Source organism: Serratia sp. LS-1 (assembly GCF_003719595.1).
In the GTDB taxonomy this organism is placed as follows: Bacteria; Pseudomonadota; Gammaproteobacteria; order Enterobacterales; family Enterobacteriaceae; genus Serratia; species Serratia ureilytica.
This window is the reverse complement of sequence record NZ_CP033504.1, coordinates 2,775,525-3,691,001: the sequence shown is the minus strand read 5'-3', so window position 1 is coordinate 3,691,001 and position 915,477 is coordinate 2,775,525. Positions and strand designations below refer to the sequence as shown.

The window sequence follows — 915,477 nt, the reverse complement described above, 5'->3', positions numbered from 1 at the left end:
AGCCGATGCAGGGCGGCGATCTCGGCCGCTTCATGGCGCCGGACATTACGCCGCACGGCTTGGCGCAGCGCGGCTGGACGCCGCAGGACGTCAGCCGCTTCCTCGGCACCGGCCTCGCGCCGCAGGGTTCGGCCTTCAGTGAGATGCATATGGTGGTGGATCTCAGCACCCGTCATTTGACGCCGGAAGATCATCAGGCGCTGGCGCTGTATCTGATGGGCGAGCAGCCGCCGGCGGCGGTGCCGGTGAAAATGGGCCAGGGCAGCGATGCCGGGCGCATGACCTATCTGGATCAGTGCGCCGGCTGCCATGCGCGCGAAGGCGAAGGCAAACCGCACGTCGCACCGGCGATGCGCGATAACGCCACGCTGCGCCAGGCGGACGGCAAGAACCTGATCGTGTCGGTGCTGGACGGCCTGCCGGCCCAGCAGTTCCCGAACGGTGAAAGCATGCAGAGCATGCCGGGCTTCGGCGAGCGTCTGAGCGATGCCGACGTGGCGGAACTGGTAAACTACCTGCGGGTGACCTGGGGCGGTTTGCCGGCGGACGTCACCGCCGAGCAGGTGAAAGCGCTGCGCAAGTAAGCGGCGTTCAGACGAAAAAAATGGCCCGCATCTGCGGGCCATTTTATTGCGCGGTCACGCGATTCAACGGCTGGTGACGCCGGCGACACGTTGGCTGCGCTGTTTGATGGCGTAACCGACGGCCAGGATCGCCACCCATACCGGGATCAGCAGCACCGAGATTTGAATGCCCGGCGTCAGGTACATGATCACCAGGATGCCGGCCATGAACAGCAGGCACAGGTAGTTGCTGAACGGGTACCAGAACGCTTTGAACTTCGGCACCACGCCTTCGCGGTTTTTGGCGGCGCGGAATTTCAGGTGCGCCAGGCTGATCATCGCCCAGTTGATCACCAGCGCCGATACCACTAACGCCATCAGCAGTTCGAAGGCGCGGCCCGGGATCAGGTAGTTAATCAGCACGCACAGCGCGGTGGCGAGGGCGGAAATGCCGATGGCCACCACCGGCACGCCGCGGCCGTCGACCTTCAGCAGGCTTTTCGGGCCGTTGCCCTGCTGCGCCAAGCCGTACAGCATGCGGCTGTTGCAGTAGACGCAGCTGTTGTAGACCGACAGCGCGGCGGTGAGCACCACGATGTTCAGCACGGTCGCCACCAGGTTGCTGTTCAGCGCGTGGAAGATCAGCACGAACGGGCTGCCGCCTTCAACCACTTTGCCCCACGGGTACAGCGACAGCAGAATGGCCAGTGAACCGATATAGAAGATCAGGATGCGGTAGATCACCTGATTGGTGGCTTTTGGAATGCTTTTTTGCGGGTTGTCGGCTTCGGCGGCGGTGATGCCGACCAGCTCGAGGCCGCCGAAGGAGAACATGATCACCGCCATCGCCATCACCAGGCCCATGACGCCGTTCGGGAAGAACCCGCCCTGCGCCCACAGGTTGGTGACGGTGGCTTCCGGGCCGCCCATGCCGCTGAACAGCAGGTAGGCGCCGAACACGATCATGCCGATAATCGCCACCACTTTGATGATGGCGAACCAGAACTCCATCTCGCCGTAAACTTTGACGTTGGCCAGGTTGATGGCGTTGATCGCCAGGAAGAATACCGCGGCGGAAACCCAGGTGGGGATCTCCGGCCACCAGTACTGCACGTAGATGCCGACCGCGGTCAGCTCCGCCATCGCCACCAGGACATACAGCACCCAGTAGTTCCAGCCGGAGGCGAAGCCGGCGAAGTTGCCCCAGTATTTGTAGGCGAAGTGGCTGAAGGAGCCGGCGACCGGCTCTTCCACCACCATTTCCCCCAGCTGGCGCATGATCAGAAACGCGATGAAGCCGCCGATGGCGTAGCCGAGGAGCACTGACGGGCCGGCCATTTTTATTGTTTGAGCGATACCGAGAAATAACCCGGTGCCGATTGCGCCACCTAAGGCGATGAGCTGAATATGGCGGTTTTTCAGGCCGCGCTTCAGCTGGTCACCATGCTGTTGACCATCCATCAATCTAACCCTCTGTCGTTGTGAATGCCCACCTGCCTGTAAAGCAGTGGTTACGATGTGTGTTTTGTTTTATTTACGGCGTTATAGCTATTAATTCCACGGCGCCGCTACCGTTTGGCAGAGAATAATGTTATGCGCGTCGGTTTGCACCTGCTTTGTCGTGTGAGTGATTAAGATTGCAGCAGTTTAGGAAACAAAATGCGGGTTGTGTGACGGCAGGGGGGATTCAGTGCATGAAATAAGCAACAAATCACATAATGCGCAAAAATAACGTAGATCTGAACGGTGGGCCGCGTTCAAATAATGAACGAACCGCCGTTGCGCTGTTCGCCAAATAGCCATTCATTAAAGCGTAATAACCATGCAATAAAACTCGGGCAAAAAGTTTGCACTCTGCCTTGCGTAAGGTTTGGTAAAAGTTAAATCCCCAACCCGCCGCGTAAATGGTAATACCATCACGGCGTTACCGGTTTGCAGCGGGGTTTTCAGCGGGGTGTTAAAATGTGCGGGTAACCTGATTTCGATCAAGGCCCGTATGGACAGGAGGTGAATACTTTGTTACTTTACCGTCACGTTTTTGAAATTGGTATTACCAATTGACTCCGCGCCATTCGCAGAGAAGAATTCACTCATGGCCTACAGCAAAATCCGCCAACCCAAGTTGTCAGATGTTATCGAGCAACAGCTCGAATACCTGATCCTCGAGGGGACACTGCGCCCAGGCGAAAAACTGCCTCCGGAGCGTGAGCTGGCGAAACAATTTGATGTCTCCCGTCCTTCTCTGAGAGAGGCCATTCAGCGCCTTGAAGCGAAAGGGCTGCTCCTGCGCCGTCAGGGCGGCGGCACCTTCGTGCAAACTAATCTGTGGCAGAGCTTCAGCGATCCGCTGGCCGAGCTGCTGGCCGACCATCCCGAATCACAGTTCGATCTGCTGGAAACCCGTCACGCGCTGGAAGGCATTGCCGCCTATTACGCGGCGCTGCGCGGCACCGATGAAGATCTGGCGCGCATCCGCGATTGCCACATCGTGATTCAACAGGCTCAAGACAGCGGCGATCTCGACGCCGAAGCCGATGCGGTCATGCAGTATCAAATCGCCGTGACTGAAGCCGCTCACAACGTTGTGTTACTTCACCTGCTACGCTGCATGGGGCCGATGCTGGAACAGAACGTGCGTCAGAACTTTGAATTGCTCTACTCGCGCCGTGAGATGTTGGCAAAAGTGAGCAGCCACCGCGCCGGAATTTTTGAGGCGATTGTGGCACGCGAGCCGGAAAAGGCCCGTGAAGCCTCGCATCGCCACTTGGCGTTTATCGAGGAAATCTTGCTGGATCTCAGCCGGGAGCATACTCGGCGCGAGAGATCGCTGCGGCGTCTCCAGCAACGCAAGGATTAAGAGCTGTCCTCTTCAGGGTACACCAGCCTGCGGGGGTTAAGTTCGAGGTACTTAGTTAAGTACTTAAGCGGCAACTAAACTGATGGGCCTGTCTTCGTGTGTTTTTTCACAGAGCACAGGAAGACAGGCTCCAAACAAACCATTAGACAGATAAGGAATACCACCATGTCAGAACGTTTAAACAATGACGTGGATCCGATCGAAACCCGCGACTGGCTGCAGGCGATCGAATCGGTCATCCGTGAAGAGGGTGTTGAGCGAGCTCAGTTTCTGATTGATCAGGTATTGGGAGAAGCCCGCAAAGGCGGCGTTAACGTTGCGGCCGGTGCTGCAGCGCACAACTACGTCAACACCATCGCGGTAGAAGACGAACCGGCTTACCCAGGCAACCTGGATCTGGAACGCCGCATTCGCTCTGCGATCCGTTGGAACGCGATCATGACCGTTCTGCGCGCATCCAAGAAAGACCTGGAGCTGGGCGGCCACATGGCTTCCTTCCAGTCTTCCGCGACCTTCTATGAAGTCTGCTTTAACCACTTCTTCCGCGCACGCAACGAGAAAGACGGCGGCGACCTGGTCTACTTCCAGGGCCACATCTCTCCGGGCGTTTACGCGCGTGCCTTCCTTGAAGGCCGCCTGACTGAAGAACAGATGAACAACTTCCGTCAGGAAGTGCACGGCAACGGTCTGTCCTCTTACCCGCATCCTAAGCTGATGCCGGAATTCTGGCAGTTCCCGACCGTATCCATGGGCCTGGGCCCAATCAGCGCCATCTATCAGGCGAAGTTCCTGAAATACCTGGAACACCGCGGCCTGAAAGACACCTCTGAGCAGACCGTTTACGCCTTCCTGGGCGACGGCGAGATGGATGAGCCGGAATCCAAAGGCGCCATCACCATCGCCACCCGCGAGAAGCTGGACAACCTGGTGTTCGTCATCAACTGCAACCTGCAGCGCCTGGACGGCCCGGTCACCGGTAACGGCAAGATCATCAACGAACTGGAAGGCATCTTCTCCGGCGCAGGCTGGCAAGTGCTGAAAGTGATCTGGGGCGGCCGTTGGGACGAGCTGCTGCGCAAAGACACCAGCGGTAAACTGGTTCAGCTGATGAACGAGACCCTGGACGGCGACTACCAGACCTTCAAATCCAAAGACGGCGCTTACGTGCGCGAGCACTTCTTCGGCCGTTACCCGGAAACCGCGGCGCTGGTCAAAGACATGACCGACGACGAAATCTGGGCGCTGAACCGTGGTGGTCACGATCCGAAGAAAATCTTCGCTGCACTGAAAAAAGCGCAGGACACCAAAGGCAAACCGACCGTTATCCTGGCCCACACCATCAAAGGTTACGGCATGGGTGAAACCGCGGAAGGTAAAAACATCGCTCACCAGGTGAAGAAAATGAACATGGAAGGGGTTCACCACTTCCGCGATCGTTTCAACGTGCCGGTTGCCGATGCTGACATCGAAAAACTGCCGTACATCACCTTCGAGAAAGATTCCGAAGAGTACAAATACCTGCACGAACGTCGCCAGGCGCTGAAAGGCTACGTGCCTACCCGTCTGCCGGAGTTCACCCAGAAGCTGGAAATGCCGGCGCTGGAAGATTTCAGCTCGCTGCTGGAAGAACAGAACAAAGAGATCTCCACCACTATCGCCTTCGTGCGTGCCCTGAACGTGATGCTGAAGAACAAGTCGATCAAAGATCGCCTGGTGCCAATCATCGCCGACGAAGCGCGTACCTTCGGTATGGAAGGTCTGTTCCGTCAGATCGGTATCTACAGCCCGAACGGCCAGCAGTACACCCCGCAGGACCGTGAGCAGGTTGCTTACTACAAAGAAGACGAGAAAGGCCAAATCCTGCAGGAAGGCATCAACGAACTGGGCGCAGCCTCTTCCTGGCTTGCCGCAGCGACCTCCTACAGCACCAACGATCTGCCGATGATTCCGTTCTACATCTACTACTCGATGTTCGGTTTCCAACGCATCGGCGACCTGTGCTGGGCAGCGGGCGACCAACAGGCGCGCGGCTTCCTGATCGGCGGGACCTCGGGCCGTACTACCCTGAACGGCGAAGGTCTGCAGCACGAAGATGGCCACAGCCACATCCAGTCTCTGACCATCCCTAACTGCATCTCTTACGATCCGGCTTACGCGTACGAAGTGGCGGTCATCATGCACGATGGTCTGGTGCGCATGTATGGCGACAACCCGGAAAACGTGTACTACTACCTGACCACGCTGAACGAAAACTACCACATGCCTGCGATGCCGCAGGGTGCGGAAGAAGGTATCCGCAAGGGTATCTACAAGCTGGAAACGCTGGAAGGCAGCAAAGGCAAGGTGCAGCTGCTGGGCTCCGGCGCCATCCTGCGCCACGTGCGCGAAGCTGCGCAGATCCTGGCGAAGGACTACGGCGTGGGTTCCGACACCTACAGCGTGACCTCGTTCACCGAACTGGCGCGCGACGGCCAGGATTGCGAGCGTTGGAACATGCTGCACCCAACCGAAGCGCCACGCGTGCCTTACATCGCTCAGGTGATGAACGAAGCGCCGGCGGTAGCCTCTACCGACTACATGAAACTGTTCGCCGAACAGGTTCGTACTTATGTGCCGGCCAGCGATTATCGCGTACTGGGCACCGACGGCTTCGGTCGTTCGGACAGCCGCGAAAACCTGCGTCACCACTTCGAAGTCGATGCGTCCTACGTGGTGGTTGCTGCTCTGGGTGAACTGGCTAAACGCGGTGAGATCGAAGCTTCCGTGGTTGCTGATGCAATCAAGAAATTCGACATCAACCCGGAAAAAGTTAACCCGCGTCTGGCCTAAGAGGTACTGAATAATGTCTATCGAAATCAACGTACCGGACATCGGTGCAGATGAAGTCGAAATCACCGAGATTCTGGTGAAGGTCGGCGATAAAGTTGAAGCGGAACAATCGCTGATCACCGTGGAAGGCGACAAGGCTTCCATGGAAGTGCCCTCCCCGCAGGCGGGCGTGGTGAAAGAGATTAAAGTGGCGGTCGGCGATAAAACCGAAACCGGCAAACTGATCATGATCTTCGAAGCGGCAGGCGCAGCGGAAGCTGCACCGGCGGCGAAAGCGGAAGAAAAACCGGCGGCAGCAGCTGCCCCGGCTGCCGCTGCGGCCAAAGACGTTGCCGTGCCGGATATCGGCGCCGACGAAGTCGAAGTGACCGAGATCCTGGTGAAAGTGGGCGACAAGGTGGAAGCCGAGCAGTCCCTGATCACTGTGGAAGGCGACAAGGCTTCCATGGAAGTCCCTGCGCCGTTCGCGGGCACCGTGAAAGAGATCAAGATCGCGACCGGCGACAAAGTGAAAACCGGTTCCCTGATCATGGTGTTCGAAGTGGCCGGCGCCGCTTCCGCTGCGGCCCCGGCTGCGGCGCAAGCACCGGCTGCCGCCGCAGCGCCTGCGGCCTCTGCGGCTAAAGACGTCGCCGTGCCGGATATCGGCGGTGACGAAGTCGAAGTGACCGAGGTGATGGTCAAGGTGGGCGACAAGGTTGCCGCCGAGCAGTCTCTGATCACCGTGGAAGGCGACAAGGCCTCCATGGAAGTGCCAGCGCCGTTCGCGGGCACCGTGAAAGAGATCAAGATCGCGACCGGCGACAAAGTGAAAACCGGCTCCCTGATCATGGTGTTCGAAGTGGAAGGCGCTGCGCCTGCCGCTGCCGCCGCTCCAGCCGCTAAAGCGGACGCTGCGCCGGCGCCGGCCGCCGCTAAAGCCGCCGCTCCGGCTGCGAAAGCTGAAGACAAAGGCGAGTTCGCCGAGAACGCGGCCTACGTGCACGCGACTCCGGTCATTCGTCGTCTGGCGCGTGAATTCGGCGTTAACCTGGCGAAAGTGAAAGGCACCGGTCGTAAAGGCCGCATCCTGCGCGAAGACGTTCAGGCTTACGTGAAAGACGCGGTGAAACGCGCTGAAGCGGCCCCGGCTGCTGCCGGCGGCGGTCTGCCAGGCATGCTGCCATGGCCGAAAGTGGACTTCAGCAAGTTCGGCGAGATCGAAGAAGTCGAAATGGGCCGCATCCAGAAGATCTCTGGCGCGAACCTGAGCCGCAACTGGGTGATGATCCCGCACGTGACTCACTTCGACAAAACCGACATCACCGATCTGGAAGCGTTCCGCAAGCAGCAGAACGAAGAAGCGGCCAAGCGCAAGCTGGACGTGAAGTTCACGCCTGTCGTGTTCATCATGAAAGCTGTCGCTGCCGCTCTGGAGCAGATGCCGCGCTTCAACAGCTCGCTGTCCGAAGACGGTCAGAAGCTGACGCTGAAGAAATACATCAACATCGGCGTGGCGGTAGATACCCCGAACGGCCTGGTGGTTCCGGTGTTCAAGGACGTGAACAAGAAGAGCATCACCGAGCTGTCTCGCGAGCTGATGACCATCTCCAAGAAAGCGCGCGACGGCAAGCTGACCGCGGGCGAGATGCAGGGCGGCTGCTTCACCATCTCCAGCCTGGGCGGCATCGGGACAACTCACTTCGCGCCGATCGTCAACGCGCCGGAAGTGGCTATCCTGGGTGTCTCCAAGTCTGCGATGGAGCCGGTCTGGAACGGTAAAGAGTTCATGCCGCGCCTGATGATGCCGATGTCGCTGTCCTTCGACCACCGCGTTATCGACGGTGCCGATGGTGCGCGCTTCATCACCATCATCAACAACATGTTGTCCGACATTCGCCGTCTGGTGATGTAATGCAAAAGGGGCGCAGCATGCTGCGCCCCTGACGATTCTGTAGCAGTTTTGTCGGATTTTGCATAACTCGACAAAATTGTTGAGACACGGGTCACTCGAACACGCTTTGCAGATTATTAACAATTCTGTAAACTGCTCGCGGTGTAAGCGTCCCGGTGGATGAAGGGCGTTATGAGATCGATTAGCAATAAAAATGACGTCTGACCCGCCGGACAATCAATTAAGAGGTCATGATGAGTACTGAAATTAAAACTCAGGTCGTGGTACTTGGGGCGGGCCCGGCAGGTTACTCTGCAGCCTTTCGTTGCGCTGACTTAGGTCTTGAAACCGTTCTGGTTGAACGTTATTCCACTCTGGGCGGGGTTTGCCTGAACGTGGGATGTATCCCTTCCAAAGCACTGCTGCACGTTGCCAAAGTGATCGAAGAAGCCAAAGCGTTGGCCGAACACGGCATCGTTTTCGGCGAGCCGAAAACCGACATCGACAAAGTGCGCGTCTGGAAAGAAAAAGTCATCACTCAGCTGACCGGCGGTCTGGCTGGCATGGCGAAAGGCCGTAAAGTGAAAGTGGTCAACGGCCTGGGCAAGTTCACCGGCGCTAACACCCTGGTTGTTGAAGGCGAAAACGGCCCAACCACCATCAACTTCGACAACGCCATCATCGCTGCAGGTTCTCGTCCGATCCAACTGCCATTCATTCCTCATGAAGATCCACGCGTGTGGGATTCTACCGATGCGCTGGCGCTGAAAACCGTCCCAGAGCGTCTGCTGGTTATGGGCGGCGGCATCATCGGCCTGGAAATGGGCACCGTATACCATGCGCTGGGTTCACAGATCGACGTCGTTGAAATGTTCGATCAGGTTATCCCGGCGGCAGATAAAGACGTGGTGAAAGTCTTCACCAAACGTATCAGCAAGCAGTTCAACCTGATGCTGGAAACCAAAGTGACCGCGGTAGAAGCCAAAGAAGACGGCATCTACGTCACGATGGAAGGTAAAAAAGCGCCGGCAGAGCCACAGCGTTACGACGCGGTGCTGGTGGCGATCGGCCGCGTGCCGAACGGCAAACTGCTGGATGCCGGCAAAGCCGGTGTTGAAGTTGACGAGCGTGGCTTCATCAACGTCGACAAACAGCTGCGCACCAACGTGCCGCACATCTTCGCCATCGGCGACATCGTCGGTCAGCCGATGCTGGCGCACAAAGGCGTGCACGAAGGCCACGTCGCCGCAGAAGTTATCGCCGGCATGAAGCACTACTTCGATCCGAAAGTGATCCCATCCATCGCTTACACCGAGCCGGAAGTGGCGTGGGTGGGTCTGACCGAGAAAGAAGCGAAAGAGAAAGGCATTAGCTACGAAACCTCCACCTTCCCGTGGGCGGCTTCCGGCCGTGCGATCGCTTCCGACTGTGCAGACGGCATGACCAAACTGATCTTCGACAAAGAAACTCACCGCATCATCGGTGGCGCGATTGTCGGCACCAACGGCGGCGAGCTGCTGGGTGAAATCGGTCTGGCTATCGAGATGGGCTGCGACGCGGAAGACATCGCGCTGACCATCCACGCTCACCCGACCCTGCACGAATCCGTGGGCCTGGCGGCGGAAATCTACGAAGGCAGCATCACCGATCTGCCTAACCCGAAAGCCAAGAAGAAGTAATTCTGCTGGTTTGACCGGTTAACAAGCGGCTCCTGAGAAGGGGCCGTTTTTTTTGCTCAGATGCAGAACGCGGTTTTTTGTGGCCGCTGCGCCAAATTCCGATCCTCATGCTTATATCCGTTTTAATTATGTGGATATAATGCCCTGTTTGTCCGGCAGCCGATTACGCTGCGCTCAACGATTCAGCAAAGATTTAATGTTGCTTTTATGTGAACGAATTAACAACCGTTTCAAATCCTGATATGCTGGCTGAGCGGAACCGGGCACTGTACCTTACAGTCCAGGACATCGACAGCAGTGCCCCGTCAGGATAGATGGCATCAATATCGCCGTGCGCTCTACCCATCAGTCTTTCATGCTGTAACGCTGTTTGACCGTGCTTGTTTGCCCCAATCACCGTTTCGGGGCCTTTACGGGCCGATCGCCTAGCCACAGAGTGAAACCCAAAGGGTATAAACCCGGTTTGCATATACGCCAGGCACAATAAATGACAATGAGAGCGAGGAGAACGTCGTGCTAGAAGAATACCGTAAGCACGTAGCCGAGCGTGCTGCTGAGGGCATCGCCCCTAAGCCGCTAGACGCCACCCAAATGGCCGCGCTGGTCGAACTACTGAAGAATCCGCCAAAAGGCGAAGAAGAATTCCTGTTAGACCTGCTGATTAACCGTGTTCCACCGGGCGTCGACGAAGCCGCCTACGTCAAAGCAGGTTTCCTGGCGGCCATCGCCAAAGGTGAAGCGACATCCCCCCTGGTTACCCCCGAGAAAGCCATTGAACTGTTAGGCACCATGCAGGGCGGCTATAACATTCATCCGCTGATCGAAGCCCTGGACAACGAAAAGCTGGCGCCGATCGCCGCTAAAGCGCTGTCCCACACGCTGCTGATGTTCGACAACTTCTACGATGTGGAAGAGAAGGCGAAAGCCGGCAACGCGCACGCCAAGCAGATCATGCAGTCTTGGGCCGATGCCGAATGGTACCTGTCGCGCCCGGAGCTGGCGGAAAAGATCACCGTCACCGTGTTCAAAGTGACCGGCGAAACCAACACCGATGACCTGTCCCCGGCGCCGGACGCCTGGTCGCGCCCGGATATCCCGCTGCACGCGCTGGCGATGCTGAAAAACGAACGTGAAGGCATCGTGCCGGATCAGCCGGGCAGCGTCGGCCCGATCAAACAGATCGAGCTGCTGAACAAGAAAGGCTTCCCGCTGGCCTACGTCGGCGACGTGGTCGGCACCGGTTCCTCCCGTAAATCCGCCACCAACTCGGTGCTGTGGTTCATGGGCGACGACATCCCGCACGTGCCGAACAAGCGCGGCGGTGGCGTGGTGCTGGGCGGCAAGATTGCGCCTATCTTCTTCAACACCATGGAAGATGCCGGCGCCTTGCCGATCGAAGTGGACGTGTCCGAGCTGAACATGGGCGACGTGATCGACGTTTACCCGTACAAAGGTGAAGTGCGCAACCACGAAACCGGCGCGCTGATCGCCAACTTCGAGCTGAAAACCGACGTGCTGCTGGATGAAGTGCGTGCCGGCGGCCGTATCCCGCTGATCATCGGCCGCGGCCTGACCACCAAGGCGCGCGAAGCGCTGGGTCTGCCGCACAGCGACGTGTTCCGCATCGCCAAACCGGTAGCCGCCAGCAACAAAGGCTTCTCGCTGGCGCAGAAAATGGTCGGCCGCGCCTGCGGCGTCGCCGGCATTCGCCCTGGCGAATACTGCGAGCCGAAGATGACCTCCGTCGGCTCTCAGGACACCACCGGCCCGATGACCCGCGATGAGCTGAAAGACCTGGCCTGCCTCGGCTTCTCCGCCGATCTCGTCATGCAGTCGTTCTGCCACACCGCCGCGTACCCGAAACCGGTCGACGTGACCACGCACCACACGCTGCCTGACTTCATCATGAACCGCGGCGGCGTCTCGCTGCGCCCGGGCGACGGCGTGATCCACTCCTGGCTGAACCGCATGCTGCTGCCTGACACCGTCGGCACCGGCGGCGATTCCCACACCCGCTTCCCGATCGGCATCTCCTTCCCGGCCGGTTCCGGCCTGGTGGCGTTTGCCGCCGCGACCGGCGTGATGCCGCTGGATATGCCTGAGTCGGTGCTGGTGCGCTTCAAAGGCAAAATGCAGCCGGGCATCACCCTGCGCGATCTGGTGCACGCCATCCCTTACTACGCGATCCAGCAGGGTCTGCTGACCGTCGAGAAGAAGGGCAAGAAAAACATCTTCTCCGGCCGCATTCTGGAGATCGAAGGCCTGCCGGATCTGAAGGTCGAGCAGGCGTTTGAGCTGACCGATGCGTCCGCCGAACGTTCCGCCGCCGGTTGTACCATCAAGCTGGACAAGGCGCCGATTGAAGAGTACCTGAACTCCAACATCGTGCTGCTGAAGTGGATGATCTCCGAAGGCTACGGCGATCGCCGTACGCTGGAGCGCCGTATTCAGGGCATGGAAAAATGGCTGGCGGATCCGCAACTGCTGGAAGGCGATGCGGATGCGGAATACGCAGCGGTGATCGACATCGATCTGAACGAGATCAAAGAGCCGATCCTGTGTGCGCCGAACGATCCTGACGATGCGCGCCTGCTGTCTGACGTGGCCAACAGCAAAATCGATGAAGTGTTCATCGGTTCTTGCATGACCAACATCGGCCATTTCCGCGCGGCGGGCAAGCTGCTGGATCAGCACAAGGGCCAGCTGCCGACTCGTCTGTGGGTGGCGCCGCCAACCAAGATGGATGCGGCTCAGCTGACCGAAGAAGGCTACTACAGCGTCTTCGGCAAGAGCGGCGCGCGTATCGAGATCCCGGGCTGCTCGCTGTGCATGGGCAACCAGGCGCGCGTGGCGGACGGCGCGACGGTGGTTTCCACCTCAACCCGTAACTTCCCGAACCGTCTGGGCACCGGCGCCAACGTCTATCTGGCGTCTGCCGAACTGGCCGCGGTAGCGTCCCTGCTGGGCCGCCTGCCGACGCCGGACGAGTACCAGACCTATATGGCGCAGGTCGATAAGACGGCGGCGGATACCTACCGCTACCTGAACTTTGACCAGCTGGGCCAGTACACCGAAAAAGCCGACGGCGTGATCTTCCAAACCGCCGTGTAAGCCGCTATATTGCGCAACTGTTTAACGGGAGGCCTTGGCCTCCCGTTTTATTTTGCTCAGTTGCCAACTTTGCGAGCGCTCACTGAGTTAGTCCGCCATTTATGTTTACACTAAGAAAAAGGGCTCAGGAGGGCATGCTATGGATTACGAATTTCTGCGTGACGTCACCGGTCAGGTGATCGTCAGATTTTCGATGGGGCATGAAGCGATTGGCCACTGGATCAATGAAGAAGTCAAAGGCGATTTCAACCTGCTGGACCGCATTGAAGCCGGCGCGGCCGAGGTCAAAGGCAGCGAGCGCCAATGGCAGCTGGAAGGCCATGAATATACGCTGCTGATGGATGGTGAAGAAGTGATGATCCGCGCCAATCAGCTGGAGTTCGAGGGCGACGAAATGGAAGAGGGGATGAACTACTACGACGAAGAAAGCCTCTCATTCTGCGGCGTTGAGGATTTCCTGCTGGTGTTGAAGGCCTATCGTTCTTTCATGCTGAAGTACTAAGCATCAGGGCGCGGCGCGCCGCGCCCTTTCCATCACAGATGCGGAATATTGCGGCCGTAATAGATTTCCTGCATCTCTTTCCATAACAGATCGGTGATCTGCTTGCGTTCGGCTGCGCTCAACGCCTCCGGCTCCGCGTTAAACAGGTAGTGCTTCAGATCGAAATCCTTCAGCAACATCTTGGTATGGAAGATATTTTCCTGGTAAACGTTCACGTCCATCATGTGGTACAGCGCCTTGATGTCTTCCGACATAAAGTTCTGGATCGAATTGATCTCATGATCGATGTAATGTTTCACGCCGTTCACGTCGCGGGTAAAACCGCGCACGCGATAGTCCATGGTGACGATGTCGGATTCCAGCTGGTGAATTAAGTAGTTCAGCGCCTTGAGGGGCGAAATGACGCCGCAGGTCGAGACCTCGATATCGGCGCGGAAGGTGCACAGCCCGCCTTCCGGATGGCTTTCCGGGTAGGTGTGCACGCAGATATGGCTCTTGTCCAGGTGCGCGACGACCGTATTCGGTAGCGGACCGGGGTGTTCCGACGTATCGACGTCTTTCGGATCGATCGGCTCTTCGCTGACCAGGATGGTGACGCTGGCGCCCTGCGGCTCGTAGTCCTGACGCGCGATGTTCAGAATATTGGCGCCGATGATCGAGCAGGTCTCGCTCAGGATCTCGGTCAGCCGGTTGGCGTTATATTGTTCGTCTATGTAGGCGATATAGCCATCGCGATCGTCCGCGGTTTTGGCGTAACAAATATCGTAAATACAAAAACTCAGGCTCTTGGTCAGGTTGTTGAAGCCGTGCAGTTTTAGCTTATGCAATTTGGGCCACCTCCTTTATCTTCTCGCTTAACGTGTTACGTTCAGGGCATTGAGCAAATATTGCGGCAGGGCAAAGCTGCCGACGTGAATTGCCGGGTTGTAATAACGGCAGTGTAGGCCGCTTTGGTTAAAGCGCTGTTGCAGGGTAGGCAGATCGCGCTGGCGCAGCGCCGGGTTCTGGCTCGCCCAGGCGAAGGTCATGATGCCGCCGTAATAGGTCGGGATCGCCGCCTGATAGAAGCTGACGTCGGTAAAGTAGCGGCTCAGTTTGGCGTGGCTGTTGACCGCCTCGTCCTGCTGCAGGAAACAGACCCCGTTTTGCGCAACGAAAATGCCGCCCTCATTCAGGCAGCGGGCGCAGCCTTCATAAAACGCCGAGGTGAACAGGCTTTCGCCGGGGCCGATCGGATCGGTGCAGTCGGAGATGATCACATCGAACGTTTCGTCGGTTTGATTCACGAAGTTGACGCCGTCGTCGATCACCAGCTTGAAGCGCGGATCGTCATAGGCGCCGGCGCTGTGGTTGGGCAGGTACTGGCGGCAGAACTCGACGACGCCGGCGTCGATTTCGACCATGGTGATCTGCTCAACGCCAGGATGCCGGCTGACTTCGCGCAGCATGCCGCCGTCGCCGCCGCCGATGATCAGCACTTTCTTCGCCTGGCCGTGCGCCAACAGCGGCACGTGGGTCAGCATTTCGTGATAGATGAACTCGTCACGCTCGGTGGTTTGCACCACGCCGTCGAGCGCCATCACGCGCCCCAGCACCGGGTTCTCGAAGATCACCAGATCCTGATGATCGGTCTTCTCGCGGTATAGCACCTTCTCTACCGAAAAGTACTGGCCGAAGCCCGTATGCAGCGTTTCGTACCAAATTTCTTTCTGGGTCATGTGCGGGAAACTCCGTAATAACAGCCATGAAAAATCGGCGCAACATCATAGCTAACTCTGCCTGGCGATGCACGGTTGAATTTCAGACAGAGAGAGCGGAGGGCGGACGGGCGAGGGGGAAGATTAATTGGCGTAGGCCAGCAGGCTCAGGGAGTCGCGCGCCAGCGATTTGCACTTCTTGGGCGTTGGAATGGCGATGCCGCTCAGATCGCGATAGCTGTCTTCGCCCAGCGCCTTCATGTTAAAGCTGTTGTAGTTGCTCAAATCCCAGCGGTTTTGTTGCGCGAAATAGACGATGGCGCGTTTGATTTGCGCATTTGGCAAATCGTTGTAGCCGCAATCATTTTTCAAATAAATAAATACCGCCGTCAGATCGGCCAGATCTTCCGCCTCGGATTCATTCAGCGCCAGACTGGCGTTGGAGAAGCCCAGCATCGCCAGCAACAGCATCGTTAACGTTGTTTTTTTCATCATGAAATAGGCCTGTTTGTCGTCTGCAGACGTTACCACACTTGCCTGTAAAGGCACCAAATTTTATTGCTGACGGGCGCTGCCATAGCGCTCACCCACGGCGCGCTCTTGATTGTGAGGCATAGCTTAAAATACCGCCAGGAAAGGCTTGACCTTCCGCCTGGGGGAAGGTTTAGGCTGGCTGCGTTGAGTTATGTCACTGAGAAAAGGGAGTCAGCGATGTTACGCCGTGATTTTATTAAATTGACCGCTGCATTGGGCGCCGCGAGCGCATTGCCGTTATGGAGCCGGGCCGCCTTAGCGGCCGAGCGGCCGGCCCTGCCGGTGCCCCCGTTGTTAACGCCCGACGCGCAGGGAAAGATTGCGCTGGCGCTGCAGGCGGGGGAAACCCGCTGGTTGCCCGGCGCCGCCACCAAAACCTGGGGATTCAACGGTGCGCTGCTCGGGCCAGCGGTGAAGCTGCAGCGGGGTCAGCCGGTGACGGTCGATATCAAAAACAGCCTGGCGGAAGCCAGTACCGTCCACTGGCACGGCCTGGAAATCCCCGGCGACGTCGATGGCGGCCCGCAGGCGTTGATCCATCCCGGCGCAACGCGCACGGTGAATTTCACCGTCGATCAACCGGCGGCCACCTGCTGGTTCCACCCGCATACCCACGGTAAAACCGGCAGCCAGGTGATGATGGGGCTGGCGGGGCTGGTGCTGCTGGAAGACGATGAAAGCGCCAAACTGCCGCTGCCGAAAACCTGGGGGCAGGATGACGTTCCGGTGATCCTGCAGGATAAGCGCTTGGGCAAAGATGCCCAGATCGAATATCGCCTGGACGTGATGAGCGCTGCGGTGGGTTGGTTTGGCGATCGCATGTTTACCAACGGCGCGCAGTACCCGCAACATCTGGCGCCGCGCGGTTGGCTGCGTTTGCGTTTCCTCAACGGTTGCAACGCCCGCTCGCTGAATCTGGCGGCCAGTGACAACCGTCCGCTGTACGTCATCGCCAGCGACGGCGGTTTCCTGGCGGAACCGGTGAAGCTGACCGAGCTGCCGATGCTGATGGGCGAGCGCTTTGAAGTGCTGGTCGATGCCTCCGACGGGAAAGCGTTCGACATCGTGACGTTGCCGGTGAAACAGATGGGCATGACGCTGGCGCCGTTCGATCGGCCGCTGCCGGTGTTGCGCATTCAGCCGTCGTTGGCGCAGGGCATCAAAACCATGCCGGACAGCCTGGTGAAGCTGCCGACATTGCCTGCCACTGCCGGCATCCAGGAGCGTTGGCTGCAGCTGATGATGGATCCGCAGCTGGATATGCTCGGCATGCAGGCGCTGATGGATCGTTATGGTCATCAGGCGATGGCCGGCATGAGCATGAATCATGGCGCGACGGGCGCTGGAGACATGAAAGGCATGGACCACGGTAACATGAAGGGCATGGAGAAGGGCGGCATGCAGGGCATGGACCACGGCGACATGAGCAGCATGAAAGGCATGGATCATGGCAAGATGGCCGGGATGGATCATGGCGGCGCGCAGGGCAACGCTAAACCGTTCGACTTCAGCCACGGCAACATGATCAACGGCAAGGCCTTCGACATGAACAAACCGATGTTTGCCGCCAAACGGGGCCAGTATGAAAAATGGACCATTTCCGGCGAGGGCGACATGATGCTGCACCCGTTCCACATTCACGGCACCCAGTTCCGTATCCTGTCGGAAAACGGCAAACCGCCGGCGGCGCATCGCAGCGGCTGGAAGGACACGGTGCGCGTCGAAGGTTGGCGCAGCGAAGTGCTGGTGCGTTTCGATCATCCGGCAAGCAGCGAACATGCGTATATGGCCCACTGCCACCTATTGGAACACGAAGATACCGGCATGATGATGGGCTTTACCGTCGCCGATTGATCGCGGCCTATCGCTCAGGTGGCGGTGCGCTCGCGTCGCCACCGGCGAAAGGCTATGCTAAACTCTGCGCCTTTCTTCCGGCAACTGACCTGAATACTATGAAACACACTGTAGACGTAATGATTTCCGAGCAGGAAGTTAAGACCCGTATCGCCGAACTTGGCCGCCAGATCACCGAACATTACCGCGACAGCGGCAGTGACATGGTGCTGGTTGGGCTGCTGCGCGGCTCCTTCATGTTCATGGCCGATCTGTGCCGCGCGATTGACGTGCCGCATGAAGTCGACTTCATGACGGCTTCCAGCTACGGCAGCGGCATGTCCACCACTCGCGACGTGAAGATCCTCAAGGATCTGGACGAAGACATTCGCGGCAAAGACGTGCTGATCGTGGAAGACATCATCGATTCCGGCAACACGCTGAACAAAGTGCGCGAGATTTTGGCGCTGCGTGGGCCGAAATCGCTGGCGATTTGCACCTTGCTGGACAAGCCTGAGCGCCGTGAAGTGCAGGTGCCGGTCGAATATGTCGGCTTCTCGATCCCGGATGAGTTCGTGGTGGGGTATGGCATCGACTACGCCCAGCGCTACCGTCACCTGCCGTACGTCGGCAAAGTGGTGCTGCTGGACGAGTAATTGATGTGGGGCGCGGCCTGCCGCGCCCGCGGCGGGATTATACGCCTTTATCCTGCTTCAGTTTGGCTATCGCTTTGCGGTAGCCCATCTCCAGGCTCTCGCGGCTGGTCGCCAGCACTTCCATATCGCGCAGACGGCCGTCCTGAATGCCGTACACCCAGCCGTGGATCATCACCTTCTGGCCGCGTTTCCAGGCCGATTGCATGATGGTGGAGTGGCCCAGGTTGTATACCTGCTCAATGACGTTGATCTCGCACAGCATGTCGAAACGCTGTTCCGGTGGCAGCTCGCCCAGCAGCGAACTGTGCTTGTACCACAGATCGCGAATGTGCAGCAGCCAGTTGTCGATCAGCCCCAGCTCCGGGTTTTCCACCGCGGCCTGCACGCCGCCGCAGCCCAGGTGGCCGCAGATGATGATGTGTTCGACCTCCAGCACATCTACCGCATACTGCACCACCGACAGGCAGTTAAGATCGGTGTGGATAACGAGGTTCGCCACGTTGCGATGGACGAACAGTTCACCCGGCTCGAGGCCGGTCAGGCGTTCTGCGGGAACGCGGCTGTCAGAGCAACCAATCCATAAGAAGCGGGGCTTTTGCGCCTGGGCTAAACGTTCAAAAAAATCCGGGTCTTCCTGACTGATATTGGCCGACCAGGCCTGGTTGTTGGCGATAAGCTCTTCGATTTCTTTCATGGAGGTGATTGACCCGTAACGAACAGATTGCGTTGGGGTAATATAGGGTAAGCGTCACAATTTGGAAATCGGAACAGTGGTGCAACCTCATTTACCGCACGGATTCGACGCAGTGAAAACGCCGTCGATGCTAGGATTATTGTTATTGTTTCAAGCCTCGCAAACAGGGGGCGCGGCGGCATACTCATCGTTATAAGGTACTATTTTACATATGAATTATGCACTGGAATTAGCGCAGCTGACCAAGACTTACGCCGGTGGCGTCAAGGCGCTGCGCGGCATCGACCTGAGCGTCGAGGCGGGGGATTTTTATGCCCTGCTGGGGCCAAACGGCGCCGGAAAGTCCACCACCATCGGCATCATCAGCTCGCTGGTGAATAAAACCGCCGGCAGCGTGCGGGTGTTCGGTTACGACATCGATAAAGACATCGTCAACGCCAAGCGCCAGCTTGGCCTGGTGCCGCAGGAGTTCAACTTCAACCCGTTTGAGACCGTATTGCAGATCGTGGTGAACCAGGCGGGTTACTATGGCGTCACGCGGCGTGAAGCGATGGCGCGCGCCGAAAAGTACCTCAATCAGCTGGACCTGTGGGGCAAGCGCAACGAGCGTGCTCGCATGCTGTCCGGCGGCATGAAGCGCCGTCTGATGATCGCCCGCGCGTTGATGCACCAGCCGAAGCTGTTGATCCTCGATGAACCGACCGCCGGCGTGGATATCGAGCTGCGCCGCTCGATGTGGGGCTTCCTGAAAGAGCTGAACGCCCAGGGCACCACCATCATTCTCACCACTCACTATTTGGAAGAGGCGGAGATGCTGTGCCGCAACATCGGCATCATCCAGAACGGGGAGCTGGTGGAAAACACCTCGATGAAGGGGCTGCTGGCCAAGCTCAAGTCGGAAACCTTTATCCTCGATCTGGCGGCGAAAAGCCCGCTGCCGAAGCTGGACGGTTACCGCAGCCGCCTGACGGATACCTCGACGCTGGAAGTGGAGGTGATGCGTGAACAGGGGCTGAACGGCCTGTTCGCCCAGCTGAGCGCGCAGGGCGTGCAGGTGCTGAGCATGCGCAACAAGGCGAACCGCCTGGAAGAGCTGTTTGTCACCCTGGTTAACGGCAACGGAGAGAAAGCATGACGCGTTTGTATTGGGTGGCCTTACAGAGCATCTGGGCCAAAGAGGTGAACCGCTTCGCGCGCATCTGGATCCAGACCCTGGTGCCGCCGGTGATCACCATGACGCTGTACTTCATCATCTTCGGCAACCTGATCGGTTCGCGCATCGGCGATATGCACGGCTTCAGCTACATGCAGTTCATCGTGCCCGGCCTTATCATGATGGCGGTGATCACCAACTCCTACGCCAACGTCGCGTCGTCGTTCTTCAGCGCCAAATTCCAGCGCAATATTGAGGAACTGCTGGTGGCGCCGGTGCCGACCCACGTGGTGATCGCCGGCTATGTCGGCGGCGGCGTGGCGCGCGGTATCTGCGTCGGCGTGCTGGTGACCATCATCTCGCTGTTCTTCGTGCCACTGCAGGTGCACGCCTGGTGGGTGATTGCGCTGACGCTGTTGCTGACGGCGATCCTGTTCTCGCTGGCGGGGCTGATCAACGCGGTGTTCGCCACCACTTTCGACGACATCAGCCTGATCCCGACCTTCGTGTTGACGCCGCTCACCTACCTGGGCGGGGTGTTCTACTCGCTGTCGCTGCTGCCGCCGTTCTGGCAGGCGGTGTCGAAGCTGAACCCGATCGTCTATATGATCAGCGGTTTCCGCTACGGTTTCCTCGGCATCAACGACGTGCCGCTGGCGTTCACCATGGCGGTGCTGGTGGCGTTTATCACGGTGTTCTACCTGCTGTCCTGGTACCTGATCGAACGCGGCCGCGGCCTGCGCAGCTGATCCTGATGCGCCCTCGTTTTCCCGGCGGGGGCGCTTTTCCCGATTTGGCGCAGGCAGCGCGTAAATCAATAGAATCGCTCAAATAACCGCTAGTTCCCCACTGTTCAAATCGTGCTATGCTGGCGCTCCACATTTCCTTCATTTTTGTCATTACGCACTCGTAAGCAGAACATCATCATGCGGCCTCAATACAAGTTGGCGACTGGGTTACTCGGCATTCTGATGTCGTTGGTTTCCCCTGTGAGCCTGGCGAATCTGCTGTCGGAAGACGGCGCGGTTAAATCTGAATACATGGAAGCGCAGCGCGACAGCGAAGTCTATTCGCTGGTGGGCGAGCATGTGATCCCGGTAGGGGAAGTGAAGCGCGGGCAACTGATCCAGGTGTTCCCGGCGGATGCGGAATACTACGAATTCAAATTCGGGCACGGCACCGGCTTTATCGATAAAGACGACGTGCGCGAGCTGAAGAAGTCGCGCAAGGTGCAAGACGATCTGGGCGAGCTGAACAAGCCGCTGACCAACCAGAATCTGATCACCCAAAAGGCGATCGACGTATACACCGCGGCGGACAAGGACAGCGAGGTCTTCGGCACGCTGGAAGGCAACCTGCGTTATCCGATCATCGGCAAGCTGAAGGATCGGCTGAACAATACCTGGTACGAGGTCAACATCGGCGATCGGCTGGGGTTCGTCAATGAGCTGGACTGCGAGATCGATAACGGCATACCGGTGCTGACTTACCATCACCTGCTGAAAAACGAAGAGAACAAGCGCTTCCGCCATACTTCGACCACCACCTCAGACGTGGCGTTCAGCAACCAGATGACCTACCTCAAGCAGGCGGGCTACGACACCATTTCGCTGTATCAGCTGGAAGCCTACCTGAAGAATCAGATCAACCTGCCGGGCAAGGCGATCGTGCTGACCTTCGACGACGGGCTGAAATCGGTTTATCGCTACGCTTACCCGGTATTGAAGGATTACGGTTTCCGCGCGACGGCGTTCATCATCTCTTCGCGCATCAAGCGTCATCCGCAGAAATGGAACCCGGACTCGCTGCAGTTTATGAGCGTCTCGGAGCTCAAGCAGATTCAGGACGTGTTCGACGTGCAGTCGCACACCCACTTCCTGCATCGCACCGACGGCAATCGCCAGCCGATTTTGCTGAGCCGTTCGCTGCACAATATCGAGTTCGATTTTGAGCGTTCGCGCCGCGCGCTGTCGCAGTTCAACCCGCACGTGCTGTATCTGTCCTACCCGTTCGGCGGCTATAACCAGCGGGCTATCCAGGCGGCGCAGGACGCCGGTTTCCATCTGGCGGTGACCACGGTGCAGGGCAAGGTGAAGCCGGGGGATAATCCCTATACGCTGAAGCGGCTGTATATTCTGCGCACCGACTCGATCCAGACCATGGCGGATCGGATAGCCAACAAGCCGGGTACGGTGGTGCAGTAAGGAAAAGAACGGGCGCGCGAGGCGCCCGTTTTACCGTCAGGCGACCTGAACCGGCACGGCTTTCGCCTTGCGCTGCAGGTTGTTGTCACCCTCGAAATAGGCGACCTTCGGGTGATGTTGGCGGGCGTCAGCGTCGGTCATTTGCACATAGGAGCAGATGATCAGTTTGTCGCCTACGCAGGCGCAGCGCGCGGCGGCGCCGTTGACCGAAATGATGCGCGAACCGCGCTCGGCGGCGATGGCGTAGGTGGAGAAGCGCTGGCCGTTATCCACGTTGTAGATATCGATCGCTTCATATTCCAGAATGCCGGCCGCTTCCAGGAAATCCTGATCGATGGCGCAGGATCCTTCATAGTGCAAGTCAGCCTGAGTGACTTTGACGCGATGCAGCTTGCCTTGCAGCATAGTACGTATCATAGCTTTACCTAACTGAATATCGGCCTTCACAGGCGTTGGGGTTGAACATCTCTCCTGCATCCCTGCAATCTCTATCGTCACCGATCGTCCTGCTATTGTCTACCTATGGTCAGGGCGGCAGGATGACGACAGTATAAAAAATGACTTACAGCGTCAGGTCAACCTGCTGGTTGTCGATAAGCCGCGCTTTGCCCAGCCAGGCGGCCATCAGCACCACCGCCCGTTGGCTGTCCACCGTCAGCGGCTGCAGGCTGTCGGCATCGCGAATAAACAGCTCATCCGGCGTAAAGCCGGCGGCGCGCAGTTGCTCGGCGGTCTGTTCCAACAGCGTTTCGACATGGCGCTCGCCATTGGCCAGCTGCTGCGCCAGCGCGTTCATGATTTTGCTCAGCTGCGGCGCAACCTTGCGCTCTTCGGCGGTCAGGTAACCGTTGCGTGAACTGAGGGCCAGGCCGTCTTTGGCGCGCACGGTCGGCACGCCGACGATGTCGATGTCGTAACCCATGTCCGCCACCATTTTGCGGATCAGCGCCAATTGCTGGTAGTCCTTCTCGCCGAAACAGGCCAAATCAGGCTGCACCAGGTTGAACAGCTTGCTGACGATGGTGGAAACGCCGCGGAAGTGGCCCGGCCGGCTTGCGCCTTCCAGAATGGTGGAGATGCCCGGTACGTCGACATAGGTTTGCTGCTCCAGCCCGTGCGGATAGACCGCGGCCGGGGCCGGCGCGAACACCAGATCGACGCCGCGGCGGGTCAGTTTCTCGCTGTCTTCCTGCAGCGTGCGCGGGTAGCGCGCCAGATCGTCCGGGCGATCGAACTGCATCGGGTTGACGAAGACGCTCACCACCACCACGTCGGCGCGGGCGCGCGCTTCATCGACCAGCGTCATATGGCCGTCGTGCAGGTTGCCCATGGTCGGCACCAGTGCGATGCGCTTGCCTTCCTGGCGCCAGCGGCGGATCTGCTGACGCAGCAGCGGCAGGGTTTCGATAATAATCATTGGGTGACTCCTGGAACCATCGCTTAGTTAAAAGAGTGTTCAGCCGCCGGATAGAGGCCTTGCTCTACTTCCTGAATGTAGTGTTGCACCGCCGTGCGGATATCGCCGCTTTGCGCCAGGAAGTTCTTGGCGAATTTCGGCGTGTGGCCGCCGGTGATGCCGAAGGCGTCGTGCATCACCAGGATTTGGCCGTCGGTGCCGTTGCCGGCGCCGATGCCGATGACCGGAATGGAGAGCGCTTCGGTGATCTGGCGTGCCAGCTCGGTCGGCACGCACTCCAGCACCAGCAGCTGAATGCCGGCCAGCTCCAGATTCTGCGCATCCTGCAGCAGCTGTTTGGCGGCCAGTTCGTCGCGCCCTTGCACCTTATAACCGCCGAACACGTTGACCGACTGCGGCGTCAGCCCCAGGTGGCCGCATACCGGCACCGCGCGTTCGGCGAGCATTTTCACCGTGTCGCACAGCCAGCTGCCGCCTTCCAGTTTCACCATGTTGGCGCCGGCGCGCATCAGCTCGGCGGCGTTGGCGAAGGTCTGTTCCGGGGTGGCGTAACTCATGAACGGCAAATCGGCCAGCAACAGGCAGGCCGGCGCGCCGCGGCGCACGGCGCGCGTGTGATAGGCGACGTCGGCGACGGTGACCGGCAGCGTGGAGTCGTGGCCCTGCAGCGTCATGCCCAGCGAATCGCCCACCAACAGGACTTTAATGCCTTGCTCTTCAAACAGCTTGGCAAAGCTGGCATCGTAGGCGGTAAGGGTAGCAAACTTGCGTTGCTCCTGTTTCCACTGGCGCAAATGGGTCACGGTGGTGGGTTTCATCACAACGTCTCCTGAAACGGGCCGTGCGGCTTACGCAGGCCCAGGCTGCAAAAAAGTGCAGCCATTCTACTGTAACCCGATCGGGGTGGGTAGCGCGGATCGCCATGCTTAAGCGGTTCTTAAGAACCTTGTGGTGCAATGGCGTCATGACTCAAAAGGGATACTCATGCGAATTCTGCTGATCGAAGATGACAAACTGATCGGGGACGGCATCAAGGCCGGGCTGACCAAACTCGGCTTCAATCTGGACTGGTTCACCGACGGCGCGGTTGGTAAAAACGCCCTGGGCAGTGCGCCGTATGACGCGGTGATCCTCGATCTCAGCCTGCCGGGCCTCGATGGACTGGATCTCCTGCGCCAGTGGCGCCAGGCCGGGCAGGATGTGCCGGTGCTGATCCTTACCGCCCGCGATGCGTTGGAGCAACGGGTCAGCGGGTTGCAAAGCGGCGCCGACGACTATCTGTGCAAGCCGTTCGCGCTGGCCGAAGTGGCGGCGCGCCTGCAGGCGCTGATCCGCCGTCGTCACGGCCAACTGATGCCACAGCTGACGCACGGCAACGTGGTGTTCGACAGCGCCACCCGCAGCGTGAGTTGCAACGGCGAACCGGTGACGCTGACGCCGCGCGAATTGGCGGTGCTGGAGCTGTTTCTGCACAACAAAGGGCGCGTGTTGGCGCGGCCGTTGATCCAGGAGAAGCTGTACAACTGGGACGACGAGGTGAGCAGCAACGCGGTGGAGGTGCATATTCACCACCTGCGGCGCAAGCTGGGCAACGGCTTCATTCGCACCATCCATGGCGTGGGCTATACGCTGGGGGATGCTCCATGAAGCGCCTCAGCCTGCGGCTGCGTCTGATCCTGATTTTCAGCCTGCTGGCGCTGCTGACCTGGTGCACTGCCAGCGTGGTGGCCTGGGTGATGTCGCGCAATACCATCAACGAAGTGTTCGACACCCAGCAGATGCTGTTCGCCAAGCGGCTGGCGACCGCCAACCTCGGCGATCTGCTGGCCGATGAAAGCGCGCGCAGCCTGCCGAAAACCAAGAAGCTGGTGCATCATGGCAAACGGGGCGAGCAAGATGATGACGCGCTGGCGTTCGCCATCTTCGATCGCCAAGGCAAGATGCTGCTCAACGACGGCGAGAACGGTGCCGACTTCCTGTTTGACGGGGAGCGTGAAGGTTTTACCGACGGCGAACGCAAAGGCGATGACGACAGTTGGCGCCTGGTATGGTTGACCAGCCCGGACGGGCGCTACCGCATCGTGGTCGGCCAGGAGTGGGATTACCGGCGCGATATGGCGCTGGGCATGGTGACCGGCCAATTGGTGCCCTGGCTGGCGACGCTGCCGGTGCTGATGTTGCTGATTGCGCTGATGGTCGGGCGCGAGCTGCGGCCGCTGCGTGCGGTGGCCGCCGGTTTGCGTCGGCGCGCACCCGATGACGCCACGCCGCTGGATGCGCGCCAGGTGCCAACCGAGGTGCGCCCGCTGGTGGATGCGCTCAACGCGCTGTTCGCCCGCATCAATGCGTTGCTGGTGCGGGAGCGGCGTTTCACCTCCGATGCCGCGCACGAATTGCGCAGCCCGCTGGCGGCATTGCGGGTGCAGACCGAAGTGGTACAGTTGGCGGGGGAGGATGCGCCGATGCGCGAGCACGCGCTGGACAATCTGACGGTCGGCATCGATCGCGCCACCCGGCTGGTGGATCAGCTGTTGACGTTGTCGCGGCTGGATTCGCTGTCGGATCTGGCCGAGCTGGCGCCCATTGACTGGAACGAACTGGTGATGATGACCCTGGCGGAACAGGATCGGCTGGCTCATGCGGCGGGCGTGACGCTGCGTTATGAACAGCAGGGAACGCCGCCGGTGCGTCAGGGGCAGACTCTGCTGCTGTCACTGTTATTGCGCAACTTGCTGGACAACGCGGTGCGTTACACCCCGCAGGGCGGCGCGGTCACCGTGACGTTGAGCGAGCGCTCGCTGACGGTAGAGGATGAGGGGCCGGGGGTGACGACAGAGCATCTGGCGCGGTTGGGGGAACGCTTCTATCGCCCGCCGGGACAGGAGCAAACCGGCAGCGGGCTGGGGTTATCGATCGTGCAGCGTATCGCCGGCTTGCATGGTTTACAGGTCAGTTTCGCCAATCGCCCGACAGGCGGGTTCGTCGCGCGGCTGGCGCTGTAGGCGGGTCAGGATTTCGGTTTTGGCGAGTGCCACAGCGCCATGCCGTTTTCCGGCACGCGCTTTAGGCAGCTGGCGAGCGGTTCGCCATCGGGGAAAATCAGATCGGGGGCGATTTCCGCCAGCGGGTAGAGCATGAATTCGCGCTCTTTCAGGCCATAATGCGGTACGGTCAGGCGATCGGTATGGATCACTTTGTCGCCGTACAGCATGATGTCTAAATCGAGCGTGCGCGGCCCCCAGCGTTCATCCTTGCGCACGCGCCCCTGATTGCGTTCTATCGCCTGGGTATGGTCGAGCAGCTGTTCGGGCGGCAACAGGGTATCCAGCGCCACCACCGCGTTGAGAAAGTCCGGCTGGTTTTGCGGCCCCAGCGGCTTGGTGCGGTAAAACGAAGAACAGGTGACCAGCCGGGTGCGCGGGAGATGCTCCAGCGCCTCCAGCGCGGCGTTAACCTGTTGCAGCGGCTGCGCCAGGTTGCTGCCCAGCGCGATATAAACGCGGATCATTATGCCCCTTCTTTACGCGGTGCCCGGCGACGAGGACGGCGTTGACGCGCGCGACGCGGCGCCGGATCGTCACCCAGGGTGCTCAGCATGGCTTTCTGCCGCGCCGGCGTGGCGTCCTGGAACTCACCCCACCACTCGGCCAGACGCAGCATCTCCTGATTGTCTTCCACTTCCGCACGCAGCGCCAGCAAATCATAGGCGGCACGGAATTTCGGATGTTCCATCAGTTTGTGCGCGCGTTTGCCCTGACGACGAGACAGGCGCAGCTGAAGCTGCCAGATATCGCGCACCAGCGTGGTAATGCGTTTCGGGATCGCCAGCGAGCGGCACTGCTCGTCGAGCACATCGTTCATCGCCAGCGCGAAGGCGTCGTAGTACGCCAGGCCGCTTTCCTGCGCCAGTTTCTGCGCGTGCTCCAGCAGCGGGTACCACAGCATGGCGGCAAACAGGAAGGCCGGATTGACGCGCATGTCGTTCTGCAGGCGATGATCGGTGTTCTTCAGCACCTGCACCAGAATGCGCTCCATCGGCGTATCGTGGTTCGGCGTGAAGTTGCGGGCGATCAGCGGGAACAGCGGTTGGAACAGCTGATATTCGCATAGCTTCAGGTAGGTCTGGAAACCGTAACCCGCCTGCAGCAGCTTGAGGGATTCTTCGAACAGACGCGCCGGTGGGATCTCATGCAGCAGCGAAGCCAGACGCGGGATCGGCTCGGCGGTCTCTTCACTGATGCGCATATCCAGCTTGGCGGCGAAGCGCACCGCGCGCAGCATGCGCACCGGATCTTCGCGGTAACGGGTTTCCGGATCGCCGATCAGGCGGATCACGCCTTGTTTCAGATCGTTCAGGCCGCCGACGTAATCGCGCAGGGTGAAATCCGCCACGCCGTAGTACAGGCTGTTGATGGTGAAATCACGGCGCTGGGCGTCTTCCTCGATCGAACCGAAGATGTTGTCGCGCAGCAGCATGCCGTTTTGCGCCTGCTGGGAGGAATTCTTGTCGGATTCCTGATTCTGTTCGTGGTGACCGCGGAAGGTGGCCACTTCGATGATCTCCGGCCCGAACATCACGTGCGCCAAGCGGAAACGGCGGCCGACCAGGCGGCAGTTGCGGAAAAGCTTACGCACTTGCTCCGGCGTGGCGTTGGTGGTGATGTCGAAGTCTTTCGGCTTTTTGCCGAGCAACAGATCGCGCACGCCGCCGCCGACCAGATAGGCTTCGTAGCCGGACTTGTTCAGGCGATAAAGCACTTTCAGCGCATTTTCGCTGATGTCTTTACGGGAGATCGAGTGCTGTTCGCGCGGGATCACGGTCATCGAGTCGTTGCTCTCGGCGAGGGGGAAAGGCGGACGCTTGCGCGGCGTTGAGCGGCGGGCAGGGGCGTTGCTGCCGTTATCGGCGGCGCGCGGCTGCGGCGCAGGGCGGCTTGGCGCCGCGGCACGCTCTTCGCGGACTACGTTTTTATCGCCGGCCGCCGCGTCGTCGCGGGGCAGCTTGTCATCGCGGGTCAGTACCTTACGACAGAAGTTGGCTACTCGGGTAAAAATGGTACACCTCGATAGTGACTGATAAAAATGGAGCTAACAAAAAATAGCGGCTAATCATAGCTCACCATGGCTCCTTTGAGAATGCCGGCGTGTTTTCATCCAGAGGGATAGCCTCCTGACGCGGCACGTTTTCCAACCGCCAGTGTTCGATCGCCCAGCTCAATAATAATGGCAGGTCAAGATCTTGCCAGCTTTCCGGCAGCGGTTGGCGCAGAAATTTCAGCGCGGCGATCAGCACCGGCCGCGGATCGCCAGCGGGCAACGCCGGCGCATGGTTTTGCTTCGACAGTTTGATGCCGTTGGCACCCAGCGCCAGCGGCAGATGCACATAGGCGGGCACCGGCGCCTGCAGCTGGCGGTAAAGGGCAATTTGGCGCACCGTCGGTTCGATCAGATCGGCGCCGCGGACAATCTCGGTCACGCCCTGAAAATGGTCGTCGATCACCACCGCCAGGTTGTAAGCGAACAGCCCGTCGCGGCGGCGAATGATAAAGTCTTCTCCCGCCAGCGCCGGATCGGCGTGCAATTCTCCCTGCAGGCGATCGTGGAACCGGTAAACGGGGGCGGTCTGACGCAAGCGGATGGCGGCGCCCTGCGGGCCGAGCTGCAAATCGCGGCAGTGGCCGTCGTACAATCCGCCGATTTGCTGGATGCGGCTGCGGGTGCAGGTGCAGTAATAGCTGAGCCCCTGGCGCTGCAACAGATCCAGCGCGGCGCGATAGGCGTCGTGACGTTGGGATTGATAGATGACCTGGCCGTCCCAGTGGAGACCATAATGTTCCAGCGCGGACAGGATGCGAGCGGCGGCGCCGGGGACTTCGCGCGGCGGGTCGATATCTTCGATGCGAACCAGCCACTGCCCGCGTTGGGCGCGAGCCTGAAGGTAGCTTCCCAGAGCGGCAATCAGCGAGCCGAAATGCAGATCCCCGGAAGGCGATGGGGCAAAGCGCCCCACATAATGACTTTCTTGCATATCAGAGGGGAGGGGTTCCCTTTTCTCTGTGCGGCGCACGCGGATGCGCACGCCGCAGCGGTAACATACTCGTTATGCTTGAAACTGCATCTGTGTTAGCTGCGCCTGCTTACCCGAATCACTTACTTGAGTAAGCTCATCGGCATGCGCATTCTTGCCGCCTTGATGCAGCTCCAATCATGTAGAGTAGCGGTATTAGCCGGCCATCTGCTTTTCGCGGATCTCAGCCAGCGTCTTGCAGTCGATGCACAGATCGGCGGTCGGACGCGCTTCGAGGCGACGAATACCGATCTCCACGCCACAAGATTCGCAGTAGCCGAAATCATCGTCTTCCACTTTCTTCAGCGTTTTCTCGATCTTTTTGATCAGTTTGCGTTCACGGTCACGGTTACGCAGTTCAAGGCTGAACTCTTCTTCCTGAGTAGCGCGGTCGGCCGGATCAGGGAAGTTGGCTGCCTCTTCTTGCATATGCGATACAGTACGGTCCACTTCGTCCCTGAGCTGGTTGCGCCACGCTTCAAGAATGCGCTTGAAATGCGACAACTGGGCGTCGTTCATGTACTCTTCGCCCGGCTTCTCTTGGTACGGCTCCACCCCAGCGATGGCGAGAATGCTCAAGGACGAGGTTTTACGGTTTTGCCCTTCTTGCATGTTGCTTCTCCTACATACACACGCACTATCGAATCCCCAATGCGGGGGAAAAACAGGCCGCTATAAATAACAGAAGGAAGGTAGGTTGGCAATTATTCCTGTCGCCCGCTTGACAATCGTGTGAAGGAAGGCGTATTTGGCGATCGTGCTGGCCGGTTGTCTATTTATAGGGACCCGGCTGCGCTAATCGATAAAAAACGGCAGCTTATCGCAGAGATAAATACCGTCAGGTGATAATTTTGCCCCATAGCAAACCACTTCCACTCCCAACTGCCGGACCTGTGCCAACAGCGCCGCATAGCGCTCATCTATATGATGTGCCGGTGCGACCTGCTCAATACCGCTGTGTAACACGGCAAAGAACAATACCGCCCGTTGCCCGCTTTCAACCACGCTGAGCAACTCACGCAGGTGCTTTTGCCCTCTGAGCGTTACCGCATCAGGAAAGTAACCACGTTGTTGTTGCAGTAATGTGACTGACTTAACTTCAATATAGCAGTTAACCCGATTTTCTGCCTGTAATAACAAATCGATACGGCTGTTTTCACCGCCGTATTTCACTTCGCCGCTAATTTTACTGTAACCGGATAATTCATTGATTAAATTGTGTTCGATCGCCTCGCGCACCAGCGCGTTGGCGCGCAGGGTATTGACGCAGATCCAGTGCCCCTGTTGGGTATGGGTCAGCTCCCAGCTGTGGGCGTATTTGCGTTTGGGGTTGTCCGAGGTGGAGTACCACACGGTGTCGCCGGGCGTGGCGCAGCCGGTCATGGCGCCGGTATTGGCGCAGTGCAGCGTAAAGGTTTCCCCTTCCGGGGTGATCACGTCAGCCAGAAAGCGTTTGTAACGTTTGATCAGCGTGGCGGAGCGCAGCGGTGGAGAAAAAATCATGGGGATGCCTGCTTGGCCAGCGGCCACTGTTCAAGGTGTTGGTAACGGGTGCGGCCGTTTTCGAACACCGATTCATACAAGGAAAAGGCGTCGGCGCTGAACGCCCAGCCCGGCGTCGCCGGCGGGATCGCCACCGGCTGGGTGGCGGCGCGCAGCAGCGTGATGTGCGGATGGAACGGCAGCGCGCTTTGATGGCAGCCGCTGCGCGCGGCCTGCGAACGCAGCAGCTCGGCCAACTGCAGCAACCCGCGCGGCGCGCGGCGGGTGCCGAGCCAGACCACGCCGGGGCGCGGCCAATGGCCGAGATCGTCGAGCCGCATGTTGAAGCCGGGTTGGGCGATGCGGCCGGCCAACTTACGCAGCGCCAGTTCTTTCTGTGCGCTGACTTCACCGAGAAACGCCAGCGTCAGGTGCAAATTGGCCGCCGCCACCGGCCGACCGGCCTCAGGTGCAAACGCCTCGGCGCGCCAGCGGACCACCTGCTGTTGCAGGGCGTCAGGCAAGGACAGGGCGAAAAACAGGCGGCGCGAATTGGACATAAGGGCTCGGCAAATGCATGACAATACGGTCGGGAACAGCGGTAAACGTTACTGGCAGCGGCCCCGCGAGGGGCGCGGTGCACGAATGAGCTCCGTACTATAGCTAACGCCGCAACAGTTTGAAAGGCTACGGGGGCAAAGCTAATGCTACACTGTACGCCGTTTAACGTTAACCACCACGGAGAGTTCAGTGTCTTCATTGCCCGTCAGCGCGGTGCTTGATGAGTTGCTGGCTGCGTTGCAGTCCGCTCCTCAGGTGCTGTTGCACGCCCCGACCGGCGCCGGTAAATCCACCTGGCTGCCGCTGCAGATCATGGCTAAGGCCGGGTTGCCGGGGCGCATTATCATGCTGGAGCCGCGGCGGCTGGCGGCGAAGAACGTCGCCTATCGCCTGGCGCAGCAACTGGGGGAGGAGCCTGGCCAGACCGTGGGTTATCGCATGCGCGCCGAAAGTAAAAGCGGGCCGCAGACCCGGCTGGAAGTGGTGACGGAAGGCATTCTCACCCGCATGCTGCAGCAGGACGCCGAACTGCAGGGCGTGTCGCTGGTGATCCTCGATGAATTCCACGAACGCAGCCTGCAGGCCGATCTGGCGCTGGCGCTGCTGCTCGACGTGCAGCAAGGGCTGCGCGACGATCTGAAACTGCTGATCATGTCGGCCACCCTGGACAATGCTCGCCTGTCGCAGCTGCTGCCGGAAGCGCCGGTGGTGGTGTCCGAGGGGCGCAGTTTCCCGGTTGAACGCCTGTATCAGCCGTTGGCCAGTCATCAGCGGCTGGAGGACGGCGTAGCGGCTGCGGTGAAGCGGTTGCTGGCCGAACAGCCGGGGTCTTTGCTGCTGTTCTTGCCGGGCGTGGCGGAGATCAATCGGGTGCTGGAGCGATTGATCGGCGAGGTGGCGAGCGATACCGATCTTTGCCCGCTGTATGGCGCCCTGCCTCTGGCGCAGCAGCAAAAAGCGATTCAGCCGGCGGCGCCTGGCCGCCGCAAGGTGGTGCTGGCGACCAACATCGCCGAAACCAGCCTGACGATCGAGGGCATTCGGCTGGTGGTGGACAGCGGCCTGGAGCGCGTGGCGCGTTACGACGTGCGCAACGGTTTGACGCGGCTGGTGACGCAGCGCATCAGTCAGGCCTCGATGGTGCAGCGTGCCGGGCGCGCTGGGCGTCTGGAGCCGGGCCTTTGCTGGCATCTGTTCGCCAAAGAGCAGGCGGAGCGCGCGGCGGAACATGCCGAACCGGACATTTTACAGAGCGATCTCACCGGCTTCTGGCTCGAGCTGCTGCAGTGGGGGTGCCATGATCCGGCGCAGCTGACCTGGCTTGACGCGCCTCCGGCAGCGGCATTGGCGGCGGCCAGGGCGTTGCTGCACCGGCTGGGGGCCACGGATGACGGCGACAAACTCACCGCGCCGGGGCGCCAAATGGCCGCTCTGGGATGTGAACCGCGGCTGGCGGCGATGCTGGTCGCCGGCGCGGCGCTGAGCGCCGACGGCCTGGCGACGGCCGCGTTGCTGGCGGCATTGCTGGAAGAACCGCCGCGCGGCGGGCAGATGGATATCGGTTATTGGCTGAGCCGCCCGCAGCCGAACTGGCGGCAGCGCGCCGCGCAGTTGGCCAAACGTCTGCCGCAACGTGTGGGGCAAGTTGACGCCGATTTGGCGCCGCGGCTGTTGGCGCTGGCATTTACCGATCGCATCGCCCAGCGTCGCGGTCAGGATGGCCGCTACCTGCTGGCCAACGGCCTGGGCGCGGCGATGAACCAGGATGAGGCGCTGTTGCGCGCGCCCTGGTTGATTGTCCCCAGCCTGTTGCAGGGCCACAACAGCCCGGATGCGCGTATTTTGTTGGCGTTGCCGGTCGATATCGAGGCGTTGGCGGCGCAGCTGCCGGCGATGGTTATGCAGCGCACGGCGGTGGAATGGGATGAAGAGAAGGGCACGTTGCGCGCCTGGAAGCGCCAGCAGATCGGTCGTCTGACGCTGCGCGCGCAGCCGCTGGCCAAACCGGCGGACGAAGAGCTGCAGCAGGCGCTGCTCGACTGGGTGCGTGCGCAGGGGCTGGCGGTGCTCAACTGGGAGGGCGCCGCCGAACAATTGCGGGTGCGCCTGCAGTGCGCGCAAGCCTGGCTGCCGGAAGCGGAGTGGCCGGCGATGGGCGAAGAGCCGCTGCTGGCGGCGCTGGAGCAGTGGCTGTTGCCGTCGCTGAACGGCGTGCGCGATCTGCGCGGATTGAAGCAGGTCAACCTCGCCGAGGCGTTGTCCCGGCTGTTGGACTGGCAGCAAAAACAGCGGCTGGATAATGCATTACCCACTCATTACACTGTGCCGACCGGCAGCCGCCTGCCGATCCGTTATGAGGCCGGCAAACCGCCGGCGCTGGCGGTGCGTTTGCAGGAAATGTTCGGCGAGCAGCGCAGCCCGATGTTGGCTGAGGGTCGCATCCCGGTAGTGCTTGAGTTACTCTCACCGGCGCACAGGCCGTTGCAAATCACCGGCGATCTGGCGGCCTTCTGGCAAGGCGCCTATCGCGAGGTGCAAAAAGAGATGAAGGGCCGCTATCCGAAACACGTGTGGCCGGACGATCCGGCCACGGCGGCCCCGACGCGCCGAACGAAGAAATATCAGTAGGCCGCGATCGTTTAAGGTTTGGAATTCAGATGTTTCTTCTGTTCAGCGCCACGGCGTCGGCACAGATTAAGCGACTCATTATGGCCGGCAGTGTCGGCAAGCTCGGAGAACAACAGCCATGGCTGGGGATGACCGCGAGCCCATCGGGCGCAAAGGAAAACAACCAAAAAGCACCGCGTCGCGCAAGCCGCCGCGCCGTCGCCGAGACGACGATTATGACGATTACGAAGAAGACGAGTATGACGATGACGAGTATGAAGAGGAGGAGGAACGCATGCCGCGTAAGGTGAAAGCGACTCCGCCGCGTAAAAAACGCCGCTGGCTCGGCCTGTTTATCAAACTGATCCTGGTGCTCGCCGTCCTGTTGGCGATCTATGGCGTCTACCTGGACTCGCAGATCCGCAGCCGCATCGACGGCAAAGTCTGGCAGCTGCCGGCGGCGGTGTACGGCCGCATGGTCAACCTGGAACCGGGCATGCCGTACAGCAAGAAGGAGATGGTTAACCTGCTGGAAGGCATGCAGTACCGCCAGGTCAGCCGCATGACGCGCCCGGGCGAGTTTACCGTGCAGGCCAACAGCATCGAGATGCTGCGCCGCCCGTTCGACTTCCCGGATGGTAAAGAAGGGCAGATCCGCGCCCGCCTCGATTTCCAGAATAACCGCCTGGCGAAGATCGAAAACCTGGACAGCGGCCGCAGCTTCGGCTTCTTCCGCCTCGATCCGCGTCTGATCACCATGCTGCAGTCGCCGAACGGCGAACAGCGGCTGTTCGTGCCGCGCTCCGGTTTCCCGGATCTGTTGGTGGATACGTTGATCGCCACGGAAGACCGCCACTTCTATGAGCATGACGGCATCAGCCCGTACTCCATCGGCCGCGCGGTGCTGGCCAACCTGACCGCCGGCCGCGCGGTGCAGGGCGGCAGCACCCTGACGCAGCAGTTGGTGAAGAACCTGTTCCTGACCAACGAACGTTCGCTGTGGCGTAAGGCCAACGAAGCCTATATGGCGCTGTTGGTGGATTACCGTTACAGCAAAGACCGCATCCTGGAGCTGTATCTGAACGAGGTATACCTCGGCCAGAGCGGCAGCGACCAGATCCGCGGCTTCCCGCTGGCCAGCCTGTATTACTTCGGCCGCCCGGTGGATGAGCTGAGCCTCGATCAGCAGGCGTTGCTGGTCGGCATGGTCAAGGGCGCGTCGCTGTACAACCCGTGGCGTAACCCGAAACTGGCGTTGGAACGCCGCAATCTGGTTCTCAAACTGCTGCAGAACCAGGGCGTGATCGACGGCGAGCTGTATGACATGCTGAGCGCGCGTCCGCTGGGCGTGCAGCCGAAAGGCGGCGTCATTACGCCGCAGCCAGCGTTTATGCAGATGGTGCGTCAGGAACTGCAGACCAAGCTGGGCGATAAGGTGAATGACCTGTCCGGCGTGAAGATCTTCACCACGCTGGATCCGGTGTCGCAAGACGCGGCGGAAAAAGCGGTCGAAGACGGCATCCCGGCGCTGCGCGCTGCGCGTCACCTGCAGGATCTGGAAGCGGCGATGGTGATCGTCGATCGCTTCAGCGGTGAAGTACGCGCCATGGTCGGCGGCGCCAACCCGCAGTTCGCCGGTTTCAACCGCGCCATGCAGGCGCGACGCCTGGTCGGCTCGCTGGCCAAACCGCCAACGTACCTGACCGCGCTGTCCGAGCCGGACAAATACCGCCTCAACACCTGGCTGGCGGATGCGCCGCTGTCGCTGAAACAGCCGAACGGCGCCGTCTGGCAGCCGAACAACTACGATCGCAAATTCCGCGGTCAGGTGATGCTGGTGGATGCGTTGGCCAACTCGCTGAACGTGCCGACGGTGAACCTCGGCCTGTCGGTCGGGCTGGATCAGATCAGCGCCACGCTGCAACGCCTGGGGATCCCGAAAGCGGAGATCAATCCGGTGCCTTCGATGCTGCTGGGGGCGATCGGCCTGACGCCGATGGAAGTGGCGCAGGAATACCAGACCATCGCCAGCGGCGGTAACCGTGCGCCGCTGTCGGCGGTGCGTTCGGTGATCGCCGAAGACGGCACGGTGCTGTACCAGAGCTTCCCGCAGGCGGAGCGCATGGTGCCGGCGCAGGCCGCTTACCTGACGCTGTACGCGATGCAGCAGGGCGTGGCGCGCGGGACCTCCCGCTCGCTGTCGGTGAAGTTCCCGAACTACAACCTGGCGGCGAAAACCGGTACCACCAACGATCTGCGCGACAGCTGGTTCGCCGGCATCGACGGCAAGGAAGTGGCGATCGCCTGGGTCGGGCGCGATAACAACGGCCCGGCCAAGCTGACCGGCGCCAACGGCGCGTTGACCCTGTATCGCCGCTATCTGGAAAATCAGACGCCGCTGCCGCTGATGCTGCAGCCGCCGGAAGGTATTAACCAGATGAGCATCGACTCCGCCGGCAACTTTATCTGCGGCGGCGGCAGCTGGCGCACCATCCCGGTCTGGACCGACAATCCGCAGGGACTGTGTCAGGCCAGCCAGGCGGCGGTGCAGCAACAGCAGCAACCGGCGGCGGGTGAGCAAAAAGATGGCGATGGCGTCGCCGGCTGGATCAAGGATATGTTCGGTCAGTAATCGCTGCCGGGGCGTCGGCCCCGGCGAAAATTTTTGCTTTGTTATTAAGCCCGTAACCTTGGTTGCGGGCTTTTTTATTTTTCCGCTCGTTTTATTTCCCTGTTAACCGCAAGGCTAAGCGCCTAATCCTTAACCTATTTGCCCTATGAATTCGGCTTGCAGTTTAATTTGGCTTCTGCATAAAATGCGACGCTTATAATAATTATTATCGTTTACATTCGTCATTTAATAATTCATCAGAGAAATAAATCATGCTGACCAAGCGTCTTTCATCATCCGCGGCCAAGCAGGGCCGTCTCCCCGTCAGCGCGTTAGCGATCACCGTCGCTGCGGCGTTGGGTACGCTGGCGATGCCGGCTTTTTCCGCCGACGCCAAGCCGGCCGCCAAGGAAGACACGATTACCGTTGTGGGCAGCAGCAACACCGCCCAGCAGGAAAGCGCCTGGGGGCCGGTCGGCACCTATGTCGCCAAGCGCAGCGCCACCGGCACCAAAACCGATACGCCGATCGAGAAGAACCCGCAGTCCGTTTCCGTGGTAACGCGTGAAGAGATGGACATGCGCCAGCCGGATACGGTGAAAGGCGCGCTGGCCTATGCGCCGGGCGTATTCGCCAGCCGCGGCAGCTCCACGACCTATGACGCGGTGGCGATCCGCGGCTTCCCGGCCACCAACACCACCCAGTATCTGGATGGCCTGCGGCTGCTGGGCGACAACTACAGCGAAGCGTCCATCGATCCTTATTTCCTCGAGCGCGCCGAGCTGCTGCGCGGCCCGGTCTCGGTGCTGTACGGCAAAAGCAACCCCGGCGGCCTGGTCGCCCTGGTCAGCAAGCGGCCAACCACCGAGCCGCTGCGCGAAATCCAGTTCAAGATGGGCACCGATAACCTGTTCCAAACCGGTTTCGATTTCAGCGACGCGCTGGACGATCAGGGCATCTATTCCTATCGCCTGACCGGCCTGGCGAAAGACAGCGATACGCAGCAGAACATGAGCAAAGAGAAGCGCTATGCGATCGCGCCGTCCTTTAGCTGGCGCCCGGATGACAAAACCAACTTCACGCTGCTGGCCAACATTCAAAACGATCCCTATACCGGTTACTACGGCTGGTTGCCGAAGCAGGGCACGCTGATCCCGTTGCCGAACGGCGGTAAGCTGCCGACCGATTTCAACGAAGGCGAAGCCAGCAACTATACCTCCCGCAAACAGCGGATGATCGGGTACAGCTTCGAACACGCCTTCAACGATACCTGGGCGGTGCGCCAGAACCTGCGCTATCTGCAGCTGGACACCGACATGAAGAGTATTTATGGCAGTGGCGTTTCTGCTGCGACGCCGACGACGATTAACCGCGCCTATGTTCAGTCGAAAGAGCACCTGAACAATTTCTCGGTGGATACCCAGGCGCAGGCGAAGGTGAAAACCGGCGATATCGACCACACGCTGTTGTTCGGCGTGGACTACATGCGCATGCGTAACGATATCAATGCCGCATTTGGCACAGCGGACGGGCTGAGCATGACCCATCCGCAATACGGGAATGACGCGGTCAACATCAACTTCCCCTACCATTATCTGAACCGTCAGGAGCAAACCGGCCTGTATGTGCAGGAGCAAGGGGAGTGGAATCAGTGGCTGTTGACGCTGGGCGGGCGCTATGACTGGGCGAAGACCTCCGCTTACAACCGTGATGCGAGTTCGACGAGCCAGCAGACCGACCGGCAGTTCACCTGGCGCGGCGGCCTGAACTATCTGTTCGACAACGGCGTGACGCCGTATTTCAGCTACAGCGAGTCGTTTGAGCCGAATTTGGGCACGACGCAAGGGGGCAGTACGTTCAAACCTTCGATCGGCAAGCAGTATGAAGCCGGCGTGAAATACGTGCCGAAGGATCGCCCAATCGTGCTGACCGGCGCCCTGTATCAGCTGACCAAGAACAACAACCTGACGCCGGATCCGGATAACGCGCAGTTCAGCGTGCAGAGCGGCGAGATCCGTTCGCGCGGCGTGGAGCTGGAAGCCAAGGCGGCGTTGAATGCCAACGTCAACCTGATCGCCTCCTATACCTACACCGATGCGAAGTACACCAAGGACAACACCTATCAGGGCAAACCGACCGTCGAAGTGCCGAAACACATGGCGTCGCTGTGGGCGGATTATACCTTCCACGAAACGGCGGTGAGCGGTTTGACGCTGGGTTCCGGCGTGCGTTACGTTGGCTCCAGCTCGAGCTTCAACAGCGATAACACCACCTTCAAGGTGCCGGACTACACGCTAGTGGACGCCACCATTAAATACGATCTGGCGCGCTTTGGCCTGCCGGGCTCGTCCGTGGGCGTCAACATCAACAACCTGTTCGACAAGACTTACGTATCGAGCTGCTACCGCGACTACGCCTGCTACTGGGGCGCAGAACGCCAGGTGGTCGCCACCGCAACCTTCCGTTTCTAACCGGATAGCCGGGGCGGCGGCGCGTCGCCCCGGAAAAAGCAGGATCTATGCAGGACAAACTTCTTAATCCCGGCGCGACGTTCGCACTGGATAACGCCAGCTTCGCCGTTCCCGGCCGGGTGCTGTTGCAACCGCTGTCGCTCCGTTTTCCTCAGGGCAAAGTCTGCGGCCTGATCGGCCATAACGGTTCCGGTAAATCCACCCTGTTGAAACTGCTCGGGCGGCACCATGCGCCCAGCGGCGGTCAGGTCTTGCTCAATCGGCAGCCGTTGGCGCAGTGGGACAGCAAATCCTTCGCCCGCCAGGTGGCCTACCTGCCGCAGCAGTTGCCGGCGGCGGAAGGCATGACGGTGCGCGAGCTGGTGGCCGTCGGCCGCTATCCGTGGCATGGCGCGCTGGGGCGTTTTGGCGCCAACGATCGCCAACAGGTGGAAGAGGCCATCGCGCTGGTGGGGCTGAAGCCGTTCGCCCACCGCCTGGTGGACAGCCTTTCCGGCGGCGAGCGCCAACGCGCCTGGCTGGCGATGATGGTGGCGCAGGATAGCCGCTGCCTGTTGCTCGACGAGCCGACGTCGGCGCTGGACATCGCGCACCAGGTCGAGGTGCTGGCGCTGATCCAGCGCCTGAGCCGCGAACGCGATCTCACGGTGATCGCCGTACTGCACGACATCAATATGGCGGCGCGCTACTGCGACCATTTGGTTGCGCTGCGCGGCGGTGACATGATCGCTCAGGGCGGCCCGCTGGAACTGATGCAGGGGCCGGTGCTGGAGCAAATTTACGGTATTCCTATGGGCACGTTGCCGCACCCGAGCGGCGGCGCGCCGGTGAGTTTTGTCTACTGATGTCCTCTGCATTCACTTCTTCTCACGATCCGCTGCGCCGCCGCCTGTTGATGGCGCTGGCGCTGTCGCCCCTGTTGGGATCGTTGCCCGGGCGAGCGGCGGATGCGCCGCCGGATATCGCGCGCGTTGCGGCGCTGGAATGGCTGCCGATCGAGCTGCTGTTGGCATTGGGCGTGACGCCGCTGGCGGTGGCCGATGTCCATAACTACAACCTGTGGGTGGCGGAACCGAAGCTGCCGGCGACGGTCGTCGACGTCGGGCAGCGCACTGAACCGAATCTCGAACTGCTGCAGCAGCTCCAGCCTTCGCTGGTGTTGCTGTCGCAAGGCTATGGCCCGACGCCGCGAAAAATCAAACCCATCGCGCCAACCATGAGCTTCGGCTTCAACGACGGCAGCGGCAAACCGCTGACCGTCGCCCGCCAGTCGCTGCTGGCGCTGGGGCAACGATTAGGCATAGAAAGCCGGGCGATAAACCACCTGGCGCAGTTCGACAACTTTATGCAGGATGCGCGCCAGCGCCTGCAAAGCTACACCCGGCAACCGTTGCTGCTGTTTTCCCTGATCGACACCCGCCATGCGTTGATCATCGGCCAGAAAAGCCTGTTCCAGGAAGCGATGGACCAACTGGGCATCCGCAATGCCTGGCAGGAGCCAACCGACTTTTGGGGCACGGCGGTGGTGGGGATTGAACGGTTGGCCACGGTGCGTAACGCCCGAGTCATTTATCTCGATCACGGTAATCAGGCGATGATGGACAAGGTCAGTGCGACGCCGCTGTGGCAGTCATTGCCTTTTGTGCGGCAAAACCAGCTGCGGCAGGTGCCGGCGGTGTGGTTCTATGGCGCTACGCTGTCGACGATGCGTTTCTGCCGTTTATTGGCGCAAGCTCAGGAGAGTGCGTCATGAATGCGGGCATTCGGAAATTGCCGCTGACGCTGATCCTGCTGTTGCTGGCGGCGGCAGGCGGTTTGACGATATACAACCTGACGCAGCAGCTGCCGCCGGCGCAATGGGCGCGGGCGCTGAGCGCGCCGGACATCGACGACGTGCGGCAAATGCTGTTCCATTACAGCCTGCTGCCGCGGTTGACGGTGTCGCTGTTGGCCGGGGCCGGTCTGGGATTGGTCGGCGTATTGTTCCAGCAGGTGTTGCGCAATCCGTTGGCGGAACCGTCGACGCTCGGCGTGGCCGCCGGCGCGCAGCTCGGCCTGACCATCGCCACGCTGTGGGTGCTGCCGGGGGGCGAGTTCACTCGTCAGCTGGCCGCTATGGTGGGGGCGATCGCGGTGGGCGGGCTGGTGTTCGGCGTCGCCTGGGGCAAGCGGATGTCGCCGGTGACGCTGATTCTGGCCGGGCTGGTGCTGGGGCTTTACTGCGGCGCAGTCAACAGCCTGTTGGCGCTGTTTAATTACGATCAGCTGCAGGGCATGTTCCTGTGGGGCACTGGCGCGTTGAACCAACAGGACTGGAGCGCGGTGCAGTTTATCCTGCCGCGTTTGCTGGTGGCCGGTGCGCTGGCGGCGCTATTGCTGCGCCCGCTGACGCTGCTGGGGCTGGACGACGGCGTGGCGCGCAACCTGGGGTTGGGGCTGTCGATGGCGCGCTTCTGCGCCCTGGGGCTGGCCATCATTTTCAGCGCCATGTTGGTGAGCGCGGTGGGCGTTATCGGCTTTATCGGCCTGTTTGCGCCGCTGATGGCGAAGATGCTGGGCGCTCGCCGCCTGGCGCATCGCATGATGTTGGCGCCGTTGCTGGGGGCGTTGCTGCTGTGGCTGACCGATCAGGTGATGATTGGGGTGGCGCAGGTGTGGCGTGAGATCCCGACCGGGGCGGCCACCGCGCTGTTCGGCGCGCCGCTGCTGCTGTGGTTGCTGCCGCGTTTGCGCAGCGCCGCCACGCCGCCACCGATGAACCTTGGCGACAAGGTGCCTGCCGAGCGCGGGAATCTGCCTGGCTGGGCAGCGCTGGCCGGCGTCGTGCTGTTGATCGGCCTGACGTTGGCGCTGATGCTGGGCAAAAACGCCGGCGGCTGGCACTGGAGCCTGGGCGAGGAGCTGGACGCCTTGCTGCCGTGGCGCTGGCCGCGGGTGCTGTCGGCGTTGGCGGCGGGCATGATGCTGGCGGTCGCCGGCACGCTGATCCAGAAGCTGACCGGCAACCCGATGGCCAGCCCGGAAGTGTTGGGCATCAGCTCCGGCGCCGCTTTTGGCGTCGTGATGATGCTGTTTATGGTGCCGGGCGACGCCTTCGTTTGGCTGCTGCCCGCCGGCAGTCTGGGGGCGGCCGTTACGCTGCTGATCATCATGATTGCCGCCGGCCGCGGCGGTTTCTCTACCGAACGCATGTTGCTCGCCGGCATCGCGCTCAGCACCGCCTTTACCACCGTCATCTTCCTGCTGCTGGCCAGCGGCGATCCGCGTATGGGGGGCTTGCTGACCTGGCTCTCCGGTTCAACCTATTCGGTGGAGCCGGCGCAGGCGCTGCGCACCGCGCTGATCGCCGCCGGATTGATGATATTGGCGCCGCTGTGCCGCCGCTGGCTGACCATTCTGCCGCTCGGCGGGGCCACCGCCCGTTCGGTGGGGATTGCGTTGACGCCTGCGCGATTGACCATCCTGTTGTTGGCCGCCACGCTGACCGCCATGGCGACCCTGACCGTGGGGCCGCTGAGCTTTGTCGGGCTGATGGCGCCGCACATGGCGCGCATGTTGGGCTTCCGCCGCGCGCTGCCGCAAATGGTGATCGCCGCGCTGTTGGGCGGTTTGCTGATGGTATTTGCCGACTGGTGCGGGCGGATGCTGCTGTTTCCGTATCAGATCCCCGCGGGGTTACTGGCGACCTTTATCGGCGCGCCGTACTTCGTTTATCTGTTGCGTAAGCAGACGTCGTAAGCTTCACCCCTACTTTGCCTTCTTCGCCATCAAGGGCCCAGCGTTGCTGGGCCTTTTTTCAACGCCTTGCAAGGCGTTGCGTGTCGCTGCGCAAGAAAGACATTTAACGTGAAAAGGAACGCGGGAAGAGAGGGGGAGGTGAATATACTGCGGGCGGGTGCTCTGGATCTTTGTCTCTGGAGCCTGCGTGAAAGATACAAAGAGAAAAGCCCCGAGTCGATATCCATCAACCCGAGGCCTACTCTAACGCATCACAACGTTAAGTTAGCCTCTTACCCGCCGCGAGGCAAGGAGAAGAAGGCATGATGCCGAACAAACGGAGCCTGTTAAAATTGGTGGTTATTTGTGCCACGGTAATATCACTGGCGTGGATAACCCGCAGCACGCTGTGTGAGCTGCGTATCCGATCGGGCACTACGGAGGTTGCGGCCATTTTGGCTTACGAATCCGAACGGTAAGGCAACCCGGCGGCGGGGGCTTTGCCTCCGCCGGCCGGCAGTCGATGCGTTGATCCATGAGCACCCATCCGTTCAAAAAAAACGGCGAGCCTTGGCTCGCCGTTTTTCATGTTGATGTCGGGGCTTATTTCAGGCCGGCGGCATCGCGCAGCTGCGCAGCTTTGTCGGTCGCTTCCCATGGGAAGTGTTCGCGGCCGAAGTGGCCGTAGGCGGCGGTTTCGCGGTAGATCGGCTGCAGCAGATCCATCATCTGGATCAGGCCGTATGGGCGCAGATCGAAGAATTCGCGCACCAGCAGCGTCAGTTGTTCGGTTGGCACTTTCTCGGTACCGAAGGTTTCCACCATGATGGAGGTCGGTTCCGCTACGCCGATAGCGTAAGACACCTGGATCTCGCAGCGATCGGCCAGGCCGGCGGCGACGATGTTTTTCGCCACGTAGCGCGCCGCGTATGCCGCGGAACGGTCAACCTTGGACGGGTCCTTACCGGAGAAGGCACCGCCGCCGTGGCGAGCCATGCCGCCGTAGGTGTCGACGATGATCTTACGGCCGGTCAGGCCGCAGTCGCCCATCGGGCCGCCGATAACGAAACGGCCGGTCGGGTTGATGTGGTATTTGGTGCCCGCCGTCAGCCATTCCGCCGGCAGTACCGGCTTGATGATCTCTTCCATCACCGCTTCTTGCAGATCTTTCAGCGAAATGTCTTCTGAGTGCTGGGTGGACAGAACGACGGCGTCGATGCCGACGATTTTGCCGTCGTCGTATTGGAAGGTCACCTGGCTCTTCGCGTCCGGGCGCAGCCACGGCAGGGTGCCGTTCTTACGCACTTCGGATTGGCGCTGCACCAGACGGTGCGCGTAGGTGACAGGCGCAGGCATCAGCACGTCGGTTTCATTGGTGGCGTAGCCAAACATCAAGCCCTGATCGCCGGCGCCCTGCTCGAGAGGATCGGTACGGTCAACGCCCTGATTGATATCCGGGGATTGCTTGCCGATGGCGCTCAACACTGCGCAGGAGTTGGCGTCAAAGCCCATGTCCGAATGAACGTAGCCGATCTCGCGCACGGTCTTGCGGGTGATCTCTTCGATATCGACCCAGGCGCTGGTGGTGATTTCACCGCCGACCAGCACCATACCGGTTTTCACGTAAGTTTCGCAGGCGACGCGCGCTTTCGGATCTTGTTCCAGGATGGCGTCGAGGACGGCGTCGGAGATCTGGTCGGCGATTTTATCTGGATGTCCTTCGGAGACGGATTCGGACGTGAAGAGGTGTTTAGCCATTGTGTTCTTTACCTTGCATAAGACGGGTTAGAAATTACTGCACAGCGCTGGAGATCCGGCATCGAAGCGAAGGGTCTTCCGCTGATGGCGCGAGATGCATCCTGCAACGCCCCTCAGGCAAAGCCGTTAAGCAGTTTATCAGTTAACCAGTATAGATGGATTAACATCTGGACGTCTATTTTAGGTCAGGGTTTAGCCAGATTGCCAGTAATTTTTTGCGCTTTCGCTCTTTTGCGCAAACGGGTTGGCGCCATTTTCATCGCTTGAAACAGTTTTCGGCGAATTTTCATTTTGCTTTTTCACCTGCTTACCGGTATAAACTGCGCGCGCGGTTCATTTGCTGCACAGTACGGCGGTCTGGCGTGGGGGAAGGTACGATAAACTTCCGCTTTGCATTCGCCGGCATTGCGCTATTATCCGTCGCGGGCGTTCGCCGTGGCGCCGCCGCTTCATCGAACGGTCACGTTCTTACACTATTTTAGAGGCTGGGTCGTTCACTCCGAACGGCGCGCGTGGAGGTGGTTGGATTAATGATCCGTTGTCTACCGGTTGTTGGTTCTCAACAGCAGTGCCGTTCTGGCGCACATTCTTCTGCTATTTCCCGTCTTGTCTCTCTGTCACTTACCAGGTGCGATAAACACTTGGCCGCTACTCAGGATTCTCGGGCCGGCTAACGGTCGTCTGAAGAACTGAACAAGGGTAGCCTGCAGCCTTCCTGTGGGATGTTTCTTGGCCCGATTCACGAGGTTTGAACAGGGTGTCTTACAATTATATGAGTGATAAACCGATCGCTGACCGCGAACGGCAGTTCTCTTCGCTGCCGCCGGCGCGGCTTGTTGGGTTGTTCTCGCGGGTTGTAGCTGCGATAGTGGCTGACGGTTTCGTCAGTACGGAATGTGAGGCGAACCATGTCTGATGATCTGTTGATTCACCGTCCGCCGGTTGCGGGCGAGTCTTTATCTTTGCGCTCCATGCAGGAGGTTGCCATGAATGATCGTAATGCCAGCAAGATGCTGCGTACTTATAACGTCGCCTACTGGGGCAACAATTACTATGACGTCAACGAGCTGGGCCATATCAGCGTGTGCCCGGATCCGGATGTCCCGCAGGCGCGCGTCGATCTGGCAGAATTGGTGAAAATGCGCCAGAAAGACGGCCAACGTCTGCCGGCGCTGTTCTGCTTCCCGCAGATCCTTCAGCATCGCCTGCGCTCTATCAACGCCGCGTTCAAACGCGCGCGTGAGTCCTTCGGTTACCAGGGCGGCTATTTCCTGGTGTATCCGATCAAGGTGAACCAACATCGCCGCGTGATTGAATCGCTGGTGAACTCCGGCGAACCGCTGGGGCTGGAAGCCGGCTCCAAGGCCGAACTGATGGCGGTGCTGGCGCATGCCGGCATGACCCGCTCGGTGATCGTCTGTAATGGTTATAAAGATCGTGAATATATTCGTCTGGCGCTGATCGGGGAAAAGCTGGGGCACAAGGTGTACCTGGTGATCGAGAAGATGTCCGAGATCAATCTGGTGCTGGAAGAAGCCGAGCGGCTGAACGTCATACCGCGCCTGGGCGTGCGTGCGCGTCTGGCATCGCAAGGCTCCGGCAAATGGCAGTCGAGCGGCGGCGAAAAATCCAAGTTCGGTCTGGCGGCGGTGCAGGTGCTGAAGCTGGTGGAAACCCTGCGTGAAGCGGGCCGCCTCGACAGCCTGCAGCTGCTGCACTTCCATTTGGGTTCGCAGCTGGCCAATATTCGCGACATCGCCACCGGCGTGCGCGAATCGGCGCGCTTCTACGTTGAGCTGCACAAGCTGGGCGTCAACATTCAGTGCTTCGACGTGGGCGGCGGCTTGGGCGTCGACTACGAAGGCACCCGTTCGCAGTCCGATTGCTCGGTCAACTACGGCCTGAACGAATATGCCAACAACGTGATTTGGGGCATCGGCGACGCCTGTAACGAACACGGCCTGCCGCACCCGACGGTGATCACCGAGTCCGGTCGCGCCGTGACCGCGCACCACACGGTGCTGGTCTCCAACGTGATCGGCGTAGAGCGCAACGAGTTCAGCGAACCGCAGCCGCCGGAAGCCGACGCGCCGCGCGCGCTGGAAAGCATGTGGGAAACCTGGCTGGAAATGAACGAGCCGGAAAACCGCCGCTCGCTGCGCGAATGGCTGCACGACAGCCAGATGGATCTGCACGACGTGCATACCCAATACGCGCACGGCATGCTGGACCTGACCAAGCGCGCCTGGGCCGAGCAGCTGTATCTGAACATCTGCAACAAGATCCAGCAGCAGCTCGATCCGAGCAACCGCGCGCACCGTCCTATCATCGACGAACTGCAAGAGCGCATGGCGGACAAGTTCTACGTCAACTTCTCGCTGTTCCAGTCGATGCCGGATGCCTGGGGCATCGATCAGCTGTTCCCGGTGCTGCCGCTGGAAGGGTTGGATAAGCCGCCGGAAGGCCGTGCGGTGCTGCTCGACATCACCTGCGATTCCGACGGCACCATCGACCATTACGTCGACGGCGACGGCGTGGCGACCACCATGCCGATGCCGCCATACGATCCGGAGAACCCGCCGGCGTTGGGCTTCTTCATGGTCGGTGCGTACCAGGAGATCCTCGGCAACATGCACAACCTGTTCGGCGACACCGCCTCGGTTGACGTGTACGTGTTCCCGGACGGCAGCGTCGAGACCGAGCTGTCCGACGAGGGCGATACCGTGGCGGATATGCTGGAGTACGTGCAGCTCGATCCGAGCGCGCTGCTGTCCAAGTTCCGCGATCAAGTCAAAGAAACCGATCTGGACAGCGAGCTGCAGGCGCAGTTCCTGGAAGAGTTTGAAGCTGGCTTGTACGGCTACACGTATCTGGAAGACGAGTAACCGCCTTCTTCAGGGGGGCGATATCGGCCCCCTTGAAGCATGAACAAAATGCGGCCATAATCTGCCGTATCGGTAGCACCGAAACACACATCGAATAAATCCCTTTCTCGTCGGGCTAACGACGCGGGAGGGATTTTTTTTTGTCACGGCCCGGCGTCTGCGCCCGGCAACTTGTTGAACTACGAGGGTTTACTATGAGCACCTTAGGCCATCAGTCCGATAATTCATTAGTGTCCAACGCCTTTGGTTTCCTGCGCTTTCCGCTGAACTTCATGCCTTACGACAGCGATGCAGAGTGGGTCATCACCGGCATTCCGTTTGACATGGCGACCTCCGGTCGCGCCGGCGGCCGTCATGGCCCGGCGGCCATCCGCCAGGTGTCCACCAACCTGGCTTGGGAAGGCAACCGTTGGCCGTGGAGCTTCGATCTGCGCGATCGCCTGAACGTGGTTGACTGCGGCGACATCGTGTTCAACTTCGGCGATGCGCAGGACATGAGCGACAAGCTGCAGGCGCACGCGGAGAAACTGCTGAAGGCCGGTAAGCGCATGCTCTCGTTCGGCGGCGACCACTTCGTCACCCTGCCGCTGCTGCGTGCGCACGCCAAGCATTTCGGCAAGCTGGCGCTGGTGCACTTTGACGCCCATACCGATACCTACGCCAACGGCAGCAAGTTCGACCACGGCACCATGTTCTATCATGCGCCGAACGAAGGCCTGATCGACCCGCATCACTCGGTGCAGATCGGCATTCGCACCGAGTTCGATCACGACAATGGCTTTACCGTACTGGACGCCGCGCAGGTGAACGATCGCAGCGTGGACGACCTGCTGACCCAGATCAAAGGCATCGTCGGCGATATGCCGGTGTACCTGACCTTCGACATCGACTGCCTGGATCCGGCGTTCGCACCGGGCACCGGCACGCCGGTGATCGGCGGCCTGACTTCCGATCGCGCGCTGAAACTGGTGCGCGGCATGCAGTCGCTGAACATCGTCGGCATGGACGTAGTGGAAGTGGCGCCGGCCTATGACCAGTCCGAGATCACCGCGCTGGCCGCGGCGACGTTGGGTCTGGAGATGCTGTACCTGCAGGCGGCCAAGAAACACGCCTGACGCCAGGCCACGCCTCGCTGAAAAAGCGGCTCCCATCGTATGGGGGCCGCTTTTTTTATTTCATTTGTCGCCATCCGTGCGGCGATTTTCAGTCTGTTGCAACGCCTTTGCGCAATTTTGCGCAGAAATGAAACGGAGTCAGTAAAAAGGAACCGGGATAACGGGGAGGATGAATATACTGCGGGCGGGTGCTCTGGATCTTTGTATCTAGAGCCTGCGTGAAAGGTACAAAGAGAAAAGCCCCGAGTCGATATTCATCAACCCGAGGCCTACTCTAACGCCAGCAACGTTAAGTTAGCCTCTTACCCGCCGCGAGGCAAGGAGAAGAAGGCATGATGCCGAACAAACGGAGCCTGTTAAAACTGGTGGTTATTTGTGCCACGGTAATATCACTGGCATGGATAACCCGTAGCACGCTGTGCGAGCTGCGGATCCGATCGGGCACTACGGAGGTTGCGGCCATTTTGGCTTACGAATCCGAACGGTAAGGCAACCCGGCGACGGGGGATGTCCCCCGTCTGCTGGTTGTTGGCGTCCAGATCCATGAGCACCCTCTCAAGGCCATTGGCTTTCTCTGCCTCTGCCACAACGGTGCGGGAACAGGCTATGCCCGCTTCACCTGGCGCGCCAGCAACATGCGGCCAAACAGTGCGCCGCCCGCCAGCAGCGTCAGCAGCTGCGAGGCGATCAGTACCGCAAAGCCCGAGGATACCTTGCCCTGGCTGGCCATCACCATGCCCATCGCCATCGGCACGAACGCCGAGAACAGATTGCCGATGCCGTTGATCAGCCCATAGGCGCTGCCGACCGCCTCCGGCCGCGCATAATGCTGCAGCAGCGTGGGGATCGCCGCGCCTTGCGCGCCCCAACAGGCGTTGGCCGCCAGCAGGAAGAACGCGATCCAGCCAAGCTGATGGCTGTTCATTACGCCATAGATGCACAGCGCGGTCGCCGCGCCGCCAAAGACGAAGATCAGCGGCGCCTGATAGGGGCGGATACGATCGAGCAGCACGCCGCCGAGGTATTTTGAGGCGATGCTGACGATGAAAGGCAGTGCGGCCATCCACCCCATCTGCTTGATGGAGAATCCTTTTTCATCGGTCAGGTAGGCCGGCAACCAGGCGCTGGACCCCCACAGATAGCTGAGCGTGGCGATCTCGATCAGCAGGATCCAACCGAGCATCGGCGTGCGCCAGGCCAGCGCGAAGGTATGCCAGACGCGGCTCAACACCGGCTGAGGATCGGCGGGGCGTGAAGATGAGGGTAAGGCTAGCGGATGAACGAACAGCCGCACCAGCGCCAGGCCCAACAGCAGGTTGAGCAGCGCCAGCAGGTGAAACGACATCGCCCACCCGAAGTGCGCCATCAGAAAACTCACCAGCGGAAAGCCGATCACCAGCCCCAACGAGACGCCCAGCGCGCTGACCGCGTTGGGTTTGCCGCGTTCGTCGGCGGCGAAATGATCGCTGATGTACATGGTCTTGAGCGAGAACAGCGGTCCTTCGCTGACGCCAAGCAGCGCGCGCACCGCGCACAGCAACAGCAGCGATCCCGCCAGCGGCGACGCGGCGGTGAACAGCGCCCACAGCACGACGCTCAGCGTCAGCGCGCGGCGGTAACCCATCAGCGTTTCCAGAAACGGTGTCAGCAACATGGCGGACAGGCCGTAACCGAGTAAAAACACCGTCATCAGCGTGCCCTGATGGGCGCGGTCACCGCCGAGTTGAAAGTGTTGCAGGAAGTCGGGATTGACCAACATCACGGCGATATTAACCCGATCCGCATAGGCGATAACGATCAGAAACAACAGGGCAATCACCCCAAACCAGCGTTGACGTTGTTGCACGGCGCGTTCCTCAGTGCGAGCGGTTGACGAATTCAGGCAGCAGTAAACTCACCTGCGGATGCCATTACGCGCAAACGCGGGGATGAGGCCGATTTATGTAAATTTATTGTTATAAAATTGGGTATAAAAGACAGCGAGAGCACTCTTTTACGCGCAATGCGCCGCCAGGATCAACGCAATTTTTGCCATAAATTAGCTGAAGAGCGCACAACTGACATAGGTTTTTCATATCGGTGCATTATTTCGTGATCCTTCCCGCATTTGTCATTTTTAAACAACCTTTCATTAACATTTGCCGCGCCGCTCGCTTGACGAAAGTTTCGCCAGACTTATAGTGACTGTATTAAATAAGAAACTGAGTTTCATATATGAAACAATCAGATAGAGGATAAAAGCAATGAGCTGGAAGAATGTGTGCGAAGTGTCTCAGGTGAAAGAAGATTTTCCTTTCTCCGGCAAAGTGGAAGGCAAAGAGATCGGGGTTTACCTGCTCGACGGTAACTACTATGCGCTGGAAGACGTCTGTCCGCATGCTTACGCCTTGCTCAGCCAGGGGTTTGTAGACGACGGCAAGGTTGAGTGCCCGCTGCACGAAGCGCTGTTTGACGTACGCACCGGCCAGTGTCTGCGCGAGCCGGGCGGCCGCGATCTGCAAACCTATCCCACCCGGGTGGTCGACAACCAAATCCAGATCACCTTTATCGCGGAGGAGTAATCATGCAGCACATCACCGATTTCAATCCCTGGCTGCCGGACACCCAACAGGTGACGCCGGCCCGCGAAGGCGGCAACGGTCAAATCCATCAGCCGGGCCAGTTCCGCAACGTTGTGTGGCAAAACCGTGCCCGGGTGCCGGACGGTTTCGAAACCGCGCTGGTGGCGGCGCTGGAAACGATTTTCGATCAGGGCGCGGAAGAGCTGGAACAGATCGTCAGCGCGTTGAATCAGCGCCGCCTGTTCGATCGCAGCGGCCAGCCGTGGAATGAGGCGACGTTCCGCGAATTCCTTCACGTTAACGGTTTCTGATCGACACCCGGGAGAAGACAATGACAGCAAACACAACATCCTCCGAACAGAGCTTGCAGGACTATCTTGACCAGGGGCTGCGCGGCATGTGGTATCCGGTGCTGGCCAGTTGGGAAGTAGGCAACAACCCGGTCGGCATCACCCGCCTTGAGCAACAAATCGTGGTGTGGCGCGACGGTGAAGGCCAGATACACGCGTTGGAAGATCGCTGCCCGCACCGCGGCGCGCGGCTTTCCATGGGGTGGAACCTCGGCGATCGCATCGCCTGTTGGTATCACGGGGTGGAAGTCGGCGGCGACGGGACGGTGAAAGACGTGCCGGCGGTGGATCGCTGCCCGCTGGTGGGGCAAAAATGCCTGCGCGCTTACCCGGCCAAAGAAGCCTACGGCGCGGTGTTCCTCTATTTTGGCGTGACGGCGGATGAAGCGCCGGCGGAGCTGACTTTCCCGCAAGAGCTGGCGGACGAAGCGTCGTACAGCCACTTCTTGTGTACCGCCAGTTGGAACTGCAACTACCAATACGCCCTGGAAAACGTGATGGATCCGATGCACGGCACCTACCTGCACTCTTCCTCGCACTCGATGGCGGAAGGGGATCGCAAGGCGGACATGGGGCTGGAGCCGACCGACAGCGGGTTTATCTTCAAGAAAAACGGCCAGATCGGCGTCAACTTCGACTGGGTGGAGTTCGGCAACAGCGGCGCGTATTGGATGCGTCTGTCGATCCCGTACAAAAAACGTTTCGGGCCGGGCGGCCACTTCTGGATCATCGGCATGGTGGTGCCGGAAGACAAGGATCACTGCCGGGTATTCTTCTGGCGCATCCGTAAGGTCAAAGACTGGCAGCGCGACATGTGGCGCTTCATGTATCGCAATCGCCTGGAATCATTGCATTGGGACGTCCTCGAGCAGGATCGCATCGTGCTTGAAAACATGGCGCCTAACGCCCGTGGCCGCGAATACCTGTACCAGCACGACGTCGGTCTGTCGCGCCTGCGCCGCCTGATGCAGAAAGAGGCGCAGAAACAGCTGGCGACGCTGCGCGAGCGGGAGGCGGCGCAGTGAACGGCCTGCTGAACGGCAAGCGCATCGTGGTCACCGGCGCGGCGCGCGGTCTGGGCTACAGCTTCGCCGCCGCCATTGCCGCTGCCGGCGCGCAGGTGGTGATGTGCGACATTTTGGCGGATGAGCTGGCGGCGAGCGGCGCCGCGCTGCGCGAGCAGGGCGCTCAGGTGGAAACGCAAATCATCGATCTGGCCTCACCGGATTCGATCCGTTCGGCGTTCGAGAAGATCGCCACAGGCGGCGGGATCGACGGGCTGGTGAACAACGCGGCGCTGGCGACCGGCGTCGGCGGTAAAACCATGATGGAATACGACATCGATCTGTGGGATCGGGTAATGCAGGTCAACGTGCGCGGCACCTGGTTGGTGAGCCAGGCGGCAGTGCCGCTGCTGGCGCGCAACCCGCACGCCAAGATCGTCAACGTGGCGTCGGACACCGCGCTGTGGGGCGCGCCGCGCCTGATGGCCTATGTCGCCAGCAAAGGCGCGGTGATTGCAATGACCCGTTCGATGGCGCGCGAGCTGGGCCCGCAGGGCATCTGCGTCAACGCTATTGCGCCGGGCCTGACGCGGGTGGAAGCCACCGAGTATGTGCCCGCCGAGCGCCATCAGCTGTATGAACAGGGGCGCGCGCTGGCCGGGGCGCAGCATCCGGACGATGTGAACGGCACGGTGCTTTATCTGCTGTCGCCGTTGGCGGATTTCGTCACCGGCCAACTGCTGCCGGTCAACGGCGGCTTCGTATTCAACTGACGGCCCGCAGGGCAGGCGCACAGCGCAGGAGCGAGAGATGGCGGACGAGCAAGCATGTAAGTATCTGATCCCGGGACTGGATCGCGGATTGCAGTTGCTGCTGGCGTTTGGCGAGCAGCATAAGGAAATGACCTTTGCCGAGTTGCATCGCCTGGTTGATATGCCGAAGGCCACCGCCTACCGCGTGGTGCAGACGCTCGAGCACCTGGGCTTTCTGGAGCGCAATCCGCGCACCAATACCTTCGCGCTGGGCATCAAGGTGCTGCGTCTCGGCTTTGAATACATCGCGTCGCTGGACGTCGCGCAGGCCGGCCAGCCGGTGATCGAACAGCTGCGCGATCGCAGCCAGTGCAGCAGCCATCTGGCGATCCGCGACGGGCGCGACGTGATCTATATCGCCCGCGTCAGCGCCGCCGGTTCTCAGATCAATCAGGTCAGCGTCGGCACCCGTTTGCCGGTGCACCAAACCTCGCTCGGCCGCATGTTGTTGACCAGCGCCACCCGCAGCGAGTTCGAACAACTCTATCCGGACGAGCAGCTGCCGGGCAACGCGCCGGGCACCCCGGCGGATCGCGAAACGCTGTGGCAGATGGTGCAGCAAGACAAGGCGCGCGGCTATGTGATCGGCGAATCATTCTTCCGCCACGGCATCTCCTCGATCGTCTACCCGATCTTCAACCGTGAGCAGCGGGTCGAGGCGGTGGTCAGCATCATGGTGCCGTCCGATGAGATCCCGAAAGCGGATCGCGAGCGGCTGCGCATGGAAGTGCGCGATGCGGCGGAGAAAATTTCCGGCTTCCTCGGCGCGCCGCCGCAGGCCAACGTCGGCTAACCGACAGGACCGACTCTTTCACTCAGGCAGGGATAAGGCCCACAGCAAACAGGGGCCGGGGTTCAGTCATGCCTGAAAACCGTATACAGCGAGAACGTGAGGCTGAGCAATGAGCGTAATCGGAATCGAAAAACTGGAGTTTGGCGTCGAAGATCTGCCAACCTGCGAAAAATTCATGCATGACTTTGGCCTGCAGCCCGCCACGCAACATTGGGGCGAACCGCAGCGCGAATTCACTACCCTGAGCGGGGCGCGGGTCGTTCTGCACCCGTTGCAAAGCGCGGCGCTGCCTGCGGCGTTTGAAGGCGGTTCCACCCTGCGCCGCATGACCTGGGGCGTGGCATCGCCCGCGGATCTGGCGCGTCTGCAGCCGCGTTTGGCGTTGATGCCCGGCTTTCGTCAGGTGGGGGAAGAGCTGGAATGCCGCGATCCCAACGGCATGACGCTGCGCTTCGTCGTCAGCCGCCAGCAGGCGGTCGAAGTGCCGGTCACGCCGATCAACCAGTGGGGCGACGTGCGCCGCATCGATCAACCCAGCCCGGTCTACTCGCAGGCGCAGCCGATCAATATCGGCCACGTGGTGTTCTTCGTTGACGATCTGGCGGCGACCGAGCGTTTCTACCGCGAGCTGTTGGATTTCCAGGTTTCCGATCGCTATATCGATCGCGCCGTCTTCCTGCGCACCCAGGCGCGCGGCGGCCACCATAATCTGTTCCTGCTGAAGCTGCCTAACCGCCCACGCGGCCTGAACCATGTGGCGTTCACCGTGCGCGATATCCATGAAGTGATCGGCGGCGGCATCGCCATGAACAAAGAGCAGTGGAGCACCTTCATCGGCCCTGGCCGCCACCCGATTTCCTCGGCGTATTTCTGGTACGTCAACAGCCCGACCGGCGGCGCGTTCGAGTACTACACCAACGACGATTATCTGACGGAAAACTGGCAGCCGCGCGAGCTGGAACATTCGCTGGTCTCCTTCACCGAATGGGCGGTAGAAGGCGGCATCGATCACGATACGCGCCGCCAGCATAAAAAGGCGGAGGCGTTATGAACCGGCCGGAACAGGCGGGCATTGTCATCGTCGGCGGCGGCCAGGCCGGCGGTTGGGCGGCCAAGACGCTGCGTGACCGGGGTTACAGCGGCCGGCTGACGGTGATAAGCGACGAACCCTACGATTTTTACGAGCGGCCGCCGCTGTCGAAAGCGGCGCTGCTGGATGCCGCGGCTCCCCTGAGCCGGCTGTTCAGCGAACAGGCGGTGGCGGAGCTGAACATCGACTGGCGTCGCCCGCTGCGCGCCGAGTCTATCGACGCCGAACAGCAAATCGTCACGCTCAGCGACGGGCGACGGCTGCAGTTCGAGCAGTTGCTGATCGCCACCGGCGGGCGGCCGCGTTTGCCGGGCGCCGCCTGGGCGCAGCACCCGCGCGTGATGACGCTGCGTTCCTGGGATGATGCGGCCCGGTTGCGGCAGGGCCTGCAGAGTTGCCGTCGCCTGGCGATCGTCGGCGGCGGTTGGATCGGGCTGGAGATCGCCGCTTCTGCGCGCCGTCTCGGCGTTGAGGTGACGGTGTTTGAGCGCCAGCCTGCGCTGTGCATGCGCAGCGTCGGCGCCGATGTCTCACAGGCGTTGCTCGAACTGCATCGCCGGCAGGGCGTGACGGTGTTGTGCGGCTGCGGCGAGATCTCGCTGGAAGATCGCGACGGCGCCGCCTGGATCGGCAGCGAAGTCAGCGATCCGCAGGCCTTCGATCTGGTGGTGGTGGGGATCGGCGTCGAGCTGAATCTCGAACTGGCGCGCAGCGCCGGGCTGGCTATCGAGTCCGGCATCGTGGTCGACGGCCAGGGGCGCACCAGCCATCCGGCAATCTTCGCCGCCGGCGATGTGGCGCGCCACCCGACGCTCGGCCTGTGCCTGCAGTCCTGGGCCTACGCGCAAAATCAGGCCATCAGCACCGCCTGCGCAATGCTCGACGCCTTCGCCGCTCCGTATGACGACGTGGCCTGGCTTTGGTCGGATCAATACGACGTCAATATCCAGATCCTCGGCGTGCCGAGCGGCGGCGTGCACCATGTGGTGCGCTGCACGCCGCAGTCGCAGGTGTTCTTCACGCTGAACGCCGATCGGCAACTGGTGCAGATGGTGGCGTTCAACGACGCGCGCACCATCAAACTCGGCAAGCGTTGGCTGGCGAGCGGCCGGGTGCTGGATCCGCAGCAGCTGGCGGATGCGGAGTTTTCTTTGATGGCGTTGAAATAACGCCCGAACCTCGGGAGCGTTTTATGACTACGCAAGACATTGACGCCCGCGCTGGACGGGCGGGGGAAACCGTTGCCGAAAATCCGCAGCAGCGGGTGCGCTGGTCGGTACCGATCGCGCTGTTCGCCTGCGTGCTGCTGGCGTTTTTCGACAAAATCAGCATCGCGGCGCTGTTTTCCGACGCCGAGTTTCAGCAGGCGCTGGGCATCGGTTTTGACCCGGCGCGGCTGGGGTTGCTGATGAGCGCGTTTCTGTTCTCCTACGGCATCTCCTCGATGCTGCTCAGCGGCATCGGCGATCGGCTTAATCCGGTCAAAGTATTGATTGGCATGATGGTGGTGTGGGGCGTGCTGATGGTGTTGATGGGGCTGGTGCGCTCCTATCACGCCATGATGACGCTGCGCATTCTGCTCGGCATCGCCGAAGGGCCGCTGCTGCCGATGGCCTACGCCATTATTCGTCAGGCCTTCCCGCCGCAGCTGCAGGCGCGCGCCACCATGCTGTGGCTGCTCGGCACGCCGCTCGGGGCCGCGCTCGGCTTCCCGGTCACCCTGTACATCCTCAATACCTTCGACTGGCAGGCCACCTTCTTCTTTATGGCGTTTCTGACACTGCCGGTGATGTTGCTGGTGCTGTTCGGCATGCGCCACCTGAACGTGTCGCGTCCGGCGGCGGCGGCCAAGCCGGCGGTGTCCGAACGCCAACAGCATCGCCGCGAGCTGTTGCGCAGCCCGCATTTCTGGATGATTTGCCTGTTCAATATCGCCTTCCTGACCTACCTGTGGGGCATGAACGGCTGGTTGCCGAGCTATCTGATCAAGGGCAAAGGCATTCATCTGGAACATGCCGGTTACCTCTCTTCGCTGCCGTTCATCGCCATGCTGCTCGGTGAAGTGCTGGGCGCCTGGCTGTCGGACAAGCTGGATCGGCGTGCGCTGGCCTGCTTCCTGTCGCTGTGCGGCGCCGGCCTTGGCCTGGCGGTGGTGCTGCACCTGCAGGGCACTTACAGCGTGATCGCCGCCATGGCTTTCAGCACCTTTATGTGGGGCGCCGGCGCGCCGAATATTTTCGCGTTGTTGGCGAAGGCGACCAGCAGCAAGGTCAGCGCCACCGCCGGCGGCATTTTCAATGGACTGGGCAATTTTGCCGGCGCGCTGGCGCCGGTGCTGATGGGGGCGTTGATCGCCGCCACCGGCAATATGGATAACGGCCTGCTGTTCCTGGTGGTGATGGCGTTCGTCGGCTGCCTCATTCTGCTGCCGTTGCTGAGAAAGTACTGAATTAACAATTGCTAAGCCCAATGGATTTCATGCTGTGGCTAGGCGGCAAGTTCGTGAGTCTCCAGGAGCTTACTGCGGTAAGTGACTGGTGCGAACGAATGCAGCCAACAACGCCACAGCGTGAAAGACGAAGGGGATAACCATTTGATTCAACAGAGGAGTGACAACATGTCTCAGGTTGAGAACAAAGCCGGCGTCAAGCCGCAGGATCTGTCGATGGAAAACTGGGTGGAGTCGCGCATCGCCCGTTTTGAAGGCCGCAAATACGACTGGAACGCGCTGAAATTCCAGGCCGATTTCGACCCGAAATACCGCCGCGCGCAGATGCGCTACATCGGCACCGGCGCCACCGGCGTGGCCAGCGACGCCAACACCATTCCGGCGGGCAATTTCACCTTCTCCACCATGGTGTTGCCGTCGAAGTGCGAGGGCCCGTTGCACCTGCACGACGACGTGGAAGAAGTGTTCTTCATGCTGAAAGGCAGCATCACGCTGATGATCCAGGATGGCGAAGAGTATTACGAAACCAGGCTGAAAGAGCGCGATCTGATCTCGGTGCCGGCGGGGGTGTATCGCGGCCTGTTCAACCACGGCGAGGAAGAGGCGCTGATGTGCGTGATGCTCGGCACCGCCAAGCCGGAGATCCCGACCTATCCGGCGGATCACCCGCTGTCCAAAGTGAAGCGCAACTGATGAACGGCCTGGCGCAACGCCAACGGGCGCGCTGCGGGGCGTATACCCTGAGCTGGCGCGAGGCCGGGCAGGGGCGGCCGGTGGTATTGCTGCACGGCATCAGCTCCGGATCGGCCTCGTGGATCAAGCAGCTCAACGATAGCGGCCTGACGGACGGCCGCCGTCTGTTGGCGTGGGATGCGCCGGGCTACGGCGGCAGCCTGCCGTTGGCGGATCCTCAGGCCGATGCCGCCGGTTATGCGGCGGCGTTGGCGGCGCTGATTGATGAGCTGCAGCTGGCGCAGCCGCTGATCGTCGGCCATTCGCTGGGGGCGCTGATCGGCAGCGCCTATGCCGCCGGCTATCCGGACGGGTTATGTGGATTGGTGTTGGCGGATCCGGCGCAGGGCTATGCCACGGCGCCGGAGGAAAAACGTCGGCAGGTGTACGGCCAGCGCCAACAGATGATAGAGACGCTGGGGCCGGTGGGCTATGGCGAGCAGCGGGCGGCGGCCTTGCTGCGTGAAGGGGCGGATCCGCAGGATATCGCCTGGGTGCGCAACGGCATGCAGCAGCTCGATCCCGACGGTTTTCTGAGCGCCGCCTGGATGCTGGCCAACGACGATATCGGCCGCTATCTGGCGCGCTATCGCGGCCCTCTGGAAGTCTGGTGCGGTGAACAGGATCGCATTACGCCGCCGGAGAAGGCGGCCGAGCTGGCGCGTGAGCAAGACGCGACGCTGCGCCTGATTGCCGCCGCCGGTCACGCCAGCTACCTCGATGCGCCGGCGTGTTTCAACCGCTATCTGCGGGATTTTACGGGAGCAATCCAACGATGAATTTTCAGCTTGAGGATCGGGTGGCGGTGGTGACCGGCGGCTCATCGGGCATCGGTTTCGAAACCCTGAAACTGCTGCTGGCCGAAGGGGCGAAGGTGGCGTTCTGCGGCCGCGATCCGGACAAACTGGCCGGCGCGGAGGCCAGCCTGCGCGCGGACTTCCCGCAGGCGGAGATCCTGGCGCTGCGCTGCGACGTGCTGGATGCGCAGCAGGTGGCGCAGTTCGCCGCTCAGGTGACGGCGCGTTTCGGCGGCGTGGATCTGCTGATCAACAACGCCGGTCAGGGCTTCGTCGCCCACTTTGACCAGACGCCGCGCGAAGCCTGGCTGCATGAGGCAGAGCTGAAGCTGTTCGGCGTGATCAACCCGGTGCAGGCGTTTTTACCGGCGCTGGAACGATCGGATATCGCGTCTATCACCTGCGTGAACTCGCTGCTGGCGCTGCAGCCGGAAGAACACATGATCGCCACCTCGGCGGCGCGCGCCGCGCTGCTCAATATGACGTTGACGCTGTCGAAAGAGCTGGTGGGCAAAGGCATTCGGGTTAACTCGATCTTGCTGGGGATGGTGGAGTCGGGCCAATGGCGCCGCCGTTTCGACGATCGCAGCGATAAAGATCAAAGCTGGGAGCAGTGGACGGCGGCGATCGCCGAACGCCGCGGCATCCCGATGAAGCGCCTCGGCAAGCCGCAGGAACCGGCGCAGGCGCTGCTGTTCCTCGCTTCGCCGCTGGCTTCCTTTACCACCGGCGCGGCGCTGGACGTTTCCGGCGGCTTTAACCGCCATGTGTAACAGGGGCCGAAAAAGATGAAGAAGATCATGATGATTGGCTATGGCGCGATGGCGAAGGAAGTGATCGCCCGTTTGCCTGAAGGCGTGGAGGTCGGCTGGATCCTGGCGCGCGCAGCTCATCATGCGGCGATCGATGAGGCTTTTGCTGGGCGCGTGCAGGCACTGACCCATCCGGAGCAGTGTTCGCAGCGGCCGGATCTGGTGCTGGAGTGCGCCAGCCAGCAGGCGGTGGCGGAGTTTGGCGAAGCGGTGCTGCAGCGCGGCTGGCCGCTGGCGCTGATCTCGACCGGCGCGCTGGCGGACGCCGCATTGCAACAGCGGTTGCAGCAGGCCTGCCGCAGCCATCACGGGCAACTGATCGTGCTGTCCGGCGCGGTGGCGGGCATGGACGGGCTGGCGTCGGCGCGCGAAGGCGGGCTGGAGAGCGTGACCTATCAGGCCAGCAAAAGTCCGGCCAGCTGGCGCGGCAGCCCGGCGGAACAGTTGATAGATCTCGATGCGGTGAGCGAAGCGCAGGTATTTTTTGAAGGGTCGGCGCGTGAAGCGGCGCGTTTATTCCCGGCCAACGCCAACGTGGCGGCCACCATTGCTCTCAACGGCCTGGGGATGGACGCCACTCGGGTACGCCTGCAGGTCGATCCCGCCACCCGACGCAATACCCATCGCCTGCAGGTGTGCGGCGACTTTGGCGAGTTTCACATCGAGCTGAGCGGCACCCCGCTGGTGAGCAATCCCAAAACATCAACCCTGGCGGCGCTGAGCGCGGTACAAGCCTGCCGCCGTCTGGTGGACGGCGGTTTTATTGCCTGAACGGCAGGAGCGGAGCATGGAACGATTGAATATTTTTGTCGCCGGGCGCTGGCGTGAAGGGCGCGGCGAAGAGATGGCTTCGGTATTCCCGGCCGACGGCAGCGTCAACGCGCGGCTGCGCGCCGCTAACGTCGAGGATGTCAACGAGGCGGTTGAGGCGGCGGAAAAGGCCTGGCGCGCGCCGGAATGGCGTGGGCTGGTGCCGCACCAACGCGCCTCAATTCTCTACCGCGTGAGCAACCTGATCCTGGCGCAGCAGGAACAGCTGGCTGAGCTGCAGACGCGCGACAACGGCAAGCCGCTGGCGGAGACCCGCGGGCTGGTGGCCAGCGCGGCGGCGACCGCGCGTTACTTCGCCGCCACTTGCGAAGTGCTGGAGGGCGAGCTGCCGACCCCGCGCAGCGCCGAAGTGATGACGCTCAGCCAATATCAACCGATGGGGGTGATCGCCGCCATTACGCCGTGGAACTCACCGATCGCCAGCGAAATGCAGAAGGTGGCGCCGGCGCTGGCGGCGGGCAACGCGGTGGTGCTCAAACCGGCCGAAGCCACGCCGCTGATGGCGCTGAAGCTGGCCGAGCTGTTCGAACAGGCGGGGCTTCCTGCCGGGCTGCTCAGCGTGCTGCCGGGCAAAGGTTCGGTGATCGGCGAGGCGTTGGCACGCCATCCGTTGGTGAAAAAGATCGCCTTTACCGGCGGAACCAGCACCGGGCGCCATTTGGCGCACATCGCCGCCGACAAGCTGATCCCCACCTCGCTGGAGCTGGGCGGTAAATCGCCGACCATCGTGCTGGAGGACGCCGATCTGGAGCAGGCGGCGCGCGGCATCTGCTACGGCATTTTCAGCTCCGCCGGCCAGGCGTGCATCGCCGGTTCGCGGCTGTTCGTGCATCGTTCGCTGTATCAGCCGCTGCTGGCACGCTTGACCGAACTGACGGCGGGGCTGCGCATCGGCAACCCGCTGGTGCCGGGCGTGCATCTCGGCCCGCTGATCAGCGCCAAACATCGGCAAAGCGTGGCGGACTACGTGGCGCTGGCGCGGCAGGAGGGCGGCCGGGTGGTCATCGGCGGTGAAGCGCCGGCCGATCCGCAACTGGCGAGCGGCAGCTATTACCTGCCGACCATTATTGAAGGTTTGAACAACGACGCCCGCGTCTGCCAAGAGGAGATCTTCGGGCCGGTGCTGGTGGCGCTGCCGTTCGACGACGAGCGACAGCTGATCGAACAGGCCAACGACTCGGTGTACGGCCTGGCGGCCGGCATCTGGAGCCGCGATTTCCCGCGGGCGATGGCGCTGGCGGAGCGGCTGGAAACCGGCACCGTCTGGGTCAACACCTACAAAACGTTCTCGATTTCCACGCCGTTCGGCGGTTTCAAAGAAAGCGGGCTGGGCCGCGAAAAGGGCCTGAACGGCATCAAGGCCTACATGCAGCAGAAAAGCGTGTATCTGGCGCTGAGCCATCAGGTGAACCGCTGGAGCGACTAGGCCGACACCTCTACGCATAACCCTAATAACGACTACCCTAAGAAGGCAGATGATGAGCGATAAAATCACGGTTGGCGAGGCGATAGCCCGGACTCTGGAACAGTACGCGGTGTCGGCGATGTACGGCATCATTTCGATTCATAATCTGCCGATCGCCGATGCGGTGGGGCAGCGCGATAAAATTCGCTTCGTGCCGGCGCGCGGCGAAGCGGGCGCGGTCACCATGGCCGATGCGCATGGGCGCTTCTCCGGCCTGGGCGTGGCGTTGACCAGCACCGGCGCCGGCGCGGGCAACGCGGTGGGGGCGATGATTGAAGCGCTTAACGCCAACACGCCGCTGTTGCATATCACCGGCCAGGTGGAAAAAGCCTATCTGGACGCCGACGCCGGGTTTATTCATGAAACCCGGGATCAGCTCGGTTTTCTGCGTGCCTGCTCCAAGCGCGCCTACCGGGTCAATTCGCCGGAACAGGCGGTGGCGGTGATCCAGCGAGCGATCCTGGATGCGCAAACCGCGCCCTGCGGCCCGGTGGCGGTCGAGATCCCGATCGATATCCAAAGCAGCCTGGTTTCCCGCTCGGTGCTGACCGAAGCGTTGGCGCCGGCGCCGCTGCCGAAGGCGGACGATGCGGCGGTGGAGCGGTTGCATCAGCGGCTGAAACAGGCCAAGCGCCCGTTGCTGTGGCTGGGCGGCGGCGCGTTGGCCTGCGGTGATGCAGTGCGCAAGCTGGCGGACGCCGGCGTGGCGGTGATCTCCAGCACCCACGGGCGCGGCATTCTGCCGGACAGCCATCCGCGCAGCCTGCGGGCGTTCCACAACTCGCCGAGCATCGAGGCTATCCTGACGCAGTGCGACCTGACGCTGGTGGCCGGTTCACGGTTGCGCAGTAATGAAACCCGCACCTGGACGCTGCCGCTGCCGCGCCCGCTGGTGCAGATTGACATCGATCCGGCGGCGGCCAACCGCAACTACCTGGCCGATGAGCAGATCAATGGCGACTGTGCGGCGCTGCTGGCCGCGCTGGCGGCGCGGCTGAGCCCCGGCGAGAAGGTCAACGCCGAGTGGGATGCCGAGATCGCGGGGGCGGTGCAGCAGGCGGAGAGCGCGTTGCGTCAGCAGTCCGGTGAATACGCCAAACTCAACGACGCCATCGACGCCGCGCTGCCGCAGGACGGATTGCTGGTGCGCGATATCACCGTTTCCGGCAGCGTCTGGGGCAGCCGTTTGTTCCGCGCGATCTCGCCGCTGTGCAACATTCACTCGCTGGCCGGTGCTATCGGCATGGGGCTGCCGATGGCGATCGGCACCGCGATCGCCAACCCGCAGCGCAAGGTGGTGGGGCTGGTGGGCGATGGCGGTTTGGCGCTGGGCCTGGGGGAACTGGCGACCATGGCGCAGGAACAGGTGAACATCACCCTGTTGATCATGAACGACGGCGGTTATGGCGTGATGCGCGGCATTCAGGACAAGTATTTCGCCGGGCGCCAGTATTACAACGAGCTGCATACGCCGGCCTTTACTCAAATAGCCGAAGCGATGGGGCTGAAAGCCTGGAAGGTCGAGGCGGCGGCGCAGTTCAACGGCGTGCTGGCCGAAGCGATCAACTACCCGGGGCCGTCGGTGGTCGAGGTGGACATGAAGCAGGTCGGGCCGCTGACCTTCGCCGGGCCGCCGCAGAAGACGCTGTATTGAGACGATAAAAAACGCCCGGCGGTTGCCGGGCGTTCTCGTTGTTACTTCTCTGCCGCGATGCGATCGCGAATGTGCTGCGCGCGCGCTTGGGAAGACGGGTGATCGTCGAACATGCTGCTCTGACGGCCGGCTTCCATTTGGGCCAGTTTTTCGAAGCTGGTGGCCAGGCCGTTCGGATCGATGCCGCGCTTTTTCAGCAGATCGAACGAATAATCATCCGCTTCGCTTTCCTGTTTCTGCGAGAACTGGGCGCTGACCAGCTTCTCGCCGATGTCCGCCAGCTGCGACTGCGACAGCGAGCCGATAACGCCGCCGGCGGAGGACGCCGCGGTGCGCAGCGCCACGGTGCCGTAAGCCACCTGCATCGCTTTGCGGGTGTGGCCCAGCGCCACGTGGCCCATTTCGTGGCCCAGCACGCCTTCCACTTCGTTGTCGTTCATGATGTCCATCAGGCCGCTGTAAACGCGGATACAGCCGTTGGCCATCGCCCAGGCGTTGACGTCTTTGGTCACGTAGACCTTGTAGTTGGCCGGGGTGCCGTTGATGTTGTCGCCCAGCGCCGCAGCGATTTTGTTGAGACGCTTGGCATAGGTGCTGTCGGCCGGCGCGATTTGTGCCTTGCTGTCCATCTCGGCGCAGGATTTATCACTCAGGGCCTTAACGTCGTTGTTGCTCAGGGTCGCCGCCTGGAACGCCTGCGCGCCGGACTGCATCAGGGTTTCGGTATTCAGGTTTTGACAGCCGGTTGCCAAGGTGGCAATGCCCAACGCAATCAAAGAGGTACGGATCTTCATAACGCCATCTTCCTGTGAAGGTAACAAGGTAAAAGAGTCATTTTGCTTTGAGGCTATCTTGCCGCAAGAGCCTAGTGTACGCCAGACGGGGCGAGAATAGTGTTATTCCGAAAAAGCGTCCAATCGTGCTAATAAGTGGTGAACTCGCTCTCATTTGGCATTAGGGATTGCCGTTGTGATGTGGAGTCTGAGAAAATAGGGAACTTGACTGCTTTTTTTATCCGACCTGGAGTAAAACATGTCCTCTCGTAAAGAGCTTGCCAACGCCATCCGCGCACTCAGCATGGACGCCGTACAAAAAGCAAATTCCGGCCACCCGGGGGCCCCTATGGGCATGGCGGACATCGCCGAAGTCCTGTGGCGTGACTACCTCAACCACAACCCGACTAACCCGCACTGGGCTGACCGCGACCGTTTCGTGCTCTCCAACGGCCACGGCTCCATGTTGATTTACAGCCTCCTGCACCTCACCGGCTACGACCTGCCGATGCGCGAGCTGGAAAACTTCCGTCAGCTGCACTCCAAAACCCCAGGCCACCCGGAGTACGGCTACACCCCGGGCGTTGAAACCACCACCGGTCCGCTGGGCCAGGGCATCGCCAACGCCGTCGGCTTCGCCATCGCCGAACGCACCCTGGCGGCGCAGTTCAACCGCCCAGGTCACGACATCGTCGACCACCACACCTACGCCTTCATGGGCGACGGCTGCATGATGGAAGGCATCTCGCACGAAGTCTGCTCCCTGGCCGGCACCCTCAAGCTCGGCAAGCTGACCGCCTTCTACGATGACAACGGCATCTCCATCGACGGCCACGTCGACGGCTGGTTCACCGACGACACCGCCCTGCGTTTCGAAGCCTACGGTTGGCACGTGGTGCGCAACGTCGACGGCCACAACCCGGACGCCATCAAGGCCGCGATTGAAGAAGCCCGCAAGGTGACCGACAAGCCATCGCTGCTGATGTGCAAGACCGTTATCGGCTTCGGCTCGCCGAACAAGGCCGGCACCCATGACGTGCACGGCGCCGCGCTGGGCGCCGCCGAAGTGGCCGCCACCCGCGAAGCGCTGGGCTGGAAATACGCCGCCTTTGAAATCCCGCAGGACATCTACGCCCAGTGGGACGCCAAGGAAGCCGGTCAGGCCAAAGAAGCGGCCTGGAACGACAAGTTCGCCGCCTACGCCAGGGCCTTCCCGGAACTGGCCGCCGAGTTCAAGCGCCGCATGAACGGCGAGCTGCCGGCGGACTGGAAAGCGGACGCCAAGGCGTTCGTGGAAAAACTGCAGGCCAACCCGGCCAACATCGCCAGCCGCAAGGCGTCGCAGAACGCGCTGGAAGCGTTCGGCAAGGTGCTGCCGGAGTTCCTGGGCGGCTCCGCCGACCTGGCGCCGAGCAACCTGACCATGTGGTCCGGTTCGAAAGCGCTGAACGTTGACCCGGCGGGCAACTACATTCATTACGGCGTGCGCGAGTTCGGCATGACCGCCATCACCAACGGCATCGCGCTGCACGGCGGCTTCCTGCCGTACTCGGCGACCTTCCTGATGTTCGTGGAATACGCCCGCAACGCGGTGCGCATGGCGGCGCTGATGAAGCTGCGCAACGTGTTCGTCTACACCCACGACTCCATCGGTCTGGGCGAAGACGGCCCGACCCACCAGCCGGTGGAGCAGCTGGCGAGCCTGCGCGTGACCCCGAACATGAGCACCTGGCGTCCGTGTGACCAGGTGGAATCGGCGGTGGCGTGGCAGTACGGCATCGAGCGCAACGACGGCCCGACCACGCTGGTGTTCTCGCGCCAGAACCTGACCCAGCAGCCGCGCACCGCAGAGCAGCTGGCGAACGTGTACCGCGGCGGCTACGTGCTGAAAGACTGCGCGGGCACGCCGGACGTTATCCTGATTGCCACCGGCTCCGAAGTGGGTATCACGGTGGAGGCGGCGGACAAACTGACCGCGGCGGGCCGCAAGGTGCGCGTGGTGTCGATGCCGTCGACCGACGCGTTCGACAAGCAGGATGCGGCGTACCGCGAGTCGGTGCTGCCGGCGGCGGTAACGGCGCGCGTGGCGGTGGAAGCGGGTATCGCGGACTACTGGTACAAGTACGTGGGCCTGAACGGCGCTATCGTGGGCATGACCACCTTCGGTGAGTCGGCGCCGGCGGAGCAGCTGTTCGCCGAGTTCGGCTTCACCGTGGACAACGTGGTGGCCAAGGCGCAGGCGCTGCTGAAGTAAGCCGCCGGGCGCAAGCCGATAAAAAAGCCGGTCATCATGACCGGCTTTTTTTATGGGCGGAAATCGCGATTACGACGCGGCCTTGACGCTTTCGGCGCTGCGCAACCGGTCGTAAGCCGCCGCCAGCAACAGCACCAACAGCGTAGGCTGCAGCCAGACCAGACCCTGCTCGGCCAGCGGCAGCTTATCGAACCAGGCGGGCAGCAGGCCGCTGAAGCTTGAAGCCTTCAGGCCATCGGCCAGGCCGAACACCAGGCTGGTAGCGATCACCGGCGCGAAGACGCGTCTGGCGCTGCGCCAGCGGTTCTGGCTGAAGCTGAGCAACACCAGCGCGATGCAAGGCGGGTAGATCGCCGTCAGTACAGGCAGTGAGACGCGGATCAGATTGGCCAGCCCCATGTTGGAAACCAGCATGGCGAAGAGGGCGAGGATGACCACCAGCGCGCGATAAGAGAGCGGCAGGTAGCGGGAGAAGAAGTCCGCGCAGGCGCAGGTCATGCCGACCGCCGTCACCAGGCAAGCGATGAACATCAGCACCGCCATAAAGACGCTGCCCAGATCGCCGAAGGTGTGCTGCACATAGGCGTGCAGGATTGCCGCGCCATCCTGAGCACCGCTGCCGACCAGGCTGCCGCTGCCGGCGCCCAGCTTGAACATGCAGATATAGACCAGCGTCAGGCCGACGCCGGCGATCAGGCTGGCCCACAGGGTGTAGCGCAGCAGCAGGCCGCTGTCGCTGACGCCGCGCGAGCGGGCGGCGGTGACGATAATCGAGCCGAACATCAGCGCCGACAGCGTGTCCATGGTTTGATAACCCTGCACGAAGCCGGTGGAAAACGCCGCTGCCTGATAGCTGCCGACGGCGGAGACCGGCGCACCGGCGGGCCACACCAGGGCGGCGATGCCGAGCGCGGCCAGCGCCAGAATTTTCAGCGGCGCCAGAATATGGCCGACGTTATCGAGCAAGCGGCCGGGATACAGCGACACAACCATCGCCAGGGTAAAGAACAGCAGGCTGTAGATGAACTGCGGCAGGGCGCCGTCGCCGGTGAAGGGCGCGATGCCGAGGGCGAAAGAAACATTGGCGGTTCGCGGGGTGGCGAACAGCGGGCCGAGCGCCAGATAGCAGACGGTCGCCAACAGCAGGCCGGCGGTGCGGCCGATGGGGCCGGTCAGCAGGCTGATGCTGCCGCCGACGCGCGCCAGCGCGATCACGGCGATCACCGGCAGAGCGACGGCGGTCACCATAAACCCGAGTGCGGCCGGCCACAGATGTTCACCGGACTGCAGCCCCACCAGCGGGGGGAAAATGATGTTGCCGGCGCCGACAAACAGGGCGAAGGTCATAAAGCCCAGGGCGATAATGTCTTTCGGGGATAAACTCTTGGTCATAACGGTATGGCACTGCCTGTATTCATGAAATAAACGGCCTGGCTGCGAAATGAAGCGCTGCAGAAGGAGGCGCGTGGGGCTGCGTACGCCCGCAAAAATTTTCGTCCGGCAGGATATAATAATTCGGCGACAAAAACCTGATTAATCCAGCGCTGTTTATCCTGGCGTGAACCGGCCACACAGAGGGATCATGGCGGCCGGCCCGGCAGCGCGTTAGCGCGCCACCCTGTCTATCGACAGCGGAATTTCGATATGCGGCTTGAAAGAGACGTGCCGTCTTCGACCGGTTTACGGGGGAAAAAGATCGGCATATCGCGGGTTGAATGCCGGCTTTGTTCTGACGTTGCCGGGGCGCCATCGTACAGCGAATTCGCCTGCTGCGGCGCTCACGCCTGGCAGAATAGTCTGCGACACGGATGACCGCAAAGCCCGCGCCGCCGGGCGTGGATATTGACTGAAAAACGTCCAACCTCACAAAACCGAAAGATAACAAGCAACGCCGTTGCCTCGTCGCAATTATTAACTGTATGTTAATTTTTGGTTTATTAAATGTGATCTGGGGATGGATGATGATGAAAAAAATCAGCGCTACCGTGGCTGCAATCACCTTACTGGGCTCCGTTTCCGCCTATGCGGCCTTCCCGGCGGGCTACCCCGCCGACTATCAGAAACTGGTCGACGGCGCGAAGAAAGAAGGCAAGGTGGTGATTTACTCGACCACCGACACCAAGGCGGCGGCGCCGCTGATCCAGGGATTTGAGGCGTTGTATCCGGGCATCAAGGTCGAATACAACGACATGAACAGCACCGAACTGTATAACCGCTTCATCAGCGAGCAGGCGGCCGGCGGCACCAGCGGCGACCTGGTGTGGAGTTCGTCGATGGACACCATTTTGAAACTGGCGGGCGATTACGCGCAGGAGTATGCCTCTCCGGAGCGGGCTCAGCTGCCAAAATGGGCGGTATGGCAAGATAAAGTGTATGGCACCACCTATGAGCCGGTGGTGTTCATCTATAACAAACGCTTGATCCCGCAGGGCGATGTGCCGGATTCGCACGCGGCGTTGGCCAAGCTGATCGCCAGCCAGACGGACAAATTCAAGAAGAAAGTCACCACTTACGACATCGAAAAATCCGGCGTCGGCTTCATGCTGTCGGTGCAGGACTTCAAGGCCGATCCCAACTACTTCAAAACGCTGGCCGACGTGGCCAAGGGCGGGCTGGCGGTGCAATCCTCAACCGGCACCATGATGGAACGCGTTTCCTCCGGTGAAAACCTGATCGGTTTCAATATTCTCGGCTCATACGCCGAGGCCCGCGCCAAGAGCGATCCGTCGCTTGGCATCGTCTATCCGAAAGACTATACCCTGGTGCTGTCGCGCGTGAGCTTCATCAGCAAAGAAGCCGGTCACCCTAACGCCGCCAAGCTGTGGTTCGACTACGTGCTGTCGGAGAAAGGGCAAAATATTCTCGCTAATCAGGCTGATATCCCTTCGATCCGCAACGATGTCGAAGGCAAGAACGACATCGACGGCATGACCAAGCTGCTGGGCAACGCGCTCAAGCCGATCCCGGTCGACGACAGCCTGCTGGAGTATCTGCAGCCGGCCAAGCGTCTCGACTACATCAAACAATGGCGCGCCGCCGCGGCGAAATAACAGGGACTGCATTCGGACGCGCGCCTGACGTACAGGCGCGCGCCCTTTGGTCGTCGTTTACAACCATAGGGAGCATTTATGCAAGCATGGCGCAGAAAGTGGCAGAGCCTGCCGCGCGGCCTGGTGGTGTTGATAACCGCGCTGGTTATCTATGTCCCCCTGTCGTTTATCATCATTCAAAGCTTCCTCTCGGCTCCGTTTTTCTCTCCCTCCAAGGTCTTCAGCCTGGAGGCCTTCGAGTTCATCTTTACCGATCCGGATTTCTACAAGGCGCTGAGAAGCGGCTTTATTCTGGCATTCGGCCTGGTAATCATCGCTATCCCGCTCGGCGGCATTTTGGCCTTCCTGATGGTGCGCACCGATCTGCCGGGGCGGCGGATCATCGAACCGCTGATTTTGGTGCCGATCTTCGTGTCGCCGATGGTGCTGGGCTTCGGTTACGTGGTGGCGGCGGGGCCGGTGGGCTTCTTCTCGCTGTGGGCGGAGGCGCTGCTGGGCTTCGTGCCGTGGAACATCTATTCGATGGCCAGCATCGTGGTTATCGCCGGGTTGACGCACGTGCCCCACGCCTACCTGTACATCTCCTCGGCGCTGCGCAGCGTGGGCTCAGACGTTGAAGAAGCGGCGCGCACCGCCGGCGCTACGCCGCTGCAGGTGATGACCGCCGTCAGCCTGCCGATGGTGCGGCCGTCTATCTTGTACGCCGGGGTGCTGCTGTTCTTCCTCGGGCTGGAGGTGTTCGGCCTGATGCTGGTGTTGGGCGATCCGGAGGGCAACCTGGTGCTGGCGACCTACCTGTATCAGTTGACCAACAAGCTGGGCACGCCGTCTTACCACCTGATGGCGGCGGTAGCAGTGGTGCTGATTTGCATCACCATTCCGTTGGTGATGCTGCAGCGCAGGCTAATGCGTACCGCCAACCGTTTCGTCACCGTCAAGGGCAAAGCCTCGCAGGCGCGCGCGTTGCCGCTGGGCAAATGGCGCTGGGTGGCCGGCGCGGTGGTGATGTTCTGGCTGACCGTGACCATCGGCGTGCCGCTGATCGGCGTGGTGCTGCGCGCCTTTATCTCCAACTGGGGCGTGGGCGTGTCTGTCTGGGACGAACTGTCGATCAACACCTTCCGCACCATCTGGGCGCAGCCCAACCTGCTGCGCGCCATCGTCAACTCGATGGCGATCGGGGTGATCGGCGGGGCGCTGGCGGTCGCGTGCTATCTGTTTATCGGCATCGCGATGCACCGCAAGCCGGACGGCGCCACGCGCTTCCTCGACTACAGCGTGCTGGTGCCGCGCGCGGTGCCGGGGCTGTTGGCCGGTTTGGCGTTCCTGTGGGTGTTCCTGTTCCTGCCGATGTGGCTGGATAAATCGCTCAAGGAAGGCTGGCTGTCCGTGCTGCCGATGGCCGAATGGCTGCGCGAGAACGTGATCGTCTGGCTGCGTTCGCTGCGCAGCACCATCTTCAGCGTCTGGCTGGCCTACACCGTGGTGTGGATGGCCTATGGCCTGCGGCTGATCTCTTCCACGCTGCTGCAGGTAGGGCCGGAACTGGAGGAAGCCGCGCGCAGCGCCGGCGCCAGCCGCGGCCAGATCACCCGACACGTTACCATTCCGCTGTCGCGCTACGGCCTGATCGGCTCCTGGCTGCTGATGTTCCTGATCTTTGAACGCGAATATTCCACCGGGGTGTATCTGCTGTCTCCGGGCACGGAAACCATCGGCTCGATGCTGGTTTCCCTGTGGGCCGCGGGCGCCATCGATATCGTCGCCGCGCTGTCGTTCATCAATATCCTGCTGGTGGTGCTGGGGCTGGGGATCGCTTTGCGCTTTGGAGTGAAATTACATGATTGAACTTTCGGTAGAGAACCTGCATTTGACCTATGGCGACAACCCGGTGCTGAAAGGGGTGTCGATGGATCTGAAACGGGGCGAAGTGGTCTCGCTGCTGGGCCCGTCGGGCAGCGGCAAAACCACGTTGCTGCGGGCGGTGGCCGGGCTGGAGAAGCCGAGCCAGGGGCGGATCGTCATCGGCGACAGCGCGGTTTACAACGGTAGCGCGCGCAGCGAAATTCCCGCCGAAGAGCGCAACCTGGGGCTGGTGTTTCAGTCCTACGCCCTGTGGCCGCATAAAACGGTGTTTGAGAACGTCGCTTATCCGCTGAAGCTGCGTAAGACCGCCTCGGCGGAAATCGCCCAACGGGTACAGGCGGTGCTGGATCAGCTCGGGCTGGGGCATTTGGCCAAGCGCCATCCGCACCAGCTCTCCGGCGGCCAGCAACAGCGGGTAGCGATCGGCCGTGCGCTGGTCTACAACCCGCCGGTGATCCTGCTGGATGAGCCGCTGTCCAACCTCGACGCCAAGCTGCGCGAAGAAGCGCGGGTATTTCTGCGCGAGCTGATCATCAAGCTCGGTCTGTCGGCGCTGATGGTGACCCACGATCAGAACGAAGCGATGGCCATTTCCGATCGCATCCTGCTGCTCAATAACGGCAAAATCGAACAGCAGGGCACGCCGCAGGAGATGTACGGTTCGCCCGCCACGCTGTTCACCGCCGAATTCATGGGCAGCAACAACCGGTTGCCTGGCAAGATCGTGGCGCTGGAAGATGGCCGGGCGCGCATCGAAGGTAAGGATTGGGCGCTGTGGGGCAAAGCGGGCGAAGGCGTGCAGGTCGGGCAGGAGGGCACGGCGGTGATCCGCGTGGAGCGCGTGCGGTTGGGTGAAGATCCACAGGGTAATCAGCTTGAGCTGCCGTTGCTGACCAGCATGTATCTCGGCGATCGCTGGGAATACCTGTTCCGCACCGTGGCCGAAGATTTCGTGGTACGCGCCTATGGCCACGAGGCGCGCGATCGGGCGCTGTGCCGGCTCTCCCTGCCGGCCGAGCATCTGTGGATATTCCCGAAAGCTTAACCAGGACGCCCGCCGTTGCGGGCGCTCCTTTTACAAATCCAGCACCAGCCGGCTGCCTTTGGCGCGCGAGCAGCAGATCAACAGGGTCTGCTGCGCCGCGCGTTCTTCCTCGCTGAGATACTGATCGCGGTGATCGGCTTCCCCTTCGACGATGCGGGTTTCGCAGGTGCCGCAAATGCCTTCGCGGCACAGGCACTCGACCTTGGCCGCCTTGCTGTTTTCCAGCGCCTGCAGGATGGTCATGTCTTCCGCCACTTCAAGCTCAATACCTGAGCGGGCCAGCACCAGCGTAAAGGCACCGCCCGCCGTGTCTTCGGCGGCAAAGGCTTCGCTGTGCAAGCGACCGGCATCGATACCCCGTTCGGCGGCGATCCGGTAGACCGCTTCGTTCAGCGCCGCCGGGCCGCAGACGTAGATATGGGCGCCGGGTTCCACATCGGCCAGCGTGCGCGCCAGATCCAACCGGCCGCCGAGGCTGGAGACATGGCAACTGACGTTGTCTGCGAACGGCGCTTGCATCAGCTGCTGCTGGAAGGCGTTGTGCTCTTCACTGTGGAAGCAGTAGTGCAGATGGTAGCGTTGGCCGCTGCGTTGCAGCTCATGCAGATGGGCCATAAACGGCGTGATGCCGATGCCGCCGGCGATCAGCACGTGATGTTGCGCTTCCGGCGCCAGCGCGAACAGGTTATTCGGGGTGCTGATGGTCAGCGTATCGCCGACCGCCAGCCGGTCATGCATGAAGTCGGAACCGCCTTTGGAAGGAGACTCGCGCCGAACGGCGATCTGGTAATGCTCGAGTTCGAACGGTGAGCTGAGCAGCGAATAGGCGTTGCTGTAGCGCTGCTCGCCGTCCTGCATTTGCACGATGATGTGGCTGCCGCCGCTGAAGGCGGGCAGCGGCCGGCCTTGCGGATCCGCCAGGGTAAAGCGCTTGACCCGTGCGGTGACGGTTTCGATGTCGACGACGCGGACATCAAGCATCTGATAGCTGGTCATTCATTGGCTCCAAAGCGCGGGCGTCCCCGCGCATGAAAAAGTTATACCGCCTGGCACAGGTATTTGAGCTCCAGATAGTCTTCGATGCCGTATTCGGAGCCTTCACGCCCCAGCCCCGACTGTTTCACCCCGCCGAACGGCGCCACCTCGTTGGAGATAAGCCCGGTATTGATGCCGACCATGCCGTACTCCAGCCGTTCCGAAACGCGCCAGATGCGCGCCGCATCGCGGGTGTAGAAGTAAGCGGCCAAGCCGTAAATGGTGTCGTTGGCCTGGCGGATCGCCTCGGCTTCGTCATCGAATATCACCAGCGGCGCGACCGGGCCGAAGATCTCTTCTTCCAGCAGCAGCGAGCCGGGCTGCACGTCGCCCAGCACCGTCGGGGTGAAGAAATTGCCGCCCAGCGCGTGCGGCGTGGCGCCGGTCAGCACCTGAGCGCCTTTGCTCAGCGCGTCATCGAGCAGCTCCAACACCTTATCGCGCGCCTTGCGATTGATCAGCGGGCCAATCTGTACGCCGGCTTCGAAGCCGTTGCCGACCTGCAGCGCTGCCACGCGGGCGACAAACTTCTCGGCGAACTGCGGGTAAACGCCGCGCTGCACGTAGAACCGGTTGACGCAGACGCAGGTCTGCCCGGCGTTGCGATACTTGGCGATCAGCGCGCCTTCCACCGCGGCATCGATGTCCGCATCGTCAAATACGATGAACGGCGCGTTGCCGCCCAGCTCCAGCGACACTTTCTTGATGGTGTCCGAACTTTGGCGCATCAGCAGGCGGCCCACCGGCGTGGAGCCGGTAAAGCTGAGTTTGCGCACCTGCGGGTGGCGAGTCAGCTCGGCGCCGATCGCCTGCGAATTGCCGGTCACCACATTGAACACCCCGGCGGGAATGCCGGCGCGCTCGGCCAACTCGGCCATCGCCAGTGCCGAATAAGGGGTTTCGTTGGCGGGTTTGACCACCAGCGTACAGCCGACCGCCAGGGCCGGCGCAGCCTTGCGGGTGATCATCGCCGCCGGGAAGTTCCAGGGCGTGATCGCCGCGCACACGCCGATGCCCTGTTTCAGCACCATCAGGCGTTTATCGCTGCTCGGCGAAGGAATGATGTCGCCGTTGGCGCGCTTGGCCTGTTCGGCGAACCATTCGATAAAGGAGGCGGCGTAGCGGATCTCACCCAGCGATTCCGCCAGCGGTTTGCCTTGCTCCAGCGTCATCAGGTTGGCCAGATCCTGCTGGTGTTCCAGCATCAGTTCAAACCAGCGCCGCAGCAGCTGCGCGCGCTGTTGCGCCGGCAGCGCGCGCCAGCCTTCCAGCGCCTGCTGGGCGGCGTCGATCGCCCGTTGGGTTTCGGCCGTCGCCATGTTGGGCACGCTGCCGATGAGTTGGCCGGTGGCGGGATCGCTCACCGGCAGGGTTTCCTGGTTGTCGGCGTCGCGCCATTGGCCGTTGATATATGCCTGTTGGCGGAATAGCGCCCGATCGGAAATTTTCACAAGAACCTCACAAGTCAGGGGAAAGGGGCCCGCGGGCCCCGTCGCATCAAGGTTGATAAACCTGCGCCAGCAGGTTGTGGAAGTGGGCGATGCCGTGTTCGCTGACGCCGCTGCCGGCGCCGTCGGCCATGATGCGCCCCTGGCCGCGATAGCCGCGCGACTTCAGGCCTTTTTGCACGCTTTCCACCAGCCGCAAATCTTCCGGGCGGAACACGTCGCGGTACCAGTCGATCAGTTTGAGCTGCTCGTCGCTCAAATCGGTATTGGTGAAGTAGATGTCGTAGTGCTGCAGGGTGGTTTCCGCATCGACCGGGAACTCATAGATCACCGTCATCATGCCTTCCAGCGGCGGCATGTTGAACATGGTGCACGGCCACAGCCAGATGCCGTGGAAGCTGGATTCTTTGCCCTCTTCAAACTTGAACGACTGCTCGGAGGGACGGGCGTAGCCGAACTGCAGCGTCCAGTTGCCGTGCAGGGTGTGCCAGTAGCGATCGACCTGCACCGAGTCGGCGAAGCCGGGATGCGCCGGGCCGCAGTGGTAGCACTCGAGGTAGTTGTCGACGATGTTCTTCCAGTTGGCCGGGGTGCGGGTGACGAAACGCGCCGCCAGCTTGAGATCGTCGACCTGCGGGCAGGCTTCGCGCACTTTGGCGCCGAGGCCCGGCAGTTGGTCTTCCACCGTGCCGGCCTGCGAGTCCAGATTGACGTAAATAAACCCGGCGTACTCTTCGACCCGCACCGGCACCAGGTGCGAGTTTTCTTTATCGAAGTTCTGCACGTTTTCACAGTTGCGTGCGTGCGCCAGCTCGCCGTCCAGCTTGAATGCCCAGGCGTGATAAGGGCAGGTGATGACGTTTTTCGCCCGGCCGTCGCCCGCCAGCAGTTGGTGGCCGCGGTGCGGGCAGACGTTGTAAAAGGCGCGCAGCACGTTATCGCGGCCGCGCACCACCAGAATGTTTTCACCGATGATCTCGCGGGTGATGTAGTCGTTCGGTTGGGCAAGCTCGCTGCGGTGCGCCACGCAGATCCAACTGGTGGCGAACACCTGCTCTTTTTCGTGCTCGAACGCCGCCTGGTGGGTGTAGAACCGGGCCGGTATGGTGTAGGCCTCGCGTGCGTCGGCGCAGAAATCTTTCGGTAAGGTAAATTCAGGGATCAGAGTGCTCATAAGTTAACCTTCCTCTTTTCTTATTGTCATTTCGCCATAGGGCGCGGTTGATACGACGATGGAGCGGAGAGTTCGCCGGCCGGCGGCGCTTCGGGCAGCGTTGGCGGGCTGCTTTCGATCAGGTGCACCGGGATGGCCGCGTAGTCCTGCTTCAGCCAGCGGGCGAAACCGTAGGTTTTCACCAGCAGCACCAGCAGGAACGGCAGTGCGGTCAGGATCACCGTGGTTTTCATGGTGTCCAGCGAGGCGCCGGTAAACAGGATCGACAGCGGGATCAGGGTGATCACCACGCACCAGAACAGCCGCAGCATCGGGCTGGGATCTTGCCCCTCCTGCAGGTTGCGGGTGCTGGTGGCGGCCATGGTGTAGGCCACGGCGTCCATGTGCGAGGCCAGGAAAATGATCATGATGAACAGATAGGCGGCGAGGAACAGCTTGCCGAGCGGCAGCGCCGTCAGCAGCATCTGCACGGCGGTTTCGCCGCCCTGGGTGCTGAGGATCTCCGGCACGTTGAGCTGCCCGCTGATGAACTGGTGCATGGCGTAGCTTTCCAGCGAGCCGAAGAAGAACCAGCAGCCGAGGGTGCTGCCGAGCAGCAACGCCCAGATCACTTCTTTAATCTTGCGGCCGCGCGAGACGCGGGTGACGAACATCGCCACGCCCGGAGTATAGGAGATCCACCACAGCCAGTAGAACACCGTCCAGCTGCGGCTGAAGCTGCCGTCGCCCATCGGATCGGTGAACAGGCTCATCTGCAGAAAGTTTTGCGCCGTCAGGCCGATGGCGTTGATGGTGTTGTTGATGGTGAATTCGGTCGGGCCGACCAGCAGCACCAGCCCGGCGAAAGCGAATGCGCCCCAGCCGACCATTTTACTCAGGCGCTGCATGCCGCCGTCGATGCCGATGTAAGAGCTGAGACAGAAGATCACCGCTGCCAGCAGGATCACCGTCGCCTGCACCGCGAAGTTGTCCGGGATGCCGGTCAGCGCCGTCAGCCCGCGGGTAAAGGTGGAGGCGGTCAGCACCAGTGAAATGGTGAGGGCGCCGACGGTGGCGACCAGGAAGATCAGATCCACCGCCCGCCCGACCGGGCCGTTGGCGCGCACGCCGGTGATGGCGGAAATGATCCCCGACAGGCTGAGCCCTTTGTTCTTACGCACGTGGAAGTGATAGGCCATGATCAGCGAGGCGAGGGCGTAGGTCGCCCAGGCGCTCAGGCCCCAGTGGAAGAAGGAGTAGCTGATGCTGTATTCCAGCGCCTTCGGGGTGCGCGGCGCGATGTTCAGCCCCGGCGTCTGGTAGTAATACGCCCATTCCATCACCCCCCAGTACAGGGTGGACGAGCCCAGGCCGGCGCAGATGAACATGAACAGCCAGGCCAGCGTGGAGTATTGCGGTTTGCCTTCGCCGAGGCGGATATTGCCGTATTTGCTCAACGCCAGATACAGCACCACCAGCAGGGCGATCAGCACCAGGATTTGAATGGTTGAACCGAACAGCCGGGTGACGCCGTTGAAAATGGTGTTGGCGATAAGCGCGGATTGAGCCGGAAAGAGCATCAGGCAAAGGGCGATCAGCGCAATGCTGCACAGGCTGATGGCGATGAGCGTGACATCCTTTTTGGGATTGCTCTGCATGGGAGTGAACTCCTGTTATCGGTGGTGGGCCGGTGCGCAAAGCGTAGGGTGCGCCCGGGCCTTATTGGCTTAAACCATTTGTTTTGTTACACCGCGAGGAGCAAACCGCCCGGTGGGTCGCTACCGGGAATATTCACTCTTCATTAACATTTTCGAGTGTGCACAAATTACAGGAGGGCCACAATTGGGGCATCTGTAAAAGGATAAAACACAGTATGTAAACAATTTGTTGTGATCTTGACCGGGGTGTTGGCGTGCCTTCTGCGGTGGTTTTCAACGGATTTGCGGCAGCGATCGAAGCGGAAAAACGGACGTGGCAAAGCAGGGCGCGGAAGGGCGCCCTGCACGGGAAAATCTGCGGCGTTCAGCGTTGCAGCAGGGCGGCGATCGCCTGGCCGACTTGCTGGGTGGAGGCGTCGCCGCGCATGTCCGGCGTGCGCGGCCCGTCGGCGATAATGCGCTCAATCGCCTGCAGGATGCCGTCGTGCGCCTGGCGGTAGCGGGCATCGCCGTCGCCGAGGAAGTCCAGCATCATCGCGCCGCTCCAGATCATGGCGATCGGGTTGGCGATGTTTTTGCCGAAAATGTCCGGCGCCGAGCCGTGCACCGGCTCGAACAGCGACGGGAAGTTGCGCTCCGGGTTCAGGTTGGCCGAGGGGGCGATGCCGATGGTGCCGGTGCAGGCCGGGCCGAGATCCGACAAAATATCGCCGAACAGGTTAGAGGCGACCACCACATCGAAGCGTTCGGGGTTCAGCACGAAACGCGCGCACAGAATATCGATGTGCTGTTTGTCCCAGGCGATATCAGGGTATTGGCGCGCCATCTCCGCCACGCGCTCATCCCAGTACGGCATGCTGATGGCCATGCCATTGGACTTGGTGGCGGCGGTCAGGCGTTTGCGCGGGCGCTGTTGCGCCAGCTCAAAGGCGTACTTCAGGATGCGGTCCACGCCCTGACGGGTGAAGACCGATTCCTGGATCACCATCTCGCGTTCGGTGCCTTCGAACATCCGTCCGCCGAGCGAGGAGTATTCCCCTTCGGTATTTTCGCGCACCACGTAGAAATCGATATCGCCCGGCTGCTTGTTCGCCAGCGGGCAGGGCACACCGGGAAACAGCCGCACCGGACGCAGGTTGACGTACTGTTCGAAGTCGCGCCGGAATTTCAGCAGAGAACCCCACAGCGAGATATGATCGGGCACCGTGTCCGGCCAACCGACGGCGCCGAAATAGATGGCGTCGAAGCCTTTCAGTTGCTCGAACCAGTCGTCCGGCATCATCTGGCCGTGGTGCTGGTAGTAGTCGCAGCTGGCCCACTCGAAGGTGGCGAATTCCAGCGACAGATCCCAGCGCGCCGCCGCCGCCTGCAATACTCGTATGCCTTCCGGCAACACTTCCCGCCCGATCCCGTCCCCGGGGATGGCGGCAATCTTGTAAGTTTTGCTCATACAGAGGTCTCATTTGTAGGTAGGGGAGATTGACAACACTGTTATCCTATAATTGACTAACTGTTAATCAATCCTGAAAACGGTGAAACATAAAACACGAATCATGAACAATATGCCGATCCTGAGTGACCTGCGGGTGTTCGTGCTGGTGGCGCGCCGCGCCGGGTTTGCCGCCGCCGCCGAAGAGTTGGGCGTTTCGCCGGCCTTTATCAGCAAGCGCATCGCGCTGTTGGAGAAGACGCTGGACGTGTCGTTGCTGCACCGCACCACGCGGCGGGTGGCGATCACCGAAGACGGCGAGCGCATCTACGAATGGGCGCAGCGCATTCTCAACGATGTCGATCAGATGATGGACGAGCTGTCCGAAGTGCGCCAGGCGCCGCAGGGCATGCTGCGAGTGGTCAGCAGCTTCGGCTTTGGCCGGCGTTTCGTCGCGCCGGCGCTGTCGGCGCTGGCGCGGCAGTATCCGCAGCTGGAACTGCGGCTCGACGTTTCCGATCGGCTGGTGGATCTGGTCAGCGAAGGTTTCGATCTGGATATCCGCATCGGCGACGATATCGCCCCCAATCTTATTGCGCGCAAGCTGGCGGACAACCAGCGCATCCTGTGCGCTTCGCCGGCGTACCTGCAGCGCCACGGGGCGCCGAAAAACCCGGCGGAGCTGGCGGGCCGTTCCTGTCTGGTGATCAAAGAACGCGATCATCCGTTCGGGCTGTGGCGGCTGCAGGGGCCGAGCGGTGAAGAAACGGTAAAGGTGACGGGCGCGCTGGCGTCGAACCACGGCGAAATCGTGCATCAGTGGTGCCTGGACGGGCAGGGCGTCGCGCTGCGTTCCGCCTGGGACGTGAAAGAGAACATCGACAGCGGCCGACTGGTGCACATCCTGCCGGAGTATTATCAGCCGGCCAATATCTGGGCGGTGTACGTTTCCCGGCTGGCAACGTCGGCGAAAGTGCGGGTGACCGTCGAATTTCTGCGCGACTATTTTTGTGAGCACTACGGCGAAACGGTGCCGGCGAGTGAAAATCCGTCGCGGTCTTAAGGCCAAAAATGTGCGCCAGATCATCTTATGCTCGTAAAATTCCCATCCGTTACCTGAGGAACTGTCGCACGTGTTCCTTTTGCCAAAACTTTGGTTTATGCTCAGCTGAAGCGTTTCAGTTGAAGCACTCTTCGACAGAAATGCCGATGTGACGGCGGTGAAAAACCGCTGAAGCGCGGGAATAATGCAAACTCGGCGATTCACAGCGGGCGGTACGATCCACTACTCTATGCGGGTTAGTGAGACAACCAGTCAGCGCCGGGCGGCGCCGGTGAGTCAACCCGGCGTGGACGGCCCTTTTTCAGGAGCAGCATGACCATCCGCATAGCGATAAACGGCTTTGGCCGCATCGGCCGCAGCGTATTGCGCGCACTGTACGAATCGGGCCGACGGGCGGAAATCTCCGTGGTGGCGATCAATGAGCTGGCGAACGCCGAAGGCATGGCCCATCTGCTGAAGTACGACTCCAGCCATGGCCGCTTCGCCTGGGATGTGCGGCAAGAGTGCGACACGCTGAGCGTCGGAGACGACGCGATTCGCCTGTTGCACCAACCGGCGGTGGAGCAGTTGCCCTGGGGCGAACTGGGCGTCGACGTGGTGCTGGACTGCAGCGGCGTGTACGGCAGCCGGGCGGATGGCGAGGCCCATCTGGCGGCGGGGGCGAAGAAAGTGCTGTTCGCCCATCCGGGCGGCAACGATCTGGACGCCACCATCGTGTTCGGCGTCAACCATCAGACGCTGCTGGCGGAACATCGCATCGTGTCCAACGCCTCGTGCACCACCAACTGCATTATTCCGGTGATCAAGCTGCTGGACGACGCCTACAGCATCGAGTCCGGCACCGTGACCACCATTCACTCGGCGATGAACGATCAGCCGGTGATCGACGCGTATCACGCGGATTTGCGGCGCACCCGCGCGGCGAGCCAGTCGATCATTCCGGTCGATACCAAGCTGGCCGCGGGCATCACCCGCATCTTCCCGCAGTTTTGCGATCGCTTCGAGGCTATCTCGGTGCGCGTGCCGACCATCAACGTGACGGCTATCGATCTTAGCGTCAGCGTGAGCGCCGCAGTGAAGGTGGCGGAGGTCAACCAGCTGTTGCAAAAGGCCGCACGGGAATCATTTCGTGGTATAGTTGACTACACGGAATTACCATTGGTCTCGATCGATTTTAACCATGACCCGCACAGCGCTATCGTCGACGGTACGCAGACCCGGGTCAGCGGGCAGCACCTGATAAAGACCTTGGTCTGGTGCGACAATGAATGGGGCTTTGCCAATCGGATGTTGGATACAACACGGGCAATGGCCGCCAGCGGTTTCTAGTACGGCGGCGCCGGCGTGATTGGCGCGCTGCTCAGGCAATTTTATAGAGATTCAATAAAGAGGGTTCACCATGTCTGTAATTAAGATGACCGATCTGGATCTGGCGGGTAAACGCGTACTGATCCGCTCCGATCTGAACGTGCCGGTAAAAGACGGTAAAGTGACTTCCGACGCGCGTATCCGCGCTTCCCTGCCGACTATCGAAGCTGCGCTGAAGCAAGGCGCCCGCGTGATGGTAACCTCCCACCTGGGTCGTCCTACCGAAGGCGAGTACAACGAAGAATTCTCCCTGCTGCCTGTGGTCAACTACCTGAAAGATCACCTGAAATCCCCAGTGCGTCTGGCGAAGGATTATCTGGATGGCGTCGACGTCGCCGAAGGTGAACTGGTGGTGCTGGAAAACGTCCGTTTCAACAAGGGCGAGAAGAAAGACGACGAAACCCTGTCCAAGAAATACGCGGCGCTGTGCGACGTGTACGTGATGGACGCGTTCGGCACCGCGCACCGCGCGCAGGCTTCCACCCACGGCGTGGGCAAGTTCGCGCCTGTCGCCTGTGCCGGCCCGCTGCTGTCCGCCGAGCTGGAAGCGCTGGGCAAAGCCCTGGGTAACCCGGCCCGTCCGATGGTCGCCATCGTGGGCGGTTCTAAAGTCTCCACCAAACTGACCGTGCTGGATTCCCTGTCCAAAATCGCCGATCAGCTGATCGTCGGCGGCGGCATTGCCAACACCTTCGTGGCGGCGCAGGGCAACAACGTGGGCCAGTCCCTGTACGAACCGGATCTGATCCCGAACGCGCAGAAACTGCTGGAAACCTGCGACATTCCGGTGCCGACCGACGTGCGCGTGGCGACCGAGTTCTCTGAGACCGCGACCGCGACCGTGAAGCAGGCCAACGAGATCCAGGACAACGAGCAAATTCTGGATATGGGCGACGTCTCTGCCGAGCGTCTGGCCGTTATCCTGAAGAACGCCAAAACCATTCTGTGGAATGGCCCGGTTGGCGTATTCGAGTTCCCTAACTTCCGTAAGGGCACCGAAATTGTCGCCCGCGCGATCGCCGATAGCGACGCTTTCTCTATCGCTGGCGGCGGCGACACTCTGGCAGCCATCGATCTGTTCGGTATCGCTGACAAAATCTCCTACATCTCCACCGGCGGTGGCGCATTCCTGGAATTCGTTGAAGGGAAACCGCTGCCTGCAGTCGTGATGCTGGAAGAGCGCGCTAAGCAGTAATTCAGACAACGGGAGGCGAAAGCCGCCCGTTTGTTTTATACCGCGCGGCAAATGCTGCGCGGCGTGAAAACATCGATTTACATCCATCTACGGCCGACGAAACAGGACAAAGTAACATGTCTAAAATTTTTGATTTCGTAAAACCGGGTGTCATCACGGGTGATGACGTTCAGAAAGTCTTCGCAGTTGCTAAAGAGAACAACTTTGCGCTGCCAGCGGTAAACTGCGTGGGTACCGACTCCATCAACGCAGTGCTGGAAGCCGCGGCTAAAGTGCGCGCGCCGGTCATCGTTCAGTTCTCCAACGGCGGCGCCGCATTCATCGCCGGCAAAGGCGTGAAGACCGATGTGCCTCAGGGCGCAGCGATTCTGGGCGCTATCTCCGGCGCACACCACGTTCACCAGATGGCTGAACACTACGGCGTGCCGGTGATCCTGCACACCGACCACTGCGCGAAGAAACTGCTGCCATGGCTGGACGGCCTGCTGGACGCCGGCGAGAAACACTTCGCCGCTACCGGCAAACCGCTGTTCTCTTCCCACATGATCGATCTGTCTGAAGAGTCTCTGGAAGAAAACATCGAGATCTGCAGCGCCTACCTGAAGCGCATGGCCAAAATCGGCATGACGCTGGAAATCGAACTGGGCTGCACCGGCGGTGAAGAAGATGGCGTGGACAACAGCCATATGGACGCTTCCGCTCTGTACACCCAGCCGGAAGACGTGGCTTACGCGTACGAAAAACTGAACGCCATCAGCCCGCGCTTCACCATCGCTGCATCGTTCGGTAACGTGCACGGCGTGTACAAGCCAGGCAACGTTAAGCTGACTCCAACCATCCTGCGCGATTCTCAGGATTACGTGTCCAAGAAATTCAACCTGCCGCACAACAGCCTGAACTTCGTGTTCCACGGCGGTTCCGGTTCTACCGACGCAGAGATCAAAGAGTCTGTGGGTTACGGCGTGATCAAGATGAACATCGACACCGACACCCAATGGGCGACCTGGGACGGCATCCTGCAGTACTACAAAGCGAACGAAGCTTACCTGCAGGGCCAGCTGGGCAACCCGAAAGGCGCCGATCAGCCTAACAAGAAATACTACGATCCACGCGTATGGCTGCGCGCAGCGCAAACCAGCATGGTGACGCGTCTGGAGCAGGCCTTCAAAGATCTGAACGCGGTAGACGTTCTGTAATCTTCGGCACCTGTTGCATGAAGTACAAGGCTCCCTCCTGCGGGGAGCCTTTTTCGTTTTCAGCCCAACAGGCCGGCGCCGACGTTGATGGACAGGCCCAGGATCAGCATGTTGAACGCGAAGGAGATCACCGACTGCAGAAGGGTGATCTTGCGCACCTCTGCCGCGCCGACCGCCACATCGGCGGTTTGCGACGCGACCGCGATGGTGAAGGAGAAGTAGGCGAAATCCAGATAGGTGGGATCGGCGAGATTGCCGGGGAACAGCAGCGGCAAAGGATCCTGCTGTGCGCCCTGGCGATAAAACTGATGAGCATAGTGCATGGTGAAGGCGGTCGGCAGAAGCAGCCAGGAGACCGCCAGCGTGGCGCCGGTCAGGAGCAAATGCAGCGTTTTCAGAGAGCCGGCCACCTGTTTGGCGCTGCTCAATTCAAACAGGATCGCCAGTAAGCTGACCAGGCAGCCGAGGCTGACTAACGCCAGCACCATGCTGGCGCTTTCGTCCTGCCGCCGGGCGATTTGGCGAATGTGCTGCGGCGTGCTGACCAGCATCAGCCGCCAGAGAAACAGCAGGTAGAGCCAGGCCAGCGTATTCCAGCCGATCATCAAGCGTTGCAGCAGCGAGAGCTGGGCGGGCAGCAGCAGAAAGCACAGCAGCCCGGCGCCGACGGAAAACAGCAGCCTGGGCCGCACTTGCCAATAGTGTTTGAGCGAAGAGCGAATGTGCATGAAGAACGGATCCCTTGTCGTGAAATGGCCAACGCGCTGTTCTCAGCATAGAAGAAGCGGCGGGCGGTTTCGGCTATTTTTAATGCTGATGGTTGGCATGAGCCTTTAATGTTGGTTACCCTTAGGCGTGGTTTCCTACTGGCCGCCGAGGCCAGTGTATTTTTGCGAGTTTCTCCCGTTAGGGACTGAGTTAGGACGACACGAATGAAAGATTTGAATGTAGTAGACGGCATCAACGGTGCCGGCGACTGGTTGGTGAAGAATCAGGATCTGTTGATCCAGTACGCGGTGAATATCGTCGCCGCCATCGTTATCCTGATCATCGGTTCGATTGTGGCCCGCGTGGTCGGCAATGCGCTGAACCGCGTGATGAAGCTGCGCGGCATCGACGCCACGGTGGCCGACTTCCTGTCGGCGATCGTGCGTTACGGCGTGCTGGCGTTCACCTTCATCGCCGTGCTGGGGCGCGTCGGCGTGCAGACAACCTCGGTGATCGCGGTGCTGGGTGCCGCCGGTTTGGCCGTCGGCCTGGCGCTGCAAGGCTCGCTGTCCAACTTCGCCGCCGGCGTGCTGCTGGTGATCTTCCGTCCGCTGCGCGTGGGTGAATATGTCGATCTGGGCGGCGTGGCCGGTACCGTCGATCAGGTGCAGATTTTCTCCACCACCCTGCGCACCGCCGACAACAAAACCATCGTGGTGCCGAACGGTAAAATCATCGCCGGCAACATCATCAACTACTCCCGCGAACCGAACCGCCGCGTGGATATCGTGGTGGGCGTGGCCTACAACGCCGATATCGACGTGGTGAAGAAGGTGCTGGGCGACGTGATCGCCGCCGACAAACGCATCATGCACGCCAAAGGCGTGACCGTGCGTCTGAACGAGATGGCGCCGTCCTCGCTGAACTTCGTGACCCGTTCCTGGACCACCAATGCGGAATACTGGAACGTGTACTTCGATCTGATGGAAAACTTCAAGCGCGCGCTGGATGCCCACAACATCGGCATTCCGTTCCCGCAGATGGATGTGCACCTGTATCGCACCGAAGACGCTTCCGCCAAGGCGGAATAACAGAGAAGGGGGCCTTGCCCCCTTTTTTTTGCCATTTTCCCCGTATTAGCCAGGCAGCCATTCAATCTGTCTCCGCTGTATCGATATTGGTGCCAAGCCGATATGCGCCTTCGGAAATTGCGGCCTATGACAAGTAGATGCGGGCGTAATAACGAGAAGCTCAATAAGTCGCGGTAAAAACGACTTTTCGTTGTTACTGTTTCCTTCTCTGATACCATAGCTTTCTTGTGGATTGTCGATAGGAAAGGGATGAAATGAAAAGGGCTGTTATTGCCGCATTATTGAGCGTCTTGATCTCTGGATGTGGGCCAAAAGCATTGTCGCCTGAACAAATACAGCAAGTAGACGATTTAAAGTCAGAGCTGGTGAGTACGGATGCCGAGATTGAAAACGCAGCTAAACAGCAGGACACGTTAAACGGCGGCTTGATTAAATCTCTGGTGATGGCGCGACTGGAAATTCTGAAAACGAACAAGGCGCTTATTCAGCAACGAATCAATGCGATCGAGTCTGGATCAAAGGTTGAGATTGTCACGAACCAGACCGCGCCGGATCTGAAGCTGGCGGAAAAGCTCACCGCCGAATTGGCAATGCTGACTCGGGAAATATCGACCGCTAAACAAGAGGCCGCACAATACGATGGTGGTCTGGTGGGGTCGATAAAAAAGGCAACGATAGCCACTCAAGAGCAAAGTCTGGCGATGTTGCAGCAAAAATTGCTGTCGGCGAAATATGGCCTGGCCGTTCCGACGATAGCCCATCATGCAACATCAACCGCTTCAAAATCCAATCAGCGGGAAGAACCGGTGGCGAAAGACGCGTTGCTTCCGCCCGGCATTGGGCCGTTTGGACTGCAAATGGGGTTGACGAAAAAGAACGTCGAGGACATGACAGGCGTTACCTTAACGGCAATACCGAATCGTCTTAATATTTATACTACGGAGGTCGTCCCCAAAACGTATTACGCCTTTGAAACCTACATTTTGCTCATCTCTCCCAAGGTTGGTTTATGCCGAATTCGCGCGCTTAGCGGTGATATCAATACAGACAGTTATGGGGTGGAGTTAAAGTCCAGGGTGAAGGACATTGCTAAATCATTGACCGCTAATTATGGCAAAGGAAATGCTACTGACTTGCTGTTGCCGGGGTCGTTATGGAAAGAACCTGGTGATTGGATGATGGGGCTGCTTAAAAAAGAACGCTATTTCGGTATTGACTGGGAAGAGAAAAAAGATAAACCGTTCAAGAACGATTTGCAGGGGATTATGCTTGAAGCGACCGCCGTCAATAGTGGGGTTGGGAGCGTTTATCTGCAATATGATTTTAAAAATGTCGATGAGTGCATAAAGGAAGCCAATGACAAGGAAAACAGTGCACTATAGCGGCAAGCGCTTTTGAAAAATAACCGATAGGTTAAGGGTTTCTCATGAGAGGCCGAGATGCTACCGATGGCGTCTCGGCCTTTTATTTTCCGCGAGGTCAGATGCCCGCAGCCGGTTCCGTGAGCGGCGTGCGGCGGCGCAGGCTGAGGCGATAGAGCAGGAAGATGGCGGCGGCGCCCAGCAGCGCCGGCAGCGCCAGCCAGAGGAAGAACACTTCCGTCGAGCCGGCGGCGGCCATCATCCAGGCGCCGAGCATCGAGCCGACAATTGAGCCGAAGCGGCCATTGGCCATGGCCCAGCTGACGCCGGTGACGCGGGCTGCGGTCGGATAAAGGGTGGCGGAGACCAGGTTCAGGCCGTTTTGCGCGCCGGCCACGCCGAAGCCGATAAGGAACACGACGGCGGCCAGCGTGTAGACGTCGCCCATCAGATACCCGGTCGCGCCGATCACCAGCGCGGCGCCCAGGTAGGAGACGGCCAGTACGCGGTATGGCCCGATCCGATCCATCAGCAGCGCCATCAGGATGGCGCCCAGGGTGCCGCCGAGCGGCACCATCGCGCCGATGCGCGAGGCGTGGGCGATATCGTAACCGGCGTCTTTGAGCAGGGTCGGCAGCCAGCTGGTGAGCAGGTAGAACACGAACAGCGAACAGAAGAACGCCACCCACAGCAGCAGGGTGCGCACGGCGCGGCCTTCGATAAACAGGTGTGATATCGGCGATGTGGCCTGCGGTGGGCGCTCGTCATCGACAATCGTCACGCCGGCCCAACGCTGGCCGGTGATGCGTTCGACCACCCGGCGCAGCCGATCGGCATGTTTGGCGCTGGCGGCCATAAAGCGTACTGATTCGGGCATCTGCCAGGCCAACAACGGCAGCAGCGCCAACGGCGCGATGCCACCGACCAGCAGCAGGCCGCGCCAGCCGAACGCCGGGATGATCTGCCCGGCCAGCAGGCCGCCCAGGGCTAACCCGGCGGTAAAGCCGCTCCAGCTCAAGGTGACCATCAGCATGCGGCGGCGCGCCGGTGAGTACTCCGAGCTGAGGGTGATGCAGGTCGGTATCGCGCCTCCGAGGCCAATGCCGGTGATGAAGCGCAGCAGGGTCAGGGATTCGATCGAATGCGTATAGGCCGAAGCCAGAGTACAGCCGCCAAACACCAGTACCGCGACGAGCAGCACGCGTTTGCGGCCGAGGGCGTCGGCGATCGGCCCGAACAGCAGGCTGCCGATCAGCAGGCCGAACAGCCCCGCGCCGAAGGCGGGAGAGAGCTGAGCGGGCAGCAGATCCCACTCTTCGCGCAGTGCCGGCGCGATATAGCCGATGATGGCGGTATCAAAGCCATCCAGCAGGGCAATGAGGAAACACAGGGTCAGGATCAGGATTTGGTAGGGGGAGATCCTGGCGCGATCGATGATTTCGCTGATGCGAGCGGTATTTGGGCTCATGGTTATTCCACTGTTATTCGGCTGGTGTGGGCTGGCTGAGGGCTGTTCAGGCCAGGCCTGAACCAAAACCGCTGTGGCTGGCATCGCGTAGAAATCCGAGTATACACCAGAGCGGGGGCGTTGCGGGGAGGGGGAATTGCTGATAATCGCCCGCCGCAGGAGGTGTCTGTGGCGGGCGCAGGCAAGGTTATTTGGCTAACAGCTCTCGGCGCACGATCTCGGCGCCTGCGCTTAACGCATTCAGCTTGCCGCGGGCGACCTGACGAGGCAGGGGAGCCATGCCGCAGTTGGTCGACGGATAGAGTTTGTCGGCATCGACAAACTGCAGCGCTTTGCGCAGCGTGTCGGCCACTTCCTCCGGCGTCTCAACGGCATGATTCGCTACGTCGATGGCGCCGACCATCACCTTTTTGCCGCGGATCAGTTCAAGCAGATCCATGGGCACGTGCGAGTTATGGCACTCCAGCGAGATGATATCGATGTTGGACGTTTGCAGTTTCGGAAACGCCTCTTCATATTGTCGCCATTCCGAGCCCAGCGTCTTTTTCCAGTCGGTATTGGCTTTAATCCCATATCCATAGCAGATATGCACGGCGGTTTCACACTTAAGCCCTTCAATGGCTCTTTCCAGGGCGGCGATACCCCAGTCATTCACCTCGTCAAAGAACACATTAAATGCGGGCTCATCAAACTGAATAATGTCGACGCCTGCGGCCTCGAGCTCTTTGGCTTCCTGATTGAGGATCTTCGCGAACTCCCAAGCCAATTTCTCGCGGCTTTTATAGTGGTTGTCATAGAGCGTGTCGATCATGGTCATCGGCCCCGGCAGGGCCCATTTAATCGGCTGTGTGGTCAGCTGGCGTAAAAATTTGGCGTCTTCAACGAAAACGGGTTTTTGACGCGAGACCGCCCCCACGACCGTCGGCACGCTCGCCTCATAGCGATTGCGGATTTTAACCACTTCGCGTTTTTCGAAATCGACGCCGCTGAGATGCTCGATAAACGTCGTGACGAAGTGCTGACGGGTTTGTTCGCCATCGCTGACGATATCGATGCCGGCCTGTTGTTGCTCTGCCAGTGACAAACGCAGGGCGTCCTGTTTCCCTTCGATGAGTTCTTCATTCTGCAATTTCCAGGGCGACCACAGGGTTTCCGGTTGGGCCAGCCAGACCGGTTTGGGCAAGCTACCGGCGGTCGATGTGGGGAGCAATATTTTCATGATAGGTGACCTGTATTTAAGTGAATCAAAGCGCGTAGTGAGCAGACCATTGCTCAAGAATAGGCTTATAGGGTTTGATAAATTGCTCTTCCGTAAATTTCCCCTGCTCAATCGCTAACTGGCTACGCTCTTCGCGATCGTAAACAATCTTGGTTAATGAATGATCCTGGTTATTCAGGCTTGGCTGATAGCATTGCCCCGCCGCCGAGTTGGCATTGTAAATTTCAGGCCGATAGATTTTCTGGAAGGTCTCCATCGTGCTGATGGTGCCGATCAGTTCCAGGTCGGTGTAATCGCTCAGCAAATCCCCGGGGAAATAAAAGGCCAGGGGCGCAACGCTATTTTTCGGCATGAAATAGCGCACCTGCAGGCCCATTTTTTTAAAATACCGGTCGGTCAATGAAGCGCCGTCTTGCCGATACTCGTCGCCCAAGACCGGGTGTTGATTGCCCGTCCGATGGTAAGTGTCTTTGCTGGACACGCTGAGGCAGATCACCGGCGGTTTGCTGAAATTTTCATGGTATTCGTTTGAATTGACGAAGTGCTTAAAGATATTGCCGTGCAAATCGCCGAAATCATCCGGAATGGTAAATTCCGCCGTGTTTTTATTGTGCGCCGGCAGCAAGACGCTAAAGTCGTAATCGCGCACGTAAGACGAGAAATTGTTCCCGACGATGCCCTCGATACGCTTTTGCGTTTTTTTATCGATGATGTTGGTTTTCAGGATTTCGATAACCGGAAAGCTGGCGCCCTGATCTTCGATGCGCATCTCAACCGAGATGATTTCCAGCTCGACGGAGTAGCGATCGGCCTTGGGGTTATCCCAATAGGCTAATGCATTAAAGCGATTGTCGATCATCACCAACGTGTTGCGCAGGTTCTCCCGGCGGTTTTTCCCTCTGGCCAAATTGGCAAAGTTGGTGGTGATACGCGTATTTTCAGAAGGGTTATAATCTTCGTCGAAAGAACTGCTTTTAATCGTAAAGGTGAAGTCTGTATTCATCGTCTTATAGCATCCTGTTATATGATATGAAGGCTGGATTTATCCATTTCTTTCAATGGCTTGTTTTTCTATTTTTTTATTCAGCCGATTTCATATTGTCTGTCGTTAATGAGGTCTATTTTTGCCAGAGTCCCTGGGGGAGTGAAAGAGACTTAATTTCATTACCACATGAGCGGTATTCATGATCGGGCGTTCGGGCCGTTTTACCGCCGTTGCTCTGCGGCGAAAACCGCCGGTGGGTTGGGCCGGCAACCTGGTGCAGCCTGAAAAATTACGGGTATAATCCCTCCATGATCCCACGGCTTCAGACACGAACATGACAAAACTCACCTTACAAGAGCAGATGCTCAAAGCGGGCTTGGTAACCAGCAAGAAAATGGCCAAAGTCCAAAGAACGGCTAAAAAATCACGCGTTCAGGCCCGCGAGGCCAGAGAGGCGGTGGAAGAGAATAAAAAGGCGCAGCTTGAGCGCGATAAGCAGCTGAACGAGCAGCAAAAGCAAGCCGCGCTGTCCAAAGAATACAAGGCGCAGGTGAAGCAGCTGATCGAGATGAATCGCATCGTGCTGGCGAAAGGCGATATCGGTTTTAACTTTACCGACGGTAACCTGATCAAAAAAATCCTGGTGGATAAGGCGACGCAGACCCAACTGATCAATGGCCGCCTCGCCATTGCGCGTTTGCTGATCGAGAACCGGGAAGAGTGTGAATACGCGATTATCCCCGCGAGCGTCGCCGATAAAATCGCGCAGCGCGATACGGGCAGCATTGTGTTGCACAGCGCGCTGAGTCAGGAAGAGCAGGATGAAGACGATCCGTACGCCGACTTTAAAGTGCCTGACGATTTGATGTGGTAAGCCGCGTTCAGAACGGCGCGGCGTGACGAGCGGTTATCCGCTCTCCGCTGATGGGGTGTACAAAGTCCAGTTCGCTGGCGTGCAGCATCAGCCGCGGCGTCTGCTCGGTACCCGGCAGCAGGCGCCCGCCATACAGATCGCAGCCTAAAATGGGGTGGCCCAATTGCCGGCTGTGAATACGCAGCTGGTGGGTGCGCCCAGTCTCTGGGGTAAGCTGCACCCGCGTCAGCGGCAGCGAGATCCCATCCTCCACGTGACGATAAAAACGCTCGATGACCCGATAGCGGGAGCGAGCGGGCTTGCCGTGAAGGGCGCAAATTGACATCAGCGGGAACAGCGCCGGATCGTTGGCGATCGCCGCGTCTATCACCCCTTCGTTATCCGCCAGATGGCCGCAAAGCAGCGCGCTGTAGACTTTACCGACGGTGCGCTCGCTGAACTGCCGGCAGAGCGCGGCATTGACGGCCTTATTGCGGGCCACCACCATCAACCCGGACGTGCCGAAATCCAGGCGGTGTGCCAGCGTGCAGCCGGGGAAGATCTGCACCAGCCGATAGTGCACCGAGTCGAGATTTTGCGGATTTTTGCCCGAAAGGCTGAGCAACCCGGCGGGTTTATTGATCAGCGCCAGATGATCGTCCTGATAGAGGATCTCTATCTGGTCATGACAGGGCGGGGCGATGAAGGTATCGGTAATCGTAGACATCGGTCGGCCGGCTGGAGGGAGGAGGGGCGGATGATAGCGAATTTTTCGCCGATGGGCGAATCTGGCGGCGCTGGCCTGGCGCCCACAGGGTATTAGCATCTCTGATACTTGATTAGAAACATCAATTTCACCTAATGATCGCTTCCTCGTATGATGCGCGTGTTGACCGATATGCGCCCACGTCCGGCGCCTTTTATCATTCGAGGAATTTCCCATGCTAGCCGTCTTCCTGCAGGGCTTTGCCCTAAGCGCCGCCATGATCCTGCCGCTGGGCCCGCAGAACGTATTCGTGATGAATCAGGGCATTCGCCGTCAGTATCATCTGATGATCGCCTCATTGTGCGCGCTGAGCGATATCGTGCTGATCTGCGCCGGTATTTTCGGCGGCAGCGCGTTGCTGACCCGCTCGCCGCTGCTGCTGGCGTTGGTGACCTGGGGCGGGGTGGCGTTTCTGCTGTGGTACGGCTGGGGCGCGTTCCGTTCCGCCTTCAGCCCGCAACCGGCGCAGGCCGCGGCGCAGGAGCTGGCGCAGAGCCGCTGGCGCATCGTGGTCACCATGCTGGCGGTCACCTGGCTGAATCCGCACGTCTATCTGGATACCTTCGTGGTGCTCGGCAGCCTGGGCGGACAGCTGACGGCGGACGTGCGTTCCTGGTTCGCGCTTGGCGCGGTCAGCGCGTCGGCGGTGTGGTTCTTTGGCCTGGCGCTGCTGGCCTCCTGGCTGGCGCCGTGGCTGAACACCCAGCGGGCGCAGCGCATCATCAACGCGCTGGTCGGTCTGGTGATGTGGGGCATCGCGCTGCAGCTGGCCTGGCAGGGGGCAAATTTATAAGAATTTGTCACTAATCCGAATTCAAAACGCCGTGCGATATGCTACGTTTGATGCCAGGAAACCGGCGGTTCTCGCAGGGAAAAGCCGGCGATCAGAGACAGCCTGTCATTAAGGAGACACTGTGAAGCTAAAAGCATTGGCTATGGCCGCAATGGTCGGATTAGGGACGCTACCGATGGCGCTGCAGGCGGCTGAATTGCCTGAAGGGCCGCACGTCGTCACCTCCGGCACCGCCAGCGTGGACGCCACGCCGGATATCGCCACTCTGGCGATCGAAGTGAGCGTTTCCTCCAAAGACGCCGCCCAGGCGAAGAAGCAGGTGGACGAGCGCGTGGCGCAGTACTTTGATTTCCTGCAGAAAAACAACATCGAGAAGAAAGACATCAGCGCCGCCAACCTGCGCACCCAGCCGGAATACGATTACCTGAAAACCGGCGAGTCGGTGCTGAAGGGCTACCGGGCGGTGCGCCAGGTGCAGGTGACCCTGCGCCAGTTGGACAAGCTGAACGAGCTGCTGGACGGCGCGCTGAAATCCGGCCTGAACGAGATCCGCGCGGTGGAGCTGGGCGTCGCCAAGCCGGACGTGTATCGCGAGCAGGCGCGGCAAAAAGCGATCGAGAACGCGACTCAGCAGGCCGAATCCCTGGCCAAGGGCTTCCACGCCAAGCTGGGGCCGGTGTACAGCATTCGCTACCGGGTCGCCAACTACCAGCCGATGCCGGTGGCGCGGATGTATAAGGCGGCCGGCGCGGCGGCGGAAAACGACGCGGCGCAAACCTATGAACAGCAAAGCATTCACTTCGACGATCAGGTGGATGTGGTGTTCGAGCTGCAGCGCAACGCCGCGCAGTAAGGGTGTTGTCATGAAGAAAAGGTTCGCTGCGGCGAACCTTTTTTCGTTTTAATCCTGGCGCAGCACCTGGTGACCGTGCTCCAGCAACGCGTCGGTCACTTTACGCATCATGCGGCTCTCCGGCGCGAAGCGGTGCCAGTACAGCATGCGGCGCTGGTACAGCCCCGGCGTCAGATCGATCAGTTCGCCGGATGCCAGCTCCTTTTCGATCTGCAGATGTGGGATCATACAGCAGGTGGTGCCCTGACGGGCCAGCTGCACGAAGGCTTCCGATGAGTTCACGATGTGGCAGGGCACGCTGCCCGGCGACAGATCGAAGTTCTGCTGCAGGAATGCCTGGTGCATGTCGTCGAGATGATCGAAGGCCACCGCCGGCGCTTTCAACAGCGCGGAGCGGGTGACGCCGTTCGGGAAATAGCGCTCGGCGAAGCCGCTGGAGGCCACGAACAGGTAGTCCAGCGCCCCCAGCCGATCCACCAGGCAGCTCGGCAGCGGCTGCGGCTGAATACTCACCGCGCCCACCACCTCACCACGGCGCAGCCGCTCCTGGGTGCGGGTTTCATCTTCTACCTGCAGATTCAGACGAATGGGGGAGTCCGCCAGCACCGGCTTCAGCGCCGGCAGCAGCCAGGTCGCCAGACTGTCGGCGTTGACCGCCAGCGACAGCAGCAGCGGCGTATCGACGCCGGTGTCGTTACCCAGCCACTCTTCTTCCAGCAGCTCCACCTGATGCAGCAGCGCCAGCAGCTTTTGCCCCTGTTCGGTCGGGCGCGGCGGCACGGTGCGGACCAGCAGCGGTTGGCCGAACAGGTTTTCCAGCTGTTTGATGCGTTGGGATACCGCCGATTGCGTGATGCAGAGTTTTTGCGCGGCGCGCTCGAAGCCGCGCTCACGGATCACCGCGTCCAGCGCTTGCAGCGTACGATAGTCTGGGCGTTTCATCGGAAAGATATCCCTTAAATTAGAATGATACCGGCACTATGCCACATTTTGCGTGCGGCGCAGGTGGAAAAATCACGCCCCCAGCTCGCCGCCAAGCGGGTAAAAATGCGGGCTGCGGTAAATAAGTGTGATCCTGCCGGCGTGAAAAACAGCGTTTTACCCTATAATACGCACACGTTTTCGTACAGAGGCAAGGGACATATTATGACGCAGGATGAACTGAAAAAAGCGGTGGGCTGGGCGGCGCTGGAATACGTGACGCCGGGCACCATCGTCGGGGTGGGCACCGGCTCTACCGCCGCCCACTTTATTGACGCGCTGGGCTCCATCAAGCACCAGATTGAAGGCGCGGTGTCCAGCTCAGACGCCTCCACCGCCAAGCTGAAAAGCCTCGGCATCCATGTGTTCGACAGCAACGAAGTGGACTCGCTCGATATCTACGTGGACGGCGCGGACGAAATCAACGGCCACATGCAGATGATCAAAGGCGGCGGCGCGGCGCTGACGCGCGAGAAGATCATCGCCGCCATCGCCAAGAAATTCATCTGCATCGTTGACGCCAGCAAGCAGGTGGACGTGCTGGGCCAATTCCCGCTGCCGGTGGAAGTGATCCCGATGGCCCGCTCCTATGTGGCGCGCGAGCTGGTGAAACTGGGCGGCCTGCCGGAGTATCGCCAGAACGTAGTGACCGACAACGGCAACGTGATCCTCGATGTGCATAACCTGAACATCACCGACGCCATCGCGCTGGAGAACAAGATCAACGGCATCGCCGGCGTGGTGACCGTGGGGCTGTTCGCCAACCGCGGCGCGGACGTGGCGTTGGTCGGCACCCCGGAAGGTGTGAAAGTGGTCAAATAAGCCTCTGCGGCCTGTGGCCCGGCAGTGCCGGGCCGCATATTTCTTCGGTTAAAACATCTTTTCTGAAAAGCGGCAAATTTGGTGACTTATGTCACATTGTGAAAACTGACTCCCCAAAGCTTCTGCCGAAAACTTTCCCTATGGCATTTTCTGCCGTAAACCGCCATCAACGCTGCGCCTTGTCCTGCCGGGCAGGCAATCGTTTGTATTGCCGCCCGCGTTATTTTTGTTATGTTGGATGGGAGCTGTGTCGTCACAGCCGCTTCTGAAGTCTGAACATAGGGTCGGGTAAATGGCAAAAGTATCATTGGAGAAAGACAGGATTAAATTCCTGTTGGTGGAAGGGGTTCATCAGAGCACGGTCGATAATTTGCGTGCCGCCGGTTATACCAATATCGAATACCACAAGGGTGCGTTAGACACCGAATCGCTGAAGGCCTCCATCCGCGATGCGCACTTCGTCGGCATCCGATCGCGCACGCATCTGACCGAAGAGGTGTTCGCCGCCGCAGAAAAACTGGTGGCGGTGGGCTGCTTCTGCATCGGCACCAACCAGGTTGACCTGAAAGCGGCGACCAAACGCGGCATTCCGGTCTTCAACGCCCCGTTCTCCAATACCCGATCCGTGGCCGAAATGGTGCTGGGCGAGCTGCTGTTGATGCTGCGCGGCATTCCGGCCGCCAACGCCAAGGCGCACCGCGGCGTGTGGCACAAACTGGCCGTGGGCTCCTATGAAGCGCGCGGCAAAAAACTGGGCATCATCGGCTACGGCCATATCGGCACCCAGCTGGGCATTCTGGCCGAAGGGCTGGGCATGAAGGTGTTCTTCTACGATATCGAGAACAAGCTGCCGTTGGGCAACGCGCAACAGGTGCGTCATCTGTCCGATCTGCTCAATATGAGCGACGTGGTGACGCTGCACGTGCCGGAAACGCTGGCGACCAAGAACATGATGGGGGCGGAAGAGCTGGCGCTGATGAAACCGGGCGCTATTCTGATCAACGCCTCGCGCGGCACCGTGGTGGATATCCCCGCGCTGTGCGACGCGCTGGCCAGCAATCACCTGGCGGGGGCGGCGATCGACGTCTTCCCGGAAGAACCGGCGACCAACAGCGATCCGTTCAACTCGCCGCTGTGTGAGTTCGATAACGTGCTGCTGACGCCGCACATCGGCGGTTCCACTCAGGAAGCGCAGGAGAACATCGGCGACGAAGTGGCCGGCAAACTGGCGAAATATTCCGATAACGGTTCGACCCTGTCGGCGGTCAACTTCCCGGAAGTGTCGTTGCCGGCGCATGGCCCGAACGCCAGCCGTCTGCTGCACATCCACGAAAACCGTCCGGGCGTGCTGACGCAGATTAACCAGATCTTCGCCGAAGAGGGGGTTAACATCGCCGCGCAGTATCTGCAAACCGGGCCGGAAATCGGCTATGTGGTGATCGACATCGAAGCGGAAACCGCGCGCGCCGACGCCGCGCTGCAGCGCATGAAGGCCATCGACGGCACCATTCGTGCCCGTCTGCTGTTCTGATTCGGCGGCTCGCCGCAACGAAAAAGGCCGGAGCGATCCGGCCTTTTGCTATTTAGGTTCGTGCCACGCCCAGCTGCAGAGCGGGGTGAGGATTTCCGGCAGCGGTATATCCCAGTGCTCGGTCGGCAGGTGTTCCACCTGCTGGCAATCATGGGCCAGCCCGATGGGATAAGGGCCGTCGCTCTGCCAGTTTTGCAGGGTGCGATCGTAAAAGCCGCCGCCCATACCCAGACGTTGCCCGGTATGATCGAATGCCACCAGCGGCGTCAGCACGACGTCCAGCTCGCCCAGCGGCAACACCTGGCGCACATCGAGGCGCGGTTCAAGAATATTGAAGCGATTGCGCACCAGTGGCGTTTCCGGCGCATAGCGCAGGAACAGCAGGTGGCCCGGGCTGAACGGATGCAGCACCGGCAGGTAAACCCGTTTTCCGAGCGTCCACAGCTGCTCTATCAGCGGCCCGGTATCGAGTTCACCGTCAAACGACAGGAATACCGCGATGCTGTGCGCCGCCTTAATGTGCGCATGCGCGACGAGGCGCTCGGCTATTTTCTCTGCGGCAAAGCGTTGCTGGCCCGGCGTAAGCTCGCGCCGACGTTGGCGAATCAGTTGACGAATGGCTTGGCGCTGCTGCGCGAATTGGGATTGAAAAGACATCGTATCAGGCTTGCTCAGTGTGGCGTTCAGCACACAAAACCGCTGAGAAGGGGAATCTCCGAGATGCCGTCGCAGGCTGTAACCCTTGAACCCATGGTTCAAGGTGAACGTGCCGTCGCAATCTTAAGGCTTCTCGGCGCACCGAGCGTGCTCACCGATCGCGGAGCAACACATTCTGTTTGTACTAAATATCGGCTCAGGGGACTGGCCCGCTGGCGAACATCTCAGAGAAATTTTGTACTCGTTGCCGAAAACTTGGCTTTCAACAACTTAAGTTATTCGAATTGTGCATCCTGACGTTCAGAGATGCGACCTTGTTCAAGCAGCGCTTGTTCAATGGTCTGCTGCAGCATCCGTATGCGTTGTTCCATATTGGACGCATAGTCACGGGTTTTCAACCGTTCTTGAGCAAGTTCGTGACAGACGTTCAATGCCGCGATGAAAACCAGTTGCTCAGTATTGGAGACTCTAGTGCGAACTTTAAGATCTTGCAACCGTTGGTTAAGATCGTCCGCCGCCATATTCAACGCATCTTGTTGTTCTGGCGGGCAATTGACTCTTAACGAGCGGCCAAAAATTTGAATATCTACCGGTTGTGCAGACATGCCACCTTCCTGCCTAAATTTCGCGCCAGCCTTGTCCGCCCGGGCCGGGCCGTCAAAGCGGGCGCCACTATATATACCTCGGTACCAAGATACAACCCCTTTTTCAGTACCTGGTTGTAATCTACTGTGGCGGACATTGCCAGTCAAAAAAGGGTTTCAAAATGCGTATTTACCGCACTTTCGTCACCCGCCGGCGCAGTGTGAAACCTGCCACATCGCGATTATAACTAGCCACTGAGGTGTCGCGCTTATCTGGTATAGCGACGGACCTTGGTGGTAGCATAACACGAACTTATCCTGCCAACGATGACGAATGCGCATGTCTATACAGAATACATTTCCAAGTTACCAATCTTTGACCGTGGCCCTCAACCAGCAGTCGGTGGCGCTGACCGCGGCAGAAATGCACGGCCTGATCAGCGGCCTGCTGTGCGGCGGCAGCCGTGATGCCGGCTGGCAGGCGCTGGTGCACGATCTGACCAACGAAGGCGTCGCCTTCCCGCAGGCGCTCAGCCAACCGTTGCAGCAGCTGTATGAAGCGACGCGTGACACGCTGGAAGATGACGAATTCCTGTTCCAACTGATGCTGCCTGAAGGGGAGATCGTCAGCGTGTTCGATCGCGCAGACGCGCTGGCCGGTTGGGTCAACCACTTCCTGCTCGGGCTGGGCATGATGCAGCCGAAGCTGGCTCAGGTGAAAGACGAAGTCGGTGAAGCGATTGACGATCTGCGCAATATCGCGCAGCTGGGCTACGACGAAGACGAAGATCAGGAAGAATTGGAACAGTCGTTGGAAGAAGTGGCGGAGTATGTGCGGGTCGCCGCCATCATGTGCCACGGCGAATTCACCCGTCACAAACCGACGGCGCCGGAAAATATCAAACCGACGCTGCACTAAACGTTCTATCGCCTCTCCGCCGGCGGTGCGGATGGCATGATTTCAGGAGAAGGTAATGACTCAGCAGGAATTCAACAACCGCCGCCAGGCGCTGTTGGCGAAAATGGCGCCGGCCAGTGCGGCGGTTATTTTCTCTGCGCCGGAAACGACGCGCAGTGCAGATTCAGACTATCCCTACCGGCAGAACAGCGATTTTTGGTACCTGACCGGCTTCAATGAGCCGGAAGCGGTGCTGGTGCTGATTAAAAGCGATGAAACGCACAACCACAGCGTGTTGTTCAACCGGGTGCGCGATTTGACGGCGGAAATCTGGTTTGGCCGCCGCCTGGGGCAAGACGCCGCACCGGCAAAGCTGGGCGTGGATCGCGCGCTGCCGTTCGATGAAATCAATGACCAACTGCACCTGCTGCTCAACGGTCTGGACGTGGTCTACCACGCGCAGGGCGAATACGCCTATGCCGATCAGATCCTGTTCAGCGCGCTGGACAAGCTGCGCAAGGGGTTCCGCCAGAACCTGCAGGCGCCGGCCACCGTTACCGACTGGCGGCCGTGGCTGCACGACATGCGGCTGTTCAAGTCGCCGGAAGAGCTGGCGGTGATGCGCCGCGCCGGTGAGATCAGCGCGCTGGCGCACACCCGCGCGATGGAAAAATGCCGTCCGGGCATGTTCGAATACCAGCTGGAAGCGGAAATTCATCATGAGTTCACCCGCCTCGGCGCCCGTTACCCGTCTTACAACACCATCGTCGGCAGCGGCGAAAACGGCTGTATCCTGCACTACACCGAGAACGAGAGCCAGATGCGCGACGGCGATCTGGTGTTGATCGACGCGGGCTGCGAGTACCAGGGATACGCCGGCGACATCACCCGCACCTTCCCGGTCAACGGCAAGTTCAGCCGGCCGCAGCGCGCGGTGTACGACATTGTGCTGGCGTCGCTGCAGCGCGCTTTGGAACTGTTCAAACCCGGCACCAGCATTCGCGAAGTCAATGACGAAGTGGTGCGCATCATGGTGGTCGGGCTGGTGGAGCTGGGCGTATTGAAAGGTGAAGTCGACCTGCTGATCGCCGAGCAGGCGCACCGTCAGTTCTTCATGCACGGGCTGAGCCACTGGCTGGGTCTCGACGTGCACGACGTTGGCCACTACGGCACGCCGAGCCGCGATCGGCTGCTGGAGCCGGGCATGGTGCTGACCGTGGAGCCGGGGCTGTACATCGCGCCGGATGCGGACGTGCCGGCGGAGTACCGCGGCATCGGCATCCGCATCGAGGACGATATCGTGATCACCGCCGACGGCAATGAAAACCTGACCGCCACCGTGGTGAAAGACGCCGATGCCATCGAGGCTTTGATGGCGGCGGCAAGGTCGTAGCATGAGCGTTATTATCGTTGGCGGGGGTATGGCGGGCGCGACCTTGGCGCTGGCCATTTCGTCGCTCACTCAGGGAAGAATGGCGGTGGATTTGGTCGAGGCGACCCGGCCGGACGACCGCAGCCATCCGGGCTTTGACGCCCGCGCCATCGCACTGGCGCAGGGCACCTGCCAACAGCTGGCGCGCATCGGCGTTTGGCCGGCGCTGCGCGATTGCGCTACGCCGATCACTCAGGTGCACGTCAGCGATCGCGGGCACGCCGGGTTTGTGAATCTGCAGGCGCAAGATTATCAGGTCGATGCGCTCGGCCAGGTGATCGAACTGCACGACGCCGGGCAGCGGTTGTTCGCGCTGCTGGCCAAGGCCCCCGGCGTTACGCTGCACTGCCCGGCGCGGGTGGTGGACGTGATTCGCACCGCAGAGCGGGCGGAAGTGCTGCTGGACAACGGCCAGCGTCTGCGCGGGCAATTGCTGGTGGCGGCCGACGGCTCGCGCTCTGCGCTGGCGCAAGCCTGCAATATGCAGTGGCGGCAGGAGGACTATCCGCAGTTCGCCACCATCGCCAACGTCACCACGGCGGAAGATCCGCAGGGGCGCGCCTTTGAGCGCTTTACTCGCTATGGGCCGCTGGCGCTGTTGCCGATGTCGCAGGGGCGCAGTTCACTGGTATGGTGCCATGCGCGCGAAGATCGCGCCCAGGTGGATGCCTGGGACGACGAGCGGTTTATCGCCGAGCTGCAACAGGCCTTCGGCTGGCGGCTGGGGCGTATCCTCAAAGCCGGTAAACGGCACAGTTACCCACTCGGTCTGCTGACCGCCGATCGCCATGTCAGCCACCGGCTGGCGCTGGTGGGCAACGCGGCGCAAACGCTGCATCCTATCGCCGGGCAGGGGTTCAACCTTGGCCTGCGCGACGTGATGTCGCTGGCGGAAACGCTGGCGGAAGCGGCAGACAGCGGCGAAGACGCCGGCGGTTACGCACTGCTGAGCCGTTATCAGCAGCGGCGGCAAAACGATCAGCGGGCGACGATCGGCGTGACCGACGGGTTGATTCATCTGTTCGCCAACCGTTATAGCCCGCTGGTGATCGGCCGCAATCTGGGGCTGATGGCGATGGAACGTTTGCCGGCGATACGCGATGCCTTCGCCAAGCGTACGCTGGGCTGGGTGGAACGTTAGAGACATGGTCGGGCGCTTTAACGCGCCCAAAGCGCGGCGCGGCAAGGCGTCGCGCGTTATTTAAGGAAATCGAGCAGCATGCAATCATTTGACGTGATTATCGCCGGTGGCGGTATGGTGGGGCTGGCGTTGGCCTGCGGCCTGCAGGGCAGCGGGCTGCGCGTGGCGGTGCTGGAGCAGCGCCAGCCGGAGATGGCGCCGCCGTCGGAACAGCCGGCCCTGCGCGTCTCCGCCATCAATGCCGCCAGCGAGCGGTTGCTGCAGCACATCGGCGTGTGGGACGACATTCTCCAGCTGCGCGCCAGCGCCTATAACGCGATGGAAGTGTGGGATCGCGACAGCTTCGGCAAAATCGCCTTCCGCGGCGACGAGTGCGGCTTCAGCCATCTCGGCCACATCATCGAAAACACGGTGATCCAGCAGGCGCTGTGGAAGCGCGCCGAAAGCCTGTCGGACATTACGCTGATTACCCCGGCCGCGCTCAAGCAGGTGGCGTGGGGCGAGAACGACGCCTTCGTCACGCTGGAGGACGGCCGCATGCTGACCGCCCGGTTGGTGATTGGCGCCGACGGCGCCCAGTCGTGGCTGCGCCAGCATGCCGATATCCCGCTCACCTTCTGGGATTACCGCCACCACGCGCTGGTGGCCACAGTTCGCACCGAAGAACCGCATCAGGCGACGGCGCGGCAAATTTTCCACGGCGACGGCATTCTGGCGTTCCTGCCGTTCAGCAATCCGTATTTGAGCTCTATCGTCTGGTCGGTGACGCCGGAAGAAGCCGAAAGGCTCAAACGGCTGGAACCGGCGCAGTTCAACCGCGAACTGGCGATGACCTTCGACATGCGCCTGGGGGCTTGCAGCCTGGAAAGCGAACGGCTGGCGTTCCCGTTGACCGGCCGCTATGCGCGCAGCTTCGCAGCGCACCGCCTGGCGCTGGTGGGCGATGCGGCGCATACCGTGCATCCGTTGGCCGGCCAGGGCGTTAACCTGGGCTTCATGGACGCCGCCGAGCTGATTTCCGAACTGCGCCGCCTGCAGCGGCAGGGCAAGGATATCGGCCAGCACCTCTATTTGCGCCGTTATGAGCGCCGCCGCAAACATGGCGCGGCGGTAATGCTGGCCAGCATGCAGGGTTTCCGCGAACTGTTCGACGGCAATCACCCGGCCAAAAAGCTGCTGCGCGACGTGGGCCTGCGGCTGGCAGACAGCCTGCCGGGCGTCAAACCGAAGCTGGTGCGTCAGGCGATGGGCCTGAACGATCTGCCCGAGTGGCTTGCCTGATCCCTTCCTTCTGCGGGCCCGCACAGGGCTCGCGCTTCCCGCCTTATTCCATCGCTTTTCCTTATATAACCCTTCATTTGAAATAATCTAATTTCAGCCGCTTTTTATCATTACTTTTTCTAATTCCATGTTCGGTTATCAAAAGTCCGGATCCCATGTGAGGCCATAGGTTTGTTATATAAGTTCGGTGTTTTGCCGCTTTAATTGTTAATTTTGTGCCTTAAGGCGCATTTTTCCAGTGAAAAACTCTGCACACTAGCCCGGCGTTTTACCGCCCCGGAACGGCGATGAGCCTATTTTAACTTATGGTTAATGTGGTCGTTCGGTGATAAGTTCGAGGGAAAGGTATCGTTTGCGTCACGGCGGTTGCACGCAGTTTCCGCCCGTCCCGGCGCAGCATTTGTGTTGAGCAGTCAGTGCGCCATGGCGATCGGGCCGCGAGCCAGGCTCCGCCGCATTGCGTGGCAGCACCCTAACTTCTAGCGACGAGTGGAAAGAGGGAAAAGATGGCAAAGCAAACCCCACTGTACGACCAGCATGTGGCGTGCGGTGCGCGCATGGTAGACTTTCACGGCTGGATGATGCCGCTGCACTACGGCTCGCAGCTCGATGAGCACCACGCGGTGCGTCAGGATGCCGGCATGTTCGACGTGTCTCACATGACCATTGTGGATCTGCACGGCGCCCGCACCCGCGAGTTCCTGCGCTACCTGCTGGCGAACGATGTCGCCAAACTGACCCAACCCGGCAAAGCGCTGTACACCGGCATGCTGAATGCCTCCGGCGGCGTGATCGACGACCTGATCGTTTATTTCCTCACTGAAGACTATTTCCGCCTGGTGGTGAACTCCGCCACCCGCGACAAAGACCTGGCCTGGATCGAAGAGCACGCCGCGCCGTATGGCGTCGCGCTGACGGTGCGCGACGATCTGGCGCTGATCGCGGTGCAGGGCCCGCAGGCCAAAGAGCGCGCCGGCACCCTGTTCACCCCGGAGCAAAAAAGCGCGGTCGAAGGCATGAAGCCATTCTTCGGCGTGCAGGCCGGCGAGCTGTTCATCGCCACCACCGGTTACACCGGCGAGGCCGGCTATGAGATCGCGCTGCCGAAAGAGCAGGCGGCGGATTTCTGGCAAAAATTGCTGGCTGCGGGCGTCAAGCCGGCCGGTCTGGGCGCGCGCGACACCCTGCGCCTGGAAGCGGGCATGAACCTCTACGGGCAAGAGATGGATGAAGGCGTTTCGCCGCTGGCCGCCAACATGGGCTGGACCATCGCCTGGCAGCCGGAAGATCGCCGTTTCATCGGCCGCGAAGCGCTGGAACAACAGCGCGAGCAGGGCACCGAGCAACTGGTCGGCTTGATCATGACGGAAAAAGGCGTATTACGTAATGAGCTGCCGGTGCGTTTCACTGACGCGGCGGGGCAAACCCACGAAGGCGTGATCACCAGCGGCTCGTTCTCTCCGACGCTGGGCTTCAGCATCGCGCTGGCGCGCGTGCCGGCAGGCATCGGCGAGCAGGCTATCGTGCAGATCCGCAACCGTGAAATGCCGGTCAAAGTGACCAAGCCCGGTTTCGTTCGCGCCGGCAAGCCGCTGACAAATTGATTTTTTATTGATTGATTCTTTTATTTCTTCGAAGGAGTAACCGGCGATGAGCAATGTGCCAACAGAATTGAAATACGCATCCTCCCACGAGTGGGTTCGTGCAGAAGGTAACGGCGTTTACACCGTAGGCATCACCGAACATGCGCAGGAACTGCTGGGTGATATGGTGTTTGTCGATCTGCCGGAAGTGGGCCGCAGCGTCGCCGCCGGTGAAGATTGCGCCGTGGCGGAATCCGTCAAGGCGGCATCGGACATTTACGCGCCAATCAGCGGCGAAATCGTGGCGGTGAACGGCGAGCTGGAAAGCTCTCCGGAACTGGTGAACAGCGAACCTTACGGTGACGGCTTCCTGTTCCAGATTAAAGCCTCCGACGAAGGCGAGCTGGCGAACCTGCTGGACGCCGCAGCTTATCAGGCCTCGATCGACGAGTAATCGTGACCACGCCCCAGGCCTTTCGGCCGGGGCGTTTTAGTTACCGTTCAAGCTATATCCCGTATCACGCAAGCATTCAGGAATTTGTAGCAATGACTCAGACACTCAGCCAACTCGAACACAGCGAAGCGTTCATTGAACGCCACATCGGCTCTTCTGCGGAACAACGCCAGGAGTTGCTGGCAGCGGTGGGCGCTCGCTCGCTCAGCGCGCTGATCCAACAGATTGTGCCGGCGGACATTCAGCTGCCGGGGCCGCCGCCTGTCGGCGACGCGGCGACCGAACATCAGGCGTTGGCTGAGCTGAAGGCGATCGCCTCGCAGAATCAGCGCTACAAATCCTATATCGGCATGGGCTACAGCGCCGTGCTGACGCCGCCGGTGATCCTGCGCAACATGCTGGAAAACCCGGGCTGGTACACCGCTTACACCCCCTATCAGCCGGAAGTGTCGCAGGGCCGTCTGGAAGCGCTGCTGAACTTCCAGACCGTGACCCTCGATCTGACCGGTCTGGATCTGGCCTCCGCTTCGCTGCTGGATGAAGCGACCGCCGCCGCCGAGGCGATGGCGTTGGCCAAACGCGCCAGCAAGCTGAAAGACGCCAACCGTTTCTTCGTGGCTGACGACGTGCATCCGCAAACGCTGGACGTGGTGCGCACCCGCGCCGAAACCTTCGGCTTCGACGTCATCGTCGATAAAGCGGAAAAAGTGCTGGAGCTGGACGGCGTGTTCGGCGTGCTGCTGCAGCAGGTGGGCACCACCGGTGAACTGCACGACTACAGCGCGCTGCTGGCCGAACTGAAATCGCGCAAAATCATCACCAGCGTGGCTGCCGACATCATGGCCCTGGTGCTGCTGACCGCGCCGGGCAAGCAGGGCGCCGACGTGGTGTTCGGCTCCGCGCAGCGCTTTGGCGTGCCGATGGGCTATGGCGGCCCGCACGCCGCCTTCTTCGCCTGCCGCGACGAGTTCAAGCGTTCGATGCCGGGCCGCATTATCGGCGTTTCCCGCGATGCCGCCGGCAACACCGCGCTGCGCATGGCGATGCAGACTCGCGAGCAACATATCCGCCGCGAGAAAGCCAACTCGAATATCTGTACCTCGCAGGTGCTGCTGGCCAACATCGCTAGCCTGTACGCGGTGTATCACGGCCCGCAAGGCCTGCAGCGCATCGCCGGGCGCATCCATCGCCTGACCGACATTCTGGCCGCCGGGCTGCAGAAGGCCGGCCTGACGCTGCGTCACCACACCTGGTTCGACACCCTGACCGTCGAAGTGAAGGACAAGGCCGCCGTGCTGGAGCGCGCGCTGAGCTTCGGCATCAACCTGCGTACCGACATTCACGGCGCCGTCGGCATCACGCTGGATGAAGCCACCTCGCGTGAAGACGTGCAAACGCTGTTCGCACTGTTGGCCGGCGACAATCACGGTCTGGACATCGACGCGTTGGACGCGGCGGTGAGCAAAAACAGCCAATCGATCCCGGCCGCCATGCTGCGCCAGGATCCGATCCTGACCCACCCGGTATTCAACCGCTATCACAGCGAAACCGAGATGATGCGTTACATGCATCGCTTGGAGCGCAAGGATCTGGCGCTGAACCAGGCGATGATCCCGCTGGGTTCCTGCACCATGAAATTGAACGCCGCGGCGGAAATGATCCCGATCACCTGGCCTGAATTCTCAGAGTTGCATCCGTTCTGCCCGCCAGAGCAGGCGGCCGGTTACCAGCAGATGATCGGCCAACTGTCCCAGTGGCTGGTGCAGCTGACCGGCTATGACGCGGTGTGCATGCAGCCGAACTCCGGCGCGCAGGGCGAATACGCCGGCCTGCTGGCGATCCGCCGCTACCACGAAAGCCGCAACGAAGCGGGCCGCCACGTCTGTCTGATCCCGAGCTCGGCACACGGCACCAACCCGGCCTCCGCCCAGATGGCGGGCATGAGCGTGGTGGTGGTGGCCTGCGACAAGAACGGCAACATCGATCTGCACGATCTGCGCGTCAAGGCGGAGCAGGCAGGCGAAGAACTCTCTTGCATCATGGTGACCTACCCGTCGACCCACGGCGTGTATGAAGAAACCATCCGTGAAGTGTGCCAGATCGTGCATCAGTTCGGCGGTCAGGTGTATCTGGACGGCGCCAACATGAACGCCCAGGTGGGCATCACCACGCCGGGCTACATCGGCGCGGATGTTTCGCACCTCAACCTGCATAAGACCTTCTGTATCCCGCACGGCGGCGGCGGCCCGGGCATGGGTCCGATCGGCGTGAAAGCACACCTGGCGCCGTTCGTGCCGGGCCACAGCGTGGTGCAGATCGACGGCGTGACCACCCAGCAGGGCGCGGTCTCCGCGGCGCCGTTCGGCAGCGCCTCCATCTTGCCTATCAGCTGGATGTACATCCGCATGATGGGCGCGGAGGGCCTGAAGCAGGCCAGCCAGATGGCGATCCTGAACGCCAACTACATCGCCACCCGTTTGAAAGACGCGTACCCGATTCTGTATACCGGCCGCGATCACCGCGTGGCGCACGAATGTATCCTCGATATTCGTCCGCTGAAGGAAGAGACCGGCATCAGCGAAATGGACATCGCCAAGCGCCTGATCGACTTCGGTTTCCATGCCCCGACCATGTCGTTCCCGGTGGCGGGCACGCTGATGGTCGAGCCGACCGAATCGGAAAGCAAGGTGGAGCTGGATCGCTTTATCGATGCGATGCTGGCGATCCGCAGCGAAATCGACCGCGTCGCCAAGGGCGAATGGCCGCTGGAAGACAACCCGCTGGTGAATGCGCCGCACGTGCAGGCGGAGCTGGTCAACGACTGGCAGCATCCGTACAGCCGCGAACTGGCGGTGTTCCCGGTGGCCGGCGTACGCGAGAACAAGTACTGGCCGAGCGTTAAGCGTCTGGACGACGTGTACGGCGACCGTAACCTGTTCTGCTCTTGCGTGCCGATGAGCGATTACGAATAACACGTTCGGCAAAGTTTGTGTTCGGGGGACACCGCATCATGCGGTGTCCCTTTTTATTTTATAGCGGCCTATTCTTTCCTGTACGTTCCCACGATTTGAGGAGTCACCATGCAAGCGGCAATCGTAACAGCGCTGGGGCAACCCCCGGTTTTCGGCACCTTTGAGGAGCCTCAGGCGCAGGCGAATGAAGTGCCGATCGACGTTCTGGCGGCCGGCATCAAACAGCTGGATCGCGCCACCGTCGCCGGCACCCACTATTCCAGCCCCAAGCAATTGCCGATCGTGCCCGGCACCGACGGCGTGGGCCGTACGGCGGACGGGCAACGGGTGTACTTCGCCTCTTTCCGTCGCCCTTACGGCGCGATGGCAGAGCGCAGCGTCGCGTCCTGGACGGTGCCGGTGCCGGCGACGGTGGACGACGCCACGGCGGCCGCGCTGATCAATCCGGCCTTCGCCGCCTGGCTGCCGCTGCGCTGGCGGGCGGATCTGCAGCCCGGTGAAACGGTGCTGATCATCGGCGCCACCGGCACCTCGGGCAAGCTGGCGGTCGCGGCGGCGCGTCAGGCGGGGGCCGGACGCATTGTTGCCGCCGGCCGTCGACTGAGTGTGTTGGAGGCATTGGGTGTTGACGCCACGGTGGATCTGAGCCTGCAGGGCGAGGCGCTGACGCAGGCCTTCGCGGCGGCGGCGGGGCCGGGCGGTTATCAGGTAATCGTCGATTACATCTGGGGCCCGGCGACGGAAGCGCTGCTGGCGACGCTCAATAATCACGATCTCTCGTCTTACGCCGGCGGACGCGGCATTCGCTTGGTCAATGTCGGTTCGATGGCCGCGCCGGACATCCGGCTGCCGGCTGCGGTGTTGCGCAGCAACCAGCTGCAGATCCTCGGCAGCGGCACCGGCAACTTCCCGCCGATCCCGGAGATGCAGCGCTACGCGACCGAGATTTTGGCGCTGGCGGCGACCGGAGCGCTCACTATCGAGACGCAGGAGCACGCGTTGGCGGAGATCGCCGAGGTGTGGGATCTGAACAAGAAAAGCGACGTGCGTTCGGTGATGCGCATCGCCCGTTAACCCCGGCCGCTAGCGGCAAGGGCAGACCAGGTGAATGTCTTCCGGCTCACGGGCGAACAATTCGGTATCCGGCTGTTCGATGAGCCGGCAGCCCTGCGCCAGATAGAAGTCTACGGTGCTTTTATTGGGGATGGAGGAGACATACAGCCCGGCGGCGCCGTCTTGCGTCGCCTGACGCAGGCAGAGCTGGAACAGCTGCCTGCCTAACCCCTGGCCGCGTTTGTGCGCGCTGACGTAAAAGAACAGCAGCTGGCGCAGATCCCGCTGTGGGCCGCGCGGCTCGGTGTCCAGCGCCGCCGCCGCCACGATCTCCTCGCCTTCGAACAGCGCGAAGAACGCGCCGCCGCGATCGAAGCACGCTGCGTGGATTGGCGTATAGGTTTCCCGATCGTGCGGATCCCAGCCGCGCACGTCGTAGTACTCCGCATAGGATTGCAACTTGCCGTCCTGCAGGCGATACAGAGTGTCGATAATTTCGCTGCGGTCGATATCCCATAGCCGGTCGAGTTGCTGCCGTTGCAGCAGAACAGGGGCAATCATGGTCGTGGTTCACTCTCAGTCTGTGGCCGATAACTTTCCGGCAAATCGATGATGAAGCCGATGCCGCGATCGTCAAGGCCTTCGGTAACGCGCAGCTGCGCGCCGATTTTGTCGGCCAGGTTTCGGGCGATGGCCAATCCGAGCCCGCTGCCGGTTTGCTGCGTGCCGGGCACGCGGTAAAAGCGTTCAAACAGGCGGGAATGATGTTCTTCGCTCACCCCCGGGCCGTTATCGCGTAACGTAATATAGCAGCCGAGCGGCGCCAGCGAGCGGATATTGGCCTCGATGCGGCTGCCGGGCGGCGCGTACTTGAGCGCGTTATCCAGCAGGTTGGTGAAGATGGCGATCAGCGCATGGCGGTCGGTACTCACCACCACATCCTCGCTGCCGTCGAGCGACAGTTCGACATCTTTCTCCAGCGCATAGGGGACGTGCTGTGCGATGCATTTGCCGATCTCCGCATAGATATCCACCGCCTCAATCTTCAGCGGAAAATCTTCCGCCTCCAGTTTGGCCAGGTTGATCAGCTGGCGTGACAGCGACGCCGCGCGATCCAGCCCTTGCTGCATGTCGCCGATGATTTCCCGGCGCTCCTGTTGCTCGCTGACCTGGGTCAGCAGATGCAGCTGCGCCAGCACGGCGGCGATCGGCGTGCGCAGCTCGTGCGCGGCGTCGGCCATAAAGCGTTTCTCGCGCTGATTGGCCGCGTCGATGCGCGCCATCAGTTTGTTGACCTCCATCACCACCGGCCGGATTTCCTGATACTGCTCACTGACGTTGAGCGGCGACAGGTTGCCAGGCTGGCGATCGGAAATGGTGCGGGCGATCTGGCGCAATGGCCGCAGGCTGAAGTAGGCGGTAAACAGCAAGGTAATGATGATCGCCGCCAGAATGCCCAACAGCGGTACGGCGGTGCTTTCCGCCGGGTTGCCGAACAGCGTGGTGCGATCGTTGAAAGACTCGCCGACGATCACCCGGTACTGGCGCTTTTCGCTCCAGCTACCGGCAAGGTGCCAGTTGGCGCCGGCGTAATTGACGGAGCCGGACAGCACCGAAGGCGGCAGGCGCAGCGGTTCTTCCTGCGTTTGTGAGCAGTAAAGCACCCGGTTATCCCGATCGTAAACCACGAACAGCGGATGATAGTCGAATTGATCCTGCATGCCATTATTGATGGAATCAATGTACATGCTTTCGATGGTTTTGATGATGCCGCGGTAATCGATATTATCGGTGCCGGTTTCATCGAGAATATTGGCGATGCCTGCGGCGACGATGCGTTGCTGGTTATCGAAATATTTCTCCATGTCGGGGTAATACCAGTACTTCACCCAGGCGACGAGGATCCCCCACAATAATAAAATGGCCAGGACCTGGAAAATAATGGTGCGCATAAAGAAGGATTTGAAACCGATCATCCCGCTACTCTTTCTTCAGCAAATAGCCAATGCCGCGTACGGTAATGATTCTTTCTTTACCAATCTTGCGGCGTAAATTATGCATGTGTACTTCCAGCGAGTTGCTTTCCACGCTATCGCCGTGGCCGAACAGCCGCTGTTCCAACACCGCTTTGCGCACCACGGTGCCGGCGCAGCGCATCAGTTCGTGCAGCAGGTGATACTCTTTTTTCGACAGCATCAGCAGTTCGTTATCCAGCATGACCTGATGGTTGACCGGATCGAGATACAGCGCGCCGAGGCTCCAGGTTTGAGACGCGAAGCCCGCCATGCGCCGGTTGACTGCCTTGACGCGCGAGATGAGTTCGGGCAGCGCGAAAGGTTTGGCCAGAAAGTCGTCCGCGCCGGAGTCGAGGCTGTTCACCAGGCTCTCGATGCGATCGCGGGCGGTCAGGATGATGATCGGGATATTCTGTCCGGCGGCGCGCCAGGCGATCAGCTTCTGCAAACCGTCGCCGTCCGGCAGCGTGAGATCCAACAGCATCAAATCGAACCCGCCGGGTGAAAGTTTATTTTCCGCGTCGGTGAGCAGGCGCACCCAGCACAAATTAAAGCCGGCCAGCTCCAATGCTCGGCACAGCGCCTTGCCTAATTGCAGGTCGTCTTCCACCAACAGTATGTTCACGTTATTTCCGCTGAGAGCCTTGAGTCGCGATTATCTAACTATAACGCTGGCGGGAAGACAACGAGGAAAACCGCTCTGCCTACGCGTTCTTAAGCAAACCTTAATCTGGCTTTAATCTCGCGTTAAGGGAACGGGGGGGAATTTCAGTTATTTTGCTGCCATTCGAAATCATGGCTGAGGGAGCGAAACATGCAGACTGAAGGTTTCCCGAACGCGGGCGCCTCGCGGCGGCTGATGTATTCAGGCGTGGCGATACTGCTCGTTCTGTTGATGCTGTCTTTTCGCGGTGATGCGCAGAGCCATAGCCACGGCGGCCATCATGCTTCCGCTTTGCAGCGGGTGCATCAGGCGGCGGCGACGGACGCTTACGGCTGCGCCAAGTCGCGCATTAAAAAGCAGCTGCGCCGCCTGGCTCAGCTTTGAAGCGTTTTTTAGGGCGCCGCTCTATACTCTGACGGGCAAACGGAAGGCCTGTGCGCAGGCCGTTGTCGACATCGCCAACCAGAGAAAAAATACGATGATGAAAGTGGCATTGGTGACCGGCGCAAGCCGGGGAATTGGCCGCGCGACCGCTTTGCTGCTGGCCCGGCAGGGCTATGCGGTGGGCGTGAATTACCTGCGCGACGAAAGTGCGGCGCGGCAGGTGGTGGCGGAGATTGAGGCGCAGGGCGGCAAGGCGCTGGCGCTGCAGGCCGACGTGGCCGATGAAGCGCAGGTGATGGCGATGTTCAGGGCGCTGGATGCCGGGCTGGGCACGCTTAGCGCGCTGGTCAACAACGCCGGCATTCTGTTCCGGCAGGCGAACATTGAACAGTTGACCGCCGAGCGCATCAATAAGGTGCTCGGCACCAACGTCACCGGGTATTTCTTGTGTTGCCGCGAGGCGGTGAAGCGCATGGCGCAGCGCCATGGCGGGCAGGGCGGCGCTATCGTCAATGTGTCCTCCGCCGCTTCCCGTTTAGGCGCGCCGTGGGAATATGTGGATTACGCCGCCTCGAAAGGCGCCGTCGATTCGTTGACCATCGGGCTATCGCTGGAGGTGGCGGCGCAGGGCATCCGCGTCAACGGCGTGCGGCCCGGATTCATCTATACCGAGATGCACGCCAGCGGCGGCGAACCCGGCCGGGTGGATCGCGTGAAGTACAGTTTACCGATGCAGCGCGGCGGCCAGCCGCAGGAAGTGGCGGAGGCGATCGCCTGGCTGCTGTCTGACGCCGCTTCTTATGTGACCGGCACCTTTATCGAGGCCGCAGGCGGGCGTTGAACGCATCCGGAGAATTTTGACATCCCTTCGGAGGTGATGTATTTTGATTAAATAACAACCAAAATGTAGTTACAAAAATGTATGTTTATTTTGAATGGAATCAGGATAAAAATCACAGTAACCAGCGCAAACACCGTGTCAGTTTTGAGATAGCGCAACGGGTTTTTCTGGATCCCAACCATTTGGCTGTGCTGGAAAGGATCGAAGATGGAGAAGAACGTTGGCAAACGATCGGTATGGTCGGATCCTGTTTGCTGTTGCTGGTGGCACATACGACGATCGAAACGGATGTCGAAGGCGATACAGTAGAGATCGTGCGTATCATTTCAGCACGCAAGGCCGATGCCAAAGAGAGGGGAAGATATGAAGCGCAAAAATTCCGCCAAAAATCTGGCCCATAGCGTACTCCCGCCGTTGACGGAGGAGCAGAAAGCGCAAATTGCTTCACTGAGTGCGTTGCCGGACGAGGGAATCGATTATGCTGATGCGCCGGCGCTGGGGGAAGAAACGTGGCAGACTGCGGTTCAGGGGCGTTTTTATAAGCCGATGAAAGTATCAAAAACCATCCGAATCGATGCGGATGTGTTGGCTTGGCTTCAGCGACCAGGCAAAGGCTATCAGAAACGCCTGAACGCCGTGTTGCGTGAGGCGATGTTGAAAGAGCATGAGCACGAGGAATAATTTGTGTCAGGCGGCTAACGATCCGGTGAGATTCTCACCGGATTTTTTTTGCTGTTTTTTCAGGTAATGCGTTATCAACGCCGGCTGTCTCCTTGCGGCGCTCGGTCAAAACCACACAAACGGTCATTAACGGTCATGGCGCGGAACGTGGAATTGTGACCGTTTACCGTTTCTCTCCTGTCTGTCTCAGGCGGTCGCGCATCATAACTGTCTGTTACTCCACACTTTCGTAATTATTCATTTCATTTCCTTCCCGATTTTTTTGACAACTATCACAGCGCGATCGTTGACCGATCGCGGGGCGATGCGCTTTGCGTCTGCGCGCAAAACGCGGCGCGGCAAATCGATATCGTAATCATCGTCGTGGAGGAGTAAAGAAACATGCTGCCTGTAGAACGTCATCGCTTTATTACCGAAGTCTTGAGCCAGCGCGGCCGCGTGATGGTGCAGGAGGTGGCGCAGCTGTGCCACATCTCTATCGAGACGGCGCGGCGTGATCTGGCCCTGCTGGAACGGCGCGGCCTGCTGCTGCGCAGCCACGGCGGCGCGGTCTTCGTCGAGCCGCCGGCGGTGGAAAAAACCTATGTGCCCGCCGAGATAGATCAGGGGGAGTCCTTCCGCCAGCGCAGCAATGAGTCGCCGGAGCAGAAGACGCGCATCGCCAAACGCGCGCTGGAGTTTATCGCGCCGGGGGATTGCTTGCTGCTGGACAGCAGCTCCACCAGCTGGTTTTTGGCGCGCCAGCTGCCGGATATCTCGCTGGTGGTGCTGACCAACTCGCTGCACATCATCCAGACGCTGGCCTGCAAGGCCAACGTGCGCACCATCGGGCTGGGGGGCGAGTATTCCGCCAAGTACGAGGATTTTATCGGCGTGCTGGCGGAGCAGATGCTGAAAGAGTTCGTGATCAACAAGCTGTTTTTCTCCTGCCACGGCATTTGCCAGGACGGCGGCATCCGCGAGAGCAATGAGCACCATGCGCGGCTGAAGCAACAGATGCTGCTGGCCTCGGAGCGCAAGTTCCTGCTGGTGGACAGCAACAAGTTCGGCCGCCGCTCGTTCGCCCGCATTTGCCATTACCGGGAAATAGATACGCTGATCACCGACAGGCTTGGCGATGACGAGTTTCGTCAGGAATTGGCCTGGAACAACGTCGATGTGATTGAAGTTTCACCCGCCGCGAAAAGGGCGGCGCGATAACAACAACGAAAACCTTTTATTACAGCCAACACTTGTGGAGAGAGAACAATGAAAAAATCCGTACTGGTCGGTCTGTTTGCCTCGCTGCTGCTGTCGGTCTCCGCGCAGGCGGCGGACAAGCTGAAAATGGGCGTGGTGGTGAAGATCGGCGGCATTCCCTGGTTCAACGCCATGGAGGCCGGCATCAAAAGCGAGAGCGCCAAACGCGGCATCGACGCCTGGATGGTCGGGCCGACGGCGGCGGATCCTGCGCTGCAGGTGCGCGCCATCGAGGATCTGATCGCGCAGAAGGTGGACATCATCGGCGTGGTGCCGAACGACGCCCGGGTGCTGGAGCCGGTGCTCAAGCGCGCGCAGGAGGCGGGCATCAAGGTGATCGTGCACGAGTCCCCCGGCCAGAAGTACGCCGACTGGGATTTTGAGCTGGTGGACGCCTCGCAGCACGGGGTCAACCACATGAAAGCGCTGGCCGCCTGCATGAAAGAGCAGGGCAAGTACGCGGTATACGTCGGCAGCCTGACGGTGCCGCTGCACATCACCTGGTCGGACTCGGCCATCAATTACCAGAAGCAGCACTACCCGAACATGCAGCTGGTGGGCGACAAGTTCGGCGTGGGGGAATCGCTGGATGACAGCGTGCGCACCACCAACGATCTGATGGCCAAATATCCCGATCTGAAAGGCGTGCTGGCGTTCGGTTCGCAGGGGCCGATCGGCGCCGGGCGCGCGGTGCTCAACCGCGGCAAAAGCAACGATATCTGCGTCATCGGGCCGTTCAGCCCAGGGCAGGGCGCTTCGCTGGTCAATCGCGGCGCCATCAAGGGCGGTTATATCTGGAACCCGATGGTGGCGGGCGAAGTGTTCGTGCGCATCGCCGACATGATGCACAAGGGCGAAAAAATCACCGATGGCATGACCATCGAAGGCATGGGCAAGGTGCAGGTGGATGCGCAGCAGCACACCATTCTCGGCAATGCCACCGAAAGCCTGGATAAGCAAAACCTGCCGAAGCTGGTGAAGATGGGGCTGTAATCATGGCGATTTCCGGCAATACGGCAACGAGGGGCGCGCCGCTTATCGAACTGCAACAGCTGTCGATGACCTTCGGCGGGCAGCGCGCGCTGAACGATATTTCATTGGCGCTGATGCCGGGGGAGGTGCACTGCCTGGCCGGCACCAATGGCTGCGGCAAGAGTACGTTGATCAAGGCGATCGCCGGCGTGTATCAACCGGATGACGGCAGCCGCATTACCTTCGATGGGCAAACCTTCGGCCGGCTATCGCCGGATCAGGCGCGCGCCTTCGGCATTCAGGTGATCTATCAGGATCTGTCGCTGTTTCCCAACCTGACGGTGGCGGAAAACATCGCCTTTGAGCACAACCTGCACGGGCTATTGGGATGGCACCGCCCGGCGAGGCTGCGGCGCACCGCCGAGCGCCTGCTGCAGGAGCTGAATTTCAATCTCGATCTCGACAAACCGGTAGCGGAACTGCCGATCGCCCAGCGCCAGCAGGTGGCGATTTGCCGCGCGCTGGTGGCGCAGGCACGGCTGGTGATCATGGATGAACCGACCGCCTCGCTGACCCGCACCGAGGTCAATCAGCTGCTGCGCACGGTGGATTATTTGAAAGCGCAGGGCATCTGCGTGGTGTTCGTCAGCCACCGGCTGGACGAGGTGCTGGAGATCTCCGATCGCGTCACGGTGATCCGCGACGGCAACAAGATCGGCACCTGGCCGGCGGCGGAGATCACCGGCGATCGCCTGACCGAATTGATGACCGGCCTGACGCTGGACTATCGCCTGAAGTCACCGAGCATGAATAAGGATCGGGTGATGCTGGAGGCGGATCGTCTCAGCCGCGCCGGGCAGTATCACGATGTCAGCTTCCGCCTGCATCAGGGCGAGGTGCTCGGGCTGTGCGGACTGCTCGGCTCCGGGCGCACCGAGCTGGCGCTGAGCCTGTTCGGCATGACCCGGCCGGACAGCGGCAAGCTTTACCTCGACAGCAAACCGGTGCGCTTTCGCGGCCATGAGGACGCGATCAGGGCCGGCATCGGTTATGTCTCGGAGGATCGCCTGACGCTGGGGCTGGTGCAGCAACAGTCGGTGGCGGACAACGCGGTGCTGACCATTCTCGATAAGCTGCGCGGGCGTTTTCGCCTGATCGACGATTACCGCAAGAATCGCATCGTCGCGGAGTGGATCGCCAAACTCGGCGTGCGGGTGGCGGATCCGGATCAGGCGGTTTCGACGCTGTCCGGCGGTAATCAGCAAAAGATCGTGCTGGCCAAGTGGGTGCTGACCCAACCGCGGATCCTGATCCTCGACTCGCCGACCGTCGGTGTCGACGTCGGCGCCAAGGCCAGCATCTACCAACTGATCCATCTGCTGGCGCAGGAGGGGATCGCGATTCTGCTGATCTCCGACGAGGTGCCCGAGGTGTATTACAACTGCGATCGGGTGCTGCACTTCAGCGGCGGCAGCGTGATCGGCGAGTACCTGCCGGAGCAGGTGAGCCAGCAGCAGCTGGCGGAGGCGGTTAATGCGTAGATTCAGTCTGAAACCGCGCGGCAACGAAGGCTACCTGGCCTGGGTGCTGCTGCTGACGGTCATCGTCTTTTCGCTGCTCAGCGATCAGTTTTTGACGGTGCAAAACCTGCTCGATCTCAGCGAAAGCTACGCGGTGAGCGGCATATTCGCTCTCGGCCTGTTCGTGGTGCTGGTGACCGGCGGCATCGACATTTCCTTCGCCGCAGTCGCCTCGGTGGTGCAGTACCTGATCGCCACGCTGGCGACGCATTACGGCCTGGCCAGCCCGACGGGCAGTATTTTGCTGGCGTTGGCGATCGGCGCCGCGCTCGGCATGGTCAACGCGCTGTTGATCTACTGCCTGCGCATCGTCTCGATCATCGTCACCATCAGCATGCAGGCGTTGTTGTTCGGCATGCTGATGTGGCTGACCAACGGCCGCAGCCTGTACGCATTGCCGGACTGGTGGACGCTGCCGCGCAGCGTGCTGCCGTTCCAACTGGGTGAGCAGAGCTATCAGCTCGGTTTGCCGACGCTGGTGATGCTGGCGGTGGCGCTGCTGACCTGGCTGCTGCTGAACAAAACGCACCTCGGGCGCCAGCTGTTTGCCGTGGGCGGGGATGCGGAGTCGGCGCGGCGCATCGGCATCCGCGTCGGCCTGCTGCATCTGTTCGCCTATGGCTATCTGGGCGCGATGGCGGCGATCGGCGGCCTGGTGCAGGTGTATCGCATGGGGGAAGTGGTGCCCAACGCGCTGGTGGGCGGCGAGCTCGACGTGCTGGCGGCGGCGGTGCTGGGTGGCGCCAGCCTGAACGGCGGCAAGGGCAGCGTTGTCGGCACGCTGATGGGGGTGTTCCTGATCGGCGTGCTGAAAAACGGCCTCAACCTGATCGGCGTGTCCAGCTACTTCATGAACGTGGTGATCGGTCTGGTGATCGTCGCGGCGATCACCGTCACTCACTACAAGAAACGCAAAGAAACCGACGTCGGTTTCGCCTGAGGAGCGCTTGATGGGCAACAACCTGAAATTTCGTCCGGACGGGGCCGCCGTCGGTTTGCTGGCCTTGCTGCTGGCGGTGGTGCTCGCCTTCAGCCTGCTGATGCCGGGGCGCTTCTTCAGCGGCGCCACCTTCACCAGCGTGGCCTTCCAGCTGCCGGAGCTGGGTCTGCTGACGCTGGCGATGTTCATCCCGATCCTCAGCGGCGGCCTGAACCTGTGCATTATCGCCAGCGCCAACCTGACCAGCCTGCTGATGGCCTGGCTGTTCATCAGCTACCTGCCGGCGGACGCCGGGCTGGGCTTGCAGGCGCTGTGGCTGGCCTTGGCGCTGGCGGCGGCGATGCTGCTGGCCGGGCTTATCGGCGCGGCGACCGGCGCACTGGTGGCCTACGTCGGCGCGCACCCGATTCTGGTGACGCTGGCCACCATGACCACGGTCAACGGTATCGGCATCTACCTGACGCGCGGCGCAGCCCTGAGCGGCATGCCGGAGATCGTGCGGTTTATCGGCGCCGAGAGCGTGCTGGGCGTGCCGGTGCCACTGTGGATCTTCCTGGCGGTCGCCGCCTTGCTGGCGCTGTTCCTGCAGAAAACCCGGCTCGGCAAATGCATCTACATGAGCGGCAGCAACATCAACGCCACCCATTTCAGCGGCGTGAATACTCATCGGGTGCTGATCGCCATTTACACCCTCTCCAGCCTGCTGTGCGTCATTGCCGGGCTGGTGATGATGGCGCGCTTCAACTCGGCGCGCATGGGCTACGGCGACTCTTACCTGCTGCTCACGGTGCTGGCGATCATTCTGGGCGGCACCGATCCGTTCGGCGGTTTTGGCCGGGTCAGCGGCGTGGTGCTGGCGCTAATCGTGCTACAGGTGATCGCGACCGGTTTGAATCTGATGAACGTCAGCCCGCATTTCAGTCTGGCGATGTGGGGCGCCGTGCTGATCGCGGTGCTGGCGCTGAAGTTTTTCCGGCATCGCTATCGGCAGCGGCGGGCGATGCGCCGCAGCGCGGCCCAGGCCAGAACCGCGGCGGGCCACTGATCCTTTTCCCTTTTGCGCAGGATAACGCTAATGAAATACCAGATTTCGCCTTCACTGATGTGCATGAACCTGATGGATATCCGCCAGCAATTGGCGGTGCTGAACCGCCGCGCCGATATGCTGCATATCGACATCATGGACGGGCATTACGTTAAAAACATCACGCTGTCGCCGTTCTTTATCGAACAGATCCGCCCGCACACTTCGTTGTTGCTGGATGTGCATCTGATGGTGGAGAACCCGACCGACTTTATCGAGCCAATCGCCCGCGCCGGCGCGGACTTTATCTGCCCGCACGCTGAAACCATCAACCGCGACGCGTTTCGGGTGATCAATCAAATCCGCGCGCTGGGCAAAAAAGTGGGGGTGGTGCTGAACCCGGCCACGCCGGTGGAGTTTATTCGCCACTACCTTCACCTGCTGGACAAGGTCACCGTCATGACCGTCGATCCGGGCTATGCCGGGCAGCCGTTCATTCCCGAGATGCTGGAAAAGATCCGCCAATTGCGCGATCTGAAAAGCCAACAAAATCTGCGCTATCTGATCGAGATCGACGGATCCTGCAACCAGCGCACTTACCGCGATCTGATGGGTGCCGGTGCAGAAGTGTTGATCGTCGGCAGCTCCGGGCTGTTCAATCTCGATCCGGATCTGGAGACGGCATGGGAAAAAATGCTGGATCAGATGCGGCAGGCGGCCTGAGGCGGGGGACATGATGCGGTATTTTCTTGGCGTTGACGTCGGCGGCACCAATACCCGCCTGCTGTTGATGGATGATGAAGGTGAATTCAGCGGTTACCGCAAGATAGCGACCGCCGACTGGGCGCGGCAGGCCGATCCGCTGGCGGCGTTGGGCCGGCTGATCGCCGGGCATTGCCAAGATCGTCAGGTGGCGCAGGTGATGCTGGGGCTGCCGGGGATCCTCAGCCGCGATCGCTCACGGGTGCTGTCGCTGCCGTTTATCCCGGCGCTGGACACTCAGCCGGTGGCGGCGCTGTTGGCCGATTTGCTGGCGCTGCCGGTGCGAATGGACAAGGACGTCAATCATCTGCTGTGGTGGGATCTGCAGCAGCTGCCTGCGTTGCCGCAGGTGGCGGTCGGGCTGTATCTGGGCACCGGCATGGGCAACAGCCTGTGGCTGAACGGCGATTTTTACCACGGCGCGCACGGCGCCGCCGGCGAGCTGGGGCACATTCCCTGGCCGGGCCATCAGGGCGAATGCCCGTGCGGTAAACGGGGCTGCGTCGAGAGTCTGACGTCCGGTCACTGGCTAACCGGCTGGGCGCGCGCCAACGCGGCGCAAACGCCGTTCGACCGGTTGTTCGAACGCCACGGCGATCATCCTGATCTGCAGCGCTTCGTCGAGCGATTGGCGCAGACCATCGCCGTCGAAATGAACGTGATCGACCCCCAGCGCCTGATCCTGGGCGGCGGCGTGATCGCCATGCGCGGTTTTCCGCTGGCGCGGCTGGAGCAAGAGATCTGCCGTCATCTGCGCGCGCCGCAGCCGGCGCAGGGGCTGACGATCTCCGTCAGCCGCCTCAGCGATGAAACCGGCAGCAAAGGCGCCTGTCTGGCCGCCCGGCGCCACCTCCAATTGAGCAGGGAGTACCAGCAATGAAAGGCAAAGTCTGCGTGTTCGGTTCGTTCAACCTGGATATCGTCGCCGGCATGGCGCGCTTTCCGCAGCCCGGCGAATCGCTGATCGCCCGCAACAGCATGATGGGGGCGGGCGGCAAGGGTGCCAACCAGGCGACCGCCGCGCTGCGCGCCGGAGCGCGGGTGCATTATATCGGCAAGGTGGGACGCGACGACTTCGGCACGTTCGCCCGGCGCCACCTCGCCGCCGCCGGTTTCGATGCGGTGACGCTGTTCTCTACCGGCGATTGCCCCACCGGCAATGCGCTTATCTACGTTGCCGGCGAGGATGCGGAAAACATGATCGCCGTCGATCCCGGCGCCAACCTGACGGTCAGCGAAGACGAGGTGCGTCAGTGCCGGCCGGCGATCGCCGCGGCGGATATTCTACTGACTCAATTGGAGAACAACCTGCCGGCGATCGAGCAGGTGATCGCCATTGCCCGCGAAGCGCAAACGTTCATCATACTCAACCCGGCGCCGTTTCAGCCGGTGCCGGACAGCCTGTTGGCGCAGGTCGATCTGCTGACGCCCAACGCCACCGAGTGCACGTTGCTGACCGGCGTGCCGGTGCGCGATGTGGCTTCGGCGCGCCAGGCGGCGCAGGTGTTGCACGCCAAGGGCATTCGTTTGCTGATCGTGACGTTGGGCACGCAAGGGGCGTTGTTCTCGGACGGGGAAAACAGCGAACTGATCCCGGCGTTTCCGGCACAGCCGAAAGACACCACCGGCGCGGGCGATGCGTTTAACGGCGCCCTGGCGGCGCAGCTGGCGAATCAGGTGCCGTTAGCCGAGGCGGTGCGCTTTGCCGCCGCCTATGCGGCGGTCTGCGTGGAGCGCGCCGGTGCGGCGGGATCGATGCCGAGCTATGAGGAGGCGTTGGAACGCCAACGGACGTTCGCGTGACGATAACGGGCTGCGGCGCGGAGGCGGCAGCCCGGTTCCCTTATTTCAACCAGCCTTTGCGCTGCGCGTCCCGCAGATGTTGCTCCAGGTGGCGCCACAGCTCGGGATGCACGTCGGCGATCGCCGCATTGCGCGACAGTACCTGCTCCAGGCTGATGCCGTTTTCCACCCAGCTCTGGCCTTCGTTGTGCAGGTTCATCAGCATCGGCATGGTGCGATCCAGCAACAAGGCGAAGCGGGCATCGGCGCTTTCGCCATCTTCATACTCCTGCCATAAAGCGGTGAAATACTCGCGCTGTGTCTGCGGCAGCATGCCGAACAGACGGCGCGCCGCCGCCACTTCCTGATCGTGGATCGCCGCGCGGGCGGCCAGATCGTAGACCAGTACGTCACCGGCGTCGATTTCCACGATGTCATGCAGCAGCGCCATCTGGATCACGCGCTGAATGTCTACGTCATCACCGGCGTACGGGGCCAGGCTCATGGCGGCGATGGCGAAGTGCCAACTGTGTTCGGCGGAGTTTTCCTGGCGCTGGGTGCCCAGCACTTTGGTGCGGCGTTGCACGCCTTTCAACTTATCGATTTCCATCAGGAACTGGATGGCCTGGGTCATTGAACCGAAATCTAACGCGGGTACAGCGGATGACATGGTGTAAACCTCAAGGTGGGTGGGTTGAAGCCTGACGATTGTAGACCACCGGGCAGGGGATTTCGATGGTTACACGCGTTCACATTTTTATTTTAGCGTACACGTGTACACTGGAATTATTCTCAGTTAAGCTGCTTTGCGTTAATTTCGAACAAAGCAGGGCATTTTGAGGGGTTGCGCGTTATGGGGAAAACGGACGTAGTGAAAGCCGGGACCAATAAGATTGTCGCCGCGGCTTATCCGTGGGCGGAAGAGATCGCCAACAGCATCAGCCACGGCATCGGGCTGGTGTTCGGCATCGTCGGCCTGGTGTTGCTGTTGGTGCAGGCGGTGAATACCGGCGCCGATGCGACGGCCATCACCAGTTACAGCCTGTACGGCGGCAGCATGATCCTGCTGTTTCTCGCTTCCACGCTGTACCATGCGATCCCGCATCAGAAGGCCAAGCATTGGCTGAAAAAATTTGACCACTGCGCCATTTATCTCCTGATTGCCGGGACTTACACCCCGTTTTTGCTGGTGGGGCTGGATTCGCCGCTGGCGAAGGGCCTGATGGCGGTAATCTGGGGGTTGGCGCTGATCGGCGTGCTGTTCAAGCTGGCCTTCGCCCACCGTTTTGAAGCCCTGTCGCTGGTGACCTACCTGACGATGGGCTGGCTGTCGCTGATCGTGATTTATCAGTTGGTCACGCGGCTGGAGGCCGGCGGCGTCACGCTGCTGGCGATAGGCGGGGTGGTCTATACCCTCGGCGTGATTTTCTACGCCTCCAAGCGCATCCGCTTTGGCCACGCCATCTGGCACGGCTTCGTGCTCGGCGGCAGCGCCTGCCATTTCATGGCGATCTATCTCTACGTCTAAACGTTATCGCTACGTCTGAATGCGTATTGAACAGGCGCCTCTTTTGTTTTAAAAAAGAGGCGCTTGCTTCTTTCGGGTATCCAGCAAGCCCGTTCTTTCATTTCTGAGCCCGCATACTCTTTCTCTTAACTTTGTTCAGGACTCATCACGATGATCGTTCGCTTATCCAAAGCGCTGCTGGTCTGCGCTATCGCTTTGTTCGCTTCGCTGGTGGCCTTCGGCAATATCACCGATTACGGCTCCAACTTCGCCTTTGTGCGCCATGTCTTTATGATGGACACCATTTTTCCCGACGCCACCATTGGCTACCGTTCGATACAGACGCCGTGGCTGCATCACGCCGGCTATATCTTCATCATCGCGCTGGAGAGCCTGACCGCGCTGCTGTGCTGGATCGGCGGCCTGCGCCTGCTGTGCGGCCTGAAACTGCCCGCTAAAACCTTCAACGGCCGGAAAAAACTGGCGGTAGTGGGGCTGACGCTGGGCTTCCTCACCTGGCAGGTCGGCTTTATGTCGATTGGGGGAGAGTGGTTTGGCATGTGGATGTCGAAACAATGGAACGGCGTGCCCGATGCGTTTCGCTTCTTCGTCACCATCATCCTGGTGCTGATCTATCTGGTGCAGCGCGACGGGGAGTTGGACGAGTAACGAAGATGGCCGCAGGCAGGGCGCCTGCGGCCGACGGATTATTTCTCTTCGGCCAGCGAGTAGGGCAACGGTTTGATCGCCAACTGGCTGGCGGCATCGTCGCGTACCCGCAGCTTGCTGTCGGCGTCCAAATCGTTGTTCATCACCACCTGCACCCACAGCGTGCCGTCGGCCAATTGGCTCGACGCCAGTACGGTGCCGGTGCGGCGCCAGTTTTCACCCAGCTGCAGCTCCAGATCTTCCGCCGCCTGCGGGGCGCGAGCGGCTTTACCTTCCAGCCAGTAGAGCGCGCGTTTGTTGGCGCCGCGGAATTTGGCGCGCGCCACCATCTCCTGGCCGGTATAGCAGCCCTTGCTGAAGCTGATGCCTTCCAGCGCCTGCAGGTTGGTGGCCTGCGGGATCAGCTGCGCGCTGTTGGCGGCGTCGATAACCGGATAACCGGCTTCGATCTCCAGCGCCAGCCACTGGCTGCTGTCATTCAGTTCCGCCTGATCATGCAGTTTGCCGATCAGCTGTTCGGCCACGGCGGGGCGGGTCACCAGCAGAAAACGTTCCGCCGGCGCAGCGAAGTGCAGCAGCGTGGTTTCGCCTTCCTGCACCACCGGGTGCTCGGCACTCGGCAGCGTGGCGAACAGGCCCGCCAGCGCGGCGCGCGCCTGGAAACCGGCGACCCCCAGCAATACCGCGTCATTATCGGCGGCGATGGTGACTTTGGAAAACACCGCATATTTTTTAATTTCAGCCAGTTGGCTGTCCAGCACGCTGCGGCGCTCCAGATAGGCGAAGCCTTCGCCACGGTGGAACAGACGCAGGTTGCTCCACATTTTGCCCTTGGCATCGCAGTGGGCGCACAGCACGTGTTGATCGGCCGCCAGCGCGTCGATGTCCGCCGTCACCTGGCCCTGGAGATATTTCACCGCGTCCGGCCCGTTCAGCGTCACCAGCGCCCAATCTTCCAGCGAGATCAGCGTCAGGGGCAGATGGGTGGAAGCGGAGGGCTGACGGGGTGGGAATGGAATGTTATGCGCCATAGTAAGTTCCTGCTCAACGTTTAGCTTACCTGAAGGGTATTGAACCCATGGTAAAAGAGGCGGCGGGCTTTGCAAACTGTTATTCGCGCCGCGGCGCCGGGGGGCGCTTTTTTTGGCATTTTGCGCTTTATTGCGTTTTCCGCCACAAAGCGCCTTCCCGGCGTGTATGTCAAATTGTTACTCTATAGGCTTGCGGCCAGGGCACCCTTGCAGACAGATCCCCGGTTGATGGAATTATATTGCGACGGCGTTGCCATACAGTGTGTCATTTGAACCCTGCGCTGGCGCTGCCGCGCTGAAAAGAGGTGAGTCATAACAACATGGATATTAACAACAAAGCACGTATTCACTGGGCTTGCCGTCGTGGCATGCGCGAGCTGGACATCTCCATCATGCCGTTCTTCGAATACGAATACGACAGCCTGAATGACGCGGACAAGGCGCTGTTCATCCGTCTGCTCGAGTGCGACGATCCCGATTTGTTCAACTGGCTGATGAATCATGGCGCGCCGCAGGACAGCGAGCTGCAAAGAATGGTGACCCTGATCCAAACGCGAAATAAAGATCGTGGCCCAGTGGCGATGTGATATCCGCATTTCCTGGCGCACCCAGCTGTTCTCTCTGTTGACCCACGGCGTCCTGATCCTGCTGATCCTGATTTCGCCCTGGCCGGAAGGCTTTGGTCCGCTCTGGCTGGTGTTGCTGACGCTGGTGGTGTTTCAGTGCATTCGCAGCCAGAAGCGCATCGCTGCGGTGCAGGGTGAACTGCGGCTGCTGGCGGACAGGCGTTTCAGTTGGCACGGCCGAGAATGGCGGCTGGCGAAAAAGCCCTGGATGCCGGGCTACGGCCTGCTGCTGACGTTACAGCCTATGGAGGGCAAAAAGCGCCGTCGGCTGTGGCTGGCTTCCGACTGCATGAGCAAAGAGGAGTGGCGCCACCTGCGGCAGCTGTTGCTGTATCCGCCGGCGGGTGACGGCGAACAAGACTGATAGGGGGCGCCGGCGCGAATCATGTCGCCGGCGCTCGGCGTTTGGGGAAGATCGCCCGATAGCGGCTACAGCAGCGGCTCCATCTCCAACAGGATCTGTTCGCACCATTGCTGCAGGCGCTCTTCGCTCAGGTCGTATTGGTTGACCTCATCGAGCGCCAGGCCGACGAAGTGTTTGCCGTCGGCGCTCAGCGGTTTGGGGCTGGTGAACTCGAAGCCCTCGGTTGGCCAGAAGCCGATGAACTGCACGCCCAGCGGCGCGATGTGATCGTGCAGCATGCCCAGCGCGTCGAGGAACCACTCGCCGTAACCGAGCTGATCGCCCATGCCGTACATGGCGACGATCTTGCCTTTCAGATCCAGCGCCGGCAGCTGCGGCCAGATCGCTTCCCAGTCTTCCTGCAGTTCGCCGAAATCCCAGGTCGGGATGCCGAGGATGAGAATGGAATAGTCCTCCATCAGCTTGGGCGAGACGTCTTTCAGGTTGTGCAGGTCGACCAGGTCTTCACCCAGAATCTCACGGATTTTTTCTGCCGCCATCTCGGTGTAGCAGGTGCTGGAGCCGTAAAACAGACCAATCTTCATGTGTAAACCGTTACGTTGCTGTTTAGAGAATTGCAGCGAGTATACCTGATTTGCGTCGGCTTAAGGCATAATGGCGCGGGTGGAAATGCAACGAAGAGAGGACCGCGTGCAACAGCAAGACAATGCGCTGATTGAGCAATTCCTGGATGCGCTGTGGCTTGAGCGCAATCTGGCGGAAAATACGCTGGCCTCCTACCGGCTGGATTTGCAGGCCCTGGGCGCCTGGCTTGGCCAGCAAAACACCGACTTGCTGCAGGCGCAGGCCTTGGATCTGCAGGCGTTTCTCGCCGAGCGGGTGGACGGCGGCTACAAGGCCACCAGCTCCGCGCGCTTGCTGAGCGCCATGCGTCGCCTGTTTCAGTATCTGTACCGCGAAAAGCTGCGCGCCGACGATCCCACCGCACAGCTGGCTTCCCCGAAGCTGCCGCAGCGTTTGCCGAAGGATCTGAGCGAGGCGCAGGTCGATGCGCTGCTGCAGGCGCCCTGCGTCGATCAGCCGCTGGAGCTGCGCGACAAGGCGATGCTCGAGGTGTTGTACGCGACCGGGCTGCGGGTCTCTGAGCTGGTGGGGTTGAACATCAGCGATGTCAGCCTGCGTCAGGGCGTGGTGCGGGTGATCGGCAAGGGCAACAAGGAGCGGCTGGTGCCGCTGGGCGAAGAAGCGGTCTACTGGATCGAAAATTATCTGGAGCACGGGCGCCCGTGGCTGGTCAACGGCCAGACGCTGGATGTGCTGTTCCCCAGCAACCGGTGTCAGCAAATGACCCGACAGACGTTCTGGCATCGCATCAAACACTATGCCATCCTTGCGGGCATCGACAGCGAGCGTCTGTCGCCGCACGTGTTGCGGCACGCGTTCGCCACCCATTTGCTGAACCATGGGGCCGATCTCCGTGTCGTACAGATGTTGTTAGGCCACAGCGATCTCTCGACCACGCAAATTTATACTCATGTAGCGACCGAACGACTGAAACAGCTACATCAACAGCATCACCCGCGCGCCTGAGCGGCGGGTTCGAAAGGATTGGAACAATGAAAAAAGGTTTAATGCTGCTCTCTCTGCTGGTGGCTTCGGTGGCTGGCGCCGCCCATGCCGATGACGCGGCGATCAAAAAAGCGCTCGCCAGCCTGGGCATTCAGCAGGCGGACGTGCAGCCTTCGCCGGTCAACGGCCTGAAAACCGTGCTGACCGACAGCGGCGTGCTGTACGCCTCCGAAGACGGCAAGCACATCCTGCAGGGCCCGCTGTTCGACGTCAGCGGCAAAGAGCCGGTCAACGTGACCAACCAACTGCTGAGCACCAAGATGGAAGTGCTGAAAGATCAGATGATCGTTTACAAAGCGCCGAAAGAGAAACACGTGATCACCGTGTTCACCGATATCACCTGCGGTTACTGTCACAAACTGCATCAGCAGATGAAAGAGTACAACGATCTGGGCATTACCGTGCGTTACCTGGCGTTCCCGCGCCAGGGGCTGGCTTCCCAGGCTGAAAAAGACATGCAGTCGATCTGGTGCACCGCCGACAAGGCCAAGGCGTTCGACGCCGCCATGAAGGGCGACGCCGTTTCTCCGGCGACCTGCAAAACCGACATCAGCAAGCATTACGAGCTGGGCGTGCAGTTCGGCATTCAGGGCACGCCGGCCATCATCTTGGAAAACGGCATGATGATCCCGGGCTATCAGGGGCCGAAAGAGATGGCCGCCATGCTGGACGCGCATCAGGCCGCCACCAAAGCCGGTGGTTAATCGCCGGTGAGTATCAAAACGCAACTACGCCGCCGCCCGGCGGCGGACGACACGCATCTGCCCGCCAGTTTGCCGCCGCTTCTGCGTCGGCTTTACGCCCTGCGCGGCGTGCAGGCTGAGCAAGAGCTGGAGCGCGGCGTCAAAGGCATGCTGCCCTGGCAACAGCTGGACGGCATCGACGACGCCGTCAGCCTGTTGCAGCAAGCGCTGGCAGACGGCCGCCGCATTATGGTGGTGGGCGATTTCGACGCCGACGGCGCCACCAGCACCGCGCTGACGGTGCTGGCGCTGCGCAGCATGGGCGGCGCAGCCGTCGATTATCTGGTGCCAAACCGTTTCGAAGACGGTTACGGCCTGAGCCCCGAAGTGGTGGAGCAGGCGGCGGCGCGCGGCGCAGAACTCATTGTTACCGTCGATAACGGCATCTCCTCCCACGCCGGCGTCGACGTGGCGCACGCCAAAGGCATGCAGGTACTGGTGACCGATCACCACCTGCCGGGCGAGACCCTGCCGGCGGCTGAAGCGATCGTTAACCCCAACCTGCGCGGCTGCGCCTTCCCGTCCAAATCGCTGGCGGGGGTAGGCGTGGCGTTCTACCTGATGCTGGCGCTGCGCGCCCGGCTGCGGGACAGCGGCTGGTTCGAGCAGCGCACGCTGGCGATGCCGAATCTGGCGGAACTGCTGGATCTGGTGGCGCTCGGCACCGTGGCCGACGTGGTGCCGCTGGACGCCAACAACCGCATTCTGGTGTATCAGGGATTAAACCGCATCCGTGCCGGCAAATGCCGACCGGGCATCCGCGCGCTGCTCGAAGTGGCCAACCGCGACGCCCGCCAACTGGCGGCCAACGATCTCGGTTTCGCCCTCGGCCCGCGGCTCAACGCCGCCGGCAGGCTGGACGACATGTCGATCGGTGTGGCGCTGCTGCTGAGCGACGACATCGCGCAGGCGCGCATGCTGGCCAACGATCTCGATGCGCTGAACCAGACGCGACGCGAGATAGAGCAGGGCATGCAGGTGGAAGCCCTGCAGCTGTGCGATCAGCTGGAGCGCACCAGCACCGAGCTGCCTTACGGGCTGGCGATGTATCATCCGGAATGGCATCAGGGCGTGGTGGGCATCCTCGCTTCGCGCATCAAAGAGCGTTTCCACCGTCCGGTGATCGCTTTCGCGCCGGCGGGCGACGGCATCCTGAAAGGCTCCGGCCGTTCGGTGCCCGGCTTGCACATGCGCGACGCGCTGGAGCGGCTGGATATGCTGAACCCCGGGCTGATGATGAAGTTCGGCGGCCACGCGATGGCGGCCGGGCTGTCGCTGGAAGAGGCCAAATTCGACGAGTTCCGCCAGCGTTTCGGCGAGCTGGTGGGCGAATGGCTCGATCCGGCGATGTTGGAAGGGGTGATCTGGTCCGATGGCGAACTGGCGATGCAGGAGCTGTCGTTGACGACGGCGGAGCTGCTGCGCGAGGGCGGCCCGTGGGGCCAGGCGTTCCCGGAACCGACCTTCGACGGCAAGTTCCGCATCCTGCAGCAGCGGCTGGTGGGTGAGAAACACCTGAAGCTGATGGTGGAACCGCTTGGCGGCGGCCCGTTGCTCGACGGCATCGCGTTCAACGTGGACACCACGCTGTGGCCGGACAGCAGCGTGCGCGAAGTGGAACTGGCCTACAAACTCGACGTCAACGAGTTTCGCGGCAACCGCAACGTGCAACTGCTGATCCAGCACCTTTGGCCGCGCTGAGGCGAAATTGAACACAACTCGGGGATTGGGCTCTCCAATCCCCGGCATCCTTCCCGATCGCCACAAAAACTGACCAACTCGCTATAAACTGCCGCCCGGATCCGTTAGAATTATCGGTTCCAATGGCATTCCGCCATCGACGACATCAACGTAAAAGAACGCAAAACCATGTTTGAAATTAACCCGGTAAAAAACCGAATTCAGGACCTGTCCGAGCGGACTGCGGTTCTTAGGGGGTATCTTTGACTATGATGCCAAGAAGGAACGCCTAGAAGAAGTCAACGCCGAGCTGGAGCAGCCGGACGTTTGGAACGAACCGGAGCGCGCACAGGCGCTCGGCAAAGAGCGCGCCGCGCTGGAAGCCATCGTTGAAACCATCGATCACCTGCAGCAGGGCAGCGAAGACGTCAGCGGTCTGCTGGAGCTGGCGGTGGAAGCCGACGATGAAGAGACCTTCAACGAAGCGGTCGCCGAACTCGATCAACTGATCGCCAAGCTCGAGCAGTTGGAATTCCGCCGCATGTTCTCCGGCGAATACGACAGCGCCGACTGCTATCTGGACATTCAGGCCGGCTCCGGCGGCACCGAAGCGCAAGACTGGGCCAGCATGCTGCTGCGCATGTACCTGCGCTGGGCCGAAGCCAAGGGCTTCAAGACCGAAGTGATCGAAGAGTCCGACGGCGACGTTGCGGGTCTGAAATCGGCCACCATCAAGATCATCGGCGACTACGCGTTCGGCTGGTTGCGCACTGAAACCGGCGTTCACCGCCTGGTGCGCAAGAGCCCGTTCGACTCCGGCGGCCGTCGCCACACCTCGTTCAGCTCGGTGTTCATCTACCCGGAAGTGGACGACGATATCGACATCGATATCAACCCGGCGGATCTGCGCATCGACGTGTACCGCGCCTCCGGTGCGGGCGGTCAGCACGTCAACAAAACCGAATCCGCCGTACGTATTACTCACCTGCCAACCAACATCGTGGTGCAGTGCCAGAACGATCGTTCTCAGCATAAGAACAAGGATCAAGCGTTTAAACAGCTGCGAGCCAAGCTGTACGAGTTTGAGATGCAAAAGAAAAATGCTGATAAACAGGCGATGGAAGACAACAAGTCCGACATCGGCTGGGGCAGCCAAATCCGTTCTTACGTGCTGGATGACTCCCGCATCAAGGATTTGCGCACCAACGTCGAAACGCGTAACACGCAGGCCGTACTGGATGGCGACCTGGATAAATTCATTGAGGCAAGTTTGAAAGCCGGGTTATGAGGAATAGAAATGTCTGAACAACAAGTACAGGGCGCCGATCAGGCGCTGGATCTCAATAACGAGCTGCAGTCCCGCCGCGAGAAACTGGCCGGCCTGCGTGAGAACGGCATTGCGTTCCCGAACGACTTCCGTCGCGACTCCACCTCCGACAAACTGCACGCCGCGTACGGCGATAAAGACAACGAAGAGCTGGAAGCGCTGGGCGTAGAAGTGACCGTCGCCGGCCGCATGATGACCCGCCGCATTATGGGCAAGGCATCTTTCGTTACGCTGCAGGACGTGGGCGGCCGCATTCAACTGTACGTCGCGCGCGACGATCTGGCTGAAGGCGTGTACAACGAGCAGTTCAAGAAGTGGGACCTGGGCGATATCCTCGGCGCGCGCGGCAAGCTGTTCAAAACCAAGACCGGCGAACTGTCGATCCACTGCACCGAACTGCGTCTGCTGACCAAAGCGCTGCGTCCGCTGCCGGACAAATTCCACGGCCTGGCGGATCAGGAAACCCGTTACCGCCAGCGTTACCTGGATCTGATCGCCAACGAAGAGTCGCGCAACACCTTCAAGGTGCGTTCTCAGGTGATGTCGGCTATCCGTAACTTCATGGTGGAACGCGGCTTCATGGAAGTCGAAACCCCGATGATGCAGGTGATCCCGGGTGGTGCGTCGGCGCGTCCGTTCATCACCCACCACAATGCGCTGGATATCGACATGTACCTGCGCATCGCGCCGGAACTGTATCTGAAGCGTCTGGTGGTCGGCGGCTTTGAGCGCGTGTTCGAAATCAACCGCAACTTCCGTAACGAAGGCGTTTCTCCGCGTCACAACCCAGAGTTCACCATGATGGAACTCTACATGGCTTACGCGGATTACAAAGACCTGATCGAGCTGACCGAGACGCTGTTCCGCACCCTGACCGAGAAAGTGCTGGGCACCTCTCAGGTGCAGTACGGCGACGAAGTGTTCGACTTCGGCAAGCCGTTCGAGAAGCTGACCATGACCGAGGCGATCAAGAAATACCGTCCGGAAACCGATCTGGCTGACCTGGCCGACATGGGCAAAGCGGTGGCCATCGCGGAATCCATCGGCATCAAGGTTGAGAAGAGCTGGGGCCTGGGCCGCGTCGTGACCGAGATCTTCGAAGAAGTGGCGGAAAGCCATCTGATTCAGCCGACCTTCATCACCGAGTACCCGGCTGAAGTGTCGCCGCTGGCGCGCCGCAACGACGTGAACCCGGAAATCACCGACCGCTTCGAGTTCTTCATCGGCGGCCGTGAAATCGGCAACGGCTTCTCCGAGCTGAACGACGCCGAAGACCAGGCGCAGCGCTTCGCCGATCAGGTGAACGCCAAAGACGCCGGCGACGATGAAGCGATGTTCTACGACGAAGACTACGTCACCGCGCTGGAGCACGGCCTGCCGCCGACCGCCGGTCTGGGCATCGGCATCGACCGCATGGTGATGCTGTTCACCAACAGCCACACCATCCGCGACGTGATTCTGTTCCCGGCGATGCGCCCGCAGAAATAATCGCGTTTAGCGTGCAACAACCGGTGCGGGCAACTGCGCCGGTTTTTTTTCGTCTGCAGGACTTAACCGCTTAAAACATCGACAGTTACGCGCCATCTCCGCTTGCCCGCCGCCGATAACCGGTTATAATGCCTGTCGCACACCGATGCGGGTGTAGTTCAATGGTAGAACGGCAGCTTCCCAAGCTGCATACGAGGGTTCGATTCCCTTCACCCGCTCCAGTACCCCCTCATAAAAGCATCCTGATTCTCCAAAACGTTACCCCAACCCAATCCTTTGCACATGTAAGCATTATTTCTGGTCGCCCGCCATCCCACCCGCATCATCAGCGCCGCAGGGAGGAAGGCAGGGCAAAAAAATGCCGCCCCTGGGGACGGCATGTCGGCATTCAGCGCACCAGATGCAAGAAATGCAGATGCTTTTCGTACTGGTCGAGAATATCGTTGATCAACTGCTCCTGATTCCAGCCCATGACATCGTAGTTCTGGCCGCCTTCTTTCAGGTAGATCTCCGCGCGATAATATTTGTGCTGCTCGGCTTGCTGTTCATCATTATCCAGCCCGGCCAGGGCGAAGGTCGGCGAGCTGTAGCCGCGCAGTCTGACTTCATAGATAAAGTTAAGCTCATCGCCTAAATCAACCTCGAAACGAATGCGATCTTCCGCGCCGGTGTTGATACTGCTGAGCGTGCCTTGCTTACTCAGCTCCTCCTGCACCAGCGTCATGGCCGACTGGATGACTTCGTCCATAAAGCGCTTAACCAGCGAGCGCTTTGGCAGATAAGCGATATTACGCAGCCTGCGCTGCCAGGGGATAGGATTGCGGGCGGCGGTAGGGGCGATGGTGGCCATATTCTGGCTGTCACGCTTGGTCAGATCGCGACGCAGCGCTTTAAGCAAACCGTAAATGGATATCAGCAAGATGGCCGAGAAAGGCAGCGCGCTGGCGATGGTGACGGTTTGCAGCGCGCTGAGCCCCCCGGCGATCAGCAAGGCGATGGCGACGATGCCCATCAGCGACGCCCAGAAAATGCGTTGCCATACCGGCGTGTTGCTGGAGCCGCCCGAAGCCAGGGTATCCACGACCATGGCGCCGGAGTCGGCGGACGTGACAAAAAAGACGATAACCATCGCCATGGCGATAAACGAAAGCACGCTGGAGAATGGGAAATGCTCCAGGAAGTTAAACAACGCCAAGGCCACGTCTTGTTGTACCGTAGCGGCGAGATCTGCCGCGCCCTTTTCCATGATGAGGTAAATGGCGCTGTTGCCGAACACGGTCATCCACATGAGGGTGAAGCCGGCCGGGACGAACAGCACGCCCGTGACAAATTCGCGGATGGTTCGGCCGCGGGAAACCCGTGCGATGAACATCCCGACGAAAGGCGACCAGGAGAGCCACCACCCCCAGTAGAGCAGCGTCCATCCGCCTAGCCAGTTGCTGGATTTGGGTTCATAGGCATACAGGTTGAAGGTTTTGCTGACCAGCTCGGACAGATAGCCGCCGGTATTTTCCACAAAGGATTTCAACAGCAAAACGGTTGGCCCCAACAGCAAGACCAAGGCCAGGAGCAACAGCGCCAGGCTGAGGTTCAGCTCCGACAGAAAGCGTATGCCCTTCTCCAGCCCGGAAACCACGGAAATGGTGGCCAGCCCGGTAATCACCACGATTAATATCACCTGAACGGTTTCGTTGATTGGCACGCCAAACAGGTGGTTAAGCCCGGCGTTGACCTGCAATACGCCATAACCCAGCGAGGTCGCGACCCCGAATACGGTGCCGATGACGGCGAAGATATCGACGGCGTGGCCGATAGGGCCATAAATGCGATCGCCGATGATCGGATAAAGCGCGGAGCGCAGGGTCAACGGCAGGCCATGCCGATAGCTGAAGAAGGCCAGAATCAACGCCACGATGGCGTAGATTGCCCAGGCATGCAGCCCCCAGTGGAAAAAGGTCAGGCGCATGGCTTGTTTGGCCGCCTCGATGCTCTCGGGCGTGCCGACCGGCGGCGAGAGATAGTGCATAACCGGTTCTGCCACGCCGAAGAACATCAGACCAATGCCCATCCCCGCCGAAAACAGCATGGCAAACCAGGAGTGATAGCGAAAATCGGGTTGCGCATGATCGGGGCCAAGTTTGATGTCGCCGTAACGAGAAAGCCCCAGAAACGTCACGCTGAGCAATATGAGCGCCACGGCCAAAATATAAAACCAGCTGGCGTTGGTGAAGATTTGTTGCTGCAGAAGCTTGAAGTTTTTGTCAGCGACGTCGGGGAAAAAGGCGGCGAAGGCGACCAGAAGAAAAATGAGGACTGCAGAGGTGAAGAATACCGCTTTGTTGATATGGCTTTGCGGCTTATTTAAGGAGGTGTCTTTCTCACTCATAAATTGATTTATTCCATTTGTTTGATTATCGCCCTGAATGGAGGAAAGGTGGTGACTGTAATATCGTAGCAAAATAGTCGGGCTGGCGCAGGAGGCCGACGCCGCTCTATAGAGCGGAATTACCGCTGTCTCTGTGCGGTAATTCCGAATAATTCACGTTGCCGTTAGTTAAATAAAAAGGCCAATAACCCCGTCACCTTATTCTTATTTTCCCATCCCTCCAATTTCATGCAGGCATTAACGTGTTCTTTTCTGCGCATTTCATTACGGTCCGAAGGAAAAACGACGCCGTGAGTATTGGGGATATCCGCACCGTTGATATTCATGGAGGAGAATACAGGCGAGCGGGTGTCTAAAGACAGGCTCACGGGATAGCGTTGTTCGGCTTCTTGTCGGCAGCTTGCTCTGGCGGCTTCAAGGGGTGTCGGAGCCGCCGTTTGCGCTTCCCACTTTTCCGGCGTAGCGCAGGAAGACATCATCAACGCGGCGGTGATAACGGCATATTTTCTCAACGTAAAAATCCCTTTTCAAAAAAATCCCGCCTATTCTACCCAACCCCTCAAGCAGGGGGAGCGTTATTCACGTTTAACGCCTCCGGCGACACGCACGGCTATTTATGCGGTGTGGCCCGCCGGAAAACCGGTCGGGCCGTTATGGCGCATTAACCGAGGATCTCCTTGGCGAGTATTTCAAACAGCGTATCGATCTCATCAAGGGTGTTGTAGTGCATCATGCCGATGCGCAGCACGCCGCCGTCCTGCAGCCCCAGTTGCTGAATCAGGCCCAGCGCATAGAAATGTCCGCTGCCGGCGCAGATGTTGTGGTGCCCCAGCCGTCGGGCGATCGCGTCGGGCGCCTGGCCGCTGAAGGTCAGGGCGAAGGTCGGCGTGCGGCGTGCGCTGTCCGCCTGCGGATTGCCGTAGAGCCGCACGCCGTCGAGTTGCTGCAGCCGTTGCAAAAAGTGGCGGCACAGCGCCTCTTCATGCCGGTGGTAGGCGGCGAAGCTCTCCTGCAAGCGCTGCCTTAACGGCGCGTCGGGCGTGCCCCACTGCGCCAAATACTCGATAGCGGCCGCGACGCCGGCCAGCGCTTCGAAGCTCTGCGTGCCGGTCTCGAAACGGCCGGGGCCGACGTCAGTGGCCGGCTCGACTTTGTACGGCCGCAGGCGCTGCAGCCACTGCGGTGCGATGTAGGCCATGCCGACGTGCGGGCCAAAGAATTTGTAGGCGGAGCACACCAGGAAGTCACATCCCAACGCCTGCACGTCGATCAGGTTATGCGGCGCGTAATGAACGGCGTCGACATACACCTGTGCGCCCACCCGATGTGCGGCTTCAACGATGGTTTTGATATCGACGATGCTGCCGGTGACGTTGGACGCGTAGCTGACCGCCACCAGACGCGTGTTGGCGTTGATGCGCGCGCACACTTTTGCCGCGTCGAGAGAACAATCGGCGCTCTCCAGCGCTATCTGATGCACCACGGCGCCTTTGTCGGCGGCGGCCTGCTGCCAGCTGGAGACGTTGGCGTAGTGATCCAGCGCGGTGACGATGACCTCATCGCCGTCCCGCCAATCGCGACTGATGATGCGGCTGAGATGAAAGGTCAGCGTGGTCATGTTCATGCCGAAGACGATGTTGTCGGGCGACGGCGCATTTAACAAGGCGCGCACCGATTCGCGCGCCTGACTCATCACCTCGCCGGTAACCCGGCTGGAGAAGTAGTGCCCGCCCAGGTTGGCGTTGTACTTCCCCAGGTAGTCGGTCATTTTTTCCAGCACGCCCCGGGAAACTTGCGCACCGCCGGGGCCGTCGAAAAAGATCGCCGGTTTGCCGTCGATCTGCCGGGACAGGGCGCTGAACTGGCGTCGGGCGAGCTCGGGGGTAAAGGTCATGCTTTCTCTCCCCGAGCGGTGAGGACGAAGAGATCCAGATAGCCTTCTTCATTCGGGCTTACGGTATTGATCGGCGTGGCGTTGTGCCACAGTTTACTGTCCGCCAACAGCACGGCTTCACCGTCGGCCAGCGCTTTTTTGAAGAAAGGATCGTGGCGGCTGTCGTCGTACAGCATGATTTCGCCGCCGACGATATTGTGGCGGTGAATGGCGATCATCGCGATATGGTCGAAACCGTCCTGGTGAATGCCTTCCGGCGCCACCAGCGTATCTTTTTGGATGGCGACCACGCGCATCTGGTGGATCTCTATTTCGGCGCCTTCCGGCAGTTCGTTGTTTTCGGCAAACAGGTTGCACATTTCCGCCATGCCGGCGCTCTGCAGCACGGCGCTGTCGATAGGCTCGAAGCGGCGCACCACGTTGCCCTGGAAATGGTTGATCTGATCCGACTGCATGAAGGTGCGCGGCCCCACTTCGGCGATGTTGGGGTTGAGGTATTTCACGACGGAATAACGGCGCAGGCGATATTTGCCGTCGGCATGTTGCGTGTGGGGCAAGGAAGAAAATGAGGGCATCAGCTCTTGGGTGGCTTGCGGGCTTAGTACAGTCATACTTATTACGTTTTCGTGTTTCTGTAACATAATCACCTCTAATAATAATAATTTCTGATGTTGTAGGGGGTAATTCGATTGAATTGTAGACGACTCTATAACCAACGCAATGTGGGGTTGGCGAGGTGTGATGGCGGTCGTAAAGTGGGGAGAACGCAAAAAGATAACGTGGCGAAAAGTCGGCTGGTGCGGCGGTGAAACGGTGCGGCATCTTGCCCGCACCGGCAGGTATCAAGCGATGGGCGCGTGGCGCTCGTGTTCAGAATGTCTCGAAATAAAGCTCGCGCAACAGCCAGGAGATTTCGTTATTGGTGCGGTTCAGGACGTCTATTCTGTGAACCCCTATCGCTTCTGCGCGCAGGTCGAGCAGCAGGTTGCGAATCTGCCGGAATAACGGGGTTTGCGGGTTGGGTTTGGCCAACTGCTGTCCACACAGTTTGATACCGGCGTCGCAGCCGGTGGCGATGTCCGTCAGGCAGCACGGGCAAGCGGTTTTTTGGCGCGCCATATTGCGGCATTGTTGCCCGATTACCTGGTTGAAGTGGCGTAATTGCAGGCAGACTTCCCGCGAGTTCAACGGTTTGGAATGGGTTGTCATCGGTTTCAGCTCCCTTGTCTTCGCCTATATTGGCACTTACCGATGAAGATAACCACGGACAAGCTGAGGGGGTATCGCCTTGTTTTGTTTGCAAATGGGGAGGGGATGGCGGCCCGCCGTCGGCGGGCCGTTACGATCAGGCGCGTTTAAACAGATTCGCAGCCTGGAACAGGGCAAAGGAACTGACCAGCATCTCGATGCCGACGATCGCCGTCACCAGCGTCACCGACGCCGCCGGGCCTGAGCCGATCAGCATCCAGGCGATGATCAAATCGAGCACGCCGATGACGAACTGCAGCCAGTTGCCCGGCAGGCCTCGGCGCATATAGCCTGCCGCCAGGCGCGCGATGCCGCCGAGCGCAAACAGCACGGCGAGGTAGACCGCCAGCGCCAGAATGCCCGCCAGCGGGCTGGTGATGAACACATAGCCGATAATCAGGTAGGCCACGCCCAGCAGAATGCCGCCGATCATCGGCCAGGTATTCTGCGCCCGGTTGGCTATCATGGCGATAATCAGCCCGGCGCCGCTCAACAGCAGCAGGACGCCCACCACGATGCTCAGCGCTGCGCCGGAGGCGAAAGGATTCACCAGGCACAGTATGCCGCCCGCCAGCAGCAGGAAGGCGATGATCAGCAGGGTGGTGCGTTGCTTTTTGAGCAGCTCTTCGCTCAGGAGGGGCAGATTATTGCGGTCGAGGTTCAACATGACAGTACTCCATTTCGTCGTTGGGTAATTAATCAGTCATCCTTACCTGTTTAGCATAGACCGTCTGGGGGTTTTTGACTGACCCGGCGCAAATGTTACACTGTGCGGCTGACGCGTATCAGAACCGAAAAGACGATTGGGGACAGGATTTGAGCACAGGAAGCAAGCTGGCAAGGTGGCGCCGCATCGCGGTGTGTCTGACATTGGGGCTGCTGTTGGCCGGGTGTTCGGGTAAAAACACCTACAACCGCGACTACGACAAACTGCCGAAGGGCAGCTACACCGGCAAGTCCTACACCGTCAAACGGGGCGATACGCTGTACTACATCGCCTGGATCACCGACAGCGAAGTCAGCGATCTGGCCAGAATCAACAAGATACGCCCGCCCTATAGCCTGGAAGTGGGGCAGAAACTGCGGCTGAGCGGCAGCGCGCCGACCAAAACCGCCGCCACGCGTCGTAAAACCTCTTCGTCTTCCGCTGCGATCGCCAAGCAGACGCCGCCGCCGGGCGCCGCCCGCTGTTGGCGCTGGCCGACCAGCGGCCGGATCGTGCAGGCCTACTCCAATTCAGATGGCGGCAACAAGGGCATCGACATCGCCGGCAAACGCGGCCAGCCGATTTACGCTTCCGCCAAGGGCAAAGTGGTGTACGTCGGCAACCAGCTGCGCGGCTACGGCAACCTGATCATGATTAAGCACGGCGAAGATTTTATTACCGCCTATGCGCACAACGACACTACGCTGGTGCGCAACGGTCAGGATGTGAAAGCGGGGCAGAAGATCGGCACCATGGGCAGCACCGGCACCGATTCGGTGTTCCTGCACTTCCAGATCCGCTATCGCGCTACCGCACTCGATCCGCAGCGTTATCTGCCGCCGCAAGGTTCGTCGCCGTCCTGTTAACGTCAATCTGGCTCCTTGCGGAGCCAGATGTCAGCTATTTCAGCGGCAGGTAAAGATCGGTCACCAGTTCATATTCCGCCACCTCGTGCACGAAGTTGTGGTAGTGGAAATAGAGCGGAAAATCGCGCAGCTCCTCGCCGCTGGCCGGCAACCACTCGCGGTACAGATAGTGGGCACTTTCCGAGAGCCCATCCAGCGAGCCGTGATGGCGCAGCACCGCGCAGCGCCCGGCCGGCAGCGTGCCGTTCACCACGCCAAAGGCGTTGTCCTCCGGGATCGGCGCCGTGATCTCGCCGCAAATGAAGAAGTGGAAGTCCTGCGCTTCGGTGATGGCCGGATCGTGCGGTGCGATGCCGTAAGTGCGGCTACTTCTGACCGGCGACAGGCCGCTGGTTTTACGCCACTCGATAAAGCGTGCGGCGGTTTCGTTGACCAGCGCGGGCGGGCCGCTATGTTCGATCATCGCCACCGGGGTGGCAGGGAAATCGACAATGTCTACCTTCATGGGTTGTTTCCTTTTGTGTTTCGGCTCGGGAAAGCGCTGCTGCCAATCGATCCAGGCCGGCTGTTTGCGAAACTGGCTCGGCGTTTGGCTGAACGCCTGTTTGAAGGCGCGGCTGAAGGACTCCGGGTTTTGAAAACCGGCGTCCAGCGCGATGTCAATCACCGGCTCCAGCGGGTTATACGCCAGGCGGTAAGAGGCGCGTTTAAGCCTCATCCACTGGATATAACGCCACACCGAGATGCCGCAATACGCGCTAAACTGGCGTTGAAAATGAAAGCGCGAAAAATGGGCCACTTCGCTCAGTTTTTCGACGGTGAGCGCCTCGTCCAGGTGGCGGTCGATATAGTCAAAGACCTGCGCAAAGCGCTTTGCATACGTGTGGGTCATGTGATTGTCTCCTCCATGCCTGAACTTTGCCCGAGTCGCCGCCGCTTCTCCTGACGGATGATGCTGAGTTGCCATCGCAGGAAAACGGAATGGCTGCGGCGTTCGCCGCCGGCCAGGCCAAACTCATAACCCCCGCGCGGCCATGCGCCGCGAGCCCGACCGAGAAGATGAATATTACATGATGGATCGTTCCCGCTTGCTGAAATTCCTGCTGCCCTATCTGTGGCCGAAAGACAACCCGCGGCTGCGGGGGTATTTGGTGGTGGCCTTCGTGTTCATGGTGGCGGCCAAGGTCAGCACCACGCTGGTGCCGCTGGCCTACAAAGCGATGGTCGATGCGCTGAGCGGCGAGACGGCGAAAATGCTGGCGGTGCCGCTGGGGCTGATCGTCGCCTACGGCGTGGCGCGGGTGGGCGGCGCGCTGTTTGAGGAACTGCGCAACGTGATGTTTATCCACGTCAGCCAGAACGCCACGCGCCTGTTGGGCGTGCGGGTGTTTCGCCAGCTGCATGCGCTGAGCCTGCGCTTCCATCTGGAGCGCCAGACCGGCGGGCTGTCGCTGTCTATCGAGCGCGGCACCCAGGCGGTGTCCACGGTGCTGTCGCGATTGTTGTTCTCCATCGTGCCGATCCTGTTCGAGCTGACGCTGGTCACGGCGATCATGTGGCATATGCTGAACGGCTGGTTCGCGTTGGCGATCCTGACCACGGTCGGCTGCTACATCCTGTTCACCGTGCTGGCGGTGAGCTGGCGCACCCGCTTTCGCCGCGAGCTCAACAAGGCCAACGCCGACGCCAACAGCAAATCCATCGACAGCCTGCTGAACTATGAGACCGTGAAGTACTTCGGCAATGAAGCGTTCGAGGCTGAGCGCTTCGATCTGTCGCGCCGGCTGTATGAATACGCCGCCATCAAGAACCAATTCAGTTTTACCGCGATCAACCTGGGGCAAACCGCCATTATCTCGATCGGGCTGATCGTCATGATGGCCATGGCGGCGCAGGGTATTACGCAGGGGACGATGACGGTCGGCGACTTCGTGCTGGTCAACGCCTACCTGCTGCAGCTGTACCAGCCGCTGAACTTCTTCGGCTTTATCTACTCGGAGGTGCGCCAGGCGCTGATCGACATGGAGAACATGTTCGATCTGCTGCAGGAAAAGCGTGAGGTCGTCGATAGCCCGGATGCGCAGCCGCTGCGCCTCGAGCGCGGCGAAGTGCGGTTCGACGCGGTCAGCTTCGGTTACGACACGCGCCGGCCGATCCTCAAGCAGGTGAGTTTTACCATTCCGGCGGGCCACACGGTGGCGGTGGTCGGCGCCTCCGGCGCGGGCAAGTCCACGCTGTCGCGCCTGCTGTTTCGCTTTTACGACGTGCAGGGCGGCGCTATTACCCTCGACGGCCAGGACATTCGCCAACTGACCCAGGCCAGTCTGCGGCAGGCGATCGGCATCGTGCCGCAGGATACGGTGCTGTTCAACGATACGCTGCGCTACAACATCGGCTATGGCAAAACCGGCTCCAGCGATGAAGAAATCGAGCGTGCGGCGCGGCTGGCGCATATCCATGATTTTATCGTCGGTCTGCCCGACGGTTACGACACCCGGGTGGGCGAGCGCGGGCTGAAGCTGTCGGGCGGTGAAAAGCAGCGGGTGGCGATCGCGCGCACCATCCTGAAAAATCCGGCCATCCTGGTGTTCGACGAGGCGACCAGCGCGCTGGATACCCAGACCGAGCGCGAAATCCAGGGGCACTTGCGCGAGGTGAGCCGCAACCACACCACGCTGGTGATAGCCCATCGGCTCTCCACCGTGGTGGACGCCGATGAGATCATCGTGCTGGAGGCGGGGGAGATCGTCGAGCGCGGGGGGCATGAGGCGCTGTTGGCGGCGAACGGCCGCTACGCCGCCATGTGGCAAACCCAGTACAGCGAAGAGCAGGAACCGCGCTGACGCTGCCGTTCACACCATCGATGGCGCGGCCTTGAGCCGTTGTATCACGTACTCGCAGGCGATGCGGTAATCCTGCTGCAGATCGGTGTCATCCCCGGCCAGGCTGCCGCGCAGCCAGAGCCCATCGATCATTGCCGCCAGCCCGCGCGCCGCGTCGCGCGCCTGCTGCAGCGGCAGCTCGCGGCGGAACTGGCTGCATATATTGGAATAGAGCCGCCGATCGTTGGCGCGCTGCAGGCGGCGCAGCACCGGCTGGTGCATGCTGGCGGCCCAGAAGTCGAGCCAGGCGCGCATGGAAATGGCGTTGGTTTGACTGGGGTGGAAGTTGCCCTGAATGATGGCGCACAGCTGCGACTGGCTGTCGCTCGCCGCCTGAGCGCGGCACTCGGCCACCGCGTCGCGCAGATCGCGCAGGATCTTGCGCATGGTCGCGCTCAACAATCCCTCCTTATCGCCAAAATAGTGGCTGACGATGCCGGTCGACAGCCCGGCTTCTTTCGCCACCTGCGACAGGGTGACGCCGGCCAACCCCACCACGCTGATGGTTTCGAAGGCGGCGTTAATCAACTGCTCCTTGCGCTGCTCAGGAATGTCTCTGCGGTACATATTTTCCCCAACTGATAGGCAAATCACACTTTGAATTTGATTGATTGAACGGTCAATCAATACTCTATATGCTGCGAAAATGTCAAATAAATGACGATAAAATGTTAATAAAAGGTTGCATTTAAATCGTCTGTCTTTCGCATCATGGAAGCCTGCCAATGACAATAAAAACTCCTCCATCGCTTGACGAAGAACCTGTCAGATTGAATATCCCGGTATTTTTCGGCTCAGCCGCGGTGATCTTGCTGCTGGGGGCGCTGATTGTGCTGTTTCCCGCCGCCAGCAAACAGTGGCTGAATGTCGCGCAAAGTTGGGTGGCCGACGTGTTCGGCTGGTATTACATGCTGTTGATGGTCGCCTGCATGGTGTTCGTGTTCTGGCTGGCGCTGTCGCGCTTTGGCCATATTCGCCTCAGCCAGGATGACGAGCCGCCGCAGTTCAGCTATCCCTCCTGGGTGGCGATGCTGTTCTCGTCGGGCATCGGCATTGCGCTGGTGTATTACGGCGCCTATGAGCCGTTGGATCACTTCCTGTCGCCACCGGAAGGCGACGGCGGCAGCGTACAGGCGGCGCGGCAGGCGATGGCGCTGACCTTTTTACACTGGGGGCTGCACGGTTGGGCGCTGTATGCGTTGATCGCCACCGCGCTTGCCTATTTCGCCTATTGTCGCGGTTTGCCGCTGGCGCTGCGTTCGGCGCTGTACCCGATCTTCGGCGAGCGCATCCACGGCGGCGTCGGCCATCTGGTGGACAGCTTCGGCATTCTGGTGACGGTTATCTCGATGGTGACCAACCTGGGGATCGGCGCGCTGTTGGTGAACTCGGGGCTGTTCTACCTGTTCGATATCCCGCAAAGCACCGGCGTGCTGCTGGCGCTGATCGTGGTGATGATGGTGGTGGCCACGCTGGCGGCGGTCACCGGCGTCGAGAAGGGCATTGCCATGCTGTCGAACATCAACGTCGGCTTCCTGTGCCTGCTGTTGCTGTTCGTGTTTCTGGCCGGCCCGACGCTGAACCTGCTCAACGGCATGTTGCAGAACATTGGGGATTATCTGACCTCGCTCGTCAGTCGCAGCTTCGATATGTATCTGTACGGCAAGGCGCGCCAGTGGCAGGGCGCCTGGACACTGTTCTATTGGGCCTGGTGGGTGGCGTGGGCGCCGTTTGTCGGGCTGTTTATCGCGCGTATTTCCAAAGGCCGTACCATCCGCGAACTGATCTTCGGCGTGTTGCTGATCCCGCTGGGGTTCACGCTGGCTTGGCTGTCGATCTTCGGCAATACCGCCATCAGTCTGGTGCTGGAGGGCGGGCAAGCGATTCTGGGGCAGGTGGCGCAAAGCGATCCGCCGATGGCGGTGTTCAAGCTGTTCGAATACCTGCCCTATACCCAGCTGACCGCCGGTTTTGTGGTGGTGATAAGCTTCGTGCTGTTCCTGACGCCGGTCGATTCCGGCACGCTGATGATAGCGAATCTGTCCTGCCAGGGCGGTTCCGCCCACGATGACGCGCCGGCCTGGCTCCGGGTGTTCTGGGCGGCGGTCACCACGCTGGTGTGCGCCGGGCTGCTGTACGCCGGCAGTTTCAGCGCGATGCAGACTGCCGTGGTGCTGTGCGGCTTGCCTTTCTCGGCGGTGATCGTGCTGTACATGCTCAGCCTGCGCAAGGATCTGCGCGGCTACGCCATGAAGCCGGCGCTCCCCTGAGGCGGCTTATTCGTCCGCGCGCGGCCGATGATGCACGTATTCGATAATCGTGCCATCCGGCAGGCGCGCATTGAAACAGGCGCCGGTGGGCACTTCCACCGGGCCAAAGAAGATATCGGCGCCGGCGGCCTGTAGCCGCTGGTGGTAGGGATAAATGTCATCGACCAGCAACGTGCCGACGGTGCTGCGAAAAGGACGCAGGTTTTCTTCCGAGCCTTCCAGGATCAGAAATGGCCCCACCGCCGCCAGCACCAGCCGATGCTCGGGGAAGTCGAAACGCATATCCGCTTCCACGCCGTGCAGCTGCTCGTAAAACGCGATGGCGCGGTCAATCTCGCCTTCGTTGACGTAGACCCGGATCAGCACGCGCGGCTCGCGCAGCGATGAAGAGTCGGCGGTTTTGCGCCAAAAGCCTGCTTCTGTCAGTTTTGCCGTCATTGCTCATTCCTCATGGTGGCTCGTTTCCTTGTCATCATGCCGCCGTTTGACGGCAGGGATTAGACCGAGTTGTTATGAACCAGCAGCGGCGGAAATAAAAAAGCCCCGGTAACGGGGCAAAGACCAGCTCAGGTCGGAATAGCGGGCTAAAGCGGGCGTCAGGCGCGATGGAATTCCGGTAACACCAGTTGGCCGATCTCCTGCATCGTCTCTTCCAGCGGCCGCTGGTTGCGGCGGAAATGCAGGCCGATGTGATTGACCCCGGCGTCACGCATGGCGCTCAGTTCCTGAATCAATCCATTGCGGCCGCTCTTGATGCCGAAGCGATGGCGCTGAATCGGCGCGTCGGCGTTATCGGTGAGGTCGAGATGAATAAAGCTGACGTAGGGCTTGTCACCGGCTACGTTGCGCCAGAGTTTGACCCGCGAAACATGGTCCGCAGGCGTGCCGGGATACGACAGCCAGCCATCCATATTTTTCCCCACCCACTCGGGCGTTTGTTGCGCCAGCCCGGCGACCAGCAGCGGCGGCGGCGGCGTGGCCGGCAGCAGGCGCAGTCCCGGTTGCAGTGCACTGTCGGCTTCCCCTTTGAGAATGCCGACGCTGGCGCGGAAGCTTTCACCGCGCGCGGCGTAATCGGCGCCGAACAGCGGATACTCCACGGGGCGATCGCCGCTGGCGACGCCGAGCAACAGACGATCGCCGCTCAGCGTTTGCAGCGTGGAAGCCGCTTTGCGCACCAGCCACGGCTGCCGCAGCGGCAGCACCACGGCCGCGGTACCGAGCAGAATATTGCGCGTCAGGCTGGACAGGTAGCCGAGGTAGGTAAAGGTCTCAAACACCTGCGCGGCGTCGCCGAAGTCCGGATCATACAGCGGCACGTCGCGAACCCAGGCGGCGCGAAAGCCGAGCTCATCGGCCAGCTTGATGCGCGCAGCGTGTTCGCTCATGTCCGGCACGCCGAACGGCCGCCCGTCCTGCTGGCGTTTCAGCTGCCCGCTGGTGGACCAATCGTTGTCCAGCGGCAACTCGATGCCGATGGAAAGCGGCTCCCGGGTTAATTTTTCGATGCTCATGTGTCACTCCGTCTCAGGCCTTGCGGCGCGGTGTCGAACGATGGCACGAAGTGTTGCATGGCGCTTAATTGAGATAAACAGCCCTAATCGCAATAGATAATTGCTGTTGCGAGCATAATTGCTTTGCAGGATACGGCATATTTGTCGTGATTTACGTCACGCTCTGCGCTTTTGTTATTGTCCAGACGGGGTTATATAACCCCGCCGTTGGCCTTTCCCTCGTAAGAGTTAGTTTTTTCTGCGGCCTTAAAATAAAACGAGATGATTCAATAGATAAAAATGGCTCTGAAGCGCGAGCGGGGATCATTCAATGCCGATGAAAAATTAATAAGCCTGAAGCGTCATCGATGGGATTATTCGCAAATAACGCGCAAACAGGCTTTTTTTAATCGCAAGAAAGTACCGGACATTATTTTATATGTATCAAGAACAGAAGGATAAATAACCTGAAGGTGATAATGCGATATTGAAATAGTACCCGTTCAGAATTTTATTTGTCTCTCGAAGAGCGCCGGTTGACAGACCGCCGGCTTGCGATAATTTTATGTCATTAACATGTTAATGAGTTGTTGTCGTGACGGAGGGCCAATTTCTCTCTTGGCCGAGCGCTTAACACACTTATGCCATGGCGGGTCGCCATTCATAAGTTAACTTATGGACAAATGACGCTATGAATACATCGCCAGCGGCACGCAGAGCATTAAGTGAAGAGAACCGGTTGCTGATTATTTTGTTTTTCGTGTTCGGCTGCGTGTTCGTCGATCGTCTGACCATCTCGTTTCTGTTTCCGATGATTGCCGCCGACCTCAAGCTCAGCAACGTGCATCTCGGCACGCTGTCGGCGGTGTTGGCGCTAACCTGGGCGCTGTCCGGCGCCGGGTTGGGGGCGATAGCCGATCGCTTTAATATCCGTAAACCGATGCTGATCCTGTCGATCCTGGTGTTTTCGCTGTTCTCCGCGCTGTCGGGGCTGGTCAGCGGGTTTGCCATGTTATTGATCTTCCGGGCGCTGATGGGGATTGCTGAGGGGCCGGTATTGCCGATCGCGCAATCGTTGATGGTGGAAAGATCGCAGCCGCAGCGCCGCGGTTTCAACATGGGATTGATCCAGGGCGCGGCGCCGGGGCTGTTGGGCGGCATCATCGCGCCGCCGCTGATCATCTATCTGGCGCAGAAGTGGGGATGGAGCATGGCGTTTCACCTGACCGCCGTGCCGGGCATCATTCTGGCGTGGCTGATCTATCGCTATGTGAACGGCAAAAAGGATCCCGCTTTCAGCGCCGCGCCGGCGGCGGGTAAGCCGGCGGGCAAGGCCGCTTACGGCGAGCTGTTCAAAATCAAGAACGTGGCGCTGTGCATTCTGATCTCCTGCGTGTTCGTCACCTGGTTCATGATCATCATTACCTTCACCCCTAACTTTTTGGTGACCGACCGTGGCTTCGGTGAAGGCACGATGGGCGGCATCATGAGCGCCATCGGCGCCGCCTGGGTCTTCTGGGGCGTGGCGGTACCGGCGATCTCCGATCGCCTCGGGCGCAAACCGACGCTGATTTTCTTTTCGCTGCTGGCGGTGTGCTGCCCGCTGTTCCTGAGCTACGTCGCCAATCCGTGGCTGCTGGGCGTGCTGGTGTTCCTGTCTTATACCGGCCTTGGCTGTTTCACGCTGTTTATGGCCACCATCCCGTCGGAAACGGTGTCGCCGGCGCGCATCGCCACCGCGTTGGGGCTGGTGATGGGGATCGGCGAGGTGATTGGCGGCTGCCTGGCGCCGTTTATCGCTGGGCTGATCGCCGATCGCTACGGCCTGGTCAGCGTAATGTGGCTGGCGGCCGCCGGTGCCGTGTGCGCCGGGGTACTGAGTTGTTTTCTCGATGAAACCGCCCCTGCCGTGGTGAACCGCCGAGCGGTGAAGCCGGCGGGCGTCGCCGACGTTTGAGACGAGTTTTATCCCATTCAATCAAGGAGAGCGAAGATGTCAGCAGAATCATCCGTACTGAATCAAAATGCCGAGCCGGACTGGAAGAATTACGACGATTTCGCGCGCGGCATCGATACCAACCGGTTGCCGGGTACCCAGGACTGGCGCGGCAAAACGCTGCAGATCGCCTTTGAAGACGGCGGGGACATCACGCTGCGTTTCAGCGCCGACCGGCAACGGGTGCTGTGGGCCTGGGGAGGGGAGAGCGGTGAGGACGCTTACGAAGAGGTGCAAACCTCCGCCGCGCGCTATTTCTTCAATATTCCGCTGCAGTCGCCGGGCAACGAATGCCTGACGCTGGTGCTCAACCGCGACAGCGGCCGGGCGCTGCTGGTGCGCAGCACGCTGTTGCCCGAACAAACGGTGGAAAAGGGATCCCGCCTCAAGCAAAGCTTCCACGTTGGGCTGATTGCCGGCGTCACGCCGGGCGGCATCGCGCCGCATTTGACCCGCGAGCTGATCGGTTATCGCACGCTGAACGTTTACAGCCCCAACCATTACTACGAGCACTTCTACGTCAACACCGAGCGTTATGCCTGGCAAAACCTGCGCGGCGAGCAGTTCGGGCACGGCGACATGGATTACGCCACTTACTACAAGTTTGAGGACGAGATGTTCCTGTTCACCTTCCGGGAAAAGATTATCCCGGTGTGCTCGGTGTTCTTCTTCGACTTTATCTCCGGGCGCTGCACCGGCACCTTCCTCGGGTTGGACGCCGCCGGCCGGGTTCTGGTGTCACCGGCCGGGGCCTTCATCAGCAAGATGAGCTACAACGCTTATCCGGAGGGCGTGCAGCCGCTGTGAGTCAAGCGTTTCTGACCAGCGATCCGGCGTTGATCTCCGCAATGGTTTTCGCGCCGGTGAGCGTCATGGCGACGCGCATTTCCTTGTCGATCAGATCCAGCAAGTTAGCCACCCCGGCTTCGCCGGCCGCCGCCAGCGCATAGACGAAGGCGCGCCCCAGCAGCACGCTGTCGGCGCCCAGCGCGATCATGCGCACCACGTCCAGGCCGCTGCGGATGCCGGAATCGGCCAGTAAGGTAATGTCGCCTTTCACCGCGTCGGCGATCGCCGGCATGGCGCGCGCGGTCGACAGCACGCCGTCCAGCTGGCGGCCGCCGTGGTTGGAGACGATGATGCCGTCGGCGCCGAAGCGCACCGCATCTTTGGCGTCTTCCGGATCCAGAATGCCTTTGATGATCATCGGGCCGTCCCAGAATTCGCGGATCCACTCCAGATCTTTCCAGGAAATCGACGGATCGAAGTTGGCGCCCAGCCAGCCGATGTAGTCTTCCAGGCTGGTCGGTTTGCCGCGGTAGGCCGAGACGTTGCCCAGATCGTGCGGCTTGCCGAACAGGCCGACATCCCAGGCCCACTGCGGATGGGTAAACGCCTGCAGCACGCGGCGCAGGGCGGCGTTGGGGCCGCTCATCCCCGAGTGGGCGTCGCGGTAACGGGCGCCGGGCACCGGCATGTCGACGGTGAATACCAGCGTTTTCACGCCGGCGGCTTTGGCGCGCTCCAGCGCGTTGCGCATAAAGCCGCGGTCTTTCAGCACGTAGAGCTGGAACCACATCGGCCGATCGATCGCCGGGGCCACCTCTTCGATGGGGCAGACCGACACGGTGGACAGCGTGAACGGAATGCCTTTTTTGGCCGCGGCGCGCGCGGCCTGCACTTCGCCGCGGCGGGCGTACATGCCGGTCAGCCCCACCGGCCCCAGCGCCACCGGCATCGCCAGCTGCTCGCCGAACAGCGTGGTCTCCAGGCTGAGTTCGGACATATTACGCAGCACGCGCTGGCGCAAGGCAATATCGGCCAGATCTGCGGTATTGCGCTTCAGCGTATGCTCCGCGTAGGCCCCGCCGTCGATGTAGTGAAACAGAAACGGCGGCAGTTTGGCCTGGGCGGCGGCCCGGTAGTCGGTTGACGCGGAGATGATCATAGTGTTTACCTTCTTGTCTTCTTGCAAATAACGGGTTGTCAGTCAGAGCGAGAGGATCGCCGCCATAGCGGCCGCGATCCCACCGTACGCCAGCATCGGCAGCGCGGTCTTTCTGATGATTTTGCCTTCGGCGTTGCCGATCCCCAGGATCGAACAGACCGCGATAATGTTGTTCAGGCATACCATGTTGCCCATGGCGCCGCCGACGGACTGCAAGGCCAGCGTCAGATTGACGTCGAGGCCGCTGCTCTGGGCGATCGATTGCTGAATGCCGCCGAACGTCAGGTTCGAAACGGTGTTGGAACCGGAGAAGAACGAGCCCAGCGCGCCGAGGAACGAAGAGAACAGCAGCCAGCTGTCGCCGGTCAGCGCCGCCAACGCTTTCCCGATCAGGATCACCGGCGCGTTGTCGCCGCCCAGCATCATCAGATTGACCATGACCAGCGCGCCGAACAGGGCGATAAAGGGGCGCGTGATGCGCCCGCCGGTTTCGCTGAACATTTGCCGCACCTGGCCGCCATTCAGACGGAACAGCGGAATGCACAACACCACCACCAGCAGGAACGGGATCAGCGCCGGGACATACAGCGTTTTGTAGCCGGCCGCGGCGGAGGTGCCCAGCACCTGCCGCAGTTCGACGATCAGCGCCTGGCTGATGCGCAGCTCCCCGAGCCAGCCGAGGTTTTCCTGCCACAGCAGCGTGGTGGTGTTGAGCAGCGCCTTGAGGCCCAACTGGTGAATGCGCGTCACTATCAGGATAGCAATCAGCAGCAGAGTCGGCGTCATCGCTTTGACCACCTGCATGAACGGCACCGCCTGTGCGGCGCTCTGCGGTTTTTCCGCGCGGGCGAGGCCAATGCCGCCGCGCGCCAGCAGCACCGACAGCGCCAGGCCGAGAGCGCCGCCGACCAGCGCCGGGAACTCATAGTTCACCTGGGCCAGCAGCAGATAGGGGACGGTGCAGCTCAGCACGCTGAGCAAGATAAACGGCAGGTTGCGGCGAATATCCTGCCAGGAAACGATAAAGCGCAGCGCCAGCAGAGGAATGACGAAGCCGGCGACAACGTGGATCAGCGCGGTTTGCCGGCCGATCTCCAGCAGGCTGGCGTCCGACAGGCCGAGGTTGGCAAAGCCGAACCAGGTGGGGGTGCCCACGGCGCCGAAGGAGACCGGTACCGAGTTCATCACCAGCGTCAGCAGGGCGACGCGCAGCGGGTTGAAGCCCAGCCTGACCAGAATCGGCGCGGCGATGGCGGCCGGAGTGCCGAAGCCGCTGGCGCCCTCGATCATAAAGGCGAACGCCCAGCCGATAATCATCAGTTGGGCCACCGGGTTGGGGCTAACGGTTTCCAACCAGCGGCGCACCACGTTTTCCGCACCGCTTATCTGCATCAGTTTGTTGAGCAGAATGGCGCCGGCAATGATGGTGATCGGCGTCAGCGTCGAGACCAGCGCGGTGATGATATTGGCATGCAGCAGCCGCAGTGAGGCATCGAACCACCAGAGCTGCAGGGCATATACCACGGCGGCCGTCAGCGGCAGGGCCAGATAAGAGGGCACGCCATTCCTTTTGGTCATCATCCATATCAGCAGGACGATGGGCGCAATACTGAAAAGCAGGGGCATAAGATCCTCAGGGTTATTATTTTTATGGGCAGAGATATGTAACTGAAAGGTTAATTGCCGCAACATTTTCATTCTAATCACAACGTTGGCGATGATGCCACGCGATAATTTTTTAACATCGGCGAATGGCGCCGGCGGCGGGAAAAATGCCGGCTGTTGAGGCTGAATTAAATTGATTTAAAATCAATTGGATGGGTTTTTATGTTGTGTAATGAATGCGCTGGATCACATTAATTAGGCGTTAATGTTCACGAGTTCATGTCCAAAAATGCGGTAATCCACGCGGTACTTTACGACGCGTGGAAATAATCAGGAGTGGAAACTTAAAAGTAGTGGCTGATATTTTGATAGGAACCGATGATATGTTCGATCAGCAGGCGAGTTTTTAACGGCAGATTGCGGGTATAAGGGTAGACGGCGTAAATGCCCAATACCTTGCCGCAGTGGCCGGCCAGGATCTCCGTCAGTTTGCCGTCCTGCAAATCTTCGTACACCATGCAGCGCGGCACCATGGCGATGCCGTGGCCGCCGATCACCGCTTTGCGGATCGCCCGCGCATTGTTGGCCGACAGGTTGCCGTCAACCTGCAGCTCGTAGATTTCGTTGCGCCCTGGCCGCTTCATCAGCCAGTTGGCGGTGCCGCTCTCTTGATAGGTATAGGTCAGGCAGTTGTGGTTAAGCAGATCGTCGGGATTGCGCGGCTCGGGGTGGTTCTCCAGATAGCCCGGTGAGCAGACGATCACCCAGCGGGAATCGAAAATCGGCCGCGCAATCAGGCTGGAGTCCGGCATGGTGCCGGTACGGATCGCCAGATCGATGCCTTCTTCCACCAGATCAACGAAGCGGTTTTCCAGCCGCATCTCGACCTTCAGGCTGGGGTGCTGAGCGCAAAACTCCGCCACGCTTTCACTCAGCAGCAGCTCACCCGAAATGGTCGGCACCGACATGCGAATGGTGCCGGTCAGCTCTTCGCTCTTTTCGCTGACGGCGTACAGCGCTTCCTGCACTTTGGCGCCGATCTCCTTGGCCTGCTGGTAGAGCGCCTGGCCGCTTTCGGTCAGCGTCAGGCTGCGGGTGGTGCGGTACATCAGCCGGGCGCCGAGCGATTTTTCCAACCGCCCGATGCGTTTGCTGACCACCGAACTGGTAATGCCGGCGCTCTCCGCCGCCTTGCTGAACGAGCCGCAGTCGACAATCAGGGCAAACAGAATCAAGTCGTTGGCGTATTCGTGAGTCGCGAGCATGGGCATCCTAAGAGTGAGAGTCCTGTTGCCCAGTGTAAGTCCGGCGCGGCAGGAAGCAATCTTTTCAGCCTGTTTCCAGCACCGGTTAACTGGTCGGATCTGAAATTTTCTTGGTTAATTACCTCTTAAACTGAGAATTATCCTTCAAATAAATCATGGCTATTCCGGGGGTGAAATTAACTTCCATGTTTTTATAAGCAATTAAATTAGAATAATCCTTATATCAAACGTTACTTATTCCACTAAGCCTGCGGTGCAGTGTAAATAATTGTATTGATCTGCTTGTGTGAGAGGGCTATTCTTTTTCCCGCAGCGCTCTCATTGTTATCAATTAAATGTTTTTCAATGTATTGAAGAATTACTCTGTCTTGCAGGCAGAGTGATGGGTAGTGTGTTTATATTTTAATATATATAAGGATATTGTAATGAAGAAAATCAACCTGTCTGAAGCGGAAAACATCGTCGGCGGTACTTTTGTGTGTACCAAGGAATTTGCCTGGGTGGGCGGTGGCAATAACCGCACTTGCCAACTGGTGACCACCTGTGCCGATAAGTTTGGCGGCGTGAAAAAAACCTATCATCCGGCGCCGGTGGCGAGCTGCCCTTCCACGCCGACAATCCCGAGCTGATGCGAGCTGAACGCTTGCAGTTAGGTTAGTGATGGACAGGCGGGGCGCTTGCGCGCACCGCCTGATAACGGAGATGAATTCCTTTTTTATCGCTGAACCGTCAATCTCCCTTTCTGATTTATAACGCTCATGCTCAAGTGAGTATTTATTTATTCGCAGGATGCGTCTGCTATGTATAAACGTCCTTTGCTGTTTTTTAGTTACACGCTCGTCATTATTTTCGCCTCTTCTTTTTTGACTGCGCTTTATTTCCAATATTACGTTATGGCCTCGCCGGCGGCGGAAAGCCTGAGTTTTATCTCTCCGGAAAAAATAGAGCAAAGCCCATTGCAAGATGATAACGCCATTGTCGAAGTCTTCTCTTACGCCTGCCACTATTGTGAAGTTAACGAAAGCGGCGTGGCCGAGCTGGAAAAACGCTTACCGGCGGGAGCCAAATTGGTGCGCCTGCATCTCAGCGACGACGATCACGCCGGCATGGCGGCCTTTGCGCCCCTCTTCGCCACCCTGACGGTCATGGGGATCGAGGCGCAGCATCGTCCCGCCGCTTACCGCGCCATTATCAAAGAAAACCTCAATCTGGCGGATGAAAAGCAGCTCAGCGCCTGGTTGGTGGCCAACGGCATCGACGAGGCCGCCTATCAGCGGACCAGAGATTCAGAGCGGGTCAAGGAACTGTTGGCGTATATGACGGCGGTAAGCCGCTATTACCAGGTCAACGCGACCCCCAGCTTTATCGTCAATCGCAAATGGCTGGCGTTGCAAGACCGTGAGTTTTCCGCTTTCAGCCAGCAACTGCTGTCGCTGTTGCAGCACGATAAGCCGCTGGCCCCCTGATGCGCCTGCTCGCGGTTCGGGGCTTTCTGGCCTGGCGTAACGGCCTGGACGCCGTGGCGCGTCTCTCGGCTGTCCGCACCGGGGTGAGCCGGAGTCTGACGTGCGCTCTGCTGCGGCGCGTGGATTATCGCCTGTGGCTAAAGATGCAGAGGCGGTTGAGGTGGGGTCTGCAGCAACGCCGTTTTCGCCACCGGCAAGCGGTCGCTGAGGCGAATCGCCAAAGCCTGTTGGGCGACGGCAGGCTGGACTTCGCCTGGCTGATGCAGCGGCGACAATGGCTGGATTTGGCGGCGATCCAGGCCCGCAACGCCGCGTTGATGGAGCATTTGGCGCAGTGCACCTCACAGCTCAATCAGGTGGTGGAGCCGCTGCATCGCGCCGGGGTGCCGGTGTTGTTGGCGCCGATGCACACGGTTTCCGATGTGCTGGCGACGCTGGTCGGCGCGGGCGTTTATCCAGGGCGGGCAACGGTGATCGTTTCCGGCGACGCACAGACGTTAGCGCGGCGAGCGCCTGAGGGGGAATGGCGGCAGCGGCTCGACTATTGCTCGATTCACGACGATCCCCGGCATATTGCCGGCACCTTGTCGCAGGCGCTGCTGGAGGCGACGGAGCATCGGCGCAACATCATCCTCTTCCCGGACATCACGCCGGATTACACCTTGAACAGCACCCGGGACGCCTCGGCCAAACTGGCTTGCCGTTTGTTCAACCGGCCAGCGCATTTGCATAGCGGCATCGTTCGGTTATCTCGAGCGATGCGGGCTCGAGTGGTGTGCTATTCGCTTTATTACGAGCGCGGCGTTCGCATTCACATAGAAGAACCGATTGCCACAGAACAGGTCGGCCGCGCCGTGCCGGCGATCGTCGAGCGCACCCTGCGGCGACATGCGGATGATTGGCTGCTGTGGCATTCGCACTCTTTATTTTTTATCAACGAATAAGTCAGGGATATCACTACGCATGGAAAACACCCTCCCTACGCCGGTCTTGCAGAGCGAAATCAATGAATGCGGGCTGGCCTGCATCGCCATGCTGGCGGAAACGCAGGGCGTTCGCGCGCCATTGGCGGAACTGCGTGAGCGTTACCCCGCTTCGCAACACGGCACTTCGCTGGCGACGCTGTGCGCCATTTTAGGGGAGTTGGCGTTGCCGGCTTATCCGGTGGCGTTCGAGCACCGGGATCTGGCGGCGCTGCCTTTACCGGCGATTCTGCATTACGGCGCGGGCCACTATGTACTGCTGGCATATCGTCAAGGCGGTTACGTGTGCGTAATGAATCCGGCGTTGGGGCAACAGCTGCTGCCGTACGCCGCCCTGAAGGCGGAAATCAGCGGCTACGCATTGGTGCTCGATCGCGATGATTTACCGTCCACCGCCCCCGCCGTGCGGAGCCGCCGACGCGGTGCTTTCGCCAGTTTAAGCCTGAAGGATACCGCCGGCATCGCCGGCATTTATCGCCTGGCGGCGATGACGTTTCTTATCTCGCTGACGCTGTTCATCATGCCGATGATGGTCGCCAGCGCGATCAATCAGGTGTTCGCCATGGCCGGTGAGGTCGCGTTCCCTTACGCCTACTATCTGCTGGCGTTTGTGGCATCCACGGCGCTGGCCTTGATGGCGCGCATCATCACCGAGCGTTTTATCAAAAACTTCGTGTTGCTGCACGGCGCCGCCGGGTTTTCCCGCCTGCTGGAAAATTCGCTGAATTTCTTCAGCAAGCGCGCGCCCGGCGAGATTTTCAGTCGTTTCACCAGCTGGCAGATGGCCGCCGGCCAGAAAATCGAGCTGGATAACGGCCTGCGCACCGACTGGATCATCGGTGCTATCGCGCTGGCAGTAATGGGCTATTTGAGCCCGATGTTGGCGCTGGTGCCGATTGCCGGCGTACTGCTGATGGGGGCGATCAGCGTTTGGGCTATTTATCGCGATCGCCACTTCACCCAGCAGCTGCAGGTGAGAGGGGCGGCGCAGAATGATTTTATTCTGGAAACCATTCAGGGGTTTTCGACCATCAAGTCCGCCGGGCTCGCCGGCCAGCGGCAAGAGGGCTTTGCCGAGCATGCACGTTCGCTGTTCAACTGCCTGCAGCGGCAAAAAGTCTATGAGCAGGTCAAGGGCAGCATTTATCAACTGATTGGCAGCCTGGAAATGGTGGTGTTCATGCTGCTGGCGCTGCCGCTGCTAAAGGGGGGCGAACTCAGTCTGGGGGCATTCTTCGCCTACAGCTTTCTGCGCGAAATTTTTACCTCTTACACCAGCAAGATCTTTTTTGCCGTCCTGCAGAAAAACCAACTGCACGTGATCGATGAGCGTGCGCGGGATCTGTTTCCTGCCGTATCTCTGCGTACCGGGTCTGGCGACGAAAGCGTGAACCATTTTGATGTGCAGTTGGCGTATCGGGGAGTGAGCTTTGCGTACGACGCCGGCCAACCGGTTTTGCGCGACCTGTCGCTGACGCTGGAACGGGGCGAGTGTATCGCCATCTGCGGCGGTTCCGGCGCGGGCAAGAGCACCTTGCTGAAGGTGCTCGCCTGTCTGTTGACGCCGCAGCGGGGGGAACTGACGCTGGATGGCCGCGTGCTGGCTAACGCCGCCGCGCAGCGGCTGTTCTTCCTGCAAAGCCAGGAGGACATTCTGTTCAATGCCTCGGTGTTGCAAAACGTCACGCTGTTCGCCCCGTCGGCGCCAGGCCAGCAGAGACAAGTGGAACAGGCGCTATGCAGTTTGGGGCTGGCGGATGCGGTGGCGCAACTGCCCGGAGGCGTAAACGCTCTGGTGAGAGAGAGCCATGCCGGGCTGTCGCTGGGGCAACGGCAGCGTCTGTTGCTGGCGCGTGCCATGTACAGCCGTTGTCCGGTGTTGGTGCTGGATGAACCGACGGCGAATCTGGATGAAAAAACCGCTGCGGCGGTGATGTCGGCTCTGGTAGCGCATTGCCGTGAGAAGGGTAAAACCCTGGTGACCGTGACGCATAACCCGCGGCTGCTGCCGTTGTTTGATCGGGTGCTGCATTTGTCGCAGGGCCGGTTGTTGGCCGCCGTCGACACCAGGATGAATGACTGTGCTGAGGTGGAGTGACGTGCCCGGAAAGAAACGCTGGCGGCGTGTGGCGCTGGTGGCGATCGTGTTGGGGGGGCTGGCCGGCGGGCTGTTAGGGTTGAATCGGGCGCCTGACGTATCACCGCCGCAGACGGCGCGCGTCGATCGCGGCGACATCGAAAAAAGCGTGTTGGCTACCGGCATTTTGAAACCGGCCCGGCAGGTGAACGTTGGCGCGCAGGTCAACGGCCAACTGAAAAAACTGTATGTCAAACCGGGGGACAGAGTAGCTCAGGGCCAGCTGTTGGCCGAGATAGATCCGACGTTGCAACTTAACGAACTGCGCAAGTCGCAGGCCGAATTACGCAGCGCGCAGGCGCAGAAATTGGCGAGTCAGGCGCAGCTCAAGCAGTACCAACTGGAGTTGGCGCGGCAAAGGGCGTTGGCGCGAGATCGTGCCGGCGTGACCAGCGATTTGGAAAAAGCGCAGGCGCAGCACGACGCGCAACTGGCGCAGTTGAAAGTGAACGAGTCGCAGATCGTTCAGGCCGAAGTCGCGCAGGAAACGGCGAGAGCCAACCTGGCTTTTACCCGTATTACCGCGCCTATTGACGGCGAAGTGCTGGGTATCGTCACTCAGGAAGGGCAAACCATCGTCTCATCGCAAAGCGCACCGACCATTTTGGTTATGGCAGACGTGGATACGATGATGGTGCATACCCGCATATCGGAAAATGACATCTTGCAGGTGAGGGCGGGGCAGCCGCTGTGGTTTTATGTCGCCGCCGATCCCCGCCGCCGATATGAAGGGGTCATGGGTGCGATACAGCAAGCGCCGGCAGAAGCGCTGGAAGCCGATCCGCTGGGCAGAAATTCAAGCCAGCAAACGGCGGCGGTGTATTACAACGGCGTATTTGCCGTCGCCAACGGCGAACGTCGATTACGCACCGCGATGACGGCGCAGGTATTCATCATTACCGAACGCGCCACGGGGGTGGTGCGGCTGCCGATGGCGGCATTGGGAGAGGCACTGGATGGCGAGCGCTATCAGATCAGAGTGTTGGAAGGCCAGCGGGTTGTCGCGCGCAGCGTGCGCATCGGGAAGCGCGATCGCCGCTATGCGGAAGTGTTGGAAGGCGTGAGAGTGGGTGAGCAAGTGCTGCTGGAACACCAGCCAGATACGGAGGGTGAGCATGTCAGCTAGCACGGATCCCATTATCGTTTTGGAGAACGTTTCGCGCGAGTTTCAAGCCGGAGAGCAGAAAATCACGGTCCTCAAACGCGTTTCCCTGAGCATTCAGCGGGGAGAAATGGTCGCTATCGTCGGCGCCTCCGGCTCCGGAAAATCGACGTTGATGAATATTATCGGTTGTCTGGACAAGCCTTCTCAGGGGGATGTGTACATCAACGGGGTGGCGATTGGGCAAGCCGACGGCAATCGCCTGGCGCGGCTCCGCAGTCGGCATATCGGCTTTATTTTCCAGCGCTATCATCTGATGCCCTATCTGACGGCCAGTGAGAACGTGGCGATCCCTGCATTGTATACCGCCATGCCGGCCGCCGAGCGCCGCCTGCGGGCCGCGCATTTGTTGGCTCGCCTCGGGTTGGCGCAGCGCGGTGGCCATCGTCCGGCGCAGCTTTCCGGTGGGCAGCAGCAGCGGGTCAGTATTGCCCGAGCTCTTATGAACGGCGCGGAAATCATTTTGGCCGATGAACCTACCGGCGCGTTGGATAGCGCCAGCGGTCAGGCGCTGATGGCCATTTTGCATGAGCTGAACGCTGTCGGACACACCGTGGTCATCGTGACGCACGATCGGCGGATCGCCGAGCAGGCGCAGCGGATCATTGAGATCGGCGACGGCGAGATCGTGGCGGATCGTCGCCACGATGCCGCCCGACAGCGTTTTGCGTTCGAGAGGCCGCTGGCGTTGGCTGCGCCGCTGAAACGCATGAGCCCTTGGGCGGCGCTGCGAGAGGCGCTCGGCATGGCTTGGCGGGCATTATTAGGGCATCGGGTCCGGGCATTATTATCGATGCTCGGCATCATCATCGGCATTGCGGCGGTCGTTTCCGCTATCGCCATCGGTGAAGGCACACGCCAAAGCATCCTCAGGGAAATCAGCCAGCTCGGCTCCAGCACGTTGGACATTCGTCCCGGATTGGGATGGGAAAAAACGCGTCCCGATTTTGCGCGTTCGCTGAGTGCGCGGGATGCAGCGCTGCTGGCGGCCTTGCCTTATGTCGACAGCGTTTCGCCGGTCATCAGCACTCAACTGTCGGCCGTGCGCGAAGGCAAGCAGGTGCCGCTCGCCGTGATGGGCGTCGGCGAAGGGTATTTCCGCACGCAGGGCATTCGGCTGCTTTCCGGTGGCCTGTTTACTGCGCAGGATCTGAGTGACCGCGCACCGGTGGCGGTGATCGATCCCTTGCTGCAACAGGCTCTGTTTTCTTCCCGGCAAGATCCGGTGGGCGCGGTTTTGCTGATCGCGGGTGTGCCTTATCGGGTGATCGGCGTCGCGCAGCGCCGCGGCGCCCAATACGCCGGTTCTCAACCGCTTGCCTGGCTGCCCCATACCTCCCTGACTGGCCGCATCGCCGGCGATATGCCGCTGGAATCGATTGTGATGCGAGTGAATGAAAAATTGACGTTGGAAGCGGCAAGGCGGGATGTGACCCGGCGTTTGACCGTAGAACATGGCCGGCGGGATTTTTTCACGCTGACCGACGATCAGCTGACGCAATCCATTCAGCGTGCCTCCGACTCCATGCGATTGCTGATTACCGCGATTGCCGCCATCTCGCTGCTGGTCGGCGGGGTGGGGGTGATGAACATCATGTTGGTTTCGGTGACGGAACGAACCCATGAGATCGGTATTCGATTGGCGGTGGGCGCCGCTGAGAAAGACATTATGCGGCAATTTTTGATTGAGGCGGTGGTGATCTGCAGCCTGGGGGGCGTGTTGGGGATCGCCTGCGCCGCGCTGGTTAAAGGGATTCTGAGCAGCTTGGCGCCGCAGGTGACGATGATCTTTACCTGGCCGCCATTGCTGCTGGCCTGCGGGTTCTCGGCGTTGATCGGCGTCGGGTTCGGCTTCTTTCCAGCCCGTGCCGCCGCGCGCCTGCAGCCGGTGGAGGCGTTGGCGCGAGAATGAACCGACTTTTGATTTATGGACTGGTCATGCTGTCTTTGAGCGCTTGCGGAGGGCGGCCGATCGACGCCACGGCGCCACCGTCGTTGCCGCAGCAGTGGCGCGTGGTCGATGAACGTTCCGGTTCATTGCGGGCAGGCGTCGCCTGGTGGGAAAACTTCAATGATCCGCAGCTTTCCTCGCTGATCGATGGCGTGCTCATCGCGAATCAGGATCTGGCGCTGGCTGGATTGCAGTGGCGTGAGGCGATGTTGGAGGCCGGGTTGGTAGCCGGCAATGCGACCCCCGACCTGGCCGCCAGCCTGAGTGGCCGCAATACCAAGGCATTGCGCGGCGCGGCGCGGCCGCAAGAAAGTTACCGCGCAGGGCTGTCACTGAGTTATGAACTGGATTTATGGGGCAAGCTGGCGCGCATTCGCGAGCAGGCTCAGTGGCTGGCCGTCGCTTCGGAGTTGGATCGGCGCAATACCGCGTTGACTTTGATCGGCGCTACCGCTCGCGGGTATTGGCAGATCGCCGATTTGAATCAGCAAGTCACCCATCAGCAACAGGCGGTGGCGTTCGCGCGTGAGACTGTACGGCTGGTGGCGGCACGTCACACCGCCGGCGACGTCGGCCGATTCGAGTTGTTGCAGGCGGAGCAAAACCTATTGGCGCGTGAGAATCAACGGGATGAACTGGTACGGCAGCGGGAAGACGCTCGCAACTCGCTGGCGCTGTTGTTCGGCCGTTCACCCTTGCTGCGATACAGCGAAAGGCGAGCGCTACCGATCAACGAGGTGCCCATTGCGCCACGTCTGCCGGCGGCGGTGATGGCGCGACGGCCGGATGTGCAGGCGGCGGAGCGGCGCCTGCGGGCGGCGCTGGCCGGTGCGGAGGCCGCTACATTGCGTTTTTATCCGGCGCTGAGTCTGGATGCCGCACTGGATGCCGGCAGCGGGCTTTTCCGCCAATGGTTCAGTGAACCTTCGCGCTCGCTGGGCGCGACGTTGACGCTGCCGTTCATCGAGTGGCGCAAGATGCGCTTGTCCAGCGACAAAGCGACGTTGCAGGTGCAGCGCGCGGAGATTCAATTTCGCGATGCGGTTTACCGCGCGCTGGCAGAGGTAGACAGCGCCATGCGGGAACGTCTGGAAGCGCAGCGGCAAATCGGCAATCAGCAGCGGCATCTGGCGATGGGGCGACAAGCCGTGGCATTGGCCCGCCATCAATATCAGGCCGGTTCCGTCGCGCTGCAAACGTTGCTGGACGCGCAAGAGGCGGTGTTAGCCAGCGAGAATTCACTGTCGGCACTGCAATATCGCTACCTGAACGCCACGATGCAGCTCTGGCTGGCGCTGGGCGGCAACGAGGCTTTCGCATCCGGGCAAGGGGAGTAAGCATGGACAAAGAACGGAATACAAGACGCGTGGTGGTCACCGGTTACGGCGCCGTCACCGCGCTGGGTGGCAACGCGCAGCAAAACTGGCAGGCGATCATGGCCAACCGTTTGGCCTATCGCTATCACGATAAATCGGCGGCGGGGATCCACGCGCGCTTTTTTGCTTTGCTGGAGGCCGAACCGGCGTTGGAAGACGTTGCCGCGCGGGTAAGCCGCCGGCTGCCCAGATTCGCCAGGCTGGCGCTGGCCGCCGCCTCGGAGGCGATCGACATGGCGTTTTCATCTGGCCACGTGAGGCCCGGGCATTTTTATTCGTCGTTGGACTGCGGGGTGATTATCGGCAGCGGCTGGGGCGGCCAGGATGAGATCATGCAAAACAATGCGGACTATCTGCAATCCGGCATGGGGCAGCTGTTTGGCTGTTTTCACGCAATGCCCAATATTGCGACCGCCATATGCGGCCAACATTGGCAGTTACGGGGCTATCAAAGTTCGCCGGCGGCGGCCTGTGCGACCGGCGGCATCGCGATTGGCGATGCGTTTGAGGTGATCCGCAGCGGCCGCGCTTCAATGATGTTGGCCGGCGCGTCGGAATCACTGAGCGGCAATGGCGCGATATGGAACATCGACGCGTTGCGTTTGCTGAGTCGGGAGCAAAAGGATATCACCAAGGCCAGTTGCCCGTTCAGCCGGGAGCGCAGTGGCTTCGTGTTGGCGGAAGGGGCCGCCGTGTTGTGTCTTGAGGAGCGAGAGGCGGCTTTAGCGCGCGGCGCGACAATACTGGGGGAGGTCAAGGGATACGGCAACTTTTCAGACGCTTTTGACCTCACCGCACCGGCGGAGGATCCGCAGGCCAAGGTGAAAACCATTCGATGGGCTCTGGAACAGGCGGGGCTAGGCAATCATGAAATCGACTATATCAATGCGCATGGCACGTCGACGGCGCAAAGCGATGTGAACGAAACCGCTGCGATCAAGGCGGCTTTGGGGCGCGATGCTTACCGTACACCCATTTCCAGCACGAAATCCTATACCGGGCACTTGCTCGCTGCATCCGGCAGCTTTGAGGCGATCGTCTGCCTACAGGCATTGCAGCAGCAAATGATGCCGGCAACCTGCCATTTGCACGAGAGCGATCCCGAATGCGATCTCGATTATATCCGCGAGGGGCATCGTCGCGGTCGTTTGCGCAATGTCATGAGTCTCAACTTCGGTTTCGGCGGTGCTAATGCAGCGCTGGTATTCGGCAATCACAATGGATAATGGTAGGGCATATGGAAAAGTATCATCGATTGTATGAGGCGATTTGCGGCCTGTTGTATGAAGCCAAAGGATTGGACAGAACGCTGCTATCGGCCGATATGCCGCTGCAACAGTTGGGGTTGGACAGCCTAGATTATATGGAGTTGATGCTGCTGGTTAGGCGTGAGTTCGGCATTACGCTCAATGCGGAAATGTTTATCGAACGGCCTGATCTGACCCTTGGCGAGCTGTGTCACGTTATGACCAGTCAATAATTCTCCCCCCCCAGGCGGCCGTGTGCGGCGGTCAGACCTGGGTTATTCCCCATCGTGACTTTTATTTCCTCCTGCCCTGACCTTTCCTCTTATCGATTCACATAAAGATTAATACTTATCGGTTTGGTTAAGATACGTTCGCGCCGGCGGATTTATTTCGTTTTTTTACGAGCCGTATAACGCTTTGAAACCCATGGCGCCTCGCGATTTTATTAGGATTTTTCTTTGTTTTGTCGGTTTGTTTGCCAATTTTAGCGCATGTGTGAAATGGAAGTATTAACGCAAACTAAAGTGAATCGGGAAGTATGCCGTCCTTATTATTTCTGATGGTGGCAGTTGAGCTGCGGTTTTCATTAATGAGGGGGCCTCAAGGGGGGCGCTGAAGGGGGGATTAATCCCTGTACACTGTTCGCGTTTGGCAAATCCGTTATACTCCGCGCTGGATGCAGGAACCTATCCATAGCCAGGGGAAACCCTGAGTGTCCATTGTGGTGATGTAAAAGGAAAATGACAGCCACATTTTTCCGATCAAAGTAATAGAGGTTGTATGTCTAATCGTAAACATCTGACGCCTTCTGAAGTGGAGAGACTGCTTGAGGTCACGCTGCATGGAAAGAATCCAGAACGCGATTATTGTCTGATTTATATGTGTTTTATTCATGGTTGCCGCGCCAGCGAAATTGGGGGATGGCGTTTGTCGGACATCGATCTGGAAGGCGGCAACATTTATGTTCATCGCTTGAAGAATGGTTTTTCCACGGTGCATCCGCTTTATCTGCGAGAAAGGCAATGTTTGCGGCGTTGGCTGGATAAACGCCGGCAACACCGTTGGGCCGATCAGGAATGGTTATTTCTTTCCAATCGGGGCGGGCGTTTGTCGCGCCAACGTATTTACGGCCTGCTTCGTCATTACAGTAAGGTGGCGAAACTGGAGATTAACGCCCATCCGCATATGCTGCGGCATGGTTGCGGATTTGCGTTGGCGGACCGAGGTATCGATACCCGATTAATTCAGGATTACCTCGGGCACCGAAATATTCAGAATACAGTGATTTATACCGCCAGCAATGCACAGCGCTTTAAAGAAATTTGGTAAGCGCGATTTAATAGAGTAACGGTAAGGAGTCACTTTGAACTAAACTGAAACATACTGTAAGGACGCGTAAAAACAATGTCAATATTCCTACACTCACTTTGTCTGACAAAGGAGAATTTTATTTAAAAACATATAGTTGAGTTAATGTTTCATTTCTTCCGCACTCCAGCCATCTAAGCAAAATCCTAATCAAAGAAAAGTCAGTTTAAATCAATCGGCCAATCCCTTGGTTTTTTGGTCTGATTTGAGGTTATTTTGTTTTCTATTTGGCTTTAAATTCTGTCTTTTATTTGTTTTTTGGTTTTAAAAACCAAAGGAGTCACTTTAGTTCAAAATGAATCGTTTGGGTGAATAAGCCTTAGGCCATCAATAAGTTTGGTCAAGGGTATTTGCTCTTCGTGGAACTAAATAAAAGGGAATGACATTAAGGATATGTCGGAAATAAAACCATGCATATTTTGCATAATTTTAAGGAAAGTAGGATGAAAAAGAATCTGCTGGCTGTAGCTGTTTTGACCGCGTCTGCATTTACCACCTCCGTATTTGCCGCTGATGGCAAGCTGAATATCACCGGTAGCATCACCGATCAGTCGTGCACCGTCGATCCGGACTCCCAAAACAAGCAGGTCGCTCTGGGTAAGATCGCCAAAGATGCGTTTATTCAATCTAATACTGCAGGTGCCAAGGCATTCAACCTGGTGTTAAAAAACTGCCCGGCGACTGTCACCGGCGCCACCGTGCGTTTTGACGGCACTCAAGTTCAGGGCCAGTCCGGGTTGTTGAAGCTGACTGACGCCGCCGATGTTGCTGGTGGCGTTGGCGTACAGTTGCTGGATGATGCCAGCAATGTGCTCAATATCGGCAACGATTCCCGCGTATATACGCTGGCAGAGAACAAAGACAACGTTCTGGGCTTTGTGGCGCGTTATTACGCTTACGATACCGTTTCCGTCGGTAGCGCGAACGCCACCGCCAACTTCACTATCGCCTATCAGTAAATTCACGCCGTTATATCGGCGTGAGCGTTAGAAAAATGGGCCAGAGGCTGTGTCTCTGGCTCTTTATTCATCGGGGAAGATAACAAAATGAAAGCGGGATATTTTGCGCTGACGGCAGCGTTATTGATGGCGATTTGGGCTCCGGCTCAGGCCGGCGTGATCGTGGGCGGGACACGGCTGATATACGACGGAGGTAAAAAAGAGTCCGCTCTGAATATCAATAATCCGGATGCGGTGCCTTATTTGATCCAATCCTGGGTCGATGCTCAAGAGGGGGAAAGCGCTAAAGCGCCGTTTATCATCACCCCACCGTTGTTTCGCTTGGACGGCGGCCAAAATAACCTGCTGCGCGTAGTGCGTGCGGGCGGCAATTTGCCGACGGACAGAGAATCGCTGTATTGGCTGAATGTGAAGTCTATTCCTTCGGTAGAAAAGAAAGAAAACACGCTGCAAATTGCGATCAAGACCCGCATCAAGCTGATTTATCGTCCCCAGGGACTGGCCGGCAATCCGGAAGAAGCGGCCGGCAAAGTAACGTGGCGGCGCAGCGGCGATCGGCTGCAGGTGACCAACCCTTCACCCTATTACCTCACCTTTTTTAATTTGAAGCTGAACGGCAGTGCCATTACCGGCAACACCATGGTTGCGCCGCAAGCTACCGCCAGTTTTCCGTTACCGACGGCGAAGGGTGGGGGAGGCAGCCTGAGCTGGCAAATCATCAACGACTATGGCGGAACCGGCCAGACCTATACCGGCACGTTATAGCCGGGCCGCGATGCGTGTTTTTTGGCCCCGGAGTAACGCTGGGGCCAGCGTTCGGCTTACCTGAATTTTAGGCGGCTGAGCCAATCGGGACAGGGAGTTAAAAGGATGAATAACCCGAATAGCATTGGTTTACCAGGGACACGATCGATTTTGGCCGGTTTGATGTCTTGCCAGGTGGCGCTGCTTTATCCAATCGGTGCAGCGCATGCACGTGATTACTTCAACCCGGCGCTGTTGGAGATTGACAACCCGGCGCTGCGTGGCGCCGATCTCTCCGTATTTGAGGAAAACAACAGCCAGGCGCCCGGCACTTATCGGGTCGATCTTTACCTTAACGGCGAACAGGTTGACAGTCTCGACGTCGAGTTCCGGCTGATGCCGACGGCTGGCGGAAAGCAAGCGCTGCAGCCTTGTTTCAGCGCGGAAAAATTGGCCGAATTGGGGGTGAGAGTCTCCATGTTCCCGGCGATCGCGGCGGAGGAGCGCTGCGTCAATCTGGCGCAGGCCATTCCTCAGGCTTCGACGGTGTTCCAGTTTAATCAGCTGAGATTGAATCTGAGCATTCCGCAAGCGGCATTGAACTTAAATGCGCGCGATTATGTTTCTCCGGATAAATGGGACTCCGGCATACCGGCGTTGTTGGTCAATTACAACTTCAGCGGCGCCAATAGCCAAACACGCGGCAGCGAACGGCAGAACAACAATAACTATTACCTCAATTTACGCTCGGGCATCAACTGGGGCGCTTGGCGTTTGCGTAACTATTCCATCTGGAATCACTACACCGGCGGCGCTTCATCCTGGCGTTCAATCAATACCTATCTGCAGCGCGATATTGTTGCGTTGCAAAGCCGCCTGACTCTGGGCGACAGCACAACGTCCAGCGAGGTGTTCGACAGCGTACAGTTCCGCGGCGGGCAATTGGCTTCTGAAGATGACATTCTGCCGGACAGTATGAAGGGCTACTCGCCGGTGGTGCGCGGGATTGCGCGCACTAACGCGCAAATCGTGATCCGGCAAAACGGCTACGTGATTTATCAAAGTTATGTGCCGCCGGGTGCGTTTGAAATTACCGATCTGTACCCCACGGGCGGCAGCGGCGATCTGAACGTCAGCGTGCGCGAGGCTGACGGGCAGGAGCAACATTTCGTGGTGCCTTATGCCGTGGTGCCGGTGCTTCAGCGCGAAGGGCGTTTCAAATACAGCCTGACCAGCGGGAAATACCGTTCATACAGCGGCGGCGTTGATGAACGTCCGTTCAGCCAGGCCACCGGCATCTACGGTTTGCCGTGGGGGGCCACGTTGTACGGCGGCGTGCAAGCAGCCAGTAAGTACCAGTCTCTGGCGCTGGGGTGGGGGCAGAACATGGGGGCGGTGGGGGCGCTGTCCGCTGATGTCACTCAGGCATGGACCAAGCAGGAAACTCGGCCGAAAGAGCAAGGGCAATCATGGCGCCTGCGTTACGGCAAAAACTTCATTGAAACCGGCACTAACTTCAGCTTGGCCAGCTACCGCTATTCCACGCGTGGTTTTTATAACCTGCAAGAGGCGCTGGAGAGCTACGGCGGCAACAGCGCGATCTATAACGATCACAAAAAGAGCCGTGCCGAGTTGACGATGAGCCAGAGCCTGTGGGATCTGGGGGGAACGCTGTCGCTCAGCCTGTTTAACGAAGACTACTGGAATGACAATCGTCGTTCGCAGTCGGTCAGCCTCAGCTACAACAACAGTTGGGAAGCTGTCAGTTACGGACTGAATTACACCTTCAGCCAGAACGGGTATGACAACAACGGCAACCGCAGCAATATTCGCGACCATATCGTGGCCTTCAACGTCAGCGTGCCGCTCAGCAAATGGCTGCCTGGCAGCTACGCCACCTACAACATGAACGCCAGCCGCAACGGCGCCACCAGCAACAATCTTGGGTTGAGCGGCACCGCTTTGCCGGGCAACAACCTGAACTACAGCATCAGCCAGGGCTACACCGGCAGGGGCGTGGGGGCGAACGGTAATATTCAGGCGGACTACAAAGGCGCCCTCGCCGAGTGGAACCTGGGGTATGGCTACGATCGCCATCGCCAACAGGTGAGCTACGGCGTGCAGGGCGGTGTTCTGGTGCACCAAAACGGCGTCACGCTGTCGCAGCCGCTGGGCGATACGGTGGCATTAGTGCAGGCGCCCGGCGCTTCAGGGGTGGATGTTTTGAACCAGACCGGGGTCAGCACCGACTGGCGCGGCTATGCGGTTGTGCCTTACCTGACGCCTTATCGGCGCAATATCGTCGGCCTGGACGGCGAGTCTTTCGCCGAGGATGTCGATATGACCTTGAGCAGTCAAACGGTGATCCCAACCCGTGGCGCCGTGGTGCGTGCCAGCTTCAATCCGGATGTCGGTGCCCGCGTGTTGCTGACATTACTGACGCGCAGTGGCAATCCGGTGCCGTTCGGCGCCACCGTCAGCAATCTCAATAGCCCCTCTGATAATGCCGGCATTGTCGGTGACGGCGGGCAGGTTTATTTGGCCGGCATGGCGGAGAGTGGCCGGCTGCAGGTTAAGTGGGGCAATGACGCGGCTCAGCAGTGTCAGGCTAACTATCAATTGGCTAATCAGCCAGAGAGCGGCGGAATACGTCTCGTTAACGGACTGTGTTTATAAGGTGCAGACAATGGCGACAGGAATATCGATTCAACGCAGGGCGATCGCCGGTGGGCTGCTGGCGTGCGCAATACTGGCTGTACAGCAGGCGCAGGCGGCGCCAGGGCAGTGTACGCCGATATCAGGAACGCACGGCTTTTCATTTGCCTTTTCCCCAAGCTTAAGCGACCCATCGCAAAACGTGACGGGGCGGATTATCAAGAACGCGGATAAGAACGCATGGAACTTGCCCGGTTCGTATTATGTGAAATGCGAATGTACCGCTCGCACGGCTTCTTACATCACCGCCAAAATGCTGTTGACCAACCCGGTATTTCAGGAGGGCGGATTGACGTATTACGCGTTGAACGAATATCTGGGCGTCGCCAGCGAGGTCTTCGTGGCGGGGCAGCGCAATGAATACCTTGCTGCACCCTTTACCAATGAGACTAACCGTAAGACCAGCATGGATGGCGATGATGAATCCTGTGCCCGTTCGCCCTACAACAGCGGCGCGCGTGGGCGCATTCACCTGTATTTCCGTCGGCCCTTCGTTGGCGTGACGGCGATCCCGAATACCCGACTGGTGGAAACGTATGTATCGGTAGTGAGTGGCGTGAAAAGCGATACGCCGGTTTCCACCATCTCTATGAGCGGTACCGTCACCGTGCCGCAGAGTTGCGAGATCAGTCCCCAGACGGTGGTGATCGACTTTGGCGATATCGTCAGCACCCATTTCCAAACGAAAGGCGCGATGCCACCTCGTTTCACACCGGAAGAGAGAACGCTGACGCTGGCTTGTCGCAATATTTCCGAGGGCGTCAAAGTCAGTCTGTCATTTCGCGGCGAGGCCGACGGCAACATGCCGGAGGCGCTGAAGACCAGCAACCGCGACATCGGCGTGATGATTAAGGATATGCAGGGCAATGTGATTCGGCCGCAGAGCGGGCGCTTGCCCATCGATAACTTCCACTATCCCGACCAAAGCGGCAGTTCGCGGATCAGCGTATATCCGATCAATACCACCGGGCAAGCCCCTTCAGTGGGGCAGTTCAATGCCACGGCGACCATTCAGGCCGAAATCCAATAAACGGATATTTCAACGGCAGCGGGCTGACAGGCCCCTGCGTTTAACGACAAGGAGCAGATTATGGTGAAAATGTGTAATCGTTTTGGCTGCAACCTGGCGCTGACCGGCGCGTTGCTTTTGACCGTACCGGCGGCGCACGCGGTATCGAAAATAGTGATTAGCGGCAACATTAAAGCCGCCCCCTGCGAAATCGACGGTGCGAACGGCACTGTGTCCGTCAATTTGGGAGACGATATTTCCGCTGCTACCCTGGCGACGTCCGGGGCTTTCAGCCCCTGGATAGAGTTTCCTCTGACGTTAAAAAACTGCCCAAGCACCACCACCTCTGTCGTCGCGACCTTCAGCGGGACGCCCGCCGAGGAAAGCGCCAGCTTGTACAAGAGCAACGGCGGCTCTCGTCGGGTGCAAATTGAGTTGCAGAATAGCCAAGGGGCCAACCTGGGCAATGGCAAGAGCATGACGCAACTGGTGGATCGCGCGACGAATAATGCCAGATTCGATTTACGTGCGCGGGCATACAGCACCCATGGCGGATCGACGCCAGGTTCAATAGACGGCGCTCTGCAGGTCACTTTTGTCTATCAGTAGGCAATGGGACAAAAGGACCGGCGTGGGCGGAAGGTTAACGACAGAGTTAAGGTGATGATATGAAAATCAATTATCCCAATGGAATGGCCTTGGCGGTGGGCAATGAAGCGGCGGGTGCCGTGGCTGTCATGGAACCCTGCGCCATGACGGCTCTGGGGATGAGAAACCGGTTGATTGAATCCTGTGGTCTCCAACCTGGCAACATTCGGCAGGTAGCAAATCTGGTGGAACTGAGAGCCTTATTGACTGAGCATCCGCATCGTTTATTGGTGATGGAGCTGTGTGGTCAATCAGAGTCGGTATTGGAGGGATTCAAGCTGATCGCTGAGGTGCGGGAAAACTCGCCGGACACCGCGATTGTCATCTGTACGGCATTGGATGAACCGAGGCTGTTGCGGCAGCTCATCGCTTCCGGTATTCGCGGCCTGATGCTGAAGCAGGAACCGGCTATTGCATTGACCCACTGTGTTCAGCAAGTCCTGACAGGCAGTTGCAGCTTCAGCCACCGGGTACGCCAACGTCAATTGCATGAGGCTGGCGCCGATAAACCGCTGACGGCGAAGGAACTGGATGTGTTGACCCAACTGTTTTCCGGTAAGAGCGTGACCAGCGTGGCGCTGACCATGTGCCGTGATATCCGCACCGTCAGCACCCATAAACGCAATGCGATGTTGAAGCTGGGGTTTCACAGCGATGGGGAACTGTATCTTCAGGGGAAATGGATGGCTGCGCAAGGTTCATCCTTGGTTCGCTAGGCAAGCGCACGAGGTCTCGTGGGCAAGCAAGCATAGGAGCAGATTATGCATTTATGGCGTCAGCAACCGCTGAACATAGCATTAATGGACAGATGTCCATTGACGCTGGAAGGGTTGGCCAGTTTTTTAAAAACGCTGCCAACCCAGGTAAAAGTCGTCGTAAAGGAAACCAGCGTACGTGCGGTGGTGGATAGCGTGGTCTATCAGCAGGCCGACGTGCTGATTACCGAACTGGACGGTGAAGATGAGACGCCCGCTAAGGGCAGGGAAGCGTTGCTGGCCCTGTGCACGCAACTGCCCGAATTACGGGTGATTGCCTATACCCGTTGCCGTAATGCAGAAGAGTTAGGGCGATTGTTGCCTCAGCCCAATGTCAGCATCGTCGCCAGAGATGACGCTTTACCGCTGGTGGCGGAGTTTTTTAATCGGGTCTTGCTTGGGGAGCGAGTGTTGAGCCCACAGATAGGGACTTTTCTGGCCCCCTCGGTTAGCGCAGATGAGGTGGCCACTCGGAAGCTGACTCGCTGCGAGACTGATGTGTTGGCCTTTTTGTTCAACGGCATGAGCCTGCGGCAAATTGCCGAATTGCAACGCCGCAGCATCAAGACGATCAGCGCGCATAAATGCAGCGCCATGCGCAAACTGCAGGTGAAGAATGACAGCGAACTATTTTCATTGCACGGCAATATTACGCGACAATTTGGCGGGAAGTGGTCAAAGGGGACTTAATCGTTAATGGCAGGGTATAAGCCGGTAGCATAGGCGTTGAAAAAACAATCAAACAAGTGTTCCCCTGGGCGGGTGGATGAAAGCAGCTCGGCGTTGGAATAGTGCTGAATTAGACCGTTGTTGGCGTGCCGGGCTGCATTTTCCCATCCGATATTTTTACCTTACTCGATGCGCATGTTAAAAGAAGATGAGCGCCTGCATCGTTATTTCCATCGTAAGATTAAATGCTGATCGTGCGGAATCGCTCTACATTGGTTGCGGTGTAGATCACCGTATTCTGGATATTTTTGTGCCCTAAATAATCCTGAATCAAGCGCGTATCGACCCCGTTATCTGCAAGCGCGTAACCGCAGGAGTGTCGCAGCATGTGAGGATGAACCTGAACGCTAATGCCGGCCATTTCACCGTACATTCTCATTAGGCGATACAGTTGCTGACGTGAAATTTGCCCGCCGTGGCGCGACAGAAATAACCATGGGGAATTGGCGTCAGGATAGTTCGCCCGCTGGGCCAGCCAGTTTAACAGCGCCTGTCGTTCTCGCGGCTGAATGGGGTGTTGAACGGAAAAACCGTTCTTTAGCCGAGATATATGGATCCGATGGGAGGTAAGATCAATATCTTGCAGGCGTAATGATCGCAGTTCGCTCACCCGCAAGCCGTGAATGAAGCACATTAATAGTAAACAACGATCTCGAATGCTATTTTTACCCTCATGCACGGCGGCAATCAGTTGTTCAATTTCAATCTGGCTAAGGAATTTCCTTTTTTTCATTTTCCTTTCCTGCGTATCTGGTACTGGCGATTTCCATCATGAAGTTTTATTAAAGCATTGGAACATAATAGGCGGCAAAGGAAATAAATAATTTTATTTGCTAATGCATGGGTTTATTTTATCTTTTTCTTTTTGTTATTTTTTTAGTGAATGAATTTTGATTTTATAGATCTATTTTTTTAGCGGCTTATTTAATTGGCGAATATTTAGCGCCCAGAGTGAACCATGCTGCGAATTGGCCGCCGGCAGGCGGCAACGCCTCTCCCCCGACCAGTGCTTGATAAGCTGTGATGAGAATTCGTCTTGATCTCATTCTCGCGCCGCTTACAATGCCTGCCAGATCGCGATTTCAGAGGTTTGTTCATGGAACTGCTACGGGTGGTTTATCGGCAGTATCGTTGGCCATTTCTGGCGGTTATGGCATTGACCATGGCCAGCGCCGGTTTAGGCATCGGTATCATTGCTTTTATCAATCAATATCTGATGGACGCCAGCGGCAACCCATTGGCCGTGTTGCCGATGTTTCTCGCCCTGCTGGCATTGTTGATAGCGGTCACGTTGGGTTCGCAACTGGCGCTGACCACATTGGGCCATTACTTCGTCTATCGATTGCGTGGGCAACTGGTGAAGCGCATTCTGGATACCGAGATCGAGCGCCTCGAACAGTTAGGCAGCGCCTCATTGCTGGCCAGTCTGTCCAGTGACATCCGCAATATCACCATCGCCTTCGTGCGCTTGCCCGAATTGGTGCAAGGGGTGATTTTGACCCTGGGGGCAGCGGCCTATCTGGGGTGGTTATCGCCGAAAATGCTGGCGGTCACGGCGGTTTGGGTGGCGGTGACCGTGGTGGGTAGCGGCTGCCTGGTGTCACGGGTTTATCGCCATATGGCCAGTTTGCGCGAGTCAGAAGAGCGTCTCTATCATCGTTATGAATCGGTGATTGACGGCCGTAAGGAACTGACGTTGAACCGCAAACGGGCGCAGGCGTTATACGAGCAGGCCTATCAGCCCGACGCGCAAGCCTATCGCTACCATATCATTCGCGCCGATACCTTCCATTTGAGTGCGCTCAACTGGTCAAACATCATGATGTTAGGGGCGATCGGGCTGGTGTTCTTTATGGCCAACAGTTTGGGATGGGCGGACTCGACGGTGGCCGCGACCTACTCGCTGACGCTGCTGTTCTTGCGCACGCCCTTACTGCAGGCCGTGGGGGCGTTTCCGACGCTGGTCGGCGCCGAAGTGGCCTTCAACAAGCTGAAAGCGCTGCGTCTGGCCGAGTATCAGTCGGGGTTTCCAGCCGCCGTTGGCCGTTCCTGGCAGACGCTGGAGCTGCGCGACGTGGTTTTTCACTATGCAGATGCGGAACAACAGCCCGGTTTTACCGTCGGGCCGCTTAATCTGACGCTGCGGCGCGGTGAGCTGGTGTTTCTTATCGGCGGCAACGGCAGCGGCAAGTCAACGCTGGCGATGCTGTTGACCGGATTGTATCGGCCGGTAAGCGGGCACATCGTTCTGGATGGTGTCGCACAGACCGCGGCGGATATGCCGGACTATCGCCGGCTGTTTTCAGCGATTTTCACCGATTTTCATCAGTTCGATCGTTTACAAGGACCGGAAGGCGGCGAACCTGATACGGCGCTGGTCGCGCATTGGCTTGAACGGTTGAATATGAAAAGCAAATTGCAGTTCGACGGCGCCAGAGTGACCAACCCGCAACTGTCGCAGGGGCAGCGCAAACGTCTGGCCCTGTTGCTGGCGGTGGCGGAACAACGCGATATTTTGCTGTTGGATGAATGGGCCGCTGATCAGGATCCGCAGTTCCGGCGCATTTTCTATCGCGAACTGTTGCCGGCGCTGCGCGCGTTAGGCAAAACGGTGTTCGCCATCAGCCATGACGATCACTATTTCGAACACGCCGATCGGTTGCTGGAGATGCGCTCAGGCCATTTACGCGAGTTGACCGGCAGCGAGCGTGAACACGCCAGCCGGGATTCCGTCAGCAGAATCGGTTAACTTACGCCGGCCCGTGCCAGACCAAAACGGGCCGGCGCTTCTCCCGCGCATTATTTCAGTGCGTCGCTTCATTTTCTCTCGCTCCTCCAATGCTGTCTGCTGCCGATTTGGCTTACGACCAGTCAAATAATTGATGTTTGAATTATTTACCGGTGGTTTAATTTTGACCTTTAAAGGTGTGGCACACTGCGCATTCGTTCGCCTATCAAAACACGTTCTCGCCTGCCGATAACAGTGATATCCACGGTGCCGTTGTGGCTGATTCGGCAATGCAGACCTATGGGTAGCAGCATTTTTTTAAATTTCCATAGGAAAAAACGACTTTATTGATCGTTAAAATAGATCAATAATTTTATTTTGAGTGGTTTAATCTATTGGTTAGGGGCGCTGTGGTGAGCAAGGATGGATCAAATATCAAACGTAAAGCATGGCTGTGTGTGTTTATCGGTAGCGGGCTGTTCTGGCTGCTAACCGCTGCCGTGATTTACTGGTTACTGAGTTAGCAGGTTAAGCAGGAAGACGATTCGTGAACAAGAAGCAGGCTAAAAACCGTGAGGGCGTTCAGCGTCGCGCGCAGTCAAAAATTCCGCCTTCATGGGGGCTGAGCGATGAGCAGCGCGCCTTTATTGAAGATTTATGGCAGGATACCACTCCCGAAGCGGCGCGGCCCATCGTTCAGCGACGTTAGCCGATCACGCGGCTGCGGCCGGCCAGCGCGCCGAACAGCATTTGCAAGACGGTCAGGCATAGCAGAGCGATCAACGGCCAGCGCCAGCCTTCCGTCAGATCGTGCAACAGGCCGAATAAGGTGGGTCCCAGCGCGGCCAACAGATAACCGACGGATTGCGCCATGCCCGACAGCAGCGTCGCCTGATGATGATGCTGACTGCGCAATCCAAAGAACGACAGCGCCAGCACCAGCGAACTCCCCGCTCCCAACCCGGCAAACGTCAGCCACACCAGTGAACTGGCGGGTTGCACCAATAATCCCCCGACGCCGATAAAGATCAGCAGAGAACTGCCCAGCGCTATCGCCCGCTGATCGCGCGCGCGCGGCAAAATCACCACCATGACAAAGTTGGCGACGATCGCCACCACCTGATAAACGAACAGCTCGAAGCCCGCCTGCTGGGCTGAGGCGCCGTGGCTGACGGCAAAGGCGCTGAACCAGCCGATAATGGTGTAGAAGGCGATCGATTGCAGCCCCATGAACATCGCCACTTGCCAGCCCAGCGCGCTGCCCCAGGGAGAGCGATAGCGTTGCGGCTCTGCCGATTGTGGCTCTTTGGCTGCGGGTGTGGCTGTGCGCCGCAGCTGCGGCAACCAGATCAACAGCGCCAACAGCGCAGGTAATCCCCAGCACAGCAAGGAGAAGCGCCAGCCGAGATCGGCCAGGGAAGCCAGCGGTACCGCCAGACCGGAGGCGATGGCGGCGACCAGTGACATCACCGCCGCATAGGCCGCTATCATCGCGGCGGCGCGATGAGGAAAATCTCTTTTCACCAGCGTTGGCAGCACCACATTGGCGAAGGCGATGGCGGCACCGATCAGAACGCTTCCCAGCCACAGCATGGCGTCTTGCGGCAGGGAACGCAGCGCGATGCCGCAAACCAGCAGTGCGAGGGCAAAGCCCAGGGTGCGTTCGATTCCGATGCGTTTCGCCAGCGCCGGGGTGAGTGGCGAGAGGATGGCGAACAGGATCAGCGGCAGCGAGTTGATCAGGCCGGCGGCGGTGGCGGACAACGCCAGCTGTTGCTGAATCTGTTCCAGCAGCGGGCCGACGCTGGTGAGGGCGGCACGCAGGTTAGCCGCGATCAGCATGATGCCAACGATCAGCAGAGCAGGGCGATGCAAACGGCGACGCGGGGTCGCGATGGATGATGATGAAGATGAAGCGGGTTGCGGCATGAGTTCCTCGCACCAGGGCATGCAGACAATCAGCGCTGCATGGCGTGATGCGTTGATTGACGTTAACGCTTACGTACCGACAAGGAGCCGATATCTGATTGCAAGTGTAGGGAAGATGGCTCGTGCTGACAAGGGGATGGCCCGGCGGGATGGAGAGGGCTGACCCCCGCCGGCCGCAGGATAATTACCATTATGTGATCCTGGTCACTTAGCGAACTAAAAGTCATGGTGCAGGGCGGGGTCTGCAGCGCTTTCACTTCTGCCGCCGCCGGTGCGGCTGCTCTCCGGCGCTCATGCTCGTCATGGCATTTCATTTTTCTCCCATTCCATTTTTTTTGCTTTTCGATTCGTTTCGATTCGAAAGGTTTTTTGGCGGTTTTTTTGCTAAAACGGGGCTGTAAGCCCGATCACAATTTCATTGCTTTCGCTTTGCTGTAATGCCAGCGCAGTAGAGCGAAAGCCATCTTCTCCCCGGCGATACCGGAAACCTGAGGACCGCAGCTCATGCCAGTGAATACCGCAAAGCGACGTGAACACATCATCGATCTGTTATGCGAGCACGGCAGCGTGCGTGTGGAACAGCTCAGCAAACAGTTTGCAGTATCCACGGTGACGATCCGCAACGATCTGCGCTTTCTGGAACGAAAAGGGTGTGCGCTGCGCGCTTACGGCGGCGCAATGCTCAATCAGCAATTCGCTTTCGATCGGCCGCTGCGGGACAAAGGGCGGTTGAATCGCGATGTCAAAACGCTGATCGCCAACGCGGCGGCCGGCTATGTGCGCGACGGCGAGGCGCTGATCCTCGATTCCGGTTCAACCACCGCGCAGATTGTGCCGTTCCTGAAGGGGCGGCGCGATCTGGTGGTGATGACCAACGCGCTGAACATTGCCTATGAGCTTTCGGGAAACGACGGGGTGGAAGTCATGGTGCTGGGGGGCAGCGTGCGCCGCAACTCTTACTCGCTCTACGGTCCGGCTGCCGAGCAGCAATTGCGTCAGTACCGCTTCGACAAGCTGTTTTTGGGCGTCGACGGGTTCGATCTGAGCGCCGGCATCACCACGCCTCACCCCGGTGAAGCGCACCTCAATCGCGTGATGTGCGAGGTGGCGCGCGAGATTATCGCGGTGGCGGATGCCAGCAAATTCGGTCGCAAGAGCTTTTGCATGATTCGCGAAGCCGGACAAATCCATCGGCTGATCACTGACAGCCGTCTTCCGGACGATTACGAGCGGGCGTTAACCGAGCTGGGCGTGGAGGTCATCATCGCCGATCGGTAGCACGGCGCCTGCATGGGGGCTTCATGCAGCAGTTGTTACAGCTTGTCGAGCAGCACAAGGCCGGTATGCCGGTCGGGATTTTTTCCGTCTGTTCCGCCCATCCCTGGGTTCTGGAGGCCGCGCTGCGGCAGGCTAAAAGCCGCGGCACGCCGGTGTTGGTGGAAGCGACCTCCAACCAGGTCAATCAGTTCGGCGGCTATACCGGCCAAACGGCGGCCCAGTTCCGCGATGCGCTTTGGCGTCTGGCGGATGAGGTTGGCCTGGCGCGCGAGCGCGTGTGGCTGGGCGGCGATCATCTGGGGCCGAACGCCTGGCAGGATCGCCCGGCTCAGGAAGCGATGGCGCTGGCGGAAACGTTGATCGACGATTACGTTCGCGCCGGATTTCGCAAAATTCATCTCGATTGTTCCATGTCGTGCGCCGGCGATCCCTCGCCCCTGGGGGATGCGGCGGTCGCCGAGCGTGCGGCACGCCTGTGCGCGGTGGCGGAACGCGCCTGGGCGCAGAGCGGCGGCGAAGCGCCGGTCTATGTGATCGGCACCGAGGTGCCGGTGCCGGGCGGCGCGCAGGAGGCATTGGCGGGCCTGCAGGTCACCACGCCGCAGGCGGTGGCGCAAACGCTGGAAATGCACCGTATCGCCTGGCAAAAAGCCGAGCTGAACGATGCCTGGCAGCGAACCATTGCGCTGGTGGTGCAGCCGGGCGTCGAGTTCGATCACCACAGCGTCGAACGTTATCAGCCGCAGCGCGCCGACGCATTGAGCCATTTCATCGAACGGCAGCCGGGCATGATCTATGAAGCGCACTCTACGGATTACCAACCGCCGCAGGCCTATCGCCAGTTGGTGCGCGATCACTTCGCCATCCTGAAGGTGGGGCCGGCGCTGACCTTTGCGCTGCGAGAAGCGCTGTTCGCTCTCGATCGCATCGAGCGTGAATGGCTGGGGGAACGCCAGTCGTCGCAGCTGCGCGCCACGCTGGAACAGGTGATGCGCGAGCAGCCGCAGCAGTGGAGCCGCTATTACCACGGCACGCCGCACCAACAGTATCTCGATCGCCACTACAGCCTGAGCGATCGGGTGCGTTACTACTGGCCGCAGCCGCAGGTGCAGCAGGCGGTCGACGGCTTGCTGGATAACCTGCGCCGCAACCCGGCGCCGTTGGCGCTGCTCAGCCAGTACCTGCCGGATCAGGCGCGGGCGCTGAACGCCGGCGAATTGAGCGCCGATCCGCAGGAGTGGGTGCTGCATAAAGTGACGCAGGTACTCGACGATTACCACGCCGCCTGTTACCCGGAGGGCCGCTAGCATGCCGAACATTTTAATGACCCGCATCGACAATCGCCTGGTGCACGGCCAGGTGGGCGTGACCTGGACCAATACCCTCGGCGCCAACCTGGTGGTGGTGGCCAACGACGAGGCCGCCGCCGATCCGGTGCAGCAGAACCTGATGGACATGGTGGTGGCGGAAGGGGTGCAGACCCGTTATTTCACGCTGCAGAAAACCATTGACGTGATCCACAAGGCGGCGGATCGGCAGAAGATCTTTCTGGTGTGCAAAACGCCGCAGGACGTGTTGACGCTGGTGCGCGGCGGGGTGCCGATCCGTTTCGTCAACGTCGGCAATATGCACTTCGCCGAGGGGAAGCGGCAGGTGCACAAAACGGTGTCGCTGGACGACGGCGACGTGGCCGCGTTCCGCGCGCTGGCGGAACTGGGCGTGGAGTGCGAAGTGCGACGGGTGCCGGATGAAGCGGGTGAGGCGATCGGCAAACTGCTCTTTTGAGCCAGGGGGAAAGCATGTTGACGGATGCGTTATTGATTGCGCTGTTGGCCGGGCTGGCGGGGGTTGACCTGTTCGACGGTCTGACCCACTTCCACCGGCCGGTAGTGATGGGGCCGCTGGTGGGGCTGATTTTGGGCGATTTCTATACCGGGTTGCTGGTGGGCGGCACGCTGGAGCTGGTGTGGATGGGGATGGTGCCGTTGGCGGGAGCCCAACCGCCTAACGTGGTGATCGGCGGGGTGATCGGCACCGCATTCGCCATTCTGACCAAAGCCGATCCTAAAGTGGCGATCGGCGTGGCGGTGCCGTTCTCGATCGCGGTGCAGGGCTGCATCACGCTGCTGTTTACGTTGTTCTCACCGATGATGCACCGCTGCGATCGCATGGTGAAAGCGCTGAACTGGCGCGGCATTGAACGGGTGAACTATCTCGGCATCGGCATTCTGTTCATCTTCTATTTCGTGGTGGCGTTCCTGCCGATTTACTTCGGCGCCGATGCGGCCAGCGCCATGGTGCAGAAAGCGCCGGGCTGGCTGCTGGACGGGCTGGCGGTGGCGGGCGGCATGATGCCGGCGATCGGTTTCTCGCTGCTGATGAAAGTGATGATGAAAAAAACCTACGTGGCCTATTTTATCCTCGGTTTCATCTCGGTCACGTTTCTCAAGCTGCCGATCCTGGCGGTGGCGCTGGGCGCCCTGGCGATCGCTTTGATTGATTTCTTCAACACGCAACGCGGCGCGGCAGAGGCGACGGCCCGGCCCGCTCCGCAGGAGGACGCCGAAGATGGCATTTAACGATTCCGACGATCTGCTGGCGCAAAAGGCCGAGCAGCGTATGGCGCAGGCGCTGGCCACCAGCCAGGTGGAGCAGGACGACTATCTGGACAGCCGGCCCGCCGAAGCGCTGACGCGCGGCGACATCAACCGCATGGCCTGGCGTTCGCTGCTGCTGCAGGCGTCGTTCAACTACGAGCGCATGCAGGCGGGCGGCTGGCTGTATCAGCTGATCCCCGCGCTGCGCAAGATCCACCGCAACCCGCAGGATCTGGCCAACTCGATGAAGATGCACATGGAATTTATCAACGTGCACCCGTTCGACGTCACCTTCCTGTCCGGCCTGGTGCTGGCGATGGAGCAGAACAAGGAAAAGATCTCCACCATTCGCGCGGTGAAAGTGGCGCTGATGGGGCCGCTCGGCGGTATCGGCGACGCGCTGTTTTGGCTGACGCTGTTGCCAATCTGCGCCGGCATAGGCGCTTCGCTGGCATTGGAGGGCAGCCTGTTCGGGCCGATCGTCTTCCTGCTGCTGTTCAACCTGTTCCACTTCGGCCTGCGTTTTGGGCTGGCGCACTACGGCTATCAGGCCGGCACCAGCGCGCTGGCGCTGCTGAAGACCCATACGCGGCGCATTTCTCACGCCGCTTCCATTGTCGGCATGACGGTGATCGGCGCGCTGGTGGCCTCGTACGTGCACCTGTCCACGCCGCTGGTGATGCATGCCGGCAAGGCCAGCGTGGCACTGCAGACCGACGTGCTGGACAAGTTGATGCCCAACTTGCTGCCGCTGTGCTTCACGCTGCTCATTTTCTTCCTGATGAAGCGCGGATTCTCGCCGGTGAAGCTGATTGGCGTCACCGTAGCGATCGGCGTGGCGGGCAAATTTATCGGCATTTTATGAGGAGCGGGATATGCCAGGCATTGTGATTACCGGCCACGGCGGCTTTGCCTCCGGGCTGCTGCAGGCGGTGGAACAGGTGGTGGGGCCGCAGCGACATTGCGCGGCGGTCGATTTCCCCGAACAGATGAGCACCGCGCAGCTCAGGGATGCCTTACGCTCGGCGCTGGTCGCGGTGGCGCAGCCGGACGGCGTGGTGTTCCTGACCGACATGCTCGGCGGTTCGCCTTTTCGCAGCGCCTGTGAACTGGCGGATGCGCGGGGTGATTGCGAAGTGCTGACCGGCGTCAACATGCAGCTGGCGGCGGAAATGATGCTGGAGCGTGACGGACTGAGCCTGGATGAATTTCGCGAGGTGGCGCTGGCGTGCGGTAAACGCGGCCTGACCAGCCTGTGGCATGAACGCCGCCGAGTGAAGTGCGAAGACGCGCAGGCCGACGGCATCTGAACGAAAACCGGGCGCGGGCGCGCCCGGCTCCGTGAGTTAGGCCGGCAACGGGCTCAGCGCCAGACGCGCCGGTTGGTCTTCGCCGCGGCTGAAGCGCCAGCAGGTCTGGTGGTATTTCGCCACGCTGTTGCGGTGCGCCACGCTGACCAGCGTCACGTCCGGCAGTTCATCCACCAGCAGGCAGTACATCAGTTGCTCGGTTTCGTCGTCCAGCGCGCTGGTGGCCTCGTCGAGGAACAGGATGCTCGGGCGAATCAACAGGGCGCGGGCGAAGGCTAGCCGCTGTTGCTCGCCCGGCGACAGGCGATGGCTCCAGTTGGCGGAGGTGTCCAGCCAACGCTGCAGGTGCTTCAGGTGGCAGTTTTCCAGCACCCGCATCAGCTGCGCGTCGCTGTATTCCGACGCCAGGCTCGGGTAGCTCAGCGCTTCGCGCAGCGTGCCGATCGGAATGTAGCTGCGCTGCGGCAGGAACAGCATGTTGGCGTTGCCCGCTACCCCGATGGCGCCCGCGCCGTAAGGCCAGATACCGGCGATGGCGCGCAGCAGCGTTGACTTGCCGCAGCCGGAAGGCCCGACGATCAGCAGGCGATCGCCGCGTTGCAGCGTCATCTCGGCGCCGGTCAGCAGCGGCTGGCCGTCGGGCAAGTGCAGGCTGAGGTTGTCCAGCGTTAACGGATGGGCGGTCTCCTCCCGCAGTTGAATGCCGCGCGGCTGATGGTGAACCTGATCGACGGCGGCGTTGAAGCCGGCCAGACGGTTAACGCAGGCTTTCCAGGTCGCCAAATCGTTAAACGCGTCGATAAACCACGACAGCGCGCCCTGCACCTGGCCGAAGGCCGAGGCGATCTGCATCAGGCCGCCCATCTGGATGGCGCCGGAGAAGTAGCGCGGCGCCGCCACCAGCAGGGGAAACACGATGGCGAACTGGCCGTAGAAGTTGGTGGCGATGTTGAGCCGCCGGGTGATGCGCATGATCGCCCACCAGTTGCTGCGAATGGTGTCGAAACGGTCACCCAACTGCTGCGCCTCGCGCGGTTCGCCGTGGTACAGCGCAATGGCGTCGTTGTTTTCGCGGATGCGGATCAGGCCGAAACGGAAGTTCGCCTCATACCGTTCCTGGTTGAAGCCCAGCATGACCAGCGGTTTGCCGACCCACCAGATCAGCAGCGATCCCAACACCGCATACAGCAGCGCGAACCACACCATATAGCCGGGCAAGGTGATGGCGTGTTGCCCGAGCGCGAAGGTCATCGGCCCGCTGACGTGCCATAAAATGTCGATAAAGGAAAACAGCGTCACCAGGCTGGAGAGCAGCCCGAGCGACAGCGACAGGGTATATTGGGTCAGCACGTTGAGATCTTCAGCGATACGCTGATCGGGGTTATCGACGATCTGCTGCTGCTCGGTGTGGTAATACGCCTGGTGCGCCAGCCATTTTCCCATGAACCTTTCCGTCATCCAGCGCCGCCAGCGCATCTGCAGCCCCTGAGTCAGGTAGATCTTGTAGACCGCCAGCACGATGAAGATCAGCGCCAGATAGGTAAAGCGCCACAGCTGCGCCTTGAATACCGGGTAGTTTTTGTTCTGCAGCGCGTCGTAGAACACCTGGTTCCACTGGTTGATCTGCACGCTGATATAGACCAGGCCGAGCGACAGGACGACGATGGCGATCAGCATCATCCAGGCGCGCCATCGTTCCTCCGACACCCAAAAGGGTTTGATCAACTGCCAAATGGCGTGTTTCTGCAAGGGGGTTGCGTTCATAACGGCTCGATAATTGCGGTATTTTGTTCAGCATGGGCTGCGGGCCGGTAACAAACAAACCGCGACTGTAAGCAGTTTTGACTCCGCTAACCGTTTGAAATAAGGCGGCTGAATCGCCGTCGGCGCGCAGGTGAGCGCAATTGCGGCATACACTCCGGCGCCGGGCGGTTATACTGGCGCCGAATTTTTGCAGAAAGGATAAACGATGAAGGCTTGGTTTCCCCTGTTGCTGACCTGCGGCGTCTTCGCCAGCGCCCGGGCCTGGGCGCACATTGACGAGCCGGACATCGCCGCCGACTGCCAAAAGGTGGCGAGCTACGCCGAACTGGGAAAAAAGGCCTATCAGCGCCAGGATTACGCCAAAGCCGCCGACATCTTTCGCGATCAGGCGGCCTGGAGCGAGTTTTGCGGTCTGAGCGAGCAGGCTGTCGCCACGGCTTACAACAACGTGGCGCTGTCGCTGATGCACGCCGGTGAATTGCTCAAGGCGCAGGCCTATCTGGCGCTGGCGCCGCACGATGACAAATCGCAGCACAACATGAGTCTGTTGCGCCAACGCCTGGCGCAGCGGCCGCAGCCGCAGGGGCCGGGCGGCGTGTACTGGCAATACGCCGGGCGCGGGGTGTGGAGCGAAGTGGTGGTGAAGCCGCAGGGCGAGCGCTGGCTGATCGATTTTTCCGGCTACGCCATGCCGCAGATGGGGCTGTATTACGGCCCGAACATGGGCGACTTCACCGCCGAGCTGCCCATTGAGCACGGCAAGGCCGTCTACCATCAACATGACTCGGAAAGCGCGCAGGTCTGCGACGTGACGATGGCGTTTGGCGAGCAAGCGCTGGAGATGCATACGCGGGGGGATTGCGGGTTCGGCCACAATGTGCGGGCGGAAGGGCGGTTCGTGCGGGTCGAATGACCCGCCCCGGTGGCCGGGGCGAGAAGGGTTACGCCAGCGCGGCGGCGCCCAACAGATTCTTCCAGGCTTCCACATTGCCCAGATAATTGCCGGCCGGCAGCAGGTGCAGCTGGCCCTCGCTATCCTGCAGCGCAAAGGTCGGGAAGCCCTGGCCCTGCACTTTGGCCAGCAGCGCCCGGCTTTCCGCGATGTGTTGCGCGGTCGGCGCACCGCTGTTGAAGCGCATTTCGGCGATAAACGCCGCCGAAGGCAACCCCAGCTCTTTCGCCAACGCTTCCAGCACCGGCGTGTCGGCGATGCGTCGCCCTTCCTGATAGTGCGCCTGCTGAATGCGGTGCAGCATGTCCAGCCCGCGTCCCGCCAGTTTTTCCGCCGCCAGGATAGCCGTGATCGGCGGCTCGGAATCCATCACCGCCGTGGTGTCGCGCAGCAGGCCGTTGAAATAGGCTTCGCCGAAAGGCTGGCCCGTCATCTCGGCGATGCGCTTGTCGTGCGGAATGACGTAGTTGCGCCATTCGTCGGTAATCTGACGGCGGTTGTTGCCGGTCATCATGCCGCCGGCGTGCGGCACGACCTTCAGCCCGGGGAGGCTCTGAGCCGCTTTCACCAGCGGTGCGGCGCCGTAGCACCAACCGCACAGCGGATCGAAAATGTAATGCAGAGTGGTTTCGGTCATTTTTACTCCTCGCTTGGCGCGCGGCAAGCCGCCGCGGCGCCAGGGCTGGTTCAATCACGCACGGGCGCTTATTGCGGCCACTTCATCTCGCCTTTCAGCACTTTCGCGCTCAGTTCCAGGCTCGATTCGTCTTTCAGCGTCGGGTAGTGCTTTTTCATCGCTTCAATCAGCGCGGCGGAATCCTTGGCTTTTGGCAGTTCGGCTTCCAGCGTGGTCAGGTATTTTTGGGTAAAGTGCACCGATGCCAGTGTCTGTGCGGCACCCGGCAGGAAGTGGCCCGGCACGACGACCTGCGGCTTCAGCGCTTCGATGTTTTTCAGCGTCTGCTGCCAGTGCTGGCGCGATTCTACGCTCTGGTTATCGGCGATCCACGGATGGATATTGTCACCGGCGACCGCCACGCCGCCCACGACCGCTTTCAGCGCCGGGATCCACACGAAGGTGCGATCGGGGGTCGGGCCGTTCAGGCCTTTCACTTCCACTTTTTGACCGTCGATGGTGAAGCTGTCGCCCTGCAGCGGCTGCGGCACGATCACGGTTTTCGGCGCGTTGTCTTTCAGGATTGGGCCCCAGTAGGCGATTTTGCCGTCTTTGGTGGCGTTAATGTCCTTGATGGTGCCAGGCGAAGCGATGATTTTCGCCTCCGGGAAAGCGGCCTTAATCACGTCCAGACCGAAATAGAAATCCGGATCTGAGTGGCTGATGTAGACGGTGGTCAGTTTCTTGCCGGTCGCCTTGATCTTTTTCACCAGCTCTTCGGCATCGTTGCGCTGGAACTGTGCGTCGATCAGCGCCACTTCGTGTTTGCCGCTGATGATTTCGGAAGACACCGGGAACACGCTTTTCTCGCCCGGGTTATACACTTCCATGGTCAGGGTATCGGCAGCGGTGGCGTAGGTGCTCAGGGTGGCGACGCCGGTGAAGGCCAGAGTTAACAGTGATTTCTTAAACATGGGCAGAGGTCCTTAGGTATCGGTTAATGTTGTAATGATGTTAGGTTGCATAAAGCGATAGAAAAACCGGATAATAAGCAATTATTCGTTGCATAAATCGGACTAATCATGGATCGCATTACCGCCGCTGAGGTTTTTGTCACCATCGTCGATCGCGGCAGCATGATCGCCGCTGCGGAAACGCTGGAGATGTCGCGTGCGATGGTCACTCGCTACCTGGCCCAGATGGAGCAATGGGCCGGGGCGCGTTTACTGCACCGCACTACCCGTAAGCTTAGTCTGACCGACGCCGGTGAGCGTACTTTGGAGCGCTGCCGACAAATGTTGGCGCTGGCGGGGGAAATCGATCTGGTGGAGGAAGGGCAGAGCGACGAACTGCGCGGCCTGCTGCGCATCACCTGTTCGCAATCGCTCGGACAAACGGCGCTGGTGGGGGCCGTCGCCCAGTATCTGAAGCGTCATCCGCAGGTGGCGGTCGATCTGCAGATGAACAACCGGGCGGTGAACCTGGTGGAAGAGCGCATCGATCTGGCGCTGCGCATCACCAATGAGCTGGATCCCAACCTGATCGCCCGGCCGCTGTCCACCTGCGCGTCGGTGGTGTGCGCCGCGCCCGCTTATCTGGCGGCGCACGGCACGCCGCGCCAGCCGCAGGATCTGGCGTTGCACAACTGCCTGACTTATTCCTATTTCGGCAAAAGCCTGTGGCATTTCGACGCTCAGGGGGTGAAATCGGCGGTGGCGGTCAGCGGCAACCTGAGCGCCAACGAATCGGTGGTGCTGATGGCCGGTACGGTGCAGGGCGCGGGCATTTCCCTGCAGCCCTACTATTCGGCGGCGCCGCTGTTGGCCAGCGGCGAACTGGTGGAGCTGCTGCCGGGTTACCGGCCGCAATCGATGGGTATCTACGGCATCTACACCTCACGCCGACAAATGCCCGCCACCTTGCGCACCATGCTGGACTTTCTGGTGGAATGGTTCGCCAGCGATCCGCAGTGGCAGGCGACGCTGCGCTAAGACCGCGGCAACATTCCCACGCCGTTTTCAGCGCCTGACGGCGGCGGCCAGGCGGGCGGAGAACAGTGCCGCCTGTTGATGCAGATGGTCGATAAAGGCCGTCACCAGCGCCGATGAAGGGCGGTGCAGCGGCCGTATCAGGCTGACGGTGAACGGCACGTCGATGCTGAATGGCCGCACGTGCACGCCGCTGCCGGCATAGTCGAGCGCCGTCAGCGGGTTGACGATCGAGACCCCCACGCCGGCTCTCACCATGGCGCACACTGACGCCGCGCTGTGCGTTTCCATCACCATGCGGCGCTCGACGCCCTGCTCGGCGAACAGCGCATCGAGCAAGTGGCGATAGCTGTCGGTGTTCGACAGGCTGATAAAGTTCTGCCCGGTGAAGTCCTGTGGCGTCAGAAGGTCTTTTGCCAGCAGGGGGTGACCCGTCGGCAGCACGCAGACTTCATTCAACGTCATCAGCGTCACCCGCTCGGTGCCCGCCGGCGTCAGGGTGGTTTCCGTCAGCCCCAGATCGTGGCGCTGGGCCGACAGCCACTCTTCCAGCAGCGGCGATTCTTGCGGGATCACGCTGAAGCTGACTTCCGGGTAACGTTCGATAAAGGGCCGGCACACCGCCGGCAGCAGCGATTGGGAAAATACCGGCAGGCACACGATCGACAGCTGCGCCTGCTGAAACTGGCGAATGCCGGCGGCGGCGTTGACGATGCGATCGAGGCCATAATAGGAGCGTTGCACCTCTTCGAACAGCCGTAGGCCCTGCACCGTGGGGGACAAGCGCCCGCGAACCCTATCGAACAGCTGCAGCCGAATCAGCTTCTCAAAGCGCGCCAGCTCACGGCTGACGGTGGGTTGCGAGGTTTGCAGCAGGGCCGCCGCCTCGGTCAGGTTGCCGGTGGTCATCACCGCCCGAAAAATTTCTATCTGCCGCAAAGAGATGCTGTGCATGACGAGGCTGCTCGACTGTAGAGAAAGCTATATCATAAATGAATAGACTACGGCTAAATAGATATTTTCCACCCGATTCAGCGTGCGGCACTATGGCCTTATCTGCCGTTACTTTCGAATTGGGAATATCGCCATGCCACGCCCGTTGCACGACACCTCCACCGCGTTGAACGCCGCTAACCTGCTGGCCTTGCCGCAGCGCTTCGGTTGCCCGGTCTGGGCTTATGATGCCGACATCATCAGCCAGCGCATCGCTCAGCTGCGCCACTTCGACACTATCCGTTTCGCGCAGAAAGCCTGTTCGAACATTCATATTTTGCGCCTGATGCGCGAGCAGGGCGTGAAGGTGGATTCGGTGTCGCTCGGCGAAATCGAGCGGGCGCTGCAGGCCGGTTTTCAGCCGGGCGGCGAGCCGAGCGATATCGTGTTTACCGCGGACGTATTGGATCACGCGACGCTGGCGCGCGTCAGCGCATTGAAGATCCCGGTCAACGCCGGTTCCATCGATATGCTGGATCAGCTCGGCCAGGCTTCCGCGGGGCATCCGGTGTGGCTGCGCATTAATCCGGGGTTTGGCCATGGCCACAGCCAGAAAACCAACACCGGCGGCGAGAACAGCAAACACGGCATCTGGTATGCCGACCTGCCGCAGGCGGTGGAGAAGATCCGCCGCTACGGCCTGAAGCTGATCGGCGTGCATATGCATATCGGCTCCGGCGTCGATTACCAGCATCTGGAGCGCGTCTGCGATGCGATGGTGCAGCAGGTGATCGATCTCGGTCATGACATCAGCGCCATTTCCGCCGGCGGCGGTCTGTCTATCCCGTATCAGTACGGCGAAGAGGCGATCGATACCGAACACTATTTCGGTTTGTGGAACCGGGCGCGTGAGCGCATCGCCGCGCATCTGGGGCACCCGGTGCAGTTGGAGATTGAACCCGGACGTTTCCTGATGGCGGAGGCGGGCGTATTGGTGGCCGAGGTGCGGGCGGTAAAAGACATGGGCAGCCGCCACTTTGTGCTGGTGGATGCCGGTTTTAACGATCTGATGCGCCCGGCGATGTACGGCAGCTATCACCATATTTCGCTGTTGCCGGCCGATGGGCGCGACACCTCGGAACAACCGCTGCGCGACACGGTGATCGCCGGGCCGCTGTGCGAATCCGGCGACGTCTTCACCCAGCAGGCGGGCGGCGGCGTGGAAACCCGCGAGCTGCCGCCGGTGCAGATCGGCGATTATCTGGTGTTTCACGATACCGGCGCCTACGGCGCATCGATGTCCTCCAACTACAACAGCCGTCCGCTGTTGCCTGAAGTGCTGTTCGAAAACGGCGAGCCGCGTTTGATCCGCCGCCGCCAAACCATCGAAGAACTGATCGCGCTGGAACTTATCTGATAAGCGGGCGGGCGCCTTGCGCCCGCTTCACAGCGTCATGCGGCGGTGCTGGCCATTGGGCAATTGCACATCCAGCGACAGCGTGCCGCCCATCGCCTCGATATAGCGTTTGAGCGACGACAGCTTTATTTCGCTGCCGCGCTTTTCCAAATTGGCGACGGAGGGTTGGCTGATGCCGAGCCGCTTCGCCAATTCAACCTGAGAGACCGCCAGCTCTTCCCTCAGCATCGCCAGCCGCAGTTCGAAAATTTCCTTGTCCGCTTTTTGCCTGGCTGTGGCAACGACGGCGGGATCGAGCTTGTCGATCAGTTGGGATAACGGTTTGGCCATCTGCACTACCTCCGGGTTGCCAGATAATGTGAAAATTCCATGGCAGCGATGGGCAACATGCGCTGGTAAAAGCGTTTGTCGCCGGTTTTATCGCCACCGCACAGCAATACTGCTTGCCGCTGTGGGTCAAAGGCGAAAAACACCCTGAAAGGGCGCCCGCGATGTTGAACGCGCAACTCCCTCAACTGCCGGGCCGCGTCGGAAAAATGCAGCGTATCGGCGTGCGGCCGCGCCAACTGCGGGCCGAACGTCTGTAATTTGAAGATCGCCGCCAGGATGCTTGTTTGCTGGGCGTTGTTCAGCGCCAAAAACCAGTCGTCGAATCGTTCGACGGTCACCACTTGCCACATGATGCGCTCAGAATATAGCGTTTATGCTATATAGTGTAAAGGTTATTGTGCCAACAATCTGCACGAACGCAGGGAGCGGAAAAAATCCAAAAGCGAGAAATGCGGCGGGCTGCGCAATCTGAGCGCATGGGTGACGGCTCACCCATGCGGCGGCATGATTACGGCTGTTCGTGCGCGTTGTTGAGGGTGGCGACCGAGTGGCGGCGCACCAGCGTTGGGCTGAACATGTTGGTGATTTCCGGCAGCGGTTGCCGGTTGGCCAGCGCCAGCGCCAGCTCCGCCGCCTGGGTGGCCATCGCCACGATAGGGTAGCGAATGGTGGTCAGGCGTGGGCGCAGGTAGCGCGAAATCAACACGTCGTCGAAACCGATCAGCGAAATTTCTCCCGGTACGTCGACGCTGTTATCGCTCAGCACCGACAGCGCGCCGGCGGCCATCGGATCGTTGTAGCAGGTAATGGCGGAGAACGAACGGCCGCGGCCGAGCAATTCGGTCATCGCCTGTTCGCCGCCGATCTCGTCCGGTTCGCCGTAGGCGATCAGCTTTTCATCCACCGCAATGCCGTGTTCCTGCAGCGCGTCGAGATAGCCTTGCAGACGATCGGTGGCGTCGGAAATCTGGTGGGTGGAGCAGATGATAGCGATGCGCTGGTGCCCTTGCTGGATCAGATGTCGGGTCGCCAGCCAGGCGCCGTAGCGATCGTCGAGCGCCACGCAGCGCGTTTCAAACCCCGGCAGCGTGCGATTGATGAGCACCATGCCCGGGATCTGTTGCATCCAGCCGCAAAGTTCCTGATCGCTCAGCCTTTTGGCGTGCACCACCAGCGCTTCGCAGCGGTGCCGCACCAGCTGTTCAATCGCCTGACGCTCTTTTTCGGCGTCGTGGTAACCGTTGCCAATCAGCAGAAAATTGTGGGTGGCGTAGGCCACCTGCTCGACCGCCTTGACCATCGCGCCGAAGAAGGGATCGGAAACGTCGGAGACGATCAGCCCCAGCGTCTCGGTGGATTGCTGCGCCAGCGCTCGTGCGTTGGCGTTAGGGTGATACTGCAGCTGTTCCATGGCGGCCTGCACCGCGGTGCGCGACCCTTCGCTGGCCTTGGGGGAATTGTTTATCACGCGGGATACCGTGGCCACGGAAACACCCGCCAGCCTGGCAACATCCTTTATCGTAGCCATATCAGTCAACACATCCTGGGTAATCGCTTACATCCCCCAGTTTTGCGGAAAAAAACCGGGGCTGCAAGCGGTCTCGTGCGCAACTTGTGGTGGCGGTTGCAGAATCTCTTCGCGTCTGTACGCATAACCGACTGCTACCGAACGATAGCGCAATTTGTACGTTGGCACTGGCGGCGGGCTGAGGTAACGTCTGTGCATTCCGATTTGCGCCGAGAACGCCATGTCCATTAAACGCTATCCGCAGCTCGCCCATTGGGGCGCTTATACCGCCGTGGTTGAAGACGGCCGGCTTATCCGTTGTGAACCCTTCGTCGACGATCCTGATCCTTCGCCGCTGCTCGATTCCATCGTCCCGATGGTCTACTCCGACAAACGCATCCGCAAGCCGGCGGTGCGCCGCTCGTGGCTGCAAAAGCGCGAGGGCAGCGACCGTACGCTGCGCGGCAGGGAAGATTTCGTCGAGGTGGACTGGGAATTGGCGCTCGATTTGGTGGCGCAAGAGAATCGCCGGGTGCGCGAGCGTTACGGCGCCTCCGGGTTGTTTACCGGCTCTTATGGCTGGTCGTCGGCCGGGCGGCTGCACCATGCCCGCTCGCTGGTGCGGCGGTTCTACTTCAGCGGCGGCGGCGGCGTCGATCAGCAGGGCAACTACAGCTGGGGCGCGGCGCAGTTCTTTCTGCCGTATGTGATCGGCACTTTTTCGCCCTTGACCGGGCGCGTCACCAGTTGGCCGAGCGTGGTGGAGCATTGCGAGCTGTTTGTGGCGTTTGGCGGGTTGGCGCTGAAAAACGCTCAGGTCTCTTCCGGCGGCGCGGCGGAACATGCGCTCAAGCCCTGGCTGCAAAAGCTGGCGCGCAAGGGCACGCCGGTTATCAACATCAGCCCGATGCGCGATGATTGTCCCGAGTTTGTCAACGCGGAATGGATCCCGATCCGGCCGAATACCGACGTGGCGCTGATGCTGGCGCTGGCTTACGAAATCCAGCGGCTGGGTGCGCAGGATGAAGCCTTCCTGCACAGCCACTGCGTGGGCTATCAACAGCTGGCGGATTACCTGAACGGCGCCGGTGACGGCGTGGCGAAAACCCCCGTTTGGGCTAGCGCTATTACCGGCATTCCGGCGGCGCGCATTGCGCTGCTGGCGCGGCAACTGATCGGCGTGCGCAGTTTTATCACCTGTTCCTACTCCGTGCAACGCGCGCATCGGGGGGAGCAACCGTATTGGATGATGATCGCGCTGTCGGCGATGCTGGGCCAGGTGGGGCTGCCGGGCGGCGGTTTCTCGTTCGGCCACGGCTCGATGAACGGCGTCGGCAATCCACGCGTGGACACGCCTGCGCCGACCATGCCGGTAGGCGAAAATCCGGCCGGGCTGGCGATCCCGGTGGCGCGCATCTGCGACATGCTGTTGCACCCCGGTGAGGCCTATCAATTTTGCGGCGAGACGCGGCATTATCCGGATATCCATTTGGTGCACTGGGCTGGCGGCAACCCGTTCCATCATCATCAGCAGTTGAATCGGCTGGTGGAGGGCTGGCAGAAGCCGGACACGGTGATCGTTCAAGATATCTGGTGGACGGCGGCGGCCAAAATGGCAGACATCGTGCTGCCGGTCACCAGTTCGCTGGAGCGTAACGATATCGGCGGCTCGTCGCGCGATCGCTACGTGTTGGCGATGCATCAGGCCATTGCGCCGCAGCATCAGGCGCGCAACGATTTCGATATCTTCGCCGATCTGGCGGAGCGTCTCGGCTATCGTGAGCGCTTTACCGAGAATCGCGACGAGCGGGCCTGGATCGAAGCTATCTACCGGCAATGCGGCACAGCGCAGCAGCGCGCCGGCGTCGCCTGGCCCGAGTTTGAGGCCTTCTGGCAACGGGGCTATGTCGAGCTGCCCGCGCCGGCTAAAGAGTTCGTATTTTTTGACGCATTCCGCGCCGATCCGCAGGCTAACCCGCTGCAAACGCCCAGCGGCAAGATAGAGCTGTTCAGCGAGCGGATCGCCGGCTATCGCTACGAAGATTTCGCTCCGCATCCGCAGTGGCGGCCGCCGGTGGAGTGGCTGGGCGCGCCGCAGGCCAAAAACTGGCCGCTGCACCTGATCTCCATTCAGCCGAGCGATCGCCTGCATAGCCAGATGGATCCGGCGCCGCTGGCGCAGGGCAACAAGACCGCCGGGCGAGAAACCTTGTACATGCATCCGGACGATGCGGCGCCGCGCGGTGTGGCGGACGGCGCCGAAGTGCTGGTCAGCAACGCGCGCGGCAGCTGTCTGGCGGGGGTATCGCTCACCGATGGCGTGACGCGCGGCGTGGTGCTGATGGCGACCGGTGCCTGGTTCGAGCCGGGTTTCGACGCGCAGCGCCGGCCGGTCGAGCAGGCGGGCAACCCGAACGTGCTGACGCTGGATATCGGCACCTCGCCGCTGACGCAGGGGCCGAACGCCATGAGCTGCCTGGTCGAGGTCAGCGCATTCACCGAACGTCGGGATCAAGATAGTTAGCGCTGACCAGCAATTGGGTCGACAGCGGGATGTTATCGCGTTGCTGTTGACGCAGTTGTGTCGCGGACGCGGCGAAACTGGAGACTGTTAATGACAGTGTGAAGTGTTGCCCAACCTCGTTATCCGGTACAAGGATGTGTAATGCTTCCCGATCGACGGATAGACGATAGTTGGGTAGATGTCTTTGGCGTGGTTGCCCGGGGGCAAGTGAAAAGGAAAGGGGCTCACCATCACCGTTGCGTAATTCATCAACCGTGAGGCTGAGATAGCTAGAAGCATCGGTTGCGCCGCTTCCTTCTGCCAGGTTTCTATTCTCCCGCAGAGTGAACCCCTGCAACTGCACTGGTTCATCGCAAGTCAACCGATACTGCAATGGGGCGCTGTGCAGCAGAGTGGATTGCTGAGACAGTGTCCCAATATTGTGCTCCCCCAGATAAATGCTGTTTTGTGTGGTCGTTAGCGTGCAGTTAGCGTTAGCCCCAAAACTGATGGCTATGGCTGCCAACCCATAATAAATCACTTTCATGTGTTCTCCTGATATCGATGAACGTTTAGCGACACACTGCTTCGGAGTGGCTGATGCCGGCACGATTGCGGGAAGAGGTGTCTGCAGCAATTGCGAAATAACATGCCTGTCCCGAAGAGTTTTTCATGCTGAAGCGTTGTGAAGACGCATCGTTCGTCGCGCGGTGCGCTTTCTGATGTTCAATGAAGGCTGCGCCCTGATCATTGGTAAAAGCGACCACTTGTTGTTGTTCATCCAAAATCATGCTGCCGATAGCGGGTTTGGTGCCGTCTGCATAGCTAATCTGGACAATGGCCCGCAATGTATTAATGGCATCGATATTGATATGTTTAACGCTGCCACGTGCCAGATTGATCTTGCGCACGCCGTTATCGATATCGGCACCGGGAGGTAAGGTGCTTGTGTCTACGTTAATCAGGCTTGGTTGATACTCACGCAGCCTTGGGATGATCGCCTTACCTTGCTTGCCATAGGTTTTCACCTTGCCGCCTGGCGTAGACACGCTGACTCCGGCGAGGCCCGGTATCGACAAGACGCCGAAGGTATCGCCGATTTTCTGTGGTGAGAGCGTTAGCCCGCTGCTGTCTGCCACCAGGGAGCCAGAGGCACTGTAGTAAAATGCCTGCTGATTTTCTGACAGATGGCTATAGCTGCCGGAAAGCGTTGTGAACGGACTCAAATAGTTCACATTGCCTGAGTAGGTGCCGTTGTTGGATTGGGTGCCCTGTGTTGCATTGAATCCATAAGCCAGATCGCCATTCAACGCTTGGCCGGAAAGCGAATTGCTGATGCTACGATTTCTTCCGTTGCTTATCATATTGGCGCTATAACGTCGGTTTTTTCCCAGCGGTAATGAAAGGGTGGCGAACACCCTGGTATCGTTATCGCGAACCTCACGGCTGCGCTCTTTTTCCAGGCTAACGCCAACGGTGGCTGCGCCAAATTGACGGTTCCAGAAGGCGTAGACTCGTTGATTTTGTTGCTTATCTCCGCCTTCAGCGCGTGTAACGCCTAAAGAAAGATTTCCGATGTATTTATGGTGCCAGCCTAGGCCCAGGCTGTAGCTTTGACGTTGGTGTGAAGATGATGCACCGTGCGATACAGGCCAATAAGTTCCTTCGCCGTCATCTTTACGCGGAGAACGGAGCTGTGTAGGCGAGCGGTATCGCTCTGACTGGATGCTGTAACCGGCGTTCAGCTTAAGGTTTTTTATCAGGGGTAATGCGCTATTCAGCTGTAGCTTGGTGCCCTTTCCGCTTGACGACTGCGCCACGTGGCTCAAGGCTGTAAAACGATAATCGCTATTGGCAACGCTATAACCGGCGGCGATGCCGCGATAATCGCGGCTGAGGAAACTTCCCCCTCTCACCTGGTGCTGGTTGAGCCATGGCAAAGAGAATGAGCCAGTGATGAAAGGCATTTCTGTGCTTTTTGCCAGGCTGTGAGTGCGCCCGAGAGCAAGGGAGTAACTGCCCTGGCGGGGAGTAGAGTGTCCTGAGCTCGTCAGATAAGGGACGATGAATTGTTTGCGGCTACCGTTGCTTTCCGTGACGGTGACGGACAAATCGACTGCGTCGAACTGCGCAGGGATATCGGTCAGGCGGAAAGTGCCCGGTTGCACCTGCGTGGCGTAAACTAATCTGCCATTCTGAAAAATCTCAACCTTGGCTTGGCTCTCGGCGATACCTTCGACTACCGGCACATCACTGCGTTGACTCAATGACAGCGACGAGTCAGGCAGCCATTGCAGGCCATCTAAGGTAATGCCGCTGTAAAGCGAATCTGATAACGTCGCTCGTCCCAAACGCATCATGGCGTCGTGATCCGTCAATGTCCGCTGCAGATAACTATTATAAGGCGTGTACCCCTGATGTCGTTCTGACTTGTTATAGGTGCCATTATGGCGAAACAGCCAATTGTTGCTGTTGAAGCCGGTTTCCAACGCCGCGTAATCACTGCTGTGATTTTGGCTGTCGAATCGGCTCGCGGTATAATTCAGCATCAGGGCATGGCCGCCAAATTCATAGTCCGCCGGTTGTCGACGGATATAGCGCTCGGGCAACAGCAAAATCAATTGATTATTACCGGTTTCATTGTCGATGCGGCTGCCTTGATAACATTGGCTCATCAGCATTTCTGCCTGAGTGTTGAGCTTGCAGGGGTGTAATCCCAGGCTTTCTACGAGTTCAGCGTCGTATTGCCATTCGCCTTGTTTGTCTATGTTGACTTCATGCCGTCCATGATTTTGTCCGTTGACGTTGATGAATAGCGCTTGTTTTCCTGCGGGAAATTTCGCGCCAGAGGAAAAGTAATCAGCAATCTCACTGGGTAGTCCAAGTGCCCGCATCATTTCAATATCGTAATCGGCCAGACTGGTCGAGGCATAGCCAATAGGCAGACAAAACGCCAGTAGACGTAGCGGTATATGCAATTTCAAAGGCTGCCTCACTGGATTGGGGCAAGGTTGACCGTGATATCGGGTATGGCGCGCCCCGTGTTACTGATTGGCGTGAAGTGCAAACGGGAGGGGGGGATGGTAAGCCTATCGCTCTTACGTGTACCGATCGTTTGCCCAGGCAGCAAATAAGGTTGTTCTAAAACAAACTGCTGGTTACTGGGTTGTACGGTGATGGTAGGGGCTAACCTGACAACGTAAGGGCTGAGATTTTTGACTTGTATAGAATGCCCATTTTGTTGCCAATGCAAGGTTTGCCAGGGAGATTTGTTTTCCACTAGCGCGGAGGGCGTGGCGATAGCGACGACCCGATGCCGAGTATTCACCTTAAGCTGGTTGCTTTTTTCTCCCATATCGGGAATTTCCTGGAAATAGATATGGCGCATTTGCTGACGGGTTTTATCAAGTCCCGAGGGATCGGCAAGCATGACGCGTACCAGCTGAGATTTACCCGGATCAATACGCGCGGCTGGCGGAGAAAGAATGAATAAGGGATCTTCTCCTTGCTTGCTTAATGCATTTTTAACAACGGATGAGAATAGCAACACAGGATAATTACCGATATTATCGACTCTTACCGTTGTCTCTCCTTTCTCTTGATTGACCAAGAGGCTTATTTTTTCCAGTTTAATGGTTGCTTGGCCATGAAATGGAGTAAGCAATATAAATATTGCGGTAAGATAATGGATGAGACCTTTCATTTTATTTCCTGAATAGCGGAGAATAACGAACTCTAGTCAAAGGACGTTAAGATATTTTGCCAAACAAAGAGGCTGAAATAAGTGGGAACAGCGAAGTGTCCCCACCTGGTGATTACAGGTAGTGAACCGAAAGATTCACAGAAGCTTGCAATGCAATGCTGTCTTGCATTTGGATGCTTTTATCATCAATGTAGCTAAGCGGGGTAAGGAATGAACGGTAGTTGAATGTGCCGCTCAGGTTCTGGCCGATCGCCATATTGTCGTAATTAGCATCTGATGTGACCGCAAAGCGATTACCTGAGGCAACAGAGAACATCGCCTGTTCGTGATCTGCACCGTTAGTTACATTGGTTAAATCGAAAATATCATCGCCTTCAGGAATCAGCGCCGCACGCACGGTTTCACCATCCATAGCGATATCTGACAGTGCAAGGCCCAGCACGGCGATATCTTTATTACTGGCGTCTTTTGCCAGCGATGCGGTGAAGTTTCTGTCCATATATTGATAATCGGCATCGCCGCTGGCGCTGGTAACTTCAATACCCATGTTGGTCGGTGCCGTGCAATTTACGGTGAACGGGATGCTGCCCATGCCGTTGCCTTCCAACTGGACAGGATTTACTTTATCAAAAGCTTCGCTGGAATGGCGGCCAAGATCAATGCTATTGGTGTTGGCAGCAATACTGCAGCTGGTGTTATTATAAATTTCTCCGGAGAAATCTACAGACGTACTGGCTGTTTTTGCGGCCAGTACGCTCGTGCACGACAGAGGTAGTAGGGCTAAAAATAAATATTTCTTCATTATTCAGATTTCCTTCTGAGAATATGCCACTAAATACAAATCGTATTGCTTGAAAATATAAAGCAAGGGTTTCGCAACGTTTTACTAGCGATTCAATGCATGGCTATTTTATTTTTCAATCTCATTTCTTGCAATATTGTGCTAAAAATTTATGTAAAAATAGATTTATATTCTGGTTTTTTGGTTTTTGTTATTATTTTTTAATTGTTAACTCTGTTTGGTTATTAATGCATAGGTTTTATTGCTTGCGGTTTTTTTAATTATTAATAATTAATTATCCTCGGCGTGCACTTTTGCCGTGAGATCACGATAACAGCAAGGTCTGGAGGCGGCTCTGTTGTTAGTTGGCGCTTTTTGACTTTGTCTTTTTATTGTTGCCGTGCTTGAAAAGCAAGAAAACGAATTGCATAAGTTGATGAAAATGACACGTTGGATATCACGTCTAACTTGGCTCTTGCGTTTGAGAATAGTTTTCGTTAATTGATTGCTTTAGCGTTGAGGAGACAAGAGGGATTAAAGGATCTGCTTCAGTCTTGATTAGGCCGAACCCTCATGTGCTGCACTTACCAGCATATGCGCATGGCTTTTTTTCTCCCCCCACTCGCTTCCTGCGGATGACGCATCATTATTGATCTTTCCGCTGCGGCGATTATTTAAGTTTCATTGAGTTATTACAGCAGATCGCGGGAAATTTACAGCTGGTTGCATTTGGAGCAGAACTCTTGCGATTCGGTGGTAGTTTCCTGCACGCCATCTCTCTAGAGTAGGTGATCCCAGAGGTATTGATTGGTGAGAAATCAGCGTGCCTTGCATGCTGAAGCCATTTTCAATTGCACCAACCTACGCGGATGCGTAGGTTTTTTTTTGCCTGCCATATAGTATTCTTTTCCCTACAACGATTTACGCCTCCATGGCCAAGGGAGAAGGGCATGATCTTTTCACTGCTGCGCGCGCTGTTTCGCCTGTTGTTTCGGGTACGGGTCGAAGGGGACGTCCAGCACTTCGAACGGCAAAAATTACTGATTACGCCGAACCACGTCTCTTTCCTCGACGGCGTACTGCTGGCGCTGTTCCTGCCGATAAAACCGGTGTTTGCGGTCTATGCCAGCATCGGCGAGAGCTGGTTTATGCGCTGGCTGCGGCCTTACATCGATTTTGTCTCGCTCGATCCCACCAAGCCGATGGCCATCAAGCAACTGGTGCGCATGGTCGAGCAGGGACGGCCGATCGTGGTGTTCCCTGAAGGGCGCATCACCGTGACCGGCGCGCTGATGAAAATTTACGACGGAGCGGCGTTTATCGCCGCCAAATCGGGCGCGACCGTGGTGCCGGTGCGGATCGATGGCCCGGAATTCAGCCCGTTTGGCCGCATGGCCGGGGTGTTCAAGATCCGCTGGTTCCCGCAAATCAGCATCCGCATCTTGCCGCCGACCACGCTGCCGATGCCGGAAGCGCCGCGCGCGCGTGAACGCCGGGCGCTGGCGGGCGATCGGCTGATGCAGATCATGATGCGGGCGCGGATGGAGACGCGCGAGCCGCAAACGCTGTTCCATGCCTTGCTGGCGGCGCAGCACCGCTATGGGCGCCGCAAGCCTTGCATCGAAGACATCGCTTTCAAAGAGGACAGTTACCAGACGCTAGTCAAGAAATCGCTGGGCGTCAGCCGCATTCTGCAGCGCTTTACCGCCGAGGGGGAGCACGTTGGGCTGCTGTTGCCCAACGCCATCATTACCGCGGCGGCAATCTTCGGCGCTTCGCTGCGCAATCGCATCCCGGCGATGCTCAACTACACCGCAGGCGCCAACGGCCTGAACAGCGCGATGACGGCCGCCGGCATCAAGACCATCGTCACCTCGCGCCAGTTTCTGGAGAAAGGCAAGCTGACCCACCTGCCGGAACAGGTGCCACAGGCTAACTGGGTGTATCTGGAAGATCTGAAAGAGACGGTCACGCTGGCGGATAAGCTGTGGATCCTGCGTCACTTGCTGCAGCCGCAGCGCGCGGCGTTGCCGCAATGTCCGGAGGACCCGGCGCTGATCCTGTTCACGTCCGGATCCGAAGGCCATCCCAAGGGCGTGGTGCATTCGCACGCCAGCCTGCTAGCCAACGTAGAACAAATCCGCACCATCGCCGATTTCACGCCGCGCGACCGCTTCATGTCGTCGCTGCCGCTGTTCCACTCGTTCGGCCTGACGGTGGGGCTGCTTACGCCGCTGATCACCGGCAGCCGCATTTTCCTCTACCCCAGCCCGCTGCACTATCGCGTGGTGCCGGAGCTGGTGTATGACCGTAACTGCACGGTGCTGTTCGGCACGGCGACCTTCCTTAACAACTATGCGCGCTTCGCGCATCCATATGATTTTGCCCGCCTGCGCTATGTCGTGGCCGGCGCGGAGAAACTGGCGGACAGCACCAAACAGATCTATCAGGACAAATACGGCATCCGCATTCTGGAAGGCTATGGCGTGACCGAGTGCGCGCCGGTGGTCTCGATCAACGTGCCGCTGGCGACCAAGGTGGGCACCGTCGGCCGCATCATGCCGCAGATGGAGGCGCGTCTGATCGCGGTGCCGGGTATTGATAACGGCGGCCGTCTGCAGCTGAAGGGGCCGAATATCATGAAAGGCTATCTGCGGGTTGAACGCCCCGGCGAACTGGAGCCGCCGGCGGCGGAAGATGCGAACGGCGTGCTGCAGCCGGGCTGGTATGACACCGGCGATATCGTCAGCCTGGATGAGCAGGGTTACTGCACCATTCGCGGGCGCGTGAAGCGCTTCGCCAAGCTCGCGGGCGAGATGGTGTCGCTGGAGAGCGTCGAACTGCTGGCGCAACGGCTGTCGCCGGATAAACTGCATGCCGCCACGGTCAAAAGCGACAGCAGCAAAGGCGAGGCGTTGGTGCTGTTCACCACCGATCCCGCCATTACCCGCGAGGCATTGCTGCGGGTGGCGCGCGAACTGGGCAGCCCGGAGCTGGCGGTGCCGCGCGATATTCGCCTGTTGAAAACGCTGCCGGTGCTCGGCAGCGGCAAACCTGATTTCGTCACCCTGCGTCATATGGCCGAACAGCCGGAGAGTGCCTGATGAATCCTTCGACCGAATCCCCTTTGTTGTCACGCGGCATGATCGCGGTGATCAGCGCGCAGTTCCTTTCGGCGTTCGGCGACAATGCGTTGCTGTTCGCCACGCTGGCGTTGATCAAGCAGCAGCTGTATCCGGACTGGAGCCAGCCGATCCTGCAGATGGCCTTTGTCGCCACCTATATCATTCTGGCTCCGTTCGTCGGCCAGATCGCCGACAGCTTTGCCAAAGGGCGGGTGATGATGTTCGCCAACGCCCTGAAATTGGCGGGGGCATTGGTGATCTGTTTTGGGGGTAATCCGTTTCTGGGTTACAGCCTGGTCGGCGTGGGAGCCGCCGCGTATTCACCGGCTAAATACGGCATTCTGGGCGAGATCACCAGCGGCGAGAAACTGGTCAAGGCTAACGGCCTGATCGAGGCTTCGACCATTGCGGCCATTCTGACCGGTTCGGTGGCCGGTGGTATTCTGGCGGACTGGCACGTGGCGGCGGCGCTGGCGGCCTGCGCGTTGGTTTACGCGGGAGCGGTGGTCGCCAACCTGTATATTCCGCGTTTGGCGGCGGCGCGTCCTGGCGCTTCGTGGCGTCCGCAGGCCATGACGCACAGCTTCTTTGCTGCCTGCGTTACGCTGTGGCGCGATGGACAGACGCGTTTCTCATTGATTGGCACCAGCCTGTTTTGGGGGGCCGGCGTGACGCTGCGTTTTCTGCTGGTGCTGTGGGTACCGGTGGCGCTCGGCATCGCCGATAACGCCACGCCAACGCTGCTGAACGCCATGGTGGCCGTCGGCATCGTGGTGGGCGCAGGTGCCGCCGCGCGCTTCGTCACGCTTAAAACGGTGAAACGCTGTATGCCGGCCGGGATCCTGATCGGCGTCGCGGTCGCGGTGTTTGCGCTGCAAACGACCATGCTCAATGCCTACGTCTTGCTGGCGCTCATCGGCATGCTGGGGGGCTTCTTCGTCGTGCCGCTCAATGCGTTGCTGCAGGAGCGGGGCAAACATTCGGTCGGCGCCGGCAATGCGATCGCAGTGCAAAACCTGGGTGAAAACGCCGCGATGTTACTGATGCTGGGCCTGTATTCTTTGGTCGTGAAGCTGGGCGTGCCGGTGGTGGGCGTCGGCGTAGGGTTTGGCGTGGTGTTTGCGCTGGCGATTAGCGCGTTGTGGTGGTCGCAGCGGCGGTGAAACGGGGCGCAGCCAGGCTGCGCCCTCCGGCTTCAAGGCGCCGGAATGGTAAACCGGGTGTGGATTTCTTCGAGCGCCTGCAGCACGTCCTCATCCAGAATCACGTCGAGACTGTCGAGGTTGATTTTCAACTGCTCCACCGAGGTGGCGCCCAGCAGGGTGCTGGCGACGAACGGCTGCTGACGCACGAAGGCCAACGCCATCTGCGAAGGATCCAGCCCGTGTTTTTTGGCCAGCGCCACGTATTCGGCGATCGCCCGTTGGGTTTGCTGCCCTGAATAACGGTTGAAGCGGGTGAACAGCGTATTGCGCGCACCGGCCGGTTTAGCGCCGTTGAGGTATTTACCGCTCAGCGTGCCGAACGCCAGGCTGGAATAGGCCAGCAGTTCTACCCCTTCGTGCTGGCTGATTTCGGCCAGGCCAATCTCAAAGCTGCGGTTCAGCAGGCTGTACGGGTTTTGAATCGACACGATGCGCGGCAGCTCGTGTTTCTCCGCCAGTTGCAGATAGCGCATCACGCCCCAGGGCGTTTCGTTGGAGACCCCGATATAGCGAATTTTACCGGCGCGCACCTGCTCGGTCAGCGCCTCCAGGGTTTCCAGCAGCGTGACCGTGGCTTTGTCATCGGTATATTGATAGTTGAGTTTGCCAAAGCAGTTGGTGGCGCGCTGCGGCCAGTGCAATTGGTAAAGATCGAGATAATCGGTGTTCAGCCGCTTGAGGCTGGCGTCCAGAGCGGCGCGGATGTTTTTGCGATCGAGCGCCTGCTGCGGGCGGATGCTGCTGTCAGTGCCGCGCACCGGGCCCGAGACTTTGCTGGCCAGGACGATTTTTTCGCGATTGCCGCGCGCTTTGATCCAACTGCCGATATAGCTTTCGGTCAGGCCCTGGGTTTCCGGGCGGGGCGGCACCGGGTACAGTTCGGCGGTATCTATCAGGTTCACGCCTGCGGCCAATGCATAGTCCAGTTGCGCATGGGCGTCGGCTTCGCTGTTCTGTTCGCCAAAGGTCATGGTGCCCAGTCCCAGCACGCTCACTTCTAAAGAACTGTGGGGAATACGGTGGTATTGCATTAACGGCCTTCCTTTCTTGTTAGCGCTGACGGGCCGTGCGGCCCGGTGAAACAGGAGCCCAATTCAGAAGACGGCGCAAAGTCCGTCGGGCGGCGATGTCGCCTTTCCTGACTATAACCAAGCGGTGAAGATGGGGGAAGCGGATTCCGTGCGGACACGAATGAGGGCTACCGCGCTCGAGCGGGCGATAGCCGGCGTGCGGTGATTAGCGTTCGATAACCTGGGAAACCTGATCGCCGTTGATCTGGCGGTGATTGCCTTTCTCATCTTTATAACTGATGAGCCCGGTGTCTGTGTCGATCTCCGGTTTGCCTTGCGTCAGGATCATGTTGCCGTCTTTGGTCGCCATGACGTAGTCGCTGGAACATCCCGCCAAACCGGCGGCCATAACCAGCGCAGACACTGCCATTACCCACTTTTTCATCCTGCGGATCCTCGATTATGCAGAAAACAATGTTCTTTCAAGATTAGCAAACTCTTGGCAGAGAGCGTCTCAGATAAGTCTTTATCTGATAAGAAAAACTGAAATGAGGGGGCAACGAAACGGCGGAAGCCGCCGATGGCGGCCTCCGCGTAGGGTTATTCCGGCGAACGGTTTTTCTTGCTGCGCATCAGATTGAGCGCTTCTACCGACATGGAGAAGAACATGGCGAAGTAGATGTAGCCTTTCGGCACGTGCACCTGGAAACTTTCCAGCATCAGCGTGAAGCCCACCAGGATCAGGAACGCCAGCGCCAGCATTTTCACCGACGGATGGCGATTGACGAACTCGCCGATCGGCCGTGCGGCGAACATCATCACGCCGACGGCAATCACCACCGCCGCCATCATGATGAACAGGTGATCGGAAAGGCCTACGGCGGTAATCACCGAATCCAGACTGAAGATGATATCCAACAGCATGATCTGTACGATCGCGCCGAAGAAGCTGTGCACCTTGGTGTGGTGCTCTTCTTCCGTGCCTTCGATGGTTTCGTGGATCTCTTTGCTGGCTTTCCAGATCAGGAACAATCCACCGAGCAGCAGGATCAGATCGCGGGCGGAAATGGCGTGATCCAGCACGGTGAACAGCGGGTGCGTCAAGCGGATCACCCAGGCGATGGAGGCCAGCAGCGCCAGACGCATAATCATGGCGGCGGCCAGCCCGAGCCGGCGAGCTTTGTTCTGTTGCGCTTTGGGCAGCTTGGCCACCACCAGCGACAGAAAAATGATGTTATCAATACCCAGTACGATCTCAAGAATGGTTAGCGTACCTAACGCTAACCAGGCATTGGGATCCATAATCCATTCGAACATTGCCCGACACACCTTAATACTTAATAAATGCAAAGCGTGAATTATACGCGTTTATCGTGGCGCTGACAGGGTTAGCTAAACCAGAGTTAAACGAAATCGCTTAGATTGAGAAATGTCTTGCCAGCAGCGCGCCGGTAAAACCCTTTTTCAGATAGAAACCGCGCGGCAGCGTCATGATAGGTTGCCCCTGTTCGCCGATGGCTTCGGTGAGCGCCTTGTTGTTGGCCGCTTTGGGGCGCAGTTGCAGCACTTCGCCGTGGCGTGCGGTGATGCGTTCTACGTGACCGAGCACAATCAGATCCATCAGCTCTTCCCAATCGCGGCGCAGCATCTCTTCTTCTGCAGCGCTCGGGCTCCACAGCAGCGGCGAACCGACGCGGCGCTGCGCCAGCGGGATTTGCCGTTCGCCCTCTACCGGTATCCACAACACGCGCGCCAGCTTGTGGCGAACGTGGCTGCTGGCCCAGGTGACGCCGCTGTTGCCGGTGAGCGGGGCCACGCAGACGAAAGTGGTCTCCAGCGGTTTGCCGGCGGCGTCGACAGGAATGGTTTTCAGCTCAATGCCCAGCTCAGGAAAATCCTGTTCCGGTTTGCTGCCGGCCATGGCACCGAGGTACAGCTCCAGCAGCATGCCCACCCAGCCTTTATCGCGTTTCAGATCCTTGGGGATCGGCAACTGCGCGCGGGCGGCCAGTTCGCCAAAACTGAAGCCGGCCAGCGCCTGAGCGCGCTCGAACAGCTGCCGTTCATTTTCCGGCGGGGGTGGCAGAGGGGATAAAAACGCCATAAATCAAGCCTGTCGAATTTGGTTGAAAAACGTACTGCAAAGATACACGGGAAACGGTAACCCCAGTCGCCTGGGGAAAAGAATAATAGTAGCATGATTTTACATGACTTTTTTTCTTTCCTTGCGCGGGCGACAATGCTCCCGCGAGGCTTGTTCACCTGAAGCCACCGACAATAAACAGGATCTTACACCTATTTATCCACAGATTTATGGGATAACCCAAATTTTTACCGATTACTGGTTCAATTTACAGCCTTGACTCGGGCGGTTTTTTACGAATTTGTCCGTTTTGTGCGTAACTTGCCCGGATAATCTGTGGATAAAAACGGCGTTGGTGGATCTTTCGCCAGGGTAAGATCCTTACCGTGCATAGATCACATTTTTGCCCTGTACATAACTGTGGGATATTGGTTAATTATATGTTTTTAGGAGTAATATTGTTTTTTCGGTGTGAGGAGGGATTTTCGGGGACGAGAGTTTTACCGGCTTATCCCTCGAGTTCTACACACACCTATCCACAGAAAAAGTGAATAAAACCGGTCTGAAATGCCGATGCATGTTTATAACTTTGCCTATATCTGTGAGTTATCCCAATGTTATCCGGCCCGCAGCGCCGTAAAGCAGTGGTTTACCGCCTGTAGCTTGTGTGAAACAATCAGGACATCTATGCGAATTTAAGCTTATCGAGGTAGTCCGGTGATCGATGATGATGGCTACCGCCCGAATGTTGGTATCGTAATCTGTAATCGTCAGGGGCAGGTCTTATGGGCCCGCCGTTACGGTCAGCACTCCTGGCAGTTTCCCCAAGGTGGGATTAACCCTGGCGAAACTGCGGAGCAGGCGATGTACCGTGAGCTGTTCGAAGAAGTGGGGCTGAGTAAAAAGGATGTGCGCATCCTGGCTTCGACCCGCAACTGGTTGCGCTATAAATTGCCGAAACGTTTGGTGCGTTGGGACACAAAGCCGGTTTGTATCGGCCAAAAGCAAAAATGGTTTTTGTTGCAGCTACTGTGCAATGACGCTGATATCAACATGCAGCGCAGCAGCACACCGGAGTTCGACGGTTGGCGCTGGGTGAGCTTCTGGTATCCGGTGCGCCAGGTGGTGTCGTTTAAACGCGACGTCTACCGCCGGGTGATGAAAGAATTCGCCGTGACCGTGATGCCGATGCAAGAGCAGGCGGCGCCGCGGCAGGCCCCCGCTTATCGCCGAAAGAGAGGTTAAGTTAAGCCGACTATGCTCACGCGCTTGCGAGAAATTGTAGAGAAGGTGGCCGCGGCGGCCAGTCTGACGGATGCGCTGGATCTGCTGGTCAATGAAACCTGTCTGGCGATGGACACCGAAGTGTGCTCCATTTACCTGGCGGACAACGATCGCCGCTGTTACTACTTGATGGCCACGCGCGGGCTGAAAAAGCCGCGCGGGCGCACTATCGCATTGGCGTTTGACGAAGGTGTCGTCGGGTTGGTCGGCCGCCGGGCCGAACCCATCAACCTGGCCGATGCCCAAAGCCATCCCAGCTTCAAGTACGTTCCGCAGGTCAAAGAGGATCGTTTCCGATCCTTCCTCGGGGTACCGATCATTCACCGGCGCCAGCTGTTGGGGGTGTTGGTGGTGCAGCAGCGCGAGCTGCGCCAGTTCGACGAAAGCGAAGAGTCGTTCATGGTCACCCTGGCCACGCAGATGGCCGGGATCCTTTCACAGTCGCAGCTTAATGCCATTTTCGGCCAGTATCGCCAAACGCGCGTGCGCGCGCTGGCGGCCTCGCCCGGCGTAGCGGTGGCGGAAGGGTGGCAGGACAGCAGCCAGCCTTCGCTCGATCAGGTTTACCGCGCGTCGACGCTGGACACCGCCAGCGAGCGCGAGCGCCTGACGTTGGCGTTGGAAGAGGCCGGCGCGGAATTTCGCCGCTTCAGCAAGCGTTTTGCCGCCAGCTCGCAAAAAGAGAGCGCGGCGATCTTCGATCTTTATTCTCACCTGCTAAACGACGCCCGCCTCAAGCGCGAATTGTTCGCCGAAATTGACAACGGCTCGGTGGCGGAATGGGCGGTGAAGCAGGTGATAGAAGCCTTTGCCGAACAGTTCGCCAAACTGCAGGACACCTATATGCGCGAGCGCGGCAGCGACCTGCGCGCGCTGGGTCAGCGCCTGCTGTTCCACCTCGACGACACCACTCAGGGCGCCACCCAGTGGCCGGCGCGTTTTGTGCTGGTGGCGGATGAACTGACCGCGACATTGCTGGCCGAAGTGCCGCAGGATCGCCTGGTTGGCGTGGTCGTGCGCGACGGCGCCGCCAATTCGCATGCGGCGATTTTGGTGCGGGCGATGGGGGTGCCGACGGTGATGGGCGCCGACATCCAGCCTTCTCTGCTCAGCCAGCGGCTGCTGATCGTTGATGGGTATCGCGGCGAACTGCTGGTCGATCCTGAGCCGGTGCTGGTGCAGGAATACCAACGGCTGATCAGCGAAGAACAGGAACTGAGCAAGCTGGCGGAAGACGACGTCGAACAGCCGGCGCAGTTGAAAAGCGGCGAACGCGTTCAGGTGATGTTGAACGCCGGCCTCAGCCCGGAACATGAACAGCTGTTGGGCGGCCGGGTGGACGGCGTGGGGTTGTACCGCACTGAAATTCCGTTCATGTTGCAAAGCGGTTTCCCTTCTGAAGAAGAACAGGTCGCGCAGTATCAAGGCATGCTGCAGCTTTACCCCAACAAACCGGTCACGCTGCGCACGCTGGACATCGGCGCCGATAAGCAACTGCCCTACATGCCGATCAGCGAAGAAAATCCCTGCCTGGGCTGGCGCGGCATTCGCATCACTCTGGACCAGCCGGAGATTTTTTTGATACAGGTGCGCGCCATGCTGCGCGCCAATGCCGGCACCGGCAACCTGGGCATTTTGCTGCCGATGGTCACCAGCCTGGAAGAGGTCGATGAGGCCAAGCGCTTGATTGACCGCGCCGGGCGCGAGGTGGAAGAGGTGCTTGGCTACGCGATCCCGAAACCGAAAATCGGCGTGATGCTGGAAGTGCCGTCGATGATTTTCCTGATCCCGCATTTGGCCGGGCGCGTCGACTTCATCTCGGTAGGCACCAACGATTTGACCCAGTACCTGCTGGCGGTGGATCGCAACAACACGCGGGTAGCCTCGCTGTACGACAGCCTGCATCCCGCGATGCTGCAGGTGCTGAAGCTGATCGCCGAACAGGGGAAAGCGGCCGGGCTGCAGCTTAGCCTGTGCGGTGAACTGGCCGGCGATCCGATGGGCGCGCTGTTGCTGGTAGGCATGGGCTATCGCAATCTGAGCATGAACGGACGCAGCGTGGCGCGCATCAAATACCTGCTGCGGCATATCGATCTTGCCGACGCCGAAGTGTTGGCGCACCGAGTGTTGAACACCCAAATGACCACGGAAGTGCGCCATTTGGTGGCGGCGTTTATGGAGCGACGCGGCATGGGCGGGTTGATTCGCGGCGGCAGATAATCGCCGCGCGATGTGATTTTTTTACAGAACTTTTCCCGCGCTGCCGGCCCGGACCGCGCTAAGCCTATGTTATGATGCGCAACCTCAGCGCGACGCATGTTCGTCGTCTTGCAAACCGCAGCGGCCAACGCTGCCGTTTGAAAGGCGTGTGACAACCTGCGCCGACGTTTGGCACCTGCCGCCCCCGCATGGGGAAAAATAACAGACATGTTGTGGTGATAGATGAGCAATAGCTATCTGGCGTTTCCTAAATTTGATCCGGTCATTTTCTCCATTGGCCCGGTTTCTTTGCATTGGTACGGCCTGATGTATCTGGTCGGCTTCGTTTTTGCCATGTGGCTGGCGGTGCGCCGCGCCAACAAGCCGGGCAGCGGCTGGACCAAAGACGAAGTGGAAAACCTGCTCTACGCCGGTTTCCTGGGCGTATTCGTCGGCGGCCGCGTGGGCTATGTGCTGTTCTACAACCTGCCGTTGTTCCTGGATAATCCGCTATATCTGTTTAAAGTCTGGGATGGCGGCATGTCGTTCCACGGCGGATTGATGGGGGTGATTCTGGTGATGTTCTGGTTCGCTCGCCGCACCAAACGCACCTTCTTCCAGGTTTCCGATTTTATCGCGCCATTGATCCCGTTCGGTTTGGGCGCCGGCCGCCTCGGCAACTTCATCAACGGTGAACTGTGGGGCCGCGTGACCACCGACACCCCTTGGGCGATGCTGTTCCCAAGCTCGCGCAGCGAAGACGTGGCGCTCGCCGCCGCCGATCCTTCTCTGCTGCCGCTGCTGAATCAGTATGGCGTGCTGCCGCGTCACCCGTCCCAGCTGTATGAACTGCTGCTTGAAGGCGTGGTGCTGTTTATCATTCTGAACCTGTTCATCCGCAAGCCGCGGCCGATGGGTGCCGTATCGGGCCTGTTCCTGATCGGTTATGGCGCATTCCGCATCATCGTTGAAGCGTTCCGCCAGCCGGATGCCCAGCTTGGCCTGTTCGACGGCGTGATCAGCATGGGGCAGATCCTGTCCATCCCGATGGTGGTGGCCGGTGTTATTATGATGATTTGGGCGTACCGTCGTCGCCCGCAGCAACAACTGTCGTGAGGGACAAATGAAACAGTATCTGGATTTGATGAACAAGGTGCTCGCCGAGGGCACTCCTAAAGCCGACCGTACCGGCACTGGCACGTTGTCGATTTTCGGCCACCAGATGCGTTTCAATTTGCAGGAAGGCTTCCCGTTGGTGACCACCAAGAAATGTCATCTGCGTTCGATCATTCATGAGCTGTTGTGGTTCCTGAACGGCGATACCAACATCGCCTATCTGCGTGACAACAAGGTCACCATTTGGGACGAGTGGGCCGATGAAAACGGCGATCTCGGCCCGGTGTACGGCAAGCAGTGGCGAGCCTGGGGGGCGGCGGACGGTCGTCAGATCGATCAGCTGAGCAACGTGCTCCAGCAACTGAAACAAGATCCGGATTCGCGCCGCATCATCGTTTCCGCCTGGAACGTCGGTGAGCTGGACCAGATGGCGCTGGCGCCGTGCCACGCGTTCTTCCAGTTCTACGTGGCGGACGGCAAACTCTCTTGCCAGCTGTACCAGCGTTCCTGCGACGTGTTCCTCGGCCTGCCGTTCAACATCGCCAGCTACGCGCTGTTGGTGCATATGATGGCGCAGCAATGCGATTTGGACGTCGGCGACTTCGTCTGGACCGGTGGCGATACCCATCTGTACAGTAATCATATGGAACAGACGAAGCTGCAGTTGACGCGTGAACCCCGTCCGTTGCCGAAGCTGGTGATCAAACGCAAGCCGGCTTCGCTGTTCGATTACCGTTTCGAAGACTTCGAGATCGAAGGTTACGATCCGCACCCGGCCATCAAGGCGCCGGTCGCGATCTGACCTTAACCGCATCACACCAGGGGCGCAGCGATTGCGCCCCTTTTTTATCCGCATTGCGCGCCGCGCCGCATTTTATTGTCGCCATTTGTCGCTATAGGGAAAACATTGCGCAGCTTGCCGCAAGGCTTGCGCATGCGGCTTTACCGCCTTGTTACGGCCCTTAAACTGGCCGCATGAAAGAAAATACGCTCTCGAACATCGATGACCGCCAGCGTGGCATGACGCTGATTGAGCTGTTGGCGGCGCTCCTGATCGCCGGCATGCTCACCGGCTGGGGCGTCGGTCAATGGCGCCACCATCAGCAAACGTTGCGCCTGGAACATACTGCCCAGCAGCTGCTGGCATTTTTACTGCGACTGCAGGCGGACGCCAACTGGCGCAACCGCACGACGCTGCTGTGGTTCAAGAACGGCACGCCCTGGTGCCTGGGCGGCGGTGTGCCGCCGCCGGATTGCGCTTCCGCCGAGGGTTCCGTTTTCTCACCGTCTTACCGCGACGTCGTTTTGAGCGGCTACACCGACAAAGAGATCGGGTTTTACGGCTTGCGCAATACCGCGCAGGCGGGGCACATCCTGCTCAGCAACGAGGCAGGCGGCCTGCGGCTGGTGCTGTCCGCCCGAGGGCGGCTGCGTTTGTGCAGCGAAGGGCTCCGGATAAGGGGGATCGCGCCATGCTGACTGTCGAACGCGGTTTTACCTTGCCGGAGGTGATGTTGGCGCTGGTGTTCGGCAGCGTGATCGCGCTCGGCGCCGCGAAAACCTACCCGCTGTTGCGCCAGCAAAACGTGGCCGTCGGCCAGCATTTTCGGCTGGAGTCAACGCTGCGGCAACTGGCGTTCGGCATCGAGAAGGACCTGCGCCGCGCCGGTTTCTGTGCCGGGCAGTGCGCCGGCCGCCCGCTGCTGATCGGCCAGGCGGCGGGAGAAGCGGCGGGCAGCTGCGTTATCGTCGCTTACGACATCACCCGCAGCGGGCAATGGCTCACCTCGGGCGAGGATGCAGGTTATTTCGGTTATCGGCTGCGCAATGGCGGCTTGGAAGGGCAGCGCGGCGTAAGCCAATGCGACGGCGGCGGCTGGGAGCGGCTGCTCGATCGTGACGAAGTGCAGATTGAGCGGTTTCATGTGGCGATAGAGCGCGGGGAGCATGGCGGTGCGCTGGCCCGTTTGACTCTGGCGGGGCGCTCTGTCGGCGATGCGCGTATCAGGCGCAGCCTGAGCGGGAGCATCGAAATGGCGGCGTTGCCATGAACCGGTGGAGCCAGCGAGGCGGCAGTACTTTGGCGGCGGTAATGTTGCTGTTGGCGTTGGGGTTGATGTTGCTCAATGCCCAGCACCGGCAATTGGATAACGCGCTGTTACTGGCCGCCGATCAGCAGCGCTACCTCCAGGCTTACAATCAGGCCGCTTCGGCGCTGAGTTGGGGCATGCTCCAGCGTTGGCCGCGCGCCGAGCTGAGTGCGGCGGCCTGGTTATGCAGGCAGCGCGCGGAACTGACGGCCTGCGCCCGGCTGTCTGCCAGAGCGGGCGTCGTGACGGTACGCGGCCTTGGGGAGATGCGCGGCGGTGAGCCGCTTTGGCTGTATCAATGGGGCGCGTTTGACGGTGCGGAATCGGTCGGCAGGGTGCAAGCGCAGCCGGGCGGCCGGCTGGATTTTTGCCCCGAGAAAAGGCCGGCCGACTGTGAGGGTTAACGCTCGCGCAGGGCGGTTATCCCGCAACGGCTTCAGCCTGCCGGAAGTGTTGGTGGCGGCATTGTTGTTCTCGGTGTCGCTGCTGGGCTTGTTACAGTATCATCAGGTGCTGTTGCAGTCGTTCCAGCGCCAGTGGCACTACCGGCAAGCCTGGGTGATGGCGCATCAGCAGTTGGAGGCATTCGCCGTCACCGGTCGGCTCGATGCCGAACCGCTGCCGGAAGGCTGGCGACGCGAGACGGCGTTCGACGGCGCGGATGCGGATTGCCGCCGATTGACGGTCAGAGTACAAACTCCGCAACGGCAGTGGGCGACGCTGAGCCGCTGGTATTGCACCCGTTTTTGAGCCGGTACGTATCTTGTTTTAAAGGAGCCATCATGTTCACGGTTTATCATTCCAATCAGCTGGATTTATTGAAAACGCTGACCAGCGCGCTGATAGCCAGAGATCCGTTGGCCGATCCTTTTCAACAGGAAGTGGTGCTGGTTCAGAGCCCCGGTATGGCGCAATGGCTGCAAATGCAGCTGGCGGAGCAGTTCGGCATCGCCGCCAATGTCGCGTTTCCGCTGCCGGCGACCTTCATTTGGGACATGTTCACCCGCGTGTTGCCGGATATCCCGAAAGAGAGCGCCTTCAGCAAGGACGCCATGACCTGGAAGCTGATGTGGTTGCTGCCGGAGATGCTGACCCAGCCGGCGTTCGCGCCACTGCAGCACTATCTCACCGATGACGGCGACAAGCGAAAAATCCACCAATTGGCCGGCCGGGTTGCCGACCTTTTCGACCAGTATTTGGTTTATCGCCCGCAGTGGCTGGAGAGCTGGCAGCGCGGCGAACGCATCGACGGTCTGCCCGAGGCTCAGCAGTGGCAGGCGCCGCTCTGGGCGCGGCTGGTGGAGTACACGCGCGAATTGGGGCAGCCGGAATGGCACCGCGCCAATCTGTACAGCCGCTTTATCCACGCGCTGGAGCAGGCAACAACGTGTCCGCCCGGTTTGCCGCCGCGGGTGTTTATCTGCGGCATCTCGGCGTTGCCGCCGGTCTATCTGGAGGCGCTGCAGGCGCTGGGGCGGCATATCGATATCCACCTGATGTTCACCAACCCTTGTCGTTATTACTGGGGCGACATTCAGGATTACGCTTTCCTGGCCCGCTTGCAGAGCCGCAAGCGCCGTCACTATCATCAGGCGCGCGAGCAAGGGCTGTTTCGCGAACCGGCTGACGCGGCGCGTCTGTTTGATGCTGAAGGGCAGCAGCAGCTCAGTAACCCGCTGCTGGCCTCCTGGGGCAAGCTCGGGCGCGATCACCTCTATTTGCTGTCGCAGATGGAAGGGGCGCAAGAGGTCGACGCCTTTGTCGATATCCCGGCGGATACCATGCTGCACGCCGTTCAACGCGATATGCTGGAGCTGGAAGATCACGCGGTGATCGGCATCACGGCAGAAACGCTGGAAAGCAGTTTCAGCAAGCGCAGGCTCGATCCGCAAGATCGTTCCCTCAGCCTGCACGCCTGCCACAGCCCACAGCGGGAAGTGGAGGTGCTGCACGATCAACTGCTGACCATGCTCGCGCAGGATCCCGCGTTGACGTCGCGCGACATCATCGTGATGGTGGCGGATATCGACAGCTATACGCCTTATATTCAGGCCGTGTTCGGCAATGCTCCCGCCGAGCGCTACCTGCCGTTCGCCATTTCTGACCGTAAAGCGCGACAGGCGCATCCGGCTTTGCAGGCGTTCATCTCCCTGCTCGATCTGCCGCAAAGCCGCTTTACGTCGGAACAGGTGCTGGCGCTGTTGGAAGTGCCGGCCCTGGCCGCCCGTTTCGCCATTGGCGAAGAGGGGCTGCGCCTGTTGCGTCACTGGGTCGGTGAATCCGGCGTGCGCTGGGGGCTGGACGACGATAACGTGCGAGAACTGGATCTGCCCGCCACGGGCCAGCACACCTGGCGATTCGGCATTACGCGCATGCTGCTCGGTTACGCGATGGACAGCAACGCCGGCGATTGGCAGGGCATTTTGCCTTACGACGAGTCGAGCGGGTTGGTCGCCGAACTGGCGGGGCAGTTGGCGGATCTGCTGGCCCAATTGAGCCATTGGCGGCAAGTCTTGAGCGAAGCGCGCTCGCTCGAGGCATGGCTACCGCTGTGCCGACAGCTGCTGGATGCCTTCTTCGAAGCGGATAGCGATACCGAAGTGGTGCTGGCATTGATCGAGCAGCAGTGGCAACAGGCCATCAATTTTGGCCTGGCGGCGCGCTATCCGGATGACGTGCCCTTGACGATTCTGCGCGACGATTTGGCGGCGCGCCTCGATCAGGAGCGCATCAGCCAGCGCTTCCTCGCCGGGCAAATCAACTTCTGTACGCTGATGCCGATGCGCTCGATTCCGTTCAAGGTGGTGTGCCTGCTGGGCATGAACGACGGCGTGTATCCGCGCACGTTGCCGCCATTGGGTTTTGATCTGATGGCGCAGCAGGTCAAGCGCGGCGACCGCAGCCGGCGCGATGACGACCGCTATCTGTTCCTGGAGGCGATTCTGTCCGCGCAACAACGGCTGTATATCAGCTTCATTGGCCGTTCCATTCAGGACAACAGCCCGCGCTATCCTTCGGTGCTGGTTACCGAGCTGCTGGAGTATCTGGAGCAAAGCTATTGCCTGCCGGGAGACGAGGCGTGCACCGCAGACGACAGCGCCCGGCGAGTGGGCGAGCATTTGCTGAAGTGGCATGCGCGCATGCCGTTCGCCGCCGAGAATTTCTTGCCGGGCTCGGAAGCGCAAAGCTATGCCGCCGAGTGGCTGCCCGCCGCCGACGGGCGCGGGGCGGCGCACCCGGCCTTCAACCAGCTGCTGCCCGCCGAAACGCTGCAGCAAATAGCGTTGGATGAGCTACTGCGGTTTTACCGCCATCCTATTCGCGCCTTCTTCCAGCTGCGGTTGGGCGTCAGCTTTATCCTGGAAGAGACCGAGCTGCCGGACGAAGAGCCCTTCACGCTGGATAACCTCAGCCGCTACCAGTTCAACAGCCAACTGCTGAATACCCTGATTGACGGCGACGATCCCGAACGGTTGTTCCAACGGGTGCGCGCCGCCGGGGGGTTGCCCTATGGCGCCTTCGGCGAGATCTATTGGCAAAAGCAGCAGGAAGAGATGAGCGAACTGGCCGAGCAGGTGCGTGCGGAACGCGCAGAGAGCCACAGCCTGGAATTGGACATCGATATTGCTGGCGTGCGCCTCAGCGGCTGGCTGCATCAGGTGCAGGATGACGGCCTGTTGCGCTGGCGGCCCGCTACGCTGTCGGCGGTGGACGGCATATTGCTGTGGCTGGAGCACCTCGTGTACTGCTGCGCCGGCGGCACCGGCGAGAGCCGCATGTACGGTCGCAAGAACTCCGCCTGGCGCTTTGCCGCGCTTGCGCCTGAAGAGGCGCAGGCGCAGCTGGCGGAACTGCTGGCGGGCTATCAGCGCGGTCTGTGTCAGCCGCTGTTGTTGCTGAACAAGAGCGGCTGGGCGTGGCTGAGTCAGTGCTATCAGCCGGAAACGCAGCAAATCGACTGGGAGGAAGAAGCGCAAGCAAAGGCTCGCGCCAAATTGCTGCAGGCTTGGCAGGGCGATCAGCGTATTCCCGGAGAAGGGGAAGATCCCTATGTTCAGCGAGTGTTCCGCCAATTGGACAATGACTACCTGGCGCAAATACTGGCCGAAACAGAGCGTTATCTGCTGCCGGTGGCGTGTCATAACCTGGGGTAACAATCCCCCGGTGGTGCTGTGCGGCGGGAGGTGGTAAAAATAACGAAGGTTATATTCAACCATTGGGGTAATTCCCGGTCTTACATAACGTACAGGCATATACCCGCCGCGTTTTGGGGCGCCACATTGGCGAAGAACCCGGCGAGTACAGATTTGGTTATGTGGTTTTGATGTACGTCGCCAGCGTCAGGGAGTGGGCGTGGCGATGTCAGAATAGGGGTTTATTTTGGATATGCGCAGACAGTTGGCCCGCATCACCGGGCTGGTATTATTGGCTATGTGTTGGGCGCCGTTGAGCTGGGCCGCACAAGGATGGCAACCGCTGGCGGAGAAGATCAACAAGAGTGAGCACGATCCGCGTCAGTACGAGGCGATCAAGTTGGCTAACGGCATGACGGTGCTGCTGGTGTCCGATGTCCAGGCGCCGAAATCGCTGGCGGCGCTGGCATTGCCGGTCGGGTCGCTCGAAGATCCGAACAGCCAACTGGGCTTGGCGCACTATCTGGAACATATGGTGCTGATGGGCTCCAAACGTTATCCCGAGCCGGAAAACCTGTCCGAATTCCTGAAAAAGCACGGCGGCAGCCACAACGCCAGCACGGCTTCTTATCGCACCGCCTTCTATCTGGAAGTGGAGAATGACGCGCTGGAGCCGGCGGTCGATCGCATGGCCGACGCCATTGCGGAGCCGCTGCTGGATCCGGGCAATGCCGATCGCGAGCGCAACGCGGTGAATGCAGAATTGACGATGGCGCGTTCGCGCGACGGCATGCGTATGGCGCAGGTCGGTGCGGAAACCCTCAACCCGGCGCACCCGAGCGCGCGCTTCTCCGGCGGTAATCTGGACACGCTGAAAGACAAGCCGGGCAGCAAGTTACACGATGAGCTGATGGGGTTCTATAAGCGCTACTACTCCGCCAATCTGATGATGGGGGTGCTGTACGGCAATCAACCGCTGCCGCAGCTGGCTGACATTGCCGCAAAAACCTTTGGCCGCGTGCCGAATCATGACGCCAGCGTGCCGCCGATCACCGTACCGGCCGTCACGCCGGAGCAGCAGGGCATCATCATTCACTATGTGCCGGCGCAGCCGCGCAAGCAGCTGAAGGTTGAGTTCCGCATCGATAACAACAGCGCCGCGTTTCGCAGCAAAACCGATACCTACATCGGTTACCTGATCGGCAACCGCAGTAAAAATACCCTGTCCGACTGGTTGCAGAAGCAGGGATTGGCGGACGCCATCAATGCCGGCGCCGATCCGATGGTGGATCGCAACGGCGGCGTCTTCGCCATCAGCGTCTCGCTGACTGACAAAGGCTTGGCCCAGCGCGACCAAGTCGTCGCCGCCATTTTCAACTACCTGAAAATGCTGCGCAGCGAAGGTATCAAGCAGAGTTACTTCGACGAAATCTCGCATGTTCTGAACCTGGACTTCCGCTATCCGTCGATCACGCGCGACATGGACTACATCGAATGGCTGGTGGACACTATGCTGCGCGTGCCGGTTGAGCATGCGCTGGACGCGCCTTACCTGGCCGATCGCTATGATCCTAAGGCGATCGCTGAACGTCTGGATGCCATGACGCCGCAAAATGCGCGCATCTGGTTCGTCAGCCCCGATGAGCCGCACAACAAGACGGCCTATTTCGTCAATGCGCCTTACCAGGTCGACAAAATCACGCCACAGCGCTTTACGCAGTGGCAGCAGTTGGGCAGCGGCATTTCCCTGTCATTGCCGGCGCTCAACCCGTACATTCCGGATGATTTCACCCTGACCAAACCGTCGCATGAATTCAAAAAGCCGGAAATGGTAGTGGATAAGCCCGGCCTGCGCGTGCTGTATATGCCGAGCCGTTACTTCGCCGATGAGCCGAAGGCCGATGTCACCGTCGCTTTCCGCAACGCCAAGACCATGGATTCCGCGCGCAACCAGGTGCTGTTCTCGCTGACGGATTATCTGGCCGGCCTGGCGCTGGATCAGCTGAGCTATCAGGCTTCGGTCGGCGGTTTGAGTTTCTCGACGTCGCCGAACAACGGCCTGATGTTTAACGCCAACGGCTTTACCCAGCGCTTGCCGCAGTTGCTGACGGCGCTGATCGAGGGCTATTCCAGCTTCACGCCGACGGAAGATCAGCTGGCGCAGGCCAAGTCCTGGTACCTGGAGCAGTTGGACGCCGCCGAGAAGGGCAAGGCGTTTGAACTGGCCATTCAGCCGGTGCAGATGGTTTCCCGCGTGCCGTATTCCGAACGCAGCGAGCGCCGCGAAGTGCTGAAAACGCTGACGCTGAAAGACGTGCTGGCGTATCGCGACAGCCTGCTGGCCGAGGCCACGCCGGAGCTGCTGGTGGTGGGCAACATGAGCAAGCAACAGGTCGATACGCTGGCGTCGACGCTGAAGCACCGTCTGGGCTGTACCGGTATTGAGTGGTGGCACGGCGAAGACGTGGTGGTGGACAAGAATCAGCTGGCCAACCTGCAACAGGTAGGCAGCAGCACCGACTCGGCGCTGGCGGCGGTCTACGTACCGACCGGTTACGACGAAGTGACCGGCATGGCCTACAGCTCGCTGTTGGGGCAGATTATTCAGCCGTGGTTCTACAGCCAGCTGCGCACTCAGGAACAATTGGGGTATGCGGTCTTTGCCTTCCCGATGTCGGTGGGCCGCCAGTGGGGCGTAGGCTTCCTGTTGCAGAGCAACAGCAAACAGCCGGCCTACCTGTACCAGCGCTATCAGGATTTCTATCCGAAAACCGAGAAACGCCTGCGTGAAATGAGCGAGGCCGATTTTGAGCAGTACAAACAGGCGCTGATCAACGAACTCAAACAGCGGCCGCAAACCCTCAGCGAGGAGGCCAGCCGGTTCGCCAATGATTTCGATCGCGGCAACTTCGCCTTTGATACCCGCCAGAAGCTGATCGCGCAGGTGCAACAGCTGACGCCGACCAAACTGGCGGATTATTTCCACCAGGCAGTGATCCAGCCGCAGGGGCTGGCGGTGTTGTCGCAGGTCAGCGGCAGCGGGCAGGACAAAGCGGATTACGCGGCGCCTAAGGATTGGGTCACCTATCCGAACGCGTCGGCATTGCAGCAGATCCTGCCGCGTAAAGTGGCTACGCCATGACGGAAGTCGCCCCGCAGAGGCTAGAACCGCTGACGCTGCCGCTGTTTGGCGAACGCCTGATCGAGGCGTCGGCGGGCACCGGTAAAACTTTTACCATCGGCGCGCTGTATCTGCGCTTGCTGCTGGGATTGGGGGGGGAAGCGGCGTTTCCCCGCCCGTTGACGGTCGAAGAAATCCTGGTGGTGACCTTTACCGAGGCCGCCACCGAGGAGCTGCGCGGGCGTATCCGTGACAATATCCACGGGCTGCGCATCGCCTGCGTGCGCGGCATCAGCGCTAACCCGCTGTTTTCGGCGCTGATGGAAGAAATTGACGATTTGTCTGACGCCGCTGCGCAGCTGCTGGCGGCGGAGCGGCAGATGGACGAAGCGGCGATTTACACTATCCACGGTTTTTGCCAACGGATGTTGACCCACAACGCCTTCGAGTCCGGCATGCTGTTTGAACAAACGCTGGTGCAGGACGAACTGCCGCTGCGGCGGCAGGCCTGCGCCGATTTCTGGCGCCGTCATTGCTATCCGTTGCCGCTGGGCGTGGCGCGTGCGATCAGCCAGGAGTGGAGCGGCCCGGAAGCGTTGCTGGCCGACCTTTCCGGTTATCTGCACGGTGAAGCGCCGGCGCTGCGGCGACCACCGAAGGACGAAGAAACCGTTCTGATGCGCCACGAGCAGATTGTCGCGCGCATCGACGCCATCAAGGCGCAATGGCGGGCGGCGGCGGGCGATCTTGAGGCGTTAATCGCCCAGTCCGGCGTCGATAAGCGCAGCTACAGCAGCAAACACCTGCCGAACTGGTTGAACAAGGTCGGCGAATGGAGCGGGCAGGAGACCCAGGATTACCAACTGCCGAAGGAGCTGGACAAGTTTCGCCAGTCGGTGCTGCTGGAGAAGACCAAGAAGGGCGAGCCGCCGCGTCATGCGCTGTTCACGGCGATAGACGAACTGTTCGATGAACCCTTGACGTTGCGCGACCTGATCATGGCGCGCGCGCTCAGCGAGATCCGCACCTCCATTCAGCAGGAAAAGCGCCAGCGCGCCGAGCTGGGGTTTGACGACCTGCTCAGCCGTTTGGACAGCGCCCTGCAAAGCGGCGGCGGCGAACAGTTGGCGCAGGCGATCCGCCAGCGCTATCCGGTGGCGATGATCGATGAATTCCAGGATACCGATCCGCAGCAATACCGTATTTTCCAAAAACTTTACGTCGGCCGGCCTGATTGCGGCCTGCTGCTGATCGGCGATCCCAAGCAGGCGATTTACGCCTTTCGCGGCGCCGACATCTTTACCTACATGCGCGCGCGTTCAGAGGTGAGCGCCCACTATACGCTGGAGACCAACTGGCGCTCGTCGCCGTCGATGGTCGCCAGCGTCAATCACCTGTTTTCTCAGGTAGAAAAACCTTTCCTGTTCGGCCAAATCCCCTTTATTGAGGTTAACGCGGCGGAAAAGAACCAAGGGCTGGCGTTTGAATTGCACGGCAAGCCGCAGCCGGCGATGCAATTCTGGCTGCAGCAGGGGGAAGGCGCGGGTGTAAGTGATTACCAACAGCTAATGGCGCGCCTGTGCGCCACGCAAATTCGCGACTGGCTCAGCGCCGGGCAGCAGGGCCTGGCGCGGCTGCAGAGCGGCAAGGCGTCACGGCCGGTGCAAGCCTCTGATATCACGGTGCTGGTGCGCAGCCGCAACGAGGCGGCGTTGGTGCGCGATGCGCTCAGCGCGCTGTCTATTCCGTCGGTCTACCTGTCCAACCGCGACAGCGTGTTTGACACCCCGGAGGCCAAAGACCTGCTGTGGTTGCTGCAGGCGGTGTTGGCGCCGGAGCAGGAGCGCACGCTGCGCAGCGCCATGGCCACCGGGCTGATGGGGCTGGACGCGCCGACGCTGGACGGCCTGAGCCGCGATGAGCGCGCCTGGGACGCGCTGGTTAATGAATTCGACAATTACCGCACGCTCTGGCTGCGCCGCGGCGTGTTGCCGATGCTGAGCGAGGTGATGAAAACGCGCCAATTGGCGGAGAACCTGCTGGCCAGCGCCGGCGGCGAGCGTCGCTTGACCGACGTGCTGCATCTGGGGGAGCTGTTGCAAGAAGCGGCGGCGCAGCTCGACAGCGAGCATGCGCTGGTGCGCTGGCTGGCGCAGCAGATCGCTCAGCCTAATCGCCAGTCCGACAATCAGCAACTGCGGCTGGAGAGCGACCGGCATCTGGTGCAGGTGATCACGATCCACAAGTCCAAGGGGCTGGAGTTCGATCTGGTGTGGCTGCCGTTCGTCGGCAACTTCCGCCAGCAGCAGCAGGCGCTGTATCACGATCGCCACAGTTTCCAGGCGTTGCTGGACCTCGACGCCAATGAAGAGAGCCAGGCCTGGGCGGAGGAGGAGCGGTTGGCGGAGGATCTGCGTCTGCTGTATGTGGCGCTGACCCGCTCGGTGTACCACTGCAGTATCGGCATTGCGCCGCTGTTCCAGGGCACGCGCAAGAAACAGGGCGATACCGACCTGCACCGCAGCGCATTGGGCTATCTGGTGCAGGGCGGGCAGCCCGGCGACGCCGTGTATCTGCAGGAGCGGCTGCAGCAATTGGTGGGTGGCGGTATCGCGCTGTCGCTGGTTGAACCGCCGGATGCAGAACCCTGGCAACCCCAGGCGTCGCTGGCCGAAGCGTTGGCGGCGAAAAGCTTTACCCGGCGGATCCAGGATTTTTGGCGGGTGACCAGCTATACCGGTTTGCAACAGCACGGCGCGAGCCTGATGCAGGATCTGCTGCCGCGTCTGGATGTCGACGCGGCCGGTGAGCGCGGGGAAGAAAGTGAGCCAGCGCTTACACCGCATACCTTCCCGCGCGGCGCAACGCCCGGCACCTTCCTGCACAGCCTGTTTGAAACGCTGGACTTCACCCAGCCGCTCGACGAACAGTGGCTGCTGGAACAGCTGCAGCAGCAAGGGTTTGCCGAACACTGGCAACCGATACTGCTGGCGTGGATGCAGGTGCTGCTCAATACGCCGCTCGATGACAGCGGCGTGACGTTGGCGGCGCTGACGCCGCAGCATAAGCAGGCAGAGCTGCAGTTCTATTTACCGATTAACCGGCTGTTGCAGGCGAAGGAGCTCGATGCTCTGGTGAAGCGTTACGATCCGCTTTCCGCCCGCTGCCCGGCGCTGGATTTCCATCAGGTGCAGGGCATGCTGAAAGGCTTTATCGACCTGGTGTTCTGCTGGCAAGGCAAATACTACCTGCTGGACTACAAGTCCAACTGGCTGGGGGAGGACAGCAGCGCCTATACCCGGCCGGCGATGGAGCAGGCGATGGCGGAGCATCGTTATGATCTGCAATACCAGCTGTATACGCTGGCGTTGCATCGTTATTTGCGCCATCGGTTGCCGGATTATGATTACCGGCGCCATTTCGGCGGGGTGATTTATCTGTTCCTGCGCGGCGTGGATGCGGCGCACCCGGGCAACGGCATTTTCACCTGTCTCCCCGCGTTTGAGCTGGTGGCGGGAATGGATAGCTTGTTCAGCGGCGAAGCTGCGGCGACGGAGGAAAAATCATGATCGCACTGCTGGAGCAGGCGGTGGCGCTTGGCGCGCTGCGCCCGCTGGACGTGCAGTTCGCCCGCGTGGTGGCGAGCGAAGACGAGCCTGATATTTTACTGGCCGCCGCCTGTCTGAGCGCAGAGGCGGGGGCGGGGCATGTTTGCCTGATGCTGGAGCAGCTGCAGGCGGACACGCTGTTTGAAGGGCGCCAACCGGCGCTGGCGCTGGCGCTGTGGGAGGCGGCCGGGCGACCGGATAGCGCACGTTGGCAGCAGCGCCTGGCGAGCAGCGCGGCGGTTGGGGACGGCAGCGGCGCTACGCCGCTGGTGCTGCGTGGGCAGCGCTTATATCTGCAACGCATGTGGCAAAACGAAGGTGAAGTGGCGGCGTTTATCGGCGGTGAAGGTGAATCGCTGACGGTGCCGGAGGAGGCGTTGCGCGCCATTCTCGACCGCTTGTTCGGCGCGGCGAGCGATGAACCCGACTGGCAGAAGATCGCTGCTGCGGTGGCTGCCACGCGGCGCATCGCGGTGATTTCCGGCGGACCGGGCACCGGTAAAACCACCACCGTCGCTAAACTGCTGGCGGCGCTGGTGCAGCTGGATGAAAGCGCGCGCTTGCGGATTCAGCTGGCGGCGCCAACCGGCAAGGCGGCGGCGCGCCTGACGGAGTCGCTTGGCAGCGCCAGCCGTCAGCTGGCGTTGACCCCGGCGCAGCAGGCGTTGTTCCCCACGGAGGCGGCGACGTTGCACCGTTTGTTGGGGGCGCAACCCAACAGTCAGCGCATGCGCTATCACCGCGGTAACCGGCTGCATTTGGATGTGTTGGTGGTGGATGAGGCCTCGATGGTCGATCTGCCGATGATGGCGCGCCTGATTGCGGCGTTGCCCGATCGGGCCCGGGTGATTTTCCTCGGCGACCGCGATCAGCTGGCTTCGGTAGAGGCCGGCGCGGTGCTGGGGGATATTTGCCGTTTTGCCGAGCAGGGATACAGCGAGGCGCGCGCCGCAGAGCTGAGCCGCCTGACCGGTTGTTCGATCGAAGGACAGCGGGCCGACGCGCAAGCGGCGGTGCGCGACAGCCTGTGCCTGTTGCGTAAGAGCTATCGCTTCGACGCCCGTTCCGGCATCGGTCAACTGGCGTTGGCGGTCAACGCCGGTGCGGGGGATCGCGCGCTGGCGGCATTAAACGGCCGTTTCGGCGATGTCGCGGGCTATGCGCTGGCGACGAGCGAAGAGTATCAGGCGCTGCTGGACGCGTGCGTGGCGGGCTATCGCGACTATCTGCGGCTGACTGCCGAAGGCGCGGATGCGGCGGCGGTGCTGGCCGCCTTTAGCCGCTTCCAGGTGCTGTGCGCGCTGCGTGAAGGGCCGTTCGGCGTCGCCGGCCTGAATGAACGTATTGAACTCGGGCTGCAGCGCGCCGGCCTGATCGACCGCAAACCGGGTGTGCTCGGCCGCTGGTATCGGGGGCGGCCGGTGATGATCGGCCGCAACGACAGCGCGCTGGGGTTATTCAATGGGGATATCGGCATTACTCTGCCGGATGAGCGCGGCGAGCTGCGCGTGCATTTCCAACTGCCGGACGGCAGCATCAAGTCGGTGCAGCCGAGCCGTTTGCCGGCGCATGAAACCGCTTACGCCATGACGGTGCACAAGTCCCAGGGATCGGAGTTTGAGCATACGGTTCTGGTGTTGCCGAACCATTTCCTGCCGGTGCTGACGCGTGAGCTGGTCTATACCGCGATCACCCGTGCGCGTCAGCAGCTCTCGCTGTACGCCACGGACGCGGTGCTGCTGCGGGCCATTCGCACGCCGACCCAGCGTCGCAGCGGATTGGCTGAACGGCTGCAGACGACGGAATAAGCGATGAAGGGGCGCGGTAGCGGCCGCGCCCACAGGGATTACAGATCCGCCAGCAGAATTTTGGAGCGGCGTTGGTAGTTGTACAACGCCTGTTTCTGCATCGGCAGCACGTCGACCTCCGCCGGGGTGAAACCACGCTCCTGAAACCAGTGGATGCTGCGGGTGGTCAGCACGAACAGCTTCTTCAATCCCATCTGCCGCGCCTGATTTTCTACCCGCTGCAGCAGCATCTCGCCGCGCGAAGAGCTGCGGTAATCGGGATGCACCGCCACGCAGGCCATCTCGCCGATTTTTTCCTCCGGGAACGGGTACAGCGCCGCGCAGGCGATGGTCAGGTTATCGCGTTCGATAATGGTGAACTTGTCGATCTCCATCTCCAGCTGTTCACGCGAACGGCGCACCAGAATACCCTGCTGTTCGAGCGGCCGGATGAGCTCCAGAATACCGCCGATGTCGTTGATCGTCGCCCGGCGCACCTGTTCGGCGCTTTCCATCACGATTTGGGTGCCGATGCCGTCGCGTGAGAACAGTTCTTGCACCAGCGCGCCGTCCTCCTGATAGCTGATCAGGTGGCTGCGGCGCACGCCGCTGCGGCAGCCTTTCACCGCGCCGCGCAGGAAGCGCACGGTGCCGGAATGGTAATCACCGCCTTCCTCCAGCTCTTCAAGACGCTTTTGCGCGTCGTTGGGGAACAGCTCGGAAAGGATGTTGCCTTCCGCGTCGGTCACGCCCTGCGAGGAGCAGAAACCGATCATTTTTTCCGCTTTCAGTTTGATCGCCAGCTGAGTCGCGACTTCCTCCGAAGTCAGGTTGAAGCTCTCGCCGGTCACCGAGACGGCGACCGGGCCGATCAGCACGATGGCGTTGCTGTCGAGCTGACGATGGATCGCTTCTTCATCGATGCGGCGAATGCGGCCGCTGTGGCAGTAGTCGATGCCGTCATCGACGCCCAGCGGCTGCGCGATGATGAAGTTGCCGCTGACCACGTTAATGTGCGCGCCCTGCAGCGGCGTGTTGTTGAGGCTCATCGACAGCCGGGCGGTGATGTCCAGCTGCAATAAACCGGCCGCCTGCTTGACTAACTCAAGCGTATGGGCGTCGGTCACGCGCGTATGCTTGTGGTAGATCGGTTCATAGTTGTGCTGCGCCAGATTGGCGTCGATCTGCGGCCGTGCGCCGTAAACCACCACCAGGCGAATGCCCAGGCTATGCAGCAGCCCGATATCATTGACGATGTTGGAAAAATTCTCGTGTTCGATGGCTTCCCCACCGAGCATGATGACAAACGTCTTGCCGCGGTGGGCGTTGATATAGGGGACGGAGTGACGGAATCCTTGCACCAGCTCTGTACTACGTTCCTTCACGGGCAAACCTCTTTGCATATTTATACGATATTTTTGTATTTTTATTCTTTTATTGCGCCAATGGCAAGTGGGAAATCGTCATGAAGAGCGAGCTAAGGGCGCTAAATCGTTAATAAATTGAAAAACCATAAAAAGATTTTCTGATGACAGGGCTGGAATGATTGGTTAAAGTTTTCGGCATTCCCAAGTCATTGGTGTTTTTTTCATCTGTTGTAAACAGTTATTACTGCCGGAGCCGCATGCCAAACGCTAATCACAATCTGGGCCGCCGTCGTTTATTACAGGGCGTTGCCGCCAGCTGGTTGCTGAGTGTGAGTCGCACGGGCTTCGCCGCGTCATCGCACGTGATTGCCGTGCGCGTCTGGCCGTCCTCCACTTATACCCGCGTCACGCTGGAATCCAACGTCGAACTGAAATACAAGCAGTTCGCCCTGACCAATCCCGATCGCGTGGTGGTGGATATCGAAGGCGTGCATCTCAACAGCGTGCTGAAGGGCATCGCCGGGCAGGTGCGCGCCGACGATCCTTATCTCAAGCAGGCGCGCGTCGGCCAGTTCGATCAGAATACCGTGCGGCTGGTGCTGGAGCTCAAGCAAAGCGTCAGCCCGCACATGTTCTCGCTGGCGCCGGTGCCGGAGTATCGCAACCGTCTGGTGATGGATCTCTACCCGACTAAAGGCGGCAGCGGCGGCGAGGAGTATGATCCGCTACTGGCGTTACTGGAAGATTACAACAAAGGCGATCTGGAGCGCACGCTGCCGCCCGAAGCGCCGCAGGCCGGCAAGGCGGGGCGTGATCGGCCGATCGTCATCATGCTGGATCCTGGCCACGGCGGCGAAGATCCCGGTGCGATCGGCAAGTATAAGACGCGCGAGAAAGACATCGTGCTGCAGATTGCCCGCAAGCTGAGCGCCATGATCAAGCGCGAGCCGAACATGAAGGTGTTCATGACGCGCAATGAAGACGTGTTTATCCCGCTCAAGGTGCGCGTCGCCAAGGCGCGCAAGCAGCGCGCCGATCTGTTCGTTTCGATTCACGCCGACGCCTTCACCAGCCGCGCCGCGCGCGGGTCATCGGTGTTCGCGTTGTCCACCAAAGGCGCCACCAGCTCGGCGGCCAAGTTCCTGGCGCAGACGCAGAACGCCTCGGACCAAATCGGTGGCGTCAGCAAGAGCGGCGACCGCTATCTCGACCACACCATGTTCGATTTGATCCAGACCGCAACCATCAACGATAGCCTGAAGTTCGGCAAGGAAGTGCTGAACCGGATGGGTAAAATCAACCGGTTGCACAAGAATCGCGTCGATCAGGCCGGTTTTGCGGTGTTGAAGGCGCCGGATATCCCGTCGATCCTGGTGGAAACGGCGTTTATCAGCAATATCGAAGAGGAGCGCAAGCTGCGCACCAGCCATTTCCAGCAGCAGGTGGCGGAGTCGATTCTGGCGGGCATCAAGGCTTATTTCGCCAACGGCGGCGCGTTAGCGAGCCGATAGCGGCAGGGCCGGGCGCAAGTCCGGCTGTTTTTGCGGATTGCAGATACAAAAAAACACCCGTCAGGGTGCTTATCTGTTGTCATCAAGAGTTGGTTGCGGGGGCCGGATTTGAACCGACGACCTTCGGGTTATGAGCCCGACGAGCTACCAGGCTGCTCCACCCCGCGTCCGTCTTGATGCGGTATTACGACGAAACCACCGTTCATGTTATGCCGCTGGTACGGCATTCGGTTGGTTGCGGGGGCCGGATTTGAACCGACGACCTTCGGGTTATGAGCCCGACGAGCTACCAGGCTGCTCCACCCCGCGTCCGTGTAATACTTTGTTATCGAACCCAAACGCAAAATACCGCCACTGCGGCATCGGTTGGTTGCGGGGGCCGGATTTGAACCGACGACCTTCGGGTTATGAGCCCGACGAGCTACCAGGCTGCTCCACCCCGCGTCCGATGGATGCGCACTATACTCTCCATGCGTTTTGTTGCAAACCCTTTTTGCATTTTATTGGCCTAAACCCGTTTTTCTGCTGAATTTGCCCGCAATTTGCCTTCTTTTTCATCACCATCCTCCGTGCGGCTTTTTTTATTTGCAGCGATTCCTTTATCAATGAGCGTTTGTTATCGTTCAGCCGGTAGATCATATCAGTTTGAGAGTGTGCGCGATGAAAGGACGTTGGGGCAAATACCTGCTGGGCGGGTTGATGGTGGCGGTATTGGCGGGCTGTTCGTCCAAGCCGACCGATCGGGGTCAGCAATATAAGGACGGCCGTCTGGATCAATCGCTGGAGCTGGTCAATCAGCCCAACGCCAAAGGTTCGCCGGTCAACGCCAAGGATTATTCGGATCAGCTGATGGAGATCAAGTACGCGTCGCCTTCGCTGTTTAACCGCAACAACAGCACCTATCAGGCGGTGCAAAACTGGATGGCGTCCGGCGCCGACACGCGCATGCTGAGCCAGTACGGCCTCAGCGCTTACCAGATGGAAGGCGTCGACAATTACGGCAACGTGCAGTTTACCGGCTACTACACGCCGGTGGTGCAGGCGCGTTATACCCAACAGGGCGAGTTCCGTTATCCGCTGTACCGCATGCCGCCGAAGGGTAGGGGCCGCTTGCCGGATCGCGCGGGCATTTATTCCGGCGCGCTCGACGATCGCTATATCATCGCTTACACCAACTCGCTGATGGACAACTTCATGATGGAAGTCCAGGGCAGCGGCTACGTCGACTACGGTAACGGTCAGCCGCTGGTGTTCTTCGGCTACGGCGGCAAGAACGGCCACGCCTACCGCAGCATCGGCAAAGTGCTGATCGATCGCGGTGAAGTGGCCAAGGCGGACATGTCGATGCAGGCGATCCGTCAGTGGGCGGATACCCACAGCGCCGCAGAGGTGCGCGAGCTGCTGGAGCAGAACCCGTCGTTCGTGTTCTTCCGCCCGGAAGCTTTTGCGCCGGTGAAAGGCGCCAGCGCGGTGCCGCTGATCGCCAAAGCGTCGGTGGCCTCCGACCGTTCACTGATCCCGGCAGGCACCACGCTGCTGGCCGAAGTGCCGCTGCTGGACAACAAGGGTAAATTCACGGGAAAATACGAGATGCGTCTGATGGTCGCGCTCGACGTGGGCGGCGCCATTAAGGGCCAGCATTTTGACATGTATCAGGGCATCGGGCCGGAAGCCGGCCACTCGGCGGGCTACTACAACCACTATGGCCGCGTCTGGGTGCTGAAGAACAACGGCGGCGGCCAGCTGTTCAGCGCCAATCAGTCAAACGGCGGCGGTTCGTTGCTGGTCACCCGCTAAACGCGCACGACGTGAAAAGATTGACCCGCAAGGGCCGGATTTTCCGGCCCTTATCATTTGCATTAGGAAGGTAATTAAAGCGTTATGAGCACAGCTTATTCGGAAGCCTATCTGCAGCGTTTCGGCGGCACGGCGCGGTTATACGGCCAGCAGGCGCTGGCGGTGTTCGCGCAGGCGCACGTCTGCGTGATCGGCATCGGCGGCGTGGGTTCCTGGGCGGCTGAGGCGCTGGCGCGCACCGGCATCGGCGCCATCACTCTGATCGACATGGATGATGTTTGCGTCACCAATACCAACCGTCAGATCCACGCGCTGCGTCAGCACGTCGGGCAATCGAAAACCGAGGTAATGGCGGAGCGTATCCTGGCGATCAACCCGGAATGCCGGGTGACCTGCATTGACGATTTCATTACCCCGGACAACGTCGCCGAGCTGCTGGACCATAACTTCAGTTACGTCATCGACGCAATCGACAGCGTACGGCCGAAAGCGGCGCTGCTCTCATACTGCCGCCGCTTCAAGATCCCGGTGGTGACCACCGGCGGCGCCGGCGGGCAGATAGATCCGACCAAAATCGAAGTGGCCGATCTGGCGAAAACCATTCAGGATCCGCTGGCCGCCAAGCTGCGCGAGCGGCTGAAGCACGATTTTAACGTGGTGAAAAACGGCAAGGGCAAGCTGGGCATCGACTGCGTCTTTTCCAGCGAGCCGCTGGTTTATCCGCAGCCGGACGGTTCGGTATGCGCTTCGCGCAGCACGGCGGAAGGGCCGAAAAGAATGGATTGCAGCGCAGGTTTCGGCGCGGCGACCATGGTCACCGCCACCTTTGGCTTCGTCGCCGTGTCGCATGCGCTGAAAAAGATGGTGGCGAAGGCGGCGCGTCAGGCGTAACGGGCGGCGATCGCCTGCACGGCGGCGGCCAACGCCGCCAGCCCGCTGGCGCGAGTGGCGCTCAGCTGAGCGCGCAGCGCCAGGCGGTCGAACAGCGCCAGCGGATCCAATTCGGCGATCTGCTGCGGCGTTTTCCCTTCCACTTCGGTCAGCAGCACCGCCAACAGGCCACGCACGATGCGGCCTTCGCTGTCGCCATAAAAGTGCAGCGTGCCGTCTTCCAGCAACTGGTGCCCCAACCAGACGCGGTTTTCACACCCGCTCAACGCCATTTCTTCACTGCGCAAGGCCTCCGGCAGCGACGGCAGCCGTTTTGCGAGCATAATCAGTTGGCGGTAGCGGTCTTCCCACTGTTTCAGCGCGCTGAAGGTGGCGATCAACGCTTCGGCGGTGATCTCTCGGCCAAAAGGATGGGGGGCGAGCATAGCGTCTCCGGGAGTCAAGTCAGTCAGCCAGCAGGTCGAGGGCGTGGGTCAACGCGCTGACCAGCGTATCGACGTCCTGTTGAGTATTGTAGGGGGCGAACGACGCGCGCAACGTGCCGCTGACGCCTAACGCCGCCATCAGCGGCTGCGCGCAGTGCTGGCCGGCGCGCAGCGCAATGCCTTGCTCCGCCAGCAGCGTGACGATGTCGCTGTGGTGTACGCCGGCGATATCGAACGCCAGCAGGCTGGAACCGGAACTGCGGAAGCTGCGAAAGCCCGGCAGCTGCGCCAACCGCTGTTCTGCCCGATCCGCCAGCTCGCGACTGTAGCGCTCCGCCGCCGCCATGTCCTGTTCGCGAAGCCAGGTGAGCGCGGCGGCCAGCCCCAGCACGCCGGCGATGTTCGGCGTGCCGGCCTCGAAGCAGTGCGGCGGTTTTTGCGGGATAAAACCGTCGAACGACGCCTGGGTCAGCATCTTTCCCCCTCCTTGCCACGGCGCCATCTGCGCCAGCAGCTCGGATTTGCCGTACAGCGCGCCGATGCCGGTCGGGCCATACAGTTTGTGGCCGGAGAAGGCGTAGAAATCGATATCGAGCCGCTGTACGTCGGCCGGGTCGTGAACCACGCCCTGTGCGCCGTCGATCATCACGCGCGCGCCGGCGGCATGGGCCAGCGCGATCGCCGGCGCCAGATCCGGGCAGCCGCCGGTGACGTTGGACATTTGCCCCAGCGCCAACAGGCGGGTTCTATCGTTGAGCAGGGCGGGCAGCTGCGCCAGGTCCGGCAGACGGTCGGCGCCGATCGGCAGTTTCACTACCCGCGCGCCGGTTTGATCCGCCACCATCAGCCAGGGGATCAGGTTGGCGTGGTGCTCCGCTTCGCTCACCAGAATTTCATCCCCCGGCTGCAGACGCGGACGCAGATAACTCTGCGCCACCAGGTTGATCGCCTCGGTGGTGCCGCGCGTCCAGACGATGTCGTCGGCCGACGGCGCATGGATAAGTTGCGCGACCTGGCCGCGCGCCTGCTCGAAACGGGCGGTCAGATCCTGCGCCGCCCGATGCTGGCTGCGGTGCACGGTGGCGGCGTCGTCGCGATAAAACTGCTGCGTGGCGTCGATCACCGCCTGCGGCTTCAACGCGGTGGCGGCGCTGTCCAGATAGATGCCGTCCTGCGCGAGCGCGGGAAACTGTTGGCGAAAAAGGCTGGGGTTAAAAGGCGTCATACCCTGATTGTCACTGGCTTGAGTCGATGGGTGATCCTGTCCTATTTTGCCGCCGGAGACAAGCGTTCGCGCCGATTAGGACTTATCGCCTGGCAAAATTGGGAAAGTTTGTTATGCTATTAAACGTGCGCTTATTAATCGCATCTATACGCATAAAAGGTATTTATCAGCATTTAAAACTAAAAAGGAGTCCTCAATGAAGAAAACAGCCGCAGTTCTCTCTGCCCTGATGCTTACGTTCACCCTGGCCGCCTGTTCCAGCAACTACGTGATGCATACCAATGACGGACGCACCATTGTCGCTGACGGCAAGCCTAAAGTGGATAACGATACCGGCATGATCAGCTATAAAGACGCCAACGGCGTCGAACAGCAGATCAACCGCGCCGATGTGAAAGAGATGGTTGAAAGCAACCAGTAACCGTCAGGCAAAAAAAAGCACCGCAAGTTTTGCGGTGCTGCATAAAATCACTATGGACAGACAGGGTAAATGTACAGGAAGTGAAAAAACAGTAGCCTAGCTACCATGTCCGGAATCGCCGGACAATTTGCAAACACAACATCACAACCACAAGCCAAAAGTTCATCGGCGTCCTCGACACCCACTCCCTTTTCGTTCCGGCCCGGGAAGTGCCGCCACTATAGGTATTTGCTGGCGCATCCTCAACGGACAAATTATAATGGCTCGGATTAAAAAAACTAATGGCAATGCGCCGTTAGCGTTTGTCCATGGCTTGCCACACAAAGCCGCCCGATTTTCGGCGCCGAATCATTCGGATTAATGTTACACAAAAGTAGCTAATTTAATGTCTAAACGCTTACCTCCCCTCAATGCGCTGCGCGTGTTCGATGCGGCCGCTCGCCACCTGAGTTTCACCAAGGCGGCGGAAGAGCTGTTCGTGACTCAGGCCGCGGTGAGCCACCAGATCAAGTCGCTGGAGGACTTCCTCGGGCTGAAGCTGTTTCGCCGGCGCAATCGCTCGCTGCTGCTGACCGAAGAGGGGCAAAGTTACTACCTTGATATCAAGGAGATCTTCTCTTCGATCAACGAGGCGACGCGCAAGCTGCAGGCGCGCAGCGCCAAGGGGGCATTGACCGTCAGTTTGCCGCCGAGCTTCGCCATTCAGTGGCTGGTGCCGCGTCTGTCCGGCTTTAACTCAGCTTATCCGGGCATCGACGTGCGCATCCAGGCGGTGGACCGTGAAGAGGACAAGCTGGCGGACGACGTCGACGTGGCGATTTTCTATGGCCGCGGCAATTGGCCGGGGCTGCGCGCCGAGCGCCTGTATGCGGAATATTTGCTGCCGGTTTGTTCGCCGAGCCTGCTGACCGGCGATCATCCGCTGAAAACCGCAGACGATCTGGCTTATCATACGCTGCTGCATGACGTTTCACGTCGCGACTGGCTGGCCTATACGCGCCAGCTGGGGTTGCAGCACATCAACGTGCAGCAGGGGCCAATCTTCAGCCACAGCGCCATGGTGGTGCAGGCGGCGGTGCACGGTCAGGGCGTGGCGCTGGTGAACAACGTGATGGCGCAAACCGAGATTGAAGCCGGTCGTCTGGTGTGCCCGTTCAACGATGTGTTGGTCAGTAAAAATGCTTTTTATCTGGTATGTCATGACAGCCAGGCAGAACTGGGTAAAATAGCCGCCTTCCGGCAGTGGATCCTGGCGCGTGCCGCCAGCGAACAAGAGAAGTTCCGCTTCCGCTACGAACAATAAGGCCGGCCGCCGCCTTGCCGCGGCCGGTGATTTTTAATGGGATAGATCACGATGAGCAGCCGTTCCATGCTGGTTTTCGCCGCTATCAGCGGCTTTGTGTTTGTCGCGCTGGGCGCATTCGGCGCGCATGTGTTAAGCGGCACGCTGGGCGCCAACGAAATGGCCTGGATCCGCACCGGGCTGGAGTATCAGGGGTTCCACACCCTGGCCATCCTGGCGCTGGCGGTCGCGATGCAGCGCCGCGTGAGCCTGTGGTTTTACTGGAGCGGAGCGCTGTTGGCGTTCGGCACCGTGTTGTTCAGCGGCAGCCTCTATTGTCTGGCGCTGTCGCACCTGAAGGTCTGGGTATATATCACGCCGGTTGGCGGCGTGTGCTTCTTGATCGGCTGGATATTGATGTTGATTGGCGCTTTGCGTCTGAGGAAAAAGGCCGAGCGCCATGAATAAGATTGCGTTGTACTGCCGTCCCGGCTTCGAAAAAGAGTGTGCGGCGGAGATCACCGATAAAGCCGCCCAGCTGGAGATTTACGGCTTTGCGCGGGTAAAAGAGCACAGCGGTTACGTGTTGTTCGAATGCTATCAGCCGGACGATGCCGACCGCCTGGCGCGGGAGATTCCGTTCCGCGAACTGATTTTCGCCCGCCAAATGATCGTAGTGGGTGAGCTGCTGCGCGATCTGCCGCCGGAAGATCGGGTATCGCCGATCGTCGGCATGCTGATCGGCGTGGTTGATCGCGGCGGCGAGCTGCGGGTGGAAGTGCCGGACACCAACGAAAGCAAGGAGCTGATGAAATTCTGCCGCAAGCTGACGGTGCCGCTGCGCGCCGCGATGCGTGAGCAGAAGGTGCTGATGGCGCGGGAGAACCCGACTCGCCCGGTGGTGCACGTGTTCTTCATCGCGCCGGGCTGCTGTTACGTCGGTTACTCCTACAGCAACAACAACTCACCGTTCTATATGGGCATTCCGCGTCTGCGTTTCCCGGCCGATGCGCCGAGCCGTTCGACGCTGAAGCTGGAAGAAGCGTTCCATGTGTTCATCCCCGCCGACGAGTGGGACGAGCGCCTGGCCAGCGGCATGCATGCGGTCGATCTGGGGGCCTGCCCGGGCGGCTGGACCTATCAGCTGGTGAAGCGCAGCATGATGGTGCATTCGGTGGATAATGGCCCGATGGCGCCGAGCCTGATGGAAACCGGCCAGGTGACGCATCACCGCGCCGACGGCTTCAAGTTCGAGCCGAACAGCAGCAAGATCTATTGGTTGGTGTGCGACATGGTGGAAAAACCGGCGAAGGTGACCAGCCTGATGATTCAGTGGCTGGTGAAAGGCTGGTGCCGCGAAGCGATCTTTAACCTCAAACTGCCGATGAAAAAACGCTACGAGGAAGTGTCGCAAAACCTGATGAGCATCCGCGAAGCGCTGAGCGCCGCCGGCATCAGCGCCGAAGTGCACGCCAAACAGCTGTATCACGACCGCGAAGAGATCACCGTACACGTGCGCCGCATGTGGTCGGCGGTGCCGGGCCGCCGCGACGAGCGCGATTAATCGCGTTAAACCTGATGAAGGGCGCTGCTTGCAGCGCCCTTATTGTATCGGCAGTCGCAGCTGCTGCAGGTTGCCGTCCAGCGACAGATCGGTGCGCAGCGTGGCGACTTGTTTGCTGACGTAGGCCAGCTCGCGGTGCTGCTCCAGCTTGCCGCGCCATTTCTCCGGCACCTGCTCCAGGTGCTGATAGATCCCGTCCAGACTGCCCGACTGCTGCAACAGCAGCACGGCGGTTTTCGGCCCGATGCCGGCCACGCCGGGGATCTTGCTGCTGCCGATCCCCGCTAACCCCCAGTAGTCCGGCAGTTGCTGCGGCTGCACGCCGAATTCCTGCTGCACGAAAGGCATATCCAACCAGCGTTTCTGGAAGTAATCGCGGATCTGTACGTTCGGCGCCAGCAGCTGGCAATAGCCTTTGTCGGTGGAGACGATGGTCACCTGGTGGCCGCCGCCGGCGACCTTCGCCGCCAGCGTGGCCGCCAGATCGTCTGCCTCGTTGCCGGGTGAATGCCAGCTGGCGACGCCCAGTTCGGCGAAGGCCTCACGCAGCTGCGGCATCTCCTGTTGCAGGTTTTCCGGCATCGGCGAGCGCCCGGCCTTGTAGTCCGGCAGAATTTTGTGACGCCAGCTTTCGCTGCGGTCGTCCTCGTCAAATACCGCCACCGCGTGGGTCGGGCGGCTGTGCTGAAGCAACTGCTGCAGCGCGTGGCGACAGGCGTTGACGCAAGGGGAGCCCTGTACGGCGTGAATGCGGCGGATGAGGTTCAGGGCGTCGACAATCAGTAGGTGTATCATCATGGGCGGCAAGGTCAGAAAAAACAGGGCGGCCGTTACGCCGCCCGGGATTGAGGATCAGGCGACGATTTCGTAGCAGGGCACATAGGCGCTGCCCGGCAGCTTCATGCGGTGCTGGGCGACAAAGCCCTGCAGCAGGCTGTCCATCTGCTTCATCATCTGCGGTTCGCCGTGCAGCTTGTACGGGCCGAACTGCTCAATGGCGTGGATGCCGTTTTCCTTCACGTTGCCGGCCACGATGCCGGAGAAGGCGCGGCGCAGCGCGGCGGCCAATTGCTCCGGCGGCTGGTTCGGATACAGATTGAGGTTTGCCATGTTCTCGTGGGTCGGCTCGAACGGCAGCTGCAGATCCGGTGCGATGCGGATCGACCAGTTGAAGCTGTAGGCGTCGCCGGTGTTGCGGCGGTTCTCCTTCACCAGCGGCATGGCTTTTTTCATTTGCCGTGCCACTTCCGCCGGATCGTCGATGATGATGGTGTAGTGACGGCGCGCGGCGTCGCCCAGCGTGTTCATGATGAACTCGTCCAGCACGCGGAAGTAATCGGCGCTCTCTTTTGGCCCGGTCAGGATCAGCGGCAGCACCTGTTCGCTGTTCTCCGGGTTCATCAGGATACCCAGCAGGTACAGCAGCTCTTCGGCGGTGCCGACGCCGCCCGGGAAGATGATGATGCCGTGCGCGATGCGCACGAACGCTTCCAGACGTTTTTCGATGTCCGGCATGATCACCAGCTCGTTCACCAGCGGGTTAGGCGGCTCGGCGGCGATGATTGACGGCTCGGTCATGCCGATGAAGCGGCTGTTGCGGTAACGCTGCTGCGCGTGGCCGACCGCCGCGCCTTTCATCGGCGCTTCCATGGCACCCGGCCCGCAGCCGGTGCAGATGTTCAACTCGCGCAGGCCCAGCTGGCTGCCGACCTTACGCGCGTACAGGTATTCGTTCTCGTTGATCGAGTGCCCGCCCCAGCACACCACCATGTTGGGATCCTCATCCAGATGCAGCGTGCGCGCATTGCGCAGGATCGAGAACACCAGGTTGGTGATGTGGGCCGAGTTTTCCAGGTTCAGGTGTTGGAAACGGCCGGCGCTGGCGATTTGGCCGTGCACGAACAGAATGTCGCGCAACACGGCGAACAGGTTGGCCTGCAGTGAACGGATGATGCGGCCGTCGACGAACGCCTCTTCCGGCGGATTGACCAGCTCCAGCTTCACGCCACGCTCGCGGCGCAGCACGTTGATATCGAAGGTTTCATAGCGCGACAGCAGCTGTTTGCTGTTGTCGGTTTGGCTGCCGGAGTTCAACACGGCCAGCGAACAGTTGCGAAACAGGCGGTACAGGTCGCTGCTGGCGGTGCGCTTCAGCATGTCTACTTCCAGCTGCGACAATAAATCCATAGAGCCAAGCGGGCTGATGTGTGTAATCAAGGTAACTCCTTTGCACCCGGTGTGGGGCGGTAGTAATCCATACGCAGCAAAACAGCATCTCGTTATGGTTGGCGTGCTGCGGCGAAGCGGGCGCTCTGCCCGGCCGCAGCCTCGTTTTAACCTTACCGCCGTCCCTGCGCTTTTACCAACACAAACCGCTCGTTAGCTCAGTTGTTGAGCAATGTTTCGCACTTATTGGCGCGCCAGGCGGCCGTGCTCGGGAGCGAACGCGACGTTGCTGCGCCACGGGTTGATATCCAGTCCGCCGCGGCGGGTATAGCGGGCGTAAACCGTCAGGCTTTGCGGCCGGCAATAGCGCATCAGATCGTTGAAGATGCGCTCGACGCATTGCTCGTGGAATTCGTTGTGGTGGCGGAAGGAAACCAGATAGCGCAGCAGCGCTTCGCGATCGAGCTTGCCGCCGCGGTAGCTTATCTGCACCGAGCCCCAGTCCGGCTGATGGGTGATCAGGCAGTTGGACTTCAGCAGGTGGCTGACCAATTGCTCTTCCACTACCTCTTCACCGGCGGCGTTCTGCAGGTAGTCGGCGTTGAACTCATAATTGTCGATGCGAATATCCTGCTGGTCGATGCAGTCGCCGGCCAGACGAGCGATCGGGCTGCCTTCCAGTTGGTCGACGCTGAACAGGGTGACGCTCACCTCGCCCTGGGCGCAGGCGGATAGATCGCGTTGCAGCGTGCTGCGCACCGTTTCCCAATCGGCGAACGGCGTTTGGTTGAAGCTGTTGAGATACAGCTTGAAGCTTTTCGATTCGATCAGGTTCAGGCTGTCGGCGTTGAGGCTGATCTCGCCAACCGCCACCTGCGGCAGCCCGTTGGCGTTCAGCCAGGAGAGTTCGTACAGCGTCCAGATGTCCGCGCCGTGGAAGGGCAGGTTGTCGGGATACAGCCCCAGCGGCTCGCGGTTCATGCTGCGCGGCACCGCCTGCAGCAGCGTGGCGTCGTAGCGATCGCGATAGGCGGTGGGTTTGCCCAGCGTCAGCCCTGACAGGGCCTGGTGGTCTTGATATGAGGACATCTGCTGTCACCTCGGTCAGAGATAGGTACAATGGCCGTCAGTTTAACGTATGCGAGAAAGAATATGGACCATGATGTATCGCACGCTCTGCGTGAATTCACTCAACGCTATGTCGAGTTGTGGCAGCAAGAGCGCGGCCACGCGCCGGCCAGCGAGGCGCTGTACGGCGTGCCGTCGCCCTGCATCGTGGAGAATCGCGAGGACGACGTGCTGTGGTTGCCGCAGCCTTTCGAACCGGCGGCGACGCTGGAGAAGGTCGAGGCTGCGCTGGAGCTGCGTTTGCAGCCGGATGCGCACCGTTTCTACACGCAGCAATACGCCGGTGACATGAGCGCGCAATTTGGGGAGCATCGCCTGAGCCTGCTGCAGGTATGGAGCGAAGAGGATTTCATCCGCCTGCAGGAGAATCTGATCGGCCATCTGGTGACGCAAAAGCGCCTCAAATTGTCACCGACCCTCTTCCTGGCGACCACCGAATCCGAGATGACGATGGTGTCGCTGTGCAACGTCAGCGGCAACGTGGTGCTGGAGCAGTTCGGCAGCGATAAGCGCACCTTGTTGGCGGCGACGCTGGGGAATTTCCTCGATGCGCTGCGCCCAGTGCTGGACTAAAGCGCGGCGGATTCGCCGTCGGTCGTGTAAGAGATCTCTCACACGGGCTGTGAGAGATCGCTCTTAATTTTTTTCACCTCTCTTTGGACCATGAGATTATTGTTATCCAGATCAATTGGTTAGAATTTCTTTAGGATAACTCTTAGTCTTAATTTAGTGTGAGACACCTCTCAAACCCTTGTGATTCCGGGAAATTTGAGCGATCTTATCATTACCGGCACGGACCCGGCGGAGCAGGAAAGCATCAGGATGATGCAGCTTCAGGAAGAAGAAAGGGATGCGCTCAGGCAAGAGCGAGGGATGGCGTCAGGAGATGCCCAGGATGTTTCAGGATTGAAACCAAGGACACCTCCAGGACGGAGATTGAGAGCCGGCGCAGGACTGTCGGCGGGTCAGGAAGGCTGAGGAACCGCGTCAGGACGATGCTGCAGGATGATGCAAGGACCACTTGGTCAGGATGGCCGCAGGAAAAGTTTTCAAGGATTGAGCAGGGAGCATGCTGTGTAGCGGGATGGCTATAAAACGAACCGGGGGCACTGTTAACGCAGTGCCCCCAACTTTTTGTTCTATTCCGCCGCGCGTGCGCCCCGTCTCAATCCTTCTTCCGCGTTAACCAATCGCGCCCAGCGTATCGCCTGCGCCCTGTTTTTTCGGCAGCAGGAATAGCGTGGCGTAGATATCCAGCAGGTAAATCGCCGCCAACAGGCTGATGGCGGCGGTAAACGACACCTGCGTCACCAGCGCGCCGATCACCAATGGCCCCAGGCCGCCGACGCCGCGTCCCAGATTGAACAGGATGTTTTGCGCGGTGGCGCGTGCTTGCACCGGGTAGGTATCGGAAATCAACGCGCCGTAACCGCCGATCATGCCGTTAACGAACATGCCCATCACTGCGCCGGCGAACAGCATCAGCATCGGATCGCTCAACTGGGCGTAGCCGATCACCATCACCACCGCGCCGACCTGATACAGCACGAAAATCTTCCAGCGGGCGAAGCGGTCGGCCAGGACGCCGAACAGCCAGATGCCGAACGTCATGCCGACCACCGTCACCGCCGTCCACAGGCCGGACTTGGTGAGCGAGAAGCCGAAGTTTTTCGCCAGATAAGTCGGCATCCAGATCATCAGCCCGTAGTAGCCGAAGTTCTGCACCGAACAGAGAATGAAGATGCCGATGCTGGCCTTGCTGGTGGCGCGATCCTTAAACAGCAGGCGCAAACGCTGAAGGAAGGAGAGCGGCTGCCCGGCGTCTTTCTGCCGCACGAATTCCTCCGGTTCGCCCAGCGTGCGGCGGATCAGGAATGACGCCAGCGCCGGCAGCAGGCCGACCAGGAACATGCCGCGCCAGCCGATATGTTCCAGCAGCAGCGGCGTCAGGAAAGCGGCCGCCAGCACCCCCAACTGCCAGCCCATGCCGACGTAGGCCGAAGCGCGGTTGCGTTTCTCCGCCGGCCAGGCTTCGGCGATCAGCGCCATGCCGATGCCGAACTCGCCGCCCAGCCCGATGCCCGCCAGCGTGCGATAGGCGAGTAGATCCCAATAGCCTTGCGCCACGGCGCACAGGCCGGTGAACAGGGAAAACATCAGGATGGTGATAGTCAGCACCCGGATGCGGCCGAAGCGATCGCTGAGATGGCCGAAGATCACGCCGCCCAGCACTGCGCCGATCAGCGTCCAGGTGACCAGCGAGCCGGCGGCCGATGAGGTTAATCCTAATTCGATGCTGATGGCCGGCAGCATAAAGCCGAGGATCAGCAGGTCAAACCCGTCCATGGCGTAACCGGTGACCGAGGCCAGCATGGCCTTACCGGGCGTCGCGTGATTTTTTTTCTCTGTTATTACGGACATGAATCTTTATCTGTGTGGTGAATTCGGTGGGCCTATTGTGCCGCGCGGCGGCGCACGCCACCAGATAAAAACGGCAGCCGGTCTCGGGCGCGCCAAATTTGGGCTATAAAAATGCTATGCTTTGCCGCCTTTCAGCCAGCGAGCTGAATATCATGATGAAAAGAGATCGGGAATGCAGATGAGTATACATAATCAGGTTCGCCGCAGTTTGCAGGCGATTGAACAATCCATGCGCGATTTGGCCTTGTGGCAGGCCGCGCCGCCCGAGCCTGAGGCTTTCTCCAGCACCGAGCCGTTCTGCATCGACAGCATGTCGGCCGAGGCTTGGCTGCAGTGGGTGTTTCTGCCACGCATGTATGCGCTGTTGGACGCCGAAGCGCCGCTGCCGACGCGTTTTGCCATCACGCCTTACTTCGAGGAGGCGTTGAAGGAGCGTGAGCCGAGCAGTCTGCCGCTGTTGGTGCTGCTGCAGCAGTTGGATTTGATGTTGAATAAAGAGCCGTAATTCGCCGGCGGCGCGCAGATTTTTGCCGCCCGGCAGTGTAGAGTACTCGCGCGGATGCCGGGCAGGAGAGCCGACGGCGTCTTTCGGCTCGGTTAAACCGCGGCGGTTGACCGGGGGCTGCATTAGGATGATGAGGTGCTGCAATAATGGATTTATTAAGGTTTATCCTTCGTTTGCCTTTTACCCTGGTTAAGGGCGTTTGCCGCCTGTTGGGTGGGGTCTTGTCGCTGTTGGGGCGGTTGCTGAGACCGCTGGTCGGCAACCTCAGCTGGCGCGCGCCGGCCTGGTGGGCTGCGCTGCCGCGCGGTTTTCTGCGGCTGGAAAGCGGCGTGGATAAACATCCGAAAGCGATCGGTCTGGGCCTGCTGCTGCTGGCAGGCGCCGCGGGCGGCGCGTTTTACGGTTGGCACTGGTGGCAAAATCGGCCTCAGCCGATCGAACCGGCGCCGATGGTGGTTCAGGAGGTCAGCGCATCGCTGGCTAACCCCGCGCCGATAGATTACACCGCCGCCCGGCAAGCGCCACAAACGGTGAGTCTGGCCTTCAGCGGCTCGGTCGCGCCGATCGCCGCGGTGGGCAAAACCGTGAGCGCCGGCATCACCCTCAAACCGACGGCGGAAGGGCAGTGGGCGTGGAACAATGAATCGACGCTGGTGTTCACGCCGAAAAAGCCGCTGCCGATGGGCGCGAAATATGACGTGACCCTCGAGCCCGCTACCTTGCTGGCGCCGCAGGTCAAACTCGCCAAAACCCGCTATGCCTTCACCGTGCCTGCGTTCGGCTACCGTCTGGGGCAGGCCGAGTACTACCGCGATCCGCAGAATGCGCAGAAACGCAGCGCGATTTTCAATCTGCAGTTCAACGCGCCGGTCGACGTCGCCAGCTTTGAAAAACAGATTTCGCTGGGATTGAAAGAAGGCAGCGCCACCTCCGAGAAGAAGCTGAATTTCTCTCTGGTATATGACGAGAAAAAACTGAACGCTTGGGTGCATTCCGAGCCGCTGCAGGCGCTGGATCAGGGCGGCGCGGTACATCTGACCGTCGGCAAGGGCGTTAAATCGACGGCGGCCGGCAACGCGGTCGAAGAGGCGAAAAGCAACTGGGTCAAGGTTCCTACCCTGTACAGCCTGGCGCTGAGCGACGCCAGCGCCCAGGTGGTGGACACCGACGGCGGCAAAGGGCAGCGTGCGCTGGTGGTTGGTTTCAGCGATGCGGTGAAGGATAAAGAGCTGGCGCGAGCCGCGAAAGCCTGGCTGCTGCCGCAGCACGATCCGAGCGATGCCGAGGCCGCCAATGATGCTGAAGACTTTTACCCATGGACGGTAGACAGCGTCGGCAAGAACGTGCTGGCGCAGGCGACGCCGCTGCCGTTGACGCTTAACGAGGCGGAAGAGGCCTATCAGCCGCAGTTCAGCTTCCGTTTTGACGCCCCGGCGCACCGCTTTATGCTGCTCGAGATCGATAACCAGCTGATCTCCGCCGGCGGTTACAAAATGCCGAAGAAGGTTTATCGGGTGGTCGAAGTGCCGGAGTTCCCGAAATCGCTGCAGTTCATGTCGCAGGGCTCGCTGCTGTCGGTCAACGGCGACAAGCAGATCAGCGTGGCGGCGCGCAACGTGGCGGGCCTGCGGCTGGACATCAAGCGGGTGATCCCGAGTCAGCTGCAGCACATTGTTTCCTTCAAAAGCCGGGAATACTCGTCCACGGAATTCAACCGGCTCAACGATGAGTATTTCACCGAGCATTTCAAATACCAGACGGCGCTCAACAACGAGCGGCCGGGGGAAGTGAACTATCAGGGCATCGATCTTTCCCGCTATCTCTCCACCAACGCCAGTTCCCATCGTGGGGTGTTTCTGTTGACGCTGTCGGAATGGCAGCCGAATCGCAAACCGGCGGCGGAAGAGGCGGGTGCCGAGCCAGAACAGGAACCGGACGAGAGCACCGGAGATGATCAGCCCGACGTTGGCGATTCGCGCTTTGTGGTGGTGACCGATCTGGGCATCGTCGCCAAGAGCTCGCAGGATAAGACGCGCGACGTCTTCGTGCAGTCGATTCAAAGCGGCGCGCCGGTCAGCGGCGCCAACGTGTCGGTAGTGGCCAAAAACGGCGTGACGCTGCTCAGCCAAACCACCGGGGCCGACGGCCACGTGCGTTTCCCGGCGCTCGACGTGTACACCAACGAGCGCCAGCCGGTGATGTTCCTGGTGGAAAAAGAAGGGGATGTTTCCTTCCTGCCGACCGGCAGCTATAACGATCGCGGGCTGGACTTCTCGCGCTTCGACGTCGCCGGGGAGCAAACGCCGACCGATCCGCGTACGCTCGGCAGCTACCTGTTCTCCGATCGCGGCGTTTATCGACCGGGGGATACTTTCAATATTGGCCTGATCACCCGCGCCGCCGACTGGCGCGTTGGCCTAGCCGGCGTGCCGGTGCGCGCAGAAATTCGCGATCCGCGCGACAAGCTGATGACCACCGTGCCGCTGACGCTGAGCGCTAGCGGTTTCAACGAGCTGAGCTATACCACCGATGAAAACTCGCCCACCGGCGAGTGGAACGTCTATCTGTATCTGATCGGCAAAAACAACGATACCTCCACGCTGCTCGGCCATACCGCGGTCAATGTGAAGGAGTTCGAGCCGGATCAGCTGAAAGTGAAGCTGGCGCTGACGCCGAATCGCCAGCAAGGCTGGGTCAAACCGTCCGAGCTGAAGGCCAGCATCGATGTGCAGAACCTGTTCGGTACCCCGGCGCAGGATCGCCGCGTGACCACCAGGCTGACGCTGCGGCCGATGTATCCGAGCTTCGATCGCTTCCCGGATTATGCGTTCTATGAAAACCGGCAAAACAGCGACGGGTTCGAAACCGAGCTGGAAGATCGCACCACCGATGAGCACGGCGCGGCCGAAATCCCGCTCGATCTGAAATCTTACGCCGACGCCACTTATCAGCTGCAGCTGTTGTCGGAGGCGTTCGTTGCCGGCGGCGGTCGCTCGGTGGCGGCTACCGCCCGTACGCTGGTTTCGCCTTACGATTACCTGATTGGGGTGAAGGCCGACGGCGATCTGGGCTACATCAATCGCGATGCGGAGCGGCATCTGAATGTGATCGCCATTGATCCGGCCTTGAAACAGATCGCCATGCCGAACCTGAAGCAGGTGCTGATCGAACAGAAATACATTTCGGTGCTGACCAAACAGGATTCGGGCGTTTACAAATATCAGTCGAAGATGAAGGAAGTGCAGCTCTCGGAACAGCCGCTGGCGCTGGGCGATCAGGGCGCGGATCTGCGGCTGGCGACCGATAAGCCGGGCGACTTCGTGCTGGTGATCGAAGATGCGCAGGGCAAGACGCTCAACCGCGTCGCCTACAGCGTGGCCGGCAACGCCAACCTGAGTCGTTCGCTGGATCGCAACGCCGAACTGAAGCTAAAACTCAACCAGGCGGAATACCAGCCCGGTGAAGAGATCGAGGTGGCGATTAACGCGCCCTATACCGGCAGCGGCTTGATCACCATCGAGAAGGACAAGGTTTACGCCTGGCAGTGGTTCCACACCGACACCACCAGCTCGGTGCAGACGATCCGCGTGCCGGCCGGCATGGAGGGCAACGGCTACATCAACGTGCAGTTCGTGCGCGACATCAACTCCAGCGAGATCTTCATGAGCCCGCTGAGCTATGGCGTGATGCCGTTCAAGATCAGTACCAAGGCGCGCCAAAACAGCCTTGAGGTGACGGCACCGGAGGTCATCAAACCGGGTGAAAACCTGACGATGACGGTCAAGACCGATGCGCCGCAGCAGGTGGCGCTGTTCGCCGTCGATGAGGGTATTCTGCAGGTGGCGCGTTATCGCCTGAAGGATCCGCTGGAGTTCTTCTTCAGCAAGCGCGAACTGAACGTGAGCAGCTCGCAGATCCTCGATCTGATCCTGCCGGAATTCAGCAAGCTGATGGCGCTGACCGCGGCGCCGGGCGGCGATGCGGGCGAAGGGCTGGATCTCAACCTCAACCCGTTCAAGCGCAAGCGCGATAAGCCGGTGGCCTATTGGTCCGGCATTACCGAGGTCAGCGGCGAGAAACAGTTCGTCTATCCGGTGCCGGATTACTTCAACGGCAAGATCCGCGTCATGGCGATTTCGGTGACGCCGGAGAAAATCGGCAAGGCGCAAACCGCCGCTACGGTGCGCGACAGCTTCATCATGACGCCGAACGTACCGGCGATGGTGGCGCCGGGCGACGAGTTCGACGTCAGCGTGGGCGTCAGCAACAACCTCGAAGGGCTGAACGGCCAGTCGGTGGCCATCAACGTTCTGTTGACGCCGCCACCGCAGTTGGAGGTGGTGGGCAACGCGACGCAAAGCCTGACGCTGACGGAAAAACGCGAAGGCGTGATCGCCTTCCGTCTGCGCGCCAAAGCCGTTTTGGGCGATGCGCCGCTGGTGTTCGACGCCCGTTACGGCGACCAGGCCAGCCGTCGCACCGTCAGCACCTCGGTGCGGCCGGCGGCGCCGTACCGTACTCAATCGGTGATGGGGCGCATGAGCGGCGGCAGCCAGAACGTCGATGGCCTGCGCCAGATGTTCGACGCTTTCGCGCAGCGCCGGGCGGCAGTGTCGAATTCGCCGCTGGTGCTGACCAGCGGGTTGGCGCAATACCTGGCGGATTATCCGTATTACTGTTCCGAGCAGATCGTCAGCCGTTCCATTCCGCTGATGTTGCAGAGCCGCCATCCAGAGATGAAAGGCAGCCTGAGCCAGGCGGAAGTCAGCAAGCAGCTGCGCAACCTGCTGGGCGTGCTGCGCGCCCGTCAGAACGACAGCGGGGCGATCGGCGCCTGGCGTTCGTCGCCGGATGCCGATCCTTTCGTCACGCCTTATGTGGTGCAATATCTGCTCGAAGCCAAAGCGGCGGGTTACGCCCTGCCGGAAGGCATGCTGGACGAAGCTAACGGCGCGCTGCGCGAGCTGGCGGCCAGCGGTTTCGATGATCTGTATCTGCTGCGCCTGCGTAGTTGGGCGGTCTACCTGCTGACGCTGCAGGGCGAAGTGACCACCAACTCGCTGGCGGCCGTGCAGGATACGCTGCAAAAACGCTATGGCGAAGGGTGGAAAACCGATCTGAGCGCGCTGTATCTGGCCTCTTCCTATCGCTTGTTGAAGATGGACGACGAAGCCGCCGCGCTGTTGCAACCCAGCTGGCAGCAACTGAGCAAAGCCTATGACAGCGCCTGGTGGACGCAGAACTATTTCGATCCGCTGGTGCAAGATGCAACGCGTTTGTATTTGATTACCCGTCACTTCCCTGAGAAGGTGGCGTCGATTCCGCCGCAGGTGCTGGAGAATATGGTCAAGGCACTGAAGGAGGAGCGTTACACCACCTACTCCTCTGCAATGAGCATCCTGGCGCTGGAAAGCTATTCGGCCCAGGTGGCGGCGCAATCCGCCAATGCGGACGCGTTAGGCATCGTGCAGGTGGGCAAAAGCGGCGGCGACCCGCAGCGCATCAGTGAACTGCAGGGGCTGTTCGTTCAGGGGCAGTTCAACGCCGATGCCACCGCCGTGCGCTTCACCAACGGCGGCAGCGCGCCGGCCTGGTATGTGGTGACGCAGGCCGGTTACGATCTGAACGCGCCGCAAAAAGCGCTGTCGCGCGGGATTGAGATCGTCCGCGAGTACACCGACGAACAGGGCAAACCGGTGACGCAGGTGACGCTGGGGCAGAAGATCAACGTCCATCTGAAGGTGCGCGCCAACTCGAAAGAGGGGCAGAGCAACCTGGCGATTGTCGATCTGCTGCCGGGCGGGTTCGAAGTGGTGCAGCAGACGCCGCCGGAACCGGCCGATGCCGGTGAGGAGAGCGACGATCGCGGCGGCTGGCAGTCGCCGCTGGCCGCCACAGGCTCCACCTGGGCGCCGGATTACAGCGACATCCGTGAAGATCGGGTGATTATCTACGGCAGCGCCGGCACCGAGGTGCAGGAGTTCGTCTATCAGATCAAGGCCACCAATACCGGCAGCTTTATTATTCCACCGGCCTACGGCGAAGCCATGTATGACCGAGAAGTGCAGGCCATGTCGGCCGGCGGCGGCAAGCTGGTGGTGGTGCCGGCGGGCAACGACTAGGCCGTATCCGGCGCCAGGCCAGCGTCTGGCGCCGGAATGCTGAGAACGTATGAAGATCCTGACCGGGCGCGTGCTGCAAAACGGCTTGATGGCGGTGTTTTTACTGGCGCTGCTGTTGACCGCAATTCGGCTGTGGCCGCATCCGCCCCTGTGGCAGGGGCTGCCGCAGTCTTCCGTTTATTACGACAGGCACGGCGCGCTGCTGCGCATTACGCTGGCCAACGACGATCGCTACCGGCTGTGGACCCCGCTGGAGCAAGTGTCGCCGCTGGCGGTGCGCGGGTTGCTGCTGCACGAAGATCGTTGGTTCTACTATAACCCCGGCTTTAACCCTGTCAGCCTGATGCGCGGTTTCTGGCGCAGCTATGTCGCCGGCGGCAAAATGCAGGGCGGTTCGACCATCAGCATGCAGCTGGCGCGGATGCGCTGGCATCTCAATACCCGTACGCCGGGCGGCAAGCTGCTGCAGGTGCTGCTTGCGGTGCAGCTGGAACTGAGCTACTCCAAGCGCGATATCCTGGAAGCCTATTTGAATTACGCGCCCTACGGCCGCAACATTGAAAGCATCGGCGCCGCCAGCCTGATCTATTTCGCCAAGCCGCCGCGGGAGTTGACTCTGCCGGAGGCGCTGACGCTGGCGGTCTTGCCGCAGTCACCCAGCTACCGTCTGGAGCCGAAAACCGGCGTGCTCGGCGCGGCGTTGACGCAGGCGCGCAATCGTCTGTTCCAGCGTTGGCAGCGGGTTTACCCCACCGACGCCAGCCAGCAAACGCTGTTCCGCCTGCCGTTGGCGCTGCGGCAGCCTGAACAAGTGCCTTATATCGCACCGCACTTTATCGAACAGCTGCGCCTGCAGACGCAGCAACTGGTGCAGCGCGATACCCGCGTAGACACGACGCTGGACGCCGGGCTGCAGCGGCTGGTCGAACGGCAGGTCAACGCTTTTATCGCCCGCAACCGCAGCCGCGGCATCCAAAACGCCGCGGTGCTGCTGGTGGACAGCCGCGATATGGGGGTGCGCGCGCTGGTGGGCTCGGCGGACTATTACAATCGTCCGATCCAGGGGCAGGTGAACGGCACCAACGCCAAGCGTTCGCCGGGATCGACGCTGAAGCCGTTCATCTACGCGCTGGGCATGGAGCAGGGCGTGCTGCATCCGATGACCATTCTGAAAGACGTGCCTTCGTCGTTCGGCGCCTATGCGCCGGAAAATTTCGACCGGCGTTTTCTCGGCCCGGTGACCGCCACCGACGCGCTGAATTTCAGCCGTAACATCCCGGCGGTCTATGTCGCCTCACAGCTGCGTCAGCCGACCTTTTATCAGTTTTTGCGCCTGACCGGCGTCGCCAATATGGCCAATGAGAGCCACTACGGACTGTCGCTGGTGCTGGGCGGCGGCGAGGTGACGGCGCAGGAGCTGGCGAAGCTGTACGCGTTGCTGGCGAACCGCGGCGAGCTGCGGCCGCTGCGATTGCGGCTGAACGAGGGTGAACCGAGGCCGGTGCGGCTGTTGAGCGAGGAGGCCAGTTTCATCACGCTGGATATGCTGCGCCAGCACCGGCGGCCGGGCGATACGCTGGCGCAGCGTTCTTCGTCGCTGCCGGTGTACTGGAAGACCGGCACCTCATGGGGCTTTCGCGACGCCTGGAGCGTCGGGATTTTCGGCCCTTACGTGCTGGTGGTGTGGGAAGGCAACTTCGATGGGCGCGGCAACAATGCGTTGGTCGGCGCCGAGGCGGCCGCGCCGCTGTTTTTCAATATCATCGACAGCGTCAACGCCAGCTATCCCGCCCTGCGGGAACCGAAACATCCGTTCCCCAAGCGGCTGCGGCGGGTAGACATCTGTCTCGCCAGCGGCGATCTGCCGACGCCGTGGTGCCAGCAAAAGGGCAAGACCTGGTTCATTCCCGGCAAGTCGCCGATCAAGGTAGACAGCGTCTACCGGCCGGTGGTGCTGGATATTCACAGCGGCGAGGTTGTTTGCCCGCCGTATGACGCGGCGCAGACCCGCACCGAAATTTTTGAATTCTGGCCTTCCGATTTGGCCAACGTGTTCGCCCAGGCCGGGCTGCCGAAGCGGGCGCCGCCGGTCAATCGCTGCAAGGACAACGGCATCGCCGTCGGCGGCAACGCGCCGCGCATCACCTCGCCGTTGAAAAACACCACTTATACCCTGCGCCAGTCGCAACAGGGACGGGACAAAATCGCCTTCAATGCGGTGACGGACGCCGACAGCAAGACGGTGTACTGGTTCGTCGACGATATCTATCTCGGCAGCAGCGCCAGCAAAAAACCGATCGACTGGCGGCCGATCAACAACGGGCGCTACCGCATTCGGGCGGTGGACGATCGCGGCCGCGCCGATACGCGCCTGGTGACCATCGAATGGGTGAACTAGCGTTGCGTCTCATGCCTGTTATACTCGCGCCCGAAACGGCTATTGACCTGGGAATGCGATGTGATTGAGATTTTGTATCAGGATGAACACCTGGTGGCGGTGAACAAACCGTCGGGCTGGTTGGTGCACCGCAGTTGGCTGGACCGTCATGAAACTCGCTTTATGATGCAGACGGTGCGCGATCAGCTCGGGAAGCACGTCTTTACCGTGCACCGTCTCGATCGTCCGACGTCCGGCGTGCTGCTGATGGCGCTCTCCAGCGAGGTGGCGCGCCTGCTGTCGCAGCAGTTCGAGCAGCATCAGGTGCAGAAAACCTACCATGCGGTGGTGCGCGGTTACGTGCAGGAGGAGGCGACCCTCGACTACCCGCTGACGGCGGAGCTGGACAAAATCGCCGATAAACATGCCGATGCCGACAAGGGGCCGCAGCCGGCCGTGACGCACTACCGGCCGTTGGCGCAGGTAGAGATGCCGGTGGCCGTCGGCCGCTACGACAGCGCGCGTTACAGTCTGGTGGAACTGCAGCCGGAAACCGGCCGCAAACATCAGCTGCGGCGCCATATGGCGCACCTGCGCCACCCGATCATCGGCGACAGCAAGCACGGCGATCTGCGGCAGAATCGCGGGATGGCGCAGCATTTCGGTTGCCCGCGCCTGATGCTGCACGCCAGCCATCTGCAGCTGACGCACCCGGTGACCGGCGAGCCGCTGCAGGTAACGGCGCGCTGGGACGAGGCCTGGCAAGGGGTGATGGCGCAGTTCGGCTGGGCGGGGGTATTCCCTGAACTTGCCGGGGTTGAGTTTAGCGCGGCTAACGGTCAGGATAGCTGACAATTTTTAAAGGTAATGAAGGGAGTAGGAGCCATGGCTCAGGTTGGTATCTTCGTGGGAACGGTCTACGGCAATTCGCTGCTGGTGGCGGAAGAGGCGCAAAACATCCTCAGCGAGCAGGGCCATGAGGTCAAACTGTTCGAAGAGGGCACGCTGGAGGCCTGGCAGTTTTATCGTCAGCACTACGCGCTGGTGATCACCTCCACCACCGGGCAGGGCGATCTGCCGGACAGCATCGCGCCGCTGTTCCACGCTATCCGCGATCAGGTTGGCTATCAGCCGGAGCTGCGCTATGGGCTGATCGCCCTCGGTGACAGCAGCTATGACCACTTCTGCGGCGCCGGGCGCACGTTCGATGCGCTGCTGCAGGAACAGGGCGCCACCCGCGTTGGCGAAGTGCTGGAAATCGATGCGATGGAACAGCCGGAGCCGGAAGTGGCCGCCTGCCCGTGGGTCGAGCAGTGGGGCACGCTGCTGCAGTCATAACGTAAAAAGGCGCCGCAAAAGGGCGCCTTAACGATGATGCGGGTCAGCCGATCCGCATTATTTGCCGCGGGTGAGTTTTTCCAGATCGGCTTCGATCTCGGCAATCTTGTGCGACACCACGCCTTCGAGATGGCGCAGGTCGTCGAGGATTTTACGCTTCAGATCCACTTCCACCTGATCGCGCTGACACAGCTGATCCAGCTCGTCGATCACGTAACGCAGGTTCGGGTTGATCTCGTGAATTTCCTTGTAGCCCTGGCCGGCGTTGTCCGCCACCACGGTTTTACGCTGGCGCGGATACTTGAACTTCACGCTCTTGGCGAAGAACTCGCCCTTGTCCTTGCGGAAATAGATCTTGAGGATGTCGTTGTTGGCCTCTTGACGCAGGCTATAGCGATCGACGTCTTCCGGTTGATTGATGCCCAAACTCTTCAAGTTATCGTACATACTGCGCCCTCTTTAGATGTGATCGTTATATTCCACGACTGCGATTATGGCGGAAAGCGAGATCTGCGACTGTGACTGCCAGCGAAACGCAGACAAAAAAATAGCGGGTGAATCACCCGCTATTTCAATTTAGTCGATAGTACGCAATAACTCATTAATGCCGACTTTACCGCGCGTTTTGGCGTCGACTTTCTTGACGATCACCGCGCAGTACAGGCTGTAAGAACCGTCTTTCGACGGCAGGTTGCCGGAAACCACCACCGAGCCCGCCGGCACGCGGCCGTAATGGATTTCGCCGGTCTCGCGGTCATAGATGCGGGTGCTCTGGCCGAGGTAGACGCCCATCGAAATCACCGAGCCTTCTTCCACGATCACGCCTTCCACCACTTCGGAACGCGCGCCGATGAAGCAGTTGTCTTCGATGATGGTCGGGTTGGCCTGCAGCGGCTCCAGCACGCCGCCGATGCCGACGCCGCCGGACAGGTGAACGTTTTTGCCGATCTGCGCGCAAGAACCGACGGTGGCCCAGGTGTCGACCATGGTGCCTTCGTCGACGTAGGCGCCGATGTTAACGTAAGACGGCATCAGCACGGTGTTGCGAGCGATGAACGCGCCCTGGCGCACGGTGGCCGGCGGCACGACGCGGAAGCCTTCCTTCTGGAAGCGTGCTTCGTCGTAGTCGGCGAATTTCATCGGCACTTTGTCGTAGTAGCGGGTTTCCGCGCCGTCCATCACCTTGTTGTCGTTGATGCGGAAAGAGAGCAGCACGGCTTTCTTCAGCCACTGGTGGGTGACCCATTGACCGTCGATCTTCTCGGCGACGCGCAGGGCGCCGCTGTCCAGCAGGCCGATCACCTGGTTTACCGCTTCGCGCGTTACGGTGTCTACGTTCGCCGGGGTGATGTCCGCACGGCGTTCGAAGGCGCTTTCAATAACGTTCTGTAATTGCTGCATGCTGTTCTCTTTCCTGATGTTGTCGGTAAAAAGTTACTTGTATCACATTTTATCGTTTGGGGTGAGGGCCTCTGTCAACCGTTGCTCCAACTTTCTGCGCGTTTCTTGGTCGAGCGCGCGCCGCTCGCCGTCGGCCAGGATAAACAAATCCTCGACCCGCTCGCCGATGGTGGAAATGCGCGCGCCGTGCAGCGACAGCCCCAGATCGGCGAACACTTCGCCCACCCGCGCCAGCAGGCCGGGTTGGTCGAGCGCGGTCAGCTCCAGGTAGCTGCGGCGATCGGTGTGGGTCGGCAGGAAAGTGACCTCGGTCGGCACGCTGAAGTGGCGCAGCTTGGAAGAGGGGCGGCGCACGCGCGGCGGCTGGTACTCCCGCTGGGTGATGGCCTGCAGCAGCGCCTGGCGGATCGCCGCGTGGCGATCCTGCGCCAGCGGGCTGCCGTCCGGCTCCAGCACGATAAAGGTGTCCATCGCCATACCGTCGCGGTTGGTGAAGATCTGGGCGTCGTGCACGCTCAGGTTGCGGCGATCCATCTCCCCGGCGACGGCGGCGAACAGATAAGGACGATCCGGGCTCCAGATGAAGATCTCGGTGCCGCCGCGCGTCGCCTGGCGGCTGACCAGCACCAGCGGCTGGGTGGAATCGTGGGCCAGCAGATGGCGGGCGTGCCAGGCCAGCTGATTCGGCGAGTGGCGCAGGAAATAGTCGGCGCGGCAGCGGCTCCAGATGCGGTGCAGCGCCTCTTCGTCGATGTTGTCCATGCGCAGCAGCGCCAACGCCTGCAGCCGGTGGTGGCGCACGCGTTCGCGCAGATCCGGGCTGTTTTGCATGCCGCGGCGCAGCTGTTTCTCGGTGGCGAAATACAGCTCGCGCAACAGGCTCTGCTTCCAGCTGTTCCACAGGGTTTCGTTGGTGGCGCAGATATCCGCCACCGTCAGGCATACCAGGTAGCGCAGGCGAGTTTCGCTCTGCACTTCGCTGCTGAACTGCTGGATCACCGTCGGATCCTGGATATCGCGGCGCTGCGCGGTGACCGACATCAGCAGGTGGCAGCGCACCAGCCAGGCCACCAGTTGGGTTTCTCGCGAGTTGAGGCCGTGCAGCTCGGCGAACTCCACCACGTCCTCCGCGCCGAGGATCGAGTGATCGCCGCCGCGCCCTTTGGCGATATCGTGGAACAAGGCCGCCAGCAGCAGCAGTTCCGGGTGCGGCAGGCGCGGATACAGCTCCACGCACAGCGGATGGCGCGGCCGGGTTTGCGGATCGGCGAAGCTCTCCAGCTTCTGCAGCACCCGGATAGTGTGTTCGTCGACGGTATAGGCGTGGAACAGATCGAACTGCATCTGCCCGACGATCTTGCCCCACTGCGGCATATAGGCCCACAGCACGCTGTGACGGTGCATCGGCACCAGCGCGCGCGACACCGCGCCGGGATGGCGCAGGATGGCCATGAACAGATCGCGCGCTTCCGGGATGGTGCACAGCGGCTGTTTCAGGTGGCGGCGCGCGTGGCGCAGCTGGCGCACGGTGGTGGAGTAAATGCCTTTGATCTCGCGGTTGCGCACCATCAGGTAGAACATGCGCATGATGGCTTGCGGCTCGCGGATGAACAGCGTTTCGTCACGCAGATCGATCAGATCGCCGCGCAGTTGGAAATCGTCGTTCAGCGGACGCGGTTTTTCGGTGGCGTCCAGCGCCAGGATGGCTTCGTCGAACAGCTGCAGCAGCATGTGGTTCAGCTCGCTGACGCGCCGCGTCATGCGGTAGAAGTCTTTCATCATGCGCTCGACCGGCTCGTTGCCTTCGCCTTCATAGCGCAGAAGCTGCGCGACGCTGAGCTGGCGATCGAACAGCAGACGGTTGTCGTAACGCGGCAGCACCAGGTGCAGCGCAAAGCGGATGCGCCACAGGAAGCTCTGGCATTCGTTCAGCTCGTTGCGTTCGGCCTGGGTGAGAAAGCCGAAGCCGACCATTTCGTCCAGCGAGGTGGCGCCGAAGTGGCGGCGCGCCACCCACAGCAGCGTGTGGATGTCGCGCAGGCCGCCGGGGCTGCTTTTGATATCCGGCTCCAGGTTATAGCTGGTGCCGTGGTAGCGCTGATGACGTTCTTGCTGCTCGTTGATCTTGGCGTGGAAAAACTGCGGCGAAGGCCAAAAGCCGTCGCTGAAGATATGTTTTTGCATCTGCAGGAACAGCGCGACGTCGCCGCAGATCATGCGCGATTCGATCAGGTTGGTGGCCACGGTCAGATCCGCCAGCCCTTCCAGCAGACACTCTTCCAGGGTGCGCACGCTGTGGCCCACTTCCAGCTTGAGATCCCACAGCAGGGTGATGAATTCGCCGACCCGCTGCGACTGTTGCTCTGTCAGCCGGCGCTGGCTGAGCACCAGCACGTCGATATCCGACAGCGGGTGCAGCTCGCCGCGGCCGTAGCCGCCGACCGCCACCAGCGCGGTTTCCGGGATATCTTCAAAGCCGTAGAACGTCCACAGCCGGCGCAGCAGGCGATCGATGAAGTCGCTGCGCGCCGCCACCAGGCTTTCTGCACTGGAGCCGGCGTCGAACGCCGCCGCCAGCCACAGCTGAAACTGTTCCAGCCGCTGTTTCAGCACCGGGCAGGTGAGCTCGTCGTCGCCGTAGGCGCTGGGGGAGGCGGGCGGCATCGGCACGGCCGGGGCCGCCTGTTGAAGAAGATTGTCAGACATAGTGCGCAGCCCATAAAAAAGGCCGGCATAAGCCGGCCTGGTGATATTCTGCACGCGGCGTTCGCCGCGGTGCTTACATCTCGTGCGTAATGATGTTGGGGATGGTGTCATCCTTGCGCAACGTCATTATCTCGCAGCCGTTATCAGTCACCACAATAGTATGCTCATACTGCGCCGACAAGCTGCGATCTTTGGTTTTTACCGTCCAGCCGTCTTTCATGGTGCGGATGCGGTAGTCGCCGGCGTTGACCATCGGTTCGATGGTGAAGGCCATGCCCGGCTGCAGCACCACGCCGCCGTCGTCCGCGTCATAGTGCAGCACCTGCGGCTCTTCGTGGAACACTTCGCCGATGCCGTGGCCGCAGTACTCGCGCACCACGGAGAACTTCTCGGCTTCGACGAATTGCTGGATAGCCTTGCCCAGGGTGCGCAGACGGATGCCCGGTTTGACCATCTTCAGCGCCAGATACAGGCTTTCCTGAGTAACGCGGCACAGGCGCTCGCCCAGAATGGTCGGTTTGCCGACGATGAACATCTTCGAGGTGTCGCCGTGAAAACCGTCTTTAATCACGGTCACGTCGATGTTGACGATGTCGCCGTCTTTCAGCGTTTTGTCGTCGCTCGGGATGCCGTGGCACACCACTTCGTTCACCGAAATGCACACGGATTTCGGGAAGCCGTGATAGCCGAGGCAGGCGGAAATGGCCTGCTGCTCGTTGGTGATGTACTCGTGACAGATACGGTCCAGCTCGCCGGTGGTCACGCCAGGTTTGACGTGCGGCTCGATGATCTCCAGCACTTCGGCGGCCAGGCGGCCGGCCACGCGCATTTTTTGGATGTCATCAGGTGTTTTAATTGAGATTGCCATGAAATTCGTCCGCAGGTGTCGTTATCGTCGACAATAAGAAGCAGTGACTTATGGTATCAGCCCGGCCGGGGGCTGCCAAATTTCATTTCCTGACGCCCGGCGAAACGCAACAAAAGTTGGTGTCGGCGGCGGGTTTATGGTATAAAGCGCGCCGGCGATCCGTGTCTTGGTTCTTGTGACCTGGCGGGAATGAGCCGAAAATACTTTAACTGCACTCATTTTGTGTAAATAACACACACGTATCGGCACATCCGCCGGGGTGCCCTGAGGTGACTTGTCGCCGCCAGGGTCGGCGTTATGGGATACGTGGAGGCATAACCCCAATTAATCTATAGAGGTTTAATCATGGCAACTGTTTCCATGCGCGACATGCTCAAGGCTGGTGTTCACTTTGGTCACCAGACCCGTTACTGGAACCCGAAAATGAAGCCTTTCATCTTCGGCGCTCGTAACAAGGTTCACATCATCAACCTGGAGCAGACTGTACCAATGTTCAACGCCGCTCTGGCTGAACTGAGCAAGATCTCTTCCCGTAAAGGCAAGATCCTGTTCGTTGGTACCAAACGCGCAGCAAGCGAAGCGGTAAAAGACGCTGCGAACAGCTGTGACCAGTTCTTCGTGAACCACCGCTGGTTGGGTGGCATGCTGACTAACTGGAAAACCGTTCGTCAGTCCATCAAGCGTTTGAAAGATCTGGAAATCCAGTCTCAAGACGGCACCCTGGACAAGCTGACCAAGAAAGAAGCGCTGATGCGCACTCGTGAACTGGCCAAGCTGGAAAACTCCCTGGGCGGTATCAAAGATATGGGCGGTCTGCCAGACGCACTGTTCGTTATCGATGCCGATCACGAGCACATCGCGATCAAAGAAGCCAACAACCTGGGTATCCCGGTATTCTCTATCGTTGATACCAACTCCAACCCAGACGGCGTTGACTTCATCATCCCTGGTAACGACGACGCAATCCGTGCAGTAAACCTGTACCTGACTGCTGTTGCTGCCGCTGTGCGTGAAGGTCGTTCTCAAGATCTGGCCGTTCAGGCGGAAGAAGGCTTCGTAGAAGCTGAATAATAAGGCAAGCTCGTCACTGAGCCCTTATTAACCAGGTATTGACATATGTTGGTTAGGGGGGCCTGTAAAGGCCCCCTTTGCTTATCTGAATGAGAACTGTCTCCACGCGAGATAACCGAGGAAAAATAAATGGCTGATATTACCGCTGCCCTGGTAAAAGAACTGCGCGAGCGTACCGGCGCTGGCATGATGGATTGCAAGAAGGCGCTGGTTGAATCCAACGGCGACATCGAACTGGCAATCGAAAACATGCGTAAGTCCGGTGCGATCAAAGCCGCTAAAAAAGCAGGCAACGTAGCTGCTGACGGCGTGATCAAAACCAAGATCGAAGGCAACTACGGCATCATTCTGGAAGTTAACTGCCAGACTGACTTCGTTGCGAAAGACGCCGGTTTCCAGGCGTTCGCCGACAAAGTGCTGGATGCCGCTATGGCCGGCAAAATCACTGACGTTGACGTGCTGAAAGCACAGTTCGAAGAAGAGCGCGTAGCGCTGGTGGCAAAAATCGGCGAAAACATCAACATTCGTCGCGTTGCTTCCCTGGAAGGCGACGTGCTGGGCAGCTACCTGCACGGCGCGCGCATCGGCGTTCTGGTTGCGGCTAAAGGCGCTGACGAAGAGCTGGTTAAGCAAATCGCAATGCACATTGCGGCGAGCAAGCCAGAGTTCGTGAAGCCAGAAGACGTGTCTGCTGAAGTGGTAGAAAAAGAGTACCAGGTTCAGCTGGACATCGCCATGCAGTCCGGCAAGCCGAAAGAAATCGCAGAGAAAATGGTTGAAGGCCGCATGAAGAAATTCACCGGCGAAGTTTCTCTGACCGGTCAGCCTTTCGTTATGGATCCGAGCAAATCCGTTGCTCAGGTGCTGAAAGAGCACAACGCTGACGTGACCAACTTCATTCGCTTCGAAGTGGGCGAAGGCATCGAGAAAGTCGAAACCGACTTCGCTGCTGAAGTTGCCGCGATGAGCAAACAGTCTTAATGACTGTCGATGGAACCGCCGTCTGGCGGTTCCATACTATCCAGCCAGAATTACACCGGTGGCAGGCCCTGCAGCGTGATGCTCACCTCAGGCGCGTTTCATCGGCTGAAATCCCCAATACTAATACTGCTTCTTAGGACAGAACACCATGGCAACCAATGCAAAACCCGTATATCAGCGTATTCTGCTTAAACTGAGTGGCGAAGCCCTGCAAGGTGCAGAAGGTTTTGGTATCGACGCCAGCGTTTTGGATCGCATGGCTCAGGAAGTGAAAGAGCTGGTCGAACTGGGAATTCAGGTCGGTGTAGTTATTGGCGGCGGGAACTTGTTCCGCGGCGCGGGGCTGGCGCAAGCCGGCATGAACCGCGTAGTGGGCGACCACATGGGAATGCTGGCTACCGTGATGAACGGCCTGGCTATGCGTGATGCACTGCACCGTGCCTATGTGAACGCCCGCCTGATGTCAGCGATCCCGCTGAACGGCGTATGTGATAATTACAGTTGGGCAGAGGCTATCAGCCTGCTGCGCAACAACCGCGTGGTGATCTTCTCCGCCGGTACCGGCAACCCGTTCTTTACCACCGATTCCGCTGCCTGCCTGCGCGGCATCGAGATCGAAGCGGACGTGGTGCTGAAAGCCACCAAAGTGGATGGCGTATACTCCGCCGATCCGGTGAAAAACCCGGATGCGACGCTGTATGAACAATTAACCTATCAGGACGTGCTGGAGCGCGAGCTGAAAGTGATGGATCTGGCGGCATTTACGCTGGCCCGCGATCACGGTCTGCCGATCCGCGTGTTCAACATGAACAAGCCTGGTGCGCTGCGCCGCGTGGTGATGGGTGAGAACGAAGGTACGTTGATCAGCAAATAAGGCTGTTCACACCTCTTTTTCGGAGCACGTGACGCCAGGCGCCGCGCGCTCTTCGAGTACGATTACGGGCTATACTTGAGTATCGCCTGCCAAGTAACCAGCTTCCAAGGGTTTGCAACGTGACTAATGAAATCAGAAAAGATGCTGATTCACGCATGGAAAAAAGCGTAGAAGCATTCAAAAACCAAATCAGCAAGATCCGTACCGGCCGCGCTTCTCCAAGCATTCTGGATGGCATCATGGTGGAATACTACGGCGCCGCTACGCCGCTGCGTCAGCTGGCCAACGTGACCGTGGAAGACTCCCGCACGCTGAAAATCAACGTATTTGACCGCAGCCTGAGCCAGGCCGTTGAGAAAGCGATCATGAGCTCCGATCTGGGCCTCAACCCGTCTTCCGCCGGTTCTGACATTCGCGTTCCGCTGCCTCCGCTGACCGAAGAACGTCGTAAGGATCTGATCAAGATCGTGCGCGGCGAAGCCGAGCAGGGCCGCGTAGCGGTGCGTAACGTGCGTCGCGACGCCAACGACAAGGTCAAGGCGCTGCTGAAAGATAAAGAGATCAGCGAAGACGAAGAGCGTCGTTCACAAGACGAGATTCAGAAAATGACCGACGCTTACATCAAGCTGGTCGACGCCGCGCTGGCGGAGAAAGAAAAAGAGCTGATGGAATTCTAATCAGCATCGCGCAGAAAAAAAGCGTCGCCTGGGCGGCGCTTTGTTTTTTGTGGCGCAGATCCCGTTTCATCGTACTGAAAGATCATGGACAAGCGGTGTCCAAGGTTCCACACTGGAGCACCTCCGATCTCATCAGACAGTTATTCAGAGTGAACTCATGAAGCAACTGACCATTCTTGGCTCGACCGGCTCGGTAGGGACCAGCACCCTGGCCGTGGTCAGGGCGAATCTCGACCGTTTTGCGATCAAAGCGCTGGTAGCCGGCCGCAATGTTGCGGTCATGGCGCAGCAATGCATGGAATTTCGGCCCGCGTTTGCCGCGATGGCGGATGAAAGCGCCGCGCGCGAGCTGCGCGCCATCCTGGCGGAGAACGGCGTCGCTACCGAAGTGTTGGCCGGGGAACAAGCGGCCTGTGAATTGGCCGCTTTGGATGACGTCGATCAAGTGACGGCGGCCATCGTCGGCGCCGCGGGGCTGTTGCCGACGCTGGCGGCGATCCGCGCGGGCAAGCAGGTGCTGCTGGCCAACAAAGAGTCGCTGGTCACCTGCGGCCGTCTGTTTATGGACGCGGTGCGGCAAAGCCAGGCGCAACTGCTGCCGCTCGACAGCGAGCACAACGCGATTTTTCAGAGTTTGCCTGAGAACATTCAGCGTCAGTTGGGATACTCTTCACTGGACAGTCATGGTGTTTCGCGCATCGTGCTTACCGGTTCCGGCGGCCCGTTCCGCACCACGCCGTTGGAACAGTTCGCCGCGATGACGCCGGATCAAGCCTGCGCCCACCCGAACTGGTCGATGGGCCGCAAGATCTCGGTGGATTCCGCCACCATGATGAACAAAGGTCTGGAATACATTGAGGCCCGCTGGCTGTTTAACGCCTCGGCCGAGCAAATGGAAGTGATCCTGCACCCGCAGTCGGTGATTCACTCGATGGTGCGCTATGCAGACGGCAGCGTGCTGGCGCAGTTGGGGACGCCGGATATGCGCACGCCAATCGCTCACGCGATGGCGTATCCGCAGCGTGTGAATTCCGGTGTGGAGGCGCTGGACTTCTGCCGTATCGGTTCGCTGACCTTCGCCGAACCGGAGCGTGAGCGTTATCCTTGCCTGTATTTGGCGATCGAAGCGTTTGATGCCGGCCAGGCGGCCACCACCGCGCTGAACGCGGCCAACGAAATCGCCGTGGCGGCATTTTTGCAGCAGCAGATTCGCTTTACCGATATCGCGGCGGTCAATCGCCAGGTGGTGGAACGTCTCGCGCTGCAGGAACCGACGAGCATCGAAGCGGTCTTAGACATTGACCGTCAGGCGCGCGCCGCCGCTGAGGAGCGGGTTCGCGCGTTGTGCGGCCGATCACGGTGATTATCCGATTTTGCTCGTAATTCGCGTGCGCCGCAGCGGGGCCGTTTGTTCATGCCCCGCTGAGGTGGTATAGTCTGCGCCACCTGTCAGCGGTTATACCGTTGAATTATGGCCCGATTGGCGCCTTGTGCGTCAATGGCGGCCCGGCTGCGCCGGGTGTCGCAAGGGCAGGCTGAAAGCCGTGTCGGGCACACGGCTTTTTTTGCGCGTAAGGGCCTGATGTTCCGGAAAGGCAGTTATATTTCTATTGAGGAAATAAGTACGAGTTATGTCGTCCGCAAACCAACAAGAGGCTAATCCATCTTCCCCGGGGCCGCGCCATGTCGCCATTATCATGGACGGTAACGGACGCTGGGCCAAACGTCAGGGCAAGTTACGTGTCTTCGGTCATAAAGCAGGGGTGAAATCGGTTCGCCGCGCGGTCAGTTTTGCCGCCAGCCACCATTTAGATGCGCTCACGCTTTATGCCTTCAGCAGCGAAAACTGGAACCGTCCGGTGCAGGAAGTCTCTGCCCTGATGGAGCTTTTTGTCCGCGCTTTGGATAGTGAAGTAAAAAGCCTGCATAAACATAACGTCAGGCTGCGAGTGATCGGCGATATCAGCCGATTCAGCGCGCGTTTGCAGGAGCGGATCCGCCGCTCTGAAGCTCTGACGGAAAATAACGATGGCCTGACGCTCAATATCGCTGCCAACTACGGCGGCCGTTGGGATATCATTCAGGGAGTAAGGGAACTGGCCGAACAGGTACGGGTAGGCGAGTTGCACCCGGATCAGATCAGCGAGGAATTATTGAACGAGCGGGTTTGCATGAGCGACCTGGCGCCGGTGGATCTGGTTATCCGCACCGGTGGCGAGCATCGCATCAGTAATTTCCTGCTGTGGCAAATCGCCTATGCTGAACTTTACTTTACTGATGTGCTCTGGCCTGATTTCGATGAACTTGTCTTTGAAGGTGCGCTGAATGCATTTGCACAACGTGAGCGCCGCTTCGGGGGAACAACACCTAACGGCGCCGATGCGTCCTAGGGAGAACTTTTGCTGAAGTATCGCCTCATAACTGCTCTGATTTTAATCCCGATCGTTATCGCGGCGCTGTTCCTGTTGCCGCCGTTGGCCTTTGCTCTGGTAACGCTCGTCGTGTGCATGTTAGCTGCCTGGGAGTGGGGCCAATTGGCCGGTTTTACCTCCCGTTCGCAGCGCATCTGGTTGGCGATACTGTGCGGTTTTCTGCTTGCGCTGATGATGCTCAGCGTCCCCGCTTACCATCAATCCGTGCCGCAGATAAGCGGCTCGCTGTGGCTGTCGTTGGCCTGGTGGCTGGCGGCGTTGCTGTTGGTGCTGTTCTATCCCGGCTCGGCCGCTATCTGGCGCAATTCGCGCCCGCTGCGCCTGCTGTTTGGCCTGCTGACCATCGTGCCGTTTTTCTGGGGCATGCTGGCGCTGCGCCAGTTCGGCTACGAGCAAAACCCGTTTACCGGCGCCTGGTGGCTGCTGTACGTGATGTTGCTGGTGTGGGGCGCAGATTCCGGTGCCTACATGTTCGGCAAGCTGTTCGGCAAGCATAAGCTGGCGCCGAAGGTCTCACCGGGCAAAACGTGGGAAGGTTTGATCGGCGGGTTGCTGACGTCGGCGGTGATCTCGTGGCTGTTCGGCCGCTACGCGCCGCTGAACGTGGTGCCGACCACGCTGCTGGCCTGTTCGGTGATCGCCGCGCTGGCTTCGGTGCTGGGCGATTTGACCGAAAGCATGTTCAAACGCGAAGCGGGCATCAAGGACAGCGGGCATTTGATTCCCGGTCATGGCGGCATACTGGATCGTATCGACAGCCTGACCGCGGCGGTGCCGGTGTTTGCCTGCCTGATGCTGTTGGTGTTTTAATCCGTCGATGACGGAAAGTGAGGGATGATGGTCAGCGTGCTTTGGAACCTGGTGGCGTTTCTGATTGCGCTCGGTATCTTGATTACCGTGCATGAGTTCGGACACTTTTGGGTTGCCCGTCGTTGCGGCGTGCGCGTTGAACGCTTCTCCATCGGCTTCGGCCGGGCGCTGTGGCGCCGAACCGATCGCCAGGGCACCGAGTACGTTATCGCTCTGATCCCGCTCGGCGGCTACGTGAAGATGCTGGACGAGCGCGTGGAGTCGGTGGCGCCGGAGATGCGCCACCAGGCCTTCAACAATAAAACCGTCTGGCAGCGCGCGGCCATCATCAGCGCCGGCCCCATCGCCAACTTCCTGTTTGCTATCCTTGCCTACTGGCTGGTGTTCATCATCGGCGTGCCGAGTTTCCGTCCGGTGATCGGCGAAATCGCGCCGCAATCGATCGCCGCCAAGGCTGAAATTTCGTCTGGCATGGAACTAAAGTCGGTTGACGGCATCGAAACGCCTGATTGGGAGTCAGTTCGTCTGGCGCTGGTGGCGAAGATTGGCGATGCGCAAACCGAAGTCGGCGTAGCGCCGTTCGGCTCTTCGCAGGTGGTGACCAAAACCCTGGACTTGCGCCAGTGGAACTTTGAACCGGACAAGCAGGATCCCGTTGTCGCGCTGGGGATTATGCCGCGCGGCCCGCAGATCGAATCCGTGTTGGCGGAAGTGCAGCCGAACTCGGCGGCGCAAAAGGCGGGTTTACAAGCGGGGGACAGGATCGTTAAAGTCGATGGTCAGCCGTTGGGTCGTTGGCAGACGCTGGTGAAGCGTATCCACGATGGCCCGGGGCAACCGCTGGCTTTGGAGATTGAAAGAAACGGCGCCCCCTTGTCTTTGACGCTGATACCGGATACAAAGCCGGTGGGAAAAGACAAATCGGTGGGGTTTGCAGGCATCATTCCAAAGGTGCTGCCGCTGCCGGAAGAGTATAAGACGATTCGCCAGTATGGACCGTTCCCGGCGCTGTATCAGGCCGGCGACAAGACCTGGCAGCTGATGCGGCTGACGGTCAACATGCTGGGCAAATTAATAACCGGTGATGTAAAGCTGAACAACCTGAGTGGCCCGATCTCGATTGCACAGGGAGCTGGGGCGTCAGCCGGAGTCGGATTCGTGTATTATCTGATGTTCCTGGCGTTGATTAGCGTCAACCTGGGGATCATCAACCTGTTCCCATTACCGGTGTTAGATGGTGGGCATCTCCTCTTCCTGGCGATAGAAAAGCTGAAGGGTGGGCCGGTTTCCGAGCGAGTACAGGACTACAGCTACCGCATAGGTTCGATCGTGTTGGTGTTGTTGATGGGTCTTGCACTTTTCAATGATTTTTCCCGCCTTTAGGGGCGGGGATAGGTTAGGAAGAACGCATAACAACGATGGCGATGAAAAAGTTGCTCATAGCGTCGCTGCTGTTTGGCAGCGCCACCGTATACGGTGCAGACGGGTTCGTAGTGAAAGACATTCATTTCGAAGGCCTGCAGCGAGTTGCCGTCGGTGCGGCGTTACTCAACATGCCGGTTCGCGTCGGCGATACCGTCACTGACGATGACATCAGTAATACCATTCGTGCCTTGTTTGCCACCGGCAACTTCGAGGACGTGCGCGTACTGCGCGATGGTAATACCTTGATCGTGCAGGTGAAGGAACGTCCTACCATCGCCAGCATCACTTTCTCCGGCAACAAGTCGGTGAAGGATGACATGCTCAAGCAAAACCTGGAAGCCTCCGGCGTCCGGGTGGGCGAGGCGCTCGACCGCACCACGATTTCCAGCATTGAAAAAGGGCTGGAAGACTTCTACTACAGCGTCGGTAAATACAGCGCCTCGGTGAAAGCCGTGGTCACGCCGTTGCCGCGCAACCGTGTCGACCTGAAGCTGGTGTTCACGGAAGGGGTCTCCGCCAAGATTCAACAAATCAACATCGTCGGCAACCACGCCTTCACCAACGACGAACTGATCTCGCGCTTCCAACTGCGTGATGAAGTGCCGTGGTGGAACCTGGTCGGCGATCGCAAATACCAGAAGCAAAAACTGGCGGGCGATCTCGAAACCCTGCGCAGCTTCTATCTGGATCGCGGCTATGCCCGCTTTAACATCGATTCTACCCAGGTGAGCCTGACGCCGGATAAAAAAGGCATCTACATCACCATCAACATCACCGAAGGCGATCAGTACAAGCTTTCGGATGTTGTCGTGAACGGCAACCTGGCCGGCCACTCGGCGGAAGTCGCTCAGATCACCAAAATCGAGCCGGGCGAGCTGTATAACGGCAGCAAAGTGACCAAAATGGAAGACAACATCAAAACGATGTTGGGCCGTTATGGTTACGCCTACCCGCGCGTCGGCACCCAGCCGGAGATCAATGACGCGGATAAAACCGTCAAGCTGCACGTCAACGTTGACGCGGGCAACCGTTTCTACGTGCGCCGCATCAAGTTCGAAGGCAACGACACCAGCAAGGATTCCGTACTGCGTCGCGAAATGCGCCAGATGGAAGGCGCCTGGCTCGGCAATGAGCAGGTCGAGCAGGGCAAGGAGCGTCTGAACCGCCTGGGCTACTTCGAAACGGTCGACGTGGAAACCCAGCGCGTGCCGGGCACTGCCGATCAGGTCGACGTGACCTACAAGGTGAAAGAACGCAACACCGGTACCTTTAACTTCGGCGTCGGTTACGGCACCGAGAGCGGCGTCAGCTTCCAGGCCGGCGTGCAGCAGGATAACTGGTTGGGTACCGGCTACTCGGTCGGCATCAGTGGCACCAAGAACGATTACCAGACGTACACCGAATTCTCGGTCACCAACCCGTACTTCACCGTTGACGGTGTGAGCCTGGGCGGCCGCGTCTTCTACAACGACTTTAAAGCGGATAACGCGGACCTGTCCGACTACACCAACAAGAGTTACGGTGTTGACGGCACGCTGGGCTTCCCGATCAACGAAAACAACTCGTTGCGCACCGGCTTGGGCTATGTCCACAACGGCCTGTCGAACATGCAGCCGCAGATCGCCATGTGGCGTTACCTCGACTCGATGGGTGTGGATGCGAACAAGACCGACCGCGCCAGCTACTCGACGGACGACTTTACCCTGAACCTGGGCTGGACCTACAACAACCTGGACCGCGGCTACTTCCCGACTTCGGGTAACCGCACCACGTTGAACGGCAAGGTCACCATTCCGGGCTCGGACAACGAATACTACAAGGTGACGCTGGACAGCGTACAGTACGTGCCGATCAACGACGACCGCACCTGGGTGCTGTTGGGTCGCGGCCGTCTGGGTTACGCGGATGGGCTGGGCGGCAAGGAAATGCCGTTCTACGAGAACTTCTACGCCGGTGGTTCGAGCACCGTGCGTGGCTTCCAGTCCAACACCATTGGTCCGAAGGCGGTGTACTACAACTCCAATTCGTACCAGTGCCAGTTCAACGCCGGCAGCACCACCGATCGTCAGAGCATCTGTGGTTCGGATGACGCGGTGGGCGGTAACGCCATGGCGGTCGCCAGCCTGGAGCTGATCACCCCAACGCCGTTCATCAGCGAGAAATACGCCAACTCTGTGCGCACGTCGCTGTTCATCGATGCGGGTACCGTGTGGGATACCAAGTGGAAGAATACCAACGAGACGCTGATGTACGGCGTGCCGGACTACAGCAAGGCCAGCAATATTCGTTCTTCCGCCGGTATCGCGCTGCAGTGGATGTCGCCATTGGGGCCATTGGTGTTCTCTTACGCCAACCCGATCAAGAAATACGAAGGCGACAAGTCCGAACAGTTCCAGTTTAACATCGGTAAGACCTGGTAACGGGTCTCGCCTCTGGGCATAACAGTTATTAAGAATCGCAATGGCCAGGCGCCCGCCGGCAGAGGGAGATGATTCTCATTGTTTGGTGGGACAAGTCTGGCAAATTGTGTACTTCAGTGTCATATGACACAAATGGGTGATGGTAAGGAGTTTATAGTGAAAAAGTGGTTGTGTGCCGCAGGCCTCGGTTTAGCAATGGCTGCTTCAGCTGGCGTTCAGGCAGCAGATAAGATCGCTGTCGTTAACGTCTCCAGCATTTTCCAACAGCTGCCGGCCCGCGAAGCGGTCGCTAAACAGCTGGAAAACGAGTTTAAAGGCCGTGCAAGCGAACTCCAGAACATGGAACGTAGCCTGCAGACCAAAATGCAACGTCTGCAGCGTGACGGCGCTACCATGAAAGCCAGCGACCGCAGCAAGTTGGAAAAAGACGTGATGGCGCAGCGCGAGCAGTTCTCTCAGAAAGCCCAGGCTTTCGAGCAGGACAACCGTCGTCGCCAGATGGAAGAGCGTAACAAGATCCTGAGCCGCATTCAGGACGCGGTGAAATCTGTCGCGAGCAAAGGCGGTTATGACGTGGTGATCGACGCCAACGCCGTTGCCTATGCAGACTCTTCCAAAGATATCACTGCTGACGTGCTGAAACAGGTTAAATAACACATGCTTTCAATTCGACTGGCTGATTTAGCGCAGCAGTTGGATGCACAATTGCACGGTGATGGCGATCTCGTCATCACCGGCATTGCTTCTATGCATTCGGCACAGCCTGGCCAAATCACGTTTTTGTCAAACAGCCGCTATCAAGAGCAGCTGTCTTCCTGCCAGGCAAGCGCCGTGGTGCTTACCGAAGCGGATTTACCACACTGCCGTGCTGCGGCGCTGGTGGTTAAGAACCCTTACCTGACCTATGCGCGCATGGCGCAGCTGATGGACACCACGCCGTCGCCGGCTCAGGATATCGCGCCAAGCGCGGTTGTCTCGCCTGAAGCGCAGCTGGGGCAGAATGTCGCCATTGGGGCGAACGCGGTGATCGAGTCGGGTGCGGTGCTTGGCGATAACGTGGTTATCGGCCCGGGCTGCTTCATCGGCAAACACGCACGCATCGGCGCGGGAACGCGTCTGTGGGCGAACGTAACGATTTATCATGCGGTCGAAATCGGCCAGCGCTGCCTGATTCAGTCGGGCACCGTGATCGGCGCAGACGGTTTCGGCTATGCGAATGAGCGCGGCGAGTGGATCAAGATCCCTCAGTTGGGCACGGTGATTATCGGCGATCGCGTCGAAATCGGCGCTTGCACCACCATTGACCGCGGCGCTTTGGATAACACCCAAATCGGGAATGGTGTTATCATCGACAACCAATGCCAGATTGCACATAACGTCGTGATTGGCGACAATACCGCCGTCGCCGGCGGTGTGATCATGGCCGGCAGCCTGAAAATCGGCCGCTACTGCCAGATTGGCGGCGCCAGCGTGATCAACGGTCACATGGAAATTGCCGACAAGGTTGTTGTTACCGGAATGGGAATGGTTATGCGACCAATCACCGAACCTGGGGTATACTCTTCGGGCATTCCGTTGCAGCCTAACAAGGTTTGGCGTAAAACCGCTGCGTTGGTAATGAATATCGATGAGATCAGCAAGCGCTTGAAAGCTGTCGAACGTAAAGTCGGAAAAGACTAGTCATTGCCGCCCGCTCTCGCGGGTACAAAACGAAACGCGTTGGTCGTGAGACCAAAAGCGCAAAGAGATGTTAATTTGCGGCCTGCATGATGATCTCCTTTTGGGGTCAGCGCAGGCCGTGTTGTTGATGCCATCAGTTTTTAGAGACAGGAAGAGTATTTTGACTACTGACACTCATACTCTGGATATTGCAGAAATTTTGGATCTGCTTCCTCACCGTTACCCGTTCTTGCTGGTCGACCGCGTCCTCGAGTTTGAAGAGCATAAATATCTGCGTGCGGTGAAGAACGTATCGGTGAATGAACCGTTTTTCCAGGGCCACTTCCCTGGCAAACCGATTTTCCCAGGCGTATTGATCCTGGAAGCCATGGCGCAGGCCACCGGCATCCTGGCGTTTAAAAGCGTCGGCAAACTGGAACCGGGCGAGCTGTATTACTTCGCTGGTATCGATGAAGCTCGCTTCAAGCGCCCTGTGGTGCCAGGCGATCAGATGGTCATGGAAGTCACCTTCGAGAAAACTCGCCGCGGTCTGACTCGCTTCAAAGGCGTGGCGACCGTTGACGGTAAAATTGTCTGCGAAGCAACCATGATGTGTGCCCGCAGCCGGGAGGCTTAATCCGTGATTGACCAAACCGCCTTTATCCATCCTAGCGCGATAGTCGAAGAAGGCGCCGTGATTGGCGCCGGCGTGCATATCGGCCCTTTCTGCTACGTCGGCTCCCAGGTGGAAATCGGCGCCGGCACGGTGCTGAAATCCCACGTGGTGGTGAACGGCATTACCAAGATTGGCCGCGATAACCAGATTTATCAGTTCGCCTCTATCGGCGAAGTGAATCAGGATCTGAAATACGCGGGCGAGCCGACGCGTGTGGAAGTGGGCGATCGCAATCGCATCCGCGAAAGCGTCACCATCCACCGCGGCACCGCGCAGGGCACCGGCCTGACCAAAGTGGGCAACGATAACCTGCTGATGGTCAACGTGCATGTCGCCCACGACTGCGTAGTTGGCAACGCTTGCGTGCTGGCCAACAACGCCACGCTGGCGGGGCATGTGGAAATCGACGATCACGCCATCATCGGCGGCATGACGGCGATCCATCAGTTCTGCATTATCGGCGCGCATGTGATGGTAGGCGGTTGTTCCGGTGTCGCTCAGGACGTGCCTCCGTTCGTCATCGCTCAGGGCAACCACGCTACGCCGTTCGGCGTCAACGCGGTCGGCCTCAAGCGCCGCGGTTTTGACAAGGATGAAATGCAGGCGATCCGCAACGCCTACAAAATCCTGTATCGCAGCGAAAAAACGCTGGATGAAGCGAAAGCGGAAATCGAAGCCCTGGCCAAAGAGCAGCCGGTGGTGCAGCAGTACCTCGATTTCTTCACCCGTTCTACCCGTGGCATCATTCGCTGAGTTATGTCGAATCGTCCATTGACTATCGGATTGGTCGCCGGAGAAACCTCCGGTGACATTCTCGGCGCCGGTTTGATCCGTGCGCTCAAGGCGCAGATCCCTGACGCGCGTTTCGTTGGCGTCGCCGGCCCGCTGATGCAGGCCGAAGGGTGCGAGGCCTGGTACGAAATGGAAGAGCTGGCGGTAATGGGCGTGGTGGAGGTGCTCGAGCGCTTGCCACGCCTGTTGAAGATCCGCAAGGATCTCACCCGCCGCTTCGGTGAGCTGCGGCCGGACGTGTTTGTCGGCATCGACGCGCCGGACTTCAACATCACGCTGGAAGGCCGCCTCAAGCAGCGCGGCATTCGCACCATCCACTATGTCAGCCCTTCCGTGTGGGCCTGGCGACAAAAGCGCGTTTTCAAAATAGGCAAAGCCACCGATTTGGTGCTGGCCTTTCTCCCTTTCGAAAAAGCGTTTTACGATCGTTTCAACGTCCCCTGCCGGTTTATCGGTCACACCATGGCGGACGCTATGCCGCTGCAGCCCGATCGGTTGGCGGCGCGCGCTCAGCTTGGCATCGCTCCGCAGGCGCGCTGTTTGGCCTTGTTGCCGGGCAGCCGCGGCGCCGAAGTCGAGATGCTGAGCGCCGACTTCCTCAAAACCGCGCAGCTGCTGCGCACGCGTTATCCCGAGCTGGAAGTGGTGGTGCCGCTGGTCAACGCCAAACGGCGTGAGCAGTTTGAGCGCATCAAGGCCGAAGTGGCGCCGGATCTGACCGTACACCTGCTGAATGGGCAGGGGCGTGAAGCGATGATCGCCAGCGACGCGGCGCTGCTGGCATCCGGCACGGCGGCGCTGGAATGCATGCTGGCCAAGTGCCCGATGGTCGTGGGCTATCGCATGAAGCCGTTCACTTTCTGGTTGGCGCAGAAGCTGGTGAAAACGCCTTATGTCTCGCTGCCGAATCTGCTGGCGGGGCGGGAGATCGTCACCGAACTGCTGCAGCATGACTGCGTCCCGGACAAACTGGCCGCCGCCGTGATGCCGCTGCTGGAAGAGAGCCCGGAAACCGACGCGTTGAAACAGACTTTCCTTACCTTGCACCAAAGCATCCGTTGCGGTGCGGACGAACAGGCCGCTCAGGCTGTGTTGGAGCTGGCGAAAGCATGATTGAACCCTTTATCTATCCCGCTGCCACGCTGATTGCCGGTGTGGACGAAGTGGGCCGCGGCCCGTTGGTCGGCGCGGTGGTCACCGCCGCCGTGATCCTCGATCCGGCGCGGCCGATCGTCGGGCTGGCGGACTCCAAAAAGCTCAGTGAAAAACGCCGGCTGGCGCTGTATGACGAAATCGTCGCCAAAGCGCTCTCCTGGAGCCTGGGGCGCGCCGAACCGGCGGAAATCGACCAGCTGAACATTTTGCACGCCACCATGTTGGCGATGCAGCGCGCGGTGGCCGGGTTGCATATCGCGCCGGACATGGTTTTAATCGACGGTAACCGTTGCCCGAGCTTGCCGATGCGTTCGCAGGCGGTGGTGAAGGGCGACAGCCGCGTGGCGGAGATCAGCGCGGCGTCCATTCTGGCGAAGGTCACGCGCGATCGCGAAATGGCCGAGCTGGACAGCGAGTTCCCGGACTACGGTTTCGCGCAGCATAAAGGCTACCCGACCGCCTTCCACCTGGAGCGGCTGGCCGCGCTGGGCGCCACCGAGCATCATCGCCGCAGCTTCGCGCCGGTGAAAAGGGCGCTCGCGCTGTAGCCTGCGAGCCTGACCGGCTCGACGATAGCATTAACCCGGGCTCAGCACGCTGAGCCCCTTCAATCAGGTATCTGGAGATGGCCGAACCTCGTTTTATTCACCTGCGCGTCCACAGTGACTACTCCATGATTGATGGATTGGCCAAGACGGCGCCGCTGGTGAAAAGAGCCGCCGCGTTAGCCATGCCTGCTCTGGCAATCACCGATTTCACCAACCTGTGCGGGCTGGTGAAGTTCTACGGCAGCGCGCACGGCGCCGGGATCAAACCGATCATCGGCGCGGATTTCCATGTGCAAAGCGAAGTCTTGGGCGACGAACTCGCTCAGCTGACGGTGCTGGCCAGCAACAACGAAGGCTACCAGAACCTGACGCTGCTGATTTCCCGCGCCTATCAGCGCGGCTACGGCGCCGCCGGCCCGATCATCGATCGCGACTGGCTGATTGAACATCGCGAAGGGCTGATCCTGCTTTCCGGCGCGCGTCAGGGCGACGTCGGCAAGTTCCTGCTGCGCGGCAACCAGGCGCAGGTGGATCAGTGTCTGGATTTCTACCAGCAATATTTCCCCGACTGCTACTACCTGGAGTTGATCCGCACCGGCCGCCCGGATGAAGAGAACTATCTGCATGCGGCGGTGGCACTGGCCACCGAGCGCGGTTTGCCGGTGGTGGCCACCAACGACGTGCGTTTCCTGGTGGAAGATGACTTCGACGCTCATGAGATCCGCGTCGCCATCCACGACGGCTTTACGCTGGACGATCCCAAGCGGCCGCGCAACTACAGCCCGCAACAATACATGCGCAGCGAAGACGAGATGTGCGAGCTGTTCGCCGACATCCCGGAAGCGCTGCTGAACAGCGTCGAAATCGCCAAACGCTGTAACGTCACCATTCGCCTCGGCGAGTACTTCCTGCCGCAGTTCCCGACCGGCGATATGAGCACCGAGGACTTCCTGGTACTCAAATCGAAAGAGGGGCTGGAAGAGCGCCTCGAGTTCCTGTTCCCCGATCCTGAAGTGCGCGCGCAGCGCCGCCCGGAATACGACGAGCGTCTGGACGTCGAGCTGAAAGTGATCAACCAGATGGGGTTCCCCGGCTACTTCCTGATCGTGATGGAATTTATCCAGTGGTCGAAGGACAACAACGTGCCGGTGGGCCCAGGGCGTGGCTCCGGCGCCGGTTCGCTGGTGGCCTATGCGTTGAAAATCACCGACCTCGATCCGCTGGAATTCGACCTGCTGTTCGAACGCTTCCTGAACCCGGAACGTGTCTCGATGCCCGACTTCGACGTCGACTTCTGCATGGAGAAACGTGACCAGGTAATCGAGCACGTGGCGGAGATGTACGGCCGCGAAGCGGTATCGCAGATCATCACCTTCGGCACCATGGCGGCGAAAGCGGTTATCCGCGACGTAGGCCGCGTGTTGGGGCACCCGTACGGGTTCGTCGATCGCATCTCCAAACTGGTGCCGCCGGATCCGGGCATGACGCTGGAGAAAGCCTTCGCCGCCGAACCGCAGCTGCCGGAGATTTACGAGGCCGACGAAGAGGTCAAAGCGCTGATCGACATGGCGCGCAAGCTGGAAGGGGTGACGCGCAACGCCGGTAAACACGCCGGTGGCGTGGTGATCGCGCCGACCAAGATCACCGACTTCGCGCCGCTGTACTGCGATGCCGAAGGGAACCACCCGGTGACCCAGTTCGACAAGAACGACGTGGAATACGCCGGGCTGGTGAAGTTCGACTTCCTCGGTCTGCGCACCCTGACCATCATCGACTGGGCGCTGGAGATGATCAACGCCCGGCGCGCCAAGACCGGGCTGGAACCGATCGACATCGCCGCCATCCCGCTCGACGACAAGAAAAGCTTCGACATGCTGCAGCGTTCGGAAACCACGGCGGTGTTCCAGCTTGAATCGCGCGGCATGAAAGATTTGATCAAACGTCTGAAGCCCGACTGCTTCGAAGACATGATCGCACTGGTGGCGCTGTTCCGTCCGGGGCCGCTGCAGTCGGGCATGGTGGATAACTTCATCGACCGCAAACACGGCCGCGAAGAGATCTCCTACCCGGACATTCAGTGGCAGCATGAGTCGCTCAAGCCGGTGCTGGAGCCGACCTACGGCATCATCCTGTATCAGGAACAGGTGATGCAGATTGCCCAGGTGCTGGCCGGCTATACGCTGGGCGGCGCGGACATGCTGCGCCGTGCGATGGGTAAAAAGAACCCGGTCGAAATGGCCAAGCAGCGCGGCGGCTTTGAAGACGGCGCCAAAGCGCGCGGCATCGACGGCGAACTGTCGGTGAAAATCTTCGACCTGGTGGAGAAATTCGCCGGTTATGGCTTCAACAAATCGCACTCCGCCGCCTACGCGCTGGTGTCGTACCAGACGCTGTGGCTGAAGGCGCACTATCCGGCCGAGTTTATGGCGGCGGTGATGACCGCCGATATGGACAACACCGACAAAGTGGTGGGTCTGGTGGACGAATGCTGGCGCATGGGGCTGAAGATCCTGCCGCCGGACATCAACAGCGGCCTGTATCACTTCCACGTCAACGACGACGGCGAGATCGTTTACGGCATCGGCGCCATCAAGGGCGTGGGGGAAGGGCCGATCGAAGCCATTATCGAAGCGCGCAACAGCGGCGAGCAAGGTTATTTCAAAGACCTGTTCGATCTCTGCGCGCGCTCCGACATCAAGAAACTGAACCGCCGCATTCTGGAAAAACTGATCATGTCCGGGGCGTTCGATCGCCTTGGGCCACACCGCGCCGCGCTGATGAATTCGCTCGGCGACGCGTTGAAAGCGGCGGATCAGCATGCGAAAGCCGAAGCTATCGGCCAGGTGGACATGTTTGGCGTGCTGGCGGAAGCGCCGGAGCAGGTGGAGCAATCCTACGCCAACATCGCGCCCTGGCCGGAGCAGGTGGTGTTGGACGGTGAACGGGAAACGCTGGGGCTGTACCTGACCGGCCACCCGATCACCCAATACCTCAAGGAGATCGAACGTTACGCCGGTGGCCAGCGTTTGAAAGACATGCACCCGACGGATCGGGGCAAAATGACCACCGCCGTCGGGTTGGTGGTCGCCGCGCGGGTGATGGTGACCAAGCGCGGCAACCGCATCGGCATCTGTACGCTGGATGACCGTTCGGGCCGTCTGGAAGTGATGCTATTCACCGAAGCGTTAGAAAAATACCAGCATTTGTTGGAAAAAGACCGTATCCTTATCGCCAGTGGACAGGTCAGCTTTGATGACTTTAGCGGCGGGCTTAAAATGATGGCCCGCGAGGTAATGGACATCAGTGAAGCCCGGGAAAAATACGCTCGCGGGCTTGCTATCTCGCTGACTGACAGGCAAATTGATGACCAGCTTTTGAACCGTCTCCGTCAGTCGTTGGAACCCCATCGCTCGGGGACGATTCCAGTGCATCTCTACTATCAACGGGAAGATGCGCGAGCCAAGCTGCGTTTTGGCGCAACCTGGCGCGTGACGCCCACCGACCGCTTGTTGATAGACTTGCGGACGTTGGTAGGCAATGAGCAGGTGGACTTGGAATTTGACTAAAATAGGAATGCTATGAGTCTGAATTTTCTTGATTTTGAACAGCCGATTGCAGAGCTGGAAGCGAAAATTGACTCGCTGACTGCAGTCAGCCGTCAAGACGAAAAATTAGATATTAATCTGGACGAAGAGGTTCAGCGCCTGCGTGAAAAGAGCGTTGAGCTGACGCGCAAGATTTTTGCCGATCTTGGGGCCTGGCAGATTGCCCAATTGGCACGCCACCCGCGCCGTCCTTATACCCTGGATTATATCAAACACATCTTTACCGACTTCGAAGAGTTGGCGGGCGATCGCGCTTACGCCGACGACAAAGCGATCGTCGGGGGGATTGCGCGCCTGGATGGCCGCCCGGTGATGATCATCGGGCACCAGAAAGGCCGTGAGACCAAAGAGAAGATCCGCCGTAACTTCGGCATGCCGGCGCCGGAAGGCTACCGCAAGGCGCTGCGCCTGATGGAAATGGCCGCCCGCTTCAAAATGCCGATCATCACCTTTATCGATACCCCGGGCGCTTATCCGGGCGTGGGCGCGGAAGAACGCGGCCAGTCGGAAGCCATCGCGCGCAACCTGCGTGAGATGTCGCGCCTGAACGTACCGGTCATCTGCACCGTCATCGGTGAAGGCGGCTCAGGCGGCGCGCTGGCGATCGGCGTGGGCGACAAGGTGAACATGCTGCAGTACAGCACCTACTCGGTGATTTCGCCGGAAGGCTGCGCCTCCATCCTGTGGAAGAGCGCCGACAAGGCGCCGCTGGCCGCGGAAGCGATGGGCATCACCGCGCCGCGTCTGAAAGAGCTGAAGCTGATCGACTCGGTGATCCCGGAGCCGCTGGGTTCCGCGCACCGCGACGTGCCGGCGATGGCCGCCGCGTTGAAAGCGCAGCTGCTGGCCGATCTGAAAGATCTGGATGGCCTGAACGACGAAGAGTTGCTCAACCGCCGTTACCAGCGTCTGATGAACTACGGCTACTGCTGAGTTGCGATCTTCACGGTAATAAACCGCCTTCGGGCGGTTTTTTTTTGGCTACACACCGCCGGATTTTCGTGGTGTTATAGAGACTTGGCCGTTAACTGACAGGAGCTGCCGATGAATATCATCGCCATCATGGGCCCGACGGGCGTCTACTACAAAGATGAGCCGATCCGCGAGCTCCACGCGGCGCTGGGTGCGATGGGATTCCAGCTGGTATACCCCAAAAACAGCGGTGACCTGCTGAAGCTGATCGAAGCCAATGCCCGCATCTGCGGCGTGATCTTCGACTGGGACGATTACAGCCTGGAGCTGTGCAGCGAGATCAACGAGCTGAACGAATACCTGCCGCTGTACGCCTTTATCAATACCCACTCCACCTTCGACGTCAGCCTGCATGAAATGCGCATGGTGCTCTATTTCTTCGAGTATGGCCTGAATGCGGCGGACGATATCGCGCAGCGCATCCAGCAATACACGGCGGAATACATCGACACCATTACGCCGCCGCTGACCAAGGCGCTGTTCAACTACGTGCGCGAAGGAAAGTACACCTTTTGCACGCCGGGCCACATGGCCGGCACCGCGTTCCAGAAAAGCCCGGTGGGCTGCCTGTTCTATGACTTCTTCGGCGCCAATACCCTGAAGGCCGACATCTCGATTTCGGTCACCGAGCTCGGGTCGCTGCTGGATCACACCGGCCCGCATCTGGAGGCCGAAGAGTACATCGCGCGCACCTTCAATGCCGAGCAGAGCTATCTGGTCACCAACGGCACCTCCACCGCCAACAAGATCGTCGGCATGTATTCAGCGCCGGCGGGCAGCACGGTGCTGATCGACCGCAATTGCCACAAATCGCTGTGCCACCTGCTGATGATGAGCGATATCGTGCCGATCTATCTGCGCCCGCTGCGCAACGCCTACGGCATCCTCGGCGGCATTCCGCAGCGCGAGTTTACCCGCGCCAGCATCGCCGCCCGGGTGCAGGAGACCCCGAACGCCACCTGGCCGGTGCATGCGGTGATCACCAATTCCACCTATGACGGCCTGCTGTACAACACCGACTACATCAAGCAGACGCTGGAGGTGCCGTCGATCCACTTCGACTCCGCCTGGGTGCCTTACACCAACTTCCACCCGATTTACGACGGCAAGAGCGGCATGAGCGGCGATCGGGTGCCCGGTAAGGTTTTCTACGAAACCCAATCCACCCACAAGCTGCTGGCGGCCTTCTCGCAGGCCTCGATGATTCATATCAAGGGCGACTACGACGAGAGCACCTTCAACGAAGCCTACATGATGCACACCACCACTTCGCCGCACTACGGCATCGTGGCGTCGATGGAGACCGCCGCCGCCATGCTGCGCGGCAATCCGGGGCGCCGCTTGATCAACCGTTCGGTGGAGCGCGCGCTGCATTTTCGCCGTGAAGTGCAGCGGCTGCGCGAGGAAAGCGACAGCTGGTTCTTCGATATCTGGCAGCCGGAAGAGATCGATGAAGCGCAGTGCTGGCCGCTGGATCCGGACGATAACTGGCACGGTTTCGGCCAGACCGATCGCGATCATATGTATCTCGATCCGATCAAGGTGACGATCCTGACGCCGGGCATGAATGAACTGGGGGCGCTGGAGGAAGAGGGGATCCCGGCGGCGCTGGTGGCGAAGTACCTCGACGAGCGCGGCATCGTGGTGGAGAAGACCGGGCCGTACAACCTGCTGTTCCTGTTCAGCATCGGCATCGATAAAACCAAGGCGATGAGCCTGCTGCGCGGCCTGACCGACTTCAAGCGCGCCTACGATCTCAACCTGCGGGTGAAGAACATGCTGCCGGATCTGTACGCCGAGGATCCGGATTTCTATCGCCATATGCGCATCCAGGATCTGGCCGCCGGCATTCATCGCCTGATCTGCCAACACGATCTGCCGCGCCTGATGCAGCGGGCGTTTGACGTGCTGCCGGAAATGAAGCTGACGCCGCACCAGATGTTCCAGGAGCAGGTGCGCGGCAATGTGGAAACCTGCGAGCTGGATCAGTTGGTGGGCAAGGTGGCGGCCAATATGATCCTGCCTTATCCGCCGGGCGTGCCGCTGGTGATGCCGGGGGAAATGATCACCGAAGAGAGCCGGGCGGTGCTCGATTTCCTGCTGATGCTGTGCTCGATCGGCGAGCGCTATCCCGGTTTTGAAACCGATATCCACGGCGCCAAGCTGACGGAAGACGGACGCTATCTGGTGAAGGTGCTGAAAGCCCCGCAGCCATAAGGCCATAATGCGCCCGGCGGTTTGGAAAGATGCGCCGGGCTTCCTCATTGACGGCCTCATCGCCGCCGGATACCGTGCACCATCAGAATGAACAGGAGAGGGTTTCTATGCTGGCATTACGTCAGGTGCATCACATCGCGATCATTGGCGCGGACTACACCGCCAGTAAGCATTTCTATTGCGACATTCTCGGCTTTACCCTGCTGAGTGAAGTTTACCGCGAGGAGCGTGACTCCTGGAAAGCGGATCTGGCGCTCAACGGGCAATACACCCTCGAGCTGTTTTCTTTCCCTTCGCCGCCGGCCCGCGTCAGCCGCCCGGAGGCTTGCGGCCTGCGCCATCTGGCGTTCAGCGTTGACGATATAGACCAAGCCATCGCCCATCTGCAGGCGGCCGGCGTCGCCTGCGAACCGGTACGCGTCGATCCTTATACTCAATCTCGTTTTACCTTTTTCAGCGATCCCGATGGTTTACCGTTAGAATTATACGAGAGTTAACGGCTTAATCGCCTCCCGGCGGCCACAGCCGGGGGCGATTATGCTATGATCGCGCCCTTGCCCCACATGCCTACAGAGTTATTTCCGCCATGCAAGAGCCTGCTTTTCGCGTCGGGGAGTGGCTGGTTACCCCTGCCGACAACACCATCACCCGTGACGGCCGCCAGAAAACGCTGGAACCGCGCCTGATCGACATGTTGTGCTATTTCGCCCGGCACCCCGATGTGGTGTTGAGCCGCGACGAGCTGATCGATAGCGTTTGGAAGCGCAATATCGTCACTAATCACGTGGTGACCCAATGCATTTCAGAACTGCGCAAATACCTGAAAGACGGCGACAGCGACAGTCCGGAATACATTATCACCGTGCCTAAGCGCGGGTATAAGTTGGCGGCTTCGGTGATCTGGTGTGAAGACGGGGAGTCGCAGCCCGCCCCTGCGCCGGCGCCGCAGATTGCGGTGATCATGCATGAGCCGGAAGACGGCAGCGATGATGAAGACGATACGCCGTACGTGCCGCCGAGCCGGACCCGAACGCCGGTTGCCGCGCCCGGCGAAAAGCAGCCGCGCTTTTATCGCCGCTCGACGTTCTGGGTGTGGCTGGCGTTTCTGGCGGCGCTCAGCGTCTGCGTGGCGTTTGTCGGCATCGCAACGCTGTCGCAGCGCGTGCCGGTATCGACCATGCCGGTGCTGCTCAATCCGCGCGATATCGATATCCGCATTCAGGGCGGCGAGAGCTGCAGCAACTGGATGCCGCAGCTCTCCTATGTGGTGGGCGTCAGCGAGCTGATCACCGATTCGCTCAACACCTACTCGACCTTCCTGGTGCACGACCAAACCAATTACAACTATTCCGGCCCCAGCAACTCGGGCAAGTCGCTGTATATCGAGTTCGTTAATCAGCGCCACTACCGCGCCCAGCAGTGTTTCCTGTCCGTACGGCTGGTGGATAACGCCGACAGCTCAATCATGTTGGACAAGCGTTACTTCATTACCGCCGATAACCAGCTGAAGATCCAAAGCGACTTCCTCGCCAGCCTGTCCGCCGCGCTGAAACAGCCCTGGCCGCCGCAGCTGGAACAGCGTCTGGCGCAGCTGCTGCCGGACAACGGGCCGCTGCTGCAGCGCTTCTACCAGGCGCATCAATTGTTGATCCATGGCGACGCTGATTCGTTGACTCGCGCCAGCGCGCAGCTGAGCGAGCTGATTAAAAGCGCGCCGAATTTCCACTACCTGCTGGCGGAAAAAGCGCTGGTGGATGTGCTGCGCAACTCTTATCAACCGTTCGACAGCCAGGGGCTGGCGCAATTGCGCGCCGATATCAGCCATCTGGCGACGATCCCCGAATTGAAAAATACGCCGATCGTGCAGCAAGTTCTGGCGGTTGATGCGCTGGCGCAGGGACGCATTGACGATGCGCACCGGGCGATCGAGCTGGGGATTGAGTTGCAAATGTCGTGGCTGAATTATGTGCTGCTGGGCAAAGTGTATGAAATGCAGGGGCAGAATCATTTGGCGGCGGATTCTTATATTACCGCGTTCAACCTGCGCCCCGGTGAAGATACCTTGCATTGGATCACCAATGGCGTATTCCAGACGTCATTGACCAACGTGGTGCCTTATTTAAATAACTATCAGCGCCAATAATTCACCAGAACCACGCCGCCATTATTCTCAGGGAATTCCGGCGGCGTTATTTATTGGTGAAGGCATGTTGCGCCATTGTGTTATTTTGCTGCGCAATATCGTTCCTTTTCTGCCGTTTGTTATTCGTGATTAACCTGGTTATTATCCTGTTTTTTAACGATGTTTATCTTTTCTTTAGCTTACCTTTTTATCTTGATGTGTTAATCAAAAACCTCAGGTTATCATTTGTATGATCATGAGCGTAATCTCACTTTATCTTTAGGACTTTATTTCTGCCGATGGTTAGCATCCTGACTATCAAGCCGGCTCATTAAAATCTTTTATTTATGGGTGTGGCTTATAAGAAACGTAAATCAGGAGAAACTGACCATGGCTTCACCCAAGAAAATAGGGCTTATTGCCTGCACCGGCGTAGTCGCCGGTAATATGATGGGGAGCGGGATTGCCTTATTGCCCGCCAACCTGGCGAGTCTCGGATCCATCGCCATTTGGGGATGGGTGATCTCGATTATCGGGGCGATGTCGCTGGCCTACGTGTACGCCCGCCTCGCGACCAAAAACCCGCAGCAGGGCGGCCCTATCGCCTACGCCGGTGAAATTTCCCCGGCGTTCGGCTTCCAGACCGGCGTGCTTTATTACCATGCCAACTGGATCGGCAACCTGGCCATCGGCATTACCGCCGTTTCTTATCTCTCCACCTTCTTCCCGGCGTTGAACAACCCGGTGCCTGCCGGCATCGCCTGTATCGCCATCGTGTGGATCTTCACCTTCGTCAACATGCTGGGCGGGACCTGGGTCAGCCGCTTGACCACCCTGGGCCTGGTGCTGGTGCTGATCCCGGTGATCGTAACCGCCACCCTCGGCTGGCACTGGTTTGACGCCGCCACCTACCAGGCTAACTGGAATACCTCCGGCACCACCGACAGCCATGCGGTCATCAAAAGTATTCTGCTGTGCCTGTGGGCGTTCATCGGCGTGGAATCCGCGGCGGTCAGCACCGGCATGGTGAAAAACCCGAAACGCACCGTGCCGCTGGCGACCATGCTTGGCACCGGCCTGGCGGGCATCATCTACATCGCCGCCACCCAAGTGATCAGCGGCATGTTCCCGGCGTCTGAAATGGCCGCCAGCGGCGCGCCGTTCGCCATCAGCGCCTCGGCGATTATGGGCAACTGGGCGGCACCGATGGTTTCCGCGTTCACCGCCTTTGCCTGCCTGACCTCGCTCGGGTCATGGATGATGCTGGTCGGCCAGGCCGGGGTGCGCGCCGCCAACGACGGCAACTTCCCGAAAGTGTACGGCGAGCTGGATAAAAACGGCATTCCGAAAAAAGGCCTGCTGCTCGCGAGCTGCAAAATGACCGCGCTGATGGTGCTGATCACCCTGATGAGCTCCGCCGGCGGCAAGGCTTCCGATCTGTTCGGCGAGCTGACCGGCATCGCGGTGCTGCTGACCATGCTGCCTTACTTCTACTCCTGCGTAGACCTGATTCGCTTCGAAGGGGTCAACGTGCGCAACCTGCTGAGCCTGATCGCTTCGGTGTGCGGCTGCGGCTTCTGCTTCATCGCGCTGATGGGCGCCAACTCTTTCGAACTGTCCGGCACCTTTATCATCAGCCTGATTATCCTGATGTTCTACGCCCGGAAAATGAATACCCGCCAGGCTGCCAATGCAGCGGCGGTCGATGAAAACACCACGGCCAAAGCGCACTGATTCGCGTCCGCTGACCGACTGAATTTACCCAGCCCCTTTCTTTCCGACCTGTCAGCCGCGACGGGAAGGGGCTTGCTTTGCCAGGAGAAATGCATATGAACGTTATCGCCATCATGAATCACATGGGTGTCTACTTCAAAGAAGAGCCTATCCGTGAACTGCATCAGGCGCTGGAAAGTCTGGATTTCCGCATCGTTTACCCTAACGATCGCGAAGACCTGCTGAAACTGATCGAGAACAACGCCCGTCTGTGCGGGGTGATCTTCGACTGGGACAAATACAATCTGGAGCTGTGCGAAGAGATCAGCCAACTGAACGAATACATGCCGCTGTACGCATTCGCCAACACCTATTCCACGTTGGACGTCAGCCTGAACGATCTGCGCATGCAGGTGCGCTTCTTCGAGTATGCGCTCGGCGCGGCAACCGACATCGCCGCCAAGATCAAACAGAACACCGACGAGTATATCGACACCATCCTGCCGCCGTTGACCAAGGCGCTGTTCAAATACGTGCGCGAAGGCAAATACACCTTCTGTACACCGGGCCACATGGGCGGCACCGCCTTCCAGAAAAGCCCGGTGGGCAGCCTGTTCTACGATTTCTTCGGCCCGAACACCATGAAGTCGGATATTTCGATTTCGGTGTCCGAGCTTGGGTCGCTGCTGGATCACTCCGGCCCACACAAAGAGGCGGAAGAGTACATTTCCCGCGTGTTCAACGCCGAGCGCAGCTACATGGTGACCAACGGCACCTCCACTGCCAACAAGATCGTCGGCATGTATTCGGCGCCGGCGGGCAGCACGGTGCTGATTGACCGTAACTGCCACAAGTCGCTGACTCACCTGATGATGATGAGCGACATCACGCCGATCTACTTCCGCCCGACCCGCAATGCCTACGGCATCCTCGGCGGCATTCCGCAGAGCGAGTTCCAGCGCGCCACCATCGCCAAACGCGTGAAGGAGACCCCGAACGCCACCTGGCCGGTGCATGCGGTGATCACCAACTCCACCTATGACGGCTTGCTGTACAACACCGACTTTATCAAGAACACTCTGGACGTGAAGTCGATTCATTTCGACTCCGCCTGGGTGCCTTACACCAACTTCCATCCGATCTATAAAGGCAAGTGCGGCATGAGCGGCGGCCGCGTGGAGGGCAAGGTGATCTACGAAACCCAGTCCACCCACAAACTGCTGGCGGCCTTCTCGCAGGCTTCGATGATTCATGTGAAGGGCGATATCAACGAAGAGACCTTCAACGAAGCCTACATGATGCACACCACCACTTCGCCGCACTACGGCATCGTGGCGTCGACCGAAACCGCCGCGGCGATGATGAAAGGCAACGCCGGCAAGCGCCTGATCAACGGCTCTATCGAGCGCGCGATCAAGTTCCGCAAAGAGATCAAACGCCTGAAAGTCGAGTCCGACGGCTGGTTCTTCGACGTCTGGCAGCCGGAGCATATCGATGAGCCGGAATGCTGGCCGCTGCGCTCCGACAGCGCCTGGCACGGTTTCAAGAACATCGACAACGAACACATGTATCTGGACCCGATCAAGGTCACTATCCTGACCCCGGGGATGAGCAAGGAAGGCGAGATGCAGCCGTTCGGCATCCCGGCCAGCATCGTGGCGAAATACCTCGACGAACGCGGCATCATCGTCGAGAAAACCGGGCCTTACAACCTGCTGTTCCTGTTCAGCATCGGCATCGATAAAACCAAGGCGCTCAGCCTGCTGCGCGCGATGACCGACTTCAAACGCTCGTTCGACCTGAACCTGCGGGTGAAAAACATGCTGCCTTCGCTGTATCAGGAAGCGCCTGATTTCTATGAAAACATGCGCATTCAGGATCTGGCGCAGAACATTCACCGCCTGGTGGAGCAACACAACTTGCCGGACCTGATGTACCGCGCGTTCGAAGTGCTGCCAACCATGGTGATGAATCCGTACCAGGCGTTCCAGAAAGAGCTGCACGGCGAAGTGGAAGAGGTCTATCTGGAAGAGATGGTCGGTAAGGTCAATGCCAACATGATCCTCCCATACCCACCGGGCGTGCCGCTGGTGATGCCGGGCGAGATGCTGACCGAAGAGAGCCGGCCGGTGCTGGAGTTCCTGCAGATGCTGTGCGAAATCGGCGCGCATTATCCAGGCTTTGAAACCGACATTCACGGCGCCTATCGCCAGGCGGACGGACGTTATCGGGTGAAAGTGCTGAAGGCGAAATAACCGCAGCCAATAAGAGGGGAGGCGCTCGCGCTTCCCCTTTGTCGTTCACCGACTGATGGGAGACCACCATGAAAACACCCTCACAGCCGCGCGCAATCTACTATGTCGTAGCGATACAAATTTGGGAATATTTCAGCTTTTACGGCATGCGTGCGTTATTGATCCTCTATCTGACCCACCAACTCGGCTATACCGACAGCCACGCCATCGATCTCTACAGCGCTTACGCTTCGTTAGTTTACGTCACTCCTATTCTTGGCGGCTGGCTCGCCGACCGCCTGCTGGGCAACCGCGTCGCGGTGATCGCCGGCGCGGCGCTGATGACCCTGGGACATATCGTGCTTGGCCTGAGCGCGGTCTCCGCCCAGTCGCTTTATCTGGCGCTGGCGATCATCATCTGCGGCTACGGCCTGTTCAAATCCAATATCAGCTGCCTGCTGGGCGAACTGTATCCGGCGCAGGACTCGCGCCGCGAAGGGGGCTTCTCGCTGCTGTACGCCGCCGGCAACGTCGGATCTATTTTGGCGCCGATCGCCTGCGGGTTGGCGGCCGAGCGCTATGGCTGGCACGTCGGCTTTGCGCTGGCCGGGATCGGCATGTTCGCCGGCCTGGTGATTTTTCTGCTGGGCGGACGCCATTTCCGCCACACGCGCGGCGTGAATGCACCGCTGATGCGCGCCAGGAGCCTGGGCCTGCCGCACTGGGGATGGCTGCTGGCGGCGCTGTTGGCGTCGCCGCTGTTCTTCACGCTGCTGTTTGAACGCGGCTGGGCCGGCTATTTGCTCGGGTTGGTGTGCGTGGCGGCGGTGGCGCTGGTGGCGCGCATTATGCTGCGCGCGGACGCCGGCCAGCGGCGGGGGCTGTGGCAGATCATCGTACTGATGCTGCTGGGCACGCTGTTCTGGGCTTTTGCCCAGCAGGGCGGCAGCTCCATCAGCCTGTTTATCGATCATTTCGTTGACCGGCGCTGGTTCGGCTGGACGGTGCCGACCGCGCTGTTCCAGTCGGTTAACGCCTGCGCGGTGATGCTGGGTGGCGTGGCGCTGGCCTGGCTGGCGAGCGGCGATGGCGATCGCACGCTGCGCATCTGGTGCAAGTTCGCCTTCGGTCTGCTGTTGATCGGCGTCGGCTTTACGCTGATGGCGCTCAATACGCGGCTGCACGGGCCGGGATCGATGGGGCTGATGATCGCCGGTTTGGCGGTGATGGGCTTTGCCGAACTGTTTATCGATCCGGTAGCGATGGCGCAGATCACCCGGCTGAATATCCCCGGCGCCACCGGCGTGTTGACCGGCATCTATATGTTGGCGACCGGTTCGATCGCCAACTATCTGGCGGGCATTATCGCCAATCAGACCGCCGAGGATCACATCGAAGGGGCGGCGATGCAGGCGTATGGCCGCATTTTCGCCCAGATCGGCTGGGGAGCGGCCGGATGTGCGCTGGCGGTGATCGCGGTGCTGGGCGGCTGGTGGCTGCTGACGCGACGCCAGGCCCGGACGGTTAATGCTTGATTGATGGCGGTAGGCGGGGTTAACGTGCAGCTATGTAGAAGTGACAAAACCTACCGATGGATACTGATCAATTAACGACGCAGGTGGCGGACCAGCTGGGCGCGCAGCAGCGGCTGCTGGTGGCGTTTAGCGGCGGCCTGGATTCCAGCGTGCTGCTGCATCTGCTGGCGGCGTTGCGCCGCCAACGTCCGGCGCTGCAGCTGCGCGCGCTGCACGTGCACCATGGCCTGAGCGCCTTTGCCGACCGTTGGGTTGAGCATTGCCGCAGCCGGTGCGCTGAGTGGCGGATCCCGCTGACGGTGACGCACGTGCAGGTGGATGCCCGCCAGGGCGGCATCGAAGCGGCGGCGCGTGCGGCGCGCTATGCCGCTTTCAGTGCAGCATTGGCGGAGGGCGAAGCGCTGCTCACCGCCCAACACCTTGACGATCAAAGCGAAACTTTCCTGTTGGCGCTCAAGCGCGGCAGCGGGCCGGCGGGATTGTCGGCGATGGCGGCGCGCGCCACGCTGGGCGAGCACCTGCTGTTGCGGCCGCTGCTGGGCTGCTCGCGTCAAACGCTGGAAAATTACGCGCAACGCCACGCCTTAACCTGGATAGACGACGACAGCAATCAGGACACGCGCTTCGATCGCAATTTCCTGCGGTTGCAGGTGTTGCCGCAGCTCAATCAACGTTGGCCGCACTTCGCTTCGGCGGTGGCGCGCAGCGCCAGCCTGTGCGCCGAACAGGAACAATTGTTGGACGAGCTGCTGGCGGAACCGCTGCAAAGCCTGTTGGCGGCGGATCGCTCATTGGCGATCGACGGTTTGACGGCCTGTTCGCCGGTGCGGCGCTTCGCTCTGTTGCGGCGCTGGATCGCATTGTTCAACGTTACCATGCCGGCGCGTGAGCAGTTGCAGCGTCTGTGGGAGGAGGTGGCGCTCAGCCGGGAAGATGCCGAACCGCAGCTGCAGCTCGGCGCCTATCAGATCCGCCGCTTCCGAGGCCGATTGCACCTGTTGCCGCCGCTGGCGGCGCTGCGCGATGTGCATCTGCCCTGGCAGCCTGACCTGCCGCTGATGTTGCCGGACGGGATGGGGCAGTTGGTTGCCGGTGAGGGCGATCTGGCGCTGCGCGCGCCGCTGCCATCGCAGCAGATTAGCATTCGTTTCGGCGGCGTGCAGGGCGCGGTGCGCATCGTGGGGCGCGCCCATTCGCGGCCGATAAAAAAACTGTGGCAGGAGCTGGGTATTCCTCCCTGGCAGCGTGAACGCATCCCGTTGATTTATTATGATGAGCAGCTGATCGCCGCGCTGGGCGTATTCGTCTGTGAGGCGGGGCAGGTGCCGGAAGGCGAACGCCCGTGGCGGCTGCGCTGGGAAAAAAATCATAATCGTGAGGAGCAATGATGAAGTTTGTGGAAATCGCGCTGTTGGCCGCCGGTCTGTTCAGCCTGCCGGCGTTGGCGGCGGGGGATGCGGCCGCCGGTCAGGCCAAAGCCGCCGCGTGCGCGGCCTGCCACGGCGCGCAGGGCAAGGTGACGGTGCCGATGTACCCGAATCTGGCCGGGCAAAACGCCATGTACCTGCAGCACGCGTTGCAGGCGTACAAGAAAGGGGAACGCAACGGCGGCCAGGCCGAGGTGATGAAAGCCTATGTGTCGGGATTGTCGGATGACGATATCGCCGATCTGGCGGCTTATTACGCCAGCCTGAAGCCCTAAATGACGAGGGCAGCCGTTGGGCTGCCCTGTTGGGATGGGGTTACCGCTGCTCAGTCCGACAGACTGACGACCACGGTACCGATTTCCGGATGACTGAAACTGCTGATATGGTCCAGACGCAGGTCGCGCTGCTGGCCGTTCTGTTCGATGGTCAGATACTCAACGCGTTTCTTTTGCAGCAGGTCGATCGCCTTGGCCTCGATCACTTCTCCGTCGCGTAACTCCAGCTTCAGAATAAGTTTATGCTGACAGGCGAGTTCCAGGTTGTCGTAGTCATCGCAATTGATGGGTTGGTACTCATCATTCATCAACATAGTCGCTCACCAATAAGTTAGCGGCGGCAAAGGCCGCCTGTTCCCTAACGGAGGACGGTAGCGCGTGGTTCGCTGCGACATCGTCCAATGCCTTTAACGCACAAGCCAGCGCATCAGGCACGTAGCCAAGATCTCCACTGCCAATCTCGGCGTAAGTACGGCGTACTAACTCACAGTATTGTTGCACAGTTTCCTCCCTTAAGAACCTCTGCATCATCAAGACTACTATCGCGATGAGGCGCAGGCTCTCGGAGTTTTATCCTATCCTAGACGACTATAGCACAGCTGTTATGGAGTTATCAGCACCCCGGCACGCCTTTCGCACTGCCGCAGCCTGGCCGCGCTGGCGGGGTTTGGCCCTGATCAAGTACACTGTCGCCGGATAATAACGAGGTCACCCATGGCGCTGAAAGCAACCATTTATAAAGCCGCGGTCAATATTGCTGATATGGATCGTCACTTCTACCACGACGCCACGCTGACGCTGGCGCAACACCCGTCCGAAAATGAGCAACGCATGATGCTGCGCCTGTTGGCCTGGATCTGCCACGCCGACGAGCGGCTGGTGTTCACCAAAGGGCTGAGCGCCGACGACGAGCCGGAGATCTGGCAGCGCAACGACCACAACGGGCTGGAAATGTGGATCGAGATGGGATTGCCCGACGAGAAACGCATCCGCAAAGCCTGCAACCAGTCGCCGCGCGTGGTCTTGTACGCTTACGGCGAGCGCGCCGCGCACGTTTGGTGGCAGGCGATGCAGGGAAAAGTGGCCGGCTACAAGAACCTGAGCGTGCGCTTCCTCGATGACGAACAGCTGGCGCGCCTGACGGCGCTGGCCAGCCGCACCATGACGCTGCAGGCAACGCTGCAGGAGGGAACTATTTGGCTGTCTGATGCTCAGAATAGTCTGGAAATCCAGTTTGCCGAGTGGCAGCAGGCACAGGTGTGACCGGTGCTGGAACTGTCAAGAAACGTAGCCATACCGGATAATGAGCTGGAATTGACGGCGATCCGCGCGCAGGGCGCGGGTGGCCAGCACGTGAACAAAACCTCAACGGCGATCCATTTGCGCTTTGACATCCGGGCATCCAGCCTGCCAGAGTATTATAAGGAAAGGCTGCTGGCGCTGAATCATCATCTCATTACCGCTGATGGCGTAGTGATTATCAAGGCGCAAGAGTATCGCAGTCAGGAATTGAATCGCGAAGCGGCGTTGGCCAGATTGGTCGCGCTGATTCAGCAGGCGATGGTGGTGGAAAAAATGCGCAAGGCGACCAAGCCGGCCAAAGGGGCAAAATTGCGCCGTTTGGAAGGCAAGGCGCGTAAGGGCGCCACCAAGGCGCTGCGTGGCAAGGTTCGCACTTAGGAATACATGAACACAGTAGGAGAATAACTGTGAAGAAAATTACGGTAGCCCTGTTCTTGGCGGCAGGCGCACTCTCGTTGTTGGGATGCAACAATCATTATCAACCGAAGGAACAACCGCTGCAGGCGATGCCGCAGAGTTATCAAGGGCTGTTGCCTTGCGCCGATTGCGGCGGGCTGGATACGGCGCTGTTCCTGGATGAGGACGGCACCTTTGTGCTGCAGGAAACTTATCGCGGCACCAAAGACGGCGATCAGACCTTCGCCGACTACGGCAAATGGGCGCGCACCGCGGATAAGCTGGTGCTGACTGACAGCACCGGGGAAAAACGCTACTTCCGCCCGGTGGGCAAGAGTCTTGAGATGCTGGATCGCAGCGGCGCGCCGATCGCCTCCAAGCTGAATTATCGTCTGGAGCCGGTCGAGAAGCCATTGCCTAAAACGCCGATGGTGATGAAAGGCAGCTACACCTATATGGCCGACGCGGCGGTGTTCAAAGATTGCGCCACCGGCATCACGTTCCCGGTGGATAACAACATCGCGCTGGAGCAAGGTTACGCCAAAGCCAATAAGAATGCCGGTGAGCCGGTGTTTCTGACTTTCAACGCGCACTTCAGCGTGCAGCCGTCGATGGAAGAGGGGCAGATAGAGAAGGCGGTGGTGCCGGACGGTAAAATCGCGTTCGACCGCAGTAAAAGCTGCAGCAACAACTAACTTCCCCTGTCCCCATGGACATAAAAAAACCCGCCTAGGCGGGTTTTTTATTCGCTGACGGGCGGTGTTCAGCGTTTGATCTGGCCCAGCAGGAAATCAACGATTTCACCGGTTTTGATCATTTGCTTCTCGCCGACGCGGCGGTTTTTGTACTCGATCTCTTCGTTGTCGAGGTTACGGTCGCCGATAACGATAGAGTGCGGCACGCCGATCAGCTCCATATCCGCGAACATCACGCCCGGGCGCTCTTTGCGGTCATCGAGGATCACGTCGATGCCGTGGGAGCGCAGGGTGTTGTACAGCTCTTCGGCCAGCGCCTGCACGCGGAACGACTTGTGCATGTTCATCGGCAGAATAGCGACCTGGAACGGCGCGATGGCGTCCGGCCAGATAATGCCGCGTTCGTCGTGGTTCTGCTCGATGGCGGCGGCCACGACGCGCGTCACCCCGATGCCGTAGCAACCCATGGTCAGCACCTGGTTGCGGCCGTCTTCACCCTGTACGGTCGCTTTCATCGCTTCCGAATACTTGGTGCCGAGCTGGAAGATATGGCCCACTTCGATGCCGCGTTTGATCAGCAGCGTGCCCTGACCGTCCGGGCTGGCGTCACCTTCCACCACGTTACGGATGTCGGCCACCTGCGGCAGCGGCAGATCCCGCTCCCAGTTGATGCCGAAGTAGTGTTTGCCGTCGACGTTGGCACCGGCGCCAAAGTCGCTCATCGCCGCCACGCTGCGGTCGGCAACCACCGGCATCTGCAGCTTGACCGGGCCGAGGGAACCCGGGCCGGCGCCGACGATGGCGCGGATCTCTTCTTCAGTGGCGAAGGTCAGCGGCGCGGCAACCTGCGCCAGCTTCTCGGCCTTGATTTCGTTCAGCTCGTGATCGCCGCGCACCAGCAGGGCGACCAGTTTATGGCCGCTCTCTTCGGTGGCGCGCACCATCAGCGTCTTCACGGTTTTTTCCACCGGCAGCTGGAATTGCTCGACCAGCTCGGCGATGGTTTTGGCGTTTGGCGTATCCACCAGGCGCAGCTCTTCGCTGGCCGCCGCGCGCGGCGCTGCCGGAGCGACCGCTTCCGCCAGCTCGATGTTGGCGGCGAAGTCGGAACCGGTGGAGAACACGATATCGTCTTCACCGCTGTCCGCCAGCACCTGGAATTCGTGCGACGCACTGCCGCCGATCGAGCCGGTATCGGCCTGCACCGGGCGGAAATCCAGGCCCATGCGGCTGAAGATTTTGCTGTACGCTTCGTACATCGCGTCGTAAGTCTCCTGCAGAGACTCCTGCGAGGTATGGAAGGAGTAGGCATCCTTCATCAGGAACTCACGGGAACGCATCACGCCGAAACGTGGGCGCACTTCATCACGGAACTTGGTCTGGATCTGGAAGAAGTTCAGCGGCAGCTGCTTGTACGAGCTGATCTCGTTGCGGATCAGATCGGTGATCACTTCTTCATGCGTCGGGCCCAGCACGAAAGGACGGTCGCCGCGGTCGACGAAACGCAGCAGCTCGGGGCCGTATTGCTCCCAACGGCCGCTTTCCTGCCACAGGTCGGCAGGCTGAACCACCGGCATGGACACTTCGATCGCGTTAGCATTGTTCATTTCTTCGCGAACGATGTTTTCAACCTTTTTCAGAACGCGCAGGCCGGTCGGCAGCCAGGTGTAAAGACCGGAGGCCAGCTTGCGGATCATCCCGGCGCGCAGCATCAGCTGGTGGCTGATCACTTCGGCGTCGGCAGGTGTCTCCTTCAGAGTGGAGAGCAGATATTGGCTAGTACGCATGGTGTTTTGGTTCCGTTAGAACTGCAAATTGCATCGGGCTGCCAGAGTGGCGGCCAAAAAGTGATTTAGTTTACCAGCGCGAGCGGGTCGCCAAAAGAGAGGCGGCGGAATTTTAACGCGGGTCGAGCGACAGCACTTCGGTGTGGCCGTCCACGACGCGCCAGCGCACGTTGAAATCCAGCAGCCAGACGGCGTAATCCCGTTCGACGTCCTCTCCTTTACGATAGGCGGGACGGGGGTCCTGTGCCAGCACCTGGCTGATAAAACGCCTTAATTGCGGGTAGCGCGCCTGATGTTGCTGCAGCTGCTGTTCCGCCTGCGGCGCGAAACGCACCGGCATATCGCCGGCGGGCGCGGCCTGGGCAAAGCCGGCGCGGGCCTGCGGTTGGCTCTCGGCGAACGGCAGATAAGGCTTGATGTCCACCACCGGGGTGCCGTCGACCAGATCGAGGCTGCCCAGTTCCAGCGCCACTTCCCCGTTTTTCACCCGTACGCCTTTGAGCTCAATGAGCGACATGCCGAGCGGGTTGGGGCGGAAGGTGGAGCGGGTGGCGAACACGCCCATGCGGGCATTGCCGCCTAAACGCGGTGGGCGTACCGTCGGGCGCCAGCCGCCTTCCATGGTTTGATGGAAAATGAACATCACCCACAGATGGCTGAAATCGCTGAGACCGCGAACCGCTTCCGCCTGGTTGTAAGGCGGCAGCAGCAGCAGTTCGCCGCCACCGTCTTCGACCAGCCCCGGTTGGCGGGGCACGGCGAATTTCTCTTTATACGGCGAGCGGATCACGCCGATCTGCTCAAAAACGAATTCGGTCATTTAGACGAGACGTTAAGCGCCGAGCCCTGGCAAACGGCCTGCTGGTAACAACCGGCGACGCCGCTGACAATCTGGCAGTCGTGCAGCAGCACGGCGTTGGCCTTCATGTAAGACGCACGGATTTGCATGCGTTTACGGGCGGTAGCCAGATTCGGTGGGGAGTCTTGTACGGTGGTTTGGCACGATTCGCCGGACACTTCACCCAGATCGCGGAATGGTTTACCCACGAGTTCTTCTGCACTTTTATACAGTTTTACCGGAGCGGGGCGGGCGGCCGGCGTGGTCTTGGCCGGGGCGGTCGTGGTCGGCTTGCTGGTGCTGTTTGTTGAGGATGGCGCGATACGTTGCGATGAACATCCGGCCAGCGCGAGCGCTAACAAACAGAGAGGTAAAACACGCATTGAGATTCCTCTGCCTTAATGAAAGTGGCGCTATTGAAGCAATCTATGGCGGAAATAACAAGACGGGCCTTGGCCCGTCTTGCAATTATAGGAATAAAATTGGTGAATAAGCGCTTACCAGCCTTTCACGGCACCGCCGTTGAAGATTTTGTTGGCGGCGGCGTCAACTTCGTCAGACTGGTAGGCCTGAACGAATTTCTTCACGTTTTCCGCGTCTTTATTATCTTCGCGCGCAACCAGCAGGTTGACGTAAGGCGAGTCTTTATCTTCCACAAACAGACCGTCTTTCGCCGGCGTCAGGCCGATCTGGCTGGCATAGGTGGTGTTGATCACCGCCAGCGCGATCTGCTGATCGTCCAGAGAGCGCGGCAGCTGAGGGGCTTCCAGCTCAACCAGCTTCAGGTTTTTCGGGTTCTCGGTCACGTCCAGTACGGTCGGCAGCAGGCCAACGCCGTCTTTCAGTTTAATCAGACCGACTTTCTGCAGCAGCAGCAGCGAACGGCCCAGGTTGGTCGGATCGTTCGGCAGTGCGATCTGAGAACCCTCTTTCAGTTCGTCCAGCGATTTGATTTTTTTGGAGTAACCGGCGATCGGGTAAACAAAGGTGCTGCCGACCGGCACCAGCTTGTAGCCGCGATCTTTGATCTGCTGATCCAGATAAGGTTTGTGCTGGAAGGCGTTCAGGTCGATATCGCCTTTGCTCAGCGCTTCGTTAGGCAGCACGTAGTCGTTGAAGGTGACCAGCTCAACGTCCAGACCGTATTTCTCTTTCGCCACTTTCTGCGCCACTTCGGCCACTTGCTGTTCAGCGCCGACGATCACGCCGACCTTGATGTGGTTTGGATTCTTTTCATCCTGGCCGCAGCCCGCCAGAGCCAGAGTGCCGATCAGTGCGCCAATTGTCGCGATGGATTTAAATGTTAACGACATATCCCTTCCTCATTAGACTCGCATTAATATGCTGTGAAACTATTTATGGGTAACGGCTTTGACGATGCGATCGCCGCAGAATTGGATCAGATAAACCAAAACTACCAGTAATACTAATACGGTATTCATAACTGTGGCGTTATAACCGATATAACCGTATTGGTAACCGATTTGGCCCAGGCCGCCGGCGCCGACCGCGCCGCCCATGGCGGAGTAGCCCACCAGGGTGATCAGGGTGATGGTCGCGGCGTTGACCAGGCCCGGCAGGGCCTCCGGCAGCAGCACTTTCTTGATGATCTGCATCGGCGTGGCGCCCATGGCGCGCGCCGCTTCCACCAGACCGGACGGGATCTCCAGCAGGGCGTTTTCCACCATGCGCGCGATGAACGGCGCGGCACCGACGGTCAGCGGCACGATCGCCGCTTGCAGACCGATCGAGGTGCCGACGATCATGCGGGTAAACGGAATCATCCAAACCAACAGGATAATGAACGGGATGGAACGGAAGATGTTCACCAGCCCGGACAGGATTTTATACAGCGAATTGTTGGCGATGATCTGCCCCGGGCGGGTGACATACAGCAGCACGCCTACCGGCAGGCCGAGCACGAAACCGAAAAAGCCGGAGACAAAGGTCATCATGACGGTTTCCCACACGCCACGCGCCATCAACCACATCATTGCCTCAGACATAACCCAGAACCTCTACTTTTACCTGATTTTCTTGCAGGAACTTAATCGTTGCCAGCGCGTCTTCGTCGCTGCCGTGCAGCTCCGCCAGCATCACGCCGAATTTCACGCCGCCGGCATAATCCATCTGGGCGCTGATAATGTTGTTGTTCACGTTGAAGCGGCGAGCGGCTTCAGACAGCAGCGGCGCATCGACCGACTGACCGGTGAACTCCAGGCGCAGCAGCGGCTGACGGTCGCCCTGACGCTCCGGCGACAGGCGCGCGGCGTAGTCGTCCGGGATATCCAGATGCAGCGTGGACTGAATGAACTGTTGGGCCAGCGGCGTTTTCGGGTGCGAGAACACTTCGCTGACGCTGTCTTTTTCGATCAGCTGCCCCTGGCTGATGACCGCGACCTGGTCGCAGATGCGTTTCACCACGTCCATTTCATGGGTGATGAGCAGAATGGTCAGGCCCAGACGGCGGTTGATGTCTTTCAGCAGTTCCAGGATGGAACGGGTGGTGGCCGGATCCAGCGCGCTGGTGGCCTCGTCGCACAGCAGCACTTTAGGGTTGCTGGCCAGCGCGCGCGCGATCGCCACACGCTGTTTCTGGCCGCCGGACAGGTTGGCCGGGTAGGCGTCGTGCTTGTCCGCCAGGCCGACCAGTTCCAGCAGTTCGGTCACGCGCTTTTTGATCTCGGCGCGCGGCGTATTGTCCAGCTCCAGCGGCAACGCCACGTTGCCGAACACCGTACGGGAAGAGAGCAGGTTAAAGTGCTGGAAGATCATGCCGATTTGGCGACGGGCGCGCGTCAGTTCGCTTTCTGACAGAGACGTCAGATCCTGGCCATCGACCAGCACCTGGCCGGAGGTGGGGCGCTCAAGCATGTTGGCGCAGCGGATCAGCGTGCTTTTACCGGCGCCGGAGGAACCGATGACGCCATAGATTTGCCCGGCAGGAACGTGAAGGGTCACGTCAGAGAGCGCGGTAATGGTGCGCGAACCCTGCTGGAACACTTTAGTGATGTTAGAAAGTTTAATCATATTCTTCTTATTTTAGCGTGGTTGCCCGTGGCTAGATAAAAGTAAACCTCGGCGTGGAACCAAGGTATGCCTCAGATGTTAAGGCGTCTAGACGTCTAAGTCAACGACCAACGACGTTCTCCGGCGTTCTCAGCGTGGGGTAAAACATGCGATACTGTTAGCGTATACAGGCCCTCAGGAGCAAAGCGGTGACACAAAGCGTTCCAGCAATTTTTCTCGATCGTGACGGCACGATTAATGTTGACCATGGCTATGTCCATGAAATCGACAACTTCCACTTTATCGACGGCGTGATCGACGCCTGTCGCGAGCTCAAAAAGATGGGCTTCGCGCTGGTGATGGTGACCAACCAGTCCGGCATTGCGCGCGGCAAGTTCAGCGAAGACCAGTTTATGTACCTGACCGAGTGGATGGACTGGTCGCTGGCCGATCGCGACGTCGACTTCGACGGCATCTATTTCTGCCCGCATCATCCGGAGGCAGCAGTAGAAGAGTATCGCCAGGTGTGCGACTGCCGTAAGCCGCAGCCGGGCATGTTGCTGCAAGCGCAGCAGGAATTGAACATCGATATGGCCGCTTCTTATATGGTGGGTGATAAACCGGAAGACATGCAGGCGGCGATCGCGGCCGGCGTCGGCACCAAGGTGCTGGTGCGTACCGGCAAGCCGGTGACGGAGCAGGGCGAAAAGCTGGCCGATTGGGTGCTAAATAGCCTGGCGGACCTGCCGGCAGCCATCAAAAAGCGGGTTTAATAGGCGTTACGAATGAATAGTGAGCGGTCAGATAAAAAATGCAGATTATCGCTTGTCATTCTGAACCGGCTCCCTATAATGCGCCTCCATCGACACGGAGCATGTGAACAACTTCACAGAGTCTCCGGGGGTCGCAGAGAAAAAATCCTGAAAATTAGGGTTGACTCTGAAAGAGGAAAGCGTAATATACGCCACCTCGAGTTAGCAAGCGAAAGCGCCTAACTCACTGCTCTTTAACAATTTATCAGACAATCTGTGTGGGCACTCCACAAGACGATATCCAGCATCTTCGGATGCAAAAAAATATCAAGTCTTGAAGAGTGACTAACTGAAGTAAAATTCATGCAGTAAATCTTTGAGCATCGCTTCTCGAGTGGAAGCACATCAAGCTTTTAATTGAAGAGTTTGATCATGGCTCAGATTGAACGCTGGCGGCAGGCTTAACACATGCAAGTCGAGCGGTAGCACAGGGGAGCTTGCTCCCTGGGTGACGAGCGGCGGACGGGTGAGTAATGTCTGGGAAACTGCCTGATGGAGGGGGATAACTACTGGAAACGGTAGCTAATACCGCATAACGTCGCAAGACCAAAGAGGGGGACCTTCGGGCCTCTTGCCATCAGATGTGCCCAGATGGGATTAGCTAGTAGGTGGGGTAATGGCTCACCTAGGCGACGATCCCTAGCTGGTCTGAGAGGATGACCAGCCACACTGGAACTGAGACACGGTCCAGACTCCTACGGGAGGCAGCAGTGGGGAATATTGCACAATGGGCGCAAGCCTGATGCAGCCATGCCGCGTGTGTGAAGAAGGCCTTCGGGTTGTAAAGCACTTTCAGCGAGGAGGAAGGTGGTGAGCTTAATACGCTCATCAATTGACGTTACTCGCAGAAGAAGCACCGGCTAACTCCGTGCCAGCAGCCGCGGTAATACGGAGGGTGCAAGCGTTAATCGGAATTACTGGGCGTAAAGCGCACGCAGGCGGTTTGTTAAGTCAGATGTGAAATCCCCGGGCTCAACCTGGGAACTGCATTTGAAACTGGCAAGCTAGAGTCTCGTAGAGGGGGGTAGAATTCCAGGTGTAGCGGTGAAATGCGTAGAGATCTGGAGGAATACCGGTGGCGAAGGCGGCCCCCTGGACGAAGACTGACGCTCAGGTGCGAAAGCGTGGGGAGCAAACAGGATTAGATACCCTGGTAGTCCACGCTGTAAACGATGTCGATTTGGAGGTTGTGCCCTTGAGGCGTGGCTTCCGGAGCTAACGCGTTAAATCGACCGCCTGGGGAGTACGGCCGCAAGGTTAAAACTCAAATGAATTGACGGGGGCCCGCACAAGCGGTGGAGCATGTGGTTTAATTCGATGCAACGCGAAGAACCTTACCTACTCTTGACATCCAGAGAACTTTCCAGAGATGGATTGGTGCCTTCGGGAACTCTGAGACAGGTGCTGCATGGCTGTCGTCAGCTCGTGTTGTGAAATGTTGGGTTAAGTCCCGCAACGAGCGCAACCCTTATCCTTTGTTGCCAGCGGTTCGGCCGGGAACTCAAAGGAGACTGCCAGTGATAAACTGGAGGAAGGTGGGGATGACGTCAAGTCATCATGGCCCTTACGAGTAGGGCTACACACGTGCTACAATGGCGTATACAAAGAGAAGCGACCTCGCGAGAGCAAGCGGACCTCATAAAGTACGTCGTAGTCCGGATTGGAGTCTGCAACTCGACTCCATGAAGTCGGAATCGCTAGTAATCGTAGATCAGAATGCTACGGTGAATACGTTCCCGGGCCTTGTACACACCGCCCGTCACACCATGGGAGTGGGTTGCAAAAGAAGTAGGTAGCTTAACCTTCGGGAGGGCGCTTACCACTTTGTGATTCATGACTGGGGTGAAGTCGTAACAAGGTAACCGTAGGGGAACCTGCGGTTGGATCACCTCCTTACCTAAAGATATTAGTTCGAGTGGCGTGCTCACACAGATTGTCTGATGAAAAAGTAACGAGCAAAAGCGTCATAAAAGTACGGTGTCGTGTCCCCTTCGTCTAGAGGCCTAGGACACCGCCCTTTCACGGCGGTAACAGGGGTTCGAATCCCCTAGGGGACGCCAAGCTTCCGACCCACCCGGTGAAAGCGGCGGTCTCAAGTATCTGACGATACACCATATCTTAAAGATGACTTCCGAGTCATGTTTAAGATATTGCTCTTTAACAATCTGGAACAAGCTGAAAATTGAAACATGACGGCTGAAATTTATCCCTCCGTAGATGTATTGGGATGAAGAGTAACCTGTCATAGAGTCTCTCAAATGTTTGCAGCGCGAACGATGGAAACATCTTCGGGTTGTGAGGTTAAGTGACTAAGCGTACACGGTGGATGCCTAGGCAGTCAGAGGCGATGAAGGGCGTGCTAATCTGCGAAAAGCGTCGGTAAGGTGATATGAACCGTTATAACCGGCGATACCCGAATGGGGAAACCCAGTGTGTTTCGACACACTATCATGTCATGAATACATAGTGGCATGAGGCGAACCGGGGGAACTGAAACATCTAAGTACCCCGAGGAAAAGAAATCAACCGAGATTCCCCCAGTAGCGGCGAGCGAACGGGGAGGAGCCCAGAACCTGAATCGGCTTGTGTGTTAGTGGAAGCGTCTGGAAAGTCGCGCAGCAAAGGGTGATAGCCCCGTACACTAAAATGCACAGGTCGTGAGTTCGATGAGTAGGGCGGGACACGTGACATCCTGTCTGAATATGGGGGGACCATCCTCCAAGGCTAAATACTCCTGACTGACCGATAGTGAACCAGTACCGTGAGGGAAAGGCGAAAAGAACCCCGGCGAGGGGAGTGAAATAGAACCTGAAACCGTGTACGTACAAGCAGTGGGAGCACCTTCGTGGTGTGACTGCGTACCTTTTGTATAATGGGTCAGCGACTTATATTTTGTAGCAAGGTTAACCGTATAGGGGAGCCGTAGGGAAACCGAGTCTTAACTGGGCGACTAGTTGCAAGGTATAGACCCGAAACCCGGTGATCTAGCCATGGGCAGGTTGAAGGTTGGGTAACACTAACTGGAGGACCGAACCGACTAATGTTGAAAAATTAGCGGATGACTTGTGGCTGGGGGTGAAAGGCCAATCAAACCGGGAGATAGCTGGTTCTCCCCGAAAGCTATTTAGGTAGCGCCTCGTGAACTCATCTTCGGGGGTAGAGCACTGTTTCGGCTAGGGGGCCATCCCGGCTTACCAAACCGATGCAAACTCCGAATACCGAAGAATGTTATCACGGGAGACACACGGCGGGTGCTAACGTCCGTCGTGAAGAGGGAAACAACCCAGACCGCCAGCTAAGGTCCCAAAGTCATGGTTAAGTGGGAAACGATGTGGGAAGGCATAGACAGCCAGGATGTTGGCTTAGAAGCAGCCATCATTTAAAGAAAGCGTAATAGCTCACTGGTCGAGTCGGCCTGCGCGGAAGATGTAACGGGGCTAAACCATGCACCGAAGCTGCGGCAGCGACGCTTAGGCGTTGTTGGGTAGGGGAGCGTTCTGTAAGCCGTTGAAGGTGGCCTGTGAGGGTTGCTGGAGGTATCAGAAGTGCGAATGCTGACATAAGTAACGATAAAGCGGGTGAAAAGCCCGCTCGCCGGAAGACCAAGGGTTCCTGTCCAACGTTAATCGGGGCAGGGTGAGTCGACCCCTAAGGCGAGGCTGAAAAGCGTAGTCGATGGGAAACAGGTTAATATTCCTGTACTTGGTGTTACTGCGAAGGGGGGACGGAGAAGGCTAGGCTGGCCGGGCGACGGTTGTCCCGGTTTAAGCGTGTAGGGGGTGTGACCTGGTAAATCCGGTTGCATACTAACCCTGAGGCGTGATGACGATGCACTACGGTGCAGAAGTAGTTGATGCCCTGCTTCCAGGAAAATCCTCTAAGCTCCAGGTAACATTAAATCGTACCCCAAACCGACACAGGTGGTCAGGTAGAGAATACCAAGGCGCTTGAGAGAACTCGGGTGAAGGAACTAGGCAAAATGGTGCCGTAACTTCGGGAGAAGGCACGCTGGCATGTAGGTGAAGTCCCTTGCGGATGGAGCTGAAGCCAGTCGAAGATACCAGCTGGCTGCAACTGTTTAATAAAAACACAGCACTGTGCAAACACGAAAGTGGACGTATACGGTGTGACGCCTGCCCGGTGCTGGAAGGTTAATTGATGGGGTCAGCCGCAAGGCGAAGCTCTTGATCGAAGCCCCAGTAAACGGCGGCCGTAACTATAACGGTCCTAAGGTAGCGAAATTCCTTGTCGGGTAAGTTCCGACCTGCACGAATGGCGTAATGATGGCCAGGCTGTCTCCACCCGAGACTCAGTGAAATTGAACTCGCTGTGAAGATGCAGTGTACCCGCGGCAAGACGGAAAGACCCCGTGAACCTTTACTATAGCTTGACACTGAACATTGAGCCTTGATGTGTAGGATAGGTGGGAGGCTTTGAAGCGTGGACGCCAGTCTGCGTGGAGCCATCCTTGAAATACCACCCTTTAATGTTTGATGTTCTAACTCGGCCCCATAATCTGGGGTGAGGACAGTGTCTGGTGGGTAGTTTGACTGGGGCGGTCTCCTCCCAAAGAGTAACGGAGGAGCACGAAGGTTAGCTAATCACGGTCGGACATCGTGAGGTTAGTGCAAAGGCATAAGCTAGCTTGACTGCGAGAGTGACGGCTCGAGCAGGTACGAAAGTAGGTCTTAGTGATCCGGTGGTTCTGAATGGAAGGGCCATCGCTCAACGGATAAAAGGTACTCCGGGGATAACAGGCTGATACCGCCCAAGAGTTCATATCGACGGCGGTGTTTGGCACCTCGATGTCGGCTCATCACATCCTGGGGCTGAAGTAGGTCCCAAGGGTATGGCTGTTCGCCATTTAAAGTGGTACGCGAGCTGGGTTTAGAACGTCGTGAGACAGTTCGGTCCCTATCTGCCGTGGGCGTTGGAAGATTGAGAGGGGTTGCTCCTAGTACGAGAGGACCGGAGTGAACGCACCACTGGTGTTCGGGTTGTCATGCCAATGGCATTGCCCGGTAGCTAAGTGCGGAAAAGATAAGCGCTGAAAGCATCTAAGCGCGAAACTTGCCTCAAGATGAGTCTTCCCTGGGCCTTYAAGGCCCCTGAAGGAACGTTTAAGACTAAGACGTTGATAGGCTGGGTGTGTAAGTGCAGCGATGCATTGAGCTAACCAGTACTAATGATCCGTGAGGCTTAACCTTACAACACCGAAGGTGTTTTTAGAGAGATTTTCAGCGACGTTCCAAGATTGGTTCTGATGGCTTCATGGAAGTGAAGCGGTTGGAATGAAACAGAATTTGCCTGGCGGCAATAGCGCGGTGGTCCCACCTGACCCCATGCCGAACTCAGAAGTGAAACGCCGTAGCGCCGATGGTAGTGTGGGGTCTCCCCATGCGAGAGTAGGACACTGCCAGGCATCAAACAAAGCAAAAAGCCTCATGCGAAAGCATGGGGCTTTTTGTTTTGTCTGTTATCTGGCGTTCTGCTCGAGCATGGGCATGCGAAAGGCCCGTCGGGAACGGGCCTTAACGCCGCGTGCGGCGGCCCCGGAGGGGAGAGTCTCAGGATGAGACGAATTGTGTAGGACACTGCCAGGCATCAAATAAAGCCGAAAGCCCTGAACTGACGTTCAGGGATTTTTGCTGTGCGTAAAATGGAAAATCCCCGTTGTAATCCGCTTCAGCTTTCATCGTACTGTTTAATATTCATCACAAAACCAACGCATTGTTTCTCTGAATGTCAGATATTCTTCGTCCGCTATTAAGTTTGGCTGTTAACTTATAAATAACAATAAAGTAACAACCAGGGCGGCAGGAAGCCAAATTTCATCATTGTTATGGCTCGGAGAATACATCATGACAGAAACAACATCGGCTCTTGGGGATGAGCACGGCGTCGAACAGGGGGCGCTGGATAACAAGAAACGCATTTTCGCTATCGTCGGGGCTTCATCAGGCAATCTGGTGGAGTGGTTTGATTTTTACGTTTACTCCTTCTGTTCCATTTATTTTGCCGCCTCGTTCTTTCCAGCGGGCAACAGCACCACGCAGCTGCTGCAAACCGCTGGTGTTTTCGCCGCCGGCTTCTTTATGCGACCTATCGGCGGTTGGCTGTTCGGCTATATTGCCGACAAGCATGGCCGAAAAAACTCCATGCTGCTTTCAGTCTGCATGATGTGCGCCGGATCGCTGGTGATCGCCTGCCTGCCGACGTATGAATCGATCGGCAGCTGGGCGCCGGCGTTGCTGCTGATCGCCCGCCTGTTCCAGGGGCTGTCGGTAGGGGGAGAATACGGCACCAGCGCGACCTATATGAGCGAGGTGGCGATCAAGGGGCGACGCGGCTTTTACGCCTCGTTCCAGTACGTGACGCTGATCGGCGGGCAACTGTTGGCGTTGCTGGTCCTGGTGATCCTGCAGCAGATATTGCCCGCCGAAGAGCTGAAAGCCTGGGGATGGCGCATTCCGTTTGCCCTGGGGGCCGTGTTGGCGGTAGTTGCGCTGTACCTGCGCCGTTCGCTGAATGAAACCTCCGATGCGAAGACGCGTAACCACAAAGATGCCGGTTCGCTGACGGGCCTGTGGAAAAATCGCAAGGCGTTCCTGATGGTGCTGGGCTTTACCGCCGCCGGTTCGCTGACCTTCTACACCTTCACCACCTACATGCAGAAATATCTGGTGAATACCGCCGGTATGGACGCCAAGCTGGCCAGCGCCATCATGACCGTCGCGCTGTTCGTCTTTATGCTGCTGCAGCCTGCGGTAGGCGCGTTTTCGGACAAAATCGGCCGTCGCAGCTCGATGTTGATCTTCTCGGCCTTTGCCACGGTGTTGACGGTGCCGATCCTGTTCGCTCTGAAAGAGGTGAGTAATCCTTATATGGCGTTTGGCCTGATCGTGCTGGCGCTGTTCATCATCAGTTTTTACACCGCGATCAGCGGGCTGCTTAAAGCCGAAATGTTCCCGCCGGAGGTACGTGCTTTAGGGGTGGGCTTGTCTTATGCGGTGGCGAACGCCATGTTCGGCGGCTCGGCGGAATATGTCGCGCTGTCGCTTAAATCGTTTGGCGTGGAGAACGCTTTCTTCTGGTATGTCTCCGGCATGTGCCTGCTGGCGCTGCTGGTCTCGCTCCGGTTGCATCGCAAAGGCAAGGAGATACAGCTGTAATAAAAACCCCGGCCTTGGCCGGGGTCAGCATACCGCTTACAGGATACGGCTGATCAGCCGATCGATACGGATACGGCGCAGACGCCGAATCAGCTTACGCACCTTGATCGGATACTGCTGAATGCTTTGCAGTTCCTGATAATGGCCGACTACAGTGGTATGAGTACGGATGCATTCCAGCTCTTTCTGCCGTTGCTCGCGCAGCTCTTGCTTGGGATCGTGGATCAGAATGGCGTTTTCCAGATCCAGCCGCCAGGCGCGCGGGTTGAGGTTATTGCCGGTAATCAGCTGCCACTCTTCGTCTACCCACATGCCTTTCAGGTGATAGCTGTTATCGCCATCCTTCCACAAACGCACGATCAGTTGGCCGGTGTCGATGTAACGCTGCAACCGGCTCAGGAAGCGGCGCAGGTTGATCTCATACAGGTAGGGCAGCGCGCCGATGATTTTGAACGGCTGGTCTTCCGGAATATAGAAATCGTTGGCGGTTTTATCGCCGACGATGATTTCCACCTGCTTGCCCTGTCGCAGCAGATAAATGATGTTGCGCACCAGCAGCGCCGGCAGGTTGAAATAGGGAGTGCACAGCGTCAGTTTCTGGTCGGTGCATGACATCAGGTGATGAATGGTTTTATTCAGCACGCTTTGTTTGCCTAGCCCAACCATCGGCGTCACCGCCAGCTCATCGTTGCCGGCCTTGCCGCGGAAGTGGTAACCGGCGCGGCGCAGGGCGAAACGGAACAGACGGGTTTCGTTTTTGATCTCCGGGCTTTTCGGCCGATCGCTGCGATCCAGGCGTTGTACGGCGCCGGCGGTGAGCAGATGCTGCTTGATGTAATCGATCAGGGTATCGGCCAGCACGCCGTTGGTGATCAACTGGTAGCGATCGTAACGGTATTTCTCATGCTGATGCAGATAGACGTCGTTGATGCTGGCGCCGCTGTAGATAACGGTATCGTCGACCACAAAACCTTTCAGATGCAATACGCCCAGTGCTTCGCGAGTATTGACCGGTACGCCGTAGATCGGCACCGACTGTTCCGGATGCTGGCTGGCCATGGCGCAGTACCAGTCGGCGTTGGTATTGGCGGCGGCGGCGCCGATGCGCCCGCGCTGTGCGCGGTGCCAGTCGACCAGCACGCAGATTTCCAGCTCGGGCCGCCGCTGTTTGGCTTGATACAGCGCGTTGAGGATCTCACGCCCGGCGTCGTCATGCTCCAGATACAGAGCCACCAGATAGATACGTTGGGTGGCGTTGGCGATGGAATCCAGCAGCGTGGCGCGAAAGTCGGACGGCGCGTACAGAGTACGAACATCAGCAACCGTCTGGGGGAGTTTGGGCAGTTGTGCAAGGTGTTGTTGATGTTTGCTACGTTTAAATTTTGACAACATCACAGTGCGCTTCTTCTCTCATGATTGATGGCCGGAACGCCACAGACTTAAAAACAATAAACCGAATAATCGGGCGATAATACCATTAGTTGCCTCGATTGTGCGTATGTTTTGGCGTTAAGTGGTGGATTCGTAGCGCATTGCGACGCAGGTCACTGCGCGTCGTCGGCCTGCAGCGGCAGCGTCAGATTGACGATGCCGTCCTCAAGCTGCACCTCGATGCCAAAGCCCAACCGCTGCGCCAGCGCGATCATGCCGCGGTTATTCGGCATGGTGATACCGCTCAGGCGGGTCAGGCCATGCGCGCGCGCATAGGCGATCATTTTCTCCAGCAGCTGGCGGCCGAGCCCCACGCCTTTCAGGTCGGAACGTACCAGCACGGCGAATTCGGCGTCGGTGTTGTCCGGATCGGACAGCGCGCGGGTCACGCCGATAATCTCATCTGCCCGCACCGCCACAAAGGCCATTTCCCGATCGTAGTCGATCTGCGTCATGTTGGCCAAATCGTCATGGGTAAACTCGTTGATCTCGCTGAAGTAGCGATAATAGAGGTCTTCCTTGGTCACCCGGTCGATGAAATGCTTCAGCGCCGGCTCGTCTTCCGGCAGGATAGGGCGGAACAGGCATTGGCTGCCGTCTTTCAGCGCGATGGTCTCTTCCAGCTCATGCGGATAAGGCCGAATCGCCAGCCGCGCCTGCGGATCGCCGCTGAACGGTGCGAGCTGCATCGAAACGTCCAGCAGGGTGAACTCGCTGCCGGAAGCCAGCACCGGGTGAATATCCAGCCGGGCGATCTCAGGGCAGTCAAGGATCAGGTTGGAAACCTGCACCAGCAAGCGGCTCAGCCCGGGGATATCTAAAGGCCGCAGTGCGCTGCGCCCGCGGATCTTGCCGCCTTTCACCGCCTGCAGCACCAGATAACGCGCCAGCGCCATATTCAACGGCGGCAGCGCGACCGCGACCTGATTTTCCTGGCGCCACTCTACGCCGCCTTCACCCAGCATGATCAACGGGCCGAAAATGGCATCCTGCTCCACGGCGATGCGCAGCTCCTGGGCGCCGGCGCGGTTGGCCATGCTCTGCACCAGCAAGCCGTGGATGCGCGCCTGAGGATAGGTACGCTTCACGCGGTCGAGGATCGCCTCCGCCGCGCGTTGCACTTCGGTCGCGGTGCGCAGGTAAAGCATCACGCCCTGAACTTCCGATTTGTGCGGGATATCCGGCGAGCGCAGCTTCAGCGCCACCGGGTAGCCGATCTGCTCGGCGATGTGCACCGCTTCGGCGCTGTCTTCGGCGATCCAGGTCGGCAGGGTGCTCAGATCGTAGGCCTGCAGAATGGATTGCACCTCGTGGGTATCCAACTGGGTGGCGCCTTCGGCCAGCGCCTGATGGATCAGGCGGTGGGCATCGGCGGTATTGGCGGTCAGGCCGACCGGCAGCGCGGGCGTCTCCTTCAGCTGCTTCTGGTTGCGGCGGTATTCCACCATATGCATAAAAGCGGTGACCGCGCCTTCCGGCGTGCGGTAAGTCGGAATGGCGGCCTCGGTAAACAGCCGGCGTGCCTCTTGCGAAGAGTATTCGCCGCACCAGTTGGTCAGCAGCGTGATGCGCTTGCCGCGCGCATGACGATGCAGCGCGTCGATCAGCCGCTGCGCCGTGGCGGTGCCGGGCGCAGCCGCGCTCGGCGCGTGGATCAGCAGCAGCGCGTCATAGTCGTGGCTGTCGAGCAGCGCTTCGAGAGCCGCCAGATAACGCTGCGGCGTGGCGTCGTCGCGCAGGTCGAGCGGGTTGCCGGCGCGAATGAAGTCCGGCAGCGCGTCGCTCAGCGTCGCCAGGCTCTCCTCGCTCAGCGTCGCCAGCTTGCCGTTGCGGCCGAGCAGTTCGTCCAAGGCCATCGCCGCCGGCGCCGCCCCGTTGCTGACGATCATCAACCGTTCGCCGCGCAGCGGATGCATATGGCTGAGGGTTTCCACCGCCGAGAACAGCTCATGGGTATCCTGGACGCGCAGCAGGCCGGCGCGCTGGATGGCGGCGTCATAGGCGGCGTCCAGGCCCAGTTGGCTGTTGAGCAGTAATTGCGCCTGTTGGCTGCGGCCGCTTTTGATCACCAGAATGGGCTTGTTGCGCGAGGCGCTACGCGAGGCGGAGAGAAAGCGCCGCGCGTCGCTGATGTTTTCCAGATACAGTAGGATGGCGCTGGTCTTGCTGTCGCGCGCCAAAAAGTCGAGCAGGTCGTCGACGTCGATATCCAGGCTGTCGCCCAGCGCGATGAAATAGGAGAAGCCGACTTCGCGCTGCTGCGCCCAGTCGAGAATGGTGTTGGCGACGGCGGCGGACTGCGAGATAAACGCCAGCTTGCCCTTTTGGATCGGCACCGGCGAGAAGCTGGCGTTGATGCCTTGCCACGGCGCCAGCAGCCCCAGACTGTTGGGGCCCAGCAGCCGCATGGCGTAACGCTGCGCGCAGGCTTTGAGCTCGGCGAACTGTTCCGGCGGCGAAGAGAGCACGATGGCGGTTTTGCAGCCGCGTTGGCCCAGCGCTTCAATCAGTGCCAGATTACGGCTGGCGTGGGTGCAGATGATCGCCAGATCCGGCGTCAGCGGCAGGCTGGCGACGTCGGGATAGGCCATGACGCCGCATACCGCCTTGTAGCGCGGCGTCACCGGCAAGATGGGCCCGCCGAAACCGCCGGCCAGCAGGTTGCTCATCATCAGGTTGCCGGCGCGGCCCGGCTGCTGCGAAGCGCCCAGCACGGCGATCGATTTGGGACGTAGTAGCGCTTCTAACCCTCGCTGGCTCATGCACGGCTCCTTTTGGCAACGTTACGCCTGATTTTAGGCGCTTTATGGCTACATTGCTGTGACCGGTGCCTCCGGTCGGGTCGGTTTTCCCGCCAGATACTGTTGACGGAAATAGCGGAAATGCTGATTCAATCCGTCGGCGGCCGGCATATCGCCCGCCTGTTGCAGCAGGGCGGCGGCCACTTCCGCCGTGCAGTGTTGCTCGGCGCGGCTGGCTTCGCGCAGCTGGTAGGCCGATGCGGCGTCGACGTTGAGTGAAAACACCGGGAATTGATTGAGATACGGGCTTTTACGGAACATTTTGCGCGCTTCCGCCCAGGTGCCGTCCAGCATGATGAACAGCGGCGGTTTGCCGCCGACGGGCAGTTCGCTGAACACCGGCCGCTCGGCGTCGGCGTAGGACGCGGGGAACACCACGTAAGGCTGCCGTGTCGGATCGTTGATGGCCGCCAGCAGGGCGGGATCGACCTCGGTACGCGACCAGAGGAACGCCTGGGTGTCCGGCAGGATATCGGCGATCAGGCGCCCGGTGTTGCTGGGCTTGAGCGGCTCTGCGCCGAACATGATCAGGCAGAAACGGCTGCCGGCCTGCTGCGGGCGAATGGTGTCGCACAGGCAGTTCTTATGCGGCAGCAGGCACCCCTGACAACGCGCCACCCGGCAACCGCGCGCCAGAAAGGGGCGGGTGGCGCGGTCTAAACGGAATTGGCGCAGGCGAAGTACGGCGTTGTCGGTCATAACGATCCTGGGGAAAAACCGTTATTGTAACGCAGAAAAAAGCCCGCCGGGAGGGGCGGGCTCGATCGGGGCGCGTTCGCGCGCGATGGCGGGATACGGCCTATACTTGCCGAATCACACTAACTCGTTGAGCCAGTTGTCAAACGGCGCCTTCGGCATCGCGCCGTTGAGCATGTCGACCATCTTGCCCTGACGGAACACCATGATGGTCGGGATGCTGCGGATGCGGAAACGTGCGCTCAGTTCCGGCTCGGCTTCGGTGTTCACTTTCACGAAGCGCACTTTGCCGGCGCGCTCTTCGGCCACGTCTTCAAAGATCGGCGCAAAGCTGCGGCACGGGCCGCACCACGGCGCCCAAAAATCGACCACGACCGGCAGATCGTCCTGCAGCAACTGGTCCAGCGTGGCGGCGGTGGCGTTGATCACTTCACCGTCGAAGAGCTCATGGCCGCAGCGGCCGCATTTCGCGTTGTCCGCCAGACGTTCTTCCGGCACACGGTTGGTGGCATTGCAAGCTGCACAAACTGTATTCATGTTGACCTCGGGTACTGAGAAAGCATGGTCCCCGCAACGCGGTTGCGGAGATGTTTCTTTAATGCTGACGATTATCGGCAAAACCCGGCGCATGAACAATGAGGTTTGTTCAATGGATGTGATAGTTGGGAGCTTTTAGCGCAAGTTGGTGGCTTCATGCACCAACATCAGGTAATCTTCGCGCCCTGCGCGTTGGTGGAGAAGACAATGAACGATTCATTTAGTGGCAAGAACGGTAAGGTCAAAGTGATGTACGTCCGCAGCGACGACGACAACGGCGACGACCGCAACAAGAATAAACGTCCGGCCGGCAAAGGCCGTCCGGCTGACGGTGCGCGCTCGGGCCGCACCGGTCAAGACAAGGCGCGCGGCGGCAATGACCGTCGCGGAGCCGATTCCCGCCGCAGTGAAAGCGATCGTCCTCGCCGTCCGGCGCGCTCTGAAGATCGCGGCGGCAACGAGTCGCCGTGGAGAACCGTGTCGCGCGCGCCGAGTGAAGAGCCGGCGTTCGATCACGGCGGCATCAGCGGCAAAAGCTTTATCGATCCGGAACAGCTGCGCCGCCAGCGCGCGGAAGAAACCCGCGTTTACGGTGAGAACGCCTGTCAGGCGCTGTTCGCCAGCCGCCCGGAAGCGATCGTGCGCGCCTGGTTCGTGCAGTCGGTCACGCCGCGCTTCCGTGAAGCGCTGCGCTGGATGGCGGCTAACCGCAAAGCCTACCACGTGGTGGATGAGGAAGAGCTGGCCAAGGCTTCCGGCACCGAGCACCACGGCGGCGTCTGCTTCCTGATCAAAAAGCGTCAGGGCCTGGATGCGCAGACCTACCTGAAAACTGCGCCGGCGACCGACTGCGTATTGGCGCTGGAAGAAGTCGGCAACCCGCATAACCTGGGCGCCATCGTCCGTTCGTGCGCCCACTTCGGCGTCAACGGCGTGCTGCTGCAGGATCCGGCGTTGCTGGAATCCGGCGCGGCGGTGCGTACCGCAGAAGGCGGTGCGGAGCACATCAAGGCGATCAACGCCGATGATTTCCTGTCGGTGCTGGATACCTTCCGCAAGGCGGGTTACACCATCGTCACCACCTCCAGCCACAAAGGCACCGCGCTGGCGCAGGCCAAGCTGCCGGCCAAGATGGTGCTGGTGCTTGGCCAGGAGCGCGACGGCCTCAGCGATAGCGCCTGGCAGCAGGGCGATATGAACGTGTCTATCGGCGGCACCGGCAAGGTAGAAAGCCTGAACGTTTCCGTGGCGACCGGCATTCTGCTGGCGGACTGGTGGCGTCAGAATCAGGCGTAATCTGTTCTACGTCGGATAAAAAAACGGGCGCCTCAGGGCGCCCGTTTCGTTTATTGAAGCTTAGTGAGCGCCGCCGCCCCCGCCGCCGCCGGAGCTGAATGGCGGTTTCGCTACCCACACCAGCGCCAGCAGCACCAGGAATACCCCGGCCGACAGCCAGAAAATCTCGTTGGCGGAGATGATCAGCCCCTGTGCCGTGATCTCGTTGGCGATGTAGGCCGACGCCTGCTGCTTGCTCATGCCGAGCTGCTCGAGCTGCCGGTACATCTCCTGCGACTGCGGATTGTACGGGTTGACGAACTCCGTCAGCTGCGCGTGATGCTGCGATTCGCGCTGCGTCCACAGGGTGGTGGTGATAGAGGTGCCGATCGACCCCGCCAGGGTTCGCGTAAAGTTCGACAGGCTCGATGCCGCCGCCATGCGTTCCGGCGGCAGGCCGGACAGCGTGATGGTGGTCAACGGCATGAAGAAGCAGGCGATGGCGAAACCTTGAACGAACTGCGGCCAGGCCGAAGCGCCGAAGTCCATGCCCGGTTCAAACGTATAGGCGCGCCAGTAGAAGCACACGGCATACATGATGAAGCTGAAAGTCACCAGCTTGCGCATGTCGAGCCGGTTGCCGAACTTACCGATGATCGGCGACAGCAGCACCGGGATCAGCCCGACCGGCGCCGACGCCAGCCCCGCCCAAGTGGCGGTATAGCCGTACACCTCTTGCAGCAGCTGCGGCAGCAGAACGATGGCGCCAAAATACAGCATGTACGCCAGGCTGATGCACAGACAGCCGATGGTAAAGTTGCGCGACTTGAACAGCGACAAATCCACCACCGGATGATCGTCCGTCAGTTCCCAGACCACCAGGAACAGCAGCGCCACGACCGCCACGACGGTCAGGGTGATGATCTCGGTCGAGTTGAACCAGTCCAGCTCCTTGCCCTGATCGAGCATCACCTGCAGCGAACCGATGCCGACGATCAACAGCACCAGACCGACGGTGTCGATCGGCTTGATCTCGGTTTTGGTTTCTCGCCCCTTCAGCGTCGCCATCGCCGCCAGGATAACGAAGGCGCCGATCGGGATGTTGATGAAGAAGATCCAACCCCAGTGGTAGTTGTCGCTGATGTAACCGCCGAGAATTGGCCCGAAGATCGGCGCGACGATCACGGTCATCGACCAGAGCGCCAGGGCCATCGCTCGCTTGGCGGGCGGGTAGTTGTTCAGCAACAGGCTCTGCGACAGCGGGATCAGCGGCCCGGCCACCACGCCCTGGATCACGCGGAAGAAGATCAGCATGCCGAGGCTGTTGGAGATGCCGCACAGCCAGGAGGCGAGAACGAACAGCGCGGTGGACCAGAGGAACAGCCGCACTTCGCCGATGCGCTTCGCCAGCCAGCCGGTGATCGGGATCGAGATGGCGTTCGCCACGCCGAACGAGGTGATCACCCAGGTGCCCTGCGAGTTGGAAGACCCGAGGTTACCGGCAATGGTGGGGATCGCCACGTTGGCGATGGTGGAGTCCAGCACCTGCATGAAGGTCGCCATGGCGAGCGCGACCGTCATCCAGGCAAGCTGGGCGCCTTCAAGCGGTTTCTGTGGCAAGATGGCCTCCCGCGCGCTTAGCCGGCGTTCGCATGGATCACGTCGGCGATCAGCTGGTTAACCGGCGCCAGATTCAACGCCAGCGCGTCGCTCTGATACAGCGGTTTGTCGCGCACCACGTCAGACAGCACGCGGCCGTCCAGGTTGGCGGTGTCGACGGTCACCAGCGTCGAAAGACCGATGCGCAGCGGATGATCGGCCACCTGCTTGGCGTCGAGCTCAATACGCACCGGCAGACGTTGCACCACCTTGATCCAGTTGCCGGTGGCGTTCTGGGCCGGCAGCAGCGAGAAGGCGCTGCCGGTGCCCATGTCGATACCGACCACTTTGCCTTGATACACCACGTCGTCGCCGTAGACGTCGCTGACCACCGTCGCCGGCTGGCCGATGCGCATATTGGCGATTTGCGTTTCCTTGAAGTTGGCGTCAACCCAGATGTGATCGGCCGGCACTACCGCCATCAGCGGCGAACCGGCGGCGATCTGCGCGCCGACCTGCACGCTGCGGCGCGAGACATAGCCGGTAATCGGGCTGATCACTTTGGTACGCTGCAGCGCCAGCCAGGCGTCGCGCATCTGCGCGGCGGCTTGCTGGATCGCCGGCTGCTGTTCCAGCGGGGTGTTCAGCACCATCGCCTGGTTGGCGTTGTATTGCTGCACCGCCACTTCCAGCGCGGCTTTGGCGCTGTCGACCGCATCGCGAGCGTGTTGCAGCTCTTCGCGGCCGATGGCGTCAACGCTGCCCAGCACCACGCGACGTTTCAGATCGTTCTCGGCCTTGCTCAGATCGGTCTTGCGCAAGGCGATGTTGGCCTGATACTGCTTACTGTTGATGATCAGCTGGTGGGTCTGACGCACGCTGTTGGCCAGGCCGGTTTTGGCGCGTTCAAACGCCTGCTCGGCATCGGTCGGATCGAGCGTCAGTAGCACGTCGCCCTGCTTGACGTAGTCGGTGTTGTCGAAGTTGACGCTGTTCACGCTGCCGGACACCTGGGCCATGATCTGCACCTGGTTGCCGGAGACGTAGGCGTCGTCGGTTTCCTGGTGATGACGCAGCACCAGGAACCAATACACTAAATAAGCCACCCCTATAACAATGAAAATAACCGTCAGCAACAGCAGCCAAAATTTGCGCTGCTTCTTTTTGCCGCTCGGCTGCTGCGGGTTTTGGGTTTCCGCGCTTGCGCTCATGGTGTTCTCCAAACCTTATATTATTATGCTTTCGAATCCGCTGCGGCCGGGGCCTGATAGCCACCGCCCAACGCGCGGATCAGTCCTATCTTCGCCTGCAGTAAATTGCTGCTGGCATTCAACTCCGCCTGTTGCTGCTGCAATAGCTGCGTCTGGCTGGTCAACAGATCGTCGCGCCCGATAATCCCTGCCTGGTAACGGGCGTTGGCGACCTGATACACCTGTTGCATCGACTGGGCCGCGGACGCCGCCTGCAGCTGCTGTTGTGCAGAGCTCTGCTGGATGGTGATGGCGTCGGCGGTTTCCTGTACCGCATTCAGGATGGTTTGGTTGTAGGATTCCACCGCTTCGTCATACAGCGCGGATTCCTCGCCCAGCTTGCTGCGCAGGGCCCCGGCGTGGAAGATCGGCAGCGAGATCGCCGGCATCACGTTCCAGGCCTGGCTGGCCGCTTCAAACAGATTCGGGCTGGTGCCACTGGTATTGGTGGTCATCAGGCCAGCGAAGGCTGAAATGGTCAGGCTGGGGTAAAACTCTTTACGCGCGGCGCTGACGCGCTGGCTGTAAGACTCCACCAGCTGGCGTTGCGCGGCGATGTCCGGGCGTTTGCCCAGCAGATCCGCCGTCAGTTCGCCCTGCGGCGCCATCAGGTTGTCTGCAGGTAGCGGCACCTGACGCAGGTGCTGCATGGCGTTCGGCCCCTGGCCCGCCAGCGCGGCGAGCTGGTGTCTGAGCTGTTCGATTTGCGACTGCAGCTGCAGAATCTGCTGTTTGGCGACGTCGGACTGCGCCTGGGTTTGTTGCGGCACGTCGACGCCGGTCAGGCCGGCCTGATAGCGCTGTTGGCGCAGCGCGGTCAGGCGCTCGTTGTTGTTCACTTCCTGCTGCAGCAGCTTCTCGAGCGCGAGATTGCTCTGCAGCTGATAATAGGCGGACGCCACCGAGCTGGTCAGCGTCAGCGCCGCCTGTTCCTGCTCGGCGCGCGCTGCGTTCACTTGCGCCTTGGCGGCGTTCACCTGGTTGCGGTATTTGCCCCACCAGTCGAACTCGTACGCCAGGTTCAACCCCAGCGAGTTGGAGCTTGAATAGATCGGCTTATGCGGATACCCCAGCCCCATATTGACGTTCTGCGGCACGCGCTGACGTTGGGTGCTGGCGTTCAGATCCAGGTTCGGCCCGTTGGCGGCGTTGGCTTCGCCTACCACGCTCTGCGCTTCGCGCACGCGGGCGGCGGCCTGACGCAGGGTCGGCGAACTTTGCAGCGTCTGCGTCATCAAGGCGTCCAGCTGCGGATCCTTGAGGGCGCGCCACCACTGCGGGCTGACGGCCAGCGAACTGACTTTCGGCTGAGCCAACTGCAGGCTCTGCGGATCCATCAGCGTGGATTGCGGGGCAATATTATCGGTAGAAGCACACCCGGCCAGCAGCAACACGGCGAACAGCGGGGTGAATCTCCAGTGAAATGGGGATCGCATAAGTAGGTACCTGAACAGAAATTGTGAATTAGGGTAACTGTTCTGTGATTTCCATTTGATCCAGACGTGCCAGCAATTTGCGCGTCAGCTGTTCCAGCTGTTTTTGCTCATCGTCGGTCAGCGTGGACCACAGGAAATGCAGACATTGGTGCTGCGGCGGCAGCAGTTGACTTAGAAATTCTTCCCCCTGCGGCGTCAGATGCAGATGCAGGCAGCGGCGATCGTTGTCGCTTTCCCGGCGCTCGATCCAGCCGCGCTTCTCCAGCTCGTCGGCGATGCGGGTCGCATTGGTGCGCGAGGAGCCCAGGGCAGAGCTTAGCTCAGAAGGTTGGATGCTGTGGCTTTCCTGCGCATCCAGGGTAATCAGCGCCATAAACAGTGTTTCGTTAATCCCCTGCGCTTTCAGCATCTTATTGCGATTTTCCAGCAGCTTGCCTTGCATGTGCATGCACAGACGGGTCAGCAGGATTTCCTGATAAGGGAAATCTTTCTGCCGCGTGGCGCGGAAATTCAGCATTTGTTCTATGGGGGCAAACGAGCTTTCCATAATTTAGGGCCTCATTAATTTCGTTCGAGATAGTAACGACGGTGACAAATAATGTAAATGTTCAGCCGTGCGGATAATTTAGCAATTCGTGTCATTTGTCAGTGTTTGTAAAGATGTGACGCCTGAAAACGCCAGTGTGAAGCCAAACGGTCGGAGGCGGCGTCAGCCAGGGCCGAAAAACATTAACAATTTTAATGTGACGCCAAAGGCCGTCGCGCCGAGCAGCGTCGACAGAATGATGCTTTTACTGCGGTAGAAGCACAGCGCCAGCGCGGCGAACCCCGCTAACGTCGGCAGCAGCTTGTCCGGTTCGCGCATCACCACCGGCGTGCTGGAGACCACCAGCAGGGCGCAGATGGAGGCGATGCCGATGCTGTCGAGCAGCAGGGCGGCTTTGCCGCGTTTGATGCCGGGCTGAGCGCGCGCCGGCGCCAGCCGCAGCGGCAGATAACGGAACAGGTAGTTGGCGCAACCCACCACCAGGCCGATCACCAGCACATCAGTGTTCATGGCTGGCCTCCGCGTGCGGGGGTTGGAACAGGGCGGCGGCGCAGCCGGCGCCGATGCCGGCCAAAATGGCGACCGGAATGGAGAACAGCACCACGCCGAGCAGCGCGCCGGCCAGCGCGGCGGCGATGGTCAGGCTCTGCGGGCGCCGGAAGGCGGCCAGCAGGAAACTGAGAAACAGCGCCGGCAGCATGAAGGCGAGCGAGGCCTCGATCACCGGGAACTGCTCCAGCGGGCCGTTGCCGAACAGCGCGCCGAGCGCGGTGCCGGCCACCCAGGAGAGCCAGGAACAGAGCGCGATGCCCAGCATCCAGTTTTCGCTCCAGCTGCGGTTATTGCGCATCAGCCTGGCGGTGGCGGCGGCGAAGACCTCATCGGTCAGGCCAAAGGCCCACAGCGCCGTTTTGCCGGGCGACAGGCGCGAGACGATGCGGTGACGCAGCGCCGGGCCATACAACAGGTGGCGCACGTCCATCGCCATTACCGTCAGCGCGGAGACCCACAGCGACATGCCGGCGCTCAGCAGGGCGGTGATCACGAACTGGCTGGCGCCGGCGTAGATGATGCAGGAGAAGAAAATGCTTTCCAGCGGGGAAAAGCCCAGTTTGACGGCGCTGAGGCCGAAAGCGAACGCCACCGGCACGTACCCGATGACGATCGGCAAACTGTCGACGACGCCGTTGGCGAAGGTGGCGCTGACGGCGGGCGGAGTAAGGCTGTCTGCAGCTTGGCTTTGCATGGTTGTGGGTCGCAGGGTAGATAGGTCGTCAATAGTTTATGCCCAGAACATTACCAGAGAGTAAGTAATGTTTATACCCTGCACCGCTAATAAATTTCTTTAGTGACTATTTGCACGATAATCAGATTGCCGCCGGCCCCTGCGGATCGTGATGCTTGCCGAGCCACCAGGTCAGCAGGTTGAGCAGGCATAACACCCCTCCGACGGCGGCTACGCCGTACCAGCCGGCATGCTGATAGGCGGACGCGGAGAGCAGCGAACCGAGGGCGCCGCCGATAAAGTAGCTGGTCATGTAGCCGGCGGTCAGGCGGTTGCGCGCCTCCGGCATGATGCGATACATCACGCTCTGGTTGGTGACGTGTACCGCCTGCACCGCCAGATCGAGGATCAGGATGCCGGCGATCAGCGCCCACAGCGATTGTTTAGCCAGCGCGATAGGTATCCAGGACAGCAGCAGCAATACCAGGCCGACGGTGGTGGTCAACCCGGCCTTGCCTTTGTCCGCCAGATGCCCGGCGCGCGAAGCGGCCAGCGCTCCGGCGGCGCCCACCAGACCGAACAGTCCGATCACCCCTTCGGAATAGTTGAACGGCGGCGCGGCGAGCAGAAAGGCCATTGAGGTCCAGAGTACGCTGAAGTTGGCGAACGACAGCGCGCCGAGAATGGCGCGGGTGCGCAGCAGCGGCGTGCGGCAGAACAGGCTGAAGATCGAGGCCAGCAGCTGCGGGTAGTTCAGCCCGGAGTGTTGCTTATAGCGCGGCAGCGCGCGCCACAGGATCAGCGCCATCAGGATCATCAGCACGCTGGCGACCCAGTAGATGGTGCGCCAGCCGCCGAACGACGCCAAGGCGCCCGCGACGGTGCGCGCAAGCAGGATGCCGAGCAGCAGGCCGCTCATGATGATGCCGACGGTCTTGCCGCGCTTTTCCGGGTGGGCCAGCGTGGCGGCCAGCGGCACCAGGATCTGCGCCACCACCGAGAACAGCCCGGTGAGCGCGGTGCCGAGGATCATCATCGGCAGCGTGGCGGAAGTAGCGGTGATCAGCATGCCGCCGGCGGCCAGCAGCGTCATGAACACGATCAGCCCGCGGCGCTCGAACATATCGCCGAGCGGCACCAGCAGCAGCAGGCCGGTGGCGTAACCGAGCTGCGCGGCGGTGACGATAAAGCCGGCCTGGTTGACCGACAGGTTGAAACCGGTGGCGATGGTTTCCAGCAGCGGTTGCGCGTAATAGTTGCTGGCGACCGCCAGACCGGTTGCGATGGCAATCAGCACGGTCAGCGCCGGACTGAGGCCCGGATGGGCGTTTTGTTGGTTCATGTTTTTTTCATCACGGGAAGAAGATAGCGCGCAGTATCCGGCAACGCGTCTGCGGAAACCAATGTATAATTTTCATTTGATTTATCTCATTTCAAGATAGATGCCATGAACCTGAAACAGATCCGCTATGCGCTGGCGGTGGCGGAAGAACAGAGTTTCACCCGGGCGGCGCAGCGCTGCCATACGGTGCAGTCCGCGCTCAGCCACCAGATCGCCAAACTGGAAGAAGAGCTGGGCTGTACGCTGTTTGAGCGCACTTCGCGCCGGGTGCGGTTGACCCCTGCCGGCCAGGCTTTCATACCCTCGGCGCAGCGACTGTTGGCGGCGCAGCAGGCGCTGGTGGAGGAGGTGACCGCCGCCGGCGATGCGGTGTCCGGCACCCTGACCATCGGCACGATTTCAACCATAAACGCGATTGATCTGACCGAAAAGCTCGACAAGTTTCATCGCCACTATCCGGCGGTGAACATCCGCCTGTACGTTGGCATGAGCGAAGCCCTGCTGGAGGATGTGCGTCAGCAGAAGTGCGATATGGCGTTCGTCGGCATCTGGCCCGGCGATGTCGATCTGCTGCCGATGTCGCACCGGCAGTTGACCGATGAGCCGCTGGTGGCGCTGGTGGCGCCGCAGCACCCGCTGGCCAACCGCGAGCGGGTTAACCTGCAGGCGCTGGCGGAAGTGCCGCTGGTGGATTTCTACAGCGGCACCGGCGCGCGGCGCCAAACCGATCGCGCCTTCCTGGCGGCGGGCATCCGCCGGCACGTCAGTTTTGAGATCGATCATATCGAATGGCTGGAGAATCTGGTGCGGCGCGGGTTGGCGGCGGGCATCGTACCGATCTCGACCGCGCAACGCTTAAGCGCGCTGGTGTCGATTCCGATTGAAGACGGGCCGCGGCGCCAGGTGTATTGCATCTGGCCGCAGCCCTTGTCGAACGCCGCCGCCCGTTTTTTACAGTTCAGCGGCATCGATCTGGCGGGGTAGGGGCGCGGCAGAGGCGCCCCCGCTCGGTTACGGCTTCGCCGCTGCGGCGGCGGTTTTCACCCAGCCGTCGAAGGTCGCCTGATGCGCCTTGATCCAACCGTTGACGTGGTTTTGGATGTCGGCCTCCGAAGCCTGGCCTTCATGCATGCGCAGGTTTTGCGCGTTGATGTCGGCGATCGGCAGCTTCATGGTGGCGAACAGCTTGGCGGCCGCCGGGTTGGCTTCGGCCCACTGCTTGTTGGCGGCGATGCGCATGGTGTTGACCGGGAAGCCGTAGTTGGCGCCGTTAGGCAGCTTGGTATCGACGTTCTTCTGCTCGCCCGGCAAGGAAGAGAACGGTACCTGCAGCCAGACCACGTCGCGGCCCGGCACCATCACATCGCTGACCCAGTACGGCGTCCAGGTGTAATACAGCACCGGTTTGCCCTCTTTGTAGCGGGTGATGGTGTCGGCGATCATCGCCGCGTAGTTGCCCTGGTTGTGTTCGACGGTATTGCTCAGGCCATAGGCCTTGATGTGGTGGTTGATCACCGCCTCGCAGCCCCAGCCCGGGGTGCAGCCGGTCAGATCGGCCTTGCCGTCGCCGTTGGTGTCGAACAGCTTGGCGATCTTGGGATCCTTGAGCTGTTCGACGTTGGTGATGTGGTACTGCTCGGCGGTTTTCTTGTCGATCAGGTAGCCCTGCGCGGCGCCGTTGACGTAGACGCCTTCGCGGTAGAACTTGGCGTCGCCGCCGGCGGCCTTGTACTGATCGGCGTGCAGCGGATCCCAATTGACCGCGATAAAGGTGGCGTCGCCGGAGGCGATGGAGGTGTAGGCGACGTTGTAATCCACTTCGCGCGGTTCCTTCACGTCGTAACCCAGTTTTTCCAGCGCCTTGCTGACCAGCAGCGTCTGGAACGTCTCTTCGGAAATGGTGCTTTGCACCGGCTGTACCGCTATTCCCTTGCCGGGTAAATCCGCCGCGATGGCGCTCTGTGAGCCAATCAGTGTCGTCAGGGCGAGAGCCCAGATGCCCGTGGTGCGCATAGTGTTTCCCCTCTTTTGATGTGGTGGTGCCCTGGCCCGCCGGGGCCGCAGCCGCCGGCGGGAAAAGCGTCAGGCTTGTTTGATAAATGGACGGGTAAACAGCCCGATGGGGCCGCGACGGTACCAGCGGCCGATGCCCTTGCTGCGGCGATCGCGCCCCAGCGATTGGGTGAGGCGATCGAGAATGATCGCCAGGATCACGATGCCGACCCCGCCGATGGCGGCCAGGCCCATATCCAGCCGGCCGATGCCGCGCAGCACCATCTGGCCCAGACCGCCGACGGCGATCATCGAGGCGATGACGACCATCGACAGCGCCAACATCAGCGTCTGGTTCACGCCGGCCATGATGGTCGGCATCGCCAGCGGCAGCTGCACCTTGAACAGCAGCTGGCGCGGGCTGGCGCCAAAGGATTCGGCGGCCTCGATCAGATCCTCCGGCACCTGCTTGATGCCAAGAATGGTCAGACGCACGATCGGCGGCAGCGCGAAGATAATGGTCACCACCACGCCCGGCACGTTGCCGATGCCGAACAGCATGACGATCGGCACCAGATAGACGAAGGCCGGGGTGGTTTGCATGGCGTCGAGCAGCGGCCTAATCACTTTGGCGGCATGCTTGCTGCGCGCCAGCCAGATGCCGAGCGGCAGGCCGATAAGGATGCAGAAGAACAGCGCGGTCAGCACCAGCGCCAGCGTAACCATCGCCTGCGACCAGGCGCCGATGGCGCCGATGGCGACCAGAGAGAGCAGCGTCGCGGCGCCCATGCCGAGGCCCGCGATCTGCCAGGCGACCAGCGAGAACACCAGAATGGCGATCGGCGCCGGCATGCCCAACAGCAATTGCTGGAAGCCGCTCAGGATCACGTCTACCGGCACGCGGATGCCCTGGAACAGCGGGCGGAAGTGCAGCACCAGCCAGTCGATGCCTTGCGTGACCCAGGAATCAAACGGCACCCAGGCCTTATGGAACGGATCAAGCAGGCTGAAGTGCTCAGGCTGCGCCGGGGCGCTGCTGAGCCAATCGGCGCCTTGCCCGGCGGCGTCATGAGCGGCCGGCGGCGGTGCGCTGGACCAGGCGTCGCCGGCGTTGGCGGCGGCATCGTGAGCGGGGGCAGCGCCGGCATCGGCCGGTGCGGTAGCCCAGGGATCTTGGGTTTGCGTGGTATCACTCATTGGCTGAGCCCTCCTTGTCCAACGCCTGCAACAGCATGGCCTTGGAGATGATGCCGAGATAGTTATGTTCTTCGCCCACTACCGGCACCGCGCACGGCGCCTGGGCGACCAGGGAGATCAGATCGCTGAGCGGCGTGTCGGCCGGCACGGCGGCGGGGGCCTCAAGCAGGGCATCGTCCAGCGTTTGATTGGCGGACAGCGCCTTTTTCAGCGACTCTATCGACACCACGCCGATAAATTTCTTCCCGCGTTCAACAACATAACCATAATCACGGTCCTCATCGCGCAGCAGCTGCAGCGCCGAGCGGGGGCCAAAACCGGGGGTTTTGCGGATCAGCGTCACCGGACGCCGCTGGGCGATATCCTTGGCGCTGAACACATGACTGATGTCCACGCCGCGGAAGAAGGTGCGCACGTAGTCGTTGGCAGGATTATTGAGGATCTCGTCCGGCGTGCCGACCTGGATCACCTCGCCGCCCTGCATGATGGCGATGCGATCGCCAATGCGCATCGCTTCGTCCAGATCGTGGGAAATAAACACGATGGTGCGCTGATGCTGAGCCTGTAATTTCACCAGCTCATCCTGCATTTCGGTGCGAATTAACGGATCGAGCGCCGAGAAGGCTTCGTCCATCAATAATATATCCGGGTTATTGGCCATCGCGCGGGCTAATCCCACGCGCTGACGCATGCCGCCGGATAATTCATCCGGATAAGACAGCGCATAATTTTCCAGCCCGACCTGACGCAGGGCGTCCAGCGCTTTTTCCTGGCGTTCCTGCAGCGGTATTCCGGCTAATTCCATGCCAAAGGCGGTATTATTCAGAACATTCATGTGCGGCATTAGCGCGAATGACTGAAATACCATGCTGATCTTATTTCGCCGCACGGTGCGCAGCGCGGTGTCGGATATTTTGGCGATGTCCTCACCGTCGATCAGCACCTGACCGCGGGTGGGTTCTATCAGACGATTGAGAAGGCGTACCAGGGTGGACTTGCCGGAACCGGAGAGCCCCATGATGACAAATATCTCGCCTTCTTCAATGGCCAGAGTGGCGTCTTTTACGCCGAGCGATAAGCCGGTTTTTTCAAACAGCCGATCTTTTGTCAGACCTTTATCCAGCAGTTTGAATGCGCGTTCCGGGTGCTCGCCAAATATCTTATACAGGTTCTTTACTTCGAGTTTAATTGCCATGCAATTTGCTGTTTCCTCTGGTTTAATTAAAGCGTTATGGGCTGTCCTTAGCAAAATAAAAGAGCTTTTTACCCTAACACAGTGAATATCTGAGACAACCCTCAATGTCATTTAAATAGGATATTAGTGGTTTACATCAAGGTTTTAATTAGTTATGGTAATTTGGCCCGTGACTCAAAATTGACGGCCATTATTCGCCATAATGGTTTGGTTTTTGGGGAAATAATACGGTGTGGCGCAGAGAGATATTTGGGCGCCGCGCCTGCCGTTCGGATAATAAAAAACCCGACCAGAGGCCGGGCAAAAGTCATCAGTATTTCATCAGTTTTAACGACAGGTGCCGATATCGAGGGGGATATCGTCGAGCGTCATGTTATCGCCTTAGTATGACAGCCAGATGGCAGCCTCAGGCCTTGCGATACAGCCTGCGCGGATGGCCGATATTGCCGTACAGCATCTCCACCCGCACGAACTGGGTGGCGACGCAATATTCCAGATAACGGCGAGCGGTGGTTTTGCTGATGCCGACCTGTTCGACCACATCTTCCACCGCATGCGCCACCGCCGGCTGGGCGATAAACAGCGCCTGCACCAGCTCCAGCGTGTTGGTTTCTATGCCTTTGGCGCTCGGTTCGCTGGAGAACTGCTTCGACTGCAGGTTGTACAGCGCATCGACATTGTCCTGATCGATGATTTTGAAGGTGCGCTGGGTCTGCACGAACTGCATGAAGCGCTCGAGCGAGTTGCGCAGCCGTTTGTAAGACACCGGCTTGATGATGTAGTCGAAGGCGCCGTTGCGGATCGCCTGGCTGCAGGTATGCATGTCGCTGGCGGCGGTGATGAAAATCACCGAACAGGCGGGATTCTTTACCGCCGGTTCTTCCATCAGCTCAATGCCCTGGCCGTCCGGCAGAAAGTTGTCCAGCAGGATCAGCCGCGGCTGATGCTCGTTGGCTTTGGCCCGCGCTTCGGCCAGCGTGGCGGCGTAGGCCACCACCCGCAGGTTGAAATTTTTCTCGATGAACTCTGCGTGCAGCGTCGCCAGTTGCGGCTCATCTTCCACGATCAGAACGTCCAGTGTTTGGTGTGACATAATCGGGTGCTCAAAAAAATCGGGTTATGGGTTTTATTTAGGGATAAATATAGAGAATATCGCGCCGTGCGGCTCGTTGTCCGACACTTCTATGCTGCCGTGCGCCTGCGCCACGTGGCTGGCGACCAGATGCAGGCCGATGCCGTGGTCGCTTTTATCCGCTTTGGTGGTGACGCCCTGTTCAAACAGCGTATCACGAATCTCCTCGGCGATGCCGGTGCCGCGATCCGCCACCTCGATCACCAGCTCGTCGCTGCCGTCGCTGATATAGAGTTCGATCGCGTCGTGCGGAGCCGGGCAGTGCAGCGTCGCCTCCACGGCATTATCCAGCAGGTTGCCGACGATCGACATCAGTTCGGTCTCATTCAGCGCCGCCGGGATCTGACGCAGCTGGCAGGCCGGATCGAAACGCAGTTCGATGCCTTTCTCTCTGGCGCTGGAGTATTTGCCCAGCAGCAGCCCGCACAGCGCCGCCGAACTGAAGCGCTGCGAGATGAAATCGAGGATCTCCTGCGCCCCCTCCGACTGGGCTTCCACATAGCGGATGGCCTCGTCGTAGCGCTGCATATGCAGCAGCCCGGCCAGCGTGGCGGTCCAGTTCAGCTGCTCGTGGCGCATGATGCGCAGGTTGTCGGCATAGCGTTTCACCTGGCTGAGCTGGCTGCTCAGGGTATTGATATCGTTCTTGTCGCGGAAGCTGATCACCCAGCCTTGCAGCTCCTGCTCCTGCATGATGCGCACCCGGCTGGCGATCACCCGCACGTGGTTGAAGCGGCACACCTCGTCATGGGTGTCGTGCTCCAAGTGCGCGACGGCGAAAAAGTCCGGCTGGGCCTGGATCACGTCGCCGATCGGCCGGCCCAGCAGGCCGGTGGCGGGCTGATGCAGATCCAACAGCTCACGCGCCGCATGGTTGATGGTGATGATCCGCAGCTGCGGATCGATGGCGATCACGCCCTCATAGATGGCTTCCAGCAGCGCTTTTTGCTGGCGCACCAGCAGCGCGATCTCTTTCGGCTCCAGCCAGAACATTTGGCGTTTGAGATTTTTCGACAGCAGCCAGGAAAAAACGAACAGGGCGATCAGCAGCAGCACGATGGAACCGATAATTTGCGTTAATGTCCTGGCATTTAAATTATCGATATGCGATTTCAAATAGCCGACGGAAACGATGCCGATGACGTGATTATTTTCATCCAGAATCGGCGCCTTGCTGCGTAATGAAACGCCGATGCCGCCCTTGCGAATGGAAATAATGCTTTTTCCTTCCAATACTTCTTTATTATCACCGCCGATCATCGGCGTGCCCAGGCGGCCCTCATATTCTGAATGATAGAGATGACGGGCATGATTATCACCGATGACGATATAGCTGGCGTCGCTGCTGGCGCGGATTTTTTTCATCAACGCAGCGATCCTGGCGGCGTCGTTTTTTTCTACGGCATCCACCAACGAAGGGATAAGGGCGATTTCACGCGCCTGCACCTGGGCGCGGGCGCCGAGATCGCGGTGCAGCTGCGCATCCAGCTGGTAATAGGTGTAGGCGCCGATGCAGCTCAGCAGCAGGCAGGAGAAGGCCACCAGGCACAGAAACAGCTTGATTTGAAATGAGAGTTTAAGGCGCATGGCGGAGCTTCACCGTAAAGAGATCCTGAAGCCTTACCCTATCACGAGATACGGGGTGTGTAATATTGCGCCCGATCAACTTGTGATCCCTCACACGGGATTAGAGTGAACCGGACGAGAATTGTTCGTCTGCGATAAAGTTGATAAGCTTTAAAATAAAAACGGCATTAACACCATTAAAACCACGCTGATTTTTACATAATCTTAATTAACCCCATAGAAACCATAACCACCATTAAAAACCCTTTTTAATTTTGAACATAATCACAGCAGATAATCCGTGCGCTTCTCTATGATGGCTGAACAAACTAATAAGAGGCCAGATTATGAGCACAACAGATGATTCTTACCTCGTAGCCAAAGACAAGGCCGCTGATATTCCTCTGCGTGAGAAATGGTGGCGGATACTGGATAATTATAAAGTAGGGATTATTCCGTTACCGTTCTTTATTCTGGCCGGCGTGTTGATTCTGCTCGACTGCCTGGAAGGCAAATTGCCGAGCGATATCGTGGTGATGGTCGCCACCCTGGCGTTCTTCGGTTTCGCCTGCGGCGAATTCGGCAAGCGCCTGCCGCTGATCGGCAAAATGGGCGCGGCGGCGATCTGCGCCACCTTCATTCCTTCCGCGCTGGTGCACTATGGCCTGCTGCCGGACGTGGTGGTGGAGTCGACCACCAAGTTCTACAAATCGACCAACATTCTTTACCTCTACATCTGCTGCATCATCGTCGGCAGCATCATGAGCATGAACCGCCAGGTGCTGATCCAGGGCTTCCTGCGCATCTTCATCCCCATGCTGTGCGGCGAGATCGTCGGCATGCTGGTGGGGATGGGCGTCGGCATGGCGCTGGGCCTGGAACCGTTCCAGATCTTCTTCTTCCTGATCCTGCCGATCATGGCCGGCGGCGTAGGTGAAGGGGCGATCCCGCTGTCGATGGGCTATGCCGCGATCCTGCACATGGAGCAGGGCGTGGCGCTGGGGCGCATTCTGCCTATCGTGATGCTCGGCAGCCTGACCGCTATCGTCATCGCCGGCCTGCTCAACCAGCTGGGCAAGCGTTATCCGCACCTGACCGGCGAAGGCAGCCTGATGCCGAGCAAGCAGGGTGAAAGCGACATGAGCGCGGTGGAAAAAATCAGCGGCAAGGTGGACGTCAGCACCATCGCCTGCGGCGCGCTGTTGGCCATTCTGCTGTATATGGTGGGCATGCTGCTGCACCGTCTGATCGGCCTGCCGGCGCCGGTGGGCATGCTGTTCGCCGCCGTGGCGGTGAAGTTGGCGCACGGGGTGTCGCCGCGCATTCAGGAAGGCTCGCAGGTGGTGTACAAATTCTTCCGCACCGCCGTGACCTATCCCATCCTGTTCGCCGTCGGGGTAGCCATCACGCCGTGGCAGGAACTGGTGGACGCGTTCACCGTACAGAATCTGATCGTGATCGTCACCACCGTCAGCGCGCTGGTAGCGACCGGTTTCTTCGTCGGCAAGAAAATCGGCATGCATCCTATCGACGTGGCGATCGTCTCCTGCTGCCAGAGCGGGCAGGGCGGGACCGGCGACGTCGCGATCCTCACCGCCGGCAACCGCATGTCGTTGATGCCATTCGCCCAGATCGCAACCCGTATCGGCGGCGCTATCAACGTTTCGCTGTCGCTGCTGGTGTTGGCCAAGTTCTTCGTATAACTCCTATAAATCCTTAGCGTTACTTTGCCTTTCCCCGCCCCCGCGGGGATTTTTTTTGCCCGCGCGCCGGCCCGACGCGCGGGCGGGGAACTGCCGGTTACGCCGCTTGCTTCATGGCGGCGTCGTACCACGCGAAGTAGCGCTCTACGCCGCGACGGCCGGATTCGATCAGCGCGCGTTTCTTCTCCTCGCTGATGCCGAACTCCAGCGTGCCGACGTCGAGCGTGTCGACATACACGGTGCGCTTCCAGTCATCGCTGTCCAGATGCACCTTGGTTTGGATGTCCAGCATCACGTTGGCCACCGCCAGGGTGAAATCAAACAGGTTGTTGACCGGCGTGCGCGGGCCGGCCTGACCGGCGGCCTGAGCGATTTCACTGGCGGAGTCCAGGCGAATGCCCAGCGTACGGGTGTTGATGCGCTGGCTGGTGCTGTCGATGTAAGGCGGCGTGGCGGAGAAGTCATAGTCGAACAGCCGCACCGGGTAGTTGTCGATCATGCCGCCGTCGATGCACAGGTCGCCCAGGGCATTTTTCTTCGCCACGAAGGCGAACGGGAACGACATCGAAATGCGCAGGCCATCCGCCACTTTCATGCGCGGCGTGGTACGGTGAGAATAAACCTCTCGCTGGCCGCTGTTGAGGTTGGCACCGATAAAGTAAATCGACTTGAACCCTTTCGCCGCCTTCATCGCTTCGAACTGTTCGAAGGTAATATCCGGGTTGCCGGTATATTGTTTGATAATATCGCGTGACCATTGATAGAAATAATCGCCGGGCGCGATGCCGTATTGATTGAACAGGCGATAGGCGTCCTGGAGCGTGCCGAAAAAACCGCCGTTATAATCGAGGAATTTTTTAAAATCCATCGCCGACAGAATCTTGGTCACGTCGGCCGAGCTGCAGCCCAGCCCGACCAGCAGCGCGGCGATGGCGCCCGCTGAGGCGCCGGAAGTTTGCTTGATCTGCGGCATGATGCCTTTGGCCTCCAGCAATTCCAGTGCGCCGCCATAGGCGATGCCTTTTACGCCGCCGCCTTCAAAGACCAGGTTTTCGAATTGATAGCTCATCATATTTCCTTACTCGTGGTTTAGGGAGTAAGAAAAATAACGAAGCGGCGCACGAGAAAATATGGATTGGGGTTGTGTGGCTTGGCAAACAAAATTATTCATAATGAATATATTATTTATATATTTATCAAAGGCATTTATTAAACAGGCGCATCGGACTTTTTGCGTCAATACTTAGCGCTGTTCAATTCTCACAAGGAGTCATCATGTTCTGGAAACGTTGTCTGTTGGGCGCGGCGCTGGCCGTTATGTCGTTACAGGCCGGCGCCGCCGCGCCGCAGGCCAAAACCCCGACGCCGGGATTTTACCGCATCATGCTGGGCAGCTTTGAAGTGACCGCGTTGTCCGACGGCATTATTCGCCTGCCGGCGGATAAGCTGTTACTGGGCCGTACGCCGCAGCAGATCGCCGCCGGGGTAGCCGAGCAGCATCAAAGCCTGCCGGTGGTCACGTCGGTCAATGCTTATCTGATCAATACCGGCGACAAGCTGGTGATGATCGACAGCGGCGCCGGCCAACTGCTGGGCGACGGCCTGGGCAAGCTGGTGGATAACCTGCGTGCGGCGGGCTACCAGCCGGAGCAGGTGGATGAGATCTACCTGACCCACATGCACCCGGACCACCTCGGCGGGCTGACGCACGACGGCAAGGCGGTATTCCCCAATGCGGTGGTGCGCGCCGCCAGCCAGGACGCGGACTTCTGGCTAAGCGCGGACAAACTGAAACAGGCTAGCGCGGGCAGTAAAAGCAACTTCGAAAGGGCTCAGGCGGTGATCAAGCCGTATCAGGCGGCCGGCCACTTTAAGCCGTTCAGCGGCGACGGTGAGCTTTCCCCGGGCATTGCCGCCTTTGCCGCCCACGGCCATACGCCGGGGCATAGCGTGTATCAGGTGACCAGCCAGGGCCAGAAGCTGTTGCTGCTGGGGGATCTGATCCACGTGGCGGCGGTGCAGATGCCGCATCCGAAGGTGGCTATCAGCTTTGATAATGACGCCAAGGCGGCGGTCGCTCAGCGGCTGCGGATATTTGGTGACAGCGCGCGGCAGAGCGAGCTGGTGGGGGGCGCACACCTGTCGTTCCCGGGGTTGGGGTATTTGAACCGCCAGGGCGACGGTTACACTTGGGTGCCATTGAACTACGGCGCGCTGTAATGGCGATGGCCGCCCAACGGGCGGCCATCGTAAGCGCCTTGGGGACATTGTTCGATAATTTGGGATGATGATGCCAGAGAATCGGGGCTTATTCGCCGTGATAAAGAGTGCATGATTAACGTTACCCTCGTCGTTTTCTTTAAGGATCTCCCGATGAATCAGAAAACTCCCTCCGTCGCCATCGTCACCGGCGCATCGCGCGGTATCGGCGCGGCCATCGCCGAGCGTCTGGCCGCCGATGGCTTCACCGTCATCATCAACTATTCGGGCAACCCGGCGCCGGCCGATGAGCTGGTGCGCAAGATTGAACAGGGCGGCGGCCGCGCCTTGAGCGTCAAAGCCGACGTCAGCGATGCATCTGCGGTCGCCCGCCTGTTCGACAGCGCCGAACAGGCGTTTGGCGGCGTCGACGTGCTGGTCAATAACGCCGGGGTGATCGCGCTGGCGCCGGTGGCGGACATGCGTGACGAAGACGTGGATCGCCTGCTCGACATCAATCTGAAAGGCAGCTTCAATGCGATGCGCGAGGCGGCGAAGCGCCTGCGCGACAATGGCCGCATCATCAACTTCTCCTCCAGCGTGGTGGGGTTGCTGCAGCCGGGGTACGGCATGTATGCCGCCAGTAAGGCGGCGATCGAAGCGCTGACCAGCGTGCTGGCGAAAGAGCTGCGCGGCCGCAATATCACGGTGAACGCCGTCGCGCCGGGACCGACCGCCACCGGTTTGTTCCTCGACGGCAAAACCCCGGAGCTTATCGAGCGGCTGGCGAAGATGGCGCCGCTGGAGCGCCTGGGCACGCCGGACGATATCGCTGCGGCGGTGGCCTTCCTCGCGGGGGCCGACGGCGGTTGGATCAACGGCCAAACCCTGCGCGCCAACGGCGGCATCATCTGATTGACGACGCGCCGCCGCAGGATCGGGTATCCTGTGGCGGAACTCATCACATCAAGGGCAGCGTATGACGGGCGACAATCAGCAGTTTCATCCCGGCGTCAGGTCGCCCTGCGTCAGCCTGTGCCGGATTGACGACGAAACCCAGCAGTGCCGCGGATGCCGGCGCACGCGGGCGGAGATCGCCGCCTGGCCGACCGCCAGCGATGCGGAGAAACGCGCTATCTGGCGGCGGCTAGAGCCGCGTCAATCGGTGAAATAATCCTCTGCATTATTGCGCTGCCAGACTGCATGTAGCACAATTGAGCTACATGTGATTGACCGACGTTAGGAGCGATTATGTCGACGACGACCATTCGTATTCCAGATGAGCTTAAAGCCCGAGTCGCTGCCGTCGCCGAGCAGGTTGGCGTAACGTCTCACAGCTTTATTTTGCAGGCAATAGCGGAGAAAACGCAGCAGGAAGAGTTGCGCCGCGACTTTGAGAATGAAGCGGAAAAACGCTATGCCAAGATAATTGCGACGGGAGAGACGGTCTCTTGGAAAGAGATGCGCGGTTATTTGGAAAATTACGCAGCGGGTGATACTGCCGCTGTCAAACCTCCGGTTAAAAAATTGGGGCGCTGATGGCAAATGTCGAGTTGGCGCCAGAGGTCAGGGATGATATCGAACGTATTCTCGCTCATTTGGCTCAGTATGGCGCTGCGGATTCAGGGCGGCGCATTCAGGAAATCATCCAGGCAATTGCGGTATTGGAACATAATCCATTGATCGGACGGTCCCTTGGCGCAGGGCTGCGTGAATTGATTATTGGGCAGCAAGCTCGCGGTTATTTGGCGCTCTACAAATACATTCCTGATATCGATACGGCGTTTGTTCTGGCGATCCGCAGTCAGAAAGAACAAGGGTATTGAATGCACGATACCGGCCTGAAAGACCGGCATCGCTGTCATGTCCTCAGAAATCCCAGTCCTCATCCTCGGTGTTGACCGCCTTGCCGATGACGTAGGACGACCCTGAACCGGAGAAGAAGTCGTGGTTTTCGTCGGCGTTCGGCGACAGCGCCGACAGGATCGCCGGGTTGACCTCCGCCATCGCCGGCGGGAACAGCGCTTCATACCCCAGGTTCATCAGCGCTTTGTTGGCGTTGTAGTGCAGGAAGGTCTTCACGTCTTCCGTCCAGCCGACGCCGTCGTACAGTTCCTCGGTGTAGCGCACCTCGTTGTCGTACAGGTCCTGCATCAGATCGAAGGCGAAATTTTTCACCTGTTGGCGCCGTGCGGCGTCCACTTTCTCCAGCCCTTTCTGGAATTTATAGCCGATATAGTAGCCGTGCACCGCCTCGTCGCGAATGATCAGGCGGATCAGATCGGCGGTGTTGGTCAGCTTGGCGCGGCTGGACCAGTACATCGGCAGGTAAAAGCCCGAATAGAACAGGAACGACTCGAGGAACACGCTCGCGACTTTTTTCAGCAGCGGATCGTCGCTGCGGTAGTGCGCCAGAATGATGCCGGCTTTCTTCTGCAGCGCGCGGTTTTCCTCGCTCCAGCGATAGGCGTCATCCACGTCCGGCGTTTGGCACAGGGTAGAGAAGATTGAGCTGTAAGAGCGGGCGTGCACCGCCTCCATAAAGCTGATGTTGGAGTACACCGCCTCTTCGTGCGGCGTCAGCGCATCGGCGATCAGGGCCGGCGCGCCGACGGTGTTCTGGATGGTGTCCAGCAGCGTCAGCCCGGTGAACACCCGAATGGTCAGCTGCTGCTCCTTCGGCGTCAGCGTGGCCCAGGAGGGGATATCGTTGGACAGCGGCACCTTCTCCGGCAGCCAGAAGTTGGAGGTCAGGCGGTTCCACACCTCCAGATCCTTGTCGTCTTCGATGATGTTCCAGTTGATGGCGCGCACCAGCGGCGCCGATGTTACGGTCGTCATAAGTTGCCTCACAGCGCGCAGGACACGCAGCCCTGCACCTCGGTGCCTTCCAGCGCCATCTGGCGCAGGCGGATGTAGTAAATGGTTTTGATGCCTTTGCGCCAGGCGTAGATCTGCGCGCGGTTGATGTCGCGGGTGGTGGCGGTATCGCGGAAGAACAACGTCAGCGACAGCCCCTGATCGACGTGTTGCGTCGCGGCGGCATAGGTATCGATGATTTTTTCCGGGCCAATCTCGTAGGCATCCTGGTAATACGCCAGGTTGTCGTTGGTCATGTACGGTGCCGGGTAGTAAACGCGGCCGATCTTGCCTTCCTTGCGGATCTCGATGCGCGAGACGATCGGATGGATGCTGGAGGTGGCGTTGTTGATGTACGAGATGGAGCCGGTCGGCGGCACCGCCTGCAGATTCTGATTGTACAGCCCGTGCATCATCACCGACTGGCGCAGCGCGCGCCACTCGTCGCGGCCCGGAATAGCGATGCCGGCGGCGGCGAACAGCTCGCGCACCCGCTCGGTTTGCGGCAGCCAGTCGCGTTCGGTGTACTTGTCGAAGTACTCGCCGCTGGCATAGCGCGAGTGCTCAAAGCCGTCGAACGTGCCGCCGCGTTCGATCGCCAGCCGGTTCGAGGCACGGATGGCGTGATAGGCCACGGTATAGAAATAGAGATTGGTGAAGTCGATGCCTTCTTCCGAGCCGTAGAAGATGCGCTCGCGCGCCAGGTAACCGTGCAGGTTCATCTGGCCCAGACCGATGGCGCGGGCGCTGCGGTTGCCTTCGGCGATCGACGGCACCGAGCGGATATCGCTCATGTCGGCCACCGCGGTCAGCGCGCGGATCGCGGTCTCGATCGCCTTGCCGAAGTCCGGCGCGTCCATGGTTTTGGCGATGTTCAGCGAGCCGAGGTTGCAGGAGATATCCTTGCCGATGCGATCGTAGCTCAGATCTTCGTGATAGGTGCTGGCGCGGTTGACCTGCAGGATCTCCGAACACAGATTGCTCATATTGATGCGCCCGGCGATCGGGTTCTCCCGGTTGACCGTGTCTTCGAACATGACGTAGGGGTAACCGGATTCGAACTGGATCTCTGCCAGCACCTGGAAGAACTCACGCGCGTTGATGCGCGACTTGCGGATGCGCTTGTCATCCACCATCTCGCGGTACTTCTCGCTGACGGCAATCTCCGAAAACGGCACGCCATACACCCGTTCGACATCGTAGGGCGAGAACAGGTACATCTCTTCGTTGTTCTTCGCCAGCTCGAAGGTGATGTCCGGGATCACTACCCCCAGCGACAGCGTCTTGATGCGGATCTTCTCGTCGGCGTTTTCCCGCTTGGTGTCGAGAAAACGCAGGATGTCCGGGTGGTGGGCGTTGAGATACACCGCGCCGGCCCCCTGACGCGCGCCGAGCTGGTTGGCGTAGGAGAAGGCGTCTTCGAGCATTTTCATGATCGGAATGACGCCGGAGGACTGGTTCTCGATGCGCTTGATCGGCGCGCCCACCTCACGAATATTGCTCAGCATGAAGGCCACGCCGCCGCCGCGTTTCGACAGCTGCAGCGCGGAGTTCACCGCCCGCCCGATCGATTCCATATTGTCTTCGATGCGCAGCAGGAAGCAGGAGACCAGCTCACCGCGCTGGCGTTTGCCGCAGTTGAGGAAGGTCGGCGTGGCCGGCTGGAAGCGGCCCGAAATCATCTCTTCCACCAGATCCTGCGCCAGTGCGGTGTCGCCCGCCGCCAGCGTCAGCGCCACCATGCACACCCGGTCTTCGTAGCGTTCCAGATAGCGCTTGCCGTCGAAGGTTTTGAGTGTATAGCTGGTGTAGTACTTGAAGGCTCCGAGGAAAGTCTCGAAGCGGAATTTTTTGGCGTAGGCCTGCTGGAACAGCTGCTTGATAAACGGGAATTCGTACTGCGCCAGCACCTGCGGCTCGTAGTAGCCTTCTTCCACCAGATAGCGCAGCTTTTCCTCCAGGTTATGGAAGAACACGGTGTTTTGGTTGACGTGCTGCAGGAAGTAGTGCCGCGCCGCCAGCCGATCTTTATCGAACTGGATCCGGCCTTCCGCATCGTAAAGATTGAGCATCGCGTTGAGCGAATGGTAATCCAGCGCGCCCGTCTCGGGCCTGGTCAGTTCTGTCGTTGCCAAAATGCGGTTACTCCCTGTCTAACGTTTTCAACGTCTTGCGTAGTGCCGAGCAGCTCGAAGCGGTACAAGAAAGGCACCTGGCATTTTTTGGCGATGATGTCGCCGGCGATGCCGTATGCTGCGCCGAAGTTGGTGTTCCCGGCGGCGATGACGCCGCGCAGGTATGAACGGTTTTGCGGAACGTTGAGAAAGCGGATCACCTGGATCGGCACCGCGCCGACGGCGCTGCCGCCGCCATAGCTGGGCACGATCAAGATATAGGGCTGTTCCATCAGCAATTTGCTGCGGGCGCCGGCGATCGGAATGCGGATCGCCGGCAGGCCCAGTTTCTCAACGAATCGGTGGGTGTTCTCCGAGCTGCTGGAGAAATAGACCAGCGGATTCATCGTCGGGCCTCAGCAGGTGAGCGCCAGCGCGCCGATTTTGTCCGGCCGGAAACCGGCCCAGTGATCGTCACCGGCGATAATCACCGGAACTTGCTGATAACCTAAGGATTTAACGTGGTCCAGCGCCTGCGGATCTTGAGTGAGGTCGATCACCTGATAATCAATCCCCTGTTTATCAAATGCGCGATAGGTGGCGTTGCACTGGACACAGTCCGGCTTACTGTAAATAATAATGCTCATGATTCGCATTTACCTTTAAGCTGAGGGAAAGGCGGACAAGTCAGAGAACGGAGCATTGTTCCTGGCGTTTCTGACGGCGTTATCAGCCGAACAACATTCCCTGCGGCTGATAGATAAAATACTATATGTTGATATTTGTTTTATCAACCACGCTATATATGGTGTTTTGTCGGGTTTTGCGCGCAGGCCGCGCCGGGGCTGGAAAAGGCGAGGGGAAAAATTTTTGCGGGTGTGAAATTCCCCCTCAGAGTCAAGAGGGGGAGGCGAGCGCATTACTGACGCATGCTGACGGCCAGCCGGTTGAAGGCGTTCATGATGCTGATGGCGAAGGTCAGATCGGCGATCTCGGTATCGCTGAAGTGCGCCTTCAGCGCCTCGAAAGCGCTGTCCGGCGCGCCGGTGGCGGCGATCAGCGTAACCGACTCGGCCCACTCCAGCGCCGCGCGTTCACGTTCGCTGAATTCATGGCTGACGCGCCAGCCCGCCAACGTATCCAGCTTGGCATGGCTGAAGCCGCTTTCGCGCAGCGCTTTGCCGTGCATGTCCAGGCAGTAGGCGCAGCCGTTGATCTGCGAAACGCGCATAAACATCAACTCGATGGTCGCTTTGTCCAGGGCGCCTTTCTCCAGCGCCATCAGCGCGCTCACCATATTTTTGTACGGGGCGGGCGCCAGCTCGGCATAGTTCAAACGTTGCTTAATCATGGTCAACCTCAATCGATAGTAACGAAATCATGGCGCTACTTTAGCGGCCTTATGGTCTATGCTATAGGGCCATAAAGTGATTATTTAACCGGGCCATGATGCCGCCGTTCCTGACTTCATTGCGGCTGGACAGCCGGCTCGCCGAGCCACTGTACCGGCAGATTTACCAGCGGATTAAAGACGCCATCACCCAGGGCAGCCTGGCGGCGGGCAGCCGGCTGCCTTCGGTGCGCGGGTTGGCGAGCGATTTGGGCGTGGCGCGCGCCACGGTGGAAAGCGCCTACGCGCAACTTATTGCCGAAGGTTTCTTGCAGAGCCGGGGGCAGGCGGGCACCTATGTCTCGCCGCAGTTGCCGCACATGCCGCCGGGCGCAATGCCCGCTATGCCGCCGTTGGCGACGATAGCGCCCGATCCGCTGCAGCCGCAGGGCATGCTGCAGCCTTTCCAACTGGGCGTGCCGGCGCTGGATGCGTTTCCCCGCGCGCTGTGGCAGCGCATTGTCGCCCGCCAGCTGCGCGGTTCCACGGCGGCTTCCCTGGCGCTGCCGCCGGCCGGCGGCCTGCCTGAACTGCGTGAGGCGATCGCCCATTATCTGCATTTGTCGCGCGGCATCAGCTGCCGGCCGGAGCAAATTTTCCTCTGCGCCGGTTATCCGGCGTTGCTGGACTGGGTGACGGAGACGCTGTTGCACGCCGGCGACGCGGTATGGATAGAAGATCCCGGCTATCCGGTCACGCGCCCGCTGCTGCGGGCCGCCGGCGTCAGACCGGTCGCCGTGCCGGTGGATGAACAGGGCATGGACGTGGCCGCCGGTATTCTGACGGAGCCTGAGGCGCGGCTGGCGGTGGTGACGCCGACCCATCAAAGCCCGCTCGGCGTCTCGCTCAGTCTGGCGCGGCGGGTGGCGCTGCTCGACTGGGCGCAGCAGCGCGGGGCCTGGATCCTCGAGGATGACTACGACAGCGAGTTTCGCTATCACGGGCGGCCGCTGCCGCCGCTGAAGAGCCTCGATGTTCAGGGGCGGGTGCTGTACGCCGGCACCTTCAGCAAAACGCTGTTCCCGGCGCTGCGCATGGCTTATTTAGTGGTGCCCGTCGGCCTCACGGAGGCCTTTGCGCGCAGCAGTCGGCTGCGCGGCTGCGGTTGCCCGCCGCTGCTGCAGGCCGGCGTGGCGGATTTTATCCGGCAAGGGCATTTCTATCGCCACCTGAAACGCATGCGGCCGTTGTACCGCCAGCGGCGCGAGTGGCTGACGCTGGCGTTGGAGCGGCAGCTGGGGGCGTGGCTGACGACGGTGCCGCAACAGGGCGGCATTCAGCTGTTGGCCCGGCTGCGCGACGGCTTGGCGGATGCGCCGTTGGCGGCGCAAGCCTGGCGACAGGGGCTGGCGGTGCAGGCGTTGTCGGACTGGCGAATCGACCATCCGGCGGGGCAAGGGTTACTGCTGGGGTTCGCCAATTTCAGCCGGCGAGAGGAGGCGGAGCGGGCGGTACAGGGGCTGGCGCAGCTGTTTCGCTAAAATTAAACGGCCCGCGATTTCCGCGGGCCAGACGCACATCTGTTTTATCTTTATGACTGCAGGGGTGTTAACGCCGGGCTAGCAGCACGCCGAGCACGATGCCGACGGCGGCACCGATCCCTACGCCCTGCCAAGGTTTGTCACGCACATAGCTGTCGGCTTGATCGACCGCGTCGCGCGCATGTTGTGTCAGACTGGTGGAGCCGTTGAATCGCGCTCGCGCGTCGCGCAGCACGCCTTTCGCCTTGCTGTGCAGCTCTTTCAGTTCCTCTTTGGTCTTGTCACCGGACTCGCGCAACACTTCATCCAGCGTATCGGCCAACAGAGTCACATCCTGATCGATATCGCGTTCTGTTCTTTCCGCTTTCTTAAACATTCAGCTCTCCATTTCGACACATGTCTTTTAAGTGTAGACCATGCCGAGATTTGTGTGGCCGATCACGGAAAAAAACCGCCGTCACGCAGGTGTTTGCCGGCACCTGGGCTTTGTACATTTGGTTACTCGGCGAAACCAATCACTCACGGAAACGGCCGTTTGATTCCACTAGTATCTGTTTCAACGGCTCCACCGGAGCTTACCGAAACAACACTCTGAGGATTTAAAGATGAAAAAAGTATTAGCGCTGATCGTTGCTGCCACTATGGGTCTGTCTTCTGTTGCTTTCGCTGCTGATACTGCAGCTACTGCTCCGGCTACCACCACCGCGCCAGCTGCGACCACCACTACCGCTGCGCCAGCGGCTGCTGCTGAAAAAGCGCCAGCTAAAGCAACGCACCACAAGAAAGCCAAGCACCACAAAAAAGCGCCAGCCCAGAAAGCTCAGGCCGCTAAAAAGCACCACAAAAAAGCGCCAGCTCAGAAAGCCCAGGCTGCTAAAAAACACCACAAAAAAGCGCCAGTGCAGAAAGCTCAGGCCGCTAAAAAACACCACAAAAAAGCGCCAGTGCAGAAAGCTCAGGCCGCTAAAAAACACCACAAAAAAGCCGGTAAAAAAGCTTAATTAAGTGATGTTTGCGGAACCGACAAGGTTCCGCACTCTACAGCCCGTATTCCAGACACCCGGTCTTTCCGGGTGTCTTCTTTTGAGGCTACTCACGATGATCCATCGCTATCTGTTTGAAGTCATTTTCAGCGCGGTAACCCTGTGCGGGGTGATCGTCGGTTGGGAACTGTTTCTGGCCGGCAGCTTCCTGTAATTATTGCGCCGCGGCGGTTTCGTGCAAATGCCGCCAGCCGAGCGCGTCGGGCAGGCGTTCAAACACCACCGTGGAGTAGCGCAGCGTGGCGCTTTGCCCCGGCAGGCTCTGTTTTTCCCGGTAGCTGACTACCGCGCCAGTCGGCCATTCGGCCACCAGCTTCATCTCTTCTATCTCGATTTCCAGTCCCGGTTTGGCGGCGCGATGCGCGCGGAAAAAAGCGCACAGCGCGGTGAAATCCAGCGGGGCGCCGTTCAGCGCGATCATGCTGAAATCCGGCGTAAAGCGCGCCAGCAGCGCTTGCTCCTCTCCGGCGCCTTTGCCCAGCCAGCGTTCAATGGCGATGTGGGCGTCGATCACTTCGGTAAAATACGGGTTCATAAAGCATCCTGTTGAGCATTGAGTTGGCGCACGATGGCGCGGTTGGCGAGGCGCAGACACAGCAACAGCGGGATAAGTGCGCTGGCGCCCGCCAGAATGAAGCAGGTTCGGTAAGCCGCCGCGGGCGGCAACACGGTCAGCAGCAGATTCAGCAGCAGGCTGAGCAGCGCCACGCCGAGGCAAAAACTGAGCTGGCGGTTGATATTCCACAGTGCGCTGGCGTCCGCCAATTGGCCGTCGGGGATCTGCAGAAACGCGCTGCTCTGCGCGGTGCTGCTGCACAGACTGCCGCCGAACCCCATCAGGGTGAAGGCGGCGATCTGCAACGCGTGCTGCCCGGCCTGATCGATCTGGGCCAACGTCAGCATGCCGGCGCCTTGCAACAGGCAGCCGGCGATCAGCAGCGGCCGCGGGCCGAGGCGATTAAAGCTTTTGCCGGTCAACGTGATGGCCAGGAACGACGCCAGCGCCCAGGGCAGCATCAGGCCGCCGACCTGCGCGGCGGGCATCCCCAGCTGGTTTTGCAAATACAGCATCGCCACCAGGCTGACGCCGATGAACAGGCCGGGAATGCACAAATAAACCGCCATGGCGTTGCGCAGCAGCGGATCGCCGACCAGCCGCAGGTTCAGCAGCGGCTGCGGGGTGCGCAGGCTATGGCGCAGATAATAGGCCAGCACCAGCAGCCCGGCGGCCAGCAGCGCCGCGCCGGAAACCTGATGACCGGCTTCGCTCAGCCGGGTCAGGCCGAGCAGCAGCAGCGTCAGCGCCGCGCAGGCGCTCAGTAATCCTGTCGCGTCGAGCGGTTTGCACGCCGCCGTCGGCGTTTCCGCACGTAGCCACAGCGCCGCCAGCGCCAGGGCCAGGGCCGCCAGCGGCAGGTTGGCGAAAAACACCCAGCGCCAGTCCAGGCTATCGACGAGCCAGCCGCCCAGCGCCGGTGACAGCGCCGGCGCCAGCAGCCCCACCAACATGATGGCGGCCGACAGCCCGGCGCGTTCATGGCTGCGGTACAGCTGATAGGTCAGCGTCTGGCCGATGGGGATCAGCAAACCGCCGCCCATGCCCTGCAGGGTGCGCCAGCCGATCAGCGCGCCGATGCTGTCGGCGTTGCCCGCGCCGAGGGTGGCCAGCATGAACAGCGCCAGCGAGAGCAGAAACACCCGCCGCCCGCCGATGCGCTGCGCCAGCCAGGCGCTGAGCGGGATCACCAGCGTCAGGCCGAGAATATAGCCGTTGCTGACCCACGCCAGCTGGCTGACCGACGCCGCCATCGCCTGGCCGATGGCGGGGTAGGCGACGTTGGCGATAAACATATTGATCAGATCGACGAAAAAGCCGAGCAGATAGACGATTGCCACTTTGCTGCGATAAGACATGGTGCCTCCGGTTGAAGGCGAGCAGTGTATCGGGGGGAAAAGTGCGGATAAATCGGCGGCGGGCGATTACACTGTCAAAATGATTTTGACAATAAGGGCGGCGAAATGCTGAATTTGCAGCGTCTGGCGATCTTCGCGGCGGTGGTGGAAGCGGGCAGCTTTACCGCGGCGGCGGCGGCGCTGGGGCAAACCAAGGCGGTGGTGAGCTTTAACGTCAAGCAGCTGGAGAATGAGCTGGGGGTGTCACTGCTGGCGCGCAGCACCCGCCGATTGTCGCTGACCGATGCCGGCGAACGCTTCTACCAGCGCAGCCTGCAGCTGTTGCAGGAGGCCGAGAACGTGCTCGACGACGTGCGACGCGATCATCACGGGCTGAGCGGCGTGCTGCGTATCACCAGCACGCCTGAGTATGGCGCGCAGGTCGTGGTGCCGGCGCTGGCGGCGTTTTCGCGGCAGCATCCGCGCCTGCGCATCCAGCATGTGTCTTCCTCTTATCATGCCGATCTGATCTCTGAGCGCTTCGACGTGGCGATCCGCCTGGGCCAGCTGGCGGATTCCAGCCACCGCGCGGCGCTGATCGACAGCTTCGCCATCTTTCCGGTGGCGGCGCCGAATTATCTGGCCGAGCGGCCGATTCATTCGCTGACGGATCTGGCGCAGGCGCAGTGGATCGCCCACAGCCGGCTCAGTTCGCCCCTCAGCTGGCAGGTGGTCACGCCGCAGCGCGACGCGGTGCTGTTCAAGGTCGCGGATGCGGCGACGCTCACCGGCGACAGCGCCGCCGCATTGCTGGCGTTCGCCCTGCATGGCGCCGGGGTAGCGCTGCTGCCGGCGTGGCTGGCGCAGCCCGACATCGACGCCGGCAGGCTGCAACGGTTGCTGCCGGATCACCGTTTCCCCGAGCAGAGCATCTATGCGCTCTACCCGAACACGCGCCACGTGCCGGAGAAGGTGCGGGCGTTTATCGATTTTCTGCGTGCGCGGGTGGCGGCAAACCGTTAGCGAGATAATAATTCGTTATCACTCTCTCATTTATCATCAAATCTCGTCGGGGTATGCTGGCAATCTCTGTCTACCCCGTCCGATGCGAGCCGCCTTCGATGACCGCAGAAAATAACCTCCAACTGAACCGACGCATTCTGTCCGTGGTGATGTTCACCTTCGTCTGCTACCTGACCATCGGCCTGCCGCTGGCGGTGTTGCCGGGATTTGTGCATGACCACCTGGGCTACAACTCGGTGTTGGCGGGCCTTATCATCAGCGCGCAATACTTCGCCACGCTGTTCAGCCGCCCGCACGCCGGGCGTTACGCCGATCAGCTGGGGCCGAAGAAGGTGGTGCTGTTCGGCCTGGCCTGCTGCGGCGCCAGCGGCCTGTTTTACGCGCTCGCGTTCGGCGTTGACGGTTGGCCATGGCTCAGCCTGCTGCTGCTGTGCGTGGGGCGGGTGTTTCTCGGCGTCGGCGAAAGCTTCGCCAGCACCGGTTCCACGCTGTGGGGCATCGGCCGGGTTGGGGCGATGCACACCGCGCGGGTGATCTCCTGGAACGGCGTCGCCACCTACGGCGCGATGGCGGCCGGCGCGCCGCTCGGCGTGTATCTGAATCAGCAGTGGGGCTTGGCCGGGGTGGCGGCGCTGATCGTGCTGGCGGTCGCAGTGGCGCTGCTGTTGGCGAGCGGCAAGCCGGACGTCTCGATCGCCGCCGGGCAACGCATCGCCTTTCGCGCGGTGTTCGGCCGCATTTGGGCCTATGGTCTCGGGCTGGCGATGGGCACCGTCGGCTTCGGCGTGATCGCCACGTTCATCACCCTTTACTACGCCGACAAAGGCTGGAGCGGCGCGGCGTTTTCGCTGACGCTGTTCAGCTGCGCCTTCGTCGGCATTCGCCTGATCTTCAGCAATGTCATCAACCGCCATGGCGGGTTGAAGGTGACGCTGGCGTCGTTTCTGGTTGAGATCGTCGGGCTGCTGTTGATTTGGCAGGCCGGCGAGCCCTGGATGGTGCAAACCGGCGCATTGCTGGCCGGCGCCGGTTTTTCGCTGGTGTTCCCGGCGCTGGGCGTTGAGGCGGTGAAACAGGTGCCGCCGCAGAATCAGGGCACGGCGCTCGGTACCTATTCGGCGTTCCTCGACCTAGCGTTGGGCATCACCGGCCCGCTGGCCGGGCTGCTGATCGGGCAGGCGGGCGTGCCGTCGATTTATCTGGCGGCGGCGCTGCTGGTGGCGCTCGGGGTGTTGCTCACTCTGCGCCTGCTGCAGCGCAGCCGGGTCTGATTCAGGAATAGTCCGAAACCCGGATTCCTCCCCAGAAAATCATTGTTTCGGTGAATGATTACGGTAAGGTCGCTCAGCGGTCCAGAATGAGAGGAGGAATCGATGTATTTACGGCCGGATGAAGTGGCTAAAGTGTTGGAGAATACCGGCTTTGAGCGTGATTATGTCACCGATCAGGCCTATGGTTACCGCAAGGGTGCACACTACGTGTATGTGAATCGCGAAGCGCGGATGGGCAGAACCGCGTTGGTGATCCACCCGGCGTTGAAAGAGAAAAGCGTGCATTTCGCCACGCCGACCTCGCCGGTGCGCACCAGCGAGCAATATCTGGAATTTCCCCTGGATTTAAGCAGCGACGCGCCGAATCAGCGTTACGGCATCGCACACGGCTTCAGCTCGCGCGAAGCGCTGTCGCGTTACCTCTACAGCATGTTCCTGTAAACGGTCCCCCGCCAGGGGGACGCTATCAGCCGTGGGCCAACGCTTCGCGGTTGAAACGCTCGTTGTAGGCGCGGCGGAACTGCGCCAGTTCAAACGCATCGATATCCAACTCGGCGAAGTAAAACAGCGCCGCTTCGGTGTGCTCGGCGTGCAGCTCCGGCGACAGCCCGGCGCGCAGCAGCACGTCGCGCCAATGGCCAATCTGCTCGTCGTCCGCCTGTTTGATGAACGTCAGGTAGATGAACAGCAGGTAAGCGGCCTGGTGCATCTCTTCGGTATAGCCGTTGTTCAGCATGCGGATAAAGGTCTGGCTTTGGCGGCCGCCCATTTCCTGGATCATCGATTCGATCAGCATCGGTTTGACCCTTAGCAGATGGGCCAGCGAATCGATGGCTTTACGGGTGTCGGACGTCAAAATGCGGTAACCGATGATGAATACGACGATCAGGGCGGCGAGGATGATCCAGGTCATTTAGGCTTTATTACACTCTCAGTACGCCAGAAGAGGGGCGGGAGGCGCTGTGCGACAGCGCCCGCTATCAATGCTGTTCGCCGCTGAAATTACCGACCGCGCTCTGTTGGCGCAGGTGGTGATTGAAGGTGGCCGCGTCTTTGGCCAGCGCGTCCAGATGGGCGCCGAGCATTTTGATCTGCTTGACCAGCGCATGCTGCTCCGGCACCGAACTGGCGGTGCTCAGTTTGCGCGCCAGTTGTTCATTCTGCGCCCGCAGCGCGGCTTCGCGCTGTTTGGCTTCTTCCAGCAGTTGCTGCAGCGCCTGGTAGCTCCGCTGCCATTCGCGGTGTTGCCGTTCGAAGCTGCTCTGCAACTCATTCATCGCATTTTGAAACTGGATTTCCAGCTCGCGCATTGTCATGGGCTCGATCCTTTGCGGCACTCAATGATGGCTTAGCAGTATAGCGAAAACTGCTCGCAAGCTCACCCGTTGACGACAATTGAGACAAATGCCGCTGACAATTCCCGGCTTGCAACCGCGCCAAGGCGTCTTACAATCGTCCCCATCCCCGGCCGTAAAGGCTGCCGTTCAAGAGAGGTGGAACATGAGCGAGCAGGAAAAAGACTTTTTTGAACAGGCGATGGCAGACGTGGTGCCGCTGGCGAGCAGGCGGCAGACGCTGTACCTCAAGCCGCAGGAGGCGGTGGACAAAAGCGCGCGGCGCGAAGCGCAGCGGCTGCGGCAGGAAAACTTCCTCAGCACCGATTTCCTCGAGGTGATCCCCTGCGATCGGCCGCTGGAGTTCAAAGGGGAAGGCATTCAGCAGGGCGTGCTGGACAAGCTGCGCAATGGGCGTTACCCGCCGCAGGCGTCGCTGAATTTGCTGCGTCAGCCGGTTGAAGCCAGCCGGCAGGCGCTGTTCCGCTTCATTATGCAGGCGGAGGCGCAAAACCTGCGTTCGCTGCTTATCGTGCACGGCCGCGGGCGGCAGAACGAAAGCCATCCGAATATCGTGCGCAGTTACATCGCCAAATGGCTGGCGCAGTTTGAACAGGTGCAGGCGTTTTGCCGCGCCTTACCGCGCGACGGCGGCGAGGGCGCCTGCTATGTCACGCTGCGTAAATCGGCGCAGGCCAGGGCGGAAAACTTTGAGCGCCACGCCAAGCGCAGCCGGTGAAAGGATAGCCGAAATAAAATGGCCGGCGCATATCGCCGGCCATCGATGAATTATTTATTAAATATTTTATAGTCCAGCGAATAACGGCCGGCGCCGGTTACCGCTAGCAACAACAAACCACCAATGATGCTGATGTTTTTAAAGAAATTAATTTCGTTGCCCATCATTTCCATACCGGTCATTTTCCAGAACGGATGGCCGATAAACGCGGTGCCCAACACATACAGGGCGAAAATGACCGCGATAGGCCGAGTAAACAGGCCGAGAATAAGCGCGATGCCGAAAATAAACTCCACCACCACGGCGACAATCGCCGCCAAATAAGGCATCGGCGTGCCATAGCCTTCCATCGCCGTGACGGTCGCACCGAAGTTGACCAGTTTCATCCAGCCGAAAATGATAAACAGAACCATCAGTAGAATGCGGGACAGCAGAATTACGCCGTCTTTTGAGCTATCACCCATTTCGAACTCCTTAGCCACTGTCGGAATTATGTTGTCTTGCTGATTAAAGATTAGAACAATTTACGTTTTTTTCTAGCTGCGGCGGGCGGTTGCGCCGCTTTTTTCGGCGGACGAGAGGCGTGGTGAAGCCGGCGGCATTGCCTATACTTGAGCCTGGAGCAAAAACAATAAAACGGGCAATGTGAGGCCATGATGGATGAAGAATTGACCGCCGCCGGTTACCGCCGTTATTCCGGCGACAAGATTGACGTTTATTTTAACAGCGCGATATGCCGCCATTCCGCCAACTGCGTGCGTGGCAACGCGGCTATTTTTACCCTGAATCGCCGGCCGTGGATTATGCCGGACAATGCCGACGCGGCCGAAGTGAAACGCGTTATCGATACTTGCCCCAGCGGCGCACTGAAATATAGGGAGAAATAATATGGATCATAAAATACTGGCGGACGAGAAGCGTTTTTATATCAATGACGAGCACGGCAAGTTGATCGCCGAGATCTCTTTCGTGCCGAGCGGCGACAAGCTGACCATTATCGATCACACCTGGGTGGATGAGTCATTGAAGGGGCAGGGCGTCGGCAAAAAGCTGGTGGCGTTGGTGGTGGAGAAAATGCGCGCGGAGCAGCGTAAAATCATTCCGCTGTGCCCGTTCGCCAAGCATGAGTTCGATACCACCCCAGCCTACCAGGACATTCGCGCCTGAGGCGATAACGGGGCGCGGCGCGCCCCGATCATTCAGCAGACGCCGAAATCGCCGTCTTCGTGGTACAGCGCCACCTCGTTGGCCTGCACCTCCGTACGCTGTTCTTTACCCAGTTCATTCCAGCTGCAAACCAGGGTTTCGCCGTCGATCGCCACCACGGTCATCTTCGGGCCGCCGGTGGTGCGTTGTACAAAATCACCGATATTGAATGCCATGCGTTCCTCCACAACAGATTAAACCTCATCTATTGATAACACAGAATGGCGCCGCCGTTGGCAGGTGTTTCGTTATGTATTAAATTATACAGCGATTATCACCAGGGAGAGCAGACTAACATGCCGGGATTATTGATGTTTTATGTGGGCGGTACGGCGCCGGGCGCCAATATTGAGTTGCACGACGTGCAGTTCGCGGCGGCGGATCGGCCGGAAGAAGCGTATCCGCTGCTGCGCGAAAAGTGGTTCGGCGATAAGCGCAAGGTGCATGTCGACGGCTATGCGCGCATCGACTGGGCGGACGGTTACGACGTGAGTCTAGAGCCTGCGCCGTTTACCGGTGAAGAGAAGCTGTTTTTCGTCAACGTGGGCGGCTACCGCAGCGATGAGCTGGCGGAATTGCACCAGTTCGGTCTGTTTGTGGCGCGCTCCGCCGACGAGGCGAAGGAGAAAGCCAAACGGGCGCTGCTGACGGACAGCGCGCAGCAGCACAAAGATGATCTGGCTGAGGTGGACGACTGCCTGCTGCTGCAGGCGCTGCAGGGCTACCACGTTCATCTGCGCGCCAACCCGCACGGCGAACCGGCCCGGCCGCTGTGGCAAGGGTATCTGCCGATCGGCGAACCCGCGTTATAACGCCGCTTCGAACACCCGCGGCAGGTTGAGATCGAGGCGTTTCAAATCCAGATGCATGATATTCATTGCCTGTTGATGAAAATGCCGTTCATGCAGCATGAGAGGCGCTGTATGCTGGCAAGCACGGCCATCAACTCACACGGGACTTGCCATGACCATTGAGATTTACCCGGCGCAAAAAAGCGACGCCAAACTGATTCTGGATATGATTATCGAGCTGGCGGTGTACGAAAAGGCGCGCGAGCAGGTGCGGGCCAGCGTGGAGGACATCGAACGCAGCCTGTTTGGGCCGGGCGCCTGTTCCGAAGCGCTGATTTGTACGGTAAACGGCGAGCCGGCGGGTTATGCGGTGTTCTTTATGAGTTACTCCACCTGGTTGGGTAAAAACGGCATCTATCTGGAAGACCTGTACGTGGCGCCAAAGCATCGCGGCGCGGGCGCCGGTAAAACGCTGCTGCGGCACATCGCCCAACTGGCGTGCGAGCGGCAGTGCGGCCGCCTGGAGTGGAGCGTGCTGGACTGGAATCAGCCGGCTATCGATTTCTACCTCAGCATCGGCGCGCAGCCGCAGGGCGAGTGGGTGCGTTATCGCATGGAGGGCGAGGCGCTAACGCACTTCGCGGCGCACGGGGCGGCGCTGCCGGTACAATAGCCGTTGGGGGGAGGCGGCCTCCCCAACTGTGGTGGTGTGAACGGTTTACTGCGGATAAATCAGGCGGGTTTGCGGGCGGCGAGAATGAAGATCATCGGGCGTTCCTGCTCTTCGTCCAGCGCCGGGGTAGCGGCGATTTGCTGCGCGCTGGGGCCCCATTCGTTCAAATGCTGGATGATAAACCCTTGCTGCGCCAGCGGGTTGATATAGCTGCCGAGTGTGCGGTGCTGCTTGATGACGCCTTCCGCCAGCCAGTTGGAGACGCGCCGGCCTTCCCGTTGGTAGCCGTTGACCGGCCAGGATTTCTGCCCGTTGCCGTCGGTCAGCCAGCCCTGCTGCGCCGGGGCGGTGTAGATCGGGTGCTCGGCGGTGAAGATGAACTGCCCGCCGGGTTTCAGCGCGGCGTACACCGTGGCGAACAAGGCGGCCAGATCCTCGAGGTAGTGCAGCGTCAGCGAGCTGTAGACCAGATCGTAACTTTCCGGCGGCAGCTGCAGCTGCGCCAAATCCTGCCGACGGTACTCGATACCCGCGTCGGCGGTCATCTCCCGCGCCTTGGCCAGCATCTTTTCCGAAACGTCCAGCCCCAGCACGCTGGCTGCGCCCTGTTCGCGCGCGCTGCGGCAGAACCAGCCGTAGCCGCAGCCGAGATCGACCACGCTTTTTCCCTGCAAATCCGGCAGGATGCGGCGGATGGCGGGCCATTCCGGCGCGCCGTCCAGGCCGTGCTGCGAGCGGCTGAGCTGCGCATAGCCGTCGAAGAAGGCCTGATTGTCATAGATATTTTGCGTCATGATGACTCCTTGGGGTGAATGACGGCGGCGGAATGCCGCTGCCATACCGTGCATATTGCTGCATAATTCTACGCTGACAACATGAATAACGGGAATGACGATGGACATGATTTCGGTGCGGCAAGCGCCCGAGCTGGCGCCGCGCGCCATTGCGTATTTTCAGCGGCACTGGGCCACGGCAGAGACGCTGATGATGTATGAAGACGCCATCAACCGCAGCCTCGGCGCCGCCAACCCGCTGCCGCAGTGGTACCTGCTGATGGAAAATGACCAGATCCTCGGCTGTGCGGGGCTGATTACCAACGACTTTATCAGCCGTGGGGAATTGTATCCCTGGCTGTGCGCGCTCTACGTAGAAGAGACGCAGCGTGGCAGGGGCTACGGCGCCAAACTGATTGAGCATGTAGCGGCGGAAACCCGCCGGCTGGGCTTCTCGCAGCTGCACCTGTGCACCGATCTGGAAGGCTACTACGAGCGCAGCGGCTTCGTTTATAACGGGCTCGGCTATCACCCCTGGGGCGAAGCCTCGCGGGTCTACTCGCGGGCGCTGTGATCGCCCTCGCCGGGGGCGGGTAAGACAAACCTGACTTTTCTTTCACCTCATCGCGCATCGCGGGTTACACTGGCCGCTTGTTCGCCACCGACCGGGTTAATTCGCCGCCGCGATGAGAGTGCCACGTCAGCTACAGCAACGCTTTACCGCCTGCATCGCCATTATGGCGGTGCTGTTGCTGTTTGTGGCGCCGGTGGTGTCGAAATCGCTGATGCACCACCCAATGATGGGCGGCATGGCTCAGACGGACGCCGCCATGCCGCACGACATGCACGGGATGGCGATGCCCGCCGCCGAGCATGCCGGCCACCACGGCATGGACCCGGCGGAGATGATTTTCTGCGGCTATTGCGAGCTGCTGATCCACGTGCCGCTGCTGCTGTGGACATTCGTCCCGCTGCTGTGGCTGATGGCGCGTATCGCGCGCCTGCCTTGCGCGCCGCGCATCGTTTCTCCGCCCCTTCGGCGCCTTACTCTGCGGCCGAGCCCGCGCGGGCCGCCCGGCCAGCCGTTTTTCCCTATTGCTTGATCATGGGTAACGCCGTCCGTATCGCTGCGGACGGTTTGCCTGCGCGCACAGTTTGAAAAACGAGAAAGGCCATGTCTTCAATAACCAAAACTCCACCTGCCGCATCGCCGCGTGGCGCGATGCTGAACCTGATCAGACGGCTGCATTTTTATATCGGCCTGCTGGTCGCACCTTTTATTCTGGTCGCTGCACTGTCCGGCACGCTGTATGTGCTGACCCCGCAGCTTGAAGAGGCGCTGTATCGCGATGCGCTTTTCACCGAACCGCACGGGCAGGCGAGATCGCTGGCTGACCAGATCGCCGCCGCCCGCCGTGCGGCGGGTGACGAGGCGCGCATTTACGCCGTGCGTCCGGCTCCCGGCGCAATGGACACCACGCGCGTACAGTTCACGAGTGCCGATCTGGGCGCTTCCGAGTCGCGTGCGCTGTTTGTCGATCCCTATACCCTGGCGATCAAGGGCGATATGACGGTGTACGGCACTTCCGGCGTACTGCCGCTGCGCACCTGGCTGGACAAGCTGCACAGCAGCCTGCTGCTTGGCGATCTGGGGCGCAACTACAGCGAGCTGGCGGCCTCCTGGCTGTGGGTGGCCGCGCTGGGCGGCGTGGCGCTGTGGCTGGCGACGCGGCCGAAGCGCAAGCTGAAAAGGGTGAAAGGGGGCTTCGCCGCTAACCGCCATTGGCATATCACGCTGGGCGTGGCGCTGCTGGCCGGGCTGCTGTTCTTCTCGGCTACCGGGTTGACCTGGTCGCAGTGGGCCGGCGGCAACATCGACGCGCTGCGGGCCAACCTGGGCTGGCTGACGCCGCAGGTCAACACCAGCCTGCAGGCCGATGCGCCGCAGACGCCGACCGATCCGCACGCCGAGCACCGCGGGATGATGCCGGGCATGAAGATGGGCCCTGCCGCGCAAAGCAATGCGCTGAACGGCGATTGGGATCGGGCGTTGCACGCCGCGCGCGCCGCCGGAATAGACGCCGCCAAGGTCGAGCTGCGCCAGCCGAAAGGCGAGGGCAAAGCCTGGACGGTGACCGAAGTGGATCGCAGCTGGCCGACGCAGGTGGACGCGGTTGCCATCGCGCCGCAAAGCTTCGCCGTCGTCGACCAGGTCCGGTTCGACACCTTCCCGCTCATCGCCAAGCTGACCCGCTGGGGCATCGACGCCCACATGGGCATTCTGTTCGGCTTGCCGAATCAGCTGCTGCTGGCGGCGTTCGGCCTCGGGCTGTGCCTGACGATCGTGCTGGGTTACCGCATGTGGTGGAGTCGCCGCCCGGCGGCGGGGACGCAGCATCCGGTGCAGACCCTGGTTGCCGCCTGGCTGGCGCTTTCCCTGCCTGCCCGCGCCGTCACGCTGCTGGTAGCAGCGGCGCTGGGTTATTGCCTGCCGGTAATGGGCGTGAGCCTCGCGGCGTTGCTGCTGGTGGACGTAGGGCGCTGGCGCGGCCAGCGGCAAGGGCTTCGGGACGAAACGCCGGAAGCGGCCGCCCGCCGCGCCGAGGTGCGCAAGTTCCGCGCGGCGGTGGCGACAGTGGCGGTGGCGGTCGGCTGCGTGATGGGCCGGGCGATCCTCGGTGGCACCGTCGAACAGTTTCAGCTGCCGATCGGTGACTGGAGCGCACAGATGGTGATCATGCAGAGCCTGATGGTGCTGCTGTATACGCTGGTGTTCACCCTGCTGCTTTCCATTCCGCTATGGTATTTCTTCCTGGGGGAAAAAGAGGGGCGGTGAGGTAGCGTCCGGCATGCCTGCGGGCATGCCGGATATTTGGGAAAGGGGCTTAAGCGCGTATCATCTCACCGGATAGGCAATTTCCACTGAAAGGAAGCGAACGATGACGTTTGAACAACGCAGGGACAAGGTGATAGCGCTGATGGAGGAAAAGAAGATGTGGAGGAGCAACTACGCGCCGCCAATCTTGCGCCTGCTGTGGCGAATGGACGTGAATATGCCACCGCCACGGTTTGCGCCTTTCTGGCTGAATATGCTGTTCTTCGGCATTTGGTTTGGCCCGCTGTGGGGCGTGCTGATGTGGTTCATGGTATGGAAAAATCAGGGATATACTAATGAAGAGGCCCTGACATTAAGCCTCGCCGCCGGCCTGTTGTTTGGCTTTTTTATGGCGCTTTTCCACTACAGGCGGAAAAAGGCGAACAGGCTGCCGGACTGGAACGATCTTTGACACGTTAGTGAAGAACAAAAACAAAAAAGCCCGCAACCGAAGTTGTGGGCTTTTTCGCTATTATCGCCGGGTCTATCTGGTTCACTGGCGACGTATTTGGTGGAGCTGGGGGGATTTGAACTCCCGTCCGAAATTACTACATACTATTATTAATGGTTGAAATTCAATAATTTATCAGTATTATCATTGGTTTGGCATTGTGACGTATTAGCAAGTGTTATGCCTTTTTACTCTTCTGTCGCCATTTTGCCGCCAATTATACTGATGCAATAGAACATCTACCTACGATAATTTATACTGGAAGTGATGAAAAAAATATAAAATATCAATACTTTTCGATGTGGGGATATATGAAAACGCAGAAATTTGTAAGTGAACTTTTTTTAGAAAATGGGCAGTTTATTCTAGTTGGCCTAACTGGGAGAACTGGTTCTGGTTGTACTACAGCAGCAACTATTTTAGAAAGTAATGAAACAGTATTTCCCGATGTGGATAAATTAACTGATTTTTATAATGGTTTAGATTTGCAGCGTTATAAGATAGTTAAGGATTTCACTGAGAGTCATTGGGAGGCATTTTACTCAATCAAGGTTAGTGACTTGCTATCAGTTTATTTGTTAGCAATGTCACATACTGAACTTTCACACTTCATCACGTCGTCAACTAAAGATAGCATTGATGAAGATAAATTGAACAAGATACTTAATGAAGGAGCATTTTCAAAAACACAACTTAGAAAAATAAGGACGGATATCTTAAAAGCACTTATTGATCATGGTCAAGAATTAGATCTCGATAATCTAGATGTATCTAACATAAGAAAAACATTGCATTTGGTTAGGTTTTTCACTAATAACTTCAAAAAAGAACTTAATGAGATAAATACAGGTCTTTATGTATCAACTTATCAGGCTGCTGGAAAATCTGTTAGACGGCTTGGTGAAATAAAAACAAATTATGAAACAGAAGAATTTGATCCAAAATCGGTATTTCATTTGCCTGAAACTATCAATAGGGTCATTAAGCTAATTAGAAAAAGCCAAGATGGTAAGGCATTAGTAGTTATTGATGCTATACGTAATCCATATGAAGCTAAATTCTTTAAAGATAGATATGCTGCATTCCATCTGGTATCAATTAATGCTCCGGATGAGCATAGGAAAAAATATTTACAGAAGCTACACAAATTTTCATCTGAGCGCATTAAACACATTGATGATATTGAGTCAGGAAAAGGAGATAAAGACAATCAATATAAACATTTAACGAATCCTAATGTAACTAAATGCATAGAAATTTCGGATATACATCTTTATAATCCTAAAAATGAGTTTGATAACAATAATATACTTAAAGCACAACTTGCATGGTATATCGCTCTAATGAAGCATCCTGGATTGATCACTCCTACAGCGATGGAGCGAGTTATGCAGGTCGCATATACTGTTAAATTAAACTCTGGATGTATATCGAGGCAGGTCGGTGCCGTTGTTACAGATAATGATAATTCAATTAAATCAGTTGGTTGGAATGATGTAGCTAAAGGGCAGATACCATGTTCAATGAGATCGCTCGATGGGTTGATCAATGATTTTGATTCGAAAGTATATAGCTCATATGAGCGAAATGATGCTCTTTTTAGAAAGAAAGCTAAAAGTAATTTAATAAAGTTTAGAGCGATTGAATCAAGTTCTGAAATTTTTAAAGGACGTAATTTGTCATATTGCTTCAAGGATATTCATAATAGTCTTGATGATGATAAAAAAGGGAATCAGGTCCATACCAGAGCTTTACATGCTGAAGAAAATGCCTTTTTACAATTATCTAAATATGGTGGCGTTGGTGTGCAAGGTGGTAAGTTGTATACTACAGCAAGTCCTTGTGAGCTTTGTGCAAAAAAAGCATATCAACTAGAGGTCGCTGAAATAATTTTCATTGATCCTTATCCAGGCATTGCACAAGATCATATTATTAATATAGGTAATAATCCACCTAAATTAATTCAATTTAGAGGGGCAATTGGTAAATCATATCATCGATTATATGAACAAATTATTCCTATGAAAGATGAGTTGGATTATTTATCAATGTAAGTCTGTACATTATAAAAAGTTGAGTGGGTTTTTATAAACTGCGTCTTCAAGATGATCTGGTGAAAAGTGTGAATATACCATGGTCATCTTGATATCAGAATGACCCAAAATATCTCTCAAAACAAGTATGTTTCCACCGTTCATTATGAAATGACTGGCGAAAGTATGGCGTAGCATATGAGTGCATTGTCCCGTTGGTAAGTCTATACTGGCCCGTTTCACTGCCCGTTCAAAAGCTTTTCTGCATGGCGTGAACAGCTTCCCCCTGTTTTTGGGTAGTTCGTCGTATAGCTCCTGAGATATCGGTACAGTTCGGTTTTTCTTGCCTTTGGTTTTGGTATAGGTGATCCGGTATTTTGATAAATGATGGCCTTGAAGGTTTTCGGCTTCACTCCATCGCGCGCCGGTAGCTAGGCATACCTTTGCGATCATCAATAGGCTAGGGCTTTGAGAATCAGCGCAGGCATCAAGCAGGCGTTTAATTTCGTCCAAGGCCAAGAATGCCAATTCATCCTCTGCGATTTTGAATGTCGGTAGCCCGGCGAGTGGGTTAGGCGCTGGCCTGTGCCTCAGCTTCTTCAGGGTGCCAAAAACGGATGATAAGTTACGCTGTTCAAGGTTTACCGTGCGTGGTTTTACTGGCGACATTAGCGCGCCTTCTTCGTTACGTACCTCACTGGACTGACCCCATCCCGGTAGACGATCCTGCCCTATAGTTGGACTGACCCCACCCCGGTAGACGATCCTGCCCTATAGTTTGAGCATAGGAGGAGCGTATGGGCACACCACGATTTACACCTGAATTTAAGGAAGAAGCCGTCCGTCAGATAACGGAACGCGGTTATTCCGTTGCCGAAGTATCTGACCGTTTGGGTGTTTCTGCACACAGCCTCTATAAGTGGCTACGAGCTATCAAACCTGATACCAGCGAACAGCATGCCAGGGATTTACTGGAAGCCAAAAGCGAGATCCTGAAACTACGGGCACAGCTAAAACGTACCGAAGAAGAACGGGATATCCTGAAAAAGGCCGCGCGGTACTTTGCAAGGGAGCCCGACTGAAGTACCGCTTTATCAATGAGCACCGCACTGTATGGGGTGTGATGACGATGTGTCGGGTACTGCATGTCGCCCGGGCCGGGTTCTACGCGTGGCTGCACAACCCGGTCTCGGCGCGTGATAAAGATAACCAGCGTCTGCTGACGCTTATCCGTGATTCATATTCACTGAGCGGAGGCGTATACGGTTACCGGCGGGTTCATGGCGATCTGAACGAAATCGGGGAAACCTGCGGCAAAAACCGGGTGGGCCGTCTTATGCAACTGAACCGGATTAAAGCCGTGCGGGGCTATAAAGCACCACGGCGTATCGCCGGCCGACCTTCGGTGGTTGCCCCTAATCGCGTACAGCGGCAGTTTACCGTTGTCCGGGCCAATCAGGTCTGGGTCACCGACATCACTTACATCCGCACCTGGCAGGGCTGGTTGTATATGGCGGTGGTTATCGACCTCTTCGCCCGTAACGTGGTGGGCTGGTCGATGAAGCCGACCCTCTCACGCGAACTGGCACTGGATGCGCTGATGATGGCGGTCTGGCGACGTAGACCGGACAGCGAGGTCATCGTGCACTCAGACCAGGGTTGCCAGTATGGCAGCGACGACTGGCAACGGTTCTGTCGGGCCAATAACCTGGCACCCAGTATGAGCCGGCGTGGTAACTGTTGGGATAATGCAGTGGCCGAATCGTTCTTCAGTTCACTGAAAAAAGAACGCATCAGGAAGAGAATATACAAAACCCGGGATCTGGCCCGGGCGGATATCTTCGATTACATTGAAGTGTTCTACAACCGGGGCCGGCGTCACAGTCACCTCGGCGGCGTCAGTCCGGAGGCCTTTGAACGGGCCTCGTCGTGAGGACAGAATTTGTCTACGAGCGTGGGGTCAGTCCAGGTTTTCATCCAGGCAAAGCGGAAAACTCAAACAGCGCTTACCCGCTCTTATGTGCGAGGTACGGATGAGTAAGTGTCCCTAGTGTACGAACCATGACAGAATTTTTTTACTAAGGTGAATACGTGGCAATCTTTGACATTGAAAAGGATGAATTACTTCGGCTCTCCGATACTCAGCTAGAAGAGCTGATAGCTCGGCTAGCAGAAGCTGAAGTGACAATACATGGTCATAGCCCTGCATGTGTAAATTGGTCTGGCTCAATTACAGCCCCTGACGGAGGAATTGATATCCATGTTCAGGTTCCAGTTGATCAACTGAAACCAGGCTTTCTTATAAGGCCTAATACGGTCTTTCAGGCAAAGAAACATAAAATGCCAAAGGCTACAATTGAGAAGGAAATGGGCACCGGCAACGCGCTTTCACCCATAATCTCTGAACAAGCCAGAAAAAAAGGCAGCTACATCATTGTCAGCCTGGGTGATGATTGCTCGCCGTCAGGAAAGGCGGATCGACTCAAAGCGATGATGGATGCAGTAAAAGATGATCCTAACAAAAGCAATCTTCATCTCGATTTCTACGACCGTTCCAAACTCATTCAATGGCTGCGCCAACATCCATCAGTAATGCTGTGGGTAAAAGGGAAGCTTGGGCAAGGATATTCCGGGTGGCAACCTTACGGAGCCTGGAGCAATCCGCCCCAAGGTGTTACAGACACTTTAATCTCAGCCCCGGGTGTAACCATTACTTTACCGTCGGGAAAGGGGCAAAAACTCAAAATTGATGAAGCAATTAGCCCAATGCGAGAACTTATCCGTTCGACGAATAAGGCGGTTCGTATTACAGGATTATCTGGTGTCGGGAAGACTCGGATCGTTCAGGCGCTCTTTGATGAAACTGTTGGAACAGATGCGCTTGACCGGACAGTAGCTATTTATGTTGATACTGGCTTTGAGCCAGTACCGTCGGCTACAGCAATGCTTGATAAGCTGATCGCTGAGGAGCGACGAGCAATTATGATCCTTGATAATTGTCCATCAGAACTCCATGCTTCGCTTGCCAGCAAGGTATCAGCCGCAGGAAAAGAAGTAAGCCTCATCACAATCGAGTACGACATTAGGGATGACAAACCACAGACAACTGAGGTCATCCATATTGAGACAGATGGTCCAGAGGTGGCAGAGCAACTTCTTATCCGTCGCTTCCCTTCTATTGGTCAGAATAATGCCCGTCGTATTGCTGAGTTTGCAGATGGGAATGCAAGGGTTGCTTTGGCTATAGCTGAGAGAGGGGAGGAAGGCGAGAGTTTGGCTCTACTTTCTGATGCGCAGTTGTTTAATCGCTTGTTTGAACAGCGTAATCATCCTGATGGTAATTTACGGGAGCAAGCTGAAATATTGTCACTGGTGTATTCATTCTCGGTATCTAGTCCAGATGCTGCTACCGATGAACTGGAAATATTAGGGGCGCTCTTTGGGTATTCCAGAACCCAGTTATTTAAAGCCGTTACGAAGCTGATGGAACGTCATATCGTTCAGAAAAGATCTCACTGGAGAGCTATCTTACCTCATGCCATTGCTAACAGATTGGCAGCATCCGCACTCGACATTATTCCCGTCGATCAACTTAGGGCGACTTTTGAAGCTCCGGATTGTGAGCGTTTATTAATGTCTTTTTCGCATCGCTTGGGGTTGTTGCATGACCATCCTGTTGCGAAAGAAATTGTAGAAGCCTGGCTTCAGCCTGAAGGGATGTTAGGAAGAATAGCCGAGTTAAATGATATTTCGTTACGAATACTTGGGTATATCGGACCGGTTGCACCTGAAGCATTGCTCAACAGGATTGAGGCCGTACTCTCATCATCTGATTTCAAAGGTATGGAACCGGGCTACAATCCGCAGCGACGTAGTATTCTGCGTCTTTTACAAATGATGGCATACGAACCGAATGCCTTTGAACGATGCGCCAGGCTTCTTATTCAAATGGCAGAGGACGAAGCCGATAATAATAACTTGGATTCTGCTCGAAACATGGTTCCAAGGTTTTTCCAGGCGTATCTGTCTGGTACTCATGCATCCCTAAGTCAGCGTATTGCTTTAATGAACGAATGCATTGCATCAAGTATTATTACGCGTAAATCTTTGGGCTTAAAGATGCTGTCAACTGCCCTGGATGGCCCACAGTGGTCAGGGTTTGGGGTTGGTGAGTTTGGAGCTCGACCAAGAGACTATGGATACGAACCCAACTATGATGAGCTTGTCGAATGGCGCAGCGCCTTTATTGGCGTCATTATCCAATTAGCGGAATCCGGAGATCCGGAGCTTGAAAGGCCTGCAAGATCAATCCTGGCTGACAAATTCAGGGGAATTTGGTTTCAAGAAGCAATGCGAGACAAACTCGTCGATGCTGCCCGTACATTAAATGCTTTAAGTCCTTGGGGGGAAGGTTGGAAAGCCGTTCGTTCAACGGTCTATTTTGACTATACCAAGCGTAGCGATGGAGATGATGTTGAGCCGTTGCCGGATAATCTTGCTGCCTTAGAGAAGGAGTTGGAGCCCATTGCGTTAATTCCAACAATAAAGACATACGTGTTGAGTACAAATCATGATTATTGGGCACTGGATGCGGATTTTGATCATGAGGACTCCGATAAATATACCGCAGCCGGAAAACGACTTGAAGCTAAAGCACTTCAATTGGGACAAGACTTTGCCTTATCAAATCATGTACTTGAGGAGTTAGGAGCAGATTTGTTCTCCATCGGTGGAATGCCTTATCGTACTGTCTTTGGTCGAGGACTTGCTCGAGGGGCACATGATCTACGTATTGGCTGGCAGCGACTTGTTGAACAAATTGAAAAACAACCAGATGCTAACAAAGACTTTGGAGTTATTGGGGGGTTCATCGAAGAAGTTGACTCTGTCGATCCACCATTAGCACAGAAGTTTCTCGACCAATGTGCACAGCATCCTGAACTTCGACAGCTATTGGTTGGCTTGCATCCTTGGGGGAAATTTACAGTAAATGATTTGGATCGCTGCATGAAGCATTTGGATGATCCAGACATTCGCCCTTTTATGTATGAGCCAATTCTCTGGCGAGACCAATACGCCAATTTACCGAGAGTCCGTTTACTTGATCTTGCTAAGTGCCTTATAAATAAAGTTAGCGGCGACGATGTTATTTTGGATGCACTATCCATGAAGCTTCATGGTAAAGATGAATCTACAGATACGCTCGGTGCAGACTTTCGATTAATCGGTCTTGCAGCAGCTATCCAGAGGATTCAAAACAGCGACAGAGACCAAGGGGGAACAATCGATTATCGCATGGAACAAGTTATCCATGCTGCATTGCGTTTCGATGGTAATGAGGCAAAAAAAATTGAGTGGTTGGACACAATTTTCAATGTCATTGATGAACACTATGGATATTTTTTTGGATTCGAGAAGACTATAGCAACAACTGTTGCGTTAATGCCTGAATCATTTCTCAATTGCATTTTTGAATGCACCGAGGAACAGCAGCAGAGAAGACAGTTCTTTATTCGTCGTGGCGGTTTACGCCGTTCTCCTCTTGCAGATGTAAGTACTAGCGTCTTGATTGAATGGTGCCGCGCCAGAAATGATCCCAGTGTTTGGGCTGCCATTGCGGCTGGTGTGACTCTCTGGTCAAAGAATGATGAACAGAATGTACTAACCCTACACGAAGCTGCTATAGAACTGTTAGAGGCCTCTCCTGAGCCATTAGTTGTGCTGGAGTCTTTTGCTGAGCGAATCACTCCATCCTCCTGGACTGGTAGCCTGGCGAACATAATGCAAGCTAGATCAAGCGCCATCGGTGCGCTGAGTAAACACGAGCGTCCAGATATCGCCGAGGCTGCCAAAACAGTTTGTGAAAAAATGAGTCATTGGCTCGAACGCCAAAAAGAACGTGAACAAAGGGAAGATAGTGAAAGGGAACAGCGGTTTGAATAAGGCTAGAAGCCTATACAAACGTTCTGCGATAAGGAGAAAGTAATGGAATCTGCACGTGATAAACGTACCCGTGAGATTGTGGAGGCAGAGGATCTTTGGTTGCTTGATAGCGTTGATACTGAAGGTTACGTATGCTGGGGATGTGGTATAACCATGCATCCTGCTGCATGGGAAAAAGATAAAAAAGTCAGAGCCTACTTTAAAAAGAAACGCCATATTCAACATCATCATGAATGTGATGCTGATGCTGAAAGTACAGTAATTCGCCAGGGCCAGAAGGAGAGTGTCCGCAACATACTGGACAGTGCTCCAGGTTTAATGCCCTCGGGATTAAAGTTGATTGAACAGCGCCCGGTTGTTGAACCAGGTATCGCTGGTGGTGAAAGTAAGTCCAGTTCGACGCGTTCAGCATCCTCAGCATCTGGTGAAAGTAATTCACCCGAACGACAATCCCGGCGCCAAGTGAATGCTATCCGTAATATTTGCCGTGCCTTCATTCGCTTCCCGCATGACCGGGGAATGTCGCTTAATGTTCCCGGTATTAGTGGTCAAATCTACATGACGGCGTTTAAAAAGCTCCGAAAAGAGGTTCAATCCTACCCGGAGCCGAAGATCTTTTATGCACCACTACTCTGGAAAAAATTTTCTGAAAATGAAGAAAAACTCATCATTCCGCTGTCTGGGGAATGGGGTAAAGATGAGGCAGGTAAGCCTAAGCCGACCAGAAGCTATCAGCTCCACATCGAATGGGCTGGCTGGTCAAAAGCTAAACGTACTGTGGTTCGTAAAGAGCTGGAGGCTGCCCGTACAGAGGCAATAGAGGCCAAAGGCAAAGGGCTGAAAGATAAAGCTTGGGTCTTCTTTATTGGCGAGCAAAATGCAGAAAATCTGGAAATCTTCTACGTCAGCGATTATCGACTCATCTGCGCGATTGTAGGACATATCACTTATCCATGACTCAAATAACGCCTTCCCATTCAGGGAGGGCTGATAGTTAGAGGGACGTACGGCTTAGTGTAAGTGTCCCGGCAAAACGAACCATTCATTAGAGACCTTCCGACATACTGATTATGTCCCCCAGAGGAGAGCGCCATGCGCAAAGCGGTAATATCCGAAGCTTCCTATTACAACTGGAAAGCAAAGTACGGCGGGACGGAAGCTTCAGATATCAAAAAGATGAAGGATCTTGAGGACGAAAACCGGCGATTCAAACAGATGTTTGCCGATCTCAGCCTTGAATGTCGGACCCTGAAAGACTTTAGCGGAAAAAGCTTTAAAGCCAGCGATTAAGTGGGAACTCGTCAATTATCTACGTTATCAAGTATCGGAGGATAGTGGTAATCAACACGCACAGCTATACTGCTGGTATATTGGTTGGTGGCTATGGCCTCCAGATTGTCTTCGCTGTGTAACCCGTGTGATGTGGGAATCGGCATCTTTGGGTTTGGCGGCTATCGGTTAACGGCTTGGTTTTTCTTGTCATGGGGAGTCTCCCTGCGTTTAGGCCCAACGAAAACACTATAGCTTTTCGTTGGGCCTATCAATGGGCCTAAAAAGTTCGGATTTAATTAGTTCTCTTTGGACTTCGCGGGACAAATTCAAGGCACAAAAAAGCCCGCAAGGCTTGCGCCGTGCGGGCTTTCAGGACTTCATCGGATGACTCTGGTAATCACCGATGGAGAATTTTGGTGGAGCTGGGGGGATTTGAACCCCCGTCCGAAATTACTACACCGTCGGCACTACATGCTTAGTCCAATCTTTACATTCGCCGGCCAGCTGCGGATGGACACGCTACTGACAGACTAGCCTGATTGAGTTTAACGCTTCAGCCCCAGGCAGGACATCCACGCGATCTCTTTTGGGTTTGACCTCTCTTGATCCCCGTCCTAAGAGCGGAGGCTAGGGAGAGAGGGCTCTAAGCAGGGTATTAAGCTGCTAAAGCGTAGTTTTCGTCGTTTGCGACTATTTTTTTGCGGCTTTTTACGAGGCCAACCGCCCCTCGGCATGCTCCTAGGGCTTCGCAAATCCCGTCGAATCCAGAATCAGCCCCAAGTAACTTTGTGCAGTATACCAGAAGTTTACCTCGATAAGCCAGCGGCTTAACGATTGGCGTGCTTCATGATACGGGCTTTCGCCGTCTGCCATTCGCGATCTTTGATGTCATCGCGTTTGTCGTGCTCTTTCTTGCCTTTGGCTACGCCGATCTTGATCTTGCTCCAGGCATTTTTCCAATACAGGGACAAGGCCACCACGGTGTAACCGTCGCGGTTGACGCGGCCGAGCAGGGTGTCCAGCTCGCGTCGGTTCAGCAGCAGTTTACGGGTACGCGTCGGATCGCACACCACATGCGACGAAGCCACGTTGAGCGGGGTGATGGTGGCGCCAAACAGATAGGCTTCACCGTCACGGAACGTCACGTAGCTGTCGCTGAGGTTGGCTTTGCCTGCACGCAGCGATTTAACTTCCCACCCTTGCAGCGACAGGCCCGCCTCGAACTCTTCTTCAATGAAGTATTCGAAACGCGCGCGCTTGTTTTGAGCAATGGTGGCGGAACCGGGTTTGTGTGCTTTTTTCTTTGTCATAGTGCGTTCATTATACTGGATGCTTCAGCGAAAGAAATCCTTTCCCGTTCAGCACCTGCGCAATTTTTCGCATTTTTGGTGCCCTCATCCCTTAGCAGATTTTTTGTTTGCCGCCAGATAAATGGTATTATCTGTACGTTTTATGTCTTACAGGAAATGATATGCCCCAGATCAGTCGGTCTGCATTAGTGCCGTTCAGCGCCGAGCAGATGTATCAGTTGGTTAACGATGTTCATTCTTACCCCGATTTTCTGCCAGGCTGCACCGGCAGCCGGGTGCTTAACGCTACCTCCAACGAGATGACCGCCGCGGTGGACGTCGCCAAGGCCGGTATCAGCAAGACCTTCACCACCCGCAATACGCTGCTGGATAACCAGAGCATCAATATGCAACTGGTCGATGGTCCGTTCCGCAAGCTGATGGGCGGCTGGCAGTTCACGCCGCTGAGCGAAGAGGCCTGCAAGGTGGAGCTGCACCTGGACTTCGAGTTCACCAACAAACTGATTGAGCTGGCGTTCGGCAAGGTGTTCAAAGAGCTGGCGGGCAGCATGGTGCAGGCATTCACCCAGCGGGCGAAAGAGGTCTACAGTGTCTGACATCCAGGTCGAGGTGGTGTACGCCTTGCCGGAGCGGCAGTACCTGCGCAAGGTGAAACTGGCCGAGGGCAGCAGCGTTGAGCAGGCGATTCAGGCTTCAGGCCTGCTGGAGCTGCGCCAGGATATCGATCTCAAGAGCAATAAAATCGGCATCTACAGCCGCCCGGCCAAGCTGGGCGATACGCTGAACGACGGCGACCGGGTGGAGATTTACCGGCCGCTGATCGCCGATCCGAAAGAACTGCGCCGGCAACGGGCAGAAAAGGCAAAAAAATAAGGCGCTTATAGCGCCTTATTTTTTTATCTGAAACTGATTTTCTCTTCCGCGTTGCAGCCTGCGACTGTCATGAGGAACACCATGCCCCCTCATGGGCCGGAAGAGCGGGCAGCGCCGATTACTTGGTCAGCGCCGGTTTGTTCTGGATGTCGGTCAACACGCCTGCGCTGTCGAAGGTCAGCGTCAGCGTCTGCTGGGTGATGTCTTCATGGCCAGGCTGCTGGCGGAACACATAGAACCACGTCTGAGTTCCGAACGGGTCTTGCAGCATTGGGGTGCCCAATGTGTAAGCGACCTGTTGTTGGGTCATCCCTTTCTGAATTTTCGCCACGTCGGTCGACGTCAGGTAGTTCCCCTGGTTGATGTCAGGACGATAAACCACCTTTTCAAAAGTAGAACAGCCTGCAGTCAGCATCACAAGAACTACAGCGGCGGCAGTCAGCGTTTTACAGCGCATAGTAATCACATTCCTTTAGGGCATAGGATGCCGATGATAATAGACCTTGCGGCAGTTGGAAACCTTTATACCCTTCATCTTTCACTTTGCGACGCATTGGCTTTCCTTTAGCACCTCAAGCGCTTGGACTTTTTCAGGCTGTGGAGATGGCTTTGGATCACCGCCGCGCCGCACTTTAGATATTTCTCGGGCCAACAGCGTCACTGTCAGACCGCAGGAAAGTGAAAAAGTTGAGCTTTTTTATGCCGCCAGCAGTTCTTTGGCGTTCGCCAACGTATTGCGGGTGACTTCGCTGCCGCCGAGCAGGCGCGCCAGCTCCTGCAGCCGGGCGCGTTTATCCAGCGGCGCCATCTGGGTTTCGGTGACCGTGCCGTCGGTCTGCTTGCTGACGAACAGGTGCTGATGCCCGCATCCGGCCACCTGCGGCAGGTGGGTGACGCACATCACCTGGGTGGATTCGCCGAGCTGGCGCAGCAGGCGGCCGACGATGGCGGCGGTCGGGCCGCTGATGCCCACGTCCACCTCATCGAAGATCAGCGCCGGGGTTTCCATCTTGCGGGCGGTGATCACCTGAATGGCCAGCGCGATGCGCGACAGCTCACCGCCGGAGGCGACCTTCGCCAGCGGCTGCAGCGGCTGGCCCGGGTTGGTGGAGACGCAGAACTCGGTGCGGCTGGCCCCTTCGGCGCTCAGGTGCTGCGGTTCGAAGCGCACGTCGATGTTGAACTTGCCGTGCGGCATGGAGAGCGCCTGCATGCTGTCGGTGATTAGCGTGGTCAGCTCGGCGGCGTAGTGCAGGCGTTTCTGATGCAGCTCTTCCGCCAGCGCCAGCGCCTGCTGATGATGCAGGGTCACCGCCTCGTTCAGGTGCTCATGGTCGCTTTCCTGCTGCGACAGCAGCTGCTGTTCATCCAGCAACTGCTGATGCAGCTGCGGCAGCTCTTCCGGCGCGACCTGGTGTTTGCGCGCCAGGCTGATTTGACGCGACAGGCGCTGTTCCAGCTCGTGCAGGCGATTGGGATCGAGATCCATGCGATCGGCGTAATGGCGCAGTTCGTCGCTGGCTTCGCTGATCTGGATAGAGGCCTCTTCCAGCATGTCCAGCAGACCGCTGAGCTTATCGTCCAGCCCGGCCAGCTCAAGCAGCAGGTGTTTGGCGCTGTAAAGCTGGCTGAGCATGTTGTTCTCGTCGCTGTCGGCCAGCAGCTGCAGCGTTTGCTGGCTGAGGGTCAGCAGTTGGCCGCTGTTGGCCAGGCGCTTGTACTCGGCGTCGGTCTGTTCGAACTCGCCGGCCTGCGGCGCGAATTCGTTCAGCTCTTTCAATTGGTATTGCAGCAGCTGCTTGCGCGCTTCGCGCTCGATGGACTGCTGCTGATGGTGCGCCAGCTCGCGGCAGCTCTGATGCCAGCGTTGATAGGCCTGGCTCATCGCCGCCAGCAGGGCGGGTTCGTCGGCGTAGGCGTCGAGCAGCGCTTTCTGGTGCTCCGGCTTGAGCAGCAGCTGATGGGCGTGTTGACCGTGGATTTGGATCAGGCGTTGCCCCAGCTCACGCAGCTGCGACAGCGGCACGGCGGTGCCGTTGATAAAGCCGCGCGAACGGCCGTCGGCGTTGATCACCCGGCGCAGCAGGCATTCGTTGCTGTCGTCCAGCTGGTTTTGCTCCAGCCACGCGCGCGCGGACGGGGTGTCCGCCAGCGAGAAGCGGGCGCAGATGTCGGCGCGGGCGGCTCCCAGGCGCACCACGTTGCCGTCGGCGCGGTTGCCGAGGCACAGCCCCAGCGCATCGATGGCGATGGATTTGCCGGCGCCGGTTTCACCGGTGATCGCCGTCATGCCCGGTTGAAAATCGATTTCCAACTCACGAACGATAGCAAAGTTGCTGATGGTTAATTGCGCCAGCATGGGAACCTTCCTGTGTATAAACACATAACTGTAGTTTCATACAGTATAAACTGGTTTTATATACAGTAAAGTGGCCGATGCAGATTTTAGAACAATTTTTTCGACCAGCCCAACTTGGTGCTTAACGTGTTGAAATAGCTGTAGTCCTTCGGGTGAATCAGGTTCAGATGGAAGTTGCTGCGGCGGATCAGCACTTCTTCGCCTTCCTGGATCGGCAGTGCGATCTGGCTGTCGCAGCTGATCTCCAGATCGCTGCCGATCTGCGAGAATTTCAGGCGGATGGTGCTGTCGCCGTTGATCACCAACGGCCGGGCGGAAAGGGTGTGGGGGAACATCGGCACCAGCGCGATCGCCTCCAGCGACGGGGTGAGGATCGGCCCGCCGGCGGAGAGCGAGTAGGCGGTGGAGCCGGTCGGCGTGGCGATGATCAGGCCGTCCGAGCGCTGCGAGAAGGCGAAGCGATCGTCGATGTACACCTCGAATTCGATCATGTGCGCCACTTTGCCGGGGTGCAGCACCACTTCGTTGATGGCGGTGCTGATGCGGCACTGCTGGTGCTCTTTATGCACGATGGTTTCCAGCAGGAAACGCTGTTCGTCGATGTACTCGCCTTCCAGCACGTCCGCCAGCTGCTGCAGGGCGTTGTCGGGATCGAGATCGGTGAGGAAACCGAGGTTGCCGCGGTTGACTCCGATTACCTTGATGTCGTAGCGCGCCAGCACGCGCGCGGCGCCGAGCATGTTGCCGTCGCCGCCGACCACCACCGCCAGATCGGCGCGCTGGCCGATATCCGCCAGGCTGCCGGTGACGGCGTCTTTCAGCCCCAAGTCATGGGCGATTTGGCGTTCGACCATCACCGAATAGCCGCGGGCGACCAGCCAGTGGAACAGCATCTCGTGGGTTGCCAGCGCTGAAGGGTGACGCGGGTGGCCAACAATGCCAATACAGGCGAATTTTTTATTCATTTGTTGTGATTTTCCTCACCGGGACCCGTTTATGCCCCACATTGTGACCGGTTGACTTGAAACCCCGGTTTTGATCCCCATAATAAGCCAAGTTGCGAGATTAATGCTAAAACGCGGAGATATTCATGAGTAGTAAAGAACAGAAGACGCCAAACGAGCAAGTCTCGGAAGAAATGGAACAACACGCTCATCACGAGGATACGCTGCCGGAAGCGGCGGAAGGCGTCGATCTGCGCGATGCGCGTATCGCCGAACTGGAAGCCCAACTGGCGGAAGCTCAGCAGCACGAGCGCGACAGCCTGCTGCGCGCCAAAGCGGAAGCGGAAAACATCCGCCGCCGCGCTGAACTGGACGTCGAGAAAGCGCACAAGTTCGCCCTGGAGAAATTCTCCGGCGATCTGCTGCCGGTGATCGACAACCTGGAGCGCGCGCTGGATCTGGCGGATAAAAACAATCCTGAACTGGCCGCGATGATCGAAGGCATTGAGTTGACGCTGAAATCGCTGCTGGACGTGGTGCGCAAGTATGGCATCGAAATCGTCGGCGACGTCAACGTGCCGTTCAACCCGGAAGTGCATCAGGCGATGAGCATGATGGAATCCGCCGATCACCAGCCGAACCACGTGATGATGGTGATGCAGAAAGGCTATACGCTGAACGGCCGCCTGCTGCGTCCGGCGATGGTCGCGGTCTCCAAAGCCAAGGCGTAATCGCCCCGGCAACGGCATAAAGAAAGGCACCCGAGGGTGCCTTTTTTGTCTCTGGACTATGCCTGCGGCAGGCGCGGCATCCAATCGATCGGCGTGAGTCCTTGCTGCTCCAGCAGCTGATTGGCCTGCGAGAAGTGGCGGCAGCCGAGGAAACCGCGGTGCGCGGAGAGCGGCGACGGGTGCGGCGCCTTCAGCACATGGTGGCGGTTGCGGTCGATAAAGTTGCCTTTCTTCTGCGCGTGCGAGCCCCACAGCAGGAACACCACGCCTTCGCGGTTCTCGTTCAGGGCGGCAATCACCTTATCGGTAAAGGTTTCCCAGCCCAGGTTGGCGTGCGAGTGCGCGCGGCCGCCTTCCACCGTCAGCACGGTGTTGAGCAGCAGCACCCCCTGTTCGGCCCAGCTTTGCAGGTAGCCGTGATCCGGGCGCTCGAAACCGGGAATGTCGGTCGCCAGCTCTTTATACATGTTCACCAGCGACGGCGGCGCCGACACGCCGGGGCGCACCGAGAAAGAGAGGCCGTGCGCCTGATTGGGGCCGTGGTAGGGATCCTGGCCGAGGATGACGACTTTGACATCCGCCAGCTCGGTAAAGCGGAACGCGTTGAACACGTCCTTTTGCGGTGGATAAATGGTCTTACCGGCCTGGCGCTCAGCGGCAACAAAGGCGAGCGTTTCAACAAAATAGGGCTGCTCTTTCTCTTTGCCGATCACGTCATGCCAGGTGAGGGAGGTGGCCATAAACGCTCTCCTTTGTTTTCTTTAGCAATTCATGGGCTATAGCTTACCGTGTCGGCCCGCGCAGCGAAACCCGCTTTTCATTTCTCACTGTCACGCGTAATGCAATTATTTTTGAAAATTTACAAAAATAATTGGTTTTTGCCGCAGTGGGAAAATTGATATAAAACATAAATTTGCCCCTTCACGCCTTGTGCCTACCCGGTAAAAATTGACTTTAATCAAAGAACTGGCCCGGTCAGGCTGGTATACAGAACAACAAGACAACAATGGTTTTACCAAATGGCCGAAACCAGAATTGGGTTTTCTCACGATGTGAATTTTTACGCCCTTGTACGGAGGCAACATAATGATTACCGGTATTCAAATTACCAAAGCGAACGACCAGGCGCTGGTGAATTCTTTCTGGCTGCTGGACGATGAAAAAGCGGAAGCTCGCTGCGTGTGCGCCAAGGCCAACTACGCGGAAGATCAGGTTGTCGCGGTCAGCGATCTGGGCCAGATCGAATACCGTGAAGTGCCGCTGGAAATGCAGCCGACCGTGCGCGTGGAAGGCGGCCAGCACCTGAACGTCAACGTGCTGCGTCGCGAAACCCTGGAAGACGCGGTCAAGCATCCGGAAAAATACCCGCAGCTGACCATCCGAGTGTCCGGCTATGCGGTGCGTTTCAATTCCCTGACGCCGGAACAGCAGCGCGACGTTATCGCCCGCACCTTTACCGAAAGCCTGTAATTTGCGGCGCAGTCAATCAGGGAGCTTCGGCTCCCTTTTCTGCGTTTGGCGGCCGAAAACCGAACGCGGATCACATTCTGTACAAAGATAAGCATTTCTAATACAGAACTCATCCGACCTGCCGATAGCTAAATCAGCACCTATTCAGGTGCTCAATAAAAAGTCTATCGACAAGGAGTCGGCATGAGTATGCCTTTAAGTTTTACCTCTGCAGTATCCCCGGTGGCCGCGATCCCTACACCTCGCGCCGCTGCCGAGACGGCGACGGCGGCGCAGCCTGCGGCAGCGCCGGCAAATCCGGCGCCGGTGGCCTCTCCCTCTCAGAACACGCTCAATGCGCAGAATCTGTTGAATACGCTGGTCGGCGATATCTCCGCGGCGGCGCCGACGGCGGTTGCGCCGGGCGTGACCCGGGGACAACAATCTCAGGAAGGCGATTATGCGTTGGCGCTGTTGGCCAAGGACGTTTACTCGCTGAACGGCCAGGGCGCCGCCGGGTTCAACCGTCTGAGCGACAGCGCGTTGCTCGGGTTCGGCATCGATCCCGCCAGCCTGCACGACGCGGGCAGCGGTTTCCAGGCCGGGATTTACAGCAACGACAAGCAGTATGTGTTGGCGTTCGCCGGCACCAACGACTGGCGCGACTGGCTGAGCAACGTGCGGCAGGCGACGGGGTATGACGATGTGCAGTACAATCAGGCGGTTGCCGCCGCCAAAAGCGCCAAGGCGGCCTTCGGCGATGCGCTGGTGATCGCCGGTCATTCGCTCGGCGGCGGTCTGGCGGCCACGGCGGCGCTGGCGACCGGCACCGTCGCGGTCACCTTCAACGCGGCCGGGGTGTCGGATTACACCCTGAATCGCCTGGGGATCTATCCGGCGGCGGCGAAGAAAGACGCCGAAGCCGGGGGCATTCGCCGTTACAGCGAGCAGTATGACATGCTGACCAGCACCCAGGAATCGACTTCGCTGATCCCGGACGCCATCGGCCACAACATTACCCTGGCCAACAACGATACCCTGACCGGCATTGATGACTGGCGGCCGAGCAAGCATCTGGATCGCAGCCTGACGGCGCACGGCATCGACAAGGTGATAAGCTCGATGGCGGAACAAAAGCCGTGGGAGGCGAAGGCCAATGCCTGAAGGGCGTCGCTTGCGGCGGGCGCTGGCGATAGCCTTACTGGCGCTGGTCGCGGTGACCGGTTTACTGATGATGGCTAAGGAGCAACAGATGGGGCAGGAGATTTCACCGTTTGACGGCCGCAGCAACCAGGCGCTGGCTCAGGCGGTGGCGCGCGGCGATGCGCAGGGCATCGGTGCGCAGGCCACACAGGAGCGCTTGCGCGAACGGGGCGATCGGCAGGTCACGCTGTTGCAGTGGGCGGTGCTTTCGCAACAGCCGGCCAGCGTGCAGACGTTGCTGGCGCTCGGTGCCGATCCGGCGACGGCGGGGCTGGACGGCAACAGCGCGCTGCACACCGCGGCGATGTTGCAAGACGCACAGTATCTGCGGTTGTTGCTGACCGAAGGGGCGCAGGTGAACGTGCGCAATGCCGTTACCGGCGCCACGCCGCTCGCGGCGGCGGTGCTGGCCGGGCGTGAGGAGCAGCTGCGGCTGCTGCTGGCGGCCGGGGCGGACACCACGTTGAGCGATCGGCTGGGGGATACTCCGCTGCATCTGGCGGCGAAGATCAACGCGCCGCACCTGGCGCTGTTGCTGTTGCAGGCCGGTGCCGATGCCCGGGCGCGCAATCAGCAGGGTTATGCGTTCCAGTTTTACTTCTCGCAAACGCCGGCGCATTTGCAGAATGACGAGCTGAAGGCGCAGTTCCGCGAGCTGGATAAATGGCTGCAGGGGCGCCGCCTGGCTACGCATTACGCGCAGCCGTAAACGCCCATAAAAAAACCGCCTGTACAGGCGGTTTTTTCTTAGGCAGCGGTGATTATTCCGCGTCGCCGGCCGGTTTGGCCTTCGCCTGACGGCGTTTGCCGACGTTTTTGGCGTCGCGATGGCGCACTTTCACCTTGGCCTTTTCTTTGTTCTTCGCCTTGTCTTCCGCGCGCTTGGCCAGCACTTTCTTCGACGGTTTACCGTTGCTCTTCTCGTTCGGCACCTTGGTTTTCGGCCGCAGTTCGTCGATCACGCGCGCTTTCAGCGGCTCGTTCAGGTAACGGCCCACTTTGCCCAGCAGCAGATGGTCGTGCGCTTCCACCAGCGAAATGGCAGTGCCTTTGCGCCCGGCGCGGCCGGTACGGCCGATGCGGTGCAGGTAGGTATCCGCAGTACGCGGCATGTCGAAGTTGAACACGTGGGTGATATCGAGGATATCCAGGCCGCGCGCGGCAACGTCGGTGGCCACCAGCACGTTAACCCGGCCATCCATCATGCGTTTGACCGCTTCGTTGCGTTTGGCCTGCACCATTTCGCCTTCGAGATAGCAGGTGTTGATGCCCGCTTCGCGCAGCCAGGTGGCCAGCTCATGCACGCGCTCGCGCTTGCGCACGAAGATCACCGATTTCTGCACGTCCGGCTGCTTCAGCAGGTGGATCAGCAGCGCGGTTTTGTGCTGCACGTCATCGGCGCGATAGTACCATTGCAGGATCTTTTTGCGTTCGCGGCGCGACGGATCGGCTTCCACTTCCACCGGCTCTTTCAGGATGCGCTCGGCGAATTCGCGGATCGCTTCGCCTTCCAGCGTGGCGGAGAACAGCAGCGTCTGGTTGCGCCAGCGGGTTTCGGCGGAGATGGTTTCGATGTCCTGCGCGAAGCCCATGTCGAGCATGCGGTCGGCTTCGTCGAGGATCAGGGTTTCCACCGCGCGGCAGTCGAAGTTCTCTTCTTTAATGTATTGCAGCAAGCGGCCGGTGGTGGCGACCACCACGTCCTGGTTTTCGCTGAACACTTCCGCGTGGTTCATGTAAGCGACGCCGCCGGTGATGGTGGCGATATCCAGCGAGGTATGAGCAGCCAATTCACGCGCCTGATCGGCGACCTGCATCGCCAGTTCACGCGTTGGCGTCAGGATCAGCACGCGCGGCGGGCCGGATTTCTTGCGTGGAAAGTCCAGCAGGTGCTGCAACACGGGCAGCAGGAAGGCGGCGGTTTTGCCGGTGCCGGTCGGAGCCGAACCTAAGACGTCGCGCCCGTCCATCGCCGGCGGGATCGCAGCGGCCTGAATGGCGGTGGGGCGATCGTAGCCTTTGTCGCGCAGCGCGTCGATCAGGCGATCATCGAGTTCGAGTTCGGAAAAAGTGGTTGCTGTCATGGTCTACCTCTACTTGGGGCGCCGATTATAGACGGGTTGGCCGCGATCTTCACCTATTTAAGCGGAAAGCCGCTCTTTTCCCGCCGATCAGATTGCCTTATGCTACGCCAGTTTTATAGCCAGGTGGTGAGTGTGAGCAAGCGATCGAAAGCCGATTTTACCCCGCGCCGCGGGGGTTTTACCTTTAAACAATTCTTTGTCGCCCACGATCGTTGCGCCATGAAAGTGGGCACCGACGGGGTGCTGCTCGGCGCCTGGGCGCCGCTGGGGCAGGCGCGCCGGGTGCTGGACATCGGCAGCGGCAGCGGGCTGATCGCGCTGATGCTGGCGCAGCGCAGCGGCGACGAAGTGACCATCGACGCGGTGGAGCTGGATGAAGCCGCCGCCGGCCAGGCGCGCGAAAACGCGGCGGAATCGCCGTGGCCGCAGCGCATCCGCGTGCATGCGCAGGATATTCACCATTATGCGCAGCAGCATGCCGCTGAGTATGATCTGATCGTCAGCAATCCGCCTTATTTTGAGCCGGCGGTGGCCTGCCGCGATCAGGCGCGCCACAACGCGCGCTACACCGAAACCCTGACGCACGAGGCGCTGTTGACCTGCGCCGCGCAGCTGCTGGCCGCGCAGGGCACGTTCTGCGTGGTGCTGCCGCACGACATCGGCGCCGAATTCGAACGCCTGGCGCAGCAAAGCGGTTGGCACACGGCGGCGAAAGTGAACGTCAGCGATCGGGCCGATACGCCGCTGCACCGGGTGTTGCTGGCGCTGACGCGGCGGGAAACGCCGCTGCGGGAGCAGGCGCTGGCGATCAAACAGGCCGACGGCAGCTATACCGACGATTTCCGCCGGTTGATCACTGACTTCTACCTGTTCTACTGAAAAGAAAAGGGCGCCGATAAGGCGCCCTGTCGCAGAGTTTAAGGCTGCAAAATGGTCGGCAGCGCTTCCGGCAGCAAATCCGGGTAGTCCAGCGTGTAGTGCAGGCCGCGGCTCTCTTTGCGCGCCATGGCGCTGCGCACGATAAGCTCGGCCACCTGCACCAGATTGCGCAGCTCCAGCAGGTTGTTGGAGATGCGGAAGTGAGCGTAGTACTCGTCGATTTCCGCCTGCAGCGTGTTGATGCGGCGCAGGGCGCGCTCAAGGCGCTTGGTGGTGCGCACGATGCCGACGTAATCCCACATGAACAGCCGCAGCTCGTGCCAGTTGTGCTGAATCACCACCCGTTCGTCCGCATCGTCCACCCGGCTTTCATCCCAGTGCGGCACCTGTTTGGCCTGCTGGATGAACGGCAGGCGCTGCAGAATGTCTTCCGCCGCCGACCAACCGTAAACCAGGCACTCCAGCAGCGAATTCGACGCCATGCGATTGGCGCCGTGCAGGCCGGTGTAGCTGACCTCGCCGATGGCGTACAGCCCGTCGAGATCGGTGCGGCCGTGCTGATCGACCATCACGCCGCCGCAGGTGTAGTGCGCCGCCGGGACGATGGGGATCGGTTGCCGAGTCAGATCGAAGCCCAGCGTCAGCAGCTTCTCGTGGATCATCGGGAAGTGCTGGGTGATGAACTCCGCCGGCTTGTGGCTGATGTCCAGGTACATGCAGTCGGCGCCCAGGCGCTTCATTTCATGGTCGATGGCGCGGGCGACGATATCGCGCGGAGCCAGTTCGCCGCGCGGGTCGAAATCGGGCATAAAGCGGCTGCCGTCCGGGCGCTTCAGGTAAGCCCCTTCGCCGCGCAGCGCTTCGGTCAGCAGGAAGTTGCGCGCCTGCGGGTGGAACAGGCAGGTCGGGTGGAACTGGTTGAACTCCAGGTTGGCGACCCGGCAGCCGGCGCGCCAGGCCATGGCGATGCCGTCGCCGGAGGAGATGTCCGGGTTGGTGGTGTATTGGTATACCTTGGCCGCGCCGCCGGTGGCCAGCACCACCGTTTTGGCGCGGTAGGTTTCCACCCGCTCGAGCTCGCGGTTCCAGACGTAAGCGCCCACGACTCGGCGGGTGCCCGGCAGGCCGATTTTGTTCGAGGTAATAAGGTCAACCGCGTTGCGGCGTTCCATCACGCAAATATTGGGGTGAGCGCTTGCTTTCCCCACCAGCGTGGTCTCTACTTCCTTACCGGTAGCGTCCGCAGCGTGCAGGATGCGGCGATGGCTGTGGCCGCCTTCGCGCGTGAGGTGATAATGCGCCTCGCCCTGCGCGTTGACCTCGGTGTCGAACAGCACACCCTGATCGATCAGCCACTGCACGCAGTGGCGCGCGTTGCCGGCGATGAATTCGACGGCCTCTTTGTCGCACAGGCCGGCGCCGGCAATCAAAGTGTCATCAACGTGTGAGGCAATGCTGTCCGTCTCATCGAACACCGCGGCGATCCCGCCTTGGGCGTAAAAGGTGGCCCCCTCGCTGAGCGGCCCCTTGCTGAGAACGGTAACCTTGCAATGCTGCGCCAGGCGCAGCGCCAGTGACAGGCCCGCAGCGCCGCTGCCGACGATCAGTACATCGCTAACATGTTCAGATGATGGTTGCATAACGTATGATGTGTGCAGAAGAAGAGTGAATTTCATGTTAGCCTAACTGTCCGGGCAAAAGCCACGGATAGGGTGACATCAACAGAAAAAACAATGGCGATATGGAACTTCGTGTTCTATATGAACTCCAAGCGAGTGCTTGCTCAGGAAAATAATGTATGGCTGGCAGTACAATTTTACGCGTGGAGACGGATTTGGGGAGAGTTTACCTCGGATGAGCGAGCAGTTAACGGATCAAGTTCTGGTTGAGCGGGTCCAAAAGGGCGACCAGAAATCGTTTAACCTGCTGGTAGTGCGCTATCAGCATAAGGTGGCGAGTCTCGTTTCCCGCTATGTGCCGCAGGGCGATGTGCCCGATGTGGTGCAGGAGTCGTTTATCAAGGCCTATCGCGCACTGGAATCGTTCCGTGGCGACAGCGCTTTTTATACCTGGTTGTATCGAATCGCCGTGAACACGGCAAAGAATTATCTGGTTGCTCAGGGGCGCCGTCCGCCATCCAGTGATGTGGACGCCAACGATGCGGAAAATTACGAAAGTGCGGGCGCACTGAAAGAAATTTCGAACCCTGAGAACTTAATGTTGTCAGAAGAGCTGAGACAGATAGTTTTCCGTACCATTGAGTCTCTCCCTGAGGATCTTCGCATGGCGATTACCCTGCGGGAGTTGGATGGTCTAAGCTACGAAGAGATAGCCGCCATCATGGATTGCCCGGTCGGAACCGTACGTTCGCGTATTTTCCGCGCCCGGGAAGCTATCGATAATAAAGTTCAACCGCTGATCCAGCGTTAGCAATGGCGGGCACAGGAAGGGTACTTAGGCATGCAGAAAGAAAAGCTTTCCGCTCTGATGGATGGTGAATCGTTCGACAGCGAGCTGTTGAGTTCTCTGTCGCAAGATCGAACGCTTCAGCAAAGCTGGCAGAGCTATCACCTGATACGTGACACACTGCGGGGTGATATCGGACAAGTGATGCATTTCGATATCGCCGATCGCGTCGCCGCTGCACTTGAGAAAGAACCTGCCCGGCTGGTGCCTTCCGCCGTTCAGGAATCTCAGCCGCAGCCTCACACCTGGCAGAAAATGCCGTTCTGGGACAAAGTGCGTCCTTGGGCGAGCCAGATTACGCAAATCGGCATGGCGGCCTGCGTGTCGCTGGCGGTCATCGTCGGCGTGCAGCACTACAACCAGCCTTCTGCGTCATCGAACGCGTCCGAATCGCCGGCCTTCACCACGTTGCCGATCATGGGCCAGGCCTCACCGGTCAGCCTGGGCGTTCCTGCCGACAGTTTCTCCACCGGCAGCGGCCAACAGCAGCAGGTGCAGGAACAGCGTAAGCGTATCAACGCCATGCTGCAGGACTATGAACTGCAACGTCGCCTGCATTCGGATCAGCTGCAGCTTGAGCAAAGCAATCCGCAACAGGCTGCCATTCAGGTTCCCGGAACTCAGTCTTTAGGAATGCAACAGCAGTAATGAAGCAAATCTGGTTCTCCGTTTGTTTATTGACGGGCAGCCTGCTCTATTCCAGCATCGCCCCGGCGCAGCCGACTGCGTCCGGGGCGTTATTGCAACAGATGAGCAGCGCCAGCCGTTCTCTCAATTACGAGCTCGCCTACATCAGCATCAGCAAGCAGGGAATCGAGTCGTTGCGCTATCGCCATGCGGTGATCGGCAACGTGCCACTCGGCCAGCTGTTGCACATGGACGGCCCGCGCCGCGAAGTGCTGCAGCGCGGCGGCGGGATCAGCTACTTCGAACCCGGCCTGGAGCCGTTCACGCTCACCGGCGATCACATCGTCGATGCGCTGCCGGCGATCGTTTATGCCGATTTCACCCGCCTGGCCAAGTACTACGACTTCATCTCCGTGGGCAGCACCCGCATCGCCGATCGGCCGTGTGAAGTGCTGCGCGTGGTGGCGCGCGACGGTTCCCGCTACAGCTACATCGTCTGGATGGACGAGGACACCAAGCTGCCGCTGCGGGTGGATTTGCTCGATCGCGACGGCGAAACGCTGGAGCAATATCGGGTGATCTCCTTCGCGGTCGGCGCCGACGTGCAGGGCGCGATGCAGGGGCTGCTCAAAGCCAACCTGCCGCCGCTGCTGTCGCTGCCGGCAGTGGAAAACGTCCAGCTGAGCTGGAGCACCGGCTGGCTGCCGGCGGGGGTAGACGAGGTGGCGCGCAACCGCCGCAAATTGCCTAACGTCGCCGTGCCGGTTGAATCCCGCCTTTACAGCGACGGCTTGTTCAGCTTCTCGGTCAACGTCAGCCCGGCGGGCAGCGGAGCCGGGCAGCAGTACTACCGTCAAGGGCGCCGCACCATCCAGACCGAAGTGCGCGCGGGCAACGAAATCACGATTGTGGGCGAATTGCCGCCGGCGACGGCCAAACGCATCGCCGACAGCATTTCTTTCAAGGTATCGCCGTAATGATGAAAGAGTGGGCCACGGTGGTTTCGTGGCAACAGGGCGTAGCGCTGCTGCGCTGTGAACCCAAGGCCGGCTGCGGCAGCTGCACCGCGCGCTCCGGCTGTGGCGCGCGTGCGTTGAACGAGCTGGTGCCGGAAACCGAGCATCAGCTGCAGGTGCATATCGATCAGCCGCTCGAGCCGGGGCAGCGCGTCGAGGTCGGCATCGCGGAAGGCAGCCTGCTGCGCTCCGCCATGCTGGTTTACCTGACGCCGCTGCTGGGCATGATGCTGGGTGGCGCGTTATTGCAATATTGTTTCGGCAGCGACGCCTCGGCGGCAGTCGGCGCCGTACTGGGCGGCGGGGTGGCCTTTATGCTGGCGCGCCGCTTGGCCCGGCGTCTGGGCGAGCAGGCCGACTATCAGCCGGTGGTGCTGCAGATTGGCTTACCGCCTACCGCACTGCGCATGCAGGCGGAAAACTCCCCGCTGATTTAAACCGACGGCCGCGTCATCGCCGGGTTGTGATAGGCGGGGATGCGGTTGTGGATCATATGTTCCAGCAGCGCGATGAACAGATCGGCGCTGAGCAGCGAATCATCGTTGATAGCGAACAGCACATTGCCCTGGCCGTCGAATAAGCGGATGCCGCGCTGCGGATGATTTTCCAACGCGCGGATCTGCTCGATAGGCACGTTGCCCCGTTCAGTGGTCAGCAGGGTGGCGCTCAGCCGCAGCGTTTCGGTCGGCGTGCCTTGCCGTTTGCCGAGCAGCAACTGCCACAGCCAGCGTGCGTCGCCCTCAACCGTGTGAAACGACACCGTCTCCCCCTGATAGAGCGCGTTCAACGCCAATGGCCCGCGCTGCTGCAGCTGCTGATCGACGATCACGTCCGCCAGTCGCCACGAATGGGCGACATTGCTGAAGACCGTGCACCAGGGCTGATCCGCGCCGGCGCGGAACGCCGTGACGTCAAACAACCCGCCAAAAGCCTTGCCGCCGCGAAAGCGATAGATGTCGCCGATTTTCTCAAACGGAATGAAACGCTCTTTGTGATGGTGGCCGTCAAAGACCCGCACGCCGTGCTCGTAGAGCCGATATGTCAACACCGGGCGCAGGTAATGCCGCAGCGCCAGCAGCGTACAGCCGAGTAAAATTGTGCCCGCGCCGGCCTGCAACAGCGTGATGACGTCATTCTCATCAATGCTGCTCAGCAGCGGCAGCACCAATAGCGCCGCACCCACGCTGAACAGCAGCGCCGCCGCCGCCAGAATGCCCCAGTTGACCTTCGAAAAATCGTGCCGGCTCAGCATTTGCCCTTTATCGATCATAATGCACCTTCCAATCAACGTACGCAGATATGCTGGTGAACCCCGGTGGGCTGCCGATGTAGTGCCCGGAATAATGTTTTGTCGCGGAGTTCATGCCCTTTCTATCCGAGGGACGGTGGTGGCGTATATGGGGTTTTTCCTAAAGGATGTGGGGCAAAATCGAATTCTAAGAGGTTGATCCAAATATTCTTTTTCGATAATTTCAGAAGGGGTTTATTGCGCTGCGGCCGGTTATGTATTAGCGCCGGAGTTTGACGGCCACGGAGCACCTGCAAGCCTTGAGTTCAGGCCGTATAGCCCGTGTTAACATCTGTTTTCATCAGCCGGGGCGCCCTGTAACATTTAGCTGCGCATAATAGAATGCCTTCACTGCACCGATCGCTAGGTTTTCAGTGGTGTGGCATGTAGAATGCAGCGATTCAGGTGCAAGACGGCCTAACCCATTCACTGTCGCTTTAGGTCCATGCGGGTTTCTATAGGCGAGTAATTCAGAAATACCAAGGCAGAAAAACTTTTATAATGAAGCATATACGAAATTTCTCCATTATTGCCCATATTGACCACGGTAAGTCGACGCTGTCTGACCGCATTATCCAAATTTGCGGTGGCCTGTCCGACCGTGAAATGGCTGCGCAGGTGCTCGATTCCATGGATCTGGAGCGCGAGCGCGGCATCACCATCAAGGCGCAAAGCGTCACGCTGGATTACAAGGCGCTGGATGGGCAGACCTATCAGCTTAACTTTATCGACACCCCAGGCCACGTTGACTTCTCCTATGAAGTGTCCCGCTCGCTGGCGGCCTGCGAAGGCGCGCTGCTGGTGGTGGACGCCGGCCAGGGCGTAGAAGCCCAGACGCTGGCCAACTGCTACACCGCGATCGAAATGGATCTGGAAGTGGTGCCGGTGTTGAATAAAATCGACCTGCCGGCCGCCGATCCGGATCGCGCCGCGCAGGAAATTGAAGACATCGTCGGCATCGACGCCACCGATGCCGTGCGCTGCTCGGCCAAAACCGGCGTCGGCGTGCCCGACGTGCTGGAGCGCCTGGTGCGCGACATTCCTGCGCCGCAGGGCGATCCGGATGCGCCGCTGCAGGCGCTGATCATCGACTCCTGGTTCGATAACTACCTGGGTGTCGTGTCGCTGGTGCGCGTCAAGAACGGCACGCTGCGCAAGGGCGACAAGATCAAGGTCATGAGCACCGGCCAGGTGTACAACGCCGATCGTTTGGGCATTTTCACGCCGAAGCAGGTCGATCGCGACGTGCTGAACTGCGGCGAAGTGGGCTGGTTGGTCTGCGCGATCAAAGACATCCTCGGCGCGCCAGTGGGCGATACCCTGACGCAGGCGCGTCAGCCGGCGGATAAAGCGTTGCCGGGCTTCAAAAAAGTGAAGCCGCAGGTGTACGCCGGTCTGTTCCCGATCAGCTCCGACGACTATGAATCTTTCCGCGATGCGCTGGGCAAGCTGAGCCTTAACGACGCCTCCCTGTTCTACGAACCGGAAAGCTCCACCGCGTTGGGCTTCGGCTTCCGCTGCGGCTTCCTTGGTCTGCTGCACATGGAGATCATTCAGGAGCGTCTGGAGCGTGAATACGATCTGGATCTGATCACCACCGCGCCGACGGTAGTCTACGAAGTGGAAACCACCGGCAAAGAAGTGATCTACGTCGACAGCCCATCCAAGCTGCCGCCGTTGAACAACATCCAGGAACTGCGCGAGCCGATCGCCGAATGCCACATGCTGATGCCGCAGGAGTACCTGGGCAACGTCATCACCCTGTGCGTTGAGAAACGCGGCGTGCAGACCAACATGGTCTACCACGGCAACCAGGTGGCGTTGACCTATGAAATCCCGATGGCGGAAGTGGTGCTCGACTTCTTCGACCGCCTGAAGTCCACGTCGCGCGGTTATGCGTCGCTGGATTACAACTTCAAGCGCTTCCAGGCCTCCGACATGGTGCGCGTGGACGTGCTGATCAACAACGAGCGCGTGGATGCGCTGGCGCTGATCACCCACCGCGACAACTCGCAGTATCGCGGCCGTGAATTGGTGGAAAAGATGAAAGATCTGATCCCGCGTCAGCAGTTCGACATCGCGATTCAGGCGGCGATCGGCACGCACATCATCGCGCGTTCCACCGTGAAGCAGCTGCGTAAAAACGTGCTGGCGAAATGCTACGGCGGTGACGTCAGCCGTAAGAAAAAGCTGCTGCAGAAACAGAAAGACGGTAAGAAGCGCATGAAGCAGGTCGGCAACGTCGAGCTGCCGCAGGAAGCGTTCCTGGCCATTCTGCACGTCGGTAAAGACGGCAAGTAACCGCGACGAGTTCGCGAAACGAGGGAGTTTGCATGGCGAATATGTTTGCCCTGATCCTGGCGTTGGCCACCCTGGTCACCGGGATCATCTGGTGCTTCGAGCGCTTTAAATGGGCGCCGGCCCGCCGCGCGAAGATTGCGGCGGTCAACGAGCAGACCGCGGGCGCAGTAGACGATAAAACGCTGGCGAAAGTGGCTAAGCAGCCAGGCTGGGTAGAGACCGGGGCATCGGTCTTCCCGGTGTTGCTGCTGGTCTTTGTGGTGCGCTCGTTTATTTACGAACCGTTCCAAATCCCGTCCGGCTCAATGATGCCGACGCTGTTGATTGGCGATTTCATTCTGGTGGAGAAATATGCTTACGGCATTAAAGATCCGATAACCCAGACCACGCTAATTGAAACCGGTCATCCGAAGCGCGGCGATATTGCGGTATTTAAATATCCGCTGGATCCGAAGCTGGATTATATCAAGCGCGTGATTGGCCTGCCGGGCGACCGTATTACTTACGATCCGGTGAATAAGCGCGTTACGGTGCAGCCGTCGTGCAACAGCGGGCAGTCCTGCGATACCGCGCTGGCGGTCACCTACGCCGACGCGCAGCCGAGCGACTTCGTACAGCTGTTCAGCCGCAGCGGCATGGGCGAGGCCAGCAACGGTTTCTACCAGATCCCGCTGAATGACAACGTGCCGCAGGGCGGCATTCGTCTGCGTGAACGTCAGGAGAGCCTGGGCAACGTGACGCACCGCATCCTGACCGTGCCGGGCACGCAGGATCAGGTGGGCGCTTACTACCAACAGCCGGGCAAACCGCTGGCGGAGTGGGTGGTGCCGGCCGGGCATTACTTCATGATGGGCGACAACCGCGACAACAGCGCGGACAGCCGTTACTGGGGCTTTGTGCCGGAGAAGAATCTGGTGGGTAAAGCCACGGCCATCTGGATGAGCTTTGAAAAGCAGGAAGGCGAGTGGCCTACCGGCGTGCGTTTCAGCCGGATTGGCGGCATTCATTAATCGCTGATTTATTCCCTGTCAATTTCACGCCGCAGCCTGCTGCGGCGTGAAAGATTAAGGGGATATAAACACAGCATTATGTTTCCACTCGTTGTAGAATACTTTCTCGAGCGATAAAAGTTGGCTCCTGCTGGGAGCCACTGCAAACGAAACAGCTTTGGATCGGCTTTCGGCGAAGCAGGCCTGTTCCGTATGCTGCAAGTTTTTGACGCATTCTTGATCTATTGGTAACTCATGAACCCCATCGTAATAAACAGGCTGCAGCGGAAGCTGGGCTACACTTTTCAACAGCAGGAGCTTTTACTGCAGGCTTTGACTCACCGCAGCGCCAGCAGTAAACACAATGAACGTCTTGAGTTTCTGGGTGACTCGATTCTTAGCTTTGTCATCGCCAATGCGCTCTATCACCGCTTTCCTCGCGTAGACGAGGGCGATATGAGCCGCATGCGCGCCACGCTGGTGCGCGGCAACACGCTGGCGGAGATGGCGCGCGAGTTTGACCTGGGCGAATGTCTGCGGCTTGGGCCGGGCGAATTGAAAAGTGGTGGGTTCCGCCGCGAGTCAATCCTGGCGGATACGGTGGAGGCATTGATCGGCGGCGTGTTCCTGGACAGCGACATCCAGACCGTCGAGCGTCTGATTTTGGACTGGTATCGCAGCCGGTTGGACGAAATCAGCCCCGGTGATAAGCAGAAAGACCCGAAAACCCGTTTGCAGGAATTTTTGCAGGGGCGTCATCTGCCGTTGCCTTCTTATTTGGTGGTGCAGGTTCGCGGTGAAGCGCACGACCAAGAGTTTACCATCCACTGCCAGGTGAGTGGTTTGAGCGAGCCCGTGGTGGGCACCGGCTCGAGCCGCCGTAAAGCCGAGCAGGCGGCAGCGGAACAAGCGCTGAAAAAGCTGGAGCTTGAATGAGTGAAGTAAAACAACACTGCGGTTTTATCGCCATCGTCGGCCGCCCGAACGTGGGCAAATCGACGTTGCTGAACCAACTGCTGGGGCAGAAGGTTTCCATTACGTCGCGTAAGCCGCAGACGACCCGTCACCGCATCATGGGCATCGACACCGATGGCGCCTATCAGGCGATCTACGTCGATACCCCAGGGCTGCACATCGAAGAAAAACGCGCCATCAACCGTTTGATGAACCGCGCGGCCAGCAGCTCGATCGGCGACGTCGAACTGGTTATCTTCGTGGTCGAAGGCACCAACTGGACCGCCGACGACGAAATGGTGGTCAACAAGCTGCGCAGCCTGCGCTGCCCGGTATTGCTGGCGATCAACAAGGTAGATAACGTCACCGACAAATCCAAGCTGTTGCCGCACATTGCGTTCCTCAGCCAGCAGATGAATTTCCTCGACGTGGTGCCTATCTCCGCCGAGAAAGGGATGAACGTCGACACCATCGCCGGCATCGTGCGCAAGCTGCTGCCGGAAGCGGAACACCACTTCCCGGAAGACTACATCACCGATCGGTCCCAGCGCTTTATGGCGTCCGAGATCATCCGCGAGAAGCTGATGCGTTTCCTGGGTGAAGAGCTGCCGTATTCGGTGACGGTGGAAATCGAACAGTTCGTGGCTAACGATCGCGGCGGCTACGATGTGCACGGCCTGATCCTGGTCGAGCGCGAAGGCCAGAAGAAAATGGTCATCGGCAACAAGGGCGCCAAGATCAAAACCATCGGCATCGAAGCGCGCCAGGACATGGAACAGATGTTCGATGCCAAAGTGCATCTGGAGCTGTGGGTGAAAGTGAAATCCGGTTGGGCGGACGACGAACGTGCGCTGCGCAGCCTGGGCTATGTTGACGATCTGAAGTAACGATCCGTGGACGGCTGGGAGCGCGCTTTCGTCCTGCATGGGCGGCCGTACAGTGAAACCAGTCTGATGCTGGATCTGTTTACCGAAGGTCATGGGCGGGTGCGCTTGCTGGCAAAAGGCGCGCGCAGCCGCCGCTCCAATCTGAAGGGTTGCCTGCAGCCCTTTACCCCCCTGTTAGTGCGCTGGGGCGGCCGCGGCGAAGTGAAAACGCTGCGCAACGCCGAAGCGGTCTCTCTCGGTTTACCCCTCAGCGGCATGATGCTTTACAGCGGCCTGTACGTGAACGAACTGCTGGCGCGCGTGCTGGAGCAGGAAACCAACTACTCGGTGCTGTTCTTCGACTACCTGCAGTGCCTGCAGGCGCTGGCAGCGGAAGACAGCTCGCCGGAACAGGCGTTGCGCCAGTTCGAACTGGCCTTGTTGCAGCACCTGGGTTACGGCCTTGATTTCCTGCACTGCGCCGGCAGCGGCCTGCCGGTGGATGACGCCATGACCTACCGCTACCGCGAAGAGAAGGGCTTTATCGCCAGCCTGGTGGTGGATCACTACAGCTTCACCGGGCGCGAACTGCGCGCGCTGGCGGAGCGGCAGTTTCCCGATGCCGAGACGCTGCGCGCCGCCAAGCGTTTCACCCGCATGGCGCTGAAACCCTACCTCGGCGGCAAGCCGTTGAAGAGCCGCGAACTGTTCCGTCAATTCGTGCGCAAGCAGCCGAATACGCCGGTCGACGACGCCTGACCTTTTCTCCTTTTGCCGTTCTGCACCCGCGTGTAAACTGCTGGCACTGAAAATCGTATTTAGAGGTTGTCATGGCTGATTTACTGCTGGGCGTCAATATCGATCACATCGCCACGTTACGTAACGCGCGCGGAACCCAATACCCGGATCCGGTTCAGGCGGCATTCATTGCCGAACAGGCGGGGGCCGACGGCATTACCGTGCATCTGCGCGAAGACCGCCGCCACATCACCGACCGCGACGTGCGTTTGCTGCGCCAGACCATCCAGACGCGCATGAATCTGGAGATGGCGGTGACCGACGAGATGCTGGACATCGCCGTGGAGCTGAAGCCGCACTTCTGCTGCCTCGTGCCGGAAAAGCGTGAAGAAGTGACTACCGAAGGCGGCCTGGACGTTGCCGGCCAGCTGGACAAAATGAGCGTGGCGGTCGAGCGCCTGGCGCAGGTGGGCATTCTGGTCTCGCTGTTCATCGATCCCGATCACCGCCAAATCGACGCGGCGGTGGCGGTGGGCGCCCCCTATATCGAAATCCACACCGGCGCCTACGCCGAAGCGCAGGGCGAGCTGGCGGTACAGGCCGAGCTGCGCCGCATCGCGGTCGCCGCCGCCTACGCGGCCGAGAAGGGGCTGAAGGTCAACGCCGGCCACGGCCTGACCTATCACAACGTGCAGCCGATCGCCGCGCTGCCGGAAATGCACGAGCTGAACATCGGCCATGCGATTATCGGCCAGGCGGTGATGAGCGGGCTGCCGGCTGCGGTTGCCGACATGAAAGTGCTGATGCGGGAAGCGCGCCGGTAATGGCGGTGCTCGGGCTGGGTACCGACATCGTCGAGATGGCGCGTATCGAAGCGGTGGTGGAGCGCAGCGGCGATCGTCTGGCGCGCCGCGTGCTGAGCGACGCCGAATGGGCGCTGTACCAGCAGCACCAGCAGCCGATTCGCTTTCTGGCCAAGCGTTTCGCCGTGAAAGAGGCCGCCGCCAAGGCGTTCGGCACCGGCATTCGCAACGGCCTGGCGTTCAACCAGTTCGAGGTGTTCAACGATGCGCTGGGCAAACCGAATATTCGTTTGCACGGCCGCGCCGCCGAGCTGGCGGGGGAGATGGGGGTCACCGCGATCCACGTTTCGCTGGCCGATGAAAGGCGCTATGCCTGCGCGACGGTGATCGTCGAAAGCTGAAAATAGAAAGGGCGCCCTGCGGCGCCCTTGTCAGTCCTGCGGCGGGTTAAATGCGATCGGCGTGGTGCAACACCACGAACTTATCCCACAGCTGCTCATTAGTCTCGCGATGCTGCGGATCGGTAATGATGGTGTTGTCGATCGGGCAGACCTGCTGACAGGTTGGCGTATCGTAATGGCCAACGCACTCGGTGCAGCGGTCGGTATCGATTTGGTAGATCTCATCGCCCATCGAAATCGCCTGGTTCGGGCATTCCGGCTCGCACATGTCGCAGTTGATGCATTTGCGTGTGATTAGCAGGGCCATGACGTATCTCTCATTATTAACAGGGGTATTTTTCGCAGCGGCGATTATACCGGTTAAACCAACTTTTTCATCAATTGTTCGCTGTGCCTGATACGGTCGCGGGCATGATCGAGGTCGTGCTGGATCAGCGCCATAAACAGCAGGTCGGTGAGAGCGTACTGGGCCGTGCTGGAAGAGATGGCCGCGCTGCGGGTGCGGGGCTCTTCGGCGATGGTATAGAGGCAGTGATCGGCGCGTTGCTGCAGGCCGTTGGGCGAGAAGCTGGTCAGCGCCAGCACCCTGGCGCCGGCCTGGCGCGCTTCTTCCGCCGCCAGATTGATTTCACGCCGCTCGCCGCTGAAGGAGATCGCCACCAGCAGATCGCGTTTGTCCAGCGCCTGCACCGCCGCCAGTTGAACGTGCATATCCGCTTCGGCCACCGCCATCACCCCGATTTTCAGCAGCTTGAAGGAAAAATCCTTGGCCACCAGCCCGGAGGCGCCGATGCCGATCAGCATCACCCGGCGCGCCTGGCGCAGCATGTCCAGCGCCTGATGCAGCCGTTCTTCGCTGTTGATGTCCAGCGTCGCGCGCAGCGCCGCCTGCTTTTCCGCCAACAGCTTTTCACCGACGGTTTTCAGCGTGTCGCTGCTGAGAATGTGGTTATGAACGGTCACTACCGGTTCGGCCTGCGGCTGGGCCAGCGTCTCGCTCAGCGCCAGCTTCAGCGCCGGGAAACCTTTATAGCCCAGCTTTTGGGCGAACTTCACCACGCTCGATTGGCTGACGCCGGCCAGCTGGGCCAGCTTTTGCGAGCTGAGATGGCGCGCCTGTTCGGCGTTGTTCAGCAAAAAATCCGCCAGCTTGCGGTCGTTTTGCGCCAGTGTCGGATACATCTGGCGAATGCGCAGAAGGGTACTCATTGATCTTTCCCTGGAAACCAGCGGCCATTTTGCCACGCAGGCAGCGAAAACGCGCGGTGAAAATTTTTGTGAGCTCGTCGTTAAAATAGCAAATAGCGCTCGCTTTGTTGAATAAAATATTCAAATATTGATTTAATTTTGTGAATTAAAAATTCAAAGGTGAACAGATGAACTTAGGCGCACTGGTATCGGAAACCCGCAACCCGGCCACCATGGGGCTGGATGAGATGTCGACGCTGGACATGGTCCGCTGCTTTAACCAGGAAGATCGCAAGGTGCCGGAGGCGATTGAAAAGGTGCTGCCGGCGATCGCGCAGGCGGTCGATTTGGCCGCGGTGGCGCTGAAGGCCGGCGGGCGGCTGATTTATTTGGGCGCCGGCACCAGCGGGCGCCTGGGCGTATTGGATGCCTCCGAGTGCCCGCCGACCTTCGGCGTGCCGCACGGCGTGGTGGTGGGGCTAATCGCCGGCGGGCCGGGCGCGCTGCTCAAAGCGGTGGAAGGGGCGGAAGATGACGCAGCCCTGGGCGAGGCCGACCTCCGGGCGCTGAACCTGACCGCCGTCGATATGGTGGTGGGGTTGGCGGCCTCGGGGCGCACGCCTTATGTGATTGGCGCGCTGCGCTATGCGCGCGGGCTGGGTTGCCCGACGGCGGCCATCTCCTGCAACCCGGATTCGCCGATCGCGCACGAAGCGCAGGTGGCGATCTCGCCGGTGGTGGGGCCGGAGGCGCTGACCGGTTCGACGCGCCTGAAATCCGGCACCGCGCAGAAGCTGGTGCTCAACATGCTGTCGACCGGCGCGATGGTCAAGCTGGGCAAGGTCTACCAGAACCTGATGGTGGACGTGAAGGCCACCAACGTCAAACTGGTGGATCGCGCCTGCCGCATCGTGGTGGAGGCCACCGGCGCCGAACGCGCTCAGGCGGAGGCGGCGCTGGCGCAGACCGGCTTTGAGGTCAAACCGGCGATCCTGATGATTTTAGCCGGCGTCAGCGCCGATGAGGCGCAGCAGCGGCTGCAGCGGCACGACGGCTACCTGCGCGCGGCGTTGGCGCGTTAATTCACGGTGGGGGCGGCGATGGACAAGACAACGGCATTAGCGACACAGATCCTGGCGGGCGTGGGGGGCGAGGGCAATATCCTCAAACTGGAAAACTGCATGACGCGGGTGCGCGTCGAGGTCAGCGACGAACAGCGTCTGGATCTGGCGGCCCTCAAGCAGTTGCCCGGCGTGAAGGGCTATATCAAGCAGGGTGAACAGCATCAGTTTATCGTCGGCCCGGGCGCCGCCGCCAAGGTGGTGGACGCCATGCGCGCTTTGCTGAGCGGCAGCGCGCAGCCCGCCGTTGGTGACGCCGCCCGCACCAAGGCGCAGGCCAAACAGAAATACGCGGCGCCGATGAGCGGCGCGCTGAAAAAGCTGGCCGACGTTTTTATTCCGCTGATCCCGGCGTTTATCGCCTCGGGGCTGATCACTGGCATCATCAACCTGCTGAAACGGCCCGACATCGCCGGACAGTTGGCGTTGGACTACCCGAACGCGCTGGGGCTGCTGGCGATCTTCGGCAGCGCGGTGTTCGCCATCATGAACATTCTGGTTGGGGTGAACGCCGCGCGGGTGTTCGGCGGCTCACAGGCGATGGGCGGCGTGATGGCCGGGATCCTTTCCAGCCCGGCGCTGGCGCAGATCACCCTGTTCGGCGAGGCGCTGCAGCCGGGGCGCGGCGGGGTGATCGCCGTACTGCTGGTGGTGGCGTTGATGTGCTGGGTGGAGAAACGCCTGCGCACGCTGCTGCCGGAGTCGGTCGAACTGATCCTCAATCCGCTGCTGACCACGCTGGTGACCGCCTCGTTGGCGATCCTGATCCTGCAGCCGATCGGCGGCGCCATTTCCGATGCCATCGCCCACGGCGCCAATCTGGCGATCGACAAGGGCGGGCTGCTTGTCGGGGCGCTGCTCTCCGGGCTGTTCCTGCCGCTGGTGCTGTCTGGCTTGCACCAGGGGCTGGTGCCGATCCACGTCGAGCTGGTGCAGGCGCACGGTTCCAACCCGCTGTTGCCGATCCTGGCGATGGCCGGCGTCGGTCAGGTGGGGGCGGCGCTGGCGGTGCTGTTGAAAACCCGTAACGCGCGGCTGAAGAAGGTGATCAAAGGGGCGTTGCCGGTCGGCATTCTCGGCATCGGCGAGCCGCTGATCTTCGGGGTGACGCTGCCGCTGGGCCGGCCGTTTATAGGCGCCTGCCTCGGCGGTGCGGTAGGCGGCGCGCTGATCAGCTACTGGAAAGTGGCGACGGTGATTACCTTTGGCATTTCGGGGCTGCCTTTGGCGTTGACCATCGTCTCAGGTAAGGTGATGTTGTATCTGGCGGGGATGCTGATTACGATTATCGCCGGTTTTCTCTTCACCTGGATGATGGGGTTCAACGATCCCGAGGAGTAGCGTTTGAACGACAAGCAGCAACCGTCGGCCGCAGCAGGGCGCCGCGTGGTCTTTTTCGATCTGGACGGCACTCTGCATCAGGAGGATATGTTCGGCAGTTTCTTGCGTTTCCTGCTGCGCCGTTTACCGCTGAATTTGCTGCTGGTGATACCGCTGTTGCCATTGATTGGCCTGGCGCTGTTGCTGCTGGGGCGCGCCGCGCGCTGGCCGATGAGCCTGCTGCTGTGGGCTATCACCTTCGGGCGTACCGAAGCGACGCTGAAGGCGCTGGAGCGGCAGTTTATCGAGGTTTTCCGCCAGAGGGTAACTGCGTTTCCGGTGGTGCAAATGCGCTTGCGGCAGTATCTGGATGAGCACGATGCCGAGGTGTGGCTGATTACCGGCTCGCCGGAGCAACTGGTGGCGCAGGTGTATCGGGATTCGGCGTTTCTGCCGCGGGTGCGGTTGGTCGGCAGCCGCATCGCGCGCCGCTATGGCGGCTGGGTGCTGACCTTGCGCTGTCTGGGCGTACAAAAAGTGGTGCAGCTGGAGCAACGGCTCGGCGCGCCGCTGAAGCTGTACAGCGGTTACAGCGACAGCAAGCAGGATAACCCGCTGCTGTTTTTTTGCGAGCACCGTTGGCGGGTGAGTAAGCAGGGCGAGCTGCAGCAGCTGGAATAAACAAAGGGCGGAGAATTCCGCCCTTTGCTGTTATCGCTGCCGCGATCAGTCTTCGGTTACGTCGTGCGGTTTGCGTCCGAGCTGCCAAATCTTCTCCGCATAATGCCCCAACGCCCACAGGCTCAGGCCGAGCAGCGCGAAGAAAATCGTCTTCGGCATGCTGTCCCAGAAAAATTCGAACAGGCGGGTATAGAGGTTGATACCGAGGAAGGTCAGCCCGAAACCGCGTAGCATGGCGTCGTCATGCTTCAACCCCAGCCAGATGGCGGCGAAGGCGGCCAGCCCGAACAGCAGGCTCCAGTGGAACAGCTCAATCTGGCGCGTGCGGTACCAGCTGTCGAGATCGCCGTAGTTGCCGAAGATGGACAGCAGCCACAGCGCGATGAACAGGTACAGCAGGCCCATCGCCAGCGATACCCGCTGCAGGCCGCGCTGCGCCAATAGCGGCCGCAGCAGCAATGCGGCGGCGATCAGCACCGCGCCGAAGGCGATAAAGCGAATCGGGTAGCTCATGCCGAGCCAGTAGGCGCCCCAGCCGGACAGGTAGCCGGTCTCGGCGCCGAAGGCATTGCCGAGCGACAACAGGGCGAACCACCATACCAGCCCGGAGCGGCTGAACCAGCCGATGGCGCCGTACAGCAGCGCGGCGACCAGCAGCAGCACGGAAACCCGCCCGCTGCCGTTATCCAGCCAGACGCCCAGTTGCCATAAGGCGCAGGCGGTGAGCAACACGGCGACAAACAGCGCCGCCTCATTGCCGTAGCGTTTTTCCGGGTGGCGTTGACGACGACGCAGCGCCCAGACGTAGGCCAGCGCCGCCAGTAGGCCGGCGATCGCCATGCGCACCGGCGCGTCGAAGCGGAACAGTTCGCTCAGCCATTCAAGCAGTGCGCTGTCGGCGAACAGGCTGGTGACGGCGATCAGCAACGAGGCCAGCGCGGCGAGAAACGCATAGCGCGCCAGCCGTCGCCAGTCGAAAGGCTGCACGTCCACATGCAGCAGCAGTTGCTGTTGTTGCTCGGGGGTCAAGGCACCTTCCCCAACCCAGCCGTCCAGCGCCTTGCGCACCACGACGGCGTTCTTTTTACTGAGTTTCATGTTTCTTGTCCCTGAATCACACGCTGATGTGGCCAGTATAGCCATTGGCGGGCGGCTACGACAAAGGGAGGCTAGTGTGTATAATGCCCGCCGCAAAAGCGCACGAGGAATTATGCGATGACTGAATATAACGATGAGTACTGGATGCGTCAGGCATTGCAGCTGGCCCTGCGCGCGCAGGAAGAGGGCGAGGTGCCGGTGGGTGCGCTGCTGGTGCTGGACAATCAGGTCATCGGCGAGGGCTGGAACCGGCCGATCGGCCGGCACGATCCTACCGCGCACGCCGAGATCATGGCGCTGCGCCAGGGCGGCGCGGTGCTGCAAAACTACCGCTTGTTGAACGCCACGCTGTACGTCACGCTGGAACCCTGCGTGATGTGCGCCGGCGCGATGGTGCACAGCCGCATCCGCCGGTTGGTGTACGGCGCCGCCGACGAGAAAACCGGCGCGGCCGGTTCGCTGGTGGATATTTTGCGCCATCCGGGCATGAATCATCAGGTAGAGATCGTCTCGGGCGTGCTGGCGGACGAATGCGCCGCCACCCTGAGCAATTTCTTCCGCCTGCGCCGCGAACAGAAAAAAGCGCTCAAGCTGGCGCAGCGGGCGGCGGATAAGCCGGAATAATCAGTAGTTGAGCGCCAGTTCCGGCATCACCGTCGGATAGCCTTTTCCCAACGCTTCCTGCTCGGCGGCCGCCTGCGCCGCCTTTCTCTCTTTCTCCTGCAGATAACCCACCAGGCTGACCTGGTAGCGGCGGATGTTTTCTACATAATTGTAGGCTTCGCGCCCGCGCGCATAGCCATAGGTCAGCTGCGGGTAGTAGCGCTTTTGGCTGAGCATCGGCAGACGCTGTTTGACGTCGACCCAGCTGTCCGGGTTGCCTTTTTGCGTTTTGGTCAGCTTGCGCGCGTCCAGCATATGGCCCCAGCCCATGTTGTAGGCCGCCAGCGAGAACCAGATGCGCTCATCTTCCGGCACGCTGTCCGGCACCTTGGCCATCAGCCGCTGCAGGTAAAGGGCGCCGCCCTGAATGCTCTCTTCCGGATCGAGGCGATCGTTGACCCCCAGGCCGTCGGCGGTGGCGCGGGTCAGCATCATCAGGCCGCGCACGCCGGTGGGGGAGGTGGCCTGCGGATTCCAGTGCGATTCCTGATAGGCGATGGCCGCCAGCAGCTTCCAGTCGATCTCGTTGGCGTGTTTCTCGAACAGCGGGCGGAAGTTGGGCAGCACCGAGTCGATGGCCGACAGGAAGGTTTTGGTATCCACGTAGTCGAAGCTGCCGACGTGGCCGAGGTATTTCTCTTCCAGCCGCGCCAGGGTGCCGTCGTCCACCATTTGACTGTAGAAATCCAGCATCGCCGCGTACAGGCTGTCGTCGCCGTCGCGTTTGAGGTACCAGGTGACCGGCTCTTCGTCGGTGACGTCGAACGCCACCGCCAGCTGCGGATGGATGCGCTGCAGCAACGCGATGGTCACCGAATCGCCGAGGGTATAGTCCAGCTTGCCGTCGGCAACCCGCTCCAGCAGCTCTTTGGAGGTGAGATCGCTGGAGGACTCCCAGGCGAGATCCGGGTATTTATCCTGTTTGAGCTGCTTTAGCGTGCTGACGTGCGCGGAACCGGAGGCGACCGCCAACTTGCCTTTGATGTCGGCGAAGCCTTTTGGCCGCGGGGTGCCCAGCCGGTACACCAGCTGTTGGGAAACGGAGTAATAGGCGGGGCCGGTGCGCGCGCGGCTGAGGCGCTCCTGGTTGTAGATAAGGCCCGCCGCCAGCAGGTCGGCGTCGTCGTCGTCCAGATCGTCGAACAGGTCATTGATGTTCTGATGGGGGATCACCACCAGTTTTACCCCGAGGTAGTTGGCGAAGCGCTTGGCCAGTTCGTAGTCGAGCCCACCCGGCCCTTGCTTGGTGTTGAAATAGGTCAGCGGTGAGTTCAGCGTGCTGATACGCAACTCGCCGCGGGAAATGATCTCCTGGAGTTGCCCGCCCTGGCCGCTGCGCCAGGTGATATTGGGCCACAGCGCGAGAGCCAGAAGCAGGGTGACAACGCCGATGAGGATGTAGTTTATTTTAAGACGTTTCAAATAGTTATCCAGTGGTGGCACAGGTACGCCGGCGACGACAACCGCGACTTTTCTCATGGTTAAATCACCAGTGCGGGGGGCATTTTGCGCAACAAAACGCCAGTGTGCAACTTTATTGACACGTTATGACAATTCGACGGTGCGGCGCGCTTTTATCAATAAACCCTACGCAAACGGTTTCGTCGGCGGCGAGGATTCTCTATAATGACGCGCGTTTTCCCCTGTTGCGCCCAATGAAGCGTCTTATCCGTCGCTTCGAAGACGAGAGAACTTTGATTATGGAAATTCTGCGTGGTTCGCCCGCTTTATCGGCTTTTCGCATTACCAAACTGCTGTCCCGCTGCCAGGACGCCCACCTGCCCGTCAGTGATATCTACGCCGAGTATGTCCACTTTGCCGATGTTAGCGCACCGCTAAGTGCCGAAGAACACGCCAAACTTCAGCGCTTGCTCAAGTACGGTCCTTCTCTCGCCGAACACGCCCCCGAAGGCCGGCTGCTGCTGGTCACGCCGCGCCCGGGCACCATTTCCCCCTGGTCTTCCAAAGCCACCGACATCGCCCACAACTGCGGTTTGCAACAGGTGCTGCGGCTGGAGCGCGGTCTGGCGTTCTACGTCAAGGCGCCTGAGCTGACCGAAGCCCAGTGGCACCAGCTCGCCGCGCTGCTGCACGATCGCATGATGGAAACCGTCTTCAGCGAGCTGCAACAGGCTGAACAGCTGTTCGCGCACCATCAGCCGGCGCCGTATCAGTCGGTCGACGTGCTGGGCGCAGGGCGCGCCGCGCTGGAGCAGGCCAACGTCCGGCTCGGCCTGGCGCTGGCGCAGGACGAGATCGATTACCTGCTGAATGCCTTTACCGGTTTGGGGCGCAACCCGACGGATATCGAACTCTATATGTTTGCGCAGGCCAACTCTGAGCACTGCCGCCACAAGATTTTCAATGCCGACTGGATCATCGACGGCGAACAGCAGCCCAAGTCGCTGTTCAAAATGATCAAGAACACCTATGAGCAGACGCCGGACTATGTGCTGTCGGCGTATAAAGACAACGCCGCAGTGATGGAAGGCTCGCAGGTCGGCCGCTTCTTCGCCGCGCCGGAGAACGGCACGTACGACTACCATCAGGAAGACGCGCATATCCTGATGAAGGTGGAAACTCACAACCACCCGACGGCGATCTCGCCGTGGCCGGGCGCCGCGACCGGCTCCGGCGGCGAGATCCGTGACGAAGGCGCCACCGGCCGCGGCGCCAAGCCGAAGGCCGGCCTGGTGGGCTTCTCGGTGTCCAACCTGCGCATTCCCGGCTTTGAACAGCCGTGGGAGCAGGACTTCGGCAAGCCGGAACGCATCGTCACCGCGCTGGATATCATGACCGAAGGCCCGCTGGGCGGCGCGGCGTTCAACAACGAATTCGGTCGTCCGGCGCTGCTGGGCTACTTCCGTACCTATGAAGAGCGCGTCAACAGCCACAACGGCGTTGAGCTGCGCGGCTACCACAAACCGATCATGCTGGCGGGCGGTATCGGCAACATCCGCGCCGATCACGTGCAGAAAGGGGAAATCACCGTCGGCGCCAAGCTGGTGGTGCTGGGCGGCCCGGCGATGAATATCGGTCTGGGCGGCGGCGCGGCGTCATCGATGGCGTCCGGCCAGTCCGATGCCGATTTGGACTTCGCGTCGGTGCAGCGCGACAACCCGGAAATGGAACGCCGCTGTCAGGAAGTGATCGACCGCTGCTGGCAGCTGGGCGACCAGAACCCGATCCTGTTTATCCATGACGTCGGCGCCGGCGGCCTGTCCAACGCCATGCCGGAGCTGGTGAGCGACGGCGGCCGCGGCGGCCGCTTCGAACTGCGCGACATCCTCAACGACGAGCCGGGCATGAGTCCGCTGGAAGTATGGTGCAACGAATCGCAGGAACGTTACGTGATGGCGATCGCCCCGGCGCAGATGGCGCAGTTCGACGAGATCTGCCGCCGCGAGCGCGCGCCTTACGCGGTGATCGGCGAAGCGACCGAAGAGCAACATCTGACGTTGAACGATCGTCACTTCGACAATCAGCCGATCGACATGCCGCTGGACGTGCTGCTCGGCAAGACGCCGAAGATGACCCGCGACGTGACCCGTCTGCAGGCGCAGGGCCAGGCGGTACAGCGTGAGAACATCACGCTGGCCGACGCGGTGAAGCGCGTGCTGCATCTGCCGGCCGTCGCGGAGAAAACCTTCCTGATCACCATCGGCGACCGCACCGTCACCGGCATGGTGGCGCGCGACCAAATGGTCGGCCCGTGGCAGATCCCGGTAGCCGACTGCGCGGTCACCACCGCCAGTCTGGACAGCTATTATGGCGAAGCGATGTCGCTCGGCGAACGCGCGCCTGTGGCGCTGCTGGACTTCGCCGCCTCCGGCCGCCTGGCGGTCGGGGAAGCGCTGACCAACCTGGCCGCCACGGAAATCGGCAGCCTGAAGCGCGTGAAGCTGTCCGCCAACTGGATGGCCGCCGCCGGCCACCCGGGTGAAGACGCCGGCCTGTACGAAGCGGTGAAAGCGGTGGGCGAAGAGCTGTGCCCGGCGCTGGGCATCACCATTCCGGTGGGCAAAGACTCCATGTCGATGAAAACCCGCTGGCAGGAAGGCAATGAACAGCGTGAAATGACCTCGCCGCTGTCGCTGGTCATCACCGCCTTCGCCCGCGTGGAAGACGTGCGCCACACCGTGACGCCGCAATTGCGCACCGATAAGGGCGACAGCGCGCTGCTGTTGATCGACCTGGGCAACGGCCATAACGCGCTGGGTGCTACCGCGCTGGCGCAGGTTTATCGCCAACTGGGCGACAAACCGGCCGATGTGCGCGATGTCGCGCAGCTGGCGGGCTTCTTCAACGCCATGCAGCAGCTGGTGGCCGATCGCGCGCTGCTGGCTTATCACGACCGCGCTGACGGCGGCCTGCTGGTGACGCTGGCGGAGATGGCCTTCGCCGGTCACTGCGGCGTAGAGGTTAACCTCGATGGCCTCGGCGACGATGCGCTGGCGGTGCTGTTCAACGAAGAGCTGGGCGCGGTGATCCAGGTGAGCGCCGAACGTCTCGACGACGTGAAGCGGGCGTTCGCGCAGCACGGTCTGACCGACAACGTGCATCGCATCGGCAGCGTACAGGCCGGCGATCGTTTCGTCATCAATCAGCACGGCAAAGCGTTGTACAGCGAAAGCCGCAATACCCTGCGCACCTGGTGGGCGGAAACGACCTGGCAGATGCAGCGCCTGCGCGACAACCCGGCGTGCGCCGATCAGGAACATCAGGCCAAGCAGGATGAACAAGATCCCGGCCTGAACGTGAAGCTGACCTTCGCACCGGAGGAAGACATCGCCGCGCCGTATATCGCCAAGGGCGCTCGCCCGAAAGTGGCGGTGCTGCGCGAGCAGGGGGTGAACTCCCACGTTGAAATGGCGGCGGCGTTCCACCGCGCCGGCTTTGACGCCGTGGATGTACACATGAGCGATCTGCTGGCGGGGCGCCGCGATCTGCAGGACTTCCACACGCTGGTGGCCTGCGGCGGCTTCTCTTACGGCGACGTCCTGGGCGCCGGCGAAGGTTGGGCGAAGTCTATCTTGTTCAACGAGCGGGTACGCGACGAGTTCGAAGCGTTCTTCCACCGTCCGCAGACGCTGGCGCTGGGCGTGTGCAACGGCTGCCAGATGATGTCCAACCTGCGCGAGCTGATCCCGGGCGCAGAACACTGGCCGCGCTTTGTGCGCAACCTGTCGGATCGTTTCGAGGCGCGCTTCAGCCTGGTGGAAGTGGCGGCCAGCCCGTCGCTGTTCCTGCAGGGCATGACCGGTTCGCGTATGCCGATCGCCGTTTCCCACGGTGAAGGGCATGTCGAAGTGCGCGATGCTGCGCATCTGGCGGCGCTGGAAAGCCACGGTTTGGTGGCGCTGCGTTTCGTCAACAACGCCGGTCAGGTGACGGAAGCTTACCCGGCTAACCCGAACGGTTCGCCGAACGGCATTACCGCCGTGACCAGCGCCAGCGGGCGTGCCACGGTGATGATGCCGCACCCGGAACGCGTGTTCCGCACGGTCAGCAACTCCTGGCATCCGGAAGAGTGGGGCGAGGACAGCCCGTGGATGCGCATGTTCCGCAACGCCCGTAAGCAACTGGGCTAAAAACGGCCACCACCGTACAGAGGGCGCAAGCAATTGCGCCCTTTTTTATGGCCGGCACTCGGCGATTGGCGGCAGTGTCTGCATTTAGCGACAAGCGCTGGTTTGCTTGTCGCTAAATGGAGACATTTAACCCATTGATTTTATTGCCGGTAAACAGGTTTGACTTTAGTTGTCGGCGTTTGGCGACAGGGTGGTGTTTTTTTCATCGTGCATTGGTGCTGATTGGGCGCATGGATTTACCTTTCTTTATTTATTATCAAATAAAATCATTGTGTTATGATTTTTGTTGCAAAGTTGGCACGTAACGTGCATTATTCTCGGCGGCTGCTCATTCACCTTTTTATGACGGTGCCGAAATTAGACGGCAAATTACCTCATAAGCCTCCGAATGATGCCAAAGAAATGGTGCCTATCGTCCAACCAAACCGATAACAGACCGCGCAAGCGGCTTTATCAAGCATCGGGCGACACGTGGAGTGAGGCACCGCCTGTATCCAACTGTGATGAAGGGTTCATCAATCCTGGATACTTACGGATGCTATTCGTCCCGTTCGATGCCAGCCGCTGCGCTACATCACCCTGGGGACGAGGTTCAAGGGCATCCACACTTTCCTTGCGTTGGGGCAAGTTTCTTGCCCCGATGTCATTTCTCAACGCTGCGCTTATCCCTGTTTCGTTACCTATGCTCTCGAACGCAGACGTTATCCCCACGCTATCGCTTTTGCACCGGTTGATGTTACCGAGGCCGCATGCCGTCGGCAGGCCAGGCCTATGGGCGCGTTTCACCGAACCCGCAACTTTTTCCTTGTGCGTTCAGGATTCTCCCTTGCCGGGCTTTTCTCTTTCCGGCGAGTCAGTTAGCATCGTGACAGAGCTGAGAGAATGAGATGATTTCGTTGAAAAAATGGCGTTTATTCCCCCGTTCGCTGCGGCAATTGGTGCTGCTGGCGTTCCTGTTGGTGCTGCTGCCGCTGTTGGTGCTGGCCTATCAGGCCTACCAGAGTCTGGATCACCTGAGCGCGCAGGCGGCGGACATCAACCGCACCACGCTGGTGGACGCGCGGCGCAGCGAGGCGATGACCAGCGTGGCGCTGGAGATGGAGCGCAGCTATCGTCAGTACTGCGTGCTGGTTGAGCCCACGCTGCAGAAGCTGTACCAAAATCAGCGCAAGCAGTATTCGCAGATGCTGGACGCCCACGCGCCGATTCTGCCGGACGAGCGCTACTACCAAACGTTGCGTCAGTTGCTGACCCAGCTGGCGGCGATCAAGTGCCATAACAGCGGGCCGGACCAAGAAGCCTCCGCCTTGCTCGAGTCGTTCTCGCGCTCCAATGCCGAAATGGTGCAGGCCACGCGCGCGGTGGTGTTCTCGCGCGGCCAGCAGCTGCAGCAGGCCATCGCCGAGCGCGGCCAGTTCTTCGGCTGGCAGGCGCTGCTGCTGTTCCTGGTCAGCGTGCTACTGGTGGTGCTGTTCACCCGCATGATCATCGGGCCGGTCAAGGCCGTGGAGCGGATGATCAACCGCTTGGGGGAAGGGCGCGCGTTGGGCAGCACCGCATCGTTCAAAGGGCCGCGCGAGCTGCGTTCGCTGGCGCAGCGCATCATCTGGCTGAGCGAACGGCTGGCGTGGCTGGAGTCGCAGCGCCACGAGTTCCTGCGCCATATCTCGCACGAATTGAAAACGCCGCTGGCCAGCATGCGCGAAGGCACCGAACTGCTGGCCGACGAGGTGGCGGGGCCGCTGACTTCCGACCAGAAAGAGGTGGTGACGATCCTCGACAACAGCAGCCGCCACCTGCAGCAGCTGATTGAACAACTGCTGGATTACAACCGCAAACTGGCCGATGGCCCGGCGGAGCACGAGAACGTCGAGCTGCGCGAGATGGTCGATTTGGTGGTCGCCGCGCACAGTTTGCCGGCGCGGGCGAAGATGATTTCCACCGAAATCGCGCTGGAAGCGGAAATCTGCTGGGCAGAGCCTACGCTATTAATGCGCGTGCTGGATAATCTCTACTCCAATGCGGTGCACTACGGCAAGGAATCCGGTAACATTTGGATCCGCAGCCGTCAGGTTGGACAACGGGTGCAAATCGACGTCGCCAATACCGGCACGCCGATCCCCGAGGCTGAAAGAGCCATGATTTTCGAGCCTTTTTTCCAGGGTAGTCACCAGCGAAAAGGGGCGGTAAAAGGAAGCGGACTGGGGTTGAGCATCGCTCAGGACTGTATCCGTCGCATGCGCGGTGAGCTGCAACTGGCGACGGTCGCCGGTGCAGACGTCTGCTTCCGCATTGAACTGCCGTTAACCGCCGAGAATGAATAAATAATGTACACATGGTCTAAACGCCTTCGTCTTTCACAGACCGAACGTTCACCGCGTGCCACGCACAGAGCGCCGCTCGGCAAACGCCCGATCACCTGGCTGGGCGCCGTTTTCTTTATGCCGCTGTTGCTGGCGGGCTGCGTCGATCGCGCCGTCAGCGGCGGATTGAGCGCTCAGCAGCAAGAGGCGATCCCGGATACCAAGGTGATCGATTACCGCACCGCGGCTTGCGATACCCTGTGGCAATTGGACGACAAGGACGCGCTGGATAACGCGCTCTACTGGCTGCGCGCGATGGACTGCGCCGATCGCATCGGCTCGACCCAGGCGCGTGCGCTGGCGAAAACGGTGCCGGGCGACAGCTGGTCCGGCGTTTTCAAACAGAGCATCCTGCTGGGGAGCGCACAGCCGACCTCCGGTGAACGCCGCCAGATGCTCGACAGGATCAACAGTTACCGGATGGAGTTCCCCGGTTCGCTACGTCCGTTGACGCAGCTGTGGCGCCAGCAGCAGATGCTGCAGATCACGTTGTTCGATGAGAGAGCGCGTTATCAGCATCTGCAGGAGAGCAGCGACAGCCAGATCGATTCGCTGCGCCAGAATCAGGCGCGCCTGCAGTCGCAGCTGCAGGACACCTCGCGCAAGCTGGAAAACCTGACCGATATCGAACGCCAGCTCTCATCGCGCAAGCAGCTGCAAGGGGAAATCCCGGAAAACGGCGCGGGCCAGCAGAAGGGCGACGCCGCCGGTAAAAGCGGCGCGGCCGCCAAAGGCGCTGAAACGCAGGACGAACCGGAAAAAGGCACCGCGCTGCCGGTTGAACCGGAAGACACCTATACGCCGCACCCCGCCAATAAGGAGTCCCACGCGCAATGACCGCACGCAAACCGGCCAACCTGTTATTGGTTGACGACGATCCCAGCCTGCTGAAGCTGCTGGGCATGCGCCTGACCAGCGAAGGTTTTCACGTCACCACCGCCGAAAGCGGCCAGGAAGCGCTGCGCCTGTTGGCGCGCGAACAGATCGATCTGGTGATCAGCGATCTGCGCATGGATGAGATGGACGGCATGGCGCTGTTCGCCGAAATCCAAAAGCATCAGCCGGGCATGCCGGTGATCATTCTTACCGCGCACGGTTCGATTCCCGATGCGGTGGCCGCCACCCAGCAGGGGGTGTTCAGCTTCCTCACCAAACCGGTGGATCGCGATGCGCTCTATAAGGCCATCGACGAGGCGCTGTCGCTGTCGGCCTCCCCCGCGGGTGACGACGCCTGGCGCGAAGACATCGTCACCCGCAGCCCGTTGATGCTGCGCCTGCTGGAGCAGGTGAAAATGGTGGCCCAGTCCGACGTCAGCGTGTTGATCAACGGCCAGAGCGGCACCGGCAAAGAGGTGTTGGCGCAGGCGATCCACGCCGCCAGCCCGCGCGCGGGCAAGGCGTTCATCGCCATCAACTGCGGGGCGCTGCCGGAGCAACTGCTGGAGTCCGAACTGTTCGGCCACGCCAAGGGCGCCTTCACCGGCGCGGTCAGCAGCCGCGAAGGGCTGTTCCAGGCGGCGGCGGGCGGCACGCTGTTCCTCGACGAGATAGGCGACATGCCGCTGTCGCTGCAGGTGAAACTGCTGCGCGTGCTGCAGGAGCGCAAGGTGCGGCCGCTGGGCAGCAACCGCGATCTGGACATCGACGTGCGCATTATCTCCGCCACCCACCGCGATCTGCAAAAGGCGATGGCGAAGAACGAGTTCCGCGAAGATCTCTACTATCGCCTCAACGTGGTGAATCTGAAGATCCCGGCGCTCAACGAGCGCGCCGAAGACATTCCGCTGCTGGCCAATCACCTGTTGCGCGAAGCGGCTCAGCGGCACAAGCCGTTCGTGCGCAGCTTCTCGACCGACGCCATGAAGCGGCTGATGACCGCCAGCTGGCCGGGCAACGTGCGTCAGTTGGTCAACGTCATCGAGCAGTGCGTGGCGCTGACTTCGGCGCCGGTGATCAGCGAGGCGCTAGTGGAACAGGCGCTGGAAGGGGAAAACACCGCGCTGCCGACTTTCGCCGAAGCGCGCAACCAGTTTGAGTTGCACTATCTGCGCAAACTGCTGCAGATCACCAAGGGCAACGTGACCCAGGCCGCGCGCATGGCGGGCCGCAACCGCACCGAGTTTTACAAATTGCTGTCGCGCCACGAGCTGGACGCCAACGATTTCAAAGAATGACAGATTCCCGCCGGCGCCTGCCACGCAGGTTCTCAACAAATCCGGCGGAATGATTTACACTCCGTTCTCTTTGCCGCGGCGCGCCCCGGCGTAGAGCACCATGGAACGTATTAAGCGGGATCGTACACAAATGAGCAGATCACTTTCCATCGCCCTGGCCCAGCTGAACCTGCTGGTCGGCGACATTGAAGGCAACACCGAACGCATGTTGCAAATCGTGCAGGAGCAGCAGAAGGCGGGAGCCGATCTGGTCATGTTCACCGAACTGGCGCTGTCCGGCTACCCGCCGGAAGACCTGTTGTACCGCAATGATTTCTATCAGCGCTGTGATGCGCAGCTGCTGCGCCTGCAGCAGGCTTCCGCCGAGACGGCGATCCTGGTCGGCCACCCGTGGCGCGAAGGCGACAAGCTGTACAACGCGCTGTCGCTGTTTGCCGAAGGCCGCCTGCTGACCCGCTACTTCAAGCAGCAGTTGCCGAACTACGGCGTGTTTGATGAGAAGCGCTATTTCCACGCCGGCAACGACACCTGCGTGGTGGAACTGAAAGGCTACCGTCTGGGGCTGCTGATTTGCGAAGATCTATGGTTCCCGGAGCCGATCGACGCCGCCAAGGCCGCCGGCGCGGAGATTATCCTGTCGATCAACGCCTCGCCGTATAACCGCGAAAAACCGTATATCCGCAAAACGCTGATGGCCGGCCACTGCCAGCGCACCCAGCTGCCGCTGGTGTACCTCAACCAGGTCGGCGGCCAGGATGAGCTGATTTTCGACGGCTGCTCCAAGGTCTTCGACGCCGCCGGCACCATGACCCACCGTCTGGCGGCCTTCGACGAGCAGGTCACTCGCCTGGAATTCAACGAGCTGGACGTGGTGCCGATGGCCGATCCGGCCGCCGAACTGCCGCAGCTGGCGCAGGTGTATCAGGCGCTGGTGTTGGCGGTGCGCGACTACGTGACCAAGAACGGTTTCAAAGGCGCTGTGCTGGGGCTGTCCGGCGGCATCGACTCGGCGCTGACGCTGGCGATCGCCGTGGATGCGTTAGGTAAAGACAAGGTGCAGGCGCTGATGATGCCGTTCCGCTATACCGCGGACATCAGCATCGCCGACGCCAAGGAAGAGGCGGAAATCCTCGGCGTGGAGTTCGATATCGTCTCCATCGAGCCGATGTTCGATGCCTTTATGGGCCAGCTGTCGCCGATGTTCGCCGGCACCGAGCGCGACACCACCGAAGAGAACCTGCAGGCGCGTTGTCGCGGGGTGGTGCTGATGGCGCTGTCCAACAAACGCCGCAGCATCGTGCTGACCACCGGCAACAAGAGCGAAATGGCGGTGGGTTACGCTACGCTGTACGGCGATATGGCCGGCGGTTTCGACGTGCTGAAAGACGTGCCGAAAACGCTGGTGTTCAAGCTGTCCGAATACCGCAACACCGTCTCCTACGTGATCCCGCAGCGGGTAATCGATCGTCCGCCGTCCGCCGAGCTGGCGCCGGATCAGGTCGATCAGGACAGCCTGCCGCCGTACGATATCCTGGATGCGATCCTGGAAGGCTACGTTGAGCGCGACAAGTCGGTCGCCGATCTGGTGGCCGAAGGCTTCGACGAAGCGATCGTGCGCAAGGTGATCCGCCTGGTGGACATCAACGAATACAAGCGGCGTCAGGCCGCCGTCGGGCCGCGCATCACCGCCCGTAACTTCGGCAAAGACCGCCGCTACCCCATCACATCCGGTTTTGGCCGCAAAAATTGGTAATAAGGAAAGAAGATGAAAAAGATCGACGCGATTATCAAGCCGTTCAAACTGGATGACGTCCGCGAAGCGCTGGCCGAAGTGGGCATCACCGGCATGACGGTCACCGAAGTCAAAGGCTTCGGCCGCCAGAAGGGCCACACCGAGCTGTACCGCGGCGCCGAGTACATGGTCGACTTTCTGCCGAAGGTGAAGATAGAGATCGTGGTTGCCGACGACATCGTCGACACCTGCGTAGAAACCATCATGCAGACGGCGCAGACCGGCAAGATCGGTGACGGCAAGATCTTCGTCTTCGACGTGGCGCGCGTGGTGCGCATCCGTACCGGCGAGCAGGACGAAGAAGCGATCTGATCCTCCGCAGGATCATCGGCCATCAGGGCGCAGCTTGCTGCGCCCTTGTCATTTCTGTCCCCCGCACATCGCACTTCTTCGCCTCATTGTTCCCCTCATTTTTGCCTGTCGGCATTCTAAAAAAGCGAACGCTATCTCGTTTTTGATACTTTTCCCGATCGCTTCTCTCGCGAGATCTACAATCAACGTAACTATTTTGATTAAGGTGATCCCCAATGAATTTCAAGTTGCGGCTAGGCGGCAAGGGCGTGCATCCCCAGGAGCTTACTCAAGTAAGTGACTGGGGTAAGCGAACGCAGACAACAACGCAGCGGCTTGAAAGGCGATGGGGATGATGACGTTACGCCAAATCCGCCACTTTATCGCGGTGGCGGAAACCGGGTCGATCTCCGCCGGCGCCCAGGCGGTGTTTGTCTCCCAGTCTTCGCTGACGCTCGCTATCCAGCAGCTGGAAACCGAGATCGGCGTGCGGCTGTTCGATCGCCACGCCAAGGGCATGACGCTGACCCATCAGGGGCACCAGTTTTTGCGCCAGTCGTATCTGATCCTGGCGACGGTGGACAATGCCAAGCGCAGCCTGCAGATCGGCACTGAAAGCCTGACCGGCAAGCTGACCATCGGCGTCACCAGCCTGGTGGCCGGCTACTTCCTGGTGGAACTGCTCACGCGCTTTAAATCGGCCTATCCCAACGTCACCGTGCAGGTGGTTGAAGACGAACGCCCGTACATCGAGCATCTGCTGGTCAGCGGCGAGATCGACATCGGGGTGCTGATCTTGTCGAACATCGAGGACCGCGACGCGCTGCAGACCGAGGTGCTGATGCACTCGCCGTACCGCCTGTGGCTGCCGCCGCTGCACCCGCTGCTGGAGCACGAGAGCATCAGCCTGGCGGACGTGGCCAAACAGCCGCTGATCCAGCTCAACGCCGATGAAATGGACGTGCACGCGCGGCGCATCTGGGCGCGCGCCGGGCTGAAGCCGGAGATCGCGATGAAGACCGCCTCGACCGAGGCGGTGCGCAGCCTGGTGGCGGCGGGGATGGGGGTCTCCATCCAGCCGGACATGGCGTACCGCGCCTGGTCGCTGGAGGGCAATATGATCGAGGCGCGCAAGCTGGACGATCTGCTGGAGCCGCTGGATATCGGGCTGGCATGGCGGCGCGGCAGCGCGCGGCCGGAGCTGGTGACGCCGTTCCTCACCATCGCGCGCGAGAACGGCAGCAAACACGCCGCCGGGCTTAAGCATTCGATTTAATCGAACGCGGCGTTCAGTATTTAGAATTTGTTGCCCGCCAGAGGCTCGCTTAGGCTGATTAAAACTAACTTATTCACATTTGGTTAACGTTTTTGTCACTTAGGGGCGTCAGGCGATGGCGGATGTGCAGGTTCTCTCAGGTTTGTCCTGTCAGCAGTTCATTAACGGTCAGCTTATCGACGGCGAAGGCCAGCAGGAATGCATCGTCAATCCGGCCAACGGCGAGACGCTGATCGCCCTGACCGAAGCCTCTTCGGCGCAGGTCGGCAGCGCGGTGAAAGCCGCGCAGCAGGCGTTCGGCCATTGGTCGCGCACTACGCCGGCCCAGCGCGCCACGCTGTTGCTGCGCATCGCCGACGCCATCGAGCGGCAGGCGCCGCAGCTGGCGCATCTTGAGGCCCTCAACTGCGGCAAACCGCTGCATCAGGCGCTCAATGACGATCTGCCGGCGGCGGTCGACGTGTTCCGCTTCTTCGCCGGCGCGGTGCGCGCTCAACAAGGGCAGCTGGCCGGTGAGTATGTGCCGGGCCACACCTCGATGATCCGCCGCGATCCCATTGGTGTGGTGGCCTCGATCGCCCCCTGGAACTATCCGCTGATGATGGCGGCGTGGAAGATCGCGCCGGCGTTAGCGGCGGGCAATACCGTGGTATTCAAACCGTCCGAGCACACGCCGCTGACTATTCTGGCGCTGGTGCCGGCGCTGCAGGAAATCCTGCCGCCGGGCGTGCTGAACATTGTCTACGGCGGCGGTGAAGGGGTCGGCAGCCAGCTGGTGGGGCACCCGCAGGTGCGACTGGTGTCGGTCACTGGCGATATCGTCACCGGGCAAAAAATTCTTCAGGCGGCGGCCAAAAGCGTCAAGCGCACCCATCTGGAGCTGGGGGGCAAGGCGCCGGTGATCGTCTGCGACGACGCCGATCTTGACGAAGTGGTCAACGGCATTCGCACCTATGGCTATTACAACGCCGGCCAGGACTGCACCGCCGCCTGCCGCATCTACGCGCAGGCCGGCATCTATCCCAAACTGGTGGACGCGCTGGGCGAGGCGGTCGCCAGCCTGCGCTTCGCCCGCAAGCGCGATCAGGACAACGAGATCGGCCCGTTGATAAGCAGCCGCCAGCGCGATCGCGTCGCCAGCTTTGTCGAGCGGGCGCTCAGCCAACCGCATATCGAATTGATCACCGGCGCCGCGGCGCACTCCGGGCCGGGATTCTACTATCAGCCGACCCTGCTGGCGGGCTGCCTGCAAAGCGACGAGATCGTGCAGCGCGAGGTGTTTGGCCCAGTGGTCAGCGTCACGCGCTTCGAGCATCTGGCGCAGGCGGTCGAGTGGGCCAACGACTCGGAATATGGGCTGGCTTCGTCGGTGTGGACGCAAAATATCGATCGGGCGCTGCACATTGCCGCCCATCTGCAGTACGGCAGCACCTGGATCAACACCCATTTCACCTTGGCGAGCGAAATGCCGCACGGCGGCCTGAAACGCTCCGGCTACGGCAAGGATCTGTCCAGCGATTCGCTGCAGGATTACAGCGTTGTCAGGCACGTAATGGCGAAGTTCAAAGCCAGCTTCTAGCGGTTCTATAAAGCAAAATCGGGCGGCAGCCGTTCCCTGCCGCACACAGATACGCAACACAGGGGTAATTACGATGAGAAAAACTACCGCAGTCACCACCACCGTCTCCGCGCTCTGTCTCACCGTGCTGTGCGGCCTGGCTCAGGCGGCCGATCTGCCGCAGTCGCTGGGCAAAGGCGAAGGCCGGCTGGATATCATCGCCTGGCCCGGCTACATCGAACGCGGCCAGTCCGACAAAAACTACGACTGGGTCACCCAGTTTGAGAAGCAAACCGGCTGTGCGGTGAACGTGAAGACCGCCGCCACCTCCGATGAAATGGTCAGCCTGATGGCCAAAGGCGGCTACGATCTGGTGACCGCCTCCGGCGACGCCTCGCTGCGCCTGATCTTCGGCAAGCGGGTGCAGCCGATCAACACCGCGCTGATCCCGAACTGGAAGAACATCGATCCGCGCCTGCTGAACGGCGCCTGGTATACCGTGGACGGCAAAACCTACGGCACGCCGTACCAGTGGGGGCCAAACCTGCTGATGTACAACACCAAAACCTTCCCGACGCCGCCGGACAGCTGGGCGGTGATCTTCCAGCAGCAGAACCTGCCGGACGGCAAGAGCAACCAGGGGCGGGTGCAGGCTTACGACGGCCCGATCTACATCGCCGACGCGGCGCTGTTCCTGAAAGCCACCCAACCGCAGCTCGGCATCAGCGATCCTTACCAGCTCAACGAAGAACAGTATCAGGCGGCGCTGAAGCTGCTGCGCAGCCAGCACGCGCTGATCCACCGCTACTGGCACGATACCTCGGTGCAGATGAGCGACTTTAAAAACGAAGGCGTGGTGGCTTCCAGCGCCTGGCCGTATCAGGCCAACGCCCTGAAGGGCGAGGGGCAGCCGATCGCCACCGTGTTCCCGAAAGAGGGCGTGACCGGCTGGGCGGATACCACCATGTTGCACAGCGACGCCAAACACCCGAGCTGCGCCTACCAGTGGATGAACTGGTCGCTGGAGCCGAAGGTGCAGGGCGACGTGGCGGCCTGGTTCGGCTCGGTGCCGGCTTCGCCGGCGGGCTGCAAGGCCAGCGCGCTGTTGGGTGAGAAGGGCTGCGAAACCAACGGCTTCAACCAGTTCGACAAAATCGCCTTCTGGAAAACGCCTCAGGCGCAGGGCGGCAAGTTCGTGCCGTACAGCCGCTGGACCCAGGACTACATCGCCATCATGGGCGGCCGCTAAGCCGCGGGGCGCAGCCCGCTGCGCCCGAATTACATCCGTATGGAGCACAGAAAATGACCATTGCCGTGCAATTCATCGATGTTTCGCGGACTTTCGGCGATGTTCGCGCCGTGGATCGGGTATCCATCGATATTCAGGACGGGGAATTCTTCTCCATGCTCGGGCCGTCCGGCTCGGGCAAAACCACCTGCCTGCGCCTGATCGCCGGCTTTGAACAGCTGACTTCCGGCTCGATTCGCATTCACGGTCAGGAAGCCGCCAACCTGCCGCCGTATCAGCGCGACGTGAACACCGTGTTTCAGGATTACGCGCTGTTTCCGCACATGTCGGTGCTGGAAAACGTCGCCTACGGCCTGATGGTGAAGGGCGTCGCCAAACGCGAGCGGCTGGCGCGGGCGCAAGAGGCGCTGGAGAGCGTGGCGCTCGGTTTCGTTGCCGAACGCAAACCGGCGCACCTGTCGGGCGGCCAGCGTCAGCGCGTGGCGTTGGCGCGCGCGCTGGTCAATCGGCCGCGGGTGCTGCTGCTGGACGAGCCGCTCGGCGCGCTGGATCTCAAGCTGCGCGAGCAGATGCAGGGCGAGCTGAAGAAGCTGCAGCGTCAGCTGGGCATCACCTTTATCTTCGTCACCCACGATCAAAGCGAAGCGCTGTCGATGTCCGATCGGGTGGCGGTGTTCAATAACGGCCGCATCGAGCAGGTGGATACGCCGCGCGAGCTTTACATGCGGCCGAAGACGCCGTTCGTCGCCGAGTTCGTCGGCACCTCCAACGTGGTGCGCAGCGAGCTGGCGCAGCGCCTGCTCGGCGAAAGCCGAACCTTCTCGATCCGGCCGGAACATATCCGCCTGCTGGAGCACGGCGGCGCGGCGCAGGACGAGATCCAGGTGCAGGGCACGCTGCAGGAAATCCATTACCAGGGCGCGGCCACGCGGTATGAAATCGTGCTGAACGGCGGCGAAAAGCTGCTGGTCAGCCAGGCCAATCCGCAGTGGATCGCCGAAGGGCAACAGCGGCAGATCGGCCAGCCGATCGTCGCCTGCTGGCCGCGCGCGGCGATGGTGCCGCTGCTGGAGGAGAGGTGAGATGGACATGAGCATCGATTCCCCCCCGGCGCGCGGCGGCACCGTGCGCGCGCTGTCGACCTGGCTTTATCGCCGGCCGACGCTGTATCTGCTTTTGCTGCTGGTGCCGCCACTGCTGTGGTTCGGCGCGGTGTACCTCGGTTCGCTGCTGACGCTGCTGTGGCAAGGATTTTACACCTTCGACGATTTCACCATGGCGGTGACGCCGGATCTGACCTTCGCCAACCTCGCGGCGCTGTTCAACCCGGCCAACTACGACATTATCCTGCGCACGCTGACCATGGCGGTGCTGGTGTCGCTGGCCAGCGCGGCGCTGGCGTTCCCCATCGCCTATTACATGGCGCGTTACACCAGCGGCCGCGTCAAGGCGTTCTTTTACATCGCCGTGATGATGCCGATGTGGGCCAGCTATATCGTCAAAGCCTATGCCTGGACTTTGCTGTTGGCGAAAGACGGCGTGGCGCAGTGGTTCCTGCAGCACCTGGGGCTGGAGCCGCTGTTGGCGTCGCTGCTGACGGTGCCCGGCGTCGGTGGCAACACGCTGTCGACCTCGGGGCTGGGGCGTTTTCTGGTGTTCGTCTATATCTGGCTGCCGTTCATGATCCTGCCGATCCAGGCGGCGCTGGAGCGCCTGCCGCCCTCGCTGCTGCACGCTTCGGCGGATCTGGGCGCCCGGCCGGCGCAGACCTTCCGCCACGTCATTTTGCCGCTGGCGGTGCCGGGCATCGCCGCCGGGTCGATCTTCACCTTCTCGCTGACGCTGGGCGACTTTATCGTGCCGCAGCTGGTGGGGCCGCCGGGTTATTTCATCGGCAGCATGGTGTACGCCCAGCAGGGCGCGATCGGCAATATGCCGATGGCCGCGGCCTTTACGCTGGTGCCGATCGTCCTGATCGCCATCTATCTTTCCATCGTCAAACGTCTGGGGGCTTTCGATGCACTCTGAACGCGCGCCCTTAGGGCTGAAGCTGGCCGCCTGGGGCGGACTTGTCTTCCTGCATTTCCCGTTGGCGATCATCGCCATCTACGCCTTCAACACCGAGGACGCGGCCTTCAGCTTCCCGCCGAAGGGCTTCACGCTGCACTGGTTCAACGTCGCCGCCGGGCGGCAGGACATTATCGATGCGGTGTTGCTGTCGGCGCAGATCGCCTGCCTGGCGACCGCCATCGCACTGGTGCTCGGCACCCTGGCGGCGGCGGCGCTGTATCGGCGCGATTTCTTCGGCAAGGACAGCATTTCGCTGCTGTTGCTGCTGCCGATTGCGCTGCCGGGGATCGTCACCGGCCTGGCGCTGCTGGCGGCGTTCAAGGCGCTGAACATCGAGCCCGGCATCCTGACCATCGTCGTCGGCCATGCGACGTTCTGCGTGGTGATCGTGTTCAACAACGTCATCGCCCGGTTCCGCCGCACCTCGTACAGCCTGATCGAAGCGTCGATGGATCTCGGCGCCGACGGCTGGCAAACCTTCCGTTACGTGATCTTGCCGAACCTCGGCTCGGCGCTGCTGGCCGGGGGCATGCTGGCGTTTGCGCTGTCGTTCGATGAAATCATCGTGACCACCTTTACCGCCGGCCACGAGCGCACGCTGCCGCTGTGGCTGCTGAACCAGCTCGGTCGCCCACGCGACGTGCCGATCACCAACGTGGTGGCGCTGTCGGTGATGCTGTTGACCATGCTGCCGATCCTCGGCGCTTACTACCTGACCAAAGGTGGAGAAAGCGTCGCCGGCAGCGGCAAATAATTTCCTTACCCGACCTCTGATAAAAGGATAACCCTATGCAAAGCCAACTGTTGATTGACGGCCAACTGGTGAACGGCCAGGGCGCGACCCAGCCAGTATATAACCCGGCGACCGGCGAAGTGATTGCGCAGGTGGCGGAGGCCAGCCCGGAGCAGGTCGATCGCGCGGTGCTGGCGGCGGATGCCGCGTTCGCCGCCTGGGGGCAGACCACGCCGAAGGAGCGCGCCGAGCATCTGCTCAAGCTGGCGGATCTGATCGATGAGCATGCCGAGACCTTCGCCAGGCTGGAGTCGCTCAACTGCGGCAAGCCTTATCACTGCGTATTGAATGACGAACTGCCGGCGGTGGCCGACGTGTTTCGCTTCTTCGCCGGGGCCAGCCGCTGCCTGACCGGCATGGCGGCCGGCGAGTATCTGGCCGGGCACACTTCGATGATCCGCCGCGATCCGCTCGGCGTGGTGGCTTCGATCGCGCCGTGGAACTACCCGCTGATGATGGCGGCCTGGAAGCTGGCGCCGGCGTTGGCGGCGGGCAACTGCGTGGTGATCAAGCCTTCTGAGCAGACGCCGCTGACCACCTTCAAACTGGCCGAACTGGCCGCCGGGCTGTTCCCGCCGGGCGTGCTCAACGTGCTGTTCGGGCGCGGCGCCGGCGTGGGCGATCGGCTGACCGGGCATGACAAGGTGCGCATGGTGTCGCTGACCGGGTCGATCGCCACCGGCGAGCACATCATCGCCCACACCGCCGCCGGCATTAAGCGCACCCATATGGAGCTGGGCGGCAAGGCGCCGGTGCTGGTGTTCGACGATGCCGATCTGCAGCAGGTGGTCGACGGCATTCGCGGTTTCGGCTTCTACAACGCCGGGCAGGATTGCACCGCCGCGTGCCGCATCTACGCGCAGAAAAGCATTTATCCCGAGCTGGTCAAGCGGCTGGGCGAGGCGGTGGCCAGCCTGAAGATCGGCGCGCCGGACGACGAGACCACCGAGCTGGGGCCGTTGATTACCGCCCAGCATCTGGAGCGGGTGGCCGGTTTTGTCGAGCGAGCCAAAGCGTTGCCGCACGTACAGGTGGTGACCGGCGGCGAGAAGATGAAAGGGCCGGGCTACTACTTCCAGCCGACGCTGTTGGCCGGCGCGCGCCAGGACGATGAGATCGTGCAGCGCGAAGTGTTTGGCCCGGTGGTGACGGTGACGCCGTTCGACGACGAAGAGCAGGTGCTGGCCTGGGCGAACGAATCCAATTACGGGCTGGCGTCGTCCGTGTGGACCCGCGACGTGGGCCGCGCGCATCGCTTAAGCGCCCGCCTGCAATACGGCTGCACCTGGGTGAACACCCACTTCATGTTGGTGAGCGAAATGCCGCACGGCGGCCAGAAATTGTCCGGCTACGGCAAGGATATGTCGATGTACGGGCTGGAGGATTACACGGCCATTCGTCATGTAATGTTCAAACATTGATTTTACAGTAATTATCCGCACAATAGCGCGGCCTTTGAGCCGGCTCCGGCCGGCTGATGATAATAAAAATTGAAAGGAAGCCTATATGGGTATCACCAGACGCGATTTTCTCAACGGAGTGGCGATCACCATCGCCGCCGGGTTGACGCCGCTGCAAATCTTGCGCGCGTCGCCGCAAACCGCCAATCAAACCCTGTACTATCCGCCGGCGCTGACCGGGTTGCGGGGCAACCATCCGGGCTCGTTCGAGCATGCGCACCAGTTGGGGCGCGACGGCAAAACCTTTGATTTCGGCAGCGTACCCGCCGTTGAAGAGTTCGATCTGGTGGTGGTCGGCGCCGGCATCAGCGGGCTGGCGGCCGCCTGTTTCTGGCAGCAACTGAAAGGCGAGCGGCAGCGCATTCTTTTGATCGACAACCACGACGACTTCGGCGGCCACGCCAAGCGCAACGAGTTCAACAGCGACGACGGCATGCTGCTCGGCTACGGCGGCAGCGAATCGTTGCAGTCGCCGCGCTCCAACTTCAGCCCGGTGGCGATGGGGCTGCTGCGCAAGCTCGGCGTCGATATCGACCAACTGGAGCAGGCTTTCGACACCACCTTCTACCCGGATTTGAATTTGAGCCGCGGGGTTTACTTCGATCGCAAGAACTTCGGCGTCGACAAGGTGGTGAGCGGCGATCCGGGGCGCACGGTGGCGGACGACATTCCGCGCGATCGGCTCAACGGCCGTTCTTATGAAGCGTTCATCGGCGATTTCCCGCTGCCGGAAAGCGATCGCCAGGCGCTGATCGCGCTACACACGGTGGAGAAGGATTATCTGCCAGAGATGACGCTGGAGCAGAAGGTCGAGTGGCTCGATACCCACAGCTATACCCAGTTCCTGCGCGAGAAGGTGGGCCTGAGCGAACTGGCGATCCGCTATTTCCAGCAGACCACCAACGACTTCCAGGCGGTGGGTATTGACGGCACCTCGTGCAGCGATGCGCGCATCTGCGATCTGCCGGGCCTTGACGGCATGAATCTGCCGCCGCTGGACGAAGAGTCGCAGGCGGATCTCGACGATCCTTACGTGTTCCACTTCCCGGACGGCAACGCCACGCTGGCGCGCCTGATGGTGCGCCAACTGATCCCGGCGGTGGCGCCGGCCGGCAAGGACATGAACGATGTGGTGCTGGCCAAATTCGACTACAGCCAGCTCGATCGGCCGGAATCGCCGGTGAAGCTGCGTTTGAACAGCACCGGGCTGCACGCGGCCAACGTCGGCGACAAGGTGGAAGTCACCTACATGACCGGCGAGAAGATGACCAAAGTGCGCGCCGGGCAGGTGGTGATGGCCGGCTACAACATGATGATCCCGTATCTGGTGCCGGAGATGTCGCACGAGCAGCAGGAGGCGCTGAAGCAGAACGTCAAGGCGCCGCTGGTGTACAGCAAGGTGGTGATCCGCAACTGGCAGCCGTTCATCAAGCTGGGCGTGCACGAGGTCTATTCGCCGGCCGCGCCGTACAGCCGCGTGAAGCTGGACTATCCGGTGAGCATGGGCGGCTATCAGCACCCGCGCGATCCGGATCGGCCGATCGGCCTGCATATGGTGTATGTGCCGACGCTGCCGGGCAGCGGCCTCAGCACGCGCGAACAGTCGCGTAAAGGGCGCGCGCTGCTGCTGGGCACGCCGTTCGAAGTGCACGAACAGATGATCCGCGAACAGCTGCAGGGCATGCTGGGCGAGGCCGGTTTCGATCATCAGCGCGACATTCAGGCGATCACCGTCAACCGCTGGTCGCACGGTTACTCCTACTTCCTCAACGGGCTGTTTGACGACGAAGACGAAGCCAAGAAAATCATCGAAACGGCGCGGCAGCCGATCGGCAAGATCGCTATCGCCAACTCCGATGCCGACTGGAGCCCGTACGCCAACTCGGCGATCGATCAGGCGTGGCGCGCGGTTAACGAACTGGCCTACGGCAAGGTTGCCGCCAAGGAGGGAGCATGAGTCTGCGTTCGCTGTACCTGTTGAGCCTGCTGGCCGCCGGCGGCTCGGCCCAGGCGATGTCGGCCGGGGAATACGTCGCCAAAGCCGGTGACTGCACCGCCTGCCATACCGCACCGGGCGGCGCCGAATTGGCGGGCGGCATGAAATTCCCGACGCCGCTCGGGGCTATCTACGCCACCAATATCACGCCGGACAAGCTGCACGGCATCGGCGCCTATTCGTTCGAGGAGTTCGATCGCGCCATGCGCCAGGGGGTAGCCAAAGACGGCCACCGGCTCTACCCGGCGATGCCGTACACCTCCTACGCCAAAATGAGCGCGGAAGACATGCGCGCGCTGTATGACTATCTGATGAACGAGGTGCCGGCGCAGAACGTCGCCAACCGCGCCAGCGACATCAGCTGGCCGCTGTCGATGCGCTGGCCGCTGGCGGTGTGGAACCAGCTGTTCCACGACGACCAGCCGTATCAGGCCGATCCGCAGCAAAGTGCCGAGTGGAATCGCGGCGCCTACCTGGTGCAGGGCGCGGGCCACTGCGGCAGCTGCCATACGCCGCGCGGTTGGGCGATGCAGGAGAAGGGGCTGGACGGTAAGGAACCGGTGTTCCTGAGCGGCGCCGAGCTGGACGGCTGGTACGCTTCCAACCTGCGCGGCCTGCCGCCGGAAGAGGTGACGGCGCTGCTGAAAACCGGCCGCAGCCGCCATGCGGCGGTCGCCGGGCCGATGAGCGAGGTGGTGGCCCACAGCACGCAGTACCTCAGCGAGGGCGATCTGAACGCCATCGCGGTGTACCTGCGCAGTCTGGCGCCGGGCCCCGTCGCCGGGGCCGCCTCGAAGGCTGCGCAGGCGGATAACCCGAGCGGCAAGGCGACCTATGCGATGTACTGCTCGACCTGCCACGGCAATAAGGGAGAGGGCACCGACTTCACCATCCCGGCGCTGGCGGGCAACGCCACGGTAACGGCGGACAATCCGCTGACCGCGCTGCGGGTGGTGCTGGAAGGGGCGCATACCCCGATCACGCAGCAGGCGATGGCGCTCGGGATGCCGGCTTACGGCTGGGCGTTGAACGACCGGCAGGCGGCCGACCTGATGAGCTATCTGCGGGGAAGCTGGGGCAACCAGGCGGCGCCGGTAACGGTGCAGCAGGTGCAGGACGCGCGCCAACTGCAGGCGAAATGAAGAGGGAGCGCGGTCTGACGGCCGCGCTCCGCAAGCATTACAGCACCTTATGCGGGCCGAAGCATTCGTAGTGGATGCGTTCGGCCTCTACGCCCATCTCCAGCAGCTGTTTGCCCACGAACTGCATGAAGGCCACCGGGCCGCAGAAGTAATAGTGCATTTGCGGATCGGCCAGGCTGCCGCGCAGCGCGCTCAAATCCATCAATCCGCGGCTGTGGTAGTCGCGGCCTTCCACGTCATCGGCGCCCGGCTCGCGGTACCACACATGGCGGCTAAGATTCGGCATGCGCCCGGCAATATCCGCCACTTCCTCGGCAAAGGCATGCACGCTGCCGTTTTCCGCCGCGTGCAGCCAGTGGACCTGCGCCTGGTGTTGATTGTCGTGCAGGCTGTTGAGCATGCCGAGCATCGGGGTTTGGCCGACGCCGGCGGAGATCAGCGCCACCGGCGTGGTCGGCGCCACATCGAGGAAGAAGTCGCCGTGCGGCGGGGCGATGTCGATCACGTCGCCTTCCTGCGCCTGCTGGTGCAGGTAGTTGGACACTTTCCCCTGATCTTCGCGCTTCACCGCGATGCGGTAGAACTCGCCGTTTGGCGAGGTGGTCAGCGAGTACTGGCGAATTTCCTGATGCTCCAGGCTGTCGTGCTTGATGTAGACCGCCAGGTATTGCCCCGGTTTGAAGTCCGCCACCCGGCCGCCGTCCACCGGTGCCAGCACGAAGCTGCAGATCACGTCGCTCTGCGGCTGTTTCTTCAGGATGCGGAATGCGCGCAGATCGCGCCAGCCGCCGTTGTCGGTTTCGCTCTGCTGATAAATCTGCTCTTCACGCTGGATAAATACGTTGGCCAGCACGCCGTAGGCCTTGCCCCAGGCGTCCAGGACTTCCTGGCCCGGGCTGAACATTTCGTCCAGGGTCGCCAGCAGGTGACCGCCGACGATGTTGTACTGCTCCGGCTGGATATTGAAGCTGGTGTGCTTCTGCGCGATGCGCTCCACCGCCGGCAGCAGCGCCGCCAGGTTCTCGATGTTGGCGGCATAGGCGCAGATGGCGTCGAACAGCGCCTGACGCTGATCGCCGTTGCGCTGGTTGCTCATGTTGAAAATATCTTTCAATTCCGGGTTGTGCGCGAACATGCGATCGTAAAAGTGGGCGGTCAGCTTCGGCCCGGTCGCAGCCAGCAGGGGAATGGTGGATTTCACGGTGGCGATGGTTTGGCTATCCAGCATGGAAGCGCTCCTTGGGTTGGGATCTTGACGATAATTGTAATGATGTATTTTAAATGCATCTTATTGGGTTCCACGCCGCTTGTAAATACCCTTGTTTTCGTTGCGGTGTTCTTCGGGCGTCGATCGCGCTCACAGAACATGAAAAAAGCGCATCGTTCGCATGAGGAAATGTCCGTTGATAAACGGCGGCGTTTAGCGGATCAAAGCCTTGCGCTGCCTTATGCCAATCGTTTGCGTAAAAACCTCTGTCAAGACCTATCTTCGGTGGGGCGAAACGGTTTACACTGTGGCCCAGAACCCAAACGGGTAGTTATTTGGTGATTTTTTAGTTAGCTGATTTAAGTCAGGAGATGCCGGATGTTAAAGCGTGAAATGAACATTGCCGATTACGATGCGGAACTGTGGCGTGCCATGGAGCAGGAAGTGGTGCGTCAGGAAGAGCACATCGAGCTGATCGCGTCTGAGAACTACACCAGCCCGCGCGTGATGCAGGCTCAGGGTTCCCAGCTGACCAACAAATACGCTGAAGGCTATCCGGGCAAGCGTTACTACGGCGGCTGCGAATACGTGGATATCGTTGAGCAGCTGGCTATCGACCGCGCCAAAGAATTGTTCGGCGCCGATTACGCCAACGTGCAGCCGCACTCCGGCTCCCAGGCTAACTTCGCCGTTTACACCGCGCTGCTGCAGCCGGGTGACACCATTCTGGGCATGAACCTGGCGCACGGCGGCCACCTGACCCACGGTTCCCCGGTTAACCTGTCCGGCAAACTGTATAACGTGGTGCCTTACGGCATCGACGACAAAGGTCAAATCGACTATGACGATCTGGCCAAACAGGCGCAAACCCACAAGCCGAAAATGATCATCGGCGGCTTCTCCGCTTACTCTGGCGTGGTTGACTGGGCCAAAATGCGCGAAATCGCCGACAGCATCGGCGCTTATCTGTTCGTCGACATGGCGCACGTGGCCGGCCTGATCGCCGCCGGCGTGTACCCGAACCCGGTACCGCACGCGCACATCGTCACCACCACCACCCACAAAACCCTGGCGGGCCCGCGCGGCGGCCTGATCCTGGCGAAGGGCGGCGACGAAGAGCTGTACAAAAAGCTGAACTCCGCCGTGTTCCCTGGCGGCCAGGGCGGCCCGCTGATGCACGTGATCGCCGGCAAGGCGGTGGCGCTGAAAGAAGCGATGGAGCCTGAGTTCAAGGTTTACCAGCAGCAAGTGGCGGTCAACGCCAAGGCGATGGTGGACGTGTTCCTGCAGCGCGGCTACAAAGTGGTCTCCGGCGGCACCCATAACCACCTGTTCCTGCTGGATCTGGTCGACAAAAACCTGACCGGTAAAGAAGCGGACGCTGCCCTGGGCCGTGCCAACATCACCGTCAACAAAAACAGCGTGCCGAACGATCCGAAGAGCCCGTTCGTCACCTCCGGCGTGCGTATCGGCACCCCGGCCGTGACCCGCCGCGGCTTCAAAGAAGCCGACGTGCGCGAACTGGCCGGTTGGATCTGTGATGTGCTGGACAACATCAACGATGAAGCCACCATCGAACGCACCAAGAAGAAAGTGCTGGATATCTGCGCCCGCCTGCCGGTTTACGCATAATCCCGCTTTTGCCTGAAAAAACCCGCTGCGGCGGGTTTTTTTGTGGCCGCTCGCGGCAAACTGTGAGCTGTCTGGCACTCTAACGCATTGACGTGGAATGAAGATTGCGGGGCGGTGTGAGCTCTGTCAAAGTATTGCCCTCACTCCGGAGGGATCATGGTTCTGCAATCCACGCGTTGGCTCGCGCTCAGTTATTTCACCTACTTTTTTTCCTACGGCATTTTCTTACCGTTCTGGGGCGTGTGGCTGAAAGGCGAGGGCATCGCGCCCGAAACCATCGGCATATTGCTCGGCGCCGGTTTGGTGGCCCGCTTCCTCGGCAGTTTACTGATTGCTCCCCGCGTTAAAGATCCCTCTCATCTGGTTTCCGCGCTGCGCCTGCTGGCGCTGCTGACCCTGGCTTTCGCGGTTGGCTTCTGCTTCGGCAACGGCTGGGGCTGGCTGATGCTGGTGATAGCGGGGTTCAACCTGTTCTTCTCGCCGCTGGTGCCGCTGACCGACGCGCTGGCCGCCACCTGGCAAAAGCAGATCCGCATGGACTATGGCCGGGTGCGGCTGTGGGGCTCGCTGGCGTTCGTCATCGGCTCGGCGCTGACCGGGCAACTGGTGGCGGTGTGGGGCCATAACGCCATTCTCTACAGCCTGATCCTCAGCGTGCTGGCGATGCTGCTGGGCATGCTGCTGAAGCCGAGCGTGATGCCGCAGGGCGAAGCGCGCACGCACGGCGGGGCCGAGGGTTCGCTGTGGGCGCTGTTGAAAGAAGGGCCGGTCTGGCGCTTCCTGCTGTGCGTCACGCTGCTGCAGGGCGCGCACGCCGGCTACTACAGCTTCGGCTCCATTTACTGGCAGGAGGCGGGCTATTCGGCCTCGACCATCGGTTATCTGTGGTCGCTGGGCGTGGTGGCGGAAGTGATTATTTTCGCCAGCAGCAACGTGCTGTTCCGCCGCTGGAATGCGCGCAACCTGCTGCTGCTTTCCGCCTGTTGCGGCGTGTTGCGCTGGAGCCTGATGGCGTACAGCACCGAGCTGGGTTGGCTGCTGCTGATCCAGATCCTGCACTGCGGCACCTTCACCGTGTGCCATCTGGCGGCGATGCGCTTTATCGCCGCGCGCCAGGGGCAAGAGGTGATCCAACTGCAGGCGGTGTATTCGGCGCTGGCGATGGGCGGCGGTATCGCCGTCATGACGGTCATTGCCGGGTTCCTGTTCGAACATTGGCAGGGCGGGGTGTTCTGGGTGATGGCGGCGGTCGCGGTGCCGGCCTTGTTCATCCGGCCGCCGGCGGTCAGCGTCAGCCGGTGATTAAGGGGCTTCCAGCAGCGCGCGGATGGCCTGGCGCTGGCGGTTTTCCAGCGGCAGTTCGGTATAGATCAGCGGCGGGTGCGGAGCGCTGTGCACCGCCGCGTAGGGGGTGATCACCAGCGTGACGCCCTGCGGCGCTCCGCCGCACAGATAGTCGCTCAGCGGCAGATACTTGATGTTCAGCGGCAGCAGCGTGAGCTCGCGGATCTGATATTCCACTTCCTCTTCCAACTGCGGGTTATCCAGCGTCAGCAGCAGCACCTGTTTTTCCTGCAGCGCGTTGTCCTGCATCAGCCAGGCGCCGAAGCTGATGGCCACCAGGCCCGCCTCCTCGTTGGAAAAATGCACGCCGTACTCCTGCTCCAGCGGTTTCAACGCTTCCTGCGTGGTGCGCATCAGCCGCGGGTATTTGCGCACCACTTCTTCCAGCAGCATATTGTCGATGCCGATGGCGAAACGGCAGCGCTCCAGCGCCGGCGCCAGATGGGCGAACAGCTGGCTGACCAGCTCCGCCTTGCTGCTGAAAGCCATGCCGGACAGCTGCTGGAACCGCTCGACCATGCTGTCGATCGCCGTCATCAACCGCTGCTCATGCGCCGAGTCGTTGCTGTGGTAGCTGTGGCTTTTCAACAGGGTGAAGGTCAGCGCCAGGAAATCGCGCTCGTCCGCGTGCGGCGGCTGGTTAAACAGCCGGTTGCAGGTCTGATGCAGCCAGGCGGCGGCTTGCTGCTCCAGTTTTTGCCGCAGCCAGTCGCGCTGAACGGCGTCGAAACGCGGGTGTTGCTGCAGGCGGTTTTGCCAGGCGCAGTAGAGCAGATAATGCTGCAGGAATTGGCGGTCGCGCGCGTCAAAGTGACGATTGAGCAGCGGCTCGCAGGCGTCGAGCGCCTGGGCCAACAGCGATGTCAACTCGGCATCGGCCGCCAGCGCTTGCCGCAGGCGCGGGGCGAAATCGTCTTCGACGAACCGCGGGCTGCAGCGCAGGGTGCGCCTTAGCCAATGGAGCAGGCACAGGCGTTGGTTGAGCGCGCTGCCCCTCAATCGGTAGCCATGGTCGGGATCGACGGCGATCTCCAGATGGTGGAAACGCTGGATTTCACTGGCCACCTCGGCTATATCTTGCCGGGTTATCGGGGGGGCGACGCCATTGATTCGGCTGAGGGTCTCCAGCTGTAACTCGGGCTCCGGCGTGTACAGCATCAGCAGCAGATGGCAGCGCCGTTGTTGTCCGGAGAGCTCAGGCACGGGAGAGGTGTCCAGGCTCATATCACCTTCCGGCATAAAAGGTTGCGATTATGCCTAAGCATAGCAAAAGGCTTTGTGCCGGCAGGGTTAACGCGCGGCTTTTACTTCGGCTTACAACTTTCGTCACAAATATCGCCGGCAGAGGCGGGCCGTTCGACATTTATTTGTGTTACGTTATAACAAATATAGGTAAAGCAGGATAATGATGAAGTTACGTCGACTTTTGGCTGCCTTTGGCGCCTTGTTCAGCGCCGGTGCGATCGCGCATCCGCACAGCTTTATCGATATGAACACCACCTTCGTCGCCAAGGATCAGCGGTTGGTCGGCCTGAAAATGGTGTGGGTGATGGATGAAATCACCTCGGCGGATCTGCTCTACGATGCGAAAAACGCCAAGAGCGATTCGGAAGTGTGGAAAAAGCTGGCGGCGGAAGTGATGGCCAACGTGCTGGGGCAGCACTATTTCACCGACCTTTACCGCGACGGCAAGCCGGTGAAATACCTGAACTTGCCCAGCGAATATCACCTGTCGCGCCAGGGCAACCAGGCGGTACTGGAGTTCGTGCTGCCGTTGGCCGAGCCGCAGCCGCTGGCGGGCAAGCCGTTCGAGCTTTCTACTTACGATCCGACTTATTTCGTGGATATGACCTATAAAGACCAAAATGCGCTGCATTTGCCGCCGGAGATGGCGCAGCAGTGCAGCTACAAGCTGATGACGCCGAAGCCGAATGCGTCGCTGCAGGCCTATGCGCTGTCGCTCGACAAGAACGACTCGCCCGGTGAAGACCTGGCGCTGGGGCAGCAGTTCGCCCAGCGGGTGACGCTGCAATGTCGCTGAATCTCTCGCAACCGACGATAAACCGGCGCCACTGGGCTTTCGGCCTGTGGCCGCTGCTGCCGTTCACGCTGGCGCTGGCGGCCGCCGCGCTGCTGGCGTGGCACTATTGGCCGCAGCTGCTGATGCAGAGCGTGATATGGCAAAAAGCGCTGCACCAGCAGATGGCGGGGTTGTTGCAGCAGGTGAAGGCCGCGCCGCAGCAGGCAGGGTTGGCGCTGACGCTGTTCAGCCTCGGCTATGGCGTTTTGCATGCGCTCGGCCCCGGCCACGGCAAAGTGGTGATCGCCACCTATCTGGCCACTCACCCGGCGCGGCTGAAAAGCAGCCTGAAGCTGACCTTCGCCGCTTCGCTGGTGCAGGGCGGGGTGGCGATCGCGCTGGTTACGCTGATGCTGGTGGTATTGCAGCTCTCTTCGCGCCAGCTTCACCAAAGCAGCTTCTGGCTGGAGAAGGGCAGCTTTATTTTGGTGATGTTGCTTGGCGTGTTGCTGAGTTGGCGCGCGCTGAAACGTCTGTTTGCGGCGATCAAGGCGATGCGCCCGGCGCCGGCGCTGCGCATTAACAGCCTGACGCCGCTGGCGGCGGAGCATGTGCACAGCGCCGATTGCGGCTGCGGCCACCGGCATCTGCCGAGCGACAGCGAGCTGCAGGCGGGAAGCGATTGGCGCACCCAGACCGCCATCGTGCTGGCGATGGGCATGCGTCCCTGTTCGGGGGCGATTTTGGTGCTGCTGTTCTCTAAGGTGATCGGCGTGTTCGGCTGGGGAGTGATCTCCGCGCTGGCGATGGCGTTCGGCACGTCGTTGACCATCTCCATGCTGGCGCTGCTGGTGCATTACAGCCGACGGCTGGCGGTGCGCCTTAGCCGCTCGCGTGCGCCCGCCGCCTGGAGCGCGGTGGCCTGGGGATCGTTGGCGCTGGCCGGGGGCCTGATCCTGTTGGCCGCCGGGCTGTTGCTGTACGTCAGCGCGCAGCCGGAATTCGGCGGCGGCATCCGCCCCTTCTCCCGCTAACGGGCATAAAAAAAGCGCTGCATCGGCAGCGCTTTTTTCGATTCGCTTCTGGCGATTAACGCTTCAGCGCTTCGCTCAGTTCTTCGCGCATGGTGGCCAGCATGGCTTTCACGACGCGCGGGTTGCCTGCTACCACGTTGCCGGAGCTGAAGTGGTTATGGCCGCCGACGAAGTCGGTGACCAGGCCGCCGGATTCACGCACCAGCAGTTCGCCCGCGGCGAAGTCCCACGGCTTCAGGCCGATTTCGAAGAAACCGTCTACGCGGCCGGCGGCCACATAGGCCAGATCCAGCGCAGCGGAACCGGTGCGGCGGAAGTCCGCGCACTGGGTGAACAGCTTGCCGACGATGTTGATGTAAGGCGTGGCGTGCTGTTTGACTTTGAACGGGAAGCCGGTCGCCAGGATGGTGCCATCCAGATCTTTGGCGTTGGTGCCGCGCAGACGGTAACCGTTGAGCTGGGCGCCCTGACCGCGCGTGGCGGTGAACAGTTCGTTGCGCATCGGATCGTAAACCACGGCCACTTCAGTGCGGCCTTTGATGCGTACGGCGATGGAAACGGAGAAATGAGGGAAACGTTTGATGAAGTTTGCAGTGCCATCCAGTGGATCGATCACCCATTGCACATCGCGATCTTCGCCGATCAGCTCACCGCGTTCTTCGCTCACGATACTGTGTTGCGGATAAGACTTGCGGATGACGTCGATGATCAGATGCTCTGCATCGCGATCGACGTTGGTGACGAAGTCATTGGTCCCTTTCTGGCTCGCTTCTACAGCGTCCGGGGTTTCGTAGTTTTTGGCAATCAGGTTACCGGCCTTGCGCGCAGCGCGCACGGCGATAGTCAGCATCGGATGCATGGGTATCTTCCAACTAGGATGTTAAAGAACAGGAAACGGCGCGAAGTATAGCAGCTGTTCGGCAAATTGCCTACGGCTGTGTTAAGATGCTGCGATTTTCCGCCACGCTCAGAGTTTGTATGCTGCACAATATCCGCATTGTTCTGGTAGAGACTTCACATACCGGCAACATGGGCTCGACCGCCAGAGCCATGAAAACCATGGGGTTAACCAACCTTTATCTGGTTAATCCGCTGATCAAACCCGATTCTCAGGCCATCGCCCTGGCCGCCGGCGCCAGCGACGTGATCGGCAACGCCACCATCGTCGATACCCTCGATGACGCCATCGCCGGCTGTAGCCTGGTGGTGGGCACCAGCGCGCGCTCTCGCACCCTGCCGTGGCCGATGCTGGAGCCGCGCGAATGCGGCGTGCGCGCGGTGCACGAGGGCGAGCACGCGCCGGTGGCGCTGGTGTTCGGCCGTGAACGCGTCGGGCTGACCAACGATGAATTGCAGAAGTGCCACTACCACGTCGCCATTCCGGCCAACCCGGACTACAGCTCGCTGAACCTGGCGATGGCGGTGCAGATCCTGGCGTACGAAGTGCGCGTGGCTTACCTCGATCGCCAACAGGCGGGCGCGCCGCAGCTGGAAGAGACGCCGTATCCGCTGGTGGACGACCTTGAGCGTTTCTATCAGCACCTTGAGCAGACGTTGCAGCGTACCGGCTTCATTCGCCCGTCCCATCCGGGCCAGGTGATGAGCCGCCTGCGTCGGCTGTTCACCCGCGCACGCCCGGAAGGGCAGGAGCTGAATATCCTGCGCGGCATGCTGACCTCGATCGAGAAACAGGATAAACATCAAGGTAATTAATTGATGTGGCATAACGGTGGGCGACAATAGTATTAGTTATCCAAAGGTTATAACATGTATTTTATATACCTTTGTTCTTGCTAAGTTCAAAACGTGCTAATACTTGAGTCAATTACTAGGTTAAATAGTTGACTGTTTTACTCAGGAATGTCAGACTTTCGGCCATATTTGACCAACAGGTAACCATTGAGCTATGAGACTGACATCCAAAGGCCGTTATGCCGTAACCGCTATGCTCGACGTAGCGCTGCATTCCCAGGAAGGGCCGGTGCCACTGGCGGACATTTCCGAACGCCAGGGTATTTCGCTCTCTTATCTGGAACAATTATTCTCCCGTCTGCGCAAGAATGGCCTGGTGGCCAGCGTGCGCGGTCCGGGCGGTGGTTATCTGCTGGGTAAAGACGCGGGTGAGATCGCCGTTGGCGCTGTCATCACTGCCGTCGATGAATCGGTAGATGCAACCCGTTGCCAGGGCAAAGAAGGCTGTCAGGGCGGCGATCGCTGCTTGACCCACGCCCTGTGGCGCGATCTGAGCGAGCGCATCAGCGGGTTCCTGAACAACATTACGCTGGCTGAACTGGTCAACAACCAGGAAGTGCTGGTGGTGGCGGATCGTCAAAACAACGATACGCGCCGCACGGCCAACGGTCGTCCGCAAGAAACTATCAACGTTAATCTGCGCGCATAAGCAGCTGGCGAAATTATTTTAGTTTTTGGAAGTGATGTACGGAGCACAAGAGCAATGAAATTACCGATTTATCTGGATTACTCAGCAACGACGCCGGTTGACCCGCGCGTTGCTGAGAAGATGATGCAGTTTTTGACCCTGGACGGCACTTTCGGCAACCCGGCTTCCCGTTCCCACCGTTTCGGTTGGCAGGCGGAAGAGGCGGTAGACATCGCCCGTAACCAAATCGCCGAACTGGTGGGCGCCGATCCGCGCGAAATCGTCTTCACCTCCGGGGCGACCGAATCCGACAACCTGGCGATAAAAGGCGCTGCCAATTTCTACCAGAAAAAAGGCAAGCACATCATCACCAGCAAAACCGAACACAAAGCCGTGCTCGACACTTGCCGTCAGCTGGAGCGCGAAGGGTTTGAAGTCACCTACCTGGCGCCGCAGAGCAACGGCATCATCAGCCTGCAGGATCTCGAAGCGGCGATGCGCGATGACACCATCCTGGTCTCCATCATGCACGTCAACAACGAAATCGGCGTGGTGCAGGATATCGAAGCGATCGGCGAAATGTGCCGTGCGCGCGGTATCATCTACCACGTTGACGCCACCCAGAGCGTGGGCAAACTGCCTATCGATCTGAGCAAGCTGAAAGTCGACCTGATGTCGTTCTCCGGCCACAAAATCTATGGTCCGAAAGGCATCGGCGCGCTGTATGTGCGTCGCAAGCCGCGCATCCGCATCGAAGCGCAGGTGCACGGCGGCGGTCACGAGCGCGGCATGCGTTCCGGCACCCTGCCTGTCCACCAGATCGTCGGCATGGGCGAAGCTTATCGCATCGCCAAAGAAGAGATGACCGAAGAGATGGCGCGTCTGCGCACCCTGCGCGATCGTCTGTGGAACGGCGTGAAAGATATGGAAGAAGTGTATCTGAACGGCGATCTGGAGCACGGCGCACCGAACATCCTGAACGTCAGCTTCAACTATGTTGAAGGCGAGTCGCTGATCATGGCGCTGAAAGACCTGGCCGTTTCTTCCGGTTCAGCCTGTACCTCCGCCAGCCTCGAGCCGTCCTACGTGCTGCGCGCGCTGGGCATGAGCGATGAATTGGCGCACAGCTCGATCCGTTTCTCCCTGGGGCGTTTCACCACGGAAGAAGAGATCGACTACACCATTCAACTGGTGCGTAAATCCATCGGCCGTCTGCGCGATCTGTCCCCGCTGTGGGAGATGTTCAAGCAGGGCGTGGACATCAACAGCATCGAATGGGCGCATCATTAATTCTCAGGTTTCAGGAGCAAGGTTATGGCTTACAGCGAAAAAGTAATCGATCATTATGAAAACCCGCGCAACGTGGGTTCTTTCGACAACGAAGATCCTACCGTCGGCAGCGGCATGGTAGGGGCGCCGGCTTGCGGCGACGTGATGAAGCTGCAAATCAAGGTTAACGATGAAGGCATCATCGAAGACGCGCGCTTTAAAACTTACGGCTGCGGTTCCGCCATCGCCTCCAGCTCGCTGGTGACCGAATGGATGAAAGGCAAGTCGCTCGATCAGGCTGAAGCGATCAAAAACACCCAGATCGCCGAAGAGCTGGAATTGCCGCCGGTCAAAATTCACTGCTCGATCCTGGCTGAAGACGCCATCAAAGCAGCGATTGCCGACTATAAGAGCAAGCATAGCGCCAAGTAATTTGTCTGAGTCGGCCCGGCCGCGCCGGGCTTTGATGTGAAGTGTGAGGTTGTGATGTCTATTACCATGAGCGACAGCGCTGCGCAGCGTGTTCAGGCGTTTTTGACGAACCGCGGCAAGGGTCTCGGCCTGCGTCTGGGAGTGCGAACTTCCGGCTGCTCCGGGATGGCGTACGTGCTGGAATTTGTTGACGAAGCCAACGATGACGACATCGTATTTGAAGACAAAGGCATCAAGGTGATCATCGACGGCAAGAGCCTGGTCTACCTTGACGGCACCGAGCTTGATTTCGTTAAGGAAGGCCTGAACGAAGGCTTCAAGTTCAACAACCCGAACGTCTCAAGCGAGTGCGGCTGCGGCGAGAGTTTCAACGTCTGACAGTCCATCGTGCTCCCCCGTTTCGGCGGGGGAACTTCATCCGCTAACGCCCAGAGCACGCTATGGATTACTTTACTTTATTCGGGCTGCCAGTTCGCTACACCGTGGACGGCAGCCTGCTTGCGTCCCGCTTCCAGGATCTGCAGCGCCAATTCCACCCCGATCGTTTCGCCAACCAGCCGGAGCGCGAACGCCTGATGGCGTTGCAGCAGGCGGCGACCATCAACGAAGCCTACCAGGCGCTGAAGCACCCGTTAAAACGCGCGGAGTATATGCTATCGTTGCACGGCTTCGATCTGGGCAACGAACAGCATACGATGCGCGACACCGCGTTCCTGATGGAACAGCTGGAACTGCGCGAAGAGCTCGACGCCATTGAGCGCAAGCCGGAGGCGGAAAGCCTGCTGGCCGATTTCGGCGCGCGGCTGGCCGCCTCGGTCAAACAGCGCAGCGCGCTGATGCTGCAGCAGTTGGACAGTGAACAGTGGGCGGACGCCGCCGACACCGTGCGCAAGCTGCGCTTCTTGGACAAACTCCAGCAACAGGTTGAACAACTCGAAGAAAAACTGCTGGGTTTTGAGTAACACCTTCTGATTCTGATTGTGGAAGCTTCAACATGGCCTTATTACAAATTAGTGAGCCTGGCCTCAGCGCCGCGCCGCACCAGCGACGTCTGGCCGCCGGCATCGACTTGGGCACCACCAACTCGCTGGTCGCCACGGTGCGCAGCGGGCAAGCGGAAACGCTGGCCGACGAACAGGGTCGCCATTTGCTGCCTTCGGTAGTGCATTATCAGGCGGACGCGCAGCGCGTCGGCTGGGAGGCGCGCCAACAGGCGGCGCAGGATCCGGCCAATACCGTCAGCTCCATCAAACGCATGATGGGCCGCTCGTTGGCGGACGTGCAGCAACGTTACCCGAACCTGCCGTACCAATTCCAAGCCAGCGACAACGGCCTGCCGCTGATCGTCACCGCCGCCGGCGCGGTTAACCCGGTCGGCGTCTCCGCCGACATCCTGCGAGCCCTGTCCGCGCGCGCGCAAGCGGCGCTGGAAGGCGAGCTGGACGGCGTGGTGATCACCGTTCCCGCTTACTTCGACGACGCGCAGCGCCAGGGCACCAAAGACGCGGCGCGTCTGGCCGGCCTGCACGTTCTGCGTCTGTTGAACGAACCCACTGCGGCCGCGATCGCCTATGGGCTGGATTCCGGCCAGGAAGGGGTGATCGCGGTTTACGATCTGGGCGGCGGCACCTTTGATATCTCCATTCTGCGCCTCAGCCGCGGCGTGTTCGAAGTGCTGGCCACCGGCGGCGATTCCGCGCTGGGCGGCGACGACTTCGATCACCTGTTGGCCGACTGGCTGCGCGAGCAGGCCGGCGTGGTCGATCGCAGCGACCACGGCGTGCAGCGCCAACTGCTGGATGCCGCCATCGCCGCCAAAATCGCGTTGAGCGATGCCGACAGCGTGCGCGTTGAGGTCGCCGGTTGGCAGGGCGAGGTGACCCGCGCCCAGTTCGAAGCGCTGATCGCTCCGCTGGTGAAACGCACGCTGATGGCTTGCCGCCGCGCGCTGAAAGACGCCGGCGTCGCCGCCGACGAGGTGCTGGAAGCGGTGATGGTCGGCGGTTCCACCCGCGTGCCGCTGGTGCGTGAGCAGGTGGGGGCCTTCTTCGGCCGCACGCCGCTGACGTCGATCGATCCGGATAAAGTGGTCGCCATCGGCGCCGCGATCCAGGCCGACATCCTGGTGGGCAACAAGCCGGACAGCGACATGCTGCTGCTGGACGTGATCCCTCTGTCGCTGGGCCTGGAAACCATGGGCGGCCTGGTGGAGAAAGTGATCCCGCGCAACACCACCATTCCGGTGGCGCGCGCGCAGGAGTTCACCACCTTTAAAGATGGCCAGAGCGCGATGATGATCCACGTGCTGCAGGGCGAGCGCGAGCTGGTGCAGGATTGCCGTTCGCTGGCGCGCTTCACGCTGCGCGGCCTGCCGCCATTGCCTGCCGGGGGCGCGCACATTCGCGTCACCTTCCAGGTGGATGCCGATGGTCTGCTGAGCGTTACCGCGATGGAGAAATCCACCGGCGTGGAAGCCTCGATCCAGGTCAAGCCGTCGTACGGCCTGTCGGACAGCGAAATCGCCGGCATGATCAAGGATTCGATGGCCAACGCGCAAAGCGACGTGGGCGCGCGCAAGCTGGCGGAGCAACGCGTGGAAGCCGCGCGGGTGCTGGAAAGCCTGCAGGGCGCGCTGGCCACCGACGCCGCGCTGCTGAGCGAGGCGGAAAGCCAGGCGATCGCCGCCGCGACCCAGGCGTTGCAGCAGGCGGCGCAGGGTGAAGATCCCGCCGCTATCGAAGACGCCATCAAAACATTAGATGCACAAACGCAAGATTTTGCCGCGCGCCGCATGGACGCTTCCATTCGCCGCGCGCTGGCTGGCCATTCTGTGGATGAGGTTTAACCATGCCTAAAATTGTTTTCCTGCCCCATCAAGATCTGTGCCCGGAAGGGGCGGTTCTGGAAGCCGAAAAAGGGGAGTCGATCCTCAACGTTGCGCTGCGCAACGGCATTGAAATCGAGCATGCCTGCGAGAAATCCTGCGCCTGCACCACCTGCCACTGCATCGTGCGTGAAGGCTTCGATTCGCTGGAAGAGAGCAGCGAGCTGGAAGATGACATGCTGGACAAAGCGTGGGGGCTGGAGCCGGAAAGCCGTCTGAGCTGCCAGGCGCTGGTCGCCGACGAAGATCTGGTGGTCGAAATGCCGCGCTACACCGTCAACCACGCGCGTGAGCATTAATTGTTAGCCGCAGCGCCAACCCGGAGATCATAATGGGACTGAAGTGGACCGACAGCCGTGAAATCGGCGAAGCCCTGTACGACCAATACCCGGACACCGATCCGAAAACCGTGCGTTTTACCGACATGCATCAGTGGATCTGCGATCTCGAAGAGTTCGACGACGATCCGCAGGCTTCCAACGAAAAAATACTGGAAGCGATCCTGCTGGTCTGGTTAGATGAAGCGGAGTAAATAGCGTAACGGGCTGCCATGGGCGGCCCGTTTATTTTGTATCCGACATACCCGTCGTCTTTCAAACCGCAGCGTTGTTACCTGCACGATCACACCCCAGTCACTTACCTGAGTAAGCTCCTGGGGATGAGATCGCTGGGCGCCTAGCTGCAATTTGAAATCCATAGGGTATGCAATAAAGCCCTAATGAAATAATAAAGGGAACATCCGGAGTAAGAAGGCTATGACAACAGAATTCATGCAGGTCACGCTGTCGCAACAACCTGCCGACGCCCGCTGGGGCGAGAAAGCGCTGCTGAGCACCAACGGCGAAGGGATGACCATCCACCTGACCGGCGCCGACAAGCTGGGCGCGATCCAGCGCGCGGGCCGCAAAATTGACGGCCAGGGCATCAAAAACGTCAAGCTGGCCGGCGACGGTTGGGATTTGGAAAACAGCTGGGCGTTCTGGCAAGGCTATCGCGGGCCGAAAGGGCAGCGCAACGTCGAATGGGCCGAACTGCCGGAAGCCGCGCGTCAGGAGCTGGATAAGCGCCTGAAGATCGTCGACTGGGTGCGTGATACCATCAACATGCCGGCGGAAGAGCTGGGGCCGGAGCAATTGGCGACCCGCGCCGTCGATCTGATGTGCGACGTCGGCTGCGATGCCGTCAGCTACCGCATCACCAAGGGCGAAGATCTGCGCGAGCAGAACTATGCCGGCATCCACACCGTCGGCCGCGGCTCCGAGCGCCCGCCGGTGCTGCTGGCGCTGGACTTCAACCCGACCGGTAACCCGGACGCGCCGGTGTTCGCTTGCCTGGTCGGCAAGGGCATCACCTTCGATACCGGCGGTTATAGCCTGAAACAGAGCGCCTTTATGGATTCGATGAAGGCTGACATGGGCGGTGCGGCCACCATCACCGGCGCCCTGGCGCTGGCGGCGGCGCGCGGCCTGAAGCAGCGCGTGAAGCTGTACCTGTGCTGCGCCGACAACATGGTCAGCGGCAACGCCTTCAAACTGGGTGACATCATTCGCTACCGCAACGGCAAAACCGTTGAGGTGATGAACACCGATGCGGAAGGGCGCCTGGTGCTGGCCGACGGCCTGATCGACGCTTCTGAGCAGAATCCGCAACTGATTATCGACTGCGCCACCCTGACCGGCGCGGCCAAAACCGCGGTGGGCAACGACTACCACGCCCTGTTCAGCTTCGACGATGCGCTGGCGCAGGAGCTGCTGAGCAGCGCCGCCGCCGAGCAAGAGCCGTTCTGGCGTCTGCCGTTGGCCGAGTTCCACCGCAGCCAGCTGCCGTCCAACTTCGCCGAGCTGAACAACGTGGCCGGCCCGGCCTACACCGCCGGCGCCAGCACCGCGGCGGCCTTCCTGTCGCATTTCGTTAAGAACTACCAGCAAGGCTGGTTGCACATCGACTGTTCCGCCACCTACCGCAAAGGCGCGGTGGAGCAGTGGTCGGCCGGCGCGACCGGGCTGGGCGTGCGCACCCTGGCCAATCTCTTGCTGAGCAAAGCCAAATAATTGAACGCCCGCCGCGTCGGGCGCTAGAATGCGCATTATCTTCGGGGCCCAGCATGCTGGGCCTCGCTATTTGATCCCTGGAGTTTGCCATGAGTTCCCATCATCACGATGCCGCCCCGAGCGAGAACGAGCTTGAACGCCTGCTGAAGCTGGCGGTGACGGAGCCGGCCCACCGTCCGGCGTTCTTCCGTGAACTGCTCGACGCCACGGTGCTGATCCTCGGCGACAGCGAGCAGGTGCAGCAGGACGGCGACATCACGCTGAACGCGGATACGCCGGTCAATATCCAGCATTGGGAAAAGCAGGACGGCGGCAGCATCATTCCGTTCTTCACCTCGCTGGACGCGTTGCAGAAGGCCGTTGAGGACGAACAGCCGTTCATCGCCATGCCGGCGCGGGTGTTGTTCGAAATCACCCAGGGCGCGGATCTGTTCCTCAACCCGAAGGCGGAGTACGGCAAAGAGTTCTACCCGGAAGAGGTGGCGATGCTGTTGGCGACCGGCGGCGTCGTCAAACCGGTGGAGCATTACGTCGACAAAGAAACCCAAATCCTGTTGGGGCAGCCCGAAGAGTACCCGTCGGCGATGGTGGATGCGCTGACCACGCTGTTCAGCCAGCGCAAACCGGTGCGCCGCGCGTTTCTGGCGCTGATGCACGATCAGGCGGCGGACGAGAAGCCGAATCTGCTGATCGGGCTGGAAGTGGATGCAGAACCGGCGGAGATCGAGGCGTTGATCAACGAGGCCGGCAGCGTCGCCAGCGAAACGGCGCCGAATGACGAACCGGTCGATTTCTGCCTGGTGTCGGAGAAAGAGCGCGGCATCAGCCACTACCTGATCGCCCATACGCAGCCGTTTTATCAGCGCCGCTGGGGCAGCTGGCTGCGCAATTTGATCCCGTCCACCGACAAAACCCAGTAACGCGGCGCGTGGTCGGAAATGCCGCAGGAAGATCATATTTTTTTAATGAAATGTTGATTTTCCCGTAGGCAAGCGTTAACGGCGCACATATAATCTGCGCCACTTGAGAAGGCCGGCAACATTGCAGACCGGCCTGTTTTGGAAGTCATACAGAGGCCATCATGACCGTAGAACGTACCTTTTCCATCGTTAAACCAAACGCTGTAGCCAACAACGACATCGGCGCTATCTACGCGCGTTTCGAGCGCGCCGGTTTCAAAATCATCGCCGCTAAAATGCTGCGTCTGACTCGCGAGCAAGCTGAAGGCTTCTACGCTGAGCACAAAGGCCGCCCATTCTTCGACGGTCTGGTAGAGTTCATGACCTCCGGCCCAATCATGGTGCAGGTTCTGGAATCTGAAAACGCCGTGCAGCGCAACCGCGACATCATGGGCGCAACCAACCCGGACAACGCACTGGCCGGCACCCTGCGCGCCGACTACGCGGACAGCTTCACCGCTAACGCCGTTCACGGTTCCGACTCCGTTGAATCCGCACAGCGTGAAATCGCTTACTTCTTCAACGAAAGCGAAATCTGCGCACGTTAATCGTGCCGTTTCTGAGCTGATAGCCAGGCATTCACCGGCTGAAACAATAAAAATGCCCTGAATGCCTTTCAGCCATAGAAACCCGCTACTAAAATTTGTACAATGCCGCGCCCCTGATAAGACGACTTGTCAGGGGCGTGTTTTTAGTGCCGCCACCCGAATCTCGCGGGCTGAAATGCACAACTTACTTTCCATTCTTTAGCGCCATAACGTGTAATAACGAGGCCAGAGATCATTATGTTAGAACCCATCACGTCCGAGCACACCGTGTCTGAAAATAATTCGCTGACTACCCCCTCCGTTAACGTGGAGCAACCGGCTGCGGCCAAAATCAACCTGCTGGATCTGAACCGCCAGCAAATGCGCGAGTTCTTCGCCGAAATGGGCGAGAAACCGTTCCGCGCCGATCAGGTGATGAAGTGGATTTATCACTACTGCTGCGACGATTTCGAGCAGATGACCGACATCAACAAAGTCCTGCGCGGCAAGCTGCAGCGCGTGGCGGAAATCCGCGCGCCGGAAGTGGCGGAAGAACAGCGCTCGGCCGACGGCACCATCAAGTGGGCGATCAAGGTGGGCGATCAGCAGGTCGAAACCGTGTACATCCCGGAAGCCGACCGCGCGACGCTGTGCGTCTCCTCGCAGGTGGGTTGCGCGCTGGAGTGCAAATTCTGTTCGACGGCGCAGCAGGGCTTCAACCGCAACCTGCGCGTGTCGGAAATCATCGGCCAGGTGTGGCGCGCGGCGAAGATCATCGGCGCACTGAAGGTGACCGGCCAACGCCCGATCACCAACGTGGTGATGATGGGCATGGGCGAACCGCTGCTCAACCTGAATAACGTGGTGCCGGCGATGGAAATCATGCTGGACGACTTCGGCTTTGGCCTGTCCAAACGCCGTGTGACCCTGTCTACCTCCGGCGTGGTGCCGGCGCTGGACAAGCTGGGCGACATGATCGACGTGGCGCTGGCCATTTCGCTGCACGCGCCTAACGACACCATCCGCGATGAGATCGTGCCGATCAACCGCAAGTACAACATCGAGACCTTCCTGTCCGCGGTGCGTCGCTACCTGGAGAAATCCAACGCCAACCAGGGGCGCGTCACCGTCGAGTACGTGATGCTGGATCATATCAACGACAGCACCGACGATGCGCATCAGCTGGCGGAAGTGCTGAAAGACACGCCGTGCAAGATCAACCTGATCCCATGGAACCCGTTCCCGGGCGCCCCTTACGGCCGCAGCTCCAACAGCCGGGTGGACCGTTTCTCCAAGGTGTTGATGGAATACGGCTTTACGACTATTGTTCGTAAAACCCGCGGTGACGATATCGACGCCGCCTGCGGGCAACTGGCGGGTGAAGTGATCGACCGTACCAAGCGTACCCTGAAAAAGAAAATGGCCGGGGAACCTATCAACGTACGGGCGGTCTGAATCCTATAGCACCTTTTTTGTTATCTAACAGCCTGTTATGCGAGATGTTGACGCTAATGGGCGTTAGCTGACGGCCGATAAGGAAATGAATGCGGGCATGAAGCTGAAACTGTGGGGTGTGTGGCTGGCGGTCGGGTTGTTGGCCGGGTGTTCCGGCTCATCGCCGGAAAAGGAAGCACAGGTCGCTGAGGCGGGCCAGACGCGGTTGCAGCTGGGGCTGGAGTACCTGCAGCAAGGTGACATGGACGCCGCGCGCCAGAACCTGGAAAAGGCGCTGGACGCGGCCCCGCAGGATTACCGCACGCAGTTGGGCATGGCGCTCTACGCGCAGCGGATCGGTGAAAACGCCGCGGCCGAACAGCGTTATCGGCAAGCGCTCAAACTTGCGCCGGGCAATGGCACCGTACTGAATAATTACGGTGCGTTTCTTTGCAGTTTAGGGCAGTATGTACCGGCGCAACAGCAGTTTAGCGCTGCGGCGCTGGCGCCCGATTATGGTCAGGTCGCTGACAGCCTGGAAAACGCAGGTTACTGTTTTCTCAAGGCCGGACAAAACGATGAAGCGCGCACGCTGTTGAGCCGCGCGCTGAAAGTCGATCCGGACAAAGGCGCTCCGCTGTTGGCGGAGGCCGAAAAGCAATTTGGAGAAGGGAAGCGCGCCCAGTCGCAACTTTTATTGGATGTTTATCAGCATGTTCTGCCGGCTAGCGCCAGCAGCTTATGGTTACAGATTCGTTTCGCCGCGTTAGCCGGCCGTCAGGATAGCGTTCAACGCTATGGCAAGCAGTTAGCGCGAAGTTTTCCACAATCCAAACAGTACCAGCAGTTCTTAGCTAATGAATACTGAAGCCTCCCAAGATAAAACCGTATCCATGACGACGGGCCAGCGCCTGCGTCAGGCCCGTGAGCAACTCGGGCTGAGCCAACAGGCCGTTGCAGAACGCCTGTGTCTCAAAATGTCCACCGTGCGCGATATCGAGGAAGACAGCGTGTCCGCTGACCTCGCGTCCACCTTCGTGCGCGGCTACATTCGTTCCTACGCCAAGCTGGTGCATTTGCCGGAAGACGAACTGCTGCCGATGCTGGCCAAGCAGGCGCCGTTGAAGATGGCGAAAGTGGCGCCGATGCAAAGCTTCTCGCTGGGCAAGCGCCGCAAGAAACGCGACGGCTGGCTGATGAGCTTCACCTGGCTTATCGTGTTCGTGGTGATTGGCCTGACCGGCGCCTGGTGGTGGCAAAACCACAAGGCGCAGCAGGAAGAGATCGCCACCATGGCCGATCAATCCTCCGCGCAGCTTTCACAGAATAACGAAGGGCAGTCCGTGCCGCTGACGGACGGCAACGCCGACGCCGGCACCAACGTGCCGTTGACCGACAACAGCGCCGCGCCGGCCGATACCGGCGCAGCGGCTCAGGCGCCGGCGGCGACCGCCCAGACGCCGGGCGCGGCTCAGCAACAGCCTGCCGTGGTGTCGCCAAGCCAGACCACCCTGCCGGAAACCGCGCCGGCGGCGCAATCGCCGCTGCCGACCGCCGATGCGGGCGTGGCTGCGCCGGCGGCCGATCCGAACGCGCTGGTGATGGATTTCTCCGCCGACTGCTGGCTGCAGGTGACCGACGCGAGCGGTAAAACGCTGTTCAGCGGCACCCAGAAGCAGGGCGGCAAGCTGAACCTGACCGGCACTGCGCCGTACAAACTGACCATCGGCGCGCCGGCGGCAGTACAGATCCAGTATCAGGGTAAACCGGTTGATTTGAGCCGGTTCGTTAAGTCAAACCGTGTTGCTCGCCTGACCGTCGCCGCGCAGTAATCGCGCGGCCCCGGTCGTGATGTCAGAGCAGCAATGGAGAGTAAGTAATGCATAACCAAGCGCCCATCAACCGTCGAAAATCTACACGCATTTACGTCGGCAAGGTGCCTATTGGTGATGGCGCGCCGATTGCCGTGCAGTCGATGACCAACACCCGTACCACCGATGTTGAAGCAACGGTTAATCAGATTAAAGCGCTGGAGCGCGTGGGCGTCGACATCGTCCGCGTTTCGGTTCCTACCATGGACGCCGCCGAGGCGTTCAAGCTGATCAAGCAGCAGGTCAACGTGCCGCTGGTCGCCGATATCCACTTCGATTATCGCATCGCGCTGCAGGTTGCCGAATACGGCGTGGACTGCCTGCGCATCAACCCGGGCAACATCGGCAACGAATCGCGCATTCGCTCGGTGGTGGACTGCGCCCGCGACAAGAACATCCCGATTCGCATCGGCGTCAACGGCGGTTCGCTGGAGAAAGATCTGCAGGAAAAGTACGGCGAACCTACGCCGGAAGCGCTGCTGGAATCCGCCATGCGCCACGTGGATATCCTCGATCGCCTCAACTTCGACCAGTTCAAGGTCAGCGTCAAGGCGTCGGACGTGTTCCTGGCGGTGCAATCCTACCGTCTGCTGGCGTCGCGCATCGATCAGCCGCTGCATCTGGGCATCACCGAAGCTGGCGGCGCGCGCAGCGGGTCGGTCAAATCGGCCATCGGCCTGGGCATGCTGCTGTCTGAAGGCATCGGCGATACCCTGCGCATCTCGCTGGCGGCGGATCCGGTCGAAGAGGTGAAGGTCGGTTTCGATATCCTGAAGTCGCTGCGCATCCGCGCGCGCGGCATCAACTTCATCGCCTGCCCGACCTGTTCGCGTCAGGAGTTCGACGTGATCGGCACGGTGAACGCGCTGGAGCAGCGCCTGGAAGACATCATCACGCCGATGGACGTCTCGATCATCGGTTGCGTGGTGAACGGCCCGGGCGAAGCGCTGGTGTCCACCATGGGCGTGACCGGCGGCCATAAGAAGAGCGGCTTCTATGAAGACGGCGTGCGCCAGAAAGAGCGTTTCGACAACGAACAGATGATCGACCAGCTGGAAGCGAAAATTCGCGCCAAGGCCGCGATGATGGACGAAAGCAACCGCATCACGGTCAACCTGCTGGAAAAATAAGCGTTATCGCTACACGGCGGGCCTGTTGGCCCGCTTGTTTATGCACCTGAAGGGCAGAAAACCGCATCCGCGTTGAATACCGGGCGGCAAAGTCCCTATAATCGGGTTCATTTTTACAGACAACGGACAGAGAACTCACGTGGCAAAGAACATTCAAGCCATTCGCGGCATGAACGACTACCTGCCGGAAGAAACGGCATTATGGCAGCGTATTGAAGGCACCCTCAAGCAGGTGCTGGGCAGCTACGGTTACAGCGAAATCCGGTTGCCGATTGTAGAGCAGACCCCGTTATTCAAACGCGCGATCGGCGAAGTGACCGACGTCGTGGAAAAAGAGATGTATACCTTCGAAGACCGCAACGGCGAAAGCCTGACGCTGCGTCCGGAAGGGACGGCTGGCTGCGTGCGCGCCGGCATCGAACATGGTCTGCTGTACAATCAGGAACAGCGTCTGTGGTACATCGGCCCGATGTTCCGCTACGAGCGCCCGCAGAAGGGCCGCTACCGTCAGTTCCATCAGCTGGGCGCGGAAGTGTTCGGCCTGCAAGGCCCGGACATCGACGCCGAGCTGATCCTGCTGACGGCCCGCTGGTGGAAAGCGCTGGGCATCGCCGAGCACGTCAAGCTGGAGCTGAACTCCATCGGTTCTCTGGAGGCGCGCGCCAACTACCGCGACGCGCTGGTGGCGTTCCTGGAGCAGCACGTCGAGGTGCTGGACGAAGACTGCAAACGCCGCATGTACAGCAACCCGCTGCGCGTGCTGGATTCCAAGAATCCTGAGGTGCAGGCGCTGCTGAACGACGCGCCGCGCCTGTCCGAGTACCTGGATGAAGAATCCCGTGCTCACTTCGCCGGTCTGTGTGAACTTTTGGCGCAGGCAGGTATCCCATATACCGTTAACGAGCGCCTGGTGCGCGGTCTGGATTACTACAACCGCACCGTGTTTGAGTGGGTGACCACCAGCCTGGGCGCGCAGGGCACCGTCTGCGCGGGCGGCCGTTACGACGGTCTGGTCGAGCAGTTGGGCGGCCGCGCCACCCCGGCGGTCGGTTTCGCCATGGGCCTGGAGCGTCTGGTGCTGCTGGTGCAGGCGGTCAACCCGGAATTCAAGGCGCCGTCGGCTATCGACGTCTACGTCATCTCTTCCGGCGCGGGCACCCAGAGCGCGGCGATGCGGCTGGCTGAACAGGTGCGCGACGCGGCGCCGCAGCTGAAGCTGATGACCAACTACGGCGGCGGCAACTTCAAGAAGCAGATCACCCGTGCGGACAAATGGGGCGCGCGCATCGCGCTGATCCTGGGCGAGAGCGAAGTGGCGGAGCAGCAGGTGGTGGTGAAAGACCTGCGCAGTGGTGAACAAGAAACGCTGGCGCAAAGCGAAGTCGCTGCGCGTCTGGCTTTGATGTTAGGTTAAGGAGAAGGACACCGTGGAAGTCTATACCACTGAAAACGAACAAGTCGACGCACTGCGTCGGTTCTTTGCCGAGAACGGCAAAGCGCTGGCGGTGGGCGTGGTGCTCGGAATTGGTGCCCTGGTTGGCTGGCGTTACTGGCAGAGCCATGAAAACTCCAACATGATGGCGGCATCGCAATCCTATCAGGAAGCCAGCGATCGTCTGGCGGCCGGCAAGCCGGATGACGTGGCTGCCGCAGAGAAATTTGTCCAGGCCAACGGCAACAGCTACGGCGTACTGGCCGCGCTGCAGTTGGCCAAGCACTTTGTCGAACAGAATGATTTCGCCAAGGCGGAACAACAATTGGCGCTGGCGCAGGGCCAGACCAAAGACGACAACCTGTTGGCGATGATCGACCTGCGTCTGGCGCGCGTCCAGCTGCAGGAGAAAAAGCTGGATGAAGCGCTGAAAACGCTGGATGGCGTGAAAGGCGAAGGCTGGGCGGCGATGATGCAGGATGTGCGCGGCGATGTGCTGCTGGCGAAGGGCGACGCCAAGGGCGCGCGCGAAGCTTACAGCAAAGGCATTGAGTCCAACGCTTCTCAAGCGCTGCAGGTTCTGCTGCGCATGAAATTGAATAACTTGTCCAGCTAAGGGGAATTCCCATGCAATTGCGTAAAACACTCTTGGTCGGACTGGTTTCCGCTGCCTTGCTGAGTGGTTGCTCGCTGTTTAACAGCGAAGAAGACGTGGTTACCATGTCGCCGTTGCCGAAAGTTGAAAATCAGTTTACGCCGAACAAGGCGTGGAGCACCTCGGTGGGCGACGGTATCGGTGAGTATTACTCCCACCTGCGTCCGGCCTATCAGGACAGCACCATTTACGCCGCCGATCGCTTCGGCATCGTGAAAGCGATGGATGCCGACAGCGGCAACGAGAAGTGGAAGGTCAATCTTTCCGAGAAGACCGGCTTCTTCTCCAGCAACCTGTCTGCGCTGCTGTCGGGCGGCCTGACGGTTGCGGGTGACAAGGTTTACGTCGGCAGCGAAAAAGCGGTGGTTTACGCATTGAACACCGCCGACGGCGCCATCGCCTGGCAGACCAAAGTGGCCGGCGAAGCGATCTCCCGTCCGGTTGTCAGCGACGGCATGGTGTTGGTGCATACTTCCAACGGCATGCTGCAGGCGCTGAACGAAGCCGACGGCGCGGTGAAGTGGACGGTTAACCTGGATATGCCTTCGCTGTCGCTGCGCGGTGAATCCGCGCCAGCCGTCGCCTTTGGCGCCGCCATCGTCGGCGGTGACAACGGCCGCGTCAGCGCCGTGCTGATGCAGCAGGGCCAACTGATCTGGCAACAGCGCATTTCTCAGCCGAGCGGCGCGACCGAAATCGATCGCCTGAACGACGTGGACACCACGCCGGTGATCGTTGACGGCGTGGTCTACGCGCTGGGTTACAACGGCAACCTGACGGCGCTGGATCTGCGTTCCGGTCAGATCATCTGGAAACGCGAGCTGGGTTCGGTGAATGATTTCATCGTCGACGCGGGCCGCATCTACCTGATCGACCAGAACGATCGCGTGGTGGCGCTCAGCACCGAAGGCGGCGTGACCGTGTGGACGCAAAGCGATCTGCTGCACCGCAACCTGACGCCGCCGGTGATGTATAATGGTTATCTGGTGACCGGTGACGCCGAAGGCTATCTGCACTGGGTCAACACCACCGATGGCCGTTTTGTCGCCCAGCAGGAAGTGGACAGCTCCGGCTTCCTGTCTGCGCCGATGGTGGCCGGCGACAAGCTGGTCATCCAGGCTCGCGGCGGGAAAGTTTACGCTTTCACCCGCTAACGCCGCTCGTCGTATCCCTTCTTGCACCCGAATGATTTCGGGTTGCAGCCAGGCGGCAAGCGCATGAGTCCTCGGGAGCTTAGTGAGCTAAGTGACCGAGGCGAAGGTGCGCAGACAACGCCGCTGTGGCGCGAAAGATGAAGGGGAAAACGGCTCCTGAATGTTCAGGGGCCGTTTCGTATTTTATAAGCTGCACCGCTGGTGTCTATCCACAGTGCAGTAACGCATTGATTATTAAGTAATGAGGCTTCAACAATGATACCTGTCGTCGCGCTGGTCGGGCGCCCGAATGTGGGTAAATCCACCTTGTTCAACCGTTTAACCCATACGCGCGATGCGCTGGTGGCGGATTTCCCGGGGCTGACGCGTGACCGCAAGTATGGTCGTGCTGAAATCGAAGGCAATGAATTTATCATCGTCGATACCGGCGGCATCGACGGCACCGAAGACGGCGTCGAAACGCGCATGGCCGGTCAGTCGCTGCTGGCGATCGAAGAAGCGGACATCGTGCTGTTCATGGTCGACGCCCGCGCCGGCCTGATGCCGGCGGATCAGGGCATCGCCCAGCACCTGCGCAGCCGCCAGAAGGCGACATTCCTGGTGGCCAACAAGACCGACGGTCTGGATCCGGACACCGCCACCGCCGATTTCTACTCGCTCGGTCTGGGTGAAGTGTTCGCTATCGCCGCTTCTCACGGCCGCGGCGTGACCCAGCTGATTGAACACGTGCTGGTGCCGTTCGTGCCGGAAAAACCGGAAGACGTCGAGCTGACCGAGGAAGAGGCCAACGCCGCTTACTGGGCCGAGCAAAACGGCGAAACGCTGGAAGGCGAAGAAGACGAAGAGCCGGAAGAAGCGTTCAATCCGCAGGATCTGCCGATCAAACTGGCGATCGTCGGCCGCCCGAACGTAGGTAAGTCTACGCTCACTAACCGTATCCTCGGCGAGGAGCGCGTGGTGGTGTACGACATGCCGGGCACTACCCGCGACAGCATCTACATTCCGATGGTGCGTGACGAACGCGAATACGTGCTGATCGACACCGCCGGGGTGCGCAAACGCGGCAAGGTGACCGAAACCGTCGAGAAATTCTCGGTGATCAAGACCCTGCAGGCGATTGAAGACGCCAACGTGGTGCTGCTGGTGATCGACGCGCGTGAAGGCATCTCCGATCAGGACCTCTCGCTGCTCGGCTTTATCCTCAATAGTGGGCGCTCACTGGTGATTGCGGTCAACAAGTGGGACGGCATGAGCGAAGAAGATCGCGAGCACGTGAAAGAGATGCTCGATCTGCGTCTGGGCTTCGTCGACTTCGCGCGCGTGCACTTTATTTCCGCCCTGCACGGCAGCGGCGTCGGCAACCTGTTCGAATCGGTACAGGAAGCCTACGAGTGCGCAACCCGTCGCGTAAACACCTCGATGCTGACCAAAATCATGCAGATGGCGGTTGACGATCACCAGCCGCCGTTGGTGCGCGGCCGCCGCGTGAAGCTGAAATACGCCCACGCCGGCGGTTACAACCCGCCGATCGTGGTGATCCACGGCAACCAGGTCAGCGATCTGGCCGATTCGTACAAGCGCTACCTGATGAACTACTTCCGTCGCTCGCTGAACGTGATGGGGACGCCGATCCGCATCCAGTTCAAAGAGGGCGACAACCCGTTCGCCGGCAAACGCAACCTGCTGACGCCGACCCAGATGCGTAAGCGCAAACGCCTGATGAGCCACCTGAAAAAGAGCAAGTAATCGCTCATGAGGGGCGCGGCAGTGATGCCGCGCCCCTTTTTTATTGGCCCGAAATCGTTTTATTATCTGAAGATTACCTCGCCTGTCTGAAGGAACACCATGTCCTGGGAAACCTGGAGTTTTGCGTTCGACGTCACCGTGCCGAATCTGCTGATGATGCTGCTGGGGATCATGCTGCGCCATTGGCGCCTGATGGATGACCGCTTCGTCGACGGCGCGACCCGCCTGGTGTTCAATCTGGCGCTGCCGTGCCTGCTGTTTTTCAGCATCGCCACCAACCATCCGCAGTTGCTCGGCAATCTGCCGCTGGTGCTGTTCGGCGCGGTCGGCACGCTGGCGACCTTCCTGCTGCTGGAGCTGGCGGCCAGGTGGGTGGTGAAAGAACCGCGTGAGCGCGGGGTGTTCGTGCAGGGCGGGTTTCGCGCCAACACCGCCATCGTCGGTCTGGCCTACGCCATGACCGCCTACGGCAGCGAAGGCATTGCGCTCGCCTCGCTGTACCTGACGGTGACCGTGATCCTGTTCAACATACTGTCGGTCATCACCCTCACGCGCAGCCTGCAGGGCGGGCAGGGCAAGAAAATCAGCCACCTGTCGCTGCTGCGCAGCATTGTCACCAATCCGCTGATCATCGGCCTGGTGTGCGGGCTGCTGTATGCGCAAACCGGGCTGGGTATCCCGACCGTGATCCGCCAAACCGGCAGCTATATCTCCGCGCTGTCGCTGCCGTTGGCGCTGCTGTGCACCGGCGCCAGCCTGGATTTCCGCGCCATGTTCCGCTCGTCCAACGTGGCGGCGCTGTCGTCGGCGGCCAAGCTGTTTCTGGTGCCGTTCCTGATGACGCTGGCCGGCTGGCTGTGCGGGTTTCAGGGGGCGGCGTTGGGCATCATCTTCCTGTTTTCCGCCACGCCGACCGCTTCGGGCAGCTATGTGATGACGCGCGCCATGGGCGGCAACGCCACGCTGGCGGCCAACATTATCGCTATCACCACCGTCGGGTCGTTCTTCACCACCGCGTTGGGGATCTATTTCTTGCGCTCATGGGGCGCGATTTAACCTGGGAGCCGTTATGGATGCGCATTGTCCGCACTGTCGTCAGACCATGAATTGGGTAGCGGGTCACTACCATTGTGCCGCCTGTCAGCGCGATTATCGGCAGCTGGCGAGCTGCCCGGAGTGCGGGCAGCCGCTGCAAGAGTTGAAGGCCTGCGGGGCGGTGGATTACCTGTGCCAGAACGGGCACGGGCTGATCTCCAAAAAACGGGTGAATTTCAGCTATCAGCCGCTGTAAGCCCTCACTCATCCACCTGGCCGGTTTTCCACAGATCCACCAGCGCCTGCGGCGCGCTGCTTTCCGGGATTAACAGCACGATCTCGGTGCTCAGGGTGGGGCTGGTGTAGTTGATCTGTACGCGGTAGTAGCGCTGGTCGCCGCAGCCGGGGGAGTTGGGTTGGCCCTCTTCCTGGGCGTACGGCAGCGTCTGATTCAGCAACTGATTCAGGCGCTGCCGTTGCTCCGGCGTGATATCGGCCAGCGCAATGCGGCGCTGGCCCGCCAGTTTGGGAATGTAGGCGAAGCCTCCCTCGCGCGCCAGCTCAATGACCGTATCCTGATTGAGCGTCGGCAGCGGTTTCATTACTCCACCCCCACCTGATGCCAGGCCTGTTGCACCTTGTCCGCCACGCTTTGATCGAAACGCGCCTGCGCGTGTTTCACCGTGGCGCGGGCGAAGGTGGCGAAGTCGGCGTTTTGCGGCAGCGCTTTGTCGCACACTGTGTCATACCAGACGTAGCCGGCTTTTTCCCAGGCGAAGCCGCCCAGCGCGGTTGCCGCCAGGTAGAACGCGCGGTTGGGAATGCCGGAGTTGAGGTGCACGCCGCCGTTGTCTTCCTTGGTCTGGATGTAATCCTTCATGCTGGCAGGCTGCGGGTCTTTGCCCAGCAGCGGGTCGTCGTAGGCGGTGCCGGGCGCTGACATCGAGCGCAGCCCTTTGCCTTTGATGCCCTTGGCGAGCAGACCGGCGCCGATCAGCCAGTCTGCTTTATCGGCGGTTTGCTGCAGGTGGAATTGCTTGACCAACGAACCGAACACGTCAGACAGCGATTCGTTGAGCGCGCCGGACTGCTGGTAGTAGATCAGCCCAGCCTCGCTCTCGGTCACGCCGTGCGCCAGCTCGTGGCCGACCACGTCGATGGCGATGGTGAAACGGTTGAAGATCTCGCCGTCGCCGTCTCCGAACACCATCTGCTGGCCGTTCCAGAAAGCGTTCTGGTACTCCTTGCCGTAGTGCACGCTGCCGACCAGCGGCAGCCCTTTATTATCCAGCGAATTGCGCCGGTAGGCCTGCCAGAAGAAATCGTAGGTGACGCCGAGATAGTCGTAGGCCTCGTCCACCGCCACGTCGTGGTTGCTGGGCTGCCCCTCCTTGCGCACCTGTTTGCCGGGCAGTTGGGTGCCGTTCTGGGCGTCGTAGATATCGCGGAGCGCTTCGCCGGCTCGGGCGTTTTTCTCGGTCGGTGAACGCAGCGGCTTGTTGCCGAGCAGGCTTTGCACGTGGTTCAGGGTGTGCAGCGCGCAGTCGCGCTGCGGGGCGTTACCGTGTTCAATAATGCGGCGCAGCATGTAGGGAGGAATAACGGAACGCATGCGCTGGGCTGGCATAGTGGCTCTCCTTAGGCAAAAAATTTACCTCATCGAATGAATGCACTGAGCCTAAGTGTAGTCTACTCGTCATAAAGCCTGTGGTTATGCGTGCTCACCGCCGGGGTGGTCTTGTGGGGACTGATGCGCCGCACCGAGGCCCGTACCGCCAACCGGCCATGCAGCAGCAGGTTGCACGGCGGCGCGTCGGTGCGCAGCATGCGCCGCTGCAGCAGCTGGATCGCCTCGTAGCCCAGCTCATCGCGCGGCACCTGTACCGAGGTCAGCGGCACGTCGTGTATTTCCGCCAGGTTGAAGCCATCGGTGCTCATCACCGATACGTCGCCCGGTACGCTCAGCCCCAGCTTGTTGAGCGCCTTGACCGCCCCGACCGCCATGTAGTCGCCGCCGGCCAGGATCGCCGTCGGCAGCGGGGCGCGGTTCAGGTAGGTGCTCAGCGCCTGTTCGGCCTCTTCGCTGCCGAAGCCGGAAGTGGTCACCAGATGGCGGCCGTCGTCGAACGGCAGATGATGCCGCGCGTAGGCCTGCCGGATGCCCGCCAGCCGCAGCTCCATGGTGTGGCGGCGCAGACACTGCAGGTTGAGAATATGGCTGTGCCCCTGCTGGAACAGATAGCTGGCGGAATAGTCGCCGATCAGCTGATGATCCGGCGAGACGCTGTCCAGCCGCATCTGCCGATCGGTGCAGTTGATCAGCACGCAGGGCTTGGGCAGATCGGCCGCCAGGGTATGGATGTGTTCGTCGTCGATGCCGATGATCAGCGCCGCTTCGGTGTGCGGATCGCTCATTTTTTCCAGAAACAGCGCGCCGTCGCTGTGCTGCTCTTCCAGGCCGCAGTAACGGATGCGCACCTCGTGCTGCATCAGTGCGGCGGCGATGCCCTGAATGACCTTGTAGTAGAAGATATCGGTGCGCACGTCGAACGCGCGCTGCGGCGCGAACACCATCACATTGTTCAACATCAGTCGGCCGCTGGAAATGCCCTGTAGAATGCCGTTTTGCTGCGCGCATTCCAGCACCTTGCGGCGCGCTTCGGCGCTGGTGTTGGCCTTGCCCGCCAGCACGCGGGAAACGGTGCTGATCGACAGCCCGGTTTGGCGGGCGATCTCCTGGATTTTCAGCTTTCCGTTCATTTTGTGATCTCCTTCAAATTCGTCCATGAGAATATTTTCACTGCGGCTTTTCAGCACTTTGACTGGATCCTGCGGCCATTATGACTATTTTTTCACCCGCCTGTGAAAATCTTTGCAAAAAACCCCGTTTCGCTGTGCGTGATCGCTGAGTAGTCTGCATTGGTACACCAATTTTAACGACTTGTCAGTCCAATTTTAACGGTGTGCAAAGAAGAAAACAAAAAATAAATCATGGGGTTGTGATGGACTGCCGGTCCGTTATGCGGGCGTTGGCCTGTGTTCACCGTCCCCTTTTGATAGCGCAACGTACCCTACCAATGCGCGCGTCGCTGTCATGGGCGGCCGCGGGGAGAGAACCGATGAGTGTGGAGATCAATCAGACGGTCGCGCAGAGCGGCCGGCGCAAGTTCAAATCGCTACGCTGGTGGATGCTGGCGCTGTTCTTGTTGGGCGTCACGGTCAACTACATTACCCGCAACTCGCTGGGCATTCTGGCGCCGGAACTGAAAACCAGCCTGAACATGAGCACCGAGCAATATGCCTGGGTGGTGGCGTCGTTCCAGTTGGCCTATACGGTATTTCAGCCGATCTGCGGCTGGCTGATCGACGTCATCGGCCTGAAGATGGGTTTTCTGATCTGCGCGGGCATTTGGGCGGTGGTGTGTATGCTGCACGCCGGTGCCGGCAGCTGGTTGCAACTGGCCATTTTGCGCTTCTTCATGGGGGGCGCGGAGGCGGCGGCCACTCCGGCCAACGCCAAGGCGATCTCCGACTGGTTCCCGAAGAAGGAGCGTCCGATCGCCGCCGGTTGGGCGGGCGTCGGTTTCTCCATCGGCGCCATGCTGGCGCCGCCGATCATCGTCATCGCCCACGTCTCCTTCGGCTGGCAGGGCGCGTTCCTGTTCTCGGGCGGGCTGGCGCTGATCTGGGTAGTGCTGTGGTGGCTGTTCTACCACTCGCCCCAGCAGCACCCGAACCTCAGCCAACAAGAGCTGGATCTGATCCGTGAAGACAACGAGCCGGTGCTGCCGAAGCTGCCGTTCTTCACTTCACTGACCAGCCTGTGCAAGAACAAGAAATTCTATGGCATCGCCATCCCGGCCTTTCTCGCCGAGCCGGCCTGGGCGGTCTTCAGTTTCTGGGTGCCGCTGTACTTGGCCACCGAACGCGGCATGGATCTGAAGCAGATCGCGATGTTCGCCTGGCTGCCGTTCCTGGCGGCGGATATCGGCAGCGTCGCCAGCGGCTATCTCACCACCCTATACCGCAAATGGTTCGGCTGCAGCCGCGTCAACTCGGTGGTCGCCAGCTCGGTGACCGGCGCTTTCCTGATGGTGTCGCTGGCGTTCGTGGCGATCACCCAAGATCCCTATGTGGCGATCGCGCTGATCTCGATCGGCGGATTCGGCCATCAGGTGATCTCCTGCATGCTCAGCGCCCTGGTGGTGGAATCGTTCGATAAAAACCAAATGGCGACGGTCAACGGCATGCGCGGCTCCAGCGCCTGGATCGCCAGCTTCCTGTTCACGCTCCTGATCGGCGCGGTATCCGACACCCTCGGTTTCAACCCGCTGTTTATCGCGATGGGCTTCTTCGATTTGATCGGCGCCCTGTTCTTGATCGCCCTGATCGCCGAGCGCGGCGGTAAGAAAACCCCTTCACACAGCTAAGTGGAATATGTATGAAAACGTTGAAAAATTGGACGCTGGCGGCGCAGCATGCCGACCACGTCGAGCTGCTGGTCGATGAACGCCACCGTTTCTGCCTGTACGTGCTGGAAGACGGTCTGTTCCGCGTGTTGATCAAACGTGAGGGCGAGCTGGCGCTGGATCGCACCTGGAGCATTGCGCCGCAGGAGGATGTGCCTTGGGAGGGGCGCGATCGGCTCAGCGTCGCTGGTTTCAGCCTGCCGGGCTATCAGCTGCGCCGGGAGGGCGATCGGCTGGTGGTCAGCACGCCGCTGCTGCGCGTGACGGTGCATCAGCCGCTGTGGCTGGCGTGGGAGTATTGCAATGCCGCCGGCGAGTGGCGGCCGCTGGCGGCGGATCGGCCGACCAGCGCCTACCTGCTCAACGCGCACGGCGACGGCGTGGCGCATTACCAGCGGCGTTTCGCCGATGAGCGCTATTACGGCCTGGGGGAGAAGGCCGGCGATCTGGAACGCACCGGCCGCCGCTTCGAGATGCGCAATCTGGACGCGATGGGCTACAACGCCGCCAGCACCGATCCGCTGTACAAGCACATTCCGTTTACCATCACCCGCGGGCCGGAGGCGAGCTTCGGCCTGTTCTACGACAACCTGAGCAGCTGCTGGCTGGATCTGGGCAACGAGATCGACAACTACCATACGGCCTACCGCCGCTATCAGGCCGAAGCGGGCGATCTGGATTACTACCTGTTCCTCGGGCCGAAGGTTTTGGATGTCACCAAGGCGTTCGTGCGCCTGACCGGCCGCACCCACTTCGGGCCGAAGTGGAGCCTGGGCTACAGCGGTTCGACCATGCACTACACCGACGCGCCGGACGCCCAGCAGCAGTTGCAACAGTTCATTGCGCTGTGCCGTCAACATGCCATCCCCTGCGACTCTTTCCAGCTGTCGTCGGGCTACACCTCGATCAACAACAAACGCTACGTGTTTAACTGGAACTATGACAAGGTGCCGCAGCCTAGGCTGCTCAGCCAGGCGTTTCACGACGCCGGCCTCAAGCTGGCGGCCAACATCAAGCCGTGCCTGCTGCAGGATCATCCGCAGTATCAAGAGGTGGCGGCGCAGGGGCTGTTTATCCGCGATTCGCAAAGCGACGCGCCGGAACGCTCCAGCTTCTGGGACGACGAAGGATCGCACCTCGACTTCACCAATCCGGCGACGGTGCGTTGGTGGCAGCAGGGCGTCACACAGCAGCTGCTGGAGATGGGCATCGATTCGACCTGGAACGACAACAACGAGTACGAAGTGTGGGACGGCGAAGCGCGCTGCCACGGCTTTGGACGGCCGATCGCCATCAAACATCTCCGCCCGGTGATGCCGCTGCTGATGATGCGCGCCTCGATGGAGGCCCAGTTGCGCTTTGCGCCGCAGCGGCGGCCGTACCTGATTTCGCGCTCCGGCTGCGCCGGCATGCAGCGCTACGTGCAGACCTGGAGCGGCGATAATCGCACCAGCTGGCAGACGCTGCGCTACAACATTCGCATGGGGTTGGGCATGAGCCTGTCCGGGTTGTATAACCTCGGCCACGACGTCGGTGGCTTCTCCGGTGACAAACCGGACGCGGAGCTGCTGGTGCGCTGGGTACAAAACGGCGTGATGCACCCGCGTTTCACCATCCACTCCTGGAATGACGACGCCACGGTCAACGAACCCTGGATGTACCCGGCCGCCACCCCGGCGGTGCGCGAGGCGATCAACCTGCGTTACCGGCTGCTGCCGTATTTCTACACGCTGCTGTGGCAGGCCTGCGCCGACGACGAGCCGATGCTGCGCCCGACTTTTCTCGATCACGAACAGGATGCGCGCACCTTTGGCGAAAACGACGATTTTCTGATTGGCCGCGATCTGCTGGTGGCCAGCGTGGTGGAGCCGGGGCAACGTCGCCGTTCGGTGTATCTGCCGGATAACGGCGAAGGCTGGTACTGCTTCTACAGCGGCCAGTGGTTCGGCGGCGGCCAGACGGTGACGCTGGCGGCGCCGTTGGAGCGTCTGCCGCTGCTGGTGCGCGCCGGGGCGGCGCTGCCGCTGTCGCAGCGGTTGGCGCATGTGGACGTGGCCGCCGACGATCGGCGCGAGCTGCGGCTGTTTCCGCTCAAGGGCGGCGGGGCGAGCGGCGGGCTGCTGTTTGAGGACGACGGCGAAAGCGACGGCTGGCGGCAGGGCGAGGCGCTGTGGCTGCGCTGGGAAATGCGCTGTGACCATCAGCGCATCATGCTGGATATCACGACGGAAGGGCGTTTCCGCCCGGCCTGGCGCACGCTGACGCTCAGCCTGCCGGAAGGCGAAACGCGCGCGCTGTGGGTGAACGGTGAACCCGGCGAGCGTTTTACGCTGGAGTAGGGCTTACTCGGCCGCGCGCTTCTTGCGCGGCTTTTTGGCGACGGTGATGGTTTTCACCTCGCTTTCCACCCAGCCATCCTGCAGGCGGGTTTTCAGCAGTTCGCCGACCTGCGCCTGCTTGGTGGTTTTCAGCAGCTCGCCGCGCGGAGTTTGCGTCACGCTGTAGCCGCGCGCCAGCGTCGCCAGCGGGCTGACGGTCTCCAGCTGGCTGCAGGCCACGCCGAAACGCTGGCGGTAGGCGTTGAGCTGGCGCTCCATCGCCTGCTGCAGACGGTATTCCTGCTGCTGCACGCGCTGTTGGTAGCGGTGAATGCGGCCCTGCGGCTGCACCTGCGCCAGCCGCTGCTGGACGCGTTCGCTGCGGCGGGCGGCCAGGCGCAGCTGCTGCTGCATGCCGTCTTCCATTCGGCGCTGCAGCTTGAACAGCAGCGTCTGCTGGCGCGCCAGGCGCAGATGCGGATGCTGCTGCTGTAAACGGTGATGAATGCGGGTGAACTGCTGCTGACGCTGCGCCAGGTAGTAATCCATCGCCATCTCCAGCCGCTGCTGCTGCGACTGCAGCTGGCGCAACAGCTCGAGCTGATTGCGGCTCACCAGTTCGGCGGCGGCGGAAGGGGTCGGCGCCCGCAGGTCGGCGACGAAGTCGGCGATGGTGACGTCGGTTTCATGGCCGACGGCGCTGACGATCGGAATGCGGCTGGCGAAGATCGCCCGCGCCACGCGTTCGTCGTTGAAGCTCCACAGATCCTCCAGCGAACCGCCGCCGCGGCCGACGATCAGCACGTCGCATTCATCGCGGCGGTTGGCGGTCTCGATGGCGCGCACGATCTGCATCGGCGCTTCCGCGCCCTGCACCGAGGTGGGGTAGATGACGATCGGCAGCGACGGATCGCGCCGCTGCAATACCTGCAGGATATCGTGCAGCGCCGCGCCGCTGGCGGAGGTGATCACCCCGACGCGTTTGGCCGGGGCGGGCAGCGGCTGCTTGAACTGCTGATCGAACAGCCCTTCGGCGCTCAGGCGCTGTTTCAACTGCTCGAACTGTTGCTGCAGCAGGCCGTCGCCGGCGGGCTGCATGCTCTCGGCGATCAGCTGGTAGTCGCCGCGCGGTTCATACAGCGTGATGCTGGCGCGCACCAAGACCTGCTGGCCGTTTTGCGGCCGGAAGGTGACGCGGCGGTTGCTGTTGCGGAACATCGCGCAGCGCACCTGGGCGCGGTCGTCTTTCAGCGTGAAATACCAGTGGCCGGAGGCGGGCTGGGAGAGGTTGGAGATCTCGGCGGAGAGCCAAATCTGCCCCATTTCCATTTCCAGCAGTTGGCGAACCGTCTGATTCAGGCGGCTTACGGTAAAAATGGAAGGCGAAACAGGTAGCGACATGTGACCCAGATCAAATTTCAAAACAATCACTTAATTGGTCGATACTACATGGCTGAAAAAGGTAATCAAGACTTTTTGTAAGAAAGTGCTGGAGGCAACCGATTCCGCTCTGTATAATGCCGCGGCAATATTTTATCTTTTTCACAGCCCACCCTGGTGAGATATTGCCCATGCTACGTATCGCTAAAGAAGCTCTGACGTTTGACGACGTCCTCCTGGTTCCAGCCCACTCCACGGTTCTGCCTAACACCGCAGAGCTCGGCACTCAACTGACCAAAACCATCCGCCTGAACATCCCTATGCTGTCCGCAGCCATGGATACCGTTACCGAATCCGGCCTGGCCATCGCGCTGGCGCAGGAAGGCGGCCTGGGCTTCATCCACAAAAACATGTCCATCGAGCGCCAGGCTGAAGAAGTCAGCCGCGTGAAAAAACATGAAAGCGGCGTAGTCACCGACCCGCAGACCGTTACCCCGGCCACCACGCTGCAGGAAGTGAAAGAGCTGACCGCGCGCAACGGCTTCGCCGGTTATCCGGTCGTCACCGAAGACAACGAGCTGGTCGGCATCATTACCGGCCGCGACGTGCGCTTCGTGACCGATCTGACTCAGCCGGTGACTGCGGTGATGACGCCGAAAGATCGCCTGGTCACCGTGAAAGAAGGTGAAGCGCGCGACGTGGTGCTGCAGAAGATGCACGAAAAGCGCGTAGAAAAAGCGCTGGTGGTGGACGACAGCTTCCACCTGCTGGGCATGATCACCGTTAAAGACTTCCAGAAAGCGGAACGTAAGCCGAACGCCTGTAAAGACGAGCACGGCCGTCTGCGCGTGGGCGCGGCGGTCGGCGCCGGCGCCGGCAACGAAGAGCGCGTTGATGCGCTGGTGGCGGCAGGCGTTGACGTTCTGCTGATCGACTCCTCGCACGGCCACTCCGAAGGCGTGTTGCAGCGCATCCGCGAAACCCGCGCCAAATACCCGGATCTGCAGATCGTCGGCGGCAACGTCGCGACCGCGGCGGGCGCCAAAGCGCTGGCTGAAGCCGGCGTGAGCGCGGTGAAAGTGGGTATCGGCCCTGGCTCCATCTGTACCACCCGCATCGTGACCGGCGTAGGCGTACCGCAGATCACCGCCATCGCCGACGCGGTGGAAGCGCTGGAAGGCACCGGTATTCCGGTTATCGCCGACGGCGGCATCCGCTTCTCCGGCGATATCGCCAAAGCGATCGCCGCGGGCGCCTCTTGCGTGATGGTCGGCTCCATGCTGGCGGGCACCGAAGAATCTCCGGGCGAAATCGAGCTGTATCAGGGGCGCTCGTTCAAATCTTACCGCGGCATGGGCTCGCTGGGCGCGATGTCCAAAGGCTCTTCCGACCGTTACTTCCAGACCGATAACGCCGCCGACAAACTGGTGCCGGAAGGTATCGAAGGCCGCGTGGCCTATAAAGGCATGCTGAAAGCCATCGTGCACCAGCAGATGGGCGGCCTGCGCTCCTGCATGGGCCTGACCGGCTGCGCCACCATCGACGATCTGCGCACCAAGGCGGAGTTCGTGCGCATCAGCGGCGCCGGCATTCAGGAAAGCCACGTGCACGACGTGACCATCACCAAAGAGTCGCCGAACTACCGCATGGGCTGATGCCTTAACCTCTCCTGAGTGAGAGGCCGGGGTGGGGCGCTAAGCCCCATCCCGAAAACATACATTTTCGCTCTTTTTCTCTTGTTGCTGGAATTCGCCTCACATGACACAAAATATCCATAAGCATCGCATCCTCATACTGGACTTCGGTTCGCAATACACCCAACTGGTCGCCCGCCGCGTGCGCGAAATCGGCGTTTACTGCGAACTGTGGGCCTGGGACGTTAGCGAAGAGCAGATCCGCGAATTCAACCCAAGCGGCATCATCCTGTCCGGCGGCCCGGAAAGCACCACCGAAGCCGGCAGCCCGCGCGCCCCTGACTACGTGTTCAACGCCGGCGTGCCGGTGCTGGGCGTGTGCTACGGCATGCAGACCATGGCGATGCAGCTGGGTGGCCATGTGCAGGGTTCCAACGAACGCGAGTTCGGCTACGCGCAGGTGGAAATCGTCAACGAGAGCGCGCTGCTGCGCGACATCGAAGACGCCATCAGCCCGGCCGGCAAACCGCTGCTGGACGTGTGGATGAGCCACGGCGACAAAGTGACCGCGATCCCGTCCGACTTCGTGACCGTCGCCAGCACCGATACCTGCCCGTTCGCCATTATGGCCAACGAAGAAAAACGCTTCTACGGCGTGCAGTTCCACCCGGAAGTGACCCACACCCGTCAGGGCCAGCGCATGCTGGAGCGCTTCGTACTGGACATCTGCCAGTGTGAGGCCCTGTGGACGCCGGCGACCATCATCGAAGATGCGGTTGAGCGCATCCGCGAGCAGGTGGGTGAAGACCACGTGATCCTCGGCCTGTCCGGCGGCGTTGACTCCTCCGTGACCGCGATGCTGCTGCACCGCGCCATCGGCAAGCGTCTGACCTGCGTGTTCGTCGACAACGGCCTGCTGCGCTTGAACGAAGCCAAGCAGGTGATGGAAATGTTCGGCGACCACTTCGGCCTGAACATCGTGCACGTCGAGGCGGAAAACCGCTTCCTGACCGCGCTGGCGGGCGTCGACGAGCCGGAAGCCAAGCGTAAAATCATCGGCCGCGTGTTCGTTGAAGTGTTCGACGAAGAAGCCTGCAAGCAAGAGCAGGTGAAATGGCTGGCGCAGGGCACCATCTACCCGGACGTAATTGAATCCGCCGCTTCCGCCACCGGCAAAGCGCACGTGATCAAGTCGCACCACAACGTGGGTGGCCTGCCGAAAGAGATGAAGCTGGGCCTGGTCGAGCCGCTGAAAGAGCTGTTCAAAGACGAAGTGCGCAAAATTGGCCTGGAACTGGGCCTGCCGTACGACATGCTGTACCGTCACCCGTTCCCGGGCCCGGGTCTGGGCGTGCGCGTGCTGGGCGAAGTGAAGAAAGAGTACTGCGATCTGCTGCGCCGCGCCGACGCCATCTTCATCGAAGAGCTGCACAAAGCCGATCTGTACAACAAAGTCAGCCAGGCGTTCACTGTGTTCCTGCCGGTGCGCTCGGTCGGCGTGATGGGCGACGGCCGCAAATACGACTGGGTGGTCTCCCTGCGTGCGGTGGAAACCATCGACTTCATGACCGCGCACTGGGCGCATCTGCCGTATGACTTCCTCGGCCGCGTGTCCAACCGCATCATCAACGAAGTGGACGGCATCTCCCGCGTGGTGTACGACATCAGCGGCAAGCCGCCGGCGACGATCGAGTGGGAATGATTTCGCGTCTGGCAACAGCCTGCACGTAAAAGCAGTAAAGTACCTCTAAGCCCGCGTAACTGCGGGCTTTTTTGTTTTTTTTTATCTGGTACTTTCTGGTAGCTGTTAGCAATGGGGAGTAGGCCACTCTTCACGTAGCATGAGCGTTAGAATATTTGTTCAAAGTTATTTCCCTGAACAAAATTCTTAATAGAGGCTAGAAAAAATGCAATGTATGTTCGAAAAACAAACGAAGCGAGTACGCAAACGTCTTGAAATGCAGTAACATCATTCCGCCACACTGGCAGCTCGCTAACGGTGAAAGGAGTTCATGTGAGCCAAGAAGATGATGATAAGTATCCAGCCAGCGCCGTATCCTCGTGGAGCGGTTTCGTTTATCAAGGGAAAATTGCACTATATCACTCCCTCAAGATTATTCACGATGGCGACCTAGACTTTGAGCTGCAGCTAGACAGTAGTGACGACTTTGCTATTTATAAAAATGGAAAACTACACACCGCCCACCAAGTCAAAGCTAAGATAAGTAAATATCGAAGCGGTTACATCAAGGCGCTGGAACAGTCTACTTTAATCGAACACGACAAAATTAAGGGGATAACGCGTTACTTCCATGTATCTGTCCCGTTAGACAATACAGACGATCATAGAGGCGCTAGCGGAGAAACAGTAAAACTCTACCGCTATGGAGACAACTATTATTGCGGCTTGGGTGAAATTGAAGGGCTTACCAAAGAACTCATAAAAGAAATATGTAATAAACAGCACATCACTGTCAGTGATAACCTTATAAACTTTAACTACTGTTTACTGTCGGAAAAAATCAGCGCCAAGGCAATACATAATCATAAATTAAATCAAGTTGATGGAGTTTCAGAAAACAGAGCGGCATATGAGGGCCGAATCAAGGCCAAGAATATTTTGGATGACTTGCTAACTGAAAACCCCTATCAGAATAGAGACTATTATGCAGTTGAATTAAAGGCCAGGCTTCAAAATCACCTGGAAGAAAGGTTGGATCAGGCGCTTCCAACAATGAGTGACGCTACTTACGAAAGAGCTAGATGTCTGTGCGAGCACATTCGCGAAACCCATATCAATGAATTGAAAGCCCTATGCCAGATGATGAAGCCCTCCGAGCGATTTCAAGGCGTTCAGACGAACGATATCAGGCGATACACCAAGCTCATCCAGGCTATTTCGGTGGAGCCTATATTCAACCATCTCCCGCACTATCTTGACAGCGAAAATCGGTTCTACGTACCTACCGCTCTTGACGTGGATGAAAGCGAAGAGTGTGAGTTTGACATGATCCGTGAAATGAAAAACAACGGGGATCTGCTGAGACTACTTTTTGAGTACAACCATCTAATCGCCAGCAAAGCGGAAGCCTCATTCACCTTTAATACAAAATTCACAAACTCAGATGACTTCGACAACAAGCAGACTACTGAAAAACTCGAAAGCAACATCACCAAGTCGCTATGCATTAGCGTGATAACAAAAGACGACGCGGAGGAACGACTGAATGGTTAAGCAACTCATTGATGAAGCACTTGTTGCTCATGGCTTTGTTAGTAAACGCGACTTGGATAACACAAGCTTTTATATTCGCGAGTCTGGATCAGCTATCAGGTTCGCTGTTCTACATAATCTTGATGACCTTCCTGATCCAGCCGAACTGAATAATAGAATCAATCATCTTGCACCTGAGGAATTTCTCAGAAACCCAAGCTTTAAGAAAAACTGCGACTTGATTTGTATTCATCGGCTTGACGTTCTGGCCAAGTTCAAAGATCACGAAGAAGAAATCTTCGCAATTGAGGAAGACCCGCACTTCTATAAAAAATATGTTCTCTATTACAGTATTGCGGAAGAAAGTGCACTCACTAATTTTACCTACGACAAACTGGAGTCTGTGATTGCTGACAAAAAGGAATTTCTTGGATACAAAGAAAACCCTCTTGTCGCCACACAGTACAGCTTTGCGGCGAAGACCTTTATTAAACTTCCTTTCTTAGAGCTGCCTAGTCATCAAGAAAATCTTGTGTCCTTGAGGTTACAGGCAGCAGAGGCCGTTGCAGAAGCCAGTTTGAACGATACATATTTTACTATCCAGAAAGTCACAGAAAAAAACGTCGATGAAATTATCAAGGAAATGATTAACAATGAACTGGCAAATATCCAAGATTGAAGTCTTTAGCTTCAAAGCATTTAAACATATCTACTTGGATCTTGGCGAGTCGTCTTTGCTAACTCTGGACGGCCCGAACGGTTATGGAAAAACAAGCATATTCGACGCAATCGAATTACTGCTTACCGGCCAGATAAGTCGCATACAAAATCTATTCAATACATTATTAACCAGGAACAAGAGAGACTACGCGGACAATCTTTTCTGGAACAGGCGCTCCGGTGAAAATGACCTCTGCATTAAGATTGAATTTACTAATGAGGGACGAAAACTTGTTTTAGCTAGACATTGCCAGGCTGCAATATTCAAAAAACCAGTAAACAATCGTGCAGACAAATACGAGAATTTCAAGCTTTATGAGCTGCCAGAATTCGAGTCATCTGACTTCACTGAGATCAATCTGCGCGACAACAACTTTCTTGACGAAATTTTCGGGAAAAATTTCAGGGAAAATTTCTCCTTTCTTAACTATTTGGAGCAAGGGCAAAACCGGCTCTTACACACTCGGGTAGACGAACGTAAGGAGAAACTTGGAAACCTATTTAACATTAGCGATATCGAAGCCGAGATCGAAAGTTGCAACACTATATACAGTAAACTCACAAAGTACATCAACAATCCTGAACGAAATGCAAAAGCTGTATCACTTAAAGAAGAAATAGCTACTCTAAGGGCTACATTACAGGCAGAGGCTGGGATCATTGGGTACAAAAAGCTATCGACGACTGATGTCCAACCAGGGTGGGACAAGGAGATACTGTTCTCAACGTATTCGTCGGTAGACCATGCTGCCTACCAAGAATCAGTTCGCAAGATTATTGCCCTTCTGCCACTCAAAGCCACAATAAAAACTAGGGTTCACAACGAGACAATTGATGCCGACATTGATCGTAACGAGGAATCTCTGAGAAGTTTGGCGCAGTTTGGTAAAGACCTGGGCAAGCTTGATGTGCTTGAAGCTATCAAGAAGAGGATTGATGAATTAGAGCGTTCAGCAAGCATCATTAAACGCGGTGCCACGGTGATCAAACTCGAAGAAGCCCGTTCATTACAAGGTTGGGCGGATGAGCGTCTTGAGTGGTTTGAGTCACAAATTAATACCCGAAACAGCCTACAAGTAAAAAGCAGCGCCAATGCGAACGTCGTAGCCGAATTGGAACGTCTAAAAATGCAGTTACTTGGGGAACATAAGAAGTCTTATCCCGACGAGCAGTTGTGCCCTCTCTGTGGCGCTGACTGGGAAGACCACAAATCAATGGCGGATGCCATTGAAGCAAGAACTAAACAGATCTCTGAATCATTAGGCCGGGACGGTAAGAATTTAGTTAATCTCATCGCTGCTATGGATGCTGAGCTGAAACTCATCGACACCTTTATACAAGACAGCCTGAAACTCCTCACGCCTACATTTGAATCAAATCTTCATGCAGGGCTAACCAGAATTAAGCTTCGGCTCCCGGCAATAGCACTGCTACTGGAGAAGCTGCAGAGCGAGAACATTCAATTTACTGATTCTTTTACTGAAATTGATGACTTAATAGATGAGCGACTTGAAAAGCTCAAGGAGATTCTAAGAAATAAAAAACAGGTTGAAGCTGATGCCTTAGCGCTGCCGGAGGACTGGCGAGAGACCACAAACTGCGCTTTCAAAGACCTGCAGGACTTCTACATAGTCACGGCTGAAGATCTGAAGGATAAAGAGCAGTACATATCGATTAAAGCTAGCGAGGCTCAAAGTTTCAGGCTCCAAACCTGTATTAACGGACTTAAGATTATCGAAAAAGAAACCCAGGCAGCCCAAAAAGCACAAGGTAAAATCGAAAAGCTCCGCAGCATATTGAAGAAGACAGAGCAGAATTATACTGACCAGACAATTTCGGCTATTGAGTTCATATTCCACATTTATAGTGGTCGGTTGATCCAAAACTACCAGCGCGGCCTGGGCCTGTTTATCGAGAGTCGTGAAGGTACGCAACTGAGGTTCCTGACTGCCGAGAAGTCTGAACACGACGCAGTCATGTCCATGAGTTCTGGTCAGGTGTCTGCCCTCAGCCTTGCTTTCTTCCTTGCGCTCAACAAGGTCTATGCTCAGGTGCCTCTCATCCTGATTGATGACCCGTCACAATCATTGGATGAAGTAAACGTTGCTTCCTTGACCGATCTACTCCGTTGTGAACTCAAGCATTGTCAGTTGGTCGTCTCCACACACGAGGATGATATCTCGGCCTATATGCGCTACCGGTTCGACAGAGCAGGTTTGACAACAAGTTCGCTCAATATGCAGCTCTTGGCAAAAGAAGCTTAGTAAAATATTCCCATGGCGCATTTATTAGCGCTGAGTGGCAACAGGACTGGAATAGCATCGTGGTTTACCCTGAGACACTGCGCTCAAGCAGCCCAAGGACCGATCCACAGTGCTTCCTTCCGAGCCTAAAAGAAACTTGTCAACGAGTTCAAACAGGTAACCGGCCTGTTGAAACTCTGGCTTGCGAAGAAGCGAGGTCAAGATGCAAAGCCTATCGACGTCGAAAGAGTCATGATTGAATTCAGGGAATAGCAGGCTCAGATTCGAGGGAAGATGAGTTCAATAGTCTTTGCCCGGAAATGACAACGGCCCAAGCGGGCCGTTTCGGTTTATCATTGGTGCTGATGAGTGTTGAAATCATACCGTGTTTCGAACATGCATTTCTACGTGCAGGCCCGCTGTTGCTGCCATATTTACTAGTGCATCTAGTCCAAACAGATCGACCTTGCCTCTCGTCAGATCGGAAATTCGGGGCTGCGTGACGCCGAAAACCTTGGCAGCTTGTGACTGGCTTAGATGGGTGTTAACGATATGCTGCTTAAGGGCGGACATGAGTTCTGAGCGCAGTTTCATGCTTTCTGTTTGATCTGCATTTTCATTAAGTGGTTCTTGTCCTGTTTGTTCGTCTGGCAAGGCAGCAGTTTTATCCTCTACGGACACATCGAGAGAAAACTGTTCGTGCGAAAGGCTGGCAATTTTTGATGTCAGACTAATCTTTTCTTCTGCCTTAGTTCTGGCATGTGGTGACATAAAAGTGAGAAGGTGCTCAAGCCCCGAAATATCTGAAATTGTCACAAAATCTTTATTTTTATTGATGAAGACGACGGATTTTTTTCTCTCTCGAAGTAATTCAATGACGTTGCTCAGGGTTCCGGTGCTTTTGCAGTCCCAAATCATTAATCCATAATCACTGCTGCGAGCCATTTCTAAGTCTTTTGCTGTAAAATAGGCTCGGCTTCCAACTTTTGCTTTTGAGAAAACCCGATGTATTGGCCAATCGGCGATATTATTTCTTGGGATCTCACCCGTACAATACACCGTCACGTTATTGGCTTGATAGTTGCGAAGACACTCTTGAATAGATGAATCAGCACCATCTGCATCACCAACTACAACATTGAAGTTTGATGACACAATTTTGTTGATTCTCTCCTGAACCTTCGCATGCAGGCGACTAATCGATATTGAGCCGGCGATAAATACTGTTGTCATAGCTTATTTCCACGAAATTGCGGCAGCGTAGACGCGATTTATCTTGTTGTACGTCCGCAGTGCCTTGCAAACAGCGTCCATAGTCGCGCCTGTATCAAACAAATCATCCAGCAACAGTGCATCCCAGCGGCCGTCATTGGTGATGCACGGATTGATGCTGAACATACCTTGCAAAGCCGCATCTTTTTCCTCGCGGCTATGCAAGTTTTTGAGTTGTGGAGCACCCTGCGGGGCAGGTGCTTTTACCACAACATTGTTGAGCACCGGAATTCCGGTAATTCTCCCGAGTTCTGCCGCAAGTTCATCTACCGGCTGCCGAGCGCGGGTGGTGGATGCTGGCATAGGAATTATCAAGCCGATCTTTCCAAACAATGGAAGTAATGTTGCTTGGATCTGCGCAGCCAACGGTGCGATTTGATTCCAGTCACCTCGGTACTTGAGTTGGTAGAGAGCTTCTCCTGGCTCAGACCGAGTATTGTCAAATCGGGGATGTCCGTATTCATCGTCCCCGAGGTAGACGCTTGAAAGAGTATGCTTATGCAGGGCATAGCCGAGGTCCCAGCTACCTTCTAGCTTTCTGACTTGAACTTGCATGCTTTAGTGGTCCTCTAGGGTGTTTGCACTCTTGAGAAAGCTGCTAGAAACGCCTTCTAAATATACAAAATTTTGTATGTTTTTTCAAGGTGTGATCTGGTGAATCGGTTTTAGATTTTGCAATCTAAATTTCTCTGCGGCGTCTGTTCATTATGCGTATAGAAATCTGGTCAAGAGCGACGGCTAGGCGCAGCAAGTTGAGTATGGTGCCGAGACTCTTTCTATACCAAGTCATCGGACGAAAGTCTGCTTTTCGCGTCATTTCTCGCCCTTAGTTGCATAGAAACGAAAGCTCTTCGTGTCCTTGGACGAATCAAGGTGGTGGGTGAGCTAAGTCCCAAGGTTGTTTCGTGATGACGTGTCTTGGCAGGACATGGTGACATTGTCAGAGTGGACGTTGAGAAAGTACTTGTGAACGCTTTTGCTAACGCTATTAGCATCATCCTACGATGACCCAATGCCCATTCGAGACGACTTTGTTGAGCATTTTATCAACCTCAGAGGAAAGCTAGGAAACGAGTCTCAGCCACCTATGAAGACTTTGTTCAATGGTTGCTGCGTGTTTTAGTAATGGTTACAGCATTAACGATCGTAGCTTGTCCTGCATCGAGCAATAGTTCTGTAATGGAGTTCATGGTGGTCCCTGAGCGATAAAGATCATCGAAGAGGAGGATTCTGCGACCCCGTGTCTGCGTTGCGTCAACCTGATAAAGGCCTTCGACTTGCTTCTTCCGTTCCTCCGAGTCAGTCACGTTTTTAAGCTGCGTGGTCGGACGGGTTGTAGTGATGCACGACAGGACCGGAATGCAGAGTGCAGCCCCTATCCCCTCGGCAAGGACGATGACTGGTTGCAATGCGCGTTGATGGGATGGTGGGACTGGGACAATGCTGTCGAACTTATCCCTGTGTGCGGTGAGGAAGTTGGCTGCGGTCTCAATGATTGGGCCTGCTGCGCCCTTATCGGCCCGGTTCTTCAGCCGATAAAGGAGTTCGGCAATTTCTGGCCGCACAGTGTCGAACTGCATATATCCAAATTCGTTATATCCAATCGGGGTGCTACTGGTCGTGTGAATATCTAGAGCAACGCCCGAGTTCCAGGCCCCTCAATTTTGATCGGATTGATTTTGACTATAGACATCCGTGCACTCCAATGTTGTCCTACTTATGTCTGTAGATTACAGTAAAATCGCATTGGAGAAGGACATATAACGTCGCTTGCCGGGTGGTTTCTTGATATTTGCATAGTGCTTGAGCCTTTGTAACTAAGCATGTTAGGACTGGGCTGCTGGAGTGAAATCACCGAATGAGGGTGTCATGTGACGCCGCACTAGTGTAGGAGAGAGTTTTGGATAAAGAAATTTCGCTTGATGTGGATAGGGTATCGGTCACTTGCAGCAAGAACTACGTCGACGACGTCGAGTTTAGAGGTGTCTTTTGACGCTTCAAAAGAGCGATTTCCATGAGACCTACGTTCGTGCGGCCGGAGCTGTGGCGTTCGTAGCCATAGTCAATGCTAATGGAGATGAAGGGATCGGTTCCGCATTCCATATTGGTGATGGGATTTTCGTTACGGCCCGGCATGTGGTTGAAGGGGTGACAATAAAGGAGATCGCTACCACCAAATCGGCGCACCTTACCGAAGAGGCCGGAGGCAAGATGGCTCCTCCGCGTCGGCTACGGATTGTCGATGGTCCCTACTTTGGTCCCGACGGACTCGATGTTGCTGTCTTTCGAGTTGAGCTTGGCACGATGCCGTTGCCGGCGATCACCGTCAGCCAGCACACGGACTACTCGTTCGGAGAGAATGACTTGGTCCTATCAGACATCCTCGTGGTCGGCTATCCCCCGATCCCGTTTACTACGGTACCCAACCAAGTTGTCACTTTAGGACAGATCAATGCTGTAGTACGTGTACATCATTCTCCATCCCTGCATTTCATCGCTTCAGCCATGGCCCGGGGCGGGTTTAGCGGGGGAGTGGCGCTTGATCAGTCCGGTGTTGCGCTTGCACTCGTGACAGAAAGTTTGGGCCAGGGCGATATGCCGCTAGAAACCGGCTATATGAGCCTGCTGTCGATCGAACCGGCGGTGGATCTTGCTGCCGAAAAATTCAAGTTCAGCACTCATGGTGGCTATCCTGGCCGCTATAGTGACACATTGTTCGCCGTGAAATTCTCGGACCCGTCTGGTCGGTCGCTGAGTTCTTTTATCTATGACGCCAGTTTGTACATCTATGATGACGACCGCGACGTATTTGTTGAGATCAACTGTGCAGACGAGGCACAGATGACCGAAGCGGTCGCGACATTCGATAACATTACGCCTCTCACTCGCCACGATATTGGTGATGGGGCCGTTTTGTACACGCCTATCGAAAACCCTTCCGCAGAGCTGCTGCTTGAGGCGGGGGAGGCTGTAGCGGCGCTCTTCGAGAGTTTTGGCTACAAGAGGATGGCCTTGGAGCGCAATCAGTGGCAGCTCAAATCCAAGCGTTAGACTGCAACGGTTATTTGCAGCGTTGGGAATGTTGGATTGGTATGATATTTGTCATGGTATTCCTCGCTGAGCTGATGGTAATTAATTGTATTTATTGTTTTTTTATTTTTGTTGATGACTGAGTGGGAGTAATCCCGCGTCCGGCGTAGGCTGGCGTCAGTGAACCGCACATGAGAACCAAACCCGCTTAACGGCGGGTTTTTTTATGCCTGATGTTTGGCGCCCTGTGCCGTAGACGGCCTCCGATCCGAAAGGAGGGCTGGGTTGAGAGAGGGGCGAACGGAGAGGACAGCCCGCGCGGAGCCGCCTGCGCTTTGCTTACGGCTCATTTCCTGAGACGCGGCGTTTTCCATCTCGGCTTTGCGCCTATGCGCAGAACGGTATTCTACAACCACGCGCACTTCGCCGGTGCGATGATGTCGTCGGATAACGGGGCTTTATTCACCGTATCCGCCGGGCCGCGGCATAATGAATTGCCGTATTGAGGCGCGTCGACTCATCGGCATCGGGCGATAGCGTAGCTAATTAATCCTCTGCGAAAATTAAAGGACTCCGTGCGCCATTTTATGGGATTTTTCTGAAAGACTTGGTCTGACGAATAAATATATCAGAAGGATGCAGTGAATTAGTCTATTTCTTATTTTATAAATCTTTCCTTCTGTTTTTATTGGGGAAATCAGCGGTTTCATTGTTTTTAATAACCCTTCTCAAGGACGAGATCTACGTTTTATCGGCATTCATTGCTTGTAGTTGAAATTCTAATTATATGATTTTTCTTATCTTTTAATTATTGTCGTAACATAAAGTGCGAACTGTGTAATTATCTGGCATTTGATATTTTCTAAGCTATCTACATAGGCTACTCTAAATGTAAGGGTATTAAAATGCACCGCCGAGAGGGAGGCAAACGATTTATCAACGGATGCCAGGATATGCTTTCTTTTGACTGTTTAGTTGCACAACGTCAGGATGGATATTGGTCAAGATGAAAGAGACAGGAAAAGCCTTCACCAGGGAAAAGCTTTATAAGAATTATACCAATAACGTCACAAGGAGGATGTCTACCCAAAAAGAAGTATCTCTCTGTCAATCAATTATAAAAGGTTCATCGTTTTTCACATTCTAATCCTAATTGCATGATTGCGGCAGCGCTTTGTTTTTCATTTTAATGGATAAAAGCCCAATGAGCAGGTTGTCTGAGGGTGGGTTTTGTTAGGGCATGGATGTCATTATGAGTTACCAGCATAGTATTGTGGTCGAGCTAGTTAATTTGATCGAGATGAATATACAGCATGATCTCTCGATAGAAAAGTTATCGGATTTGTCTGGTTATTCGAAATGGCACTTGCAAAGAATGTTTCAGCGTTATACGGGAATGAAAATAGCGACGTATATCAGAAATAGGCGTCTGAGCAAGTCTGCCGTCATGCTCAAACAGTCTGATTTAAAAGTATTGGAAGTGGCTACTGCTATCGGCTTTAGCTCCCAGCAGGCTTTTAGCCGCGCCTTTCAACGCTTTTTCGGTGAAAGCCCAAAGGACTTTAGAACGAGCCAGGAATGGGACTTTTCCAAACATCTCCCTCCCTTTTTAATACAAAATCCGTCAGCATATCATTTTATCGAAATGCCCAAGAACATATACCTGCTTAAGGGATATAAGTTTTTTCTCTATCATTCAATGAATGCTTCCAGCTCTGGAGGAGAGGAACGACAGAAATACGGCAGCCGCACAGGAAAAAATACCGATACGTCAATGCGCACGGTAAAGTTGGCTTCATCCGGTTGGGAAGTAACGCTCAGCAAAGGGTACTACGAGACACGCAATCTGACGTTGATAAGAGGGCAGTATTTATTGTTCGAGTTTAACGGCAGGTTGAACGAATACCTGGTTTTTTTTGACAGCATCTATGACGCCTATCTTCCTTTGCTTGGCGTGCGAATAAGAAACGGCTTTTTAATTGAGTTGCATAAAGAAAAGAATTTTCAATACGCGGAAATTAACGTCAAGGTGTTGATTTATATTGGCAAGTCTTGACGCTCTTCGGGCAGTAAAACAGAGGGATTATCCCAAGGAAAAGGAGGTGCTTATCAGGGTGATTAATTAGCGCTCGGGCTGTTGCCGTTTTTATCTCTATCTATTTTAATTTTAAAAGGAAGTCAGTTATGACTGGTTCTAGTTTGAACACGTTCCCTGTGGGCTATGAGTATGTCAATTTTGTTAATTGGTCAAAAGAAATCTCCGGCAATCATATTCTGACCTGCTATCCACAAAATACGGATGAGCTCTTGGCCGTAATTAACTGGGCGCATGAGAATAAATATTGCGTGCGTCCGGTTGGCATCAAGCACAACTGGTCCCCGCTCGTTATTGCAAACGGGGAGGATAATAGCAATGTCGTGCTGATCGACCTCACCAGGAAATTCAAAAACATCTCAATCAATAAAGTGGGAGAGCATGGATACGTCACCGCGCAAACGGGGGTGACAATGCAGGCTTTGCTCACTGAATTAGAAAAAAAGAAACTCGGCTTTTACGCGACGCCGGCGCCTGGCGATCTGACCCTGGGCGGCGTGCTCGCCATCGGCGGCCATGGAACCTGCATCCCGGCAAAAGATGAGCCTCTGGCTGAGTTTGCCAGCTTTGGTTCCGTGAGCAATAGCGTGGTGTCGCTAAAAGCTGTCGTCTGGGATCAGGCGCGGTCGAAGTATGAATTAAAGGAGTTTACGCGTGATAATGCGGAGAGCTCGGCATTCCTGGTGCATGTCGGCCGGGCTTTTATCAGCGAAGTGACGCTGCAGGTGCCGCGCAACCGGCGTTTACGCTGTCAAAGTTATGTTAATGTCACCGCGGCGGATCTTTTTTCCACTGCGAGCACGACAAAAAATACCTTCAGCCATTTCTTGGATCTGTGCGGGCGCGTTGAAGTCATCTGGTTCCCGTTCACGGAAAAACCATGGCTGAAAGTGTGGAAGCAAGAAGACAGCTTCCCAAAAGTGTCAAAACCGGTTAATGGTCCATTTAACTATCCGTTCTCGGATAATTTGCCGGTTAAAATTTCCGATATCATTAAAAAAATCAATAATGGCCACCCGGAGCTGACCCCGACACTCGGCAAGGCGCAGATGGAGTTGGTCAGCATTGGTTTAGGGGCCACCGTGTCGGCGGATCTGTGGGGGTGGAGCAAGGATCTGCTGTTGTATGTGAAGCCGACAACGCTGCGCGTGACGGCCAATGGTTACGCGATAATCACGAAGCGGAGCAATATTCAAAACGTATTGCACGATTTCACAAAAAAATATGAAGACATGGTGGCCGATTACCAGCGCAAGAATTCATTTCCGATGAATGGCCCGATTGAAATTCGCGTCACCGGATTGGACAGTGCAAAAGAGAGCGCGGTGGCCAATGCCATTGCTCCCGATCTTTCGGCTATTCGTCCCGTTGAATCCCATCCGGAATGGGATGTCGCGATCTGGTTGGATATTCTGACCATGCCCGATACGCCGGATGCCAATAAATTCTACAGTGAAATGGAAAAATGGATTTTTAGCCACTATGCGGGCGACTATGCGACGGTTCGCGTAGAGTGGAGTAAAGGCTGGGGTTATACGTCACAGGCAGCGTGGCAGGATAAAACCGTACTCGAAGAAAACATTCCGCGCAGCTTTAATGCCGGGGCAGGGAACAATGACAGTTGGAATCATGCCTGCAACGTGCTGAATAAGTACGATCCGCACAACGTGTTCTCCTCTCCATTGACCAAAGCGGTTTTCAAACAGAAGAGTTAGTGAGTGCGTAATTGAAATAACCACCTGATTGGGCAGGTGGTTAGCATCATTAACCTTTCAGAGGGAGCCGCTTGTTTTCAAGCACCCCATTCTTTCTCGTAATGATATTCGATACGGCTTGCATCCCCGCCCAGCAGGGAGCCTACGGCTGCAACGCTTTTAAATGCCGCATAGCCAAGCGAGTCCGCGACATTATGAACGGCGCCCAAGCCAAAACCGATCGCGTTGAACCCTTGGCCTACGGAAGAGATCAATCGGGTATTAAGCGCATCATTGGCCAATTTTACGGTATCAATGATAACATCGCCGGCAAATCCTGATACAAAGCTTGCCGTATCGGAAATAATCCCCGCACCAGAAACGATTTCGATCTCTGCAGTATTTAGCTCTTTCATAGTAAATCCTTTCAACTTTATCCCTATACCTCAGGAACGAAACGTAAAGCGTTTCGCCGCTTAATTCTCGCAGCCTCTGTGAATGACGGCTTGATGAGAATACGCTTAGATTAAAGAGGTCGGCGTTGAAATATGCAACTCATAACGCCATCGCTAATATTAGGGTCGCACTTTTTGTGATGTTTCAGCAGTTTTGTGTTTTTTTAAGATTATTATTACTTGTGGGTTTTGCCAACAAAGACTAAATCTAAATAAGCGCCGTGTTGGGCCAGGGAAAAGATAAAAATGAACGGTGTCGCTATATATGGAGAGGTCAAAATTTGTTTAGGGAAGAGGCCTTATCGCACAGTCGTTCTAAATGGGCAGGAAAAGCATTGTTAATTGCAGGGTTGCCGGCCTGGGTCATCGCGGGCATTTCACTTTCATTCGTTTCTGTGCTGATCATTTTCGTGACCTATGGCGGTTATACCCGGCGTATCAGCGTGGGCGGAGAGGTCACGACGCTGCCAAGGTCGGTCAACATATTTGCTACTCAGCAGGGATTCATTGCACAACGCTTTGTCAATGTGGGCGATCAGGTAAAAAAAGGGCAGCATCTTTATCAGATAGACGTCAGCAGGGTGACGGATTCCGGCACCGTCAGCGCAAGCACGCGGCAGGCGATAGAAAATCAACTGGCGCAGGTCGATAGCATCATCGCCAAATTGGAGGCGAACAAGAAAACGACCCTGGTCAATCTGCAGGCGCAGATTGACCAATATAAACTGGCGCACAGCCAGTCCAAACAGATGGTCGAAAATTCACGCAACGGCGTTAACTTCATGCGCGAAACCATGAAAAATTACGATGAGTATCGCAGTAAGGGGCTCATTAATCGGGATCAGCTGAATAACCAGGTTTACCTCTACTATCAGCAGCAGAGTACGTTCCACAGTCTCTATAACCAAAGCATTCAAGAGTCTTTGCAGATAACTAACCTGAATAGCGATCTCGCGACAAGAGCGTCCGATTTCGATAATCAAATCTCACAATATCAATTTCAGCGCAATGATCTCCTGCGGCAGCTGGCCGAAGCGGACGCCAGCGGCTCGTTGATTGTCAATGCGCCGGCGGACGGGCGCGTTGAATCGCTCAGCGTGACGCCTGGGCAAATGGTCAATACGGGAGACAGCCTGGCGCAATTAATCCCCAGTAATCATGCCATCTATTATTTGGTTTTATGGTTGCCCAACAGCAGCGTGCCTTACGTGAGCCGAGGCGATCACATCAACGTTCGCTATGACGCCTTCCCGTATGAAAAATTTGGTCAGTTTCCCGGCGTGATCGAAAGCATCGCTTATGTTCCCGCATCGATTCAGGAAATGTCCACTTACAGCAGTTCGCCAACTCGACAATCGGCTGAACTGGTTGAGTCGTACTACAAAGTGCTGGTGGCTATCGATAACACGCAGTTTGGCTATCAGGGAAAGAAGCTGAACCTTTCAAGCGGCATGAAGGCGCAAGCCACGCTTTTCCTGGAGAAAAGACCCATCTACCAATGGATGTTCGCGCCATTTTATGACATGAAAAACAGTGTGTCGGGGCCACTTCGTGAATAAAGTTTATGAGAATATCGTTGGCAAGCTGAACCTGTCGCTCAGAAGAAAAGTGCCACAGGTCTTGCAAACGGAGGCCGCCGAATGCGGGCTGGCCAGTTTAGCGATGGTGTGCGGCTATTACGGCATGCACATCGATATGCTGTCGATGCGCCAGAAGTTTGATATCTCGGCCCGCGGCGCCACCCTGAGCTCGCTGATCGCGATCGCCGAGAATCTCAATTTGAAAACGCGGGCCTTATCCTTGAGCCTGGATGAGATTCACCAGGTGAAAAGGCCCTGCATATTGCACTGGGATATGAATCACTTTGTGGTCCTGGTCAACATTCGCGGTGGGCGGATAACCCTGCACGATCCGGCATTTGGCCGCCGGGTTATCGGCCTGCAGGAGTTTTCCCTGCATTTTACCGGAATCGCTTTAGAGGTATGGCCAAGCAGTGAATTCACGCCTGTGGTGCAGAAAAATCGCCTGCACTTTAGAAAACTGCTCAGCAATGTCACCGGTCTTAAAAGCGCGCTGGTAAAAATTTTCGCGCTGTCGCTGGTCATTGAGGCCGTCAATCTGCTGATGCCCGTCGGGACTCAGTTGGTGATGGACCACGTCATCCAGGCCGGCGACCATAATTTATTGGTCATTATTTGCGTCGGTTTACTGTTTTTTATCTTGTTCCGCACCTGCGTTTCGATGTTTCGCTCGTGGATCTCCATCGTGATGGGCGCGCTGATCGATATACAGTGGAAATCAGGGCTGTTTGATCATCTGATGAAGCTCCCGCTTGCCTATTTTGAAAAGCGCAAGCTGGGTGATATTCAATCGCGCTTTGGCTCGTTGGACGCCATTCGCACCACGTTTACCACCAGTATCGTTTCCAGCATCATTGATGGCATCATGTCGGTCGGCGTATTTATCATGATGTTCATGTACGGTGGCTGGCTGGTGTGGGTAGCCTCCGGCTTTACGGTCTTATATGTTCTGCTGCGCCTTTCGACCTATCGCTATTATCGGCAAGCGTCCGAGGAGCAATTGGTGAAGTCGGCGAAAGCCAGCTCACATTTTATGGAGACGCTGTACAGCATCGCGACGCTGAAGTCGTTGGGGTTGGCGGGAACGCGTTCGCAATTCTGGTTAAATTTAAATATCGATACGGCAAACGCCAATATTCGGGTGACGAAGCTCGATATGTTCTTTGGCGGCGTGAATGCGTTTCTTGCGGCCTGCGATCAAATCGTTATCTTGTGGTTGGGCGCGTCTTTAGTGATCGACAGTCAAATGACATTAGGCATGTTTGTCGCCTTTAATGCCTATCGGGGGCAATTCTCCGATCGCGCGTCAAATCTTATTGATATGGTCATTCGGCTGAGAATGCTGAATTTGCATAATGAAAGGCTGGCGGACATCGTGCTTTCTACGACAGAGGAAGAAAAGCCCTATCGCAAGATATGCAATCCCAACGAGGCGGTGACTTTTGAAGTGCGCGATCTGCTTTATCAATATGACAGCCTTTCGCGCCCAGTGATCCCCGGGCTCAGCCTGCAGATCGCGGCGGGAGAAAGCGTGGCGATCGTCGGGCCTTCAGGCGTCGGCAAAACCACGTTGATGAAGCTGATGTGCGGGCTGTTGGAACCGACGGAAGGGCGTTTGTTTATCAACGGCATTAACATTCATGATATCGGCATTAATAATTATCGGGAGTGCATCGCATGTGTATTGCAAGAAGATAAACTGCTTGCCGGTTCAATTGCCGAGAACATATGCAGTTTTGATGCTCATCCCGATACGGAATTTATCGTTGAATGCGCCAAGCATTGCAATATTCACGACGATATTATGAAAATGCCGATGGGATATGAAACGTTGGTGGGCGAATTGGGGGGGAGCCTTTCCGGCGGGCAAAAACAGCGGGTGCTTATCGCCCGCGCGTTATATCGAAGGCCCAGTATTCTGTTTATGGACGAAGCCACCAGTCATTTGGATCTGGACAATGAAAAAAGGGTGAACGAAGCCATATCCTCGTTGAAAATGACCCGCGTTATCATTGCTCATCGGCCATCGACGATTGCATCGGCAGATCGGGTAATTACTTTGCAGCCTGTAAATGCAATGGCGTAATTGTTTGATGAAATATAAAATTTTATATTTATTTCATCTTTAATTAAGATTTTCGTTATTGAGTTAATTTATCGAGCACCTTATACCTAAAGCGTGAACCGACGGTTCATAAAAAGCAGTCTTTTTTAATTGATTCTTTTTAGTGAATGGAGATGAAAAATGAGAGAATTAAACTCAACAGAAGTTCAGCAGGTGAACGGCGCAACGATTGGCCTGGGTCTGGCTATTATCGGCAAGGTTGTTAACAGCTGGGGAAACGCGTGGAATAATGCCTGGGGCGGTTGCACGCCAAAACCGCCGGTATGTAAACCTGAGCCGCCGGTCTGCAAACCAGAACCGCCTAAATGCGATTAATCGTATTTAGATAACGCCACGTAAAATGCGGCAGGCTTAATGTTTTATTCATTGAGCCTGTCTTATTGCTGGCGGATAACCTGCGCCATCTGTGTAGTTAACTTGCCCCCCACTGCGTCAACAGCGCATGCAGCCTGGCCGGTTCCAGCGGCTTGCGCAGCACCAGATAGCCTTCCTGCTCGGCCTCTTGCAGAACTTGCGAATTGAACTCGCCGCTGACCATGGCGCCGCTCACGTCCGGCAGGCGTTCGAATAAGGTCAGGGTAACTGATGACGAAAAGGGGGCGCTGGTAGATAGGGCGGATTCGTCTCGCTTGCCTGTACCATCTTTTGTTTTCACAGAGGATTTTTCTTTATATGGCTATGCTATTTTCTGCCTCGCTTCAATCATGAGGTTTGAAGCAGATTATTGTTTTTGGTCTAAATATAGACTATATTCAGACCTTAATATGATTGGTAGCGCCTGGGGGCACGATGAAAGTAGAGACCATCAGCTACGTTAAAAAAAACGCGGCCACGCTCGATCTCTCTGAACCTATCCTGGTCACGCAAAATGGGGTTCCCGCCTACGTGATAGAATCCTATGAGCAGCAGCAGGAGCGAGAGAACGCCATTGCTCTGCTGAAATTGCTGACGCTGTCAGAGAAGGATAAAGCGGAAGGGTGCGTGTTCTCAAAGGAACAGCTGTTGGATGGACTTTAAGCATTACAGTGCTCAACATTAAAGGATTGCAATGGAACAGCAGGTGACCTTTGAGTACACGCTTACGGTAAAGCACTGCATCGGCACAATAGCGGGTTTCCTGCGCCGTATTGATGTTGAGCCACGCCCGGTTATCGCAGACATTCTCACTCAGTTTGAGCGCATCGTTGGCCAGTTTCCACAGGGATGCCAGATTTGCCCCGAGCTGCTGAAAATCGGCTGCGCAAAGTACCGGGAGTTTAACCACCCTGAAGGTTACCGGGTTTTGTATTCTGTCGACGGAAGGGGGGTAACAGCACATGCGATTTTGTCACATCGGCAGGACATTCAGCAGCTGCTGTTTAAGCGTCTGATCATGGCCTGAATTGGCAGACCAGTAGTCATTTTTTGGAGAGGCTTTTCCGTTTCGGTGATAGTATGGTGAAAACTATCACTAGCACCATTATTTTTCACGAGAATTTCTGAGATATTGAAAAATGTTAGCCATGACCAGAAGGGTAATTTCTAGCCTATTTCTATGATGATATATATGAAAGAAAGCCTACTATCGGTGGGTTTTCTTTCATATTTCCTATTTGTTATTTTATTATATTTTAAAGTGTGAAAACTCTCCGGTCTATTATTTTTAATCCTCAAATTATAGGCGCTGAATTATTAAAGTATTCCTCCCAGGATTCACTCCACTTTTCATTTAGAGAGAATAATGGTTGCCTACCGTTTTCATAATAATTAAGCCAAGGTAGCTTCAAGATACTATCCTTTCTTAATTCTCTGGACATATTGTTTGCAGATATTTTCGGTCTGTTAACATTAATCGACATGTGTTCATTGATTATTTTCGTCAATTCAGACGCATTGCTCTTTTTGAATCCTTTTGCTTTTCTTAGAACTAAAGAAACCAATATTATTGGTATGTATATGGTTCCATATATCTTTAGCGTGCCAATATTTTCTGGGATTGCATTTATAATGTTTTTATCAATAGATCTTTCAACTGATTTTTTTGTTTTGTTTTGATGGTTTGGTAATTGAAGGTGTTCCGTTGATGTGAATAAATTTAGTCTAAGTTGACCATTGTCTTCCTCCAAGTCTAATATCGAGTTTCTTACTGATCTATAATCGGATTTTGGGACTTCTATATACTGTAACTCATCGTTTTCATCTGATTCAATAATAAGCCCCAGTGGGGCATTCTTAGAGGACATTAGCTCAACATAACAGCCATAGTCGAGGGTATATAAAGTATACTTTTTGCCGACTGCATTTTTTGCAGAGACACCTTGTCTAAGAACATGAATTACTCTCATGTCATATAGGTAATCTATCAGTTTATGATTCTTTTCATTGCTAATTAGGAAACCTCTGGATTTTCTGTGTCCAATAACTTCATTTATTATTCTATCGAGTAGCGATACGGCTTCTGGCCTACTGTTAAGAGCTGCATGTTTATTGACCTGAAACCATTTTTGGGCGGAGTTACGGATATGGAATATTGATATTTTGTTTGCTAAAGCTGTCTGAGCAGCTAATGAAATAATATTTATAGCATCTCTTGGAACACCTTCAACTGCTCTTACATATTCGTCAAAAGCCGAAGTTTGAGTAAATACGTCATTTATAAATAGGTTAGGTTCTTGATCGCAGATTGAGTTTTTGTCGATAGCGCAAACATGGCGGTGGAGTAGGTTTTTAAAGAAGTTTTTGGCGGCATCACTATCATTATCAAACACCATATACTCGTCTAAATTTATCACAGATGAAGCATCTGAACCTAATTCTATACCAATGCTAGCACCAGTATTCATATCGACTTCCATGAAGTTGCATCGGTGAGCAATAGCTGCAATTTTTACAGTAATGTTAGGTATAGGATATAATATTCTTCTTAAAAGCTCGGCGAGGTAAGGTTGAAGGTCTAAAGGAATTTCTGACCATTCATCAATTAATACCCAAAGTTGCTTCTGAGGTAGCATTGAAACAATGCTGTTAAGCTTTTTTGTTATTGAGTTAAAATGAATCCTTAAGGTTCTTTTCCCTGTGGTTTTTATCCTTTCTGAATTCCCGCTAGCAGTTTTTTTTGTGAATTCTATCCCTGATGAAATACTTTTTAATGATGTGCTTGATTTAATTGAGAAGTTATTTGATGTGTTATTTGATGAGCCAAATTCTTCTTCTGATGTACCTTCTATATTCAATTCTGTTGCTTGCTCAAGAAAATTGTTTAATAATTCTGCTATCTCTGTTGTTTTATCTATTTCTTTTTCAAATATATAATCTAGAATAATCTCGTGAATACTGCATAAGGTATCTGAAAGCAGTCTTGTTGCCCTTTCACTTAAGGGAATGTTTTGATCTGAAAATATCCCTCCTGTTGAGCCTATTAAGCGCATGTCGATAGGTACGCTGATAACTCCTCGATTAGAAACTTCATTGTTAAGTACTGCTAAGAAGTGCGTTTTTCCAGTCCCTCTGCGCCCAAACATTATTTGATTGTCTGTGCTGGAAAGTAATGTATATGTAGGGCCAACATCAACGAAGGACTTGATCAGATGCTCTGTTTGTAACTTTTCAGCTCGTTTAGCTAGTCTCATTAATATCGAATTGATATTTCTCATAATTTTCCGCCATTTTTAATTTAGTAGTCATTCCGTGGCTCAGTCAGAGATTGTAAGTAAAATGATTCTTTGACCTAAGCTATCATTTTTCTTACTACTTATACATATTATTGCTAATAGTTATTAAATGTTATTATTTTTTTTAAAACCATATCTGATGTTTTTATTTAATGTAAATGTAATCTATTGATAGCGCGATATTAAATAAGGTCTTTATATGATGAGTCTACATGCAGTGTTTCATGAAGTGCCAAACCACTCTTAACTTGCCCCCCACTGCGTCAACAGCGCATGCAGCCTGGCCGGTTCCAGAGGCTTGCGCAGCACCAGATAGCCTTCCTGCTCGGCCTCTTGCAGAACTTGCGAATTGAACTCGCCGCTGACCATGGCGCCACTCACGTCCGGCAGGCGTTCGAACAACGCTTTGAGGATGTCGAAACCGCTCTCGCCGGAGCGCAGGCGTTGATCGCACAGCACGGCGAACGGCGTAAAGCCGTCGTCGACGATGGCGAAGGCTTCCTCGGCGGAGGCCGCGCAGCGCACGGTGATGCCCCAGGTGCTCATCAGGCTTTCCCAGGCGGAGGTCACCAAAGGATCGTCGTCCACCACCAGGCAGGATCCCCGCAGCGGCGCGTAGCGGGTGGGCGTGGCGGTGTTGTCGTACGTCGCCGCGATCTCCGGCGCTTTGTCTTCGCCGAGGTATTGCGCAAAGCGCATCCAGAAGCGCGAGCCTTTGCCTTCGACGGAGTGCATGCCGTACTCCACCTTCATCAGCTTGGCGCAGCGCGCTACTACTGCCAACCCCAGCCCGTGCCCGGCGCTGTCTATCTTCCACGCCAGCTCGGGGCGGTAGTAAGGGGAGAAGATTTTGCTTTTCTCTTCGTCGGCGATGCCTACGCCGGTATCCCACACTTCCACCAGGCACTCGGCGCCGCGCGGGCGGATGGCGATCAGTACGCCGCCCCGTTGCGTGTAGCGCAGGGCATTTTGGATCAGATTGATCAGCGATTGCCGCACCAGCAGCGGATCGCCCATCACGCAGATGCGCCGCCTGGGCCGCCAGGTGCGCAGCGCCAGCGAGCGGCTGTTGGCCTCTTCGCGGAACAGGGTGATCACTGAGTCGAGCAGTGCGCCGATATCCACATGGGTGGCGGCGGTGCGCACGTTGCCGGATTCGATCTTGCTGAGATCAAGCAGCGAATTGAACATCAGATGCACCGAGCGCACGCTCTGCTGCAGATCCAGCAGCTGCGGCGTCAGGCTGTCGTCCCGGTTTTTGTGGATGATGGCTTCGATCAGAAAACCCATGGCGTGCACCGGTTGGCGCAGATCGTGGCTGGCGGTGGTCAGGAACTGGTTCTTGTCCAACAGCGCCTGTTCCGCCTCTTCTTTGGCCTGGCGGAACTGTTCCGCCAGGCGCGAACTTTGCTCTTCGAGCAGCGCTTGCTGAATAAAGAACGCATGTGAGGTTAACGCGTGGCGATAAATGGCGAAACCGTACAGCAAGTTCAGCATCAGCACGATGAACATCACGTCTTCCAGCCGCCAGATGATGCCGAGGTTCAGCAGCCCCCAGGAGGCGAAGAAAAAACGCGTAAAGGTGCTGATGACGGGCGTCAGATGCGTTGCATTGGCGGCGACGATCGCGGCGATGCTGATATTGAGCAGCAGGAAAAAATCAAAGTTATGGGTCTGCGGGGTAATTAAATAGAGTGAGGAGATCCCCAGCCCGTGAATAAAGGCCACCTTATTAATGCGCGGCAGCCAGCGGCGCAGCACGGTGTCTTCATCATTTTCTTTGGCCTCGCGCAGGTAGCGCCGATGCCATATTCTGATCGCCACGGCGCATAGCAGGTAAACCATGATCCAGGCAATGGTTGGGCCAAGTTCATCCCCCAGCAAATAAATCCAGATGGCGAAAGGGATGCCGACGAAAGGTACGGCGGTAAAGCTGAACACCAATCGCATGAAGGTGTTGTCCAGCAGGCGGATCTGCGCGCGTGGTGAGATGCCATCATTTTGTAAATTCTGGAAAAACCTCATTGCGACGGCTCCCGTTTGCCGTGCAACAGCGTAATGGCTTCCACTCGGCTGTTGACGCCGATCTTTTTCAAAATATTGCTGATGTGTTCTTTGACGGTGGGTTCGGAAATAGACAGCTGCGCGGCGATCCTTTTATTGGGCAGGCCGCGCATCATCATATTTAATACGTCAATTTGTCGCGGGGTTAAATTAAATTTTTTTAAATGCTCGTGGTTGCTTTTAACGGCGAACTCATTCCCGTCAGGAAACCATTCCTGATTATCGTTCAGCGCAAAGACCGCCTTGGCGAATAATTCAGGAGGTTCGTTTTTTAATACAAATCCATGCCCGCCGGCAGTGTGCACTTTCTGCCAGATATCGTTATTCTCGTCGCCGCTAACCACCAAGATCCGCACCTGAGGATAAAGTTGCTTTACTTCTTTGAGTAATTTCAACGCCGTACCGGAAGAGAGCCAAAAATCGATCACCAGTAAACGCGGCGGGCCGTTTTCCCTAATATGACGGTAGCAATTCTCTTCTGTGGTCACCACATGCGCCTGTTTGAATCGGCAATGCGTGCTGAGAAAATTAGCGATGCCGCTTGCTACCAATGGATGGTCATCAACGACCAACGCATAATCCTGCCCCAAAGGATTCTCCTTTCGCCTTCAAATATCAGATAGGTCTGATGAGTTATTATCAACCCTCCCTACTTTAGGAGGGTTTTTTCGTTTAGGAAAGGGAAATATATTATTCGAGGATTTGGATAAGAGAAAACATAAAGCCAATCGGTAATTTTAACTGATTGGTTATAAAGGATAATTTATGAAGAAACCACTTATCGCTTTAACCGTTACGATGATGATAGCCGGTTGTTCCACCCTGAAAACCGATCAGGCCATTCCGCTGTTGCAGGCGGAAACCGCTAAAATGCTGGGCCTGGGTTCATCGGACGAAATTACCGTGACCAATGTCAATGGCGCGCAGCCGGATGCGTTGGGCGGCCAAAAACTTTCTTATCGCGCCACCACAGAAAAAGGCCGAATTTTCGATTGTTCATCGCTGATGATGCCGGGAATTTTAGGCTCCTCGCCGTCGCTGAGCGCGCCGACCTGTACACCGGTAGTCACCCATAAATAATTCGCTTTGGAGGCGGTATTGCCGCTTCCTGGTTTTCCATCGTCGGAGCGCCAGCGCCGGGGGGCAATAAGCTTTTGCTTCGACGATCAATAAACCTGCGTGCGCGGAATAACGCCTCATACCTCCTCTAGCGCATTGAGTTTTCTTATAACAATACATTCCGCGACATCACGCTAACGAGTACGGAGATAGCCCGTGAATGACACGACATCGCATTCTTTAGCGGTTAAAACACCGCTTTCCAAACTTTACCTCGCTCTATTTTCCGCGCCGCTGTTGATGCTGGCGCCCGCCGATATCGCTCGCGCAGACGATGCCATTTTTGACGGCGACTCAAAAATTACCGAATCATTGGCCTACACCGGGGACGTTTATGTCGGCCGTAACCAAAGCGGCAACCTGCTGATCGAGAATGGCAAGATCAGCGCCTATAACATCAATATCGGCCGGATGTTCAACGGCCAAATTCATGACAGCGTAGTCACGGTCCGCGGGCCGAACGCCGAGCTGAATGCGGTGAACGATCAGTTCGTGCTGCGCGGCGGCCTCAATCTGGGGCGGGGCACTTTGCGGGTTGAAGACGGTGCGCTGGCCAGCGCGAAAGAGATCGTGGTCGGCACCACCCGTGGCTATGACAGCCACCTTATCGCCACCGGCGCCGGTTCTCGCGTTACCAGCAATTTTCTCAGCGTCGGCACCGATCTGGGGGCACGTTCCACGCTGGCGATTGAAGACGGCGCGGTGCTGAACACTGCCTTTGACGCACGCATCGGCAATGGCAGCGGGCCGGGTGAGACCGATACGCTGAGCCCGAAAGCCACGGTCAAGGGGGACAATTCCCAGTGGAACGTCGGCCGTGCGCTCACGCTCTACGGCGATCTGGACGTGCTGAACGGCGCTGCGGTCAACGTCGGTAATATTCAGGTGGCGGGCGTCTCGGGCGCGCGTAAAACTGCCGAGCTGACGATCGCCGGCAACGGCTCACGGTTTACCAGCGGCAGCAGCGTCAACGTCGGCGATTACGGCAACGGCGTGTTGGCGGTCATGGACGGCGGGACATTCTCCGCCGGCGGCAACGAAGTGGTGCTGGGCAAGACCGGTTCCGGCTCGAACCGCGGCGCGCTGATTATCGGCAGCCGCGGCAATATGGACACCGGCACCGGGTTAACCGAACCGACGCTCGGCGCGGCGGGCGCTGCAGGCACTATCGATGCCCAGACGGCGATCGCCCTGCGAGGCGGATTGTTCCGCAGCTATGTGTACTTTAACCATACCGACGGCAATTACGTTTTCAGCAACAAGATGAGCGGCGAAGGCGAGGTGATCAACAGCGCCGGGCACACGACGCTGAACGGCGATCTCTCTGAGCTGCAGGCGAACGTCACCGCGCGCGGCGGCAAGCTCATCATCGCCAGCGACATCAATACCCAGAAAGAAGACGACATCTTCGAGATCCAAACCCTCGGCGCCGAGAACGGCGGCACGCTGATCCTTAACGCGACGGCGGGCACCGACGTCAATAACGGGCTGGGCTACAGCAGCGCCGCGTCGATCAAGGCCGGCGGCACGCTGGGCGGCAACGGCACGCTGGGCCAGACCGAGATCCAGTCCGGCGGCCATATCTCGCCCGGCGACGGCAATATCGGCACGCTGACGCTGAAACGCTACCTGAACTTTATCGGCGAATCCTTCTATGACGTCGATATCGCCGGCGACGGCCGCAGCGATCAACTGCTGGTGGCGGGCAAAACCACCATCAGCGATCGGGCCAAGGTGCAGGTTACGGCGCTGGATCCACAAACCAGCTATAAAACCGGCCAAAGCTACCGCATTCTGACCTCGGACGGCGGCATTGACGGCCAGTTCGCGTCGGCGGTCTCCAAGTCCGCCTTCCTCGATGTGGCGTTAAAACACAGCGCCAACGCCGTGGATCTGACTATCGCGCAGAAAGACACGGGCGGTGAAAACCCAGGCGGCGAGAATCCGGGTGGGGAAAATCCAGGTGGTGAGAATCCGGGCGGAGAAAACCCTGGCGGTGAGAATCCAGGGGGCGAGAATCCAGGGGGCGAGAATCCAGGGGGCGAGAATCCGGGCGGAGAAAACCCAGGCGGGGAAAATCCGGGGGGCGAGAATCCAGGCAGCGGCAAGCCGGGCATTTTCCAAACGGTGGCCGAGAGCGGCAACCAGTGGAATACCGCCGGCGCGCTCTCCACGCTGGCGCAGCGCGGTCCTTCACTGGCGCTATACAACTCGCTGCTGCTGCTGAGCGCGCCGGAAGCGCGCGAGGCGTTCAATCAGCTGTCCGGCGAAGTCTATCCGTCGATGCAGTCTAACCTGATCGCCGGCAGCACCCAGCTGTTCAACGTGCTGAACCAGCGCATGCTGCGCCTGTTCGACAATGACAGCCTGCCGATACCGCCGTTGGCGATGTCGCTGGTGCAACCGGCGCAGGCGCAAAACAGCGGCGTCTGGGGCCAGACCTTCAGTTCCTGGGGCAGGAACAGCGGCAACGGCAACGTGGGCAAGCTGGATGGCAACACCACCGGCTTCCTGTTGGGGGCGGATCGCAAGCTGGCGGACCATAACGTGCGCATCGGCGGTTACTTCGGTTACAGCCGCGGCGATTATGACGTCGACAGCCGCCGCTCCAAGGCCGATACCGACAACTACCACCTCGGCCTGTATGCGGCCGGGCAACAGGATGCGTTCTCGCTGCGCGGCGCGCTGGGTTACACCTGGCACAAGATTGAAGGCAAGCGCAACGTCGATTTCAGCGGCTTCTCGGATCGGCTGAAGTCGGATTATGACGCGAACTCGCTGCTGGCGTTCACCGAAGCGGGTTACCGTTTCGGCCAGCCGGAGATGAACGTCGAACCGTTCATCAACCTGAGCTACATCCGCCTGCATACCGACAGCTTCCAGGAGTCGGGTGGCGCGGCGGCGCTGAGCGTGCGCAATGAAACGATGGACACCTTCTACTCCACGCTCGGGGTGCGCGGCGTGACCGAACTGCCGAAGAACGTCAGCCTTTACGGCTCGCTCGGCTGGCAACATGCCTACGGCGATAAGAACACCTCATCGCGCATGGCGTTTGCCGGCAGCGACGCGTTCGTTACTCAGGGCCAGGCCGTGGATGACAACGTGATGGTGGGCGATATCGGCGTGAGCGTGAAGCTGTCGCGCGCTGCGACGTTGGATGTTGGCTATCAGGGGCAATTCGGCGCCGATACCCGCGTCAATTCGGTCAACGCCAACCTGCGCTGGTCGTTCTGATTTTTCCTCTAGACTTCTCTGGTACTTTCAGGCCCGCTTGATGCGGGCCTTTTTTATGGTGGGCATTAAGTTTCCCGTGAGCCTGCGTAAGGGGGCGCTAAGACATTTCCCGATATGAGCAGGGCGGGATTGTCTGTATGATTAATGCTCTTCTTGGTATGGGCAAGGGACTGATTTTCCAATGCGTGAATTGACAAGGCCGTTAACGATTTTCACCAGTAAGAAGCCTTTTAACGACCGTTTTGCGGATGATATGCAATATGGCGATATGGATGAACGTCACTTAAGCAACGGTATCGCTTGGGGCAAGTATCAACGTTTATCGATTGGAGTACTTATAAATCGCCCTATGATCATCCGGCAACGCGAAATATTCCGGCAGCAGGAAAAGAAAAGGCGGTTGCCATGCTTTTTGATGAGCTGAGAGCTGCATCGAGATACTTTTCTTTTACTGGCGTTTATCAAGGCTTGATAGTTAAGCTCTTCAATCACATGCAGGGCAATAACGGAACTGACTTTCAAGATGTTCAAATGGATTTAGCCTATAAAAGGCGGATACTGAGCGATAAATCAGAAAATAGTACGCTAATTCGAATTAAAAGTGTTCTCGACACCTTTGACTTTAACTCATATCGGCTGAATAAAGAGGCATTTGCTCTTCAGTTATCACAGAGCCGTTTGCCAAAGTATGTTCGCTGGGGAGACTGCATAAGATAAATGGAATGGGAGTCAGTGTGCATGAGGTCAACAGTACAGAGATCAGTGTTGATTCTTTGGTTTTTCAAGGTAATAGATATACTGCCGTGATTAGCTATAAAGCTCAGGATCATTTTGGATTGGATAAAGAAGATATTAGCAAGTTAAAGTTTAATTCTATTGGTTTTTTCAGGATTTGGTTTGTACTTCAAAGGTATAAAGAGTTCGCGTTTAGACCCTTTTTCACCAACTTTGGCGCGAAGATAATAGTGACAGGTGAAAACTATGCTTAACAAGAAAAAGGTTGCGTTCTTTTCTTTGGTTGCCGTAGCGGCTTTTTGGTTGGTTTGGGTGCTTGTCAGGCCGGCTAATGTTGTGCGGGTTGATGGTGCTGCTGTTTATGTTCAATACCTTCCGTTGACCACGGAAGGTAAAATATCTTGGTGGAATGATAATAAAGATAAACTTCAGGAAAAATATCATATTATCAAAGACGAGAGTCACTTTACCGTTGCCGTAATGAATTTTGATGGCTATGTTGCCGCTCCGACGGGTAGCAATGATGGAAGTGTTGATGACTATCATTGTTTTGCCGAGGGCGATGCCAAGAACAAATGTATCTATAAGGATATAGCGATGATTATTAATGGTGATGCTAATAAAAGGATTTTTATCAGTCTGGATGGGAAGACTTTTGCTCAAGAGCCTGACGGTAAGACCACGCTGTTAAAAAAATAGTGACTCTTACTCTTACCCCCTGATTTTTCCTCGTTTTCAATCAGACTCGTCTAGGTGGTGGTCAGGGTTTCGCCCTCGCCAAGCCCGCGCAACGGCGGGCTGAGCAGGGAAGGACGTTTAACGCCCTTTTTTCTTGCGTCCTGGCTGGGTAAAGCGCTTGCGGCCGGCCGGCGCAGCGGTTTTATCGGCGCTTTTCGGTCCGCTGGCGCTCGGTTTTTTCGCCGGGGCAGATTTGGCCGGGGCTTTCTTCATCGGTTTAGCCTCGGACGAAGAGCCTTCAATCAGCTTGAACAGCTCAATCAGCTCGTCATCGGTCAGATCGCGCCATTCGCCCAGCGGCAAGCCTTTCAGGCTGACGTTCATGATGCGCGTGCGTTCCAGCTTGGTGACCTCATAGCCGAAGTGTTCGCACATGCGGCGGATTTGGCGGTTCAGCCCCTGCACCAGCGTGATGCGGAACACGAACGGCGCTTCTTTCTTCACCTTGCACTTTTTGGTCACCGTGCCAAGCATCGGCACGCCGGCGCCCATGCCGCGAATAAACTCGTCGGTCACTGGCTTGTTGACCGTCACCAGATACTCTTTCTCGTGATTGTTGCCGGCGCGCAGGATCTTGTTGACCAGGTCACCGTGGTTGGTCAGAAAGATCAGCCCCTGCGAATCCTTGTCCAAGCGGCCGATCGGGAAGATGCGCTTGCTGTGGTTGACGAAGTCGGTGATGTTGTCGCGCTCGCCGTCCTCGGTGGTGGTGACGATGCCGACCGGTTTGTTCAGCGCAATCAGCACCAGATCTTCTTCATTGCGCGGTTCGATCAGCTGACCGTTAACCTTCACCACATCGCCGGCAAATACCTGGGCGCCAACGGTGGCGCGTTTACCGTTGATGAAAACGTTGCCCTGTTCGATGTATCGATCGGCGTCGCGGCGTGAGCAGATACCGCTCTCGCTAATGTATTTGTTCAGACGAATGGATGAGTTAGTCAGCATGGGATCTCCGTAAAACGCGGACTATACATTACCCGGATGGCGCTGCGAAGCGAATCATGCAGGGGGGGCTGGATACGCGTATCCTGACCACGGTTGCTACAAAGGTATTTGCAATATTTTTCTCGTTTAATTAATTATAGAAAATCGATGGGGATTTCCCTGAAAGTCATTCAAGTTATAAATGGATTATGCCAAATGCAATTCTTTAAGAGTTCATGTATAGATTCATTTTAAAAAAGTATTAGGATATCGATAAATTCAAGGAGGGATAAATGAACGCATTGGCCGAAGAAGGGACATTACGACGTATGACCATAGGGGAAATAAAATTGGCTCGCCATATATATGGAAACTCAATTATATATGGTCGTGTATGGATACACTGTGATAGCTATTTCCCGTTTGGCTTACAAAACAAAAGTTATGCCATGGCACCTAATGATGAGTTATGGTTACGGAGGGAGCTCTATAAAGACGATTTTTCTGATAATAGGGTTCTGATAGAAGATAAACATCTTTTCATCCATGAATTGGGGCATGTATGGCAACATCAGCATGGACAATGGGTAAGAATGCGTGGGTTGTTTAGTTGGGCGGCTGAGTACAACTATCGTCTTGATAGAAATAAAATTACTGATTACTCGCTGGAACAACAAGCTTCGATTTTTGCTGATTACTGGCTGCTGTTGGTTTATGGTATTGAAACGTGGCGTTATTATCAACGTCCTGGACGAGTGGGTAGGTACAGGGGAACCGATAGTTTGCGTGACATTCATGCACTTTATCAAAAAATTATTAGGGGATGAGAGGGAGCATGAAAAAATATGTGGTTCTATTCACGGCCTGCTTCTTGGTCGGCTGTCCGGGGCCTGGCGATAAGTTTACTCCGCGTTTCCCCGCCGTCGTCACTGCCAAAGATAACCATGTCTGCATTCTTTCTTCTATGAAGGCGGGGGATAATATCCGCTTCGTTCAGATTTATAGCGAATCAGGCGATAAGCTCATTAAAGATATCGATAATGACGCTTTTTTTGTTGAACCGGGGAGGTGCATGCCGGTATTCGACTATGCTTTTCGGCCAGGGAGGCGCTATTCCGTCGCCTACGATGTACAGACACCCGAAGGTTCGCATTTGATTACCGCCGCATTCATGGTTGTCTCCGACGAACGGGGCAACCTGAGGGTTAACGATTAACGTATGTTCTTAGGTTCAGTTTGTTGGGCTGCGTTAGGTTGTAGAATGAAAGGCTATGAAAAAATTTGCCCTGTTGCTCGCTAACGTATTGGCTGTTGTTGGGCTGGCTGTGCTGACAATAAAGCCTTTTCCTGTACCCAGGCTAAACCAGAATCAAACCGCTTGGCTGATTGACGCCAGTGAGTTTTTTCATTTTAACGATACGGAATGGTTTGGCGCGCTCGTTTTTGGCGCGGTTTATTTGTTGGCTGGATGTCTGGAATGGTTCTTTATCCGCCTAATCTTTCAACGGGTGAGCTGAGGACACCGTCATTAACTCTCATCACCGTTCCCCCACCTTCACCACCCGGGTGTTAAGCGGGGTGAGCGTCTGCCCGGCGTTGCCGATCGGCGTCAGGCGCGGCACGGGGCGGCCGCTGTCGCTTTCCACCAGCGTTGAATGCGCCTCTCCTTCGGCGAACAAATGATCTTCCCCCCACTGGCGCAGGCCAACGATCACCGGAAATAGCGCGCGGCCTTTCTCGGTCAGCACATACTCCTGATAGGCACTGCCGTCTGCGGCGGGCACGATCTCCAGCACGCCGTGCGTCACCAGGGCGCGCAGCCGGGTGGCAAGGATGTTCTTCGCCATCCCCAGCCCTTTTTGAAATTCGCTGAAGCGGGTGACGCCGTCGAAGGCGTCGCGCACGATCAGCAGCGACCACCAGTCGCCAATCACATCCAGCGTGCGCGCCACCGGGCACGGCGCGTCTTCCAGGCTCTTACGTTTCACGACGATTATCTCCTGCTGCACATTCTGGTTGCATTATAAAACCTCTGCGCCTAAAGTTCATTGGGTTTAATAATGAAACCACATTGAGGTGTACGATGAGCGACAAACTGCTGGAACCTCCCTGTGCGGCATTGGGGCGCCTGCCGGCCGCCCTGGTGCTGCTGTTGGCCGCCGCCAGCGCCTTTAGCGTGGCCAACGTTTACTATGCGCAGCCGCTGTTAGACGCCATCGCCCGCGATTTTTCCATCAGCCTGGCGGCGGTCGGCATGGTGATCGCCGTGACTCAGTTGGGCTGCGCGCTGGCGTTGCTGTTGGTGGTGCCGCTGGGGGATCGGTTGAACCGGCATCGATTGCTGGCGGGGCAACAGCTGGGGCTGATCGCTGCGCTGCTGCTGGTGGGCTGGGCGCCCAGTGCGGCCTGGCTGCTGGTGGGGATGATGTTGGTGGGGCTACTGGGCACCGCCATGACGCAGGGCCTGATCGCGTTCGCCGCCGCCCTGGCGCCGCCGCAGGAGCGCGGGCGGGTAGTCGGCGCGGCGCAGGGCGGGGTGGTGCTGGGGTTGCTGCTGGCGCGCACCTTGTCCGGCGCGCTGGCGGACGTCGGCGGCTGGCGCACGGTGTACTTCTTCTCTGCCGGAGTGACGTTGGTATTGCTGCCGATCCTGTCGCGCCTGCTGCCAGCGCCACGCACCGTTCCCAGCACGCTGAGTTATCCCGCGCTGCTGGGTTCAATGTTGAGCCTGTTGCTGCATGACCGCACGCTGCAAATTCGCGGCATGCTGGCGCTGCTGATGTTCGGCGCTTTCAGCCTCTTTTGGAGTTCGCTGGTGTTGCCGCTGAGCCGGCCGCCGTTCAACTTCACCCATGCCGCAGTGGGAGCGTTCGGCCTGGTCGGCGCGGTGGGCGCGCTGGCGGCGGTGCGCGCCGGGCATCTGGCGGATCGGGGGTTGGGGCAGGCGGCCAGCGGCACATGTCTGCTGCTGTTGACGCTGGCCTGGCTGCCGCTCGGTTTGCTCGGCAGCGGCCTGGTTTGGCTGGTGGCGGGCATCGTGCTGCTGGATCTGGCGGGCCAGGCGATCCACGTGCTGAACCAGAGCATGATTTTCAGCGCGCACCCGCAGTCGCACAGCCGGCTGGTGGCCTGCTACATGCTGTTTTACGCCGTCGGCAGCGGGCTGGGCGCCTTTGCCGGCACCCATGTGTACGCCTGGGCGGGCTGGAGCGGCGTCTGCTGGCTGGGGGCGGGCGTCAGCCTGAGCGCATTGCTGTTTTGGCGGCTGACGCTGCGCGGGATGCCGGATGCGGCGGGTAAGGATTAGCGGGCCGGTGAGTGCATCAGGTAATAATCTTCTTCGCCGTCGTTGCCGGTGGAGATGATGCGCCAGCCGTGCTTGCGGTAGAACGCCAGCGCTTTTTCATTTTTCACCAGGCATTTCAGCGAACCGGTGGCGGTGAAGGTGGCTTGCGCCGCATGCAGCAGCGCACTGCCGACGCCGCGCGGCGGCTGATGGGGATCGACATACAGGTTATGAATGAAGTTATCTTCGCGGTAGACGGAGACGAATCCCAGCAGCACGCCGCCGTCTTCCGCCACCCAAATCGCTTCGCCCAGCGTCGCGCCGTCGAAATCTTCCAACTGATAGTTTGAGGTATCGCGCCAGCCGAACGCCGCCTTGCGCGACGCCAGGTACAGCGTGCGCAGGAAGGGGCGATCGGTCTCTTGGTAGGGTCTTATCTGCATGGCATCTCCCGGTGGTTTGTGCTCACTATAGCGCATTGCGCGGCGTATGCCTGCCGAGCCAATTTATTCGCTTGTTTGTCCGCGCCGCCGCTGGCATGATCCCCTGCAGGGATTAACGCAACGTTGATCACAACCTATTGATTTTCATGACTCGGGGTGCCCTTCTACGTGAAGGCTGAGAAATACCCGTATTACCTGATCTGGATAATGCCAGCGTAGGGAAGTCACGGCCGCCCAGCCGGCGCCGCCTTCTTGAACGCCGGTTGGGAGGAATATGATCGCTCGACCTGATGCACTACCCGGCGCGCGCGCCGCGGCCTGTCTGACCCAATTCCAACAGCGGCCTCCGCTGATCCACTGCCTGACCAACGAAGTGGTGCAATCGCTGACCGCCAACGTGCTATTGGCGCTCGGCGCCTCCCCGGCGATGGTGGTGGAGCCGCAAGAGGCGGCGCAGTTCAGCGCGCTGGCCGATGGCCTGCTGATCAACGTCGGTACCCTCAATGCGCTGCGCGCCGAATCGATGCGGGCGGCGGTGGCCGCCGCCAATCGGGCCGGCAAGCCCTGGACGCTGGATCCGGTGGCGGTCGGCGCGCTCTCCTACCGCACCGCCTTTGCTAAACAGCTGCTGGACGAGAAACCGGCGGCGATACGCGGCAACGCCTCGGAAATCATGGCGCTCAGCGGGTTGCTGGCCAGCGGCCGCGGGGTTGACAGCGGCGACGATTCGCTGGCGGCCTTGCCCGCCGCGCGTGAGCTGGCGCAGCGCAGCGGCGCGGTGGTGGCGGTCACCGGCGCGGTGGATTACGTCACCGACGGCCAACGCGATTGGGCGATCGAAGGCGGTTCCCCGCTGATGACGCGGGTGGTGGGCACCGGCTGCGCGCTGTCGGCGGTCGTGGCGGCGTTTTGCGCCCTGCCGGGCGATCGCCTGGACAACGCGGCGACCGCCTGCCGGGTGATGTCCCACTGCGGCGGTCTCGCGGCCAGACAGGCCGGCGGGCCGGGCAGCTTTACGCCGGCGTTCCTCGATGCGCTGTATCAACTGCGCGGGGAGGATCTGTGATGAAACGCATTAACGCGCTGACCATCGCCGGCACCGATCCCAGCGGCGGCGCCGGTATTCAGGCCGATTTGAAGGCCTTCTCGGCGCTCGGCGCCTACGGCACCTCGGTGATCACCGCGCTGGTGGCGCAAAATACCCGCGGCGTGCAGTCGGTGTATTACATCGATCCGGCGTTCGTCGCCGCGCAGCTGGACTCGGTGTTCAGCGACGTGCGCATCGACAGCGTCAAGATCGGCATGCTGGCCAACGCCGACATCGTGCAGGCGGTGGCCGAACGGCTGCGCCATTACCGGCCGGAATTCGTGGTGCTGGATACCGTGATGCTGGCGAAAAGCGGCGATCCGCTGTTGGCGCCGGAGGCGGTGGCGTCTATCCGGCGCGAGCTGTTGCCGCGGGTGTCGATCATTACGCCGAACCTGCCGGAAGCGGCGGCGCTGCTGGCGTGCGCGCCGGCGGAAGATGAAGCGCAGATGCGCGAGCAGGGGCGGGCGCTGCTGGCGATGGGCTGTCGGGCGGTGCTGATGAAGGGCGGCCACCTGAGCGAAAGCGAGAGCCCGGACTGGTTGTTTACCGCCGAAGGCGAGCAGCGCTTTACGGCGCCGCGCGTCGCCACCCGCCACACCCACGGCACCGGTTGCACGCTCTCGGCCGCGCTGGCGGCGCTGCGCCCGCGCCATGCCGACTGGGCGGCCACGGTGGCCGCCGCCAAGGACTACCTGCAACACGCGCTGCAACAGGCGGACACGCTGGAAGTGGGGCACGGCATCGGGCCGGTGCATCATTTTCACGCCTGGTGGTGAGTCAACTTTTTGCCGCAACCGTGGTCTGACTAGTTCAGGCCCGGTTTACGGGCGAAACCTGATTTAACCTAGGGAGAAGGACTATGACGGGACACCAGGCGCTGCGTTGCGCCCTCTTCGGCGCACTGCTCAGCTTCAGCGCGGGCAGCTTCGCTCAGCAGATCGTCACCACATCGGATTTGATTCAGCAGCCGGGGTATCAGGCCAGCTGGCAAAACATGGTCAAAGGCCAGGCGCGGATGCCGGGCTGGGCGCGCAAGGGCGTCGGCACCTCTACGCCGGCGCAGAATCTGAACTGGAAGGGCAAAGAGTATCTGGTCGGCAATCTGTGCAAACCGCACGACTGCGGCAACAACTTTTTGATCGTGGCGTTCAGCGCAGATAAATCCCAGGCCTGGGGCGTGCGGGTGGAAGTGGAAGATCGGCCGGAAGCCGTCGATCATCCGAAGAAGTATGCCAAGTACCAGTGGCTCGGCAAGCCGAATGACGACATGAAGGCGCTGCTGAAGCAGCAGTTCGAGAACAATCCTGACTGGAAATGATCTGACCGGGGGCGCCGGTGATGGCGCCCCCGGCGTTGATCAGCCGATGCCGGCCTGATGCAGATCGTGCAGGTTGAGCGCCCCCACCAGCACGCCGTCCATATCGACCACCGGGGCCGCGCTGATGTGCTGTTCGTGCAGCGCCTCCAGCGCCTCGCCGGCGCGCCATTGCTCCGGCAGCCGATAGCCGGGGCGGGTGATCGCCGGGCTGAGCGGATCCTGCAGGCTGTTGCCTTTCACCAGCCAGCGGCGCAGGTCGCCGTCGGTAAACACGCCCACTACCCGCTGCTGCGCGTCGCACACCGCCACCAACCCGAGCCCGGTGCGGCTCAGTTCCAGCATCGCTTCCATCACGTTGGCGCTTTCGCTCACGCGCGGCAGGCGATCGCCGGTGCGCATCAGGTGATGCACGCGGTTCAACAGGCGCGCCCCCAGGCTGCCGCCCGGGTGCGAGCGGGCGAAGTCTTCCGCATTGAAACCGCGCTGGCGCATCAGCGCCATCGCCAGGGCGTCGCCCATCATCAGGGTGTTGACCGCGCTGGAGGTGGGGGCCAGCCCCATCGGGCAGGCTTCGCGCTCGACGCCGATATCCAGTACGCAGGCCGCGCCCTGCGCCAGCGGCGATTCTTTGCCGCCGGTGATGGCGAGCACCGGAATGCCGTTCTCCGCCAGCAGCGGCAGGATCAGGTCCAGCTCTTTGGCGCGGCCGGAATAGGAGATGAACACCACCACGTCGTCGGCGCCGATCATGCCGAGATCGCCGTGCAGCGCCTCCGCCGGATGAACGAAGAACGACGGCGTGCCGGTGCTGGCCAGCGACGCGGCGATTTTTTTGCCGATATGGCCGGACTTGCCGATGCCGGAAATCACCGCTTTGCCGCGGCAGTTCAGCAGCAGCTCGCAGGCGCAGACGAAATTGTCATCCAGGCGCGCCAGCAGGCGCTGCGCTTCGGTCAACTCGATCTCCAGCGTTTCGCGGGCGAAGGCGAGCAGGGCGTTGGCGTTACTCATCGGGGTCTCCTACCAGAATGATATTGATGCCTTTCGCCTGCAGGGCGGCGAGGTAATCGGGGTTAATGTCTCGGTCGGTGATCAGCGTATCGACGGCGCTGAGTTCGCACACCACGTTCGGGCTCTTGCGGCCGAATTTCGAGGAGTCCACCAACAAAATAATGCGGCCGGCGGCTTCGCACATCGCTTTGCTGACGTTGTGCACTTCGTTGAAGGTGGTGACGCCGGCGTTGAGATCGACGCCGTCCGCGCCGATAAACAGCTTGTCGAAGCTGAATTGCTGAAACGCCGATTCGGCCAGGCTGCCGTGGAACGAGGCCGATTTTTTGCGGTAGGTGCCGCCGGGCATCAGGATGGTCTGATCGTTATCCAGCTCCACCAGCGCGTTGACGATGGTCAGGCTGTTGGTCATCACCGTGATGTTATTGAACTGCGCCAGGTGCGGCACCATCTGCAGCACCGTGCTGCCGGCGTCGAAGATCAGCGAGTCGCCGTCGGCGATCAGCGCCACGGCGGCGCTGGCGATGCGGCGTTTTTTCTCGGTGTTGATATGGGTTTTACGGTCGATCGGCTGATCGCCGTCGTCGCGGCTGAGCACCACGCCGCCGTAGGTGCGGATCACCTCGCCTTCTTCTTCCAGCAGGGTGAGATCTTTGCGGATGGTGGTGCCGGTAGTGGAGAAATGCTCGGCCAGGGCGTCCACTGCCGTTTTGCCATGCTGCTGCAGATATTCAAGGATAGCGGCCTGCCGCTGCTTTGGTTTCATCGCGATTCCCGTTCACAAGAGTGGGGCATTTCCCCTCGCTGAATAATTCACTATGAAAGGTAATGCCTTTTAATGTGAAAATATCACGATTTGGGTTCAATCGCTAACGATAGTGCAGACTGGCATGCGCGATCCTCGGGGAAGATCACATCCGGGCGCAAATCCCGCTGATGCAAACCGTGCAAATGAGGCAGCGGGCGGGGCCGGGCGAAAACGGTCAGGCCGCGCAGCAACAGGCTGCCGCACACCCGCCGATCGGCGTCGAAGGCCAGCGCCAGCACCACCCGCGGGCGAAAACGGCCGCCGGAGCGGCCGACGCCGACGGCACCCAGTCGGCATAAGCCGTCGAAGGCGCGGTTGAAACGTTGCAGTTGCCACCAGCCGAAGGCGATTTGCAGCAGCCAGGCCAGCAGCGCGAAGGCGATCAAAGCTTGTGTCATGGGGTTCTCCTTATGCCCCCTTCCGCGGAAGGGGGCGTCGGTGGCCTCAGAACATCACCTGGCCGCCGGTGATGTTGATCGATTGGCCGGTGCAGTAAGAGGCCTTATCGCTGGCGTAGAACAGCAGGGTGTTCAGCACGTCCTGGTAGTCGCAGCCGCGCTTCAGCGGCACTTTGTCGATGTAGTACTGCTCCACCTGGTCCGGCGCGATGCCCAATTTTTGCGCGTACTGCGGCAGCAGCGATTGAAACATCGGCGATTTCAGCAGGTTGCCGAGCATCAGCGAATGCACGGTAATGCCGTATTCCGCCAGATCGAGCGCCAGCGACTGCGTCAGCCCCACGCCGCCGAACTTGGCGGCGCTGTAGCCGGAGTTGTGCTTGCTGCCGACCTTGCCGGACTTGGAGTTGATCTGAATGATGCGCCCGGCGATACCGTCGCGGATCATCAGGCGCGAGAACTCGCGGGCGCAGAGGAAATAGCCCACCAGGTTCACCTGCAGCGAGCGGTCGAAGTCGCCCAGCGGGAAGTCGGTGATCGGCGCCGCCTTGGCGATGCCGGCGCTGTAGACCAGCAGGTTGGTTTGGCCAAACTCCCGGTCAACCGCAGCCGCCAGCGCGATCACGCTCTGCTCGTCGGTGGCGTCGGCCTGAAAACCGCAGGCGCTGCCTGCGCCGTACTCTTCGTTGATCTGCCGCGCCACCCGATTGGCGTTGTCGGCGTTCAGATCGGCCACTGCCACCCGATAGCCGGCCTGCGCCAGCCCGTGGGACAAAAAGGCGCCTAACGTTTGGCCGCCGCCGATCACTACAGCTACTTCAGACATGGTCTACTCCTTATGCGATAAATGACAGCGTGCTGCCCAACGGGATATCGGTCGGCGTCGGGCCGGAAACGTGGATCGAGCCGGGGAATTCGGCTTCGGCTTCGCCGTCGAAGCGTACGGTGATGTGGCCGAGCTCGCGCAGATTCTGCGTGGCAACGCTGCCAACGGCGGTGATGGCGTAGCGCTGCTGCGCCAGTTCCATCACGCCGCCCACCTGCAGTTCGCCGGCGGTCGCGCCGTGGCGGTGGATGAAGCAGAACTCTTCGATATCCGCCGGCGCGCCTTCACGGAAAGTGATCAGCATGTTGTCCAGCAACGCGTCGCGGGCGCAGCCGCCGATCTGCGTGATGGTGGTATGAAAAATGGTGTGCATAAACGTCTCCCTGGAAATCATGCTATTGATAAATAAAGGCCGAGGCGGCCCAGGCGATCAGGACCGTTGGCGCGCCGGTCAGAAAGCGGCCAACCAGCACTGAAGGCACGCCGACCCGTACGGTGTCCTGTTTGGCTTCCGCCAGCGACAGGCCGACCGGAATGAAATCGCAGGCGGCCTGCGCGTTGATGGCGAACAGCGCGGGCAGCGCCAGCTGCGGCGGAATATGGCCGAGACCGATCTGCACCCCGACCAGCACGCCGATCACTTGGGCGATGACCGCGCCGGGGCCGAGGAACGGCGACAGCAGCGGGAATGAGCAGATCAGCGCCAGCGTCACCAGGCCGATCGGGCTGTTGGCCAGCGGCGTCAGGCCGTGAGCGATAAAGTCCCCGAGGCCGGAGGCCATGATGATGCCGATCAAGGCCGAGACGAATGCCATAAACGGCAGAATGGTCTTCAGCACGGTGTCGATAGTGTCGCGCCCGGCCTGGAAGAACACCGCCACCACCGATCCCATGCCCATGCCGACCTTCGCCAGCAGCCCGTCGCTTTGTTCGGTGATCTTCTTGCTGGTGTCGTAGTCACGCGCCTTGGGCGGCGCTGCAACGGCGGCGGCGGCGAGTGGGTTCTCTGTCGCGTCGATTCGGCTGATGTTGTGGTCGCGCACGCCGGAGACATAGATGTCTTCGAGGATAAACTGCGCCAGCGGGCCGGACTGGCCGGTGGCGTGGATGTTGACCGTCGGAATACGGCGTTTCGGGTACAGGCCGCAGCGCAGGGTGCCGCCGCAGTCGATCACCGCCACGCCGATCTCTTCCGCCGGCGGCTCGCCCTCTTTGAAACCGTCGACGGCGGGCCAGCCGGTCAATTCGCTGAGGCGATCGACGATCGAAGGCCGGGTGCCGGCGGTGATGTACACCACTTTCTTGCCGGGCTCTATCGGCAGCTCCAGGGGGCCACCCCAGCCGCTGGCGCCTTTTTCAATACGGATATAAGCACTCATGCTGCACTCCACGAATTAAAGTTGCACCTGGCGATCCAGACGGATGCCCATCTTGCGTTCGAACAGGCTGGTGGTGAGATCGGTGACCCAGCCGCGGAAGAAGTTGGTGAACAGCCCCACCAGGAAATAGCTCACCGCCAACGGGCCGAGCGGCAGGCCGAGGGTGGTCAGGCCGCTGGCGATGCCGAGGTAAACGAACAGCTCGCCGGGGTTGATGTGCGGAAACAGGCCGTTCATCGAGTGGCAGCTGTAGGAGGCCGCCGCGTAGTAGCTCGGCTTGTATTTCTCCGGCATGAAGCGCCCCAGGCTGAGGGTCATCGGGTTGCAGAAGACAAAGGTGCCGATCAGCGGCAGCAGCAGATAACGCGAGACGGGGTTGCCCGCGCAGCGCTGCGCCAATCGTTCGATACGTTCCTGGCCAACAAATTTGATCAGCGCGTTCATGATAACCAACAGGCTGATCAATAAAGGCAAAATGCCGGTCACCATGCCGACAAACACTTCACCGCCTTTTTGAAACAGGCCGATAAACCACTCGGCGCCGTGGGTGATTAGCTCAATCATTATGTTCTCCTGTAATGGACTGATATGGCCTGGAGCGAACGGCGGCTCTGTCGCCATGGGCCTTACAGTAGTCACTTTGTTGGGCTATTTGTTTTAAATGGATCACAATTTGAAAGATAAATATTTTATTTTGAAAGTTTAAAGTGAAAGAAAGAGAAGGTCTGTGGCACGAGGGGGAGAAAACGGGCACAAAAAAGCCCGGCGAACCGGGCTTTGGGACAGGCGGTCTGTCACATCAGGCGATGGTGACCTTCTTGTCCAGGTAGGCGTCTTGTACGGCGTTGATCAGCGCCACGCCGTCTTTCATCGATTTCTTAAACGCTTTACGCCCCAGGATCAGGCCCATGCCGCCGGCGCGTTTGTTGATCACTGCGGTGCGCACCGATTCCTGCAGATCGTTCTCACCGGCGGCGCCGCCGGAGTTGATCAGCCCGGCGCGGCCCATGTAGCAGTTGGCCAGCTGGTAGCGCACCAGATCGATCGGGTGATCGGTGGTCAGCTTGGTGTAGACGCGATCGTCGGTATAGCCGAATTTCACCGCGCGGTAACCGCCGTTGTTTTCGGCCATTTTCTGTTTGACGATGTCGGCGCCGATGGTGGCGGCGATGTGGTTGGCCTGGCCGGTCAGATCGGCGCTGGAGTGGTAGTCCACGCCGTCCTTGTTGAACGCCGGGTTGCGCAGATAGGCCCACAGCACCGTGACCATGCCCAGCTCATGCGCGCGCTCGAAGGCGATCGAGATCTCTTCGATCTGGCGGCGCGACTGCTCGGAGCCGAAGTAAATGGTGGCGCCAACCGCCACTGCGCCCATGTTGAACGCCTGCTCGACGCTGGCGTACAGGGTCTGGTCGTACTGGGTCGGGTAGCTCAGCGTTTCGTTGTGGTTGAGTTTGACCAGGAACGGAATTTTATGCGCATAGCGGCGCGATACCGACGCCAGCACGCCGTAGGTGGAGGCGACGCAGTTACAGCCGGCTTCAATCGCCAGCTCGACGATGTTCTTCGGATCGAAATACAGCGGATTGGCGGCGAACGAGGCGGCGGCGGAGTGCTCGATGCCCTGATCGACCGGCAGGATCGACAGGTAGCCGGTGCCGGCCAGGCGGCCGTGGTTGAACAGGGTTTGCATCGAACGCAGCACGCTGTTGGGACGGTTGTTATCGATCATTACGCGGTCGACGAAGTCGGCGCCCGGCAGGTAGAGATTCTCGGCGGGGATAGTGGTACAGCGGTGTTGCAGCAGATCTTCCGCTTCCTTTCCTAGCAACTGCACAATATCAGTCATGATTCACTCCCGATTAAGCTTCTTCATACACCGGCAATGCAAGGGTTTTTGACCACCGGCGAAGTAAAAAAGCGGTGATTGAAGCTGTAAAGCGATACTACCGAACTTGATCCGGCAAGGACAAACAATAGATGCGATTGAGAGGAAATGCCATTTGCGAGGCCAAATACGCGGGGACGATCGCCCCCGGCGCGCTAAGTGCTTGATTGTTCGATCTCGCCTGCCTTGGTGTTCCGAGCGGCGAGCGGGCGCAGAGCCGGATTAGCCCAGCAGGGCGCAGTTCGGCGGCAGGCGGCATTCGATGGCCTGCGGCACCACTTCGATGCGGAAATGGCGGCCTTTGAGCGGCTCGCCGTCGAGGTTGAAGGTCATCTCATGCGGCGCGTCGATCTCCAGCCACGGCAGCGCGGCGCTGAGGATGCTGTTGCTCTCTTCGTCGTTGAACAGGGCGGCCACCAGCGCCGGCAGCAGTTCATCGGCGATCAGCAGGCGCAGCTGCAACTGCCCGTCGTTAATCAGCGCGTTGGGGCACAGTTCCTGGCCGCCGCCGGCCTGTTTGCCGTTGCCGATGCCGATCACCAGCGCTTCGCCGGCCCAGCGGAAGTCCGGCCCGCGGATTTCACAGCGGTCGGCCTGCAGCGTATCCATGCGCAATAAGCCGTGAACGAAGTAGGACACGCCGCCCAACGCCGCCTTCAGCTTCTCCGGCGTTTCAGTGGTGATACGGGTGCCGAAGCCGCCGGTGGCCATGTTGATGAAGTAGCGCTCGCCGTTGACCTTGGCCAGATCGATAGGCACCGAGCGTCCCTTGATCGCCAGTTGCAGCGCCTGCTCGGGCGAGAGGGGAATGTTGCAGGCCATGGCGAAGTCGTTGGCGGTGCCGAGCGGCAAAATGCCCAGCGCCGGCCGACCTTGCGCCGGCAGTTGCGCCAGCGCGGCGGCCACTTCGTTAATGGTGCCGTCACCGCCGCCGGCGACGACGGTGCCTACGCCGAGCCGAGCGGCTTCCGCGACGTAGCGCGCGGCGTCGCCGTGCTCCCAGGTGACGCGCACGTGCAGCGTTATCTGCTCTTCGCGCAGCCGGTTGACGGCCTGGCGCAGCTCTTCGTTGCCGGCGCCCTTGCCGTTGATGATAAGCAGTGCTGGTGCATGTGAGTGTTGAGGCATTGCCGAGCTCCTCCGGCGGAAAACCAATAATGCCTCAAGATAAACCAGCCCAGGCCGCCAAGCCATCAGAATATTCAGCTAATTCCGGTTATTTCCCATTGCTCCGTGAATATGAAGACGATGCGAATTTATCTGAATTTAACCTGACAATAAGCGCAATTTTAATGGCGGCAGGATTAATCGCTATAGCGTTATTTATATATCGATGTGGCGTTATTATTTTTATTAAAATGGATAACGGGAAAACGTAATGAGAAATAGGCGCGCCGGCGGCAATGGCGGGCCCATAAAGAAAAAGCCAGCCCAAGGGAGATTGGGCCGGCTAAGGAGGTGGTTCCTAGTATTGCTATGCAAATATTTTCGTTGTTCGTTTTAAGCAGCGTGATAGTAACCAAGCTGCGGGCACATTGATGTGATCCAATTCTAATATTTGCTAAAAATCGCCGCCGAATGACGGCGATTCATTGTTAGGCTCCGGCGCTATTTTCTTCCGCCAAATTGCGGATCAGCAAAGCATAATTGAGATCGATATCCTGCGGGATCGGCAAATAAACGATATGGCCGTTGCCCGGCGCGACCTCAATCGGCTCGCCTTTCTTATTTTGCATGCTTTCGAGGGTGAACAGCACGTTGCCGCCCGGCGTCATCATCTCGACGCTGTCGCCGAGTGAGAATTTATTCTTCACGTCGACTTCCGCCCAGCCTTCGCGGCGCACGCCGGTGAACTCGCCGACGAACTGCTGGCGCTCGGAGAGCGAAGAGCCGTATTCGTAGTTCTGCTGCGCTTCGTGCACGTGGCGGCGCAGGAAGCCTTCGGTATAGCCGCGGTGCGCCAGGCCTTCCAGCGTGGTGAGCAGGGTCGGATCGAACGGTTTGCCGGCAACGGCGTCGTCGATGGCGCGGCGGTAGACCTGGGCGGTACGCGCGCAGTAGTAAAAGGACTTGGTGCGCCCTTCGATCTTCAACGAATGCACGCCGAGCTGCGTCAGACGCTCTACGTGCTGGATGGCGCGCAGATCCTTGGAGTTCATGATGTAGGTGCCGTGTTCGTCCTCGAAGGCGCTCATATATTCGCCTGGTTTTTGCGCCTCAGACAGCATGAATACCTTGTCGGTCGGCGTGCCGATGCCCAGCGTCGGCTCGACGGTCTGCACCGGGATCGGCTCGTGCAGGTGCACGATATTGCCGGTGTCGTCCTCTTTGCCTTCTTCCGCCTTGTACTGCCAACGGCAGGCGTTGGTGCAGGTGCCCTGGTTGGGATCGCGCTTGTTGATATAGCCGGACAGCAGGCAGCGGCCGGAGTAGGCCATGCACAGCGCGCCGTGGACGAAGATCTCCAGCTCCATGTCCGGCACTTCGGCGCGGATCTCGGCGATCTCTTCCAGCGACAGCTCGCGCGACAGGATCACGCGGGTCAGGCCCATTTGTTTCCAGAACTTCACCGTCGCCCAGTTAACGGCGTTGGCCTGCACCGACAGGTGGATGTCCATCTGCGGGAAGGCTTCGCGCACCATCATGATCAGGCCAGGATCGGACATGATCAGCGCATCCGGGCCCATATCGACTACTGGTTTCAGATCGCGCAGGAAGGTTTTCAGCTTGGCGTTGTGCGGGGCGATGTTGACCACCACGTAGAATTTTTTACCCAGCGCGTGCGCTTCGTTGATGCCCTGCGCCAGATTCTCGTGGTTGAACTCGTTGTTGCGCACCCGCAGGCTGTAGCGCGGCTGGCCGGCGTAAACCGCATCGGCGCCGTAGGCGAAGGCGTAACGCATGTTTTTCAGCGTTCCGGCCGGGGAGAGAAGTTCCGGTGTAAACATAGTGTGTCTCGGTCTGATTTCAGGTCAGCACCACGCCACCTGATGGCGCAGTAAAAGCGGGGGATTGTAGCCGCGGCGCGGCAAAAAATCAGCAGTTAACCGGATTTATTCAAGGGAGATTGATCCCGGTCAAACGGAAAACGCGCGATGGCGGCCACCGCGCGGGCGAAACGGGGGATCAGGCGCTCAAATCGCGAATATCGGTGGTCGGGCCGTTTTTAATCACCGACTGGATACCGTTTTTGGCTGCGCTTTCGGAGCTGTACATTTCGCTGACGCCGATCACCTGATGGTTCTTGGCCTTCAGCACAAAGTAGGGCTGGTTGCTGGTGCTGTGCTTCAGCTCAAACTGCGCTTCATGCGGCGAATTGGTCTGCACCGAGGCGATGCCGTTCTCCGCCGACGCTTTGCTGGCGTACATCTCGCTGGCCAGAATGATCTCGCCGTTACTGGCTTTCAGGTTGAAGTGGTACTGTCCGTTCTTTGCTTTTTTCAGCTCGTAATGACCGATTGCCATGGTTCTTCTCCTGTAGGTTCCGATTCGTGATGTAAGTGTAGCCAATCGCTTGAAAATCGGTGGCTAAACCTCACAGCAGCTTAGTCGAAAAAATGCGCAATTTTTTTGCGCCGGCGCGGAGTTTTCGCCCGAGAAGCTCGGCGCCGCACGGGAAGCTAAGGGAGGGGCGGTGATTGCGCAGCGCAGTATTTGGGACGTCTAAGCCGTGGAACACTCGCGATTTCATCTTGGCGGGTTCACCTCGCAGAGATAAAATAGGGCAAATTTTGCACAGGAGCGCCAAGGATGGAAAAAATCGAACGGTCAGTAGGAAATGATAAAAGCGAGGGCAGCGATAAAGGTTGGGAGCCTCTGTTGAGAATGATCGCTAACACAGCCCTACCACACGACTTCCTGCTGTCGGATGAGCGACAACAGGGTGTGGCTGACCGCGCGCCTTGGTGGAACGCGGTCGATTCTCTTCCCTAAACCCCATTCACCAGCCGGCAGGGTTCGGCTTCCCAGCGGTAACCGACGCCGTATACCGAGCGGATAAAGGATTTTTGCCCGTCGATCAGCTCCAGCTTGCGGCGCAGGTTTTTGATGTGGCTGTCGATGGTGCGGTCGGTGACCACCCGATAGTCGTCATACAGGTTGTTCAGCAGCTGCTCGCGCGAAAATACGTTGCCCGGCTGGCTGGCCAACGTTTTCAGCAGGCGGAACTCCGCCGGCGTCAGATCCAGCAACTGCCCCTGATAGCTGGCCTGGAAACGCGGTTCATCGATGTGCAGCAGGTCATCTTCCCGCGCATTCTCCTGCGGCCGATAGCTGCGGCGCAGGATGGTTTTCACCCGCGCTACCACTTCGCGCGGGCTGTAGGGTTTGCAGATGTAATCGTCGGCGCCGATCTCCAGCCCCAGCAGGCGGTCAATCTCTTCGATTTTCGCTGTCACCATCACGATCGGTACGTCGCTGAAGCGGCGCAGCTCGCGGCACACCGTCAGCCCATCGGCGCCCGGCAGCATCAGATCGAGCAAGATCAGCGCCGGCGGATGCTGGTGCACGGTCGGCACCACTTCGTTGCCGTTGGTCAGCCAACGGGTGGCGTAGCCCGCCGCCTGCAGATAATCCACCAGCAGCTGGCCCAGCTTGGGCTCATCTTCAACAATCATGATCTGCACGGGTTGATTCTGAATGTCCATCAGGGCGCCTTATTTTTTATCGGGGTAGCAAATTCTACTGTAATGCGCACGCCGCCTAAAGGCGAATGCTCGGCGCGGATTTTCCCGTCGTGCGCTTCCACGATGTTGTGGCAGATCGCCAGCCCCAATCCGGAACCGCCGCTGGCGCGGTTGCGCGAGCCTTCCGCCCGGTAGAAACGTTCGAAAATGCGCGTCAGTTGCTGATCGCTGATGCCTGGCGCGCTGTCCTGCCAGCAGAGGGATAGCCGCCCCGGCTGCAGCTCGGCGCTGATTTCCAGCCGGCCGCCGGCATCGGTGTAGCGCAGGCTGTTTTCCAACAGGTTATTGAACAGCTGATTCAGGCGATCGGGATCGCCGAACAGCGGCGCCTGGGGCGGCAGATGGGTGACGATCTCCAGCCCTTTGGCGCGAAAGCGCTCGCGGAAGGCGGCGACGGCGATCTGCAGCAGATGCACGCAGTCCACCGACGATTTGCGATAGGCCAGCGCGCCGAGATCGGAGAGCGAAAGCTGGTGCAGGTCGTCGACCAGTTTGGTCAGGGTGGACACCTCGGCCTGCAGCGAGCTGAGCGACGCGGGCGTCGGCTGGCGCACGCCGTCCTGCAGCGCCTCCAGCTCGCCGCGCAGCACCGCCAGCGGCGTGCGCAGTTCGTGCGACACGTCGGCCATAAAGGCGCGGCGCATCTGTTCATTTTTCTCCAGCGAGGTGGCCAACTGGTTGAAGTCGTGCGCCAGCCTGCCCAGCTCATCCTGGCTGCTGACCGCCACGCGGGCGGTGAAGTCGCCCGCCGCCAATCGATGGGTGCCCGCCACCAGGCGTTTAACCGGGGCCAGCATGCCGCGCGACAGTAGCCAGGTCACCGCCGCCGCCAGCAGGGTGGAGAGCGCGACGATGATCCAGCTGGTGCGGCGCTGCTGGCGATCGAAGTTGATGTCGGTATTGCGCGTCAGGCGTTCGACCGGGGTAGTGAGCACCCAACCGACGATCTCGTTGTTGTAGCGGATCGGGTGGCGCGGCCCCTCTTTCGGCAACGGGCCGGAATGCCCGACCAGCCGATTGAACTGGCTGTCCACCACCCAAAACTGGGTGCGCCAGCCCTTGGGCGGCAGGTTGTGGCTGCTGTCGCTGTTCTGCTCGAACGAACGCATGATTTGGTAGACCACCTGATCGTTGTTGCGCAGGAATATCCAGTTGCCATGATGGCTGTACTGCTCCTCCAGCGCTTCGCTCAGCATGTTGATGCGCTGCTCGTTACTGCTCTTGATGTAGTCGATAAAACCGCGCTCAAAGCTGACGCGCACCCCCCAGTGCATGGTGATCAACACCAGCATGCAGGTGGCGAAAATGGCCAGGAACAGCTTCCCGGTAATGCCTATCTTCATTGCAACCTCGTTGAGCCGGTGCCCGGCTCTTTGGCCAGCGTGCGGTTAGGCGCGCTATCCGCCGGCACGCGCGCGAAGGCCAGCGCGGGCAGGGCGATAATCAACGCCATACAGCAGTAGCTGTAAATAAATGCGCTGTGGATGGCCGGGCTGTCGGCCACCGCCTGGTGATGGGCGAAGCTGCCGATCAAGATGCCGGCGACGCTGACGCCGAGGCTCATCGACAGCTGCATGACCATCGACAACAGGCTGTTGCCGCTGCTGGCCAGCCGGTCCGGCAGGTCTTTCAGCGTCAGGGTATTCATCGCCGAGAAGCGCAATGCGTTGACCATCCCCTGGAAGAACAGTATCACCGGCAGCAGCCACAGCCAGCCGAGCATCGCCGCCAGCAGGAAACTCAGGCTGACCAGCGCCAGCAGCAGCGTGGCGGCCACCAGCACGTTGCGGTAGCCGAAGCGGTTGACCACCTGCACCACGATGCGCTTCATGCCCATGCTGCCGATGATCATCGGGATCATCATCAGCCCGGCGTGGAACGGCGTGAAGCCCATGCCCACCTGCAGAAACAGCGGTGTCATGAACGGCAGCATGCCGCTGCCGATGCGCCCCAGCAGACTGGCCAGCAGCCCGATCTTGTAGGTCGGGGTGCGCAGCAGCCGCAGCGAGAACAGGGCGCGGCTATTGCCGTAGGCATGCCAAACATACCCCAACAACGCCGCCGCGCCCAGCGCCACCAGGCCGGCGATGGCGCCGCCGGTCAGGCCCATGCCTTTGTGGCCGTCGAGCGCCAGCGTCAGCGACGCCATGCCGATCGCCAGCAGGAAAAAGCCGCTGAGATCGAAACGGCGGGTCTGCATTTGGTAGTTGGGCATCAGCAGCAGCGTGGCGATGGCGCCCACGATGCCCACCGGAATATTGATCAGGAAAATCCAGTGCCAGCTGGCGTATTGCACCAGAAGTCCGCCCAGCGCCGGCCCCATCAGCGGGCCGATCTGGCCCGGCAGCGTCACGAAGGTCATCGCCGCCATGTACTGCTCGCGCGGCACGATCTTCATCACCGTCAGGCGGCCGACCGGCACCATCATCGCGCCGCCGATGCCCTGAAGCACGCGCGAGGCGATCAGCTCGTTCAGGGTTGCCGAGCGGGCGCAGAGGAGGGAGCCGAGGGTAAACAGCACGATGGCGCTGAAAAACACCCGCTGTACGCCGACCTTGTCAGCCAGCCAGCCGCTGGCCGGCAGCGTCACCGCCACCGTCAGCACATAGGCGACGATCACCGACTGCATGCGCAGCGGGTTCTCCCCCAGGCTGGCGGCCATCGAGGGCAGGGCGGTATTGACGATAGTGGTATCCAGCGTCTGCATAAAGAAGCCGAACGCCACTATCCAGAGTTGCCAACGTACCGTGGCGGTGTGTTTCATCAGCATCGGTCGGCCATTAGTGCGGCAGCGGGGCCAGCTGCTTGTTGCGGCGGAACTTCGCCTGCAGCCGGTCGAAGTAAAGATAGACCACCGGCGTGGTGTACAGCGTCAGCAACTGGCTCATCACCAGACCGCCGGCGATGGTGATGCCGAGCGGCTGGCGCAGCTCCGCGCCGTCGCCGCTGGTCAACACCAGCGGCAGCGCGCCGAACAGCGCCGCCAGCGTGGTCATCAGGATCGGCCGGAAGCGCAGCAGGCTGGCCTGGAAAATCGCCTCGCGGGCGCTGATGCCGCCGTTGCGCTGCGCCTCGAGCGCGAAGTCGACCATCATGATGGCGTTTTTCTTCACGATGCCGATCAACAGCATGATGCCGATCAGCGCGATCAGGCTGAACGGCGCGCCGAACAGCTCGAGCGCCAACAGCGCCCCCACGCCCGCGGAAGGCAGGGTGGAGAGGATGGTCAGCGGATGGATATAGCTCTCGTACAGCACGCCGAGCACGATATACACCGTGGCGATCGCCGCCAGGATCAGGATCAGCTGCGACTTCAGGGTGTCCTGGAACACCTGGGCGGTGCCGGCGAAGGCGCCGCGCACCGTGGACGGCACGCCGAGCTGAGTCATGGTGCGCTCGACAGCGGCGGTGGCGTCCGACAGGCTGCCGCCGTCCGGCAGGTTAAAGGAGATGGTCGAGGCGGCGGACAGCCCCTGATGGTTGACCGACAGCGGCGCGTTGGCCGGTCGCCAACTGGCGAAGTAGGAGAGCGGTATCGCCTTGCCTTCGTTGTTGATGATGAACATCTTGTCCAGCGAGCTGACGTCCTGAGTGTAAGGCGGCGCCACTTCCATCACCACTTTGTATTGGTTGAGCGGTTGATAGATGGTCGAAATCTGTCGCTGGCCGAAGGCGTTGTTCAACAGGTTGTTGGCGTCGGACACCGAAATGCCGAGACGCGCCATGGTCTCGCGATCGTAGACCAGATCCATCTCCGAGCCTTTATCCTGCTGATCCGAGTTGACGTCCGCCAGCTCGGGCAATGCCGCCAGCGCGGCGCGGATCTTCGGTTCCCAGTCGCGCAGCGCGGCGAGGTCATCCGCCAGCAGCGTATATTGGTAGCTGGCGTTGGCCTGGCGGCCGCCGACGCGGATATCCTGCACCGCCATCAAGAACAGGCTGGCGCCCGGTTCTTTGGCCAGGCGAGCGCGCAGGCGGGCGATCACTTTCTGCGCGTCGTCGCTGCGTACCGACAGCGGTTTCAGTGAGATGAACATCGAGCCGCTGTTGGTGCGCGAGCCGCCGGTAAAGCCGGTGACGTTTTCCACGTCCGGATCTTCGCGCACGATTTTCATGAAATCTTCCAGTTTGCCGCGCATCGCCTGGAACGAGATGCTCTGATCGGCCTGGATAAAGCCCATCAGGCGGCCGGTATCCTGTTCGGGGAAGAAGGTTTTCGGGATGCTGATATACAGCCAGACGTTGAGCGCAATGGTGGCGAGGAACACCGCCAGCACCCAGCGCGAGTGGCCAAGCACCCAGTTCAGCGAGCGTCCGTATCCCTGCTGCAGCGCCAGCAGCATTTTGCCGAAGCCGCGCGCGCGCCGCTGCGAACGCGCCGGCTGGTGGCGCAGCAGATAGGCGCACATCATCGGCGTGAGCGTCAGCGAGACGATCAGCGACAGCCCGATCGACACCGACAGGGTGACGGCGAATTCGCGGAACAGCCGGCCGGGCAGGCCCGCCATCAGCAGCAGCGGGATAAACACCGCCACCAGCGAAACGCTCATCGACAGCACGGTGAAACCGACCTCCCGCGCGCCCAGCAGCGCAGCGTTGATCGGTTTCATGCCGGCCTCGACGTGGCGGGAAATGTTTTCCAGCACCACGATGGCGTCGTCCACCACAAAGCCGGTGGCGATGGTCAGCGCCATCAGCGACAGGTTGTTGAGGCTGAAGCCGCACAGATACATGGCGGCGAACGAGCCGATCAGCGACACCGGCACGGCGACCGCCGGGATCAGCGTGGCGCGGCCGGAGCGCAGGAAGATGAACACCACCAGGATCACCAGCCCGATGGCGATCGCCAGCGACTGTTCGACCTCGGCCAGCGACGCGCGAATGGTCGGCGAGCGATCCTGCGCGACGTTGAGCGAGATTGCGGCCGGAATGTTTTCCTGCAGCGCGGGCAGCTCGGCGCGAATGCGATCGACGGTTTCGATGATGTTGGCGTCCGGCGCGCGGCTGATGGCCAGAACGATCGCCGGCTTGGCGTCGGTCATCCCGGCGTTGCGCACGTCCTGCACCGAATCTTTGACCTCGGCCACGTCGCCGAGCCGCACCGCCGAACCGTTGTTGTAATGAACGATCAGCGGGCGGTAGGCGTCGGCGGTTTTCAGCGCGTCGTTGGCCTGGATTTGCCAACGTTGCTGCGGGTTTTCGACGGCGCCCTGCGGGCGGCGCACGTTGGCGTTGCTGATGGCCTGCCGCACGGCATCCAGCGAAACACCCTGATTGAACAGCGCCGAAGGGTTCAACTCCACGCGCACCGCCGGCAGCGAGCTGCCGCCCACGGAAACGTCGCCGACGCCTTCGGTCTGGCTGATCTTCTGCGCCAGCTGGGTGGACGCGAAGTCGTAAAGCTGCCCCTGGCTGTAGGTGTCCGACGTCAGCGTCAGGATCATGATCGGCGCGTCGGAAGGGTTGACCTTGCGATAGCTGGGGCGGCTCGGCATGCCGGTCGGCAACAGGCTTTGCGCGGCGTTAATCGCCGCCTGCACGTCGCGCGCGGCGCCGTTGATGTCGCGGCTGAGATCGAACTGCAAAATCACCCGGGTGCTGCCGAGCGAGCTCATCGAGGTCATTTCATTGACCCCGGCGATGCGGCCCAGCGCGCGCTCCAGCGGCGTCGCCACCGAGGAGGCCATGGTTTCCGGCGAGGCGCCCGGCAGCGACGCGCTGATCGAAATCACCGGAAAATCCACCTGCGGCAGCGGCGACACCGGCAGCAGGCGAAAACCGATCGCGCCGCTGATGGCGATGGCCAGCGTCAGCAGGGTGGTGGCCACCGGCCGGTGAATGAACAGGGCGAAGAATTTCACGGCAGCTCCTGCGTATCCGGCTGGCGATGCGTGTTGCGCGCCAGTTTGTCAAACAGCAGGTAGATCACCGGCGTGGTGAACAGCGTCAGGATCTGGCTCATGATCAGGCCGCCGACCATACAGACGCCCAGCGGATGCCGCAGCTCCGCGCCGACGCCGGTGCTCAGCATCAGCGGCAGCGCGCCGAGCAAGGCCGCCAGCGTGGTCATCAGGATCGGCCGGAAACGCAGCAGGCAGGCCTGATAGATGGCGTCGCGCGGCGATAAACCCTGTTCGCGTTCCGCCGCCAGCGCGAAGTCGATCATCATGATGGCGTTCTTCTTCACGATGCCGATCAGCAGGATGATGCCGATGATGGCGATCACGTCCAGTTCGCTGCCGGCCAGCATCAACGCCAGCAGCGCGCCGACCCCGGCGGTCGGCAGGGTGGAGAGGATGGTCACCGGATGAATGAAGCTTTCATACAGCACGCCCAGCACGATATACATCGCCACCACCGCCGCCAAAATCAGCCACAGCGTGCTGCCGAGCGCCGCCTGGAAGGCCAGCGTCGCGCCCTGGAATTGGGTGGTGATGTCTTTCGGCATGGCGAGATTTTTTTCCGCCTGGGTGACCGCGTCTACCGCTTCGCCGAGCGAGTAGCCGGCGGCGACGTTGAACGAGACGGTGGCCGACGGGAATTGGTCGAGGTGGTTGACCGACAGCGGGCCGAACCGTTCTTCGATTTTGGCGATGGCGCTCAACGGCACCACGGCGCCGTCCTTGCCGCTCAGACGGATCTCATTGAGCGCCGCCAGCCCCGGCGTCGCGCTGACGTCGTGCTCCAACACCACCCGGTATTGATTGGCCTGGGTGTAGATGGTGGAGATCAGGCGTTGGCCGAAGGCGTTGTACAACGCATTGTCCACGTCGCTCATGGTGACGCCGAGGCGCGAGGCCGAATCGCGATCGACGTTGACGTAGGCGACCAGCCCCTGATCCTGCCAATCGCTGGTGACGTCCGCCAGCTGCGGGGTTTGTTTCAGCTCATCCATCAGCTGCGGCACCCACAGGCTGAGATCGTCCAGCGACATCGCCTGCAGGGTGAACTGGTACTGGGTGCGGCTGACCTGGGTATCGATGGTCAGATCCTGCACCGGCTGCAGGTACAGCTTCACGCCGGGGAACTGCGCCGTTTGCTGCTGCAACCGGCTGATGATCGCCGGAATGCGGTCGCTGCGTTCGCTCAGCGGCTTCAGGTTGATCTGCAGCCGGCCGCTGTTGAGCGTGGCGTTGCTGCCGTCGACGCCGACGAACGAGGTCAGGCTTTCCACCGCCGGATCTTTGAGGATCTGCGCCGCGACCTGCTGCTGGCGCTCGGCCATGTTGCTGAACGAAACGCTCTGCGGCGCCTCCAGCGTGCCCTGAATGATGCCGTTGTCCTGCACCGGGAAGAAGCCTTTCGGGATCAGCAGGTACAGCAACACCGTCAGCGCCAGGGTGCCCACGGCCACGCCGAGCGTCAGCCAGGGGTGGTTAAGCACCGTTTTCAGCCACTGGCCGTATCGCGCGATCACGCGCTCGAAAAAGCGCTCGGAGGCGGCGGAGAAGCGGTTCTGCTTGCGCAGCGATTCGTGGCTGAGCATGCGGGCGCACATCATCGGCGTCAGCGTCAGCGATACCACGGCGGAGATCAAAATCGCCACCGCCAGCGTCACGGCGAACTCGCGGAACAGGCGGCCGACGATGTCGCCCATGAACAGCAGCGGGATCAGCACCGCCACCAGCGAGAAGGTCAGCGAGATGATGGTGAAGCCGATCTCGCCGGCCCCTTTCAGCGCGGCGTCGAGCGGCTTTTCCCCTTTCTCGATGTAGCGCGAGATGTTCTCGATCACCACGATGGCGTCATCCACCACGAAACCGGTGGCAATGGTTAATGCCATCAGCGTCAGGTTATTGATGGAGAAGCCGAGGAAATACATGGCGGCGAAGGTGCCGACCAGCGACAGCGGCACCGCCACGCTGGGGATAATGGTCGCCGGCACGTTGCGCAGGAACACGTAGATCACCATCACCACCAGCGCGATCGCCAGCAGCAGCTCGAACTGCACGTCGCTGACCGAGGCGCGGATGGTGGTGGTGCGATCGGTCAACACCTTGACGTCGACCGACTTGGGCAGGCTTTTAATCAGCGTCGGCAGCATTTCGCGGATGCTGTCGGCGGTGGTGATGACGTTGACGCCGGGCTGGCGCTGAATGTTCAGCACGATCGCCTGTTGCTGGTTGGCCCAGGCCGCCAGTCGGGTATTTTCCGCCCCTTGTTCGATGGTGGCGATATCCTGCAGGCGGATCGCCGCGCCGTTCTGATAGGCGACGATCAGCTGGCGATAGTCGTCGGCGGATTTCATTTGGTCGTTGGCGGACAGGGTGACCGAGCGGGTCGGGCCGTCCAGGCTGCCTTTTGCCGAGTTGACGTTGGCGTTGCTGATGGCGGTGCGGATGGTTTCGCTGTTCAGGCCATAGGCGGCGACCGCCGCGGCGTTCAGTTTTACACGCACCGCCGGGCGTTGGCCGCCGGCCAGGGTCACCAGGCCGACGCCGGTCACCTGAGAGATTTTCTGCGCTACGCGCGTCTCCACCATGTCTTCCACCTGCGTCATCGGCATGGCGGTGGAGGTGACGGCCAGCGTCAGGATCGGCGGATCGGCCGGGTTAACCTTGCTGTAAATCGGCGGGTAGGGCAGATCGTTCGGCAATAGGTTGGTGGCGGCGTTGATCGCCGCCTGCACTTCCTGCTCCGCGACGTCGAGCGGCAGCGCCAGCTGGAATTGCAGCGTCACCACCGAGGCGCCGCCGGAGCTTTGCGACGCCATTTGCTTCAGGCCGGACATCTGGCCGAACTGGCGTTCCAGCGGCGCGGTAATGGCGGAGGTGACCACGTCCGGGCTGGCGCCGGGATACAGCGTCACCACCTGGATGGTCGGGTAGTCCACTTCCGGCAACGCGGAAACCGGCAGCGCACGATAGCCGATGATCCCCGCCAGCAGTATCGCCACCATCAGCAGGGTGGTGGCGACCGGGCGCAGGATAAACAGGCGGGAAGGGCCGCCGCCGCGGGTCGGTGGCATCACCTGCATCAGGACTTCCTCTGAACGTCAGGTTCGCGCTTGGCTTTTGACGCCGCAGGCGCGTCGTTCGGCGCCAGCACTTCCACCTGCATGCCTTCGGTCAGGCGATCGATGCCGTCGGTCACCACCCGATCGCCGGCGTTGAGGCCGGCGCTGATCACCACCTGCCGGCTGTCCTGCACGCCGGCGGTGACCCGGTGTTTGCTGACCTTGTTGTCTTCGCTGAGCGTCCAGACGAAGTTGCCTTCGTTGCCCATCTGCAGCGCGGCGGTCGGGATCACCACCGCATCGTGCAGGGTATCCACCTGCAGCCGCGCGTTGACGAACTGGTTGGGGAACAGCGCGTCGTCTTCGTTGGCGAAGCGCGCTTTCAGCTTGATGGTGCCGGTGGCGGTATCAATTTGGTTGTCCAGGCTCAGCAGCGAACCGGTCGTCAGCTTGTTCTGGTTGGTGCGATCCCAGGCTTCGACGCTCACCGGCCCGGCTTTTTGCGCCTTGAGCAGATCGGCGATGTTGCCTTCGGGCAGCGTGAACACCACGTCGATCGGGTGCGTCTGCGTGATCACCACCAAACCGGTGGTGCTGCCGCTGGTGACGTAGTTGCCGACGTCGACCAGTTTCAACCCGACGCGGCCGTCGATTGGCGCAGTGATGCGGCTGTAGGTGATCTGCAGTTTGGCGCTGTCGACCGCGCCCTGATCGGCTTTGATGGCGCCTTCGGTTTGCTGCACCAGCGAGGCCTGCGTATCCAGCTCTTGACGGGAAACCAGATTGGTTTTCACCAATTGCTGATAGCGCGCCAGATCGCGCCGGGCATTGGCCAGCGTGGCCTGATCTTTCGCCAACTGCCCCTGCGCCTGGGTCAGCTGCACCTGGAACGGCCGGGGATCGATCTCCGCCAGCAGATCGCCGGCTTTGACCTGTTGGCCTTCGGTAAAGTGGATCGCCATCAGTTGGCCGTCGACCCGGCTGGTAACGGTGACGGTATTGGCGGCGGTGGCGGTGCCCAAGCCGGAAAGATAGCGCGGCACCGTCTGTTGCGTGGCCGTCGCGGCCTGCACCGGCGACATCGCCGCGCCGCGCCGCCCGCCCGCCGCGCGACCGGTCCCCGCTTTGCCGCCGGCCTGCTGCGCGCCCGGGGCCGTGCCGGCCGGCGGTTGAGCGGCGTTAAAATAACGCCAGGCGAAGACGGCGGCGATGACCAGGATGGCCGCAACCAGCAGGCGCGGCATCAGGGAACGGCGTTGGGGTTTTGCATTCATGGCGGCGAAAATTCTCTCCAAAAGGCAGGGGTGCGGGCACTCATTGCCACAAAAATGACACTCCTTACAGGATACTAGTTTAGCCAGCGGGGACGGCATAAAAATGAAGGAAATATGGAGGAACCGTCAGCATTGTCCTAATAAGTGGGTGATTTGAGCGTGCTATGTTTATAAGTGATTTGTTTCAGCTTATAGCCAATCCGTTTTAGCGTTCTATCCTGGTTGGCGCTAATAATTAACCCGCGAATCTTTTCCCACAGGAGCAGGTGATGAGCAACAGAGAATTGGGCCGCTCAGGCATTCAGGTGCCGGCGTTGACCTTTGGCGGCAATGTGTTCGGTTGGACGGCGGATCAAGCGACCTCGTTCAGCCTGCTGGATGCGCTGGTGGACAATCAGCTCAACTTTATCGATACCGCCGACGTTTATTCCAGCTGGGCGCCGGGCAACCGGGGCGGCGAATCGGAAACCGTCATCGGCGAATGGCTGAAGAAGAGCGGCAAGCGCGACCAGGTGATCATCGCCACCAAGGTGGGTAAACCGATGGGCGAAGGCAAACAGGGTCTGTCGCCGCGCTATATTCAGCAGGCGGTGGAGGATTCGCTGCGGCGCCTGCAAACCGATTATATCGATCTTTATCAGTCGCATGACGATGACCGCGATACGCCGCTGGAAGAGACGCTGGCGGCGTTCGATGCGTTGATTAAGGCCGGCAAGGTGCGGGCGATCGGCGCCTCCAACTATCAGGCGGATCGCCTGGAAGAAGCGCTGCGGGTGAGCGAGAGCAACGGATTGGCGCGCTACGAAACCCTGCAGCCGGAATACAATCTGTATGCGCGCGAAGGGTATGAAGCCGAGCTGGAGCGGGTGGCGCAGCGCCATGGCCTCGGGGTGATCAACTTCTTCGCGCTGGCCAGCGGCTTTCTGACCGGCAAATACCGCAGCAAAGCGGATGAGGGCAAAAGTCAGCGCGGCGATCGCATCGTCGAACGCTACCTGAACCCGCGCGGTTTCCGCATCCTGGCGGCGCTGGATCAGGTGGCGGGCAAACACGGCGTCTCTGCGGCGCAGGTCTCGCTGGCCTGGCTGATCGCGCGTCCGAGCATCACCGCGCCGATCGTCAGCGCCACCTCGTTGTCGCAGCTGGATGAGTTGGTCAGCGCCACGCGTCTGACGCTGGATGCGGACGACATTCAGACGCTGAACCACGCCAGCGCCGAGTAAGAGCCGCCGGCGATTTTGCTCTATGCTGAAGGGGTCAATATGACTCATTCAGGAAACTGCAATGTCTGGCGATATCATCAACGACCTCGCGGCGCTGGAACAGCTGTACGGCAAGCCCGCCGCGCCCTCGGTTTTTAAAGAAGTCAGCTACATCCACCCGGCTTACCGTCCGTTTATCGAGGCGGCGCCGTTCGCCGCCCTCTCGACGGTGGGGCCGGACGGCATGGACGTCTCGCCGCGCGGCGATCCGGCCGGTTTCATTCATATCGAAGACGAGAAAACCCTGCTGTTGCCGGATCGGCGCGGCAATAACCGCATCGACAGCCTGCGCAATATCCTGCACGACAACCGGGTGGCGCTGCTGCTGCTGATCCCCGGCATCGGCGAAACGCTGCGGATTAACGGGCGGGCGGAGATCGTGGTGGCGCCGGCGGTGTTGCAGCGTTTCGCCCACCGTAACCAGCTGCCGCGTTCGGTGCTGCGCATTCGGGTGGAGGCGGTGTTCTTCCAGTGCAGCCGGGCGATCTTGCGTTCGGGGTTATGGGAAGAGGCCAGCCGCCTCGAGCGTTCGGCGCTGCCCAGCCCCGGCCATATTTTGGCCGCGGTGAGCCAAACGCGCTTCGACGGTGAGGAGTACGACAGCGCGCTGCCGCAGCGGCTGAAGGATACGCTGTATTAATCGCCGTGGCGTTCGCGCCACGTTTGTCGGTTCAGCCGGTACAAGACGTGCTTTTGTAGCGGATGGCCCGCCGGCAGACGCGGGTGCAGGAAGGTTTCGCCGTCGAAGCGCATACCGATGCGCGTCATCACCCGGCGCGACGGCTGGTTATCTTCGGCGGTGAAGGACACCACTTCCGGCAAATGCAGCGTGTCGAAGGCGCACGCCAGCGCGGCGCGCGCCGCCTCAGCGGCGTAGCCGTTGCCCCAGTGGGCCGCCGCCAGCCGCCAGCCGATCTCCACGCAGGGGGAGCAAGGCAGATCGTCGCCCGGCCGCGCCAGCCCGACAAAACCGATAAAAGGCGCGCCGCTTTTCACTTCCACCGCCCACAGCCCCCAGCCGTGCTGTTGCAGGAAGGCGCGGATGCGTTCGGCCTGCGCGCGGCTTTCCTCGGCCGTCATCGTCGCCGGGAAATAGCGCATGACCTGCGGATCGGCGTTGAGCGCGGCGAAGGCCGGCAGGTCGTCGTCGCGCCAGGGGCGCAGCCGTAGCCTGGCGCTGTCGAGGGTAAGGATGGTCGACATGATGCATAGCCTCCAATGAACAAGGGCGCGGCGAGCCGCGCCCTTGGGCTGTCAACGGAAAAGCGTTTGCGCCCAGCGCGCCAGCCCGGCGGTGACCGAGCCGAAGTCGTTGCCGCCGACGATCGGAATGCCCGGCAGCTGCTGTTGCAGCGCGGCGCGCAGCAGCGGCGAACGCGCGCTGCCGCCTGTCAGGTAGATCACCTGCGGCGCGGTCTGGCTGCTGGCCAGCGCGGCGCTGACCTGCTCCTGAATGCGCATCAACGGCTGCGAGATGGCGTCGGCGAGCTGATCCTGGCTGATGTTCTCCGCCAGATCGGCCTGCACGAAATTGAGCGGCGCGCTGATGGCCGTTTGGCCGGACAGGGCGATCTTACTCTCTTCGGCCGCCCGCACCAATCGGTAGCTCAGGCGCTGCTGGTACACTTTCAGCAGGCGCTTGACCTTTTCCGGCTCCGCCGCGTCGAGGATCAGATCGCGCAGCACGCGGCCGTTGGCGGTGCTGTAGAAATCGTTTTGCGCCGGCACATCGTTGGTCGCCACCGCGTTCCAGTAAGGCAGCGCCGGCAGGGCGATGCCTTTCGCGGTTTCGCCACCCAGGCCGAACAGCGGCATCAGCTGCTTGAAGGCCAGCATGATGTCCAGATCGTTACCGCCGACCCGGCAGCCGCTGTGGCCCAGCAGGCTCTGCTGGCGATCGGCGCGGTTGCGCCACTGCGGCCCCATCAGCAGCACCGAGCAGTCGGTGGTGCCGCCACCGATGTCCACTACCAGCACGGTTTGCTCTTCGCTCAGCGTCGCTTCGAAGTCCAGCCCCGCCGCCACCGGCTCGAACTGGAATTCAATGTCCTTGAAACCGGCGCGTTCGGCGGCGCGTTGCAGAATGCCCTGCGCCTGCCGGTTGGCTTCGTCGCCGCCGATGCCCTGGAAGTTGATCGGTCGGCCGATCACCGCCTGATCGATGCCGGTTTGCAGCACATTTTCCGCCTGGCGTTTGATGTGGAACATCATGGCGCACACCAGGTCTTCGAACAGCGCGATCTGCTGTGGTTTCAGGCCGTTGGCGCCGAGGAAGGACTTCGGCGAGCGCACGAAGTACACCTCTTCCGGATCTTCCATATAGTGCGCCAGCGCCTGCAGGCCGAACAGCACGCTGTCGCCGTTGACCGGAATGTCTTCTTCGCGGTTGTAACTGATGGCGCGGCGCAGCAGCTGCTGGTTTTCTTCGCTGCCGGTCGGGATCTGCCAATGGCGGTGCAGGCATTCGCTCACCGCTTCGCGGGTCGGCGCGCACAGCATCGAAGGCAGATAGGGCGCGTTGTTTTCCAGCGTCAACAGCTCGGGGCCGTGGTCGCGCATCACTGCAACGGAACAGTTGGCTGTCCCGTAATCGAATCCAATAAACATCTCTTTTTTGTCCCCATGCCAATGAAGGGGGGCGACTTTACCCGAGACGGGGCCGGCGGGCAATGCGCCAATGCGCGAGTGTCGAAAAATTTAGCGGGCGCGGCGGCTTGCGCGAACTTTCTCAGTGCGGATAACGCTCAAGCCGCAGCAATGGCACAGTCGGCTATGAAAATGGCGTGCTTCGCCCATCAAGACGCACGCCATTTCTTTATACTCAACAGGTATTCCGAGCGGGGAATGCCTTTCCCTATGACTCTGTGATGAGGATTTCATGACGCGCAACTCGACCTTTCTCATGAATATCGGCTGGAGAACCCTGCTGAAAGATCTGGGGCTCCAGCCGACGGATGTTTTACGCCGGGCTGCATTGCCTGAAGATCTGTTGTCACGCACCGCTGAAGGGATCACTACGGAAGAATATTTCCGCTTCTGGCGCGCGATGGAGGAAGGAACGGGCGACCCGTTGTTTCCGTTGAAAATCGTTGCGCTGATGTCAACGGAATCGTTTGACCCTCCGATATTCGCCGCCCTGTGCAGCGCCAATCTGGCGCAAGCTGTCCAGCGGTTAGCGAAATACAAGCAACTTACGGCGCCGATGAGCCTGGAGCTCGCCATCGGCCCTGAAGGCGAAATGACGATTTCACCCCGCTGGTTGTTGGCGGAGGAGGCGGTACCGGCGTCTTTACTGGTGGCTGAGCTGGCATTTTATGTTCGGCTGGCGCAGCTTGCCACGCGCGAACCGGTAAAAGCGCGCCGTATCACCTTGCCTGAACTGCCGCCTGCAGCCCTTTCACGCCCCTTGGCAGCCTTCTTCGGCTGCGCGGTAACGCCTGGGGCAGGGCCGGGTATTACTTTCTCCTCCGCAGATGCCTTGCGTCCCTTTTTGACAGTGAATGAGGGCATGTGGCGCGTTTTCGAACCCGAGCTGCGTCGTCGCCTCAGTGAACTGGACGCCACGGCAACCACCGGAGAGCGCGTTTGTGCGGTGCTGCTGGAGTTGATTCCCAGCAATACCGCCGGCATCGACGCGGTGGCGGCAAGATTGGGCATGAGCCGCCGGACGCTGCAGCGGCGTCTGGAAGATGAGGGCGAGAGTTTTCGTTCGCTGAGCAACGGCACCCGGGAAAAATTGGCGCGCCACTATCTTAAGCATTCGACCCTTACCAGCGGAGAGATTGCCTTTTTGCTCGGTTTTGAAGAGCCGAACTCTTTCTTCCGCGCCTTTCACGAATGGACAGGGCAAACGCCGGAAGCGGCTCGCCAGGCGATGCGGCTGAATTAGCCGAGAGGCGCTGTTCACGTTGGCGCATTCTGCGAGTTGATTGGCGCGGTTCGACATGGTTGCGGCAGGGCCCGTCGCTTAAAGTGGACAACATACAGACTGCGCAGGCAGTCGCCAACGCAATCATCCTAATAAGGAGCAGTCAGTATGAAGTCCAAAGTGATCCTGGTGACCGGCGCCTCGTCCGGTATTGGCGAAGCCACCGCCGTCACGTTAAAGCAGCGCGGGCATACCGTTTATGCGGCCGCCCGCCGGGTTGAACGCATGCAGGCTCTGGCTGCCGCCGGCATTCGCGTTTTGCCGTTGGACGTCACCGACGATGCTTCCATGGCGCAGGCGGTAAAGACCATCATCGCCGAAACGGGGCGTATCGATGTGTTGGTCAATAACGCCGGTTACGGCTCCTATGGCGCTATTGAAGACGTTTCTGCGGATGAGGCTCGCGCTCAATTTGATGTGAATGTGTTCGGTGCGGTTCGGCTGACGCAGCTGATTTTGCCGCACATGCGAGCGCAGCGCTCCGGCACCGTCATCAATATTACGTCGATGGGCGGGAAAATACATACGCCGCTGGGCGGATGGTATCACGGCACCAAATTCGCCTTGGAGGCCATCAGCGACTGTTTGCGCATGGAGGTGCAACCTTTCGGCATCGACGTCGTGGTGATCGAACCCGGCGGCATCCAGAGTGAATGGGCGGATATCGCCGCGGAAAAACTGATCGGCGTTTCCGGCCAGAGCGAGTACGCCGCTCAGGCTCACGCTGTCGCCCACGCCATGGTCAGCGACGCCAGCAAGAAACGGCAATCGCCGCCGAGCGTGATTGCCGATACGATCGCCAAAGCCGTCGCCGCCCATCGTCCGAAAACGCGCTATGCCGTGGGGTTTGGCGCGAAACCGCTGATTTTTCTGCGGCGCTTGTTGTCCGATCGCGCCTTCGATGGGCTGATGCGCCGGGCATTGGGGGTACCGCGCCAGGGGCAATAAGTCGTCGGGCAGCGGGGCTTTATGTCGGTGGCGGTGAAAATGGTGCGTCTGAACACTGTTCAGACGCATAATCATTAAAGACAATCGCTAATCTGGACGGTGGGAAGGTGCGTAACTTAATGTCCGAATTCCGCACGTCAGCGCGCTAGCCGAGTCCCATAATGCAGAAAAAACCGAACCCGAGCGTTGCCATGAATACTCAACAGCAAGCGTTGTACGACGCGCTGCGCGCGCGTGACCGCAAATTCGACGGCCGTTTTTTCGTCGGCGTCTCTTCCACCGGCATCTATTGTCGCCCGGTGTGCAGCGCCCGCACGCCGAAGCTGGAAAACTGCACCTTTTATCCGAGCGCGGCGGCGGCTGAACTGGCGGGGTTTCGCCCCTGCCTCAAATGCCGACCGGAACTGGCGCCCGGCCTGGCGCTGATCGATCTGGGCAACCGCTATGCCCAGGTGGCGGTGCAGCTCATCGAGCAGGGGTATCTGTCCGAACACAGCTGCGAAGCGCTGGCGGCGCGGCTGGGCATTTCCGATCGCCATCTGCGGCGCATCTTCGCCGAACAGTTTGGCGCCTCGCCGATCGATTACGCGCAGTCGCACCGGTTGCTACAGGCCAAGCGCCTGCTGGCGGACACCGATCTGCCGCTCAGCGAGGTGGCGTTCGCCGCCGGTTTCGGCAGCCTGCGGCGTTTCAACGAGCTGTTCAAGGCGCGTTACCGCCTGATCCCGTCGGCGCTGCGCAGCGGCGGCGCGCGCGGTGAACGGGCCGCCGCCAGCGGGTTGGTGTTTCACCTGGGCTATCGGCCGCCCTATGACTGGGCGCGCATGCTGAATTTCTTGCAGGCGCGCGCCGTGCAGGGCGTGGAGCGGGTCGAGGGGCGCCGCTACCTGCGCTCGATCGCCGTCAGCCAGGGCGGCACGGAACACCGCGGCTGGCTCAGCGTGCAGCCGGAAGAGGCGCGCAATCGGGTTCGGGTCGAGATTGCGCCGACGCTCAGTCTGGTGACGACGGAGGTGTTGCGCCGGGTGCGCCTGCTGTTTGATCTGGACGCCGCGCCGGATCGCATCAATGAGGCGCTGGGCTCGCTGGCGGCCGATGCGCCGGGGCTGCGCCTGCCGGGCTGCGTGAACAGTTTCGAGCAGGCGGCGCGTGCGGTGCTGGGGCAGTTGGTCAGCGTGAAAATGGCGGCGACCTTCGCCGGGCGGATGGCCGAACGCTGGGGCGAAGCGCTGGCGACGCCACATGAGGGCATCACCCACGTTTTCCCCACAGCAGAACGGGTGGCGCAGCTGCAGCCTGAAGAACTGCGCCCGCTCGGGGTGCAAGTGAAGCGCGCGGCGGCGCTGATCGAGATCGCCCGCGCGCTGGGGGAAGGACGGCTGCAGCTCGACAACGTGCTGGATATCGAACAGGGCATCAAGGCGCTGACCGCGCTGCCGGGTATCGGTAGCTGGACCGCCAGCTATATCGCGATGCGCGCCTGGTCGTGGCCGGACGTGTTCCTGGCCGGCGACTACCTGATCAAACAGCGTTTCCCCGGCATGACGCCGCGCCAGATTGAACGCTACGCCGAACGTTGGCGCCCGTGGCGCTCTTACGCCACGCTGCACCTGTGGCACAACGGCGGCTGGGCGCCGGAAGGAGAGAGTTGAACGCGGCTAGCGGGGGGACTCGATCAGCTGGAGCAGGCGGCTCATGCCTTCACGCATCAGGAACGCCAGCAGCTTTTCCCGTTCGGCCGGCGTGAGGTGATAGTAATACTCGATCCAGACCCGTACCGGATCCTGACGTTTGACGTCGTAATCCGGATGGTCGGTTTCGCGCAACGCCGACAGGCTGCGCGCGCCGAACGGCAGACTGTCGATATGGTATTCCAGCGCTTTGCCCTGCACGCCGCTGCGGCGGCGACTGACCCAGCCTTCGCGCCGGGCCATCAAATTGACCCCTTGCGGGGTTGACGGCAACCCCGCCTTACCCATCAGTTCCCTGGCGGAAAACCATTTCTTTTCCATAGTCCCTTGTCTCTGAGCCATCACCTGTCGAGGAAAATCAACGGATACGCTGATACTCGTACGGGTGCTTCATCTTACTTAATCGTTTAAGCCTAAGGTGTTATTTATATCACTAATCTTGTCTTGGTTAATATCATGTAACGAACGAGATGCGAGGCGCCGCCCGGGAGACGGCGCCTGAGTGGGGGGAGAGGGTTAACGGATGCCGAAATAGCCGTCGCTGAGCAACACCGCCAGCGGCTGCTCCAGCGCCACCTGGTCGCCGTCCGCCAGATCGACGCCAATGTCGCGCAGCGCCTGCAGCGTCACCGGCTGGTGAGCCGGTCCGGCGAAGGTCTGCGCTTTAATGCGATGCGCCGCGCCGTTGAGCATCGAGACCATCAGCTCGTCCATCTGGTTGCAGTGCACGTTGGTGATAAAGCGCTCATCGATGCGAATGATGTCGATCCTCTGGTCGCTGAGCTCATCGAACGCATTGATGTTATGCCCGAAGCCGTTGACGATCAGCCGGCAGCCCTGCTGCTGCAGTTCGCGGAGAAATGCCCGACACTGCGCGGCGTGCTCCAGTATCGCGGCCTCATCGACGCTGAACAGCAGCGCCTGCGGCGGCAGCGAGGAAGCGCGCACCGTTTCCGTCAGGTAGCGCTGGAAGTCGGCGCTCAGCAGGCTGTCGATGGCCAGCGGCAGCGCGAGCGACAGCCCTTTGCGTTTGATGTCGTCGGCATATTTCACCAGCAGTTGCGCCGCCGTCCAGCGGTCGATGTCCGGCATCAGGCCGTACAGCTGCGCGGCGGCGATGAACGCCTCGTGCGACAGCGGGCGGTCGTCCGGCGCCATCACCTGCAGCTTCACCTGGTGAAACGCGGCCGACAGCGGCGTCGCCGGCGGCGCGACCGCGTGAGTCAGCAGCCGCAGTTGCCCCTCGCTGATGATCGTCTGCACTTCCTGCAGGCTCAGCACCTCGTGTTGCCGCTCCAGCAGCTGTTTCTGCCGCGTTTCGTACAGATAAACCTGGCCGCGCCCCTGGTGCTTGGCGGTGTAGCAGGCGATATCGGCCTGCGCCAGCAGTTCGCTGCTTTTGGCGTCGGCGCTGATGCGCGTGATGCCGGCGCTGGCGCCGACGCGGTAAATCTTCCCTTCCCAGTAGAACGGGTGCTGGCTGATTTGATTAACCACTTGCTGCACCAGCGATTTGGCCTGTTCCAGCCGGCAGTCGTACAGGATCAGACCGAACTCGTCGCCGCCCAGCCGGGCCAGGCAGTCGCTATGGCGCAGCTGATGCCGCATCAGTTGGGCGATGTCCCGCAGCAGGGCATCGCCCGCCGCATGGCCGGCGGTGTCGTTCACCGCCTTGAACCGATCCAGATCGAGGAACACCAGCGAATGCGGCGGCGACGGTTCCCCGCCGGCGACGATCGCCGCCTTCAGCTGTTTCTCGAAGCGGGTGCGGTTCGGCAATCCGGTCAGCGCATCGTGCGAGGCGCTGTAGCTGAGTTTTTTCATCAGTTCGCGCGAGGCGGTGACGTCCTGCAGCACCATCACCGCGCCCATGGTTTCCCCGTCGAGGGTTTTCAGCGGTGAGACCGACTGCTGTACGTCGAAATAACGCCCGTCGCGGCTGTGCAGCACCAGCGCATAATCCGCCGGCCATTGCCGTGGGTATTGCGTGAGGTTTTCGATTTCCGGGCCGTCTTTGCCGTTGGTCAGGCGCACCACGCCGGCGACGGGCATACCGATCGCCAATTCGAGCGGCCAGCCGCACATCTGTTCCGCCACCGGATTCATAAAGGTGATGCGCAGGTGGCTGTCGGTGGAGATCACCCCTTCGCCGATGGCGTCGAGGGTGATGTGCAGGCGCTCTTTCTCTTCGTGCAGCGCCTCGGCGAGGCTCTTGAGCTCGGTCATGTCGATATTGGTGCCGATCAGGCGCAGCGGCCGGCCCTGATCGTCGAGGATCACGTTGCCCTGGCCGCGGATATGGCGCACTTTGCCGCTGCGCGTAGTGATGCGAAACTCCATGATGAATGCCCGCGGCTGCGCCAGGATCTCGGCCAGCTCGCGATCGGTGCGCTCGCGATCTTCCGGCACCAGCAGGGTGCGCCACAACGCCAGCGTCGGCGTTTGGTCGGGGGTGAGATCGTAGAGTTCGAACATGCGCTGATCCCAGGTGAAGTTTTCCTGGCTCATCACCCATTCCCAGATGCCGACGCCGCCCACCTGGTTGGCCAGCGTGATGCGCTCCACCAACCGATTGTTCTCCGCCTCGCTGCGCTTAAGGTCGCTGATGTCCTCCACCTGAGAGATGAAGTACAACGGCCGGCCTTCGCCGTCGCGCACCAGCGAGACCGCCAGCAGCGCCCAGACCGTCTGGCCGTCGCTGCGGATATAGCGCTTCTCCATGGTGTAGCTGCTGATATGGCCGTCGAGCAGTTCGTGCAGTTGGGTCAGGTCGGCGTTCAGATCGTCCGGGTGGGTGATCTCTTGAAAGGTCAGGCGATAAAGTCTTTCGGGCGGATAGCCGAGCAGCTTGCACAGCGCCTGGTTAACCTGCAGCCATTTGCCCTCCGGCGACACCAGCGCCATGCCGATGGCGGAATACTCCAGCGCGCTGCGAAAGCGGCTTTCGCTCTCGACGATATGTTGCTTTTCCACCCGGAAGGTGTGCATCACCATCGCCATGGCGTGCGCCGGGATCAGGATCAGCAACATCGGCAGATAGAGGCCGAGTTCGCCCAGGAAAGTGTGCTGGGAAGACTGAAGGCGCAGCAGGCCCAGCGACAGCAGGACGGTGATCAGCAAGAGAGTGCAGAAACAGACGGTGAAGGTTTCGAAGCGCGACAGCGCGATAGCCGCCCACAACAGCGGCAGGATGACGAAGGTAAAGGGGAAGGGCAGATGCGTCAGCGCCAGATAGCTGAAGGCCAGCGAGCCCATCAGGGTCAACAGCAGCGGATACGGATTCAGCCCTGCCAACAGGCGGCGGTGATAGGTGAGCCCGAGCGGCGCCAGCGACAGCACCCCTATCGCCTCAGAGATGAACCAGGTGCCGAACGATTGCCAAAACGTTTGGTCCGGCGTGGGGGTCAGTCCGGCGGCCAGCAGCGCGCTGAACAACGGGGTAAATATCACCGCGCAGACCACGAAGCGCAGCCAACAGCCCAGATCGCTCAGCGGATCGATCGCCGGCAGCGTGCGGCGCAGCAGCAGAGCGCATACTGCCGCTTCCAGCAGGTTGATGGCGGCCAGCTTGACGGGAATGGCGCTGAGGCCGAACAGCAGGAAGCTGGCGAGCACGATGCCTGTGCCGCTGGCCAGCAGCGGCAAACCCCAATGACGCGGGGGATGGCGATACAGCACGGCGATCGCGGCGGCGGTCGGGAACCACAGCGGCGTGAAGTGGCGGGCTTCGCTGGACAGCGACAGGCTCAGCAAGGCGAGCAAAAACGTCGCCAGCGCCACGAACAGGGAATGCGTCACCACGACGCCTTTGTGTGTGCCGAACGTGTTCGGCGCGCTGATATCCATAGACACCCTTACCGATGGCCTCTGTCAGTGATTGGATTCATGACGTGGATGAATTAAGACGATTTATTGGCAAAGGGTAGTACAGCGCGAGAGGAAAACCTACCGGGAAGCCCGACTTTACTGCGTTAACGCCAGCCCGGCGACAGAATGACGAAAAAGCCGGCGCGAGGCCGGCTTTTGGCGTATTACAGCAGGAACAGAGTGGCGAGGCCGAGGAAGATGAAAAAGCCGCCGGTGTCGGTCAGCGCGGTGATGAGCACGCTCGAGCCGACCGCCGGATCGCGGCCCAGTTTGAGCATGGTCATCGGGATCACCACGCCCATCAGCGCCGCCAGCAGCAGGTTTAGCAGCATCGCCAGCGTCATCACGCCGCCCATCGCCGCGTCGCCGTACAGCAGCCAGGTGATAACGCCCATGATGCCGCCCCACACCACGCCGTTGATGATGGCGACGCCCAGCTCCCTGAGCATCAGGCGCGAGATGTTGCCGACTTCAATCTGGTGCAGCGCCAGCGCGCGCACAATCATGGTGATGGTCTGGTTGCCGGTGTTGCCGCCGATGCCAGCGACGATCGGCATCAGCGCCGCCAGCGCCACCAACTGGGAAATGGTGTGTTCGAACAGGCCAATCACGCGCGAGGCGACGAACGCGGTACAGAGGTTGATCGCCAGCCAGGCCCAGCGGGTCTTGACCGCCTTGCTGACCGGGGCGAACACGTCTTCTTCCGGGCTCAAACCGCCCATGCGGCGCAGGTTGGTGTCGCTCTCTTCGTTGACGGCGTCGACGATCTCTTCGATAGTCAGGCGGCCCATCAGTTTGCCTTTGGCATCAACCACCGGGGCGCTGATCAGGTCGTAACGTTCGAACGCGCCGGCCGCTTCATCGGCCTTGTCTTCGGGCTGAAAGGTGGCGGGATCGCTGTCCATCACTTCGCGCACCGGGATCTCCGGGTCGTTCAGCAGCACTGCGGTGAGCGGCAGTTCGCCCAGCAGGGTGTTTTTGCGATCGGTGACGAACAGTTTATCGGTGGCGTCGGGAATGGTTTTGCGCATGCGCAAAAAACGGTGCACCGCGCCGAGCGTGACGTCCGGCCGCACCGTCACCAGTTCGAAATCCATCATCCAGCCGACGCTGTCTTTGGCGTACTGGCTCATCTCGCGCACCTGGGCACGCTGCTCCGGCTCCAGCGAGGTCAGCAACCGGCCCATCAGGTTACGCGGCAGGTATTGCGCCAGATAGGCCTGCTCGTCGACGTCCAGCGTTTTGATCGCTTTGAGCAGGTCTTTATCGCTCATTTCTTCGATCAGGCTGTCCCAGACCGGTTCGGCGACTTCCACCAGCGTCTGGCCGCGCTTGCTGTTGCCCACCAGCCGCCACAGCGCCATGCGTTCGTCCTGCGGCAGCGCTTCCAGCAGGTCCGCCAGGTCGGCGGCGTGCATGTCGTCCAGCAGGCCGGTGATTTCCGCCGTTTGGTTCAGCCGTTCGCTTTGGCTGAGGGCGTGTTCATCCCCTGGTCGGCCGAGAATGCCATCGACCAATTCTTTATTGTTCAACAGCAGAGTGAGAATGCGCTGGCGGTGTTCAGCGACTTTTTTGACGTTATGGGTTGCGGCTGACATGGTGTTCCTTAACGGGCGCTCGGCGTTCCTGACGCAGGCTCATTAAAAGATAGAGCATAGCGAGTGCCGGAGTCATTTTTATGAAACGGACGGGGCGCGGCGGTTATTCAGAGGAGGCGTCCTGTTGCGGCGCGCTGACTTCGGCGGCGTTTTGCGCAGCGGCCTGCTTTTTTTCCTGATGATGAGGCACCGCCACCACGGCGGCGTACAGCAGTCGGCCGACTAAAATGATAAAGCTGATAAACAACACTATCTTCGTCATCTGTCCGGTGGTTTTCTTGCGCATATATCACCCGGTATGCCGGTGTCCTGTGTTATTCGCTCGAGAATTTGTAACCGGATTTTAGGCGCTGATGACAAAAGTTGTCCATTTTTTTCCGGCGAGCGGCGCGCCGTATTAGGGTTTCGTTTAGGTTGGCGGAGCGGGGGCGAAAAGAAAAACCCCCTGGCTGGCAGGGGGCGGGGGATCAGGCGGAGCGTTGTTCGTCTTGCGAACCTTCTTCGTCGATCAGAAGCTTCCAGCCGACGACGTCGTTCCAGTAGGCCTGCTCGCGCTCGAAGTCCAACTGCACCAGGTTGTTTTGCGCCAGGTAGCCGGCCGGGAAGCGCAGCGTCCAGTGGTTGTCGTCGGTGGTCAGGCGCAGCGTTTCCGGCGTGGTGGTCGACTGGCGCTGGTTGTTGAGCAGGGTGCTCAGACGCAGCAGTTGGATCAGCGGCAGGTAGTGTTTCTTTTTGAACAGGTTGAGGCGCGGCAGCTCTTCCAGCTTGATCGCCTTGCGGTGGAAACGCACCAACGCCGCCAACAGCAGCTGCTGTTCCTGGTTAAAGCCAGGCAGGTTGGAGTTTTGCAGAATGTAGGCCGAATGGCGATGCATGCCGCTGTGGTTGATGCTCAGCCCCACTTCGTGCAGCATGGCGGCCCATTTCAGCAGGGCTTCCAATTGCGGATGCACCAGCTTGGTGTTTTGCGCCATCCACTGCGAATAGAGCAGTTCGGTGGTTTCCAGCACTCGCTTGGCCTGTTCGCGGTCGATGTTGTAGTGATCGGCCAGGCTTTTGGCGGTGCGGCTGCGGATGTCCTGGTGGCGGAAGCGGCCTTCCATTTCATACAGCACGCCTTCGCGCAGCGCACCGTCAGACAGGCGCAGATCGCGGATCGCCAGTGCATCGAACACGCCGCACAGAATAGCCAGCCCCGGCACGAACACCGATTGGCGATCTTCCGACAGCCCCGGCAGGCTCAGTGAGCTGAAGCTTTTGAACTGCAGCACCTGTTCGGCGAGCATTTCCAGGCGTTCGAGGGTGATCAGACCGTCTTTTTCGCCCATCGCCACCAGCACTTCGTGGGCGGCCTTGATGGTGCCCGAGGCGCCCAGCGCGTACTGCCAGCCCTGAATGCGGTACTGCCAGGCCAGCGTTTCCAGCTTCTGCGCCGCCGCCAGCCGCGCGCGGCGGAAGTTGTTTTTGCTGATCTCGCCGCCGGGGAAGAACAGCTGGGCGAAGCTGACGCAGCCCATGCGGCGGCTTTCCGCCAGCAGCGGCTCGAAGTCTTCGCCGATCACCAGCTCGGTCGAGCCGCCGCCGATGTCGATCACCAGCTTGCGGCCTTTCTCCGGTTGCGTGTGCTCCACGCCCATGAAGATCAGGCGCGCTTCTTCCTGGCCGGCGATGATTTCGATCGGGTAGGGGATCACTTTGGCGGCGCGCTTGAGGAACACTTCGGCGTTCACCGCCTGGCGCAGGGTGTGGGTCCCGACGATGGTGACGTTATCCGCCGGGAAGCCCTGCAGCCGTTCGGCAAACAGCGCCAGGCAGGCCAGGCCGCGTTCTATCGCCTCTTCACTGAGTACGTTGTTGCTGTCCAATCCGTCGGCGAGGTGCACCCGCTGTTTTAAACGGCCCAATACTTGTAAGGCGCCGTTGACGACGCGGGCGATCACCATGTGGAAACTGTTCGACCCGAGGTCGATGGCGGCGATTTCCTGCGGTTTGTTCGTTGCAGTGTTTTTTAGCGGCATAGTTGCTGGCCTACTGTCCTGGTTGTTCCAGAGCTTTTAAATACTCGTAAATAGCCACCTGGGCGCGCACTTTGCGGCGGTTGCCGCGCGGCACGTACTGGTTGCTCAGTTCTTTATCCACATAACGGGCCTTGACCGTATCGCTGAACAGGATCTCCAGAATGTCCAGAACGCGCTGTCTCAGCGCCGGATCCAGCAGCGATACCGCCACTTCGATACGGTAATCTATGTTGCGGGTCATCCAATCGGCGGAGGACAGATACACCCGTTTGTCACCTTTGTTGTCGAAAACGTAAACCCGATCGTGTTCCAAAAAGCGATCGACGATGCTGATCACCTGAATATTGTCGCTGATCCCCGGCAGGTTGGGAATCAGGGAACACATACCCCGCACCAGCAGGCGGATCTTCACGCCGGCGCCGGACGCGGTATATAACCGATCTACCAGCCCTTTATCCACCAGATTATTTATTTTCAACATAATGCCGGCCTGTTCCCCGGCCTGGGCGTTGGCGATTTCGTTGTCGATCAGCTCATACAGCTTCAGGCGCGAGTTCTGCGGCGACACCATCAGGTTGTCGAAGGTGACCGGCCGGTAGGGGTTCTCGATAAAGTTGAACACCCGGCGCACTTCGTTGGTGATGCGCGAGTCGGCGGTCAGCAGCGAATAGTCGGTATAGATGCGCGCGGTTTTTTCGTTAAAGTTGCCGGTGCCGATATGAGCATAGCGCACAATTTCATCGCCTTCACGGCGCGAAATCAGGAACAGTTTGGCGTGGATTTTCAGCCCCGGCGCCGAGAAGATTACGTGTACGCCGGCTTCGGTCAGGCGCTTCGCCCAGTGAATGTTGGCCTCTTCGTCGAAGCGCGCCTGCAGCTCGACCACTACCGTGACCTTTTTGCCGTTGTGCGCGGCGTGGATCATCGATTCGATGATGCGCGAGTCTTTCGCCACGCGGTAGATGTTGATTTTGATCGCCAGCACGCTCGGATCGAACGACGCCTGGCGCAGCAGCTCCAGCACGTGCTCAAAGGTGTGGTACGGGTAGTAGAGCAGCACGTCTTTTTCGCGAATGGCGTCGAAGCCGTTGCGGAAACCGTCGAACCAGATGTGGCGCAGGCGCGGCAGCGGCTTGTTGACCAGATTGGCCTTGCCGACGTTCGGGAAGCTGATGAAGTCTTTAAAGTTGTGATAGCGGCCGCCGGCGATCACCGAATCGTAGTTGGAGATGCCCAGCTTGCCGCGCAGCAGTTCCACCATCTCGTTCGGCATGTCGCGCTGATAAACGAAGCGCACCGGTTCGGCGGTGAGGCGCTGTTTCAGGCTGGAGGACATCAGTTCCAGCAGGCTGGATTCCATTTCGGTCACCAGATCGTACTCGGCGTCGCGGGTCATCTTCATCGAATAGGCGTTGAGCGCGTCGTAGTCGAAGAAGCCTTTGAAAATCTCATCCAGGCAGTAACGCAGAATGTTGTCCAGCAGGATCATCGGCTTGCGGCGGCGCGGCGCTTCCGGCGGCAGATTGACGAAGCGCGGCACTTTGTCCGACGGGATTTCCAGCAGCGCATAGTCGGTGCGCGCGCCGCGGATAATTTCCACCGCCAGATAGGTGTAATCGTCTTTCAGGAACTGCACCAGATTGGTGTCGTGGTTGATCAGGATCGGCGTGATGTGCTGGCGCAGATGCTGTTTGAAATACTGGCGCAGCCAGATTTGCTGGTTTTCGGACACCTGGCGTTCGTTGATCAGGAAGATCTGGTTGCGCGCCATTTCCAGCAGCAGATCGTTGTACAGGCCGTCGAATTCCTGATCGGTTTTCAGCACCTTGGCCTGGATCTTTTTCAGCAGGTGGCGCGAGGCGCCGGCGGAGCCCTGCTCTTCGCTGATCAGGATGCGGCGTTTGAGATCGGCGAAGCGGACCTTATAGAACTCGTCGAGGTTGTTGGAGTAAATGCCCAGAAAACGCATTCGTTCAATCAGGGGATTGCTCTTATCTGCGGCTTCCTGCAACACGCGTTCATTAAAGGATAACCAGCTTAGTTCTTTTTCGATGTAGAGCTTTTCCTGACCCATTGCCACTCCAGTTCAATTTTAGAATAGGATCCGGGACGCAGCGCCCGGATGCCGCTCTAGTGTCCTTCATCATTATTGCGAGAGATTGACAGGAAAGTCCAACATATCCATTGCGTTGGCGCGCGGCGTTTTTCGCCGACAATAAATTTTCCCCGCGGCGGGATGCCCGGCAGTGAAACGATCAGCATGAAATGACGGTTAGCAGGCTTATTCTTGGCGTTATAAAGCGTGTTTATGGTCATTTTTCAGCAATATATCAAATTCATATTGTCTGTTGGCAGTGTAAAAAACCTGGGTTGAGTCGGGTAACTTTGTCATGCAAACGTCATAAAACTGACATAAGATGCCCGGTTATCTTACGGCGTAAGCCCGATTACATCAGCGACAGCGAGACACATGACACAGACGACGGCAAATCAACATCCCCGAGATCGCCTGCGCGGGCGCATCGACCGCGGCGTGCAGGCGGCAGTGACCGCCTGCGGGCTGATGGTGCTGATGACGTTGATGCTGATCTTCGTTTATCTGCTGTTTGCGGTGCTGCCGCTGTTCAAACCGGCCTCGCTTGGGCAAGTTCAGCCGCTGCCGATTGTGGCGTCTTCCCCGGCGCTGGCGCTGGGCATGGACGTGCAGCAGCGCGTCGGTTATCGCATCGATGCGCAGGGCACGGGGCAATTTTATCGTCTGTCGCCGGCGCCGAGCGGCCAGGCCCAGACACCGCTGGTGCAGCAAACGCTGCTGGCCAAACCGGCGCTGCTCGCGCAGGCCGCCGGAGAGCGGGATCTGTTTGCGCTGGCGCAGGCCGACGGCCGGTTGGTGGTGGCGCGCGCGGATTTCGCCACGGCGGAAAACGGCCGGCCGCAGTGGCTGTTCCCACTCGGCCAACCGCCGCTGGCGCTGGATCTGCAGCGCAAGCCGCTGAAGCTGTTGTCGCTGGCGGACGCGCATCGCGGGCAGTATCTGCTGGCCGGGGTGACCGACGATCGGCGGCTGGTGTTCGGCCGTTTCAGCCCGGATCGGCCGCCGCAGTTCAGCGAACGTCCGCTGGAACACGACGCAGGGCAGTTGGTGCTGACGCCGGATGGCCGCCAGCTTTACCTGCTGGCGGGCAACCGGCTGGCGCGTTACCAGATCGACGGCGCGCAGCTGCAACTGCGTGAAACGCGCACCTTGGGCGAACACGCCCCGTACCAGATGACGGCGCTGCCCGGCGGCAGCGCGCTGCTGATCAAGGGCGCCGACGGCAACCTGCGCGAGTGGTTTGAGGTGGAAAAAGAGCAGCGCTGGCGACTGACGCCGGTGCAGCATTTCGACCACGACGCCGACGGGCAGGAGCTGACGGTGGCTGAACCTTATCGCCGGGTGTTCGCCACCCTGCGGCCCGATGGCGGCTTCTCGTTATTCTCCACGATCCAATCCCAGCCGCTGCTGAATACCCGTTTGGGCGCCGAGGTGCGGCAAATGGCGTTCGCGCCGCGCGGCGATGGCCTGCTGCTGGAGAGCGCGCAGGGCTGGCAGCGCTATGCGCTCGACAACCCGTATCCGGACGTCACCTGGCGTTCGCTGTGGGGCAAGGTGTGGTATGAGAACTACCCGCAGCCGGCCTATGTCTGGCAGTCCACCTCCGGCGAAGACAGCTACCAACCGAAATTCAGCCTGATGCCGGTGATCTTCGGCACCTTCAAGGCGGCGGCTTACGCGATGCTGTTCGCCATCCCGCTGGCCTTGGCCGGCGCCATCTATACCGCTTACTTTATGACGCCGGGGCTACGGCGAGTGATCAAACCGGCTATCGAAGTGATGGGCGCGTTGCCGACGGTGGTGATCGGGCTGGTGGCCGGCATCTGGCTGGCGCCGATCATCGAGCAGTATCTGTTGGCGGTGCTGGCGTTGCCGCTGCTGTTGGCGGTGGCGGTGCTGCTGTGCGGCGCGTTGACCCATCGCTTTATGCCGCGCTGCCGGCCGGGCGTCGATCTGCTGTTGCTGTTACCGCTGCTGGCGTTGACGGTGTGGCTGGCGTTCAGCCTGGGGCCGTGGCTGGAGGTGGCGCTGTTCGGTGAGCCGCTGCATTTCTGGCTGGGGGATAATTATGACCAGCGCAATGCGCTGGTGGTGGGCGTGGCGATGGGGTTCGCGCTGGTGCCGATCATCTTCTCGCTGGCGGAGGACGCGCTGTTCAGCGTGCCGGCCACCCTGAGCCAGGGTTCTTTGGCGCTGGGCGCCACCCAATGGCAGACGGTGATCAAGGTGGTGCTGCCTTCCGCCAGCGCCGGCATTTTCTCCGCGCTGATGATCGGCTTTGGCCGCGCGGTGGGAGAAACCATGATCGTGCTGATGGCCACCGGCAACACGCCGATTATCGACGGCAGCCTGTTCCAGGGGCTGCGAGCGCTGGCGGCCAATATCGCCATCGAAATGCCGGAGGCGGTTTCCGGCAGCAGCCATTACCGCGTGCTGTTCCTGACTGCGCTGGTGCTGTTTGTCTTCACCTTCGTGTTCAACACGCTGGCGGAGGCGGTGCGCCTGCGGCTGCGCAAGCGCTACACGCCGAATCAGGAGGCGCCATGAAAAACTGGGTGAAGAGCGGGTCACCGTGGGTGTGGCTGACCGCCGGTTCGGTCGCCGTCAGCCTGCTGGCGCTGATCGGCATTCTGTTGCTGCTGGCCGGGCAGGGGATGCGCTATTTCTGGCCGAGCCCGGTTTATCAGTTCGAACTGAATCAGAACGGTGCCGGGCCGGTGACGGTGATCGGCGAGTTGTACCAGCAACAAAGCATTTCCCGGCGCCAGCTGGCCGAGGCGGGCGTCACGCCGCCGGGCGAGGCGCAGAACGTCGAACGTTATCTGATTAAGGTCGGCAACCGCGAGCGCGAGGGGCAGGATTTCCGCACCTTGCTGGCCAGCGATATCCGCAGCCAAAGCACGCCGCGCAGCCTGCTGGTGCTGGAACGCGACAGCCACGGCACCGCTTACGGCTATCTGGCGGGGCTGCTGGAAGACGGGCAACCGCTGACCGGCCGCAATCTGGGGCAGGCGTTGCAGCAGCGCCTGCCGCAAATCGCCGCGCTCTCACGCCAGGCGCACGACATTCAATTCCGCGACATGGCGCGCATCAATCAGCAGTTTGACGCGCTGCGGCTGCGGGAAAAGCGCCTGCAGCGCGACGATAAGCTGGACGCCCGCGCGCAAGACGCCATCAAGGCCGAACGGCTGGAGCTGCAGCGGCAGTATCAGCTGTTGTCCGAACGTCTGGCGGGGCTGAACCGCGATCGCCAGCGCGACGCGTTGCTGCTGCGCGACATGCACGGGCAGACGTTGACCATTCCGCTCAGCCAGGTGCGCGATGCCTGGTACCCGAACGCCATGAGCACCTCCGAGAAGCTGGCGCACTGGGGCGAGCAGGTGAAGAAGTTTCTCATCGACAGCCCGCGTGAGGCGAATACCGAGGGCGGGGTGTTCCCGGCCATTTTCGGCACGGTGTTGATGGTGATCCTGATGTCGATCGTGGTGATGCCGTTTGGCGTGATCGCGGCGGTGTATCTGCACGAATATGCCGGCAACAATCTGCTGACGCGGGTGATCCGCATCGCGGTGGTCAATCTGGCCGGCGTGCCCTCGATCGTCTATGGCGTATTCGGCCTCGGCTTCTTCGTCTATATGATAGGCGGCACGCTCGATCAGCTGTTCTATCCTGAATCCCTGCCCAACCCGACCTTCGGCACGCCCGGCGTGCTGTGGGCGGCGCTGACGCTGGCGCTGCTGACGCTGCCGGTGGTGATCGTCGCCACCGAGGAAGGGTTGTCGCGCATACCCACCTCGCTGCGGCAGGGCTCGATGGCGCTGGGGGCCAGCCGGGCCGAGACGCTGTGGCGCATCGTGCTGCCAATGGCGGCGCCGGCGATGATGACCGGTCTGATCCTGGCGGTGGCGCGCGCCGCCGGGGAGACCGCGCCGCTGATGCTGGTGGGGGTCGTGAAATCGGTGCCGGTGCTGCCGGTGGACGAGATTTTCCCGTATCTGCACCTTGAGCGGAAGTTCATGCATTTGAGCTTCCAGATCTACGATATGGCATTCCAGAGCCCGAGCGTGGAGGCGGCGCGGCCGTTGGTGTTCGCCACCGCCTTCTTGCTGGTGACGATCGTGGTGAGTTTGAATCTGGCGGCGATGGGCATCCGCCATTCGCTGAGGGAGCGGTACCGAGCATGGTCGCAGTAACAATGACGCTATTTTTGGGGAGTGCGTAATGGGTTTGATGACGCCAGGCAGTTTGCCCCGGCTGGATGTCCAGCATCTCGACGATGAACAGACCGCGCTGGCGGTCAACGGCCTGAACCTGTTTTATGGTGACAAACAGGTGCTGCACGATATCTCGCTGCGTATCCCGAAACACCGGGTAACGGCCCTGATCGGCCCTTCGGGCTGCGGCAAATCGACGCTGCTGCGCTGTTTCAACCGCATGAACGATCTGGTGGACAACTGCCGCATCGAGGGCGAACTGCAGCTGAACGGCGCGGCGATCTCCGGCGCGCAGATCGACGTGGCGGCGCTGCGGCGGCGAGTGGGCATGGTGTTCCAGCGGCCGAACCCGTTCCCGAAATCGATCTATGAAAACGTGGTGTACGGCCTGCGCTTGCAGGGCGTGCGCGACCGGCGCTTGCTGGATGAAGCGGTGGAGCGTTCGCTGCGCGCCGCCGCGCTGTGGCATGAGGTGAAGGACCGGCTGCGCGAAAACGCCTTCCGCTTGTCCAGCGGCCAACAGCAGCGCCTGGTGATCGCGCGTGCCATCGCCATCGAGCCGGAAGTACTGTTGCTCGACGAGCCGACTTCGGCGCTGGATCCGATCTCCACGCTGACCATCGAAGAGCTGATTTCGGCGTTGAAGCAGCGTTACAGTGTGGTGCTGGTGACGCACAACATGCAGCAAGCGGCGCGCGTCTCCGACTACACCGCCTTTATTCATCAGGGGCGGCTGGTGGAATACAACGACACCGACGCCATTTTCACGTCGCCGCGCCAGCGCCGCACCGAGGATTATATTACCGGGCGGTATGGGTGAGGGGAGAGCGACGGAGGTTTTCGCTCCGTCGCCGGCAATGGCCGTTGCAGTCGGCCTGCGTCTGCTGTTTTATTTTACCCGCGCATTAAGCCGGCATGAATTAATGCATGGCATAAGTCTGATTGCCGGCGAGTTTGTTTTATTCATCTTTCATCATGTGGAATTCAATCCATTCTCTGCAATTTATTATCAACCACAATTATGTTGTCGGTGATGATCAATATAATTGTTCATGTCGATAATGGCTGTGGCGGGCTCGGCGGTGCTGAAATGGTAATCCTTAATGCGCGCGGCCTTTAGCCGTAACCCGCAATACCAACCCCACCAACAGCAACGCAGCCCCCGAGGCATAGAGCGGGAACCAGCGCGTCCACCAGAGCGGGGAAAACAGCGGGGTGCTGTTGGGATCTGCAGGCGCGTAGCCGCTATAGGTATTTAGACCGGCGGCGATGGCGAGCATCGCCAGGCCGATAAAAAGCAGCAGGTTTGAAACTTTAGCCATTTACGTTACTCCTTCGTAGAAATTCAGAGGAAAGGTTCTTGTTATTGCGGTGCGTTACTGTTTCATCCACTATTCCGGTTAAATACGTTCTTGGCTTTTTTATCAGCTCATTTTCCGGTAAAAATGGCATCACCGAATACTAGCCGGTTATTCGCCAATAAAAAACCCGCCAGCGCGGGTTTTCTCTTTTTTCTCGCAGACCGTCACTTCACCAGCGGCTTATCGCCCGGCGTTTTGAACTTCGCCAGATATTGCGGCTGGAAGATGCACATGCGCAGCACGGTGCGGTATTCGCCGTTGACGAAGAACTCGTCGATCAGCTCGCCTTCCACGTTAAAGCCCAGCTTGCTGTAGATGTGGATCGCCTTCGGGTTCTCCTTGTCGACGATCAGGTACAGCTTGTACAGGTTCAGCACCGAGAAGCCGTAGTCCATCGCCAGGCGGGCGGCGGTGCTGGCGTAGCCTTTGCCCTGGTGGGCGGGATCGATGATGATCTGGAATTCTGCGCGGCGGTGGATGTGATCGATCTCCACCAGTTCCACCAGGCCGACCTTGGCGCCTTCGTGCTCGATGATAAAGCGGCGCTCGCTCTGATCGTGGATGTGTTTGTCGTAGAGATCGGAAAGTTCGACAAAGGCTTCGTAGGGTTCTTCAAACCAATAGCGCATAACGCTGGCGTTGTTGTCCATCTGGTGGACGAACGACAGATCGTCCCGTTCCAATGGGCGTAACCTGACGCTGGCAGTGCTGGACATGTGGGCTCCTCTGTGCCGTGAAATTGTGCAAAGTATAACTTCACAGAATGGATGAAGGCGAAAAAAAACGGCGCCGCGTGGGCGCCGTTTAGGCAAGGTTCAGACTTCAGACGGTGCAGGTATTAGCTGGCCTGGCGACACTTATGGCCTCTGGTGGCAATGGAGTCTGCAATAAAATTTGTTCGGCGATTTCCGCCGATACTTTTTTAATCGCAACAATCAATTGAATTGCCGAATTTAGGACAACGCTTTTTATTTCTTCCACGCTTTTGCCGCGAAGAAACGAATGCAGGAAGACATCACCAAACGCGCTACTGTTCAAGTCGCTGCGGGTTTTACAGGCCATCAGACGCTCAAATCCGTTATCGCTGTCATAGGGGCCTTCACAGAAAAATGCCGTTTCTACCGCGATTCGTTTGATCGCCATGAGTACAAATCCGTCCATCGAGGGGCTCTCCATTCGTTTTATTTAAGGAGCGGGCCGTGCGGATCAGGCCAGCGTCATTACCTTTCTCTTTCTGTTCTGCCAGCGCACCTGGCCCTCTCCCCAGGGTTTGAGCTTGTTGAAGCGCTTGATTGCCTGAGGTGCGAAACCGGGCCTGCAACAAAAATCGAGCAGCCATATCCTGTCTCCCTCATTCCATTCGGAAGGGTGAAGTGGGAACCCCGGATCGCGTTGCAATTGCGTTTCGGTGTCCTCCGTCAGACAGGCCCAGAGAACATAGGCCAGCGGTTGGTCATTGGTGTCGAAAAGAAACTTGATCTGCCCGTGCTGTATGGCAAATATCAAGCGCTCTTGAACGCTTTTTATCGGATGAAGGCTGTAATTTCGGTGATGTAACATGCAGCTCACGGCAAAACCAAGCTGCTCATAGTCTGACCATTGATCTTGGCCGCCGGCGGTTTCTCGAATATAGAGCGTCATGCTGGTTCATTTCTCCTGGAGGGGATGACAAGCGGCTGCCCGCCAAAGGTTTCTTTGGCGAAGGCCACCGCCTTTATCCGCATGTCGGTTAACAGTTGCCGCAAGCGTTGGTCGTCATCACCATTGGCCTCCACCAGAGCCGTGATTTCGTTGAGCATCTGTATTTTCCCGCACTGGGGGCGGGGCCGCAGCCTGAGGCGAGCCTGTTGCGCCATGCCTTTCTGAATAACGGTGGCATCGATTCCCTGGGCGCGGCAGGTTTCGACCAACCAATGATTGACCTGCGAGAAAGCGCGCAGGGTGCCCATAAAACGCGCATCCCGTGAGAAATCGTCATGCGTGGGGACGGGGTGCCCTTGGCTGCAGCGAATCAAGGTCACGACCAAACGTTCCAGCGGCGATTCGTCTCCCGCCATTTCCGCTGAGACATAGAGCTTTCGGCAACGGTGGATAAGCAGCTGCAGGAAACTGTTTGCCAGCCTCTCTAAGGGTTTTGGCGTCTCCGCCGGTGAGAGCAGGTCGATGGGAATGCCCAGTAGCGTCAAATAGCCGCGGCAACAGGCCTGCTGAAAAAAATGCCAGAAATAGGTTTTTACCTGTTGCTGGGCGATGGCAATGAAAGGCCGATCAAACAGGTACTTCCCAAGGTAGAAGCACAGCTCGGATAGGCTGTTCTGAATGATTGCCGGTTCTCTCATCAATTGTGCAAACTTGAGCTGGTATTCGAAATCGTAACGATGATCGCTGGGGAATAAACAGGTTAGCCCGTTAAAATCCAATACCCTACCGTCCATGGTGATGTTGGAGGATGAGGTGGTCAACATCAGGAAGCGGGTGCGGCAAAACGCCATTTGCCGAGCCAGACGTTTGGTGAGCTCATACATCCCCTCAAGGCAGCGGCGCCGCGGATCGCGAGCGGCCTGTTCGCTGAAGCCCGCGGTGGGGACCGGCAAATAGTCCGGCAGGCGGCGAAGCACGGATTTAACCCGTTGAACGTCATGCATGAGCTGCCCTGCATATTCCGCTTTGGGCCGGAAGTAGGGCGTTCGTTCAAAATGTGCCGGGCGGACCAGGGGCTCGCGAACCAGAAGGGCGCGGCGAGAGCGGCCCTTTGTGCGGGTGAAATCCCCATGGGTATAGCTGTCGGTGAGCAAAATCGCGTGGGTGCGCGCGGCGCCATAAGGCAACGTCTGCGCCAGCATTTCGCTCCATAGGGCTTCATAGATCGCCTGTTCGGCGCGCAGTTCGCCATTGGAGTGATACCAATCCGAACCTTGCCCGACCAGCGGATTAGCACCGATTCCTTTCACCTGGTAACGGCCATCAAAACCGCAGCGGGCGCCGCCGCCGTTACGTTGAATACCGCCTCCGCCGTAACGTTCCGCGTGGAAAACTTTGACGGCGCCTGGCGTATCGGGAGTGACCAGATAGCTGCACGCGGCGTGCAGCGCTTCGCCGTCTGCCTTTTCTTCGGCGGACCAAATGAGAGAGGACGTAACCCGGTGTGCCGTGAAAGGCACTAAATTTTCCGCCAGGTCCTTAAGTAAAAAAGAATCGCTCATTGGGTGATGTACTCTATGGTGTAGTTCAGTTCTGATACGGACGTGCGCTGCGCGAAACGAGCAAAAGCGGCGTCCAGATGCCCGGCGATATCGCGCAATGCTTCCGCCCTGGCCATCGCGGGGTGATCGCAGTCGATGTCGATATTTTGTATTCGTCCATGTACATAGGGGCGCCAGGCCTCCAAATCCAACCAGTCTTCTGCGCGCGGCGCTGCTGCCGTGAAGAACAGCAAATTACCGTAGAAGTGGCCGTGTTCCGACTGGCCGACCAGGCGGCGGCTATTAATCACCACGTCAATCAAGCGGTCGAGCGTGCCGTCATCCAGACTGGCCAGGGCGCTGCCGTGTTTTCGCAACAGGGCGATTGTTTCCGCGCGTTGCAGGATCTCGCCTTTCGGCACGACCAGCGAAGGCAATTCTTGATCGAAGGGCAAGGCGATGCCCGCAATGAACAACAGGGCGGCCAGCGCCAGGCTCTCCTCCTCTTCGCCATTGAGCGTTTCAAAAGCGAAGCGTCGCCACAGATCGCTGGGATAGGCATCCATCATCGCCAGCAATTCGACCTGCTGATCTTGTTGCTCTAGGTGGATGGCGACATTGTGGGCGATCATGCCGCCAACCGACCACCCGATGATCCAGTAAGGCCCCTCGGGCTGATGGGCGCGTATGCGCCTGGCATATTCTGCGGCCATTTCATCCATCGTTCGGGTGATATTGCTGCCCGGCGTCAGGCCTTGAGCTTGCAAGCCGACGATTTCACACGGCGTTTTGAGAAAACGCGCCAGGCCGCTGTAACACCAGGCGATGCCACCGGCCGGATGGATGCAAAACAGCGTCGGCAGCGCGTTTTGCGAAGCGCCGGCGCCAGGGCGCAGCAGCAGTGTGGCATCGAGCATATCCGGCGCTGAGTGCTGGCCTTGTTCGGCCAGCGCCCGGGCTGAAGGATGAGCAAAGATACTGGCGATGGTGATTTGCCAACCCAGGCCGGCGTTAATGCGGGCGGCGACATCAACGGCGCTCAGCGAGTTGCCTCCCAGTTCGAAGAAGTTGGCTTCAGGCGCCACGGCAGGCAGGCGCAGCGCATCGGCAAAATATTCGCACAGCCGTTGCTCCGTCAGGGAGGAGGGAATGCCACCGCCCTGTGATTGCGGGCTTTGCGGAGCGGGCAGCGCTTTTCTATCCAGTTTGCCATTGCGGCTGAGCGGCAGTTCGGAGAGAAACACCAGGCACTGCGGCAGCATGTAGGCAGGGAGATATTCCCGGCAGAGCGCTAGTAAGGCTTTTTCATCGGCCTCGGCGCCGCTGGCCACGACATAGGCGACAATGCGCCCGTCATGCATGTTGGCGCAGGACTGGAGCACCTGCGGATGTCGATTGAGAACCGCGTCAATTTCCTCCAGCTCAATACGCTGCCCGTGTATTTTTATCTGGTGATCCAGCCGCCCCAAATAGTCTATTTCGCCATTCGGGCGCCAGCGCGCCAGGTCTCCCGTGCGGTAAAGGCGCTTGCCGTCCGCCGTGGCGAAAAACCGTTCTGCCGTCAGCTCGGGTTGGCCCGCATAGCCGTCAGCGAGACAAATGCCCTCAATGTGCAATTCCCCTTCGATGCCAATGGGGGTGGTGTTGCCGAAGGGATCCAGCACGTGGATGCGCGTATTCCAAATGGGGCGGCCGATAGGCACGCTGCGCTTCTCGTCGCTGCAGCTCAGCGCGTGGTAAGTGACATCAATGGCGGCCTCCGTCGGGCCGTAAAGATTATGCAAAGGCGCCGTCAGCAATGTCCGCTGCCGTTGGGCCAGCTCCGGCGACAAGGCTTCCCCGCTGGCGAATACCCTGAGCAGCGGCAGCGGTTCGGGCCTGCGTTCGACGGCGTCGAGAAACAGCGCCAGCATCGATGGAACAAAGTGCAGCGTTGTGATGCGATGCTGCACGATGCAATTCAGCAGGTACGCCGGATCGGTATGGCCGCCGGGCCGCGCCATCACCAAGGTTGCGCCCCCGATCAGCGGCCAGAAAAACTCCCAAATCGACACATCAAAGGTGGCCGGCGTTTTCTGCAGCACGCGATCCTGCGTTCCGAGAGGATATTCGGCCTGCATCCATTGCAGGCGATTGGCCAAGGCAAGATGGCTCACGATCACCCCTTTTGGGGCGCCGCTGGAACCGGAGGTGAACAGAATATAAGCCGGATCTGCGCCGCTTTGCCGCGTGACGAGCGGCAATGCCGCGTCGCCCTGATGGGCGGCTAGTGAGTACAGCGCGGCGAGATCGAGCCGGGGAACGCTGTCCGGCAACCTGTCGTCATCGGCGCGATCGGCTATCAGCAATGCCGCATTGGCCTGCTCGAGCATCTTTTGCTGTCGCCGCGTCGGCAGTTCGGGCGACAGCGGCAATAGCGTGGCGCCGGCACGCATAATGGCCAGCAGAACCACTTCTAAGGCTACGCTGCGTTCAAGTGTGACGGCGATCACCTGGCCGCGAGCGCCTTGCAGATGGCGTTCAAGGGCATGCGCGCACCGCCGTGAGCGCAGTTCCAGCGCCGAATAGCTCAGCCGTTCGTTTTCGTCGAGCACGGCTAGCTGATGCGGAGTGGCTTGAGCCTGTTTGAGGAACAGGCCGAGGATCGTGTTGGCGGGTAACGGCTGGGCGGTGTCGTTCCATTGCGCGATTAACGCCAGTTCCGCCGGTGCTGGCAGCGTCAGTTGTTGCAGCGGAAGGGTCGGCGCCGCAACCAACTGCATGATCCAATGCAACAGCCGCCGCACATGCAATTGCAGCTCTGCGTGATGATGGCGCGCGGCATTGGCGATAAGACGCAGGCGGCGCGGTTGCAGGTCCGTACCCAGTTCCAGGTGGAGGTTAAGATCGCGTACGGGGCCGGTGGCGATATGTTTGACCGTGGCGCTTAGCTCCGCAAAATCGAGCGTCGCAGGCGGAGGCAAGATGTTCAGTTCGATGCCGTAAAGGGGCAGAGTATCGCCTACCCTGCCGATGGCTCGGCCGATCCATTCTCCGCGGTAGCGCTGGTGCGCGAGCAGCTCGCGCCGGCTGCGGGCGACGGTGGCGCAAACGTCGCGAAAGTGCGCGTGTTGCGGCAAATCCAGCAGAAGCGGCAGGATATTGCTGCGTGTGACCGCCGCCTGGGCGCCATAAGTATCAAGCCGCCCCATGCAGGGCAGGCCGAACAACAGTTGCCGCTCGCCCGACTGACAGCGGGAGAAATAGCTGGCGAACGCGCTGAGCAAGATGTCGGATAACGCGATCCCGCTGCTTTGGTAGAAGCTGCCCAGGGCTAGCGCCAGCTCGGTATCGATAACGGTCTCGACTTCCAACGTGTGCTCGGCCATGGCTTGCGCTGGCGCACCCAGAAAGGTCGGCGCAGGCAACTGCGCGCAGCGCTGCATCCAGTAGCGGTGATCGTCCGCATATTGCGCGCTCTGCCTGTAGAGGACGTCGTCCTGGCAGAGCGTGGTCAGTTTGACAAAGCGGCTGGGGAGAGGCGGCGTTCCTTGCAACAGCGCTCGGTAATGCTCCCCCGCACGGCGGTGGAGCAGGGAATAGGCGTAGGCGTCGAAAGCGATATGGTGTATTCGGGAAAACCATATCGCTTCGCGTTCATTCAAAACATACAGCTGATGTTCATGAAGATGTAAATTCTCCGGTCCCTGTTCCCGTTGCGTTATCTGTTCCATCGCGCGCCAGGCGAGCGCCTCCGGGTCTGCGTGATGGCTGAGATCGCAGACGGTCACGCGGCCAGCAGGCTGGCGGATGCCGAAAGACGGAGTGCCATCGATATCGAGGAAACGGTGGTTGAGCACCTCAATATCCTGCAGAGCCAGTTCGATGGCGTTGAGCAATAATGTCCGATTAATTTCACCGTGCAGGCGCAGGGCTTGCGCCGTCGCATAGAGTTTGGAAGAGTGGCTCGCTTGCGATGCGTACCATACGCCCTGCTGGGTGTCCGCCAGGGGGGTATTATTAAGGGATGAATCATTCATTTTTTCTCTGGCTCCTGTTCTGGAGTGGTACTCAAGTGCCTTGTCACCAGGCTTTCCATTTTCTTTTGGCCTGCAAAATCAAATCAATATCTCTGTGTAATTGATATTCAGTGCTTTGGGTTTTTCACCTAGCGCGATTTCATTCAATGAATGCCCTGCGCTCTTCGTTGGCGACAATGACCGGCGGGGGAAATTGCCTTGCCCTTATCGCCAAGGTCATCGCAAAATCTTCTGCCGCGTTTCGCCGGGCATACCGCAATAAATTAAGTAGCTATCATTTTTTAATCGCTATTGGGCCGCACCCCGGCGGCGACGCGCGGCTTGCTTTTCGCCGGCTCTCTGTTGCGCCCGGCATTATTTTCCCTTTGTCGCTGCGCGAATGGCCGGCAGCACAAACAGTGAGGCGATAAAGCTGATGAATACGCCATAAGCGATACTGATCATCTGCATTTTTCCGCTGACCATCATGGGGAACACCAGCTCATGCGCGTGGCCAAACGTGGTGAACGTGATGCCGTTGAACAGCAACATGCTCAACAAGGCGCCAATGGAAGAGCCTGCCAGGCCCAGCAAGAGGGTTTGGCAGAGATAAGACACATCAATAACCCTGCCGAATCCCAGCAGCAGCGTTATTGCCAGCTGGTCTTGTTGGTTGGCAATGAGCGATTCACACAGCGCGATGATGCCCGCAGTCACCGACACCCCCGCCAGCAATGAAAATAACAGGCCGAACCACAGCAGCACCTGGCCCAACCCTTCGCTGCTGCCGGCATAGTAGGTTCGGCTGTCGCTAATGGCGACTCGGTCATTGAGCGTCCCCTGGATGGCTTGTTGCAGTTGCTCGACAGAGGTGACATTGCTGGTCAATGCCACCAGGTTGTAATCGAGTCCCGCGCCCCAGCTGGTGCGGATATGTTCCAGATCGGCCATGAACTCGGACTGCCGCGGCGAACCGCCGGTGGTAAATTCACCGACGATTTTCCAATCGCGGTCGTGCAGGCGTATGGTCTCGCCCACGTGGAACGCCGGATAATGCCGCGCCAATGACGCGCCGACGACGAGCTCATTTTGCCCCGGCTGAAATGCTCTGCCGCGGGTGAGGGTGACCAGCGGTTGCCCGTTGTTCGCGTTCATCAGCGTGAATGCCGCCGGCGTTACGCCGCGCACCAGATACTCTTTCTCCACGTTGTCTGGGCGGAGCCGCACCAGGACAACCCACTCCGGCGAAGCCGCAACAAGGCCGGGCAAGCGCGAAAGTTGCGCCGCCTGCGTTCGCGTTATCGTGCTGGTCAGTTCGGAAGAGGAGTCTTTCTTTTGCGCAAAATACAGGCCGGGTTCCGCACTCGACTCCAGCGCGCCGATCAGCCCTGCGCGCAGTGAAAATAACGATGTCACAATGACCGCGAGAAAAATGAAGCTGGATAGAATCGCGGTGAAATAAAGCGGCCGCCGCCACAGGTTGCGTAATCCAATGCCCAGCAATATCCCGAGCTGGTGGATTTTCGAGGATGAACGCGGGTTCATTTTCTCTCCTCCTGCAGGCGAGCGATTTGCAAGAGGGAGGGCAATGCGCAGACCAGGGATAAAATAAAGACCAGCAGGAGGCCGATGGCATAATCCTGGAAATGCGGCTCAACGGCGTTTAATACGGCGGGGAACAGCGTCGGCAACAGCAGGATAAAAATAACCGACAACACTATGCCCACGATGGCACCCGCCAAGGTGATGGCGCCGAGTTGCACGGCAACCGCTTTAATCAACTGTGATTTGCGAAAACCCAGATAATTAAGGGTGCGGTAGTCGCTCAAGGCTTTATGCGTCATGACATAGAAGTTGGTGCTGAGCAGCAGCGCCAATAACAGGCACAGCGCCAGATTGACCCAAAAAATCACGCGATGGAAATCGAACAATTTACTCATAAACAATTTTATATGCATGCGTACGGGGGCTGTCTGCGTGGTGCCGCGCAACCGCTCCGCGCCAAACAGGGCATCAATCTGCCGGGAGAGGTTCTCGGCAGACATGCCGGGTTTAGGGGTCGCCATAAAAAAACTCACCAGCCGCTTGCCATTTTGTCTCACGCTGTCGAGGTAGTCATAATGCATCCAGACCGCGGGAGGGGTGTCGGTTTGGGTTTCTTCAACGATGCCAGTAATGTAAAGATCGAGAATGGGGTTAGGCGCGAGCTTCCAAATCGCGGATGAAAGCGGCAGCCGATCGCCCGCTTTTAAGCGATATTGCGCCGCAAAACGGCTGTCGACCAGCACGCCTTGCCGGTCATTCTGCCAACGCTCCAGTAAGCCCGGCGCTATTTTTAAAGAGGGGATCATGGCGAAGTAGTGTTGGTCTTCTACCGCGATAGCGGGCACGAACCATCCGGGGTGGCGATAGTAAGCACCGACCCAAACTCCCCAGCTCAGCCGATCCAACGCCGGCAGTTGACTCATTTTCTGATGATAAAACTGCGGCAGCAGCATTTGGGAACTGAGTGCATTCAGCACCAGTAGCCGGTTGTCTGCGCCGGGCGGATCGCTTGCCTTTAAGCTGAAGGCGCGATCAAAGGTCAGCATGAGCAGCAGCAACATGACGCCGCTGGCGATAAACAGCAAGATCATGATAAATCTTCTCGACTGCTCAGTGGCGGAGCGCCACAACCAGAGGTAAAACACGGCTCTCATGGCATATCCCTACGGATCAGCTTGCCGTCCCTGAGTTGGAATTGGCGCTGTGCCCGCGCGGCGACCTGAATATCATGCGTCACGACGATGATAGCCTTGCCCTGCTCCCGGCTCAGTAGCGTCATAATATCCATAATTTCCTCCCCCGCCTCCTGGCTGAGATCGCCGGTAGGCTCATCGCACAGCAGCAGATCCGGATTAGTGACTATCGCACGCGCAATGGCCACGCGTTGGCGCTCTCCTCCGGAGAGTTCATCCGGCAAGTGGCGGCGCCGGTGTTCCATCTGAACCAGCTCCAGCGCGGCGTCGACGCGTTGCCGGCGCTGTTTGGCGTCCATATGCCAAAGGTGCAGGGGGAGGGCGACATTCTCTTCGGCGCTGAGCACGGGCAACAGGTTATAAAACTGAAAGACGAAGCCAATATGGCGGGCTCGCAGCGAGGTGCGTTCTTCAGATCGCAGCCGATGCAGCGAATGCCCTTGCAAAAATACCTCGCCCCGATCGCAGACATTAACGCCGGAGATCAGATTGAGCAGCGTCGATTTCCCTGAGCCGGATGGCCCCATGATGCTGACCATCTCGCCGCCGTGCAGGCTAAAATCAAGATCGTGCAATACCGTGATGTGCTCGCGCCCTTTTTTATAGTCTTTGCCGGCCTGTTGCAGTTGTACGACCGGATCGCTCGGCGCGGTTGCCGTTTTATTCATAAAAATCTACCTGAATTGACATATTATGTTTCAGCCAGGGCTGTTGCTGAGCGAGCTTGATAATGACTAAAACCGCCGCGCGTTGCTCATCCACCACCGAAGAGATAAGGCTGACGGTGCCTGAAATCTGTCGATCGGGGAGGCCATCCGGCTTGATTGTCACTCGTTGTTGGGGCGCGACTTTCGCCAGCTGGCTTTCGGGCAGCCAAACTTCGGCATCAAAATCATCCAAACCGACAATGGTGGCGATCCCCGTGCGGGTGAAACCGCCGCCGGCGGAAATGGGCGAGACCGTTTCCCCCGGGGAGGCGTCTAACGACACCACCTGGCCGTCGAAGGGCGCGCGGATAATCGTACGCAACAGGTCGATTTCACTGGCTTTTATCTGCCAGCCCACTTGTTGTAATTCTGCCTGATATTGGCGGCGCTGCGCCTCGAACGAATCCAACTCCGCTTTGGCGCTGTCGACATCATCCTGGCTCACATAGTTGAGCGGCAACAAACGGTTCAATCGCTGCAGCTGATTGCGCGCGCGCGGCAGGCGGGACTCTGTCTGCGCGAGTTTGCCCGCCGCGATTTGCTGGCTGGCCTGGAGCGACGCAAGCTGCGCTCTTAGCGAACGCCCGTCGAGTGATGCCAATCGCTCGCCTTTTTTTACCTTGTCCCCGCGTTGCACATAAATCTCTTGCACCGTTCCCGTAATCTCTGCCGAAACGGTGGAGAGGCGCGAGGCCTTGATGAATCCTGCGGCCGTGACTGCAGATGCGGCCGCCGCAGGGGGCGCTGGCTCGACAGGTGCTGCGGTGTTGGCCTGAGGCTCGGCGGCGCTGGCGCGCTCGGCCGCTGCTGGCTGGGTAAACCATGCCCTGCCGGCAACGAGACCTAAGGCTAACGCCAGCGCAATCGCTCCGACGAGCGCCGCTTTGCGCCATGGCCGCCCGCGCGGCGGAGTATGAGGCGAGTTCAGCAGGTGCAACGCCTGCTGGCGGGCGGCGTTGCGCGGTGCCTCTGAAGATGGGGAACGCATAGATGCTTAACGATCCCCTACTGTCAGACGCAAGATCACACCAATGAAGAGCAGAGCGGCTCCCGAAGCGTAAAGTGGGAACCAGCGCGCCCACCAGTTGGTGGAGAACAATGACGCACCGTTGGCGTTGCTCGCCGTGTAGCTACTGTAGATATTGAGGGCCAGGGCGACAGCGAACATGACGAGGCCGATAATAAGCAGCAAGCCTGATACTTTATGCATGGGATTTCTCCTTCAGAGGGGACATAAGAGAGGCGTCGAGGTAATCGCCAGGGATGACCATCTCAGTGTGTATTTCAGTGAGATAGGTTTCATTCTTCACTTCCATCCAACTGTTTTCCGGTGACGGGAGAGCCTCTCGGAAGACTAACCAGTCAACTTTTCGCGCCAGTAGCAGCAATTGGTCAAGGCAATGTGAATTGCCCAGCCTGCACCACATCGGCTTGCGAATCTTGTCGTTGTTAAATGACTGCCAGCTAAGATGATCGTTGAATTGCCCGTTCACATAGCTGTCTGTCGGAATGCCGTTCTTCAGTAACAATGCCAACAGGCGCGCCGGATGCTCCGCCGCCTGATGCCCGGACAGCTCATGGAAAATGCGGGAAGAGCGGACCCACCAGGTTTCACGGATCAGGACACAGTCTTCCTCCTCCATGCGCGGGGCATGGCGGAAGTCATGATCCAGCTCATTGGCCATCAATCGCTTGTAGGCGGGGCGGCCAATCTGCACCGGTTCGGCCAGTACGGTAAGCAGGTATTTGGTTCCCCAGGCCACCATCGGCGTCGCCGCGCCGAGGTAACATAATTGGAACGCTTGTCCCTGGTTGTCCGTCAGCTTCAGCAGGCCGCTCTGCGTATCATGATGCAGTTGGAGCCGGTCGAGCGTCAGGTCGCCGGCAACCTGAGGCGGCTCATCCAGGCACAGATGATGAGCCGCCAGGCGGGCCTGAGCCTGGAGATTGCTGGACTCGCCGCTGACGCTGAAGGTTAATGGCAGCGCCGGCGCGGCGAACTGGCGCAGCCAGTTTTGCAACTGATGGCGCCTGTCGTCGGCCTGGCTGTCGTTGGTCAATGTGGTGCGTGCCAACTGCCAGCCGATACGCGAATACGCATTGTTGATGACCACTTTGCCCCGGGGATGCGCTAGCTGCCCCACATGACGGGCATCCAATTGCAGGAAGAGCGTTACCGGCAGCTTCAGGGCGGCGGGATTGATATTGTGCTGCCGCCAGCGGGCCGTTGTGGCGGCGGACTGCGAGATACGTTGTTGGGTGAATTGAATAAATCCCTGCCAGCTCTGCTGCAAAAACAATGAGACATCGGTGCAGTGGCCACCTGCGCCGTATTTGTCGATAAAGTTCTGCAGCAGCCAGAGGTACTCCTGCGACAACGTGGCGCGTTTGGCCACCGCTTTCGCTACGCGGGCAAGTACATTGGGAATGAAAGCGTCAGGCAATGTCATCCTGATCCCTTCCCGCCAGGCGTCTTCATATAAAATATTGCGAATTTCGGGCATCTGATGGCGGGTCAGCCGCTCCCAGCTCTGTTGAATCGTCTGTTGAGCCTGCTCAAGCAGCGCAACGCGCTCCGCGTTTTCTGCCGCACCAAAGCGTTCGGGCAGTTCGGGCAGGTTGCGCAGAGCGTCGCTGGAGAGCTCCGCCGGCATCAGCGCCAAAACATCGGCCAGAGGGGCAGGATGATGCGTTCCCCACTGTAATGTTGGGCGCAAGACGTCCTTGCGCACCAGCTTTCTCAGCAGTCTTTCCGCTTCGGGCGGGGCCATCCCGGCCAGTTCGAAATGCGCTCGCCACTCGCTCCAGCTTTGCTGGTGGCTGGCGCTCAGAACGGCGTCGATTTCCGCTGCCTCCAGGCCCAGGACAAATTGCTGCTCTTCGTTCCATAACAAACCGTGGCGTTTCTCATAGCGATAGAAATGGCCGCGCATCTGGCTGGCGGAAATGCGTTGCAAGGAGGGGTTACGGCACAGCGGCAGATCATGTTTCGCCAACCAGAGCTGCGTATACAGCGCGTCGCGCAAGGCTAATGCGATGGAGCGGTTGAGGTGTACGGTCGAGGTCACCTTGCCTTCACCGGTTTGCAGAGTGGCTTCGCCGGCCGAGCTTTCAAACGGGACCAGGCTAAAAGAGGAAAAGGTGCTGAATGGGCTGACTTTGCCCGCCGCTCGAATCATGTAGGCAAACAAGGAGCGCTCTACGCGCCGGCGCCGTTTGGCCGGCCAACTCTGCCAATTTTGTTCCAGATCGCAAAGCAACTGCGGGGAGGCAAGGCAGAGCGCCCGGCGCAGAGCCGGTTCGTTGGCGGCTTTGAGCAACAAGGCCTGCGTCTGTTCGTTGACACGCTGCCAGCGTTGGTTAAAGGTTGCCGCCAACTGCCGGCGCTCATTCGCTATCGCCAACCATTCGGTCAGTTGCTCCAGAGCGGCTGAGTCGTAATGCGCCAACCAGGCGCGCACTTCGGCAGACAGGTTGAAATAGCGATCGTTGAAGATATGGCGGCGACAGCGAATCATATCCTGGCGAACGCTGTCCGCCGAGGGTAATGCGATATTCGCATGCAGCCTGGCGATAAGCGCCTGCCCGAGTTGCCGCCAGGCCGGCTCCTGCAAGTGGTGTTGCCGGATAATCGCGGATAAATCATCCGGAAGTTGGCTGACATAGTGCGCCGGCAGGCCTGCGGTGCGCAGCATGATAAAAGGGGCGACGAGCAACAAAGGCTGCGCGGGTAACGTCATGATAATACTCCAGATGCCAACCAGTTATTCACCTTCTGCCAACTCACGAAGCTTAACCAACCCATCGCCGCCGCCATGCAGAGGCTGTAAAGCAGGCAATAACTGCGGAATAGGCGGCGGCCTCGGGCAGACCACTCGCGGGTTTTCTTATTGGCGCCGGGTTGGGCAAAAGCGCGAAATGCCCGCGTGGCATCCGAAAGCCGAAAAGGGGTGAGATTGAAAAGCAGGCCGAACAGTATCAACAGCAGTAACGGCCGTATCGCGGTGGCGACGGCGCTTTCACTCAGCGCCGCGAGCGCTCCCAGACACAAGAGATCCATCAATGGCCCTGCCATCGCCACCCAGGCCTTCATGCCGCGCAGTGGGAATAGCGCGATGGCGCTGGTGTTGACAAACACGGAGGGCAGCCACCAGCCGCGAAATTGCAGACCTGCCCCCAGAACCGGGCAGCCGTAAAGACGGCAAACGACGGCATGCGCCATTTCATGCAAAAACAGCCATAACGGTATGCCGACAAGCATCACCATCAGCTGGACGCTGGCCCATTCGCCCTGCAGCAGCCAGGCGTTTAGCCCTGGCAAACACGCGATGAAACGCCACAAGGCAGCGGCAATCGCGAGGCTCAGCAGGCCGTAACCTAACCCGCGCGGGACAACCCGCAGCACGGTGGCGATTTTATGTGCGGCGCGATCGGGGTTAGGCAGCTGATATCGCCCGGCCACTTTCGCCGCCGCAGGCGGCTTTTGCGCGCCATCAACGATCATATTCGCCTGTTTCAACCGCAGCAGAAACGCGGACAGCGCCTGTTGGCACTGTTCGGGCGTTGCGTTCGGGTGGTGTTCTGCCAGCTCCGCCAGGAGGGCCGCCATGGAGCTGCCCCCTTGCAACTGTTGGGCAAGCCGGGCAGAAAACCCACTCAGCTTTAACGGCGCATTACTGTTTTCTTGCAGCAACAGCGCCACATTCGCCTGCGGAGAGATCAGTTTCACATCCTCGTTTAAACGCAACAGGGGGGATGCAGGCGGCATGTTAAACACCCTCTGCCGGCGGAGGGGACGCCAGCACTAGACAGAACAGCGGCGCCTCGCGATAGCCGTCGGCGCCCGCGTGGCGAATGAGCCCTTCTTCGATCACGCCTCCCGCCAGCGTTCCGGTCAAGCCGCAGTCCAGCGCCGCCAACCAGCACTGCATCGCGCTTGCCGCGGCGTTTTGCAGCTGCATGCGGTATCCCGCCGCGCCATGGTCATGCAGGGTCTTTTCAAGATCGGCAACCCACATCAGCAACGCGCCGGCTTTATGGAACGCTAATTGATTGATGCAATCAGCCAAATGTGCGCGGCCAAACCCGCTATCCCGTTTCCGCCAGTAACGGCGATCTGCCTGACTGCACTGATAAATGCCCGCGGCAAGTTCGCCGCTGGCTTCCGGCAGCAATATCCAGGGTTCCATTGGCAACGCCGGCATCCCGCGCAGGCGGCTTTGTTCAAGACCGGCATGCGCGACGGCGATCAGGGTATTCAGCCAGGTTTCCGGGAACGGGCTATCGGCATAGTCATACGTCGCCCTGCGGCGCTCCAGCAACGCGGAGAGCGGCTCATCGCGGTGCACAGTCGCCAGTGATGAAAGAGCAGCGGGCGTGGGCGACGCTGGCGCGGCGGCCGGCCGTGGGCGGTGGCTAACGGCGACCAGGCTGCTCGCCGTTTCATAAAGTGGAGCAGGGCACGGCTCACCCTGTGACGGGGGCGCTTGCACATGCAAGACCTGGCAGAGGATATGGGGGTTATCCTGTTGCGTGAAGAAGAGCAATGACGCCAACCATTGCAGGTCGACGCCATGATCTTCTCTCAGCGTCCAGCCCGCCGCGCGCGCGGAAAGCGCGCAATATTGATTAACCACTCCAGCGTCAAGGTTAACGATGTTATAGCTGAAGTCGTTATATTTGCCGCGCACGCGGTTCAGGTTGCCGCTGATAATGAGTGAAATCGGCTCTTCGGGATGCTGGAGCAAGTGTTCCAATTGCTGGCAGTCAATGCCGTCAATCCTGACGAGCTGGTGCTTTTCACCGAGATAGAACCAGGCCCCGCAAGGTATCTCCGGCAGCGGCCGGCGGACGACCACAAACATATCGCACGAGAGCAGTTGCCCACCGCTGGGCGCGATGCGGCGTAATGTGCCGTCTTCACCTTTTTGATAACCCGTGGCGTGGCGCAGCAACCAGCCCAGATTGGCCAGTGTCAACGGTTGTGACGGCATTGCCGACATTCGCCAGGGCGGCGGACAGCGCTCCGCCAATGCGCTGTCGGGCAGGTTGATATGCTGCTGCCCATGCAGCCTGACCGGCCTTGAGGCGTGGCGGTTGAGGTTATCCAGCGTGAAGTGCATCTGATGCGAACGCGGTGGCAACAAGCCCTGCGGCGGCAAGCGTGTGCCGATATGGTGCTGCCAGGCAGTAAATGCCTCTTCCCCCGGCGGCAGATAGGCGGCATGGCCTAAACCGCTTAGCGCGGTACCGGGAATGCGGGCGACCTTATAGGCTAAGGTGTACTCCCCCTCGCCCCGATGGCTATGGGAAACGACCTTGTTGAGGTAGCTTTCAGAGGACAGCCCGAGCAGAATTTGCCCCAGCTCATGGGCGGCATAGACGGCGCGGAACGCCACCTCTTGCCGATCGTTGGCGGGCGATGGCTGCTCACATTGCGTGCGTGCGCATTGATAACTGGCGCTGATGTTCGGGAGGGTATAAGGGCCCACCAGCGTGCGATCCGCGCCAATAATGCAGCTCAGATAACGCACGCCGGCCTGGTGCAACCCATCGGCGCATGCCTGGCGGAAAACGTCGGACTCGCTGCCGTCAAAAATGATCAGTGCATCATCCCAGGGGAGGGCGCTGGACGTTGGGCGCTCGGTCAGAACGTCAATGCTGGCGGCCATAGGCGCCAACGCGTGTTGCAGCAGCGATGACACATCTTCCGGGCAAACCAGGGCGAGCCTGCGGCGGCGGGCGGACTGCAGCGCCGCAGTGCGGTTGGCGTGCAGGCGGGTATTGTCGACAAAGCGGCCGCAATAGCTTGCCAAATGGCTTGGGGCGCCGTCATCCAGGCCTTCACCTTCTTCAAGGAAGCCATAGCGAAACAGTAAGGACAGCATGCCCAGGGCATTCTCGCGGCTCATGGTCGCGTCGTCGGTCAGCACGCTTTCCAGCACGTTGACGCCATCGAGGCGCTCGAGGAAGACCGCCAGCGTGTTTATCCCCTGAACGCAGGTCAGGATGCGCGGCTGATAGGCGCCATACACGGCTACGCGGGTATCGCTTTCAGGAATGAAAATCAGTTCCGGAATTAATTTGGGGCGCTTGGGCAGCAAAGCGTAAAGATCGTTATGGTGGCTAAACTGTGCGCCCGACAAGACGGTCGACATATGAGTGGCTTTCATTAGCGTAAGGCTCCTTCCAGGTGTTCGGCCAACAAGGCCGTGCCCTGAGCCTGCGAAATATGCCGGTTTTCACGGCAGCTGCAGCCGTGTAACGCCACCACGGAACTGCTCGCGGTGCGATTGCTGCCAAAGCTCACGGCGGTCAGTTTGCCGAATTGGTCTTCGGGGAGCTGCGCATACTGCTTTAACCGTAATCCAGCCATCAGCACCAGCGCCGGCGTATATCCGCGCAATGCGTTCTGCGGCTGCTGTTCATGATATCGCTGCAGGTTCAAATCCATCATTGCCGTACGCGGCGTTTCGGCGAGGCTGAGCAGGCGCTTCGCCGCACAGGCATAACAGGCGGTTCGGCCTGGGATGACTAGGGGGCCGCAAAACAGCATATGGTCGTTCAACACGGTGCAAGCGTGAGGGATCCCGGCGCGAAACAGCTGCGTGGTGAGCTGTTCAAGCTTAAGCGGCGCGCCGCCGGATAGCGCGATCCCGACGAACGAAACCTTGCTGTCGGCCCAGGAATAGTTCAGTGCGGTTGCCAATGTCAGTTGAGAGATCCCTTCCTGGCAGTGCATATAATCGGCCACGTCATTGCCGAACGCGGTGTCACTGACGATAATCATTACCACTCTCCTTCAGGCAAAAGGTTGCGGCCACGGATTTATCGTGGCGGCTTTGCCTAATTGTTCACTCAACCGTTGCTGCTGTTCCCGTAGGCGCGGATGCCCGAGATAGCGGGCGCGATAGCATGCCGTCATGGGCAAAAGGGCGGGGATGACAGCGCGCACCACATGTAAACCGGCATCGCGCAGTTCATCCGTCGTCATGTCCGCTATCACGACGTCCATCTTGAGTTGACGAAAACGCGCCACCAATTTTTTCAGCTGTGCTGCCGGCGTTTGCGGTTGCCCGGCCTGCAGGCGGCTAATCGGCATCTGCCGCTCGCTGGCGGTGAGAAAATCGAATGCGGAGCGCTGTTCGGCTCGCCCCATGAAGATGGCGCCATGTTCGAGAGCGATAAAATCGCGTATATCGTCCGGCACCGGCAGTTGATGTTCGAGTACCGAACGCCCCATGGCGCTTTCTCGGATAATCTTGCCGCAGCTGCCCCAGGGATCGAACCCCGTAGAGCAGTTGACGAACTGGGCCGAGGTCGGATGCCCGTCGCGCAGCTGCAATCCGTAGATTGTCGGGCAGCCGATGTCGGTAGTGGCATCGAAGAACAGCTGTTCCAGCCCACTGGCCGCCAGGCGTGAAAACTTGTCTTGTAATCTATCCGGTACCGGTTCATCGAAGCGGATGCGCGCTAAAGGCATTTGCAATAGCCAGGTAAGGGCAATCGCATCGCGTTCGATGACTTCATTGATCGCGGTTACCGTGGCGGTGGTGAGGTCGGTGTGCGCCGCGACGCCTGTCGATATCGGCAACCAGAAACGCTCGCTTTCCCAGGGCCGCACATACAGATGCGACATGATCAACGGGATCTTGCGCGGGCGGGAGTCCGTCAACGAGTAACCTTCCACCCAGCGCAACGGCTGGGCGTCATCAATGGGTTTGACCGGGCAGAGCGGATCGGCGAGCTCCTCCTCGCTGCAACGGGGCAGGCTGTCGGCCGCCAAACCGTCAGCCCCGAGTTCGCGGAAGCTGGCGACCGAAACATCGCGAGGATGGTAGACGCAGGTGGCGTATCGCTCTGCCGCTTCGGCGACAGCGCGGACGATCGCCATATCGACGTGTTCATCGGCGCCGCAGCCGGCAAGCGCGATTTTTTGCAGGTCGTTGCCTTTATTGTCAATGATATGGGGATATGGCATTGACAGATTGCCCAGGCTGGCCAGAACCGACGAAAAGCGGGGGATATGCATCTCCTGCGGTTCCAACGGGTAGACGCTGCCGACAACGCCCGTCAGCGGCGAGAGCAGCGACATGAACGGATATTTCTGGCGCATGGACGCGGAAACGGCAAAGTTATGATGATGCATGAATAACTCCGCTTTCCAGGCTTTTGCTTAGCAACACGGCCAGCCAGGCTTCATCCAGCGTGCTTAAGCCAAGGCGATTGTTCATTAGGTGCATGAATTGGAATGCCAGATTTTTCGCGAGGCCGTCACTGTATCGTTCGCAATGGCGTTCATAGTTACGCCGGGTCTGGTCTAGCGCAGACTGCCAGCGATCCACCAGTTCGGCGCTTTGCGCGTCTTGCCGTATCTGCGGCGACAGAAGAACCGAGTTTTCATCAATCAGTTCCCATGCGCGATCGGTAAAGCTGTTTTTGATCATTCCGATATCCGCAGAGCCCGCCAGCCAGAAAGTCGAGAAGCTTTCAAGGAAGGCGGAACGCCGGGCAACAGGAATGAACGTTTCCAACATGGCCAGCATCAGAGGCAACGCAAACTCTTTGCGCGTCATGCCGCCGCCTGCCTCGGCCAGCAATATGGCACGGGCAATGTCACTGGATTGGTGAAACAGCGCTTCGGCGATGCCAATGCCCGTTTCGCCCCCGTAGACGTCCGTTTCCGGCTCATATTCCGCGCGTTCGCAATGGACCGGGAGTTCATGCGTGGGAAACGGCGTGTTGCCGCGGAAGCTGACCAATGGCGTCCACAGGTTGGCCGGGCGCAACGGCAGGCTATTCAGCGCATCATGCAGCGCAGCGTAAATGGCGGTTTCCAGGCGCTGGCTGTCCTTTTCCTGCAGCAGAAAACGAACGCGTAAATGTAATCCTTTTTCATCGATATAACGTAAGAAGAACCAAGGAGAATCAGGAGCGTACGCCAGTGCTTGGGTCAATCCCTGGGTGATCAGAAAGTCCATTCCATCATGATGGCTACCGATATACAGCTTGTAAAAATGCCAAGATGCCGATCTGTTTTTCATCTTTGCGTACCTGTTTTTTTTAAGATTGTTTTGGCTGGAAAAGGAACCACTTAACGCCGACAAACAGCGTGATCACACCCCATATCGCCATGCCGATACAGTTAATGAAGAAGGGGAATACGCCTTCGCTGCCATTCATGGCGTATCGCAGTGCATCGGCGACAAAACCGACCGGCGTCGTCAAAATTAACCATTTGAGTGGCGGGAATGCGCTCAGATCGAGGAACAATTGCCCGAAACACATGCACCAAAAGTTGAGTAAGGTCAGGGCGATTGTCGCGACGGTATTCGTGCGGAATAAGCCGGCCAGCGCATACCCAAAGCTCACCAGCAACAGTGCGCTGGCGACGAGCAGCACGATAAACAGCAGGGGATGCTCAAGGGTAAAGCCAAAGACCAGACTGCTAATGAGCATTAACAGGGCGATCTGAACCAGTGATATCACCAGGCGGACGCTGACCTGTGATGCGAGCAGAATCCAGCGCGGCAACGGAATGACGCCGTAATAGCGGTAAGTGCCTTTTTCTCGCGCGGCGATCAGCGGCGTCGCCGTGCCAAATAAGGCGACTTGCAACAGGGCCAGCGTCAGCAAGGACGGGAAGATAAAACTAAAATAGTTGAAACGCTCAGTTTTCAGCGTAATGAAGCGTATCGGCTGCTGGGCGTCGGCCGGTTGCTGATTGAGTGCGGCGGAAACCAGTTGAGCGATGGAGCTCATGGATTCCGTCGTGGTGATCGCAGGGCGTTGTTGTACTGCATCCCAACTCACCGCCGCGTTCACTTCATTCGCGCGCACCAGCGCTTCCGGATCGCTTCGAAGCTGGCGCTGGACGGCCAGGCCAGGATAATTGTTCAATTTAAGCCAGAGAGCCTCTGTTTCCGGCGTGTCTCCGACAACGCTCACCTGCATGGAGAACGGTTGATGATTGCCATTAATAATTTTTGCCGTTATGCCAAAGGTAAAGATGAAAAATAACGGCAATACAAGAGAAAATAAGGTTGATAGCGGATCGCGTAAATATTCTTTGGTGTTGGCGCCGAAGAAGCGCCGATAAATCTGCCAGCTATGGCTCATGTTAATCCCTTAATGCTTCGCCTGTCAGATGAATGAACACATCCTCGAGGGTGTTTTTGCTTACCTGCATTTGTTCGGGTTCACAACCCAATCGTTGTGATAACGCAATCACTTGCGGTAACACCTGTGCCAATTCTTGGGTGGGAATATGTAGGCGGCGGAAGGTTTGATCATGTTCATCGCTTTCCTGCGTCGCCTCAGGGAAGAGCGCGAGGAACTCGTCAACCGACGTCAACGGCACTGAGAATCGGATATGATGCCCAGGACAATAACGCTCAATAAGCTGTTGTGGGCTGGCATTCTCCAGCAACCGGCCGTGGTTGATGATCATCACCCGGTCGCATAAATTCTCCGCCTCATCCATTTGGTGAGTGGCGATCAATACGCCCGTGCCAGATTGACGAGAATTCGCAATAATGTGCCGCCAAATATAGCGTCGGCTTTGCGGGTCAAGATCGCTGGTGGGTTCATCCAGCAAAAGAAGCTTGGGTTTGCCGGCCAATGCCAGCGCCAACACCAAACGTCTTTTTTGCCCCCCTGAAAGCCGCGAGAAACGCATTTTACGCTGCGCTTTTAGCGCCACAATGTCCAATAACTGCTTAACCGACAACGCATCCGTATAAAGTACCTGATAGAGCGAAATGATCTCTTCAACGCGCAGCAGCGAAGGCAAACTAAAGGATTGCGGAACGACGCCTAACTGTTGCTTGATGACGTGATTAAGCCCTTGTCGAACGTCTTCGCCAAATAAACGCACCAAGCCGGCTTCAAAGGGCTGTCCTCCGTACAAGGTTTCCATGAGCGTCGTTTTGCCGGCACCGTTAGGTCCGACCAATCCAATGATTTCTCCCGGCTTGATTTGCAGCGAGATGTCATGAAGAACTTGCGTGTCACCATAAAACTTATTCAGTGACTCGACCTCTAATAGCGGCCGTTTGCGATCCCAGGATATATCCAGGGTTGGCTTATGACTGCTGTCGAAATCTAAAGTGGCGTCAGTGTACGTGCTCATTGTTTAAAGCCAGTGAGTAGAGTTTCAGATAACTAACTGGCACAGTATCTTGTACCGGTTGTGGGTAATGATTTAGCTGCCGCTACTGGTAACGCTGCCCATTGTGCCGATGCAGCTCGCCGTTGCAATGCAGCCGCAGCCCGCTGTAGAGGCGGTGCTGACGCTGCTGCCGGTTGAGGCGCAATCGCTGGCAAAGTGCAGCGTTTCAGGCAGTTCTTCGACTAATAAATCAATGCCGTCAGAGGGCATGGAAGGCGAGTCGAGAACAATATCGAAACGGTGGGATTGACGAGTCAGAGAGGTATGATTAAGCATAAATATCCTTATTAATCAGTTTATTGATGAGTTAGCTATAACATGATTCGAGCTGCTGCATATCGTTGAAATATATTCAAACGAATTCATCTCAATGGGATATTCCCCATTAAATATTTATCTGAAAAATAAAAATCAATTTTAATATCGCGCTAATTATATAAAAATAAGCAGCGGCGATACTGAATTCTTTCATATTGAATTATTTGCATTTGAAGGCGTCATATATGACTGGCGCTTGCGAATATGAAAGGAATCCTATGTACGTAATGTTAAGTTATCGTGTTAGACACACTCTTACATACTTGTAATAGAACGGCAACACATCATTACAATTGACAGGGGTGTTTTCTGTTATTGCAACGAAGCTCACAATAATCGTGGGGTTGACGTTAGTTTATTTAATTTAAAACTATGTATAAGGGATAAATATATTCTTTTTTGAAAAATTTCACCTAATATTGTTTAGGGTGGAAAGTATTATAATGGTTTTATTTTTTGACAAGGATTATTGCGCGCGGAACCACAGTTGGCTTGGTGCCCGTGATGCGTTCCGTTCCGGGCGGGGCATTGATGCGACATACTGGGACGCGCTCACGACGGGGTTGGCCCTAAAGCGGGCAGTTTGGCCACGGCGCAGCGAGCCTTTTGGAACCATCGCGGCGGGCAGCGAAAAAAAAACGGCGCCGCGTGGGCGCCGTTTAGGCAAGGTTCAGGCTGCGCGCATCAGTCGGCGGCGTGGCCCTGCGCCGGCAGGCGTTCGCCGTCCAGCCAGGCGGCGCCGTCGCGCATCGCCAGGCGGCCGTCGACGAACCAGCTCACCACCAGTGGATAGATCGTGTGTTCCTGGGCTTGCACCCGTTCAACCACGTCATCCTCCTCGTCGTCAGTGAAAATCGGCACCTTGGCCTGTAAAATCACCGGGCCGCCGTCGAGCTGTTCGGTCACGAAGTGCACTGAGGTGCCGTGTTCGCTGTCGCCGTTGTCGATGGCCTGACGGTGAGTATGCAGACCCGGGTATTTCGGCAGCAGGGAAGGGTGAATGTTCAGCATGCGGCCGGCATAGCGCTGCACGAACTGCGGGCTGAGGATGCGCATGTAGCCGGCCAGCACCACCAGATCGGGCTGGTACTGGTCGATGGCGTCCGCCAATGCGGCGTCGAACGCCGTGCGATCGGCGTAGGCCTTGGCATCCAGCGCCTGGGCGGCGATGCCCGCCGCTTCGGCGCGTTGCAGGCCATAAGCCTGCGCCTTGTTGCTGAACACCGCCACGATTTCGGCGGCGATGCGGCCCTGCTGGCAGGCGTCAATCAGCGCCTGGAGATTGCTCCCCTGGCCGGAGACCAACACCACGATCTTTTTCATCAGTTGATGACCACTTGTTGTTCGTCGGAAGAGGCGGTCAGTTTACCGATTTTCCACGCTTTTTCACCTGCCGCGGTCAGCAGCGCGATGGCCGCTTCCACTTCGGCTTCCGGCAGGGCGATGACCATGCCTACGCCGCAGTTGAAGGTGCGGTACATTTCATGACGGCTGACGTTACCGGCCTGCTGCAGCCAGGTGAACACCGCCGGCCACTGCCAGCTGGCTTCGTCGATCACCGCCTGCATGCCTTCCGGCAGCACGCGTGGAATATTTTCCCAGAAGCCGCCGCCGGTGAGGTGAGCGATGGCGTGTACGTCAGCCTTCTCGATCAGCTCCAGCACGGACTTCACGTAAATCTTGGTCGGTGCCAGCAGGTGGTCGGCCAGCGGTTTGCCTTCCAGCTGAGTGGCGGTCGGATCGGTGTTGCTCACTTCCAGGATTTTGCGCACCAGCGAGTAGCCGTTGGAGTGCGGGCCGGAAGCGCCCAGGGCGATCAGCGCATCGCCGGACTGCACTTTGCTGCCGTCAATGATCTCGGATTTTTCGACCACGCCGACGCAGAAACCGGCCACGTCGTAGTCTTCGCCGTGGTACATGCCCGGCATTTCAGCGGTTTCGCCGCCCACCAGCGCACAGCCGGACTGTTTGCAGCCCTCGGCGATGCCGGTGATCACGCTGGCCGCGGTGCCCACATCCAGCTTGCCGGTTGCGTAGTAGTCGAGGAAGAACAGCGGCTCGGCGCCCTGAACCACCAGATCGTTGACGCACATCGCCACCAGATCGATGCCGATGGTGTCGTGGCGTTTCAGATCCATCGCCAGACGCAGCTTGGTGCCCACGCCGTCGGTACCGGAAACCAGCACCGGCTCGCGGTATTTCTGCGGCAACGCACACAGGGCGCCAAACCCGCCCAGACCGCCCATCACTTCCGGGCGACGGGTCTGTTTAACTACACCTTTGATGCGATCTACCAATGCGTTGCCTGCATCGATATCGACACCTGCGTCTTTATAGCTGAGAGAGGTTTTGTCGGTCACTGCGCGATTCCCCACGACGATTTGCGGTTTGAAAACTGTGCTTCCGATGTTGATTCCGGAATAAGGCGCGGCAATTCTAACAGCGCAGGCAAACGTTTGCGAGCGGCTTGTGAACCGGCTCCGCTTTTTCGTCATCTATACTGATATTCAAACTTTTGTTGATCCCGATCGGGCTATTGTGGGTGGCGCGGCGAAAAAAAGGAGGTATAATCCCGCGATTTTTTTGGCCGCAACCACCTTAATAGGAGAAAAATGATGAAGATCGTTGAGGTGAAACACCCGCTGGTAAAACACAAGCTTGGCCTGATGCGCGAAAATGACATCAGCACCAAACGCTTCCGTGAGCTGGCCTCAGAAGTGGGTAGTTTACTGACCTATGAAGCGACCGCCGATCTGGAGACGGAAAAAGTCACCATCGAAGGCTGGTGCGGGCCAGTTGAAGTGGATCAGATCAAAGGGAAAAAGATTACCGTAGTGCCAATCCTGCGCGCAGGCCTGGGCATGATGGAAGGGGTGCTGGAGCACGTGCCGAGCGCGCGCATCAGTGTAGTGGGCGTATACCGCGACGAAGAAACCCTGGAGCCGGTGCCGTACTTCCAGAAGCTGGTTTCCAACATCGAAGAGCGCATGGCGCTGGTCGTCGACCCGATGCTGGCCACCGGCGGTTCGATGATCGCCACTATCGATCTGCTGAAGAAAGCCGGCTGCCACAGCATCAAGGTGCTGGTTCTGGTCGCGGCGCCGGAAGGCATCGCCGCGCTGGAGAAAGCGCATCCGGACGTTGAGCTGTACACTGCCTCCATCGATCAGTGTCTGAACGACAAGGGCTACATCGTGCCTGGCCTGGGCGATGCGGGCGACAAGATATTTGGGACTAAGTAAACATTTGAGCCGACTTAACGAGTCGGCTTTTTTTTGACTAAAACCTATAAAACCAATAAACCGAGGAAAAGCACACATGACCCGTCGCGCCATCGGCGTCAGCGAGCGCCCGCCGCTGCTCCAGACCATTCCGCTCAGCTTCCAGCACCTGTTCGCCATGTTTGGCGCCACCGTGCTGGTGCCTATCCTGTTCAAGATCAACCCGGCGACCGTGCTGTTGTTCAACGGCATCGGCACGCTGCTGTATCTGTTCATCTGTAAAGGCAAGATCCCGGCCTACCTCGGTTCCAGCTTCGCGTTTATCTCGCCGGTGCTGCTGCTGTTGCCGCTCGGTTACGAAGTGGCGTTGGGCGGTTTCATCATGTGCGGCGTGCTGTTCTGCCTGGTGGCGCTGATCGTGAAAAAGGCCGGCACCGGCTGGCTGGACGTGATGTTCCCGCCGGCGGCGATGGGGGCGATCGTCGCCGTCATCGGCCTGGAGTTGGCGGGCGTGGCGGCCAATATGGCGGGGCTGCTGCCGGCGGAAGGCGCCAGCGCCGACTCGACCACCATCACCATTTCGCTGGTGACGCTGGCGGTCACGGTGCTCGGTTCAGTACTGTTCCGCGGCTTCCTGGCGATTATCCCGATCCTGATCGGCGTACTGGTGGGCTATGCACTGTCGTTCTTCATGGGCGTGGTGGATTTGACCCCGATCCGCGAGGCGCACTGGTTCGCGCTGCCGACCTTCTACACCCCGCGCTTTGAGTGGTTCGCCATCTTCACCATTCTGCCGGCGGCGCTGGTGGTGATCGCCGAGCACGTCGGCCACCTGGTGGTGACCGCCAACATCGTGAAAAAAGACCTGATCCGCGATCCGGGCCTGCACCGCTCGATGTTCGCCAACGGCATCTCGACGGTATTCTCCGGCTTCTTCGGCTCCACGCCGAACACCACCTACGGCGAGAACATTGGCGTGATGGCCATCACCAAGGTCTACAGCACCTGGGTGATCGGCGGCGCGGCGGTGCTGGCGATCCTGTTGTCCTGCATCGGTAAGCTGGCGGCGGCGATCCAGGCGGTGCCGGTGCCGGTGATGGGCGGCGTTTCGCTGCTGCTGTACGGTGTGATCGGCGCTTCGGGCATTCGCGTGCTGATCGAATCCAAAGTGGATTACAACAAAGCGCAGAACCTGATTTTGACCTCGGTGATCCTGATCATCGGCGTGAGCGGCGCCAAGGTGCACATCGGCGCGGCGGAGCTGAAAGGCATGGCGCTGGCGACCATCGTGGGGATCGGCCTGAGCCTGCTGTTCAAGGTCATCAGCCTGTTCCGCAAGGAAGAAGAGGTGCTTGACGCGCCGGACGAATCGGCGGAGCAGAAGTAACGAAAAGGGCAGCCAAGGGGCTGCCCTTTTGACTTATGGCATTCGCCTTAGCTGCGAATTTTGCGGTACACGAACAGCACCACGATGGCGCCGATAACCGCCACCACGAAGCTGCCGAAGTTGAAGCCGTCAACCTTGCCGTAGCCGAAGAAGGTGCTGATATAGCCGCCGACCACGGCGCCGATGATCCCCAGTACGACGGTCAGAATAAAGCCGCCGCCGTCTTTGCCGGGCATGATCCACTTAGCCAAAATACCGGCGATCAGGCCGAAGATAATCCAGGAAATAATCCCCATTTACTGCTCCTTTCTTTGGTGGCTGAGAATAGCTTACTGCTGGGTGGCCGGCTGAGTATTGCCGTTCACCGCCGCATCGGTCTCTTGTTTCAACTCTTGCGCTTTGTTTTCGGCGCTGTTCTTGATGGCTTCGGTCTTCGCCTTGGCCTGCTCGGTCAGATCGTTGGCGCCGTTGATGGCGTCGTTTTTGATGGCCTTGGCCTGATCCACCAACTGCTGGCTCTGTTTGCCTGCGTCGTCTTTGATCGCGGCGGCTTTGGCCTTGGCGTCGTTGGTGATGGCGTCCGCCTGCTTGGCGGCGTCTTCTTTAATCGCCGAAGCTTTGTCTTTCAGCTGATCCGCCTGAGTGGCGGCCTCTTTTTTGATTTCATCCGCCGTCGCTTTCGCTTTGTCCGTCAGATCGTCCGCTTTTTTCTGGGCGGCGTCTTTCATCTGCTCGGCGCTGTCTTTGGCTTTATCCAGGTTGGCGTCAACCTTGGAGGAGTCATCACAGCCGGCAACCAACAACCCGATAAAGGAGGCCAACAGCACTTTATTCCATACTTTCATCGTCTATATCCTTGCAGAAACCTTGTTGATGGTGATTGCATTTAGCCTACCTATACTAGGTCAGATTTTACTTAAATTACAAATTTAACCTGCGCAGGCATGGAGTTAGGGAATGATATCGGATAATTCTTGCCTCGGCGGGCGCCGCCGCCGATCAAGCGATGCTTAGGCATTGTTCACTATTGCGGCATAAGATCCTGCCGGTTCAACAGCGCCCGTTTTCTGTGTTAAACTGCCCACGTTTTTCTGCCAGTTTTGGTTGAGGTGCTTCTCTGAATACGCCGGCACAGCTTTCACTGCCACTTTATCTTCCCGATGATGAAACTTTCGCCAGTTTTTATCCGGGCGAGAACCCATCCCTATTAGCCGCGATCCAATCCGCCGTCCGTCAGGAACATGGCAGCTATATCTATTTCTGGTCGCGTGAAGGCGGCGGGCGCAGCCATCTGCTGCATGCGGCCTGCGCCGAGCTTTCGCAGAAAGGCGAAGCGGTGGGCTATGTGCCGCTCGACAAGCGCGCCTACTTCGTGCCTGAAGTGTTGGACGGCATGGAGCAGCTGGCGCTGGTCTGCATCGACAATATCGAATGCATCGCCGGCGACGAAGAGTGGGAGATGGCGATCTTCAACCTCTACAACCGCATCCTGGAAACCGGCCGCACCCGTTTGTTTATCACCGGGGATCGTCCGCCGCGTCAGCTGAACCTGCGTTTACCGGATCTGGCTTCGCGCCTGGACTGGGGGCAGATCTACAAGCTGCAGCCGCTGTCGGACGAAGAGAAACTGCTGGCGCTGCAGCTGCGCGGCAAACTGCGCGGCTTCGAGCTGCCGGAAGACGTGGGCCGCTTCCTGCTGAAACGACTGGATCGCGAGATGCGCACGCTGTTTATGACCCTCGATCAGCTCGATCGTGCCTCGATCACCGCCCAGCGCAAGCTGACCATCCCGTTCGTTAAAGAGATCCTGGGGCTGTAATAGCCCGAGTAAAAGAAAGGGCGCGACAGTCCGCGCCCGAATTCGAATCTATAAAATCTCCAGCACCTGCTCCGGCGGCCGGCCGATGCGCGCCTTGCTGCCTTTCACCACGATGGGGCGTTCGATCAGTTTCGGGTTCGCCGTCATCGCCGCCAACAGTTGCTCTTCGTTCAGGCTGTCGTCCGCCAGCTTCAATTCCTTGTACAGATCTTCTTTTTTGCGCATCAGATCGCGCGCCGATGTGAAGCCCAGTTCCTTCAACAGCTTTTTCAGCTCATCGACCGTAGGGGGCGTTTCGAGGTACAGCACCACCTTGGGATCGACGCCGTGCTGTTCCAGCAGCGCCAGGGTTTCACGGCTCTTGGAGCAGCGCGGGTTGTGGTAAATCGTGACGTTTTTCATGGCGTTCATTCCTTGTTGAATCAGCTGCGCTGGTATTGGCGGAAGCGCTGTTGCAGTTGGCGCAGCTGGTCGATGCGCGCATCGTAGCGCGCCTGTTTCAGGCTGCCGAGTTTCTGCAGCGAGCTGGCATTGCTGAGCAGGCCGATAGCCTGATCGAGCCGGCCGTTCAGCGCCAGGCTTTCGGCGCGGGCCGACAGCTCTTCATCGCGCAGCCCCTGAGCGGCGCTGGCCTGCGCCAGCAGATCCCAGCCGTTCGGATCGTCCGGATGGGCAAAGGTGTAGCGGTTCAGGATCTTCGACGCCTGCGCCGGCTGGTTGCCTTCGACATAGGCGTTGGCCAGGTTGAGTTGCAGCACCGGGTTGTTGTTCTGGGCGGCGTTGGCCGCCTGCAGGCGGGCGATGGCCTGCGGCGCGCGTTTCTGGCCGAGATCGATATCGGTCATCAGGTCAATCAGCCAGACGTTTTTCGCATCCTGCGCCAGCATCGGTTGAATGATGTTGCGCGCGTCGTCGTATTTTTTCGCTTCATAGAACAGGATGGCGCGGCCGTATTTGGCGGCCGCCTGTTCGCGCACGTTCCCCTTGCTGAGCGAGCCGAGCAGCTCTTCATTCAGGCCATAGCCTTCCGAGCTGTACATGCCCAGTGCGCGCACCTTGGCCATCAGGTAATCCTGCGAAGACTGCACGATGTGTTTTTGCATCTGGTTGGCGCGGTTGCGCGCGTCGGAGAGACGGCTGTCCGGCAGCGGGTGCGTCAGCAGCATTTCCGGCGGCTTGGAGGCGTAACGCGACTGATCCGAGAGTTTCTGCAGGAAGTCGGGCATCGCTTCCGGATCGAAACCGGCGCGCTGCAGCACCTGAATGCCGATGCGATCGGCTTCCTGTTCGTTCGATTGGGTAAAGCTGATCATGCCCTGCTGGGTGCCGGCCATGGTGCCGCTCAGCGCCGCCATGCCCATGGTCGGGTTGGCCATCGCCAGCAGGATGGAACCAAGTGCGCCCACCCAGGTCAACGGGGCGTTGCGTTGCTGATCTTCCATTGCGCGCGCCAGGTGGCGCTGGGTGACGTGCGAGATTTCGTGCGCCAGCACCGAGGCCAGCTGGCTTTCGTTGTCGCTGACGCGGAACAGGGCGGAATGCAGCACCACGTTGCCGCCGAAGAAGGCGAAGGCGTTGATTTCGTCGTTGCGCACCAGATAGAAATGGAACGGCGTGCGCACCGAATAGGCGCTGGCCACCAGCCGGTTGCCCAGTTGGTTGATGTATTGACTCAGCAGCGGATCGTTGATCAGCGGGGCGCTGGCGCGCAGTTGGCGCACGTAGAAGTCGCCCATCGCCAGCTCTTGTCCGATGCTCAGGGTGCCGCCGGCGGAGGTGCCCATATCCGGCAACTGGTCCTGGCTTTCCGCCTGTGCTGGCGCCAGGGCGGTGGCGTTCAACGTGCCGAGCAACAGCACCGCTAACGCGGTTTTGGTCAACCGGTTGGTCATAGTCAGGCGTTTCCCTTAAATAATCATTTCTAAGACGTCAGCAGCAGACAAGAGTTCTTTATTCCCACGGCGCGATCCGCGTGAAAGTGCGGCGGATCACAAACCGCCGCGACGGCAATCATCACATCATAGTCAGCGGCAGGCGACAAGGAAACGTTAGCCGGGGGCGAATAGGGCAAAAAAGTTTTATTTTTCATTTCGAAGGGCGTTTTCTCCGTCGGGAGCGAGACGGAACTTCAATAAAACGCGGATAAAGTTAGTCTGTGTTTTATTGACAAGATAAACGCAGACTCATATAGTCTGCGTTATTGAAGGTTTACTGACGGTCAAAAACGGACATATGGCGTACATCACAACCAGCGTTGAATATGGCATCCACTGCCTGCTGTGGCTGGTCGGCGATAACCAGCGCGCGCTCAGCAGCCGCGAACTCGCCGAACTGCAAGGGATCTCCCCCAGCTTTCTGGCCAAGATTTTCCCCAAGCTGGAAAAGGCGGGCATCGTCGCCGCCAGTGAAGGGGTGCGCGGCGGTTACCGGCTGGCCCGTCCGGCGAAAGAGATCAGCTTTCTGGAGATTATCGACGCCATCGAGGGGCACAAGCCGCTGTTCGATTGCCAGGAGGTGCGCGGGCGCTGTGCGGTGTTCGATGATTCCCCGCCGGAATGGGCGGTCTCCGGCAAATGCGCTATCCATGCGGTGATGCTGCAGGCGGAGAAGGCGATGCGCGATGCGCTGGCGGCGCAGACCCTCGGCGACGTCGCTGCCCGTTTTGGCCGCAAGGCGCCACAGGGCTTCTTCGGCGAGGTCAACATCTGGCTCGACGAGCGCATGACGGAACGCACCGCGCGCAGCGGCAAAACGGCTCGCGCCAAGACCTAAACTCCGCCTTTCCTTAAAACAAAACACATTTTTTCCCGCCTCTTCGGAAGGGGCGGGCGGTCCTTCTGCACCCTGCGACGGGAGCGGAACGGCGCCGTTCATCCGAAAAAACTGCGGGCAGCCTCGTCGCCCGGTCAACCCTGTATGAAGGAGTCATCCCATGACGCAGAAAATAGTGATTGCCGGTTCCGGTTTTGCCGGTTTTTGGGCCGCCGTGTCCGCCATGCGCGCCATTACCCTTGCCGGTAAGCATGACGACATCGAGGTGCTGATGGTTTCGCCGACGCCAACGGTCACCATCCGGCCACGCCTGTATGAAGCGGTGCTGGAAAACATGAATCCGGATATTTCCGCGCAGCTCGCCGCCGTCGGCGTGCACCACCTGGCCGGGGCGGTAGAGCGCATCGATGCCGCCGCCAAGACGCTCACGGTGGCGCAGGAGACGGGGGGATCCCTTGAGCTGGCCTACGACCGCCTGGTGTGGGCCACCGGCAGTCGGCTCTCCGTGCCTGCGGTGCCGGGCTTTGCCGAATACGGTCTCAACGTCGATACGCTGGAAAGCGCGCAGCGTTTGGATGCCCATATCAAAGCGCTGGCGGCCAAACCCTCGACGCCGGCGCGCAACACCGCCGTGGTGGTGGGCGCGGGGCTGACCGGGCTGGAGAGCGCGGCGGAGATGCCGCAGCGGCTGCGGGATGCGCTGGGCAAAGACGAGAACGTGCGTGTGGTGATCGTCGATAGCGCCCCGGAAGTGGGCGCCGGAATGGGCGCGGAGCCGGGGGCGGTGATTCGCCAGGCGCTGGCGGAGTGCGGCGTGGAAGCGCGAGCCGGCCTGCGCGTCTCGGCTATCGACGCTGAGGGGGTGATGCTGTCGAACGGTGAGCGTATCGCCGCCAACACGGTGATCCTGGCAGCGGGCGTGCGGGCGCATCCGCTGACCGAGCAGATCCCCGGCGAGCGCGACGGCAGCGGCCGGGTGATCGGCGACGCCTTCCTGCGCGCGCCGGCGGCGGCGGGCATTTTCGTGACCGGCGATACGGTGAAGGCGGCGACCGACGATCTCGGCAATCACAACCTGATGACCTGCCAGCATGCGATGAGCCTTGGCCGCGTGGCCGGCCACAATGCGGCGGCGGAGCTGGCGGGGTTGCCGACTCACCCGTACAGCCAGCCGAAGTATGTGACCTGCCTGGACCTGGGGCCCTGGGGCGCGCTGTATACCGAAGGCTGGGAGCGCCAGGTGCGCTTTACCCGTCAGGAAGGCAAAAAGATTAAGCAGGAGATCAACACGCAGTGGATTTATCCACCGGCGGCGGATCGCGAGGCGCTGTTTGCCGTCGCCAATCCGGATTTCGTGATTGTGCCTTAAGGAAGTCAAAACGGGAGCGGCAACGCTCCCGTCGTCATTGGCCCAGCGGCAGGAACGAGCGCTCCGGCACCACGGTTTTCATCACCAGCGTGGAGCTCAGGCGCTGCACGCCCGGCAGAGCGGAGAGCTTCTCGTCGTAAAGCTGCTGGAAGGCGGGCAGATCGCGGGCGATCACGTGCAGCAGATAGTCCGGATCGCCAAACAGCCGCTGCGCCTGCACCACCTGGGGAATGTCCACCATGGCGTTTTCGAAGGTTTCAACGGCGCGGCGATCGCCTTCGCGCATGGTGATAAACAAGAGATATCTGCGTATTCATATGTTGCTTGAACATACAAAAAAGTTTATTGGTTTTTTGTTTATGAGTTATAGTTTACTTTTTGTTACCTATGCGTCTTTGAGGGTATAATGCGGGAAAATCTTAATCAAATACAATGGTTGCGGGGAATTGCTGCGGTTGTTGTCATTTTTACCCATATTATGGGTAAAGCTTACTCAACAGGGTGGTCGGGGGTCGCTTTCGAGAGAGGTGGTATCGGTGTTGATATATTCTTCATTATTTCAGGCTTCATAATGATGTATGTTTGTGATGGAAAACCGCAAACCTCGGTGAAATTTATAAAGAATAGAGCATTAAGGATATTGCCACTTCATTATTTGATTCTTGTTCCTTTACTGTTGGTATATTCAGTCAAACCGGGGTTGATAAATAGTACATTTAGTGGAACATATATTCTAGAATCTGTCTTTCTAATTCCTGTTAAAATTGGGAGCTATCAATATCTAAACCCAGTTGTGTGGACTTTATGTTATGAAATGATGTTTTATATAATATTCTCCTTGTTCTTGTCGTTTAATGATGTCAGAAAAACGGCATTCTGCACTGTCGTTGTTATCTTATCTCTGGTTATTGTAGGCTTTATATACAGAGGTGATTCGCCTCTGGTGTTAGGTATTACCAACAGTATATCTGTTGAATTTTGCATGGGGATGATGCTCTATCTGATTTATAAAGCAGGGAAATTGAAAGTCAATCCATGCGTAATGATTGGGGCTGCTATTGTCCTTTATTTTGCCTTCGATAAAACTTCGCTTCCACGATTTATCATTTGCGGGTTGCCTTCAGCATTTCTCTTTATTGGTTTTATAAATTTAAAAAACAAGTTCATACGTCCTCTCAATGTTTTAGGAAATATTTCCTATGAGATTTATATTTCCCATATATTGGTTGTGACTGCTGTGTATATGATTCTTAATTCCATAGGTGTTCATGAATTGATTATTTACATTGCTGCTTGTGTTACATCTATTATCCTTGTAGGGCTGGCGTTGCATTACGGTTATACCAATAAAATAAATGATTTTGTACGAAGGAAAAGAATTGCAACTAATAAATTGAATGATAATGCATAATAGTTGAATTCTTGTTGCTTCTTTGCTTTCTGTGGTCATATAAATTATGTGACCACGTCTTTTCTTATTTCATACGCAATTTTTTTGATTGAAGGATAGTTTTATGTCATTAAAATTTTTTATATACAACATTTAAAGCGATATTGTTTTTGGATGACTTCAAAGCTTCCTTAAATAAAGATGTGAGTGAGATTTTTCTTGTCTTCATTTCCCCAGCGGCAGGAAAGAGCGTTCCGGCACCACGGTTTTCATCACCAGCGTGGAGCTCAGGCGCTGCACGCCCGGCAGGGCGGAGAGCTTCTCGTCGTAAAGCTGCTGGAAGGCGGGCAGATCGCGGGCGATAACGTGCAGCAGATAATCGGGATCGCCAAACAAACGCTGTGCCTGCACCACCTGCGGAATGTCCACCATGGCGTTTTCGAAGGTTTCGACGGCGCGGCGATCGCCTTCGCGCATGGTGACGAACACCAGAGCGGAGAAGTTGTAGCCCAGGCTGCCGGGATCGAGCTGGGCGCGGTAGCCCCTGATCACCCCGGATTCTTCTAATGCGCGCACCCGGCGGTGGCAGGGGGATACGCTCAATCCGATCCGCTCGGCCAGCTCGGTCACCGACAAACGCCCGTCGGTTTGCAGTTCCGCAAGAATTTTGCGATCAATCTTATCCATTTGGAAAAATTTCCCCGCTTATGCCGATTTCAGGCAAGTAATTGAAAGCACATTTTAACGCCTTGAGGATATTCTTGCCATCTGTTGAACGGTTTTGACGGCCGCCGCCAGGCGGCGGCCGTGCTTATTCTACGAGGAAAACGCGATGGTTCTCTGTTCGGTGCGGCGCTGTGCGTTTGAGAGGGCGCCGGCATGACGCTCGCTCTGTTCGCCGCTTTTTGGGCGGTGTCGATTCTGTTGGTGATCACGCCGGGTATGGATTGGGCTTATGTGATCTCGGCGGGCATTCGCGGCCGGGTGGTGGTGCCCGCCGTCGCCGGTTTGTTGTTCGGCCACCTGCTGATGATTGCCATCGTGGTGGCGGGCGTCGGCGCGTTGCTGGTCGGCAATCCGCTGGCGCTGACGGCGCTCACCTTGCTGGGGGCGGCTTACCTGCTGTGGATCGGTTTCAATATGCTGCTGCATCCGCCGGTGCCGGGCGCCGGTGAGGATCAGCGTTCCGATTCCTGGCTGCGCTGGGCCGGCAAGGGCGTGTGCGTCAGCGGCCTGAACCCCAAGGTGTTTCTGCTGTTTCTGGCGCTGCTGCCGCAGTTTACCGACGCCCGGGCCGAATGGTCGGTGCCGATGCAGATGCTGGCGTTGGGCGTGGTGCATTTGATCAGCTGCGGCCTGGTGTACCTGCTGGTGGGATTCGGTTCGCAGTCGGTGCTGCGCACGCGCCCGCAGGCTGCGAAGGTGGTGGGGCGCATCTCCGGCGCGGCGATGATCGTCATCGCCCTCGGGCTGCTGGCCGAGCAGGCGCTGAAATAGCGCCTTGAAAGGCCCGCTTGTGCGGGCCTGGCGGTATCAGGCTTTGACGGCGAGCAGCACCGATGAGGCTTTGATCAGGGCGATGGCGCGCGAACCGTTCTTCAGCGCCATCTCCTGCAGGCTTTCATTGGTGATCACCGACGTCAGCACAAAACCGGCATCCGCTTTGAGGTGCACGGTGCTGTTGACCGCGCCGTGCTCAACCGCAATCACTTCCCCGGCAAACTGGTTGCGGGCGGAAAAACGCAAACCGCAATCCTCCGTCGCCAGGATCACCCACGGCGCTTTAATCAGCGCGACGGCCTCTTTACCGATGGTTAATCCCAGCGACTGTTGGCTTTGTACCGTGACGATGGCCACCAGTTTTTCACCGCCCTGCAGGGTGATCTCCACTTCGTCATTGACGGCGCCTTTGGCGACGGCGGACACGGTACCGGCTAACTGGTTACGGGCTGAAACGGGCATAGATTCTCCTTGAAAGGGGCAAACGGTAAAATTTGTCGCCAGCATGGGCCCTAACCGCCGCGATTGCCAATGTCGCGGGGGAAGAGTGTGAACTGGGGCGGCCTTGCTGAAAAATTAACGTCGGTAGATGTCCGGTCGGGCGATCTGCCAGACAAAATCGGGACAGTTGATGGCGGTATAGCCCACTTTTTCATAGAGCCAAGGGGCGGTGCTGGTGACCAGCATGATTCGCCGCAGCGTCGCCATCAGCGGATGGGCCTGGCAGCATTCCGCCAGCCACAGGCCCAACCCGCCTTTTTGATGCGTCTCCAGCACGTACACGTCGCACAGATAGCCGAAGGTGGCGTAATCGGTGACCAGCCGGGCGAAACCGATTTGTCTGGTGCCGTGATACAAGCCGAAGCACAGGCTGTGGGAGAGGGACTGGCGAACGGTCTCTTTATCAATGCCCTCCGCCCATGACGAACGGGTCAGAAATGCATGAATGGCGTCAATATCCAGCAGGCTGGGCTCGGTGCTGACGAGATAGTCAGCACGCCGCCACTCCCGTGGGGCAGGGATTGTCATGAGGGCTCTTCTCCTGTGCAAGCGTTAAGGTCTGGGCCGCCGTTCAGGCGTGCAGTTCGGCGACCGTCATGGTGAAAATCAGCGTGTCTTCGCCCTCGTTGGCGTAACGGTGCGGGCCGTCCGTTCTGGCGACCGCCGAACAGCCTGGCGTAATCCTGAGCTCGGTTTGTTCGACGGCAAGGCTCAAGACGCCTTGTTCAACGTGCAGCAGCTCGAAGGTGCCCGCTGGATGGCCGCCCGATGCATAGGCTTCCCCCGGCGCCATTTCCCAGCGCCACAGTTCTATCATATTCGGGCCGCGGGTGCCTGCCAGCAAGCGGGCCGAGCCGCCGCGATCGCCGTGCCACAGCGTGGGAATGTCTTGGCTTTCAATCAGGTAGGCGGCGGGTGCGCGGGTCACGTTGACGATGTCCGCCACCGACAGGCCCAGCGCTGCCGCGAGTTTGCACAGGATGGCGATGCTGGGATTGGCGCTGCCTTTCTCGATCTCCACCAGCATGCCCTTGCTGACGCCCGCCCGGCGCGACAGTTCGTCCAGCGACAGCTTTTGGCTTTTTCGCTGCTGTTTGATGCGGTGTGACACCGCTTCGCTGACGGTTTGCACGTCGGCGCCGAACTCGGTCGGTCTGTTGACTTTTTCGCTCATCGGTCAATATTATGGAATAAAATGGTCAGTATAGGATTATTCAATGATTTTAGTCGATCCGTCAATCGATCCGGCCGTCGCTGCGCTGGCGCCCGGATTCCGGGCGTTAAGCATTACCGTGGCCGCGGCTCCCATAACCAACCCGGACGTGGGGGCGCTGGCGTTGGCGCAGGCCTGTCGCGCCCTCGGCGAGGAGGACGCGCCCTGGGCTGAGGCGCATCTCTCGGCCTGGCGCGATGTCTTCATGCGGTTTGGCGCCAAACCCAAGCGTACGCCCTGTTCCGCCGATGCCTTGCGCAAGCGCGCGCTGCGCGACGGCACGATGCCCAGCATCGATCCGGTGGTCGATCTCTACAACGCCGTCAGCATTCGTTATGCGGTGCCGGTGGGGGGCGAGAATATCGCGGCTTATGTCGGCGAGCCGCGGCTGATCGTCGCGGAAGGCAGTGAGCTGTTCGATACCGTCAAGGAGGGTGCGGTGATCCATGAATCGCCGGAGGCGGGGGAGGTGGTCTGGCGCGACGATCGCGGCGTGACCTGCCGCCGCTGGAACTGGCGTCAGGGCGTCAGAACCCGGCTGAGCGCCGAGGCCGAACGGATGTGGTTCATCCTGGAGAGCCTGCCGGCAATGCCGTTGGCGGCGCTGCATGCGGCGGGCGACGAATTGATTGCCGGTTTACGACAAATGATGCCCGGCGTTGCGATAGAGCAACGGCTCATCGGCTGCACCTCGTAACCGGCCTCAGCACTGGCGGCGGACCAAACCGGTGATCAGATCCAGCGCGTCGTCCGCCGCCGCGACTTCGCTCTCGCTAAGCGCCTGCCGTTCGATAAAGCTCTCGATGGCTTCCAGCAGGGAGAAAACGCTGATTTCGTCTCCTATCTTCACGACTTCGCAGACGCCGCGCCCAATGGCCAGGCAGATGGCTTCATCAAATTCAAACGGCTTGTTGTTCATCTCTCCCCCTACGGCGTTTGGGATTATGCCGGTTATGCTACCGGTTTTTGGCCGGCGACGGTCTGACGAAAATCCCATTTCTTTTCGTTGATGCTTACGGGCGTACGATCGCGTGTATTGGGGAAATTCTGATTTCCTTACGGCAGTCAGATTTCCCTTGTGACCGCCGTGGCGGCGCGGTATTGTCGCCAAATGACGACAATACCGCCTCATTGTCCGCATAAAAAATTTATGACGTTATCATCCCTTCATCCCGCTGCCGTGCGGGATTTTTTTATGAGGTTTATCTCAAAGTGCGGATAACCTCGACGCGATCGCTTGCCATGTTCTGGGAATAATCCTAGCTTGAAATAGTCATTTAGGGTTAGCAATCCCTCATGACCTCCTTGTAACACTTGATGCACCAGAACGTCTTCTCCCCCGCCCAGGCGGGGGTTTTTAATGACGTGCATCGGCAAAGGCCGTCAACGTAGAACCGACAGAGTTCGTGACGATAATCACTTTAAGCATCAGGGGACGGGACAATGAAAAATGATTTGGCGGCGGCGATCGCCATCGGCTGTGTGTTGTTGTTCGCATTGGCGGTCGGTTCGCCGCTCTCCATCAGTGCCTCGCTGTAATCTTCTGCGGCCCCGTCCGGGGCCGTTCACCGACTCTGACGCGGCGTCTGCGGATTTTTGCGCCGATCGCCCACCGGCGCGATAAATTCAGCCAAATCGCTGTTGATGTATGGCGAACTTTGAGTACTCTGAGTGCTTTGCACACCCCCACGTGCGCCGTTCTATCTATGCTTTAATCAGGCCCATCACAGGAATCGCCATGCCCGCCCGTCAAATCTCGAGGAGCCCGCTCTGATGCTGGAGATGCTATTACAGTGGTACCGCCGCCGTTTCACCGATCCACAGGCTATCGCGTTGCTGGTGATCCTGGTCGCCGGCTTCCTCATTCTCTATTTTCTGCACGGCATTCTGACCCCGCTGCTGGTCGCCATCGTGCTGGCGTATCTGCTGGAGTGGCCGACCGCGCGCCTGCAGCGCATCGGCTGTTCGCGCACCTGGGCGGCGAGCATCATGCTGCTGGTGTTCGCGGGCGTCGCCATGCTGCTGGTGTTCGTCGTCGCGCCGACCGCCTGGCAGCAGGGCATCAATCTGATGAGCGATCTGCCGGGCATGCTCAACCAGTTCTATAACTTTGCCGCGACGCTGCCGAAGCGTTATCCGGCGCTGGTGGATGCCGGCATCATCGACATGATGGCGGAAAATCTGCGCAGCCGGCTGTCCGGCATGGGCGAGTCGGTGGTGAAATTCTCGCTGGCGTCGCTGGTCGGCCTGTTGACGCTGGCTATCTACCTGATCCTGGTGCCGATGATGATGTTCTTCCTGTTGAAGGACAAAGAGCAGCTGCTGAACGCGGTGCGCCGCGTGTTGCCGCGCAATCGCGGTCTGGCGGGGCAGGTCTGGAACGAGATGAATCAGCAGATCACCAACTATATTCGCGGCAAGGTGCTGGAGATGGTGATTGTCGGCGTGGCGACCTACCTGGTGTTCGCCGTGCTGGACATGCGCTACTCGCTGCTGCTGGCGGTGCTGGTGGGTTTTTCGGTGCTGATCCCCTATATCGGCGCGGTGCTGGTCACCATACCGGTGGTGGTGGTAGCGCTGTTCCAGTGGGGCGTCGGCGCCGATTTCTGGACGCTGATCGTCGCCTATCTGGTGGTGCAGGGGCTGGACGGCAACCTGCTGGTGCCGATCCTGTTCTCCGAGGCGGTCAACCTGCATCCGCTGGTGATTATCCTGTCGGTGATCGTGTTTGGCGGAATGTGGGGCTTCTGGGGCGTGTTTTTCGCCATACCGCTGGCGACGCTGGTGAAGGCGGTGATTCACGCCTGGCCGGATGAACTGCGGGTCGAGGTGGAAGACAAGGCCGGCTGACGGAGGGAGACGAAGCGCAGCAGGCCGCTGCGCTTCGTGAGAATTACTGCTGCAGGTAGTTCAGAACGATGTCGTGGTGATTGGTGGTTTTGAAATCATCAAACACTTTTTCAATCTTGCCTTTGGCGTCGATCAGGAAGCTGATGCGGTGAATGCCATCATAGGTCTTGCCCATGAAGGTTTTCTCGCCCCACACGCCAAACTGTTGCGATACCTGATGGTCTTCATCAGACAACAGCGTGAAGTTGAGCAGCTCCTTTTCGGCGAAGCGCGACAGTTTTTCCGGTTTGTCGGTGCTGATGCCCAGCACTTCGACGCCGGCCTTTTTCAATTCGTCCATGTTGTCCCGCAGGCCGCAGGCTTGCACGGTGCAGCCCGGCGTCATCGCCTTCGGATAGAAATAAACCAATACTCGCTGTCCCTGGAAGTCGGCCAAATTAATTTCCTCACCGTCCTGGTCAGGCAAACTAAATTTCGGCGCTGTGTCACCGGCTTTCAATGGGCTCATCACTACTCTCCATCTTTCTCATCATGCTGTGGATAGTTCACCACGCTAATACTGCCTTGCGCGTTCAATTCTGTACATAGGCGATGGAAGGCTTGCTCAATATTTGAGGCGTCCCGATCGCCGGAACTGTGGGCGGTGATTTGAATATACAGCTGCGGCGGCAGGTCGCCGTCCGCCGGCTGCGTGCGTGAGACCAGCTCGGCGATATTCATCTGGCTGGAGTCGAACAGATCGGTAAAACGTTCGATGATGTGCGGCGAGTCCTTTACCTCGACCTGAACCCACACGGTGGCCGGCATCGGCGGCCTTTCATGCGAGTTTGTGCGCTTCATCACGATCAGCAGCTCCAGCTCCGCGCCTTTTTGCGGCAGGGTGGATTCGATCAGGGTGATGGCGTTCCAGCTGCCGGACAGCAGCATGATGAACGTGAACTCCTCTCCCAGCATGGCCAGACGGCTATCTTCGATATTGCATCCGCAACTGCTGACGTGGCGGGTGATGGTATTGACGATTCCGGGGCGGTCGGCGCCGAGCGCGGTAATCACGAGATAGTGTTCGTCTGACTGAGGCAAAATGGCGCTTCCTGTCGTGCTTAATGGGGTTACCATGGTAAACATAAAAAAAACCGCCTGCCAAGCGCTTACAACGCGGTTGTGCGCTTGCTTTTGGATAGGCAGCAAAAGTACCATGAGTGACTTGTTTGTGGAGGGGACGGCCAATGTTTACGGGAAGTATTGTTGCACTGGTTACGCCGATGGACGACAAAGGTGCTGTCGATCGCGCGAGCCTGAAAAAATTGATCGATTATCATGTAGCCAGTGGCACCGCGGCGATCGTTTCCGTAGGGACCACCGGCGAGTCCGCAACGCTTGCCCATGACGAGCACGTTGACGTGGTGCTGCAGACGCTGGAGCTGGCCGACGGCCGCATTCCGGTGATCGCCGGCACCGGCGCCAACGCTACCGCCGAAGCCATCGCGCTCACCACCCGCTTCGCCAACACTGGCGTGGTGGGGTGTTTGACGGTGACGCCGTACTACAATAAGCCGACGCAGGAAGGGCTGTATCAGCACTTCAAGGCGATCGCCGAGAGCACCGAGCTGCCGCAGATCCTGTATAACGTGCCTTCGCGCACCGGCTGCGACATGCTGCCGCCGACCATCGCTCGGCTGGCGAAAATCAAGAATATTGTTGCTGTAAAAGAAGCGACGGGGAACTTAAGTCGCGTTAGTCAGATCCAAGTGCTGGTTGACGATGAAGACTTCATTTTGCTGAGCGGCGACGACGCCAGCGGGCTGGACTTCATGCAACTGGGCGGCAAAGGGGTGATTTCCGTGACGGCCAACGTGGCTGCACGCGAGATGGCGGAACTTTGTGCGCTGGCGGCGCAGGGCAAATTCGCCGAAGCGCGCCGCTTAAATCAGCGCTTGATGCCGTTGCATCAGGATCTATTTGTAGAAGCAAACCCAATTCCGGTGAAGTGGGCCTGTAAGGCGTTGGGATTGATGGCAACCGATACGCTGCGTCTGCCGATGACGCCGTTGAGCGAAACCGCCCGCCCGGTGGTGGAGCGCGCGCTGAAAAGCGTCGGTTTGCTGTAACTCTAAGGGAAATTTGATGGCTTATTCATTGCAAAAGTCGACGGTAGCAAAAGTAGTGGGCATCTCTTTGGTGATGATGCTGGCGGCCTGCAGCAGCGATCAGCGCTACAAGCGCCAGGTCAGCGGCGACGAGGCTTACCTCGACGCGGCTCCGCTCAAGGCGCTGAACGCGCCGTCCGGCATGATCCTGCCGGTGCAGAGCGGCAACTATGACGTGCCCGCCACGACGCTGCAAGGCAACGTCGGCAAGCAACTGGACATTCGTCCGCCGGTGCAGCCGTTGGCGCTGCTGAGCGGTTCTCGCGCGCAATACGCCGGCGACAGCGGCACGCTGCTGCTGGAAAACAGCCCGCAGAACCAAAACCTGTGGTCGCGCGTCGTCAGCCTGCTGCAGGCGAAGAACATCGCGATCGCTTCCCGCCAGGACGCCGGTCAGACCCTGACCACCGACTGGGTGAAGTGGAACCGTCTGGACGAAGACAACCAGTACGAAGGCCGTTATCAGATCAGCGTGCAGCAACAAGGCTACCAGCAGGCGCTGGTGGTGAAAAGCGTTGGCCTGCAGCAGCAGGGCAAGACCGAACAGGTCACCGATCAATCTGAGATCCAGCGTTACAACGGCATGATGATCAACACCCTGATCGAAGGTCTGGACAAGCAGGACAACCTGGCGAGCAGCCAGACCGCCAGCCGCTTCGGCGCGCTGGACGTGCAGAGCGGCGCCGATGATACCGGCCTGCCGATGCTGGTCGTGCGCGGCCCGTACACCGTGGTGTGGGATCGCCTGCCGCCGGCGCTCGAAAAACTGGGGATGAAAGTGGGTGACCGCAGCCGTCCGCAGGGCACCGTCGCCGTGACCTACAAGTCCCTGAGCAGCAGCGATTGGGATGCGTTGGGCGTCAAGGATCCTGAGCTGGCGGAAGGGGATTACAAGCTGCAGGTCGGCGATCTCAACAACCGCACCAGCCTGCAATTTATCGATCCGAAAGGCAAACCGCTCACCCAGTCGAAAAACGACGCACTGGTGGCGGCATTCCAGTCTGCCTTCAGTAAAACCAGCGTTAAATAACCAAAAAGGGGCTTCGGCCCCTTTTTGGTTTGTCTATACGGTATCGTTTGCGTCGCAGGTTTGGCACAATAGTGCCCGGCACGCCAAAGAATTCATTAGGTCAATTCTATACCCCCTAATTTCGGGCCGCGCTCGGGAGACAACGGGGATACATCACTGGAGTAAGTAAGATGCAAAAGCTAGCTGAGCTGTATCGCGGAAAGGCAAAAACCGTTTACACCACCGAGAATCCCGATCTGTTGGTGTTGGAGTTCCGCAACGATACGTCAGCACTGGATGGTCAGCGCATTGAGCAGTTCGATCGCAAAGGCATGGTGAACAACAAGTTCAACCATTTCATCATGAGCAAACTGGAAGAAGCCGGCATCCCGACCCAGATGGAGCGTCTGCTGTCCGACAACGAAGTGCTGGTGAAGAAGCTGGACATGGTGCCGGTGGAATGCGTGATCCGCAACCGCGCCGCCGGTTCGTTGGTGAAGCGTCTGGGCATCGAAGAAGGTCTGGTGCTGAACCCGCCGCTGTTCGATCTGTTCCTGAAAAACGACGCCATGCACGATCCGATGGTCAACGAATCCTACTGCGAAACCTTCGGCTGGGTGAGCAAAGAGCATCTGGCGCGCATGCGTGAGCTGAGCTATCGCGCCAACGAAGTATTGACCAAGCTGTTCGACGACGCCGGCCTGATCCTGGTCGATTTCAAGCTGGAATTCGGCCTGTTCAACGGCGAAGTGGTGCTGGGCGATGAATTCTCGCCGGACGGCAGCCGTCTGTGGGACAAAAACACCCTGGACAAGATGGACAAAGACCGCTTCCGTCAAAGCCTGGGCGGGCTGATCGAAGCCTACGAAGAAGTGGCGCGCCGCATCGGCGTGAAGCTCGACTAAGCGTTGGCACCGCCATTCGGGACGATCCGGCCGGATCGTCCCGCTGTTCTGCATTTTTCCAGAAAATTTCTACATTTCCTCCGTAGCAGACCATTTATAATGATGGATGTGAGATGACTAAAACCTATCCCACTCAGGCTTGAAGCTGCCTTTGCGCTTACCAACGCGCGGCATCTTCAACGAGCAGGGGAAATATCTGGAGTGTATTTATGCGTTGGCAAGGGCGTCGGGAAAGTGACAATGTTGAGGATCGTCGCGGGCAGTCTTCAGGTTTGGGCGGCGGTGGCGGCGGTTTCCGCGTGCCGGTGCGCGGCAAGGGCGGCATCGTCATTCTGGTGGTGGTGCTGGTGGCCGGCTATTACGGCATCGATCTGTCGCCGCTGTTGAACGGCGGTAATGTCGCTCCTCAGGGTCAACAACAGAGCGCCAGCATCAGTCCGAAAGACGATGAACTGGCCAAATTTACCTCGGTGGTGCTGGCCTCGACCGAAGATAACTGGAAAGAGATTTTCCAGCGCATGGGCAAAACCTACCAACCGCCGAAGCTGGTGATGTATCGCGGCGTGACGCGCACCAGCTGCGGCACCGGTCAGGCGGCGATGGGGCCGTTCTACTGCCCGGGCGACAGAACGGTGTATATCGATCTGTCTTTCTATCAGGACATGAAGACCAAACTGGGCGCCGGCGGTGATTTCGCTCAGGCCTATGTGGTGGCGCACGAAGTCGGCCACCATGTGCAGAACCTGCTGGGCATCGAGCCGAAAGTACGCCAGATGCAGCAGGGCGCCAGCCAGGCGGAAGTGAACCGCCTGTCGGTGAAAATGGAGCTGCAGGCGGACTGCTTTGCCGGCGTATGGGGCAAATACGCCGAGAAGCAGCAGATGCTGGAAGAGGGCGACCTGCAGGCGGCGCTGAATGCCGCACAGGCGATTGGCGACGATCGGTTGCAGCAACAGAGCCAGGGCCGCGTCGTGCCGGACAGCTTTACCCACGGCACTTCGCAGCAGCGCTACACCTGGTTTAAACAGGGCTTCGACAGCGGCGATCCCAATACCTGCAACACCTTCGCATCCCGTTAACACCTCACGTGCCGGAGCCTGACTCCGGCATTTTTTTCGAATTGAGATACAGCCTTATGCTACAGGCAGCGCAACAACTCATGCGGCGGCAGGGCATCCGGCGCCTGCTGGTGCTCAGCGGCGAACCCGAGTGGTGCCGCGAACAGGCGCAGCGGCTGGCGGCGACGTTGCCCGGCGACTGGCCTTGGGTCGGGGAGAATCCGCCGCCCGGCCAGGCGGCGTTGGCGAGCGGCGCAGTGCGCCAACTGCTGGGGCAGGAACGGCTGCACGCGGTGTTCGACGCCGGTCAGTCGCTGGACGTGGAGGCGTTGGCGGCGCTGTGCGGCGCACTGCGTGCCGGCAGCTGGCTGCTGTTGCTGACGCCGCCCTGGCGGCAATGGCCGCAGCAGCCGGACGGCGACAGCCTGCGCTGGAGCGATTGCCCGCAGCCAATTACCACCCCGCATTTCATCCACCACCTGCAGCAGCATCTGGCCGACGACCGCGAAGTGACGATCTGGCGGCAGGATGAGCCCCTGACGTTGGCCGCGCTGCCGGCGCGTGAAGGATGGCAGCCGCCGGACGGCCGGCCGACCGAGGAACAACAGGCGATCTTGACGACGCTGCTGCAGGCCGAATCCGGCGTGTGGGTGTTGACCGCCGCCCGCGGCCGCGGCAAATCGACACTGGCCGGCATGCTGGTGGCGCAGTCGCCGCTGACCTGTTGGATAACCGGGCCGAGCCGCGCCGCCACTGAGGTGGCCGGGGAATGGGCGCAGGGGCGCGCGCAGTTTTGGGCGCCCGATGCCCTGTTGGCGCAGTGCCGGGAGGGGGACGTCAGCGCCGTGGGGTGGCTGCTGGTGGATGAAGCGGCGGCGATCCCCGCGCCGCTGTTGCAGCAGTTGATCGGCTATTTCCCACGCGTGTTGCTGACCACCACGGTGCAGGGCTATGAAGGCACCGGCCGCGGTTTTCTGCTGAAGTTTTGCGCCGGGCTGCCGGCCTATCAGGCGCTGAGCCTGCAGCAGCCGATGCGTTGGGCGCAGGGGGATGCGCTGGAACGGATAACGGACAATGCGCTGTTGTTCAATGAGCTGCCCGCCTGGCCGGCGGATGGCCAGGCGATCGATTACAGCCAGGCGGAACAAGGCGAGCTGTGCGCCGATCCGCAGCGGCTGGCGCGTTTCTACGCCCTGCTGAGCAGCGCGCATTACCGCACCTCACCGCTGGATTTACGCCGGCTGATGGATGCGCCCGGCATGCACTTCGGGCTGGCGCAGGCCGGTTTGGAGGTGGTCGGTGCCGTGTGGCTGGTGGAAGAGGGTGGATTGAGCGCCGAGTTGGCGCACGACGTGTGGGCCGGTCGCCGTCGGCCGCGCGGCAATCTGGTGGCGCAGTCGTTGGCGGCGCATGGCGGCCAATGCTGGGCGCCGACGCTGCGGTCTCGGCGCATTACCCGCATCGCGACGCTGCCGGCATTGCGGCGGCGGGGTATCGCGCGCCAGTTGATCGAGCGGCAACGCCGTCAGGCGCAGGGGCTGGACTTCCTGTCGGTCAGCTTCGGCTATACCGAGCCGCTGTGGCGCTTTTGGCAATCCTGCGGTTTCGAGCTGGTGCGCATCGGCAGCAAGCCGGAGGCCAGCAGCGGCTGCTATACCGCGATGGCGATCTTGCCCCTGAGCGAGCAAGGAGAGGCGCTGCGGCACGCGGCGCACAAGCATCTGGCGCGCGACTGGCCCTGGCTGCGGCAGCGTATCGAGCTAACGCTGGCGATCCCGGGCGACGATGGCGATACGTCGCTCGGCGAAGAGGACTGGCGCGAGCTGGCCGGGTTCGCTTTTGCCCATCGGCCGCTGGAGGCCAGCCTGGGGGCGTTGCAGCGGTTGCTGTTGGCCAGCAGTCTGCCGCTGCCCGCACTGCGCGGCCATCTGCAGCGGCGGCACTCTCCCGCGGAGTGCGCAGAGCGGGCGGGCGTCAGCGGCCAGAAAGCCTTGCTGCGCCATTGGCGGCACGAAACGGCGCAGGCGCTGGAACAGCTGAATGCGCAGCACTGCCGCTACTGGCGCGACTGGGCGCAGTCATTGCAATAAATTGAAGAACTTGCTCAATAAAACCCGATTTTCCTGATTTCTCAGCGGCGTATAGTGGCTGTCAGCGGTGCGGCGACGACAGTCGCTGCGTCAGGTTTGGTTACTATTAAGGAGTCATCGATGAAACATGAGCATTTCGTTGTCCAAAGCCCGGCGACCCCGGCGGCGCAGCTGATCTTGCTGTTTCACGGTGTCGGCGACAACCCGGTGGCGATGGGGGAGATCGGCAGTTACTTCGCCAAAGAGTTTCCCCAGGCGCAGGTGGTAAGCATCGGTGGCCCCGCAGCGTTTGGCAACGGCGCCGGCCGCCAGTGGTTTTCGGTGCAGGACGTGACCGAAGAGAACCGCGTGGCCCGCATCGCAGACGTAATGCCGCAGTTTGTGGCCGTGGTGCGCCATTGGCAGCAGCTGAGCGGCGTTGGCTATGCCGGCACTGCCCTGGTGGGGTTCTCGCAGGGAGCGATCATGGCGCTGGAGGCGTTGAAGGCGGAAACCCGCCTCGCCGGGCGAGTGGTCGCGTTCAGCGGGCGTTTCGCCCAGTTGCCTGAGCAGGCGTTCGGCGACAGCGTGGTGCATTTGATCCACGGCGAAGAGGACGCGGTGATCGCGGTGCAGCATGCTCACGCGGCGGCGGAGGCGTTGCGGACCAACGGCGCCGATTTCACGCTGGACGTGGAACAGGACGTTGGGCATGCGATCAACCAGGGCATGATGAACGCCGCGCTGGAAAGGTTGCATTACTATGTGCCGCAGCGCTACTGGGACGAAGCCTTGTCCGGCAAGCGCGGCGAGCTGATCGCCTTCCGCTAAAAATTCAGGGCGCCGATGAGCGCCCTGATATCACTTCTTCTTCGGCCAGTCGTCTTCGTCATCCCACTGGGCGTTGTTGTCGCGGTGCGGCGGTATCTCCGGCTTGTTGGCCAGATAGCTTTTGACGTCAACGCGGCGCAGTTCCTTGATGCCGCTGACGACCATCCCCACCAGAACCAGCAGGATAATCCACCAGTAATCAGCTAACCATTGCATAGCTACTCCTTTCCTTTACTGCGTATAAAACGCGAAAAAATCGATGGCAGATGGCGTTCGAGCCATTCGGCACCGGCGACCTCCTTGTCTTGCCAGGCCGCCAGCAACAGCGCCGGCGTCAGCAAGTGTTCGGCTTCTTGCGCCAGCGGCCGGTAGCTCAGATGCCACGGCTCCACCGCTACGCCGCCGCAGTCTTCGGTGAAGGGGCGGTAGAAACCGAATTCGGCCATATGCGCCGTCAGCCACTGGTTAAGGGGCGCAAAGTAGCCGCCTTCCTCATATTCCCACGGTTCCAGCTGCAGCTTTTGCCCTTCCGGCAACAGCGACGGATCGTACACGTCCAGATCGCTGCCCCAGTGGTGGCGGCTGGCGCCCGGCAGAGCCGACCAGCGCAGGATCGCCTCACAGCGCTCGGCGGCGGACAGCGGCGCGACGTCGATCGGTTGACTGTCCTTATCTAATACTGGCCGCTGGCCGCAGAATTTGCCATTCCAGATGGCCAACTGCCGGTCAAAATCGCGGAAGGTGCTGGCGGGCTGGAGATCGAATCCCGCCGCACGCGCCGCCTGCTGCATCGCCAGAAACGCGTTGACGGCTTCCGGCTGCAGCCGATGGTTGCCGCTCAGCGGCGCCAGGTGCTCGGTCGAGCGGCCGGTGAGCATTTCTGCGTTGATCATGCGATCAATTGCTCCATGATGCGTTGATACATGCGGCTCAGCAGCTGCAGATCCGCGGCGTTGACGCATTCGTTGACCTTGTGGATGGTGGCGTTGACCGGCCCCAGCTCCACCACCTGTGCACCCATCTGCGCGATGAAGCGGCCGTCGGAGGTGCCGCCGGTGGTCAACAGCTGCGGCGTCAATTCAGAATAGTGCTCGACGGCGTTGACCACCGCATCCACCAGCGCGCCACGCGAGGTGAGGAACGGCTGGCCGGACAGACGCCACTCGATGCTGTAATTCAACTGATGGCGTTCCAGCAGCTCTTCCACGCGCTGCTTGATCATCGCGTCGGTCAGTTCGGTGCTGAAACGGAAGTTGAACTGCACGTAGAAATCGCCTGGGATCACGTTATTGCTGCCGGTGCCGGCCTGCACGTTGGCGATCTGCATGCTGGTCGGCGGGAAGAACTCGTTGCCGCGATCCCATTCGATCGCCACCAGTTCATTCAGCGCCGGCATGGCGCGGTGCACCGGGTTGTCCGCCAAATGCGGATAGGCGACGTGCCCCTGTACGCCGTGGATATGCAGGTTGGCGGTGATGGAGCCGCGACGGCCGTTTTTCACCACGTCGCCGACGCGCTCGGTGCTGGACGGCTCGCCGACCAGGCAGTAATCCAGCCGTTCGTTGCGCGCCATCAGCGCTTCAACCACTTTAACCGTGCCGTGAGTGGCGCTGGCCTCTTCATCCGAAGTGATCAGAAAAGCAAGGCGGCCCCGGTGATTCGGGTTGGCGGCGACAAAGCGTTCCGCCGCCACCACCATCGCGGCCAATGACCCTTTCATGTCCGCCGCGCCGCGGCCGTACAGCATGCCGTCGCGGATCGCCGGTTCAAACGGCGGGTTGTCCCAGCGCTTTTCATCGCCGGTCGGCACTACGTCGGTGTGCCCGGCAAACGCCAGGGTTTGCCCTTCGCCGCGCCAGGCCCAGAAGTTTTGGGTGTCTTCGAAGTCCATTGCTTCGACGGTGAAACCGATCGCCTGCAGGCGATCGATCATCAGCTGCTGGCAGCCTTCATCATTTGGGCTGAGGGAAGGGCGTTTAATCAGTTGCTGAGCCAGTTCGATAACCGGGCAAGTCATACGGCGACCTCGGCGATAAATTGCTGGTAAGCGTCGGCGTTGAAACCGAGCAGGGTGCGCCCGTTGCCGGCGTCCAGCAACGGGCGTTTGATGATCGCCGGCTGCGCCAGCATCAGCGCGATGGCGGCGTCGGCGTTATCGCAGGCGTTGCGCTGCGCTTCATCCAGCTTGCGCCAGGTGGTGCCGCGGGTATTGAGCAGCGGCTCCCACCCCAGTTGCGCGACGAAACCGCGCAGCCGTTGTTCGTCCAGGCCGTCGGCGCGATAGTCGTGAAAATGATAGGCCACGCCCTGATCTTCCAGCCAGCGGCGGGCTTTTTTGATGGTGTCGCAGTTTTTGATGCCGTACATCGTCAGCGTTGTCTGTTGCGGTTTGTTTGCCATGGCGTAAAGCTACCTGTCTCGTCGAGTCGATACTGAGCGGCGTGGGCGATCTTTGGCCCGCTAGCCGCCCGGCGATAGCAGAGATAATGCCAGTAAAGCGGCGGCGAGATCCAGACAACGATGCGTGCGAGGTGCGATTGCGCGCCAGGGATAAGAGGTCGGCAACGTGGTTGAACGGCTGCCTTCGCCGACCGTGCTGGTGAAAAGGCGCCGGCGAAAGCGTTTTGCCGCCAATGCAGAGCTGGCGGAGAGAGAGCTACTCTTTATTGATCCTTATGTTTAAACGATCGGTCAAACACCGTACGCGGGTAATATGCAAGAGCGGTTTTATCCGGCTGGCGCCGAGTTTTTTCATTATTCGCGACTTGTAATGATTGGCGGTTTTATTTCTGATATTCATGGCATTGCTGATGTCGGCCAGCGATTTTCCCGTCGACCATTCCGAGAGAAAATGCGACTCGCGCTGAGAGAGTTGCGGCGGCTCGGTATAGTGGCTGTAGCGCTTATATAAGTCGCCGATCAGGTGGCTGAAGCGGCTCAATGATATAAGGTTTGATAATATAATGGTTTTATTGTCGACAATCACCATGTCATGCAGGCAGTCGGTGATAATGACTATTTTGTAGGTATTGGGGTTGGCATATTCATCGCGGTAGCGCGCTTCAAAATTGGCGATGGTGACATCGATAAAGCAGACCCTTTTGCGGCTAAAGCCGGCCGGCGCGCGTTTCTCCGCCCAGGTTTGATTGATGAGCTGCCGGATGCCGATAGCGGTATAGGCACACGCGCTGAAAATATCAATTTTCATTTTATTATAATCCCTTAATTTCTATTTCCCGGTGAGGATTGATATCTTAAAACATAAAAAAAGAAACAATCTAAATAATTTCACATTGAACTTATTGGGCGCCGCAGGGAAAGAACGCTATCCTGCGGTGGACAATCAGGAAAGCCCCATATACTAGCATGATTTATAAAGAGTAAATTTGGTTTTTAATCGAGCTGCCCAGTGAAGAAAGAGGAATAGAATAGAAATCCTCTATTAATACTCCGGTTATTAAAAGGAATTAACATAGAAAATGGCTATCAAAATAAAATATTCGATCGTTAATATCGATCGTTTCTGTGAGGGAGGGAATGTTAATGAATTAATAATTAAGATATTTCTTGCTTTTTAGCGAGGGGTGTTGCTTATTTTTAGCGCAGTTCAAAGAGTGTGCTGGGACAATCTCATGGCGCGCGCCAAATTAATGGCAAAGATAAATCTTAATCAAAAAAATGCGATGTTTTAAGCTGCGTGCGTTGTGCAAGTGGGGAGGATTTATACGGGGGAACGGCATGAAAGAATGCCGGATCGAAATTTCCGATAAGATCACGTCGGAAATAGCGTCTTGTCTTGTGGACGGATTGGATCGCGTTAACGATGAATATATCGACTACGACAATCGTCGGCCGTGGTGAAAGATCCTGACAGCGGCAGCAATTCTGCGGGGCATCTGCCGCCCTATTTTTATCAGCCGAACGTTGTAATGCGCGATTAACGCACGTAGCCCCCCACTTGCAAACGCCACAGAGCATCCCCCTCTGCGAACACCATGCCGGTGGTCAAATCGTGAAAACCGTACTTTTCATAGAAAGCCAGTTTTTCCGGCACCGAATAGATGAAAACCTTGCCGAGCGGCGCCAGATCTTGCATTACCCGGTCCATCAACCGGCGCCCCAATCCCTGCCCCTGAAAGCGCGGATCGATCGCCAAGTCGGCCAGGTAAGCGACCGAAGTCAAATCGCTGATGGCATGCGCGGTGGCGATCAGCTCATCGCCGATAAACCCCCAATAGCAAAACTGGCTGTGTTGATAAACGCGTTGCAGCGTATGCGGATCGCGTTCGCCCAGCCCGGCGGCCTGCAGCAATTCACACAGCCGCCGCCAGTCGATGGCGCGGCGGTTCATATCGGTGATGATTTCCATCGTTTTCCTCTAATCAATATGATTGAGATCGGCGGCATAGTGCCGAATGGCGCGCTGATAGCCGCAGATGTCGGGGTCTGACGAGGTTTCCGCCAGCAACAACAACAGATCGGCCACGGCCCGTTTACCTTCACCCAGGTTGTACAGCGCCATGGCGCGAAACAGCATCAGCTCGTTGGCCTGCGGGAACTCAGCCAGGCCATCGTCGAAAGCGCGCAGCGAAGCCGGGTATTTCCCGAGGGCGCGGTAAGTGCTGCCGAGGCCCAGCCAGGCTTCACGGCGCTGGGCGGGCGGCAAATCGCGATCCAACGCCGCGAGGTAGCAGGGAATCGCCTGTCGCTCCAAACCCTGAACGTCGTACAGGCAGGCCAGCTGAAAATGCAGCATCGCCGCTTCCGGCTCTGCCGCCAGTTGCCGCAACGCCAGCGCAGTGGCTTCCTGATAATGACCTTGCGCTTTCAACTGTGAGACAGACAAAGAGGTGGACATGATCGGCGCTCCATTGGCGTATTGTTATACCTTTTACACGCTATCGTGGAGAAATTGATATCACAAGGGAATAGCCGCACTGAACATTGATCAGATAAATACGAAAATGTGCGCTAACCCCGGTTTCCGGGCCCGGCATCGTTCCCGTTTCCCTTCACATGGTCAAAAAACAGGCGTAGAATCCGCTTCGTCAAATAATTGAGGTTGTAAAGTATTATGGTTGATCGTGAATTAGGAAACTGGAAAGACTTCATTGATGAGATGTTGGGCAACTGACACAGCGATGAAGCCGATGGCAAGGTTGAGTCATTGGAAAATTACTGAAACACCGTGGGAACGAGATATTCGTTCGAAAAAGCAGCATCGGTCATCCGACGCTGCTTTTTTTATGCGCCGCCGATCACTCTTCGGCGGGCGGTGTGGCGGCAGGATGCGCTTTACCGGGGAAGCGGCGGCGAACCAGCACGAAGAACAGCGGCACGAAGAAGATCGCCAGCAGGGTGGCGGAGATCATGCCGCCCATCACCCCGGTACCGACCGCATGCTGGCTGCCGGAACCGGCGCCGCTGCTGGTGGCCATCGGCAGCACGCCGAAGATGAACGCCAGCGAGGTCATCAGGATCGGCCGCAGGCGCATGCGCGACGCGTCGAGCGTCGCCGACATCAGATCCTGCCCTTTCTGGTTCAGCTCATTGGCGAACTCGACGATCAGAATGGCGTTTTTCGCCGATAGCCCAATGATGGTCAGCAGGCCGACCTGGAAATAAACGTCGTTCTCCAGGCCGCGCAGCCAGGTGGCGGCGACCGCGCCGATCACCCCCAGCGGCACCACCAGCATCACCGAGAACGGAATTGACCAGCTCTCGTACAACGCCGCCAGACACAGGAACACCACCAGCAGCGAGATGGCGTACAGCGCCGGCGCCTGCGAGCCGGACAGCCGTTCCTGATAGGACATCGCCGTCCATTCCAGACCGAAGCCGGCCGGCAGCTGGCTGACCAGTTTCTCCATTTCCGCCATGGCGGTGCCGGTGCTGACGCCGTTGGCCGCTTCGCCGACGATCTCCAGCGCCGAGCTGCCGTTATAGCGTTCCAGCCGTGGCGAACCATACTCCCAGTGCGAGCTGGCGAAGGCCGAGAACGGCACCATGCCGCCCGTGCTGTTGCGCACATACCATTTGTTGATGTCATCCGGCAGCATGCGGAACGGCGCCGCAGCCTGCACGTAGACTTTTTTCACCCGGCCGCGATCGACGAAGTCATTGACGTAGGTCGAGCCCCAGGCGGTAGAGAGCGTGCTGTTGATGTCGTCGATCGACACGCCCAGCGCCTGAGCCTTGCGTTGATCGATATCGATTTGCAACTGCGGGCTGTCGTCCAGGCCGTTGTGGCGCACGCGCGACAGCAGCGGATTTTGCCCGGCGAGCTGCAGCAATTGATCGCGCGCCGCCATCAGCTTGGCGTGGCCGAGGCCAGCGTGGTCTTCCAACTCCATATCGAAGCCGGAGGAGTTGCCGAGGCCGGTGATCGCCGGCGGACTGCTGGCGATCACCCGGGCTTCGTTAATCTTGCTGAATGCCTGAGTCGCGCGATCGATGATGTCGAATGAGCTGTTGGCGCCCGAGGCGCGCAGGTCCCAGTCTTTCAGCCGGACAAACAGGCGCGCCACGTTTTGGCCGTTGCCCCCCGGCCCGGAGCCGATGATGGCGAACACCGACAACACGTCCTGTTTCTCTTCGGTGAGGAAGTACTGCTCGACCTTCTCCACCACTTTGGACGTTTGCTGCAGGGTCGATCCCGCCGGCAGCTGCACCTGTACGGTGAAGATGCCGCGGTCTTCCTGCGGCAGGAACGAGGTCGGCAGCTTGATGAACAGCAGCGCCATGCCGCCGAGCAGCAGCAGATAAATCACCATATAGCGGCCGCTGGCGTGCAGGATGCGCCCCACGCCGCGCTCATAGCGATCGGCATTGCGGTTGAACATGCGGTTGAACCAGCCGAAGAAGCCGCGCTTGCCGTGATGATGCCCCTTGGCGATCGGTTTAAGCAGCGTCGCGCACAGGGCCGGGGTCAGGATCATCGCCACCAGCACCGACAGCACCATGGCGGAGACGATGGTGATGGAGAACTGGCGATAGATGGCCCCGGTGGTGCCGCCGAAGAACGCCATCGGCACGAACACCGCCGACAGCACAAGAGCGATGCCGACCAGCGCGCTCTGGATCTGCCCCATGGATTTGCGCGTGGCCTCTCGCGGCGGCAAGCCTTCCTCGCTCATCACGCGCTCGACGTTCTCCACTACCACGATAGCGTCGTCCACCAGCAGGCCGATCGCCAGCACCATGGCGAACATGGTGAGGGTGTTGATGCTGAAGCCGCAGGCGGAGAGGATGGCGAAAGTGCCCATCAGCACCACCGGCACGGCGATGGTGGGGATCAGGGTAGCGCGGAAGTTCTGCAGGAACAGGTACATGACCAGGAACACCAGCAGGATGGCCTCCAGCAGCGTTTTCACCACGTCCTTGATCGAGGCTTTGACGAACGGGGTGGTTTCATAGGCCACTTTGGCTTCCAGCCCGTGCGGGAAGTATTGCGACAGCTCGGCGATTTTGTCCTTCACCAACTGGTCGGTCTGCAGTTCGTTGGCGCCGGAAGCCAGCTTGATGTTCATGCCGGCGGCCTGCATGCCGTTGTAGCGGCTGAGGTAGTTGTAGTTCTCGCCGCCCAACTCAACGGTGGCGACGTTGCCCAGCGTCACCAGCGAACCGTCCTGATTGACCCGCAGGGTGATCTGGCGGAACTGCTCCGGCGTCTGGAGCTGCGACTGGGCGTTGATGGTGGCGTTCAGCGCCTGTTTATCGACCGACGGCGTGCCGCCCAACTGGCCGACCGCCACCTGGGCGTTCTGCGACTGAATGGCTTTGACCACGTCCTGGGTCGTGAGCTGATAGCTGTTGAGCTTGTTGGGATCGAGCCAGATGCGCATGGCGTACTGCGAGCCGTAGACGTCCATGCTGCCGACGCCGTTGATGCGGCTGAGCGGATCCTGCAGGTTGGAGACGATGTAATCGGCGATGTCCTGCTTGTCCATGCTGTTGTCGGTGGAGACGAACGCCACCATCATCAGCGTGGTATCGCCGGATTTCGAGACCGTGACCCCCTGATTCTGCACCGCCTGCGGCAGACGTTTGATCGCCGCCTGCAGCTGGTTTTGCACCTGCTGCATCGCTTCGTTGGGATCGGTGCCGGCTTCGAACGTCAGCGTGACGGTCGCCTGGCCGGTATTGGTGCTCTGCGACGACATATACATCATGTTGTCGAGGCCGGTCATATTCTGTTCAATGATCTGCGTGACGGTGTTTTCCAGCGTTTGCGCCGAAGCGCCTGGATAAGTTGCGCTGATGCGCACGTTCGGCGGCGCCAAATTCGGGTATTGTTCTACCGGTAAAGAAAAAATCGCCAACGCCCCGGTCAGGCAAAGAATTATTGCCAGCACCCAGGCGAAAATCGGGCGATCAATAAAAAAATTGGCCATGCAGCGCGAACCTCGTTATGACTTGTTCTATCTTTAAAACGCATCAGAATTATGCATTTCAGCGGCAGGGAGGGATCCCGGCGCTATTGCACTGTACTCGGGAAAGCCGAGGAAAGCGTGGAGAAAAAAAGGAGATAGTGTAAATAACGGTAGCGTAAAACGGCGTTGGCGCTTGTTTGCCGACAACGAGACGCGATTAAGACATTTTTATGACTGTCGAAGGCCTTGCGTGCCTTTTTCGCGCGCAGGGAACCGGAAATAAACAGGACTCACCTTACAGCAGGAGCTTGGCATGGGAATTAACCCGGTATTTGCCCGTCGGCTTTATTTGTGCTGGCTGATCAGTCACAGTGAGCGGCCCAATGTGCCGCGGTTGATGGCGTTGACCGGTTGGCCGCGCCGCACGTTGCAGGATGTGCTGAAGGCGCTGCCCGGCATGGGCGTCGAGCTGCAGTTCGTGCAGCAGGGCGTGCGCAACAACGACGGTTTCTATCAGCTGGAAAGCTGGGGGCCATTCAACAAGAGCTGGGTGCACCAGCACCATCAGGCGCTGCTCAGTGCCATCGAGTAAGCTGCCCCGGCGCAGCGGCCGGGGCTGACGTTCATTGGCTTTTATGCTCCAGGTACATCACCGTCGCCGCCACGCGAGAACGCACGTCCAATTTGCGCAGTATGTTGCGGATGTGCACCTTCACGGTTTCTTCAGAGATATGCAGCTGCGCCGCTACCTGTTTGTTGGACAGGCCGCGCGCCACCTCTTGCAAGACATCCAGCTCACGTTCGGTCAAGGCGGCAAAGGGATCGCGCTGCTCACTGCGCGCCAGCAAATAGTCGGCCATGGCGTCGCTGATCACGTTCTGCCCCTCGGCGGCGGCGCCGATGTGCTCCAGCAGCAGTTCCGGCTCGCTGTCTTTCAGCAGGTAGCCGTCGGCGCCGGCGTCGATCAGCGCATACAGATCGCTGCGCGCGTCGGAGACCGTCAGCACGATGATGCGCGCGTCCACGCCTTCGTCGCGCAGGGCCCGCAGCGTGTCCAGCCCGGACATGCCCTTCATGTTCAGATCCAACAAGATCACGTCCGGGGCGTGCTGCAGCGCCAGCGCAACCGCCTCGCTGCCGTTGCCGGCCTCCGCCACCACGCTAAATCGCGCATCCAGTCCCAGCAGTTGTTTGATGCCGCGCCGCATCAACGGATGATCGTCAACGATCATGACTCGGTATTGCTTCATCACCATGAAATATGCTCCCTGTAGCAAGTAAAGCCACTCAAACGCGCCCTGCGGCGTGCTTCACAGTGGGACTGTCTCTTCAAAAATAGCGGCAATCAGCGCCGTAAACCTCCCCGGACGGCCTTCCGCCCGGCGGCAACCGTAACGCAGAATGAACAGCCGCAAGGTCAGGGCGAGAATGTCAGGCAAACCGCCGTGCCGCCGCCGCTTCTGCGCTGAATGTGCAGCGTTCCTCCCAATCGCGCCGCGCGTTCGCTCATGATGGTCAAACCATAATGCCCTTCCGGTTCCTCCAGACTGGCGATGCCGCAACCGTCGTCGGTAATGCTGAAAACGTTGTCGCCTGCGGCGTTGACCTCGCAACACACCGTAATCTCGTTCGCCCCGGCGTGCTTGACGGCATTGAGCACCGCCTCGCGCACGATCTGCAGCGCGTGCACCTGCTGCTGGGCGTTGAGCGCCTGCGAAGACAGCCGACAGTGTAACTGAATCCGCGCGGGGGTTAGCGCTTTTAATGGCTGCAACAGCTGCTCCAGCGCGGCGTTCAGATCCGCCTCCTGAATGTTGAGGCGGAAGGTAGCCAGCAGCTCTCTCAGTTGGCGATAGGCATCGGCCAGCGTGCGATCGAAATCGTCGATAATGGTCTGCGCCGCCGGATCGGCGGCGCTGCGCCGCAGCAGCGTCAGCTGGATGCGCAGGAACGACAGCGTCTGCGCCAGCGAATCGTGCAGCTCGCGGGCGATGGTCGCACGCTCTTCCATCAACAGCAGATATTGGTGCTGCTTTTGTGCCCGGTTGAAGTAAACGCCGCGGCCCAACATATTGGCCAGGCTCTGCATCAGGTGAGGATGCGGCGGGTGTGCCTCGGGCTGCCAGCGCAACTCGCCCAGCGGCTTGTCGCCCTGGGTGATCGGCAGCGCGTTCCAGGCCTGCGTCGGCGCCGCTTCCCCTTCGCTCAGCCGCCACTGGCCCTGGCCGTCCGCTACGTTCAGCTGGATGCAGCGCAGCCGTTCGCTTTGGCGCACGATGCGCAGCACATTTTCGAACGCCTGCTGATCGAGCTGGCGCACGCTCAGCGCCTGCGAGCAGCGATACAGCACCTCAAGCGTTTCATTGGCCTGCTGCAGACGTTGGGTTTTTTCCTGTACCTTCAGCTCCAGCGACTGATAGAGCCGGGCCAGTTCGTCCGACATGGCGCTGAAGGTTTGCGACAGCACGCCGAGCTCGTTCGGCAACGTCACGTCCAACTGTGGGTGGTGAAAATCCCCTTGTTGCACGCGCTGGCTGGCGTCGACCAGATGTTGCAGCGGGGTGACCACCTGGCGGCGCATAAAACGAATGCAAAACAGCACCAGACCGATGATGGCGGCGTAACCCAGCACGCTGACGGCGGCCACCAGGGTCAGTTTCAGTTCGGAATAGCGCTGCAGGGCGGACACGAAATGGTCAACGCGATTGACATGGCCGGCGACCTCCGCCCGATAGGCGATCGCCTGCCCGTTGCGGATCTGCCGCTCCATCGTTTGCCACGCCTGTTGCAGCGCCAGGTAATGGTTGCGCACCTCGGCCGGTACGTAGAAGCGCGCCAGTTTTTGCAGCGCCGGCGCCTGCAATGACTGCCGGTATTGCTGCAGGTGCAGCTCCAGTTCTGGGCTCTGTTGGTCGAGATCGAAGGCCAACCGGTAGCTTTGCATGCGCAGCGAACCGGCGATATTGATCGCTTCGGCATCACTCTGGCTGCCGGCGACGGTGGTCAACGCCAACCCGGTGGCGAGCACCGACAGTATCACGATGCCGAACAGCGCTTTGGCCAGGCTGCCGGTCACGGAACGTTTAACAAGCAATCAAGGATCCTTCTCTCAGGTAGGGCGCGTCGCCAGTTTCATTCGAAAGCAAAACTATAACTTTTGCAACTAAAATGCACCGCGATTTGTATCAAGTTGTCAACAAAACGGGAACAATTGTGGTTGTGTAATCAAATGAATAGCGAAACGCCCGTCGATTTTCAGCGGCGGGCCGGTTTCCTCTGACGATTTGTCTTTGGGGGGCGAATCGCACTGGGTTTTATGCAATCTCATGCGCCTGAGCGCGACTTATTTTTCATTATTTTAAGCAATGTTAAGTCCCGGCTTGTCCGGCGGGGCGCGGTGTGATTTTTGTTGCAAATCGTCTGCCGCGGCGCGGCCTAATCGCGGTATGATCTTCACGTTGTCACGCAAGGGAAAAGGGTTATGTCGTCGAAAATTGAGAATGTGAAGAAAGAGCTGCTGTCGGACAACTGGTATGTGCTGCACAAGTACACGTTCGATCTGAAACGCAAAAACGGCGGTTCGGTGCAACAGGTGCGCGAGGTCTACGATCGCGGCAACGGCGCCACCATTTTGCTGTATAACCGCGCCAAGGGCACGGTGGTGCTGACCAACCAGTTCCGCATGCCGACCTACGTCAACGGCAACGAGAGCGGCATGCTGCTCGAGGCCTGCGCCGGCTTGCTGGACGCCGACTCTCCGGAGCAGTGCGCGCGCCGCGAAGCGGTGGAGGAGACCGGTTTTCAGGTCAGCGAGGTGAAGAAAATCTTCGAAGCCTACATGTCGCCGGGCGGCGTGACCGAGATCGTGCACTTCTTTATCGCCGAATACCATGACGATGAGCGGCGCGCGGCCGGCGGTGGCATTGAAGATGAAGATATCGAAGTGATCGAACTGCCGTTTCGCGACGCGGTGGCGATGATCGCCGATGGCCGGATTAAAGACGGCAAAACCATCATGCTGCTGCAGTATTTGCAGATTCATCGGGTGATGGAATAAAAAAAGCCGGTCATGATGACCGGCTTTTTTATCGGCTTGCACCCGGCGGCTTACTTCAGCAGCGCCTGCGCCTTGGCCACCACGTTGTCCACGGTGAAGCCGAACTCGGCGAACAGCTGCTCCGCCGGCGCCGACTCACCGAAGGTGGTCATGCCCACGATAGCGCCGTTCAGGCCCACGTACTTGTACCAGTAGTCCGCGATACCCGCTTCCACCGCCACGCGCGCCGTTACCGCTGCCGGCAGCACCGACTCGCGGTACGCCGCATCCTGCTTGTCGAACGCGTCGGTCGACGGCATCGACACCACGCGCACCTTGCGGCCCGCCGCGGTCAGTTTGTCCGCCGCCTCCACCGTGATACCCACTTCGGAGCCGGTGGCAATCAGGATAACGTCCGGCGTGCCCGCGCAGTCTTTCAGCACGTAGCCGCCGCGGTACACGTTCGCCAGCTGCTCTGCGGTGCGCGGCTGCTGGGTCAGGTTCTGGCGCGAGAACACCAGCGTGGTCGGGCCGTCGTTGCGCTCGATGCCGTACTGCCACGCCACCGCCGATTCCACCTGGTCACACGGGCGCCAGGTGCTCATGTTCGGGGTCACGCGCAGGCTCGCCAGCTGCTCCACCGGCTGGTGGGTCGGGCCGTCTTCGCCCAGACCGATGGAGTCGTGGGTGTAGACGAACACGTTGCGCAGCTTCATCAGCGCCGCCATGCGCACCGCGTTGCGGGCGTATTCCACGAACATCAGGAAGGTCGCCGAGTACGGCAGGAACCCGCCGTGCAGCGCGATGCCGTTGGTGATGGCGGTCATGCCGAACTCGCGCACGCCGTAATGAATGTAGTTGCCCGCCGGGTCAACGTTCAGCGCTTTCGAACCGGACCACATGGTCAGGTTGCTCGGCGCCAGGTCGGCGGAGCCGCCCAGAAACTCCGGCAGCACCTTGCCGAACGCTTCCAGCGCGTTCTGCGACGCCTTGCGGCTGGCGATGTTGGCCGGGTTGGCCTGCAGTTTTTCCACGAACGCCTTGGCGTCCGCTTTCCAGTCCGCCGGCAGCTCGCCGTTCATGCGGCGCTTGAACTCGGCGGCCAGTTCCGGGAAGGCCCTGGCGTAGGCGGCGAACTTGTCGTTCCAGGCCGCTTCTTTGGCCTGACCGGCTTCCTTGGCGTCCCACTGGGCGTAGATGTCCTGCGGAATTTCAAAGGCGGCGTATTTCCAGCCCAGCGCTTCGCGGGTGGCGGCCACTTCGGCGGCGCCCAGCGCGGCGCCGTGCACGTCATGGGTGCCGGCCTTGTTCGGCGAGCCGAAGCCGATAACGGTCTTGCACATCAGCAGCGATGGCTTGTCGGTCACCTTGCGGGCTTCTTCAATCGCGGCCTTGATGGCGTCCGGGTTGTGGCCGTCGACGTTGCGCACCACGTGCCAGCCGTAGGCTTCGAAACGCAGGGCGGTGTCGTCGGTGAACCAGCCGTCGACGTGGCCGTCGATGGAGATGCCGTTGTCATCGTAGAAGGCGGTCAGCTTGCCGAGCTTGAGGGTGCCGGCCAGGGAGCAGACTTCGTGCGAAATGCCTTCCATCATGCAGCCGTCGCCCATGAAGGCGTAGGTGTGGTGGTCGACGATGTCGTGACCAGGGCGGTTGAACTGCGCCGCCAGGGTGCGTTCGGCAATGGCGAAGCCGACGGCGTTGGCGATACCCTGGCCCAGCGGGCCGGTGGTGGTCTCAACGCCCGGGGTGTAACCGTACTCCGGGTGGCCCGGGGTTTTGGAATGGAGCTGACGGAAGTTTTCCAGCTCGCGCATCGGCAGGTCGTAGCCGGTGAGGTGCAGGAGGCTGTAAATCAACATGGAGCCGTGGCCGTTGGAGAGCACGAAACGGTCGCGGTCAGCCCAGTGCGGGTTAGTCGGGTTGTGGTTGAGGTAGTCGCGCCACAGGACTTCGGCGATGTCCGCCATGCCCATAGGGGCCCCCGGGTGGCCGGAATTTGCTTTTTGTACGGCGTCCATGCTGAGTGCGCGGATGGCGTTGGCAAGCTCTTTACGAGAAGACATAACGAAACTCCAGTGCGATTACAGTTGAGCGGCCAACATGTCTTCCAGCTTCTGCTGGTCGACGGCGAACAGGCGGATGCCTTCGGCGAGTTTTTCTACCGCCATGGCGTCCTGATTGTGCAGCCAGCGGAATTCCGCTTCGGCCAGCGGAGCGGGTTGGTGGAAGCCCTCGGTCGAAGGGGTCAGCTTGCGTTCGACCGGCTGCTCGCTGTTTTTCAGCTGCTCCAGCAGGTTCGGCGCGATGGTCAGGCGATCGCAGCCGGCCAGCGCCAGGATCTGCTCAACTTTGCGGAAGCTGGCGCCCATGATCACCGTCTGGTAACGATGACGCTTGTAGTATTCATAGATGGTGCGCACCGATTTCACGCCCGGATCCTGATCGGCGTCGTAGTCGGCGGCAGGCTGTTTAGCCTGGTACCAGTCATAGATGCGGCCGACGAACGGCGAGATCAGATACACGCCGGCTTCGGCGCAGGCGCGGGCCTGAGCGAAGGAGAACAGCAGCGTCAGGTTGGTGTTGATGCCTTCTTTTTCCAGCTCTTCGGCGGCTTTGATGCCTTCCCAGGTGGAAGCCAGCTTGATCAGGATGCGCGATTTGTCGATGCCCTGTTCCTGATACATGCCGATCAGTTTGCGCGCTTTGGCGACGCACATGCCGCGGTCGAACGACAGGCGGGCGTCCACTTCGGTGGAGATGCGGCCCGGCACGCTTTTGAGGATCTCGACGCCGATGTTGACTGCCAGTTTATCGCTGGCGTTGATCAGCTGGGTTTCCTTGCTGCCGCCCTGGCGGCGGGCATACTCCAGCGCTTCGGTGATCAGCGCTTTGTACTGCGGCAGCGCGGCGGCTTTCAGGATCAGCGAAGGGTTGGTGGTGGCGTCCTGGGGTTCGAACTGGCGGATGGATTCGATATCGCCGCTGTCGGCGACCACCGTGGTCAGCTGCTTGAGTGCGTCTAATTGATTCATTGATAAGCTCCTTGACCAAGCTCAACGTAGGGAAATGAGAACCTTTTTCATCATAGGGGGAACACACTGCATCATCGGATCGAGAATGAAAATGCGCTTTTTCTGATTGTTGCGATGGATAATAACAATGAATGACGAATAAACCCAGGCGGAGCGCGGCTTGCGCGCGACCGCCATCGAGACTGCAGGCGGTTTAACGCCGACCGACCGCGTTTTCGTAATAGCCGATCCGCTCGACTTTCGGCGCCGAACCTCCCCCTTCAAACTCCGATTCCAGCCAGGCATCGACGATGGTTTTCGCCAGTTCGGCGCCGATGACCCGCGCGCCCAGCGTGATGATCTGCGCATCATTGCTTTTGCGCGCCCGTTGGGCGGAGTAGGTATCGTGACATTGCGCCGCGCGAATGCCGGGCACTTTATTGGCCACGATGCTCATACCGATGCCGGTGCCGCACAGCAGGATCCCCCGCCGATGTTTTTCCTCCCGTATCGCCTGCGCGACGCGATAGGCGATATCGGGATAGATCCCCGTTTCTGCGGTGCGATCCGTCGTGTAGTCAATGACGGGAATGTCCCGTCGTTGCAGGTGGGCGACGATCAGATCCTTCAGTTCAATGGCGGCATCGTCGGCGCCGATGGCGATAGGCAGCATAGCGGTCTCCTGATTGGTAACGAAAAGGGCGGCGATCCTCGGTGGCGCCACGTTCATTACCGTATCCCTGTTTAATCAAATGTTCAATTGGTGTTCTTTTGTTTTTTGCCTGATTTTTCTGTTCCTCCCTTTAAAAGGTGACGATCGTCACTAAAAAAGGGGTTTTAATCGTTATTTATCCTCATGCAGACGGGTTTTTGAGCGATATCACAGTTTGGCAAGTTCTCTGTGGGCAAATTGAACGCGTGACGTTAGTGTTCATTTGTTCTTTGTTTGTGTTATTGATCATAAAGAGTCACCCTACCAGAGGAGAGTGCTATGTGTCAGACCTGCATGACAGAGGCGAAAATGGCGGACGGTATCCCCGAGATCATGAAGGCGGTTGTGGCGTACGCCCCGAAAGATTACCGCCTGGAACAGGTGCCGGTACCGAAGATCGGCCCGAAAGAGATCCTGGTGAAGATCGAGGCCTGCGGCATCTGCGCCGGCGATGTTAAAGCGTTCGAAGGGGCGCCCAGCTTCTGGGGCGATGAAAAACAACCGGCATACATCAAGGCGCCGATGATCCCCGGTCATGAGTTTATCGGCCACGTGGTGGGATACGGCGAAGGCGTCGAGGGCTTCAATCTCGGCGATCGGGTGATATCAGAACAGATCGTTCCCTGTTGGCAATGCCGCTTCTGCAACCGCGGCCAGTATTGGATGTGCGAAAAGCATGACCTGTACGGTTTCCAGAAAAACGTCAATGGCGGCATGGCCGAGTACATGAAGTTCACCAAAGAGGCGATTAACTATCACGTACCGGCCGATCTGCCGATCGAAAAAGCCATTCTGATCGAACCCTATGCTTGCTCCTTCCATGCGGTGCAACGCGCCAATATCAAACTGGGCGATGTCGTGGTGCTGGCCGGCGCCGGCACCCTGGGGCTGGGCATGATCGGGGCGATCAAAAAGTCCGGGCCCTCGAAGCTGGTGGTGCTGGATCTGTCCGACGAGCGTCTGGCGCTGGCGAAGCGCTTCGGCGCGGATGTGACGCTGAACCCGACCCGTGACGACGTGCCCGCGGCGGTTAAAGCGATGACCGACGGCTACGGCTGCGACATCTACATCGAGGCGACCGGCGCCCAAAAGTCCGTGGAACAGGGCCTGACGCTGATCCGCAAACTCGGCACCTTCGTGGAATTTTCCGTGTTCAAGGATCCGGTGACCGTCGACTGGAGCATCATCAGCGACCGCAAAGAGCTGGACGTGCTCGGTTCGCACCTCGGCCCTTACTGCTACCCGCTGGTGATCGAAGGCATCGCCAATGGCGATCTGCCGACCGAAGGCGTGGTGACGCATACGCTGCCGCTGGAACAGTTCGCCGAGGGCTTCGAGCTGATGAAGCGCGGCATCGGTTCAATCAAAGTGGTGCTTAATCCAAACCTCTGAAACCTGCATCGTTCTTCGGGTGCGGGTGAGCCTGCGCCTCCATAATCACATGTGCTGGGGTGTTCTATGTTGCATGGACTGATTCATCGCATTGGTCTGTCACCGAAACTGCTGCTGGGCTATGCCGGCGTGTTGGTGTTCATGATGGGCGAAGGGCTGGAACAGGGCTGGCTGTCGCCTTATTTGATCGGCAAGGGGCTGAGCATTCAGGAATCGGCGCTGTTGTTCAGCGTTTATGGTTTTGCGGCCGCGATCGCCGCCTGGTTTTCCGGCGTGCTGGCGGAAATCTTTACCGCCCGGCGGGTGATGTTGGCCGGCCTGCTGCTGTTTCTGTTCGGTTCGGTGTGCTTTTTGACGTTCGGCCTGCCGAGCAACAACCTGGCGATCATGGTGCCGACCTATGCGCTGCGCGGCTTGGGTTATCCGTTGTTCGCCTACGGCTTTCTGGTGTGGGTGGCGTATGAGGCGCCGCCGGAAAGGCTGGGGTCGGCGGTGGGGATTTTCTGGTTCGTCTACAGCGGCGGGCTCAGCGTGCTGGGCGTGCTGTATTCCAGCATCATGCTGCCTTATCTCGGCGAGATCCACACGCTGTGGAGCGCGCTGATTTTCGTCGTGCTGGGCGCGGTGATTGCGCTGATGCTCAATCGCGACGACGGCGTGGCACAGAGCGGCAACCGTGAAAAGGCGTCGCTGGGTTACGTCTTGAAGGGCATCACCATCGCGTTTGAAAACCCGAAGATCGGCCTGGGCGGCATCGTGCGCACCATTAATACCTCTGCGGCATACGGCTTCGTCGTATTCATGCCCATGTACATGATGGATATGGGATTCACCCGCACGCATTGGCTGCAGATGTACGCCGCGCTGTGGACGGTCAACATCATTTTCAACCTGATTTTCGGCGTGATCAGCGACGGGCTCGGCTGGCGCAATGTGGTGATGTGGTTCGGCTGCGTCGGCTGCGCCTTGACCACGCTGATGTTCTACTACGTGCCGCAATTCTTCGGCGCCAACTACCTGCTGACCGTTTGCGCCGCCGGTTTGTTCGGCGCCTGCCTGGCGGCGTTCGTGCCGCTGTCGGCCATCATGCCGTCGCTGGCGCCGGACAATAAGGGCGCGGCGATGTCGATTCTCAATCTGGGCGCCGGCCTGAGCACCTTTGTCGGCCCGGCGGTGGTGGGGCTGTTTATCGGCAGCCTCGGCACCGTTGGCGTGATCTGGATCTTTACCGGTTTGTACCTGTTCAGCGGCGTGCTGATGAAATTTGTCACGCTGCCGAAAGAAAGCGCGACGGCGCAGGAAGAACGCGGCGCGAGTTTGGCGAAAATATCCTGACCGAGGGTGAAGTTCACAGTTTTAAGGGGAAATTTATGATTAATCATCAAACTACGGCGCCGCGCGAGCTCTCGCTAAAGGGCAAGGTGGCGCTGATTACCGGCGGCGCTGCGGGGATCGGCCTCGCTATCGCCGAACGCTATCTGCAAAACGGCGCGCGCGTGGCGCTGCTCGATCGGGCGCCGCAGGTTGCGGAAGTGGCGCGACAGCTGGACGCCGAGGCGGCGCTGGGCGTCGTGGCCGACGTCACCGATGCCGCGTCGGTGGAGCGGGCGGTGGCGCAGATTGAGGCGCATTTCGGGCGGCTGGACGTGCTGGTCAACAGCGCCGGCATCGTCGCGCTGCATCCCGCTGAGGAACTGCCGGAAGCGGCGTGGGATGCAACCCTGGCGGTCAATCTGAAAGGCGTGTTTCTCACCTGCCAGGCGGTGGGTCGCCGTTTCATTCGCCAGCGCGGCGGCAGCATCATCAATCTCGCCTCGCAGGCCGGGGTGGTGGCATTGCCGAATCACCTGGCCTATTGCGCCAGCAAAGCGGGCGTTATCGGGTTGACCCAGGTGCTGGCGCTGGAGTGGGGGCCACACAACGTGCGGGTCAACGCCATTTCACCCACCGTGGTTTTGACGGAGCTGGGGCGCAAAGCCTGGTCTGGCGAGGTGGCTGAGCAGATGAAGCAGAAAATTCCGCTGCGGCGCTTTGCTGAGCCGCAAGATATCGCCGCCAGCGCCCTGTTTTTGGCCGGTGACGCGGCGGCGATGATCACCGGCGCCAACCTGGTGGTCGACGGCGGTTACACCATTCAATAATTTCTTATTCAGGCGACAGAGAGGCCGCGATGAACAGAATCATTAACGATCCCGATCACGTAGTGGAAGACGCCATTCAGGGCTATAGGCTGGCCCACCCGGACTATTACGCCGCCACTGACAATGCGCGGGTGTTGAAATATCCGCCGGCGCCGATCGCCGGCAAAGTGGGCATCGTCACCGGCGGCGGTTCCGGCCATGAGCCGGCGTTTCTGGGGTATGTCGGCAAAAACATGCTGGATGCCGTCGCGATTGGCGAGATTTTTTCATCGCCTACGGCGGGGGCTTTTCTCGACGCGTTCAAGGCGGCGGACAGCGGTGCGGGCGTCGCTTGCCTGTACGGCAACTACGCCGGCGACAACATGAACGTCAAGATGGCGATCAAGAAGGCCACGGCGGCCGGCATACGGGTGAAAACCGTGGTGGCCAACGATGACGTCGCCTCGGCGCCGGCCAGTGAGATCGATAAACGGCGCGGCGTGGCCGGAGAAATTCTGATGTGGAAGGTCGGCGCGGCGGCGGCGGCCAAGGGATACGATCTGGACGGCGTGATCGGCGCGGCGCAAAAAGCCATCGACCGGTGTCGTTCGATCGGCGTCGGCCTCAGTTCCTGCACCATTCCCGCGGTCGGCAAACCCAATTTTCATATCGAAGACGGCAAGATGGAGATCGGCATTGGCCATCACGGCGAACCGGGCATTGAGGTGTCGCCGATCCAGTCGGCGTCGGCGATGGCCGGCACCATGCTCGATTTCGTGCTCAACGACATGCCGCTGGAACAGGGGCATGAGGTGGCGTTGCTGATCTCCGGGCTTGGCGCCACGCCGGTGATGGAACTGTATATCTATTATGCCGAAATAGAGCGTCGGTTGACGGCGAAAGGCGTGCGGGTGCATCGGCGCTACGTCGGCAATTACTTCACGTCGCTGGAAATGATGGGCGTGACGCTGACGCTGATGACGCTGGATGACGAACTGAAAACGCTGCTGGACATGCCGGCGCAATCTTTAGGCTTAACCCAGGTGGAGTGAATCATGACGGAACAAATTTCAACCCGGTACGGCAGTGAGATCGTTACGGGGCTGATAGAAACCATTGTCGGCAACCGCGAATACCTGAGCGAAATCGACGGCGCCATCGGCGACGGCGACCACGGCATTAACATGTCGAAGGGATTCGCGATGTGCGGCGATGCCATTCGCGGCCGCGAGCTTACGTTGGCGCAGGCGTTCGATGCGGTTTCCGATGCGCTGATGGAGGGCATCGGCGGTTCGATGGGGCCGCTGTACGGTAGCCTGTTCATGGGCATGGCGGAGAGCGTGCGCGAGCGCAGCGTGCTGGATAAGCAGGCATTTTTGGCGATGTTGCACGGCGGTTTGCGCGAACTGCAGGACATCAGCAGCGCGGGCGTAGGGGACAAGTGTCTGATGGATACGCTGATACCGGCGGTAGCGGCGTTTGAGCAGGCGGCGGGGCGTGGTGACGACTTCGCCGCTGCGCTGGAACAGATGAGGATCGCCGCGGCGCGCGGGCGCGATTCCACGCGCGAGCTGGTGGCGAAAATCGGCCGCGCCAGCCGTCTGGGCGTGCGTTCGCGCGGCGTACTGGACGCCGGCGCGGTATCTTGCTGCCTGCTCTTGACCCGATTGGCGGACGAGGTGGAGCAACGACTGAATACCGTTGCCGCCTGAACGCGTTATACTAGCGGGCATTCAGCATTGTCGGAGGGGCGTGTATCGTCCCTCCGCCATGATTAACCGGCCTGCCGTGGGGAAACGTCTAACGGATGGAAAAACAAACTGTGTCCCAGGATAACGAACTGCTGACCGAAATCGCCGTTGCTTATTATCAGGATGAGATCACGCAGGAAGAGATCGCCAAAAAGTTCGGCATCTCACGGATCAAAGTCGGTCGTTTGCTCAAGCGCGCCAAGGAAGAAGGCATCGTCGAGATCAACGTGCGTTATCACCCGGTGTTCAGCACCCGGCTGGAACAGCAGATGATGGAACGTTTTCCCATCAGCCGCGCGCTGATCGCGCTCGATCATCAGGACGAAGAGGAACAGCGTCGGCAAGTGGCGGCGCTGGTGTCCAACTACCTGGCGATGTCGCTGAAAGACGATATGGTGTTGGCGGTCGGGCAGGGACGCAACGTGGCGGCGATCGCCGATCACGTCGGCAGCGTGACGGAGCGCAACTGCAAGTTCATCTGCGGCATCGGCGGCACCCACCGTCCGGGCGATGCGATCAACGCCGACCATATCAGCCGGCGTCTGGCGAAGAAGTTCGGCGGCAGCAGCGAGACGCTCTATGCGCCGGCCTACGTCGAAAATCGCGCGTTGAAAGACGCCTTCATGCAGAATGGCACGATCAAGGAAACGTTGGATCGCGCGCGTAAGGCCGATGTGGCGTTAGTCGGCATTGGCGACATGAATGAAAACAGTTATATGGTGAAATTGGGGTGGTTTACGCCGCACGAGATTATCGACGCCAGCCTTAATCAGGGCGTGATCGGCGACATCGCCGGCTATGACTTTTTCAATGCCCAGGGGCAGCATGTCGATACGGTGATGAATGACCGTGTGATTGGGCTGAGCATTGATGAGTTGCGCAAAATTCCGTGCGTGATCGCCATTGCCTCCGAGAATACCAAGGCGCTGGCGATTTTGGGCGCGTTGCGCACCGGCGCCATCGACATTATCGCCACCAGCGCGCTCAATGTGCGCACTATCCTCAACATGTCGCAATAGCGGCACCCGCAAAAAAGGGTTCAGCGCCAGGCTGAACCCTCCAGAGACATCCCCCTTTTGACGGATCAGTGGCTGAGGTTGACGTCGATCGCCTGATAGAAGGCGTTGGCGGTGTCGGCTATGTCCCACACGGCAAGGATCACGTGCGAACCGCTGCGATCTGCCGGTATGTTGCACTGGTGGGTGACCTGCGCGGCAGGGATGGCGCCGCCGTCGTTGAACTGGCAGAACGGCGTCAGGTCAAAGGAAGCGCGGGTCAGCGGTTGAGAAGCGTCCCAGTTCGGCTTGGTGATGAAATAGCGCCAGCTGGTGGTGCTGTGACGCGCGGTCAGCTTCCAGGTAAAGGAGTTCGGGCCGGTTTTCAGGTTGAGCTTGTTCCAGCGCGTCGGCGTTTGCTGATCCAGTTCGAAGAAGGTGGACTTGTTGGCGCTGGCGATATGGCCGTCAACCGGGCCGGCCTGCGGGAAGCCTTTCAGGCCTTCGACGCTCTGCGGTTCGTACTGCACGCTGCCGCACTGGGTGTTGAGCTGCAGTTTGCACTGGTAGGCGCGGCTGGCCGGCGACTCGACATAACCGTGAGCATTCGCCTGTTGCGAAACGCCGAACATGGCCGCGCTCAGCAGGCCCAGAGAGAGCAGGGTACGGGAAGTTTTGTTCATAAGTCACTCCTGACTGAAATTATGTTGTAAGTTGAGCGTATTTCACCGACAAAATGAGAGACTAATAACGCAATTAGAAATAACCCTCCTTGTCGGCTTGTTTTATTTTTATCATTCTGGTCGTGCGATAGAGCGGAATGTTTTAACGGCTATTAACGAAAATTATTATGATGACGATCTTTGATCGTTAGGCTGAATTTATTTAACTGTCGCTGTGTAAAAGTAGGGCGCTATGATGAATTTTATATCAGGTCGTGATGAATAGTATTTAAGATAGCGCTCTCATTTATGAAGTATATTGCTTGTTGCTATGAGTACCCTTGTTCGATTTGATCGATTTTTGTGCGCCACCACCTTGGGAATTTAGTGTCATTTTTCTTATTTTATTTTAAAGAGGAATTTGTATGACTAGATTATCCCTGGACGCGATTAAAATAATCAGCACCATCAAGAGCACCGGTTCTTTCTCTATGGCGGCGGAGGCGCTGCATAAAACGCCTTCGGCGATCTCTTATCGGGTTTCCAATATTGAAAGCAAACTCTGCGTGAAACTTTTTCATCGCAATGGCCCCATGATTACCCTGACGGATGAAGGGGAATTTCTCCTGCAGGAAGGCAGCTGGATATTAAATGCGGTGCAGGATCTGGAAAGCCGGGTGCGCAACATCCCCAAGCTGGACAATAATATCCGCCTGGCGGTAGACACCTTCTTCCCGTTGGAAACCCTGACGCAGGATATCCGCGACTATATTCAGCATTGCCCGAACGCCAGTATCTCGGTGCAGCGAGAAGCGTTGAACGGCACCTGGGATGCGCTGAAGAACAACCGGGCGGATCTGATCATCGCCATCGGCCAAATTCCCGACAGCGTGCAGGCTAAAACCCTGATGCTCGGCAAGCTCAACTTTGTGCTGTGCGTGTCGCCTTCGCACCCGTTCGCGGCGCAGAGAAAGCCGGTGTGCAAGAAACAGCGGTTGAACGACATCGTGGTGGTGATCGCCGACAGCAGCCATGAGCTGCCCAAGCGTAATCACGGCACGCTGCCCTTGCAGCGTCAGTTGGTGGTATGCGACGTGGAAAGCAACCTGGCGCTGCTCAAACGCGGCATCGGCCACGCTTTTCTGCCGCCTGCTTTGATCGAAAAGGAATTGGCCAGCGGCGAACTGGTGACGGTGCCGGTGGAGATGCAAAAGGGCGACGAAATGATTTGGCTGGCGTGGCACCCGGCCAGCAAGGGCGCCGGGTTTAACTGGTGGCATGAGCGGCTGACGCGCAAAAGCGATGTCTACAGCCTGATGGGCCGCGAAGTGGTGCGGGATGGCGGTTATCCTTGGTGCCACAACTGAAGGAATAGAGACGAAGGGACGCGAAAATCAAACGGTTAACTCAATGAAAACCCCGCAGCATTCGGCTACGGGGTTTTTTTACGGCTTACGCCACGCGGCCCACCTTCAGCCAGGCGCCGTCAGAACCGGGCGCCGAGGTGATGTAACCCCATTTGGTCTGCCAGACGTAACCCTGGTAGGACACCAGCGCGCCCTGCGCGTAAGTGGTGCCCGGCACATAAGCCGGCGCGGTCATGATCGGCAGGTTGCCGGGGCCGACGCCGGTGTAGCGCAGCCCGGTGCCCATATCCAGCTGGCTGTCGTCGTAGTCCGCGGCGTTGAAATAGCGATCCAGCGAGGCCAGCAGATCGCCGTTGCGGTTGTCTTGCCCCAGATGCCAGAACATCACGCCGCCCAACTGCTGCTGCTTGATGTATTTCGCTTTGTATTTGAAGCTCTCGGCATCGTCATAGGTGACGAACAGCCCTTTCTGCGCATGATACAGGTAAGGCGTTTTGGTCTTGTCGTTCCACAGCCGCTGATAGCCGTAGTTGCCCAGCAGCATCTGCTCCAGCTGGCGATAGGAGGCGATGCGCGGATCCTTGTCGCGCACGCACTCTTCGCAGCCCACCAGCCAGTAATCGGTGTTCGGGTACGGATCTTCGCCCGGCGTGCTGTGGCTGCTGTATTGCCCGCCGTTGCCGCCGCTGACGCCCTTGAAGGCGCGGCCGTAGAAGGGCACGCCCATCACGATTTTGGCGCTCGGCACGCCTTCCATCATCAGGTGTTGCTGCACCGCGGCGTCGACCGTCAGGCTGAACGGGCTGGGGAAGGCGCGGGTCAGCTCTTCCCAGCTCCAGCCCAGGTTGGCTTCGCGCAGCGCATTGTAGAAGGTCGGCCCGGCCGCATCGCCGAACAGCGCCGCCTGGTGGTTGGTTACCTTCTCCCAGGGGCCGGCCAGATCGTAGGTCATCAGGTTGATGTAATCGAGCGGCGCGACGATCTGCGCCAGCTTGCTGTAATAGCGCGACAGGAAGAAGGCGCCGCCGGCGCCGGCGATGGTCAACTGGTACGGCAACGCCTGGCGGCCGTCGGCGACGGTTTGCTGGTTCAGCAGGGTGCGGATCTCTTGCAGCGCGGCGATGAAACCGTCCACTTCCGAGGCTTGCGGGTACTCCCAGTCGATGTCCACGCCGTCGAAGCCGTAATCCTTCATGATGCGCACGCAGGATTGGGCGAACTTAGCGCGCGACGCCGGGGTTTTCACCGCGTTGACGTAGTTGGCGTGCGACACGCCCAGATCGTTGGAGTAGTACCAGCCGCCGATGGAGAACATGATGCGCAAGCTGGGGTTGTGCGCTTTGAGCGCGGTCAGACGGTTGACCACATCGCGCGCCTTGGCGTCGTTGGTGGCCGGATCCCAAGCGCATTCCAGATTGCTGTTGATATCCAGGAACGAGAAGTTAATGTGCGTCAGCTGTTTGGCTTTGGCCGGCGTGATGTTGGAAACCGGGAACGGTACGGCAGACGTATCGGTCTCGGTGTAATTATTGATTTGGTTGGTCGGAATAAAATAATACCCAATAACGGCTTTACGTGTGGACATGGCATTTCTCCAGAGTGGATGTTTTTCGATGGGGAAATATTTCCCGTTGCCATTAATGTTTATTTTTCGCGGAAATAACAGTCGAAACAAATCACGATAAGAATGAATTTTTTATTCACTGCCGCCTGCCTTGGCGTTTATGTGTTGTGCCAGCATTCAGCATGAATGAATTCGACCATAGGGCCTGTATTTATTCATTTGCTTTGTAATAGCATCCTTAACTAGATTCTGAGTATCCGATGTCCCACCGGCCGTGATTGGCATTTAATTAAAAATAAAAAAGGAGATGAGCTATGTCCAGCATAGAGCCTGACGCTGTTGGCTTAATAGTCCAGCGAGTATGTGAATATCTTCAGCCGGTATTGAACGCCATTCTGGCCGGCGTGATGGCGCTATTACACGGCGCCTATCGCAACGTGGGTATTCGGCGACGTTTATTGAATGCGGCGATGTGCGCGTTATTGGCCTGGACGGTGCGCGATGCGCTGGCGTTGATGGGCCTGGAATTAAACTGGGCGAATTTGGCCAGCGTATTGATTGGCTTTATGGGGGCGGATTACATCAACGCCTTAATTAAAAAATTCATCGGCAAAAAAACGGGGTTTAAAAATGTTAAATGACATCGAAGAGATTCGCTTTACCGCCCGCAGCGAAGAGAACCTGCGCGGCGTGCATCCGGATCTGGTGCGCGTTATTCGTCTGGCGCTGCGCTATTCCCTGGTGCTGTTTTCCGTCAGCGAGGGGCTGCGCAGCATGGCGCGCCAGCGGGAAATGGTGCGCGCCGGCAACAGCCAAACGCTGCGCAGCCGCCATCTGACCGGACACGCGGTGGACGTGGTGGCGATGCCGGCGGGCGTGGTCTCCTGGGAGTGGGATTACTACGCGCAAATTGCGGTGGCGGTGCGGCGCGCGGCGCGTGAATGCGGCATCAACGTCGAATGGGGCGGCGAATGGAAGACCCTCAAGGACGGCCCGCACTTCCAGCTGCCGTTTCGGGACTATCCGGCATGAGCGGCTGGCTGCAAAAACTGATGCAGGGCGGGTTGCTGCTGCTGTTGCTGGCGGCCATCTGCCTCGGCGGCTACAGCGCGTTGCTGTCGCATCAGTTGGTGTCCGCGCGGCAACAGGCGGCGGAATTGCAAAAAAGCCTGGCGCAGCAGGCGGGGCTGATCGCCACCCTGCAGACCCAGGATGCGCAAAATCGTGCGCTGATGGCGGCGCAGCAGCGGCAGGAACAGCAGCTGCGCCAACAACACGAGGCTTATCAGAGGAAATACCGTGAAGCGATTAAAAACGATCCCTGCGCCGCTCAGCCTCTGCCTGGCGCTGTGCTTGAGCTCCTGCGCCCGGCCGCCGGCGCCGCAGGCCGTGCCGCTGTTGCCCCCTGAGTCGGTATTTGCTCCCTGTGAGCAGCCGCAGTTGCAGGGGGAGACCTGGGGCGATGCGGTAAGCTATGCCCTGGCGTTACAAACCTCGTTACACATTTGCGCCGGCCAGGTGGAGACGCTCAACGCCTGGCGCGCCACGCTGCCGCCGCGCTGACGGCGGCGCTTGTCTGACTTGTCCCGCAGGCCTTCTTTTTTTACTTTTAAAACGGTCTTTCGACCAAGGTTATGGCGCGCTTCAAAGTTTGTGATGTTTCTCTCACTATACTTCAAGGCTGTGCCCTGTCATTGTACCTGGGCGCCATGGCCCACGGCAGGGCGCAGCCTCAAAGCCTTACCTCAACATAAAAGCAAAAAACAAAGGAATCCATAATGGACGAACAGCTCAAACAGAGTGCCCTTGATTTCCATCAGTTTCCTGTCCCAGGGAAGATCCAGGTTTCCCCAACCAAACCGTTGGCGACCCAGCGCGATCTGGCGCTGGCCTATTCGCCGGGCGTCGCCGCGCCTTGCCTCGAGATCGCCGAAGATCCGCTGGCGGCCTACAAATACACCGCGCGCGGCAACCTGGTGGCGGTGATTTCCAACGGCACGGCGGTACTGGGTCTGGGCAATATCGGCGCGTTGGCCGGTAAGCCGGTGATGGAAGGCAAGGGCGTTTTGTTCAAGAAGTTTTCCGGTATCGATGTATTTGATATCGAAGTGGATGAGCATAACCCTGACAAATTAATCGACATTATCGCCGCGCTGGAACCGACCTTCGGCGGCATCAACCTGGAAGACATCAAGGCGCCGGAGTGTTTCTACATCGAACAGAAACTGCGTGAGCGCATGAAGATCCCGGTGTTCCACGACGACCAGCACGGCACGGCGATCATTACCACTGCCGCGGTGCTCAACGGCCTGCGCGTGGTGAAGAAGAACATCTCCGATGTGCGGCTGGTGGTGTCCGGCGCCGGCGCGGCGTCCATCGCCTGCCTGAACTTGCTGGTGGCGCTGGGGCTGCGTCAACAGAACATCACCGTCTGCGATTCCAAGGGCGTCATCTATAAAGGCCGCGACGCCAATATGGAACAGACCAAAGCCGCCTACGCCATCGAGGATAACGGCCAGCGCACGCTGGGCGACGCCATCCCAAACGCCGACATCTTCCTCGGCTGCTCCGGCCCGGGCGTGCTGACGCAGGATATGGTGAAAACCATGGCGCGCGATCCGCTGATCATGGCGCTGGCCAACCCGGAACCGGAAATTCTGCCGCCGCTGGCCAAAGCGGTGCGCCCGGACGCTATCATCTGCACCGGCCGTTCCGACTACCCGAACCAGGTGAACAACGTCCTGTGCTTCCCGTTCATTTTCCGCGGCGCGCTGGACGTGGGCGCCACCACCATCAACGAAGAGATGAAGCTGGCCTGCGTGCATGCCATCGCCGATCTGGCGCTGGCGGAACAGAGCGACGTGGTGGCCTCCGCGTATGACGATCAGGATCTCTCCTTCGGGCCGGAATACATCATTCCGAAACCGTTCGATCCGCGTCTGATCGTCAAGATCGCACCGGCGGTGGCCAAGGCGGCGATGGACTCCGGCGTGGCGACGCGTCCGATCGAAGACTTCGACGCCTACGTGGAGAAGCTGGCGGAGTTCGTCTACAAAACCAATCTGTTCATGAAACCGATCTTCTCCCAGGCGCGCAAAGAGGTGAAGCGGGTGGTGCTGGCGGAAGGCGAGGAAGAGCGCGTGCTGCACGCCACGCAAGAGCTGGTGTCGCAGGGGCTGGCTTTCCCGATCCTGGTCGGCCGTCCGAGCGTGATCGAGATGCGCCTGAAAAAGCTGGGCCTGCAACTGACGCCGGGCAAAGATTTCGAAGTGGTGAACAACGAGTCGGATCCGCGCTTCAACGAATACTGGGGCGAGTACTACCAGATCATGAAACGCCGCGGCGTTTCGCAAGAACAGGCGCGTCGCGCGGTGATTGGCAACCCGACGCTGATCGCCGCCATCATGCTGCACCGCGGTGAAGCGGATGCGATGATCTGCGGCACCATCGGCAGCTACCACGAGCATTACGACGTGGTGAAGAACGTGTTCGGCTTCCGTGAAGGCGCGCACGTCGCGGGCGCGATGAACGCGCTGCTGCTGCCGAGCGGCAACACCTTCATCGCCGACACCTACGTCAACGACGATCCGACGCCGGAACAGCTGGCGGAGATCACCCTGATGGCGGCGGAAACCGTGCGCCGTTTCGGTATCGAACCGAAGGTGGCGCTGCTGTCTCACTCCAGCTTCGGCTCGTCTGATTGCCCGGCGGCGCGCAAGATGCGTAAAACGCTGGAGCTGGTGAACGAACTGGCGCCGGAGCTGGAGATCGACGGCGAAATGCACGGCGACGCCGCGCTGGTGGAAAGCATCCGTCACGATCTGATGCCGGACAGCCCGCTGAAAGGCTCGGCCAACCTGCTGATCATGCCGAACATGGAAGCGGCGCGCATCAGCTACAACCTGCTGCGCGTCTCCTGCTCGGAAGGGGTGACCGTCGGGCCGGTGCTGATGGGGGTGGCCAAACCGGTGCACATCCTGACGCCGATCGCCTCGGTGCGCCGCATCGTCAACATGGTGGCGCTGGCAGTGGTGGAAGCCCAGACCGAACCGCTGTAAGCCCGGGTTGAATGACTGGCCCCCTGTGCCGTTGGCGCCGGGGGCTTTTTTATGCCTTGCAGCGTGCAGCGATGGCGCGAATATCCTGCGGCGTAGTGCGGCAACAGCCGCCGATCAATTGTGCGCCGAGCGTGCGCCACGCCGTCGCCTGATCGGCCAGGCTGCCGTGTTCGCCGCCGCAGGCGTGCCAGGTTTTGCTCACCGCATCGTAGTGCTCGCCGGAGTTCGGGTAGACCAGCAGCGGTTTGTCGGCCAGCGCGCTCAGCTGACGCAGCGCCGGGGCGACCTTGTCCAGCGCGATGCAGTTGATGCCGATGGCCAACACCTGCGGATTGCCGCGCAGCGCGGACAGGACCTCCGTCAGCGGCGTGCCGTCGCTGAGGTGTTGGCTGTCGCGCAGGGTGAAGGCGAACCAGGCGCCGAGCGTCGGGAATTCCTGCAGCAGCGTCAGCAGCGCCTGCAGTTCAGCAAACGACGGCAGCGTTTCGCAGGCCAGCAGATCGACGCCGGCGGCGGCCAGCGCGGCGATGCGCGGGCGGTGGAAGGCAATGAAGTCATCCTGCGCCAGCCGGTAGTCGCCGCGGTATTCCGAGCCGTCGGCCAGATAGGCGCCGTACGGGCCCACCGAACCGGCGATCAACAGCGGCGTCGCCTGCGGGTGCGCGGCCAGATAATCGCGGCGTGCGCGCTGCGCCAGCTGCACGCTTTTGGCGATCAACGCCAGCGACTGAGCCTGGTCCAGGCCGCGGCGCGAGAAGCCCTGCGGCGTGGCCTGATAGCTGGCGGTGATAGCGCACTGGGCGCCGGCGTTGAAATAATCGAGGTGTACCTGATAGATAAGCTCGGGATTTTCAATCAGCACCTTGGCCGACCACAGCGGATCGGTCAGATCGCAGCCGCGCGCTTCCAGCTCGGTGGCCAGCGCGCCGTCCAGGATCAGCGTCGGCCGTTCGGCCAGCAAACGAGCGACGGGGTTGTTAACCGACATGTTGTTCTCCCAAAGCGTTTTTTTGCCCGGCGCGCCGGGTCAGGAAATAGGTGAGATAGCACAGGGCGACGAACGGCAGCCCGCAGTAGAGCGCGATGCGCTGCTCCGGATCGAACGCCAGCCCGATGCAGGCCAGCAGGCACAGCGCAAAGCCGAGGATCGGCGTCAATGGATAGCCGGGCGCGCGGTATTTCAGGCCGTTTATCGGCTGGCCGCTGCGCAGATAGGCGCGGCGGAAAGCATAGTGGGCGGCGCAGATGCTCAGCCACACCGCCACCACCGCAAAGCCGGAGATCGCCGACAGGGCGACAAACACCGTATCCGGCGCGATCACGCTGGTCAGCAGCGCCAGCACGCCGCCGAGCATGCTGAAGGTCAGGGCGTTGATCGGAATGCCGCGCGCATTGACGCGCGCAAAGTAGGCCGGCAGGGTGCGCTGGTGGGCCAGCGACCACAGCATGCGCCCCGAGGCGTACAGGCCGGAGTTGGCCGCCGACAGGATGGCGGTCAGGATCACGAAGTTGAAGATATCGGCGGCGTAAGGCACGCCGATGCGTTCAAACACCAGCACGAACGGGCTTTTGACGATCCCCGCCTGATCCATGGGGATCAACGCCGCCAGCACAAACACCGTGCCGATAAAGAACAGCATCAGGCGGATCACCGTGGTGCGGATCGCCAGCGGCACGACTTTCTCCGGGTTCTCGGTTTCACCGGCGGCGATGCCGATCAGCTCCGTGCCGGAGAAAGCGAAGTTCACCGCCACCATGGTCATCAGGATCGGCAGCGTGCCGTGCGGCAGCCAGCCGGAAGCGGTCAGGTTGTGCAGGAACGGCGCCGGCGTGCCGTCTTTCATCGGCAGCAGGCCGAACATGGCGGCGCCGCCCAGAATGATGAACGCCAGAATGGTCACCACTTTGATCAGCGAAAACCAGAATTCGCTTTCGGCGAAAAAACGGGTGGTCACGACGTTGAGCAGGAAAATGGCCGCGCAGAAGATCAGGCACCACAGCCACACCGGCGACTGCGGGAACCAGTACTGCATGCAGAATCCGGCCGCGGTCAGGCTGGAGCCCAGCGCCACCGTCCAGGTGAGCCAATACAGCCAGGCGACGGCATAGCCGGTGGCCGGCCCCAGATAGCGCGAAGCATAGACGTGAAAGGCGCCGGTTTCCGGCATTGCCACCGACAGCTCGCCCAGGCACAGCATCACCAGATACACCACCAGCGCGCCGATCAGGTAGGCCAGCAGCGTGCCGAGCGCCCCGGTGGTGGAGATGATGTAGCCGGTATTGAAAAACAGCCCGGTGCCGATCACGCCGCCCAGCGACAGCATCACCAGATGCCGGGCCTTCATGCTGCGTTTGAACTGCCCTGCGGCGGGCGCCGATGAGTGCATAATAATCTATCCGTATAGACGTCTAAATATCTGAATGGCTATTGGTTATACCCGCAATGCCGTTTCAACGCAATGCGTCACCGGCGATCGCCGCGTAAAAAAATCGTCAGGCCAGATCTATATGAAAATGATAATTATTATCTATAATGTCGCCATTTTCGCTAATGGGGCAACATGATGAGATATCTGATTTTATTGGCGGCGTTGGCGCTCGGCGCCTGCAGCCAAACGCCGGTGAAGACGCCGGCCAGCGACGTCGCGAGCCTGGGGAATATCACCGATCTGCACACCGGCGCGACCCTGACGCCCGAGCAGCTGTTGACGCGGTTGGCTCAGCAGCCGCGGGTGATCGTCGGGGAAAAGCACGACAATCCTTACCACCATCAGATTGAGCAATGGCTGGTGCAGCAGCTGCCGCAACGGCGGCCGCAGGGTAGCGTGCTGATGGAGATGATCAACCCGAACCAGCAGGCGCAGGTCGACAAAGTCAAGCAGTGGCTTCAGAGCGATCCCACGGTGCGTGATGGCCGCGTGGCGGAGCTGATCGCCTGGCAGCCGGGCTGGAAATGGGCGCTGTATGGCGGGGTAACGATGGCGGCGATGCGCGCGCCTTACCCGCTGTGGTCGGCCAACCTGGATCGCAGCGAGATTACGGCGTTCTATCAGCAGCCGCAGTTCCCGGCGGGGCAGCTATCGGCGCAGCCGGCGGTGCGCAAGGCGCTGGAAGAGACCATCCGCACTTCGCACGGCGGCAAGATTGAGGCCGACCAGCTGCAGGCGATGCTGGCGATCCAGCAGCAGCGCGACCGGCGCATGGCTGAGCGCCTGCTGGCGGCGCCGACGCCCGCGTTGTTGATCGCCGGTGGCTATCACGCCGCCAAATCGGTGGGCGTGCCGCTGCACGTGCGGGATCTGCAACCGGCGGCGGCGCCGATGGTGCTGATGCTGGCGGAGCCGGGCGTACAGGTCGATGCGAACACCGCAGACTACCTGTGGATCACACCATCAGTGAAATGAATACGTTAAGACGGTGAAAAGGAGTGTTAATTATATTTGCAAATGATTATCATTAGTAAATGTGATCTGCAATCATTCGCAATTAAGCAAACTAATGTCCCTATGTTAAGTCAGTCTTATTCCCTTCCGGCCTTTGAGCTGCCGCAGCCGCGCTGGGCGCGCGGCCTGCTGCTTGCCCTGGCGGCGCATGTGGCGTTGGTGCTGCTGTTTTATTGGCCGCAGACGGCGCTGGAGCCGGTGGCGCTGCCGCCGCCGGCGGTGATGATGAGCTGGGCGGCGCAGATTGAAGCGCCGGAAAGTAAGCCGCTGCCGCTGGGCGTGCAGCAGGCTGAATCTGCCGCGGCGCAGCCGGCGGAGCAGCAGCAACAGCCAGATCTGCCCAAGCTGGCGCGTGCCGATAAAGCAAAAATCGTGACGGCGCAGAAGAAGCGCGCCGAACACCGTCCCCCGCAAAAAGCGCAGCCGAAACCGCAGGAGCAGGCCAAAGAGACGCGCAACGCCGCCGCGTCCAGCGCCGCCGCGCCGCAGGCGCAGACGCTCTCCCACCAAACCGCCGCACCGATCAACAGCGACGCCAACAGCAACGCGCAGGCCAAACTGTCGTGGGAGAGCCTGGTGAAGGGCAAACTGAATCGCATCAAGGATTACCCTTTGGATGCCCGCAGCCGCCGGCGCAGCGGCATGCCGCAGGTCAGTTTCAGCGTTGACGCGCAGGGACGGGTCTCGAATGTCATGCTGCAGGTGCGTTCCGGCACCGCGTCGCTGGATCGGGAAGCGGTGGCGGTGGTGTCGCGCGCCCAGCCGTTGCCGCCGCCGCCGCCGGAGATGCTGCAGCAGGGAGCCGTCAGGGTAAGGATGCCGATCGATTTCAATCTGGCGGAGCTGAATGCCCGCCGTTAATGCCCGCAGGCGCCGCATCGCCGTCGTGCACCTCTTCAAACTTCGTGAGGGATTATGAATCCGCTGTTATTCACCCCGCGCCGTCGCATCGCGGCCGCGCTCTGGCTTTCTTTAGGCGTCGCCGGCGTCGCGCTGGCGCAACCGCAGCCGCCGTTGGCGGAACGCGCGCCGAAAGCGCTGACGGCGCACGGCGAGACGCGCACCGACGATTACTACTGGCTGCGCGACGATAGCCGAAAAGAGCCGAAGGTGCTGGACTACCTGAAGGCGGAGAATCGTTATACCGAGCAGATGATGGCGCCGTACCAGAAGCTGCGCGCCACGCTGTATCAGGAGATGCTGGGTCGCGTGAACCCTGACGATCGTTCGGTGCCGTATCAGCTCAACGGTTATCGCTATCAGGAAAGCTACGCCGCCGGTAAAGATTTCGCACTGTATCAGCGCCAGGCGCTCACTGCCGACGCGCCGTGGCAAACCTTGCTGGACGCCAATCAGCGCGCGGCCGGCCATGCGTATTATCGTCTGGGGGCGATGGACGTCAGCCTGGACAACCGCCGCCTGGCAGTGGCCGAGGATCTGCAGGGCCGCCGCCAATACCGCATCTCCCTGCGCGAGATAGACAGCGAACGCTGGTCGCCGGAAACGCTGGAAAACACCTCCGGCAACATGGTGTGGGCCAACGACAACCAAACCCTGTTCTACGTGCGCAACCACCCGCAAACGCTGTTGCCATATCAGGTCTACCGCCATCGGTACGGTACGCCGACCGCGGAAGATAAGCTGGTGTACCAGGAAAACGATCCGGCGTTCTACCTCAGCCTCGGCCGCTCGTCCTCGCGCGATTACCTGATTCTGACCATCAGCGGCAACACCACCTCCGAAGTGCGCCTGATCGACGCCAACCAGCCGCAGCGCGAGCCGCAGCTGTTCGCCGCCCGGCAGAACGGCCGCGAGTATTACCTCGATCACTACCGCGGCGAGTTCTACCTGCGCTCCAACCATCAGGATCCGAACTTTGGCCTGTACCACACGGCGGCGGCGGGCAAACCGTGGCAGACGCTGATCGCACCGCAGGCGCAGCACGAGGTGGAAAGCTTCAGCCTGTTCCGCGATTGGCTGGTGGTGCAGGAGCGCGCCAACGGGCTGGTGCAGCTGCGGCAAATCAGCTGGGACGGCAAAACCGAGCGCGCCATCCCGTTCGATGATGCCAGCTACATGGCCTGGCTGGGCTATAACCCCGAGCCGGACAGCGATCGCTTGCGCTACGGCTATTCGGCGATGACCACGCCGACCCGCACCTATGAGTGGGACCTGAACAAGGGCGAGCGCACCCTGCTGAAACAGCAGGAGGTGAAAGGCGTCGATCCCAGCTTGTATCACAGCGAGCGCATCTGGGTCACGGCGCGCGACGGCGTGAAGGTGCCGGTCTCGCTGGTGTACCGCACATCGCTGTTCAAAAACGGGCATAACCCGCTGCTGGTATATGGCTATGGCGCTTACGGCATGAGCATGGATCCGGCGTTCAGCGCCAACCGCATCAGCCTGCTGGATCGCGGCTTCGTCTATGCGCTGATCCACGTGCGCGGCGGCGGCGAGCTGGGGCAGAGCTGGTACAAACAGGGCAAGCTGACGCACAAACCGAACAGCTTCAACGACTTCATCGACGCCACCCAGGCGCTGATCAAAGACGGCTACGGCCAACCGGGGCGCATCTACGCCATGGGCGGCAGCGCCGGCGGCTTGCTGATGGGGGCGGTGATCAATCAGGCGCCGCAGCTATTCAACGCGGTGGTGGCGCAGGTGCCGTTCGTCGACGTGGTGACCACCATGCTGGACGACAGCATTCCGCTCACCACCGGGGAATACGAGGAGTGGGGCAACCCGCACCAGCCGGCCGCCTATGCGCTGATGAAGTCCTACAGCCCGTACGACAACGTGCGTAAGCAACGTTACCCGAACCTGTTGGTCACCAGCGGTCTGTACGACTCGCAGGTGCAGTATTGGGAACCGGCCAAATGGGTGGCGAAGCTGCGGCGCTTCAAGCAGGGCGATTCGTTGCTGCTGCTCTCCACCGACATGACCGCCGGCCACGGCGGCAAATCGGGTCGCCTGGCGCGGCTGGAAAACGGCGCGCTGGAGTACGCCTTTATTTTGGCGGCGGACTGGCAGGCGCAGAAATAATCTTTAGCGCCGCAGCACGCTGCGGCGCAATAAAACAATAACAACCTTTTACCGCGCTTTCGGCGGGCTTTTTGCTGGGCATTGTCGGCCATCAAACCTTATTGGCTATTTCTGGGGATATATGAAAATCAAAATGATAGCGAGCCTGATCGGCGCGGGACTGGCGCTGTACGGGCAGGCTGCGGCCGCGCAGGAACAGGCGGAAAATAATAAAGGCAGCGTGGCGTTCAGCCCGCTCAACGTCTCGGCGGCCGACAGCGGCAAGAGCAGCGAAAAAGACGCGTTGGCGAGGCCAGGCGCGTTCAGTTCGCGCGATGAAAACAAGAATCTGGAGTCGGTGGACAGCATTCTGCGCAGCATGCCGGGCACCTATACCCAGATCGATCCCGGCCAGGGATCGGTCAGCGTCAATATCCGTGGCCTGAGCGGCTTTGGCCGGGTCAACACCATGGTCGACGGCATCACGCAAAACTACTACGGCAACTCGCCGAGCGACGCAGCGCACGGGGGATTGCCCACCAGCCAGTTCGGGGCGCTGATCGATCCTAACTTTATCGTCGGCGTCGACGTGGCGCGCGGCAACGCCACCGGATCCGCTGGGGTGAACGCCTTGGCGGGCAGCGCCAACTTCCGCACCATCGGCGTGGATGACGTGGTATTTTCCGACAACCCGTTCGGCGTGCGCACCAAATTCTCGGTGGGCAATAACGGCATCGGCCGCAGCGGCATGATCGCCGTGGGCGCCAAAACCGCCGCCTTTGCCGACGGCGGCAGCCTGGGGGCGATGGCGGCGATCAGCGGCAGTTCCATCACCTCCAACTACAAAAACGGCGCCGGTTTCGACAGCGAGATGTTCAACGTCGATAAGACCTACCGCCAGAATCCGAAATCCCAGCTGTTCAAGGTGGACATCAAGCCGGATGCCTTCAACAGCATCGAACTGTCGGCGCGCAGCTACCAGAATAAAATCACCCGCCGCCACATCGACAGCGACGATTTCTACCTTAAATACCACTATGCGCCGTTCTCGGAGCTGATCGATTTCAACCTGACCGCCAGCACCAGCCGCGGCAAGCAGCAGTTCATGTCCGACAACATGGCGGGATTCAGCGACAGCACGGCGAAAAACATTTCCGATGCGCTGGATATCAACAACACCAGCCGTTTCAGCCTGCGGGATATTGATTTCGCCTTCAGCTACGGCGGCAAGCTGGTGCGCAACGAGTATAAGAAAAAGGCATCCGGGCTGGTGACGGATCAGGATCAGGCGGAAAGCATGCCGGTGGGCATTGCCGGCAAACAAGATATCTCCAGCCTGTACAGTGGGTTGCAGGCCAACTACGGCATTTGGCAGGGAAATTTCGACCTGAACTACACCGCCTATCGCCTCTCCGGCTACAAGCCGGCCTGTGATGAGCGCGTAGAGTGCTTCCCTCAGGGCGCCGGCACTATCAACCGCAATGAACACGGCTTCAACCCGTCGGTCATGCTGTCGGCGCAGGTGACGCCGTGGCTGCAGCCGTTCGTCAGCTACAGCAAGTCGATGCGCGGGCCGAATATCCAGGAGGTGTTCTTCGCCAACAGCGGCGGCCAGTCGATGAACCCGTTCCTCAAGGGCGAAAAAGCGGAGACCTGGCAGGGCGGGTTCAACGCCAATGCTCACGATCTGTTGTTCAAGCAGGACAGCTTCCAACTGAAAGCGGTCTATTTTGAAACCAGGATCAAAAACTACATTTCCAGCCAATCCTATCTGGTGTGTAAAAATCGCCAGAAGTGCAACCGTTCGCAGGCGACGCAGGAAGAGTGGGATGACGCGGACGTCAACGTCAGCATGACCATGTATAGCAATGCCCCCGAACCGGTCAAAATGCGCGGGGTGGAGCTTGAAGCGCTGTACGACGCCGGTTTCGCCTTCACCAAGCTGTCGTTAAGCAAGGAGCATACCTCCCAGCCGACCAACCAGGCCAGCAACGTATTCGGCGCGGGCGATATCAGCGAGCTGCCGGAGTTCTACTTCACGCTGGACAGCGGGGTGCGCCTGCTGGACGAGAAACTGACGCTGGGCGGGGTGGTGAAATACACCGGCAAGTCGGTGCGTCTGTCGCCGGACTCTGATTACGATGAGAATGAGCAGTTGCTGAAGGAGCCGGCGCCGCATATTCCGACCATTATCGATCTGTACGGCACCTATCAGGTGAATCGCAATCTGCTGCTGAAGCTCAGCGTGCAAAACCTGATGGACAGAGACTATTCGGACGCGCTGAACAAGATGAACTCGCTGCCGTCGCAGTCGCAGTATGAGACGCCGACCAACACCGCCCGTGGGCGGACTTATATCTTCGGCGGGGAGGTGCGCTTCTAAACTGCAGCAGAGCAGGGCGCAGTCACTGCGCCCGTTTCGCCTGCAGCAGCCATTTGTCCAGCTCGTTGGCGAACTGCTGGCGGTCGCGCTGGTTCAGGGCGTTCGGGCCGCCGGTCTGAATGCCGCTGGCGCGCAGGGTATCCATAAAATCGCGCATGTTGAGGCGTTCGCGAATGGTGTCCGGCGTATAGCGTTCACCGCGCGGGTTCAGCGCCACCGCGCCTTTCTCTATGACCTCCGCCGCCAGCGGAATGTCGGCGGTGATCACCAGATCGCCCGCTTCGCAGCGGCGCACGATCTCGTTGTCGGCCACGTCGAAGCCGGCCGCCACCTGCAGCGAACGGATGTATTTCGACGGCGGCGTGCGCAGCGGTTGGTTCGCCACCAGCGTCACGGTGATGGCGGTGCGATCGGCGGCGCGGAACAGCACTTCCTTGATCACGTTCGGACAGGCGTCCGCATCGACCCAAATCTGCATCATTTCGTCTCCCGCAGCCAGTCGCGCACCGGCAGGAAATCGCGCGCCAGCGCCGCTTCCGGGCTGTCGGCGTCCGGCTGGTAGTTATATTCCCAACGCACCAACGGCGGCATCGACATCAGGATGGACTCGGTGCGCCCGCCGGTTTGTAGCCCGAACAGCGTGCCGCGATCCCACACCAGATTGAATTCCACGTAGCGGCCGCGACGGTACAGCTGGAACTGGCGCTCGCGCTCGCCCCAGCTCAAGGCCTTGCGTTTTTCGACGATCGGCAGATAGGCGTCGAGGAAGCCCTGGCCCACCGCGCGGGTGAAAGCGAAGCAGTGGTCGAAGTCCGGGGTGTTCAGATCGTCGTAGAACAGGCCGCCGATGCCGCGTGCTTCGTTGCGATGCTTGATGAAGAAGTAATCGTCGCACCATTGCTTGTATTTCGGGTAGACCTCGTCGCCGAACGGCGCACACAGTTCGGCCGCGGTGCGGTGCCAGTGCACGGCATCCTCTTCGAAGCCGTAGAACGGCGTCAGATCAAAGCCGCCGCCGAACCACCACACCGGCGCTTCGCCCGGCTTTTCGGCGATGAAGAAACGCACGTTGGCGTGGCTGGTGGGCACATAAGGGCTGAGCGGATGGATAACCAACGAGACGCCCATCGCCTGGAAGCTGCGCCCGGCCAGTTCCGGACGGTGCGCGGTGGCCGAGGCCGGCAGGGTGGCGCCGGAGACGTGCGAGAAGTTGACCCCCGCCTGTTCGAACACCGCGCCGTTGGTCAGCACGCGGCTGCGGCCACCGCCGCCTTCTTCACGCGTCCATTGGTCTTCGGTGAACACGGCGCCGCCGTCGGCCTGGGCGAGCTGCGCGCAGATATGATCCTGCAGCGCCAGCAGGAAGGATTTTACTTCAGCGATGTTAGGTAAACTCATGCGGGGTCTTTATAGCGTCTGGCTGAACAAGGCGCTGAGTATACTCTTATTCGCCGCCCGCGGCATCAGCGGGGTTTGCGTTGGTGTGCGTCGAAGTAGTCGAAGAAGTTGACGATGCCGTCCGCGATGGCGCGGGCGATTTTCTCGCGAAACGCGGTGGTGCCCAGCAGCCGTTCTTCGTTCGGGTTGGTGATGAACGAGGTTTCTACCAGCACCGAGGGAATGGACGGGGATTTCAACACCGCGAACGCCGCCTGTTCGGTGCTGTCGCTGTGCAGATGGTGTACCGGACGAATTTGGCCGAGCACGTGGCGGCCGAGCGTCAGGCTGTTGTTGATGGTGTCGGTTTGCACCAGATCGAACAGCACCTGCTGCAGGTAGTTGTCCTGATCCTTGTATTTGCCGCCCGCTACGTCGTCGGCGGCGTTTTCACGGTTGGACAGGTAGCGCGCCATGGCGCTGCTGGCGCCGCGGTTGGAGAGGGCGAATACCGAAGCGCCGGAGGCCGACGGGCTGGTAAAACCGTCGGCGTGAATGGAAATGAACAGATCGGCCTGGTGCTGGTGGGCGATCTCCACCCGCTGGAACAGCGGAATGAATTCGTCTTCTTCGCGCGTCAGGCGCGCCTCGATGTGATCGTGCTCATGCAGGAAACGGCGCACGTGGTTGGCGATTTCCAGCACGATGTGTTTTTCCTGCGAACCTTCGTGGCCGACCGCGCCGGAGTCGATGCCGCCGTGGCCGGGATCGATCATCACCCGCTTTTTGCCGCCGGCCGGTTTCGCCGCCGGTTTGCTGTGCTGATTGCGCAGCATGCCTTCCGCCTTGGCGCTTGGGTTTTTCACGCCGAACAGTGCTACTGCCAGGCCGGAAAGCAACAGTTGGCGTCGCGTCGGGGAAACGGCAAGCGGCTTAAAATTGAGGAATTGTTTACCCTGCTTTTTCATTACGCAACGCTCCATCGACGATTCTATTTCGCGACGTTATATCGTATTGATAATCATTAATCGACCCGATAACTATTTCCATTTATTACGCCTGTTACCGGCGATTTCGGGGCAAATAGCGCGGTAAATCGCAGTTTGATATTGCGTAAGTGAATAATCACGCGATAATCAGATAAACCCCTTAATTAACAGCGGCCAACATCGATGGAAATTCGCGTATTTCGACAAGACGACTTTGAAGAAGTCATTACCCTGTGGGAGCGCTGTGATCTGCTGCGGCCCTGGAACGATCCGGAAATGGACATCGAGCGCAAGCTGAACCACGATCCTGAGCTGTTCCTGGTGGCGGAAGTCGGCGGCGAAGTGGTCGGTTCGGTGATGGGCGGCTATGACGGCCACCGCGGCTCGGCGTATTACCTCGGGGTGCATCCCGACTATCGTGGGCGCGGCATCGCCAATGCGTTGATCAACCGTCTGGAGAAGAAGCTGATCGCTCGCGGCTGCCCGAAGATCCAGATTATGGTGCGCGAAGACAACGACACGGTGGTCGAGATGTACGAGAAGCTCGGCTACGAGATCCAGGGCATCACCAGCCTGGGCAAGCGGCTGATCGAAGATCAGGAATATTGATCGAGCGGCGGGCGGCGGCGTTGCCCCGCCCGCCGCAACGCATTACGGCAGCTTTTTGACGGTTTTCACGTCCACTTCGACGCTGCTCCAGTCTTTATCCACTTTGCCTTCCAGCTGCACCTTGTCTTTCGGCGTGACGGTTTGGCCGTTCCAGCGTTTGCGATCGATCTCGACCGTCAGCGTGCCGGTGGCGTCGCGGAAGGTGTAGGTATCGTCGCCGATGCGCTGCTCGATGTTGCCTTGCAGCATCACCCAGGTGTCGTCGCTCAGCGATTTCACCTTGTCCACGGTGGTCAGCGCCGCGCTGGGGCCGGAGAAACCACCTTGTGCGGTGGTTTGCGTTTGAGCCTGCGGCGCGGCCGGATCGAGGAACCCGCCTTGTTGCGCCAGTACCGGTGCGCTGCACAGCGCGATCAGAGCGGCCAGAGTCAGTTTTTTCATGTTGCGCTTCCTTATCGTTATCGAAAATCACATCCCGCTGATATCGGGTGCTTGCTAAGTGATAAGGATTAAAACACACCGATCTTAAGAGCTTCTTAAGCCGACGCATTGAAATTCCCATCGCCGGCGCCCATCTGTAGCCATAGTCTTTATTCTGTTGGCAAGGAACGAGCGTTGAAGCCATTCTCACCCCGGTTTTCCCCGGACGATTACGATCAGCACGGCGCGCTGCGGCTGCCGCTGGGATTTTGGGCCGTGCTGATTTTGCAGGCGCGCACCTGGCTGTTGTTCGTGATGGCCGGCGCTTCGCGCGAGCAGGGCGAAAGCTTGTTGGCGTTGTTTTATCCGGATACCCAACGCTTTTGGTACGGCATGCTGCTCGGTCTGCCGGCGGCGCTGGCGTTTTTGCTGAGCGGCCGTCGCCACCAATGGCCGCGGCTGTGGCGCGGTTGGCGCTGGGGGCTGGCTGTCTCGCTGCTGGCGTCGTTCGGCGGCTCGCTGTTCAGCCTGTGGCGCCAGGACGGCGATGCGCCGGGGCTGGAGCTGACGTTGGCGCTGCTCGACGCGCTGGCGCTGAGCTATCTGCTGCTGAACACGCGTCTGAAAGCCTGTTTCGCGCCGGCGGAGCGCGCCGACTAATTGCCGAGAAGTGCGGCACTTTTCGCATTTTCCGCACTCCAAGCTGGCAACCGTTGGCGTAGTGCGGGCCGTTGTGAGAGGCTGGCACGCAGCAAAACGCCGAATGCGGCAGGAGCGGGTGACCCGCCCAGTGCCATTGATGTCTAAGGAGCTAGAGATGAATATTCGCCCCCTGTTGTTAGGGCTTCCGCTGTTACTGACCGGCTGTTCGAGCATGTCCAATTTCTCCTGGTCCAGCCTGTCGCCGTTCAACTGGTTCGGCAGCAGCCTGGAAGTCGGCGCCAAGGGCGTCGGCAAGCTCAACGCCGGCACGCCGATGTCGGAAAGCGCCATCAACGACGGGCTGGACGGCAACTACCGCCTACGCGGCGGCATGGCGACCAACAACGGCCAGATCGTCTCTTATTATCAGGCGCTGTCCGGCGACGAAGTGAAGCTGGTGATCACCGGCGAACCGAAAGGGCGCCTGCAGCGGGTGGACGTGCTGGATCCGAAAGTGGCGACGGAGTGGGGCAACAAGCTCGGCACGCCGTTCGGCGACATGTACAGCAAGGCGTTTGGCTCCTGTAAGCCGGGCAGCGGCGAAGACGCCGGTAAAGTGGAGTGCGTGGCGGAGCAGAGCAAATACGTCACCTACATCTTCAGCGGCAAGTGGGCCGGCGCGCAGGATATCATCCCGCCGGACGACACCCTGAAAAGCTGGACGGTCAGCAAAATCATTTGGCACGCCAAGCCGCAGCAGTAACGCGTTCAACGGGCGCCGGTTCCCGGCGCCCGCTTGTCCAAATCATTACCCCTATTTTCTTTGCGCTGCTGCAAGGCAATCGCCCTTGCTTGCGGTATGATAGCGCGCGTTTGTAACAGGGAACCCGCGCGTCAACCGCCATACCTTACCTGTTGCCGGATTCTGGTATTGAGGATAACAACATGACACAGGTTCAGAGCGGCATTCTGCTGGAGCACTGCCGTTTCGCCATTTTTATGGAAGCCAGCGTACAGGGCGAATTCGCCGACTTGCGCCAGGGCTGCAAACAGTTTTGTCAGACGCTGAGCGAGCTGCAGCAGCAGTTTCCCGATGCGCGCCTCGGCGCGGTGATCGCCTTCGGCTATGACGTTTGGCACGATCTTTCCAACGGCCAGGGCGCGAAAGAGCTGAAGCCGTTCACGCCGCTCGGCAAAGGGCTGGCACCGGCCACCCAGCGCGATATGCTGATCCACATTCAGTCGCTGCGTCACGACGTCAACTTCACGCTGGCGCAGGCGGCACTGGCGGCGTTCGGCAACGCCATCAAGATTGAAGAAGAAACCCACGGTTTCCGCTGGGTGGAAGAGCGCGATCTGAGCGGTTTCATCGACGGCACCGAAAACCCGCAGGGCGAGCAGCGCCCTGCAGTGGCGACGATCGCCGAAGGCGAAGAGGACGCAGGCGGCAGCTACGTGCTGGTGCAGCGCTACGAGCACAACCTGCGCCAGTGGCAGCGTTTTACCACCGAACAGCAGGAGCAGATCATCGGTCGCACCAAGCGCGACAGCGAAGAGCTGCCGGCCGATCAGCGCCCGGATACCTCGCACGTTAGCCGCGTCGATCTGAAAGAGAACGGCAAGGGCCTGAAAATTCTGCGCCAGAGCCTGCCTTATGGCACCGCCAGCGGCAAGCATGGCCTGTTCTTCATCGCCTATTGCGCACGCCTGCACAATATCGAGCAGCAGCTGCTGAGCATGTTCGGCGATCTGGATGGCAAACGCGACGCGATGCTGCGTTTCAGCCGTGCGGTCACCGGCAGCTACTACTTTGCGCCATCGCTGACGCGCCTGCTGTCACTTTGACGCCGTTGCCGAAGCCGGCGCGCCCGGCTTCGGCCCGTTTTCCCGCCCCGAAAACGCCTCGCATTCCCTGCCTTATAGCGTTTGATGCTTGTAAATCACTAAACGGTATATAAAAGCGTTACAGCTCCGCACCGAGTTATAAATACACTGGTCGTCAATAAGGCGAAAGCCTGAAGGAATGACTCAGTGATAAGGTGCAGAATGAAACAAAACCGGGTTAAAAATCTCGTGCTGAAAGGTTGGCTGGCGGCTGCGCTGTTGGCGAGCGGCGCCGTGTCGGCGGCGGAATTGCTGAACAGCTCTTATGACGTTTCCCGTGAATTGTTCGTCGCGCTGAATCCCGGCTTTGAACAGCAGTGGAACCAGCAGCATCCGAATGACAAGCTGACCATCAAACAATCGCACGCCGGCTCGTCGAAGCAGGCGTTGGCGATCCTGCAGGGCCTGCGCGCCGACGTGGTGACCTACAACCAGGTCACCGACGTACAGATCCTGCACGATCGCGGGCAGCTGATCCCGGCGGACTGGCAGTCGCGTCTGCCGAACAACAGCTCGCCGTTCTATTCCACCATGGCGTTTCTGGTGCGCAAGGACAACCCGAAGGGTATCCACACCTGGAACGATCTGGTGCGTGACGACGTGAAGCTGGTGTTCCCGAACCCGAAAACCTCCGGCAACGGCCGTTACACCTATCTGGCCGCCTGGGGCGCCGCCAGCCAGGCCGACGGCAACGATGCGGCCAAGACCCGCGCCTTCATGACCCGTTTCCTGAAAAACGTGTTGGTGTTCGATACCGGCGGCCGCGGTGCGACCACCACCTTCGTCGAGCGCGGTTTGGGCGACGTGCTGATCAGCTTCGAGTCCGAAGTGAACAACATCCGCAAGCAATACGGTGAAGACAAGTACGAAGTGATCGTGCCGCCGGTCGATATTCTGGCGGAGTTCCCGGTGGCCTGGGTCGACAAAAACGTCGCGCGCAACGGCACCGAACAGGCGGCCAAAGCCTATCTGAACTATCTCTACAGCCCGGCGGCGCAGCAGGTGATCACCAGTTTCTACTACCGCGTGTATGACCAGAAAGCGATGGCGGCGGCCAAGGGGCAATTCCCGGACACCCAACTGTTCCGCGTGGAAGATCAATTCGGCGGCTGGCCGCAGGTGATGAAAACCCACTTCGCCACCGGCGGCGAGCTGGATCAGCTGTTAGCGGCAGGGCGCAAGTAAATGTTGGCGTTGTCGTCCAGTAAGCGGGTGCTGCCCGGATTTGGCCTCAGCCTCGGCAGCAGCCTGTTTTATACCTGTTTGATTCTGCTGCTGCCGCTCACCGCGCTGGTGATGCAGCTGGCACAGATGAGCCTGGCGCAATACTGGGAAGTGATTTCCAACCCGCAGGTGGTGGCGGCGTATAAAGTGACGCTGCTGGCGGCCGGCGTCGCCAGCCTGTTCAACGCGGTGTTCGGCATGCTGATGGCCTGGATCCTGACGCGCTACCGTTTTCCCGGCCGTTCGCTGCTGGACGGCCTGATCGATCTGCCGTTCGCACTGCCGACCGCAGTGGCCGGCCTGACGCTGGCGGGGCTGTTTTCCACCACTGGCTGGTACGGTCAGTGTCTGGCGCACTTCGACATCAAGGTCACCTTTACCTGGCTTGGGATCGCGGTAGCGATGGCGTTCACCAGCCTGCCGTTTGTGGTGCGTACCGTGCAGCCGGTGCTGGAAGAGCTAGGGCCGGAGTACGAAGAGGCGGCCGAGACGCTGGGCGCCACGCGCTGGCAGAGTTTTCGCCGCGTCGTGCTGCCTGAAGTGGCGCCGGCGCTGCTGGCCGGCACCGCCATTTCCTTTACCCGCAGTCTGGGCGAGTTCGGGGCGGTGATTTTCATCGCCGGCAACATCGCCTGGAAGACGGAAGTGACCTCGCTGATGATTTTTGTGCGTTTGCAGGAGTTCGATTACCCGGCGGCCAGCGCCATCGCCTCGGTGATCCTGGCGGCGTCGCTGCTGCTGCTGTTCAGCATTAACGTATTGCAAAGCCGCTTCGGCAGACGTTTGGGAGGAGGGCACTGATGGCTGATATTTCCGCCTTCAACGGCGCCGAGCGCCCGCGCGTTAACTGGGGCAAGTGGACGCTGATCGCCATCGGCACGCTGTTTTCGGCGCTGCTGCTGGTGGTGCCGATGATATCGATTTTCGCCGAGGCCTTCTCCAAAGGATTCGGCGCGATGTGGAGCAATTTGCTCGATCCGGACATGCTGCACGCCATTTGGCTGACGGTCCTGATCGCGCTGATCACCGTGCCGTTCAACCTGGTGTTCGGCACGTTGCTGGCGTGGCTGGTGACGCGTTTTACCTTCCCCGGCCGCCAGCTGCTGCTGACGCTGATCGATATCCCGTTCGCCGTTTCACCGGTGGTGGCGGGGCTGATTTATCTGCTGTTTTACGGCAGCAACGGCCTGCTGGGCGGCTGGCTGGATGCGCATAACATCCAGATCATGTTCTCCTGGCCGGGCATGGTGCTGGTGACCATTTTCGTCACCTGTCCCTTCGTGGTGCGCGAGCTGGTGCCGATGATGCTCAGCCAGGGCAGCCAGGAAGACGAAGCCGCCATTCTGCTGGGGGCGTCCGGCTGGCAGATGTTCCGCCGCGTGACGCTGCCCAACATTCGCTGGGCGCTGCTGTACGGCGTGGTGCTGACCAACGCGCGCGCCATCGGCGAGTTCGGCGCGGTGTCGGTAGTGTCCGGTTCGATTCGCGGCGAAACCTACAGCCTGCCGCTGCAGGTCGAGCTGTTGCAGCAGGATTACAACACCGTCGGCTCCTTTACCGCCGCCGCCCTGTTGACCCTGATGGCGATCGTTACCCTATTTTTGAAGAGCGCGCTGCAGTGGCGTCTGGAACGTCAAAACGCGCGTCTCGAGCGGGAGGAAAATCATGAGCATTGAGATTAACGGCATCAACAAGTCCTTCGGTCGCACCAAGGTATTGAACGATATCTCGCTCGATATTGCTTCCGGCGAGATGGTGGCGCTGCTCGGGCCATCCGGTTCCGGCAAGACCACGCTGCTGCGCATCATCGCCGGGCTGGAAAGCCAGAGCGGCGGCAAGCTGGGCTTCCACGGCACCGACGTCAGCCATATGCACGCGCGCGACAGGCGCGTGGGCTTCGTGTTTCAGCACTATGCACTGTTCCGCCACATGACGGTGTTCGACAACATCGCCTTCGGCCTGACCGTGTTGCCGCGCCGCGAGCGCCCGAACGCCGCGGCGATCAAACAGAAAGTCACCCAGCTGCTGGAAATGGTACAGCTGGGCCACCTGGCTACCCGCTATCCGTCGCAGCTGTCCGGCGGACAGAAACAGCGCGTGGCGCTGGCGCGCGCCCTGGCGGTGGAACCGCAGATTCTGCTGCTGGATGAACCGTTCGGTGCGCTGGATGCGCAGGTGCGCAAAGAGCTGCGCCGCTGGCTGCGTCAGCTGCATGAAGAGCTGAAATTCACCAGCGTGTTCGTCACCCACGATCAGGAAGAGGCGATGGAAGTGGCCGACCGCATCGTGGTGATGAGCCAGGGCAATATCGAACAGGTCGGGTCGCCGGTCGACATCATGCGCGAACCGGCGAGCCGCTTTGTGCTGGAATTCATGGGGGAAGTGAACCGCCTGAACGGCGAAATTCGCGGCTCCCAGCTGTTCGTCGGCGCGCACCAGTGGCCGTTGTCGTTCCAGCCGATGCACCAGGGCAGCGTCGATCTGTTCCTGCGCCCGTGGGAAATGGAAGTGGCGACCGAAAGCAGCGAACGTTGCCCGCTGCCGGTTCAGGTGCTGGAAGTCAGTCCGCGCGGCCATTTCTGGCAGCTGACGGTGCAGCCGATCGGCTGGCACCAGGAACCGATCAGCGTGGTGCTGCCGGAAGGCAACGCCACGCCGGTGCGCGGCGGCCGTTATTACGTCGGCAGCCTCAATGCGCGGCTGTATGCCGGCGATCAACTGCTGCAACCTGTTGCGTTAGCCAAAAGCGCCTGATAGGTTTTAGCAGCCCTTTATTCAAGGCAACCCCAGGGTTGCCTTTTTACTTTACGCACACCAACACACAGGCAAAGATCGTGACAACGCTCGAACAATGCATCGGGAATACCCCGCTGGTAAAACTGCAACGGCTGGCCGCCCAGGCGGGCAGCGAGGTATGGGTCAAACTGGAAGGCAACAACCCGGCGGGATCGGTGAAGGATCGCGCCGCGTTGGCGATGATCCAGCAGGCGGAGCTGCGCGGTGAGATCAGGCCCGGCGACGTGCTGATTGAGGCCACCAGCGGCAACACCGGCATTGCGCTGGCGATGATCGCTGCATTGAAAGGCTATACGCTGAAGCTGCTGATGCCGGAGAACATGAGCCTGGAGCGGCAGGCGGCGATGCGCGCCTACGGCGCCGAGCTGATCCTGGTCAGCCGTGAGCAGGGCATGGAAGGGGCGCGCGATCTGGCGCTGGAGATGCAGCGTCAGGGGCAGGGCAAGGTACTGGATCAGTTCAACAACCTGGACAATCCCTACGCCCATTTCACTACCACCGGCCCGGAGATTTGGCGCCAAACCGAAGGGCGCATCACGCATTTCGTTTCCAGCATGGGCACCACCGGCACCATTACCGGCGTGGGCGGTTACCTGAAAAGCCAGAATCCGCAGGTGCAGATCATCGGCCTGCAGCCGGCGGAGGGCAGCAGCATCCCCGGCATTCGCCGCTGGGCGCCCGCTTACCTGCCGGGTATTTTCCGCCCGGAGCTGGTGGATCAGGTGCTGGATATCGAACAGGGCGATGCCGAGCAGACCATGCGCCAGCTGGCGCAGCGTGAAGGCATCTTCTGCGGCGTCAGCTCCGGCGGCGCGGTGGTCGGCGCCTTGCGCGTCGCCGCGGCTCACCCCGGCAGCGTGGTGGTGGCGATCGTCTGCGACCGCGGCGATCGCTACCTTTCAACCGGCGTGTTCGGCTGAGCGCGCCCTCCCGGCGGTGTGTTCCGTCGGGAAAACCTTTCCCCTTTTCCTTTCGACAGACGGCAGCCCCACTTGCGGCGGCTGCCGCTTGCCCGTGCGCCAATGCCATGACTGAAGTAGAGAAATCGCGCGGCAGCGGCCACAATAACGGTGACGAGACGCCAAGAGCGATGTGTAAGGATTGAGTAAAACCGGCTGCGGACCGGCGAAATTGGCGGGAAAATAACGAAAATCGGTGAAGGAGCAAGGCATGAAAATTTTACTGGTCGACGATGACCTGGAGCTTGGCACCATGCTGAGCGAATACCTGACGGGCGAAGGTTTCGACGCCACGCTGGTGCTGACCGGCAAGGCGGGGGTAGAGGGCGCGCTGTCGGGCGACTATACCGCGATGATCCTCGACATCATGCTGCCGGATATGAGCGGCATCGACGTGCTGCGCGACGTGCGCAAAAAGAGCCGGCTGCCGATCATCATGCTGACCGCCAAAGGTGACAACATCGATCGGGTGATTGGTTTGGAGATGGGCGCCGACGATTACATGCCCAAACCCTGCTATCCGCGCGAATTGGTGGCGCGTTTGCGCGCGGTGCTGCGCCGTTTCGAAGAACGGCCGCAAGAAGTGGACGACGAGGCCGCCATCAGCGTTGGCGAGCTGACGTTAAACCCTTCAACCCGCAGCAGCGAATGGCGCGGCAAGGCGTTCGATCTGACCGCTTCGGAATTCAATCTGTTGGAGCTGTTGCTGCGCGCGCCGGACCGCGTGGTGTCGAAGGACGAATTGTCCGAGAAGGGGCTGGGGCGCCCGCGTGAAGCCTATGACCGCAGCGTGGATGTGCATATCAGCAATATCCGCCAGAAGCTGAGCGCGTTGGCCGGCAATACGCTGAGCATCGAAACGGTGCGCAGTATCGGCTATCGCATCCGGTAACCTGACATGCGCGGAAGACTGTTCTGGAAAATTTTGCTCGGCTTTTGGCTGACCTTTCTCATCATGACGCAGGCCCTGTGGGTGGCGTTTTCTCTTTATGGCGATCGCTATGTGCCGCCGGAGAACGCCATGGCGCGACGGGCGATCGGCCTGCAGCTGACCTCCGCCGCCACCCAATTGCGCAGCGGCGGCATGCCGGCGCTGGAAGCGCTGATGCGCGACTGGCCGGAGGACGACAGGCGTCTGCTGTCGGTAACGCCGATGACCCAACCGCCGCCGCCCGCGCCGGAAGAACCGCTGTTTGAAGGGCGGCGGATGCCGAAAGCGATTTCCGCCTGGGTGCAGACCGGGGAAGGGCAGGGATACTGGCTGAGTTATAACGTGCGCGGGCTGCGGGAAGAGTATCGGCCGGAGCGGCGTTCCCATTTCTTCAACATTCCTGCGCCGATGTTGTGGGTCGGCGGGCTGGGCGGTTTGCTGTTCAGCGCCGTATTGGCCTGGAACCTGACCCGGCCGATGCGTCAGCTGCGCGGCGGCCTGGATCGGGTGGCGCAGGGCGATCTGTCGGTGCGGCTGTTCCCGAAAATGCGGCGCCGTCATGACGAGCTGTCCGACGTGGCGCGCGATTTTGACACCATGGCCGAACGCTTGGAGCTGCTGGTCAGCGCCCGCGAGCAGCTGTTGCACGATGTCTCGCACGAGCTGCGTTCGCCGCTGGCTCGCCTGCAGTTGGCGATCGGCCTGGCGCGGCAGAATGCCGGCAACGTCGAAACCTCGCTCAAGCGCATCGAACATGAGTCGGGGCGGCTGGATAAAATGATCGGCGAGCTGCTGGCGCTGTCGCGCACCGAACACAGCAGCCTGCCGGACGAGGAGTACTTTGATCTGTACGGCCTGGTGGACGCGGTGGTGAGCGATGCGCGCTACGAGGCGCAGGTGCCCGGCGTGGAGATCGTGCTGCAGGCCGAGTCGGACGTGGAGTATACCGTCAAGGGCAATGCGGAGCTGATGCGGCGCGCGGTGGACAACATCGTGCGCAATGCGCTGCGCTTTTCCAGCCAGGGCCAGCGGGTGACGGTGGCGCTGTCGCGCATCGACAACCAGTTCCAGCTCGCCGTCAGCGATCAGGGGCCGGGCGTAGAGGAGTCGAAACTGTCGAGCATCTTCGATCCATTCGTGCGCGTGAAGTCGGCGCAGTCGGGCAAGGGCTACGGCCTGGGGCTGGCGATTACCCGCAAGGTGGTATTGGCGCACGGCGGCCAGGTTGAGGCGCGCAACGGCGACAGAGAGGGGCTTATCATCACTCTGCGTATCCCGCGCTGGCAATAATAGACTATCTTACTTGCCATTTTGAACTAGGGCAGTGCTCGCCTTCGTCACGTACTGTGTGTACGCTCCGAAGGTTGCGCGCTGTCCATGTTCAAACTGCCTGCGCCGATAACGTCTATTATCCGCGGCATACCCAAAGGATTTCGAATTGCAGCTAGGCGGCAAGCGGGGGAATCCCCGGGAGCTTACTCCGGTAAGTGACCGGGGTGAGCACGTGCGGCCAACAACGCTGTGGTTCGAAAGACGAAGGGGATAAAAAAACGGCGCCGAGGGCGCCGTTTTTCTTGCTCATTCGCGATTACTTCTTGATGCGGATGATCGGGGTTTCGCCAACGGTTACGCTGCCGGACAGTTTGATCAGCTCTTTGATCTCGTCCATGTTGGAGATAACGACCGGCGTCAGGGTAGACTTGGCTTTCTCTTCCAGCAGTGGCAGGTTGAACTCGATAACGACGTCACCTTTCTTGACGCGCTGACCTTCTTCGGCGATGCGTTTGAAGCCTTCGCCTTTCAGTTCTACGGTATCGATGCCGAAGTGGACGAACAGCTCAATGCCGCTGTCGGATTCGATAGAGAATGCATGGTTGGTTTCGAAAATCTTACCGATGGTGCCGTCAACCGGAGCAACCATTTTGTTGCCGGCCGGTTTGATGGCGATACCGTCGCCAACGATTTTTTCAGCGAACACTACGTCCGGCACATCTTCGATATTGACGATTTCGCCAGAAAGGGGAGCGACGATCTCGATAGTGCCCGTGTCTTTCTTGTCATCAGAAACCAGAGATTTCAGTTTATCGAACAAACCCATGATCTTCTCCTAAGCATTAAATTGGGCGGCGTTCCAGTGTCGTGGAAGTTTAGCAGAGCGTTTTTTCTTCGATGAATTTATTGACGCAATTCATCAGGTCTTGTGCCGTTGGCTGTGCCAAGGCTTGCGCTGCCAACGCCTTCACATCTTCGAAATTCGTGTTGCGAATAATTTTCTTGATGCGCGGGATTGAAATCGCACTCATGCTGAACTCATCCAGCCCCATGCCCAATAACAACAGTGTAGCACGCTCATCGCCAGCCAGTTCGCCGCACATGCCGGTCCACTTGCCTTCCGCGTGAGATGCATCAATAACCTGTTTGATCAGGCCAAGCACTGATGGGGACATCGGGTTATAGAGATGAGAAATCAGCTCGTTGCCGCGATCTACCGCCAGAGTATACTGGGTTAGATCGTTTGTCCCAATACTAAAGAAGTCGACTTCTTTCGCCAGGTGGTGAGCGATGACCGCCGCAGCCGGTGTTTCCACCATCACGCCCACTTCGATGCTCTCGTCAAACGCCTTGCCTTCTTCGCGCAGTTGCGCCTTCAGCGTCTCGATTTCGCCTTTCAGATCGCGCACTTCTTCCACGGAGATGATCATCGGGAACATGATGCGCAGTTTGCCGAACGCCGAGGCGCGCAGGATGGCGCGCAGCTGGGCGTGCAGGATTTCACGGCGGTCCATCGCGATGCGGATGGCGCGCCAGCCGAGGAACGGGTTCTCTTCCTTCGGCAGGTTCATGTACGGCAGGTCTTTGTCGCCGCCGATGTCCATGGTGCGGACGATCACGGCCTGCGAGCCCATGGCTTCCGCCACGGCTTTATAAGCCTGGAACTGCTCGTCTTCGGTTGGCAGCGAGTCGCGGTCCATGAACAGGAATTCGGTACGATACAGGCCGACGCCTTCCGCGCCGTTGCGCTCTGCACCCGCGACGTCACGCACGGTGCCGATGTTGGCGCAGACTTCAACCTGATGGCCGTCCAGCGTAATCGCCGGCAGGTCCTTCAGCTTGGCCAGATCGTTTTTCTCGGTGATGTATTGGTTCTGGGCGGCTTTCAGCTGATCGATAACGTCAGCGGTCGGGTTAACGTAAATCTGGTTGTTAACCGCGTCCAGAATCAGATAGTCGTCGTTCTTCACCTGCTTGGTCACGTCGCTGGTGCCGACGATTGCCGGTAGCTCCAGGGAGCGCGCCATGATAGAGGTGTGGGAGGTGCGGCCGCCGAGATCGGTAATGAAACCCAGCACTTTGTCCAGGTTCAGCTGCGCGGTCTCGGACGGGGTCAGATCGGTGGCCACCAGGATCACTTCGTCCTGAATGGAGCCCAGATCGACGATAGGCATGCCCAGAATGTTCTGCAGCAGGCGTTTGCCGATGTCGCGCACGTCGGCGGCGCGTTCTTTCAGGTATTCGTCGTCCAGCTCTTCCAACGCTTTCGCCTGGCCTTCGATCACGGTGTAGGCGGCGGCGTCTGCGGAGGCCAGATCGTCTTTGATTAGGGCTATGATTTCCTGCTCAAGCTCTTCGTCTTCCAGCAACATGATGTGGCCTTCGAAGATAGCTTCCTTCTCTTCGCCGAAGGTTTCGCCAGCTTTGGTCTTGATCGCTTCCAGCTGTTCGGACGCTTTCGCGCGGCCGGCCAGAAAACGCGAGACTTCCTGCTCTACTTGATCAGCAGAGATTTTCTTCCGGTTGATGACGATGTCGTCTTCTTTCAGCAAGAGAGCCTTACCAAAAGCGATGCCCGGTGATACTAAAATGCCTGAAATCATAACCCTACCTTACTCTTGACTGGTGTTAACTAAAAAGACGGGCCGATTACTCAAGCTCTGCCATCAGTTTTACCAAGTGCTCAACGGCTTTCTGCTCGTCTTCACCTTCAGCTGAGATGGTCACTACGGTCCCTTGAGTCAGCCCCAGAGTTTGCAGTTTGAACAGGCTTTTAGCGCTGGCGCTTTTGCCGTTGGAGGTCACGGTGATGTCAGACGTGAAGCCTTTGGCTTCTTTAACGAACTGAGCGGCAGGGCGAGTATGCAGACCATTCGGAGCGGTAATAGTAACTTCTTGCTGGAACATTGATGTTTCCCCAACTTATTGGATTAATGTTGTGGAGTTAAAGTTTAGCCCAGGGGCCTGACTTTAACTTGTCTGGTTATAGCGCCTGACTATGGACAGGGGCGAACGTTGATGCAACAGAAAACGACGCGTTAGGCACTTCAGATCAAAAAACTCGGCTTTAGACGTCGTTCCAATCCGCTCCCCATTATGCCCGATTCGCCGCGTCGGCGACAGATGAGTAAATCGATTCAGCCTCGACCAGGCTCGGAGAGTGATTAATTTTGCGCATCGAAATAATGCACCGTTAAATACTAAAGGCGACGGGCAAAAGCAATCTTGGACTGCTATAAAGTTTGATCCAGTCCACAAAAAAGCACCCCACAGGGTGCTTTTTTAGCGATTTGTGCAGTGGCGGAATTACTGCTGCAATTCCTGCTCGGTGAACAGATCGGCGAACAGCGCGGTGCTGAGATAACGTTCGCCGGAAGAGGGCAGGATGACCACAATGGTCTTGTCGGCGAACGCCGGTTCTTCGGCCAGTTTCACCGCCGCTGCGACCGCTGCGCCGGAGGAGATGCCTGCCAGGATGCCTTCTTCGTCCATCAGGCGGCGCGCCATGCTGATGGCTTCGTCGTTGGAGATTTTTTCGACGCGATCCACCAGGTCAAGATCGAGGTTGCCTGGAATGAAGCCGGCGCCGATGCCCTGGATCTTGTGCGGGCCCGGTTTCAGCTCTTCACCGGCCAGCGCCTGGCTGATGACCGGCGAGTCGGTCGGCTCGACCGCCACGGTGGTGATGGCCTTGCCTTTGGTGTTCTTGATGTAGCGGCTGACGCCGGTCAATGTGCCGCCGGTGCCGACGCCGGAGATGAACACGTCGACTTCCCCATCGGTGTCTTCCCAGATTTCCGGGCCGGTGGTTTTTTCATGGATGGCCGGGTTGGCCGGGTTGCTGAACTGTTGCAGGATCAGGTAACGGTTCGGATCGGTAGCGACGATCTCCTCCGCTTTGGCGATGGCGCCTTTCATGCCTTTCGCCCCTTCGGTCAGCACCAGATTGGCGCCCAGCGCCTTGAGCAGCTTGCGGCGCTCGATGCTCATGGTTTCCGGCATGGTCAGCGTCAGCTTGTAACCGCGCGCGGCGGCAACGAAGGCCAGCGCGATGCCGGTGTTGCCGCTGGTCGGCTCCACCAGTTCTTTGCCGGCGGTCAGCACGCCGCGTTGTTCCGCATCCCAAATCATATTGGCACCGATGCGGCATTTGACGCTGAAGCTCGGGTTGCGTGATTCAACCTTGGCCAGAATGCGTCCGTTGCCGATACGGTTCAGACGAACCAGCGGCGTATGGCCGATTGTTAATGAGTTGTCTTCATATATCTTGCTCATAGCCCGTCCTTTAACTCTATGAAAATGTGGGGAACATCGAAAGCATACGCTAACAGTACCGGCAGGGAAGTAAAGAATTGGTATATCTATATGTTATTAGGAAATAAGTTTTAAGCACAATGATAAGGGCGCGAAATGCGCGCCCTGTCGAAAATTCCCGCGTTGTCGGCGGTAAAAAACGGCGGTTATCGGACGAATTGCGAGCGGTAGCGATCGACCCACATCGCGGTGGCGCCGCAGACGGCGACCGGCAGGATCACCAGGTTGAGGATCGGGATCATGGTGAATAGGCTGACCAGCGCGCCGAACTGCAGGTTGTCGGTTTTGTGCTGGCGCAAGGCGCGGCGCATGTCGGCAAAGCTCACCTTGTGGTTGTCGAACGGGTAGTCGCAATACTGGATCGCCAGCATCCAGGCGCTGAACAGGAACCACAGCACCGGCGCCACCGTCTGGCCGATGCCGGGCACGAAGTACAGCGCCAGCAGCAGCAGCGCGCGCGGCAGGTAATACATCAGCTTGCGCCATTCGCGCGCCATGATGCGCGGCAGATCTTTGGCGATGCCGAGCAGGCCGGTGTCCGGCAGCGGTTTGCCGGTCAGGCTGCCTTCGAGCTGCTCGGCCAGCAGGCCGCAGAACGGCGCGGCGATCAGATTGGTGATAGTGCTGAACAGATAGCTGAACACCAGCAGCACCGAAATGACCGCCAGCGGCCACAGCAGGTAGCTCAACCATTGCAGCCAGTCGGGAACGTGGCTCATCATCGCCGGGATCCAGTCGCCGAGGCGGCTGAACAGCCACCAGAAAGCGGAGCCCATCAGCAGCACGTTGACCAGCAACGGCAGGACCACATAGCGTTTAATCCCCGGGCGCGAAATCAGGCGCCAGCCTTCGGCGAAATAATGAATGCCGCTGGTGGAACGGGAAGGGGGCTGCGTATAGGACATATCTTAAGTTATCTCGTTGTCTGAACAGGCATCATTATCATATAGGGATGATTTTCCACTGGCTAGGGTAGGGTTGGCTGAAAAACCAGCAGAAAAAGGCAGTATAATCATCTTTATTGGCATAAAGTTCAGCACGGACTTGCACTTGTGTGCGCGGGCAAATAGAGTTAAAGAGTGAATGTTTGCCGCGGTGGCAATGTATTGGAACAACAGAGATAGCAATGATGCAGGATTTGCGTCTGATATTAATCGTTGTTGGCGCGATCGCCATAATAGCGCTGTTATTGCACGGTCTGTGGACCAGTCGCAAAGAACGGTCAGCGCTCTTCCGCGATCGCCCAGCCAAACGTTCCCAAAAGGAACGTGAACAAACTCCGATCGACGATCTCGAAGAAGGCGTCGGTGAGGTGCGCGTACGCGCCGCTCACCCGCAAGACGAGCCGTCATTCGGCCATTTCGATGCCGCACGCGAAGAACCCGTGGCCGCGCCGAAGCCCGCTCCGGCGGCTGCGCCTGCGCCCCGCGCCGTTCAGCCGGCTGCTCATCAGACGCCGCCTCCGCTGTCTCAGCGGCCGGAGTACGATGACATCCTGCTGAACAACTACGCGCCGGACGAAGAACCGGCCGAGCCGCAGCAACCGCAACCGGCCGTGCGCCGCGAGCCGCGCGTTGACGATCTGCCGCATGAACATGAGGCGCCGCTGGCGGCGGAACCGGCATTCCAAGCCGAACCCGCCCCGGTGCAGCAAGCGCCGGAAGTGAAGCCTGCGTCGGAACCTGCACCGCAGCCGCAACAGCCGGCCGCTGCGCCAGTACAGGCTAAACTGAAAGAGACCGTGCTGGTGCTGCACGTCGCGGCCCATCAGGGCGGCGTGATCGGCGGCGAAGTGCTGCTGCAGAGCGTGTTGCAGGCGGGCTTCCAGTTTGGCGAGATGGGCATCTTCCACCGCCATATCAGCCCGGCCGGCAGTGGCCCGGTGCTGTTCAGCCTGGCGAACATGGTCAAGCCGGGGTCGTTCGATCCTGACATGATGTCCGATTTCTCCACGCCGGGCGTGTCGATGTTCATGATGGTGCCGTCTTACGGCGACGCCAATCAGAACTTCAAGCTGATGCTGCAGTCGGCGCAGCGCATCGCCGACGACGTGGGCGGTGTGGTGCTGGACGACGAGCGCCGCATGATGACGCCGCAGAAGCTGGAAACCTACAAAGCGCGTATCCGTGAAGTGTTGGAAAACAACGCCTGACCGGGTTGCCGCGCGCACTGAACATCCGTAACAACAAAGCCCCCGCTAGCCGGGGGTTTTTTATCTTTGATGGTGAGCCATGGAATCGATAATCCAACAAATCAATCAACTACGAGCCACATTGCGCCATCATGAATACCAGTATCATGTGCTGGATGCGCCCGAAGTGCCGGATGCGGAATATGACCGCCTGATGCGCGAGCTGCGCGAGCTCGAGAGCGCGCATCCGGAGCTGATCACCGCCGATTCGCCGACCCAGCGCGTGGGCGCGGCGCCGCTGGCGGCGTTTGATCAGGTGCGTCACGAAGTGCCGATGCTGTCGCTGGACAACGTGTTCGACGAAGAGAGCTTCCTGGCGTTTTACAAGCGCGTGCAGGACAGGCTCAAGAGCAGCGATCCGTTGACCTTTTGCTGCGAGCTGAAGCTGGACGGCCTGGCGGTCAGCCTGCTGTACGAAGACGGCGAGCTGGTGCGTGCGGCGACGCGCGGCGACGGCACCACCGGCGAGAACATCACCTCCAACGTGCGCACCATTCGCGCCATCCCGCTGCGCCTGACCGGCGACAACATCCCGCGCCGGCTGGAAGTGCGCGGCGAAGTGTTCATGCCGCAGGCCGGGTTTGAACAGATGAACGAAGAGGCGCGGCGCAAAGACGGCAAGGTGTTCGCCAATCCGCGCAACGCCGCCGCCGGTTCGCTGCGCCAGCTCGATCCGCGCATTACCGCCAAACGTCCGCTGACCTTCTTTTGCTATGGCGTCGGGCTGCTGGAAGGCGGCGAGCTGCCGCGCAGCCACTTTGAACGCCTGATGCAGTTCAAGGCCTGGGGCCTGCCGGTCAGCGATCGCGCCCAGCGCCGCACCGGCAGCGAGGAAGTGCTGGCGTTCTATCGCCAGGTCGAGCGGGACCGCGCACAGCTCGGTTTCGATATCGACGGCGTGGTGATCAAGATTGACGACATCGATCTGCAGGAAACGCTGGGCTTCGTGGCACGTGCGCCGCGCTGGGCGACGGCGTTCAAATTCCCGGCGCAGGAGCAGATCACCGTGGTGCGCGAAGTGGAGTTTCAGGTTGGCCGCACCGGCGCGATTACGCCGGTGGCGCGCCTTGAGCCGGTGCTGGTGGCCGGGGTGACCGTCAGCAACGCCACCTTGCACAACGCCGATGAAATTGAGCGGTTGGGGCTGCGCATCGGCGATACGGTGATCGTGCGCCGCGCCGGCGACGTGATCCCGCAGGTGGTGGGCGTGCTGGAAGACCGTCGGCCGCAGGATGCGCGCGAAGTGGTGTTCCCGCTGCACTGCCCGGTGTGCGGTTCCGACGTTGAGCGCGTGGAAGGCGAGGCCGTGGCGCGTTGCACCGGCGGTCTTATCTGCGGCGCGCAGCGCAAAGAGGCGTTGAAGCATTTCGTTTCCCGCCGCGCGCTGGACGTTGAAGGCATGGGCGACAAGATCATCGAGCAGCTGGTGGACAAGGAGTACGTGAAGAACCCGGCCGATCTGTTCCGGCTGTCCGCCGGCATTCTGACCGGCCTGGATCGCATGGGGCCGAAATCGGCGCAGAATCTGGTCAACGCGCTGGAGAAATCCAAGCAGACCACCTTCGCTCGCTTCCTGTATGCGCTCGGCATTCGCGAGGTCGGCGAAGCGACCGCCGCCAACCTGGCGGCGCATTTCGGATCGCTCGAGAAGCTGTTCGCCGCCGACATCGAGGCGCTGAAAGAGGTGCCGGACGTCGGCGAAGTGGTGGCCAAACACACGCGCAACTTCCTCGATGAAGCGCTCAATCAGCAGGTGATCAACGAGTTGGTGGGCGCCGAAATCGGCATCCACTGGCCGGCGCCGGTGGTGGTGGCGGCGGAAGAGATAGACAGCCCGTTCGCCGGCAAAACCGTGGTGCTGACCGGCTCGCTGAGCCAGCTGTCGCGCGACGAGGCCAAAGATCGCCTGACGGCGCTGGGCGCCAAGGTCAGCGGCAGCGTGTCGAAGAAAACCGATCTGGTGATCGCCGGCGAGGCGGCCGGCTCCAAGCTGGCGAAGGCTCAGGAGCTGGGTATCGCCGTGATCGACGAAGCGGAGATGATCCGCCTGCTGGGTGAGTGATGGAAAAAGAAAACCTGCTGGAGATCGCCAATACCGTGATGCCGTTCGGCAAGTACCAGGGGCGGGTGCTGATCGATCTGCCCGAAGAGTACCTGCTGTGGTTCGCCCGCAAGGGTGAATTCCCCAAAGGCAAGCTCGGCATGCTGATGGAGATGACGCTGGCGATTAAAATCGAAGGGCTTGACCACCTGGTCAAGCCGCTGAAGAAAAGCTGAACTGACGGGCCTTGGCCCGTCTTTTTTTTACCCGCGCGACGCCTGCGCGTTGGGCACCGCCTGTTGCGCCTGCTGCTTGCGCTGATACCTTTTCGCCAATACCGCACAGGTCATCAGCTGCACCTGATGGAACACCATCAGCGGCAGCACCATGATCCCCACCGTCGCCGCCGGGAACAGGATATTGGCCATCGGAATGCCGTTCGCCAGGCTCTTCTTCGAACCGCAGAATACGATGGTGATCTCGTCCGCTTTGCTGAACCCCAGCCAGCGCGCCATGTAAGTGTTCACCACCAGCACGATCGCCAGCAGCACGATGCTGCCACCGACGATAAACGCCAGTGAGCCCATCCCTACCTGATGCCAGATGCCGTGCGTCACCGCCTCGCTGAAGGCGGCGTACACCACCAGCAGAATTGAAGTCTGATCGGTTTTACCGATAAGCGGCCGATGGCGTTCGATCCAGCCGCCGATCAGCGGCCGCAGCAGGTGACCGGCGACGAACGGCACCAGCAGCTGCAGCACGATCGAACCGACCTGCCGCAGGCCGCCGGTATCGCCGTGCACATTCATCAACAAGCCGACCAGCAGTGGCGACACGAAGATCCCGAGCAGGCTGGAGGCGGAAGCGCTGCATACCGCCGCCGCGACGTTCCCGCCCGCCAACGAGGTGAAGGCGATGGCCGATTGCACGGTGGCCGGCAGGATGCACAGGTAGATGAAACCGGCGTACAGCTCGGGGCTGACGTCGATCGGCGCCCACCAGGCAAACAGCACGCCCAGCGCCGGAAAAATGATGAAGGTGCTGCACATCACCCACAGATGCAGCCGCCAGTTGTTGCTGCCGGCCAGGATGGCCTCGCGCGACAGCTTGGCGCCGTGCATGAAGAACAGCAGGGCGATGGCGGCGATGGTCAGGGCGTTGAGCCAGCCGACGAACTCGCCGCGCGCCGGCAAGAACGACGCCAGCAGCACGGTAGCGATCAGCGTCAGGGTAAAACGATCGGGCAGAAATCTCATGGCGGTGCGCTCAGGGTCGAAAATCGATAGGGCTATTCTCCCGCGCGGACATATAATAATTAAATTGATTTATTTAATTCATCTATGAATAAAAAACATGAATTACTCACTCAAACAGCTGCGGGTGTTCGTCGCCATCGCCCGCCACGGCAGCTTCAGCCGCGCCGGCGAGGCGATCGGCCTGACGCAATCGGCGGTCAGCCACAGCGTGAAAGAGCTGGAGGCGGAGGTCGGCGTGCGCCTGCTGGATCGCACCACGCGTGAAGTGGTGCTGACCGACGCCGGTCTGCGGCTGGCCAACCGGGTCGAGCGGCTGCTGGACGAACTGCAGGCCGCGTTGCTGGATGCGCGCAGCTTTGGCGTACAGCGCAGCGGCACGGTGCGGGTGGCGACGAGCCAGACCATTTCCGCCCATCTGATGCCGCAGTGCATCGCCGCCGGCGAACGCGAATACCCGGAGATCCGCATCATGCTGCGCGATCAGGCGCAGCAGCAGGTGCTGCACAGCGTGCGTAACGCCGAGGTGGATTTCGGCATCGTGGTCGATCCGGTGCAGGCGGTGGATCTGGAGTGCGAAGCGGTGTTGCACGAACCGTTTCTGCTGCTGTGCCGCGACGATCACCCGTTTGCTGAGCAGCAAGAGGTGCGTTGGTCGGCGTTAAACGGCTGCCGCCTGGTGTTGCAGGATTATGCGTCGGGCAGCCGGCCGCTGATCGACAGCGCGCTGAGGCAGCAGGGCGTCGAGGCGCAGGTGGTGCAGGAAATCGGCCATCCGGCGACGCTGTTCCCGATGGTGGCGGAGGGCATTGGCATCAGCATTTTCCCGGCGTTGGCGCTGCCGTTGCCGGAAGGGGGGCGGCTCCGGGTGCGGCGGCTGGTGCCGGAAATTAACCGCGCGCTGATGCTGGTGCGGCGCAAGAACCGCTCACTGACGCCGGCGGCGGAGGCCATCTGGCAGGTGGCGCGTCAGCAGGCGGCGCTGCTGCAACAGCGCCGGCGGGAAAACGCGGCATATTGACTCAGATATAGACGTCCACCGCGTTGAGCGGCGTTGGGCGGTTTACGCCGTCGCCGGATTTCGCCGCGGCTTTTTCCATTTGCTCCTGCTGCTGCTTTTCCATTTCTTCTTTCTGGATGCGCGCGATCTCGGCCTGCAACATCTTGATCTGCGCTTCGATCAGCTGTTTCTGCTTTTCGATCTCTTTGGGATCGGCGTCGGAATCCTTCAGTTCCACCAGCTTTTGCTGCAGCGCCTGAATCTGCCGGTTCAGCGCCTTGATACGAGCCGAAGCGCGGCTTTCATTGAGGTTAACCGGTTCGTCATTGCCGTTGGCGCGTTCGTTTTTCTCCATCTTGCCGCCTTGCGGCTGGTTGTTGACCGGTTTGGCCATCAGTAATTCGCCCTGATGGCCCGGCGCGCTGAAGACGTTGCTGACGCCGGGGACGGTATTCTTGATCGGTACGATCATGGTGATGGTGGTCGACATGGTTGCTCTCCCTGAGTCTGGATCTCGCTGTTCAGGGTATCGGCAGCGGCGGCTAAATCTTTACCTGCTGCAGACGCGGCCAGCGCAGCAGCCAGCCTTTGTCGACCACGCGCTGGGCATAGGCCGTGCGATCGCCATTTTTCACGTTGAAGGTAATGGTGTCGTTGAACAGCGCCGCGAGCCCGAAAGGGGCGACCAGCGTGATGCTGTCGTCGGCGTTCAGGCGCGCGCCGATCGCCGTTTCCACTTCGGTCCAGAAGCTGATGGCCTCTTCGCTGTTGCGGTAGGGCGCGCGGCCGCTGCGCAGGTGCATGCGCGCCTGGTTCTTGACCGACCACGGCTGCGGCAGCCACTGCTGCAGCCGGGCCTCCAGCATGCGATCGCGTTCGGCGTCCGCCCGCTCCGCATCGAAGTGGATCACGTCGATATCGTTGAGCGGCGTGGGCTCCGCATAGCCGTGGCGCCGATCCCACACCAGGTTGCGCACAAAGCCGGCGCCGAGGCACCAGTCATTCAGGCCGAGCCGGCGCACGGTGCGCAGGGCGGCCATGCGCGCGCTATCTTGTTGCAGCCAGTCGATAATTTGCCGTTGCGGATCCATCACCCCTCCTGTTTTCGCGGCTACTGTAACCCGAAGCGGCGGCGGGTGAAATGGGGGGATGCGCGATGGCGGCGATAGCAGGCAAATTAATTTTCTTGCTTCACTGACTACACTTGGTGCAGGGCTTTTATCTCGTCACTCAGGGCAAGGGAGGGGGGCTATGTATCAGGCAACGTTGGGCCAACGCGGCTATCGCTTTGGCGATCTGCGTCAACTGATGGCGAAAGCTTCGCCGGCGCGTTCCGGCGATTATCTGGCGGAGGTGGCGGCGCAAAGCGCCGAAGAGCGCATGGCGGCGCGCATCGCGCTGGCGGATGTGCCGCTCAAGGCGTTCCTGCAGCAGGCGCTGGTGCCGTACGAGCAGGACGAGGTGACGCGCCTGATCATCGACAGCCACGACGCCGCCGCCTTTGAGCCCATCTCGCACCTCACGGTCGGCGATTTTCGCGACTGGCTGCTGAGCGAGCAGGCGGACAGCGCCATGCTGGCGCAGGTGGCCGCCGGCATTATGCCGGAGATGGCGGCGGCAGTAAGCAAGATCATGCGCAATCAGGATCTGATCCTAGTGGCGAAGAAATGCCGGGTAGTGACGCGCTTTCGCAATACGATTGGCCTGCCGGGCCACCTCAGCGTGCGGCTGCAGCCCAATCATCCGACCGACAGCCTGCAAGGCATCGCCGCCAGCATGCTGGACGGTTTGCTGTACGGCAGCGGCGACGCGGTGGTCGGCATCAATCCGGCCAGCGACAGCCTGCCGCTGCTGGAAAAACTCAACTACATGCTGGACGATGTGATCCAGCGCTTCGCCATACCTACCCAATCCTGCGTGCTGACCCACGTGACCAACACGCTGCGGCTGATGGAGCGCGGCGCGCCGGTGGATCTGGTGTTTCAGTCGATCGCCGGTACCGAAGCGGCCAATCGCGGTTTCGGCATCAGTCTGGCGCTGCTGGCGGAGGCGCAGCAGGCGGCGCTGAGCCTCAAGCGCGGCACGTTGGGCGATAACGTGATGTACTTCGAAACCGGGCAGGGCAGTTGCCTGTCGGCTAACGCGCATCACGGCGTCGATCAGCAGACCTGCGAGGCGCGCGCCTATGCGGTGGCGCGGCATTTCTCACCGCTGCTGATCAACACCGTGGTGGGGTTTATCGGCCCTGAATACCTGTATGACGGCAAACAAATTATCCGCGCCGGGCTGGAGGATCATTTCTGCGGCAAGCTGCTCGGCCTGCCGCTGGGCTGCGATGTCTGTTACACCAACCATGCCGAGGCCGATCAGGATGATATGGACACGCTGCTGACGCTGTTGGCCGCCGCCGGGCTGACGTTCCTGATCGGCGTGCCGGGCGCGGATGACATCATGCTCAATTACCAAAGCACCTCGTTCCACGACGCGCTCTATATCCGTGAATTGCTGGGGCTGAAGCACGCGCCGGAGTTCGCCGCCTGGCTGGCGGCGATGAACATCACCGATGAACGCGGACGGCTGCGCGACGCCGCCGCCAATCACCCGCTGTTGCTGGCGCTGCAGGGAGAACGGACATGAGCAAACCGGTTCACGTCAACAGTTGGGACGCGCTGCGCGCCTTTACCGATGCGCGCATCGCGCTGGGGCGCACCGGCGCCAGTCTGCCGACCGACGAGCTGCTGCGCTTCGGCCTGGCCCATGCCCAGGCGCGCGACGCGGTGCATCAGCCATTCGAGAGCGAACGGCTGGCGGCGGATCTGCACGATGCCGGTTGGCCCACGCTGGCGGTGCACAGCCAGGCCGTTGACCGCGCCGCCTATCTGCGCCGTCCGGATCTGGGGCGGCGATTGGCGCTGGACAGCCGCCGCCTGCTGCTCGGCGTGCCGCCGCGCCGGACCGATCTGCTGCTGGTGGTGGCGGATGGCCTCTCCTCCAAGGCGGTGCACCGCCAGGCATTGCCGCTGCTGCAGGCGCTGCGGCCCTATCTCGATACATTGGGGCTGGCGATCGCGCCGGTGGTGTTGGCGCATCAGGCGCGAGTGGCGCTGGGGGATGAGATCGGCGAGTGCCTGCAGGCCCGGGCGGTGGCGGTGCTGATCGGCGAACGGCCGGGGCTGTCGTCGCCGGACAGCCTGGGGATTTATCTGACCTGGGAGCCGAACGCGCGCAGAAGGGACTCAGAGCGCAACTGCATCTCCAATGTGCGGCCGGAGGGGCTGGATTATCCGCAGGCGGCGTTCAAATTGGCCTGGTTGCTGGAACAGGCGTGCCGGCGAGGGCTGACCGGCGTCGAACTGAAAGACGAGAGCGACAACCCGGCGCTGCGCGGCCGCGTCACCCCGCTTTACGCCCAGTTGGGCGGTTGACCGATGGTTTGCTGCAGCAGGGCGGTGAAGGCCGCCAGCCGGGCGGACACCTTCGCCATCGGGCGCAGCAGATAGATGCCTTGCTGCTCATGGCGCGGATCTTCGAGCATCTGAACCAGTTGCCCATTCTGCACGTCCGGCCCCACCACCCAGTTGGGCAGAAAGGCGATGCCGAGGCCGAGCAGCGCCGCCTGGCGCTGCGCGGTGAAGTCGTCGCAGCGCAGCGCCATGGTGCAGCGGTTCATCAACGCCGCGTCGAGGATCTGCGCCCAGCAGGCCGGCTGTTGTTTGTGGTAGCGGGCGATCAGCCGGTGCTGCGGCAGCGCCTCCAGATCGCTCGGCAGGCCATAGCGGGCGACGTAGCCGGGGCTGGCGCACATCACCCAGCGTTGGGTGGCGATGCGGCTGGCGTACAGCGCGCTGTCCTTCTGCTCGCCGATGCGGATGGCGGCGTCCAGCCGTTCCTGGGTCGGATCGGTCTGGCGTTCGGTCAGATCGAGATCGACCCACAGCTGAGGGTAGCGTTCCGCCAGCGTCGGCAGCAGCGGCAGCACATAGGTTTTGCCGAAGGTCGGCAGGCAGCTGATGCGCAGCGTGCCCTGCGGCGTTTCGTTCAGCGCGTTCAGCTCGGCGCGAATGCCGGTAATGTCCGTCATCAGCGCGGCGGCGCGTGCCAGCAGCAGCTCGCCGGCGTCGGTCAGCAACAGGCCGCGGGTGGAGCGTACGAACAGCGTCGCGCCGAGCGCGCTTTCCAGCGCATCGATATGGCGCACCAGCGAAGAAGGCACCATACCCAGCTGGCGTGCGGCGGCGGAAAAGCTGCCCAGGCGGGCCACGTCGAGAAAGATTGGCAGATGTTCTACATAGCGGGCGTCATTCATTTTTGCATTATATGCAAAAGCGTTTCTTATGAATACCCGCTTCTCTGTTGGCGATGCTGCGGCTACTCTGATTGCGGGTTGACGACGGGCTTCAGCGCCGCCGCATCCCGGCCGCATAGAGAGAAAACGCATAAACCTAGCGGCGTTTAGCACCAAATAGCAGATGTTTTTCCCAGGCTGCGTCAGCCGCCTGTGGCGTTGATTGTCGCTCCAACACCAGATTAACCGTTCAATTTGATATCCGACTCAACCTCAATGATTAGTGAGTCTTTACTTTCACTTATCTTCCTGTTGTTTCTGGATATCGGCCGGCCAGCCGTGCCGGTTTTTTTGTCGCCTCAGGCTGAATCGTTCCAACTGATGAACGCGCCTGAGGGGCATCTTGGCTCGCCGTCGGCGGGTCTTTTGAACGCGTGGAACCGCAGTTCCGCGCTGGTGGAGGAGTCAGCATGAACGAAAAACACGGGTGTTCCTGTGCGCGCCATCTGGCGCAGGGTTTCGCCAGGCAGTCGATCAACGCCGGGGAGGGCGAAATCTATCAAATCTCGCTGATGAGCGCGCTCATCGACGGGGTTTATGAAGGGGAGACCACCATCGCCGAATTGCTGAAACACGGCGATTTCGGCCTCGGCACCTTCAATCATCTGGATGGCGAACTGATCGCGTTCGATCAGGAAATACACCAGCTGCGCGCCGACGGCAGCGCCCGCCCGGCCGGTTTGCAACAGAAAACCCCTTTCGCCGTCGTCACCTTTTTCCAGCCCAGCGTCAGCCAGCAATTCGATCGGCCGATCACCAAGGCGCAACTGCACCAATGCATCGATGAACAGGTCGCCTCGCCGAACCTGTTCTGCGCGGTGCGGGTCGACGGTGAGTTCAGCCATGTCGAAACCCGCACCGTGCCGCGTCAGGAACGGCCTTACCGCCCAATGCTGGAAGCGATAGAAGAGCAGCCGACCTTCTCGTTCCATCAGCGGCGCGGCACGCTGGTCGGCTTCCGCTCGCCCGATTACATGCAGGGCATCGGCGTGGCCGGCTATCACGAACACTTCGTTACCGACGACCGCAGCGGCGGCGGCCACGTGCTGGATTACCAGCTCGATCATGGCCGCCTGCAGTTCGGCGTCATCACCCGTCTCAATCTTCAGTTGCCGCATGATGCGGATTTCTTGCGCGCCAACCTCTGTCCAGAGGATTTGGATCGCGCGATTCGTTCCGCCGAGGGCTAATCCCGGCGATCGTTTTCTTAGGAGGTGGAACCATGGCACAGGAAAAAACAGGCAATGACTGGCAATGCGGCGCCGACTTGGTGGTGAAAAACCTGGAAGCGCAGGGCGTCAAACACGTTTTCGGCATTCCGGGCGCCAAGATCGACCGGGTGTTCGATTCGCTGGAAGATGCGCCGTCGATCGAAACGGTAGTGGTGCGCCATGAGGCCAACGCGGCCTTTATGGCGGCGGCGGTCGGCCGCCTGACCGGCAAGGCGGGGGTGGCGCTGGTCACCTCCGGGCCGGGCAGCTCCAACCTGATCACCGGGCTGGCGACCGCCACCTCGGAAGGGGATGCGGTGGTGGCCTTCGGCGGCGCGGTGAAGCGCGCCGACAGCCTGAAGCAGACGCACCAGAGCATGGATACCGTCAGCATGTTCCGACCGGTGACCAAGTACTGCGCCGAAGTGCATGCCGGTTCGGCGATTTCTGAGGTGATCGCCAACGCCTTCCGCCGCGCCGAGTTCGGCCGGCCGGGGGCGTCGTTCGTCAGCCTGCCGATGGATATCGTCAATGAGCCGGTCACGGCGCCGGTGCTGGCGGGCTGCCGCTTGCCGCGCATGGGGGCCGCAGCGGCGGACGACATTCAGGCGGCGGTGAAACTGATCCGCCAGGCCAAATGCCCGGTGCTGCTGCTGGGCTTGCAGGCCAGCCGGCCGGAGAACAGCGAGGCGGTGCGCCATCTGCTGTACCGCACCCATATGCCGGTGGTCGGCACCTATCAGGCGGCGGGGGTGATTGACGTCAATCACTTTGCCCGCTTCGCCGGCCGCGTCGGCCTGTTCAACAACCAGCCGGCCGATCAGCTGTTGCAAAAGGCCGATCTGGTGGTCAGCGTCGGCTACGATCCGATCGAATACGATCCGTGCATGTGGAACAGCCACGGGCGGCTGAAGCTGGTGCATATCGACGTGCTGCCGGCGGACATCGATACCTGCTATCGGCCGGACGTCGAGCTGGTGGGCAACATCAGCGCCACGCTGAACATGATGACCGAAGCGTTCAATGAGGCGGTCTGCGTCCCGGCGGAGGTGGAACTGATCCTGACCGATCTCGGCCGCCAGCGCGCCGAATTGGCGGAACGCGCCGCGCGCCGCGGCGGCATGCCGATCCATCCGTTGCGCATCGTCAAGGAGCTGCAGGACATCGTCAGCGACGACGTGACGCTGTGCGTGGACATGGGCAGTTTCCACATCTGGATAGCCCGCTATCTTTACAGCTTCCGCGCTCGCCAGCTGTTGATCTCCAACGGCCAGCAAACCATGGGGGTAGCGCTGCCGTGGGCCATTGGCGCGGCGCTGGTGCGCCCCGGCGATAAGGTGGTGTCAATCTCCGGCGACGGCGGCTTCATGCAGTCGAGCATGGAGCTGGAGACCGCGGTGCGGCTGAAAAACAACATCGTGCACGTGATCTGGGTCGATAACGCTTACAACATGGTGGAAATGCAGGAAGTGAACAAATACCAGCGCAAATCCGGCGTGGAGTTCGGGCCGATCGACTTCAAGGCCTACGCGGAATCCTGCGGCGCGGTCGGTTTCGCCGTGCAGTCGGTGGAAGATCTGCGGCCGATGCTGCGCAAGGCGATGGAGATCCAGGGGCCGGTGGTGGTGGCCATTCCGGTCGACTACGCCGATAACTATAAGCTGATGGCGCAGATGAACTTCAGCCAGATGATTTAATTTCATCATCCTCGCGCCGTTTCACCGGGGCAGGCCGCTTGCGCGCCTGCCCGTTTTTATGCGCGGAATTTGTCCTTTACATCGCTAACTGCATGATTTATTGCTATCCGTTCGGCTGTTTTTTCACCACTGGGGATAGCGCAATGAAAAGAAAAGCAATAACGATCGGGCTGCTGGCGTTGGCGATTGCCGGCGGCGCGCGGGCCAATACGCTGGTCTACTGTTCCGAAGGCTCGCCGGAAGGCTTCAACCCGCAGCTGTTCACCTCCGGCACCACGGTAGACGCCAGTTCGGCGGCGATCTACAACCGGCTGGTGGATTTCAAACCCGGCACCGTCGAGCTGCAACCCAGCCTGGCGGAAAGCTGGGAGGTGAGCGAAGACGGCAAGCGCTATACCTTCCATCTGCGCAAGGGCGTGGCATTCCAGAGCAATAAATATTTCACGCCCACCCGCGATTTCAACGCCGATGACGTCATCTTCTCGTTTATGCGCCAGAAGGACGCCAACAACCCATATCACAAGGTCTCCAACGGCGCCTACACCAACTTCGAGTCGATGGAGTTCGGCACGCTGATCGACCGGATCGTCAAGGTGGATGACCACACCGTGCGCTTTGAGCTCTCCCGCGCCGAGGCGCCGTTCGTCGCCGATCTGGGCATGTATTTCGCCACCATTTTATCGGCGGAATATGCCGACGCGATGCTGAAGGCCGGCACGCCGCAGCGGGTGGACAACGATCCGATCGGCACCGGGCCGTTCCAGCTGGTGCAGTACCAGAAGGACGCGAAAATCCTCTACAAGGCGTTCGACCGCTACTGGGAAGGCAAGCCGAAGATCGATCGACTGGTGTTCTCGATCACGCCGGATGCGGCGGTGCGTTACGCCAAGCTGCAAAAGAACGAATGCCAGGTGATGCCGTTCCCCAATCCGGCGGATCTGGCACGCATGCGGCAGGACGACAACATTCAGGTAATGGAAAAATCCGGCTTGAATATCGGTTTCCTGGCGTTCAACACCCAGAAGAAACCGTTGGATAACGTTAAGGTGCGCCAGGCGTTGGCGCTGGCGGTCAACAAGTCGGCGATCATCGACGCGGTGTTCCACGGCGCCGGTCAGCCGGCCAAGAACCTGCTGCCGCCGGCTCAATGGGGCAGCAACGCGCAGCTTGAAGACTACCCGTATTCGCCGGAGCGGGCGAAGCAGCTGTTGCAGGAGGCCGGGCTGGGGCAGGGCTTCGACATCGATCTGTGGGCGATGCCGGTGCAGCGGCCCTATAACCCCAACGCCAAGCGGATGGCGGAGATGATCCAGGCCGATTGGGCTAAAATCGGCGTGCGCGCCAAAATCGTCACCTTCGAGTGGGGCGAGTATTTACAGCGGATTAAAAACGGCGAACACCAAACCGCGCTGATGGGCTGGACCACCGCCAACGGCGATCCGGACAACTTCTTCGGCCCGCTGTTCACCTGCGCTTCGCTCGGCGGTTCGAACTCGGCGAAATGGTGCTATAAACCGTTCGACCAGCTGATCCTGCAGGCGCGCGAGGAGAACGATCACGCCAAACGGGTGGCGATGTATCAGCAGGCGCAGGTGATAATGCACGATCAGATGCCGGCGTTGATGATTGCGCACTCGACCATCTTCGAACCGGTGCGCAAGGAAGTGAAAGGCTACGAGATAGACCCGTTCGGCAAACACATTTTCAAGCAGGTGTCGCTGGAGAAGTAACGACAAGGCCGGGGTAACCCGGCCTTTTTCATGCCTGCGGCGCGTCGCAGTGGTAGCGGCCGCGCGGGATCACCAGCGGCGTGTGGGACAGCGGATCGTCGATGATCATGCACGGCATGCCGAACACCCGCTCCACCAGTTCGGCGGTAATGATCTCCGCCGGTTTCCCTTCCGCCACGATCTTGCCGTCGCGCATGGCGATGATGTGATCGGCATAGCGGCAGGCGTGGTTGAGATCGTGCAGCACCGCGATCAGGGTTTGACCGCGCTCGCGGTTGAGCTGGCGGAACAGATCCAGCAGCTCGATCTGGTGCGCGATGTCCAGATATGTCGTCGGTTCATCCAGCAGCAGCAGCGGCGTTTGCTGCGCCAACGCCATCGCTACCCAGACGCGCTGACGCTGCCCGCCGGACAGCTCGTCGACGCTGCGATCCGCCAGTTGGCTGACGTTGGTGGCCGCCATGGCGGCTTCCACCGCCTGTTTATCGGCCTGTGTCCACTGTTTCAGCAGGCTCTGGTGCGGATAGCGGCCGCGCGACACCAGGTCCGCCACGGTGATGCTGTCCGGTGCGATCGAGGTTTGCGGCAGCAGGCCAAGCTCGCGCGCCAGCGCCTTGGTGGCGAAACTGCTGATGTTCTTGCCGTCCAGCATCACCTCGCCGGCGCTGGGTTTCAGCAGGCGGCACAGGGCGCGCAACAGCGTCGATTTGCCGCAGGCGTTCGGCCCGACGATCACCGTAAAGGCGCCGTCGGGGATCGCCACGCTCAGATCGTCAGCGATGATTTTATTGTCGTAGCCTAGCTTCAGGTGCGAGGCGTGCAGGCGGTGGCTCATGGCATTATCACTCTTCATTATCTATCTGCGGGCCTCACGGATGAGCAGCCAAATCAGGTACAGGCCGCCGATGCAGACGGTCACGATCCCGACCGGCAGTTGGATCGGCGCGAAAAGATGTTGGGACACCACGTCGGCGCCGAGCAGCAGCGCCGCGCCCATCAGCGCCGAGGACGTCAGGGTGACCGAGGATTGCCCGGCCAAGCGGCGGGCGATTTGCGGCGCCGCCAGCGCGATAAAGGAAATCGGCCCGGCGGTGGCGGTGACGGCGGCGGTGAGGGTGACGCCGAACAGCATCAGCCACAGCCGGCTGCTTTCGGCATTGACGCCCAGCGCGCGCGCCGTGTCGTCGCCCATTTCCAGCAGCTGTAGCCGTTTGCCCATCAACAGCGCGGCGGCGGCCGCCAGCACGATAAACGCCGTGGCGGGCTGGGCTTTCTGCCAGGTCATGCCGTTGAGCGAACCGGCCTGCCACATGGCGGCGTCCATGGCGCGCTCGAGCGAGGCGGTGATGATCAGCCAGGTATTGGTGGAGACCAGCACCGCGCTGATGGCGATGCCGACGATGATCAGCCGGAAGCCGGCGATGCCTTGCCGCCAGGCCAGCAGGTAGATGGCCAGCGCGGCGAGAATGCCGCCGGCCAGCGCGCCGCCGGCGATGTAGTAATAGCCGCCGTTGAACAGGGTGATGGCGATCAGCGCGCCGGTGTAAGCCCCCATGTTAAAGCCAATCACGTCCGGGCTGCCGAGCGGGTTGCGGATAATCGACTGGAAGATGGCGCCGCTCATGCCGAGCGCGGCGCCTAACAGCAGCGCCATGGCGATGCGCGGCAAGCGCCATTGGGTGACCACGGTGACCAGGTTTTTCGGCGCCTCGCCGGTCAGCGCGGCAAAAACCTGCTCCAGCGAAAGTTGCAGCGTGCCGTAGCACAGGGCGGCGACGGCCATCGCCAGACACAGCGCCAACAGTGAAAGGTTGACCAGCAGCAGGCGCAGCGGCAGGCGCCCGTTGATGACGCCGTCCGGGCGGCCGATATGCAGCGTGTGCGGCAGACTCATCACAGACCCCCCAGCGTTTTCTTGCGGCGCACCAGCCAGATCAGCACCGGCGCGCCGATGAAGGCCGCCACGATGGAAACCCGCAGCTCACCGGCCGCAAGCAAGCGGCCGACCACGTCGGCGCACAGCAGTAAAATCGGCGCCAGCAGCATGGAGTAGGGCAGGATCCAGCGTTGGTCGGGGCCGACCCACCAGCGGGCGATATGCGGCACCATCAGGCCGATGAAACTGATCGGGCCGACGGTGGCGGTCGCCGCGCCGCACAGCAGCGTAATGGCGATCACTGCGATCGCCTGAGTCAGCACTACGCGCGCGCCGAGCGCGATAGCCAGATCTTCCCCCATGCCGATGGTATTCAGCGGCCGGGCGATGAGTAGCGTCAGCAGGCAGCCGAGCAAAATGGCGGGGGCGGTCACCGGCAGGGTGGCCAGCGTGCGGATATCCAGCGTGCCGGCCTGCCAGAAGCGCAGTTGGTCGAAGGTTTGCGGATCGATCAGCGACAGCCCGGTGGTGATGCCGAGCAACACCGCGCCGATCGCCACGCCGGCCAGCGTCAGCCGCACCGGGTTGATGCGCCCGCCCGCCAGCGTGCCGATCAGGTAGACCAGCAGGGTGGTGAGGGCCGCGCCGACAAAGGCATAGGCCATATAGCTTTCGGTGGTGGCGGCGCCGAAAAACATGATGCCGATCACCACGGCGAAGCTGGCGCCGGCGTTGATGCCGAGCACGCCGGGATCGGCCAGCGGGTTGCGCGTCAGCGCCTGAATCAGCGCGCCGGCGGCGCCGAGCGCCATACCGGCCAAAATGCCCGCCAGCGTACGGGGCACCCGGGCGTTGAGAATGATGGTGCTGTCGGAGCCGCTCGCGGCGCCCTGTAGGCTGAGCCAGACGGTATGGAAGGGGATGGCTTTGGAACCCAGCATCAGGCTGGCAATGATGCACAGCAACAACAACGCCAAGCCGATACCGAACCCGGCGATGCGTTTGAAGCCACTGGCGTAAGCTGCGTGCGGTGCGGACGAAAGCGTCCGCTCAGTCGGAGTGGGTACGTTCACACCGGTAACTCCTTTATGATTTTTATTCTCATTGTTATTTGCGTTCGTGAAGGGCGCCAATAGTAACACGAGTTTACGCCCGCATGCACCCGCCGGTTGGTGGCGAAGGCGCGTGGACGATGTTAATAACTATTGATATTTCAATTGATTGAATGTGAATTGTTGCCCCGTTTGCGAAAAGCGTCGGCAGGGGACTGGCCTGCCGACGGCGTGATTCAGGTCTTTTTGAACAACCGTTCGATTTGGTTCAGCATGTTGGTGGCGCTGTAGTAATCGAGGCGGAAGGTATCGTTGCCGACGGCGTAGACGTGCCGCTGTTCCACCGGCTCCAGATGTTTGAGGAACGGGTTGGCCAGCACCTCTTGCACTTTGCGCTCATTGGTGGCGAACAGGATCAGGGTTTTGCCGTTCAGGCCTTCGGCCATTTTTTCGCCGGAGATCTGGATGATGTCATGGCGTTTACCCATGCTGGCGTTGCCTTTGGCGCTTTCCGGCGGGGTAGCCAGCTGGAAACCGAGCTGGGTCAGCAGCTTGCCTTGGGCGGAGCCCGGCGTCCACAGCATGGCTTCGCGGCCGTTGTCGGCATACACCAGCGGCGTGGTCGGCTGCGGCGGCAGGGTAATCGCCTGCTTCACTTGTTCCACGCGCTGCTCGAAACGATCTTCCGCCTGTTTGGCGCCGGCTTCGTGACCGGTGATCTCACCGAGCTCGCTGGCCAGCTGCTGCCAGCTTTTGTCGCCGTAATCGAGCACCAGCGTCGGCGCAATGGCGGACAGCTGATCGTACAGTTTCAGCGCCGAATCACCGCCGGTCGCGGCGACGACGATCAAATCCGGCGCGGCGGCGGCGACGGCTTCGGCATTGGGTTCCACCTGATACAGCCGTTCGACGTGGCGCTGTTTGGCCACTTCGCTCCATTGGGTAAAGAAGCCTTGTTGATCGGCCACCAGGGGATTTGGACTGGTGGCGGCGCTGGCGACCACCGGGGCATCGATAGCCAGTAACGTGCCGGTGATGGTGACGCTGGTGGATACGATGCGCTGCGGCGGTTTTTCCAGCGTGAACTTCCCTTTGGCGCTATCGATGGTGCGCGGCCAACTGCTGTCGGCAGAGGGGGCGGACGGTTTCTGCCCGTCGCTCTTGTCGTCCGGGCCGCAACCGCTGAGCAGCAGGCTGGAAGTGGCGATAAATGCAATGAACAGCTGGCGTAAGGATAGGGTCATGAGCGGGCTCTTTCTTTCCTTGAACTAAGGCGTATCAATCCGGCGGCGGATTGGCTGCGTGGTGTATGCCCGCTAATTTACCATCCAAGCCGTCAAAATGATAACCATTCGTATCTCAGCGAGTGGCGAATAATGAAGAAAGGGAGGCGAACGGCAGAAACGAAAAAAGCGCCAAAAGGCGCTTTTTTCTGAATGGGTGGGTCGTGCAGGATTGATTCGGCCTGTGGCCCTCACCCTGCGGGCAACGCTGCGCGTTGTCGTATCGCTGCGCGATGCTCGAACCTCTACGGTTCTTCATCCTGCACGACCCGGTGAACTCTGTCGGTGAGAGATGAAGTCAGAGGTGGGTGGCGCAGAAACGAAAAAAGCGCCAAAAGGCGCTTTTTTCTGAATTGGTGGGTCGTGCAGGATTCGAACCTGCGACCAATTGATTAAAAGTCAACTGCTCTACCAACTGAGCTAACGACCCGCAGAAGTGGTGGGTGATGACGGGCTCGAACCGCCGACCCCCTCCGTGTAAAGGAGATGCTCTACCAACTGAGCTAATCACCCACTTCAGGACTTCCAGGTTACTGCTAAATGAGAGAATGATGGTGGGTGATGACGGGCTCGAACCGCCGACCCCCTCCGTGTAAAGGAGATGCTCTACCAACTGAGCTAATCACCCTCATTCGTTCTCATTTTTCTCAACAAGATGGTGGGCGATGACGGGCTCGAACCGCCGACCCCCTCCGTGTAAAGGAGATGCTCTACCAACTGAGCTAATCGCCCCGTCTTGTTGGAGTCGCATTATAGGGATAGTTCAAAGTGAGTCAACGGTTTTTAAAATGATTTCAATCGTTCGCCGCAAATTTAGGCAGGGCGCGATAATTATCGCCAACGGCGCCGATTCTTTGCGCAACGCTCTGCGAAACTCGCCGCAAAACGCGCGAAATCGACCGGCGCAATATCGTGTCGGCGTTGAGGAATTAGCGCGTGGTGATACAATGTCGTCCACTCTTTTTTCAATTCCGAGCAATCGTCGGCCATCGCCGACACGCGTTGCGTAATAAGGCAGTGAACCCAATGAAAATCAAAACCCGTTTTGCACCGAGCCCGACCGGCTATCTCCACGTCGGCGGCGCGCGTACCGCACTTTACTCCTGGCTGTTCAGCCGCCATGCGGGCGGTGAGTTCGTTCTGCGTATCGAAGATACCGATCTGGAACGTTCTACCCAGGACGCGATCGACGCAATTATGGATGGCATGAACTGGTTGAACCTGGATTGGGATGAAGGCCCGTACTTCCAGACCAAGCGTTTCGATCGCTACAATGCGGTCATCGACGAAATGCTGGAGCAGGGCACGGCCTATAAATGCTATTGCTCCAAGGAACGCCTGGAAGCGCTGCGCGAGAAGCAGATGGAAAACGGCGAGAAGCCGCGTTACGACGGCCACTGCCGCGACAGCCAGTGCAGCCACACCGACGACGAGCCGCACGTGGTGCGCTTCCGCAACCCGCAGGAAGGGTCGGTGATCTTCGACGATAAAATTCGCGGCCCGATCGAATTCAGCAACCAGGAGCTGGACGATCTGATCATCCGCCGCACCGACGGTTCGCCAACCTATAACTTCTGCGTCGTCGTCGATGACTGGGACATGGAAATCACCCACGTGATCCGCGGCGAAGACCACATCAACAACACCCCGCGCCAGATCAACATTCTGAAAGCGCTGGGCGCGCCGGTGCCGGAATACGCGCACGTGTCGATGATCCTCGGCGACGACGGTAAAAAGCTGTCCAAGCGTCACGGCGCCGTGGGCGTGATGCAGTACCGCGACGACGGCTATCTGCCGCAGGCGCTGCTGAACTACCTGGTGCGTCTGGGCTGGTCCCACGGCGATCAGGAGATCTTCTCCATCGACGAGATGAAAGAGTTCTTCACGCTGGAAGCGATCAACAAATCCGCCAGCGCGTTCAACACCGAGAAGCTGCAGTGGCTGAACCACCACTACATCAACCATATGCCGGCGGAAGAAGTGGCGGTGCATCTGGCATGGCACGTTGAGCAACTGGGCATTGAAACCCGCAACGGGCCGGAACTGAAGGACATCGTCAAGCTGCTGGGCGAGCGCTGCAAGACGCTGAAAGAGATGGCGGAGTCTTGCCGTTACTTCTACGAAGACTTCAGCGAGTTCGACGCCGACGCCGCCAAGAAGCACCTGCGTCCGGTCGCGCGTCAGCCGCTGGAAGCGGTGCGCGCCAAGCTGGCCGCCATCACCGTCTGGACGCCGGAAAACGTGCACGACGCCATTCAGGGCACGGCGGATGAGCTGGGCGTCGGCATGGGTAAAGTCGGCATGCCGCTGCGTGTCGCGGTGACCGGCGCCGGCCAGTCGCCGGGCATGGACGTGACCGTGCATGCGATCGGCCAGAAGCGTTCGCTGCAGCGTATCGATATGGCGCTGGCTTACATCGCCGAGCGTGAAGCCCAAGCCTGATTAGGCTGATACGCCTTAAAGAAAAAGCCCCGTGGAGCGATCCCGGGGCTTTTTTATTGCGCTTTGTCAGGCTTGTTCGCTAGCCGGCAAACCCGGACGGTAGGCGAGGAAATACATCAACCCGACAAAGCCGGCGCCGCCCAGCGCATTGCCGAGAAATACCGCGACGAAATTAGGCAGATACTGCTCCCAGCCCATGCCGCCGGCAAAGATGGCCGCCGGGATGATGAACATATTCGCCACCACGTGCTGGAAGCCGATGGCGACAAAAGCCATGACCGGGAACCACATGCCGATCACTTTGCCCGGCACATCTTTGCTGGCGAAGGCTAACCACACCGCCAGGCATACCAACCAGTTGCAGCCGACGCCGGAAATGAAGGCGTGCAGGAAGTCCGCATCCACTTTGGCCTGCGCGATCGCCAGCGTCTTATGTAAAAACGCGCCTTCGGTCAGGCTCAGCAGGTGGCCGAAGAAGTAGGCGACGGCCACGCTGCCGGCGAAGTTGGCCAGGGTGACCCAAAACCAGTTGCGCAGCACGGCGATGGCGGGAATTTCACGGGCGAACCAGGCCATTGGCAAGGTCATCATGTTGCCGGTCAGCAGTTCGCCGCCGGCCAGAAGGGTCAGGATCAAACCGATAGGGAAGACCGCGGCGCCCAACAGCGCGCCGAAAGAGCCCCATTCGGCCGGCAGGGTGCCGATGACGTGAATATCCAGCAGGAAGCCGGTGGCGATAAAGGCGCCGGCGAGAAAGCCCAGAATCAGCAGATTAGCGAGAGGGGCGCGGCTTTTGTTTACCCCGGCCTGAACGGCGAGGGCGGCGATTTCTTTTGGTGAATGCAAAGACATGACGGACTCGGTTTATAGTAATAAAGTTTATGGCGCGGGCAGTCTATGCCGCTCGGGAGCCCGACTCAAGCGCATTTCGCTAACATTCCGTTAATTAAAAATCAACGTGATATGCAGGGTCTTTTATCATTTTGAGAAGTAGCACGCAAAATGGATGAACTCTGCGCAAAGTGATGATTTTTTGGCGCCAAAGATGCTGATTTGGCGGCTTTTTCAACGCTTGATTCAGTAATTCAATTTAGCCGTTGACAGCTTTGAGCGGGTTTCATATTATGCGCCCCGTTCACAGCACAAAGTGATTGTGGAACGGGGCTATAGCTCAGCTGGGAGAGCGCTTGCATGGCATGCAAGAGGTCGACGGTTCGATCCCGTCTAGCTCCACCAACCTTCTTCTCAGAGAGGTTGGGGAATACCGTAACGCCGGTCAACGCGTACCACTTTTGTGGGGCTATAGCTCAGCTGGGAGAGCGCTTGCATGGCATGCAAGAGGTCGACGGTTCGATCCCGTCTAGCTCCACCACCATTTGAAAAGCCGACCTTAGGGTCGGCTTTTTGCTTTGCGTTATTTCACCTTCGCCGAATGCCAGCCAATAAAAAAGGCGCCCGCAGGCGCCTTATCATTGCTGTAAATTTCAGGCTTAGCCCAGCACCAGACCCGCGATGGAAGCGGACAGGATGCTGACCAGCGTAGAGCCGTAGACCAGCTTCAGACCGAAACGGGACACTACGTTGCCCTGGTGTTCGTTCAGGCCCTTGATCGCACCGGCCACGATACCGATGGAAGAGAAGTTGGCGAAGGACACCAGGAACACCGACAGGATCCCCAGGCTGCGCGGCGACAGCTCGGCAGAGACTTTCTGCAGTTCCATCATTGCCACGAATTCGTTGGAAACCAGTTTGGTGGCCATGATGCTGCCGACCTGCAGGGCTTCGTGCTTAGGAATACCCATGATCCAGGCGAACGGATAGAAGAAGTAGCCGAGGATTTCCTGGAAGCTCAGGCCGAAGATGGCGCTGAACACGCCGTTAAGCGCGGCGATCAGGGCGATGAAACCAATCAGCATCGCGGCGACGATAATCGCTACTTTGAAGCCGGCCAGGATGTATTCGCCCAGCATTTCAAAGAAGCTCTGGCCTTCGTGCAGGTTGCCGAGGTGCAGCTCTTCTTCTTTATTGGTGTCGTACGGGTTGACCAACGACAGCACGATAAAGGTGCTGAACATGTTCAGTACCAGCGCCGCCACCACGAACTTGGCGTCCAGCATGGTCATGTAGGCGCCGACGATGGACATGGACACCGTAGACATCGCGGTCGCCGCCATGGTGTACATGCGCTTTTCCGACATCTTGCCCAGGATATCCTTGTAGGCGATGAAGTTTTCGGATTGGCCCAGGATCAGCGAGCTGACGGCGTTGAACGACTCCAGCTTGCCCATGCCGTTCACTTTCGACAGCACGGTACCGATAATGCGGATGATGAAAGGCAGCACTTTGATGTACTGCAGAATACCGATCAGCGCCGAAATGAAGACGATCGGGCACAGCACTTTCAGGAAGAAGAACGCCAGGCCTTTGTCGCCCATGCCGCCGAACACGAAATCAGTCCCTTGTCCCGCAAACCCGAGCAGTTTGTCAAACAGCGCGGCGAATCCTTTTACGAAGCCCAAACCCGCTTCCGAATGCAGGAAAAAGTAGGCCAGTAGTACTTCGATAACCAGTAGTTGAATAACATAGCGAATGCGGATGCTTTTACGATCGCGGCACACCAACAGGGCCAGGATCGTCACCACCACTATCGCCAACGCAAAGTGCGCAATATGGGACATGTTTGCTCCAAATTTGAGGCAGGCTGAATTTCGGCTGTCATTTTATGTAACGCTACGTTTAAAAACGAGACTTCTATTGCAAATATGGAAAGTCATAGCGGGAATTCTCCTAAAGTGTTGCGCAAAAGCATAAAAAATCAAGATGTTAAAGCAGCAATAGGAAATTCGTATTCTTGTGCTAACCTGTCTTTCAGGGGTATTGCAGCTAAAATCCCATCCTAAAAGCACGGAAATCGGCAAGCTCCGCGCTGAACCCTTCGATAAAACCATTAATGTTGGCTATTACAGAGATAAGTTTTACCGCTCTAAATGCGCTTGATAATTATTATCATTTATATAGAGTGGAGATAAACGTAATTTCAGTAAGGGTTCAACATATGCTGAACAGTCGCGTGGTTGAAACCACCTCCGGTCGCTCCGCCAGAAAAATCAAACTCTCGCTGATGGGGCCCGCCTTCATCGCCGCTATCGGCTACATCGACCCCGGCAACTTCGCCACCAATATCCAGGCCGGCGCCTCGTTTGGCTATAGCCTGTTGTGGGTCGTGGTCTGGGCCAACGTGATGGCGATGCTGATCCAGCTGTTGTCCGCCAAGCTGGGGATCGCCACCGGAAAAAACCTGGCTGAGCATATTCGCGATCGCTTTCCGCGGCCGGCGGTATGGGCCTATTGGATTCAGGCGGAGATTATCGCCATGGCGACCGATCTGGCCGAATTCATCGGCGCGGCAATCGGCTTCAAACTGCTGCTCGGCGTCTCCTTGTTGCAGGGCGCGGTGCTGACCGGCATCGCCACCTTTTTAATTCTGATGCTGCAAAAGCGTGGACAAAAGCCGCTGGAATGGGTGATCGGCGGCCTGCTGCTGTTCGTCGCCGCCGCTTACATCGTCGAGCTGGCGTTTTCCCAGCCGCAGCTTGCGCCGCTGCTGAAAGGCATGGCGTTGCCCGATTTGCCCAACGGCGACGCGGTATTCCTGGCCGCCGGGGTATTGGGTGCCACCATCATGCCGCACGTGATCTATCTGCATTCGTCGCTCACCCAAGTTGGCGGTGAGCACGATAAGGCGGAGCGCTATGCTGCCACCAAAGTCGACGTCGCCGTCGCCATGACCATCGCCGGTTTCGTTAACCTGGCGATGATGGCCACTGCCGCCGCCGCGTTTCATTTCAGCGGCCACAGCGGCATCGCCGATCTTGACGTGGCCTATCTGACGCTGCAACCGCTGCTCGGGCAAGCCGCCGCCACCGTGTTTGGCCTGAGCCTGGTGGCCGCCGGTCTTTCTTCCACCGTGGTGGGCACGCTGGCGGGGCAGGTGGTGATGCAAGGGTTCGTGCATTTCCATATCCCGCTGTGGCTGCGCCGAGCGGTGACCATGCTGCCGTCGTTTATCGTCATCATGCTGGGAGTGGACGCCACGCGCATTCTGGTGCTGAGCCAGGTGCTGCTCAGCTTCGGCATTGCGCTGGCGCTGGTGCCGCTGCTGGCTTTCACCGGCAATCGGGCGCTGATGGGGGAGATGGTTAACGGCCCCGTGGTGCAAAACCTGGGCAAGCTGATCGTGTTGGTGGTGGTGGGGTTGAATGGCTACTTGCTGATCGGCAGTGTGGTGTAGGCGAAAACAGTGCGGGCCGGCGTTGCGCCGGCCCGTTGTCGTTAATCGCGGTCGTCATCGCCGTGGCGGCGCCAGCGATCGCGGTCATGATCGTGGTGGTGTTTTTTCTCTTTCTTCCAATGGTGCTTATCGTAATGCTTGTCGTATTTACGATAGCGTCCTTCATGATAGTAATAGTGTTTGCGCCAGTAGTCGCGGTCGCGCCAGCGATAGCCATCCCAGTAATAGCCGCGCGGGCTGCGATCGCCGAGATAGCGTCCCTGATGGCCTTGCCACCAGTCGCGATCGCGCCAGTCGTAACCGTCCCAGTAACGGCCGCGATTGTCCTGATCGCCGATGCGCAATGAAACGCCCGGCATCAGATCGATGCTGATCCCTTCGGCGTGCGCCTGCTGTGCGGCGGGCAGTACCGTCGCCGCCAAGATGGCGGCCAAGAGCAGAGGTTTAAACATGACTTCTCCTTTCCGCTTGCGCGGCCTGGCCGTTGATCACTTTATGAAGCGCGTTCATCAGTTTAAAAAAACGGCCTTATCGTTATTTTTACTGCAATATCGGCATCATAGCGCCGGCGCATGGGGTTGAATCTGAGAGCCACTCTGAAAAGGGCGCCGGAGGCCGAGATTTGAGATTTTTCTGGGGCATCGCCGCTCAATTGAGCGGCGGAATTTGTAAGCGATTACAATAAAATGTTCTCGATCTGCGCAAGCTCTTCTTCAGTGAAGTGACGATTGGCCAGCATGCCCACCGCGTCTTCTATCTGCGCAGTCTTGCTGGCGCCGATCAGCACCGAGGTGACGCGATCGCCGCGCAGCACCCAGGCCAGCGCCATCTGCGACAGCTTCTGCCCGCGTTGCCGCGCCAGCGCATCGAGGCGGCGCACCTTGTCCAGTCGGTCGGCGGTCAGCTGTTCCGGCTGCAGGAAACGGCTGCCGCTGGCGGCGCGGGAATCTTGCGGGACGCCGTGCAGATAACGATCGGTCAGCAGGCCGCCCGCCAGCGGGGAGAAGGCGATCGCGCCGACGCCATGATCCGCCAGCGTATCCAGCAATTCCGTCTCCGGCCCGCGTTCAAACATCGAATACTTGGGCTGGTGGATCACGCACGGCGTGCCGAGCCGCTGCAGGATGTCGAACGCCTGGCGCGCGCGCTCGGCCGGGTAGTTGGACAAACCGACATACAGCGCTTTGCCCTGGCGCACCAACAGATCCAGCGCCGCCATGGTTTCTTCCAGCGGCGTGTCCGGGTCCGGCCGGTGGTGATAAAAGATATCCACATACTCCAATCCCATGCGCCTGAGGCTCTGATCGAGGCTGGCGACCAGGTACTTTTTCGAGCCCCAATCGCCGTAGGGGCCGGGCCACATGGTGTAACCGGCTTTGGATGAGACGATCAGCTCGTCGCGCCAGGCCCGCAGATCGGCGTTGAGAATGCGGCCAAAGTTTTCCTCGGCGGCGCCGGGCGGCGGGCCGTAGTTGTTGGCCAGATCGAAGTGGGTTATGCCGCGATCGAAGGCGCAGCGGATCAGGGCGCGGGCGTTGTCGTACAGCGTGGCGTCGCCAAAGTTGTGCCATAGCCCGAGCGAGACGGCGGGCAGCTTCAATCCGCTGCGGCCGCAGCGCCGGTATTCCATATCTTGATAACGCGAGGGGGAGGCTGAGTAGGACATTGTGATCCTTTGTCGGCGAAGAAGTGGCGTGTTTTGAGTGTATGCGTTTTCACAACGTGCCGTCGAGGGGGCGATCACAAGGCCGGCATGTAACGCCAGGTTGCCGCTCGACACGGAAAGCGCTGTTCGAAAATCAACCGGCATCTTCGATACTTAAAGATAATCGCTTCAGCTGCAGACAGGTGATGATCATGACTCAGATCTACACGGTGGCCGATTATCTGCTCGATCGTCTGGCCCAGATTGGCATCCGCCACGTCTTCGGCGTGCCGGGGGATTACAACCTGCAATTCCTCGATCACGTCATCGCTCATCCGCAAATCACCTGGGTAGGCTGCGCCAACGAACTGAACGCCGCCTACGCCGCCGACGGCTATGCGCGTTGCAAACCGGCCGCGGCGCTGCTCACCACCTTCGGCGTCGGGGAGCTGAGCGCGCTGAACGGCGTGGCCGGCAGTTATGCCGAATACCTGCCGGTGATCCACGTGGTGGGCACACCGGCGCAGCGTGCCCAGCGCGCCGGCGATTTGCTGCACCATTCGCTGGGCGATGGCGACTTCACTCACTTTGCGCGGATAGCCAAAGAAGTCAGCGTCGCACAGGCCAATCTGACCGCCGACAACGCCGCCAGGGAGATCGACCGCCTGATCGACGCCGCCTTGCTGGAGCATCGTCCGGTTTATCTGATGCTGCCCAGCGACGTAGCGGAAGCGCCGCTGCCGGCCAAACCGGCGCCGCTGATGCTGCGCCAGGCCAGGCTGTCGCGGAGCGCATTGCAGGCGTTTATCGCCGCAGCGCGTGAAAAGCTGCAATCGGCGCGGCAAGTGTCATTGCTGGCGGACTTTCTGGCGGACCGCTTTGGCGTTGAAACGGCGCTGGATAACTGGATGCAGGAGGTGGCTATCCCGCACGCCACGCTGCTGCTCGGCAAGGGCGTGCTGGATGAGAACCGCGACGGTTTTGTCGGCACCTACAGCGGCGGCGCCAGCGCTGCGGCGACCAAAGCGCTGATTGAAAATGCCGATGTCGTGATCACCGTTGGCGTGCGTCTCACCGACACCATTACCGGAGGATTCACGCATCATCTGCCGGCGGAAAAATGCATCGATATCCAACCGTTCGAAGCCTGGGTCGGTCGTCAACGGTTCAGCCGCATCCCGATGTGCGCCGCCGTGCAGGCGCTGCACCGCCTGACTCTGTCGCTGGCGTCGCGCTGGCCGTTGCCGACGATCGGCCGTCCGGCGCTGCCGGAAGGCGATGGGGAAGGGTTGGATCAGCACGCCTTCTGGCGGCAGATACAGGATTTCCTGCGGCCGGGGGATATCGTGCTGGCTGAGCAGGGCACGGCCTGTTTCGGCGCCGCGACCTTGACGCTGCCGCGCGGCAGCCGGATGATCGTGCAGTCGCTCTGGGGCTCGATCGGCTATACCTTACCGGCGACCTTCGGGGTGCAAACTGCCGAACCGCAGCGCCGGGTGGTGCTGTTGATCGGCGACGGCGCCGCGCAATTGACCGTGCAGGAGCTGGGATCGATGCTGCGCGACGGGCTTAAACCGGTGATCTTCGTGCTGAATAATCAGGGCTACACGATTGAACGCGCTATCCACGGGCCGGAGCAGAGTTACAACGACATCGCCCGGTGGAACTGGACGCAGCTGCCAACGGCATTGGCCGGTGGGCGGCCGGTGACGGCGTTGCGGGTCAGTCAGCCGGAGGCGCTGCGCCAGGCGCTGAGTGAGGCGGCGCAGGGCGACCGGCTGGCTTTCATCGAAGTGATGCTGCCGAAGATGGATATTCCCGAACTGCTCGATACGATCTCGCGCGTCATTCAGTCGCGCAACGCCGCCGCCTGAGCCGCGTCGTCTTCCAGCAATCGCTCCAGCATCCAGTACCCCGCCGGGCCCGGCGGGGTCAGTTTGGACCATACCGCATCCACCGAAATCAGTTTGGGCCAGCCGCGCGGGCGCAGCTGGGTGAGCCTGCCGTGGCCGTATTGTTGCACCAGCCAGTGCGGCAGCACCGCCCAACCGAATCCCTGTTCCGCCATCTCCAGCAACAGCAGATAGCTGGGCGCCGACCAGACCAGCCCGCCTTGTCTGGCCGCTTCGGCGCCGGTGTAAGTGTTCAGGATCAGCTGACGGGTGCTGGATAATTGCTCCGGGGTCGGCGCGGCGACCTGCGCCAGCGGATGCCCATGCGCGACGAACAACCCCATTTCGGTCTGCTCAGGCAGGCGGGAGAAGGCGATATCCGGCGGATAGGTTTTTTGCACTTCCACCATGCCCAAATGCGCGCGGCCGCTTTGCAGTAGATCGATAACGTCGCCTTCCTCGGCGATCATCCATTCCAGCTCAATCTCCGGGTAACGTTGTTCAAACCGCTGCATCAGGCTGTCGTGATGCTTCGGTTGGTAGGTATCGGAAAATACCATGCTCAGGCGCGGTTCGACATTGCCCGCCAGCTGAATGCTCAGCGCGTCGAGTCGCTCGCTGGCGGCGAGGATCTCCTGCACGTGCCCCAGTACCTTGCGGCCAGCGGCGGTGAGCACCGGTTGGCGCGCGCTGCGATCGAACAGCGTCAATGCCAGGTCGGCTTCCAGATTGGCGATGGCGGTGCTGACGGTAGATTGGCTTTTGCGCAGCTTGCGCGCGGCGGCGGAAAATGAGCCGAGGGCGGCGGCTTCAACGAACGCCTGTAACGCTTCCGGTGAATAGTGCATATATCTACTTTATCGATGGAACCTATTTTTAATCTACCCGAAAAAGCGATGATAATCACCTGGCTTTCGCAACAACTGTTGAAAAAAGGTGATGTATGCAACTGCAAAACAAGTCTCTCATTGAACGTATCGTCCACGCCGTCGGTTTCGAGGCCATCGCCGTGATGGTTTGCGCCCCGCTGGGCGCGTGGCTGCTGAACCGCTCAATGGTGCAGGTCGGTGCGTTGGCGGTGATGCTGTCCACCGTCGCGATGCTGTGGAACATGGTTTACAACACGGTGTTCGACCGCCTGTGGCCGGTCAGCCGGGTGGTGCGTAACCTGAAGGTGCGTGCGCTGCACGCCGTCGGCTTTGAAGCCGGTTTTATTCTGATCGGCGTGCCGATCGCCGCCTGGATGCTGAGCATTTCCTGGGCGCAGGCGTTTATGCTGGAAATCGGTTTCTTCCTGTTCTTCCTGCCGTACACCATGGCCTACAACTGGCTGTACGACACGCTGCGCCAACGCTGGTTCGAAGCGCGCCAGCCGATCAATTCCGGCGCCAAATAAGGCGTCGTCAGCCCGGCGATTCTCAGGTAAGGTCAGAGGATCGTCGGAAAATGCTGAGGAGTGAAGGATGAAAGTGTTGGGTCTGCTGGGCGGCATGAGTTGGGAATCCACCATTCCGTATTACCGCACTATCAACGAGCAGGTAAAGGCGCGCCTCGGCGGGCTGCATTCGGCCAAAATCGTGCTCTACAGCGTCGATTTTCAGGAGGTTGAACGCTTGCAGCACCAGGGCGATTGGGACGGCGCCGGTCGGCTGCTGGCCGCCGCCGCGGTGGCTTTGCGCGCCGCCGGCGCCGAAGCTATCGTGATCTGCACCAACACCATGCACAAGGTGGCGGAGGCGGTCGAGCAGGCCAGCGGCCTGCCGCTGATTCACATCGCCGACGCCACGGCGCTGCAGGTGCGGGAAAAAAACATTCGCCGCGTCGGGCTGTTGGGCACGCGCTTTACCATGGAGCAGACCTTCTACCGCGGCCGCCTGCAGGAATTGCATGGCATCGACGTGGTGACGCCGGCCAGCGCCGATCGCGACATCGTACACCGCATCATCTATGACGAGCTGTGCCTCGGCAAAATTCGCGACGCCTCGCGCGACGAGTATCGCCGGATCATCAGCGATCTGGAACAACAGGGCGCGCAGGGGATTATTTTCGGCTGCACCGAGATAGGGTTGCTGGTGAGCGAGCGGGATGCCTCGGTGCCGGTGTTCGACACCACCGCGATCCACGCTCGCGCCGCCGCGGCGTTCGCGCTGGCCTAATCGTCGTGCGGCGGTTGCCGGCGGTTCACCAGCATCAAGGGTTTGCCCGCCAGCGCCAGCCAGGCGGGCAGCATCACGATGCACAAGATCGGCAGCAGGTGCAGATCCGGCACCACCGCCACCGCCATAAACAGACTGAGCCAGCCGTCGCGCGTGACCACCAGCACCAGCCCCATGATGGCGCAGGAGACCGTGATCGCCGCCGGCACCGCCGGAACGTGCTGATGCAGCATCAGCCCCAGCGCCACGCCGACGAACACCGCCGGGAAGATGCGCCCGCCGCGAAAGCCGCAGGCGGCGGCGATCACCAGCGCCGCCAGCTTGGTCAGGGTAACGGCCAACAGCGCCGGCACCGAATAGTTGCCGTCTGCCGCGAGGCGCTTCATTTCATCCAGCCCTTTGAACAGGGTAATCTCACCGCCCACCAGCGCCAGCAGGCCCAGCACAAAGCCCCCCAGTCCTAGCATCAACACCGGATTCTTTATCGAATGGAACAGGCGGTGAACGTGCGGGAAGCACCACAGCGCCACCATGCCGAGCGCGATGGCGATCAGCGCCACGATGGCGCCGCTGAAGATGTCCGGCAGCCGGGTTACGTCATAGGCGTCGAGTTGCAGGGCGAAATTGGGCACGAAGAACAGCTGGGTGGTGACCGCGCCGGCGGCGGCGGCCACCAGCGGGGCGAACAGCCGATCCCACAGCGGCGTTTCGTTATTGCCCGCCAGGGTTTGCGAGAAAATCAGCGCGGCGGCGACCGGCGTGCCGAACATCGCGCCGATGGTGCCCGCGGCCGCCAGGATGATCCAGTCCATGCGCGGCACCTTAGGCAGCAGGCGCGCCCCCGCCGCCGCCGCCAGCGCGATATTGATGGCGGTGATCGGGTTCTCCGGCCCCAGGCTGACGCCGCCGGCCAGGCCGACGATCAGCGCCAATCCCAGCCCTGGCAGGGCGGAGAGCGGCAGCGGCATGCCGATCAGCGATTCCGTCGCCGGATCCGGCCCGGCATGGCCCGGCATGTAGCGCACGATCAGGCCGACCGCCACGCCGGTCAGCGTCAGCATGCCGAGCGGCCACCAGGGTGCCTGGGCGTCCAGGCTCAGTGCGTCGGGCAGCGTCACCCACAGCCATTGCTGCAGCGTAGCGGCGACTTTCATCATCAACAGCAGCACCAGACTGGAGGCGGAACCGATAATCAGCGCAGGCAAAGCAAAGGCCAACATGGCATTGGCGCGCGGATGCAGCATGGATAATCCCTTGTCGATGCCTCCATGCAGGGCAGGGAGAGCAGGTGGTTGGACAGTGACCACAGCTTGCCAGACTATCGGCGAGCAGGCACGCATTGATATTGCCCGGCGTCGATGACGGTTAACAGTCACGGCGGCGCGTTTTTTGCCGCAATTTGTTTCAAATCGCGGCTTGGCGGGCCAGCTGAAACGTTTTTTGTGATCCGGATCGCTATTGGGGCGCAGATCCGAGGCGGGTGATTGTTGTTTTCGCAGCAGGATTTTACAGTGTGGGCAGCTTTTTATTTTTCATTTTGCGGAGACGAAATCAATGACCTATGCCCTCGTAGGTGATGTTGGCGGCACCAATGCCCGCCTGGCGTTGTGCACTGTTGCGACGGGTGAGATTACCCAGGCGAAAACCTATTCCGGCCTGGAGTTCGACAGCCTGGAAGCGGTGATCCGCCACTATCTGAAAGCGTGCGATATCGAGGTGCAGGACGCCTGTATCGCGATCGCCTGCCCGGTGACGGAAGACTGGGTTGCGATGACCAACCACAGCTGGGCGTTCTCTATCAAAGAAATGAAGGCCAACCTGGGGTTGAGTCATCTGGAAGTGATCAACGATTTCACCGCCGTCTCGATGGCGATCCCGATGCTCTCGTCGGACGACGTGCTGCAGTTTGGCGGCGGCGATGCGCAGCCGGGCAAACCGATCGCGGTGTACGGCGCCGGCACCGGGTTGGGTGTTGCCCACCTGGTGCAGGTCGATCGCCGCTGGGTCAGCCTGCCGGGCGAGGGCGGCCATGTCGATTTCGCACCGAACAGCGAAGAAGAAGACATTATTCTGGAGGTGCTGCGCGGTGAAGTGGGGCACGTTTCCGCCGAGCGCGTGCTGTCCGGGCCGGGCCTGGTCAACCTGTATCGCGCCATCGTCAAGGCGGACAACCGCCTGCCGGAGAAACTGGAGCCGAAGGACATTACCGAGCGGGCGCTGGCCGACAGCTGCATCGACTGCCGCCGTGCGCTGTCGCTGTTTTGCGTGATCATGGGGCGCTTCGGCGGCAACCTGGCGCTGAATCTGGGCACCTTTGGCGGCGTGTACATCGCCGGCGGCATCGTGCCGCGCTTTATGGAATTCTTCAAGGCCTCGGGTTTCCGCGCCGCTTTCGAAGACAAAGGGCGTTTCCGTGACTATGTGCGAGACATTCCGGTGTTCATGATAACCCATGGCCAACCGGGCCTGCTGGGGGCCGGCGCGCATCTGCGCCAGACGCTGGGCATGCAGCTGTAAGCAACGCGGCGGCACGATAAAAAAAGGGGCGCAACCCACAGGTTGCGCCCCTTGTCGTTTTCGTGGGGTATCAGGCTTTGGCCAGCTCTGCCGCCTGTGCCGTTTCTTCGCTTTCCACTTCCACGGCTTTCGGCGCTTTGATGAACAGCGTAATCAGCAAGGAGGCGGCGGACAGAACGCCAATCACCATGAAGGTGGCGTGGAAGCCGCCGAAGTATTTGGCGACGAACGAACCGGCCAGCGCGCCCAGGCCGAAGCCCTGGTAGATGATGCCGTAGTTCTTGCTGTGGTTTTTCAGACCGAAGAAGTCGCCGACAATCGCCGGGAACACGGTGATGTTGCCGCCGAAGCAGAAGGCCACCGCGCCGACGCAGATGAAGAACAGCGTGTGGTTCAGGGTCATGAAGCTCAGGGCGACAATCGCCAGCACGGTAACCAGCATGGTGAAGCTGATGACGCGCATACGGCCCACTTTATCGGACAGCGTCCCCAGGATGATGCGGCCGGCGGTGTTAAAGATGGCGACGGCGGACACGGTGTTGGCGGCGGTGGCCAAGTCCATCCCGGCCAGTTGAACGCCCATGTCTTTCACGATGCCAATCAGATACAGACCGCTCATGCAGGCGGCAAAGAAGATGGTGAACAGCAGGTAGGCTTCTTTGGTGGCCAGCATCTGGCGCACGCTGAAGTCGTTGCCCAGGCCGTTGGCGCCTGGCTGTGCGGCGTTGGTCGCCAGCACCGGCTCTTTCAGCAGCAGGGAGCCGACGACGATCAGGCCCATCACGATGGCACCCCAGTAGAAGAAGGCGCCGGAAACGCCGACGTCGGCGATCAGGGCGGCGTTGACGTATTTGAACAGCAGGCTGCCGCTGCCGAAGGCGCCGACGGAGATGCCGGAAATCAGGCCTTTGTTGGCTGGGAACCATTTGATCAGGTTGGACAGGGTGGAGATGTAGGCGATACCGACCGCAAAGCCCACCACCACGCCGGCCAGCAGGTAGATCATGTCGAGCGAGCTGACGTGGGCGCTGGCGATAAGGCCCAGGCCGACCAGGATGCCGGAGCACAGCGTCAGGTTGCGGATGCCGAAGCGTTCTTGCAGCTTACCGGCGAACAGCGTGGCGAAGGCCAGGAAGAAGCTGGTGATGGAGAAGGTGGTGGCGACGTCCGCCAGCCCCCAGTGGAACTTGTCGACCAGCGGCTGGTTGAACAGGCTCCAGGTGTAGATGGTGCCCAGACCCATCTGACAGATGATGGTGCCGAGAACGATTAAGCTGCGATTTGCCGGTTTGGTGTTCATGGCCGGTCTCCTTCCTGTGTGTGCGTTGCCGGGCGTGAGCCGTTGGCTGAAATTTGCGGGGTGAATCAGCGTTCCCGCGGTATGGGCTTATTATATGGCCGGCCCCTGCGGCGGGCGGCGGATCGGGAATGAGTTGCACGACGGAAGGAATGAAATGCATTTTATGCGGCGTGAGTTGCCGTTTTTGCGCCTGAAAGCCCGTGAAATGCCGGGGGTGACACGTGATCTACATCAAAGATATCAACGATTTATTGTTAATCTCCGGTGAACGATTGTGGTGGAATTGTGAAGGATGCGTCTGAAAGGCGTAAATCGGCATTGCGCCTATAGAGCGGCGGTGAGCGCGGGGCTATGTTATCTGCGATCGGACAAGGTCCGCTCTGCAGGAGCCATGAAATGAAAAAAACGCTGTTGTTACTGGCTGCGCTGCTGGCGCTGCCGCTGGCGAGCCAGGCCGACGTCTCCATCGGCGTGAACGTGCCTGGCCTGTCGTTGCATATCGGCGATCGCGACAATCGCGGCCATTACTGGGACGGCTATCGCTGGCGCGATCCGCGCTGGTGGGCCGATCACCGCCGGTATGAACGCCCGCGCGGGGACTATTACGGCCCGCCGCCCCGGGTGATTTACTACGGGCCGCCGCGGCGCGACTGGCGCGACCGGCCGCATTACCGCATGCCGCCACCGCCGCCGCCGGGGTATTACTACCGTCCGGGCCCGCGCTGGTAAGCGCTTACAGGCGCATCAGCTTGCGGAACTCTTTCACCTTGCTGCGGCTGACCGGCACTTCAAACTCGAGATCGCTCAGCCGCAGAATGTAGGTATTGTTGAACCAGGGCACGATCTCGCGGATCTTCGCCAGGTTAACGCAGTAAGAGCGGTGGCAGCGGAAGAAATGCTCTTCCGGCAGCCGGCCGTAAAACTCGGTGATGTTCATCGGCATCACGAACTCTTCCCGGCGGGTATAGACCCGCGTCACCTTTTCATCGGCGGCGGCGTAATAGATGTCGTTGATGTCGGTAACGATAATCCGCTCGTCTTTGATCAGGTTGATGCTGTGGCTGCCGCGGCTCGGCGCGCTGGCCGGCTCCGTCGCGCCGGCGGGGCGATGATGCAGCGCCTCCAGCTTTTGCAGCATGGTGACGATGCGCGCCTCGTGATAGGGCTTGAGGATATAGTCGAACGCTTCGATCTCGAACGCTTCCACCGCGTGCTCTTTATAGGCGGTGATGAACACGATAGACGGGCGATGCGCGAATTTGCTGATGTTTTGCGCCAGCAACACGCCGTCCAGCGACGGGATGTTGATGTCGAGGAAAATGGCGTCGACCTGGTGGGTCTGCAGGTATTTGAGGACGTCGAGGCCATCTTCGAAGGTGGCGACGATATCGATATTGCTGTGTTTCTTGATCAGGTAGCTGAGTTCTTCCTGCGCGAGGAATTCGTCTTCCACGATAATGGCTTTCATGAGGCCTCCCCGACCGGCGGCGCGCTCGGCTCCTGATGCAGCTTGCCGCCGTTTTTGCTGATGTAGAACGCGATTTCGGTGCCCGGCTCCAGGCGGCGGATATGCAGCCCTTCACCGTACAACAGCGACACGCGGTGGTGTACGTTGAGCAGGCCGATATTGTGGCCCGGCATCTCGTTGCGCGCCACTCGATCGATGGTTTCCTGATTGATGCCGTGGCCGGTATCCTTCACCGATATTTTCACCCGGTCGCCCTGATCTTTCACTGCGATCACCACTACCCCTTTGCCCTTGCAGGGCTGGATGCCGTGCACGATGGCGTTCTCCACCAGCGGCTGGATCAGCAGACTCGGAATGCGCACCGAGACGTCGTCGTCGATGTCGTAAATCACCGTCAGCTTGGCGCCGAAACGCGCCTGTTCGATGGCGATGTAATCCTGGATCTGATGCAGTTCCTTGCGGATATCGATCAGTTCGTCGTTCAGCTCCAGGTTGTAGCGCAGGTAGCGCGACAGGTTGATGATCAGCTGGCGCGCGGTGTCCGGATTCAGGCGGATGGAGGAAGAGATGGCGTTCAGCGCGTTGAACAGGAAGTGCGGGTTAATCTTGCTCTGCAGCGCGCGCATTTCGGCTTTATCCGCCATCTGACGCAGGTGCTCGATGCGCGAAACCTCCATCTGGGTGGAGATGATCTGCGACAGCCCGACCGCCATCACCTTCAGCGTGTTGGTGATCTGGTGAGCGTGGCAGTAGTAAATTTTCAGCGCGCCGGTCACTTCGCCTTTTTCCCACAGCGGCACCACCAGCTGCGAATGGATCTGCGGCGCGGCCGGGTTTTCCAGGTTGTTTTTGATGATGATTTTGCCGTGGCGAATGCTTTCGCGAGTGACGCGGCTCAGCCCTTCGCGGCCGATCGGGTAGGCTTCGCGCCCTACGCCGACGTAAGCCAGCACCTGATGGGTATCGGTGATCGCCACCGCGTCGGCGCGGATATCCTGGCGGATGATATCGCAGATGGTGGCCAGCGATTCGCTGTTGATGTTGCGGAAATAGGGCAGCGTCTTGTGGGCGATATCCAGCGCCAGCTTGGCCTGGCGCGCGGCGATCACTTCTTTCTCATCCTCGACGCTCTGCACCAGCAGCACGATCAGGCCGATGCACACCGTGCCGAGGATCATCGGCAGGGCGATCTGCGACACGATGTCCAGCCCGAGCTCGGTCGGCTTGGCCCACAGCACGATCAGCAGCATGGTGAGGGATTCGCACAGCATGCCGCCGACGATGCCGGCACGCCAGCGCTGCTCTTTTTTCACCTTGAGGTTGATGTAACCGGCGCTGATGCCGGCGATGATGCTGGTGATAAGGCAGGGCACCGAGGTGATGCCGCCGATGTCGATCAGATAACGGTGCACCCCGGCGATGATGCCGGTGACGATCCCCACCCAGGGGCCGAACAGGATGCCGCCGGCCATGATGGCGATGACGCGCACGTTGACCAGCGAGCCCTCAACGTTGATGCCGGAGTAGGTGCTGAACAGCGCGAACAGCGAGAAGATTGCCGTGACGATGCCGAGCTCAAGCGGCGTATGGTCTTCTTTTTGCAGCAGTTGGCGGAACAGACGGGTGCGGGTCAGGAAAAACAGACAGATCAACATCAGCGCGGCGCGATCAAACACCGCCAACAGCATTTCAAAAAAAGGGTGCACGACGGGTTCTCGCTGCGGCCTACGGATGACGGCAGTATACCACAGCGAGAGAGGCCCGTGGCTGGGGGCGGCGGTCAGCGCATCCCGAGCTGCGCTTTGCCCAGCGGCGTCAGCAGCTCGACGGTGGCGCGGCCCTCGAAATCGACCTCGAAATCGTCGGGGGCGAAGTCCGGCGGCGTTCTGCCGTCGATAAAGCTCGGCAGCTGGCGCTGCAGATAAGCGTCGTTTTTCTCGCAGCCCGGCGCGGCGGCGATGTACATCACGTTGCTGTCGAACTCGCCGTTATGTTCGTTCTCCACCGCGTGGATCACATCGCAGTGCCAAAAGACCGTGTCGCCCGGCTCCAGATCGGGAATAGGGGAAATCCCGCTTAATAAAAGGGGATGCCATTTTTCCGAGATCGACAGCGCGCGGCCCGGCGCCGCATCGCACAGATCGTCATCGGCGACGTCGTCCTGCAGCGCGCGCAGCAACACATAGGCCATGGCGTTGGCGATCGGCACCAGGTTCAGCGTGCCGGCGTTGGTGCGCTGTGGCGTCAGCGCCGTCCAGCCCTGGAAGGTGCGAAACATCGAGCAGACCGCCGGGGAGGCTATCTCGCGCACCTCGGTGCGGCCGTCGGCGGCGAAGGGATCGTACTGCTGCCAGTCGCCGGAGAAGACGTGGCGATACACATAGCGGAAGTTCTCGTCCAGCCAGCGCTCGATGGTGCCGCTGTCGACGTGCGGCGACAGGCCCAGCGACGAGGAGTTCGGCGGGCGGCGGCGGGTGCGATCGGCGTAGGTGGCGACGCGAGTCGGATCGAAATGCTGTTTGCCGTTGCTTTCGGTGGCCCACAGGCTGTTGAGGAACACCTGCACCGCATGCATGCGCGCGTCCTGCCGCGCTTCAACCTGCGGTTTTGACCAATAGATGCCGTAGATCTGTGGCTTGCTGGCGGCCAGCTTGCCGAAATAGTTGTCTTCGGCGGCGTTCTTCAATCGCTCGACGAAGTTGTTGCGATCGAGATAATCGCCGATTTCTCGGTTCCAGCCCTCGGCTTTGGCGCGCGGAAACACCCCGCGAATAGCGCAGGCGCCGCGTTGTTTGATCAGCGCTTTTTGTTGTTCAGTGACGCGCTGCTGCAGGATATCTTCCGCGTCAATTTGCGGCACCGGGTTGTGGCCGGCGGCCAGTTCGCGGCGAATCTGTTCGACCTGGCCGCGGATGTTCTCTTCCAGCGCCTGGAATACGTCGCGATAGTTGGGCAATGCCTGGCGCAGCTGACGCTTGACGTTAACGATCGCCTGCGGAATATCGTCGATGACTAAAGAGGCCATGGTGTTCTCCTGATGCCGCGTGGGTAACGGCGGCGGGCAGTTGTAGGGAATCGGGCAAGACGTTATGGTTTTGTGGTTTTAACGTAAATGATTATCGGCAACCAATCGGGGAAAATAAAGAGATATCTTTCATTCGTAAGTTCCTCTTTTTCGTTTTTCGGAGATTTTATGAAGCTGGTCACTGAACGACTGCAGTTACAGTCGATAACCGCCGAGGATTGGCCGCTGTTTCTGCGCCTGTACCAAGATCCCGAGGTGATCCGTTACATCTCCGATCCGCGCAGCGAAGCGGAGATCCGCGCACGGTTCGAGGAGCGCCTGCCGGTCTGGGACAAACACGGCGACCAGTGGCTGTGCCTGGTGATGCGTGAGAAGCACAGCGGAGAGGCGGTGGGCATTACCGGCTTTCGCCCGCACTGGGCGCCGTATCGGCAGGCGGAAGTGGGATACGGGAGTTTGCCTTCCGGGCAGGGCAAGGGCTATGGCAAGGAGTCGCTGCGGGCGGTGCTGGATTTTGCGGTGAACGCCTGCGGTTTTCACAAGCTGACCGCCACCGTAACCGCCGGTAACGTCGCCTCGCGCGGCCTGTTGGAGTCGTGTGGTTTCCAGCTGGAGGGCACGCTGCGCGACAACTACCGTCTGGCGGATCAGTGGTGCGACGACTGGCTGTTCGGGCTGCTGGCGGCGGAGTTTCAGAGCGCTAAATAAAAATATCGCGCAGGGTATCGACAAGCTCGTCGGCGCTGCGCTATGTTCGATATTCGGTCAGTTCGCTGGCCAGCGTCGCTCGGACGGTCCGGGCGCTAACGTCTATCGAGGAATCTCCTATGGCTGATAACAGTCCACAGCGCCGTTTCACGCGCATTGAACGCCTTCCCCCTTACGTATTCAACATCACCGCCGAACTGAAGATGGCCGCACGCCGTCGCGGCGAGGATATTATCGACTTCAGCATGGGTAACCCCGACGGCCCGACGCCGCCGCACATCGTGGAAAAACTGTGCGCCGTCGCCCAGCGCGACGACACCCACGGTTATTCCACCTCGCGCGGCATTCCGCGCCTGCGCCGCGCCATTTCGCGCTGGTATGCCGATCGTTATCAGGTGGATATCGATCCGGAAAGCGAAGCCATCGTCACTATCGGTTCGAAAGAGGGGCTGGCGCACCTGATGCTGGCGACCCTCGATCACGGCGATACCGTGCTGGTGCCGAACCCCAGTTACCCGATCCACATTTACGGCGCGGTGATCGCCGGCGCTCAGGTGCGCTCGGTGCCGCTGGTGGACGGCGTGGATTTCTTCGGCGAGCTGGAGCGCGCCATTCGCGAAACCATTCCGCGCCCGAAAATGATGATCCTCGGCTTCCCGTCCAACCCGACCGCGCAGTGCGTGGAGCTGGATTTCTTCGAGCGGGTGGTGGCGCTGGCCAAGCAGTACAACGTGCTGGTGATCCACGATCTGGCCTATGCCGATATCGTCTATGACGGCTGGAAAGCGCCGTCGATCATGCAGGTGCCGGGGGCGAAAGACATTGCGGTGGAGTTCTTCACCCTGTCGAAAAGCTACAACATGGCCGGCTGGCGCATCGGTTTCATGGTCGGCAATCCCGAACTGGTCAGCGCGTTGGCGCGCATCAAGAGCTATCACGACTACGGGACCTTTACGCCGCTGCAGGTGGCGGCCATCGCCGCGCTGGAAGGCGATCAGCAGTGCGTGCGCGATATCGCCGAGCAGTATCGGCAGCGCCGCAACGTGTTGGTGAAAGGGCTGCACGAGGCCGGCTGGATGGTGGAAAACCCGAAGGCGTCGATGTACGTCTGGGCGAAAATTCCCGAACCTTATGCCCATCTCGGTTCGCTGGAGTTCGCCAAACGCCTGCTGGCGGAAGCCAAGGTTTGCGTTTCGCCGGGCATCGGCTTCGGCGACTATGGCGATACCCATGTGCGCTTCGCTCTGATCGAAAATCAGGATCGTATTCGCCAGGCGGTGCGCGGCATCAAGGCCATGTTCCGCGCGGACGGGTTGCTGATGCCGGGCAAAGGCGGCGGCGCCAAATAATCCTGTCAGGCCGGACGTTTGTTCGGCCTTATTTTTTCCCGTCCCAAGGTTTTCTTCATTATTTCCCCATTATGCTCGACTACGCTGAATTTTATTTTTTTGGATAGAGTGTATGAGCAACCGCTATGCGCGATCGCAAATCGTTTTACATTGGTTGACGCTGCTGATGGTGATCCTCACCTACGCGGCGATGTTGCTGAAGGATTCGGTGCCGGAGGCGTGGGCGCCGCTGGTCAAAAATCTGCACTTTAATTTTGGGGCTTCGGTTTTTGCCCTGATGCTGATTCGGCTGGCGGTGCGCACCCTCCACGCGACGCCGCCGACCACGCCGCCGCTGGAGGAATGGCAGGAAGTGGGCGCCAAGATCTTCCATTGGCTGCTGTACGTGGTATTCCTGATGCTGCCGCTGCTGGGCGTGTTAACCCTGGCCTACGGCGGGAAATCGTGGACTTTACTGGGGTGGCCGGTACCGCAATGGGTGACGCCGGATCCGGTGATGCGCAAGCTGGTTAAAACGGTTCATGAGACGCTGGCGAATATCGGCTACTTTATCATTGGCGCGCATGCGCTGGCGGCGCTGTATCACCACTACCTGCGCAAGGACGACACCCTGCGCCGCATGATGCCGGGCAAATAACGGCGAACGACGGAAACGACAAAGGGACGCTCGCGCGTCCCTTTGGCTGTGTTCCCGGTCAGGCAACCATCAACATGAAGGTGCCAACCCAGGCAACCAGCATGAATGACACGCCCATCAAAAAATATTTCACTGAACAACTCCTGTCTGGAGTCCTCGCCAGCAATGATCCCGATTGTTGTGCTGAGTGTTTTATGGGCAACCTGTTTGTCGGGCGGGTTCTTCCAAACGAAAGAACAACGTCCTCGCGCGCGGGTTGTCCGGTTGTCGCGCCTCATGCTCCGTGAGGTAAAATCCGAACCGCGACAGGATCGGCGCTAATGTACTCTCAATACTGGTCTGATTTCAATACTGTGTTTTTGATCACAATTTTTGGCTGTTTTTTGAACAGGACGCGCTGTTTTATAACGCTTTTTATCGGCGGGCGACAGGAACTAGCCCGCCGTGGTGGGCTGTAAAATAAGGGATGAAGCAATGCAGCGGCAGGCGCTCAGGCGACGGCGTTGATGCCGGTCGCCAGAATGACCCAAAAAACGAGACAAGACAGCAGAATAACGGCCCAAATATGACGGCGACTCCACTCCATTTTTAGCCTTCGTTGTTGCGACAGAGGATTAGGTAACGATCACATCGGCGCGAATGGAGGAAAATTTAGCCCCTGCGGATAATATTTTGCTTACCTGTTGCTAACTTATTGGCAAACTTCACTTATTGTCACGCGCACGTCGTAGCCCAACAGATACAGCGCCTGCTCCAACGCTTCCACCTTCGAGGCGTAACCGATATCCAGCAACCGCTCCATTTGCCCGCCGTTGAAACCCAGCTTGCGCGCCAGCGCCGCTTTACCGGTGTTTTTGCGCAGCATGGCGTTGTGCAGTTCGATTTTCAGCGCCACCAGCGCCGGCAGGTGTACCCTCAACTCATCGGCTTGCAGAGGGGAAGGGGCGGGCAGGGGCAAACCTTCATCCATCGTGGCGGCGATGGCGGCCAACAGGCTTTCCTGCGCCTCCAGTTCGATGTCTTCGCGTTTATAGCAGGCGGTTTGCCACTCGGGGAAGTCACGAAAACCGATCTGCCAGGCGTCGCTGTCGCGATCGAAGGCGTAATGGGCGAAGTAATGGCTGAACATGGCGATCCCTGATTAAAACCTGAATGAGGCGCTATTGTGACGGCACGGCCGGCGGATAGCCATAGCCTTGAGCGGAATGGCGCTCAATCAGTCTGTTCACGCGGCTTGCGTCGCAGCCCGTCGGGCGGCAACAGCAGGGCGCAGAGCATGACTGCCAGACTGAACAGCGGCAGCCAGCGCGCTACCGGGCCGGGGGAGTAGTTGTTGAGCACCGAGCAAACATAGCACGCGACGGCCAACGCCCAACCGGGCAGGCCGATATCGTTGAGTCGGAACGCGGTTTTGGCCATGAACCACGTGACCAGGCCGAAACAGAACAACGCCCACACCATAATGCACAGCAGATACAGCAGCACCGAGACGAATTCGGCGCCGTCGCCGTGCGCGTGGGCGCGAAAATGGTTTTTATCCAGATAGGTCGACAGAAACGACAGCAGCACGATACCGATGGCGAAGATCGCCAGCGAGAAAATAAACGGTTTGCGCGAGATGCGCCCACGGTACAGGTCTTTGGCGAGTTGTCCGAGAGATTCCATCACAGTCCATTGTCGTGATCATTGCGGCGATAGCCGGGTGGCAAGCAGTCGGGCATTTTATCGGGGCAAACGTGGGCGTCAAGGTGATAACTTTTCTCATTTAGTTGCGGTTGAGATTCAGCGCGGCCGCACCGGGCGTTCTTTGCCCGTGCAAAACGTCACAATTTGGCACGTTTGGCTACCTGACGCGGTCATTGGCGGCATAATCCTGTTTGTTCGCGTTGAACAATGCATTAACATAACTCCCACTTATCTCTTGCATGGCTATATGGATATCCGATGCGTCACCTGGTTGCGCTTTTACCGCTGATTACCTTGCTTGCTGCCTGTAGCAGCACGCCGAAACCCAGTACCACCGCTACGCCGCAGAGCACCCCGGTAAAGGGCGGCTTTTTGCTGAGCCCGGCGCACAGCGGCGCGCCGCTGGGTGGGGATTTCGCCAATAACCCGAATACCGCGCGCTTTATCGAGAAGATGGTGCAGGAACACGGTTTTGACCGGCAGCAGCTGCACGACGTGCTGGCGCAGGCTCGGCGATTGGATTCGGTGCTGCGGTTGATGGACAGGCAGGCGCCGACGCCGTCTACCCAGGGGCCAACCGGGCCGAATGGCTCCTGGCTGCGCTACCGCAACAAGTTCATCACCCCGGATAACGTGCAAAACGGCGTAGTGTTCTGGAATCAATATCAGGATGCGCTGCAGCGCGCCTGGCAGGTGTACGGCGTGCCGCCGGAGATTATCGTGGGGATTATCGGCGTGGAAACCCGTTGGGGCCGCGTAATGGGTAAAACCCGCATTATCGATGCGCTGGCGACGCTGGCCTTCGACTACCCGCGCCGCGCCGATTACTTCGCCGGTGAGCTGGAAACCTTCTTGCTGATGTCGCGCACCGAAGGCGACGATCCGCTCGAGTTGCGCGGTTCCTTCGCCGGTGCGATGGGCTACGGGCAGTTCATGCCTTCTTCCTTCAAAAGCTATGCGGTCGATTTCAACGGCGATGGGCATATCAACCTGTGGGATCCGGTCGATGCCATCGGCAGCGTGGCCAATTACTTCAAAGCGCACGGCTGGTCCAAAGGCGAGCCGGTCGCCATTCAGGCCAACGGCCAGGCGCCGGGGTTGGAAAACGGCTTCAAGACGCGCTACTCGGTCGCCGCGCTGGCCGAAGCCGGCTTGAGCCCGCAGGGTTCGCTTGGTGATAACCAAGAGGCCAGCCTGCTGCGGCTGGATGTCGGCACCGGCTACCAGTATTGGTACGGTCTGCCGAACTTCTACGTCATCACCCGCTATAACCACAGCACCCATTACGCCATGGCGGTATGGCAACTGGGCGAAGCGGTCGGGCGCTCGGCGCGCGGCGGCTTCTGACGCTGTGTCAATAAACGAAAAAGGCCGCTTGCGCGGCCTTTTTTGCATTCTGAGCAATCAGAAATCGTAGCGCAGACGCACCACGGTCATATCGCCGAGGTTATCGGTGCTCGATGTTAGCACGTGCTCCACGTCAACGCGGAAACCGTAGTCAAACTGTACGGTCACCCCGAGGCCGTTATCGATGCGCTGGTAGTTGCGGCCGGTGATGTATTCCAGGCGGTCGCCCATGAAGTACGGCATCACCGATTTCACCGCGTACTGACCTACCGGCACGGTATAACCGGCCAGGTATTCGATACCCCACGCATCGCCGGCGAAGTAATTATTGACGTCGGCTTTCTTGGTGGTCAGGAAGTCGTTGTAGTAACCGCCGCCGAAGGTCAGGGTCCAGTTGTCCGGTTTCCAGCTGATGGCGGTGCCGAAAATGTTCTGATCGTAGCTTTTGCTGCCGCTGGTGGACGGGTTGCGCATTTCGGCGCGGGTGTAGTTCCAGGCGGTGCCCCAGGTCAGATCCGGCGTAATGTGGTAATCCACGCCCAGAGAGCCGCCGCCTTTGCGCTTGTAGCGCAGGCCGTTGCCCGGCAGGTAGTCGCTGTCGCTGAACAGGTACGAAGCGTAAACGTCCGCATCGCCGAAGCGGTTCTTGTACTTCAGCATTTTGCGTGAACGGTAAGAGCCGTCGTAGTCGCCGTTAATGCCGTTGCCCGGCGCCTGGGCCAGCATGTCGTAGTCCCAAATATCAGTCTTGGCGCCCACCACGTCATAATAAACGCTGTTCTGCTGACCGAAGGTCATCTGGCCCCAGGTGTTGCTTTTCAGGCCGGTGTACAGCATGCGGCGGCTGGTGTTTCTCGCGCCGTCGGCATAGTGATGATCCCAGTCAAACAGCGCCGGAATGTTCACGCCCAGCTCGTAGTAGCTGATCCAGCTGATATCGTCGAACAGATAGTAGTCCGCCGCGAAACGGAAGCGGGTGCCGCCGTCGAAGCCGTTACGCTTGTACGAGCCCTTGTCACCGTCGCCCGTCATGTTGTTGAACTGCGGACGAATACTGCCGCCAACGGTGAAGTTCAGGCGGCTGAGCGGATCGCCGGCCTGTGGATCTTGCTTCAGCAGGGTGATTTCCGCCTGAGCGGCGAACGACGCGCTGCCGATCGCCAGACCCAGCGCCACCGCTTGAGTCATTACGCGCAATTTCATTGCCATGTGTTATCCCTGTTTTAGGTATGACCGCCCTCATCAGCGCCGCCATGCCGATGTTTTGCGCAGAAAGCTGCGTTTTTGCGCATTTTGACGGTTTTTTTTGGTGTTTTAGCGGCGGGCGGCATTTGTAGCATAAACGGTGAAATAAATAATTACTTTTCTTGCTAATTATTGGCCGGTTTTTGACCATTTCGTGCGGTGAAAGTGGCCGCTCTGCCTCTCTCTCCACTCGGATGAATTCATTTAACGCCAAGGTTTATATTTTTCATTTGTCAGTCACCAACCCCAGCCTGTAATTTCAGCCATGCAAGAGATAATTAATTCCAGCCTGTCACCGCCGTATTAACGTGAGGCATTTTTGCGTAATCGGTTGGCAGGAATAAGCGATTGGGAGGTCGCCATGAGAAACCTGTTAATGTTGTTGGTGGGGCTGTTTTCATTACCGGCGATGGCGGCGGAGTCGCACGTCTGCCATTCTCAAGCTTATGATTATGCAGAGGTTAGTAAGCTAAGGTTGTCTGACGACACTCTGTTTTTCTGCCGCGGCGTGGGGCGCCTGACGATCCCGGAATTGGCGCGAAAAGGCTGGAAGGTGATTCACCTGGCGCAGCAAACTGAATATACCGACTCCGTCGACAGCGATGGCGAAGTTATTAAGCTTTATCAGGAAATCGTGGTGTATAAAGAATAACGCGACGGCAGCCTGTGATTATTTCAACGGCGGCGGGAACCCTATTATGAATGCAAGAATCGGTATCGACGGCAGGGCTGCCGCCGCCATGGTGATGCTATGCGCCATTTGGGGGATGCAGCAGGTGGCGATCAAGGCCGCTGAACCGGATGTGTCGGCGGTGCTGCAAATTGCCATTCGCTCCGGTCTTGCCGCGCTGGGGGTTTACCTGCTGGCGCGCTGCCGCGGCGAGTGCTTCACCTGGGATCGTGCCACGCTGAGCGCCGGTTTGAGCGTAGGGGCATTGTTCGCGCTGGAGTTCTTTTTTGTCTCCGAAGGGCTGCGCTATACCAGCGCTTCGCATATGGCGGTGTTTTTGTATACCGCGCCGCTGTTTTCCGCTCTCGGCCTGCATTTTCTGATTCGCCAGGAACGCCTGTCGTCGGTGCAGTGGCTTGGCATGCTCATCGCCTTTGGCGGCGTGGTGTTGGCCATATCGGGCATGGCTGAGGGCAGCGGCGCTGCAGCTCGGTTGAAGGGCGATCTTTACGGTCTGCTGGCGGGGATCGCCTGGGGCGGTTCTACGCTGGTGATCCGTACCACGCGTCTGGCGGAGTGCCCGGCTAAACAGACGCTGCTGTTCCAGTTGACGGGCGCCTGCGTGCTGCTGTCGTTGCTGGCGATAGCGTCGGGCAATTTGCACGTCGTTCTGAGCCGGGTGGCCTGGAGTAGCCTGCTGTTCCAAACGGTGATCGTGTCGTTTTTCAGTTACCTGATCTGGTTTTCACTGTTGCGTCGTTATCAGGCGTCCTCGCTGGGCATTCTCACCTTTATGACGCCGGTATTCGGCATCCTGGCCGGCGTCGTCATGCTCGGCGAGCCGCTGCAAATTGAGTTTGTATTGGGTGCCGTGCTGATCGTGCTGGGGTTAATCGTGGTGAGTTGTTCATATCTTATTTATTTTGACCGTAGGGTGGCACCAAAAATATAAATTATGGATGTTGATGTACAGAATTACCAAATAAGCTGCGAAAGCCAATTCATTATTCAGATGCAAATATCCCGCTATGCCTGGGGCGTGCCGTTGATTACGCTCAGCGATAACGGTGACTTTACCGTGATAAGAAGCCGAGGTTGGTCGAAATTGGCTAACGGGATGCCGCTGGAGGTTTATTACTTTGCCAATAATTCCCTGCTGACCTGGGATAAAAATCGCAAATATATCTCTTATTCAAAGGCCGGCCGGCTCTATGCCTGCGCGTTGCATTTTTCTTATTCTCCCAAAGTATGGCGATAACCCTCTGGCCATCAGACCAGAGGGGATATTTTCATTATCCACTGCTTAAACGCGAGGATCTTCGGCCACTGCCGCTCGGAGATGGTCGAGGTAAAATAGCAGTGTTCGCAGGGCACGGTCATATCGGCGAACGGAATGATCAGCTCGCCGCTTTTGATCCAGTCCTGCACCAGATTAAGCCGCCCCATGGCGACGCCAAGGTGCCGCGTAGCGGCCAGCACCGCGAGATCGGAACGGTCGAACTCCATACTTTTACTGTCGGTATCCAGCCCCAGCGCAAAGTGTTGTGACCAGGTTTGCCACTCATCTTCGCCGGAGTTGTAGCGATCGTGCAGCAGCGTACAGTGAGCCAGGTTTTCCGGCGCATCATACAGATTGTGTGCGGCGGCGTACTGCGGCGTGCAGATCGGCACCATCGATTCCTGCATAAAGGCTTCTTCCAGATGCCGCCCCGAGCGCAGTTTGCCGAAGTACATCGCCAGATCCACGCCGCGGTTGGCCAGGTTGATGATTTCCTGCCCGGTCAGAATGTTGAGGTGAATGGTGGGGTGCTGGGCGATAAAATCGCCGATGCGCGGCAGCAGCAGACATTGCACCAGGGACGGGTGCGAGTAGAGGGTCAAGGTCCCCGTCAACTCGCGATTTTTGATGTCCAGGATTTCCTGATTCAAGGTGTTGAAGGAGCTGTCCAGCGCCCATTGCATGCGCTCGCCCTCCGGCGTCAGCGTAATTCTGCGATGAAAGCGTTGGAATAGCAGAAACCCCAATTCCTTTTCGAGCAAATTAATGCGGTGGCTCACGGCGCTGGGGGTGATCGACAATTCTTGTGCCGCCAGCGCAAAAGATAAATGACGGGCGACGCATTCGAAAGTATGCAGCCTGGAAAATTGATAGCTGGTCAGCGGGGTCGCCCGCTGCGAATGTTTTTTACTGGGGAACATGCTATTTCTCCGTGCGCATAATCCGGCAATATTAACATTTAATGGCTCGAGGGATAAACCCAGCCTGATTGATATATTCGGTTTTTATGCCGAGGGATTTCGTTATGTTGAGGGTAAATTAACTTACTGGCATAACAAGCGGAAATAACAGGCGCTGGGGGCGTTGATTGAGAGGGCGATGATAATCAGCAATAGGATGAATATAATAAAAGAGGTGCCGTTAAGCCGCGAGTAAAGGCGGTGTGCGACAGCCTGAACGATAAAGGCTCATGTTCCATGCGGGATATAACGGTTTCGCCATAATAATCCGTGGCATGGCGACGCAGAGCACGCGTTAAGCCCGGATGCCAACGAGAGGGAGGCAGCAATCCCCCGCCTGGCCAAAGAACCGTGCCCGGTGGCTGCCCACCGGACACGGCATTCAGGGAAAAGCGGTTTGCTCGTCGGCGCCCATCAACGGCGACGCAGCAGCAGGCCGGCCAACAGACCTGCGCCGGCAACGAGTGCCAACGCGGCGAGGGGATTTTTCTTCATCATGCTGCCGGCGCAGCTCAGGGCGTCGCCGTATTTTTCTTGCAGCGCGCCCACTGCCTGGCGCGTGACGCCTTCGGCCTGCCAACGTTCGTTGCCGCTGACGTCGCCCGCGATTTCCTGCGCTTTGCCCGCCACTTTTTCCATCATGCCATTGGCTTTTTCGCTGTTCATTATGATGCGCTCCTTAGGTTCGATCCGTTTGGCGTTCGCACAGGGCGAAAGCCTGCATTTGCACCGCCATGTTATGCACTTCACTCGGTGCTCATAAGGGGCGTTTGCATCGGTATGGCTAGTGCATTTGCAGGCTACTTGCCATTCATCGAGGCTGGTCCGCCGGTAAACAGCCCGCGTTCTCTGGCCCATACGATGGCTTCGCTGCGGCTGTGCACGCCGAGTTTGGAATAGACCGTCGCGACATGATTGCGAATGGTGTTGAGCGCCAGATTGAGGCGCGCCGCGATTTTCTTGTCCGGCAGTCCCTCGCAGATCAAACCCAGCACATCGCGCTCGCGCGGGGTGAGATCGTTGGCGGCAAACCCGGTCTGGTTGGACCGATTGATGCTTTTCACATTAGCCAGTTTTTCGATCAGGGTTTGGCTAAACCACGAGGCGTCCTGCATCACTTCCTCGATGGCGTTCACCAGCTCCAGCTCCGAGCGCTTGCGTTCGGTAATGTCCATGAGCACCAACAGATAGCAGGGCGCATTATGGATGCTGACGGCATCCGCCGAGGCCACGCAGTCGATTAACTCGCTCCCTTTCTTGCGCACCCGGATGTCCATCCCTTCGACATTGCCGGTTTTTTCCAGGGCGGCAAACAAACGGCTGCCCGCCTCGGGATCGTCAAAAACCGGGATCTCGTCGACCGATTTGCCGACCAAGGCTTCGGCGTCGCATTCGATGGCGCGGACGAAGGCTTCGTTAACATCCAGCACGCGCCGCCCGTCTGCGGTGCACACCAGCGTTGGCACCGGGCTCAGGCGGAAAGATTTGGCGAACCGCTCTTCACTTTCTCGCAGCGCCGATTCAGCCTGGCGCCGGGGTTCGAGATCGGTAAACGTGAACAGCATGCAGTCGTCTTCATTGATGTCCAACGGTTGACCGGCAACCACCACCAGCTTGCTGCCTCCATCGGGCAGTTTCAGCTCGGCCTCCATCTGCGGAATGGTGGCGCCTTCCCCCAGGCGCTGCACGGCCAGCTCTTTATGCTCGGCCTGTTGCAGGACGTCCAGTTCATAAACCGAACGCCCCAAGACCTGTTCACGTTGGTAACCGGTCATATCAAGGAACCCTTGATTGACCTTGACGTAGCGCAGATCGCTGAGCCGACAGATGACCGCCGGCGCCGGATTGGCGTTAAAGGTTTTTTCAAAGCGCTGTTCGGCGCTGGCCCACTCCGTCGCGTCGCTCATGATCAGCGCCAGCAGCTCCGGCTGCCCCTGCGGATCGGTGACGATCAGGCTCCGCAGGCGGTGCACCCAGAAACTGTCCGGATCGTCGACCTGGCGAACTTCCACCACCACATCGGTGAAGGTCTCGCCATCGGCAACCCGGTTCAAAGGGTACTGCTCCAAAGCCAGCGGATGGTTGTTGCGATAGCGCAGGGCAAAACGCGCCGCGTACTCGCCGGCATTGGCCCCCAGGGCTTGCTGGTGGCTCACGCCATGCATGGCTAACGCGGCCTCGTTGGCCCATAGCAGAGTTTGATCGGTATCCGTCAGGATCACGCCGTCGGACAAGCCGGAGATGATTTGCTGCAGGTGGCCGCGGTTGGTTTCGCTGGCCAAGACGGATTGGCTCATGTGTTCTCCGCTAGACAGAAGGGGAGCGGCCTCTCTATGGGCCGCGGGTTACGCTACTCGCTGAGCAGCTTAGTGCATAACGTGCGTATTCGCAGGGTGTGAATGCACCAGGCGTTCTGGTGCAAATGAACCGGGACGGCCGATGATGTCGCGCGGCAGACTGAATTTGTCTGCGCGGTTTTCTGCCGTGTCTGCAATCACTTGTCCAGAAAATATAAGGAACAACGATGACCACTGTCTATGAATCAAATCGCTTTGCGTTTCAGGTGTCATGGGGCTCGATATTGGCCGGGAGTGCCGTGGCGCTGGTGACTTATCTGATATTCAGCGTGCTGGGGACGGCGATCGGCGCCCAGGCCGTGGATATGATGCAAAAGGGCAACCCGCTGAGCGGATTTGGCACCGGCACTGGGATCTGGCTGCTGGTTTCAACGCTGGCGTCGCTGGCCGCGGGCGCATTCGTCGCCGGCCGCACCGCGCCGAATCGCGGTGGCTTGCATGGCCTGCTGAGCTGGGCGATCACCACCTTGCTGACTACCTGGTTGATGGTGTCACTGGCGAGCGGCGTGGTGGGGCTGGCTGGCAACGCGGTTGGCAAAGGGCTCTCGCTGGCGGGCAGCGGCCTGGCGGCGGCGGCGCCAAGCGTGGGCGACAGCCTGAAGCAACAGTTGGATAAAAAGGGCATCAGCCTCGACTGGGGAAACCTGGAAAGCCAGTTGAACGCAACGCTTAAGCAGAGCGGTAAGCCGGAGCTGGATCCGGCTCGGTTGGAGCAGAAAGCCAATCGGGCGGCCGCCGACGGCAAGCAGTCGGCGGTGGATGCCGCGGCCGATCCGGCGCAGGCCGCCACCGAGCTTAAGCAGTGGTTCGAGCGCGTTAAGCAGTCCGGTGAGCCGACGTTGAGCGCCGCCGATAAGGACGCGCTGGTGAATATTGTTGCGGCACGCACCGGCAAGAGCCGTGATGAAGCGAGCCAAATCGTCGATAACTACGCCCAGGCTTATCAGCAGGCGGTGCAGAAGGTGGAAAAACTCAAGGCCGAGGCCGAGCAGAAAGCGCGTGAAGCGGCTGATGAAGCGGCCAAGCAACTCTCTCGCGCCGCGTGGGGCTCACTGCTGATACTGCTGCTGGGCGCTGCGTTGAGCGCCGGCGTGGGGCGAATTGCCGAGTCAACCCGCCGTACCGTCACGGTGAGTTGAGATGGGCAAAAACCTGTCGTGCATCTCGCTGAATTATCGAAAAGTGGCGGGAGCGTCTGCGCCCGTACTGGTCATCGATTTTTGCAACGAGAACAACGAGCGCTACACCTTGCGCTATAACTTGCCGCCGGATACCCCGGAACGGACCGAGCGACGGGTGTCCTTGCTGCTGTATCTGTTGCGTAAGCACAGAGCGGCAGAGATCGACAACCTGACGGACTAATCCGCTCATTGGATGAAAAGCCCAGCTTTGCGTGCTGGGCTTTTTTTTGAGGAGCGGGCGGTTACGGTAACAAACTATGGCGCGTATCGGCTTGGCGCTTGACGGCGGAGAGGCTGGCGCGGTGCGGGAGCATCAATGCCCCCGGGACGGGAAGGCAATATATGACCTCTAACATGATTTGTTGATGCATCCGCTTTTTCTGTGCAGGGAAAGATAAAAAAGAAACTCACTGTTGCGACACGTGATTATTAAGCCTGATGTTCAGGCTTTGCGTTTATTCCTCTCAGCTTCCTTAGCCACGGCTCAGGCTTTACCCATTAGCTGCAATAAGTGTTATCAACAATCAAGGCTATAAAATGCGATTTAATTTCTGATGATGAAATTCCTATTCGGCCATGCAATTGATGCGATAAAAAACACTTTAAGATAAAAAATTTAACAGAAAGTGTGATTCTCAGTGGCGGCGCAAGTGCTCCTTCAATAGATGCACTTTGTGCCGTTAAATTTTGTTTTTCTATTTTCTTGTGGGTGGATTTATATAACATGATCATTTTCAGTTATTTATATAATGACCTCTTGGAGGGTGTGAGAATAAAAAGAAGAGGGCGTGATTTTTTAGGATTAATCTTAATGACTTAATTTCTTCGCTTAACGATTTTAATGAAAAGGATACGGCTTTTATAAATGCAAGGAGCGCACATGGATTACAGGAGAGATATTCTTTTACAAGTGTTGGAGTATATGGAAAAGAATATTGTGGAGGGGCTTTCGGTTGAGAAGGTTTCAATTATCTCGGGTTACTCTAAATGGCATTTACAGCGGTTGTTTAAGCATTATTTTGGCATTACGCTCGGGACGTATATCAGGAATAGAAAGCTGAGCCGATCGGCTGTCTTGCTCAAACAGCATCAAGGGAACATATTGGATGTCGCCTTGGCATCGGGGTTTGCCTCTCAGCAATGCTACACCCGGGCATTCAAACGTTTCTTTGGCGAAACGCCCAACAGCTTTAGAAACAGCCGGGGATGGGATTTTTCCACGCAGATCCCCCCGTACGGCAACGATAATAAACCCTATTTCTATCATACGGTCATGCCGGATGACATCGAGATGCTGAAGCATTACAAAACATTAATTTTCCATTCTATAAGGAAATACAGAGATGCCAATGATATTGCGCAGACTAATGAGAAACGGCTAAGCAAAAATTGGGGGGCATATAATGTAGAGAAAAGCAGGGGGAATAAATGCCATGCCAACGGCAAGGATCAGGCGGTTTTTCACTCCATCTTCAACTTCTATATCCCAATGGGCAAATATATTGTTATTCCCTTTATGGGCGAGTTGCCTGAGTACGTTAATTTTTTTGAGGGGATATATGATGCTTACTTGCCGGCCATCAACGTCAAAATGAGGGAAAGCTTCTTCATCGAGCTATATAGAGATGAAAATTCAAACAGTAAAGTTATCAATGTCGATATACTTATTCCTGTGACGTAGTGATGGAAAAGGAGACGTCATGAATAGAGAAAATCGCCCCGATTCGATGAATAAACGGCACCACGCACTCCTGCTACTGTATTTAAGGCTGTCTGCCTTTGGCCGAATCATCGTCGCCGGTTTAGGAAAACGGGCCATTCAATTCATGCTGGCATTTATTCTGTTCATGTTTTCAGGAAATGCGATGGCCAATAATCGGGAACATCAGCCAATCGTGTTGGCAGGAATGACCTGGATGGCGTGCCTGCACCCGCAGGGATGAAATTAGGGCTGAATAAGGGATTGGAGCAGGGTCCGCGGGCGGTCGATGCGCATTGGCTCGATAAGGAAAAATGGCGTCCCCGACTGGAATCGAACCAGTAACTAGCCCTTAGGAGGGGCTTGTTATATCCGTTTAACTACGGGGACGCTGCGGACCGGCAACCGAAGCTGCCGGGGCATTATACCTTTTTTTACCCGCAGAATAAGCGCTTAGCGGCGCGTTTGCTCAATACCTCGCCAGTTCGCGCCGAAATTTCCTCGGCTAACCGACGGCGATCACGGTTTTTCCCTACCGTGGCGCCGTTTTTCCTCTTGCCGGCGCGCCGCCCGGTTTTTGGCGCTCAAATCGTTGCGGATCTGCGCGTGGCTGATTAGCGCAAAGATAAAGGTGCCGCCGATGATGTTGCCCGCCAGCGTCGGCAGGGCGAATGGGTAAACGAATGCTTGCCATCCCATCGCGCCGTTGAACACCAGATACAGGATCTCTACCGAACCGACCACGATATGGGTCAGATCGCAAATCGCCACCAGGTAGGTCATCAGCACGATCACCCAAATTTTCGCTGCACCGGCGGCCGGGATCATCCACACCATGGTGGCGATGATCCAGCCGGCCAGGATGCCGTTGGCGAACATCTCTCCCGGCGTATGGCGTATGACCTCTTCGCCCAGGCTGATGAAGGCGCGGCGCGTTTCGGCGTCGAACAGCGGCATATGGGTAAACGCCAGCGCCGCCAGCCCGGTGCCGATCAGGTTGCCGAGCAGCACCACGCCCCACAGGCGCAGTAGGATAAGCAGGTTGCGCGGCGTGGGTTTATGCATGATGGGCAATACCGCCGTGACGGTGTTTTCGGTAAACAGCTGCTGGCGCGCCATGATGACAATGATAAAACCGAAGGTGTAGCCGAGGTTCTCAATGAAAAAGCGGCTGGGATCGTCCGGCAGGCGGGCATGGAAAATGCCTTTTGCCGCCAGCGAGGCGCCCATCGACAACCCGGCGGCGATCGCCGACCACAGCAGCGCCAGCCCGTCGCGCTCCAGCTCTTTTTCGCCTTCCATCCGGATCTGCTCATGCACCGCCGCCGCGCGCGAAGGCAAATTTTCTTCCCTGACTTCGATTTCGCGTTTGCCCTGTTCCTGCTCTTCGCTCTCTACCTGCATTGTCTCATCCGGCTCGTGCTCCTGGCGTGGCTGTTCGTTCATGCTGTCGCTCCTGCTCAATAAGGGTGAGTTCACGTCATTAAGCGTAGTTGCCCGGTCTAAATGCGGCGAAATACAGAAAAAGGTAACAAGAGTTAAAATCCGCCGATTTTTTCCACGCATTCTTGATCCTGCTCGCCATATTGGCCCCTCGGCGCGCCCGCCGCAGGCTGCGTGCGGGGAAAGGCTTATGCTATGATTCGCTATCCCAAAGAAAAATATGAGTTCCCTGATGCTGGAAGCCAAAAGTCTGAGTTGCGTGCGCGATGAGCGCATCCTGTTTAGCGAGCTAAGCTTTTCAGTTCAGCCGGGCGATATCATTCAGGTAGAAGGGCCGAACGGCGCGGGCAAGACCAGTTTGCTGCGCATCCTCGCCGGTCTGGCGCGGCCGGACGGCGGCGAGGTGTGCTGGCGCGGGCGCAACACGTTGCGCGATCGCGCGGCGTATCAGCAAGATTTGCTGTTTATCGGCCATCAACCGGGCATCAAAGCCGTATTGACACCCTTTGAAAATCTGCAGTTTTATCAGGCGGTGCGCGGCGCGGTCGAGCATCAGGCCATCTGGCGCTCGCTGGAGCAGGTGGGGTTGGTGGGGTACGAAGATCTGCCGGTGGCGCAGCTTTCGGCCGGGCAACAGCGGCGGGTGGCGCTGGCGCGATTGTGGCTCAGCGCGGCGCCGCTGTGGATCCTCGATGAACCCTTGACGGCAATCGATAAACAGGGCGTGGCCGAGTTGATTAGCCTTTTTGAACAACATGCGCAGCGGGGCGGCATGGTATTGTTGACCACGCATCAGGATTTGGCCGGCGTCAGCCAAACGGTGGGCAAAATTCGTTTGGCGGAACACGACGCGGGGAGTTTGTGATGTTTTTGACTCTGGTGCGTCGCGAATTGAAGATCGCCTGCCGTAAAGGGTCGGAGATCGTCAACCCACTGTGGTTTTTCCTGATTGTGATCACGCTGTTCCCGCTGGGGATTGGCCCTGAACCGCAGCTGCTGGCGCGCATTGCGCCGGGCATCGTGTGGGTGGCGGCGCTGCTGGCTTCGCTGCTGTCGCTGGAGCGGCTGTTTCGCGACGACTTTCTCGACGGTTCGCTGGAGCAGCTGTTGCTGCTGCCGACGCCGCTGCCGATGACGGTGCTGGGCAAAGTGTGTGCTCACTGGGTTGTGACGGGATTGCCGCTGCTGATCCTGTCGCCGCTGGTGGCGTTGCTGTTGTCGCTCGATATGCAAACCTGGTTGGCGGTGGCGGGGACGCTGCTGCTCGGTACGCCGACGCTGAGCCTGATCGGCGCCATCGGCGTGGGGTTGACCGTCGGCCTGCGCAAAGGGGGCGTGCTGCTCAGCCTGCTGGTGCTGCCGCTGTATATCCCGGTGCTGATCTTTGCCACCGGCGCGATCGACGCTGCCTCGATGGGCATGCCGATCGACGGCTACCTGGCGATACTCGGCGCGATGCTGGCGGGCAGCGTGACATTGGCGCCGTTTGCCACCGCGGCGGCGCTGCGGGTGAGCGTGCACTAGCTAACGTATTGAATGAACAGACGGGGCAAGGCCGACAAGAGCGTACCCCGTAGAAGATTTGCGCCGTTTCGATCGCTCGGAGCGGCCGACGCATAAAAATTACCGTGAGCACTGACGACAATGTGGAAATGGTTACATCAACTGGCGCGGCCTGAACGGCTGTATCACGTCTGCGGCCGCTTTATCCCCTGGCTGGGGCTGGCGGCGGCGGCCTGCCTGCTGCTTGGCTGGGCATGGGGCTTTGGTTTCGCACCGAAGGATTATCAGCAGGGCGACAGCTTCCGCATCATTTATATTCACGTGCCGGCGGCCATGTGGTCGATGGGCATCTATGCCTCGATGGCGGTGGCGGCGTTTATCGGCCTGGTGTGGCAGATGAAAATGTCCGATACCGTGGTGGCGGCGATGGCGCCGATCGGCGCGGTGTTCACCTTTATCGCGCTGGTGACCGGCTCCGCCTGGGGCAAGCCGATGTGGGGCACCTGGTGGGTATGGGACGCGCGGCTGACCTCCGAGCTGGTGCTGCTGTTCCTCTATATGGGCGTTATCGCGCTGTATAACGCTTTTGAAGACCGTCGCCTGGCGGGCCGGGCCGCCGGCATTCTGGTGCTGGTGGGCGTGGTGAACATTCCGATCATCCATTTCTCCGTCGAATGGTGGAATACGCTGCATCAGGGCTCGACCAACATGCAGCAATCCATCGCGCCAAGCATGCGCACCCCGCTGCGCTGGGCGATCCTCGGCTATCTGCTGTTGTTCATCACGCTGACGCTGATGCGCCTGCGCAATCTTATCCTGTTCCAGGAGCGCCAGCGCCCGTGGGTTGCCGGGCTGGTGAATAAGGAGCGTCAGTCATGAATGCCGCGTTCGATTCCTGGCCGGCGTTTTTCGCCATGGGCGGTTATGCCTTCTATGTCTGGCTGGCGGTCGCCGTCACGCTGATTTCGCTGTTGGGGCTGGTGGCGCACACCGTCTGGCAGCGACGGCTATTGCTCGCCGAGATCGGCCGCCGTCAGGCGCGCGAGCGGCGCATTCGCCATGCGCAACAATCAAAACAAAAATCCGCCGCACCGCGGGAGAAATCATTGTGAATCCACGTCGTAAAAGCCGCCTTTATCTGGCGATCGTTGTGCTGATCGGCATCGCGCTGACCGCAACCCTGATGCTGTACGCGCTGCGCTCCAACATCGATCTGTTCTACACCCCGGGTGAAATCCTGCAGGGTAAGGGCGAAAACCATGAGAAGCCCGAGGTCGGCCAGCGGCTGCGCATCGGAGGCATGGTGATGCCCGGCTCGGTGAAACGCGATCCCAATACGCTGCAGGTCAGCTTCAAGATTTACGATGCGCGCGGCGCGATCGGCGTGACCTACACCGGCATTCTGCCGGACCTGTTCCGCGAAGGGCAGGGCGTGGTGGCGCAGGGCGTGCTGGGCGAGGGCAACGTGGTCAACGCGCGCGAAGTGCTGGCCAAGCACGACGAGAAATACACCCCGCCGGAAGTGGCCGACGCGATGAAAGAGAATCACAAAGGGCCGGCGGAAGCGTATAACGCGCCGCAGGCGGAGGGCGCCAAGTCATGATGCCGGAACTGGGCAGTTTTCTGCTGTGCCTGGCGCTGGCGATCGCGCTGCTGCTGAGCATTTACCCGCAGTGGGGCGCGGCGCGGCAGGACAGCCGCATGATGGCGGTGGCCCGCCCGCTGACCTACGGCATGTTCGCCGCGATTGCGCTGGCGTTCCTGTGCCTGGTGCATGCCTTCGTGGTCAATGACTTTACCGTCGCCTACGTGGCCACCAACTCCAATACCCAACTGCCGGTGTATTACCGCATCGCCGCCACCTGGGGGGCGCACGAAGGTTCGCTGCTGCTGTGGGTGCTGCTGCTGAGCTGCTGGTCGCTGGCGGTGGCGTTGTGCAGCCGGGCGATGCCACAGGACGCGGTGGCGCGGGTGTTGTCGGTGATGGGCATGATCACCGCCGGCTTCCTGCTGTTCATCATCATGACCTCCAACCCGTTCACCCGCACGTTGCCTAACTTCCCGATCGACGGCAGCGATCTCAACCCGCTGCTGCAGGATATCGGCCTGATCTTCCACCCGCCGCTGCTGTACATGGGCTATGTCGGCTTCTCGGTCGCCTTCGCGTTCGCCATCGCCTCGCTGATGGCCGGCCGGCTCGACACCGCCTGGGCGCGCTGGTCGCGCCCGTGGACCACCGCCGCCTGGGTGTTCCTCACGCTGGGCATCGTGCTCGGATCGGCCTGGGCCTACTATGAGCTGGGCTGGGGCGGCTGGTGGTTCTGGGATCCGGTGGAGAACGCTTCCTTTATGCCGTGGCTGGCCGGCACCGCGCTGATGCATTCGCTGGCGGTGACCGAGAAACGCGGCACGTTCAAAGCCTGGACGGTGTTGCTGGCGATCACCGCTTTCTCGCTGTGCCTGCTGGGCACCTTCCTGGTGCGCTCCGGCGTGCTGGTCTCGGTGCACTCCTTCGCCTCCGATCCGGCGCGCGGCATGTTTATTCTCGCCTATCTGGTGATCGTCATCGGCGGTTCGCTGCTGCTGTACGCGGTCAAGGGCGGCCAGGTGCGCAGCCGGGTGCAGCACGAGACCTTCTCGCGCGAGACCTTCCTGCTGGGCAACAACGTGCTGCTGATCGCCGCCATGCTGGTGGTGCTGTTGGGCACGCTGCTGCCGCTGGTGCACAAACAGTTGGGGCTGGGCAGCATTTCGATCGGCGAGCCGTTCTTCAACACCATGTTCACCTGGCTGATGGCGCCGCTGGCGCTGCTGTTGGGCATCGGGCCGCTGGTGCGCTGGCGCCGCGATGAGCCGGGCAAGCTGTGGCGCCGCCTCGGCGTGGCGCTGCTGGTGACGCTGGTGCTGTCGATTCTGCTGCCGTGGCTGTTGCAGGACAGCATCGCCGGCATGACGGTGGTGGGCCTGATTATGGCGCTGTGGGTGATCATCCTGACGCTGATGGAGCTGCATGAGCGCGCCACCCATCGTCACGGTTTCTGGCGCGGCCTGCGGCAGCTGTCCCGTAGCCACTGGGGCATGGTGCTCGGCCACCTCGGCGTGGCGGTGACGGTGATCGGCATCGCCTTCAGCCAGAACTACAGCGTGGAGCGCGACGTGCGGATGAAGGCCGGCGACAGCGTGGATATCCACAACTATCACTTCGTGTTCCGCGACGTGCACGACATTCGCGGCCCGAACTACAGCGGCGGCGTCGGCATCATCGACGTCACGCGCAACGGCAAGCCGGAGGCGACGCTGCACGCGGAGAAACGCTACTACAGCGTGGCGCGCAGCATGATGACCGAGGCGGCGATCGACGGCGGGTTCAGCCGCGATCTGTACGCAGCGCTGGGCGAGGAGCTGGAAGACGGATCCTGGGCGGTGCGTCTGTATTACAAACCCTTCGTGCGCTGGATCTGGTTCGGCGGCGTCTTTATGGCGCTCGGCGGCCTGCTGTGCATTCTCGACCCGCGTTATCGCATGAGCAAAAAGCTCAAGCGTGAAGGCAAGCTGGAGGCGCAATCATGAAGCGTAAGCTGCTGTTTATCCCGTTGGTGCTCTTCCTGCTGCTGGTGGCGGCCCTGATGGTGCAACTGACGCGCAACGCCGGCGGCGAAGATCCGACCATGCTGGAGTCGGCGCTGATCGGCAAACCGGTGCCGACCTTCAGGCTGGAATCGTTGGATCAGCCGGGCAAAACCTACGATCAGGCGGTGCTGCGCGACGGCAAGCCGATATTGCTCAACGTCTGGGCCACCTGGTGTCCGACCTGCCGCGCGGAGCACCAGTATCTCAATACGCTGGCGGCGCGCGGCGTGCGGGTGGTCGGCTTGAACTATAAAGACGATCGCGCCAAGGCGGTGACCTGGCTTAATTCCCTCGGCAATCCCTATGCGCTCAGCCTGTACGACGGCGACGGCATGCTGGGGTTGGATCTTGGGGTGTACGGCGCGCCTGAGACCTTCCTTATCGACGGACAGGGGATCATTCGCTATCGCCATGCCGGCGACATGAACGAGCGCGTCTGGCAGCAGGAAGTGCTGCCGCTGTATAGAAAGTACGGGGGTGAGGCATGAGGCTGATTGCCCTGCTGTTCGCCGCATTGCTGAGCTGGAGCGCCGCTGCGGCGATCGATACCTATCGCTTCAACTCCGTCGAGCAGGAGCAACAGTATCGCGAGTTGACCGAACAGCTGCGCTGCCCGAAATGCCAGAACAACAGCATTGCCGATTCCAACGCTATTATCGCCGCAGACATGCGCACCAAGGTGTACGAGCTGATGATGCAGGGGCAAAGCAAGCAGCAGATCATCGACTACATGGTGGCGCGTTATGGCAATTTCGTCACCTACGAACCGCCGGTAACGCCGGCGACGCTGATCTTGTGGATCGGCCCGCTGCTGTTCGTGCTGATAGGCGGGGCGGTGGTGATCCTGCGCACCCGTCGCCGGCTCGATGCGGCGGTGGACGATGAATTCTCCGAACGGGAACGGCAGCGCCTGGCGGCGTTGTTGCAAGAGACTGACAGGAAGAAACCCTAATGGCTTTTTGGCTGATTATTTGCGTGTTGCTGGCCGGCGCCGCCGCGTTGCTGGTGGTGCCGGCGATGCGCCACGGCAAACAGAGCGCCGCTACGCGCGATGCGCTGAACAAGGCGTTCTATCAGGATCGCCTCAGCGAACTGGAGCAGGACGAGCAGCAGGGCGTGGTGGCCGAGCGCCCGGAGCTGGTTAAAGAGCTGCAACAGAACCTGTTGAACGACATCCCCGTCGAACAGGCAGAGCAGGCGAAACCGATCAACCGTTGGGCGTTAGTGCCGGGCGTGCTGTTATTGCTGGCGGTGACCGTTGGCTTTTATCTGAAAACCGGCGGGTTGGCGCAGGTGCTGGATTGGCGTCTGGTGCAGGCGCAAATGCCGGAATTGCGTGAGCGTGTCGCCAATGAGCGCGCCAAACCGCTGAGCATGGAAGAGATCGCTCGCCTCGGGCTGGGGCTGCGCACCGAGCTGCAGCAGGACGATCGCAATATCAATGACTGGATGATGCTGGGGCGCGTCGGCATGGCGTTGAACAACGCCACCACCGCCACGCAGGCATTTGCTCATGCCTATCAATTGGATCCGAATAGTCTGGAAGTGCGGCTCGGCTATGCCGAGGTCTTGACGCGATCCAACGATCCGGAGGATAACAAGCAGGCGACGCAGCTGTTGCGGCGCATGATCGCGGAAAATCACAGCGATCCGCGGGTGCTCAGCCTGTTGGCGTTCAACGCTTTCGAACAGGGCGATTTCAAACAGGCGATCGGCGCCTGGCAAGTGATGCTGCAGCTGCTGCCGGCCAACGATCCGCGCGCGGAAGTGATAAAGCGCAGTATTGCACAAGCAAAAGCCCAGGCCGGCGGAGAAACTGTTAAACTGAATGTGACTGTTTCACTGTCACCGCAGGCGGCGAAAGCCATGCCGCCGCAGGGGACGCTGGTTATCTCGGTGACCGACGGCGTCAGCCCGGTGCCGGTCGCGGTAAAACAATTGCCGCTGAGCCGTTTTCCGCTGTCTTTCTCTCTGGACGACAGCAACGCCATGATGCCCGAGCGTCTACTCTCGGCACAGCATCAGGTGCAGGTGCGTGTGCGCCTCTCACAGGACGGATTGGCCACGCCGCAGCCGGGGGACTGGTTCGGCGAAAGCTCGCTGCAGACATTCAGCGGCAAAGAGCAGGTTAGCGTTCAGATAAACAAGCAGGTCCCTGAAAAATAAGACCGAACGTGTTTTTATGGAGAAAAATATGAACTTTCGCCTGACTGGGGTGGCATTCGCAGCGGCATTACTGGTGGGCTGTGCCAGCGCGCCAGACAATGAGCCGCAAGGGCGTTCCGATCCTCTGGAAGGATTTAACCGGACGATGTTCGACTTCAACTACAACGTCCTGGATCCTTATATCCTGCGTCCGGTCGCGGTGGCCTGGCGTGACTACGTGCCGATGCCGGCGCGTAACGGCATCAGCAACTTCACCTCCAACCTGGAAGAGCCGGCCAGCATGGTCAACGCCTTCCTGAAGGGGGATCCTTACCGCGGGATGATCCACTTCAACCGTTTCTTCCTGAACACCCTGCTCGGGATGGGCGGCCTGATCGACGTGGCCGGCATGGCCAACCCGAAACTGGCGCGCGAAGAGCCGAACCGTTTCGGCAGCACGTTGGGGCATTACGATGTGGGCTACGGTCCGTACGTGATGCTGCCGGGCTACGGCAGCTTTACCCTGCGTGAAGACGGCGGCGACTTTGCGGATACGCTGTATCCGATGCTGAGCTACCTGACTTTCTGGATGTCGGCGGGCAAATGGGTGGTCGAGGGTATCGAAACTCGCGCTCAACTGCTGGATTCCGACGGCCTGCTGCGCAACTCCTCCGATCCTTATGTCATGGTGCGCGAAGCTTACTTCCAGCGCCACGACTTCATCGCCAACGGCGGTTCGCTCAAGCCGGAAGAGAACCCGAACGCCAAGGCGATTCAGGGCGATCTGGACGAGATCGACTCGCAGTAACCGCCGGCTTTATGCCCATGAAAACCCGCCGTCTGGCGGGTTTTTTTACGCCCGCTGCGAGCGACAGGCAAAGAAAAAGCGCCCCGCGGGGCGCTTTGGCATCCATCTCAAGCGAGATTAGAAGCGGTAGTTGAAGTTGGCGCCGTACAGCCAGGCTTTACCCACCGAGTTGAAGGTGTAAGGACCTTCATTGATGGTGACTTTCTGGCCGTGCATGTAGGACACGCCGACGTCAACCGAGGCGTCTTTGTTGAACGCATAGGTAGTACCGGCACTCAGCCAGAAACGATCCTGATCGGGAATGGAAATCGAACGGTTTTGGGCAGGCACCGGGCTGTCATCGAAGGCGATACCGGTACGGAAGGTCCAGTTGTCGTCGTAGAAGTAGGTGGTGCCCAATGCGATACGGTAGGCATCGCGGAAGCCTTCATGCTTCTCGAACAGCGTCTGGCCGTTGTTGCCGGTGGCTCTCAGCTCCTGGAACTGGCTCCAACTGGTGTAGGCCAGGCTGTAGTGAACGGCCCACTGCGGCGCCACTTTGTTGTAACCGGACAGCTCCCACATTTCCGGCAGGTTCAGATCCAGAGAACCTGGAATGGTGCTGCCGCTGGTGCCCCACGGTAAACCAACGCCCAGCGCCTGGGTAATTGGGTTGTACTGTGCCGGCAGGCTGCTCTTGTAATCGCCGTCGAACTTGATTTTCACTTCAGAGCGATAGGTGAAGCCGTAACGGTTGTTTTCATCCACTTCGTAGAGAATACCGGCGTTCCAGCCGAAGCCCCATTTATCGCCTTTCAGGTGAGAAATCTGGGTATCGCCAGGGATTTGAGCGATCATTCCGGCTTGCTGCTGCGTTAATCTACCGGTTTGTAAGCCTTGAGCGGCCAATAGCTTAGGCAATTCACCGGCGTAACGCTCGAGTTTAGCCTTGGCGTAGACGGCGTCAAAGCCCAGGCCAAAGCTGAAGTGTTGGTCCAGACGATAGGCGCCGCTCAGGTTCAGGTTCAGGGTTTCCAGATCGGTTTTACCGCCGTAAGCGCCTGCGGTGTAACCGTTATTGAATTCGGTCGCCAAACCGAAGTTGCTGGTGACCGAGCCGCCTACGGCGAATTGATCGTTAATCGGGTGAACATAATGCAGGTTCGGCACCCAGGCGGTCGGCGCGATGTTTTTCGCATCCAGACTGGCGCGGGAAGGTGAGGTACCGGAAATATCTACGTCCGGATCGATGAAGACTGCGCCGAAAGAGAGTTCCGGGCGGGTATACATCATCAGCAACGCCGGGTTGCGGCTTGCGGAGGCCGCCGTATCCGCCATGGCGCCTTCGCCAGAATACGAACGTCCTAAACCAGCTGATGAGAACTCATTCAGCTGGAATCCTGCGGCAGACACGTTTGAAGAAATAATTGCCACTGCAGCTGCGAGAGCTGATTTAGTCAATAGGTTTTTCTGGCTCATGACCAAAACCTCATTATGTGTTTATTATTTAAACTATTGTTACACGAAGTAACAAGGAGCGCGGGATTGTAGGGTCCGTTATCGTTCAGACAAATCAGACCAGTGGCTGAAGTATAGGTCTGACCTGTGAAAATGTTGCAAGTTTGTTTTTGAAATATTTCCACTCTGATATCAAAAAAGAGATCTGCTTAACAAAAAGACAGTGGTAAATAACAAAATTCTTACCATTTCTTAGCAGGCGCTCATTTTTATTTGTGATTTCCATCACTTAAAACACCCAGTAAAAGTAAGTGCTAGTGATTGCCGGCTTGGGAGCGTAAAATACCCACAGAATTTCGTGGCTTTGCGCCGGTGAATAAAACGGCAATTTGGGCTGATAACAGAGGCCCTTGAGGAGAACCAATCATGTCAGATGCAATTAATAAATGCAGCGCCCAGGAAACCGCCGCGTGTTGCTGCGTGGATGTCGGCACCGTGATGGATAACACCGATTGCACCGCGTCCTACAGCCAGGTGTTCAGTAATCAACAAGATGCGGAAGCGATGCTGGCGGCCCTGAGCGAAAAGGCGCGCGCGGTCGAATCCGATCCTTGTGACATCAGCAGTAGCATTAAACCGGTTGACGGTGGCGTGCAGTTGGAGGCCGATTTCACCTTCGCCTGCCAGGCGGAAACCCTGATCTTCCAGCTCGGCCTGCGTTAATCCCCGCTTTACCCCCGGCGCCGCCTGCTGCGCGCCGGGGATTTCCTTCCCCGTGCCGCCCCGATAGAAAGTGCGCCTGCTCGCAGTTTTGATCTCTGCCGGTTTGCCAAATGTAACCGTTTGGTTAACAATGACCTCATCAGGTCAGACCTCTTTCTGCCCATTGCGCTGACGTTATTTTCTTCAGGAGCATTTATGAGTAAGGCACTGCCGTTGGTGACCCGTCATGGTGACCGCATTGCGATTGTGAATGGACTGCGTACCCCCTTTGCCAAACAGGCGACTGCCTATCACGGCATTCCGGCGGTGGATTTAGGGAAAACGGCGGTGAGCGAGCTGTTGGCGCGCAGCGGTATCGATCCGCAGCTTATCGAACAGCTGGTGTTCGGCCAGGTGGTGCAAATGCCCGAGGCGCCGAACATCGCGCGTGAGATCGTGCTTGGCACCGGCATGAGCGTCCATACTGACGCCTACAGCGTGTCGCGCGCCTGCGCCACCAGCTTCCAGGCGATCGCTAACGTGGCGGAGAGCATCATGGCCGGCAGCATCAGCGTCGGCATCGCCGGCGGGGCGGATTCGTCTTCCGTCTTGCCGATCGGCGTCAGCAAGGCGCTGGCACGCACGCTGGTGGACGTCAACAAGGCGCGTACGCTGTCGCAGCGTCTCAAACTGTTCAGCCGGCTGAAATTCCGCGATCTGATGCCGGTGCCACCGGCGGTGGCGGAGTATTCCACCGGGCTGCGCATGGGCGATACCGCCGAGCAGATGGCGAAGAGCCACGGCATCACCCGCGAGACGCAGGATGCGCTGGCGCACCGTTCCCACGAGCTGGCGGCCAAGGCCTGGCAGCAGGGGTGGCTGCGCGACGAGGTCATGACCGCCTACGTGCCGCCGTACCGCGCACAGCTTTCTGAAGACAACAACATCCGCAAAGACTCCAGCCTGGCTTCCTACGCCAAGCTGAAACCGGCGTTCGATCGCAAGCACGGCAGCGTCACTGCGGCCAACAGCACGCCGTTGACCGACGGTGCGGCGGCGGTACTGATGATGAGCGAATCGCGCGCCAAAGAGCTGGGGCTGCAGCCGCTCGGCTATCTGCGCAGTTTCGCCTTTGCCGCCATCGACGTGTGGGAAGACATGCTGCTGGGGCCCTCCTACGCCACGCCGCTGGCGCTGGATCGCGCCGGCATCGGCCTGGCCGATCTGACGCTCATCGACATGCATGAAGCCTTCGCCGCGCAAACGCTGGCCAACCTGAAGATGTTCGCCAGCGAAGCGTTCGCCCGCGAGAAGCTTGGCCGCAGCCAGGCAATCGGCGAAGTGGACATGGACAAATTCAACGTATTGGGCGGTTCTATCGCCTATGGTCACCCGTTCGCCGCCACCGGCGCGCGCATGATTACCCAGACGCTGCGTGAGCTGAAACGCCGTGGCGGCGGGCTGGGCCTGACCACCGCCTGCGCCGCCGGCGGGTTAGGGGCCGCGATGATCGTGGAGGTGGAATGATGAGCGTCGAAAACGCATTGCACGAGCAGCGCGCCAAACCGTCGGCCTTTCAACTGACGATCCGCCCCGACAACATCGGGGTGATCACCATCGACGTGCCGGGCGACAAGGTCAATACGCTCAAAGCCGAGTTCGTCGAACAGGTTAACGACGTGCTGATCCGCGCGCAGCAGCATACTGCGCTGGAAGGGCTGGTGATCGTTTCCGGCAAGCCGGACTCGTTTATCGCCGGCGCCGATATCACCATGATCGCCGCCTGCACCAGCGCCAAAGAGGCGGAAACGCTGGCCAAGAAAGGGCAGAGCACCCTGGCGCAGATCGCCGCCTTCCCGGTGCCGGTGGTGGCAGCCATCCACGGCGCCTGCCTGGGCGGCGGGCTGGAATTGGCGCTGGCCTGCCACGGCCGCGTCTGTTCGCTGGATGACAAAACCGCGCTCGGTCTGCCGGAAGTGCAGCTGGGCCTGCTGCCGGGCTCCGGCGGCACTCAGCGCCTGCCGCGCCTGATAGGCGCCGCCAAGGCGCTGGACATGATCCTGACCGGCAAGCACATTCGCGCCCGCCAGGCGCTGCGCATGGGACTGGTGGACGACGCCGTGCCGCAATCGATTTTGCTGCAGACCGCCATCGAGCGGGTGAAACAGGGCTGGAAGCATCAGCGCGAGCTGCCGTGGCAGGATCGTCTGCTCAACGGCCCGCTGGGCAGAAATCTGCTGTTCAGCATCGTGCGCAAGAAAACGTTGGCGAAAACGCACGGCAACTACCCGGCGGCGGAGCGCATCATTCAGGTGGTGCGCTCCGGGCTGGATCACGGCAGCGCCAGCGGCTATGAAGCCGAAGCGCGCGCCTTTGGCGAGCTGGCGATGACGCCGCAATCGGCGGCGCTGCGCAGCCTGTTCTTCGCTTCCACCGCGCTGAAAAAAGAGCGGGGCGGCGATGCTCAGCCGCGCGCCTTGCATCGCGTCGGCATTCTCGGCGGCGGCCTGATGGGTGGCGGCATCGCCTGCGTCACCGCCACACGCGGCGGTTTGCCGGTTCGCATCAAAGACATCAATGAAACCGGCATCAATCATGCGCTGAAATACAGTTGGGACGTGCTCGGCAAGCGGGTGCGCAGCAAGCGCATGCGCCCGGCGGAACGGCAAAAACAGATGATGCTGATCTCCGGCTCTACCGATTACACCGGCTTCGAGCAGGTGGATATCGTGGTCGAGGCGGTGTTTGAGGATCTGGCGCTGAAGCAGAAGATGGTGGCCGAGGTCGAAGCGAACTGCGCGCCGCATACCGTGTTCGCCTCCAATACTTCCTCGCTGCCTATCGGTCAAATCGCCGAACAGGCCCAGCGGCCGCAGCAGGTGATCGGTCTGCACTACTTCAGCCCGGTGGACAAAATGCCGCTGGTGGAAGTGATCCCGCACGCTGGCACAAGCGAAGAGACTATCGCGACCACCGTGGCGCTGGCGCACAAGCAGGGCAAGACCGCCATCGTGGTGGGCGACAGCGCCGGTTTTTATGTCAACCGCATCCTGGCGCCGTACATCAACGAAGCGGCGCGCTGCCTGCTGGAAGGCGAGCCCATTGAATCGCTGGACAAAGCGCTGGTGGACTTCGGCTTCCCGGTCGGCCCCATCACCCTGTTGGACGAAGTGGGCATCGACGTCGGCACCAAGATCATTCCGGTGCTGGTCGAGGCGCTGGGGCCGCGCTTCGCCGCGCCTGCCGCGTTCGATGCGGTGCTGAAGGACGGGCGCAAAGGGCGCAAGAACGGCCGTGGCTTCTATCTTTACCCGAGCGAGGGGCAGCAGCGTCAGCGGCGTAAGCGCGCGGATACCTCATTGTATACGTTGCTCGGCGTCACGCCGAAGGCGCACATGCTGCCGGCGACCATTGCCCAGCGCTGCGTGATGATGATGCTGAACGAAGCGGCGCGCTGTCTGGATGAAGGCGTGATCCGCAGCGCGCGCGACGGCGACATCGGTGCGGTATTCGGCATCGGTTTCCCGCCGTTCCTTGGCGGCCCGTTCCGCTATATGGATGAACTCGGCGCCGAGAAAGTGGTGAAGACGCTGGACTACCTGCGTCAGCAGCACGGCGAGCACTTCGCGCCGTGCGAGCGCCTGCAGCGCATGGCGCAGCAGGGCGAACGTTTTTACCCGCTGGGGAGTTGAACGCAGGGCGGCCCGATTTGCACTATAGTTGCAACAGGGCCGCGTTGTGATCGCCATCACTCCTTGCGACAGCGTCAGCCCGTGAGGCTGTACAGCAAGGCTGCGGCAGCGGTAAGTTAGCTTGAGCGCCATCAATAATTTTCATGGCGAAAAGGTTAAAATTTAACCCGTTGAATTGATTGTTCTATGAGCAATCGAGGTTTGCCCGGGGAGGATTGCTGTAAAAAACAGCGTTTTCTTTACGCAAACTTTCAGGCAAAATGCCCGGCCGCCATAAAGAGACGGCGCGTTATCGTTTTAAAGCTTTGGCTTTGGGGTTGTAAAACTCGGCGGTACAGCACGCACGGCGTTTCTGTATAGCGTTACTTTGTCAACAACAGCGGTGCAATATGCAAGTTTTGATTATGCGTCACGGAGAGGCGGCGCTCGAGGCAGCCAGCGATGCGGTAAGGCCCCTTACCCTGTGCGGCCGCGACGAGTCCCGTCAGATGGCGGCCTGGTTGAACACCAAGTCTGTAGATATTGAACGCGTGCTGGTCAGCCCCTATCTGCGGGCCGAACAGACGCTGGCGACGGTGCGTGAAGCCTTGACGCTGCCGGAGGGCGAAGAAGTGCTGCCCGAACTGACGCCGGGCGGGAACGCCGAACAAGTCGGCAGCTATCTTCAGGCGCTGGCGATGCAAGGGGTGAGCTCGGTGCTGATCGTGTCGCACCTGCCGCTGGTGGGGTATCTGGTGGCGGAACTGTGTCCGGGCGAGTGCCCGCCGATGTTCGCGACCTCGGCGATCGCCAACGTCGATCTGCCGGCGGACGGCAGCTACGGCAAATTTGAATGGCAGGTCAGCCCGTCGCAGGTGATGGCCAAAGTGTGAGCCGCGGATGCGGTGCGGAATAAACTCAGGGCGATGTTTGACATCGCCCTGAGTCGTTTCTGCGGGAGGCTATTCTGCCAGCTCCACCAACAGCAGGACGGCGGCGTTGCCGCCCCATTCCTTCGGCGCCTGATGGAACGCCAGCACGTCGGGATGCTGCGCCAGCCACAGCGGCGTTTGCTGTTTGAGAATGTGTTTGCCGTGCCCGTGCATCACGCAGGCACAGTGTACATGCTCGCGTTTGCAGGCGGCGATCAGCGCCCCCAATTCCTGCTTGGCCTGCAGCTGAGTCAGGCCGTGCAAATCAAGAAACAGCTCCGGCGAATAATCGCCGCGTCGCAGCTTCTTCAGCTCATACGGGCTGCTGCCGGGGCGCACGTAGCGCGTCGGGCCTTCCTCTTCCAACTGCGGCTGATATTCATCTGAAAAATAATAGCTGGCATCGACCTGCTCCTGCAGCAGCCGCTGCGGCGCGACCTGTTTGACCTTGAGCTTCGGCGGGCGGTGGACGATGGTGTCCTGGCGCAGCTTTTTTGCGCCTGCCACCGACTCTCTGAAGAGCTGTTGTTCGTCTTTGCTCAGAGGGGGCTTGTTCTTCATGCTTCATTCACCGGAAATCGTTTATTTCGCTAGTTTACCTTGTGAATGAGCGCTGTCGACGCAAAACTCGGGCCAGAGTGAAAAGCGCGAGGGGCGCGCGTGATTTGTCGCGGGCTTCATGGCAAACTATGCGGCTAAATCATGAAACACAGCGCCTGCCGGAGGGCAAATTGGACAAAATTTTCGTCGACGAAGCAGTGAACGAACTGCACACCATTCAAGATATGCTGCGCTGGACGGTAAGCCGTTTCAACGCCGCCAATATCTATTATGGTCACGGAACCGACAATCCGTGGGACGAAGCGGTGCAATTGGTGCTGCCAAGCCTGTTTCTGCCGTTGGACATTCCGGAGGACATGCATACCGCTCGTCTGACTTCCAGCGAGCGCCATCGCATCGTTGAGCGCGTGATCCGCCGCGTCAACGAGCGTATCCCGGTCGCCTACCTGACCAACAAGGCCTGGTTCTGCGGCATGGAATTCTACGTCGACGAACGCGTGCTGGTGCCGCGCTCGCCGATCGGCGAGTTGATCAACGATCGTTTCAGCGCGCTGATCCCGCACCCGCCGCGCCATATTCTCGACATGTGCACCGGCAGCGGCTGCATCGCCATCGCCTGTGGCTACGCTTTCCCGGAAGCGGAAGTGGACGCGGTGGACATCTCCAGCGAAGTGCTGGCGGTGACCGAGCGCAATATTCAGGCGCACGGCGTCGAGCACCAGGTGATCCCGATCCGTTCCGATCTGTTCCGCGACGTTCCCGCGATCCAGTACGATCTGATCGTCACCAACCCGCCGTACGTCGATGCGGAAGACATGTCGGATCTGCCGCAGGAGTTCCGCTTTGAGCCGGAACTGGGGCTGGCGGCGGGCAGCGACGGCCTGAAGCTGGTGCGCCGCATCCTGGCCTGCGCGCCGGACTACCTGACCGACGACGGCGTGCTGATTTGTGAAGTGGGCAACAGCATGGTACATCTGATGGAACAATATCCGGACATCCCGTTCACCTGGCTGGAATTCGAAAACGGCGGCGACGGCGTGTTCATGCTGACCAAACAGCAGCTGGTGGATTGCAAGGATCACTTCAGCCTCTATCGCAGCTAAGCCGCATTTCCAAGGCCCGCATGGCGGGCCTCATAACGATAAAAGACTAACGGTAAGGAGCCGTGATGGCAGGAAACAGTATTGGGCAGATTTTCCGCGTCACCACCTTCGGTGAATCTCACGGGGTGGCGCTGGGTTGTATCGTCGACGGCGTGCCGCCCGGCATCCCGCTCACCGAAGCCGATTTGCAACACGATCTGGACCGCCGTCGTCCGGGCACCTCGCGTTACACCACCCAGCGTCGCGAACCGGATCAGGTGCGCATTCTCTCCGGCGTATTCGAAGGCGTGACCACCGGCACCAGCATCGGTCTGATCATTGAAAACACCGATCAGCGCTCGCAAGACTACAGCGCCATCAAAGACGTGTTCCGTCCCGGGCATGCCGACTACACCTACGAACAGAAATACGGTCTGCGCGACTATCGCGGCGGCGGCCGCTCTTCGGCGCGTGAAACCGCCATGCGCGTCGCGGCGGGCGCTATCGCCAAGAAATACCTGCAGCAGAAGTTCGGCGTGCAGGTGCGCGGCTATCTGGCGCAGATCGGCGACGTGACCTGCGAGCTGAAAGACTGGGATCAGGTCGAACAGAACCCGTTCTTCTGCCCGGATCCGGACAAGCTGGAAGCGCTGGACGAACTGATGCGCGCGCTGAAAAAAGAGGGTGACTCCATCGGCGCCAAGGTCAGCGTGATTGCGGAAAACGTGCCGGTTGGCCTGGGCGAGCCGGTGTTTGACCGCCTCGATGCCGATCTGGCGCACGCGCTGATGAGCATCAACGCGGTGAAAGGCGTGGAGATCGGCGACGGATTCGCCGTGGTGACCAAACGCGGCAGCGAAAACCGCGATGAAATCACCCCGGAAGGCTTCCAAAGCAACCATGCTGGCGGCATTCTCGGCGGCATCAGCAGCGGCCAACCGGTGATCGCGCATCTGGCGCTGAAGCCAACCTCCAGCATCATGGTGCCGGGCCGCACCATCAATCGCCACGGGGAAGCGGTGGAAATGGTGACCCGCGGTCGCCACGATCCGTGCGTGGGCATCCGCGCCGTACCGATCGCCGAAGCGATGATGGCGATCGTGTTGATGGATCACCTGCTGCGCCAGCGTGCGCAAAACGGTGATGTGGTTTCCGACGTGCCTCGCTGGTAATCGCCATGAAAAACTGGATGTTGGGCCTGGTGGCCCTGACGGCCTCCGCTTCCGCCATGGCGCTGACGCCGTGGCAGAAAATCGACCATCCGGTGGCCGGCGCGCCGCAGGCGGTGGGCGGTTTCGCCAACGGCTGCATCATCGGCGCGCAGCCGTTGCCGCTGAGTTCACCGGACTATCAGGTGATGCGTACCGACCAGCGCCGCTATTTCGGCCATCCGGATCTGCTGGCGTTCATACAGCGTCTCAGCAGCAAAGCGAACCAGAAAGCGCTGGGCACGGTGCTGATCGGCGACATGGCGATGCCGGCCGGCGGGCGCTTCAGCAGCGGCCACGCCAGCCACCAGTCTGGGCTCGACGTCGACATCTGGCTGCAGCTGCCGCGCCAACGTTGGAGCGCGCAGCAATTGCTCAAGCCGCAGCCGATCGACCTGGTGTCGGGCGACGGCAAACAGGTGGTGGCGAGCCAATGGCAACCGCAGATTGAGTCGCTGATCAAACTGGCGGCGCAGGATGCGGACGTGACGCGCATCTTCGTCAACCCGGCGATCAAGCAGCGTCTGTGCCTGGACGCCGGCGCCGATCGCGCCTGGCTGCACAAGGTGCGGCCGTGGTTCGGCCACCGTGCGCACATGCACGTGCGTCTGCGTTGTCCGGCCGGCAGCCTGGAGTGCCAGGAGCAGGATACGCCGCCGCCGGGCGATGGCTGCGGCGCCGAACTGGCGAGTTGGTTCGTACCGCATCAGCCGAACGCGAAGCCGGGCAAACCCGTGCCGCCGCCGTTACCGCCTACCTGTCAGGCATTGCTGGATCACCATTTCTCAGCGGAATAACACATGGACTGGTTCGTCATTGGCCCCGAGATGCTCGGGGTGTTGTTTGCGGTAGCGCTGCTGGCGGGGTTTATCGACTCCATCGCCGGCGGCGGCGGATTACTGACGGTGCCGGCCTTGCTGGCAGTGGGGGTTCCTCCGGCGCAGGCGCTGGCGACCAATAAGCTGCAGTCGGTCGGCGGCTCTTTCTCCGCCAGTCTGTACTTCATTCGTCGGCGAGCGGTGAACCTCAACGACCAGAAGCTGACGATTTTTCTGACGCTGATCGGCTCGATCGCCGGTGCGATTCTGGTGCAGCACATGCGCGCCGATTTGCTGCGTCAGATGTTGCCGCTGCTGGTGATCGGCATTGGTCTCTATTTCTTGTTGATGCCGCGACTGGGTGAGGAAGATCGTCAACGCCGCCTCGGCGCCTTGCCGTTCGGGCTGGTAGCCGGCGGTTGCGTCGGGTTTTACGACGGTTTCTTCGGCCCCGGCGCCGGCTCATTCTACGCGCTGGCCTATGTGACGCTGTGCGGTTTTAACCTCGCCAAGTCCACGGCGCATGCCAAGGTGCTGAACTTCACCTCCAACGTCGGCGGGTTGGCGCTGTTCATCATCGGCGGCAAGGTGGTGTGGAGCATCGGTCTGGTGATGCTGGTGGGGCAGGTGCTGGGGGCGCGTCTGGGGGCGCACATGGTGCTGACCCGCGGGCAGAAGCTGATTCGGCCGATGATCGTGATCGTCTCGCTGGTGATGAGCCTCAAGCTGCTGTACGACAATCACGGCGCGGAAATTCAGCAGTGGTTGACCGCCTTGGTGCACGGTTAAAGATGAAGAGGGGGCGTTGCTTACGCGCCCTGTCTTATCGGGTATAATGGCCTCTTTATTTTTGTGGTTATAGAGTTTTTATGTCAGACACGCAGACCCGTCATCGCTATGAACAGCTGATCGAGATCTTCAATCAGTGCTTCAGCGATGACTACAACACCCGCCTGGTGAAGGGCGACGACGAACCTATCTACCTGCCGGCCGACGACGAATTGCCGTATCACCGCATCGTGTTCGCCCACGGCTTCTACGCCAGCGGCCTGCATGAAATCTCGCACTGGTGCATCGCCGGTGAAGCGCGCCGTCAACTGGTGGACTTCGGTTACTGGTATTGCCCGGACGGGCGCGACGCGCAAACCCAGAGTGAATTCGAAGCGGTGGAGATCAAACCGCAGGCGCTGGAATGGATGTTCTGCGTGGCGGCCGGTTTCCCGTTCAACGTCAGCTGCGACAACCTGAACGGCGATTGCGAACCGGATCGCATCGCGTTCCAACGCAAGGTGCGCGCCCGGGTATTGGCGCTGCTGGAGCAGGGAATACCCACAAGGCCTGCGCGCTTTATTCAGGCGTTGCAATCGTTCTACAATACGCCACCGTTGGCGGCCGAGCACTTTCCGTATCCGGAAGATCTCAACTGACGCCACAGCCCGTTATTTAATGAGGAAATTTGATGATCGCAGAATTTGAAGCGCGCATTTTGGCGCTGATTGATGACATGGTAGAGCACGCCAGCGATGATGAACTGTTTGCCGGTGGCTACCTGCGCGGTCATCTGACGCTGGCGGTGGCCGAGGCGGAAGAGCAGGGCGAACACACCGCCGAAGCGCTGAAAGCGCGGGTGGAGGAGAGCCTGCACAAAGCGATCGCCGCCGGGGAACTCTCGCCGCCGGATCAGATCCTGGTGCGCGGCATGTGGGAAAACCTCTATCAGGCTGCAACCCCTGCCGCCTGATCGTCATGCCGGGGCGCGTCGCCGCGCCCCTCAAGGTTGATTAAACCGCACGTCCTTTCAGCAATTTCCGCACCCACATCCGATTCGGATTCAACGCCGCCAGCAGGCGCGCATCACCCGGCAACGGTTCGCCGAACAGCTGCGCCGCCAAAATTTCCGCCGCCAACGGCGCCGAGCACAAGCCGCGCGAGCCTAACCCGCCGATAGCGAACAGACCGGGATAGACCGGCGCATCGGCGACGGTTTCGCCGCGCTGGTTCTGCCGCTGCAAATCCTGATACTGTGCCAGCGTGGCCTGATAGTCCGGCAGCGCGCCGACCATCGGCAAATGATCGCGGGTGGCGCTGCGCACGCCGCAGCGCGCCTGATGAGCGCTGACGTCCACCTGCTGCGGCCAGGACTGCTCCGGTAGACAGCGCAGCAGGCGCTCGCGGTTCTCCTGTTGCTCCTGCTCGCGGTAGTCGGTGGCGATGTCGCCGCGCTGGTAGCTGGCGCCAATGCAGTGGTGGCCGTTGTTGGCATTAACCGGCGTCAGGTAGCCGTCGTAACACAATACCTGTTTCAATTGACCGAGGGCCGGCGAGCTTGGGATATGCGACACCTGCCCGCGTACCGAATACAGCGGCAGGGCTTCCGTCGGCGCCAGTTCGGCCAACCGATGGCCGTTGGCCAGGATCACCGTCGCATGGCATCGGCTGTCGCCGTTGGCGAAATCGATGCGCCAGCCGTTTTCTTCCTGCGTCAGCCTCTGTGCATCGTGCCGGTAGTGGCAGACCAAGCCCTGACGCTGCGCCAGCGCGATAGCGCCGCGCGTCAGCTCGGCCGGGCAGAGCCAGCCGCCTAGCGGGTAGGTGATGCCGCCAAAGCCGGTATCGACGCCGCACCGTTCGCTGAGCGTCTCGCGGTCGGCCGCCATCGCCAAGGCCTGCGGCCAGTCGGTTTTCAGCATATTGGCGATCTTGGCGCCGCTCTTTTCGTCATAGGCCAACTGGCTGACGCCGCACCACTGGTGATCAAAGGCGACGCCTTGTTGCAACAGGGCATCGTACTGGCGGCGGGCGAAGGGAAACGCGGCGCTGAAAAAGCTCTCCAGCGCGTCGCCGCTGCCGTTCAGCAAAGGATAAATCGCGCCCTGGCGGTTGCCGGATGCGCCCTCGGCCGCCTGCTCATCGGCGCAGTACAGCGTGACGGTGGCGCCGCGGCGCAGCAAGGCCAGCGCGGTGAGCGCGCTGGCGACGCCGCCGCCGATCAGGGCGATGTCGGCGGTGTTGTCCGCCGCCGGGCGTCGATACCAGGGCGCCGGATGTGTGGCGGGCTGCGCATCGGCCGGGAGCTCGCCGGCGAGCATCTCACGCTTTTGGCCGAAGCCTTTGCAGCGGTTGACCTGAAAACCGGCCTGTTGCAAGCCGCGGCGCACGAAGCCGGCGGCGGTAAAGGTGGCGAAGCTGCCTCCCGGCCGGGCGAAGCGCGCCATGGCGGCGAACAGTTGATCGGTCCACATGTCGGGGTTTTTTGCCGGCGCGAAACCGTCGAGGAACCAGGCATCCACCTGGTTATTCATGCTGGCGTCAAACTGCGGCAGCAGATCGTTGACGTCGCCGAACCACAGATCGAGCGTAATGCGGCCTTCGGCTAACAGCAGGCGATGGCAACCCGGCAACGGCAGCGGCCACTGGGCGCGCAGCTCGTCGGCATAAGGCGCCAACTCCGGCCAGCGTGCATGCGCCGCCGCCAGGTCAGCCTGCTGCAGGGGGAATTTTTCGAAGCTGATAAAGTGCAGGCGCTGCAGCGTCGCGTCCGGCTCGGCTTGACGGAAGCCGGCGAAGGCCTGCCACAGCGTGAGGAAATTGAGCCCGGTGCCGAACCCGGTTTCCGCCACGACAAACAGCGAACGCGGATGGGCGGCGAAACGTTGCGGCAGCCGATTGCCGTGCAGGAAGACGTAGCGGGTTTCTTCCAGCCCATCCTGATTGGAAAAATAGACGTCATCAAACTGTTTCGAAACAGGTGTACCCTGTTCGTTCCAGGTTAGCGTTGCGGTTTGGATGGGGGCGTGGTTCACGGTCAATGGCTCGAAATTCAAGGGATGCCGCGAATTCTAACGGCGCTGGCGCCCCGGCGCAAACTGGACAACAATAAAGCTGAAAAACGCTGATCGGACTTGTTCGGCTTACATCTGTACGCTAAAGTGCGATGCAAAATCCCGTAGGTAAATAGTGGAAGAGGTATTGAATGAAACGTGCAGTGATTACTGGCCTGGGAGTTGTCTCCAGCATTGGTAATAACCAGCAGGAGGTCCTGGCAAGCCTGCAGGAAGGACGTTCTGGGATCACTTTCTCCCAGGAGCTGAAAGATTCCGGCATGCGTAGTCACGTATGGGGGCAAGTTAAGCTCGACACTACCGGCCTGATCGACCGCAAGGCGGTGCGTTTCATGAGCGACGCTTCCATTTATGCCTTCCTGGCGATGCAAGAAGCGATCGCGTCTTCCGGCCTGAAGGAAGAAGAGTATCAAAACAACCCGCGCGTGGGCCTGATCGCCGGTTCCGGCGGCGGTTCTCCGCGCTTCCAGGTGTTCGGCGCCGATGCGATGCGCAGCCCGCGCGGCCTGAAAGCGGTTGGCCCGTACGTGGTGACCAAGGCCATGGCTTCCGGCGTTTCCGCCTGCCTGGCAACGCCGTTCAAAATCCACGGCGTGAACTACTCCATCAGCTCCGCTTGCGCGACCTCCGCGCACTGCATCGGCAACGCGGTTGAGCAAATCCAACTGGGCAAACAGGACATCGTATTCGCCGGCGGCGGCGAAGAGCTGTGCTGGGAAATGGCCTGCGAGTTCGATGCGATGGGCGCGTTGTCCACCAAATACAACGACACGCCGGAAAAAGCGTCCCGCACCTATGACGCCGATCGTGACGGTTTCGTCATCGCCGGCGGCGGCGGCATGGTGGTGGTTGAAGAGCTGGAGCACGCGCTGGCGCGCGGCGCGCACATCTATGCGGAAATCGTCGGCTACGGCGCGACTTCCGACGGCGCCGACATGGTTGCCCCTTCGGGTGAAGGCGCAGTGCGCTGCATGAAGATGGCGATGCAGGATCTGGATGCGCCGATCGATTACATCAACGTGCACGGCACCTCTACGCCGGTAGGTGACGTGAAAGAGCTGGGCGCCATTCGTGAAGTGTTCGGCGACAATACCCCGGCCATCTCCTCCACCAAGGCGATGACCGGCCACTCGCTGGGCGCCGCGGGCGTGCAGGAAGCGATCTACAGCCTGCTGATGCTGGAGCACGGCTTTATCGCACCGAGCATCAACATCGAAACCCTGGATGAACAGGCGGCCGGCATGAACATCGTGACTCAGCCGACCCAGCGCGAGCTGACCACCGTGATGTCCAACAGCTTCGGCTTCGGCGGTACCAACGCCACGCTGGTGATGCGCAAACTGGCGAAATAATCCCGCCGGCGCGTCATTCCGCCAAAAAGCCCGCGTTTTCGCGGGCTTTTTACTGCCCGAAGCCCACCGGCCGGGCGCTCGGAGTTTTCCCAAATCACATCCCCTGACACATCATTACCTCGCCATTACACGCGTTGGGCATACAATAGCCAGGTAGCGTGATTATCGCTCGGCGTAGCTTTCTAAAGTGATCGAACATTGAGGCAAGAAGTATGAAAAAGTTAATTGCGGTTGGGTTACTGTCGGCCGTGTTGGCCGGATGCGCCACCGATTCTCCCTGCGTGCCGGTCTACGATGACCAGGGGCGTCTGGTGCACACCAACACCTGTATGAAGGGCACCACTCAGGATAACTGGGAAACCGCGGGCGCGATCGCCGGCGGTGCGGCGGCGGTTGCCGGTCTGACCCTCGGTATCATCGCGCTGACCAAGTGATCGGCGCGGAACAGGAATAAGCCCGGCCATTGCGCGCCGGGCTTTTTTATCTCACTGCACTAAAAATGCTTTGAACTGCGGCGTCATCACGGCGCTGAAACCGTCGTCGGTTTTGCTGATCAGGTAGACCGCCAGCCCTTTCTCTTCTGCGAGCTGCAACGCTTTCTCCGGGCCCAGCACCATCAAGCCGGTATCCCAGCCGTCGGCCTCGAGTGCGGTCGGGGCGATCACCGTGGCAGAAACCAGTCGGTGGTTTATCGGCCTGCCGGTGGTCGGATCGATGACATGGGAGTAACGCTGGCCGTTTTGTTCGAAGTAGTTGCGGTAGCTGCCGGCGGTGCTGATGCCGTAACCGTGCAGATCCACCAGCGCCTGCACCGCATTTTCACGATCGGTCGGCTTTTGGATCGCCACCCGCCAGGGTTTGCCCTGGCCGTTGACGCCGCGTGAAGAGACCGCGCCGCCTACCGACACCAGGTAGTTGGTAATGCCGTGACGGTTCATCAGGCGCACCAGCTCATCGGCACCATAGCCTTCGCCCAGCGTCGAGAGATCGACATACATGCCCGGCAGATCTTTTTGCAGCCACTCCCCGCGATTGTCGCTGATCAGCTTCAGGTGCTGCAGGCCGATGTTCTGCTTCGCCGCGTCGATCTGCGCCTGTTCCGGCACCTTGACCGGATGCTTGTCTGGGCCGAACCCCCACAGGTTCACCAGTGGGCCGACGGTGATGTCCATGGCGCCGCCGGTATCGCGGCCGATGCGTTGTGCCATCAATACGATGTCCGCCATGCCGCGCGGGATAGGCTGCGGCTCGAGGCTGGCGCTGCGGTTAAACCGCGACAGCACCGAATCGGCGCGGTAGGTAGAGATATCGTCGTTGGCCCGTTCGAGCACCGTGTCGATCTGCCGCTGCAGCTCTTGTTTGCCGATCGCGACGTCACCGCTGACCTTAACGCTGTAGAAGGTGCCCATGGTCTTGCCGTCGATATCGATTTGCGGGCGAGAGGCGGAATCGTCGCAGGCGACGAGCAGGGCGCATAAGGCGCTGAGCAACGCCCCTTTGGCGAGCAGGGAAGCCATAACATGTCCTTTGAAACCGTGAAAGCCGCTACAAATAAAGTAAAGCGCGGCAAATGAAAAGCGGATAAAGGTAAAATAGCATTTTGCTGGCGCTGAAGCCGCGTCTGAGCTAACGTCTGCCCATTCTTTTCGGTGAGGTTCACACTGCCGCTATGAGTTCAACCGCCATTTCTCGGCTTATCCACCCCTTTGTCAAAGATCGCTTCTTGCATGCATTGCTGCTGGCCGGCGTGGCGATGTTCGCTTTTCATCCGCAACCGCTGTCGGCGCTGGGTGGTTTCATCGACGGCCGTACCCTCATCACCCTGTTGGGGCTGATGCTGCTGACCAAAGGGGTGGAGGTCAGCGGCTACTTCGATTTTGTCGGCCGCAAGATTATCAACCGCTTGCACAGCGAACGGCGGCTGGCGCTGTTCCTGGTGTTTTCCGCCGCGCTGCTGTCGTCGTTTCTGACCAACGATGTGGCGCTGTTTATCGTCATTCCGCTCACCATCACGCTAAAAAAGCTGTCGGCGCTGCCGGTTGGCCGCTTGATCATCTTCCAGGCGCTGGCGGTGAACGCCGGTTCGTTGCTGACGCCGATCGGCAACCCGCAAAATATCCTGCTGTGGAGCCGCTCCGGCCTCTCTTTCCTCGGTTTCATCGGCCAGATGGCGCCGTTTGGCGCCGCAATGATGTTGAGCCTGCTGGCGCTGACCTGGTTCAGCTTCCCGGCGCGCGACATCGTGAAAACGCCGAATACCGAGGGGTATCCCTACCAGCGGCCGTTGTTGCTGAGCTGTGTAGGGCTGTATGCGGTTTTCCTGCTGTGTCTCGATTTCGATCTGCCGTTGTACGGGCTGCTGGCGGTGTTCGCCGGTTTCTTGCTGCTGGCGCGCCGAGTGCTGTTGCAGATCGACTGGAGTCTGATTTTCGTGTTCGCCGCCATGTTCATCGATGTCGGCCTGTTTACCCGTTTGCCGCCGCTTCAGCCGGCGTTCGCCGCCATCGCCGGGCTGAGCGAGGGGAGCGTGTATGCGTTGGGCGTCGGGCTGTCGCAGATCGTCAGCAACGTGCCGGCCACCATACTGTTGCTCAACTATGTGCCCTCGAGCGCTCAGTTGGCCTATGCGGTCAACGCCGGCGGCTTCGGGTTGGCGATCGGATCGCTCGCCAACCTGATTGCGCTGCGCATGGCGGGGGAGCGCAAGATCTGGTTGCGCTTCCACTATTATTCGCTGCCGCTGTTGGTATGGGCCGCGTTGCTCGGCTGGGTGATGAGCTAAGCCGGTTGGCCGCTTTGTCGCGCGGCCAGCAGGCAAATGCTGCGGGTCACCTGATAGGATTTCACGAAGGCGCTGACGGGTAAAAACTCGAAGCGCGAGTGGAAGTTATGCGCGCCGGTGAAGTAGTTGGGCGTCAGGATGCCACGGCTGGAGAGCGCCGCGCCGTCGGTGCCGCCGCGCATCGGGATCACCTTCGGCGGGATGCCGTGGGCGGCGAGGGCGCCGAAGATCAGATCGATGGCGCGTCGGTCCTCGCCGATGGCGTTGCTGATGTTGCTGTAGATGTCGCTAACGCTGCAGCTGACGTTGGCCCGCGGATAGTTGGCCGCCACCTGGCGCACGGTCTCCTCAAGGCGGGCTTTGCGTGCCTCGAACGCCGCGCGATCGAAGTCGCGAATCGACACCTTCAGCGTCGCCTGATTGGCGTTGGCGGCCAGATCGGTGAACCAGAAATAGCCCTCGCGCCCTTCGGTGTGCTCCGGAGTATCCTGCACATCGAATCGGTTAATGATGTCGTTGGCGATGCGTATCGGGTTGATTAATACGTTTTTCGCCGACATCGGGTGGGCGGTCACCCCCTCGATGCGGATCTCCGCCGCCGCCGCGTTGAAATTCTCGTACACCACTTCACCCAGTTCGCAGCAGTCGATGGTGTAGGCGAAATCGACGGGGAAACGCTGCAGATCCAGCGCCTTGGCGCCGCGCAGGCCGATTTCTTCGTCCGGCACGAACGCCACCACGATATCGCCGTGGCGATCGGCCGCGGTCAGGTTGGCCAGCAGCGTCATCACCACGGTGACTGCCGCCTTATTGTCGGCGCCCAGCACGCTGGTGCCGTCGCTGAACAGGATCTCTTCGTTCCGGTAGGGCAGGATCTCCGGATGCTCGGCGGTACGCAGCCAGATGTCCTGCTCGGCGTTCAGGCATAAATCCTCGCCGGTGAAGCGCAGGCGCTGCGGGCGAATCTCGGGCGACAGGCCGACGTCCACGGTGTCGATATGCGTGATGAAGCCGATGCGCGGCGCGCCGGGTTGGGTGCCGGGCTTGCGGGCGGTCACGGTGGCGTGCTCGTCGATTTGAACGTCGGCCAGGCCGAGCCGGCGCAGCTCGTCCGCCAACAGTTGCGCCATCTCATGCTGCCCCGGCGTGCTGGGCAGGGCGGTTGCGGCGGCGTCGCTCTGGCTGGTGACCGCCAGGTAGCGGAAGAAACGTTCGGTAAGCTGTTCGGCAATCGGGCTGGTCATCGGAACTCCTCGCGGTTGGCAATCTACCGGTTTTAAAACGAAATCAGCCGATTGTCCAACGGCGCAATGCGTAAACCGCCAGAATGCGAAGCATCGCGCAGAAACGAAAAATAGCGGTGCAACTAGGAAATAGTCGCAGGTTTCTGCGGCAAAATCGGTGTTAGCTGTGGGCCGGGAAGCGCCCGCATAACACTTATCTGTCCCTCAAGGAGAATTCATGCACACCGGTCACGCTTTGCTCATCACCTTACTGTCCCTGGGCATCTCTCACAGCGCCTGGTCGTCCGCCGATACCGGGCACGCCAACAGCAACGCCAACAGCCGCGAGGTGGCCAGCGCGTTGGGCGGCCTGAAGAACAAAACCTACGAGCTGGAACAGGCGCCGAAGATCCGCGTCGCCAGCTTCAATATCGCCGCCGGCAAGGTCAGCGACATGACCGCTATCGCCAAGGCGATTCGCGCGATGAACGTCGACGTGGTGGCGCTGCAGGAGGTGGATAAAATCACCGCCCGCAGCGGGCGGGTCGATCAGGCGGCGGAACTGGCGAAGCTGACCGGCATGCAGGCGGTGTTCGGCCGGGCGATCGATTTCGACGGCGGTGAATACGGCCTGGCGTTTCTCTCGAAGTATCCGCTGCACGACGCCGTGATCTATCCGTTGCCGTCCGGCCAGCGCGAGCAGCGCATCGCCTTCAGCGCCAAGGTCGATGTGCCGGAGTTCCCGACGCCGATCACCCTGTTCAACACCCACCTCGATACCAAGGAAGATCCGACGATGCGTCTGGATCAGGTGCGGGAGCTGAACGATCGCACCATCGAAGTGCGTGGCATCAAACTGCTGTTCGGCGACATGAACGACGTGCCGGGCAGCGTCACTTGGCTGGAGCTGAGCCGCTATTGGAACGACATCATGCCCAACGGGCAGGACGGCCGCAGCTGGCCGGCGGAAAACGCCGAAATCAAGGTGGATTACATCTTTAGCGGCAATGCGCAGCGTTGGCATCTGGACAGCCTGACGGTGCCGAACGCCAGCGGCGATTGGAACGGCGTGCACTGGCCGGCGGTGAGCGATCACCTGCCGCTGGTGGCGGAGATGCGCCTGACCGAGCAATAAGCCGGCCGGCGTCTCTCCGGGGCAGGGCTAAGCCGCGGCGATCCGCGCCAGCCGCTCGACGGCGCTGCGGATCTCGCCCGGCGTCAGGGCCGAAAAACCCAGCAGCCAGCCGTCGCGCTGGGCCTGAACCGTTTGGTATTGCGCCGTTAACCCGGGCGTAAGGACGCCGAGCCGCCGCGCCTGTTGGCTGAGCGCTGCCTCCCGGCCGGGCGGCAGCCAAACGCTGAGCTGCAGGCCGCCGGCGGCGGGAGCGGCCGTGGCGAAGTGGCTCAGCTTTTCGCTCACTTCCGTCAGCAGCACATCGCGCCGGCTGTGGTAGAGCTGGCGCATGTAACGAATATGCGCGGCGAAGTGCCCCTGGCGAATGAACTCGGCGGTCACCGCCTGCATCAATTGCGCGCTGTGGCCGTCATAGACCGTGCGTGCGGTGACGAAGGGGGCGACCAGCGCGGGCGGCACGATCAGGTACGCCAGCCGCAGCGAAGGGAACAACGATTTGGAGAAGGTGCCGAGATAGAGCACCCGGCCATGGCGATCCAGGCCTTGCATCGCCGGAATCGGCAGCCCGTCGTAGTGAAACTCGCTGTCGTAATCGTCCTCAATGATCCAGGCCTGTTGCCGCTCCGCCTGCGCCAGCAACGCTAAGCGGCGTGCCAGGCTGAGCGCCGCGCCGGTCGGGTATTGGTGCGAGGGCGTCAGATAAATCAAACGCGGATCGGGCAAGGAAGGTTCTGCTCGCAGGCCATCACCGTCTACCGCCACCGGCGTCAGCGCGGCGCCGGCGCTGATAAAGGCGTTTCTCGCCCCGGTGTAACCCGGCTCTTCCATCCAGACGCTGTCGCCGCTGTCCAACAGTAAGGTGGCGATCATTTGCAGCGCCTGCTGCGAACTGGTCAGCACGATAACCTGGCTCGCATCGCAGACTACGCCGCGCGTTTGGTTGACGTGGGCGGCAATGGCTTCGCGCAGCGGCAGATAGCCTTGCGGATCGCCGTAGCGCAGCAGGCTTTCCCCCTGCAGGCGCAGGCGTTGAGCGGTCAACTGCTTCCACAGGGCCAGCGGAAACGCGCGCAGGTCCGGCGAGCCGGCAGCGAAGGCCTGAGGGTTCTGCGGATCGTGGCAGCCGCCGGTGTGCACGATCTGTTGGCCGCGCAGCGAAAGGCGCGGCATGGCGGTGCGGGTCGCCGGCGGCGGCGATTTGGCGATGCGGATAGCCACAAATGTGCCCTGGCCGACGCGGCGCTGCAAATACCCCTCCGCCTCCAACTGGCCGTACGCTGCTTCGACGGTCACCCTTGAGAGGTTCAGATCCCCAGCCAGCACTCGGCTGGAGGGCAGCCGTTGCCCAACGCTCAATGCGCCGTGGTGGATGGCCTGCCGCAATGCCGCACACAGACGATCGCGCAGCGTGCCGATGGCCTGGGGCGATTGCTGAAACAGCGTGATCAGCGTGTGCCGCATAATGGGTCTTATCATGAGTAAAAAATGGGTATCAATCATAAGACCAAAATCGGGCACTATTGTCATCTGTCTTGATCAACGGGAGTGAGTGATATGTCGAAAGAATCCTTGGTGCTGGCCTTTCCGCCGGCAGCGCCGGAAGAGAGCCTGGCCTATCTGGCGGCCAAGCTGAGCCGCTATGCGGATGCCTGGGACGTGGCGGAAGATTTGCGCAATGGCGTGGACGGGATGGTGGTGATCGACACCCGTGCGGAGGCGCTGTACGCCGCCGGGCATATCCCCGGCGCGCTCAGCTTGCCGCATCGCCTGATGGATGAAGCCGGCACGGCGCACCTGGATCGCCAAAAGGTGTATGTGACCTACTGCGACGGCATCGGCTGCAACGGTTCCACTAAAGGCGCCTACAAGCTGGCGAAGTTGGGGTTTAGGGTGAAGGAGTTGATTGGCGGGCTGGATTTCTGGCTGCGCGACGGCCATCCGTTGGCCATCGGCGAACTGCCGGGGTCACTGCGCTCCCGGGCGGCCGCAGCGGACTGCGGCTGCGCCTGAGGCGTTAAAACACCAGCGCCAGCACGACGGCCAACGCCAACAGCAGCAGGATCAGCGCCACGGCGGGCTTACTCAGCGCTTTTTGCAGCGGCAGAGGCAGGGTGGCGATCAGCGGGTTGAGCAGCGGCTGCGGTTCGATAGAGGGGCTGGCGATCGGCTGCGCCTGGCCGGCTTTCTCCAGACGGCGGGCAAACAGCTGATGAATGGCGTCGCTCATTTGCGGATGCGTCAGCGGCGCGTTGGCGCCGCAGTTGAAGCGCGCCTGGCAGTAGTCGTTCATCTGCTGCAGTTCTTGCTCATCCGCCGGCTGTTTGAGCGCCGCCAGCAGGTTGTTCAGCGTTGGCGCGTTCTGCGGGCTGAGCGCCACCTTCACCTGTAAAAACTGGTTCAGCAGCTGGAAGTGGCGCGCCGGCAGCGGATCGTTGGTTTTCACGCCCGCCAGATCGAACAGCGTTTGCCAAATTTTAGCCGGCGCTTCACCGGTCGCGGCGCTGAGTTTGGTGACCTGCTGCTGCAGGCTTTGATGCTCTGCGGGCAGCAGCGGGCGATCGCTGGTGGCGGTTTGCTGCGGTTGGGGAATGGTCAGGCCGCCGGTCTGCAACAGATTCAGCACCTGCTGCAGCTGCGGTGGGCTTAGCTGGCTCAACACCGTATGGCCGAACCGTTGACGAATAAAGTCACTGACCGCCTGGCGATTATTGCCCTGCGGCAGCAACTCGGCCAGCTGTTGCAGCAGTTGGCGCCCGGCATGGTTTTGCTGCGCCTGCGTCAGGCGCGTTTGCAGCAGCTGTTCCGCCGGTTGAAAATGGCGCGCCAGCAGTTCGCCGCCTTTGTCGGCGCCGAGATCGTGACGCAGAGACGCCCAGATCTCCGCCGATTTTACCGGGCTGAGCGTCATGATTTTCACGATCAGTTTTTCCAGCGTTGTGCGCTGCGCCGGAGAGAGGGGTTGATCGTCAGTGGCCGCCGTTTTGCCCGGGGAAGGGGGGCGCTCGCCGGCGATTGGGGTGCCCGGCCCACTCAAAGGTTGCATATCACCAGTCCTTCGCTGTGTATCCCCGCAGTGTGCCTGGAGGAGAGAATCGTCATCGTACCCGGCGAAAAGCGCAGGCTTACCCTCTATGATACCTGTAATTCGCCGCCATCAATACCGCCGCTCAGACATTTCTTTACCGACAAAACGTTGCTAATCGCGTCTGCGCCGCTAAGATAACCCCAGATCTGAACATGAGGATGGCATGGTTAAACGGCAGCGGATTGCAAAATGGTTTTTATGCCTGGCTTGCCTGGTGGTGCTGACGTGCATGACCCAGCGCATGGCGGGCCTGCATGCGCTGCAGCAAACGCTGGGGATCCCGGCCGCCACCGCCGTTCAATCCAGCGACGCCGCCGCCGAAGCGCAGCCGACGCCCTGTGAACTGAGCGCCAAATCATTGCTGGCCGCGCCGCCGGTAATGTTCGAAACCGTGCTGTTCGGGCTGGGTCTGCTGCTGGCGCTGTTGGCGCCGACCATTGCCGCGCGTCTGCGCATTCCTCCTCCTCGCGCCATTTCTCCGCCCACCCTCAGGGTGCACCTACGATTATGTGTCTTCCGTGAATGAGTTAATCGCCCGTTTTTCGCGGTGAATTAATCATTTATGGAGAATTAACATGTTAAAAATTATCAGGCTGGCCTGCGCTTGCCTGTTTATGCTGTGGCTGCCCGCCTTGCAGGCGGCGGACAGCGGCTGGCTGCAAAATCCGGCCAACGATCATGCCAAGGTGCGGCTGCGCGCCGACACGTCACAGCCGGGAGAGACCCGTCTGCTGCTGTCGGTCGAGCTGCAAAAAGGCTGGAAAACTTACTGGCGTTCCCCGGGTGAAGGCGGCATCGCGCCGGCTATCGTCTGGCAAGGCCACCCACCGCCGGCGATCTGGCACTGGCCGACGCCGCAGCGTTTCGAGGTGGCCGGCATTTCCACCCAGGGCTATCACGATCGGGTCACGCTGCCGATCGTGGTGCCAGGCCCGGTATCCGGCCCGCTGGCGGGCACCCTGACGCTGTCCACCTGCAGCAATGTCTGCATTCTGACCGACTACCCGTTCAGTCTGGATCTGACGGCGCCGAACGATCCGCAGTTTAATCACGACTTCGCGCAGGCGATGGGGCAAGTGCCTATCGCCGCCGGGTTGACGGAGAACGTCAAGGCCGGGTATCGCAGCGGCGAGCTGCAGATTGCCGCCGAACGCGCCGACGGTTGGCAGCGGCCCGCGCTGTTCTTCGATACGCTGGCGGATGCCGATCTCGGCAAGCCGCAGGTTGAAACCGACGGCGATCAGTTGCTGGCGCGAGTCCCGGTGAGCGATGGCTGGGGAGAGGCGGCGCCGGATCTGCGCGGCAAAACGCTGACGCTGGTGATCGACGACGGCGGCATGGCGCAGCAGATAACGCTGCCGATCGGCGAGCCGCTGGCCGCGCCGGCCGGTGCGGCGTTCCCGTTATGGCAGGCGGTATTGATGGCGCTGGCGGGCGGGTTGATCCTCAATCTGATGCCGTGCGTCCTGCCGGTGTTGGGCATCAAGCTCGGTTCCATCCTGCAGGTGGAGCGGCGCGATCGGCGCAGCGTACGGCTGCAGTTCCTGGCGTCGTCGCTGGGTATTGTCGCCTCGTTTATGGCGTTGGCCCTGCTGATGACGCTGCTGCGGCTCGGCAACCACGCGCTCGGTTGGGGCATTCAGTTCCAGAATCCGTGGTTTATCGGCTTTATGGTGCTGGTGACGCTGCTGTTCAGCGCCAACCTGTTTGGCCTGTTTCATCTGCGCCTCTCGTCCGATCTGAACACGTCGCTGGCCACCCATAGCGGGCACGGCCTGAGCGGCCATTTCTGGCAGGGCGCCTTCGCCACGCTGCTGGCGACACCGTGCTCGGCGCCGTTTCTCGGCACGGCGGTGGCCTTCGCGCTGGCGGCGTCGTTGCCGGTGCTGTGGGGCATGTTCATCGCGCTCGGCATCGGCATGAGTCTGCCGTGGCTGCTGATCGCCGCCTGGCCTTCGCTGGCGCTGCGCTTGCCGCGCCCCGGCCGCTGGATGAATACCGTCAAGCTGGCGATGGGGTTGTTGATGCTGGCGTCGTCGCTGTGGCTGCTGAGCCTGCTGAGCAATCATATCGGCATGCAGGCCACGCTGTGGCTGGGGGCGCTGGCGCTGCTGACGTTGCTGCTGGCGGTGTGGCGTCAGCAAGGGGCGCGCTTGGCGGCCAAGCTGGCGGCGGGCACTGTGGTGTTGGCGGGCGTGGTCTTGCTGGCCGGCTCGCTGACCGCCGGTCTGTGGCGCCAGCCGTTGCAGGATCGGGTTCAGTGGCAACCGCTGAGCGAACAGGCGATCGCCGAGGCGCTGGCGCAGCATAAACGGGTGTTCGTCGACGTCACTGCAGACTGGTGTGTGACCTGTAAAGCCAACAAATTCAATGTGCTGCTGCGAGATGACGTACAGCGGGCGTTGAGCGCCGACGACGTGGTCGCGCTGCGCGGCGACTGGAGCCGCCCGTCGGCCGACATCAGCGCCTTCCTGCAAAAGCGCGGCAGCGTCGCCGTGCCTTTCAACCAAATCTATGGCCCCGGCAGCCCGGACGGCGAGGTGCTATCCCCGCTGTTGACCCGTGACGCCGTGCTGCAAACGCTTTCCCATGCCAAAGGAACAGAATAATGAAAAAATTACTGATTTTACTGATGATCATCGCCGCCCCGGTGTGGGCCGCCGAGCCTTTCACCTCGGCGCAAGAAGCGCGTATCAAAGAGATGATCCGTGAAACGCTGGTGTCCAACCCGGACATTCTGGCGCAGGCGGTGGACGCCTGGCAGCAGCAAACCGCAAGCCAGCAAATCAGCCAGGCTATCAAGCAGAATGCCAAAACGCTGTATCAGGATCCGGCCAGCCCGCGCCTCGGCGCCGCCAACGCGAAACTGACGCTGGTGACCTTTACCGACTATAACTGCCCGTACTGCAAGCGGTTTGATCCGATGCTGGAGAAAATCGTCAAGCAATACCCGGATGTGGCACTGGTGGTGAAGCTGTTGCCGTTCAAGGGCGAAAGTTCGGTCAGTTCGGCGCGCGTGGCGCTCACCACCTGGCAGCAGCACCCGGAGCAATTCTGGGCCTTGCATCAGCGGCTGATGGCGAAAAAGGGCTTCCACGACAAGGCCAGCATCGCCGCCGCGCAGGAGAAAACCGGCGTCAAGGCGGTGGCGCCGAGCGAACAGAGCATGACCACGCTGCGCACCAATATGGAGCTGGCGGAACAACTGGGCGTGCAGGGGACGCCGGCGACGCTGATCGGCGATCGGATGCTGCCGGGGGCGGTGTCGTATGAAGAGCTGGAAGCGATGGTGAAACAGCAGCTGGCGAAGGCCAACCATGGCTAAGCTCAAGCGCTGGGGGCGCGAGTTGCTGCTGCTGGCGCTGATCGCACTGGCGGTGATCACGGTGATGGATTGGCTGAACGCACCGCAGGCGCCGCCGGCCTTCGATGCCCAGACGCTGAGCACGTTGGACGGCGAGCGCGTGTCGTTGGCGCAGCTCAGCCATGAGCGGCCGCTGCTGGTTTATTTTTGGGCCAGCTGGTGCGGCGTCTGCCGCTTCACCACGCCGGACGTCGCCCGTTTGCAGGCGGCGGGCGGCAACGTGCTGACCGTCGCGCTGCGCTCAGGCGACGATACCCAGGTGAAACAGTGGCTGGCACGCAAACGGCTGGCGCTGCCGGTGGTCAACGATCCGGCCGGTACGCTATCGGCGCAGTGGCAGATTGGCGTGACGCCGACCTTCGTGGTGATCTCGCAGGGCAAGGTGGTGCAGAGCACCACCGGCTGGACCAGCTACTGGGGGATGAAGCTGCGGCTGTGGTGGGCCGCCGTCTAACCGGCGTTTTTCTCTGCTATCACTTCCTCAATCGCCCGGCTAAGCCGGGCGATACCTTCTTCAATCTGCGGCGGCGAGTTGGCGGCGAAGTTTAGCCGCAGACTGTGCGCGCCCAGCTGTTCCTGGGCATAAAAGCATTCGCCGCGCGCGAAAGTGACGCCGTGCCGCCAGGCCACCGGCATCAGCTCGGTGGTGGTCACCGTCGCGGGCAGCGTCAGCCAGATAAACAAGCCGCCTTGCGGCGTTTCGAAACGGCACCCCGGCGGCAACCGCCGTTGCAACGCGTCGATCATCACTTCCAGATGCAGGCGATAGACGCGCCCGGCGCGGCGCAGCTGCTTGTCGTAACGGCCGACGGTGACAAACGCGTCCAGCGCCCGCTGGATCAGGCTGGAACTGGTGAAGCTGTCAACGTGCTTGCGCCGCGCAAAGCGCTGATAGTGCTCGCTGTCCGCCACCAGATAGCCGATGCGCATGCTGGGCAGCAGCATCTTGGAGAAGGTGCTGACGTAGATCACCGCGCCCGGCTGCGCCAGCGCACGCAGCGACGGCAGCTGTTTGCCCTGGTAACGCAGATCGCCGACGAAGTCATCTTCCAGGATCACCACGCCGGCCCGTTGGGCGATTGCCAGCAGGCGCCGCCGGCGAGCTTCGCTCAGGCAACGGCCGGTCGGGTTGTGAAAGTTGGGGATGGTGTAGATCAATTTGGGGCGGTGGCGTTCCAGCAACTCGGGCAATCGTTCGACCAGCATGCCGTGGCGATCGCCCGGCACGGTGACGATATTGATGCGGTGCTGGCGCAGCAGGCCCAGCGCTTCGGCGTAGGTCGGTTCTTCGACGATCACCGTATCGCCCGGCGCCAGCAGGCTTTGCACCACCAGGCTGATGGCATGCTGCGAGCCGTTGGTGATCAGCACCTGTTCCGCCTGCGTGGGGATGCCCTGCGCGCTGAGAATGCGGCTCAGCGTATCGCGCAGCGGGTAGTAGCCGCAGTATTCCCCGTAGCTGAAGGCCTCTTCCGCATGGCGGCTGAGCACCGACAGCAGCACTTTGCGAAACGCCTCCAGCGGAAACACCTTAGGGCTGCCGACGCCGGCGGCGAAGTTGATCAGCCCCTCCGGCAGCGGGGCGTCGGCGTAGCCGTCCAGCCGCGAGGTGAGGGTGGTGAAGCTCTCCAGCGGGAAGGGGGCATCGCTGCTCGGCCGGGCCGGGCGCGTTTGCGCCTGCGGGTGCGCAACATAGGCGCCGCTGCCGCGCCGCTGATGCAAAAAGCCCTTGGCCGCCAGTTCAGCGTAGGCGTTGTCCACCGTTAAACGGCTGACCGCCAGTTCGGCCGCCAGCGTGCGCGTTGAGGGCAGCTTGTCGCCATCCACGAACACGCCGGTGAGGATGGCGCGCCGCAGCGCTTCTTCGATCTGTAAATAGAGCGGAACGTCCTGCTCGCGATCCAACGGGATATGCATGCGAAATTGGCCCGGTTAGGGAGAGTGATTTTTACTATACCCCATGTCAACAGGGCTTCAAGCGCAGAAAAGTGGCCTGCATGACAACGCCGTAAAGTGGCTATAGTGAGAAAAAATGGCCGCGTTACACTGTCCGCCTGAGCATTTATGTCGCCATTTTCCCGAGGATCTCATGTCATTACCGTCAGGCGTTTCCGCCCGGCCTTTGCTGCCCGGCGCGCGTCTCTTTCAGGGCAGCCGCCAGGGTTACGTCATCGCCATTATCAGCGCCATGCTGCTGGCCTTTACCGCCATCATCATCCGCGCGCTGACCGAATACTATCACCTGCCGACCTTCGTGCTGGCGTTCTGGCGCGCGGCGCTGGTGGCGCTGGTGCTGTTGCCGCTGCTGTTGATGGTGAAACCGCAGTGGGCGCGCCTGCGGCGTGAACAGGTATTGTTCTATGCGCTTTACGGGCTGCTGCTGGCGCTGTTCAACAGCCTGTGGACGCTGTCGGTGGCGCTGAACGGCGCATCGGTGGCGACCATTCTGACCTACTGTTCGGTGGGCTTTACCGTGTTCCTCGGCTGGGTGATGTACAGCGAACGCCTGACGCTGCGCCAACTGCTGGTGATCGCCATCAGCCTGGGCGGTTGTTTCCTGGTCAGCAACGGCGACAGCATGGGCAACCAGCACTTCGATTTGTTGGGGCTGCTGGTGGGGATGCTGTCGGGCATCGGCTATACCCTGTATACCCTCGGCGGGCGGGTGGCCAGCGAACGGGGCTATCCGGTGTGGAACACCATTTTGTACGTTTTCGGTTTTTCGGCGCTGTATCAGCTGGTGTTCAACGCGGCGCTGACGGCGTTCCCGCTGGCGGCGTTCCACGGCATGGCCGGCTCTCTGTGGTTCCTGTCGCACGGCGCGCAGGGCATTCAGTGGAGCGGCTGGCTGTTGCTGCTGGCGCTGGCCGCCGGGCCGACGCTGTTGGGCTTCGGGTTGTATAACATCAGCCTGAAAACGCTGCCGCTGGCCGTAGCCAACCTGATCCTGTCGTTGGAGCTGGTTTTCACCGCGGTGATCGCCTATTTCCTGCTGGGGGAAAACATGAATCAGCTGCAGCTGCTGGGCAGCGCGTTGGTCATGGGCGGGGTGCTGCTGTTGAAAAGCAAGACCGCCGAGGCGTGATCGGTTACCATTTCGCCTCGCAAGAGAGGCGGTAATCATGAATAACCCGAGATTGAAACGAGCGCTTATCGCTTGAAGGGCCGTGTTGAGTGAACGACAACACGGCCACAGACATTCCGTTCCGTGGCTTTTATTCCCGTAACAAGAGAATACGCCATGTCCGAAAAACACTGGTCCAACACCGAACTGCTGCATCAGACGGTGACTAACCCGAATATTATCGTCAAAGGCACCCACAGCTACTACAGCGACTGCTGGGATAACGGTTTCGAACGCTCGGTGGTGCGCTATCTGCACGGCGACGCGGTCAGCCGGCAATGGCAGCCGCTGGGCGAAATAGATCGCCTGCTGATCGGCGATTACGTGTGCATCGCGGCCGAAGCGGTGATCCTGATGGGGGGCAATCACACCCATCGCATCGACTGGTTGAGCCTGTACCCGTTTATGGCAACCATCAAACAGGCGTACCGCCCCAAAGGCGATACCCGGCTGGGTGACGGTTGCTGGATTGGCATGCGGGCGATGTTGATGCCAGGGGTATCGATAGGCGAAGGGGCGATCGTCGCCGCCGGCAGCGTGGTGACCGGCGACGTTGAACCTTATGCCATCGTCGGCGGCAATCCCGCGAGGTTTATCCGTTGGCGATTCGCGCCGGAAATCATCGCGCGGTTGCTTGCGTTGCGCCTCTATGATTTGTCCGAGGCGGACTTTGCGCAGGTGCAGCCTTTGCTGGCCGATAATGATATTGCGGCCTTAGAGCGGGCGGTATGCAACATTGAGCGTTAGCTAATGAAACACGGGATAATAACGCTGCGCAAGCTCGATTAAGGCCCGAGATAATCGGGCCAAGTGTACCAGAAACACTGCGGCTGTTAATCCTCGTTCCACGACAGCCGTAGTGCCGCATTTATAGAAATGCAATGTATACAATAGCATTACCTGAGAAAGGCCCTGGGTCGACGGTATCATGGGCTGTCAGTTTTGCTTTTAGGCTGATATTTCTTTGTTGGCCGCCAACCAGATAATAATCCACGCCTGTCCATGCAGAGTTGCCATCTAAAAAAAGCGTTGAATAAAATTTCTTGTTGCTTCTTAAATAAATATTCCCCTCGCCCAATGTAGATTGAGAGTAAATTTTTATCGTGCCTGATTGAGTGCATCCGATTGTTCCATAAATCGTTCTCTCCATCCCGGAAATCTCGTCTTGTGAAAGCGTATCAAAATCTATCACTGTAGGAAGATTCACATCACAAGATTGGTTTTGTGGTGGTAATATGCCGCAAACAGAATTAGGCCATAAACTCGCACCGCCGGATATTGCCGGCGTTCGTATATAGAACATCCCAACACAGCTGGCATCTCTGCCATTCACGAGGTAAGGCTGCGAGGTCCATGGAATGCCGAAGGTGTTCTTCCAGGCGATCTCCACTTCTTTTGCTGTTCTATAATTTTCAATCCGAAGACAATTTTTGGAGTCTACACATGAGCCGTGTAGTCCAGGATATCGAGTACTGTATTTTACATCAGGGCCAATAAAACAAGACGTCCACCCATAGCAAGGGTTGAGATCAGAAGGGCTCTCATCCCACGCAACCAGCGATTGAACAACCGTCAGGTTAACAAAAGAGACCGGGAGCATATAGGCGCCAGCTAAAGCTTGCTGAGATAATAAAGAGGCGAAACAAAAAATAAATACTCTAAACATTATAATCCCTCATTTTACATTGATCTTCCTTATTGATTGTTCATCTATAATGTTGCCCATATTGTGACAGGTTTACAGAGGATATCGTCATCACATTACCATGTGCCTGATTGAACGGCAATAATATGGTCTCTGGCGTTGTTCGATGAGCTTTGGCTAGGTTTATAATATTTTATTTTTTATGATTAAATAAAAAATCATAATTCATATTTATATAATGGCTCAGTGTGCTTGCGTCACGTTCTCCATAAATACCGATATAAAAAGTTCGTGTAGGGGGCAGATTCAGGGGTAAAATTTGATGGCCTTCGCCAGGTTAAAAACGGTGTCGAGGAGGTAACAGACATCTTTAATGGAGCAATCGCGTACAACAAAGGCTATTGCGAGTTTAGACATGAAAAATCCAGAGTCAAAAGTCTGGCTCTGGATTTTTTCTCTGCTCGACTTATGCAAGCATCCTCAAACGATCGGCATTAGGGAACATATCCCCGCCCGTTACGCGTTACTCGGCCTTGGCCTCGGCCGCCGGATGGCGGCGTTTGCGCATCAGGCGCAGCAGCGGCGGCAGCGCCAGCACCGCGACCGCCAGCACCAGCAGCGTTTGCGCGATGCTGCTGCTCCACAGGATGCCGAATTCACCGTTGCTGATCGACAGCGCGCGACGCAGATTCTGCTCCAGCATCTCACCCAGCACGAAGCCCAGAATCAGCGGCGACATCGGAAAGTGCATTTTCCGCAGAATATAGCCGAACACCCCCAACCCGACCATCAACAGCAGGTCGAAGGTGGTGCTGTGCACCGCATAAACCCCCACCGCGGAAACCGCGGCGATCGCCGGCACCAGGAACCACAGCGGGATGGTCAGCATGCGGGTGAACAGGCCAACCAGCGGCAGGTTCATGATCAGCAAGATGACGTTAGCGATCAGCAGCGCGGCGATCAGCCCCCAGACGATATCCGGCTGTTCGGTGAACATCGCCGGGCCGGGGGTGATGTTGTACAGCGTCAGCGCGCCCATCATCACCGCCGTGGTGCCGGAACCCGGCACTCCCAGCGTCAGCATCGGAATGAACGAACCGCAGGCCGAGGCGTTGTTGGCCGCTTCCGGCGCCGCTACGCCGCGGATGTCGCCCTTGCCGAAGGTGTCGCTGTTGCCGCTGATTTTCTTTTCGGTCATGTAGGTCAGCGCGCTGGCGATGGTGGCGCCGGCGCCCGGCAGGATGCCGACGAAGAAGCCGATCACCGATGAACGCAGGGTCGGGCCGGCGCACTGCGCCGCTTCTTTGCGGTTGAACAGCAACCGGCCGGTTTTACGCACCAGCTTTTGCCCGGCGCTGGTGCTTTCCAGCATCAGCAGAATTTCACTGACCGAGAACAGGCCGATCACCACCACGATAAACTGCACGCCGTCGGAGAGGTGTACGCTGTCAAAGGTAAAGCGGTAAACGCCGGTGTTGGCGTCGACGCCCACCGTCGCCAGCCCCAGGCCGATCAGCGCCGCCAGCAGGGATTTCAGCGGGTTTTGGCTCATCATGCTGCCGAGGCAGGCGATGGCGAACACCATCAGGGCAAAATACTCCGCCGGGCCGAAGGCCAGCGACCAGCGGGCCAGCAGCGGCGCGAACAGAATAATGCCGCCGATGGCGATCATCGAGCCGACGAACGAGCTGACCGCCGAGATGGACAGCGCCACGCCGGCGCGCCCCTGCTGCGCCATCGGGTAGCCGTCCAGCGCGGTCATGATCGCCGCCGCATCGCCCGGCACGTTGAGCAGAATCGACGAGATGCGCCCGCCGTATTCGCAGCCGATATACACCGTCGCCAGCAGGATCAGCGCCGATTCGGCCGGCAGTTTGAGGGCGAACGCCAGCGGCAGCAGGATCGCCACGCCGTTGATCGGCCCCAACCCCGGCAACAGGCCGACGATGGTGCCGACGAAGCAGCCGATCAGGGCGATAATCAGGTTTTGCGGCACCAGCGCCACTTCAAACCCTTGGGTCAAATACATCCAGGTATCCATCATCGCTCCCGTTAGCTCAGCCAGGCGCCGAGCGGCAGTGTGACATCGAGAAGTTGGTCAAAGGCGTAGTACAACGCGGCGCCCATGATGACGCCGGAGATGGCCGCTGCCGGCAGGCTGGCCTGAAACAGCAAGCCGATGCTGAACGTCAGCAGCGCGGTCGCCAGCGGAAAGCCAAGCCATTCAAACCCCCAGGCATACAGCACCAGGGTGATCACCAGCACCAGCAGCCGCTGCATCACCTTGTGGTGCGGCCATTCCACCGCCTGCGGGCGGCGCAGCAACAGCAGCGCCGCGCACAGCGCCATCAGGCTGAGGATCGCCAGCGGGAACGGGCGCGGCCCCAGCGGTTCATAGCTGTATTCGCTCTGGATGCCCCAGCCGATGAACAGCCCGCCGATACACAGCAGCAGCCAAAAGCCGGCAAAAATACGATCGCTCATGGTTTTCCCCTGCGGTTATTTGGCCAGGCCGAACACTTTCGCCTGCTCACGGTATTGGGCAACCTGATTCTTCACGTAGGCGTCCAGCTCTTTGCCGGTCAGGTTGAATTCGAACAGGCCGCGCAGATCGCGCTGCTGCTTGAATTCGTCGGTCGCCATCATTTTCTGGAAGGTGTCGATCCACCACTGATACTCTTCATCGCTGACTTTCGGCCCGACGTAGAAGCCGCGAATGATCGGCCACACCAGGCTGTATCCTTGCTCTTTGGCGGTGGGAATATCGGCCAACTGGCCCGGCAGACGTTGCTCGGCATACACCGCCAGCACGCGGATCTTGTCGCCCTGCAGGTAAGGCACCATTTCGCTCAGATCGCCGGATACCGCCTGGATGTGGTTGCCCAGCAGCGCGGTGACCGGTTCCCCGCCGCCCTCGAACGCCACGTAGCGCATCTTGCGCGGATCCACGCCGACTTCGCGCGCCAGCAGCGCGGTTTTCATCCAGTCCTGGCTGCCGATCGAGGCGCCGGCGCCGAACACCACGCTGTTGGGATCTTTTTGGAAAGCGTCCATCAAGTCTTTCAAGGTTTTGTAAGGCGAGTCGGCGCGCACCGCGATCATGCCGTAGTCGGTACCGACCGCCGCCAGCCATTTCACGTCGTCCACGTTGTAGCGGCCGAACTTGCCCTGAGCCAGGTTGAGCAGCGAACCGCCGGAGAAGGCCACCACGGTGCCGAACTCCGCCGGGCGTTGCGCGACGATGGCGTTGTAGACCACCGCGCCGACGCCGCCGGGCATATAGGTGACGCGCATCGGTTTATCAATGGCCTTGGTGTCCTGCAGCGATACCTGAATCAGTTTGCAGGTCAGATCGAAGCCGCCGCCGGGTTTGGCCGGCGCAATGCATTCGGTGCGTTTGGGCGCTTCCACGGCAAAGGCCTGAGAGACCGCCAGCAACAGGGCGGCGGCGGTAAAGGTACGGGTCATTATTTTTTTCATTGTGACTTACCCTCGGTATTGTCTGATGGTGAATCCCGCCGAATGCGGTTGCGGAATTGTTAAAACAACAACCTTTCATTTACCTTTCAGTGGCCGGAAAAGTTTCCAGTCTGTGATTAGGGTCTCTTGTCGCGAGCGAACGGCGGGTGCGCTAACATAGAATGGGCGCAGAGAACAGTGCGCAAAACCGGCCAAAACCCTGCGTAATGTCAGGATTGCCGATAGTCGTTCGCGTTAAAATCATCTGTAATAAAATGAATAGAGATGCAGTGATATGTTTTCGTTAGGGAAATTGTTTGGCGGCAGGGACAGCGCCAAGGTATGTGCGATTAAACGGCTGCCAGAGGTCTACGCCGAGATGGCGGGAGAAGCCGGGCAGTGTCGTTTGAAGCGCTTGCGCCCTGAGATTGGCGTATTTGAGTTGCATTTCGTCAACGCCGACGGTGAAAAGTATGCTTGCCAGATGACCGCCTGCGTGACCGGCATCGATCTGGTGTTTGCCGCCAACAACCGCTCCGTGCTGGTTTCTTCGCCGTTTACCGCCGACAAGCTGTGTCCGGTGTTGGATCTTGCTCTCGCCGATAGCCCCATCACGCTGATCTGAGGCGTCACACGAGCGCGCCCCAGTACGCATAATTGTGTGCCAGCTCCCAAAACTGGCGGCGCGGCGCTCTTTTATCCCCTTATTTTCCATGCCATTCTCTGTTATCGACCTGTTAACAGACGCCGCATCGGTGTCTGGTTGTTCAGGTAAATCAATGGAATGGGAACATGCGACTGTTATTGGTTGAAGATCACCCCGAGCTGTCTCACTGGTTGCAAAAGGCGCTGACCGGCGCCGGATTTGCCGTCGACGTCGCGCCGGACGGCGTGGCCGCCGACCACCTGTTGCTTAATGAACGCTATGCGCTGGCGGTGCTGGATGTGGCGTTGCCGCGTCTGAACGGTCTCGATTTGCTGGCGCGCCTGCGCAAGCGCGGGCAGGATCTGCCGGTGCTGTTGCTGACGGCGCGCACCGACGTGACCGACCGGGTGAAAGGCCTGAATCTGGGGGCGGACGACTACCTGACCAAACCGTTCGAACTGGACGAGCTGGAGGCGCGCATTCGGGCGTTGCTGCGCCGCAGCGTCGGCGCCGCGCAGCCGGCGTTGCAATACGGCGCGTTGACCTATCATGACGAAGGTTATTTCCTGCTGGAGAGCAAACCGCTGGCGCTGACGCCGCGCGAGCTGGCGGTGCTGACCGCGCTGATGCACCGGCGCGGCCGCCCGGTGGCCAAGCAGCAGCTGTTTGAGCAGGTGTTTACGCTGTCTGACGAGGCCAATCCGGAGAGCATTGAGCTATACGTACACCGTTTGCGGAAAAAGCTGCAGGGCAGCGACGTGGCGATCGTCACGCTGCGCGGTCTGGGCTACAGCCTGGAACTGTGCAATGCGGTGGTTTAACGCGCCGCGTTCGCTGTTTTATCAACTGCTGCTGTTTTTTGGCCTGCCGCTGCTGGCGCTGGGCGGCATCTCTATCTACACCCACTACTTCAGCGCCATGAGCGCCGCTACCCTGGCTTACGATCGCACGCTGCTGGCGTCGGCGCGCACAGTGGCGGAGCGGCTGGTGGTGCGCGAAGGCAAGCTGGCGGTCGATGTGCCTTATGTGGTGCTCGACAGCTTCGAGCGCAACATGAACGATCAGCTCTATTACGAGGTGATCTCGCCGCAGGGGAAAAGCATCTCGGGCTATGACGACTTGCCGTCGTTGCCGCCCCACATTCCACGCTCCACCCTCTATCCGGCATTGGTGCATTTCTACGATGCGGAATACCTCGGCCGGCCGATCCGTGTGGCGGCGCTGTTTCAACCGGTCAACGAGTCGGGCGTGAGCGGCATGGCGACCATTCTGGTGGCGGAAACCCTGGAATCGCGTCGTTACCTGGCGCGGCAGATGATGATCGCGGCGCTGTTGAGCCAGGGCACGGTGGTGGTGTTGACCCTGATCCTGGCGTTCGCGCTGCTCAAGCGGGTGTTGAAGCCGATGCGTAAACTCTCCGGCATCATGCTGCGGCGCGATCCGGGCGAACTGACGCCTTTGCCGCGGGTTCTTCCCTGGTCGGAGATGCAGCCGCTGCTGGTGGCCTTTAATCGTTACATCGAACGGCTGCGGCTGATGGTGGCGCGTCAGGAACGCTTCAGCGCCGACGCCTCTCACCAGCTGCGCACCCCGCTGGCGGTGCTGAAGACCCAGGTCGGGGTGGCGCTGGCCAGCGATCGGCCGCAGCAGTGGCGCGAAAGTCTGCAGGCGATGAGCGCGACGCTGGATAACACCGTGGCGCTCACCGACCGTCTGCTGCACCTCTCGCGCCTGAAAGCCAGCGAGCACAGCGCCGATCGGAAGCTGCAGCCGGTCAATTTGGCGCAGGTGCTGCGCGACGCCTGTTTCTCTCGCTTGCCGCAGGCGCGCAGCAAACAGATCGATCTCGGTTTCGAGGGTGAAGCGGCATGTCAGGTCGCGGGGGAGCCGCTGCTGTTGGCCGAGCTGTGTGCCAATCTGCTGGACAACGCGCTGAAATACACGCCGCGTCAGGGCGTGGTGACCGCCCGCCTTACGCGGGACAAGGCTACGGGGGAAGGGGTGCTGGAGATAGAAGACAGCGGCCCGGGCATCGCCTTGCAGGACAAGGCGTTGGCGCTGCAGCCGTTTCATCGTTTGGACAACGTGGGCGATCAGCCGGGCGCCGGTTTGGGATTGGCGTTGGTGAAGGACATCACCGCGTATCACGGCACCCGCCCGGAGCTGTTGAGCTCCGCCGCGCTGGGCGGCCTGTTGGTGCGGGTGCGTTTCAGGTTGCTGGCTTAGGCCTGTTCTTTGCAGGAATCTGCGCCTGCCGCCGGGGCTTTGGCTTTACGCGTCAGCGGCGTGCGCAGCCGCTGCGACAGGATCACGCCCAGCAGGGTGATGCCGCCGCCGATCAGGTGGTAACCGTGCAATTGTTCATGCAGGAACAGTACCGCGATAGCGGCGGTAAACACCGGCGCCAGGTTCATGAAGATCGAGGTGGTGTTGGCGCCCAGGCGCAGGACGCCCTGGATCCACAGGTACGGCGCGATGATCGAGGCCGGAATGCCGGCGAACAGCACCAGCGGCAGGTTATGGCCGTTCAAGCCGACATCCTTCGCCATCAGGAAATTCGGCAGCAGCAACAGCACGCCGAACAGGATCTGCACGTAGAGCGATTGCCAGTTCGGCAGCGCGATGGCCCAGCGTTTGGTCAACACGCCATACAGCGCGTAAGAGGCGGTGGCGAGCAGCATCATCAATTCCCCTTTGCCGATACCGTGCTGCAACAGCGCGCCGGGCTGACCGCCGCTGACCAGCCAGATCAAACCGCAGAAGGAGAGAATGCTGCCGAGCAGCACGCCGACGGTCGGCGCAATGCGCAGCAGTACGATGCTGATCAGGATGGTCAGCAGTGGGATCAGCGACACGATGATGCCCATAAACAGCGCGCTGACGCTGTGCGCCGCGTAATAGGCCAGGCTTTGATACAGCACCATGCCGAGCAAGCCGAGGATCATCAGCTTCCACCAGTTGGCGCGCACCTGCGCCCAGTTGCGAAGCACGCCCGGCAGCACAAACGGCGTCAGGGCGATCAGCGCCAGCAGCCAGCGGTAGAGCGAGATGGCTGCCGGATCGATGGCGGTGGCGGAGAGTTTGCTGACGACGGCGTTAATCGACCAAATCAGCACGGCCAGCAGGGGGAAAAGCATATTCATGACAATTATTCTCAATAGCGTCCAACATGCTGGCTAGTCTACGCGTGTCCGGTTTATCATATATAACGATATTCAGACAAAAATCGGCGTAAATAAGACAAATCACGAGACGAAACCATGCCAGAAATCCGCCATTTCCCCGAGTCGCTGATCCCGGCGCCAAACCCGGTGCAGTTTCGTTGCGAGGAGTTCAACGTCCGCACCGAATTCCAGCCGCACAGCCATACCTGGGGCCAATTGATGTGGGTCAAAGCCGGGGTGATGGTGCTGCGCATCGGCGGGCAGCGCTTTCTGGCGCCGCCGGAGTACGTGCTGTGGACGCCGGCGGGCATCGAACACTCCTGTTACAACCAGCGGCTGGCGCAGTGCCGCATGGTGGACATCGCGCCGGCGCTGTGCGCCGGCATGCCGGCCGATCCTTGCCTGGTCAATGTGACGCCGATCTTTCGCGCCATCGCCGAGGATTTCTATGCGCGTAAACAGTACATTCCGCAGGCGGAGGCGGATTTGCGCCTCTGCCAGGTGCTGATCGACCAACTGCATCTGTCGCCGCGCCAGCAAACCTATCTGCCGTCGTCGGACGACAAGTTTTTGGCGCCGGTGCTGGAAGCGCTGGAACATTGCCCGGCGGACAACACTTCGCTGGCGACGTGGGCGAAGCGGGTATACACCACCGAGCGCACGCTGTCTCGCCGCTGCCAGCAGGATTTGGGCATGCCGTTCAGCGAATGGCGCCAGCGCCTGCGGTTCCTGCACGCCGTGTCGCTGCTCGAACAGGGCAAAACCGTGCAGGACGTGGCGCTGGAGGTCGGTTACAGCTCCGCGTCGGCCTTTATCGTCATGTTCCAGCAGATCGCCGGCACCACCCCTGAGCGCTTTCGCCGTGCCTGATTCAGTGGCACACTATTTCGCAGACAAATAGCCGTAAACCGTCGGAGAACGCAGTGAAAATTCTGGTTGATGAAAATATGCCGTATGCGGCCGAGCTGTTCAGCCGCCTGGGCGACGTGCGGGCGGTGCCGGGGCGTCCGATCCCGCTTGAGGCGCTGGCGGATGCCGACGCGCTGATGGTGCGTTCGGTCACCAAGGTCAATGAAGCCTTGTTGGCCGGCAGCCGCATCGGCTTTGTCGGCACCGCTACCGCCGGCACCGATCACGTCGATGACGCCTGGCTGCAACGGCAGGGCATCGGGTTTTCCGCCGCGCCGGGCTGCAACGCCATCGCGGTGGTCGAGTATGTGTTCTCCGCATTGATGCTGCTGGCCGAGCGCGATGGCTTCCAATTGCGGGATAAAACCGTCGGCATCGTCGGCGTGGGCAACGTCGGTTCGCGTCTGGACGCGCGCCTCAAAGCGCTGGGCGTGCGCACGCTACTGTGCGATCCACCGCGCGCCGATCGCGGCGACGCCGGGGAATTCTGGCCACTGGAGAAATTGGTGGCCGAGGCCGACGTGCTGACCTTCCATACGCCGCTGAATAAATCCGGCCCGTATCATTCATTGCACCTGGCGGACGCCGAGCTGCTGGCGGCGTTGCCGGACAATCGCATTCTGATCAACGCCTGTCGTGGGCCGGTGGTGGATAACGCCGCGTTGCTGCAGGCGCTGGAAAAAGGCAAAAAGCTGAGCACGGTGCTGGACGTGTGGGAACCGGAGCCGGATCTCGCCTTGCCGCTGTTGGCGCGGGTGGATATCGGCACCGCGCACATCGCCGGGTATACGCTGGAAGGCAAGGCGCGCGGCACCACCCAGGTGTTCGAAGCGTTCAGCCGCCATCTGGGGCAGCCGCAACAGGTGGCGCTGGCCTCGCTGCTGCCGGTGCCGGAGTTCAGCCAGATCCGTCTCAACGGCCCGCTGGATGAAGCGCGGTTAAAACGATTGATGCACTTGGTGTATGATGTGCGCCGCGATGATGCGCCGCTGCGCAAAGTCGCCGGGCAACCGGGCGAGTTCGATCGCCTGCGCAAGCACTACCAGGAACGCCGCGAGTGGTCTTCGCTGGCCGTGCAATGCGATGACAGCGCCAGCGCCGAGCTGCTCGGCAAGTTGGGCTTCAGCATCGCGTAGCGCGTAAGGTTGTCTTAAGCCAACGCCGCTACAGTGAGCGGCAAAGATTATCGGGCGGTGACTGCACTGCCCGTCTGCTTTTATGAATGAAATACTCTGGAGAAAACCCAATGTCTGACGGCTGGAATATCGCGCTGCTCGGCGCCACTGGCGCGGTAGGTGAAGCGTTGCTGGAATTGTTGCAGGAACGCCAGTTCCCGGTGGGTGAGCTCTATCCTCTGGCAAGCGAACGCAGTGCGGGCGCCAATGTGCGCTTCAACGGCAAGTCTCTTCTGGTGCAAAACGCCGAAGAGTTCGATTGGTCGCAGGCGCAGCTGGCCTTCTTCGTCGCCGGCAGCGACGCTTCAGCGCGCTATGCCGAAGAGGCCGGCAACATGGGCTGTCTGGTGATCGACACTAGCGGCCTGTTCGCCATGGAACCGGATGTGCCGCTGGTGGTGCCTGGCGTTAACCCGCAGGTGCTGGCGGATTACCGCAACCGCAACATCGTCGCGGTGGCCGACAGCATGGTCAGCCAACTGCTGACGGCGATCAAACCGCTGACCGAACAGGCGGGGCTGTCGCGCCTGCACGTCACGACGCTGATGTCGGTATCCTCGCGTGGCAAGGCGGCGGTGGACGATCTGGCCGGCCAGAGCGCGCGCCTGCTGAACGGCATCCCGGCCGAAGAAGGCGTTTTCACTAAACAGCTGGCGTTTAATATGCTGCCGCTTGTCGCCGACGAGCAGGGCAGCGTGCGCGAAGAGCGCCTGATCGTCGATCAGGTGCGCAAGGTGCTGCAGGACGAAGGGTTGCCGATTTCGGTGAGCTGCATCCAGTCGCCGGTGTTTTATGGCCACGCCCAGGTCGTGCACCTGGAAGCGCTGCGCCCGCTGTCCGCCGAAGAGGCGCGCAGCGAGCTTGAAGAGGTCGAGGACGTTCAACTGAGTGAAGAAGACGATTACCCGACTCAGGTCACCGAAGCTTCCGGCAGCGATGCGCTCAGCATCGGGTGTCTGCGCAACGATTACGGCATCCCCGAGCTGTTGCAGTTCTGGACGGTGGCGGACAACGTCCGCTTCGGCGGCGCGTTGATGGCGATCGAAACCGCCGAGCGTCTGGTGCAGGAGCAGATGTACTGATGTCTGAGGTGGTCTCGCCCGCTCAGCCGACGCTGAAGGTAGCGCTGGGCATCGAATATGACGGCAGCCGTTACTACGGCTGGCAGCGGCAGCAAGAAGTGGCCAGCGTGCAGGAACGGCTGGAGCAGGCGTTGAGCAAGGTGGCGGATGCGCCGATCAACGTGCTGTGCGCCGGGCGCACCGACGCCGGGGTGCACGCCACCGGGCAGGTGGTGCACTTCGAAACCACCGCGCGCCGCAAGGACGCCGCCTGGACGATGGGCGTCAACACCCATTTGCCGCCGGACATCGCGGTGCGCTGGGTGAGCCCCGTCGCCGATGATTTTCACGCGCGTTTCAGCGCCACTGCGCGCCGTTACCGCTATATTATTTTCAACCATCGCTACCGGCCGGCGGTGTTGCAACAGGGGGTGACGCATTTTTATCACCCGCTGGACGCGGACCGCATGCATCGGGCGGCGCAGGCATTGCTGGGCGAGAACGACTTTACCTCGTTTCGCGCGGTGCAATGCCAGTCGCGCACCCCGTGGCGCTGCGTAAAACACGTTAAGGTTACGCGCTACGGCGAATATATTGTGGTAGATATCAAGGCGAATGCCTTCGTGCATCACATGGTTCGCAACATCGTCGGCAGCCTGATGGAGATCGGCTGCGGCAATCAGGATGAGAACTGGATGGCCGAGCTGCTGGCGCTGAAGGATCGCAATCTGGCGGCGGCGACGGCGCGAGCCGAGGGGCTGTATCTGGTTTCCGTGGACTATCCCGACCACTTTGGCATCCCGCGGCCGCCGATGGGGCCGCTGTTTTTACCCGACGATTAAACGCCGGCACGCCTGAAAGCGTCGCTCCCTTGTGCTTCTGCCGGGTGATTGAAACGCCCGGTATCAATGAGAGAATTTATGGACATCATCAAGTTTATTATTGATTTCATTCTGCATATTGATGTGCACCTGGCCGAACTGGTCGCACAATACGGCATGTGGGTCTACGCTATTCTGTTCCTGATCCTGTTTTGCGAGACCGGTTTGGTGGTGACGCCGTTCCTGCCGGGGGATTCTTTGCTGTTCGTCGCCGGCGCGCTGGCGGCTTTGCCGACCAACGATCTGAACGTGCACACCATGGTGGCGTTGATGGCCGTGGCGGCGATCATCGGCGATGCGGTGAACTACACTATCGGGCGGTTGTTCGGCGAGAAGCTGTTCAGCAACCCGAATTCGAAAATCTTCCGCCGCAGCTACCTGGATAAAACGCATCAGTTTTATGAGAAGCACGGCGGGAAAACGATTATTCTGGCGCGATTCGTGCCGATCGTGCGTACTTTTGCGCCGTTCGTCGCCGGTATGGGGCATATGTCCTATCGCCACTTCGCCGCCTACAACGTGATTGGCGCACTGGTTTGGGTGCTGCTCTTCACTTATGCTGGCTACCTGTTCGGCGATCTGCCGGTGGTACAGGAGAACCTGAAACTGCTGATCGTCGGGATCATCATCGTTTCGATTCTGCCGGGCGTGATTGAAATTTGGCGCCACAAGCGCGCCGCCGCCCGCCAGCAAAAACAATAAAAACATCGCTCAACCTGTCGGTTCGACCAGTTTTTTGTCCACAGCGTCGGGCCGATATGGTTTAATGAGCGACATTATGGTCTGTTCCTGCGAACAACCCTGAAGCCGATGCCTCGGTCGCGCGCTTGCCGCGCGGCGAACGGGCATTTTTTCATTGGGGGTGTTTTCAGGGGGATTGTTAAAGCATGAACAGCGGACTGGCGTGTGCCAGGTTCAAACAGAAAGGTCATCGATGAGCTGGATTGAACGAATTCTTAACAAGAGCAATATCACACAAACCCGTAAGGCGAGCATTCCTGAAGGGGTCTGGACCAAATGCGACAGCTGCGGCCAGGTTCTCTACCGCGCCGAGCTGGAGCGTAATCTGGAAGTGTGTCCGAAGTGCGACCACCATATGCGTATGAGCGCGCGCGCGCGTCTGCATACCCTGCTGGATGAAGGCAGCGAAGTGGAGCTGGGCAGCGATCTGGAGCCGAAAGACGTTCTGAAATTCAAGGATTCCAAGCGCTATAAAGATCGTCTGGTCGCCGCACAGAAAGCGACCGGCGAGAAAGATGCGCTGGTGGTGATGAAGGGCACGCTGTACGGCATGCCGATCGTCGCGGCGTCCTTTGAATTCGCCTTCATCGGCGGTTCGATGTCTTCCGTGGTTGGCGCGCGTTTCGTGCGTGCGGTTGAGCAGGCGTTGGAGGACAACTGTCCGCTGGTGTGCTTCTCCGCCAGCGGCGGTGCGCGCATGCAGGAAGCGCTGATGTCGCTGATGCAGATGGCGAAAACCAGCGCGGCGTTGGCCAAAATGCAGGAGCGCGGCTTGCCGTACATCTCCGTGCTGACCGACCCGACCATGGGCGGCGTCTCCGCCAGCCTGGCGATGCTGGGCGACATTAACATCGCCGAGCCGAAAGCGCTGATCGGCTTTGCCGGCCCGCGCGTGATCGAACAGACCGTGCGCGAGAAACTGCCGCCGGGCTTCCAGCGCAGCGAGTTCCTGATCGAAAAAGGCGCGATCGATATGATCGTTCGCCGCCCGGAAATGCGCCAAACGCTGGCGAGCATTCTGTCCAAGCTGACCAACCAGCCGCAGCCGCATTTCGATGAGGCCGCGCCGGTCATTGAGCCGGAGCAGCAGGCCGACGCCTGAGGCAAAGACGGATCCCGCCCGGGTTCAGCCGCCACTTTGTGGCTAAGTGACGGCTGATGCCCGTTCCCTGCCGGCCGCGGCCTATGACGTTGCGGTTTGCAGGTGGGCGGCAGTGACGAAGCGCATCGCCTTTACCGCGGTGAGGGTGGTGCCCTGATGGATTAATGAACCCAAGTTCAGTGATGGGACTCATGCAAAACCACCAAATTCCCCAAGCCACGTCGCCATTGAGCTCGTGGCTTTACTATCTGGAACGTCTGCACAGCCAGGCGATCGAACTCGGCCTCGAGCGCGTACAGCGCGTCGCGGCGCATCTGGACTTACTGACCCCCGCTCCCACGGTGTTCACCGTTGCCGGCACTAACGGCAAAGGCACGACCTGTCGCACCCTTGAAGCTATTCTGCTGGCCGCCGGCCTGCGCGTCGGCGTTTACAGCTCACCGCATCTGGTGCGCTACACCGAACGTGTGCGCATTCAGGGGGAAGAGCTGAGCGAAGCGGAGCACAGCCGCTCGTTTGCCGCCATTGAAGCCGGCCGCGGCGAAACGTCGCTGACCTATTTCGAATTCGGCACCCTGTCGGCGCTGCAGCTGTTCAAACAGGCGCGGCTGGACGTGGTGATCCTGGAAGTCGGCCTGGGCGGACGTCTCGACGCCACCAACATCGTCGATCCGAGCGTGGCGGTGATCACCAGCATCGCGCTCGATCACACCGACTGGCTGGGCAACGATCGCGAAAGCATCGGCCGTGAAAAGGCCGGCATTTTCCGCAGCGGCAAGCCGGCGGTAGTGGGCGAACCCGACATGCCGGACAGCATTCGCCAGGTCGCCGAAACGCTGGGCGCGCCGCTGTATCGCCGCGGTGAAGCCTGGAGTTTCAGCGAGCAGGGCGATCGCTGGCAGTGGCAGGGCGGCGACACGCTGCTGACCGATCTGCCGACGCCGAACGTGCCGCTGGCCAACGCCGCTACCGCGCTGGCGGCGCTGAACTGTTCCCCGCTGGAAATCGACGAGCGCGCGATCTTCACCGGGCTGCAGCAGGCGACGCTGCCGGGGCGTTTCCAGATCGTGCGGCGGGAGCCGATGCTGATCCTCGATGTGGCGCACAACCCGCACGCCGCCGGCTATCTCGCCGGGCGTCTGGCCAAGCTGCCGCGCGACGGCGGCAAGGTGCGCGCGGTAGTGGGCATGCTGTCGGACAAGGACATCGCCGGTACGCTGGCCTGCCTGAGCGAGCAGGTGGATGAATGGTACTGCGCACCGCTCGACGGCCCGCGCGGCGCCAGCGTCGAACTGCTGGCGCAACATCTGGCGGAACCGCGACGCTTTAATGATGTCGAAACTGCCTGGCGGCAGGCTATGCAGGATGCTGATAAACAGGATATTGTGATCGTCTGTGGATCGTTCCACACCGTTGCGCAGGTGATGGCGGCGTCAGACGAGATGCGGGGAGTGTGAGTGGCGAGTAAATTTCAGAACCGACTGGTCGGAACCGTGATTCTGGTGGCGCTGGGGGTGATCATCCTGCCAGGGTTGCTGGACGGCAAAAAGAAGCATTACGAGGATGAATTCGCGGCCATTCCTTTGGTGCCGAAGGCGGGCGACGTCGAAGAGAACGACGTGTTGCCGCCGGTGACGCAGCCGTTGCCGGCGCAGCCGCCGGAAGGGGCGGGGGCGCTGGTCGAGCAGCAGGCGGCCAACGAAGCGGCGGCGCAACAGGCGGTGCGACAGAATGCTCAGCAACCGACGCAGGTGGCGCCGCCGCCGGTCGAGACGCGTCCTCAGCCGGTGCAGCAGCAGCCTAAGCCGAAACCGGTGGAAACCAAACCGGTAGAGGTGAAACCGAAACCGGCGCCGCAGCCGAAGCCGGTGGAAGTGAAACCGACGCCAAAGCCGGAGCCGAAACCTGAACCGACGCCGAAGCCTGAGCCGGCACCGCAGCCGAAACCGGCGGAAGAAAAAGCGCCGGCCGGGCAAGCCTATGTCGTGCAGCTCGGGGCGTTGAAGAATGCCGCCAAGGCGAACGAGATTGTCGCTTCGCTGCGTCTTTCGGGCTATCGCGCCTTCACCGTGCCGTCAACGCCGGTGCAAGGGCAGATCACCCGCATTTACGTCGGCCCGGATGCTTCCAAGCAGAAGCTGCAGGCGGCATTGCCGTCGCTGAACTCGATCAGCGGGCTGAGCGGGCAGGTGAAGCCGTACGGTCGTTAAACCCCGCAGGGGCGCAGCAGGATGCGCCCCTGAATTAAGGAGTGGTGGAGAGATCGCTAGAGAAACCACGCCTTTTACAGGCGAAATCACCTATGTAGGCGCGGCGATTGGGAATTTTTTAATCGCCGCTTTTTATTTGTAACGTGGTAGGAAATCCCCTACGCAAACGTTTTCTTTTTCTGTTAGAATTCGCCGCGAATTGGATGCAGGGGCGATTCATCATTGGAATAGTTCATGGTCTGGATTGATTACGTCATTATAGCGGTGATTGGATTTTCGGCTCTGGTGAGCCTGATCCGAGGGTTTGTTCGCGAAGCATTGTCACTTGTGACATGGGGATGTGCGTTTTTTGTTGCCAGCCATTTCTACTCTTACCTTGCGGTCTATTTCACTCGTTTTGAAGATGAACTGGTGCGAAACGGCATCGCGATCGCGATTTTGTTCATCGCGACCCTGATCGTAGGGGCTATTGTTAACTATGTGATTAGCTCACTGGTAGAGAAAACCGGGCTGTCGGGCACCGACAGGGTGCTGGGCATCTGCTTCGGCGCATTGCGCGGCGTGTTGATCGTTGCGGCGATCCTGTTCTTCCTGGATACCTTTACCGGCTTTTCACAAAGTGCCGACTGGAAACAGTCGCAGCTGATTCCCCAGTTCAGTTACGTCATCAGGTGGTTCTTTGACTACCTGCAGAGCACGTCGAGTTTCTTGCCGACCCAATTGCCGGGGCGGTAGCGCTGATGAGGAAAAGACAACATGTGCGGTATTGTCGGTATCGCCGGTTTTATGCCGGTAAACCAGTCGATTTATGATGCGCTGACGGTGCTTCAGCACCGTGGCCAGGATGCCGCAGGCATCGTCACCATTGACGCCCACAACGGGTTCCGTTTGCGTAAAGCCAACGGCCTGGTGAAGGATGTATTTGAGGCGCGCCATATGCAACGCTTGCAGGGCAACATGGGCATTGGCCATGTGCGTTACCCGACGGCCGGCAGCTCGAGCGCCTCTGAGGCCCAGCCTTTCTACGTCAACTCGCCGTTCGGCATTACGCTGGCCCACAACGGCAACCTGACCAATGCCCATGAGCTGCGCCAAAAGCTGTTCGAAAGCGGCCGCCGCCATGTCAACACCACCTCCGACTCGGAAATCCTGCTGAACGTGCTGGCCAGCGAGCTGGATCGCTTCCCGCATTATCCGCTGGAGGCCGACAACATCTTTACCGCGGTTGCCGCCATGCATCAGCAACTGCGTGGCGCTTACGCCTGCGTGGCGATGATTATCGGCCACGGCCTGCTGGCGTTCCGCGACCCGTACGGCATTCGTCCGCTGGTGATCGGCAAACGCACGCTGGAAGATGGCCGCAGCGAGTATATGGTGGCTTCCGAGAGCGTGGCGCTGGATACCCTGGGCTTTGAATTCCTGCGCGACGTGGCGCCGGGCGAAGCGGTGTACATCACCACCAAAGGCCAGCTGTTCACCCGCCAGTGCGCAGAGAATCCGAAAACCAATCCGTGCCTGTTCGAATACGTCTATTTCGCGCGCCCGGACTCCTTTATGGACAAGATCTCGGTCTACAGCGCCCGCGTACGCATGGGCCAGAAGCTGGGCGAGAAGATTGCCCGCGAATGGGAAGATCTGGACATCGACGTGGTGATCCCGATTCCGGAAACCTCCTGCGACATCGCGTTGGAGATCGCGCGCATTCTCGACAAACCCTACCGCCAGGGCTTTGTGAAGAACCGCTACGTCGGCCGCACCTTCATCATGCCGGGCCAGCAGGCGCGTCGTCAGTCGGTGCGCCGCAAGCTGAACGCCAACCGCGCCGAGTTCCGCGACAAGAACGTGCTGCTGGTGGATGATTCCATCGTGCGCGGCACGACCTCAGAGCAGATCGTCGAGATGGCGCGCGAAGCGGGCGCCAAGCGCGTGTACCTGGCTTCCGCCGCGCCGGAAGTGCGTTTCCCTAACGTCTACGGCATCGACATGCCGAGCGCCAACGAACTGATCGCCCACGGGCGCGAAGTGGATGAAATCCGCCAAATCATCGGCGCCGATGGGCTGATCTTCCAGGACCTCGACGATCTGATCGAAGCGGTGCGTGAAGAAAACCCGGACATCACCCAGTTCGAATGCTCGGTATTCAACGGCATCTACGTGACCAAAGACGTCGATCAAAGTTATCTGGAATACCTGGAGTCGCTGCGCAACGACGACGCCAAGGCGCTGCGGGGACAAACCGAAGCGGAAAATCTGGAACTGCATAACGAAGGCTAACCGCCTGTGTTGATCTATCAGGGGGCATCGTCGCGTCTGCGGCGGTGCGCCTTGCTCCTGTGAACTTGCTTATCCCTCGCCATTGCGGCAAAGTCTGCCTGATCTTATTTTTTACTTTTTACGGCAGAGGCCATTCTTCATGAAACGACTCATCATCGGCATTTCCGGCGCCAGCGGCGCGATCTACGGCGTGCGCCTGTTGCAGGTCTTGCGCGACGTCGCAGAGGTGGAAACCCATCTGGTGATGAGCAACGCTGCAAGGCAGACGCTGGCGCTGGAAACGCCGTACAGTCTGCGTGAAGTGCAGGCGCTGGCCGATGTGGTTCACGATGCGCGCGATATCGCCGCCGCCATCTCTTCCGGTTCCTTCAAAACACTGGGCATGGCGATTTTGCCTTGTTCAGTCAAAACGCTGTCCGGCATCGTCAACAGCTACAGCGACGGGCTGCTGACCCGCGCCGCCGACGTGGTGCTGAAAGAACGCCGCCGCCTGGTATTGTGCGTGCGTGAAACGCCGTTGCACCTTGGGCACCTGCGGCTGATGACGCAGGCGGTGGAAATGGGCGCGGTGATCATGCCCCCGGTGCCGGCGTTTTATCACCAGCCGAAAAGCGTGGAAGACATCATCGATCAGACCGTCAATCGGGTGATCGATCAGTTTGATATCGAATTGCCGGCCGATCTGTTCACCCGTTGGCAGGGTGCTGATTAACATTTTCATCCCCAAATTGGTACATTTGTGCAACACCGCACTGAATTAGGGCGGCGCATGCACCATAATGATCCCACTTCATCACGTTCACTGTTTCATGGCGCCGTCCTGTCGCGGCTGCCAGTGGCGCGGCCCCGAGCGGCCGATTTAATTTTGCGGTTATCGTCCCAGGAAACAGTATTGTGAAGGCCGGAGCCGTTCCCTCCGCCCGTAGCACCTAATGTGGCACGATTACTGCAAATTGATTTGGTGGGGAAAAGTAATGCCCGTAGTGGCATCAAAAAAATCAATTTGAGGGTAATTTATGAAAAAGCTGGTTAAGGTTCTTCCTTTAGTCTTGGCTTTGGCGGCCGCAAACAGCGCATTCGCCGCTATCCCATCGACATTGAAGATTGGCACCGATCCGACTTACGCGCCGTTTGAATCCAAAAATGCCAAAGGCGAGCTGGTCGGCTTCGATATCGATTTGGCCAAAGAGCTGTGCAAACGCATAAATACCCAATGCACCTTCGTGGAGAGCGACTTTGACGCGCTGATCCCATCCCTCAAGGCGAAAAAGATCGACGCTATCATCTCTTCGCTGTCCATCACCGAAAAACGCCAGCAGGAAATCGCCTTTACCGACAAACTGTATGCCGCCAACGCCCGCCTGATCGCGCCGAAGGGGTCTAAGCTGTTGCCTACCGTGGATGCGTTGAAAGGCAAGAGCGTGGGCGTGCTGCAGGGCACGACCCAGGAAGCCTACGCCAACGCCATGTGGCAGCCGAAGGGCGTCACCGTAGTGCCTTATCAGAACCAGGATCTGGTCTACGCCGATCTGGCCTCCGGGCGTATCGACGCCGCCTTCCAGGATGAAGTGGCGGGCAGCGATGGCTTCCTGAAACAGCCGCCGGGCAAAGACTATGCGTTCGCCGGCGAATCGGTGAAGGATGACAAATTCTTTGGCGTCGGCACCGGCATGGGGCTGCGCAAAACCGATACCGAGCTGAAAGCGGCGCTGGACAAAGCCTTCGCCGAGATGCGCAAAGACGGCACCTACGATAAATACGCGAAAAAGTACTTCGACTTCGACGTCTACGGCGGCTAATCCGCTAACCGTTCCATGCTGTGACTGCGGGGCCGGTGCGCCGGCTCCGATGGTTCGGATCCTAGACGACAGGGTGAAGTAGATGCTGCAAGGCTATTCCCAACTGATTTTCGAGGGGGCTCTGGTGACGCTGGAGTTGGCCCTCAGTTCCGTATTGTTGGCGGTGGTGATCGGGTTGATCGGCGCCGGCGGCAAACTCTCCCACAACCCCCTTATTTCCGGCCTGTTCGGCGCTTACACCACGCTGATCCGCGGCGTGCCCGATCTGGTGCTGATGCTGCTGATTTTTTATGGCCTGCAAATCGCCTTGAACAACATCACCACGCTGCTCGGTTTCTCGCAGATCGATATTGACCCGCTCGGCGCCGGCATCATTACCCTCGGCTTTATTTACGGCGCGTACTTTACCGAAACCTTCCGCGGCGCCTACTTGGCGGTGCCGAAAGGGCAGATTGAGGCGGCGACGGCCTACGGCTTCAGCGGCGCGCAGATCTTTCGGCGCATTTTGTTCCCGGCGATGATGCGCTTCGCCTTGCCGGGCATCGGCAACAACTGGCAGGTGATCCTGAAGGCAACGGCGCTGGTGTCTATCCTTGGCCTGAACGACGTGGTGAAAGCCACGCAGTTGGCGGGGAAAGGCACCTATCAGCCGTTCTTCTTCGCCATCGTAGCCGGCGTGGTTTACCTGATTTTCACTACCGTTTCCAACGGCGTGCTGTTGTGGCTTGAACGGCGTTACTCACTGGGCGTCAAGAGGGCCGAGCTATGATCGAGATTTTGCAACAGTATTGGCAGTCGCTGCTGTGGAGCGACGGCTACCGTTTCACCGGCGTGGCGGTCACGCTGTGGCTGCTGATCGCCTCCGTGGTGATGGGCGGGTTGCTGGCGATCCCGATGGCGGTGGCGCGCGTCTCTTCCCTTCGCTGGGTGCGTTTCCCGGTGTGGCTCTACACCTACGTGTTTCGCGGCACGCCGCTGTACGTGCAGTTGCTGGTGTTCTACTCCGGCATGTACAGCCTGGAAATCGTGCGCGGCAGCGAGTTTCTCAACGCGTTTTTCCGCAGCGGGCTCAACTGCACCATCCTGGCGCTGACGCTCAACACCTGCGCGTATACTACCGAGATCTTCGCCGGGGCGATCCGCTCGGTGCCGCACGGTGAAATCGAGGCCGCCAACGCCTACGGTTTCTCGCGCTTCAAGATGTATCGCTGCATCATTTTGCCTTCGGCGCTGCGCACCGCGCTGCCGGCCTACAGCAACGAAGTGATCCTGATGCTGCACTCCACCGCGCTGGCGTTTACCGCCACCGTGCCGGACCTGCTGAAGATTGCGCGCGACATCAATGCCGCGACCTATCAGCCGTTTTACGCTTTCGGCATTGCGGCGGTGTTGTACCTGATCATCTCCTACGTGTTAATCAGCCTGTTCCGCAAAGCTGAAAAACGCTGGATGGCACACGTTAGTCACTGATAAATGACGGGAAGAAAAACCATGTCTGAGAATAAATTAGCCGTCACGGAACTGCACAAACGCTATGGCGATCACGAGGTGCTGAAGGGCGTCTCGCTGGCGGCCAACGCCGGGGATGTGATCAGCATCATCGGCTCCTCCGGCTCCGGCAAAAGTACCTTTCTGCGCTGCATCAACTTCCTCGAGAAGCCGAGCGAAGGCTCGATCAGCCTGAACAACGAAGATATTCGCATGGTGCGCGACAAGGACGGCCAGCTGAAGGTATTCGACAAGAAGCAGCTGCAGCTGCTGCGTACCCGCCTGACCATGGTGTTCCAGCATTTTAACCTGTGGAGCCATATGACGGTGCTGGAGAACGTGATGGAGGCGCCGGTGCAGGTGCTGGGGCTGAGCAAGGCCGACGCGCACGAGCGCGCGGTGCGCTACCTGGATAAAGTGGGCATCGACGAGCGGGCGCGCGGCAAGTACCCGGTGCACCTGTCGGGCGGCCAGCAGCAGCGCGTCTCCATTGCCCGCGCATTGGCGATGGAGCCGGAGGTGCTGCTGTTTGACGAACCGACGTCGGCGCTGGATCCCGAGTTGGTGGGCGAGGTGCTGCGCATCATGCAGAAGCTGGCGGAGGAGGGAAAAACCATGGTGGTGGTGACGCACGAAATGGAATTTGCGCGCCACGTTTCGAACCACGTGATCTTCCTGCACAAAGGGTTGATCGAAGAGCAGGGCCCGCCGGCCGAGCTGTTCGGCAATCCCAAAAGCCCGCGCCTGCAGCAGTTCCTGTCCGGCGCGTTGAAGTAACCTCAGATCAGCGGGCTTCGGCCCGCTGATTGACAACGTCATCCAATGCCTGTTCCAGCTCCAGATAACGGAAGTGGAAACCGGCCTCTTCCAGGCGCTTCGGCACCGCCCGCTGGCCGCCGAGCACCAGCACCGCCGCTTCCCCCATCAACAGCCGCATGACGAACGCCGGCACCCGCAGAAACGCCGGGCGATCGAGCACGTTGGCCAATTGGGCGGCGAATTGCTCGTTGTGCACCGGGTAGGGAGCGACCATGTTGAACGGGCCGCTCAGGGTGGCGTGATCCAGCAGATAAATAATGCCGTTGACCATGTCTTCGAGGTGGATCCACGGCAGGTATTGGCGACCGTCGCCGATCGGGCCGCCGAGCCCGAAGCGGAACGGCGGCAGCATTTTGGCCAGCGCGCCGCCCTGTGGCGCCAGCACCACGCCGGTGCGCAGCAGGCAGACGCGGGTGGCGTCGCTTTGCGCCTGCAGCGCCAGCGCTTCCCAGCGTTGACACAGCTGGTGGGTGAATTCGTCGTGCGGCGGCTCCTCTTCGGTCACCACCGCCTGCCCCTGATCGCCGTAGTAGCCGACGGCGGAACCGGAAATCAGCACGCCGGGGGGCGTGCTGCCGGCCTTGATCAGCTTCGCCAAGCGTTCGGTCAGATCCCAGCGGCTGCGGCACAGCCGCTCTTTCTGCTGCACGCTCCAGCGCTTGTCGGCGATAGGTTCGCCGGCCAGGTTGATCACCGCGTCAAATTCATCCAGCGATTGCCGGTCGTCCAGCGTTCGCCAATAGCTCGGCCGGTCGCCCAGCCGGGCTCGGGCTCGCCGTTCGTCTCGGGTCAGCACCGTAATGTGGTGAGAAAGCGCCAGCAGTCTTGCCGTCAGGCTGCTGCCTATCAATCCCGTTGCGCCGGTGATCAGGATCCGCATGGTCGACCTCCCTGAATTAGTCCCGGCGGTAGCTCATGGTCATGGAAACCGAGTCGGCGTAGCGCAGGGCCAGAAGTTTATCTATCTCCACTTCAGCATAGGTCACCCAGGCGTGTTCTTTTACGATATCGAGCACATCCTGCGTTAATTTTTCCAGCAACGCGAAACGGTTATCTTCCACATGGCGGATGATCGCTTTGGTGATGGTGCGGTAGTTGAGCGCATCGGCGATATCTTCGCTGTTGCGCGCCTTGTCCGCCGGGTAGTGGATCACCACGTTGATCAGGACGTCCTGTCGGTTGTTGATTTCCTCTTCCTTGATACCGATGAACGTGCGCAGCCGCAGATTTTTAATGCGAATAACGGCGTCGGGTTGACTGAAAGACATCAGAGATTCTCCATAGGTCTGATTATTAGCGTTCAGAATACACGGAAAGTAGGGAAATGATAACGCAGGGACGATGTGACTCCCCGGCCGACGGGGAGTCGGGGGGCACTTAGGCTTGTTCGGCCAGTTTGTAGGCGCGCTCGGTCGCCGGGCGATTGCTGATGCGCTCGAACCAGTTGCGCACCGCCGGGTAATCAGCCAGATCGATGCGCTGGCGCGGATGCGACACGACCCACGGGTAGGTGGCGATATCGGCGATGCTGTAGTTATCGCCGCCCAGGTACGGGTGTTTTTGCAGTTCAGCTTCCAGCACGCCGTACAGCCGCTTGGTCTCCAGATGGTAACGCTCGATGGCGTAAGGCACCGGCTGCGGCGCGTAGTGGTTAAAGTGGTGATTCTGCCCGAGCATCGGCCCGAATCCGGCCACTTGCCAGAACAGCCACTGCAGGGTAGCGGCGCGTTCGCGCAGGCCCTTGCTCAGCAGCTTGCCGGTCTTCTCCGCCAGATACAGCAGGATTTCCCCGGATTCGAACAGGCTGATCGGCGCGCCGCCGTCCACCGGTTGCTGATCGACGATCGCCGGGATTTTGTTGTTGGGAGAAATGCTCAGAAAGTCCGGCTTGAACTGCTCGCCGGCGCTGATGTTTACGCGATGGATACGGTAGGGTAAGCCGACCTCTTCCAAAAACAAGGTGATCTTGTGACCATTGGGAGTAGGCGCGTAATACAGGTCAATCATGTTGCCTCCTGCGGTAAGGTGATCTGTAATTCATTACACGTTGCTGCGGTCTTCGCCGCGCACAAAGGTATATCAGAGATCCAACAATAGCAGCTAAGGATAGCAGGCTATGTGGGATTCGTCCGATGCTATCTGCGCAGTTGGATCACAATTCTCCACCGGGGCGGGCGGCGGTTTGCCGCACGGCGCCGGCGCGGTAAAATGGCGCTTATTTCCCTCTATAGGACAAGGTTATGAAGCTGATGTTCGCCTCGGATATCCACGGTTCGCTGCCGGCTACCGAACGCGTGCTGGAATTGTTCGCACAACACGGCGCCGACTGGTTGATTCTTCTGGGTGATTTGCTGAATCACGGCCCGCGCAACGCGCTGCCCGCCGGGTATCAGCCCGCTCAGGTTGCCGAACGATTGAATCGCTATAGCGACAAGATCATCGCCGTTCGCGGCAATTGCGACAGCGAGGTCGATCAGATGCTGCTGACGTTTCCCATCGAGGCGCCCTGGCAACAGGTTTTACTGCAAAAAAGACGATTGTTTTTGACCCACGGTCACCTTTATCATCCCTCGGCACTGCCGCCGTTATCCTGCGGTGACGTCTTGGCCTATGGCCATACGCATCTGCCGCAGGCGGAGCGGCAGGGTGAGATCTATTGCTTCAATCCGGGCTCGGTCAGCATCCCGAAAGGGGGCTTTCCCGCCAGCTACGGCATGTTGGAAAGCGGCACTTTGCGCGTGCTGACGCTCGACGACGGCAAGGTCGTCGCGGAGGTGGCGTTAACACGCTAAACGCACTAATTTATACACACACAATAAAAATCTTTGAAAAACACTCATTGATTAACCAGCGCGCGGGATTGCATCGCGCCAAAATAGAAGGTTTTAGAGGATGGCGGAACAGGGTCAGGCTGCAGATACCGAGTGGGTTGATATCGTCGACGAGCAAAACGAGGTGATTGCTCAATCCAGTCGTCAACAGATGCGGGCGGAGCGGCTGCGTCATCGTGCTACCTATATTGTGGTGCATGATGGGATGGGAAAAATTCTGGTGCAGCGTCGCACCGAGATCAAGGACTTCTACCCGGGCTGGCTGGACGCGACGGCGGGCGGCGTAGTGCAAAGCGGTGAAAACGTGCTGGATTCGGCGCGCCGCGAGGCGGAAGAGGAGCTGGGCATCGCCGGCGTGCCTTTCGCCGAGCACGGTCTGTTCTACTTCGAGGAAGAGCAGTGCCGGGTGTGGGGGGCGCTGTTCAGCTGCGTATCGCACGGGCCGTTCGCGCTGCAGGAAGAAGAAGTGGCCGAGGTGTGCTGGCTGACGCCGGAAGAGATCACCGCCCGCTGCGACGAGTTTACCCCGGATTCGCTGAAGGCGCTGTCGCTGTGGCTGACGCGCAACAATGAACAGGATTACGGCAAGCCGCTCGACAATCACTGAGCCGCCTGCGCATGGAAAAGCCGGTCATCGACCGGCTTTTTTTACGGGCGGATTCAGCAGCTGTCGCGGCGGCACAGCGTGGCGGGCAGGGAGCCTGGCGGCTGCCAGGGATGCTCGTTCAGCCGCGCCAGCAGCGCCTGGCCGGCCTGAATGCCGATGTCGCGATGCGGAATGGTCATGGTGGTCAGCGGCGGCTGGCACACCCGGCTGAACTCGCTGTTGCCGAAGCCCACCACCGCCAGATTATCCGGCACCTTGATGCGCCGCCGCTGGCATTCATACAGTACGCCGCCCGCCAGTTCGTCCGACGCGCACACCAGCGCGTCCAGCTCCGGCCAGGCCAGCAAGAATTCCGGCAGCTGCTGCGCGCCGGTGCTGAAGCTGGCGGGCTGCGCGGCGTTGATGACCCGATGCGGCGACATATGGTTGCGCAGCAGCGCCTTGTGCCAGCCCTGCAGGTGCTGCTGGAAAATCCACTGCTCCTGATTGGCGCACAGCAGCCCGATATTCTGGTAACCGCTGGCGATCACCGTTTGCGTCAGCTGATACATGGCCGCCACGTAATCGATGCCGATGCTCATGTCGATCGGATCGGCGCGTACGGCGCCGATCTCCACCACCGGAATGTTGGCGGCGATCAACGCGTTGCGGGCATTTTGCGAATGCTCGACGCTGAGCAGCACCGCCGCCGCCAGGTTGTAAGAGAGCAGTGTCTCCAGCAGTTTCTCCTCGCGTTCCAGGTGGTGCTGCGACTCCGCCAGCATGATGTGATAGCCGGCGGGCTGCAGCACTTTCTGCAGGCCGGCGAACATCTCGGCGCAGCCGGATTCGGACAGGCTGGGCACCACCATGGCGATGGTGTAGGACGAGGCCGAGGCCAGCGAGCTGGCGGCCAGGTTGGGCAGATAGCCCAGCTCGTTTACCGCCGCGTCTATCTTCTCGCGCAGTTTGTCCGAAACCTGTTCCGGCGTGCGCAGCGCGCGCGACACCGTCATGGTGCCGACGCCCGCCAGCTGCGCTACGTCAGCCAACGTCACCCTGCCTGTGCTGCGGCGTTTTTTACCGATCGACATGCCTAATCCCGACTGAAATGCGCGCGCGGCGCATAAAGATTGTGATGGTGGGAAGCCGACGGCGCGGCTTCGACGATCCCAGTATGCGGCACATTCTACCCCGTAACCCGGAAGAGCGAGAAAAAATTGTGGTTAACGCCGCGCCGCGGCATGGCGTTTTGATAGCGCTATCACAGTTCTGCATGATAGCGATTTGGTAGCGCTATCTTTGTGATGCCAATCACTGTGCAGCCGAGAGGGGTTGATTAAAGTTTTACCGTCGTCGGTGAATTAATCACCGGCCGAAACCATCAACGCTTGGGAGGGTAACGTGCTGAAAGAATGGCTGACCGCCGATCATATACAGCTGTGCGAACGGGTGGAGGACTGGCGCCAGGCGGTAACGCTGAGCGCGCAACCGCTGCTGCAACGCGGCGTGATTACGCCGAATTACCTGACGGCCATCTTTCATCAGCAGGAGCAGCTTGGCCCCTACTTCGTCCTGGCGCCGGGCATCGCGATGCCGCACGCGCGGCCGGAGCAGGGCGCCAACGCGCTGGGGCTGTCGCTGTTGAAGATCCACCAGGGCGTGAATTTTCATTCTGCGGATAACGATCCGGTTCAGGTGGTGGTGATGCTTTCCGCACCCGACGGCAACAGTCACATTGAAATGATTTCGCAGTTGGCGGAATTATTTTCCGATAACACGGCGATGGAGGCGTTATTTCACGCCACAGACAAACGGCAAATTGAGGATATTATCGCCCGCTATTAACGTTTAATCACCAGGAACATTATTAATGCCCATAACGTCGGGAATATTCCCGGCGGCGCTACCCTACACGCTAAATTCAACAGGTGGATATCATGAAAATCATGGCGATTTGCGGTTCAGGTCTCGGCAGCAGCTTTATGGTGGAAATGAACATTAAAAAGGTGCTGAAAAAGATGGGGGTGGAGGCCGAGGTCGAACACTCCGATCTGTCGTCCGCCACTCCCGGCGCCGCCGACGTGTTCGTGATGGCGAAAGACATCGCCGACAGCGCCAGCGTACCGGCCGAGCAGCTGGTGGTGATCAGCAACATCATCGACATTAATGAGCTGGAAGCCAAGCTGCGCGCTTACTTCGAAGCCCACTCAATCATCTGAATAAAACGATTGGCGAGGTGGATATGTTTATCCAGGAAACGCTTAAGTTTGTGGTGGATATATTAAAGGTGCCTTCGGTACTGGTCGGGCTTATTGCGCTGATCGGTTTGCTGGCGCAAAAGAAATCGTTTTCCGACGTGGTGAAAGGCACGGTAAAAACCATTCTCGGCTTTATCGTTTTGGGCGGCGGCGCCACGGTATTGGTCGGATCGCTCAATCCGCTGGGCGGCATGTTCGAACACGCGTTTAATATTCAGGGCATCATTCCGAATAACGAAGCCATCGTCTCCATCGCGCTGGAGAAATACGGCGCTTCCACCGCGCTGATCATGGCGTTCGGCATGGTGGCGAATATCGTGGTGGCGCGTTTTACCCGATTGAAATACATCTTCCTCACCGGCCACCACACCTTCTACATGGCCTGCATGATCGGCATCATCCTGACGGTGGCGGGCTTCGAGGGCGTACAGTTGGTGTTCACCGGCGCGCTGACCCTGGGGTTGGTGATGGCGTTCTTCCCGGCGATCGCCCAGCGCTATATGCGCCGCATCACCGGCAACGACGATATCGCCTTCGGCCACTTCGGCACCCTGGGCTATGTGCTGTCCGGTTGGATCGGCTCGAAAGTGGGGAAAAACTCGCGCTCGACCGAAGAGATGAACCTGCCGAAAAACCTCAGTTTTCTGCGCGACAGCTCCATTTCGATCTCGATGACCATGATCGTCATCTACCTGATCCTGGCGATCTGCGCCGGGCGGGCCTATGTGGAAAGCGAGCTCAGCGGCGGCCAGAACTACCTGGTGTATTCGATTATCCAGGCCATCACCTTCGCCGCCGGGGTATTCATTATCCTGCAGGGCGTGCGCTTGATTCTGGCGGAGATCGTGCCGGCGTTCACCGGCTTCTCGGAAAAACTGGTGCCTAACGCGCGGCCGGCGCTGGATTGCCCGGTGGTTTACCCCTATGCCCCCAACGCGGTGCTGATCGGCTTCCTGTTCAGCTTCCTCGGCGGGTTGGCCGGGCTGTTCCTGCTGGGGCAACTGAAGATGGTGCTGATCCTGCCCGGCGTAGTGCCGCATTTCTTCACCGGCGCTACCGCCGGGGTGTTCGGCAACGCCACCGGCGGGCGGCGCGGCGCGATGCTGGGCGCTTTCGCCAACGGTCTGCTGATCACCTTCCTGCCGGTGCTGCTACTGCCGGTGCTGGGGGCGCTGGGCTTTGCCAACACCACCTTCTCCGACGCCGACTTCGGCGCGATCGGCATCCTGCTGGGCAACATGGCGCGCTTTATGTCGAAAGAGATGATCATGCTGGCGATTGTCGCCGTGTTTGCGCTGCTGGTGGCGCATAACTTCCTGGGAAAACGCAAAGGCGCGCCGGCCGCTGACCGCGTCGAGAAATAATGAGGGCAGAGTGATGAACGACACAACGAGCGAAACGGAAATTGAAGAGCTGCGCGCCCTGGCGCGCGCCATCCGCCTGGAAACATTGAAGGCGTTGACCGGGCTGGGGTTCGGCCACTACGGCGGCTGCATGTCGGTGGTCGAGACGCTGGCGGTATTGTACGGCGGCGTGATGCGCATCGATCCGGCGGATCCGGACTGGCCGGAGCGCGATGACTTCGTGCTGTCGAAGGGGCACGCCGGCCCGGCGCTGTACAGCACGCTGGCGATCAAGGGCTACTTCCCGCTGGCGGAGTTGCAAACCCTCAATCAGAACGGCACGCGCCTGCCGAGCCATCCGGACCGGCTGCGCACGCGCGGCGTGGATGCCACTACCGGCTCGCTGGGGCAGGGCGTGTCGATCGCCGCCGGCATGGCGCTGTCCCATCGGCTGGCGGGGCGTCGTAACCGGGTGTTCAGCATCCTCGGCGACGGTGAGCTGAACGAAGGGCAGTGCTGGGAGGCGTTCCAGTTTATCGCCCACCACAATCTGAACAACCTGACGCTGTTTATCGATTACAACAAACAACAGCTGGACGGCGCGCTGGACGAGGTGATCCAGCCGTTCGATCTGGCCGCCAAGTTCCGCGCTTTCGGCTTTGAGGTGCAGACCATCAAGGGCGACGACATCACGGCGCTGCTGGCGGCGGTGAGGCCGGTGCGCGGCGGAGAACAGCGGCCGCTGGCGATCGTGCTCGACAGCATCAAGGGACAGGGGGTGACCTATTTGGAAAACCTGTCGAACTCACACCACCTGCGCCTGACGCCGGACGTGCAGCAGGAGATTGAAAAAGCCATCGCCGAACTGGAGGCCGCCCATGTTTAACGTAGTGACGCAGTTGGAAAACGACGCCGTCGAAATGCGCAAAGTCTATGCCGGCGCGGTGCGGCGGCAGATTGAAGCGGGCGCGCCGATCATCGCGCTGGAGGCGGACCTGATGAGCTCCATGGCGATGGACGGCGTGCATAAGGATCACCCGCAGCACGTGATTAACTGCGGCATCATGGAGGCTAACGTGATCGGCGTCGCCGCCGGACTGTCGCTGACCGGCCGGGTGCCGTTCGTGCACACCTTTACCGCCTTCGCCAGCCGCCGCTGTTTCGATCAGCTGTTCATGTCGCTGGATTATCAGCGAAACAACGTCAAGGTGATCGCTTCCGACGCCGGGGTGAGCGCCTGCCACAACGGCGGCACCCACATGTCGTTCGAGGATATGGGCATCGTGCGCGGGCTGGCGCACTCGGTGGTGCTGGAAGTGACCGACGCCACCATGTTCGCCGACATTCTGCGCCAGCTGATGGATCTGCGCGGCTTCTACTGGGTGCGCACCATCCGCAAGCAGGCGACGCGCATCTACCAGGACGGCTCGCGCTTTACCATCGGCAAGGGCAATCTGCTGCGCGACGGCGACGATATCACGCTGATCGCCAACGGCATCATGGTGGCGGAGGCGCTGAAGGCGGCGGAGATGCTGGCGCGGCAGGGCGTCAGCGCGGCGGTGATCGATATGTTCACCCTCAAGCCTATTGACCGTGAACTGATCAAAGCCTATGCGGCCAAGACCGGACGCATCGTCACCTGTGAAAACCACAGCATTCATAACGGGCTGGGGTCGGCGGTGGCGGAGGTGCTGGCGGAAGAGTGCCCGACGCCGATGCGGCGCGTGGGGGTGAAGGAGCGTTATGGTCAGGTGGGCACCCAGGCGTTTTTACAGCAGGAGTATGGCCTGACCGCCGAGCATATTCTGGAGGCTGCTGGGCAGCTGCTGCAAAAATAGTTCTCGAGTCAATAACAACTGCTGTAACGAATGAGGTCTGGTGCTCTGGACAAAGCACATAGCTTCCTGCCCAGTATCTGAGTCATGACTCACGCGTTATCAACTGAGAAGCCCCTTAGGGGGCTTTTTGTTTTTAATGGATAATAGATGGCCAATGCTTAGGTAAAAAGAGATAATAAAAATAGTATAATAAATACAATTAGTTATATTCATGGGGTGAATAATGATAGCAGCAAGAGGCTCGTTCAGAAGGCTGACGCTAGGCGAGATCACGCTATCCCGTTCTACCCTCATCATGATGATGTTGCTCAGTGGCTGTATGCTTGAAAAGCAACGTTTTTACACTGCGGATATTACGCTGAGGGGAAATGATCTCTGTTTCTCTTTACCGCAAACCGACCCAACACAGAGTGGCAGGGTCAGTCTGGTCAGTATCGCTATTGAACACCGGTTGGGTAGCCAAACGCATGAACTCTGGCGTAGGACCATTCTACCGCCGAAGCCCGTTGAGACGATTACGCCCGGCCAATGTATCCCATACTCGTTCAAGGCATTTGAGAGCAATGTGCCATATACCGTGGCAATCAGTACCGTAGATCCTCAGGATGCAGATTCCAAACGTTTCTGGCAGCGCAGTTTCTCGCTGAAAATCAGTGACGGCCAGATTTCGCAGGTTATTGCCAGCGCGAAGTAATAAAGCCAGAGAAGGGATGAATGAGATGACTGGGGCAGCAATGTGTGTGAAGCGGGGTGATTGGTATAACGCTTGAGAAGGAATTGATTATGCAACTCAGCATGGTTACTAAATGGGCTCATCGGCTATTGACGACGGTTTTGTTGGTTATTGTCGTTGGCTTTGCGGGGTATTGGTATGCCACCCGCGATACTTATGACGATAAGCTCTACAGCAAAAAGCAGTTGACCGACGAGATTTGGCTCTATGTCACCGAGTACCAGAATGCGGGGGCCACCGACACGGATGTGTATCGTTACTATTTGAACGGAAGCCTGGATGGCGACCCTATCAACGTGCTGAGTCAAAGCGCGCCAATTTTGACGGCGGATCGGGCTGATGCAACTATCCGCGGCGAGGGCAACCGCGTCACCATCAATTTTTCCGGGAAGGTGTATTCCTTTACGAATTCGGCATTTTTCTATGCCACGAACAGCCAAATCCCCATCATGCCTACCATTGATTTTTCTGCACGGGGCGTCAGCGCCTGGCGATGATGGTGGGTGCTGCGGATTTGGCGGGTATTGTCTAAAACAGCATCATCACCAAGAATATCAGGCATAAAAAAGCCAGTCAGGATTACCTGACTGGCTTTTTTTAACGGTTTATTACGCCTTGGCGGCGGCAGCGTCAGCCTGGGAAGACTGGATCGCCGTCAGCGCGACGGTGTAGACGATATCGTCAACCAGTGCGCCGCGCGACAGGTCGTTCACCGGCTTGCGCATGCCTTGCAGCATCGGCCCGATGGAGACCAGGTCAGCGGAACGCTGTACCGCTTTGTAGGTGGTGTTGCCGGTGTTCAGATCCGGGAAGATGAACACGGTCGCCTGGCCGGCCACCGGTGAGTTCGGCGCCTTGGACTTGGCAACGTCGGCCATGATGGCGGCGTCGTACTGCAGCGGGCCGTCGATGATCAGATCCGGGCGTTTTTCCTGCGCCAGACGGGTCGCTTCGCGCACTTTCTCTACGTCGCTGCCCGCACCGGAGTTGCCGGTGGAGTAGGAGATCATCGCCACGCGCGGCTCGATGCCGAAGGCCGCGGCGGAATCCGCAGACTGGATGGCGATTTCAGACAGCTGCTCGGCGGTCGGATCCGGGTTGATCGCGCAGTCGCCGTAGACCAGTACCTGGTCAGGCAGCAGCATGAAGAACACGGAGGAGACCAGCGAGCTGCCCGGTGCGGTTTTGATCAGCTGCAACGGCGGACGGATGGTGTTGGCGGTGGTGTGAACCGCACCGGAGACCAGGCCGTCGACTTCGCCTTGTTCCAGCATCAGGGTGCCGAGCACCACGTTGTCTTCCAGCTGCTCGCGCGCGACCACTTCGGTCATCCCCTTGCTCTTGCGCAGCTCAACCAGACGTGGCACGTAGTTTTCACGCACGGCGACCGGATCGACGATTTCGATGCCTTTGCCCAGCTCAACGCCTTGCGCTGCCGCGACGCGCTGGATCTCGTCCGGGTTGCCGAGCAGCACGCATTCCGCGATGCCGCGTTCGGCGCAGATGGCCGCCGCTTTCACGGTGCGCGGCTCGTCGCCTTCCGGCAGCACGATGCGCTTGCCGGCTTTACGCGCCAGCTCGGTCAGTTCGTAACGGAACGCCGGTGGAGACAGGCGGCGTGAACGCTCAGAGGTAGCGGTCAGCGAGTCGATCCACTCGGTGCTGATGTGGCTGGCCACGTAGTTCTGCACTTTCTCGATGCGCTGGTGGTCGTCCGCCGGCACTTCGAGGTTGAAGCTCTGCAGGCTCAGCGAGGTTTGCCAGGTGTTGGTGTCAACCATGAACACCGGCAGGCCGGTCTGGAAGGCGCGTTCGCACAGCTTCTTGATCGGCTCGTCGATGGCGTAGCCGCCGGTCAGCAGGATGGCGCCGATTTCCACGCCGTTCATCGCCGCCAGGCAGGCGGAGACCAGTACGTCAGGACGGTCTGCGGAGGTCACCAGCAGGGAGCCTGGGCGGAAGTGTTCCAGCATGTGCGGAATGCTGCGCGCACAGAAGGTCACGGACTTCACGCGGCGGGTCATGATGTCGCCTTCGTTGACCACGCGGGCCTTCAGATGGCGAGCCATGTCGATGGCGCGGGTGGCGATCAGATCGAAGCTCCACGGCACGCAGCCCAGAACCGGCAGCGGGCTGTTGGCGAACAGCTGCGCAGGATCGACGTGGGCGATGCTGGCCTTGGTGGAGTCGTCGAAGATTTCGGACAGGTCAGGACGGGTGCGGCCCTGATCGTCGACCGGTGCGTTCAGCTTGTTGATGATAACGCCGGTGATGTTTTTGTTCTTGCTGCCGCCGAAGCTGGTGCGCGCCAGTTCGATGCGCTCTTTCAGCTGCGCCGGGGAGTCGTTGCCCAGCGCCAGCACGAAGACGATTTCGGCATTCAGGGTTTTGGCGATCTCGTAGTTCAGCGCGTTGGCGAACTGATGTTTGCGGGTCGGCACCAGGCCTTCGATCAGCACCACTTCCGCGTCTTTGGTGTTCTCGTGGTAGCGCGCCACAATCTCTTCCATCAGCACGTCTTGCTGGTTGGAGCTCAGCAGGCCCTCAACGTAATCCATGCGCAGCGGTTCGGCCGCCGGGATGGTGGAGTTGCTGCGGATGATGGTGGTGGTCTGGTCGAGTGCGTTGTCGCCGGTGCGCGGTTGAGCGATAGGTTTGAACACGCTCAGACGAACGCCTTTTTGCTCCATGGAGCGGATGACACCCAGGCTGACGCTGGTCAGGCCGACGCTGGTGCCGGTGGGGATCAACATAATAGTACGTGACACAGAATAGTCCTCTTCACGATTAACATGAGGCTAAAACAACACCGTCAGCCTGGGCTGACGGTGTTTTGAGAGCATTACGCGGTCAGGCGGGATGCGTCCTGCGCGATGACCAACTCTTCGTTGGTCGGGATCACCAGCGCCAGGCGGCTGCCGTCTTTGGTGATGGCGCCGGATTTGCCGAAGCGAGCGGCCATGTTGCGGTCGTGGTCGATTTCGAAGCCCAGCAGGCCCAGTTTGTTCAGGGTCAGCTCACGCACCATGCCGGCGTTCTCGCCGATGCCGCCGGTGAAGATCACCGCATCCAGACGGCCTTCCATCAGCGCGCTGTAGGCGCCGACGTATTTGGCCAGACGGTGGCAGAACACGTCCATGGCGCGTTTGGCGTCGGCTTTGCTGTCGTAGTTGTCTTCAACGTAACGGCAGTCGCTGGTGACTTCGGTCAGGCCCAGCAGGCCGGATTCTTTGGTCAGCATCTTGTTGATCTGATCAACGCTCATGCCCAGAGAATCGTGCAGGTGGAAGATGATAGCCGGATCGATGTCACCGCTGCGGGTGCCCATTACCAGGCCTTCCAGCGGGGTCAGACCCATGGAGGTGTCAACGCACTGGCCGTTGCGCACTGCGGTGACGGAGCCGCCGTTGCCCAGGTGGCAAGTGATCACGTTCACTTCTTCTACCGGCTTGTTCAGCATCTTCGCGGCTTCTTGAGTCACGTAGAAGTGGCTGGTGCCGTGTGCGCCGTAGCGGCGAACGCCGTGGTCGCGGTACAGGCTGTACGGCAGGGCGTACAGGTAAGATTCTTCCGGCATGGTCTGGTGGAACGCGGTGTCGAACACGGCAACGTTCTTGTCAGCCAAGTGAGGGAAGGATTTCAGCGCTTCCGCGATGCCGATCAGGTGAGCCGGGTTGTGCAGTGGTGCAAACGGCACGGAATCTTTGATACCCTGCAGAACTTCGTCGTTGATCACGGCGGAAGCGGTGAACTTCTCGCCGCCGTGCACGATGCGGTGGCCGATAGCGGTCAGCTGCGCAGAAAGCTCTGGTTTTTGTGCCAGAATAGTATTAACAATGAAGTTCAGCGCTTCGCTGTGTGCAGCGCCGGCCCCCAGGGCAGCTTCGTGTTTGGCGCCGTCCATTTTCCACTTGATGCGAGCTTCAGGCAGGTGGAAACACTCGGCCAAACCGGAGAGGAATTCGTCGCCGTTAACGGCATCGATGATGGCGAATTTCAGAGAAGAACTGCCGCAGTTAAGAACCAGTACTAGCTTACTCGACATGGAAGTACCTACTTAAATAGTCGTGTTGTTAAAAGAAAATCGAACACACGTGGTGAATTAATCGTCAATCAGACAACAAGCGTAGCGCATAGTGCCGATGACATTTATGATTAACATCATGTGAAGTGCACAAATCACAGGATGATGGAAAAACCGATGATTTCTCTGCGGTTTAAATAATCTTGATTTTTATAGGGCTAAAAGTTGACAAAATTTACGTCATCTTCTACCGGCCACAAGGCCGGCTTAGGATACCGATAGCCCGGTGCAAACACAAAATAAATTTAAAGCTTCAAATTTTTTAGTATGGGCTCTGGCAGCACGCTTTTAGTTTCTTTACGTGACGTTGAGGTACGCAATGACGAGCAAACCGTCCGGTTCCGTAAGCTGGTTTCAGGTCTTCCAGCGCGGGCAGCATTATATGAAAACCTGGCCGTCAGACAAACGTCTGGCACCGGTCTTTCCGGAGAACCGCGTTGCGCGTGCCACCCGTTTCGCTATCCGTTTCATGCCGCCGTTGGCGATTTTCACGCTGACCTGGCAGATCGCGCTGGGCGGCCAGCTCGGCCCGGCGATCGCCACCGCGCTGTTCGCCTGCAGCCTGCCGATGCAGGGCTTGTGGTGGCTGGGGCGCCGTTCTGTTACGCCGCTGCCGCCGACGCTGCTGCAATGGTTCCATGAGGTGCGCAACAAGCTGACGGAAGCCGGGCAGGCGGTGGCGCCGCTCGAGGGCACGCCCACCTATCAGACGTTGGCCGATCTGCTTAAGCGCGCCTTCAAGCAGTTGGATAAAACCTTCCTCGACGATCTGTAATGAAAAAGGCCGCGCTGATGCGGCCTTTCTCGTCAAAGCGCCAATAACCCCGGTTTAAATCAAAGAACGGTCGAGTTGTGATTTCCTGCGTTCTTGCGCTGTGCGATGCTCCCGCCATCATACAGAAATGAGGAAATCCTGATGGAAATGACCCATGCCCAGCGCCTGATCCTGTCGAATCAGTACAAGATGATGACGCTACTCGATCCGGACAACAGCGATCGTTATCGCCGGTTGCAAACCATCGTCGAACGCGGCTTCGGCTTGCAAATGCGCGAGCTGGATCGTGACTTTGGTGAACTGAGCGAAGAGGTATGCCGCACCATCATCAACGTGATGGAGATGCACCATGCGCTGCAGGTTTCCTGGGGCAATCTGAAAGAGAAACAGGGGCTGGACGAGCGCCGCCTGGCGTTTCTCGGCTTCGACGCCGCCACCGAGGCGCGCTACCTGAGCTATGTGCGTTTCCTGGTCAACACCGAGGGGCGCTATACTCACTTCGATTCCGGCAGCCACGGTTTCAACGCCCAGACCAAAATGTGGGAAAAATACCAGCGTATGCTGGCGATCTGGCTGGCCTGCCCGCGCCAGTATCACTTGAGCGCCGTTGAGATAGCGCAAATCATCAATGCTTGATTAAAAAGAGGTTTTCTGTGGAGTGTAAGGGTTTTCTGTTCGATCTTGATGGCACCCTGGTGGATTCGCTGCCGGCGGTAGAGCGCGCCTGGACGCACTGGGCCGAGCGCCGCGGCGTCGATCCGCAAGCGGTGCTGGACTTCATTCACGGTAAACAGGCCATTACTTCTCTGCGCCACTTTATGCCGGGTGAAAGCGAAGCGGAAATTCAGCGCGAGTTCCAACTGCTGGAGCAGGTGGAAGCGCAGGATACCGAAGGCGTTCGCGCGCTGCCGGGCGCCATCGCGTTGTTGGAGCGCCTGAACGCGCTCGGCATCCCTTGGGCGATCGTCACCTCCGGTTCGGTGCCGGTGGCCGGCGCTCGCCGCCAGGCCGGCGGTTTGCCGCAGCCGGCGGTGTTCATCACCGCCGAGCAGGTTAAACACGGCAAGCCTCAGCCCGATGCCTACCTGCTGGGTGCCGAACGTCTGGGGCTGGCGCCGCACGAGTGCGTGGTGGTTGAAGACGCGCCGGCCGGCATTCTTTCGGGGCTGGCGGCGGGCTGCCAGGTGATTGCGGTCAACGCCCCGGCCGACGCGCCGAAGCTGGAGCAGGTTGACCTGCGGCTGGATTCGCTGGCGCAGATCGCCGTTGATAAAACGGCGCAGGGCGCGATCGTTCGCCTACTGGCCTGAGTGGCATTATCTTCACCCTAATTGATTAGACCCCGCCTTTGCGGGGTTTTTTTATGCTATTTTTTAAGCCCTTGGACATTTGCCGGATGAGGCCGTTTTGAACAGCGAATTACTGTGGGTGCTGAGTTTACTGCTGATTGCCATCGTGCTGTTTACCACCAACAAGCTGCGCATGGACGTGGTGGCGCTGTTGGTGATCATCGCCTTCGTGCTGAGCGGCACGCTCAGCCTGCAGGAGGCGACGGTCGGGTTCAGCGATCCCAACGTGATTCTGATCGCCGCGCTGTTCGTGATCGGCGAAGGGTTGGTACGCACCGGGGTGGCCTATCAGGTGGGCGACTGGTTGGTGAAAGTGGCCGGCAGCAGCGAAACCAAAATGTTGATGCTGCTGATGGTGACGGTCGCCGGGCTGGGGGCATTTATGAGCTCGACCGGCGTGGTGGCGATCTTTATCCCGGTGGTGCTCAGCGTGACGGCCAGAATGAAGATCGCGCCGGGGCGGCTGATGATGCCGCTCAGCTTTGCCGGGCTTATCAGCGGCATGATGACGTTGGTGGCCACGCCACCCAATATGGTGGTCAACAGCGAGCTGGTGCGCGAAGGCATCCATGGTTTCGGTTTCTTCAGCGTGACGCCGATCGGCCTGGTGGTGCTGGCGCTGGGGGTCGGCTACATGCTGATCGCCCGGCGTTGGCTGGGCAGCGGTGACACGGGCAAAGCCGGCGACGGCTGGCAGCGCCGCACCTTCCGCGATCTGATCCGCGATTACAGACTGACCGGCCGCGCGCGGCGGCTGGCTGTCCGCAGCGCTTCGCCGCTGATTGGGCGTTCGCTGGATGAACTGCACCTGCGTGCGCGCTACGGCGCCAACGTGGTGGGCATCGAACGCTGGAAACGCTTTCGGCGGGTGATGGTCAGCGCCTCCGGCAGCACCGAGCTGCGCGAGGGCGACGTCCTCTTGATCGACATGTCGGACAGCCAGATCGATCTGCGCGAATTCTGCGGCGAACAGCGGCTGGAGCCGATGGTGCTGCGCGGCGATTACTTCTCGGAACAGTCGCGCAACGTCGGCATGGCGGAGGTCTCGCTGATCCCTGACTCGGCGCTGCTGGGCAAAAGCCTGCGCGAAGCGGCGTTCCGCAGCCGCTACGATCTGAACGTGGTGGGCATCCGCCGCCACGGCGAGACGCTCGGCGGCAAACTGGTGGACGAGCCGCTGGAGCTGGGCGACATTTTGCTGGTGATCGGCGACTGGAAGGCGATCCGTCAACTGCAGGCCAAAACCCATGACTTTATCGTGCTCAACTTGCCGGCCGAAGTGGACGAAGTGGCGCCGGCCATCACGCAGGCGCCGCACGCGCTGTTTTGCCTGGCGTTGATGGTGGCGATGATGCTGACCGACGAAATCCCCAACCCGATCGCGGCGCTGATCGCCTGTTTGCTGATGGGCAAATTCCGCTGTATCGACATGGAGAGCGCTTATAAATCGATCCATTGGCCGAGCATCATTTTGATAGTCGGCATGATGCCGTTCGCGCAGGCGCTGCAAAAGACCGGCGGGGTCAGTCTGATCGTCAGCGGGCTGATGGATGTCGCCGGCGGGGCGGGGCCGCGCGTGATGCTGCTGTGCCTGTTCGTCTTGTGCGCGACTATCGGGCTGTTTATTTCCAACACCGCGACGGCGGTGCTGATGGCGCCGATCGCCATCGCCGCCGCGCGCGAAATGGGCGTCTCGCCATACCCGTTCGCGATGATTATCGCCATCGCCGCGTCCGCCGCCTTTATGACGCCGGTCTCTTCACCGGTCAACACGCTGGTGCTGGGGCCGGGCAATTACAAGTTCGGCGATTTCGTGCGTCTCGGCGTGCCGTTCACCCTGCTGGTGATGGCGGTCAGCGTGATTGTGGTGCCGTGGCTCTACGGTTTTTAACGGCGCAGCGAGGCTGCGCCGGCGGGGTTACAGCGAACTGTCGAGGCTGATTTCGTCCAGCGACAGGCTGAAGCTGGGAATGAACACTTCCATGAAGTAGTCCATCTCCGGGCTGCGGCGCTGTTCCAGGGTTTTATCCAGCCTCGCCTTGGCCAGGGTGAATTCGTTGTTGCCGGCAGACAGCTCTTCCAGGCATTTCAGGTAGGCGCACAGCGCGTCAGCCTGCTTCACCACCTGCTTTTCATCTTCGCTGTAATAATGCTCATCGAGAATGGTGCGAAAATCGTTGCGCAGCTCCGCCGGGATCATATCCAGCAGCTTTTGCTGGGCGATCTTTTCGATCTTCTTGTACTCATGGGCGATCTGCGGATTGTAGTATTTGATCGGCGTCGGCATGTCGCCGGTGATCACTTCGCTGGCGTCATGGTACATCGCCAACAGCGCAACGCGGTCGGCGTTGAGGTTGCCGTTGAATTTGCGGTTCTTGATCACCGCCAACGCGTGGGCGACAAAGGCCACCTGCAGACTGTGTTCGGAGACGTTCTCGGTGCGCACGTTGCGCATCAGCGGCCAGCGGTTGATCAGTTTCAGGCGGGACAGATGGGCGAAGAAATGGCTCTGACTCATGGTGCTCTCTTTAACGGCAAGTGAGGGCCCCATTGTGAAGCAGTGTCGGCGAATTTTGCAACCGGGCTGTGAGGGAAGGGCGCAGCGAGGCGCTGCGCCCCTGATGATTATTGGTGATAGCCTTCCAGGAAGCGGCCCAGCTTGCCGACCGCCATTTCCAGTTCGTCTACGCGCGGCAGGGTGACGATGCGCACGTGATCGGGGTAAGGCCAGTTGAACGCGGAGCCCTGCACCAGCAGCACTTTTTCCTGCAGCAACAGATCCAGCACCAGCTTCTGGTCGTCATGGATGTTGAAGCGTTTGGCATCGATGCGCGGGAACATGTACAACGCGCCCTGCGGCTTCACGCAAGAGACGCCCGGGATGTCGTTGAGCAATTCCCAGGTGCGGTTGCGCTGTTCGTACAGGCGGCCGCCGGGCTGAATGAATTCGCTGATGCTCTGATAACCGCCCAGCGCGGTCTGAATCGCGTGCTGCATCGGCACGTTGGCGCACAGGCGCATCGAAGCCAGCATCTCCAGCCCTTCGATATAGCCTTTGGCGTGCTTTTTCGGCCCGTTCAGCACCATCCAGCCCTGGCGGAAACCCGCCACGCGGTAGGTCTTCGACAGGCCGTTGAAGGTCACGGTCAGCAGATCCGGCGCCAGCGCGGCGATAGAGTGGTGCTCTGCTTCGTCGTACAAGATCTTGTCGTAGATCTCGTCGGCGAAGATGATCAGGTTGTGTTGACGGGCGATCTCGACGATCTGCTCAAGCAGCGCTTTGCTGTAGACCGCACCGGTCGGGTTGTTCGGGTTGATGATCACGATGCCGCGGGTGCGCGGGGTGATCTTGCTGATGATGTCGTCCAGATCCGGGAACCAGCCGGCCTGCTCATCGCACAGGTAATGTACGGCCTTGCCGCCGGACAGCGACACTGCGGCGGTCCACAACGGATAGTCCGGCGCCGGCACCAGCATTTCGTCGCCGCTGTTGAGCAGCGCCTGCATGGACTGAACGATCAGCTCGGAGACGCCGTTGCCAATATAGATATCCTCAACGGTCACGTCACGCATGTTGCGCGCCTGATAGTGCTGCATGATCGCTTTACGCGCCGAGAAGAGGCCTTTGGAATCGGAGTAGCCTTGCGCCGTGGGCAGATTGCGGATCACGTCGACCAGGATTTCGTCCGGGGCGTCGAAGCCGAATGGGGCAGGGTTGCCGATGTTCAGTTTCAGGACTTTATTGCCTTCTTCTTCAAGACGTTTAGCTTCTTTAAGCACCGGGCCGCGAATGTCATAGCAGACGTTGTCCAGTTTGCTGGATTTCTCAATGGGGGACATAAAAAGTTGAGCCTTTTGCTGGGATAGGGGCGCTCCTACCGTGGGACGCCGCAACCCGCCCAATGTACTCCTGGCGTAGTTGCTTTTGAAGGGTTTTGCACGCCTTTGGTGCAAATGCATGTCGTAACGGGGGATTTTAGTTATGATAAGCAAAGGTAAAGTTATTTTGTGGTTCATAATTTCATGAACTATAATTTTACTAGGGTTTTGTTCTGTTAAATCGAGCGCCGTTCAACGCGACGCGCTGGCGTCAGCGCCTGGGCGTGGAGAACTGATAAGCCGTAAGGGAGAATGGTTTTCAGTAACTGTAAAGGAACGATAATACCGGAGTTGTCTGATAGCGGGTTGTCAGATGACACACCACACTAAGAAAAATGGCATATTTACATAAGCTTTACTTTATATTTTATCTTAAGCATTGTTTATGTGGTTATGAGAATATTATTTAAAGTAAAAATCTTACTGATTGAATTTATTAAATTCATTGCGTGGTGATACGAAGTCGGTGCCGTTAATTATTTATATTTCTTGCTCGTAAATGCAGTCTGAACGCCAGTTGATAAGGGTTATCAGTAGCACGAATGGAGTGGAAATTAGGCAGTATGAATGAGTAAAATCTCAGGCCCGGTGGGGGTTTTCCCCGTATGCCGGCATTTAGTCCCCCGCGTTCTATAAGCAGTATCGATAGATCGCATTTCAAAAAGCGATAGAGGTAACGAATCATAAGTAATTTTTTTGCCCTCCACTTATGAGTGGGGTACTGTCATAACAGGCTCCGTCCTTTTTCAACGGCGTCTGAGAAACACACCAGGGTAGTAGTTCGTAAATTAGAATTTAAAAAAGTGAAGAATACACTATGACAACTGCAAATCGTCCGATACTTAATCTCGACCTCGATCTGCTAAGAACCTTTGTTGCGGTTGCTGATTTGAATACTTTCGCAGCGGCGGCTGTCGCCGTTTGCCGTACTCAATCAGCCGTCAGCCAACAAATGCAGCGATTAGAGCAACTGGTCGGCAAAGAACTGTTTGCCCGCCATGGGCGCAACAAACTTCTGACTGAGCATGGTATTCAGCTTCTCGGTTATGCCAGAAAAATCCTGCGCTTTAACGATGAAGCCTGTACCTCTCTGATGTACAACAATATTAAAGGTGTTCTGACCATCGGCGCTTCCGACGACACCGCCGATACCATTCTGCCTTTCCTGCTGAACCGCGTAACCGCCATCTATCCGAAGCTGGCTATTGACGTGCGCGTGAAGCGCAGCACGACGATGGTCGATCTGCTGGAAGAGGGCGAGATCGATCTGGCGGTGACCACGGCCGATCCCGAAGGGCATCCGCACATCGTGCTGCGCACGTCGCCGACGTTGTGGTACTGCGCCGCCGATTACCATTACCAGGCCGGCGAGCCGATCCCGCTGGTGGTGATGGACGAGCCAAGCCCGTTCCGTTCGCTGGCGATCAAGCAGTTGGACGAAGCCGGCATCCCGTGGCGCATCGCCTACGTCGCTTCCACGCTGTCCGCGGTACGGGCGGCTTGCAAGGCCGGCCTGGGCGTGACCGCGCGGCCGATCGAGATGATGAGCCCTGACCTGCGGGTGCTGGGCGCGGCGGAAGGTTTGCCGCCGTTGCCGGATACCCAGTATGCGCTGTGCAAAAACGCGCAGTGCAGCAACGAGCTGGCGATGGCCATCTTCAGCGCGATGCAGGGCGGCAATGACGGCTATGGCTTCAACGGCGCGGAAGGCGGTCTCCAGAGCGATCAGGATGACGCCAGCCTGGTGGACGAAGAAGAATAACGCTGCGGCGCGATATCTGCTGCGGCGCGATATCTGATGAAAACCTCTGCTTCGGCGGAGGTTTTTTTTGTCCTTTTTTTACCTAAAATTGTATTTATATGTATTTGGTTTGTTTTTTAAATTGAGTTTGCTGTTTTGTTAACTTTTAAGCGTTACTGAAAAGAGAGTTTGGCCGGGTTTAATACGCTAAGTTCGTTTTTTGAGCAATAAGATTGAATGGGTTAAAGGCATGGTAATAGCAGGGTTATTTTGTTAGCTTATAGCGGCCGTTTTTGCGGCTCAATTTGAGGAAAATTGTTAAAGGGCCACACTTTTTTTGAGGATTTATGCTGAAAACGTGTCCTGGATCAAAAAAATACCCCTAGGTAGTGAGTGGAAGAACAGGGAATTCCTGAGACAATGGTATAGTAAAACTGAAATGTGCATGTTGGTTTATATCTATCTGTTTCTACACAAAAATTAACTGACACGATTTAGCCTGTCCCTGGCGCATCAAATGTTAATCAAATGATACGTATGTAAACTAGTGTGTAGATACTTTTGTCAAAGTTGACAAAAGGTTATAGAAAGGAGTAAAAAGCCCACAGAAAAACGCTGCCTAACTCGCTGTAAAAGCAGTTTGTTTGTGTGGTTATTTATCCTTCCCTTAAATCGATGTGGCGCACTAACTGCCGGTGACAAGAGCAGTGCGATCGACGCCACTTTTGATGAGTAAGCATAGAGTATGTCAACAACCACTGAAGTTATCGCTCATCACTGGGCGCTCGCCGTATTTCTCGTTGTGGCTATCGGGCTCTGCGGCTTAATGCTGCTGGGCGCGTTCTTCTTGGGCGGGAGAGCCCGGGCGCGCGCCAAACACACCCCGTTTGAATCAGGCATCGACTCGGTCGGCACGGCGCGCATGCGTTTGTCCGCCAAGTTCTACCTGGTGGCCATGTTCTTCGTTATTTTCGACGTTGAAGCCTTATACCTGTATGCCTGGTCGGTCTCGATTCGCGAGAGCGGCTGGGTAGGCTTTATCGAAGCCGCCATTTTCATTTTGGTGCTATTGGCCGGTCTGGTTTATCTGGTGCGCATCGGCGCGTTGGATTGGACTCCGGCGCGTTCCCAACGCCGCAGCAAACCGAGCACGATCACTAACACCAACAGTCATCCGCAGTAACAGCGAGGCATTAAGATGGACTATACGCTCACCCGCATAGACCCGAACGGTGAGAACGACCGTTATCCCCTGCAAAAACAGGAGATCGTCGCCGATCCCCTGGAACAACAGGTCCACCGCACGGTTTACATGGGTAAACTCGAGCATGCGCTGCATGACATGGTGAACTGGGGGCGTAAAAACTCTATTTGGCCGTATAACTTCGGCCTTTCGTGCTGTTACGTGGAGATGGTGACGTCGTTTACCGCCGTTCACGACGTGGCGCGTTTCGGTGCGGAAGTGTTGCGCGCCTCCCCGCGTCAGGCTGACCTGATGGTGGTGGCCGGCACCTGCTTCACCAAGATGGCCCCGGTCATCCAACGTCTGTACGAGCAGATGCTGGAGCCCAAGTGGGTGATCTCGATGGGCGCTTGCGCCAACTCCGGCGGCATGTACGACATCTATTCCGTGGTGCAGGGCGTGGACAAGTTCCTGCCGGTCGACGTGTACATTCCCGGCTGCCCACCGCGTCCGGAAGCCTACATGCAAGCGCTGATGCTGCTGCAGGAATCCATCGGCAAAGAACGTCGCCCACTGTCGTGGGTTGTCGGCGATCAGGGCGTTTACCGCGCCAATATGCAGTCTGAAAGAGAGCGTAAACACGGCGAGCGCATCGCGGTGACCAACCTCCGGACGCCTGACGAGATTTAAGACGTTCATTTAACGTCCATCTTAGTGCGCTATTGGTTAACACAGCGAAAAGTGAAACTTGCGGCGAATAACCCTTTAGTGTGGTGAAAAAAAATTATGACAGATTTGACGACGCACGACGCCTTGCCTGCCTGGCAGACCCGAGATCACCTTGACGACCCGGTGATCGGCGAACTGCGCAACCGTTTTGGGCCGGAAGCCTTTACTGTTCAGGCCACCCGCACCGGCATGCCCGTGGTATGGGTTAAACCTGACCAGTTACTGGAAGTAATGACGTTCCTGAGAAAACAGCCGAAGCCGTACGTCATGCTGTTCGATCTGCATGGCGTGGACGAACGTCTTCGCACCCACCGCGACGGCCTGCCCGCTGCGGATTTCTCCGTTTTCTACCATCTGATTTCCATCGAGCGCAACCGCGACATCATGCTGAAGGTGGCGCTGTCTGAAAAAGACCTGCACGTGCCGACGGCCACCAAGGTGTTCCCAAACGCCAACTGGTATGAGCGCGAGACCTGGGAAATGTTCGGCATCACCTTCGACGGCCACCCGCACCTGTCGCGCATCATGATGCCGCAGACCTGGGAAGGGCACCCGCTGCGCAAGGACTACCCGGCGCGCGCCACCGAATTCGATCCTTTCGTGTTGACCAAGCAGAAAGAAGATCTGGAGATGGAAGCGCTGACCTTCAAGCCGGAAGACTGGGGCATGAAGCGCGGCACCGAGAACGAAGACTTCATGTTCCTCAACCTCGGCCCGAACCACCCGTCTGCGCACGGTGCGTTCCGCATCATTCTGCAGCTGGACGGCGAAGAGATCGTCGACTGCGTGCCGGATATCGGTTATCACCACCGCGGCGCCGAGAAGATGGGCGAGCGTCAATCCTGGCACAGCTACATTCCGTACACCGACCGCATCGAATACCTCGGCGGCTGCGTGAACGAAATGCCTTACGTGCTGGCGGTTGAAAAGCTGGCCGGCATCAAGGTGCCGGAGCGCGTTGACACCATTCGCGTGATGCTGTCCGAACTGTTCCGCATCAACAGCCACCTGCTGTACATCTCCACCTTCATTCAGGACGTCGGCGCGATGACCCCGGTGTTCTTCGCCTTTACCGACCGCCAGAAGATCTACGATCTGGTGGAAGCGATCACCGGCTTCCGTATGCACCCGGCCTGGTTCCGTATCGGCGGCGTCGCGCACGATCTGCCGCGCGGCTGGGATCGCCTGCTGCGTGAATTCCTCGAATGGATGCCGAAGCGTCTGGATTCCTACGTGAAAGCGGCGCTGAAGAACAGCATTCTGAAAGGCCGTTCCATCGGCGTCGCGTCTTACAACGCCAAAGAAGCGCTGGAATGGGGCGTGACCGGTGCCGGTCTGCGCGCCACCGGCGTCGAGTTCGACGTGCGTAAATGGCGCCCGTACTCCGGCTACGAGAACTTCGACTTCGAAGTGCCGGTCGGCGACGGCAACAGCGACTGCTACACCCGCGTGATGCTGAAGGTGGAAGAGCTGCGCCAGAGCCTGCGCATCCTCGAACAGTGCCTGAACAATATGCCGGAAGGCCCGTTCAAGGCCGATCACCCGCTGACCACGCCGCCGCCGAAAGAGCGCACGCTGCAGCACATTGAAACGCTGATCACCCACTTCCTGCAGGTTTCCTGGGGCCCGGTGATGCCAGCCAACGAATCATTCCAGATGATTGAAGCCACCAAAGGGATCAACAGCTACTACCTGACCAGCGACGGCAGCACCATGAGCTACCGCACCCGGGTACGTACGCCGAGCTTTGCGCACCTGCAGCAGATCCCATCGGTCATCCGAGGCAGCCTGGTTTCCGACCTGATCGTCTATCTGGGTAGTATCGATTTTGTAATGTCAGATGTGGACCGCTAACTATGGACTCTCAAAAAGACAATCACGCAGTCAACGATGCGCTCGAGCCCATCAATGCAGCCGCTCCTCAGAGCGGCGTTGATGCATTTGTACTGAGCGCGCAAGAACGTGATGCGATCGAGCACGAAAAGCACCATTACGAGGATCCGCGCGCCGCTTCCATCGAAGCACTGAAAATTGTGCAGAAGCAGCGCGGCTGGGTTCCGGACGGTGCGATTTACGCCATCGCGGAAGTGCTGGGCATCCCCGCCAGCGACGTAGAAGGCGTGGCCACGTTCTACAGCCAGATTTTCCGTCAGCCAGTAGGACGTCACGTGATCCGTTATTGTGACAGCGTTGTTTGTCACATCACCGGTTACCAGGGCATTCAGGCCGCTATCGAGAAGAAGCTGAACATCAAACCGGGTCAAACCACCTTTGATGGCCGCTTCACGCTGCTGCCGACCTGCTGTCTGGGCAACTGCGATAAAGGGCCGACCATGATGATTGATGACGACACGCACAGTCAGCTGAAGCCTGAAGATATCGAGACGCTACTGGAGCAGTATCAATGACCAAGCACATTGTACGCACTCCCGAAACGCATCCGCTGACCTGGCGTCTGCGCGATGACAAGCAGCCGCTGTGGCTGGACGAATACCGCAGCAAAAACGGCTATGCCGGCGCAGAGAAGGCCCTCAAAGGCCTGGCCCCGGACGAGATCGTCGGCCTGGTGAAAGATTCCGGGCTGAAGGGCCGCGGCGGCGCGGGCTTCTCCACCGGTTTGAAGTGGAGCCTGATGCCGAAGGACGAATCCATGAACATCCGTTACCTGCTGTGTAACGCCGATGAGATGGAGCCGGGCACCTATAAAGACCGCCTGCTGATGGAGCAGCTGCCGCACCTGCTGGTGGAAGGCATGCTGATCTCCGCGTTCGCGCTGAAAGCCTATCGCGGGTACATCTTCCTGCGCGGCGAGTACATCGAAGCGGCGGCGCACCTGCGTCGCGCCATCGCGGAAGCCACCGAAGCCGGCTATCTGGGCAAGAACATTCTCGGCACCGGGTTTGATTTCGAGCTGATCGTGCACACCGGCGCCGGCCGTTACATCTGCGGCGAAGAAACCGCGCTGATCAACTCGCTGGAAGGCCGCCGCGCCAACCCGCGTTCCAAGCCGCCATTCCCGGCCAGCGCCGGCGTCTGGGGCAAGCCGACCTGCGTCAACAACGTCGAAACGCTGTGCAACGTGCCGGCCATTTTGGCGAACGGCGTGGAGTGGTACACCGGCATCTCCGGCAGTGAAGACAAAGGCACCAAGCTGATGGGCTTCTCCGGCCGGGTGAAAAATCCGGGCGTCTGGGAGCTGCCGTTCGGCACCACCGCGCGCGAGATCCTGGAAGACTACGCCGGCGGCATGCGCGACGGTCTGCGTTTCAAAGCCTGGCAGCCGGGCGGCGCGGGCACCGACTTCCTGACCGCCGATCACCTCGATCTGCCGATGGAATACGGCGCGATCGGCAAAGCCGGCAGCCGTCTCGGCACCGCGTTGGCGATGGCGGTAGACCACGAGATCGGCATGGTGCCGCTGGTGCGCAACCTGGAAGAGTTCTTTGCCCGCGAGTCCTGCGGCTGGTGTACGCCATGCCGCGACGGCCTGCCGTGGAGCGTGAAGATCCTGCGTGCGTTGGAAAACGGCGAAGGGCAGCCGGGGGATATCGAAACCCTCGAACAGCTGTGCCGTTCCCTCGGCCCGGGCAAAACCTTCTGCGCCCACGCGCCAGGTGCCGTAGAGCCACTGCAAAGCGCGATTAAATATTTCCGTGAAGAGTTCGAGGCGGGTATCGCCGTGCAGCACTTCGGCAACGCGCATGCGATTGGCGGCATTCAGCCGAACAATCTGCTGAAGCAACGCTGGTAAGCCGACTCGCCCGAACACGGCCAGAATTTTTGATTAACGCCTGCCGCAAGGCAGGCCACTTGGAAGCATGCTGACTATGGCTACGATTCATGTAGACGGCAAAGAGTATGAGGTAGACGGAGCGGACAACCTGCTGCAGGCTTGTCTCTCCCTCGGCCTTGATATTCCTTACTTTTGCTGGCATCCGGCGCTGGGAAGCGTCGGCGCTTGCCGCCAATGTGCGGTAAAGCAATACCAAAACGCGGAAGATACGCGCGGCCGTTTGGTGATGTCCTGTATGACCCCGGCATCCGATGGCACCTTCATCTCCATCGATGACGGCGAAGCGAAGCAGTTCCGTGAAAGCGTGGTCGAGTGGTTGATGACCAACCACCCGCACGATTGCCCGGTCTGTGAGGAAGGCGGTAACTGTCACCTGCAGGATATGACGGTAATGACCGGCCACAGCTTCCGTCGCTACCGCTTCACCAAGCGCACCCACAACAACCAGGAGCTGGGGCCGTTTATCTCGCACGAGATGAACCGCTGCATCGCCTGCTATCGCTGCGTGCGTTACTACAAAGACTATGCGGACGGCACCGACTTCGGCGTGTACGGCGCGCACGACAACGTCTACTTCGGTCGCCCGGAAAGCGGCACGCTGGAAAGCGAGTTCTCCGGCAACCTGGTGGAAGTGTGTCCGACCGGCGTCTTCACCGACAAAACGCATTCCGAACGCTACAACCGTAAATGGGACATGCAGTTCGCGCCGAGCATTTGCCAGCAGTGCAGCATCGGCTGTAACACCAGCCCGGGCGAGCGCTATGGCGAGCTGCGCCGTATCGAAAACCGTTACAACGGCAGCGTGAACCACTACTTCCTGTGCGACCGCGGCCGTTTCGGTTACGGCTACGTCAACCAGAAAGATCGTCCGCGTCAACCGCAGCAGCTGCGCGGCGACGACTGGATCACCCTGAACGCCGAGCAGGCGATGCAGGGCGCGGCGGACATCCTGCGTCAGGCGAAGAAAACCATCGGCATCGGCTCCCCGCGCGCCAGCCTGGAAAGCAACTTCGCACTGCGCGAGCTGGTCGGCGCCGAGAACTACTACACCGGTATCGCTCAGGCGGAGCAATCACGCCTGGCGCTGATGCTGAACGTGCTGAAGAACGGCGGCGTTCATACGCCGGCGCTGCGTGAGATCGAAGATTACGACGCGGTGCTGGTGCTGGGCGAAGACCTGACGCAAACCGGCGCGCGCATCGCGCTGTCCGTGCGTCAGGCCGTCAAGGGTAAAGCCCGCGCGATGGCGGCGGCGCAGCGCGTTGCCGACTGGCAGATCGCGGCGGTGCAGAACATCGGCCAGCACGCCAAGTACCCGCTGTTCACCACCAACGTCGACAATACCCGCCTGGACGACATCGCCGCCTGGAACTACCGCGCGCCGGTTGACGAGCAGGCGCGCTTCGGCTTCGCCATCGCGCACGCGCTGGATAGCGCGGCGCCGGCGGTGAACGATCTGGCCGAAGGCATGAACAAGAAAGTCGACATCATCGTGCAGGCGCTGACCGGCGCACGCAAACCGCTGATCATTACCGGCAGCAACGCCGGCAGCGAAGCCATCATCGAAGCGGCGGCCAACATCGCCAAAGCGTTGAAGGGCCGCGGTTCCGACGTCGGCATCACCTTCGTGGCGGGCGCCGCCAACAGCATGGGCCTGGCGATGATCGGCGGCGGTTCGCTCGATCAGGCGCTGGAACAGCTGGCGAGCGGCGCAGCCGATACCGCCATCGTGATGGAAAACGATCTCTATCGCCATGCGCCGGCGGCGCAGGTGGACGCGGCGTTGGCCAAGGTCAGCAACCTGATCGTCGCCGATCACCAGCGCACCGCGATCATGGACAAAGCCAATCTGATCCTCTCCTCGGCCAGCTTTGCCGAGAGCGACGGTACGCTGATCAACCAGGAAGGCCGCGCGCAGCGCTTCTTCCAGGTATACGATCCGGCTTACTACGACGACGCCAAGAAGAATCAGTTCACCGTGATGCTGGAAAGCTGGCGCTGGATGCACTCGCTGCACTCCACCTACACCAGCCGCCATGTGGACTGGACTCAGCTCGATGACGTGATCGCCGCTTGCGTCGCCGCGTTGCCGCAGCTGCAGGGCATCGTCGATGCCGCGCCGGACGCGACTTTCCGCATTCGCGGTCAGAAGCTGGCGCGTTCGCCGCACCGTTCCAGCGGCCGTACCGCCATGCGCGCCAACATCAGCGTGCACGAGCCGCGTCAGCCGCAGGATAAAGACACCATGTTCGCCTTCTCGATGGAAGGGAACAACAGCCCGCTGGCCGATCGTCAGCAGATCCCGTTCGCCTGGGCGCCAGGCTGGAACTCACCGCAGGCATGGAACAAGTTCCAGGCCGAAGTGGGCGGCAAACTGCGCCACGGCGATCCGGGCGTGCGCCTGATCGAAGCAGGGGAGGGCAGCCTCGGTTACTTCGACCGCGTGCCAGCCGCCTTCAATCCGAACGACGGTTGGCGTGTCGCGCCTTACTACCACCTGTTCGGCAGCGATGAAATGTCGCAGCGCTCTCACGTGATCCAGCAGCGCATGCCGGAAGCCTACGTGATGGTCAACCCGGCCGACGCGGCGACGCTTGGCGTCAACGCGGGCAGCCTGGTGGAGTTCAGCTGTGCGGGCCAGACCTTGCGTCTGCCGGTGCGTCTGAGTGAAACCCTGACCCAGGGCCAGGTTGGTTTGCCGCTCGGCTTGCCAGGGATCCCGCCGATCTTGGTGGGTGCTAAGGTAGACAATCTGCGGGAGGCGGCACGATGAGCTGGTTTACCCCTGAGGTGATCGACATTCTGATCGCCGTTCTTAAAGCGGTCGTGATCCTGTTGGTGGTCGTGGCGTGCGGGGCGTTCATGAGCTTCGGCGAACGCCGCCTGCTCGGCCTGTTCCAGAACCGTTACGGACCGAACCGCGTAGGCTGGGGCGGCTCGCTGCAGCTGGTCGCCGACATGATCAAAATGTTCTTCAAGGAAGACTGGGTGCCGAGATTCTCCGACCGGGTGATCTTCACCCTGGCGCCGATGATCGCCTTTACTTCCCTGTTGCTGGCATTTGCCATCGTACCGGTCAGCCCGACCTGGGCGGTGTCCGATCTCAACATCGGTATTCTGTTCTTCCTGATGATGGCCGGCCTGGCAGTGTACGCCGTGCTGTTCGCCGGCTGGTCGAGCAACAACAAATACTCGCTGTTGGGCGCGATGCGTGCCTCCGCGCAAACCCTGAGCTACGAAGTGTTCATTGGCCTGTCGCTGATGGGCGTGGTGATGCAGGCGGGTTCGTTCAACATGCAGGCTATCGTTGAATCGCAGGCGCACGTCTGGAACGTCATTCCGCAGTTCTTCGGCTTCGTGACCTTCGCGATCGCCGGCGTGGCGGTGTGTCACCGTCACCCGTTTGACCAGCCGGAAGCCGAACAGGAACTGGCTGACGGTTACCACATCGAATATTCCGGCATGAAGTTCGGTCTGTTCTTCGTGGGGGAATACATCGGTATCGTCACCGTGTCCGCCCTGATTGTGACGTTGTTCTTCGGCGGCTGGCAGGGTCCGTTCCTGCCGCCATTCATCTGGTTCGCGTTGAAAACGGCCTTCTTCATGATGATGTTCATCCTGATCCGCGCCGCGCTGCCGCGTCCGCGTTATGACCAGGTGATGTCTTTCGGCTGGAAAGTGTGCCTGCCGCTGACGCTGCTGAATCTGCTGGCAACCGCCGCGGTCATTTTGTACAACGCTCAATAAGGGGTGAATAAACCATGACATTGAAAGAGTTAGTGGTTGGTTTCGGCACCCAGGTGCGCAGCATTTGGATGATTGGCATGCATGCCTTCGCCAAGCGTGAAACCCAGATGTACCCGGAAGAACCGGTTTACCTGCCGCCGCGCTACCGCGGCCGCATCGTGCTGACGCGCGATCCGGACGGCGAAGAGCGCTGCGTCGCCTGTAACCTGTGTGCGGTTGCCTGCCCGGTCGGCTGTATCTCGCTGCAAAAAGCGGAACAGAAAGACGGCCGTTGGTATCCGGAGTTCTTCCGCATCAACTTCTCGCGCTGCATCTTCTGTGGCCTGTGCGAAGAGGCTTGCCCGACTACCGCTATCCAGCTGACGCCGGATTTCGAACTGGGTGAGTACAAGCGTCAGGATCTGGTGTACGAAAAAGAAGATCTGTTGATCTCGGGGCCGGGTAAATATCCGGAATATAACTTCTACCGGATGGCCGGTATGGCGATTGACGGCAAAGCCAAAGGCGAAGCCGAAAACGAAGCCAAACCGATCGACGTCAAAGGTCTGTTGCCCTAAGGAGCCAGCAAGCATGGAAATTGCATTTTATCTGGCAGGTTTGATTGCGGTGGCCGCGACGATTCGCGTGATCACCCATACCAACCCTGTGCATGCGCTGCTGTATCTGATCGTCTCGTTATTGGCGATCTCGGCAGTCTTCTTCTCTCTCGGCGCCTACTTTGCCGCCGCGTTGGAAATCATCGTTTATGCGGGCGCCATCATGGTGCTGTTCGTGTTCGTGGTGATGATGCTGAACCTCGGCAACGTGCAGCAGCAAGAGCGCGACTGGATGAAGCCGACGGTGTGGATCGGGCCTGGCCTGCTGTCGCTGGCGCTGCTGGTGGTATTGATCGTCGCGATCCGCAGCGTATCCGATCAGGGTATCAGCGGTGAGATGGTCGACGCGAAGGCGGTGGGCATCAGCCTGTTCGGGCCTTACGTACTGGCGGTTGAGCTGGCTTCAATGCTGCTGTTGGCGGGTCTGGTTGTCGCCTTCCATATCGGCCGCGAGCACAAGCCTGGCGAGGTGCTGAGCAACGCGCCGGCGAGTGGCGAAATGGCGAGAAGAAAATCGGAGGAGCAAGCATGATCCCTCTTCAACATGGCCTGATCCTGGCGGCTATCCTGTTTGTGCTCGGGCTGACCGGGTTGCTGGTGCGCCGCAACCTGCTGTTTATGCTGATCAGCCTGGAAGTGATGATCAACGCTGCGGCGTTGGCGTTTATCGTGGCGGGAAGCTACTGGGGCCAGGCGGACGGACAGGTGATGTACATCCTGGCGATCAGCCTGGCGGCAGCCGAGGCCAGTATCGGCCTGGCGCTGCTGCTGCAGCTCTACCGTCGTCGTCATACCCTGAATATTGATACTGTCAGTGAGATGCGCGGATGAACCTATTATATTTAACAATTCTGCTACCGCTGATCGGGTTCCTGCTGTTGGCATTTTCCCGCGGTCGTTGGTCTGAAAACACGGCGGCCACCGTCGGCGTGGGTTCTATCGGCCTGGCTGCGCTGGTCACGGTGTATGTGGCGATGGATTTCTTCGCCCAGAAAGCCGCCGGCGTGCAGCTGTTCGAGCAAAGCCTGTGGACCTGGATGGCCGTCGGCAACTTCAATATCGGCGTGACCCTGGTGCTGGACGGCCTGTCGCTGACCATGCTGTCGGTGGTCACCGGCGTCGGCTTCTTCATCCACATGTTCGCTTCCTGGTACATGCGCGGTGAAGAAGGCTATTCGCGCTTCTTCGCTTACACCAACCTGTTTATCGCCAGCATGGTGGTATTGGTGCTGGCGGACAACCTGCTGCTGATGTATCTGGGTTGGGAAGGCGTGGGCCTGTGCAGCTACCTGTTGATCGGTTTCTACTATAAAGATCCGGCCAACGGCGCGGCGGCGATGAAAGCCTTTATCGTCACCCGCGTGGGCGACGTGTTCCTGGCGTTCGCGCTGTTCATCCTCTACAACGAGCTGGGCACGCTGAACATCCGCGAGCTGATGATCCTGGCGCCGCAGAAACTGGCGGTGGGCGATACGGCCATCACCTGGGCGACCCTGATGCTGCTGGGCGGCGCGGTCGGTAAATCGGCGCAGCTGCCGTTGCAAACCTGGTTGGCGGACGCGATGGCGGGCCCAACCCCGGTTTCCGCACTGATCCACGCGGCGACCATGGTGACCGCGGGCGTCTATCTGATCGCCCGCACGCACGGCCTGTTCCTGATGGCGCCGGAAGTGCTGCACCTGGTGGGCATCGTCGGTGCGGTCACTCTGCTGCTGGCCGGCTTCGCCGCGCTGGTGCAGACCGACATCAAGCGCGTGCTCGCTTACTCCACCATGAGCCAGATCGGTTACATGTTCCTGGCGCTGGGCGTGCAGGCATGGGACGCGGCGATCTTCCACTTGATGACCCACGCGTTCTTCAAGGCGCTGCTGTTCCTGTCGTCCGGTTCGGTGATCCTGGCTTGCCACCACGAGCAAAACATCTTCAAGATGGGCGGTCTGCGCAAGAGCATCCCGCTGGTGTACGTCTGCTTCCTGGTGGGTGGCGCGGCGCTGTCCGCGTTGCCGCTGGTCACGGCCGGCTTCTTCAGTAAGGACGAGATCCTGGCGGGCGCGATGGCTAACGGCCACATCAACCTGATGGTTGCCGGCCTGGTCGGTGCGTTCATGACCTCGCTGTACACCTTCCGAATGATTTTCATCGTGTTCCATGGCGAAGAGAAAATCAAAGCGCATGCCGGTAAAGGCATCACTCACCACCTGCCGCTGCTGGTTCTGCTGGTGCTGTCCACCTTCGTCGGCGCGATGATCGTGCCGCCGTTGCAGGGCGTGCTGCCGGAGACGACCGAACTGGCGCACGGCAGCGTGCTGACGCTGGAAATCACCTCCGGCGTGGTGGCTATCGTCGGCATTCTGCTGGCGGCCGCGCTGTGGCTGGGCAAACGCAGCCTGGTCAACAGCATCGCCAACAGCGCGCCGGGTCGTTTCTTCTCGACCTGGTGGTTCCATGCCTGGGGCTTCGACTGGTTGTATGACAAAGTGTTCGTCAAGCCGTACCTGGGCATTGCGAAGCTGCTGCAGCGCGATCCGCTGAACTCGCTGATGAACCTGCCGGCCGTCTTCTCCCGCTGGGGGAACCGCGGTCTGACGGTGAGCGAGAACGGCCAGGTGCGTTGGTATATAGCGTCTATGGGTGTGGGTGCAGTGGTCGTATTGGCTCTGTTGATTTTGGTTTAATTGAATAATTTAAACAGACGCATTTTTCGGGCGTAGCGCCGGGCAGGCGCTACGTACAAAGTTTGAAATTATTCGTATAAGGGACACAAAACGCCATGCTATTACCTTGGCTAATTCTTATCCCCTTTATCGGCGGTCTGCTGTGCTGGCAGCTTGAGCGCTTCGGTACTAAGGTGCCGCGCTGGATAGCGCTGATCGCAATGGGGCTGACGTTGGCGCTCTCTCTGCAGCTGTGGATGCAGGGCGGCTATACATTGACCACGCCGAAAGGCATTCCGCAGTGGCAGAGCGAATTCCTGCTGCCGTGGATCCCGCGCTTCGGCATCTCCATCCACCTGGCGCTGGACGGTCTGTCGCTGCTGATGGTGGTGTTGACCGGTCTGCTGGGCGTGCTGGCGATCCTCTGTTCCTGGAGTGAAATCCAGAAATATCAGGGCTTCTTCCACCTCAACCTGCTGTGGATCCTGGGCGGCGTTATCGGCGTGTTCCTCGCCATCGACATGTTCCTGTTCTTCTTCTTCTGGGAAATGATGTTGGTGCCGATGTACTTCCTGATCGCGCTGTGGGGCCACAAGGCGTCGGACGGTAAAACCCGCATCACCGCGGCGACCAAGTTCTTCATCTACACCCAGGCCAGCGGTCTGGTGATGCTGATTGCGATCCTGGGCCTGGTGTTCGTGCACTACAACGCCACCGGCGTGTGGACCTTCGATTACGAAGACCTGCTGCAAACGCCGATGTCCCACAACGTGCAATATCTGCTGATGCTGGGCTTCTTCATCGCCTTCGCGGTGAAAATGCCGGTGGTGCCGCTGCACGGCTGGTTGCCGGACGCGCACAGCCAGGCGCCGACCGCAGGTTCCGTCGACCTGGCGGGCATCTTGCTGAAAACCGCGGCCTATGGCCTGTTGCGTTTCAGCCTGCCGCTGTTCCCTGAGGCTTCGCACGAGTTTGCGCCAATCGCCATGTGGCTGGGCGTGGTCGGCATCTTCTACGGCGCCTGGATGGCGTTCGCGCAGACCGACATCAAGCGTCTTATCGCCTACACCTCGGTATCGCACATGGGCTTCGTGCTGATCGCCATCTACACCGGCAGCCAGCTGGCTTACCAGGGCGCCGTGATCCAGATGATCGCGCACGGTCTGTCCGCCGCCGGTATGTTTATCATCTGCGGCCAGCTGTATGAACGTCTGCATACGCGCGACATGCGCCAGATGGGCGGCCTGTGGGGGCGTATCAAGTTCATCCCTGCGCTGTCGCTGTTCTTCGCCGTGGCTACGCTGGGGATGCCGGGTACCGGTAACTTCGTCGGCGAATTCATGATTCTGTTCGGCAGCTACCAGGTGGTGCCGGTGATCACCGTGATCTCCACCTTCGGTCTGGTGTTCGCTTCGGTTTACTCGCTGATCATGATGCAGCGCGCTTACTACGGTGCGCCTAAATCCGACCAGCCGCTGCAGGGCATGACCGCGCGCGAACTGTTCATCATTCTGCTGCTGGTGGTGTTGCTGGTTCTGCTGGGGGTTTACCCGCAGCCGATTCTGGATACTTCCAACGCGGCGATGAGCAACGTGCAACACTGGTTTGGTTCGTCAGTTTCAGCAATTTCAACAACAAGGCCGTAATTCGCCATGACAATAACTCCTCAACAACTGATCGCACTGCTGCCGCTGTTGATCGTCGGATTGACGGTGGTGGTTGTGATGCTAGGCATTGCGTGGCGACGCGACCACTTTATCAACGCCACCCTGACCGTGATCGGTCTCAACCTGGCGCTGCTTTCGCTGTACTTTGTCGGCCAGGCAGGCCCAATGGACGTCACCCCGCTGCTGCGGGTTGACGGCTACTCGATGTTCTACACCGGGCTGGTGCTGCTGGCGAGTCTGGCGACCTGCACCTTCGCGTATCCGTGGCTGGTCGGCTATCCGGATAACCGCGAAGAGTTCTACCTGCTGGTGCTGATCGCCGCCATGGGCGGCATCCTGCTGGCGAGCGCCAACCATCTGGCTTCGCTGTTCATCGGTATCGAGCTGATCTCGCTGCCGCTGTTCGGCCTGGTGGGCTACGCCTACCGCCAGAAGCGCCCGCTGGAAGCCGCCATCAAGTACATGCTGCTGTCCGCCGCCGCGTCGTCGTTCCTGCTGTTCGGCATGGCGCTGCTGTACGCCGAATCCGGCGATCTGTCGCTGGCCGGCCTCGGCAAGAGCCTGCAGGAAAACATGATGCACCAGCCGCTGATCCTGGCCGGCATGGGCATGATGATCGTCGGTCTGGGCTTCAAGCTGTCGCTGGTGCCGTTCCAACTGTGGACGCCGGACGTTTATCAGGGCGCGCCTGCGCCGGTCTCGACCTTCCTGGCGACCGCCAGCAAGATCGCGATCTTTGCGGTCGTGATGCGTCTGTTCCTGTATGCCCCGGCCGCCGACAACGAGGCGCTGCGCATGGTATTGTCGATCATCGCGTTCTGCTCCATCTTGTTCGGTAACCTGATGGCCATCAGCCAGACCAACATCAAGCGTCTGCTGGGCTACTCGTCGATCGCTCATCTGGGCTACCTGCTGGTGGCGCTGATTGCGGTGCAAACCCATCAGCTGTCGCTGGAAACCGCCGGCGTTTATCTGGCCGGTTACCTGTTCAGCAGCCTGGGCGCCTTCGGCGTGGTCAGCCTGATGTCCAGCCCATACCGCGGCCCGGATGCGGATTCGCTGTTCTCTTACCGTGGTCTGTTCTGGCACAAGCCAATCTTGTCCGCGGTAATGACGGTGATGATGCTGTCGCTGGCCGGTATCCCGATGACGCTGGGCTTTATCGGTAAGTTCTTCGTGATCGCGATGGGCGTCAGCGCGCACCTGTGGTGGCTGACCGGCGCAGTCGTGGTAGGCAGCGCCATCGGCCTGTATTACTACCTGCGCGTGACCGTCAGTCTGTTCCTCAGCGCGCCGGAATCGCTGCAGCGCGACACCCCGAACAACTGGGCGTTGACCGCCGGTGGCGTCGTGGTGCTGATCTCAGCCGCGCTGGTGCTGCTGTTGGGGGTTTATCCTCAGCCGCTGATTTCGCTGGTGCAGATGGCTCAGCCGACGTTCTGATAACGCTTCAGACGGTAAAAAGGTCGCTTCGGCGGCCTTTTTTTATGGAGAAACGGCACTCAGTCGTAATGGGCGCTAAACGACGTTTCCAGCGCCTGCACCACCGCGCGCACGCGAGCGGCGCGTTGCAAATCGGGGTGCAGCACCAGCCAGATATCCACCCAGTCTTTGCTCTCGGGAAAGAGGCGCACCAGTTCCGGGTCGTGGTCGGCCAGGCACGACAAGAGCAGCCCGATGCCCAGCCCGCTGCGGGTGGCCGAACGTAACAACAGCTGCGAATTGCATTGCAGCACGGCGTTGGGCTCGAACAGGGTCTCGCCGCCGAAATTGCTCCAGTGGCGCGGCACCAGTTCGCGCGGGAACATCAGCAGATCGTGGCCGCGCAGCTGCTCGCCTTTGACCGGCATGCCGCGTTGCGCCAGATAGTGCGGGCTGGCGTACAGGCCCATTTCGATAGTGGCTAAGCGTTTGATGATCAGCTCATCGTTATCGGGGCGCGCGCCGCGGATCGCCAGATCCGCGCTGTGGTAAGCGATATCGGTGATGTTCAGCGCCGTCAACAGCGTGACGGTGATGGCCGGATAGCGTTGCCGCAGATCTTGCAGCGCCGGTATCACGAAGGCTTCGGCCAGGGTATCGGTGGTGGCGATGCGCACGTTGCCGCACAGACTTTCGTCGCCGCCGGCGGCTTTGCGAGCGATCGCCTGCACGGCATTTTCCATCTTCATCATGTCCGCCAGCATGGATTCGCCCAGCGGGCTGAGGGAGAAGGATTTTGGCGTGCGGATAAACAATTTCGAACCCAGCGAGTTTTCCAGGGCGGTGAGACGTCGGCCGACGGTCGCTTGATCAACCTGCAGCTGGTTGGCGGCTTTACGTAACGTGCCGCAGCGTGCGACGGCCAGAAAGAAGCGCGCGTCATCCCAATTCATCATGCCATTTCCTCTCTGCAGATTTGTCGGCGCCAGGGGAGCAGTGCGGGCCGGGCGAACGATACCGGTATCTATCATAAAGCGTTGTTCCGTCTGGAGGGAGAGAAAGACGGTCAACGGCACGCACATCGGCGGTTATTTCTCCGGTGATGCAAGAATGCATCAGGGTGATTCATTCTTGACGATACTTCGCCCGTCGCCGTAACGCTATGATAAGCGCCGTTCCCGGCAGACCGGGTGAGGAAAGACGACGATGGCAGGCCGCCGCCTGCCGACTTTGGGAGTGGAAGCATGTCAGAAAATACCGCCATCCAGGACGCGGCGCCAGCAAACGCACAGGCGTCGCGCACGGCCATTTTACTGTTCCTGGCGCTGGCTTTGATGTCGGCATTGCTGAACAGCAGCGCGCCGACGCCGCTTTATCCGCTGTATCAGCAGCAGCTTGCGCTAAGCTCGGTCAGTCTGACCGTCATCTACGGCGCCTATGCCGCCGGCGTGCTGATCTCTTTGTTCGGCGTCGGCAATCTGGCCGGCAAAGTAAAGGATTTACGCAGCATGATCGTGCCGGCGTTGCTGGTGGTGTTGAGCGGCGCGCTGCTGTTCGCGCTGGCTGATACCTTTGCCATGATGCTGATGGCGCGGCTGCTGGCCGGGGTAGGCACCGGGGCGCTGACCGGCGCGGCGAACATCGCGTTGGTGCGGTTTGGGCCGCGCGACGGCGGTAAAAGCGCGGCGTTAATCGCAACGCTGTCATTCACCACCGGATTAGCGCTGGGGCCGATCTTCAGCGGCATCGCTTTGCAGACCGGTTTTCATCCCACGACGCTGCCGTTCGTTTTCATCATGGCCATTGCCGCCATGGCGGCGTTGGGCGTCATGCTGCTGTGGCCGCGTGGCCAGGTTGCGTCGCCGGCCCGCGCTGCGCCGGCCGAACAGGAAAAAAGCACGCTGCTCGATGGCCTGCGCGCTACCGGCGGTAAATTCTTTGTGTGCGCCGGCGCGCTGTTTGTCTGTTGGGCGCTGGCCGCCAGTATTTTGGCAATCGGCCCCGGCGTGGCGGAAACGCTGTTAGGCATGCACCAGCGTGGCGTCTTTGGCTATGCGATTGCGGTGTATCTGCTGATCGCCGGCATCAGCCAGATCCTGAGCCGCCGCGTTAACGCCCGTCATTCGCTGTTGTTCGGTTGCCTGGCGCAGGTGCTGGCGGCAGTGGTGTTCGTCATGGCGATCCAGTGGCATTCTCTGGGGCTGGCGGCGGTGGGGCTGGTGGTGGCCGGCTATGCCTACGGCGCCATTTTCGTCGGCAGCGCGACCCTGGTGAACTTGATTTCGCCGCCGACCAGCCATGCGCGTTTGCTTTCTCTGTTTTACGTTATCGCTTATATCGCCAACTGGGTGCCGATCTTGCTGGGCGTGGTGGTCGATCGCGTCGATCTGCAGCAGGCGACCCATTTGCTGTTCTTGAGCAGCAGCGCAGTGTGCCTGTTACTGGCATGGAAAACGTCCCGGGTGGGGTTCCCTTGTTAATTATTTTGTGATGAATATCTATTTTTTATAATTAATGGTTCTTTAATTACATTTATGATGTGATTTGTATCGCATAAATTGGCCTGTTTTCGGGTAAACTGCGCGCTTTCTTTTTGCTGCAGGTCACTTTATGAACGTTCTTTTCGCCATTGCCGTCACCACCGGGATCCTGTCCGGCGTTTGGGGATGGGTTGCCGTCAGTCTGGGCCTGATCGGTTGGGCCGGTTTTCTCGGCTGCACGGCCTATTTCGCCTGCCCGCAGGGCGGCCTGAAAGGGCTGTTGATCGGCGCGTTGACCTGCTGCAGCGGCGTTTTCTGGGCAATGGTCATCATCCACGGCAGCGAACTGGCGCCGCAATGGAATTTGCTGGGGTATCTGCTGACCGGCGCCGTGGCGTTCTTGATGTGCATACAGGCCAAACAGCAATGGCTGGGGTTCGTGCCCGGCACCTTTATCGGCGCCTGTGCGACCTTCGCCGGCGGCGGCGACTGGCCGCTGGTGACGCTCTCTTTGCTGGTGGGCCTGCTATTCGGCTATGCGATGAAAAACAGCGGGCTGTGGTGGGCGGCGCGCAGCGAAAAAGCCCGCGCCGCACAGCCGGTCAGCCGGCATGCCGGCTCAAACGGTGCCGCCGAGTGAGAGGCGGTAGTGCAGGTCGAGACGCTCGGCGCAGGGCTCGCCCGCGATCCGCTGCAGCAACAGTTCACTGGCGGCCTTACCCATCTCAAAGCGCGGCGTGATCACGCTGGCGATGCCCGGCGTGGTCGCCTGGCCGATATCCAGACCGTGAAATCCCGATAGCGCAACCTCCTGCGGCACGCGCACGCCGAGACGCAGGCAGGCCTGCAACACGCCTACCGCCAAATCGTCGTTGGTGCACAGGATACCGTCCAACTGCGGGTAGCGTTCGCGCGCCATCGCCAGCATGTCGGCGCCGATCGAAACCGATGAGACCCGATGCGGCGTGATCTGGCGCGGCGTTTGCCCCTGAGCCGCCATGGCGCGGCAGTAACCCTGGTAACGTTTAATGTCGCGGGCGTCGGACATGGCGCCAAAGTAAACGATATGGCGTTTGCCGCTGGCCTGCAGCGCGGCGGTCATGTCATACCCCGCCTGTTCATTGTCAAATCCCACCGCGATCCGCCCCGGCGGCGCGTCGAGATCCATCACCTGCGCGATGGGAATTTTCGCGGCGGCGAGATAGGTCTCAGCGCGCAAGGTGTGCGCCGAATCGGTGAGGATTAGCCCGGCGATTGGATAAGCCAGCAGTTGTGCAATCTGCTCTTCTTCCCGCTGCGGGCTGTAATCGTAGTTCACCACCAGCGTTTGATAACCCCGCGCCTGGGTGACGGATTCGATGCCGGCCAGCAGATCGGCGAAAATCTGGTTATTGAAAGAGGGGATCAACACGCCGATGCGCGGTTTTCTGCCGGCCTGTGCGGTATCGGCGTCAGTGATGTTCAGCTCCCGCATGACCTGCGCAATGCGTTCAGCGGTGTCGGCCGCCACTTTGTCCGGCGTGCGCAGAAAACGGCTGACGGTCATTTTGGTCACGCCGGCCAATTGCGCGATGTCCTGTAGCGTTACGCGGGGGTGTTTCATTCGGTAGCCTTAACGGGCGGCGCGGCAAGGATGGATAGCGGTATGTTAACAAATCGACTTGGTGATAACAACGCATGCGATTTTATTGAAAGTGGCTATTTTTCAATTGGATAGATTGGCTTTGTTCTCTTGCTGTCTGCGTGAGTTCACGTTAAGGGTAACAGGGTTTCGTAACATTATTTTCAGTGATTTCCATCACGTTTTTACCGGTAACAATCGGCTGAGATAGAGGCCTGTCCGATTGGAGGCCTGAAGGCCGGGAATTACCATGAACAACCTGTTTTCTCTGGATAACAAAACCGTCTTGATCACCGGCGCCTCGCGCGGCATCGGTTTTCTGCTGGCGCGTGGCCTGGCGCAGCAAGGCGCGCATATTCTGGTCAATGCCACCACCGAAGAACATGCCCGGCACGCCGCCGATCGCCTGCGCGAAGAGGGGCTGCGCGCCGACGCGGCGGCGTTCGACGTCACCGACTCTCAGGCGGTGCATGCCGCCATCGGCCGTATCGAAACGGACATCGGCGCGATAGACGTGTTGATCAACAACGCCGGCATCCAGCGCCGTCATCCCTTCACCGAGTTCCCGGAGCAAGACTGGGACGACATCATCGCTGTCAACCAGAAGGCGGTCTTCATCGTGTCGCAGACCGTGGCCCGTTACATGGTGCCGCGCCGGCGCGGCAAGATAGTCAATATCGGCTCGATGCAAAGCGAGCTGGGGCGGGACACCATCACCCCTTACGCGGCGTCCAAAGGGGCGGTGAAAATGCTGACGCGCGGCATGTGCGTGGAGTTGGCGCGTTACAACATTCAGGTCAACGGCATTGCCCCCGGCTATTTCAAAACCGAGATGACACAGGCGTTGGCCGACGACCCGGCCTTTACCGCCTGGCTAACCCAGCGCACGCCCGCCGCGCGTTGGGGGGATCCGCAGGAGCTGATCGGCGCGGCGGTGTTCCTGGCCGCCGACGCTTCCAGCTTCGTCAACGGGCAGCTGCTGTTTGTCGATGGCGGCATGTCCGCCGCGGTGTAATCCCTCTTTCGTGGAGTGTTGAGATGAAAATTCAAACCCAGTCCTGCATGGTTAACGGCAAACGAGACGTGGCGGTGATCGCGCAAGAAGTGAATTATCAGGGGCAGGGCACGCTGGTGAAAATCCGCCGCGGCGGCATCTGCGGCTCGGATCTGCATTACTTTCAGGAAGGGAAGGTCGGCAATTTTCAGGTACGCCAGCCGATGGTGCTGGGCCACGAGGCGATCGGCGAGGTGGTCGCCAGCGATTCGCCGCAGCTGGCGATCGGGCAGAAGGTGGCGCTCAATCCCAGCAAACCCTGCGGGCAGTGCAAATATTGTCTGGCGCAGCAAAGCAATCAGTGCGTCGAGATGCGCTTTTTCGGCAGCGCGATGTATTTCCCGCACGTCGACGGCGCTTTCACCCAATACAAGGTGGTGGATAGCGCGCAGTGCATTCCTTACGCCGCCGATCGCGACGACAGGGTGATGGTATTCGCCGAACCGCTGGCGGTGGCGATCCACGCGGCAAAACAGCCCGGCGCGGTGAAGGGTAAAACGGTTTTCGTGTCCGGCGTCGGCCCGATCGGTTGTTTGCTGGTGGCGGCGCTGAAAGCGCTGGGCGCCGCCGAGATCGTCTGCGCCGATCTCAGCCCGCGCTGTCTGGCGCTCGCCGGCCAGATGGGGGCGGACCGCTGTCTGCATGCCGCAGACGACGATTTCAGCGTATATCAGCAACACAAAGGCTATTTCGACATTGCTTTCGAGGCAGCAGGGCATCCGACGTCGCTGCAGCGCTGCCTGGAAGTCACGCGCGCCAAGGGCACCGTCGTGCAGGTCGGGATGGGCGGCAGCTTCCCTGATTTTCCGCTGATGCTGTTGATCGCCAAGGAGTTGAATCTGCTCGGCTCCTTCCGCTTCGTGGAGGAATTCGCGCTGGCGGTGGCCTGGCTGGCCGGCGATGTGGTCGATCCGCTGCCGCTGCTGTCGGCGGAGTTCGCCGGGGACCAACTGGCGCAGGCGCTGGAGTTTGCCGGTGACAAGCGCCAGGCCGCCAAGGTGCAATTAGTGTTTTAGGGTAAAAGTCCGATGGCCGCAGGTGACGATCGTTGTCTATAGTGTAGGAACGCTTAATTTTTCAACCACGGAGATCTCACGATGGCAAGACATACGGATGCTGAGCAAACTACGCTGGATGACGATCTGAGAATGCTGACCGAAACGCTGGAAGAAGTGTTGCAATACAGCGGCGATCGCGCGGATCAGGCCTACATCGACATCAAGTCGCACGCCGAGCAGGCGCTGAGTGAGGTCAAGGCGCGCTGGGTGAACACCGGCGAATCCTACTATGCCCGCGCCAAAGAAGCGGTGCACCGCACCGACGACTATGTGCGGGATAAACCCTGGCACAGCGTGGGCATCGGCGCCACCGTCGGGCTGGTGCTGGGGCTGCTGCTGGCCCGCAAATAAATCACGCCCCAGGGGCGGCGCAAGCCGCCTCGTTCTTTTCTGCAGACTGTGTGCTTCATCCCGCTGTTTCTCCGATAGTTCTTCCATATCCCGCCTATACTTTCCGCTAGCCGCCGCAGGCGGGGCGCTATTCCCCTGTTTTTTGTGCGGACGGATTGAGACCATGTCGCCGCAGGTGTAAAGTGTTTGTGTATTTATTGTTTATTTTTTGTTCTAAATCAAATAATTATCTGGTGTAAACACCCAGGGATATACGGCGTTTTTGCGCTGGCGCAAAAGCCGTGAAAATAACACCTCATATAATACAGAGCGTAACTACAGGCGCGGCGTCCGTCGGCTGCGCCGGGGACGATCTCTGCTAACTGACTTGTGAGCGAACTATGTCGACAAGTGTTTTTAATCGCCGGTGGGCGGCTGTGCTGCTCGAGGCGCTGGCCCGCCATGGGGTGCGGCATGTTTGTATCGCTCCGGGATCGCGCTCCACGCCGTTGACGCTGGCCGCTGCGGCCAACCGATCTTTTATCTGTCATACCCACTTTGATGAACGCGGGCTTGGCCATTTGGCGCTTGGGCTGGCGAAGGCGGCGCGTGAGCCGGTAGCGGTGATTGTCACGTCCGGCACCGCGGCGGCGAACCTTTACCCGGCTTTAATCGAGGCCGGCCTGACCGGTGAGCGGCTGGTGTTTCTCACCGCCGATCGGCCGCCGGAACTGATCGACTGCGGCGCCAATCAGGCGATCCGTCAAAACGGCCTCTACAGCAGCCACCCGACGTTGGCGATCGATCTGCCGCGTCCTACGCCGGATATTCCGGCCGCGTGGCTGGCCTCCAGCGTCGACAGCGCGATGGCGCGCCTGCAGCACGGCGCGTTGCATATTAACTGCCCGTTCGCCGAACCGCTGTACGGCGGCGATGAACGTCAGTATGCCGATTGGTCCGCCGCGCTGGGCGACTGGTGGCAGAGCGATCGGCCTTGGCTGCAGGAAAGCGAGACGCGTGCGGCGCCGTCGCCGCAGCCGGACTGGTTCTTCTGGCGGCAAAAACGCGGCGTGGTGCTGGCTGGCCGCATGAGCGCGGAAGAGGGCGCACAGGTGGCCGACTGGGCCGAGACGCTGGGCTGGCCGCTGATCGGCGATGTGCTGTCGCAGACCGGGCAACCGCTGCCCTGCGCCGATTTATGGCTCGCTCATCCGCAGGCGCAGCGCGTGTTGCAAGACGCGCAGCTGGTGGTGCAGTTCGGCGGCAGTCTGACCGGTAAACGCTTGCTGCAGTGGCAGGCGCAGTGTCGGCCGGAAGAGTATTGGGTCATCGACGAGCTGCCGGGGCGGCTCGATCCGGCCCAGCACCGGGGGCGGCGTCTGTGTGCCGGGGTGGCGCAGTGGTTGGCGCAGCATCCGGCGCAACCGCGCGCGCCGTGGGCCGCCGGGCTGGCGGTCTTGGCGGATAAGGCGCTGACGGCGGCGTCCACGCATCTGCACGATAACTTTGGCGAAGCGCAGCTGGCGCACCGCCTGCCGGAACTGCTGCCGGAGAACGGCCAGCTGTTTCTCGGCAACAGCCTGGTGGTGCGACTGATCGACGCGTTAACCACGCTGCCTGTCGCTTACCCGGTATTCAGCAACCGCGGCGCCAGCGGCATCGACGGTCTGATTTCCACCGCCGCCGGCGTACAGCGCGCCACCGCCAGGCCGACGTTGGCGGTGGTGGGCGACCTTTCCGCGTTGTATGACCTCAATGCGCTGGCGTTGTTGCGCCACTGTTCGGCGCCGACGGTGCTGATCGTCGTCAATAACAACGGCGGCCAAATTTTCTCGCTGTTGCCGACGCCGGACGAGGAGCGCCAACGCTTTTACTGCATGCCGCAGAACGTCGAGTTCAGCCACGCGGCGGCGATGTTCCAGCTTGACTACGCGCGGCCGGAAAACTGGCGCCAACTGCAACAGGCGGTTGAGCAAGGCTGGCGGCGCGGCGGCGCCACGCTGATAGAACTGCAGGTGTCGCCGAGCGCAGGGGCCGAGAGTCTGCAATTCCTGGTGCAACAGATGGCGGTGCAATGATGCTGGCGACGCGAATTTTGCAACAGGGCGAAGCGGGGCGTCCGTGGCTGGTATGGCTGCACGGCCTGCTCGGCAACAACAATGAATGGCGGGTGATCGCCGCGCGTTGCCCGGAATGGCCGTCGCTGGCCATCGATCTGCCCGGCCACGGCGATTCCGTGGCGGTGAGCTGCCGCGGCTTCGACGACATCAGCGCGCAAATCGCCGCGACCCTGCAACTGCGCAATATTGAACGTTATTGGTTGGTGGGCTACTCGCTCGGCGGGCGCATCGCCATGTATCACGCTTGCCACGGCCGCCATGACGGCCTGCAAGGCGTGATCGTCGAGGGCGGCAACCCGGGGCTTGAGGACGAACAACAGCGCCGCGATCGTTGCGAGCAGGATGCGCGATGGGCGGCGCGTTTTCGCAGTGAGCCGATTGCCGAAGTCCTGGCGGACTGGTATCAGCAGCCGGTGTTCAAAGAGCTTAGCCATGTGCACCGCCAGGCGCTGATCGCCGCGCGTTCGGTCAACAGCGGCCCGGCGATTGCCGACATGCTCGAAGCCACCTCGCTCGGGAGACAGCCTTATCTGGCGCCGCAGCTGCGCCAACTGACCGTGCCGCTGCGGGTGCTGTGCGGTGAGAACGACCCCAAATTTCAACGGCTGGCGCGCGACGCCGGGTTGCCGTTGCGCATCGTGCCGCAGGCCGGCCACAACGCGCATCTGGCCAATCCGCAGGATTTCGTCGCCGAGCTGCAGACCTTTCTCGTTAACCCTGGTTAAAGGAACCGAACATGCTTTATCCGAATGAAGAACACCTGTATGCCGCCATCGCCTGGCAGGATTGCACCGGCGATTTCGAAGACATTCTGTATCACAAGTCCGCCGACGGCATCGCCAAAATCACCATCAACCGGCCGCAGGTGCGCAACGCGTTTCGTCCGCAAACGGTCAAAGAGATGATCGACGCGCTGGCCAACGCCCGTTACGACGACGGCATCGGCGTCATTATTCTGACCGGCGCCGGCGATAAGGCCTTCTGCTCCGGCGGCGATCAGAAAGTGCGCGGCGACTACGGCGGCTATCGCGACGACAGCGGCGTACATCACCTCAACGTGCTGGACTTCCAGCGCCAGATCCGCACCTGCCCGAAGCCGGTGGTGGCGATGGTGGCCGGCTATTCGATCGGCGGCGGCCACGTGCTGCACATGATGTGCGATCTGACCATCGCGGCGGATAACGCCATCTTCGGCCAGACCGGCCCGAAAGTGGGCTCGTTCGACGGCGGCTGGGGCGCGTCTTACATGGCGCGCATCGTCGGCCAGAAGAAGGCGCGCGAAATCTGGTTCCTGTGCCGCCAGTACGACGCCGCCGCCGCGCTGGACATGGGCCTGGTCAATACCGTCGTGCCGCTGGCCGATCTGGAAAAAGAGACGGTGCGCTGGTGCCGCGAAATGCTGCAGAACAGCCCGATGGCGCTGCGCTGCCTGAAGGCGGCGCTGAATGCCGACTGCGACGGCCAGGCCGGTTTGCAGGAGCTGGCGGGCAACGCCACCATGCTGTTCTACATGACCGACGAAGGGCAGGAAGGGCGCAACGCGTTCAACGAGAAGCGCCAACCGGACTTCAGCAAATTCAAGCGTAACCCGTAATGAGCGGGGCAAACCGCAGCGCGGCGCTATACCGTTACAGCCTGCCGATGGAGGCGGGCGTGGTGCTGCGCAATCAACGGTTGAAAACGCGTGACGGATGGGTGGTGCAGCTGTGTCAGGGCGAGCGTGAAGGTTGGGGCGAGATCGCGCCGCTGCCGGAATTCAGCCGGGAAACGCCGGCGCAGGCCGAACAGGCCGCGTTGGGCTGGCTGCAGGCGTGGTTGGCGGGCAACGAACCGGAGCACAGCGCGCTGCCCTCGGTGGCCTTTGGGCTCAGCTGTGCGCAGGCCGAGCTGGAGCAGCGTTTGCCGATGCAGGCGGATTTTCGCAAGGCGCCGCTGTGCACCGGCGATCCGGATGAGCTGTTCGAGACATTGAGCGCTTTGCCGGGCGAGAAAGTCGCCAAGGTGAAGGTGGGGCTGTATGAGGCGGTGCGGGACGGCATGATCGTCAACGTGTTGCTGGAGGCACTGCCGGATCTGCGGCTGCGGCTGGACGCCAACCGCAGCTGGACCCGCGCCAAGGCCGACGGCTTCGCCAGGTACGTTAACCCGGCGTGGCGCGATCGCATCGCCTTCCTGGAAGAGCCCTGCAAGACCCGTGATGAATCGCGCGACTTCGCCCGGGCGACCGGTATCGCCATCGCCTGGGATGAGAGCGTGCGGGAGGCGGACTTTGTGGTGCAGGCCGAGCCGGGCGTGGCGGCCATCGTGATCAAGCCGACGCTGGTCGGCAGCCTGGCGCGTTGCCAGACGCTGGTGGCGCAGGCGCACGCGGCGGGCCTGACGGCGGTGATCAGCTCCAGCCTCGAATCCAGCCTGGGGTTGACCCAGCTGGCGCGCATCGCCCATTGGCTGACGCCGGATACCGTGCCGGGCCTGGACACGCTGGGGTTGATGCAGGCGCAGGTGCTGCGCCCGTGGCCGGGCAGCGCGTTGCCGCTGCTGGATGTCTCGGCGCTGGAGTGCCTATGGCGCCGTTGAACGATTGGCCGTGGCGACACTGGGCGCGCACTCAGCCGCAGGCGACGGCGCTGATGCTCGGCGAACAACCGCTGAGCTGGCTGGCGTTGCAGAGCCAGGTGGATGAGCTGGCGGCGGATTTCCAGCATCAGGGCGTTGAACCGGGCTGCGGTGTGGCGCTGTGTGGTAAAAACAGCTATCCACTGCTGCTGGCCTATCTGGCGCTGTTGCAGTGCGGCGCACGCCTGTTGCCGCTCAATCCCGCCTTGCCGACGCCGCTGCTGGCGCAGCTGTTGCCGGAATTGGGTATGACCTTTGTCTTCGGCCCGGACTCGTTGCCGGCGCTGCCGGAAGACGTGATTCGATTGACCCCGCCGTCGACCGAGCCGCGTTGGCCAGACCTGCCGACGTGGGATGCGCAGCGTCTGGCGACGCTGACGTTGACTTCCGGTTCCAGCGGCATGCCGAAAGCGGCCGCGCACAGCTATGCCAACCATCTGGCCAGCGCCGCCGGGGTGTTGGAGCTGATGGCGTTTCAGCGCGAGGATTGCTGGCTGCTGTCATTGCCGCTGTTTCACGTCTCCGGACAGGGCATTGTCTGGCGCTGGCTGGCGGCGGGCGCCCGGTTGGCGGTGCGCGAGATGCACCCGCTGAACGAGGCGTTGGCGGGATGCACGCATGCCTCGTTGGTGCCGACCCAGCTGTGGCGGTTGCTGGCGCAACCGCTGGCGGGCATGACGCTGAAGGCGGTGCTGCTCGGCGGCGCGATGATCCCGGTGGAACTGACCGAACGGGCGGAGGCGGCGGGGATCCGTTGCTGGTGCGGCTACGGGCTGACCGAACTGGCCTCCACGGTGTGCGCCAAGCGCGCCGATGCGCGGGCGGGCGTCGGCCTGCCGCTCGGCGGCCGCGAGGTAAAACTGGTGGATGAAGAGGTCTGGATCCGCGCCGACAGCCTGGCGCTTGGCTACTGGCGCCATGGGCATCTGCAGCCGTTGGCCGATGAGCAGGGCTGGTTCCCGACCCGCGATCGCGGCGCGATGATCGAGGGGGAACTGCGAATTCTCGGCCGGCTGGACAACCTGTTTTTCAGCGGCGGCGAAGGGGTGCAGCCGGAAGATATCGAACGCGTGCTGGCGGCGCATCCGCAGATATCGCAGGCGTTTGTGGTGCCGGTGGCGGACGCCGAGTTCGGCCAGCGGCCGGTGGCGGTGATCGACGGCGATCCGTCGCTGTCGCTGGCGACGCTGCTCGCCTGGTCGCAGGATAAGCTCGCCAATTTCCAACGCCCGACGGCATTGCTTCCGCTGCCTGACGAGCTGAAAAACGGCGGCATCAAGATTTCGCGCCGCCGGTTGCAGGCGTGGGTGGCGGAGCGCCTGCGTCAGGCATAAAAAAAGCCGCCCGAAAGGGCGGCTGAGCGAATGATGACGGCGGGTTATTTCAGTCCCAACGCCTTGGCGACGCCGGCGCCGTAGTCCGGGTGCACCTTGGTGAACAGCTCGACCTGACGGCGCTGGATGTGTTCCGGCACCTGCGACAGTTCGCCGGCGATGCGGGTGAACATGCGCTGGTGCTCTTCGGCGCTCAGCAGGTTGAACAGCGCGCGCGGCTGGCTGTAGTAATCGTCGTCTTCACGATGATTCCAGTGGTCGGCCGCGCCTTCAATGCTCAGCGGCGGTTCGCTGAAGTCCGGCTGTTCCTGGAACAGGCCAAAGCTGTTCGGTTCGTAGGTTGCGCCGTTGCCGCTGTTGCCGTCCACGCGCATCGCGCCGTCGCGATGATAGTTGTGGAACGGGCATTTGGCGCCGTTCACCGGGATCTGGTGGTGGTTGACGCCCAGGCGGTAGCGGTGCGCATCGCCATAGGAGAACAGGCGGCCCTGCAGCATTTTATCCGGCGAGAAACTGATGCCCGGCACCACGTTAGCGGGGTTCATCGCCACCTGCTCAACCTCGGAGAAGTAGTTGTCGGGGTTGCGGTTCAGCTCGAAAAAGCCGACGTCGATCAGCGGGTAGTCGCCGTGCGGCCAGACCTTGGTCAGATCGAACGGGTTATACGGCGTCTGCGAGGCTTCGTGTTCCGGCATGATCTGGATCTGCAGTTTCCAGCGCGGGAAGTCGCCGCGTTTGATCGCATCGAACAAATCGCGCTGTGAGCTTTCGCGATCCTTGGCGATGATCGCTTCCGCTTCTTCATCCATCAGGTTTTCAATGCCTTGTTCGCAGCGGAAGTGGAATTTCACCCAGAAGCGCTCGTTGGCGGCATTGATAAAGCTGAAGGTGTGGCTGCCGAAACCGTGCATGTGGCGGTAGGACTTGGGAATGCCGCGATCGCTGAAGTCGATGGTCAGCTGGTGCAGCGATTCCGGCAGGTGAGAGAAGAAATCCCACTTGTACACCGGATTACGCAGGTTGGTATGCGGATCGCGTTTCACCACGTGATTAAGATCGGGGAATTTCAGCGGATCTCGCAGATAGAACACCGGCGTATCGTTGCCCACCAAATCCCAGTTGCCTTCTTCGGTATAGAACTTCATGGCGAAACCGCGAATGTCGCGTTCGGCGTCGGCCGCGCCGCGCTCACCGGCGACGGTGGAGAAGCGGATAAACATGTCGGTCTGCTTACCGATTTCGGAGAAGATCTTGGCGCGCGTGTAGCGGGTGATGTCATGGGTGACGGTAAAGGTGCCGTAGGCGCCAGATCCTTTGGCGTGCATGCGGCGCTCGGGGATGACCTCGCGGTCGAAGTGGGCCAGTTTTTCCAGGAACCACACGTCCTGCAACAGCATCGGGCCGCGTTTGCCCGCGGTGATCACGTTATTGTTATCGACAACCGGGGCGCCGGCTGCGGTGGTCAGTCCTTTCTTGCTCATCACTTGCTCCTTATCGTAGTGCAGTTAAGTAAAGACTCGGGCGGTTTAAGCGTTCATCAGCATAGTCCTTTGGCGGGGCTTCTTCCCCTGACCTTGGTCAAAGCCACTACTAGTTGTAGCCCTATTGGCGAGCGACGGCAAATAGGTCTCGGTTATCGTTGGCATCGCCTTGACGAATATGGATTTTTGTTTGCAAATTTTTACATTTATTTGATTATTGAAGAATTTTTTCGCTTTTATCCCTTAAATACTCATTGCGCTTTGGTATAGACTCATGACGTTATTATTTTGCGTTGATTCGATCATTCGGTACGGATGACAAACCAGAGGGAAAGATGATGAAAAAGACTTGGGTCGCGTGCGCGGCAGGATTGCTGTTTGTGACCGGCGCGGCGAACGCCATCAGCGTGTCAGGCGAAGCCGGGCAACACTACACCAACCTGGGCGTTGGTATGAGCACCGGCTCTTCAGGTCTGGGCCTGACCGGCAACTGGGCGCGCAGCGACCATGACGGCAACGTCGGCAGCGTGGGGTTGAACTTCGGCGTGCCGCTGGGGCCGTTGACGGCGACCGTGGGCGCCAAAGCGCTGTACCTCAGCCCGAAAGACGGGAAAAGCGGCGGGGCGGTGGCGCTGGGCGGCGGCCTGGAGTGGGAAATTAACCGTTACTTCAGCCTGCACGGCGAAGGTTATTTTGCCCCTGAGTCTTTCACCAGCGGCGTGAAGGCCTATAACGAAGCCAGCGGCGGCCTGCGCTGGAAGTTCCGTCCGCTGAGCGTGGACGTGGGCTACCGTTACATGCAGATGGAAGGCAAAGACGGGCGTCGCGACAACACCCTGGCCGATGGCCCTTATGTCGGTGTCGGTCTGAGCTTCTGACGCTCAGCAAAAAGGGGCCATTGCGGCCCCTTTCTCTTTATCATTCTTTGTCTTTCGTCGCTTACCCGACCGCCGGCAGCATGCCGCTGGCGATGCCCAGTTGGATGGCGATCACCGTTACCCCACAGACAAACACCAGCGCCAGCGCAGGGGTGCCGCCCCAGACGCGGTACTGCGCCTGATGCTTTTGGCGAGTTTTCCACACCAGCAGCGAAGGCAGCAGCAGCGCCAGCACCGACAGGGCGATGGCGGCGAAACCCAACGCCAGCACGAAACCGCGCGGATAGAACAGCGCGAAGGCCAGCGGCGGCAGGAAGGTGATGGCGCCGGTTTGCAGGCGGCCACGCACGTTATCTTGCCGCTTGAACAGGTCAGCCAGGAAATCGAACAGCCCAAGCGCAACGCCGAGGAACGAGGTCGCCAGCGCCAGATCGGCGAACAGGTGCACCGCCAGTTCAACGTGCGGCGAAGCTACTGCATCACGCACCGCCTGCAACAGGCCATTCAGCCCGGCCTGCTGCGCCAGAATGCCGACGAAGGTGTCGGAGCTGATACTGCCCAGCGTTGCCAGCTGCCAGAAGATATAGGCGATCAGCGGGATGGCGCTGCCGATGATGAACACCCAACGCAGTTTGCGAATGTTGCCGCCCATGTAGTTGACGATGCTCGGCACGCTGCCGTGGAAGCCGAATGAGGTGAAGATCACCGGAATGGCCGATAACGCCAGGCCTTGCTCCAGCGGCAACGTCATCAGATTGGTCTGGTGGATATTCGGCAACATCAGGCCGAGCATCACCACCAGAAACACCACTTTCGCGCTGAAAAGGATGCGGTTGAACAAGTCGACCGAGTGGGTGCCGATGCACACCACGCCGCCGGCCACCAGGGTGAACAGCAGGACGCCGAGCGACACCGGGAAGTCCTGCGATGTCCATTGGCTGATGCTGGTGGCGAGCAGTTCGCCGGCGCCGCTAATGTAGGCGGCGGTGAGGGCGTACATCAGGAACATCATGCTAAAGCTGGTCAGCCACTGGCCGCCGCCGCCGAGATAACGTTTGGCGAGCGTGCCCAGACCGGTATCCGCCTGCTCATGCTGGTAAACCTCCACCAGTAACAGCGCGGTGTAACACATCAACAGCCACAGCCCGACCAGTAAGGCCAGCGTGACGCCGAAACCGACGCCGGCCGCCGCCAGCGGCATCGCCAGCATCCCGGCGCCAATGGTGGTGCCCGCCACGATAAAAACACTGCCAAGAGTGCGATTCTTCACGTTTTTTCTCTACCAGCCGAAAGATTTTGAAAATTATAGGTAACGATTTATGAGGATGGCAGGATAGTGGAAGCCCTAATTTGTGTCAAACCGGCGTTACGCGAGTTGTAAATTAAAGTTTACGACCTTGCGGGCGGCATGGCGCATGATGAACGACGCGATGGCGGAAATAATCCGACGGCGGCTAGTGAAAAGTTATTTACGGGCTTCTATAGTGGAATGACCAAAAAATGTGGGAGAGATCAATGTTAAGGGTGGAGATGCTCAGCACCGGCGATGAGGTGCTGCACGGGCAAATTATTGATACCAACGCCGCCTGGCTGGCGGACTACCTGTTCCAGCAGGGCGTGCCGATGAGCGGGCGGGAAACGGTAGGGGACAGCCTCTCTGCTTTGATCGAGATCCTGCAGGAACGCAGCCATATCGCCGATGTGCTGATCGTCAACGGCGGCCTGGGGCCGACCAGCGACGATTTGAGCGCGCTGGCCGCCGCGAAAGCCTGCGGCGTAGAGCTGATTGAACGGTCTGACTGGCTGGCGCGTATGGAAGCCTATTTCGCCGAGCGCGGGCGGCCGATGGCACCTTCGAATCGAAAGCAGGCGCAGATCCCGGCCAATGCGGAAATGCTGGATAACCCGGTGGGCACCGCCTGCGGTTTCGCGTTGCAGCTGAACCAATGCCTGATGTTCTTCACCCCCGGCGTGCCTTCGGAATTTAAAGTGATGGTCGAACAGCAGATCGTGCCGCGTCTGCGCCAGCGCTTCACTTTGCCGGCGCCGCCGCTGTGCCTGCGTCTGACGACGTTCGGTACCTCCGAGAGCGATCTGGCCGCCGAACTGGACAGCCTGCCGCTGCCGCCGGACGTGGTGCTGGGTTACCGCTCGTCCAGCCCGATCATTGAGCTGAAGCTGACCGGGCCGGAAAGCCGGCGCGCGGAGATGGAGCTGGCCTGGCGACGCGTGCGCGAGGTAGCGGGGGACAACTGCATCTTCGAAGGCACCGTCGGGTTGCCGGCGACGCTGACGCAGCGCTTGAATCAGCAAGGGCTGAAGCTGGCGTTGAGCGAGCAATTCAGCGGCGGCTTGATCAACCTGCAGCTGCAGAGCGAAGGCGCGCCGCTGGCGGGGGGAGAGCTGCTGCCGGCCCACTGCATCGAAACGCTGGAAACGACGCTGGCGCGCGCCCGCTCGCTGGCGGAATTGACCGGCGCGCCGTTGGCGTTGGCGGTCAGCGCCATGCGCGATGAGCAGGTGAGCATTGCGCTGCACACGCCGCGCGGCGGGATTGGCCAGACCGTGCGTTATCGCGCGTCGCGCCACGGGCTGCGGCTGCGGCAGGAGTCGGTGGCGATGCTGGCGCTGGATATGCTGCGCCGTTGGCTGAATGGGGGCCAGGCGTGCGGTAAAAACGCCTGGCTGGAGGTGGTGGAAATTATCGAGTGACGCTCATGGCGCTGAGTTGTCTGCCTCACTGTTTTGTTGTAGCCGTTCGGACGCCAGGCGTGAAAGATGTATTGCCGCCGCGCCTCGCGTTTGCAGCTCTGTACCGTAGTTCCTGAGCGCCTGCGCGGCGCTGTCTGAGTGCGCCAGATGCGCCGCCAGGCTGGCGGCGTCTACCAGCGCGGTGTTGGCGCCGAGCCCACCTGCCGGGCTCATGGCGTGCACGGCGTCGCCGAGAAAGGCGATGCGTTCGCTGTGCCATTCCGGCATCGCCGCCGTAACCTGCACCGTCCGCACGCTGAGCGACAGGGGATCCGCCAGCGCTAACGCCGTTTGCAAGGCGGGCGCCCATCCTTGCGAGATATGCCGTACGCGCGCCTGCAACGCGGTGTTCTCCTCCAGTCCCGGGGCTCCGCCGAGACGTTCAGCCGAACCGATACAGGCCCAATAGAGATAGTCGTCGACCGGCGAGAGGCGGCAATCGGGCGCGTAGTCGGCCGCCAGTTGCGCCATGGGGGCCTGAAAGCGCATCGGCTCAACCACCAGCGACACGCCGTCGGCGAAGATCACCGATACGCCGTTCAGCAGCTCAGGGGCCAATTGGGCCCGGGTCGCCGCATCGAGCGGCGTTTTGCCGTAGAGGGTGACCGCACCGCTGTCTTCTGGCCCCGCCTCGGGCAGGCAGCGCCGCCGCACCAGCGAGTTGACGCCGTCGGCGGCGATCAGCACATCGACCCGCACGTGTTCGCCGTTGGCGAACTGAAGTTCCACACCCTGCGGCGTTTGTGCAAATTCACGCAAGGTATGGCCGAAACGCACCCGGTCTTGCAGGCCGGCAAGCAGGATCTCGCGCAGCGTTTGGCGATGGATGCCGAGATCGCCGCTCGGTTCTTGCGTTTGGTGCTGGCTGGAGGGCAACCAGTGCTCGGGGCGCCGGCCGGTGAGTGGGGCAAGCTGCGGATCCCATAGATTGCTCTCGCCGCTGTTTTGCGCGCTGCCGGCGCAGAGCAAGCGGTAGTGCGCCGGCGGCAGGCAGGCGGCCAGCGCCTGCTGGCCCGACGGATCGATGCGCAGCCGGTAGCCCTGATCGCGTGCTTGCGGTGTGGTGTCGCGTTCAAACACCGTGGCATGGATGCCAAAGCGGCGCAGTCCCTGAGCCAGACACAGGCCGCCGGGCCCTGCACCGATAATGCCAATGCTGAGTGTTGTCATCATGTTCCCTCGTGAGTCAGTGGCCGCAGACGGTCGCGGCCGGAAGCATTTCATTATGTCGGTGCAGGAAAAGGTTGGTATAACGGTATCTGGACTAAAAATAGTGATTAGTGGCCAATATGAATGCGAACCTTCACGCCCTCGATGCTGACTGCAGCGAATGGTCGGCGGGCCCCTGGTTGATCGCCCTTGGCGGCCGTGACGCGGCAGGCCGGGAGTATCGGTTGGGCACGCGCGAATACGACTGGCATCAGCATGTGCGCGGGCAGTTGCTGTGCGTTGAAAGCGGTTTGCTGCATGTAAGCACGGCGCAGGGCGATTGGGTGCTGCCGCCTCAGCGGGCGGGTTGGATCCCGCCGGCGACGGAGCACCGGGTGCAGGTTTGCGGCGCGCTGAGCGGCTGGAGTTTGCTGCTGGCGCCGGAGGCCTGCCACGATTTGTCGAATACACCTTGCGTTATCGGCATCAGCGCAGTGCTGCAGGCGCTGGCTCAGCGTGCGGAAGGTTGGGACAAACGCAGCGCGCTAACCCTGGAGCAGGAGCGTATGGCGCAGGTGATGCGTGACGAGATACGGCTGGCGCCGACGGAGCCGCTGTATTTACCGATGTCGTCCCATCCGCGCCTGGCCGGCGTTCTGCAGGCCTTGCTGGCGCAACCGGGGAGCGAACGTTCACTGGAGGCGTGGGCTGAATGGGGGGCGATGTCGCCGCGTACCCTGCGGCGGCTGATGATCGGCGAGACGGGGTTGAGTTTTGCCCAGTGGCGTCAGCAGGCTCGGTTGTCATATGCGTTGGCGAAGCTGGCCGAAGGCGAAACGGTGCTGCAGATTGCGGAGGCGCTGGGGTATGCCTCGCCGAGCAATTTTATCGCCATGTTTCGTAAAGCCTTCGGCGATTCCCCGGCGCGTTATTTTTCCACATCGGCGGGAAAGGGGCGCTAAGCGAAATACTTTGAGGATAGTTATATATCCCTGATTAATCATAATCTTATAGGGGATATTCGCGGTGAGGGAATGCTGTTACTCTCTTGACGGGTGCTTGAGACTGTTCGTCTTGGGCATTGTGTGACAAGGCGGATAGATGAAAGCCCCAGACTGACTCTCAATCAGAATGGGGCTGCACATACCGCCTAGACACCGGTATGGTAGCCCCTTCACAGCAAGGAGGCAAGCATGCGCTTAAGGCATGTGTTTCACTCGCTAACCGTTGTATGTATTACGGTTTTGTTATTTATCTGGATGATAAGAGACTCGCTGTGCGAGCTGAAAATCTACCAGGAAAATATCACTATCCTGATCAGGTTGGCGTGTGAGGTGAAGCGGTAATCCTAGGGCGGGGGCAACCCCGCCTTCTGGTCTCCAGGCGCGGTTTCCGGCACCCGACTTTACATTTCCAGCTCGATATCCGTCAGCGGCATGCAGCAGCAGGGCAGGATTTCACCGGCGTTGATAAACGCCAGCGGCTGTTGGCGGTAGGCCACTTCGCCTTTCACCAGCTTCAGACGGCAGGCGCCGCAATAGCCGGAGCGGCATTGGTACTCTACCTGCACATCGTGCAGTTCCAGCACGTCGAGCAGACAGTTTTCACTGTTAGGGCAAGAGAGCTGCGTGCCGGCGGCGCGCAGCGTTACGGTTGGCGTCGCCATCGCTTACAGTTCGAAGTCGCTCAGGTCGTCGGCGTTGATCTCCGAGTCGATCTGGCCAACCAGGTAAGAGCTCACTTCCACTTCCTGCGGCGCTACCTGCACGTTGTCGGACACCAACCAGGCATTGATCCACGGGATCGGGTTGGAGCGGGTTTCGAACGGCAGACCGAGGCCGACCGCCTGCATGCGAATATTGGTGATGTACTCCACATACTGGCACAGGATGTCTTTGTTCAGGCCAATCATCGAGCCGTCGCGGAACAGGTATTCCGCCCACTCTTTCTCCTGCTGTGCTGCCAGCACGAACAGATCGTAGCACTGCTGCTGACATTCCTCGGCGATCTCCGCCATTTCAGGATCGTCGGCGCCGGAACGCATCAGGTTCAGCATGTGCTGGGTGCCGGTCAGGTGCAGCGCTTCGTCGCGGGCGATCAGTTTGATGATTTTGGCGTTGCCTTCCATCAATTCGCGCTCGGCGAAAGCGAAGGAGCAGGCAAAGCTGACGTAGAAGCGGATCGCTTCCAGCGCGTTCACGCTCATCAGGCACAGGTACAGCTGCTTCTTCAGCGCACGCAGATTGACGGTGACGGTTTTACCGTTCACCTGGTGGGTGCCTTCACCCAGCAGGTGATAGTAGCTGGTCATCTCGATCAGATCGTCGTAGTAGCCGGAAATGTCTTTCGCGCGCTTCTTGATCTCTTCGTTGGTGACGATGTCGTCGAACACCAGCGCCGGATCGTTGACGATGTTGCGGATGATGTGGGTGTAGGAACGGGAGTGGATAGTCTCGGAGAACGACCAGGTTTCCACCCAGGTTTCCAGCTCAGGGATCGAGATCAGCGGCAGCAGGGCGACGTTCGGGCTGCGGCCCTGGATGGAGTCCAGCAGGGTCTGATACTTCAGGTTGCTGATGAAGATGTGCTTCTCGTGCTCCGGCAGCGCCTGGTAATCGATGCGATCGCGGGAAACGTCAACCTCTTCCGGGCGCCAGAAGAAGGAGAGCTGTTTTTCGATCAGTTTTTCGAAGATTTCATGCTTTTGCTGGTCGAAACGCGCAACGTTTACCGACTGGCCGAAGAACATCGGCTCTTGCAGCTGGTCGTTTTTGGTCTGAGAAAAAGTGGTGTAAGCCATAAGCCTGAATCCATCGTAACGTGGCTAAATGAAGGGGCCGGAAAATTCCGGCCCGCTAGGTCAAACTTTAGATCTTGCAGGCGCCGCTTTCGCAGTCGTCATCGCCGGCCTTGGCAGGCTGCAAATCTTCCTGGGCGTCTTCCGCACCGTCGCGGGTGTTTTGGTAGTACAGCGTTTTCACGCCGAACTTGTAGGTGGTGAGCAGGTCTTTCAACAGCTGCTTCATCGGCACCTTGCCGCCCGGGAAGCGGGTCGGATCGTAGTTGGTGTTGGCCGAAATCGACTGGTCGATGAATTTCTGCATCAGCCCCACCAGCTGCAGATAGCCGTCGTTGCTCGGCATTTCCCACAGCAGCTCGTAGTTGTCTTTCAGACGCTCATACTCCGGCACCACCTGGCGCAGGATGCCGTCTTTCGACGCCTTGATGCTGATGTGGCCGCGCGGCGGCTCGATGCCGTTGGTGGCGTTGGAAATCTGCGAAGAGGTTTCCGACGGCATCAGGGCGGACAGCGTCGAGTTGCGCAGACCGGTTTCCTGGATCTCTTTACGCAGGGTTTCCCAGTCGTAGTGCAGCGGCTCGCTGCAGATCGCATCCAGGTCTTTCTTGTAGGTGTCGATCGGCAGGATGCCCTGCGAATAGGTGGTTTCGTTGAACCACGGGCAAGCGCCTTGTTCCTGCGCCAGACGGTTGGAGGCTTTCAGCAGGTAGTACTGAATGGCTTCGAACGTCTTGTGGGTCAGGTTGTTGGCGCTGCCGTCGGAGTAGCGCACGCCGTTCTTCGCCAGATAATAGGCGAAGTTGATGACGCCGATGCCCAGGGTGCGGCGACCCATTGCGCCACGGTGCGCGGCCTTGATCGGATAATCCTGATAATCCAGCAGGGCGTCCAGCGAACGTACCGCCAGGGTCGCCAGCTCTTCCAGATCGTCCAGGCTGTCGATCGCGCCCAGGTTGAAGGCGGACAGGGTGCACAGCGCGATCTCGCCGTTTTCGTCGTTGACGTCTTCCAGCGGCTTGGTCGGCAGTGCGATTTCCAGACACAGGTTGGACTGGCGCACCGGCGCGATCTGCGGATCGAACGGGCTGTGGGTGTTGCAGTGGTCGACGTTCTGGATATAGATACGGCCGGTAGAGGCGCGTTCTTGCATCATCAGCGAGAACAGCTCAACCGCTTTCACGCGCTTCTGGCGAATGCTGTCGTCTTTCTCGTACTGGGTGTACAGGCGCTCGAATTCGTCCTGATCGGCGAAGAACGCGTCATACAACCCCGGCACGTCGGACGGGCTGAACAGGGTGATGTCTTCGCCTTTGATCAGGCGCTGGTACATCAGACGGTTCAACTGCACGCCGTAGTCCATGTGGCGCACGCGGTTGCCTTCAACGCCGCGGTTGTTTTTCAGCACCAGCAGGCTTTCCACTTCCAGGTGCCACATCGGGTAGAACAGCGTTGCCGCGCCACCGCGCACGCCGCCCTGTGAGCAGGATTTGACGGCGGTCTGGAAGTGTTTGTAGAACGGGATGCAGCCGGTATGGAAGGCTTCACCGCCACGGATCGGGCTGCCCAGCGCGCGGATGCGGCCGGCGTTGATGCCGATGCCGGCGCGTTGCGAAACGTATTTCACAATGGCGCTGGAGGTAGCGTTGATGGAGTCCAGACTGTCGCCGCACTCGATCAGCACGCAGGAGCTGAACTGGCGGGTTGGGGTGCGCACGCCGGACATGATCGGCGTAGGCAGCGAAATCTTGAAGGTGGAAATCGCGTCGTAGAAACGTTTGACGTAGTCCAGACGAGTTTCACGCGGGTAGTTGGAGAACAGGCAAGCGGACACCAGCATGTACAGGAACTGGGCGCTTTCGTAGATCTCGCCGCTGACGCGGTTCTGCACCAGATACTTGCCTTCCAGCTGCTTGACGGCGGCATAAGAGAAGTTCATGTCGCGCCAGTGATCGATAAAGGAGTCCATCTGCTCGAACTCTTCAGCGCTGTAGTCTTCCAGCAGATGTTTATCGTATTTGCCCATCTCGACCATGCGGGTCACGTGAGCGTGCAGCTTCGGCGGTTCGAACTGGCCGTAAGCCTTTTTACGCAGGTGGAAGATCGCCAGGCGAGCGGCCAGGTACTGATAGTCCGGCGCATCGCGGGAGATCAGATCGGCAGCGGCTTTGATGATGGTTTCGTGAATGTCGGCGGTTTTGATGCCGTCATAAAACTGAATGTGGGAACGCAACTCTACTTGAGAAACCGAGACGTTGTGCAATCCTTCTGCGGCCCAATCGATGACCCGGTGGATTTTGTCGAGGTTGATGCGCTCTTTACGGCCATCGCGTTTAGTTACAAGCAGACTTTGGTTCATGTGGTGTTTTACCTGTCCGTATGGTGCCCCTAAGCAGAAGTGTAGTCGCTCTGCTCAGTATGTAAACACTATATATAGGGGTTGTATGTCGGTGAGGTAACAAGATAGTGAGAAAAAACGGCGTTTGCAAGTGAACAAAACCGGCCTAATTTGTGGATAACTTGGGGGTGAAATGTAACTTGCCGTTCGCAGTGCGCGCCGTGACTGGCGCGACAAGCTTGTCAATAAGCGAGATCAGATTTTACTGAAAAACTGAAAAAACCGATCGTTTGGCGTTTTATTAAACGTTAGAAAAAAACGGCATATTGATCTGATTTAATATTCTAAAAAACTGTCTACAACCACGATTTTGATCGAAGTCGCGGAAATTAGGTATTTTTCCTAACAGCGCGTTGGCGCCGAACCCCGATAACGCAGGGCCGGCGCGGTTTACAGCGCTCAGCCTTCGTGCTGGGTGTGCACCATGTAGTTCACGTCAACGTTGCGCCCAAGCTTGAAATGATCGGTGATCGGGTTGTAATGCAGGCCGATCATGTGCTTTTCGCGCAGCGGCGTGCCGTCGACCCAGCCGATCAGTTCGGAAGGGCGAATAAACTTCTTATGATCGTGGGTGCCCTGCGGCACCATCTTCAGCACGTACTCCGCGCCGATCACCGCCATCAGCCAGGCTTTGGTGTTGCGGTTGATGGTGGAAAAGAACACGTGGCCGCCCGGTTTCACCAGTTGGGCGCAGGCGCGCACCACCGAGGCCGGATCGGGCACGTGCTCCAGCATTTCCATGCAGGTGACCACGTCGTAGCGCTGCGGGTTGGCCTGAGCGTGGCTTTCCACCGTCTCCTGCACGTAAGTCACGTTCACGCCGCTTTCCAGCGCGTGCAGCCGGGCGACCTGCAGCGGCTCCCCGCCCATGTCCAGGCCGGTCACTTCGGCGCCTTCGCGCGCCATGCTTTCCGCCAGAATGCCGCCGCCGCAGCCCACGTCGAGCACCTGCTTGTCAAAAATGCCGCCGGCGCGCTGCATGATGTAGTTCAGGCGCAGCGGGTTGATGCGGTGCAGCGGTTTGAACTCGCCTTCCAGATCCCACCAGCGGGAGGCGACGGCCTCGAACTTGGCGATTTCCTGGTGGTCAACGTTTTGCACTCGGCTGGATGATTCTGCGTTCATGGGCTTGTCTGGCTCCTTGTTCTCGTTGCGCGGATTATACATGTTCCGGCGCGGCATCGTCTGCGTCGATGCGTTTTTAGCGCACTAATCTGTACAATTTCCGTGAAACAGCGGCGGTTATTTTCCCGTAAAGCGTGCTTTGTGATATAGTTTTACACCTTTGCCACTATGGCAGCGGGCAGATGAATCATTAGTAGAGGGATAGCAGCTCCATGAGCGACCTTGCCAGAGAAATCACACCGGTAAACATCGAAGACGAGTTGAAAAACTCGTATCTGGACTACGCGATGTCCGTTATTGTCGGACGTGCGCTGCCAGATGTTCGTGATGGACTGAAGCCGGTTCACCGCCGCGTTCTTTACGCGATGAGTGTATTGGGTAACGACTGGAATAAACCATACAAGAAATCGGCCCGTGTCGTCGGGGACGTGATCGGTAAATATCACCCGCACGGTGACAGCGCGGTTTACGACACTATCGTGCGTATGGCTCAGCCGTTTTCACTGCGCTACATGCTGGTGGACGGTCAGGGTAACTTCGGTTCCGTCGACGGCGACTCCGCCGCGGCGATGCGTTATACCGAAGTGCGCATGTCCAAGATTGCTCACGAACTGTTGGCGGATCTGGAAAAAGAAACCGTCGACTTCGTGCCTAACTATGATGGCACCGAGCAGATCCCGGCCGTTATGCCGACCAAGATCCCGAACCTGCTGGTCAACGGCTCGTCGGGCATCGCCGTGGGCATGGCCACCAATATTCCGCCGCACAACCTGGCTGAAGTCGTCAACGGCTGCCTGGCCTATATCGATGATGAAAACATCAGCATCGAAGGGCTGATGGAACACATCCCGGGGCCGGACTTCCCGACGGCGGCGATCATCAACGGCCGTCGCGGCATTGAAGAGGCCTACCGCACCGGGCGCGGCAAAGTCTACCTGCGCGCGCGCGCGGAAGTGGAAGCCGACGCCAAAACCGGCCGCGAAACCATCATCGTTCACGAGATCCCGTATCAGGTGAACAAGGCGCGTCTGATCGAAAAGATCGCCGAGCTGGTGAAAGAAAAACGCGTAGAAGGCATCAGCGCGCTGCGTGACGAGTCCGATAAAGACGGCATGCGCATCGTGATCGAAGTCAAACGCGACGCGGTCGGCGAAGTGGTGCTGAACAACCTGTATGCGCTGACGCAGCTGCAGGTCACCTTCGGCATCAACATGGTCGCGCTGCATCAGGGGCAGCCTAAGCTGCTGAACCTGAAAGATATCCTCGAAGCCTTCGTGCGCCACCGCCGCGAAGTGGTCACCCGCCGCACCATCTTCGAACTGCGCAAGGCCCGTGACCGCGCCCATATCCTGGAAGCGCTGGCTATCGCGCTCGCCAACATCGATCCGATCATCGAGCTGATTCGCCGTGCGCCGACGCCGGCGGAAGCGAAAGTCGCGCTGGTGGCTCAGCCGTGGGATCTGGGCAACGTCAGCGCCATGCTGGAACGCGCCGGTGACGACGCCGCTCGCCCTGAGTGGCTGGAGCCGGAGTTCGGCATCCGCGAGGGCAAGTACTACCTGACCGAGCAGCAGGCTCAGGCGATTCTGGATCTGCGTCTGCAGAAACTGACCGGCCTGGAGCACGAAAAGCTGCTGGACGAATATAAAGAGCTGCTCAACTTCATCGCCGAACTGATCTTTATTCTGGAAAGCCCAGAACGCCTGATGGAAGTGATCCGCGAAGAGCTGGTGGCGGTCAAAGAGCTGTACAACGACGGTCGTCGCACCGAGATCACCGCCAATACTTCCGACATCAACATCGAAGACCTGATCAACCAGGAAGATGTTGTGGTGACTCTGTCTCACCAGGGCTACGTGAAGTATCAGCCGCTGTCCGACTATGAAGCGCAGCGCCGCGGCGGCAAAGGCAAGTCCGCCGCGCGCATTAAAGAAGAAGACTTTATCGATCGCCTGCTGGTGGCCAACACCCACGATACGATCCTGTGCTTCTCCAGCCGTGGCCGCCTGTACTGGATGAAGGTGTATCAACTGCCTGAAGCCAGCCGTGGCGCGCGCGGCCGCCCAATCGTCAACCTGTTGCCGCTGGAAGCCGATGAGCGTATCACCGCCATTCTGCCGGTGCGCGAGTATGAAGAAGGGCGTCACGTGTTCATGGCCACCGCCAGCGGTACCGTGAAGAAAACCGCGCTGACCGAGTTCAGCCGTCCGCGCAGCGCCGGCATTATCGCCGTCAACCTCAACGAGGGCGACGAGCTGATCGGCGTCGATCTGACCGATGGCACCAACGAAGTGATGCTGTTCTCCGCCAACGGTAAAGTGGTGCGCTTCCCGGAAACGCAGGTGCGTTCGATGGGCCGCACCGCGACCGGCGTGCGTGGCATCAACCTCGGCGAAGGCGACAGCGTGATTTCGCTGATCGTGCCGCGCGGCGAGGGCGACATTCTGACCGTCACGCAAAACGGCTTCGGTAAACGTACTGCAGTCACCGAGTACCCGACCAAGTCACGCGCCACCCAGGGGGTTATCTCCATCAAGGTGAGCGAGCGTAATGGCCAGGTGGTCGGCGCCGTGCAGGTGGAAACCAGCGACCAGATCATGATGATCACCGATGCTGGCACGCTGGTGCGTACCCGCGTTTCGGAAGTCAGCGTGGTCGGTCGTAACACCCAGGGCGTGACGCTGATCCGTACGGCGGAAGACGAAAACGTCGTCGGTCTGCAGCGCGTGGCCGAGCCGGTGGAAGACGAAGAGCTGGACAGCCTGGAACCGGGCGCGGAAGCGGTGGAAGAAGACACTACGCCGCTGGACGATGGCGACGACGCGGCTGAGCCGATGGACGACGACAACGTTTAAGCAAGGTGAGGGCGTCGGCATGCCGACACCGTAATGCACTGAGACAAAAGGGCCTGGCAGCGATGCTAGGCCCTTTTTCAGTTATATGGTTTAATTGGCGCACCGAGCCGCCGGCCGCTGCGCCGGCGACAACGCGCGCCGCCACTGACTTTCGTATGGTATCCGATTGAAATATTTAGCCTCTTTTCGAACTACGCTGAAGATATCCCGCTATCTGTTCCGGGTGCTGGCGATTTTGCTGTGGTCGTTGGGAGCGCTGCTCACCACCTTTTATATTCTGAATATCCTGCATCAGAAAGAATCGGACATCCGCCAGGAGTACAACCTCAATTTCGATCAGGCGCAGGGCTATATTCGCCATTCCGCCGACATCATACGCGACATCAAGTACATGGCGGAAAACCGCCTCAACGGTTCGGTCAGCGGCCTGGACATGTTCAGCGGCGTGATCCCCGGCAAGGGCAGCCCACCGCAATTCTATCCGCTGTATCCAGAGTCTAATTGCGCCCTGAGCGCCACTTACCGCAGTTCACTCGATTCGCTGAGCGGCCTGATCCAGTATTGGAAAGAGAACTTCGTGGCGGCCTACGATCTCAACCGGGTGTTCTTTATCGGCGGCGACAGCCTGTGTCTGGCGGAATTCGGCGGCGGCAACGCGGTCGCCAACCGGGAAAACATGCTGAAGCTGCTGCACGAGCGCATTCTGAAATACCGCAACGCCAAGAATCTGGACAAAGACAACAACCTGTATTGGATTAGCCCCAGCGCGCAGCGGCCTGACATCGGTTATCTGTATGTGCTGACGCCTCTCTATATCGGCAACAAGCTGGAGGCGCTGCTGGGCATCGAGCAAACCGTCCGGCTGGAAGATTTCGTCACCGCCGGCAACCTGCCGATCGGTGTCACGCTGCTGGATGAAAACAACGATCCGATACTGCGCCTGGCGGATGGCGATCGCTATGCCGCTGCGCTCAACAGCTACCCCGAAGAGCATGCTTACTTCGGTTATGTCGACAACTACCGCGATCTGATCCTGAAAAAAGCGCTGCCGCCTTCATCGCTGAGCATCGTTTATGCGCTGCCGGTGAAAAGCGTGGTGGAACGCTTCAAAATGCTGATCCTCAATGCGCTGTTGCTGAACCTGTTGTCGGCTATCGTGCTGTTCACGCTGGCGTGGCTGTTTGAGCGCAAAATGTTCCTGCCGGCGGAGGACAATGCCTTCCGGCTGGAAGAACACGAACAGTTCAACCGCAAGATCGTCGCCTCGGCGCCGGTGGGCATCTGTATCCTGCGCATCAGCGATGGCACCAATATTCTGAGTAACGAACTGGCGCACAACTACATCAACCTGTTGACCCACGAAGATCGCGATCGCATTACGCGCATCATCTGCGAACAGCAGGCGAACTTCGTCGATGTGATGACCAGCAACAACAATAATCTGCAGATCAGCTTTGTCCATTCGCGTTACCGCAACGAAGAGGTGGCGATCTGCGTGCTGGTGGACGTCAGCGCGCGCGTGAAAATGGAAGAGTCGCTGCAGGAGATGGCGGCGGCGGCGGAGCAGGCCAGCCAGTCTAAATCGATGTTCCTGGCCACCGTCAGCCATGAGCTGCGCACGCCGCTGTACGGCATTATCGGCAACCTCGATCTGCTGCAGACCAAGGCGTTACCGCCAGGGGTCGATCGGCTGGTCAATGCGATGAACAACTCTTCCGGGCTGCTGCTTAAAATCATCAGCGATATTCTCGACTTCTCCAAAATCGAGTCCGAGCAGCTGAAGATTGAACCGCGTGAGTTCTCCTGCCTGGAGGTGATCACCCATATCGCCGGCAACTATTTGCCGTTGGTGGTGAAGAAACGTTTGGGGCTGTACTGCTTTATCGAGCAAAACGTGCCGGAGCGTATCTTCGGCGATCCGGTGCGGCTGCAGCAGGTGCTGTCCAACCTGGTGAACAACGCCATCAAGTTCACCGATACCGGCTGCATCGTGCTGCAGGTCTGCACCCGCGGCAGCTACCTGGAATTCAGCGTGCGCGATACCGGCGTCGGTATTCCGGAGAAGGAGATCTCACGCCTGTTCGATCCGTTCTTCCAGGTGGGCACCGGCGTGCAGCGCCACTTCCAGGGCACCGGTTTGGGGCTGGCGATCTGCGAGAAATTGGTCAACCTGATGGACGGCGACGTCTCCGTCGAGTCCGAACCGGGGCTGGGCAGCTTGTTCAGCATTCGCATTCCATTGTTTAACGCCCAGTTCCCGATCCCGCAGGCCAGCGATACCTGGCAGGGCCGGCGGCTGTGGCTGGATATCCGCAATCAGCGGCTGGAAAGCTACCTGATGGCGATTCTGGGCGGCTACGGCGCCGATATCCAGCGCTATGACGGGCAGGAGACCGCCGCCGACGAAGTGATGCTCAGCGACTATCCGCTGATGCTGAACACGCCGCTGTTGGCTCAGATCCAGTTCTCGACCGAACATATCGGCCCGTCGCTGGAAACCCGGCCAGGCTATTGGATGCACAGCACCTCTACGCCGCGTGAAACGCTGACCTTGATCAACCGATTGTTCGGCGTCGGCAACGGCGCGGCAGAGGCGCTGGTGCAGCTGCCGGTGCCAGCCAAGGCCAGCGCGGCGGACAACGGCGATATTCATCTGCTGGTGGTCGACGATCATCCGATCAACCGTCGTCTGCTTTCCGATCAGCTGGGGTCGCTGGGGTATCAGGTGGTGACCGCCAACGACGGCGTAGACGCGCTCGCCGTACTGAAACAGCACCACGTCGATATTGTGTTGACCGACGTCAATATGCCGAACATGGACGGCTATCGCCTGACGCAGGCGCTGCGGGAGATGCAGTTCAGCGCGCCGGTGATCGGCGTGACGGCGAACGCGTTGGCGGAGGAGAAGCAGCGCTGTCTCGAGGCGGGCATGGATAATTGCCTGTCGAAACCGGTTACGCTGGAGACGCTGGAGCAGACATTGGCTTATTACAGCCAGCAGGTACGCTACAACCGCAGCGAGGCCTGAAAAGCAAACAGGCACGGCGGATGCCGTGCCTGTTTGGCGTTAACCTGCCGTGAGGCGGGCTTTAGTCTTTGTCCAACGGCGTCATGCTGACGGACGAGAGGTAGTTGAGCAGGGCGATGTCGTTTTCGACGCCCAGCTTCATCATCGCCGATTTCTTCTGGCTGCTGATGGTTTTGATGCTGCGGTTGAGTTTCTTGGCGATTTCGGTCACCAGGAAACCTTCGGCGAACAGACGCAGCACTTCGCTCTCTTTCGGCGACAGGCGTTTGTCGCCATAGCCGCTGGCGCTGATTTTCTCCAGCAGTTTGGAGACGCTTTCCGGCGTGAACTTCTTGCCTTTCTGCAGGGCGGCCAGCGCCTTCGGCAGATCGGTCGGCGCGCCTTGTTTCAGCACGATGCCTTCGATATCCAGATCCAATACCGCGCTCAGGATCGCCGGGTTGTTGTTCATGGTCAGCACGATGATCGACAACTGCGGATAATGACGCTTGATGTACTTAATCAGCGTGATGCCGTCGCCATACTTGTCACCCGGCATCGACAGATCGGTGATCAGCACGTTGGCATCCAGCTTGGACAGATTGTTGATCAGTGCGGTTGAGTCTTCGAACTCCCCAACGACATTCACCCATTCAATTTGCTCAAGTGACTTCCGGATGCCAAACAGTACGATAGGATGGTCATCAGCAATAATTACGTTCAGGTTATTCATGTTGTTGGCTACCTTGCTTCAGCAGTCTGCTGACGAAAAAATCAATCTGACTGATGTTATTCTCGATCTCGGGCGCATCACCTTCTGCGATGCGCTGTTCTAACGATTCGCACAGCTGCTTGCCGGGAAGCAGATTTAACATGGCAAACACGCCTTTCAGGCGGTGTGCGGTTTGTGACAGCGCATTGAAATCACTGCTGCCCGCCTCAGTATACAGTTTTTTGACATCATCGGGTACTGTATCGACAAACAGCCCATAGTAATCACTTGATTTCAATTGTTTTTCATAGAGTTGGATATCTTCTGAGCTCAATGAAAGCGGACTTTCTTCCTGCTCCAGCGCGGCCATTTGCTGTTCGATCAGCATCAGCACGGCGTCGATTAATGCGCCGTTCAGGTTATAGTTCACCCGAATGTAGCGTTTATCCAGCGCTTGCCAACCCGGTTCATCGGTCGCCAGCAACAGCGTGTAATCATCGGCTCGCTGCGGGTTATCGGTCAGCAGCACGTCATAATCGCGGTTGACCGCGCGATCTTCGGCGACGAGGCAGTCGGCGCCGTAAGCCTGCAACAGGCGGGTCACGATGCCGCGCACTTCATCTGACGTGATGTCCAGCAGGGCGGTGACGCCGTCGAGCAGCTTTTCCTGTTCCTGCGGCTCTTTTCTCTCCATCTCCATGGCGACGCGAATGGTATAGCGAGTGCCGATATCCACTTTGCTGCGAATGTCCAACTGGCCGTTAAGCTTCTTGCACAGCTGATTGCACAGGAAGAAAGTGAGGCCGGAACCGTGGTTGAAGCGGTCCACCAGCGTCTGGCTGAGGAACGGGTAATTGAGATTGCTGATCTCTTCGTTGGAGATGCCGGAGCCGGTGTCGTTGATTTGGAAAATCAGGCGATCCGGGTGTTCGGGCTCATGGTCGATGACCAGAGAAATCTTACCGCAGGCGGTGGTGATAATGGCGTAATGCACCAGCAGTGAGATCACTTTGCGCAGCGCGTTGGCGTCGCCGATATAGTTCTGTTCGACGTCCAGCTGGAAATGCTTGAACAGCGCCAGCCCCTTTTGATTGAGAGCGGGCAGGGCTTCCAGCAGCAACTCGTCGATCATCGCCGCCGGGTTGAACGGCTCGCGCGTCGGTTGCCAGTCCTGGGTTTCCAGCCGCGTCAGCAGAGTGATGTTATCGATCAATCCCAGCACCGATGACGACGCCGCCGTCAGTTGGCCCAGCAGCGCCTGCTGTTGTTCCTCATCCGGCTGGTTGCGCAGGCTGTCGACCAGATCGTGCATCTGGCGCACCGGCTGATTCAGTTCGATGCCCAGGTTGTGCAACATCAGTTTGCGCGCCTGCACGTTCTTGTCGTATTCACGCCGTGCCTGCTGCAGCCGCTTGTTCACCATGACCTCTTTATCTTGATCGTGCATCAGGAACAGGTAGGTATCCGGCGATAGCTGGCTGCGGAAAATGCGGATTTCATACACCTCGTTGTTGACCGTTGCCTGAATGACGCCGTGATGCTGTTCGGCCATATGGGCGATTTTTTGCAGGCTGAGGTGCGGCAGCAGGTGCTCGGCGATTTTGTTGCTGGCGATCACCGCATTGTTGGCGAAGCTGTAAACCAGCAGGCCGGAGGGCAGGCTGGAGACGATTTCCTGATTCAGCGCGCGCTCGGCCTCCAGCTCAACCGCCATGTTTTCGCTCGGGCGGATGTACTGGCGGCGGATAAAGTAGATGCTCAGCATCGAGAGCGCCAACAGCAGCAGATTGACCGCGATCAGCCAGATGTTGTTGCGCAGCAGATCGATGGCCAGATTAATGGCCGAAACGCGATACACCACCTTCAACGGCGCATTGGGCAGGGCGGCGCTGAACTCCACCCAGCCGCCGCTCATCGCCGCCTGGGCGCCGAGGGCGGTTTCCGCCGGGATGGCGCTGTCGTCGAGCTCGACATCGTCCGGCTGCAGCAGGAAATTGGCGCGGGCCAGGTTGGCCGGAATGATGTCGTTGATCGGCAAGTCGAAGGCGATCACCGTCGCCAGATGCCCCGGCTGATTAAAGGTGGTGCGAATCGAGAATGAATAGGCGTTCTGGAAGCGCTGTTTGCGCAGATCGGAAAAGCTCTCGCGTTCGTCGAGCATATTGGCCTGTTGCAGCATCTCGGCGCGGCGTTCGTCCGCCGAAGTGGTCAGGTAGCTTTCCCTAAAGCGCGAAGCCAGCTCTTTGAGCGGCTGAGTGGTGATCAGACTGAGGCTGTTGTCCTGACCATTGAGGTAATACATGGCGTAGCTCTCGGTCTTGGCGCCCCAACGGTTGTCCAGGTAGTCCGAGATGTTGGCGATCATCGCCAGCGTGTTCTCGTCATGGCTGCCGAAGATCACCGCGTCGGTTTTCTTGTGCGGCTTCTCGACATAGTAGACGTCGGGGCGCAGGCGAGTTTCCTGCAAACCGGGATCGACATTCTGCGCCGGCGCGTTGCCGAATTTGTCATAGACCTGATAGGTCATGTAGCGATAGGTATCGATGCGCTTTTGCAGCGAACCGGCGATGCTGTTCAGCGTGTATTTCTTTTCCGCCAGCCAGGCGTTGGTGTAGTTGTAGCCATACAGGCCGATGCCGATCGTCAGCAGCACGATAAACAGCAGGAAGCAGCGAGTGATATTGCTGGAGCTAATGGTCAGTTGTTTATTTTGCATAGTGGCTGCGCATTCCTGAATCAGCGAGTGACGGCCCTGGCGCTGGCGGTCACCGCCAACAGCAGAGCGGCTACGCAGGCGAAGGCCACCGTCAGGCTGGAAAACTGAGCGATAAAGCCGATCAGCGCCGGGCCGGCCAGAATACCGGCATAGCCGACGGTGGTAACGGACGCGATCGCCAAATTGGCCGGCATATCGCGTTGGTTGCCCGCGGCGCTGAACAGAATCGGCACGACGTTGGAAGCGCCCAGGCCAACCAGCATAAAGCCGACCAGCGAAACGGTGGCGTGATTGAAGGCGATAGCCAGGCTGAGACCGACAGCGGCGCACAGGCTGCCCAGCAGCAGCACCCGGTAGCGGCCCAGCGAGTTCACCACCCGATCGCCATTGAGGCGGCCGAGCGTCATGGTGATGGAAAACAGCGCATAGCCCAGCCCGGCCTGGCTGTGTTCGACGCCGCGCAGCGTGGTGAGGAACAGCGCGCTCCAGTCGAGCATCGAGCCTTCCGCCAGGAACATGATAAAGCACAGAATGCCGATAAACATCACCCAACCGCGCGGCAAGACGAACATCGGTCCGCCGTCGTCGTCGGCGCCGCTGTCACGCAGCAGATGGCGGCTGGCGAACGCCAGCAGCACGATCACCGCCAGCACGGTGATCAGGGTGGATTGCAGCGGCGTCAGCCCCAGCCACAGCAGCGCGCTGACGCCGCCTGCGCCGGCGATGCCGCCGATACTGAAGAAGCCGTGAAAGCCGGACATCATAGCCTTGCCGCTGTTGCGCTCGACGATCACCGCCTGCACGTTCATCGCCACGTCTATCATGCCGATCGCCGCGCCGAACAACAGCAGCGCCACGGCCATGCCGCCGAGGGAGTCCATCAGCGCCAGCAACGGCAAATCGATGCACAGCCCCAGCCCCGCCATCAGGATCACCGCGCGGCAGCCCAGTTTGCCGGTCAGGAAGCCGGTCAGCGGCATCGCCAACATGGAGCCGGCGCCGATACATAACAACAGCAGGCCGAGCGAGCCGTCATCGAGGCCGATGCGCGTTTTGGCGAAGGGCACCAGCGGCGCCCAGGCGGCCATACCGAGGCCGGCGACGAAAAAGGCCAGGCGGGTGGCGATCTGTTGAGGAACGCCGGGCGTTTGCTGTTCATTGCACAAGGTGGCTGTCATGTAAGCGTCAGGATCTTGGGTCAAAAGAGTGGCGAAAGTTACTGACAGTTTTTATCACAATCCGCGATCCGGGTCGAAAAGATTCGCGCCTGATTCCTCTCTGGCGCCGCCTCGGCGCACCAGCCACAGGGCGATCGCCTGGACAATATAGTCTTTTTGCTGTTCGTCCAGCGCGACGCCCTGCGGTATGCCGTGCCATTTTTCCAGGCAGCTTCGGCAGCAGGTGGCGGTGGCGTGTTGGGCGACGAACACCGGGTGGCCGCGCATCGGCGTCTGCTTGCCATCGTTTTTGGGGTGGGCGGCGGCCAGACGGCGATCGATAAAGTCGCGGGCATGGCTGAGGATCAGCGGCAAGCCTTTGTCGTCAAGATAGCTCTGGTCTTTGGGATTCAAACGGAAACGGGCGCGGAAGGGGGAGCCTTGCAGCCGCCGCCATAGCGCCTCTGGGTGAAATGGCATCATGACTTTACTCGCTAAGGGTGAGCTTTTTTTCAGGCTACCAGAAGTGAAACTCTGCGGCCAATTTTGCCTGTGACACACAATATTCGGCGAGATAAAGCACGAAATGAAAAACAAATTCAATTTGTAGACCAAAATAAGAGAAAAGATTAGCAATTAGTGCGGATGTAAATTGGCGAAACTATATCGCGAGGTTATTTATTTGCGTGCTATTTGTGCGGATTGAAATTGTGAGGACAGTGTGGAGGAAAATAAAAAACCGGCCAGAAGCCGGTTAAAGGTATGCAGAAATTATCTTCGGATAATGAAGGTAATAATGAAAATAATGATGATAGCGAGGTGATTATAGCGGCTGCGTGCAGGCGGCGTTTTGGCACAATGTGCTTATTGTCCAGCACAATTGTATGGTTGGCTTTTTTTTCTTAAAGATTTGTATAACTACATGATTTTTTATCAATTAATCTATTCTTTGTCTTTAAGTGCTTTATTTTGTTTGTCGGTAATGTTTTGTGAAAGTTCGCGCACATTTACATTTTGAAACCTTTATTAATCACGCTGAAACACTATCGGATACTTGGTATCATTTTCTTTCTGGATTAATATAACCCTTGTTACCAGAATGGTAATGCACAGTCGTGCTAATAATGCTCGAAAAGGGCAGTGGCCGTAGCTCGACATAATTAACGAGGATAATAACGATGAAACTTCGAGTACTCTCTCTGATGGTACCCGCACTGCTGGTTGCAGGCACAGCAGGCGCGGCGGAAATCTACAACAAAGACGGTAATAAACTGGATTTGTACGGTAAAGTCGACGGTCTTCACTATTTCTCCAGCAACAACGGCGTGGACGGTGACCAGTCTTATATGCGTTTTGGCCTGCGCGGCGAAACGCAAATCAGCGATCAGCTGACCGGCTACGGCCAGTGGGAATATCAGGCTAACCTGAACCACGCTGAAAACCAGGACAACAAGAACTTCACCCGTTACGGCTTCGCCGGTCTGAAATTCGGCGACTACGGTTCCTTCGACTACGGCCGTAATACCGGCGTGCTGTACGACGTCGCGGCGTATACCGACTTGCAGCCTGAGTTCGACGGTATGACCTACGGCGCCGACCAGTTCATGTTCCAGCGTTCCAGTGGCCTGGCGACCTACCGTAACAACGACTTCTTCGGTCTGGTTGACGGCCTGAACTTCGCCCTGCAGTACCAGGGTAAAAACGGCAATGGCGAAGAGACCAACAACGGTCGCGACGTCCTTGGCCAGAACGGCGAAGGCTACGGTATGTCCATGAGCTATGACATGGGCTACGGCATCAGTGCGGCGGGCGCCTTCTTCAACTCTCGCCGCACCAGCGAGCAGAACGGCGCTAACGGTCACCAGAACATCATGGGCCGCGGCGACAAGGCCGAAGGTTACTCCGGCGGTCTGAAATATGACGCCAACGACGTCTACCTGGCGGTGATGTTCACCCAGTCCTACAACGCGGCGCGTTTCGGCAGCTCCGACAGCAGCGTTTACGGCTACGCCAACAAGGCGCAGAGCTTCGAAGCCTACGCGCACTACCAGTTCGATTTCGGTCTGCGTCCGTTCGTCGGCTATAACCAGACCAAAGGTAAAGACCTGGGCCGCGCCGGTAACGGCAAGGACTACGGCGATCAAGACCTGGTCAAATTCGTCGACCTGGGTGCGACCTACTTCTTCAACAAAAACATGTCTACCTATGTTGATTACAAAATCAACCTGGTGGACAACAACGACTTCACCGACGCTGCCGGGATCAACACCGACAACGTGGTTGCCGTGGGCCTGGTTTACCAGTTCTAAGCACCTCAGTGTGAACGTCATCGCGCGGCCTTCGGGCCGCGTTTTTTTTGCCTGTAAACCGGTAAAAAGCACGGATTGATCCGCTATCGGCACGGGAAGCACCGTGGTTTTCCTCCTCTAAGCCTACGCTGTCAGTACAAAAAAGAGGGGGATGATATGGAACTCAAGATCGATAAGGTGATCGAAACGGTGCTGTACGTCAGCGATATTGAGCGAGCGGACGCCTTCTACCGAGAAGTGCTGAAGCTGCCGGCGATGGTCGCCAACGAGCGGTTCCGCGCCTATAACGTTGGCGATCGGAGCGTATTGTTGCTGTTTGTCGAGGGCGATTCACTGCGTGGGGCGCATTATCCGACCGGCTTTATTCCCGCGCACGATGGCGTGGGGCCGGCGCATATCGGGCTGGCGGTGGCAAAAGACCAACTGCCGCACTGGGAACGGCATCTGACGGCCAACGGCGTGGAAATTGAGGGGCGCATGCGTTGGGATCACGGTGGCGAGAGCATCTACTTTCGCGATCCAGACGCCCACCTGTTGGAACTGGTGACGCCGGGCATCTGGGCCAATTACTGATCGAACCCGCCTTGTGCCAACAACGCCAGCGCGGCATTCAGCACCTGCAACGCCGGCTGCGGCTGGCGCTCAATCTGCACCCTGACGATGGCGCCGTCGATCAGCATCGCCAATATCGCGGCGTGCTGTTCCCGCTGCGGGCCTGCGGGCAGGTGGCGCGCCAGTTCATCCGTCATCTGTTGCTTATGCCGGCCGGCGAGGTGCAGGCTTTCCGGCAGCAGATCGGCGATCTCCACGGCCGTATTGATAAACGCGCAGCCGCGAAAACGCGGATCGTCGAACCATTCCGCCAGGCAGGGCGCCAGCGCCGGCAGTAACCCGCCGCTCTGCGCCACATGTCGATCCAACGCTGTACTGAACCAGGTTAGCCACTGCTGGTGGCGATAGGCCAAAAACGCCGTAATCAAATCGTTCTTGCTGGGAAAGTGGCGATAAAACGTCACCTTAGTGACGCCTGATTCCTTGATGATGCGATCGATGCCGGTGGCGCGGATCCCTTCCTGATAGAACAGATCGTGGGCCGTCAGCAGGATGCGCTGACGGGCGGGTAAGGTGTTGCGATCAACGGTCATCATTTTTCTCCCAAGCTATTTTCGAGTGATTGTAGACAACTCTGTCTACATGCGCTAGCGTAATGATGTAGACAGAGTTGTCTACTTGCCTATACGCAGGAGATGATCATGAGCATTAAACCCCCATTGCCGCCTTTTACCCGTGAATCCGCCATCGAAAAAGTACGGTTGGCGGAAGATGCCTGGAACAGCCGCGATCCTGAGCGGGTGTCGCAGGTCTATTCCCTCGATACCCATTGGCGTAATCGCGCGGAGTTTGTCGACGGCCGCGCGGCGGTGGTCGCATTTTTGCAACGCAAGTGGGCGAAAGAGCTGGAGTATCGGCTGATTAAGGAACTGTGGGCGTTTGACGGCGCGCGCATCGCGGTGCGTTTCGCCTATGAGTGGCGCGACGATTCCGGCAACTGGTATCGCAGCTTCGGCAACGAAAACTGGGAGTTCAATCAGGAAGGGTTGATGATCAACCGCCATGCCTGCATCAACGACATGCCGATTCGCGAACAGGATCGGCGTTTTCATTGGCCGCTCGGTCGGCGCCCGGACGATGTCCCGGCGCTGAGCGATTTCGGCTTTTGAATCCGATGTCGCGCCCGTGCCGGCCGAACGCGAGAAAAAGCGCACCGATCGACAAAGGGGAGTTTGTAGAAAAGCCTTTCCACTTCTAGACTTAGGGGACAACAAACGTACTCCAAGAGGACAAGCTATGACGAAGAAGTTGGTTTTGGCCGTCGGCACTGCGGCGGTATTTTCCATTCTTGCCGGCTGCACCGCCTATGACCGTGCAACCAGTTATGTCAATGAGCCGGTGGTCAGCGATGTCAAAGTAGGGATGACCAAGCAGCAGGTGCGGGCGATTGCCGGTCCGCCGTCGACGTCCGCCACGCTGATCCATGCGCAGGGCACTTGCGACACCTATGCGGTTGCGCCGCGCGATGGCAAAGTGCAAACGTATTTTGTCAGCTACAACGACACGGGCCATGTCATGAACAAGGGCTATCAAACCTGTTCAGACTACGATTCGCAGCCGAAGTAATCGCCTTTCAGCCGAACATAAAAGCCTCGCTTTTGCGGGGCTTTTCATTTTTTAAGCGTTTAAGGCCTGAAGTTTAGGCAACTGCGCCGCCGATGTGATTTTTTTGCATCAAAACGATAGACATTTCATAACGGTATCGCTAATATCAGCGCCCATTGGAAGGATGGCCGAGTGGTTTAAGGCAACGGTCTTGAAAACCGTCGAGTGTAACAGCTCCCAGAGTTCGAATCTCTGTCCTTCCGCCAAATTCAGCCGGCTTAGCTCAGTAGGTAGAGCAACTGACTTGTAATCAGTAGGTCACCAGTTCGATTCCGGTAGCCGGCACCATGACAGAGGCCCCAGCAGCGATGCTGGGGTTTTTTGTTATCAATGCTACATCACCTCCTGTGGCGGTGATGATCGTTCCTGTGGAATACCCATGCTGATTACTGCCTCGGTTTGTTACCAGCAAATCAAGGATTGAGCAGCATCGGCAGATATGAACCCACTCCTCGAGTGTTTTATCGCTGTCAGTATCGTTTCGTATGGACACCGAAGTACAGATGCAGCCATCAGGCCGTTCGCTAAGTATCCTTATCTCAGAAAGCACACTTGTTGAGGTTATCACTGTTGGCAAAGGGAGGCTTTCTGGACATAGTTGGAGCAAACGAAGAGATAACTCGATGGGTATGGTCGGTACCAGGTCAAGGAAGAGTAAAGCGAATGCATCTAGGACTAGAAAGGTAGTGTTTAAGCCACCTGCTTAGCAGATGGCTTTTTTACTATGACTGTTGTTGAAAAGGCGCCACGGGAATGAATTCTCCTGGTGGCGCTGGGTCAACAGCTAAGCATGCCTATAGAGTATCGATAGCAATTACGGTAGCACGGCGGCTTTTGCTCTGTTGCGACTGATAAGCATTTTTCCGTACTTGATACCCGGTTTCTCAATAAAGCGATACAGCAATGTTGCGATACCATAAGTGAGCGGGATAATGATCCCTGATGCAACAATGAACCGCATTACTGAAGAAAGCTCTGCAAACGATGTGTTTGAGAGCAAATAAGCGACGACTGGTAGAACTATCAATAGGTGGAGTAGATAGACTGAGTATGAGACATCGCCCATAAATACGCTGAGGCGGTTTGTCAGGAACCAACGTGGCAAGCGCAACGCGCGTGCCCATTTGCTATCTTCACTCCGAGTCCAAAGTATCGTGACCAGCATTAAGATCAGACCTACCTGAGCAAGCAGATGGTATTTATTAAATTCATTTGGTAAATACACGCTGCCCAATACAGTCAGCAGAGCAAAACCTGCATATTGAATGCTCTTCCTACGGATTGACTCAGCTATCAGCATACCTGCGATAAATAAGTTTAGCTTTATGAGGATCATGGAAGGCATTGGGAACGCCGCAAAGTAGTCCGGTACCAGAAACTTGGCGAGTCCACATAACAAAACAGCGGTGAGACATGTTCGCGCAAAACCCAGCCTCAAGACGGTTAACATGATGAATGGGAAAAGAAAATAGAACTGCATTTCTAATCCAATACTCCAGTCGGGTAGAACTGTATTGAATGAAAAATCAGGTAGGAAGCCAAACATAAAGCTGACATGTGTGAACACGTTTAAAAATGAATGGTCGCTATAACGTGAGCTGTTGGTTTGCGTTTCGCTGTAGAAGTGGCCGATGATGTCCCTGGCCTCACCAAAGTAGTTACCGAATACGATAGCTAAAACCAATAAGACATAGTAGAGCGGCGCGATGCGAAAGAATCGCCGAGTCCAAAATTTTTTAAAAGTTGACGAATCGGTCCAAGGTTCTTGTTCCTTGCGTTCAACATAATTTTTGGCCATCAGGTAGCCAGAAAGCAGGATGAAAAGATCTACACCCACTGCGGGATCAGAAAGAATGGGGGGACGGAAGCGAGTTAAAATGCAGATATGGCCTAAAATAACCCAAAGCGATGCCAGGCCGCGTAACCCTTCGAGTTCCTGTGACCATTGATTGACGGGATAGTTAAGGGATTCTGCTAATCCATTTTTCATGAATCATTCCAGCTTAGGGTTCGTATTTTACTCTAGCATAGAGCGGAGGTATTCAATTTGTTGGCAGAACAAGGGGCTGTTGTAGCCGGTGGGTGAGCCCGGCTTTCAGATTGGGTTTATATATCCATAACCAGCCACTGATCCGCTTCTTCGAACATCTCTTCCAACATCCGGTTCAGCTTTTCGCGATCGCTTTTGCTGGCGTCGGAGTTCAGGCCGTTGGCCTGCATCGGTTTCACGCGCACTTCCGCCTCCGGGAACAGCACATGCACGCGTTTTTCCAGCTCGTTGCGAATAATCTCGGCGGCGTTGGGCAGCCCAGCGACGTTGCGTTTGTCGTATACCAATTCTACAAACATGACTCACCTGTAAACACTGATTTAATGTACAGTATTCTGGCCTGAGGCGCTCGGGTTGGCAAGAGGGAGGCGCAATTTTGCATGAGGCGTTCATTCTTGCTTGCGCAGCGGGCAGCCAAGCCTGCCGCTGAATCCTTTTCTTACGTCTGGCCGATGGCCTGCATTTTCCCCGCTCGCTTCGCGCGTTGAATCTTCAAAGGACGTGATTATCCCCCCGGTGCCTGTGTTTTTCTCCTGTACAACTCAGTACGTAGGGCGGTGGCGCCGGGCTGGGTGCTCCCTGGTGTTGGGGGCCCGACGCCACCTTTCTGGTCGCCGTTCTTGGCATAAAATCGATCAACGCAGGTATGTACCGGAACTCGACGTTACGGACCCTGACGCTGCTCCTTCGTGTTCTGAAGGAGAAAAAATCCCGAGTGTTAGGCAATAGTCGCTCTATGAGCGCTGAATAAAACATTCATCTCATTTTCTTTAAAATTATTGAACCGGGATGCGTCTTGCTCTCCAGGTTGGCTTCTGCGCGTTAAATTGCTGCGGAGTTAAGGTAGCGTTTTTATAAGTAAATTGAATTATTTCAATGGCAGCCAGTCGCGTTCGTCAAGAACGGTGGTTTTTAATAAAATTGTTTTATTACAATGGTTTTTCTGTTTTTTCATATACCTTTCGCCCTGAGCCATTGTCATGATCACCCTGTAAGTGGTTTAATGTTTTTAAATTCACTTTAATGACGCTAAAGTATAGGGTTAAAACATTATAATGCAACTAAACAACATTAAAATATCAGAAGAAAATGGTATGTCATTGAAAATGATTGGTGAAAACCTCACTTACCTCATGCGCATGCACGGGATTGACGCCAGTCGGTTGAGCTGCGAAACAGGGATAGGTATTGCCACGATCAATAATCTGAGGAAAGGCGTGGGGAATCCCACGATCGCCACGCTTGCGTCAATTGGTGAGTTTTTCAGCGTAAAAGTAGGGGAGCTGACTGACAAGGATTTAAGCGCCGCGGGAGAGGGTAAACACAATGCGAGATCGCTTCCGCTCATTAGCTACAGCGATGTAGAGCGTTTCTTGGCCAACACGATCAGAACGGCAGATACCTATACGACAGAAGTCGATGACATGACGGACGATTCGCTGTTTGTGGTAGAGATAACGAATAATTCACTGTCGCCTGAATTAGACCGTGGAACGTATTGTGTGATCTCCCTCAAGGAGCCATTTTGCGATGGCGATATCGTCTTGGTTAAGCTGAAAAATTACCCAATATGTTTAAGGCGAGTTTTTGTTTCCGACGACGACTTGTTGTTTACAAACATCTCATTAGATTCAGATAGCAGTGTGAAGTCCTATAGCGATTATGCGATCGTCGGTGTTCTATTGAAAACGATAAAGAGGCTGAAATAAATGGATTTATTTAAAATAATGAGAAAGTTAAGAAAGATATACTCTCCCAGTTACCTATACACGTTAGATCGTAGCGTTATCCGAACGGCGGATGGATATTGGCTTTTCAAAGAGTTTGGCACCCATACTTTCGTGAAAAAAAACTGGGGGCAACTCATTGAGGGCGATTTTCTCAGGCACGTTAACCCGAAAGACATCGCTTTTATCGCCGAGACCGAATCTAAGATAAAAGTCGCCTCGGCCAAACTGTCGATTCATGAAGAGAAACGAAACTGTATGTGGACGTTGAAAAATGACGTTGACTCGATATCAATATCAGGGGCGGATTTTCTAAGGGATCGTGATCTTGTTGACAAAACGGAGTCCCTGGATGCGACAAAAATAGCCTTTTATGCCGGGGTAAAGGAAGGCAGAGCACTCTCTGCCTCATTGAAAAATGCAAAGAAAAGTGACGGATATAAAAAAACAATACTGACGTTGATTAAATAAACCAGGGTTCGACGTGAATATGCTTATCGAAGGTAATCACGCTGAAAGCCGAATTGTCTATGGTACTGACATCGCTTGTGCCGTTTTTCCATTGCGAACAAATCGCCGGGGAAACAGAGATTAAGGTTTCCCCCAGCTTTCTTTGGAATAACGTATGTGCATGGCCTGAGCCGATAAACTTAACGTTTAATCGTTGGCAGAGGCTCAAAAGCTCCTCAGCATTGCTTAACATACAACTATCAACAATGGGCGTGCCTACAGGAATAGGGTGATGATGTAGGAAGACGGCGATCTTTTTATTGCCGCTCGAGACTATGGCTTTTTCAAGCGTTTCGAGCGAATGCGTCGAGACCCTGCCGAAATCTTCATTATCGACCACCGAGTCGATGCTGAGCATGCGCCATTCGTCATCTTCAAACGAGTTTATATCATAGCTGCCGCCCTGTTTACGGGCTTCATCGTCCAGGTTTTTTTTGTTGTCGTGATTGCCTGGGAATAGATAGAAAGGTAATGTAGTGCGATTCATTATTTTAAAGAAGCGCTCATAAGAGGGAATATCGCCATCATGAGAGATGTCACCTGTCACAATGATTAAGTCGGCATTGATTTTGTCGGCATTGGCGTTAATGAAGTCAATCGCCCTTTCGAAATTAGCAAGATGCTTCGAAGCCAGCGCGCTTGCATTAGGCATAATATGTATGTCACTAATCTGAATTACTTTCATGCGATACCCTGTTGATATTACTTAAATGGATTGTATGAAGTGCCCCAATCATAGTGATCGGTGTTTTCTATCTTCTTCACCCACTCGACTAAGGCGATAGCGAGCGGTAGCAATACAATAGAGACGACAACTTTATAAGACCACGTCGTGCTTATGATGTTAACCAACTCTATAAAGGTATATTTTCCTGAAAGACTTATCGGATAGGCTGTCAGCAACAGGGCGGCCTGTGTAGACATGGAACCAACAATATATCGGATAAAGAAGTATTTTCCTGAGAAAATAATCTTCATCTTTGAAATAATAAATCCATTGACGAAATAAGCGACCGGAACGGACACCCAGGTGCCTATCATGACTCGCCAAAACTCATGGTATAAAGAATAATAGTGCGTGGCGATATCATTGTTTTCTGGCTGAATAACGGCTGAGAGATTAAGTATTATGACATATAAGCTTTGGCAGAACACCATGATCCATATTGCTCTTACCGACAATTTATAGCCGTAAACCTCAGTCAGCAATGTTGATATCAAGAAACACAAGGAGAATACAATGCCGCTTGCCGTTATTTTAAAACCATAGATATCAAAGATCTTATAAACCAACGTGTCGCAGGTGATCATAATGGTCACCGTCAGGCCAACAAAAAGGCCATAGAGCTTGAGATTTCCTTGCATTTTTACTCCTTATTTAGTCCGTGTTCTTCTGTTATTAATTATCCATACTTATTTAACGCGCAAATTACGCAACCCGCGAGTCGCGTAATGAGACGCGAATAATGTCACATGACCATCATGTCTCTTTATTCAAGCAAGACAACAACGCCTTCCCCCCTGCGTGCCCGGCTGGCGAGAGCGCCACGCCAAGTTTTGCGGAGAATGCTGATGGCCTGTTCGGCGGGAAGAGAGGATTTTACCCTAATCCATTAATATTGCTAATGAATATATTGCCTGGTTCACGCAGTGTCAATCAAGAACGAAGGGCACAGCAAACCGTGGCCGTGAAAAGTCGCTGCGCAGGTTGTTACGGAATTTAAGGGTAGCCACAACCGGGGCGGGGGCCGGTTTTTATCTGGCCTGCGTCAGCAGCTGCAAAAAGCGGCTCAGTGCGGCAAAAGGCGGCTCGCTGTTGCGCCAGAAAACACCCACGCTGCCTTTCTGCTCTATCTTCGGCAGGTTCAGGATCGCCAGTTGCCCCTGGCTGGCATAACGCTGCGCCAGCCGTAGTGAAAGAATGGAGATCATGTCGCTGCTTTGCAGCAGGTTGGTGCTGACGTTCATCGATGCCGATTCAACCGTGTTTTCAGGCAGCATCACGCCGTTATCTGCCAACGCATTATCGATGCTGAGGCGGATTGGCGTGCCGGTCGGCCAGACTATCCAGCGCCAGTGGGTGAGATCGTGCCAGGTGAGGGAGGCGGATTTTGCCAGCGGATGGTGAGGGCGGGCAACGAAGCATACCGGTTCGGTGTAGAGCACTTGATAGTTGAGCGGCAGTTGCAGCGCCCGCCCCCCGACGCGGCCCACGACGACATCCACCGCGCCCGCGAGCAGATCGTGCAGCAGGGGGGTCATCACCTTTTCCTCAATATTGAGATGCAGCGTCGGCATTTCTTGCAGCAGGCTCAATATGGCCTGCGAAACGCAGTCGGTCGCCACCGGCGAGCAGCCAATTTTCAGGCTTCCCACCAGCCCGCCTTGCTTAAAGCGGGCGATTTCAGACTGCGAACGCTCCAGATCATTGATCAAACGCTGCGCATGCTGAAGCAGCAATTTCCCCCCCTCGGAGGGGCGTAGCCCTTTGCTATGCCGCTCAAAGAGCGTGAGCCCAATCTCATCTTCGAGCTGCGACAACCATTTTGACAGAGCGGGTTGGGAGATGTTCATCAGCCGCGCAACGTGGGTCAGATTACCCTGTTCACCCAATGCCACCAACATTTGCAGATGGTGCAGCTTCAATTTCTGCGCCCAGTTCGCCATTTGTTATAACCATCCGGTTATGTCTCCGCCCGAAAAGCCATTGTACATTTTATCGCTAAAGATACAAATTCGTAACATACCTAAAACAACACAGACATCTCCCTACCTGCTCCGAGGCGCTCACTATGACTCAACGGCGTGATTTACAAGCACTGATCGACGCAGCCCCTATCGGCAAGACGCAGTGGCGCGTCATTCTCTGCTGCTTTTTGGTGGTGATGCTCGATGGTTTTGACACCGCCGCCATTGGTTTCATCGCGCCCGACATCCGCGCCCAGTGGCAACTGTCCGCCGGTGAGCTGGCGCCGCTGTTTGGGGCGGGGTTGCTGGGATTGACGGCGGGCGCGCTGCTTTGCGGCCCGCTTTCTGACCGCTTTGGCCGCAAGCGCGTCATCGAACTTTGCGTGGCGCTGTTTGGCGCGCTGAGCCTGATTTCGGCCTTCTCCCCCGATCTGCAAACGCTGGTCGTTTTGCGTTTTCTCACCGGCCTGGGCCTGGGGGGCGCGATGCCGAACACCATCACGATGACCTCTGAATATCTGCCCGCTCGCCGCCGTGGCGCGCTGGTCACGCTGATGTTCTGCGGTTTCACGCTCGGTTCGGCCCTGGGCGGGATCGTCAGCGCCCAACTGGTGCCGAGGGTGGGGTGGTCCGGCATTTTGGTGCTCGGCGGCGTCTTGCCGTTGATGCTCTTTGCGGCGCTGCTGTTTGCCCTGCCGGAATCCCCGCGCTGGCAGATTCGCCGCCAACTGCCGCAAAAGGTGATTGCCAAAACGGTCAGCGCCATGACTGGCGAGTGGGATGAAGAGGCCCATTTTTATCTGAACGAAGCCGCCACGGCGGCCAAAGGCAGCATCAGCCCGCTGTTCGCCGGCCGCCAGTTGCGCATCACCCTCATGCTCTGGGCGGTGTTTTTCATGAGCATGTTGATCATCTACCTGCTCTCCAGCTGGATGCCGACGCTGCTTAACCACCGCGGTATTGATCTGCGGCATGCCTCCTGGGTAACCGCCGCTTTCCAGATAGGCGGCACGGTGGGCGCGCTGGGGCTGGGCGTGTTGATGGACAAATGCAATCCCTTCCGGGTGTTGGCGGTGAGCTACGCCTTGGGCGCCGTGTGTATCGTCATGATTGGCCTGAGCGAGAACGGCCTGTGGCAAATGGCGCTGGCCATCTTCGGCACCGGCATCGGCATCAGCGGGTCGCAGGTCGGGCTGAATGCTTTGACCGCCACGCTCTATCCGACGCAAAGCCGAGCGACGGGCGTCAGCTGGTCCAATGCCATTGGCCGCTGCGGCGCGATTGTCGGCTCGCTTTCCGGCGGCGTGATGATGGCGATGAATTTCTCATTCGATACGCTATTTTTCATTATTGCCCTTCCGGCGGCGCTCAGTACGGTGATGTTAATGCTGCTGACGGCTGTCGTTCGTCTGTCTGCCCCAGCCCCTGACACGTTGCCTCGCGCAGCGTCGTGAATGAAAAAGGAGAATCCCTATGCCTGAATGCCATCAGGATGTTAACCCCAGCCGCCAGCAGTTTTACCGGCAGATTTCCGGGCAGAACCTGACCCCGTTGTGGGAGTCGCTGCACCATCTGGTACCGTCAACGCCGAATGCAAACTGCGCCCCGGCTTACTGGAACTATCAGGAGATTCGCCCGCACCTGCTGGCCAGCGGCGAGTTGATTGGCGCCAAAGAAGCAGTGCGCCGCGTGCTGGTGCTGGAAAACCCGATGTTGCGCGGACAAGCCGCCATCACCCCGACGCTGTACGCCGGATTGCAGTTGATCATGCCGGGTGAAATCGCGCCGAGCCATCGCCATAATCAGTCCGCGTTGCGTTTTATCGTCGAAGGGAAAGGGGCGTTTACCGCCGTTGACGGCGAACGAACGCAAATGCATGAAGGCGACTTCATTTTGACGCCGCAGTGGCGCTGGCACGATCACGGCAATCCCGGCGCTGAGCCGGTGGTATGGCTGGACGGGCTGGATTTGCCGCTGGTGAACCTGCTGGGCTGCGGTTTCGCGGAAGACTATCCGCAAGAACAGCAGCCCGTGACGCGCCGGGAGGGGGACTATTTACCGCGTTATGCGGCCAATATGCTGCCGCTGCGCCATCAGAAAGGCAACTCATCGCCCATTTTCAACTACCGCTACGATCGTAGCCGCGAAACGCTGTACGACCTCACCCGCATGGGGGACGCCGACGAGTGGGACGGCTACAAGATGCGCTACGTCAATCCGGTGACCGGCGGCTATCCCATGCCCTCGATGGGCGCCTTCCTGCAACTGTTGCCGAAAGGCTTTTCCTCACGAAAGGCGCGCACCACGGACAGCACCCTCTACCACGTGGTGGAAGGGCGCGGCCAGGTCAGCATCGGCAACGAAACCCTTCACTTTTCGGCAAAAGATATCTTTGTGGCGCCGACCTGGTTCGACGTGTCGTTTCAGGTGGATGAAGACACTGTGTTATTCAGTTTTTCGGACCGGCCGGTTCAGGAAGCCCTGGGGCTGTTCCGTGAAGCACGTTATTAATTTGGGAGAGACAAAATGACGCAATACGTATTTGCACCGCCAGCCCCCGTGACTGTTCCAGTCGTGGGGAGTGATAAACAGTTCCCCGTGCACCGTGTCTACTGCGTCGGGCGCAACTATGCCGCCCATGCTCGCGAAATGGGCTTTGATCCGGATCGTGAGCCGCCGTTCTTCTTCTGCAAGCCTGCCGATGCGGTGGTGCCGGTGGCGGCCGGCGAAACGCTGGCGCTGCCGTATCCGGCGCAAACGGACAACTATCACTACGAAATCGAACTGGTGGTGGCGATTGGCAAACGGGGGAGCGATATTCCGTTGGAAAACGCGCATGAATATATCTGGGGATATGCCACGGGCCTGGACATGACCCGCCGCGATCGGCAGATGGACATGCGTCAAATGGGGCGCCCATGGGAAATCGGCAAGTCGTTCGATCTCTCTGCGCCCATCGCGCCACTGCATAAAGCCGGCGACAGCGCAGACGTCAACCATGCGCCTATCTGGCTGCAGGTCAATGGCAGCGATCGTCAGCGCAGCGACATCCGTCATCTGATCTGGTCGGTGAATGAAACCATCAGCTATCTGTCCGGCTTTTTTGAGCTGCAGCCCGGCGATCTGATTTTTACCGGCACGCCGGAAGGGGTGGGGGCGGTGGTGAAAGGCGATGTGATTACCGGGAATGTAGAGGGGCTTACCCCTATCGCCGTGAAGATTGTCTGAGGCTGATTCTGAGGTGAATGATGAAGCTGTACAGCTTTTTTAATAGCTCTGCGTCCTACCGCGTGCGCATTGCGCTGGCGCTGAAAGGTATCCATTACCAGACGGTGGGCGTCAATATTCGCATCGGGCAGCAGAATGAGCTGGCTTATCGGCGTATGAACCCGGTCGGGCTGGTGCCGACGCTGCTCACGGACGACGGCGAGTCTCTCAGCCAGTCGCTGGCGATTACCGACTGGCTGGATCGCCATTTCCCCCAGTCGCCGCTGTTGCCGACGGCCGATCCGGCGCGCAGCCGGGTACTGGAAATCGTTTATGTCATCGCTTGCGATACTCACCCGGTCAATAACCTACGGGTGTTACGCTACCTGAGTGAAGAGCTGAAGGTGAGTGAGGAAGAGAAAAAACGCTGGTATGCGCACTGGATCCGGCAAGGGCTGAGCGCCGTGGAACAGCTGTTGCTCCAGAGGCCGCCAGGGCCCTTCTGCGTTGGCGGCAGCCCGACGTTGGCAGATTGCTGCCTGATCCCTCAGTGGGCGAATGCCCTGCGGATGGGGTGCGATCTGAACGGGTACCCGCGCTGTAAAGCGATTTACGACGCCTGTACCCAGCTCCCGGCGTTCATCGCCGCAGCGCCCGAAAACCAACAAGACAAAATCTCAGCCTGAGCCTGGTAAAGAGAAAGGCCGTCGCGAAAGCGAGGCGCGCAATGATCGTTGGGGGAGGCAGGGGGGCAGCGGCTGCGCTCTCATCCTCTCACGTACAGACGAAAAAAACCTGCTGTTACAGCAGGTTTTCTTGAATTTGGTCGGCATGAGAGGATTCGAACCTCCGACCCCCGACACCCCATGACGGTGCGCTACCAGGCTGCGCTACATGCCGACGCTATGAAAAATCATACTACCGATTCTCGATGTTTATGCAAGCGCCTTACCACTTGATTGCTTTAGTTTTAAGCAGTTAGTTGGCGATAAAGCGTTTTACATCGGTCAGCACCTGCAACAACAGAGCAAGCTGCGGTTTCTCGTCTTTTATTTCATCGCCGTTCTGATCGTAGACGCGATAGTTGCCGCTGTTGTCCAGCATCAGCGTCTGCGTCGGCGTGGTGATCACCAGCTGGTTGCCATCGCCGGTGGCGATCCAGTTGTTGCGGCGCTGGGCAGTAAACAGGTCTTCGCCCTGCGAATAGTCTTTCGGCGCGGTTTTCACGTGCAGCAACCGTTGCATCAAGGTACGCATCACGTCGTTATGGCCGGTCAGCTTGTTGATGGTCTGCGCCGGCGTGCCGGGCCAGTGGATCACCAGCGGCACCTGCAGCTGCGCCTGGTTGAAGGCGGTGCCGGCGCCCCATTGGCCTTTGCCGCTGTCGTTGAACTCGACGCCGTGCTCGGCGGTGATCACCACCACGGTTTTATCCAGCAGGCCGCGCTGTTTCAGGGTGTCCAGCACCTGGGCTATCTGGGCGTCCACGTCCTGAGCGCCGGTGCGATAGCGTTGGATAAAATCGGCCGGCGCCGGAGTTTTAGCGCCTTCGGCCGGCTCGGCGCCGCTGAAGTTGATATAGGAGAACCACGGCTCTTTGTCGCCCTGATCCGTCAGCCAGCGTTGCCATTGCTGCGTGGTTTGCGCGTCGCTTTGCGGCGCTGGCGTCGGCAGCGAGAAGTCGGTCAACAGGGCCTGACGGTACAGGCTGGCGTTGAAGCCGTCGGACGAGAACAGCCCCAGTTGGTAACCCTGCTCGCCGAGCGCGTTGATCAGCGCCGACGGCTTGCGGCCGGCGAGCACGCTGTCAAGATAGGTCGGGGAAATGCCGTAGAACAGGCCGAACAGTCCGGTGTCGGCGTGGTTGCCCGAGCTGTAGTGATCGCTGAAGCGCACGTTTTCCTGGGCGAAACGCGTCAGCGTCGGCATATCCTGCGCCACGTCTTTGGCGCGAATGCCGTCCACCACGATCATCAGCAGGTTATAGCCGCTGCCTTTATCGCCGTAGCTGAGATCGCTGAGCGGGTACTCCACCGCCACCGCTTCCGGATTGCCCTGTTGCACCAGGCGGCGTTCATATTCCTGCTGATCGAGCAGGCCGTGTTTTTCGAGGAACTTGCGCGCGGTCATCGGGTACGAGAGCGGCAGGTTGGCCCGCTGCATGGTGATCGGGCGATAGAAGTTGGCGTCGGCCCAGATGTAAATCAGGTGCGAGGCGAAAAAGGCGCTGATGAACAGCGCCGCCAGCGGCTTGCCGAAACGGCGGCGGTTCAGGCTGCGCAGCTTCTGCCAGCTCCAGGTGCCGAACAGCATCTCCACCAGGAAGATCACCGGCACGCAGATAAACATCAGCTGCCAGTCGCGCGACAGCTCGCTTTGATCCGGGTTGACCACCAGATCCCACACCACCGGATTGAGGTGCAGGTGGAAATGGGAGAACACCTCGCTGTCGACCAGCAACAGCGTGAGCCCGGCGGTGGCCAGCGCGGCGGAAATAAATCGCAGCAGCCGCTGCGACATCACCACGAAGGTGAGCGGGAAGATCACCAGCAAATAGCCGGCGAACACGATAAAGCTGAAATGCCCCAGTAGGCTGACCAGGGCATAGACCCGGCCCAGCAGGGAAGCGGGCCAGTCGGTGACAAACAGGTAGCGGCTGCCCAGCCCAAGGGCGAGCAGGATGTTGAATAAGGCGAACCAGTGCCCCCAGCTGATCATCTGGGAGACTTTTTCACGATAACGCTGACGGTTTGTCACCATAAATAAATATTAATGCGCTTTATCTTCACGGACAGAAGCCTGCAGGGCTTCCGCGAACGATCTCGCCAGGGTTTTCCGCTGCGCGGGGGCAACGCTGGTGTTGATCAAATTAGTGACCATATTGCCCAGCACCATCAGGGAAAGATCGGTGGGGGTATGGTGTTTTTCCAGAACATTGACCAGCTCTGAGAGCAGTTGTTCAACGTGTTCGTCACTGTAACGGGATGATTGTGGCATAAAATTGCGCTTAGTAATCTGCAAAGTGCCCTATCTTACCGTATAGGACAGTGATTTTCCGCTCTTTTATCACTTCCTGTCATTCGGGAAAGGGTTCGCCCACGACGGGGCCGCTCACCGCTGCGCCTTTCCGGTTTGCCGCGGTTTTTTAGTATTGCAGGGCGGGGCCTTCAGTGTTTGAATACGCGCCTAAAGAACAGGAGGATTTACCATGAGTCTGGATATCGACCAGATCGCTCTGCACCAGTTGGTGAAACGCGACGAGCAAACGCTGGACGTGGTGCTGCGCGATTCCTTGCTTCCCACCAACGCGGCGGTGGAAGAAATGATGGCGGAACTGCATCGCGTCTACAGCGCCAAGAGCAAGGCCCTGGGCTTGTTCAACGAGGGCAGCGAGCTGGCGGAAGCGCTGCGCACTTGCCGCAAGGACGATAAGGACTTTCTGGCTTTCAGCCGCGCGGCGACCGGCCGTCTGCGCGACGAACTGGCGAAGTATCCATTCGCCGAAGGCGGCGTGGTGCTGTTCGGTCAATACCGTTATCTGGCGGTCGAGTACCTGCTGATCGCGGTGCTGAACAGCCGTAACAGCATGCGCGTCAACGAAGAGCTGGATATCAACACTACGCACTATCTGGACATCAACAACGCCGATATCGTTGCGCGCATCGATCTGACCGAGTGGGAAACCAACCCGGAATCGACCCGCTATCTGACCTTCCTGCGCGGGCGCGTGGGCCGTAAGGTCGCCGACTTCTTCATGGATTTCCTGGCAGCGTCCGAAGGGTTGGACACCAAGGCGCAAAACCGCGGGCTGCTGCAGGCGGTGGACGACTACTGCGCCGACGCGCAGCTGGACAAGAATGAGCGCCAGTCGGTGCGCCAGCAGGTGTACAGCTACTGCAACGAACAGCTGCAGGCGGGCGAAGAGATCGAACTGCAGGCGCTGTCGCAGGAGTTGTCGCCGGTCGGCGAGAAAGACTTCATGCAGTTCTCCAGCGAGCAAGGGTATGAGCTGGAAGAGAGCTTCCCGGCGGATCGCGGCACGCTGCGTCAGCTGACCAAATTCGCCGGCAGCGGCGGCGGTATCAGTCTGAACTTCGACGCCATGCTGCTCGGCGAGCGCATTTTCTGGGATGCGGCCACCGACACGCTGACCATCAGAGGCACGCCGCCGAACCTGCGCGATCAGCTGCAACGCCGGACCGGCAGCGGCAAGTAAGCTTGCCGAATCGCAGACAATAAAAAACGCCGCAATTGCGGCGTTCTTTATTTCGGCGTCCCGAAAGGTTCGAAAACGTAGCGATTAAACGCGAACGAAGTCGATGTGAGCCAGTTTTGGCTTGAACGGGTGACGCTGTACAGCCTGAACCTTAACTTTGGTTTCTTTACCGTCGATAACCAGAGTTACTGCTTCGCTGTAGAATTCTGGTTTAGCTTCCATGTTCTTGACAGAATCATGATCCAATTCGATGGAAACTGCAGCTTCTTTGCCACCGTAAACGATAGCTGGGAATTTGTTTGCTGCACGCAGGCGGCGGCTCGCACCTTTACCCTGGTCTTTACGTACTTCTGCATTGATAGTGAACATTGTTTTTTCTCTTAAAAGAAAATTTACCCTGCTACAGGCGACCCAAGTAGCAAGTTCGGAATTCCGCTTTAACGCTGGGCAGGCCCAGGTAAAGCGCGCGGCATTTTAACGGAAAGCCGCCCGCAGGGCAACGAAAACCTGCCCAGATTGAGGGCCGTTCGCTCAGGCCAACTGATTGGCACGGCGGAAACGGCCTTGATAATCGAACACTTTCTCACGCACCTGCCAAAACTGCCCGCGCTTGCGTGCCACCACGAAATCCGGATGGCGCAGCGATTGCTGTTGCGCCAGCACGTCGGCGGCGGTGTGCCAGGCGAACGGCACGCCCGGCGCGCGCTGGTGCGGGCGCAGGAACAGCATCTCGAACGCTTTGCGCTGCGCCGGCGTCTGCAGGCGGAAGCGCTCGCTGGTGCTGGTGCCGTCCTCGTCGTAATAGATGGCCTTCAGCCATTCGCCCTTATCGTCGCGGCCGCTTTGCAACTCCATGCCGCCGCAGCGCAGCACCAGCGCGTCTTTCAGCTTCAGCGCCGCCTTCAGCATGTCGTCGGGATCGACCAACACCTCCTGACACTGATGGCAGCGGCGTGCGGCGATGTCGTTCTCCGCGCCGCAGTGCGGGCAGCTCTTGAACCGGAAGCGGTAATCGCACTGTTCGCGGTGGCCGTCGTCGTCCTCCAGCCAGCCCTGGCAGCGGCGGCCGTAGTGTTCGATGATGTCGCCGTTTTCGGTGCACTTGCCCCAGAACAGGTTGGCGAAACCGCAGGCCGGGCAGAACACCTGCACCGGCTGGCTGTCGCCGTGCGGCTTGCTGACGCCGACCTCCGGCGTAAACAGATCGTGCGGGTTGCCGGCGTAGTCGAGGATCAGGCAATCCTTTTTGTCGGGCGCCAAACGCAGCCCGCGCCCGACGATCTGCTGATACAGGCTGACGGACTCGGTGGGGCGCAGGATAGCGATCAGGTCGACGTGCGGCGCGTCGAAGCCGGTGGTTAACACCGCCACGTTGACCAGATAGCGCAGATGCTGCTGTTTGAACGCCTCGATGAGCGCATCTCGCTCGGCGGGCGGCGTTTCGGCGCTGACCAGCGCGGCTTCGCCGTTCGGCAGCAGGCCGTGGATCTCGCGGGCGTGCTCGACGGTAGCGGCGAAGATCATCACCCCTTTGCGATCGTCGGCATACTCCACAATCTGGCTGATGATGTGCGGTGTGACGCGGTTTTGCCGTTTCAGCTCACGGTTCAGGTCCGCTTCGCTGAACAGGCCGTTGCTCCTGGCCTCCAGCCTGCTGAAGTCGTATTGCACGATCGGCATATCCAGCCGCTCCGGCGGCACCAGAAAACCGTGTTTAATCATGTAGCGCAGCGGCAGCTCATAGATGCAGTCGCGAAACAGACTGGCGCCGTCGCCGCGGGTGAAACCGTGGTAGTGGTACTGATAAATCCAGCCTTTGCCCAGCCTGTACGGCGTGGCGGTCAGCCCCAGCAGCCGCAATTGCGGGTTGGTTTTCTGCAGGTGCTGGATGATTTGCTGGTACTGGCTGTCGTCGTCGTCGCTGATGCGATGGCATTCATCGACGATCAGCAGCGAAAAGGCGCCGTCGAACAGCGGCAGGTTGCGCGCCACCGACTGCACGCTGCCGAACACCACCTTGCCGGCGCTCTCTTTTTGTTGCAGCCCGGCGGCGAAGATGTCCGCCTCCAGGCCGTAGGCGCAGTATTTGGCGTGGTTTTGCGCCACCAGTTCCTTGACGTGCGCCAACACCAGCACTCGCCCACGGGCGCGTTTCGCCAGCTCGGCGATCACCAGGCTTTTGCCGGCGCCGGTCGGCAGCACGATCAGCGCCGGCTCGGGATGCCGCCGGAAATGGTTGATGGTGGCTTCGACCGCTTCCAGTTGGTAGGGGCGTAGGGTAAAGGCCATAAATGAACGCCGTAGGTTGGAATGGGCCGCGGGGGTTAGGTTTGTCAGCGCTGTTGCCACAGAAACGCTGACATTTTACGCCCCGGGCGACCGAGAAATGTCTATATTATGCCTTCTGAGCGCGCGCGGTGCGAGAAGCGTGAAAATTACCCCTGTCGGGCAGCGCGTTGTGCCGCTATACTCGTGTGACAGCAATCGCTGTGCCCCCACGCGATTTCCCCCCTGAGCCTGCCATTTGCACCCGGTGCAACGGCGGGCGTCATATTTTGGCAATACGATCAATGCGATCATAACAACGACAGGCAAAGCAGATCCCATGCGATTGGACAAGTTTTTATCTCAGCAGTTAGGCATCAGCCGTGCGCTGGTCGCGCGCGAACTTCGGGCTAAACGCGTCACCGTAGACGGTGAGGTGGTGAAGAGCGGGGCTGTCAAACTGACCCCGGAACAAGAGGTGGCGTTCGACGGCAATCCGCTGCAGCAGCAGAACGGCCCGCGCTATTTCATGCTTAACAAACCGCAGGGTTACGTCTGCTCCACCGACGATCCCGATCATCCGACGGTGCTGTACTTCCTCGATGAGCCGGTCGCGTACAAACTGCACGCCGCCGGGCGGCTGGATATCGACACCACCGGGCTGGTGCTGATGACTGACGACGGCCAGTGGTCGCACCGCGTTACCTCGCCGCGCCACCACTGCGAGAAAACCTATCTGGTGACGCTGGAGCACCCGCTGGCGGAAGACACCGCGCAGCGTTTCGCCGCAGGGGTGCAACTGCACAACGAGAAAGATCTGACGCGGCCGGCGACGCTGGAGCAGGTTGACGAGCATGTGGTGCGCCTGACCATCAGCGAAGGGCGCTACCACCAGGTGAAGCGGATGTTCGCTGCGGTCGGCAATCGGGTGATCGAATTGCACCGTGAGCGCATCGGCGCCATCGTGCTGGATGACGATCTTGCGCCGGGCGAATACCGCCCACTGACCGAAGAAGAGATCGCCAGCGTGGGCGCGCCGCACCTGCAGGACTGATAACCGATCATTGATTGCGGCCGATTAAGGAGTCGTGGAACGTGCAACAGAACCGAACCTCTCATCTCGGTTTGATTTTCATTCTGGGCCTGCTGTCCATGCTGATGCCGCTGGCCATCGACATGTACCTGCCCAGCATGCCGGTGATCGCCGCCCAGTTTGGCGTCGAGTCCGGCAGCGTGCAGATGACGCTCAGCGCCTATATGCTCGGCTTCGCCTTCGGGCAGCTGTTCTATGGGCCGATGTCGGACAGCATCGGCCGCAAACCGGTGATCCTGTGGGGAACGCTGATCTTCGCCATCGCCGGTTGCGCCTGCGCCATGGCGCAGTCGATCGATCAGCTGATCGGACTGCGTTTCTTGCACGGACTGGCCGCCGCCGCTGCCAGCGTGGTGATCAACGCCTTGATGCGCGACATGTTCACCAAGGACGAGTTCTCGCGCATGATGTCGTTCGTCATTCTGGTGATGACCATCGCGCCGCTGCTGGCGCCGATGATCGGCGGGGCGCTGCTGCTGTGGTTCAACTGGCATGCCATCTTCTGGACCATGGGCGCCGCGGCGCTGATCGGTTCACTGCTGGTGGCCTTGTTCATCAAGGAGACGTTGCCGAAAGAGCGTCGACAGCGGTTCCACCTGCGCACTACGCTGGGCAACTTCGGTTCGCTGTTCCGCCACAAGCGGGTGCTGAGCTACATGCTGGCCAGCGCCTTCTCGTTCGCCGGCATGTTCTCGTTCCTCAGCGCCGGGCCGTTCGTCTACATCGAACTGAACCATGTTTCGCCGCAGCACTTCGGTTACTACTTTGCGCTGAATATCGTCTTCCTGTTCCTGACGACGCTGATCAACAGCCGCAACGTGCGGCGGTTCGGCGCGGTCAAGATGTTCAAACTGGGGCTGCTGGTGCAGCTGGCGATGGGGCTGTGGCTGCTGGCGGTGAGCGCCGTCGGGCTGGGCTTCTGGGCGCTGGTGATCGGCGTAGCGGTCTATCTGGGGTGCATCGCGATGATCTCCTCCAACGCCATGGCGGTGATCCTGGATGATTTTCCGCATATGGCGGGCACCGCGTCTTCCCTGGCCGGCACGTTGCGGTTCAGCATCGGCGCGCTGGTGGGCGCGGTTCTGTCGATGGCGCCGGGCAAGAGCGCCTGGCCGATGGTCACTTCGATGGCGCTGTGCAGCATTGTGGCGGTGTTGTTCTATCTGTACGCCAGCCGGCCGCGCGATCGCGCAGCCTGACGTTCTCCTGGTTCGGGGCGAAGTTGCCCCGAGCCGTCACAGGGTTGCGCCTTGCCAGTTTGCGGTGCAACCGGCAATGAAAATTTTGTTGCCAAACATATGCCTGCTAATTAATGGGGCATTTACCCTTCTGTGTGCTTTTTGTTAAAAAATACCGTCGCTGAGCTGCCCGATATCCTCCGGTATGCGCGGCGTTTTGCCGGCGGGTCGGTGCGGGCGGTTTGCATTAGGGGTGATGTAAATCAAGGTATTAGCGGAGGACGGTGCGCTAACGCGACGGGTGAAATGTTTCTTCAATGTAAAAATATGGCGACGAAAAAGTAGTCGCATTGCAAGAAAAAAGAGTTGAGATCGCTGCGGGAAAGGGTTACATATAACGCAAAAATGCGAGCTGAGTCGCAAAATGCCGTGAAATAACACCGCACGGCGCGCCAAAAAATGGCACGGCATCGGCAAGCACGGGGTCAGGTTAATGGCTTGCGGCAAAATTTACATTTAAATAACATTTGTGCGCGGCAGAGTCGGGAGTCAACGGCTATAACTTAGTAACCCTGTCAGGTAAAAGTGTTTCACCTTTTCAAACTAGGGATTTCATGTGGAGAGTATCCAACTTTCGGTAGTGCATCGCTTGCCGCAAAGTTATCGTTGGCTATCCGGTTTCACCGGCGTAAAGGTCGAACCGATTCCGTTTAACGGAATAGACGAGGATAACAACCTGATTGGGCTGAAGCTGCTCAGCCATGAAGGGGCCGAGGCCTGGCAGGTGATGCAACAGCTTAATCTGTCGTTGCAGGAGATTCAGGTCGACTGCGCGATCGTCGAATGGGAAGGGGAACCTTGCCTGTTCGTGCAGCGCAGCGATGAGAGCGCGACGATGTGCCGCCTGAAAAACGTCGGCGCCGCGATCGCCGAACCGCTCAGCGCGCAATACCCCTTCTGAATTCGCCGCTAATCCGCCAACTGCAACAGTTGTCGGGTATAGTCGGCTGCGGGCGCCGCGAAAATCGCCCGACAGTCTCCCTGCTCAACCACTTCTCCCTGTCGCAGCACAATCACCTGGTGGCACAGCGAACGCACCACCTGCAGGTCATGGCTGATGAACAGATAAGCCAGCCGGTGGCGTTGCTGCAGCGATTTCAGCAGCGTCAGGATCTGCGCCTGCACCGATTTATCCAGCGAAGAGGTCGGCTCGTCGAGGATCAGCAACTGCGGCTGCAGGATCAGCGCACGCGCGATGGCGATGCGCTGGCGCTGGCCACCGGAAAACTCGGTGGGGTAGCGGTGGCGCAGCTGCGGATCCAGGCCGACCTCCTGCAACACCTCGATCACGCGCTGTTCGCGCTGCTCGGCGTTCAGCCGCTGGTGCACTTCCAGCCCTTCGGCGATGATCTGCTGTACGTTCAGGCGCGGGTTGAGGGCGGAATACGGATCCTGAAAGACGATTTGCATCCGGCTGCGGTAGGGCAGCATTTGTTTCATCGTCAGCGGGTGGAGCGGTTCGCCGTCGAACCAGATGGCCCCCTGCGAGGCCAGCAGACGCAATAGCGCCAGCCCGGTGGTGCTTTTACCCGATCCGGATTCCCCCACCAGCCCCACGCTTTCTCCGGCGCGCAGTTCGAAACTCAATGACTTCAACGCATAGTGATAGTCCACCGTGCGGCGAAGCAGGCCGCGCCGAATGGGGAATCGCACCTGCAGATCTTCCACCTTGAGCAGCGGCCGCTCATCGCCGGGGCGCGCGCTGGCTGCGGCCGGCAGCGGCAGCGGTTCGCCGACGTCCTCGGCGGCCAGCAGTTGCCGTGTGTAGGGATGCTGCGGCCGGCTGAACAGCTGTGCGCGGCCGTTTTGCTCCACGCAACGGCCCTGACGCATCACCGCCACGTTGTCCGCCAGACGGCGCACAATATTCAGGTTATGGGTGATGAACAGCAACCCCATGCCCATTTCTTGTTTCAATTCTTGCAACAGCGTCAGGATCTGCGCCTGGATAGTTACGTCGAGCGCGGTGGTGGGTTCGTCGGCAATCAGCAATTTCGGGCGGGTTAACACCGCCATGGCGATCATCACGCGTTGGCGTTCACCGCCGGAGAGCTGATGCGGATAGTCCTGCAACCGGGTTTTGGCCTGGCGGATGCCGACGCGCTCCAGACAGTCGACGATCTCTGCGCGTGCGGCTTCGCGCCGCAGGCCGCGGTGCAGCATCAGCACTTCCGCCAGTTGCTTCTCAATGGTGTGCAGCGGATTGAGCGACACCATCGGTTCCTGAAAGATCATCGCGATCTGATTGCCGCGCACCTTGCGCAGTTCAGCCTCCGGCGCATGCAACAACGAGTTGCCGTTGAACAGAATATCGCCGCCAGGGTAAACCACCGGCGGCGCGGGCAGCAGTCGCAGTATCGACAGGGCGGTGACGCTTTTGCCGGAGCCGGATTCTCCCACCAGCGCCAGCGTTTCCGCCGGGGCTATCTGCAAAGAGAGTTCGTTGACCACCGGCGTGACGGCGTCGCCCTGGCGGAAGGCGATGCTGAGATCCTGGATGGCGAGCAGAGGTGTAGCCATATCAATGCGCCTTGCTGGGGTCAAAGGCGTCGCGTACCGCTTCGCCGATAAAGATTAATAACGACAGCAGCACTGCCAGCACCAGGAAGGCGGTGATGCCGAGCCACGGCGCCTGCAGATTGTTTTTGCCTTGCAGCAGCAGTTCGCCGAGCGACGGCGAACCGATCGGCAGACCGAAGCCGAGAAAATCGAGCGACGTCAGGGTGGTGATCGAGCCGCAGAGGATAAACGGCAGGAAGGTCAGCGTCGCCACCATGGCGTTGGGCAGCATGTGGCGGGACATGATCACGCGATCCGGCACGCCCATGGCGCGCGCGGCGCGGATATAGTCATAGTTGCGGGTGCGCAGGAACTCGGCGCGCACCACGCCCACCAGGCTCATCCAGCCGAACAGAATAGTGATGCCGAGCAGCCACCAGAAATTGGGCTGGACGATGCTCGACAGCAGAATGATCAGAAACAGCGTCGGCATGCCCGACCACACTTCGATAAAGCGTTGCCCCCACAGATCGAAACGCCCGCCGTAATACCCCTGTGTCGCGCCGACGCACACGCCGATCAGGCTGGAAAACAGCGTCAGCGCCAGGCCGAACAGCATCGAAATGCGAAAACCATACAGCACGCGGGCCAGCACGTCGCCGCCGTTGCTGTCGGTACCCAGCAGGTTATGGCGCGAAGGCGGGGAGGGGAAGGGCACCTCGGTGGCGAAGTTGATCGTGTCGTAGCTGAAACGGATCGGCGCCCAGATCGCCCAGCCATGCTGGTCGATTTGGCGCTGGACGAACGGATCCTGATAGTCGGCTTCGGTGTTCAGTTCGCCGCCGAACGTGGTTTCGCTGTAGTTGATCATAAACGGCAGGTATAGCCGGCCTTCATAACGCACCAACAGCGGTTTGTCGTTGGCGATAAGATCGGCGGCCAGGCTGAGCGTGAACAGCGCCAGAAAGATCCACAGTGACCAGTAACCGCGGCGGTTGCGGCGAAAACGCGCCCAGCGCGCCTGATTGATTGGGCTAAGGCGGCTCATTGGCGGGCCTCGAAGTCAATGCGCGGATCGACCAGGGTATAGGTGATATCGCTGAGGATGTTCAACAGCAGGCCGATCAGGGTGAAGATATACAACGTGCCGAACATCACCGGGTAGTCGCGCTGCAGCGTGGCGTCGTAACCCAGCAGCCCCAGGCCGTTGAGCGAGAACATCACCTCAATCAGCAGCGAGCCGGTGAAAAACATGCTGATAAAGGTGGCCGGAAAACCGGCGATCACCAGCAGCATGGCGTTGCGGAACACGTGGCGGTACAGGATCTTTTTCTCGTCCAGGCCCTTGGCGCGGGCGGTGGTGACGTACTGTTTGCGGATCTCGTCGAGGAACGAGTTTTTGGTCAGCATGGTCAGGGTGGCGAAACCGCCGATCACCGTCGCCAGCACCGGCAGCGTGATGTGCCACAGATAGTCGGCGATCTTCGCCGGCCACGAGAGGGTATCGAAGTTGCTGGAGACCAGGCCGCGCAGCGGGAACCAGTCGAGATAGCTGCCGCCGGCGAACAGCACGATCAGCAGGATGGCGAACAGGAACGCCGGAATGGCGTAGCCGATAATGATCAGCGTGCTGCTCCAGGTATCGAACGCGCTGCCGTTGTGGACGGCCTTGCGGATGCCGAGCGGGATCGACACCAGATAGATGATCAGCGTGCTCCAAAGGCCCAGCGTGATGGAGACCGGCAGGCTTTGGCCGATCAGTTGCATCACCGAAGCGCCGCGAAACAGGCTGTCGCCGAAGTCAAAACGCATGTAGTTCCACAGCATGGTGAAGTAGCGTTCGTGCAGCGGTTTATCGAAGCCATAACGCTGGGTGATCTCGGCGATCACCTCCGGATCCAGGCCGCGCGAGCCGCGGTATTGCCCTTCGGTCGCGGCCGGGACGCCGGCTCTGGCGTGCCCCAGGCCTTCATTGACCCCGCCGCTGCCGAAACCGCTGCCTTGACCCAGTTCGATGGCGGCGATGGCCTGATCGACCGGGCCGCCGGGGGCGATTTGCACGATAAAAAAGTTGATGGTGATGATCGCCCACAGCGTGGGGATCACCAGCAACAGTCTGCGTATCAGATAGGCCGCCATGCCGACTCCTTATTGCCGTTGAGCCGGCAAGCGCGCCGCCTTGTTGACGTCGTACCACCAGTTGTCGAAGCCGATGGCGTAGGCCGGGCGGATCGGCGGCGTGGAGAACTTGTCCCAATAGGCGTAGCGGTCGTGGTTGGAGTACCACATCGGCAGCATGTAGCGGTTCCAGGTCAACACCCGATCCAACGCGCGGCCGAGCGGCAGCAGCGCTTTTTCGTCGCCCTGATGCTCAGCGATTTGCCTGACCAGGCTGTCGACCGCCGGGTCTTTGACGCCGGGGGTGTTATAGCTGGAGTTGATGTACTCCGAATCCCAAATGATGCGTAAATTGGCGGTGGGGAACGGCATCGCCATGTACACCGTCGGCATCATATCGAAGTCGCGTTCGCGCATGCGGCGCGTATATTGCGAGGCGTCGATCTCGCGGATTGCCATATCGATGCCCAACCGCTGCAGGTTGTGGCGGAACGGCAACACGTACTGGAAGTTGCTGCCGCTCAGCAGCATCAGCTCAAAGGCGAACGGCTGGCCGGTTTTGGCGTTGACCAACTTTTGATTTTTGACCACCCAACCGGCCTCTTGCAACAGTTGGGTCGCCTTCAGCAGATTTTGCCGATCGTTGCCGCTGCCGTCGGAGGCGGGCGGTTGATAGATGCTGGTGAACACCTCAGGCGGCACCTGGCCTTTGAGCGGCGCCAGCAGCGCCAGTTCGGCGGCGTCCGGATAGCCGCGGGCGGCGTAGGCGGTGTTTTGGAAATAGCTGTCGGCGCGTTGATAGGCGTTGTAATACAGCGCCTTGTTCATCCAGTTAAAGTCGAAAGCCAGGGTGATCGCCTCGCGCACGCGCGGGTCGGCAAACAGCGGTTTTTGGATGTTGAACGCCAGCCAGCGGGTGTTTTGCGCCGCCTGGTTGGTCTCGTCCTGTTTGATGATGTAGTTGCGCGCGAAGTTGCCGCCCTGATACTGGGTGGCCCAGCTCTTGGGCGACGGCTCGATGCGGAAATCGTAAGCGCCGGCCTTGAACGCTTCCAGCGCCACTTTATCGTCCAGATAATAATCGTAGCGAATGCTGTCGAAGTTATAGCGGCCGCGGTTCACCGGCAGGTTGGCGGCCCAGTAGTCGCGCACCCGTTGATAGGTGATGTACTGGCCGAGGCGATAATCGCCGATTTTATACGGGCCGCTGGCCAGCGGCGGCGTGTTGAGCGGCTCGTTGAGCTTATGGTTTTGCCAAAAGGCGGCCGGGAGAATAGGCAGGCTGCCGAATAACGACAGCATCGCTTCTTTGTTCGGCTGCGGGAATTCAATGCGCACTGTCAACCGAGAGATGGCTTTGACCGTGACGCCTTTGTAGTAGGAGCGAAACTGCGGCACGCCCTCGGCCATGAATTTGCTGAAGGTGAAGGCCACGTCGGCGGCGGTGATCGGGCTGCCGTCGTGGAAACGCGCGCGGGCGTTGATATCCACTTCCACCCAACGCATGTCGGCCGGGAAGCGCGCCGATTCGGCAATCAGCGGATAAAAGCTGCCGGGTTCGTCGTCGGACGTTGCGAACAGCGTGTCGTAAAGTTGATCCGTGCGCTCGCCGGGCACGCCCCGGGTAGCGAAGCGGTTGAAGTTATCGTAGGTGCCGATGGCCGCCAGGCGCACGTCGCCGCCCTTGGGCGCCGCCGGATTGACGTAGTCGAAATGGCTGAAGTCGGCGGCGTATTTCGGTTCACCGAGAAGGGCGAAAGCGTAGCTTTCGTTGAGGGCTTCGGCCTGCGAGGCGAAGCTCAGTGCCGAGAGCACCAGAGCAGCGAAAATGCGCACGGACATCAGACGGTAAGCTCCTGCTGTGGAATAAAGTACAACCGGCGCCCAGCATAGCATTCTTCGGGCGGGCGCAGGGTAAAGATGCTTAAAGATTAACTATTTTTTTCCTGATAATCAAAGACCTGATGAGCATTGCAGTAAGCGAGGAAATTAGCGATGCTAAGCGGCTTGCTGAAGTAATAGCCCTGCATGAAGTTAACGCCGCGTTCTTGCAGGAACTGCATCTGCTCGGCGGTTTCCACGCCTTCGGCCACCGTCAGCATTTTCAGCTTTTTCGCCAGCGAAATCACCGCATCCAGCACCGGTGCGGTGACGGTCTCCTGGCCGATGGTGTTGACGAAGCCGCGATCAATCTTCAGGTAATCCATGGTGAAACGCTCAAGATAGATCAACGCGCTGTGGCCGGTGCCAAAATCGTCCACCGCGATCTCGATGCCCTGTTTATGCAGCCAGTCGAACTCCGCCAGCGCGCTCTCTTCTTCCACCATGCCGCGTTCGGTGATTTCAAACACCAGCGTAAAGTAATCGCCCGGCAGCTGCGCCAACAGTTCATACACGTCCTGATGGAATGACGGCGCGCTAAGGTGGGCGGGGGAAATATTGAGGCCGACCTTGCCTCCCCGCGGCAGCGCCTTGGCGAGCTGCGGCGCATCTTCGGCAATCAGCCTGAACAGATGGCGGGTGAGCGGCACGATCAGCCCGTTGCTTTCGGCGTACGGGATAAAGACATCCGGGGGAATGCGGCCCTCGATAGGATGCTGCCAGCGGATCAACGCTTCCAGCCCGCCGATGCTGTTGCTGCCGGTATGGAACACCGGCTGATATTCGATGAAGAACTCGTTGCGCTTGATGCCGCGCAGCAGCGCGCGCTCCGGGCTTTGCCGCAACAGCAGCATGTAGTAGCAGAGCACGCCGATCATCAGCGACAGCACCAGGCTGCCCAGCAGCGTCAGGCGAATATCGTTGGGCGTCAGTTTCTCGTTGTAGAACAGGATGCTCAGCGGCAGATTGGGCAGCGTCAGGGTGTCCGCCTTGTCTTGCGGCAACTGCGCGATCGGCATCAGGTTCGGGCTGAAGGTGGTCAGCGCGCGGTTGCCCATCACGATGGCGATGCCCGGCGCCTGCTCGTCATGCGAAGTGAACAGCAGGTAGGGCATCAAATTGATGTCCAGCGTGGCGAGGATGCCGGTCGCCGATGCGCCAGGATGCCGCAGCCAAACCGCGACCGCCGGCTTGTCCGGCACGATCGGCGTGCCCTGCTGCAGCTTCAGATCCAAAGGCAGGTGGGTATCGATGTCCTGATACAGGTTTTTCATCGGCAGCATCATGTCGCCGGTGGCGGAGGAGCAGTAGGCGTAACCGTCTTTCACCAGCAGGAAGGTGCGTACGCCGCTGGTAAAGGCCGCCTGATAGGTGATGTCCGACTGGCTTGAGAGGCAGGGTTTGTCCAGCAGCGGCATCATTTTTTGCATGACATCCGTCAGGTGCGAGATATAACCCAGCGCGAATTTTTGCGTACGCGCTTCAACCTTGTGTTGATATTGCGTGCGCTGGTGGTTGATCAAAGAAAGTGTGACCGCGGTGAATAGCGTAAAAAATAGCAGGGCGGCGACAACGCTTTTGGCCAGACTGCGCTGTCGGTGCGACACGCTGCGAGAGAACGCCCTTTTCAAGCCCATAACCGAGACCTCTGCAACGGGGCGTCAGGCGTGTCGCGCAGCCATTTAATGGATTGTGCCAACGGCTTTTTTTTCATTTTTTGCCTTTTATCCCGTACCCAACCGGCGACGCGTTTAAATACAAGGCGTCGCCGACAGAAATATAATGCACCTATTAAGCGGAAACGTTTTAAATAACGCCGGGCGCGCCGTTGCCGTCATCTGACGATAATAGGCGAGTTTTTCCTCGTCGGCGCGATTTCCGGCCGGCAGTTTATCAAAATAATGGTGTGAGGTGACGATAAGGCCTGGCTCAGCCCCGGTGGCTCTCGTTCGACAGCCAAAAAAAACGCCGCCCGTAGGCGGCGTTTATCGCTCGTTTGGTATTCAGGATCTTCAGGGCGTTGCGCCGTCAGCCGTTGGTCAACACTCGGCGCGCTTCTCGATAACGTTTATTCCAATAGTTATCGGTCAGCTTGGAAATCATGACGCCACTGCTGGTAGAAGCGTGAACGAACTGATCGTTGCCTAAATAGATGCCGACATGGCGCCCGGTAGAACCGGCGCGGAACAGCACCAAATCGCCGGCGCGCAGTTTGGTGCGCTGGATTTTCTTACCGAGATCTTCCTGTTCGTAGGTAGAACGCGGTAAATCCATGCCGAACTGTTCGCGGAAGGTGCGCTGTACAAACGCCGAGCAATCGATGCCGCGCTTGGTGTCACCGCCTAAACGGTAGCGAACGCCTTTCCAGTCCGCGTACTGATCCATAATCTTTGACTTGACGTCAACGTTGCGGACCATCGCTTCGAATTCATCCTGAGAGGCTTGCAGTAAAAGACCGTCTTTGTCATTAACTGCACGCATCTCAGTTTGTGCGTTACTCAAGTTCGAAGTGTGAGTCGAGCTGCACGCTGACAGCATAACCGCAGCGGCAATTGCAGGGACTACCCGCAAAAAATATCTCAGAAACGGTTGAGATTTGACCATTGTTGTTGTTTTCCCTTGAAGTCCTTAACGACGAAAGTCGCTACCTGAAAAATGCCAAACGAAACGAGCCTAGTCCGCACCTGTTGCATCGACAATCAGTTACCGTTGAAAACGTGCGGGAACGCACATTTTTATCGGATTCCGTACTGATTCGACTTAAACCAGGCACAAACGCATCTGAGATTACCGGAACAAATAGGGGATTGCGAGTCTTTTTCCGGTCTTTTTTATATGAATTTGTGATGTAACATAATGTAAATCTTCATATAAAAAACGCCAATTGTCCGATGTATGAATCTGGCGTGAAATCAGGTTGCAAAAGCGTTAACGGGGGGCGGAGAAATTTTGCGCATCGCGAGGGGATAAAACGCGGGAGGCGGGCGCCTCCCGGAATGACTCATAGACGTAAGTTATGGTTGGCCGGGGCGGTGCTTGCCGGGCAACAGGCGATTCAACCGTTCGATAATCCAGTCGCTGCAAGGCGTCATCAGCACCCAACTGGCGCCAACCAAGACCACGGACAGCGAGCCTACGGCGATATCGGTAAACCAGTGGGCGCCAATCATCACGCGTGGCAATGAAAAGATCAGCGTAATCAGCAGGGCGACGGCGAAGGCGCCGCGGCCGAAATAGCGCAGCATAAAGCAGGAAAAAATAATCAGCATCATGCCGTGGTCGCCGGGGAAGCTGTCGCCGGAGGCGTCCTTGGTGGGGATGCCGGTCAATGCGCTGACGCGATTGATATTGTCGAAGGTCAGGGTGGGGCTCGGATGCTTCACCGGCAGCAGGTGGCCAAGCTGATTCAGCACCACGGCGGTCAGCAGCATCACCACGCCGGTGATCACCAGACGGCGGCGGCCGGCGGCGTCCTGCTTCAGGTAGAAGTACAAATACAGCAGGCCCATGGCGAGCAGTGAAATCACATCGAACGCGCGGTTGTTGGTGATGGCGACCAGGTGCAAAAATGCCGGGTCGGTGGCCAGATGGCGGTTAAAGAAGAAGAAGATCGCCGAATCCAGGGTAAACCAGCCGCCGTGATTGGCCGGCAGGAACCAGGACAGAAACAGCGCAACGCCCAGTAAGTTGAAAAAGAGAATGAAGGGTAAATTGCGGCGTGTCATGACATAAACCTGTTGGAAAAATGAAAACGAAACAAAACCGGCCGCCCTGCGGCAACCGGGGGGCAACGGTACGGGGTTTAACTTAAACGAATCTTAAACAAGGCGGATTGCAGGGCGTTCCAGTCGGCATTTTCGCTGTGGATCAGTTCAACCCGGCTGTCGAGCGGCGCGTTCGGGCGGGTTTCGATGTTGAGATCCTGGCCCTGGCGATTGATCAGCAACGTGCCTTCGGGGATGCGCACCACGCCTTTGGCACGTTCGACCGGCGCCAGCCGCACCCATTCCATAAAGCCGACGGTGTCGAACCGGGTGTCGCCGTCAAAAATCCAGCCGCAGCTGGTGAAGCCTTGCCCTTCGTTCAGCGCTCGCCGCCAACGCGCGTTCTCCGGCAGCCGCAACGCCGCCAGTCCCTGCGTTTTCGCCTGACCATGATGATGTCGTGCGTCCGGTAATTCTGTACGATTTGTGCGAGGAAGCGACAACAACGCGACATCCGCCTCACCTTGCGCGATGGCGTAGCAGGGCCGCTGCAGCGGATCTTGCGCCGTCCAGGCTTCCAGCGCCCGTCTGTCTTCCGGCCGATAGGTATCGCTTTTGCTGGCCAGGATAACGTCGGCCGCGGCCAGCTGATCGCGGAAGTTTTCGTTGTCGCGGTAGCGGGGCTGACTGAGTTGACGGGCATCCAGCAGGCACAGCGTGGCCTGCAGATCGATCCAGCCGGCATAGCTCTCCTGGGTCAGCAGCGACAGGATTTGCTTCGGATGCCCGAGCCCGGTCGGCTCGATCAGCAGCCGGTCCGGTTTGGTCTGCTGCAACAGCATATTCAGACCCACCTGCATCGGCAGGCCGTTGACGCAGCACATGCAGCCGCCGGGGATCTCTTTGAGCACCGCGCCGCTGTCCGCCAGCAGCGCGCCGTCGATACCGATCTCGCCGAATTCGTTGACCAGTACCGCCCAGCGCTCATGCTCGGGCTTATGGGCCAGCAAATGGCGGATGGCGGTGGTTTTACCGCTGCCGAGGAAGCCGGTAATCAGATTGGTTTTAGTCATTAATCATTCCTGGGTGCAAAAATCAACCTGCCTAATAAATGAGCGATTCTGCGCGGTCGCGGCGGCGAGCGCGATTTAATTTGTGCTCTACCTCGCAAATTTTGCACGCCACCCTGCGCTTTTCAACCGGCAAAATCCACTTTTTTTGGCAAGAAAATTCTTAGATAAAACCCTGTATTAGATACGGTTAACTTTTGTTAGTAGCTTGTTTTTACATTGTTAATGACGCGATTAACGATCAAATCTCGTCCCTTTCCTTGCGATTATTCCGAACAAGATCCTCTATGGTTAAATTGGCTTAACTAAAAATGAGGTTGCCATGAATACCTTTCGGTTATTTTTGATCGTAGGAATGTTGTTTTCATGGACGGCAGTGAGTCAGGCAGGAGTGGCCGGCGGGGTAATTCGCTTCGTCGGCTCTATCGTTGAAAGTCCTTGCACGGTCAAGATTGCAGATTCTAAGGCGAATACGCAATGTTACCGCAACGGCCAGCATTATCAGGCCCAGCAAGCGTTGTCAGGTTTTGATACTACACGCAAAGAACTTCCGCTGAATCTTGGCACAACCGAAATGAAGTGGGTAGACCAACAGAAGAAACTTGCTGTTATGACGGTCGTTTATCGTTAAGTCGTTCCGCCATGCCGGCGTAACGTTACGTCGGCATGGTTATTCTCAGCCTGCAGGCACTTCACCGCTTCACCCACTCCTTCACCGTTTCACGCGCACCGCGATCGCGCAGTGACAAATAGGCTTGCGTCACCGCCTCGATAAACGCGGCATGCGTCGCCAGCTGTTCGCCAAACACCGATTTCAGCGCCAGGAGCGCCGTTACGCGCCGCCGATCGTCCGGAGTGGCGGCGATCGTCTGTTGCAGGACATCTGCCAGCGGATCGCGAATGTCGATGGGCTGGCCGGCGTCATCGACACCGCCGACGTACCGCATCCAGCCCGCCACGCCCAGCGCCAGCCCGCCATAGTCGCCGCCGTGCCGCAGATGCCAGCGCACGGCGTCCAGCAGGCGCTGCGGCAGCTTTTGCGTGCCGTCCATGGCGATCTGCCAGGTGAGGTGTTGCAGCGCCGGATTGCTGAAGCGCGCGATAAGCTGCGCGGCGTAGTCGGGCAGACTGATGCCGGTGACGCTCAGGGTCGGGGCCTGCTCGCACAGCATCAGCCGCTGTGCGGCGCGGCGGTAGTGCTCGTCCGCCATGCACTCGTTGATATAGCGATAGCCACCCAGGTAACCGAGATATGCCAGGAACGAGTGGCTGCCGTTCAGCATGCGCAGCTTCATATGCTCAAACGGCAGCACATCGCGGACCAACTGGGCGCCGGCCAGCTCCCACGCCGGGCGTCCGGCGGCGAAATTGTCTTCCACGACCCATTGAATGAAGGGCTCGCAGGCGATGGCGCATTCGTCACGTACGCCGCCCAGCGCGGCGGCGATCTCATCCAGCGTGGCCGACGTGGCGGCCGGCACGATGCGATCGACCATGGTGCAGGGGAAGGTGGCGGCGGAGGCGATCCAGTCGGCGAGCGACGGATCCCGCGCCTGCGCCAAATCGAGCACCGCCCGGCGCAGCACGTGGCCGTTCTCCGGAATATTGTCGCAGGAGAGCAGGGTGAAGGCGGGCAGCTCGCGTTCACGCCGCAGCCGCAGCGCCTCCACCAAAATGCCGGGCGCGGTCTGCGGCTGATGCGGCGCCGCCAGATCGGCGACGATCCCCGGATGCCGCCGATCCAGCCGCCCGCTGCCGGGTTCGATGCAGTAGCCCTTTTCGGTAATGGTCATCGAGACGATCGCCACCTGCGGCTCGGCCAGCTTCTCCAACACCGCGGCGATGCCCTCCAGCTTGCGGTGCACGCTCTCATGCACTGCGCCGATCACCAGGGCCTGATGGCCGTCCGCGCCTTTCTCCAGCACGCTGTATAAATGATCCTGTTGCCGCAGCGCCTGAAACAGCGGCACGCCGCCGGACAGGCTGATCTCGCAAATGCCCCAGTCGCCGCCCTGGGCGTTCAACACCCGATCGGTCAGCAGCGCCTGATGCGCACGGTGGAACGCGCCGAAACCCAGGTGCACGATGCGGCTGCGCAGGGCCCGGCGATCATAATTCGGTTGCCGGACGGCGCCCGGCAGCGGGGTGTTGGCGATCGTATTCATCTCATCTCCAAAGCGAGTAGACAGCTGGCGGGCCACTTGCGTCAAGTTAGCGGACCAGTTTGCCGACGCATGGACAGCGGGGCGCCAGCGATAAAAAACTGCCCCCAGTCTAAAGTTGTCGGCAGGTTAAGGGAATTGGTCAGGCCAAAATAAGCCAGAATCGTGAAGCGGATCAACCAATGAACGGTTCAATTTTGACAGCGCGCGGCGAAAGAGTAAGTTAAAGCTAGCTGACATCTAAGTTAAACTGGTATAACAACATCGCAATGCGAGACAGGCATAAGGACACAACATGGAACAAACATGGCGTTGGTATGGCCCGAACGATCCGGTCTCTTTGGATGACGTGCGTCAGGCTGGGGCGACCGGGGTGGTCACGGCGCTGCACCATATTGCGAACGGCGAAGTCTGGCCGATCGACGAGATCCGCGCGCGGCAGGCGCTGCTGGCGGAAAAAGGGCTGGTGTGGTCGGTGGTAGAGAGCGTGCCGGTACATGAAGAGATCAAAACCCACAGCGGCGATTGGCGGCGGCATATCGCCAACTATCAACAGACGCTGCGCAACCTCGCGGCCTGCGGCATCGACACCGTCTGCTACAACTTCATGCCGATCCTCGACTGGACGCGCACCGATCTGGCCTATTCGCTGCCGGACGGCGCCAAAGCGCTGCGTTTCGATCAAATCGCCTTCGCCGCGTTCGAGCTGCATATCCTGCAACGTGCCGGCGCCGAGGCGGACTATACGGCGCAAGAGCGCAGTCAGGCGGCGGCCTATTTCGCCGCCATGAGCGAGGAGGAGAAAGCCACGCTGACGGGCAATATCATCGCCGGGCTGCCGGGGGCGGAAGAAGGCTATACGTTGGAGCAGTTCCGCCGCCGCCTGACGGAATACGACGGCATCGACAAGGCGCAGCTGCGCGAAAACATGGCGGTCTTTCTGCGCGCCATCGTGCCGGTGGCGGAAGAGGCCGGCATCCGGCTGGCGGTGCATCCCGACGATCCGCCGCGGCCGATCCTCGGCCTGCCGCGCATCGTCTCCACGATCGAAGACATGCAGTGGCTGAAGCAGACCGTCGACAGCATTCATAACGGCTTCACCCTATGCACCGGTTCCTACGGCGTGCGCGCCGACAACGATCTGGTGCGGATGATTGAAACCTTCGGCGATCGCATTCACTTTACCCACTTACGCGCCACCTGCCGCGAGGAAAACCCGAAAAGCTTCCACGAGGGGGCGCATCTGCAGGGCGATGTGGACATGGTGGCGGTGATCGAAGCGATCCTGACCGAAGAACTGCGTCGGCAGCGGGCGGGCGATCGGCGGCCGATCCCGATGCGCCCCGATCATGGGCATCAGATGCTGGACGATTTGAAAAAGAAAACCAATCCGGGCTATTCGGCCATCGGGCGGTTGAAAGGGCTGGCGGAGCTGCGCGGCGTCGAGCTGGCGCTCAAGCGGCGCTTTTTCCCGGAATTGCCGTAGCGGAAAAGGAAACGGGGCCGAGCATCGGCCCCGCTGGCGCGACTAGTCGGCGCGGCTCATGTAGCGGCGTTCGGCGATATGAATGCGGATCTTGTCGCCGGCGCTGAGGTATTCCGGCACATGGATCACCAGACCGGTCGCCATGGTGGCCGGCTTGTTGCGGGCGCTGGCGGAAGCGCCTTTGATGCCCGGCGCGGTCTCGACGATTTCCATATCCACGGTCTGCGGCAGCTCCAGCGCCAGCACCTGGCCGTCCAATGTCAGCACCTGCATGCCCGGCAGGCCGCCTTCCGGAATGAACAGCAGTTCGTCTTCGATCTGGTCTTTCTTGAAGATGTACGGCGTGTAATCTTCGTCATCCATAAACACGTATTCTTCGCCGTCGATATAGGAGAAGTTCACCTTGCGGCGCGACAGGGAAATGGTGTCCAGGATATCGTCGCCCTTGAAGCGTTCTTCTACTTTCAGGCCGGTGCGCACGTCGGAGAAGCGCATTTTGTACAGGGTGCTGGCGCCGCGGGCGCTCGGGCTCTGCACGTCGATATCTTTTACCAGCAGCAGCTTGCCGTTGTAGCTGATCGCCATGCCGCGTTTAATTTCGTTAGCTCTTGCCATTTCAATTCATCCGCAATGAAGAGTATTAGAGAAGTTGCGACAAGGTACTCGCGCCGCCGATTTCAGGCAATAGCCCGGCGCAAAAACAGTGCGGGAAAGGGAGGGCGGCAGCCCTCCCGTCGGGGATTACCGGAAGACCGGCAACAGGCCGAACAGCGACAGAATATGCGCGGCGGCGTTGATCAGTCCAAACAGGATGACGAACAGGATCACGCCGTTGCCGCCCGGTGCGCGATAACCGGCCTGCGGATAGCGGCGGCGGCTGGCGCGCGCCATCAGCGCCGGCACGATCACCGCCCAGATGGTGGCCGCCAGCCCGGCGAAGCCGATGGCGTACAGGAAACCGTTCGGGAACAGCAGCGCGGCCAGGGTCGGCGGCACAAAGGTCACCAGCGCGGTCTTGCTGCGCCCGACGGCGTCGTCCTTGAATTTGCAGAAGTCCGCCAGGTAGTCGAACAGGCCCAGCGACACGCCGAGGAACGAGCTGGCCAGCGCCATATAGGAGAAAGCGTTCAGCAGTTGGCTGACGGTCTGGCTGCTGGAGACGTTGCCCATTTGCTTGAGCAGGCTGCCGATATTGCCGCCCTCGGCGATCACCTGCTTAAAGGCGTCGCGCGCGATATTGCCCTGAATCACATACTGCCACAGGATGTAGATAGCCAATGCCAACAGGGTGCCGTACACCAGGCTGCGCACCACGGAGCCGCTGTCCTTGTGGTAGTACTTCACCAGCCCGGGAATGTTGCCGTGGTAGCCGAACGAGGTCAGCAGGTAAGGCAACGCCGCCAGGGCATAAGGCAGATAGCTGGCCTGGTCATCGCCGGTATTGAACAGCACCGCAGGCTGCACGTGGGTGAACATGTCGCCCACCGACATCACGAAGGTGATCACCATGCCGCCGATCAGAATGGTGCTCAGGCGGTCGACCGCGCGGGTGGAGAGCCAGACGATAAACGCCACGACCAGCGCGAACACCAGGCCGGCGGTGGTCTGGCCGACGCCGACGATGCCCTCCAGCGTGTGCGCGATGATCGAACCGCCCGCGGAGATATAGGCGTAGGTCAGGATGTACAGCACGAACGCCACCGACAGGCCGTTCACGGCGTTCCAGCCTTTGCCCAGCAGATCCTTGACCATGGTGTTGAAGCTGGCGCCGCTCGGGTAGTGCAGCGTGGCTTCAAGGATCATCAGGCCGGAAAGCAACATGCAGGCCCAGGTATACACCAGCAGCGCGACGGAGCCGCTGAACCAGACACCGGAAGTGACGATCGGAATGGAAAACATGCCGGCGCCTACGGCGGTACCGGCAATGATCATCGCGCCGCCGAGAACGGAAGGGCGGGCCAGCTTCTGGATGGTGTCCGTAGACATGTGCGCTCCTGATGGAAGAGGTTCTTTTGTACTAGCTCAATGGTACATGGGTGCATGGCGCATGTAAAGCGTGGGAATTGCACGCTTCACGCGTTTTTGTCTTTAAATTGCGGCTTTTTGGGCATTTATTCGTCAGGTGGCGAATCCGGCGGGGCAAGACGGTTGCGGGACGAGTGTAAAGATCGCCAAGGCGCAGGGATTCTGCTGGCGGCCGCCGCACGCGGCTGCTATTGTCGCGCTTCTTTTCCCCAGCCCACCAGGAGTAGCGCTGATGGACTGTCGCAGCGACTGCGGCGCCTGCTGTATCGCGCCGTCAATATCCAGCCCGATCCCCGGCATGCCGAACGGCAAGCCCGCCAATACCCGCTGCATTCATTTGGATGAACAGCTGCGCTGCGGCCTGTTTCATTCGCCGCTGCGGCCGAAGGTGTGCGGCAGCCTGCAGCCGAGCCGCGACATGTGCCACGATCACCGCGATCAGGCGCTGATTTATCTCGCCAGGCTGGAAGCGGACACCGCGCCTTAAGCGTCTTTCAACCGCCACAGACACAGCGTCGCGCCTGCCGCCATCGCCAGCGCGGCGTAAAACACCGCATGGTAGTTCCAGATTTCCGCCACCGCGCCGGCGATGGCGCCGGCGATAACCCAGCCGACTCGAATGGTGTTGGTGAACAGCGTGGTGGCCGTGCCGGCCTGACCGGGCATCAAATCCTGGAAGTAGAGCATGCCGATCCCCGCCAGCACGCCGATAAACGCCGCATTCAATAGCTGCAGAGCGATGAGTTGCCCACTGCCGGTGATAAACAGCAGGCCGCAGTAGAACAGTACGCCGGCGACGGCGGCGCCGAGCATCAAACACCGTTTGCCGCAGCGTTTCGCCACCATGCCGGCGATCAGCATGATCGGGATCTCCAGCCCGGCGGCGGTGCCCATCAGCACGCCGACCAGCCGCTCCGGCAACCGCAGTTCGTGCACCATATACAGCGGCATGTTGATCAGGTACATGCTGTTGGCGGTCCACATCAGGGTGCTGGCGCCAAACAGCAGCAGCGCGTCGCGGCGATGCTGCCGCGGTGCGGCCAGAGGCGCGCTCGCCACGGCGCTTTTCGGCATGGAGGGCAGCCGTTTCCACACCAGCAGGCCGCACAGGACAAAGGCCGCCGCGCCCGCCAGATACAGGGTTTTGAAGCCGAAACCCAGCGCCAGCGCGAAGGCGATCGGCGGGCCTATCACCCAGGCGAGCGAGACCTGCGCGCGCATGATGGAGGTGAACATCACCGCCTCGCGCCCGGTGCGATCGGCGTGTTCGCGCGCCAGGGCGAACATTTGCGGGTTAGCGGTGGAACCGAAGCTGGTGAGCAGCACGCCGACGAGCAGCAACAGGGAGTAATTACGGCTCCAGGCGAACAGCGTGAACCCCAGCGCACCCAGCATACAGCAGAGGAAGATCAGCGATTTGCGGTCGCCTTTTTTATCCGAGCGGCCGGCGAGAAACTGGCTGACCAGAATGCTGATCACCGCGCTGCCGGTAAAGAACAGGCCAACCAGCGCCGGCCGCACCTTGACTTCGGTTTCCAGAAACAGGCTCAGCGTCGGGGTTTGCAACGCGCCGGCTATGCCGGTCAGGAAGGCCACCGCCAAAAAGGCCAGCGAAGTGAGATCGGGCGTGCGTCGCGTTACTGCGGATGAAGTCGGCATGGCGATGGAGAATTCGTCGAAAAAGTGAGGTCGCGCGCATCATACGCCCGTTGAAAAGAAACGCAAACCGCTATCCATTGGCGCAGGGTAAGCGGCTATGTCGCGCGGCGACGTGAAAAAAGGGGCGCGTTGCGCCTAATGCCGGTCACTTAAGCCTGACTGGTATTTTTTATCCAGTCTCTTTACGTGACGTGCAGGATGAATTGCCGTAAATCCCCCGAATTTCTCTGTTACTACAATGAACGGCAATTGGAGGGGCCGAAGGCGCGGCCCCTCCACCCGCGCCCTTGCTTAACACCGTCTGTCCGCTGTGCGGATGCCCTCGCCGCGTCTGCATTGTCGGGCGGGTCGGCTGCGACAAACATCCCTGTTAGTCTCGCCTCAACCGGCCTTCCCTGGCCGGTTGCCCCTGACAATGCCGTCTTGCTCGGCAGCCGGTGATGCGCGCCTAAGGTCAACACCCGAGCTGGCAGCTACCGGGCAACCTGTCCCTTATGAGGTTATGGCAGAGAAGAGAAATCGGAGATGAGCACGGTATTGGACGCCCTTGAAGACGCCGAACGCAGGCATGGCGCATTAGGAGAAACCGCCATGGACGGCGGTTTCAGGTGAGACAGGCAGGGACGCCTGTCGCAACCGGCCTCAATGCGCTATGGCGGAGAGAGGGCAGTTGGCAAAGCCAACCGTCTGATAGGGCAAAGGCGCGGGTTGCCAGGGGCCGCGCCTTCGGCCCCTGGCTCGGTCGAGGTGCTGGAGCCTCATGATGCACCTCTCATTTATCGACCGAAAACGACTCGAGTACTTCAAAAAAACGCTAACTGACCAGCATTACGCGTTGCGCCCCCCTTGCTTGCCGGTAAATCAGGCGCCTTGCGGCACCGCGTGCGCGGTATTTTTCAACGTCGGCCCCTGATACTTCTCGATCTGCAGCTGCGCCATCTGCCCGCAGTTGCCCTGCGCCAGGCTGGAGGAGCCGATGTCGAAGGTCAGGCAGTTGACGTTGCCGTTCTTGCACAGCGAGCCGGGCTGCGCCGGATCGGCCGGATCGAACCAGGCGCCTTCGCTGATGCGCACCACGCCAGGCCGCACGTCTTCGCTGACCACCGCCCCCACCAGGATCTGGCCGCGATCGTTAAACGCCCGCACCAGATCGCCGCCGGCAATGCCGCGCGGCTGCGCGTCCTGCGGGTGGATCAGGATCGCTTCACGATCCGCCACCGCGTATTTCTTGCGCAGCGGCGTATTGTCGAGCTGGGAGTGCAGCCGGTTGGTCGGGTGCGCGGTATTGAGCGACAGCGGATACTTGGCCGCTTCCGGCCCGCGATACCACTCGTGCGGCGGCATCCAGGTCGGGATGCCGGGGCAATCCGCATAATGCATTTTGGCGATGGCGTCGGAGTAGATTTCGATCTTGCCCGACGGCGTGCCCAGCGGGTTCAGCAGCGGGTTGTCGCGGTAATCGGCGAAGCGCACCCACTGCTTATTGGCCTCCGGCACCGGGAAACGCACGTAGTTATTGGATTGCCAGAACATGTCGAACGGCGGCAGCGCCACCCGCGCGGCGCGCGCCTGGTTTTTCATGTCGTCGTACATGCCTTTCAGCCACTGGGTTTCATCCTTGCCCTCGGTAAAGGCCTCCTGCACGCCCAGCCTGGCCGCCATCGCCGAGAAGATGTCGAAGTCGCTGCGCGACTCGTGCTGCGGCGGCACGCATTGATGCATCGGGAACACGTAGAGCTGCGAATAGTCGCCGCCCATTTCCAGATCGTTGCGCTCGTAGCTGGTGGTGGCCGGCAGGACGATATCGGCATGCTTGGCGGTGGCGGTCCAGTAAGGCTCGTTGACCACGATGGTGTCCGGCCGCTGCCAGGCTTTGACCAGGTTATTGGTGTCCTGATGCTGGTGGAAGGTGTTGCCGCCCGCCACATACACCATTTTCACCTCGGGGTAGGTGACCTTGGCGCCGTTGAAGTCGATGGTTTTGCCCGGATTGCTCAGGCATTCGGCGATGCGCGCTACCGGGATCGGCGCCGGCGAGTTCTTCGGCGCGTTGCCGGCGGAGATGCCGGCGATGATGCCGCCCTTGGCGGTCGGGCTGCCGCCGGACGAATAGTGGTAGCTGAAGCCGAAGCCGCCGCCCGGCAGGCCGATCTGGCCGAGCATCGCCGCCACCGTCACCAGCAGCCAGTGCTGCTGTTCGCCGTGATGCTGGCGCTGAATGCCCCAGCCGCCCATGATCATGGTGCGATGCTTCGCCATCTCGCGCGCCAGCGCGCGCAGCGTGTCGGCATCGACGCCGCTGATGTCGGCCGCCCATTCGGCGGTTTTCGCCACGCCGTCGCTCTCGCCCAGCAGGTAGGCCTGGAACTTGTCGAAGCCGACGGTATAGGTTTTCAGGAAGTCCGGGTTATGCAGCTTCTCGGTCAGCAGCGTATGGGCGATGCCGATCAGCATGGCGCCGTCGGTGTATGGGCGCGGGGCGATCCACTGCGCATTGACGAACTTGGCGCTGTCGTTGTGTACCGGATCGATGCTGATCACCCGGGTGCCTTTTTTCTTCAGCGCCTCGAAGCCGGTCTGGCCGACGTGATCCGGCACGTTCCAGCTGTTTTTCAGCGTGACCATCGGGTTGCAGCCCCACAGGATCACCAGCTCGCTGTTCTCGATCACGTTCGGCCAGGCGGTCTGCTGTTCGTAGACCTCCATCGAGCCGACCACGTGCGACATGATCACCTGCGCCGCGCCGGTGGAGTAGTCGCCGGCGTAGCCGAGGAAGCCGCCGGTCAGGTTCATCAGGCGCTGCAGCAGCGTGCGGCTGTTGTGCAGCATGCCGACGCTTTTCCAGCCGTAGGAACCGGCGTAGATCGACTGCGGGCCGTGATCTTTTTGCAGGCGGGTGATCTCATTGCACACCAGCTCGGTCGCTTTGTCCCAGCTGACGCGCACCCACTCGTCGCGGCCGCGCAGCTCGGTGCGGCTGCCGGGGCCGCCTTCCAGCCAGCTTTTGCGCACCATCGGGTATTTGATGCGGTTCTCGGCGTGCACCTGATAAGGCGCCATGGTGATAAGCTCATTGGGATACGGATCGTCCTGCACCGGCTGCACGCCGACCATCTTGCCGTCCTGCACGATGGCTTCAAACGCGCCCCAGTGGGCGCCGGTCAGAATGCCTTTCTGCGCCTGACGCAAGACGATGAACTGCGGCAGCGCTTCGCTGATGGCCTGCGCCAGCGCCGCTTTGGGCCATAATCCCGCCAGCAGCGGGGCGGCGGTCAGCGCGGCGGCGCCGGTCAGGAAGCGGCGGCGGCTCATGGTTAACGGTTTTTGGTTGCTCATTGCGCTTCTCCCTTAAAGCTTGGCCGGTGCGGCAGGTGGCATGTCGCTGGCGTGTTTTTGTACGTATTGTGTCAGCACGCGCAGCTGTTCCTGCGTCAGCGAGGTACGCGGCGCCATGCCTTTGATGACGCCGATCCATTGGTTGGCGTTGAAGCGATCGAGCGCGGTCAGCCCGTGGCAGCCGGTGCAGTTGGCCGACATCATGTCCGCGGCGTAGCGCCAGATTTTTTGCTGATCGTCGATCAGCTGCTTGCGCGGCAGCCACACCTGCAGAGAGACCTGATGCCAGACCAGGCCGGTTTCCGCATCGGTCTGGGTGGACGCGGTCTTCAGCTGTTTGCGCGCGTCTTCACCCAGCAGCACGCTGAGGATGCGTTTGCCCTGCGCGGCGTAGAACACTTCGCTGACCCCGTCTTGCTGCCAGCCGCTCACGGTGGCCAGCACCTTGTCGCCATCCTGTTTCACCACCTGCACTTCGGTGGACGGCATCAGGTTGCCGGCATTATGGCTGTCGTCTGCGCTGAGGAAGAACGGTTCGGTGGCGATGGTGTAGAGGGTGGTGGCGCCCGGTGCGGTCAGCGCCGCGGCCTTGGCCAGCTCGGCGGCGCCGGCCTGGGTTTCGCCGCTCATGTCCGGCAGGATGTGGGCCACGCCCTTATGGCAGTCGATGCAGGTTTCGCCCTGTTTGATCGCCACCGGGTGCTGCAGGCGCGCTTCGGGACGCTGGGCGGTGATGTCCATGGCGTCGTAGCTGTGGCAGGAGCGGCAGGTGGCCGAGTCGTTCTCTTTCAGCGTCTTCCAGACCGACTGCGCCATCGCCAGCTTGTGTGCTTCATATTTTTCCGGCGTATCGATGGTGCCGACCATCTCGCCGTAGATGTCTTTTACCGCGCGGATCTTGGTCCACAGGTAATCGATCGGCTGGTGCGGCACGTGGCAGTCGGCGCACTCGGCGCGGATACCCTTGGTGTTTTGGAAGTGGACGCTGCCCTGATATTCGGCCAGCGGTTGTTGCATGGTGTGGCAGGAAACGCAGAAGGCGGTATCGCTGGTTTTATGGAATACGGTGGCGGTCCCGGCCAACAGCGCCGCGCCGAGGATAATCCCCAGCAGCAAAAGCCATAGCCATCCCCACCGGCGCTTTTTTTCAAAGCCAGTCAGTTTTTTGCTCATGGTAAACCCGCTTATAATTATGAATTTAAAATAAAATCTTGCCAAAAGGCCGCCGACCGGAGGTCAGAATGCCACGTCGATTGCAGGGGTAATGATAGAAGAGGGTTAACCCCATGGGGTTATCCGTAGTCAAAAAAATGGCGTATATCGCAAAAAATAGCGTTATATTCTATTTTATATAGCGATGGGCTGTGAGGCAGGCAACGCGAACGCCGCGCGCTCGCGAAGGGCTCAGGCCGTTGGCAAGTAGGTTTGGCCGCTCAGCCACAGGCGGATCGCCGTGCGGCTGGCTTCGAAATGGGGTTCCGGCAGAGAGTCTGGCGCGCACCAGCGCCATTCGGCGCATTTTTCGGGTTCTTTCAGCTCGGCTTCGCCGCCGGGATGCGCCACCTGCAGACAGATGGACACCGTGTGTTTGCCTTCGGCGCGCCAGGTTTGCAGATTGTTGCTGACGCCAACGAAGCGCGGCGGATCGATGATCAACCCGGTTTCTTCGGCAATTTCGCGCTGGGCGCACTGCTCGAAGGTCTCACCGGCATCCAGATGCCCGCCGGGGATCGACCAAAAGGGCGCGTGGGAGCCGCAGCGTTTGCCCAGCAAAATCTCGCCTTGCGGGTTCACGATGATCACCCCGACGCCCGTCACTACATTCATGCTTTTCTCCGTCAGCAAAGTTTCAGCACAGTATGTCATTTTGCCCCGGCGCTGACCAATGCGCCGATGAAAGTGTGCGTAAGCTCAAAAATCTGCAATGGCGAAAGGGAGAAAGCTTGCTTTCATCTTGCGCTGCTTACACACTACTTGAAACGTTTCAGCGTTATCCGACCGCTTGTGGGCAGCGGGTAACGCTCCTTTTTCTCAATGAAGCTGAAACGATTCAATTCAGCAGGAGAGGAGAATCATGTTCCAGTTGTCACCGCAAGACATTCATCTGGGCGCCGCTGCCGCCGATAAGCAGGAGGCCATCCGTCAGGTGGCCGCCGCGCTGACCGACGCCGGCTGCGTCAGCGCCGGTTATGTGGACGGCATGCTGCAGCGCGAACTGCAGACGTCCACCTACCTGGGCAACGGCATCGCCATTCCGCACGGCACCACCGATACCCGCGATCTGGTGTTGAAAACCGGCGTGCAGGTGTTCCAGTTCCCGCAGGGCATCGCGTGGGGGGAGGGCCAGACCGCCTATGTGGCGATCGGCATCGCCGCCCGTTCCGACGAGCATTTGGCGCTGCTGCGTCAGCTCACCCACGTGCTGAGCGATGACAGCGTGGCGGAGCGGCTGGCGAAAACCACCTCCGCGGAAGAGCTGCGCAGCCTGTTGATGGGCGAACGGCAGAGCGCCGAATTCCAGTTCGACGTTTCGCTGATTGCGCTCGACGTCGCCGCCGACAGCCTGATGACGTTGCAGGCGCTGAACGCCGGCCGTCTGCAAAAAATCGGGGCGGTCAACGCGCAGTTCGTCAGCGATGCCATCACCCGCAAACCGCTGAATCTGGGGCAGGGCATTTGGCTGAGCGACAGCGTTGAAGGCAACCTGGCCAGCGCGGCCACCGTCAGCCGCCCGGCGCAGGCTTTCGTGGAAGACGGCGAGCCGGTGGCGCTGCTGCTGACGGTGTCGGTCGCCGATGCGCAGCCGCTGGCGGTGCTCAACTACCTCAGCGATCTGCTGCTGGCCAACAAAGCTGAACGCTTGCTGAAGGCGGATGCCGCCGGCGTGCTGGCGCTGCTGACCAGCGACGTGGCGGAAGAGAGCAGCGTGCTGAGCGCCGAATTCGTGATCCGCAACGAGCACGGTCTGCACGCGCGGCCGGGCACGGCGCTGGTCAACGTGATCAAAAGTTTCAACAGTGACATCACCGTCACCAACCTGGACGGCAGCGGCAAGCCGGCCAACGGGCGCAGCCTGATGAAGGTGGTGGCGTTGGGCGTGAAGAAAGGGCATCACCTGCGCTTTACCGCCAATGGAGAAGATGCTGAAGCCGCGCTGAAAGCGATTGGCGAAGCGATTAATGAAGGACTGGGCGAGGGCGCAGCATGAGCAGAAGAGTAGCAACAATCACCCTGAACCCGGCGTACGATCTGGTGGGTTTCTGCCCGCAGATTGAACGCGGGGAAGTCAACCGGGTAAAAACCGCCGGCCTGCACGCCGCCGGTAAGGGCATCAACGTCGCCAAGGTGTTGAAAGATTTAGGCATCGACGTCACCGTCGGCGGCTTCCTGGGCAAAGATAATCAGGACGGTTTCCAGCTGCTGTTCAGCGATCTGGGGATCGCCAACCGCTTTCAGGTGGTGCCGGGGCGCACCCGCATCAATGTCAAGCTGACGGAAAAAGACGGCGAAGTGACCGATTTCAACTTCTCCGGCTTCGAAGTGACGCCGCAGGACTGGGATCGCTTCGTCAGCGACTCGCTGAGCTGGCTGGGCCAGTTTGACATGGTGGCGGTGAGCGGCAGCCTGCCGGCCGGCGTCGATCCCGACGCGTTTACCGACTGGATGACCCAACTGCGCGCCAAGTGCCCGTGCATCATTTTCGACAGCAGCCGCGAAGCGCTGGTCGCCGGGCTGAAGGCCTCGCCGTGGCTGGTCAAACCGAACCGCCGCGAGCTGGAAATCTGGGCCGGCCGCCCGCTGCCGACGCTGGCGGACGTGGTCGAGGCCGCGCATGCGCTGCGCGAACAGGGCATCGCCCACGTGGTCATCTCCCTCGGCGCGGAAGGCGCGCTGTGGGTTAACGCATCCGGCGCCTGGATCGCCAAACCGCCGTCCTGTGAGGTGGTCAGCACCGTGGGCGCCGGCGATTCGATGGTCGGCGGCCTGATTTATGGCCTGCTGATGCGCGAATCCAGCGAACACACCCTGCGTCTGGCCACGGCGGTAGCGGCGCTGGCGGTCAGCCAGAGCAACGTCGGCGTGACCGATCGTCCCCAGTTGGCCGCGATGATGGCGCGCGTCGATCTGAAACCTTTCAATCAATAGCAGGAGGCAGAATGAAAACGCTGCTGATGGTAGACAGTTCGCAGGGACAGGCCCGTGGCCACCTGGCGAAACGCATGCTGGAGGCCGCCGCGGCCAAAGCCGGCCTGACGCTGGTCGAGTCGCTGCAGGACGCCGAACTGGTGGCGGTGGCGGGGCAGGCTGCTCCTGCTGACGCCGCGCTGAACGGCAAATTGATCTATGTGGGCGAGGTAGAACAGGCGGTGCGTGAACCGGACGCGTTTCTGGCGCGCGCCCAGGCCGAAGCTGAAACCTATCAGGCGCCGCAGGCAGCGGCGGCGGTGAAAGCCGATGGACAAAAACGCATCGTGGCGATCACCGCTTGCCCAACCGGCGTGGCGCACACCTTTATGGCGGCCGAAGCCATTGAAAGTGAAGCCAAGAAACGCGGCTGGTGGGTGAAGGTGGAAACGCGCGGCTCCGTCGGCGCCGGCAACGCCATCACCCCGGAAGAAGTGGCGGCGGCGGATCTGGTGATCGTCGCGGCGGACATCGAAGTGGATCTGGACAAGTTTGCCGGTAAGCCGATGTATCGTACTTCCACCGGTCTGGCGCTGAAGAAAACCGCGCAGGAACTGGACAAGGCGCTGGCCGAAGCCGAAGTGTTCCAGCCGCAGCAGCGCAGCGGCGCGGCGCCGACGGCGAAGAAGAAAGAGGGCAACGGCCCGTATCGTCACCTGCTGACCGGCGTGTCCTACATGCTGCCGATGGTGGTGGCGGGCGGTTTGTGCATCGCGCTGTCGTTCGTGTTCGGCATCAAGGCCTTTGAGGTCAAGGGCACCCTGGCGGCGGCGCTGATGCAGATCGGCGGCGGCTCCGCCTTCGCGCTGATGGTGCCGGTGTTGGCCGGTTTCATCGCCTTCTCCATCGCGGATCGTCCGGGCCTGACGCCGGGCCTGATCGGCGGCATGCTGGCGGTGAGCACCGGCGCCGGGTTCCTGGGCGGCATCATCGCCGGTTTCCTGGCGGGTTATGTCGCCAGGGCGATCAGCAGCAAGCTGCGCCTGCCGCAAAGTATGGAAGCGCTGAAGCCCATCTTGATCATTCCGCTGGTGGCCAGCCTAATCACCGGCCTCATCATGATTTACGTGGTCGGCACGCCGGTGGCGAAAATCATGGAAGGCCTGACCCATTGGCTGCAATCGCTGGGCACCGCCAACGCCGTACTGCTGGGGGCGATCCTGGGCGGCATGATGTGCACCGACATGGGCGGCCCGGTGAACAAAGCGGCCTACGCGTTCGGTGTGGCGCTGCTCAGCTCCTCGGTGTATGCGCCGATGGCGGCCATCATGGCGGCGGGCATGGTGCCACCGCTGGCGATGGGCCTGGCGACGCTGCTGGCGCGCCGCAAGTTCCCGAAATCCGAACAGGAAGGCGGCAAGGCGGCGTTGGTGCTGGGGCTGTGCTTCATCACCGAAGGGGCGATTCCGTTCGCCGCCCGCGATCCGATGCGCGTGTTGCCGTGCTGCATCGCCGGCGGGGCGCTGACCGGCGCGCTGTCGATGGCCTTCGGCGCCAAGCTGATGGCGCCGCACGGCGGCTTGTTCGTGCTGCTGATCCCGGGCGCGATTTCGCCGGTGTTGCTGTACCTGGTGGCGATCGCCGCCGGCACGCTGTTGGCCGGGGTGGCTTATGCCCTGCTGAAACGTGCTGAAACGCCGGTCGCCGCCGCGGCGTAAGCCTCGCCGATACCGCAAAACGCGCAGCCCAGAGCTGCGCGTTTTTATTTGTGTCTTAGGCAGTTAGCACGATTTACCCCTGGTCAGAAACCACAAGGCTTTCTAAGCTGATAGCGCGACCTTATTCCTGCGAACAAGGAATGATTCAAGGAGATTCATCAGTGGCTAAAAAAGTGGCGATCGTACTGACATCCGGTTTCGCCGATTGGGAATACGCGCTGATTGCCGGCGTTGGCGGCCCGTTTTATGGGCTGGATGTGGCGTTTTTTGCGCCGCAGGCCGGAACGCTTCGTTCACAGGGCGGGTTGACGGTGGACGTTGCTCACGGCGTGGCCGAATTGGCGGACTGGCGCCCCGAGGTGCTGGTGGTGGTCGGCGGCACCCTGTGGGAAACCGAACGGGCGCCGGATATCCGCGCGTTGCTCAACGAGCAGCATCAACGCGGCGCGACCCTGGCGGGCATTTGCGGCGGGACGTTGGCGTTGGCGCGGGCCGGCCTGTTGAACGGCAGGGCGCATACCTCCAACGATGCCGAGTTCTTGACGCGCAACGTTGCGGGCTACAGCGGGCAGCGCCATTACGTTGCGAGCGCCGTCGCCGTTGTGGATGACCGCGTCATTACGTCACCGGGATCGGCGCCGGTCAGTTTTACCACCGCGGTGTTCAGGGCTGCGGGCCTGGATGAAGAAACGCTGCGTCAGTTCGGCGCCATGCTGGCGGCGGAGCACGCGGTGGGGGAAACCGCTCGCGCTTAAGCGAGCGGCCAGGGGAGGGTTACTGCTGCGCCTTCAGCCAGGCGATCTCTTCGGCCCAGATATCCGGGTTTACCGTTTCCAGAATCAGCGGGATGTTGTCGAAACGCGGATCGCGCATGATGTAGCTGAACACCGTTTTGCCGATGTTGCCTTCCCCCAGGCTGTGATGGCGGTCGACGCGGCTGTTGAACTCGCTCTTGGCGTCGTTCAGGTGCATGCCGCGCAGGTAGTTGAAACCGACGATGTCGCCCAACTGCTTGAAGGTGCGCTCGCACTCTTCTTCGGTGCGCAGATCGTACCCGGCGGCGAAGGCGTGGCAGGTGTCGATGCAAACGCCGACGCGGCTTTTGTCTTCGACGCCGTCGATGATCGCCGCCAGGTGCTCGAATTTGAAGCCCAGGTTGCTGCCCTGGCCGGCGGTGTTCTCGATCACGGCCGTCACGCCGGCGGTTTTATCCAGCGCGATGTTGATCGATTCGGCGATGCGCGCCAGGCATTTATCTTCGTCGATTTGTAGCAGGTGGCTGCCGGGGTGGAAATTCAGCAGCGTCAGCCCCAGCTGTTCGCAGCGCTGCAGCTCGTCGATAAACGCCTCGCGCGATTTTTCCAACGCGTCGGCTACCGGGTGCCCCAGATTGATCAGGTAGCTGTCGTGCGGCAGGATTTGCCCCGGCCCGTAACCGTACTGGGCGCAGGCGCTCTTGAACTTATCGATCACGTCGGCGGCCAGCGGGGCGGCCTTCCATTGACGCTGATTTTTGGTGAACAGGGCGAACGCGGTCGCCTCCAATTCGTGCGCGCGGATAACCGCCTGATCCACGCCGCCTGACGCGCTGACATGTGCACCGACAAACTTCATCTTCATTCTCCTGTGTTATCGGTGACATTATGGCATTGATGGCGGGCGGATTGAATGGCGAAAAGCGGCGGCCCGCCGAAGCGGGCCGCCGAGGGAGATTACAGCAGGTGTTGCACCAGTTGGTTTATCGCGCCGCCGCCGACCAGCAGCCAGACGAACAGCAGCGTTGCCAGCAGAATCGGTTTCATCCCGGCCTGGCGCACGGCGCTGATGTGGGTAGTCAGCCCCAGCGCCGCCATCGCCATCGCCAGCATCCAGGTGTCGGCGGTGATCAGGTGCCGCACCAGCGTGGCCGGCAGCAGGTTGAAGGAGTTCAGCCCGGCGACGGCGATAAACAGCACGGCGAACCACGGAATGGTGATGGCGGATTTTTCCGCCTTGCCTGCGCTGCCTCGGCTGATGTAGCCCGACAGCAGCAGCAGGAACGGCGCCAGCATCATCACGCGGATCATCTTGGCGATCACCGCCGCATTTTCGGCGTCCGGCCCGATGGCGTGCCCGGCGGCGACCACCTGAGCCACTTCGTGGATGGTGGAGCCGGCGTAGATGCCGAAGGTTTCCTGGCTGAACGGCAGCCACTGGAAGTGTTCATTCAACTGATACAGCCACGGATAGGCGAAGATCGCCAGGGTGCCGAACACCACCACGGTCGAAACCGCCACCGCCACTTTGCTGGAGTCGGCCTTCAGCACCGGCTCGGTGGCCATCACCGCCGCCGCGCCGCAAATGCTGCTGCCGGCGCCGATCAGTATCGCGGTTTGGCTGTCGATGCCGAACACTTTCTTGCCGAGCCAGCAGGCCAGCAGGAAAGTGGTGATCAGGGTCAGCGCATCGATGATGATGCCGCTGGCGCCCACGTCGGCGATCTGCTGAAAGGTCAGCCGGAAGCCGTAAAGGATAATGCCCAGACGCAGCAGGCGCTGTTTGGCCAGCTGTACGCCGCTGTGACAAACGGTTTGCCAGCGGGGGTACAGCGTGTTGCCCACCAGAATGCCGAGCAGGATCGCCAGCGTCAGCGCCCCCAGCCCCAGCTCCGCCACCCTGGGAATGTCGCCGGCCCAGACGGCCAGCGCGGTGAGCGCGCCGGTCAGCGCCAGCCCCGGCACCAGCCGCGGCAGGCCGAACAGCGGGAAGCGTCGCTCGGGGTAAGTGTGAGTGGTATCAGTCGCCATATAAAGTCAGTCCTTCAGTCTGTTTCTTGCGGTCAAGAGTACGTTTGGGCTGAATAAAAGAGAAATTGATTATATATTTATAACCTATCTGAATAAGTGGTATGGGGTCAGCCATTGGCATAACGCCGCATTGCGGCTAGGGTGTGGAGGAGCGGCGAGCCGCCGTCAATTTTCCAACTAACAGGAGCAGGCGATGGATACCGACGATCAACGCAGAGAGCAGGTAGATCAGGAAGTGGGCCGCGCGGTGCGGCGGTTGATTGAAGAAAACAAGGCGATCGACCGCGACCATCTCGCGGCGATGCTGCAATTGATACTGCGGGACGAAACCGGCACGCCGCGAGAGCCGGTGCTGGCCGCGGCGGCGCAGCTGGTCGCGTTGGGCAAATAGCGCGCCGATCTGGCCGCAAACAGGGTAGCCTGGCCGGGCTGCCCACCACACCATATTGGGGTTCTCTGGCAGAACCTTCTTTCAATACCGGGACAGCTATGCATATCACGTTGCGTCAACTGGAAGTCTTTACCGAAGTGCTGAAAAGCGGTTCGACCACGCAGGCCTCGGTGGTGCTGGCGCTGTCGCAGTCGGCGGTCAGCGCGGCGCTGGCGGATCTGGAGGGGCAGCTGGGCGTGCAGCTGTTCGATCGCGTCGGCAAACGGCTGGTGATCAACGAGCACGGCCGGTTGCTGTATCCCAAGGCGCTGGCGCTGTTGGAACAGGCGGGGGAGATAGAGCAGCTGTTTCGCCATGACGGCGGGGCGTTGCGCATCGCCGCCAGCAGCACCATCGGCAACTACATGCTGCCGGAGATGATCGCCCGCTACCGCCGGGATTTTCCCGCCACGCCGCTGGAGCTGAACGTCGGCAATAGCCAGGACGTAATCGTGGCGGTGGCGGATTTTCGCGTCGATCTGGGGCTGATCGAAGGGCCTTGCCATATGCCGGAGCTGGTGACGCAGCCGTGGCTGGAGGACGAGCTGGTGGTGTTCGCCGCGCCGGATAACCCGCTGACCCGTCAACCGCCGACGCTGGAGGCGCTGGCCAATGCGCCGTGGATCCTGCGCGAGCGCGGTTCCGGCACCCGTGAGGTGTTGGACCATCTGCTGTTGGCGCATCTGCCGCACTTCCAGCTGGTGATGGAGCTGGGCAACTCGGAGGCGATCAAGCATGCGGTGCGGCACGGCATCGGCATCAGCTGCCTGTCGCGGCGGGTGGTGGCGGAACAGCTGGCCAGCGGCGCGCTGGTGGAACTGCCGGTGCCGTTGCCGCCGCTGCGCCGCACCCTGTACCTGATCCGCCATCGGCAAAAGCACGTCTCCAACGCGTTGCAACGTTTTCTCAGCTATTGCGTGCTGTAACCGGCGGCACGTCAAGCGCTCTGCTGCCGCGCAGGCCGGAAAAAGCATAAAAACCTGCGCGCGCTCACATTAATGAGAGTAAGTAAGGCTATAAGGGCCGCAGCTAATAATTGCCTCTGAATTATGAAGCTATCTTATATCGGTGCAATGTTGCTAGTTCACCGGCGGGTATTTGTTACAATCCGCCCTCATTTTTCGAAGAGCAGATAGATAGGGAACGAATGGCTCAGCAGGATATAAAAACATCGGGGCAGCAAGCACCCGGATTGCGCCGTGAATTGAAAGCCCGGCATTTGACCATGATCGCCATCGGCGGCTCCATCGGCACCGGCCTCTTCGTCGCCTCGGGCGCCACGGTTTCTCAGGCAGGCCCCGGCGGGGCGCTGTTGTCTTACGCTCTGATCGGTTTGATGGTGTACTTCCTGATGACCAGCCTGGGCGAACTGGCGGCCTTTATGCCGGTCTCCGGTTCATTCTCCACCTACGGCGCCAAATACGTAGAAGAAGGCTTCGGCTTCGCGCTGGGCTGGAACTACTGGTACAACTGGGCGGTGACCATCGCCGTTGACCTGGTGGCCTCGCAGTTGGTGATGAGCTACTGGTTCCCGGACACCCCGGGTTGGATCTGGAGCGCGCTGTTCCTCGGCCTGATGTTCCTGCTGAACTACATTTCGGTGAAAGGGTTCGGCGAGGCGGAATACTGGTTCGCGCTGATCAAGGTCAGCACCGTGATTATCTTCATCGCCGTCGGCGTGATGATGATCGTCGGCATTCTGAAGGGCGGCGAGCATGCCGGCTGGCAGAACTGGACAATAGGAGACGCGCCGTTTGCCGGTGGCTTCTCGGCGATGATCGGCGTGGCCATGATCGTCGGCTTCTCGTTCCAGGGCACCGAACTTATCGGCATCGCAGCCGGCGAATCGGAAAACCCGGGTAAAAACATCCCGCGCGCGGTGCGTCAGGTGTTTTGGCGTATCCTGTTGTTCTATATCTTCGCCATTCTGATCATCAGCCTGATCATTCCGTACACCGATCCGAGCCTGCTGCGCAACGACGTGAAAGACATCAGCGTCAGCCCATTCACGCTGGTCTTCCAACATGCCGGCCTGCTGTCGGCGGCGGCGGTGATGAACGCGGTGATCCTGACGGCGGTGCTGTCGGCCGGTAACTCGGGCATGTATGCGTCGACCCGCATGCTGTACACCCTGGCTTCGGAAGGCAAGGCGCCGCGTATCTTCGCCAAGCTGTCGAAAGGCGGCGTGCCGCGCAACGCGCTGTACGCGACCTGCGTGGTGGCCGGCCTGTGCTTCCTGACGTCGATGTTCGGTAACCAGTCGGTTTACCTGTGGCTGCTGAATACCTCGGGCATGACCGGTTTCATCGCCTGGTTGGGCATCGCCATCAGCCACTACCGTTTCCGTCGCGGCTACATGCTGCAGGGGCGCGATCTGAACGATTTGCCGTACCGTTCCGGTTTCTTCCCGCTGGGGCCGATCTTCGCCTTCGTGCTGTGTCTGATTATCACCCTGGGGCAGAACTACCAGGCCTTCCTGCAAGACAAGATCGACTGGTACGGCGTGACCGCGACCTACATCGGTATTCCGCTGTTCCTGCTGATTTGGTTTGGTTACAAGCTGTCGCAAGGCACCCGTGTCGTGAAGTACAGCGAGATGGAATTCCCGAAGATGGACGTGAAGTAATTTTCGGTGAGTGACACGCGGCGGGGGGCTCCCGCCGCGTTTTGTTTTACTTTTTCCCGCCTTTGGCTTCCGCCAGCGCCTGCTGCGCCGAGCTCATCAAACTCTCTACCGTCGCGTAATCCTGCGTCAGCGCCACAATGCCGGCGTTAAGCTGCATGTTCACCTCGCCGAACGCGCCAAAATCGTAGGGCGCCTCCAGCGGCGGCACAATGCGCGCCAGAAACTCGCTTTCCGCGCCGTAGGGCAGATCGTGCACCAGAATCAGAAACTGGCCGCCGGTATAGCGGCAGATATAGTCGCTGGGGCGGATCAGCGTCTTGAGGCGCTCGCCGACGGTGCGCAGCACGTCGTCGCCGATCTGGACGCCGTGGCTTTGGTAGAGCGCCGCCAGCGGGCCGAATTCAAGAATGAACAGGTGGGAGATCGGCTGCGCCGTTCCGGGACGGCAGATGCTGCGCATCACCGTCTCGCCGCCTGCGCGGTTGAGAAAGCCGGTCAGGCGATCGCGGTGCGACGCCTGCTGCTTCTCCCACGCCAGCGTGACGTGCTGCACCAGCTGGCGGTGGTAGCGCGCGATCATGCCGTGGGCCAGCACCAGCCACAGCGGCGCGAGGTCCGCCAGGACAAACAGGTTTTGCACGCGCGACAGCGGCGCCGCCAGCAGGTAAGGCAGCGTCAGCGCGATCACCTCAAGCAGCGCGAAGCGCGGGACGGCGGCGTGGCGTTGCATCAGCCAGCAGGCCAGGGCGGTGATCGTCAGGCCGGCGAACAGCATTAAGACGAAGCGGCCCGAGAGCATCGCCAGAGCGGCGCTGGCGCCGACCAGCAGCGCCCACAGCAGCACCGTCACCAGCATGGCGTTCGGCCAGGCCGGTTGACGCCGGCGCGCCAGCCAGGCTCGCCCGGCGGTCAACAACAGCAGCAGCAGCAACAAACCGATGCCGAGCGGCCGCTGGACCAGCCAGGCGTACCCCGCCAGCAGCGCGGCCGGCCCTGCGGCATTCAGCCAGGGCGTGAGAGGAGAGGGCGTCAGCGTGAGACGCAGCTGGCGTTGAAACGGCTCGTCATCGGCGTGCAGCGGGCTGTATAACAGCCAGTTCAGCAGCGCCGGGCGTTTGGGCGTTACCGCCGGAGATGGACTTCTCATTACAGCCTCGTCAATCAATAAGGCCGCTCTTGCGGCGGCCTGAAGTTTTTTTGCACGCGCGGTGCTGTGATTTTGGATTCTATGTGGTTTTGCCGTTATTTGTCAGAGTCTGGTCGGATCAGGAAGAATTTTCAGAATAATTAACCTACTGGCCGTTGGCGGGGGAAAGCGTGGCGGTTTGAAAAATGGCGATAAAAAACAAATTATTACATTTCGACAACGCCGTTTTCACCTATTGATATGATTGATAAGTATTATCGTTTGTTTTATTGTTAACGGCTGTGCAGCAGGCTGCTGCCGCACACTTTTCGGTTCACGGCGGCCGCTTTCGCGCCGCTGTCATGATGGTTGCAACAGGTATCTTAACTAATGAGCGTATCCACCGATCCCATGACTGAAGCCAAGGGGCAACCCGACGCCGGCGTGATGGGGCGTTATCAGCATATTCTTCGCCATCGCCTGTTGATGATGGGCGTATTGGCACTGGCGATCCTGGGCTCGCTGCTGCTGGATTTCACCATGGGGCCGTCCGGCCTGTCGTTGTCGTCTTTATGGCAAACGCTGCTTGATCCCGCCGCGGCCGATGCCGGCACGCGGGTGATCGTCTGGGACATCCGCTTGCCCTATGCGTTGATGGCGGTGGTGGTGGGCTTTGCGCTCGGCCTGGCCGGGGCGGAAATGCAGACCATCCTGAATAACCCGCTGGCCAGCCCCTTCACCCTCGGGGTGTCTTCCGCCGCGGCCTTTGGCGCCGCGCTGGCGATCGTGCTCGGCATCGGCATTCCGGGGATCCCCGATCAGTGGTTCATCTCCGCCAACGCTTTTATCTTCGCGCTGTTCGCCGCGCTGATGCTTGACGGCATCACGCGCTGGACGCGGGTCGCCACCTCCGGCGTAGTGCTGTTCGGTATCGCGCTGGTGTTTACCTTCAACGCGCTGGTCTCGATGATGCAGTTCATCGCCAGCGAGGATACGCTGCAGGGGCTGGTGTTCTGGACCATGGGCAGCCTGGCGCGCGCCTCGTGGGACAAACTGGGCATTCTGTTCGGGGTGTTCGCCGTGCTGCTGCCGCTGTCGATGATGAGCTCGTGGAAACTGACCGCGCTGCGTCTGGGTGAAGACCGGGCGGTGAGCTTCGGCATCGACGTGCGTCGGCTGCGTTTGACCACGCTGCTGCGCATCAGCATGCTCTCGGCGCTGGCGGTGGCTTTCGTCGGGCCGATCGGCTTTATCGGTCTGGTGGCGCCGCACATCGCCCGCATGATCTTCGGCGAAGATCACCGTTTCTACCTGCCGGCCAGTGCGCTGATTGGCGCGCTGGTGCTGTCGATGGCCTCGGTGGCGTCGAAAAACCTGGTGCCTGGGGTAATCATCCCGGTGGGGATCGTGACGTCGTTGGTCGGGGTGCCGTTCTTCCTGAGCATTATTCTGCGCCACCGGGGGAACGTATGAGCCAGGGTTTACGGATAGAAAACTTCTCGGCGGGTTACCCGAAACGCCAGGTGATCGACAATCTCTCGGTGCCGATGCTGCCGCGCGGGCAAATCACCGTGTTGCTGGGGCCGAACGGCAGCGGCAAATCGACATTGCTGCGCTCGCTGGCCGGGCTGAACCCGGCGCAGGGCAAGCTGTGGCTGGACGACGGCGATTTGATGCAGATGCCGTTCGCCCGTCGGGCGGAGAAAGTGGTGTACCTGCCGCAGTCGCTGCCCGCCGGGGTGCATCTGCACGTGCTGGAGTCGATCATCGTGGCGCAGCGCGCCTCGGGCGGCCGCAGCAACGCCGGCAGCGAAGCGGAAGTGATGGCTTTGCTGGAACAGCTGGGCATCGCCCACCTGGCGCTGAGTTATCTCGATCAGCTGTCCGGCGGCCAGAAACAGTTGGTGGGGTTGGCGCAGTCGCTGATCCGTCAGCCGTCGCTGCTGCTGCTGGATGAGCCGCTGAGCGCGCTCGATCTCAACTACCAGTTCCACGTGATGGATTTGGTGCGCCGCGAAACCCGCAAGCGCGATATCGTGACGGTGGTGGTAGTGCATGACATCAACATTGCGCTGCGTCACGGCGACCACGTGCTGATGCTGCAGGATGGCGATCTGATCGCCGACGGCGCGCCGGATCAGGTGATTACGCCGCAGAGCCTGGCGCGGGTCTATGGCGTGCGCGGGCGCATCGAGCGTTGCTCGCAGGGCACGCCGCAGGTGCTGATAGACGGTCTGGTGAACCAGCCGACGATATAATCCAGGAAAAAGCCCGGCATCGCCGGGCTTTTTTTATCGCGCAGCGCGGTTCAGTGCTTCGCTCACGCGTTCGACGACGTGCTGGGCGGTGACGATGCCGCCGGACAGATAGACCTCGGCCGCCGGCAGGTAAACCACCTGGCCTTTTTTCACCGCCGTGGTTTTCTTCAGCGCGGTGCCGGTGAGGATTTTCTGCGGCGCCACCGCGTTCGGCCGACCGGTCGCGGCGTCTCTGTCGATGACGAACAGCCAGTCCGGGTTCAGTTTGGCGACCTGCTCAGGCGTCAGCTTATTGCCGCGCACGTCTTTTTCATCGGACTGCAGCGCGGACGAGAAGCCGAGAGCGTCATAGACGAAGCTGAAACGGCTCTTGGGGGCGTAAGCGCTGATCTTGCCGCCGGAGAACAGCACCACCAGCCCGCGTCCGGCCTGGGCGGCCTGCGGTTTGACCGCCGCGATCTGCGCATCCAGCTTATCGATCGCCGCCTGCGCCTGTTGCGGTTTATCGAACAGCTCGCCCAACTGGCGGGTGCGCTGTTTCAGGCTGCCCAGCTGATCCTGCTGATCGACGGACATGTTCAACGTCGGTGCCAGCGTGTTCAGCTCGTCATAGGCTTTGGACGCCCGGCCGGCGATCAGGATCAGATCCGGTTTGGCGGCGCGCAGCACGGCCATATCCGGTTCGAACAGGGTGCCGGCATTGAGGTATTTGTCATCCTGATAGCGCTTCAGGTTATCCGGCAAGTTCTTGCGGTTGCCGGGCAGCGCCAGCGGCTCGACGCCCAGCAGCTGCAGCGTTTCCAGCGAGGCGTAATCCAGCACCACGATGCGCTGCGGGTGCTTCTTCACCTCGGTGCTGCCGTTCAGGTGCTGGACGTTGACGGTGGCCGAGGCCGCCGGCGCGTCGGTTTTGCTGTGGCAACCCGCCAGCGCCATCGCGGCCAGCAGGGCGATCATCAGGGGGGAGCGGCGTAATCTCATGGAGCTTCCTCTCGGTGATGGAATGAAAAGGGCGCGCAGCGCGCGCCCGGGGGCATCAGAAGTTGTAGGTCATGCCGACGGTGTAACGGCGGCCGTCCAGCGTGGTGCGATAGTGATCGTAATCCACGGTCTTGTCGAGAATGTTGTAGACCCCGCCGGTCAGCTGCAGGTTTTTCGCCGCCTGGTAGCTCAGGCCCGCATCGACGAAGGTGTAGGACGGGGTGCTGGTCTCCATCGACGTGCGGCTCAGGTAGTCTGAGGTGCGGCTGCGGAAGTTAACGCGCGACCACAGGCTGAGGTCTTGCGTAGCCTGCCAATCCAGCACGGTGTTGATCATGTGCTTAGGCATCTGGTTCAGCGCCTTGCCCTGGAACTCGCCGCTTTTCTGCTCGGAAGCGGTGTAGGTGTAGTTGGCGTTCCACTTCCAGTCTTTATTGATCTGCCAGCCGAAGGTGGCCTCTACGCCGCGCATATTGGCTTTGTCGACGTTGACGCGATCGCTGATAAAGTCGTAGACGTCATTGCCGATCTTACAGTCCGGCGTGTCTTCGCAGCGGCGCACTTCGGTGATCTTGTTCTTGAAGTCGGTGTTGAAGACCGTCACCCCAGCGTTTACGCCTTTCAGGCTGTCCCACATCAGGCCGATCTCTTCGCTCAGGCTCTTCTCAGGCTGCAGATCCGGGTTGCCGACGATGATGCCGTTACGCACGCCGCCGCCGGTGACCTGGCCCCAGCTGGCGGAGGATTGGCGCAGATCCGGCGAACGGTAGCCGGCGGAGACGCCGCCTTTCATCGTCCACTGTTCGGTCAGGTGCCAGACGCCGTACATGCGCGGCGACCAGTGGCTGCCGAAGTTCTGATCGCGATCCATACGGATGCCGCTGGTCAGGCTGAAGTCGTTGGTCAGCGCCCATTCGTCCTCGGCGAACAGCGCCCAGCTCCAGCGCGTCAGCTGGTTGACGTCTTGCGCCGAGCTCAGCTGGTTGCCGCTGTCGCCCAGTTTCTCATAGCGGTATTGGCCGCCGAGGTTCAGCATGTGGGCACCCAGCTCGAACTGGTTCTGGGTGTTGAAGATGGTGTTGTACATCTTCATCTTGCGGCCCGGGTTATTGGTCTCTTCCCGCTGAACGTAGCTGGTGGAGTTACCGAAGTCGTAATAACCGTTGTGGGTCAGCGCGTAGTTGGTGCGGGTGTAGAGATTTTCGCTGCGAGAGGTAGGTTTGCACTTGCCTTTGCTGCAGCGCTCCGCCACCACCGATTTGCCCGGCGTGCTGTTGCGATCCTGCAGCGAGCGGCCGATTTCGAAGTCGAATTCGTTTTTCTCGTCCGGCGTCAGAGTGAACACCGCGGTGCCGCTGCGCATGCGCTGTTCGTTGTAACCGTTGGCGATTTTATCTTCCGCGCGGCGCGACAGCAGGCCGTTGACCCGCACGCCGAGCAGGCCTTCAATCAGTGGGCCGGAGGCGTAGGCGTTGGTCTGGAACAGATCGCCGGAATCGCGGTTTTCCTGGAGGGTGGCGTCGCCGTGCAGCGAGCCTTTCCACTCGGTGCGGGAAGTCTTGCGGGTGATGACGTTGATCACGCCGCCCATGGCGTCGGAACCGTACAGCGAAGACATCGGCCCGCGCACCACTTCGATGCGCTCGATGGCTTCCATCGGCGGCAGCCAGCCCTGTTCGATGCCGGCGTTATCGCTGTTCGGCCGGGTGCCGCGGGTGTCAACGCGCTTGCCGTCCACCAGGATCAGCGTGTACTTGGAGGACATGCCGCGGATGCTGATGTCGCTGCTGCTGGCGCCGCCGGTGACGACCACGCCCGGCACGTCTTTCAGCGCGTCGGTCACGTCGCGATAGGCCTTATCTTCGATCTGCTGGCGCGGGATCACCGAGATGGAGGCGGCGGAGTCCTGAATTTTTTGCTGGAAGCCGGAGGCGGTGACGACCATGGTGTCTTGGGTGTCGTCCTGCGGCGCGGCCAGTGCGGCGGTGGCGCTGAGTGAGGCGATCACCAGAGCGGCGAGCTTGCTGTAACGTGGCGTTTCCATGAGGTAAACCTTTCCTGGATTGAAGTGAAAGTAATTAACCAATTGAATTTCTAATGAAATAATTCATCGTTCGCTGAGAAATCCGTCGCTTCGTCAGCGTTGCGTGAGGCCATTGTAAGGATTTTTTACTGAATGTAAACGCTAATGATAATTCATATCATTTGTATGCTTGTTATTCTGGCGGGAAAGAGTAACCGGATGAATTAAAGGGAAAAGCGGCGCAGCAGACGTGCGCCGGAGAGGATCAGCGTTTCTGGATATAGGTGATGGCCAGCGCCAGCGCCAACACCAGGCCTTTGATAATGTCCATGGCGTAGTAGGGCACCGACAGCATCACCAGGCCGTTTTGCAGCACGCCGAGGATCACCGCGCCGATCAGGGTGCCGAGCGCATTGGGTTTGCCGGAGCCCGCCAGCGAGAAGCCGATATAGGCCGCCGCCACCGCGTCCATCAGATAGCCGCCGCCGGCATTGACCTGCGAAGAGCCGATACGTGACGCCAGCAAGATGCCGCCAAGCGCCGCCAGCCAGGAAGAAATGACGTAAGCGGCAACCCTGTAACGCACGGTGCGGATGCCCGACAGACGCGCCGCCTCGGGGTTGCCGCCGATGGCGTACATGCGGCGGCCGTGCTTGGTCAACGACAGAAACAGCTGCACCGCCACGGTGACCGCCAGCATGATCAGCACGATCACCGGCACCTGGCCGAGGGCGGAAAACACCTCCGGGATCAGGCCTTCCGCCATGTCGCCATTCGGCAGCACCATGTTTTGGGTGATGGAGCCGCCGTAGCTGTAGGTCATCGCCACGCCCTGGATCACGAACAGGCTGGCCAGCGTCGCCAGCATATCGGGAATTCTGAACACCACGATCAGCAGGGCGTTGAACAGGCCGACCAGCGTGCACAGCAACAGCGTCACCACCATGGCGCCGGCGGTGCCGAACCCGTGCCAGACGAACAGTGAAATCACCAGCGCGTTGGCCAGTGAGGCGGTTGAGCCGACCGACAGATCGAAACCGCCGACCGACAGCGAGATGGAGACGCCGATGGCGATCACCGTCACGATGGCGATCGAACGCAGGATATTGATGATGTTGTTGGCATCGAGAAAGTTGTCCGACGCCAGGCCAAACAGGGCGACCAGCGCCGCGACGGTCAGCAGCATGCCCCACTTGTAGAGGAAATCAAACAGCTGTTGGCGCCAGGGCAGCGCCGGCCGCAAGGCAAATTCTTTACTCACGCAGGGGTTCCTCCGGTGGAATAGAGCAATAAGGTTTCTTCGTCGGTATCGGCGGCGTTCAGCTCCGCCACGATGCGGCCGTCCCACAGCACGCAGATGCGATCGCACAGGCCAACCAGCTCGGCGAACTCGCCGGAGGCGTAAATCACGCCTTTGCCGGCGCGGGCCAGGCCGTCGATCAGGCTGAACAGTTCCTGTTTGGCCTTGATGTCCACGCCCTTGGTCGGCTCATCGAAGATCAGCACGTCGGCGTCGCCGCGCAGCCACTTGCCGATCGCCACTTTTTGCTGATTGCCGCCGGACAGGCGCGCCAGCCGCTGTTGCGGACCGGAGGCGCGAATGTTCAGACGCTGCATGATCTCGCGCGCCCAGCGCAGCTCTTGCCGCCGGCTGAACAGGCTCCAGCGCGAGAAGCTGTCATCGGCGCTGACGCTCAGGTTCATCGGGATCGCCTCATCGATAAAAATGCCTTCTTTGCGGCGTTCTTCCGGCACCAGCGCCAGCCCCTGTTCGACCGACAGATGCGGCGCACGCGGCGCCCAGGGCTGCCCGCGCAGTTCGCCGCGTTCCAGCAGCGCGGCGCCGGCGCCGAACAATGCCTTGCACAGCTCGCTTTTCCCGGCCCCGGCCAGCCCGGCGATGCCGAGGATCTCGCCTTCATGCAGCCGCAGCGAAACGTCGCGCAGCTTATGGCGATCGCGCAAGCCCTCCACCTGCAGCAGCGTACGCTCCGCGTGCGGCGGGCGCGGCGGCGGGAAAATGTCGTCCAGCCGGTGGCCGAGCATTTTCTCGACGATCTGTTCGCCGCCGAGGCCGCGCATGGCGTCTTCGCTGACGCGGCGGCCGTCGCGCAGCACCGTCAGCCGATCGCAAATGTCGCTCAGTTCGTGGATGCGGTGAGAAATGAATACGATGCCGATGCCTTCGGATTGCAGGCGGCGCACCACGTTGAACAGGCGCTCGCTCTCGGCGCGATCGAGCGGCGCAGTCGGTTCATCGAGCACCAGAAAACGGCAGCGGTGCGACAGCGCGCGCGCCAGCAGCACCTGCTGTTTTTCCGCCAGCGTGCAGTCCGCCAGGCGTCTGCGCGGGTTGAGCGGCAGCGCCCATTGCTGCAGCAGCTCTGCGGCGCGGCGGTGCAGTTCCGCCCAGTTCAGCCAGTGGCCCGGTTCGTTCAGCCAGTCCAGCATGATGTTTTCCGCCACCGACAGCGTGGGGATCAGCGCGACATCGACTTCTTGCTGCACCACGTGGATGCCGTGGCGGCGCGCCTGCAGCGGGGAATGAATTTCCACTGCCCGGCCGTCGATCAGGATCTCGCCGCGGTAGTGATCGTGGGCGCCGGAGAGGATCGCCATTAGCGTCGATTTGCCCGCGCCGTTGGCGCCGACCAGCGCGTGGATTGAGCCGCCGTGCAGCGTGAAGTCCACGTCCTGCAGCGCGTTGAAGCCGGCGAAGGCGATCGAGATATTGCGCATCTCGAGGCGCGAAGGCGTTGCGGTTGACATTGCGTAGTGAGGCCGTTTAGATGTTTAGATGGCTGTTTTACTCTGTTGTAACACAGATTGCGCCGTTGGCAACCAACAAAATGGCATAACGGCGATGAAAAGCGTGGGCGGACAGGGGCGCAACCCGCGTCAGGCTGCGCCGGAGCGATAAACGGTCAGAAGGTGGTGGGGGTGTGTGCGCTGACGATGCGGCAGATGCGCGCCGAGGTATTGCTGAAGCTGTGCGGAATGCCGGTGTTGATGGCGTAGCTCTGACCGGCGGTCAGGCAGTAACTCTGGCCGTTGATGGTCAGCACGATCTCGCCCTCCAGCAGGGTGCCTATCTCTTCGCCCTGATGCTTGATCTTTTCGCCGGTGGTGGTGCCGGGCTGGTAGGTTTCCAGCATCATCGCCAGGTTGCGCGTCGGGCTGCCGTTGTGCACCAGCTTCATCGACACCCCCTGGCTGCCGATCTCAATCAGATCCTCGACGTCGATCACCACGCGCGGCTCGTCGACGGCCTCCGGTTCGGCAAAGAATTCCGACAGCGACAGGCCATACACCTTAAGCAACTTTTGCAGCGTGCTGATGGCCGGGCTGACTTTGTCCTGTTCGATGGTGCTGATCGCACTGTGGGTTAACCCGGACAGTTCGGCGACCCGGCGCTGTGACAAACCCAATTGCTGGCGGATCTGCGACAGGCGTTTGCCCGGTGCCAAGCTGGCTTCGCTCATAGCGGTACTTCCTTCTGGTAAGGGCGACAGGCTGAAATGACGATCGGTATCGGGCGCCTGCCTGGTCGATAACGATGCTGCATGATATCGGTAGTTAGGGTAGGTTTGGAAAATATATTGCCCATGCTCACCGTCGGCGCGGCGGACAAAATAGTTGACGTGAAAATGGCGGCAAGGCCTTTTCGGTCAATATTTTATCAATTTAGCAGCCGATGGCGAATAATCAAACAGGATTGTAACATTTGCAAACCCATTCTGTTAAGACTATGTTTCATGTTGTGGATGTTATTTTGAGCGCCCGCAGCGGCGCGACCTGGCGAGAAATCCAATCATGTGTTGAATCGAACGGCGGACGGGCGCCAACGCGCCTTAAGAGCATAATGGCGGGTGACGTATGCAAACCAATAGCGCAGCAGTTGAACATTTTGCACAGCATCATGAAGAGAGGCGAAGTAGCGCGTTCCAAAATGAGGTCGCTCATTATTTGGAACGCCATCCCGCCACGCAGTATATCGATATCCTTCTCACCGATCTCAATGGTTCCTTCCGCGGCAAACGCATACCCGTCTCAGGGTTGAAAAAACTGGAAAAAGGCAGCTACTTCCCCGCGTCGGTGTTCGCTATGGACATCCTCGGCAACGTGGTGGAGGAGGCCGGCCTTGGGCAGGAACTCGGCGAACCGGATCGCGTATGCCTGCCGGTGCCCGGTTCGCTGACGCCGTCGGCGGCCGATCCGCAGCACATCGGCCAGGTGCTGCTCACCATGCTGGATGAAGATGGCACTCCCTTTGACGTTGAACCCCGCAATGTGCTGAACCGCGTGTGGCAGGCGCTGCGACAGCGCGGCTTGTTCCCGGTGGCAGCGGTAGAGCTGGAGTTTTATCTCATCGATCGGCAGCGCGACGCGGAAGGCGATTTGCAACCGCCGTGTGCGCCCGGCACGCAGGAGCGCAACACCCAAAGCCAGGTGTACTCCGTCGATAACCTGAACCATTTCGCCGAGGTGCTGAACGATATCGACGCGCTGGCGAAGCTGCAGGGGCTGCCGGCGGACGGCGCGGTGGCGGAGGCCTCGCCGGGGCAGTTCGAGGTCAACCTGCGCCATACCGACGATATCTTGCAGGCCTGCGACCACGCGCTGGCGCTGAAGCGGCTGGTGCGGCTGGTGGCCGAGAACCACGGCATGCACGCCACCTTTATGGCCAAGCCCTATGAGGATTACGCCGGCAGCGGCATGCACGTGCACGTCAGCATGCAGGATGGCGCGGGCAACAACCTGTTCGCCGACGGCGAAGGCGAGGATTCGCCGCTCTTGAAACAGGCGCTGGCCGGGATGATCACCCTGATGCCGGCGTCGATGGCGCTGTTGGCGCCGAACGTCAATGCCTATCGGCGTTTCCAGCCGGGGATGTATGTGCCGATCCAGGCCGCCTGGGGCCACAATAACCGCACCGTGGCGCTGCGCATTCCCTGCGGCGAACCGGAGAACCATCGGGTGGAGTATCGCGTGGCCGGCGCCGACGCCAATCCGTATCTGGTGATGGCGGCGATCCTGGCCGGCATGCTGTACGGGCTGGACAACCTACTGCCGCTGCCTGAGCCGGTGACCGGCAACGGGCTGGAGCAAGAGGGGCTGCCGCTGCCGATCCGCCAGAGCGACGCGCTGTACGAGTTTGAACATCAGCACGCGCTGACGCACTATCTCGGCGAGCGTTTCACCCGCGTTTATCACGCCTGCAAGACCGACGAACTGCTGCAGTTTGAACGGCGAGTGACGGAAACCGAGATCGACTGGATGTTGAAAAATGCCTGAATAGGCGTATAAAGTAAGAGGTATGTGCGGGCGACTGGCCTGCCGGCAGCGGATTAATTCGCCTGCCGGGCTGGTTTTCCGTGCGATCGACAAAAAGAATTTGTATTTGAGGGTTTCCGGATCTTGTCATTCGGAGGCATTCTGGTGCAAAATATCTCAAATGCAGATAGCCGACGTTTTGAAAGCGTCGGTTATTTTTTTTGCATTATGTTTTACCAACGTAGCGTTTCATACACCAAGCGAGGCCGGACACCGATCCGGATAGATAAATAGTTTCGTGCACGATCAAACAAAACTTTATGGTCGTGACTCATGAGGATTAGAAAGATGGGGCAATTTTTCACTTTAGCGCCGGTGCCCGCCGGTTTCCGCTGTGGCCGCAGCGACTATGGAGCAGCCGAGGTTACCTCGACCCGTTATCCAGCTTACAACCCCCTTCTTTTAGAATTAAGTCGCTCGTTGCGAAGTTTCCCCGCAACCTTAAGTCTTGGCGTGTCCGCCATCCGCAAGGCTCAAGGTAAGGGGGGGCTGAACAATGTCCGATAACACCATCAACGCCGCTCCGGCTCAGCGCACTCAGCTGCGTAAAACCCTGACTTTAGTTCCGGTAGTGATGATGGGCTTGGCTTACCTGCAGCCAATGACCATTTTCGATACCTTCGGCATCGTATCCGGCCTGACCGATGGTCACGTCGCGACCGCGTACGCCTTCGCTCTGCTGGCGATCCTGTTTACCGCCCTGAGCTACGGCAAGCTGGTGAAGAAGTTCCCTTCCGCCGGTTCCGCCTACACCTACGCCCAGAAAGCCATCAGCCCGCACGTCGGCTTTATGGTGGGCTGGTCATCGCTGCTGGACTACCTGTTCATGCCGATGATCAACATTTTGCTGGCCAAGATTTACCTGGAAGCGATCTTCCCGGGCGTACCGTCCTGGATCTTCGTGGCGGTGCTGGTCGGCTTGATGACGATTTTCAACCTGCGCGGCATCAAGCTGGTGGCTAACCTGAACTCCATCATCGTGGTGGTGCAGGTGGCGATCATGATCGTGTTCCTCGGCCTGGTGATCAACGGCATTTACCACGGCGAAGGCGCCGGTACGCTGGTCAGCAGCCGCCCGTTCTGGTCCGATAACGCTCACGTGGTGCCGATGATTACCGGCGCGACCATCCTGTGCTTCTCGTTCCTGGGCTTCGACGGCATCAGCTCGCTGTCCGAAGAGACCAAAGACGCGGAAAAAGTGATCCCGAAAGCCATCTTCCTGACGGCGCTGATCGGCGGCATCATCTTTATCGTGGTGTCTTACTTCGTGCAGCTGTACTTCCCGGACATTTCGCGCTTCAAGGATCCGGACGCGTCGCAGCCTGAAATCATGCTGTACGTGGCGGGCAAGTTCTTCCAGTCGGTGATCCTGGTGTTCTCCTGCGTGACGGTATTGGCGTCGGGCATGGCGGCGCACGCGGGCGTTTCGCGTCTGATGTACGTGATGGGCCGCGACGGCGTGTTCCCGACTCGCTTCTTCGGCTATGTGCATCCGAAGTGGCGTACCCCGGCGCTGAACGTGCTGCTGGTAGGCGCCATCGCGTTGTCCGCGGTGTCGTTTGACCTGGTGACCGCGACCGCGCTGATCAACTTCGGTGCGCTGGTGGCCTTCACCTTCGTTAACCTGTCGGTGATCTCGCAGTTCTATATTCGCGACAAGATGAACCGCACCGTGAAGGACACGTTCAACTACCTGATCCTGCCGGTGATGGGCGCACTGACCGTCGGCGCGCTGTGGATCAACCTGGAAGCCAGCTCGATGACGCTGGGCCTGGTTTGGGCTGCCATCGGCCTGATCTACCTGGCCTTCGTCACCCGCAGCTTCCGTCTGCCGGTGCCGCAAGCGAGCGAAGACGCCGCCTAAACGCGAGCCGTCTCCTCAGCCACAAAAAAGGCCGCTTTCGCGGCCTTTTCCTTTTCTGCTGCGGCGGATTTTATCCCACCAACTCTTTGCCGTAATCGAACAGCGCTTTCAGCAGGGCGGTTTTCTCTTTGTCGCCTTCGTGCAGGTTATACAGCGATTCGAGCTGCAGCAGATAGCTCTGCACGCGCTCCGCGCTCAAGGCTTCCTGACGATGTTGCAGCCAGCGGCGCTGCTCGGCGTCGTCCAGCGTATTCGGGTAGTTGCGCGCGCGGAAGCGGAACAGCAGCTCTTTCATGCGGCCGTCGCTGAAGGCCAGATCCAGCGCCGGCAGGTTCTGCGGCTTGGTCTGCTGGATAATCCTCATCGCCGCCTTGTCGGCGTCGCTGAAGAAACCGTCGTACAAGCGGGCGTCGACGTCCTCGGAACCTTTGAACGGATCGGCTTCGGCGAACAGCGCGACCACTTTCTCGCGCACTTCCGGATGCTGTTTCAGCAGCTGCAGATTTTGCAGGCACGCCTGACGATCGATGCCCAGCCGCTCGGCGTTCTCCGGCAGCAGGGTTTTGGCCGGCGCCAGCACCGGGCATTTGTTGATGTGCACCAGCTTGATCGGCACCGGCGCCTGATCCGGCGCCAGATCGTCGCGGCGGGTGTACAGCCGCTCACGCAGCTGCTCGGCGCTCAACGTCAACAGCGGCGTCATGTCGCCGGCCAGATCGCACATGATCACCGCGTTCTTGTTGTCCGGGTGCCAGGCCAGCGGCGATACCCAGCTGGTATTGCCGCGCGCCGCGCCGAACATGCCGGAGACGTGCACCAGCGGCGTCATGTCGGCGACGTCGATCAGGGCGTTCAGCTTGTGTTTATTGCGGTGCTGCAACAGGAAATCGAACAGCCGCGGCTGCGCCTGCTTGACCAGCTTGGCCATGGCGATGGTGGCGTAAACGTCCGACATCGCATCGTGAGCCTGCGTGTGCTCGACGCCGTTGGCACGCGTCAGGTGTTCCAGGCGGAAGCTGGGGAAACCGTCTTCGTTTTCCGGCCAAACGATGCCGTCCGGGCGCAGAGCGTAGCAGGCGCGCATCACATCCAGCAGATCCCAGCGCGAGTTGCCGTTTTGCCAGCTGTAGGCGTAGGGATCGTAGAAGTTGCGATAGAAGATATTGCGGCTCACTTCGTCATCGAAGCGGATGTTGTTGTAACCGAGAATGCAGGTGCCGGCCACGCTGAAGGCCTGATGGATTTGGCGGGTGAATTCGGCTTCGTTAACGCCTTTGGCGCGCGCCACCTGCGGCGTGATGCCGGTGATCATCACCGCCTCCGGTTCCGGCAGGTAATCGTCGGCCGGGGCGCAGTAGATGACCAGCGGCTCTTCGATAATGTTGAAATCCATATCGGTGCGCACGCCGGCGAACTGCGCCGGGCGGTCCAGCGACGGGCTCTTGCCGAAGGTCTCGTAATCGTGAATGTAAAATGTGGCCGTTGCCTTGCTGCTCAAAATCGCGTCTCTTCAGTGGCGGATACAATATGCCTCTATTGTAACGGCGTGGGGAGCGATGCCAAGCGGCGGTTAGCGAAATGCGCGCAATTACGCACGGCGATAATAATTCAGCCGTTGATGAAAGTAGGGGAGCAGGTGGTCGGGGACCTGTTGTTCTGTTTCCGCCTGAGTGGAGGCGATGCCGTAGCGTTCGTTGTAGATCACGCTGATGGCCAGCAAATCGGTTTCTATTTTCTCGCGTTGCGCCTGCGGTAAGCTATCCAGCTTTCGAGCCATCGTTATCTCCCTGTTAACCTTAGGGCATAATAGGATCGTTAGCGGATATTGTCCCTACCCATTCCGGGGGGCAGTCGACGCCTGAGCGCCGGGTTGCGCGCAAGGCGCCTGGCCGTGGCGGGCGGCGAACTCGCTCTCTGCGTGATGTGCCTGGAAGCGATCCACGCGTTGATACAGCGAACAGGCGCCGCCGATCACCGCCACCCAAAACAGGGTGCATAGCAGCAAAACCCCCAACCAGATTTTTTGGTTATAGGTCATAAGTCCTCCACGGACGAAAAGAGAAATAACATTGACCGTTAAATTAAATCAGGGGTTACATCAATGGTATTTAAACAGCAGGGATTAATCGTAATCTTGTCCCGACTCTTTTGTTACTAAACCCATGATGGATGTTTCAAAAGATTCCTTAAGATAATATTAAGAAAAGTGTTTAAGGGCGCCGTAATTCTATTTAATAATTGTTTAATTATCCGCAGATACAATCTTCCACATTCAATGCCAATGTGGGTGACAATTATGAAAACGCTGCTGTTGACCGGCGCTACCGGCTTTCTCGGTGGTGCGGTTCTTGAAAAATTATTGATTGAAAATCAGTCTATTAATTATCTTTTACTGGTGCGCGCCGACGATGCGCAGCAAGGGCTGGCCCGTATTCGCGCGAATATGGAAAAATTTAATATCGACGCGAATCTGCTGTCTAAAATTACGATAGAAAATATATTGTTGGGCGACCTTTCCGAGCCAGCCGACTTTTTAACTGACGCACGCATTAACAAAGTCACGCACGTTATTAACTGCGCGGCCGTTGCTTCTTTCGGTAATAACCCGCTCATTTGGAAGGTAAACGTAGAAGGCACACTGGCCTTTGCCGAAAGAATGGCGCAGGTACCGGGATTAAAACGCTTCCTGCACGTCGGTACCGCCATGTCCTGTTCGCCGGAGCCGGGTTCGCTGGTGTCGGAGAGCGGCGAGTTTGAGGAAGACGCCGAGCACCTGGTGGAATATACGCGTTCCAAATCCACCATCGAACAGCTGATGCGCCAGCGCTGCCCGCACATGCCGCTGACCATCGCCCGTCCGTCGATCGTCGTTGGCCACACTCGCCTGGGCTGCCAGCCTTCCAGCAGCATTTTCTGGGTGTTCGGCATGGCGCTGATGCTGCGAAAGTTCATGTGTTCGCTGCAGGACAATATCGATGTGATCCCGGCGGACTACTGTGCGGATGCGTTGGTGATGTTGATGAACAGCGAAACGCTCGAGAACGACGTTTATCATATCTCCGCCGGTGAGGAGAGCAGCGTCAGCTTTGCCGAAATCGACCGCGCCATGGCGGCGGCGCTGGAAAAGGCGCCGGTGGGCGATGAGTATGCGCAGGTGACGTATGACGCGCTGGTGAAAATGCGCCGTCAGCTGAAAGACATTTTCGGCCCGTGCAACGAGCGGCTGATGCTCAAAGCGATGCGCCTGTACGGATCGTTCGCCATGCTCAACGTGCGTTTCAGCAACGAGAAAATCCTCAAGCTGGGCATGCCGAAACCGCCGCGCTTCACCGACTACATCGCCGGCTGCGTGCAGTCGACCCGCGGGCTGTCCATTCAGCAGCAGATGGTGGTGGACTTCAAATAACCGTCGGGCGCCCTGGGCGCCCGACGCTGTGGTCCGTTACCAGGACGAAGATGACCAGAAGACGCGGCCGAGCACCACCAGTTGCTCTTTGCGCTGCTGATAGCTGAGATGCTCGTCCTGGTACTCTTCCCGGTTGAGGGAGCGGATGATGACGCCGCCGTCCGGCTGCTCGATAAGCACCTTCACCCGCAGCAAATTGCCGTGGCGGATGGCGTAGGTCTTGCCCTCGCGGATGCGCGTGTCGTCGGTGTTGATGCCGACCACGTCGCCGTCCTGCAGGCGCGGCTCCATGCTGGAGCCGGAGATGCGGATAATGCGCGCGGCGTTGACCGCCACCCCCATCTTGTGCAGATAGTAACGGCGAAAGATCAGCGAAAACTCCTCGCGATCGACGATTTCGTAGCAGCCGTCGCCGGCGGAAAAATCGATATCCAGCAGCGGGATCTCCACAAACTCTTCCTTGTCTTGTTCGGTATCTTCCCATACCACCGGTTTCAAGCGGGCGGGTTGGAAGTCCGACTCCGCCGCCACGTTGTCAAACGGGCGCACCAGCTGCTTTTCATGAAACACGTCGAACCAGCCCTTGGGCAAATTCAGCTTGGCCTCGATCCGCCTGGCCAGATTGTCGCCAAGATTGCGGGAGGATTTCTCCCCGATGATTTGGCTCAGCGTCGGCGCGGAAGACTCAACCAGCGTGGCGAATTCATTCTGGTTGACGCCTTGCCGGGCGTAGCGGGCCATCAATTCGCGCAGATTGTTGCGCCTGATTTCTTTAGTTTCCATCGTGCAATGATCGCACTCTTTAGCAAAAAGGTAAATAACGATTTTGCTAAAAAAGACTTGCGCATAATTTAGCAATTAGCTAAAACAAAAAGGGTGAGCCAAGGGTTCACCCGTGCGGGGCGGTCTGTCATGATGAGGGGCCGCTCAGTGAAATCAAACGAGAGAGGGACTTTACGATGTACAAGATTGATTACAATAGCTACCGATCGGTCGCCAGCTTCGGCCACCGCGTGCGCTTTCTGGTGCTGCACTACACGGCGCAAAACTTCGCCGACTCGGTGAAGTCGTTGACCGGAAAATCGGTCAGTGCGCACTATCTGGTGCCGGATCCGACCGAGGCGACCTATCAGGCGGCCGGCTTCAGCGGCGTGCGCATCTTCAACCTGGTGGACGAGAATGAGCGCGCCTGGCATGCCGGCAGCAGCCAATGGGGCACCCGCAGCAATATCAACGACACCTCGATCGGCATCGAGATCGTCAACCTGGCGAGCGGCGACGGTGGAAACATCACCTTCCCGCCGTTCAATCCGCAGCAGATCGAGGCCGTCACCCAGCTGGCGCAGAATATCCTGCAGCGTTATCCGGACATCTCGCCGGTGAACGTGGTGGCGCACTCCGACATCGCACCGGGCCGCAAGAGCGATCCGGGCCCGCAGTTCCCGTGGCAGCAGCTGTATCAGGCCGGCGTCGGCGCCTGGTATGACGAAGCGACCAAGCAGCAGCGCCAGCAGGAATACTGCAGCCAGGGCCTGCCGGCGCAGGCCGATCTGCTGAAACTGTTCGCCCAATACGGCTACGACACCTCGGCGGCGAACACCGCAGAAGGCTATCGCCAGCTGGTGCGCGCGTTCCAGCTGCACTTCCGTCAGCAGAAGTATGACGGCGTGATGGATGTTGAAACCGCCGCCGTTCTGCGCGCGCTGGTCGACAAGTACGTCGCCTGAGCCTGAAGGTGAATGGGGGACGCCTCATTCGCCTTTTCCTCGCCGGGCTTCCTCCGCTAAAATAGCGGCCTGGCTGGTCTTTATCGGAGGCACTGTGCGCCTCGATCGAAAAATCTCTTCCCTCGAACTGCTGACCTATCGCCACTACCGCATCGTACACGGCGTGCGCATCGGGTTGGCGTTTATCCTGACCTTTCTGCTGATCCGCCTGCTGGCGGTGCCCGAAGGCACCTGGCCGCTGATCACCCTGGTGGTGGTGATGGGGCCGATCTCGTTTTGGGGCAACGTGCTGCAGCGGGCGCTGCAACGCATTGCCGGCACGGTGTTCGGCGCCGCCTCCGGCCTGATCGCCCTGTATCTGGAGCTCTATTCGCTGCCGCTGATGCTGGTTTGGTGCGGCGTGGTGATGTTCGTCTGCGGTTACCTGACGCTCGGCAAACGGCCGTATATGGCGCTACTGGTGGGGATCACGCTGGCGGTAGTGTGCGGCGCGGGCGCCGGCGACATGCACACCGCGCTGTGGCGCAGCGGCGACGTGATCTTCGGCTCGCTGTTGGCGCTGCTGTTCACCAGCATCTACCCGCAGCGCGCCTACATTCTGTGGCGCATGCAAATGGCGGACTGCCTGCAAACCGCCGCCCGCCTCTACGGCGCGTATTTTTCGCCGAACGTTATCGAGCGGCCGCGGCTGGAGCCGCAGCTCAAGGATCTGTTGAATCAGGTGGTGAAGCTGCGCAGCCTGATCGTGCCCGCCAGCAAGGAAACTCGCATCCCCAAAGCGGTGTTCGAAGCGGTGCAAACCCTCAGCCGCAATCTGGTGTGCACGCTGGAGCTGATGGCCGATGCTTACTGGGCCTCGCGCGAAACGCACTTCATCATGTTGAACGCCCGCACGCTGCGCAGCACCCAGCTGCTGACGCTGAGCTCGCTGGAGTCGCTGGCGGTGCTGATGCGCGAAGGGCCGCAGGCGCAGCGCCAGGCGGCGGCGGGGCAGCTGGCGGAAATCGCCGGCGAGCTGAAAACGCTGATGCAGGAAGTCAGCGTCGGCCAACACGGCGAAGCGCCGATTTACGGCTACGTTTGGCTCAGCATGGAGCTGGCGCAGCAGTTGGAAGAGTTGGGGGATTTGCTCCAGGTTTGCACCGCCGCCGGGCGCGAATAAGGGGTCAGATCATGAAGGCGGCGCTTTGGGTTTTGGCCGCCGGGGCAAAGTGGGTAAGATAAGCCAATCACTGTTGTGCCGGACCGCCACAAACCTGTATCTTGGTGCCATGTGGCCGTAAGCAAATGAATCTGTGTATTACTAAAGCAAGGGTATAAAGATGGATAATGCAAATAAGCCGAGTTTCCAGGACGTGCTGGAGTTTGTGCGTATGTTCCGCCGCAAAAACAAACTGCAACGCGAGATCGTCGACAACGAAAAGAAAATTCGTGATAACCAGAAGCGCGTGCTGCTGCTCGACAACCTGAGTGAGTACATCAAGCCCGGCATGAGCATTGAAGACATTCAGGGTATCATCGCCAACATGCGCAGCGACTACGAAGATCGCGTTGATGACTACATCATCAAAAATGCCGATCTGTCCAAAGAGCGCCGCGAGCTGTCCAAAAAGCTGAAAGCGATGGGCGAAGTGAAGTAACCCGCTTTATCGGGCCGGGCGCGATGCCTGGCCCGCATTCCTGCCAATCATCTTCTTCCCGCCGTTTCGATCATCTCCCGATCCTCACCGATCCTGTAAATGGGATCGCGATCCGCATTTGTAGCATTTTTAGCCGCAATGTTAACGAACTGTGATTTTGCTCAAACAATTCTTTTTGCAGCTTTGGTTATATGTCGATCAATGTTCACGTTGTCATTTTGATTTTTCGGGATGTGTGATGATTAATTCATTGAAATTTAACATGTTGTGTCGTTGCTCATTTTTTGTTGAATAAAAATGACAACGTCAACATTAATAGAATTCAAGCGTTTAACGAATGTATTGGAGGAAGAGATGAGCCAGTTGCCGGAAAAAATGCGCGCGGTCGTTTGCCATGGCCCGCAAGATTATCGTTTCGAACAGGTGCCTACGCCGCTGCCGAAGGCGCGCGAGCTGGTGATCAAGGTGGAAGGCTGCGGCATCTGCGCCGGCGACTGCAAATGCAAGAACGGCGCGCAGATGTTTTGGGGGGAGAACCCGTGGGTTAAACCGCCGGTGGTGCCGGGCCACGAGTTCTACGGCCGCATCGCCGCGCTGGGCGAGGGCGCGGAAGGCAAATACCGGCTCGGCGAGCGGGTGATCGCCGAGCAGATCGTGCCGTGCTGGGAGTGCCGCTACTGCAAATCCGGCAGCTACTGGATGTGTGAGACGCATAACATTTACGGCTTCCAGAAAGACGTGGCGGAGGGCGGCATGGCGGAGTACATGCGCTTTTCCGAAAACGCCATCGTCCACAAGATCCCGGAAAGCCTGAGTCATGAAGACGCGGTACTGATCGAACCGATGGCCTGCGCCATCCACACCGTGGCGCGCGGCGACATCCAGCTGGACGACGTGGTGGTGCTGGCCGGCGCCGGGCCGCTCGGGCTGTGCATGGTGCAGGTGGCGCGCCTGAAGACGCCAAAGAAACTGATCGTGATCGACGCCATCGACGAGCGGCTGGCGCTGGCGAAGGAATTTGGCGCCGACGTGGTGATCAACCCGCTGAAGGAAGACGCCGACCAGATCGTCAAATCGCTAACCGGCGGCTACGGCTGCGACGTGTATATCGAGGCCACCGGCGCGCCGATCGGCGTCACCCAGGGGCTGCAGATGATCCGCAAGCTGGGCCGCTTCGTGGAGTTCAGCGTGTTCGGCAAGGAAACCACCGTCGACTGGTCCATCATCGGCGATCGCAAAGAGCTGGACATTCGCGGCGCGCACCTGGCGCCCTACAGCTACGAAATCGCCATCGATCTGTTCGAGCGCGGGCTGGTGACTTCCAACGGCGTGGTCACCCACAGCTATTCATTGAACGACTGGGACGAAGCCTTTGCCCTGGCGGACTCGACCGACTCCATCAAGGTGATCCTGGTTCCCTGACTCTCCCGCCGTACCGCTGTTGCAGTCACGACCGTCGGCCCGCTCGCAACGGAGGGGCCGGCCGGTCGGTCAAACGTAAAGACATGCTGTTGCTCTGATAACCACAACAAGAAGCTTCCCTACAGGAGAATTGGCTATGTTTTCATTATTCAAAAAGACCCTGCCTTTTATCGTCGCCGGTGGAATGTTGGCGGCCAGCCAGGTGGCGCTGGCCAAGCAAATCACGATCGGTATGTCGTTCCAGGAAATGAACAACGACTACTTCGTCACCATGAAGCAGGCGCTGGATCAGGCGGCGGCGGATATCGGCGCCAAAGTGTACGTGGCCGATGCGCGCCATGACGTCGCCAAACAGATCGGCGACGTGGAAGACATGCTGCAGAAGAAGGTGGATATCCTGCTGATCAACCCGACCGATTCGGTGGGGGTGCAGTCGGCGGTGATCTCCGCCCATAAGGCCGGCGCGGTGGTGGTGGCGATCGACGCCCAGGCGGAAGGGCCGCTGGATTCATTCGTCGGCTCGGAAAACTACGACGCCGGCTTCCAGGCGGGCGAATACCTGGCGAAAGCGCTGGGCGGCAAAGGCAAGGTGGCGATCCTCGACGGTATCCCGGTGGTGCCGATCCTGGAGCGCGTGCGCGGCTTTGAAGCGGCGATGAAAAAATACCCCGACATCAAGATCGTCACCAAGCAAAACGGCAAGCAGGAACGTGACACCGCGCTGACCGTGACCGAAAACATGCTGCAGTCGGCGCCGGATCTGGCGGGCATCTTCAGCGTCAACGACGTCGGCGCGCTCGGCGCCCTGGCGGCGATCGAAAGCAACGGCGCCAAGGTCAAGCTGGTGAGCGTCGACGGCCAGCCGGAAGCCATCAAAGAGATCCTCAAGCCGAACTCGCCGTTTATTGCCACTTCGGCGCAGTTCCCGCGCGACCAGCTGCGCATTGCGCTCGGCATTGCGCTGGCCCGCTACTGGGGCGCCACGGTGCCGAAAACCGTGCCGGTCAAAGTGAAGCTGATCGACCGCAGCAATGCGGCCGGCTTTAGCTGGTAACAGCGGCCGGGTTCGCCCCGCTGCGGCGGGGCGTTCGGCGCGGAGGGCAATGCGGTGACACCTTTACTGGAACTGAAGCGAATCAAGAAAAACTTTCCCGGCGTGAAGGCGCTGGACGGCATCGATCTGGCCATTCAACGCGGCGAGGTGCACGCCCTGCTGGGCGAAAACGGCGCCGGCAAATCGACGCTGGTGAAAATCATGTGCGGCATCCATCAGCCGGACGAGGGCGATATTTTTATCGACGGCGAGCAGCGCCGCTTTAACAACTATCGCCAGGCGATCGAGGCCGGCGTCGGCATTATTTTTCAGGAATTCTCGTTGATTCCGTACATGAGCGCCATCGACAACATCTTCCTCAACCGGGAGATCAGGAACCGCTGGGGCCTGCTGGATCGGCGTGCGATGCGGCGCAAGGCCGAGGCGATTTTCAAGCGGCTGACGGTGGCTATCGATCTCGATTGCCCGGTGGAGCAGCTGAGTGTGGCGCAGCAGCAGTTCGTTGAGATCGCCAAGGCGCTGTCGCTGGAGGCGCGGGTGCTGGTGCTGGATGAACCGACCGCCACGCTGACGCCGGGCGAGGCCGAGCACCTGTTCAGCGTGATGAACGATCTGCGGCTGCTGGGCGTCGGCATGGTGTTTATCTCGCACCACCTGGACGAAATCTTCACCATCTGCGATCGCATCACCGTGCTGCGCGACGGCGCCTACATCGAAACGCTGGCCACCGGCGACACCAACGTGGAAGAGCTGGTGCGGCTGATGGTCGGGCGCAAAATCGAGAACGCCTTCCCGGTGAAACAGCACCCGGTCGATACCGCGACGGTGCTGCTGGAGGCGGAGATCCAGCGCGAGAAGCACGGCGCGACCGACCGCTTCCACCTGCACAAGGGCGAGATCCTCGGCTTCGCCGGGCTGGTGGGCTCCGGGCGCACCGAGACCGTCTCGGCGCTGATCGGCGCCAGCCGCTGCCACCGCAAACGCGTCAGCCTCGGCAGCCAACCGGCGGCGCTGCGCTCCCCGGCGCAGGCGCTGGCGCAGGGCATCGGCCTGCTGCCGGAGAGCCGCAAAACCGAGGGCCTGGTGCTGCCGTTTTCGGTGGCGCAGAACATCACCCTCAACCGGCACCACCGGCGCGGCAAGATCTTCGTCAGCGCCCGCAAAGATCGCGACGTGGTGCAGCGGCTGATCCGCGCCGTGGGCGTGAAAACCCCGGACGCCGAGACCGCCGTCAGCACCCTGAGCGGCGGCAACCAGCAGAAGGTGGTGATCGCCCGCTGGCTTAACAATGACTGCAACATCCTGATCTTCGACGAGCCGACGCGCGGCATCGACGTGGGCGCCAAGGCCGAGATCTACCAGCTGATGCAGCAACTGACCCAGCAGGGCATCTCCATCATCATGATTTCTTCCGAACTGCCGGAGATCATCGGCGTGTGCGACCGCGTGCTGGTGTTTCGCGGCGGCCACATCGTCGCCGAGCTGACCGGCGACGGCATCGAATCCAACCACATCATGCTTCACGCGACCGGGAGTGCCTTATGATCGGAATTGAACAACCCGCCGTGGCGCGCCGCGCCGCCGGCCCCAGCCTCGGCAAGCGCTGGGAAAAACTGCTGCATCACCCTGTGGTCTTGCCGTTTATCGGCTTCGTTGTCCTGTTCGTGCTGATGAGCCTGCTGAACGACAGCTTCCTCAGTGTCAACAACCTGACCAACGTGGCGCGCCAGGTATCTATCAACGCCATCATCGCGGTGGGCATGACCTGCGCCATCCTGACCGGCGGCATCGATCTCTCGGTGGGGCCGGTAATGGCGCTGGCCGGTTCGGTCGCCGCCGGGCTGATGCTGGCGGCGGTGCCGATCCCGCTGGCGATGGTGGCGGCGCTGGCGCTCGGCGCGCTGTTCGGCCTGGCCAACGGCGCCTGCATCGCCTACCTGCGCATGCCGCCGATCATCGTCACCCTGGCGTCGATGGGCATCGCCCGCGGCCTGGCGCTGCTCTATACCGGCGGCTACCCGATCTCCGGCCTGCCCGACGTCTTCTCCTTCTTTGGCCGCGGCACGGTGCTGGGCATCCAGGTGCCGATCCTGATCATGATCGGCGTGTACCTGCTGGCCTGGCTGATGCTCAACCAGCTGCCGTTCGGCCGCTACGTCTACGCGATGGGCGGTAACGAAGAGGCGGCGCGCCTGAGCGGCATCCGCGTGCCGCGCTACAAGATGCTGGTGTACGTGATCAGCGGCCTGACCGCCGCGCTGGCCGGGCTGGTGCTGACCTCGCGCCTGATGAGCGGGCAGCCCAACGCCGGCGAAGGCTTCGAGCTGGACGCTATCGCCGCCGTAGTGCTGGGCGGGGCGGCGATTTCCGGCGGGCGCGGCGCCATCGTCGGCACGCTGGTGGGGGCGATGATGCTCGGGGTACTCAACAACGGCCTCAATCTGATGAACGTATCGCCGTATATCCAGAACGTGGTGAAGGGCGGCATCATCCTGGCCGCCATCTACCTCAGCTCCGTGCGGCGCAAATAGGAGGCGCGATGTCAGTCTTTCTTGGCATAG

At 59.6% G+C, this 915,477-nt stretch carries 828 protein-coding genes, 15 tRNA genes, 3 rRNA genes, 3 other RNA genes, 6 pseudogenes and 1 riboswitch (2 of these 856 running past the window's edge); of the genes and pseudogenes, 514 read left to right on the top strand and 341 right to left on the bottom strand.

All coding sequences use genetic code 11. From position 1 onward, the window contains the following. Positions 1-584: the 3' end of a cytochrome c gene (locus tag EDY99_RS17605; protein ID WP_042785361.1), read on the top strand. 652 nt of this gene lie to the left of the window's left edge; the window shows 584 of its 1,236 coding nt (coding positions 653-1,236); the start codon falls outside the window, past its left edge; it ends in the stop codon at positions 582-584. Positions 585-647: 63 nt separating this feature from the next. Here EDY99_RS17605 and EDY99_RS17600 read toward each other — a convergent pair whose 3' ends face one another. Continuing rightward, a complete protein-coding gene (locus EDY99_RS17600; protein ID WP_042785360.1) occupies positions 648-2,024 on the bottom strand; it encodes an amino acid permease in 1,377 nt (458 codons plus the stop codon). Positions 2,025-2,655: 631 nt separating this feature from the next. Between EDY99_RS17600 and pdhR the strand changes: the two genes are divergently transcribed. From pdhR to yacL, 6 genes are all read left to right on the top strand, one after another. After that, entirely contained in the window at positions 2,656-3,420 is a 765-nt protein-coding gene (pdhR, locus tag EDY99_RS17595) for a pyruvate dehydrogenase complex transcriptional repressor PdhR (protein WP_004937490.1), read from the top strand. Between the two features lie 165 nt (positions 3,421-3,585). Continuing rightward, complete coding sequence (gene aceE / locus EDY99_RS17590) at positions 3,586-6,249, top strand: pyruvate dehydrogenase (acetyl-transferring), homodimeric type (RefSeq protein ID WP_089197421.1); 2,664 nt, start codon at positions 3,586-3,588, stop codon at positions 6,247-6,249. Between the two features lie 13 nt (positions 6,250-6,262). Next, positions 6,263-8,143, top strand: coding sequence for a pyruvate dehydrogenase complex dihydrolipoyllysine-residue acetyltransferase (gene aceF / locus EDY99_RS17585; protein ID WP_033644691.1), 1,881 nt, complete (start codon positions 6,263-6,265; stop codon positions 8,141-8,143). A 233-nt stretch (positions 8,144-8,376) separates the two neighbouring features. Next, the gene (gene lpdA / locus EDY99_RS17580; RefSeq protein ID WP_033644926.1) at positions 8,377-9,801 is read left to right on the top strand and encodes a dihydrolipoyl dehydrogenase; all 1,425 of its coding nucleotides are present in this window, start codon (positions 8,377-8,379) and stop codon (positions 9,799-9,801) included. 513 nt (positions 9,802-10,314) lie between these two features. Further along, positions 10,315-12,912, top strand: a complete 2,598-nt coding sequence (acnB, locus tag EDY99_RS17575) for a bifunctional aconitate hydratase 2/2-methylisocitrate dehydratase (protein ID WP_033644692.1) — start codon at positions 10,315-10,317, stop codon at positions 12,910-12,912. 139 nt (positions 12,913-13,051) lie between these two features. Continuing rightward, positions 13,052-13,414 carry a protein YacL gene (gene yacL, locus EDY99_RS17570; protein ID WP_004937507.1) on the top strand — a complete coding sequence of 121 codons (363 nt, stop codon included), beginning with the start codon at positions 13,052-13,054 and terminating at the stop codon, positions 13,412-13,414. 32 nt (positions 13,415-13,446) lie between these two features. On the opposite strand, the gene speD is transcribed toward yacL, so the two are convergent. From speD to EDY99_RS17555, 3 genes are all read right to left on the bottom strand, one after another. Beyond that, a complete protein-coding gene (speD, locus tag EDY99_RS17565; protein WP_004937510.1) occupies positions 13,447-14,241 on the bottom strand; it encodes an adenosylmethionine decarboxylase in 795 nt (264 codons plus the stop codon). Positions 14,242-14,268: 27 nt separating this feature from the next. After that, complete coding sequence (gene speE, locus EDY99_RS17560; RefSeq protein ID WP_033651332.1) at positions 14,269-15,132, bottom strand: polyamine aminopropyltransferase; 864 nt, start codon at positions 15,130-15,132, stop codon at positions 14,269-14,271. Positions 15,133-15,255: 123 nt separating this feature from the next. Next, complete coding sequence (locus EDY99_RS17555) at positions 15,256-15,603, bottom strand: YacC family pilotin-like protein (protein WP_033644927.1); 348 nt, start codon at positions 15,601-15,603, stop codon at positions 15,256-15,258. A 219-nt stretch (positions 15,604-15,822) separates the two neighbouring features. Between EDY99_RS17555 and cueO the strand changes: the two genes are divergently transcribed. Next, positions 15,823-17,499, top strand: a complete 1,677-nt coding sequence (cueO, locus tag EDY99_RS17550; RefSeq protein ID WP_060660254.1) for a multicopper oxidase CueO — start codon at positions 15,823-15,825, stop codon at positions 17,497-17,499. A gap of 98 nt (positions 17,500-17,597) precedes the next feature. Next, positions 17,598-18,134 carry a hypoxanthine phosphoribosyltransferase gene (hpt, locus tag EDY99_RS17545; protein ID WP_048234659.1) on the top strand — a complete coding sequence of 179 codons (537 nt, stop codon included), beginning with the start codon at positions 17,598-17,600 and terminating at the stop codon, positions 18,132-18,134. Positions 18,135-18,171: 37 nt separating this feature from the next. Here hpt and can read toward each other — a convergent pair whose 3' ends face one another. Then, positions 18,172-18,828: a carbonate dehydratase gene (can, locus tag EDY99_RS17540; protein WP_015379031.1), complete on the bottom strand. Its 657-nt coding sequence runs from the start codon at positions 18,826-18,828 to the stop codon at positions 18,172-18,174. 211 nt (positions 18,829-19,039) lie between these two features. On the opposite strand from can, the gene EDY99_RS17535 reads away from it, so the two are divergent. The 3 genes from EDY99_RS17535 (at position 19,040) to EDY99_RS17525 (ending at position 22,185) form a co-directional block, all read left to right on the top strand. Further along, positions 19,040-19,963: an ABC transporter ATP-binding protein gene (locus EDY99_RS17535; RefSeq protein WP_033644695.1), complete on the top strand. Its 924-nt coding sequence runs from the start codon at positions 19,040-19,042 to the stop codon at positions 19,961-19,963. Next, the gene (locus EDY99_RS17530; RefSeq protein WP_033644696.1) at positions 19,960-20,730 is read left to right on the top strand and encodes an ABC transporter permease; all 771 of its coding nucleotides are present in this window, start codon (positions 19,960-19,962) and stop codon (positions 20,728-20,730) included. Before EDY99_RS17535 ends, EDY99_RS17530 begins: the two co-directional genes overlap by 4 nt. A gap of 177 nt (positions 20,731-20,907) precedes the next feature. Then, positions 20,908-22,185, top strand: a complete 1,278-nt coding sequence (locus EDY99_RS17525; protein WP_033644697.1) for a polysaccharide deacetylase family protein — start codon at positions 20,908-20,910, stop codon at positions 22,183-22,185. A 36-nt stretch (positions 22,186-22,221) separates the two neighbouring features. On the opposite strand, the gene panD is transcribed toward EDY99_RS17525, so the two are convergent. The 3 genes from panD to panB form a co-directional block, all read right to left on the bottom strand. Then, entirely contained in the window at positions 22,222-22,602 is a 381-nt protein-coding gene (panD, locus tag EDY99_RS17520) for an aspartate 1-decarboxylase (RefSeq protein ID WP_004937544.1), read from the bottom strand. A 145-nt stretch (positions 22,603-22,747) separates the two neighbouring features. Further along, entirely contained in the window at positions 22,748-23,602 is an 855-nt protein-coding gene (gene panC, locus EDY99_RS17515) for a pantoate--beta-alanine ligase (protein ID WP_033651336.1), read from the bottom strand. A 23-nt stretch (positions 23,603-23,625) separates the two neighbouring features. Continuing rightward, on the bottom strand, positions 23,626-24,420 hold the full coding sequence (panB, locus tag EDY99_RS17510; RefSeq protein ID WP_004937548.1) for a 3-methyl-2-oxobutanoate hydroxymethyltransferase: 795 nt from the start codon (positions 24,418-24,420) through the stop codon (positions 23,626-23,628). Between the two features lie 166 nt (positions 24,421-24,586). Here panB and qseB point away from each other — a divergent pair, with 166 nt between their 5' ends. Continuing rightward, the gene (gene qseB / locus EDY99_RS17505; protein WP_033651337.1) at positions 24,587-25,249 is read left to right on the top strand and encodes a quorum sensing response regulator transcription factor QseB; all 663 of its coding nucleotides are present in this window, start codon (positions 24,587-24,589) and stop codon (positions 25,247-25,249) included. Further along, positions 25,246-26,604, top strand: coding sequence for a quorum sensing histidine kinase QseC (qseC, locus tag EDY99_RS17500; protein WP_047573704.1), 1,359 nt, complete (start codon positions 25,246-25,248; stop codon positions 26,602-26,604). The genes qseB and qseC overlap by 4 nt, the downstream gene beginning before the upstream one ends. 5 nt (positions 26,605-26,609) lie before the next feature. Here the strand turns inward: qseC and folK are convergent, their stop codons facing one another. The 6 genes from folK to thpR form a co-directional block, all read right to left on the bottom strand. Then, positions 26,610-27,110, bottom strand: coding sequence for a 2-amino-4-hydroxy-6-hydroxymethyldihydropteridine diphosphokinase (gene folK / locus EDY99_RS17495; protein WP_004937558.1), 501 nt, complete (start codon positions 27,108-27,110; stop codon positions 26,610-26,612). Continuing rightward, positions 27,110-28,657 carry a polynucleotide adenylyltransferase PcnB gene (pcnB, locus tag EDY99_RS17490; protein ID WP_071883579.1) on the bottom strand — a complete coding sequence of 516 codons (1,548 nt, stop codon included), beginning with the start codon at positions 28,655-28,657 and terminating at the stop codon, positions 27,110-27,112. Before pcnB ends, folK begins: the two co-directional genes overlap by 1 nt. 61 nt (positions 28,658-28,718) lie before the next feature. Further along, complete coding sequence (gene gluQRS / locus EDY99_RS17485) at positions 28,719-29,630, bottom strand: tRNA glutamyl-Q(34) synthetase GluQRS (RefSeq protein ID WP_033644703.1); 912 nt, start codon at positions 29,628-29,630, stop codon at positions 28,719-28,721. 195 nt (positions 29,631-29,825) lie between these two features. Continuing rightward, positions 29,826-30,281: an RNA polymerase-binding protein DksA gene (gene dksA, locus EDY99_RS17480; protein WP_004937569.1), complete on the bottom strand. Its 456-nt coding sequence runs from the start codon at positions 30,279-30,281 to the stop codon at positions 29,826-29,828. A 183-nt stretch (positions 30,282-30,464) separates the two neighbouring features. Then, the gene (gene sfsA, locus EDY99_RS17470; protein ID WP_004937572.1) at positions 30,465-31,172 is read right to left on the bottom strand and encodes a DNA/RNA nuclease SfsA; all 708 of its coding nucleotides are present in this window, start codon (positions 31,170-31,172) and stop codon (positions 30,465-30,467) included. Continuing rightward, the gene (thpR, locus tag EDY99_RS17465) at positions 31,169-31,711 is read right to left on the bottom strand and encodes an RNA 2',3'-cyclic phosphodiesterase (RefSeq protein WP_046687787.1); all 543 of its coding nucleotides are present in this window, start codon (positions 31,709-31,711) and stop codon (positions 31,169-31,171) included. The genes sfsA and thpR overlap by 4 nt, the downstream gene beginning before the upstream one ends. Before the next feature lie 190 nt (positions 31,712-31,901). Between thpR and hrpB the strand changes: the two genes are divergently transcribed. From hrpB to EDY99_RS17430, 7 genes are all read left to right on the top strand, one after another. Then, positions 31,902-34,340, top strand: a complete 2,439-nt coding sequence (hrpB, locus tag EDY99_RS17460; RefSeq protein WP_197788764.1) for an ATP-dependent helicase HrpB — start codon at positions 31,902-31,904, stop codon at positions 34,338-34,340. 118 nt (positions 34,341-34,458) lie between these two features. After that, entirely contained in the window at positions 34,459-36,951 is a 2,493-nt protein-coding gene (gene mrcB / locus EDY99_RS17455; RefSeq protein WP_033644705.1) for a bifunctional glycosyl transferase/transpeptidase, read from the top strand. A gap of 251 nt (positions 36,952-37,202) precedes the next feature. Beyond that, the gene (gene fhuA, locus EDY99_RS17450; RefSeq protein WP_123061962.1) at positions 37,203-39,401 is read left to right on the top strand and encodes a ferrichrome porin FhuA; all 2,199 of its coding nucleotides are present in this window, start codon (positions 37,203-37,205) and stop codon (positions 39,399-39,401) included. Between the two features lie 47 nt (positions 39,402-39,448). Further along, positions 39,449-40,246, top strand: coding sequence for a Fe3+-hydroxamate ABC transporter ATP-binding protein FhuC (fhuC, locus tag EDY99_RS17445; RefSeq protein WP_033651341.1), 798 nt, complete (start codon positions 39,449-39,451; stop codon positions 40,244-40,246). Beyond that, positions 40,246-41,154 carry a Fe(3+)-hydroxamate ABC transporter substrate-binding protein FhuD gene (gene fhuD / locus EDY99_RS17440; protein WP_123061961.1) on the top strand — a complete coding sequence of 303 codons (909 nt, stop codon included), beginning with the start codon at positions 40,246-40,248 and terminating at the stop codon, positions 41,152-41,154. The genes fhuC and fhuD overlap by 1 nt, the downstream gene beginning before the upstream one ends. Continuing rightward, positions 41,151-43,139, top strand: a complete 1,989-nt coding sequence (gene fhuB, locus EDY99_RS17435; RefSeq protein ID WP_046687784.1) for a Fe(3+)-hydroxamate ABC transporter permease FhuB — start codon at positions 41,151-41,153, stop codon at positions 43,137-43,139. Before fhuD ends, fhuB begins: the two co-directional genes overlap by 4 nt. A 305-nt stretch (positions 43,140-43,444) precedes the next feature. After that, complete coding sequence (locus EDY99_RS17430) at positions 43,445-43,597, top strand: Hok/Gef family protein (RefSeq protein ID WP_004937610.1); 153 nt, start codon at positions 43,445-43,447, stop codon at positions 43,595-43,597. A 124-nt stretch (positions 43,598-43,721) separates the two neighbouring features. Here EDY99_RS17430 and metK read toward each other — a convergent pair whose 3' ends face one another. Continuing rightward, positions 43,722-44,876, bottom strand: a complete 1,155-nt coding sequence (gene metK, locus EDY99_RS17425; RefSeq protein ID WP_033644710.1) for a methionine adenosyltransferase — start codon at positions 44,874-44,876, stop codon at positions 43,722-43,724. Between the two features lie 908 nt (positions 44,877-45,784). Here metK and speA point away from each other — a divergent pair. From speA to EDY99_RS17400, 3 genes are all read left to right on the top strand, one after another. After that, on the top strand, positions 45,785-47,761 hold the full coding sequence (gene speA, locus EDY99_RS17410) for a biosynthetic arginine decarboxylase (RefSeq protein WP_123061960.1): 1,977 nt from the start codon (positions 45,785-45,787) through the stop codon (positions 47,759-47,761). A gap of 194 nt (positions 47,762-47,955) precedes the next feature. Next, on the top strand, positions 47,956-48,876 hold the full coding sequence (gene speB, locus EDY99_RS17405; RefSeq protein WP_004937606.1) for an agmatinase: 921 nt from the start codon (positions 47,956-47,958) through the stop codon (positions 48,874-48,876). A 335-nt stretch (positions 48,877-49,211) separates the two neighbouring features. After that, positions 49,212-49,364, top strand: a complete 153-nt coding sequence (locus tag EDY99_RS17400; RefSeq protein ID WP_004937610.1) for a Hok/Gef family protein — start codon at positions 49,212-49,214, stop codon at positions 49,362-49,364. 116 nt (positions 49,365-49,480) lie between these two features. Here EDY99_RS17400 and EDY99_RS17395 read toward each other — a convergent pair whose 3' ends face one another. Next, positions 49,481-50,722, bottom strand: coding sequence for an MFS transporter (locus EDY99_RS17395; RefSeq protein WP_033644712.1), 1,242 nt, complete (start codon positions 50,720-50,722; stop codon positions 49,481-49,483). 397 nt (positions 50,723-51,119) lie between these two features. Here EDY99_RS17395 and EDY99_RS17390 point away from each other — a divergent pair, with 397 nt between their 5' ends. The 14 genes from EDY99_RS17390 to EDY99_RS17325 all read left to right on the top strand — a co-directional run bounded on the left by EDY99_RS17390 (position 51,120) and on the right by EDY99_RS17325 (position 64,226). Then, positions 51,120-51,437, top strand: coding sequence for a non-heme iron oxygenase ferredoxin subunit (locus EDY99_RS17390; RefSeq protein WP_004937614.1), 318 nt, complete (start codon positions 51,120-51,122; stop codon positions 51,435-51,437). Between the two features lie 2 nt (positions 51,438-51,439). After that, positions 51,440-51,748 (top strand): recombinase-like helix-turn-helix domain-containing protein, encoded by a 309-nt coding sequence (locus EDY99_RS17385; protein ID WP_019456046.1) that lies wholly within the window; start codon positions 51,440-51,442, stop codon positions 51,746-51,748. A gap of 20 nt (positions 51,749-51,768) precedes the next feature. Then, positions 51,769-52,812: an aromatic ring-hydroxylating dioxygenase subunit alpha gene (locus tag EDY99_RS17380; protein ID WP_033652735.1), complete on the top strand. Its 1,044-nt coding sequence runs from the start codon at positions 51,769-51,771 to the stop codon at positions 52,810-52,812. Next, a complete protein-coding gene (locus EDY99_RS17375) occupies positions 52,809-53,564 on the top strand; it encodes an SDR family oxidoreductase (protein WP_033644716.1) in 756 nt (251 codons plus the stop codon). The genes EDY99_RS17380 and EDY99_RS17375 overlap by 4 nt, the downstream gene beginning before the upstream one ends. A 37-nt stretch (positions 53,565-53,601) precedes the next feature. Next, complete coding sequence (locus tag EDY99_RS17370) at positions 53,602-54,396, top strand: IclR family transcriptional regulator (protein ID WP_033639418.1); 795 nt, start codon at positions 53,602-53,604, stop codon at positions 54,394-54,396. Between the two features lie 109 nt (positions 54,397-54,505). Continuing rightward, on the top strand, positions 54,506-55,447 hold the full coding sequence (locus tag EDY99_RS17365) for a VOC family protein (protein WP_033644717.1): 942 nt from the start codon (positions 54,506-54,508) through the stop codon (positions 55,445-55,447). Beyond that, the gene (locus EDY99_RS17360; protein WP_123061959.1) at positions 55,444-56,655 is read left to right on the top strand and encodes an NAD(P)/FAD-dependent oxidoreductase; all 1,212 of its coding nucleotides are present in this window, start codon (positions 55,444-55,446) and stop codon (positions 56,653-56,655) included. Before EDY99_RS17365 ends, EDY99_RS17360 begins: the two co-directional genes overlap by 4 nt. A 23-nt stretch (positions 56,656-56,678) precedes the next feature. Next, entirely contained in the window at positions 56,679-57,935 is a 1,257-nt protein-coding gene (locus tag EDY99_RS17355) for an MFS transporter (protein WP_033652738.1), read from the top strand. A 168-nt stretch (positions 57,936-58,103) separates the two neighbouring features. Continuing rightward, a complete protein-coding gene (locus tag EDY99_RS17350) occupies positions 58,104-58,628 on the top strand; it encodes a cupin domain-containing protein (RefSeq protein ID WP_004937634.1) in 525 nt (174 codons plus the stop codon). Then, positions 58,628-59,446 (top strand): alpha/beta fold hydrolase, encoded by an 819-nt coding sequence (locus EDY99_RS17345; protein WP_101453747.1) that lies wholly within the window; start codon positions 58,628-58,630, stop codon positions 59,444-59,446. The genes EDY99_RS17350 and EDY99_RS17345 overlap by 1 nt, the downstream gene beginning before the upstream one ends. Further along, positions 59,443-60,237: an SDR family oxidoreductase gene (locus EDY99_RS17340; RefSeq protein WP_033644722.1), complete on the top strand. Its 795-nt coding sequence runs from the start codon at positions 59,443-59,445 to the stop codon at positions 60,235-60,237. Before EDY99_RS17345 ends, EDY99_RS17340 begins: the two co-directional genes overlap by 4 nt. A gap of 15 nt (positions 60,238-60,252) precedes the next feature. Next, the gene (locus tag EDY99_RS17335; RefSeq protein ID WP_096242586.1) at positions 60,253-61,047 is read left to right on the top strand and encodes an aspartate dehydrogenase; all 795 of its coding nucleotides are present in this window, start codon (positions 60,253-60,255) and stop codon (positions 61,045-61,047) included. A 16-nt stretch (positions 61,048-61,063) separates the two neighbouring features. Then, positions 61,064-62,533, top strand: coding sequence for an aldehyde dehydrogenase (locus tag EDY99_RS17330; protein WP_123061958.1), 1,470 nt, complete (start codon positions 61,064-61,066; stop codon positions 62,531-62,533). A 52-nt stretch (positions 62,534-62,585) separates the two neighbouring features. Beyond that, the gene (locus tag EDY99_RS17325) at positions 62,586-64,226 is read left to right on the top strand and encodes a thiamine pyrophosphate-binding protein (protein WP_033652742.1); all 1,641 of its coding nucleotides are present in this window, start codon (positions 62,586-62,588) and stop codon (positions 64,224-64,226) included. Between the two features lie 41 nt (positions 64,227-64,267). On the opposite strand, the gene EDY99_RS17320 is transcribed toward EDY99_RS17325, so the two are convergent. Then, positions 64,268-65,020, bottom strand: a complete 753-nt coding sequence (locus tag EDY99_RS17320; RefSeq protein WP_004937650.1) for a M48 family metallopeptidase — start codon at positions 65,018-65,020, stop codon at positions 64,268-64,270. A 238-nt stretch (positions 65,021-65,258) separates the two neighbouring features. Here EDY99_RS17320 and tkt (EDY99_RS17315) point away from each other — a divergent pair, with 238 nt between their 5' ends. Continuing rightward, positions 65,259-67,253, top strand: a complete 1,995-nt coding sequence (tkt, locus tag EDY99_RS17315; protein WP_033632127.1) for a transketolase — start codon at positions 65,259-65,261, stop codon at positions 67,251-67,253. 69 nt (positions 67,254-67,322) lie between these two features. On the opposite strand, the gene brnQ is transcribed toward tkt (EDY99_RS17315), so the two are convergent. Continuing rightward, the gene (gene brnQ, locus EDY99_RS17310) at positions 67,323-68,645 is read right to left on the bottom strand and encodes a branched-chain amino acid transport system II carrier protein (RefSeq protein ID WP_060660267.1); all 1,323 of its coding nucleotides are present in this window, start codon (positions 68,643-68,645) and stop codon (positions 67,323-67,325) included. Positions 68,646-69,214: 569 nt separating this feature from the next. Here brnQ and EDY99_RS17305 point away from each other — a divergent pair. The 3 genes from EDY99_RS17305 (at position 69,215) to EDY99_RS17295 (ending at position 73,214) form a co-directional block, all read left to right on the top strand. Continuing rightward, positions 69,215-70,303 carry an ABC transporter substrate-binding protein gene (locus EDY99_RS17305; protein ID WP_033644933.1) on the top strand — a complete coding sequence of 363 codons (1,089 nt, stop codon included), beginning with the start codon at positions 69,215-69,217 and terminating at the stop codon, positions 70,301-70,303. Positions 70,304-70,381: 78 nt separating this feature from the next. After that, entirely contained in the window at positions 70,382-72,151 is a 1,770-nt protein-coding gene (locus tag EDY99_RS17300; protein WP_033644727.1) for an iron ABC transporter permease, read from the top strand. Next, positions 72,144-73,214 (top strand): ABC transporter ATP-binding protein, encoded by a 1,071-nt coding sequence (locus EDY99_RS17295; RefSeq protein WP_033652192.1) that lies wholly within the window; start codon positions 72,144-72,146, stop codon positions 73,212-73,214. The genes EDY99_RS17300 and EDY99_RS17295 overlap by 8 nt, the downstream gene beginning before the upstream one ends. A 30-nt stretch (positions 73,215-73,244) precedes the next feature. On the opposite strand, the gene EDY99_RS17290 is transcribed toward EDY99_RS17295, so the two are convergent. The 5 genes from EDY99_RS17290 to EDY99_RS17270 form a co-directional block, all read right to left on the bottom strand. Next, entirely contained in the window at positions 73,245-74,210 is a 966-nt protein-coding gene (locus EDY99_RS17290) for a PDR/VanB family oxidoreductase (RefSeq protein WP_123061957.1), read from the bottom strand. Positions 74,211-74,251: 41 nt separating this feature from the next. Then, the gene (locus tag EDY99_RS17285; RefSeq protein ID WP_123061956.1) at positions 74,252-75,700 is read right to left on the bottom strand and encodes an NAD-dependent succinate-semialdehyde dehydrogenase; all 1,449 of its coding nucleotides are present in this window, start codon (positions 75,698-75,700) and stop codon (positions 74,252-74,254) included. Between the two features lie 46 nt (positions 75,701-75,746). Beyond that, complete coding sequence (locus EDY99_RS17280; protein ID WP_033644732.1) at positions 75,747-76,871, bottom strand: aromatic ring-hydroxylating dioxygenase subunit alpha; 1,125 nt, start codon at positions 76,869-76,871, stop codon at positions 75,747-75,749. Between the two features lie 26 nt (positions 76,872-76,897). Further along, positions 76,898-78,508 carry a BCCT family transporter gene (locus EDY99_RS17275; RefSeq protein WP_123061955.1) on the bottom strand — a complete coding sequence of 537 codons (1,611 nt, stop codon included), beginning with the start codon at positions 78,506-78,508 and terminating at the stop codon, positions 76,898-76,900. A gap of 364 nt (positions 78,509-78,872) precedes the next feature. After that, positions 78,873-79,958, bottom strand: coding sequence for a tartrate dehydrogenase (locus EDY99_RS17270; RefSeq protein WP_033652189.1), 1,086 nt, complete (start codon positions 79,956-79,958; stop codon positions 78,873-78,875). Positions 79,959-80,040: 82 nt separating this feature from the next. Here EDY99_RS17270 and EDY99_RS17265 point away from each other — a divergent pair, with 82 nt between their 5' ends. The 4 genes from EDY99_RS17265 to fbaA all read left to right on the top strand — a co-directional run bounded on the left by EDY99_RS17265 (position 80,041) and on the right by fbaA (position 84,759). Then, positions 80,041-81,000, top strand: a complete 960-nt coding sequence (locus EDY99_RS17265) for a LysR substrate-binding domain-containing protein (protein WP_273866173.1) — start codon at positions 80,041-80,043, stop codon at positions 80,998-81,000. 312 nt (positions 81,001-81,312) lie between these two features. Continuing rightward, on the top strand, positions 81,313-82,329 hold the full coding sequence (gene epd, locus EDY99_RS17260) for an erythrose-4-phosphate dehydrogenase (RefSeq protein WP_004931582.1): 1,017 nt from the start codon (positions 81,313-81,315) through the stop codon (positions 82,327-82,329). Positions 82,330-82,399: 70 nt separating this feature from the next. Continuing rightward, on the top strand, positions 82,400-83,563 hold the full coding sequence (pgk, locus tag EDY99_RS17255) for a phosphoglycerate kinase (protein ID WP_025160206.1): 1,164 nt from the start codon (positions 82,400-82,402) through the stop codon (positions 83,561-83,563). Positions 83,564-83,679: 116 nt separating this feature from the next. Continuing rightward, positions 83,680-84,759 (top strand): class II fructose-bisphosphate aldolase, encoded by a 1,080-nt coding sequence (gene fbaA, locus EDY99_RS17250; RefSeq protein WP_025304179.1) that lies wholly within the window; start codon positions 83,680-83,682, stop codon positions 84,757-84,759. Positions 84,760-84,818: 59 nt separating this feature from the next. Here fbaA and EDY99_RS17245 read toward each other — a convergent pair whose 3' ends face one another. After that, on the bottom strand, positions 84,819-85,487 hold the full coding sequence (locus EDY99_RS17245; protein WP_033644737.1) for a DUF1345 domain-containing protein: 669 nt from the start codon (positions 85,485-85,487) through the stop codon (positions 84,819-84,821). Between the two features lie 204 nt (positions 85,488-85,691). On the opposite strand from EDY99_RS17245, the gene mscS reads away from it, so the two are divergent. Together mscS and EDY99_RS17235 are read left to right on the top strand one after the other, a co-directional pair. After that, positions 85,692-86,558: a small-conductance mechanosensitive channel MscS gene (gene mscS, locus EDY99_RS17240; protein ID WP_015378992.1), complete on the top strand. Its 867-nt coding sequence runs from the start codon at positions 85,692-85,694 to the stop codon at positions 86,556-86,558. A gap of 254 nt (positions 86,559-86,812) precedes the next feature. Next, a complete protein-coding gene (locus tag EDY99_RS17235; protein WP_033644738.1) occupies positions 86,813-87,940 on the top strand; it encodes a hypothetical protein in 1,128 nt (375 codons plus the stop codon). 97 nt (positions 87,941-88,037) lie between these two features. Here the strand turns inward: EDY99_RS17235 and EDY99_RS17230 are convergent, their stop codons facing one another. The 3 genes from EDY99_RS17230 to EDY99_RS17220 all read right to left on the bottom strand — a co-directional run bounded on the left by EDY99_RS17230 (position 88,038) and on the right by EDY99_RS17220 (position 91,609). Next, positions 88,038-89,387, bottom strand: a complete 1,350-nt coding sequence (locus tag EDY99_RS17230) for an MFS transporter (RefSeq protein WP_116286944.1) — start codon at positions 89,385-89,387, stop codon at positions 88,038-88,040. A 187-nt stretch (positions 89,388-89,574) separates the two neighbouring features. Continuing rightward, on the bottom strand, positions 89,575-90,606 hold the full coding sequence (locus EDY99_RS17225) for a methionine synthase (RefSeq protein ID WP_033644741.1): 1,032 nt from the start codon (positions 90,604-90,606) through the stop codon (positions 89,575-89,577). 25 nt (positions 90,607-90,631) lie between these two features. Beyond that, positions 90,632-91,609 carry a DUF1852 domain-containing protein gene (locus EDY99_RS17220; protein ID WP_033644742.1) on the bottom strand — a complete coding sequence of 326 codons (978 nt, stop codon included), beginning with the start codon at positions 91,607-91,609 and terminating at the stop codon, positions 90,632-90,634. A 316-nt stretch (positions 91,610-91,925) separates the two neighbouring features. Between EDY99_RS17220 and EDY99_RS17215 the strand changes: the two genes are divergently transcribed. Continuing rightward, entirely contained in the window at positions 91,926-92,465 is a 540-nt protein-coding gene (locus tag EDY99_RS17215; RefSeq protein WP_116286945.1) for a DUF2058 domain-containing protein, read from the top strand. A 7-nt stretch (positions 92,466-92,472) separates the two neighbouring features. Here the strand turns inward: EDY99_RS17215 and EDY99_RS17210 are convergent, their stop codons facing one another. Then, positions 92,473-93,171 carry an RluA family pseudouridine synthase gene (locus EDY99_RS17210; protein ID WP_116286946.1) on the bottom strand — a complete coding sequence of 233 codons (699 nt, stop codon included), beginning with the start codon at positions 93,169-93,171 and terminating at the stop codon, positions 92,473-92,475. A 214-nt stretch (positions 93,172-93,385) separates the two neighbouring features. On the opposite strand from EDY99_RS17210, the gene argO reads away from it, so the two are divergent. Next, entirely contained in the window at positions 93,386-94,003 is a 618-nt protein-coding gene (gene argO, locus EDY99_RS17205; protein WP_004931603.1) for an arginine exporter ArgO, read from the top strand. A gap of 121 nt (positions 94,004-94,124) precedes the next feature. Next, positions 94,125-94,856, top strand: coding sequence for an oxidative stress defense protein (locus EDY99_RS17200; RefSeq protein WP_031300626.1), 732 nt, complete (start codon positions 94,125-94,127; stop codon positions 94,854-94,856). 48 nt (positions 94,857-94,904) lie between these two features. Here EDY99_RS17200 and EDY99_RS17195 read toward each other — a convergent pair whose 3' ends face one another. Beyond that, positions 94,905-95,798 (bottom strand): LysR family transcriptional regulator ArgP, encoded by an 894-nt coding sequence (locus EDY99_RS17195; protein WP_004931613.1) that lies wholly within the window; start codon positions 95,796-95,798, stop codon positions 94,905-94,907. 204 nt (positions 95,799-96,002) lie between these two features. On the opposite strand from EDY99_RS17195, the gene rpiA reads away from it, so the two are divergent. Both rpiA and serA read left to right on the top strand, forming a co-directional pair. After that, positions 96,003-96,659, top strand: a complete 657-nt coding sequence (rpiA, locus tag EDY99_RS17190; protein ID WP_116286947.1) for a ribose-5-phosphate isomerase RpiA — start codon at positions 96,003-96,005, stop codon at positions 96,657-96,659. Between the two features lie 292 nt (positions 96,660-96,951). Next, entirely contained in the window at positions 96,952-98,190 is a 1,239-nt protein-coding gene (gene serA / locus EDY99_RS17185; protein WP_025304156.1) for a phosphoglycerate dehydrogenase, read from the top strand. A gap of 48 nt (positions 98,191-98,238) precedes the next feature. Here serA and EDY99_RS17180 read toward each other — a convergent pair whose 3' ends face one another. The 3 genes from EDY99_RS17180 to zapA form a co-directional block, all read right to left on the bottom strand. Beyond that, positions 98,239-98,847, bottom strand: a complete 609-nt coding sequence (locus EDY99_RS17180) for a 5-formyltetrahydrofolate cyclo-ligase (RefSeq protein ID WP_123061954.1) — start codon at positions 98,845-98,847, stop codon at positions 98,239-98,241. Positions 98,848-98,898: 51 nt separating this feature from the next. Then, positions 98,899-99,081: non-coding RNA, 6S RNA (gene ssrS, locus EDY99_RS17175), on the bottom strand. Positions 99,082-99,122: 41 nt separating this feature from the next. Next, positions 99,123-99,452 carry a cell division protein ZapA gene (zapA, locus tag EDY99_RS17170; RefSeq protein ID WP_004931621.1) on the bottom strand — a complete coding sequence of 110 codons (330 nt, stop codon included), beginning with the start codon at positions 99,450-99,452 and terminating at the stop codon, positions 99,123-99,125. 319 nt (positions 99,453-99,771) lie between these two features. Here zapA and EDY99_RS17165 point away from each other — a divergent pair, with 319 nt between their 5' ends. The 8 genes from EDY99_RS17165 (at position 99,772) to EDY99_RS17130 (ending at position 110,266) form a co-directional block, all read left to right on the top strand. After that, positions 99,772-100,350, top strand: coding sequence for a YecA family protein (locus tag EDY99_RS17165; RefSeq protein ID WP_004931622.1), 579 nt, complete (start codon positions 99,772-99,774; stop codon positions 100,348-100,350). A gap of 55 nt (positions 100,351-100,405) precedes the next feature. Beyond that, positions 100,406-101,722, top strand: a complete 1,317-nt coding sequence (gene pepP / locus EDY99_RS17160) for a Xaa-Pro aminopeptidase (protein ID WP_033652182.1) — start codon at positions 100,406-100,408, stop codon at positions 101,720-101,722. A gap of 1 nt (position 101,723) precedes the next feature. After that, entirely contained in the window at positions 101,724-102,902 is a 1,179-nt protein-coding gene (gene ubiH / locus EDY99_RS17155) for a 2-octaprenyl-6-methoxyphenyl hydroxylase (protein WP_101453756.1), read from the top strand. A gap of 78 nt (positions 102,903-102,980) precedes the next feature. Next, positions 102,981-104,183: an FAD-dependent 2-octaprenylphenol hydroxylase gene (gene ubiI / locus EDY99_RS17150; protein ID WP_123061953.1), complete on the top strand. Its 1,203-nt coding sequence runs from the start codon at positions 102,981-102,983 to the stop codon at positions 104,181-104,183. A 506-nt stretch (positions 104,184-104,689) separates the two neighbouring features. After that, a complete protein-coding gene (gene gcvT, locus EDY99_RS17145) occupies positions 104,690-105,787 on the top strand; it encodes a glycine cleavage system aminomethyltransferase GcvT (protein ID WP_004931631.1) in 1,098 nt (365 codons plus the stop codon). Positions 105,788-105,833: 46 nt separating this feature from the next. After that, the gene (gene gcvH, locus EDY99_RS17140; protein ID WP_025304150.1) at positions 105,834-106,220 is read left to right on the top strand and encodes a glycine cleavage system protein GcvH; all 387 of its coding nucleotides are present in this window, start codon (positions 105,834-105,836) and stop codon (positions 106,218-106,220) included. Between the two features lie 92 nt (positions 106,221-106,312). Beyond that, positions 106,313-109,192, top strand: coding sequence for an aminomethyl-transferring glycine dehydrogenase (gcvP, locus tag EDY99_RS17135; protein WP_015378983.1), 2,880 nt, complete (start codon positions 106,313-106,315; stop codon positions 109,190-109,192). A gap of 108 nt (positions 109,193-109,300) precedes the next feature. Continuing rightward, positions 109,301-110,266, top strand: a complete 966-nt coding sequence (locus EDY99_RS17130; protein ID WP_033652179.1) for a zinc-binding alcohol dehydrogenase family protein — start codon at positions 109,301-109,303, stop codon at positions 110,264-110,266. A 9-nt stretch (positions 110,267-110,275) separates the two neighbouring features. On the opposite strand, the gene EDY99_RS17125 is transcribed toward EDY99_RS17130, so the two are convergent. Genes EDY99_RS17125 through EDY99_RS17115 form a run of 3 tightly spaced genes read right to left on the bottom strand, consistent with a single transcriptional unit; the run spans position 110,276 to position 112,885 of the window. Further along, entirely contained in the window at positions 110,276-110,803 is a 528-nt protein-coding gene (locus tag EDY99_RS17125; protein WP_236588849.1) for a GNAT family N-acetyltransferase, read from the bottom strand. Next, positions 110,803-112,221: an ATP-binding protein gene (locus EDY99_RS17120; protein WP_046687758.1), complete on the bottom strand. Its 1,419-nt coding sequence runs from the start codon at positions 112,219-112,221 to the stop codon at positions 110,803-110,805. The genes EDY99_RS17125 and EDY99_RS17120 overlap by 1 nt, the downstream gene beginning before the upstream one ends. A gap of 4 nt (positions 112,222-112,225) precedes the next feature. After that, positions 112,226-112,885, bottom strand: a complete 660-nt coding sequence (locus EDY99_RS17115) for a response regulator (protein ID WP_033652176.1) — start codon at positions 112,883-112,885, stop codon at positions 112,226-112,228. A gap of 189 nt (positions 112,886-113,074) precedes the next feature. On the opposite strand from EDY99_RS17115, the gene EDY99_RS17110 reads away from it, so the two are divergent. From EDY99_RS17110 to rbsK, 12 genes are all read left to right on the top strand, one after another. Further along, entirely contained in the window at positions 113,075-113,308 is a 234-nt protein-coding gene (locus EDY99_RS17110) for a hypothetical protein (RefSeq protein ID WP_033644758.1), read from the top strand. 97 nt (positions 113,309-113,405) lie between these two features. Next, positions 113,406-114,149 carry an SDR family oxidoreductase gene (locus EDY99_RS17105; protein ID WP_164489292.1) on the top strand — a complete coding sequence of 248 codons (744 nt, stop codon included), beginning with the start codon at positions 113,406-113,408 and terminating at the stop codon, positions 114,147-114,149. A gap of 77 nt (positions 114,150-114,226) precedes the next feature. Then, a complete protein-coding gene (locus EDY99_RS17100; RefSeq protein ID WP_071845113.1) occupies positions 114,227-114,550 on the top strand; it encodes a BrnT family toxin in 324 nt (107 codons plus the stop codon). Continuing rightward, positions 114,513-114,830 carry a BrnA antitoxin family protein gene (locus EDY99_RS17095; RefSeq protein ID WP_016929995.1) on the top strand — a complete coding sequence of 106 codons (318 nt, stop codon included), beginning with the start codon at positions 114,513-114,515 and terminating at the stop codon, positions 114,828-114,830. Before EDY99_RS17100 ends, EDY99_RS17095 begins: the two co-directional genes overlap by 38 nt. A 381-nt stretch (positions 114,831-115,211) precedes the next feature. Further along, the gene (locus EDY99_RS17090; protein WP_033644759.1) at positions 115,212-116,030 is read left to right on the top strand and encodes a DeoR/GlpR family DNA-binding transcription regulator; all 819 of its coding nucleotides are present in this window, start codon (positions 115,212-115,214) and stop codon (positions 116,028-116,030) included. 48 nt (positions 116,031-116,078) lie between these two features. Further along, positions 116,079-117,062, top strand: a complete 984-nt coding sequence (locus EDY99_RS17085; RefSeq protein WP_025304134.1) for a substrate-binding domain-containing protein — start codon at positions 116,079-116,081, stop codon at positions 117,060-117,062. A 2-nt stretch (positions 117,063-117,064) separates the two neighbouring features. Further along, positions 117,065-118,582 carry a sugar ABC transporter ATP-binding protein gene (locus EDY99_RS17080; protein ID WP_033644760.1) on the top strand — a complete coding sequence of 506 codons (1,518 nt, stop codon included), beginning with the start codon at positions 117,065-117,067 and terminating at the stop codon, positions 118,580-118,582. Then, positions 118,575-119,561: an ABC transporter permease gene (locus EDY99_RS17075; protein WP_033652174.1), complete on the top strand. Its 987-nt coding sequence runs from the start codon at positions 118,575-118,577 to the stop codon at positions 119,559-119,561. The genes EDY99_RS17080 and EDY99_RS17075 overlap by 8 nt, the downstream gene beginning before the upstream one ends. Positions 119,562-119,571: 10 nt before the next feature. Then, positions 119,572-120,606 (top strand): ABC transporter permease, encoded by a 1,035-nt coding sequence (locus EDY99_RS17070; protein WP_033652172.1) that lies wholly within the window; start codon positions 119,572-119,574, stop codon positions 120,604-120,606. A gap of 30 nt (positions 120,607-120,636) precedes the next feature. After that, positions 120,637-121,308, top strand: coding sequence for a D-allulose 6-phosphate 3-epimerase (gene alsE, locus EDY99_RS17065; protein WP_033644765.1), 672 nt, complete (start codon positions 120,637-120,639; stop codon positions 121,306-121,308). A gap of 10 nt (positions 121,309-121,318) precedes the next feature. Next, positions 121,319-122,227 carry an allose kinase gene (gene alsK / locus EDY99_RS17060; protein ID WP_123061951.1) on the top strand — a complete coding sequence of 303 codons (909 nt, stop codon included), beginning with the start codon at positions 121,319-121,321 and terminating at the stop codon, positions 122,225-122,227. Beyond that, positions 122,224-123,150: a ribokinase gene (gene rbsK / locus EDY99_RS17055; RefSeq protein WP_033644768.1), complete on the top strand. Its 927-nt coding sequence runs from the start codon at positions 122,224-122,226 to the stop codon at positions 123,148-123,150. Before alsK ends, rbsK begins: the two co-directional genes overlap by 4 nt. Before the next feature lie 40 nt (positions 123,151-123,190). Here the strand turns inward: rbsK and EDY99_RS17050 are convergent, their stop codons facing one another. Then, positions 123,191-123,799: an HD family hydrolase gene (locus tag EDY99_RS17050; protein WP_047573791.1), complete on the bottom strand. Its 609-nt coding sequence runs from the start codon at positions 123,797-123,799 to the stop codon at positions 123,191-123,193. 183 nt (positions 123,800-123,982) lie between these two features. On the opposite strand from EDY99_RS17050, the gene EDY99_RS17045 reads away from it, so the two are divergent. Then, positions 123,983-124,657, top strand: coding sequence for a hemolysin III family protein (locus tag EDY99_RS17045; RefSeq protein WP_123061950.1), 675 nt, complete (start codon positions 123,983-123,985; stop codon positions 124,655-124,657). A gap of 150 nt (positions 124,658-124,807) precedes the next feature. Beyond that, positions 124,808-125,305, top strand: a complete 498-nt coding sequence (locus EDY99_RS17040) for a DUF2165 family protein (RefSeq protein ID WP_060422863.1) — start codon at positions 124,808-124,810, stop codon at positions 125,303-125,305. 38 nt (positions 125,306-125,343) lie between these two features. Here the strand turns inward: EDY99_RS17040 and ygfZ are convergent, their stop codons facing one another. Beyond that, on the bottom strand, positions 125,344-126,336 hold the full coding sequence (ygfZ, locus tag EDY99_RS17035) for a tRNA-modifying protein YgfZ (protein WP_099783413.1): 993 nt from the start codon (positions 126,334-126,336) through the stop codon (positions 125,344-125,346). A 320-nt stretch (positions 126,337-126,656) separates the two neighbouring features. Here ygfZ and sdhE point away from each other — a divergent pair, with 320 nt between their 5' ends. Both sdhE and EDY99_RS17025 read left to right on the top strand, forming a co-directional pair. Next, entirely contained in the window at positions 126,657-126,923 is a 267-nt protein-coding gene (gene sdhE / locus EDY99_RS17030) for an FAD assembly factor SdhE (RefSeq protein ID WP_019455657.1), read from the top strand. Beyond that, positions 126,904-127,326 (top strand): protein YgfX, encoded by a 423-nt coding sequence (locus tag EDY99_RS17025; protein ID WP_042785308.1) that lies wholly within the window; start codon positions 126,904-126,906, stop codon positions 127,324-127,326. The genes sdhE and EDY99_RS17025 overlap by 20 nt, the downstream gene beginning before the upstream one ends. A 65-nt stretch (positions 127,327-127,391) precedes the next feature. Here the strand turns inward: EDY99_RS17025 and fldB are convergent, their stop codons facing one another. Continuing rightward, positions 127,392-127,910, bottom strand: a complete 519-nt coding sequence (gene fldB / locus EDY99_RS17020; protein ID WP_033635825.1) for a flavodoxin FldB — start codon at positions 127,908-127,910, stop codon at positions 127,392-127,394. A 106-nt stretch (positions 127,911-128,016) separates the two neighbouring features. Between fldB and xerD the strand changes: the two genes are divergently transcribed. The 6 genes from xerD (at position 128,017) to EDY99_RS16990 (ending at position 134,414) form a co-directional block, all read left to right on the top strand. Further along, positions 128,017-128,916, top strand: coding sequence for a site-specific tyrosine recombinase XerD (xerD, locus tag EDY99_RS17015; protein ID WP_033644935.1), 900 nt, complete (start codon positions 128,017-128,019; stop codon positions 128,914-128,916). Between the two features lie 26 nt (positions 128,917-128,942). Continuing rightward, positions 128,943-129,659 (top strand): bifunctional protein-disulfide isomerase/oxidoreductase DsbC, encoded by a 717-nt coding sequence (dsbC, locus tag EDY99_RS17010; protein ID WP_123061949.1) that lies wholly within the window; start codon positions 128,943-128,945, stop codon positions 129,657-129,659. 6 nt (positions 129,660-129,665) lie between these two features. Then, complete coding sequence (gene recJ / locus EDY99_RS17005) at positions 129,666-131,399, top strand: single-stranded-DNA-specific exonuclease RecJ (RefSeq protein ID WP_122017015.1); 1,734 nt, start codon at positions 129,666-129,668, stop codon at positions 131,397-131,399. A gap of 168 nt (positions 131,400-131,567) precedes the next feature. After that, positions 131,568-132,666, top strand: a protein-coding gene (gene prfB / locus EDY99_RS17000; RefSeq protein WP_099783420.1) for a peptide chain release factor 2 whose coding sequence is annotated in 2 segments (ribosomal slippage) — positions 131,568-131,642 and positions 131,644-132,666 — 1,098 coding nt in all. Because the reading frame shifts where the segments join, the coding sequence is not laid out codon by codon here. Positions 132,667-132,675: 9 nt separating this feature from the next. Then, positions 132,676-134,193 carry a lysine--tRNA ligase gene (lysS, locus tag EDY99_RS16995; RefSeq protein WP_004931697.1) on the top strand — a complete coding sequence of 506 codons (1,518 nt, stop codon included), beginning with the start codon at positions 132,676-132,678 and terminating at the stop codon, positions 134,191-134,193. A 147-nt stretch (positions 134,194-134,340) separates the two neighbouring features. Next, positions 134,341-134,414, top strand: a tRNA-Gly gene (locus EDY99_RS16990). Positions 134,415-134,581: 167 nt separating this feature from the next. On the opposite strand, the gene EDY99_RS16985 is transcribed toward EDY99_RS16990, so the two are convergent. From EDY99_RS16985 to EDY99_RS16960, 6 genes are all read right to left on the bottom strand, one after another. After that, complete coding sequence (locus EDY99_RS16985) at positions 134,582-136,579, bottom strand: choline BCCT transporter BetT (RefSeq protein ID WP_033652163.1); 1,998 nt, start codon at positions 136,577-136,579, stop codon at positions 134,582-134,584. A gap of 164 nt (positions 136,580-136,743) precedes the next feature. Next, the gene (locus EDY99_RS16980) at positions 136,744-137,091 is read right to left on the bottom strand and encodes a hypothetical protein (RefSeq protein ID WP_052752701.1); all 348 of its coding nucleotides are present in this window, start codon (positions 137,089-137,091) and stop codon (positions 136,744-136,746) included. A 149-nt stretch (positions 137,092-137,240) separates the two neighbouring features. Beyond that, the gene (locus EDY99_RS16975; protein WP_101453762.1) at positions 137,241-138,473 is read right to left on the bottom strand and encodes a cysteine desulfurase-like protein; all 1,233 of its coding nucleotides are present in this window, start codon (positions 138,471-138,473) and stop codon (positions 137,241-137,243) included. After that, the gene (locus tag EDY99_RS16970) at positions 138,470-139,084 is read right to left on the bottom strand and encodes a 2OG-Fe dioxygenase family protein (RefSeq protein ID WP_223524591.1); all 615 of its coding nucleotides are present in this window, start codon (positions 139,082-139,084) and stop codon (positions 138,470-138,472) included. The genes EDY99_RS16975 and EDY99_RS16970 overlap by 4 nt, the downstream gene beginning before the upstream one ends. Positions 139,085-139,343: 259 nt before the next feature. After that, complete coding sequence (locus EDY99_RS16965) at positions 139,344-139,682, bottom strand: hypothetical protein (protein ID WP_033644790.1); 339 nt, start codon at positions 139,680-139,682, stop codon at positions 139,344-139,346. Positions 139,683-139,818: 136 nt separating this feature from the next. Next, positions 139,819-140,388, bottom strand: coding sequence for an HdeD family acid-resistance protein (locus EDY99_RS16960; RefSeq protein WP_004931723.1), 570 nt, complete (start codon positions 140,386-140,388; stop codon positions 139,819-139,821). Between the two features lie 149 nt (positions 140,389-140,537). Here EDY99_RS16960 and actS point away from each other — a divergent pair, with 149 nt between their 5' ends. Continuing rightward, the gene (actS, locus tag EDY99_RS16955) at positions 140,538-141,293 is read left to right on the top strand and encodes an amidase activator ActS (protein WP_046687749.1); all 756 of its coding nucleotides are present in this window, start codon (positions 140,538-140,540) and stop codon (positions 141,291-141,293) included. A gap of 34 nt (positions 141,294-141,327) precedes the next feature. Here actS and EDY99_RS16950 read toward each other — a convergent pair whose 3' ends face one another. Then, complete coding sequence (locus tag EDY99_RS16950; protein WP_122017017.1) at positions 141,328-142,185, bottom strand: GyrI-like domain-containing protein; 858 nt, start codon at positions 142,183-142,185, stop codon at positions 141,328-141,330. A gap of 181 nt (positions 142,186-142,366) precedes the next feature. Between EDY99_RS16950 and EDY99_RS16945 the strand changes: the two genes are divergently transcribed. After that, the gene (locus EDY99_RS16945; protein WP_122017020.1) at positions 142,367-144,136 is read left to right on the top strand and encodes an ABC transporter ATP-binding protein/permease; all 1,770 of its coding nucleotides are present in this window, start codon (positions 142,367-142,369) and stop codon (positions 144,134-144,136) included. Positions 144,137-144,145: 9 nt separating this feature from the next. Here the strand turns inward: EDY99_RS16945 and betI are convergent, their stop codons facing one another. After that, entirely contained in the window at positions 144,146-144,742 is a 597-nt protein-coding gene (gene betI, locus EDY99_RS16940) for a transcriptional regulator BetI (RefSeq protein ID WP_042785301.1), read from the bottom strand. A gap of 158 nt (positions 144,743-144,900) precedes the next feature. On the opposite strand from betI, the gene EDY99_RS16935 reads away from it, so the two are divergent. Continuing rightward, positions 144,901-146,445 (top strand): BCCT family transporter, encoded by a 1,545-nt coding sequence (locus EDY99_RS16935; RefSeq protein WP_123061948.1) that lies wholly within the window; start codon positions 144,901-144,903, stop codon positions 146,443-146,445. 6 nt (positions 146,446-146,451) lie between these two features. Here EDY99_RS16935 and EDY99_RS16930 read toward each other — a convergent pair whose 3' ends face one another. Next, positions 146,452-146,883 carry a VOC family protein gene (locus EDY99_RS16930; protein WP_033644796.1) on the bottom strand — a complete coding sequence of 144 codons (432 nt, stop codon included), beginning with the start codon at positions 146,881-146,883 and terminating at the stop codon, positions 146,452-146,454. A gap of 158 nt (positions 146,884-147,041) precedes the next feature. Then, positions 147,042-147,959, bottom strand: coding sequence for a TIGR03571 family LLM class oxidoreductase (locus tag EDY99_RS16925; protein WP_046687746.1), 918 nt, complete (start codon positions 147,957-147,959; stop codon positions 147,042-147,044). A gap of 670 nt (positions 147,960-148,629) precedes the next feature. Here EDY99_RS16925 and EDY99_RS16920 point away from each other — a divergent pair. Together EDY99_RS16920 and EDY99_RS16915 are read left to right on the top strand one after the other, a co-directional pair. After that, on the top strand, positions 148,630-149,895 hold the full coding sequence (locus tag EDY99_RS16920) for an MFS transporter (RefSeq protein ID WP_046687745.1): 1,266 nt from the start codon (positions 148,630-148,632) through the stop codon (positions 149,893-149,895). Between the two features lie 36 nt (positions 149,896-149,931). Continuing rightward, positions 149,932-150,741: a MoaF C-terminal domain-containing protein gene (locus tag EDY99_RS16915; protein WP_042785298.1), complete on the top strand. Its 810-nt coding sequence runs from the start codon at positions 149,932-149,934 to the stop codon at positions 150,739-150,741. 1 nt (position 150,742) lies between these two features. On the opposite strand, the gene lldD is transcribed toward EDY99_RS16915, so the two are convergent. The 3 genes from lldD to EDY99_RS16900 all read right to left on the bottom strand — a co-directional run bounded on the left by lldD (position 150,743) and on the right by EDY99_RS16900 (position 154,752). Continuing rightward, positions 150,743-151,882 (bottom strand): FMN-dependent L-lactate dehydrogenase LldD, encoded by a 1,140-nt coding sequence (gene lldD / locus EDY99_RS16910; RefSeq protein WP_033632193.1) that lies wholly within the window; start codon positions 151,880-151,882, stop codon positions 150,743-150,745. 42 nt (positions 151,883-151,924) lie between these two features. Continuing rightward, a complete protein-coding gene (locus tag EDY99_RS16905; RefSeq protein WP_123061947.1) occupies positions 151,925-153,508 on the bottom strand; it encodes an L-lactate permease in 1,584 nt (527 codons plus the stop codon). Between the two features lie 323 nt (positions 153,509-153,831). Continuing rightward, complete coding sequence (locus EDY99_RS16900; protein WP_123061946.1) at positions 153,832-154,752, bottom strand: LysR family transcriptional regulator; 921 nt, start codon at positions 154,750-154,752, stop codon at positions 153,832-153,834. Between the two features lie 425 nt (positions 154,753-155,177). On the opposite strand from EDY99_RS16900, the gene EDY99_RS16895 reads away from it, so the two are divergent. The 17 genes from EDY99_RS16895 (at position 155,178) to EDY99_RS16815 (ending at position 173,962) form a co-directional block, all read left to right on the top strand. Continuing rightward, positions 155,178-155,381, top strand: a complete 204-nt coding sequence (locus tag EDY99_RS16895; protein ID WP_042785296.1) for a DUF4762 family protein — start codon at positions 155,178-155,180, stop codon at positions 155,379-155,381. A 327-nt stretch (positions 155,382-155,708) separates the two neighbouring features. Next, on the top strand, positions 155,709-156,218 hold the full coding sequence (locus tag EDY99_RS16890; RefSeq protein WP_241157682.1) for a DsbA family protein: 510 nt from the start codon (positions 155,709-155,711) through the stop codon (positions 156,216-156,218). Then, positions 156,218-157,162 carry an ABC transporter gene (locus EDY99_RS16885; protein ID WP_089195122.1) on the top strand — a complete coding sequence of 315 codons (945 nt, stop codon included), beginning with the start codon at positions 156,218-156,220 and terminating at the stop codon, positions 157,160-157,162. The genes EDY99_RS16890 and EDY99_RS16885 overlap by 1 nt, the downstream gene beginning before the upstream one ends. A 19-nt stretch (positions 157,163-157,181) precedes the next feature. Next, complete coding sequence (locus EDY99_RS16880; RefSeq protein WP_123061945.1) at positions 157,182-159,299, top strand: peptidase domain-containing ABC transporter; 2,118 nt, start codon at positions 157,182-157,184, stop codon at positions 159,297-159,299. A 70-nt stretch (positions 159,300-159,369) separates the two neighbouring features. Then, entirely contained in the window at positions 159,370-160,464 is a 1,095-nt protein-coding gene (locus tag EDY99_RS16875; protein ID WP_233069878.1) for an efflux RND transporter periplasmic adaptor subunit, read from the top strand. Continuing rightward, positions 160,454-162,412 (top strand): ABC transporter permease, encoded by a 1,959-nt coding sequence (locus tag EDY99_RS16870; RefSeq protein ID WP_123061943.1) that lies wholly within the window; start codon positions 160,454-160,456, stop codon positions 162,410-162,412. The genes EDY99_RS16875 and EDY99_RS16870 overlap by 11 nt, the downstream gene beginning before the upstream one ends. 26 nt (positions 162,413-162,438) lie before the next feature. After that, positions 162,439-163,788: an efflux transporter outer membrane subunit gene (locus EDY99_RS16865; protein WP_046688534.1), complete on the top strand. Its 1,350-nt coding sequence runs from the start codon at positions 162,439-162,441 to the stop codon at positions 163,786-163,788. Positions 163,789-163,790: 2 nt separating this feature from the next. Beyond that, positions 163,791-165,053 carry a beta-ketoacyl-[acyl-carrier-protein] synthase family protein gene (locus EDY99_RS16860; RefSeq protein ID WP_103101280.1) on the top strand — a complete coding sequence of 421 codons (1,263 nt, stop codon included), beginning with the start codon at positions 163,791-163,793 and terminating at the stop codon, positions 165,051-165,053. A gap of 11 nt (positions 165,054-165,064) precedes the next feature. Then, positions 165,065-165,307 carry an acyl carrier protein gene (locus EDY99_RS16855; RefSeq protein WP_033644937.1) on the top strand — a complete coding sequence of 81 codons (243 nt, stop codon included), beginning with the start codon at positions 165,065-165,067 and terminating at the stop codon, positions 165,305-165,307. 547 nt (positions 165,308-165,854) lie between these two features. Further along, a complete protein-coding gene (locus EDY99_RS16850; protein ID WP_033644811.1) occupies positions 165,855-166,403 on the top strand; it encodes a tyrosine-type DNA invertase in 549 nt (182 codons plus the stop codon). Positions 166,404-166,885: 482 nt separating this feature from the next. After that, positions 166,886-167,401: a fimbrial protein gene (locus EDY99_RS16845; RefSeq protein ID WP_033652146.1), complete on the top strand. Its 516-nt coding sequence runs from the start codon at positions 166,886-166,888 to the stop codon at positions 167,399-167,401. Between the two features lie 87 nt (positions 167,402-167,488). Further along, a complete protein-coding gene (locus tag EDY99_RS16840; RefSeq protein ID WP_123061942.1) occupies positions 167,489-168,166 on the top strand; it encodes a molecular chaperone in 678 nt (225 codons plus the stop codon). Positions 168,167-168,271: 105 nt separating this feature from the next. After that, on the top strand, positions 168,272-170,821 hold the full coding sequence (locus EDY99_RS16835) for a fimbria/pilus outer membrane usher protein (protein WP_123061941.1): 2,550 nt from the start codon (positions 168,272-168,274) through the stop codon (positions 170,819-170,821). Between the two features lie 10 nt (positions 170,822-170,831). After that, complete coding sequence (locus tag EDY99_RS16830) at positions 170,832-171,890, top strand: fimbrial protein (protein ID WP_197816435.1); 1,059 nt, start codon at positions 170,832-170,834, stop codon at positions 171,888-171,890. A 60-nt stretch (positions 171,891-171,950) separates the two neighbouring features. Further along, positions 171,951-172,478, top strand: a complete 528-nt coding sequence (locus EDY99_RS16825) for a fimbrial protein (RefSeq protein WP_103681943.1) — start codon at positions 171,951-171,953, stop codon at positions 172,476-172,478. A gap of 59 nt (positions 172,479-172,537) precedes the next feature. After that, positions 172,538-173,233, top strand: a complete 696-nt coding sequence (locus EDY99_RS16820; protein WP_033644815.1) for a response regulator transcription factor — start codon at positions 172,538-172,540, stop codon at positions 173,231-173,233. Between the two features lie 45 nt (positions 173,234-173,278). Continuing rightward, positions 173,279-173,962, top strand: coding sequence for a response regulator transcription factor (locus EDY99_RS16815; RefSeq protein WP_033644816.1), 684 nt, complete (start codon positions 173,279-173,281; stop codon positions 173,960-173,962). A gap of 220 nt (positions 173,963-174,182) precedes the next feature. Here EDY99_RS16815 and EDY99_RS16810 read toward each other — a convergent pair whose 3' ends face one another. Next, positions 174,183-174,734 carry a tyrosine-type DNA invertase gene (locus EDY99_RS16810; RefSeq protein ID WP_033644817.1) on the bottom strand — a complete coding sequence of 184 codons (552 nt, stop codon included), beginning with the start codon at positions 174,732-174,734 and terminating at the stop codon, positions 174,183-174,185. Positions 174,735-175,097: 363 nt separating this feature from the next. Here EDY99_RS16810 and EDY99_RS16805 point away from each other — a divergent pair, with 363 nt between their 5' ends. The 3 genes from EDY99_RS16805 (at position 175,098) to EDY99_RS24665 (ending at position 177,438) form a co-directional block, all read left to right on the top strand. Then, on the top strand, positions 175,098-176,750 hold the full coding sequence (locus tag EDY99_RS16805) for a multidrug ABC transporter permease/ATP-binding protein (RefSeq protein WP_123061940.1): 1,653 nt from the start codon (positions 175,098-175,100) through the stop codon (positions 176,748-176,750). A 389-nt stretch (positions 176,751-177,139) separates the two neighbouring features. Next, a complete protein-coding gene (locus tag EDY99_RS16800; protein ID WP_071845171.1) occupies positions 177,140-177,253 on the top strand; it encodes a YmiA family putative membrane protein in 114 nt (37 codons plus the stop codon). 23 nt (positions 177,254-177,276) lie between these two features. Further along, a complete protein-coding gene (locus EDY99_RS24665) occupies positions 177,277-177,438 on the top strand; it encodes a hypothetical protein (protein ID WP_164489280.1) in 162 nt (53 codons plus the stop codon). On the opposite strand, the gene EDY99_RS16795 is transcribed toward EDY99_RS24665, so the two are convergent. Next, the gene (locus EDY99_RS16795; RefSeq protein ID WP_099783466.1) at positions 177,435-178,658 is read right to left on the bottom strand and encodes an MFS transporter; all 1,224 of its coding nucleotides are present in this window, start codon (positions 178,656-178,658) and stop codon (positions 177,435-177,437) included. The genes EDY99_RS24665 and EDY99_RS16795 overlap by 4 nt on opposite strands. A 504-nt stretch (positions 178,659-179,162) precedes the next feature. On the opposite strand from EDY99_RS16795, the gene agaR reads away from it, so the two are divergent. From agaR to agaF, 6 genes are read left to right on the top strand one after another with little or no spacing between them, the layout of a single operon-like run. After that, entirely contained in the window at positions 179,163-179,936 is a 774-nt protein-coding gene (gene agaR, locus EDY99_RS16790) for a transcriptional repressor AgaR (RefSeq protein WP_033644822.1), read from the top strand. 23 nt (positions 179,937-179,959) lie between these two features. After that, on the top strand, positions 179,960-181,243 hold the full coding sequence (locus EDY99_RS16785) for a D-tagatose-bisphosphate aldolase, class II, non-catalytic subunit (RefSeq protein ID WP_089197385.1): 1,284 nt from the start codon (positions 179,960-179,962) through the stop codon (positions 181,241-181,243). A gap of 1 nt (position 181,244) precedes the next feature. Beyond that, positions 181,245-181,721, top strand: a complete 477-nt coding sequence (gene agaV, locus EDY99_RS16780; protein ID WP_004931808.1) for a PTS N-acetylgalactosamine transporter subunit IIB — start codon at positions 181,245-181,247, stop codon at positions 181,719-181,721. Between the two features lie 14 nt (positions 181,722-181,735). After that, the gene (agaW, locus tag EDY99_RS16775) at positions 181,736-182,515 is read left to right on the top strand and encodes a PTS N-acetylgalactosamine transporter subunit IIC (RefSeq protein WP_123061939.1); all 780 of its coding nucleotides are present in this window, start codon (positions 181,736-181,738) and stop codon (positions 182,513-182,515) included. Beyond that, positions 182,505-183,398, top strand: a complete 894-nt coding sequence (locus tag EDY99_RS16770; RefSeq protein WP_033644827.1) for a PTS system mannose/fructose/sorbose family transporter subunit IID — start codon at positions 182,505-182,507, stop codon at positions 183,396-183,398. Before agaW ends, EDY99_RS16770 begins: the two co-directional genes overlap by 11 nt. Before the next feature lie 10 nt (positions 183,399-183,408). Further along, complete coding sequence (agaF, locus tag EDY99_RS16765) at positions 183,409-183,843, top strand: PTS galactosamine/N-acetylgalactosamine transporter subunit IIA (protein WP_033644830.1); 435 nt, start codon at positions 183,409-183,411, stop codon at positions 183,841-183,843. Positions 183,844-183,879: 36 nt separating this feature from the next. Here agaF and EDY99_RS16760 read toward each other — a convergent pair whose 3' ends face one another. After that, positions 183,880-185,607 (bottom strand): ABC transporter ATP-binding protein/permease, encoded by a 1,728-nt coding sequence (locus tag EDY99_RS16760; protein ID WP_123061938.1) that lies wholly within the window; start codon positions 185,605-185,607, stop codon positions 183,880-183,882. Positions 185,608-185,812: 205 nt separating this feature from the next. Here EDY99_RS16760 and EDY99_RS16755 point away from each other — a divergent pair, with 205 nt between their 5' ends. Next, entirely contained in the window at positions 185,813-186,520 is a 708-nt protein-coding gene (locus EDY99_RS16755; RefSeq protein WP_033644832.1) for a hypothetical protein, read from the top strand. Between the two features lie 28 nt (positions 186,521-186,548). Here the strand turns inward: EDY99_RS16755 and EDY99_RS16750 are convergent, their stop codons facing one another. Continuing rightward, positions 186,549-187,196 (bottom strand): DsbA family protein, encoded by a 648-nt coding sequence (locus EDY99_RS16750; RefSeq protein ID WP_033644834.1) that lies wholly within the window; start codon positions 187,194-187,196, stop codon positions 186,549-186,551. Between the two features lie 68 nt (positions 187,197-187,264). Then, entirely contained in the window at positions 187,265-188,149 is an 885-nt protein-coding gene (locus EDY99_RS16745; protein WP_046687735.1) for an MBL fold metallo-hydrolase, read from the bottom strand. Between the two features lie 108 nt (positions 188,150-188,257). Here EDY99_RS16745 and EDY99_RS16740 point away from each other — a divergent pair, with 108 nt between their 5' ends. Then, a complete protein-coding gene (locus tag EDY99_RS16740) occupies positions 188,258-189,166 on the top strand; it encodes a LysR family transcriptional regulator (protein WP_033644836.1) in 909 nt (302 codons plus the stop codon). 27 nt (positions 189,167-189,193) lie between these two features. Here the strand turns inward: EDY99_RS16740 and EDY99_RS16735 are convergent, their stop codons facing one another. After that, the gene (locus EDY99_RS16735; protein WP_046687734.1) at positions 189,194-190,117 is read right to left on the bottom strand and encodes a LysR family transcriptional regulator; all 924 of its coding nucleotides are present in this window, start codon (positions 190,115-190,117) and stop codon (positions 189,194-189,196) included. A 133-nt stretch (positions 190,118-190,250) separates the two neighbouring features. Between EDY99_RS16735 and lysA the strand changes: the two genes are divergently transcribed. After that, positions 190,251-191,513 (top strand): diaminopimelate decarboxylase, encoded by a 1,263-nt coding sequence (gene lysA, locus EDY99_RS16730; RefSeq protein WP_033644838.1) that lies wholly within the window; start codon positions 190,251-190,253, stop codon positions 191,511-191,513. 27 nt (positions 191,514-191,540) lie between these two features. Here lysA and EDY99_RS16725 read toward each other — a convergent pair whose 3' ends face one another. The 3 genes from EDY99_RS16725 to galR form a co-directional block, all read right to left on the bottom strand. Further along, positions 191,541-191,843 (bottom strand): helix-turn-helix domain-containing protein, encoded by a 303-nt coding sequence (locus tag EDY99_RS16725; protein WP_038878665.1) that lies wholly within the window; start codon positions 191,841-191,843, stop codon positions 191,541-191,543. A gap of 5 nt (positions 191,844-191,848) precedes the next feature. After that, a complete protein-coding gene (locus EDY99_RS16720) occupies positions 191,849-192,193 on the bottom strand; it encodes a type II toxin-antitoxin system RelE/ParE family toxin (protein WP_089195112.1) in 345 nt (114 codons plus the stop codon). Between the two features lie 158 nt (positions 192,194-192,351). Then, entirely contained in the window at positions 192,352-193,371 is a 1,020-nt protein-coding gene (gene galR / locus EDY99_RS16715; protein WP_033652132.1) for an HTH-type transcriptional regulator GalR, read from the bottom strand. 220 nt (positions 193,372-193,591) lie between these two features. Between galR and EDY99_RS16710 the strand changes: the two genes are divergently transcribed. Beyond that, positions 193,592-195,874 (top strand): molybdopterin guanine dinucleotide-containing S/N-oxide reductase, encoded by a 2,283-nt coding sequence (locus EDY99_RS16710; RefSeq protein WP_123061937.1) that lies wholly within the window; start codon positions 193,592-193,594, stop codon positions 195,872-195,874. Here EDY99_RS16710 and EDY99_RS16705 read toward each other — a convergent pair. The 4 genes from EDY99_RS16705 to EDY99_RS16690 form a co-directional block, all read right to left on the bottom strand. Then, positions 195,846-196,400, bottom strand: coding sequence for a hypothetical protein (locus tag EDY99_RS16705; RefSeq protein WP_046687732.1), 555 nt, complete (start codon positions 196,398-196,400; stop codon positions 195,846-195,848). The genes EDY99_RS16710 and EDY99_RS16705 overlap by 29 nt on opposite strands. A gap of 25 nt (positions 196,401-196,425) precedes the next feature. Continuing rightward, entirely contained in the window at positions 196,426-198,837 is a 2,412-nt protein-coding gene (locus EDY99_RS16700; RefSeq protein WP_046687731.1) for a fimbria/pilus outer membrane usher protein, read from the bottom strand. 8 nt (positions 198,838-198,845) lie between these two features. Next, positions 198,846-199,556: a fimbria/pilus periplasmic chaperone gene (locus EDY99_RS16695; RefSeq protein WP_046687730.1), complete on the bottom strand. Its 711-nt coding sequence runs from the start codon at positions 199,554-199,556 to the stop codon at positions 198,846-198,848. A 112-nt stretch (positions 199,557-199,668) separates the two neighbouring features. After that, positions 199,669-200,358 carry a hypothetical protein gene (locus EDY99_RS16690; protein WP_127897171.1) on the bottom strand — a complete coding sequence of 230 codons (690 nt, stop codon included), beginning with the start codon at positions 200,356-200,358 and terminating at the stop codon, positions 199,669-199,671. Positions 200,359-201,287: 929 nt separating this feature from the next. Here EDY99_RS16690 and aas point away from each other — a divergent pair. Further along, positions 201,288-203,441 (top strand): bifunctional acyl-ACP--phospholipid O-acyltransferase/long-chain-fatty-acid--ACP ligase, encoded by a 2,154-nt coding sequence (aas, locus tag EDY99_RS16685; protein WP_123061936.1) that lies wholly within the window; start codon positions 201,288-201,290, stop codon positions 203,439-203,441. After that, positions 203,441-204,625, top strand: coding sequence for a lysophospholipid transporter LplT (gene lplT / locus EDY99_RS16680; protein ID WP_033644843.1), 1,185 nt, complete (start codon positions 203,441-203,443; stop codon positions 204,623-204,625). Before aas ends, lplT begins: the two co-directional genes overlap by 1 nt. Positions 204,626-204,657: 32 nt before the next feature. Here the strand turns inward: lplT and EDY99_RS16675 are convergent, their stop codons facing one another. From EDY99_RS16675 to mutH, 4 genes are all read right to left on the bottom strand, one after another. Further along, positions 204,658-205,698, bottom strand: coding sequence for an NADP(H)-dependent aldo-keto reductase (locus tag EDY99_RS16675; protein ID WP_033644844.1), 1,041 nt, complete (start codon positions 205,696-205,698; stop codon positions 204,658-204,660). A gap of 205 nt (positions 205,699-205,903) precedes the next feature. Then, positions 205,904-206,122, bottom strand: coding sequence for a YgdI/YgdR family lipoprotein (locus EDY99_RS16670; protein ID WP_016929923.1), 219 nt, complete (start codon positions 206,120-206,122; stop codon positions 205,904-205,906). Between the two features lie 155 nt (positions 206,123-206,277). Then, the gene (locus EDY99_RS16665; RefSeq protein ID WP_042785275.1) at positions 206,278-206,994 is read right to left on the bottom strand and encodes a TerC family protein; all 717 of its coding nucleotides are present in this window, start codon (positions 206,992-206,994) and stop codon (positions 206,278-206,280) included. 100 nt (positions 206,995-207,094) lie between these two features. Continuing rightward, the gene (gene mutH / locus EDY99_RS16660) at positions 207,095-207,781 is read right to left on the bottom strand and encodes a DNA mismatch repair endonuclease MutH (protein WP_033644848.1); all 687 of its coding nucleotides are present in this window, start codon (positions 207,779-207,781) and stop codon (positions 207,095-207,097) included. Positions 207,782-208,477: 696 nt separating this feature from the next. Here mutH and rppH point away from each other — a divergent pair. The 12 genes from rppH (at position 208,478) to recD (ending at position 227,119) form a co-directional block, all read left to right on the top strand. Further along, on the top strand, positions 208,478-209,005 hold the full coding sequence (rppH, locus tag EDY99_RS16655; RefSeq protein WP_004931849.1) for an RNA pyrophosphohydrolase: 528 nt from the start codon (positions 208,478-208,480) through the stop codon (positions 209,003-209,005). Between the two features lie 12 nt (positions 209,006-209,017). Next, positions 209,018-211,264: a phosphoenolpyruvate--protein phosphotransferase gene (gene ptsP, locus EDY99_RS16650; RefSeq protein WP_033644849.1), complete on the top strand. Its 2,247-nt coding sequence runs from the start codon at positions 209,018-209,020 to the stop codon at positions 211,262-211,264. Positions 211,265-211,486: 222 nt separating this feature from the next. Next, complete coding sequence (lgt, locus tag EDY99_RS16645; RefSeq protein WP_015378920.1) at positions 211,487-212,359, top strand: prolipoprotein diacylglyceryl transferase; 873 nt, start codon at positions 211,487-211,489, stop codon at positions 212,357-212,359. A 7-nt stretch (positions 212,360-212,366) separates the two neighbouring features. Beyond that, complete coding sequence (thyA, locus tag EDY99_RS16640) at positions 212,367-213,161, top strand: thymidylate synthase (protein ID WP_015378919.1); 795 nt, start codon at positions 212,367-212,369, stop codon at positions 213,159-213,161. A 173-nt stretch (positions 213,162-213,334) separates the two neighbouring features. Next, entirely contained in the window at positions 213,335-213,838 is a 504-nt protein-coding gene (locus EDY99_RS16635; RefSeq protein ID WP_046687725.1) for a prepilin peptidase-dependent protein, read from the top strand. Then, complete coding sequence (locus EDY99_RS16630) at positions 213,832-214,410, top strand: prepilin peptidase-dependent protein (protein WP_101453815.1); 579 nt, start codon at positions 213,832-213,834, stop codon at positions 214,408-214,410. The genes EDY99_RS16635 and EDY99_RS16630 overlap by 7 nt, the downstream gene beginning before the upstream one ends. Next, positions 214,407-214,853, top strand: coding sequence for a YgdB family protein (locus tag EDY99_RS16625; protein WP_033652126.1), 447 nt, complete (start codon positions 214,407-214,409; stop codon positions 214,851-214,853). Before EDY99_RS16630 ends, EDY99_RS16625 begins: the two co-directional genes overlap by 4 nt. Next, the gene (locus EDY99_RS16620; protein WP_015378915.1) at positions 214,843-215,199 is read left to right on the top strand and encodes a prepilin-type N-terminal cleavage/methylation domain-containing protein; all 357 of its coding nucleotides are present in this window, start codon (positions 214,843-214,845) and stop codon (positions 215,197-215,199) included. Before EDY99_RS16625 ends, EDY99_RS16620 begins: the two co-directional genes overlap by 11 nt. Before the next feature lie 32 nt (positions 215,200-215,231). Continuing rightward, a complete protein-coding gene (gene recC / locus EDY99_RS16615) occupies positions 215,232-218,603 on the top strand; it encodes an exodeoxyribonuclease V subunit gamma (RefSeq protein WP_123061935.1) in 3,372 nt (1,123 codons plus the stop codon). A gap of 232 nt (positions 218,604-218,835) precedes the next feature. Continuing rightward, positions 218,836-221,724 carry a pitrilysin gene (ptrA, locus tag EDY99_RS16610; protein ID WP_033644854.1) on the top strand — a complete coding sequence of 963 codons (2,889 nt, stop codon included), beginning with the start codon at positions 218,836-218,838 and terminating at the stop codon, positions 221,722-221,724. After that, a complete protein-coding gene (gene recB / locus EDY99_RS16605) occupies positions 221,721-225,272 on the top strand; it encodes an exodeoxyribonuclease V subunit beta (RefSeq protein WP_046687721.1) in 3,552 nt (1,183 codons plus the stop codon). The genes ptrA and recB overlap by 4 nt, the downstream gene beginning before the upstream one ends. Then, entirely contained in the window at positions 225,269-227,119 is a 1,851-nt protein-coding gene (gene recD, locus EDY99_RS16600) for an exodeoxyribonuclease V subunit alpha (protein ID WP_033644856.1), read from the top strand. The genes recB and recD overlap by 4 nt, the downstream gene beginning before the upstream one ends. A 38-nt stretch (positions 227,120-227,157) precedes the next feature. On the opposite strand, the gene argA is transcribed toward recD, so the two are convergent. Then, the gene (gene argA, locus EDY99_RS16595; protein ID WP_015378910.1) at positions 227,158-228,483 is read right to left on the bottom strand and encodes an amino-acid N-acetyltransferase; all 1,326 of its coding nucleotides are present in this window, start codon (positions 228,481-228,483) and stop codon (positions 227,158-227,160) included. 239 nt (positions 228,484-228,722) lie between these two features. Between argA and amiC the strand changes: the two genes are divergently transcribed. After that, a complete protein-coding gene (gene amiC, locus EDY99_RS16590; RefSeq protein ID WP_033644859.1) occupies positions 228,723-229,976 on the top strand; it encodes an N-acetylmuramoyl-L-alanine amidase AmiC in 1,254 nt (417 codons plus the stop codon). A gap of 90 nt (positions 229,977-230,066) precedes the next feature. Here amiC and EDY99_RS16585 read toward each other — a convergent pair. The 3 genes from EDY99_RS16585 to EDY99_RS16575 form a co-directional block, all read right to left on the bottom strand. Further along, positions 230,067-230,143, bottom strand: a tRNA-Met gene (locus EDY99_RS16585). Between the two features lie 65 nt (positions 230,144-230,208). Further along, positions 230,209-230,285, bottom strand: a tRNA-Met gene (locus tag EDY99_RS16580). A gap of 58 nt (positions 230,286-230,343) precedes the next feature. After that, positions 230,344-230,420 (bottom strand) — tRNA-Met (locus tag EDY99_RS16575). A 216-nt stretch (positions 230,421-230,636) separates the two neighbouring features. Between EDY99_RS16575 and mltA the strand changes: the two genes are divergently transcribed. Both mltA and tcdA read left to right on the top strand, forming a co-directional pair. Next, a complete protein-coding gene (gene mltA, locus EDY99_RS16570) occupies positions 230,637-231,773 on the top strand; it encodes a murein transglycosylase A (RefSeq protein ID WP_033644860.1) in 1,137 nt (378 codons plus the stop codon). A gap of 84 nt (positions 231,774-231,857) precedes the next feature. After that, on the top strand, positions 231,858-232,664 hold the full coding sequence (tcdA, locus tag EDY99_RS16565; protein ID WP_004931886.1) for a tRNA cyclic N6-threonylcarbamoyladenosine(37) synthase TcdA: 807 nt from the start codon (positions 231,858-231,860) through the stop codon (positions 232,662-232,664). Here tcdA and csdE read toward each other — a convergent pair. Both csdE and csdA read right to left on the bottom strand, forming a co-directional pair. Beyond that, positions 232,655-233,089 carry a cysteine desulfurase sulfur acceptor subunit CsdE gene (csdE, locus tag EDY99_RS16560; RefSeq protein WP_046687719.1) on the bottom strand — a complete coding sequence of 145 codons (435 nt, stop codon included), beginning with the start codon at positions 233,087-233,089 and terminating at the stop codon, positions 232,655-232,657. The genes tcdA and csdE overlap by 10 nt on opposite strands. Before the next feature lie 19 nt (positions 233,090-233,108). Continuing rightward, positions 233,109-234,314 carry a cysteine desulfurase CsdA gene (gene csdA, locus EDY99_RS16555; protein WP_042785270.1) on the bottom strand — a complete coding sequence of 402 codons (1,206 nt, stop codon included), beginning with the start codon at positions 234,312-234,314 and terminating at the stop codon, positions 233,109-233,111. 196 nt (positions 234,315-234,510) lie between these two features. Here csdA and EDY99_RS16550 point away from each other — a divergent pair, with 196 nt between their 5' ends. The 4 genes from EDY99_RS16550 to rlmM all read left to right on the top strand — a co-directional run bounded on the left by EDY99_RS16550 (position 234,511) and on the right by rlmM (position 237,581). Then, positions 234,511-234,735, top strand: coding sequence for a YgdI/YgdR family lipoprotein (locus tag EDY99_RS16550; protein ID WP_025304050.1), 225 nt, complete (start codon positions 234,511-234,513; stop codon positions 234,733-234,735). 385 nt (positions 234,736-235,120) lie between these two features. Further along, a complete protein-coding gene (locus EDY99_RS16545) occupies positions 235,121-236,038 on the top strand; it encodes a transcriptional regulator GcvA (protein ID WP_004931894.1) in 918 nt (305 codons plus the stop codon). Positions 236,039-236,089: 51 nt separating this feature from the next. Then, positions 236,090-236,485, top strand: coding sequence for a DUF423 domain-containing protein (locus EDY99_RS16540; protein WP_004931896.1), 396 nt, complete (start codon positions 236,090-236,092; stop codon positions 236,483-236,485). Beyond that, complete coding sequence (gene rlmM, locus EDY99_RS16535; RefSeq protein WP_069100475.1) at positions 236,478-237,581, top strand: 23S rRNA (cytidine(2498)-2'-O)-methyltransferase RlmM; 1,104 nt, start codon at positions 236,478-236,480, stop codon at positions 237,579-237,581. The genes EDY99_RS16540 and rlmM overlap by 8 nt, the downstream gene beginning before the upstream one ends. 39 nt (positions 237,582-237,620) lie before the next feature. Here the strand turns inward: rlmM and xni are convergent, their stop codons facing one another. The 3 genes from xni to queF all read right to left on the bottom strand — a co-directional run bounded on the left by xni (position 237,621) and on the right by queF (position 240,836). Beyond that, positions 237,621-238,379, bottom strand: coding sequence for a flap endonuclease Xni (gene xni, locus EDY99_RS16530; RefSeq protein ID WP_123061934.1), 759 nt, complete (start codon positions 238,377-238,379; stop codon positions 237,621-237,623). Between the two features lie 54 nt (positions 238,380-238,433). Then, entirely contained in the window at positions 238,434-239,798 is a 1,365-nt protein-coding gene (gene ppnN / locus EDY99_RS16525) for a nucleotide 5'-monophosphate nucleosidase PpnN (RefSeq protein ID WP_019455737.1), read from the bottom strand. A gap of 192 nt (positions 239,799-239,990) precedes the next feature. After that, complete coding sequence (queF, locus tag EDY99_RS16520) at positions 239,991-240,836, bottom strand: NADPH-dependent 7-cyano-7-deazaguanine reductase QueF (RefSeq protein WP_042785268.1); 846 nt, start codon at positions 240,834-240,836, stop codon at positions 239,991-239,993. Between the two features lie 63 nt (positions 240,837-240,899). Here queF and syd point away from each other — a divergent pair, with 63 nt between their 5' ends. Further along, positions 240,900-241,448 (top strand): SecY-interacting protein, encoded by a 549-nt coding sequence (gene syd / locus EDY99_RS16515; protein ID WP_033644866.1) that lies wholly within the window; start codon positions 240,900-240,902, stop codon positions 241,446-241,448. 609 nt (positions 241,449-242,057) lie between these two features. Here the strand turns inward: syd and EDY99_RS16510 are convergent. Then, a complete protein-coding gene (locus EDY99_RS16510; RefSeq protein WP_033644867.1) occupies positions 242,058-243,296 on the bottom strand; it encodes an MFS transporter in 1,239 nt (412 codons plus the stop codon). A 178-nt stretch (positions 243,297-243,474) separates the two neighbouring features. Between EDY99_RS16510 and EDY99_RS16505 the strand changes: the two genes are divergently transcribed. The 5 genes from EDY99_RS16505 to EDY99_RS16485 all read left to right on the top strand — a co-directional run bounded on the left by EDY99_RS16505 (position 243,475) and on the right by EDY99_RS16485 (position 253,638). Continuing rightward, on the top strand, positions 243,475-243,801 hold the full coding sequence (locus tag EDY99_RS16505) for a YqcC family protein (protein WP_033644943.1): 327 nt from the start codon (positions 243,475-243,477) through the stop codon (positions 243,799-243,801). A 146-nt stretch (positions 243,802-243,947) separates the two neighbouring features. After that, positions 243,948-249,923 carry an alpha-2-macroglobulin gene (locus tag EDY99_RS16500; RefSeq protein WP_123061933.1) on the top strand — a complete coding sequence of 1,992 codons (5,976 nt, stop codon included), beginning with the start codon at positions 243,948-243,950 and terminating at the stop codon, positions 249,921-249,923. A 49-nt stretch (positions 249,924-249,972) separates the two neighbouring features. Next, positions 249,973-252,321, top strand: coding sequence for a penicillin-binding protein 1C (gene pbpC, locus EDY99_RS16495; RefSeq protein ID WP_101453822.1), 2,349 nt, complete (start codon positions 249,973-249,975; stop codon positions 252,319-252,321). Between the two features lie 60 nt (positions 252,322-252,381). Then, on the top strand, positions 252,382-253,152 hold the full coding sequence (gene truC, locus EDY99_RS16490; RefSeq protein ID WP_042785783.1) for a tRNA pseudouridine(65) synthase TruC: 771 nt from the start codon (positions 252,382-252,384) through the stop codon (positions 253,150-253,152). 33 nt (positions 253,153-253,185) lie between these two features. Then, entirely contained in the window at positions 253,186-253,638 is a 453-nt protein-coding gene (locus tag EDY99_RS16485; protein ID WP_033644870.1) for a flavodoxin, read from the top strand. A gap of 57 nt (positions 253,639-253,695) precedes the next feature. On the opposite strand, the gene EDY99_RS16480 is transcribed toward EDY99_RS16485, so the two are convergent. From EDY99_RS16480 to map, 4 genes are all read right to left on the bottom strand, one after another. Next, on the bottom strand, positions 253,696-254,085 hold the full coding sequence (locus EDY99_RS16480) for a DUF3461 family protein (protein ID WP_004931929.1): 390 nt from the start codon (positions 254,083-254,085) through the stop codon (positions 253,696-253,698). 129 nt (positions 254,086-254,214) lie between these two features. Beyond that, a complete protein-coding gene (gene dapD, locus EDY99_RS16475; RefSeq protein WP_004931932.1) occupies positions 254,215-255,039 on the bottom strand; it encodes a 2,3,4,5-tetrahydropyridine-2,6-dicarboxylate N-succinyltransferase in 825 nt (274 codons plus the stop codon). A 42-nt stretch (positions 255,040-255,081) separates the two neighbouring features. Further along, the gene (glnD, locus tag EDY99_RS16470) at positions 255,082-257,745 is read right to left on the bottom strand and encodes a bifunctional uridylyltransferase/uridylyl-removing protein GlnD (protein WP_033652507.1); all 2,664 of its coding nucleotides are present in this window, start codon (positions 257,743-257,745) and stop codon (positions 255,082-255,084) included. A 73-nt stretch (positions 257,746-257,818) separates the two neighbouring features. Further along, positions 257,819-258,613, bottom strand: coding sequence for a type I methionyl aminopeptidase (map, locus tag EDY99_RS16465; RefSeq protein ID WP_028127527.1), 795 nt, complete (start codon positions 258,611-258,613; stop codon positions 257,819-257,821). 345 nt (positions 258,614-258,958) lie between these two features. On the opposite strand from map, the gene rpsB reads away from it, so the two are divergent. The 25 genes from rpsB (at position 258,959) to EDY99_RS16340 (ending at position 290,233) form a co-directional block, all read left to right on the top strand. Further along, the gene (rpsB, locus tag EDY99_RS16460) at positions 258,959-259,684 is read left to right on the top strand and encodes a 30S ribosomal protein S2 (RefSeq protein WP_016929891.1); all 726 of its coding nucleotides are present in this window, start codon (positions 258,959-258,961) and stop codon (positions 259,682-259,684) included. Positions 259,685-259,813: 129 nt separating this feature from the next. Beyond that, positions 259,814-260,665 carry a translation elongation factor Ts gene (gene tsf / locus EDY99_RS16455; protein ID WP_033644872.1) on the top strand — a complete coding sequence of 284 codons (852 nt, stop codon included), beginning with the start codon at positions 259,814-259,816 and terminating at the stop codon, positions 260,663-260,665. 148 nt (positions 260,666-260,813) lie between these two features. After that, positions 260,814-261,539 (top strand): UMP kinase, encoded by a 726-nt coding sequence (gene pyrH, locus EDY99_RS16450; RefSeq protein ID WP_004931940.1) that lies wholly within the window; start codon positions 260,814-260,816, stop codon positions 261,537-261,539. A gap of 119 nt (positions 261,540-261,658) precedes the next feature. Then, complete coding sequence (gene frr, locus EDY99_RS16445) at positions 261,659-262,216, top strand: ribosome recycling factor (RefSeq protein ID WP_025160240.1); 558 nt, start codon at positions 261,659-261,661, stop codon at positions 262,214-262,216. Positions 262,217-262,373: 157 nt separating this feature from the next. Then, positions 262,374-263,579, top strand: a complete 1,206-nt coding sequence (ispC, locus tag EDY99_RS16440) for a 1-deoxy-D-xylulose-5-phosphate reductoisomerase (protein WP_046687715.1) — start codon at positions 262,374-262,376, stop codon at positions 263,577-263,579. A gap of 268 nt (positions 263,580-263,847) precedes the next feature. Beyond that, the gene (ispU, locus tag EDY99_RS16435) at positions 263,848-264,606 is read left to right on the top strand and encodes a (2E,6E)-farnesyl-diphosphate-specific ditrans,polycis-undecaprenyl-diphosphate synthase (protein ID WP_033644874.1); all 759 of its coding nucleotides are present in this window, start codon (positions 263,848-263,850) and stop codon (positions 264,604-264,606) included. 9 nt (positions 264,607-264,615) lie between these two features. Then, positions 264,616-265,458, top strand: a complete 843-nt coding sequence (gene cdsA / locus EDY99_RS16430) for a phosphatidate cytidylyltransferase (RefSeq protein ID WP_033644875.1) — start codon at positions 264,616-264,618, stop codon at positions 265,456-265,458. Positions 265,459-265,485: 27 nt separating this feature from the next. Continuing rightward, entirely contained in the window at positions 265,486-266,841 is a 1,356-nt protein-coding gene (rseP, locus tag EDY99_RS16425; protein WP_025304033.1) for a sigma E protease regulator RseP, read from the top strand. A 35-nt stretch (positions 266,842-266,876) separates the two neighbouring features. Next, positions 266,877-269,303 carry an outer membrane protein assembly factor BamA gene (gene bamA / locus EDY99_RS16420; protein ID WP_033652498.1) on the top strand — a complete coding sequence of 809 codons (2,427 nt, stop codon included), beginning with the start codon at positions 266,877-266,879 and terminating at the stop codon, positions 269,301-269,303. A gap of 156 nt (positions 269,304-269,459) precedes the next feature. Next, on the top strand, positions 269,460-269,957 hold the full coding sequence (skp, locus tag EDY99_RS16415; RefSeq protein WP_004931958.1) for a molecular chaperone Skp: 498 nt from the start codon (positions 269,460-269,462) through the stop codon (positions 269,955-269,957). A 3-nt stretch (positions 269,958-269,960) separates the two neighbouring features. Continuing rightward, positions 269,961-270,983, top strand: coding sequence for a UDP-3-O-(3-hydroxymyristoyl)glucosamine N-acyltransferase (gene lpxD / locus EDY99_RS16410; protein WP_033649808.1), 1,023 nt, complete (start codon positions 269,961-269,963; stop codon positions 270,981-270,983). A gap of 160 nt (positions 270,984-271,143) precedes the next feature. Next, the gene (gene fabZ / locus EDY99_RS16405; RefSeq protein WP_004931962.1) at positions 271,144-271,599 is read left to right on the top strand and encodes a 3-hydroxyacyl-ACP dehydratase FabZ; all 456 of its coding nucleotides are present in this window, start codon (positions 271,144-271,146) and stop codon (positions 271,597-271,599) included. Between the two features lie 3 nt (positions 271,600-271,602). Beyond that, on the top strand, positions 271,603-272,391 hold the full coding sequence (lpxA, locus tag EDY99_RS16400; protein WP_033644878.1) for an acyl-ACP--UDP-N-acetylglucosamine O-acyltransferase: 789 nt from the start codon (positions 271,603-271,605) through the stop codon (positions 272,389-272,391). A 3-nt stretch (positions 272,392-272,394) separates the two neighbouring features. Then, positions 272,395-273,543 (top strand): lipid-A-disaccharide synthase, encoded by a 1,149-nt coding sequence (gene lpxB, locus EDY99_RS16395; protein WP_004931967.1) that lies wholly within the window; start codon positions 272,395-272,397, stop codon positions 273,541-273,543. After that, the gene (rnhB, locus tag EDY99_RS16390; protein ID WP_033644879.1) at positions 273,540-274,133 is read left to right on the top strand and encodes a ribonuclease HII; all 594 of its coding nucleotides are present in this window, start codon (positions 273,540-273,542) and stop codon (positions 274,131-274,133) included. Before lpxB ends, rnhB begins: the two co-directional genes overlap by 4 nt. Before the next feature lie 77 nt (positions 274,134-274,210). After that, positions 274,211-277,699: a DNA polymerase III subunit alpha gene (dnaE, locus tag EDY99_RS16385; RefSeq protein WP_033652500.1), complete on the top strand. Its 3,489-nt coding sequence runs from the start codon at positions 274,211-274,213 to the stop codon at positions 277,697-277,699. A gap of 12 nt (positions 277,700-277,711) precedes the next feature. Further along, positions 277,712-278,671: an acetyl-CoA carboxylase carboxyl transferase subunit alpha gene (gene accA / locus EDY99_RS16380; protein WP_004931972.1), complete on the top strand. Its 960-nt coding sequence runs from the start codon at positions 277,712-277,714 to the stop codon at positions 278,669-278,671. Between the two features lie 111 nt (positions 278,672-278,782). Beyond that, on the top strand, positions 278,783-280,927 hold the full coding sequence (locus EDY99_RS16375) for a lysine decarboxylase LdcC (protein WP_042785262.1): 2,145 nt from the start codon (positions 278,783-278,785) through the stop codon (positions 280,925-280,927). 107 nt (positions 280,928-281,034) lie between these two features. Next, positions 281,035-281,424 (top strand): VOC family protein, encoded by a 390-nt coding sequence (locus tag EDY99_RS16370; RefSeq protein WP_033644884.1) that lies wholly within the window; start codon positions 281,035-281,037, stop codon positions 281,422-281,424. An 89-nt stretch (positions 281,425-281,513) separates the two neighbouring features. Beyond that, positions 281,514-283,070 carry a lysine decarboxylation/transport transcriptional activator CadC gene (gene cadC / locus EDY99_RS16365; protein ID WP_123061932.1) on the top strand — a complete coding sequence of 519 codons (1,557 nt, stop codon included), beginning with the start codon at positions 281,514-281,516 and terminating at the stop codon, positions 283,068-283,070. A gap of 369 nt (positions 283,071-283,439) precedes the next feature. After that, positions 283,440-284,783 carry a cadaverine/lysine antiporter gene (gene cadB, locus EDY99_RS16360; protein ID WP_033644886.1) on the top strand — a complete coding sequence of 448 codons (1,344 nt, stop codon included), beginning with the start codon at positions 283,440-283,442 and terminating at the stop codon, positions 284,781-284,783. Between the two features lie 95 nt (positions 284,784-284,878). Next, entirely contained in the window at positions 284,879-287,017 is a 2,139-nt protein-coding gene (gene cadA / locus EDY99_RS16355; protein ID WP_033635725.1) for a lysine decarboxylase CadA, read from the top strand. Between the two features lie 68 nt (positions 287,018-287,085). Continuing rightward, positions 287,086-288,531 (top strand): dipeptide permease DtpD, encoded by a 1,446-nt coding sequence (dtpD, locus tag EDY99_RS16350; RefSeq protein WP_060660317.1) that lies wholly within the window; start codon positions 287,086-287,088, stop codon positions 288,529-288,531. A gap of 56 nt (positions 288,532-288,587) precedes the next feature. Then, positions 288,588-289,919: a tRNA lysidine(34) synthetase TilS gene (gene tilS, locus EDY99_RS16345; RefSeq protein WP_123061931.1), complete on the top strand. Its 1,332-nt coding sequence runs from the start codon at positions 288,588-288,590 to the stop codon at positions 289,917-289,919. Then, positions 289,919-290,233 carry a c-type cytochrome gene (locus tag EDY99_RS16340; RefSeq protein ID WP_025304017.1) on the top strand — a complete coding sequence of 105 codons (315 nt, stop codon included), beginning with the start codon at positions 289,919-289,921 and terminating at the stop codon, positions 290,231-290,233. Before tilS ends, EDY99_RS16340 begins: the two co-directional genes overlap by 1 nt. Before the next feature lie 50 nt (positions 290,234-290,283). Here the strand turns inward: EDY99_RS16340 and rof are convergent, their stop codons facing one another. Next, on the bottom strand, positions 290,284-290,547 hold the full coding sequence (rof, locus tag EDY99_RS16335) for a Rho-binding antiterminator (protein ID WP_004931991.1): 264 nt from the start codon (positions 290,545-290,547) through the stop codon (positions 290,284-290,286). Next, the gene (locus tag EDY99_RS16330; protein WP_033652508.1) at positions 290,534-290,734 is read right to left on the bottom strand and encodes a YaeP family protein; all 201 of its coding nucleotides are present in this window, start codon (positions 290,732-290,734) and stop codon (positions 290,534-290,536) included. The genes rof and EDY99_RS16330 overlap by 14 nt, the downstream gene beginning before the upstream one ends. Before the next feature lie 213 nt (positions 290,735-290,947). Here EDY99_RS16330 and EDY99_RS16325 point away from each other — a divergent pair, with 213 nt between their 5' ends. Genes EDY99_RS16325 through nlpE form a run of 3 tightly spaced genes read left to right on the top strand, consistent with a single transcriptional unit; the run spans position 290,948 to position 292,626 of the window. Beyond that, a complete protein-coding gene (locus EDY99_RS16325; protein ID WP_033644891.1) occupies positions 290,948-291,496 on the top strand; it encodes a YaeQ family protein in 549 nt (182 codons plus the stop codon). Positions 291,497-291,499: 3 nt separating this feature from the next. Further along, a complete protein-coding gene (arfB, locus tag EDY99_RS16320; protein WP_123061930.1) occupies positions 291,500-291,913 on the top strand; it encodes an alternative ribosome rescue aminoacyl-tRNA hydrolase ArfB in 414 nt (137 codons plus the stop codon). A gap of 29 nt (positions 291,914-291,942) precedes the next feature. Continuing rightward, the gene (gene nlpE, locus EDY99_RS16315) at positions 291,943-292,626 is read left to right on the top strand and encodes an envelope stress response activation lipoprotein NlpE (protein ID WP_033644894.1); all 684 of its coding nucleotides are present in this window, start codon (positions 291,943-291,945) and stop codon (positions 292,624-292,626) included. A gap of 68 nt (positions 292,627-292,694) precedes the next feature. Here the strand turns inward: nlpE and proS are convergent, their stop codons facing one another. The 6 genes from proS to metN all read right to left on the bottom strand — a co-directional run bounded on the left by proS (position 292,695) and on the right by metN (position 298,281). Continuing rightward, positions 292,695-294,413 (bottom strand): proline--tRNA ligase, encoded by a 1,719-nt coding sequence (gene proS, locus EDY99_RS16310; RefSeq protein WP_033644896.1) that lies wholly within the window; start codon positions 294,411-294,413, stop codon positions 292,695-292,697. Between the two features lie 112 nt (positions 294,414-294,525). Beyond that, positions 294,526-295,233, bottom strand: a complete 708-nt coding sequence (tsaA, locus tag EDY99_RS16305; RefSeq protein WP_033644898.1) for a tRNA (N6-threonylcarbamoyladenosine(37)-N6)-methyltransferase TrmO — start codon at positions 295,231-295,233, stop codon at positions 294,526-294,528. Then, entirely contained in the window at positions 295,230-295,634 is a 405-nt protein-coding gene (gene rcsF, locus EDY99_RS16300; RefSeq protein ID WP_025304011.1) for an Rcs stress response system protein RcsF, read from the bottom strand. Before rcsF ends, tsaA begins: the two co-directional genes overlap by 4 nt. A gap of 114 nt (positions 295,635-295,748) precedes the next feature. Beyond that, complete coding sequence (locus EDY99_RS16295) at positions 295,749-296,564, bottom strand: MetQ/NlpA family lipoprotein (protein ID WP_025304010.1); 816 nt, start codon at positions 296,562-296,564, stop codon at positions 295,749-295,751. A 39-nt stretch (positions 296,565-296,603) separates the two neighbouring features. Next, complete coding sequence (locus EDY99_RS16290) at positions 296,604-297,257, bottom strand: methionine ABC transporter permease MetI (protein WP_004932010.1); 654 nt, start codon at positions 297,255-297,257, stop codon at positions 296,604-296,606. Further along, positions 297,250-298,281: a methionine ABC transporter ATP-binding protein MetN gene (gene metN, locus EDY99_RS16285; protein WP_004932012.1), complete on the bottom strand. Its 1,032-nt coding sequence runs from the start codon at positions 298,279-298,281 to the stop codon at positions 297,250-297,252. The genes EDY99_RS16290 and metN overlap by 8 nt, the downstream gene beginning before the upstream one ends. A gap of 188 nt (positions 298,282-298,469) precedes the next feature. Here metN and gmhB point away from each other — a divergent pair, with 188 nt between their 5' ends. The 6 genes from gmhB (at position 298,470) to EDY99_RS16250 (ending at position 306,244) form a co-directional block, all read left to right on the top strand. Further along, on the top strand, positions 298,470-299,033 hold the full coding sequence (gene gmhB, locus EDY99_RS16280) for a D-glycero-beta-D-manno-heptose 1,7-bisphosphate 7-phosphatase (RefSeq protein ID WP_025304009.1): 564 nt from the start codon (positions 298,470-298,472) through the stop codon (positions 299,031-299,033). 393 nt (positions 299,034-299,426) lie between these two features. Next, a 16S ribosomal RNA gene (locus EDY99_RS16270) occupies positions 299,427-300,968 on the top strand. Positions 300,969-301,056: 88 nt separating this feature from the next. Continuing rightward, positions 301,057-301,132 (top strand) — tRNA-Glu (locus EDY99_RS16265). A 239-nt stretch (positions 301,133-301,371) separates the two neighbouring features. Continuing rightward, positions 301,372-304,279, top strand: a 23S ribosomal RNA gene (locus EDY99_RS16260). A gap of 99 nt (positions 304,280-304,378) precedes the next feature. Continuing rightward, a 5S ribosomal RNA gene (rrf, locus tag EDY99_RS16255) occupies positions 304,379-304,494 on the top strand. Together the 16S, 23S and 5S rRNA genes with 1 tRNA gene alongside form the textbook arrangement of a ribosomal RNA operon. Before the next feature lie 439 nt (positions 304,495-304,933). After that, positions 304,934-306,244, top strand: coding sequence for an MFS family transporter (locus EDY99_RS16250; RefSeq protein WP_033644171.1), 1,311 nt, complete (start codon positions 304,934-304,936; stop codon positions 306,242-306,244). Positions 306,245-306,280: 36 nt separating this feature from the next. Here the strand turns inward: EDY99_RS16250 and pssA are convergent, their stop codons facing one another. The 4 genes from pssA to trxC all read right to left on the bottom strand — a co-directional run bounded on the left by pssA (position 306,281) and on the right by trxC (position 311,709). Next, entirely contained in the window at positions 306,281-307,636 is a 1,356-nt protein-coding gene (pssA, locus tag EDY99_RS16245) for a CDP-diacylglycerol--serine O-phosphatidyltransferase (protein WP_033644170.1), read from the bottom strand. Between the two features lie 152 nt (positions 307,637-307,788). Continuing rightward, positions 307,789-310,437: a bifunctional acetate--CoA ligase family protein/GNAT family N-acetyltransferase gene (locus EDY99_RS16240; RefSeq protein ID WP_033644169.1), complete on the bottom strand. Its 2,649-nt coding sequence runs from the start codon at positions 310,435-310,437 to the stop codon at positions 307,789-307,791. Positions 310,438-310,485: 48 nt separating this feature from the next. Further along, entirely contained in the window at positions 310,486-311,175 is a 690-nt protein-coding gene (locus tag EDY99_RS16235) for a tRNA-uridine aminocarboxypropyltransferase (protein ID WP_047573925.1), read from the bottom strand. Positions 311,176-311,289: 114 nt separating this feature from the next. Next, positions 311,290-311,709 (bottom strand): thioredoxin TrxC, encoded by a 420-nt coding sequence (gene trxC / locus EDY99_RS16230; protein WP_004928868.1) that lies wholly within the window; start codon positions 311,707-311,709, stop codon positions 311,290-311,292. A 207-nt stretch (positions 311,710-311,916) separates the two neighbouring features. On the opposite strand from trxC, the gene EDY99_RS16225 reads away from it, so the two are divergent. Next, positions 311,917-313,005: a tRNA/rRNA methyltransferase gene (locus EDY99_RS16225; RefSeq protein ID WP_033644167.1), complete on the top strand. Its 1,089-nt coding sequence runs from the start codon at positions 311,917-311,919 to the stop codon at positions 313,003-313,005. Between the two features lie 60 nt (positions 313,006-313,065). On the opposite strand, the gene emrB is transcribed toward EDY99_RS16225, so the two are convergent. The 7 genes from emrB to EDY99_RS16190 all read right to left on the bottom strand — a co-directional run bounded on the left by emrB (position 313,066) and on the right by EDY99_RS16190 (position 320,383). Beyond that, entirely contained in the window at positions 313,066-314,604 is a 1,539-nt protein-coding gene (gene emrB, locus EDY99_RS16220) for a multidrug efflux MFS transporter permease subunit EmrB (protein ID WP_033644166.1), read from the bottom strand. 17 nt (positions 314,605-314,621) lie between these two features. Then, positions 314,622-315,794 carry a multidrug efflux MFS transporter periplasmic adaptor subunit EmrA gene (emrA, locus tag EDY99_RS16215; RefSeq protein WP_016929855.1) on the bottom strand — a complete coding sequence of 391 codons (1,173 nt, stop codon included), beginning with the start codon at positions 315,792-315,794 and terminating at the stop codon, positions 314,622-314,624. A gap of 23 nt (positions 315,795-315,817) precedes the next feature. After that, positions 315,818-317,269, bottom strand: a complete 1,452-nt coding sequence (locus EDY99_RS16210; RefSeq protein WP_033644165.1) for an efflux transporter outer membrane subunit — start codon at positions 317,267-317,269, stop codon at positions 315,818-315,820. 28 nt (positions 317,270-317,297) lie between these two features. Continuing rightward, the gene (mprA, locus tag EDY99_RS16205; protein WP_004928879.1) at positions 317,298-317,816 is read right to left on the bottom strand and encodes a transcriptional repressor MprA; all 519 of its coding nucleotides are present in this window, start codon (positions 317,814-317,816) and stop codon (positions 317,298-317,300) included. Positions 317,817-317,978: 162 nt separating this feature from the next. After that, positions 317,979-318,326, bottom strand: coding sequence for an L-valine transporter subunit YgaH (gene ygaH / locus EDY99_RS16200; RefSeq protein WP_033644164.1), 348 nt, complete (start codon positions 318,324-318,326; stop codon positions 317,979-317,981). After that, entirely contained in the window at positions 318,316-319,062 is a 747-nt protein-coding gene (locus EDY99_RS16195) for an AzlC family ABC transporter permease (protein ID WP_033644163.1), read from the bottom strand. The genes ygaH and EDY99_RS16195 overlap by 11 nt, the downstream gene beginning before the upstream one ends. A gap of 121 nt (positions 319,063-319,183) precedes the next feature. Then, the gene (locus tag EDY99_RS16190) at positions 319,184-320,383 is read right to left on the bottom strand and encodes an MFS transporter (RefSeq protein ID WP_033644162.1); all 1,200 of its coding nucleotides are present in this window, start codon (positions 320,381-320,383) and stop codon (positions 319,184-319,186) included. A 105-nt stretch (positions 320,384-320,488) separates the two neighbouring features. On the opposite strand from EDY99_RS16190, the gene EDY99_RS16185 reads away from it, so the two are divergent. Beyond that, on the top strand, positions 320,489-321,367 hold the full coding sequence (locus EDY99_RS16185) for a LysR family transcriptional regulator (RefSeq protein ID WP_019455589.1): 879 nt from the start codon (positions 320,489-320,491) through the stop codon (positions 321,365-321,367). A gap of 27 nt (positions 321,368-321,394) precedes the next feature. Here the strand turns inward: EDY99_RS16185 and proX are convergent, their stop codons facing one another. From proX to proV, 3 genes are all read right to left on the bottom strand, one after another. Beyond that, a complete protein-coding gene (proX, locus tag EDY99_RS16180; protein ID WP_123061928.1) occupies positions 321,395-322,396 on the bottom strand; it encodes a glycine betaine/L-proline ABC transporter substrate-binding protein ProX in 1,002 nt (333 codons plus the stop codon). Between the two features lie 69 nt (positions 322,397-322,465). Beyond that, positions 322,466-323,572 (bottom strand): glycine betaine/L-proline ABC transporter permease ProW, encoded by a 1,107-nt coding sequence (proW, locus tag EDY99_RS16175; protein WP_033644159.1) that lies wholly within the window; start codon positions 323,570-323,572, stop codon positions 322,466-322,468. Next, entirely contained in the window at positions 323,565-324,767 is a 1,203-nt protein-coding gene (gene proV, locus EDY99_RS16170; RefSeq protein ID WP_042785248.1) for a glycine betaine/L-proline ABC transporter ATP-binding protein ProV, read from the bottom strand. The genes proW and proV overlap by 8 nt, the downstream gene beginning before the upstream one ends. Before the next feature lie 126 nt (positions 324,768-324,893). Between proV and EDY99_RS24660 the strand changes: the two genes are divergently transcribed. Next, positions 324,894-325,157, top strand: coding sequence for a hypothetical protein (locus tag EDY99_RS24660; protein WP_127897172.1), 264 nt, complete (start codon positions 324,894-324,896; stop codon positions 325,155-325,157). Positions 325,158-325,173: 16 nt separating this feature from the next. Here the strand turns inward: EDY99_RS24660 and EDY99_RS16165 are convergent, their stop codons facing one another. Both EDY99_RS16165 and EDY99_RS16160 read right to left on the bottom strand, forming a co-directional pair. After that, positions 325,174-325,860 carry a response regulator gene (locus EDY99_RS16165; RefSeq protein WP_033644157.1) on the bottom strand — a complete coding sequence of 229 codons (687 nt, stop codon included), beginning with the start codon at positions 325,858-325,860 and terminating at the stop codon, positions 325,174-325,176. Positions 325,861-325,893: 33 nt separating this feature from the next. Further along, the gene (locus tag EDY99_RS16160; protein WP_033644156.1) at positions 325,894-327,486 is read right to left on the bottom strand and encodes a sensor histidine kinase; all 1,593 of its coding nucleotides are present in this window, start codon (positions 327,484-327,486) and stop codon (positions 325,894-325,896) included. Between the two features lie 326 nt (positions 327,487-327,812). Between EDY99_RS16160 and EDY99_RS16155 the strand changes: the two genes are divergently transcribed. Further along, entirely contained in the window at positions 327,813-329,168 is a 1,356-nt protein-coding gene (locus tag EDY99_RS16155; protein WP_033644155.1) for a 2-hydroxycarboxylate transporter family protein, read from the top strand. 97 nt (positions 329,169-329,265) lie between these two features. On the opposite strand, the gene EDY99_RS16150 is transcribed toward EDY99_RS16155, so the two are convergent. Next, on the bottom strand, positions 329,266-330,237 hold the full coding sequence (locus tag EDY99_RS16150; RefSeq protein WP_033644154.1) for a patatin-like phospholipase family protein: 972 nt from the start codon (positions 330,235-330,237) through the stop codon (positions 329,266-329,268). 206 nt (positions 330,238-330,443) lie between these two features. Between EDY99_RS16150 and EDY99_RS16145 the strand changes: the two genes are divergently transcribed. The 5 genes from EDY99_RS16145 (at position 330,444) to EDY99_RS16125 (ending at position 333,193) form a co-directional block, all read left to right on the top strand. Then, positions 330,444-331,388, top strand: coding sequence for an MBL fold metallo-hydrolase (locus EDY99_RS16145; protein ID WP_033644153.1), 945 nt, complete (start codon positions 330,444-330,446; stop codon positions 331,386-331,388). Positions 331,389-331,541: 153 nt separating this feature from the next. Continuing rightward, positions 331,542-332,282 (top strand): SDR family oxidoreductase, encoded by a 741-nt coding sequence (locus tag EDY99_RS16140; RefSeq protein ID WP_042785246.1) that lies wholly within the window; start codon positions 331,542-331,544, stop codon positions 332,280-332,282. A gap of 64 nt (positions 332,283-332,346) precedes the next feature. Beyond that, positions 332,347-332,541: a DUF1289 domain-containing protein gene (locus EDY99_RS16135; protein ID WP_046687704.1), complete on the top strand. Its 195-nt coding sequence runs from the start codon at positions 332,347-332,349 to the stop codon at positions 332,539-332,541. 77 nt (positions 332,542-332,618) lie between these two features. Then, entirely contained in the window at positions 332,619-332,906 is a 288-nt protein-coding gene (locus EDY99_RS16130; RefSeq protein WP_033639547.1) for a CopG family ribbon-helix-helix protein, read from the top strand. Then, positions 332,906-333,193 carry a type II toxin-antitoxin system RelE/ParE family toxin gene (locus EDY99_RS16125; RefSeq protein ID WP_033639548.1) on the top strand — a complete coding sequence of 96 codons (288 nt, stop codon included), beginning with the start codon at positions 332,906-332,908 and terminating at the stop codon, positions 333,191-333,193. Before EDY99_RS16130 ends, EDY99_RS16125 begins: the two co-directional genes overlap by 1 nt. A gap of 43 nt (positions 333,194-333,236) precedes the next feature. Here EDY99_RS16125 and nrdF read toward each other — a convergent pair whose 3' ends face one another. The 5 genes from nrdF to EDY99_RS16100 form a co-directional block, all read right to left on the bottom strand. Beyond that, positions 333,237-334,208: a class 1b ribonucleoside-diphosphate reductase subunit beta gene (gene nrdF / locus EDY99_RS16120; RefSeq protein ID WP_033639549.1), complete on the bottom strand. Its 972-nt coding sequence runs from the start codon at positions 334,206-334,208 to the stop codon at positions 333,237-333,239. An 8-nt stretch (positions 334,209-334,216) separates the two neighbouring features. Continuing rightward, positions 334,217-336,361, bottom strand: a complete 2,145-nt coding sequence (nrdE, locus tag EDY99_RS16115; protein WP_072022510.1) for a class 1b ribonucleoside-diphosphate reductase subunit alpha — start codon at positions 336,359-336,361, stop codon at positions 334,217-334,219. Next, positions 336,343-336,747 carry a class Ib ribonucleoside-diphosphate reductase assembly flavoprotein NrdI gene (gene nrdI, locus EDY99_RS16110; RefSeq protein WP_004928930.1) on the bottom strand — a complete coding sequence of 135 codons (405 nt, stop codon included), beginning with the start codon at positions 336,745-336,747 and terminating at the stop codon, positions 336,343-336,345. The genes nrdE and nrdI overlap by 19 nt, the downstream gene beginning before the upstream one ends. Before the next feature lie 9 nt (positions 336,748-336,756). Continuing rightward, the gene (locus tag EDY99_RS16105) at positions 336,757-336,987 is read right to left on the bottom strand and encodes a redoxin NrdH (protein ID WP_033644148.1); all 231 of its coding nucleotides are present in this window, start codon (positions 336,985-336,987) and stop codon (positions 336,757-336,759) included. Between the two features lie 272 nt (positions 336,988-337,259). Continuing rightward, the gene (locus EDY99_RS16100; protein WP_015378864.1) at positions 337,260-337,691 is read right to left on the bottom strand and encodes a carboxymuconolactone decarboxylase family protein; all 432 of its coding nucleotides are present in this window, start codon (positions 337,689-337,691) and stop codon (positions 337,260-337,262) included. A 95-nt stretch (positions 337,692-337,786) separates the two neighbouring features. On the opposite strand from EDY99_RS16100, the gene EDY99_RS16095 reads away from it, so the two are divergent. Further along, positions 337,787-339,211 (top strand): PLP-dependent aminotransferase family protein, encoded by a 1,425-nt coding sequence (locus EDY99_RS16095; protein ID WP_123061927.1) that lies wholly within the window; start codon positions 337,787-337,789, stop codon positions 339,209-339,211. Between the two features lie 67 nt (positions 339,212-339,278). Here the strand turns inward: EDY99_RS16095 and EDY99_RS16090 are convergent, their stop codons facing one another. Next, positions 339,279-339,587 (bottom strand): YqjD family protein, encoded by a 309-nt coding sequence (locus EDY99_RS16090; protein WP_004928950.1) that lies wholly within the window; start codon positions 339,585-339,587, stop codon positions 339,279-339,281. A 229-nt stretch (positions 339,588-339,816) separates the two neighbouring features. Between EDY99_RS16090 and asr the strand changes: the two genes are divergently transcribed. After that, positions 339,817-340,212: an acid resistance repetitive basic protein Asr gene (asr, locus tag EDY99_RS16085; RefSeq protein WP_123061926.1), complete on the top strand. Its 396-nt coding sequence runs from the start codon at positions 339,817-339,819 to the stop codon at positions 340,210-340,212. A gap of 196 nt (positions 340,213-340,408) precedes the next feature. Here the strand turns inward: asr and EDY99_RS16080 are convergent, their stop codons facing one another. Further along, positions 340,409-340,789 carry a DUF4440 domain-containing protein gene (locus EDY99_RS16080; protein WP_004928958.1) on the bottom strand — a complete coding sequence of 127 codons (381 nt, stop codon included), beginning with the start codon at positions 340,787-340,789 and terminating at the stop codon, positions 340,409-340,411. Next, a complete protein-coding gene (locus EDY99_RS16075; protein WP_123061925.1) occupies positions 340,786-342,168 on the bottom strand; it encodes an MFS transporter in 1,383 nt (460 codons plus the stop codon). Before EDY99_RS16075 ends, EDY99_RS16080 begins: the two co-directional genes overlap by 4 nt. A 105-nt stretch (positions 342,169-342,273) precedes the next feature. Here EDY99_RS16075 and EDY99_RS16070 point away from each other — a divergent pair, with 105 nt between their 5' ends. The 3 genes from EDY99_RS16070 (at position 342,274) to EDY99_RS16060 (ending at position 344,882) form a co-directional block, all read left to right on the top strand. Next, positions 342,274-343,170: a LysR family transcriptional regulator gene (locus tag EDY99_RS16070; RefSeq protein ID WP_033644145.1), complete on the top strand. Its 897-nt coding sequence runs from the start codon at positions 342,274-342,276 to the stop codon at positions 343,168-343,170. Between the two features lie 98 nt (positions 343,171-343,268). Continuing rightward, a complete protein-coding gene (locus tag EDY99_RS16065) occupies positions 343,269-344,441 on the top strand; it encodes an MFS transporter (RefSeq protein ID WP_033644144.1) in 1,173 nt (390 codons plus the stop codon). Between the two features lie 102 nt (positions 344,442-344,543). Next, positions 344,544-344,882 (top strand): DUF2002 family protein, encoded by a 339-nt coding sequence (locus tag EDY99_RS16060; protein ID WP_033644143.1) that lies wholly within the window; start codon positions 344,544-344,546, stop codon positions 344,880-344,882. A 25-nt stretch (positions 344,883-344,907) separates the two neighbouring features. On the opposite strand, the gene EDY99_RS16055 is transcribed toward EDY99_RS16060, so the two are convergent. Both EDY99_RS16055 and EDY99_RS16050 read right to left on the bottom strand, forming a co-directional pair. Continuing rightward, positions 344,908-345,354: a DUF1198 family protein gene (locus EDY99_RS16055; RefSeq protein ID WP_033644142.1), complete on the bottom strand. Its 447-nt coding sequence runs from the start codon at positions 345,352-345,354 to the stop codon at positions 344,908-344,910. Positions 345,355-345,421: 67 nt separating this feature from the next. Next, entirely contained in the window at positions 345,422-345,757 is a 336-nt protein-coding gene (locus EDY99_RS16050) for an MbeD/MobD family mobilization/exclusion protein (protein WP_033644141.1), read from the bottom strand. A 184-nt stretch (positions 345,758-345,941) separates the two neighbouring features. Between EDY99_RS16050 and smrA the strand changes: the two genes are divergently transcribed. After that, on the top strand, positions 345,942-346,514 hold the full coding sequence (gene smrA / locus EDY99_RS16045; RefSeq protein ID WP_123061924.1) for a DNA endonuclease SmrA: 573 nt from the start codon (positions 345,942-345,944) through the stop codon (positions 346,512-346,514). Positions 346,515-346,564: 50 nt separating this feature from the next. Here the strand turns inward: smrA and EDY99_RS16040 are convergent, their stop codons facing one another. After that, complete coding sequence (locus tag EDY99_RS16040) at positions 346,565-346,978, bottom strand: DoxX family protein (protein ID WP_016929826.1); 414 nt, start codon at positions 346,976-346,978, stop codon at positions 346,565-346,567. A gap of 192 nt (positions 346,979-347,170) precedes the next feature. Here EDY99_RS16040 and EDY99_RS16035 point away from each other — a divergent pair, with 192 nt between their 5' ends. Together EDY99_RS16035 and EDY99_RS16030 are read left to right on the top strand one after the other, a co-directional pair. Continuing rightward, the gene (locus tag EDY99_RS16035; protein WP_016929825.1) at positions 347,171-347,401 is read left to right on the top strand and encodes a (4Fe-4S)-binding protein; all 231 of its coding nucleotides are present in this window, start codon (positions 347,171-347,173) and stop codon (positions 347,399-347,401) included. Position 347,402: 1 nt separating this feature from the next. After that, the gene (locus tag EDY99_RS16030; protein WP_033644139.1) at positions 347,403-347,681 is read left to right on the top strand and encodes a GNAT family N-acetyltransferase; all 279 of its coding nucleotides are present in this window, start codon (positions 347,403-347,405) and stop codon (positions 347,679-347,681) included. 32 nt (positions 347,682-347,713) lie between these two features. Here the strand turns inward: EDY99_RS16030 and EDY99_RS16025 are convergent, their stop codons facing one another. Further along, entirely contained in the window at positions 347,714-347,896 is a 183-nt protein-coding gene (locus EDY99_RS16025; RefSeq protein ID WP_016929823.1) for a YodC family protein, read from the bottom strand. Between the two features lie 120 nt (positions 347,897-348,016). Here EDY99_RS16025 and EDY99_RS16020 point away from each other — a divergent pair, with 120 nt between their 5' ends. Further along, complete coding sequence (locus tag EDY99_RS16020; RefSeq protein ID WP_096242544.1) at positions 348,017-348,532, top strand: DUF1543 domain-containing protein; 516 nt, start codon at positions 348,017-348,019, stop codon at positions 348,530-348,532. A gap of 151 nt (positions 348,533-348,683) precedes the next feature. Further along, on the top strand, positions 348,684-349,184 hold the full coding sequence (locus EDY99_RS16015; RefSeq protein WP_033651602.1) for a GNAT family N-acetyltransferase: 501 nt from the start codon (positions 348,684-348,686) through the stop codon (positions 349,182-349,184). A gap of 59 nt (positions 349,185-349,243) precedes the next feature. Here the strand turns inward: EDY99_RS16015 and EDY99_RS16010 are convergent, their stop codons facing one another. After that, positions 349,244-349,978, bottom strand: a complete 735-nt coding sequence (locus tag EDY99_RS16010; RefSeq protein ID WP_046687694.1) for a bifunctional 2-polyprenyl-6-hydroxyphenol methylase/3-demethylubiquinol 3-O-methyltransferase UbiG — start codon at positions 349,976-349,978, stop codon at positions 349,244-349,246. 100 nt (positions 349,979-350,078) lie between these two features. Between EDY99_RS16010 and EDY99_RS16005 the strand changes: the two genes are divergently transcribed. The 5 genes from EDY99_RS16005 (at position 350,079) to EDY99_RS15985 (ending at position 355,337) form a co-directional block, all read left to right on the top strand. Next, positions 350,079-350,531, top strand: a complete 453-nt coding sequence (locus EDY99_RS16005) for a GNAT family N-acetyltransferase (RefSeq protein WP_080301930.1) — start codon at positions 350,079-350,081, stop codon at positions 350,529-350,531. Between the two features lie 112 nt (positions 350,532-350,643). Then, complete coding sequence (locus tag EDY99_RS16000) at positions 350,644-351,060, top strand: DUF2946 domain-containing protein (protein ID WP_203582798.1); 417 nt, start codon at positions 350,644-350,646, stop codon at positions 351,058-351,060. A 71-nt stretch (positions 351,061-351,131) separates the two neighbouring features. Beyond that, entirely contained in the window at positions 351,132-352,793 is a 1,662-nt protein-coding gene (locus EDY99_RS15995; protein ID WP_047573957.1) for a DUF2534 family protein, read from the top strand. A gap of 103 nt (positions 352,794-352,896) precedes the next feature. Then, positions 352,897-353,244 carry a DUF6404 family protein gene (locus tag EDY99_RS15990; RefSeq protein ID WP_123061923.1) on the top strand — a complete coding sequence of 116 codons (348 nt, stop codon included), beginning with the start codon at positions 352,897-352,899 and terminating at the stop codon, positions 353,242-353,244. Positions 353,245-353,594: 350 nt separating this feature from the next. Beyond that, a complete protein-coding gene (locus EDY99_RS15985; RefSeq protein WP_123062184.1) occupies positions 353,595-355,337 on the top strand; it encodes an anti-phage dCTP deaminase in 1,743 nt (580 codons plus the stop codon). Positions 355,338-355,346: 9 nt separating this feature from the next. Here EDY99_RS15985 and EDY99_RS15980 read toward each other — a convergent pair. Further along, positions 355,347-356,012: pseudogene (locus EDY99_RS15980) on the bottom strand (tyrosine-type recombinase/integrase); the annotation flags it as partial. A 101-nt stretch (positions 356,013-356,113) separates the two neighbouring features. Here EDY99_RS15980 and EDY99_RS15970 point away from each other — a divergent pair. The 4 genes and pseudogenes from EDY99_RS15970 to EDY99_RS15955 form a co-directional block, all read left to right on the top strand. Further along, positions 356,114-357,249, top strand: a protein-coding gene (locus EDY99_RS15970) for an IS3 family transposase (protein WP_206424498.1) whose coding sequence is annotated in 2 segments (ribosomal slippage) — positions 356,114-356,360 and positions 356,360-357,249 — 1,137 coding nt in all. Because the reading frame shifts where the segments join, the coding sequence is not laid out codon by codon here. A gap of 158 nt (positions 357,250-357,407) precedes the next feature. Further along, a complete protein-coding gene (locus tag EDY99_RS15965) occupies positions 357,408-361,259 on the top strand; it encodes a hypothetical protein (RefSeq protein WP_123061921.1) in 3,852 nt (1,283 codons plus the stop codon). Positions 361,260-361,301: 42 nt separating this feature from the next. Beyond that, positions 361,302-362,216 (top strand): hypothetical protein, encoded by a 915-nt coding sequence (locus EDY99_RS15960; protein WP_123061920.1) that lies wholly within the window; start codon positions 361,302-361,304, stop codon positions 362,214-362,216. Positions 362,217-362,354: 138 nt separating this feature from the next. After that, positions 362,355-362,571, top strand: a pseudogene (locus tag EDY99_RS15955) (transposase); the annotation flags it as partial. Between the two features lie 374 nt (positions 362,572-362,945). Here EDY99_RS15955 and ssrA read toward each other — a convergent pair. Further along, positions 362,946-363,309, bottom strand: a transfer-messenger RNA (tmRNA) gene (gene ssrA, locus EDY99_RS15950). 49 nt (positions 363,310-363,358) lie between these two features. After that, complete coding sequence (smpB, locus tag EDY99_RS15945) at positions 363,359-363,841, bottom strand: SsrA-binding protein SmpB (RefSeq protein WP_016929804.1); 483 nt, start codon at positions 363,839-363,841, stop codon at positions 363,359-363,361. 161 nt (positions 363,842-364,002) lie between these two features. Between smpB and EDY99_RS15940 the strand changes: the two genes are divergently transcribed. Together EDY99_RS15940 and EDY99_RS15935 are read left to right on the top strand one after the other, a co-directional pair. Further along, a complete protein-coding gene (locus EDY99_RS15940; protein ID WP_004929096.1) occupies positions 364,003-364,437 on the top strand; it encodes a type II toxin-antitoxin system RatA family toxin in 435 nt (144 codons plus the stop codon). Next, on the top strand, positions 364,430-364,714 hold the full coding sequence (locus tag EDY99_RS15935; protein WP_004929098.1) for an RnfH family protein: 285 nt from the start codon (positions 364,430-364,432) through the stop codon (positions 364,712-364,714). The genes EDY99_RS15940 and EDY99_RS15935 overlap by 8 nt, the downstream gene beginning before the upstream one ends. A gap of 118 nt (positions 364,715-364,832) precedes the next feature. Here EDY99_RS15935 and bamE read toward each other — a convergent pair whose 3' ends face one another. The 3 genes from bamE to nadK form a co-directional block, all read right to left on the bottom strand. Next, positions 364,833-365,171 carry an outer membrane protein assembly factor BamE gene (gene bamE, locus EDY99_RS15930; protein WP_004929101.1) on the bottom strand — a complete coding sequence of 113 codons (339 nt, stop codon included), beginning with the start codon at positions 365,169-365,171 and terminating at the stop codon, positions 364,833-364,835. A 240-nt stretch (positions 365,172-365,411) separates the two neighbouring features. After that, on the bottom strand, positions 365,412-367,073 hold the full coding sequence (gene recN, locus EDY99_RS15925; protein ID WP_048325148.1) for a DNA repair protein RecN: 1,662 nt from the start codon (positions 367,071-367,073) through the stop codon (positions 365,412-365,414). Positions 367,074-367,159: 86 nt separating this feature from the next. Continuing rightward, complete coding sequence (gene nadK, locus EDY99_RS15920) at positions 367,160-368,038, bottom strand: NAD(+) kinase (protein WP_004929107.1); 879 nt, start codon at positions 368,036-368,038, stop codon at positions 367,160-367,162. 125 nt (positions 368,039-368,163) lie between these two features. On the opposite strand from nadK, the gene grpE reads away from it, so the two are divergent. After that, on the top strand, positions 368,164-368,748 hold the full coding sequence (grpE, locus tag EDY99_RS15915) for a nucleotide exchange factor GrpE (RefSeq protein WP_025159545.1): 585 nt from the start codon (positions 368,164-368,166) through the stop codon (positions 368,746-368,748). Positions 368,749-368,804: 56 nt separating this feature from the next. Here the strand turns inward: grpE and ung are convergent, their stop codons facing one another. Next, entirely contained in the window at positions 368,805-369,488 is a 684-nt protein-coding gene (ung, locus tag EDY99_RS15910; protein ID WP_060660333.1) for a uracil-DNA glycosylase, read from the bottom strand. Between the two features lie 346 nt (positions 369,489-369,834). On the opposite strand from ung, the gene grcA reads away from it, so the two are divergent. The 3 genes from grcA (at position 369,835) to EDY99_RS15895 (ending at position 372,109) form a co-directional block, all read left to right on the top strand. Beyond that, entirely contained in the window at positions 369,835-370,218 is a 384-nt protein-coding gene (gene grcA / locus EDY99_RS15905; protein ID WP_004929114.1) for an autonomous glycyl radical cofactor GrcA, read from the top strand. Between the two features lie 183 nt (positions 370,219-370,401). Continuing rightward, positions 370,402-371,361, top strand: coding sequence for a DUF2974 domain-containing protein (locus EDY99_RS15900; protein WP_123061919.1), 960 nt, complete (start codon positions 370,402-370,404; stop codon positions 371,359-371,361). Continuing rightward, complete coding sequence (locus EDY99_RS15895; RefSeq protein WP_123061918.1) at positions 371,354-372,109, top strand: ankyrin repeat domain-containing protein; 756 nt, start codon at positions 371,354-371,356, stop codon at positions 372,107-372,109. Before EDY99_RS15900 ends, EDY99_RS15895 begins: the two co-directional genes overlap by 8 nt. 52 nt (positions 372,110-372,161) lie before the next feature. Here EDY99_RS15895 and srmB read toward each other — a convergent pair whose 3' ends face one another. Further along, a complete protein-coding gene (gene srmB / locus EDY99_RS15890) occupies positions 372,162-373,484 on the bottom strand; it encodes an ATP-dependent RNA helicase SrmB (RefSeq protein WP_016929798.1) in 1,323 nt (440 codons plus the stop codon). 99 nt (positions 373,485-373,583) lie between these two features. Here srmB and EDY99_RS15885 point away from each other — a divergent pair, with 99 nt between their 5' ends. After that, positions 373,584-374,363 (top strand): tRNA1(Val) (adenine(37)-N6)-methyltransferase, encoded by a 780-nt coding sequence (locus EDY99_RS15885; RefSeq protein ID WP_089195093.1) that lies wholly within the window; start codon positions 373,584-373,586, stop codon positions 374,361-374,363. A 38-nt stretch (positions 374,364-374,401) separates the two neighbouring features. Here the strand turns inward: EDY99_RS15885 and nadB are convergent, their stop codons facing one another. Continuing rightward, positions 374,402-376,003 (bottom strand): L-aspartate oxidase, encoded by a 1,602-nt coding sequence (gene nadB / locus EDY99_RS15880; protein WP_016929796.1) that lies wholly within the window; start codon positions 376,001-376,003, stop codon positions 374,402-374,404. Positions 376,004-376,217: 214 nt separating this feature from the next. Here nadB and rpoE point away from each other — a divergent pair, with 214 nt between their 5' ends. Genes rpoE through rseC form a run of 4 tightly spaced genes read left to right on the top strand, consistent with a single transcriptional unit; the run spans position 376,218 to position 378,909 of the window. Further along, on the top strand, positions 376,218-376,793 hold the full coding sequence (rpoE, locus tag EDY99_RS15875) for an RNA polymerase sigma factor RpoE (RefSeq protein WP_004929136.1): 576 nt from the start codon (positions 376,218-376,220) through the stop codon (positions 376,791-376,793). Between the two features lie 30 nt (positions 376,794-376,823). Then, positions 376,824-377,477 carry an anti-sigma-E factor RseA gene (gene rseA / locus EDY99_RS15870; protein ID WP_033644125.1) on the top strand — a complete coding sequence of 218 codons (654 nt, stop codon included), beginning with the start codon at positions 376,824-376,826 and terminating at the stop codon, positions 377,475-377,477. Next, entirely contained in the window at positions 377,477-378,433 is a 957-nt protein-coding gene (gene rseB / locus EDY99_RS15865) for a sigma-E factor regulatory protein RseB (protein ID WP_025303948.1), read from the top strand. The genes rseA and rseB overlap by 1 nt, the downstream gene beginning before the upstream one ends. Next, positions 378,433-378,909: a SoxR-reducing system protein RseC gene (gene rseC, locus EDY99_RS15860; RefSeq protein ID WP_033644124.1), complete on the top strand. Its 477-nt coding sequence runs from the start codon at positions 378,433-378,435 to the stop codon at positions 378,907-378,909. The genes rseB and rseC overlap by 1 nt, the downstream gene beginning before the upstream one ends. On the opposite strand, the gene EDY99_RS15855 is transcribed toward rseC, so the two are convergent. After that, positions 378,906-379,742 (bottom strand): hypothetical protein, encoded by an 837-nt coding sequence (locus EDY99_RS15855; protein ID WP_033644123.1) that lies wholly within the window; start codon positions 379,740-379,742, stop codon positions 378,906-378,908. The two genes, rseC and EDY99_RS15855, sit on opposite strands and share 4 nt — an antisense overlap. A gap of 519 nt (positions 379,743-380,261) precedes the next feature. Between EDY99_RS15855 and lepA the strand changes: the two genes are divergently transcribed. The 7 genes from lepA (at position 380,262) to acpS (ending at position 386,812) form a co-directional block, all read left to right on the top strand. Then, a complete protein-coding gene (gene lepA / locus EDY99_RS15850; protein ID WP_019452315.1) occupies positions 380,262-382,061 on the top strand; it encodes a translation elongation factor 4 in 1,800 nt (599 codons plus the stop codon). A gap of 32 nt (positions 382,062-382,093) precedes the next feature. Then, positions 382,094-383,071 carry a signal peptidase I gene (gene lepB, locus EDY99_RS15845; RefSeq protein ID WP_033644122.1) on the top strand — a complete coding sequence of 326 codons (978 nt, stop codon included), beginning with the start codon at positions 382,094-382,096 and terminating at the stop codon, positions 383,069-383,071. A 234-nt stretch (positions 383,072-383,305) separates the two neighbouring features. Then, positions 383,306-383,986 (top strand): ribonuclease III, encoded by a 681-nt coding sequence (gene rnc, locus EDY99_RS15840; RefSeq protein ID WP_004929158.1) that lies wholly within the window; start codon positions 383,306-383,308, stop codon positions 383,984-383,986. Continuing rightward, on the top strand, positions 383,983-384,891 hold the full coding sequence (gene era, locus EDY99_RS15835) for a GTPase Era (protein ID WP_004929162.1): 909 nt from the start codon (positions 383,983-383,985) through the stop codon (positions 384,889-384,891). Before rnc ends, era begins: the two co-directional genes overlap by 4 nt. A gap of 6 nt (positions 384,892-384,897) precedes the next feature. After that, the gene (recO, locus tag EDY99_RS15830) at positions 384,898-385,629 is read left to right on the top strand and encodes a DNA repair protein RecO (RefSeq protein WP_015378804.1); all 732 of its coding nucleotides are present in this window, start codon (positions 384,898-384,900) and stop codon (positions 385,627-385,629) included. Positions 385,630-385,700: 71 nt separating this feature from the next. Then, positions 385,701-386,432, top strand: coding sequence for a pyridoxine 5'-phosphate synthase (gene pdxJ, locus EDY99_RS15825; protein WP_033644120.1), 732 nt, complete (start codon positions 385,701-385,703; stop codon positions 386,430-386,432). Further along, on the top strand, positions 386,432-386,812 hold the full coding sequence (acpS, locus tag EDY99_RS15820; protein ID WP_004929169.1) for a holo-ACP synthase: 381 nt from the start codon (positions 386,432-386,434) through the stop codon (positions 386,810-386,812). The genes pdxJ and acpS overlap by 1 nt, the downstream gene beginning before the upstream one ends. A 46-nt stretch (positions 386,813-386,858) precedes the next feature. Here acpS and EDY99_RS15815 read toward each other — a convergent pair whose 3' ends face one another. Both EDY99_RS15815 and EDY99_RS15810 read right to left on the bottom strand, forming a co-directional pair. Further along, the gene (locus EDY99_RS15815) at positions 386,859-387,119 is read right to left on the bottom strand and encodes a YfhL family 4Fe-4S dicluster ferredoxin (RefSeq protein ID WP_033632309.1); all 261 of its coding nucleotides are present in this window, start codon (positions 387,117-387,119) and stop codon (positions 386,859-386,861) included. A gap of 53 nt (positions 387,120-387,172) precedes the next feature. Further along, complete coding sequence (locus EDY99_RS15810) at positions 387,173-388,021, bottom strand: MurR/RpiR family transcriptional regulator (protein ID WP_033644119.1); 849 nt, start codon at positions 388,019-388,021, stop codon at positions 387,173-387,175. Positions 388,022-388,188: 167 nt separating this feature from the next. Between EDY99_RS15810 and murQ the strand changes: the two genes are divergently transcribed. Genes murQ through yfhb form a run of 3 tightly spaced genes read left to right on the top strand, consistent with a single transcriptional unit; the run spans position 388,189 to position 391,122 of the window. Continuing rightward, complete coding sequence (gene murQ / locus EDY99_RS15805; RefSeq protein WP_033644118.1) at positions 388,189-389,082, top strand: N-acetylmuramic acid 6-phosphate etherase; 894 nt, start codon at positions 388,189-388,191, stop codon at positions 389,080-389,082. An 18-nt stretch (positions 389,083-389,100) separates the two neighbouring features. Beyond that, positions 389,101-390,462 carry a PTS transporter subunit EIIC gene (locus tag EDY99_RS15800; RefSeq protein WP_033644117.1) on the top strand — a complete coding sequence of 454 codons (1,362 nt, stop codon included), beginning with the start codon at positions 389,101-389,103 and terminating at the stop codon, positions 390,460-390,462. A 3-nt stretch (positions 390,463-390,465) separates the two neighbouring features. After that, positions 390,466-391,122, top strand: a complete 657-nt coding sequence (gene yfhb / locus EDY99_RS15795) for a phosphatidylglycerophosphatase C (RefSeq protein ID WP_123061917.1) — start codon at positions 390,466-390,468, stop codon at positions 391,120-391,122. A gap of 45 nt (positions 391,123-391,167) precedes the next feature. Here yfhb and EDY99_RS15790 read toward each other — a convergent pair whose 3' ends face one another. Continuing rightward, complete coding sequence (locus EDY99_RS15790; protein WP_123061916.1) at positions 391,168-392,220, bottom strand: DUF2157 domain-containing protein; 1,053 nt, start codon at positions 392,218-392,220, stop codon at positions 391,168-391,170. A 117-nt stretch (positions 392,221-392,337) separates the two neighbouring features. On the opposite strand from EDY99_RS15790, the gene tadA reads away from it, so the two are divergent. Beyond that, the gene (tadA, locus tag EDY99_RS15785) at positions 392,338-392,844 is read left to right on the top strand and encodes a tRNA adenosine(34) deaminase TadA (protein WP_033644114.1); all 507 of its coding nucleotides are present in this window, start codon (positions 392,338-392,340) and stop codon (positions 392,842-392,844) included. Here tadA and mltF read toward each other — a convergent pair whose 3' ends face one another. Further along, positions 392,845-394,305 carry a membrane-bound lytic murein transglycosylase MltF gene (gene mltF / locus EDY99_RS15780; RefSeq protein ID WP_033644113.1) on the bottom strand — a complete coding sequence of 487 codons (1,461 nt, stop codon included), beginning with the start codon at positions 394,303-394,305 and terminating at the stop codon, positions 392,845-392,847. A gap of 278 nt (positions 394,306-394,583) precedes the next feature. Between mltF and purL the strand changes: the two genes are divergently transcribed. The 15 genes from purL (at position 394,584) to EDY99_RS15705 (ending at position 416,638) form a co-directional block, all read left to right on the top strand. Beyond that, on the top strand, positions 394,584-398,474 hold the full coding sequence (purL, locus tag EDY99_RS15775; protein WP_123061915.1) for a phosphoribosylformylglycinamidine synthase: 3,891 nt from the start codon (positions 394,584-394,586) through the stop codon (positions 398,472-398,474). Positions 398,475-399,361: 887 nt separating this feature from the next. Beyond that, positions 399,362-400,798, top strand: coding sequence for a HAMP domain-containing sensor histidine kinase (locus tag EDY99_RS15770; RefSeq protein WP_033644112.1), 1,437 nt, complete (start codon positions 399,362-399,364; stop codon positions 400,796-400,798). Between the two features lie 3 nt (positions 400,799-400,801). Next, positions 400,802-401,674: a two-component system QseEF-associated lipoprotein QseG gene (gene qseG / locus EDY99_RS15765; protein ID WP_123061914.1), complete on the top strand. Its 873-nt coding sequence runs from the start codon at positions 400,802-400,804 to the stop codon at positions 401,672-401,674. After that, a complete protein-coding gene (gene glrR / locus EDY99_RS15760; protein ID WP_033644111.1) occupies positions 401,671-403,011 on the top strand; it encodes a two-component system response regulator GlrR in 1,341 nt (446 codons plus the stop codon). The genes qseG and glrR overlap by 4 nt, the downstream gene beginning before the upstream one ends. Positions 403,012-403,141: 130 nt before the next feature. After that, positions 403,142-404,764, top strand: a complete 1,623-nt coding sequence (locus EDY99_RS15755; protein ID WP_033644110.1) for an NAD+ synthase — start codon at positions 403,142-403,144, stop codon at positions 404,762-404,764. 12 nt (positions 404,765-404,776) lie between these two features. Then, complete coding sequence (gene glnB / locus EDY99_RS15750; protein ID WP_004847623.1) at positions 404,777-405,115, top strand: nitrogen regulatory protein P-II; 339 nt, start codon at positions 404,777-404,779, stop codon at positions 405,113-405,115. Positions 405,116-405,446: 331 nt separating this feature from the next. Then, positions 405,447-406,370 (top strand): LysR substrate-binding domain-containing protein, encoded by a 924-nt coding sequence (locus tag EDY99_RS15745; RefSeq protein WP_015378793.1) that lies wholly within the window; start codon positions 405,447-405,449, stop codon positions 406,368-406,370. 115 nt (positions 406,371-406,485) lie between these two features. After that, positions 406,486-407,949: a gamma-aminobutyraldehyde dehydrogenase gene (locus EDY99_RS15740; protein WP_047573995.1), complete on the top strand. Its 1,464-nt coding sequence runs from the start codon at positions 406,486-406,488 to the stop codon at positions 407,947-407,949. A 73-nt stretch (positions 407,950-408,022) separates the two neighbouring features. Continuing rightward, entirely contained in the window at positions 408,023-409,177 is a 1,155-nt protein-coding gene (ydcS, locus tag EDY99_RS15735; RefSeq protein WP_025303928.1) for a putative ABC transporter substrate-binding protein YdcS, read from the top strand. A gap of 53 nt (positions 409,178-409,230) precedes the next feature. Then, the gene (locus EDY99_RS15730; protein ID WP_123061913.1) at positions 409,231-410,259 is read left to right on the top strand and encodes an ABC transporter ATP-binding protein; all 1,029 of its coding nucleotides are present in this window, start codon (positions 409,231-409,233) and stop codon (positions 410,257-410,259) included. Between the two features lies 1 nt (position 410,260). Beyond that, positions 410,261-411,205: an ABC transporter permease gene (locus EDY99_RS15725; RefSeq protein ID WP_016929775.1), complete on the top strand. Its 945-nt coding sequence runs from the start codon at positions 410,261-410,263 to the stop codon at positions 411,203-411,205. After that, on the top strand, positions 411,195-412,001 hold the full coding sequence (locus tag EDY99_RS15720) for an ABC transporter permease (protein WP_016929774.1): 807 nt from the start codon (positions 411,195-411,197) through the stop codon (positions 411,999-412,001). The genes EDY99_RS15725 and EDY99_RS15720 overlap by 11 nt, the downstream gene beginning before the upstream one ends. A 35-nt stretch (positions 412,002-412,036) precedes the next feature. Then, on the top strand, positions 412,037-413,461 hold the full coding sequence (gene patD, locus EDY99_RS15715) for an aminobutyraldehyde dehydrogenase (protein WP_123061912.1): 1,425 nt from the start codon (positions 412,037-412,039) through the stop codon (positions 413,459-413,461). An 85-nt stretch (positions 413,462-413,546) separates the two neighbouring features. After that, positions 413,547-415,457, top strand: coding sequence for an FAD/NAD(P)-binding protein (locus EDY99_RS15710; RefSeq protein WP_069100606.1), 1,911 nt, complete (start codon positions 413,547-413,549; stop codon positions 415,455-415,457). After that, a complete protein-coding gene (locus EDY99_RS15705) occupies positions 415,454-416,638 on the top strand; it encodes a cytochrome c (protein ID WP_123061911.1) in 1,185 nt (394 codons plus the stop codon). Before EDY99_RS15710 ends, EDY99_RS15705 begins: the two co-directional genes overlap by 4 nt. A 37-nt stretch (positions 416,639-416,675) precedes the next feature. Here EDY99_RS15705 and hmpA read toward each other — a convergent pair whose 3' ends face one another. Next, the gene (gene hmpA, locus EDY99_RS15700; protein ID WP_123061910.1) at positions 416,676-417,866 is read right to left on the bottom strand and encodes an NO-inducible flavohemoprotein; all 1,191 of its coding nucleotides are present in this window, start codon (positions 417,864-417,866) and stop codon (positions 416,676-416,678) included. 357 nt (positions 417,867-418,223) lie between these two features. Here hmpA and glyA point away from each other — a divergent pair, with 357 nt between their 5' ends. Together glyA and EDY99_RS15685 are read left to right on the top strand one after the other, a co-directional pair. Then, on the top strand, positions 418,224-419,477 hold the full coding sequence (gene glyA / locus EDY99_RS15690; protein WP_025303922.1) for a serine hydroxymethyltransferase: 1,254 nt from the start codon (positions 418,224-418,226) through the stop codon (positions 419,475-419,477). 156 nt (positions 419,478-419,633) lie between these two features. After that, complete coding sequence (locus tag EDY99_RS15685) at positions 419,634-420,779, top strand: 3-phenylpropionate MFS transporter (protein WP_033644100.1); 1,146 nt, start codon at positions 419,634-419,636, stop codon at positions 420,777-420,779. Here the strand turns inward: EDY99_RS15685 and csiE are convergent, their stop codons facing one another. Beyond that, entirely contained in the window at positions 420,780-422,045 is a 1,266-nt protein-coding gene (gene csiE, locus EDY99_RS15680) for a stationary phase inducible protein CsiE (protein WP_046687658.1), read from the bottom strand. It lies immediately after the preceding gene. 181 nt (positions 422,046-422,226) lie between these two features. Between csiE and EDY99_RS15675 the strand changes: the two genes are divergently transcribed. Both EDY99_RS15675 and EDY99_RS15670 read left to right on the top strand, forming a co-directional pair. Further along, entirely contained in the window at positions 422,227-422,862 is a 636-nt protein-coding gene (locus EDY99_RS15675; RefSeq protein WP_123061909.1) for a DUF1007 family protein, read from the top strand. After that, positions 422,853-423,875, top strand: a complete 1,023-nt coding sequence (locus tag EDY99_RS15670) for a nickel/cobalt transporter (protein ID WP_123061908.1) — start codon at positions 422,853-422,855, stop codon at positions 423,873-423,875. The genes EDY99_RS15675 and EDY99_RS15670 overlap by 10 nt, the downstream gene beginning before the upstream one ends. A gap of 55 nt (positions 423,876-423,930) precedes the next feature. On the opposite strand, the gene suhB is transcribed toward EDY99_RS15670, so the two are convergent. Next, positions 423,931-424,734 carry an inositol-1-monophosphatase gene (suhB, locus tag EDY99_RS15665; RefSeq protein WP_033644096.1) on the bottom strand — a complete coding sequence of 268 codons (804 nt, stop codon included), beginning with the start codon at positions 424,732-424,734 and terminating at the stop codon, positions 423,931-423,933. A gap of 119 nt (positions 424,735-424,853) precedes the next feature. On the opposite strand from suhB, the gene trmJ reads away from it, so the two are divergent. From trmJ to EDY99_RS15555, 22 genes are all read left to right on the top strand, one after another. Then, a complete protein-coding gene (trmJ, locus tag EDY99_RS15660; RefSeq protein WP_025303916.1) occupies positions 424,854-425,588 on the top strand; it encodes a tRNA (cytosine(32)/uridine(32)-2'-O)-methyltransferase TrmJ in 735 nt (244 codons plus the stop codon). 193 nt (positions 425,589-425,781) lie between these two features. Next, entirely contained in the window at positions 425,782-426,276 is a 495-nt protein-coding gene (iscR, locus tag EDY99_RS15655; RefSeq protein WP_004941404.1) for a Fe-S cluster assembly transcriptional regulator IscR, read from the top strand. A 54-nt stretch (positions 426,277-426,330) separates the two neighbouring features. Further along, on the top strand, positions 426,331-427,545 hold the full coding sequence (gene iscS, locus EDY99_RS15650; protein WP_015378780.1) for a cysteine desulfurase: 1,215 nt from the start codon (positions 426,331-426,333) through the stop codon (positions 427,543-427,545). Between the two features lie 24 nt (positions 427,546-427,569). Continuing rightward, complete coding sequence (iscU, locus tag EDY99_RS15645; RefSeq protein ID WP_004941408.1) at positions 427,570-427,956, top strand: Fe-S cluster assembly scaffold IscU; 387 nt, start codon at positions 427,570-427,572, stop codon at positions 427,954-427,956. 54 nt (positions 427,957-428,010) lie between these two features. After that, the gene (gene iscA, locus EDY99_RS15640; RefSeq protein ID WP_004941410.1) at positions 428,011-428,334 is read left to right on the top strand and encodes an iron-sulfur cluster assembly protein IscA; all 324 of its coding nucleotides are present in this window, start codon (positions 428,011-428,013) and stop codon (positions 428,332-428,334) included. Between the two features lie 62 nt (positions 428,335-428,396). Continuing rightward, positions 428,397-428,918, top strand: a complete 522-nt coding sequence (hscB, locus tag EDY99_RS15635; protein ID WP_033644094.1) for a co-chaperone HscB — start codon at positions 428,397-428,399, stop codon at positions 428,916-428,918. Positions 428,919-428,950: 32 nt separating this feature from the next. Next, positions 428,951-430,801 carry a Fe-S protein assembly chaperone HscA gene (hscA, locus tag EDY99_RS15630; protein WP_123061907.1) on the top strand — a complete coding sequence of 617 codons (1,851 nt, stop codon included), beginning with the start codon at positions 428,951-428,953 and terminating at the stop codon, positions 430,799-430,801. A gap of 2 nt (positions 430,802-430,803) precedes the next feature. Next, the gene (gene fdx, locus EDY99_RS15625; RefSeq protein ID WP_004941417.1) at positions 430,804-431,139 is read left to right on the top strand and encodes an ISC system 2Fe-2S type ferredoxin; all 336 of its coding nucleotides are present in this window, start codon (positions 430,804-430,806) and stop codon (positions 431,137-431,139) included. 32 nt (positions 431,140-431,171) lie between these two features. Then, complete coding sequence (gene iscX, locus EDY99_RS15620; protein WP_006327336.1) at positions 431,172-431,372, top strand: Fe-S cluster assembly protein IscX; 201 nt, start codon at positions 431,172-431,174, stop codon at positions 431,370-431,372. Positions 431,373-431,595: 223 nt separating this feature from the next. Then, positions 431,596-432,891 (top strand): aminopeptidase PepB, encoded by a 1,296-nt coding sequence (pepB, locus tag EDY99_RS15615; protein WP_033635597.1) that lies wholly within the window; start codon positions 431,596-431,598, stop codon positions 432,889-432,891. Positions 432,892-432,980: 89 nt separating this feature from the next. Further along, entirely contained in the window at positions 432,981-433,811 is an 831-nt protein-coding gene (gene sseB / locus EDY99_RS15610; protein ID WP_060660349.1) for an enhanced serine sensitivity protein SseB, read from the top strand. Positions 433,812-433,972: 161 nt separating this feature from the next. Beyond that, positions 433,973-434,398: a nucleoside-diphosphate kinase gene (ndk, locus tag EDY99_RS15605; RefSeq protein WP_004941424.1), complete on the top strand. Its 426-nt coding sequence runs from the start codon at positions 433,973-433,975 to the stop codon at positions 434,396-434,398. A gap of 237 nt (positions 434,399-434,635) precedes the next feature. Continuing rightward, positions 434,636-435,832: a bifunctional tRNA (adenosine(37)-C2)-methyltransferase TrmG/ribosomal RNA large subunit methyltransferase RlmN gene (locus EDY99_RS15600; RefSeq protein ID WP_004941426.1), complete on the top strand. Its 1,197-nt coding sequence runs from the start codon at positions 434,636-434,638 to the stop codon at positions 435,830-435,832. 97 nt (positions 435,833-435,929) lie between these two features. Then, positions 435,930-436,679: a type IV pilus biogenesis/stability protein PilW gene (gene pilW, locus EDY99_RS15595; RefSeq protein WP_033644344.1), complete on the top strand. Its 750-nt coding sequence runs from the start codon at positions 435,930-435,932 to the stop codon at positions 436,677-436,679. Next, entirely contained in the window at positions 436,669-437,643 is a 975-nt protein-coding gene (gene rodZ / locus EDY99_RS15590) for a cytoskeleton protein RodZ (RefSeq protein ID WP_033644090.1), read from the top strand. Before pilW ends, rodZ begins: the two co-directional genes overlap by 11 nt. Before the next feature lie 47 nt (positions 437,644-437,690). Beyond that, positions 437,691-438,812 (top strand): flavodoxin-dependent (E)-4-hydroxy-3-methylbut-2-enyl-diphosphate synthase, encoded by a 1,122-nt coding sequence (gene ispG / locus EDY99_RS15585; RefSeq protein ID WP_016929756.1) that lies wholly within the window; start codon positions 437,691-437,693, stop codon positions 438,810-438,812. 139 nt (positions 438,813-438,951) lie between these two features. Beyond that, on the top strand, positions 438,952-440,226 hold the full coding sequence (gene hisS, locus EDY99_RS15580; RefSeq protein WP_060660350.1) for a histidine--tRNA ligase: 1,275 nt from the start codon (positions 438,952-438,954) through the stop codon (positions 440,224-440,226). Positions 440,227-440,239: 13 nt separating this feature from the next. Continuing rightward, positions 440,240-440,860 (top strand): YfgM family protein, encoded by a 621-nt coding sequence (locus EDY99_RS15575; protein WP_033635592.1) that lies wholly within the window; start codon positions 440,240-440,242, stop codon positions 440,858-440,860. A gap of 11 nt (positions 440,861-440,871) precedes the next feature. After that, positions 440,872-442,053, top strand: coding sequence for an outer membrane protein assembly factor BamB (bamB, locus tag EDY99_RS15570; protein ID WP_046687651.1), 1,182 nt, complete (start codon positions 440,872-440,874; stop codon positions 442,051-442,053). Positions 442,054-442,308: 255 nt separating this feature from the next. Continuing rightward, complete coding sequence (gene der / locus EDY99_RS15565; RefSeq protein WP_004941442.1) at positions 442,309-443,799, top strand: ribosome biogenesis GTPase Der; 1,491 nt, start codon at positions 442,309-442,311, stop codon at positions 443,797-443,799. Positions 443,800-443,898: 99 nt separating this feature from the next. Beyond that, the gene (locus EDY99_RS15560) at positions 443,899-444,855 is read left to right on the top strand and encodes an AEC family transporter (RefSeq protein WP_123061906.1); all 957 of its coding nucleotides are present in this window, start codon (positions 443,899-443,901) and stop codon (positions 444,853-444,855) included. A 13-nt stretch (positions 444,856-444,868) separates the two neighbouring features. After that, positions 444,869-445,090: a zinc ribbon domain-containing protein gene (locus tag EDY99_RS15555; RefSeq protein WP_004941446.1), complete on the top strand. Its 222-nt coding sequence runs from the start codon at positions 444,869-444,871 to the stop codon at positions 445,088-445,090. Positions 445,091-445,094: 4 nt separating this feature from the next. Here the strand turns inward: EDY99_RS15555 and EDY99_RS15550 are convergent, their stop codons facing one another. The 3 genes from EDY99_RS15550 to EDY99_RS15540 all read right to left on the bottom strand — a co-directional run bounded on the left by EDY99_RS15550 (position 445,095) and on the right by EDY99_RS15540 (position 447,594). Next, positions 445,095-445,436: a protealysin inhibitor emfourin gene (locus EDY99_RS15550; protein WP_016929750.1), complete on the bottom strand. Its 342-nt coding sequence runs from the start codon at positions 445,434-445,436 to the stop codon at positions 445,095-445,097. Further along, positions 445,436-446,461, bottom strand: coding sequence for a M4 family metallopeptidase (locus EDY99_RS15545; RefSeq protein ID WP_033644087.1), 1,026 nt, complete (start codon positions 446,459-446,461; stop codon positions 445,436-445,438). Before EDY99_RS15545 ends, EDY99_RS15550 begins: the two co-directional genes overlap by 1 nt. Positions 446,462-446,523: 62 nt before the next feature. Beyond that, the gene (locus EDY99_RS15540) at positions 446,524-447,594 is read right to left on the bottom strand and encodes a LacI family DNA-binding transcriptional regulator (protein ID WP_033644343.1); all 1,071 of its coding nucleotides are present in this window, start codon (positions 447,592-447,594) and stop codon (positions 446,524-446,526) included. 359 nt (positions 447,595-447,953) lie between these two features. On the opposite strand from EDY99_RS15540, the gene EDY99_RS15535 reads away from it, so the two are divergent. Beyond that, on the top strand, positions 447,954-449,264 hold the full coding sequence (locus tag EDY99_RS15535) for an MFS transporter (RefSeq protein ID WP_033644086.1): 1,311 nt from the start codon (positions 447,954-447,956) through the stop codon (positions 449,262-449,264). 11 nt (positions 449,265-449,275) lie between these two features. Beyond that, positions 449,276-451,642: a TIM-barrel domain-containing protein gene (locus tag EDY99_RS15530; RefSeq protein WP_123061905.1), complete on the top strand. Its 2,367-nt coding sequence runs from the start codon at positions 449,276-449,278 to the stop codon at positions 451,640-451,642. A 3-nt stretch (positions 451,643-451,645) separates the two neighbouring features. On the opposite strand, the gene xseA is transcribed toward EDY99_RS15530, so the two are convergent. Beyond that, positions 451,646-453,022, bottom strand: a complete 1,377-nt coding sequence (xseA, locus tag EDY99_RS15525) for an exodeoxyribonuclease VII large subunit (RefSeq protein ID WP_033644342.1) — start codon at positions 453,020-453,022, stop codon at positions 451,646-451,648. A 170-nt stretch (positions 453,023-453,192) separates the two neighbouring features. Between xseA and guaB the strand changes: the two genes are divergently transcribed. The 6 genes and pseudogenes from guaB to EDY99_RS24960 all read left to right on the top strand — a co-directional run. Beyond that, the gene (guaB, locus tag EDY99_RS15515) at positions 453,193-454,656 is read left to right on the top strand and encodes an IMP dehydrogenase (RefSeq protein ID WP_004941460.1); all 1,464 of its coding nucleotides are present in this window, start codon (positions 453,193-453,195) and stop codon (positions 454,654-454,656) included. Between the two features lie 103 nt (positions 454,657-454,759). Beyond that, the gene (gene guaA / locus EDY99_RS15510; protein WP_021504498.1) at positions 454,760-456,337 is read left to right on the top strand and encodes a glutamine-hydrolyzing GMP synthase; all 1,578 of its coding nucleotides are present in this window, start codon (positions 454,760-454,762) and stop codon (positions 456,335-456,337) included. 312 nt (positions 456,338-456,649) lie between these two features. Further along, positions 456,650-457,870: an ABC-three component system protein gene (locus EDY99_RS15505; protein WP_123061904.1), complete on the top strand. Its 1,221-nt coding sequence runs from the start codon at positions 456,650-456,652 to the stop codon at positions 457,868-457,870. Further along, positions 457,863-458,528: an ABC-three component system middle component 1 gene (locus tag EDY99_RS15500; RefSeq protein WP_123061903.1), complete on the top strand. Its 666-nt coding sequence runs from the start codon at positions 457,863-457,865 to the stop codon at positions 458,526-458,528. The genes EDY99_RS15505 and EDY99_RS15500 overlap by 8 nt, the downstream gene beginning before the upstream one ends. Beyond that, positions 458,503-460,833, top strand: a complete 2,331-nt coding sequence (locus EDY99_RS15495) for an AAA family ATPase (protein ID WP_123061902.1) — start codon at positions 458,503-458,505, stop codon at positions 460,831-460,833. Before EDY99_RS15500 ends, EDY99_RS15495 begins: the two co-directional genes overlap by 26 nt. 156 nt (positions 460,834-460,989) lie before the next feature. Continuing rightward, positions 460,990-461,085: pseudogene (locus EDY99_RS24960) on the top strand (conjugal transfer protein TraJ); the annotation flags it as partial. Between the two features lie 105 nt (positions 461,086-461,190). Here the strand turns inward: EDY99_RS24960 and EDY99_RS15485 are convergent. From EDY99_RS15485 to EDY99_RS15475, 3 genes are all read right to left on the bottom strand, one after another. Further along, positions 461,191-462,045, bottom strand: coding sequence for a helix-turn-helix domain-containing protein (locus tag EDY99_RS15485; protein WP_123061901.1), 855 nt, complete (start codon positions 462,043-462,045; stop codon positions 461,191-461,193). 3 nt (positions 462,046-462,048) lie between these two features. Further along, entirely contained in the window at positions 462,049-462,639 is a 591-nt protein-coding gene (locus EDY99_RS15480; protein ID WP_123061900.1) for a ComF family protein, read from the bottom strand. Positions 462,640-463,184: 545 nt separating this feature from the next. After that, positions 463,185-463,664: a ComF family protein gene (locus tag EDY99_RS15475; protein ID WP_197788870.1), complete on the bottom strand. Its 480-nt coding sequence runs from the start codon at positions 463,662-463,664 to the stop codon at positions 463,185-463,187. Positions 463,665-464,073: 409 nt separating this feature from the next. Here EDY99_RS15475 and EDY99_RS15470 point away from each other — a divergent pair, with 409 nt between their 5' ends. The 3 genes from EDY99_RS15470 to EDY99_RS15460 all read left to right on the top strand — a co-directional run bounded on the left by EDY99_RS15470 (position 464,074) and on the right by EDY99_RS15460 (position 468,924). After that, the gene (locus tag EDY99_RS15470; protein ID WP_123061899.1) at positions 464,074-465,135 is read left to right on the top strand and encodes a serine protease; all 1,062 of its coding nucleotides are present in this window, start codon (positions 464,074-464,076) and stop codon (positions 465,133-465,135) included. Between the two features lie 1,231 nt (positions 465,136-466,366). Then, on the top strand, positions 466,367-467,170 hold the full coding sequence (locus tag EDY99_RS15465) for a helix-turn-helix domain-containing protein (protein WP_033644341.1): 804 nt from the start codon (positions 466,367-466,369) through the stop codon (positions 467,168-467,170). Positions 467,171-467,298: 128 nt separating this feature from the next. Next, the gene (locus EDY99_RS15460) at positions 467,299-468,924 is read left to right on the top strand and encodes a cholesterol oxidase substrate-binding domain-containing protein (RefSeq protein ID WP_228287469.1); all 1,626 of its coding nucleotides are present in this window, start codon (positions 467,299-467,301) and stop codon (positions 468,922-468,924) included. Between the two features lie 77 nt (positions 468,925-469,001). Here EDY99_RS15460 and EDY99_RS15455 read toward each other — a convergent pair whose 3' ends face one another. Then, positions 469,002-469,319: a hypothetical protein gene (locus tag EDY99_RS15455; RefSeq protein WP_079007635.1), complete on the bottom strand. Its 318-nt coding sequence runs from the start codon at positions 469,317-469,319 to the stop codon at positions 469,002-469,004. A 320-nt stretch (positions 469,320-469,639) separates the two neighbouring features. On the opposite strand from EDY99_RS15455, the gene EDY99_RS15450 reads away from it, so the two are divergent. The 3 genes from EDY99_RS15450 (at position 469,640) to EDY99_RS24655 (ending at position 473,378) form a co-directional block, all read left to right on the top strand. After that, the gene (locus EDY99_RS15450; RefSeq protein ID WP_033644082.1) at positions 469,640-470,917 is read left to right on the top strand and encodes an HlyD family secretion protein; all 1,278 of its coding nucleotides are present in this window, start codon (positions 469,640-469,642) and stop codon (positions 470,915-470,917) included. After that, the gene (locus EDY99_RS15445; protein ID WP_033644081.1) at positions 470,910-473,024 is read left to right on the top strand and encodes a peptidase domain-containing ABC transporter; all 2,115 of its coding nucleotides are present in this window, start codon (positions 470,910-470,912) and stop codon (positions 473,022-473,024) included. Before EDY99_RS15450 ends, EDY99_RS15445 begins: the two co-directional genes overlap by 8 nt. A 159-nt stretch (positions 473,025-473,183) precedes the next feature. Beyond that, the gene (locus EDY99_RS24655; protein ID WP_127897174.1) at positions 473,184-473,378 is read left to right on the top strand and encodes a hypothetical protein; all 195 of its coding nucleotides are present in this window, start codon (positions 473,184-473,186) and stop codon (positions 473,376-473,378) included. Between the two features lie 97 nt (positions 473,379-473,475). On the opposite strand, the gene EDY99_RS24650 is transcribed toward EDY99_RS24655, so the two are convergent. Next, positions 473,476-473,718: a hypothetical protein gene (locus tag EDY99_RS24650; RefSeq protein WP_147881067.1), complete on the bottom strand. Its 243-nt coding sequence runs from the start codon at positions 473,716-473,718 to the stop codon at positions 473,476-473,478. Between the two features lie 134 nt (positions 473,719-473,852). On the opposite strand from EDY99_RS24650, the gene EDY99_RS15440 reads away from it, so the two are divergent. Next, positions 473,853-474,080 carry a type II toxin-antitoxin system Phd/YefM family antitoxin gene (locus tag EDY99_RS15440; protein ID WP_033651562.1) on the top strand — a complete coding sequence of 76 codons (228 nt, stop codon included), beginning with the start codon at positions 473,853-473,855 and terminating at the stop codon, positions 474,078-474,080. A 31-nt stretch (positions 474,081-474,111) separates the two neighbouring features. Beyond that, complete coding sequence (locus EDY99_RS15435; RefSeq protein ID WP_123061898.1) at positions 474,112-474,444, top strand: type II toxin-antitoxin system RelE/ParE family toxin; 333 nt, start codon at positions 474,112-474,114, stop codon at positions 474,442-474,444. Between the two features lie 268 nt (positions 474,445-474,712). Here EDY99_RS15435 and EDY99_RS15430 read toward each other — a convergent pair whose 3' ends face one another. The 3 genes from EDY99_RS15430 to EDY99_RS15420 all read right to left on the bottom strand — a co-directional run bounded on the left by EDY99_RS15430 (position 474,713) and on the right by EDY99_RS15420 (position 479,367). Beyond that, on the bottom strand, positions 474,713-476,695 hold the full coding sequence (locus EDY99_RS15430) for a hypothetical protein (RefSeq protein WP_197788872.1): 1,983 nt from the start codon (positions 476,693-476,695) through the stop codon (positions 474,713-474,715). Positions 476,696-476,956: 261 nt separating this feature from the next. Further along, the gene (locus EDY99_RS15425; RefSeq protein WP_122016715.1) at positions 476,957-478,738 is read right to left on the bottom strand and encodes a hybrid sensor histidine kinase/response regulator; all 1,782 of its coding nucleotides are present in this window, start codon (positions 478,736-478,738) and stop codon (positions 476,957-476,959) included. Further along, positions 478,735-479,367 carry a response regulator transcription factor gene (locus EDY99_RS15420; RefSeq protein WP_033644079.1) on the bottom strand — a complete coding sequence of 211 codons (633 nt, stop codon included), beginning with the start codon at positions 479,365-479,367 and terminating at the stop codon, positions 478,735-478,737. The genes EDY99_RS15425 and EDY99_RS15420 overlap by 4 nt, the downstream gene beginning before the upstream one ends. A 175-nt stretch (positions 479,368-479,542) precedes the next feature. Here EDY99_RS15420 and EDY99_RS15415 point away from each other — a divergent pair, with 175 nt between their 5' ends. The 5 genes and pseudogenes from EDY99_RS15415 (at position 479,543) to EDY99_RS15400 (ending at position 484,564) form a co-directional block, all read left to right on the top strand. Continuing rightward, complete coding sequence (locus tag EDY99_RS15415) at positions 479,543-479,857, top strand: hypothetical protein (protein ID WP_025303891.1); 315 nt, start codon at positions 479,543-479,545, stop codon at positions 479,855-479,857. A gap of 195 nt (positions 479,858-480,052) precedes the next feature. After that, complete coding sequence (locus EDY99_RS15410; protein ID WP_123061897.1) at positions 480,053-483,130, top strand: autotransporter domain-containing protein; 3,078 nt, start codon at positions 480,053-480,055, stop codon at positions 483,128-483,130. Positions 483,131-483,311: 181 nt separating this feature from the next. Beyond that, positions 483,312-483,847 (top strand): annotated as a pseudogene (locus EDY99_RS24850) (DUF3289 family protein). A gap of 5 nt (positions 483,848-483,852) precedes the next feature. Next, positions 483,853-484,119 carry a DUF3289 family protein gene (locus EDY99_RS24845; protein WP_239058514.1) on the top strand — a complete coding sequence of 89 codons (267 nt, stop codon included), beginning with the start codon at positions 483,853-483,855 and terminating at the stop codon, positions 484,117-484,119. After that, positions 484,112-484,564, top strand: a complete 453-nt coding sequence (locus tag EDY99_RS15400; protein WP_033644077.1) for a DUF943 family protein — start codon at positions 484,112-484,114, stop codon at positions 484,562-484,564. The genes EDY99_RS24845 and EDY99_RS15400 overlap by 8 nt, the downstream gene beginning before the upstream one ends. Positions 484,565-484,681: 117 nt before the next feature. On the opposite strand, the gene rluF is transcribed toward EDY99_RS15400, so the two are convergent. Further along, positions 484,682-485,551, bottom strand: coding sequence for a 23S rRNA pseudouridine(2604) synthase RluF (gene rluF / locus EDY99_RS15395; RefSeq protein ID WP_123061896.1), 870 nt, complete (start codon positions 485,549-485,551; stop codon positions 484,682-484,684). A gap of 272 nt (positions 485,552-485,823) precedes the next feature. Between rluF and EDY99_RS15390 the strand changes: the two genes are divergently transcribed. Genes EDY99_RS15390 through EDY99_RS15380 form a run of 3 tightly spaced genes read left to right on the top strand, consistent with a single transcriptional unit; the run spans position 485,824 to position 487,047 of the window. Further along, the gene (locus EDY99_RS15390; protein WP_123061895.1) at positions 485,824-486,357 is read left to right on the top strand and encodes a type IV secretion protein Rhs; all 534 of its coding nucleotides are present in this window, start codon (positions 485,824-485,826) and stop codon (positions 486,355-486,357) included. A gap of 8 nt (positions 486,358-486,365) precedes the next feature. Further along, complete coding sequence (locus tag EDY99_RS15385) at positions 486,366-486,746, top strand: putative T6SS immunity periplasmic lipoprotein (RefSeq protein ID WP_049866702.1); 381 nt, start codon at positions 486,366-486,368, stop codon at positions 486,744-486,746. Positions 486,747-486,801: 55 nt separating this feature from the next. Next, positions 486,802-487,047, top strand: a complete 246-nt coding sequence (locus EDY99_RS15380; protein ID WP_047574036.1) for a DUF1158 family protein — start codon at positions 486,802-486,804, stop codon at positions 487,045-487,047. Positions 487,048-487,068: 21 nt separating this feature from the next. On the opposite strand, the gene EDY99_RS15375 is transcribed toward EDY99_RS15380, so the two are convergent. Beyond that, positions 487,069-487,518, bottom strand: a complete 450-nt coding sequence (locus tag EDY99_RS15375) for a helix-turn-helix domain-containing protein (RefSeq protein WP_042785200.1) — start codon at positions 487,516-487,518, stop codon at positions 487,069-487,071. Between the two features lie 95 nt (positions 487,519-487,613). On the opposite strand from EDY99_RS15375, the gene EDY99_RS15370 reads away from it, so the two are divergent. Beyond that, the gene (locus tag EDY99_RS15370) at positions 487,614-488,837 is read left to right on the top strand and encodes an MFS transporter (RefSeq protein WP_123061894.1); all 1,224 of its coding nucleotides are present in this window, start codon (positions 487,614-487,616) and stop codon (positions 488,835-488,837) included. Here the strand turns inward: EDY99_RS15370 and EDY99_RS15365 are convergent. After that, positions 488,834-489,259: a GNAT family N-acetyltransferase gene (locus EDY99_RS15365; RefSeq protein WP_060660359.1), complete on the bottom strand. Its 426-nt coding sequence runs from the start codon at positions 489,257-489,259 to the stop codon at positions 488,834-488,836. The two genes, EDY99_RS15370 and EDY99_RS15365, sit on opposite strands and share 4 nt — an antisense overlap. Positions 489,260-489,401: 142 nt before the next feature. Beyond that, positions 489,402-489,498: riboswitch (TPP riboswitch) on the top strand. A gap of 35 nt (positions 489,499-489,533) precedes the next feature. Between EDY99_RS15365 and thiM the strand changes: the two genes are divergently transcribed. From thiM to EDY99_RS15350, 3 genes are all read left to right on the top strand, one after another. Next, positions 489,534-490,325 carry a hydroxyethylthiazole kinase gene (gene thiM, locus EDY99_RS15360; protein WP_060424900.1) on the top strand — a complete coding sequence of 264 codons (792 nt, stop codon included), beginning with the start codon at positions 489,534-489,536 and terminating at the stop codon, positions 490,323-490,325. Beyond that, positions 490,325-491,125: a bifunctional hydroxymethylpyrimidine kinase/phosphomethylpyrimidine kinase gene (gene thiD / locus EDY99_RS15355; protein WP_123061893.1), complete on the top strand. Its 801-nt coding sequence runs from the start codon at positions 490,325-490,327 to the stop codon at positions 491,123-491,125. Before thiM ends, thiD begins: the two co-directional genes overlap by 1 nt. An 83-nt stretch (positions 491,126-491,208) precedes the next feature. After that, positions 491,209-491,667: an inhibitor of vertebrate lysozyme family protein gene (locus tag EDY99_RS15350; protein WP_033639640.1), complete on the top strand. Its 459-nt coding sequence runs from the start codon at positions 491,209-491,211 to the stop codon at positions 491,665-491,667. A gap of 39 nt (positions 491,668-491,706) precedes the next feature. Here EDY99_RS15350 and gutQ read toward each other — a convergent pair whose 3' ends face one another. The 9 genes from gutQ to yegS all read right to left on the bottom strand — a co-directional run bounded on the left by gutQ (position 491,707) and on the right by yegS (position 499,105). Next, the gene (gene gutQ, locus EDY99_RS15345) at positions 491,707-492,678 is read right to left on the bottom strand and encodes an arabinose-5-phosphate isomerase GutQ (RefSeq protein WP_123061892.1); all 972 of its coding nucleotides are present in this window, start codon (positions 492,676-492,678) and stop codon (positions 491,707-491,709) included. Continuing rightward, entirely contained in the window at positions 492,671-493,444 is a 774-nt protein-coding gene (locus EDY99_RS15340) for a DNA-binding transcriptional repressor (RefSeq protein WP_033644070.1), read from the bottom strand. Before EDY99_RS15340 ends, gutQ begins: the two co-directional genes overlap by 8 nt. 83 nt (positions 493,445-493,527) lie before the next feature. Then, positions 493,528-493,884 carry a transcriptional regulator GutM gene (gene gutM / locus EDY99_RS15335; RefSeq protein WP_004941515.1) on the bottom strand — a complete coding sequence of 119 codons (357 nt, stop codon included), beginning with the start codon at positions 493,882-493,884 and terminating at the stop codon, positions 493,528-493,530. Between the two features lie 46 nt (positions 493,885-493,930). Continuing rightward, positions 493,931-494,710: a sorbitol-6-phosphate dehydrogenase gene (gene srlD / locus EDY99_RS15330; protein ID WP_033644069.1), complete on the bottom strand. Its 780-nt coding sequence runs from the start codon at positions 494,708-494,710 to the stop codon at positions 493,931-493,933. A 10-nt stretch (positions 494,711-494,720) separates the two neighbouring features. Continuing rightward, positions 494,721-495,083 carry a PTS glucitol/sorbitol transporter subunit IIA gene (gene srlB / locus EDY99_RS15325; protein ID WP_004941520.1) on the bottom strand — a complete coding sequence of 121 codons (363 nt, stop codon included), beginning with the start codon at positions 495,081-495,083 and terminating at the stop codon, positions 494,721-494,723. Between the two features lie 22 nt (positions 495,084-495,105). Next, the gene (locus EDY99_RS15320; RefSeq protein ID WP_033644068.1) at positions 495,106-496,089 is read right to left on the bottom strand and encodes a PTS glucitol/sorbitol transporter subunit IIB; all 984 of its coding nucleotides are present in this window, start codon (positions 496,087-496,089) and stop codon (positions 495,106-495,108) included. Between the two features lie 15 nt (positions 496,090-496,104). Then, positions 496,105-496,653, bottom strand: coding sequence for a PTS glucitol/sorbitol transporter subunit IIC (locus tag EDY99_RS15315; protein ID WP_004941528.1), 549 nt, complete (start codon positions 496,651-496,653; stop codon positions 496,105-496,107). A 235-nt stretch (positions 496,654-496,888) separates the two neighbouring features. Next, positions 496,889-497,938: a class I fructose-bisphosphate aldolase gene (gene fbaB / locus EDY99_RS15310; protein WP_033644067.1), complete on the bottom strand. Its 1,050-nt coding sequence runs from the start codon at positions 497,936-497,938 to the stop codon at positions 496,889-496,891. Between the two features lie 261 nt (positions 497,939-498,199). Further along, positions 498,200-499,105, bottom strand: a complete 906-nt coding sequence (yegS, locus tag EDY99_RS15305; RefSeq protein ID WP_033644066.1) for a lipid kinase YegS — start codon at positions 499,103-499,105, stop codon at positions 498,200-498,202. Between the two features lie 29 nt (positions 499,106-499,134). Here yegS and EDY99_RS24645 point away from each other — a divergent pair, with 29 nt between their 5' ends. Continuing rightward, complete coding sequence (locus tag EDY99_RS24645; RefSeq protein WP_139120358.1) at positions 499,135-499,356, top strand: hypothetical protein; 222 nt, start codon at positions 499,135-499,137, stop codon at positions 499,354-499,356. Positions 499,357-499,572: 216 nt separating this feature from the next. Here the strand turns inward: EDY99_RS24645 and yegQ are convergent, their stop codons facing one another. Together yegQ and EDY99_RS15295 are read right to left on the bottom strand one after the other, a co-directional pair. Continuing rightward, entirely contained in the window at positions 499,573-500,925 is a 1,353-nt protein-coding gene (gene yegQ, locus EDY99_RS15300) for a tRNA 5-hydroxyuridine modification protein YegQ (protein WP_047574075.1), read from the bottom strand. Between the two features lie 178 nt (positions 500,926-501,103). Next, on the bottom strand, positions 501,104-501,442 hold the full coding sequence (locus EDY99_RS15295) for a YegP family protein (protein WP_033644064.1): 339 nt from the start codon (positions 501,440-501,442) through the stop codon (positions 501,104-501,106). 285 nt (positions 501,443-501,727) lie between these two features. Here EDY99_RS15295 and EDY99_RS15290 point away from each other — a divergent pair, with 285 nt between their 5' ends. Further along, the gene (locus EDY99_RS15290) at positions 501,728-501,910 is read left to right on the top strand and encodes a hypothetical protein (RefSeq protein ID WP_033644063.1); all 183 of its coding nucleotides are present in this window, start codon (positions 501,728-501,730) and stop codon (positions 501,908-501,910) included. Here EDY99_RS15290 and baeR read toward each other — a convergent pair. From baeR to EDY99_RS15260, 6 genes are read right to left on the bottom strand one after another with little or no spacing between them, the layout of a single operon-like run. Further along, entirely contained in the window at positions 501,907-502,623 is a 717-nt protein-coding gene (gene baeR / locus EDY99_RS15285; RefSeq protein WP_033644062.1) for a two-component system response regulator BaeR, read from the bottom strand. The genes EDY99_RS15290 and baeR overlap by 4 nt on opposite strands. After that, positions 502,623-504,005, bottom strand: coding sequence for a two-component system sensor histidine kinase BaeS (baeS, locus tag EDY99_RS15280; RefSeq protein ID WP_033644061.1), 1,383 nt, complete (start codon positions 504,003-504,005; stop codon positions 502,623-502,625). Before baeS ends, baeR begins: the two co-directional genes overlap by 1 nt. Next, entirely contained in the window at positions 504,002-505,432 is a 1,431-nt protein-coding gene (gene mdtD, locus EDY99_RS15275; RefSeq protein WP_033644060.1) for a multidrug transporter subunit MdtD, read from the bottom strand. The genes baeS and mdtD overlap by 4 nt, the downstream gene beginning before the upstream one ends. A gap of 10 nt (positions 505,433-505,442) precedes the next feature. Then, positions 505,443-508,523 (bottom strand): multidrug efflux RND transporter permease subunit MdtC, encoded by a 3,081-nt coding sequence (gene mdtC / locus EDY99_RS15270; RefSeq protein ID WP_047574078.1) that lies wholly within the window; start codon positions 508,521-508,523, stop codon positions 505,443-505,445. Next, the gene (locus tag EDY99_RS15265; protein WP_033644058.1) at positions 508,520-511,639 is read right to left on the bottom strand and encodes an MdtB/MuxB family multidrug efflux RND transporter permease subunit; all 3,120 of its coding nucleotides are present in this window, start codon (positions 511,637-511,639) and stop codon (positions 508,520-508,522) included. Before EDY99_RS15265 ends, mdtC begins: the two co-directional genes overlap by 4 nt. Beyond that, entirely contained in the window at positions 511,639-512,892 is a 1,254-nt protein-coding gene (locus tag EDY99_RS15260; protein WP_089192124.1) for an MdtA/MuxA family multidrug efflux RND transporter periplasmic adaptor subunit, read from the bottom strand. Before EDY99_RS15260 ends, EDY99_RS15265 begins: the two co-directional genes overlap by 1 nt. Before the next feature lie 269 nt (positions 512,893-513,161). Here EDY99_RS15260 and EDY99_RS15255 point away from each other — a divergent pair, with 269 nt between their 5' ends. Together EDY99_RS15255 and EDY99_RS15250 are read left to right on the top strand one after the other, a co-directional pair. Beyond that, positions 513,162-514,115, top strand: a complete 954-nt coding sequence (locus EDY99_RS15255; RefSeq protein WP_060660366.1) for an aldo/keto reductase — start codon at positions 513,162-513,164, stop codon at positions 514,113-514,115. Between the two features lie 61 nt (positions 514,116-514,176). After that, the gene (locus tag EDY99_RS15250) at positions 514,177-514,794 is read left to right on the top strand and encodes a pyridoxamine 5'-phosphate oxidase family protein (protein ID WP_033651545.1); all 618 of its coding nucleotides are present in this window, start codon (positions 514,177-514,179) and stop codon (positions 514,792-514,794) included. On the opposite strand, the gene EDY99_RS15245 is transcribed toward EDY99_RS15250, so the two are convergent. Further along, positions 514,791-515,357 (bottom strand): GNAT family N-acetyltransferase, encoded by a 567-nt coding sequence (locus tag EDY99_RS15245; RefSeq protein ID WP_033651544.1) that lies wholly within the window; start codon positions 515,355-515,357, stop codon positions 514,791-514,793. The genes EDY99_RS15250 and EDY99_RS15245 overlap by 4 nt on opposite strands. Positions 515,358-515,408: 51 nt before the next feature. After that, positions 515,409-516,761, bottom strand: a complete 1,353-nt coding sequence (yegD, locus tag EDY99_RS15240; protein ID WP_033651543.1) for a molecular chaperone — start codon at positions 516,759-516,761, stop codon at positions 515,409-515,411. A 271-nt stretch (positions 516,762-517,032) separates the two neighbouring features. Here yegD and EDY99_RS15230 point away from each other — a divergent pair, with 271 nt between their 5' ends. The 3 genes from EDY99_RS15230 (at position 517,033) to alkA (ending at position 520,682) form a co-directional block, all read left to right on the top strand. After that, the gene (locus EDY99_RS15230) at positions 517,033-518,043 is read left to right on the top strand and encodes an AraC family transcriptional regulator (RefSeq protein ID WP_033644051.1); all 1,011 of its coding nucleotides are present in this window, start codon (positions 517,033-517,035) and stop codon (positions 518,041-518,043) included. A gap of 147 nt (positions 518,044-518,190) precedes the next feature. Then, a complete protein-coding gene (locus EDY99_RS15225; protein WP_033651541.1) occupies positions 518,191-519,030 on the top strand; it encodes an oxidoreductase in 840 nt (279 codons plus the stop codon). A gap of 161 nt (positions 519,031-519,191) precedes the next feature. Further along, on the top strand, positions 519,192-520,682 hold the full coding sequence (gene alkA / locus EDY99_RS15220) for a DNA-3-methyladenine glycosylase 2 (protein WP_116286538.1): 1,491 nt from the start codon (positions 519,192-519,194) through the stop codon (positions 520,680-520,682). 6 nt (positions 520,683-520,688) lie between these two features. On the opposite strand, the gene EDY99_RS15215 is transcribed toward alkA, so the two are convergent. The 6 genes from EDY99_RS15215 to ppk1 all read right to left on the bottom strand — a co-directional run bounded on the left by EDY99_RS15215 (position 520,689) and on the right by ppk1 (position 530,278). Beyond that, positions 520,689-521,042 carry a DNA-binding protein gene (locus EDY99_RS15215; RefSeq protein WP_033644048.1) on the bottom strand — a complete coding sequence of 118 codons (354 nt, stop codon included), beginning with the start codon at positions 521,040-521,042 and terminating at the stop codon, positions 520,689-520,691. 195 nt (positions 521,043-521,237) lie between these two features. Further along, positions 521,238-524,567: a diguanylate cyclase gene (locus EDY99_RS15210; RefSeq protein ID WP_123061891.1), complete on the bottom strand. Its 3,330-nt coding sequence runs from the start codon at positions 524,565-524,567 to the stop codon at positions 521,238-521,240. Positions 524,568-524,752: 185 nt separating this feature from the next. Further along, positions 524,753-526,186: a magnesium transporter gene (gene mgtE / locus EDY99_RS15205; protein ID WP_033644046.1), complete on the bottom strand. Its 1,434-nt coding sequence runs from the start codon at positions 526,184-526,186 to the stop codon at positions 524,753-524,755. Positions 526,187-526,289: 103 nt separating this feature from the next. Continuing rightward, positions 526,290-526,472, bottom strand: coding sequence for a YfgG family protein (locus EDY99_RS15200; protein WP_004941600.1), 183 nt, complete (start codon positions 526,470-526,472; stop codon positions 526,290-526,292). 181 nt (positions 526,473-526,653) lie between these two features. Then, positions 526,654-528,204, bottom strand: coding sequence for an exopolyphosphatase (gene ppx, locus EDY99_RS15195; protein WP_033632396.1), 1,551 nt, complete (start codon positions 528,202-528,204; stop codon positions 526,654-526,656). Positions 528,205-528,214: 10 nt separating this feature from the next. Continuing rightward, a complete protein-coding gene (gene ppk1 / locus EDY99_RS15190) occupies positions 528,215-530,278 on the bottom strand; it encodes a polyphosphate kinase 1 (RefSeq protein WP_089197322.1) in 2,064 nt (687 codons plus the stop codon). Positions 530,279-530,674: 396 nt separating this feature from the next. Here ppk1 and EDY99_RS15185 point away from each other — a divergent pair, with 396 nt between their 5' ends. The 3 genes from EDY99_RS15185 to pstB are packed head-to-tail and all read left to right on the top strand — an operon-like array spanning position 530,675 to position 535,333. Next, on the top strand, positions 530,675-532,846 hold the full coding sequence (locus EDY99_RS15185) for an ABC transporter permease subunit (protein WP_123061890.1): 2,172 nt from the start codon (positions 530,675-530,677) through the stop codon (positions 532,844-532,846). After that, the gene (gene pstA / locus EDY99_RS15180) at positions 532,843-534,492 is read left to right on the top strand and encodes a phosphate ABC transporter permease PstA (RefSeq protein WP_033644042.1); all 1,650 of its coding nucleotides are present in this window, start codon (positions 532,843-532,845) and stop codon (positions 534,490-534,492) included. The genes EDY99_RS15185 and pstA overlap by 4 nt, the downstream gene beginning before the upstream one ends. Before the next feature lie 28 nt (positions 534,493-534,520). After that, positions 534,521-535,333, top strand: a complete 813-nt coding sequence (gene pstB / locus EDY99_RS15175) for a phosphate ABC transporter ATP-binding protein PstB (RefSeq protein WP_004941613.1) — start codon at positions 534,521-534,523, stop codon at positions 535,331-535,333. A gap of 280 nt (positions 535,334-535,613) precedes the next feature. Here the strand turns inward: pstB and EDY99_RS15170 are convergent, their stop codons facing one another. From EDY99_RS15170 to purM, 22 genes are all read right to left on the bottom strand, one after another. After that, positions 535,614-535,835 carry a hypothetical protein gene (locus tag EDY99_RS15170; RefSeq protein WP_033644041.1) on the bottom strand — a complete coding sequence of 74 codons (222 nt, stop codon included), beginning with the start codon at positions 535,833-535,835 and terminating at the stop codon, positions 535,614-535,616. A gap of 203 nt (positions 535,836-536,038) precedes the next feature. Beyond that, entirely contained in the window at positions 536,039-536,590 is a 552-nt protein-coding gene (gene speG / locus EDY99_RS15165; protein WP_033644040.1) for a spermidine N1-acetyltransferase, read from the bottom strand. A gap of 106 nt (positions 536,591-536,696) precedes the next feature. After that, positions 536,697-537,035, bottom strand: a complete 339-nt coding sequence (locus EDY99_RS15160; protein ID WP_044030693.1) for a hypothetical protein — start codon at positions 537,033-537,035, stop codon at positions 536,697-536,699. Positions 537,036-537,080: 45 nt separating this feature from the next. Beyond that, complete coding sequence (locus tag EDY99_RS15155) at positions 537,081-537,515, bottom strand: toxin-activating lysine-acyltransferase (protein ID WP_033644038.1); 435 nt, start codon at positions 537,513-537,515, stop codon at positions 537,081-537,083. Beyond that, a complete protein-coding gene (locus tag EDY99_RS15150; protein ID WP_047025625.1) occupies positions 537,512-539,077 on the bottom strand; it encodes a hypothetical protein in 1,566 nt (521 codons plus the stop codon). The genes EDY99_RS15155 and EDY99_RS15150 overlap by 4 nt, the downstream gene beginning before the upstream one ends. Continuing rightward, positions 539,074-543,075, bottom strand: coding sequence for a non-ribosomal peptide synthetase (locus EDY99_RS15145; RefSeq protein ID WP_046687623.1), 4,002 nt, complete (start codon positions 543,073-543,075; stop codon positions 539,074-539,076). The genes EDY99_RS15150 and EDY99_RS15145 overlap by 4 nt, the downstream gene beginning before the upstream one ends. Positions 543,076-543,429: 354 nt before the next feature. Next, positions 543,430-544,599, bottom strand: a complete 1,170-nt coding sequence (locus EDY99_RS15140; RefSeq protein ID WP_123061889.1) for an ABC transporter permease — start codon at positions 544,597-544,599, stop codon at positions 543,430-543,432. Continuing rightward, complete coding sequence (locus EDY99_RS15135) at positions 544,596-545,690, bottom strand: ABC transporter permease (RefSeq protein ID WP_033644034.1); 1,095 nt, start codon at positions 545,688-545,690, stop codon at positions 544,596-544,598. Before EDY99_RS15135 ends, EDY99_RS15140 begins: the two co-directional genes overlap by 4 nt. A gap of 59 nt (positions 545,691-545,749) precedes the next feature. Further along, entirely contained in the window at positions 545,750-546,460 is a 711-nt protein-coding gene (locus EDY99_RS15130; protein WP_123061888.1) for an ABC transporter ATP-binding protein, read from the bottom strand. Then, a complete protein-coding gene (locus EDY99_RS15125) occupies positions 546,453-547,487 on the bottom strand; it encodes an efflux RND transporter periplasmic adaptor subunit (RefSeq protein ID WP_072055784.1) in 1,035 nt (344 codons plus the stop codon). Before EDY99_RS15125 ends, EDY99_RS15130 begins: the two co-directional genes overlap by 8 nt. Before the next feature lie 6 nt (positions 547,488-547,493). Continuing rightward, the gene (locus EDY99_RS15120; RefSeq protein ID WP_033644030.1) at positions 547,494-547,709 is read right to left on the bottom strand and encodes a hypothetical protein; all 216 of its coding nucleotides are present in this window, start codon (positions 547,707-547,709) and stop codon (positions 547,494-547,496) included. After that, entirely contained in the window at positions 547,702-550,239 is a 2,538-nt protein-coding gene (locus EDY99_RS15115) for a lantibiotic dehydratase (protein ID WP_069101082.1), read from the bottom strand. Before EDY99_RS15115 ends, EDY99_RS15120 begins: the two co-directional genes overlap by 8 nt. Further along, positions 550,236-551,267: a PqqD family peptide modification chaperone gene (locus EDY99_RS15110; RefSeq protein ID WP_033644028.1), complete on the bottom strand. Its 1,032-nt coding sequence runs from the start codon at positions 551,265-551,267 to the stop codon at positions 550,236-550,238. The genes EDY99_RS15115 and EDY99_RS15110 overlap by 4 nt, the downstream gene beginning before the upstream one ends. A 1-nt stretch (position 551,268) precedes the next feature. Further along, positions 551,269-553,671, bottom strand: coding sequence for a nitroreductase family protein (locus EDY99_RS15105; protein WP_060660375.1), 2,403 nt, complete (start codon positions 553,669-553,671; stop codon positions 551,269-551,271). Next, a complete protein-coding gene (locus EDY99_RS15100) occupies positions 553,671-554,288 on the bottom strand; it encodes a hypothetical protein (RefSeq protein ID WP_089197316.1) in 618 nt (205 codons plus the stop codon). Before EDY99_RS15100 ends, EDY99_RS15105 begins: the two co-directional genes overlap by 1 nt. A 12-nt stretch (positions 554,289-554,300) precedes the next feature. Next, a complete protein-coding gene (locus tag EDY99_RS15095; RefSeq protein WP_050594440.1) occupies positions 554,301-555,647 on the bottom strand; it encodes a YcaO-like family protein in 1,347 nt (448 codons plus the stop codon). Next, the gene (locus EDY99_RS15090) at positions 555,634-556,542 is read right to left on the bottom strand and encodes a thiopeptide-type bacteriocin biosynthesis protein (RefSeq protein ID WP_071841623.1); all 909 of its coding nucleotides are present in this window, start codon (positions 556,540-556,542) and stop codon (positions 555,634-555,636) included. The genes EDY99_RS15095 and EDY99_RS15090 overlap by 14 nt, the downstream gene beginning before the upstream one ends. Positions 556,543-556,561: 19 nt before the next feature. Continuing rightward, positions 556,562-557,617, bottom strand: coding sequence for an ABC transporter permease (locus tag EDY99_RS15085; protein ID WP_046687618.1), 1,056 nt, complete (start codon positions 557,615-557,617; stop codon positions 556,562-556,564). Position 557,618: 1 nt separating this feature from the next. After that, positions 557,619-558,629: an ABC transporter ATP-binding protein gene (locus EDY99_RS15080; protein ID WP_050594439.1), complete on the bottom strand. Its 1,011-nt coding sequence runs from the start codon at positions 558,627-558,629 to the stop codon at positions 557,619-557,621. 72 nt (positions 558,630-558,701) lie between these two features. Beyond that, the gene (locus EDY99_RS24640; RefSeq protein ID WP_127897176.1) at positions 558,702-558,944 is read right to left on the bottom strand and encodes a hypothetical protein; all 243 of its coding nucleotides are present in this window, start codon (positions 558,942-558,944) and stop codon (positions 558,702-558,704) included. 726 nt (positions 558,945-559,670) lie between these two features. Further along, positions 559,671-560,309: a phosphoribosylglycinamide formyltransferase gene (gene purN / locus EDY99_RS15075; protein ID WP_089195058.1), complete on the bottom strand. Its 639-nt coding sequence runs from the start codon at positions 560,307-560,309 to the stop codon at positions 559,671-559,673. After that, a complete protein-coding gene (purM, locus tag EDY99_RS15070) occupies positions 560,309-561,346 on the bottom strand; it encodes a phosphoribosylformylglycinamidine cyclo-ligase (protein WP_123061887.1) in 1,038 nt (345 codons plus the stop codon). The genes purN and purM overlap by 1 nt, the downstream gene beginning before the upstream one ends. Positions 561,347-561,601: 255 nt before the next feature. On the opposite strand from purM, the gene upp reads away from it, so the two are divergent. Together upp and uraA are read left to right on the top strand one after the other, a co-directional pair. Continuing rightward, positions 561,602-562,228, top strand: coding sequence for a uracil phosphoribosyltransferase (gene upp, locus EDY99_RS15065; protein ID WP_004941642.1), 627 nt, complete (start codon positions 561,602-561,604; stop codon positions 562,226-562,228). 76 nt (positions 562,229-562,304) lie between these two features. Further along, the gene (uraA, locus tag EDY99_RS15060; protein WP_033651534.1) at positions 562,305-563,594 is read left to right on the top strand and encodes a uracil permease; all 1,290 of its coding nucleotides are present in this window, start codon (positions 562,305-562,307) and stop codon (positions 563,592-563,594) included. 47 nt (positions 563,595-563,641) lie between these two features. Here the strand turns inward: uraA and EDY99_RS15055 are convergent, their stop codons facing one another. Beyond that, on the bottom strand, positions 563,642-563,890 hold the full coding sequence (locus EDY99_RS15055) for a GlsB/YeaQ/YmgE family stress response membrane protein (RefSeq protein ID WP_016926728.1): 249 nt from the start codon (positions 563,888-563,890) through the stop codon (positions 563,642-563,644). Positions 563,891-563,923: 33 nt separating this feature from the next. After that, entirely contained in the window at positions 563,924-564,439 is a 516-nt protein-coding gene (locus EDY99_RS15050) for a hypothetical protein (RefSeq protein ID WP_016926729.1), read from the bottom strand. A 272-nt stretch (positions 564,440-564,711) separates the two neighbouring features. Between EDY99_RS15050 and hda the strand changes: the two genes are divergently transcribed. Then, a complete protein-coding gene (gene hda / locus EDY99_RS15045; RefSeq protein ID WP_025159568.1) occupies positions 564,712-565,413 on the top strand; it encodes a DnaA inactivator Hda in 702 nt (233 codons plus the stop codon). Between the two features lie 48 nt (positions 565,414-565,461). Here hda and arsC read toward each other — a convergent pair whose 3' ends face one another. Then, positions 565,462-565,815, bottom strand: coding sequence for an arsenate reductase (glutaredoxin) (arsC, locus tag EDY99_RS15040; RefSeq protein WP_123061886.1), 354 nt, complete (start codon positions 565,813-565,815; stop codon positions 565,462-565,464). Between the two features lie 20 nt (positions 565,816-565,835). Beyond that, positions 565,836-567,305 (bottom strand): M48 family metallopeptidase, encoded by a 1,470-nt coding sequence (locus EDY99_RS15035; RefSeq protein WP_033651532.1) that lies wholly within the window; start codon positions 567,303-567,305, stop codon positions 565,836-565,838. A 340-nt stretch (positions 567,306-567,645) separates the two neighbouring features. Between EDY99_RS15035 and EDY99_RS15030 the strand changes: the two genes are divergently transcribed. Then, on the top strand, positions 567,646-568,185 hold the full coding sequence (locus EDY99_RS15030) for an Rrf2 family transcriptional regulator (RefSeq protein ID WP_033644016.1): 540 nt from the start codon (positions 567,646-567,648) through the stop codon (positions 568,183-568,185). Positions 568,186-568,345: 160 nt separating this feature from the next. After that, positions 568,346-569,554: an NAD(P)/FAD-dependent oxidoreductase gene (locus EDY99_RS15025; protein WP_123061885.1), complete on the top strand. Its 1,209-nt coding sequence runs from the start codon at positions 568,346-568,348 to the stop codon at positions 569,552-569,554. A gap of 34 nt (positions 569,555-569,588) precedes the next feature. Here EDY99_RS15025 and EDY99_RS15020 read toward each other — a convergent pair. After that, a pseudogene (locus EDY99_RS15020) lies at positions 569,589-569,855 on the bottom strand (Lrp/AsnC ligand binding domain-containing protein); the annotation flags it as partial. A gap of 105 nt (positions 569,856-569,960) precedes the next feature. On the opposite strand from EDY99_RS15020, the gene EDY99_RS15015 reads away from it, so the two are divergent. Beyond that, positions 569,961-570,965, top strand: a complete 1,005-nt coding sequence (locus EDY99_RS15015) for an acyltransferase (RefSeq protein WP_089197312.1) — start codon at positions 569,961-569,963, stop codon at positions 570,963-570,965. Between the two features lie 204 nt (positions 570,966-571,169). Here the strand turns inward: EDY99_RS15015 and EDY99_RS15010 are convergent, their stop codons facing one another. Further along, complete coding sequence (locus EDY99_RS15010; protein WP_021504394.1) at positions 571,170-571,631, bottom strand: Lrp/AsnC family transcriptional regulator; 462 nt, start codon at positions 571,629-571,631, stop codon at positions 571,170-571,172. A 192-nt stretch (positions 571,632-571,823) separates the two neighbouring features. On the opposite strand from EDY99_RS15010, the gene EDY99_RS15005 reads away from it, so the two are divergent. After that, positions 571,824-572,441 carry a LysE family translocator gene (locus EDY99_RS15005; RefSeq protein ID WP_004941674.1) on the top strand — a complete coding sequence of 206 codons (618 nt, stop codon included), beginning with the start codon at positions 571,824-571,826 and terminating at the stop codon, positions 572,439-572,441. Positions 572,442-572,477: 36 nt separating this feature from the next. Here the strand turns inward: EDY99_RS15005 and EDY99_RS15000 are convergent, their stop codons facing one another. From EDY99_RS15000 to EDY99_RS14990, 3 genes are all read right to left on the bottom strand, one after another. Further along, positions 572,478-572,906 (bottom strand): molybdopterin-binding protein, encoded by a 429-nt coding sequence (locus tag EDY99_RS15000; RefSeq protein ID WP_038873689.1) that lies wholly within the window; start codon positions 572,904-572,906, stop codon positions 572,478-572,480. A 114-nt stretch (positions 572,907-573,020) separates the two neighbouring features. Continuing rightward, the gene (locus EDY99_RS14995) at positions 573,021-573,473 is read right to left on the bottom strand and encodes a GNAT family N-acetyltransferase (protein WP_060660379.1); all 453 of its coding nucleotides are present in this window, start codon (positions 573,471-573,473) and stop codon (positions 573,021-573,023) included. A 43-nt stretch (positions 573,474-573,516) separates the two neighbouring features. Continuing rightward, positions 573,517-574,119, bottom strand: a complete 603-nt coding sequence (locus tag EDY99_RS14990) for an XRE family transcriptional regulator (protein ID WP_046687611.1) — start codon at positions 574,117-574,119, stop codon at positions 573,517-573,519. A 43-nt stretch (positions 574,120-574,162) separates the two neighbouring features. Here EDY99_RS14990 and EDY99_RS14985 point away from each other — a divergent pair, with 43 nt between their 5' ends. Continuing rightward, entirely contained in the window at positions 574,163-574,855 is a 693-nt protein-coding gene (locus EDY99_RS14985) for a B3/4 domain-containing protein (protein WP_046687610.1), read from the top strand. Positions 574,856-574,861: 6 nt separating this feature from the next. On the opposite strand, the gene EDY99_RS14980 is transcribed toward EDY99_RS14985, so the two are convergent. Beyond that, the gene (locus tag EDY99_RS14980) at positions 574,862-575,077 is read right to left on the bottom strand and encodes a hypothetical protein (protein ID WP_049200497.1); all 216 of its coding nucleotides are present in this window, start codon (positions 575,075-575,077) and stop codon (positions 574,862-574,864) included. An 854-nt stretch (positions 575,078-575,931) separates the two neighbouring features. Here EDY99_RS14980 and EDY99_RS14975 point away from each other — a divergent pair. Beyond that, positions 575,932-577,008: an AI-2E family transporter gene (locus EDY99_RS14975; protein WP_033644006.1), complete on the top strand. Its 1,077-nt coding sequence runs from the start codon at positions 575,932-575,934 to the stop codon at positions 577,006-577,008. Between the two features lie 43 nt (positions 577,009-577,051). Here the strand turns inward: EDY99_RS14975 and bcp are convergent, their stop codons facing one another. Both bcp and EDY99_RS14965 read right to left on the bottom strand, forming a co-directional pair. Next, a complete protein-coding gene (gene bcp, locus EDY99_RS14970) occupies positions 577,052-577,516 on the bottom strand; it encodes a thioredoxin-dependent thiol peroxidase (protein WP_033635500.1) in 465 nt (154 codons plus the stop codon). A gap of 2 nt (positions 577,517-577,518) precedes the next feature. Then, complete coding sequence (locus tag EDY99_RS14965) at positions 577,519-578,124, bottom strand: glycine cleavage system transcriptional repressor (RefSeq protein WP_369795937.1); 606 nt, start codon at positions 578,122-578,124, stop codon at positions 577,519-577,521. Between the two features lie 110 nt (positions 578,125-578,234). Between EDY99_RS14965 and dapA the strand changes: the two genes are divergently transcribed. The 6 genes from dapA (at position 578,235) to ypfH (ending at position 585,027) form a co-directional block, all read left to right on the top strand. After that, positions 578,235-579,116 (top strand): 4-hydroxy-tetrahydrodipicolinate synthase, encoded by an 882-nt coding sequence (dapA, locus tag EDY99_RS14960; protein WP_033644005.1) that lies wholly within the window; start codon positions 578,235-578,237, stop codon positions 579,114-579,116. Between the two features lie 16 nt (positions 579,117-579,132). Then, positions 579,133-580,185, top strand: coding sequence for an outer membrane protein assembly factor BamC (gene bamC / locus EDY99_RS14955; RefSeq protein ID WP_033644004.1), 1,053 nt, complete (start codon positions 579,133-579,135; stop codon positions 580,183-580,185). A gap of 170 nt (positions 580,186-580,355) precedes the next feature. Continuing rightward, positions 580,356-581,069, top strand: a complete 714-nt coding sequence (purC, locus tag EDY99_RS14950; protein ID WP_033644003.1) for a phosphoribosylaminoimidazolesuccinocarboxamide synthase — start codon at positions 580,356-580,358, stop codon at positions 581,067-581,069. Between the two features lie 209 nt (positions 581,070-581,278). Further along, positions 581,279-582,148 carry a neutral zinc metallopeptidase gene (locus EDY99_RS14945; protein ID WP_033644002.1) on the top strand — a complete coding sequence of 290 codons (870 nt, stop codon included), beginning with the start codon at positions 581,279-581,281 and terminating at the stop codon, positions 582,146-582,148. Between the two features lie 56 nt (positions 582,149-582,204). Next, positions 582,205-584,217 (top strand): tRNA(Met) cytidine acetyltransferase TmcA, encoded by a 2,013-nt coding sequence (locus tag EDY99_RS14940; RefSeq protein ID WP_123061884.1) that lies wholly within the window; start codon positions 582,205-582,207, stop codon positions 584,215-584,217. A 120-nt stretch (positions 584,218-584,337) separates the two neighbouring features. Beyond that, positions 584,338-585,027 carry an esterase gene (gene ypfH, locus EDY99_RS14935; protein ID WP_042785172.1) on the top strand — a complete coding sequence of 230 codons (690 nt, stop codon included), beginning with the start codon at positions 584,338-584,340 and terminating at the stop codon, positions 585,025-585,027. 30 nt (positions 585,028-585,057) lie between these two features. Here the strand turns inward: ypfH and EDY99_RS14930 are convergent, their stop codons facing one another. From EDY99_RS14930 to EDY99_RS14900, 7 genes are all read right to left on the bottom strand, one after another. After that, positions 585,058-585,243 carry a YpfN family protein gene (locus EDY99_RS14930; RefSeq protein ID WP_004941720.1) on the bottom strand — a complete coding sequence of 62 codons (186 nt, stop codon included), beginning with the start codon at positions 585,241-585,243 and terminating at the stop codon, positions 585,058-585,060. Positions 585,244-585,245: 2 nt separating this feature from the next. After that, positions 585,246-585,920 carry a M15 family metallopeptidase gene (locus tag EDY99_RS14925; RefSeq protein ID WP_033643999.1) on the bottom strand — a complete coding sequence of 225 codons (675 nt, stop codon included), beginning with the start codon at positions 585,918-585,920 and terminating at the stop codon, positions 585,246-585,248. Next, complete coding sequence (dapE, locus tag EDY99_RS14920) at positions 585,917-587,044, bottom strand: succinyl-diaminopimelate desuccinylase (RefSeq protein ID WP_033651525.1); 1,128 nt, start codon at positions 587,042-587,044, stop codon at positions 585,917-585,919. Before dapE ends, EDY99_RS14925 begins: the two co-directional genes overlap by 4 nt. Then, a complete protein-coding gene (locus tag EDY99_RS14915) occupies positions 587,041-587,427 on the bottom strand; it encodes an ArsC family reductase (protein ID WP_033643997.1) in 387 nt (128 codons plus the stop codon). The genes dapE and EDY99_RS14915 overlap by 4 nt, the downstream gene beginning before the upstream one ends. 256 nt (positions 587,428-587,683) lie before the next feature. After that, positions 587,684-588,235 carry a LuxR C-terminal-related transcriptional regulator gene (locus tag EDY99_RS14910; RefSeq protein WP_123061883.1) on the bottom strand — a complete coding sequence of 184 codons (552 nt, stop codon included), beginning with the start codon at positions 588,233-588,235 and terminating at the stop codon, positions 587,684-587,686. Positions 588,236-588,964: 729 nt separating this feature from the next. Further along, positions 588,965-589,396, bottom strand: a complete 432-nt coding sequence (locus EDY99_RS14905; RefSeq protein WP_123061882.1) for a GNAT family N-acetyltransferase — start codon at positions 589,394-589,396, stop codon at positions 588,965-588,967. A 9-nt stretch (positions 589,397-589,405) separates the two neighbouring features. Further along, positions 589,406-589,885 (bottom strand): tetratricopeptide repeat protein, encoded by a 480-nt coding sequence (locus EDY99_RS14900; RefSeq protein ID WP_123061881.1) that lies wholly within the window; start codon positions 589,883-589,885, stop codon positions 589,406-589,408. Between the two features lie 216 nt (positions 589,886-590,101). Between EDY99_RS14900 and ypfM the strand changes: the two genes are divergently transcribed. Further along, positions 590,102-590,161 (top strand): protein YpfM, encoded by a 60-nt coding sequence (gene ypfM, locus EDY99_RS24915; RefSeq protein WP_100396732.1) that lies wholly within the window; start codon positions 590,102-590,104, stop codon positions 590,159-590,161. A gap of 124 nt (positions 590,162-590,285) precedes the next feature. On the opposite strand, the gene acrD is transcribed toward ypfM, so the two are convergent. Continuing rightward, on the bottom strand, positions 590,286-593,420 hold the full coding sequence (acrD, locus tag EDY99_RS14890) for a multidrug efflux RND transporter permease AcrD (protein ID WP_046687604.1): 3,135 nt from the start codon (positions 593,418-593,420) through the stop codon (positions 590,286-590,288). Positions 593,421-593,712: 292 nt separating this feature from the next. On the opposite strand from acrD, the gene EDY99_RS14885 reads away from it, so the two are divergent. After that, a complete protein-coding gene (locus EDY99_RS14885; RefSeq protein ID WP_004941750.1) occupies positions 593,713-593,991 on the top strand; it encodes a helix-turn-helix domain-containing protein in 279 nt (92 codons plus the stop codon). 31 nt (positions 593,992-594,022) lie between these two features. On the opposite strand, the gene EDY99_RS14880 is transcribed toward EDY99_RS14885, so the two are convergent. After that, positions 594,023-594,655: a response regulator gene (locus EDY99_RS14880; RefSeq protein ID WP_033643992.1), complete on the bottom strand. Its 633-nt coding sequence runs from the start codon at positions 594,653-594,655 to the stop codon at positions 594,023-594,025. A 161-nt stretch (positions 594,656-594,816) separates the two neighbouring features. Next, on the bottom strand, positions 594,817-596,493 hold the full coding sequence (gene narQ, locus EDY99_RS14875) for a nitrate/nitrite two-component system sensor histidine kinase NarQ (protein WP_046687603.1): 1,677 nt from the start codon (positions 596,491-596,493) through the stop codon (positions 594,817-594,819). Between the two features lie 387 nt (positions 596,494-596,880). Between narQ and nudK the strand changes: the two genes are divergently transcribed. After that, positions 596,881-597,456 carry a GDP-mannose pyrophosphatase NudK gene (gene nudK / locus EDY99_RS14870; RefSeq protein WP_033643990.1) on the top strand — a complete coding sequence of 192 codons (576 nt, stop codon included), beginning with the start codon at positions 596,881-596,883 and terminating at the stop codon, positions 597,454-597,456. Positions 597,457-597,506: 50 nt separating this feature from the next. Here nudK and tkt (EDY99_RS14865) read toward each other — a convergent pair whose 3' ends face one another. From tkt (EDY99_RS14865) to rpiB, 3 genes are all read right to left on the bottom strand, one after another. Next, positions 597,507-599,501, bottom strand: a complete 1,995-nt coding sequence (tkt, locus tag EDY99_RS14865; RefSeq protein ID WP_033632127.1) for a transketolase — start codon at positions 599,499-599,501, stop codon at positions 597,507-597,509. Between the two features lie 18 nt (positions 599,502-599,519). After that, positions 599,520-600,470: a transaldolase gene (gene tal / locus EDY99_RS14860; protein WP_016926754.1), complete on the bottom strand. Its 951-nt coding sequence runs from the start codon at positions 600,468-600,470 to the stop codon at positions 599,520-599,522. Positions 600,471-600,663: 193 nt separating this feature from the next. Further along, positions 600,664-601,122 (bottom strand): ribose 5-phosphate isomerase B, encoded by a 459-nt coding sequence (gene rpiB / locus EDY99_RS14855; protein WP_033643988.1) that lies wholly within the window; start codon positions 601,120-601,122, stop codon positions 600,664-600,666. A 318-nt stretch (positions 601,123-601,440) separates the two neighbouring features. Between rpiB and EDY99_RS14850 the strand changes: the two genes are divergently transcribed. The 6 genes from EDY99_RS14850 to EDY99_RS14825 all read left to right on the top strand — a co-directional run bounded on the left by EDY99_RS14850 (position 601,441) and on the right by EDY99_RS14825 (position 607,443). Next, positions 601,441-602,553 (top strand): alcohol dehydrogenase catalytic domain-containing protein, encoded by a 1,113-nt coding sequence (locus EDY99_RS14850; protein WP_033643987.1) that lies wholly within the window; start codon positions 601,441-601,443, stop codon positions 602,551-602,553. Between the two features lie 66 nt (positions 602,554-602,619). Then, positions 602,620-603,888 carry an MFS transporter gene (locus EDY99_RS14845; RefSeq protein ID WP_101453260.1) on the top strand — a complete coding sequence of 423 codons (1,269 nt, stop codon included), beginning with the start codon at positions 602,620-602,622 and terminating at the stop codon, positions 603,886-603,888. Between the two features lie 35 nt (positions 603,889-603,923). Then, positions 603,924-604,694 carry an SDR family oxidoreductase gene (locus EDY99_RS14840; RefSeq protein WP_049866701.1) on the top strand — a complete coding sequence of 257 codons (771 nt, stop codon included), beginning with the start codon at positions 603,924-603,926 and terminating at the stop codon, positions 604,692-604,694. A 29-nt stretch (positions 604,695-604,723) separates the two neighbouring features. Next, entirely contained in the window at positions 604,724-605,725 is a 1,002-nt protein-coding gene (locus EDY99_RS14835) for a dihydroxyacetone kinase subunit DhaK (protein WP_060660386.1), read from the top strand. A gap of 3 nt (positions 605,726-605,728) precedes the next feature. Beyond that, the gene (gene dhaL, locus EDY99_RS14830) at positions 605,729-606,385 is read left to right on the top strand and encodes a dihydroxyacetone kinase subunit DhaL (RefSeq protein WP_123061880.1); all 657 of its coding nucleotides are present in this window, start codon (positions 605,729-605,731) and stop codon (positions 606,383-606,385) included. Positions 606,386-606,480: 95 nt separating this feature from the next. Next, positions 606,481-607,443, top strand: a complete 963-nt coding sequence (locus tag EDY99_RS14825) for a sugar-binding transcriptional regulator (protein WP_004936575.1) — start codon at positions 606,481-606,483, stop codon at positions 607,441-607,443. A gap of 65 nt (positions 607,444-607,508) precedes the next feature. On the opposite strand, the gene EDY99_RS14820 is transcribed toward EDY99_RS14825, so the two are convergent. Continuing rightward, entirely contained in the window at positions 607,509-608,102 is a 594-nt protein-coding gene (locus tag EDY99_RS14820) for a lytic polysaccharide monooxygenase (RefSeq protein ID WP_033643984.1), read from the bottom strand. A gap of 404 nt (positions 608,103-608,506) precedes the next feature. Between EDY99_RS14820 and EDY99_RS14815 the strand changes: the two genes are divergently transcribed. Further along, on the top strand, positions 608,507-609,448 hold the full coding sequence (locus EDY99_RS14815) for a LysR family transcriptional regulator (protein WP_025303805.1): 942 nt from the start codon (positions 608,507-608,509) through the stop codon (positions 609,446-609,448). Between the two features lie 85 nt (positions 609,449-609,533). Here the strand turns inward: EDY99_RS14815 and EDY99_RS14810 are convergent, their stop codons facing one another. Beyond that, positions 609,534-611,033: a glycosyl hydrolase family 18 protein gene (locus EDY99_RS14810; protein ID WP_123061879.1), complete on the bottom strand. Its 1,500-nt coding sequence runs from the start codon at positions 611,031-611,033 to the stop codon at positions 609,534-609,536. Positions 611,034-611,326: 293 nt separating this feature from the next. On the opposite strand from EDY99_RS14810, the gene EDY99_RS14805 reads away from it, so the two are divergent. From EDY99_RS14805 to maeB, 5 genes are all read left to right on the top strand, one after another. Next, positions 611,327-611,653 (top strand): phage holin, lambda family, encoded by a 327-nt coding sequence (locus EDY99_RS14805; RefSeq protein WP_033643982.1) that lies wholly within the window; start codon positions 611,327-611,329, stop codon positions 611,651-611,653. Further along, entirely contained in the window at positions 611,643-612,044 is a 402-nt protein-coding gene (locus tag EDY99_RS14800) for a M15 family metallopeptidase (protein WP_123061878.1), read from the top strand. The genes EDY99_RS14805 and EDY99_RS14800 overlap by 11 nt, the downstream gene beginning before the upstream one ends. Then, entirely contained in the window at positions 612,041-612,421 is a 381-nt protein-coding gene (locus tag EDY99_RS14795; protein WP_046687600.1) for a DUF2570 family protein, read from the top strand. Before EDY99_RS14800 ends, EDY99_RS14795 begins: the two co-directional genes overlap by 4 nt. Next, the gene (locus EDY99_RS24635) at positions 612,402-612,575 is read left to right on the top strand and encodes a hypothetical protein (RefSeq protein ID WP_004936544.1); all 174 of its coding nucleotides are present in this window, start codon (positions 612,402-612,404) and stop codon (positions 612,573-612,575) included. Before EDY99_RS14795 ends, EDY99_RS24635 begins: the two co-directional genes overlap by 20 nt. Positions 612,576-612,790: 215 nt before the next feature. Next, the gene (gene maeB, locus EDY99_RS14790) at positions 612,791-615,070 is read left to right on the top strand and encodes an NADP-dependent oxaloacetate-decarboxylating malate dehydrogenase (RefSeq protein WP_016926766.1); all 2,280 of its coding nucleotides are present in this window, start codon (positions 612,791-612,793) and stop codon (positions 615,068-615,070) included. A 49-nt stretch (positions 615,071-615,119) separates the two neighbouring features. Here maeB and mmuM read toward each other — a convergent pair whose 3' ends face one another. Together mmuM and mmuP are read right to left on the bottom strand one after the other, a co-directional pair. After that, on the bottom strand, positions 615,120-616,058 hold the full coding sequence (gene mmuM, locus EDY99_RS14785; protein ID WP_123061877.1) for a homocysteine S-methyltransferase: 939 nt from the start codon (positions 616,056-616,058) through the stop codon (positions 615,120-615,122). Further along, entirely contained in the window at positions 616,048-617,457 is a 1,410-nt protein-coding gene (gene mmuP, locus EDY99_RS14780) for an S-methylmethionine permease (RefSeq protein ID WP_033643976.1), read from the bottom strand. The genes mmuM and mmuP overlap by 11 nt, the downstream gene beginning before the upstream one ends. Before the next feature lie 177 nt (positions 617,458-617,634). Between mmuP and EDY99_RS14775 the strand changes: the two genes are divergently transcribed. The 4 genes from EDY99_RS14775 (at position 617,635) to EDY99_RS14760 (ending at position 623,917) form a co-directional block, all read left to right on the top strand. Next, a complete protein-coding gene (locus tag EDY99_RS14775; protein ID WP_123062183.1) occupies positions 617,635-618,474 on the top strand; it encodes a ChaN family lipoprotein in 840 nt (279 codons plus the stop codon). A 102-nt stretch (positions 618,475-618,576) separates the two neighbouring features. Further along, positions 618,577-619,374 carry a TonB family protein gene (locus EDY99_RS14770; RefSeq protein ID WP_047574146.1) on the top strand — a complete coding sequence of 266 codons (798 nt, stop codon included), beginning with the start codon at positions 618,577-618,579 and terminating at the stop codon, positions 619,372-619,374. Between the two features lie 54 nt (positions 619,375-619,428). Continuing rightward, positions 619,429-621,555 (top strand): S9 family peptidase, encoded by a 2,127-nt coding sequence (locus tag EDY99_RS14765; RefSeq protein ID WP_123061876.1) that lies wholly within the window; start codon positions 619,429-619,431, stop codon positions 621,553-621,555. A gap of 121 nt (positions 621,556-621,676) precedes the next feature. After that, positions 621,677-623,917 (top strand): TonB-dependent receptor domain-containing protein, encoded by a 2,241-nt coding sequence (locus tag EDY99_RS14760; RefSeq protein ID WP_123061875.1) that lies wholly within the window; start codon positions 621,677-621,679, stop codon positions 623,915-623,917. Between the two features lie 22 nt (positions 623,918-623,939). Here the strand turns inward: EDY99_RS14760 and EDY99_RS14755 are convergent, their stop codons facing one another. The 3 genes from EDY99_RS14755 to amiA all read right to left on the bottom strand — a co-directional run bounded on the left by EDY99_RS14755 (position 623,940) and on the right by amiA (position 626,262). Further along, positions 623,940-624,395, bottom strand: a complete 456-nt coding sequence (locus EDY99_RS14755; protein ID WP_004936514.1) for a YaiI/YqxD family protein — start codon at positions 624,393-624,395, stop codon at positions 623,940-623,942. After that, the gene (gene hemF / locus EDY99_RS14750) at positions 624,395-625,315 is read right to left on the bottom strand and encodes an oxygen-dependent coproporphyrinogen oxidase (protein ID WP_046687594.1); all 921 of its coding nucleotides are present in this window, start codon (positions 625,313-625,315) and stop codon (positions 624,395-624,397) included. Before hemF ends, EDY99_RS14755 begins: the two co-directional genes overlap by 1 nt. A 65-nt stretch (positions 625,316-625,380) precedes the next feature. Further along, positions 625,381-626,262 (bottom strand): N-acetylmuramoyl-L-alanine amidase AmiA, encoded by an 882-nt coding sequence (amiA, locus tag EDY99_RS14745; RefSeq protein WP_033652564.1) that lies wholly within the window; start codon positions 626,260-626,262, stop codon positions 625,381-625,383. A gap of 204 nt (positions 626,263-626,466) precedes the next feature. Here amiA and EDY99_RS14740 point away from each other — a divergent pair, with 204 nt between their 5' ends. Continuing rightward, positions 626,467-626,892, top strand: coding sequence for a GNAT family acetyltransferase (locus tag EDY99_RS14740; protein WP_004936504.1), 426 nt, complete (start codon positions 626,467-626,469; stop codon positions 626,890-626,892). Between the two features lie 42 nt (positions 626,893-626,934). Here EDY99_RS14740 and EDY99_RS14735 read toward each other — a convergent pair whose 3' ends face one another. Next, the gene (locus EDY99_RS14735) at positions 626,935-627,333 is read right to left on the bottom strand and encodes a YgiW/YdeI family stress tolerance OB fold protein (protein WP_016926776.1); all 399 of its coding nucleotides are present in this window, start codon (positions 627,331-627,333) and stop codon (positions 626,935-626,937) included. A 174-nt stretch (positions 627,334-627,507) separates the two neighbouring features. Here EDY99_RS14735 and EDY99_RS14730 point away from each other — a divergent pair, with 174 nt between their 5' ends. From EDY99_RS14730 to EDY99_RS14685, 10 genes are all read left to right on the top strand, one after another. Further along, positions 627,508-627,972 (top strand): DUF2919 domain-containing protein, encoded by a 465-nt coding sequence (locus EDY99_RS14730; protein ID WP_047025261.1) that lies wholly within the window; start codon positions 627,508-627,510, stop codon positions 627,970-627,972. Positions 627,973-628,129: 157 nt separating this feature from the next. Further along, the gene (locus tag EDY99_RS14725; protein ID WP_004936494.1) at positions 628,130-628,717 is read left to right on the top strand and encodes an RpoE-regulated lipoprotein; all 588 of its coding nucleotides are present in this window, start codon (positions 628,130-628,132) and stop codon (positions 628,715-628,717) included. Between the two features lie 182 nt (positions 628,718-628,899). Next, positions 628,900-629,799: a Dyp-type peroxidase gene (locus EDY99_RS14720; protein ID WP_123061874.1), complete on the top strand. Its 900-nt coding sequence runs from the start codon at positions 628,900-628,902 to the stop codon at positions 629,797-629,799. 201 nt (positions 629,800-630,000) lie between these two features. After that, positions 630,001-631,023 (top strand): sulfate ABC transporter substrate-binding protein, encoded by a 1,023-nt coding sequence (locus EDY99_RS14715; protein WP_046687591.1) that lies wholly within the window; start codon positions 630,001-630,003, stop codon positions 631,021-631,023. Further along, positions 631,024-631,863, top strand: coding sequence for a sulfate/thiosulfate ABC transporter permease CysT (gene cysT / locus EDY99_RS14710; protein WP_123061873.1), 840 nt, complete (start codon positions 631,024-631,026; stop codon positions 631,861-631,863). Next, complete coding sequence (gene cysW / locus EDY99_RS14705) at positions 631,863-632,738, top strand: sulfate/thiosulfate ABC transporter permease CysW (RefSeq protein ID WP_079450335.1); 876 nt, start codon at positions 631,863-631,865, stop codon at positions 632,736-632,738. The genes cysT and cysW overlap by 1 nt, the downstream gene beginning before the upstream one ends. Further along, positions 632,728-633,816 carry a sulfate/thiosulfate ABC transporter ATP-binding protein CysA gene (cysA, locus tag EDY99_RS14700; protein WP_033643965.1) on the top strand — a complete coding sequence of 363 codons (1,089 nt, stop codon included), beginning with the start codon at positions 632,728-632,730 and terminating at the stop codon, positions 633,814-633,816. Before cysW ends, cysA begins: the two co-directional genes overlap by 11 nt. An 80-nt stretch (positions 633,817-633,896) precedes the next feature. Then, complete coding sequence (gene cysM, locus EDY99_RS14695) at positions 633,897-634,778, top strand: cysteine synthase CysM (protein WP_033644334.1); 882 nt, start codon at positions 633,897-633,899, stop codon at positions 634,776-634,778. Between the two features lie 250 nt (positions 634,779-635,028). Beyond that, the gene (locus EDY99_RS14690; protein ID WP_089195041.1) at positions 635,029-635,709 is read left to right on the top strand and encodes a response regulator transcription factor; all 681 of its coding nucleotides are present in this window, start codon (positions 635,029-635,031) and stop codon (positions 635,707-635,709) included. 6 nt (positions 635,710-635,715) lie between these two features. Further along, entirely contained in the window at positions 635,716-637,038 is a 1,323-nt protein-coding gene (locus EDY99_RS14685; RefSeq protein ID WP_033643962.1) for an ATP-binding protein, read from the top strand. Between the two features lie 298 nt (positions 637,039-637,336). On the opposite strand, the gene crr is transcribed toward EDY99_RS14685, so the two are convergent. The 5 genes from crr to cysZ form a co-directional block, all read right to left on the bottom strand. Beyond that, entirely contained in the window at positions 637,337-637,846 is a 510-nt protein-coding gene (crr, locus tag EDY99_RS14680; protein WP_004936467.1) for a PTS glucose transporter subunit IIA, read from the bottom strand. Between the two features lie 49 nt (positions 637,847-637,895). Next, on the bottom strand, positions 637,896-639,623 hold the full coding sequence (gene ptsI, locus EDY99_RS14675) for a phosphoenolpyruvate-protein phosphotransferase PtsI (protein ID WP_004936461.1): 1,728 nt from the start codon (positions 639,621-639,623) through the stop codon (positions 637,896-637,898). Between the two features lie 46 nt (positions 639,624-639,669). Continuing rightward, positions 639,670-639,927, bottom strand: coding sequence for a phosphocarrier protein Hpr (gene ptsH / locus EDY99_RS14670; RefSeq protein ID WP_004936458.1), 258 nt, complete (start codon positions 639,925-639,927; stop codon positions 639,670-639,672). A gap of 399 nt (positions 639,928-640,326) precedes the next feature. After that, entirely contained in the window at positions 640,327-641,295 is a 969-nt protein-coding gene (cysK, locus tag EDY99_RS14665) for a cysteine synthase A (RefSeq protein WP_016926786.1), read from the bottom strand. Positions 641,296-641,480: 185 nt separating this feature from the next. After that, complete coding sequence (gene cysZ, locus EDY99_RS14660) at positions 641,481-642,239, bottom strand: sulfate transporter CysZ (RefSeq protein WP_123061872.1); 759 nt, start codon at positions 642,237-642,239, stop codon at positions 641,481-641,483. Between the two features lie 221 nt (positions 642,240-642,460). Here cysZ and zipA point away from each other — a divergent pair, with 221 nt between their 5' ends. The 3 genes from zipA (at position 642,461) to EDY99_RS14645 (ending at position 645,802) form a co-directional block, all read left to right on the top strand. Continuing rightward, positions 642,461-643,486, top strand: coding sequence for a cell division protein ZipA (gene zipA / locus EDY99_RS14655; RefSeq protein ID WP_123061871.1), 1,026 nt, complete (start codon positions 642,461-642,463; stop codon positions 643,484-643,486). 79 nt (positions 643,487-643,565) lie between these two features. Continuing rightward, on the top strand, positions 643,566-645,587 hold the full coding sequence (gene ligA / locus EDY99_RS14650; RefSeq protein WP_033643959.1) for an NAD-dependent DNA ligase LigA: 2,022 nt from the start codon (positions 643,566-643,568) through the stop codon (positions 645,585-645,587). After that, positions 645,587-645,802 carry a DUF3820 family protein gene (locus tag EDY99_RS14645; protein ID WP_004936441.1) on the top strand — a complete coding sequence of 72 codons (216 nt, stop codon included), beginning with the start codon at positions 645,587-645,589 and terminating at the stop codon, positions 645,800-645,802. Before ligA ends, EDY99_RS14645 begins: the two co-directional genes overlap by 1 nt. A 27-nt stretch (positions 645,803-645,829) precedes the next feature. Here EDY99_RS14645 and EDY99_RS14640 read toward each other — a convergent pair whose 3' ends face one another. Continuing rightward, positions 645,830-646,822 (bottom strand): bile acid:sodium symporter family protein, encoded by a 993-nt coding sequence (locus tag EDY99_RS14640; RefSeq protein WP_047574159.1) that lies wholly within the window; start codon positions 646,820-646,822, stop codon positions 645,830-645,832. 97 nt (positions 646,823-646,919) lie between these two features. On the opposite strand from EDY99_RS14640, the gene EDY99_RS14635 reads away from it, so the two are divergent. Next, complete coding sequence (locus EDY99_RS14635; protein ID WP_046896254.1) at positions 646,920-647,840, top strand: LysR family transcriptional regulator; 921 nt, start codon at positions 646,920-646,922, stop codon at positions 647,838-647,840. Between the two features lies 1 nt (position 647,841). On the opposite strand, the gene EDY99_RS14630 is transcribed toward EDY99_RS14635, so the two are convergent. Continuing rightward, entirely contained in the window at positions 647,842-648,309 is a 468-nt protein-coding gene (locus EDY99_RS14630; RefSeq protein WP_021505617.1) for a FlxA-like family protein, read from the bottom strand. 52 nt (positions 648,310-648,361) lie between these two features. After that, entirely contained in the window at positions 648,362-648,910 is a 549-nt protein-coding gene (locus EDY99_RS14625) for a nucleotidyltransferase family protein (RefSeq protein ID WP_033652553.1), read from the bottom strand. A gap of 160 nt (positions 648,911-649,070) precedes the next feature. Between EDY99_RS14625 and EDY99_RS14620 the strand changes: the two genes are divergently transcribed. Together EDY99_RS14620 and eutC are read left to right on the top strand one after the other, a co-directional pair. Beyond that, on the top strand, positions 649,071-650,456 hold the full coding sequence (locus EDY99_RS14620) for an ethanolamine ammonia-lyase subunit EutB (protein ID WP_123061870.1): 1,386 nt from the start codon (positions 649,071-649,073) through the stop codon (positions 650,454-650,456). Beyond that, complete coding sequence (eutC, locus tag EDY99_RS14615) at positions 650,453-651,244, top strand: ethanolamine ammonia-lyase subunit EutC (protein ID WP_047025269.1); 792 nt, start codon at positions 650,453-650,455, stop codon at positions 651,242-651,244. The genes EDY99_RS14620 and eutC overlap by 4 nt, the downstream gene beginning before the upstream one ends. Here the strand turns inward: eutC and EDY99_RS14610 are convergent. After that, positions 651,223-652,125: a LysR family transcriptional regulator gene (locus EDY99_RS14610; RefSeq protein WP_123061869.1), complete on the bottom strand. Its 903-nt coding sequence runs from the start codon at positions 652,123-652,125 to the stop codon at positions 651,223-651,225. The genes eutC and EDY99_RS14610 overlap by 22 nt on opposite strands. A gap of 449 nt (positions 652,126-652,574) precedes the next feature. Here EDY99_RS14610 and budA point away from each other — a divergent pair, with 449 nt between their 5' ends. From budA to EDY99_RS14590, 3 genes are all read left to right on the top strand, one after another. Next, a complete protein-coding gene (gene budA / locus EDY99_RS14600; RefSeq protein WP_033643951.1) occupies positions 652,575-653,354 on the top strand; it encodes an acetolactate decarboxylase in 780 nt (259 codons plus the stop codon). 32 nt (positions 653,355-653,386) lie between these two features. After that, complete coding sequence (gene alsS, locus EDY99_RS14595; RefSeq protein WP_033643950.1) at positions 653,387-655,072, top strand: acetolactate synthase AlsS; 1,686 nt, start codon at positions 653,387-653,389, stop codon at positions 655,070-655,072. 143 nt (positions 655,073-655,215) lie between these two features. After that, positions 655,216-656,802 carry an ABC transporter substrate-binding protein gene (locus tag EDY99_RS14590; RefSeq protein WP_123062182.1) on the top strand — a complete coding sequence of 529 codons (1,587 nt, stop codon included), beginning with the start codon at positions 655,216-655,218 and terminating at the stop codon, positions 656,800-656,802. Between the two features lie 28 nt (positions 656,803-656,830). On the opposite strand, the gene EDY99_RS14585 is transcribed toward EDY99_RS14590, so the two are convergent. From EDY99_RS14585 to EDY99_RS14545, 9 genes are all read right to left on the bottom strand, one after another. Next, positions 656,831-657,637, bottom strand: a complete 807-nt coding sequence (locus EDY99_RS14585; protein ID WP_004936408.1) for an ABC transporter ATP-binding protein — start codon at positions 657,635-657,637, stop codon at positions 656,831-656,833. Between the two features lie 21 nt (positions 657,638-657,658). Further along, on the bottom strand, positions 657,659-658,696 hold the full coding sequence (gene fepG, locus EDY99_RS14580; protein WP_033643949.1) for an iron-enterobactin ABC transporter permease: 1,038 nt from the start codon (positions 658,694-658,696) through the stop codon (positions 657,659-657,661). Continuing rightward, complete coding sequence (gene fepD / locus EDY99_RS14575; protein WP_042785147.1) at positions 658,696-659,751, bottom strand: Fe(3+)-siderophore ABC transporter permease; 1,056 nt, start codon at positions 659,749-659,751, stop codon at positions 658,696-658,698. Before fepD ends, fepG begins: the two co-directional genes overlap by 1 nt. A 215-nt stretch (positions 659,752-659,966) precedes the next feature. Continuing rightward, positions 659,967-660,974, bottom strand: a complete 1,008-nt coding sequence (gene fepB, locus EDY99_RS14570) for a Fe2+-enterobactin ABC transporter substrate-binding protein (RefSeq protein WP_123061868.1) — start codon at positions 660,972-660,974, stop codon at positions 659,967-659,969. A 194-nt stretch (positions 660,975-661,168) separates the two neighbouring features. Then, a non-coding RNA gene (locus EDY99_RS14565) (RtT sRNA) lies at positions 661,169-661,293 on the bottom strand. Between the two features lie 74 nt (positions 661,294-661,367). Further along, a tRNA-Lys gene (locus EDY99_RS14560) sits at positions 661,368-661,443 on the bottom strand. Positions 661,444-661,450: 7 nt separating this feature from the next. Beyond that, positions 661,451-661,526 (bottom strand) — tRNA-Val (locus tag EDY99_RS14555). Between the two features lie 39 nt (positions 661,527-661,565). Then, positions 661,566-661,641, bottom strand: a tRNA-Val gene (locus tag EDY99_RS14550). Between the two features lie 28 nt (positions 661,642-661,669). Beyond that, positions 661,670-661,745, bottom strand: a tRNA-Val gene (locus EDY99_RS14545). A gap of 294 nt (positions 661,746-662,039) precedes the next feature. On the opposite strand from EDY99_RS14545, the gene gltX reads away from it, so the two are divergent. Then, complete coding sequence (gltX, locus tag EDY99_RS14540) at positions 662,040-663,455, top strand: glutamate--tRNA ligase (protein ID WP_033643946.1); 1,416 nt, start codon at positions 662,040-662,042, stop codon at positions 663,453-663,455. 66 nt (positions 663,456-663,521) lie between these two features. Here the strand turns inward: gltX and EDY99_RS14535 are convergent, their stop codons facing one another. After that, positions 663,522-664,307 carry a formate/nitrite transporter family protein gene (locus tag EDY99_RS14535; RefSeq protein ID WP_122016648.1) on the bottom strand — a complete coding sequence of 262 codons (786 nt, stop codon included), beginning with the start codon at positions 664,305-664,307 and terminating at the stop codon, positions 663,522-663,524. 308 nt (positions 664,308-664,615) lie between these two features. Between EDY99_RS14535 and EDY99_RS14530 the strand changes: the two genes are divergently transcribed. Next, positions 664,616-664,691, top strand: a tRNA-Ala gene (locus EDY99_RS14530). A 60-nt stretch (positions 664,692-664,751) separates the two neighbouring features. Further along, positions 664,752-664,827: transfer RNA gene (locus EDY99_RS14525), tRNA-Ala, on the top strand. Between the two features lie 118 nt (positions 664,828-664,945). On the opposite strand, the gene EDY99_RS14520 is transcribed toward EDY99_RS14525, so the two are convergent. Continuing rightward, entirely contained in the window at positions 664,946-666,133 is a 1,188-nt protein-coding gene (locus tag EDY99_RS14520; protein ID WP_019453828.1) for a NupC/NupG family nucleoside CNT transporter, read from the bottom strand. Positions 666,134-666,510: 377 nt separating this feature from the next. Between EDY99_RS14520 and EDY99_RS14515 the strand changes: the two genes are divergently transcribed. Next, on the top strand, positions 666,511-667,746 hold the full coding sequence (locus tag EDY99_RS14515; RefSeq protein ID WP_069100645.1) for an Nramp family divalent metal transporter: 1,236 nt from the start codon (positions 666,511-666,513) through the stop codon (positions 667,744-667,746). Positions 667,747-667,787: 41 nt separating this feature from the next. Here EDY99_RS14515 and EDY99_RS14510 read toward each other — a convergent pair whose 3' ends face one another. Both EDY99_RS14510 and mgrA read right to left on the bottom strand, forming a co-directional pair. Continuing rightward, the gene (locus EDY99_RS14510) at positions 667,788-668,198 is read right to left on the bottom strand and encodes a DUF2502 domain-containing protein (RefSeq protein ID WP_050440153.1); all 411 of its coding nucleotides are present in this window, start codon (positions 668,196-668,198) and stop codon (positions 667,788-667,790) included. Between the two features lie 224 nt (positions 668,199-668,422). Next, on the bottom strand, positions 668,423-669,412 hold the full coding sequence (gene mgrA, locus EDY99_RS14505) for an L-glyceraldehyde 3-phosphate reductase (RefSeq protein ID WP_116286729.1): 990 nt from the start codon (positions 669,410-669,412) through the stop codon (positions 668,423-668,425). A 191-nt stretch (positions 669,413-669,603) separates the two neighbouring features. On the opposite strand from mgrA, the gene EDY99_RS14500 reads away from it, so the two are divergent. Beyond that, positions 669,604-671,265 carry an alpha-keto acid decarboxylase family protein gene (locus EDY99_RS14500; RefSeq protein ID WP_047575522.1) on the top strand — a complete coding sequence of 554 codons (1,662 nt, stop codon included), beginning with the start codon at positions 669,604-669,606 and terminating at the stop codon, positions 671,263-671,265. On the opposite strand, the gene EDY99_RS14495 is transcribed toward EDY99_RS14500, so the two are convergent. Beyond that, on the bottom strand, positions 671,241-672,131 hold the full coding sequence (locus tag EDY99_RS14495) for a LysR family transcriptional regulator (RefSeq protein ID WP_033632445.1): 891 nt from the start codon (positions 672,129-672,131) through the stop codon (positions 671,241-671,243). The two genes, EDY99_RS14500 and EDY99_RS14495, sit on opposite strands and share 25 nt — an antisense overlap. A gap of 95 nt (positions 672,132-672,226) precedes the next feature. On the opposite strand from EDY99_RS14495, the gene EDY99_RS14490 reads away from it, so the two are divergent. Then, positions 672,227-672,679: a multidrug/biocide efflux PACE transporter gene (locus tag EDY99_RS14490; RefSeq protein ID WP_016926809.1), complete on the top strand. Its 453-nt coding sequence runs from the start codon at positions 672,227-672,229 to the stop codon at positions 672,677-672,679. Positions 672,680-672,746: 67 nt separating this feature from the next. After that, complete coding sequence (locus tag EDY99_RS14485; RefSeq protein WP_123061867.1) at positions 672,747-673,439, top strand: aspartate/glutamate racemase family protein; 693 nt, start codon at positions 672,747-672,749, stop codon at positions 673,437-673,439. Here the strand turns inward: EDY99_RS14485 and EDY99_RS14480 are convergent. Then, entirely contained in the window at positions 673,436-674,683 is a 1,248-nt protein-coding gene (locus tag EDY99_RS14480; protein ID WP_123061866.1) for an ion channel protein, read from the bottom strand. The two genes, EDY99_RS14485 and EDY99_RS14480, sit on opposite strands and share 4 nt — an antisense overlap. Positions 674,684-674,993: 310 nt before the next feature. Here EDY99_RS14480 and glk point away from each other — a divergent pair, with 310 nt between their 5' ends. Then, positions 674,994-675,956 (top strand): glucokinase, encoded by a 963-nt coding sequence (gene glk / locus EDY99_RS14475; protein ID WP_042785139.1) that lies wholly within the window; start codon positions 674,994-674,996, stop codon positions 675,954-675,956. A 70-nt stretch (positions 675,957-676,026) separates the two neighbouring features. Here the strand turns inward: glk and EDY99_RS14470 are convergent, their stop codons facing one another. Continuing rightward, positions 676,027-677,256: an OFA family MFS transporter gene (locus EDY99_RS14470; protein ID WP_033643939.1), complete on the bottom strand. Its 1,230-nt coding sequence runs from the start codon at positions 677,254-677,256 to the stop codon at positions 676,027-676,029. 396 nt (positions 677,257-677,652) lie between these two features. Here EDY99_RS14470 and EDY99_RS14465 point away from each other — a divergent pair, with 396 nt between their 5' ends. Continuing rightward, a complete protein-coding gene (locus EDY99_RS14465) occupies positions 677,653-677,985 on the top strand; it encodes a DUF2502 domain-containing protein (RefSeq protein WP_123061865.1) in 333 nt (110 codons plus the stop codon). A 4-nt stretch (positions 677,986-677,989) separates the two neighbouring features. On the opposite strand, the gene EDY99_RS14460 is transcribed toward EDY99_RS14465, so the two are convergent. The 3 genes from EDY99_RS14460 to EDY99_RS14450 all read right to left on the bottom strand — a co-directional run bounded on the left by EDY99_RS14460 (position 677,990) and on the right by EDY99_RS14450 (position 681,749). Then, positions 677,990-678,724, bottom strand: coding sequence for a LytTR family DNA-binding domain-containing protein (locus EDY99_RS14460; RefSeq protein ID WP_025303751.1), 735 nt, complete (start codon positions 678,722-678,724; stop codon positions 677,990-677,992). Continuing rightward, the gene (locus EDY99_RS14455) at positions 678,721-680,412 is read right to left on the bottom strand and encodes a sensor histidine kinase (RefSeq protein WP_025303750.1); all 1,692 of its coding nucleotides are present in this window, start codon (positions 680,410-680,412) and stop codon (positions 678,721-678,723) included. Before EDY99_RS14455 ends, EDY99_RS14460 begins: the two co-directional genes overlap by 4 nt. Before the next feature lie 92 nt (positions 680,413-680,504). Further along, positions 680,505-681,749: a DUF1479 domain-containing protein gene (locus tag EDY99_RS14450; protein ID WP_042785138.1), complete on the bottom strand. Its 1,245-nt coding sequence runs from the start codon at positions 681,747-681,749 to the stop codon at positions 680,505-680,507. Positions 681,750-681,917: 168 nt separating this feature from the next. Here EDY99_RS14450 and EDY99_RS14445 point away from each other — a divergent pair, with 168 nt between their 5' ends. From EDY99_RS14445 to EDY99_RS14435, 3 genes are all read left to right on the top strand, one after another. Then, positions 681,918-682,457, top strand: a complete 540-nt coding sequence (locus EDY99_RS14445) for a GNAT family N-acetyltransferase (RefSeq protein WP_033643935.1) — start codon at positions 681,918-681,920, stop codon at positions 682,455-682,457. A gap of 119 nt (positions 682,458-682,576) precedes the next feature. Then, on the top strand, positions 682,577-683,806 hold the full coding sequence (alaC, locus tag EDY99_RS14440; RefSeq protein WP_033643934.1) for an alanine transaminase: 1,230 nt from the start codon (positions 682,577-682,579) through the stop codon (positions 683,804-683,806). A 112-nt stretch (positions 683,807-683,918) separates the two neighbouring features. Further along, positions 683,919-684,443 carry a cytochrome b gene (locus EDY99_RS14435; RefSeq protein WP_033643933.1) on the top strand — a complete coding sequence of 175 codons (525 nt, stop codon included), beginning with the start codon at positions 683,919-683,921 and terminating at the stop codon, positions 684,441-684,443. 58 nt (positions 684,444-684,501) lie between these two features. Here EDY99_RS14435 and ypdK read toward each other — a convergent pair whose 3' ends face one another. From ypdK to EDY99_RS14420, 3 genes are all read right to left on the bottom strand, one after another. Beyond that, the gene (gene ypdK, locus EDY99_RS14430) at positions 684,502-684,576 is read right to left on the bottom strand and encodes a membrane protein YpdK (protein ID WP_099782600.1); all 75 of its coding nucleotides are present in this window, start codon (positions 684,574-684,576) and stop codon (positions 684,502-684,504) included. 558 nt (positions 684,577-685,134) lie between these two features. After that, positions 685,135-685,572 carry an antitoxin HicB gene (locus tag EDY99_RS14425; RefSeq protein WP_033651988.1) on the bottom strand — a complete coding sequence of 146 codons (438 nt, stop codon included), beginning with the start codon at positions 685,570-685,572 and terminating at the stop codon, positions 685,135-685,137. A gap of 83 nt (positions 685,573-685,655) precedes the next feature. Further along, the gene (locus EDY99_RS14420; protein ID WP_047574204.1) at positions 685,656-686,108 is read right to left on the bottom strand and encodes a DUF805 domain-containing protein; all 453 of its coding nucleotides are present in this window, start codon (positions 686,106-686,108) and stop codon (positions 685,656-685,658) included. A 279-nt stretch (positions 686,109-686,387) separates the two neighbouring features. Between EDY99_RS14420 and mltB the strand changes: the two genes are divergently transcribed. Beyond that, positions 686,388-687,476: a lytic murein transglycosylase B gene (gene mltB, locus EDY99_RS14415; protein WP_046687577.1), complete on the top strand. Its 1,089-nt coding sequence runs from the start codon at positions 686,388-686,390 to the stop codon at positions 687,474-687,476. A 57-nt stretch (positions 687,477-687,533) separates the two neighbouring features. On the opposite strand, the gene EDY99_RS14410 is transcribed toward mltB, so the two are convergent. Further along, a complete protein-coding gene (locus EDY99_RS14410; RefSeq protein WP_033632458.1) occupies positions 687,534-688,685 on the bottom strand; it encodes a porin in 1,152 nt (383 codons plus the stop codon). Positions 688,686-689,082: 397 nt separating this feature from the next. Between EDY99_RS14410 and EDY99_RS14405 the strand changes: the two genes are divergently transcribed. The 3 genes from EDY99_RS14405 to EDY99_RS14395 are packed head-to-tail and all read left to right on the top strand — an operon-like array spanning position 689,083 to position 690,649. After that, positions 689,083-689,373 carry a hypothetical protein gene (locus tag EDY99_RS14405; protein ID WP_033643929.1) on the top strand — a complete coding sequence of 97 codons (291 nt, stop codon included), beginning with the start codon at positions 689,083-689,085 and terminating at the stop codon, positions 689,371-689,373. 46 nt (positions 689,374-689,419) lie between these two features. After that, positions 689,420-690,343: a DMT family transporter gene (locus EDY99_RS14400; RefSeq protein WP_046687576.1), complete on the top strand. Its 924-nt coding sequence runs from the start codon at positions 689,420-689,422 to the stop codon at positions 690,341-690,343. Positions 690,344-690,346: 3 nt separating this feature from the next. Further along, the gene (locus tag EDY99_RS14395) at positions 690,347-690,649 is read left to right on the top strand and encodes a hypothetical protein (RefSeq protein WP_042785132.1); all 303 of its coding nucleotides are present in this window, start codon (positions 690,347-690,349) and stop codon (positions 690,647-690,649) included. An 11-nt stretch (positions 690,650-690,660) separates the two neighbouring features. Here EDY99_RS14395 and dsdC read toward each other — a convergent pair whose 3' ends face one another. The 3 genes from dsdC to EDY99_RS14380 form a co-directional block, all read right to left on the bottom strand. Next, a complete protein-coding gene (gene dsdC, locus EDY99_RS14390; protein WP_033651984.1) occupies positions 690,661-691,590 on the bottom strand; it encodes a DNA-binding transcriptional regulator DsdC in 930 nt (309 codons plus the stop codon). Between the two features lie 453 nt (positions 691,591-692,043). Next, positions 692,044-692,295, bottom strand: a complete 252-nt coding sequence (locus EDY99_RS14385; RefSeq protein ID WP_033643925.1) for a CsbD family protein — start codon at positions 692,293-692,295, stop codon at positions 692,044-692,046. A 134-nt stretch (positions 692,296-692,429) separates the two neighbouring features. Next, on the bottom strand, positions 692,430-693,926 hold the full coding sequence (locus EDY99_RS14380) for a PAS domain S-box protein (RefSeq protein ID WP_046687575.1): 1,497 nt from the start codon (positions 693,924-693,926) through the stop codon (positions 692,430-692,432). Between the two features lie 227 nt (positions 693,927-694,153). Here EDY99_RS14380 and EDY99_RS14375 point away from each other — a divergent pair, with 227 nt between their 5' ends. The 4 genes from EDY99_RS14375 to EDY99_RS14360 all read left to right on the top strand — a co-directional run bounded on the left by EDY99_RS14375 (position 694,154) and on the right by EDY99_RS14360 (position 697,110). Continuing rightward, a complete protein-coding gene (locus tag EDY99_RS14375; protein WP_046896279.1) occupies positions 694,154-695,125 on the top strand; it encodes a hypothetical protein in 972 nt (323 codons plus the stop codon). Between the two features lies 1 nt (position 695,126). After that, positions 695,127-695,348 (top strand): hypothetical protein, encoded by a 222-nt coding sequence (locus EDY99_RS14370; protein ID WP_033643922.1) that lies wholly within the window; start codon positions 695,127-695,129, stop codon positions 695,346-695,348. A gap of 699 nt (positions 695,349-696,047) precedes the next feature. Continuing rightward, complete coding sequence (locus EDY99_RS14365) at positions 696,048-696,848, top strand: helix-turn-helix domain-containing protein (protein WP_089197288.1); 801 nt, start codon at positions 696,048-696,050, stop codon at positions 696,846-696,848. 19 nt (positions 696,849-696,867) lie between these two features. Beyond that, positions 696,868-697,110 (top strand): hypothetical protein, encoded by a 243-nt coding sequence (locus EDY99_RS14360; RefSeq protein ID WP_089197287.1) that lies wholly within the window; start codon positions 696,868-696,870, stop codon positions 697,108-697,110. Positions 697,111-697,181: 71 nt separating this feature from the next. Here the strand turns inward: EDY99_RS14360 and EDY99_RS14355 are convergent. Further along, a tRNA-Arg gene (locus EDY99_RS14355) sits at positions 697,182-697,256 on the bottom strand. A gap of 129 nt (positions 697,257-697,385) precedes the next feature. Then, positions 697,386-698,312, bottom strand: a complete 927-nt coding sequence (locus EDY99_RS14350) for a formate/nitrite transporter family protein (RefSeq protein WP_123061864.1) — start codon at positions 698,310-698,312, stop codon at positions 697,386-697,388. 229 nt (positions 698,313-698,541) lie between these two features. On the opposite strand from EDY99_RS14350, the gene ccmA reads away from it, so the two are divergent. The 10 genes from ccmA (at position 698,542) to mlaA (ending at position 706,395) form a co-directional block, all read left to right on the top strand. Beyond that, entirely contained in the window at positions 698,542-699,174 is a 633-nt protein-coding gene (gene ccmA, locus EDY99_RS14345) for a cytochrome c biogenesis heme-transporting ATPase CcmA (RefSeq protein WP_123062181.1), read from the top strand. After that, on the top strand, positions 699,174-699,833 hold the full coding sequence (ccmB, locus tag EDY99_RS14340; RefSeq protein ID WP_025303731.1) for a heme exporter protein CcmB: 660 nt from the start codon (positions 699,174-699,176) through the stop codon (positions 699,831-699,833). Before ccmA ends, ccmB begins: the two co-directional genes overlap by 1 nt. A gap of 120 nt (positions 699,834-699,953) precedes the next feature. Next, on the top strand, positions 699,954-700,691 hold the full coding sequence (locus EDY99_RS14335; protein ID WP_042785127.1) for a heme ABC transporter permease: 738 nt from the start codon (positions 699,954-699,956) through the stop codon (positions 700,689-700,691). Beyond that, positions 700,688-700,924, top strand: a complete 237-nt coding sequence (ccmD, locus tag EDY99_RS14330; RefSeq protein ID WP_033651976.1) for a heme exporter protein CcmD — start codon at positions 700,688-700,690, stop codon at positions 700,922-700,924. The genes EDY99_RS14335 and ccmD overlap by 4 nt, the downstream gene beginning before the upstream one ends. Continuing rightward, on the top strand, positions 700,921-701,415 hold the full coding sequence (ccmE, locus tag EDY99_RS14325; protein WP_004936264.1) for a cytochrome c maturation protein CcmE: 495 nt from the start codon (positions 700,921-700,923) through the stop codon (positions 701,413-701,415). The genes ccmD and ccmE overlap by 4 nt, the downstream gene beginning before the upstream one ends. Next, a complete protein-coding gene (locus EDY99_RS14320; RefSeq protein ID WP_033643917.1) occupies positions 701,412-703,382 on the top strand; it encodes a heme lyase CcmF/NrfE family subunit in 1,971 nt (656 codons plus the stop codon). The genes ccmE and EDY99_RS14320 overlap by 4 nt, the downstream gene beginning before the upstream one ends. Further along, positions 703,379-703,930 (top strand): DsbE family thiol:disulfide interchange protein, encoded by a 552-nt coding sequence (locus tag EDY99_RS14315; RefSeq protein ID WP_033643916.1) that lies wholly within the window; start codon positions 703,379-703,381, stop codon positions 703,928-703,930. Before EDY99_RS14320 ends, EDY99_RS14315 begins: the two co-directional genes overlap by 4 nt. Then, entirely contained in the window at positions 703,927-704,394 is a 468-nt protein-coding gene (locus EDY99_RS14310) for a cytochrome c-type biogenesis protein (protein ID WP_047025282.1), read from the top strand. The genes EDY99_RS14315 and EDY99_RS14310 overlap by 4 nt, the downstream gene beginning before the upstream one ends. Further along, entirely contained in the window at positions 704,394-705,608 is a 1,215-nt protein-coding gene (gene ccmI / locus EDY99_RS14305; RefSeq protein WP_033651975.1) for a c-type cytochrome biogenesis protein CcmI, read from the top strand. Before EDY99_RS14310 ends, ccmI begins: the two co-directional genes overlap by 1 nt. A gap of 28 nt (positions 705,609-705,636) precedes the next feature. Further along, positions 705,637-706,395 (top strand): phospholipid-binding lipoprotein MlaA, encoded by a 759-nt coding sequence (gene mlaA / locus EDY99_RS14300; RefSeq protein ID WP_033643913.1) that lies wholly within the window; start codon positions 705,637-705,639, stop codon positions 706,393-706,395. A 117-nt stretch (positions 706,396-706,512) separates the two neighbouring features. On the opposite strand, the gene fadL is transcribed toward mlaA, so the two are convergent. Next, complete coding sequence (fadL, locus tag EDY99_RS14295) at positions 706,513-707,853, bottom strand: long-chain fatty acid transporter FadL (protein WP_042785124.1); 1,341 nt, start codon at positions 707,851-707,853, stop codon at positions 706,513-706,515. A 405-nt stretch (positions 707,854-708,258) separates the two neighbouring features. On the opposite strand from fadL, the gene EDY99_RS14290 reads away from it, so the two are divergent. From EDY99_RS14290 to sixA, 4 genes are all read left to right on the top strand, one after another. Next, positions 708,259-708,555: a YfcZ/YiiS family protein gene (locus tag EDY99_RS14290; RefSeq protein WP_072145088.1), complete on the top strand. Its 297-nt coding sequence runs from the start codon at positions 708,259-708,261 to the stop codon at positions 708,553-708,555. A 195-nt stretch (positions 708,556-708,750) separates the two neighbouring features. Then, the gene (gene fadI, locus EDY99_RS14285; RefSeq protein WP_123061863.1) at positions 708,751-710,061 is read left to right on the top strand and encodes an acetyl-CoA C-acyltransferase FadI; all 1,311 of its coding nucleotides are present in this window, start codon (positions 708,751-708,753) and stop codon (positions 710,059-710,061) included. After that, complete coding sequence (fadJ, locus tag EDY99_RS14280) at positions 710,061-712,226, top strand: fatty acid oxidation complex subunit alpha FadJ (RefSeq protein ID WP_123061862.1); 2,166 nt, start codon at positions 710,061-710,063, stop codon at positions 712,224-712,226. The genes fadI and fadJ overlap by 1 nt, the downstream gene beginning before the upstream one ends. 389 nt (positions 712,227-712,615) lie before the next feature. Further along, a complete protein-coding gene (sixA, locus tag EDY99_RS14275) occupies positions 712,616-713,098 on the top strand; it encodes a phosphohistidine phosphatase SixA (RefSeq protein ID WP_004936230.1) in 483 nt (160 codons plus the stop codon). 69 nt (positions 713,099-713,167) lie between these two features. On the opposite strand, the gene smrB is transcribed toward sixA, so the two are convergent. Then, the gene (smrB, locus tag EDY99_RS14270) at positions 713,168-713,698 is read right to left on the bottom strand and encodes an endonuclease SmrB (protein WP_025303720.1); all 531 of its coding nucleotides are present in this window, start codon (positions 713,696-713,698) and stop codon (positions 713,168-713,170) included. A 170-nt stretch (positions 713,699-713,868) separates the two neighbouring features. Between smrB and prmB the strand changes: the two genes are divergently transcribed. From prmB to EDY99_RS14240, 6 genes are all read left to right on the top strand, one after another. Then, positions 713,869-714,801 (top strand): 50S ribosomal protein L3 N(5)-glutamine methyltransferase, encoded by a 933-nt coding sequence (gene prmB, locus EDY99_RS14265; protein ID WP_025160157.1) that lies wholly within the window; start codon positions 713,869-713,871, stop codon positions 714,799-714,801. Between the two features lie 65 nt (positions 714,802-714,866). After that, positions 714,867-715,952 carry a chorismate synthase gene (gene aroC / locus EDY99_RS14260; RefSeq protein ID WP_033643909.1) on the top strand — a complete coding sequence of 362 codons (1,086 nt, stop codon included), beginning with the start codon at positions 714,867-714,869 and terminating at the stop codon, positions 715,950-715,952. A 5-nt stretch (positions 715,953-715,957) separates the two neighbouring features. Further along, entirely contained in the window at positions 715,958-716,785 is an 828-nt protein-coding gene (gene mepA, locus EDY99_RS14255; RefSeq protein ID WP_069100405.1) for a penicillin-insensitive murein endopeptidase, read from the top strand. Between the two features lie 3 nt (positions 716,786-716,788). Continuing rightward, a complete protein-coding gene (locus EDY99_RS14250) occupies positions 716,789-717,595 on the top strand; it encodes a sulfite exporter TauE/SafE family protein (protein WP_025303718.1) in 807 nt (268 codons plus the stop codon). Between the two features lie 80 nt (positions 717,596-717,675). Continuing rightward, complete coding sequence (locus EDY99_RS14245) at positions 717,676-718,233, top strand: elongation factor P hydroxylase (protein WP_033643908.1); 558 nt, start codon at positions 717,676-717,678, stop codon at positions 718,231-718,233. 32 nt (positions 718,234-718,265) lie between these two features. Beyond that, positions 718,266-718,547: a YfcL family protein gene (locus EDY99_RS14240; RefSeq protein ID WP_016926855.1), complete on the top strand. Its 282-nt coding sequence runs from the start codon at positions 718,266-718,268 to the stop codon at positions 718,545-718,547. A 40-nt stretch (positions 718,548-718,587) separates the two neighbouring features. On the opposite strand, the gene mnmC is transcribed toward EDY99_RS14240, so the two are convergent. Continuing rightward, positions 718,588-720,609, bottom strand: coding sequence for a bifunctional tRNA (5-methylaminomethyl-2-thiouridine)(34)-methyltransferase MnmD/FAD-dependent 5-carboxymethylaminomethyl-2-thiouridine(34) oxidoreductase MnmC (gene mnmC, locus EDY99_RS14235; RefSeq protein WP_123062180.1), 2,022 nt, complete (start codon positions 720,607-720,609; stop codon positions 718,588-718,590). A gap of 170 nt (positions 720,610-720,779) precedes the next feature. On the opposite strand from mnmC, the gene fabB reads away from it, so the two are divergent. After that, the gene (fabB, locus tag EDY99_RS14230; RefSeq protein ID WP_016926857.1) at positions 720,780-722,000 is read left to right on the top strand and encodes a beta-ketoacyl-ACP synthase I; all 1,221 of its coding nucleotides are present in this window, start codon (positions 720,780-720,782) and stop codon (positions 721,998-722,000) included. A 212-nt stretch (positions 722,001-722,212) separates the two neighbouring features. Further along, positions 722,213-722,434: a hypothetical protein gene (locus tag EDY99_RS14225; protein WP_004936201.1), complete on the top strand. Its 222-nt coding sequence runs from the start codon at positions 722,213-722,215 to the stop codon at positions 722,432-722,434. A gap of 51 nt (positions 722,435-722,485) precedes the next feature. On the opposite strand, the gene apbE is transcribed toward EDY99_RS14225, so the two are convergent. Beyond that, positions 722,486-723,517, bottom strand: coding sequence for an FAD:protein FMN transferase ApbE (gene apbE, locus EDY99_RS14220; RefSeq protein ID WP_042785119.1), 1,032 nt, complete (start codon positions 723,515-723,517; stop codon positions 722,486-722,488). Between the two features lie 152 nt (positions 723,518-723,669). Here apbE and EDY99_RS14215 point away from each other — a divergent pair, with 152 nt between their 5' ends. After that, a complete protein-coding gene (locus EDY99_RS14215) occupies positions 723,670-724,782 on the top strand; it encodes an SLC13 family permease (protein WP_033643905.1) in 1,113 nt (370 codons plus the stop codon). On the opposite strand, the gene pepT is transcribed toward EDY99_RS14215, so the two are convergent. Then, complete coding sequence (pepT, locus tag EDY99_RS14210) at positions 724,779-726,026, bottom strand: peptidase T (RefSeq protein ID WP_042785118.1); 1,248 nt, start codon at positions 726,024-726,026, stop codon at positions 724,779-724,781. The two genes, EDY99_RS14215 and pepT, sit on opposite strands and share 4 nt — an antisense overlap. 217 nt (positions 726,027-726,243) lie before the next feature. On the opposite strand from pepT, the gene EDY99_RS14205 reads away from it, so the two are divergent. After that, entirely contained in the window at positions 726,244-727,140 is an 897-nt protein-coding gene (locus EDY99_RS14205; RefSeq protein WP_123061861.1) for an endonuclease/exonuclease/phosphatase family protein, read from the top strand. A 27-nt stretch (positions 727,141-727,167) separates the two neighbouring features. On the opposite strand, the gene EDY99_RS14200 is transcribed toward EDY99_RS14205, so the two are convergent. Further along, positions 727,168-728,601 carry a PLP-dependent aminotransferase family protein gene (locus EDY99_RS14200; RefSeq protein WP_197845462.1) on the bottom strand — a complete coding sequence of 478 codons (1,434 nt, stop codon included), beginning with the start codon at positions 728,599-728,601 and terminating at the stop codon, positions 727,168-727,170. 93 nt (positions 728,602-728,694) lie between these two features. Here EDY99_RS14200 and EDY99_RS14195 point away from each other — a divergent pair, with 93 nt between their 5' ends. Continuing rightward, on the top strand, positions 728,695-729,150 hold the full coding sequence (locus EDY99_RS14195) for a rhodanese-like domain-containing protein (protein ID WP_033643902.1): 456 nt from the start codon (positions 728,695-728,697) through the stop codon (positions 729,148-729,150). A gap of 4 nt (positions 729,151-729,154) precedes the next feature. Here EDY99_RS14195 and flk read toward each other — a convergent pair whose 3' ends face one another. Continuing rightward, positions 729,155-730,183, bottom strand: coding sequence for a flagella biosynthesis regulator Flk (flk, locus tag EDY99_RS14190; RefSeq protein ID WP_123061859.1), 1,029 nt, complete (start codon positions 730,181-730,183; stop codon positions 729,155-729,157). Positions 730,184-730,388: 205 nt separating this feature from the next. On the opposite strand from flk, the gene EDY99_RS14185 reads away from it, so the two are divergent. Genes EDY99_RS14185 through EDY99_RS14170 form a run of 4 tightly spaced genes read left to right on the top strand, consistent with a single transcriptional unit; the run spans position 730,389 to position 734,043 of the window. Continuing rightward, the gene (locus EDY99_RS14185; RefSeq protein WP_033639760.1) at positions 730,389-730,751 is read left to right on the top strand and encodes a hypothetical protein; all 363 of its coding nucleotides are present in this window, start codon (positions 730,389-730,391) and stop codon (positions 730,749-730,751) included. 49 nt (positions 730,752-730,800) lie between these two features. Further along, positions 730,801-732,834 (top strand): protein-disulfide reductase DsbD, encoded by a 2,034-nt coding sequence (locus EDY99_RS14180; protein ID WP_123061858.1) that lies wholly within the window; start codon positions 730,801-730,803, stop codon positions 732,832-732,834. After that, positions 732,834-733,550 carry a DsbA family protein gene (locus EDY99_RS14175; RefSeq protein ID WP_123061857.1) on the top strand — a complete coding sequence of 239 codons (717 nt, stop codon included), beginning with the start codon at positions 732,834-732,836 and terminating at the stop codon, positions 733,548-733,550. Before EDY99_RS14180 ends, EDY99_RS14175 begins: the two co-directional genes overlap by 1 nt. After that, complete coding sequence (locus tag EDY99_RS14170; RefSeq protein ID WP_069100266.1) at positions 733,543-734,043, top strand: protein disulfide oxidoreductase; 501 nt, start codon at positions 733,543-733,545, stop codon at positions 734,041-734,043. The genes EDY99_RS14175 and EDY99_RS14170 overlap by 8 nt, the downstream gene beginning before the upstream one ends. On the opposite strand, the gene EDY99_RS14165 is transcribed toward EDY99_RS14170, so the two are convergent. Beyond that, positions 734,040-735,506 carry a PLP-dependent aminotransferase family protein gene (locus EDY99_RS14165; RefSeq protein ID WP_103100927.1) on the bottom strand — a complete coding sequence of 489 codons (1,467 nt, stop codon included), beginning with the start codon at positions 735,504-735,506 and terminating at the stop codon, positions 734,040-734,042. The genes EDY99_RS14170 and EDY99_RS14165 overlap by 4 nt on opposite strands. A gap of 172 nt (positions 735,507-735,678) precedes the next feature. Here EDY99_RS14165 and EDY99_RS14160 point away from each other — a divergent pair, with 172 nt between their 5' ends. Then, entirely contained in the window at positions 735,679-736,674 is a 996-nt protein-coding gene (locus tag EDY99_RS14160) for a DMT family transporter (protein ID WP_123061856.1), read from the top strand. Positions 736,675-736,830: 156 nt separating this feature from the next. Then, a complete protein-coding gene (locus tag EDY99_RS14155) occupies positions 736,831-737,460 on the top strand; it encodes a CatB-related O-acetyltransferase (protein ID WP_089197268.1) in 630 nt (209 codons plus the stop codon). A 121-nt stretch (positions 737,461-737,581) separates the two neighbouring features. On the opposite strand, the gene EDY99_RS24630 is transcribed toward EDY99_RS14155, so the two are convergent. The 4 genes from EDY99_RS24630 to EDY99_RS14140 all read right to left on the bottom strand — a co-directional run bounded on the left by EDY99_RS24630 (position 737,582) and on the right by EDY99_RS14140 (position 741,838). After that, entirely contained in the window at positions 737,582-738,379 is a 798-nt protein-coding gene (locus tag EDY99_RS24630; RefSeq protein ID WP_142075822.1) for a hypothetical protein, read from the bottom strand. A gap of 502 nt (positions 738,380-738,881) precedes the next feature. Further along, positions 738,882-740,399 carry a tripartite tricarboxylate transporter permease gene (locus EDY99_RS14150; RefSeq protein WP_033643892.1) on the bottom strand — a complete coding sequence of 506 codons (1,518 nt, stop codon included), beginning with the start codon at positions 740,397-740,399 and terminating at the stop codon, positions 738,882-738,884. Between the two features lie 11 nt (positions 740,400-740,410). Further along, the gene (locus EDY99_RS14145; RefSeq protein ID WP_033643891.1) at positions 740,411-740,842 is read right to left on the bottom strand and encodes a tripartite tricarboxylate transporter TctB family protein; all 432 of its coding nucleotides are present in this window, start codon (positions 740,840-740,842) and stop codon (positions 740,411-740,413) included. A gap of 15 nt (positions 740,843-740,857) precedes the next feature. Continuing rightward, positions 740,858-741,838 (bottom strand): tripartite tricarboxylate transporter substrate binding protein, encoded by a 981-nt coding sequence (locus EDY99_RS14140; protein ID WP_123061855.1) that lies wholly within the window; start codon positions 741,836-741,838, stop codon positions 740,858-740,860. A 274-nt stretch (positions 741,839-742,112) separates the two neighbouring features. On the opposite strand from EDY99_RS14140, the gene EDY99_RS14135 reads away from it, so the two are divergent. From EDY99_RS14135 to EDY99_RS14125, 3 genes are all read left to right on the top strand, one after another. Beyond that, on the top strand, positions 742,113-742,442 hold the full coding sequence (locus tag EDY99_RS14135) for a hypothetical protein (protein WP_033643889.1): 330 nt from the start codon (positions 742,113-742,115) through the stop codon (positions 742,440-742,442). Between the two features lie 167 nt (positions 742,443-742,609). Continuing rightward, positions 742,610-743,284: a transcriptional regulator TctD gene (gene tctD / locus EDY99_RS14130; RefSeq protein ID WP_033643888.1), complete on the top strand. Its 675-nt coding sequence runs from the start codon at positions 742,610-742,612 to the stop codon at positions 743,282-743,284. After that, positions 743,271-744,689, top strand: coding sequence for a sensor histidine kinase (locus EDY99_RS14125; protein WP_033651954.1), 1,419 nt, complete (start codon positions 743,271-743,273; stop codon positions 744,687-744,689). The genes tctD and EDY99_RS14125 overlap by 14 nt, the downstream gene beginning before the upstream one ends. Here EDY99_RS14125 and EDY99_RS14120 read toward each other — a convergent pair. Next, positions 744,686-745,606 (bottom strand): DMT family transporter, encoded by a 921-nt coding sequence (locus EDY99_RS14120; RefSeq protein WP_046687555.1) that lies wholly within the window; start codon positions 745,604-745,606, stop codon positions 744,686-744,688. The genes EDY99_RS14125 and EDY99_RS14120 overlap by 4 nt on opposite strands. Before the next feature lie 117 nt (positions 745,607-745,723). Between EDY99_RS14120 and EDY99_RS14115 the strand changes: the two genes are divergently transcribed. The 15 genes from EDY99_RS14115 (at position 745,724) to hisP (ending at position 760,044) form a co-directional block, all read left to right on the top strand. Then, positions 745,724-746,497 carry a helix-turn-helix domain-containing protein gene (locus tag EDY99_RS14115; protein ID WP_033643885.1) on the top strand — a complete coding sequence of 258 codons (774 nt, stop codon included), beginning with the start codon at positions 745,724-745,726 and terminating at the stop codon, positions 746,495-746,497. Positions 746,498-746,550: 53 nt separating this feature from the next. Further along, entirely contained in the window at positions 746,551-747,672 is a 1,122-nt protein-coding gene (pdxB, locus tag EDY99_RS14110; RefSeq protein WP_033651952.1) for a 4-phosphoerythronate dehydrogenase PdxB, read from the top strand. A 110-nt stretch (positions 747,673-747,782) separates the two neighbouring features. Then, positions 747,783-748,793, top strand: coding sequence for an aspartate-semialdehyde dehydrogenase (locus EDY99_RS14105; protein WP_033643883.1), 1,011 nt, complete (start codon positions 747,783-747,785; stop codon positions 748,791-748,793). Then, the gene (gene truA, locus EDY99_RS14100; protein WP_033651950.1) at positions 748,793-749,614 is read left to right on the top strand and encodes a tRNA pseudouridine(38-40) synthase TruA; all 822 of its coding nucleotides are present in this window, start codon (positions 748,793-748,795) and stop codon (positions 749,612-749,614) included. Before EDY99_RS14105 ends, truA begins: the two co-directional genes overlap by 1 nt. Positions 749,615-749,692: 78 nt before the next feature. Further along, positions 749,693-750,355, top strand: coding sequence for a DedA family protein (locus EDY99_RS14095; RefSeq protein WP_004936130.1), 663 nt, complete (start codon positions 749,693-749,695; stop codon positions 750,353-750,355). Positions 750,356-750,587: 232 nt separating this feature from the next. Continuing rightward, a complete protein-coding gene (accD, locus tag EDY99_RS14090; RefSeq protein ID WP_033643880.1) occupies positions 750,588-751,496 on the top strand; it encodes an acetyl-CoA carboxylase, carboxyltransferase subunit beta in 909 nt (302 codons plus the stop codon). Between the two features lie 191 nt (positions 751,497-751,687). After that, on the top strand, positions 751,688-752,953 hold the full coding sequence (gene folC / locus EDY99_RS14085) for a bifunctional tetrahydrofolate synthase/dihydrofolate synthase (RefSeq protein ID WP_033643879.1): 1,266 nt from the start codon (positions 751,688-751,690) through the stop codon (positions 752,951-752,953). Then, positions 752,954-753,706 (top strand): cell division protein DedD, encoded by a 753-nt coding sequence (gene dedD / locus EDY99_RS14080; RefSeq protein ID WP_033643878.1) that lies wholly within the window; start codon positions 752,954-752,956, stop codon positions 753,704-753,706. Between the two features lie 234 nt (positions 753,707-753,940). Continuing rightward, positions 753,941-754,441 (top strand): colicin V production protein, encoded by a 501-nt coding sequence (gene cvpA / locus EDY99_RS14075; protein WP_004936119.1) that lies wholly within the window; start codon positions 753,941-753,943, stop codon positions 754,439-754,441. Between the two features lie 21 nt (positions 754,442-754,462). Beyond that, complete coding sequence (gene purF, locus EDY99_RS14070; protein WP_033632500.1) at positions 754,463-755,980, top strand: amidophosphoribosyltransferase; 1,518 nt, start codon at positions 754,463-754,465, stop codon at positions 755,978-755,980. 139 nt (positions 755,981-756,119) lie between these two features. Continuing rightward, positions 756,120-756,692, top strand: a complete 573-nt coding sequence (locus EDY99_RS14065) for a UbiX family flavin prenyltransferase (protein ID WP_033643877.1) — start codon at positions 756,120-756,122, stop codon at positions 756,690-756,692. 304 nt (positions 756,693-756,996) lie between these two features. Then, on the top strand, positions 756,997-757,779 hold the full coding sequence (gene hisJ, locus EDY99_RS14060; RefSeq protein WP_033643876.1) for a histidine ABC transporter substrate-binding protein HisJ: 783 nt from the start codon (positions 756,997-756,999) through the stop codon (positions 757,777-757,779). Between the two features lie 82 nt (positions 757,780-757,861). Continuing rightward, positions 757,862-758,548: a histidine ABC transporter permease HisQ gene (locus tag EDY99_RS14055; protein ID WP_033635345.1), complete on the top strand. Its 687-nt coding sequence runs from the start codon at positions 757,862-757,864 to the stop codon at positions 758,546-758,548. After that, positions 758,545-759,249, top strand: coding sequence for an ABC transporter permease (locus EDY99_RS14050; RefSeq protein ID WP_033643875.1), 705 nt, complete (start codon positions 758,545-758,547; stop codon positions 759,247-759,249). The genes EDY99_RS14055 and EDY99_RS14050 overlap by 4 nt, the downstream gene beginning before the upstream one ends. A gap of 21 nt (positions 759,250-759,270) precedes the next feature. Then, positions 759,271-760,044 (top strand): histidine ABC transporter ATP-binding protein HisP, encoded by a 774-nt coding sequence (hisP, locus tag EDY99_RS14045; protein WP_004936098.1) that lies wholly within the window; start codon positions 759,271-759,273, stop codon positions 760,042-760,044. A 7-nt stretch (positions 760,045-760,051) separates the two neighbouring features. Here hisP and EDY99_RS14040 read toward each other — a convergent pair whose 3' ends face one another. The 3 genes from EDY99_RS14040 to yfcG form a co-directional block, all read right to left on the bottom strand. Beyond that, positions 760,052-760,966: a TIGR01777 family oxidoreductase gene (locus EDY99_RS14040; RefSeq protein WP_046687552.1), complete on the bottom strand. Its 915-nt coding sequence runs from the start codon at positions 760,964-760,966 to the stop codon at positions 760,052-760,054. 16 nt (positions 760,967-760,982) lie between these two features. Next, complete coding sequence (gene folX / locus EDY99_RS14035) at positions 760,983-761,354, bottom strand: dihydroneopterin triphosphate 2'-epimerase (RefSeq protein ID WP_025303682.1); 372 nt, start codon at positions 761,352-761,354, stop codon at positions 760,983-760,985. A 109-nt stretch (positions 761,355-761,463) separates the two neighbouring features. Next, a complete protein-coding gene (yfcG, locus tag EDY99_RS14030; protein ID WP_016926886.1) occupies positions 761,464-762,093 on the bottom strand; it encodes a GSH-dependent disulfide bond oxidoreductase in 630 nt (209 codons plus the stop codon). A 233-nt stretch (positions 762,094-762,326) separates the two neighbouring features. On the opposite strand from yfcG, the gene yfcE reads away from it, so the two are divergent. Further along, complete coding sequence (gene yfcE / locus EDY99_RS14025) at positions 762,327-762,878, top strand: phosphodiesterase (RefSeq protein WP_033643871.1); 552 nt, start codon at positions 762,327-762,329, stop codon at positions 762,876-762,878. A gap of 100 nt (positions 762,879-762,978) precedes the next feature. Continuing rightward, on the top strand, positions 762,979-763,524 hold the full coding sequence (gene yfcD, locus EDY99_RS14020) for an NUDIX hydrolase YfcD (protein WP_004936086.1): 546 nt from the start codon (positions 762,979-762,981) through the stop codon (positions 763,522-763,524). Between the two features lie 53 nt (positions 763,525-763,577). On the opposite strand, the gene EDY99_RS14015 is transcribed toward yfcD, so the two are convergent. Beyond that, positions 763,578-764,597, bottom strand: coding sequence for a LacI family DNA-binding transcriptional regulator (locus EDY99_RS14015; RefSeq protein WP_033651947.1), 1,020 nt, complete (start codon positions 764,595-764,597; stop codon positions 763,578-763,580). A 310-nt stretch (positions 764,598-764,907) separates the two neighbouring features. Here EDY99_RS14015 and EDY99_RS14010 point away from each other — a divergent pair, with 310 nt between their 5' ends. From EDY99_RS14010 to EDY99_RS13980, 7 genes are all read left to right on the top strand, one after another. After that, a complete protein-coding gene (locus EDY99_RS14010) occupies positions 764,908-765,351 on the top strand; it encodes a PTS sugar transporter subunit IIA (RefSeq protein WP_033643869.1) in 444 nt (147 codons plus the stop codon). A gap of 92 nt (positions 765,352-765,443) precedes the next feature. Further along, positions 765,444-765,725 (top strand): PTS sugar transporter subunit IIB, encoded by a 282-nt coding sequence (locus EDY99_RS14005; RefSeq protein WP_025303676.1) that lies wholly within the window; start codon positions 765,444-765,446, stop codon positions 765,723-765,725. A gap of 23 nt (positions 765,726-765,748) precedes the next feature. After that, positions 765,749-767,128, top strand: coding sequence for a PTS ascorbate transporter subunit IIC (locus tag EDY99_RS14000; RefSeq protein ID WP_004936074.1), 1,380 nt, complete (start codon positions 765,749-765,751; stop codon positions 767,126-767,128). Between the two features lie 13 nt (positions 767,129-767,141). Then, the gene (locus EDY99_RS13995) at positions 767,142-767,993 is read left to right on the top strand and encodes a transketolase (RefSeq protein ID WP_123061854.1); all 852 of its coding nucleotides are present in this window, start codon (positions 767,142-767,144) and stop codon (positions 767,991-767,993) included. Next, positions 767,986-768,945, top strand: coding sequence for a transketolase family protein (locus EDY99_RS13990; protein WP_123061853.1), 960 nt, complete (start codon positions 767,986-767,988; stop codon positions 768,943-768,945). Before EDY99_RS13995 ends, EDY99_RS13990 begins: the two co-directional genes overlap by 8 nt. Before the next feature lie 223 nt (positions 768,946-769,168). After that, positions 769,169-769,639 (top strand): putative T6SS immunity periplasmic lipoprotein, encoded by a 471-nt coding sequence (locus EDY99_RS13985; RefSeq protein WP_230358713.1) that lies wholly within the window; start codon positions 769,169-769,171, stop codon positions 769,637-769,639. Positions 769,640-769,728: 89 nt separating this feature from the next. Then, positions 769,729-770,175 (top strand): hypothetical protein, encoded by a 447-nt coding sequence (locus tag EDY99_RS13980; RefSeq protein ID WP_123061852.1) that lies wholly within the window; start codon positions 769,729-769,731, stop codon positions 770,173-770,175. A gap of 111 nt (positions 770,176-770,286) precedes the next feature. Here the strand turns inward: EDY99_RS13980 and pta are convergent, their stop codons facing one another. Both pta and ackA read right to left on the bottom strand, forming a co-directional pair. Then, entirely contained in the window at positions 770,287-772,446 is a 2,160-nt protein-coding gene (gene pta, locus EDY99_RS13975; RefSeq protein ID WP_004936066.1) for a phosphate acetyltransferase, read from the bottom strand. A 74-nt stretch (positions 772,447-772,520) separates the two neighbouring features. Further along, entirely contained in the window at positions 772,521-773,723 is a 1,203-nt protein-coding gene (gene ackA / locus EDY99_RS13970; protein ID WP_004936063.1) for an acetate kinase, read from the bottom strand. Positions 773,724-774,081: 358 nt separating this feature from the next. On the opposite strand from ackA, the gene yfbV reads away from it, so the two are divergent. From yfbV to EDY99_RS13950, 4 genes are all read left to right on the top strand, one after another. Continuing rightward, the gene (yfbV, locus tag EDY99_RS13965) at positions 774,082-774,537 is read left to right on the top strand and encodes a terminus macrodomain insulation protein YfbV (RefSeq protein ID WP_004936061.1); all 456 of its coding nucleotides are present in this window, start codon (positions 774,082-774,084) and stop codon (positions 774,535-774,537) included. 141 nt (positions 774,538-774,678) lie between these two features. Then, a complete protein-coding gene (locus tag EDY99_RS13960) occupies positions 774,679-775,173 on the top strand; it encodes a YfbU family protein (protein WP_033643864.1) in 495 nt (164 codons plus the stop codon). A 17-nt stretch (positions 775,174-775,190) separates the two neighbouring features. Continuing rightward, positions 775,191-775,847, top strand: coding sequence for a sugar phosphatase (locus EDY99_RS13955; RefSeq protein ID WP_033643863.1), 657 nt, complete (start codon positions 775,191-775,193; stop codon positions 775,845-775,847). A gap of 97 nt (positions 775,848-775,944) precedes the next feature. Then, on the top strand, positions 775,945-777,777 hold the full coding sequence (locus EDY99_RS13950; protein ID WP_033643862.1) for an SLC13 family permease: 1,833 nt from the start codon (positions 775,945-775,947) through the stop codon (positions 777,775-777,777). A gap of 27 nt (positions 777,778-777,804) precedes the next feature. On the opposite strand, the gene yfbR is transcribed toward EDY99_RS13950, so the two are convergent. Both yfbR and EDY99_RS13940 read right to left on the bottom strand, forming a co-directional pair. Beyond that, positions 777,805-778,404, bottom strand: coding sequence for a 5'-deoxynucleotidase (gene yfbR / locus EDY99_RS13945; RefSeq protein ID WP_015378582.1), 600 nt, complete (start codon positions 778,402-778,404; stop codon positions 777,805-777,807). 107 nt (positions 778,405-778,511) lie between these two features. Then, positions 778,512-779,726, bottom strand: coding sequence for a pyridoxal phosphate-dependent aminotransferase (locus EDY99_RS13940; protein ID WP_019453720.1), 1,215 nt, complete (start codon positions 779,724-779,726; stop codon positions 778,512-778,514). An 856-nt stretch (positions 779,727-780,582) separates the two neighbouring features. Between EDY99_RS13940 and lrhA the strand changes: the two genes are divergently transcribed. From lrhA to nuoN, 14 genes are all read left to right on the top strand, one after another. Continuing rightward, positions 780,583-781,527: a transcriptional regulator LrhA gene (lrhA, locus tag EDY99_RS13935; protein ID WP_033643860.1), complete on the top strand. Its 945-nt coding sequence runs from the start codon at positions 780,583-780,585 to the stop codon at positions 781,525-781,527. A gap of 724 nt (positions 781,528-782,251) precedes the next feature. Then, positions 782,252-782,689, top strand: a complete 438-nt coding sequence (gene nuoA, locus EDY99_RS13930) for an NADH-quinone oxidoreductase subunit NuoA (RefSeq protein ID WP_004936040.1) — start codon at positions 782,252-782,254, stop codon at positions 782,687-782,689. 15 nt (positions 782,690-782,704) lie between these two features. Further along, positions 782,705-783,379 (top strand): NADH-quinone oxidoreductase subunit B family protein, encoded by a 675-nt coding sequence (locus tag EDY99_RS13925; RefSeq protein ID WP_004936039.1) that lies wholly within the window; start codon positions 782,705-782,707, stop codon positions 783,377-783,379. Between the two features lie 96 nt (positions 783,380-783,475). Next, positions 783,476-785,272 carry an NADH-quinone oxidoreductase subunit C/D gene (nuoC, locus tag EDY99_RS13920; RefSeq protein ID WP_033651942.1) on the top strand — a complete coding sequence of 599 codons (1,797 nt, stop codon included), beginning with the start codon at positions 783,476-783,478 and terminating at the stop codon, positions 785,270-785,272. A gap of 2 nt (positions 785,273-785,274) precedes the next feature. Then, positions 785,275-785,826, top strand: a complete 552-nt coding sequence (gene nuoE, locus EDY99_RS13915) for an NADH-quinone oxidoreductase subunit NuoE (RefSeq protein WP_046687546.1) — start codon at positions 785,275-785,277, stop codon at positions 785,824-785,826. Then, on the top strand, positions 785,823-787,169 hold the full coding sequence (gene nuoF / locus EDY99_RS13910) for an NADH-quinone oxidoreductase subunit NuoF (protein ID WP_015378579.1): 1,347 nt from the start codon (positions 785,823-785,825) through the stop codon (positions 787,167-787,169). Before nuoE ends, nuoF begins: the two co-directional genes overlap by 4 nt. A 76-nt stretch (positions 787,170-787,245) precedes the next feature. Further along, positions 787,246-789,984, top strand: coding sequence for an NADH-quinone oxidoreductase subunit NuoG (gene nuoG, locus EDY99_RS13905; RefSeq protein ID WP_123062179.1), 2,739 nt, complete (start codon positions 787,246-787,248; stop codon positions 789,982-789,984). Next, complete coding sequence (nuoH, locus tag EDY99_RS13900) at positions 789,981-790,958, top strand: NADH-quinone oxidoreductase subunit NuoH (RefSeq protein ID WP_033643858.1); 978 nt, start codon at positions 789,981-789,983, stop codon at positions 790,956-790,958. The genes nuoG and nuoH overlap by 4 nt, the downstream gene beginning before the upstream one ends. Before the next feature lie 14 nt (positions 790,959-790,972). Further along, entirely contained in the window at positions 790,973-791,515 is a 543-nt protein-coding gene (nuoI, locus tag EDY99_RS13895) for an NADH-quinone oxidoreductase subunit NuoI (RefSeq protein WP_025160170.1), read from the top strand. A 13-nt stretch (positions 791,516-791,528) separates the two neighbouring features. After that, complete coding sequence (gene nuoJ / locus EDY99_RS13890) at positions 791,529-792,086, top strand: NADH-quinone oxidoreductase subunit J (protein ID WP_019453717.1); 558 nt, start codon at positions 791,529-791,531, stop codon at positions 792,084-792,086. Further along, positions 792,083-792,385: an NADH-quinone oxidoreductase subunit NuoK gene (gene nuoK, locus EDY99_RS13885; RefSeq protein WP_004936014.1), complete on the top strand. Its 303-nt coding sequence runs from the start codon at positions 792,083-792,085 to the stop codon at positions 792,383-792,385. Before nuoJ ends, nuoK begins: the two co-directional genes overlap by 4 nt. Continuing rightward, entirely contained in the window at positions 792,382-794,229 is a 1,848-nt protein-coding gene (gene nuoL / locus EDY99_RS13880) for an NADH-quinone oxidoreductase subunit L (protein ID WP_015378577.1), read from the top strand. The genes nuoK and nuoL overlap by 4 nt, the downstream gene beginning before the upstream one ends. Before the next feature lie 95 nt (positions 794,230-794,324). Next, positions 794,325-795,854, top strand: a complete 1,530-nt coding sequence (gene nuoM, locus EDY99_RS13875) for an NADH-quinone oxidoreductase subunit M (protein ID WP_123061851.1) — start codon at positions 794,325-794,327, stop codon at positions 795,852-795,854. A gap of 6 nt (positions 795,855-795,860) precedes the next feature. Further along, a complete protein-coding gene (nuoN, locus tag EDY99_RS13870) occupies positions 795,861-797,318 on the top strand; it encodes an NADH-quinone oxidoreductase subunit NuoN (RefSeq protein WP_033635324.1) in 1,458 nt (485 codons plus the stop codon). Positions 797,319-797,377: 59 nt separating this feature from the next. Here the strand turns inward: nuoN and EDY99_RS13865 are convergent, their stop codons facing one another. Continuing rightward, positions 797,378-798,253, bottom strand: coding sequence for a LysR family transcriptional regulator (locus EDY99_RS13865; RefSeq protein ID WP_123061850.1), 876 nt, complete (start codon positions 798,251-798,253; stop codon positions 797,378-797,380). 288 nt (positions 798,254-798,541) lie between these two features. Here EDY99_RS13865 and EDY99_RS13860 point away from each other — a divergent pair, with 288 nt between their 5' ends. Both EDY99_RS13860 and EDY99_RS13855 read left to right on the top strand, forming a co-directional pair. Beyond that, entirely contained in the window at positions 798,542-799,777 is a 1,236-nt protein-coding gene (locus tag EDY99_RS13860; protein WP_123061849.1) for an MFS transporter, read from the top strand. Positions 799,778-799,907: 130 nt separating this feature from the next. Then, entirely contained in the window at positions 799,908-800,417 is a 510-nt protein-coding gene (locus EDY99_RS13855) for a DUF1097 domain-containing protein (protein WP_033643854.1), read from the top strand. Here the strand turns inward: EDY99_RS13855 and EDY99_RS13850 are convergent. Continuing rightward, complete coding sequence (locus EDY99_RS13850; protein WP_089197264.1) at positions 800,397-801,380, bottom strand: LacI family DNA-binding transcriptional regulator; 984 nt, start codon at positions 801,378-801,380, stop codon at positions 800,397-800,399. The genes EDY99_RS13855 and EDY99_RS13850 overlap by 21 nt on opposite strands. A 268-nt stretch (positions 801,381-801,648) precedes the next feature. On the opposite strand from EDY99_RS13850, the gene idnO reads away from it, so the two are divergent. The 8 genes from idnO to menE all read left to right on the top strand — a co-directional run bounded on the left by idnO (position 801,649) and on the right by menE (position 809,910). After that, positions 801,649-802,413, top strand: a complete 765-nt coding sequence (idnO, locus tag EDY99_RS13845) for a gluconate 5-dehydrogenase (RefSeq protein WP_033643852.1) — start codon at positions 801,649-801,651, stop codon at positions 802,411-802,413. 23 nt (positions 802,414-802,436) lie between these two features. After that, positions 802,437-803,468 (top strand): L-idonate 5-dehydrogenase, encoded by a 1,032-nt coding sequence (gene idnD / locus EDY99_RS13840; RefSeq protein ID WP_033643851.1) that lies wholly within the window; start codon positions 802,437-802,439, stop codon positions 803,466-803,468. Positions 803,469-803,549: 81 nt separating this feature from the next. Beyond that, the gene (elaB, locus tag EDY99_RS13835) at positions 803,550-803,861 is read left to right on the top strand and encodes a stress response protein ElaB (RefSeq protein WP_033643850.1); all 312 of its coding nucleotides are present in this window, start codon (positions 803,550-803,552) and stop codon (positions 803,859-803,861) included. A gap of 380 nt (positions 803,862-804,241) precedes the next feature. Beyond that, the gene (menD, locus tag EDY99_RS13830) at positions 804,242-805,918 is read left to right on the top strand and encodes a 2-succinyl-5-enolpyruvyl-6-hydroxy-3-cyclohexene-1-carboxylic-acid synthase (protein ID WP_047574284.1); all 1,677 of its coding nucleotides are present in this window, start codon (positions 804,242-804,244) and stop codon (positions 805,916-805,918) included. After that, positions 805,915-806,685 (top strand): 2-succinyl-6-hydroxy-2,4-cyclohexadiene-1-carboxylate synthase, encoded by a 771-nt coding sequence (gene menH, locus EDY99_RS13825; protein WP_033643848.1) that lies wholly within the window; start codon positions 805,915-805,917, stop codon positions 806,683-806,685. Before menD ends, menH begins: the two co-directional genes overlap by 4 nt. 11 nt (positions 806,686-806,696) lie before the next feature. Then, entirely contained in the window at positions 806,697-807,554 is an 858-nt protein-coding gene (menB, locus tag EDY99_RS13820; RefSeq protein ID WP_033639797.1) for a 1,4-dihydroxy-2-naphthoyl-CoA synthase, read from the top strand. Beyond that, a complete protein-coding gene (gene menC, locus EDY99_RS13815) occupies positions 807,554-808,537 on the top strand; it encodes an o-succinylbenzoate synthase (RefSeq protein WP_033643847.1) in 984 nt (327 codons plus the stop codon). The genes menB and menC overlap by 1 nt, the downstream gene beginning before the upstream one ends. Beyond that, complete coding sequence (menE, locus tag EDY99_RS13810) at positions 808,525-809,910, top strand: o-succinylbenzoate--CoA ligase (protein ID WP_123061848.1); 1,386 nt, start codon at positions 808,525-808,527, stop codon at positions 809,908-809,910. The genes menC and menE overlap by 13 nt, the downstream gene beginning before the upstream one ends. 44 nt (positions 809,911-809,954) lie before the next feature. Here menE and katA read toward each other — a convergent pair whose 3' ends face one another. Then, positions 809,955-811,391 carry a catalase KatA gene (gene katA, locus EDY99_RS13805; protein ID WP_033651930.1) on the bottom strand — a complete coding sequence of 479 codons (1,437 nt, stop codon included), beginning with the start codon at positions 811,389-811,391 and terminating at the stop codon, positions 809,955-809,957. A 338-nt stretch (positions 811,392-811,729) separates the two neighbouring features. Here katA and EDY99_RS13800 point away from each other — a divergent pair, with 338 nt between their 5' ends. Next, entirely contained in the window at positions 811,730-812,269 is a 540-nt protein-coding gene (locus EDY99_RS13800; RefSeq protein WP_033643844.1) for a YfaZ family outer membrane protein, read from the top strand. Positions 812,270-812,330: 61 nt separating this feature from the next. Here the strand turns inward: EDY99_RS13800 and tyrP are convergent, their stop codons facing one another. Continuing rightward, on the bottom strand, positions 812,331-813,539 hold the full coding sequence (tyrP, locus tag EDY99_RS13795) for a tyrosine transporter TyrP (protein WP_004935940.1): 1,209 nt from the start codon (positions 813,537-813,539) through the stop codon (positions 812,331-812,333). A 245-nt stretch (positions 813,540-813,784) separates the two neighbouring features. On the opposite strand from tyrP, the gene EDY99_RS13790 reads away from it, so the two are divergent. Beyond that, a complete protein-coding gene (locus EDY99_RS13790) occupies positions 813,785-814,981 on the top strand; it encodes a nicotinamide mononucleotide deamidase-related protein YfaY (RefSeq protein ID WP_033643843.1) in 1,197 nt (398 codons plus the stop codon). 3 nt (positions 814,982-814,984) lie between these two features. Here the strand turns inward: EDY99_RS13790 and EDY99_RS13785 are convergent, their stop codons facing one another. Continuing rightward, positions 814,985-816,193, bottom strand: coding sequence for an NAD(P)/FAD-dependent oxidoreductase (locus tag EDY99_RS13785; RefSeq protein ID WP_229597900.1), 1,209 nt, complete (start codon positions 816,191-816,193; stop codon positions 814,985-814,987). 116 nt (positions 816,194-816,309) lie between these two features. Between EDY99_RS13785 and EDY99_RS13780 the strand changes: the two genes are divergently transcribed. Then, positions 816,310-817,131, top strand: a complete 822-nt coding sequence (locus EDY99_RS13780) for a helix-turn-helix domain-containing protein (RefSeq protein WP_033643841.1) — start codon at positions 816,310-816,312, stop codon at positions 817,129-817,131. Positions 817,132-817,362: 231 nt separating this feature from the next. Beyond that, positions 817,363-817,515, top strand: coding sequence for a Hok/Gef family protein (locus EDY99_RS24910; protein WP_004935921.1), 153 nt, complete (start codon positions 817,363-817,365; stop codon positions 817,513-817,515). 59 nt (positions 817,516-817,574) lie between these two features. Here the strand turns inward: EDY99_RS24910 and yfaE are convergent, their stop codons facing one another. From yfaE to ubiG, 4 genes are all read right to left on the bottom strand, one after another. Beyond that, complete coding sequence (gene yfaE, locus EDY99_RS13770) at positions 817,575-817,835, bottom strand: class I ribonucleotide reductase maintenance protein YfaE (RefSeq protein ID WP_015378558.1); 261 nt, start codon at positions 817,833-817,835, stop codon at positions 817,575-817,577. Between the two features lie 3 nt (positions 817,836-817,838). Next, on the bottom strand, positions 817,839-818,969 hold the full coding sequence (nrdB, locus tag EDY99_RS13765; RefSeq protein WP_019453694.1) for a class Ia ribonucleoside-diphosphate reductase subunit beta: 1,131 nt from the start codon (positions 818,967-818,969) through the stop codon (positions 817,839-817,841). A 67-nt stretch (positions 818,970-819,036) separates the two neighbouring features. Further along, positions 819,037-821,325 (bottom strand): class 1a ribonucleoside-diphosphate reductase subunit alpha, encoded by a 2,289-nt coding sequence (gene nrdA, locus EDY99_RS13760; RefSeq protein ID WP_033632525.1) that lies wholly within the window; start codon positions 821,323-821,325, stop codon positions 819,037-819,039. Positions 821,326-821,763: 438 nt separating this feature from the next. After that, complete coding sequence (gene ubiG, locus EDY99_RS13755) at positions 821,764-822,489, bottom strand: bifunctional 2-polyprenyl-6-hydroxyphenol methylase/3-demethylubiquinol 3-O-methyltransferase UbiG (protein ID WP_033644327.1); 726 nt, start codon at positions 822,487-822,489, stop codon at positions 821,764-821,766. Positions 822,490-822,701: 212 nt separating this feature from the next. On the opposite strand from ubiG, the gene gyrA reads away from it, so the two are divergent. Then, positions 822,702-825,344, top strand: a complete 2,643-nt coding sequence (gene gyrA, locus EDY99_RS13750; protein ID WP_123061847.1) for a DNA topoisomerase (ATP-hydrolyzing) subunit A — start codon at positions 822,702-822,704, stop codon at positions 825,342-825,344. A gap of 166 nt (positions 825,345-825,510) precedes the next feature. Continuing rightward, the gene (gene rcsC / locus EDY99_RS13745) at positions 825,511-828,372 is read left to right on the top strand and encodes a two-component system sensor histidine kinase RcsC (protein ID WP_033643839.1); all 2,862 of its coding nucleotides are present in this window, start codon (positions 825,511-825,513) and stop codon (positions 828,370-828,372) included. A 61-nt stretch (positions 828,373-828,433) separates the two neighbouring features. Here the strand turns inward: rcsC and rcsB are convergent, their stop codons facing one another. The 4 genes from rcsB to EDY99_RS13725 are packed head-to-tail and all read right to left on the bottom strand — an operon-like array spanning position 828,434 to position 833,419. Then, positions 828,434-829,084, bottom strand: coding sequence for a response regulator transcription factor RcsB (gene rcsB / locus EDY99_RS13740; RefSeq protein WP_004935900.1), 651 nt, complete (start codon positions 829,082-829,084; stop codon positions 828,434-828,436). Further along, on the bottom strand, positions 829,077-831,779 hold the full coding sequence (gene rcsD, locus EDY99_RS13735; protein WP_033643838.1) for a phosphotransferase RcsD: 2,703 nt from the start codon (positions 831,777-831,779) through the stop codon (positions 829,077-829,079). The genes rcsB and rcsD overlap by 8 nt, the downstream gene beginning before the upstream one ends. Before the next feature lie 20 nt (positions 831,780-831,799). Next, on the bottom strand, positions 831,800-832,957 hold the full coding sequence (locus EDY99_RS13730; RefSeq protein ID WP_033643837.1) for an MFS transporter: 1,158 nt from the start codon (positions 832,955-832,957) through the stop codon (positions 831,800-831,802). Between the two features lie 54 nt (positions 832,958-833,011). Then, positions 833,012-833,419 carry a DUF4186 domain-containing protein gene (locus EDY99_RS13725; RefSeq protein WP_071991658.1) on the bottom strand — a complete coding sequence of 136 codons (408 nt, stop codon included), beginning with the start codon at positions 833,417-833,419 and terminating at the stop codon, positions 833,012-833,014. A 695-nt stretch (positions 833,420-834,114) separates the two neighbouring features. Between EDY99_RS13725 and ompC the strand changes: the two genes are divergently transcribed. Both ompC and EDY99_RS13715 read left to right on the top strand, forming a co-directional pair. Further along, positions 834,115-835,245, top strand: coding sequence for a porin OmpC (gene ompC / locus EDY99_RS13720; protein ID WP_033643836.1), 1,131 nt, complete (start codon positions 834,115-834,117; stop codon positions 835,243-835,245). A gap of 156 nt (positions 835,246-835,401) precedes the next feature. Beyond that, a complete protein-coding gene (locus EDY99_RS13715) occupies positions 835,402-835,818 on the top strand; it encodes a VOC family protein (RefSeq protein ID WP_033643835.1) in 417 nt (138 codons plus the stop codon). On the opposite strand, the gene EDY99_RS13710 is transcribed toward EDY99_RS13715, so the two are convergent. Next, a complete protein-coding gene (locus tag EDY99_RS13710) occupies positions 835,812-836,390 on the bottom strand; it encodes a TetR/AcrR family transcriptional regulator (RefSeq protein WP_033643834.1) in 579 nt (192 codons plus the stop codon). The two genes, EDY99_RS13715 and EDY99_RS13710, sit on opposite strands and share 7 nt — an antisense overlap. Positions 836,391-836,498: 108 nt before the next feature. Here EDY99_RS13710 and EDY99_RS13705 point away from each other — a divergent pair, with 108 nt between their 5' ends. The 5 genes and pseudogenes from EDY99_RS13705 to EDY99_RS13685 form a co-directional block, all read left to right on the top strand. Then, positions 836,499-836,966, top strand: coding sequence for a nuclear transport factor 2 family protein (locus EDY99_RS13705; RefSeq protein ID WP_033643833.1), 468 nt, complete (start codon positions 836,499-836,501; stop codon positions 836,964-836,966). A gap of 127 nt (positions 836,967-837,093) precedes the next feature. Next, entirely contained in the window at positions 837,094-837,423 is a 330-nt protein-coding gene (gene osmE / locus EDY99_RS13700) for an osmotically-inducible lipoprotein OsmE (protein ID WP_004935874.1), read from the top strand. 157 nt (positions 837,424-837,580) lie between these two features. Further along, positions 837,581-837,668 (top strand) — tRNA-Ser (locus tag EDY99_RS13695). 6 nt (positions 837,669-837,674) lie between these two features. Then, positions 837,675-837,750, top strand: a tRNA-Thr gene (locus EDY99_RS13690). 141 nt (positions 837,751-837,891) lie between these two features. Continuing rightward, a pseudogene (locus EDY99_RS13685) lies at positions 837,892-838,086 on the top strand (hypothetical protein); the annotation flags it as partial. 190 nt (positions 838,087-838,276) lie between these two features. Here EDY99_RS13685 and EDY99_RS13680 read toward each other — a convergent pair. Next, positions 838,277-839,452 (bottom strand): acyltransferase, encoded by a 1,176-nt coding sequence (locus EDY99_RS13680; RefSeq protein WP_089197256.1) that lies wholly within the window; start codon positions 839,450-839,452, stop codon positions 838,277-838,279. A gap of 116 nt (positions 839,453-839,568) precedes the next feature. After that, entirely contained in the window at positions 839,569-839,811 is a 243-nt protein-coding gene (locus EDY99_RS13675) for a DinI family protein (RefSeq protein WP_089194998.1), read from the bottom strand. Positions 839,812-840,567: 756 nt separating this feature from the next. Here EDY99_RS13675 and EDY99_RS13670 point away from each other — a divergent pair. Continuing rightward, positions 840,568-841,221, top strand: coding sequence for a helix-turn-helix domain-containing protein (locus EDY99_RS13670; protein ID WP_123061846.1), 654 nt, complete (start codon positions 840,568-840,570; stop codon positions 841,219-841,221). After that, a complete protein-coding gene (locus EDY99_RS13665; RefSeq protein WP_089194996.1) occupies positions 841,222-841,710 on the top strand; it encodes a hypothetical protein in 489 nt (162 codons plus the stop codon). Here the strand turns inward: EDY99_RS13665 and EDY99_RS13660 are convergent. The 3 genes from EDY99_RS13660 to EDY99_RS13650 all read right to left on the bottom strand — a co-directional run bounded on the left by EDY99_RS13660 (position 841,703) and on the right by EDY99_RS13650 (position 844,416). After that, a complete protein-coding gene (locus tag EDY99_RS13660) occupies positions 841,703-842,434 on the bottom strand; it encodes a metallophosphoesterase (RefSeq protein ID WP_089194995.1) in 732 nt (243 codons plus the stop codon). The two genes, EDY99_RS13665 and EDY99_RS13660, sit on opposite strands and share 8 nt — an antisense overlap. 17 nt (positions 842,435-842,451) lie before the next feature. Continuing rightward, positions 842,452-843,114: a VUT family protein gene (locus tag EDY99_RS13655; RefSeq protein ID WP_123061845.1), complete on the bottom strand. Its 663-nt coding sequence runs from the start codon at positions 843,112-843,114 to the stop codon at positions 842,452-842,454. Positions 843,115-843,504: 390 nt separating this feature from the next. Next, positions 843,505-844,416, bottom strand: a complete 912-nt coding sequence (locus EDY99_RS13650; protein WP_047574301.1) for a LysR family transcriptional regulator — start codon at positions 844,414-844,416, stop codon at positions 843,505-843,507. 125 nt (positions 844,417-844,541) lie between these two features. Here EDY99_RS13650 and EDY99_RS13645 point away from each other — a divergent pair, with 125 nt between their 5' ends. Genes EDY99_RS13645 through maiA form a run of 4 tightly spaced genes read left to right on the top strand, consistent with a single transcriptional unit; the run spans position 844,542 to position 848,330 of the window. Beyond that, positions 844,542-845,891, top strand: a complete 1,350-nt coding sequence (locus EDY99_RS13645) for an aromatic acid/H+ symport family MFS transporter (protein ID WP_033643830.1) — start codon at positions 844,542-844,544, stop codon at positions 845,889-845,891. Between the two features lie 19 nt (positions 845,892-845,910). Next, entirely contained in the window at positions 845,911-846,948 is a 1,038-nt protein-coding gene (gene gtdA / locus EDY99_RS13640) for a gentisate 1,2-dioxygenase (protein WP_123061844.1), read from the top strand. Positions 846,949-846,963: 15 nt separating this feature from the next. Next, positions 846,964-847,665, top strand: coding sequence for a fumarylacetoacetate hydrolase family protein (locus tag EDY99_RS13635; protein ID WP_033652522.1), 702 nt, complete (start codon positions 846,964-846,966; stop codon positions 847,663-847,665). Positions 847,666-847,685: 20 nt separating this feature from the next. After that, positions 847,686-848,330: a maleylacetoacetate isomerase gene (gene maiA, locus EDY99_RS13630; protein ID WP_123061843.1), complete on the top strand. Its 645-nt coding sequence runs from the start codon at positions 847,686-847,688 to the stop codon at positions 848,328-848,330. A 137-nt stretch (positions 848,331-848,467) separates the two neighbouring features. Here maiA and EDY99_RS13625 read toward each other — a convergent pair. The 3 genes from EDY99_RS13625 to EDY99_RS13615 form a co-directional block, all read right to left on the bottom strand. After that, a tRNA-Pro gene (locus EDY99_RS13625) sits at positions 848,468-848,544 on the bottom strand. 78 nt (positions 848,545-848,622) lie between these two features. Next, positions 848,623-850,404 (bottom strand): LPS biosynthesis-modulating metalloenzyme YejM, encoded by a 1,782-nt coding sequence (yejM, locus tag EDY99_RS13620; protein WP_033652524.1) that lies wholly within the window; start codon positions 850,402-850,404, stop codon positions 848,623-848,625. 9 nt (positions 850,405-850,413) lie between these two features. Further along, positions 850,414-850,641, bottom strand: coding sequence for a YejL family protein (locus EDY99_RS13615; protein ID WP_004935782.1), 228 nt, complete (start codon positions 850,639-850,641; stop codon positions 850,414-850,416). Between the two features lie 211 nt (positions 850,642-850,852). Here EDY99_RS13615 and yejK point away from each other — a divergent pair, with 211 nt between their 5' ends. Continuing rightward, the gene (gene yejK / locus EDY99_RS13610) at positions 850,853-851,860 is read left to right on the top strand and encodes a nucleoid-associated protein YejK (RefSeq protein WP_033652525.1); all 1,008 of its coding nucleotides are present in this window, start codon (positions 850,853-850,855) and stop codon (positions 851,858-851,860) included. Positions 851,861-851,944: 84 nt separating this feature from the next. Here the strand turns inward: yejK and rplY are convergent, their stop codons facing one another. Together rplY and EDY99_RS13600 are read right to left on the bottom strand one after the other, a co-directional pair. Beyond that, complete coding sequence (gene rplY, locus EDY99_RS13605; RefSeq protein ID WP_004935776.1) at positions 851,945-852,229, bottom strand: 50S ribosomal protein L25; 285 nt, start codon at positions 852,227-852,229, stop codon at positions 851,945-851,947. Positions 852,230-852,391: 162 nt separating this feature from the next. Further along, complete coding sequence (locus tag EDY99_RS13600) at positions 852,392-854,149, bottom strand: DEAD/DEAH box helicase (protein WP_033652526.1); 1,758 nt, start codon at positions 854,147-854,149, stop codon at positions 852,392-852,394. 316 nt (positions 854,150-854,465) lie between these two features. On the opposite strand from EDY99_RS13600, the gene rsuA reads away from it, so the two are divergent. The 3 genes from rsuA to EDY99_RS13585 all read left to right on the top strand — a co-directional run bounded on the left by rsuA (position 854,466) and on the right by EDY99_RS13585 (position 857,357). Beyond that, the gene (rsuA, locus tag EDY99_RS13595; RefSeq protein ID WP_033652527.1) at positions 854,466-855,179 is read left to right on the top strand and encodes a 16S rRNA pseudouridine(516) synthase RsuA; all 714 of its coding nucleotides are present in this window, start codon (positions 854,466-854,468) and stop codon (positions 855,177-855,179) included. 41 nt (positions 855,180-855,220) lie between these two features. Continuing rightward, complete coding sequence (locus tag EDY99_RS13590) at positions 855,221-856,417, top strand: Bcr/CflA family multidrug efflux MFS transporter (RefSeq protein ID WP_033643821.1); 1,197 nt, start codon at positions 855,221-855,223, stop codon at positions 856,415-856,417. Between the two features lie 595 nt (positions 856,418-857,012). Beyond that, complete coding sequence (locus EDY99_RS13585; protein WP_004935763.1) at positions 857,013-857,357, top strand: YejG family protein; 345 nt, start codon at positions 857,013-857,015, stop codon at positions 857,355-857,357. An 8-nt stretch (positions 857,358-857,365) separates the two neighbouring features. Here the strand turns inward: EDY99_RS13585 and yejF are convergent, their stop codons facing one another. The 8 genes from yejF to EDY99_RS13540 form a co-directional block, all read right to left on the bottom strand. Beyond that, the gene (yejF, locus tag EDY99_RS13580) at positions 857,366-858,976 is read right to left on the bottom strand and encodes a microcin C ABC transporter ATP-binding protein YejF (protein WP_033643820.1); all 1,611 of its coding nucleotides are present in this window, start codon (positions 858,974-858,976) and stop codon (positions 857,366-857,368) included. Position 858,977: 1 nt separating this feature from the next. Next, positions 858,978-860,003, bottom strand: coding sequence for an ABC transporter permease (locus EDY99_RS13575; protein ID WP_060660448.1), 1,026 nt, complete (start codon positions 860,001-860,003; stop codon positions 858,978-858,980). After that, positions 860,000-861,094: a microcin C ABC transporter permease YejB gene (locus EDY99_RS13570; RefSeq protein ID WP_033643818.1), complete on the bottom strand. Its 1,095-nt coding sequence runs from the start codon at positions 861,092-861,094 to the stop codon at positions 860,000-860,002. The genes EDY99_RS13575 and EDY99_RS13570 overlap by 4 nt, the downstream gene beginning before the upstream one ends. Before the next feature lie 9 nt (positions 861,095-861,103). Continuing rightward, complete coding sequence (locus tag EDY99_RS13565; RefSeq protein ID WP_089192033.1) at positions 861,104-862,915, bottom strand: extracellular solute-binding protein; 1,812 nt, start codon at positions 862,913-862,915, stop codon at positions 861,104-861,106. An 89-nt stretch (positions 862,916-863,004) separates the two neighbouring features. After that, positions 863,005-864,591, bottom strand: coding sequence for a cyclic di-GMP phosphodiesterase (locus EDY99_RS13560; protein WP_123061842.1), 1,587 nt, complete (start codon positions 864,589-864,591; stop codon positions 863,005-863,007). Positions 864,592-864,982: 391 nt separating this feature from the next. Continuing rightward, on the bottom strand, positions 864,983-865,558 hold the full coding sequence (mepS, locus tag EDY99_RS13555) for a bifunctional murein DD-endopeptidase/murein LD-carboxypeptidase (RefSeq protein ID WP_033643815.1): 576 nt from the start codon (positions 865,556-865,558) through the stop codon (positions 864,983-864,985). Between the two features lie 410 nt (positions 865,559-865,968). Beyond that, entirely contained in the window at positions 865,969-866,679 is a 711-nt protein-coding gene (locus tag EDY99_RS13545) for a phosphatase PAP2 family protein (RefSeq protein ID WP_033643814.1), read from the bottom strand. Between the two features lie 77 nt (positions 866,680-866,756). Beyond that, a complete protein-coding gene (locus EDY99_RS13540; protein ID WP_033652532.1) occupies positions 866,757-867,731 on the bottom strand; it encodes a GTP-binding protein in 975 nt (324 codons plus the stop codon). 319 nt (positions 867,732-868,050) lie between these two features. On the opposite strand from EDY99_RS13540, the gene EDY99_RS13535 reads away from it, so the two are divergent. Continuing rightward, positions 868,051-868,359 (top strand): type 1 fimbrial protein, encoded by a 309-nt coding sequence (locus tag EDY99_RS13535; protein ID WP_004935734.1) that lies wholly within the window; start codon positions 868,051-868,053, stop codon positions 868,357-868,359. A gap of 61 nt (positions 868,360-868,420) precedes the next feature. Here EDY99_RS13535 and EDY99_RS13530 read toward each other — a convergent pair whose 3' ends face one another. Continuing rightward, positions 868,421-869,893, bottom strand: a complete 1,473-nt coding sequence (locus EDY99_RS13530; protein WP_123061841.1) for a mannitol dehydrogenase family protein — start codon at positions 869,891-869,893, stop codon at positions 868,421-868,423. 292 nt (positions 869,894-870,185) lie between these two features. On the opposite strand from EDY99_RS13530, the gene uxuA reads away from it, so the two are divergent. Then, positions 870,186-871,376: a mannonate dehydratase gene (gene uxuA, locus EDY99_RS13525; RefSeq protein ID WP_047025329.1), complete on the top strand. Its 1,191-nt coding sequence runs from the start codon at positions 870,186-870,188 to the stop codon at positions 871,374-871,376. Between the two features lie 42 nt (positions 871,377-871,418). Here uxuA and yeiP read toward each other — a convergent pair whose 3' ends face one another. Together yeiP and mtr are read right to left on the bottom strand one after the other, a co-directional pair. Next, the gene (gene yeiP, locus EDY99_RS13520) at positions 871,419-871,991 is read right to left on the bottom strand and encodes an elongation factor P-like protein YeiP (protein WP_004935725.1); all 573 of its coding nucleotides are present in this window, start codon (positions 871,989-871,991) and stop codon (positions 871,419-871,421) included. A gap of 126 nt (positions 871,992-872,117) precedes the next feature. Beyond that, on the bottom strand, positions 872,118-873,362 hold the full coding sequence (gene mtr / locus EDY99_RS13515; RefSeq protein WP_047025330.1) for a tryptophan permease: 1,245 nt from the start codon (positions 873,360-873,362) through the stop codon (positions 872,118-872,120). 271 nt (positions 873,363-873,633) lie between these two features. Here mtr and EDY99_RS13510 point away from each other — a divergent pair, with 271 nt between their 5' ends. After that, positions 873,634-873,888 carry a YkgJ family cysteine cluster protein gene (locus tag EDY99_RS13510; RefSeq protein WP_019453627.1) on the top strand — a complete coding sequence of 85 codons (255 nt, stop codon included), beginning with the start codon at positions 873,634-873,636 and terminating at the stop codon, positions 873,886-873,888. On the opposite strand, the gene EDY99_RS13505 is transcribed toward EDY99_RS13510, so the two are convergent. The 4 genes from EDY99_RS13505 to EDY99_RS13490 form a co-directional block, all read right to left on the bottom strand. Next, entirely contained in the window at positions 873,885-875,060 is a 1,176-nt protein-coding gene (locus tag EDY99_RS13505; RefSeq protein WP_123061840.1) for a sugar efflux transporter, read from the bottom strand. The genes EDY99_RS13510 and EDY99_RS13505 overlap by 4 nt on opposite strands. An 861-nt stretch (positions 875,061-875,921) precedes the next feature. Then, entirely contained in the window at positions 875,922-878,396 is a 2,475-nt protein-coding gene (torA, locus tag EDY99_RS13500; protein WP_123061839.1) for a trimethylamine-N-oxide reductase TorA, read from the bottom strand. 12 nt (positions 878,397-878,408) lie between these two features. Next, positions 878,409-879,569: a NapC/NirT family cytochrome c gene (locus tag EDY99_RS13495; RefSeq protein ID WP_033652538.1), complete on the bottom strand. Its 1,161-nt coding sequence runs from the start codon at positions 879,567-879,569 to the stop codon at positions 878,409-878,411. Positions 879,570-879,800: 231 nt separating this feature from the next. Then, the gene (locus EDY99_RS13490; RefSeq protein ID WP_033652539.1) at positions 879,801-880,223 is read right to left on the bottom strand and encodes an NUDIX hydrolase; all 423 of its coding nucleotides are present in this window, start codon (positions 880,221-880,223) and stop codon (positions 879,801-879,803) included. A 247-nt stretch (positions 880,224-880,470) separates the two neighbouring features. Between EDY99_RS13490 and fruB the strand changes: the two genes are divergently transcribed. From fruB to EDY99_RS13470, 4 genes are all read left to right on the top strand, one after another. Further along, the gene (gene fruB, locus EDY99_RS13485) at positions 880,471-881,604 is read left to right on the top strand and encodes a fused PTS fructose transporter subunit IIA/HPr protein (protein ID WP_033643805.1); all 1,134 of its coding nucleotides are present in this window, start codon (positions 880,471-880,473) and stop codon (positions 881,602-881,604) included. Then, complete coding sequence (gene fruK, locus EDY99_RS13480) at positions 881,601-882,542, top strand: 1-phosphofructokinase (protein WP_015378523.1); 942 nt, start codon at positions 881,601-881,603, stop codon at positions 882,540-882,542. The genes fruB and fruK overlap by 4 nt, the downstream gene beginning before the upstream one ends. Positions 882,543-882,553: 11 nt before the next feature. Further along, positions 882,554-884,239, top strand: a complete 1,686-nt coding sequence (gene fruA / locus EDY99_RS13475; RefSeq protein ID WP_033643804.1) for a PTS fructose transporter subunit IIBC — start codon at positions 882,554-882,556, stop codon at positions 884,237-884,239. Between the two features lie 161 nt (positions 884,240-884,400). Next, the gene (locus tag EDY99_RS13470; RefSeq protein ID WP_080273400.1) at positions 884,401-884,994 is read left to right on the top strand and encodes a DJ-1/PfpI family protein; all 594 of its coding nucleotides are present in this window, start codon (positions 884,401-884,403) and stop codon (positions 884,992-884,994) included. A 19-nt stretch (positions 884,995-885,013) separates the two neighbouring features. Here the strand turns inward: EDY99_RS13470 and nfo are convergent, their stop codons facing one another. Together nfo and EDY99_RS13460 are read right to left on the bottom strand one after the other, a co-directional pair. Further along, the gene (nfo, locus tag EDY99_RS13465) at positions 885,014-885,853 is read right to left on the bottom strand and encodes a deoxyribonuclease IV (RefSeq protein ID WP_033643802.1); all 840 of its coding nucleotides are present in this window, start codon (positions 885,851-885,853) and stop codon (positions 885,014-885,016) included. Positions 885,854-885,951: 98 nt separating this feature from the next. Further along, on the bottom strand, positions 885,952-887,025 hold the full coding sequence (locus EDY99_RS13460; protein ID WP_033643801.1) for a YeiH family putative sulfate export transporter: 1,074 nt from the start codon (positions 887,023-887,025) through the stop codon (positions 885,952-885,954). A 193-nt stretch (positions 887,026-887,218) separates the two neighbouring features. Between EDY99_RS13460 and EDY99_RS13455 the strand changes: the two genes are divergently transcribed. From EDY99_RS13455 to EDY99_RS13445, 3 genes are all read left to right on the top strand, one after another. Next, complete coding sequence (locus EDY99_RS13455) at positions 887,219-887,416, top strand: hypothetical protein (protein WP_033643799.1); 198 nt, start codon at positions 887,219-887,221, stop codon at positions 887,414-887,416. Positions 887,417-887,514: 98 nt separating this feature from the next. Next, the gene (gene yieE / locus EDY99_RS13450) at positions 887,515-888,381 is read left to right on the top strand and encodes a DNA-binding transcriptional regulator YeiE (RefSeq protein ID WP_021505917.1); all 867 of its coding nucleotides are present in this window, start codon (positions 887,515-887,517) and stop codon (positions 888,379-888,381) included. 221 nt (positions 888,382-888,602) lie between these two features. Beyond that, positions 888,603-890,081 (top strand): amino acid permease, encoded by a 1,479-nt coding sequence (locus EDY99_RS13445; RefSeq protein WP_033643798.1) that lies wholly within the window; start codon positions 888,603-888,605, stop codon positions 890,079-890,081. 46 nt (positions 890,082-890,127) lie between these two features. Here EDY99_RS13445 and EDY99_RS13440 read toward each other — a convergent pair whose 3' ends face one another. Further along, positions 890,128-891,228 (bottom strand): GGDEF domain-containing protein, encoded by a 1,101-nt coding sequence (locus tag EDY99_RS13440; protein ID WP_060660453.1) that lies wholly within the window; start codon positions 891,226-891,228, stop codon positions 890,128-890,130. A gap of 369 nt (positions 891,229-891,597) precedes the next feature. On the opposite strand from EDY99_RS13440, the gene EDY99_RS13435 reads away from it, so the two are divergent. Further along, complete coding sequence (locus EDY99_RS13435; RefSeq protein ID WP_033643796.1) at positions 891,598-892,680, top strand: iron ABC transporter permease; 1,083 nt, start codon at positions 891,598-891,600, stop codon at positions 892,678-892,680. Beyond that, positions 892,677-893,465 (top strand): ABC transporter ATP-binding protein, encoded by a 789-nt coding sequence (locus EDY99_RS13430; protein ID WP_033643795.1) that lies wholly within the window; start codon positions 892,677-892,679, stop codon positions 893,463-893,465. Before EDY99_RS13435 ends, EDY99_RS13430 begins: the two co-directional genes overlap by 4 nt. Before the next feature lie 33 nt (positions 893,466-893,498). On the opposite strand, the gene EDY99_RS13425 is transcribed toward EDY99_RS13430, so the two are convergent. From EDY99_RS13425 to puuR, 5 genes are all read right to left on the bottom strand, one after another. Continuing rightward, on the bottom strand, positions 893,499-894,446 hold the full coding sequence (locus EDY99_RS13425; protein ID WP_033643794.1) for a siderophore ABC transporter substrate-binding protein: 948 nt from the start codon (positions 894,444-894,446) through the stop codon (positions 893,499-893,501). 55 nt (positions 894,447-894,501) lie between these two features. After that, positions 894,502-896,490: a ligand-gated channel protein gene (locus tag EDY99_RS13420; RefSeq protein WP_123061838.1), complete on the bottom strand. Its 1,989-nt coding sequence runs from the start codon at positions 896,488-896,490 to the stop codon at positions 894,502-894,504. A gap of 244 nt (positions 896,491-896,734) precedes the next feature. Further along, positions 896,735-897,730 (bottom strand): ABC transporter permease, encoded by a 996-nt coding sequence (locus tag EDY99_RS13415; protein ID WP_033651904.1) that lies wholly within the window; start codon positions 897,728-897,730, stop codon positions 896,735-896,737. Then, a complete protein-coding gene (locus EDY99_RS13410) occupies positions 897,727-899,238 on the bottom strand; it encodes a sugar ABC transporter ATP-binding protein (RefSeq protein WP_122004459.1) in 1,512 nt (503 codons plus the stop codon). Before EDY99_RS13410 ends, EDY99_RS13415 begins: the two co-directional genes overlap by 4 nt. A 155-nt stretch (positions 899,239-899,393) precedes the next feature. Next, positions 899,394-899,951, bottom strand: a complete 558-nt coding sequence (gene puuR, locus EDY99_RS13405; RefSeq protein WP_123061837.1) for an HTH-type transcriptional regulator PuuR — start codon at positions 899,949-899,951, stop codon at positions 899,394-899,396. Positions 899,952-900,345: 394 nt separating this feature from the next. Here puuR and EDY99_RS13400 point away from each other — a divergent pair, with 394 nt between their 5' ends. Further along, positions 900,346-901,764 (top strand): glutamine synthetase family protein, encoded by a 1,419-nt coding sequence (locus EDY99_RS13400; RefSeq protein WP_033643789.1) that lies wholly within the window; start codon positions 900,346-900,348, stop codon positions 901,762-901,764. A gap of 535 nt (positions 901,765-902,299) precedes the next feature. Continuing rightward, positions 902,300-903,667: an APC family permease gene (locus EDY99_RS13390; RefSeq protein WP_025303526.1), complete on the top strand. Its 1,368-nt coding sequence runs from the start codon at positions 902,300-902,302 to the stop codon at positions 903,665-903,667. Positions 903,668-903,737: 70 nt separating this feature from the next. On the opposite strand, the gene sbcB is transcribed toward EDY99_RS13390, so the two are convergent. From sbcB to EDY99_RS13375, 3 genes are all read right to left on the bottom strand, one after another. After that, positions 903,738-905,165 carry an exodeoxyribonuclease I gene (gene sbcB / locus EDY99_RS13385; protein ID WP_123061836.1) on the bottom strand — a complete coding sequence of 476 codons (1,428 nt, stop codon included), beginning with the start codon at positions 905,163-905,165 and terminating at the stop codon, positions 903,738-903,740. 90 nt (positions 905,166-905,255) lie between these two features. Continuing rightward, positions 905,256-905,444 (bottom strand): DNA polymerase III subunit theta, encoded by a 189-nt coding sequence (locus EDY99_RS13380; RefSeq protein WP_033643787.1) that lies wholly within the window; start codon positions 905,442-905,444, stop codon positions 905,256-905,258. A 54-nt stretch (positions 905,445-905,498) separates the two neighbouring features. Beyond that, the gene (locus tag EDY99_RS13375; protein ID WP_033643786.1) at positions 905,499-905,705 is read right to left on the bottom strand and encodes a hypothetical protein; all 207 of its coding nucleotides are present in this window, start codon (positions 905,703-905,705) and stop codon (positions 905,499-905,501) included. Positions 905,706-905,963: 258 nt separating this feature from the next. Between EDY99_RS13375 and EDY99_RS13370 the strand changes: the two genes are divergently transcribed. Beyond that, the gene (locus EDY99_RS13370) at positions 905,964-907,073 is read left to right on the top strand and encodes an SDR family oxidoreductase (RefSeq protein WP_033644325.1); all 1,110 of its coding nucleotides are present in this window, start codon (positions 905,964-905,966) and stop codon (positions 907,071-907,073) included. 36 nt (positions 907,074-907,109) lie between these two features. Here EDY99_RS13370 and EDY99_RS13365 read toward each other — a convergent pair whose 3' ends face one another. Beyond that, entirely contained in the window at positions 907,110-907,856 is a 747-nt protein-coding gene (locus EDY99_RS13365; protein WP_033643785.1) for a helix-turn-helix transcriptional regulator, read from the bottom strand. 176 nt (positions 907,857-908,032) lie between these two features. Between EDY99_RS13365 and EDY99_RS13360 the strand changes: the two genes are divergently transcribed. The 8 genes from EDY99_RS13360 to EDY99_RS13325 all read left to right on the top strand — a co-directional run. Next, entirely contained in the window at positions 908,033-908,800 is a 768-nt protein-coding gene (locus EDY99_RS13360) for an N-acetylmuramoyl-L-alanine amidase (protein ID WP_033651900.1), read from the top strand. 94 nt (positions 908,801-908,894) lie between these two features. Continuing rightward, positions 908,895-909,962 (top strand): FUSC family protein, encoded by a 1,068-nt coding sequence (locus EDY99_RS13355; protein WP_033643781.1) that lies wholly within the window; start codon positions 908,895-908,897, stop codon positions 909,960-909,962. Between the two features lie 160 nt (positions 909,963-910,122). Continuing rightward, positions 910,123-910,440: a PTS system regulator TmaR gene (tmaR, locus tag EDY99_RS13350; RefSeq protein ID WP_004935612.1), complete on the top strand. Its 318-nt coding sequence runs from the start codon at positions 910,123-910,125 to the stop codon at positions 910,438-910,440. A gap of 354 nt (positions 910,441-910,794) precedes the next feature. Beyond that, complete coding sequence (locus EDY99_RS13345; protein ID WP_033643780.1) at positions 910,795-911,862, top strand: alcohol dehydrogenase catalytic domain-containing protein; 1,068 nt, start codon at positions 910,795-910,797, stop codon at positions 911,860-911,862. Positions 911,863-911,998: 136 nt separating this feature from the next. After that, a complete protein-coding gene (locus tag EDY99_RS13340) occupies positions 911,999-912,916 on the top strand; it encodes an ABC transporter substrate-binding protein (protein WP_016927010.1) in 918 nt (305 codons plus the stop codon). A 54-nt stretch (positions 912,917-912,970) separates the two neighbouring features. Further along, the gene (locus EDY99_RS13335) at positions 912,971-914,461 is read left to right on the top strand and encodes a sugar ABC transporter ATP-binding protein (RefSeq protein ID WP_123061835.1); all 1,491 of its coding nucleotides are present in this window, start codon (positions 912,971-912,973) and stop codon (positions 914,459-914,461) included. Then, entirely contained in the window at positions 914,458-915,447 is a 990-nt protein-coding gene (locus EDY99_RS13330; protein WP_123061834.1) for an ABC transporter permease, read from the top strand. Before EDY99_RS13335 ends, EDY99_RS13330 begins: the two co-directional genes overlap by 4 nt. Before the next feature lie 8 nt (positions 915,448-915,455). Continuing rightward, positions 915,456-915,477 carry the start of an FGGY-family carbohydrate kinase gene (locus EDY99_RS13325; RefSeq protein WP_123061833.1) on the top strand. The gene runs 1,466 nt beyond the window's last position, so the window shows 22 of its 1,488 coding nt (coding positions 1-22); it begins with the start codon at positions 915,456-915,458; its stop codon lies off the right edge, out of view.

Bases quoted from the DNA above. Each gene is read 5' to 3' on its own strand.
- EDY99_RS17600 (WP_042785360.1), bottom strand. From the start codon at position 2,024: ATGGATGGTCAACAGCATGGTGACCAGCTGAAGCGCGGCCTGAAAAAC.
- pdhR (WP_004937490.1), top strand. From the start codon at position 2,656: ATGGCCTACAGCAAAATCCGCCAACCCAAGTTGTCAGATGTTATCGAG.
- aceE (WP_089197421.1), top strand. From the start codon at position 3,586: ATGTCAGAACGTTTAAACAATGACGTGGATCCGATCGAAACCCGCGAC.
- aceF (WP_033644691.1), top strand. From the start codon at position 6,263: ATGTCTATCGAAATCAACGTACCGGACATCGGTGCAGATGAAGTCGAA.
- lpdA (WP_033644926.1), top strand. From the start codon at position 8,377: ATGAGTACTGAAATTAAAACTCAGGTCGTGGTACTTGGGGCGGGCCCG.
- yacL (WP_004937507.1), top strand. From the start codon at position 13,052: ATGGATTACGAATTTCTGCGTGACGTCACCGGTCAGGTGATCGTCAGA.
- speE (WP_033651332.1), bottom strand. From the start codon at position 15,132: ATGACCCAGAAAGAAATTTGGTACGAAACGCTGCATACGGGCTTCGGC.
- EDY99_RS17555 (WP_033644927.1), bottom strand. From the start codon at position 15,603: ATGAAAAAAACAACGTTAACGATGCTGTTGCTGGCGATGCTGGGCTTC.
- cueO (WP_060660254.1), top strand. From the start codon at position 15,823: ATGTTACGCCGTGATTTTATTAAATTGACCGCTGCATTGGGCGCCGCG.
- hpt (WP_048234659.1), top strand. From the start codon at position 17,598: ATGAAACACACTGTAGACGTAATGATTTCCGAGCAGGAAGTTAAGACC.
- can (WP_015379031.1), bottom strand. From the start codon at position 18,828: ATGAAAGAAATCGAAGAGCTTATCGCCAACAACCAGGCCTGGTCGGCC.
- EDY99_RS17535 (WP_033644695.1), top strand. From the start codon at position 19,040: ATGAATTATGCACTGGAATTAGCGCAGCTGACCAAGACTTACGCCGGT.
- EDY99_RS17530 (WP_033644696.1), top strand. From the start codon at position 19,960: ATGACGCGTTTGTATTGGGTGGCCTTACAGAGCATCTGGGCCAAAGAG.
- EDY99_RS17525 (WP_033644697.1), top strand. From the start codon at position 20,908: ATGCGGCCTCAATACAAGTTGGCGACTGGGTTACTCGGCATTCTGATG.
- panD (WP_004937544.1), bottom strand. From the start codon at position 22,602: ATGATACGTACTATGCTGCAAGGCAAGCTGCATCGCGTCAAAGTCACT.
- panC (WP_033651336.1), bottom strand. From the start codon at position 23,602: ATGATTATTATCGAAACCCTGCCGCTGCTGCGTCAGCAGATCCGCCGC.
- panB (WP_004937548.1), bottom strand. From the start codon at position 24,420: ATGAAACCCACCACCGTGACCCATTTGCGCCAGTGGAAACAGGAGCAA.
- qseB (WP_033651337.1), top strand. From the start codon at position 24,587: ATGCGAATTCTGCTGATCGAAGATGACAAACTGATCGGGGACGGCATC.
- qseC (WP_047573704.1), top strand. From the start codon at position 25,246: ATGAAGCGCCTCAGCCTGCGGCTGCGTCTGATCCTGATTTTCAGCCTG.
- folK (WP_004937558.1), bottom strand. From the start codon at position 27,110: ATGATCCGCGTTTATATCGCGCTGGGCAGCAACCTGGCGCAGCCGCTG.
- gluQRS (WP_033644703.1), bottom strand. From the start codon at position 29,630: ATGCAAGAAAGTCATTATGTGGGGCGCTTTGCCCCATCGCCTTCCGGG.
- dksA (WP_004937569.1), bottom strand. From the start codon at position 30,281: ATGCAAGAAGGGCAAAACCGTAAAACCTCGTCCTTGAGCATTCTCGCC.
- sfsA (WP_004937572.1), bottom strand. From the start codon at position 31,172: ATGATTTTTTCTCCACCGCTGCGCTCCGCCACGCTGATCAAACGTTAC.
- thpR (WP_046687787.1), bottom strand. From the start codon at position 31,711: ATGTCCAATTCGCGCCGCCTGTTTTTCGCCCTGTCCTTGCCTGACGCC.
- mrcB (WP_033644705.1), top strand. From the start codon at position 34,459: ATGGCTGGGGATGACCGCGAGCCCATCGGGCGCAAAGGAAAACAACCA.
- fhuA (WP_123061962.1), top strand. From the start codon at position 37,203: ATGCTGACCAAGCGTCTTTCATCATCCGCGGCCAAGCAGGGCCGTCTC.
- fhuC (WP_033651341.1), top strand. From the start codon at position 39,449: ATGCAGGACAAACTTCTTAATCCCGGCGCGACGTTCGCACTGGATAAC.
- fhuD (WP_123061961.1), top strand. From the start codon at position 40,246: ATGTCCTCTGCATTCACTTCTTCTCACGATCCGCTGCGCCGCCGCCTG.
- fhuB (WP_046687784.1), top strand. From the start codon at position 41,151: ATGAATGCGGGCATTCGGAAATTGCCGCTGACGCTGATCCTGCTGTTG.
- EDY99_RS17430 (WP_004937610.1), top strand. From the start codon at position 43,445: ATGCCGAACAAACGGAGCCTGTTAAAATTGGTGGTTATTTGTGCCACG.
- metK (WP_033644710.1), bottom strand. From the start codon at position 44,876: ATGGCTAAACACCTCTTCACGTCCGAATCCGTCTCCGAAGGACATCCA.
- speA (WP_123061960.1), top strand. From the start codon at position 45,785: ATGTCTGATGATCTGTTGATTCACCGTCCGCCGGTTGCGGGCGAGTCT.
- speB (WP_004937606.1), top strand. From the start codon at position 47,956: ATGAGCACCTTAGGCCATCAGTCCGATAATTCATTAGTGTCCAACGCC.
- EDY99_RS17400 (WP_004937610.1), top strand. From the start codon at position 49,212: ATGCCGAACAAACGGAGCCTGTTAAAACTGGTGGTTATTTGTGCCACG.
- EDY99_RS17390 (WP_004937614.1), top strand. From the start codon at position 51,120: ATGAGCTGGAAGAATGTGTGCGAAGTGTCTCAGGTGAAAGAAGATTTT.
- EDY99_RS17385 (WP_019456046.1), top strand. From the start codon at position 51,440: ATGCAGCACATCACCGATTTCAATCCCTGGCTGCCGGACACCCAACAG.
- EDY99_RS17380 (WP_033652735.1), top strand. From the start codon at position 51,769: ATGACAGCAAACACAACATCCTCCGAACAGAGCTTGCAGGACTATCTT.
- EDY99_RS17370 (WP_033639418.1), top strand. From the start codon at position 53,602: ATGGCGGACGAGCAAGCATGTAAGTATCTGATCCCGGGACTGGATCGC.
- EDY99_RS17365 (WP_033644717.1), top strand. From the start codon at position 54,506: ATGAGCGTAATCGGAATCGAAAAACTGGAGTTTGGCGTCGAAGATCTG.
- EDY99_RS17360 (WP_123061959.1), top strand. From the start codon at position 55,444: ATGAACCGGCCGGAACAGGCGGGCATTGTCATCGTCGGCGGCGGCCAG.
- EDY99_RS17355 (WP_033652738.1), top strand. From the start codon at position 56,679: ATGACTACGCAAGACATTGACGCCCGCGCTGGACGGGCGGGGGAAACC.
- EDY99_RS17350 (WP_004937634.1), top strand. From the start codon at position 58,104: ATGTCTCAGGTTGAGAACAAAGCCGGCGTCAAGCCGCAGGATCTGTCG.
- EDY99_RS17345 (WP_101453747.1), top strand. From the start codon at position 58,628: ATGAACGGCCTGGCGCAACGCCAACGGGCGCGCTGCGGGGCGTATACC.
- EDY99_RS17340 (WP_033644722.1), top strand. From the start codon at position 59,443: ATGAATTTTCAGCTTGAGGATCGGGTGGCGGTGGTGACCGGCGGCTCA.
- EDY99_RS17335 (WP_096242586.1), top strand. From the start codon at position 60,253: ATGAAGAAGATCATGATGATTGGCTATGGCGCGATGGCGAAGGAAGTG.
- EDY99_RS17330 (WP_123061958.1), top strand. From the start codon at position 61,064: ATGGAACGATTGAATATTTTTGTCGCCGGGCGCTGGCGTGAAGGGCGC.
- EDY99_RS17325 (WP_033652742.1), top strand. From the start codon at position 62,586: ATGAGCGATAAAATCACGGTTGGCGAGGCGATAGCCCGGACTCTGGAA.
- EDY99_RS17320 (WP_004937650.1), bottom strand. From the start codon at position 65,020: ATGAAGATCCGTACCTCTTTGATTGCGTTGGGCATTGCCACCTTGGCA.
- tkt (WP_033632127.1), top strand. From the start codon at position 65,259: ATGTCCTCTCGTAAAGAGCTTGCCAACGCCATCCGCGCACTCAGCATG.
- brnQ (WP_060660267.1), bottom strand. From the start codon at position 68,645: ATGACCAAGAGTTTATCCCCGAAAGACATTATCGCCCTGGGCTTTATG.
- EDY99_RS17305 (WP_033644933.1), top strand. From the start codon at position 69,215: ATGATGAAAAAAATCAGCGCTACCGTGGCTGCAATCACCTTACTGGGC.
- EDY99_RS17300 (WP_033644727.1), top strand. From the start codon at position 70,382: ATGCAAGCATGGCGCAGAAAGTGGCAGAGCCTGCCGCGCGGCCTGGTG.
- EDY99_RS17295 (WP_033652192.1), top strand. From the start codon at position 72,144: ATGATTGAACTTTCGGTAGAGAACCTGCATTTGACCTATGGCGACAAC.
- EDY99_RS17290 (WP_123061957.1), bottom strand. From the start codon at position 74,210: ATGACCAGCTATCAGATGCTTGATGTCCGCGTCGTCGACATCGAAACC.
- EDY99_RS17280 (WP_033644732.1), bottom strand. From the start codon at position 76,871: ATGAGCACTCTGATCCCTGAATTTACCTTACCGAAAGATTTCTGCGCC.
- EDY99_RS17275 (WP_123061955.1), bottom strand. From the start codon at position 78,508: ATGCAGAGCAATCCCAAAAAGGATGTCACGCTCATCGCCATCAGCCTG.
- EDY99_RS17270 (WP_033652189.1), bottom strand. From the start codon at position 79,958: ATGAGCAAAACTTACAAGATTGCCGCCATCCCCGGGGACGGGATCGGG.
- epd (WP_004931582.1), top strand. From the start codon at position 81,313: ATGACCATCCGCATAGCGATAAACGGCTTTGGCCGCATCGGCCGCAGC.
- pgk (WP_025160206.1), top strand. From the start codon at position 82,400: ATGTCTGTAATTAAGATGACCGATCTGGATCTGGCGGGTAAACGCGTA.
- fbaA (WP_025304179.1), top strand. From the start codon at position 83,680: ATGTCTAAAATTTTTGATTTCGTAAAACCGGGTGTCATCACGGGTGAT.
- EDY99_RS17245 (WP_033644737.1), bottom strand. From the start codon at position 85,487: ATGCACATTCGCTCTTCGCTCAAACACTATTGGCAAGTGCGGCCCAGG.
- mscS (WP_015378992.1), top strand. From the start codon at position 85,692: ATGAAAGATTTGAATGTAGTAGACGGCATCAACGGTGCCGGCGACTGG.
- EDY99_RS17235 (WP_033644738.1), top strand. From the start codon at position 86,813: ATGAAAAGGGCTGTTATTGCCGCATTATTGAGCGTCTTGATCTCTGGA.
- EDY99_RS17230 (WP_116286944.1), bottom strand. From the start codon at position 89,387: ATGAGCCCAAATACCGCTCGCATCAGCGAAATCATCGATCGCGCCAGG.
- EDY99_RS17225 (WP_033644741.1), bottom strand. From the start codon at position 90,606: ATGAAAATATTGCTCCCCACATCGACCGCCGGTAGCTTGCCCAAACCG.
- EDY99_RS17220 (WP_033644742.1), bottom strand. From the start codon at position 91,609: ATGAATACAGACTTCACCTTTACGATTAAAAGCAGTTCTTTCGACGAA.
- EDY99_RS17215 (WP_116286945.1), top strand. From the start codon at position 91,926: ATGACAAAACTCACCTTACAAGAGCAGATGCTCAAAGCGGGCTTGGTA.
- EDY99_RS17210 (WP_116286946.1), bottom strand. From the start codon at position 93,171: ATGTCTACGATTACCGATACCTTCATCGCCCCGCCCTGTCATGACCAG.
- argO (WP_004931603.1), top strand. From the start codon at position 93,386: ATGCTAGCCGTCTTCCTGCAGGGCTTTGCCCTAAGCGCCGCCATGATC.
- EDY99_RS17195 (WP_004931613.1), bottom strand. From the start codon at position 95,798: ATGAAACGCCCAGACTATCGTACGCTGCAAGCGCTGGACGCGGTGATC.
- rpiA (WP_116286947.1), top strand. From the start codon at position 96,003: ATGACGCAGGATGAACTGAAAAAAGCGGTGGGCTGGGCGGCGCTGGAA.
- serA (WP_025304156.1), top strand. From the start codon at position 96,952: ATGGCAAAAGTATCATTGGAGAAAGACAGGATTAAATTCCTGTTGGTG.
- EDY99_RS17180 (WP_123061954.1), bottom strand. From the start codon at position 98,847: ATGTCTTTTCAATCCCAATTCGCGCAGCAGCGCCAAGCCATTCGTCAA.
- zapA (WP_004931621.1), bottom strand. From the start codon at position 99,452: ATGTCTGCACAACCGGTAGATATTCAAATTTTTGGCCGCTCGTTAAGA.
- EDY99_RS17165 (WP_004931622.1), top strand. From the start codon at position 99,772: ATGTCTATACAGAATACATTTCCAAGTTACCAATCTTTGACCGTGGCC.
- pepP (WP_033652182.1), top strand. From the start codon at position 100,406: ATGACTCAGCAGGAATTCAACAACCGCCGCCAGGCGCTGTTGGCGAAA.
- ubiH (WP_101453756.1), top strand. From the start codon at position 101,724: ATGAGCGTTATTATCGTTGGCGGGGGTATGGCGGGCGCGACCTTGGCG.
- ubiI (WP_123061953.1), top strand. From the start codon at position 102,981: ATGCAATCATTTGACGTGATTATCGCCGGTGGCGGTATGGTGGGGCTG.
- gcvT (WP_004931631.1), top strand. From the start codon at position 104,690: ATGGCAAAGCAAACCCCACTGTACGACCAGCATGTGGCGTGCGGTGCG.
- gcvH (WP_025304150.1), top strand. From the start codon at position 105,834: ATGAGCAATGTGCCAACAGAATTGAAATACGCATCCTCCCACGAGTGG.
- gcvP (WP_015378983.1), top strand. From the start codon at position 106,313: ATGACTCAGACACTCAGCCAACTCGAACACAGCGAAGCGTTCATTGAA.
- EDY99_RS17130 (WP_033652179.1), top strand. From the start codon at position 109,301: ATGCAAGCGGCAATCGTAACAGCGCTGGGGCAACCCCCGGTTTTCGGC.
- EDY99_RS17120 (WP_046687758.1), bottom strand. From the start codon at position 112,221: ATGATCGGTTTCAAATCCTTCTTTATGCGCACCATTATTTTCCAGGTC.
- EDY99_RS17110 (WP_033644758.1), top strand. From the start codon at position 113,075: ATGCAGACTGAAGGTTTCCCGAACGCGGGCGCCTCGCGGCGGCTGATG.
- EDY99_RS17105 (WP_164489292.1), top strand. From the start codon at position 113,406: ATGAAAGTGGCATTGGTGACCGGCGCAAGCCGGGGAATTGGCCGCGCG.
- EDY99_RS17100 (WP_071845113.1), top strand. From the start codon at position 114,227: ATGTATGTTTATTTTGAATGGAATCAGGATAAAAATCACAGTAACCAG.
- EDY99_RS17095 (WP_016929995.1), top strand. From the start codon at position 114,513: ATGAAGCGCAAAAATTCCGCCAAAAATCTGGCCCATAGCGTACTCCCG.
- EDY99_RS17090 (WP_033644759.1), top strand. From the start codon at position 115,212: ATGCTGCCTGTAGAACGTCATCGCTTTATTACCGAAGTCTTGAGCCAG.
- EDY99_RS17085 (WP_025304134.1), top strand. From the start codon at position 116,079: ATGAAAAAATCCGTACTGGTCGGTCTGTTTGCCTCGCTGCTGCTGTCG.
- EDY99_RS17080 (WP_033644760.1), top strand. From the start codon at position 117,065: ATGGCGATTTCCGGCAATACGGCAACGAGGGGCGCGCCGCTTATCGAA.
- EDY99_RS17075 (WP_033652174.1), top strand. From the start codon at position 118,575: ATGCGTAGATTCAGTCTGAAACCGCGCGGCAACGAAGGCTACCTGGCC.
- EDY99_RS17070 (WP_033652172.1), top strand. From the start codon at position 119,572: ATGGGCAACAACCTGAAATTTCGTCCGGACGGGGCCGCCGTCGGTTTG.
- alsE (WP_033644765.1), top strand. From the start codon at position 120,637: ATGAAATACCAGATTTCGCCTTCACTGATGTGCATGAACCTGATGGAT.
- alsK (WP_123061951.1), top strand. From the start codon at position 121,319: ATGATGCGGTATTTTCTTGGCGTTGACGTCGGCGGCACCAATACCCGC.
- rbsK (WP_033644768.1), top strand. From the start codon at position 122,224: ATGAAAGGCAAAGTCTGCGTGTTCGGTTCGTTCAACCTGGATATCGTC.
- EDY99_RS17050 (WP_047573791.1), bottom strand. From the start codon at position 123,799: ATGTCATCCGCTGTACCCGCGTTAGATTTCGGTTCAATGACCCAGGCC.
- EDY99_RS17045 (WP_123061950.1), top strand. From the start codon at position 123,983: ATGGGGAAAACGGACGTAGTGAAAGCCGGGACCAATAAGATTGTCGCC.
- EDY99_RS17040 (WP_060422863.1), top strand. From the start codon at position 124,808: ATGATCGTTCGCTTATCCAAAGCGCTGCTGGTCTGCGCTATCGCTTTG.
- ygfZ (WP_099783413.1), bottom strand. From the start codon at position 126,336: ATGGCGCATAACATTCCATTCCCACCCCGTCAGCCCTCCGCTTCCACC.
- sdhE (WP_019455657.1), top strand. From the start codon at position 126,657: ATGGATATTAACAACAAAGCACGTATTCACTGGGCTTGCCGTCGTGGC.
- fldB (WP_033635825.1), bottom strand. From the start codon at position 127,910: ATGAAGATTGGTCTGTTTTACGGCTCCAGCACCTGCTACACCGAGATG.
- dsbC (WP_123061949.1), top strand. From the start codon at position 128,943: ATGAAAAAAGGTTTAATGCTGCTCTCTCTGCTGGTGGCTTCGGTGGCT.
- lysS (WP_004931697.1), top strand. From the start codon at position 132,676: ATGTCTGAACAACAAGTACAGGGCGCCGATCAGGCGCTGGATCTCAAT.
- EDY99_RS16985 (WP_033652163.1), bottom strand. From the start codon at position 136,579: ATGAGTGAGAAAGACACCTCCTTAAATAAGCCGCAAAGCCATATCAAC.
- EDY99_RS16975 (WP_101453762.1), bottom strand. From the start codon at position 138,473: ATGACCTTTACCCCCGAGCTCGCCCGACGCCAGTTCAGCGCCCTGTCC.
- EDY99_RS16970 (WP_223524591.1), bottom strand. From the start codon at position 139,084: ATGACTGTACTAAGCCCGCAAGCCACCCAAGAGCTGATGCCCTCATTT.
- EDY99_RS16965 (WP_033644790.1), bottom strand. From the start codon at position 139,682: ATGACAACCCATTCCAAACCGTTGAACTCGCGGGAAGTCTGCCTGCAA.
- EDY99_RS16960 (WP_004931723.1), bottom strand. From the start codon at position 140,388: ATGTTGAACCTCGACCGCAATAATCTGCCCCTCCTGAGCGAAGAGCTG.
- EDY99_RS16950 (WP_122017017.1), bottom strand. From the start codon at position 142,185: ATGACCCACACGTATGCAAAGCGCTTTGCGCAGGTCTTTGACTATATC.
- EDY99_RS16945 (WP_122017020.1), top strand. From the start codon at position 142,367: ATGGATCGTTCCCGCTTGCTGAAATTCCTGCTGCCCTATCTGTGGCCG.
- betI (WP_042785301.1), bottom strand. From the start codon at position 144,742: ATGTACCGCAGAGACATTCCTGAGCAGCGCAAGGAGCAGTTGATTAAC.
- EDY99_RS16935 (WP_123061948.1), top strand. From the start codon at position 144,901: ATGACAATAAAAACTCCTCCATCGCTTGACGAAGAACCTGTCAGATTG.
- EDY99_RS16930 (WP_033644796.1), bottom strand. From the start codon at position 146,883: ATGACGGCAAAACTGACAGAAGCAGGCTTTTGGCGCAAAACCGCCGAC.
- EDY99_RS16925 (WP_046687746.1), bottom strand. From the start codon at position 147,959: ATGAGCATCGAAAAATTAACCCGGGAGCCGCTTTCCATCGGCATCGAG.
- EDY99_RS16920 (WP_046687745.1), top strand. From the start codon at position 148,630: ATGAATACATCGCCAGCGGCACGCAGAGCATTAAGTGAAGAGAACCGG.
- EDY99_RS16915 (WP_042785298.1), top strand. From the start codon at position 149,932: ATGTCAGCAGAATCATCCGTACTGAATCAAAATGCCGAGCCGGACTGG.
- lldD (WP_033632193.1), bottom strand. From the start codon at position 151,882: ATGATCATCTCCGCGTCAACCGACTACCGGGCCGCCGCCCAGGCCAAA.
- EDY99_RS16905 (WP_123061947.1), bottom strand. From the start codon at position 153,508: ATGCCCCTGCTTTTCAGTATTGCGCCCATCGTCCTGCTGATATGGATG.
- EDY99_RS16900 (WP_123061946.1), bottom strand. From the start codon at position 154,752: ATGCTCGCGACTCACGAATACGCCAACGACTTGATTCTGTTTGCCCTG.
- EDY99_RS16895 (WP_042785296.1), top strand. From the start codon at position 155,178: ATGAAGAAAATCAACCTGTCTGAAGCGGAAAACATCGTCGGCGGTACT.
- EDY99_RS16885 (WP_089195122.1), top strand. From the start codon at position 156,218: ATGCGCCTGCTCGCGGTTCGGGGCTTTCTGGCCTGGCGTAACGGCCTG.
- EDY99_RS16880 (WP_123061945.1), top strand. From the start codon at position 157,182: ATGGAAAACACCCTCCCTACGCCGGTCTTGCAGAGCGAAATCAATGAA.
- EDY99_RS16870 (WP_123061943.1), top strand. From the start codon at position 160,454: ATGTCAGCTAGCACGGATCCCATTATCGTTTTGGAGAACGTTTCGCGC.
- EDY99_RS16865 (WP_046688534.1), top strand. From the start codon at position 162,439: ATGCTGTCTTTGAGCGCTTGCGGAGGGCGGCCGATCGACGCCACGGCG.
- EDY99_RS16860 (WP_103101280.1), top strand. From the start codon at position 163,791: ATGGACAAAGAACGGAATACAAGACGCGTGGTGGTCACCGGTTACGGC.
- EDY99_RS16855 (WP_033644937.1), top strand. From the start codon at position 165,065: ATGGAAAAGTATCATCGATTGTATGAGGCGATTTGCGGCCTGTTGTAT.
- EDY99_RS16850 (WP_033644811.1), top strand. From the start codon at position 165,855: ATGTCTAATCGTAAACATCTGACGCCTTCTGAAGTGGAGAGACTGCTT.
- EDY99_RS16845 (WP_033652146.1), top strand. From the start codon at position 166,886: ATGAAAAAGAATCTGCTGGCTGTAGCTGTTTTGACCGCGTCTGCATTT.
- EDY99_RS16840 (WP_123061942.1), top strand. From the start codon at position 167,489: ATGAAAGCGGGATATTTTGCGCTGACGGCAGCGTTATTGATGGCGATT.
- EDY99_RS16835 (WP_123061941.1), top strand. From the start codon at position 168,272: ATGAATAACCCGAATAGCATTGGTTTACCAGGGACACGATCGATTTTG.
- EDY99_RS16830 (WP_197816435.1), top strand. From the start codon at position 170,832: ATGGCGACAGGAATATCGATTCAACGCAGGGCGATCGCCGGTGGGCTG.
- EDY99_RS16825 (WP_103681943.1), top strand. From the start codon at position 171,951: ATGGTGAAAATGTGTAATCGTTTTGGCTGCAACCTGGCGCTGACCGGC.
- EDY99_RS16820 (WP_033644815.1), top strand. From the start codon at position 172,538: ATGAAAATCAATTATCCCAATGGAATGGCCTTGGCGGTGGGCAATGAA.
- EDY99_RS16815 (WP_033644816.1), top strand. From the start codon at position 173,279: ATGCATTTATGGCGTCAGCAACCGCTGAACATAGCATTAATGGACAGA.
- EDY99_RS16810 (WP_033644817.1), bottom strand. From the start codon at position 174,734: ATGAAAAAAAGGAAATTCCTTAGCCAGATTGAAATTGAACAACTGATT.
- EDY99_RS16805 (WP_123061940.1), top strand. From the start codon at position 175,098: ATGGAACTGCTACGGGTGGTTTATCGGCAGTATCGTTGGCCATTTCTG.
- EDY99_RS16795 (WP_099783466.1), bottom strand. From the start codon at position 178,658: ATGCCGCAACCCGCTTCATCTTCATCATCATCCATCGCGACCCCGCGT.
- agaR (WP_033644822.1), top strand. From the start codon at position 179,163: ATGCCAGTGAATACCGCAAAGCGACGTGAACACATCATCGATCTGTTA.
- EDY99_RS16785 (WP_089197385.1), top strand. From the start codon at position 179,960: ATGCAGCAGTTGTTACAGCTTGTCGAGCAGCACAAGGCCGGTATGCCG.
- agaV (WP_004931808.1), top strand. From the start codon at position 181,245: ATGCCGAACATTTTAATGACCCGCATCGACAATCGCCTGGTGCACGGC.
- agaW (WP_123061939.1), top strand. From the start codon at position 181,736: ATGTTGACGGATGCGTTATTGATTGCGCTGTTGGCCGGGCTGGCGGGG.
- EDY99_RS16770 (WP_033644827.1), top strand. From the start codon at position 182,505: ATGGCATTTAACGATTCCGACGATCTGCTGGCGCAAAAGGCCGAGCAG.
- agaF (WP_033644830.1), top strand. From the start codon at position 183,409: ATGCCAGGCATTGTGATTACCGGCCACGGCGGCTTTGCCTCCGGGCTG.
- EDY99_RS16760 (WP_123061938.1), bottom strand. From the start codon at position 185,607: ATGAACGCAACCCCCTTGCAGAAACACGCCATTTGGCAGTTGATCAAA.
- EDY99_RS16755 (WP_033644832.1), top strand. From the start codon at position 185,813: ATGAAGGCTTGGTTTCCCCTGTTGCTGACCTGCGGCGTCTTCGCCAGC.
- EDY99_RS16750 (WP_033644834.1), bottom strand. From the start codon at position 187,196: ATGACCGAAACCACTCTGCATTACATTTTCGATCCGCTGTGCGGTTGG.
- EDY99_RS16745 (WP_046687735.1), bottom strand. From the start codon at position 188,149: ATGTTTAAGAAATCACTGTTAACTCTGGCCTTCACCGGCGTCGCCACC.
- EDY99_RS16740 (WP_033644836.1), top strand. From the start codon at position 188,258: ATGGATCGCATTACCGCCGCTGAGGTTTTTGTCACCATCGTCGATCGC.
- EDY99_RS16735 (WP_046687734.1), bottom strand. From the start codon at position 190,117: ATGCACAGCATCTCTTTGCGGCAGATAGAAATTTTTCGGGCGGTGATG.
- lysA (WP_033644838.1), top strand. From the start codon at position 190,251: ATGCCACGCCCGTTGCACGACACCTCCACCGCGTTGAACGCCGCTAAC.
- EDY99_RS16725 (WP_038878665.1), bottom strand. From the start codon at position 191,843: ATGGCCAAACCGTTATCCCAACTGATCGACAAGCTCGATCCCGCCGTC.
- EDY99_RS16720 (WP_089195112.1), bottom strand. From the start codon at position 192,193: ATGTGGCAAGTGGTGACCGTCGAACGATTCGACGACTGGTTTTTGGCG.
- galR (WP_033652132.1), bottom strand. From the start codon at position 193,371: ATGGCTACGATAAAGGATGTTGCCAGGCTGGCGGGTGTTTCCGTGGCC.
- EDY99_RS16710 (WP_123061937.1), top strand. From the start codon at position 193,592: ATGTCCATTAAACGCTATCCGCAGCTCGCCCATTGGGGCGCTTATACC.
- EDY99_RS16705 (WP_046687732.1), bottom strand. From the start codon at position 196,400: ATGAAAGTGATTTATTATGGGTTGGCAGCCATAGCCATCAGTTTTGGG.
- EDY99_RS16695 (WP_046687730.1), bottom strand. From the start codon at position 199,556: ATGAAAGGTCTCATCCATTATCTTACCGCAATATTTATATTGCTTACT.
- EDY99_RS16690 (WP_127897171.1), bottom strand. From the start codon at position 200,358: ATGAAGAAATATTTATTTTTAGCCCTACTACCTCTGTCGTGCACGAGC.
- aas (WP_123061936.1), top strand. From the start codon at position 201,288: ATGATCTTTTCACTGCTGCGCGCGCTGTTTCGCCTGTTGTTTCGGGTA.
- lplT (WP_033644843.1), top strand. From the start codon at position 203,441: ATGAATCCTTCGACCGAATCCCCTTTGTTGTCACGCGGCATGATCGCG.
- EDY99_RS16675 (WP_033644844.1), bottom strand. From the start codon at position 205,698: ATGCAATACCACCGTATTCCCCACAGTTCTTTAGAAGTGAGCGTGCTG.
- EDY99_RS16670 (WP_016929923.1), bottom strand. From the start codon at position 206,122: ATGAAAAAGTGGGTAATGGCAGTGTCTGCGCTGGTTATGGCCGCCGGT.
- EDY99_RS16665 (WP_042785275.1), bottom strand. From the start codon at position 206,994: ATGTTCGAATGGATTATGGATCCCAATGCCTGGTTAGCGTTAGGTACG.
- mutH (WP_033644848.1), bottom strand. From the start codon at position 207,781: ATGGCGTTTTTATCCCCTCTGCCACCCCCGCCGGAAAATGAACGGCAG.
- ptsP (WP_033644849.1), top strand. From the start codon at position 209,018: ATGCTCACGCGCTTGCGAGAAATTGTAGAGAAGGTGGCCGCGGCGGCC.
- lgt (WP_015378920.1), top strand. From the start codon at position 211,487: ATGAGCAATAGCTATCTGGCGTTTCCTAAATTTGATCCGGTCATTTTC.
- thyA (WP_015378919.1), top strand. From the start codon at position 212,367: ATGAAACAGTATCTGGATTTGATGAACAAGGTGCTCGCCGAGGGCACT.
- EDY99_RS16635 (WP_046687725.1), top strand. From the start codon at position 213,335: ATGAAAGAAAATACGCTCTCGAACATCGATGACCGCCAGCGTGGCATG.
- EDY99_RS16630 (WP_101453815.1), top strand. From the start codon at position 213,832: ATGCTGACTGTCGAACGCGGTTTTACCTTGCCGGAGGTGATGTTGGCG.
- EDY99_RS16625 (WP_033652126.1), top strand. From the start codon at position 214,407: ATGAACCGGTGGAGCCAGCGAGGCGGCAGTACTTTGGCGGCGGTAATG.
- recC (WP_123061935.1), top strand. From the start codon at position 215,232: ATGTTCACGGTTTATCATTCCAATCAGCTGGATTTATTGAAAACGCTG.
- ptrA (WP_033644854.1), top strand. From the start codon at position 218,836: ATGCGCAGACAGTTGGCCCGCATCACCGGGCTGGTATTATTGGCTATG.
- recB (WP_046687721.1), top strand. From the start codon at position 221,721: ATGACGGAAGTCGCCCCGCAGAGGCTAGAACCGCTGACGCTGCCGCTG.
- recD (WP_033644856.1), top strand. From the start codon at position 225,269: ATGATCGCACTGCTGGAGCAGGCGGTGGCGCTTGGCGCGCTGCGCCCG.
- amiC (WP_033644859.1), top strand. From the start codon at position 228,723: ATGCCAAACGCTAATCACAATCTGGGCCGCCGTCGTTTATTACAGGGC.
- mltA (WP_033644860.1), top strand. From the start codon at position 230,637: ATGAAAGGACGTTGGGGCAAATACCTGCTGGGCGGGTTGATGGTGGCG.
- tcdA (WP_004931886.1), top strand. From the start codon at position 231,858: ATGAGCACAGCTTATTCGGAAGCCTATCTGCAGCGTTTCGGCGGCACG.
- csdE (WP_046687719.1), bottom strand. From the start codon at position 233,089: ATGCTCGCCCCCCATCCTTTTGGCCGAGAGATCACCGCCGAAGCGTTG.
- csdA (WP_042785270.1), bottom strand. From the start codon at position 234,314: ATGACGCCTTTTAACCCCAGCCTTTTTCGCCAACAGTTTCCCGCGCTC.
- EDY99_RS16550 (WP_025304050.1), top strand. From the start codon at position 234,511: ATGAAGAAAACAGCCGCAGTTCTCTCTGCCCTGATGCTTACGTTCACC.
- EDY99_RS16545 (WP_004931894.1), top strand. From the start codon at position 235,121: ATGTCTAAACGCTTACCTCCCCTCAATGCGCTGCGCGTGTTCGATGCG.
- EDY99_RS16540 (WP_004931896.1), top strand. From the start codon at position 236,090: ATGAGCAGCCGTTCCATGCTGGTTTTCGCCGCTATCAGCGGCTTTGTG.
- rlmM (WP_069100475.1), top strand. From the start codon at position 236,478: ATGAATAAGATTGCGTTGTACTGCCGTCCCGGCTTCGAAAAAGAGTGT.
- xni (WP_123061934.1), bottom strand. From the start codon at position 238,379: ATGATGATACACCTACTGATTGTCGACGCCCTGAACCTCATCCGCCGC.
- queF (WP_042785268.1), bottom strand. From the start codon at position 240,836: ATGTCCTCATATCAAGACCACCAGGCCCTGTCAGGGCTGACGCTGGGC.
- syd (WP_033644866.1), top strand. From the start codon at position 240,900: ATGGACCATGATGTATCGCACGCTCTGCGTGAATTCACTCAACGCTAT.
- EDY99_RS16510 (WP_033644867.1), bottom strand. From the start codon at position 243,296: ATGTCCGTAATAACAGAGAAAAAAAATCACGCGACGCCCGGTAAGGCC.
- EDY99_RS16505 (WP_033644943.1), top strand. From the start codon at position 243,475: ATGAGTATACATAATCAGGTTCGCCGCAGTTTGCAGGCGATTGAACAA.
- EDY99_RS16500 (WP_123061933.1), top strand. From the start codon at position 243,948: ATGGATTTATTAAGGTTTATCCTTCGTTTGCCTTTTACCCTGGTTAAG.
- pbpC (WP_101453822.1), top strand. From the start codon at position 249,973: ATGAAGATCCTGACCGGGCGCGTGCTGCAAAACGGCTTGATGGCGGTG.
- EDY99_RS16485 (WP_033644870.1), top strand. From the start codon at position 253,186: ATGGCTCAGGTTGGTATCTTCGTGGGAACGGTCTACGGCAATTCGCTG.
- EDY99_RS16480 (WP_004931929.1), bottom strand. From the start codon at position 254,085: ATGTACGATAACTTGAAGAGTTTGGGCATCAATCAACCGGAAGACGTC.
- dapD (WP_004931932.1), bottom strand. From the start codon at position 255,039: ATGCAGCAATTACAGAACGTTATTGAAAGCGCCTTCGAACGCCGTGCG.
- glnD (WP_033652507.1), bottom strand. From the start codon at position 257,745: ATGTCTGACAATCTTCTTCAACAGGCGGCCCCGGCCGTGCCGATGCCG.
- map (WP_028127527.1), bottom strand. From the start codon at position 258,613: ATGGCAATCTCAATTAAAACACCTGATGACATCCAAAAAATGCGCGTG.
- rpsB (WP_016929891.1), top strand. From the start codon at position 258,959: ATGGCAACTGTTTCCATGCGCGACATGCTCAAGGCTGGTGTTCACTTT.
- tsf (WP_033644872.1), top strand. From the start codon at position 259,814: ATGGCTGATATTACCGCTGCCCTGGTAAAAGAACTGCGCGAGCGTACC.
- pyrH (WP_004931940.1), top strand. From the start codon at position 260,814: ATGGCAACCAATGCAAAACCCGTATATCAGCGTATTCTGCTTAAACTG.
- ispC (WP_046687715.1), top strand. From the start codon at position 262,374: ATGAAGCAACTGACCATTCTTGGCTCGACCGGCTCGGTAGGGACCAGC.
- ispU (WP_033644874.1), top strand. From the start codon at position 263,848: ATGTCGTCCGCAAACCAACAAGAGGCTAATCCATCTTCCCCGGGGCCG.
- rseP (WP_025304033.1), top strand. From the start codon at position 265,486: ATGGTCAGCGTGCTTTGGAACCTGGTGGCGTTTCTGATTGCGCTCGGT.
- bamA (WP_033652498.1), top strand. From the start codon at position 266,877: ATGGCGATGAAAAAGTTGCTCATAGCGTCGCTGCTGTTTGGCAGCGCC.
- lpxD (WP_033649808.1), top strand. From the start codon at position 269,961: ATGCTTTCAATTCGACTGGCTGATTTAGCGCAGCAGTTGGATGCACAA.
- lpxB (WP_004931967.1), top strand. From the start codon at position 272,395: ATGTCGAATCGTCCATTGACTATCGGATTGGTCGCCGGAGAAACCTCC.
- rnhB (WP_033644879.1), top strand. From the start codon at position 273,540: ATGATTGAACCCTTTATCTATCCCGCTGCCACGCTGATTGCCGGTGTG.
- dnaE (WP_033652500.1), top strand. From the start codon at position 274,211: ATGGCCGAACCTCGTTTTATTCACCTGCGCGTCCACAGTGACTACTCC.
- accA (WP_004931972.1), top strand. From the start codon at position 277,712: ATGAGTCTGAATTTTCTTGATTTTGAACAGCCGATTGCAGAGCTGGAA.
- EDY99_RS16375 (WP_042785262.1), top strand. From the start codon at position 278,783: ATGAATATCATCGCCATCATGGGCCCGACGGGCGTCTACTACAAAGAT.
- EDY99_RS16370 (WP_033644884.1), top strand. From the start codon at position 281,035: ATGCTGGCATTACGTCAGGTGCATCACATCGCGATCATTGGCGCGGAC.
- cadC (WP_123061932.1), top strand. From the start codon at position 281,514: ATGCAAGAGCCTGCTTTTCGCGTCGGGGAGTGGCTGGTTACCCCTGCC.
- cadB (WP_033644886.1), top strand. From the start codon at position 283,440: ATGGCTTCACCCAAGAAAATAGGGCTTATTGCCTGCACCGGCGTAGTC.
- cadA (WP_033635725.1), top strand. From the start codon at position 284,879: ATGAACGTTATCGCCATCATGAATCACATGGGTGTCTACTTCAAAGAA.
- dtpD (WP_060660317.1), top strand. From the start codon at position 287,086: ATGAAAACACCCTCACAGCCGCGCGCAATCTACTATGTCGTAGCGATA.
- tilS (WP_123061931.1), top strand. From the start codon at position 288,588: ATGGATACTGATCAATTAACGACGCAGGTGGCGGACCAGCTGGGCGCG.
- EDY99_RS16340 (WP_025304017.1), top strand. From the start codon at position 289,919: ATGAAGTTTGTGGAAATCGCGCTGTTGGCCGCCGGTCTGTTCAGCCTG.
- rof (WP_004931991.1), bottom strand. From the start codon at position 290,547: ATGTTGATGAATGATGAGTACCAACCCATCAATTGCGATGACTACGAC.
- EDY99_RS16325 (WP_033644891.1), top strand. From the start codon at position 290,948: ATGGCGCTGAAAGCAACCATTTATAAAGCCGCGGTCAATATTGCTGAT.
- proS (WP_033644896.1), bottom strand. From the start codon at position 294,413: ATGCGTACTAGCCAATATCTGCTCTCCACTCTGAAGGAGACACCTGCC.
- tsaA (WP_033644898.1), bottom strand. From the start codon at position 295,233: ATGACCGAATTCGTTTTTGAGCAGATCGGCGTGATCCGCTCGCCGTAT.
- rcsF (WP_025304011.1), bottom strand. From the start codon at position 295,634: ATGCGTGTTTTACCTCTCTGTTTGTTAGCGCTCGCGCTGGCCGGATGT.
- EDY99_RS16295 (WP_025304010.1), bottom strand. From the start codon at position 296,564: ATGTCGTTAACATTTAAATCCATCGCGACAATTGGCGCACTGATCGGC.
- EDY99_RS16290 (WP_004932010.1), bottom strand. From the start codon at position 297,257: ATGTCTGAGGCAATGATGTGGTTGATGGCGCGTGGCGTGTGGGAAACC.
- metN (WP_004932012.1), bottom strand. From the start codon at position 298,281: ATGATTAAACTTTCTAACATCACTAAAGTGTTCCAGCAGGGTTCGCGC.
- EDY99_RS16250 (WP_033644171.1), top strand. From the start codon at position 304,934: ATGACAGAAACAACATCGGCTCTTGGGGATGAGCACGGCGTCGAACAG.
- pssA (WP_033644170.1), bottom strand. From the start codon at position 307,636: ATGTTGTCAAAATTTAAACGTAGCAAACATCAACAACACCTTGCACAA.
- EDY99_RS16240 (WP_033644169.1), bottom strand. From the start codon at position 310,437: ATGAGCCAGCGAGGGTTAGAAGCGCTACTACGTCCCAAATCGATCGCC.
- EDY99_RS16235 (WP_047573925.1), bottom strand. From the start codon at position 311,175: ATGACCGACAACGCCGTACTTCGCCTGCGCCAATTCCGTTTAGACCGC.
- trxC (WP_004928868.1), bottom strand. From the start codon at position 311,709: ATGAATACAGTTTGTGCAGCTTGCAATGCCACCAACCGTGTGCCGGAA.
- EDY99_RS16225 (WP_033644167.1), top strand. From the start codon at position 311,917: ATGAACGATTCATTTAGTGGCAAGAACGGTAAGGTCAAAGTGATGTAC.
- emrA (WP_016929855.1), bottom strand. From the start codon at position 315,794: ATGAGCGCAAGCGCGGAAACCCAAAACCCGCAGCAGCCGAGCGGCAAA.
- EDY99_RS16210 (WP_033644165.1), bottom strand. From the start codon at position 317,269: ATGCGATCCCCATTTCACTGGAGATTCACCCCGCTGTTCGCCGTGTTG.
- mprA (WP_004928879.1), bottom strand. From the start codon at position 317,816: ATGGAAAGCTCGTTTGCCCCCATAGAACAAATGCTGAATTTCCGCGCC.
- ygaH (WP_033644164.1), bottom strand. From the start codon at position 318,326: ATGAACACTGATGTGCTGGTGATCGGCCTGGTGGTGGGTTGCGCCAAC.
- EDY99_RS16195 (WP_033644163.1), bottom strand. From the start codon at position 319,062: ATGCAAAGCCAAGCTGCAGACAGCCTTACTCCGCCCGCCGTCAGCGCC.
- EDY99_RS16190 (WP_033644162.1), bottom strand. From the start codon at position 320,383: ATGAACCAACAAAACGCCCATCCGGGCCTCAGTCCGGCGCTGACCGTG.
- EDY99_RS16185 (WP_019455589.1), top strand. From the start codon at position 320,489: ATGAACCTGAAACAGATCCGCTATGCGCTGGCGGTGGCGGAAGAACAG.
- proX (WP_123061928.1), bottom strand. From the start codon at position 322,396: ATGCGCACCACGGGCATCTGGGCTCTCGCCCTGACGACACTGATTGGC.
- proW (WP_033644159.1), bottom strand. From the start codon at position 323,572: ATGAGTGATACCACGCAAACCCAAGATCCCTGGGCTACCGCACCGGCC.
- proV (WP_042785248.1), bottom strand. From the start codon at position 324,767: ATGGCAATTAAACTCGAAGTAAAGAACCTGTATAAGATATTTGGCGAG.
- EDY99_RS16165 (WP_033644157.1), bottom strand. From the start codon at position 325,860: ATGTCACACCAAACACTGGACGTTCTGATCGTGGAAGATGAGCCGCAA.
- EDY99_RS16160 (WP_033644156.1), bottom strand. From the start codon at position 327,486: ATGCGCCTTAAACTCTCATTTCAAATCAAGCTGTTTCTGTGCCTGGTG.
- EDY99_RS16155 (WP_033644155.1), top strand. From the start codon at position 327,813: ATGAGCACAACAGATGATTCTTACCTCGTAGCCAAAGACAAGGCCGCT.
- EDY99_RS16150 (WP_033644154.1), bottom strand. From the start codon at position 330,237: ATGAGCTATCAATTCGAAAACCTGGTCTTTGAAGGCGGCGGCGTAAAA.
- EDY99_RS16145 (WP_033644153.1), top strand. From the start codon at position 330,444: ATGTTCTGGAAACGTTGTCTGTTGGGCGCGGCGCTGGCCGTTATGTCG.
- EDY99_RS16140 (WP_042785246.1), top strand. From the start codon at position 331,542: ATGAATCAGAAAACTCCCTCCGTCGCCATCGTCACCGGCGCATCGCGC.
- EDY99_RS16135 (WP_046687704.1), top strand. From the start codon at position 332,347: ATGACGGGCGACAATCAGCAGTTTCATCCCGGCGTCAGGTCGCCCTGC.
- EDY99_RS16130 (WP_033639547.1), top strand. From the start codon at position 332,619: ATGTCGACGACGACCATTCGTATTCCAGATGAGCTTAAAGCCCGAGTC.
- EDY99_RS16125 (WP_033639548.1), top strand. From the start codon at position 332,906: ATGGCAAATGTCGAGTTGGCGCCAGAGGTCAGGGATGATATCGAACGT.
- nrdF (WP_033639549.1), bottom strand. From the start codon at position 334,208: ATGACGACCGTAACATCGGCGCCGCTGGTGCGCGCCATCAACTGGAAC.
- nrdI (WP_004928930.1), bottom strand. From the start codon at position 336,747: ATGAATCCGCTGGTCTATTTCTCCAGCAGCTCGGAGAACACCCACCGA.
- EDY99_RS16105 (WP_033644148.1), bottom strand. From the start codon at position 336,987: ATGAGCATTATTATTTACAGTAAGCCGGACTGTGTCCAGTGCAACGCC.
- EDY99_RS16100 (WP_015378864.1), bottom strand. From the start codon at position 337,691: ATGATTAAGCAACGTTTGAACTATGCCGAGCTGGCGCCCGCCCCGTAC.
- EDY99_RS16095 (WP_123061927.1), top strand. From the start codon at position 337,787: ATGATGCCGCCGTTCCTGACTTCATTGCGGCTGGACAGCCGGCTCGCC.
- EDY99_RS16090 (WP_004928950.1), bottom strand. From the start codon at position 339,587: ATGTTTAAGAAAGCGGAAAGAACAGAACGCGATATCGATCAGGATGTG.
- asr (WP_123061926.1), top strand. From the start codon at position 339,817: ATGAAAAAAGTATTAGCGCTGATCGTTGCTGCCACTATGGGTCTGTCT.
- EDY99_RS16080 (WP_004928958.1), bottom strand. From the start codon at position 340,789: ATGAACCCGTATTTTACCGAAGTGATCGACGCCCACATCGCCATTGAA.
- EDY99_RS16075 (WP_123061925.1), bottom strand. From the start codon at position 342,168: ATGTCTTATCGCAGCAAAGTGGCAATCGTCTATCTGCTCGGCTTTTTC.
- EDY99_RS16070 (WP_033644145.1), top strand. From the start codon at position 342,274: ATGCTGAATTTGCAGCGTCTGGCGATCTTCGCGGCGGTGGTGGAAGCG.
- EDY99_RS16065 (WP_033644144.1), top strand. From the start codon at position 343,269: ATGACCGCAGAAAATAACCTCCAACTGAACCGACGCATTCTGTCCGTG.
- EDY99_RS16060 (WP_033644143.1), top strand. From the start codon at position 344,544: ATGTATTTACGGCCGGATGAAGTGGCTAAAGTGTTGGAGAATACCGGC.
- EDY99_RS16055 (WP_033644142.1), bottom strand. From the start codon at position 345,354: ATGACCTGGATCATCCTCGCCGCCCTGATCGTCGTATTCATCATCGGT.
- EDY99_RS16050 (WP_033644141.1), bottom strand. From the start codon at position 345,757: ATGACAATGCGCGAGCTGGAAATCCAGTTTCAAAATGCGATGAATGAG.
- smrA (WP_123061924.1), top strand. From the start codon at position 345,942: ATGAGCGAGCAGGAAAAAGACTTTTTTGAACAGGCGATGGCAGACGTG.
- EDY99_RS16040 (WP_016929826.1), bottom strand. From the start codon at position 346,978: ATGGGTGATAGCTCAAAAGACGGCGTAATTCTGCTGTCCCGCATTCTA.
- EDY99_RS16035 (WP_016929825.1), top strand. From the start codon at position 347,171: ATGGATGAAGAATTGACCGCCGCCGGTTACCGCCGTTATTCCGGCGAC.
- EDY99_RS16030 (WP_033644139.1), top strand. From the start codon at position 347,403: ATGGATCATAAAATACTGGCGGACGAGAAGCGTTTTTATATCAATGAC.
- EDY99_RS16025 (WP_016929823.1), bottom strand. From the start codon at position 347,896: ATGGCATTCAATATCGGTGATTTTGTACAACGCACCACCGGCGGCCCG.
- EDY99_RS16020 (WP_096242544.1), top strand. From the start codon at position 348,017: ATGCCGGGATTATTGATGTTTTATGTGGGCGGTACGGCGCCGGGCGCC.
- EDY99_RS16015 (WP_033651602.1), top strand. From the start codon at position 348,684: ATGACCATTGAGATTTACCCGGCGCAAAAAAGCGACGCCAAACTGATT.
- EDY99_RS16010 (WP_046687694.1), bottom strand. From the start codon at position 349,978: ATGACGCAAAATATCTATGACAATCAGGCCTTCTTCGACGGCTATGCG.
- EDY99_RS16005 (WP_080301930.1), top strand. From the start codon at position 350,079: ATGGACATGATTTCGGTGCGGCAAGCGCCCGAGCTGGCGCCGCGCGCC.
- EDY99_RS16000 (WP_203582798.1), top strand. From the start codon at position 350,644: ATGAGAGTGCCACGTCAGCTACAGCAACGCTTTACCGCCTGCATCGCC.
- EDY99_RS15995 (WP_047573957.1), top strand. From the start codon at position 351,132: ATGTCTTCAATAACCAAAACTCCACCTGCCGCATCGCCGCGTGGCGCG.
- EDY99_RS15990 (WP_123061923.1), top strand. From the start codon at position 352,897: ATGACGTTTGAACAACGCAGGGACAAGGTGATAGCGCTGATGGAGGAA.
- EDY99_RS15985 (WP_123062184.1), top strand. From the start codon at position 353,595: ATGAAAACGCAGAAATTTGTAAGTGAACTTTTTTTAGAAAATGGGCAG.
- EDY99_RS15960 (WP_123061920.1), top strand. From the start codon at position 361,302: ATGGAATCTGCACGTGATAAACGTACCCGTGAGATTGTGGAGGCAGAG.
- smpB (WP_016929804.1), bottom strand. From the start codon at position 363,841: ATGACAAAGAAAAAAGCACACAAACCCGGTTCCGCCACCATTGCTCAA.
- EDY99_RS15940 (WP_004929096.1), top strand. From the start codon at position 364,003: ATGCCCCAGATCAGTCGGTCTGCATTAGTGCCGTTCAGCGCCGAGCAG.
- bamE (WP_004929101.1), bottom strand. From the start codon at position 365,171: ATGCGCTGTAAAACGCTGACTGCCGCCGCTGTAGTTCTTGTGATGCTG.
- recN (WP_048325148.1), bottom strand. From the start codon at position 367,073: ATGCTGGCGCAATTAACCATCAGCAACTTTGCTATCGTTCGTGAGTTG.
- nadK (WP_004929107.1), bottom strand. From the start codon at position 368,038: ATGAATAAAAAATTCGCCTGTATTGGCATTGTTGGCCACCCGCGTCAC.
- grpE (WP_025159545.1), top strand. From the start codon at position 368,164: ATGAGTAGTAAAGAACAGAAGACGCCAAACGAGCAAGTCTCGGAAGAA.
- ung (WP_060660333.1), bottom strand. From the start codon at position 369,488: ATGGCCACCTCCCTCACCTGGCATGACGTGATCGGCAAAGAGAAAGAG.
- grcA (WP_004929114.1), top strand. From the start codon at position 369,835: ATGATTACCGGTATTCAAATTACCAAAGCGAACGACCAGGCGCTGGTG.
- EDY99_RS15900 (WP_123061919.1), top strand. From the start codon at position 370,402: ATGAGTATGCCTTTAAGTTTTACCTCTGCAGTATCCCCGGTGGCCGCG.
- EDY99_RS15895 (WP_123061918.1), top strand. From the start codon at position 371,354: ATGCCTGAAGGGCGTCGCTTGCGGCGGGCGCTGGCGATAGCCTTACTG.
- srmB (WP_016929798.1), bottom strand. From the start codon at position 373,484: ATGACAGCAACCACTTTTTCCGAACTCGAACTCGATGATCGCCTGATC.
- EDY99_RS15885 (WP_089195093.1), top strand. From the start codon at position 373,584: ATGCTACGCCAGTTTTATAGCCAGGTGGTGAGTGTGAGCAAGCGATCG.
- nadB (WP_016929796.1), bottom strand. From the start codon at position 376,003: ATGCAACCATCATCTGAACATGTTAGCGATGTACTGATCGTCGGCAGC.
- rpoE (WP_004929136.1), top strand. From the start codon at position 376,218: ATGAGCGAGCAGTTAACGGATCAAGTTCTGGTTGAGCGGGTCCAAAAG.
- rseA (WP_033644125.1), top strand. From the start codon at position 376,824: ATGCAGAAAGAAAAGCTTTCCGCTCTGATGGATGGTGAATCGTTCGAC.
- rseB (WP_025303948.1), top strand. From the start codon at position 377,477: ATGAAGCAAATCTGGTTCTCCGTTTGTTTATTGACGGGCAGCCTGCTC.
- rseC (WP_033644124.1), top strand. From the start codon at position 378,433: ATGATGAAAGAGTGGGCCACGGTGGTTTCGTGGCAACAGGGCGTAGCG.
- EDY99_RS15855 (WP_033644123.1), bottom strand. From the start codon at position 379,742: ATGATCGATAAAGGGCAAATGCTGAGCCGGCACGATTTTTCGAAGGTC.
- lepA (WP_019452315.1), top strand. From the start codon at position 380,262: ATGAAGCATATACGAAATTTCTCCATTATTGCCCATATTGACCACGGT.
- lepB (WP_033644122.1), top strand. From the start codon at position 382,094: ATGGCGAATATGTTTGCCCTGATCCTGGCGTTGGCCACCCTGGTCACC.
- rnc (WP_004929158.1), top strand. From the start codon at position 383,306: ATGAACCCCATCGTAATAAACAGGCTGCAGCGGAAGCTGGGCTACACT.
- era (WP_004929162.1), top strand. From the start codon at position 383,983: ATGAGTGAAGTAAAACAACACTGCGGTTTTATCGCCATCGTCGGCCGC.
- pdxJ (WP_033644120.1), top strand. From the start codon at position 385,701: ATGGCTGATTTACTGCTGGGCGTCAATATCGATCACATCGCCACGTTA.
- acpS (WP_004929169.1), top strand. From the start codon at position 386,432: ATGGCGGTGCTCGGGCTGGGTACCGACATCGTCGAGATGGCGCGTATC.
- EDY99_RS15815 (WP_033632309.1), bottom strand. From the start codon at position 387,119: ATGGCCCTGCTAATCACACGCAAATGCATCAACTGCGACATGTGCGAG.
- EDY99_RS15810 (WP_033644119.1), bottom strand. From the start codon at position 388,021: ATGAGTACCCTTCTGCGCATTCGCCAGATGTATCCGACACTGGCGCAA.
- murQ (WP_033644118.1), top strand. From the start codon at position 388,189: ATGAACTTAGGCGCACTGGTATCGGAAACCCGCAACCCGGCCACCATG.
- EDY99_RS15800 (WP_033644117.1), top strand. From the start codon at position 389,101: ATGGACAAGACAACGGCATTAGCGACACAGATCCTGGCGGGCGTGGGG.
- EDY99_RS15790 (WP_123061916.1), bottom strand. From the start codon at position 392,220: ATGAAACTCAGTAAAAAGAACGCCGTCGTGGTGCGCAAGGCGCTGGAC.
- tadA (WP_033644114.1), top strand. From the start codon at position 392,338: ATGACTGAATATAACGATGAGTACTGGATGCGTCAGGCATTGCAGCTG.
- purL (WP_123061915.1), top strand. From the start codon at position 394,584: ATGGAAATTCTGCGTGGTTCGCCCGCTTTATCGGCTTTTCGCATTACC.
- EDY99_RS15770 (WP_033644112.1), top strand. From the start codon at position 399,362: ATGATTTCGTTGAAAAAATGGCGTTTATTCCCCCGTTCGCTGCGGCAA.
- qseG (WP_123061914.1), top strand. From the start codon at position 400,802: ATGTACACATGGTCTAAACGCCTTCGTCTTTCACAGACCGAACGTTCA.
- glrR (WP_033644111.1), top strand. From the start codon at position 401,671: ATGACCGCACGCAAACCGGCCAACCTGTTATTGGTTGACGACGATCCC.
- EDY99_RS15755 (WP_033644110.1), top strand. From the start codon at position 403,142: ATGAGCAGATCACTTTCCATCGCCCTGGCCCAGCTGAACCTGCTGGTC.
- glnB (WP_004847623.1), top strand. From the start codon at position 404,777: ATGAAAAAGATCGACGCGATTATCAAGCCGTTCAAACTGGATGACGTC.
- EDY99_RS15745 (WP_015378793.1), top strand. From the start codon at position 405,447: ATGATGACGTTACGCCAAATCCGCCACTTTATCGCGGTGGCGGAAACC.
- EDY99_RS15740 (WP_047573995.1), top strand. From the start codon at position 406,486: ATGGCGGATGTGCAGGTTCTCTCAGGTTTGTCCTGTCAGCAGTTCATT.
- ydcS (WP_025303928.1), top strand. From the start codon at position 408,023: ATGAGAAAAACTACCGCAGTCACCACCACCGTCTCCGCGCTCTGTCTC.
- EDY99_RS15730 (WP_123061913.1), top strand. From the start codon at position 409,231: ATGACCATTGCCGTGCAATTCATCGATGTTTCGCGGACTTTCGGCGAT.
- EDY99_RS15725 (WP_016929775.1), top strand. From the start codon at position 410,261: ATGGACATGAGCATCGATTCCCCCCCGGCGCGCGGCGGCACCGTGCGC.
- EDY99_RS15720 (WP_016929774.1), top strand. From the start codon at position 411,195: ATGCACTCTGAACGCGCGCCCTTAGGGCTGAAGCTGGCCGCCTGGGGC.
- patD (WP_123061912.1), top strand. From the start codon at position 412,037: ATGCAAAGCCAACTGTTGATTGACGGCCAACTGGTGAACGGCCAGGGC.
- EDY99_RS15710 (WP_069100606.1), top strand. From the start codon at position 413,547: ATGGGTATCACCAGACGCGATTTTCTCAACGGAGTGGCGATCACCATC.
- EDY99_RS15705 (WP_123061911.1), top strand. From the start codon at position 415,454: ATGAGTCTGCGTTCGCTGTACCTGTTGAGCCTGCTGGCCGCCGGCGGC.
- hmpA (WP_123061910.1), bottom strand. From the start codon at position 417,866: ATGCTGGATAGCCAAACCATCGCCACCGTGAAATCCACCATTCCCCTG.
- glyA (WP_025303922.1), top strand. From the start codon at position 418,224: ATGTTAAAGCGTGAAATGAACATTGCCGATTACGATGCGGAACTGTGG.
- EDY99_RS15685 (WP_033644100.1), top strand. From the start codon at position 419,634: ATGGTTCTGCAATCCACGCGTTGGCTCGCGCTCAGTTATTTCACCTAC.
- csiE (WP_046687658.1), bottom strand. From the start codon at position 422,045: ATGAGCCTGGACACCTCTCCCGTGCCTGAGCTCTCCGGACAACAACGG.
- EDY99_RS15675 (WP_123061909.1), top strand. From the start codon at position 422,227: ATGATGAAGTTACGTCGACTTTTGGCTGCCTTTGGCGCCTTGTTCAGC.
- EDY99_RS15670 (WP_123061908.1), top strand. From the start codon at position 422,853: ATGTCGCTGAATCTCTCGCAACCGACGATAAACCGGCGCCACTGGGCT.
- suhB (WP_033644096.1), bottom strand. From the start codon at position 424,734: ATGCATCCGATGCTGACTATCGCCGTGCGCGCTGCGCGCAAGGCCGGT.
- trmJ (WP_025303916.1), top strand. From the start codon at position 424,854: ATGCTGCACAATATCCGCATTGTTCTGGTAGAGACTTCACATACCGGC.
- iscR (WP_004941404.1), top strand. From the start codon at position 425,782: ATGAGACTGACATCCAAAGGCCGTTATGCCGTAACCGCTATGCTCGAC.
- iscS (WP_015378780.1), top strand. From the start codon at position 426,331: ATGAAATTACCGATTTATCTGGATTACTCAGCAACGACGCCGGTTGAC.
- iscU (WP_004941408.1), top strand. From the start codon at position 427,570: ATGGCTTACAGCGAAAAAGTAATCGATCATTATGAAAACCCGCGCAAC.
- iscA (WP_004941410.1), top strand. From the start codon at position 428,011: ATGTCTATTACCATGAGCGACAGCGCTGCGCAGCGTGTTCAGGCGTTT.
- hscB (WP_033644094.1), top strand. From the start codon at position 428,397: ATGGATTACTTTACTTTATTCGGGCTGCCAGTTCGCTACACCGTGGAC.
- hscA (WP_123061907.1), top strand. From the start codon at position 428,951: ATGGCCTTATTACAAATTAGTGAGCCTGGCCTCAGCGCCGCGCCGCAC.
- fdx (WP_004941417.1), top strand. From the start codon at position 430,804: ATGCCTAAAATTGTTTTCCTGCCCCATCAAGATCTGTGCCCGGAAGGG.
- iscX (WP_006327336.1), top strand. From the start codon at position 431,172: ATGGGACTGAAGTGGACCGACAGCCGTGAAATCGGCGAAGCCCTGTAC.
- pepB (WP_033635597.1), top strand. From the start codon at position 431,596: ATGACAACAGAATTCATGCAGGTCACGCTGTCGCAACAACCTGCCGAC.
- sseB (WP_060660349.1), top strand. From the start codon at position 432,981: ATGAGTTCCCATCATCACGATGCCGCCCCGAGCGAGAACGAGCTTGAA.
- ndk (WP_004941424.1), top strand. From the start codon at position 433,973: ATGACCGTAGAACGTACCTTTTCCATCGTTAAACCAAACGCTGTAGCC.
- EDY99_RS15600 (WP_004941426.1), top strand. From the start codon at position 434,636: ATGTTAGAACCCATCACGTCCGAGCACACCGTGTCTGAAAATAATTCG.
- pilW (WP_033644344.1), top strand. From the start codon at position 435,930: ATGAAGCTGAAACTGTGGGGTGTGTGGCTGGCGGTCGGGTTGTTGGCC.
- rodZ (WP_033644090.1), top strand. From the start codon at position 436,669: ATGAATACTGAAGCCTCCCAAGATAAAACCGTATCCATGACGACGGGC.
- ispG (WP_016929756.1), top strand. From the start codon at position 437,691: ATGCATAACCAAGCGCCCATCAACCGTCGAAAATCTACACGCATTTAC.
- bamB (WP_046687651.1), top strand. From the start codon at position 440,872: ATGCAATTGCGTAAAACACTCTTGGTCGGACTGGTTTCCGCTGCCTTG.
- der (WP_004941442.1), top strand. From the start codon at position 442,309: ATGATACCTGTCGTCGCGCTGGTCGGGCGCCCGAATGTGGGTAAATCC.
- EDY99_RS15560 (WP_123061906.1), top strand. From the start codon at position 443,899: ATGTCCTGGGAAACCTGGAGTTTTGCGTTCGACGTCACCGTGCCGAAT.
- EDY99_RS15555 (WP_004941446.1), top strand. From the start codon at position 444,869: ATGGATGCGCATTGTCCGCACTGTCGTCAGACCATGAATTGGGTAGCG.
- EDY99_RS15550 (WP_016929750.1), bottom strand. From the start codon at position 445,436: ATGAAACCGCTGCCGACGCTCAATCAGGATACGGTCATTGAGCTGGCG.
- EDY99_RS15545 (WP_033644087.1), bottom strand. From the start codon at position 446,461: ATGCCAGCCCAGCGCATGCGTTCCGTTATTCCTCCCTACATGCTGCGC.
- EDY99_RS15540 (WP_033644343.1), bottom strand. From the start codon at position 447,594: ATGAACGGAAAGCTGAAAATCCAGGAGATCGCCCGCCAAACCGGGCTG.
- EDY99_RS15535 (WP_033644086.1), top strand. From the start codon at position 447,954: ATGAGTGTGGAGATCAATCAGACGGTCGCGCAGAGCGGCCGGCGCAAG.
- EDY99_RS15530 (WP_123061905.1), top strand. From the start codon at position 449,276: ATGAAAACGTTGAAAAATTGGACGCTGGCGGCGCAGCATGCCGACCAC.
- xseA (WP_033644342.1), bottom strand. From the start codon at position 453,022: ATGTCGCTACCTGTTTCGCCTTCCATTTTTACCGTAAGCCGCCTGAAT.
- guaB (WP_004941460.1), top strand. From the start codon at position 453,193: ATGCTACGTATCGCTAAAGAAGCTCTGACGTTTGACGACGTCCTCCTG.
- guaA (WP_021504498.1), top strand. From the start codon at position 454,760: ATGACACAAAATATCCATAAGCATCGCATCCTCATACTGGACTTCGGT.
- EDY99_RS15500 (WP_123061903.1), top strand. From the start codon at position 457,863: ATGGTTAAGCAACTCATTGATGAAGCACTTGTTGCTCATGGCTTTGTT.
- EDY99_RS15495 (WP_123061902.1), top strand. From the start codon at position 458,503: ATGAACTGGCAAATATCCAAGATTGAAGTCTTTAGCTTCAAAGCATTT.
- EDY99_RS15485 (WP_123061901.1), bottom strand. From the start codon at position 462,045: ATGACAACAGTATTTATCGCCGGCTCAATATCGATTAGTCGCCTGCAT.
- EDY99_RS15480 (WP_123061900.1), bottom strand. From the start codon at position 462,639: ATGCAAGTTCAAGTCAGAAAGCTAGAAGGTAGCTGGGACCTCGGCTAT.
- EDY99_RS15475 (WP_197788870.1), bottom strand. From the start codon at position 463,664: ATGCAGTTCGACACTGTGCGGCCAGAAATTGCCGAACTCCTTTATCGG.
- EDY99_RS15465 (WP_033644341.1), top strand. From the start codon at position 466,367: ATGAGTTACCAGCATAGTATTGTGGTCGAGCTAGTTAATTTGATCGAG.
- EDY99_RS15460 (WP_228287469.1), top strand. From the start codon at position 467,299: ATGACTGGTTCTAGTTTGAACACGTTCCCTGTGGGCTATGAGTATGTC.
- EDY99_RS15455 (WP_079007635.1), bottom strand. From the start codon at position 469,319: ATGAAAGAGCTAAATACTGCAGAGATCGAAATCGTTTCTGGTGCGGGG.
- EDY99_RS24655 (WP_127897174.1), top strand. From the start codon at position 473,184: ATGAGAGAATTAAACTCAACAGAAGTTCAGCAGGTGAACGGCGCAACG.
- EDY99_RS15440 (WP_033651562.1), top strand. From the start codon at position 473,853: ATGAAAGTAGAGACCATCAGCTACGTTAAAAAAAACGCGGCCACGCTC.
- EDY99_RS15435 (WP_123061898.1), top strand. From the start codon at position 474,112: ATGGAACAGCAGGTGACCTTTGAGTACACGCTTACGGTAAAGCACTGC.
- EDY99_RS15430 (WP_197788872.1), bottom strand. From the start codon at position 476,695: ATGAGAAATATCAATTCGATATTAATGAGACTAGCTAAACGAGCTGAA.
- EDY99_RS15425 (WP_122016715.1), bottom strand. From the start codon at position 478,738: ATGAGGTTTTTCCAGAATTTACAAAATGATGGCATCTCACCACGCGCG.
- EDY99_RS15415 (WP_025303891.1), top strand. From the start codon at position 479,543: ATGAAGAAACCACTTATCGCTTTAACCGTTACGATGATGATAGCCGGT.
- EDY99_RS24845 (WP_239058514.1), top strand. From the start codon at position 483,853: ATGGGAGTCAGTGTGCATGAGGTCAACAGTACAGAGATCAGTGTTGAT.
- EDY99_RS15400 (WP_033644077.1), top strand. From the start codon at position 484,112: ATGCTTAACAAGAAAAAGGTTGCGTTCTTTTCTTTGGTTGCCGTAGCG.
- rluF (WP_123061896.1), bottom strand. From the start codon at position 485,551: ATGCTGACTAACTCATCCATTCGTCTGAACAAATACATTAGCGAGAGC.
- EDY99_RS15390 (WP_123061895.1), top strand. From the start codon at position 485,824: ATGAACGCATTGGCCGAAGAAGGGACATTACGACGTATGACCATAGGG.
- EDY99_RS15385 (WP_049866702.1), top strand. From the start codon at position 486,366: ATGAAAAAATATGTGGTTCTATTCACGGCCTGCTTCTTGGTCGGCTGT.
- EDY99_RS15380 (WP_047574036.1), top strand. From the start codon at position 486,802: ATGAAAAAATTTGCCCTGTTGCTCGCTAACGTATTGGCTGTTGTTGGG.
- EDY99_RS15370 (WP_123061894.1), top strand. From the start codon at position 487,614: ATGAGCGACAAACTGCTGGAACCTCCCTGTGCGGCATTGGGGCGCCTG.
- EDY99_RS15365 (WP_060660359.1), bottom strand. From the start codon at position 489,259: ATGCAGATAAGACCCTACCAAGAGACCGATCGCCCCTTCCTGCGCACG.
- thiM (WP_060424900.1), top strand. From the start codon at position 489,534: ATGATCGCTCGACCTGATGCACTACCCGGCGCGCGCGCCGCGGCCTGT.
- thiD (WP_123061893.1), top strand. From the start codon at position 490,325: ATGAAACGCATTAACGCGCTGACCATCGCCGGCACCGATCCCAGCGGC.
- EDY99_RS15350 (WP_033639640.1), top strand. From the start codon at position 491,209: ATGACGGGACACCAGGCGCTGCGTTGCGCCCTCTTCGGCGCACTGCTC.
- gutQ (WP_123061892.1), bottom strand. From the start codon at position 492,678: ATGAGTAACGCCAACGCCCTGCTCGCCTTCGCCCGCGAAACGCTGGAG.
- EDY99_RS15340 (WP_033644070.1), bottom strand. From the start codon at position 493,444: ATGAAACCAAAGCAGCGGCAGGCCGCTATCCTTGAATATCTGCAGCAG.
- gutM (WP_004941515.1), bottom strand. From the start codon at position 493,884: ATGACACAAGCTTTGATCGCCTTCGCGCTGCTGGCCTGGCTGCTGCAA.
- srlD (WP_033644069.1), bottom strand. From the start codon at position 494,710: ATGTCTGAAGTAGCTGTAGTGATCGGCGGCGGCCAAACGTTAGGCGCC.
- srlB (WP_004941520.1), bottom strand. From the start codon at position 495,083: ATGCACACCATTTTTCATACCACCATCACGCAGATCGGCGGCTGCGCC.
- EDY99_RS15320 (WP_033644068.1), bottom strand. From the start codon at position 496,089: ATGAGTGCTTATATCCGTATTGAAAAAGGCGCCAGCGGCTGGGGTGGC.
- EDY99_RS15315 (WP_004941528.1), bottom strand. From the start codon at position 496,653: ATGATTGAGCTAATCACCCACGGCGCCGAGTGGTTTATCGGCCTGTTT.
- fbaB (WP_033644067.1), bottom strand. From the start codon at position 497,938: ATGACTGATATTGTGCAGTTGCTAGGAAAGGAAGCGGAAGATCTGCTG.
- yegS (WP_033644066.1), bottom strand. From the start codon at position 499,105: ATGCCTCAACACTCACATGCACCAGCACTGCTTATCATCAACGGCAAG.
- EDY99_RS24645 (WP_139120358.1), top strand. From the start codon at position 499,135: ATGCCTCAAGATAAACCAGCCCAGGCCGCCAAGCCATCAGAATATTCA.
- yegQ (WP_047574075.1), bottom strand. From the start codon at position 500,925: ATGTTTACACCGGAACTTCTCTCCCCGGCCGGAACGCTGAAAAACATG.
- EDY99_RS15295 (WP_033644064.1), bottom strand. From the start codon at position 501,442: ATGGCAATCGGTCATTACGAGCTGAAAAAAGCAAAGAACGGACAGTAC.
- EDY99_RS15290 (WP_033644063.1), top strand. From the start codon at position 501,728: ATGGAAAAAATCGAACGGTCAGTAGGAAATGATAAAAGCGAGGGCAGC.
- baeR (WP_033644062.1), bottom strand. From the start codon at position 502,623: ATGGACATTCAGAATCAACCCGTGCAGATCATGATTGTTGAAGATGAG.
- baeS (WP_033644061.1), bottom strand. From the start codon at position 504,005: ATGAAGATAGGCATTACCGGGAAGCTGTTCCTGGCCATTTTCGCCACC.
- mdtD (WP_033644060.1), bottom strand. From the start codon at position 505,432: ATGCTGATGAAACACACCGCCACGGTACGTTGGCAACTCTGGATAGTG.
- EDY99_RS15265 (WP_033644058.1), bottom strand. From the start codon at position 511,639: ATGCAGGTGATGCCACCGACCCGCGGCGGCGGCCCTTCCCGCCTGTTT.
- EDY99_RS15260 (WP_089192124.1), bottom strand. From the start codon at position 512,892: ATGAATGCAAAACCCCAACGCCGTTCCCTGATGCCGCGCCTGCTGGTT.
- EDY99_RS15255 (WP_060660366.1), top strand. From the start codon at position 513,162: ATGAGCAACAGAGAATTGGGCCGCTCAGGCATTCAGGTGCCGGCGTTG.
- EDY99_RS15250 (WP_033651545.1), top strand. From the start codon at position 514,177: ATGTCTGGCGATATCATCAACGACCTCGCGGCGCTGGAACAGCTGTAC.
- EDY99_RS15245 (WP_033651544.1), bottom strand. From the start codon at position 515,357: ATGTCGACCATCCTTACCCTCGACAGCGCCAGGCTACGGCTGCGCCCC.
- yegD (WP_033651543.1), bottom strand. From the start codon at position 516,761: ATGTTTATTGGATTCGATTACGGGACAGCCAACTGTTCCGTTGCAGTG.
- EDY99_RS15230 (WP_033644051.1), top strand. From the start codon at position 517,033: ATGACGCGCAACTCGACCTTTCTCATGAATATCGGCTGGAGAACCCTG.
- EDY99_RS15225 (WP_033651541.1), top strand. From the start codon at position 518,191: ATGAAGTCCAAAGTGATCCTGGTGACCGGCGCCTCGTCCGGTATTGGC.
- alkA (WP_116286538.1), top strand. From the start codon at position 519,192: ATGCAGAAAAAACCGAACCCGAGCGTTGCCATGAATACTCAACAGCAA.
- EDY99_RS15215 (WP_033644048.1), bottom strand. From the start codon at position 521,042: ATGGAAAAGAAATGGTTTTCCGCCAGGGAACTGATGGGTAAGGCGGGG.
- EDY99_RS15210 (WP_123061891.1), bottom strand. From the start codon at position 524,567: ATGGATATCAGCGCGCCGAACACGTTCGGCACACACAAAGGCGTCGTG.
- mgtE (WP_033644046.1), bottom strand. From the start codon at position 526,186: ATGTCAGCCGCAACCCATAACGTCAAAAAAGTCGCTGAACACCGCCAG.
- EDY99_RS15200 (WP_004941600.1), bottom strand. From the start codon at position 526,472: ATGCGCAAGAAAACCACCGGACAGATGACGAAGATAGTGTTGTTTATC.
- ppx (WP_033632396.1), bottom strand. From the start codon at position 528,204: ATGCCGCTAAAAAACACTGCAACGAACAAACCGCAGGAAATCGCCGCC.
- ppk1 (WP_089197322.1), bottom strand. From the start codon at position 530,278: ATGGGTCAGGAAAAGCTCTACATCGAAAAAGAACTAAGCTGGTTATCC.
- EDY99_RS15185 (WP_123061890.1), top strand. From the start codon at position 530,675: ATGACACAGACGACGGCAAATCAACATCCCCGAGATCGCCTGCGCGGG.
- pstA (WP_033644042.1), top strand. From the start codon at position 532,843: ATGAAAAACTGGGTGAAGAGCGGGTCACCGTGGGTGTGGCTGACCGCC.
- pstB (WP_004941613.1), top strand. From the start codon at position 534,521: ATGGGTTTGATGACGCCAGGCAGTTTGCCCCGGCTGGATGTCCAGCAT.
- EDY99_RS15170 (WP_033644041.1), bottom strand. From the start codon at position 535,835: ATGGCTAAAGTTTCAAACCTGCTGCTTTTTATCGGCCTGGCGATGCTC.
- speG (WP_033644040.1), bottom strand. From the start codon at position 536,590: ATGTCCAGCACTGCCAGCGTCAGGTTACGCCCATTGGAACGGGACGAT.
- EDY99_RS15160 (WP_044030693.1), bottom strand. From the start codon at position 537,035: ATGGACGGATTTGTACTCATGGCGATCAAACGAATCGCGGTAGAAACG.
- EDY99_RS15155 (WP_033644038.1), bottom strand. From the start codon at position 537,515: ATGACGCTCTATATTCGAGAAACCGCCGGCGGCCAAGATCAATGGTCA.
- EDY99_RS15150 (WP_047025625.1), bottom strand. From the start codon at position 539,077: ATGAGCGATTCTTTTTTACTTAAGGACCTGGCGGAAAATTTAGTGCCT.
- EDY99_RS15145 (WP_046687623.1), bottom strand. From the start codon at position 543,075: ATGAATGATTCATCCCTTAATAATACCCCCCTGGCGGACACCCAGCAG.
- EDY99_RS15140 (WP_123061889.1), bottom strand. From the start codon at position 544,599: ATGAACCCGCGTTCATCCTCGAAAATCCACCAGCTCGGGATATTGCTG.
- EDY99_RS15135 (WP_033644034.1), bottom strand. From the start codon at position 545,690: ATGATCTTGCTGTTTATCGCCAGCGGCGTCATGTTGCTGCTGCTCATG.
- EDY99_RS15130 (WP_123061888.1), bottom strand. From the start codon at position 546,460: ATGAATAAAACGGCAACCGCGCCGAGCGATCCGGTCGTACAACTGCAA.
- EDY99_RS15125 (WP_072055784.1), bottom strand. From the start codon at position 547,487: ATGCGTTCCCCATCTTCAGAGGCACCGCGCAACGCCGCCCGCCAGCAG.
- EDY99_RS15120 (WP_033644030.1), bottom strand. From the start codon at position 547,709: ATGCATAAAGTATCAGGCTTGCTGCTTATTATCGGCCTCGTCATGTTC.
- EDY99_RS15115 (WP_069101082.1), bottom strand. From the start codon at position 550,239: ATGACGTTACCCGCGCAGCCTTTGTTGCTCGTCGCCCCTTTTATCATG.
- EDY99_RS15110 (WP_033644028.1), bottom strand. From the start codon at position 551,267: ATGCCGCCTGCATCCCCCCTGTTGCGTTTAAACGAGGATGTGAAACTG.
- EDY99_RS15105 (WP_060660375.1), bottom strand. From the start codon at position 553,671: ATGAAAGCCACTCATATGTCGACCGTCTTGTCGGGCGCACAGTTTAGC.
- EDY99_RS15100 (WP_089197316.1), bottom strand. From the start codon at position 554,288: ATGATTATCGTCAGTGACACCGCGTTCGGCAATGACGTGGCCGATTAT.
- EDY99_RS15095 (WP_050594440.1), bottom strand. From the start codon at position 555,647: ATGCATCATCATAACTTTGCCGTTTCCGCGTCCATGCGCCAGAAATAT.
- EDY99_RS15090 (WP_071841623.1), bottom strand. From the start codon at position 556,542: ATGAAAAACAGATCGGCATCTTGGCATTTTTACAAGCTGTATATCGGT.
- EDY99_RS15085 (WP_046687618.1), bottom strand. From the start codon at position 557,617: ATGAGCCATAGCTGGCAGATTTATCGGCGCTTCTTCGGCGCCAACACC.
- EDY99_RS15080 (WP_050594439.1), bottom strand. From the start codon at position 558,629: ATGAGCACGTACACTGACGCCACTTTAGATTTCGACAGCAGTCATAAG.
- EDY99_RS24640 (WP_127897176.1), bottom strand. From the start codon at position 558,944: ATGCTTAATCATACCTCTCTGACTCGTCAATCCCACCGTTTCGATATT.
- purN (WP_089195058.1), bottom strand. From the start codon at position 560,309: ATGAAAAAGATCGTGGTGTTGGTCTCCGGCCAGGGGAGCAATCTCCAG.
- upp (WP_004941642.1), top strand. From the start codon at position 561,602: ATGAAGATCGTTGAGGTGAAACACCCGCTGGTAAAACACAAGCTTGGC.
- uraA (WP_033651534.1), top strand. From the start codon at position 562,305: ATGACCCGTCGCGCCATCGGCGTCAGCGAGCGCCCGCCGCTGCTCCAG.
- EDY99_RS15055 (WP_016926728.1), bottom strand. From the start codon at position 563,890: ATGGGGATTATTTCCTGGATTATCTTCGGCCTGATCGCCGGTATTTTG.
- EDY99_RS15050 (WP_016926729.1), bottom strand. From the start codon at position 564,439: ATGAAAGTATGGAATAAAGTGCTGTTGGCCTCCTTTATCGGGTTGTTG.
- arsC (WP_123061886.1), bottom strand. From the start codon at position 565,815: ATGAAAAACGTCACGATTTACCACAACCCGCGCTGCTCCAAGAGCCGT.
- EDY99_RS15035 (WP_033651532.1), bottom strand. From the start codon at position 567,305: ATGACCAACCGGTTGACCAAAACCGCGTTAGCGGTGCTGTTGCTCGGC.
- EDY99_RS15030 (WP_033644016.1), top strand. From the start codon at position 567,646: ATGGCGTACATCACAACCAGCGTTGAATATGGCATCCACTGCCTGCTG.
- EDY99_RS15025 (WP_123061885.1), top strand. From the start codon at position 568,346: ATGACGCAGAAAATAGTGATTGCCGGTTCCGGTTTTGCCGGTTTTTGG.
- EDY99_RS15015 (WP_089197312.1), top strand. From the start codon at position 569,961: ATGCGGGAAAATCTTAATCAAATACAATGGTTGCGGGGAATTGCTGCG.
- EDY99_RS15010 (WP_021504394.1), bottom strand. From the start codon at position 571,631: ATGGATAAGATTGATCGCAAAATTCTTGCGGAACTGCAAACCGACGGG.
- EDY99_RS15005 (WP_004941674.1), top strand. From the start codon at position 571,824: ATGACGCTCGCTCTGTTCGCCGCTTTTTGGGCGGTGTCGATTCTGTTG.
- EDY99_RS15000 (WP_038873689.1), bottom strand. From the start codon at position 572,906: ATGCCCGTTTCAGCCCGTAACCAGTTAGCCGGTACCGTGTCCGCCGTC.
- EDY99_RS14995 (WP_060660379.1), bottom strand. From the start codon at position 573,473: ATGACAATCCCTGCCCCACGGGAGTGGCGGCGTGCTGACTATCTCGTC.
- EDY99_RS14990 (WP_046687611.1), bottom strand. From the start codon at position 574,119: ATGAGCGAAAAAGTCAACAGACCGACCGAGTTCGGCGCCGACGTGCAA.
- EDY99_RS14985 (WP_046687610.1), top strand. From the start codon at position 574,163: ATGATTTTAGTCGATCCGTCAATCGATCCGGCCGTCGCTGCGCTGGCG.
- EDY99_RS14980 (WP_049200497.1), bottom strand. From the start codon at position 575,077: ATGAACAACAAGCCGTTTGAATTTGATGAAGCCATCTGCCTGGCCATT.
- EDY99_RS14975 (WP_033644006.1), top strand. From the start codon at position 575,932: ATGCTGGAGATGCTATTACAGTGGTACCGCCGCCGTTTCACCGATCCA.
- bcp (WP_033635500.1), bottom strand. From the start codon at position 577,516: ATGAGCCCATTGAAAGCCGGTGACACAGCGCCGAAATTTAGTTTGCCT.
- EDY99_RS14965 (WP_369795937.1), bottom strand. From the start codon at position 578,124: ATGGTAACCCCATTAAGCACGACAGGAAGCGCCATTTTGCCTCAGTCA.
- dapA (WP_033644005.1), top strand. From the start codon at position 578,235: ATGTTTACGGGAAGTATTGTTGCACTGGTTACGCCGATGGACGACAAA.
- bamC (WP_033644004.1), top strand. From the start codon at position 579,133: ATGGCTTATTCATTGCAAAAGTCGACGGTAGCAAAAGTAGTGGGCATC.
- purC (WP_033644003.1), top strand. From the start codon at position 580,356: ATGCAAAAGCTAGCTGAGCTGTATCGCGGAAAGGCAAAAACCGTTTAC.
- EDY99_RS14945 (WP_033644002.1), top strand. From the start codon at position 581,279: ATGCGTTGGCAAGGGCGTCGGGAAAGTGACAATGTTGAGGATCGTCGC.
- EDY99_RS14940 (WP_123061884.1), top strand. From the start codon at position 582,205: ATGCTACAGGCAGCGCAACAACTCATGCGGCGGCAGGGCATCCGGCGC.
- ypfH (WP_042785172.1), top strand. From the start codon at position 584,338: ATGAAACATGAGCATTTCGTTGTCCAAAGCCCGGCGACCCCGGCGGCG.
- EDY99_RS14930 (WP_004941720.1), bottom strand. From the start codon at position 585,243: ATGCAATGGTTAGCTGATTACTGGTGGATTATCCTGCTGGTTCTGGTG.
- EDY99_RS14925 (WP_033643999.1), bottom strand. From the start codon at position 585,920: ATGATCAACGCAGAAATGCTCACCGGCCGCTCGACCGAGCACCTGGCG.
- dapE (WP_033651525.1), bottom strand. From the start codon at position 587,044: ATGACTTGCCCGGTTATCGAACTGGCTCAGCAACTGATTAAACGCCCT.
- EDY99_RS14915 (WP_033643997.1), bottom strand. From the start codon at position 587,427: ATGGCAAACAAACCGCAACAGACAACGCTGACGATGTACGGCATCAAA.
- EDY99_RS14910 (WP_123061883.1), bottom strand. From the start codon at position 588,235: ATGAAAATTGATATTTTCAGCGCGTGTGCCTATACCGCTATCGGCATC.
- EDY99_RS14905 (WP_123061882.1), bottom strand. From the start codon at position 589,396: ATGGAAATCATCACCGATATGAACCGCCGCGCCATCGACTGGCGGCGG.
- EDY99_RS14900 (WP_123061881.1), bottom strand. From the start codon at position 589,885: ATGTCCACCTCTTTGTCTGTCTCACAGTTGAAAGCGCAAGGTCATTAT.
- acrD (WP_046687604.1), bottom strand. From the start codon at position 593,420: ATGGCCAATTTTTTTATTGATCGCCCGATTTTCGCCTGGGTGCTGGCA.
- EDY99_RS14885 (WP_004941750.1), top strand. From the start codon at position 593,713: ATGGGAATTAACCCGGTATTTGCCCGTCGGCTTTATTTGTGCTGGCTG.
- EDY99_RS14880 (WP_033643992.1), bottom strand. From the start codon at position 594,655: ATGGTGATGAAGCAATACCGAGTCATGATCGTTGACGATCATCCGTTG.
- nudK (WP_033643990.1), top strand. From the start codon at position 596,881: ATGTCGTCGAAAATTGAGAATGTGAAGAAAGAGCTGCTGTCGGACAAC.
- tkt (WP_033632127.1), bottom strand. From the start codon at position 599,501: ATGTCTTCTCGTAAAGAGCTTGCCAACGCCATCCGCGCACTCAGCATG.
- tal (WP_016926754.1), bottom strand. From the start codon at position 600,470: ATGAATCAATTAGACGCACTCAAGCAGCTGACCACGGTGGTCGCCGAC.
- rpiB (WP_033643988.1), bottom strand. From the start codon at position 601,122: ATGCTGCCTATCGCCATCGGCGCCGACGATGCCGCCATTGAACTGAAG.
- EDY99_RS14850 (WP_033643987.1), top strand. From the start codon at position 601,441: ATGTGTCAGACCTGCATGACAGAGGCGAAAATGGCGGACGGTATCCCC.
- EDY99_RS14845 (WP_101453260.1), top strand. From the start codon at position 602,620: ATGTTGCATGGACTGATTCATCGCATTGGTCTGTCACCGAAACTGCTG.
- EDY99_RS14840 (WP_049866701.1), top strand. From the start codon at position 603,924: ATGATTAATCATCAAACTACGGCGCCGCGCGAGCTCTCGCTAAAGGGC.
- EDY99_RS14835 (WP_060660386.1), top strand. From the start codon at position 604,724: ATGAACAGAATCATTAACGATCCCGATCACGTAGTGGAAGACGCCATT.
- dhaL (WP_123061880.1), top strand. From the start codon at position 605,729: ATGACGGAACAAATTTCAACCCGGTACGGCAGTGAGATCGTTACGGGG.
- EDY99_RS14825 (WP_004936575.1), top strand. From the start codon at position 606,481: ATGGAAAAACAAACTGTGTCCCAGGATAACGAACTGCTGACCGAAATC.
- EDY99_RS14820 (WP_033643984.1), bottom strand. From the start codon at position 608,102: ATGAACAAAACTTCCCGTACCCTGCTCTCTCTGGGCCTGCTGAGCGCG.
- EDY99_RS14815 (WP_025303805.1), top strand. From the start codon at position 608,507: ATGACTAGATTATCCCTGGACGCGATTAAAATAATCAGCACCATCAAG.
- EDY99_RS14810 (WP_123061879.1), bottom strand. From the start codon at position 611,033: ATGTCCACACGTAAAGCCGTTATTGGGTATTATTTTATTCCGACCAAC.
- EDY99_RS14805 (WP_033643982.1), top strand. From the start codon at position 611,327: ATGTCCAGCATAGAGCCTGACGCTGTTGGCTTAATAGTCCAGCGAGTA.
- EDY99_RS14800 (WP_123061878.1), top strand. From the start codon at position 611,643: ATGTTAAATGACATCGAAGAGATTCGCTTTACCGCCCGCAGCGAAGAG.
- EDY99_RS14795 (WP_046687600.1), top strand. From the start codon at position 612,041: ATGAGCGGCTGGCTGCAAAAACTGATGCAGGGCGGGTTGCTGCTGCTG.
- maeB (WP_016926766.1), top strand. From the start codon at position 612,791: ATGGACGAACAGCTCAAACAGAGTGCCCTTGATTTCCATCAGTTTCCT.
- mmuM (WP_123061877.1), bottom strand. From the start codon at position 616,058: ATGTCGGTTAACAACCCCGTCGCTCGTTTGCTGGCCGAACGGCCGACG.
- mmuP (WP_033643976.1), bottom strand. From the start codon at position 617,457: ATGCACTCATCGGCGCCCGCCGCAGGGCAGTTCAAACGCAGCATGAAG.
- EDY99_RS14775 (WP_123062183.1), top strand. From the start codon at position 617,635: ATGAGATATCTGATTTTATTGGCGGCGTTGGCGCTCGGCGCCTGCAGC.
- EDY99_RS14770 (WP_047574146.1), top strand. From the start codon at position 618,577: ATGTTAAGTCAGTCTTATTCCCTTCCGGCCTTTGAGCTGCCGCAGCCG.
- EDY99_RS14765 (WP_123061876.1), top strand. From the start codon at position 619,429: ATGAATCCGCTGTTATTCACCCCGCGCCGTCGCATCGCGGCCGCGCTC.
- EDY99_RS14760 (WP_123061875.1), top strand. From the start codon at position 621,677: ATGAAAATCAAAATGATAGCGAGCCTGATCGGCGCGGGACTGGCGCTG.
- EDY99_RS14755 (WP_004936514.1), bottom strand. From the start codon at position 624,395: ATGCAGATTTGGGTCGATGCGGACGCCTGTCCGAACGTGATCAAGGAA.
- hemF (WP_046687594.1), bottom strand. From the start codon at position 625,315: ATGAGTTTACCTAACATCGCTGAAGTAAAATCCTTCCTGCTGGCGCTG.
- amiA (WP_033652564.1), bottom strand. From the start codon at position 626,262: ATGAAAAAGCAGGGTAAACAATTCCTCAATTTTAAGCCGCTTGCCGTT.
- EDY99_RS14740 (WP_004936504.1), top strand. From the start codon at position 626,467: ATGGAAATTCGCGTATTTCGACAAGACGACTTTGAAGAAGTCATTACC.
- EDY99_RS14735 (WP_016926776.1), bottom strand. From the start codon at position 627,333: ATGAAAAAACTGACTCTGGCCGCTCTGATCGCGCTGTGCAGCGCACCG.
- EDY99_RS14725 (WP_004936494.1), top strand. From the start codon at position 628,130: ATGAATATTCGCCCCCTGTTGTTAGGGCTTCCGCTGTTACTGACCGGC.
- EDY99_RS14720 (WP_123061874.1), top strand. From the start codon at position 628,900: ATGACACAGGTTCAGAGCGGCATTCTGCTGGAGCACTGCCGTTTCGCC.
- EDY99_RS14715 (WP_046687591.1), top strand. From the start codon at position 630,001: ATGAAACAAAACCGGGTTAAAAATCTCGTGCTGAAAGGTTGGCTGGCG.
- cysT (WP_123061873.1), top strand. From the start codon at position 631,024: ATGTTGGCGTTGTCGTCCAGTAAGCGGGTGCTGCCCGGATTTGGCCTC.
- cysW (WP_079450335.1), top strand. From the start codon at position 631,863: ATGGCTGATATTTCCGCCTTCAACGGCGCCGAGCGCCCGCGCGTTAAC.
- cysA (WP_033643965.1), top strand. From the start codon at position 632,728: ATGAGCATTGAGATTAACGGCATCAACAAGTCCTTCGGTCGCACCAAG.
- EDY99_RS14690 (WP_089195041.1), top strand. From the start codon at position 635,029: ATGAAAATTTTACTGGTCGACGATGACCTGGAGCTTGGCACCATGCTG.
- EDY99_RS14685 (WP_033643962.1), top strand. From the start codon at position 635,716: ATGCGCGGAAGACTGTTCTGGAAAATTTTGCTCGGCTTTTGGCTGACC.
- crr (WP_004936467.1), bottom strand. From the start codon at position 637,846: ATGGGTTTGTTCGATAAACTGAAATCTCTGGTTTCTGATGACAAGAAA.
- ptsI (WP_004936461.1), bottom strand. From the start codon at position 639,623: ATGATTTCAGGCATTTTAGTATCACCGGGCATCGCTTTTGGTAAGGCT.
- ptsH (WP_004936458.1), bottom strand. From the start codon at position 639,927: ATGTTCCAGCAAGAAGTTACTATTACCGCTCCGAATGGTCTGCATACT.
- cysK (WP_016926786.1), bottom strand. From the start codon at position 641,295: ATGAGCAAGATATATGAAGACAACTCATTAACAATCGGCCATACGCCG.
- cysZ (WP_123061872.1), bottom strand. From the start codon at position 642,239: ATGTCCTATACGCAGCCCCCTTCCCGTTCCACCAGCGGCATTCATTAT.
- zipA (WP_123061871.1), top strand. From the start codon at position 642,461: ATGATGCAGGATTTGCGTCTGATATTAATCGTTGTTGGCGCGATCGCC.
- ligA (WP_033643959.1), top strand. From the start codon at position 643,566: ATGGAATCGATAATCCAACAAATCAATCAACTACGAGCCACATTGCGC.
- EDY99_RS14645 (WP_004936441.1), top strand. From the start codon at position 645,587: ATGGAAAAAGAAAACCTGCTGGAGATCGCCAATACCGTGATGCCGTTC.
- EDY99_RS14640 (WP_047574159.1), bottom strand. From the start codon at position 646,822: ATGAGATTTCTGCCCGATCGTTTTACCCTGACGCTGATCGCTACCGTG.
- EDY99_RS14635 (WP_046896254.1), top strand. From the start codon at position 646,920: ATGAATTACTCACTCAAACAGCTGCGGGTGTTCGTCGCCATCGCCCGC.
- EDY99_RS14630 (WP_021505617.1), bottom strand. From the start codon at position 648,309: ATGTCGACCACCATCACCATGATCGTACCGATCAAGAATACCGTCCCC.
- EDY99_RS14625 (WP_033652553.1), bottom strand. From the start codon at position 648,910: ATGGATCCGCAACGGCAAATTATCGACTGGCTGCAACAAGATAGCGCG.
- EDY99_RS14620 (WP_123061870.1), top strand. From the start codon at position 649,071: ATGTATCAGGCAACGTTGGGCCAACGCGGCTATCGCTTTGGCGATCTG.
- eutC (WP_047025269.1), top strand. From the start codon at position 650,453: ATGAGCAAACCGGTTCACGTCAACAGTTGGGACGCGCTGCGCGCCTTT.
- EDY99_RS14610 (WP_123061869.1), bottom strand. From the start codon at position 652,125: ATGAATGACGCCCGCTATGTAGAACATCTGCCAATCTTTCTCGACGTG.
- budA (WP_033643951.1), top strand. From the start codon at position 652,575: ATGAACGAAAAACACGGGTGTTCCTGTGCGCGCCATCTGGCGCAGGGT.
- alsS (WP_033643950.1), top strand. From the start codon at position 653,387: ATGGCACAGGAAAAAACAGGCAATGACTGGCAATGCGGCGCCGACTTG.
- EDY99_RS14590 (WP_123062182.1), top strand. From the start codon at position 655,216: ATGAAAAGAAAAGCAATAACGATCGGGCTGCTGGCGTTGGCGATTGCC.
- EDY99_RS14585 (WP_004936408.1), bottom strand. From the start codon at position 657,637: ATGAGCCACCGCCTGCACGCCTCGCACCTGAAGCTAGGCTACGACAAT.
- fepG (WP_033643949.1), bottom strand. From the start codon at position 658,696: ATGAGTCTGCCGCACACGCTGCATATCGGCCGCCCGGACGGCGTCATC.
- fepB (WP_123061868.1), bottom strand. From the start codon at position 660,974: ATGACCCTATCCTTACGCCAGCTGTTCATTGCATTTATCGCCACTTCC.
- gltX (WP_033643946.1), top strand. From the start codon at position 662,040: ATGAAAATCAAAACCCGTTTTGCACCGAGCCCGACCGGCTATCTCCAC.
- EDY99_RS14535 (WP_122016648.1), bottom strand. From the start codon at position 664,307: ATGTCTTTGCATTCACCAAAAGAAATCGCCGCCCTCGCCGTTCAGGCC.
- EDY99_RS14520 (WP_019453828.1), bottom strand. From the start codon at position 666,133: ATGTCCCATATTGCGCACTTTGCGTTGGCGATAGTGGTGGTGACGATC.
- EDY99_RS14515 (WP_069100645.1), top strand. From the start codon at position 666,511: ATGCTGAACAGTCGCGTGGTTGAAACCACCTCCGGTCGCTCCGCCAGA.
- EDY99_RS14510 (WP_050440153.1), bottom strand. From the start codon at position 668,198: ATGTTTAAACCTCTGCTCTTGGCCGCCATCTTGGCGGCGACGGTACTG.
- mgrA (WP_116286729.1), bottom strand. From the start codon at position 669,412: ATGTCCTACTCAGCCTCCCCCTCGCGTTATCAAGATATGGAATACCGG.
- EDY99_RS14500 (WP_047575522.1), top strand. From the start codon at position 669,604: ATGACTCAGATCTACACGGTGGCCGATTATCTGCTCGATCGTCTGGCC.
- EDY99_RS14495 (WP_033632445.1), bottom strand. From the start codon at position 672,131: ATGCACTATTCACCGGAAGCGTTACAGGCGTTCGTTGAAGCCGCCGCC.
- EDY99_RS14490 (WP_016926809.1), top strand. From the start codon at position 672,227: ATGCAACTGCAAAACAAGTCTCTCATTGAACGTATCGTCCACGCCGTC.
- EDY99_RS14485 (WP_123061867.1), top strand. From the start codon at position 672,747: ATGAAAGTGTTGGGTCTGCTGGGCGGCATGAGTTGGGAATCCACCATT.
- EDY99_RS14480 (WP_123061866.1), bottom strand. From the start codon at position 674,683: ATGCTGCATCCGCGCGCCAATGCCATGTTGGCCTTTGCTTTGCCTGCG.
- glk (WP_042785139.1), top strand. From the start codon at position 674,994: ATGACCTATGCCCTCGTAGGTGATGTTGGCGGCACCAATGCCCGCCTG.
- EDY99_RS14470 (WP_033643939.1), bottom strand. From the start codon at position 677,256: ATGAACACCAAACCGGCAAATCGCAGCTTAATCGTTCTCGGCACCATC.
- EDY99_RS14465 (WP_123061865.1), top strand. From the start codon at position 677,653: ATGAAAAAAACGCTGTTGTTACTGGCTGCGCTGCTGGCGCTGCCGCTG.
- EDY99_RS14460 (WP_025303751.1), bottom strand. From the start codon at position 678,724: ATGAAAGCCATTATCGTGGAAGACGAATTCCTCGCGCAGGAAGAACTC.
- EDY99_RS14455 (WP_025303750.1), bottom strand. From the start codon at position 680,412: ATGCTGTTGGCGGTGTTTGATCGCGCCGCGCTGATGTTGATCTGTCTG.
- EDY99_RS14450 (WP_042785138.1), bottom strand. From the start codon at position 681,749: ATGGCCTCTTTAGTCATCGACGATATTCCGCAGGCGATCGTTAACGTC.
- EDY99_RS14445 (WP_033643935.1), top strand. From the start codon at position 681,918: ATGAAGCTGGTCACTGAACGACTGCAGTTACAGTCGATAACCGCCGAG.
- alaC (WP_033643934.1), top strand. From the start codon at position 682,577: ATGGCTGATAACAGTCCACAGCGCCGTTTCACGCGCATTGAACGCCTT.
- EDY99_RS14435 (WP_033643933.1), top strand. From the start codon at position 683,919: ATGAGCAACCGCTATGCGCGATCGCAAATCGTTTTACATTGGTTGACG.
- EDY99_RS14425 (WP_033651988.1), bottom strand. From the start codon at position 685,572: ATGTTCAGCCATTACTTCGCCCATTACGCCTTCGATCGCGACAGCGAC.
- EDY99_RS14420 (WP_047574204.1), bottom strand. From the start codon at position 686,108: ATGGAATCTCTCGGACAACTCGCCAAAGACCTGTACCGTGGGCGCATC.
- mltB (WP_046687577.1), top strand. From the start codon at position 686,388: ATGCGTCACCTGGTTGCGCTTTTACCGCTGATTACCTTGCTTGCTGCC.
- EDY99_RS14410 (WP_033632458.1), bottom strand. From the start codon at position 688,685: ATGGCAATGAAATTGCGCGTAATGACTCAAGCGGTGGCGCTGGGTCTG.
- EDY99_RS14405 (WP_033643929.1), top strand. From the start codon at position 689,083: ATGAGAAACCTGTTAATGTTGTTGGTGGGGCTGTTTTCATTACCGGCG.
- EDY99_RS14400 (WP_046687576.1), top strand. From the start codon at position 689,420: ATGAATGCAAGAATCGGTATCGACGGCAGGGCTGCCGCCGCCATGGTG.
- EDY99_RS14395 (WP_042785132.1), top strand. From the start codon at position 690,347: ATGGATGTTGATGTACAGAATTACCAAATAAGCTGCGAAAGCCAATTC.
- dsdC (WP_033651984.1), bottom strand. From the start codon at position 691,590: ATGTTCCCCAGTAAAAAACATTCGCAGCGGGCGACCCCGCTGACCAGC.
- EDY99_RS14385 (WP_033643925.1), bottom strand. From the start codon at position 692,295: ATGAACAGCGAAAAAGCCAATGGCATGATGGAAAAAGTGGCGGGCAAA.
- EDY99_RS14380 (WP_046687575.1), bottom strand. From the start codon at position 693,926: ATGAGCCAATCCGTCTTGGCCAGCGAAACCAACCGCGGCCACCTGCAG.
- EDY99_RS14375 (WP_046896279.1), top strand. From the start codon at position 694,154: ATGACCACTGTCTATGAATCAAATCGCTTTGCGTTTCAGGTGTCATGG.
- EDY99_RS14370 (WP_033643922.1), top strand. From the start codon at position 695,127: ATGGGCAAAAACCTGTCGTGCATCTCGCTGAATTATCGAAAAGTGGCG.
- EDY99_RS14365 (WP_089197288.1), top strand. From the start codon at position 696,048: ATGGATTACAGGAGAGATATTCTTTTACAAGTGTTGGAGTATATGGAA.
- EDY99_RS14360 (WP_089197287.1), top strand. From the start codon at position 696,868: ATGAATAGAGAAAATCGCCCCGATTCGATGAATAAACGGCACCACGCA.
- EDY99_RS14350 (WP_123061864.1), bottom strand. From the start codon at position 698,312: ATGAACGAACAGCCACGCCAGGAGCACGAGCCGGATGAGACAATGCAG.
- ccmA (WP_123062181.1), top strand. From the start codon at position 698,542: ATGCTGGAAGCCAAAAGTCTGAGTTGCGTGCGCGATGAGCGCATCCTG.
- ccmB (WP_025303731.1), top strand. From the start codon at position 699,174: ATGTTTTTGACTCTGGTGCGTCGCGAATTGAAGATCGCCTGCCGTAAA.
- EDY99_RS14335 (WP_042785127.1), top strand. From the start codon at position 699,954: ATGTGGAAATGGTTACATCAACTGGCGCGGCCTGAACGGCTGTATCAC.
- ccmD (WP_033651976.1), top strand. From the start codon at position 700,688: ATGAATGCCGCGTTCGATTCCTGGCCGGCGTTTTTCGCCATGGGCGGT.
- EDY99_RS14320 (WP_033643917.1), top strand. From the start codon at position 701,412: ATGATGCCGGAACTGGGCAGTTTTCTGCTGTGCCTGGCGCTGGCGATC.
- EDY99_RS14315 (WP_033643916.1), top strand. From the start codon at position 703,379: ATGAAGCGTAAGCTGCTGTTTATCCCGTTGGTGCTCTTCCTGCTGCTG.
- EDY99_RS14310 (WP_047025282.1), top strand. From the start codon at position 703,927: ATGAGGCTGATTGCCCTGCTGTTCGCCGCATTGCTGAGCTGGAGCGCC.
- ccmI (WP_033651975.1), top strand. From the start codon at position 704,394: ATGGCTTTTTGGCTGATTATTTGCGTGTTGCTGGCCGGCGCCGCCGCG.
- mlaA (WP_033643913.1), top strand. From the start codon at position 705,637: ATGAACTTTCGCCTGACTGGGGTGGCATTCGCAGCGGCATTACTGGTG.
- fadL (WP_042785124.1), bottom strand. From the start codon at position 707,853: ATGAGCCAGAAAAACCTATTGACTAAATCAGCTCTCGCAGCTGCAGTG.
- EDY99_RS14290 (WP_072145088.1), top strand. From the start codon at position 708,259: ATGTCAGATGCAATTAATAAATGCAGCGCCCAGGAAACCGCCGCGTGT.
- fadI (WP_123061863.1), top strand. From the start codon at position 708,751: ATGAGTAAGGCACTGCCGTTGGTGACCCGTCATGGTGACCGCATTGCG.
- fadJ (WP_123061862.1), top strand. From the start codon at position 710,061: ATGAGCGTCGAAAACGCATTGCACGAGCAGCGCGCCAAACCGTCGGCC.
- sixA (WP_004936230.1), top strand. From the start codon at position 712,616: ATGCAAGTTTTGATTATGCGTCACGGAGAGGCGGCGCTCGAGGCAGCC.
- smrB (WP_025303720.1), bottom strand. From the start codon at position 713,698: ATGAAGAACAAGCCCCCTCTGAGCAAAGACGAACAACAGCTCTTCAGA.
- aroC (WP_033643909.1), top strand. From the start codon at position 714,867: ATGGCAGGAAACAGTATTGGGCAGATTTTCCGCGTCACCACCTTCGGT.
- mepA (WP_069100405.1), top strand. From the start codon at position 715,958: ATGAAAAACTGGATGTTGGGCCTGGTGGCCCTGACGGCCTCCGCTTCC.
- EDY99_RS14250 (WP_025303718.1), top strand. From the start codon at position 716,789: ATGGACTGGTTCGTCATTGGCCCCGAGATGCTCGGGGTGTTGTTTGCG.
- EDY99_RS14245 (WP_033643908.1), top strand. From the start codon at position 717,676: ATGTCAGACACGCAGACCCGTCATCGCTATGAACAGCTGATCGAGATC.
- EDY99_RS14240 (WP_016926855.1), top strand. From the start codon at position 718,266: ATGATCGCAGAATTTGAAGCGCGCATTTTGGCGCTGATTGATGACATG.
- fabB (WP_016926857.1), top strand. From the start codon at position 720,780: ATGAAACGTGCAGTGATTACTGGCCTGGGAGTTGTCTCCAGCATTGGT.
- EDY99_RS14225 (WP_004936201.1), top strand. From the start codon at position 722,213: ATGAAAAAGTTAATTGCGGTTGGGTTACTGTCGGCCGTGTTGGCCGGA.
- apbE (WP_042785119.1), bottom strand. From the start codon at position 723,517: ATGGCTTCCCTGCTCGCCAAAGGGGCGTTGCTCAGCGCCTTATGCGCC.
- EDY99_RS14215 (WP_033643905.1), top strand. From the start codon at position 723,670: ATGAGTTCAACCGCCATTTCTCGGCTTATCCACCCCTTTGTCAAAGAT.
- pepT (WP_042785118.1), bottom strand. From the start codon at position 726,026: ATGACCAGCCCGATTGCCGAACAGCTTACCGAACGTTTCTTCCGCTAC.
- EDY99_RS14205 (WP_123061861.1), top strand. From the start codon at position 726,244: ATGCACACCGGTCACGCTTTGCTCATCACCTTACTGTCCCTGGGCATC.
- EDY99_RS14200 (WP_197845462.1), bottom strand. From the start codon at position 728,601: ATGCGGCACACGCTGATCACGCTGTTTCAGCAATCGCCCCAGGCCATC.
- EDY99_RS14195 (WP_033643902.1), top strand. From the start codon at position 728,695: ATGTCGAAAGAATCCTTGGTGCTGGCCTTTCCGCCGGCAGCGCCGGAA.
- flk (WP_123061859.1), bottom strand. From the start codon at position 730,183: ATGCAACCTTTGAGTGGGCCGGGCACCCCAATCGCCGGCGAGCGCCCC.
- EDY99_RS14185 (WP_033639760.1), top strand. From the start codon at position 730,389: ATGGTTAAACGGCAGCGGATTGCAAAATGGTTTTTATGCCTGGCTTGC.
- EDY99_RS14180 (WP_123061858.1), top strand. From the start codon at position 730,801: ATGTTAAAAATTATCAGGCTGGCCTGCGCTTGCCTGTTTATGCTGTGG.
- EDY99_RS14175 (WP_123061857.1), top strand. From the start codon at position 732,834: ATGAAAAAATTACTGATTTTACTGATGATCATCGCCGCCCCGGTGTGG.
- EDY99_RS14170 (WP_069100266.1), top strand. From the start codon at position 733,543: ATGGCTAAGCTCAAGCGCTGGGGGCGCGAGTTGCTGCTGCTGGCGCTG.
- EDY99_RS14165 (WP_103100927.1), bottom strand. From the start codon at position 735,506: ATGCATATCCCGTTGGATCGCGAGCAGGACGTTCCGCTCTATTTACAG.
- EDY99_RS14160 (WP_123061856.1), top strand. From the start codon at position 735,679: ATGTCATTACCGTCAGGCGTTTCCGCCCGGCCTTTGCTGCCCGGCGCG.
- EDY99_RS14155 (WP_089197268.1), top strand. From the start codon at position 736,831: ATGTCCGAAAAACACTGGTCCAACACCGAACTGCTGCATCAGACGGTG.
- EDY99_RS24630 (WP_142075822.1), bottom strand. From the start codon at position 738,379: ATGTTTAGAGTATTTATTTTTTGTTTCGCCTCTTTATTATCTCAGCAA.
- EDY99_RS14150 (WP_033643892.1), bottom strand. From the start codon at position 740,399: ATGGATACCTGGATGTATTTGACCCAAGGGTTTGAAGTGGCGCTGGTG.
- EDY99_RS14145 (WP_033643891.1), bottom strand. From the start codon at position 740,842: ATGAGCGATCGTATTTTTGCCGGCTTTTGGCTGCTGCTGTGTATCGGC.
- EDY99_RS14140 (WP_123061855.1), bottom strand. From the start codon at position 741,838: ATGAAAAAAATAATGACCCGTACCTTTACCGCCGCCGCCCTGTTGCTG.
- EDY99_RS14135 (WP_033643889.1), top strand. From the start codon at position 742,113: ATGTTTTCGTTAGGGAAATTGTTTGGCGGCAGGGACAGCGCCAAGGTA.
- tctD (WP_033643888.1), top strand. From the start codon at position 742,610: ATGCGACTGTTATTGGTTGAAGATCACCCCGAGCTGTCTCACTGGTTG.
- EDY99_RS14125 (WP_033651954.1), top strand. From the start codon at position 743,271: ATGCGGTGGTTTAACGCGCCGCGTTCGCTGTTTTATCAACTGCTGCTG.
- EDY99_RS14120 (WP_046687555.1), bottom strand. From the start codon at position 745,606: ATGAATATGCTTTTCCCCCTGCTGGCCGTGCTGATTTGGTCGATTAAC.
- EDY99_RS14115 (WP_033643885.1), top strand. From the start codon at position 745,724: ATGCCAGAAATCCGCCATTTCCCCGAGTCGCTGATCCCGGCGCCAAAC.
- EDY99_RS14105 (WP_033643883.1), top strand. From the start codon at position 747,783: ATGTCTGACGGCTGGAATATCGCGCTGCTCGGCGCCACTGGCGCGGTA.
- truA (WP_033651950.1), top strand. From the start codon at position 748,793: ATGTCTGAGGTGGTCTCGCCCGCTCAGCCGACGCTGAAGGTAGCGCTG.
- EDY99_RS14095 (WP_004936130.1), top strand. From the start codon at position 749,693: ATGGACATCATCAAGTTTATTATTGATTTCATTCTGCATATTGATGTG.
- accD (WP_033643880.1), top strand. From the start codon at position 750,588: ATGAGCTGGATTGAACGAATTCTTAACAAGAGCAATATCACACAAACC.
- folC (WP_033643879.1), top strand. From the start codon at position 751,688: ATGCAAAACCACCAAATTCCCCAAGCCACGTCGCCATTGAGCTCGTGG.
- cvpA (WP_004936119.1), top strand. From the start codon at position 753,941: ATGGTCTGGATTGATTACGTCATTATAGCGGTGATTGGATTTTCGGCT.
- purF (WP_033632500.1), top strand. From the start codon at position 754,463: ATGTGCGGTATTGTCGGTATCGCCGGTTTTATGCCGGTAAACCAGTCG.
- EDY99_RS14065 (WP_033643877.1), top strand. From the start codon at position 756,120: ATGAAACGACTCATCATCGGCATTTCCGGCGCCAGCGGCGCGATCTAC.
- hisJ (WP_033643876.1), top strand. From the start codon at position 756,997: ATGAAAAAGCTGGTTAAGGTTCTTCCTTTAGTCTTGGCTTTGGCGGCC.
- EDY99_RS14055 (WP_033635345.1), top strand. From the start codon at position 757,862: ATGCTGCAAGGCTATTCCCAACTGATTTTCGAGGGGGCTCTGGTGACG.
- EDY99_RS14050 (WP_033643875.1), top strand. From the start codon at position 758,545: ATGATCGAGATTTTGCAACAGTATTGGCAGTCGCTGCTGTGGAGCGAC.
- hisP (WP_004936098.1), top strand. From the start codon at position 759,271: ATGTCTGAGAATAAATTAGCCGTCACGGAACTGCACAAACGCTATGGC.
- EDY99_RS14040 (WP_046687552.1), bottom strand. From the start codon at position 760,966: ATGCGGATCCTGATCACCGGCGCAACGGGATTGATAGGCAGCAGCCTG.
- folX (WP_025303682.1), bottom strand. From the start codon at position 761,354: ATGTCTTTCAGTCAACCCGACGCCGTTATTCGCATTAAAAATCTGCGG.
- yfcG (WP_016926886.1), bottom strand. From the start codon at position 762,093: ATGATTGACCTGTATTACGCGCCTACTCCCAATGGTCACAAGATCACC.
- yfcE (WP_033643871.1), top strand. From the start codon at position 762,327: ATGAAGCTGATGTTCGCCTCGGATATCCACGGTTCGCTGCCGGCTACC.
- yfcD (WP_004936086.1), top strand. From the start codon at position 762,979: ATGGCGGAACAGGGTCAGGCTGCAGATACCGAGTGGGTTGATATCGTC.
- EDY99_RS14015 (WP_033651947.1), bottom strand. From the start codon at position 764,597: ATGTCGATCGGTAAAAAACGCCGCAGCACAGGCAGGGTGACGTTGGCT.
- EDY99_RS14005 (WP_025303676.1), top strand. From the start codon at position 765,444: ATGAAAATCATGGCGATTTGCGGTTCAGGTCTCGGCAGCAGCTTTATG.
- EDY99_RS14000 (WP_004936074.1), top strand. From the start codon at position 765,749: ATGTTTATCCAGGAAACGCTTAAGTTTGTGGTGGATATATTAAAGGTG.
- EDY99_RS13995 (WP_123061854.1), top strand. From the start codon at position 767,142: ATGAACGACACAACGAGCGAAACGGAAATTGAAGAGCTGCGCGCCCTG.
- EDY99_RS13990 (WP_123061853.1), top strand. From the start codon at position 767,986: ATGTTTAACGTAGTGACGCAGTTGGAAAACGACGCCGTCGAAATGCGC.
- EDY99_RS13985 (WP_230358713.1), top strand. From the start codon at position 769,169: ATGATAGCAGCAAGAGGCTCGTTCAGAAGGCTGACGCTAGGCGAGATC.
- EDY99_RS13980 (WP_123061852.1), top strand. From the start codon at position 769,729: ATGCAACTCAGCATGGTTACTAAATGGGCTCATCGGCTATTGACGACG.
- ackA (WP_004936063.1), bottom strand. From the start codon at position 773,723: ATGTCGAGTAAGCTAGTACTGGTTCTTAACTGCGGCAGTTCTTCTCTG.
- yfbV (WP_004936061.1), top strand. From the start codon at position 774,082: ATGACGAGCAAACCGTCCGGTTCCGTAAGCTGGTTTCAGGTCTTCCAG.
- EDY99_RS13960 (WP_033643864.1), top strand. From the start codon at position 774,679: ATGGAAATGACCCATGCCCAGCGCCTGATCCTGTCGAATCAGTACAAG.
- yfbR (WP_015378582.1), bottom strand. From the start codon at position 778,404: ATGAGTCAGAGCCATTTCTTCGCCCATCTGTCCCGCCTGAAACTGATC.
- EDY99_RS13940 (WP_019453720.1), bottom strand. From the start codon at position 779,726: ATGTCCCCCATTGAGAAATCCAGCAAACTGGACAACGTCTGCTATGAC.
- lrhA (WP_033643860.1), top strand. From the start codon at position 780,583: ATGACAACTGCAAATCGTCCGATACTTAATCTCGACCTCGATCTGCTA.
- nuoA (WP_004936040.1), top strand. From the start codon at position 782,252: ATGTCAACAACCACTGAAGTTATCGCTCATCACTGGGCGCTCGCCGTA.
- EDY99_RS13925 (WP_004936039.1), top strand. From the start codon at position 782,705: ATGGACTATACGCTCACCCGCATAGACCCGAACGGTGAGAACGACCGT.
- nuoC (WP_033651942.1), top strand. From the start codon at position 783,476: ATGACAGATTTGACGACGCACGACGCCTTGCCTGCCTGGCAGACCCGA.
- nuoE (WP_046687546.1), top strand. From the start codon at position 785,275: ATGGACTCTCAAAAAGACAATCACGCAGTCAACGATGCGCTCGAGCCC.
- nuoF (WP_015378579.1), top strand. From the start codon at position 785,823: ATGACCAAGCACATTGTACGCACTCCCGAAACGCATCCGCTGACCTGG.
- nuoG (WP_123062179.1), top strand. From the start codon at position 787,246: ATGGCTACGATTCATGTAGACGGCAAAGAGTATGAGGTAGACGGAGCG.
- nuoH (WP_033643858.1), top strand. From the start codon at position 789,981: ATGAGCTGGTTTACCCCTGAGGTGATCGACATTCTGATCGCCGTTCTT.
- nuoI (WP_025160170.1), top strand. From the start codon at position 790,973: ATGACATTGAAAGAGTTAGTGGTTGGTTTCGGCACCCAGGTGCGCAGC.
- nuoJ (WP_019453717.1), top strand. From the start codon at position 791,529: ATGGAAATTGCATTTTATCTGGCAGGTTTGATTGCGGTGGCCGCGACG.
- nuoK (WP_004936014.1), top strand. From the start codon at position 792,083: ATGATCCCTCTTCAACATGGCCTGATCCTGGCGGCTATCCTGTTTGTG.
- nuoL (WP_015378577.1), top strand. From the start codon at position 792,382: ATGAACCTATTATATTTAACAATTCTGCTACCGCTGATCGGGTTCCTG.
- nuoM (WP_123061851.1), top strand. From the start codon at position 794,325: ATGCTATTACCTTGGCTAATTCTTATCCCCTTTATCGGCGGTCTGCTG.
- nuoN (WP_033635324.1), top strand. From the start codon at position 795,861: ATGACAATAACTCCTCAACAACTGATCGCACTGCTGCCGCTGTTGATC.
- EDY99_RS13865 (WP_123061850.1), bottom strand. From the start codon at position 798,253: ATGATGAATTGGGATGACGCGCGCTTCTTTCTGGCCGTCGCACGCTGC.
- EDY99_RS13860 (WP_123061849.1), top strand. From the start codon at position 798,542: ATGTCAGAAAATACCGCCATCCAGGACGCGGCGCCAGCAAACGCACAG.
- EDY99_RS13855 (WP_033643854.1), top strand. From the start codon at position 799,908: ATGAACGTTCTTTTCGCCATTGCCGTCACCACCGGGATCCTGTCCGGC.
- EDY99_RS13850 (WP_089197264.1), bottom strand. From the start codon at position 801,380: ATGAAACACCCCCGCGTAACGCTACAGGACATCGCGCAATTGGCCGGC.
- idnO (WP_033643852.1), top strand. From the start codon at position 801,649: ATGAACAACCTGTTTTCTCTGGATAACAAAACCGTCTTGATCACCGGC.
- idnD (WP_033643851.1), top strand. From the start codon at position 802,437: ATGAAAATTCAAACCCAGTCCTGCATGGTTAACGGCAAACGAGACGTG.
- elaB (WP_033643850.1), top strand. From the start codon at position 803,550: ATGGCAAGACATACGGATGCTGAGCAAACTACGCTGGATGACGATCTG.
- menD (WP_047574284.1), top strand. From the start codon at position 804,242: ATGTCGACAAGTGTTTTTAATCGCCGGTGGGCGGCTGTGCTGCTCGAG.
- menH (WP_033643848.1), top strand. From the start codon at position 805,915: ATGATGCTGGCGACGCGAATTTTGCAACAGGGCGAAGCGGGGCGTCCG.
- menB (WP_033639797.1), top strand. From the start codon at position 806,697: ATGCTTTATCCGAATGAAGAACACCTGTATGCCGCCATCGCCTGGCAG.
- menC (WP_033643847.1), top strand. From the start codon at position 807,554: ATGAGCGGGGCAAACCGCAGCGCGGCGCTATACCGTTACAGCCTGCCG.
- menE (WP_123061848.1), top strand. From the start codon at position 808,525: ATGGCGCCGTTGAACGATTGGCCGTGGCGACACTGGGCGCGCACTCAG.
- katA (WP_033651930.1), bottom strand. From the start codon at position 811,391: ATGAGCAAGAAAGGACTGACCACCGCAGCCGGCGCCCCGGTTGTCGAT.
- EDY99_RS13800 (WP_033643844.1), top strand. From the start codon at position 811,730: ATGAAAAAGACTTGGGTCGCGTGCGCGGCAGGATTGCTGTTTGTGACC.
- EDY99_RS13790 (WP_033643843.1), top strand. From the start codon at position 813,785: ATGTTAAGGGTGGAGATGCTCAGCACCGGCGATGAGGTGCTGCACGGG.
- EDY99_RS13785 (WP_229597900.1), bottom strand. From the start codon at position 816,193: ATGATGACAACACTCAGCATTGGCATTATCGGTGCAGGGCCCGGCGGC.
- EDY99_RS13780 (WP_033643841.1), top strand. From the start codon at position 816,310: ATGAATGCGAACCTTCACGCCCTCGATGCTGACTGCAGCGAATGGTCG.
- EDY99_RS24910 (WP_004935921.1), top strand. From the start codon at position 817,363: ATGCGCTTAAGGCATGTGTTTCACTCGCTAACCGTTGTATGTATTACG.
- yfaE (WP_015378558.1), bottom strand. From the start codon at position 817,835: ATGGCGACGCCAACCGTAACGCTGCGCGCCGCCGGCACGCAGCTCTCT.
- nrdB (WP_019453694.1), bottom strand. From the start codon at position 818,969: ATGGCTTACACCACTTTTTCTCAGACCAAAAACGACCAGCTGCAAGAG.
- nrdA (WP_033632525.1), bottom strand. From the start codon at position 821,325: ATGAACCAAAGTCTGCTTGTAACTAAACGCGATGGCCGTAAAGAGCGC.
- ubiG (WP_033644327.1), bottom strand. From the start codon at position 822,489: ATGAACGCAGAATCATCCAGCCGAGTGCAAAACGTTGACCACCAGGAA.
- gyrA (WP_123061847.1), top strand. From the start codon at position 822,702: ATGAGCGACCTTGCCAGAGAAATCACACCGGTAAACATCGAAGACGAG.
- rcsB (WP_004935900.1), bottom strand. From the start codon at position 829,084: ATGAATAACCTGAACGTAATTATTGCTGATGACCATCCTATCGTACTG.
- rcsD (WP_033643838.1), bottom strand. From the start codon at position 831,779: ATGCAAAATAAACAACTGACCATTAGCTCCAGCAATATCACTCGCTGC.
- EDY99_RS13730 (WP_033643837.1), bottom strand. From the start codon at position 832,957: ATGACAGCCACCTTGTGCAATGAACAGCAAACGCCCGGCGTTCCTCAA.
- EDY99_RS13725 (WP_071991658.1), bottom strand. From the start codon at position 833,419: ATGATGCCATTTCACCCAGAGGCGCTATGGCGGCGGCTGCAAGGCTCC.
- ompC (WP_033643836.1), top strand. From the start codon at position 834,115: ATGAAACTTCGAGTACTCTCTCTGATGGTACCCGCACTGCTGGTTGCA.
- EDY99_RS13715 (WP_033643835.1), top strand. From the start codon at position 835,402: ATGGAACTCAAGATCGATAAGGTGATCGAAACGGTGCTGTACGTCAGC.
- EDY99_RS13710 (WP_033643834.1), bottom strand. From the start codon at position 836,390: ATGACCGTTGATCGCAACACCTTACCCGCCCGTCAGCGCATCCTGCTG.
- EDY99_RS13705 (WP_033643833.1), top strand. From the start codon at position 836,499: ATGAGCATTAAACCCCCATTGCCGCCTTTTACCCGTGAATCCGCCATC.
- osmE (WP_004935874.1), top strand. From the start codon at position 837,094: ATGACGAAGAAGTTGGTTTTGGCCGTCGGCACTGCGGCGGTATTTTCC.
- EDY99_RS13680 (WP_089197256.1), bottom strand. From the start codon at position 839,452: ATGAAAAATGGATTAGCAGAATCCCTTAACTATCCCGTCAATCAATGG.
- EDY99_RS13675 (WP_089194998.1), bottom strand. From the start codon at position 839,811: ATGTTTGTAGAATTGGTATACGACAAACGCAACGTCGCTGGGCTGCCC.
- EDY99_RS13670 (WP_123061846.1), top strand. From the start codon at position 840,568: ATGCAACTAAACAACATTAAAATATCAGAAGAAAATGGTATGTCATTG.
- EDY99_RS13665 (WP_089194996.1), top strand. From the start codon at position 841,222: ATGGATTTATTTAAAATAATGAGAAAGTTAAGAAAGATATACTCTCCC.
- EDY99_RS13660 (WP_089194995.1), bottom strand. From the start codon at position 842,434: ATGAAAGTAATTCAGATTAGTGACATACATATTATGCCTAATGCAAGC.
- EDY99_RS13655 (WP_123061845.1), bottom strand. From the start codon at position 843,114: ATGCAAGGAAATCTCAAGCTCTATGGCCTTTTTGTTGGCCTGACGGTG.
- EDY99_RS13650 (WP_047574301.1), bottom strand. From the start codon at position 844,416: ATGGCGAACTGGGCGCAGAAATTGAAGCTGCACCATCTGCAAATGTTG.
- EDY99_RS13645 (WP_033643830.1), top strand. From the start codon at position 844,542: ATGACTCAACGGCGTGATTTACAAGCACTGATCGACGCAGCCCCTATC.
- gtdA (WP_123061844.1), top strand. From the start codon at position 845,911: ATGCCTGAATGCCATCAGGATGTTAACCCCAGCCGCCAGCAGTTTTAC.
- EDY99_RS13635 (WP_033652522.1), top strand. From the start codon at position 846,964: ATGACGCAATACGTATTTGCACCGCCAGCCCCCGTGACTGTTCCAGTC.
- maiA (WP_123061843.1), top strand. From the start codon at position 847,686: ATGAAGCTGTACAGCTTTTTTAATAGCTCTGCGTCCTACCGCGTGCGC.
- yejM (WP_033652524.1), bottom strand. From the start codon at position 850,404: ATGGTGACAAACCGTCAGCGTTATCGTGAAAAAGTCTCCCAGATGATC.
- EDY99_RS13615 (WP_004935782.1), bottom strand. From the start codon at position 850,641: ATGCCACAATCATCCCGTTACAGTGACGAACACGTTGAACAACTGCTC.
- yejK (WP_033652525.1), top strand. From the start codon at position 850,853: ATGAGTCTGGATATCGACCAGATCGCTCTGCACCAGTTGGTGAAACGC.
- rplY (WP_004935776.1), bottom strand. From the start codon at position 852,229: ATGTTCACTATCAATGCAGAAGTACGTAAAGACCAGGGTAAAGGTGCG.
- EDY99_RS13600 (WP_033652526.1), bottom strand. From the start codon at position 854,149: ATGGCCTTTACCCTACGCCCCTACCAACTGGAAGCGGTCGAAGCCACC.
- rsuA (WP_033652527.1), top strand. From the start codon at position 854,466: ATGCGATTGGACAAGTTTTTATCTCAGCAGTTAGGCATCAGCCGTGCG.
- yejF (WP_033643820.1), bottom strand. From the start codon at position 858,976: ATGGCTACACCTCTGCTCGCCATCCAGGATCTCAGCATCGCCTTCCGC.
- EDY99_RS13575 (WP_060660448.1), bottom strand. From the start codon at position 860,003: ATGAGCCGCCTTAGCCCAATCAATCAGGCGCGCTGGGCGCGTTTTCGC.
- EDY99_RS13570 (WP_033643818.1), bottom strand. From the start codon at position 861,094: ATGGCGGCCTATCTGATACGCAGACTGTTGCTGGTGATCCCCACGCTG.
- EDY99_RS13565 (WP_089192033.1), bottom strand. From the start codon at position 862,915: ATGTCCGTGCGCATTTTCGCTGCTCTGGTGCTCTCGGCACTGAGCTTC.
- EDY99_RS13560 (WP_123061842.1), bottom strand. From the start codon at position 864,591: ATGGGCTTGAAAAGGGCGTTCTCTCGCAGCGTGTCGCACCGACAGCGC.
- mepS (WP_033643815.1), bottom strand. From the start codon at position 865,558: ATGGTCAAATCTCAACCGTTTCTGAGATATTTTTTGCGGGTAGTCCCT.
- EDY99_RS13545 (WP_033643814.1), bottom strand. From the start codon at position 866,679: ATGACACGCCGCAATTTACCCTTCATTCTCTTTTTCAACTTACTGGGC.
- EDY99_RS13540 (WP_033652532.1), bottom strand. From the start codon at position 867,731: ATGACTAAAACCAATCTGATTACCGGCTTCCTCGGCAGCGGTAAAACC.
- EDY99_RS13535 (WP_004935734.1), top strand. From the start codon at position 868,051: ATGAATACCTTTCGGTTATTTTTGATCGTAGGAATGTTGTTTTCATGG.
- EDY99_RS13530 (WP_123061841.1), bottom strand. From the start codon at position 869,893: ATGAATACGATCGCCAACACCCCGCTGCCGGGCGCCGTCCGGCAACCG.
- uxuA (WP_047025329.1), top strand. From the start codon at position 870,186: ATGGAACAAACATGGCGTTGGTATGGCCCGAACGATCCGGTCTCTTTG.
- yeiP (WP_004935725.1), bottom strand. From the start codon at position 871,991: ATGGCAAGAGCTAACGAAATTAAACGCGGCATGGCGATCAGCTACAAC.
- mtr (WP_047025330.1), bottom strand. From the start codon at position 873,362: ATGTCTACGGACACCATCCAGAAGCTGGCCCGCCCTTCCGTTCTCGGC.
- EDY99_RS13510 (WP_019453627.1), top strand. From the start codon at position 873,634: ATGGACTGTCGCAGCGACTGCGGCGCCTGCTGTATCGCGCCGTCAATA.
- EDY99_RS13505 (WP_123061840.1), bottom strand. From the start codon at position 875,060: ATGCCGACTTCATCCGCAGTAACGCGACGCACGCCCGATCTCACTTCG.
- torA (WP_123061839.1), bottom strand. From the start codon at position 878,396: ATGAGCAACCAAAAACCGTTAACCATGAGCCGCCGCCGCTTCCTGACC.
- EDY99_RS13495 (WP_033652538.1), bottom strand. From the start codon at position 879,569: ATGAGCAAAAAACTGACTGGCTTTGAAAAAAAGCGCCGGTGGGGATGG.
- EDY99_RS13490 (WP_033652539.1), bottom strand. From the start codon at position 880,223: ATGAATGTAGTGACGGGCGTCGGGGTGATCATCGTGAACCCGCAAGGC.
- fruB (WP_033643805.1), top strand. From the start codon at position 880,471: ATGTTCCAGTTGTCACCGCAAGACATTCATCTGGGCGCCGCTGCCGCC.
- fruK (WP_015378523.1), top strand. From the start codon at position 881,601: ATGAGCAGAAGAGTAGCAACAATCACCCTGAACCCGGCGTACGATCTG.
- fruA (WP_033643804.1), top strand. From the start codon at position 882,554: ATGAAAACGCTGCTGATGGTAGACAGTTCGCAGGGACAGGCCCGTGGC.
- nfo (WP_033643802.1), bottom strand. From the start codon at position 885,853: ATGAAGTTTGTCGGTGCACATGTCAGCGCGTCAGGCGGCGTGGATCAG.
- EDY99_RS13460 (WP_033643801.1), bottom strand. From the start codon at position 887,025: ATGGCGACTGATACCACTCACACTTACCCCGAGCGACGCTTCCCGCTG.
- EDY99_RS13455 (WP_033643799.1), top strand. From the start codon at position 887,219: ATGGATACCGACGATCAACGCAGAGAGCAGGTAGATCAGGAAGTGGGC.
- yieE (WP_021505917.1), top strand. From the start codon at position 887,515: ATGCATATCACGTTGCGTCAACTGGAAGTCTTTACCGAAGTGCTGAAA.
- EDY99_RS13445 (WP_033643798.1), top strand. From the start codon at position 888,603: ATGGCTCAGCAGGATATAAAAACATCGGGGCAGCAAGCACCCGGATTG.
- EDY99_RS13440 (WP_060660453.1), bottom strand. From the start codon at position 891,228: ATGAGAAGTCCATCTCCGGCGGTAACGCCCAAACGCCCGGCGCTGCTG.
- EDY99_RS13435 (WP_033643796.1), top strand. From the start codon at position 891,598: ATGAGCGTATCCACCGATCCCATGACTGAAGCCAAGGGGCAACCCGAC.
- EDY99_RS13430 (WP_033643795.1), top strand. From the start codon at position 892,677: ATGAGCCAGGGTTTACGGATAGAAAACTTCTCGGCGGGTTACCCGAAA.
- EDY99_RS13425 (WP_033643794.1), bottom strand. From the start codon at position 894,446: ATGAGATTACGCCGCTCCCCCCTGATGATCGCCCTGCTGGCCGCGATG.
- EDY99_RS13420 (WP_123061838.1), bottom strand. From the start codon at position 896,490: ATGGAAACGCCACGTTACAGCAAGCTCGCCGCTCTGGTGATCGCCTCA.
- EDY99_RS13410 (WP_122004459.1), bottom strand. From the start codon at position 899,238: ATGTCAACCGCAACGCCTTCGCGCCTCGAGATGCGCAATATCTCGATC.
- puuR (WP_123061837.1), bottom strand. From the start codon at position 899,951: ATGAGCGAAGCCAGCTTGGCACCGGGCAAACGCCTGTCGCAGATCCGC.
- EDY99_RS13400 (WP_033643789.1), top strand. From the start codon at position 900,346: ATGCAAACCAATAGCGCAGCAGTTGAACATTTTGCACAGCATCATGAA.
- EDY99_RS13390 (WP_025303526.1), top strand. From the start codon at position 902,300: ATGTCCGATAACACCATCAACGCCGCTCCGGCTCAGCGCACTCAGCTG.
- EDY99_RS13380 (WP_033643787.1), bottom strand. From the start codon at position 905,444: ATGGCTCGAAAGCTGGATAGCTTACCGCAGGCGCAACGCGAGAAAATA.
- EDY99_RS13375 (WP_033643786.1), bottom strand. From the start codon at position 905,705: ATGACCTATAACCAAAAAATCTGGTTGGGGGTTTTGCTGCTATGCACC.
- EDY99_RS13370 (WP_033644325.1), top strand. From the start codon at position 905,964: ATGAAAACGCTGCTGTTGACCGGCGCTACCGGCTTTCTCGGTGGTGCG.
- EDY99_RS13365 (WP_033643785.1), bottom strand. From the start codon at position 907,856: ATGGAAACTAAAGAAATCAGGCGCAACAATCTGCGCGAATTGATGGCC.
- EDY99_RS13360 (WP_033651900.1), top strand. From the start codon at position 908,033: ATGTACAAGATTGATTACAATAGCTACCGATCGGTCGCCAGCTTCGGC.
- tmaR (WP_004935612.1), top strand. From the start codon at position 910,123: ATGGATAATGCAAATAAGCCGAGTTTCCAGGACGTGCTGGAGTTTGTG.
- EDY99_RS13345 (WP_033643780.1), top strand. From the start codon at position 910,795: ATGAGCCAGTTGCCGGAAAAAATGCGCGCGGTCGTTTGCCATGGCCCG.
- EDY99_RS13340 (WP_016927010.1), top strand. From the start codon at position 911,999: ATGTTTTCATTATTCAAAAAGACCCTGCCTTTTATCGTCGCCGGTGGA.
- EDY99_RS13330 (WP_123061834.1), top strand. From the start codon at position 914,458: ATGATCGGAATTGAACAACCCGCCGTGGCGCGCCGCGCCGCCGGCCCC.